Consider the following 922,746-nt stretch of genomic DNA (forward strand, 5'->3'; position numbering starts at 1 on the left):
AGTGAAGAAAGCCGGCTGGTCTTTTAAGCGGCAGCCGAATTGTCCGGTTCGCTCACATCCGGAAGGGTTATAATATAAACAACTGCCGCCAGCGACAGCAGACTGAGCAGCAGCACAGTGACTGGAGCTCCGAGCCGCTCGCTGATCAGCCCGATCAGTCCGCCGAAAAACATCAGAACGCCGATCAGCGTATTGGAAACCGCAACATACGCTGCCCGGTTCTGTCCGGTGGCCATATCGACCAGATAAACTTTCCGGCCGAGACGCACTCCGCCATGCATCACATTGAGCAGCAGGAAAATCACGGCGAGACCATAGGGATTGAGCACCCAGCCCCATTGCAGCACAACGGCCATAAAGATGAACAGGCCGAGCAATCCGGCCCCCGTCGCGGCAATCGCCATGACCTGCCGGCTGGAGCGGTCGCCCATATATCCCCAGAACGGAGCCGATAGCGCAGCAGCCAGACCGTTGGCAATAATCAGCGATCCCAGACCCAGCAGTTCACCATCGGCAACCTGCTGCGCAATCAATACATAAAACGGCGGAGCCAGTGCCACGGAAAGCAGCAGACCGCGGGCAATGACATAACGGCGGAACCCGGTATCGGTTTTAAGCAGCGTCATCTGCTGCAACGCCACAGCCAATGCATTCCCGCCGCCTTCGGTTGCCCCCGGCTGCTCGGCAATGCCTGAAAAAACGGCCGCAGCAATAATCCATAAAATACCACCGGTCAGCAGCAATCCGGAAAATACACGCGGGCCGGCATGCACCAGATCAACCGTTCCGATCCAGAGCCCGATCAGCAGCACCGCCACACCGGAAAGACCGGAACTCCAGCCCATCAAAGCGCCTCGCCGGCTTTTGGATACCGTTTTCCCCAGCACATCTTTCGCCGACACCGAGCAGAGTCCGCGGGAAATACTGAACAAAATCAGCATCAGAATGATTGCACCTCCGGCGGTACCCCCTTCAAAACCGATGGCGGCACCGGCCATACCAAACAGACTGAGTGCGGAAAACAACGCCCCGATGACCCATACCGTTTTACGAATGGCCAGTTTCCGAACTGCGGCGGCAACCACCAGCTGCGGCAGCAATACCCCACCCTCACGGATCGGAACCAGAAAACCGGTGAATACCGCCGGCACCCCGAGCATCCCGAACAGCCAGGGAATAATCAGTTTGGCACTGCCGATTTCGTCCGCCACCTTGCCAAGCAGATTGGCCGTGAGATAGGCAAAAAAATTGCGGGGCTGATCGTTGCAGGCCGCATCCGGAATATCTTTGCAGACGCGGGTATCTTCGTCGCCGGTGATGCGGTTATAGAGATTTTCAATCAGAACCTGTTTATTCATAGCAAGCAGATTATATACGGCAGCAGCCTGAAACAGGACAGCATTTTACGCCGCAACCGGCGAGCTTATACCCAGCCTGTGCAACTCAGAAAGTTGATCCATTGTCCGGCTCCCCGACAATGCTGAACCACCGAAAGATCCTCAGGCATTTTTCCGGTTCCGCTTGACCCATTTGCTCCGGTTGCTTAAAATGTATTCCGCTTTCCAAAAGCAAATGTGTTATGCGAGATGAAACCACATCATCAGAAACGTCACACCCGGTTCGACCGAATCAGGTTCAGCCCGTTTCTGAATCCCCGGTTGCGGATCTTCAACAGGAACCTTCCGCCGCTTTATTTGATGCCCTCTATCGGGCAGTTCAGGATGCGGTTCTTATCACCGGCACTTCCGGAAAGCTGGTTTATATGAATCCATCGGCCGAGGTTCTTACCGGTTATGACAGGAAGCAACATTCGGAACTTCATTTCCAAACGCTCTTTCCAGAACGATCTGCTGCAGAGCGTTCACAGACAATGCTCATCCGCTGTGATGGACATCCATGCCCTGTTCAGCTCAGACAGTCCTCTCTCAACCTGCAGGCCCAAACACTTACTCTGTTCTCTATCCGGCCGGTAACGGATATAACGGAAACCCCGCTTCACGAAGCCCATTCGGTACAGCTGCTGCTGAAACACCTGATGGATCACCTGCCGGACAACATTTATTTCAAGGATATCCAGTCTCGTTTTATCATGGTCAACCGGGCGTTCTGCAGCCATATCGGCATCGAAGCCGCGCAGGTTGTGGGCAAAACCGATGCCGATCTTTTCACCAAAACGCATGCCGACCAGGCTCGAAATGATGAAGAACAGATTATCAGCACCGGACTTCCTCTGGTTGATATAGAAGAAAAGGAAACCTGGGCGGATGGTCACTGTACCTGGGTATCCACCACAAAAATGCCCTTGAAAAGTCCCGACGGAACCGTGGTCGGAACCTTCGGTATTTCCCGCGATATCACCGCAAAGAAAACCATGGAGCAGGAACGCGCAGCCCGCAAAAAGGCTGAGAAAACCACGGAGGCTAAAACGATTTTCCTGGCCAACATGAGCCACGAAATGCGCACGCCTCTCAGCGCCATTGTCGGCGTTGGCGACCTGCTGGTGGATACGCTCCTTGATGCCGAACAGAAAGATTATGTGGGAACCATCGAATCCAGCTCCGAAGCCCTGCTGGATATTGTTAACAGCGTGCTGGATCTTTCAAAAATTGAAGCCGGAAAACTGAACCTCGAAGCTGTTCCGTTTAATGTACGGGAACTGATCCGTAAAACAATGGATGTCATCAAACAACCGGCATGTTCCCTGAAAAACACACTTTATTCAGAGATCAACGAGAGTATGCCCGATCTGGTACGCGGAGATCCGGTTCGCCTGCGACAGGTTTTGCTGAACCTCCTGAGCAATGCCAACAAATTTACCAGCGGCGGATCGATCACCCTGCGGGTGTCGGCCGAACAGCCTGACCTCCAGCATGTCCGGCTCTTTTTTGAAGTAACGGATACCGGTATCGGCATGGAACCGGAGCAGATTCCGCGGCTGTTCCAGCCCTATGAGCAGGCCGACCGATCCACTACACGAAATTACGGCGGTACAGGGCTCGGGCTGGCCATCTGCAATAAACTTGTAGAACAAATGGGCGGGCAGCTCAGCATTACGAGTCAGAAAGGCATCGGAACACAGATTCAATTCGCCATTCTGCTCGAATGCTGCGCAAACGATACAGTGATTGAAAAAAATGCAGCCGAAGACCAGAACCGTCAACATGTCCTGAGCCGTATTCTGCTGGTGGAAGACAACCGCGTAAACCGGGAGGTTATCCGTCGCATTCTAAAAAAACTCGGCTATGACGCCGATCTGGCTGCAAACGGAGAAGAAGCCGTTCAGGCTGCGCAAAACCAGGCTTATGATTTAATTCTGATGGATGTCCAGATGCCGGTAATGGACGGGCTGGAAGCTACACGGATCATTAAACGGGAACATGAGAAAAAAAATTCCTGTAAGCCCCTGATTGTCGGGTTGTCTGCACATGCTTTGAAGGAACACCATGAACAGGCCGCGGAAGCCGGAATGGATGACTACCTGACCAAACCGGTCCGAATCAGAGACCTGAAACAGCTTTTCAGTAGAATCTGATACTCCGGTCACTCCTCCGGAACAACATTGCACAACAGGAAAACATAATCCTGATAATCCCCGTTCTTTGCCTCCTCAAAACAGATCAGAAACACATTTTTCACCGGCTTTCCGGCACGACGCTGCACAGGAAATATCCGCACAGCATGCTTCACATGCTTCGGCTCCAGACGACTGTTCCACACATCCTCCGTATAGGCCACATGACTTGGGCTGGATGTGAAAATACCGAATACGGCGTTACCGGGATCAAAACAGGTTGTTCCGCTGGCCAATGAAGGAAACAGGGCATTGTGTTCAGCGCGCGTTCTTGTTTTCAGACCAAGTGTACCGATGGGATGGAGCTCCGGAGCTTCAAGGGCAGCCGTGGGCAGGAGGAAATTCGGAGAATACCGGGCAACGGGCTCCAGCTTAACATCTCCAGCCGATGCTTTTCGGAAACGCTGCTGCCGAATTTCATCGCCCTGCAGGGTCGGCCCGGTATCAGAATGCAATGAATTCCATCCGACATCCAGCTGCAGACCAAGCGTTTCAACAATCCGCTGAAGGGTTGGCTCCCGGTCACCTTCCACACCGATAGCACTGAGACCGGCCAAGGCCACCGACGTCTTAATTTCGCCGGCACTGTTAACCACCTGACATTCCGCCTTCAGCACACCCAAACGCCCCTTTGGCGGAACAAAGACCAAATCCGCAGTAATACAGCCGTTCGGTTTCAGGGAAACGGGACTTTTTTCCAACGTCTGGAAACAGTCCGCATTTCGACCCGTCAGTTTCAGAGTCAGCCCTTCCAACGCCTCGTCGCTCTGATTCCATAGCGTGAAACCGCGCGGTTCCGATCGTTTTCCTGCAACGCCGGAAAAAATCAGTTCCCCCTGATCGACCAGCAACGGTTGACTGAAAGACAGCATACACGAACAGATCGACATAAATAAAAACACACGCATAGAATCTCCTGATAGGGGCCGGTTGAAGTAAACCGCGGACTGTATACGTACGCGTTCCGCCGCGTCAAACGAATCAGCCATAATAAGTCTTTAATTTTTATAAGAATTTCAATCCGAATAAATATCGGCATCCTCACTCGCGCCTTCAGGCGGCTTTTTCTCAATCGATTCCGGCCCGTCTCTCCGGGCTGGTTACTCGGCCCCTGATTCAGTCCCCTGATGCGAAACGGCATCAAAGCCTTTTCAGAAACCGACCGATCAGCTTGTTTGCATCTCCGCTTCATAAATCAGAATCGCCATGTTAGCGTGATATGAATTTATCGTGGAGCAACACTATGGAATCCTTTGACATCATTATTATCGGATCGGGCGGCGGCACCAAGATTGCGCGCCCGGCGGCGGATCTCGGCTTTAAAGTGGCCATGATTGAAAAAGAGGCGATGGGCGGCACCTGCCTGAACCGCGGTTGTATTCCCTCCAAAATGGTGATTCATCCGGCGGATCAGATTCACCACATTAAACATTCCCCGAAAATCAATATCGATGCTGATCTCAATCCGCAGATTCGCTTCAAAGAGATGATCGAACGGGTAACCGGAACCGTTGATAATATATCTGAGGGTCTGGCCCCGCCCTATGAGGCACATCCCGACATTGAGCTCATTTTCGGGGAAGCCACGTTCAGCGGCAACCATTCGATTTCCGTCAACGGGCGCGAGCTTTCCGCTGAGCGCATTTTTATTGCCGTTGGTACCCGCCCGCAGATTCCGAACATCCCGGGATTGGAAGGCACGCCCTACATGACCAACCGCGAAGCCCTGCGCAATACGGAACTCCCGCCGCGTATGATTGTAATCGGTGCGGGCTACATCGGCTGCGAGCTCGGCCATGCCTACAGCTCCGCCGGAACGGACGTCCACTTTATCGTCCGCAGTGAGCTGATCCGCCGCGAAGACCGGGAAATTAAGGCGGAATTTAAAAAGGTATTTTCCGAAAACAACACCCTCCACGAAGGTTATGATGTTGAACAGGTGGAATACGACGGCTCGGTTTTTTCCGTGCAGATTCGTAATAAAGACGGAGCCTTCCAAACCCTGGAAGCTGAAGCGCTGTTGGTGGCCACCGGCATTGTCCCCAATACCGATTTCCTGGGATTGGAAAATACGGATATCCAATTAGACGACCACGGATTTATTCCCGTCGATGGTCAGCTCCAATCATCCGTGCCCGGCGTCTACGCCATGGGCGACTGCAACGGAAACTATTTTTTCCGGCATACGGTCAACTGGGAGGGCGAATTCCTCATGCGCGTCCTGTTTGAAGATCCGTCCGATGAAACCATCGACTACGGTGCCGTGCCTCACGCCGTTTTCACCTACCCGCAGGTTGCGGGCGTGGGTAAAACCGAAGATGAACTGATTGCAGACGGCGCAGACTATGTCCGCGGGTTCTGCCGCTATGAAAACACAGCCATGGGCATGGCGCGGCAGGCCGACCACGGGTTTGTTAAAATTCTCATCGGACGGAAGGACAAAACGATTCTTGGTGCCCACATTATCGGCGACGAAGCCTCGAACATGCTGCACATGATTGTTGCGCTGATGTATAAAAACGGAACGCTCGATGATCTGCTCAACATGATCTACATCCACCCGGCCCTGCCCGAAGCCGTCCGCGACGCCGCCCGCGACGCGCGGGATCAGTTAAAAATTGCCTGATCAAAAACGGTACGGAACCGCTCGAAATCCTCGATCTGCGGCAGGTGGCCGAGATCGGAGAGTTCATAAAGCGTCATTTCCGGAATACGTTTTTTCATACGTTCACCGAGCAGATCATAGCGTCCAAGTTCGTGGGTTACGCCCGGACGTTTCCATCCCCGCCCCGGCCCCGTGCGATCGCGCGTGCCCAGAATTAAAACCGTCGGCACCTGCAGATCGGCAAATTCAGTAACAACGGGCTGTGTGAAAATAAGGTCATACGTCAGCGCATTCACCCGTGCCATAATTTCGCGGTCGGGTCCCTGCGCCCAGCCGATCAGCGGATAGGTCAGCGCTTCATAGCGCGCATTCCAGTCGCCGTCATAATAATTTTTCTGCTGATACGAACGGACGCCTTCCGCCGTTTTTTTCAGCTCGTTTTCATAGAAAAAGTTCACATCTTTGTACTGAACAAACTCCAGATAGTTTTCCAGTCCGATGGGATTCACCAGAATCAGTTTTTCGGTCTGTTCCGGATACTGCAGGGCAAAGCGCGACGCCAGCATACCGCCCATGGAATGTCCGACCACCATCGACTGCTGAATATGCAGCGATTCCATCAGCGCCTTCGTATTCGCCGCCAGCGCCGCAAACGAATACTGATACTCCGTCGGCTTCGACGATTTACCGAAACCGATCTGATCGGGCATCAAAACATTGAAGCCCTTTTCCTGCAGAAATTTTGCGGTTTCTTCCCAATAGGCCCCGTTAAAGTTTTTGCCGTGCAGCAACGTCACCCACGGGCGTGTCTCACCGGCTTCCAGAACCATATAGGTCATGTTCAGCGATTTTCCCTGCGATTCAAACGCAAAGGCGTTCACCTCAAACGGATACTCGTATTCGGAAAGATACTGATCGTACGATAGATCGTTGATTTCCGTCGCCCGGCTGACCAGAACGGCGGACATGCAGCAAACCACCAGCAGCAGTGAACATTTTTTCATGTCGGTTTCTCCCTTCAATTAAATGACGTTGAAACGGAATGGAACGACTGATCCTGATCGGCGTTCAAATATAATACGGTTTTATAGGCTTCCGCTCTGCAGATTCACCAGCACGCGACGTTTCAGGCGCGCATCAAGCATGCCGGTAATTTTTTCATCGAGCTGCTCCAACGCAATCTCTTCGACCATCTCAGACAGGGCAGCGGGTTTCCAATCCTTGGAAAGCTTTTTCCAGACCCTGGAACGTTGTTCCATCGGGTATTCTGCGGAATCAATACCGATCAGCCGCACACCGCGCAGGATGAAAGGAAAAACATTCATCGGCAGATCCGCCGATCCGACCAGTCCGCAGCAGGTAACCGCTCCGCCGTATTTCGCGGCTTTGATCGCCGCAGCCAGCATTTCGCCGCCCACACAATCCACCGCCCCGGCCCAGACCGGTTTCATCATCGGCCGGTCACTTCCCTCCAGCACATCGGAACGAGCAATCACCTTCTGGGCCCCGAGTCCTTTCAGATAATCGGTTTCGGATGATTTTCCGGTCGCCGCCGTCACTTCAAATCCCGCCCTGGCCAGCATGGCGACCGCCAAGCTGCCGACGCCGCCCGTCGCCCCCGTCACCAGCACAGGGCCCTGTTCCGGCCGCACTCCGCTTTCCATCAGTTCCTGAACCGACATGGCCGCAGTGAGACCCGCCGTACCCAACATCATGCTCTCTTTCAGACTCAGACCGTCCGGCAGCGGCACAGCCCAGTCCGCAGGTACCCGGATCAGCTGCCCGAACCCGCCATCGGTCCCCATACCCAGATCATAACTGGTGACGATCACTTTATCGCCCGGCTGAAAACGGGCGGTGTCACTTGAAACCACTTCGCCGGCGGCATCAATTCCGGGCGTATGCGGAAAATGGCGGGTCACCCCGGGATTGCCGGTGGCCGAAAGCGCATCCTTATAATTCAACGAAGAATAATGCACCTTCACCAACAGATCCCCCGCCGGAAGTTCATCAGCACAGCGGGTCACCACCGACCGCTCAAACACCTTCTTTTCAACCTGCCGCACCTGAAACGCTTTGAAATCCATAACCTGCCATCCTTTCGAAAAAGATCGACTATACGGCACAGGCCATGTGTGTCGATCCCTACCCCGTTTCTAGTAATAATTCTGCCGGCCATAATCGCGGCCGCGATTATAGATCTTTTTGTTGAGCTGGTTTTTATAGTTCCGCAGCTGCTGGTCGGCGCTGCCCCGATACGGTTTCTGTTTGCTGATATATTTCGATGTGTACGGCTGCTGCGGGGTGTAGCCTGCATTGTAGTTGCCGCTGTTCCACCAGGGGCGGGGCTTCGGGGGAGGCTGGTACATGGCGGCCTGGCGGGCGGCCTCGGCGGCCTGGGCGCGTTGGGCGGCCAGCCGGGCTTCGTATTTCGCCCGGATGCGCCGCTGTTTTTCCTCTTCGGCGAGGCGCGATTGGAATTCGTAGAGGGTATCGCCGCGGCTGAAGGCGGCGATGGCGCGGGCGTGCTGGGCGTGTCCAACGGGGTATTTGCTCATGAACGACGCCAAAGCGGACCGTTCACCAGCACTGAATTCATCCGATCCGCGCCGATCCAGACTGCCGGACAGAGCCGTAAAATAGGCTTTTATTTGCTGCTGAATGCTTTTATCCAGCATTTGGAAATGCGCCCGGTATACCGTAGAGGGCAAGTGGGGCCGCCGCACATAAAGCGCCTCAAAATAATACGGCGTTTCTTCGGGACGGCGGGTCAGGACCGGATTCAGACTCCGGCTGATGAGCCGGGCGGCGTCAGCGGGCTTCAGCTGCGCGGCCGCCAGCGGCGGACTGATCCGCTGTGCGGCGGCTTTAAACAGCTCAATTCGCGCATCCTGATCTGCAGCCCGGTTCAGCTGATCCGGCAGCTGGCGGCTCAGTTCGTCGAGAATGGAGTTCACATTATCGCGGGCCAGCGTGCGCCACGCGAGGGTGCGCGGATCGCCGGCACCGTCGGTATAGCTCATCTTTTTAGGATCGAGCGAGCCGCCGTGAAAACGGAGTCCCGTGCCGGAAACCAACAGTTCACTGCCGGAGGTATGATTTCCATAAATGCGGCCCCGGCCGGAAAGAGAAATCGGGCCGGTGGCATATTTGCCCTGAATGAAATCGATACGGCCGCCGTTGGCCACCTGTAGAGATCCCGGAACTTGTTCGGTGAAAAATACCTGTGCGTTGTCGGCGACGATGGCGTTGCGGCCGAAGCTGTTCCGATGATCCCAGCTCGCGAACTCGACGTTGCGCAGGAAGAGACGGCTGCCCGGCGCTGCGCGGAGGGCTTTGCGGTTGCCCAAGCTGTCAGCAATTTTAAACCGTCCGTCCCGGACTGCCGTTTCAACGCTGAGGGTCAGGTTCTCCAGCCAGAGATCTCCGGCGGACGTGGTGATGACCGGATTGATTTTACTCGCGTTCGGAACGGTGAGGGTCGACGGGTTTTCCGCATCGGCCGAACCGCGGATTATAATCCCTTCCGGCACTTGTACGGCTTTTTCCAACAGGATTGTTCCCGGAGCCAGATCGATACGACCACCCGGCTGAACGGCGGCCAGGGCATCATGAAATTCCGTCGCATTGCTGACCGTATAGTCGGCCGGGCCTTCCAGATTCAGTGCGGTAACGTTCAGCCCCGCGCTAACGGACAGCTTCGGCTGCGCCGCGCCGCTGAGGCTGGAATTGCGGAAGGCAATTTTTCCAAGGTCTGGATCCAGTTCAACGGAAGCAAAGATTCGGCAGTCGTCAATTGCAAGCGCGGTCGCGGGCTGGAGTTTGAAAAGGTCGGCGTGATCGGTCGCAAAAACAGAACGGCTGACCCTTCCGCCCGTCGAGCCATCATCCACAAACCGGAAACGGCTCTGCGCGGAAACCAGTTGGTCGGCTTCAAACGATCCGTACAGATCGAACGAGGAATCGCGGCTCTGCACATCGACGAGATACAGCCCGGCGGCGGAACCGCCGGCTCCCACAACGTCGGACGCTTCGATCCAGACCGAACCTTTTCCACGGAAGGTTCGGCCCTCTACGAGGCCGCGAGAAATAGCTGCAACGCCGCCCTCTTCAAGAGTCCAGACCTTCGCGGTCGGGTGAGAGGAAGAAACGCTGACTCCGTCGAGCTCCCAGAGCCGGCTGTGGAAAGGCGTGGTGCCAGAGAGATAAGTCATGCGGTTGCGCGGCGGTTTGGAGATACGCAGCACCGGGAGCGGTGTCGTATCCTCCGGAAGCTCAACCGATCCGAGGGCCATCAGCTGCTGGCCCGGAGCGAGGGCCGACCAGACCGCATTCCAGTTTTTGAGGTTCCAGGGCGTATAAAAAGGATCTGAAATGCGGAGCGGAATCGCTGGATCGTTTCCGGCGGCCGCCAGGCCGGCGGCTTTGGCCCGGAAATAAAGCGGAAGATCACGGTGCCCGGAGAGCCCACCGAGTGCCGCCAGATGTTGCGGATCGCCCGGCTGCTGACCGGCAAGAAAATGATAAAGAAACTGCGCGGTTGCTTCGTCTTCGGTGTTGCGCATCGCCGCAAGGTAAGACTCGGCCTCGGTTTTCCCCTGTATGAAATTCAGGTGCTGCTGCAGGGCGGGCGTTGCACCGGCTGCCAGAGTTTCAAATGAAAGATCGTCAAAGCGAAAGACCTCGGGTTTGAGCTTCAGCCCCAGGGCAATCCAGAGGCGCAGGGTATCGTCGCCCTCTCCGGCGTTGAGCTGTTTAACCACAGGCTGCAATCCGGTAAGCGGACCGGTGAACGCTTTATAATCCATAAGCTGCAGCGTCAGCGCCATGGCATGCAGCAGGCGGCTCTGATCCGAATAAACTGTGCCGTTGAAGGCCGGGGTGGCATCGAGCGTGAGTCCGTTCAGATTCAACGCCAGCGCAGCAACCTGCCGGTGCAGCAGCGCCTGGATATCGGTTTCCGAGCGCAGCAGGCGGTGATCGCACAACGACAGCAACAAAGGCCAGTTTCCAACACGGGCCGAAAGGGCGAGCCCATCATCGTCCACGGAAAAACCGGAGGGACAGAGCCGCCACAGCTGCTCCAGCACACCGGCTGCAAAATCATCCTGTTCCGCCTCAAGAAAATGGCGGTACAACGCGGACAGGCCGGTCAGATGCGTGGGATCGCGCCTCAGAGCCTCCTGCAGATCCAACACCGCCGCCGCTTTTTCCTCGGTGCTTCCATTTTTCATACCGGCCAGTGATTCGTCGATCACAGCATCGTTTTCCGCGATCAGCGGTTCGATCCACGTGCGCTGTTTTTCAGGCTGTTCAGCCTCGGCTTCAAAACCGGACCAGGCGATTTCCTGCCAATCCTGCAAGGCTTCCGCCGCTGCACGACGTTTTTTCCAAAGGTTGGAAGTCATACGGTTCTGCAGAATCAGCGGATCAAAATCCTCCAGCGCCGGGGCATCGGAAGACGCAATGTTTTCCAAAGGGGCATCGGCAAAGGCCTGTTCCGCATCGAAATAAACCATCGCCAATCGGCGCGGGAGCGACAAAGCGTCATTTCCGGTCAGGGCCGGTTCCAAACGCCGGTCGATCTCCCTGAAAATTTCCGCCGCCGCGAGCTGTTTTTCAAAGGCGCGGATTTCCTGATAGAGCGGATATTCCTCCGGCTCGGCATCGAGATATTCCAGCCAGACTTTCAGCACCAGGGCATGATTTCGCGCCTGTGCCTGCAGGGGAAACAGCTGCGTATTTTTGAGCGTCATGAGCTCATCGATGGATTCAATCAGTTCCGGTTCCGTTACGGCCGCATCCGCTTTTTCAAGCAGTGGCTGCGCCGCGGCTTCCAGTTCCGCCCATTTGTTCGGGGCTTCCAGCAGAAAGGCTTTAATTTCCGGATCCGGCATCACGTCGGGCGGTTCGGGCAGATAGTTTTCGAGGGCTTTGCGCCGCTTTTGCTCGTTGTAGGATTCCTGCACGGGGGCCCATTCCAGCAGAGCGACCGCTCGCGCGGCATGCTCGGCATAACTCAGATCCTTCAAGGCCTGTTTCGTGTCCGGCGCATCATTCAGCGGCGTGAAAAACTGCCCGGAGCGGGATGGATCGGGGCGGTAATGCGCGAGCCATAAAAACCGAATCAGCGCATCGGCCGCGCTGGAAACCGCTTCCGGATCCTTGCTTTTCTGCGCCTGCCGAAACGCGCTTAACCGATCCGTCAGCAGCGCCCGGTATTCTGCATCGATGCGGGCGGCCGTCAGTGGAATTTCAATCGATCCGCTGCGCTCGTACACGGCAGCCATCGGCCCTGCGGCAACCGCACCGCCGAACGCCGTCCACTGGAGCTCGGCAAGAATCGGTACAAAGGGATCCTCCGGTGCGGCAGTCCGAAGATATTCGCGAACGTTGGCCCAGGCGGCGGAATAATCACCGGCCTCCAGCAGGGCCTGGATTTTAAGGGCTTCTATGCGCCGCACTTCGGCAGCATCGGGCCCCAACGCCAGCGCGTATTCCAGCGTTTGGAGGGCGGCGGCGGGGGCCCCGAAATCGAGATAGGCGCCGGCCATCGCCGTCAGCGGCGGAATCTCACCGGGGGCCGAACGCTGCCAGGCGCGGGCGTTGAGATAGGCCTGGTCCGGCTGTTCGTTTGAAAGCGCCTGCTCCACGGCGGCGGCATATTCCGCCGGCGTTCGTTTCAACAGCGGTGTTTTTTCGAATGCATTTTGGGCGGTAGCGAGGAACGTTGTCGATAACAGTATTATGACCGGCGCGACCGGATTGTATTTCATTTCGGTGTATTCCTTTGGTTTAAGACAGCGTGCGGCTTTTGAATATCGCGATATATTATTCCGTATTTCAATGCGCATTTAAAGCGCATCGCACATTCAAATTCAGCCGTTGCGACTGTTCAGAAGCGCTTTCCATATTTTGCCTGACGCCCGGCCTTCGAGGATGTTGACCTCCTCCTGTCCGGCTCCGCCGCGCCACTGCATCAGGCCCTCGGAAAAATAGGTCGGTTCGACCGTGTTTTGCGGTTTCACAAACGAAAAACGATACCGCTTACGGTCCGTTTCAAGCCCTCCTCCGGCTCCGAACGAATACCAGGGAATGTGAAAACGGCGAATGGCGTCCAGCGGAATGGAAAAATATTCAATGGGAAACTGATCTTCACCACGCTCGGCCACCGCACAGCCCGCTTCGGCCAGCAGATTCCCGAACCGTTTGGTGCTGAATGTCCCCTGTTCGAGCATCAGAAAGGTGAGCTTCCCGTTTTCAAGGTGAAGAAGACCGGGCAGGCTGTCGACCGGGCCGTCGAGCAGCCACGCTTTACTGGTGAAGGAGGTAGCATTCATGGAGTGGATTCCTTTTACAGGTATTCAGCTTCCACGTTTCAGCGAAAGCATGGAGCTGCCGTTTTTATAGAGCGTGAGGGTGCCGGTGGATTCCGAAAGCACCAGCGAAAGAGCATTCGTGCAGGCGGTGATCGCCTGCCCGGCGGTATGCCGCGCCCCGAGGCCGCCCTGCAGTTGTTCCCCCATCACTTCGGCCCGGATAAAACTGCCGGCCGACATAATGACGCCGTCGCCGCGAATGACAAAAGCCCCGTCGATATGTGCAAATTCCTTAATGGTTTCAGCAAGGCTCGGATCGAGAATATTTTTTTCGTGATCACTGTAGCCCTTGAAGGGATTGATGACCATCTGATGGCATTGATGCTGCACCTGTTCATAATCACCGACCACAAACAGGGTTCCGATCGGTTTCCCTTCCCGGCCCTCATGCGCGAGCTCCGAAGCCAGCGTGAAAATACGCAGCAGCACCTGAAAATCGATGATGCCGGAGACCAGTTCTTCGCGCAATGTGAGCGGGACACGAAGATCTTCACCGGCATTCAGCAGACGAATGGTATCCAGCCGGGCAGCTCCGGAACTTCCGTATAAACAGACAATGGTATCATCGAGCGTTAACCGGTTTCTTGAAATAAGCAGCAGCAGGGCAAAATCCAGAGCGTGACGAGGAAGGATACCGTGAAGCGGTATTTCAAACAAATGATCAAACGGAAGGTCGGGACTATTGATCTGATGCCTCGGATTGGTGACCAGCAAGGTCTGACAAGGAGCCGGATGGTTTGCAGCAAAATCCAGCCCGGACGGCTGATCAGCAATCACCAGCAGGCAGCCGGCCCCGGTTTTTTCCGCCATGCTGCAGGCGGATTCATAGACCGCTTCCGATGCAGCCTGCCCATCAGAATCCACCCCGTCCTCATCCGATGACGCACATTGAAGCAGCGCCCGGTATAATTCCTCCCCGTTTTCGGCCGACAGTAGCGACGGCGGAATGGTCCGGTGCTGTAAAGTCCGGGCCAGCATGGCGAGGACCGATAGAAAATCGTGCCGGTCGGCTTCATCGCCGATCAGCAGAACCACCAGCTGAACCGAGCATTCGCTGGACGCCCCCCAAGCCAGGCCCTGTCGGCAGAGACCCACCGTAATCTGAGGATGTCCAAAGTCCGGAAGACGCGCATGCGGCACCGCCAGCCAGCTGCTGATATTTGTGCCGACGTCATGTTCCCGAACGAGCACCGCCTCCAATACGGTTGAGGCATTAAGGTTCGGCCGCGTTTCACAGAGCAGGTCGACCAGCTCCCCGATGGCCGCTTCCGCCGTTTCACTTTTAAGCAGGCAAAACCGTATGGCATTCAGATAATGGGCTAGTGGCATAGCCGGATGGTAACCCTCTCAGCCGCAAATTCAAGTGTAATGCATTACACTCCCTGAGGAACCGGCCGGTTTATATTTTCCGGCTTTTCTTCTGAAAGACCAATCCCAGAAAAACCACAGCCATTCCGGGCAGCAGCCAAACACTCTGTCGCTCAATGAACCCCATCCAGAAAAACGGCATGGCCAGTATGATGGGAACCCACAGGGTATAGAGACTTGTGACACCGTTTTTATTCCGGGCTATTACACGGTAGAGCATATATGCGGGAAAAATCAGACCATACGCGCTCATAAAGAGGCGATATCCGATTTCGCCGGCCGTCAGGCCCTGATACATCGGCAGTCCCTGCACAACAACCCCGATCATTCCGGCCGGGATTAAAAGAACAGCCAGTCCTTTTTTTCGGGTTCCAATGCCTGGAAGATTCCGGATGCGGTCGAAATGTACAGTAACAGTGAAAACCCACTGGCAGAGAATATGAAGCAGTATTCCGATTGCGAGCAGCGGACTTAACGGAGATGTAATCCGCTCTCCATCTATTACCGTGTTGAAAATCCCGGCGTAACGGGTCGTCAGAAAAATCATAAACGGGAAAAAGAGCACAAATCCGATGCTGAACCCGAGCCGGCCTTTGGATGTGGTCTCCAGCTTCTGCCGGGCATGGTGAAACGTGACATCGAGATAAGGGCACAGCAGAAATCCGAAAATCATGACCGGCAGCATCCAGAAGGGTTCTGCGGATGGTTTTGCGGATTGCAGCAGGGCCGCACTGGTACTCTGAAGACTGGATGAAAAGAAAGTTCCCAGTACTACCGTCAGACTGAGCGCAAGCAATACCAGTGCGGATTTCTGTACACTCCCGCGACGCAGTGTCCAGCCGATGAGTAATACAAAAGCACCGAAAACCCCAAGACCGCCGGCGATCCAGGTTCCGGGAATTTCAAGAGCCTGAGAAAGTAATCGGAATAACCAGATGATCCAGTAGAAATGAAATGCCAGTGTCACGGCGGAAAACCACCAGACCGCCCCGGAATGCTTTTCAACAAAGCGAACGGAATCAGAACCCGTTTTAATCGTCCAGCCCATGGCAGCCGCGCCTATGATATTGGGCACAGCAAAAATCAGATAACCGGCCCACCCCATCTCACGCAACAGCAGAACCGGCAAAAACATGCCGATGCACCAGGTCCACGAACACGCAAGGTAAGCCCCCCAACGTGTGGAATCCCGTACCGAAGCTGAAGCCGCGGAAGTGCTCATTTACCTTTTTTTCTGCGCAGTCTTTTGGCCTTGTGATGCGCCTTGGGCGTTACATGAAAGGTTGCGGTACAGCGACCCACCCGCTTGGGTTTGGCCGGTTTTCCCCCCACCATTCTCGGCTGGCTTCCGCGCACCAGCGCCTGAACAATATCCATCCGAATGGCGATATTGAACTCTTTCCCCGTGGCCACCAGCTCATGAATATCATCGAGCGGAGTCATCTGATATTCCGCCGGACCCATGCAGGGGCGCAGAAAACGGTAATCCAGATGTTTACAAACGACGGTATAATCACCGCCGCAAACCTTGAAAATATAGTTTCCGCCGGCAATTTCGGAATTTCCCAGCAGCGATGCACCGGCCATGGCGTTATACCAGTTTTTATTAAACCGGCGGAAAGGAAGAATCGCCCGATGCTTTGTTCCGTCCGAGGCCATCGTCAAACCGGAATGGAAAGCATAGGGCAGCCAGATCATGGAACAAACGCGGTTCCAGAACACATTACGGGTTGAAAGTTTGGAAATATATGCATCCAGACGTTCATATAACGTCAGTTTCTGTTCATCCATTTCAGGAATGCCCGGCGCGTTCGTCGTTTCATTTTCTTTCTTATCAAGTTGTTCCATAGAGTACTTTATCGGGTAAAAAAACCGTGCTGTTTTGCCAGCAGTTCAGTCGTTCTTTGATCCGTTATATTATAATTTTTCGGCAAACCGTTATATTCGCAGACAAACGCTTCACAGTAAACAACGAGCGCACATCTAATTTTAATTTTTCTCAGCCGGGCCGCGCCATGCGGTTTCAGGCCTTTTCAATTACACTGCACCGGTGCACGCTACTCTCCGCTTCCGGCGGAAAGCTTTCGGCAATGCTGATTGAATGCTTCAAGCAACTGATCATGCGTGCGGTGTTCAAATTCATAGTTCCAGACTTCGATATACCGCATCCCGAGCTGTTCAGCCTGTGTGAAAACGGAAGCATAATCTCCATCGGGAAAACGGCGGGCCTGATCCGAACGGCCGATCACCTGGCCGTAGAGATCACCGGGAAATTTTTCGATTAATTCTAAAAGATCAGGCTGATACGTGCTTTTTCCGGAAATCCACCACATACCGATTCCGACCTGATTTTCAAGCATCGGATCATTGATGATTTCCGCCATAATTTTTTCCGGAACGGCACGGCTGCCGAGCAATTCATGCACTTCGAACGCAACCGCCTTATTATCAAATGCCCGCGCGGTTGACCGGATGGCAGTTAACGACGCCTCGGTCCAGATCGAAGCGAATTGTTCCTCATCCCCGGAGCTCAGTCCGGCAACGGAAAGTAATGTGCTGTGCGGCACCCCGTTGAAATGCCCTTCAATTCCGTTGCCGGTCATCTGCGGAACGTAGACCAGTTTGAGCCGTTCATCGGTCTTATAGTTTTCAGCCAACGCCTGCATCAACATCTTCAGGCGCTGCTGTACAACAGGATCCCAGTATTTCGGCATCGTTGTCATATATCCCCGAAACGGACACGCAAAGGTTTGCACCTTCATCTCCGACACCATCCATTCGGGGGTGTGCGACGCCATCGGTGGCCGGGAACGCTGCGGACGGTTGAGCGGTCTTTTCAGTTCAACAGCAGAATCGGACTCGACCGAGGTCCAGCCTGCATAAACCGCCAAACTCCAGTTTTTTCCTTTCGGAAGAAGACGAAGCTGCCGTTCAATTTCCGAAAAATCAAACCGGCCCGGTTCCGGTTCCAACCTGGCCCAGGTGGCACGAACGAGACCGCCCCGCAGCTCGGGGTGATCAACCGCCGCCCGTTCTGTCAGCATGCTGCAGTAGCATCCCCACGGTTTATCAATCTGCTCGGCGAACCCCTTCAAACTGAGCACCGCCATAATCAGGATTATCAAGCGCATATTCATTCCCCACTTTCCATAGTACGAAAACGCAGAATGACGCTTTTTTATTATAGCGGTTAAAAAAAAAATCTTAATTTACAAACATTGGAAATCAGTCGATATCTTCCAGATTGAACGGCGTCATCTGATAGACATAATAATTCAGCCAATTGGCAAACAGCAGATGAGCGTGCGACCGCCAGCTGACTTTCGGCAGTTTTGAAGGATCGTCATCGGGGAAATAATTGGCCGGAATAACCGGATTCATCCCCTTGGCCAGATCGCGCTCATACTCCTCTTTCAACGTCAGCGGATCATATTCAGAATGGCCCGTCACAAAAATCTGCCGCCCCTCCCGCGCAAGCACAATATAGATCCCCGCCTCCTTCGATTCTGAGATAATCGACAGCTCTTTAACCGGCTCAATATCATCGCCGCGCACTTCCGTATGCCGGGAATGCGGCGCGAGAAACCGATCATCAAAACCGCGGATAATCGCCTCTGTCGTGGTACGGACCGTATGTTCAAAAACGCCGGAAATTTTATTTTCCACCCCGTACTTAGGAATGCCGTAATGATGATAAAGACCGGCCTGCGCACCCCAGCATATATGCAACGTCGAAGTAACATGGTTGTTCGTCCAGTCGAGAATTTCGCAGATTTCATCCCAATACTGCACCTGCTCAAACTCCATCGTTTCGACCGGAGCACCGGTGATAATCATCCCGTCATACTTATTCATTTTAATATCATTGAACGTTTTATAAAACGTCGACAAATGTTCCGGGGCCGTATTTTTCGGCTCATAGGTCGCTGTACGAATCAGGTCGACTTCCACCTGCAGGGCCGAATTCGACAGAAGCCGCAGCAGGTGCACCTCCGTATTCTTCTTAATCGGCATCAGGTTGAGAATCACCACCTTCAGCGGCCGGATATCCTGGGCCACTGCCCGGGATTCGGTCATCACGAAAATATTCTCCTGGTTCAGAACATCCGCAGCCGGAAGCCCATCCTGAATTTTTATCGGCATATCGTTTCCTTCCAAAGCGCTCCCGGCATTCCGCGAATGCATGCAACCGCCGGACAGCAAATACGTGATTGATCAAGGTGCGAAATATAGCGGAATTAGGCAATTTACAAATTTTTTTTATAATTTACCCCATATCCTCTCCCTCAACCCCCAACAACGCCCCTCCGTTCGGGCCAGACCGAAAAGCCCCGGAATTGACGCCCTGTATTTTCCACTCTTCGCAGTGCGCAGCACCTGCGATTTGCTGAGCCGGCAAATCAATCATATTCTCTTATCGAGTAATCAAAAAAGGACTTCAATTATTTATTTATCATTTACCGGTTTTACGAAAGAGACGGGAAGGTCTCAAAAGCTCAACCGTTCCAGCCCTACAACCCTTAACTTAAGGCCATTCAGGACTGACACCTCTGGTTTTGTAGGCCCGGTCCCCGACCGGGCGCTTCCAAGGATTGGAACTCCACGCTGAAACAAGCCCTCGGCCACAGAGCGAGTTCACGGAACTCGGCTACAGGAAAAATGTGCGGCAAAAGCCGACCCGATAGCGGTAAATCAAATGAAAAAAAGCCCGCATAAATAGGACTTCCGGGCTTATCGTCAAGGTTGGGTACATCCCCCAGCGCAAAACACCATGCGAACATTGTCGTAATGGTTCGATGAGCCAAGGTTGAAAAATGCCACGGATCATCGACGATTTTTTCGATATCGTGCAGGCGGCACGTACGACCTTTTAATGACTTCTCGGAGCATAATCCTGACCGGTTTAGGCAAGCTCGGTCCGGTGATTCTGCACAATCGTATCCAACGCCCGGGCGCTCGCAAGAATCACGTTTCGGCACCCTTCAGCTTCGGTTCGGTGCACCTTCTTCAGCGGTGCGCAAAGGGTTGAACCCATCTCTTTTTCGAACAGGGCGAAATATTCCCTGATGATCGTTTTGTTCAGATCCGACTCGTGCCCGCGATTGCGGACAAACAATCGGCCAATGACCATGACGCCGCCGCTCAGCGCACCACACAGCAGCTCCTGTCCGCCAACACCACCCCCAAATCCAGCCGACATCACCAACGCCTCGTGCGGCAAATTCCAGCCAAACTTCTCATTCGCGGCATACAAAACCGTCTCCGCACAATTCAGATCCTGCCCCGCAAAGAATCCCGACGTAATCAGTTTTTCCATATCTATCCCCTTCCTTTTCCAATCATTGGAAAGTTCCATAACAAATGCTAACTATTAATTTCAGTATCCATTCGTCATTCGCTTTTCAAAAAGGTGAAAACGACAAAAGCCCCGCATTCGCAGGGCTTTCGCCTACTTTTAAATGACTAACCTTTAGGTGGATAAGGATCTTTTCGATATGTGCGCTCTTCACGAATCCGACCATCAGGACGATGAACAAACACTTGACCTTTTTGAGGTTTCGCAAAGCCACGTGCCTGATCTATAGCCTCGGACTGAGTGCCCGCGAGCGATGAACAACGACTTGCCCCTTCTCGCTTAACACCCCATTGATCACCGTTTTTTACTACATGATACTTATTACTCATTCTTCAACTCCTGGTTTTAAATGAAGCTAGGAGGAGGAAACCTCCTCCTAGCAACTATGCCTTATACGTAGAAGCAGAACGGTTTCCCGTCGCGTCTGTACACTCGGCGCTTAGTGATGTAGTGCACAAAATATTTGCAATACACCTTGCGTTTCGGTTTGGCCATTTGGCCCCCCTTTGTGGTTATGCCACGTAAGAGTTTGGTACTTGACGCAATAAGCAGGAGCTGAGATAACGGACTGACTATTAGGGAGCTGCTGCTTACTGCATCGGCTCTTGTCATTAGTACTGGTAATACTTCTGACGCCGACAGCTGTTAACCCTCGGGTTAACAGCTTTTTTTATTCCGACTCATGCATAGCTTCACCTCCTTCATTTTGATCATTTTCTGCTGGTTCTCCAAACCGAACGATCACGATCATTTTATCCTCATGAACTTCCGGCTCATAAGAAACTGTTTTATGAGAATAGGTAATTCCGTAATAATCCAAGAAGGCTTTTGCCGCTATATGGGCAGTTAAATTTCCAGGGTTATTTGCACTCGATGGACGTATCTGTACTTTTGCTACATCACTTAGAGTTTTATCATTAGAGAATCCCAATGCCATAGCATTGTGGTTACGGTCATAATACAACTTTGCAAACCACTCCCCCTCACGTATCCCCAATTTTTTAAGAAGACCCTGAGATAACCCTATATGTCCCTGTTTCCGTATACTAACTCTCGAGACATAACTTCCCTTAATGTTCCTGAAACGTTCAAATTCAAACCCATCAATGATCTTTTCCGTTGTCATATGCGCATCTGACAGAATTCTTTTCAGAACGTCAATATGAAATACTAAACAATTTGTGTTAACATTTAACTACACATACTACATATGGTGTATATATACTAATTAATACGTTTCTGAGATGTTATTAGGAATGTTTATAGATGTTAAATAAAACATAAAAAAAGCCCCGCAGATGCGGAGCTTTTTTCTATTTGGTGTATTTCGCGGTTCCTTACGACACGGCGATATTCACCAGGCGGCCGGGGACGACAATGACTTTCCGGACAGTTTTGCCTTCGGTCCATTTTTTGACCTGTTCTGTCGCAAAGGCGGCGGCTTCGATATCCTCTTTCGAGGCTTCGGAGGAGACCTTGATTTTGTCGCGCGTTTTACCGTTTACCTGAACCACCAGCTCGATTTCGTCGCGCTTGAGCGCTTCTTCGTTCACGGTCGGCCAGTCGGCATTCATAATACCGGCATCGTGACCCAGCTCGACCCACAGCTCTTCCGCAATGTGCGGCGCAAAGGGTGAAATCAGCAGAATGACGTTTTCAATCGCATCGCGGAATACGATTTTGGCCGATTCAGAAGAATCATCGGAAATCTTCAGATGGTCGACCGCATTCATCAGCTCCATAATCGCGGCAATCGCGGTATTGAAGGTAAATGCGCCGTCAAGGCCGCGAGTGATCTGCTGGATCACTTCATTGGTTTTACGGTAGAGATCGCGCTCGGCGTCGGCCATATCGGCAATCACCGGCTCCTTGCCTTCGACCGATTTCAGCAGGTCGAGGTTTTCCGAAACACGGCGCCAGATGCGCTTGAGGAAGCGGAATGCTCCCTCCACACCGGAATCCTGCCATTCCGCTTCTTTTTCCGGCGGGCCGATAAAGAGCGTGTACAGGCGGACCGTATCTGCGCCGTATTTCTTCAGCAGTTCTTCCGGGGAGACCACATTGCCCTTGGATTTGGACATTTTATACAGGTTTCCATCGGGGCCTTTTTTGCAGATCATGCCCTGCGTGAAGAGGTGTTTAAACGGCTCTTCAAAATCGATCAAGCCGAGGTCCTTGATGGCTTTGGTGAAGAAGCGGGCGTAGAGCAGGTGCAGAATGGCGTGCTCGATACCGCCGATATACTGGTCGACCGGCATCCACTTGTTGGCAATATCCGTATTCACCGCCTGGTCTGCATTCCGGGCGCTGAGGTAGCGCAGGTAATACCAGGAGGAATCAACAAAGGTGTCCATGGTGTCGGATTCGCGGCGCGCCGGTTTGCCGCATTTCGGACAGGTGCAGTTCATAAAGCTTTCGCTCGATTTGAGCGGTGATTCGCCCTCGGCCTTGAATTCAACATCGGTCGGCAGCAGGATCGGAAGGTTTTCCTCCTTTTCCGGCACCACGCCGCAGTCATCGCAGTAAACCATCGGAATCGGTGCACCCCAGTAGCGCTGACGGGAAATCAGCCAGTCGCGCAAGCGGAAATTAACGGTGCCGCGGCCGAAGCCCTTTTCCTCGGCATATTTCGTCATCGCACCGATCGCCTCACGGTTCGGCATACCGGTAAATTCGCCGGAATCGACGCAAGTGCCGTCTTCGGTATAGGCCGTTTCCATTTCTTCGAGAACGAGGGACTGATCCGGGTTCTGGATGGAGAGCTTGATCGGCAGGTCATATTTTTTTGCGAATGCGAAGTCGCGGGTATCGTGCGCCGGAACGGCCATAACCGCACCGGTGCCGTACATCAGCACATAGTTGCCGACCCACAGCTCAATCTTTTCGCCGTTGTACGGATTAATCAGATAACGCCCGGTAAAGAGGCCGGCTTTTTCCACTTCGTCCGCCTCGCGATCGAGATTGGTCAGTTTGGAGCATTCCTTGATAAATTCCAGGATTTCGGCTTCGTTTTCGGCACCTTTGATCAGATTTTTCAGTTCCGGGTGTTCCGGAGCAAGCGCCATATAGGTGCAGCCATAGATCGTATCAACGCGGGTGGTATAGCAGGTGATTTTATCGATGTTGTCTTTTGCCCCGTCTTCGCGCGGAACAATATCAAAATCAACCTCCGTACCTTCGGAGCGGCCGATCCAGTTTTTCTGCATGGTTTTCACGCGATCCGGCCAGCCGTCGAGCGTGTTCAGGTCGTCGAGCAGGCGCTGAGCATAGTCGGTGATTTTGAAAAACCACTGCTCCATCGATTTCTGGATGACTTCGGAGTCGCAGCGTTCGCAAGCGCCGTCAACCACCTGCTCGTTGGCAAGCACCGTGGCGCAGTCCGGACACCAGTTGACGTTGGAGTTCTGTTTGTAGGCCAGGCCTTTTTCATAAAACTTAACAAAGAGCCACTGCGTCCACTTATAATAGTCCGGCATGCAGGAAGTGACTTCCTTATCCCAGTCATACATGCAGCCCCAGGCGCGGAGCTGCTCTTTCATTGTGGCAATGTTGGCGGTGGTGTATTCCGCCGGCGGCGTACCGGTTTTAATGGCGGCGTTTTCAGCAGGCAGCCCGAAAGCATCCCAGCCCATCGGCGTGAGCACATCAAAACCCTGCATCTTTTTGTAGCGCGCAACGGCATCACCGATGATGTAGTTGCGGCCATGACCGACGTGGAGCTTGCCCGACGGATACGGGAACATCATCAGGCAGTAGTACGGATTTTCCGCCGTCGCCAGATCCGTCTTAAAGTCGCCGTTTTCATCCCAGAACTGCTGCCACTTGTTTTCAATATCGTTAAAAGGATAATCTTCCTGCATCGCCTTGCTCCGTTGAAAAATTCTAAAGGAGCGCGAATATTAGGGATTTACGCGGCATTTTCCACTTCCAAAGGCCGGAAAAATCAGCGGGATAAAACATCCATGACCGGCTGGAGCTGGCGGCGGGTTCGGGCGAGGCAGCGGAGGATATGGCCGCCGAAGGGAAGCGGGTTCAGGGCGCACAGCATCTCCGGATTCGGCCGGGAGCTGGCCTGCGGAAGTGCATCGGTGTGGTGCTGCTGAAAATCGAGAAACGGTTTCAAACGTTCGAGCAGGTGATCCGCTGAGGGCCCCAGCAGGTAGACATTCATCATGAGATCGAACGGTCCGAAAACCGCCGGGCTGCGAATATCGTCGGTCGCCGGGCAGCAGCTGAACCGTTCTTCAAGCACCGGATTTCCATCCACCGCAATGCAAACCACCGATTCAAACCGGTCGAAAGCAAACTGCTCCGCCGATTCGCTGCGTCCGGACTGCATCCAGTCGGCGAGCACAAAATCGGTGGTCGGTGAAATGTTCCAGTGCTGCTCCTGCCGAAACTGCGCACCGGCGTGCAGCACCACGGGTTCCGGAAGAATCCGCACCCGGGTCCGGTCGCCGCAGTCGGCATGCAGCGTCTGCACCGCCAGCTCATCGATTTCGTTTTTATAGACGTGGGTGTTGGCCTGCGATTTCAGCAGCAGCCCGGTAGCCTCGCCGCAGCGTACATTCAGCCCGATCCGGTCGCCCTGCAGCATACCGCCGCCGTAGGAAGACAGCTGAATTTCCACGGCATCCTCATGCGTCCCGGTTTCCAGCAGGCGCAGCGGCGCACGGCTGACCATACGCGTTACCCGCGTTTTGGACCGGATGCGATCGAGCTCAAGCCTGCTGGTTTTCATGCCGGATTTAATTCCCCGGAACCTGTTGATGGTAGGCCGCACGGATATGCCCGATCACCTCATCAATGCCGACCTTGTTGCGGCACTGCGTGAACAGAAAAGGCCCGTCGCCGCGCATCTTTTTTGAATCGCGCTCCATCACGCCCAGATCCGCACCGATCAGCTCAGCAATATCGGTTTTATTGATAATCAGCAGATCGGACTGGGTGATGCCCGGTCCGCCCTTGCGCGGAATTTTATCCCCGCCCGAAACATCGATCACATAGATCGTATAATCAGCCAGCTCGCGGCTGTAGTTGGCCGCCAGGTTATCGCCGCCGCTTTCCAGCAGCAGCCATTCAATCTTGCTGTCGAACCGATCCATCAGTTCTTCGAGCGCATTGAGGTTCAGCGAAATATCCTCGCGGATGGCGGCATGCGGACAACCGCCGGTTTCGACGCCGATAATCCGCTCCGCCGGCAGCGCACTGTTGCGGGTGAGGAATTCGGCATCTTCCTGCGTGAAAATATCGTTGGTCACCACCGCCAGGCTCATCTCATTGCGCAGGGCTTCGCACAGTGCTTTGGTGAGGGCTGTTTTACCGCTGCCGACCGGACCGCCGATCCCGATCGTGAACGCCCGCTTCGAAAAATCGCGGTTGAGCGGCACCTCGCGCTCGTCGTAATGCCCGGGATGCTCCATCACCTCATGCGTATGCCCGTGGTCGTGGTCGTGATGATGATCATGGTGGTGATGATGGTGGTGGTCGTGCGTATGGCTCATGCGGGGTTCTCCTAGTTTTGAAAAAGTTTTATGTAAAGTGAGGGATGAAGCATCTGGGTTATTTCCAGCATCGGGGTGAACCGCTGCGCTTCATTCTCCCCGCTATTTCCGGATGCGGTCAGCACCGCACCCATACCCTGCTCCAGTTCCGACTGAATGGACTGCGCGGCGGACGGGCCGATCAGCCCCAGCCGCACGGCGGCGCTGATCTGGTCGCGCAGCAGCGTGAACAGATAGAGTTCTTTCACCTGCGCTTCCGATGCCCCTGCTTCTTTCAGGCAGAGCGTCAGCAACGGCAGATAGTGCACCGCCGATCCGGCCTCGCGGAACAGGCGTTTGAAATCAAAGTTTCCAAGGGTTGGAAAAAGATCGGCCAGCACCCGGAACCAGCCGCGCGCCTGGGCGATGGATGCCTTGCGCATCGGAGCCGCCAGCATCATGCGGTCGTAGCGGATAAAAACGTCGGCGCCGGGCTCGCGGAAAAATTGTTCAATGAATGGAAGTTCAAACCGCCCCCACTGCTCGACACAGCTTTTCAGATAGCGGACCAGTTCCGGCCGGGTGCGCACCATGCCGCATTTCACCGCCGCCTCAAGGCCGCTGGAAAAAGCAAAACCGCCGACCGGCAGGGCGGAATCCGCCAGATGCATCATTTGAATGGAAGTGAGCGCCATCGAATCAGAACAGTTGATAGAGCTGCGCCAGCGGCAGTTTTTCGGCCGGTTCGCAGGTCAGGTGCTCGCCATCGACGGTGACTTTGTAGGTTTCCGGATCGATTTCAATGTTGGGCAGCAGGTCGTTGAGCTTCATATCTTTTTTGGTCAGTCCCCGGCAGTTTTTCACGGCGGAGGCCGATTTGTTCAGCGCATAGCCGGCCACATTTTCGAGCGAGGCCTGCGAAACAAACACCAGTGAATTATTGGCAGGGGCCGAGCCGAAACTTCCAAACATTGGACGCGAAAAGAACGGCTGCGGCGTGGGGATCGAGGCATTCGGATCGCCCATCTGCGCCTGCGCAATCACGCCGCCTTTGATGACGATTTCGGGTTTGCTGCCGAAAAAGTCGGGGCGCCATAAAACCAGATCGGCCAGTTTTCCCGGCTCGATGGATCCGATTTCGTGGCTCATGCCGTGGGCGACCGCCGGGTTGACGGTATATTTCGCCACATAGCGGCGGGCGCGGAAATTATCGTTGTCCGCCCCTTCATCCTCCGGAAGCGGACCGCGCTGCTCCTTCATTTTATGGGCGGTCTGCCACGTGCGGGTGATGACCTCGCCGATGCGGCCCATCGCCTGGGAATCGGAGGCGATAATGGACAGTGCGCCCAGGTCGTGGAGGATATCCTCGGCGGCGATGGTTTCGCCGCGGATGCGGCTTTCTGCAAAGGCAACATCTTCGGGGATGCGTTTATCGAGATGATGGCAGACCATCAGCATATCGAGATGTTCATCGATCGTGTTCACGGTGTAGGGCCGCGTCGGGTTGGTGGAGGACGGCAGCACATTGGGCTCGCCGCACAGCTTCATGATGTCGGGCGCATGGCCGCCGCCGGCGCCTTCGGTGTGGTAGGTGTGAATGGTGCGGCCTTTGAACGCCGCACAGGTATTTTCCACCATCCCTGATTCATTCAGCGTGTCGGTGTGAATGGCCACCTGCACATCATACTGCTCCGCCACATCGAGGCAGCAGTCGATGGCCGCCGGGGTCGAACCCCAGTCTTCGTGCAGTTTAAGCCCGGCGGCGCCGGCTTCGATCTGCTCCGTGAGTCCAACGGGACTTGAGCTGTTGCCTTTGCCGAGAAAGGCAAAATTCATCGGATAAGCATCGGTGGAGCGCAGCATCATTTCGATATGGGTTTTTCCGGGCGTGCAGGTGGTGGCATTGGTTCCGGTGGCCGGACCGGTGCCGCCGCCGAGCATCGTTGTCAGTCCGGAAGCCAGCGCTTCGTTGATCTGCTGCGGACAGATAAAATGGATATGGGCGTCAAAACCGCCCGCCGTGAGAATCAGTTTTTCCCCGGCGATGACTTCGGTGGTCGGCCCGCAGATCATATCGGGGTCGACGCCGTCCATCATGTCGGGATTGCCGGCCTTGCCGATGGCGTGAATGCGGCCGTTTTTAACGCCGACGTCGGCTTTATAAATGCCGGTGTAATCGAGAATCAAGGCATTGGTGATCAGCAGATCGAGCGCTTCTTCCTGGGACGCGCCGGACTGCTGGCCCATGCCGTCGCGCAGCACTTTTCCGCCGCCGAATTTACATTCATCGCCGTAGACGGTGAGGTCCTTTTCGACTTCGATCAGCAGGTTGGTATCGCCGAGGCGGACTTTATCGCCGGTGGTCGGGCCGAACATGGCCGCATAGTTCTTGCGATTGATGTTCATCAGGCTTCCTCCCCGTGATTAAAGCTGCGTTCGAGCGCAAGTTTCAGCGCCGCCTCTTTGGAATCGGTGGATTGTATCAGCGCATTGCCGCCGCGCACGGTGGCGGTTCCGCCGATATCGACGAGTTCGACGCGTTTGGATTCGCCGGGCTCAAAGCGGATAGCGGTCCCGGAAGCGATGTTGAGCCGTTTACCGAAGGCTTTGGCGCGGTCGAACAGCAGGGCCGGATTGGTTTCGAAAAAGGGATAGTGGGAACCGACCTGCACCGGGCGGTCTCCATGGTTCAGTACCGTCAGTTCAATGGTTGCTCGCCCGGCGTTGAGTTCCAGATCGCCCGTTTCGCAGATCACCTCGCCGGGGATTTCTTCGATGAGGTTATCCACCGGAATATTTCCGCTCAGGCGGGTTAAGCCGGAACCGTACAGCGCCAGCTTGGGTTCGCCCGTTTCGCGGCAGACCGGCTGGTGCACAGTGATCAGTTTGGTGCCGTCGGGAAAGGTGCCTTCCACCTGCACTTCAGGAAGCATCGACGCCACGCCGTCCATGACCTCCTCAAAACCGAGGAGTTTTTTTCCGCGCTCCATCAGCTCGGCCACGGAACAGCCCTCGCGAATGAATTCCAGCAGCTGCGCCGAGAGCAGCGCCACGGTTTCCACATAGTTGAGTTTCAGGCCGCGCGCATACCGTTTCTGTGCCAGAAAGCCGGCATTGTGCAGCATCAGTTTTTCAATTTCCCTGGGTGATAAATGCATGTTGTTCCTTGAGTTATGCCCGAAACAAAATTCGTGGAGACCCGGGGGTCTCCACGAAACAATTGGATTTAGAAGACATAGCCGATCGAAATATTACCAACCACGTTGTCCTGCGGAGAAGGCGTGTCAATGGCATCCCATGCATCATAGGACATTCCGAGCACACCATCGTCGTTATCCAGCTTCCAGTATGCGATTCCCGCATTCAGGCTGACAGCTTCGGTAATACCGTAGGATGCGGTCAGGCCGGCGCCGTAACTCATCAGGCCGGAGTAATCATCACCGTCCGCGCTGAAATAGGCTGCGCCGTAGTCGCCATCGGCCCAGGTCAGTTTAGTCCAGGCGCCCACGCTCAGGCCGAAGTCAAAGTCGTAGCCTTCGCTGATTCCGATATCCCCGTGAAAACCGGAGTTGCCTCCGTCCACATCGTAAAGAACAGTTGCTGTGGGATTCAGTAAAACATTCACGCCTGCTTTAACATAGATATCCGAGGTGTATGACCCGGCCAGTTTCGGGAAGGCATAATGCATGCCGCCCGCAGAAAGCGTTACGAGTTCAATGCCGGTATAGGTGTAATCGGCCATGACATCCCACTCGGTGATTTGCCCTTGAGCATCGCTCGGATTATCGGGTCCCTGGGTATCGTCCAGGTTGATGCCGGCCCAGTATGTAAACGTCGTATGATGCACCCCGCTCGTATCATTAATACCAACAGAAGCCGAAGGCATGAGCATGGGGCCGTCCACCCAGGTAATCCCGTTGCCGCCAACAAATGCACTTGCAAAGTTAACATCGGCCGAAACGGACACATCCGCTTCAAAGGCGCCGGCACTCATGCCTGCGAGTCCAGCAACTACAGATGCAACGATTATCTTGCTTTTCATATTACATTTCCCTATTTGTTTTTCTGTTTTCTCGTGGTCGTGTGGCTATCGCCATCATCAAGGCCCGGTTCGCGAGTGAAGAATTCTTGCAGGACCTCTTCATGAACGAACTGATGCCTTCGCGGTAGTCCCACGGCCGCACTTGATCTAACTCAACGATAGTCCCCGGCGTTAGACCGAGAGATAGCCTTTGATTTTTTCTTCATTAATTGAGCCTTTATCGTCCGAATGGATGAAACGTCCGGATTCAATCACATACATATGATCCGCAATATCAATGGTGAAGCTCAGCACCTGTTCCGTCACAATGATCGACAGATTTTTTGCCAGCTTGATCTGGTTCAGCAAACGGGCGATATCTTTGATAATGGACGGCTGGATGCCTTCTGTCGGTTCATCGAGAATCAGCACCTTCGGTTCGGAAACGAGCGCCCGCGCAATTGCGAGCTGCTGCTGCTGCCCGCCGGACAAATTGCCGCCTTTGCGTTTGCGCATATCATACAGCACATTAAACATGCTGTAGGCATCGCGCATCAGATCGGCCTTATTCGGTGAGCGCGGATTGAGCCCCGACAAGATATTTTCTTCAACTGTCAGCTTGGAGAATATCTGGCGCCCCTGCGGCACATAGGCGATCCCGGCCCCGACCCGCTTACAGCTGTCCCAGTCCTGCACTTCAGTTCCGTCGATCGTGACGCTGCCGGATTTCGGCTGAATGACACCGATGATGCTTTTCATCAGCGTGGATTTGCCCATCCCGTTTTTACCCATAATGGCGGTAACCTGCCGGGGCTGCGCCTCGAAGGAGATGTCGTGCACCACTTCGCTTTGTCCGTAGGCCACATGTAGATTTTTGATTGAGAGCATGATCTTATTCCTTTCTCATCTGAAGTTCTGCAACCGCAGGCTAGTGGCCCAGGTAGACTTCAATGACCTTTTCGTTGGATTCAATGTCGTCCATCGTGCCCTCTGCCAGCAGCTTGCCCTGATGCAGCACGGTGACGCGGTGAGCGATGTCGCGGGTGAACTTCATATCGTGTTCGATCACCAGCACGGAACGGTCCTTGCATATTCTTCCCAGCAGATCCGCGGTCTTGTTCCGTTCGTCCACGCTCATACCGGCAACGGGTTCATCGAGCATCAACAGGAGCGGATCGGACATGAGCAGCATGCCGATTTCGAGCCACTGTTTCTGGCCGTGACTGAGCAGGTCGCCCTGCACGTCGAGCCAGTCTTCCAGATAGATCATCTTGGCAACTTCTTCGATACGGTTTTCCAGCTTTTCATCGCTCTGGAAGGCGAGCGCCCCCCAGACCCCGCGGCCGCGGGGATAGGACACCTCCAGATTTTCATAAACCGAGAGGGCCGGATAGATCGAGGGGGTCTGGAACTTGCGGCCGACGCCTTTTTGAACAATGTGCTGTTCCGCCATGGTGGTCAGTTCATGTTTTCCGAACTGAATGGAACCCTCGGTCGGTTTTGTTTTACCGCAGATCAGGTCCAGCAGCGTGGTCTTGCCCGCCCCGTTAGGTCCAATGATCACATGGACTTCACCCAGTTCCAAATAAAGCGATACGTCGTCAACCGCTTTAAATCCGTCAAATGACACCGTCAGGTTTTCGATGGATAATACATATTCTTTTAAACTCATGACTGCTCCTTAGAAAGGGTCAAACGGGGGCTGATTTTTGCGAGCAACACGTCGATTCGGGTGTATTTTTTGATGAAGTTCCATAAGCGGGATCCGTACTGTTCGACCAGTCCGGCCAGCCCGTCGGAGCAGACGACCGTGGTCAGAATGAAGATACCGCCCATGATAAACATCCACAGCTCGGGAAACTTTTCTGACAGGAAGGTGCGGCCCAGACAGACGATCAGCGTGCCGTAGACCGCCCCGATCAGGGAGCGGCGTCCGCCCAGCGCGCAGAAGATGACCATGTAGATCGACGGCTCGATGGTAACGAGTTTCGGAGACATGAAGCCGACGTTCAGGGAGAACAGGGCACCGCCGATGGCGGAGATGACCGCCGCGAACGCAAAGGCGAACACCTTGAAGTTGGAAACATCGTATCCAGAGAAGCGCACGCGGTCTTCCATGTCGCGGATAGCGACCAGAATCTTGCCCATTTTACTGTGCAGCACCCGCTTGCTCAGCAGAATGCTCCCGAGCAGCAGCAACGCCGTGAGGAAGTACAGAATGTTGTGGGCCGAGTCGGACTGGATGTCCCACCCCAGGCAGGTGCGCAGGTCGGTAATTCCGTTGATGCCGCCGGTGAGCCCCTGACTGGTGACAAACAGAATTTCCATCAGCCAGCAGAGCGCCTGCGTGATAATGGCGAAATATACCCCGTTTACGCGCCGTTTAAAAATGGCGTTACCCAGCAAATAGGCGATCAGCCCCGGCACAACCAACAGGCAGATCATCGTCAGCGGAAAACTTTTGAACGGGTACCAGAGGCGCGGCAGTTCAGTGATCTGATTCCAGTCCATGAAATCCGGCAGGCCGACCGTGGTCAGCGCCTTGATCTGGTCGGACCCCTGTTCCATTGCGATATTCCGCGCGGCTTCGAGCTTGAGAAAAGCCGCCATGCAGTAGCCGCCGATGCCCCAGAAGGCCGCCTGCCCCAGGCTCAGGATACCGCCGTACCCCCAGCAGATGACCAGGCCGACGGCCGCAAAAGCCAGACTCAGATATTTGGCCGCCATGTTGAGGCGGAAGCTGTCGCAAAACAGCGGAATGCCGACCAGCAGCACCACCGCCAGAATCAGGAAGGACAACTGATGCGCCCGATCCGGAAAAAGTTTTTTTATAGATTGTTTAAACATGTTATTTCCTCTGTATAGATGACGGTGGAGCGCTATTTCCGGACCCGGTTGGCGATCAGCCCCTGCGGTTTGATCATCAGAATGCCTACCACAATGGCGAGGACCCACACCTTGGCCAGTACGCCGCTCAGGAAGAACTCCAGAATAGACTGCGACTGGGCAATACTGAATGCAGCCAGTACGGTTCCCAGAAGACTGCCGGCTCCGCCGAATACGACCACGATGAAGGTGTCCACGATATAGAGTGAACCTGCAGCCGGAGAAACCGAACCGATGGTCGTAAAGACGGCCCCGGCAATTCCGGCGATCCCGCAGCCCAGCGCAAAGGTTACCCGGTCCACTTTCTTCGTGTTAATCCCTACAGCATTGGCCATCTCGCGGTTTTGAACGGTTGCGCGAACATTCAGTCCCCAGCGGGAACGATGCATAAGGAAGGCAACCAGCAGGGTCATCACAATCGAGGTCCCCAGCAGAAACAGGCCGTTAAGAGGAATATCAATCGTGTCGGTCGGCGACCAGGATCCCATCAGCCATTCAGGAAGGATGGCGCTGTCTTCGCGGCCGCCGAAAATGAAGCGGAAGCCCTGCTGCATAATCATGCTGACCCCCCAGGTCGCCAGCAGCGTATCAAGCGCCCGGTGGTAGAGATGACGCACCAGCATAAATTCGACTAAATAGCCGAGCAGAAAAGCCACAACAAAGGCCATGATAATGGCAAAAATAAAGTAGTAGGGCAGCAGGGATGGACAGTACTTCGTCACTAAGTCGGAAATAACAACGGTGGTATACGCACCCGCCGTGAGAAACTCCCCGTGAGCCATGTTGATGACTTTCATCTGGCCGAAGATGATGGCCAGCCCAAGTGCCATCAGCAGAAAAACGGAAAACTGGCTAAGGCCCGCAAAGCCCTGCATTATGAAAATACTGCGCAGTTCCTCTCCCGTATATTCTGAGAAAATATTGATAAAACCTAGTATCCCGTACATGGGGGAGACTCCTTTTGATGCGGATGGTATGAAGCCATTCGTTGGATGAATGTATAGAGACGGCGCGCACCGCGCCCCGCTGAGCGGCGGGGTGCGCGCGAATGAATGATCCGATTATTTGTAACCTTCCGGGAACGGATTAGGTTCAATCAGCTCGTCAGATTCGGCGATCATTTCGAACTGACCGTTCTTGAGCATTTTGCCGATCCGGGCTTTTGACCAGAGATGGTGATTGTCCGCAATACGAACATAGCCTTCCGGTGCTCCGGTGAATTCAACGTCTTCTGATGCGGTGGCTACGTTATCAATGTCGAAGCTGCCGGCTTTTTCAACGGTAGCTTTCCACAGCCACGGGCCAAGATAAGCCGCCTGAGTCACATCGCCGATCACGGAGTCGTCGCCCCACATGTCCTTAAAGGCTTCCACAAACTTGACGTTGTTCTCGTTGCCGAGGCTCTGGAAGTATTTCATGCATGCATAAAAGCCTTCGCAGTTTTCACCGCCAATACCGAGGATTTCGTCCTCAGTGGTGGAAATCGTCAGCAGCAGCTTGTTCTTCTTCGCCAGCGATTCGCCAGTGATGCCCGCCGCATGCAGCTGCTTGTACCAGGAAACATTCGAGCCCCCGACGACGATCGAATAGATGCAGTCCGGTTTTTTCAGTTTCACTTTGTTGATGAGTGAACCGAAACTGGTGTGGCCCAGCGGGTAATAATCTTCTCCAACAACTTTGCACCCCTTCAGATGCTCCTCAATGTGACGACGCGCAATCTTATTGCTGGTACGCGGCCAGATGTAGTCGGAGCCGATCAGGTAAAATGTGCGGCAGCCCTGAGCATAGGCCCAATCCAAGCCCCACAGAATCTGCTGCGTTGCCTCCTGACCGGTGTAAATGACGTTTTTAGAGGCTTCTAGTCCTTCATAGAAGGTCGGATAGTAGAGCATACCGTTTTCTTTTTCGAAAATCGGCAGAACGGCTTTACGCGAAGCAGAAGTCCAGCATCCGAAAACCGAGGCAACCTTGTCTTGCACCAGCAGTTTTTTTGCTTTCTCCGCAAATGTCGGCCAGTCGCTGGCTCCGTCTTCCTGGATAATCTTAATCTTGCGTCCCAGTACGCCACCCATATCGTTAATCTGCTTGATGGCAAGGCGTTCTGCTTCGACAGATCCCGTCTCACTGATCGCCATCGTGCCGCTGATCGAGTGCAGCTGCCCGACGGTGACATAGTTATCACCCACGCTTATTCCGCTAGTGGCGACCGCTGCGGTAGGATACTTATCCAGCACCGGGTTTTTCCAGTCATCAGCGGCAGCTGCATTCAAGGCTGCTGACAGCAAACAGGCGGCGCCCAGTTTGCCCGCTAAAGCGCGATTTCGAACTTTACTTTCAATATTCATAACGCTATCTCTCGTGTTGCTTATTAGTTAGTTAGTTAACTCTCTCTTCACGAGAAGAGTGAGTTGGTTTAGTTGAGGCAGACCACCGGATTGCTGTTCCAGAGCAATCCGGTTTTTTTCTTTCATCAAGATTTCGGCATCGGTCCCATTTTGATGCCGTCGGGATAATACTTCCAGCCATCACGGATTTTGATCTTATCGTCCCAGGGCAGTTTGTATTCACCCTTCGCCAGATCTTCCACCCAGGTCAGATAGTTTTCTTTTTCGCCGCCCGGTTTGCCCACATAGGCCCGGCAGCCGAGGTTGAAAATATTGTTTTCCAGCGCCCAGTTCTCACGCGCTTTGTCGACCATCCGCGGGAAGAGCTCTGCGGTAACGATTTCCCAGGGGTTGCGGTGACCCTGTTGAATCACATTACCATCGTAGTTACAAACCGTACCCTCACCGAAGTAGTAGAATACGCCATCGTAACCCGCGAGGTTCACAGACATCGTATACATCAGGTTCTGCCATGCGTTGCTCTGATTGGTCAGAATCCACTGGTCATTCACCTGAGTCGAGTAGCCGGAAATGCGGATGTATACGTTGCATCCTTTGTACGCTGCTTCGCGGGCCAGTTCCGGGAACATACCGTCATGACAAATACAGACCGCAAGCTTGGCCCCCTTCGGACCGTCACAAACCGGCATACCGTAATTACCCGGCGCCCACGGCTCAATCGGAACCCACGGCTGCAGTTTGCGGTAATGCAGGGCGATTTCACCTTTGTTGTTAATAATGATTGCCGTGTTATACGGCGGCAGCGAAGGATCGTCGTTCACCTCCATGAGTGAAAAGACACCCCAAACATCATTGCGGATACAGGCCTCTTTGAACTGACCGATTTCCGGACTGTCGATCGTCAGCAACATTTCATCATACGTCCAGATGGCCGTATTCAAGCCCTGCGTCGAGTATTCCGGAAATACAATCAAATCAAGGCCCGGATATCCGGCCTTCGTGGTGTCAACGGTTCTGCAGATTTCGGTTACCTGACGTTGAATGTCTTCAGGACCTTTGATAACTGGAGCCGGAAATTGAACCATTGCGGTTAATAAGGCCTCGTCCCATGAACTTACACTACCCGTGCTACCCATTGTATTTGTCTCCTTGTTTAAGTTGCGTTGCCGGCGCCTAAATCTCACACCGTGAGCACCGCCGAATGATAAAGATCCCAACGCATAGGGTGTGCCAACGAGAAAAGACGGGCGGCAAACAGGAAATGTATACTTGTGTAATACTCTATATATTAATGGGTTAAAATTTATTAACAAATATAACCTAAATATATGTACATAATTTAAGTATATATATTTATGTATACGTGATTGTATACATTTAATCCATAGATACATTAATGTTACTTTCAAGTAATACCCGATCACCTTTTCAGGCTAGGAAAGTATGATTGAGATGAGGCGGAGAACCTTCCGAAGACAGCTGCTGCTGTCCCAGATCCATGACGCCAGACAGCAGCTGTTTTGCAGGCAGGCCGCTCCGCACGGCGGATCCCATCCCAAACCGGTCGACCGTTTGAATTTCCTCGCGTAATGGAACTTTATTCCAAGGTCTTTCTTTATACGGAAAATTCGGCTGCTGTGAATAAGAGGGCTCACGCCGCCGACCTAGATCCGAAAAGTTTAAAGAACGGCTCTTTCGGAGCTTCCTTCCAATAAAGGGCTCCGTTTTATAAAAAAGCTTTCATCAGTGCTTCTTTGAAGGAAGCCTGCACATTGTTCCGGCCTAACAGAATATTTTCACGCAACCGGTCTCGGGCTTCAGACCTCCGCCCCTGCTCAATTAGAGCAAGAATCAACAGATGCTCGTCACAAGTCGTTTTTAAACGGTCAAACGTGTTGATATTTTTTACCCGAAGAAACCGTAGCTGGCTGTTGGCATCGTGCATGGCCTTTGAAAACACCGGGTTTTCCAGTAGATCCACGAGACCTTCATGAAAACGCTCGTCTGCATCGCCCCAGAAAATAGGGTCAATAGCCCCGTCTGGCGGGAACTTCGCGTGCTGCTCCCATTCCAGTTTGAGGTCTGAAATTTTGATTGAGCTCGCAGGCGTGAAGGCAAACTCCTCGACGGCATACAATTCGAGAGCCGTTCGCATTTCGTAGATGTGATCAATATTTTCAACGGACAGTTTGCGCACACTGCAGCCGACATTCCGTTCTTTAAGAACCAGTCCGTTATCGATCAGCATGCTCAATGCTTCACGCACTGGAATTCGGCTGACGGCAAATTCGTCGCACAGGGTCTTTTCGGTGAAACGCTGACCCGGAATATAATCCCAGTTTAAAATGCGCTCTTTCAGCACACTGTAGATGGTCTTTGCAGTGTGTTTTTCGGGCTGTTTACTCATAACCGTATGATCCGTTATCCAATAAGTACTGTCTAAACGTAAAAGGCATTATTATAAGCTCAAAACTCCCGGAATTAAAAGCGCCTGCCCAGCGCAGAATGAATGTCGATTATTTCAGTGCTTTAGCCCTTAGCAGCAGCAGAAAATTTCATATTAACGCCTCAAATTATAACTACCTCCAGCCCTCTTCGGCTCCACAAAGGAAAAGTATAATAACGGTCCTTAATCCGGTATGACTGGCCTGAATTCCACAGCATGGTTTCATATACACTTTTATCACTCGTGCCATTGTCATCAAAGCTTACAACCTTTGAATTTAAATTACTCTTTGATTCTAAAAAATAAGTGCCCGCCATAAAATTCCCCTAATAAGCCGAAAAAAATGCATCACATATTAACACAATAATTTTTCGTGCCGGGCGTTTTATTCTCACAACCCAAACAACTGGAGACCGATAATGAAAACTCAGGTATTGAAACAAGCAGGACTCGTAATGGCACTCTTCGGCGCGGCCTATATGGCCGAAGCACAGGGCTCTGGAAGACAGCGCCCGAATTTTGATGAAATACTCGAAAAATACGATGCTGACGGTGATGGAAAACTCAGTGACAGTGAACGTGAAGCCATGCGCAGCGAAATGGGACAGCGCGGACGTCGCGGTGGACAGGATGGACAGCGCGGACAGGATGGACAGCGTGGACAGGGTGGACAGCGTCCGAATTTTGAAGCAATACTGGCCAAATATGATGCCGACGGCGACGGAAAGCTTAGCGACGCTGAACGCGAAACCATGCGCAGTGAAATGGGTCAGCGCGGCAGTCAGCGGCGCCGCGGACCGGACGGTACTTCGGACATGCTTAAAAAATATGACACCGACGGAAACGGCGAACTCTCCGCCACCGAACTCGCAAAGCTTATGGCCGATAAGGAGTCCGGTTCGCCTGCTGAATCTGAAGGACGCCGCCCGGGCCCTAATATGGGCGAAGGGCGCCAGGAACGTCAGGGCGGACGTCAGGAACGTGCAAGCGGCCAGCGCATGAGCCGTGAAGAAGCGATGAAAAAATATGATACCGACGGCGACGGTAAACTCAGCGACAGTGAACGTGAAGCCATGCGGGCTGATATACGCAAAAACCGCAACTAATCCATCCCGATAAATAACAAGGTTGCCTGCGGCACTCAGAACCCCATTCTGAGTGCCGTTTTTTTTTGCATGGCCCCACCGGTTGCCCGCAAGCGGTTCAGTTTATATTTGTCTTAAGCAACTCTCCCCATAGAGAAGTCATGAACTTTCCTGCATTTACGATGCGGGGTTCTGTACTGCGTCTTCCTGTGAGTGGCATCACAGCCACAGCAGATGCCGACGGTGCTTTTCCAAACATTGGAAACTGACGGCGCCGCTTCCCGCAGATAAAAAAGGCCGAACACTTCCGCGCCCGACCCTCATCGAAAAGATGACCGATTGATTACCGTGACCGCCCGCCCCCGCCGGAGGAACTTCTCGAAGACGAACCGGAGTTCTGTGAGGATGACCCCGAGTTTCTTGAAGAGGAACCGGAGTTCCGGGAGCCGCCGCTGTTCGAGGAATTCCGGTTGGACTGCTGACCGCCCGGCTGGAATCCACTGGAAATACGTTCCGCCAGCCGGGCCCGCTGATCCGGCGACATGGATTCCACCATGGAACGCATCTGCTGGAAGGCCTGAGCGCGTTGCGAATTCGAGGCCTGCCGGGAATTCTGTGCCGAACGGTTCGAGGTTTTGGCAGTTTTTGAACCACCCTGCTCGATAACCGCCAGCATTCCCTGACCGTAGCCGGCTTCGGCATTGTCTTTTACATGCTTGGCAGGGGTGTAATCGACCCGGTAGGTTTCCACCTCGCCGGTGATAATGTGTTCAACCGTTACCCCTTCGAATGTGATTTCTTTGATATCCCATTCGCTGAGAAAATCGACAATCGGTTTTCGTGAATCCCGCGAATCGGTAATCCGGCTGATGACGGAATCCACATCGCCCTTCCAGACCCGGAGGTTGGCTTCAGGACGGTATTTCAACGAAAAGACCGCACTGCTTTCCTCACCGACATATACTCCTTTTACCAGCAAATCCGGAAACGTATTTTGTCCGGTGGCTTTGCGCTCTTTTACAAACAGATGCTTTTCCACCACCTCCTCCATCGTGGGCAGGTCGTTGCCGGGATCAAAATTTTCCGGTACCCGGACATCGTAGGGGGTTTCGCCATCCATCGAAAAACCGGTTTCCATCGGTGCGCGTGCGGAAATGACGACAGCAACGGCACCGGCGATGCAGAGGACACCAAGCCCGGGAATTAAAAAGCGGGTATATTTCAAACTCATTTTTCACCTCCGGCCTGGCAGATAATCTGGATCGACATATTCAGCGACAGCCGCGGTTCGGCGGTGTCGGTGCTTTGGTCGCGCCGGCGGCGACGGGTGCGCCGTTCCGCCAACGAAAAATCCTGAACCAGAATGAGCGGACGATAGGTTTCCAGCCGATGGATAAACTTCAGGATTTCCGGATAGCGCCCTTCGCCCCGCAGTTCCAGATTCAGCTGATTCGCGGCATCGCCGACCGATGACCGGCCGGCCGTGGTTTCCAGTTCAAGATCGGGCCCGAGTTCATTCAGCAGCTTGATCATGGCGGTCTGGGTGAGAATACGGTTTTCAATCGGAGGAAAAAGCAGGTCGTCCGCCTCGCGCAGAGCACTTTTCAGTTTTTCATGCTCCTCTTCAATGGCCCAGCCATCGAGCTCGAGAACATACAGATCTTCGAGCAGCGCCGCTTCTTCCTGCAGCAGTTCCAGCTGTTCCTCACGAAAGGCCGCCGCCTTTTTACCGATGGGATAAAGCACCAGCCCGAACAGCAGCACCGTGCCGCCGGCCAATACATACAGCCGCTCTCTGCGCGACAATTTTGCCAAAGGGTTCTTCATAACGTTATCTCCTCAAACTCACGCTGAGCTCAAATTCGTGGTAATCGCCCTCTTTCCTTCCGATATCGGACGTATTCAGGGTATCAACAAACGGCAGCGCCATAACCAGCTCCGGCAGCTTGTCGGGCTCTTTGGAATTGCCCTTCAGGGTCAGCTGCTCTCCATCATAGGAAAATCCGTTCAGATACGTATCTTCCGGCAGGGCCTCGGAAAGAGCACTCAGCATTTCCATGGTGCTCGTGCGGGATTCACACACCCGCTCCAGCTGGATCAGCTGCTTGCGGAAAATCCAGTTCTGCGTACGCATCTCCTGGATATCGGCCGTGGCCCGGTTCATTTCCTGAATCTCCTGCGCCACCCTTTTGCGCTGCAGCCAGGGCGAACCGGATTTGAGTGCATAAGCCGCCGCCAATTCAACCCCCAGCAGAATACAGAGTGCTGAAATCACCAGCGTCCGGCGACTGATCGGAACCTTCCGCTTTTTATCTTCAATCAGATTGAGTGTCACCTCCGGCACCACCGAGGCCCCCAGCAGCACCTCGGCCAAGGGCTCCTGATCGTCCCTCAGCGCCGTTGCCTCGGCCTCCGGAATTTCCAAAGGCTGGACATGCAGGCCGAAAGCCGTCGCCAGTTCCATCTCCAGCTCTTCCGCCGATTCCGCACCTCCGGTCAGAATGCGGCTGATGCCTTCATCGCCCAGCCAGCTTTTATTTTTGGCCGCCATCTGCCGCGCCGCCGTAACCACCCGCTGCGGACCAAACCCCGGCATCGACCGCGACAACAGCTGCGAATCCTGCAAAATATCCTCGCCATAGAGGCAGAGTTCCATGTGTTCGGCATCAGCCAGCACCAGCATCGTCGGAATGTCTGAAAGAGTGGACGATACCGCCGAACTGAACGCCACCGCTTCATCGATCGGTACACCGGCCTGTTCAAACTGATCAATCAGATCGCGCACATCAGCCCGCCGTGCAGCCGTCAGATTCAACACCACCTGCTGCCCGTCGGGAGAATCCGCAGTGGACCAGCCCATCAGCCGTTCCTCCTCCGGCAACGGAATATGGCGTACCGCTTCGAAACGGATCATATTTTCAAGTTCATCGCGTGCGGCCGCAGGATAGTGCAGCGTACGCTGAATGACGGTATTCCGGGGGATACAAAGGGTCACGCGCGCCGGTGTTTTTTCCTCGGCCTTCATCCGTTCCGCAAGGGTTTCAAACAGCTGTTCATTCCGCGGGAACCGCTCGACAAACCGTACCTGAGTACCGAGCATACTGCGGTCGACAAAGGCGACATCCACCGTCTGATCCCCGAACAGAATACACATTGTTGTTTTTGCGCTCATAACATTTTGTCCTAACTGACTGGTCTAAATTTCTTCCTCTTCCGGCACCCCGTACGTGAGAATGCGTTCAATCATTTCGCCCGAAGCATTTTCCACCATATCCTCGAGTTCATAGCTTGCGCCATTGCCCTCGCCCAGCTTGAGTTCCACCAGAAGAAAGCGCCGCGAACGGAAGGTGATTTCTTCCGGAACCTCTCCGAAAATGGATTTTTCCTCTTCATCCTGTGCGTCCGGGGCAAAGCCCTGCGCAATCAGGTAAAGGGTATCCGGCATCGTATTCACCTGCTCATATTCCAGTTCTTCATCCTCATCCGTATCCACATCGTCCGGATAGGTGCCCTGCAGAATATATTGCGCCGATGCCTCGCCCTCGGGGCTGTTGTCACCGATCAGATAACGCTGCAGACCGCCGCCCCAAACCATATCATCTTCGATGTGGGCGGGATGGCCCCGGCCGTAAAAAAGATCCGGTGTTATTCCGTAGACGAGCATCAGCTCCTCCGGCGATTCGAGTCTGCCGTTTTTTACATGGCGGGGATTATCCAGTGCCTGGTAATCCTCTTCCTCCATACCGTTGGCGCGGGTGTTACTGTCGGCATCGATCCAATCGAGAATGGCATCGACCAGTTCACTGCGGTCGGTGCCCTCATCCATATCGCAGGCCACTTCAAAAAGACGATGCCAGCTTTCCTGGCCGAGCTCATTCGGATCGATGGCAGAGGGTTTATATACCAGCTGATAGGCCAGCATGCCGCGGCCCAGCGCATAGCCGGAACGGTATTCCTGCAGCTCCTCGATCACCGTTTCATAATCTTCGGTACCGGAAACCAGATAGGCATCGCCATACCCGTTGGCATACAGCCGGGTATTGTCCTGCCCGATTTCCAGCCGCGCCAGCGCCAGCGCACTGCGGCAGAGCTGGGTGTTGACCGCCTCTTCATAGCTGCTGCCCGCCGCCTTCAGTTCCGCATTCATATCCGCGCCGAAATTCGCCACCAGCAGTGCCAGAATCACCGCCACCGCCAGCACAATAATCAGCGCCGAGCCTTCTTTGGGATGGGTCGGAGATCGGAGCCTCATATTCCGTTTCTCCGAATGCTGTAATCAAAATAGAGGATTTCGGTTTCCATTTTCGGCAGCTTGATTTCCATCTCCACAAAATCAGGCAGTTCCAGCGCATAGTCGCCCTCAATATCTTCCGGTTCGAGTTCCACCGGCTCCGGTTCATCGGTCATGCCCTCTTCATCCAGCTGCCAATGACGGAAAAAAATCATCTCCGCTTTATCCAGCAGCCGGACCTCCTGCTTCGGCAGTTCAGCATCGGACGTGAACATCGCATTATCGCCCCAATCCTCGCCCACCGGATTATCAATGCCCTGCAGGAACGAGACATCCGTCAGCCAGAGACTTTGCAGGTCCGTCTCCTCGTCGGTCCGGACTTCCAGCACAATCCAGTGCATATAGCCATCGCGCTCCGTTCCGAGAAAAGGGCGCTCCAGGCAGAAACCCACCGCCGTCTCTTCGCCGCGGTAGCGGTAATCGCCATCCGCCGAATCGTACGAACCCTCCTCTTCCAGCATCGACTGTTCTTCCTGCGTCAACTGCAAAGCCCGGGCATCGCGCAGCGCCCCGCCGAGCACCATTTCGAGCGACCGCAGCCGCGTCAGATTATCCAGCGCCGCCGTACCCTGCTCCACCGAGTCGGTCGCATTGCGCAGCACGCCCGCAATCGAGCTGCACAGAATACCCATCACCGCCAGCGCCACGAGCAGCTCCATCAGGGTGAAACCCTGTTTCGAAACCTGAAATGGATCCACCTTTAAAAAGCATGTTTCCTTGTTCGCTATGGGATATTCCCTATTCATCTTCAAAAAGCTCAATTCCGTTCAGCTTCACGTGGTGTACCGGATCCCCGCCGACATCATCACTCCACGATACCGTGACTTCCAATTCGCAGGGCACCAAAGCATCCGTCAGGCTCTCGTCATCGCCATCCATTCCGGGCAGCTCATCAATATCCATCAGCTCCACCGTTGCCGTCCACGAAAAGCGCCCCTCCTCCCCGGAGGATTCCGACTCCGGTACGTAGGTGAACCGGCGCAGCGCATTCATTTCCCGCGAGGCCATCCGCACGGCCATCGCATGGTCTTCCGTAAAACTGATATCGCGCAGGTTATAGCCCAGCGCCGTCAGCATCCCGGTCACCCCGATCGCAAAGACGACGAGCGCCACCAGCACCTCAAGCAAGCTGAAGCCGCTGCGCCCGTTCATTGCGATTCTCCTTTGGAAACCGAAACCGTTTTCGGCCGGCCGGTGAGAATATCGGCGGCAATGTGGAGCTGTATTTCATCTTTCACCAATGTGATTCCGCCGCCGGTGCTGCCGCCGAAATGGGTGAAAGAAACCGCCGGCTGCTCCACGGCGGTTTCGGTGTCCGATGCCGGTGTTTCCAAGGTCTGGAAACCGGAATCCTCGTCGTCGGTCTCATCGGTCTGAATCTGGTCGGCCGTGAAGGCTTCGAGTGCATAGTCCTCATCAAACGTCACCGTTTTTTCAAAAACATTGGTGTCGATTTCCAAGGTCTGGAAAACGGAGTCCCCGGTTTCCAATGCCTGGAAGCGGCGCGCCTCAACCATATGAACTTCCCGCGTTTCGGAATCGATCCGAAGATCGATCCTCACCTTGCGGCTCATCGCCGCCATTCGGGCTTCTGTCATCAGCTGCATGATTTTGCGGCCCTCTTTACGGAGCCCATGTTTCGGCGACGTCATGCTGTCGATGGTCGGTATGCTGATCGTGGTAATCACGACGATAATCGCCATCACCACCAAAAGCTCAATCATCGTGAAGCCGGACTTACAATGTCGAAGGTCTATCCGTCCAAAGTCAAAGGTCGAACTCCGCGCCACAGACCTTTGACTTTTCAAAAATTGACTTCTGCCCTTGGACATTTCGACTTTCGACCTGCTTTTCGTTAATCCAGATTCGAGAGATCGGCGTCAAATTTACCTTCACCGCCCTCGCTGCCGTCGGCTCCGTAGGAGATAATTTCAAACGGTTCACTGTCCGGACCCGGCGCGGTATACACATAGTCGTTGCCCCAGGCATCCTGCAGATGGCGCTCTTTCTTGAGGTATTTCGGACCCCAGCTGCCGTCATCATCCTCCGGCGCCGTGATCAGCACCGACAGGCCTTCGTCTTCGGTCGGATAGCGGCCCATATCGAGTTTGAAACGTTCGAGCGCATTTTCCAGCGTCGTGAACGATGCGCGCACCGCCTTGACTTTGGCTTTATCTTCCTGACCCGAAAAGTTCTGCACCGCAATGGTACCGATCACCATAAGAATCACCAGTACCACCAACAGTTCCACCAATGTGAAACCCGATTTGCTCTGTTTCCTTTTCTTCTGATTCATCACTTCCTCCGTTCTACTGTTTAAATTCAACCCTTCATCTGCACCGATGATCACTGCTCTTTTCTATCCGGCCGAGGTGCTCATGGCCATGATCCCCTGCATCATGCCGACCACAATAAAACCGACGACGACGGCGAGGATCACGATAAACGCCGGTTCAAGCACACTGACAAAACGTTCGGTGCTGGCGGTGACTTTTTCTTCGTAACGCTCCGCCACTTTATCGAGCATATTTCCGAGCTCGCCGGAATCCTCGCCCATGGCAATCATGCGCGCCGCAAGTTCAGGAAAGAGCGGTTCATTCTGCAGCACGGGGCCCATCGGTTTTCCGCCCTGCACATTTTCATAGACCAAGCGCATCAGCTTACGCAGCGCGGCATTGCCCAGCGTTCCGCCGGTGATGGAAAGGGCCTGCAGAATCGGAACCTGACCTTCGAGCAGAGCGGCAAGCATACGGCAGAAACGGCTGGTTTCCGCCTCGGCCAGCAGACTTCCAAGGATTGGAAACTTCAACAGTTTGGTGCCCCAGGCCACTTTTCCCTCTTCATTCCGCGTCCAGAATTTAAACCCGGTGAAGGCCAGAATCAGCAACAGCGGTCCAAGCCACCAATACTGAATGCTGAACTCGCTGATGGCCATCAGTGCACGGGTGGATGCGGGCAGCAGCTGCCCTGTACCTTCAAAAAGCGAGGTCAGTTTCGGAATCACCACCATCATCATGACCGCCACCACCACAACCCCCATGATGAGCAGCAACGACGGGTAGATCATAGCCGTGACCACTTTGGACTTCAGCTTCTGGCGGCGTTCGAGCAGTGCGGCAATACGCCGCATGATCAGATCGAGCGATCCGGAAGCTTCGCCGCCGCGCACCATGTTGGAATAAAAGCGTTCAAACACCTTGGGATGCCGGGCCAGCGCATCAGCAAAAGAGGCACCGCCGGTGACATCTTTCCAGACTTCGGAAAGCACTTCTTTAAACCGTTCGTGACTGCAGAGATCGGCCTGGGTTTTCAACGCCTGTTCCAGCGGAATCTTTGCATCGAGCAGTGCGGAAGTTTCGGACGAAAATTCCATCAGCTGCTGATTCGTAATCCGGCCGCCAAGCGATTTTGAGGCAGAGGAAAACCCTTCGGCAGAAGCACTGTCGGCAATATTGAGCACCACCAGCCCTTTTTGCTGGAGCTGCTGAACCGCCCGCGCTTCAGTCGGCGCTTCAATGAGACCCGTTCTCGATTCCCCGCTCGATGTAATGGCTTTATATGAGAATTTTTTCATGCACCGTACTCAAACCTATACCCACTGGGTTACCCTCCGGACTTCTTCCACCGTGCTGACGCCATCCATCATGGCCTGCCAGCCGCATTCGCGCAGGAGTTTGGTCCCGGATCGGCGGGAGAGTTCACGGATCGGACCGGCTTCGGGCGATTTCTGGATCAGCTCGCGCATTTCGTCATTCACCGTCATCAGTTCATATAACCCGACGCGGCCGTAGAATCCGGTGCCGTCGCACTTCTCGCATCCTTTTCCGCGATAGAGTTTATATTCCGGCTCCACCGCTTCTGGAAAATCGGAGAGATGGCTCTGTTTAAGCGTATAGGGTTCCGCACAATGCGGGCAGATGCGGCGGCACAAACGCTGTGCCAATGAGCCGGTCAGGGCCGAGGCAATCAGATAACTTTCGACGCCCATATCGGCCAGACGCGCAATTGATCCGGCGGCATCGTTGGTATGCAGCGTGGAAAGCACCATGTGACCGGTGAGCGAAGCCTGAATGGCAATGTCGGCGGTTTCGGCATCGCGGATTTCACCGACCATAACAATATCGGGGTCCTGCCGCACAATGGACCGCAGGCCGTTCGCAAAGGTCATACCGATCTTGGGATTCATCTGGATCTGGTTAATGCCGCCGAGGCGGATTTCCACCGGATCCTCGATGGTAATGATTTTAACCTTTTCGCTGTTCAGATGGGTCAGGGCAGTGTGCAGTGTGGTGGTTTTACCGCTTCCGGTCGGCCCCGTGACGAGAATAAAGCCCTGGGGCTGTTCCACCATCTTCGTAAACAGGGTTTCTTCGCGTTCCGGCATGCCGAGACTGGCAAAGTTGAGTTCCACCTGCTGTTGGTTGAGCAGACGAATCACAATATTTTCGCCGTAGATTGTGGGTGTGGTGGCGACGCGCATATCGAGGTCGTGCCCCTGAATCTGCATTTTAATGCGGCCGTCCTGCGGAATGCGCCGCTCAGCAATATCAAGTTTGGCCAGCAGTTTCATGCGCGAGGTGACGGCGGCATGATGCTTTTTGTCAATCGATTCCGCTTCGTGCAGTACGCCGTCCACGCGATAGCGAACGCGCAGATTGTATTCGCCGACTTCCACATGAATATCCGAGGCACGCTTTTCCACGGCCTGGGTAATGATGAGATTCACCATGCGCACCACTGGCGCTTCCAGCGCGAGATCGCGCAGATGCTCCTCTTCATCGCCCCAGTCGCCGGCTTCAAAGACCTCGGCATCCTGCATCATGCTGCCGAGATTGTTTGCGGCAAAATCTTCGATGCGCAACAGCGCATCATCCATTTCCGGCGTCGGCACCAAAAAGACCGGAAGCTCTTCGCCCTGCCGCAGTCGTGCGGCTTCGATGGAGGACCAGTCGGTTGGATCATCGGTGATGGCAATCAACATTTCATCTTCGTGCGCAAAAAGCAGCCGATGCTCCATCATGAAGGGATAGGGAAGATCGTCGTCCAGACAGAGGTGTTCGGCGGGTTTTTCCATTCCGCAGATGGGCAGTCCGTATTGTTCAGAGAGCGCTTTGGTGAGATCCAGCGGCTGGATGTCGCCGTTTTCGACGAGGATTTTTCCAATCTTCGGAACTCCTCCGCCCTCGTGCTGTTTTCGTATCGCGGCCTGCACCGCATCGCGGCTGGCCGCTCCGTGAGCCACCAGAATATCGCCGATTTGACGATAGGCCATTATTCCGACTCCTTCATATCTTTCGTTTTCAGGCCGAAATCTTCCGGAGCATCATCATCGAGATTATAGAGACTTCGAATGTCCTTTTCATCCATCGCGCCGAGAATCTTATGGCGAAACTCCTGAGTCAGCAGATCGGTTTCTTCGCGGGTATCCACCACACGCGGCGTCATAATCATCAGAATTTCAGACCCCACCTTGGCCGTTTTGGTGCGTCCAAAAATCCAGCCGATATACGGAAGGCGGTTGAGAAACGGAATGCCCGTTCGTATTTTCTGATCGGTCCGCTCGATCAACCCGCCGAGAATCAGGGTCTGCCCGTCATCCACCTGTAGATTGGAACGGATTTCGCGGGTGTAGAATGTCGGGGCTTCATCATCTTGAGAATCTGCATCGATGGAGCGAACCGTCTGTTCCAGATCGAGTGTAACCATACGATAGTCATCGATTTTCGGCGTGACGGTCAGCGTGATTTTGGCATCGCGATAGTCGTAGGAATAGTTTTCTGTTCCGGAATCGGTCACACTGCTTTGTTCGATCGGAACTTCTTTACCGAAGGAAACTTCCGCTTCCATGCCATCGCGTGTGAGAACGGTCGGCGAGGAAAGAACCTGCAGCCGATCATCATCCTGCGCGGCGTGAATAAGGGCCATGGCCTTTTCATTGGCATTAAGCAGATAGGTCAGCCCGTCGGAAGCTTCCGAAAGAGCGGTCGCGCCGGAAGAAATTTCGTTCAACTCCAGACTGGCCGTCTGCGCGGCGGAATGAACGGGATCGCCGGAACCCAGAATCGACCATTCAATGCCGAGATCCAGACTTTCATCCAGTGTAACTTCCACCAGCACGGTTTCAATCAGGACCTGGCGCCGGGACCGGTCGAGATCCTCAATGGTTTTGGCAATCTCGCTGTGCATGTTTGACGGAGCGTTGACGATAAGGGTGTTGGTATCTTCATCGGAGAGGATGATAACTTCTTCATCGATAGTCGTGCCGGCTACGTCGCCGGCAGCCGGCTGGGTATTGCTTCCCGTCTTTTTGGCGGTGGTATTATTTTTCGAAGTGTTGGTTTTTGTATTGGTGCTTTTGGAATTGGTCGATGTTTTTGTATTCGCTTTCGTACTTGTTTTACCCAATTCCTGTTCCTTGGCCTGCGATTGGGCATAGAGGCTGGAATATAGATCATCCAGAGTGGCACCGATGGTTTCGGCTTCAACGACCTTGAGGCGGTAGATTTTGGTGACGCGCTCGTTGGTGCCGTCGGCGCGGTCAAGCATGGTGATCCAGCGTTCAATCTCGGGTACCATGGCGGCGGTGGTGTTATGCGCCACCACCATATTCAGCCGGGCAATTGCAAAAAACTGCACGGCGGAACCGTCGTATCCGGTGCGGCGGTAAAAGATGTTGGAAAGCTCGCTCGCCACATCGGTGGCATCAGCGGTTTTCAGCACATACTGCACAAGGACGGAGGACGGAACGTCCACGATAGCCAGCAGATCCTGCATCTGCTTGAGCCAGGCTTGCGTCCCCATCGCCACCAGAAGATTCGATCCGCTCATGCCGAATATCCGCTGCGGCTTTCCGCTGAAGTTGTTGAGAAAATCCTGCGCTGTGGAAGCATCGATGTTTTTCAGCTCAATGACGCCGATAATCGGTTTTCCCTCGGAATAGTCGGTTTCCTCTCCGACTTTTACGATTGGACGCAGCTCAGATGGAGAGAAAACCCAGACGCGGCCGCGTTCCATGCGCTGTACGCCGGCGGTATCGAGAATGGCATCGAACATTTCCAGTTTGTCGTCCCGTTCCCATTCCGTGACATTGCCGGCGCGAATGCTGACTTCCTGACTGACATTTACTGAAGGGGAAATGATGAATTCCATACCGAGATCACGGCAGAGCACTTCAATGCAGTCTTTGAGGGTGATATTTTCCCAGTTTACGGCTACCTGCGATCCGGTGGCGGCGCGCGTGACGCTACTGTTAAGTAAGGGATTCGGGCCGGTTTCGGTATTGGATGCATTGACGGTTGCATTACCGACCTGACCACCGGGCCTGCCCCCTGCTCCGGAGAATCCACCCGGTCGGCGGCGTTGCTGGTTTTCCTGCTGATCCTGAGCGTGAGCAACCGGTAACTGACCGGCTATTAACACACTTAACAATACAACCCCAAATCCCTTTTTACTCTGCATATGTGCACCCTTGTGTTGATTCAAGCCCGTCAGTTTTTATCCATTTCTTTATGAGACGTTATAAACGTGTTCAATAAAGACAGGCCCGCATCAAATAAAAACACGGACCTTTTCTATGCGATAAAAAAAGACGGGAAGGGTTCCCGTCTTATTGCAGTTTATTTCTGTATTTTTAAAATCAACTGATTGTAATCGGCTTTGTATTCTTCAACGCATGAGAATTGGGCCGGCTTAAAGGGTTTGATGAACGCCTCATGAAAATCATAGCCATTCATAAAATCTTCGATCGTATCCTCTTCAGTCTTTCCAAGCAGTCCCGCATCAATCAGGTTGAATACAATATGACCGAAATCGACGCATTCGTTGATCCCCCATTCGGACAGAACGCGTTTCGTGAGCGGTCCGAATTCCTGAAGCGCATATTCACGCATACCTTCGAGCAGTTCCCCTCCGGAAACATGACGCGGTTGCTCAAGTTTACGGACCGTGTGGTCCAGTCCTTCCCGCACAAAAATATAAGCCTGAACTGTATAGCGCCCATCCTTCGCGAGGATTGGCTCCAACAATTCATTTAAACCCGGATTATTCATAATTAAGCTGTTTCTGCAGTTTCTCTGCTAAATCATTCATTTCTTCAAAATCGTTATATACTTTCGGATTCCAGTTCCAGTGGTGTCCATCGTTGTTAAAACGCGGAATAACGTGAATATGGATATGTTCCACCTCCTGACCGGATGCTTTTCCGTTGTTCTGCATAATATTGACGCCGTCCGCACCGAGTCCGTTCATTTGTGCTGCGGCGATTTTTTTGGCCGTCAGGTGCATTTCAGCCAGTATTTCATCGGGGGTTTCCGTGACCGGATCATAATGTTTTTTGGGAATCACGAGAACATGCCCCTTGATAATCGGACCAATATCCATGAAAACGAGCACCTCCTCGCTCTCATAAACCACCGTGGCCGGAATCTCCTTATTCACGATTTTACAGAAAATACAGTCACTCATGAATTTGCTCCGTTTTTTCAATCTGTTCGGGTTGCGGGTCCAGCGGCGGAGAAGGCCGGCGGTTATTCAAATAAAGATACCGTGCACCGAAACCGAGAATAAACAACAAACAGATTATCAGAATATAAAGTTTTTCCTGATTACTGATCCAGAATGCCGCCTGAAATGGACTGTTTTTTTTATCGGACATGCGGAAAATGTAGCAGACCCACGGACGATTTCTATTTCAAAACACCACAGGTCTCCTCGGTTTTTCCAATCCTTGGAAAAACAAATTCGCCGCACAAAAAAAAAGACGCCGTCCGGTAAACCGGACAGCGCCGTACTATGAAAAAGAACTCATTAAGGTGCTGCAGGAGACTGCGGTGGCATTTTATCCTTTTCACGGTCAGGACCCCGTGATGAATCATCGCCATTGCGTCGACCACCATGCTCTCTCCATTTATTCCGCGCCTTGTCCATAAACTGCATAAATTTATCTTTTCCAAGAATCCGCTCCATTTGAATCCGATTACGCGCCAGAATTTTCATCTGTTCTGCCTGGGCATCTGTTACCTCATCAATGGCCGCAAAGATTTCATCCTGCGGTGCGCTTTCCTCTTCCATTTTTTTGAGGTTTTTCTTTTTTTCTTCAATATCCAGATAGGCCGCGCGCATCTGCTCTTTCATCTGGTTCTGCAACTCCGTAATTTGCAGTTTCTGCTCCTCGGTCACCCCGAGTTCCTTCAGCGTCTTCTCCATGATCTGGAGCCGGCGCTCATTCATTTTTTCTCGTTCTTCCGGTGTAAGCTCACGACGCTCACCCCGGCGACCATCGCGATCATGTCCACTCTTGCGCTGTTCATAGCGGATTTCCGACTCGCCGCGCGGCGGTTCATCGGCTTTGCTCAACGTCGGCAGTGCCAACAACACTGCACTTAACATCATCATCTGTTTCTTCATCGTAATAACCTCCGGAACGGGTACTCGAGTGTATAACGAAACTAACAGGCCGATATTGCCTACAAAAGTTCAAACTTTTTCGGGCAGGCCGCCAGAAAACGGAATCCGTCCTCCGTGACCACCACAGTATCTTCTATCCGAACCCCGCCGAGTCCCGGATAATAAAGTCCCGGTTCAATCGTAATCACATGCCCGGCTTCCAGAATTTCTCCGGATTTTCCAATTCTTGGCCGCTCATGAATATCCAGCCCCACCCCATGGCCGGTACCATGAATAAAACCAACGTGCCGGCCCTCTTTTTCCAAGGTCTGGAAACCACGCTGTTCAAAAATATCGCAGCAGTTTCGGTGAATTTCATCGCCGCAGATGCCCGGTTTCACCATTTTCAGTGCCGAAAGTTGCGCCGCTTTTACTGCATTATACAGTTTTTTCAGCTCCGGGTTCGCCGGGCCGCGGCAGACTGTGCGGGTTATATCGCCCCAATAGCCTGTTTTTTCGGAACGAGGGAAAATATCGATAATGATCGACTGACCCGCTGAAAGCGGGCCGTGGCCTCGCTCGTGCGGATCGGTTCCTTGATCACCGCCGGCAACAATGGTTTCCACCCCGGCGCAATCGTAATCAATCAACGTTTTATGAATCCGTTGCCGAACCGTTTCCGAGGTCAGTTTTTCTTTTCCCTTATAAAGGAACCCGTTTTTTGCAATCCGAGAGGAGCCAATGAGTTCGATACCCGCCTTCATCGCAGCAACTGCGGCACGCTGACTTTTCCGGAGTTTGGAAATTTCGGCGGCAGTTTTCACGTTACGTTCGGGACAGACCGGATTTTTTTCGACCGAAACCGAAATTCCTTTTTTTTCAAGATCCTGAAAAAGTCCTGTCGGAAAATCGGCTGGTACTTTGAGCTGACGGACTCCGGCTTTTTTCATCAGGGCCGGAATCTGTTCGGAAAAATCCCACGCATTTTTTCCGGAGAGCCCGAGATCCTGCGGAGTGTAAACCTGTGTTCCGGGGGTCGATTGGCTGCACGCCCGCCCTTTTTCCATCGGGGAAACACAGAGCAATCCGCCGCTGGCGGTTTTCAGGAAAAGAAAAGCGTCGGGTGCGGTAAACCCACTTAAATAGTGGATATTTGTGGTGCTCGGGGATGATCCTGAGCATAAAATCAGACCTGTTAATTTATTCATCCGGGCACAACCTCCTTGGATATGAAGCCTTATAAAAACCCCACTGATCAGTAGGACATTTTTGTTCTAACATTTTACCAACAATCTGAAAGCTATCTTGTGGTTGATCCAGTTGTACCATCCACATTTTGTGGTTCCATTTTTTTTAGAACTAAATATACCCAGAATACTTGAGCTTCTGAACCGCATGCACTACCTTCCAACATTGCATTACACAACTGCTCGTCAGGGGGAAGTATCTGCCTGTTAATAACTTGTCAATAAGTTCCGGCAGCCTGTTAAGGGGAAAGATTTTAAGAGAAAATGAACAAAGATAGCTCAAAAATTTGGGAAGAAGCCTGTAAACAGCTGAAAGGTATTCTCTCCGGCGATATTTACGATCGCTGGATTGCTGTTATTCAATGTCTGGATATTAATGGCCGCACGATGCGTCTGGCTGTTGCCAACGATTTTTATAAAGACTGGCTGGAAGAAAACTATTTTCCGATGATCCGCAAAGCCGTGATGGTGGTCAGCGGTGAGGAAATGGATATTACACTGGAAGTGGACTCCAGCGCATTTGATTCCAATAAAGAAGAACAACCGGAACCGGAACCTCAGCCCTCGCTGTCGATTCCGAATCCGTTCGAAAAGAAAAAGACCAACCACAATCTGAATCCGAACTACACCTTTGATTCCTACGTGGTCGGCTCCGCCAATCAGTTTGCCCACGCGGCGTCTATGGCCGCAGCCAATTCGCCTTCTCGAACCTATAACCCGCTGTTCATCTACGGCGGTGTGGGACTGGGAAAAACCCACCTGATGCAGGCGATCGGAAATCATATTATTTCCAAAAAACCGCGCGCAAAAGTGTGCTATATCACCTGTGAAACATTCACGAATGAATATATTGAAGCCCTACAGAACAACAATGTGTCCAATTTCCGGAAAAAATACCGGAAAATCGACATGCTGATGATCGACGATATCCAATTTCTCGACGGTAAACAGCGGTTGCAGGAAGAATTTTTCCATACCTTCAATACCCTTTTTGAAAGTCATAAACAGATTGTGCTCACTTCCGACCGCACACCGAGCGAAATGGCCGGGCTGGCACCGCGCCTCATTTCCCGCTTTGAGTGGGGTCTGGTGACGGAGCTCGGAAAACCGGATGTAGAAACCCGCACCGCCATTCTGCGTAAAAAAGCCGAACTGCTGAATCTGAATATTAACCACGAATTACTGGATTATCTTGCCCAGCGCGTTTCTTCGAATGTCCGGAGTCTGGAAGGAGCCCTTATCCGTGTGGCCACCTTCATGTCGCTGACCAATCAGCAGGTGGATATCCAGAAAGTGGAAGAACTCCTTCATGATCTTCTCGATAAAGAGTCCGCCGCCGCGATCAGCGTCGACCTTATTCAGCGCACGGTTGCCGAGCACTTTGATCTGCGTCCGCAGGATCTCACTGGAAAAAAACGCTCGAAAGACATTGCCTGGCCGCGCCAGATTGCCATGCACCTTTCGCGTACTATGACCTCGCAGTCATATCCGGTCATCGGCGAGCAGTTCTGCCGCAATCATGCGACGATTCTCTATGCTCATGATCAGGTATCCGAAAAATCAAAAGACAACCGCAACCTTCAGCAGACCCTCTCAATCCTGAAGGACAAAGTGAATAAAAACGCTGCCAAAGCACTTGTTTAAACGTTTTATAATCCTGACATATTCTTCGGGCCGCCTTCTGGGCGGCTTTTTTTTTAGTTAGTCCCGGCTTCCGGATTCGCTGTACTCCCCTCAAAATATTGCAGCACGCACAACAAAACAGAAAGAGGCCGCCATATTTTCCACTCCATGTGGCTGCACAACGGCAACAGGGTTACTTATCCTCTGAATAATTCATCAATAATGAGACAGAGCACCGCGCTTCCCTCTTCGCGATCTGCAGTGCTCCCCCTCCTTATAAATATGTATACCAATGAAATAAGGAATATCGGGGTATCCCGGTTATTCTTCCGCTACTGAATTGGACGGACTTTTCCGGCTTCAGGTTGGGCTTATACAGACGAAGCTTCAGATACGTAGACCCCCGGAAAAATGTCTGATCAATTGAACAAATCCGGATGCTTCGTCTGCCTTCTCTTCTCCCCCGTGTCCCCCTTCTAATATTCCTGCTTCCAATGGTTGGAAAGAGCGCCGGTTTCAGGCATTCTTTTTTCATTATTCGAAACCGATTCAGTGTTCATGAACACCGGCCAAAAACGTTAATGGCCTGTTAATGAAAATTGAATAACCTGTGGAGTTTCTGATGATGAGTTTAATAACTCAAGGTTGTGAACAGCTGGACCTGATTATGCCCAGCTTATCAACAGGGTTGTTATGTTTTTCAAACTTTTACAGGTGACTGGGTTACGGAAAATAAGTAGGTTTTTAGGCGGTTATTCACAGACCATACTAATAGTGATTTTTATAAAATAGATATATATATATTACAGGAGGCTTGTTAATGAAGTTCAGCATCGAGAAGGATCAGATTCTGGAAGCGCTGCAGAAGGTGCAATCTATCGTAGGTCAGCGCACCACGTTGCCGATTCTTTCCAATGTGCTGCTTGAGGCAAGCAACGGAAAACTCACACTGACCACCACGGACATGGAGGTGAGCGTGCGGACGAGCATTGAGGCCGACATTGATGAGGACGGAGCCACCACTCTTCCGGCCCGCCGTTTCTTCAGCATTTGCCGGGACCTTCCCAGTCATCAGGTGGATATCGGGGTGAGCAATGAGGATGTAGCTACAATTTTATCCGGCTCCTATAATTGTAAGCTGGAAGGGCTTTCGAAAGATGATTTTCCGCCGATGCCTACATTCGAAGAGAGTTTCTCCTATACGCTTCAGCAAGGTACCCTGAAGGATATCCTGCAGAAAACCTCTTACGCGGCCAGTACAGACGAATCCAGGGCGATTCTGAACGGTTCTCTGATGGCTTTCCGGGACAGTAAGCTGACGGTGGTCTGTACGGATGGCCGCCGTCTGGCACTCGTTGAGCAGGAAATTGATATGCCGGATGATGCGGAAACCGACATTGTGGTGCCGACCAAGGCGGTTAATGAATTGATCAAAACGCTGGGCGATGAAGGTGAAGCGAGTATTAAAATGTCGTCCACACAGGTGGCGATAGAATTTGGAAATATCTTCATTATTTCAAAGCTCGTTGATGGAACGTACCCGAATTACCGTCAGGTAATTCCATCGCAGTGTGAAGAGCGCATTGCAATCGACCGTGAAATGCTGCAAAGCGCAGTACGCCGTGTTTCGCTGATGCTTGATGATCAGGCGGCTTCGGTGAAAATCCAGATTACGGAAAACCGTATGGAATTGCTGACCTCTTCTCCGGAAATCGGTGAATCAAGGGAAGCTGTGCCGGTGAAATATTCTGGTAAGGATATCACGATTGCATTCAACCCGGCCTTTTTGATGGCTCCGCTGAAACATCTGGATTCAGACGAAATCTATCTGGAACTTTCTGACGAGCTCAGTCCTGGGGTGATTAAAACGAATGTACCGTTCCTTTACGTGATTATGCCGATCCGTGTGAGCTAGTTCCGGAAAACGATACTGAAATGGAAAAAGGACGGCGTTTTCGCTGTCCTTTTTGGTCTCAATAAAAAAAGAAATCCACGAATGAATTTCCTGTCCTGTCGTAAAATGGTTGCCGAACTAGGGGTCGAACCTAGACTAAGCGAGTCAGAGTCGCTTGTGCTGCCATTACACCATTCGGCAATGAATGAGGGCAGAAAGTAGCTATTTCTCTGAATCGGATCAAGCAGGTTTTAACGAAAAAATGCCGAATGCCACCCCAAAGAAAATTATCCGCCTGCTAGGCGTCGGATTTGATGCCGAGGACGGCCATATTCGAATCACCAAAGGCGATAACTATGATGTGCTGATGGGATCAGACGAAAGCCATGAATATATGCAGCAGCTGATCCGAAAAATCGAGGATGCGCTCGCAGCCCGAAATTTATCGCTCGATGATTTTACACCGGATCAGTTTTTAGACTTTGTTAAAAATATATGTGAGTTGTAAAGAATGAGGCGAGCGGTGTTATCGGTAAGTATTCTCTCGACTCAGTTCCATATTCCGTAAATTTTCGATCCGCATTCAGGGCATTTTCCATCAGAGATTCTGACTGCACTGATTTGAAAGCCTTTTCTTTTGATCAGGCAGGTTCCGCATTCGGGGCACCAGGTAGATTCCCCTGCCCCATCCTGCATATTTCCGACATAAACAAACTTTAATCCGGCTTGGATGGCGATATCGCGCGCCCGAAGAATTGTTTCTGACGGTGTTGGCGGTAGATGTTGAAGCTGATTCTGAGGAAAGAACCGGGAAAGGTGAAGCGGTGTATATGCTCCTAGGTTATGGACAATCCATTCGGACAGTAATTTTGTTTCTTCTTCGGAATCATTGAGCGTTGGAATCAGAAGATTGGTTATTTCAAGGAAAACCCCACACTCTTTCATGATTTTCATGGCCTTAAGAATCGGATGGAGTCGTGCGCCGCATATTTTTCGGTAGAAATCATCAGAGAATGATTTTAAATCAACGTTGGCTGCATCGATGAAAGCGGAAATTTTCCGCAGTGGTTCCGGATTTATGAAAGCCGCGGTAACGAGCAGATTTTTTATATTCCGGTCATGGGCCGCGATGCAGCAGTCGAGGGTGAATTCGTAGGAGACCAGGGGTTCAGTGTACGTGTAGGCAATCGCCGGGGTTTTATGTGCGATGGCTTGCTCAGCAATCTTGAGAGGTGAAATGTTTTCCGGGCTTATGTATACTGATTGGGAAATGGATGCATTCTGGCACTGTTTACAATGCAGATTACAGCCGGCAGTCCCGATGGAGAGTACGCTTGATCCAGGCAGCACATGGTAGAGCGGTTTTTTTTCAATGGGATCTATCTGTATGGCGCACGGATGCCCGTAAGTAATGCATTCAATGCGGCCTTTAATATTTTTTCTTACCCGGCAGTCTCCGGTTTCGCCTGGAGCGAGCTCACACCCCTTCGGGCAGATGGTGCATTTCGTATTCATTCGTTATAATGCGTAATGGCTAATGCACGGGGTACGAATATTCAATTAGCCGTTACTCATCCTTGTTACCGAACAGAGAATCCAATGCGCCGAATGCAGAGAAACCTTTGGATTCGAATGAATCGTCGGCGGTGGTATTAAAGCCCTTCATTTTTTGTTTTTCATGCTCGTGGTCATGACAATAGACACAGAGCAGTTCCCAGTTACTTCCATCCGGCGGGTTGTTCTGATGATTGTGATCTTTATGATGAACGGTCAGCTCTTTTAGTTTTGAACCTTCAAACTCCCGTCCGCAGCTCGCGCATACATGAGGGTAAAGTTTGAGGGCTTTGGCGCGATATCCTTTTTCGCGTTCTGCCATCTGCTGATGGATACGTTCGAGTTGGTCACTTCTTTTCATATTAAAACGGCCTTCAGTGCGGATTCGAGATCCGGATGTTTAAATGTGTACTCTGAATGTAATAGCACAGTCGGAATAACACGGGTACTGGAAAGAAGAAGTGCATCGGCCATTTCGCCAAACAACAGGCGCGCGGCAAAAGCGGGCATTGGCATAATGGTTGGACGTTTCAATACCTTTCCCAGTGCTTTAGTGAATTCCTTGTTGGTGTGCGGAGTCGGAGCCACCATATTTACTGCCCCTGATATCTCTTCGTGTTCAATGATGTGCAGAATTGCCCCAACCATGTCTTCGATGGAAATCCAGCTCATGTACTGATTTCCATTACCTAACACCCCTCCCCCACCCATTTTAAACGGTGGAAGCATTTTCCGAAGTGCGCCTCCCTGATTTGAGAGAACGATGCCTGTGCGGAGCTGGACAGTCCGAACGCCGGCATCGGATGCCGCATGAGTACAGTTTTCCCATTCTTCGCAGACATCAGGGAGAAATCCGGATCCCGGGCTGCTTTTCTCATCTAATTTTATATCACCTCGGTCGCCATAATATCCTATAGCGGATCCAGATATAAAAACTCTGGGCTTATGTTTAGACTGAGCGATCTGTTCGCTGAGTGCTTTTGTTCCGGCCACTCTGCTCTCACGGATAGTCTTTTTCTTTTTATCATTCCATCGGCCTTGAGCAATATTTTCACCGGCCAGATGGATCACAGCATTCACCCCTTCCATATTAAGCGGTTCGGACAGGTTACGTCCAAGACGTTGGATTTCATGTCCTGATTCAGTGAATTGGGTAACCAGTGCAGTACCGATCAGTCCGTGGGATCCTGATATTAATACTTTCATATGTGCTCCCTTTGTTAAGTCTAATGTTAATCCAAATAAAAAAACGTACAACTATTGTTTCGTTTCATCCGTTCGTTTAATCAGGAAAATAATTACAATTTTTACACTGCACCTGCGGTATTCAGATGCCTGGAGATCTTTGTTTTATGCAACACTCTGTAGACAAAAAGCTTATAGGGTGAGATTATCCCCGCCCGATTAATAAGGTATAGGTTTTAATTATGAATAAGTCTTTGTATAAAGTGATTGTGGTGGGTGGCGGACATGCCGGTTATGAGGCTGCACTGGCCTCAGCTCGAATGGGCGTTAAAACATTATTAATAACGTTGAATAAATCTCTTATAGGGAGATTACCATGTAATCCGGCTGTTGGTGGTATTGCAAAATCACATTTAGTATCTGAACTCGATGCATTGGGGGGTGAACTAGGGCGTAATACTGATTATACCGGTATTCAGTATCGCATGCTTAACACGCGAAAGGGACCTGCAGTACAGTCCAACCGGGTGCAGTGCGATAAAGATTTATTTCCTCTTCGAATTCAGTCTGTGCTCGATATGCAGGAAAATCTCGATATTCATGATGATATTGTGACCGCGATCCGTACCAAAGGGGCGGCTATATGTGGTGTCACCACACGTGGAGGTGGTGATATCGATGCAGATGCTGTAGTGATTTGTACAGGGACTTTTCTTCGAGGACGCGTTTTAATTGGTACGAAAAGTCTCAAAGAAGGACGTATGGGGGAAGAGTCTGCAGAGGAGTTGTCGGCTTCGTTTAGTCGTTTTGGTTTTGAATTGGGGCGGTTGAAAACCGGAACACCACCCCGTATTCATCGAGATTCGGTGGATTATTCGTCTATGGAGATTCAACCGGGAGAAGAACCCCCGCCCTTTTTCTCCCGAATGGCACGGAAAGAATGGAAAATGTTCCACGTAGAACATGAAAATCCTGACCCTTCTCTGATGAATAAAATGTTCCATGTGGAACATGGTGGATTGCATCCCTGGCGACCGGGTTCTGATCAAATACCTTGTTGGTTGACTCACACCAATGCGAATACACATCAAATCATCGCGGATAATCTACATAAAAGTGCAATGTATAGTGGTGCGGTGGAAGGAACAGGTGTGCGGTATTGCCCTTCTATTGAGGATAAAATTGTTAAATTTTCCGGGCGTGATTCTCATCACGTCTTTATTGAGCCGGAAGGACGAAATAATATTCGTCTTTACCCAAATGGAACCTCTAATAGTTTACCGGAGGATGTGCAAAAGCAGATGATCCACTCTATCGCAGGGCTTGAGAAGGCTGAGATTATCCGTCCGGCCTACGCTATCGAGTATGACTATGCAAATCCGACCCAATTATTTCATACCTTAGAGACTAAACGCGTAGAAAATCTCTTTTTTGCCGGACAGCTTAACGGAACCACCGGGTATGAGGAAGCAGCTGGTCAAGGATTTGTGGCCGGTGCCAATGCCGCCTTAAAGGCTCTGGGGCAGGAAGAGTTTACTCTTAGCCGAAATGAGAGCTATATCGGAGTTCTGATTGATGACTTGGTTACAAAAGGGACTGATGAACCGTATCGGATGTTTACTTCGCGTTCAGAGCATCGTCTGACATTGCGCCAGGATAACGTTTATTTTCGTCTACTTGAAAAATCTAAACAGCTTAATATTGTGAACTCTGATGAACTTTCTGAGATTTCCAATCATTGGAAGGATATACATGCTGAAATAAAACGACTGGATAAGGTTTTTCATGATGGTAAATCATTAGCTCAGCTACTCCGTCAGCCTGAAAACCTTTACTGTAATCTTCCTCAGGCGAATCAGGGCTTATCAGAAGAGGTGATTAAGCAGGTTGAAATTGAGGTTAAGTATGCGGGGTATATTAAACGGGAAAAAGAGCGCATTGAATCGGCGCGACGTCAGGAAGATCAATTGCTTCCTCCCGATTTTAATTATGATGAAATTCAAAGTTTACGCTTTGAGGCGCGCGAGAAGCTGAATAAAATAAAGCCTGAAAATCTGGGGCAGGCTGGACGTATCTCGGGGGTTAATCCTTCTGATATTTCAATTCTAGGGATGTGGTTGAAACGGAAGATGACTAATAACTAACCGTTATTCTGTGGAAATAATGAATATAGATGAATTATAAATGATTGAGAATTAATATATAAGTAAATTATAATATTATATATTAAACTATTAAGCACCGTATCATATTTATGCCTCTAGCCTCTTTTTCTTTTGTAAGTTCCTTGAACAAAAAAGTATGAATCAGCACTATTCCTCGTCCCAATAATTGGAAGGCGGGTGAGCATATGAGTTTACAGATGATAGCAATAATTCTGGGTCTGTTAGGTACAGTTGGAGGCTTGGCGGGAATTTTTCGGCCGGATCTGATTAAACGGTTTGCTGAAATATTTCCCCGCAGTACGGTTCCTGCGTGGTTGTTTACCGCACTTTGCTGTATTTTGGGTGCAAGGGAAGCGAGTGGTATGAATATGGGGGTTGTGGATGTGATAAAACCGTATATCCCTTTCATCGCAGTTGGGGTTTTTGTGGCGAGTGTTATCTATATGAAAGAACTTCTGGCCCCTAGAGCACTTGGGGGATTTCTATGCTTGATTGCTGTGCCTATTTGTAAAACAGCAGCGCAGTCAGGTTCACCGTTTTTTCAAGTTGTTACAGCAGTGATGTATCTGGCCGTTATTTTTGGGATCATCATTCTGATGTCGCCATGGTATTTTAGAAAAATCTATGCACCGGTTATTGAGAATGAGTTACTTTTTAAGGGTACAGCTATCGCTAAGACGATTGTAGGGGTACTTATTCTTATACTTGGAATTTTTGTCTATTAAGACAGGACAGGGTAGGGGAGTAGGTTCTTACTTTTTACTTTTAAAACAATTGCACGCTTATGTCTGCTTGCATAGACGCGATTCAGATCTGGAACAGGCTTTTATTTCGTTGTTTCTTTTAGCATTTTCTGGGTATCCCAGGCGCGTTTACATTTTCGGATCTGTTCATTATATGCTTCAACCTGTTCCTTGGTGACACCCTGTCCATGTCGCGCGGCTTTTTTCGCCATTGTGGTGATCGCATTGTAGGCACGTTCGTAATCCCCATTAATATAGTGGGCTTCGGAGAGGGTACTCCACACGTGGTGATCATCAGGGGAAATAGCTAAGGCTTCCTGTGCATAACGTACTGCTTTTTTTCCGTCGCGGTATTTAAGATCATCAGCGGTGGCATATAGCCATGCCAGATTATTCATCAGTTTGAAATCATCCGGATTTTCATCAATCAGTTTGAGCAATAAAGATTCAGCTTTCCCATATTGTTTTGCGTTAATGTATACATGGGCCACCACATAACGGGCTTGAAAATGATCCGGATCGATTTCGAGAATCCGTTCATAAGCGCTAACTGCAGAATCAAAATCTTCTTCAGCAAAATAGGCTTGAGCTACATGGAGCAGAAATTCAATACGCTCTTCATCCGTTTGTTTATTCAGCATTAAACCGGAGGAAACCTGATCAGCCGATGGGGTATCCTCTGCAATAACTGGAAATGAAGTTGCGGTTATAAACAGTGTAAGGAAAACAGTTTTTAATTTCATGAGACTACTTAACCTTGGTTATCTCAACCTGCACAACAGCAGGTTCGATTTTTACCATCTTGATTTCGGGAGGTAGATTGATTTCTAAAGGAAGTTCGTATGCAGCCGCTTCCGGTAAATCCTGACAACTGACATAGATAAATAGATCCTTGGTTTCAAGGCGTTCAACAGCCCGTTTATCGCCCTGAACTGTGATATTTACCGTTTTTGGAAAAATTTCAATTCTACGTTCCTCGCCGGGAGAAGAGACGATTCGTACCGGAATTTTATCAAAATCGGCTGTACTATTATGTTCAGCCAGAAAGACTTCGATGGAAACCCAATTGGGATCGACTGCCAGACGTCCGGCTTGGGGAACGGCAATAGGAACACTTTCTTTGAATGTGGCCTGCCGATCCGCCAGATCTATTTTTTCCGTGTGTATATTCTCCATGCTGTCGAGAATCTGTCGTGCTCCTGAAACTTTTACTGATGCAGGTGTTGCTACAATACGTTCAATTTCAATACCTTCCGGAAGATTTCCTGAAATAGCTGCTTTAACAGGAAGAAGACGTTCACCCTCCTGGTCCATTCTGACCACGATTTCAGAAGGGCTGAAACTGACCACTTTGGCCCCGGTTGGGTTGCGGAGGTGTGCGGGGGTCAGCTTAATCATCATTTCTTCACCCTGCACGGGATTCTGTACTGGAATGACCAAGTGCAGCTGATCGCTGTTCAGATAGCGGATATCCTCGCGGGAACCTCGAAAAACAATATTTACCCGTTGCATCGATTTTTCCCAGACTGCCCAGCCGGAAGGGGTTTTCACATCTACCGGAATACCTGAAACAGAAACTTCAAATCCAATGGTTTTACGAATGCTCTGCCAGCCCAGAAAAGCCAGAATCAGGCAGAGGATAATCAGAAACCGGTCTTTCCAGAACTGATTCCAGGCATTGGAAATTCTACTCATCGTTCTTCTCCTCGCTGAATGGCATAAGAACGGTATCGGAAAGATCAGCTTCTCCAGTTTGGATTTGTTCGCGAAAGCGGGATAACCCGGTTCGCTCTCGCCGCAGCATCGACTGCAGGACCCGCCGTAAGCGCTCCTCGCCAAGACCTCGCCGAAGTCGACCGTTATAGGCCAGAGAAACAGCGCCTGTTTCTTCGGAAACCACTACTACAATCGCATCCGTTTCTTCAGTGATACCAATGGCGGCCCGGTGTCGAGTGCCGAGGGTTTTACTCAGCTCTTCTTTCTGTGACAATGGAAACAGGCAGCCGGCTGCACAGATTCGGTCACCGGAAATAATCACTCCTCCGTCATGGAGCGGGGTATGCGGAAAGAAAATAGTGGAAAGCAGTTCAGCACTAACTGCGCTGTTCATTTTTGTGCCGGTGTCCTGAATTGCCCGTGTTCCAATTTCGCGCTCTATCGCAATCAGTGCACCGATTTTTCGTTTAGAAAGAAGTTTCACCGTTTGCATGATGGGTTCAATCAGATTGCGCTGTGAAACCATACCGTTGTTGCGCCAAGGCTGCCGGCCCAGCCGCGCAAGAACCCGCCGGATTTCCGGCTGAAAAATCACCACAATCGCCAGTGTAATATAAAGCATCAGCTTGGAGAGAATCCAATTGAGAACTTCAAGATGACTTAAGTTAGTGATGGCATTCAGTGCGCCGAAAAGAATGATAAGGCCGGTCAGAATGGCTGATCCGCGCGTTCCTTTGAAGAGTCTGAAGATGTAATAAAGCAGGGCCGCGAGAATTAATATCTCAACCCATCCAATCGCATCAGGCAGTTCAAAAGCATCGTTCAATTGCATCACAAGTCACCGGTGCAAAGTGTATCCACGATGCGGCAAACATCGCAAGTGTCTAATACGTCATGCACCCGTAAAATATGAGCTCCGCTCACTGCAGACCAACCGGCAATGCCCAGGCTTCCCGCCAGTCGGGAGCTCGGATCTTCTCGCTCCAGCAGTTTCCCGATCATACTTTTTCGTGAGGCTCCGATCAGAACCGGTGCAGTTTTTTCAAGGTCCGGAATTCCGCGAAGCAGTTGCAGATTATGTTCCAGTGTTTTTCCGAATCCGATGCCCGGATCCACCACAATGCGTTCACGCACCACGCCACGGCTGACAGCAAACGTGATGCGTTTTTCCAGATATTGGAAAACTTCAGTCACCGCATCTTCATAGCTTGGGTTTTGCTGCATGGTTTGCGGTGTACCTTTCATATGCATCAGAATAACACCCGCTTCGGAGGCTGCAGCCACATTCACCATTTGATCATCGGCCTCGAATCCGGAAACATCGTTAATGATGTCTGCTCCGGCTTCCAAAGCATGGAACGCAGTTTCGGATTTCATGGTATCAATTGAAATCAGTACCTCGGTGTGTTCCCTGATTTTTTCAATGATGGGAACGGTCCGCCGGATTTCCTCTTTCACCGAAACCGGCTCAGCGCCGGGCCGCGTAGATTCGCCGCCGATATCAATAATTGCAGCACCGTCTTCAACCATCTGCAACGCATGTTGTACCGCGATTTCCGGATCCGCAAAATGCCCGCCGTCGGAAAATGAATCCGGCGTCACATTCAGAATACCCATCACCCGTGTTTTTTCACCGAGGTGGACGGTGCGGTTGCCGCAGTGCCAGTCATATTTTTTCCGCGCCATCAAAGTGCAACCTCCAGGCCATCCCATGGAACGGTGATATCATTCCCGATCTGTTTCTGAAGCTGTTCATGATCGGAGTCGTGTGTAATGTGGGTGAGGTAGGATTTTTTTGCGCCGATTTTCTGTAACTGTTCAATGCACTCGCTGATGGAAAAATGAGTAGGGTGGGGCTTGGGGCGCAGACCATCGAGAATCATGACATCGAGTTGTTGCAGTTGCCGGAATGTGGTTTCCGGTATTCCGTTACAGTCGGGAATATAGGCCATTCGCCTGCTGTCACCTTCAATGAGAAAACCGTAAACCGGATCATTTCCATGCGAAACGGGCAGGGGAGTGATCCGTGCGTTGCCCACCGAAACCGGTTCTGTCATATCGGTAAACTTTACCCGGGGAACACTTTCAAATCCATAGCTGGGGCGATCCACATAATCAAATTTTTTACGCATCTGTTTGATGGTGCGGGGCTGACCGTAAACCGGAATATGTTGTTTCTGCATGGTGCTGAAACGTCGGACATCGTCGAAGCCATAAATATGGTCGGCATGCGGATGCGTCAGGAAAACGGCGTCCACCCGTCCAACGCCGAACGACAGAGCCTGATCGCGAAAGTCCGGGGGCGTGTCAAAAACGAGGTGCTTGTTTTCCGTCACAACATAAATACTGCTTCGCCGGCGATAATTGCGCGGATCAGTGGAGGTGCAGACCGCGCAGGAGCATCCAATCATTGGAACCCCGTGAGAGGTTCCGGTTCCGAGAAAAGTGTGTTTCATATCAGTTTACCACGCAGTGTCTTACCAGAGCCTTGGAACGGGGAAATATAATATCAAACCGTTCCGGAAGTTTCTGGCTGGTTTTGAGATTAAGATCGGGCGAAAACGGCACATTCCGGATCAGCAGGTATTTTCCGGAATATTCCTGCAACAGTCCGGTGAATTCGACCACCGTTTTATCTTTCAGCATTTCAACCACTACTTTTTTGCCCAGATATTTTTCAAGTATCGGTTCATAAGCGCTGGGTACGGTGTCGAGCAACGTGTTTCCGATTTCACCAGCCCGTTTGTCGGCCCCGGCGACGTTCCCGATTTTCGTTGTTTTTTTCATGCTTCCGATCAGGACGGTGAGCGATTGCGAGACCGCATCGCGCAGGGTGTTGAATACATTCCAGATCCATCGCCGGAATCGCCGCAGTGGAGAAGGGTGGGCAATGGCCAGCGTTTCACGCTCCCAGCGTTCATGTTCCGGGGTTCCTTTGTCCGGAACGGCCTGCAGGATTTTCCGGATGCCGTCGATTTCCGGTCCATAAAGAACATAGCTGGCTTTACAGATACCGTTTTCATCTTTTTGCGGCGATTTAAAGATAAGCTCCAGCGTGGCAGGATAGGCCATAAAATCGCCCCAGAGCCACTTGCCGGTCTGCATGAGAATCAGGACAGGGTCGCGGTTGAAATATTTAAGGCAACGGTCGCGCCGTCGCCGCGCAACAATTGCTGTGACGGTTGCCGCCAGAAAAATAAGCGCCATCGGCAGCCAGAAATCGAGCATGGTTTTCCCTTCGTGTAAAAACTACTCTGGCAATACACGGAACCGGGAAAAAAATAAAGCCCCGTTTGAAATCTCAAACGGGGCGGAGGCTCTGCTTATGCCGCTGGTTCGTGTTCATAGTAATGGGCATCGCGCCAGCACAATGGCAGCATTTCACCCGAAGGGAACACCAGTTCCGTCTTCAGGAAGTTTTCCGGACGCTGGATCATATCCCCTGCATGCGACCGGGCTCGAATACTCGGCGAATTCGGGTTGATAACATCGGGCAGGTCGATCACTTCGACCAGATCTCCGGTGGGTACATGTTTCAGAAACATTTCAACCTCCTGGTTTCATTTTCTTTCTGTCTTACACAACGTTCGACCGTTGCGGGGGGAAAGGGTTCATTCCGGAGGTTTTAAATTTGTGTCGGTAAATGATGAAAAAACGGGAAGGTGTTATGAACTCCGGGCGGTATCGTTTCCGGCCTTTTTCATCATAAACCATTTCATGGGCAGCCCCAGTGAAGCGGTAATCAGCCCGCGCCCGACGAAGAACATACAGATCACTCCGATGGTAAACGACGCTACAATCAGACGGCCGATACTGCGGAATCCGAAGCCGTTGATAAACCCGGCGGAAATGGATGAAACAATCATTCCGCAGGTCAGCAGCAGGTTCACGACGGTGTCATAAATGAAATGTCCGACGGTATACGATGAGCTTTGCGCTTCGGCCGGATCAACTCCGAAGAAACCGGATACGAGATTAAGCAGGCCGAAAATCATAGTAAGCAGCAACAGGGTAATCATCACATAGCCGCTGGCAAAAAGGAATGCGGCAAACTTGGTGCGTTTCTGGATGGTGCGGGAAAGAAACAGTTTTTTACCGTGGGCCATAAACGCACGCATCACGCCGTACGCCCAGCGCATCTGCTGTTTAAACAGATCACCCGGGGTGTATGGCACTTCGCAGCGGACGCGCAAATCACCGACATAGGCAATGCGTTTTCCGCTGGTGATGACGCGCAGCGAATAATCCACATCTTCCGTCAGCGCACCCATGGTCCATCCGCCCTGTTCAATCAGCAGGCTTTTTTTCACCAGTTCGCCCGATCCGCAGAAAACACACTGATTCGTGGCGGATTTCAGGAAGGGGAGGATGACGGAGTGAATGATGTTTACAATACCGGTTCCCATCAGTGTGCTGTGATTGTTGTGCACATTAATAATGCGCCACGCCGCCTGCGCTCCGGCCAGTTCGGGATTTTTGATGACCGGCACCACCAGGCGCTTCAGAAAATCGCGTTTCGGCAGGAAATCTGAATCAAGAATCAGCAGATAATCGCCTTTCGCTTTCGGTAGCATGACATTCAGATTCCCCGGTTTGAAGCCGATATTTTCGCCGCGGCGACTCAGCTCGCAATCCGGGTGGGCTGCAATAAATTCATCAATTTTTGCGGAGACTTCCGGGTCGTTGGAATCATCGCCGATCATGACCTGAAGCTTATCGGCGGGATAGTCAAAACCAAGGCATCGCTCCGCACAGTTCAGCGCAGCCAGTTCATTATAAGTCGGGATCTGGACCGTTACAGAAGGATAGAGCGATTCGTCGGCAATAATCTCCGGTTTGTTCCGAAGTCTGGAAAGTGCCAGGGCAAAAGCTGTAACAAGGAAATAGCCCAAAGAGAGTATAAAAGCTCCCATCAGTGCTGTTTCAAAAATGGTTTTAATGATGGAATGGAACCCCATGTTTTCCCCCGATTTTTTGTAACTCACTTTAATTGTGTGAATTGACGGCGTTGTTTATAGGGATTTTTAAGCCTTGGCAACCCTGCAAGTGAAATAAATTTCCGAATTGAAGAGTGTAAAAAAACAGGTTTCCAATCATTGGAAACCTGTTTTTTCGAGGTTGAAACGTTTGAGGAACCCGTCTATTTGGTGGTGATGTGGAGGAGTTCCTGAATGATCGGTGAGAATTTTACGACGACCGGGGTGAAGACCACCGAAACCATGGTCATCAGTTTGATGAGGATGTTGAGCGACGGGCCCGAGGTATCTTTGCAGGGATCTCCGACGGTATCGCCGACCACGGCTGCTTTGTGTGCTTCGGATCCTTTTCCGCCGTGTGCCCCTTTTTCCACAAACTTTTTGGCATTATCCCACGCGCCGCCAGCATTGTTGAGCATGGTGGCGAGCACAAAACCGCAAACCAGTCCGCCGGCGAGCAGCCCCATCACACCGGGAACGCCGAGAATCAGGCCGGTTACCACCGGAATAATAATGGCCAGCAGGGAAGGAACGAGCATCTCTTTCTGTGCCCCTTTGGTGGAAATGGCCACACAGGAGGCATAGTCCGGTTTTCCGGTACCTTCCATGATTCCCGGAATCTCTTTAAACTGCCGGCGTACCTCTTCCACCATGGCACCGGCGGCACGGCCGACTGCTTTCATGGTCATGGCGCAGAAGACAAAGGCCATCATTCCCCCCACAAAAAGGCCGCAGAGCAGCAGGGGGTTCATGATGTGCAGTTCATAGGCATTCACGAAATCCATGATGCCCGCATGTTCGGCCATCTCTTTGGTAAAGTTCACCGTACCCACCATGAATTCTCCGTCTTCCGCCAGTTTGGCAATCCAGAGTTTCACTTCTTCGATATAGGCGGCCAGCAGAGCCATGGCCGTGAGGGCGGCGGAGCCGATGGCAAATCCTTTTCCGGTGGCTGCCGTTGTGTTTCCAAGGGAATCGAGTGCGTCGGTACGTTCCCGTACTTCCGGATCGAGTCCGGCCATTTCGGCATTTCCGCCGGCGTTGTCAGCAATCGGGCCATAGGCATCTGTCGCCAGCGTGATGCCCAGCGTGGCGAGCATACCGACCGCGGCAAAACCGATTCCGTAAAGCCCCATCGACATATTGCTGAAACCGCCCGCAAAACCAAAGGCGCAGATAATGGCAATGACGATGGTGATCACCGGAATTCCGGCGGAATACATGCCGGTTGCGAGACCATCGATGATGGTGGTGGCGGGCCCCATGACGGCCTGATCGGCAATACCCTGTGTCGGCTTATATTCATCAGAAGTGTAGTATTCGGTCGCCTGTCCGATAATCACTCCCGCCGCCAGCCCGGCAATCACGGATCCGACGAGGCCCCAGCCTGGAATGATACCGAACATTTTCATGGCGATCAGTGCAATCACAATGGCGATTGAGCTGCCGAGCGTTCCGGTAAGCAGCGCATTCAGCAGGTTTTTCTGTGTGGCACCTTCCTTACACTTCACCATGAACATGCCCATAATCGAGAGGAGCGTTCCGATTCCGGCCACAATCATCGGGGCGGTAACCAGTTTAATGGCCTCGGTTTCTGTTCCGGAGCCGTTCATGATATTATGTGCTCCCACGGCCGCACCCAGTGCAGCGGTGGCGAGGATGGAGCCGCAGTAGGATTCATATAGATCAGCCCCCATGCCGGCTACATCGCCCACATTATCGCCTACGTTGTCGGCAATTGTGGCCGGATTGCGCGGATCGTCTTCAGGAATACCGGCTTCCACTTTGCCCACGAGGTCGGCCCCGACGTCCGCCGCTTTGGTGTAGATTCCGCCGCCGACACGCGCAAACAGAGCCTGTGTAGAAGCCCCCATGCCGAAAGTGATCATAGTGGTGGTGATATGCACCAGTTTTTCAGAAACCGTGCATCCTTCCTGAACCAGTTCCATGCCTATGATCGAAAGTCCGTTGGTCATATTGACATCGGTATATACCAGCTTATCAAGAATCAGATACCACAGGCAGATGTCCAGCAGTCCGAAGCCGACCACCACGAGACCCATGACCGCGCCGGAACGAAAGGCAACCTGCAGACCGTGGTTCAATCCTTCGGAGCATCCCTGTGCGGTACGTGACGAGGCTGCCGTTGCTGTTTTCATCCCGATGTAACCGCAAAGGCCGGAAAAAAATCCGCCCGTCAGAAAAGCAATCGGTACAAAAGGATTCTGAATACCGGCCAGTGCCAGAATCTGAAAGATAATCAGCAGGACCACAAAAACAATGATCACTACCTTATATTGACGGAACAAATAGGCCATTGCTCCTTCGCGCACATGACCCGCAATTTCGATCATCGTTTCACTGCCTTCATTGGCGGCCATCATTTTCCGATAGAAAAGAACGGCAAAAAGCAGTGCGAAAACAGATGCAACAGGTGCTATCCACCACAGTGCAGTAATAACAGTCATAAAACCCCCTAGTTTGCTTATGAAATAAATTTACGCAATTTAACACAAAATACGGACCGGAATGTAATGAATCAATTTTAAAAACGCTCTTCTGCAGTTTCCAAGGATAATATGGCTGGGATAAACTGGGTATATCCGACATCCGGGGTTAACTGTATTACAGGGAAAATTGAAGTTATTCCGATGTGTGAATTGGGTTGTTTGGCGTCATAAATTTGAACGGTTTGTGGCAATTCGGTGAATAAACTGTTCATCCGGACTTGTTCGACTGAGCCGGATTATAGGATGGTTTATGGATGGATTTTGCACGTGTTATGGATGTTCTGGTGATCTGCGTTCCGGTTTTTGCTGTGCTGGGGCTCGGAAAGCTGCTGGGAATCAAGGGTAAGATTAATGAAGGCCACTGTCAGTTTATCAACTGGCTGGTGTATACCTTTTCATTGCCTTCGCTTATTTTCAATGAAGTGGTTCGGCAGCGTTTTGATATGTTTCTGGATCCGGCCCTGTTGTTGATGCCTCTTGCGGGAATTGCGGTGATGGTGACCGTGACGATGGGGATAGCTAAAATTGCAGGGTACAAGGGCGGTTTTGCGGCGGCGTTTGTTTTCGGGACCTTCTGGCCGAATGCGACGTATGTGGGGTTGCCGCTCTGCCAGAATGCTTTTGGTCCCGAAGGTTTGGCCAAGGCCGCGATTTATAACGGTTTTGTGCTGCCGTTTGTAATTGTTGCCGGCTATCTGCTCATTGGTTTTTACGGAGCCGGGGACGGCAACATAAAGATTGGCGAACGGATAAAAAATGCATTTATCAATCCCATTCTGCTGTCCGCGGTAGTGGGGATTGTGATCGCACTGATTGCTGAGCAGTTCCGTAGTCCGGAAGGGGAGTTGAATCTTCCTATGCCGGTACTGGCATCGGCCGAACTGTCCGGATCATTTCTGAAACTGATCGGCTCTATGGGGCTCCCGCTGGCGCTGCTTTCCATTGGGGCCTCGCTGAAATGGGAGCAGACCCGGTCTCATCTGGGTGCTTTAAGCTGGTCGGTTGGCTGCAAACTGCTGGTGCATCCGCTGCTGACTCTGTTGCTGATTCTGCTTTTCTGTCCGGAGGCCGATGCGGTGACGAAAGGGGTAGCTGTTATTCTAACAGGAACCCCGAGCGCCGTCGCCATGTATGTGATCAGTTGCCAACTGGGTGTGGAACGCGGATTTGTTTCATCGATGTTGGTACTCAGCACCGCGCTGAGCGTCATCACCATTCCGATCTGGGTTTATGTGGTTACCGGGCTGTAGTTCTCTTCGGGATCTGTGGTGAGCGGAAGATCCAGACAGTAGAATTCAGGAGTTGACGAATTTCCCCAGGAAAACGCCAGATGACCGGAGTATACGGTCACATACTCGCCGTCGGCATTCAGCAGGTCGCATGCACAGGGGTCAGGCATAGCGCCGGTTTTTGCGCCGCGTTTAATGGCATCGCGAACAAACTGCCGCATTTCGGGCGGTATGATGAGTTCAACCATATCTTTGTTAATGGCTTCTTCGAAGCGGTGGCCATACAGCGTTACAGAGGCATCATTCCAATGAAAAATTTTTCCGAAACAGTTATAGCCCTGCACGGCCATCTGCGGATTTAAGGCCAGTATATCCATAAAGGATTCGCGGGTCGGGAATCTATTTTGTTCTTTGGAACTGCATAGTGTGTTGATGATGGTTTTTGCTTCATGAATTGAAAATTGTGTCATCATTGAATCCTTTTCGTGCGTAAAAAGAATTAATAGAGGATACGGGAGTAGTTTTCAAAAACTTTTACACCCTTAAATTGACTAGTATAATCTGCTAAATAAGGAAATAGGACTATGCCTTTGCGCGGCGGAAGTCGCGCGGAGACTCGCCAAGGATGCGGCGGAACTGCCGGGTAAAATAATTGCTGTCGTTGAAACCGACTTCCAGCGCGATTTCTGTGATCGTCAGGTCGGTATTGCGCAGCATTTCCATAGCTTTCTGAATCCGCAGGCGCACCAGATATTCGATCGGGGTCTGGCCGGTGGCTTTCCGGAAAACGCGCATTAGATTGCTCCGCGACATATGGGCAATGTTTAGCAGCTCATCAAGTTTCCAATCTCTGGAATAATCGTTTTCCAAGGCACCGATGACATTGCCGACGCGGAGCAGAGCATGCGCTTCGGTGGTGTCGGAGCTGGTATAGGCCCGCGAAAGATAAACCATCATTTCGAGCAGTTTTGCACGCAGGGCCACTTCTTTTCCGGGTTCATCCTTTTCGCACTCGCGTTCCATTTCGTCGGCCAGCCGCTCAACCCGGGCCAGGGGAACGCGTTTGAGATGCAGACGGCTGGCAAATCGATGCTGCCGGCGGTAGTTAGGTTCCAGCATAAACATGGCGCAATAGCCGGGCATGCGGCGAAGCTCGCCTTCCGGGAGTTCAATTTTATCCGGATCATACATAATATTGATCAGGTCGAGATTCTGTCGCTCATAGAAATAGTGCTTTTGTCGTCCCTGCAGGAGAAAGACATCACCGGCCGTCACCGGAAAGGGAGATCCTTCGAGCATGTGCATGGCATGGCCTTTTGTGACAATTACGAGTTCACAGAAATCGTGACTGTGTTCAATTTCGGTTAGATCGTGCGGGTGTGAAGGTCTGTTTTCTGTATCGGTCCGCACACGGCGAACTGCCAAAGGGAAGCCTGCAAGGCCGAAATAGTGTATACCATCTGCAATAGTCGATTTCATAGACATGGGAATATAGTGCTTAAAATTGGGATGATATTCAAGGCTGTCGTTTCCCGGTTTTGAAATATTAACTCTAGATTTTTAGCGAGGAGACAAGAATGGGTTACTTATTGGGTATAGATATCGGCAGTTCGTCCGTGAAGGCATCGCTGCTCGACAGTAAAACCGGAAAATGCGCCGGCGATGCGCACTACCCGAAAACGGAACAGATTATCGAATCGCCTGAGCCGGGATTCGCTGAACAGGATCCGCAGTGCTGGTATGACACGGCAAAACAGTCTATTGCCGACGCCATGGCTGAAGCCGGGGCTGAACCGGAAGACATTAAAGCGATCGGTATTGCCTATCAGATGCATGGCCTGGTTTGTGTGGACAAAAATCAGGACGTCCTGCGGCCGGCCATCATCTGGTGCGATTCCCGCGCGGTTCCTTACGGTGAAGCCGCTTTTAAAACGCTCGGTGCGGAGCCGTGTCTGAGTCATCTGATGAATTCACCGGGCAACTTTACCGCCGCAAAACTGGCGTGGGTGAAGGAGCATCAGCCGGACATCTACAAAAAGATTGATAAAATCATGCTTCCCGGGGACTGGATGGCCATGAAGCTGACCGGAAAAACCAGCACCACTGCTTCCGGTCTTTCCGAAGGGATGTTCTGGGATTTTCAGGAAGAAGCGCCGGCAAAGTTTCTGATGGACTATTGGGGGTTCAACGAAAATCTGCTGGCTGAAATCGTTCCAACCTTTGGAATTCAGGGCACGGTTTCTGCGGAAGCTGCGGCCGATCTCGGTCTGGCGGAAGGCACGCCGGTTGCGTACCGCGGCGGCGATCAGCCGAATAATGCGCTTTCGCTCAACGTGCTGAATCCCGGAGAAATTGCCGCCACCGCCGGAACGTCCGGTGTTGTGTACGGGGTGACTGAGCAGAAAAAGTATGATCCGCAGTCGCGCGTCAACACCTTTGCGCATGTGAACCACAGTGCCGAAAAGCCGCGTCTCGGGGTACTGCTCTGCATCAATGGAACGTCCAGTTTTATCGCCTGGCTCAAACGCACGCTCGATAATATCTCCTATAAAGAGATGGATGAAATTATTGAAGATATTCCGATCGGTTCCGAAGGGCTGATTGCATTGCCGTTCGGCAACGGGGCCGAGCGCGTGCTGGGTAACCGCGAAATCGGTGCGCAGTTTGCGAATATCGATTTTAAACGGCATACCCGGGCGCATATGTGCCGGGCGCTTCAGGAAGGGGTCGTCTTTTCCTTTATCTACGGCATGGAAGTGATGGAGCAGGCGGGGATCGAGCTGAAAACCATTCGTGCCGGTTTCGCCAACATGTTTATGAGCGATGTATTCTGTGAAACACTGGCCGGGGTCAGCGGGGCAACGATTGAGCTGTATAAAACCGACGGCGCGCTCGGTGCGGCTCGCGGTGCAGGCTACGGGGCCGGAATTTTCCTGTCGTTGGAAGAAGCATTCGCCAACCTGGAACTGAAGAAAAGAATCGAACCGGCGGAAGGTCCGTATAAAGAAGCCTATGCCGCCTGGAAAGCACATTTAGAAACTGTATTAAACTAACGGAGGTACGAGAAATGAGTATTGTGACGGGGAACAAAGAATATTTTCCAGGCATTGGAAAAATTGCCTATGAAGGCAAAGACAGCGATAATCCGCTGGCGTTTAAATGGTACGATGCAAATGCCGTAGTCGGTGGAAAAACGATGAAAGAAACACTGCGTTTTGCCATTGCGTATTGGCATTCATTTTGCGGCGGCGGTGCGGATCCGTTTGGTTCGGCCACACGTCCGATGCCGTGGAACGAGGGTTCCGATGTTGAAACCCGCGCGAAAAATAAAATGGATGCCGCCTTTGAATTCATTACCAAAATCGATGCTGAATATTTCTGCTTCCACGATTTTGATTTGGTTGAAGAAGGGGCGGATCTGGCGGAATCCACGAAACGTCTGGGCATGATCACCGATTATGCAAAAGAAAAAATGGATGCTTCCAGTGTTAAACTGCTGTGGGGTACGGCAAATCTTTTTTCCAACCCGCGCTATATGAACGGTGCAGGTACCAACCCTGATTTCAGTACGGTGGCCTATGCCGGTGCCCAGCTGAAGAATGCCATTGATGCCACGATTAAACTCGGCGGAGAAAACTATGTTTTCTGGGGCGGCCGTGAAGGGTATATGAGTCTGCTTAATACCAATATGAAGCAGGAACTTGATAACTTCGGGAACTTCCTGCGCATGGCGCGCGATTATGCCCGTGCTCAGGGATTCAAGGGTAATTTCTTCATCGAACCCAAACCGGCGGAACCGAGCAAACATCAGTATGATGTGGATGCAGCCACTGTGATCGGTTTCCTGAATGCTCAGGGATTGGCGGACGACTTTAAACTGAATATCGAAGTCAACCATGCCACACTGGCACAGCACACCTTCCAGCACGAACTGCAGGTTGCGGCCGACAACGGCATGCTCGGCAGCATTGATGCCAACCGCGGGGATTATCAGAACGGCTGGGATACGGATGAGTTCCCGGTGAATATCCGTGAAACCGTTGAGGCCATGCTCGTGATTCTTGAATCGGGCGGTCTGCAGGGCGGGGGTACAAACTTCGATGCCAAAATCCGTCGTAATTCCACCGATCTTGAAGATCTCTTCATTGCGCATATCAGCGGCATGGACACATTCGCCCGGGCGCTGGTGATTGCCGACAGAATCCTCAAAGAATCACCCTACCGCAAATTGCGCGCTGACCGGTATGCCAGTTTCGGCGAAGGTAAAGGGGCAGAGTTTGCGGCCGGTAAGCTGACTCTGGAAGAACTTGCGGGAATTGCCGCTGAAAGCGGTGAGCCGGTGCAGATCAGCGGAAAGCAGGAACGCTACGAAGCGCTGATCAACCAGTACATTTAATAGATGTAAGGTGAGGGGGATACCGATGGGGTATCCCCTTTTTGTATACGTGGGGTGATGTCGGTAAAACAGCATAAGGAGAGCGTGGAATATGAGCGAGAAACAAGAAGACACGACAAACATGGGCTTTGTCATTCTGATCAGTATTGTGGCCACAATAGGAGGATTTCTTTTCGGCTTTGACAGTGGAGTGATTAATGGAACCGTTGATGGTCTTTCCGAAACCTTTGGTTCCAATGCGGCCGGCACCGGTTTTGCGGTGGCTTCAATGTTGATCGGCTGTGCCATTGGTGCATTTTTTGCCGGAACGCTGGCCGATAAAGCCGGCCGGCGCGCCATCCTGATTGTTTCGGCGGTCTTTTTTTCAGTCAGTGCCTGGGGCTCCGGCATTGCGGACGGTAAGTCTGAGTTTATTGTTTACCGTCTGCTCGGCGGTTTGGCCGTTGGGGCGGCTTCGGTTCTGGCACCGGCTTATATTTCGGAAGTTGCGCCGGCAAAATACCGGGGAACTCTTTCGTCGATTCAGCAGATTGCCATTATCTCCGGCCTGTTTATCGCTGCATTGAGTAACTATATGATTGCGAAATCGGCCGGCGGCTCCACGTTGGAATTTGCCTGGGGATTCGATGCCTGGCGCTGGATGTTCTGGGTTGAGCTTGTTCCGGCGATTACATTTTTCTTTGCGCTACTGGCGATTCCGGAGAGCCCGCGTTTTCTCGTGGCATCGGGTAAAAAGGAAAAATCGATCGGTGTTCTTACCCGCCTGATGGGGGCCGAAAGTGCAGCGTCCAAATATGCAGAGATCAATAATTCTCTCGCAGGCGATCACCACAAGCCGAGCCTGAAAGATATTGTGGATAAAAAACACGGGGTGCGTCCGATTGTCTGGGTGGGGATCGGCCTGGCGACATTCCAGCAGTTTGTCGGTATCAATGTTGTGTTCTACTACAGCGCGGTGGTCTGGCAGGCCGCCGGATTTTCGGAAGGGCAGGCCCTGTTAACTACGGTGATAACCAATGCATTCAGTATTGCCGCCTGCGTCGGGGCAACGGCACTGGTTGATCGAGTCGGCCGCAAACCGCTGCTGCTGGTCGGTTCCATCGGCATGTCGATTTCGCTGGCGATTATTGCGGTGGTTTTTGTGACTGCCGGGGTTGTGGATGGAAAGCTTGCGTTGACGTCGACCACGGGGCCGGTTGCGCTGGTATCACTGATTGTCTACACCGTGTTCTTCAATATTTCGTGGGGGCCCATCATGTGGGTCATGCTCGGCGAAATGTTCCCGAACCAGATTCGCGGTTCCGGCCTGGCGATTGCCGGACTGGCCCAGTGGGGATCCAACTTTCTGGTTACCTGGACGTTTCCGATGCTGCTGGCGGGAATCGGACTGGGCGGTGCTTACGGCATCTATACTGCCGGTGCGGTGATATCAGTATTCTTCGTGATGAAGTTCGTGCAGGAAACCAAAGGAGTTGAACTCGAAGATATGAAAGGCTGAGCTTCAGAATATTGAAAACCTGAATCTATTGAAACGCACCGGAATTCCGGTGCGTTTTCAGTTTCGGGTTTCAAGGAATGCGTCCCAGAGGGCGCGATTGATATGAAGACTGAGCAGGGTATCCTGACGGAGGGAATAGAATTCCGTGAGAAACGTCTCCGGATTGCTTTCAAAATCCGGGCCGGCAATGACGAGTGCGGGTTGGATTCCCCCCGGGACTTCAGTGGCATCGGTCCAGTATCCCACGTTTGGAAAGCGGCGAAGATAGAACGGAAGCGGCCAGGTGGAATCCGGTGAGGCAATGACCTGTACGTATATATTTTCCCCGTCGGCGCTGACCTTCGCAATTTCCCCGATTCGGTTAACCAGGTTTTTAAAGTCCGGTGCGGTATGGGCATAGACATAGGGATTACGGTAATCCGCAGCATAGCGGAAGACCGTGCTTTCGGCCAGACGGTAGGTTTTATAAACCGGCCAGGCGAGCAGCAGCAGAATCGTGGTTTTCACAAAACGAACTGCACTTGGAATGGTGATTTTATCTGCACAGCAGTTGAGTATGGAAGCCACCGCAATACCGGCGAGCAGGATCCACCCGTGAAGGAAAGAGAGGATGCACCAAGGTGTTTTGTATGAAATAACGGAATAGGCCAGCGTCAGCAGGAGTGTGTAGAACATGATGAACCGTGCGAGGCCGAGATCGATCTCCTTCGGCAGTTTTTTCCGAAGGATGGAAATGCAGCCGAGCAGGCCGAGGCCGAAGAACAGTCCTTCGCTCCATCGTGGGCCGCCGTCGAATCGGTAATTCGTCAGCATGCGTAAATAAAAATTCCAGGGATGTACATGTTCGGTGTCTACTCCGGTTCCGCGCGCAAAGTAGCCTTTGAAGGCCAGAACCGCATCAACGGGGCCCTCCATGTTGGTGAAGAAAGAGGAAAACAGCAGAAAGGCAATGAAGACGGCCGCGATCAGTCCCAGTGCGATATTTTTAAGCGGGAAGTGGGTGATATGTGCCAGCAGGGCGCAAAGTACAGCGGCTCCGAAGATCGCGGCATAAGAGATAATCGCGGTTTCTTTGGTGGCAAACATTAAACCGAGTGAAAGTCCTGCGACAACAGCCCAGAAGCGGGAACCGATCCGGATCGAGCGCCATCCTGCGGCAATGGCCATGAATGTGAAGAAAACGAGCAGAATTTCCTGAATATAAAAGCGGCTGTAATACGCCATGCCTGGCGATACCGCTGTGAACAAGGCTGCGGCACAGACTGCGGTTGCACCGAGTCCGTTCCGAAGGAGTGGAATGGCGAGAATCAATAGAATTCCGAAAAATACCGGTACAGCGCGATAGGTGGTTTCTGTGGAATCCGCAAAGGTTTCAACACCGGTTATCCAGCTGACCGGGAGCGTGAGATAATAAAGTGATGGGCCGTGATGGTCGTCGGCATCGTATTCATAGGTTCCCTCTTCGAGGAGAATACCGAAACGGTAGGCCTGATTGGCCTCATCATGATGCAGCGGCCGATCGGACAGGTGGGGAATACGCAGCGTCAATCCTGCAAGAACGAGCAGCAGCATGGCGATGGGAAACACTTTATTCATGCGGGTGAGGATAACCCTTTTCCAATGATTGGAAATAAAAAACCCGGAGGCGGCCGCCCCCGGGTTCACATTCAGAAATACAGTACGGTTTATTTACCGAAGACTTCCACTTCGATGTAGTGGTTCATGTCAGATCCGGTGGAACCGTTGGAGTACAGGCGAACGTACTGCCCTTTGACGCCCTTGGCATCAACCAGTTTGCCTTTGTTGGTTTCGATGTATTCCTTGGCTTTGCCGACACCGAGGCCGGCAGAATTGTCGTGATCATTGTTGAAAACGGTGGTTACGCCTTCAACGAATTCAGCATCGTCGGAAACCTGAATGATGATATCACGGTAGGCACGGGCCTGTGCATGGTAGTGCCACAGGGCAACGGCATAAACGGTTTTGGCTTCGCCGAGATCGATCTGTACCCACTGTACGCCGGGGCCGAGTTCCACATAAGACCCGTCAGCGCCGTCTTTATCGGCGTCGGTGATGTATTCGAGTTCACCGATGACCGGAAAGTCGTCCGAGCTGGTAACCTCTTTGCCTTCGGCTACATTGACGGTGCCTTTCGGAACCATGATTTCCGGAGCAGGAGTGCCCGGTTTTTCCAGATTACGCGTACGAATCTGTTTCGGGGTTCCGGCAAACAGCGGTTTGGGCAGTTCGAGTTCAAGCTTTTGCATTTCTTCAGCAACCGCAGAGCCGGTAACGAGGGCTGCGAGGGCTGCAACAGTTACGATTTTCAATTGATTTTTCATTTCTATTTCCTCCGTAAATTCGAGCGGATAATCTATCCCGCACGTGGGTTGGTTGTCTTGTATATAAAACGAAGGGTGTTGTACATTTCAGACACCGATTTTTATTAACGTTTCATCAGGTTCGACGACATATGCCGTAATTTCCGGGTGTTTTTTGCAGAGTGCTTTGATCTTTTCATTTTCCATCATCATGAATGCCGTGGAAAGTGCATCCGCTTTTGCGGCTGATGGATGAATGGCCCAGGCCGCCAGATGACGCTGCGCCGGCTTTCCGGTTTTCGGATTGATGATGTGAGCACCTTTAACTTCGGTTCCGGAGCCGCTCAGGGCCCGGTTTTTAAGCGTGACTTCAGAGAGACCGACCTTTTCTCCCCAGGGCCCGCCGACGCCCAGTGTCCATTCCCGGCCGAGTGCAAGTGCTGTACTTCCGCCCCCGTTGAGCACCACCTCATTCATCTCCCAGTCTTCAAGAATGGTGGTCACATCGTCCAGCGCATAGCCTTTGCCCAGCCCGCCGAGATCGAGAGACGCTTTTCCGCCAGCCTTCCAGCCGACCCTGAAATTTTCCCGGTCAATTTCCAGCCATTGGAAACCGGAACCCAGTGTTGGATCAAAAAGTCCGCCGGTCGACCGATACGCCCACATGGCGGTTTCCAGACAATCGATTACTTCGGAACTTACGCGAATGGATTCGCCGGCCTTCAGCAGATTAATCTGTCCGATATCACTGCCGGGATTATATTTGCTCAGCAGGTTTTCAAGCTGATCAATGCGGCGGAATATCGCACCGGCAGTCTGGCGCGCATATTCCCGGTTTTCTGAATCAATGATCACCTCGAACGAGGTGCTCATTGATTCGTGGGAAAAATGGTGGACGGTTTCGTTCATCGGTTTTAAAGCTCTCGCACCCAGATATTCCGGTAGCGGATCGGGTTGTTGTGGTCCTGCAGCAGGAGCGGTCCTTTTTCCGGGTGGGGGATGTATTTCGGCAGTTTCTTATAGGTTGAAAGTCCGAGGAATTCAGTGTTGTGCTGAACTACCACACCATTGTGGATTACCGTGGCTGCTGCAGGGGATATCACCTTGTCACCGTCAAACCGCGGTGCCCGGAATATAATGTCGTAGGTCTGCCATTCACCGGCAGGGCGGCAGGCATTGGCCAGTGCAGGATGCTGACCGTAGAGTGCTGCGGTCATACCGTCGGCATAGGAGGTGTTTTCATAGCAGTCGAGTACCTGAATTTCGTATTTACCCATAATGAAAACGCCACTGTTTCCACGGCTTTGGCTTTTTTTACTCAGATCGTTCGGGCTGTTCGGTGCCATCCATTCAAGATGAATCTGGCAGTCGCCGAACTGCTTTTTACTGATCAGACTGCCGGTGCCGTTGATTTCCATATATCCGTCCTGAACCTTCCAAAGTGCTTCCCCTGTAGGGTTGTAGCGCTTCTTTTTATTGGTGCTCACGGTGCCGACCCATTCGGTCAGATCAGTGCCGTCAAACAGCACATAGGCATCTGATGGCGCCAAAGCGGCGGTTTTCCCCGGCGTGACCACCGGTGGAAGAGGGCGGTTGGCATCATGCACACGATAACCGTCCGGAAGGAAAGGGTTGTTTGCATGCGGATTTTTTTTTCCGGCAGCGAATACACTGACTGCGGCTGCAAGCACCGTGAAGGCAAGGATCGTTTTTTTCATTTTTTATCTCCGATAAAAAAACGCCCGGGAAATCGGATACCGATTTACCGGGCGGAATACTTCAGGGTTAATGGCTGCTTTTTTTTGCGCAGATGCAGCCCATGACGGCGGCAATAAGGCTCACCACAGCGGCGGAACGATGCACAACAATGGCGGTGTGCTGTCCGTGTGTTCCGAGGATCGGGAACATGGCCAGCAGTACGCTGAGGATCAGCACAATACCGCTGATCAACAGCACCCAGAACCAGAGTCCGCCGCTCTTCGCGCGGACCACAGCATATACCACCAGTGCGACGGCATAGAAGGCGCCGAATCCGGTATGGCTCAGCAGCGGGAAGCCGCCCAGCGGATACGAAACCGGCCAGCCGAACAGGAAGCCGGTCACTGCCAGTCCCAGCATACAGACCATCAGCACGATTTTCACCGGGCGTGTGTTGATCTCTTTTTCATCTGTGGTGTTGATCAGCTTATAAATCAGCGGCAGACCTGCAGCCAGTGCAATCAGAACCAGCAGCAGTGAAAGGTTGCTCATGATGCATTTGAACAAAGACCGCACTTTAAAGGAGCTGCCGAACAGTTTATTGAAACCGGCACTCACTTGCTGGAATTCATGCATCGGAACCGCTTTCGCGCTGTCGGTCAACAGGGGGCCGGTGGCCGTTACCGTACCGAACAGGAAGGAGGAATCTTCCGCATGACATTCTGTACAGGACTTTGCACCGAGCGACTGCGCCGTACCCCGCACATCGTGACCCAGCGGCCAGGACACCGGCTCAGCCGATTCATGATCGGAATCCACAAGCGTATCGCCGGAAAGATCAAATTTCCGACCATTGGAAATATAGGAAGAGCCGTTGCCCAGCTTCTTGAGCATCTTCACAACCTGCTCTTCATTGAAGGCTTTATCGGTACCGACAATATCGGTCACGGCTTTTTCCACAAACGGATTTACCAGTTTTTTACCGTCCTTGGTATACCAGCCGTCGACCAGCGCGGTATTGGTTCCCACCAGCCAGCCATCCTGCATTTCGAACTGTTTTCCTTTGGAGGCGAGGATGATTTCAAGAGGCTCGAAAGCCTTCATAATCCCCAGAACCCGTTCTTCGGCATCATAATCCAGCTGTTCGGCATTGACGTCGAATTCAGGAATGGTGGAGACGATGTTGCTGGGAGTTTTCCAGGCCCATGTAACCGTCAGGTCGGTCTGTTCCAGAAGGTCCAGCCCGCCGTCGGCATTCTGCGCATAAACCTTACCTTCGGCAATATACACAGGTTCACCAATCGGAAACGGTGTGGCATCATCAATACTGCCCCAGATTGCCAAGGTACCGGCAACCTGTTCCGCAGTGTCCAGAATGCCTTCAGCAGCTTCTGCGATAACATCTTCAGGCAGGGGATTACCTTCGGCATCGGCCCAGAACGCCGGCCACATCATACGGCGGGGTTCAATCTTGCCTTCGTCGTTCCGGACATACACCGGTTCCACAATAAACGGAGATTCGGTATACCACTGCGCCCGGCCGTAAATGCCGAGTTTGTTGGCGCGAGACGTACGGATCAGCTGAGGTTCTTCCGCCGGTTTCAGACCGGAGTGGCAGGCGGTGCAGGTCAGCTCTTCGAAGTGAACCGGAGGAAGCCCTTTATGATAGGCCACCGGAGCACCGGCCTGACCGGCAATCATGCCTTCTTCGGTATGGCAGGCCGCACAGCTCATCGTTTCCGTGGTTCCGCGCAGCATCTGGTGATCTTCACCGTTCCGGTGACAATCCACGCAGGACAAACCGGCTGCTGCATGCACATCGCCGGGAACATCCATACGGGATGCGGTGACCGGATGCGTGGAGTGGCACTGCACGCAGTTGCGGTCCTGCGGCCGTCCGATGTCGAACCACATCCGATGTTTGGAATCGAACAGGGTTTCGTCAAAATCCGCGGAAGGCGGAACGCGGTAGACTTTATCGTCCGGGCTGCCGCCCATATACATATTCCACCATTCCGGCATGCGCGAGGCCATGCCGCCCACTTCGGCCATGCCCGAAGCCGCTGTTGAAGCCCAGCGGAAGTTTTCGCGGGCAATCTGTTTCGACCATTCTGTCATGTCCTGACGGTGCGAATTGTTGTGGCACGCCAGACAGTTCATTTCCAGCCCGCCGGAAATCTCCCAGCGCGCATCCGGATCGGCCAGCTTATCCTCCGGATCGCTGATCGATCCGCCGGGCAGGTGGCTGCCGAACTGTTTCGTGAATTCCCAGGCCGAAAGATTCATGCGTTCGGCCGGAACCTGAACACCGATGGTTTCATCGACCACAATCCAGGGTTCCGTGGTGCGGCCCTCGCCAGCCCCTTTAAAATGCGAACCGCCATGAATTTCTTCATAGTCGTGGCACGCACCGCACGTCATCTTCGATGAAAACGGCAGGTTTTCCGGCAGGGAGGTGTTGATTTTCTGGCCATCTTCCGAAAAGAGCGGAATGCGATGTACGGGCGTAGTACGTGAGCCGTCGAAATGGGAAGCACTGACCGAAACGGCCATGCTTAATGCCAGTGCGGTTCCGAGCAATTGCCGATTGCCGATTGCTGATTGCCGATTGGATTGCGGGGTAAAAGCAGCGCTATTCAATCGGAAACCAGAAATCTTAGATCGGAAATCCGAAAAAAGATTTATTTTTTTCATACGTGAAAGTCCGATTTTTTGAATTCAATTTTCTGGCTGGTTGCGACGGCCTTGTTTACCGACAAAACGGCAACAGCGGTTTCGTAACCTTTTTCCGCAGGGCAGTTCAGTTCGGTTCCGTAGCGGATGGCATTGAAGAAGTTTTCCAGATGCGGCTGATGGGCCGGTTTGGAAAGATCGACCGGAAGCGGCCATCCGGTGGCTGCTTCCGTCACCCGGACGTCAACCGCTTTATTTTTTGTAGCGGTCTTTTTAATGGCGGTCGGTTTGGCTTTGATCAGTCCTTTTGCCGCGAGGGCCTCCCACTGGGCTTCCGGGGCATGCGCTTCGCGGAATACCGCGTTGCCCTGAGCCGGAACTTCGGCGATTTCAAGGTACCCGTTGGTGCCGCGGAAGGCCTCGGAGAATCCGCCGCGTCCGGTGGTGGTCTGCGTTTCATAGAAAGCGCGGGCTGTGCCGTTCGGGGTTTCAAATTCATAAATGGCCATGACATTGTCGTACCATTCGCGGTGGGAATAAAAATCATTACCGCCCGAAGCGATGACTGATTTTGCATTGGTTTCCCAAACCCATTCGAAAATATCAATCTGGTGAGAGCCGAGGTCGACAATCGGACCCCCGCCGTACTTCTTGTACCAGCGCCAGTTACGGAACTCCATCATGGAGTTATAACCAAATTGGTCCAGAACTTCTGCCGGAACCGGAAATTTGGCGGGATAGCCGATATCATCGGCTTTTGCACGGTTCCACTGTGCCGTTGCCGTGGTCACCTGGCCGAGCAGTTTTTCCTCGAGAATCAGTTTGTCGATGGCGTGCAGATAACGCGGGTTGGAGCGACGCTGATGGCCGATCTGAAGCAGCTGGCCGGTGGCTCTCTGTGTTTTTACCATCGTGGCGGCTTTTTCCAGCGAGTTCGACATCTCTTTTTCGCAATACACATGCAGACCGGCCTCCATGCACGCATTGGCATGTTCGGCATGCATCCAGTCCGGAGAGGCCACAACGACGGCATCGAGCTCATCCTTATGATTGGCCAGCATCTCCTTGTAATCTACATAGCTTTTCGGCATTTCACGCTGCTGACTGTACACATAACGGGTGCCGTAGCGCAGGTTGTATTTTTCCCAGATGTCGCACACCGCTTTGATGCGGATGCCCGGAATTCGCACGCAGGACTGCATCAGGATCTGGCCCTGAGCCCCGGCGCCGATAAAGGCGATATTCAGCTGATCTGGGTTCTTTCGGGCCGAAAGCTCCGCATTTTCCACCGCGCGCGCCTTCAGCGACGCCAATACGGTTCCGGCCGCAGCCGTGTGCATAAATTGAGTTCTATTCATCATCATCCCCCGACTAATTTGTGTATTAAATTAACAAATTGCTTTTCTACTCGGTCTAATTCTCTTCATCAACAAAAAAAACTCCGCTCTCCCGTAGAGAGAAAGACAAAAGAGTGTTTCTTGTATTTATGTAGGCCAATCTATACTTACTGCCAGCGTAAGTCTTGTAGAATCAACGCCGGGACTTGTACAAAACGGACAATCAACAGGATGAATAAAAACAAAAAAAGCGCCCCGATTCAGGAGCGCTTTTGCGATTTTTTTTAGAGAACAGCTAGTTTTTTGCGGTTTCGATTGATTGTTGAGCATACGCCTTCATCCGCTCATTATCCGTCAGCTCCACATAATGTTCGAGGTGGGGAATCGCCATTTTTTTAAATTTCCAGTGCCAGGTCTGTTCAATCATCGCCTGTCCGGCTTCGTCGACCACTTCGGGATTATCGATGTACGGTGCAATAAACTGAATTACGTCCTCACTTTTGTACCGTTTCACCGTCGAGAGAATCATACGGATTTCCTCGGGCCGGGAGGCAAGCTCCGCCGCATTTTTACACATCGGAAGCGTTTCCGCCTCAGTATTAGAGGTTCCGGCCAGGCGAATATAACCGCGAAGAGCGAGAAGCTGATATTTATCATCATCCACATTTTTCGCGAGTTCCAGCAGCTGGTCCGCCACATCGGGATTCGGCCAGTTACACAGTCCGCGGATCGCAGCATCGCGCGCCAGCGGATCTTTACTCGTCATTGCCTGCTCAAGCAGGCCGCGCGCGTTTTCCCCTCCGATGCTTCCTAATGAGCGGATAACGGCATAGAGCACTTCTCCGTCCGCTTTATCATAGGCGGCGATCAGCGTTGCCGCGCAGGCGTCGGGGTCCGGCATACGCTGGGCGGCCTGGGCAATCGATTTTTCCAACGCCTGGATTTTTTTCTTATTATCCGTTTTCAACAGCAGATCGGCATAAGTACTGAACGTATCGACTTGAATCAGATTGGCCATGCCGCTGATGGCCGCCGCGCAGGTTCGGCTCCAGTCTTTGGAAGCCCATTCCGCAAATTCGGGAAGCGCATCTTCGGCCTGGCGGTCGGAAAGACAGTTGATATATTGAACTTTCACCTTTTCGTCTTTGGCACTTTTCAGTGCATCAAGAATCGCGGCATCAAGCCCCTCGGCATTTGCGGCACACAAAGCATCGAAAGCGGTCTGATCGGATGTCGCCGCCGGAATCAGCTGAAAAGCCGCTGCTCCGCCGATCTGACCCAGCGCATAGACCGCCGCTTTTCGAACTTCATCGTTTTCCCGCTGCATTTTTTCTGCGGCAAAAGCTTCGCCGGAAGCCTCGCGGCGAACCGCCAGTTCATTAAGCACAAGAAGTTCAATTTCCGGATCTTCCGATTCAACCGCTGTCAGCGATTCAGTCGGAAGCTGAGGAAGCAGTGAAAACGCCGTTTTCCGAAGTTCGGAATCTTCACGTTCCAAAATCTGGAAAATGGCGTCGGCGGCGTTGGCCGGATCGGCCTTCACCATAGCACCGAGTGCTGCGGAACGGATGGCCGGATCTTTATCAGTCAGCATTTCGGCATATACCTTTTTATCGGTATTCGCCGAAAAGAGTCCGAAAAAGGAGGGTTTTACCCCCTCAACGGCGGACAGCTGCGCTTTTTTCCAAACCTTGGAAAACTGCGGGGCGACCTCGGCCTGAGCCAACGCTTTAACCGCTTTTTTACCGCCGATGTTTCCAAGGGCGGTGATGGCGGTAAACTGGAGGTCGGCATTTTCGGATTCCAGGAACGGAGCAATTTCAGCAATCGCTTCCGGGGTTCCGCGGGCACTGAGGGTGCTGATGATGCCGGCCTGAAGTTCCGGAGAGGCTTCGGGCAGGGCGTTCAGTAGGGCCTTATCGGCAGCATCGTCTTCCAAGCCCTGGAAGACCATGCGGACAAATGCGGAGAGATCCGCATTCAGCAGTTCGTTTTTCAGCACCGGAACGCAGGCTTCAGAGGCGCAATGGCGAAGCAGGCGGCAGGTGTACTGTTTGCCTTCAAGCGTGGTTTCCGGGGATTGAAAAATTGCAAGCAGCTCATTTTCCAGGGTTTGGAAATTTTCCGGTTCGGTTCCGAAAACGAGGGTTTCGATGGGGCGGCGTATTTTCTGGTCCTGATCCGTTGTCAGGGTTTTCAGCGCCTCAAGCTGAGCGCCGGCAACGGATGCGGCAAAAACGAAGCAGAGGGTGGATAATCGTAAATTCATGTGGCGTATCCTTATTTGATTTCGTCCGGAACATCGTAGTCGCCAAGGGCATACTGAATGCCGGCGAGGTAGTGCTGGAGAATTCGGTTGTCCCAGAAGATGTGGTGGTTGTGGCCCATCGAGCAGTAAAAGACGCGCCCTTTTCCTTCCTGACGCACCCAGGTGACCCCGAAATCGCCATCGGTTCGGGTCACTTTATCCGGTTTTCCGCCTTTTACCGCTTTTGTGTCCGGGTCCTCCATATCCAGGCTGACAATGACGCGCTGATTATCGCGGGAATAGGGTTCTTTAAACTGATAGATTTCATCTTTCACCTTAAAGGATTCACCGTGGAAGCATGCGTTGACGGGATGGTCCGGTTCATTGAGTTTCATCTGAACGGTGCAGCTGGCAGTCCATGGATGGCCGCAGAAGAGGCCGCCCATCATTTTTGCACCTTCCGACCAGCCGTAGAAATTATCCGTGGCGGCGTGAATGCCGATCATGCCTTTTCCGTCGCGCACAAATTTCAGCAGCGCCTGCTGCTGTTCGGGGGTCGGCTTGAGCCGGGTGGTGCTCAGGAACAGAACGGCATCGAACTTTTCCAGATCCGTGTCGTTGAACAGGTCCAGTTCCCGCGTTTCCTCAATAGTATAGGCCCCGGTCTGTTCGCCCATCAGTCGGATGGCCTCCACGCCAATGGCAATAGAGCCGTGTACAAATCCTTCGCAACGCGTAACAACCAGAATCTTCCGGGCTTTTTTCGGTTTGGCCGGCGCTTTTTCCGGAAGAGCTTTTTTTACATTGGCGATGTGTTCCGGTTTGGCGGGGCCTTGCAGATTTTTATTTTTCTGAGCCGCTGCTCCGCCGGTAAGTGCTGCAGCAAGAATGAAGGTGATCCATATTTTCATCATGAAATTCCTTTTTTAAAGAACCCAGGGTTCGCGGAATGCCCGGGTGAGCATGCCGTTGGCGACGGGATCGTTGGTGATGATTTCGTGTTCCGGATCCCATTTGAGGGTGCGGCCGGTGTAGATCGCGAGTTCGCCAAGCAGACCGGCACTGATGGAACGATGTCCGGTTTCGGCCGGACAGATGCACGGCCGGCGGCTTTTCACGCAGTCGATAAAGTTTCGGTGATGATCCCGGCTTTCATAGAGGCGAATGCCATTACTCGGAATGGGATCTTTCAGCATGCTTGGATCGCTGGCTTCGATTTTTTCACGGGTAACCAGTATTTCGCCCTCTTCGCCGACAAAGCGGACGCCGGGGCCGTATTTGCTGGTGACTTTGATCAGGGAGCCGTCGGCATATTTCAGATCGAAATCGAAGGAAGTAATCACATTAAACAGATCACTGTCGGCAAAGCCGCCTGTGCCGCTGATTTCCACCGGTCCGGTTTCATCAAGCCCGAGTGCCCAGTGGGAAATGTCGATATTATGTCCGGCCCAGTCGGTAATCTGCCCGCCCGAAAAATCGCGCAGCCAGCGCCAATTCCAATGCATGGAACCGCCCCGGCCGAGATCACGGTGCGGCTGCATGGGTGCCGGGCCGAGCCACATTTCATAGTCCAGTTCTTTCGGAACCGGAACTGTTTTTGCAGAACCGCCGCCGTAGCCGCCGGGCAGGCGGGCCTCGGCAAATTTGATTTTCCCGAGCCGTCCGTTGCGCACCAGTTCACACGCCATGCGGAACCGTCCATCGGACCGCTGTTGTGAACCGGTCTGCCAGATTACGCCGTTGCGTTCCACGGCTTCGACAATGGCACGCCCTTCCGGAATCGTGCGGGCGAGCGGTTTCTGGCCGTAGATATCTTTTCCGGCATTGGCTGCCGCCACGCAGATGATGCCGTGCCAATGATCGGGCAGCGCATGGAAGACCGCATCGATATCATCGCGGGCGAGCAGTTCGCGATAGTCGCTATATTCGGCGCAGTCGGAATTACCGTATTTTGCATCAATGGTCCGTTTTCCGTTTGCGCGGTGACGGGAATCAACATCGCACACGGCGAGCAGCCGGGTGTCGGGCTGATTGAGCAATCCTTTGAGGTTGCCCATGCCCATGGAGCCGGTGCCGATACCGGCAATGGTGATCGTGTTGCTGGGGGCTGATGCACCAAGCACCGAGGAGGGGACAATGGCCGGAAATCCGGCGGCCACCCCCGCAAGCGCCGAGGTTTTCAGCAGATTGCGTCTGGAAAGGTTCGGGTTCATAACGTTCTCATTATTTGATAAATCAAAACCCGCCGCGACGAACCGCGGCGGGCAGGTTTAAGGTTTAGCTGTCAAAGGCTTCGTCAAACACGCGGTCGGACTTTTCAAAATCCACCTTTTTCGTGAACGCGCAGGATTCGGTTCCTCCGGCCACGCGGTCCATTGCGGCGTCTTCCCATTCAATGGAAAGCGGGCCCTTATAATCCTGGGCATTCAGTGTGCGGATGATGTCTTCAAAGTTCACATCGCCGCGGCCCACACTGCGGAAGTCCCAGCCCCGGCCGGGCGTACCGAAGTTGAGGTGGGAGCCGAGAATACCGCTTTCGCCGTCGAGGGTCACTGCCGCGTCCTTCATGTGCACATGGTAGATGCGGTCGGGGAAGGCCTTCAGGAAGCGGACCGGGTCCACGCCCTGCCAGATCAGATGAGACGGATCGAAGTTAAAGCCGAAGGCTTCGCGGTGACCGATGGCTTCGAGTGCGCGCCGGGCAGTGATGATGTCGAAGGCAATTTCGGTGGGGTGCACTTCGAGGGCAAACCGAACGCCCTGTTTATCGAACACATCCAGAATCGGATTCCACATTTTGGCAAAATATTTAAAGCCGTCTTCGATCATTTTTTCCGAGGCCGGCGGGAACGAATAAAGCATGTGCCAGATCGAGGAACCGGTGAAACCGTTCACGACTTCCACACCCATGTTGGCCGCCGCTTTTGCGGTATTCTTCATGGTTTTTACCGCCCATTTGCGCTGTCCTTCCGGATCGCCGGCCAGTTCCGCCGGTGCAAACATATCGGAACGGCCGTCGTTATTGAGGTCGCAGACCAGCTGTCCGGCGAGGTGGTGACTGATGGCATAGCATTCGAGACCGTGGTCTTTCAGCAGTTCGCGTTTTTCCCGGCAGTATTTTTTGGAACGCGCGGCTTTATCGACTTCCATATGGTCGCCCCAGCAGGCGAGTTCCAGGCCGTCGAAGCCCATTTTCTTGGCCAGCGGGGCCAGTTCTGCAAGCGGTATGTCCGCCCACTGTCCGGTGAATAGGGTTACAGGTCTTCCCATGGGTTTTCTCCTTTAAAGTTTGGTCCACTCGGCGTTGTTGTTGGAACTTTCGACAACCGCCTTGATAAATTTCATACCGATCACGCCTTCCTTGACCCCCGGGAAATCCTTCTCCAGGTCGGTGGGTTTACGTTTGGCTTCTTTTGCCAGAATGGTATCCGCAAAATTGCAGTAGTTATTGGCAAAGGCTTCGAGGAAGGCTTCCGGATGCCCGAAGGGCAGGCGTGTTGCACGGCCGGCCGCTTCGGAGCGTTCGCCGACATAGTCGTTGCCGCGTTTCCAGATCTGGGTCGGTTCACCCAGTTTGTCGACATAGAGCCAGTTCGGATGTTCCTGATGCCATTCCAGCGATCCGTCTTCGCCGTGAATCCAGATGGCGAGGTTGTTTTCCTGGCCGATCGAAACCTGGGATGCGTGCAACAGACCTTTGGCCCCTTTGGAGAAGCGCAGCAGGCAGTTGCCGTCGTCATCGAGCCGGCGGCCTTTAACAAAGGTGGTCAGATCGGCAGCCACTTCGCGGATGGTCAGCCCGGTAATGTATTCCGCGAGATTTGCGGCATGTGTTCCGATGTCGCCGATGCAGCCGGCAATGCCCGATTTTTTCGGGTCGGTGCGCCAGGAGGCCTGCTGATTGCCTTCTTTTTCGGTGGCGCGCGCCAGCCAGCCCTGCGGATACTGTACGATGACTTTGCGGACTTTTCCGATATCGCCGTCTTTCACCATGTCTTTGGCCAGTTTGACCATCGGGTAGGCGGTGTAGTTATGCATCAGGCCGAAGACCTTTTTCGATTTCTGAACAATGGTTTTCAGTTCTTCCGCTTCTTCCACGGTCAGGGTCATCGGTTTTTCGCACATAACGTTGAAACCGGCTTCCAGAAACGCTTTGGCAATCGGGAAATGAGTGTGGTTCGGGGTGCAGACGGAAACAAAATCGATGCGCTCATCGGCCGGCAGGGCCAGCTCGCCGTCGATCATTGACTGTACATCGTTGTAGGTACGGTTTTTGTCGATACAGAGTTCTTGGCCCATTGCCCGCGATTTTTTCGGATCGATGTCAAAGGCACCGGCCACGATGTCGATTTTACCGTCGAGGCGCGCGGCTTTTCGGTGTACGTCGCCGATGAAAGCGCCGGGGCCTCCGCCGACCATTCCCATTTTGAGTTTTCTATCCATGATTGACCTCCTGTGTTAGTTAAAGATTATTTAAGGAATCCGAGCGCAACGGCAAGGATGATAAGAAGCAGGCAGGCCGGAAGCAGAAGCTTGAGGCTTTTCTGAATGGTTGAATTGCCGGCCATATTACCGATGGTTTTCGGAATGATTACGCCGCCGAGCAGGCCGACCGCGAAAATGATGCCGAAGATGCTGCCGTAAAGTTCCGGTGAAAACTTGGAAAAGGTGACCCCGACGGTGGTGGGGAAACAGGGTGCAAATGAGAATCCGGCTGCTGCGGCGAGAAGATTTGCCGTTTTTGCGCCTTTGCATCGGGTCATCGCCAGAATAATCAGTCCGGCCGCAAGAGCGGCTCCGGCGATGTAGTAACCGCCGAAAACGGTGACTTTCGGAAGGGCACTGAAAACAAGACGGCCAACCATCATGGCGATGGCGAACATGGAAAGCAGATTCTGAGCAGATGCATCAGCTTTGGTTTCATCCGTGTCCGGCGTTTCGTTCATAATCACTTCCTTGCCGAAAGCCGGAAGCCAGTTGCAGAACGAAGATTCGAGCGCGATATAGCAGAACAGAACAAATGCGGCCAGAAGGACGGCCGGCTTGGCCAGTAGGGCGACCGCATCGCCAATGGCGAAAGCGTTGGCGGATTCGGGATACGTTGCCGTTGCCGCGAACACTACGGGAATCAGAATAATGACGCCGAGGGCGGAAACCGCTTTTTCATAACTCGTTTTACGGAAAAGAAAACTGACGATCATCGGGGTCAGGAACAGACCAAGGCCGAAAAATACATTGCCCATATTGCTGGCTTCCGCCGGTTTTTCACCGCCGAAAAGTACCTGGGGAATCAGTGTGTTGCCGGCCGTATTGAGTGCCATGGCCCCGAAGCCGAGCAGCAGGCAGGCGATGAGCGTGGTGGTGTAGCTTTTGGCATAGGCCAGTAGGAAAATGACCACGGCCGTAACCACAAAACCGAACATGGCTACCGGTTTATACCCCACCTGATCGGTGACGACTCCCATAATCAGTGATGCGACCAGTGAGGTGAACATGAAGGCTGAAATCAATGAACCGAATTTTCCCTGATCAATTTTTAACCGGGGCATGAGTTTAACACTGACCGATCCTAACAAGGCAAAGCACATGCCCAATCCAAATACACCCAGTAATGCAACGATTTTTACCATCATGTTTTTTCTCTCCTTATCCCTTAGCTTCCCCTGAACAGGCACAGTGCCTTTTCGCAATGGTTACCCAGAATGCAGGTTACGCAAAGAAGCGTCTTGTAAATGCTGGGTACAGAATTGTATATTCTACGCATCCAGTTGGAGTATAATGATGGATAAAGAAAAATTTAAATCGGAGTTTCTTGCGCAGATGCACAGTCCAGAGCAGGTTAAACTTCTGTTTAATCATCTTCCGGACGTCTGGTATTTTCTGAAAGACTATCAAGGCCGTTTTGTTCTCGGAAATGACCAGTTTGTTCGCCAGTGCGGGGCCTCAACCGAAGACGAGATTATTGGAAAAACCGATTTTGATTTTTTTCCGCTTGGCCGTGCTGAAAGCTATGTAAATGATGATCGGTATGTGCTGAAAACCGGACAGAGTATTATTGATCGGGTTGAACTTGCTCCTGATCCGGGGAATTCGATCAATTGGTTTATCACCACCAAAGTACCGGTTTATTCTGCCTCCGGCGAAATTATCGGTCTCGCCGGAACCGCCCGCGACATCACCCGGGCGGGGCTCGCGCTTCAGCCCTACACCGAAATGCGCGTTGTGCTCGAATATGTACGCGATAATTATGCCCAGCCGATCGAAATCAAAGATCTGGCCGCCCTTGTGCATCTTTCAGTCAGTCAGTTTGAGCGCCGTTTTCGAAAGATTTTCCAAATTTCACCGCTCAAGCACATCATGCGCGTACGCATCCGTGCTGCCAGTCTGCGGTTGACCACCACCAATGATACCATCGCCGCCATTGCACTCGACTGCGGATTTTACGATCACTCCCATTTTACACGAAATTTCCGGAAAAATATGGGCACTTCACCCAAGGAATACCGCAAGCAGTATATGGCCTGATACATTAGAGTCCGAGAAACTGAATGGCCATTCCGGAGAGGCAGATGGCGGCACCGGCGAGGGCGTGAGTGTAGCGTTCGAATGTTCCGATCGGAACAAGCCGGATGCCCCAGCTGGCGGCGAGAACCACACCCATCATAGTGCTGATGGTTGCAACCGCAAAAATTGAGGCGACCAGCAGCATACCCCACCAGCTGTGTTCAGCCGCCGGGTACATGATCAATGGAATGAGCGGTTCGCAGGGGCCGAGCACAAAAATCGTAAAGAGAATCCATGGGGTAATCGGCCGCACTTTCTGTTCATGGGGGTGCGCGTGCTCCATGGAGTGGGTGTGTTTATGCGTGTGCAGGGTTCCGTTCTCATGCACATGAGCATGGGAGTGGGGCCTGTTTTTAATGGCCCGATGGATGCCCCAGACGCAGTAGGTGAAGCCGAAAATCATCAATAGCTGTGCCGCCAGATTTCCGCGCCACGCTTCGAACCATTCCAGTTTGCTGAGGGCAATGCCCAGCGCGGCGCCGATGAGACCCAGTAAAATGGAGCCCAGTACATGACCGAGCCCGCAGAGAAAAGTGATCCACATGGTTTTCGGCATTGACCATTTACGCGCTTTTCCCATCACGATGAACGGGAGATAGTGGTCCGGGCCGGCCAGTGTATGGCCGAGTCCGATTAGAGCGGCGGTACCTGCTAAAATTGGAATGGCTTCTGTCATATGGCCGCGTAGATTGCGCGAAGCTGTTTTGAAAGTCCACCGCATAATTCACTTTGCGACGTAGACAAAATCTATTTAATGTCCCGTTATGACAATAGGTACACCAGTTCGGGTTGGGCTGATCACGGATATCCATTATGATGGATCTGCGGTGGCACTGAACCGTCTTTACAACCACGTTAATCAGTTGAATGCCGGCGGTGCTGAAGCGTTGGTGCTGATGGGGGATCTGGTAAACGGGGCCTGCGAAACCAATGCGAAGCGCCTGCTGCGCGAGGTCTCTGCCTTGTGCGATTCATTCAACGGTAAAACCTATTTTATGCCCGGAAACCACGATCTGGATCATCTTTCAAAAGCCGAGTTTTATAATGCCCTGGGGCGGGTGGGTGATCCTGCACGGTTTCATTTTGAGACCGGTGGTTATACCTTTATTTGTGTGGACTGCAACTTCACACCCGAAGGCGGGGACTATAACCTTGGCAACTTCAAGTGGGAAGAAGCCTGTATGCCGCCCGAGGAGATTGAGTGGCTTCGTGCCCGCATATCGGCTTCGCTGAATCCGGTTATTCTGATCAGTCACCAGCGGATCGACAAAGAGACCCGCTTTGCCGTGCGCAACTATGATCAGGTGCGAAAAACCATTACGCTGTCTGAAAAGGTTAAGGCCGTATTCCAAGGACACAACCACGAAGATGATCTGCTGAACTTCGATGGAACCTCGTACTATACACTGAGTGCGCATGTGGACGACGCCGGCCCGGCCATGCTCGACCTTCGCCCTCAAAGTGTGCGCCTCATCCGGGATTTCCAACCTCTGGAAACAGTATAGATGACACACTGCGATCTACACGACCACGATTTCCTGCACAACAGTGAACACGGTGAGCGTCAGGTGTTGATGGTGCTCGGCCTGACGCTGGTGACGATGGTGCTGGAAATCGGGGCGGGTCTGATTTTCAACTCCATGGCCCTGACAGCCGACGGCTGGCATATGGGCACCCACGCTGCGGCCTTCGGGATCACCATTTTTGCTTATCGCTATGCCCGGAAACATGCGAAAAATCCGCGTTTCAGTTTCGGTACCGGAAAAGTCAGTGTGCTCGGAGGTTTTGCCAGTGCGGTGGCGCTGGGCGTGGTGGCGATTCTGATGGCGGTGGAATCCATTCACCGCATCATTGAACCGCAGGATATCCGGTTTAATGAAGCGATCGCGGTGGCGGTGATCGGCCTGGTAGTGAATCTGGCTTCCGCGTTCCTGCTGAAGGGGGAGCATCACCATCATCACGGCCACGATCATGCACACAGCGACGACGAAGACCATAACCTGAAGGCGGCCTATTTTCATGTGCTCGCCGATGCTGTCACCTCGATTGCCGCTATTGCGGCCCTGATTTTCGGGCGGATCTTCGGCTGGGCGGTTCTCGATCCCGTCATGGGGATCGTCGGTTCGCTGGTCATTACCAAATGGGCGGTCGGACTCATGAAGGAAACGAGCGGAATTCTGCTCGACGGCAGTGTGGATCCCGCCGTTTGCGAAAAAATTCAGCAGACGGTCGAGGATGAAAAAAGTCTGAAAGTCATTGATTTGCACGTTTGGGCTGTGGCGCCGGGACACCACGCCGTCATTCTCTCCGTTGACTCTTCCAATGGCTGGACGCCTCCGCAGGTTAAAGCGCTTCTGTCCGGAATCGGACATCTGGTTCATGTGAATGTGGAGGTACATCGCGTATGATGAAACTTGTTCGGTCGATTGTTGCTGTTTTGACTCTGGGAGGACTGGCCTTTGTAGGCGGAACATTCTATTTCGGCACGCAAACAGTCCATAGTCTGCTGGCCGAAAGCGAAGAACTGAAAACAGCCATCTCAACGCTTACGCACGAAGATCAGATCGGATTTGCCAAAGTGGTGAAGCAGGAAGAACGCGACGGTACACTTTATACCACCCTCAAATTTGTGGAAACCGCGCGCGACGACATGCTCAACCGTGTGCTTGAAAAAGAATTCGAAATCGAGGGCGACGTGGTGCACTTCGATGCGCTGATTGTCACCTTTTCGGATCAGGCAGTGCTGGACGGCAAAAAGCGCTCGCTTTATCTCTGGCGCCGGGTTTACGGCGAAACCATGAATCCATCCGAGGGCTTCGATATTGCCACGCCGGGGACGCATCCGGAACGCTATGCCGACCTGCTGCGGAACCTGAAGCAATCCGAGCAGGATATCTTTTGGGAAGCCATCTGGAATCTGTCGAACGATCCCAACGCCCTGCAGGCATACGGGGTGAAAGCCATCTACGGCAACGCCGTCTACAAACGCCTGCGCCCCGGCCTGATCTACGTCTTCAAAATCGGAACCGACGGCCAGATCTATCCCGAAACCGTGCTGGATATGTGAGGGGGCTGCGCTGTAGAACGGCGCGGAGCACCGTTCTACTTGATAAATTCATTCGCCGGTCAGCGGTAGGTGACGGGCACTTTATTGGAATCGAGGGTTAAATCGACTTCCTTCACCTGTTGGTCCTGTGCGGCGGAAATTTTGATGACCGTGGCCAGATTCTGGAGTTTGGATTCGGGATCCGTGCGCGGCATACGCACGCGGATATCGCCCGCCAGTCGCATATCAATAAAGTCAGAATACTGCAGATCGAGACTTTCGATATGGATGTATTCGCGCATATAGCTCGACTTGTCGCACAGTTCAATAATTTCTAGGGCGGTTTCAACATCCGAAGATTCAATCTGCCCCGACGACAGGTCTATATCCAATCCCTGAATCAGCGGTAGCGAAGCCTGATCGCTGCTATAAGGAAACATAAAGCCGTCGCAGTCTATCAGGAGTGGGATATTGGAGTTCCGGCCGACAATTCGGGCGACCGGAACGCACTCCTCTTCAACGGGTTGTTTAATGTATTGTGGGGGATTATGCACAGAGCAGGTGCAGGCGGTGCCGACCGGATTGATGGAATAGGTGCCGCCGGCGGGGCAGACCAGGGCGGAGAATCCGCCGAGGATATATTCAGAAATGTCGGCTTCGGTGACCGGGGTTCCTTCCGGTTTTCCGTTGATGATGGCCCATTGTTCTTTGGCGGATTCGATGATGCGGCGATTGTTCTCACACGTTTTTTCCTGTGCGTTGTGCTGCGCTTTCTGAAAGCTGGGAATCGCGATCGCTGCGAGCACGCCGATGTAGGAGGAGGCCGCGAGTTCCAGGGGTTTGGCGCCGCCATAGTTGACGTAGGATTCGGAATAAAATCCGGTCGGGGTTTTCAGCGTGTAGCCGCCGGCGTACATATTGGCCCAGGTGCCGGCCATCATGTTGAGCATGGACTCGAATTCCGGATCGTTTGTGCCGCCCATGGCGGTGCCGAGCACATCGAAATAGGTTTTCATGAAACGCGGGGAGACAAATTCGATGGCTGTGGTTTTTTCCGGCGCATTTTTCAGCAGCTGTTTATAGAGCGGGGTTGAGATCAGGCCGGATTCATTTTCCGCGCAATCGAGGGCTTCTTTCACGACGTCGAGCGTGGAGCCGATCAGGAGATAGTCGTCGGTCATCACGAGGGTGGGGGAAAGGGGCACGGGGGAGGGCATGGGGAGGTTGACGGTGTAGAGTTCGTTTTCGCCGTGCATGGATTTGACGGGTGCAAGGCCCGCCAGCGTGAGCTTCTGCAGGATCAGGTTTCCAGGCATTGGATCGCTGAGGCCCAGGCCGATGAGCAGGCTGGGTTCGGGGAAGGTGAGGTTGGCTCCGGTGCGCTGCGACAGGGTGACGGTTTTGACGTCTGAAAGCTGGAGCGAAAGCAGGAGGTCGTTGTTGATCGATTCGGTGATGGCGCTGATGTTGGTGCCGATCAGCATCTGGGCCATCATGATCTGCTGATTGAAGGTCTGGGCGGCTTCGGGTCCGCCGAATGCGCGGACGGCTTCGTTCACGATGTTCCAGGTTTCGTTCAGGCTGGTGCTGGAATTGGCGGTGTAGGCCGCATGGGCGGGCACAAATTCAATGCCTTTCATTTCCGCCGGTTCGGAACCGAGCAGGCGCCAGATCGGCTTTCCGGCATCCGCTTCAGCATGCTGGCCAACAGATACGACGCGACTGAGTTCATCCTCAGCCGGGGCCATGCTCATGGCATAGGCTTCGAGCGAAAAAAGACCGCTCCATTCAATCGCTTTTTTGATGATTTCAACGCCGTCTCCCACAACCCGCACCTCTTCCGGAGTGGAGCCGGTCATCGATTTCATCACCATTTGGCCTATGTTCTCGATATGATCCAGAACACGCTGCTCAAAGGTTTCGGTATTCAGAAAAAGGACCATGTCACCGTCGAGGTCGAGCTTTTCGATCGCCGGATGCATTGGTTTTTCTGCTTTTACCGAAAGCGTGAAAATTCCGGCCAGCAATATTAAAAGTAGAAAGATGGACGTGTTTTTTAGGCTCATGATGTTCCTTTTGTGATTAAATTCTTTCTTAAAAGAAGATTAAATAAACCGCAATCCGGCGATGAAATCGATCTCTATTTTTCCGATTATTGGAATCGTTTGAACAACCCGGCTCCGGTATAGCTTTCCGAATGTTGGAAATCATTTATCAGGATGAAGCATTGCTGGCGGTGAATAAGCCGACGGGGCTGCTTTCGGTTCCGGGGCGGGGGCCGGATAAGCAGGACTGCTGTTTGAGTCGGGTGACGGAGATGTTTCCGGATGCGCTGATGGTGCATCGGCTGGATATGGATACGTCCGGGCTGATTCTGTTTGCCCGGTCGCCGGAGGTGCAGCGGAGTCTTTCGCTGCAGTTTGAAAAACGGAAAATTTCCAAAACCTATACGGCGCTTGTGGAAGGCGTGATGGAGCTGGATGAGGGCATGGTGGATTTTCCGATGCGCAAGGATATGGAACAGCGTCTGCCGCCGAAACACATCGTGGATTGTGTGCGCGGAAAAAAGGCGGTAACCGAGTGGGAGGTGTTGGAACGCACCGATTCAACGACCCGCGTCGCTCTTTTTCCAATGACCGGAAGATCGCACCAGCTGCGGGTGCATATGAGCGCGATTGGTTTTCCAATCGTTGGAGATGTTATATACGGCACGGCCGGGGCGCGTCTGATGCTGCATGCCCGGACGCTGAACCTGGCCCATCCGGTTACCGGAGAGCCGGTTCATTTGGCATGTCCGGTTCCGTTTTAGGGAGTGGTCATACCTTCGGTCATGATGGCCTGGATTTTTGCCTGGAATGCGGCCTGATGTTTCATCGCCACCTGTTGGCCGACCATGGCGCCTTCCTGCATGAGCCGGGGCAGCTCTTCGAGGGTTTTCTTACCGATCGGAGTTTTGTAAAATGCAATCAGTTCTTTCAGTTCGGTTTCGCTGAATGCGCCCTGATAGATCGTGATCATCCGGGCGGTCAGTTCGGGGTCGTTGGCGACTGCTGAACCGAACTCTTTGGAGGCGGCAATAATCTGATCAATCTGTTCCTGTCCGATGCCCATCTGTCTGAACTGGTCAACCTGTGTTGCGAAAACCGAATTGAAGCTTTCCATGAACATTTCTTTAGGGGCCACCATGGAAATGAGTTCTTCAGCGGCCGCCTTGTGGCTTTCGGCATCGGCGAATCCGGTGGTAATACAGGTGGTCAGTGCGAGCAGCACGAGCAGTTTTTTCATGGTTAATCCTTCTTTAGGTTATGTCTGTGCGATGTGCACATAGACTTTCAAACAGTTTGGGAGCTGAGCGACTCCGGGACAAGGCGATTCCGCTTGAAAGTGCCGCTCGTTTCTGAACAATCCTGCGCATGAACGATTTACTTTATAAAGGTCATTTCAAGGGGCTGGACATTGCATTCACCTATGTGGTTTCCACCCGGGCAGTGAATGAAACGGTGATTCGGCACGACTGCGATCCGGCGGGGGCCCATGTGCTGGGCCGTGCGACGGCGGCCGGACTGCTGGCGGCGGCGCTGCTGCCGGAACAACGGCGGCTGAATATCTGCTGGAAATATGAAGGCGGATTGAAAACGGTGGTGGTTGATGCCGGAAACGACGGGACGGTGCGGTCGCTGATTTCGCCGAATCATCTGCAGGAATTTGAAAATGCGCACGAAGCGCTTTACGGGAATGAAGGGCAGCTTCAGGTGATTTCCACAGAAAACGGTGCGATTATCAATTCCGGAACAACGCCTATTGCGTTGCACGATGTGGTGAACGATCTTGCGTATCATTATTCGGTTTCCGATCAGGTGGAAACCGGGATGAGCGTCATGATCGGGTTTCAGGCCGATCCGGAAAATCCGGTGGCCCTGTGTCAGGGCTGGATGATTCAGGCGTTGCCGAATACTGATCTGGAGCGGTTTGACCGCATCCGCACCCGCATGGATGAGCATGGTTTCCGGGAGCTGCTGGGTCACGAAAGTGCGGCGGAGGGATATTTTGAGCAGATTGCCAACGTGCTGGTCGGAAATGAGCCGGAATATGAAGGGGTCCATATGGAAGTCTGTCCGGCTCCGGAATACCGATGTACCTGCAGCCGGGAAAAAATGGCCGCCGTTTTGCGCTCCATCCCGATTCCCGACCGCATGACCATCGTAAAGAAAAATGAACCGCTGGGGATCAGCTGCCAGTTTTGTAATAAACGCTATGAACTTTCCATTCCCGAATGCATCGCGGCCTGGAACGAGAAAGTTCCGGATTAAAGGAGGGCGGGAAGTGAACTCTTCCTTTACTCTTTTTTAATTCCCTAATCATATGCATATGCCGAAGTCCATTCAGGGCACTTTAATTAAACGATACAAACGTTTTCTGGCGGATGTGAAACTGGATGACGGTTCGGTGATTACCGCCCATTGTCCAAACACCGGAAGAATGACGACCTGTGCGGAACCGGGCTGGCGTGTGGTTCTTTCCGATTCGGAAAATCCGAAACGGAAATACCGCTATACCTGGGAGCTGGTGCATAACGGGACCTGCTGGATCTGCGTGAATACCGGCCGCGCCAACGCAATGGCATTTGAGGCGGTGTCAAAAGGCTGGATTTCTGAATTATCCGGTTATGCCGAAGTGCTCCGCGAGCAGAAATTCGGCAGAAGCCGTTTTGACCTGTTGCTGAAAACCGGTGATGATCTCTGTTACGTTGAAGTTAAAAACGTGACGTTGCTGGCCGATGACGGCTGCTATGCATTCCCCGATGCGGTCACCGAGCGCGGCCGCAAGCATCTCCATGAATTGATCGAAGTGGTGAAGACGGGACACCGGGCGGCAATGCTGTTTGTGATTCCAAGATCCGACGGCACCGGCTTTCGTGCGGCGCATGAAATTGATCCCGCCTATGCCGACGCACTGTATACCGCTGCTGAAAAAGGCGTGGAAATTTACGCCTGGCAGGCCGAAGTTTCGCCGGAATCGATCCGGCTGGTAAAGCCGGTGCTTAATAGCCTTTAAAAAGCTTAGGTACTATCGGCATAAATCTTTAAATATCCGATCCGGGGCATGTCAGGACATGTTCTGAAAAGGAGAAAAAGATGAGATCATGTAAAAAGAGCATTCTGGTCATCGGTACTGTGCTGGCTGTTTTTTCAACAGGATATCTGTTCCGGTTACGCGAGCCGGAGGCGCCGCCGCGGAATGCTCTGCCGCGTTCCGCTGCGGTTTCCCTGAAAGCCCCCGGTTTATGGATCGAACAGGTTTCGGCAGCAGAGCCGGCCGAAGCGGTGGAGCTTGCTAAATTACGCGGACGGCACATGAAGGAACTGATTCGGAGTGATCCGGAAAAAGCTCTGTTGCTGGCTTTGTCGTGGGCTGAATGGAAGGCCCTTGCTCCTGAACTCCAGGCCCATGTGGAGCAGCCTTTCAGTGCGCAGGCGAATGTCGAGGTGCTGGTGGCCTGCGGTGAACGGAGCCGTACGTTCATCGAAACGGATCTTCCAGGTCTTGGAAAGATGGAGACGTATGTGTATGGCCGTCGCAGTGAAGTGAATACCAAGAACGGCCTTCCGGTTCAGGGGATTCGAGTGGGGATGGTGGGTGTATTGGAGGAAACGGTTTTCCAGCTTTTGGAACGCGACGATGAGGTTGCGGTGCTCGATCTGTTTCCGGTGGTTGTGCCCAAGCAGACGTCCGATGCTGTCGCGGCTCTGGCCGGCGGCCATATTTTCTATTTCGAAAACCGTTCCGCACTGGAAGCGGCCAACCGGAAACTGGCCGAGCTGGAAGCGCTTCCCGGTCCGGATGCCGGTTCGCAACAGTTGTTTGATACGCTGGAGGCTTATCTGCTTGAAGCGGGTGGAATTGATTTCCAGGCATTGGAAACCGCTGTGCGTTCCGCTTCGGCCGAATGGACCGGAACACCGCGCGAGGTTTATGTGATTATGGCCGATTTTCCTGATATTTCCGGTCCGCCGGTGGATCCGGTTGAATTTTCGAACCGGCTGAATACTGCAGTGTCGGAACAGATTCAGGAAATGTCCTTTGGAAAAACGCATATTGTTGCCGAAGTGAATCCCGGGACCTACCGCCTTTCGCAAACGAGTGCCAATTACACCAATAACACGAGCGCTCTGCATGCTGAAGCGGAAGCACTTGCTGAAGCCGAAGTGGGTTCTCTGGACAGCTATGACACCATCTGCGTCGTATTTCCCTACGTTTCAGATATGGGATTTGCCGGGCTCGCCAGCGTCGGCGGACAGAATCTGTGGATGAACGGAACCATGGATAACGATGTGATGATTCATGAACTGGGGCACAACTACGGTTCGCGCCATGCTTCATTCTGGCAGGTGACCGGCAGCGACCCCGTCGATCCGAGCGGCGAAAAAATAGAGTACGGCGATTTTATGGATATTATGGGCGGAGGCGATTCGCCCGCCGGTCATTTCAATCCCTGGCACAAAAAACATATCGGCTGGCTTGAAAGCACCAACTGGACGGCGGCAACGACCTCCGGAACGTATCGTATTCATCGTTTTGATCATCCGGATACCGCCGCTGCCATCCGGGGACTTCAAATCTCAAAAACCGGAAATGATGATTACTGGCTCGGTCTGCGGCAGGAATATACGGCATACGATTCCTTCGGTCGCGGGGCATATCTGCTTTGGAAAAAATCGGGCGATAACCGGTCCTATCTGGTCGACACCACGCCGGACTCCGCCGATGGAAAATATGATGGGGGGCTTGCGCTGGGCCGGACCTATTCCGATGCGGGCGCCGGTGTGCACATTACGCCGGTTGCGCGCGGCGGACCGTCGCCGGAGGAATGGATGGATATTCAGGTGAACTTCGGTGGTTTCCCCGGAAATTCCGCACCGACGGCATCGATCAGCGGACCGACCGCCGGTTCCGTTCAGGAGAGTATGATTTTCAGTGTTTCCGCTTCCGATTCGGACGGTGATGAGTTGGCCTATTATTGGAACACGGGCGATGGTCTGGTGAAACCGAACAGCCCGACAATTGCCACTGCCTGGCTTTCCGGCAGTACCGTGACTGTCAGTTGCGTGGTCTCGGACATGAAGGGCGGTACTGTTGAAGTTTCTCAGGAGATCGTTCTCTCCAGCCCGCTGGATAACTGGACGCAGCGGACGTCGGGGACTGCCAAAAACCTGAATGATATTGCCGTGGGGGCGGGGCGACTCGTAGCGGTTGGGGGAAACAATGGAACTACTGCATATTCAGATGATGGTACAAACTGGACCGTCCATACCAGCGGCAGTCATTGGTTGGGAAATGTGTATTTATTCGGAGTGATATATGACGGATCTCAGTTTGTTGCGGTCGGTATGGATCATGACGGAAGTGGATGGGAGCAGGTGGTCTACACTTCTGCTGATGGTACGTATTGGACAAAAAGGTACGAATCAAATTCTGCTAGCGTAGACAACATTCGGTTGCATGATGTTGCCTATGAAAATGGAATTTATGTAGCGGCAGGTGATAACGGCATCATTGTGCGGTCAACGGATGGTTATAGCTGGAGTCCTGTTGTCTCGGGCACAACGACCTCTCTGGCCGGGATCAGCTATGGAGACGGTGTGTTTGTTGCTGTTGGTCCAAAATATTCCGGTGCTTCAGCCATTGCTTTGACTTCTTCGGATGGACTTTCATGGACGAATAATTCAGCCGGAATAGACCTTGATAGCTGGAAGCTTCTGAGTGATATAGAATATTTTAACGGACAGTTTGTGGCCGGAGGTTTTTTCTCTCGGATTCTTAACTCTATGGATCAGGGGCAGACATTTACTACAACGATGGCGGATGATCGCTATACCATTTATGGTTTGGCCTATGGTGGAGACATCTTTTTTGCCACCGGTATCAATGAAGATGCTGGAGGTGTCGATATCAACCTGATTTCGGCGGATGGAATAAACTGGTCTGAGCTTTCCACGGCTCAGAAGGATAATCAGAATGCGGCTGTTTATTTCAACGGAACGTTTATCACGGTTGGTGATAACGGATCGGTCTGGCAGTCTGACCCCGTAGGCGGTTCTGCAAAGGGATATGCGGGCTGGCAGCTGGAAAACGGGGAGGGCCTCGGTTTTAACCGCGATCCGATGGATGATGCGGATTTCGATGGGGAGCTGAATCTGGTGGAATATGCGCTGGGATCGGCGCCGGGCGATGCGGAGTCCCGGCCGTCGGTCCGTTCCGACGTAAATACCGGATATTTTCAGGTAAACTATCTGCGGACCGGTAAACGGGATGATATTGCGTACACGGTCGAGCATGCTTCCAATCTGATTTCCAATGATTGGAACGCGGCGGCGACTGTGGTGCTGGAGGATTCGGAGACCAATCTGACTGCGCGGTCTGTTTATGCGGTCAGTGCACAAACGAATGAATATCTGCGTCTGAAGGTGGAGCTGTCCGATTAAGCATAAAAAATGAGCAACGTATGGAAAGAGGGAGGAGAACCATACGCTGCTCAAATGAAACCCAAACCAAGGCTTCAATACTCATTAAATGCTTTTGGCCGGGGTTTGTGTATAAAAATTTATAAAATAAGCGCTCAGTTTATTATTTTGTTAAACCGCCTGAAATAAACATGTTGTGTAAATTATTAAAATAAACCCATGTAAATATACACGGGAATTCAATCGGAAGTGATAAGAGGGGCCTGGATGTGCTTCAATGGACTTTCTGAAAACAGACTGTAGAAGAGGTCGGGTTCGGGGTAATCTGGAGCGATGAAAAAAAGTGTCGGAAATCTTTCGGTGGTGGTGCTGGGTGCAAGTCCGAAACCGGAGCGGTATGCAAACCGTGCAGTTCATCTTCTGCTGGAAAAAGGATATTCGGTGCTGCCGGTGCATCCGTCGGCGGAGCATATTGCAGGGCTGAGTGTTTACGCAAAACTTCCAGACATTGGAACGGCTGTTCATACCGTCACGGTCTATCTTTCCGCGGCACGTTCATCGGCGTTGGCGGATGATTTGATGGCACTGGGTCCCCGCCGGGTGATCTTTAATCCGGGGGCGGAAAATCCGAAACTGCAGTTGGCACTGCTGGCGAACGGGATTGATGTGCTGGAGGCCTGTACGCTGGTATTGCTGAATACGGGGCAGTTTTAATGAAGGATTCCAGTCATTGGAAAAAAGAGCTCGGCCTGGAACCTCATCCGGAAGGAGGATGGTATCGGCGCGTTTTTGAATCGGACATCCGGCTGGAAAACGGCCGACCGGCGATGACTTCGATCTATTATCTGCTGGAGGCTCCGGATTTTTCCGCGCTGCATCGCCTGAAATCGGATGAGCAGTGGCATTTTTATTACGGGCGGCCGATTACTCTTCATGAGCTGGATGCCGGCGGTATTGTGGAGACGACGCTGGGCGCGGGATCTTTTCAGCATACGGTGAAGGCTGGAACGCTTTTCGGAGCAACGGTTGAACGCGATTATGCACTGGTGGGATGCACAGTGACGCCGGGCTTTGAATTTTCAGAATTCGAAATGCCTGTACGCGATGAACTTCTGAAAAAGTTTCCAAATCAATATGAATTTATCGTACGCCTATCTCGTTGATCATTAATGGCTTGTTTAAAAATTGACATTGGCTGTTATGGGCATAAAATTCTTTTCAACAGCGAAAGGAGCATTGCATGCCATTCAATCAGACTAAAGACGTATTCGAGCAGGCACGAAAATTCCATCATAAGCTGAGTGAGTTTTATGAAAACCTCAAAGATTCAGCTGAGCGGGAGCGAACCCGTGCGCTGCTGGATTATTTGAGCAGACACGAGCAGTATCTGGAAAGCTGTCTTGAAGAGTTCATGCAGGATGTTTCCAGAAATGTTGCAGACTCTTTTCTGCAATATGGACCCGATGCTTCGACGCTTAAGGCGATCAGCAGTTTTCAGATCAAATCCTCCATGGAGGTGGAGGATGTGGTGGCTGCCGCTATGCATTTCGATGCATGTCTGATCAAGTTTTACCGCGAAATGGCGGAAAAAACGCAGAACAGTAAAGTGCGGGAGGTTTTTGAGAATCTCCTGATTATGGAAGAGCACGAGCAGATGGAACTCAGCAAAACCACGATGGAGCTTGGTCTGCTGGATGAAAAACTGGTGCTTGAAGAGACGATATGATTTCCAGAAACCCGAATGTTCAGTATCTTTCCGGGCATGATCTATCAGTTTAAAGAGATAAAGCCGTCCCTTCCGGATGAATATTATATTGCGGAAAACGCCACGGTAATTGGCGATGTGGTGCTGAAAAACCAGTCAAGCGTGTGGTTTGGTGCGGTGCTTCGGGGGGATATTGAACCGATCATTCTCGGTGAGCGTTCCAATATTCAGGATAATTCGGTGGCTCACACCGGAAAAGGGGCCCCGACCATTATCGGCGACGATGTAACGGTTGGGCATGCGGTGACGCTCCATGGCTGCACCGTGGGCGATAACTGTTTGATCGGTATGGGCTCCATTCTGCTTGATCGATGTGAAATCGGTGATAACTGCATCATTGGCGCGGGATCGATTATTGCACAGGGTAAAACAATTCCGTCCGGCTCATTGGCGGTTGGTTCGCCGGCGCGGGTGATTCGGAAACTGACGGAGGACGATTTCATCAATATCCGGAGTTATGCCGAGCGGTATGTTGAAAACATGCGGCGCTACCGAGGCGGGATTATTAAACCCTGCTGAATCCGGCGGATGTGCAGGGCTATGCTCAGCGAGAAAGCGGTCAGGAAGATTGCAGTGTGTTCCGAAGGGCCTGGCTCAATGTCGGAGAGAAATAGGGTTTGTGCAGGAGGTCGCAGCGGCCGGTAGCGAGCAAGGGTTCAAGATCGGATTCCACAGAAAACCCGGTGGCCATTAGGATGGGCAGTTGCGGATTGATTGCGCGGAGCTTTCGAAAGCAGTCCGGACCGTTCATGACGGGCATCATCATATCGAGAATCACCAGGCTGATTTCGTGTTGCCGGAGTTTAAATTGTTCCAGTGCAGTTTCACCGTTTTCGGCGCAAAGGACCTTATAGCCGAGTTTGCTGAGAAGTTTACGGGTGGTTTTCAGCACATGGACGTCGTCGTCCACCAGCAGGATCGTTTCATGACCGCGGAATACAGTGGACGAGGCGGCCTGTTCTTTTTCGCCGTCCGAACGAATCGGAAGATAGAGGTGAAAGCAGGTTCCTGCATTTTCCGCGCTGCGGAAATCAATTGCACCGTGGTGCTGCTGAATGGTGCCCAAAACGCTTGCGAGCCCCAGCCCGGTGCCTTTACCCACATCTTTGGTTGTGAAAAAAGGTTCAAAAATCCGGCTTTGTAAATCATCGGACATGCCGCAGCCGGTATCGGAAATGGAGATTTTCAGAAATGTTCCCGGCGTGATGTCGAAGGTGCCACAGGGGAAAACGGCTTCCTCGAGCTGGACCAGTTCGGTTTTAATATCGATGATTCCGCCGTCCGGCATGGCGTGGTCGCAGTTGATGCCGATATTGAGCAGGGTATTCTGCAGCTGGGAGGCATCGCCGCAGACATTGCTCTGTTCGGCGTTGAGGTGGAGTTCAACGCGGCTTCGTTTATCGATAGAACTGCGCAGCAGGATAACGGCATCGCGGATCAGTGAATGAAGGTTGATGATCTGCGAACTGAGTTGCTGCTTTCTGGAAAAGGAGAGCAGGTTCTGGGTCAGCTTTGCGGCCCGCCGGGTGGTTTTGAGCACAATGGCGTGATATTCGAGGGCTTCGGGATCATCTTTGAGGCGCATGCCCAGCAGTTCGGTTGCACCGGAAATTCCGCCGAGCATGTTGTTGAAATCATGCGCCACACCGCCGGCCAGCTGGCCGATAGCTTTCATTTTTTCGGATTGATGCAGCGATTCCTCGAGTTGTATGCGCTGGGTAATGTCCTGCAAAATTCCCACCCGATGAGCCGGCTGTTTGCCGGAGAAGTGAATGTGCCGGCATTGCAGGTGCACATGGCGGATGGATTCGTCGGGCCGAACAATGCGGAAATCGCCGGAAACCAGGTCCTTTTTGTCGCGAGCTTTTTCAAATAGAAGTTTAACGCGCTGAGTGTCATCCGGATGAGCGAGGGTTTCAAACAGCCGGCTATCGGCCGTGGTTCGTGCCGGGTCCAGATCGAGAATGCGGTAGATTTCGTCGGAAAATGTGGTGATACCGGTTTTTAAATCGATTTGCCAGTGTCCGAGCAAGGCGATTGCTTCGGCTTCCTTGAGCAGCAGTTGCTCGGCTTCCAGCGAAAAAGTGCGGCGTTTCACTTCGCGCTTGAGCAGGATATTCCAGGCAATCACCCCTAACATCAGCAGGGCACCGGGAAGCGATACCTTCCAGAGGATGGAATAGTTGAAAGGGGCGGGGTTTCGTGGCACCCAGCGGGCATAGATCTGCTCTTTCTGGTGGGGGTGGATAAGGCCGAGCGCTTTGGTAATGATAGAGGACAGCACCGGCCAGTCTTCGCGTGAGGCCATCGAAAGCGAGGAAATATAGGGGGTAACTCCGCCGATTTTTATGGAGTGCAGATTGAGTTCGCTGATCTGCTGCCCGACCTGCAGTGCATCCCCGGCCAGCGCATCTATACGCCCGGCATCAAGCGCCATAACTGCTTCGGCGGGAGTTTTAAATTCGGTCAGCTTCAGCTGCGGAAATTCGCGCCGGATTTCTTCAATGTAATGCGGACTGTTGAGCAATCCTACCGTTTTTCCGTTCAGATCGGATAAGCTGCGGATATAGACGTCGCCTTCGCGAATGTAGATTTTAATATCCTGCGAAAAGTAGGGCGGGGTCAGGTTGAAGGGGGTTGTTTTTTCCGGATCAAAACAAATGCCGGGAATCAGGTCGACCTTGCGCTTCCGCAACAGTTCAAGGCTTTCATCGGGACCGGATGAAGCGATAAATTCAAGATTCATGCCGAGATTTTTCTCAAGCAGACGGAGGTAGTCGATGTTCAAACCGCTTCGTCCGCCTTCGGCATTTTTCCAGGAAAATGGCTTGTGGTTCGTTTCCACGGCAACACGGAGCGAAAGATGTTCTGCCAACCAGCTGCGCTCTCCCGGAGTCAGTTCCATAGCGAGCAGTTTATAGTGGGGATCACCGGGAGAAATATTCCATTTTTTAAGCAGCCCGGCCCGTTCTTCCGGGGTGAATGTGCGCAGTACTTTGTTGAGCAGGTCGTGAAACGGCTGATAATCGTTCCGGGTGAGTACGGTAATCGGCATGCCGTATGGCGATACCCGAATCAGCCGCATGTCATTTAACTGGTGATTGAGGATAACAAAAGAATGCAGGGCCGCGACTTCGAAGACGGCATCGGCCCGTCCGTCCATCACCATCCGGGCGCAATCCAGATCCGTTTCGCCGTAAATCAGTTCGCATTTCCCCAAAGCAAGCAGTGCGGGGTGGCCGGGGTCCCATCCTTCAACGACCGCCACGTTTTTTCCGGCGATGTTCCGTGGGGAAAATTCATCCGGATTGCGATGGCTCAGGGCAAAAAGTGCAAAAGGCAGAAAGGTGATGTCGTCGGATTTAAGATAGGCATTGGTATAGGCGGGATAGTCCGGCGGGTCAAATCCGGTGATAACCGGGCGGTCAGCCTTTTCTATGTGGGTAACAATATCGTCGTAAATGGCCGCTTCATAAACAATTGCTGATCCGGTCAATGCTGTGAATCGATTCAGCACGTCGCATAGGAGACCGGCAAATTCACCGCGATCATTTCTGTGGGAATAAGGCACGCCGTCCGGGTCGGCTATAACGGGAATTTCCGGATGATTTTGCAACCAGGCCTGTTCCGCGGCACTCAGGTGCAATTGCGGAGGTTCGGATGCGGCAGCCCGGTTGGCGGGGAGCAGAGAAAATACGCACAGAAATAAGCTCAGAGTCAGTTTGATGAGGGGGATACCCAGGGTGCGGTTGTTCATGGACGGGATCGTATGGGGCGGTGATGTGCGGTTGATTTTCTATGCAAAAATTCACGGTATTACGGCCGGGAAAATAATCAAGTTTAATGTGATCGTTCTTGTCGGGTATGGTTTTGGGCATCCCTGTTGCGCCAAGACGGCATGAACCGGGTAATTTATTAAATTTACGCCGAAAATTTGCCGAGATTTAAATTGTGGCCCAAATCGGCTTTTTCAATGAGTTTAGGCCCAAATTGCTTTTGAGGGCAAATATGGGCGATTTTGAAGGTTTTTGCTCTTTTGAGACTTGGGGGGTTCTGGTAGGGTTTTCCGATTAATTCCCATGAAAGGAACAGGACAACTATGTCTGATGCAGAAAACGATTTGAATGCTGAAGAAGCAACCAGAAATCGCGCCGCCAGCAACCCCGATGCTGCGGGTTACGGTGCTGACCATATTACCGTTCTTGAAGGTATCGAAGCGGTTCGGAAACGCCCGGCCATGTATATCGGCGACACCGGTACACGCGGTTATCATCATTGTGTTTATGAGGTAGTTGATAACTCAATCGACGAAGCGCTGGCGGGCTACTGTTCAAATGTAGAAATCCGCATCAACGAAGATGGCTCGCTGAGTGTCATCGATGACGGCCGCGGTATTCCCGTGGATATGCATCCGACCGAAGGGAAGCCTGCGGTAACCGTGGTGATGACGGTCCTGCACGCCGGCGGTAAATTTGATTCCGACACCTATAAAGTGTCCGGTGGTCTGCACGGGGTTGGTGTGTCGTGTGTGAATGCCCTTTCTGAATGGCTGGAAGTCGAGGTTAAGCGCGACGGACAGATTTATCATCAGCGCTTTGAGCGCGGGGTTGAAGTGACCGAGCTGGTGACCATCGGTAAAACCGATGAAACCGGCACCAAGGTCACATTCATGCCGGACCACAGTATTTTCACCCACGAAACCGGGTTCCAGTGGGATATTCTTTCGGCACGTCTGCGTGAACTGGCCTTCCTGAATCGCGGTGCAAAAATTACACTGAAGGAAGCGGCAACCGGTCGTGACGAGGTGTTTAAATATGACGGCGGTATTCTGGAATTTGTCCAGCACCTCAACCGAAATAAATCGCCGATGCATCCGGATGTTATCTATTTCGAGCGCGAAAAAGATGATGTCGTGGTTGAAATCGCCATGCAGTATTCTGATGCCTTTAATGAAACCATTTTCAGTTTCGCTAATAACATTAATACGATTGAAGGCGGCACGCACCTTTCCGGGTTCCGTTCGGCACTGACCCGCACGGTTAATGCCTATGCCAAGCAGAACAAACTGATTAAAGATGATAAACAGACGATGGGCGGCGATGATATCCGAGAGGGCATCACCGCTGTTATTTCCGTCAAAATTCCTGATCCTCAGTTTGAGGGACAGACCAAAACCAAGCTGGGCAACGGCGAGGTGGAGGGTATTGTTCAGCAGATTGTCAACGAGGAACTCGGGACCTGCTTTGAAGAAAATCCGAACATTGCGCGGACGATCATCGATAAAGCGGTGGTTGCGGCGCGCGCCCGGCTTGCGGCACGTAAAGCGCGTGATCTGGCGCGGCGCAAAGGAGCCCTCGAAAGTGGCGGACTGCCGGGTAAACTGGCGGACTGTTCCAGCCGTGACCCCTCCCGCACCGAAATTTATATTGTGGAGGGTGATTCCGCGGGCGGGTCGGCCAAGCAGGGCCGCGACCGGGAATTTCAGGCCATCCTTCCGGTAAAAGGTAAAGTGATCAATGTGCAGAAGGCGCGCCTTGATAAAGTGCTGGCCAACGATGAAATCCGCACCATGATTACAGCCATTGGAACGGGCATTGGTGAAGATGATTTTGATATTGAAAAAGCCCGCTACCATAAAATCATTATCATGACCGACGCGGACGTTGACGGTGCGCATATCCGTACCCTGCTGCTGACGTTTTTCTATCGCCAGATGCCGCAGCTGATTGAACACGGTTATGTCTACATTGCTCAGCCGCCGCTGTATAAGGTGACTCGGCGCAAGCGCGAAGAGTATGTGGAATCGGATGCGCATCTTACGCAGATCCTGCTCGACCTCGGCGCGGACGGTCTCAAACTTGAAAAGGCCGACGGCACTGAACTGCTCGACACCAAGGGGCTGCGTGAACTGCTCGATAACCTGGTTAAAATCGAAGATATTGCCGATAAGCTCCGTCGCCGTGGCATCCTGCCGAGCGATTATCTGGCTGCCCGCGATCCGGAAACCGGAAATTTCCCGCAATACTGCGCCTATATGAACGAGGCCGGCGAGGAGCTTGATATCCGTTTTGCGGCCGATGATCAGGGGTTGCGCGCCATTTTTGATGAAGTGCAGGCCGGCATTGAAACGGTGGACGGTGAGGTTCCGGAAGAAAAGAAAGTCCGGTATAAGGAGCTCTATTTCGCGACGGAGCTGAAAATGATTTTCCAGACCTTGAAAGAGGCCGGATATTCCATTGAGCAGCTTGTCGGAAAAGAAAAACCGCAGTTCAATATTGATGATAAAGGGACTAGGATTCCGGCGAATTCGCTGATGGACCTGCTCGGTATTGTGCGCGATCTCGGTCGTAAAGGAATGAGTATTCAGCGCTACAAAGGTTTGGGTGAAATGAATCCGGAGCAGCTGTGGGAAACTACACTGGATCCGGAAAACCGGCGCATGACCAAAGTCGTCCTTGAAGACGCGGTGAAAGCCGACGAAATGTTCACCATCCTGATGGGCGACGAGGTGGAGCCCCGCCGTGAATTCATTCAGGAAAACGCACTTAACGTCACCAACCTCGACATCTAACGAAAGCGCATTATGGACAACATTCTTAACGAACGCATTGACCTGATTAATATTGAAGATGAGATGCAGCGTGCCTACATCGACTACTCGATGTCGGTGATTGTCGGACGCGCACTGCCGGATGCCCGCGACGGCCTCAAGCCGGGCAACCGCCGTATTCTCTACGCGATGAAAGAGCGCGGATGGACGCACAGTAAAGCATTTGTGAAATGCGCTAAAGTGGTCGGTGAAGTGATCGGTAACTATCATCCGCACGGCGATACCGCAGTGTATGACACGCTCGTCCGTATGGCTCAGGAGTGGGCGATGCGCGGCATGCTTATTGATGGCCAGGGTAACTTCGGTTCAATCGACGGCGACCGCGCGGCGGCCTATCGATATACCGAGTGCCGGTTGCGTCCGCTGGCGGAAGAGATGCTGGCTGATATCGACAAAAATACCGTCGATATGCGCCCGAACTTTGACGAATCGCTGATGGAACCGTCGGTACTGCCGGCGCGTGTTCCGAACCTGCTGGTGAACGGTTCGACCGGTATTGCGGTCGGTATGGCCACCAATATTCCGCCGCACAATCTCGGCGAAGTGATCGATGGCACCATCCTGCTGATCGACAATCCGGAAGCCACGATTGATGAACTGCACGAATTGATCAAAGGTCCGGACTTCCCGACCGGCGGTACCGTGTACGGTCTCAATGCTGTGCGTGATTTCTACACCACCGGCCGCGGAAAAATCAAAGTCCGAGGTAAAGCCGAGATCGAAGAAGAAGATAACGGCAAGGCTCGGATCATCATTACGGAAATTCCGTATGCGTTGAATAAAACGCTGCTGATTCAGAAAATGGTTCACCTGGTTCGCGACAAGAAACTGGAAGGTATTTCCGATATTCGCGATGAATCCGGTAAGGAAGGCATCCGTCTTGTCATTGAGCTGAAGCGCAATGCGGTGCCGAATGTGTTGCTCAACAACATTTTTAAACACACGCAGATGGAACAGACCTTCGGCGGCATTATGCTGGCGATCGATAAAGGTAAACCGCGTGTGATGAATCTGAAGGAAGCATTGCAATGCTTTATTGATCACCGTTTTGAAGTGATTACCCGCCGCACACAGTTCGATCTTGAAAAAGCACAGGCCCGCGCTCATATCCTCGAAGGATATCTGCTCGCGATGGACAATATGGACGATGTGGTCCGCATTATCCGCGACTCCAAAAACCGCGAAGAAGCGCAGGAGCGTCTGATGTCTAAATTCGGATTCTCCGAAATTCAGGCCAAAGCGATTCTTGATATGCGGCTCTATCAGTTGACCGGTCTGGAACGTGAAAAAGTTGAAGCGGAATATGCCGAGCTCAAAAAACTGATCGAATACCTCGAAGACCTGCTGGCGAACCCGGACAAAATTTACGGGGTGATCAAAGAAGATCTGGAGCAGATCCGCGCTAAATACGGTGAACACCGCAAAACCGATCTTTCGATTGATGAAGGCGAAATCGACATTGAGGATCTCATTGCTGATGAGCCGTGCGTGATTACCCTTTCCAACACCGGCTATATCAAGCGCGTTCCGAGCGATACCTATCGCCAGCAGCGGCGTGGCGGTAAAGGCGTGGTGGGTATGAGCACGAAGGATGAGGATTTTGTGGAACACATTTTCTCGGCTTCGACGCACGACTATCTGCTCTGCTTCACCGAAGAAGGCCGCATGTACTGGTTGAAAGCCTACTATGTGCCGGAAGGCACCCGCCAGAGTCGCGGCCGTTCGCTGGCCAATGTGCTGCAGATGGGGCAGGACGAAAAACTCGCCGCCATTCTGTGCGTGCGCGAGCTCAATGACGATTCACATAACCTGATCATGGCCACTAAAAAGGGCACGGTGAAAAAGACCGTGCTCTCGGCCTATAAGAATGTCCGTGCCGCCGGCATCAACGCCATCAATATTGATGAAGGCGATGAACTGATCGGCGTCAAGCTCACCAGCGGCGATGACGAAATCATCCTGAGCATGCGCAACGGTAAAGCGATTCGCTTTAATGAAAAAGACGCCCGCCCGATGGGTCGCGTTGCCCGCGGGGTCCGCGGGGTTCGTCTGGAAGGCGATGACGAGGTTGTGACCGTTGAAATTGTGGATACGGAATCGACGATGATGGCGATCACCGAAAACGGCTACGGCAAACGGACCAGCTTCGATGAATACCGTACGCAGACGCGCGGCGGTAAAGGCATCATCAGCATTCAGACGACGGATCGTAACGGTAAAGTGGTTTCCGCTCATGCCGTGACCGATGAGCATAAACTGATGCTCATTTCCGAAGGAGGGCAGATGATCTGCATCGGTGCCAGCGATCTTCGTGTCATCGGCCGTAACACGCAGGGGGTTCGCCTCTTCAATTTGAAAGAGGGCGATAAACTGGTTTCTGCCGCGGTGCTCGAACCGGAAGATGAGAGTCCGGAAGAACCTGCAGCAGAAGAGGTGGAAAATGCGGAAGGCGAAGCTTCGGTAGAAAATGCGGACAATGCGGCTGCAGAACCGAATTCTGAAACTGACAAACCGACTGATGAGCAGGCCGGGGAATAAGTAAAGGACTGCGCTGCGGCGTTCTGCCGGCATAATGAAAACCACGCTCAAACAGATTGCATTGATTCTGTTGGTGAGTGGTTTTCTTGCACTTACAGCGAACCTGATTCACCCGCGCCGCATTCCCTGGGTGCAGTCGTGGTCGGATCAGGTTGAAGCAAAGGCGAAGAACGCAGGTATTCGGGTCATTCCGTTTTCTGTGGCTTTGGAAAAGTTCCAATCCCCGGAAGTGCTCTTTATTGACGCGCGACGGCTGGAGGCGTTTGAGGACGGTCATATTCCGGCCGCGGTTTCCCTTCCTTTCGAATCTCTGGAAGATCAGTTTCCAAGGATTGGAAATCTGCTGGATTCCGGGAACGAACTGATTGTCTACTGCGCCAACCGCGATTGCGACGATGCATTCCTGCTGGCTGCTGAACTGCAGGCGATGGGGGCAGAAAATCTGCTTCTTTTTATTGATGGGTTCGAGGCGTGGGCAGCATACGGCGGGGCGGTGGAGCCATGACACAGGAGCGGAAAATCTACCATCTGGCTTATTGGTGTTGTTGCGCTGTGCTGGCGGTTACGTTTTTATCCGGCTATCACAAAATTCTTTATCCGGAGCATTTTGCGCTTTCTGTCTACCGGTTTCATCTGCTTCCGGATGTGCTGGTGAATATCATTTCACTCTATTTCCAATGGCTGGAAATGGTGTGCGCAGTCTGCCTGCTTGCTGTGCCGCGGTTCCGTGTGGCGGCGCTTTGGGTCACGTTGTTCCTGCTGGCCGTCTTCACGACGGCCATCGGAATCAACGTGATGCAGGGAACGGCATTCAGTTGCGGCTGCTTCAGTAATGCGCCGGATGCCGAACCGATGAACGGAATGAGTGTGGTTCGCAACCTCATCCTGATGGCACTGGTCGGCATGGCGTTTTACGGAAGAAAAAAAGCGGCGGTTTAGCCGTATTCCTCGATGTAGTCTTCCATGGAGGCCGCGATGACTTTGAGGGCATGTTCGCGTCCGTAGATTTCCGGAATGTTGACATCGGACGGCTGGCCCGGAACCAGTTTATAGGTTTCAAAATAGTGGCGCAGGCGTTCCAGCAGGGCATGGGAAACATCGTTTATATCCTTCGCATCTTCCCAGAACTGGTCGTTATCGAGCACGGCGATGATTTTGTCGTCGGCTTCGCCGCTGTCAACCATCTGCATGCCGCCGATGACCCGTGCGCGGAGAATTACTTCGCCGCGATTAATGGGACGTTCGGTGATGACGCAGATGTCGAGCGGATCGCCGTCGCCTTTAACCGATGTAGGGGAGAGGTCCTGCACCCGGGAAGCACAATAGGTCTGAGGAATAAATCCATAGAGGGTGGGGGTCATGGAAGAGGTGAGCTGCGGTCGGTCCACCCGGAGATATCCGGTGGTTTTATCCACTTCATATTTCACCGCATCAAATTCGGTCATTTCAATGTAGGCATTAACCACACCTTCAATACCTTCATGGGCTTCAAGACCATGCCAGGGGTGCGGCCGCCAGCGGTAGAATGTTTTCGGGAATGCCATATTTCTCTCTTCTTTCTTGTTAGTCTGTTCGGATGATATCTGCGCCGAGCGCGGTTAGTCGATCTTCAATTGTTTCATATCCGCGGTCAATGACCTGTGCATTGTGAATAATACTTTCACCTTCGGCGCAGCAGGCTGCAATGAGCATGGCCATTCCGGCGCGGATGTCGGGACTGGTGAGGTTGCCGCCGCGCAGTTTTGTGGGGCCGATGACGACGACGCGGTGGGGATCGCATTGGATGATGTTGGCGCCCATACCCATGAGGTGATCGACAAAATACATGCGGCTTTCGAACATTTTTTCAAAGAAAAGGGCCGTTCCCGCGGTCTGTGTGGCGAGTACAATGCAGACGGACATCAGATCGGACGGGAAGGCGGGCCAGATGCCGTCTTCGATTTTCGGGGTGGCATGGCCTTCGTCGGGGAGAATGGTTCGGCTCGGCTGGGCTGGAACGATGAGGTCCCGGCCGTCGCGCGTCCATTCGACGCCGAGCTTGGAGAATGCACGCTGCATGACCTGCAGAGTCCGGGGTTCGCCGGCATTGGGAATGGTGAGCGAGCCGCCGGTGACGACGGAGGCGGCGATGTAGCTGCCGACTTCAATATAATCGGGCTGTACGGTGTATTCCGCGCCGTGCAGTTTTTCCACGCCGTTGATGATGATGTTATTGGTGCCTATGCCTGAAATTTTTGCACCCATGGCATTGAGCAGATGGGCGAGGTCCTGCACGTGCGGTTCGCAGGCGGCGTTGTAGATGGCGGACTCGCCGGCGGCGAGCGTTGCGGCCATCATGACATTTTCCGTGGCGGTTACGCTGGCTTCATCAAAAACCATGGGCCAGGCGGTCAGCGGACCGGCTTTAAAGCGGTAGGCGGAATCGGTGGTGATTTCCGCGCCCAGTGAACGGAGGCCGTAAAAATGAGTGTCGAGTCGCCGCCGGCCGATGACATCGCCGCCCGGCGGATGAATGACGGCACTGCCATGTCGGGCGACCAGGGGGCCGGCGAGCAGAATAGAGGTGCGGACTTTGGAGCAGAGTTCTTGGCTTAAATCGGTGGTTTTCAGGCTCTTTGCACAGAGGGTTACGGTGTGGTTATCGAGCGAAACCGAAACGCCGATGCTGTCGAGCAGCTGGAGCATGACGTTAACGTCGTTGATGCGCGGGACGTTATGAAGAATCAGGGGTTCATCGGTCAACAGGCAACTGGCCAACATGGGCAGGACTGCATTTTTGTTGCCGCGTGGATGGAAGGTTCCACCGATTGAGTTTCCGCCCTGAATGATGAATTTCGACACTGCTGTTTTCCCCTGTACGTAAAATCACGAATGTTCCAGACCTTGGAAGGAATAGAAAGCATTTTCCAATGGTTGGAAAACAGGAGTGCTGAATAGGTGTTCGAATATAGTGGTATTTTGGTTCCATTTAATTATGGTCTGCGCATAGGCGAAAATAACCTGTTGATGAAATGTGAATGATTAAATCGTTTAAAGAGGATGGAACGACGTTTGAGGAACGCAGGCGGACCGGTGCGGCCGTCGGCTTCGGGACCTCGTTTGCTGCCGGGATGGTGATTTTCGGGCTTGGCGGTCATTGGCTGGATACCCGGTACAACAAAGAACCGCTTTTTACCCTGATTGGGATCGCGTTGGGCCTTTTTTATGGCGCCTATGAAATCTGGAAACTGATTTTAATGATGAATCGGCAGAACGCTGAGATGGAAATGAGTGCAAATGATGAGAAGGAATGCCGTAAATGATTCATCCGATTGATCCCATGACGCTGGTCTGGACGCGCGCCTTTGCTGTTTCCATGGGGCTCTTTTTAGGGGTTACGGCGCTAATTACTGGAATAGATGATCAGAATACCCATAGAAAAGAATTATTTTATAGTTGGCTACTCGTTTTGGTTAATGCATATATCGGTATCTTTATAGCGAATAAGGCCATAAAGCAGCAATTCGGCGGTTTTTTTGTGTGGGGCTTCCTGCTCAACGGCATCCGGGCGGCTGTTTTTCTTTTCGTATTGCTGGCCATTGTGGAATGGCAGTGTGTGGAAGTGACGCGTTTTGTCCTGATGTCAAAATTCGGATATATGGCCTTTATTGCAGCGGAAATTTACGGTGTGCATGTTTTCACCTTGAGAAGTGCACAGCTTGAAGCCGGTGAATGATCGATGACAAATGATATACACCTAGTTGAAGACCTGCAGCACGCGGCGCACGAAACCGCGGACCGGGCGCATTATGTGAACCAGTGGGTGATGCATCATGTGACCGATTCCGGGGAATGGCATACGCCGCTGTGGAGTCTGCATCTGCCGCCGTGGATGAGTAATAACGCGGTTATGCTGATTGTGGCCAGCCTGCTGCTGATTATCAGCTTCGGTGCTTTTTACCGTTATCAGGACCGAAAAGCCCCGCGTGGCTGGACCAATGCACTCGAAGCACTGGTTCTTTTTGTGCGTAACGAAATCAGCATTGCCTATCTCGGGCCGAAAGACGGGCGTAAAATGGCCCCGCTCTTTCTTACTTTTTTCTTCTTTATTCTTACGTGTAATCTGATGGGGCTGTGTCCGTTGTTTTCCACAGCGACGGGGAATATCAATGTCACGTTCGGGCTGGCCTCGGTGACCTTCTTTTTCATGGTATTCGGGGCCATGTATGTGAACGGGCCGATCCGGTTTTTTAAAGCATTTGCTCCGGAGGGTGTGCCGTGGCCGATTCTGATTATTCTGATGCCGATCGAAATGATCGGACTGGTGATCAAGTGCGTGGCGTTGACCATCCGGCTTTTTGCCAACATGCTGGCGGGACATATTGTGGTTTTTTCGCTGGTGGGCCTGCTGGTGACCTTCGGTTACTGGGCACTGCCGGCGCTGGGAATGGCGCTGGCGATTAATCTGCTGGAAGTCTTTATTGCTTTTCTGCAGGCCTATGTTTTCACGGTGCTGTCGGCCATGTTTATCGGCGAGATGTACCATCCGGCGCATTGATAAATTGATTTTGAATAAAGTAACGTAAACAAAAACAGACTCAGGAGATAATTATGAACACAGCAGTACTCGGTGCAGGACTCGTTGTTTTTGCCGCGGCCTTCGGTATCGGCTGGATTGGATCGGCGGCGATGAAGGCCATGGCCCGTCAGCCGGAAGCGGCTCCGAAAATCCAGACGGCCATGCTGATTGCCTGCGCCTTGATTGAAGGTGTTGCCCTGTTCGGCGCGGTGATTTGCTTCCTGGCGAATTAATAACGTAAAAGCGGCATTACCAAGGAGTTCGTATGGCCGATTCGGCACAAAATACCGAACAACCTCAGGGGTTGGCAGGGATCATTGAAGCTCATGCCGTGCATGAGGGAGATCACCACGAGGGCGTAAACCCGATGGAAATCTCCGGCGGGATGGTCATCTGGACCTGGGTCCTGTTCGCGATCACACTGCTGGCGCTGTATAAGATCGCCTGGAAACCGATTCTCGGTGCGCTGGATAAGCGTGAAGAGGAAATCCAGGAATCGATCGATAATGCCGAAAAGCTGCGCGAGGAAATCGATGGGCTTGAGGCGTTCAAAGCGGAACAGATCGGGCTGGCGGAGAGCGAAGCCAAAGTGATCGTCGAATCCGGACGGAAAGCGGCGCATGAGCAGGCCCGGGTCATTGAGGAGAAGGCGCATGATGCCGCACAGATCCTGACCGAAAATGCGACTCGCGATATTGAATCTTCCCGTGCAACCGCAGAAGAGGCGCTTCGTATTGAAAGTGCCAAATGGGCACGTGAACTGGCCGGTAAACTGATTGATGCCAATCTGGATGATGAGAAAAACCGGGCGTTGACCGATAAACTGATACAGGAGCTTTAAACGCGATGCAGGTCACGTCCGTTTCCAGGCGATATGCAAGTGCTCTTTTCGATTTTGCAGAAGAGCAGCATGCAAAAAGTGAAGTCCGTGCTGACTGTGCGGCCATGGCCGCACTGTTTGATGAATCGCCGGATTTTTCAGACTTTGTGTTGAATCCAACGATTCCTCCGGCCGACGCGGAACAGATGCTCGTGAACCTGTTCGACGCGAAGGCGCATCCGGTTACACTGCAGTTTCTGCGGTTTCTGGTTTCGCGTAACCGGCTGGCTGAATTACGGGCGGTCTGCGAGATTTTTGAAGAGATGACCTGTGACGAGCAGGAGATCATCAAAGTGAATATTACAGCTGCTCATGAACTGACCGAACAGCAGCTTAATGCACTGCTGGTGAAGCTGCGCGAACAGTATCAAAAAGAAATCGAAGCCGAAGTGGACGTCGACCGGTCACTCATCGGCGGTTTTAAAATCAAGGTTGGGGATCATATCCGGGACTTCAGCCTGTTGAGTAAACTGGATCAATTTGAACAATCTGTGATCCGCGCCTAGTGCGATGAGTCATAAGTAGAGGGTAAAACCATGGCGATAGATATCAAGCCAGACGAAGTGTCAGCGATTCTGAAGCAGCAGCTTCGGGACTTCAGTGGACAGGCTATTGATTATGAAGTGGGCACAGTGCTCAGCGTGGGGGACGGAATTGCCCGCGTGCACGGTCTTTCCAGTGTGATGTCCGGCGAGCTGGTTGAATTTTCCAACGGCATGAAAGGTATGGCACTCAACCTCGAAGAGGATAACGTTGGGGTGGCCATTTTCGGGAGTGATTCCGGAATTAAAGAAGGCGACCACGTGAAACGTACCGAACAGATTGCTTCGGTTCCGGCGGGCGATGCTCTGACCGGCCGCGTGGTGGATGCGCTGGGGGTTCCGATCGACGGCGGCCCTGCGCTGCATGACATTGAATACCGCCAGATTGAGGTGAAAGCTCCGGGCATTATCGATCGTCAGGATGTGAATGAACCGATGCAGACCGGGATCAAAGTCATTGATGCATTGACGCCCGTCGGACGTGGTCAGCGTGAGTTGATTATCGGTGACCGGAAAACCGGTAAAACGGCTTTGGCGATCGATACGATAATCAATCAGCGCGGCGAAGATGTGCACTGTTTCTATGTTGCCATCGGCCAGAAGCGTTCCACCGTCGTTCAAGTGGCGGAAACATTGCGCAGCCACGGGGCGATGGAATACACGACCATTATTTCCGCCACGGCTTCTGATCCGGCGCCGATGCAGTTCCTGGCCCCGTTTTCCGGCACGGCGATGGCCGAGGTTTATCGCGACAGTGGCAAACACGCTCTGATTATTTATGACGACCTCACAAAACAGGCGCAGGCCTATCGTCAGCTTTCATTGCTGCTTCGCCGCCCGCCGGGACGTGAGGCCTATCCGGGCGATGTCTTTTATTTACATTCCCGTCTGCTGGAACGCTCCGCGAAAATGAGCGCGGAAAAGGGCGGCGGAAGTCTGACTTCGCTGCCGATCATTGAAACGCAGGACGGCGACGTTTCGGCGTATATTCCGACCAATGTGATTTCGATTACAGACGGGCAGATTTTCCTGGAGTCGGATCTGTTTAATTCCGGTCAGCGTCCGGCCATTAACCCGGGGCTGTCGGTTTCCCGCGTCGGCGGCGATGCGCAGATCAAGGCCATGAAACAGACGGCCGGCACGTTGCGCTTGGACCTGGCCCAGTATCGCGAGCTGGCGGCCTTTTCCCAGTTTGCTTCGGACCTCGATGAATCAACCCGCAAACTGCTGGAACGGGGGGAGCGCCTGATGGAAATCATTAAGCAGGGCGTACATGTCCCGCTTGAAGTGGCGAAACAGATTGTGATTATTTATGCCGGAACGAACGGATTCCTGGATGATATTCCGGTGGCCGAAGTGGGGGCGTTTGAGGCCGCATTGTATGAAGCGATGGATTCAAATTATGCCGATGTCCTGCGCCGGATCCGGGAAGAAAAGGCTATGAATGATGATTTGAAAGAAGATCTTCGGGCCGCGCTGGAAGCATTTAAAAAAACCTACACCGCATAGAAAGAGCCGGTAAAGACGCATGGCGAGCATTAAGGAATATAACCGCAAACTCAGCAGCCTGAAGAATACGGTTAAGATCACCAAAACCATGAAAATGGTTTCGGCGAGTAAACTGCGCCGTGCCCAGGAAGCGGAAAACCGGGCTAAGGATTACGCACATGAAGTGAATAATCTGATCTACCGTGTGGCGGGTTCAGTGGAAGAGGAGATGCATCCGCTGCTGATGCCGCATGCTGAAGCAAAGAAAGTTCTGTTGCTGGTTTTTTCTTCCGATAAGGGATTGTGCGGCGGGTTTAATAACACACTGATCAAACATGTTGAAAGGCAGTGCACCGCGCTTGAAGCCGAAGGCAAAGAGGTCAGCATGGCATTCTGCGGCCGTCGCGGTTTTCTGCACTTCGGGAAGCGGGCCCCGGTTTTTAAAAACTATGCCGGCGTAACAGCCGCCCCGAATTCGCGCGATGCTGCTGAAATAGCCGAGGAACTTGAAGCCGCATTTGTGAACGGCGATATCGATGAAGTGCACATGATTTACAACCATTTTGTCAGCCCGCTTTCGCAGGTTCCGCAGATGGACCGGCTGATGCCGCTTCCGATGTCTACATTGGAAGACCATGATCAGGTGGATGAAATCCGGGAAGATGATTTTATTTCGGAACCGCCGCTTTCAGAGCTGCTGGAACGGCTGATCCCGAGGCTGGTGGTTTTCAAGGTCTTTTATGCCCTGTTGGAAAACGCAGCCGGCGAACATGGTGCGCGAATGACCGCAATGGATAACGCGACAACCAATGCGAATAAGATGATTGATGAATATACGCTGTTGCGCAACCGTGCGCGCCAGGCGGCGATTACCACAGAATTGATTGAAATTATTTCCGGTGCGGAAGCACTGTAAGGAACAGGAGCGGTTTTTATGAGTTCAGCATCCCCAACGGGTAAAATTTCCCAGATTCTGGGCGCGGTGATTGATGTGAAGTTTCCGGAAGGACACCTCCCGGAAATTCTTTCAGCGCTCAAATTATCCAATCCGAGTATCAGCGATGAACCGGAGAATCTGACGCTCGAAGTGGCGCAGCATCTCGGGGATAATACGGTGCGCTGTATTGCGATGGATACCACGGAGGGGCTGGTGCGCGGTGCGCCGGTTCGTGATACCGGCGATATGATCTGCGTGCCGGTCGGAACCGAAACCCTCGGCCGTGTGATGAATCTGCTCGGAGAGCCGATTGATCGTGCCGGGCCGATTTCCAGCGACTCCACCTCGCCGATCCACCGTGAAGCTCCGGCCTTTGATCAGCAGGATACCGCAGACAAGATGCTCGTAACCGGCATTAAGGTGATCGACCTGCTGGCTCCGTATAAGAAAGGCGGAAAAGTCGGCCTGTTCGGCGGTGCCGGTGTGGGTAAAACCGTATTGATCCAGGAGCTCATCAACAATATTGCCAAGGGTCACGGCGGCTATTCCGTATTTGCCGGTGTCGGGGAGCGTACCCGTGAGGGCACCGCACTTTACCGAGAAATGGGGGAAGCCGGTGTGATGGATAAAACCGCGATGGTCTATGGCCAGATGAATGAGCCGCCCGGTGCCCGTGCCCGTGTTGCGCTGTCGGCGCTGACGATGGCGGAACATTTCCGCGATGAAATGAATCAGGATGTGCTGCTTTTTGTGGATAATATTTTCCGGTTCACCCAGGCCGGTTCCGAAGTTTCCGCTCTGCTGGGCCGTATTCCTTCTGCCGTGGGCTATCAGCCGACGCTCGGCACAGACATGGGCGCACTGCAGGAACGGATCACGTCAACCAAGAGCGGATCGATTACTTCGATTCAGGCCGTCTATGTTCCGGCCGATGATTATACCGACCCGGCGCCGGCCACCACCTTTGCCCACCTGGATGCCACCACCGAATTATCCCGTCCGATTTCAGAGCTTGGAATTTACCCGGCCGTGGATCCGCTGACGTCGACGTCGTCGATCCTTAACCCGAATATTGTCGGTGAAGAGCATTACAACGTCGCCCGCGGTGTGCAGGAAATTCTGCAGAAATATAAAAACCTGCAGGACATCATTGCGATTCTCGGTATGGATGAACTCTCTGAAGAGGACCGGCTGATTGTGAATCGCGCGCGCAAAGTGCAGAAATTTTTGTCTCAGCCGTTCGATGTAGCCAAACAGTTCAGCGGGATAGATGGCATTTTTGTTCAGCTTGAAGATACCATCCGTTCCTTCAAGGAAGTGCTGGAAGGTAAGCATGATGATGTGCCCGAAATGGCGTTCTATATGGCCGGCGGCATTGATGACGTGCTGGAAAAAGCGAAGAGTCTCTAATCATGGCCCTGTTTCCTGTACAGATTATCAGCCCTGAAGGCACCATTTGGTCCGGCACAGTGAAAGCGGTCCTTGCGGTCGGAATCGATGGTTCGTTCGGCGTTATGGCAAACCATCGGCCGATGATTGCCGCATTGGTTCCGGGAGCATTTAAAATGCAGGAAGAAAGCGGCGGGGCACTGCACTATGCCGTCGGTGAAGGGATTCTTGAGGTTCGCGATGACAAACGGGTTGTCCTGCTGGTCGACTATGCCGAACCGTGCGAATCCGCCGAAGAGGCCAAGGTGAAAGCCAAAGAACTGCAGCACATGCTGTAAAATAAAAAAAGCCCGTCGGAAAACGGGCCTTTTATTAACGCTTAATATCCGCCACCACCGCCGAGGCCGGGAACAGATCGTGATCCTTCCCATTGTTGCGGTGTATTCCACGGCATATTGGAATATTCCTGCTCGTCCTGATATTCATCATTGGTTGCGCAGCCGGTGAGCGTCAGAACACCTGTTGCTGTGATGAGGGCGAGAATGATTTTTGTGCTTTTCATAGGTAAAAAAAGACCGTTCTGCAGTACAGAACGGTGCACTTCATACAAAGCGGGATTAGAGTACTGCGTCTTTGGCAGCCTTCGCAATGCGGAATTTCAGCACGGTTTTAGCCGGAATCTGAATGGTTTCGCCGGTGGCCGGGTTGCGGCCCTGACGTGCTGCGCGGTCAACTTTAACCAGTTTACCGATGCCCGGGATGGTGAAGCCGTCAGCGGCACCTTCATAAGCGAGTTCGGCGAGGCCTTCGAGGGCGTCTTTGGCCTGGGCTTTAGAAATGTCTGCTTTTTCAGCAACGGCTGCGATGATTTGCGATTTGGTCATAGGTTTTCCCATTTGATGAACTCCTCATACTTTCCTGGTTAAATTTCCAACAACATAGAGACTGACTCCGTATCAGCCAAGTGACCGCAATTTCTAAGGGATTCAGACACGGTTCGCAATAGCAAAGTAGATAAAAAGCCAATATTTACAGGGGTGATGCGCCGTTCCTGTCCGGATAATCCCCGCCGGGAAATGCTGTCGTAATATCGGAGTTGGACGTCCGTTTCGGAAAATTAATTCCTTCGAGGCGGTTGAGGTTTGGATGCCGCTGCATGCGATATCTGCCGTTGCAGGGGATGTCCGGCATGGAAGAGGTTCGGGGTTTCGTTAGAGCAAGGTAAAAAACTGTTGACCTTGGATCGAATCTCGACAAAATGAATCGTTAACTTTGCCGACTGGGGGCTGGCGGGAATGAATCTGAAAAAAGTGCTATCACCGGAAACCGTATGGGTCGATCTTAAGGGCGATTCAAAAGCGGGTGTTATTGAAGAAATGGTGGACCGCCTGGTGGCTGCGGGAAAAGTGGATGAACGGGATGCGGTGCTGAATGCCGTCATTGAACGTGAAGCCAAAATGTCGACCGGTATGCAGAACGGTGTGGCCATTCCCCATGGTAAAACCGATTCAGTGAATGAGCTGGTTGCGGCGGTTGGAGTGCATAAACAAGGGGTCGATTTTGACTCCATGGACGGTATGCCCTCGCATATTTTCATCATGACGCTGTCTCCGGAGAAGCGCACGGGACCGCATATTCAGTTTCTGGCCGAAGTCAGCCGTGCCATCAGTCAGCCTGAAGAGCGGGAGAAACTGCTTCAGGCGAAAACGCACGGTGAGATGTACGAGCTGCTAACCGGAAAATAAATTATGCTCAAGCGTCTTTCAGCGGCATTGCTCATCAGCTTTTCATTAATCGGTGCGGTCAGTGCGGCGGACGAGACGCAGCAGCCCCGGCAAACTCAAATGGTGGAATTACAGGAGAATCCTGAATTGCACCGTTCGGTTTATCCTGCTTCGGCCGGGGAAGCTGAGCTGCACGAAATCGAAACGGAACTGGAAGAGCATTTTGCGGCGGAGGCCGAACACGGCATCACCCACATGATGATGCATCTGATCATCCAGCTGGCGGTGATCATCATTTTTGCCAAAATCGGCGGTTTTCTGGCGCAGAATTATCTCAACATGCCGTCCGTGCTGGGGGAACTTGCATCCGGTATGATTATCGGGCCGTATGCGATCGGCGGAATGCTTGATTTGCCGGTTTTAGGACTTCTTTTTGTTGAAAATCATGGTTTTGCGGCCTCGGCGGAGCTTTATGGCATCGCCACACTGGCCTCCGTCATTCTGCTGTTTCTGGCCGGACTTGAAACCGATATCGGGGCTTTCCTGCGCTATTCTGTGGTCGGTTCCATTGTGGGCCTTGGCGGGCTGATTGCAGCATTTGTTGTTGGAGATCTCGTGGCCGTTGTGTGGCCGAATAACGGAATTGACAGTTTTATGCAGCCGGCTGCGCTGTTTCTGGGGGTCATTTCGGTGGCCACTTCAGTGGGAATCACGGCGCGAATTCTGGCGGAAAAACAAAAGATGGCGTCCCCGGAAGGCGTGACGATTCTGGCCGGGGCGGTCTTTGATGATGTCTTCGGTATTATTACGCTTGCGATTGTTATGGGCATGGCGAAAGCGGGTTCGGACGGCGGGCATGTGGCGTGGGGAAGTATCGGACTGATTGCGCTGAAAGCCGCCGGTTTTTTTGTGGTGTTCACCGGTTTGGGGCTGGCCTTCAGTCGCAAAATCACGGCGCTGATTAAGCGCTTCAGATCCAAAGAGATGATTGTAGCCATCTGTTTCGGGTTGGCCCTGCTGCTGGCGGGGCTGGCGGAAATGGCGGGGCTGGCGATGATCATCGGTGCATACATCATGGGGCTGGCTCTCTCCCGTACGGACCTGGCGAATGAAATCGAGCACCATCTTCAAGGCGTATACAATATTCTCGTGCCGATCTTTTTCTGTGTAATGGGGATGATGGTCGATTTTTTCGCCATGAAGCCGGTGCTGTTTTTCGGTTCGGTTTATTCGCTTTTCGCGGTGTTTTCAAAAGTTTTCGGTTGCGGGATTCCGGCCTTGCTGACCCGCTTTAATTTACGGGGTTCGCTGCGCATCGGCCTGGGTATGCTGCCGCGCGGGGAAGTTGCACTTATTGTGGCGGGCATCGGCCTGGCCGGCGGGGTGATTGATCAGGGAATTTTCGGTGTGGCCATTATGATGACGGTGGTTACGACCATGCTTGCACCGCCGTTGCTGGTGAAATCGTTCGAGGGAGGTTCCGGACTTCGGAAAGAGATGGAGGAGGGGCACGAAGATGTTGAAGTCATCGAACTCGAATTTCCGTCCCACGATATTGCCGAATTTCTAGTGAACCGCTTTGTCCGTGCGCTGCAGCACGAAGAGTTTTTTGTTCATCATCTGCATACCGATGAACCGACCTACCGTGTGCTGAAAGACGATATCGCCTTCACGCTGGTGCAAGGAGTGAATCGAATCACCATCAACGTACCGCGTTCCAATCAGCATGTGGCCCGCATGATTCTGCTTGAAGAACTGCTTTCGCTGACCGATCTGCTCGAATCCACCAAGCAGATGAAATCGGTTGATGAAATGGGCACGGACCTCATGAAGGGCCTGTTTTCTTAAAACAGGAAATTAAAAAAGCTCCCGCGTTTTCGCCGGAGCTTTTTCGAAAGGTTTCCAAGGTTTTCTGTGGTCAGGAAACCGTTAAAAACTCTGAATGAGGGCCACATAGAGTTCGTTGGCGCTTTTCCATTCGTGGTTGCTGGAAGCGCGGGTAGCGACCCAGCGGTACGCGACGCGAACCTTTGTTTTGTCGGCCGGTTTAAAATAAACGCCGCCGGTCAGCCAGCTCTGGTTAATGTTATCTGCGTTAAAGCTGTAGAAGAATTCTTCTTCGAGGTAGGGCTTTACGCCGTAGATTCCCCACGGAAATTCGGCGCGGGTCTGGTTCCGGAAGCGGACATCGTCGTCACGGTCAAAATCATAATCGCGAAATTCGAACCGGCAGCGGTTGCGCAGTTTGATGTCGGCCACGCTGCCGAACCAGTGGCCCTGAATCATCGGACGGTTTTCACCTTCCCAGTCACCGGAAACACGGTATTCGAGATAACGGTAGGCCGCGCCGATATTGAAATTTTTGTGGAATCTGTAATGTGCCCCGATATCCGCAAACCACATGTTGAAGGTGTCGAAATCATCACCGAAGCGCAGGCGGGAATTGGAGAAGATCTGCCATTCCGGATTGATGTTATACAGCAGGATCAGCTCGCTGGTCGAAGCCCATGGCCGTTCTGCAACGGTGGTTGTTGATATGGATGCGAGTGACAACAGTGCGAATAGTGCAATTTTCTTAATCATGATCCTTTAATCCCCTGATTAGTTTTTCCGATCCCGCCCCACACGAGATCACCGAGCGCATGGCATCCTCCACCGAAACATCGACGGGATGCACATACTTTTCATTCAAATGGTAAATAAAACCCGATGTCGGGTTCGGTCCCGTGGGCACAAACACCGTTACGGTTCCGTCATCATACCGGTCGGTGATGAAGGCTGTCACCTTGGTATCGTTTTCATAAATCCGCACCAGTGCCACCGAAGAAAATGAAGATTCCCTCTTCTGCAAAAGCTGGTTGATGGTTTCCTTGACCATTTTATAGCCGGGAGCCCGGTTCAGTACGCTGTTTTCGAGGCCGTTGAAAATCCATTGACCCAGTCGCGTACGCACAAACAGGCCCACAAAAAAACAGCTGAGAATGATCACGGAAATCACGATGGCTTTGGCGATCGCTTCATCGTAGCGGCTGGGAAGATCGATATATCGGATCACCAGATCCGTCAGCGGGCGAATGCCCTCGCTCACGATGTTGAAAAGCCAGCGAAACGCAAAAATAAGGATAATCGTCGGAAGAATCACAATGACGCCGCCGATGACCGTGGTCCTTAAAAAGTTTTTCGTTCTGCCCAGCATGAATATCTCCATGTAAGCGGCGCAGTGTATCTAAACCATTCGGGGCGAAAAGATAAAATTGTATCGATTGTGCTGAAAGTAAGCGATCTCACTTCTGTTTTGCGCTCATCGGAGGAATGGTGTCTATTGTCGTATCATGAATATTTTACTGAATGAACGGAAACTCGAGGTGGATGAAAAAGCTACTCTGCTGGGGGTTAAAAATGCGATCAGGCCCGAGGCCGACGTGATAATCTATAACGGAGCGGCTGTTACAGCGGATGTGCCGCTGAACGAGGGAGATTCTGTAAACCTCATCCAGCGCGGCGAGGTTCCGCCGGCCGAGGAGCTCGAAGCGCTCATGGTTTCGCGTCACACGCCGGGCGTGCACGACAAAATTAAAAACGCCACGGTGGGCATTGCCGGGCTCGGCGGTCTCGGTTCCGCCATTGCGGTGGCCCTTGCGCGGATCGGAGTCGGGAAACTGATTCTTGTCGATTTCGATGTGGTCGAGCCGAGCAATCTGAATCGCCAGCAGTATTTCATCGACCAGCTTGGCAGGACAAAAACCGAGGCGCTCGAAGAAAACCTCAAACGGATCAATCCCTACGTCTCTTATGAAACGCACTGCGTGAAAGTGGTGCCCGCGAATATTCCGGAGTTGTTTGGTTCGGTCGATGTTATGGTCGAGGCCTTCGACCGTGCCGACCAGAAAGCCATGTTGATGCAGCATTTCAAAAGTGCGCCGCTTGTCGCCGCTTCCGGTATGGCCGGTTTCGGTCCGGGCGACACGATCGGGGTTCGGAAAATGGGGGATCGGATTTATATCGTTGGCGATCGGGAAACCGGGGCCGCACCGGGGTGCGGACTCATGGCTCCGCGGGTCGGAATCTGTGCACATATGCAGGCGAATACTGTTTTGAGAATTTTACTGGGAGAAGAATGAACCTGTTTGAAGATATTCCGGAAAACCTGCCTGAAGAACTTATGGAAGTTCTGGCGGAAAGTTCCAATGTGCGGATTGAACGGATTGTTTCCGACGGACACGCTTCGCCGTCGGACTTCTGGTATGATCAGGATCAGAATGAATGGGTGCTTTTGGTTTCGGGATCTGCCGTGCTGGAATTTGATGATCGGAAACTCGAAATGAATCCCGGTGATCACATACTCATACCCGCTCATGAAAAACACCGTGTAGCTTCAACTGCGCAAACCGGAAAAACGATCTGGCTGGCGGTGTTCTTCTGAACACGCGGTATTTATTGATTCTGTTTTTCGGATTCCGGAAAGGTTTCGCTGCCGTCGGCTCCAAAGGGAAAGGCACCGTTCGGCATCAGCTCGCGAAGCTCCGGAGTAACCCGTTCGGTAATATCTTCGTTCGTGGCATCCGGATGTTGATAGAGGTATTTATATAATGCGGTGCGGTCCGCCTCATTCAGGCCCAGGCTGTTGGCGAGTTCATTGGTTCGTTTGTAGGCGGCCTCTTCTTTCTTTCGGTTTTTCTGTTCTTCGATTTGGATAGCCAGCTCTTCCTGCTGCTCTATGGTCAGGTTTTCATTCAGCGAATCGATCACCTCTTCTACCTCATACCATTGGCGCGGGGCTTGAGTGTTTCCTGCATCCAGACCCATATGAACATTGTTTTCCGCCATTTTTTTTGTGTAGGTCTGAACATATTCTTCCTGCGCCGCCGAGAGGGGCTGTCCGGCTTTCTGCATGGTTTGCAGTGCAACGAAATTCACTAATCCTTCCCGGTCTGTTTTCAGAAGGTTTTTCAGGGCTTCAGAGGATGCCGTTACGGCATCCTGCAAGCGTTGCTTTTCTGTTGCGGCATGTTCGGCCAGAATTTCATCAAACCGTTCGACTGCTTCCGGATCGAGTGAAAGCCGGTGCCGGAGTTTTTTGGATGGATTTTCGATCTGTTTTGCCAACGCGGTCTGTACCATTTGATTGCCCATCATGGGCAGGGCCATTTCCAGGATACCGGTGGCCTGTTCTGCCTGCCGGTAATAGACCGGATCAATGTCGAGTGATGCAGGCTCAGGTTCGGGAATAAACGCATCTGCGGTTTCTGCTTTTACGGTTTTCTGGATTGCTGCCGGCTCTGCCCTTGCAGGCTCGACCGCTGCGGGAGGAGCAGAAACGGAAGGATGATCAGTATGGGCTGTTTCTGTATGCCGGGAGGATAGGTAAACTCCGGTTCCGGTGATAGCCGTTGTCGCGACAACGGCTGAGATAAGTACGGTCTTTGTTTTCATGATGGTAATGACTGCTCCTGTTAGGGTTGAGGTTCCTGAAAGCGTGACTCCTGCACCGGCAAGAACGGAAGTTGAAATGGTTTTGGCCAACTCTGCCGGTGCCGCGGCCATGGCATGCGTTGGAAGGGCTGCGGCCAGCGCCGCCGCCGTTGAGGAGATTCCGCGCAGGGCCATCTGGCGGTTCAGTCGCTCCAGCGCCCGGTTCAGCCGCATACGTGCGGCATCGGCCGTAATGCCGAGAACCGAGCCCACTTCGGCCAGACTTTTCTGCTGGAAGAATCGCAGCAGAATGGCCTCACGCTCGGCGGCATTCAGTTGATCAATAGCTTCGTGGATCTCCGGCATCAGCCGGCTCCAATCCGGTTCACGGTCCTGCTGCATATTCATATCGTCCACATATCGTTGTTCGCGTGTTTGGCGGCGTGCTTCCGAGCGCTGGATTTTTTTGGAGAAATGACGGGCCGTCGCATGAATCCATCCGCCCAGTTGAACAGAGTCCGACAGTTTTCCGGCTTTTTTAGACAGTTCCAGGAAGGTGAGCTGACAGGCATCTCCGGCCTGGTCTGCATTGCCCAGACAGGAAAGAGCGGCCGAATAGGCCAGATTGATGTAGCTTTCGACGATCTGCGCAAAGGCGGTCTGGTCGCCATGCTCTGCATACTGTTTCAATAATTCGATGTTTTCATTCATTTGATTGATAATCCCCGCTCAAAGGTTAAACCGAACGAAAATTATTGAATATTTTTTGAGCGGCCGAAGTATGTTCATGTTTTTTACGTGTGTTTTGTGTATTTCGTGGTTCAATCCGGAACATGATTCGAGCAACATATTCTATTGGAGCCTATAAACTCATTGTGGTGCAGGTGCTGTTGAGCTCCTACGAAACCTTCAATTATCTGCTCTGCAGAGACGGACTGGCCATTCTGATCGACTGCGGGGAAGCGGCGCCGGTTTTCCAGGTTCTGGAAAAAGAAAACCTGCAGCTGACGGATATTCTGATCACGCACAATCATGGTGACCACGTTGGCGGATGCCGTGCGGTGCAGGATCGATTGGGCGTGCTGTCGGTCAGCCCAGGTGTGGAAAGCCGGACGTTTGAAATACTGGGAACCCCGTGCCGGTCGTTTGCCACGCCGGGACATCTGGATATCTGCAAAAGTTACTGTTTTCCAGACCTTGGAATCATTTTTGTCGGCGACACCATCATCGGCGGAGCTGTTGGACGCATGATGGACGGTGCGGCGGAGCCGTTTTTCCAATCGTTGGAAAAAATAAAACAGCTGCCCGATGAAACCATCGTGTTCGGCGGGCATGATTATCTGGAGGAAAATGCAGCGTTTGCGCTGTCGGTTAATCCGGAAAATGATGCGATGCGAGAGCGATTGGAGCTGTACGAAGCTGAACCGCTGGCCGCGGTTTTCCAGACGTTGGAAAATGAAAAAAAATCAAACCCGTTTCTTCAGGCGGAATCCGCAGAAGAATTTGCGGAATTAAGGTTGAAGAAAGATCGGTTCGGCTAGGGCCAGTCCGCCGGGCTGCGCTCGACGATCGCGCCCTGCCTTATAATCCGCGTTCTTTTTTGATGACGTCGTAGGCTTCGTTGACCTTGGCGAGCTGTTCGTGGGCATAGGTCATGAATTCTTCCGGCAGGCCTTTTGAGGCCAGTTTGTCGGGATGAAATTCCATACATTTCTGACGATAGATTTTTTTGATTTCCGCGTCGGAGGCATCGGGCGAAACATCGAGCACTTTGTAGGCGTTTTCAATGATATTGGCCTGAGCGGGGCGAGTGCCGCCCGCACCGCCGCCGAATCCGCCGTTGAGCATGGCATCGATAGTGCCGGGACGCAGGCGGAATGCGCGTTCGACCTGCAGCAGGATTTCGCGTTCGTTGGGATGAATGGCGCCGTCGGCCGCGGCTACGGCGTGAAGGGCCCCGATAAAGGTCATGGCGATCTGCGGGTTGAACTGAATGACGCCGGCGAGCTGGTTGATGTAATCCGCCGCCGTGTGCGGATCATCTTTTGCGCGGCGGAAAATTTCGATGGCCTGTTTACGGGTTTCGCCGGTGTAGCGGAACCGGGCCATAATGGCTTCAACCGCATCGATCTCGTCCTGTGTAATTTTTCCGTCGGCCCGCGCCATTTTGGCCAGACAGCCGAAGAAGGCGACCTGGAAGGTCTGGGAGACCTGTTTCACTTTTCCGGCGCCTTTGTCGAACTGGTGGCCGATGCCAACGCCGACGACGGTGCCGAGCGGGCCGAGCAGTGAGCCGAGTACGCCGCCGATAATTTTACCTGTCCATGCCATAGAAAAATCCTGTTCGTTGCAGCCGGCTGGAAACCGGCGGTACGTAACTCCGCCATTCTGGCGGCCTCGTAAAAAGAAGATGCATCGTAGCGGTTTGGCTGGTTCTTTCAACGGCAATCCGTCAGCATGCTTCCATGAATACATACGGATTTTCATTCAGCCGGCGGGGCATGGGCCGATGGGCTCTGATGGGGCTAGCCGCTCCTTTACTGTTTTTGATGGGGTGCTCAAGCCCCGAGATGCAGATTGTCGGAGGCGGGTTTCGCAACCTTACCGATTTTCCGATTAAGGATGTTGAGCTGCGGGTGATTGAAACTCATCAGGTGGTTTCCTGCAGTTACATTGCGGCCCGGGGCTTCTTTTCCACGCTCATTCCGGTGCGGGCGTATGAGCAGAACGAGGTGGAAGTCAGCTGGAACTATAACGGCAGCATTCTGAAATCCGGTCCTTTTAAGGTGGAGGTTCCCGATCCGGTTCCGACAGAGCCGGTGGTGGCGGTAATCCGTTTTCATCCAACCGGTCGGGTTTCGGCAGTTTTTGTTCCGAAGTCGGCCATACCTCGCGAATATCTGGCCCGGTAGTCCCGGACAGTGGAGAAGAAATCATGAACGAACAACCGAATAATCCGCTGCACGGCATTACGCTGGAAAATCTGCTGAATCAGCTGGTTGATCACTATGGCTGGGAAGAGCTGGGGCAATTGATTGATATCCGTTGCTTTAACTGGGAGCCGAGTATTAAATCGAGCCTGAAGTTTCTGCGGAAAAATCAGTGGGCGCGGGATCAGGTGGAAGCCCTTTTTCTGGATACGGATTTCAAATCGTAGAAAAAGGGAGATGTACGCCGGCCGGCCGCTCAGCGGCCGAGTCTCGGGTTTTTATTCCAATCCCTGGATATATGAGGTCAGGAGTTGGCCTTTGTGGTCGACGGCATCGGGATAGCGGCTTTTGATTTCCTCGAAAAGTTTTGCGGCCTTTTCATTTTTCTCTTCCTTTTTATAGCGCATGCCGAGATAAAGCCGGGCATAAGCGCCAACGTTTACACCGTTTAAAAAGTAGCAGGTACCGTGTTCGGTGATGGCTTTTTCCAGCAGTTCAATCTGCTCCTTTCCGCGTTTGGCCTGGGCCATGCCGAGCACGGCGCAGCCGGTTCGGTTTGCCTGTGGATATTTTTCGATGAGCAGTTTAAAAGCTCTGGAAGCTTCTTCTGTGGTCCAGTCTTTGCTTCCGGTCTGATAAGCCTTTTCAATGAGGTTGAGATCAATGCGTTTCAGATATTCCGCATCGAGCAGCATGCGTTCGCGGGCGAGGGCTTTCTGCTGCGCCACAATATTTTTCACCCGTTCTTCTTCCAGCACCGGCGCGAGTTTTTCCTCGAGTTCGGCTACGCGGTTTTCCAGGGCGATTATCCGCTGGAGCAGGATGTTTTCATCGGCCACGACCGAGAGGGTGAGAAAAAAAAATAGAAAGAGGTTTTTTTTCACATCAGTTTCCAAAGGTTGGAAGAGAGATCACGTTGGCTTGAACCAGGAAGTAAAGGGCGAACAGGAGTACCACACCGATGGCCGCAAGTTTCAGGAGAACCTTGATCGCTTTGTTGAAGATAACCGTAACCGAAATGAATGCTGCGGCGGCCAGTATGATCCACACCATCGGACTCATCGTTTTCAGCGCTTCGATATTCATTACAGAAAAGCCTCCCCAGGACGGTCGCCTTCTTTTTGATCGGTCGATGCTTTTTCCGGAACGACATAAAATTCGACCTTGAATTCCACCGGTCCGGTGATGACGACGTGGTGAAAACGCTCGGGATAAATCACAATGGGATGCTCCGGGTCGGCGGTCAGCACATTTTCAAGGTCGTCTTCCCAGACATAGTCCAGCGATCCGCTTTTGACCACGAGATAGCCCCATTTTCCTTTCGGGGTCAGATGCTTTTTCAGGATCCCCGGGACAACGGTGTCCTGATTCATCCATTTGGTTTCTCCGGCTTTTTCCGCCGAATCCGGTAACGCGGCATGCTGATCGTTCATGGCATTTCCTCGACTAATTGAGGTGCAGTGTAAAGTCTGCCCGTCCGAATGTCTAATTTACGGTGACGAATCTTGCGAAGCAATTTCCGGGGGATATCATGTTCCTATGAAAATGACGGATGAACGGAAGCAAAAGGGATTACGCTGGGGAATCATTGGCTGCGGCGATGTGACCGAAGTGAAAAGCGGACCGGCCTATCAGCAGACAGATGATTTTGAGCTGGTGGCGGTTATGCGTCGAAATCTTGAAAAAGCGCAGAATTATGCAAAACGCCATGGCGTGCCGAAGGTTTTTGCAGATGCGGAGGCCCTGATTTCTGATTCGGCGGTGGATGCGGTCTATATTGCCACGCCTCCGGACAGCCACCGTGAATATGCACTGAAGGTGGCGGCGGCCGGCAAACCCTGTTGTATTGAAAAACCCATGGCACCGACGCATGCTGATTGTGTTGAAATCTGTGCGGCTTTTGAAACAGCAGGCGTGCCGCTTTTTACCGCTTTCTACCGTCGAACCCTGCCGCGTTTTGTACAGGTTAAGAAATGGCTGGAGGAGAACCGTATCGGTCCCCTGCGTCACGTAAGCTGGACCTGCTGTCTCCCTGCTTCGGAACTGGATCGGTCCGGCGAATACAACTGGCGGACGGATGCGACCATTGCTCCGGCGGGGCATTTTGATGATCTGGCCTGCCACGGGCTCGACCTGCTGGCCTATTATCTCGGCGATTTTGAGACCGTGCAGGGGGTGAGCCTGAATCAGCAGGATTTGTATTCGGCGAAAGATGCCGTGGCGGCGAGCTGGGTGCATTCCACAGGGATTACCGGGACCGGCACTTGGAATTTCGGAAGTGCTGCTGATATGGAGCAGGTTGAAATTTTCGGTGAGAAAGGAACCATAACCTTTTCCGTATTCAAAGAAGCTCCGGTGCGCCTCACATGCGGAAACGAGGTTGAGGAACTGTTTATTGCGCATCCGCAACATGTGCAGCAACCTCACGTTGAAGCTCTGCGCGATGACCTGCTGAACGGTATTCCGCACCCGTCGGCCGGAAGGGCCGGGATACATGCCGCATGGGTGATGGATAAAATCCTGGGAAAAATTCAGTCCACAGGAATCTTCAATTGAACAGGCTTCGATCCCATGCTGAGGCCGTTAATCAGCATTCCGACGGCGTGTTTTTTGGTCAATTGCACGATTTGACACGAGCCGATTTCCAATGTTTGGAATTTGAAGATTTTTGGGGGCGGTTTTACCGTTGGCTTTCATGTGGTGGATGGCGAATTCGGCGAGATTGTCGTCGGGGACGCCATGATCTCACATGGGTTTCATTTGTACAAAAAGGTCGGCGGTCTGTTCAAAGTTGTCGGGCATGAATGTATGCAAAACGGTCATGATATGCCGCGTAGGGCCTTTAAATTCCAATAGGTTAAGGCGTGTTTTACGCTGATTTCCGGAAACTTTTTTCCGAAAAGGACAGATATACTTTTTTCAGTGAATGGGCGCTGCGGGCGATTGGAGCATCTTCAGTTCCGACTTTTATTACTTCTTTTTTTGAAAGGGGTTAGGCTCATATGAAAGCAGGAAGAAACCACGGGAATCTTCTGAAGGGTAAAAAAACGATCAACTAATGTGGGATTTGGTGTGCTCTTTGCTTGAATTTTGTCTAAATAATTAGGCATTCCAGTAGATAAGGAGGTTGAATGAAAACATCTATCTTCGCAGGTTTGGCCCTGCTGTATTCTGTTGTTCCCGCGGCTTATTCTGAAGTGGATTTCTGGGAAGTGACGAAAGCGGAGCTTTATAATCAGGGGGCGGATCACACGGTTCCGGATTCCGCGGTCAACTGGGTACTGTATGCCGGTGTCGAGACGGTAGATCCCGGCGATGCAACTTCGATTGTGCTGGAGGGCGGGAATATTTCCGGATCGTATGCGTTTGAGCAGGATGGAGCATATTGGGAACTGCTGGTGGAATATCCTTCGGCGGCGGCGATGGATGCCGAACTGCCGGGCGAAGATGACTATCGCCTGATTCTCACCGGTGCGGGCGGGTCGGTTACCCAGGAATTTTCATTCGGTGAGAATAATTTCCCGGAAATTCCGTTTCTGATCGGGGAAGGTTTTTCTCAGGCGGCGGAGCTGGATCGGGCTGATCCGCTGGAATTGTACTGGAATGAGCCGGGATTCGGGACTGCGATGACGGTGCAGATCAATGAAGGTTCGCTGCTCGAAGGCGATGAGTTTTTTTATGAAGAGGTGGCTGAAAACCATATCGGAAGCTGGGATCTGGGACAGGGTCTTACGAATGAATTCTATACCGGCGCGGTTGAATTTGTCAGCGGAACCAACTATTTCGGCAGCGGTTTTTCGGCAGATGGCGAAATTACGTTTAATCGGCTGACCCAGTTTCCTGTGCAGTGGGTGAATCATGCGGTACAGGGGGATGATTTTAACGATAATACGGTCGATACCGGAACGTGGCAGCAGCTGTTTGCCGATCCGGGACAATTGCTGAGCGAAACAAACGGGCAGCTGGAATGGGACAGCGATTCCGGTTCCGATGGTACCGTTGTCTGGAAATGGAATGCAGGCAATCTGAGCACGACTCAGGACTGGGCGGTGGCCCTGGACGTCAACTGCTTGGTGGATTCCGCATCGATGACCAATCGTGAATTCTGGTTCGGTCTGGCGCTGCTGGCTGACGGCGGGGTTGATGGCTTGATGACCATGGAGTATCTGCTGGATGAGTGGGGTGCTGAGGTGAAAACCTATGTGACCACGAACGAGACGGATGTTATTGAGGCGGAAGAGAATCATGATTTTGAAAAACTTTCGTTCAAACTCTCGTATGATTCCAAAGCGGGTGTGCTGAGCAGTGCATACAGTTCCGGCGGGGATTATATTGTACAGACGAATGTATCAATTGATGCCTTTTCTTCAGTAGTCAGCGATGATTTCTCCCCTGCGATTTTCTTCGGCGGAGAAGATATTCCGGAAATTGCGGGACAGGTTTTTGTGGATAATTTCCGCATTTATGAAGGCCAGACACTGAGCAACCATGTGGAACGGGTGGAGATTGGATATACCAAGGCTTTCGGCACTCCGGGTGCGCTGGATGATGAGCAGATTTACGACATTGAGGTGCTGACCGGGTACGGCGTTACTTCGGTCCGTCTGGAAAGTTCGGCCGGTGATGTGGTGGAGGAATTCGAGCAGGAGTTTGCAGATGCCGGCGCGGTTGAGTGGGACTTTGAAGCGTCGGATCCGATGAGCGAACCCTATAATTCGGCCCGGGACGGTGAGTGGCTGGTTACGTTCGGATTGAATAACGGGACTTTTGTTTCAACCTATATTCCGTTTTTACAGCAGAATTTCGCGCCGATTCCGGACATCGGAACGGCACCTGAATTTACGGTTCCGGTAGATCTGCACGGATCGGTTACCGCGGCGTCGGCAATTGATGTGGAATGGAGTGAGCCGAATTCCAACGCGGTATTGATGGGTCTTGAAGTCGCGACCGAAGACGATGATGAGGAATTCCTTTATTATGATTCGCTGGATGATGCGGTCGGGCTTGCTCCGCCTTCGGCCGGGCCGTTCAGTACCCGTGCGCAGAATTCCGTTCCGCTTGAGGAAGGTGAAAACGAGCTGCTGATTTATAACGGCTGGGTGCGCACCGGTTTCAATGAGGACAACGTGGCTTTTGTGGTCGGAAAATATGCAGAATCGATGGCGGTTGTTATTCGGGCGGATGCTTCCGATGCCGATGCAGACCTGTTGCCGGATGCCTGGGAAATTCAGTATTTCGGTTCGACGAATGCTCTCAACGGCGGTCCCTATGAGGATCATGACGGAGATGCTTCGGGAAATCTGGATGAATATATTGCCGGGACCAATCCAACGAATGAGGCCTCGTTTTTCAAAATTACGCAGACCGAGGCGGATCCTTATTCCTTAACCATTCAGTGGCCTTCTGTAGAGGGCCGGGAATATGAGGTATACTGGAAACCGAGCCTGACCAACAGCAGCGTGGAATCGCTCGGCACCGTTCAGGGGCCGCAGTCGGAATTTACCGATTGGTCGAAAATCTATGATGAACCGCAGGGTTTTTATCTGATTCATGTCCGGCTGGCGGAATAATCGGATGAAGTTTCGGTTTTATTCCCGCCTGGGAGCCGCCCTTCTGTTTCTGGCAGGGGCAACGGTCTGTATGGATACTGCCCGGGCCGAGCTAACCGGGTTCAAGGGACGCTTCCGAAAGGAGGGGCTGGAAGCAGGTCTTGTCGACTCCGATGGGGAAAACTGCGGGAAAGCCGTCTTTAAATTCACCGATTTCCGTTACAGCTTTTTTGTGCTCATGGGCGAGCCGTGCGAGGTTTTTCAGTTTAATCATGAATTCCGATTCCTGAAATTCCAGTGCCCGATGAACGGGCATACGATCTATATTGAACCGGCAGACGGGACGGAGGCGGTCTATGAGCCGTCGTATGCGACAGGCCATCACGGTACGCTGAAACTGCCGTTGCAGGATTTCCTTCGGCTGAAGGTGACGGATTTTGTGTTTACGCTGAATTTTATCGATGCGGAACAGCCGCTTCTCATCACCCGGAATTTTCCGGGGTACATTAAAGCACAGCGGAAAGGTTCGTTTGACGTCCCGGGATCGCCCAACTGGGATTCGTGGGGGAATTTGCCTGTATTTTTGCGGATACCGGGAAAGGAATTTATCGAGGCCGATCATGCCAGGGCGGCTTTTGCGCGGCAGGTGATTAAGCATAAAAATTCAACGGTCGTTGAAGGAACGTTTAACTGGGATCGAAGCCTTGAGCTGAAGGATTTTGAGTTCAGCTACAGTGAGCTGGTTTCCATCTGCGCAAAGCACGGCCTGCTGGATGTGCTCTATGAAAAGGATGCGCCGGAGGTGAAATTCCAGGCTTTAATCCGAAGTTTTGCGCAAGGGGCGGAATCGCCCGAGCGGCAGCTGAAAACCTATGAGGCAGTCAGGCAGGTGCTGACCGCAGCCGGTGCGCCGGCGTCTACCCTTGAAATGGTCGGGCAACTGAACCGGGAGTGGTTCAACGCCTACATCAGTGGCCGTGCTCCGATGAGTTTTGACGGCGACAGCTATGCGCAGCCGGAAAAGATGAATAAGCTGCTGACGATGTACGAAGATAAAAATGAGAAATGGCTGCCCTACTCGGATTTGTCGTTTGATTTCAGCCTGCAGATGAAGGCCTCGTTCAGAATGACCGCCTACCTGTATTACCGGCAGGGGCTGACGTTGCAGACCAGTTCCTATTCGAAACTGCCGGATGAGGAAAAACGGCGGCGGAAGGAAAAGGCCGCAGAAGAACGGCGCCGATTGAAAGCCGATTACCCCCCGCCGGAGCCTTACATCAGCAAGGAATACACCGTAACGATTCCGTATCAGGCGATGGGGGATAAAGAATCCGCCGTCAAAAATGACGAGACGCTGAATAAAGAAATAGATGAAATTCGCAAACGCTGGCAGCAGCGCCCTAAACCCGAAGGCTGGAACTGGGAATGGATTGTGAATGTTGAGTGGATGTTTTCGGAATAAGGACGGGATGTTGAGGAGGAATGAAATGTTACAGAACAGTATGAAGAAGAGCCTCGTTTGCGCTGGTGGAATGACGCTGTTGCTGGTTGCCGGGTGCACCACAAAAACCGTGGATCCGTGGAGTGAATGGCGGGAGAGCAGCAGGGCGCAGGTTTCACTTCAGCCGGAAGAGGGATATCCGGTGGAAATCCGTGCGCTGGGGATTGAGGAAAACTGGAAAACCTCGGAACGCCCGAAACCGATATTGGTCTCGGAACTTGCGGTCCAGTGCATCGTTGAAGAGGATGTGCGTTTCAGGCGGTCGCGCACCCACACCACCAAAAAACACATTCCTCTGGTCGGAAAACCCAGCACCGGAAATATCATTTCCTTCTATCTGGATATCGCCGTGAATATCGTTACGTATCCGCTGAGATGGAAATCATATGAATATAATTCCACGGACTATGATAACGAAAATGAAGAGAAGATTGAGCGCGAGACCGACGTACGCTGGATCAGTGCTGGCGATCTTCCCGTGGAGGAGCGTCCGTATGTTAATCTGCCGGACCTGAAAAAGAATGCTGCGCAAAGCTATAATAGCATGCGCTGGAATCTTTCCTCTTATGAGGAGGATCTGCTGCAGCTTTCAGCCTTGAATGTGGAAATCCGTCGACTGCTTTCCGAGGATCAGTGGGCCGTGGTGGCAACGAATACTGTGGAATTAAAAGCATATCAGCAAGCCATGACCGCTTACCGGAAACATCAGGAGCAGCTTGCCGTTGCCGAAGCAGAGCGTAAGGCGGAGCGCAGCCGGAAGATTGCCGGGTGGATCAGTCATGCGCGTGAAGAGCAGGAGGCCATCAGCCGCTTTGAGGAAAACGGGGAGTATAAAAAGGCGCTGGATGCTGTGTCGGATCTGTTGCGTTTTCTGAACCGGGACACCGGGTACGATTTTGAGATGGCGACATTGATCTACGAGGAAACCGGAATCACGGAATCCGAGCTGAAAGCACGTCGGCTCGAGCTGGCCGGTCTGGCCGGTGACCTCGATCTTTTGATGAAACTCCAGAGCGAATAATCTGTATCCGGTTCGGATACGCGCGTTTTCCAAGGTCTGGAAAACGCGTTTTTTTTTATCTTTGTTTCGGCCGCGAGCGCGCGACGAGCTTGATGTAGATCGGGGCGCCTTCCAACCCGAAGGCTTCGCGGAACTGGTTTTGCAGATAAGCCAGCCAGTTGGAGCGGGCGTTGGCTGGATCGTTCACGAAGACCTTGAAATAGATCGGGTTGGTTCCCGACTGTGTGGCATAAAAAATCTTGAGGCGTTTACCTTTGGCGATCGGCGGGGGATATTTGGCTACAGCCTGTTCGATTACCCGGTTGAGCACGCCGGTGGTGATTTCCGTGCGGGTCATGGCGGCGACATAGTCGATGGCTTCGACGGAGCGTTTGATGTTGTAGCCGCTTTTAGCGGAAACAAACAGCACCGGAGCAAAGCCCATAAACGGCAGTGCTTCGCGCAATGCCGGAAGATATTGGGTCTGCGTGATGTCCTGGTCCGCTTCTTCGGCGAGGTCCCATTTGTTGCAGAGAATCAGACAGCCTTTTTGGGCATCGATGATTTTAGCCGCTACTTTTTTATCCCGGCTGGTTGGCCCGGTTTCGGCATCAAGCACCATAATCACTACATCGGCCCGCTCAATGGCTTTATCTGTCCGGAGGTTGGAAAACCAGTCAACTGCGCCTTTACCGCGCGTATCTTTCTGTACGCCGGCCGTGTCAATCAGTTCATAGTGCCGGGCGCTTTCGCCTTTTCCGATGGTGAAAGGAACTTCGATACTATCGCGTGTTGTGCCTGGAATATCCGAGACGATCACGCGTTCGTCTTTGAGCAGCCGGTTGATATAAGATGATTTTCCCGCATTCGGGCGGCCCACCACCGCGACCCGCAGGGGATTCTTTTCGGTGGGATTTTTTTCCTGCGGTAGTTTTGGAATAAGCTCTTCCAGAAGAGGGCCGATGCCGCGGTTCTGAATGGCGGAAACCGCAAAAGTCGGAAAGCCGAGTTGGTCGAAATCGCAGATATTTTCCTCGCGTTCCGGATTGTCGGTTTTATTGGCTGCGAGCAAAACAGGCAGTCCGCTTTCATGAAGGATGCGCCCGACCTCTTCGTCGAGCGGAGTCAGTCCGGCGGTGATGTCAGTGACAAAGATAATGAACGACGCATCGGCAATGGCGATTTTCGCCTGCTCTTCCGTTCCGGCCACAATCCGGTCCTCGGAAACCTGTTTGTCGAAATGGCCCAGTCCGCCGGTATCAATCAGCTCAAACCGCTCGCCGTTCCAGTTGGCCTCGCAGGCCACTCGGTCGCGCGTGACGCCGACCTCTTCGTGCACGATGGATACCCGTCGTCCGATCAACCGGTTGAACAGTGCTGATTTTCCAACATTCGGCCGGCCTACAATTGCCACAACTCTTTTGCTTTTCGTCTCTTCCATAGCGCGAAGGGTGATACGTGAATCCGCTTCAGCGGTCAACGGGAAAGGGAAAAAGAATGGATTAATAAAGACGATAAGAAACGGATGGTTAACCCCGTCAGTGACGGTTCTGTATCCGGATATTTCATTGATTCATGCGGATGGGGGTGACCCAGGGCGGGACGGGACAGTCGAGGGTGACGGCGATGGCGCGGAAAAGTTCGACTTCTGAAACCGTAATTTCGTGGTCGTGCATCATGCAGGCAAGGGCGGCGGCGAGAAGTTCCTTTTTTACCTGGCTGGAGGATTCATTGAATTTGTTCAGCGCGGCATCAAGCCGGTCCCAGGTGCATTCCTCGGAATTTTTGAACTGCAGTTCGGTTTTCGGTTTCTGTATGACGGCTGCTCCGGCGAGAAAAGCGTCGGAAGCATCGGTTTCCGAGGGGTGGCATTTTCGGGCGAGGGCGGAAAGGACTGTCGAGGCTTCGGCGGCGAGGCCGCGGATGGCGTAATAATTGACGATCGGCCTCTTGGGTGTTTTTCCAAATACGGGATCGAGGTGATGTTTCAGTACGTGCTGGAGGGAAAATTCGAAAAGATCCGTTTTCTGATCGGCTGCGGCCAGCGCATCGACCACCTGCATAAATGCATCGTACTGATGTTCAGAAAGAAATCGCAAGGCGGGAATGGTGAGGTCCACGATCGGCAGGCGCAGGGCGGGATCTATTGTTCCAAGGCTTGGAAGTGCATTTTCCAGCGACTGGAAAACTTCAGGTTCGGCCATGTGTTCAATAATGTTCATCTGTGTGTTGAGAATTTCTTTGCGCGGATCGAGGAGAAGAAAATAAACGAGCATGCGTGCTCCGTAGGGAGTTGAAGCAGCTTCCCGCACCTGATCCGGGATGGAGGCGATGAGCATTTTGGCGGTTTCCACATGCTTTTCCATGGGTCGGCCGACTGATTCGAGCAGCTGGTGACCGTTGATCGGTTCGGGCGTGCGGGCTGTTTTGCGGGAAGCAGGCGGGCCGCCCGCGGTGCGGGGTGTGTCGCTGGCGGACGGACTGCCCTGCTGCCCGGAAGCACCTGTCCGGTTGTATCGATTCTGTGAAAGATCCGAAGATCCGTATATTTCGGAGATAGGCTGTGCCTGATCAACCGGGCGCGGAGCGCCTTCACTTTGGGCGAGCACCGTCGCGATGGAGTCGAGCGTGACCGCTTCATATTTTCCATTGAAGCCGGGTTCCAGCCATTGGATCCGCTGCTTGAGCGGCGGGTGGGTCGAGAACAGACTGCGGACGCCGCTGCCGAAAAACATATGACTGGCCTGTCCGGCCTGTGGACAGTTGATGCGGGAGCCATGGGCGAGACCGCCGATCTTTTTCAGAGCCGATGCGAGGCCGCCGGGATTCCGTGTAAACTGAACGGCCGAGGCATCGGCCAGTCGCTCGCGGTGCCGGGAGATGGAGGCTTTGATCATATTCCCGAAAAAATAGCCGGTGAAACCGACCGCCAATAGAATCAGTGCGGCAGCCAGAATGGGGAAGGCCAGTTTCGCGCCGTTGCGCGAACGGCCGATATCGCCACTGAAATGCAGCAGCACCCGCCCGGTGAGGCCGATGATCAGCAGCCCGTGCAGAAAACCGATCAGCTGAATATTCAGGGCCATATCCTTATTGAGAATATGGCTGAATTCGTGAGCAATCACGCCCTGCAGTTCATCGCGGGTGAGGCCGGTCATGGTACCGTAGGTTACCGCAACGACGGCATCGTTGGTGCCAAAACCGGCGGCGAAGGCATTGATGCCTTTTTCGCGCGGCATCACATAAACCGGCGGAACGGGAACGCCGGAGGCAATCGCCATCTCCTCCACCACATTACGCAGGCGGCGTTCATAAAAGTCTTCGGTCGAAGGTAGAATCTCGCGCCCGCCGAGCAGGGTGGCGACCGATGAGCCGCCGCCGCGCCGAAGTTCCGCAATTTTCAGGGCGGCTCCGCCGAGTACCACCATCAGCGTGACACCGCATACGCCGATAAAGAGTTCCGGATACCACCCCTGAAAATCCGGTGGGACGGTGGCCTGTGCGACTTTGTAGAAGTGCCAGAAGACGACCGGCAGGAAATAGACGAGCAGAATGCTTCCGGCCACTGCAATGGAAAACTGTGCAATCAGCAGCAGCGTGCTGCGCCGGGCCTGATCCTGTCGGGCAAAGAAATCCATCGATTAATCAAAGCTGACTTTCGGTGCTTCTTTGACGGCTTCGTCTTCGACTTCAAAAAGTACAGCCGGTGCAAAGTTAAACATGCCGGCGATGATGTTGGAGGGGAAGACTTCGCGTTTTGTATTGTAGACCGTGACGGCGTCGTTATAGGCCTGCCGCGCGAAAGAAATTTTATTTTCGGTGGAGGTCAGCTCCTCAGTCAGCTGCATCATGTTCTGATTGGCCTTGAGATCCGGATAGGCTTCGGAGAGTGCGAACAGTTTGCCCAGCGCTCCGGTCAGCATGCCTTCCGCGCCGAGCAGTCCGGCCATCGCTCCGGCATCGCCCGGATTTGCGGCGGCGGCTTTGCCTGCAGAGGCGGCCTGGTTGCGCGCCTGAATGACGGCTTCGAGGGTTTCGCGCTCGTGCTCCATATAACCTTTGGCGGTTTCAACGAGATTGGGAATCAGGTCGTAGCGGCGTTTCAGCTGCACATCGATCTGGGCAAAAGCGTTTTTAAAGCGGTTACGCAGGACCACGAGACCGTTGTACATCCCGACGGTCCACAGTATCAGCACCACGATAAGTCCGAGCAGTACGAGTAAAGCAATCATGTCCTCTCCTTGGTTAACGTGACGGCATAGTAGGTAAAGCGCCGCACGATTTCACTTATAAAAGCGAAAGTGATTTGTAATTCATTTGCTTATATCAAATGCTGCATTGAACTTATGAAAATGGCTTGTTCCTCTTTTTTCACTGAATGATCCGCTGCTTACGGAATCCGACAGATCAGGAAATTATTCAGCGTCGGAAACGGGTCGTAGAGCCTTCTAAAATAAAAATCTCTCCGATAACCGGTTTGTTTCGGGTCGATTTTTAAGATCCCGTAGTAGGCTTCAGGCATGATATGCCTCCACAAAAAAAGGAGCCGCACGGGCTCCTTTCAACTTTTTCCGTACCGCGCCGGTTATTTCTTTTTCGGCGGAACGATTCCGTCCTGACAGGCTTTGAGGGTTTTAATTTTTACGACGGTTTTGGCAGCGATTTTGATCGTTTCACCGGTGGCCGGATTACGGCCTTTACGTGCTTTGCGGCGGGTTTTAGTGATTTTTCCAATGCCCGGAATGGTGAATCCATCTTTGGATTTTCCACCTTTATAGGCCTGAGTGACAAGCGATTCGAGTGCGGCTTTGGCCTGAACCTTGGTGATGCCGGCGTCGTCGGCCATTTTAGCGATGATGTCACTTTTAGTTGCTGCTGCCATTTAATTACTCCTTTTATGATGTGTGGCTTTCTAGCGGATGTCGTCTCCGCCCTTCGGAGGAGTAAGCATCCTTGCGCAAAGGTATAGAAGATTCGTTCGCCCTTCTGCAAGGGCATAAGTGCTTTGAAAGGAAGTTTTTCTGCTTTTCTGTTTCAGAATCTTCAATGCGGGCGGGGCAATCGGCATATACATCCTGCGAAAGGCTAATAAAATCAGGTGCCGACGGATGGAAGTGCTGTAAAAAAAAAGAGCATCCCGGAAAGGACGCTCTTTTTTATTTCCAATGATTGGAAGGTTAAATGGCTTCGTTTCCGCGCTCGCCGGTGCGAATGCGGACGCACTCTTCCAGGGGGGTAATGAAGATTTTGCCGTCGCCGACTCTTCCGCCTTCACCGTGACGTGCGGATTTAAGGATGGCATCAATGGCCGGTTCCACAAAATCCAGGTTTACGGCAATTTTAATTTCCACCTTGGGGATCAGATTCGGGGCGACGGGGTGCCCGCGGTAGATCTCGGTGCTTTCCTGACGGCCGTGGCCGTCAACGCGGGTGACGGTGATGCGCCCGATTTCGGCGGCGGTGAGCGCCTCGCGGACTTCGTCGAGTTTATCTTCCTGTATAATGGCTGTAATCAATTTCATGCGTGAAAATTCCTTTAATTGGGCCGAAGGTCAAAAAGTCGCAGGTCGACAGACTTTTTAACCGGGGACCGTTTTATGAGTTGAGGTTCACCATACCGTAGCCGCGTTCGGAGTGGAGGCTGTGATCCATGCCGGCGCATTCTTCGTCTTCGCTCATTTTAAAGCCGAATACTTTGTCAACGAATACGACGAGGATGAAGGTCATAATGCCGGCATAGGCGAGGGAGACGAGGCAGCCTTCGATCTGGACCCAGAGCTGATGGGCCATGGAACCATCAATCGTGCCGGGACGCAGAACAAAGGTGAGGCCGATGGCTCCCCAGAGGGCGGCGACGCCGTGGATGCCGAAGACGTCGAGCGTGTCGTCATAGCCGAGTTTGTTTTTCATCTCAATGGCAAGGTAGCAGAGGACCGAAGAGACGAGGCCAAGCACCAGCGCACCCCAGGGTTGCACGGCTCCGGCGGCGGGGGTGATGGCCACGAGACCCGCGAGTACGCCGGAAACAAAGCCGAGCGTGGAAACTTTCTTATGCAGAATGCCTTCGAGGATCATCCAGGAGAGAGCTCCTGCGGCAGCGGCCACCTGCGTGACGGTGAGCGCCTGGGCGGTGACGAGGCCGGAGGCGACGGAGGAGCCGGCATTGAAGCCGAACCAGCCGACCCACAGCAGGCCGGCACCCATCATCGTCATGACGAGGTTGTTGGGGTGCATGGCGGTTTTGGGATAGCCGCGGCGCGGGCCGAGGTAGAACGCGCAGACGAGGGCGGCCGCGCCGGCGGAAATATGAATAACCGTGCCGCCGGCAAAGTCGATGGCGCCTTTTTGAAAGAGGAAGCCGTCTTCGGCCCAGACCCAGTGGCAGAGCGGATTGTAAATCAGCAGGCTCCACAGCGCGATAAAGATGCAGTAGCCGCGGAATTTGACGCGCTCCGCAAAGGCCCCGGCAATCAGCGCCGGAGTGATGATGGCGAATTTGCCCTGGAACATGGCGAAGACATATTCCGGGATGCCGCAGTCCATGATGGTCTCATCGATCCCCTTGAGCAGAAAATAGTCGGAGTTCCAGCCGCACCAGCCACCGAGGATGCCGGAGCCGAAGCTCATGGCATAGCCGCAAATCATCCAGAGTACACCGACAATCGCCATGGCGGCGAAAGAGTGCATCATGGTGCCGAGTACATTTTTAGTACGCACAAGGCCGCCGTAGAACATGGCCAGGCCGGGAACCATCAGCAGCACCAGGCCGGTAGAGGTTAACATCCAGGCTGTGGTTCCGGTATCCACTTCGGGTGATCCATCGGCCGCGCATACGGTACCGGTCGAGCACAGCAAGGCCATGAAGACCGCCGCAAGGGCCGTCCGTTTAGATTTCTGCATTCTCTCTCTCCTGTTGATGATATGGTTGATTCCACCGGTTCTGCGGGGTTCTCAGGTCCGCCCGGATTGGAATCAATAAAAAGCGGAGCTTTCGTTGCACGATTTATGCCACGGCAGTGGGGGTACGGCGCAACATGCATAGAGCAAGTGGGTTACAACGGTTTGGATTGGATTTTAAAACAAAGGGATGCCCGATTAAATGACAGTTGTGTTCTGCGAGCTACATATATGTTGGCTTCCGGGGAAGGCGAACCGGCGGGGTTTTGGCCTTTCCTCAGGCTGGAAAAGAGCCCGCCGCGGGGCGGTCGATTTGAGGTGAAATGGATATTTGCAAAGAAAACGGTTGATTTTCCGCCCGTTCCCGCTATCTTCTTCGCTCTTTCAGTTGGTGATTGTAGCTCAGTCGGTTAGAGCGCCTGGTTGTGGCCCAGGAGGTCGCGGGTTCGAATCCCGTCTTTCACCCCAGTTTTTCCAGGCTCCTTTACAGACGTAAGGGAGCTTTTTCTTTAGGTTCATCATCTGTGAACGATCTGCGTAAAAATCAATTCAGTTGCCCGTTGTGCGAAAACCCGGACGGTGAACGGTACTATGAAGACGGTGCGCGGCTGTATGTGCGGTGTGGTCAGTGTGCGCTTATTTTTGTTCCGGAATCGTTCTGGCTGAGTGCGGCGGAGGAGAAAGCGGAATATGACCGGCATGAAAACGGGGTTGACGATCCGGGGTATCGTAAATTTCTTTCGCGGCTGGTGATTCCAATGCTTGGAAAACTGGCACCGGGGCAGCACGGGCTGGATTTCGGGTGCGGGCCGGGGCCGGCACTTTCGATGATGATGCAGGAGGCGGGACATCGAATGACGGTTTATGATCCGTTCTACGCGGATAGCCCCGAGGTCTTGGAAGCGACCTATGATTTTATCTGTACGACGGAAGTGGTAGAGCATCTGTGCGATCCGCGGAGGGAATTTACCACGCTGTTTTCCTGTCTGAAGCCCGGCGGCTGGCTGGGCATTATGACCAAGCTGACGCGGGATGACCGCAATGCTTTTGCGAACTGGCACTATATCCGCGATCGCACCCACATCTGTTTTTATCACCGGACGACATTTGAATATCTCGCAATGTCTTTCGGAGTCTCGGTCCGGTTTATGGGACCGGACGTGATTCTGATGCAGAAGCCGGTCTGAAAACGGTATGCCGTTTCAGAGGCAGATCAATTGGGATTGTTGAATTCATCCTGCCAGATCCAGACGCGCTTGGTGCTTTTCACTTTTTCATCGGAGTTGGAACCGAATTTGTTCCCTGCTGCGGCGTTGGCACCGCGGTTTTTCGGGGAGTCGTAATAGGATCGGGTTACACAGCCGGAAAGGCCAAGGGTAAAGGCGGACAGGAAGCACAGGATAATCAGTTTTTTCATTTCAGTTCCTTGTTTAAAATGTCGGGTTGCGGTGTGCATTTTGTGTTTTTGCCGGGATGATACAGGATAAATGCCCGCAGTTAACCTTTTCTGTCTGAGGTGCTTGATTTTCCAGACACTGGAAAAAAATGAAAGCCGATTTTCAAACGGTCTTCTTTTGGTTATCTTGTCGCGCTTATGGAACAGGATCCGAAAAACCAACTTGATTTTAACTTTGCCGCCGACGATTTGCTCGAATTTCCCCGGGATCTCGGTGAGGAGGGCTGGTTCCAGTTTAACAATGAAAAAAAAGCGGCGTTCCAACGGGTGGAAAAAAAGTTCGGCATTGTGCTGAATAAAAAAGTCCGGTTACGCTTACGCGGCTGGGACGAAGAGTTCACCGGTCGCCTTGTGCTCGATGCCCTCACGCTCCCGTCACCGTGCGCTGAAACTGTGGCGTTGCGTCTCGGGAATCAGACTTTCGAAAACACGGATATTGAATCGCTGCAGGTGATCGAGGATTAGAAACCGGGTATTCCCGCGGAAGAGCACCGAAAAGATCGGCACATCGCTATTTTCTTCCGAGGCTATTCAGCCCGTCTGAGGCGGGTAATAAACATGCCGTCGCCGGGGCACTCCCAAGGCCATATCTGTAACTGACCGTCGGTCTGTTCGCCGGTCAGCGGGTTGAGGAACGGCTCAGGTTTGAAATCGTCGTGTTGATCTAGAAAGTTCATAACGACTTCTTCGGTTTCCGGGCGGGTAAAGGTGCAGACGGCATAAATCAGCAGTCCGCCGGGCTTAACACACCACTTGACATTGTTCAGGATTTTGAGCTGGCGGGTTGCGCATTGGATCACATCGCGGCGTGAGCTGCGCCAGCGGGCATCCGGATTGCGGTTCCAGGTTCCCCAGCCGGAGCAGGGGGCATCCACCAGTACGCCGTCGAAGAGTTTCGTAAACGGTTCGTCGGTCGTGGCATTGAACGGTTGTGTGCGTATGCCTCTGATCCCATATTTACGGGCCCGTTTTTTCAGTTCTTTCAGGGCGGGAATGCGGACATCGGTGGAGAGAATTTTTCCGTCTCTCATCAGGTCGGCCAGATGGAGGGATTTACCGCCGGCTCCGGCGCAGCAATCCCACCAGTCGCTGCCCTCCTTCGGATCGGCAATCAGGCCGACGCATTGTGATGCCAGGTCCTGTACAACGAACTGGCCGGAATAATCGCCCAGCAGATGCTGGAGACTGATGCCGGGATCGACGGAAACGGCGGCTTCAACCTTATCGTGCATTCCGCTGGACACGCCTTTTTCGGCGAGTGCGGTGGTAATGGTTTCTGCATCGGACCGCGTCCGGATCCAGGCGGGAGGGCGCTGCTGGAAGGAGCGGATACAGGCTTCTGCTTTTTGGGGGTCAACCACGCTGCCGAACTCCGGGAGCACCAGATCGTTCAGTTCCAAAGGTTGGAAATCCTCCAGATCGGCCAGGAGAGCGTTAAGTCGTTCGCACTTTTGTTCCGGGGTCAGTCCGCCCATGCATTCCACCGGGAAGGGAAGGTTCAGCCGTTTTTCCAAATAGTGGAAACTCTGGGAAAGTGCTGTAGACTCGAGGGCATTGCCCAGCAGGCAGGCTTCGGAGGGATTGAGTCCGATTTTATGTACGGTCCAGCCATACCAGCGGAAATAAGAAAAGACGGCTTGCGCCAGAAACCGACGGTCGCGCGAGCCGAGTTCGCGTCGCGAGCGCAGGAAACTCTGCAACAGTAAATCGGCGGGCCGACCTTCGTCTATCACGAGTGTTGAAAAGCCGGGCAGAATCTCTTCAAGAAGTTCTGCGTGACGCCGGACTACCTTTTCCGGAAGGGGTTTTTGCTGGGAATCTTTATCCATAAAGTCGCATTTGGGGGTTGAGCCTGTAAAAATTGAACGGTATGAAGTGCACCAATTCTTTAGGAGGATGTAAATGTCAAAGGAACTTGGATATGTTTTGGTTACTCCGTACACATTACGTAAGTCACGTACTGGCGGGGTGTTGGGTCGCCTGATGAGCAGGACGGGCCTGGATCTGGTTGCGGCACGGATGATCGGTCCGAGCACCGAACTGGTTAAACGGTACGCGGATCTGATCCGCAGCGAGGATGAAGTCTGGCCCGAAATTCGCGAAGTACTTTCGGATTATATCGAACGCGAAATGGTTCCGATGGAAGACGGTCACGTGCATCGTGTACTGATGCTGTTGTTCGAAGGTGAAAATGCCGTACAGAAACTGCGCGATGCCATCGGCGGATTTGAAGATTCCATCGAAAGCGCGGATACGATCCGCGGTACGTTCGGCGACTATATTAAGGACCACGAAGGAAATGTGACGTATTTCGAGCCGGCGGTCCTCGCGGCTCCGACCGTTGAAATTGCGAAGAAGACCATTGGCCTCTGGGCGGAGTTTTCCGAAGAAGACGGCGGAATTCTGGATAACACCATTCGTATGGCCGACGAAAAAGATGCCGAGCAGGCACTGGTTATCATTAAACCGGATAACTTTACGTTCCCGAGCTCGCGTCCGGGTAACATCATGGACATTTTCTCCCGCACCGGATTGCGTCTGATCGGCACCCGGGTGCAGAAAATGAGTCTGGCACAGGCACAGGAGTTTTACGGTCCGGTTCAGAACGTTCTGCGTGAAAAACTGGGCGGCCGTGCTGTGAATAAAGCCTGCGAAGTACTCAAAAATGAGTTTGAATTTGAAATGCCGGACGAGGTGCGTGAAGCGCTCGAAGGCACACTGGGGCCGGCATACGGCGACAATCAGTTCTACAGTATCATGCAGTACATGACCGGTCTTTGGGCTCCGGATGTGGATGCAGATGCCATCGGCGATGAAGGGGTTGCGCGAAGTATGGTGCTGGTTTATGCCGGTGATAATGCCATTGAGAAAATCCGCGGAATTCTCGGTCCGACAGATCCCAGCAAGGCGGAGCCGGGTTCGGTCCGTAAGGAATACGGCACCGACATTATGGTCAACGCCGCGCACGCTTCCGATTCGCCGGAAAATGCACAGCGTGAAATCGGCATTTTGAAAGTGGCCGAAGACACCATTGCGCGCTGGTATAACCAATATTATGCGTAATGCATGAAAATGTAAGCCGGGCACAGCGGTGCCCGGCTTCATTGTATCCATCACTCACCATTACGGAGGAAAGAACATGTGGAAAGAAATTGAAGCCGCTCCGGCAGATGCAATTCTCGGACTGACCGAGGCGTTCAAAAAGGATAAAAATCCCGGCAAGGTCAATCTCGGCGTCGGCGTTTTTAAAGATGATGCGGGGACTACCCCGATCCTGAACTGCATCAAGACGGCAGAGAAAAAGCTGGTCGAGACGGAAACCACAAAGGGCTATCTTCCAATTCCCGGAAATCCGGCCTATGGTGCGGGCGTCCAGAAACTGCTGTTCGGTGCGGACAGCGAAGTGATCCGCTCTAATCGGGCGGCCACGCTGCATACCCCCGGCGGAACCGGTGCGCTGCGCACCGGGGCCGACCTGCTGAAAAAATTTAAACCGGCGGCGAAAGTCTGGGTCAGCACACCCACCTGGGCCAACCATAAAGGGATCTTCACTGCTGCCGGCTACGAAATTGCCGATTATCCGTACTACAATGCAGAAACCAAAGGCGTGAAATACGATGAGCTGATTGAAACTCTGGAAGGTGTTCCGGCCGGTGATGTCGTGTTGATGCATGTCTGCTGTCATAATCCGACCGGAGTTGATCTTGTGGGTGAGCAGTGGGATAAGGTGGTCGAGATTGCCAAAGCCAAAGGCTGGACGCCGTTCCTCGACTTTGCTTATCAGGGGTTTGGCGACAGCATTGAAGAAGACCGCGCGGCAGTTGAAAAGTTTGCCGCTGCCGGAATCGATTTTGTGGTGGCGAGTTCATTCTCGAAAAACTTCGGTTTGTATAATGAACGAACCGGCGCATTCACCATCGTGACGCCTTCTGCGGAAGAAACGGCTGTTGCGCTCAGCCATGCGAAGCTGACTGTACGGGTGAACTATTCCAATCCGCCGGCGCACGGAGGACTGGCGGCGCTGACCGTGCTGGCCGATGATGCGCTTTATGAACAGTGGATCGACGAAGTGGCCGGTATGCGCGACCGAATCAAGGCCATGCGTGCAAAGCTGGTCGACGGTCTCGTGGCACGCGGTGTTGAGCAGGATTTCTCTTACATCAAGGAACAGCGCGGCATGTTCTCTTTCAGTGGACTCTCGGATGACATTGTGGAGTGGCTGAAAGTGAACAAGTCGATCTATATCGTGAAAGGCGGCCGCATCAATGTGGCGGGCCTGACCTCGAAAAATATCGACTATGTCTGCGATGCGATTGCTGAAGCGCTGAAGGCGTAAGTCACTTTTTCATTCAGGACATGCAGAGCCCGGCCTCATCCGCCGGGCTTTTTTGGTTCAGTGCTGGAGCTGCTGCATTTCGTAGAAAAGGCCGCGGCGGTCGAGCAGTTCCTGATAGGTGCCGGTTTCGGCTATGCGGCCGTCTTGCATGACAACGATGCGGTCGGCCTGCCGAATGGTGGAGAGGCGGTGGGCGACAATGAAGGTGGTACGGTTCTGTACGGCGCGGTCGATGGCTTCCTGGACCAGTTTTTCGGAAACGACATCGAGGGCGGAGGTGGCTTCGTCCAGAATCAGGATTTTTGGATTCCGGATCAATGCCCGGGCGATGGCAATGCGCTGGCGCTGGCCGCCGGAGAGGCGGGCCCCGTCTTCGCCGATTCGGGATTCGAGGCCTTCGGGAAGTTCTTCGATGAATGCGGTGAGGTTTGCGGCCGCGAGCACTTCGTTTAGTTTCCGGTCGGAGACCTTGTTCAGTCCATAGGTGATGTTTTCGCGGATGGAGCCGGAGAAGAGTACGGTTTCCTGCGGAACCACGGAGATAAACCGGCGGACGGTGCGCATATCGAGTTCGGCCATATCGGTGCCATCGAAGAGAATACGTCCGGCGGAAGGACGCAGAAACCCGATGAGAAGCTGGATGAGTGTGGATTTCCCGGCTCCGGATGCGCCGACCAGCGCAATGCATTCGCCGGCGGAGACGGGCAGGGAGAATTCGGACACGCTGTGGTGGTCGCTGTTTTCGTAGGTGAAATGAACCTGATCAAATTCCACACGCCCGTCGAGTGCGGTCAGTGCTTTACGGCCGGTGTCCTGTTCAATGTCGGGACATTCGAGCACTTCACCGATGGAACGGATGGATTCCATTCCTTTGGCGATTTGGGGGATCATACCGAGCAGTTGACTGACGGCGGTAACCAGCATGGCAAACAGGCTTTGGAAAAGAATGATCTCACCAGCGGAAATCCGGCCTTTTGTGCAGAGCCAGCTGAGTACCGCGAGGGCTACAATGAGCGAGAGATGGAAGGCGGCCCAGGAAGAGGAGCCAAAAAAAGCATTGATGAAATCCAGCTTGAGGCCCTCGCGGCTGACCGCGCTGAAGGTGGAGCGGGAGCGGCTGATGGCGGTATCTTCCAGCCCGTGTGCACGGGCAATGGGGATCATGTTGAGCATTTCAACCGTTTCGGAGGACATCTGTTCAAGTTCCGAGCGGTAGGAGGTGTTCTGCCGGTTGATGCGCCGGCGGAAGAGCGCGGTGATGCCGACGGAAACCGGCACCATGAGCAGATAGAACAGCAACAGCTGCGGAGCACGGATGGCGGTCAGGATGACCGCGAAAAGAAACCCGACGATGATCGACATACCGATTTCGCCCAGCATCATGCAGAGCGTTTGAATCTGTTCCGCATCGCGCAGGACTTTGGCCTGCAGCCGGCCGGATTCGGTGCGGCTGTGAAATGGAATAGAGAGGTGCTGAAGCCGTTCCGCCACTGCGCCGCGAATTCTGTTTTCCATTTCGCGCACCGCTTTCCCCAGCAGATAGATGTAGGCCGTGTGGGAAAATATATTCTGAAAAACCGACAGAGCCATCAGGCCGAACCAGAGCGGCAGGCGGTCGACCTGTCCATCGCTTTCGGTAAATGTATTGATGATTTCGGTTATAAAAACCGGCAACAGGCAGACCGGAAGATATTTAAAGCCGAACAGCACCGCGATAGCGAGATAGTGGTACCAGCGGCGGTTCAGCAGATAAAACATCGTTTTCAGCGGTCGGCTGCTGTGATAAGCATATTCAAGCGGTCTGGGCGTCGGGTTCATGGGCGGGTGTTATACGTTCTCAATAGAAGGTTTTGGAGCAGTTTTTAGAGGAATCTGGTTCCGCCCTGCCGGAAATGAAGGGGAGTCTGCCGGTCCGTTTTTGATATTTAGATGAAGTCTAAATGGATCATCCGGCCCGGTTTCGGTAAACAGGTACGCCATTGCTTATTCAGGAAAAGATATGGCAGATATCATAAAAATTTCGGATGCAACGGCGCTGGCGATGCATTCACTGGTTCACCTGGCGCTTCAGCCCGACTGCATTTCCACCACGGCCAAAATTGCCGATGTGTTCGAGGCTTCGCGTCATCATTTGGCCAAAGTGCACCAGAAACTGACGAAGGCCGGTTATGTGAACTCGAGTCGCGGCCCTGCCGGCGGGGTTTCACTGGCCCGGGATCCGGCGGCGATTACGTTGCTGGAGATCTACGAACTGATGGAGGGGGAAATGCTTTGCAAGCCATGTCTCTTCGGAAAGTCGAGATGTCCGCGCAATGACTGCGTGCTGGGGGCGCTTCTGCCGGGGCTGGCGCGGCAGGTTCATGATTACTTTCAAAAAACAACGGTTGCGCAGCTGGCGCAGGAATCTAACTGGGGAACTGACTGAATGAATACCGAACTACGCAAAGGGATCAACTGGGTGGGCTACATCGATTGGACGGTCCGTGACTTCCACGGCTATAAAACCGAAAGCGGATCCACCTATAACGCCTATCTGATTGAAGATGAATATAATGCCGTGATCGATGGCGTGAAGGGGCCTTATGCTCAGTACCAGATTAACCGCATTGCGGCGCGGGTGGATCTGGAGAGCATCAAATATGTGGTCTGCAACCATGCCGAACCGGACCACTCCGGAGGCCTTCCGGATCTGATGAAGGCCTGCCCGAATGCCGTGATGGTCTGCAACGCCAAATGTAAAGATGCGCTGGAAAAACATTATGATACCTCGGCGTGGACCTGGCAGACGGTGGATGACGGCGATACGATTTCGCTGGGGAAACGCTCTCTGACGTTTATCAACACCCCGATGGTGCACTGGCCGGAATCCATGTTCACGTTTGTTCCTGAAGAAAAGCTGCTCTTTTCAATGGATGCTTTCGGCCAGCATTTTGCCACAGCCTTCCGGTTTGACGATGAAGAGCCGCTGGATGTGATCATGCATGAGGCGAAGGCCTACTATGCCAATATCGTGATGCTCTACGGACGGCCGATTGCCCAGACGCTGGATAAGGCGGCGGAGCTGGACATTGAAATGATTGCCCCGAGCCATGGTGTCATCTGGCGCAGCCATATCAAGGAAGTGCTCGAAGCCTACCGGCAGTGGGTGGTCTGCAAGCCGGAGCCGAAGGTGATTGTGCTCTATGCCACGATGTGGGGCGCCACCCGCCAGATGGCGGAAGCGATTCTTGAAGGGGTGCAGGAACATGAAGTGGAGGCCCGTTTTTATTCTGTAGATGCCACGCACTCCACCACTATTGCCACGGAGGTGCTCGATTGTGCGGCGGTGGCAATCGGATCTTCGACGCTGAATAATACACTGATGCCCAATATGGCCGGTCTGCTCTGCTATCTGGGCGGCCTGCGGCCAACCGGAAAAAAAGGCTTTGCCTTCGGTTCATACGGCTGGTCCAAACGCGGCGGCGCGACCGAGGTGGAAGATCGAATGAAGGATATGAAAATCGAACTCATGCGCGAGCCGATCCGCTCTCAGTATGTGCCCACCCCCGAACTCCTTGAAAAATGTCGTGAAGCGGGGCGCGAATTAGGCAAATATGCCGAGCAATATAAAGATTAAGGAGTTCACCATGAAATGGGTATGTACGGTATGCGGACACGTTCACGAAGGCGATGAGCCGCCGGAAACCTGTCCGCTCTGCCATGTTCCGAAAGACCTTTTCGAAAAGAAAGAGGACTAGGTGCCGTCGGCCGCAAGGTTGAATTTCTCACGAAAATCACCTTGCGGCCTGTCGAAAAGACAGGGATATTCAAACCGATTTTTTGAACCAAGGAGTATAGGCATGAAGAAATATATCTGTGATGTATGTGGGTGGATCTATGATCCGGAAGTCGGTGATCCGGACAGCGGAATTGCACCGGGCACGCAGTTTGAAGATATTCCGGACGACTGGGAATGCCCGGAATGCGGCGTCGGTAAAGACGACTTTTCCGTTATCGAAGACTGAGCGGTCTGATCCTGAACTCGATAACCGTCCTGAGATACGCAGGGCGGTTTTTTCTTGCACCCATCGCTGGAAATATAGTCAAACTCAGGCCGTATGAATGGATTGAAACACATTCTGGTTGTGATCGCGCTGCTGTTTTCGGCATTGCCGTGTATTCATGCGGAAGATCAGGCGTGTCAACCGCATGAAAAAGACGCATCGCAGCAACTGTTCCCGTTTCATGTCTGCGGCTGCCATCACTGTGATGAGCTGGCCTGTTCAGAAGAACTCGACGCTGAGACGAGCACGGTATCCGTTACGGTGGCGGTTGAGCCGCTGCCGCAGGCGGTCATTCTTTACGTTTTCACCGAAACGAAACCGGTCCTTCGGCGGGCCACCTCCCCGGTATACAGTGCACTTACGGCACTGAAAATCGTTCATCTCCTGATTTGAGATTTTCCAGAGCGTACGTACGCCGCAGGCGTATTCCCTTTGGAACGATTTTAAATCAGGAGAACATCATGAAACACCTTATTTTGCTGTTGAGCGGCGTGGCGGCCGTCGGGTTCGCTGAGCCCGGGCAGCCGTCCTTATCCCTGGATCAGGCGCTGGAAATGGCGCGGATTCATTCGCCGAAGCTGAAGGCCGCACGCCTACAGACGCAGGCCGCCGGCGAAGCGGTTAACGCTTCCGGCCGGTGGAAAAATCCCGAACTCGATTTCGAGGCCGAAGGCATCGGCGGCGACCTCGACGGCTTTGACGACACCGAATATACGCTGGCGCTGCGTCAGACCTTTGAGCGCGGGGGCAAACGGAAACACGGCCGCGCGGCGGCGGAACAGGCGGCGGTTGCGGCTTTTCAGGCCGAAGCGGCGAATGAGCTGGCGCTGCTGGCCGAGGTCCGGCAGGCCTTTATTGAAGCCGCGGCGTTGCAGGAAACGGCCAAGGTCCGGGCTGAACAGGAAAAGCTGGCGGCTGAATTCGTCGAGGTGGCGAAGGAGCGCTTTGACGCCGGCGGGGCCTCGGAGCTGGAGCTGCTGGAGGCGGAGCTGAGTCAGGACGAAACGGCGATGGAACGCATGGATAATGCGGGTGAGCTGAAGACCGCGCGGATCCGGCTGGCATCGCTGATCGGTATTCCCGTGGTCGAAACGGGGCGGTTGACGGCGGACTATTATACCCTTCCAGTCCCTGGAATCCGCGCCGTGACTGAAGCCCACCCGCTGCTTCGGCAGCGGGCCGCGGAAGTGGATGTTCTGCGCGCGGAGGCGGCGCTGGCGGGAGCGGCTGATGCCGCGGATATCACGCTGGGCGCGGGGGTTCGGTATCAGGCGCTGGACGACGAGAACACCTTTGTGTTCGGCGCCTCGATTCCGCTTAATTTTGTGCGGAGCGGCAAGGCGGCGCAGTCCGCGGCGCTGACCCGGGCCGAGGCGCTGGCGGCGGAGGGCGCAGAGCTGCGGCGCCGGCTTCAGCAGGAGCTTTCGGTTCTGCTCTCGGCCTACACCAATGCCCGGCAGGATGCTGAAATGACCCGCGACCGGCTGATCCCCAAGGCGGAACGCGCCTATGAACTGAGCAAGGCCGGCTATGACGTCGGCCGCTTTTCGTGGATCGAGCGGATCGCCACGCAGCAGCATCTGGCTGAAATCCGCATCCGCTATATCGAGGCCTTGAGGGAGGCGCATCTGGCGCTGGCCGAAATTTCCCGTTTCATGCAGGAGGACATTTAAAATGAAAAGATTAATTACAATGACCGCGGCCGGGTTGCTCGTGCTGGCCGGATGCTCAACGTTCGGCCCGGGACAGGCCGGTGTGGAAATCCAATCGAGCAAAGACGTCCTGATCACGAATGTTCATATCGATCAGATGGAAGGCGGTGTGATGGTTCATGGGTCGCTGCGGCCGAAGAATAATTCCGTGACGCGGGTCGGGCACGTGGACGTTGAATTTATCCGGGCCGACGGCGAGGTGCTGCAGATGGTGAAGGCGGATACGAATACGGATCAGTTTTCGCGCAAGAGCGCCCGGCGCCCGACCTTCAGCGCCACCGCGGAAATCGAGGGCTTCGCATCGGTCCGGCTGGAGCACCATCCCGATACCCTGCAGCAATGCGACCTCTAAACGTCCAGGACCTGGAAAACCGCTTCGGCGGTTGTCCGGTTGATCGAGACGAGCACGGTGACGTGCTCGTTCTGCTCGCTCTCGACGGTGGGGTCGCCGGCGCACGCGCAGCCCGGCGTTAAGGATTCATAAAAGAGCCCCGCCTTCACCCGGATAAAATCTGCGTCGGCCGATTGGCGGATGATCATCACCTCGACGGAGTCTGTAAGCGAAAAACTGCCAGCGGCCAGCCCCTGCTGCAGGGGCAGGGCATTTCCAAGGGTTGGAAGTTCGGCCTTGAAGACCGCTTCAAATTCCGGGGTGCCCCAGGCGTTGCGTGATTGTTCCAAACGGGTCATCGGCTGCGCCGGTAGTGGGTTTTAACAATGCCGTTTTTGAAGGCCTCGTTTTTCACGAGGTCGAAGCGTTTCGCCTCGTCGAGTTTTCCAAACAGTGGAAGGCCTGCGCCGAGCACGACCGGGATGCGGGAAAGGATCAGCTCATCCACGAGGTCCTCGCGCATAAAGCTCTGAACGGTCTGCCCGCCGTCGATGTAGAGATTTTTAAACCACCGGTCGTTGAGGTCGTTCACAATGGCGCGAAGATCGCCGCTCACCAGTTCCACTTTGCCTTCGAGATGTTCCGGAATCCCGGTGAGGGTGGAGGAGAGCACAAAAACCGGTTTGGGATAGGGCCAGGTTCCGAAGGTCAGCACCTTTTCAAACGTATGGCGGCCCATCACCAGCGCATCGATTTTCTTCATGAATCTGCCGAACCCGAAGTCGGACTTTCCAGGGTTTGGAAAATTCATAAGCCAGTCCAGCTCCCCGTCCGGCCCGGCAATATAGCCGTCCAGACTGGTCGCGATGTAAACGAAGTTGGCCATGCGTGCGCTCTTTTTTTGACGGGATGAACAGGAGCTTCAGCCTTTAATCTGAATCCCGTTCATCCCGTGGTCCGGTTTAAAACAGTTTCTTGAATTTATCCTTCAGATCCTTGGCTTCGTCGGAATCGAGGGCTTTGTCGAGCTGCTTTGCGGCTTCCTTTTTGACTTCTTCCTTGGCCTTGGCTTTGGCGGCATCGAGGGCGGCGTCTTTCAGGTTGTCGTCGAGTTCGACCTTCACCTTCGGCAGGGCGAGCGAGCCGTAGAGTCTGCCGGGCACGTCGATGTTTTTCAGATTGTTGACGATGTCGTTATTGGTTTTGAGCTCACGCACGGTGAGGGTGAACGGCACATCGAGGGTTTTAGAGGAGAAGGTGCCGCCGGCTGAAATATCGGCGAGGCCTTTTTCTAGCTTCAGGTCATCGCCGGTTTTGACCGCTTTGGCCAGATCGACGTTCTTGAAGCTCGCGGAGATTTCGTGCGGGGCCGCCGGATCTTCAAAATGCAGGACGGTTTTGAGGGCCGGTTCTTCGGAGTCCATGGGAATCATGGCGATCGAGGTGGGCACACCGTTGAGCTCCGGATGGCTGGAGAGTTCCGAACCCTCGATTTTATGCGCGGGATAGCTGTCGGAAAATTCGACCTGATCGATTTCGAGGCTGCGGATGGTCCACTCGGGGCGGTCGGTTACGAGGTCGGCGCGCGCTTTGAGATAGCCCACTCTTTTGGCATCGGCCAGTGCGCGGTCCTTGGACGGTTCCGGCTTTTCGCCTTTGGCCTCGGCTTCCGCATTTTCCTGGCGTTTCTCGAGGTAGTCCTGAATTTTGCGGCCATACTCTTTATATTTGGCCGCCTGAGCCAGATAGTCGTCGAGGGATTTTCCGTCTTCGGCATCCGGTTTTTCTTCTTCCGCGGCGTCCGCTTCGTCTTTCACCTTCTCAAACACCTTGCCGGGCGATGCACGCTCGACGTCGGTTTTCAGCACGGAGCCGGCGAGCCGGTCGACGGTGTAGGTGCGGCGGAGCAGGTCGCTCACGCTGAGGTCGGCTGAAAGCTGTTCAATCTGAACGAGGTTATGCGTGGGCTTGTCGGGATCGGTGACCTGGAGATTGACCACCTCCAGCTTGCCGCTGCCCATGGAAAAGTGTGCGTCCTCCACATTGACCTCGGCCCCGGTGCCGGAGGAAATGGCCGTTTCGAGGCCTTTTTTCAGGAGGCTGTCGACCAGCAGGAATTCCAGCAGCAGGCCGATCACCAGCACCACAGCCACGAGGATGATGCCGGACTTCCGGACCAGCGTGGATTCTTTGGCCAGAACATCGGCCGTGGAGATTTTCTGTTTACCGAAGGCGAGCCACATCAGGAATCGGGAAAACCTGTTGCCGACGGCTTTACCGACTTTTTCGTGCTCGCCGGCTTTCACCATCTGCTCGCGGACCTTGGTGACGGTGCCGGCCATAAATTTGCCGAAGAGCAGGCCGATAATGATGGAGAAAGGCAGGGACCCGATCATGGCGTAGACATCCAGATCCATCAGTGCCGTCACCGGCGCATTGGCCAGTTTGGCAAACAGGCCTTCGAGGCCGACCTTGTGGATAAGGAAAAAGCCGGTGTGGAAGGTGACCACGGAGATCAGCAGCGAGAGGATTTTACCGAGGGCCACCCCCAGCATCGCGAAACCGATGTTCGCATTCAGCAGCAGGGTAATCAGGATCATCAGCCCCAGCGTCAGGCCGGCGACCGGATTGAATCCGATCAGCACCCCGCAGAGTGTGCCCAGAAAGATCTCTCTGCTGCCCGCTCCGCCGCGCAGCATTTTTCCAATTTTACGTATAATCTTAAAAGGTAACATCGCTACATCCTCTCCTTGAAGTTTTGAACGGTCAGGATAATTCTTTACCTGCACTCCGGTCAATTGGTTTCGATGACGATGCCGTTGAACAGATGGTGGGGGGCGATGTGTTGTGCGGAGGGTGCAGGCAGCGGGCCGGGGACCCGGTCTGCGGTTATTCGGTTTCGATAACGATGCCTTTAAACATGTGGCGGGCGGTGGTGATGTTGGAAAGGTCGGGGTTGATTTTGCCGTCGGCGCCTGAGATATGCCCGTGTCCGGTGAGTTCGGCGAGTACCACGGATGCTTCCGGGTTCAGTTCGGCGGTATAGATCAGCGAGGGCTGGCCGTTGGGGTTTTTCAGGTAAACGGGATCATCCGTGATGTTTTCTTTATTGAAGTACTCGTTGTCATCAAAGGATTTGTTCACTTCAACCCGCAGTTTCAGGTTCTGCTTTTCGGGATATCTGGAATGCAGCGAAAAACTGGTGAGCGGGGTGGCGGCGGAGAGGCCGTCGACCACGGCGGAGCCGGCATCGGGCATAAACAGGCCATCGGCCGATTTTATCCCGCGGGCATGGCTCCAGGCCGGCAGAGCTCCGGGCCGCCGGTTTTTGCCGCCGCTGTAGTTTCCGGTGGCTGATTTCCCGGAAACGTAAAGCGTTTCGAGATAGCTTCCGTCGGCATCCTCCAGCCAGACGGCGATCTGCGGAATGGAGGTGATCACCCGGCCGTCGGGCGCTGTTCTTTTCGTCATATATTCCGGTCCGGCCCGGAAGTCGATGGTGATGGCCCGGCCGGCGGCTTCCGACTTGGTGGTGATGACATATTCGGTTTTCTTGCGGATTTCATCCTGCTGACGCAGTGTTTTTCCGAAGCCTACAATCTGTTTAAAGGGGAAGAGGGAATAGGCGATCCCGACCATATAAACGGCGACCACGCCCAGCAGCACCGGCAGCAGAAATCGGGTTTTCTTTTTGGTGGCGTAGTTTTTCAGGGGTTTGAAGTTGTTGAAAATATGAAAGAGCGCCAGCACCAGAAATGAAAAACTGAAGATCACGTGGAAGGCGGAGAGGCGCTGGTTATATTTCCATAGGTAGCTCAATACGCCGGTGACGGCCATTCCGATAAACATCAGTGCGATAAACAGCGATACCAGCGCTCTTGATTTCATATAACCTCTTCCTTTTACGGTGCCGAACAGCAGTTGCGTCTGGCTGCGATTTATAAACGCATTCAGACGCAGGGTTATTTTATTCGTTCGAAATTAAAGCCGGATATTGTTCCGCTCGCGGGATTAAGGCTTGTTGGCATAACTCAGGTAACGGTTCCGGTTGGGGGCGTTACCTCCCTCTCCGCCATGGCGCGCAGTGCCGGCATTTTTTTCCGGGCGAGCTGCTGTTCGGCTTCTCCGAGTGCCCGCACTACGCGCTCTGTCAGTGCTGATTAATGCGGTATACTCACGAACAGGTTAATGGCGGAGAGCAGCCCGACGACCCACATAACCGGTGAGATCTTTTTGAAGTCGCCGCAGCAGACGGCAATCAGAATATAGGAAAGAAATCCGACGGTCAGTCCGGTGGCGATGCTGAAAGTCAGCGGCATCAGGATCATGGTCAGGAAGGAAGGCACGGCCACCTTCAGGTCGGAAAAATCGATTTCCCTGATGTTACGGAACATATAAACGCCGACGATGATCAGGGCCGGAGCTGTTGCAAAGGCCGGGACAATTCCAATGACCGGAGCCAGGAAAAGGGCCAGCAGGAACAGGGCTCCGGTCACAACAGATGCGAGGCCCGTGCGTGCTCCGTCACCGATACCGGAAGCGGATTCGATGTAGGTTGTTGTGGTGGAGGTGCCGAGCAGAGAGCCGGCAATGGTTGCCACGGCGTCGGCTTCGAGCACTTTATCGATTTTCTGAATGGTGCCGTCGGGTTCGACATAGCCCGCTTCGTAGGAGCAGGCCACGATGGTGCCGATGGAGTCGAACAGGTCGACAAACATGAAGGAGAAAATGGCCCCGATGAGACCCCATTGCAGGGCGGCCAGGATGTCGAGTTTAAAGGCGATCGGCGCTATGCTTGGCGGGGTGGAAACCAGCTTTTCGGGAAGGCTGACTTCGCCGAACAGGGCACCGACCACGGTTGCAAAGACGATGCCGATCAGAATGCCGCCTTTGATTTTCCGGGCTTCGAGTACGGTAATGAGCAGCAACGCAACCAGGCCGATCAGCACCGGTTTGGTCAGCGGGCCGATGGAAACCAGCGTGGCCGGGTTATCGACAATCAGCCCGAGATTTTTCATGCCGATAAAAGTGATGAACAGGCCGATGCCGGCTGCGGTTGCGATCCGCAGCCCAACCGGAATAGCGGTGACCACTTTTTCCCGGATTCCGACCACGGTCAGAACGAGGAAGGCGATGCCGGAAATAAAGACCACGCCGAGCGCGGTCTGCCAATCCAGCCCCTGGCCCATCACCAGTGTGTAGGTAAAAAAGGCGTTGAGCCCCATTCCCGGGGCCATGGCAAACGGAACGTTTGCCCAGAGGCCGACGAGAAAGGTGCCGAGCGCCGCCGCCAGACAGGTGACGGTGATCAGGGCGGGTTTATCCATGCCGGCTGCACTCAGAATCATAGGATTCACGAAGATGATGTAGGCCATGGTCAGGAAGGTGGTTACCCCCCCGATGATTTCGGTTTTTGCATCCGTACCGTGTTCTTTGAGTTTAAAAAAGCCGGTCATGGTGTTCTCCCGTTAGGAATTAGAAGTGCGATTTCACGAGCAGGCTGATGGCGCTTTGGTCGGAATTGAATCCATATTTATTGGACCAGTAGTCGTATTCAACACCTACGTTCAGACGGTTCGGGTTCCAATCCCAAATGGTACCGACATCAAACTTGATCTGCGGGCAGAAGTGCAGGTTGCTGTTATAGGCGCCATCGTCATTAATAACCCAGTCCATGAAGCCGTCGCAGATGAACGAGGACTTGCCAACCGGAGTGGAATATTTCCAGACGGCAGTCAGCTGTACGGATTCGCCGTTGTCGCCTTTAAGGTCGAAGCGCTGGTAAAGGTTGAGCTGAAAATAGTCAAAGGCAGGGACGTCGAGGTCGACACCGGCACCCACAAGCATGTTATGCCCATATTTATCTCCGTTAACCCTGCGACCGTATTCATAGCAGGTAGCGACATACCAATCTTTAATAAATGAAACGGAGAGGTCTTCGCCGGTCATTTTGTTGAAACTGAAGCGCGGCGCAATTTCACCATAGTAGGACGCTTCATCTCCGAAAAAAGTTTCGTCGCCGTTGAAATAGATAAAGTCATTGAACCAGAAAAAGTCGCCGTATTTCCAGCCGTTGGCATGTTCGATGGTCAGCGTGGTCTGGTCATCCGGATCCGCTTCAAAGCCGGTACCTTCCAGTACCGTCAGACTGGTATCGGTCCATTGAATAAAATCCCCGCCGAAAGCGAGGGATGTTGTGCATGCCAATATGGCAAACAGTGTGCGTTTCATGTACTTGCCCCTTAGTTTGTAGCGGCCAAATATAAAATTTTATGCCGCATAGTTCAGTTAACGCGGCTAAACATATGCTCATCATAAGGCTCCGCCAAAGCACATAGTAAAAAATATTATCAGGGGATAATAGCATAGGAATTTGCGTGATTTTGTAACTTATTAAATTACTGTCATACTTTAATAAAAATGTGTGTGCACGGGTTTTGCGAACGGGTCAATCAGGGGGATGCTATGAAGCGGCGGGCTAAAGAATCTTGTTTTGGATTACAGGTTTATACCTTGAAAAGACGGGGTATCAGGGGAGAGGATCAAGATACGGTCGGGGAGTGGATGGAGAACGCGACGGAGATTGGTAACAGTCTGGGTTCCAATGGAGTCGCTATGTTTTACGCGGGGAATAAAAATCCGAATTTCCGGAACGGATAAAAAAGCCCTTAAGTTCCTCTTCCGGCACAGGAACGCTCCGAAAGGGCATTCTGGGCTCTTGATGCGCCAGCCTGTGCTCATGCGCGAAACCATCCGTTTAATCCGGCTCTTCCGACGCAGGAGAAGCTAGGCCTTTTCCACTACGGCCGCACCGAAGGTGAAACCGCCGCCAAAAGCGGTCAGGCCGACCTTGGCATCTTTTCCAAGGGTTGGAGCCAGTTCGCATAGGGCAATCGGAATCGTATTCGACGAGGTGTTGCCATATTTCCGGATGTGGTTGAACATTTTTTCCGGCGGGAATTTGATCGTTTTCCGGATGGCTTCGATGATGCGCTCGTTCGCCTGATGCGGCACGACTTTATCGAGAGCTTCCAGTGGAATGCCGCGTTCCTGGCAGGCGCTGTCGAGCACATCGATCATTTTGCGCACAGCCAGTTTAAAGACGGTGAGACCTTCCATTTCAATGACTTCGCCGCTGCCCATGTTCGGCACATAAAGCACTTTCTGATCCACGCCGGTGGCGGAGAGGAACGGGCGGTTGAGTTTCACCTCAATATTGCCGGGGCGTTTTTCGCAGCTTACCAGCGAAGCGGTGGCGGCATCGCCGAAAAGGGCCATGGTTTTCTGATCATCCATATTGACCATCGGCGAAAGGGTTTCGGCGGTAATGACGATCACCTTTTTATCCGGTGCATTGGTCAGGAAATCAAAAGCGGATTGCAGGCCATACATGTAGCCCGAGCAGGCGGCATTCACATCGTGCGCCTGCATCAGCACTTCTCCTTTTGCCGGGCTGAGTGCATGCAGCACCTGACAGGCGAGTGACGGCGTCATGGTTTTTGGGGTGCCGGTGGAGCAAATGATGGCACCGATATCGGAAAGGGTAAGATGTTCCGTTTCCAGCAGCTGGCGGGTGGCACTCACCGCGAGGCTGAGGACATCTTCGTCGCCGTCGATCCAGTAGCGTTCTTCAATGCCGGTCCGTTTACGGATAGCATCGGAATCCCATTCGTGACGGCCCTGCAGCAGTTCTTCGTTTGTGATGTGACGGGAACCGAACACTTTGGTGATATTTGAAATATAAATGGTTTTTTGTTCGCGGGCTGGATGAACCGGGGCCGCATTCACGGTGGCCGAACCTGTACGTCGCCGTTCCATCACCGGTGTGCCCGGATCTTCTTTGGTGACCGGCTTGAGCTGGGCCGCTTCATCCGAGGCGATACGCAGCATCGGTGTTCCGACGGTCAGGGTATCGCCTTCTTGAACGAGCACTTCTGAGATTTTACCGGAAACCGGTGCGGAGATATCCATAGAGGCTTTGTCGGCCTCGACCGAAGCAATCAGGTCGCCTTCTTTGATTTCTTCGCCTGTTGTAACCAGCAGGTCGGCCACGGTGATGGTTTCATCGGATGGACTGGAGCCGATGGCTTTTACGGTAATGATGCCGGCTTCATCTTCAATGGGTTTATTCCAGTGAATATCGATTTCGAGCATTTCACAGCATTTTTCGAGCGTGCGTTTGAAGGACGGCAACACCTCGATCTGGCAGGCGAAATCATAGGGAATATAGGTATCGGGGCGGGTGACGCGGGCCACCTGAACATCGGCACCGGCTTTTTCCGCAATTTCGGCGGCGACTTCGGCGCCCATACCCGAGGTTTTATTGTCTTCGTGAACAACGACCAGTTTTCCGGTTTTTCTGGCGGAAGCGAGAACGGTTTCTTCGTCCCACGGGAAGATCGTGCGCAGGTCAATCACTTCGGCATTGATACCGACTTCTTTTAATGCTTCGGCAGTGCGTTCGATCACCGGCATGGAGCCGCCCCAGCTCACGAGCGTGATATCCTGACCGACGCGGGTTACACGGGCTTTCCCGATGGGAACATAGTGTTCATCGATGTCGACCGACGTTGTGTTCGAGCGGTCGTTAATCAGACTCTTCGGGAAAAGGAAAACGGACGGTCGTCCGGATTCAGCAATGGCATTCAGCAGTCCGGCGGCATCGGCGGCGGTGGAGGGCATAAAGACATCCACACCGGGTATGTGAGCGCAGATCGATTCCATGGTCTGGGCATGATACGGGCCGAGGCCCGGACGGTATCCGCCGGAAATGGACATGATCAGAACGGGAGATTCCCATTGGCCGTTGGTGCGCCAGTACATGGCTCCGATTTCGGAAAGAATGTGGTTATAGGCCACCGGCATAAAGTCGGCAAACTGCATGAAAGCCACTGGTTTTCCGCCCGCAAGGGCCTGTCCGGTGGAAACGCCGAGAATCGTGTTTTCCGCCAGCGCCGCATTGTTTACCTGCTGCGGAAAGTTCTGGGAAAGGCCGCGGGTCAGTCCGAAGACATCGCCTTTCGGATCTTCAATGTCCTGCCCGAGCAGGGTGGTTTTCCGATCCTTGGAAAGTCGGTTTTTCAGCGCTTCGCGCATGGCTTCGAGCATGCTGAGAGTTCGGTTTTCTTCAGTTCCGCGATATTCATTCCGCGGTTCCGGAAGCGGTTTTTTGGCGGAAAATTCGGCCTTGGGCGCGGTTCCGCCGCGTGCGGTGTGGAAAGCGGCATCCACCTGGGCCTTCACATCGTCTTCAACGGCTTTGACGGTTGCGGCATCCGCCCCGTTGGCCAGCAGGTAGTCGCGGAGTCCGGCACAGGGATCGGCATTTTCCATGGCGGCCTGAAGTTCGGCCTCTGAGCGGTAAACGGATTGATCGTCGGCGTTCGTGTGGCTTTCAAGCCGTTCAACGTTCAGAACGACAATCTGCGGGCCGCGGGTTTGCCGTAGATTGGAAACGACGCTGCCGAATTTTTCATATGTGGTAATGGCGTCGGCGCCGTCGATCCGCTGAATCGGAAGGCCGAGGAACGAATCAGATTCTCCGTCGGGCAGGGAATAGAAGGTGTTGCCTTTGGTCGGAGTGGAGAGGGCAAAGCGGTTGTCTTCAATCAGAAAGAGCACCGGCAGATTGGCCCGGACGGCTTCTGCGACGGCTTCATAGAAGTCGCCCTGCTGGGTGGCCCCGTCACCGACGGAAACAAGTACAAAGGGGTTGTCCGCGTCGTTTTTGATGACGGATGCGGCTCCGACCGCCTGCAGGACATTGCTGCCGACGAGCGTCGGGGTGCTCATGATATTCAACGCGGGATCGCTGGGAAATGCGGGCATGCGGCGGCCGGCGGCATTGGATTCCGCTTTCGAGAAGAGACCGTAAAAGACGGTTTCATACGAAACCCCGCGGGCGTAAGCCAGTGCACGATCGCGATAGTGCAGGTGCAGCCAGTCGCTTTCGATCATGTGCGGTGCCAGTGCGGCGGAGGCCTCGTGACCGGAGGAGGGGATGTAAAAAAAGACTTCGCCCCGCTGGGCGGCAGCGGACTGAAGTTGGTCCGTATAGCGGGAGGCCACCATTGGGCGATAGAGTTTGAGCAGTTGTTCGACAGAGGGTGTGTTCTTTTTCATGGCTTTTCCAATTGAAGGAAAATATTACGAAAGGGTCCGGGTGTGGGCGAGGGCTAAATTGCATTATCTCTAAACTTTGACTATCGGCATTCTGCCGGATATGTTCCCTTTTTAAGAAATAATTTAAGCCTATGATGAAAAAGAGAAATGTAGATCTGGTTTGCGACATTGCGGAGTTGATATCGCTGGCTGAAGGGGGGCGTGACCGCCGGGAGCTGTTGCAGCAGGTGGTGACGTCTGTGGCGTCGCATATGCAGGCGGACGTCTGTTCGATCTATATTTATGACGAAGAGGACAAGGAGCTCACATTGCGGGCGACCCAGGGACTCGACGAGCGGGCCATCGGCGCGGTGAAGTTGAAGCTGGGTGAGGGGATTACGGGCCGGGCGGTTCGGGAACTTCGTCCGATTTGTGTCGGAACCGCTTCCCGGAGTGATTCCTACAAATTTTTCCCCGGTATACACGAAGAGGACTATGAGGCCTTTCTGGCGGTTCCGATTCTGCGCGGTTTGCGCCGTATCGGTGCGTTGGTGGTGCAGGCGGATGAGGCCAACTATTTCACACCGAATGATGTAAAGGCCCTCCGGGCGATTGCCGCTCAGTTGGCAACGATGATTGAAAACGTGCAGTTGTTGAGTGAAGCGCGCTTGGAAGCTGCTGCATCGGAAACGGCTGCGCCGAAAAAGGTGATTAGTGAATCGTTGATTAAAGGGCGGTCGGCGAGCACAGGAACGGCGCGCGGGAAAGCCTTTACACTGGATTCGGCAAATAGTGAATCGTGTGTTCTTCCTGATCCCGATGCAAAACCGCATTCACTGGAGGATTTTGAGCGGGCGGTTGAAAAAACGGCGGAACAGATCGATCGGCTTCAGCGTCAGACCAGTGAGGAATTGGCCGATGTGGCTGTGCTCATTTTCAGCGCCCATCTGCTCATTCTGGAAGATGATCAGTTTTCCGGACGGATTAAGGGTTTGATTGAAGAGGGCTGTGAGGCTGTTAAGGCCATTGCCACTGTGGTCGATGAATATGTGGAAGTTTTTTCAAAGAGCAAAATGCCGCTTATCCGCGAAAAAGTGCTCGATGTTAAGGATCTGGGCAATCGTCTTACGCGAAATCTTCTGAATGAAGAAGCTGATACGGCAGATTATCAGGGACAGATCATCATTGCACATGAGCTGCTGCCGTCGGATATCCTGAAACTTTCGGCCGAAAATGTTGAAGGATTCATTGTCAGCAGCGGGGTGACCTCGCACAACGCCATTATTTCGCGGTCGCTGGGTATTCCGATGGTGGCTATCAGCCGGGAGCAGGCGGATGCTATTCCGGATGGCGAAGAGATGCTGATGGATGCGGAGCAGGGCATTATTTATCTGCATCCGGGTCCGGAGGTTTATGATAAATACCGCGATCTTGATCAGGCCTGGCGGGTGCTGCACGACGCGGCGGATATGAAGGAGGAAACGCGGACCCGATGTGGTCAGCGGATCAGTATTTTTGCCAACATTAATTTGTTGAGCGACCTCAAGCCTGCCCGTGAATTCAAGGCTGAGGGGGTAGGGCTTTATCGATCCGAATTCCCGTTCATTGTCCGGAATGACTTTCCTACAGAAGAAGAGCAATATGTGATTTATAAAAAGCTCGTTGATCAGATGGAGGGTCGGATGGTTACGTTCCGGACTCTGGATATCGGCGGCGATAAAATGCTCTCCTACTATTCAAACGTCAATGAAGCCAATCCGTTTCTGGGTATGCGGGCGATCCGTTTCTCGCTAGAGAATAAAGACATATTTTCTCAGCAGCTTCGGGCTTTTCTGCGGGCCGGCGCCGATGCCGACACGCGCATTATGTTTCCGCTGGTCTCTTCTGTGGACGACTTTATTGCCGCACGTGATATTGCCTATGAGTGTATGAGCAGTCTCGATGCCGAGGGTATTGCTTTTAATCCGGACACGAAGTTTGGTGTCATGATGGAGCTGCCTTCTGCCGTCGAGGTGGTGGATGAACTCGCGCAGGAAGCGGATTTTCTTTCGATTGGTTCAAACGACCTGATTCAGTATATGCTGGCGGTTGACCGGACCAACGAGATGGTTTCCAGCCTGTATCTCGCTCACCATCCGGCCATTCTGCGCGCGATCAACCGCATTGTGAGGGCCGGATTGAAGTATGAAAAAGATGTTTCCATTTGCGGCGACCTGTCGGCGGATCCGCGTATGCTGCCTTTCCTGTTGGGTGTCGGACTGAAAAAGTTCAGCATCGACAGTGTGAATGCGCCGACGCTCCAGCGTCTGGTGAATGAGCTCAATATGGAAGAAGCTGAAAAAATTGCCCGCACGATGCTGGCTTTGGGGCGGATCAGCGAGGTTGAGGCCTTTTTGCTTGAGCGCAATCTTGCGCCCGAATGCGAGGCCTGATTCGGCCCGGTTTTGCGCAGATGGTGCACCCCCTTCCGCTTATGATAGGCCCGGCCGGGTGAGGCGGCGGTATATGCGGGCCATTTCGCTCTGTTTTCCAATCGTTGGACAACCGAAGAAAGAGCGACCGCTGCCGGACTTTTCCATTGTTAATTCAAAATTGTTCGAATCAATCAGGGAAAGTTTTTTGCATGCACATTGATCGACATATATGTATCAAAATAAATATATGCAACATATCTGTTTTAATTAGTGATGTGTATATATTCAAAGGGTAATTTGTTATCCATTTGTATTCAGTTGTTTATGTGAACGTAATTTCAGTGGCATACCTTATGCAAAAGAGGAGCTTCGGTCGTGATGGCCGTTGGTAATATTTGAAATCAATTAATGATGAGGATGCTGAAAATGTTAAAACTGAAAAAATACGCGATGTTTGCTCTCGCGCTCTGTGCTTTGGCGGCCGTGCCCGTCATGGCTGATGAGGTGGCGGAAGTGACGGCGGCGGACGCCTTTGCGGCTGCTGATAATGCCCTTTTCACAGCGAACAATGTCTGGATGATGGTGGCCACATTCCTTGTGTTCATTATGCATCTGGGCTTCGCCATGGTCGAAACCGGCCTGACCCGGGCGAAAAACTCGGTGAATATTCTGTTCAAAAACACTGCGATTCCCGCGATTGGTCTGCTGACTTACGCGTTGATCGGTTTTAACCTGATGTATCCGGGTTTTGCGGAAGATTCCGCCGGTATTTTCGGGTTTGCCGGATTTGGTATTTCTTCCCCCGAAGGGGCGGCCGGTCTGATTGACTATGCGGGGGGCGGATACGCGTACTGGACCGACTTCCTGTTCCAGGGCATGTTTGCCGCAACAGCAGCCACCATTGTTTCCGGTGCGGTTGCCGGTCGTGTTAAACTCGGCCCGTTCCTGATTTTTTCGACTATTTATGTCGGCCTTGTTTATCCGTGGGTCGGTTCCTGGAAATGGGGCGGCGGCTGGCTGGACGGCATTGGATTCTATGATTTCGCCGGCTCGACACTGGTTCACTCTGTGGGTGGATGGGGCGCACTGGCCGGTATTATTCTGCTCGGACCGCGTCTGGGTAAATATGTGAATGGAAAAGTGAAGGCCATTCAGGGGCACAATATGCCGCTGCTGACCATCGGTGTATTCCTGCTGTGGCTCGGCTGGTTCGGGTTTAACGGCGGTTCGGTACTGTCGGCTGATCCGGGCCTCGTGTCCTACGTGCTCGTCACGACCTCACTTGCCGCAGCCGCCGGTATTATCGGCTCCATGGCAGCTTCCTGGACGTTGCAGAAACATCCGGACCTCACGATGGTTCTTAACGGCTGTCTGGCCGGTCTTGTGGGAATCACGGCGGGTGCGGATGTGCTTTCTGTTCCGTGGGCTGTTGTAGTTGGTCTGGTGTGCGGAGCGGTTGCTGTTGTTTCTGTCATGGTGTTTGACCGCTTCAAGTTGGATGACCCGGTCGGTGCCACCACCGTCCATCTGGTTTGCGGTATTCTCGGTACGCTGTTTGTGGCTCTCAGCCCTGAACATACCATTGTTCCGCAGCTGATCGGTATCGTGTCCTACGCTGTGGTCTGCTTCCCGGCGGCCTTTATACTGTTCCTGATTCTCAAGGTTACTGTCGGTATCCGCGTGAGCAAGGAAGAGGAAATGAAAGGGCTCGACCTTGGCGAGCACGGAATGGAAGCTTATCATGGGTTCCAGTTCTTCACGAACGTCTAATCTGAAAGGATACAGTCATGAAATTACTTATTGCATATATTCAGCCTGAAGCACTCAACGATGTGAAGCAGTCGCTTTACGACGCGGAGGTCTACAAAATGTCCGTAACCAACGCGATGGGTTGCGGTCAGCAGAAGGGCTATCACGAAACCTACCGCGGCGCGGACATCGAAGTGAACCTGCTCAAGAAGGTCCGCATCGAAATCGCCGTGAATGATGAATTTGTTGAATCCACCACCGATGCGATCATCAAAGGTGCGCGTACCGGGAATATCGGCGACGGAAAGATTTTCGTCCTCGACCTTCCGGAGTGCATTCGAATCCGCACCGGAGAGAAAGGCCCGGAGGCCGTGGGTTAGACCTGATTCTCTCTCCTCCCAGTGCCCTGAGTGGGGCACAAAGTGCCCGACCGTCGAGAGACGGGCGGGTATTTTTTTGGGGCATCACAGCTGCGGCCCTTATTCAGGTACGACGCGATAGAATCCTGTGGATGCCGCCGTTTCTGAGTCCTCAACCTGAGCGTTACTGCCATCGCCCCAGATCGACTCGAGGTTGAACCACGAACCGTCTTTCAGATTGGCGGATTTCTGCAGCTGGTAAGATGTATTACTCGTGGTCTGAACGCTGAAGGAATAGGTGCCGGATCCGGAATCGTAGGCTGGCGGAATGCTGATCGGTGGATAAACCACCGGTTCGTCGGGCGGACTGAGGGTGAAGTTGACCTCTTCAACCGTTGAGCCGGCTGTGACCGTTACGGCCGCCGCCACGGACTGGGTGTCTGCATTCGGGAACCACTGCGGCGGGATGGACGAGAACGAACCGGGGTTCCAGCGCAGGGTGTAGACGCCGGGCGGAATGCTCGGTGCGGTATAGTTGTCGGTCCAGCTCCAGATGTTTTCGGTGAAGAGCAGCGTGCCGGACGAGGCATCGTAAAACTCCAGCTCACCGCTGGCACCATGTCCCATCATGTCGCCGCCGAACTGCGCCACATGCCCTTTGATCATGCCGGTGTCCGGATTGTTCACGACCTGCAGCAGGCAGCCGTCGGATAAGGTTACTCCTCCAACGGTTGCGCTGCTTGAAAACATATAGGTTCCGGGGATAGCATCAGCTCCGATAGTGAAGTCATACGTATGGCTGCTGTTATCGCCGTTCAAATAGCTGTTGTGGGTTGCCACGCCGAGGTCGCCGATGCTGTAGGAATAGCCCGACATCGGGCCGGACGCGAGAAAGTAGAGCTGGTTGGTTTCCGTCGGATCGTTGCTCATCGGCGAGAATGAACAGGAGTGGGAGACCACGGCGGGATCGGCGGGCAGGGCGACCTGTACCGCGAAGGGATATTCACTGCCGTCCGGCAGGGCGGCCCGCACGGTGGTGCTGCCGTTAGCATGGGGCAGAAAATAGAGGCTGCCCCAGGGCGACGTTTCCTGAAACACCTCGATCAGCATCGGATTATCCGAGCTCCAGACCGGCCGCGGCACTTCATAGCTGATGTCGCCTCCGAGCGTGTCCGTAATAGTGGTCTGCATCGATGCCGGTGCACCCGAGGTAAAGGTATAACCGTCGAGTGAGACATCGCTGAAGTCGACTGCCGTGAGGGTGTCGACCGCCCGGATGTCGATGCTGAATTCGGCGGTTCGGTCGGTACTGGCGCCGTCCTGTCCGAGCACCGTAAAGGTGTGGACGCCCGGAGTGAGCCCGGTTGTGTCGAACGTCAGCAGCGAACCGCCGTCGGCCATCACCGGGTTGGGCGAAAGGACGGATCGTGCGGCTTGATTGGTTACGCTCAGCTGAATACCGGCGGCGGTCGAAAAACCGTTGCGGAAGGGGGTATGAATCCCGACCTGTACGGACTGTCCGGCCGTGGCGATGGTGCTGGCGGGCGAAACGTCCACCGTATAGTAGGGGCTGGTGACGGACAGTGTGCGCTTTTCGCAGGTACGCGTCCCGGCGGAATCGATCATGACGTTGCCCCCGGTGCATGCGGTGCCGATCAGGACGGTCACCTGATCCGGGGTCCACGATTGCACGGTCACCCCGTTGGTGGATCCGCCGATCAGGACTTCTCCGGCGGCGGATCCGAAACCGTGGCCGGTAATCGTCAGCGTTCCGCCGTGGGCGAGAGCGGCCGGCGTGATGCTGCCGAGCTGAGGTATCGGGCCGGGGGTCAGGGAGGATGAACTCAGACTGATGTTGTCCGCGCTGCTCCACGTATCATCAAGCAGGTCGATGGCCAGCTCGACGAGCCGGGCGGAGTCGGCCGGAAACGTATAGGATGTGCTGATTGTGGCCATCCCGCCTTCGGCAATGGCCGAATTGTCCGGATTGAGCGCAAGGGCCCGCTGCCGGGCTCCGCTGCTGTCGATGTATTCCAGATAGACCGCAACGGAGTTGCCGGGATTCTGAAACCAGTCGCTCCCCAGGTCGATCGACAGATCCACCGTCTGGCTTGCGATGCCGTCGACATTGAGGGGCTGGCTGATGACGGTTCCTCGATAGCCGAATACGGATGCGGGACTCAGACTGACGGTTCCGTCGGGATGCTCATAAGGTATCCAGGAGCCGAGTGCATCTTCGACGTTCCAGTTTTCCATTACGTTGTTGAAGTCGCCGTTATTGAGGAGTTCTGCTGTATGAGCGATCGTGGTCATAGCGACTGCTGCGGCGATAACCGCAGTGTTGATGTATTGCTTCCGGAGTGTCGATTGAGCATCGTGAGCTTTCATGACTTCCACCCTTCCTTGTTAGTTGCATTGAGCTCGAACAAGTATGACCCCACATCTTATCTTTGCCTGCAGGCACTATTCTAGAAGGGTGGTGTATGGGGTCAATCAAATACCCTTAAAATAGTACGGGTATATGGAAGGTGCTGTTCAGGGCTGAAGGGATTCCGCCAGCTCCCACATGGCGCGGACGGCGGGGTATTTCAGGTTGCGTTTGCTCGAAACCAGGCCGACCACGTAAGGCTTCAGATTCGGAGCATTCCGGAGAATGGAAACTTCATCGCGAAAAGGACTGCGCTCCAGAGCCAGTTTCGGAACCACGCCGATGCCGGTGCCGAGGCGGACCATGGCAATCAGCGCCTCGTTGCCTGAAACCTCCAGTGCAATATTGGGGGTAAGGCCGTTCGACCGGAACCATTCATCCAGCCGGTTACGCGCCGTCCCTGCCTGCGGAATCACCAGCGGTTCCTGTCCCCGGAACTTTCCAACCTTTGGAAATGCCGGGGTTCCGGGCTGAATGAAAACGAGCGGGGTTTCGGCCAGCGGCCTGAATTCCAGGCGCTGGAGTTTACGGTCGGGCCGTGCGGCGACGGCGAGATCAATTTCTCCGCTGTGCACCTGTTCGATCGCCCGTTCGGCCGCACCGGTTCGCAGGCCGAGATGAACATCCGGAAATTTTGCGCGGTAGGCTTCCAGCAGTTCCGGCAGCAGGCTGTAGACCGCGGTGATTGAGGCGTAGATGGAAATTGTTCCGGAAACGGATTCTTCCCGCGTCAGACCCTCGCGGAAATGGGTCCAGTCGTGTACCGCTTTCCGCGCATAATTAAGTAATTGGTTGCCGGCCTCCGTCAGTGCCACGCGGCGGTTGTCGCGCAGAAAGAGCGGCTGCCCGACCTCCTCTTCCAGACGCTGGATCGTGCGCGTCAGCGCCGACGGGCTGAGGTTGCACGCCTGGCTTGCCCGCCCGAAATGCAGCAGTTCTGCTGTCCGTATAAATGTTTCCAGTGCCTGAATATCCATGTGCGTGGGGATTGGGCCGGGAAGCGTCATTTCCAACCTTTGGAAAAGTACACTTTTATTCTTTAGGGCTCATCTTCCTGTGTTTCATTTTTCGCAATATAGTATTCACAATAATTCAATTTACGCAACATATAGATTCCGATAGGTTGCGCTCGATTTTAAACAACCAAGGAGATCAGACCATGGGTCAGAATTATTTCAACTCACTCAGCATGAAGCAGAAGCTCGAAGAGATCGGCACCTGCCGTTTTATGGATGCATCCGAATTCGCCAACGGCATCGATGCCGCTAAAGGTAAGAAAATCGTCATCGTCGGCTGTGGTGCACAGGGACTCAACCAGGGTTTGAATATGCGCGACAGCGGGCTCGACGTGTCTTACACGCTTCGTGCGGCGGCGATCGAAGAAAAGCGTCAGTCTTTCCTCAATGCTTCGGAAAACGGTTTCAAAGTCGGCACCTACGAAGAAATGCTGCCGAGCGCCGACATCGTGATGAATCTGGCGCCCGATAAACAGCACACCAATGTCTGCGAAACGGTTATCCCGCTGATGAAGGAAGGGGCCACGTTCTGCTACGCTCACGGATTCAACATTGTTGAAGAAGGCATGCAGATCCGTAAAGACCTGACGGTCATCATGGTTGCCCCGAAATCGCCGGGTTCTGAAGTGCGCGAAGAATACAAGCGCGGTTTCGGCGTTCCGACCCTCATCGCCTGTCACGTAGCCAACGACCCGCAGGGCGACGGCATGGAAACCGCAAAAGCGCTGGCTGTTGCGCAGGGCGGTCACCACGCCGGTGTGCTCGAATCCAATTTTGTGGCCGAAGTGAAATCCGACCTCATGGGCGAACAGACCATTCTCTGCGGTCTCCTGCAGGCCGGCTCTATCCTCTGCTACAACAAGATGATCGAAAAAGGAATCGAAGCGGGTTATGCCTCCAAGCTGATTCAGTACGGCTGGGAAACCATTACCGAAGGGCTGAAACAGGGCGGCATAACCAACATGATGGACCGTCTGTCCAACCCGGCGAAAATCAAAGCCTTCGATCTGGCCGACGACCTGAAACTGATCATGCGTCCGCTTTTTGAAAAGCATATGGACGACATCATCACCGGCGAATTTTCCCGCACCATGATGGAAGACTGGGCCAACGATGACATCAACCTGCTGACCTGGCGTAAAGAAACCGGTGAAACCGCATTTGAAAAAACACCGGCCGGCGATGTTGAAATTTCCGAGCAGGAATACTACGACAACGGCATCCTGATGGTGGCCATGGTGAAAGCCGGTGTTGAACTGGCCTTCGAAGCGATGGTTGAAGTCGGTATCAAACCGGAATCGGCCTACTACGAATCGCTGCACGAAACCCCGCTCATCGCGAACACGATTGCGCGTAAGAAGCTGTTCGAAATGAACCGCGTGATTTCCGATACCGCTGAATACGGCTGCTACCTGTTCTCCCATGCGTGCGTTCCGCTGCTGCAGGACTTCATGAAGGGCATCGAAACCGACGTCATCGGTAAAGGGCTCGACCTGAAAGACAATGCGGTCGACAACAAGACCCTCGTTGCAATCAATGCAGAGATCCGCTACCACGAAGTGGAAATTGTCGGTGAAGAACTGCGCGCCGCTATGGGCAATATGAAGTCGCTCTAATGTGACGACCATAAGGAGGGTCATCGTCCTCGATGACCGTGGATGCTGAGCACAGTGTCCCTCCAAATGTAAGACGCCTCTTCCGAACCGGAGGGGCGTTTTTGTTATCTCTAGATGGCGGCTCGCTTGGTGACTGACATTCCCTGATTCAGGGATTCCTGTTCGGGTTGGTTTTACCTAAAGTGGGACCATGGTTAAACGCAGACGCGCCCGGGCTGATGGAATGGACTTCACTGAGCTGAAGTTCCGCCATAGTTGGCGCCCCTATCAAAAGCGCGTGCTGGATGCGATGAATCATCATTTGAGCGATCAACGGCTGCATGTTGTGGCCGCCCCCGGCGCGGGCAAAACCGTATTGGGGCTCGAGACGTTCCGCCGTCTCGGGAAGCGTACCTTCATTCTGGCACCCACGCGCATTATTCGGGACCAATGGTTATTGCGATTGAAGGACTTCTGCGAAACGGATGATCCTTTGAGCCTCGACTGGGTCAGCAACCGGTTGGACGCCCCGGGCGTATTGACCTCCATTACCTATCAGGCGCTGCACGCCAAATCGCGCACGGAGGAAGCCGGTTCGGAAGAGCCTGCCGAAGAACCTTCCGAGCGAGTGGATGCCGCCTTTGTGATCGAAACCTTTAAACAGCATCAGGTGAAGGTCATCATTCTGGACGAAGCTCATCATCTACGCGCCGAATGGTGGAAGGTGCTCGACCAGGTATGCCGCGAAATTCCCGATCTGGTGTTGGTGGCGCTCACTGCAACACCGCCCTACGACTCGCAGGGTAAGGAGTGGCGACGCTATGAAGAGCTTTGCGGCCCGATTGATGAGGAGATTTCCGTTCCGGAACTGATCAAGGCAAAAACGCTCTGCCCGCATCAGGATTATATCTGGGCCGTGGAGGTGAGCCCCACGGAACGGCAGCGGATTAAGGCTTACGATACCCAGGTTAGAAAATTACTGCAGCATTTGATCGAGGATGACGCCTTCTGCTCCGCCACGTTCGCTCATCCGTGGCTGGATGACACCCCTGATCTAAAGGAGATCTATGCCGATCCCAAAGCAGCGCTGGCCCTGCTGGTTTTCCTGAAGCACAAAACCGGTGAGGGCTCGGCGGCACTTTGCGATGTTCTGGATCTCTCCGTCAAAGAAATCCCCGGCCTGACACGCGGTTGGTGGCAGACGTTGCTTGAGCACCTGCTGTTTGATAAATCGGTAAAATGGAACGAGGAGGCCGTCGCCTATTTTTCCGAACTGAAAAAGCGGCTGCGGTCGCTGGAGCTATTGCGAAAAAACGAGCTCTCGATTCTCCGGTCGCGGCGGCTCTCCCGCTCTCTGGCCTTGAGCGGGCATAAGGTGGATGGATGCCGGTCGATTCATAAGCTCGAGCTGAAACAACGGGGGGATGCCCTGCGTCAGGTCATTTTAACCGACTACATTCGCGACGAAGCACTGAATGCCGCGGACGCTTTGGGCACCACCACCCTCGGTGCCTGGCCTGTATTCCGCGAGCTCTGTTCCGTATCTCCGGTGGCCGACTCCATCGCGCTGCTGACTGGACGGCTGAGTATCCTGCACGAAAGCCTGGCTGCTCCGCTCCGGCAGTCCGAAGCAGGCGAAAAGCTATCCTGCGAACCGTTCGTGCCCCTGCCGGGATACGTCAAAGTCGGTGGCCCGCTGAATCTGTTAACCAATGCATTCACCGCGCTGCTGATCAGCGGCGACATCAAGACGTTGGTCGGCACCGGCGCACTGCTCGGGGAAGGCTGGGATGCCCCTGTCGTGAACTCGCTCATCCTGGCCAGCTCGGTGGGCACCTACATGCTCACCAACCAGATGCGGGGCCGCGCCATCCGGCTCGACCATGCCCATCCCGATAAGGTGAGCAGTATCTGGCATCTGGTGGCGCTCGATCTGAAAAGCCAAAGCGGCTATTCCGATCTCAACGATCTAAGCCGGCGGTTTGATACCTTTGTGGGCCTTTCAGAATCGGACTTAACAATTGAGAGCGGCTTCAAACGCATGAACGCCACCGGGTTCGACACCCTTCAGTACGGCATGCAGAACGTGGCTTGTTTTGCCAATAACCGGCAGATGCTCCGGCGCTATCTCCGGATCAACGAGGTGGCCGGCCGGTGGAAGGCGGCACTCGCCGTGGATGCGCGCGCCCGGGTGATTCCTTCCGTCGAAACCGATCCGCTTCCGCAGCTCCGGCAATTCCATCTACGCCATACCCTCGGGCACCTGATCTATCGTTTGCTAACCGTCCTCTCCTCTTTCTTTTGCTGGAGCGCCGTATTGGCTCGTCACCGGTTATCGGTATTTTTCGCCTGCCTGGGCATTGCTTCGGTCTGGATGCTGTGCACTCGTCTCAAAGAAACCTTTATGGCTCTTCGCATTGGGCTGCGCTATCTGCCGGTCGATGGCGCGCTGCGTCAAATCGGGAAGGCCCTCTGCCGGTCCCTGTGCGAAGCAGGGCTGATCGAAACCGGCTTCCGGCGGTTGCACGTCCGCTCCGTCCAGGCAGCTGACCACACCTACTATCTCTGCTTAAGCGGCGGCACCTACTACGAGTCATCCCTCTTTGCCGACAGCCTGGCCGAATTGCTCGGACCCATTGACAACCCGCGCTACCTCGTCATGCGGGAAGGCACCTTCCTCGGCTTCCGGCGCGCGGATTACCATGCCGTACCCGCCCGCCTTGCGGTAAAAAAAGAGCTGGCGGAAATTTTTTATCGGAACTGGGCCCGTTATGTCGGCCCCTCCGACCTGATCTACACCCGCAGCAAAGAAGGCCGAACCGAATTGCTCCATGCAAAAACCCATACCTTCACCCACGCCTTCCGGGAGGAAACCCGCCGTCTCGACCGGTGGCAGGCCTGAAGAGCATCCTGGATCCATCAGGTCCCTCTTCAAAGTCATTGACATCAATCTTACAATTCCGCTCCATACGGACTATGAAAATTTATACCTACAAAAAGTGCAGCACCTGTCGTAAAGCCACGAAATGGCTGGCGGAACAAAACATCGATTTTGAAGAAATTCCGATCCGCGAAACGCCGCCGAGCGTGGAGGAACTCCGGCAGATGCTGGAACAGGTCGGCGATCTGAAAAAACTGTTCAATACCTCGGGCATGGATTACCGATCGCTCGGAATGAAGGATAAACTGCCGACGATGAGCACGGAAGAAGCGTTGGAACTGCTCGCCTCCAATGGAAACCTGATCAAGCGTCCGTTCCTGCTGGCCGGGGATCAAGGGACGACCGGTTTTAAAGAAGATGTTTGGGAGGCGCTGCTGAAATAGCTCAAACTTCCAGCCTCTGGAAATATCTGCCGCCTCTCCCGAAAAGGAGGGGCGTTTTTGTTTGGATGTTCCAAAGGCTGGAAATTTTTGTCAGCGTTTTTGTTTTTTGCACAGCGGCAAGGGGTTGCACGTTCAGTCATTCGGTCATTCGACAGGGTCCGACAATTATTTCCGAAACGGCTGTTTGGTTCGGTTTTTGTAAGTTCTTGTGAATCAGTTGATTTGCCATCTTTTTCGAGGTGGCACACCTTGTGATATAGGAGGGTCACCTTTTAAGAGGACGTGTAACTGAAATCCAAGGAGAAAGACCCATGGCAAAAAAAGAAGCAGAACGTCTGCTCATCGATGGCGGTGAAAGTCGCAAAATGCGGTTGAAATACGATACGCTGGAACCGAAATCCGCTTTTGTGGCGGAAGCGAACACAGACGGATATGATTTTACGGAAGCTGAGTTCGATGAAGTGCTGCGCGAATCCGGCGATGATTTTGAATCATTCGGGAATCCGCGCAAGCGTGCCATTTGGTGGTATTAGTTTATTTGGACAGGATTAACAGGATGCTGTGCATCTTGTTAATTCTGCTAAACAGATTGCTAAAGGCTTTGGAGAAATTCCAGCACTTTGGCCGGATGGGCTTCGGCTTTGGTTACCTTTTTCCAGTGTTTGACGATTTTTCCTTTTTCATCAACGATTACGGTGGAGCGGATGCAGCCGATCGATTTTTTTCCGTAGAGCACCTTTTCGCCCCAGGCCCCGTATTTTTCCATCATTTCTGATTCCGGATCAGAAAGCAGGGTGAAGGGCAGATCAAATTTTTCAATAAACTTGTCGTGTGAGGCGAGGCTGTCTTTACTGACGCCGAGAACGACCGTATTCAAATCGCCGATTTCCTGATTTAAATCCCGGAATCCGCACGATTCCTTGGTGCATCCGGGGGTGTTGTCGCGCGGGTAGAAATAGATGACCACGCGTTTTCCGAGATAATCTTCAAGTGAATGTTTGTTTCCGTCGCTGCCTTCCAGTGTGAAGGCCGGCGCTTTTTTACCTTCGAGTGAATTCATACTCTTTCCTTTCGATTAAAAACTGGCCGTGAGTATAGGAGCGGAACGGTGCTATTGAAACCGGTAAGTTGGTTTTTCGGTGGAGAAACCGGCCTTTTTTATTCTACCGTGATATTCATACTGTATCCCGTCGGTATGTTGAATGAGGTTCTTACACGAATTGGAAACTGGGCATTATCTGGGGATTCTGGGCAGAGGGGGAAAAGAACCGGCGTCGCTGTACCGAGGTTTTACCGAAGCCGTTTGAACAGGTGCTCGAGGCCGTTGGCTTTGATGACGTAGACGGTTTCGAGCTGTTTCCCGAGTTTGCCGGCGGGAAAGCCCTTCTGCTTAAACCAGACGACATAGGGTTCGGGGAGATCGATTAGAAGGCGGCCTTTATATTTTCCGAACGGCATGCGGGCTTCGGCGAGTTCGAGAAAGGCTTCGGGATCGGGGGTCAGTTCTTCCATGGCGGCCGACGATTACCGTTTGAGGGGTAATTGTAAAATGTTTTCCACTTCATGGCTTCAGATTCAGTTCATTGAGCATCAGCTGATGAATATGCTGAATTTTTGTGACGGATTCGGGAATCGGCCGGTTGGAGGCAAGCGCTGCTTTGGAATCCGCGTCGGCGGGATCAAAGCCGTGCATACCGGCGCAGGGCTTAATCCCCATGAAACCCGGGGCAATCTGTGTTCCGGAATTCATCAGAAAAATCAGCTCGCCGTATTGGCCGTCTTCAAAAAAAACGCCGTGCTGTTTCAGTTCGTCGTCCGATAAAATCCGGCCTTGCGGGTGGTTTTCCAGACCTTTGAAAATTGTTGTGCGCGCGTTTTCATGCTTAAACCAGAAACGGGCCATTGTGGAATCGTAAAAGGCGCAGTAGTCGGTATTCCACTGAAGTTCCAGGGATTGAATATCCGCCATGAGATCGTATGAACCGGTGACGTTGTGCATGCCGTGATCGGTGAAAATATACCAGGTGATTTCTTCATAGTTTTTTTCGGCTGCGGCGAACAGTTTCCGGAATTCGGCGTCATACCAGGCCATCAGTTTTCCAATGTCCGGATGGTTGTTCCCCTTGGCGTGCATCAGGCCGTCGAGCTTGCCGAAGGAGCAGTAGGCGAAATCAATGCTGCGGTTTTCGATGTGCTGCCGGAGGTGCTCCAGGCGCTGCTCGTCGGGAAGATCGCTGTCGTGGACATAGTAGGGAATGCCCTGCCGGCTCATTCGGTCAAAAACAGAAGTGCCGCGGGGCAGTCCGTCCGGTTCCCAGATGCGTTTCTGTTCGGCATAGTTGAAGAGGGGGAGCTGGTTGAAGGGGACGGCGAAGAGCTGAAAATAGCCGGTGAAACCGCACCTCTTTTTGACCCATCGGCTGAGGCGGCCCCGGACACGGCCGCGATTAAAAATAAAACCGGGCAGGAAGCCCATCGGCTTTGTCCATTTAAACGGGGAATGTTCGGGATCGTAGTAGTAGGACGACCAGAGCCCGTGTTCGGACGGCGTGAGGCCGGAGATGATTGAAGGGTCGCAGGCGGAGGAGTAGCCGAGTATGGTTTCAAGCGGTTTTGCGGCGGCTGTCAAATCGTGAAGAAATTCCGGGTGGCGCTGCCGGACTTCCCAGCCGAAGGCATCAATGAAAAGAAAGAGGCTGAGTTTTTTCTTTTTCACTATGAGAATCTCCGTTGGAGCTCATAGAAGCGTTCGTGCGACATCGTGGATTGATCCTGCAGCAGTTCGGTGAGGGCGTCGTAGAGCGCTTCGCGCGGGTGGCGCATTGAAAAGCGTTTATTCCATACGGCATTGAGGGCAATTGCTTTGGGAATGGAGCATTCGCGCATATCGTACTGTCTTCGGTACCAGGGGAGAAAGCGGCAGAAAACGTCGATGGTTTTTTTGACCTGTTCTTCGATGTCCAGTGTCTGGAGGGCGTGATAGTCGCCCCATTCCTTGAGGTCGATGGCGCACATGTAGCCGGCAATGATGAAATCGCGGTCGGGGGGATTCCCAATCTTGGAAATCCGGGTTTTCTTTGTTTCATAAGAGATGTCGTAGGATCCGGCGGCGAGCAGAGCGCAGTCGCCGAAGGCGAGGAGGACTTTGCTGATAAATTTGATAAACCGAACCCGTTCTTCTTCGGTGAACGGTTTGGCCGTGGCCAGTCTGCGCTTGATGTCGAGCAGCAGTTTTCCGCGATTCATCAACAGGCGGGAACCTTCGGAAAGCGGGATGGCCTGGTGGCGGTAATTCGGCATGGCATCGAGAATCGTGTCTTCGCCCCAGATTACCATGTGGCTGTACTTCATTTCATAATTGAGCAGGGAAAACTCGCAGCCGGGGAGGCGGTGGCGTGCATAGGGGCAGAGATCGACGCGCAGGCCGATGGCCTCTGTAAGTTCCTGTTCCAGACGTTGGAAGCGGGCTTTCACGACGTTGTTCACGGTGCTGACAATGACGATCATATCGTAATCGTTGAACGGTTCCTGCGATCCGTCGGCTTTGATGAAGGGGGTGCCTTCGCCGCGACCGTAGCCGCCGAGCAGAATGCCGGCATCGCAATGAGGCGCGACAGCACTGCGGATCTGCTCGAGATCGTCATCGATCCGGGCATCGAGTTCTTCTGAGCCTTTGATGGTGTATTTGGCCATGGAATTCACTCTGACGTAAATAAGCGGTTACTGTGAATGAAAAGGGTGCACAGTTCAAGGTTGAGGAAGCCTGGGTATTGCATCGCGGGACTTTCAGGAGTTGAGATCTATTTCGGGATAGACTTGGCATAAGATGTATTCCTATAGTCAAAGTATGAATATTATTGGCATCAATTATTTCTATCATGATTCCACGGCCTGCATTGTGGTTGACGGCAAACTGGTGACGGCTATTGAAGAGGAGCGGCTGACGCGACAGAAGCACACGGATGAATTTCCGGTGCAGGCGATTGAGCGGTGCATGAAAATTGCCGGACTCGAGGATAAGGATATTGATGCGGTGGCCGTTTCAATTAAACCCTCGATGCACTGGCAGAAAAAAGCGGCCTATGCATTGGGGATTGGAAAAGGGATCAAGCCGTTTCTCGGACACGAAGTCGGGACTTCGCGCTATCGCCAGGATCAGTTCTGGAGCTGGTATCTGAGTTGCTGGCCGCGTGGGTCAAAACAGCCGCCGATTCACTGGGTGTCGCACCATCTGGCGCATATTGCCGGCAGTTTTTATGTTTCGCCGTATGAAGAAGCGGCCCTGCTGTCGATCGACGGTTCCGGCGAGTGGGCGACGTCGTTTGTCGGCTATGGCAAAGGCACTCAGGTTGAACAGTATAACGAAAGTTATTTCCCGAATTCATTCGGTTCCTTCTATGAAGCGGCGACCGAATTCTGCGGCTTCCGCCCGAACTATGACGAGGGCAAGACGATGGGACTGGCCCCGTTTGGTGATCCCGAGGTTTTTAAAGACAAGGTGTCCGAGATTATTTCGATCGGTGAAGACGGATCGATTACGGTGGATACCTCGATGTTTAATTTTCAGTACTGGCGGCGGCCGTACTGCAATCGTAAATTCTATGAAACCTTCGGTGCGCCGCGTCGTCACGGCGAAGAATTTCAGAAACACCATGAAGATGTGGCTGCGGCCTTTCAGCATGTGCTTGAGGAATCGGCGCTGAAAATCTGCCGGGATTTGAAAAAGAAGACGGGTGCAAAGCATCTGGTGATTGCGGGCGGGGTTTCGCTGAACAGTGTGATGAATGGTCGGATTGTCCGGGAATCAGGATTTGAGGATCTTTATGTCATGCCTGCGGCCGGCGATAACGGCACGGCCATCGGCGCGGCGTTTTATGTCTGGAACGGGATTCACGGAAAAGAACGCAGCTTTGTGCATATGAATCCGTATGTCGGAACGAGCTACACGGACGAGGAATATCAGGCGATTATTAAAGAGTGCAAGCTGAATGCCGAATACCATGAGCATATTGAAGAAGTGACGGCCGGGCTGCTGGCGGAAGGACATATCGTCGGCTGGTATCAGGGGGCGATGGAGATCGGGCCGAGGGCGCTGGGCAACCGGAGTATTCTGGCGGATCCTTCAAAACCGGATATGAAAGATAAGATCAATGCCGATGTGAAGCACCGCGAAGCCTATCGTCCGTTTGCTCCGTCGGTGCCGGTGGAACATGCAAAGGATTATTTCGATATCGAGGTTGAAGCGCCGTTTATGCTGAAAGTGTGCGATGTTTTTCCGGATAAACGCGATTGTGTTCCGGCGATTACCCATGTGGACGGCAGTGCCCGGGTTCAGACGGTTCGTGAAGAGACGAATCCGCGTTATCATAAACTGATGATGGAGCTGGGGAAAATCACCGGTGTCCCGGTGGTGCTGAATACGAGTTTTAATGTGATGGGTGAACCGATCGTTGAATCGCCGATGGATGCGATCCGCTGCTTCTTCTCCACCGGCCTGGATAAGCTGGTGATCGGAAACTATCTGATCGGGAAATAAGTGTGGAACCGCCAGGATCAAATCCCAGTTATATGCAGAAACTCTATAAGCGGCTGGATAAACATCCACGGCTGAAGAAGTTCTATGAACAGGCCGTCGAGGCCCAGGTTTTTTATCAGAGCAAAATTTTCCGTCCGCCGCCAAAAGGAAAGTTTCCGCCGATTTGGATGTCGTATCGCGAGCCGTTCTGCGGCCTGCTGGCGTATGGCGGAGAGATGACGGCGGACAGCCTGCTGTATGCCTATTCCAAAGGCATTTATCCGCTATACGATAAGCACCCCATTGAGTGGTATTCGTGTGATCCGCGCATGGTGCTTTATCTTGAAAAGATGAAGCTGAAAAAGGGGCTGCGTCCGCTGATCAAATCGGGAAAATATACGGTTACGTTTGATACGGCGTTTGAACGGGTCGTGCATGAATGCGGCAAAGGCGGAGACCGCGACGAGTGGACCTGGATTATTCCTGAACGGGTGGCGGTGGCGCTTGAGCTGCATGAAAAGGGGCAGAATCATTCCGTCGAAGTATGGAACGAAGCCGGTGATCTTGTCGGCGGCCTGTTCGGGATGGATATGGGAAAGATGTTTCTTTCCGAGTCGGCTTTTCATCATGAACCGAATGCCAGCAAGGTGGCGGTGGCCGTTCTGAACTGTCATCTCCAGCTCTGGGGTTTTGTGATGAACGATATTCAATGGTTCTGGGAGCATTACCGCCGGCTCGGTTATGAAAATATTTCGCGCAAGGAATATCTGACTCAGTTGAAAACGGTAGTGACGGAGCCGAAGAAACTGGGAAAGTGGACGGTGGATGAACGCCTCGATGTCGGGAACTGGGTGCCGTCTGAGCCGGGCAGTCAGGTCCGGGCATAACGGTTTTCCCATTCAGATTCGTTTGAGTTTTCGGCGGATCATTCTCAGATAATGAAAGAAATAGTCAGCAGCCAGAGGGAGTGAGGGGAGGCTGTTGAGATTGACCAGACAGTAGTCGAAAGGCTCGCCGGTTTCTTCCCAGTTTTCGGTGGTGTGCAGGATTTCGCAGGATGTGCGGTGAGCCAGCAGGCGTGACAGTCCATGCCGTTTTCTGACATACGCGACAAAGTAGTTGTACCCGATACTTTTCAACAGGGTGTTGGTTTCGTGTAAGAGGAATTCGAGGGTTTTTATTGACCGGTGTTCTTTCAGAATGGCCAGGCTGGAGATGTAGAAGATTTCGTCCTGATGTTCCCGGATAAATTCATTTTCTTTCAGTGCCCGGGCGGAGTTTTCTTCGCAGATATGCCGGCCGGTGATGTAGCCGATTGGGGTGCGGTCATCGTAGAGAATCATGCCCGAACCGAATTCATCATCAAGGAATTCTTCAAAGTCACTTTGCTCCTCCTGCATGAGCATGGGAAAGCAGGCTTTTTCCAGTTCCACCAGAATGGGGATCTGGCTTTTGTTTGTGATGAGCTGCGCAAATAAATTGAGTGGATATTTATATGCGTTTCGCTGGTTTTTTTTCTGTTTTGCAGTGACAGAGTCGGGAGAGCAAACTGGACTATTACATTTGCCTTGAGCTGTATTTTTATGGTTAGCATCTTCGCGCATGGTTGCATGCTAGTTAAATCATTTGATAAATAACAAGGAAAAGAAGGAGTTGCTGGATGAATTTAAAGTTCTTCACACTCGCAACCGTATTGGCGGCCACAGCGGTTCAGGCCCAGACGGTTGTGATTGATTCGCTGGATCGTAATGGAACCTTAACGGCCACGGTACCGTCAAACTCTGTGTACACCATTGAGTGGAAGGGCGCGCTGGACGGACCGGGTGACTGGAAGGACAGCTGGTATCAGCACCGTGATATGCTGAGTTCAAACGGCATGATTGAAGCAGAAATTCCAATGTTTTTCCGTCTGACGTGCCAGACCAACAATGCGCTCATTCATGTTCCGGTCGGCAGGATCTACCACTATCACGTCACGAATCAGGATCCCGGAACTGATTTCTGGAGAAGGGATGTCCATGTTATGGGGGACACCTATATGCCTCATCAGACCAATAACTACCGTACAATCTGGACCGAGGATTGGTATTCTGCGCCGAATGTCATTCCGGTCGGAGCTCAGGCCAGGAGTTCTTCATATCTTCGTGTGGATGAAAACGGAGTATATGTACTCGATTCCGAGTACGATCGCGGTCCGATGCAGGAGGATCTTCTCTGGTCCAACGGAACTGTGGGAACCACATGGTCGTATGCGGCTTCAACGCCTCATACTACGATTCAGTCTGAGATTGTTGCCACGAACGTTACCGTCACGATCGGCACCACCAACTATACCGGCTGCATACAGATCGAAAGTATCGGCGAGGATCAGCCATGGCTATCGGATTATCCGGAGCGCAGATATATTGAGTGGATTCAGCCTAATGGCTATCTGGTCCGAAGTGAAAATTACTGGGTGGAAGAACAGTATACGAATCTGACTCCGATCGTCACCGAGCTGCAGAGCTGGACCGACGAGTAAACTGATTTTTGTAATAAGGGCGGCAGGGTTTATGCTTTGTTGCCTTTTTATATGACCAAAAAAACACATACCGCTTCGGTGGAACGATTCCAGCTGCTGGGTAAGCTTCGGATTATATTCGATCTTCTTGATGCGATTGACCGGCGCAAACTTTTCCTGATATTCACCCTTTCCCTGATGAACGGTGTGGTGAATGCTGCAGGCATTGCATCAATTCTGCCGTTCATCGGCCTGATCTCCGATCCGGCGATTCTGGAGACCAACAAATACGTTCTGTATTTTAAAGAGCTGACCGGCATCGCCAGTTATGCGGGTGTGGTGGTTTCGTTCGGATTTATCTCTTTGGGAATGCTGATTCTGAGCAATTCCATTTCGGCGGTTGAAACCTGGCAGGGGGTTTGGTTCAGCGCGGACAAAACCAAGGATCTGTCGGCGCGGCTGCTCGGTAATTATCTGAATATTGACGTGCTCGAGTTTGAAAAGAAACAGAGTGCTGAACGGGCCAAGGAGGTGCTGACCGATGTCAGTCGGGTCGTGATCGGCACCCTGTTTGCAACGCTCGATCTTATATCGGATATCATTGTCTCTCTCTGTATCGTTGTCCTGTTGCTCTGGATTGACTGGAAGGTCACACTGGTGGTGGCGGCGATTCTTGTTTTTGTGCACTTTTTAATCAATCTGGTCACTACCGGGCAGCTTGATCGTCTGGGTAAACGCTATGCTTCGCTGCAGGCTTCGCTCTACAGTCATGTGCTGGAAGCGCTTAAGCTGAATAAGGAAATCAAGATGAACAGTCTGGATTCCTATTTTGTGAACCGTTTTTCCGTGACTGCCGGTGAAATGGCGAAAAATACAGTACGCAGCTCGATGATCAGTCAACTGCCTCAGCAGGCACTGGAAGTGATGGCTTTTGCGGTTATCATGTCGGTGGCACTCTATTTTGCAGTATTTGCGGGCGACGGCGGGCAGCCGGTTACCATAATTGGAATGTATGCCGTTGCCGCATATCGGCTGATTCCAACGGTGAACAGTATTTTCCGAAAGGTGAAGGATATCTGGTACGATACGGCCATTCTGGAAAATGTGGCCGGTTCTCTGCAGCTGTCCGAACCCGAGGCCGAGTGCTGGGATGCCGCCCGCTGGCCGAAGGAAACCATCGCACTGGATAATATTCGTTTTTCCTATACTCCAAGCGGACCGCTTCTGCTCGACGGTATGAATCTGGAATTCGGCGTCGGGCAGTTTACCTGCATAAAAGGCCAGACCGGCTGTGGAAAATCCACGGTTATGCATCTTGTGGCCGGACTTTTCCGTCCTTCCGGCGGGCGGATCTGTGCGGACGGACTGGAGGTGAATGCCTACGGCAGCAGGGAATGGAAGAAGCGAATCGGTCTCGTCCCCGCCGATGTGAATATTATTCAGGCCAGTTTATATGAAAATATTGCGTTGGGTCTTGAGCCTGAGAAAATCAACCGTGAACTGGTTCAGGAAGTCTGCCAGCTGGTGGAACTGCATGATCTGTTTACCGGGCTGCCGGAGAAATATGAAACGGTTTATGGCGATGAAGGGCTCCGTTTCAGCAGTGGACAGGTGCTGAAGGTCGGTATTGCCAGGGCGCTTTACCGCCGGCCGGCCCTTTTGCTTCTGGACGAAAGTACCGATGCGTTTGATCTGGCCACTGAAAGCCGGATTCTGAACCGCCTTAAGGGGATCAATAACCTGACGATCATTTTTATATCGCACCGGCCATCAGTGATGGATCATGCCGATCGGGTGATTGACCTTGAAGATTTACTGGGGAGAGGGGTTTGAGTAAACGGATCTATGTGGAAAAGCGTAACCACGATGCATCGGTAGCCGGGCTGGAACAGGCTTGGGACCAGTTGCTTGAAGAGAGTGTTCGGCCGACTATTTTTGCCTCGTTTGACTATGTTCAGACCTCCATCCGGCATTTGAATCGGGGCGAACAGATTTTTTATCTCCTGATGCGGGCGGAAAAAAATGACGGACGGCTTCTGGCTGTTTTCCCGCTCTGTATCCGGCCGCGTAAAGAGCACGGCGTCAGCCTGCGTGTGGTTATGCACGCGCTGCCTCCTCAGACGACTGAAGTGGATAAACCCTGTCCGGTTATCCATAAGGATCATGAAGCGGACTGCTGGATGGCTTTTGCCGATTTTATGAAGAGTGAATTCAAGGCGTGGGATATAATCGACCTTGAAGAACTGGTTGCCGGATCGTTTTTCCCGGAACATGTGAAAGACCTTTTTTCTCTGTCCTCCGCTTTGCCCCGCGTGAAGAAGGGGCCTGATTCACCGATTGTCGATCTATCCGTTTCATGGGAGGACTTCTGGAGCCACCATCGGAAGCTGCGGAAAAAATGCGGTCGGCTGGAACGCAGGATTGAACATCTCCGGCACGAGATTACCAATGATTCCAAGGACATCATTCGCTGTTTGGAAAATTATATTGAAGTGGAGAAGATCAGCTGGAAAGAGGGGGAGATGGTGGCATATCACCGCGAGTTTTATGCCGATCTGCTGCCCAGACTGGCTGAAAAGGGACGCGTCTGGTTTTCCACGCTTTATGACGGCGAGGTGCTGGTTTCGGTGGAAATGGCCTACACGTATCTGAATCAGGTTTATTTCTGTCATGGTACCTATGCGCCTGATTATGCGGTGCACTCCCCGGGCATGGTGAACTCCTGCTGGTTTATTCGCCATTTTACCGGGCATGCATATGCCGAGGGGGATTATCTGGCCGGATTTGCCTCCTATGTGGATCCCTGGGCGTATCGTCAGGAACATACCCGAGAGGTCGTTGTTTATCGTACGGGCTGGAAATTGGGAGCGCTCTTCCTTTTTCATGCCGCGAGAAAGGCAAAGTTTTTTATTAAAAAAATGAGAAAGAAATAGGTATATTTTTTTTGTTTATTTGCTGGGCGGATTCAGGGTGGTACTTAAAATGCTTTGATTGCATCCAAACGGGAGCACTGAACGGATACGATGATAATCGATAGGGACAAAACGGGATATGCATCACGGGCGTATGCGGATTCGCTCTCGGAATTTGGCGAAGTCATCCACCTGAAACACAGTAATGGATATCTGCTGAAGAAACCGGTTCCGGGATGTGCCGGCTATTTTGATGCCATAGGGCTCTATCCACTTTTTTTCTGTTCTGACTGGTCGCTGCTCCAGAAGGACTTTGAGGAGCTTCCAGACACGATTATAAGTATAGGGCTGGTTGCCGATCCGTTTGGTGATTTCACCCCGGAGCTGCTTGAGCAGACGTTTGATGTGGTTAATCCCTACAAAAAGCATTTTACCGTGGATGTCACCCGGGAGATTGCTGAAATCGGAAGCCGGCACCATCGGCGTGAGGCCCGGAAAGCCTATCGTTCTTTGAGTGTGCAGGTGTGCGAGAATCCTGCTGAATTTGTTGATATCTGGGAGGGGCTGTATAAAACGCTGCGCCGTCGGTATTCCATTCAGGGTATTCGCGGTTTTTCCCATACGGCCTTTGAAAAACAGCTTTCGATGCCTGAAATTGTTGTTCATCAGGCATTTCACGAGGACAAGATCATCGGTGCGCAGCTGTTTTATCAGCAGGATGATGTGGTTCACTGCCATCTGGGTGCGGTCAGCCCGATCGGCTATGAACTCAACGCGTTTTACGCCCTCGACCAGTTTTCCTTCAGCTATTTTTCAGATAAGGCCAGAAGGCTGGATCTGGGCGGCGGAATCGGGTTGAACTCGGGTGGTCATGACGGCTTGAGCTATTATAAAAAAGGGTGGTCTTCGGATCTGCAGCAGGTTTATTTCTGCGGCCGGATCATTAATCCCGAAATGTATGAAATGATGGCCCAGAAAGCGAAGCAGGTGCACTCATCTTATTTCCCGACCTATCGCGCTGGTGAATACCTTTAACTCTCGTGAGCGTCTTTCTGCCCGCGATAGTCTGCCCGGTGAATGGTGAGTCGATAGATGAGATTATAGGGTATGGTTAACGGCCGGAACCGGAAGACTGTATAGGCGAGATCCCGTATTATTTCCTGCAGACACCGCAGCGCTTGTTTTCCTGCGTTTGGAAATTGGCAGGATACCAGAGCCTGCCGATAGCGTTTCTGATACAACCCGGTCAGGGAATAGTTGTGGGAATGCTCGACGACGGAATCTTCCTGAAGGCGGATGCGGATTCCTTGTTGAATTAATGCCGCCGCCCAGCGCGCATCTTCGGCATAGCCGGGTTCCGGAAACGGGTGCGATTCCCATAAACTTCGGGTAAATGCGCAGGCTACAGCTGAAAAGAAACCGGGGTTGAGGTTTTCTTTTCTGTAGGCCCGGTCGTAGTCGTAGCGGACAATAAATTTTGCGTCCGGCCGGGCCACCTGTTTGCTGAACGTGACCTCGGCCTCGTTTCCAAGGATCGGAGCAATCAGTTTTTCCAGCCAGTCCTTATGTTGCGGAACGGCGTCGGCATTGAGCAGAACAATGAGGTCATGGCCGGTTTTTTCAATGGCACGGTTCAGTACGCGGCCGGGCACATATTCTTCCGGTGGAATCTGCTGCAGGCTGCACTGCGATTTTTCCAATGCCTGGAAGCTGCCGTCGGTTGAGCCGGAGTCGACGGCAAAAAGATCAAATGTGCGGAGGGTCTGTTGCTGCAGCATTTCCAGCGCTTGTTCGACATACGGCATTTCGTTTTTGGCCCGCATGATGATGGCAACGGAAGGCGGCATGGCGTTTACTCAATCAGGCCTTGTTCTTCTTCAATCAAGTCCGGTGAGCGGAATTTCGGTTCGCGTCCCAGTTCGGCGAGTAGATTGTTGATCATGCGCTTGAGCTCAATGATGCGCCGCTCGCGGCCCATGGCCATTTTATTGAAGCGCGACATTTCCTCAATTTTATCGGTGAGTTCCTTGGTTCTGCGCTCAACTTCCTGTTCCAGTTTTTCCTGATATTCCTGTTTGCGGGTTAGTGCCCGGGAGCGGTCGAGCACCTGTTTAAGCGCGTGTTCGAGAATCGAAAGGTCGGCAATCGGCTTGAGAACATAGTCCCAGGCACCAAGGTGGAGCGCTTCCACGGTTTCGGTAATATCCCCGGTTCCTGATGCCACAATGATCGGGGTGGCGGGGGACTGCTGGGAAAGGTGCTGCAAAACCTTTAGCCCGTTCATTCGGGGCATACGCAGATCGAGTATGACCGCATCGGGCTGAAAGCTGTTGAACAGTTCAAGCCCGTTTATGCCGTCTTCGGCTTCAGCCACCCGGTAGTTGAGATCTTCCAGAAAATGGCGGAAACTTTCGCGGACCGGTCGCTCATCTTCGATAATGAGTACTTTGTTGGGGGGTTCCGGGCTCATGTGTTCAGTTTTTCGGCCGCCAGTTCCTTAATGCATTTGACGAGCAGCGAAAGTACGCGGACCGGTTTCAGAAAGACATGTTCGGGGCGCATGCCCAGTTCAGTGAGTTGGTCTGAAAGATTATAGGAAATAGAGCCGGTATAAATGATGTGGCGCTGCGCCGGATAGCGTTCGCGGGCCGCAATAATAAGGTCTTCGCCGCTCATGCCAGGCAGGCGCATATCAACAATGCAGACATCATAAACATTGCTTTTCATCAGTTCCAGTGCCTCCTCCGCGCTTTCTGCCGCAGCTGCGCGGAAGCCGTAATCCTCGAGAAAAGCCGTAAGGCTCGAGCAGATAGCTGGCTCATCATCAATAACCAGAACACGAATAGAAGAGTAGTCCGACATAGTTTATCCTTGGGTCAAAAAGGAATCTTATAATGTTCAGTTGTCTGAACCCAAGCCGAATGTGAACGGGATATAGGGATTTCGGTAGCGGAAAACAGAAAGACGCCTTTGCAGTGCGGAAAGGCGGTTAAAGCCTCAGGCCCCACCGTTCCACGCGGTGCTCATGCGGAATCCGTATGCTGAAGCGTGCACCCATGCCCGGTGAGGAAGAGAGGTTCATCGTGCCGTTGTGGTTTTCAGTGATGATGAAATAGGAGACGGAAAGGCCGAGTCCGGTTCCATGGCCAACATCCTTGGTGGTGAAAAACGGTTCAAATACGCGCTTGCGCGTTTCGGCATCGATGCCGGGGCCGTTGTCCTCCACTTCGATGAGCACCATCTTATCTTCAAGCTTCAGTCGAATGGTGATCTGCGGATCCTTCTGCCGATCATTCCCGGCCATGGCCTGCGCGCTGTTTCCCAGAAGGTTCAGGAGCACCTGCTGAATCTGACTGCCTTCACATGCGATTTCGGGAATATTTTCAAATTCCCGAACAATTTTGATGTGGCGGAAATCAAAACGTTTTTTGAGGTTGTAGTCGTTGGAGGCCAGTTCAATGCTTCGTTCAATAATGCCCGCCAGATCGTTCGGCAGAAAATGGGCATCATCTTTCCGGCTGAAACTGAGCATATTGTCCACGATTTTGGCGGCCCGCCGTCCGGCTTCGGACACCGTATCCATCATCTGCAGAATGTCTCGTTCTTTCATATAGGCATGGATCGCTTCAAACGAAGTACCGGCTTTTTCGGCGGCTTCCGTATTGCGTTCGGTTGCATCTGAAACACGGTTTTTCATGACCTGAAGGTTCTGCAGAATACCGGCCAGCGGGTTGTTGATTTCGTGGGCCATGCCTGCTGCGAGACCGCCGACGGACATCATTTTTTCTGACTGCACCATCATTTCCTCGATCCGTACGCGGTCGGTCACATCATCAATCCGGATTACAGCTCCTTCGGAACCGTCGGAAGTAATAGGATAAACCGTCACATCGATGATGCGCGGTTCGGCGTTGATGGTGCAGTGCACATGTTCATGCCGCTGAATATCCTGCTGATGCATGGCTTTGAAGATGGCATTCATGTCGTTTCCAAGATCTGGAAAAACCTGAAGGATCGGTTGGCCATGGGCCAGCTGCGCATCGGTTCCGGTCAGTTTTTCGGCCTGGTCATTCCATTGCATAACATGGCCTTCTGAATCGAGGCCGATGATGATCGATGGCATGGAGTTAATGATATTTTCAAGCAGATTGCGCAGGGCGACCAACTCTTTGGTGGCCTGGAGCCGCTCAAGTTCCGCTGCCGTACGGCCTGCAAAAACCTGAAGAATCGAGGCGGCAAAATCGGCCTGTTCAACCGGTTTGCGGTAAAGAGCCACCATGATCCCCAGCGCCTGCTTTTCTGAATCAACCAGCGGGATGCCGATGAAACTATGCACTCCCATGTCCTGCAGGAGTTTAATCTTGGGGAACAGATCGGGGGCTTCTGCAAAATGAACACGGTTTTCCCCCTGAAGCACCGCTTCGCATGGGGTGTTCTGCAGTTCATAATCAAAATTTTCTCCCGATTCTCCTCTCACGGAAACTGCAATGGTACGCATGGTTTCCCGGCTGTCGTCGATGAATTCACTGATGTAGGTCAAGTCGGCTCCGAGCGTCTTTGCCAGTTGATCCACCATTGAACTGAAGAAACTCCGGCCCACTGTGGAAACGCCTTCCACAATATTGCGGATGCTGTCTTCGATCATTACGCGGTCGGTCACATCATCAATCCGGATTACAGCGCCCTCTTCCCGGCCTTCGAGCAGGGGATAAACAGTAATGTCGTGATAGCGCATACGGCCGCCGTGCTGAACCGGAATACGCTCTTCTTTCTGGGTTTTTCGTTCGCGAATTGCCCGCTCAACTTTAGACATCTCCCGGCCCAGTTCCGGATAGACCTTGCGCAGTGGTGCTCCGAGGGTATCGATTGGCAGCAAACCGGTCCGTTCTTCGGCCTGCCGGTTCCATTGCATAACCCGGCCGATGGCATCAACGCCCACCAGAATGGACGGCATCGAATCGATGGTATTACTCAGCAGGGCCCGTAACTGCCGCAGCTGTTCTTCCGCCAATTTACGGTAGGTGATATCCCAGGAGGTCCCAAAGGTGCCGATCACATGGCCCTCTTCGTCATAGCGGGGAACTTTCGTGGTCAGATACCATCGATCACCCTCTGCTGTTGAGGCGAGCTCTTCTTTTTTGATCGGCTGCCGGGTGCGCATCACTTCCTGTTCGTCCTCGAAACGGATACGGGCCTGCTCCTCCGGCAGATAATCAAAATCGGTTCGGCCGATGAGATCTTCCGGGGCAAGATGAAGTTCTTTCGCTTTTGCGGCATTCACTTCAATGAAACGGCCTTCGGCGTCTTTGAAATAGATGAGATCCGGGGCATGCTGCATAAAGGAACGGAACAGGTTGCGCTCGAATTTAAGCTGTTTTTCGGTGGTCACGCGATCGGTGATGTTGCGACTGATTCCGCGGTAGCCGAGAATATTCCAGTTGTGGTCATAAAACGGCACCGCACTGGTCTCCAATACCACCGTACGCCCGCTTTTGTGGCGATTGGTGGTCAGCAATGAATGGACTGGCGAGCCTTGCGCCAGTGCGCTCTCAAACTGCGCGGTGGTTTCAAGGCCTTCCGTCGGCGGCATCAGGGCGGTGAAATGCTGTCCGATCAGTTCTTCGGCGGTATAGCCGAGCAGTTCTGCGGCCTGAGGACTGGCATACCGGTAGCGCCCTTCGACATCCACTTCCCAGATCCAGTCTGAAGTCGTTTCCACCAGGTTTCTGAATCGTTCCTCACTTTGGCGAAGCGCATTCTCGCTTTCGATCCGTTCGGTAATATCGCGAGAAACGCCGCGGAATCCGGCCAGGTGGCCGTTGGCATTGGCAAAAGCGCGGCCGCTGGATTCCAGTATTACGCGATGCCCCTTTTTGTGAATATAGGTATTTATCTCGCAATCGATAACCGAATTCGCGGTGCAGGTACGCAGGGCTTCCATGTTCCGGGCGGAGTCCATCTGAATCATCAGCGACAGCGAGTTGCGGCCCTGGAGTTCTTCGGGGGTATAGCCGAGGATGTCCTGAACTTTCGGACTCACATACAGGTAGGCCCCGTAGAGGTCCATTTCCCAGATCATGTCGTTGGACGATTCCACCAGCATCCGGAACCGTTCCTCGCTTTCGCCCAGTGCCCGGGAGGTCAGTTCCTGGCGTTGGCGCACCTGACCGAGTTCCGTCGAATGCCGGCTGACTTCTTTGCGCAGTGTTCGATTCCAGAAGATAATGGAGCCAATGGTCAACAGCGTGACCAGCAAAGCAATGCCGATAATTCTTAGGTAAAAATCGTGCGGAATATATAGGTTGTCATCAAGCGTGATCCAGCGCTTTTTGATGGTTTCCCGCTCTGTTCTATCGATCGTGGCGAGTGCTTTGTTTAGGATGGTATTGAGGTGTGGCCAGTCTTTACGTGAGGCGATGCAGAGTTCCCAGGGATAGTCGATATTTCCGGCCACTCTCAGGTTCGATATTCCGAGCTGCTCCATGGTATACGAGGCGACGCCGATATCGGTCACCATGGCATCGGTCCCGTTAAAAGAAACCATACGGAATCCGGTGGAGGCATCGGGCACCGGAATCAGGTTATATTCCGGATGTTTTTCCCGGATGTAATCGAGTGTGGCCGATCCATCGACCACGGCAACACTCATATTCTGCAGGGTATCGAGCGAAAAACGGCCTTTCCGGGCTTTGCGTGTGAGAATGATATTTCCGACCCGCTGGTAGGGTTCCGTGAAGCACAGAAATTCCTTCCGTTCACGCGTATTCTGTACCGAGCCGACCATATCAATTTCATGATTTTCGAGCTTCTTGAGAATCTCTTTCCAGCTGCCGCACTGGACCTCGATGAAATCCACACCGATTCTTCGCTCAATTTCACGGATATAGTCTGAGGTCAGCCCCTGGTGCTCGCCATTCGCATCAATATAATCGAGTGGCGGAGAGCCCGGCAGCGGGGCATAGCGGATATGGTTCCCGTTTTTTTTCAGCCACAGGAACTCCTTCCTCGTCAGCTCAACCTGAGCCGGTGCATGTGGAAGTTCCCCATATAGCAGAGCAGCTGCCGTAACCAGCGATGCTATAATGACTGTCCAGATCAGGACCTTTGTGAGCACTTTCATACGTTAAACCACAACCTTAGCAGACCGACCCGTAAATCGACATAACACGTTCCGCCGTCGTTCGCCAGTCAAAGGTCGCCGCATACGCCATTCCCTCTGCCCGCTCCTGCTCCGCCGGGCCTTTGGCAAGCGCACTTTCCAAGGCTTGGAAAATCGATTCCGAGCTCATCGGGTCGAACGTCGGAATGCGGTCTTTGGCAATTTCCTTCATCGAGGATGTATTTGAACAGATCACCGGAGCGCCGCAGGCAAGTGCTTCGATGATCGGTAAACCGAAGCCTTCAAAGAGCGACGGGAAAACCATAAGGTCGCAGGCGGAATAGAGCAGGGCCAGCGATTTAACCGATACATATCCCGGAAACAGGATATCATCTTTCACCGGGCTCTCAGCGGCCCGCTGTTTGATCTGTTCCGCACCGCTCCAGTCGGCCCCCGCCAGAATCAGCTGATGCGCACTGTCATTTTCCAGCTTGAAGCGCTCGAAAGCTTTGATCAGCCGGATATGATTTTTGCCCGGGTGTTCCAATCGTGAAACATAGATGATAAACGGTTTTTCAAGTCCATGGAGCAGTTCCAGACGTTCGCGGGCCTCCTGCTGTTCAACGGGCTGGAACATATCGCGATTGATGCCCGGATAGATGACCGATATCTGCTCTTCGGGATATCGGGTGTATCTAATGAGATCATTGCGGGAAGATTCGCTTACGGTGATCACATGGTCCGCATTACGGATCATGGCCGGAATCAGTTTGCGGTTAAACAGCATGCGTGCGGGATCATATTTTCCGTCGATGGCAAAAGCCGCCAGATCGTGCACGGTGGCAACCACTTTGGATTTTTTCAGCAGGGGAATGCGGCGAGCCGTCGGAATATGCACCACATCATATTTTCCAAGGGCTGGAAGTGCCGTATTGTGCCAAACGATGCTGAGCAGGGCCTGTTCTGTATATGAGGGAAAGAGCCGCTTGCTGAAATGGGGGTTGGAGATCGGGATCAGATCCGCATCGTTTTTTGTCATCAGCAGCTCATACCGGTTTTCGGTATCCGCCAGCTGGAGAAAGCGAATCAGTTCGCGAATGTATGTTGCAATACCCGACCTGCCTCCGGCTAAAACAAATGTGGAAAATCCGATCTTCATGACCTTGCAGTCTGAAACTTCCAAGGGTTGGAAACAAGGCAGAATGTGATGCTTCGGATTTCCGGGGGAATCCGTTTCCATTCTTCCTGCCGGAAAACAGAAAAAGCCGGCGAGATAACCGGCTTTTCACTCTGCAGATTCCGAAAAATCATATCTTATTCGAGGCCGAATTTGTAGATGGAGGTTTGGGTATAGACCTCTCCGGGGGCCAGTTCGGTGGTGGGGAATTCCGGCTGGTTCGGGCTGTCGGGCCAGTGCTGGGTTTCGAGACAGAAGCTTTCCTGAATGTTGTAGACCGCACCGCCTTTTCCGGTGACGTTCTCAACATAATTTGCGGCATAAAACTGTACGCCGGGTTCGGTGGTCCAGCATTCCATCCTGCGTCCGCTCTGTGGATCGGAAGCCACGGCGGCCAATGTCAGGGCTCCGGATTCGGCCTGATTGATGCAATAATTATGGTCGTAGCCTCGGCCCTGCACCTCGGCAATCCGTTTGCCGATGGGAGTCGGTTTTGTGAGGTCCATTTCTGTTCCTTCCACTGGAAGGAGGTTTCCGGTAGGGGTGGAATGTTCGTCCACTTCCGTATATCGGTCGGCATGAATGCAGATGAGTTGATCGTGCACGGAACCGCTGTTATGTCCGCCGAGGTTGAAATAGCTGTGGTTGGTGAGGTTCAGAACGGTTTTTCGGTCGGTGGTTGCCTCGTAGTCCAGTCGAAATTCGCCCTCTGCACTCAGGGTGTAGGTTACCGAAACCGTCAGCGTTCCCGGATATCCTTCATCGCCATCCGGGCTGACCAGCGTCATCTTTACAGCATCACCGATGATTTCGGCGTCCCAGACTTTTTTATCGAATCCAACGAGGCCGCCGTGCAGGGCATTCGGTGCGTTGTTTACCGCGAGCGTATAGTCTTTTCCGTCCAGTGTAAATTGACCCTGTGCAATGCGGTTTGCATAGCGGCCGCAGCAGGCCCCGAAGTATGGGTTTATATCACTCTGGTATTCACTCAGTGTATCGAATCCGCATACCACATCCGCCACATTTCCGTCGCGGTCCGGACATTCAATGGAGAGAACGGTGGCACCGTAGTTCATGATTCTGGCTTTAACAGAGCCGCATTCGAGTGTGAATGCGGTAACGTCAAGTCCATCGCGAGTGGTTCCGAAATGTGTTGCTGTGATCGCCATGGTTAAATTCCTTTAATATGCAAAAGGCCGTATAATCCTCGAAAAAGGGGTGGCTGAAAAGTCAAAACACGGGAGAACCTCACCGGAATTGTATCAGATGGGTTGAACCAGTTTCTGCAGATTTTTAACCGCGCTGTTATTGACGGGAAGCGGATCGGGGATTCCTCTGAGCCAGAGGAGCGCTTTGCGCTCCTTGATCTCCAGCCGGTCGAGAGCGGAAATATTGATGAGCTTCTGGCGGCTGATGCGGTAAAAGAGGTTTCCGGGTAACTGCTGTTCCCAGGCGGTCATGGTTTTTTTCATGACAAACCGTTTCTCCAGGGAGCAAATGATGTGGGTGTAGTTTTCATCGCTTAGAATGGCGCAGATTTCTGAGACGCGGATAAAATAGCGGTATTTGTTGCGGCAGATCACCACCAGATCATCTTCTTTCAGGACCGGCAGTTTTTCTCCATCGTCTGCCGCAGGAGTGTCCAGCCGGTCAAGGGCCTGACGCAGCCGGTCGATTGATATGGGTTTCTGGAGATAGTCCAGGGCGTTTACTTCGAAGGCGCTCAGGGCATATTTTTCGTGTCCGGTGACAAATAGAAGTTTCGGGAGCTGATTAAAACGGCTGATGATATCGAAGCAGGTACCGCCGGGGAGCTCCACATCGAGAATGAGCAGGTCGGCCTCCGGGTGGTCGCGGATCAGCTGCACGCCATCCTCCACATCTGCGGCTTCACCGACGATTTCGATGTTTCCGATTTCCTGCAGGAGCCCTTTGAGCTGAACCAGCGCAACCGCCTCATCCTCTATCAGTAAACATTTCACGGTATGAAGTGATAGCACGACTAACCAAGAACTGAAAAAGGTTAATTGACTTAAGTTGATCCCCTCCGGACTGTCGCTCATCCACCAAAAAAGGCGGTTCATCAATCCGGCGTGGTGGAAAACTCTTTTATTCCTTAAAAGATTCACAGGTTAAAGGAGAACAAAGTGCATCCGGAATGTTTAAAAAAGGGAATAATTGCCGGGTTTATCGGTTGTGTGGTGTTGCTGGCCGGCAGTGTTGCGGCATATATCCATTTCAGCGCTGGCGCAGATGCCGGTGAAGCCAACAGTGGTTGGAGAGCGGGCATGATTGTGGTGGGCGGGCTGTCGGGATTCCTGTGCGCCGGTCTGCTCGGTGCATATTTCTTTGCGTATCGCTGGCTGGGAATCAGCCGGATCCATTGGCGGCATGGCCGCGCGATGACCATGCTGGATGGCGGAAGCAGCGCCGGCAATAAACCGCAGGGCGAAACGTGGTTTTTTCTCAGCGTGAATGAATGTCTGTATCTTGTGGCCGTTCTGGCGGTGGTTTCCACCTTGGCAGGATTCATCCATACTATGCGCAAACCGTCCGCATTTGACTGTGTTGAACATGGAACTGTGGAAGAGCTCCGGCATGTATTGAGCCGGTATCCGGAACAGCTGAGTCAAAAAAACAGCCGGGGATCAACGTTGCTGATTCAGGCCGTTCGCAGCGGTCGCCCTGAAATGGTGGACTTTATCTTAGTTCGCAGACCCGATATAAATACAGCCGACCGTTCCGGAAGGTCCGCGCTGATGTATGCCGTCGGGGAACCGGATCTGGTGGAGCTCCTGCTGGAAGCCGGGGCTGCGCCGAATGGGGTGGATCATGAGGGCAACACCCCGCTTTTATTGGCCGTGCGAGAGCGCTGTGAACGCAGCTGCGCACTGTTGCTCGATCATGGTGCATCGCCGAATCGTGCAGGAGAGCATGCTCAGACCCCGCTGTTTCTGGCGGTGAGTTCGGGACTGGACGTGTTTGATCTCCTGTTGTGCCATGGGGCCGATCCTGAAGCTGAAGATGCTGCCGGCGATACTCCGTTGCATGCGGCAGCCCGCAACAATCATACTGCGGCCGTCCAGTTGCTGCTGCAGTCCGGAATAGATCCTGCAAAACTGTCTCTGCAGGGTTGGTCACCGTTGCATCTGGCTGTCCTCTGCGGCTCAACTGAAGTCGTCGAGCTTTTGCTACGCGAAGGGGTGGATGTGAATCTGGCCAATACGCGGAAACAGACCCCGCTTAACTGTGCGGTTTATAGCGGCAACGCCGTTTTGGTCAAGTTGTTGCTCGAGAGCGGGGCCGACATCAGTTCGGCGGATCAGCGGGGGAATACGGTGTTGCACGAAGCCTTGCTGCATGAAAACCGCGAACTGGCCGATCTGCTGATTCAGTACGGGGCGGACCTTGATGTGGAAAATGCGGCAGGGATAAGTCCGCGACTGCTGCTGAAAAAGCGGTGCGAGGCGATCTATGACAATTCGGTTGCCCAGTCGGGAAGGGCCGACTGGAAAATACAACCGAATTTGATGAATCCGAATTTAAACGGTTTTAGCGGTAATGAAAGGGATAGAACATGAGAGTTAAATCAATGGTCACATCACTCCGTCAGCTCGATGCGCTCCAGCAGGCAAAACTGGCTACGGTGCTCATGGCAGTTGTGCCTCCGCTGGCATTTTTTTACATCGGTGCGGTGCGGTCGGGCCGGGTTGGGCATGGCCTGCCGTTTTATGCGGAAATCATTGCCGTGGGATGCACTATCGTGATTGCGTTCTGCGGGTATCGTATTTTGAGCAAGTTTCCGCGGAATATTGTTAAAATCCGGTCGCATATCCGATCAGCGGTTACCGGCGTGCTTCCGGAGAAATTTATTCTTGAGCAGACCATGCACAGCGACGACCTGCTGTATATTGAAAACAACCTGAATGCGATGCTGTATGAGATGAATCACCGGCTTTCCATCATCAAAGACCGGTTGGCTGCTGAATCGAAACTGCGAGAGGAGTTGGAACGCAAGAGAGAATATGAACTGAAAGCCGAAACCTATCCGGCAGTGCTTCGCCGCATGTTCAGGATTTGGCAGAAAATGTCGCGTCTGACGCGTTCACTCAAAACCCATCTGTTCGATCTCAGTGAAGAGGCGTCTTCGCTGAACGAAATGCGTAAAATTAATGTGATGGTACAGGAGGTCAGAGAAATCAGTATTGTGCTTGAGAATTTCAAGGAGTTCAGTGAACTTGAAGAGAGTCCGGTGAAAGCCAAGGCGCAGCCGCAGGTCGACTCAATGTCACAGAATGATACGGCTAATCCGGTTGTGCAGTGCCAGGCAGGATGACGGATGTGGGCGTTATGATGAATCAGCAGTTGAATGGAAAATCCTGTAGCACGGAAAGCGGGGCCGTCGATGAACCGCTGTCCCGGATCGAGGGACTGGATTTTACCGAGGGGCTCTATCTGGCCGCCGGAAACCGTGAACTTTATGCTGCCATTCTGTCTGCATTCCTGACCAACAACAGCGATGTCGTCGAGCGCGTGCGTGAGGCCTGTGCGGTTGATGATATCGTTACGGCAACACGACTCGTTCATTCATTGAAAGGAGCGGCCGGAACGATCGGAGCCATCCGGCTTCAGGAGACATCCCGTGCCGCAGAACGGGCCTTGTCAGATGGTGAAGAGCGGGTTGCTGAAGCAGAAATTCAGGACATTGAACGGTTGATAGCTCCTTTGCTGTCTCAGCTTCGTGAAGCATTGGTCTGATCACAGACGGATCGGGCCGCATGACAGAAAGCCGTCGTTGAAGATCCGTAGAAAATTACAGGGTTAGAATTTTTTGTTGAAAAATTGATCTGTTTAATTCTTTTCTGTTAAATGAAATAAAATCTCAAAAGAGTACTGGTTGCCGCAGGGCAGGAGCATAATGGAATTACAGTTGAGATGCAGATGTTCGGTCGATTCGACCTCTCCCGGGAGGAGAGTGAGCGAATGTCAAATCCGTGAAAATCTGAAGTCCTCCCGAACATCCGTACACCTTTTCCGGGTGATTTTTTTTCTGGGGTTATGCATTGGTTATCCGCTTCAGGTTAAAGCGGATAGAATGTGTGGAAAAGCTGTTGGCCGGCTGGTCGATATCGAAGAAAGCAGGGTTTCTGACGGATGGATATCTGTTCCGGGGTATCTGCAAGCCCGCGCGGCGGGGCCGTTTAAATCTATCGCGGATGTTTCTTTCGGCGAATATGCTCGGTCGCACCGCGTAACGGTAGCAGTGCTGTGTGTGATTATCGTGTTGCTTTCTGTTTCCGGGTTGCTGGCGTTCTACCTGAATCGCCGGCTGCGGATCAGCAGGGCGCGTCTTGATCTTGCGCTGTCGGTTGGCGGAATCGGGGTGTGGGAGCTTGATTTAGAAAAAGACCGGCTGATCTGGGATGATCGTATGTATGAGATTTTCGGTGTGGCGCGGGGAGATTTTGGAGGCACCTATTCCTCGAGTTTGAACTACATACATCCGGACGATGTGGAAAAAACTTCCGGCGAACTCATCAAGCGGTGGAATTCAAGCGATCCATTTAAAACGTCTTTCCGAATCAACCGACCGGATGGTCAGGTTCGACACATTGCAGTATATGGCAAGGTGGTCCAAATGGCCAAAGGGAAGCCGCAGCGCATAATCGGCTGTAATCAGGATGTGACCGATCAAGTGCGCAATGAGCAGGCACTGAACAGCTTTTTTGAGCAGTCGACCAATTTGCATCTGATTGCCGGTTTCGACGGTATAATTCAGCGGATTAATACCGGTTGGGAAATGGTGCTTGGTCGAACGAGTGAAGAGCTGGAAGGCAGTGTGTTTCTCGATTTGGTTCACCCTGAAGACCGGGATGCAACCTTGCACGAAATGGAGCGGTTGGCGGCGGGTGAAAGCGTTGACCATTTTGAAAATCGTTATCGGCACCGTAACGGTGAATACCGGACGATAGAGTGGTCTTCGGTCGCTACGGCAGAAGACGGATTGGTTTTTGCCGCAGCGAAAGATGTTACCGACCGCAAAAGAGCGGAGCAGTTGGCACAAGCCGCCCTGGATGCGCTTACAGCAAACATCGCGATTTTGGATCATGAGGGGCGATTCCTTGCGGTGAACCGGATGTGGAAAGATTTTGCCGAGAAAAACGGGACTCCCCCGGAAAGTTATGCGGTCGGCAGCTCCTATTTCGCTTTCAAAGAAAGGGTGGGTGATGAGGAAGCCCGGGAGGTCGATCATTTTGTCCGGGGTTTACGGGCGGTGCTGTCCAACAGTAAAACGACATTTTCCATGGAATATTCCTGCCGGTTGGACGGTGGAGAGCGATGGTTTGCGGTTCACGTTTCGGCCTTTCCGGCGACGGATGATTCACGCATTGTGGTGGCGCACATGGATATAACCGAACAGCATGTTGCGCTGGAGGCCCTGCGCCGGCGCGAAAAGGAGTTTCGCCTGCTGGCTGATACCCTTCCGCTGGCCATCTATCTGATTAGCGGTGATGAGAGGATCTGCGAATACCTGAATCCGGCTTTCACCGGTATTACCGGCTATACGATGGAGGACGTACCGTGTGCCGATGAAGTCTATCGCCGTCTCTTTCCGAATGAAGATTACCGCAGTCGTCAGGTGGCCGAGTGGCAGCGCCGCATTGAGGCTGCAAAGGAGACGGACCGACCTGTGGAACCGCTGGAAACTGAAATTGTCTGTAAAGATGGAGGACGCAGAATTGTGGAGTGGGGGTATGTTCTTATCGGTCCGAAAACCTATGCCTATGCCCGGGATCTGACAGAGCAGAAGAAAGCCCGTTCGGTTCTGGAGGATTACACCCGGTCGCTGGAACGGTTTAACCGCGCCTCCACCGGTCGAGAACTGCGTATGGTCGAATTGAAGAAGGAGATTAATTCACTGCGAAAACAATTAGGTCAGGATGAACTATATACCATTTACAGTGGCAGATAACGGTTGAGCGGAGGTGCTGATGCGCAAACATGATAGAATTCGCCGGTTCCCCAAATATCGGTCGGACCGGTTTTCGACGGCTTGGTTTGTCAGTCTGCTTTACCTGCTGTTCGGGATTCTCTGGATTTCGAGTTCAGATATGATTGCCGTGGCGGTTGCTTCCTCCGAAGAGCAGTTGCACATTTTTTCACTGATCAAGGGCTGGCTGTTTATCGGACTCACTACGCTGCTGCTGTGGATTCTGCTGAAAATAGAAACAGGAAAAAACACCGCCCAGCAGAAAAAGCTGGAGGATACGGCGGCACGATTGAAAAGTGCTCAGGCCATTGCGCACCTCGGCAGTTGGGAGCTTTCCGGAGGTGAGGCCCGTCTGATCTGGTCCGACAGCGTATATGAACTGTTCGGCCTGATTCCCGGAAAATATGAGCCCACTGTGGAATCCTCCATGGCCGTGGTCCACCCGGATGATCAGGAAATGGTCATTGAGGCTTTCAGGGCGTCGCTGGAATCCGGCAGTCCCTATGAAGTGGTTCACCGGATCATTCGTCCGGATACCGGGGAAATCAGATATCTTCATGAGCGCTGCGAACATGTGCTTAGAGCCGATGGAACGGTATTGAAATCCATAGGTACGGTTCAGGATGTGACCGATCGGACGGTCCGGGAACAACTGCTTCAGGAACGGGAATTGAGATACCGATCGCTGGTGGAAGATTCCCCCGTTTTTCTCTGCAACTTTTCACCGGATGGAACCATTCTGTTTGTGAACAGGGCCTATTGCGAATATTTCCGTAAAGAGGCTGAAGAACTCGTCGGAGCGCCTTTTGTCAGATTGGTTTCGGAGGGGTACCGGGAAAAGGTGCTGGCTGGCATTCGATCACTGACCGCAGAACAGCCGCTGTTGACGCATGAGCATCCGGTACCCCTGCCCGGAGGAGGCCAGGCTTGGCACCGCTGGACCAATCGGGCGCTGTACGATGAGGAGGGTCGGCTGCAGTCCTATCAGTCGTTTGGCGTGGATATTACCGAAGAGCACTCCAATATTACTGAGCTCAATCAAAGCCGGAAATTGCTGAATGATGTCTTTTGCGCGGTACCGGACCTGATGTGGCTCAAGGATGAAAACGGGGTCTATCTTTTATGCAACCCGCGTTTTGAAGAACTCTATGGCTGCAGCAGTGAGCAGATTACGGGACAAACCGATAGTGATTTCGTGGGTGTGGAACAGGCCGAAGCGTTACGACGTTATGATCGGAAAGCCGAAGAGAAGGGAGTCGCTACAATCAATGAAGAGTTCATGACCTTTGCTTCCGACGGGCACGAAGAATTGCTGGAGGTCATCAGGACTCCTCTGTATGACGATGATGGCCGGCTTGTTGGCACGCTGGGTGTAGGCCGCGATATAACAGTCCGCTCAAAAATGAAAGAGGAACTGGCCAACAGTGAAGAACGGTTCAGGACGATTTATGAAAATGCGCCGGTCCTGATTGACAGTTTTAATGAAAATGCCGAGTTGGTGCTATGGAATAAGGCCTGCGAGGAAACGTTCGGGTGGAGCCAGGAAGAGGTGAATGCACACGACGATGCGCTGACCCTGTTTTATCCTGATCCGGAGGTCCGCAATGAAGTGTTGCGAACTTTAACCCGCGGTCCGGATGGCCGTTTCCGTGAATGGAGTCCCGTCACTCGCGATGGGAAAACGTTGTATATGCTCTGGGCCAATTTCACCCTTCCGGACGGACAGGTAATCAGTATCGGACATGATATCACGGACCTGAGAAAGGTGGAAAAAGAGCTGAAACAGTATCAGGAGCAGTTGGAGCAGCGGGTTCAGGAGCGAACCGAAGAGTTGCGCCGTGCGGTGAGCCTGATGGCCGGGCGGGAAAACCGTATGGCCGAACTGAAAAAGGAAATCAGAACGCTGCAGGACAGCGTGGCTGATGCGGAAGGGAAATCGGGAGGATCTCCATGCTGATTAAGCGGTCAACCGGTACTGTTGAATTTGAACGGGGTTTCCGGGAGAGCAACCGCGCCCGTGAGACGTATGCCTGTCTGCGTGAAGAATTGCTGACGATGTCCATTTCGGATTTACGAGCACTGTCTGCTGATCGACTCCAAGGGGAGGCGAACAAAAAGACCGGGGCCACTTTTCATGTACAAATCCGGTTCGCGGCCGCGGATTTGCTATTGGAACATCGCGTCGATAACCCGGATGGGGAAACAGCATGAAATTCCGACGGAGTATTTACAGGCCTCTACGCAGCGACACAGTGCCTGATCGGAGGTTTCGCCTGATCGGAATGATTGCTCTGATGATACAGCTGCTGGCCCTGAATCTGCCGGCTCAGAATCAGAACGCTGCAGCAAAACCGGAGCCGGATGCATACCGCGTTTTATTTTTGAGCAACAGAGTGGAGCTGCCGCCCTGGAATCTGACGATGTTCGCGGAGTGTCGTTCTGAGTTCGAACGGCTGTCTGGGCACCCTGTCAGTATGATGATCAGGGATATGGATCACCAAGTTTCGGGGATGGGGCCGCAGGGGGGATCTGAAAATCAGTGGTCTCTGAACAGTGGGGACGAGGAGATCAACTTCATGGTATATCGCAATCCGCTCAGCAGTCCCCCGCTGCATCTTGTGGGTGAGAAAAATATTCCACTGGTTGTGCCGACTTGCGATACCGCATGGCTTCCGGATGCCGAAGAAATTCCGCCGAATGTTTATCTTAGAACGGTCACTCTTTCGCCCGATCGAACCGCACGTCTGGTTGCGCGCCTTTGTCCGGATATTCGAAAACTGGTTGTGATTTCCGGAGACCATGAAACGGATCGTTTTTTTATGCAGCGTGCCCGGGCAGAGCTCGGGGAGCGCTATGATGGTCTTGAGGTCGAATACTGGGAGGGCCTCACTCCGAATGAGCTGAATAAACGTGCGGTGGCTCTTTCCCGTGATTACGCGATCCTCTTTCTCAAGATGACCCTCGATCCAAGCGGGGCCATCCATATATCGAGCGATGTCGTACGCGACTTAGTGGAGTGTTCGCCGGTTCCGGTTTTCGGTATTTCCGATACCTTTGTTGAGCAGGGAATTCTGGGCGGCTATGTGGTTTCATCCCGGATGGAGGGCCGCCGGGCCGGACAGATGCTGAGCCGGTTGGCAAACGGGGAGTCTCTGCAGCCGCTCAAACATGTGGAGAATTACGGGGAATATCAGTTTAATTGGCATCAGCTCAAACGCTGGGGTATTCCGGAGCGTCATCTGCCTGCAGGTGCCCGCATTCTGTACCGTCCGGACAGTCTCTTTGAGCGTCATGCCTGGCTGCTGTATATGGTCTGGAGCGGGCTCATCGCATTATCTCTGATTCTATGCGCCACTCTGCTGTTCCTGCACAGCCGCCGTAAGACGCTCCGGGAGCTTCAGAAAAATGAGGAGTGGCTTAGGCTCAGCACGGAAACGGCCGGGGTGGTGGTTTGGGAATATGATCCGGTCAGGGACCGGATGGATCATTTACAGGATCATGAAGTGCTCTATGGCCGGGGGGGACAGCATGTGTTGACAAAAGCTGATTTTATAAACGCGCTGCACCCGGATGACCGTGAGTTCGCCAACGGGATCATTGACCAATCCTCCGTTCCCGGCGGTCGCGGGAACTTCCGTTTTGACTGCCGAATGCTTTGGCCGGACCAAAGCGTGCACTGGCTGTTGATCACCGGTGAAACTACAGAGCGGAATGCTGCGGGACGCGCCATGCGAATGCGCGGTTGCATGATGGATATTACGGAACAGAAACTGACGGAACGGGCCCTGCGAAAAAGTGAAGAGCAGGCTCGGCAGCTGTCGGAGCTGGTCATGGCTTCCAACCAGCCTTTGGCGATTGGTTATCCCGGCGGGCGGCTGGGCCGCTGCAATCCCGCCTTTTGCATGTTAACGGGGTATACAGAGGAGGAATTGCAAGGGGTTGACTGGTCGACCTTGCTTACTCCGGAAGAATGGCAGGCACAGGAGCGAGAACAGCTGGATCAACTGGAGAAAACCGGTAAGCCGATCCGTTACGAAAAAGAGTATATTCATAAAAGCGGAACACGTATTCCGATCGAGCTTTTTGCGCATGTAACGTTTAATCCGGACGGAACCTTGAAATTTTACTATGCGTTTATAACCGATATTACGGAACGTAAAGAGCAGGAAGAAAAACTGCGGAAAGCCAATGAAATTCTTGAAATCCGGGTGGAGGAGCGGACCGCCGAACTGAAGGTCCGTACCGATGAAGCGGAGGAATTGAATCGGGGTATGCTGAATGTGCTCGAAGATCTTCAACAGAAGAACTGTGCATTAGAGCTGGCCGAAGAAGCGATGCTGTCCACTAACCGTGAACTGGAGGCGTTTTCATATTCGGTGTCGCACGATTTGCGTGCACCGCTTCGTCATATCGCCGGATTTGTGGAATTACTGGTTAACAAGGAAAAAGAGCATCTGGATTCCCGCTCGTTGCATTATCTGGCCACAATCGAACAGTCGGTCAGGCGGATGGGGATGCTGATCGATGATTTGCTGGCGCTGTCCCGGATGAGTCGGTCGGATATGCATTTGCAGGATGTCGATATGAATGAAGTGGTACAAGACGCCTTAAAAGAACTTAAACCTTTAACGAAAGAGCGATGTATAGTATGGAATCTCTTGTCGTTGCCATCGGTGACGGCTGATCCTCGGTTGCTGCTGCAGGTCTGGATTAATCTGATTGGGAATGCGGTTAAATTTACGGCCCGGAAAGAAGAGGCTGTCATTGAAATCGGGATTACGGATAAGGGGGAAGCTGAGGGGCAGCGTCAGACAGTGTTTTATATCCGGGACAACGGAGCCGGTTTTGAGCCGGAATATGCTCATAAACTGTTCGGCGTATTTCAGCGACTGCATCGGGAGGATGAATTTGAGGGAACAGGCATTGGACTGGCTACGGTGAGAAGGGTGATTCACCGGCATAGTGGCAAGGTCTGGGCGGAAGGGGCGCTTGACCAGGGGGCTGTATTTTATTTTACCCTGGGGAATGTAAACGGGGATCGTTGATGAACATGAAGAAAATACTGTTGGTGGAGGATGATATCCGGGATGTGGAACTTGCGATTTCGTCGCTGGAGGAGCACAACCTGGCCAACGAAGTTGCCATTGCGCGGGACGGGGTGGAGGCGCTGGACTATCTTTACCGGAGGGGAGCGTTTGCCGATCGGCCGGCGGGACACCCGGTGGTGGTTTTTCTCGATCTGAAAATGCCGAAAGTGGATGGCCATGAGGTCCTGCGCCGGATTAAAAATGATCCTGAGCTCTGCACCATACCGGTTGTTGTTCTGACCTCTTCGGGAGAAGAGCAGGATCTTGCGCAGAGCTATGAACAGCATGCAAACGCCTATGTAGTCAAACCGGTGCTCTTTGAGGCATTTACCAAAGCCGTGCAGGATCTGGGACTGTTCTGGGTGCTGACCAATGAGCCTCCGCCACAAGGTCGAAAATAACACGGCCATTGCTAAAGGAAAATCATGATGAAGCCAATTGATTTACGACTGCTCGTTGTTGAGGATGACCCGAAAGATGTCGAACTTGAAATTGCCGAGTTGGAGGCGAACGGTTTTCATTGCCAGTGGCAGCGGGTGGAAACCCGCGAGGCCTATCTGGCGGGCCTATGCAGTGAAGAGTATGACCTGATTCTCTCTGACTATACATTGCCTGCATTTGACGGTCTGACCGCACTCAGTCTGCTGCTTCAGCAGGAGAAGGAGATTCCGTTTATTCTGGTTTCGGGAACGGTCGGTGAAGAATTTGCCATTAACAGTCTGAAAGCCGGGGCGACTGATTATGTCCTCAAGGAGCGGCTTTCCCGTCTGGCTCCGGTGGTGTATCGTGCGTTGGAGGAGCAGCAGGAACGACAGGAACGAAAGCGTGTGGAGCAGCAGCTTCGGACGGTGAATGCCCGCTTCAGGGCTATTGTAGAGACTGCAAAAGATGCAATTATAACGACCGACTCTCAGGGGTTTGTGAAGGATTGGAATCCGGCGGCTGAGCGTGTATTCGGTTATACAGCGCAGGAAATGAAAGGCCGGCTGGTCACACATATGCTGCCTGAGCGAAATCGCAAAGAGCGTTTCGATAGTCTGCGGGAATTGGTTTCGGGGGGGGGACAGAAACGATTTGGAAATACGGTTGAATCGACCGGGCTCCGACAGAATGGCACGGAATTTCCCATGGATCTTTCTCTCGCATCATGGACTGATTCCGAGGAGATATATTATACGGCGATTATCAGAGACATCACGGAACGGAAACAGGTGGAAGAATCGCTGCGGCAGCATAATCTGGAACTGGAGCAGTTTAATAAAATGGCGACCGGTCGGGAGCTGCGGATGATTGAGCTCAAACAGGAGATTAATGGCCTGTGCCGCGAGCTAGGGCGGGAAGCACCCTATGCCTGAACGGGGGCGGGAAACTTTGACTATGAACAACGCTTTGCCCGAAACCGGATCTGCACTGGCGTGCCGCTGGATGGTTTCAGGGTTAATTACGGAACTTGCCGCATTCACCCGGTTTGATGAGTTGGCGCATCACATGTGTGAACAAATGCATGAGCTGACCGGTGCATCGGGCGTCGTCTTTTATCATCATTCAGACAAGGACTCTACGTGCCGACCGGTTTCGATTTATCCGCAGGAGAATGCTGCACTGTTTGATCAGGATCGGCTTTCTGGACTCTGTCTGGTGTGCCGTCCGGATCCGGTGCCGTTTCTGGTGGAACAGCTGAAAGGTGAGGATGCTCTGTATGAGCCGTTGATGAGCGGAGGGTTCAGGAGCCTGCTGCGGATACCGATTCGCTGTGCAGACCAACTGTCGGGGCAGTTTATTCTGTTGGACGTGGAAGATGAAAAGCTGGCCGCTGAAATTGAAAGCGCTCTGCATCTGCTGGAGCCGACTATCGGGCTTGCCTTGCAGCACTGTGCAGCACGCCGGGAGATCAAGCAGCAGAAGAGCATGCTTGATGAGCTGGTTGAGTTGCGTACAGCGGAGCTGCAGCGCGTGAATGACGAACTGGCTGATTCACGGCTTGCGGCACTGAATATGATGGAAGATGCCATTTTGTCCGGCGAAAAAATGGCGTTTCAGAATAATCTGTTCAATTCCTTCATGGACTCGTTGCCTTCACTGGTTTTATTCAAAGATACAGAGGGCCGGTTGCTCACGGTGAATAAGGCCTTTGCTGAGTGGAAAAAGGATGAACCTGAAAACCTGCACGGTAAAACCGCATATGATTTTCTTACGCAGGATGAAGCGGAACAGGTTGAAAAAGATGATCATTATGTCATGGAAACCGGTAAAACCCTCCAGAAGGAGCAGTTTATCGGAGGGCGCTGGTGGATGCTCATCAAGGTTCCGCGTTACGATGAAGCCGGTGCTGTGGCCGGTAGTTACGAAGTAATCTGGGATATTACCGACCGTAAAGAGGCGGAAAAACAGCTCGAATTAAGCCGCTTTGCCTTGGACCACTCCAGTCTGGCCATTTTTCTGGCCGATGAACACGGATGTTTTCACTACACAAACAAACGCGCTTCGGACCTGCTGGGTTATTCGTCGGAAGAGTTCAAGGCAATGTCTGTCATGGATGTGGAGTCGGAACAGTGCCGCTCTTCCGAGGGCTGGAAGGCCTCTTGGAACTATGTGAAGGAACATCAGCGCGCACAGTTTGAGGGGGTGCATCGCCGGAAAAACGGGGAAAGTTATCCTGTGGAAGTTGCTGCGAACTATCTGACCTGGGACGGTGGCGAGTATATGATCGGCTTTACCTCGGATATCACCGAGCGCAAAGCGGCCCGGGAACAGCTTGAGGTCAGCGAAGCCCGCTTCCGCAGTTATATCGAACATGCTCCGCATGCCATTTTCATCACCGATGAAGTCGGAAACTACCTGGATGTAAATGAGGCCGCAGCGACGATGACCGGTTATTCCAAGGACGAACTGCGGGGCATGCATGTATTGGATCTCTATGAAGATGCGCAGGTCCGGAACAGAGCGGAAGAAGTCTTTCATAAGATGCTCGACACCGGAGAGGTTCAGGTGGAGCTTCCGTTTCTGGCGAAGAGCGGGGAAAAGCGCTGGTGGTCGATTTCAACGGCCCCGTTGCCGAACCACCATATTATCGGTTTTGCACAGGATATTACACAGCGCATTGAAATGACTGCCGCACTGAAAAAATCGCGGGAACAGTACTCCACGTTGCTGTCTAATCTTCCCGGAATGGCTTATCTCTGCGATTGCGATAAAAACTGGACCATGCGTTTTATCAGCAGCGGCTGTCTGGAAATTACCGGGTACGCACCGCAGGCTATCATCGGAAGCCGGCTGGTGTCTTTTGCCGAGTTAATGCATCCCGATGACCGAACGCGGGTGTTTGAGGCGGTGCAGATGAGCCTCCGGAAAAAGACCCATTTTGAACAGGAATACCGGATCCGCACGCAAACCGGGCAGGTAAAATGGGTTTCAGAACGCGGTATCGGACGTGAGGATTCGGCGGGGAATACCGTCATAGAAGGATTTATTTCGGACATTACCGAACGTAAACAGGCCGAAGAGCAGTTGCGTGCGGTCAGCGAGGAACAAAACCTGATTCTCAGCAATAGCACACTTGGGATCGCACTGGTGCGCAACCGGGTGTTCGAGTGGGTCAATCCCCGGTTATCGGAAATTCTGGGCATTCCTCTTGAAGACATTCAGAATCATTCCACCCGCTTGTTTTATCAGTCGGATGAAGACTACAAAAAAACCGGTATGACAGCCTATGAGGTGCTGTCTAAAAATGAACTTTTTGACCGAACGGTGCGTTTTAATCAGGTACAGGGGCACAGTTTCTGGGGGCGGTTGACCGGTAAGGCTTTGGATGCCGGTAATCCGGATGCCGGATCGATATGGATGCTTGAAGATATTACCGAACGGCGTGAAAGCGAAAAGGAACTGCTGCGCCTCTCGACAGCCATTGAACAATCGCCTGATGCCATTGTGATCACGGATGTTGAGGGGATCATTCAATATGTTAATCCGGCCTTTGAGTCCAATACCGGGTATGTGCGCAGTGAGGTGGTGGGAACGAATCCGCGGATTCTGAAGAGCGGTGAGCACCGGGACCGAACCTATGAAACGCTGTGGAAAACGGTTTCAAGCGGCAGAAAATGGGATGGCCGGCTGATCAACCGCAAAAAAGACGGATCGCTCATCACTGCAGAGGTTTCCATCGCACCGGTGAAAGATGACACCGGCCGTATCATCAATTACGTGGCCATTCAACGGGATATCACAGCGGATCTGGCGCGTGAAGAGGAATTAAGGCAAAGCCAGAAAATGGAAGCCATCGGTTTGTTGGCCGGTGGGGTCGCCCACGATTTTAACAATATTCTTCAGGCGATTCAGGGGTTCTGCGAACTGCTGCTCTACGATCTCGATCCGGGATCGCAGCAGTATCAGAATGCGCTGGAAATTAAACAGTCTGCAGGAAAAGCCGTTGGTTTGACCAAGCAACTGCTGGCGTTCGGCCGCAAACAGCCGCTGGAGACCCGGCTGCTGGATGTACAGGCGGTTCTGCAGGAAAACGAGGGGCTGCTGCAGATTCTGCTGGGCGAACACTATGCGCTGCAGATGGACTGCAAGCCCGGAGTTTCCCGGATACGAATGGATGCTGGCCAACTGATTCAGGTGATTATGAATCTGGCAGTGAATGCCCGGGATGCCATGCCGGAGGGCGGCTGCTTTTCTGTTACGGCTGAAGAAGTCGTTCTGAAACAGCAGGAAACCGGCATGCCCGGCAGCCGTCCGGGAAGGTTTGCCCGCCTGTCGTTTTCCGATACCGGAAGTGGTATTGACCCCGGGATTCTTCCCCGCCTTTTTGAGCCGTTTTTCACAACGAAAGATGTGGGGAAAGGAACCGGTCTCGGCCTGTCTGTGGTTTACGGAATTATGCAGCAGAACAACGGCTGGGTGAATGTCACCAGTGAAAAAGGACATGGTACCACCTTTACCCTTTACTTCCCCTCGGCAGAATCCTGCGCAAGCGATGCGCCGAATGGTGCTGAATTGCGCGAAAGTGAATTCATACGTATTTTGGTTGTGGAGGACGACCTCCTGCTGCAACCGCTGTTCAGGGAAATTCTCGAAGCTGCAGAGTTTTCTGTGTACATGGCCGGCTCTGTCGAGGAAGCCCTGACCACTTTCCGGAGCCTCGAAAAAAGAATTGACCTTTTGCTGACCGATATGCAGCTGCCGGATGGATACGGTATCGATCTGGCAGACCGGCTTCGCAAAGATCTGCCTCATCTGCCGGTGCTGCTCTGCAGCGGATATCCGGAAGAGGAGCAGCGCTGGGAAAAACTTGAGCAAAGCAGCTACATTTTTTTACATAAACCTTTCACCGCAGTCGGTTTGATGAATTCCATCCAGAAGGCGTTGATTAAAATTGAACAGGAGAAAAGGGATGGCGAAAATTATCGTTATTGATGACGACAAAACCATTCAGACGGTTTTTGAACAGTTTCTAATACGTAAAGGGCATGATGTACTGGTGGCCGACGACGGCCGGAAAGGGATGCAGGTCATTGAAGAGGCGGAACCCGATCTCGTTATCACAGATATTATGATGCCCGAAATGGATGGACTGGAGATTCTGCTTAAAATCCGCCAAAGCAGGCAGGACCTTCCAATCATTGCCATCTCGGGCGGCATGCGCGACCTGCCGATCAATTTTCTGCGCCAAGCCAAGCTTTTCGGGGCACAGGAGGTTTTCGAAAAACCGGTTCCGCTCGATGTGCTTGGCGAAGCCGTTGACAAAGCACTGGCCGGCGCTTCGGCATAAGCGAAGAGCGGGTTTAATGCGAAAAGGCCGGGGGTATCCCGGCCTTTCCGTATGGTATGGAACCCGGCCTTCGGCTCAGGTTTCCGAACTGCTGAAAAGCACTTTACCGTTGTCGTCGTTTGTGATGGTGAATTCCTCGATGTGGAAATGGCCGTCCGAAACAAAGGTCAGGTGGCCGTGGAATTCCTGTTCCATATCAATCAGCGCCTGTTCATCCTCTTTACGCAAGCGTTCCAGTACCTGCGGGTTGACCGTCACGCGCATGGAATGTGTTCCGTTGCGGTCTTTGCGCATACACTCGCTCACACGGCGCTGGATTTCCACGCTCATGGAGAGGGGCGATTTCACCCTGCCGCGACCGCGGCAGTAATGACAGTCCACATAGCCCGACGTGAAGATCGACTCCTCCACACGCTGGCGGGTCATTTCCAACAGCCCGAGCTGTGAAATCTGCAACACATTGGTCCGGGCCCGGTCCTTTTTCAGGGCTTCTTTCAGCGCCCGGTAAACCGCATTCTGATCCTTCTTTGACTTCATATCAATGAAGTCGACAATGACCAGACCGCCGACGTTGCGCAGGCGCAGCTGACGGGCCACTTCGTCGGCCGATTCCAGATTAACCTGAAGGATGGATTCCTCCTGTGATTTACTGCCTTTATGGCGGCCGGTATTGACGTCGATAGCGACCAGAGCTTCGGTTTCATCGAAAATCAGGTAGGCACCGGATTTCATCCAGACCTTTCGGCGGTAGGCGGACTCGATCTGCTTCTCGACTTCAAAATAATCGAAAATCGGCTCTTCTCCGCCGTACATCTGCACCCAGTTGCGCGAGCGGCGCGAAAACTTGGCGATGATCTGGCGGGTCTTTTCAAACATTTCCCGGTTGTCGATATAGATGCGGTCGATGTCTTCGGTCAGATAATCGCGGACCACGCGTTCGGCCAGCTTCGGTTCGGAATAGAGCTCGCACGGGGCGGGAACATTCTTAATACCGTTTTCGATATCGTTCCAGATTTCGAACAGCGTACGGGCATCGCGGGCAAAGCTGACTTTGCGCGTTCCCGATCCGGCGGTACGTACAATCAGACCGATGTTATCCGGCACCGGAAGGCGGCTCAGAATTTTTTTCAGGCGGTTGCGTTCTTTGACATCATCGATTTTACGCGAGATCCCTTTCAGGTGCGTCCCCGGCATCATCACCAGATAGCGTCCGGGAATGCTCAGGTTGGCGGTCACGCGCGGTCCCTTGGTGCCGATGGCGTCTTTGGTCACCTGCACGATAATCTCTGAGCCGATCGGAAAAATCTTTTCCATTTCGCCGGGTTTGTATTTTTTACGCCGCCGGGTCGAGCTTTTGGCGCGGACGCCCTCTTCGCGTTCGAGCCGCGCAGCATCTTCCGGAATCATATCCCAATAGTGGATAAAGGCATTTTTCTTCAGGCCGATATCCACGAACGCCGCCTGCAGGCCGTCTTCCAGATTCTGGATCTTGCCCTTGAAAATGCTGCCGACGATACGGTTGTCTTCCTGACGTTCAATGTGGAAATTATCAAGTTTTCCATCTTCCAGCACCGCCACTCGGGTTTCGAGGGTTTCGATGTTGATGATGATCTCCTTTTTTTCCCGCTTACTGCCTCCAAAGGCTTTCAGTTTTTTAAGCATGGTGGTTCTCCTGTTCTAATTTCTTATTTTCCGGCGCTGGTACACACTTTGCACCAGGCCGAGTGCGATGAGGGTGCTCACCATGAAGGACCCGCCATAGCTCATCAGCGGCAGCGGAAGTCCAGTGATTGGAAGAACACCAATCGTCATCGCAATGTTTACAAACACATGGCAGAACAACATGACACCGATTCCCAGTGCCATGAGCCGCCCAAACTCATCGCGGGATCGCAATGATACCCGCATACAACGTCCTAACAGTACGGCATAGAGCGTCAGAATAAACGCACTGCCAATAAATCCGGTCTCTTCCGAGATGACACAAAAAATAAAATCCGACTGGGCGACTGCCGAGGGGAGGAACCCCAGAATATTCTGGGTTCCGTGCAGATAACCCTTGCCGTGCAGGCCGCCGGAACCGACGGCAATTTGCGATTGCAGCTTATTCCACCCCGCGTCGGCAACATCGTGTCCATCCCGCACAAATACACGAATGCGGTCTTTTTGATAGTCCTGCAGAATGGGCATACGCGGGAGAAATTCGGATTTGTCCGGCACGTAGCCGTTATCGAGCTGCTCCTGCGTCGGTTGCTCATATTTTATCCAGAGGCAGGCGGTAACGCCGGCCAGCACAACAACGGCCAGCCCGATCAGCAGCAGTTTTCGTTTCACCCCGGCATACAGCATGATGGCCAATGTGATCGGTGCAAGAGTCAGCGAGGTGCTCAAATCCGGCTCGACCGCAATCAGAACAAACGGAAGCCCCGCAATCGCCGCACAGACAAAAAATGTTTTCCACTCATCCGCATCACGGTCCGGGGCGGAAAGATAAGCCCCCAGTTTAATGGCCACCGCGATTTTTCCCAGTTCCGAAGGCTGGAGCGTAAAGCCGGGGAGGGGAATCCACCTCTGGGCCCCGTTGTTTGCCGGAAAGAGGAAAACCGCCAGCAGCAGAATGATTGCCCCGGCATAAATCCACCACGAGAGTGTGGCGATCACTTTATAATCAAACCAGACCAGTGCCGCATACACGCCCATGCCCAGCAGGGCGAACATCAGCTGTTTTTCCCAGGTATCGCCGTAGAGATCCGCCGATTTAAATCGGGCGCTGAATACAAAGGCCACGCTCATGGTGATCAGCAGAAAAATGGTACTCAGCATGGTCCAGTCGAGCCGCTTCACTTCGATGCCGTTCATCAGCTGTCCCCCTTGCTGATGGTTCCGTCATATTCGAAAATCTTTGCATACAGGTCGTGGAGGCGCGGGCCGATGGAGCGACCGCCCGAAACACCGTCTTCCACCAGCATGGCGACGGCATATTTTGGAAAATGGTAGGGGGCGTAGGAAATCATCCAGGTGTGCACACTGCTGACCACTTCGCCGTCGACCAGCTTTTTATACTGCGCCGATCCGGTCTTTCCTGCAATCAGGACTCCATCCAGCGCCGCCGCCTTGGCGGAGCCTTCTGGATGGTTGACCACATCGTGCATACCGCCGCGCACCACTTCGAGGGCTTCGATCGGAACGTCGAGCTGCCGGTAGGCCCAGGTGGGGTTTGTGTTGTATGGATCGTCCGGGCCGTTGCGCCATTTTTTAACCAGACGCGGGCGGTAAACCCGTCCGCCGTTGGCGATTGTGGAAGCCACCATCGCCATCTGCAGCGGACTTGCCAGAATGGCTCCCTGGCCGATCGACATGTTGCACGCATCGATCGTATTGAGCGCATGGTCCGGCAGGTTGCCGTATTTGACATCTTTCTGTTCCGGCGGATCATCCAGATTCGGGAAAAGGCCCGCATACTGCCCGATACCGAATTCATGTGCCATGTCCCGGATCGGTTCATAGCCCAGTTCCTGTACCATCTCAAACATATAGACATTGCACGAAACCATCAGGGCCTGACGGGCGTTGACTTCGCCGTGTTCACCGTAGCGCGAATGAATCCAGCACTTCATGCGGCGTTTGCCCACATAGTAGGGATTATGACAGTCGTGGTAGACATTGGCATAATCCGGATTGTTCCGCAGCGCACCGAGTACCGCAATCGGTTTGAAGGTTGAGCCTGGCGGATACTGTCCGAAAACGGCCCGATGAAATGTCCGCGAAAAAGGATCCTTATTCAAAGCCAGCCGGTATTTTGCCGAAGCCATGTAGGCATTGGGGTTGAAGGATGGCGCACTAACCATCGCCAGCACGTCGCCGTTGTTGGGGTCAAGCACCACACATGCGCCCTTCACCGGAAGGTTCGGATCCTCACCGTCCTGCTTGGTTAACAGGGCTTCCATGGCAAACTGCTGAATCTTCTGGTCAATCGTCAGCTGCAGGTCGCCGCCGGGTTTCGGAAAGCGGGTTTGAATATCGGAATGGTGATACCCGGAGGCATCAATCCGCACAAGATTATATCCCGGTTCCCCTTCAAGCAGATCATTATAGGTGCCTTCGAGCCCTTTTCGGCCTTCAATACCGCGCATATCATAGTGGATTTTTTCGCCGGTATCTTCCGCTTCGTTGATGGCATCGGCCGCCAGTGTGAATCCGATGAGATGCGCATTGGTTTCGCCGAAGGGATACGTACGCGCCGGCTGATAATAGATATCCGTTCCGGGCAGCATCGAGCAGGTGTCGGCCCATTTGGCGATCGTGGCATCATTCAGATTTTGCCAGGCCAGCAACGGGAGCGGCTTCTGCAGGATAATATGATCGACAATCTGTTGATAACGAACCTTGCGCGGAATGCCGATCCGATCCGAAATTTCATACACCAGCTCCAGCGTATTGGCCGCCGTTGAAGTCGGTGTTTTGCTCAGCTCTTTGGTGTTGAAAGTAATACGGTTGGTACGCAGGGGATCGTGTTTTTTAAGCCCGGGAATTTTCCGTTCATCGTTCCAGCGGCCGAAAATCCCCTGCCATACGCCCAGTTTTTCATCGTCCAACCCTTTCCAGACGACCAGCGGTTCATTCGGGGTCAGGGCAAAATGACGTTTCACATCGCGATAGCTGATGTCCGGAGCCACGCCGATTGACTGCCAGATGCGGTGCATCAGTTCGAGGGTATTCGCCACGGCCGACCGCGGCGCGCGCATCTCTTCAGTGTAGATCGCAATACAATAGTTCGGAACGCTGTCGGCCAGCACCTCGCCGTTGGTGTCAAAAATTTTTCCACGCACCGCCGGCAGTCGCACGCGCCGGACCGACTGATCATGAAAAACCTCATCGAAGCCGCTCTTACCCCGCACCTGCAGATTCCAGAGTCTGGAACCCAGAAAAAGCAATGAGGCCATCATGATGCCGAACACCGCCCAGATTACCACCGAGCTCGACTCCTGTTTCTGTTTCACCTTTATTGCCATCCGTAGCTCCTCCGTTTGGGCAGCAGGGCTTCAAGCCGGATGATGGCATGCGAAACCGGCGGCAGCGTAATCATGCCGAGCAGGAATGAGCCGAGCAGGCGGTGCAGCGTTTGCCCGAAAAGAAACGGACGCTGGCCGGAGGCCGTGAAAATGAGCAACGCCGCAAATGTACAGAAAACCCCGATCAGCGCACCGAGAAAAAGCTGAGTCACCACACCGTCCACAAAGATTTCATTGCGGATGCGGTTTGAAAGTATTCCAATGATTGGAAACGCCAGCAGCGCCGGTCCGAATGATCCCGGTTCCAATCCGTCCTGCATAATGGCTGCGGCAAAAACCGCCAGCCACATATCTCGGTTATCGCGCCGCAGGGCATAGTGCAGCACCAGTGCCGCCAGAATCGGCGGTTTCATTCCGCCGAACAGCGGCCACGACGGCATCACCATCTGAAGCAGGGCACCGAACAGGATAATGAACAGCATCAGAATCCGGCGTCTCATCGTTTACCTCCGGAGAGGTGGGGTATGGTCGATTGCTGATTGCCGGTTTTTGACGGGTTTCCAATGCAGACACCTGCGTGGCCCCATGCAATGGGCAATCGATAATCAGCAATCTTCAAGGTAACGCACCGAAGAAACATCATTTTCCGGCCTCCTTTGCTTCGGAAACCACAAAAACGTAGTCCAGCAGGCCGACAGTTGCGCGCGGGATGACTTCCGCATATTGGAAAAGCCCCGAATCATCTTTGTATATTTTTTCAATATAGCCGATATGTACGCCTTTCGGGAAGGCGCCGCCGGCGGTCGAAAGGCCGGATGTCACCACTTCATCACCAATCCGGATTTCAGCATCTTTATTAATAAATTCCATGCGCGCCTGCGGTTCGCCGCGCAGATTACTGCCCGTTCCGCGAACCAGGCCGAACACGTTTGCACGCGCGAGTTTGGCCGAAACCCGGCAGGCGGGGTCGGAAACCAGCAGTACGTCACTGGTCAGAGGAGTGACTTCGGTGGTGCGGCCGACAAGCCCGTCGGGGCTGATCACCGCCCGGTTTTCGCGGATACCGTTCCGAGCGCCTTTGCCCAGACGGACGGTATTCCACCATCCGGAAATATTGCGGCTCACTACGTCGCAGGGAATCATCTGATGCGGGCTCGCCTGATGGAAATCAAGGGCGCGCCGCAGACGCAGGTTATCCGCCTCGATGTCGCGCAGCCGGTTCAACTCGGCCTGCACGCGCACAAGTTCATGCGACAGTTCGCGGTTTTTTTCCACCGCGCCGCCTATACCCCGTATCGCTGCAGCTGTTTCTGTCAGGCGCTGCCAAATGCTGGAAGCCCCTTTTTCAGCCGGTGCCATGGCACCGCGTACCGCTCCTTTACCCTTGAGGGTTAACGAAGGAAGCGGAACAAACACCACAATCAGCACGAAACCGATTGCTGCGGCGTACATCAATTTTCTGTTCCTCAACACGTTCCGTCCCTATCGGGAGGACGAGCGCATCAGCTGATGCCGGGAATGGATTTTAAAGATCCGTATTAACTGTTCGGACCCGCCATTTTACGTAGGAAGTTAATTTCGTGCAGGACAATGCCGGTGCCTTCGGCCACGGCGCTCAGCGGATCATCCGCCACATGCACAGGCAGGGCGGTTTTCTCCGAAATAAGCACATCCAGCCCGCGGAGCAGTCCGCCGCCGCCAGCCAGTACCATGCCCCGGTCGACCAGATCGGCCGACAGTTCCGGAAGGCAGCGCTCGAGTGTAACACGCACCGCCTCCACAATGGCATTCACCGGTTCCTGCAAGGCCTGGCGTATTTCCTCGGAGCTGATTGTCAGCGTCCGCGGCAGCCCGGCCACCAAATCGCGACCCTTTACTTCCATGGTGCTCTCATCACCGGAAGTCAGGGCGGATCCCATCGTAATCTTAATTTCCTCGGCGGTTCTCTCTCCAATCAGCAAGTTATATTCCCTTTTTATATGCTGAATTATCGCCTCATCCATCTCATCGCCACCGACGCGCACACTCCGGCTGTAAACAATACCGGCAAGGGAAATCACGGCAACCTCCGTCGTGCCTCCCCCGATATCCACGATCATGTTACCGGCAGGTTCCTGTACAGGCAGGCCCACTCCAATCGCTGCGGCCATCGGCTCTTCAATTAAAAACACATCGCGCGCGCCCGCATGCATTGCGGAATCTTTAACAGCGCGCTTCTCCACCTCGGTGATGCCGCTCGGGACCGCAATCACGACCCTCGGCCTCACCATCCTCTTTCTGCTATGAACCTTCTGAATAAAATAGCGGAGCATCGCCTCGGTAACCTCAAAATCCGCGATTACTCCGCTCTTCAGCGGGCGGATAGCCACAATGTTGCCTGGGGTACGGCCGAGCATTCGTTTCGCTTCGTCGCCTACCGCCAATACCCGGTTCGTGCCGGCCTGCACCGCCACTACCGAAGGTTCGCGAATCACGATGCCGCGATCCCGCGCGTACACCAGTGTATTCGCAGTTCCCAGATCGATTCCTATATCGCTGGAAAACATTCCCATGGCCCGGTTCAACATATTGACTTTCCTTTAACTAAAATGGTCTGGTGTAAAATCGAGAAACAATGTGACAAAACGCCGCAAATGGTCAAGGCCTAAACGTTAGCATCGGATGTGCCAGCTGCATATTTTTTAAAAACTTTAACCCCGGAACACACCCGGAACCCCGCCGCCGTGTTTGCCGGATCGTGGAAACGAGGGGGCGCAACCATGAAAAGGCACAAAGATATACCGGGGCAAATGGTGTGAAAACCGCACAGGAACCGAATTCCCGGAATAACCGGCAGTGCACCGAAACAGGACGGCAAAATCATGCTCAAAAGGCCGGGAGCATAAGCCCGCCCGGCGGTCGGGCTCTACCAGAACGGTACGGAATGAAGCATAAATCATCCCCTTTACGGGGCAGGCCGGCGGCCTGCGATACAAGCCCGGGGGCCACCGGAAGCAGACGATACGGCAACCGTACCGCAGACGGCCCGTCTGCATGCCCGGAGATGAAGCTCATGCGTAGTGCCATTCGGGCGCTGCCTCGAAATCAGTAAACCGCCAGCGATAACCCCAGATTATTTCGGCTTTGTAAACCGGCAGGACGGAAACCCCGAGCAACCCCAGAAGGTTTGACCGACATTCGGGCCTTTCCGCGCTGTCCGCAGTTTCAATGTTTTTCCACATCGGGGACATACGGGATCCTGAAAGCCGATTCGGACATTCTGCACATGCAGCTTGTCGGTTTCACGCCCCTGGGCCAGACGTCCCTCCGTGATTTGTTTGCGGATGTTCAGAACCTCGTTCTTCGAGAAAATCGTTCGTTTAAAGTTCAGAATGTAATCAACATATTCTTTTCCAAAGAAAACCCCGTCGGGAATATCGGTTTTAAAATCAGCCGAGCCCGCAAAGCATACGATGTTGTGAAACCGGCTGAGCGGCAGGTCCAGAAATTCAGACAGCGCGCAGATATGGCCGTAGTTTTGCCGGAGCGGATTCAAAAACCGGTTTTTCTTCTGATAAACCACCTGGGTCCAGTATCGCTGCTCCTTTGAACCGAAAATCCATCCGCTGTAATTTTTGGTCTCAATCACGAAGATTCCGTACATCGAAAGTATAATGTGATCAATCTGCGTCGTGCGCCCGTCCTTCGTCGGGAGGGTCACATCGTGAAGTTGAAGATAATATTCAGGCGGAAGCCATCGGTCCGCCGCCCGCCTGACCCGGTTTCCCCCGGCCCGTCCGCGCATGCCCGGCAGGATCGCCCCGGAAACCGCCCCCAGAATGAGCACCAACATAACCAGAATGAGGATTAAAAAGCTCAAAATATAACCTTCTATAGCTCAGAGGTCAGCTTCTGTGATGAAGTGTCGGGAGAGAAAAGGAGACTGTTTTTAAAGATGCTGTCTGTGGCCTTCATTTCGATCGCGAATCATCAGCATATTAAAATATCGGACCGACTCTTTTTTCACCGCGCGTCCGACCCTTTAGTTATCCCGTTTGGTCGAACGTCACAAGTTCCAGCAATGGAACCTCCCATGTGTCGGGATAACTGTCCTTTACATATTTTTCATCTATCAGATCTTTCCGCCAATTGACAATGGAGTGAATGCGTACTTCTTTGATGGATTCCATCCGGGGAATCCATTTTTCACTGGCAGCTTTGGATAGAGCACCGATTCTTTGCTTATTTTGATTTATCACGAAAACACGATTAACGGCGGCATCGTCTTCTGAAATCACGTCCATCAGTTCTCAATCATCAATCGGTGTAAATCCGTGGGTAATGTTTTTTACATTTTTTTCCTCAGTTGCCCAGTCAAGTGATCCTGGTTGGTATTTGAAATGCAAAGAATCGCAATAAGTTTGCCACCCTCCGATAGGCTCAGGGGACAATTGAGCCGATTCGAGATGAATTAGATTGAGGTAGAAACGGGCAACTTTTCCTTCTACAAAACCCTGACTGGTTTTTAGTGCCGGAACAGCAAAAATGAATTTGCTTGTGTCAGAGTGCCCTATCCATTCAGCGCGGATTGTGAATCGGTCTTGCTCGTGACCTTTCAGGTTCAAGGCAAGTGCCGTCGATAAAACATCTCCGTTCTTAACTGTGGAGTTAATCAATAAATGACTTTTTTCAGAAATGGGTTGGGAGCCGCAAAGTCCGGGAGCCTTTTTAATGGCAAGAATTTTGAAATAACACCGACTTATCGAAACAGGAAGATCTCCCGTATTTTCAATTCTGAAGTCTAAGGTTGAAGAGAACTGATGACTTACTATGTCAACGATTCGGATTTTTCCCTGAACAGGACTGTTTGCTGGTAAATGGATATTTTGAGTTATGTTTCCGCCAGCCTGAATATTACTGTTTCCCTGTATCTGTTGATTGTTGCTAGTGGATTTTCCAGTAGGGATTAGTCCGAAAGCGAAGCTTACAAAACCGCCAATTACAGCCGTACCAACGGTCATAAAAAACCAGTTTTTGATACTGTTTTTCTGTTTAGCGCTCATGTTGCTATCTCCGGTATTTAGTTCTTTATTCAAAAATTATCCGCAAACCGTTTCAGATGCCGGGCGAGGTTTTGCGGGTTGGGACGGTGGTTTTTGTTTTGGGGTAATTTTATTTCCAGGCCTTGGAACTGCCGGATGGAGTAGGTGCTGGTGACGGGCTGGGTCATGCGGGTGGAGACGATGACGCGGTAATTTTCGGGGTTGATGGCGATGAGGCCGCGGTCGAAGGCGCGGTGCAGGGTGGGGCAGAGGGCGAGGCCGTTGGTGATGGTGTCGTCGTGCGACTGGCTGAACGGCACGATATGGCAGGCGTCGATCAGAGATGCGCTAATGCTGGTTTCGACTTTCAGGCCGGAAATGCAGCAGGTGTTGTCGTAGATCATCGGCACCTGTTTTTTGAATACGCCGCCGCGGACGAAGACCTCTTCTTCGTAGGCTTCTTTATCGAGTGTTTCCTGCAACGTTTTTATTTTGGCCTGATAGTCAGCGGCTGGTTCGGCGAGGATCTGGCTGTTGACTTCATCCAGATAATTTACCCCGGCTGACAGAGCGGCATCTGGAAAGTAGCGTTTGAGCATCGTCTGCCGCAAAACGTCCCGCTCCACCGGAGAAGCCATCAGAGCAAAAAGGTCGGGATCGAGTTCCGCATGGCGAATCGCGCGTTGCAGCACGCCGATAGACTGACTGTTGCGCGTTAGGTTCACCCATGTTTCGAATCCGGGATTTGGAATATGGTGCCAGAATTTTTCTCCGCGCAGATAAAAGAACGGCTGGGCAATGAGCGGTGAGTGGGCGGTGGTCACGAGTTCCCGCCAGATGGATTTAAAAGTGCCGACGAGCTCGGGCGTCAGTTCGATGCGGTTACCGGAGATCCAGCCTTCCTCCAGACCGCGCATGACCGCCAGCAGCAGAACCGGCTTGTGCGGGGCGGGGCCGTATTTTGTGACGCCCTGCCGCAGGTGTGTCAGTTTATGTTCAAATTTACGGAGGCTCTTGTTCATTTCTGCAATAACAAAAAAAGTTGCAGAAAGCATATGGATCCAATTGGGGTTTAACAAGTGCAGCATCGTGCAAACTGCTTCCCGGTAAACCGTTGAATCTTTGTGCAGTTGACCGCGGTTCGGATCGCGGAAATTTTTATTCCGGTCATTGGAAAGCTGGTGGGTGGCAGTTTCCGGAATGACTAACATTTTACGGGGGAGCGGGTTTTGTGAATTAAAGTGATTAAAGGACGATGAAAAAGTTCCGACTAAAATTGTGCGGAGCCGGCAATACTGAATAGATCGTTCTCATGATGTTGACTTTAATTTGCAGGATGAATCGGATTTAGCGCTGAAAATAGAATTAAAAGCGTTGAAAATCGGATGAATTGCGAATCAGGACAGATTGTTTTCGATCTCATTGAAGAGGGGTCCGGCCGTCGGCCGGGTCGATAAAAAATTCAGAGGAGAGAGATGATGAAGCAATACCTTGTTGTATCCGCCTGCGCGCTTGCGGCGGCATTCAGTGCGGGATCGGTTCGGGCGGCGTCGTACAGTTATGACGCAACGACCGATTTCACCAACCTCAGTTCCGGTGAGGTCCCCTATTATGTGCACGGGGCGGAAAACGCGCTGGCGATTAATGCGGCGAATGAAGCGTATCGGGATAAGTTTGCCAAGGCACAGCTGACGTTTAACGGTACGGCAGGAACGTATGATATTGCGATTACGGCGTTGCGTGAGCTGGATGGGGAGTGTTCGTATCGGCTGTCGGTGAACGGTGTGCTGATCGGTGAACGTCAGAACGGAACGACGGCCACGGATTATAATCCGCAGGATCATGTCTTTAAAAACGTAGTGGTTCCGGCGGGGGCGCTGATTGAGGTTGAATCGAACACGCACTCCAACGGACAGATTCCGGAAAACGACGGATTTGCCTGGGCGAGGGGACGCTGGACGACGTTGAAACTGGAAACGCCGCCGGCGGTCTCGGTGAGCGGGGAACTGAAACGCTGGCATAAGGTGACGCTTACGCTGGATGGACCGACGGCGTCCGAAGTGGCGTCGACGTTTACTGATTACCGGATGAATGTTGAGTTTACGCATCGCGATTCCGGTAAAAGCTATCTGGTTCCGGGCTATTTCGCGGCCGACGGAAATGCGGCCGACACCAGTGCGACATCAGGCAGTAAATGGCGTGCGCATCTGGCACCGGACCTGACCGGGGAATGGGATTATGAAATCAAGTTTCGTACCGGATCGAACGTTGCGGTGGATCTGGGCGAATGGGCCGGATCGGCATTGTTCCCGTATAATGCAACCACCGGCAGTTTTACGGTGGCTGAAACCGACAAGTCCGCCGATGACTTCCGTTTTAAAGGCCGGCTGGTTTATGACGGTTCCCGTTATCTGAAACATGCGGCTACAGGGGGCGCATTCATTAAAACCGGTGCGGACGCTCCTGAGAATTTTCTGAACTACAAAGATTTTGATAACACATATACGCATGCCGGAACAGACTATCGCCGGGACTGGGCGGATCATGTGGCCGACTGGCAGAGCGGTGATCCGACCTGGGGCGCGGATAAAGGCAAAGGCATGATCGGTGCGATCAACTATCTGGCTTCTGAAGGGCAGAATGTTTTTTCGTTTCTAACCTATAATGCCGGTGGCGACTCGAAAGATGTCTGGCCGTTTGTCAGCCACAACAACCCGCTGGTTTACGACTGCTCTAAACTCGATCAATGGGAAATGGTATTCAGTCATGGTCAGAACAAGGGCATGTATCTGCACTTTAAACTGCAGGAACGGGAGAATGATGATCTTGATGGACCCGGATCCGCCTATGCGCTGGATGACGGTAACACGGGGCCTGAACGTAAACTGTATCTCCGCGAATTGGTTGCCCGCTTCGGGCACCATCTGGCACTGAACTGGAATCTGGGCGAGGAAAACTCGCAGTCGACTTCGCAGCAGATGGATATGTTTCAGTATATTGCCGACATTGATCCCTATGAGAATCATCGTGTGCTGCATACGTATCCGAACGAATGGGAGGATGTCTATCGCCCGCTACTCGGAGAAAACTCTGAAATGCTCGGAGTTTCGCTGCAGTGCCGCTACGACCAGGTTCATTCCAGAACGATTCAGTGGATCAATGAATCGAATGCCGCCGGTAAACCGTGGGTGGTCGCCAACGATGAGCAGGGGCCGTCCGACAAAGCCAATCCGCCGGACTCCGTTTCCCAGACCAATCCCTCGCAGGAGCAGATGCGTGAAAATACAGTGTGGGGCAATCTGATGGCCGGCGGCGCCGGCGTTGAGCTTTATGCCGGATACCAGAATCCGCACAGCGACCTGACGCTGACCGACTTCCGTTCCCGTGACCGGATGTGGGATTACTGCCGCTTTGCGAAACAGTTTTTCTATGACCATCTTATGTTTTCTGAAATGTGGAGTATGAATGGAAAGATCGGTAACAGTGGAAACAACAACAGCAAATATGCCTTCGGTAAAACGAACAGTAAGTATGCAATCTATCTGCCGAGCGGCGGCTCCACCACCATTGATCTGACCGATGCAACGGGTACATTTGAAGTCTGGTGGTTCGATCCGCGCAACGGCGGAGATCTGCAGCGCGGTACCGTCACACAGGTCAACGGCGGCGGTTCGCCTTCTGTCGGCAATGCACCGAATAATACCGGCCAGGACTGGGCGGTACTGCTCTGCAGGGCCGGTGAAGAGAACATCGGCGAAGGCAGTGTGAGCATTGTCCCTTCTGTAAATGCCGGTCAGGACACGTTCATTCATCTGCCGAATGATTCGATTACGCTGAACGGTATTGCAACCGATCAGGACGGCACCATTGTTTCCTATCTCTGGACGCAGGAGTCCGGCCCGAATACGGCCGATCTGTACGGTGCGACAACAGCCGACCTTACGGCATCGAATCTGGTTGAAGGCATCTATGAATTCAGCCTGACGGCAACCGACAATGATGGCGGTGAAAGCAGCGATTCAATACAGGTTGTTGTGCTCGACCCGAACAACACGGTTGATCCGACGGCGAATGCCGGTAGCGATAAAACCATCCAGCTGCCGGTGAATTCTGTTGTGATTAATGGGCTGGCCGACGATGACAGTTTGTTCACGGTGGAATGGACCCAGACCTCCGGCCCGTCATCCGCCGTTCTGAGCGGCGCGACGACCGCGACACTGACGGCGTCCGGATTACTTGAAGGTATCTATACGTTCCAGATGACCGTGACCGATATTGAGGGGAACGCAGCGTCTGATTCCGTACAGGTGACCGTATTCCCGCTGGGGGAAGAAGGGGCCTGGATTGAGCAGGGCGGTGTTGTGGTGGTTGAAGCCGAGCATGGCGACCTGGTTTCCGACTGGGTGGCGCGTCCGACCACATATACCTCCGATCCGACCATGGCGGGCAGTCTCGGCAGCGGCTGGCTGGAGTGGACCGGGGCCCAGTATTCGGGGAACACCAAAACGGAAGCACAGGTCAACGCCGTCATTACCTATAAGATTAAAATCAATACGGCGGGGGACTACATTTTCCGCTGCCGTCAGAAGCAGTATAACGATGTGGCTTCGTTTGATGCCGGGAATGATTCCTTTATCGCGCTGGCCGGCGGAACCACGCCGGCCGGAAAGACGGACTTCACGAACTTCACCAAGTCATGGGTGCAGAGCAAACCTTCGTGGTCGTGGATTACCTCGTTTGAGCCGGTGCATGGCACACACGTTAAAAACGACAATGTGCAGCGGCACTATGAACCCGGTATTCACACCGTCAAGATTGCGGCCCGTTCTCCGGGGCACGCGATCGACCGGTTTGTTCTGGTAAAAACCACGGTCGGATTCAATGAATCGGCCATGAATGCGGCGACGGAATCACCGCGCGAAGGCGGAGGTCCGCTGGTGAAAGCCGGGCCGGATCAGACCATCTATGTTCCGGAAAGTACCGCAACGCTGGAAGGCTCTGCTACGCCGATGGAGGAAACCACGCTGACCGGTTTTGAATGGAATCAGATCTCCGGTCCGAACACGGCGGTGATGTCGAGCTACACCTCTGTGACGCAGGACCTGAGCGGACTGATTGAAGGCACCTATATCTTTGAACTGACGGCGTTCGACAGCGAAACCAATAGCGGAACGGACCGCGTGACCATTGATGTGGTCGATGCGCGTTTCCCGAATATCATCACCGCTTCGCTGCCGAACGGTGAAGTGAACAGTGCCTATGACCAGACGATTCAGACCCAGTATGGACAGGAGCCGTTTACCTGGGAAATCATCAGCGGAACCCTGCCGCCGGGGCTGACCTTCAGTAATGGACGGATTTTCGGTACGCCGCTGCTGGACGCCGCCTATAACTTTACGGTGCAGGTGACGGATACAGACGGTGACAGCCGTTCGCAGGCCTATACCCTGGTGATCGATGAGGAGTCGTTCGAGGAAACCAAGGAGTTCACGGTGCTGCACGATGCCTACATTCAGGGCACCACACCGTTCAATACCTCGGAACTGAAAATCGAAGCGGGTAACCGGGTGGCGTATTTCATGTTTGATGTCTCCGGCATTACGGATGATGTACTCAGTGCGAAGCTGGCTCTGCGCTGCGCCGGTGATGCCGGCAGCGGAACGATCCGGCTGTATTCAGGGTCCCACAATAACTGGACGGAGACGACGCTTACCGATGCCAACAAACCGGGAACGGGGGCAGAGGTTGGAAATCAGAACGGCAGTTATGCCACCGGAACCACCTATGAGTTTGAGGTTAAAGATCTGCTCGACGGCGTTGGTGACGGAACATATACGCTGATTGCCCAGATGGACAGCGGCGGTAACGATGCCTGGTTCAGTTCCAAGGAAGGGGCCGTGGCGCCGAAGCTGATCGTGACCTACAATCTGGCCGGCGGGGGCTCCGGCCCGCGTCCGGCGGACATCATCTTTGAAGATGATTTCAGCAATGCGGCCTACAGCAACACGCTGACCGGTGCGGATTGGCACCCGAAATGGGAGGAACTGACCGATCAGCAGGATCTGCTGACCGGAAACGGGCAGTATGCGGTGCTTGATACCTCCGTGGCCACCCGCAATTACCACGTCCCGATATCGCACGGTTTTGCGCTGACCGAAGACGGGGATAAAGCAATGGTCCGTTCCGACTTCCGTTACTACCACAATGCGGGCGGTGATATTACGAACGTCTTCAATAAAGCGGCGTTCGGCCTGTTGCTCGGTGTGTCTTCCAACTGGTGGGAAAACGGCGGCGATGCCTTCACCATGTGCAACCGCGGTTCGGCCATGGGCAATAACGGCAATGGAGAAAACAATGTCTGGGTCGAAGGCTGGGTGCCGCATTCCGAATTCGGGGTGGATACCTCCGTCGGCGGTTTCAGCGACTGGTTCACCATTGAGCTGACGGTTGAGCGCGGGGTGTCCAATTATGTGCGTTATGCGGATATCCTGATCGGCGGTGCCGTGAAGTACAGCACGGTAACGCAGGAGCTGAGCCATATCCCGAACGGGGAAACCATCTATGCCGGCTATACCACCGGTTGGCAGGGTTCCACGAACAGCGTGGCGTCGTTCAGTAAAATTGCTGAAGTGAACATGGATAATTTCCGCGTGGAATTTATTCCGGCCAATGCCGCGCCGTGGTTTATTTCGGATCCGGTTGACGGCGGTACGGTGGCGGCGGAATCGGCGTATGCCGCATCGCTGACCAACTACACGTTTGAGTCGGAAGGCGAAATGATGACCTTTGATCTGACCGGCCCGGCCTGGCTGAGCTGGACGACCAACGGAACACTGAGCGGAGTTCCGGACATTGGAGACAGGGGGACCAATGCATTCGACGTTACGGTTTGGGATGAATCGGGCAATACCAACAGCGCGATACTTCAAATCGTGGTAACGGATCCGAATCCGCCGCTGCCGTTAACCACGCTGTGGGAAGAGGATTTCGACAGTGCGTTCATCGGTGCGGCCTCGGGCGTGAATGAAGTCTTGCCGGGGGCGGAATTCTACACGGCAAACGGCATCACGGCTGAAGTGGTAGCGGCACCGGCGGAATTCACATCGGCTTCCGGGAATGCGGCACTGCTGAGCACGCAGGCCAATCTGTGGGGCGGCGTGGAGCAGTCCGCCAGTGCGATCAGTCTGGGTGGATATAATATTCAGCCCGGCGATACATACAGCCTGTCCTTCGATGTTTATATTCCGTCAAACCTGACGGCAGGGGTCGGCGGAGTCTTCCTGCGCTGGAGGGACGATACGTCCGGTAACGGATCATTCGACTGGTCGCAGGAAGTGACTGCGGCCGGTGTGCATCATTTCGAGTACACCGGGACCTTCCCGTTGAATTATGGCGCGGGCGACTTTATTCCGACCGAAGTCTGGCCGATCATCTACTTCAATCAGGATGGCGCGGTGGCCGACGGCCATGCCTTCATGGATAATATCCTGCTGACGATCGGGCCCGGAGAGGTTCCGGATTCCGGTTTCGGGGAATATGAAAACGAGGTCGGTCTGGTTGGCGGACGTGAAGGTGACGATGATGACGACGGCGAAAGCAACTTCTATGAGTTTGTTTTCGGCGGTGATGCCACCAATGCGGCCGTGACCACCGTGCCGCCGTATCTGCAGCTCGATGGCGACGGAACTGCGCGTTACATTGCGCAGGAGCGGATTGACCGTGATGCTGCGGGCCTGGTCTATACGGTCGAATGGTGCGACAACCTCGTTTCCAATGATTGGAACGCAATGACCGTCGATGGGGTGGTTACCAACGACCTTCCGGAATCCGCCGTTATGGAAGAGCTGGAACATCACTTCCAGATGGACGAAGGAGCCGTGGACGGCCGGTACATCCGGCTGCGTGCGGAAGAGTCCGTCGAATAAACTGCACCCTGTTCGATGAGCAGTGCATGGAAGGGAGAGTCGTTTATGCTCTCCCTTCCTCAGGTTTAAAAGCGGCAGTCCTTGACCTTCTTTTGTGGAATCATCTACCTTGAGTACGTTTTTTCCGGATCGGCACACGGGGTGCCGCCGGATGGGCAAGGATTGGATACCGGAGGATGAGATGGGCAATTACGCAACGTATATGAAACAGTTTCCGAACGATGAGGGTTTTTTCGGGGCGTATGGCGGCTCCTTTATTCCTCCGCAGCTCGAAGAGCCGTTTAAGGAAATTACGGAAGCCTATCTGCGGATCAGCCGCTCACACGATTTTATTTCCGAATTGCGCCGCATTCGTAAGCACTATCAGGGCCGTCCGACTCCGACGTATCACGCCAAGCGGATTTCCGACCTCGTAGGCACCGGGTGCCAGATTTATCTGAAGCGTGAAGACCTTAACCATACCGGGGCGCACAAGCTGAATCACTGCATGGGCGAGGCGCTGCTGGCCAAGTTTATGGGGAAGAAAAAGCTGATTGCCGAAACCGGCGCAGGCCAGCACGGCGTGGCGCTGGCAACGGCGGCGGCCTATTTCGGGCTGGAATGTGAAATCCATATGGGCGAGGTCGATATTGCCAAAGAGGCGCCGAACGTGACGCGCATGAAACTGCTGGGCTGCAAGGTGGTGCCGGTGACGCACGGCCTGAAAACCCTGAAAGAGGCGGTTGATTCTGCGTTCGAGGCCTATCTCGAAGATCCGGTCAATTCCATTTACTGCATCGGCTCGGTGGTCGGTCCTCATCCGTTCCCGGTGATGGTCCGCGATTTCCAGTTTGCGGTCGGTGCCGAGGCGCGCGACCAGATTGTTGAAATGACCGGTGATCTGCCGGATACCGTAATGGCGTGTGTCGGCGGCGGCTCCAATGCGATGGGTATGTTTGCACCGTTCATCGATGATCCGGTGGAGTTGATCGGGGTGGAACCCGGCGGCCGCAGTGGTGAGATCGGGGATCATGCCGCGACCATGAGCTATGGTTCCGAGGGCATTATCCACGGGTTCAAATGCTACCTGTTGCAGAATCAGGCCGGCGAACCGGCCCCGGTATATTCCATTGCCAGCGGCCTGGACTATCCGGGCGTAGGCCCGGAACACAGTTATCTGCACGATATTGAGCGCGTAAAATATACCACGGCCGATGATGCGGCATGTCTCGAATCATTCTACCTGCTCTGCCGCGCCGAAGGCATTATTCCGGCGCTGGAAAGTGCGCATGCCGTAGCCGGCGCTATCCGCGAAGCGAAGGAGCGTGATCGCGGTACGATTCTGGTGAACCTCAGCGGCCGCGGCGATAAAGACCTCGACTTTGTGACCGAAAACTACGGTTTCGGCGATGAATACCTCCAGGACTGGCCGTCGCTGCTCGGCTGAGCGATATAGATAATCATTATACTCATCTTGTGTGGGTAGTGCGGTGTGCTAAACTCCCGCGATTAAGCGGATGGATACGGTTCGGTTTGAACCATTCGTCCGCTTTGTTGTCGAACAGATTTCAATCTGGGGAGTTCTATGCGTACACATCTATCACCTGCAGCATTCATTCTGATTACCGGCATATGTGCGGGCCTGTTCGGTTGTTCGAACGAGTCCGGAACGGAAGGCGGAATCCGTCCGCCGGCTCCGGTTGAAACCGCACCGGTTGAAACCGGAAGCATTCGCGCCGTGCGTACCTTCGGCGGTGCGCTGGAACCGCGTGCCGCATTTATGGTTTCCCCGAAGATCGGCGGCCGGCTGGAAGAGGTGCTGGTGGATATCGGTGATTCGGTGGATCGGGGTGCGGTGGCGGCCCGGCTGGATGACGATGAATACCGACAGGATCTGGTGCAGGCGGAAGCCGAGCTTCTGGTGGCCCGGGCGAATCTGGCGGAGGCCGAGAGTGCGCTCGAAATTGCGCAGCGTGCCATGGAGCGTACCAGAACCCTGAGTACACGCGGTGTGGCTTCGGATGCGGAGCTGGACGCTGCGCGAAGTGAGTTGCTTGCCCGGGAGGCCGGTGTCGAGGTGCAGAAGGCTCAGATCACCCGGGCTGAAGCTGCCGTTGAGGCGGCGCGGATTCGTCTGGGTTATACTGAAGTGGTTGCACAATGGGCGGATGACGATCCGAGCCGGGTGGTGGCTGAACGGTTTATCGATGAAGGTCAGACCGTGGGGGCCAATACGCCGTTGCTGGAAATTGTGGATCTTGATCCGCTGCTCGGCGTTTTTTATGTGACGGAAAAGGATTATGCCAACCTGCAGGCCGGACAGCAGGTGCAGGTGTTTACAGATGCCTATCCCGATGAAACCTTTTCCGGCCGCATTGAACGTATTGCGCCGGTTTTTCATCAGAATTCGCGTCAGGCGCGTGTGGAAATCATTGTGCCGAACAGCGATCTTCGGCTCAAACCGGGCATGTTTATCCGCGCAGACGTTGAGGTGCGGCGGGTGGATAATGCCGTGATTGTTCCGGCGGAATCGATTGTTACACGTTCCGATTCACAGGGGGTTTTCATGGTTGCGCCCGATGGCACCCATGCCATGTGGAGAACCATTGAAACGGGCATACGGGAAGGCGAGCGGGTGCAGGTGATCGGCGGCACCGACCTGGACGGACGCGTTATTACGCTCGGGCAGCAGCTGATTGAAGATGGATCCGCCATCAACGTTGTTGATAATGAATGGGCTGAATCCGCCGGAGAAACACCATGAATCTGCCGCAATTCAGTGTGCGCCGTCCCGTCTTTACGACGATGGTTGCTCTGATCCTGATCGTGCTCGGCGCGGTTTCGCTAAGCCGCCTGCAGATCGACCTGCTGCCGAGCATTGAGCTGCCGACGGCTTCGGTGCGCACGGAATATGAAGGGGCCAGTCCGGAGGTGATGGAGCGGCTCATCACTCAGATTATGGAAGAGATCGTTGCCACCGTTCCCGGGGTGGAGGAAATCCGTTCAACCTCAGAAGAAGGGCGCAGTTCGGTGAATGTCACCTTTGTCTGGGGCACCGATCTGGATGCCGCCGCCATCGATTTACGTGCAACGATTGAGGATGAAATCAGTGAACTGCCCGATGACATAACCCGGCCGCGCATCAACAAATTCAGCGTTGATACTTTTCCGGTGGTGCTCATCGGGATCTCCAGTCCGCTGGATCCGGTGGAGTTGACACAGCTGATTGAAGACCGTATCCGGCACCGGTTTACTCAGATTTCGGGCGTGGCACAGGTGGATTTCTGGGGAGGCTTCCCGCGCGAAATCCGCGTGGAGATTGATCCGGATAAAATCAATGCGCTGGGCCTTTCGCTGAACCATGTGCTCGATACACTGCGCGATGCCAACCTTGATCTGCCCGCGGGACAGATTGAAGAGGGGCGTTATGAGGTGACGCTGCGCGCACCGGCGCAGTTCAGCAGTGTGCAGGAGATTCGCGATACTGTGTTGGAAATGCGCGGCGGCGCGGCGGTGACCATCGGCGATGTAGCGGAAGTGGTCGACACCTATGAAAAGCTGACACGCATTATCCGGGTGAATAACGAGCGCGGCGTTCGTATTGCCATTCGTAAACAGTCGGGGGCGAATACGGTAGAGGTTTCGCGGCAGATTCTGGAGGAGATCGATGCGCTGAATGACGAGTTCCCGCAGATCAGCATTGTGCCGGTAATCAATCAGGGGAATTTCATTGAGCGTTCCATTCAGAATGTGGCGCGGTCGGTCCTCTACGGCGGCGGGCTGGCGATTTTGATTCTGCTGTTTTTCCTGCGTAACATCCGCAGTACGCTGGTGATTTCGCTGTCGATTCCGATTTCAATCATTGCCACGTTTTCACTGATCTATTTCGCCGGTTTCACCATCAATCTCATGACGCTCGGCGGTTTGGCGCTGGGTGTCGGCATGATGGTGGACAGTTCGATTGTGGTGCTCGAAAACATTTTCCGCATTCGCGATGAAGACGGAGAGCCGCCGGCCGAAGCGTCATCGGTCGGTGCCTGGGAAGTGGCCCCGGCCATTACCGCCAGTACGATTACCACGTTGGTGATCTTTCTTCCGGTTATTTTTGTAAAAGGGGTTTCGGGCCTGCTGTTCCGCGAGCTGGCCTATGTGATTGCATTCTCCCTGGTCTGCTCGCTGCTGCTTTCGCTGAGTCTGGTGCCGATGCTCTCTTCGCGGCTGTTAAAAGCAAAAGGCCGCGATCGCGCCGGGCCTCGCTGGGTGGAACGGCTGAAGCGGGATTCCGAAAAACGATTCGATCAACTGAATTCGGGATATCTTGGAATTCTGGATGCGGCCTTGCGGCATAAGGCTTTAGTCGTGATCGGAGCGGTGGTGCTGCTCGGTCTCAGCCTGTTCACGGTTCCAATGATCGGAACTGAATTTCTGCCGCCGAGCGACGAGGGCGAGGTGCGCGTGACCGGCGAAATGGAAGTCGGAACGCGGCTGGACCTGCTGGATCGGCAGACACGGCTGATGGAATCGATTGTTTATGCCGCCGTACCGGAAGCGGTCTCCACGGTGGCCTCTGTCCGCGATAATGAAGGGGAGATTCGGATGTCGCTGGTGAAGGCGTCGGAGCGATCCCGCTCGAATGTGGAAATTGCAGCCGATTTGCGTGAACGGCTGGAGGGCCGGATTCCCGGGATGAAAATCCGGACCCGTGCCCCGCAGGGGCAGTTTCTGCTGGAGCGCATCATCGGCGGTGATGAGGGCGTGACGGTTGAGATACGCGGCTTTGAGCTGGATGTGCTCAAAGCGCTGTCCGATAAGGTTACGGCGGCTATTGAGGATATTGAGGGTATAACCGATGTGGATCAGAGTTTTGATGACGGTACGCCGCAGGAAGAGTTTGTTTTGGACCGGCGTAAGATTGCTGATCTCGGCTTCACGCCGCGCGATGTGACCGAGGTGATTGAAACGGCGATTGCGGGGTCGCGGGCGGGGAATTATCACAGTAAGGGCAATTCCTATCGTATTCTGGTGCAGTTGAAGGATGCGGAAAAACGATCGCTTGATGAAGTGCTGAATCTCACGCTGCGTACCGCCGACGGTGAGACGGTGGCGCTGCGTAATCTGGTCACCACGGTCAGCAGCCGGGCGCCGCTGGAGATTACCCGTAAGGATCAGCAGCGGCAGGTGACGGTCAGCGCAAATGTGACTGACCGGGATCTGGGCTCGGTTGCGACTGAAATAAAAGAAAAGCTGAATCAGATTCCCCGGCCTGACAGCTATGAGCTGCTGGTCGCCGGAAATTTTGAAGAGCAGCAGAAGGCCATGCGTGAACTGACGGTGGCGTTGCTGCTGTCGCTGCTGCTGGTGTACATGGTACTGGCGTGTCAGTATGAAAGTCTGCTCGATCCGCTGGTGGTGATGCTGTCGACCCCGATGGCGGCGATCGGCGTGCTGTTAGTTTTATGGCTTACCGATACCACGCTGAATCTGCAGTCGGCCATCGGCTGCATTATGCTCGGCGGCATTGTGGTGAATAATGCGATTCTGCTGGTGGATCAGGCCGGGCGGCTGCATGAAGAAGGCCGTTCGCTCAACGAAGCGGTGGCCGAAGCCGGGCGGCGGCGTTTCAGGCCGATTCTGATGACGACGCTGACGACCATTCTCGGCCTTTTGCCGTTGGCTCTGGGTATCGGCGAGGGCTCCGATGCCCAGGCCCCGCTGGCCCGGGCGGTGGTTGGCGGGCTTGCAGGATCGACGCTGATTACGCTGGTGCTGATTCCGGTGGTCTACACTCTGGTTCACGGATTTATGAAGAAGAAGGTAAAGGCATGATAAAAACCGCGTTTGGAACCCTCGGTGGGGTGTTCGTTTTTTCTTTAAACCTTTACGCAGATACAAACCGTCCGGCGCCTCCGTCACTTTCTCTGGAGCAGGCTGTATTGATGGGATTGCAGCATAACCGCGGTCTGCAGGTACAACAATTTAACCCGGTCATTGCCGGGGCGTTTGAACAGCTGGAGCGCGGCGTCTACGATCCTGAATTTTTTGCATCTTTTTCGGATACAGAAGAAAATGTGGTGGAAACGTCTACGGCAACGGTTTCGCAGTTTCAGAATGAAGGCTCGGATACGGAAGGGGCTGTCGGTATCCGCCAGCAGCTTCCGACGGGGACCGAAGTGGAAGCGTCGGTCAGCTCGGAGCGGTCCATTTCAACCCGTTCGCCGGAACAGCAGACGGCGCGTCTGGGCTTAACGGTAACGCAGCAGCTTTTGCGTGGCTTCGGGCCGTCCGTGAATCTGGCCTCTATTCGGCAGGCGGAGCTGGAGACCGAGGCCAGCCGGTATGAATTGCGGGGATACACGGAAGCGGTAATCGCTGATATTGAAATGGCCTATTGGCGCTATGTGGCGGCCCGGGAGGCGATTCGGGTGGTGAAGTCGTCACTGGAAATTGCGCAGAGCCAGCTGGAGGAGGTTGAGTCTCGTATCGAAGTCGGGGACCTTCCGGAAAATGAAGCGGCTGCGGCACGCGCTGAAGTGGCGCTGAGCAAGCAGAATCTTATTGATGCGCAAAGTGCCATGGAAAAACAGCGCTATACCCTGCTGCGTTTGGTGCAGCCGAACCTGTCGGTGACCGAAATGCAGGCGCTGGAGGCCGTCAGCTCGCCGGATGTTGATGTATCCAGGGAGCCCGATGCAGAAGAGTCAATTCTGTTGGCCCTGCAGTCCCGGTCGGAAATCAAGGAGGCCGAACTGCAGCTGCAGCGCGGCGAACTGGAAACGGTGGTTACGCGCAACGGCCGGCTTCCGAAGCTGGAACTGTTTATTAATCTGGGAAAAACCGGTTATGCGGATACGTTCGACGACAGTTTTAAAAACCTCGATGGACCGGGCTATGACGTAACCGTCGGGCTGGAGTTCAGTCAGGCTCTCGGAAATCGCCAGGCGCGGGCGCGGGATATTATTGCACGTACAGAGTTGGAGCAGGGGAAAGAGGCGCTGGCCAATCTGCGCGATCTGGTGCGGTTCGATGTACTGCTGGCCCTGAACGAGCTGAAGCGGGCCCGCCTCCAGGTCTCCGCGTCGACAGAAACCCGCGGCTATCGGGAGCAGACGCTGCAGGCGGAACGCGACCGCTTTGAAGTAGGCACTGCCACGGCGCTGGATGTGGCTTTAACGCAGCGCGATCTGTTGCAAAGCCGTCTTGCTGAAATTGAGGCGCGGGTGGCGTTTATGATTGCGCGAATCCGCCTTTTTCAGGCTGAAGGAACCCTGATTGAACGGCGGGGTCTTTCCATTGATTCTGTCGATAGGGAAATTATCGATTGGTAATAATTTTATCGGGGATGGAGACCGCTCTTTCATTGAAAAAGGTCAAAATCGCAAAATCCGGCTTTGAGAAGAAATTGCTGTATCTTTCTGTATTCATGCCGGATACGAATGGCTGGATGATATTTTTAAGGAAATTCGACCAAAAAACCTGCCGGGCGACGTATTGTATATGAAACTCGGGTTTGGGTTTCACTTGGGCTGCGTGGGGTTTCTCCTCCTCTTTTCCTCACGCAGTCTCTTTTTTTGCCTAAATGACAAAGACCTCTCTGCTGCTCAAAAAAAAACTGCTGAAAATCCTGCACGGTTTTTCTGGGCTAAACCTTGAATTTTTTAGTGTGGCTATAAATCACGGTTAACATATTTCTGTATTACGGGTTTTAAAAGGACCCTTTATTAACAGGTGCCGTGTTTTAATCCTTAAAACACGGCGTCTTTTGCAGTGCTTTGAAATGGTGGAAACCTGCTTAAAAGAGCTGGTAAATAATACTAATACAGACCGCTTATGTATTGCTAATCTTTGGTTCACGTTGTGCTGTAGTCATGCCTTGATTCTCCAATACGGAACATAAAAAAGGATGGCGACACATGAAAAATATTTTTGCACTTTGGATGGCACTCGCCGTACTCCACTTAATGCTGACGGTCTCCAGGGCGGACGGAACGATTACTGAGGTAAACGTGGTGAAATCCGGACTGGAACTGAAAACCTGGATGGTGATCGGAAATAAGTATCAGTTGCAGTGCTCGACGAATCTGGTGGAAGGAAGCTGGGAGGATCTGGGCGAACAGATCAACGCAGTTATGACGGTAAGTAATTTGTATGTACATACCGAGGCCGAACAGTGCTGGTTCCGGGTGGTGGAAGAACAGGGGGATGCGGCGGGTCCCACCAGTCCGCCGAAACCGCCGGGCAATCTGCCCTTCTGATGACCGGTGCGAAAATCCTGATGGCATATTTCGGTTGTTTAACCGGTCCGCTTGCGTAGAGTGGTTTTCCTTTTTACGGAGGATGTTATGGCCGAGCAACGAAAACCTGAGAATCCGCTGATCAGTATTGCGGTGAATGTCGTCATCCCCGTGGCGATTTTGAGTCTGTTAAGTAAAGAGAAATATCTCGGGCCCGTCTGGGCGCTGGTGGTGGGCCTGGCGTTTCCGGTTGTGTATGGCCTGCGAACCTTGATCCGTGACCGCAAAGCGGATTTCATGTCGATTATCGGTGTGGTCAGCGTGACACTGACCGGCGTGTTCGGGATCCTGAAACTTCCGCCCGAATACATTGCCATCAAAGAAGCGGTGATTCCGTTGATTATCGGCCTGGCTGTTGTGATTTCATTGTGGACCCCCTTTCCACTGATTAAAAAGATTCTCATGACCGAATCGCTGTTTGATGTGGAACGGCTCACTTCCGCGCTCAACGAAAAGGGCACAACGGATGAATTTGAAAAACGCCTGAAAGGGCTGACGATGGGGTTTGCATCCTCCTTTTTTCTTTCGGCGGTTCTGAACTACGGACTGGCCATCGTCATGCTAAAAAGTGAACCGGGCACGGAAGCCTATACGGCGGAGCTTGGAAAGATGACGGGGATGAGCCACATCGTGGTGTTGCTTCCCTGCATGGCGGTGATGTTTGTGGTCATGAATAAACTGTTTAATACGCTGACCGAGCTCACGGGATGCAAGCTCGATGACCTCCTCGCGGAACACCACCGCGAGAAAGCTGCCGAAAAAGCCGCACCGGAAACCGATTAAGCTTCCTGTAGGGTCACCATCAGTTTACTCAGCGCCACCTGTTCGCGCTGTTCCAGCTGCCGGAGATTTTCCAGCATTTCTTTTACATGGCCGGGCATGGCGCGCTGTGCCATGCCGTCGTAAAACCGGGTCAGATGCTCGTCGAAATAGCGTGTGGCTTTGATGACATATTCGACGTCAACCTGCTCGGGAATAAGATAGTTTTCAAACGTCTGATCGGTGGTGGCGATCATATATTTGAAAAACGTATCCATGGTATCCAAAGCCGCGCCATCTTCATAATCTGAAAGACGATGTTCCAGCTGCTGTTCATGTTCCACAAGATCGTCAATGAGCCTCAACGTAATCTCGTTTGCTGCGGAATTCCGGAGCGAACGATAAAAACGAATCAACCGGCGGTGGAAATCCCGCGCGTGATCCAGAATATCCCTGGTTTGATTAAATGACATTTCAGCCACCTCCTTAACTCGTATTCTACGCCCGATGGCTGATCTGTCAACGGGTGGATTGAAGAGGAACCGGCTGATGGAAACAGACTGCGAAAAAACGATTCCGGCCGATCCTGCAATAGATCGGAAAAAGACCGGAACTCTTCCGTCAACCTTGCTGGTCGAGGTGAATGACCTCAGCTTTCGATGGCCATACGAATACGGATCCGCAGATGGGTACAAGAGGTTAGCGGGCCGTCACATTTTCATACAGCCATTGCCGGAGCCGGGGGTAGCAAGCCGGCGGAAATTTATGAGCCGTATCTTCGAGCACGAGAAAGGTAATGTCGACGCCTGCCGCACTGGCCTCTTCGTTAATTTTCTCTAAGTTAGGCCGCCGTTTATCTTTTTCGCCAACGAAAACCAGCATGGGGCGGCCTTTAATGCGGTCCAGTCCGCCCATCGGCCAGCCGGCTCCGCCGGGCATGAAAGCGTGAAAGTAGTTTTGAAAGGCACCCGCTGAATTTCCCAGCTGATACATGATTGCAGCACCGCCCGAAGAATAACCACCGCACACCCGTTTGCGGGGATCCACATTCGGAACAAGGGTTTCGAGTTGCTCGAGCATCGTTTCGTAATACGACCATGGCGTTTGCCAACCGCCGTTTCGACCGTTTTCTTCCGAGCAATACGGCAAGGCAACGCAGATATATTCTTTGCCCTCGGTAATGTCCATTGCTCTTCCGGGATAGTCGCTTCCGGCTCCGCCCCCGAACCAGACGAACAGGGGATAGTGTTTGTCGGTTGTATAGTCTGTCGGGAAATAGATGCCGGCCCGGGCTGGTTTGTTGTGCCAGGTCAGCCCGAGTTCCGGGAAGTCGATATAGTATAATGTGCCGGGTTGAATGCGGGTTTCGGTATTTAAAATCTGGCCGGGCCTGGTTTTCTTTTCTGTCGTTTTGGCATGCACGCCGAGAACAAGCAGTACGATAAGAATCAGAAATCCGTTTTTCTTCCTCATTTTTTTCTCCGTTAACCCGTTTGATGATTCAAATTTTTTTCAAAACGAATGACTTCGAACGGAGCGATGGTCCGGCGGCTGCTTTCCCGGTATCCGTTCCTGATATAGAACTGCTGTGCGGCCTGCTGTTTCGTGGTTGTTTCAAGGTACAGCCGGCGCAGCCCCCATTCAATCGCGGTCAGTTCAAGATGGCGGAGGATCTTTTGTCCGAAGTTTTTACGTTGCTGATTCGGGGCAACTCGCATCCTGCGCACTTCTGCTGCGTCTGGACCGCATCGTTCCAATCCGCCCATGGCGATAATCTGATCCTTCAACAGGCCGACGACAAATGTACCGCCGCGGTCAAAATAGACGGCAGGTATATGATGGAGATCATCATCCCAGTCGCCGTTACCTGCATGCCCGCCTGTCGGCAGAAGGGCGGCATTATGCAGATTCCATACCGCGGCGCAGTCCTCATCCTGATACGTTCGAATACGAAACATAGGAGAGGTGTAGCACATCGGTTTCTTTTTCATAAACTAAATTTCAGTTTGGCGGCCGCTGCGAAATGCCGGCTTTTGCTGATTTATGTGCAGGTCAAATACCGGTCTTCGGATTGCAGAGGAATCGGCTTGCGGAAACCGGCCGAAGAACAAAGACTGTGTGTATGGGTTATCAAAGTACGAGAGAATGTATCCAGGCCTTGGAAAACGCGGGGCAGCTTCTTCGCATCAAAGAAGAGGTTGATCCTCATCTTGAAATGGCGGAAATTCAGCGTCGCATCTATGCCGAAAAGGGCCCGGCCATCCTGTTTGAAAAGGTGAAGGGCTGTAAATTTCCCTGCGTCTCCAACCTGTTTGGAACCCCGGAACGCGCGCGGTTTATTTTTAAGGATACCTATGACCAGGTTGCGGCAATGGTTGCGGCGAAAGTTGATCCGGCCGCTCTGCTGAAAAACCCGGGCAAAGCGCTGAAGGCCGGATTGTCCGGGCTGAATGCGCTGCCGAAAAAGGTGTCTCCGAGTGCCGCTCCGGTTTTTGAATGCCGGGCGAAAATCAGCGATCTGCCGCCGGTGGTCAGCTGGCCGGACGACGGCGGGCCGTTTGTCACCCTGCCGCAGGTCTATTCCGAGCACCCGGACCATCCCGGAAAACCGATGAAGAGCAATCTCGGCATGTACCGGATCCAGTTGAGCGGGAATGAATTTGAAACCGACAAAGAGATCGGCCTGCACTACCAGATCCACCGCGGCATCGGGGTGCATCAGAAACTGCACCTGGATCAGAATAAACCGTTTCGTGTGGCGATCTTCATCGGCGGTCCGCCGGCGATGACCTTTTCGGCCGTGATGCCGCTGCCCGAAGGTATGCCCGAAGTGGCATTTGCCGGACTGCTGGCCGGGCGCCGTTTCCGCTATGCGCATTACAAAGACTGGACGGTTTCGGCCGATGCTGATTTCTGCATTATCGGCACCATCAACGGAACGAAACCCGAAGGGCCGTTTGGCGATCATTTGGGCTATTACAGCCTGGTGCACGATTTCCCCTGTCTGGAAGTCGAAGAGGTGTTTCATCGGAAGGATGCCGTCTGGCCGTTTACGGTGGTCGGTCGTCCGCCACAGGAGGACACGACGTTCGGGGAAGTGATTCATGATATGACCGGCGTGGCCATTCCTTCCGAACTGCCGGGACTTAAGGCGGTTCATGCCGTCGATGCCGCCGGCGTACACCCGCTGTTGCTGGCCATCGGAGAAGAGCGGTATACGCCCTACATGAAAACCATTCGTCCTTCCGAACTGCTGACGATTTCAAACGCGGTGCTGGGCAAAGGCCAGCTGTCGCTCGCCAAATATCTGTTTATTGTGAATGAAGCGGATAATCCGAAACTCGATATTCATGATATTCCGGCTTATTTCACCCATTTGCTCGAACGGATTAAATGGGAGCGGGATCTGCATTTCCATACGGAAACCAGTATCGATACCCTCGATTATTCCGGCGATGCCCTCAACCATGGTTCCAAGGTGGTTTTTGCCGCCAGCGGCGATGCGTTCCGAACATTGGAAACGGAAAAACCGGATCTTGAAAACTGTGCGGTCGTTGCTCCCGGCATTCTGGCAGCCGCTTCAACGTTCGATCCGGAGACCTTCGCCAGGCATCTGGAAGGCCGTATTTCGGTTGATGATTTCCCGCTGGTGGTACTCTGCGATGAACCGGAATTTGCGGCGAAGGATTTCAGCAATTTCCTGTGGGTTACCTTTACGCGGTCGAATCCGGCCCGCGATATTCAGGGGGTCGGAGCAGAAATCCGGCACAAGCATTGGGGCTGTACCGGTCCGCTGATTATTGATGCGCGGCTGAAACCGCATCATGCCCCTCCGTTGATTGAAGATCCCGACGTTACCGCAAAGGTGGACGCAATCTTTGCTGACGGCGGCATTCTTTCCGCCATTCGATAGAAACTAATTGTCCGCATGCAGCCAAGCGATGGCCTCGGCCCGGGAATTGAACAGTTTAACGGATTGTCCATGAGCATTGCACATCGTGGCATACATTTCATAACCGCTGGTTCCGGGACGGGTCAGTAGTGCGCGTTTGAGGCGGGAAGTCAGAGGAGAAGCTTCCGCCATTTTGGGAAATTTCAGAATATCAATGGAGGAAACCTTAAGCGCTCCGTTGCGCGAATCGCTCAGCAGTTTTCGGCATCGGGTTTCTTCAAGAACGGGCAGCAGGGCGGCGATGTATTCCTTGATCACCGTCATGGTGATTTCGCCGATGAATGTGGACACCACAATTTCCTCGTCTGCATCGTACTCAATATTAAACGGCATTGTCTCTCTCCCGGTTGAACACCTGCAATTGTATGCCCGGTTCCGGGGATTGGAAGAACTGTTATAAAGAATAACGAGGCGTTTTTTCCTATGCATTTTCGCCTGCCACGAATCCGGTGGTCCAGCAGAGCTGCAGCGAGAAACCGCCGGAGGGGCGGCTGATGTTGAGCATGTCGCCGGTGATGAACACATTGGGGTGCAGGCGCGAGGCCATGGTCCGGGTGTCGACTTCTTCGAGCGGGATGCCGCCGTCGCAGACGACGGCCCAGTCGTAGCCCATGGTGGCGGTTACCGTCAGCGGCAGGTTTTTCATGAGCCGGGCTAACTGTTTCCGTTCCTCCTGCGTGACCACATTCACCTTTTTTTCGAGAAGTTCAACGGGCAGATTGGCATTCAGCGTTTTAGCCATTCCGGCGGGAACCAGCAGTCGGGTGACATTGCGGATGATCTTGTTTTTGTTGTCGTCAAAAACCGCCAGAACTGTTCGATCAATCTCGTTGATTTCCCGTTTCGGAAAGAGGTCGATGGCGCCGGCGACGGGCCCCTGTTTCAACAGTTTTTTCACTTCGTGGGCGCTGTTGAGAATCAGCGGACCCGAGATCCCGAAGTGGGTGAAGAGGATTTTTCCTTCGCGGAAAAGGGCCGTTCCGTCTTTGGCGGTAAAGGTGATGCGCATGGGATCGAGCGCAGTGCCGGAGAGCTCTTTCACCCATTGTTCTTTCACCCGCAGGGGCACAATATCGGGTGTGGCTTTAATGATGGTATGGCCGATTTTTTCCAACCATTGGAACGCTTCGCCGGTGGAGCCGGTTTCGGGATAGGCCGTTCCGCCGGTTGCGAGAATGATGCTTTCGGAACGGATGGCGCCGTCGCGGGTCTGAACGCCGCAGACCTTTCCGTTTTCGATCAGCAGACCTTTTACGGCGGAGCTGAAGCGGCATTCCACATCATATTCCGCCATGTATTTCCGCAGGGCGCGCGTGACGTCGGCGGCATTATCGGTTTTCGGAAAGGCGCGTTTCCGGTCTTCGGAAATATAGAGCGGGAGGCCGAGGTTTTCGAAAAATTCAAAGGTATCGTGTGCGCCAAAACGGGAGAACGGCGAAAAGAGAAATTTGGCGTATTCCGCGTAGTTGGCGAGAAATTCGCGGTGATCGAATTCTCCGTTGGTGATGTTGCAGCGTCCGCCGCCGCTGAGTTCGAGCTTTTTTCCGGGGGCCGGATTTTTTTCCAGCAGCAGGACGTTCCGGCCATATTCCGCCGCATGCCCTGCGGCGATCATTCCGGCGGGTCCGCCGCCCACTACGATGACGTCAAAATGTTCCATACCCGGGAACTTACCGATGCACCGGATTGAATTACAACTGAAAGTCGTTATGATGCCCTCTTAATTTCAGGGGGCTGATATGAAGTGGTGGATTCTATCTGTTGGGCTGGTTTTTACACCTGCTGTTTGGGCCGGATCGGTTTTTGTTGATTTTGAAAAACAGTTGATTTTTCCGCAGGAGCTTGCGGGGATGTCCTGCGCCGCGTTCGCGAAATATGAAAATGACAACCTTGGCTATTCGGTGATGTATACAAACGGATCATTCCGTTGCGGGGTTTCATTGCTCAATATGGGCCGTTCTGAAATTCCTGACGGGTACCGGGGCGAAGGCGTGGACATGATGTTCGAAGCCGTTGAAACCGATCTGCAGCGCCGTGAAGAGGAGGGCCGGATTTCCAACGTGCGGAATCGGGGGGGAACCGTAGTGCCGAAAAAGTCGCCTCTGCAGTTTGCGAATAACGTTTTCCAATATCTGGAAAACCGGGATTCCGGGGCCGGCCAGGAAGCGGTTCCCTGCATTCAGTCGGTTTATATTACGGGCAGCCACAACCATTTTGTCAAAATGACATTCAGTTTTGATGTGGCGGAAAATCAGCAGGCACGGATGATCGCGGACCGGCTGTTGAAAGAGCTGGTTCTTCTGCTGATTGCAGAACCTTCGGAAAAAGAGCTGCTGCTGGCAGCGTGCGATGCGGCGGTTTATGATCCGGCGGGGTACTCGGGGCAGACGGCGGCGCAGCGTGTCTATGCAAAAATTCAGAACATGGACGGATTAAGTTTTTACGATGCGTTTTTTGTCTGGCCGCAGGAGCGTTACCGAAAACCGAAAAATGCCGATTTTCTGACGACAGCCTATTTTGCGGGGATGCTGCGGGCGGTGCTGCCGGAGGATCTGGAGAGCGGCGGGGAAGTGGAGGCGTTCGAGGCCATGCTGGAGGCCTATGAAAATATGCGCGCACGTGATCAAATTACGGAGATACCACAGCTTGAAGAATGGATAAAGGCCGGGGACCGCCGGGCGCTGTATCAGAAACTGCTGGTGGAGTTCGGTTATGCGGTGGCGGAATAGGGCCCGGCCGGGTTGAATCTCCTTTTCTAAATCCTTTCTGGAAAACGTGCTTTCCTGTAATCTTCGCGCCTATTTTTCCAACCATTGGAAACAGGAGTTTTTGAATGACACGCTTTTTGAAGATTTTAGGCTTATCGTTGGCTTTGAGTGGATTTGCGCAGGCGCAGTACACCAATGTGATTGAGGGGGGACAAACCGTACCGGTTTCCAGCGACTGGAATAACGGCGGTACGAACCTGATCGTCGGCGGAACTTCGGGCGGAAATACACTGAATATCAATACGGGGTATGTGGTCTCGAACAGCAGCGAAGTGGTTATCGGCCGCGATGCTGGGGCGGCTGGAAATACCGTCAGTCTCGACGGTTCAGGGTTGCTGGTGAACGGCGATTTGACCGTCGGCCGCGACGGGAACGATAATCGGTTAATGATCGACGATGAATCTTATGTCGAAAATACCCATGCGTATGTCGGGGCGAATTCGGACGGCAATGCCGTTTCGGTTACTGATTACAGTGTATGGAATAATCAGGGCACACTCTATCTGGATTCCGGTTCCGGCAACAGCGTTTCCGTCAGCGGCGGTGGTCAGGTGCTGGCCGACAGCCTGCAGCTGAGCGCGGACAATACGTTTAATCTGAATCAGTCCGGTGTGCTTCTGCTGCGTTCTGATTTCAACGCTTCGACCGCTGGTTTCAGCTGGAATACAGGGGGGCATCTTTATCTGACCAACGGGACGCTTAGCGGACTTTCTGAGACCAATGGTATTACCTATCTTCACGATGCACGGGATCTGACGCTGAATGATTCGGATTTGGATGCATCGGGCACGGATCTGACGGTTGGAAATAATGGTTCAAACAGCGATCTTCAGATTTTGAACGGCGGTACGGTGGAAGCGGATAACGGGATAATCGGTTCGGGCAGCGATGCGGCGAACAATTCCATCATGGTTTCCGGCGAAGATTCCAGTCTGCGTTTCTCCGAGGGGGGACTGAAGATTGGTGTTGATGCCGGAACGGGCAACGCGCTTGGTGTTTTTGACGGAGCGTGGACGTTTGTCGGAGATGCCGCAGAGGGCGATGTTGCCGGCACGACCAACGGCGGTCTGATTGTTGCGCATTCCACCGGGGCGACGCTGGAGCTGGATAACAGTGCCAGGGTCAGTGTCGACGGCGGTCTGTTTGTCGGAACTGCCGGCGGGGGAACCGGTACGGTGACTGTTGAAAACGGCAGTTCGGTCAGCGTTGGAACCGTTGATATTGAGGACGGCAGCAGCATCGAACTTCAGGACGCCGGCAGCTTTTCAGTCGCGGGTGATTTTATCTACGGCAACGACATGACGAAATTTATCTGGGGGAATAATACGACGCTCGGTGTTGGTGGAACGCTGACGAGAACGAGCGGTCTGGATGGAACGCAGCGGACGCTGAATCTCAACGGCGGTGATTGGGCTCTGGCGGACAGCACGGTGGTTTCGGGGGTCAGCAATACGGTGCAGGTGCTGGATGGCGGTTCGCTGACGACGACGAGCGGATTGCTTTCCGGAACGAACAATGCGGTGGTGGTTTCCGGTAGTGATTCGCAGTGGGAAAATACCGGTTTTCTTTATGCGGAAGGAACGAACAACAGTGTTTCCGTGGCTTCCGGAGGGAAGGTTTCGGCAACCGGTGTCGATTTTGATGATGGCAATGTATTCAATATCAATTCCGGCGGTACGCTGGCGTTGACCACCAATCTGTTCGACTGGTCGGCTGCGGCAAACATCAATTGGAACAGCGGCGGTAATCTGGCGCTGATCAACGGTGAATTTACGGGGCTGGATAGCACAAACCTGGTGTTCAACGGTGCCACGAACAGCGCGGTTTCAGTGGGTAACGGGCGCAGTCTTACGCTTGAAAACGGGACCTGGGATGACCATTCCACCGACCACCTGGTGGTGGGATTGAATCGGAGCGGGGAAACGATCAGTATTTCCAATAAAACAACCATGGCTCACAACGATGCCTATATCGGGTGGGGCAGTGGTTCCGGCGGAAACAGTGTTGTAGTTTCCGATGCCGATACGCTTTGGGAAGTGCAGGGCGGCGATCTTTATATCGGAGCCTACTGGGCCAATGGAACCAATCTGACCGGAACCGGCGGAAATGATAATTATCTCTATGTTCGTGACGGCGCTCAGGTGTTTGTCGGAGATGCCACGACCAACGAGGCCGGTGTGTTGGTGGCCTCCAGCGGCGGAGCAAGCATGACGCTCGGGGATGGCCGGGTGGAGATTGACGATACGCTCTTTATCGGTCAGGGAGTGAATACCGGCGCTGTCACGATTATGGACGGCGGCGATATGCGGGTCGGCGATCTGGAGATTGCGGCCGGCAGTGAACTGGACCTGCAGGAGAACGGAATCTTCCGAATCAGCAACGATCTGAATATGGATGCTTTGGCCGGAAACGGATTCGACTGGTATTCCACCAATTCCACCATTCAGGTGGACGGAACACTGACGCGTTCGGACTATTTTCTGGATAAAGAACAGAATCTGATTCTCGGAACGAACGGTCTGTGGAATACCGGCGGGGCGGATCTGATTGTGGGTGTGGACGGCAACAGTAAACTGACGGTGCGCGATACCGGGGAACTGAATGCGGGAAATATTACCATCGGGGGAGCGGTCAGCAACAGCGGTTCCAGTGCGGTTATCGTGGATGGCGGCGGCGTTCTGAATGCGACAGATGTCACCATCGGAGCCGAGACTGACAGCAATTATCTGGAAATTTCTGATCAGGGTTCCGTGAACCTGCTTGGTTCGGTGTATCTCGGCGGGACCAATTCGACGGGGAACTATGTGTTGCTCGATGGTTCCAATACCACGATGAATATCGGTGGGGATCTGTTGGTTGGTGCTGCGGATACCAACAGCGCCGAAAATGTTTTCTATCTCCAGAACAAGGCGGAGCTGACGGTGGACGGCGACGTCTCCATCTTCGGCGGCAACCGGATGGCCCTGAACGGAGCGACCAATTCGGTTGGTGGAGATTTTACGGTTTACAGCAATGCAATGCTCACCGGTACGGGAGAGATTAAGCTTACGGATACCGATGCCGTGCTCGTGCTGGAAAACGGCAATATGGCGATTGATGAGGATGGTGCGCTGGGGTATACGGTTTCGTCCGGAGTGTCGTTTGCCGGTACCGGATCAAATCAGGTTAAAGTGGATGGCGGTATTTTCGGTCTGCTCGGGGGCTCAACTGCGGATCAGTATTCCGGGTTTGATGGGCTGACGCTTAACGGAACTGAGTTCTATGGTTATGGAACTAATAACTTCAGTTCGGTCAGTATGATTAACGGAACCATCCGGCCGAGTTCGAACCTGGGGGCAACCACGCTGTCGACCGGTAAATACACTCTGATCGATACGGCCGGTACCTTGGTGTTTAACGGTGCTTTCAGTGCATCGAACACCACCTATAAAGCAGGTGTGCTCGGTGAGTATGGCCACGACCTGCTTCATTTTGCTCAGAATGTTACGCTGGATGGGCTGATTGCGGACATTACAGTGGCGAGTGTCACGAACTCTGAAATGGTGATTCTTTCCTCTGATGTCGGACTCAGCGGGGATTTTGCGGAAACCAATCTGACGAACCACATGCTTTTGTTTGATGCGTCGCTGGTGAAGGCGGGGAATGAAATGAAAGTGATAATGACGAATACGACGGATACTTTCAGCTCGTCGCTCGACTATGCGGCAAGTGAATCGATTCGCGCCGGATTCAACGGCATGAAAAATGCGGTGTTCACCCGCACCAAACAGTTGCGCCGCAATCTGGTTTCGACTGCGCATTCCATGCCGCACGATGCTTTTCTGATGACCAATACGAACGCTCCCGCCGGACCGCAGGGCCCCGGCGCGGAGAATACGATTTTTGATATGCACGTGTGGGCGCAGTATTTTAATGGTCAGGGCGATTATAGTGCACATGGCAGCTCCGACAGTTATACCCTCAACAACAGCGGTACCACGCTGGGTGCTGATAAACTGGTGGGTGAAGATCTCACCGTCGGTCTGAATTACACCTATGTTCAGGGCGATGCGCAGACCGCGAACACAGATTATCTCGATACTGAAACCTACTGGTTTGGGGCCTATGGCGAATGGGTGGGTAAAAACGGACTTTATATCGATACGTTGCTGGCCTACGGCCGTTCCAACTATGATTCCATCCGGGTGGAAAACGACAACGGTCGGGATTACCGCGGTACGGCTTCCTATCGCGGTGATAACTTCGGCGGCTATGTGGATGTGGGGCAGTACATGTATTATAAAAACCTGGCGATTGCTCCGTATGCGGGGTTGCATGTGCTGTTTATGAATACAGGTGATCACACGGAAACCAGCACCGCCGATGCAAACGATCAGCTGAAAATCAGCAGTATGAGCCGGAACCTGGTTGAATCGGCACTCGGGTTGAAAGCCCGCCACCGTTTCGATACCAGCATCGGCCGGTTTCAGACGACCGGTTATGCCGAATGGACGCACGATTTTGTGCAGGATGAAATCGCAACGGAAATGCAGCAGGTCAACGATATCCTCGGGCTGAATACCGCAGCGGTCACCCAGGCGGCGATCAAGCCGGATGAAGACCTGTTCAATGTCGGGCTTGGTCTGAGCTGGCGCAGTACGGAATATATGGAAATCGGCATCGGCTATAACGGCCGCTTCAGCGATGACTATGAAGAGCATACCGGCTCGCTGATGCTCGATGTGATGTTCTAAACGTGCTGTGAGCTGACAGCTGTAAGTTTGCGATAGAAACTCAGGGGTTTGCTATGCTGTCATTCGGATGTTTATGTGTGCTGCTGGGACTGGGCTACTGGCTCCGTCGCAGAATCGTGTTGCTGCAGAAACTCTACCTTCCGGCCAGCGTCATTGCCGGGTTGCTCGGTCTGTTGTTTTTCCAAATCCTTGATGTTCCGGCGGAAGTTTCCAAAGGCTGGAACCTGCTGCCCGGTCAGTTGATCAATGTGGTGTTCGCCTGCCTTTTTCTGGGGACCGCACTGCCGCCGGTTTCCAGAGTCTGGAAAAGTTCCAGCCGTCAGCTCGCCTACGGCCAGATCGTGGCGTGGGGACAGTACGCAGTCGGCTGCTTTTTTGTACTGCTTATGCTCAAGCCTTTTTTTGATCTTCCCGATATTTTTGCCGGCATAATGCCGGTCGGGTTCGAGGGCGGCCACGGAACGGCCGGCGGTATGGGTCCGGCCTTCGATGAACTCGGTTTCCCGGAAATGAAGGATTATGCCCTCGCCGCGGCTACCGGCGGGATTATGGGCGCGATTATTGTCGGGATGGGGCTGGTGAACTGGGCCGTTCGCAAAGGTTATGTCGAACGTAAGGTGAAGCCGGGCGTCGATATTGAAGATTACTCCGGTCTGATTCCGCATGAGCACCGTCCGGCAGCCGGAAAAATCAGTGTTTCCTCTGATGTCATCGGCTCGCTTTCGCTGCATCTGGTTTTTGTCGGAGCGGCCATTCTGCTGGGTTGGCTGATGAAAGAGGGGATGATTTTCGCAACGCGCGGGCTTCCGGAAACAGGCCAAGATATTTTTGAGAGTTTTCCGCTTTTTCCGCTCTGTATGCTGGGCGGTGTGGTGGTTCAGTTTCTGGCCGATCGGCTGGATCCGCACGAGCATATGGACGAAGGCCTGATGTTGCGCATTCAGAACTGTGCGCTCGATTTTCTGGTGGTTGCCGCCATTGCGACGATCCGCATTGATGTGGTGGCACAGCAGTGGGTTCCGATTGTGATGCTGGTTCTGGCGGGTATTGGTTGGAATGTACTGATGCTTACGGTTTTTGCACGTCGGGCATTTAACGATGCCTGGTTTGAACGCGGGATTGCTGAAATGGGGCAGTCGATGGGCGTGACGGCCACCGGTCTGTTGCTGCTGCGGGTGGTGGATCCGGATTATGAAACCGAAGCGGCTGAAGCCTTTGCCGCGAAACAGCTGCTGCATGAACCGTTTATGGGCGGCGGGCTTTGGACCGGTGCGGCGATCCCGTTGCTGGCGCTGTGGGGCGGATGGCCGATTTTCGGGATTGCTGTCGGAGCCATTGCAATCTGGACGACAGTCCTGTTTATTCTCAACCGTCGTGCGGTGTGATCTTTTTTTAAGTGTTAAAGCAGAAGGATGGTAACTATGTATAAGATAAAGTTTTTTCTGGCAGTCCTCGCGGGACTGGCTCTCTGTTCTGCAAAAGCAGCGAAGAACGATGAATCGATGGGACTGACGCTGTCCGGCTGGGCCGGCTGGATGCGGGGGGCCGTGATGGTGGATGGACAGAAAGCAAAGATCCACCGGGATTCCATGAACTATTTTGACGATCTGGATTTCGGTTATTCCGGAGAACTTACGCTGCGCGACAGCTCGATCGTGCTATTGGGTTCTTATGAATATTATGACGGGATTGTATCTGATGTCTCTGTGGGCGGAACGCCGGGGTCGCTGGAATCCAATGAAAACACGTGGTGCCTCGCCATCGGATATCCTCTCGGTACCGGAAGTTCGACCTTTGATTTCCTGGTCGGGCTTCAGTCGCTGGATATGGATAATACCCTGAATCTCGGCGGCACTGAATACAGCGACAGCGAAACGCTTTACGATGCCGTGGTGATGCTGCGGATGAAGTATGAGCTGTTCAGTGATTTTTACCTTTATGTGCCGCTTATGATGGGAGGAACCTATCTGAGTGATTCGGAATTTATCTATGATGCCGGCATTCAGCTGATGTATCAGTTTAACCCGGCATTTGATCTGCGCGTTGGATATCGGATTACCGGCTATGATTTCAGCGATTCCTCCGCTGCCACCGATTTTTATCAGCAGGGCTATTCCGCCTCCATCGGAATGACCTTTTAGCCGGGGGAAGTTCTCCGGCCGGTTCAGAACATTTAGGCATCGGCTTGAGATACGTCCGGATCAGCTGATTTGGGCTGTATTGCCCTGTTGACAGTTTGTCCGTTTCGCGTATTTTTTCATGCTCTGGAAATGAAAAGACCCCGCGGTATCGCGGGAAAGGATTTTTACTATGGCTAAAAAAGAAAAGATTCAGGAAGAAGAACTTAAGGCAGAAGAAGCAATTGCAGAAGAAGCAGTTGAAGAGACGTCTGAAGCAGTGGAAGAGCTTCCGGATACTGAAGTGATCGAAGACGAAGAAACGGCGCAGGCGGTTGAGGAAGAAGAGGATGAATCCCTGCGCGACCAGTTGGTGCGTCTTCAGGCCGACTTTACCAATTTCCGGAACCGTACGCAGCGCGAGCGGATTGAGCTTTACCAACGCGCTAACGAAGACCTGCTGCTGGAAATCCTGCCGGTACTTGATCACTATGAAATGGGCCTGGAGACCGCGGAACAGCATGAGGCCGATAAAGCCGTCGTGGATGGCTTCAAAATGGTTTATGACCAGTTCCGGAATGTGCTGAAGAAATTCAATCTCGAGCCCATCGAAGCCGTTGGACAGGAATTTGATCCGCATAAACATGAAGCGCTGACCCACATGCCGTCGGATGAATATCCGGCCGAAGTCTGTTCGAATCAGGTGCGCCGCGGTTACATGTTCGGCGACAAACTTCTGCGCGCCGCACAGGTGGTCGTTTCCTCGGGGCCTGCCGAAGCGTCAGCTGAAAAAGGGGCTGAATAATCATGTCCGAAAAACGCGATTATTATGAAGTGCTGGGCGTTTCCAAAAATGCCACAGCTGATGAAATCAAAAAGGCCTACCGCAAGGTGGCCATGAAATACCATCCCGACCGCAATCCGGGAGATAAAGAGGCCGAGGAAAAATTCAAAGAAGCCTCCGAGGCGTATGAGGTACTTACCGATGCCGATAAAAAAGCCCGTTATGACCAGTTCGGTCATCAGGCCTTTGCGCCGGGCGGCGGTGGATTCGGCGGCGGATTCGGCGGTGGTTTCCACGATGCATCTGACATTTTTGAGCAGGTATTCGGTGGCGGTTTCAATATTAATGACCTCTTTGGCGGGGGCGGTGGGCGTCGTCGTTCCAATGGTCCGGCGCGCGGGTCCGACCTGCGCTATGACCTGGATGTCGATTTTGAAGAAGCGGCCCTGGGCTCACACCGCACGCTGACCCTTCCGGTATCGGAAACCTGCAAAAAATGTTCCGGCAGCGGAGCGGAACCGGGAACCTCAAAAACCACCTGTCCGACCTGCGGCGGCCGCGGTCAGGTTTCTTCGGGCGGCGGGTTCATTCAGTTCTCCCAGACCTGTCCGACCTGCGGCGGTGCCGGCGAAACCATCGCGCATCCCTGCTCGGCCTGTAACGGTGCCGGCAGCATCAAGGAGCGCAAAACCATCAAGCTGCGCATTCCGGCCGGGGTTGAATCCGGTTCGCGCCAGCGGCTGCCCGGCAAGGGCGAGGCCGGCGCGCGCGGCGGTCCGGCCGGCGACCTGTTCATCGTTTTCCATGTGCGCGATCATGAGCTGTTCAAGCGCAGCGATCTCGACATCTACTGCGAAGTGCCGGTGCCGTTCCATATCGCGATGCTCGGCGGCGAAATTCAGGTGCCGACGATTCATGGCGGAGCCAAACTCAAGATTCCGGCAGGAACTGAAAGCGGAAAAATCTTCCGTCTGCGCGGTCAGGGCGTTCAGGATGCTGCACATGGACACGGTAAAGGCGACCAGCATGTGCAGGTGAAAATCGAAGTGCCGAGCCGGCTTTCCGGTAAAGAGAAAAAAGCGATGCAGCAGCTGGTGGAACAGCTCCACGACAATCATTTCGAAGAAACCGCCCGCATGAAAAAACTGGCGGATAAATTTTATGAGCGTAAACGCAAACTTGAATCCGAGTAGCCTTTGCCACGGAAAACACAATAAACCACGGGAATTGAAATGCCTCTTTTTGTGACTTTTTGTGTTCTTTGCGGCTATTCTCCCGGCCATGCGCATTAATTCACTAGTTGAGACGGATGAGCTGGAGAAAGAGATTGCCGTTCTTTCTCCGGAGGAGTCGCATCATCTGGCCCGCGTTCTGCGGGTTCAGTCCGGGCAGGAAATAACCCTGTTCGACGGGCAGGGCGGCGTGGCGGAAGGCGCCATCGAAACCGTTTCCAAAACCGCGGTCGAGGTGCGGATTTCCAACCATTGGAAGGTGCCGAAGCCCGAAGTTGAAATCGATCTGATCCAGGCGGTGCCGAAACCGGACCGCTGGGAGCTGGTGCTGCAGAAAGCGGTCGAACTCGGGGCCACGACGATCCGCCCGGTGCTGACGAAGCATACCGAGTTCAAACCGAATCCCAAAAAACAGGCCCGCTGGGATAAAATTGTTTATAATGCGGCTCAGCAGTGCGAAGTCCGCTGGCTGCCCGATCTCCAACCTTTGGAAAAGTTCGACGCCGTGGTTCCAACCCTTGGAAACTTCGACCTCGTCCTCATCGGCTCGCTATACGAAGGTGCAAAGCCCTTTCGCGAAGTTCCTATGGTTGGAAAAACCAAAGTGGCCCTGCTGATCGGCCCCGAAGGCGACTTCTCGGAAAAGGAAGTAAAGGCCGCCATCGACGCCGGCGCCGTCCCCGTCTCCTTCGGCGACCGCATCCTCCGCACCGAAACCGCCGCAATTTTTGGTTTAAGCGTGCTGGCTTACGAACTTTTGTAGACTGCGCTGAATCTCGCGCAGGAAACACGCCAGGGAATAGACCCATATTTCTGATGGCTGGTGCCGAACGATGGATCTGCAGGTTTTAAACGCTAGGCAGATTCATGAAACCTGAACAACAGGCCGGTCGTCTTTATTATTAGCAACAAGCTGTTGGCTGCTGCGCTGGGGCTGTCAAACGCTGATCGACAGCGCCGCGGTTCTTGAGATCGACGATCCGCTGCTGCCGAAGTGGAAGAATGTGCTCGATCGCTTGGTGGACTATCCCGTGGATGAAACCGGGCTGATGATCGGCAAGGATGTGCCCTATGCCAAATCGCACCGCCACTATTCGCAGCTGCTGATGTTTTATCCGCTGAGTACGATGAATCTGGACGACCCCGCCGAGCGCGCGCTGGCGCTGAAATCGCTGAAGCACTGGCAGTGCTTTCCGGAAGCGCTCGCCGGCTACTCCTATACGGGCTCATCCTCCATGTATTCACTGTTGGGCGACGGCGAAATGGCGGAACAGCGCATGTAGGATTTCTTCGACGACAAACTGCTGCCGAATACCTTCTACAAGGAGGGCTCGCCGGAACAATGAAAGTGACCGGCGTGCAGGCCGGCGCGGTGAAAGAGCTCGGCGGCGGTGTGGTTGAAATTGCGCTGGAGAAGGGCGGAACCGCCGTGCTTTCCGATGCCTCCTATACCGGGGATTTCGTGATCCGCCCGGTGGAAAAGAAATTCAGCGCCGACTGACGCTGGGGCGTAAAATAATTCGTACGACGTTGCCTGCGCTCCGCGCAGGTCAACGTCCGATGCTCCGCGGTGGTAGGGCGGTCTGTCCCAGACCGCCGACCACGCGGTTGTATTGTGCCGCGATGATCTCTCTCGTTGGGACAGAATGATTAAATGACAGGATAATTTAGAAAAAATCCGGACACCCCATCAGGCGCGGCGCCTCACTTCGTGCAATTCGCGTACATTCGTGATCCAAAACTCTTTTGTGTTTTCTGGGTATTCTGTAGTTCAGGATTCTAGCGGCGTCTTTCGGGTCCGCCGTTTTTGTACCCTTTGTTTTCTTTGTGCTCTCTCGGGGCAAATAATCTCACTATTCAGCGCCGGATCTAATGGGACGGAAATATCCGACCGCATCCTGCGGGTTTCTAGGTGATGCAGTATGTCATCAATGCCGAACCATTGATTCGTTACTTAAATTATAAATGTAATATTTCGGAACCTTAGTCGTGTAAAATGCATAAATACATTATACTATATATATAAAAAGAAAGGTGTATAGGTGATGACCATGAAATGGATTGTAGCGATCTTGTATGCGGCGGGTTTAATCGGAGGCGTCGCGGCGGAAACGGTGTATCTAACCCGCAACGCCGAATTTGACGTCGATTGGGTGGAGCCCTCTCTTTGGAGCAACGGGGAGACACCGAGCGCGGAGAACGACTATGTGTCGGACTGTTTCACGATGAGGATGCATAATGACGCTCCTGTTTTTTCCGGGCGTTCCTTCCTTGTTAAGGGGAATGGCGGGATTAGCCTGAAAACCGAGAACATGGTTGCGACGGTCACCAATCTGGTGATGAATGGCGGGAGTGTTAACGTCGCAAGCGCGGGGCATATGACCCTTGCGGGGGATCTTACGGTAGCAGGCGGCGGATTCGTCACTTACACCAGTGGCGACGCATCCCGAAGTCTTACGGTTGCATCGTTTATAATGGGCTCGGGGCCCATTTATATCGGCCCGCCGAACTCATCGCTCCCCTTTGGGTCCATTGCGTTCTCCAATTCGGAAAGCACGTGGAGCGGCGATTTACTTATCCTTTCGGATGGTTCCGCCTCATTTGAATACGACCTGATTGGCGACTCGCTCATATTCGGGGTAGCCGACGCGCCCGTGGGTATGCTTGATTTGAATGGCCGCGCCGTCACATTCGATGATCTGACCATTGGTGGAGAAGTCTATGCCGCAGGCGTGTACACCTCCACTAATCTGCCCGCGCGTCTTCAGGGGGAGGGCACGCTGACCATCCTGAGCACGCCGGCTCAGGAAATCACGTTGACCAGTCTTGATGAAAACGGAACGCTTTCCTGGAACAGCACCGCGGCGGGCGAGTGGAGCTACACGGTTGAGTGGGCTTCAACTCCGGAAGGGCCGTGGACCAACACGTGGGACCACCTCTCCGCAATCATCTCGACGCAGACCGTCCATGCGGTGAATGTGCCGCGGTTCTATCGCGTGAAGGGCATTGCCGTGGATGCCGATTAGCCCGCCGACCGCCGTTCGGCTGTTGAGTACTGCCCGCCCGACGTTTCCTCCGCTGCGCGCAGGTAAACGTCCGCTGCACCGCGGTTGATTTGCCCATCCAGTGTAGAGGGCGCTTACCCGAAGGGAAGCGTCGGTCAACGTCCGGGCAGCATGGGGCCGTCCATCCAGCGGCCTTCAACGAGGATTTCTTTCGGGGAGGCCGGAATGCCGTAGCTGTTTTCATTCAGCTGCGAGACGAGGGACTGGACGGCGGTGCGGCCGATCTCTTCGGGATTCTGGTCGATGCCGGCGTTGATGGGGTTGTCGTAGCGGCTCATGGAGGCCATGCCGATCTCTTCAGGGATTTTCCGGCCGAGTTCTTTCATGGATTGGACGATGAGCGGCGCGCTGCAGATGACGGCATCGGGTTTTTCTGTTTCGAGCCAGCGGGCGAGCACGAAAGGTGTCAGCGAAAGGTGGGAAAGGTGTCAGGAAAGGTGAGGAAAGGAGGAAAGGTGTCAGAGGAAAGGTGTCAGTCCTATTATTACATCATTTCTCTTGAGTCGGCGGGCGGGGGTGGATAGAAACGGGTCATGGGAAGATGTCCGAGAATTGAATATGAGGGAGCGGTGTATCATGTGATGAGCCGGGGGAATCGGCAGGAGCCGGTTTTCCGAACTGATCGGGATCATGAGGTTTTTCTGGATACCCTGGGTGAAGCGTGCGACCGCTGCGGATGGCGGGTGCATGCTTTTGTGCTAATGGGGAATCACTACCACCTGCTGATTGAGACGCCAGAGGCGAATCTGGTGGATGGGATGCGCAGGCTGCAGGGGACATATACGAAGCGGTTTAATCTGCGGCATCAGTTGTGGGGACATCTTTTTCAGGGCCGCTATAAGGCGCTGGTGGTTGATCCGGCGGGCGATTATTTTTCGACGGTTGCGAGTTATATTCATTTGAACCCGGCGCGGGCGAAGTGCTTTGATCTGGAAAAGGGCTGCTTGGAGGATTATGCGTGGAGTAGCTACCCGCTTTATATGAATCCGTCGAGGCGACCTGAGTGGTTGCGCGTTGAGCGTACGTTGGGAAATTTAGGTTTGTCGGATGATCGGGCCGGCCTGAAGGAATACTCCCGCATTATGCAGAAGCGGGTTCTTGAGATAGCCTGTAGTGCGAATCCGGGCGAGGTGGATGAGCGGTGGGCGTTGATTCGTAAAGGCTGGGCTTTCGGCGGGGATAATTTCCGGTCGCAACTTCAGGAGGTTCTTGATGGTGTGATGGACGGCAATCGTCGGGAGTCCTACTCTGGAGAGCCTGTTAAAAAGCATGATGAGCGAGAAGCCGAACGTTTGCTGGCTGAAGGGCTCAGAAGGCTGAAGGTAGATGATGCTGATTTAGCCTTGCTGAAGAAGGGGGACAATCGCAAAAAAGTGGTGGCGTGGATCATTCGTAAAAAGACGAGTGTGAAGAATGAATGGATTGTTCAGCGTTTGCATATGGGGCGCGCTTCCAATCTGTCTCGATATGTAAAAGATGTGGATGAGGCGAAAGAGGGGGAATTGTGGGAACTCAACGAAATGATGAAATAATAGGACTGACACCCCCATCAGCATGTGCAGGTGAAAATCGAAGTGCCCGCCCGGCTCTCGGGCAAGGAAAAGAAGGCCATGCAGAAGCTCGTCGAGCAGCTGCACGATAATCACTTCGAAGAAACCGCCCGCATGAAAAAGCAGGCCGATAAATTCTACGAGCGCAAAAAGAAACTTGAATCCGATGGATAGGGATCAGGCAAAATAATTTTGTGGCGGAATGATTTCCGATGCCTGGAAAATTATTCTGCCACTGAATGATTCTGCCCTTAAGAAATGCGGATTAATTCACTAGTTGATGCAGCGGAGCTGGAGAAGGGGATCGCGGTCCTCTCTCCGGAGGAATCGCATCATCTGGCCAGAGTCCTGCGCGTTCAGCCCGGCCAGGAAATCACCCTGTTCGATGGGCAGGGCGGCGTGGCGGAAGGCGCCATCGAAACCGTTTCCAAAACGGCCGTCGAAGTCCGCGTTTCCAATCATTGGAAGGTGCCGAAGCCCGAAGTTGAAATCGATCTGATCCAGGCGGTGCCGAAACCGGACCGCTGGGAGCTGGTGCTGCAGAAGGCGGTCGAACTCGGGGCCACGACGATCCGTCCGGTGCTGACGAAGCATACCGAGTTCAAACCGAATCCGAAAAAACAGGCGCGGTGGAGTAAAATTGTGCTCAACGCGGCGCAGCAGTGCGAGGTGCGCTGGCTGCCGGATTTCCAGCCCCTGGAAAAGTACGATGCCGTGGTTCCAACCCTTGGAAACTATGACCTCGTGCTGGTCGGATCGCTCTATGAAGGAACCCGGCCGTTTCGCGCGGTCGATATTGAAGGTAAAAAGCGGGTGGCGCTGCTGATCGGCCCGGAGGGCGATTTCACGGAAGCTGAAGTTCAGGCCGCCGTCGATGCCGGCGCGGTGCCGGTCTCCTTCGGGGAGCGGATTCTGCGGACGGAAACCGCGGCAATTTTCGGTTTAAGTGTCCTGGCCTATGAGCTATTGTGACGCCCTGTTTAAAGCCGCGGATCAGCACCGATTAACGCCGAAAAGTTCCGTATAAATCAGTGTTGTTCTGTGGCTTCTTAATGATTTGCAGGGGAATTCTCATATGAAAACAAGTGTTGTTGCATTGGCAAACCAGAAGGGCGGGGTGGGTAAAACCACGACGGCCATTAATTTTTCCGCCTGTCTGGCTGAAAAGAGAAAAAAGGTGCTGCTGGTCGATCTCGATCCGCAGGCGAATGCCACCAGCGGTCTCGGTTTGGAGAAGATTTCCGGATCCAGTATTTTTCCGGCCCTTCTGGGGGAGACCGATGGCGCAAGCCTGATTCGGGAAAGCGGAATCAAGAATCTCGATATTATTCCGTCCGAGCTCGATCTTGCCGGCGCGGAAATTGCGATTGCCCGGGAGGAGGATTATCTGCACCGCCTGCAGAATGCGCTGGGTCCGGTGATTGAGAGCGATACCTATGATTACATCATTATGGACTGTCCGCCGTCGCTCGGTATTCTGTTCATGAACGCGCTGAATATCGCCCATGAAGTCATTATCCCGATTCAGTGCGAATATCTTGCGCTCGAAGGTCTTGGCGTGATGGTGGATATCGTGAATCAGATTTCCGAAGCCGGAAACCCGAATCTGCATATCAGCGGCATTCTGATGACCATGTACAATGTCAGCACCAATCTTTCGCAGCAGGTGGTGCAGGAAGTGGTGAAACATTTCGGCGATCGCGTTTTTGAAACGCTTATTCCGCGGAACGTCCGGCTTTCGGAAGCCCCCAGTTACGGAAAGCCGGTCATTGAATATGATCCGCACTGCGTCGGTTCGGCCGCCTATCGTAATCTCGCCAAAGAATTTATCAGGCGGCATAAAAAAGATGCGGGAAGCCAGGTGGAAGCTGTGCCGCAACTTTCTGATATCGTTAAATCCTCCGAAGAGCATTCGGAGAGCTCCGACGAAACGTTATAATTTCGTTCAGAGTGCCTTTCGGAATTCGCGCGGGGTTCTGCCGTACCGTTTTTTAAACGACGTGGCAAAGTACTGGCTGGTTGAGAAGCCGCAGTCCATGGCGATCTGGATAATGCTTTTATCCGTTTTCAGCAGTTGAGCCGCGGCTTCGAGCCGGAGCAGGTTCAGATACTGCTGCGGGGTTCGGTTGGTGATCTGCCTGCAATAGTGCACAAACCGTGTGACCCCGAGTCCGCAGCTTTCGGCCATTGCTTCCAGCGTCCATTCATCGGAGAAGCTGGCCTTGAGGGATTCTAAAAACAGTTCAACACTGCGTTGGGCGTCGGTGAGCGATTTGGTTCTGGAAACCTTCTGCTCGCGGAAAAGGTCGAGGAGATGAAGCAGCAGTTCGTTGGTAAAGACGGTCAGGCGCGACAGACTTTTACGGTCGCGGATCGTGGTGCCGATCTGACGAAAACAGTCGCGAATTTCATCGCCGGCATTCCAGACGGGCTGTTCGTTCTCCCGCAGACAGGTGGTCAGTTCTTCGAGGTCATCCGGCAAAATAACCAGCCAGTCCGGCCATTTCCATTCCTGATGAGGCTGGCGTACGCCGACGTCGATGATGATCCAGTTCAGTTTTCCAATTCCAATGTTTGGACGTCCAAGCCGATGCGGCTGCCAGGGGCGGGTGATGGAAAAATCGCCGGGGGTGAGGGTGAGTTCCCGGTTATCGACGGAGAACGGCATCGAGCCGGTTTCGAGAAAGCTGAGTTCGATGCCCTCATTCCGGTGCCAGGGGAGTCCCCAGTGTTGCTGCTGTTTGGCATCCCAGTAGCCCAATGAGCGTAATCCGGGAAGGATGGAGCCGGGAATCGGTTCGCCGGGATAGTTGCCGCGGCCCAGTGCCGCAAGTTCGAGTTCGCCGCTGTTGACGGCCTCGATCAGCGGATCGCAGGAATCGGCGTGATAGGTTTTTCCCTGTTCCCGGTAAATTGGAGCATGTTGCTGAGCCATACTCCTTTTTATACCGGCTTATTTGAGTTTGTCCATCACACGTGGATCGACCGGAAGATCTATAGGCTCGCCGATTTCCAGACTCTGGAAATCCGGATGAGCCGGATTCAGCAGGATGTTTGATTCAATGGGAACGATGGCACTCGGAACCCGAAGCGCCGGCGAGGTTTGGTTGCGCAGCCAGTTGTTCCCCGTCAGCAGTGTGGCGGGGTGAGGAAGCGGTGTATTCCATCCGGCTGGAAGGGCGGCGGGATCGATCGCTTCGATCTTTTTTTCAGGAACCCGGACCGGGATGGCTTTATAGAGTTTCAGCGTTTCCTTGAATTCGAGGTGCACGATGATTTCCAGAAGCGACAGGGAAAGCGAGGCGGCGGTATACACCATGGAAAAACCTTCCGAGTTCCAGCGGCCGCCGGCCAGTCGGGCACCTTCGCCGTTGAAGGCATCGGCCAGATAGGCCGAATGAACAAGTCGCCAGCAGGTCTGCATGAAATCCCCGTTTCTTAATAAAAGACGCCGTGACCGATACGCCGAAGCTGTTTTTCAACTTCCTGGGCACCGGGCTCGGTATCTGCATAATTGAGCGGTGTGAGCCCGCCGAAAATCTCTTTCGGAGCGGCAAACCAGCGACGCGTCAGTTCCGTGTCCTGGAAAAGATTCAGGCCGATTTGGAAGAGGCGCGCGAGGCGGTAGACCCGTTCTGATTCATCGACATCCAGCCGGCCGCTCTGTTTCCGGCGGGCAAGGGTGCGCATATTGATGTTCAGTGTGGCAGCCAGTTCGGCGGCGGTTACACCGAATTCGGCACGCAGTTTTTCAAAACTGGCCGCCGGCAGGCCTTTTTTAATTTTACGGATCACCTGTTCCCGGCTTTCCACCCGGCCGAAAAGGGCGGCGGGTTCTTCAACCATCAAGACGCGATTATCTTCTGCCGTGGGATATATTACAGGTTCTTTCATCAGGACCTCCTGTCATCTGGCATTATTTATAGGACAAATGACGTATAAGCACAAGCTGTTAAATGTTTAATATCCTTCACTGCAGGGATCGGAACGACGGAGCTCAACTTCTGCGTTAACTTCTTCCAATCATTGGAAAAGGAGCCTGAAATGAAGATAGGATGCTTTGCTCTCGTACAGCCGTTTCTGCCGGTGGCGGAACAGCTGAAGCTGATTAAGGCGATGGGCGTCGATTATGCCGACGTTACAGACAACCACGATGGAGGGAGCCTGGGGGCTGAATACGGCTTTGCCGAAACCGTGAGCCTGGATTCACATCCCGCAGCAATCAGGAAAATGGCCGCCGATGCCGGGATTGAGCTGACGGCATTCTGCGCCCACGCCAATCTGCTGGATCCTGTTTCGCCGGAGATCTATTCCACCCATCAAATCATTAAAGCGATCCGGCTTGCGGCCGAATGCGGCATTGATCACGTCATTACCACCGAAGGTGATCCGAAAACTGAATTTGGCAGAAACCTCTCGTCGGAAGAGCGCATTTTTGCCATTATCGAACGTCTGCATGTTCCGATCCAATGGGCGGAAGAGCTGGGCGTTAAACTGCTGATTGAGCCGCACGGCATCGTGACGGATCATGTGGACCAGATGGAAAAACTGCTCGAAAAACTGGGGCATGAAGACACGGTGGGCATCTGCCTCGATACCGGCAACAGCTGGCTTGGTGGCGGGGAGCCGATCGACTTTATTAAACGTTTCGGCACACGAATCAAACATGTGCATTGGAAAGATATGCCGGAAGAGTGGGTGGAAAAACGCGGAAAGGAATTCGGCTGTGGTATGGCGGTGATTCCGCTGGGCGATGGTGTCATTGATATTTCTGCAATCGTGAACGAACTGAAAGCCGTCGGATTCGACGGGGCGACCACGCTGGAGATTGCCGGCGAGGATAATATTAAAATATCGCTGGAACGTCTGCGCGGCTGGATTGGTTAGGAGAAAAAAGATGAAAACAACACGACAGAATTTTTTAAAAACCTCAGCCCTGCTGGGTGCGGCTGCGGGTTTCCCCACGATTATTCCGGCCTCGGTGCTTGGTGCGGAAGGAAAGGTTGCTCCGAGCAATAAAGTGAATATCGGAGCACTTTCCTGTGGTCGCCGCGCCTGTTCCGGCGGCGCGTATCAGGATTATGAAAAATCGCAGATTGTTGCCATTTGCGATCCGAAGAAAGATATGCGAGATGCCCGAGGGCAAAACTGGGGGATCGCGGAAAAAGATCGGTATGTGGACTTTCGGGATCTGTTGGCTCGTGACGATGTGGATGCTGTCAGCATTGCCACTCCGGATCATTGGCATGTGCCTCTTTCCATGGCTGCAGCCAAAGCAGGCAAAGATGTGTACTGCGAAAAACCGCTGGGTATCAGCATTGAACAGAACCTGGCCGCCCGCCGTATTGAAAATGAATATAACCGCGTTTTTCAGTATGGCACGCAGCAGCGCTCGATGCAGCACATGCGCATGGGTCTTGAAATTGTATTAAACGGTCACATCGGCGATGTGAAAGAGGTTTATGTCTGGGCGTGGGGCGGACGGGCCGGTGGTGATGCCACCGAAACTCCGGTCCCGGAAGGCTTTGACTATGAACTTTGGCTCGGGCCGGCACCGGTTGCTCCTTACAGTTTTGACCGCTGCATGAATCAGCATGGGGCCTATCATCATTATGATTATTCCATCGGATTCCTCGGCGGCTGGGGGGCGCATCCGCTTGATCAACTTCAATGGTGGGCCGATGAAGAAGGCCTCGGAATTCCGTACGAATATCAAACCACGGGAACAATCAATTATAACGATCTGTATAACACGGCGTTCAAATGGAATATGGAGGCCCTATACCAAAACGGTCTTAAACTTCATTTCATGGATACGGATACGGCGTGGAAATCAAAACATATTCCAGGGATCGACCAGTTGCGAAAGTATGGAAATATGACGCAATTTATCGGGACCAATGGCTGGGTCGGTGTTTCCCGCGAAGGACTTTTGGCGTCATCGGAAGAATTGCGCCGGAAAGCAAAAAATCCGGGGCCGCGGAGATTGCCGATCAGTAAAAATCATAAGGGCAACTTCGTGGATTGTGTGCTCTCCAGAGAACGGCCGATTGCAAATCTGGATTCGGCGATTCGTTCCGACATTATCTCCCATATGAGCGACATCGGCATTCGCACCGGCGAAATCCTGAAATGGGATCCGGCGAAAGAAATGGTCATCGGCAGCGACAGGGCAAAGAGCATGATGCACCGCGAAATGCGTGCTCCGTATGACAGGTTGATGATCTGATGAAAAAAGCAGTACTTTTATTATTTCTAAGTTCCATTGCTGTTCTGGGCGGGGTGGAAATTGAGGAGGGACCGCATTCGCTTTCTGCGAAACTGGGGGAAGAGGTTCTGTGGACGTATCACTATGATCCGGCGGAAGGAAAGCCCTATTTTCATCCGCTTTCGTCGACAGACGGTACGCCGTTCACCGCTCTGCGTCCGAAGGATCATCCGTGGCATCGAGGGCTCTGGTTTTCGTGGAAATTCATCAATGGCGTTAATTACTGGGAAGAGGTTTGGAACACCGGTGTGCCGCGGGAGGGGTACACCCGTTTGCTTTCCACAACCAAAAGGATATCTAAATCCAAGGCGGTTCAGATTGATCAGGTACTGGATTATGCTCCGGGCAAAGATGCCGCTCCTATCATGACGGAAACCCGAACAATCAGTGTTTCCGCTCCCGATGCGGAAGGGGTCTATATGGTTGATTGGTCGTGCACATTCACGGCGTTGGAAAAAGATGTTCTGCTCGATCGTACACCGCTGCCCGGCGAACCGGATGGGAAAGCGCATGGTGGCTATGCCGGACTCTCCGTGCGCATGAATAAAGAGGTTGGAGCAAGGGGGGAATTTGTAAACCGCGATGGTCTGAAGGGCATGGATACCCGCCGTGCTGCGGCTGCGTGGGAATGGTTTTCGGTTGCGGATGGCGATACGCTGCTCTTTATGGATCATCCGGATAATTTAAACCATCCGGCCAAATGGTTTGTTTCCACCAAAATGCCGTATTTCAGTCCGGCGGTGATTCACGATGGTCCGTATACGATAAAAGCCGGAGAAACGCTTGCTTTGAAATACCGTATCCTTATTGCGCCCGGGGCGCTCTCGGCTGAAGCGGCGGAACAGTTCTGGCAGGAATGGAAATAAACTGATTACGGCTGTGCTTATTTCGAATGCGTGTACACCGTTTGGAAGAACCGGGGCCTGAATTCAGGTTAAGCGGAGCGGATTCTTGTTTCGGTATACAGAACGGTATAGCTTAGATACATGAGTATCATTCGTTGTCGGCTCTCCTGTTTTATATTTCTTCTGTCCGCCGTTTTTTGGGTCGGCGGTCTGTGCCAGGCTGATGCTGCTGTTGATTCCCTCACAAAGTTGCGGTCTCTGTCTCCGGAAGAGGCGGCATTGGGGAAACCGGTATCGGTTGAGGGGCAGGTGCTTTGGGTTCATCCGTTATCTGCCGGTCTTTTTCTTCACGATGGAAAAAAAGGAGCTTACGCCCAGAATCCGAAAGGTAAACTGCCCTTTTCCGACTTTCGACCGGGGCAGTGGATCCGGGTTTCCGGGGTGACGGACGCAGGCGGTTTTTCTCCGTCGATCGGGGCGGAGGATATTGTGCTGATTGAGGAGCGGCCGATGATAGAGGCCCGCCATTTTTTTCCGTATCAGATTTACAGCACGAATATTGACTGTGACTGGGTGACACTCCGGGGACGTTTTATTTCGAGTAAAATAATTCCGGAATATTCCATCATCATGCTTGAACTGGATATGAATGGGGTGCGGCTGCTGGTTCAGCTTGTTGATCGTCCGGAAACCCGGGAAAGACTTTCTGAGGTCATGTATCGGCAGGTGCGGTTTAATGCGGTGGCGGGAAGCCGTTTTAATAAAGAACGGCAGTTTACGGGGCTGCTTTTTTTCATCGATTCGTTTGACCGTATAAAAGTGGATAATGAACCGGAGGATCTGGATAATGTCCGGGCTGTGCCTATTCATGAGCTGCTACGGGCAGGGGACAATTACAGAACGGCGACAAAGACCTATGGTTCGGTTACCTATGCGGTCGGAAATGAAGTTTATCTTCGGGGCGAAAAGGCCTGCATTATGGCATCGGTTCTGGATTCGGGGAATCTTGCGGTGGGAGACCGGGTGGAGCTTGCCGGACTGGTTGAGCCGGAACCGTTCGGGCCGGCTTTTCTGGCCCGTGATGTTCGGGTACTGGAAAGCAATTATGAATCTATCGAAGCTGTTCCGGTTGCGCTGGGATGGGAGATTGACCCTAAATTGAATTTTGATCTGATCGAACTCGATGCGCAGCTGGTTGATGTGGGTAAATCTTTTGCGACGGCTGGGCATCGGGGCTCCGGAGAACTTTCCCTGTTATGCCGTTCTGGCGCATATCTGATTGAAGCCCGTCTGCCCGAATCCGTAGAGGTTGATTCGGATTGGAAGGTTGGGGCAACGCTGCGGTTAAGGGGAATTTGCCATTTAAAAATGAATCCGGCCGACCGCTGGCGGATACGAAATGTTAAAGAGCTTCAGCTGCAGCTTCGCAGTGCGGAGGATGTGATGGTACTGAATCCGCCGCCCTGGTGGACGACGACGCGTGTTCTATGGATTGCCGGAGTGGGGGCCGGTTCATCGGTTCTTTTCTTTATTTGGGTTCTGGTGTTGCGCAAGACGGTCTCAAAGCAGACGCGCATTATTGGAAATCAGATTGAGCGGGAAACGCTATTGAATGAGCGACAGCGGATTGCCCGGGAACTGCATGATAATCTGGAACAGGGCCTGGCCGGAACGGTGCTGCAGCTAAAAGGGCTGAGAAAGCTGGTGGATAATCATCTGAAGTGTCATGTGAAATCGATGATTGAGGGGAACCGGGATCTTCGGAAAGAGGCTGAAGTTCATGCTGAAAAAAATAAAAGGGCCATTGATCTCATCCTGAAAATGCTGACGCGCTGCAGCGATGAAGCGCGGACCTCAATTTTGGATTTGCGGGGTGGTCTGCTGGAACGGATGGGGTTGGCGGATGCCTTGCGGGAATCGCTTCAGCCGCTGGTGGAGGAATGCGGGGCTTCGCTGAAACTGCACGTGACGGGCAAGGCCCGGCGCTTGCCGTATGCAACGGAACGAAGCCTGCTCCAATTAGTGAAAGAAGCCACTGCCAATGCGGTACGACATGGACGGCCCGATGCGGTTGATGTGGTGCTGGATTATCAACCGAAAGAGCTTATGATTTCTGTGACGGATAACGGCGTTGGATTTAATACGGCGCTGCCGCCGAAGGCGGGGCATTTCGGATTGCTCGGTATGCATGAACGAATGAATAAGCTGAAGGGTTCTCTGCAGGTTAAGAGCTGTATTGGCGAGGGAACAGAAATCGTTTTAACGTTGCCTGCGGAGGAAGCGGACAATGAGTGATGTAATTACTGTTTTGGTAGTGGACGACAACCTGCTGCTTCGTATGGGGCTGATGGAAATTATTGCGCAGGAAGAGGGCGTTGAGGCGGTTGGAATGGCCGCAAACGGGGCCGAGGCTTTTACGCAGGTTAAGGCGTTGAGGCCGGATGTGGTCACCATGGATTATCAGATGCCCGATGAAGATGGAGCTGCGTGTACGCGCCGCATTCTTGCTGCATATCCCGGAACGAAAGTTATTCTGCTGTCCGTCTTCGATTCGGAAGAGGATATCTGGCGGGCGGTGCAGGCCGGAGTCAGCGGCTATCTCACCAAAAAAGCGGGGGAAGTGGAAGGGATCGTGGAAGCCATCCATTCCGTCATGCAGGGCGGCACCTATTTCCCCGCACGGATTGCACAGAAACTGGCGCAGCGTAAAGAGCAGGAGGAATTAACCCCGCGTGAACTGGAAGTGCTGGAATTTCTGGCGGACGGTAACAGCAATAAAGACATGGCGGAGATTCTGGGAATTTCTCTGGGCACCGTCAAAGTGCATATCCAGAACCTGCGTGAAAAACTCGGGGCTGTGGATCGAACCGATGCAGTTGCCATCGGTTTTAAACGCGGGTTGCTGCGGTTGGAAGAATAGATGAGTCCCGCTTAACGGTTCACCTCCCGGGGGCCGGTTTCGATGAGAGTGGCGGAATCGAATTGTTTTACCGGACGGTTTTTTTCGTAGGAACGGTCTCCGGAAAAGAATGATTTTACGGCCATGCGATAGTGGTTTTTATTCGGCATGGACAGACGGTATTCATCGAGGTAGAGACCGATGCTGCTGAAGGGAATTGGATCGATGCCTTGCGGGCATGTTGCAAAGGCCAGATTTAGATTTTCATAGTCCACAAAATCGGATGGGACCAGCTGTATATCGTTTTCGAGTATGGTTTTTTTACGCACTGAATCGGGATAAGCGGCCAGCACGGTTTCATTTTTCACATTTCCGTAATACATATTGTTTTTAAAGGTGCAGTAGATTGGCCAGAGACGGCCGTACTCGCCGTCATCATTCATGACCTTTTGGAACAGGGGATATTTTTCAACCCAAGGAGACTTGTTCCATCCCTGCTTCCCGACCACTTTTTCTGCACGGCCGACATAGTCCTCTTTAATACCGGCATATTTGCTGGAAGGGTTTTGCTGAATATCCAGATATTGCATATACGCTTTTCTGCCCCAGTTCCCCCGGTTGAAAGCACCGGTGTGTCCTTCCAGAAAGACATTGCCGATCAGCGTATTTCCGGCTCCTCCATTCATATAGATGCCCATAGTACAGGATTTGTAAAAAATATTTCCGATGCAGGTGGCTCCGGACTGAAAATCATCCAGATGAATTCCTGCCCGGCCATGTTTTCCAGGGGTGCGCATAAGATGGTGGAAAAAATTATGCCGATAGACGGTTCCGTAACCGGTCAGGTCATTGCCGGAATAGATCGCGCCGCCATCCCCTTCTTCGTAACCGATATTAAAAAATTCATTCCGTTCAATGCGGTGATCATTTCCCCGAACCATCATGGCCTGACCAATGGAGTTATGTACCAGATTGTTTTTAAAGATCTGTCCCACCCCGCTTATGGAAATATTGATTTTTTCGTGAACAAATTTTTTCTGATAAAAATGACAGTTGATCACGTAGTTTCCTCCGGGGATCAACTGTCCGTTTTCAACCGAGCGCGAGTCCGTGTTTTCATACGTGCTGATATGTGCAGTCTGCAGTCCATTTAAACTGACATGAGCATCGAGATCATACAAATCACATCCGGACACTCCGTTGTGTCTGCCGCGAATGCTCAGGCCACGGGCTGTACTGCTGTGAATGGTGCAGCCGGCGATCAAATTGTGCTGTCCTCCATTGAGATGATAAACGGTTCCTGCACCTGCATGCCGAACATTGAGGCCAAGGATACGAACATGTTCTGTATGGTTCAGAGTGATAAAGCCGGAAGCTACTGGAAGGCCGATTTTTGAGTCGGCCGTGATGCGTTTTGGTGGATAAACAAAAAGGCGTCGGGTTTTCGGATCAAAAAACCATTCACCGGGTTGATCGAGTTCTGGAAGAAGACCGAAAATCCGGAAGGGCTGTCCTCCGCGGTCTTTATTAAGCCAGCCGAATCCATAGGCGAACGTGCGGGAAAGATGGAGCGTTTTACGGTGTGCATTAACCGCATAAACCGGAATGGAGCTGAGTTTCCATACCGCTTCGTAAAAACCGACCATCGCATTGCGGGTGTTATCCCGCTTTAATTCATATTCCCACTGCAGCCAGCTTCCGGCCATTGATTCCTCCCCGATTTCGATGGCGGCCTGTGCTCCGCGAGGTTCAGCCAGAGATCCCATCCAGCCCTGCTGACGCCCGGGTTCTATGTATGGTTTGTGGGCTGCGCGTACTCCGTAGTTCATGGCACTTCGCGGTACTCCCGGTGGAGAAATTTCTTCACTCACCGGTGTGGTGGCCAGCTTGGCATATCCTTTATTCGGGAAAACAGCCGGTAAAAATCCGAGGTCATCATAGTTCAGGCTCAACATCATTTTTTCGGAAAGCCGATGGATCAATGCCGGATCGCTGAGGGTAATGACGCGGATTTGGTCCGCGGCTTTCGGAGCCAGCCGTTTTCGTTCTTCAGGATCAGTAACCGGCCGGAAATCTTCAGGATGAGATATGTCGGCCCGCCCGTCAAACGTGACTTCGCCTCCTGCTTCCGCACGAATGGTAATCGGAGCCTGTGCGGTTCCTTTGAATTCTTCATTCAGAATAAAGGGTTCGGTGTAAGGATAGATCCCGCTTTGAAGCGTAATGGTAAGCCCTTTCTCTGGAAGTCCGGATTCTTTGAGAATCTGTGATGTTTTTGCAATGGCATCTCTAAGGGTTGTTGGATTGGCTGCTGTGCCGGCGGCCTCTTTTTTTCCTGTGGGAGAAACAAAAATTTCAAGGGCCTGAGTCCACGGACTGAACAGGAAAAATGCGGCCAGTGAAATCGGTGCAATACATCGGTTTGTGATTTTCATTTAACCCTCGGGTTTCATTTTCAGGTGGGTAGATACATGCTGCGGGATGAATCGAACAGTGTACACATCGGGATAAAACGATCCATTCAACCAATAGTATAGGTGTATCCAGGGTCCCTGTATGTTGTTCAGCTTCCGGAATGTCGGGGATCTATTTCTTTTGACCGATTGTCGTTGAGTAAAGTGTCCCGTTTGATCATCCACCTTATGGACGTTAGCAAAAGGTTACCGGATAAAGGGTTTCGGTTTCCGGTTATGCGATGTCTGATGGAATGGGGAAGAGGAATGCATACATACCGGAATCGATTCCGGTCGTTTATCCCGTCGCAGGCTTTTTATCGAACTGTCTTTTGACTAGGTACTCAATCGAGTCAATTGCATCTATGTTGCAGATGATTTAACGGGTGTATGGGTGTTTCTGTCCGGATGAATGAGCGGGGTTTATGTGATCATTGCAGGACAGATCCTAATCCAAAGGACAGTCGTTTCGTTGCGTGAAACGGCCGTTTTTTTAACGTCGGATAATTGATGTTTGAAGAGAATAAATGGAGCTGGATATGAAAAAATCATGGCTGGTGGCTGTTGCCGCCGTGCTTACAGGCGGTGTGTCCGCCAAAACCGGGCGCGCTGACGCGGCGCTATCGAAACCTAACATCATCATCTTTTTTGCTGATGATATCAGCGCACGCGAGTTTCCAAGCTATGGAAGTTCGGTCTGGACGGCGCCGGATTCTTCCGATACTTCGGATCTGAATTATCGTGCAAAGACCCCGGTGCTCGACAGGCTGGCTGAAGACGGGTGCATGATACGGACCTGCTGGGGGGCGACGTTGTGTAATCCGAGCCGCGCCATGATGATGAGCGGGCGCTATGCACACATCACGAAGTGGTGGAACAATGGCGACAAAGGGCGCGGTCCTGATGAAACGGGCAAGGTGGTGTATGACTGGCCGGTGTACGTGAGCTCACCGCTGCTGTTGGGGCATGTTGCGCAGAAAGCGGGCTATGGCACCTATTGGTCGGGTAAGACCCAGATGTCGGGCCGCGAAGATCTTCATGGTTTTGACGAGGGATGTTTCACGCCGGGTAAATATATGGCGACGGATAATCCCTATACAGATTTCCGGCATGGCCTGATTGAAAAGGACGGTAAAAAAATACTGATTAATGCCGATACGGGAAAGCCGTGTGAGAGTTACTATCAAAACGGGTGGTACTGGGCTCCGCATGTGAGTCTGATGAATCATCCTTCGGCTCCGGGAAGGCAGGTCTGGTGGCCCAACACGCCGGAGGCACAAAAGAAGTTTGGGCTGCATACTTTCGGACCGGATGTGGTGCTTGATTTCTGTTTTGATTTTATGGAACGCACGCATGCCGAGGGCAAACCGTTCCTGATTTATCATACTTCCCACCTTGGGCACGATGCGTTCAATTGGCTCGATCCTGAGCATAAGCAATGGCCGAAGAGCAAGTGGCCCAATACTCCGATTGTAAAATGGGATGGCAAAAAATATACTCGTATTCCGCCGCGAATCACCGGGGATAACGGGGTATATGATACCCATGGAACGATAACGGGAGCGGGGATTCACAACCACGTTACCTATATTGATTATCAGCTTTGGCTCTATCAGCAGAAGCTTGAACAGATGGGTATTGCGGATAACACCGTGATTATCGTTGCCGCCGACAACGGCACCAGCGGATATGGAAAAGGAAATACGGATCGTCAGAAGGGCTGTCATGTTCCGCTGTTTATTTATGCACCGGGAATGAAAAAGCATGGGGAGCAGGATGTGCTGGCCAACCTGACCGACATTATGCCGACGGTCGCCGATCTGGTGGGTTTCGATATTCCTGATGACTATGAAGTGAATGGAAAAAGTCTGGTTCCGTTTCTGTTCACGAACAAAAGCGAGCATCGGAAATGGATCTACAGCTACCGCGGTTCAGAGCAGCTCATCCGCGGTAAAAATGTCATGAAAGACGGCCGCGGCAGGTGGTGGGATGTTTCATCCGAACCGGATGATCTGATCAGTTTTACGGAAATTAAGAACTGGGGACGTGTCGGTGAGGTATACCGCGAAGAGCATGCAATGCTGCAGGATATGCTGCCGAAGTTTGATCTCTACTTTGATGAACATGGAGCACCGGGCGTTGATGACAAGCCCAGTCCGAAAAATCTGAAGAAATATTTCAGAAAAGAAAAATAGGCTAAACCATCTGCCTGATGCGGCGTTGTCGGGCTGGAATAGAAGCTGATTGCGCCCGCTGACTTCTATTTCTTTTGGCTGATTGTGGAATGTGCTGTCCGGCGTATTCTGTTTCCCGGCTGAAAAATTTTATACGGAGGTGGATATGAACTGGACGAGACGGGAAGGACTGTTTTCCGGGGCGGCACTTACTGCGGGATCACTGATTCCCGGACGGGTGCTGGGTGCAAATGAAAAGCTGAATTGCGGCATCATCGGTGCCGGTGGCATGGGCCGGATGTGTGTCGGTGCCTGCGGGAATCAGAATATTGTGGCGTTTGCGGACGTGGATTCGGTACGGGCTGCTCCCTCGTATGAAAAACATCCGACAGTCCCGGTGTATACCGATTTTCGAAAAATGCTAGATAAGCATTACAAAGAGCTGGATGTGGTGCTGGTATCTACTCCGGATCATACGCATTTCGCGGCAACATTGGCGGCGATGGAACGCGGGCTGCATGTCTTCACTCAAAAACCGTTGACCCACGATATCTGGCAGGCGCGGACGCTGCAGAAAGCCGCACATAAATATGCGGTGAAAAATATTATGGGTAACCAGGGCCGCTGCTTTGACGGGATCCGTCAGATCAAAGAGTGGATTGATGCCGGACTGCTGGGGGATGTGGTTGAAGTGGAGGCCTGGACGGTGCGTCCGTATCCCGGCTGGGGAACCCCGACCGGGCCTTTTCCGCGTCCGCAACAGCCGGTTCCGGAAACGCTGGATTGGGATAACTGGCAGGGGCCGGTTCCTCATCGGGATTATAACGAATGCTATCTGCCGAATAAATGGCGTGCGTGGTGGGATTACGGAAATTCAGCGATGGGCGATATCGGTTGTCATCTGCTGGATTCCGTTTACTGGGCCTGCGATTTGACGGGACCGGTTTCGGTCAAGGCTGAGGCGAAGGTTTTTCATGATCAGGTTACGGGTCCGAAAGGTATTGTGCAGTTCAACTATCCGGCCCGCGGAAAACATGTGCCTCTGACGGTTAAGTGGTATGAAGGCGGTCTGAAACCCGAAAGACCGGAAGATTTTGATTACGGCTTGGAGCTTCCGAATGAAGGTATTCTGATTAAAGGGACCAAGCGCACGATCTATCATCCCGGTATCCGTGCGGAAAATCCGGTGATTCTGATGAGCCGGAAAGACTGGTACAGCTTCCGGAAAACCGAACTGCCGGAACCTACGATTCCGCGCCTGAAATCCAAGAGTCCGGTGACCGAGCTGTTCAATGCGATTAAAGGCGGGCCGAAGGTTGGTTCCGACTTTGACTATGCTGTGCCACTGACGGAGCTGTGCTGTCTGGGCGGCATTGCCCGCCGTACCGGAAAACAATGTGACTGGGATCCTGAAAGCATGACGTTCAGGGATGCTTCGCTCAATCGTTACGTCAAACAACCGGTTCGAAGAGGCTGGGATGCTGGTGTGGATCTTTGGACGTGATCGCTGAAGAGGCATCTGACTTGTTTCGGTGTGCGGGAAAGCAGGCGGAACAGCTATTCTACTTTTATACAAAAGGATTTGGTTATGAATAACCGATCAAGAATTCAATTAATGAGTCTTTTTGCGGCAACCGTCGCAGTATGTGCCGAAAAACCTATGCTTCCGAGTGGCTGGCGTATGCATGATAATGAACGGCCGCAACCGGAAAAAGTGACTGCGGGAAAGACCGATTCCGATGCTCCATCGGATGCCATTATTCTGTTTGATGGAACGTCGATGAATGCCTGGGAGTCAAAGGATGGCGGTCCGGTAAAATGGACGCTTGAGAAGGGGTATATGGAAGTGGTTCCGAGGGCGGGGCATATTGTAACCAAACAGGCCTTTGGTGATATTCAGCTTCATCTGGAATGGATGACTCCCCCGAAAAACGGAGCGAAACCGCACGGGCTGGGAAACAGCGGCGTTTTCCTGATGGACCGGTATGAAATCCAGATTCACGATTCGTGGGAAAATCCGGTTTATCCCGATGGAATGGCTGGCGCGGTGTATGGTCAGTTTCCGGCTTTGGTGAACGCCTCGAAGGCTCCTGGCGAATGGCAGAGCTTTGATATCGTTTTTAAAGCCCCGGTCTTTAAAGAAGACAAATTGGTGTCGCCGGCCAAAGTGACGGTATTTCAAAACGGCGTGCTGATTCAGAATCACACAGAGCCTTACGGCCCGAACGCTTTTACGAAACCGCCATCCTATAAACCGCATGCCGAAAAAATGCCGCTTCGCCTGCAGGATCATGGACAGAAGGTCCGCTTTCGGAATATCTGGGTGAGAGAGCTGTAAACCCACGTCTGTGTCTTTTTATGCACCGGACTGCGGATATTAAAACGCCGTGCGAAAAACGTATTGCGTTAAAGATGAATGAGTAGTTGTTGCTTAATTTTATGGAGAGAAATATGAAATTGAAACCCATGGTAATCAGTTTGATTTTTATGTTCGGTACGGGGTCACTTTTTGCGCAGAAGCCTTACTCGCATGATCCCTTGACCACGGAAGAGTTGCGGGTGCGGGACGGTCTGCCGAATTTTTTTCAGAAACTCAAAGCCGGAGAGAAAGTAAAGGTCGGCTATATCGGCGGCAGTATTACGAACGGCGGAATGTGGAGAAACAAACTGCTGGACTGGCTGAAAAGTGAATACCCGAATGCTGAGATCAGTCAGGTCAATGCGGCAATGGGGGGAACCGGACCGGATTTCGGGGCGTGTCGTATCGGGGAGCATCTGCTGGTCCATCATCCGGATATTGTGTTTATCGAGTATCGGGTAAACAACGGCGGAGCGTATCAGGGCCGTGCCCTTGAAGGATTGATTCCCCAGATCTGGAGAATGGATCCGAATACCGATATTTGTATCGTATACACCATCGCCAGAGGAATGATTCCGGATATTCAGCAGGGCAAGCAAAGCAACGCCGGAAAATCCATGGAACCGGTTGCCAATCATTATGGAATTACCTCCATCGAGTTCGGCCTCGAAGTGGTAAAACAGATGAACGAAGGCCGGCTGATCTTTCAGGGTAAAAAGCCGAAGGATGGGAAAATCCTGTTCTCCAAAGACGGCACGCATCCGATTGAGGCGGGACATGACATCTATCGTGATGTACTCGTCCGGTCTCTGAAAAAGATCGAAAGCCACGGCACGCCCGGGCCCCATATTATTCCGCCGCCGTTAAAGGAGAAAACGTTTTCAAATGCGTGCATGCTGCCGATAACAGCTGCTGAATTCAGCGGAGCGTGGAAGCCGGTGGACCTGAGTGAGTACGTTGATATCCATGCGGATCTGACCGATAAGAACGATGGTGTGAGGCCTCAGTTTGGAGCCGCGGTTGAAACCGATCGGATCGGGGATTCGTTCACTTTGAACTGGAACGGGTTCATGCTGGGCTTCACGGGTGTGCTGGATGCAAAGGGGTCGGTGTTGCTGGAAGTGACCACCGATAACGGCAAGCCGCAAATCGTTGATCTGGCATCCCGATCAGGTAAACAGCAGTCTAAATATATCTTCACCAAAGAAATTGAATCCGGTTCGCATGTCACAACGGTAAAAGTCATCCAGTTGGGGGAAGGGAAGTTCTGCCGGCTCGGCCAGTTTCTGATTGTTGCTGATTAAATCACGACCGCCTGTTCATGGAGCATGTGATGAAAAAATCATTTCCGAAAATCGTACTCATGGCATCGGCTGAAAAACTGTGGAGCGAATGGAAATGATGCGGAGCGTTGCCGGTAAAATGATTCCTTTGCTGAGGATCTTCTTTTTTGGGGCTTTATCGGTTGCAGCACAGGTGCATAAACCCAATGTGCTACTGCTCTGTGTGGATGATTTGCGTATGGATGGGGATTCCATCGGCATGAGCTTTGCGATTACGCCGAATATGGATCGGCTGGCTGCGCAGGGCCGGACATTTAATCGTCATTTCGCTAATGCGCCCACTTGCGGGGCATCTCGCTATACCATGCTGACGGGGCGGTACGGCGCGACAGGAAATCATGCGCTATGGGCGCGGTCGAAGAAAATGGCTAAGGGCGATGAAGTGGTACCGCCGAGTATGCCGGAATGGTTTCGGATAAATGGATATACAGCGGTATCGATTGGCAAAGTATCGCATACCCCCGGCGGGCTGGGCGGTAAGGAATTTAATGATCCGAATATAATCGAAATGCCCCGAGCCTGGGATGAGGTGATAATGCCGGTTGGCCCATGGCTGACCCCCAAGGGCGCAATGCATGGATTGGCTCATGGGGCGACGCATAAATTGGTTAAAGGATCATTGCATGTCTTTGAAGCAGTGGAAGGACCGGATGATATCTATCACGATGGCCTCATTACCGATGATGCGCTGCAGAAGCTGGATGACTTGGCATCTGATTCAGAAAAACCGTTCTTTCTGGCCGTTGGTCTGATTAAGCCGCACCTGCCGTTTGGAGCGCCAAAAAAATATTTGGATTTATATGAAGGGGTTGAACTCCCGCCGATCGCGCATCCGGAAAAGCCGGAGGGGTTGTCGACGTGGTATGAGTCGGACGAATTCATGCGGTATGACCGGTGGGACAGAGATCCCCGAACCGATCCTGATTTTGCCGACGACGTCCGGCGTCATTATGCGGCCTGCGTAAGCTATGCCGATGCACAGATTGGTCGCCTGGTCGCAAAGCTGAAAGAAACCGGTGCCGATAAAAATACGGTGATCGTGGTGTGGGGCGATCACGGCTGGAATCTCGGTGAACATCATATCTGGGGTAAGCACAACCTCTTTGACGAAGGACTTCATTCTCCGCTGATCGTCGTAAGCCCTGAAGTGAAAGAGCCCGGAAAACCATCCAACGCGATTGTAGAAACACTGGATCTATTTCCGACGGTCTGCGAACTGGCGGGGCTCGAGATTCCCGGCTTTGTTGAAGGAGCCTCGTTGGTGCCGCAACTGATGGATCCGGACATAAAGGGACGCTCGGCGATTGCCTATTGGCGGGAGGTCCAGAGCATTCGTACGAAGCGGTACCGTCTGGTGCTTCACCCAGACGGCCAGAAGGAACTGTACGATCACCATTCTGCGGAAAAAGAGACCCGTAACGTTGTGTCGCAATACCCCGAAGTTGCTGTGGACCTTGAAAAAAAGCTGAAAACCCGACTGCCTGAGAGGCGTTGGTGGTAAAAGACGCAATATTGAAACTGTGGAATTGTGATGATTCTATTTCTTTTGGCTGATTACTGGGCACGATCTTCGGCGTATTCTATTCGAAAATGAGAAAATGGATTTTTCGAGGATGGAGAACAGAATGAAGATAACCCAGGTAAAGAACTTAATGGCTGTGTTGGTACTGTCTAGCCTCACCTTGAGTGTAATGGCCGCCCCGAAAAACTTTGTCATCATTCTGGCGGATGATCAGGGCTATGAAGATCTGAGCTGTTTCGGATCAAAACGGATTGAATCGCCGAATATAGATCAGCTGGCCCGTGAAGGGATGCGGATGACGCAGTTTTATACGGCGTCGTCGGTCTGCACGCCGTCACGGGCCGGTCTGCTGACCGGCCGGATGCCGAAGCGGGCCGGAGTGCCGCGGGTGCTCTCGCCATTTCGCGGTTCGGAAGGTATGCCGCCTTCGGAGATTACGCTGGCGGAACTGCTGAAAGAAAAAGGATACACTACCGGAATTATCGGGAAATGGCATTTGGGGCATATGCAGAAATACCTGCCGTTGAATCAGGGGTTTGATTCGTGGTTTGGGCTTCCATACAGCAATGACATGACGATTGCGGCCGAGCTTAAATTTTCGCCGAATTTGAAACTGAATAACGGCTATACGCAGGAAATGCTGCAAAACGATCTGAAGCTGTATCTGAAAAAATATCAGGAATATAAAGGCACCATGCCGCTGATGCGCGGTCATGAAGTGATTGAATATCCGGTTGATCAGACGCAACTGACCAAGCGGTATACCGAAGAAGCGGTGCAGTTTATTCATGAAAATAAAGAAAAGCCGTTTTTCCTTTATTTGGCGCATTCCATGCCGCATCGACCGATATATACATCGGAGCCGTTTAAAGGCAGCGGGGCGGATTTATACAGCGACTGCATTCAGGAGATTGACTGGAGTGTCGGTGAAGTCATTAAAGCGCTGAAGGAGACGGGACTGGATAAAGAGACCTTCGTGATTTATACGTCGGACAACGGGCCGGCCGGAATGGGCGGTCCCGAGGCCGGTTCGGCGGGACCGCTGCGGGGCAAAAAGTTCCAGACGTTTGAAGGCGGGCTGCGGGTGCCGACGGTGATCTGGGCTCCCGGAGAGGTTCCGGCCGGTATGGTGTGTGATGAAATGGTATCGACTTTGGACCTTTTCCCGACGCTTGCCGCATATGCCGGTGCCGCGCTTCCGAAAGACCGCATTTACGACGGATATGATGTCCGCAGATTGCTGTCGGGAGAAACCACGAAATCGCCACGTCATGAAATCTATTATTATGAAGCCAACCTGCCGGATATGGACGGTATTCGCGTGGGTGACTGGAAGTTTCTCTACAAAGGTGATCGGGACCTGTCGAAATTCAGAAAAAATATGAAGCCGCGCAATTTTAAACCGATGCTTTTTAATCTGAAGGATGATCCGGCGGAGAGGAACAATCTCTACAGCGCATATCCCGAAAAAGTGGAAGAACTGAAAAAACAGATGGATGCATTCGACGCCACGATCCAGCCGTCGTCGTAGGTGCATTCCCGATGCCGTTCCGGTAAAGGTGAAATGGTTCAGAGGCATGAATTGATGAATAAATATGCAGTGAAAGCAGCTGTCGTCATAGGGTGCGCTGTACTGAGCGGGAGTTTGCAGGCGGAAGCGGCGTCCCAACCGAATATCATTATGATTTTTGCGGATGATCTGGGGTGGAAGGATCTCGGATGCACGGGCAGTGCATATTATGAGACGCCGAATCTTGATGCACTGGCCGCCAACGGAATCCGATTTACGCAGGCGTATGCTCCGGCTCCGGTATGCGCACCTTCCCGTGGAGCGGTGTTGAGCGGGCGAACGCCGGCACGCAATAAATTCACGACAGTGTATAAATCGAAAAGTGCTCCGGATGATCGCCTCTTTGAGGTCAGCAAACAGCTTGGTGTCGGTAATCAGACATTGGAAGGTAAACACCGGCATACGCTCGGCAGCGAGGCGGTTCTTATTTCTGAACGGTTGCAGAAATCCGGCTACACCACAGGCTTTATTGGAAAGTGGCATATTGGAATTCTGGACGGGTATCGGCCGGAGCAGCGCGGGTATGATATGGCGGCGGGATATTACAGGAATATCGATGTCGAGTTTGCTGACCATTACATAAAAAACCTGACCGATCTGGTGAATTTGCCGCATGCGAAAAAAGGGGACTGGCGTGAGGATCTGTATGCTGAAACGGTATGCGATTTTATTGCAGCGAACAAAGACAGACCTTTTTTTCTCAGCTATCACAGTTATCTGACCCATGGCCCTTTTGTTGGTAAGAAAGAGCTGGTTGGTAAATATGAGAAGAAGGTGAAAACGGATCAGAACAATCCGAAGTATGCATCGATGGTCGAAGCTCTGGATGACAGTGTCGGAAAGATAGTGGAGCAACTGATCCGCTTTGATCTCCTGGAAAATACGCTGCTTATTTTTACCAGTGATAATGGCGGCTGCGGCGGCACATCGAACTATCCTTTGATGGGCGGAAAAGGCTTCTCTTATGAAGGGGGATACCGGGTGCCGCTGCTGGCGCACTGGCCTGAAAAGATTCCGCCCGGGCAGGTCAATTCTACCCGGGTGACCGGCGTAGATCTGTATCCCACTTTTTTGAATGTGGCGGGTGAACAGCCGGATCCGGATTATGCATTGGATGGAATGAGCCTGATGGGGGAAATGACCGGAGGGGCTAAACTTCCGGAACGGCCGCTTTATTTTCATTATCCGCATTATTCAAGAAATTCATCTCCTCATTCGATTGTAATTTCCAACGGGTGGAAGCTGATCCGGTATTATAACGATGCGGCGGGACGGTATTGTTTGTTTAATCTGGATGAAGATCCGCAGGAGCAGAAGGATCTGTCGGCCGTCTTTCCGGAACGGGTAAATGAATTGGATAAAATGATCGATACTTATTTGGAGAGTGCTGATGCCTCACTTCCTGTTATCGCTGACAGTGACGAGGGGCGTGATTTGCTTAAGCGCTACAAAGCCGGAACGGTTATCGGTGATGCGGACAATGTCAGAGATAAAAAAGCGGCCGTTGTAAATAAGGCGGTTGAGCTGAAAAAAGCAATGGCCATGCGCAGAGGGGCAGAGAAGAGAATGGAAGCATATGCCGCTCAGAAATAAATTGAATCGGTCTTCTGTTTTATGGGCTCGGCGTAATGTGAGTGACGGGTTGATCTTCAGATGCTGAATAAAGTGGTGCAGTGAATATAGAATCAGGAACAAGGAGAAGAATGATGAATCGAGGGTTAAGCATCCTTTTGCTCGGAACGGCGACTGCGTTTGCGGCCGAACGGCCGAATCTCCTGTTTCTCTTTGCGGATGACTGGGGTCGGCATGCCGGTGTTTATGCTGAGATTGACGGTCCGGGAACGATGAATGAGATTATCCGGACTCCGCATTTTGATCGGCTGGCCCGGGAGGGCGTGCTGTTTAATCATGCTTATGTCAGTGCGCCGTCCTGTACACCCTGTCGGAGTTCTTTGCTTTCCGGTCAGCATTTCTGGCGTACGAAGACCGGTGCAGTGTTGACGAGCGCCTGGGATGATTCTATTCCGTCGTATCCTCTGCTGCTGGAGCAGGCGGGGTATCATATCGGATTTTCCAATAAGGTCTGGGGGCCGGGTGCCCCGGCGGATGCGCCGTATGGCGGGGAGCGGAATAAATATAATCATGCCGGGCGGTCGATCTGTAACATTTCCTATCCGGTTGCGGCAGCAATGAAGAACGGGATTCCTGCTGAAGAGGTGAAACAGGAGGTGATGGATCAGGTCCGCCGTAACTTCCGGGATTTTCTGGATGCCCGCGAAGAGGGTAAACCGTTCTGTTTCTGGTTCGGGCCCACAACCACACACCGTTCCTGGGTTAAAGGTTCCGGAGCGGCCCAGTGGGGGCTTGATCCGGATGCACTGAAAGGAAAAATGCCTCCGTATCTGCCCGATGTGCCGGAAGTACGCGAAGACCTTGCCGATTATTTCGGGCAGGTGATGGCTTTCGATATGGCCATTGGTGTTTTTGTGGATGAACTGAAACGAATCGGGGAATACGAAAATACGATTATTGCCGTTTCGGGTGATCACGGTGCCCCCGGTTTTCCGCAGGGAAAGTGTAACCTCTATGATTTCGGTTCCCGCGTGCCGCTGGTTTTTTCCGGTCCGGGGATCAAAGGAGGACGTCTGGTGGAAGACTTTGTTTCGCTGCCGGATCTGGCCCCGACGTTTCTGGAGGCCGGTAACGTGGAGGTTCCGGAAGTGATGACGGCGAAATCGCTGTGGCCGGTGCTGAAGTCGGAAAAATCGGGGAGGGTCGACCCGACGCGCACGCAGGTTTATATCGGCCGGGAACGGCATGTTCCGTCCGCCCGTGCGGGAAACCTGCCTTATCCGCAGCGCGCCATCCGTACCCGGGATTATCTGTTTATCATTAATTTTGAGCCTGGCCGCTATCCCATGGGCGATCCGGTTCGGCTGGATGGTGCAGAGGAGCCCACGGCCGGGGAGTTGGCTAAAAAGACCAAAGCAACGCTGGCCGATTGGGATGCCGGTCCGACGAAAGCCTGGATGGTGACGCACCGGGACGATCCGGCCTGTAAACCGTATTTCGAACGCTCCTTCGGTAAGCGTCCGCGTCTGGAACTCTATGATCTGAAAAAGGATCCGCACCAGATGAATAATGTGGCTCAGCAGCCTGAATACCGTGAAGTGATGGATAAGCTGGAGAAAAAGCTGATGACCGAACTCCGGGCAACCGGTGATCCGCGCGTAATTGATGGCGGCCGTTATTTTGAAAAACAGGAAAAGTTTGCTGAGGCCTATAGAAACGTGATGAAGAATAAGTAGATCCAGGAAGCCGGTTATACCGCGTTCTGTTTTCAGCAACATTTCCAGGCATTGGAAATGGGATCATTTTTGTGAAGAAGAGGTGCGACATGGCGTGTCGGTAAAATTCACAGATCGCGCCGTTATGATGGCTAAACGGCGGGGGCGTGAAAAAAGGCGGGTTCAAAGAACTCCTGATCTGCGGAAAGTCCTGAGCGGCCTGCGAATCAGCTAAGCGTTGCTGATGCCGCGCATCTCTGTTAATCTGCGTAGGTCGTGAGCAGAACGGTGATCTGGAGGGATAAATGGATACGGCGCTCAGAAAGCAGCTCGGGGTATTGGATGTTTATGCGATTTGCAGCGGGGCGATGATCAGTTCGGGGTTGTTTGTGCTTCCCGGCATTGCCGCCTCGAAAGCCGGACCATCTGTCATCTTTGCTTATCTGCTTTCCGGCCTTTTTCTGATTCCTTCAATGCTGTCCATGGCCGAGATGTCGACGGGGTTACCGAAGGCGGGGGGATCTTATTTTTTCGTGAGCCGCAGTCTGGGCGGTTTGTTCGGGACGATTGACGGCGTTGGGGTGTGGCTTGCTTTGATTCTGAAAACAGCGATAGCGCTGTTGGGTCTGGGAGCGTATCTTGCGGCCTACATTCAGCTGCCGATAACGCTGATTGCGGTGCTTTCCGGGTTGATTTTCATGGGGTTCAACGTGGTCGGAGCCAAGGAAACCACCCGTCTGCAGGTGCTGATGGTACTCGGTCTGCTGGCGATTCTCGTCTTTCTTGTTATTCAGGGGGCACCCGCAATCCGTGTAGAATTCTACACGCCGATGGCGCCCGACGGCTGGGAGAAACTCCTGCCGACGGCCGCCCTGGTTTTTATCAGTTACATCGGTGTGACCAAAGTCGCGAGCATGGCGGAAGAGGTGAAGAATCCGAATCGGAATCTTCCGCTGGGCATGTTTCTTTCGCTGATTTCCATTCTTTTGCTCTACGGAGCTGTCGTTACCGTTGTGGTGGGTATTGTGCCCGCCGAATTGCTCCACAACAGTCTAACCCCGCTGAGCGATGCCGCCGATATTGCAGTCGGGTCATTTGGAAAAACTCTGGTGAGTATTGCGGCGGTGTTGGCTTTTGCCACAACGGCTAATGCGGGCATTATGTCGGCCAGCCGTTATCTGCTGGCCATGAGCCGGGACCGGGTCATTCCGGAGTGTATGTCCGGATTTTCCCGGTTTAAGACGCCGATCAACGCCATTTTGCTTACATCGGCCGTCATTCTGGCTGTTGTGGCGGTGACCGGGCTCGAACGTATTGCCAAACTGGCCAGCACGTTTCAGCTTCTGGTCTTTGCGTTTGTAAACATTGCAGTCATCGTGATGCGCGAAAGCGGAATCAAAAGCTATGATCCCGGTTTCCGGAGTCCGCTTTATCCCTGGGTACAGGTGACCGGGATTCTGATTTCTGTTGTTCTGATTCCGGAAATGGGATTGCTCGCCTCCATTTTTGCCCTGGGGCTTATGGCCATCGGGGTGGTCTGGCATAATTTTTACGTAAAACCGCGGGTCGAACCGCGCGTCGGGGCTGTGGCAAAAATGGCGGAACGGCTGGGTGAACGGCTGCTCGAACGCGATGCTGATGCCATGGGGCTGCGTACGGAACTTCGGCAGATCATGAAAGAGCGCGGACTGCGGAACGATGACCCTTATCTGGAGCTGGTGCAGCAGGCCGGGTTTATGGATCTTACGGAACCCATTGACTCTGAAGCGATTCTCCGTCGGGGGGCGGCCATGCTCTCTGACCGTAGCGGTATTTCGCGTGATCTCATTTTCGGGGCCATGCTGGAGCGCAACCGGCTCGGAGAAACGCCGGCGGATGCCGGGGTGGCCCTTCCGCATTTGTTATTAAACGATGTGGACAGTTTTCATATGGTGGCGGTCCGCAGTTTCCAAGGGTTGGAATTTCCCGGGGCGTCCCAGCCCATCCATGCTGTTTTCATGTTGCTGGGTTCCCGTAAGGATCCGACCCAGCATCTGCGTTTTCTGGCTGAAATTGCCCGTCGTGCGGAAAGTCCGGAGTTCATTCCGAGGTGGCTCGCAGCTGCAGATGTCTCCGCGCTGACCGGTCTGCTGCTCAGCGATGAATCGTAGTATTGAATGAAGATGAGCGCCTTCGGGAAGCCGTCCCGGTCGCCGTCCGCAATATAATGCTTCTGCTGAAAGCCTCTCATTCTCTGCGGGGAGGTGCAGTGTGACAAAAAACCGTATAACAAAAGCGATTTGTTCAATATTCTTTTAGTCGGAAAGCGCATACCTTATCGGTTGAATTTGTAAAAAAGGATGCTGGGATGATGAAGTTATATTTGATTTTGGGTGTGGTTGCGGTGGTCAGTCTGTCGGGCCGGGCGGAACAGCCGGTTTATTCGACGGCGGGTTTTTATGCGGTTGAAGGCACTCCGCGTTCGGTGCAGAACTTTAATCCGGGCTGGCGGTTTCATAAGGGCGATGTGAAAGGGGCCGAAGCCGTTGACTTTGATGATCAGGAATGGGAGGCGGCGAATCTGCCGCACGGCCTGGAGATTACCGGGGAAAATGCCAGCGGCGGCCGGAATTATCAGGGTAAAGCGTGGTACCGCAAAAAATTTGATGTGAGCAAACGTTCCAAACATGGGAAGGTTTATCTCTATTTTGAAGCGGTGATGGGAGAGGCGCAGGTCTGGGTGAACGGGCAGCATGTGGCGGAGCATTTCGGGGGCTACCTTCCGTTTGCCATTGATATTACCGAGTGGGCTAAACCGGCCGGCAACGTGGTGGCGGTGATGGCCGATAATTCGGACAGCACACTTTATCCGCCGGGGAAAAAACAAAGCGGTCTCGATTTTTCATATCATGGTGGAATTTATCGCGATACGTATCTGATCCAGACGAGTCCGGTGCATGTGACACTGCGTGAACTGAGCGATACGGTGGCCGGCGGCGGGGTTTTTCCGGCTACCCTGTCGGTGACCGGGAATGATGCAGAGATTGAGGTTCGGACCGAAGTGATTAATGAAAGCTCCCGGCCGCTTGATATTGAAGTGTGCAATTTCCTGGAGGATTCCGAGGGCCGTCGTGTGGCAGAACTCAGACAGTCGCTGAGGCTGAAGGGCGGCGAGACCCGGCAGCTTGCAAAGCAGGCTTCGCTGAACGATGTGAAACTTTGGCATCCGGATGATCCGAATCTGCATTTTGTCCGTACAGAAATCCGTGTGGGCGGTCAGGTCGTTGATGGCTTGAAAACCCGTTTCGGTGTTCGGAAATTTGAAATGAAGCCCGATGGATTTTATGTGAACGGAAAGCCGTTCGGTCGGAAAATTGTCGGAGCAAACCGGCATCAGGATTATAATTACGTGGGGAATGCGCTGCCCAATTCCGGACAGTGGCGCGATGCGCTGCTGCTGCGGCGCGGGGGCTGTTCGGTGATTCGCGCGGCGCATTATCCGATGGATCCGGCATTTTATGATGCGTGCGATTATTACGGTATTCTGACAACGACGGCCAACCCGGGCTGGCACTTCTTTAATTTTAAGCAGAAAATTTTTGAAGAGCGTCTGTTTGAGGATACGCGCCAGCTGGTGCGCCGAGACCGGAATGTGGCTTCGATGCTGCTGTGGGAAACGTGTATCAATGAATTTCCGCAGCAGCCGGACTATGCCATGAATACGATGCATAAAATTACTCATGCGGAGTATCCTTTCCCGAGCGTTTTCACTGTGGCGGACCACCATGAAGCGGAAAAGGGCGGATTTGATTTCCATTACAACTGTGACGGTAAAGACCATAATTCGTTTCATCGGGAATATGGGGACGGCGGCGAGGTGGATAACTGGTATTCACAGAATGCCCGGCAGCGCATTAAACGCGAGTGGGGCGAAAATGCCATGGTGCGTCAGTCGCGTATTCAGGAGGTTGCGCTGGCACACACATTCGGCTCCCTTCCGGCCAAGATCGGCGGAACCATGTGGGCGGGAATCGATCATCAGCGCGGGTATCATCCTGATCCGTTCCGCGGCGGGCATCTGGACGGCTTCCGTATTCCGCGCTACACCCACTATCTCTATATGAGTCAGTATGATCCGGATTATAACATTCCGCATCTTGGAGAACAGCCGATGATCAAAATTGCCCATGAGCACACGCAGGTGTCGGGGGCCGATGTGGTGATTTACAGCAATTGTGATGAAGTGCGGCTGACCATCTGCGGGGAAGATAAAGGTACACGGCAACCGGAACGTTCAGGAGCCTTGAAAGATCTGCCGCATCCGCCGTTTGTTTTTGAAAATGCGTATGACTGGCAGGTGGTTAAAAAACATCGCGACGGGGCATCAAAATTCAAGGATGTGGATATCGTGGCCGAAGGGCTGATTGATGGCCGGGTGGTGGTGACACAGGTGGTACCCTATGCCCAGCGCACAACGGGGATTGCTCTGAGCCTTGACGGTGTCGGGGTTGATCTGGTCGCCGATGGTTCCGATTTTATTCCGGTACGTGCAACGGTGGTGGATCAGTATGGTTCGCCAAAGGTGCTGGCATCGGAATATATTCACTTCGTCGTGGAAGGCGAAGGTGAAATCATAGGGGATTCCACGACATACGCAAATCCGAAGAAGACGGAGTTCGGGGTGGCAACGGCACTCATTCGGTCCACTGTGAAACCGGGTAAGATTACGGTAAAGGCTTATTCCAAAGGCCTGGAGCCGGCCGAGATGACTTTTGAATCAAGGCCTGCGGAACTTCCGATGGCCTTTGATCAGGTGTATACTGCGGCATCAAAAAAACCGAAATCCGGCAATGCACTGATTATTACGGCGGGCGCTTCGGATCTTCCGGCCGATGTAAAGGAGCTGCAGAAACGGGTGCAGAAACTCGAGCTTGAAGCCGTCGGCAAAGACCAGACCATTATGGAGCTGCAAAGCCAGATTGGCCGAAAGGGCGAGTAGCGGTTTTTAATGCCGTTTGATGTCGCTAAGATGGCGTTTATTGTCAAGTTCTTGGCGTGAAAGCGTCTATGTAGGGGTGCCTGGTTTCTCTATTTTTACACAAGTGTCTGTAACATTTATGGTTACGACTTGTGTAAAAAAGGAGAAAAAATGAAGAGTTGGATTATAGCAACGGTATTGTCGGTCGCAATCAGTACGCAGGCTGAGTTGATCATCGGTGATCTGGAGGCTGATTACACGATCGGAAGTATGGCGACCGGATGGTGGTATGGCTGGAATGCCACGGGAGTTTCTCTTACAGATGGTTCTGGCATGCTGAACGACGGAAGTTTTACGGCGCTTGTGTCTTCGGGAAAAAGCTTTGTGGCTGATGTCACTGCCGGAACGGCAAATTACACCAATGCATTAAATTCGGCTCAGGAAGCCAATACGCAGTTGAAGATGAATGGTACTGCTGACGGAACGGTTACGTGGTGCATTGGAGGTAACGATGCTGTCGTTGATTCCGGCACGGGATCTACAGACGGTTTAGACCATTATTTGATCATGCAGTATACCGTTCAGACCGGAGAGGGTAATCTGGCGTGGGCAACAGACTATGAAACCCGTCTGTCTGGATCGATGGGAGGAGACGACCGGGTTATTCAGGTTTTTAAAAACGGCACGCTGGTCACTTCCGGCATTCACGGTAATGCGATCGGGACTCAAAGTCTTGGGCTGTTGGCCGACGGAGATGTGATTACCTTTGCGGTCAATGGGGATGCTGATGAGAGTAGAAATTCAAACCGCTGGTATCCAACGGCCCAAATTGTAGCGATTCCGGAGCCGGCTACGTTGGGTTTGGTTGCTGCCTGCGGAGCCGGAATTCTGTTTATCCGCAGACGATTCATGCTTTAAGGGTTCGGTTGAACTGACCTTTTGGCATTTTCGGTATCAACGGTGTGCGGTTCGATCCTGTTTTCCGCGCACCGTTTTTTTTATGGACGATTTGTCGTGTGTGCCGGAAAAAGGATCTTATTCAGAGGTTAGCGAAATTGTTTGCGGTAAGCCGATGGGGAGATCCCGGTGGCATTACGAAAGGCATGAGAAAGATAGTTATAACTGGAATAGCCGCAGGCTTCGGCAATATCGGCCATGGGCAGGTCCGTTTCTGCAAGCAGTTCTTTTGCCCGGTTCATACGGAGACGGCGAATCTCATTATTCGGCGTGTGTTTGAAGACTTCTGAAAAGCGCCGTTCGAGTGAGCGTCGGCTCATGGGGACGACCTTGAGAATGTCGTTCATGGTAATCGGTTCGAAGGCATGTTTCTTGATGAACTGCATGGCTTTCACGAGACGGGGATCTTTCACCGCCAGCGTATCGGTGGAAAGCCGTTCAACAATACTTGGCGGCGGAATATAAAATGTTTCGGGTTTCATGGGTTCGCCGAGCATGAGCCGGTGAAGCTTTTCTGCGGCGCGATACCCGATTTGTTCGGTTGGTGAAATAATGCCGGAAAGCGGCGGAAAGCAGGAGTGACAGCCAATCTGGTCATCATTGCTGGCCAAAATGGCGATATCGTGCGGCACAGAAATTCCGAGGTCATTGCACAGGTTCACAATCCGGGAGGTTCCATTGATTCCCAGGCATAAAAGGCCGGCAGGTTTGGGCAGCTGCTGTAACCACGCGCAGAGTTTCGGCTGGGCGTCCGTCCAGTTTGGTGTGATTTCGAAAAAATGACAGGGCATGTTGTGGTTGCTTAAGGCCTGTTTGAATGAATTGATATAGTGAAGATTGGTTGGTTTTTGGATGGAGCCGACCAGTGCAATTGTTCTGAATCCTTTTTCAATGAAGAATTCTGCGGCCATTTCGGTTCCGGCTTTATCGTCGGTCAGAAAACTTGGAGCAGGAAGATTGGGGAGGGGATTGTCGTCGACGTTAACATAGGGAATGCCGTGTTCCGTCAGTTCTTTTGCGAGCGTTTCGGATGAGACCCGGGCAATAACACCGTCGCCTTCCCAGTTTTCAGGGAGATGATTAAACTGATTGGGGGCATCCCGTCTGATCCAGACCTTCCAGGGGCCGACTTCCTGGGCATATGCCAGAATTCCGTTCATGATATTCCGTCCCCAATCCAGCTTGGCATTCAGGAGGATGGCGACGTTTAGGATCCGGGATTCTGTTTTCATAGGCATAATTTCTCATATCGCGGATGGGCTTGGCGAGTTTTATCATATTCCTGACATGTTGCCTCTTGTATGACGGGTTGTGCTGCTTTGCATTACTTCATCCGGAAAAGGGGCTCGTTTTTCGGTTACATGGACGGTCTGGAGCCGGTATTCCGGACATTGGAAGAGCAGAAATCATTTAAGGAGGAGGAAAGATGCAAACAATAGGGTCTTTTTTCCGGATGATTTTTACGCGGGGTTTCCGTTTAAAAGCCGGGAACGGGATTTTCTGTTCCGGGATTGGCGGTTCTGCATATATTTTCGGCGTGCCGGCATCTTTCTCCTTTTGTGACAGGGAGGGAGCATAAAATGTTTAAGCGGGGATGTTCCGATGCCATGCGGCATCTTGATACGGGGCGGCGGAATGGAAAACGGTGCTCAAGGTGGTGTTGGCATTGGGGGATGTCGGAATACGGTTGCGAATTCTGTTTTAAAGATGGGTTCATCCGGAAAATACGCTTAAACAAAATGAAAAATATAATCTGGAGTTTGGCTAATGAGGCGGATCTTTATATCTATTCTGTTTTTTCTTACGGGCGCGGCGGGCTTTGCGGCACCTGTTAATGTCGTATTGCTCGGGGGGCAGTCAAATATGGCGGGTCGGGGTGAATTTTCCGAACTGGATAAAACGGTGAAGGAAAGGGTGAATGCTGTTGCGGACCGGGTGTATGTCAGTTCTCAGGGCCGGGAACCTCAAAAACTTTCCTGGTTTGATGCGGGAAAGCGTTGCCAGACGTTTGGTCCTGAATTGTTGATTGGGGTGACGCTTGCGGAGAACAGTCCCGAAGCGGAGTTTCTAATGGTCAAAACGGCTCTCGGCGGCACATCCCTGCATGGAGCGTGGAGCCCGGACTGGACGGCGGAGAAAGCAAAGGCATCCGAAAAAGGTGAAAAACGGCAGAATACAAAGCTTTTTCAGGAGCACATGCGGTCTATTCGTAAAAACCTCCAGGCTTTGGAAGAGGCAGGGAAGTCATATGAAATCATGGGTATGTGCTGGATGCAGGGGGAGAAGGATTCGCGACTGGAGCTTTCGGCTCTGCATTATGAGGAAAATCTGAAGCGTTTAATTGCGGCCTATCGCAACGAACTGGGACAGCCTGATATGCCGTTTGTCATTGGTCAGATCAATTGTCCGGTGCGTGGAAAAAATGATTTTCCGCTAGGACCGGAAACGGTGCGGAGGGCGATGGCCAGCGTGGCCGCAGAAGTTCCCGGAACCCGAATGGTGGCGACATCCACCGAACCGTCATGGGCGGATTTTCCAAAAAAGGGCGATCAGGTACATTATAATGCGGAAGGCCAGCGTCGGCTTGGAATTACGTTTGCTGAAGAGCTGATGGATTTAAATTCAGGCCGGAAGGTTCCATAAAAGCGGTTTCCGCTTAATTGCCCGAGTTGTTTCGGTCCGTGCTTCAGGGAGCATTTGAAAAGGTATCTTGCGGGAATCTGGATTCGTGCGGTCCGGATCTGGCTGTGACAAAATAATGTATAAACTCTGCTTGTTTCCTGCTATCGGGGGAGTTGAATTCCGTATAAATTGTCGGAATAACTTGGAAATTTGGGCTGAAGACCGTAACGGGCTCTGATTCCAGAGCGGGAAGCCGGTGTTCAGCTTCTGAGCCGGCGTATGCTTGAAACTGGAGCGTGCAGTTGCCGGCTAAGACCAGACCATGATGGAATTCCTAAGCCCTTGAGGTGTAAATAATGATGAATCGGATTGTACTTCTTTTTCTTTGCCTGCCGCTGCTGACCTGCGCGCAGCGCGTTTCACTGAATCTTGGAACCGGGTGGATGTTCGGTAAGGACGCTCAGGATAATGCCGCGATACCGTCGGACGATGATTTGGTCTGGGAGGAGGTAACCGTTCCGCACACCTGGAATACCGACCTGATCCAAAACCAGATCAACAGCGAACACTATCAGGGAGTCGGCTGGTATCGCCGAAGCTTGCCTGTTCAGCCGGACATGCGGGGGAAACGTCTGTTCCTGCGGTTTGAGGGAGCGTTGGCGTCAGCCGATGTTTTTCTTAACGATAAAAAGGTCGGCCGGCACGAGGGCGGTTATACGGCATTCTGCTTTGAGGTGACCGATCTGATCAACTGGAATGGTGAAAATACGCTGATGGTGAAGGTGAATAATGCTGATAATCCGAACATTGTTCCGGATGGAAGCAGGCTTTTTACCCGTTTTGGCGGCATCTACCGTCCGGTTGCTTTGCTGGTGACTGATCCGACCTGTATTACGCCGCTTGATTATGCATCGCCTGGTGTTTTTATCCGGCAGGACAGTGTTTCTGAAAAGTGTGCAGAGCTGACGGTTACAGCAAAACTCTCAAATGCACTCAAGACAGATGCTGCGATGGAAGTGTCTGTTCAGGTGATTGATGCCGTCGGAAAAGTGGTTGCCCGGGCGGTTGATCATGTGCGGGTAGGTGCGGGGGAAACTGTTCCCATGGTTCGGAATCTGACCATAGAATCACCAATTCTCTGGGGGGGACGTGAAAATCCTTATCTTTATACGGTCGATGTGGAGGTCCGTCGCGGTGGAATAGCTGTGGATAAAGTTACGCAGCCGCTCGGGTTGCGTTTTTTCCACGTCGATGCCTCGACCGGATTTTTTCTGAATGGAAAACCATACAGAATGTACGGCGTCAGCCGGCATCAGGACTGGGAACATGAAGGCTCGGCGCTGACTTTCAAGCATCATCAGCACGACGTGGCGGAGATGATGGAGATCGGCGCCACAACCGTTCGTCTGGCCCACTATCCGCAGGCTGCGGATATGTATAACCTGTGCGACACCAATGGCCTGATTGTCTGGGCCGAAATTCCTGTGGTGCAGGGCGTGAATGTTAAAAGGTATGCCGGTGCATTTGAAAATGCGAAGCAGCAGCTGGTGGAAATGATCCGCCAGAATTACAACAACCCGTCGATCTTTTTCTGGGGGCTTTATAATGAGTGCTGGATTGATGCCGACAAGGTGCAGATTCTGCACGATTTGGCAAAGGCGGAGGATCCGGGCCGTTTGACCACGGCGGGCAGCAACCAGAAACTGTCCGAAAAACATCACATCACTGACGTCGTGTGCTGGAACAAATATCCAAGATGGTATGGTGGGTTTGATTTGGAGAAATGGGCGGACGATTTGCATAAAACTCATCCGGATCTGAAGGTCGGGATCAGCGAATACGGTGCCGGCGGCTGTATTGATCAGCACCAGATTCCGCCGAAAAAGCCAAATCCGACCAAAGGACGCTTTTTCCCGGAAGAGTATATGAACCAGATTCATGAGGAAGTCTGGCCGATGCTCGAGGAACGTGAATTTTTCTGGGGAACCTATCTCTGGAATCTGTTCGATTTTTCCTGGCCGGGCGTCACCCGCGGTTCACGGATCAACCTGAATAACAAAGGGCTGATTACTTACGACCGTCAGACGCGTAAGGATCCCTTCTATTACTACAAAGCCAACTGGTCTGACGAACCGGTACTTTATATAACCAGCCGGCGGTTCATAGAGCGGAGCAATCCGCAGACGCCGGTGAAGGTATATTCCAACTGCGGGAAAATTGAACTGACGCTGAACGGAAAAACATATCCGGCCCCGAAAAGTTCATACGGAGTAACGGTCTGGCCGAATCTGACGCTGGTCGAAGGAGAAAATCGGGTTGAAGTTAAGGGGATCAAAGACGGGCAGATTGTAAAAGATGCCTGCGTATGGATTCTTAATACAAGTGCCTCTGCTGTTCCCGGGGAGAAAACGCAGACTGTCGAGGAGCGTTCCGTGGATGTGTCGGCCTTTACTGTGTCCAGTGAGCAGAAACACAAAGGCCATGTGGCAAAAAATGCATTCGATAACCATTCGGACACTTTCTGGTGCGCTGCTCAAGAACGTGTTCCGCAGTGGATTGTAATGGACCTGCTGCAGGAAACCGATATCGGCGGTATCTCGATTCTGTGGGGCCGGAAAGGTCGGTATGAATATACCGTGCAGGTTTCTCAAGATGGTCAGAACTGGAAGACGGTGGTAACGAATTCGAAAAAAGGGCAGAAGAAAAATCATCAGTTCACTGCGCTGGCCCGTTTTGTCCGAATCCACTGCACTCAGACTCCGCCCGGCAGCCCGGTGGCGATTCGTGAAATCAATGTGTTGACCCGGTGAGCCCCTCATCGAGTGCATGCTGAAAATCCGGATCCGGATATCGGGAAGACAGTATAGAAGACGAAACCAGATTATTTGTCTTTGTATACAAGGGGGAGACGGTATTTTGTGCCCGTCTTCCGCCTCTGTATTTCCATCGCCATTTTCCGTCTTTTAAACAAAGCGGATGAAACCCTGCGGGGTCTTATGTTCTCTGGCGGAAAGGGTGGAAAAAAAACAAGGGTCTGCTTTTCAGCAGACCCTTTAAAACGTTATTTCAAATCAATGGCGAGGATGACGGGACTCGAACCCGCAACCTCCAGCGTGACAGGCTGGCGCTCTAACCAATTGAGCTACACCCCCGTTGAAAGAGCGGATATAGTATCCATTTCGTTCATTCGCGCAAGTGGAAATATTCACTTTTTTTTCAAAGCATGCGTAACTCCTTGGAAACGGCGGTTTACGGCGGATTTTTTCACGGTTAAAGCGGTATGGATATGGTTCGTTTCCGCCTGAGTGGTGGCTATTCCAAAAAAATGTTTCCCTGTTTCACCGCTTTCATTTTTCAAAGGGGCTATCTACAGTAAGTCGTAATAAGAGGTTAGGCACAGGTTCTGCTGTTTACTGATATTTTATTGCAGGAGCCGAGGACAGGGAGGAGTCCGTAGATCGACATGGAATCATTGGTTAAATATTTAGTGGTTATTTTGGTGAGTCTGGTGTCTTCGTGGATACTGGTTCCGTGGGTGAAAAAGCTGGCCCCTGCGCTGAAGATGGTGGATGAGCCGGATGAGCGCCGGATTCATAAGGTGCCGATTCCGCGGTGCGGAGGCATTGCGGTTTTTATTGCCACCCATCTGGCGTTGCTCGTGGTCTATTTCGGGCCTTGGCGAAATCTTGCCGGATCCACTCAGCTCAAGGAATGGATTTTTATTCTCGCGGGGTCGACGCTGCTGTTGCTGGTTGGAATTTTTGATGACCGGTTTGACATGCGGGCCTGGTTTAAGCTGCTGGGGCAGCTGGGTGTCGCGTTGCTGATGTATTTGGGCGGATTTTCATTTGAAGCCTTTTTGGGGATGGAGCTGCCGTGGGTTATCAATCTGGGCGCGACGTTATTCTGGTTTGCACTGCTGATTAATGCATTCAATCTGATTGACGGAATGGATGGGGCCTGTGCGGGACTGGGGATGATTGCCAGCGCGGGGCTTGCCGGTATGCTGCTTTCGCTGCGTCAGCCTGCGGATGCGCTGGTGCTGGTTGCGCTCGCGGGAGCGTGCCTTGGATTCCTTCGGTATAATTTTAATCCGGCTTCGATTTTTCTGGGGGACTGCGGAAGTATGTTTATCGGCTTCATGCTGGCCGCAGTGTCGCTGAAAGCCAATGTGCAGCAGCAGATGGTGGTGGCACTTGTTGTGCCGTTGCTTGCCGTCGGTGTTCCGGCATTTGATGTCATTCTCGCGGTGTGGCGGCGTATCGGCCGGAAGTTGGTTTCCATGATCCGGAATGATGAAGTGGCGACTAAGGTTTTTGGTCCGGATCTGGATCATATTCACCATAAACTGATGCGCAGCGGCATGACGCAGAGGAAAGCGGCCATTGCCCTCTATGGTGCGGCTATTTTCATTTGTCTGATCGCTCTTGGTATGACGGCGATGAACGATAACCGGACAGCATTGCTGATGGTGGGCATGATTGTTGTTCTCCACGTGGTAGTTCGCCGAATTGCCCAGATTGAATTGTGGACTACGACGCAGGTAGTGCTGCAGGGGGTCAGACGTCCGCGTAATCTGGTGGGTATGCTGGTGGCAGTTGGATGGGATATTATCTGTCTGCTGTTTGCCACCTACTTTGTTTTCGGCCTGGTGCTGCAACGCTCTTTTTCCATGCTGCATCTGGCGGTCTGTGTGACGATTCCATTTGCTACGCTCTTTTTCTATAATATCTACCGGGTCGTCTGGACCCGGTCCCGAAACTCGCAGCTTCTGGTTCTTTTTCTGCAGTTACTGGCCGGCGAAGCGCTGGCCTATGTGGCTTTGCTGTGGGCTTCGGATTTGAGCAGTCAGGAGCTGGCGCTGGGGCTCACATTGCATATGATTATTTCTTCTACGGGCATTGTCGGCATGCGGTCTTCACTCCGTATTGCGCGTGATATGAATGCCTGGCTGCGGTGTTCGGTGGGATCTGACAAGGATGTGAAAACACTGATGCTCGGGGCAGGGGAGAATGCGATTCTTTTTCTGCGTCAGGCAACGTTTGAGGATCAGCAGAAGGCTCCTCGTAAAATTGTCGGTATGATTGACGATAATCCGGCGCTGTATCACAAGTCGGTTTTCGGGTATCCGGTGCTGGGAAGTTTTGAAGAACTCGAGTCGGTGATTCAAGAGCAGGGAGTCAACGAGCTTATTTTTACGCATTACTACGATGATGAGTTGCGCGCAAGAATTCTGGCGCTAAAAACGAAATATGATCTTCATATCCGTGATTTTATTTTTGTTCTTCGGGATTTGGCGGAGGATGGGAGCAGCCGGGGAATTCTCAAAGCGTACTCTGTCACTGAAACCGATCCGACCAAGACGGTGAGTATCAATCCGGAAAAAGCGGAAACTGCTCCGCAGGAGCAGCCCCGTCCGGTCAGCGAATAAGATTCCCTTATTCGCGAATCTGTCCGTCGCCTTCGATCACATATTTATAGGTCGTCAGCTCTTCAAGCCCCATCGGTCCGCGGGCATGGAGCTTGTCTGTGCTCACTCCGATTTCGGCGCCCATACCGAACTCCGCGCCGTCGGTGAAACGGGTTGAAGCATTTACATATACGGTGGCGGAATCCACTTCGTTCAGGAACTGGACGGTGGCCTTTTCGTCTTCGGCCACAATGGCGTCCGAATGGCCGGAGCCGTACGTATTAATGTGTTCAATCGCCGCTTTGACATCGTCCACCACTTTAATGGAAAGGATCAGGTCGACATATTCCGTGCGCCAGTCCTCCTCTTTGGCCGGAATGGCGGTGCCGATTAACGATGTGGTCCGGCTGTCGCCCCGCATCTCAACACCGTTCTGGTCAAAAATTCCACCCATTTTCGGAAGGAATTCATCCGCAATATCTTGGTGGACGAGCAATGTTTCCATGGCATTGCAAACCCCGGGTCGCTGGCATTTTGCATTTTCAGCAATCCGGAGGGCCATTTCGAGATCGGCCGAGGCATCCACATAGGTGTGGCAGACGCCGGTGTAGTGTTTGATAACCGGAACGTGTGCCATTTTCATGACCGCCCGGATCAGGCCTTCGCCGCCGCGGGGAATAATCAGGTCGAGATAATCGGTCATCTGGCACATCACTTCCACAGCCGCGCGGTCGATGGTGGGAATCAGCTGGATGCAGTGTTCCGGCATGCCTTTGGATTCGCCGCCCTTCTGCATGGCTTTGGCGATAGCCAGATTAGAATGAATGGCTTCTTTTCCGCCACGGAGGATGACGGCATTCGAGGTTTTGAAGCAGAGTGCTGCCGCATCGCAGGTTACATTGGGGCGCGATTCAAAGATGATGCCGATAACGCCGATCGGGACGCGGCGTTTATGAATTTCCAGTCCGTTCGGGCGGTTCCAGGTGCTGATTTCCTCGCCGACAGGATCCTGCAGTACGGCGACATCGCGCAAGCCCTTAATCATGCTGTCAATGCGGGCATCCGTCAGCTCCAGTCGGTCGAGCATGGCATTGGTCAGTCCGGCTTTGCGTCCGGCTTCAAGATCCTTCTGGTTTTCCTGCTGGATCAGTGCACGCTGAGCGTCCAGCTCTTCGGCCATGGCTTCCAGAATCGCATTTTTTTTGCGCGTTGAAAGGCGGGCGAGTTCACGGCTAGCCGCTTTTGCCTTTGCACCGATTTCGAGTACCTGTTCTTTAATGTCCATGTTTTTGTTCCTTCCTAAAGAATCACCATATTATCGTGATGAACAACTTCACCGGATTTTCCGGCAGTTTTTCGCCCCTTTAAATCATCGATTTCATGACTCGGGAGTTCGACCAGTCCGCGAGCAACCGATTCGCCGCTCGGGGATTGAATATCAACCATTGCGCCCGTTTTGAAATTTCCTTTGACCGCTTTGATGCCTACCGGCAGCAGGCTTTTTCCTTTTCGGAGCGCATCAACAGCGCCGTCGTCGATTACCACACAGCCCTCTGCCCGGTTGAAGAACGCAATCCAGCTTTTTCGCTTGGACATGTTTCCAGCCTTTGGAAAAAGAAGCGTGCCTTCGTCCTGTCCCTGGAAAATATGGGCCAAAACGCCGGGCTTTCGTCCATCGGCAATGACCACGGGAATTCCGTTGTGCGCGGCAATCTGTGCGGATTTCAGTTTCGAAGCCATACCGCCGGTCGACAGATTGTCGGCTTTATCGGCCACCAGCGCGAGCACATCATCGTCGACCTCTTCAATATAAGAGACCCGCTCATCGCCGTTGCGCAATCCATCGGTCGTGCTCAGCAGGACAAGCGCATCGGCATCAATCAGAATCGAAACCAGAGCGGCCAGCACGTCGTTATCACCGAATTTAATCTCTTTCGTGGAGATGGTGTCGTTTTCGTTGATAATCGGAATAACCCGGTTTTTGATCAGATTGATCAGCGTATTTCGTGCATTCAGGTGGCGGGTACGGTGTTTCAGGGCATCGTGGGTGAGCAACACCTGTCCAACGTTCACGCCGTTGGCCTTAAAAAGTTCGTGGTAGGCACTGATTAATGAAATCTGTCCCACGGCTGCCGCCATCTGCAGGTCCGGAATATCCTTCGGGCGGCGGGCAAAATTCAGGGCATCGAGTCCCGCTCCGACGGCACCGGAGGAGACAAAGGCGAGTTCGCCGCCGTCATTCCGGATGGCGGAGAGCTCGTCCACCAGTGCCTTGAGCTGCTGATGGTCGGGACGTCCGGTCTGTTCCACCAGAACCTTGCTGCCCGCTTTCACCACAATCCGTTTTGCGTTTTTAAGGGCTTCTCTATGTTTTCGCTGCACCATGCTGAATCATCTGGGTTAATTAAGCCGTTGGTGCTATCACATCACATTGCGCTTGTCGAGTCGTCCATCGTTTCGTGCTTGTGCCGTTAATTCTGAACATGCACGATGATCGATTCGGAATTACAGGAGATTTATGATGAAACGTGTCGTTATTTTATGGGCTGTTGCCGCTCTGCTCAACGGGTGTGCCAGCAGAAATGCCGAAAAATATGAACCGACCTGGAAATCGCTGGCAAAACATGAGGCCGAACCGGAATGGCTGAAAGATGCCAAACTCGGCATTTATTTCCATTGGGGGCCGTATTCGGTTCCCGCCTATGGAAACGAATGGTATCCGCGCTGGATGCATTTTGAAAACCGGAATGAATATAAGCACCATCTCGCAACCTACGGAAAACCGTCTGAATTCGGTTATCACGATTTTGTGCCGCTGTTTACCGGTGAACATTTCGATGCTGCTGAATGGGCGGAGCTCTTCCGGAAAGCCGGCGCAAAATTTGCCGGCCCCGTGGCAGAGCATCACGACGGATTTTCGATGTGGGATTCAGAGATCACGCCCTGGAATGCGGCCGACAAAGGGCCGAAGCAGGATATTCTCGGCAATCTGTTTGCCGAACTTGAAAAGCGCGATATGAAAACCATTGCCACCTTCCACCATGCGCGGAATCTTCAGCGTTATTCCGATAAACCTGCTGAAAAAGGGTTTCAGGACAGCCATTATCCCTGGATTGAGGGTCAGCCGCCCACATCCGATGATCCTGAATTACGGCTGTTATACGGCAATGTGCCGGAAGAGGAGTGGAACGAAACCATCTGGCTCGGAAAACTCAAAGAAGTGATCGACCATTATCAGCCCGACATCATCTGGTTCGACAGCTGGCTAGACCGTATTCCGGAAACATACCGTCAGCGGTTTGCCGCTTATTATCTGAATCAGGCCGAAAAATGGAATAAAGACGTGGCGATCATCCGTAAACAGAATGATCTGCCGCTGACCTTCAGCATTAACGACCATGAAAAATCGCGTGAACCCAAAGCCCTCAAAGAGCTCTGGATGACCGACGACACGATCAGTACCGGCAGCTGGTGCTATACGCAGGACCTGAAAATTAAACCGCTCAGTATGGTGATTCATGCGGTTGTTGATACCGTGGCCAAAAACGGCGTCGTGCTGCTCAATATTTCACCGAAAGCCGATGGCACCATTCCGCAGGATCAGCGCGATGTGCTGCTGGGGCTCGGGGCATGGCTGAATAAAAACGGAGAAGCCATTTATTCCACCCGCCCGTGGATCAACGCCGCCGAGGGGCCGACCGCCGAGCCGGAAGGCGGATTTGCCGCCCGTAAAAAATTCATGGCGCTGAAGTACACGGAAAAGGATATCCGCTATACGGCTTCCAAAGACGGGAAAACGGTCTATGCCATCATCATGGGAATTCCAAAGGCGGGAAGCGAAGTGCTGTTTAAAACGTTTGCCGCTGAAAAAATCGCCGTGAAAAGGGTGAGTACCCTCAACGGCTCCGCCGTGGATTGGAGCATGACGGATAACGGTCTTTCAGTTAAGGCTGTCGCGACGGACGATACTGCGGCTACGGTGTATAAGGTGGAGCTTTAAATGAGAATTACGAGCGGGCTATTACGCAATCGTCGGTTTCAGGTGCCGGATCAGGAGGTCCGGCCGACCATGGAGGCGGTGCGCGAAGCGGTTTTTTCATCGCTGGGTTCCGTGGAAGGGCTGCATGTGCTGGATCTGTTTGCCGGTTCCGGAGCACTTGGGATGGAGGCCTGGAGCCGCGGGGCGGAATCGGTCACGTTTGTGGAGCAGCATTCCAGAGTCTGGAAAAACCTGCAGCGCAACCTTGAAGAACTGAGCCATCCGGATCTTGGAAAAACGAAGGTGTTTAAATCGGATGCCGTGCGCTGGCTGAGCCGGGCCGGCGAAGCGTTTGATGTTATTCTGGCTGATCCGCCGTATGATCTGCCCGACGCCATGGAAAATACCCTGGCCGGAATCGTTGCGCATTCGGTGTTGAAACCCGATGGCGTACTGGTGTACGAAATGCGGGCGAAGGGCGACCCTGTTGTTTCCACGGACTGGAAGCTGCTGCGGGATAAACGCTATGGCAAAACGCGCGTCCTTATTTTGAAACTGAACTCTGAGGATGCACGATGAACGAAGCTGCTCTTTGCGCGGGAACCTACGACCCCATTACCTACGGGCATCTCGATGTGATCGAACGCGCCGCCCGGATTTTTCCGCGTGTGGTCATTGCCGTGGCGCCGAGCCACGGAAAGAATCCGATTTTTACCGTGGAAGAGCGCATTGAGTTCGTCAAACAGTGTACCGCCCATCTTCCAGGTGTTGAAGTCGAAGTGTTCAAATGCCTGCTGGTTGATTTTGCCCGCAAAAAAAATGTCCGTGTTATGGTGCGCGGTTTGCGGGCATTTTCCGATTTTGAATATGAATTTCAGATGGCACTGATGAACCGGAAACTCGATTCTGAAATCGAGACGATTTTTCTGATGCCGAAACAGGACTATTCCTACGTCAGCTCCAGCAATGTCCGCACCGTGGCATCGCTCGGCGGGGACATCACGCAGTTTGTTCCGTCACCGGTTCAGGAAGCGCTTAAAAAGCGTTTCCTGAAGAAGTAAGTTTACCAGGTATACACTAAAGAGGCGTAGAAGAACCGGCCCGGCTCATTGACGATTGCCGGAGTGGAAGCCGCCCCGCTGATGACATCCCATTCATAGGAATTCGCCTTTGTGTAGGCCCGGTCGAACACATTATCCACACCGGCGTTCAAGGTGTACGATTTGAATCTGAATCCTGCGCGAAGGTTCATGATGTCCCATGCGGAAAGTTCCTGTTCCCCGGCATCGGTATCAATGTTTTCAGCAGCGGCGGAATGGACCCATTCAATGGTTCCGAACAGCCCGGTTGCTTCCTTGTTCCATAGATTATCTTTATCATAATTGAGGGCCAGTTTTCCTTTCAGAGGAGCGACCTGACCGAGATCCTTGTCGGTATTGTTATCGGGGAAGCTGTCTTTGCGGCCTATCTGGCAGGCGAGTCCGCCATCCACAGAAAATCCGTAAATGAGATCAACGCGGGGTTTGGTTTCCGGACTCTGGAAAATCGGTCTCGGAATGTTCGCAGCAGTGGTGGCGGCAACCCTGCTGATGACTATGGGACGCGGCAGCGCCGATGGCGTGCAGCGGCATATGGCCATAGGGCAACAGAACCAGCAGAAAAATATAAAGTCCTGCAAGGGAGGTGCGTGTCAATTGCCTGTATATGCTTATAATCACTATTGGATAGTGGGATTATTCCCCGTACCAATCAATGACAACATCCGGTTTTTCGGCAGAGCCTGAAGTTCCGCACATGGGCGGAGGCCAGGAACAGACCGCCGATGGTATTGATCCAGGCGATCGGCGGTACTCCATCGGTTACGGCGCGCGAACAGCTGCTGCAGGAGGCGCAAGAACTGTGGGTTGCATATTCGATAGCCGTTACGGCAATCATGATGCCGAGTCCGGTGAGACTGAGGGCGGCCGTCCATTTGTCTTTGTGTTTCCGGCAGCCCATAAAAATGGAAATGCTGGTGGTCGGAAGCACCAGCAGGAGCATCCAGAGGTGGAAGTGTTCGTGTGCAAACAGGCTGGCGGCAACAATGGGCAGCACGGCGAGAACGACGGGCATCAGCAGGCAGTGAATACCGCAGAGAACCGCCATACCGATGGCGAGCTGGTCAAGAAAGGTGGATACTTTTGGAGTAGTAGTCATCGTATTCAATCTATGGGAGTTCAGTTTTGGTGTTCAATCGGGAGCAGACGTCGATACACGCCCGATATAATGGAAACAAGAACAAATAAGAAACAACTGGCCATGCAGATGGTCTGGTTGGTGGGCAGGTCAAAATTGAACGAAACCACCATGCCGGTAAACGTTGCCAGCATGGCCAGCGCCGGAGCAATCAGCAGTACATGTGCAATTCGTTTGCTTGCCACCAGCGCCGCGGCGGGGCTGACCACCAGATAGCAGAAAATAAGCAGGGCACCCGCAATCTGCGAAGCGGCGGAAATAACCATGCCGAGCATCAGGAAATAGAGCGATTCCCAGATCCAGGTTTTAATGCCCAGAACCTTCGCGCCTTCCCGGTCCATAAAGCTGTACAGAGTCGGTCTCAGAATACAGATAAACAGAAGAAGTGCGGGGGTCAGAATCCCGAACAGGATCTTCAGTTCCTTGGCGGAGGCCAGAATCAGGTCGCCGTACAGTACCGCATTGATTTCCATCAGACCGGGCCCGCTTTTGGAAACCAGCAGAATGGTCAATGCCGTCGCCGCAATGAAGATGATACCCATCAGCGTATCGCGCGGAATCCGCTGATTTTCAAACGGGATGGCAAACAGACTGACCGCTCCGAGAACCAGCGCAAACGAACCTGCAATCGGCGGAATCCCCAGCAGGAACGAGGCAGCAACACCGCAGGCGGCCACTTCGGAAAGGGTAATGCCGATAAAAACAGCACGTTTCAGAATCACGAATACCCCGAGCAGTGCGCAGACGGCGGAAATCAGCAGTCCGGCGGTCAGCGCCTCGGGAAACTGGCAGTAGAGGCAGGACATGGCATCATGCATCGGCCGCACCTCCGTTGAGTTTGACGATTTCAGCCCGTCCCCGTCCAACCCGGCAGATGGTGTCGGTGAGGGTTCCGGCCAGTTCCAGATCATGATGGACCATGAGTACGGTTTTACCGTCGTTCTGATTCAGCTTCATCAGATGTTCCAGCACATCGTGTTCCGACTGCTCGTCCAGTTCAGAGGTCGGTTCATCCATAATGATAATGTCCGGCTGCCGGACCAGCGCGCGGGCAATGAGCACCTTCTGTTTCATGCCGCCGGAAAGTTCGCGGAACGTTTTCTGCATATGTTCCGCCATACCGAGTTCTTCGAGGGCATGGACCACTGCTTGCTTTTGCCGGGAGGTCAGCGGCCGGAACAGCCGGCGTTCTGCAGAGAGCCCCATCTCCACAATCTGCCGCACAGAGATGGGGTACAACGGGTCAATGACCCGGTGCTGCGGAACATAACCTGCCGGGGTCTGCCGGAACGGCGTGTCAATTTTGCCGCGCCGGATCGGAACAAGGCCGAGCATGGCACGAAGCAAGGAGGTCTTGCCCGATCCGTTGGGGCCGGTGAACGGCAGGAAAATGCCGCGCGGAATCTGAAGATTCACGCTATGCAGCACTTCCTGTCGTCCATAGGCAATACAGACGTCCGAGCAGGTTATGATCGGGTCATTCACTCAGGCTGCTCCGTAAGACGCTTCACGATCAGATCGATCAGCGCAATATAGTCATCCGCCTCCGGATCACTGCCGGTGAAGATAGGCGCCGTCACAACATGTGCACCGGTCTTTCCGGCCACTTTTTCGGCCGCCTTGGTGCTGTACCACGGTTCCTGCAGGATGATTTCAATATCATCGGCTTCCACCGTCTGAATAACGCGGGTCAGGTGCGCCGGGCTCGGCGGAACGCCGGGTTTGGGTTCCAGCTCGATGGCAATGTCGATGCCGAACCGCTCGCAGAAATAGATCCAGCTCTTATGGTAGGTCACAATGGACTTCCCTTTCATCGGTTCAAGTTTCTGCTTCCATCCGGTCATCTTTTCTTCGATTTTATCTGAAAAGGCCGCCGCATTTTTACGGTAGGTATCGGCATTTTCCGGATCGAGCAACGCGAGGCGTCCCGCAATATCGGCGGCCACATGCTTTGCATTCTCCGGATCGGTCAGATAGTGCGGGTTTCCTGCAGCATGGACATCACCCATGGCCCGGGTCAGCATGCCGGCATCCGGGATTTCCAGCTTATGGATGTGTTTCGATGCATCGAGATGACCCAGTTGGCCCGGCCGGATATCCCGGTTGCGGGAGCCGTTGATCACCGGCATTTCCCAGCCGATTTCCAGTTCCATGCCGGTACGGATCCACAGGTCCGCATTGCGGGCCATTATGATGTATTTCGGGCGCGCCTGCAGATGGTGCGGATCCTGATTGCCTGTGGCAATCGATTGCACCTTGATCAGGTCACCGCCGATGGTTTCGGCAATCGATCCCAGGTCGGATGTGGTGGTCACCACGTTCAGCTTGCCGAAACTGATCGCCGAAGCGGTCAGGGCGAGAAAAAGTATGCCTGTTTTTTTTAACATGATGATCTCCTAGAAGCTGTGAGCGCCGTGGGCACCGAGTGAGAAGGTCAGCTGTACAAAAGCTTCCCAGACGTTTTCCGTACCTTCATCGCCGAGATCATAGTCGCCGTTGTTCACCTGGAAACGGATCTGCGAAAATTCCGAAGGCCGGAAATCAACCATGGCCGAAGCCCGCCAGCTGTCGCCGAATTCCTCTTTGGCTTCACCCGGTTCCTGTTCTTCATTGGTTAAACCGACCTGATCCCAGCGCAGACCGGCGCGCCAGCGCGGAAGAAAACCATAGGTGCCCTGAATATAGTAGCCGTCCTGGGCACCGGTAAGTGCGCTGCCGATTGGAGCTCCGGCATCCGTGGAATCTTTCAGGTCCAGATCCTTGTCGCGATAGAAATATTCCGCCTGCACCACCGCATCGCCCTGTCCATAGGCTTTTCCGGAATTGTACTTATAGACGATGTCGCCCCCGAAAAACATGTTGTCGCCATCGTAGGCATATTCATCCGGTAGAGCCCCTTCTTCATGAACTTCCTGATGACTGCCGCTGGCGCCAAAGAGGCCGAACTGCAGTTCGCTGTTGTCGAACTGGAACGGAGCCAGTTTCACCCAGCCGACGCCGAGGCGCGGGCCGTCGTTTTCCGGCAGGTCAACGTTTTCGCCTTCTGCCTGAACATACATATTTTCATTGTCGCCCTGGAAAATCTCCGCACCGAACAGGAGATAGACCGGAGTCGGAGCGAGCCAGCTCACCTGTACCCCTTTGTCGTTCAGGCCGTGAGAGCCCAGCGTCAGCTCATAGATCAGCGGCTGATCGGTGAAGTCCCACTGGTGGGCATGCTGGGCATTAATATAGCCGAAGTTACTGAAAAACTTACCCGCTTTGGCCTGAAGCCCCCACGGCAGCCCGGTGGTTTCTGCCCAGGCTTCTTCGATTTCCGCCCCTTCTTCGGAAACAGCGGCAATGGCCTGTGCCCGGAAGTAATTATCGACTTCGGCATAGAAGCTCAGCTCAAGATGCCGCAGGTTGAATCCGTTTTCATAACCGTGGTCGTGATCGTGTTCATCCTCGCCGTGAGCATGCCCTCCGAATCCGGCGACTTCCTCCTTCATATGGGAAAGGCCTTCTGCGGAGTCTTCATTATAGTAGAACATGTCGATGGTCGCCGAGACGGCCGGATTGAAGGCACGCAGCGCGCCCGTTGAGTCATTAAAAGTGATTCCGGTTGCTTCCGCCGTGTCCTGGGCGGAAGCATTGAAAATAAGTAAAGTTCCCGCCACAACCATGGCGGAAGAGTTGAGATAATTCATGGGTTCTCCGTGTATTAAATTTAGACTGTAAACCTGCCGGGGCAGGGGAATAGCAAAGACTAAACCGTCATACACGGAGGGGCGCGCGCCTGATGCGGCTGCCGGGGTTGCTGATTGGTGAACGTATATTCAATCGCGAAGGACTCTATTAAAACAAAAAGCGGCTTCGGGATCGTGAAAATCGAGGGGAGCTCAACCGGGACGACGACCAGATGGCAGAGTCCGCAGTCATGGTGTTCGTGGGAATCATCCGCCGGAGTTTCCGAATGCGAGCAGCCCGAGCTGCAGGCGGATTCCAGAACATCATGATGGGCATGCAACGGCATATGCAGCCATGGCAGTAAAACCATGAGCAGCAGATAAGTCGTACTTAAAATGAGACGAATGTGGTTCACGGCGCGAAACAAACATGATTGTTTCAGTCAGGTCAAGCCGTTGGAGTACAAAAACGGTCTGGTTTTACGGCTCGTTTTTTCCGTAAAATCCCGGTTGCTTTCCCGAAATGAAGTGTGTAGCTTTCCCGACTTATTCCACGTGAGGAGAGGTGTCTGAGTGGTTTAAAGAGCACGCTTGGAAAGCGTGTGTGCGCTTTACGGTGCACCGGGAGTTCGAATCTCCCCCTCTCCGCCATTTTCCAGACCATCGGCCCGTGCCGACGGTCTTTTTTTTTGTACCTATGATTGAGGCCTGCTGCTGGTTCCGGTACATCTTACCTAACACAACAAGGAGATTCACGATGTCCGTAATGAAGTCGCTGCAAGCAGAAATAAGCCGGCTGGCCCGGAAAGAGATTAAAAAAGAGCTCGAACCGGTGAAGCGGGTCTGTGCAGCTCAGCGCGGGTATATTGCCGATCTGAGGCGTGAGATTGCCGCGTTGGAAAAGGAAGTTTCCCGATTACGCAAAATGACGGGTGCGCCTGAGCCGGTCAAGGTTGAGGAGTCGGAAAAGGGGTTCTGGATTTCCGGAAAAGGCGTGGTTTCGCTCCGTAAGAAACTCGCTTTAACTCAGGCAGAGCTGGCGCAGCTCGCCGGGGTAAGTGCCCAGTCGGTGGTGAAGTGGGAAAAGTATGAGGGCAAAATTCCGCTGCGGAAAAAAGAAACTGCGGTTCGACTGCAGGGGATTCGCGGAATGAGCAAAACCAAAGCCCGGGCTGAGCTGGAAAGGGAATAGCCCGGTTCAGATTGCGGGCGAATTCGTCCGGCGGAGCGCGGTAAACGCATACCGTTAATATGCGCCGCGCATAATTTCTGTACTTTTTGGGTTGCAAGGTGCGCCTTAAAAATACATCTTCTGCGCCTTCGTTCCATGAACGGAGATGCGGCGCAGAAATCAGCATCGGTGCATACCGGACAAATGCTGCCTTTCGGGGCCGGCGAAAGCGGGTGGTTCGACTCCCCCCATCTCGACCAGCGTTCCAAGGATTGGAACTGCGATACCGAAACCCGGGAAGGGACGGTGCGGAACGAAATATGCGAGCGTAGCTCAGTGGTAGAGCCCCACCTTGCCAAGGTGACTGTCGTGAGTTCGAATCTCATCGCTCGCTCCATTTTAAAACCCGGTTCGAAGCTTCGGACCGGGTTTTTTTATGCCCTTAAATCATGATTATAATGATCAATAATAAAATGATTTAAGCAAGATAAAATAATACTTGCATGAACAGCGGGTGAGCGTAACCTATCGGATGCTGATAGGAGATCTGTTCAGCAAAACAGGTTTAAGTTCTTAATCAGCACGGGAGGATTTATGAGCAGTGCCCTCTATTCCAGAGACTGCAAATCCGCAAGCCGATCGGCTTCCGCTTTTCCGGGGCTGGATTTCTCAGTCCTCTATTACATACCGCCTTGGGGAGAATTTATTATGCAGCTTAACCGGCGCATGACGCGCTGAGTCTGCCGTGCCTGCGCCATTTCGGGAGAAGAGAAATGAAAGCACATGACGCACATCCGGCAATCCGTTTATTTGTATTAACTGCGGTTCTTCCACTCGTGTTTATTCCAGTCCTTCAGGCGGTTCCGGACGAACCGATCATCACCAACGGTATAGCTTATTTCGAAGGGAACCAGTCCTGTGGCATGGTCTGGACCGCATCGACAGCCGTTCCATCCATTGTTGTCAGCAACCTGACCGCCGATATCACTCCGTCTAACGGTACGACGGGCATTATACTAGACGACAACAAGGAGTCTGTTGCGTTGTCGATGATGTATCACAGCAACGACTATATTATCCGCACCGAGGGAAATTCAGCCATGGGCATCATGGCGGACAGCGGTGCTCCTCAGGGAACGGATCGGGGAACTGCGTCTGGAGGAAATGATGGAGTCTCAGGCGGCACGGGTGGTAGCGCTGACAAGGTGTCTGCATTCATCATAGGAGCGATTCAAACTGCCGGAACGAATTCTCTCGGAGTTCTGGGCATGAGTACAGGGGGTCGAGGTGGCAAAGGAGGTAATGGAGGTGAGGGGTTCTTGGATGATGGCGCGGGCGGCAACGGCGGCACCGGCGGGAATGGAGGTTCTGTCATCATTACCGGACAGATTGCCGTTGCAACATCAGGGAGCATTTCTCATGGAATCATGGGCCTGAGTCAGGGGGGGGATGGTGGAAGCGGCGGGCATGGATATGAAGACGCTGGAGGTAAAGGCGGAACCGGGGGTGTGGGCGGCATGGTTTCAATTATTGGGGGTGGCCTCATAGAGACCTCAGGTGATGGTGCAAGTGGAATCTACGCACGCAGTGCCGGCGGCCAAGGAGGGAAAGGTGAACAGGGTCATGGGAATGCCGATGGCGGGAATGGCGGATATGGCGGTCATGCGGGTTCCGTGGTAGTTACCAGCACATGGAATATTGCCACATCCGGTGCCGGTTCCAGCGGTATTATGGCTATAAGCTCAGGAGGGGCTGGAGGTCGCGGTGAATCCAATGGAAGTGATGTTGGGTATCACGCTGGTCGCGGCGGAACCGGAGGGAACGCCGGATCTGTTTGGGTAACCGGCAGTGGCACTATTGAAACAAGAGGAACCCACTCAAGCGGTATCAATGCGCTTAGCGCAGGGGGCTCGGGAGGAAGGGGAAGTGCTGGATTTCAATCCGGTGATGGAGGAAGAGGGGGTGCGGGAGGTGCCGGTGGCACGGTCACCGTAAACGGAAGTTGGACCATTGATACAGTTTCATCCGGTTCGCATGGAATATCAGCTGGCAGTTTGGGCGGCGATGGAAATGACGGAGGGAATGGTAAGTCCGATTCGGCAGATGATGGCAATGGGGGTTCTGGAGGTACTGGTGCCAATGCGGGGGATGCAGCGGTTTCAGGAAATACTGAAATAAGAACCCAGGGCGATGGTGCTTTCGGTGTTTTAGTGAAGAGCGTTGGTGGTCGTGGAGGAAATGCCGGAGAAGCATATGAAGACTCTGGCGGCCGAGGCGGAAACGGAGGACAGGGCGGTTCTTCTTTTTTCAGCGGTTCCGGCAGTATCGAAACTGCGGGTAATGGGGCCTATGGTATTTATGCATTGAGTTCCGGCGGACTGGGCGGACGTGGCGGTGAAGGCCATGGGAATGCCCATGGCGGAGATGGAGGCCATGGAGGTAGTGCAGGTAACGTAGTGATGACCAGTAACTGCCATATTGCGACAGCTGGATCTAACTCTACTTGCATACTTGCCGAGAGCATAGGAGGAGCCGGAGGGAGTGGGCATAGCAACGGAAAGGATGTGGGATATCATTCGGGTGATGGAGGGAGCGGGGGTAATGCCGGTTCAATTGATTTAACAGGGTTTGGATATCTGGAAACCGAGGGAACTAATGGTGCCGGTATCCTTGCGAAAAGCAAAGGGGGTGCGGGAGCGAAGGGTGCCGGTGGCTTTCAATCGGGTAATGGCGGAACAGGCGGTTCCGGAGGTGCTGGAGCAGAAGTTCGAATGAACGGGAATTGGAATGTCACAACATGGGCCGTTGCATCACATGGCATTTCCGCAAGCAGTCTGGGAGGCCAGGGGGGTGATGGAGGAGGGAGTGATAAAGATTGGCTGGATGATGGCAAGGGGGCAGATGGCGGCCTTGGAGGCAATAGCGGTAATGTAAGTGTTTCAGGAAAAATTTCCATCGCCACCTCGGGAGAGGGAGCCTATGGGTTGCTTGCATTGAGCGAGGCGGGAAACGGTGGTAATGGAGGGACGACATACGATAATAAAGACGTTGGAGGAAAAGGCCGCGTAGGTGGTGATAGTGGAATGGTCACGATTACGGGGAGCGGACGCGTTGCGACCTCGGGTCACAACTCTAAAGGCCTTATAGCTGTGAGCCGGGCGGGCCGTGGCGGCGACGGGGGGGATGGGAAAGACTGGGCGGACGGTGGCAACGGGGCCGCCGGCGGGGATGCGGATGCTGTTTTAGTTGATGGCAACTGGCTCATCTCAACCCGGGGCACAAATTCGGCAGGAATCAGCGCTAATAGCTTTGGGGGTTCCGGCGGCACGGCGGGAGCGGGGGGATGGGATCTGTTTGCTGATGATGGAGCCGGGGGCGGCTCGGGCGACGGAGCCAACGTCGCAGTTTTTTTCAAGGGTGAGATTGAGACTCAGGGGAAGGATTCACATGGAATCTTCGCGCAAAGCATTGGTGGTTTTGGAGGTAATGCACCTGAGGAACCGGATGAAATTATTCTGATTTCTTTGCCGGCTTTTTCAGGGTCTGGAGGAAGTGCCGGCGGTGGAGGAAATGTTAACATTGAAAACTATGGAAAGATTCTGACCTATGGTACCGGATCCCATGCCCTTTTTGCTCAAAGTATTGGGGGGGGGGGCGGTTCCGGAATCGCGGAGGAGTTCGAGTTTTTTTGGGGTGCAATTACGATTCATCAAGATGCTCCACAGGGAGGCAATGGCGGGAGGATTGCCATATCAAATGGCGGGGTGCTCCAGACGACCAACCATAATTCCCGGGGTATTTTCGCCCAGAGTGTCGGGGGAGGGGGAGGCAATGTTACTGATTCCTTCTCACTGTTTTCCAATCTGGGAGGTACAGGAGGTGCAGGGGGCGATGGTGGAACCGTATCTGTTACCAACTTTGGTCGTATTGCTACAGCTGGAAACAATTCCGAAGCTGTTTTTGCCCAGAGCATAGGCGGAGGCGGCGGTACTGGCGGAGGAAGTGCCGCAGTGGGGTGGTGGGGGAGTTTGGCGATTGGCGGTACAGGTGGAAAAGGCGGGGATGCCTCCACCGTAGATATCCAGAATATTCTGGATGGCGTTATTTCAACGACGGGCGAAGGTTCTTTTGGAATTTTTGCCCAAAGTGTCGGAGGCGGCGGCGGACAAGGCGGATATGCAACATCGGTTTCTGCCGGGAACGGAGGATCTCTGGCGGTAGCTATTGGAGGTCGAGGCGGAGAGGGTGGAGATGGCGGGGCTGTAAATGTAGATAATGCAGCTTCAGTTATGACGTATGGTAATAATGCCCATGCCATTATTGCGCAGAGCGGCGGGGGGGGCGGAGGATCAGGAGGTCAAAGCATTGCCGCAAGCGTGAGCGATAAGGTCGCGGGTTCATGGAGCATGGGAGGTGCCGGAGAAAAAGGAGGCGATGCGGGAACAGTAACCGTCAATTCTTCTGGATCGGTTATTACGGATGGGACTCATTCCTATGGGATTCTGGCCCAAAGCGTTGGTGGCGGAGGTGGAGACGGAGGAACCAGTATTGCCGGCAGTGGCGCGGTTAATGGGGCTGTGGCAGTTTCGATTGGCGGGCTTGGCGGGCCTGGCGGTTTTGGCGGAAACGTATACGTTACAAACAGCGGAGAGATCATCACCCGATCCAGCAAGAAGGGCGAAGTTTCCAACTTCAGCTCCAACCTTGGCCCGGACGAAGTTGAATCGCCGATGGGATCGGCCGGTATTTTTGCCCAGAGCATCGGTGGTGGTGGTGGAAACGGCGGAATGGCCTTTTCAGGAACAATTTCCGGAGGGGGTAAGTCCATAGGATTATCAACTGCTTTCGGGGGAAAGGGCGGAACCGGGAACTCTGCGGGGGATGTGATGCTTCTGAACGCCGGATGCATTGAAACGTCCGGGATCAATTCGCCGGCAATTATGGCTCAAAGTATTGGAGGAGGAGGCGGTAACGGTGGTTCCGCCTATTCCTTCGGTCTTACTGTACCCATTACCGACAAAGCATTTAACCTTGGCATATCCTCTGCCGTAGGAGGTCAAGGTGGTGAAGGAGGTATTGGAGGCAGGGTAAATGTGATGAATGACGGAGAAATGACAACGCGAGGAGATGATTCACAGGGAATTTTTGCCCAGAGTATTGGAGGTGGGGGAGGCAATGGGGGTTCGAGCCTCGCTTTATCCTTGGGGCTCAACTTTACCGCCGCAGGCAAACAGTTGTTGTTAACCCGTTCACTCGGAGGAGAAGGGGGTGAAGGAAACTATGGAGGATCCGTTTCCGTAGATAACAATGGGAATATCCTCACCTTGGGGGATATGTCGGACGGTATTCTTGCTCAGAGCATTGGCGGGGGGGGCGGTAACGGAGGAGATGCTCAGGCTATCTCGCTGAATCTGGGATGGCAGAGCATAAGTCCAGTCGGATCACCCACATCTATTTTGAAAGGCGACTGGATGGTTGGCGGGGATGGAGGCAGCGGCAGCCATGGAGGGGTTGTAGCCGTCACAAACCGTGAATCTGTTCAGACAGAAGGTATAAAGTCCCGAGCCATCTTTGCCCAGAGCATCGGCGGGGGTGGCGGGGATGGAGGAAATGGCATAAGAAGCCTGGGCCCCATACTGGATGCTGCTAAATTCATTCTGGACACGACGCCTTACTGGCAAAACTTGTCATTTGTAGTCGGGGGCAATGGCGGTAGCAGCGGGAATGCGGGTGCGGTCAATGTTTGGAATTCGGGTGATCTGGTCACCAGCAATTATGCTTCGCCCGCCATCCTGGCACAAAGTGTTGGAGGTGGGGGTGGTATCGCTCAGGATTTTTATAAGGTGGAATCAACCGGATCCGGTGGAAGTGCAGAGGCCGGTGCTTTAGGTAAAGTAGGCATCGGAGGAGCAGGCGGGTCTGCAGGAGACGGGGATCGCGTGGATGTTTTCAATAGCGGAGATATTCACACGGGAGATGACGAATCCCATGGTATTTTCGCCCAGAGTGTGGGCGGAGGTGGCGGAATCGCCGGAAATGTGAGCCGTGTTATTGATGACGATATGTGGCTGGTCGGAGGTCTCGATGTCGGGCTGGGACTGGACTGGGCTCGAGACGGCGGGTGCGGAGGAAACGGCGGTAACGTGACGATTACCAACTTGGGCCATATTGAAACTCATGGGATTCGTTCCTTTGGTATCTTTGCACAAAGCGTCGGTGGGGGCGGGGGGCTCGCCGGCGGAAAATCACTATTGGCTGACGGAATCTCATATATAACCGATTTTTTCAGTGGAAGCGTCGGTGGCTATGGTGACAGTGGATATGTCCGAGTCATGAACTCTGGTGATGTCATCACCTATGGAGAAGCATCCGATGCGATCTTTGTACAGAGTGTCGGTGGCACGAATGAAAACGGCAAGGCGAAGGGCCAAGGAGAAATCGTTCAGATTGAATTGATGGGCAGTGCGATGGCATTCGGAACCAATGCAAACGGTGTATTTGCCCAAAGCACGGGTGTTAATGGCGGAACGAATATCACAATAAGCATATCCGACGGTGTGGTTCAGGGCGGCTACGGAACCGGCACTGGAGTGCATATATCGGGAGGCTTGTCTAATACGCTGGCAAATTATGGCGTGATCTACACGATGAACGGGGCAACGGGTACTGCAGTAAAGGGTGAGGCATTTGATGAATCGATTTTCAATGCAGGTGAAATCATCGGTTCGGTGGATCTCGGCGGCGGGAAGAATAATTTTTATAACAGGGAATCGGGCACGTTCAATTCAGGTTCTGTTATAAACCTTGGTGCCGGCAACTTATTGGTCAATGCGGGCACCCTATCCCCTGCCGGCGTGACCACCTTGCTGACGGGCGACTATATGCAAACGACTTCCGGCGTACTGCGCTTCGATGTAAATGGAAGTGCAGGAAGCGACCAACTGGTGGTGGATGGAACCGCTACGCTGGATGGAACCATTTGGATCGTTAATGGGGGAGGGGTATTTACGAATGGCATGATGTTCGATGTGCTCATTTCATCGAATGATCTTGTGGATACATTCAGCCACACAAACCTGCCTCCGGCCAAACCGTTATTGTTTTTCGGATTGGAACAGGAGTCAGACCGCATCAGGGTTACCTCCACGGTAGATCGTTTTAAATCGGTGGCAAAGAACCCCCTCGAAAAAAGAATGGGCCGGCTCCTCGATGCGCTGATTCCAACCGCACCGGGTGACTTGCTGGATGTTATGGCCGCATTCCAGAAAGCGGATTCCGCGCAATACCAAAGGGCCTTCGAAAGTCTGAGTCCTGCGGCGCACGGATCGTCATCGCAAGCCGCGATCTCTTCTGCAAGACAGGCTTCGGGCGGAGTGCGCAGCCGCATGAGCCGTGTGAGCCGCGGACCCGGCGCGCAACCAACCGGCGTGAACGGGCCGGATATTGGTGATCTGCGAACGGCTGATGGACGGCCGACCGGGTTCTGGATGGGGGCCATCGGCGTGCTGGGCGATCAGTCGGAGAAAGATGGCTATTCCGGTTATGAGTTCACTACCGGCGGCTTTGAACTCGGATACGATCGGATCTTCGAGAGTAAAACCATTCTCGGTGTAAGCATCGGCTATGCAAATACCGGCGTTGACCTCGATAACGATGGAGGCGATTCAACGATCCGGTCGATCGGCGGAACGGTCTATGGTGCACGGCAGGCGGATGCGTGGTATTTCGAAGGGATACTCGGCTATGGAAATCAGCGGTTTGACAGCGACCGTAATGTGACGGTTGGCACCATGAACGAGGTTGCGAGAAGCGAGCATGACGGCGATCTGTTTTCGCTTGCGGGCAAGGTTCGTTATGATATCGACCGGGAAAAATGGACGTTTTCACCTTTGGTATCGCTGTACTGGTTCCATCTTGATGAGGACGGATTCTCCGAAACCGGTGCACCCGGAGCCAACCTGATGGTTAATTCGCGTAGTAGCGATGCGCTGCTGTCCGAATTGGGCGCACGGGCGATGCTCACGATTCTATCCGGGGAGCGCGAGTGGAAGCCGTTCCTGAAGCTGTCCTGGTTGCACGATTTCGATATCGGCGATCAATCGCTGACCGCAGCTTTTGAAGGCGCTCCGAATGCGCCGTTCTCGATTGAAGGCCCGGAGCCGGACAACGATGGACTGTTGATTGGCACAGGCTTCTATTTCATGGGAGCGGACCGGTTCAGCGCGGGTCTCGGTTATGAAGCTGAGCTGCGCAAGAGCTTCAATGCCCAATATCTCTGGGGTGAGCTGCGGTTTGCGTTCTGAAAAAAGTTCCAATGGCTGGAAGTTGCAGGCGGAAGCCTGTAGGTTTTTCAGCCTTTGGAATTTTTATATGATCGATTTTATACAGGTGAGTAAACAGTTCGGTACGCAGGATGTGCTGAAAAACGTGACGTTCCGGATTAATGCCGGGGAGCGGATCGGCATTGTCGGCCCGAACGGGGCGGGCAAATCGACCATCTTCAGCCTGATCAATCATGAGATCGAAGCGGATGCCGGCGATATTGTACTGCCGAAGCATTGCCGGATCGGCCATCTCAAGCAGCAGCTGAATCCGCATGAAGTTGAACTGAGTCTGATCGATTATACGGAAGACTCGATTCCGGAGCTGAAAACCATTCCCGAAAAAATCCAGACCTTGGAAGAACAGCTGCAGCATTTCCAGGGGTTGGAAAAAGAGCGCGCGTTAAAGCAGGTCGGCGAACTTCAGCATACCTATGAGCATCTGGGCGGTTATGAAATGCGGGCCCGGGCCGAGGCGGCGCTGAGCGGACTGGGTTTTCATGTGGATGAATTCGAAAAACCGTTTACGTCGTTTTCGGGCGGCTGGCAGATGCGGGCCGAGCTGGCACGTACTTTGATTGCCAATCCGGACCTGCTGATGCTCGACGAACCGTCGAACTTTCTCGATCTGCCGGCGGTGGAGTGGCTGCAGAAATTTCTGCGCGGGTATGAAGGTACGATGCTGCTGATTTCGCACGACCGCTATCTGCTGCGTTCGCTGGCGACGGTGACGCTGGAAATTGCGGGCGGTCAGGCCACGCGGTATCAGGGCGGTTATGATTATTATCTGACGGAGCGGGAAGATCGAATCCGACATCAGCTTGCGGCCAAGGAAAACCAGGATCGCGAGATTGAGCAGATGGAAAGTTTCATCAAACGGTTTCGCGCCAAGTCGTCCAAGGCGGCACAGGTGCAGAGCCGGATTAAACAGCTGGAGAAAATGGAACGGATTGAGGCGCCGGCGACGGTGGCCAATACCTCGAAAATCCGTCTGGCGGATCCGCCGCATTCAGGGCACGAAATTATCCGCCTGGAAAAGGGCGGGTTTTCCTATGACGGCCGGCGCTGGATTTTCCAATCGCTGGATCTGAATATCAACCGCGGCGAAAAAATTGCGCTGGTCGGTTATAACGGAATGGGCAAAACGACGCTGTTGCGGACGCTGGCCGATGCGCTGGATTTATCGGAGGGGAAGCGGGTGCTGGGCCATAAAGTGGTGGTCGGCTATCAATCGCAGGATTTTGCCGAAACCATGAATCCGGAAAAATCGGTGTATCACATTGTGAAAGATGAGCATCCGGTGGCGATGGAATCCGAGGTGCGGAATCTGCTCGGTGGATTCGGATTCAGCGGGGATACGATTGATAAAAAGGTTTCGGTGCTCAGCGGCGGCGAAAAAATCCGTCTGGCCTTTGCGCGGCTCTTTATTGATCCGCCGAATTTTCTGCTGCTCGATGAGCCGACAACGCATCTCGATGTGCAGGGGCGTGAAGCGCTGGAGCAGGCGCTGAAAAATTATAAGGGTGCGTTGTGTGTCGTTTCGCATGACGTGACCTTTGTGCGCAATATTGCTGAACAGATTATTGCGATTGATGATTCCGGCGTTTCCCGTTTTCCGGGTAATTATGATTATTATCAGGAGAAGGTGGAGCAGCGTGCGGCAAACGTTTCGCCGCCCGCAGCAGGCGGGACGGTGTCTTCACCGGCCGGGACCTCGTCGAAGCCGGCGGTTAAAGGCAAAGATGCCCGCAAGGCCCGCGCCGCACAGCGCGAGGCGGAAAAGGCGCTGAGTAAGATCGAGCGAAAGATCGAAAAACTCACGGCGGAGCAGACGGCGCTGACCGATGAAATGATGGCACGGCGCGATGCCGACTTTGCCTCTATAAACGCCCGTCTGGCGGAAATCCAAGGCGAAATCCAATCTCTGGAAGCCGAGTGGGAAGCCACCGCTGAAGCATTAGGCTGAGCGCTATTCTCTCTTCTTTAACGATCTGATACCACTTGCTGAAACATACGGGTATATATTTATCACCCGTTCCGCTGGAGGGCTCGGAGAACGCAGAATCCTTCCGCCGTGTTCCTCTGGGTCCGCCGTGGTGAACCTTCGGAGATTCTGGACTGCGAGGTTTATACCGAGAAATAATCAAACAGAGTATGAGCTTCATTTCCCCCTGATTTAGTCAAATGAGTAAAAATCGAATTTAATCGATTGACTAAATTAATCGCCCGACTAAATTAGGTCGCACGATTAAATTAATCAAAGGGCAGTTATGAGTGGTTATTCAGTAGCGGAATCAACGAAAGAGCGTTTGATTTGTGCGGCAGGACAACTTGCGGCGCAGCATGGGATAGACAATGTATCGACCCGGGCCATTGCTGAACTTTCGGGCGAGAATATCGGCAGTATCCATTACCATTTTGGGGGCAGGGACGGACTGATGGAGGAGATGGTCCGTTGGGCTATCGAAGCTTGTCGTCATCATATTGAACTTGAAGTGCTTGGGGATCTTCCGGCGCATCCGACACCGGAAGAACTCTCGAAAGCGGTGCGTCAGATCGTGGTACGGGAGATGGATGATCTGTTCCGTTCAAACCGCCCGCTTTGGCATTCGCAGGTCATCTATCAGCTGATGCAGCGCGATGATGAACTGTATCACATATTCCGGCGAAATGTGATGGAACCGAATCTGGATGGTCTCTTTCGCTTTTTCAGGGTGGTTGATCCGACGCTGACGGACGAACAGGCGTTTGCCCATGTGACGGTGCTGAAGATGCCGATTTTTGCCCATGCAAATTACCGCAAAGCAATGCTGGATCATCTGGGCACCGAGGATTTCAGGGAATCCTATTTCCAGACCCTGGAAGATTTGCTGGTGAAACAGACGCAGTTGCTGCTGGGGCTTCCGGAAGACTGATTTGTAAAGGAGTGTTTGGAAATGAAACTGAATAAAAAACTGATTACGGGAATCGGCGGTGTTGTCCTGCTGCTTATTTTGGTGGTGCTCATTGGTGTGGCTTCGGCAGAACGGAAAATGGCGGAAAAACATGCGGTTGAGGTGAAGTTGGCCGAAGAGAATGCACCGCGTCCGGTCCGCTGTGAAAAAGTTAAGGCGGAACCGCTGAGCCGCGGCCATTCCTACCCGGGGGTGGTGAAAGCCTCCGAAGAAACGGCGCTCTCGTTCCGTGTCGGCGGCCCGCTGACGGAAGTGAATGTGGTACTCGGCGAACCGGTGAAAAAGGGCGACTTGCTGCTGCAGATCGACCCGCGTGATTTCGAAGACCGCATTCAGTCGCTTGAGGCACAGCTGGCCGGCGCGGCGGCGCGGCTTGCAAATGCACGACAGGATTATCGGCGTGTGACGCAGCTTTTCGAAGAAAATGTGGTGGCGCAGGCGGATTATGACCGTGCCGAAAGTGCCAATGATTCCGCGGAAGCTGCGGTGAAAAATATCGAGGCGCAGCTGCAGATTGCGCGGCATGCGCTGGAGGATACTTCGCTGCGGGCACCGTACGACGGCACCGTGACGGCTCAGCGGGTTGAAAACCATGAGATGATCAGTCCCGGTGCTGTTGTGCTGCAGTATCACGCCATTGATAAGATCGAGATTGTGGTCAATATCCCGGAGAATGAGATGGGTGGGATTCCGCTGAACCGCACGGATTCTTATGTCGAGGTTTCCTTTCCGGCGTTGCGATCGCAGACTTTTTCGGCGCGGCTCAAGGAATGGAGTACGCTGGCCGATCCGCTCACTCGCACCTATGCAGTAACCTTTGAACTCAATGTTCCGGAGGGGGTCGTAATTCTGCCGGGGATGACGGCCAATGTCGCGTTCTCGAAGCCAGAAGAGCAGGCGCTGGTGCTGACCGTTCCGGTTTCGGCTTTGGTGGCCGGCCCCGACGGTGGTTCATCGGTCTGGGTGTACGATGAAGAGCAGGAAACTGCGGCACTGCGCTCGGTGCAGGTCGGTGTGCTCAGCGGCGACCGCCGCGTGGTGATTGCTGAAGGGATTGCTGAAGGCGAGCACGTGGTCGTGAGCGGAAGCCGTCTCATCCACGAAAACCAGGCGCTGAAAACCGCATCCGTTCACTAATTCAATTTTTCCGCGGAGCGCGCTGACGCGCCGCTTTGCAACCTTTCAGCCTGCGTGGTGAAAGACCGAGGACCCAGAACATGAATCCAGCAGCATTTGCTTTAAGAAAACGAACGGTCATGGTCGTGATGACCATCCTGCTCATCGGTGCGGGCCTGCTTTCCTATCAGAAGCTCGGCCGGCTTGAAAATCCGGATTTTACCATCAAGACCGCTTTGGTTGTTACCACCTATCCGGGGGCCAGCCCGGCGGAAGTGGAAGAGGAAGTCACCGACCCGGTCGAGGAGGCGATCCAGTCGATGAGCCAGCTCAAGGAGGTTTATTCAACCTCTATGGAAGGCATATCCATTGTTTATGTCGATGTGCAGGACACTTATAAGAGTGCAGAGCTGCCGCAGATTTGGGACGAGCTGCGCAAAAAAATCAGCGATATGCAGGGCGAGCTGCCGCCGGGAGCCGGGCCTTCGGTGGTTAACGATGATTTCGGCGATGTCTATGGTGTTTTCTTTGCGCTGACCGGCGAGGATTATTCCTATGCTGAGCTCAAGGCGTACGCGGAAGATCTGAAAACTGAACTGTTGCGCTGCGACGATGTGGCCAAGATTGCCTTCTGGGGGCTGCAGCAGGAAGTGATTTATGTCGAGTTCGAGCGTTCCCGGCTGTCTGAACTGGGACTGTCGCCGAGCATAATTGCCGGAACGCTGCAGTCGCAGAATGCGGTGCAACCGAGCGGCAAGGTTGAAATTGACGGCAATTATATCCGTATTACGCCCACCGGCGATCTGGCCAGTGAGCAGGTGATTGCCGATCTTTATATCGGCGGCGGAAACCAGCTGGTGCGCCTGGGCGATATCGCAAAGGTTTCGCGCGGCTATTATGAACCGGCATTTAATAAGATGACGTTTAACGGCAAGCCCGCCATTGCTCTGGGGGTTTCTACGGTGGCCGGCGGCAATGTCGTTACCATGGGGGAATCGATCAAGGAAAAACTGGCCGAGCTGGAACGTACCATGCCGCCGGGTATGGAGCTCGATTCCATCTATTACCAGAGCGAAATGGTTACGAAATCGGTGGGTGGTTTTGTGCTCAATCTGGTGGAAGCGGTGGTGATTGTGGTTGTGCTGCTGATGTTCTTTATGGGCTGGCAGAGCGGTCTGCTGATCGGCGCGGTACTGCTGCTCAATATCTGCGGAACACTGCTTGGTATGGAAATCATGGAAATCACCTTGCAGAAGATTTCGCTCGGTGCCCTGATTCTCGCGCTCGGTATGCTGGTGGATAACGCCATTGTGGTGGCCGACGGCATTCTCATTCGGGTGGAGCGCGGTGAAAGCCGCGAAGAAGCCGCCAAAGAGGTGGTACGCGATACGCAGTGGCCGTTGCTCGGCGCCACGTTTATTTCCATTCTGGCATTCAGTGCCGTTGGTTTTGCACCGGGTAATGTCGGCGAATTCTGCCGGTCGCTGTTTGATGTGATGCTGATTTCTCTGCTGTTCAGCTGGGTGCTGGCGGTCACGATTACGCCGCTGTTCTGTGTATGGTTCCTCAAGATTCCCGACACGCACGGTGAAGATCCGTACGACAAGCCGATGTTCCGGCGCTACCGGAAGCTGCTGCATCTGACGGTTCATCACCGTCCGATCACCCTCGGGGTTACTACGGTGCTGCTGATTGCGGCCGTTATGGGATTCAAGAAGGTTCCGCAGTCCTTTTTTCCGGGGTCTCCGACGCCCTATTTTTACGTGAACTACTGGATGCCGGCCGGCACGCACATTGACCGTACGGCGGAAGACCTGAAAAAAATCGACGAATATATCCGCTCGCTGGACGGGGTGAAGCAGACCAGCGCTTTCGCGGGCGAGGGTACGCTGCGCTTCATGCTTTCGTACAACTACGAGACGGCTGACCCGAGTTATGGCATGATTCTGGTTGAGACCGAGGACTATCATGACATTGCGGATATGATCGAAGAGATCGATGCCTATCTCTCCGCGAACTACCCGCAGGCCGAACCCTACTGCAGCAAAATTCCCAACGGACCGCCGCTGGCGTTCTATGTGGAAACACGCTTCTTCGGGCCGGATAAAACGGTACTCGAAGACCTCGGAAAACAGGCGCTCGCCATTATGCAGGCGGAAGAGACGGCCAAGGATGCCCGGCTTGACTGGCGGCAGCCGGTGCAGGTGCTGCGGCCGCAGTATTCCGAAGCGCAGGCGCGCCGTGTGGGAGTAACCCGTTCCGATCTGGCACAGTCGCTGGCACTCAATTTCAACGGTACTGCGGCGGGGCTTTACCGCGAGGGCAACGAACTGATTCCCATTATGTTCCGTCCGCCGGATGCAGAGCGGGTCGGTGTGGATAATTTTGACGATGTCCAGGTATGGAGTTCGGCCAATCAGACCTTCATTCCGGTGGGGCAGGTGGTGACCGGTGTGGAGACCGAATGGGAGTGGCCCTACATCATGCGCCGCGACCGCCGCAATTCGATCACGGCCCGCTGCAACCCGGTATACGGTTTGCCGGATACCCTGCGTCTGAAACTTGCGGAACAGATTGAGGGCATCGAACTGCCGCCGGGCTACCGGTTTGAATGGGCCGGCGAATTCAAGGAATCGGGCGAAGCCCGGGCTCCGCTGGGAAAAACCTTTCCGATCTGTCTGCTCGGCATGTTCGTGATTCTGATCTGGCTGTTCAACTCCGTGCGCCGGCCGATCATCATTTTTATGACGGTTCCGCTCTCGATTATTGGGGTTGCGTCGGCGTTGCTGCTCACCGGCATTCCGTTCGGTTTTATGTCCATCCTTGGCTTCCTTGGTTTGTCGGGCATGCTGATCAAAAATGCGGTGGTTCTAATCGATGAAATTGAACTGCAGCTGACCCGGGGTATCGAGCCGTATAAGGCCGTTCTCGATTCGTCGGTCAGTCGTATGCGGCCGGTGATTATGGCGGCCGGAACCACGATTCTCGGGATGGCGCCGCTGCTGTCCGACGCACTTTACTCGGGCATGGCGGTTACCATTATGGGCGGTCTCTTTGCCGCCACCTTCCTGACCCTGATCGTGGTCCCGGTGGCTTACACCATTGTCTACCGAATCAAAGCTGATCCAGAACACCTTTAGGAGTTGCTGTTATGAAAAAATGGATTTTATTTGCCTTGCTTTTTCCCATGCTCGGAACCGCTCAGACCAACGGATTGAGTCTGGCGGAAGTACGCCAGAATGTGCTGAAAGGCAATCCGTCGGTGCGCGAGGCCGTGCAGCGTATTGCCGCCGCTGAAGCGGTTCAGAAACAGGCCCGTTCGGCATATCTGCCAACGGTGACGCTGAGCGCCTCTTATGGTCATGTGGATGCCAGTCTGCATCCGGACAGTGATCCGGAGACGCGCTACGGTGACAGTTTTATGCAGGGCACCGGCGGACTGCAGGCCAACTGGCTGCTGTTTGACGGATTCGCTCGCGAAGCCCGTTCGCTGGCCGCGAAATACGGCGTGCAGCAGTCGCATGAATTTGCCGCCGAAACGCGCCGTCTGCTCATTCAGTCCGCCACGGTGGCCTATCGCCAGGCGCAGCTGGCCCGGGAGAATGTGGCGATCGCGGAGCGCGATCTTGCGTTTAATCGGAATCTTGAAGCGGACGCAAAAAAACGGTTTGACGCCGGTGCGCTGCCGGAATCGGACGTACATAATTTTTCGATTCGGGCCCTGCAGGCGGAAACGTCGGAGTTGCGTGCGGAGCTGAACTATAATACCGCCTGTGCCATGCTGGCCGAGCTGATGGCGCTTCCGGAAGCCCGGTTGCCGCAGGCCCTGCAACCGGTCCCGATCAACTTTGATGAAACGGGATCCATTCCGGAGCTCGAAAGTGAGTTCAGGTATGCGTTGACCCACCGGCCGGATTATCAGGCACTGACTTCCGGACAGTTTGCGCTGGTTCAGCAGACGCGCGCCGCAAAAGGTGAAATGATGCCCAAAGTCTTTCTGAGCGGGGAAATGAATTATGCCGATCGCAGCGGTTATGCCGATGCAGGGGATCATGGAAACTATGATTCATTTGCCGGTGTGACGGCTTCGTGGGATCTTTTTGCAGGCGGCCGAAAAACAGCCGTCGTAAAGCAGGCGCAGGCGGATTTACGTGCACTTGAAGAGCAGCAGGAGTCGTTGAGTCTGTCGATCCGGTCCTCGCTCCAGCAGCGGATTGACGAGGCGGAGGTGAGCAAGGCGATTTTCCGGCGTTCGGAAAAAATTCATGCCCTTTCGGTGCAGGTACGCGACAGTGTTGAAAAATCGTACAAAGCAGGAATGGAATCCATTACCCGTCTCAACGAAGCGCAGACCGATCTGGTCCGGGCACGGGGTTCGTATACCACAGCATATATTGCCTATCAGCTGGTGTTGAATCAGCTCGATATTGAAACCGGGCGTATTCTGTCGGAGCTTGAATAGGAGAAAAAAACATGAAACCGGAATCCAGATTCAGAGTCGATATTCTCGCCGGTACCACCCTGTGTGTGGTGTGTGTGGTTATTTCAGCTTTAACGATTCAATATGATGCGGGGGCGGCTGGGTCAAAATTCAGCGAAAACTCAGCCACCGAAAAAATGCAACTGGTTTATCTGTTCAGCACGACGTCGGCTTTTGGGCTGACGGCTTGGCGCAAGGAGGAATGGCGTGGAATGGCCACGCTTATGGCGGGAGGAACTCTTGTGATGACGATTCGTGAAATGGACGGCGTATTCGATCAGATCCGTCACGGTGCATGGTTTCCTGTTGCGGTTGCAACGGGTCTGATTACCTGTGGGCTGGCGGGGCGGTGGCGCATGCAGCTGCAGGATCATCTCGATGAGTTTCTGCATATGCCGGCGTTCGGGGCTTTTCTTTCGGCCTGTCTTTGTCTCTTTATATTTTCGAGGCTGTTCGGAATGAAGGAGGTATGGGAGTCCCTTTTCGAGGTTCAGGAGCTTGAGCCGATGCAACGGTGGGTGAAGAATGCGGTGGAAGAGGGCAGTGAGCTGTTCGGTTATACACTGCTCTTCCTCTCTTCGTATGGTTTCAGTCGTTATACGGCACAGTTTGCGGGGGCAAAATTTATTTATCGGCAGACAGCAGAAAAGCCGGGTTTGGCCGGAGAGAGGGTGCATGCATCATGAACCTTAGACAACGTTCTCTGCTGTATGGGATATCCACATTGACTGTCCTGCTGGCTTTGCTTTTTCTGGGCGGCCTCATCTGGTCGATGGTTCCAATGTTTGGAAAAACACTGCCGCACCATCTCGCGGAATACGCGGGCGTATCGTTTAAGTGGTCGGCCCTGCTGATTTCCTCGCTACTTGGTGTGGTCTATGTCGGCTGGATTGCCGCGAGCGCTGTGGTGCACGCCATCGTCACGGAAAAAGGACGGACTGGCGGGTGATGCGCCGGGGGGGTCAATTCGGGGCCATGCTGCTGTGCTGCGCGATGGCCGATGCGGGCGGACTGTATATCGGTGCAGGGGCCGGGCCGCAGGGTGGAACGCTCACCGAGCCGGATCAGTACAATGCGGTTGTTGATGTCGGGTACATCTTTTATTCCGGAGACTGGAATCGGGTGGAGTTTGATCTCGGCGCCGGCCTGACCTGGCTGGGCAGCAACGAGCACAAAGATGCGGTTTATGCTTTTTCCCTGGTTCCCGGTCTGCGGTTCTATTTCTGGAACGGTGAAACTTTCCGGTTTTATGTTATGGCCGCTGCAGGCCCCACCTACCTGACGGAGAGCTATCTCGGGAACATGGAGCTGGGCGGCTATTTTGCATTTAATGATTTTGTGGGGGTCGGCATCCGTTTTGGTGAGGAGGATGAATGGAGCGCAACGCTCGGATGGCGCCATATTTCCAATGCCGGGCTGTTCCGGCCCAACCGCGGCTTTGATATGCCGGCTTATCTGCTGATCGGTAAAACACTCTGAGATCCGGACGGTGGAACTGTGCTCATCAAAGGCTCATCCCTATTCGTTAAATTTACAGACTAATTCTTGTTTACCTACTTGTCGGTATGTATAAACGCCGGCCTTGATGATGAGGATATCGCATGGCGCGGAGGACAAAAGAAGACGCGGCGCAGACCCGGATCGATATTCTGGAAGCGGCGCTCAACGTTTTTTCGGAGAACGGGTATTCACGGACCACATTCGTAGATATTGCGGCGGAAATCGGGTTGTCCAAAGGGGCGGTCTACTGGCATTTCAAAACCAAGACGGATCTGCTGGCTTCCATGATTATCTATGCGGAGGAGCATTTATGCGAAGGCCGCCCGGAACTTCCGGATTCCGTTGATCAAATGCGTCAGCATGTAAAGGAATATGCCGAACGGTTTGTGCACGATGAACGGGCGTGGAAGTTTGAGTTTTTCTGTTCGTGTCAGATTGAATGGTCAACCGAGCTGATGGAAGAGGTGCATGAAAAACTGAAAACGCTGCGCGAAGATCCCCTGCAGCGACTCATTGAAAAACTGGGTCATCTTCAGCGTATCGGCGTCATGAAAAAAGAAAAAAATCCGGAGGCGCTCGCCATGTGTTTCGGCTCGGTGTGGGTGGGCGCGGTGCATCTGGCCATGTACGGGGATTTCGACCGGGAAAAATTTATTGAAGTGCTGATGGACGGGTTCGATCTGGTGATCGGCAGTCAGGCGGCCTGATTTTAAGATTAAGGAGAAGGTATGTTGAAACAGATCATAGCTATTGTCGTATTCCTTGTGACGCTTGCCGTGGGGATCGGAATCGGGATTTTTGCCGGCAAGATGATGTCGATGGATATGTCGGCCATGATGGGCGGCCCCGGCGAAATGCCGCCGCCGGCGGTCAAGGCGGTTGAACTTCAGGATGTTCCGGTTGACGTGCGGGAGGAATACATTGCCTCCGTCGAACCGGTCCAGCAGGTCATGGTGAAGACCGAGGTTGCGGGCTATATCGATGAAGTCCACTTTACGGAAGGCTCGATGGTGAAAGCCGGCGACCTGCTTTTTACCGTCGACCAGAAACGGTATCTGTCGATGGTGGATGCGCGCGAGGCCGATCTGGCCAGTGCGAAGGCCGAACTCAACCGCGCGGAACGTTATTTTGAGCGGATTGAAAAAGCCGGCAGCAGTGTGTCGCAATCCGATAAAGATCAGGCGGAAGCCTTGAAACTGCAGGCAATGGCCAACCTGAAACAAGCCGAAGCCAATCTGACCGTGTCCAAACTGGACCTGGAATATTCAGAAATCCGCGCACCGATCGACGGGCGCATCGGCGCGGCACTGGTGACCAAAGGCAACTATATTGATCCTATGACGGGCGAAACGCTGGCCACCATCGTGCAGCTGGATCCCATCCGCGTGGTCTTTTCCGTGACCGATCGCGCCTACCTGCGCTATCGCGAGAATGTGGTGAACGGTGCCGACAGTGAGCTGGCTGCGCATATTCGTCTGCCGACCGGAACGGAACTTCCAATGATTGGAAAAAAGGATTTCGATGATAACACGATGAATGAACGTACCGGTACGATGACGGTGCGTTATCTGTTCGATAATCCCGACGAGCTGCTGGTGGCCGGCGGGTACGTTACCATTTTGATCGGTCGGTCGGATCGGCCGATGGGTATACGTATTCCGCAGCAGGCGGTTCTGGTGGATCAGGAGGGTTCCTATGTGCTCACCGCGACGGAAGACGGCGTCATCGGCGTTGCGCGGGTGACCCTGGGTGAACCGGTTGAAGACGATTATGTGATTACTTCCGGACTGAAAGCCGGCGACCGCGTGGTGGTGGACGGGGTACAGAAAGTACAGCCGGGCATGACGGCGGCGGTAACGCTGATGGAGGCTGCGCAATGATTTCCCGGGTATTCATCGAACGCCCGCGGTTGGCGGGTGTGATTTCCATTGTTCTGATGCTGGCGGGGATTCTTTCGATTTCGTCGCTGCCCATTGCCCAGTATCCGCAGGTGACGCCGCCGCAGATTGTGGTCCGCGCCACTTATCCGGGGGCCAGTGCCGAAGTGCTGGCCGCCACGGTGGCCGCACCCATTGAGGATGCGGTAAACGGCGTGCAGGACATGATCTATATGTCCTCGTCTTCCGACAATGCGGGCATGTACACCCTCACCGTCACCTTTGAAGTCGGGACCGATCAGGATATGGCCCAGGTCAAAGTCCAGAACCGCGTGGCCCAGGCGGAGCCGCTGCTGCCGACGGAAGTCGTGCAGCAGGGGGTGACCGTCGAGACGGAATCGGCTGACTTTCTCGGTTTCATTGTGGTGCGCTCACCGGACGGCAGCCGCGATGATCTGTTTCTGAGTGACTATGCCTATAAATTTATTCAGCCGGGACTGGAGCGCATCCGGGGCGTGAGCCGGGCGCAGGTCTGGGGGCCGAAATACAGCATGCGTGTCTGGATGGATGCCGACCGGCTGACCGCGCTGGGCATCAGCCCGGACGAAGTGACGGCGGCGATCCGGGGGCAGAATATTCAGGCGTCCATCGGTTCCATCGGCACCTCGCCCGATGATGGAACCGCGAAAATCTCCTACACGCTGAATACGGAAGGACGGCTGAACGATCCGGCGGACTTTGAAAACATTGTGATCCGTACCGAAAAAAACGGCGCGGTCGTTTATCTGAAGGATGTAGCCACCGTAGAGAAAGGAGCGGACAGCTATCTGTTTGCCTCCAAATACAACGGGCGCAATGCCGTGGCGCTCGGCCTGACCCGTACGCCGGGCTCGAACGCACTGGATACCATGTATGATGTGCAGGCCGAGCTGGAACGCCTGCGCAGCACGGCACCGGACGGTCTTGAAATGATTCTGCCCTACGATGCCACCGAATTTGTCCGGACCAGTATTCGCGAAATTGTGATCACGCTGCTGCTGACCTTCTTCCTTGTGGTGGTGGTCTGCTATGTCTTCCTGCAGGATTGGCGTGCCACGCTGATTCCGGCCATCACCATTCCGGTTTCGCTGTGTGCCACCTTCCTGGTGCTGGCGGTGCTCGGATACAGCATTAATACGCTGACGCTGTTCGGGCTCGTTCTGGCCATCGGGCTGGTGGTGGATGATGCCATTGTGGTGGTGGAACGGGTGCTGGAGCTTATGGAGAGCGAAGGGCTGGATCATAAAACGGCCACCCTTAAGGCCATGGAGCAGGTAAGCGGGGCGGTGATTGCCACCACGCTGGTACTGCTGTCCATCTTCGTGCCGATCGGTTTTATGTCGGGCATTACCGGAAAAATTTATCAGCAGTTTGCGGTGGCGATTTCCGCCGCCGTGTTTTTCTCCACCGTCAATGCGCTGACGCTCAGTCCGGCGCTTTGCGCCGTGATGCTGAATGTAATCAAACCGAAAAAGCACGGGCCGTTGCGCTGGTTCAATACCGGCCTGAGCCGGGCGCGCAACATCTATGTGTCCGGCAGCCGCAGTCTGGCGCGACGGATGATTATCACCGGATTTATCCTGCTGAGTGTCTTCGGGGTTTCCTACGGACTGTACAGCATGAGTCCGGCCTCGTTCCTGTCCGACGAAGATGCCGGTATTATCTTCGGTATGGCGCAGCTGCCTGAGGGGGCGACGCGGGCCCGTACGGAAGCGCTGCTCGAAGAGGTGCTTTCCCCGATTCAGGAAGAAAAGGGGATCAGCTATATTATTCAGGTGACCGGTTTCAGTATGATGGGCGGCTCCGGCGAAAACGTGGCTTTCTTCATGTTCGGTCTCGATAACTGGTCCAAACGCATGGAGCCCGAGCTTCATGTACTGGCCCTGCAGGAAAAACTGCAGGCCCGCCTTGCGGTCGTGCCCGGTGCCCAGCTCAATCTGTTTGTACCGCCGGCCATTATGGGGCTGGGAAACAGCGGGGGACTGGATATCCGGCTGCAGGCCACGCAGGACGACGATCCGCAGAAACTGCAGGCGGTGCTCAACAGTTTCCTGATGGAAGTGAATATGGCCCCGGAAATCATGTTCGGTTTCAGTGCCTATTCCGCCAATACGCCGCATATTCATCTGAAGGTCGACCGCGTGAAAGCCGCGCTGATGGATGTGGAAGTCAGCGCCGTTTTCAGTGCGCTGCAGACCTATCTCGGCTCCATGTATGTCAACGACGTCAACTTCGACGGGCAGGTGAACCGCACCATCGTTCAGGCCGACTGGCCGTTTCGTAAAGACGTGGATTCGCTCGACCGCATTCATGTGAAAAGCCGGACCGGCGATATGGTGCCGCTCGGCAGCCTCGTCCAGCTCGATACGACACTCGCACCCCGCAACGTTGAGCGATATAACAAATTCACTTCCGCCACCATCAACGCATTTGCCATGCCCTTTGTCAGCAGCGGTGCCGCGATGGATGCCGTGGAAAAAATCAGTAAAAAGGTGCTTCCGGCCGGCTATGATTTTGAGTGGTCGAATCTCAGTTATCATGAGGCCCGCGCCTCCGGCAGCACCAATGTGCTGCTGCTGATGGCCGTTATTTTTGGCTACCTCTTCCTCGTGGCGCAGTACGAAAGCTGGACCACGCCGCTGCCCGTGATCCTCTCCACCGTGGTTGCGGTTGCCGGTGCGCTGCTGGGACTGTTTCTGATGAAAATGCCGCTGAGTATCTATGCCCAGCTCGGCCTCATTCTGCTGATCGGCCTCGCCAGTAAAAATGCCATTCTGATTGTCGAGTTTTCAAAAACCCGTCGCGAAGAGGGCCTCTCCATTCTGGAGGCGGCGGCCGACGGCGCAGGACAGCGCTACCGCGCTGTGCTGATGACCGCCTTCACCTTCATTCTCGGGGTGCTGCCCATGATGTTTGCCGACGGAGCCGGATCGGCCAGCCGCCGGGCCATCGGGGCGACGGTGTTCAGCGGCATGGTGGCGGCGACGGTCTTCGGCATTGTGCTGGTTCCCGCACTCTTTGTGCTCTTCATGACCCTGCGTGAAAAAACGCATGCATTTTTTCACCGCCGGCAAAAGAGGCGGAAGACCGAATAGTATTCATCACGGAGCTGCAGAGACTCGGAGGGGGGATTGCGGATGGAGGGCGAGGCTCTGTCCGAGCCGCTTGCAGGAAACGGGATTAAAAAAACGCCGCGCTTCCGGGGCTCCCGTTAAGCGGGGGATAAGATAACCCGACTTATACCACGTTTGATTTCTTATCGGTATAAACTTTATCGTGCAGAACCTCCGAAATTTCATTACGGAGGACGCAGAGGAAGGACGCTGTGTTCTCCGTGTCCTCTAGCGGAGCGGGTGGTAAAAATATACCTGTATGTTTTAGCAAATGGTATTAGGAGCATTAAATGAATTCAGAACGTTGTCCATGTGGAAGCGGCGAGTCGTACGATGCGTGCTGCGGGCGCTTTATTTCCGGCGCTGAAATAGCGCAGACCGCCGAGCAACTGATGCGCTCGCGCTATTCCGCCTACGTGAAAAAAGACGTCGACTATCTCGTCCGTACCACGCTGCCGAAATCGCGCACGCCGGATTTGGCGCAGAATATTACCGAATGGATGAATGCGGCGGAATGGATCCGCCTGCTGATCATCCGCGCCGAAGAAACCACCGTCGATTTTGTGGCGCAGTACCGGCTGAACGGATCCGAGCAGCAGCACCGCGAACACTCCGTCTTTAAACAGAAAAACGGCGAATGGTTCTACGTCGGCGAAGCCTGACCCCGCCGCCGTACCGCAGGCATCTTTCCGGCCAGGCACGCTGAGTTGAAGCGGGCCGGAAAAAGAGTCGGTCCGGATTGGCACGACGTTAAGAATATTCGAATGGGCTTTCCCTCCGGGAGTGCAGACGAGCCGTCTGCGGTACAGGTTTGTATCGCAGGCCGCCGGCCTGCCAGGCACGCTGAGTTGAAGCAGACCGGAAAAAGAGTGAGTCCACTTCTCCCACCGTCTCCGGTTTTTACAGAACCTGTTTTGATAAGGAGCCGACCCTGCCGTGAGCCCGAACCCAACTGGAATCCGTCTTTATGGCGGACAACCGATCTGTTCTTGAATGGGTGATGTGCAGGGAAAAACCGCATGAAATTCTGGGACGTCATGGATCGTAGTAATCCGTGACAGCCGCCGTCCCCGAGCTTCGGGGAGATCCGGCCGCCTGAGCCCGCACGGTTGTTTGAGGGAGCCTTGCTCCACTCGTTCATACGGAAATAAAAACGGCACAAGTTGAGACCAGGTTGGAATGTTCAATCGGTAGTGGTAGTTGGCAAAACACGAAGATTGGGACAGGGAACTTTTTGTCTTTACTCAGAGGGACTTAATGGTGGGTGGCAAATTTTATGATACTGTCGATTATTGCTCCGCTGATTCAAAATAGTTGATTGCATCTTTCAGTCCACTGATTGTCAGGAAACATAATTTTTTAACTTCATTGGTTTCGTTTCCGCTAAATTGGAGGAAACCTTCTTCATAACCCGTAAATATAACATATTGTTTGAATTTTTGACCATTTAGATAAGAAACGTCAGACCATCTATTGATGACAAACGTTGCTTGATCAATGGGAAAGGGAACTCTTGGTTGCATATCCCTTTTATCCCCTGCGTACCCAACGGAGCCATAGGGCCATTCTGATTTCACATGAACACCGACAACATTCATGCCACGACTCGCCTGAATTATTTCCCATGATACACCCTTGTAAGATGCAGTTGAAAAAACTTCATTTGTAAACGAGGAAACAGGGGTTCCTTCTTCGAAAACCTCATAGAAAAAATTATAGATATTGCGACCTTCCCACTTTGCAAAAGTAAAATCAGCCAACTCAGGTTTCGGCTCTGCTATTTTCGTTGCTTTCTCTGTTTTGGGTTCTGATGTCTTTTCCGTTGATGTAATCGAAGTCGTTTTACAACCTGCGAGTGATAAACCTATGAAGGTCGAAATTAATATTTTTTTCATCATTTGGTTTCCTTTCTCTTCTGCCAACGTTTGGGATGACTTTCGGTGCGCATAACGTATAGACCGAATCGACCGGCGTTGCCCCAGTAGGCTCAATGGTCTGATTGGAAAATTATTTATCTTTGTTTCGTCTATCTAACAGAAATGGCTGAAGCAATCTCTCTGTACGCATGACCTGTAGAATGTATGCAATATCATCTTCGACCCGATAAAAAATTCTACATGGGGGAATTACGATTTCACGGTATGGAGTGCGGGGTAGTTCCTTGGGGCGTTTCCCTGAGTTTGGGTAGATAGTTAGCCGCTCAACTCTGTCGAAAATCTTTTGGACATAATTTGATGCTGCCGTAGGATTATCTAGGGCGATGTATTCTGCAACTTCATCTAAATCTAAGAGGGCAGGTTCTGTCCAAATTAGATCAGCCATTTTTTCATCTTCTTTTTGGCTTCATCCTGTGTGTAGGTTCTGCCTTCAAGAATGGCTCGTTCCCCCCTGGCGATCCCTTCAAGGATTTTCATCCGATCCTGCATGAACTCATAGGAGTCAACATCAACAAGGTATGCTGATGGTTTTCCGTGTTCAGTAATCAAAACGGGTTCGCCGGAACTATGGAGATCGGACAGGATCTGTGTCGCTTGTCTTTTTAATGTGGTCACTAATTCTGTTTTCATAGTCGAAATGATACTTTAGTGATACTCTGTGCTCAATGATTATGTTTAGGTTTCCAAACGTAATCGGATTGGCTTTTCATGATATGAAGCCGGCGGCGCTGTATGGAAAAGTGTCTGCGATCTGAACCGAACAGTGGAGGCTGTCCGGAAAATCCTCAAGAGGTACGAGCTGAAAAAGGAAGAGGTTATTATCTGCTATGAGGCCGGGCCGACTGGATTTGTGCTGGCGCGCCGGCTGATTAAACTCGGCTTTGAATGCGTGGTTATTGCTCCTTCATTGATTCCCTCAAAGTCCGGAGACAAAAAGAAAACCGACCGGCGCGATGCGCGGAAGCTGGCGGATTTTCTGCGGTCCGGACACCTGACCCCGGTGCATATTCCCGATCTCGACGACGAGGTGATCCGCGATGTTTGCCGGGGCCGTACCGGTGCCGCGCAGGGTCTTGCGCGCACGAGAAAATTATGAACCACGGAATACACGAAATACACGGAAAGGAAAGACAGGCGGTTCATGGGTAGGGCTGGTTCGCCGAAGCTTTCGACCCTCCAGTCATTGGAACTTTCCAACCTCTGGAAAATGTAGGCCACGTCCCCGACGTGGCGGGCGGCAGAGCGGACGCACCACTCCGGAGGCCATTCAGTACCGCACCCTCGATCGCCTGCTTTGGGGCTGATAACGAAATAATAGGACTGACACCTGCCCACGGATCGCTTCAAGCGCAACCCGGGCCTTAAATTCGGCACTATGTTTTCGTCTCTGTTTTTTCATAACTCCTTTACCTTCTCATTTGAGGAGTCATGCGCCCAAACCTAACTTATCCCGTGGTCCTAAATCTTAAGTCCGTCTCTGGTGGAAAGTGGTGTGGATGTATACGCATAAACATTAAAAACTGCAGACGGTTTCAGCGTAGGCTCCAACCACTCGTTCGCCGATTTTTTATGCAACAGCGAGTTGGTGAACTTCTTTATGGATTTTGTCGGAAATGGTATCTTCTGCAACATCAAGATCGTAATCCATCTGGAGACCCAGCCAGAAAGATGCTGAATTCCCAAAATAGACCGAAAGACGCAAGGCTGTATCAGCTGTTACGCTTCTTTTCCCGTGGACAATTTCATTCACTCGGCGTGGAGAAACTCCCAGATCACGACCTAATTTATTTTGACTGATTCCCATAGGTTTAAGGAATTCTTCGTTCAGGATTTCTCCCGGATGTACTGGAGCAATTTTTTTCATTTTATAACCTCAATGATAGTCAACAATTTCAACATTGAACGCATTACCGTTTTTCCATTGGAAACAGATTCGCCACTGTTGATTAATTCTGATGCTGTGTTGTCCTTTTCTGTTTCCAGACAATGCCTCCAACTTATTTGCTGGAGGTATTCGCAAATCATCAAGATTTGAGCTTCGATTCAGCATTCTTAATTTTCTAAACGCGATTTGCTGAATATTCGTGGGCAACCTCTTTGAGTATTGCCTGAAATACACTTTTTCCGTTTCTTTGCATTTGAACGATTCAATCATTGGAAACTAAACTATAACGCATGGCGTTATAGTGCAAGGTTGTTTTCATGCCCAGGCTGTGGATGCCTGCCCTGCTTTGTACCGCAGGCTTCCAGCCTGGAGCCCGCCCAGCGCCATTTCTATATCCTCTTCAAAAAACTGTTGAATGGACCGGAGTGCGTTGGCCTTCTTTTCTTTCGATAAGGTGATCTTCATGTTTCTTCCGTTACGGCACGAGTTTCAGCCGCTGATCGGGCATTAATTTTATCCCTGGCTTTCCTGGACAAATGGGCAGACGAGAATCAGAGAAGGGAAACGCCATGACGAAAAAAGCGTTTTGACCCTTTGCATTCTCCAGTCATTGGAACTTTCCAAGCTCTGGAAAATGTAGGCCACGTCCCCGACGTGGCGGGCGGCAGAGCGGACGCACCACTCCGGAGGCCATTCAGTACCGCACCCTCGATCGCCAGCTTTGGGGCTGATAACGAAATAATAGGACTGACACCTGCCGACTGACACCTGCCCGACACCTGCCCGGACACCTGCCCCTGACACCTGCCCACTCGTGCCTGAATTATAAAACGGCCTGCGTTCAGACTGGGTTGGTTTAGTTCGATCTATAGCGAAAGTTGGGAAAACGCAAAGATTGGATTGGGGGATTTTTTGTCTTTACTTAAAAGGGCTTAATGGTGGTTCGATCATGTTTTTAATTCCATTCGTGAATGATAGTTTTCATTTCAGCTTTGGTATACGGGGGTGTTTTCTTGTGCAACATACGATGGCAATTTGCGCAAACAATGCATAAATCTTTAAGTCGAGTTTTGGTTGTTTTTTCAAGGTCTGACAGAGGTTTCGTGTGATGGCATTCTGCAAATCCATAACCAATGTCGCCATATTGGGCGTAAAAATCAAAACCACATATTTCACATTCCAGCTTGCCTGATTTCTCCAGAACCTGCTTTTTCTTTTTTTGTGTAATTATGGATTTACGCTCTCGAATTCGATGCTTGCGCATCAATTTTTTTCCCTCTGAGACGGTAAATTCTTCGGATACCTCGTTGAATTCTTCAGTGCTTTTTTTTTGGGTTTTAGCTCTGATTGCAGATGCTTCTTTCCGAAGTTGTTTTTTGGAGTCAAAAAACTCATCCCAAATTTCTTTGTCCAATTTAGATCCTGCTGGTAGACCTTCGCCAGCGTAGTCTGGGTCAAATGGCAGGAAGTTATTCATCTTCATGCTGACACTTCCGGGACTCCTAAACCCATCAACTCTTACTTCCGGTGCATGAATTGATAAGGTTTGGAGTTCTTTGCTTAAAGCAATGATATCGGGATGGTTTTTATTAATTTTGGATTTCTCAACTTTAAAATACAGATCGAGTGCCAGAATTACTTCATCTCGTTTCCATTTTGGATTGCGTGCCATATTTTCTTTCAGTCGAACGTTATGGGTGAGCCGCCGGTGCTCACAAACTTCACTTAATCAACAGGCGTCGGCCACCATAGGCTCCACCCACTGGTTCGCTCATTCTTCTTTTTCTTCATCTTTCAGATAAATAATTTGATTAAGTGACATTTCTAATAGTTTCACAACTTCATCGGTGTCAGGTGTTTCTACTGTCACGGAGTGTGTTTTGTTATCCTTATCTACTGTCTGCACAGAAACTTTTCTTTGACCTTGTTTCTTTTTCATCCAAGTAGTGATTGCTTGAACCACCAGTGTTGATAATGCTCCGGCACCGAGCATAATTAATTCAGCGCTGAAACCTTCAGCGTTGTTAGCTAGGAGAGCGCCTCTTTCATGTGAAATGCCAGCGTCATCTAATTCTGCTTCAATCTCGGGAAAGATTTCTGGCTGTGCATGTATTAATTTCATATTTTTATCTAGCGAACAGTGTGTTGAGTCGCATGTTGTTATGCACTGCATATACCGATTCTGTTTATTCCCTTATCAGCCCGTGCAGTGTGCTGTAAAACGAGTTGTGAATGTTGCGATAAACTTTATGAGTATGCGGTTTGGTTGTAAAGAAAATGAGGACTGGGTCGGGGCGGACGGGGCGGACGGGGCGGTGCGGGATTTGATCCACATTTCCAATGGTTGGAAGGTGGGGTGATCGCATCGCGTTTATGGATCCGGAAAAACGGTTGGTTTATAAACGGCGCGGCGCGTGGTCTGATTCGCTTGAAAAAAGAACCGCCCCGTCATCGAGCGCTGAGGGGGCGGGTAAATTGACGCTGTTGGCGTCATAAAGGATTCATACTACTCGCTAAAACATACGGGTATATTTTACCACCCGCTCCGCTGGAGGACACGGAGAGCACCGCGTCCTTCCTCTGTGTTCCTCTGAGTCCGCCGTGGTGAAACTTCGGAGATTCCGGACTACGAGGTTTATACCGAGAAGTAATCCAACCGGGTATCAGGCTTCTTCGAAGTCCTGTGTGGTGCAGTTGTTGCAGATGCAGTTGAGGATGGAGAGGGCGCGGGGATCGCAGATGGAATACCACATTTCTTTTCCGTGGCGGGTGGAGCAGAGCAGGCCGGCGCGGCGCATCTGGTTCAGGTGCTGCGAGACCACGGCCTGGGCAAATCCGGTTTCTGCAACAAGGGCATGAACGGGAACTTCCTGTTCGCGCTCCAGAATTTCAATAATCCGCAAGCGCTGCGGATGCGCCAGCATTTTCAACGTTTCCGCCGCCCGCTGGAGCGTCTCGACTTTCAGTTTTCCCTGCCGAATGCACGGGGTTGTTTTGCTCATTTTTCAGTTCCCGGTTTTACGTTGAAATTCGGGCGGTGCACCGTATGTACCGCCATCTGTTTAAGCGTATATCGATTTCTACAGAATCGTCCTGCCGGAATCGAGCGTTTCCGTCCGGCAGCTGCGGAACTACTGGATTTCGAGGGTCAGTTCGACGGGACAGCTCAGGGTATTGGAGAGCGGGCAGGTTTTTTCCGCCTGCTGCAGGGCTTTCCGGGCGGCATCGGCCTGGGCAGCATCCTCGAGCTCCAGAGTGACGGTTACAGAAATCCGGCTGAAAACGAGGCCGGAGGGCCCTTTCTCCATGGTGCCGGCGGCGTGGCTGCTGTAAGAGCGGAAGCCGATTTTTCCCCGGTTCAGGAAAAAGAGGGCGGAGGCCATGATGCAGGATTCAACGGCCGCGGTCATCAGATCCTCCGGCGTCCAGAATCCTTCCGGGCCGCCGAATTCCGGCGGCGTGGCTACGTCGATGGCAGGCTTGCCTTCACAATGGGCGGTTCCCTGTTTGTCGGTTTTCCATTCAACGGATGTTTGATAGGTCCACATGGGATTCTCCTGGGTTAGTGTGCCGATTCAATGGCCTGAATCAGCTGTTCTTTCTGCTGAACGCCGACCATCTGCTGGAGCACCTGCCCATCCTTGAAGAGAATCAGAGTGGGGATGCTGCGTACGCCGTATTCCGCCGCCGTGGTCGTGTTTTCGTCCACATTGAGTTTGGCCACCGTTGCACGGTCGCCGACGGCTTCGGCCACTTCTTCGAGAATCGGAAGCTGGAATTTGCACGGCCCGCACCACGGGGCCCAGAAATCGACCAGCGTTACGCCGGATGCAATGGTTTCTTTGAAGGTTTCATCAGTCACTATGGTTGCTTTCATGGTATTTCCTTTCTTTGCTTAGAGGGTGAGAAATCGGGTGAACTGTTTTTCATCGTCAGCGACGGGCCCGCCCATCACATCGGCGACCACGCCGCCGAACATGCGTCCCATCAGGCCGGTGTTCATGGTGGAGACATAGGTTCTGCCGTCGCTCTTCTGATAAACCGCCATACTGCAGGGCATCATGACGGAAACATACATGGCGTCGTCCGTATTGAGAATCCGGTCGGCATAATCGGCCTGGCAGATTTTAAGCAGTGTGAGTTTCGGGATGCTTTTTCCGTGCCGGGCAATGCTTTTCTGCATATCCATTTTGCGGGAAAGAATCCATCCGCTGTTGGTGACGGCCTGTTCGAGCTGTTCGATGGTTTCTGTGTAGCCCAGCGGGCTCTCTTTTTCGTGCAGCATCATTTTCGGCATCACCGAGGCCATAGTGATGCCGGTCAGTAAAATGCCGCCGATCATTCCGCCGGCGAGCGTAACCACTGTTTTTTTCATTTTTCTGTTTCCTTATAATCTGTCCGGTTCATCCGGCACGCCGTCCGGGCGGGGGAATGACCGGACGGCCCTGCAGGATGATTTATGCGAGAATATCCTCGATGGTGACATAGCTGCCGACGTTGCCGGTCATGTTCTCTATATCGGTATTCACCGGGAGCGTCTTTTTGCCTTTGCGCCAGTTGGCCGGGCAGACTTCGCCGGTGGCATAGGCATGCTGCCACGCTTCGATCTGACGGATCAGTTCGTTGACGTTGCGGCCGACGCTGTCGGCAACGGTTTCTTCGGCCACGACCACGCCTTCAGGATCGATGATGAAGCGGCCGCGCAGGGCCACGCCTTCCTGTTCAATCCAGACCCCGAATTTACGGGCCACGTTGCCGGTGTTGTCGGCTCCCATGGTCAGCGTCAGGTCCTTGAGCAGCGGTTCGGTTTCCGCAAAACGCTTGTGGCTGAATTTGGTGTCGCCGGAAATCGGCAGTACGTTCACACCGAGCTCATTCAGCTTGTCCTGGCTCGCATTCATCGCGGCGATTTCGGTGGGGCAGACAAAGGTGAAGTCGGCCGGGTAGAAACAGACGACGGACCATTTGCCCTTGAGGTCTTCGCTTGATACCGTCGTGTAGGTTCCTTTTGCGGCATCGTAGGCTTCGAGTTCAAATTCCGGCATCCGCCGCATGACTAATGTTGTGCTCATTTTCTGTTCTCCTGTCGTCGGTTGGTTTTCAGTTACAGCGGGTTCTTCGTCTTCAATGATCTTTCGTTTATCGCAGGGCATAATACGTTCCTTTCGTAGCGTGTTCTCCAGTGTCATCGCCGTTTTCCGGCCGAATTTTCCGGAACCTTCAGCAGGAATTTGCCGTTGGTTTAGATATATACATATATAGATATCAGAATATGTAAATATGAAAATACGAAAAAGTTTCCCGTCGCGATGACAGACGGGGCAGGAGAAAGGCTTGAAAACTTCCAACGGTTGGAACATTTGGTTATAACGTCGCGTCTATGGATCCGAAAAAACTGCCGATTTATGAACTGCGCGATGAATTGTCTGAAGCGCTGAAGAACGGGAACCGCATGATTATCGAGGCGCCGACGGGGTCGGGTAAATCGACCCAGGTGCCGCAGATGGTGCTGGACTGCGGGAACGCGGGGCCGGGCGAAGTGGTGGTGCTGCAGCCGCGGCGTCTGGCGGCTCGGCTGCTGGCAAAGCGCGTGGCGTCCGAGCGCGGGGAACCGCTGGGCGGCGAGGTGGGCTATCAGGTGCGGATGGAATCGGCCGTTTCCGCAAAAACGCAGATCCGCTATGTGACCGAAGGGATTCTGCTGCGCCAGTTTCTGAGTGATCCGGAGCTGCGGGGTGTTTCGACGATTGTTTTTGATGAATTTCATGAGCGGCATATTTACGGCGACATTACGCTGGCGCGTGCGTTGCATCTGCAGGGGACGCGGCCCGATCTTAAACTTATTGTGATGTCGGCGACGCTGGATGCGGGGCCGTTGCGGGAATATCTGGCGCCGTGCACCGAGCTGAAGAGCGAAGGCCGGATGTTTCCGGTGGAGATTTCGTATGCGCGGAAACGGATCGATTTCCGGCACCATCGGGTGTGGGATGCGGCGGCGGATGCGTTTGAGCAGGCGATTGAATCGGGGGCCGAGGGCGATGTGCTGGTCTTTATGCCGGGGGCTTTTGAAATTGCGCGGACGGTCGAGGCGATCCGGTCGAAAAAATGTGCGCGCGGTTTTGCGGTGATGCCGCTGCACGGCGAGCTGCCGCCGGCGCAGCAGGATGCGGCGGTGGGCGAATGTGCGCAGCGTAAGTGTATTGTTTCGACCAATGTGGCGGAGACGTCGATCACGATTGACGGGGTCCGGATTGTGATTGATTCGGGGCTGGCGCGTATGGCGAGGTTTGATCCGAACCGGGGGATTGATACGCTGCTGATTGAGCGGATCAGCCGGGCGTCGGCGGACCAGAGGAGCGGGCGGGCAGGTCGTACGGCGCCGGGAACGTGCCATCGGCTGTGGACCGAGCAGGAGCATGTGGCGCGGCCGATGCAGGAGCTGCCGGAAATCCTGCGGCATGATTTGAGCGAAGTGGTGCTGACGCTGAAAGCGGGCGGCATTGATGATATTTCAACTTTTCAGTGGCTGGAACATCCGGATCCGAAATCGCTGGCGCGTACGCTGACGCTTCTGTCGGATCTGGGGGCGCTGGATTCCGCCGGTAAATTGACCGGCATTGGAAAAAAGATGGTGTCGTTTCCGATGCATCCGCGCTATGCCCGGATGCTTTTGGCGGGCGGTGAATACGGATGTGTGCGGCAGGCGTGTCTGATTGCGGCGCTGACGCAGGGCCGGTCGATTCTGGAGCGGAACAAAGGCGGCCGGACGCGCGGCCAGCGGGATGAGCTGCTGGGCGAGGATGATGTTTCGGATTTCAAGCGGCTGATGCGCGCGTGGAGTTTTGCGGATCAGAACGGTTACCGGGTGGAGGCCTGCCGGAAACTGGGGATTCATGCGGGCGCGGCGCGGACGGTGAAGCCGCTGTATGAGCGGTTCATGAAGATGGCAAAGCGCGCGGGGCTGGAAATCAACAGCCGTGCACCGACGGATGAGGATTTGCAGAAGTGTATTCTGCTGGCGTTTTCGGATCAGGTGGCGAAACGGCGGGATAAGGGTACGCTGCATTGCGCGGTGGTGCACGGCCGTTCCGGGGATCTGGATCGGGAATCGGTGGTGCGCGATGCGGAGCTGCTGGTGGCGGCGGAGATTACGGAGATTGAGGGGCGTGATCTGAATGTGAAGCTGAATCTCTGCACGGCGATTGAAGAAGTGTGGCTGGAGGAGCTGTTTCCGGAGGATGTTGAGGAGATTACCGAGGCGGTGTATGACCCGCGGACGAAGCGCGTTTTTTCCAAACATTGGAAGTCGTTCCGCGGTCTGGAGCTGAAGTCGAATATGAGCCCGGAGGTGGATCCGGATCAGGCGGCGGAGATGATTGCCGAAGAGGTGATGGCCGGACGGCTGGATCTGTATAAATGGGATGATCAGGTGGAGAAATGGATTGCGCGGGTGAACTGCCTGGCGGCGGGCTGCCCGGATTACGGGATTCCGGAGATTGATGAAGAGGCGCGTCGGGCGATGATTCAGGAGATCTGTCTGGGGGCGGTGTGTAAAAAGGATCTGAAGGCGCGGCCGGTCTGGAAAACGGTGAAGTCGTGGCTGAATCCGGCGCAGCTGGAAATCATTGAAAAACAGGCGCCGGAGCGGATTAAACTGCCGAGCGGGTTTAATGCGAAGGTGCGGTATGAGGAGGGGCAGCCGCCGGTGCTGTCGGCCACGATTCAGAAGCTGTATGGTTTAAACGAAGTTCCGACCATTGGATTCGGTCAGATTCCGGTGATGGTGGAGGCGCTGGCGCCGAACCAGCGGCCGCAGCAGAAGACGCAGGATATGCAGTCGTTCTGGAACAATGCCTATCCGCTGATTAAAAAGGAGCTCAAAGGCCGATACCCGAAACACGAGTGGCGTTGATCCGGACTTTACGCCGGGGTTGTGCCTGATATTCTGTATCTTTTAATCAAACAGGAGAGCGTTATGCCGAAGAAGACGGTAAGTATTGAATCGAAACTGAATGAACAATTTGTGATCGAAAGCGATGTGCGCGGTCATAAGCTGGTGATTGACCAGCCGGCGAATGCGGGCGGGTCGGATACCGGGGTTACCCCGTTGGAAATGGTGTTTGTTTCGCTGGCGGGCTGTATCGGCACCATCGGCCGGATTGTGGCCATGCAGAAACGAATTGCGCTGCGCGGTCTGTCGATCAAGGTGGAGGGCGATCTGGATACGGATGGGCTGCTGGGCAAACCGATCGAAGGACGCATCGGTTTTGAAGGTATCACGGTTACGGTGGATGTGGATGCCGATATGACCGATGAAGAAAAGCAGGCCTTTATTCATGAACTGGACCGGCGCTGCCCGGTTTCTGAAAATCTGTTGAATGCCACTCCGGTTGAGGTGAAGCCGGCATAATTCAGATTTCCAGAGTTTGGAAAAAGCCGTCCGACAGGGCGGCTTTTTCGTGTTTTACAACCTTTCCGGAATTGTGACAAAATCGCTCGCTTTAATGTGGAGAGAAGAATGACGATTAAGGACTTTCTGAATCGCGCGGCCGAAGAGAGCGCGGATTGCATTGCCTTGAAGTTTAAAGAGGGCGGCCGGTGGCAGACGCGGTCGTTCCGGGAATTGCGGGAACGGGTCTGGCATGTGTCGGAAATGCTGGTGGAGCTCGGGATTCGCGCGGGCGATCGGGTGGCCATTTACCGGGAAAATTCACCGGAATGGTTTGAGCTCTATCACGGCATCGTCGGTATTGGTGCTGTGGCGGTTCCGGTGGATGCAAAACTGCGCGAGAGCGAGGTGCGGCATATTTTCCGCGACTGTGCGGTTTCGGTGGCCTTCTGTTCCTGTCGTATGGCGGAAAATATGCTGGAGATGAAGGAACGGATTCCGGATCTGCAGCATTTGGTGATGCTGGACTGTACGGGAAAAAATGAGCAGCTGTGCGAAAAGCTCGATTGTAAAATGTATGAAACCCTCTTTGAAGAGGTTGATGGAAAAGCGATGTCGGATGAGCGGGCTTTTGACCGTATGAGCCCAACGGCCGATTCGGCGGCTTCGCTCATTTACACCTCCGGAACCACGGGGCGGCAGAAGGGGGCCATTCTGACCCACCGCAATTTTATTTCCAACGTCGAAAGTATCGATCAGACCCTTCAGTTTTCGAAGGAAGATAATTTTATGCTGATCCTTCCGCTGCACCATTCCTTTGCGTTTACCACCACGGTGCTGGTGCCGATCTTCAAGCATTGTCAGGTTTCCATTGTCGAAAATCTGAAAACCATCAAAGCGAATATGGCTGACACTTCGCCTACGATCATGCTGGCGGTTCCGCTGCTGCTCGACAAAATGCTCGCGCGCGTGATGGATGGTATACGCGCCCGGAAGGTGGCGAGACTGATGTATAAAGCCGGGCTGGCCAAAGTGATCGGTAAAAAGGTGAAAGAGGGGCTGGGCGGAAAATTGCGATTGGTTGTTTCCGGTGGAGCGCCGATCAGTCCGGCCACGCTTGAAGGGTGGAATAAACTCGGCCTGCTGGTGGTGGAGGGATACGGCATCACGGAAACGTCGCCGGTGCTTTCGGTCAATCCGCTGGAGGCGCCAAAGGTCGGTACCGTTGGACGGCCGCTAAGCGGAGTTGAAATCCGAATCGATGAGCCCAACGCCGAGGGGATCGGCGAAATCTGCGCTAAAGGCGATAATGTGATGCAGGGATACTGGAACAATCCCGAGGAGACCGCCAAGGTGCTTCGGGATGGCTGGTATCATTCCGGCGATCTGGGGTGTTTCGATGACGAGGGCTATCTGGTGATCAGCGGCCGTAAGAAAAGCCTGATTGTGAACCGCGAAGGTAAAAATATTTATCCTGAAGAAGTTGAGCGGCAGGTGCTGAAGAGTGAGCTGGTGCTTGAATGTCTGGCCCTGGGTTACCGGGAAGCTGAGGAAACGGGGGAGCGCGTTGGGCTGATTGTGGTGCCGAATCAGGAAATTATCGACAGCATGCATACCCGCGCGGGGGCCAACCTGACGGATGAGGATATTGAAAAACTGGTGCGCGGGGATGTGCGCGAAAAGCTTCAGGCGCTGGCGGACTATAAACGCCCTCGAAAAATTGAAGTGCGTTTCGAAGAGTTCGAAAAAACCACCACGCAGAAAATTAAACGCTACCTGTACGACATCAGTGTGTGAGCCGAATAGGTTTGGAATTGAAAGAGAAATACAACCCAGGAGAGAGAACATGAAAAAATGGACGTGGGGCGGAGTTGCACTGACCTTGATTATCGGCAGTGCAGCCATGGGGGCCGGGTTCCAGCTGTATACCGAAGGGTCCGCCGAAACGCTCGGTCAGGCCGGAGCCGTCAGCGGGCGGACCAATATGACCTCGCAGGCGTGGTACAACCCGTCCGCTCTCGCCGGAGCCAAACGCCCGGCTCTTATGGTGGGCAGCGCCTTTGCGTCCATTCATACGGATTTTAAGAGTGCTGTTTCGCCAGTGGCCGATGATAGCATGTCGGATGAATGGCGGATGATTCCCCATCTTTACTATGTGCAGCCGCTCAGTGATAAACTGACCGGAACGCTTTCAATTAATGCGCCTTATGGGTTGATTACCGAATGGGATGACGGGTGGACGGCTGCAACGATTGCAACCTATTCCGATCTGGAGGCGATCTACATTACACCTTCTATTGCCTGGCAGGTGACGGAGATCCTTGCGGTTTCGGCGGGATTGAACGTGGTGGACGCAAAGGCGGATCTGCAGCGAACCGGCTCGCGGGTGGAGGGGGATGATATTCATTATGGCGGTACATTTTCCGCCCACCTTCAGCCATTGGATGATTGGGGTTTCGGATTGCGTTATCAGTCGCGGGTGAAACTGGATATTACTGGAAAGGCCAATGGGACCTTTCCGGCATCGGCGGAACTGGAACTCCCCTCAACCGTTAATTTCGGCGTGGCAAATACGACCATTAAGAATCTCACTTTGGGGCTGGATCTGGTCTGGACCGAGTGGAGTACGTACGATGAGTTGTCGATCGTAACTCCTGCGGAAGTGGTCACCGCTTCCAAGGATTGGGACGATGTCATCAGCATCCGTCTCGGAGCAGAGTATGCGCTGGGAGAGGACTGGAAAATTCGGGGCGGGTATGTCTGGGATGAATCACCGATTCCGGATTCAACCCGTGCCCCGGAGATGCCGGGGACGGATCGTCAGATGATTACCATGGGGTTCGGTTGGCAGTTCTGGAACAGCATGACGCTGGATGCGGCGTATGCCTATCTGTGGGCGGATAAAGGCGATATGGGAACAGACAATACGGCACTTAATCCGGGATTGGCCGGAAGCTTTGAAACGACCACCCATCTGCTGGCGGTTTCGCTGGGATATACATTTTAGAATATCCAGAGATTGGAAAAATTTAAAGGCGTTCCCGGAAACGGGGGCGCTTTTTGATTTTGGAACTTTGATGCTGCTCAATGTTGACGCCGCTGATTTATAGGACATAGTTTAAGGGTAATGAATAAATCCGTTCAGATTCTATTGGCGCTGGCTCTCTTTCCGCTTGTGGTAAATGCACGCAAGGAAACGTTGGAGGAGCGTAAACAGCGTATCGTCCGAAAATATCTCAGGGAAAATGCGGCCATTACCCAGAGCGATATGGTGGTGCCTTCCGAGATGGAAGAGGATGAACGCGTACTGGATTCTGAAAAACTCAAAGAAGTTAAGGATAATTCTCTTCAGCGTGAGGATGTCTCCGGAAAGCCTTTTATTCCGCCGCCTCCACAGCCCCGCCCGGTACCGCGTGAAAATGCAAACTGGTTGTTTGGTGATGCCGAGGAAGAGGTGACTGAATTCGACATGTATGGCAACCCGGTAGATTCCTCCGTGGATAACGATGACAGCCTTTGGTCGTGGGACCGCGCGGAAAAAGAAAAGCCGGAGCGCCGTCGGGAAACTTATTCCAGAAGCGACGGGCGGGGGGATGGATCCGTCCGGGATTCTAAGAGTAGTGGAGCAGGGGCCTGGGGGCAGCCGGACCGGAATTCCTCAATCTTTCAGACCGACTCTGCCCTCTTTGGCCGCAGCCGGAATATGGATCGGGGTGGAAGCGGTACCGATTTCGGTCTGCAGGGAAAAAGCAGGCGTACATACGGATCTGATCCCGAAGAGGGGCTGCTCTCGCCATTTCCTCAATACAGATCCTCCGGCGAGACGAAGTCTTCCGGCTTTGGAACTCCATCGCAACAGGCTCATCAGCCCTATAAAAGTACCTATGAGCAGGAGCGCGAACAGCGTCAGAAACAGTGGAATGGCCTGAACCAGAATCTGGAAAAGCAGGAGGATCAGTTCAAACGGACCGATTCCTATAAGCAGTGGAAAGACCGCAATAAAAGCTACGATCCGCTATCGGATGATGCCTATCTGAATCCGCAGAAACGTTAGTCAGTGATTTCCTTGTAGTTGATCAGCTTTCCGTCAACCATCACCACTTCATAGCGGGTTTCCGAAAGGATACGTGTGAGTTCTTCGGCCTTGCGTTCCATCGTCTCGTTCATCGCATCCGACCAACCCGAGCCGCGAGATTCTTCCTGATAGGTGTAATAAAGATATTCAGCTCCATTACGGATTTCCGTGGAATCGGGATCGCCCAGGACAGACACAACTTCATTGCGGCTCATGCCTTCCCGGACATCGCTGAGTTTCCAGGGTTTGAATGACGTTGCGCATCCGGCCAAAAGAACAACCGCACCTGCTGCCAAAATTGATTTCATTGTTTTCATGCCTGAAAGCATAGTTTCAGACCGTGAAAAAGTAAACCCTATGCCTCTTCAGATTTTGAGGGGGTGTCCTTGTTTTCCTTGGATTCTTCTTCGGTATTTATAACTTCACCAACAGGTTGTTCCACGGCCTCGGGAAGTTTTCCGGTTTTCATGATGGAATCCACTTCGGAAAAATCAAGAACTTCGCGTTCGATGAGGATTTCCGAAAGCGCAATCAACTGCTCTTTGTTATCCACCAGAATCTGCATACATTTGTCATAGGATTCTGTAACAATCCGCCGCACCTCTTCATCAATAAGACGGGCGGTCTGTTCGCTGAAATCGGATGAGCTTGAAATTCCTTGACCCAGGAAGACCGGCTGGTTGTTACTGCCGAGGTTCTGCGGGCCGAGTTTTTTACTCATGCCGTATTCGCAGACCATCGCCCGGGCAACCATCGTGGAGCGCTCAATATCGTTGTGTGCGCCCGTCGTTACATCTCCGAAAATCAGTTCTTCGGCCGCACGTCCGCCCATAAAGGCTACCAGGTCGGCTTCAAGCCGTTTCTGGCTCTGTGTGTACCGGTCTTTTTCCGGCAGCTGCATGGTGGCACCGAGTGCCCGGCCGCGCGGAATGATGGTGACTTTGTGGATCGGTTCGCACTCGGGCATATGATACATGGCCACGGCATGGCCGGCTTCGTGATACGCCGTCAGCTTTTTCTCTTCCGCGTCCAGCACGTGGCTGCGACGTTCGCGACCCCACATCACTTTATCGCGCGCTTCTTCCATATCCTGCTGTTCAACAAATTCGGCACCGCGCCGCGAGGCCAGCAGGGCGGCTTCGTTGACCAGATTGGCCAGATCAGCTCCCGAGAAGCCCGGTGTGCCGCGTGCGGTTTTTCGCAGGTCGACCTGATCCGAAAGGCGTACATTGCGGGAATGGATTTTAAGAATCTGTTCGCGGCCTTCGAGGGTCGGCGGATCAACCACGACCTGGCGGTCGAAACGGCCGGGACGCAGCAGCGCCGGGTCCAGCACATCCGGGCGGTTGGTGGCCGCAACAATAATGATGCCTTCCTGCGTATCAAAACCATCCATTTCAACCAGCAGGGCATTGAGCGTCTGCTCGCGTTCGTCGTGCCCGCCGCCGATACCGCTGAAGCGACTGCGCCCGACAGCATCGATTTCGTCGATGAAAATAATGCACGGGGCGTTCTTTTTGCCCTGTTCAAACATATCGCGCACCCGCGAAGCCCCGATACCCACAAACATTTCCACAAAGTCGGAACCGGAAATCGTGAAAAACGGAACGTCCGCCTCGCCGGCTACCGCTTTGGCCAACAGCGTTTTGCCGGTGCCCGGCGAGCCCGACAGCAGCACACCCTTAGGCATTTTTCCGCCCAGTTTCTGGAATTGTTTCGGATCCTTCAGGAATTCAACCACTTCCTGCAGTTCTTCCTTGGCTTCGTCAACGCCGGCCACCTCTTTAAAGGTGATCTTGTTTTTGTCCTGCGTCAGCAGTTTGGCCCGGCTTTTACCAAAGCTCATGGCTCCGCGTCCGGCATTTTTCATCTGGCGGATGAAGATAAAATAAATAATGCCGAAGATCAGGATGAACGGAACAATGTTGATCAGAATCGAGGTCATCGCGGTTTTCAGCGGTTTGCTCTCAATTTCAACACCGTGGTTCTTCAGCGTTTCCTGCAGCATGGTGTCATCGCGAAAAGGGATGTATACCTTGAATTTTGTGGTTCCGGTCTCGTTCAGATCCTTGGATTCGCCGGTGGCAAACTGGTTGCCGGAGCTGTCGTAGGAGAGAACCACTTTGGAGATACGGTCTCCTTCCACCTGCTTCATAAAGGCGGAATAAGACATCTCATTTGCGGCATCAGGAGATCGGGTGAAAAGCTGTAAAACGACCAGAAAAACGGCGACGGCCAGAAATGATATGGCCAGTCCGCGCATGGGCATGGGCGGCGGCCCCTTCTTATTGGGTTTGTCCGACTTCGGGTCTTTCTGCTGCTGATTATCTGACATATTTACTTCTTCCTTTAAAAAACAGGCCGAAAACTAGCATCCGCCGTATATGATTGCAACGCGTACAGGAACAAACTTGGAGTCATTCAGTCCACTTTTTGTTCAATCTTCAAAAGCACCGATGAAGCGTTTGGGTTTTCAACCGCCCAGCCGCGCGCTATCCGGTAGCCCGGCACCCAGATAATCTCATCCTGGCACACCACCACCGGTAGCTGTTTGCGCTGTGCCCGCGGAATTTTCAGATCGGTCAGAATATCCTGCAGCTTTCGCGACCCCTCCATACCCAGCGGAGCGATGCGGTCGCCCGGGCGGATCATTCGTACCTCAACGGGCCGTCCGCCGAGTTTTCGCGCGCTGACGGCGGCCTCGGCGCGGGCATCGCCGATTCGGCTGTTGTCTCTGGTCCATCCGTTTGCAGAGCGGGTTGAAATTTCCCACAGAATTTTCGGGGCGGGGGAACCCCGCTCTTCAAAGCGCGGTTTTCCATATTCTATGATCACCCGCTGGCGGTCATTGAGTTCGTAAATTGCTGTTCCCGAGGTGTTTTTAAGAAGTTGGAGAATGCGGTCTATCGTTTCGAATCCGGCTTCTTCGGCCCCCTGGTTGAACAGCCAGGCCCGGATGTAACGTCTTCTCAGGGCCAGCGGCAAATGGTTGATCGGCCATTGAGCATCATTGACCGCCTCTTCCATCCACTCATTTTCAGCACGCAGAATATCCATTGTTCGTAAAATTGTGTCCCGGATACCGGGGTTCAGCTCGCGTTCAAGCAGCGGGAGAATTCGGTGCCGCACGCGGTTGCGCAGAAAATGCTCGTCGGCATTGCTGGCATCCTCACGCCAGGAAAATTTATTTTCTTCCAGCCATTGGACAATGTCGGAGCGCGGAACATCGAGCATAGGGCGGAAAATCCGTAGCTGTTCCAGCGTCTGGAAAACCGGCATTCCGCACAGGCCCGCCGGCCCGGCACCGCGGGCGAGTTTCAGGATAAAGGTTTCTGCCTGATCGTCTGCATGGTGGGCAAGAACAATGACCGCATGGCCGAATTCCGCAAAAAAAGCGTGTCGCGCCTGCCGTGCCGCCATTTCGATGGATTGCCCTGTTTCAGCCGCCAGCGTCTCAACATCCACGGATTTTACAACCACAGGGAAGCCGGTATCCTTTGCGAGCTTCCGCACGAAGGCTTCATCGGCGTCTGATTCCGCACCGCGCAGCTGGTGGTTGAGGTGGGCAAGGGTGCATGGAACTTTCAGGATGCTGAAAATCCGGACCAGTGCCGTCGAATCGGCTCCGCCCGATACTCCGATCACGATATCGGCTTCGCAGGACCGTATCTGATGGGCCTCAATCTTTTTATTAATGAGCGAGGGGAGATTCATAACGGGGTACTTACAAACGCGGGCGGCGTTTGTACATTTTAAAAGGAGCGCGACCATACCTTTTTGCCGAAAAGAAAAAAGGTTCCCGCTTTTCTCCGGGAACCTTTATTGTTGTACCTAGTCGGTTGAACCGCAGCATTTTTTGTATTTTTTGCCGCTTCCGCAGGGGCAGGGGTCGTTCCGCCCCACCTGTTTTCCGGCCACCGCCTGCTTAACCGGCTTCGGTTGCGGCGGGGCATCCATGCCGGGCGGCAGGTCCATTCCCGGCGGGGGAGCGCCCATCGGCTGCGGCGGGCGCTGCTGTGGGCGAGGGCCCTGCTGTTGCGCAGCCCCAGCAGCCTGTGCCTGTGCCGTGGCGGCAGCCAGAGCTGATGCCTGCGGGTTATGCTGCACGCGCATGTTCGACATGCTTTTGAAAAATTCCTCAATCGCTTCAACCGATGTGGCTGACCGGAAAATAGCCGTTGAAATCTCTTCGTAGATTCGGTCCATCAGGTCCATGAACAGATGATAGGCTTCGCGCTTATATTCAATCAGCGGATCGCGCTGGCCGTAGGCCTGCAGACCAATCGATTCACGCAGACTGTCCATGTTGCGGAGATATTCCTGCCAGTGTTCGTCGATGGACTGAATGATCATGTGACGTTCAAGGCGAACCAGTGATTCCGTATCCTCATGACGGGCTTTCAGGTCGTAGGCTTTTTTGACCGCGCTCAGGACCGCGTCTGTAAGGGACTCTTCGGTGATTTCGTCCGGAAGATTGTCCGTCCGCATCCCCAGCGGGAAGGTGGTGTTCACCCAGGCGATAAAGGGAGCGCAGTCTTCCTTCTTTTTAGTGACTGCTGCATCCGCGGCATGGGTGAGAATGGCCTGTTCGACAGCATGGTAAATCAGTTCGCGCGGATTTTCCGATGTAAGCGCTTCGGAGCGGAAATCATAAATTTCCGTTCGCTGGGCATTCATTACATCGTCATATTCGAGCGTGCGCTTACGCATCATGAAATTCTGCTGTTCCACGCGGCGCTGGGCGGTTTCGATGGATTTATTGAGCCACGGGTGTTCCAGCACTTCGCCTTCTTCGATGCCGAGTTTTTCCATAATGCTGGAAATGCGGTCGGAGCCGAACAGGCGCATCAGGTTGTCTTCAAGTGAGACAAAGAACCGGGTAACGCCGGGGTCGCCCTGACGGGCTGAGCGTCCGCGCAGCTGCCGGTCGATCCGGCGGGATTCGTGGCGTTCAGATGCAATAACATAGAGACCGCACGGTTTTTCTTCGAGCAGTTTGGCCAGCGGTTTCCCGTCGACTTTGCTTTCCAGCGAAAACTCTTTGGAAAGCAGATCCTTTTTATCGAGATAAATAACCCCTTCGCCCAGCTTAATGTCGGTACCGCGACCGGCCATGTTCGTGGCAATCGTCACCGCGCCGGGCTGACCTGCATTGGCGACAATTTCGGCTTCGCGAGCATGGTTTTTCGCATTGAGCACATTGTGCACAATATTTTCGCGCCGCAGCATGCGGCTGAGCACTTCGGAGGTTTCAACGGCCACGGTGCCGACCAGTACCGGCTGCTTGCGGGCGTGTGCGGCTTTGATTTCCTCGATGACTGCGCGGAATTTTTCGCGCTGTGTTTTATAGACCTGGTCATTGAGGTCCACGCGCCGCACCGGGCGGTTGGTCGGAATAACCATCACATCAAGGCCGTAGATCTGATGGAATTCATCGGCCTCGGTTTCTGCGGTGCCGGTCATTCCGGAGAGCTTGTCGTACATGCGGAAATAGTTCTGAATGGTGATGGTGGCCAGGGTCTGTGTTTCGCGTTCGATGGTTACGCCTTCTTTGGCTTCCACGGCCTGGTGAAGACCATCCGACCACCGTCGTCCGACCATCAGGCGCCCGGTATGCTCATCCACAATATGCACCTGGCCGTCCTGTACCACGTAATCCACATCTTTTTCATAGACGCTGTACGCACGAATCAGCTGGTCAACGGCATGGACCCGTTCGTTGCGCAGGGCATAGTCTTCCTGAATCGAACGGCGTTTTTCCATGATCTCTTCCGGCGAAAGCGTGGTTTCGCCGTCGAGTTCGGCCATCATTGAAACCATATCGGGAAGGACATACATATCCGGATCATCCGGATTAAGCTCGGCACAGCCGATTTCCGTGAGATCGGCGTCGTGCCCTTTCTCATCGATGGTGAAGTAGAGTTCCTGCCGCAGTTCGCGGGCCTGTTTTTCGTTTTCCTTCTTGAGCATCTCCATCTGGATTTTTTCGAGGAGCTTGCGGTATTTTACCTCTTCGACGAGATGCATCAGCTGCTTGTTTTTCGGCATGCCCTGATGAACCTGATAGAGTTTCAGTCCGGCTTCATAGTCCTCGTTCTGCTCCAGCAGTTCTTTGGCTTCTTTCAGCAGTTTCGTGCAGAGATCGCGCTGGCGGCGAACCAGACGGCTGGCCGCCGGCTGGAGCTCCTCATATTGAGTTGAGGAATAGGGAGCGGGGCCGGAAATAATCAGCGGCGTCCGTGCTTCGTCGATCAGGATCGAGTCAATTTCGTCGACGATGGCAAAATTATGACCTTTCTGCTGCACCATGTCTTCGGAGCTGTAGGCCATGTTGTCGCGCAGGTAATCGAAGCCGAATTCCGAGTTTGTTCCGTAGGTAATATCGCAGAGATACTGTTCGCGGCGCTGCGGCGGGGGCATCATATTTTTCAGGCAGCCGACGGTCAGGCCCAGCCATTTATAAAGATGACCCATCCATTCCGAGTCGCGCTGGGAGTGATAATCCGAGGTGGTCACCACGTGCGCGCCTTTGCCGGAAAGTGCGTTAAGGTAAACCGGCAGGGTGGCGACGAGGGTTTTACCTTCCCCGGTTGCCATTTCGGCAATCATACCTTTATGAATGGCCAGACCACCGATCAGCTGGACATCAAAATGAACCATATTCCACTCGATGGGATGGCCGATCACCTCCACGGTGGTTCCGCAGAGACGGCGGGAGGCATTTTTAACGACAGCAAAAGCTTCGAGTTCAATGTCTTCAAGCGTCTCACCGTTTTTAAGGCGGTCCTTGAATTCCTGTGTTTTGGCCTGCAACTGCTCGTCGCTTAACGCTTTGAATTCCTCGTCGTAAGCATTGATTTTCTCAACCAGCGGACGCATTTTTTTCAGGTCGCGTTCGTTCTTCGAGCCGAGTATCTTCTTCAAAATCCAATTCATGTCTGTTCCTAATTTGCAAAAAGAGCTGGAAATCTACCGCATTTGTCAGGGCGCAACAAGCAGTGAGTCAAACGAAGACTCCGCTATCCGCCGGATGAATAAGAAATTCCGGGATTGGAAAAACTTGAAAGATGGCGGCGGTCAAAATAGCATTCCAACCCATGCCAGAATGTGAACCCAATCCCGTGCCGCTGGTGATTTTCGGCGTACCTTTTCATAATGTCACTTTCGAGGAAGCCATCGACTGGATCGTTGCTCGCGTACGCTCCGGCCGTCCGGCCAATATTGCCACGGCAAATCTCGACTTTGTCACCCGTGCCTGGGCAGACCCCGAATTGCAACGTATTCTTATCGATGCAGATCTGGTGCTCGCCGACGGGTTCCCGATGGTTAAGCTTTCACCGCTGTTCGGTCCAAAGCTCAAAGATCGCGTTACCGGGTCAGATCTCACCCCAATGCTGGCTGCTCGTGCTGCTGAAGAGGGAATGAGTATCTACGGCCTCGGTTCCGCTCCCGGGGTTGCTGAAAAAGCATTGAATATACTCAAAAAACGCCACCCCGGCCTCCAGGTTGCCGGCTGCTTTTCACCGCCGTTTACTTCATTGCTGAAGATGGATCACCGCGAAATTCTCCAGCGTCTGGAAAACGCCGCCCCCGATATTCTTTTTGTCGCCTTCGGGGCCCCGAAACAGGATAAATTTATCAGCATGCATGTGCGCAGCTGGAATATTCCCGTTTCCATTGGGGTTGGTGCGTCGCTCGACTTCATTTCCGGAAAACAGAAGAGGGCTCCGAAAATGATGCAGAAATGCTGCCTCGAATGGCTCTGGCGGGTCTGTTGCAGTCCGCGCCGCCTTTTCGCGCGCTATCTGGCCAATTTGCATTTTCTGTTGTCCGCCTCACGGCAGCTGCGAACGATCCATAAAATGCCGGATCATGAAGTTATATTCCAACCATTGGATGAGCATTCTGTTCTGTCCTTGGAACAAAGCCGGATTACCGTTGCCCGTTTTCATTCGCTGGACTCTGCGGAAAGCGCCGCCGAATTTATCAGACAGGCCGGAGAACAGAGCTTTGGCAATAATCTGCTGCTCGATCTTCATGCGGTACCCTGGCTCAGCAGTCTCGAACTTGGGGCTCTGCTGGAAATTAATAAAATCAGTCGAAGGCAGGGATTTCGTCTGATTCTTTATGCCGCCCGGCCGAAGGTCCGGACCCTGCTGGAAACCTGCCGGCTGACAGACTATTTCTCGATTGCCTACACGCTTAAAGACGCTGAGGAAATGGCGAGAAAGCTGGTGGAACATGCCGATGGCGAGGCGCTTTACTCGGACGGACGGCTTAAACTCAAACTGCCCATCGAGCTCAGTGCGGCCTCTCTTCCTAAGTTCGAGGTGGATACGCAAGTGCTGCAGCAGAAACTTGTGCAGAAGGGCTTGCTTAAATCAATTGAAGTCGACGCCGCCCAGCTTGATTTCATCGACAGTGCCGGGCTCGGCTATCTTATCGCCCTCAAAAAACGGGCCTCAGACACCCGCATCAGTATGTCCATCAGCAACCTCGATCCCAAACTGCGCCGTACTTTCGAAATTGCCCGCGTTGATAAAATTCTCCTGCGCGCCTGAATTGCTCCTGAAACGGGATGACCGACCGGCACGCATTAACCGCTGGCCAGTTTGTGGGCCCGCCGGGTGGTTTCGGGAAGTTTGTATTTCGTGACACATTGCATGACCAGTTTGGGGGCGGTGCTGATGCTGACGCGGTGGCCGGGCGAAATGTAGAGCGGTTTGATGTTGGAGCGGGTGCGCAGAACAACGCCGATCTGTTCCGTTTTATCCATCAGCGGCACATAACTTCCCTTTTTTGAGGGGACTTCATCATAGCTTCCGGTGAGTCGCGATTTGCCGACCCCCACAGCAGGAAGGTCGAGCAGCAGACCGAGGTGGGCGGCGATCCCGAAACGGCGGGGATGGGCGATGCCCTGGCCGTCGCACAGCAGCAGATCGGGTTCAGCACTCAGCTTCAGCATGGCCTCCAAAACGGCCGGAACTTCCCGGAAGGAGAGCAGACCGGGAATATAAGGAAAAGAAGTCGGACGGTGTGCGACCGCCGTTTCAATCACTTCCAGGCTTTGGAAGTCCAGCACAGCAACCGCCGCAACAGTAATTGTGTTGTTTTCCCTAAATCCGACATCGACTCCGGCGACCGTTTTAATGTCGCCGAAATCATCCGTTAGGCTGATGTGCGATTGCAGCGATTTCTGAATGGCAATCGCTTCCTGCGGGCTGACATCCCATGGGTGCATCTTATTTTACCACCCGCTTCGCTTGAGGGCACAGAGTGCACGGAGGTTTATCCTCAGTGTTCTCAGAGACCTCCGTGGTTATAATTTACTGAATGCTTCTAAGAAGGCGTTGATGTGTTCTTCGGTATGGGCGGCGGAGACGAAGGCGACTTCGAATCCGCTCGGCGGGGTGTAAAATCCGTGATTGAGCATATGGTGGAAATAGGCCGCGTGTGCTTTCTGATCGCACGCTTTGGAGTCATCCAGATTCCGGACAGCTTCTTTGCGGAAGAACGGCGTGAACATGCCACCTCGCTGTGCGCAGTGCAGGTCGAGCTCCTTTTCTTCAGCAATGGCGTTGATGCCGTCTGCCAGTTTTTTCCCGAGTATTTCAATTTTCAGGTAGGGGGATTCATCGCGCAGCAGCTCCAGCGTTTTCATACCGGCGGCCACCGCCACCGGATTGCCGCTGAGTGTGCCGGCCTGGTAGACGGGGCCGAGCGGTGCGAGGGCCGACATAATTTCCGTGCTTCCGCCGAGTGCTCCGATCGGCATGCCGCCGCCGATGATTTTTCCAAGGGTTGTAATATCGGCTTCGATGCCGATGGTATGGCCGAAGGTCGTCGGCGCCAGACGGAAGCCGTTAATCACTTCGTCAAAAATCAGCAGCGTACCGCAGGCGGCCGTGGCTTCGCGCAGTCCTTCGAGGAATCCGGGTTCCGGTTCAACCAGCCCCATGTTACCGGCAATGGGTTCGACGATCACGGCCGCGATATTTTCCCCATCTGCTTTCAGTACGTCCTGCACTTTTTCGAGATCGTTGTACGGAACCACATAGACTTCTTCAGTGGCGGCCGGTGAAACCCCGGCGGAAGAGGTGGTTCCGCCGGTCAGCAGGCCGGACCCGGCGGCGACGAGCAGATAGTCGGAGTGGCCGTGGTAGCATCCGTCAAACTTGATGATTTTGCGCCGCCCGGTATAACCGCGCGCCAGGCGGATGGCGCTCATTACGGCCTCCGTGCCCGAACTGACGAGGCGGACCATATCCATTTCCGGAATCAGGGTGGTAATCAGTTCCGCAAATTCCGCTTCGGCCGCGGTATTTGCGCCGAAGGTCAGGCCGTCGGCCGCCGTCTTCGCAACCACATCAACGATTTCATCGCGGGCATGGCCCAGAATCAGCGGGCCCCATGATCCGCAGAAATCAATCAGTTCCGTTCCGTCTTCCGTCTGTACGTTGACGCCTTTGCCCGATTTAAAATAAACCGGCGTTCCGCCGACCCCGTTAAATGCCCGGACCGGGCTGTTCACCCCGCCGGGAATCACTTTCTGCGCGCGTTCAAACCATTTTGCTGAAGTCATGTTTTTTCTCCTGTCGAAGGTCCTGAGGTCGCAGGTCGTAAGTCTCAGACTATTGACGTTGGACTTTCAGACTTTCGACGATGAATTAGTCCTTAAAAAATTCGTTGTACTGGTTGGCCCAGTAGGAAATGAGAATGTCCGCACCGGCGCGGGTGAGGGCAAGGGTGGATTCCTGCACCATGGCTTTGAGGTCGCCCCAGCCGCGCTGGGCGGTGGCGTGGAGCATGGAATATTCTCCGCTCACGTTGTAGGCCGCGATGGGCAGGTCGGTGGCTTCGCGCATTCTGGCGAGGATATCGAGGTAGAAAATGGACGGTTTGATCATGAGCATGTCAGCCCCTTCCATTTCATCGAGTTCCGATTCGCGCAGTGCGGTGCGCAGATCGCCATAAGACGCCTGATAGCCTTTGCGGTCGCCTTTGCCGGGCTGCGATTTTTCGGCATCGCGGAAGGGACCGTACATTGAGGAGGCAAATTTGGTGGAATAGCTCATAAGGATGGTATCGATCAGACCGGCCTCATCGAGTCCTTCGCGGATGGCCAGCACCTGACCGTCCATCATGGCACTCGGGGCGACAATATCGGCGCCGGCGGCGGCCTGGGAAACGCAGATCTTTGCGAGGTTTTCTATGGCGGTGTCGTTATCGACATCGCCGGAATCGGTCAGCGGTCCGCAGTGGCCGTGTTCGGTATAGGCGCAGACGCAGGCATCGGCCGCCACGATCAGGTCGGGAAATTCTTTTTTAACAGCTGAAATGGCACGCTGAACCGTGCCGTTTTCATTGTAGGCTTCCGAACCCTGGAAATCCTTTTCGGAATCTTCGGCCAGGCCGAACAGCAGAACGCTTCCGATTCCCGTTTCGACCAGGGGATCGAGTTCTTTTAAAAGCTGATCGATGCTGAGGCGGTATTGGCCGGGCATGGAATCGATCGCTTCGCGCTTGTCTTCACCATCGATGACAAACGTGGGCCACATAAATTTTTCCGGTCCGGGCAGGGGGGTGTTGAGCATGTTGCGGATGCCTTCGGTTTTGCGCAGGCGGCGGAGTCTTACTTCAGGGAACATGTTTTCTCTCCAGATTTCCAATGATTGGTTGAGGAATGTACGTTTTTTTTTCGGGGTCTGGAAGTAAAACCTACCGCATCAGCAGCAGGCTGAGGGCCATAACGAGCATGCCGGCGACGAGACCAAAAAGGGAGTCGTGGCCTTTTCCGTAGGCGCGGCTGGTGGGCAGAAGTTCGTCGAGGCTGATGTAGACCATGATGCCGGCGACGCCGCCGAAAAGGATGCCCATGATCTGGGGCGGAATGACCCCGGAGTCTCCGCCGACGAAAAAGAGGATGGCGAAGTAGGCAATGATGGCGCCGACGGGTTCGGCGAGGCCGGAGAGGAAGGAATAGATGAAGGCTTTTTTGCGGTCGCCGGTGGCGTAGAAGATCGGGACGGAAACGCTGATGCCTTCGGGAATGTTGTGCAGGGCGATGGCAATAGCGATCGGAATACCGAGGGTGGGATCCTCCAGTGCGGCCAAAAAGGTGGCGAGGCCTTCCGGAAAGTTGTGAATGGCAATGGCGAGCGCTGTGAAGAGGCCCATGCGCATCAGCTTGGCATTGTGTTTGGTCTGGGCTTCCTCTTCCGCAATGGTTTTCATTTTGAGCTCATCGGATGTGGGGATCGGAGCATCGGGATCGTGGAGGGGTTTAGTTTCGTATTCGGTATGGATTTCGTGCGGGTTTTCCGCATGCGGAATCAGGGCATCGATAATGCCGATCAGCGCCATGCCGCCGAAGAAGGAGGCGCAGTTGATCCAGTGTCCCATCGGGTCGCCGTAGGACTCCACGAGGGCGTCGATGCCTTTGATGAAAATTTCAACGAAGGAGACATAGAGCATGACACCGGCGGAAAATCCGGTGGCGATGGAGAGGAAGCGGTAATTGGTCCGTTGGGCCAGAAAGGCAATAGCGCTGCCGATGCCGGTGGCCATGCCGGCGAAGACCGTTAAACCGAGAGCAAACCAGACGTGATTCATTGTTCGTTCTGTTCCTTTAGTCGCGCGGAGAGCGGTGAGAAGCGGGCCATGAGTCTGCGCTGCTCATCGGTCATGTTGGTCTGCATGAACTGCCGGATATACGTGCGTGCTTCTTCGGCGTCGATGCCCATAAAATCGCGGACGATGCATCCGGTCATCACGCCGGTGCGGCCGACGCCGGCATTGCAGTGAACGGCCACATTGGCCCCGGCCCTGAGGTAGCCGACGATTTTGTCGACCACTTTGGAAAAGGCGTGCAGTTCGGGGCTGGTGTAATCGGCAATGGGAAAACGGATCGGCTCAATACCGTTGTCCTTGTAAATTTTGATGACATCCTTTTTGGCTTTTCTCGCCAGCTCCACGTCCGTCACGAGCATGACGGCAAACTGGATTTTCCGGTGTTTATAGATTTTCAGCAAGGCGTTGCCCGGGTCGTACGGGCCGAACGGCATAGGGCTGACATAGAGCCGGCCCTTCGCATCGAGCGGAATTTCTACGCAGGTTTCTTCTTTTCTGCCGAACAGGAACATCCAATTCTCCAATTAGAACTGGCGAAACCCTATAATCATCCCCTGAAAAAATGAATCGGTAATTGCAGATATTCGAGATCGGCATTTTCAATATTTGGAAATTGCATGCCTTGCGCAGCGCATACAGACTGCTGGATATGGATATTGAACTGCTGATTAAAAACTCCTCTTTTTTCAAGGGGTTGAACGGGGAGCACCGTATTGAACTCGCAAGCATCTGCTCGCTGAAGAGCCTCAGGAAGCGCGAATACCTCTTTCATGAAGGAGAGTTCGGCAAGAGCATGTTCCTGTTGATCGGCGGCAATGTGCAGTTGCACAAAAATACCGAAGACGGCCGCGAAGTGGTCATCCGCATTGTAAAACCCGGTGAAATTTTTGCGGAAGTGGTTTTGTTCGAGGCCGACTGCTTTCCGGTATCCGCCCGGGCGGTGACGCCCGTAGACGTGCTGGTTTTTCCCAGGGACGGCATTCACCGTCTGCTGGCGCAGGAGGGTTTCCGCAGCGATTTTATTGCGCAGCTCATGCTGAAGCAGCGCTACCTGACCGAGCGGATTCAGGAGCTGTCGACCAAAGACGTGGAGTACCGCTTTTTCACCTTTCTGCGCGATCAGTACGGCGAAAAGGAGCTCATCCATACGCCGCTCTCTAAAAAGGATATTGCCGCGGGCATCGGCACGACGCCCGAAAGCCTCTCCCGCCTGATCCAGCGCCTGACCGAAGATGAGATCATCGCGTGGAAGGGAAAGGAAATTAAGATTCTTTCCAATCCCTGGAAATGGCTGGGTTGAGGAAAGTAGAATGAGCGTCCCGCTCGTTTTTCGATTTGCCTGAACGCAGGCGGGACGCATGCTCTACTTTCGCGGATTTATTTTTCGGAACGGATCATGGTGAGCAGCATTTTGAAGGGCTGCTCGGCGGCCTGCACATCGTGGGGGATGTTGGCGGGCATGATGATCATTTCGCCTTCTTTTACGGTGTGAAGTGTTCCGTCAATGATGAAAGCGCCTTCGCCTTCCACCACCTGCACCACGGCATCAAACGGTGCCGTGTGTTCGCTGAGACCCTGGCCTTTGTCGAAGGAGAAGAGGGTGATGTTGCCGGTCTCTTTTTTCAGGAGAATTTTGCTGATCACCGCGCCGTCGGCGTAGGAGATTTCTTTTTTAAGATCAAGTGCTCTGCCTTTGTATTCATCGCTCATTTTGTCGCTTCGCTCCGGTTTAAGGGTTGAAAGGGGGCAGGGGATTCTTGAACCCTGCAACCCTTTAACCTGTGTTTTTACAGTTGTTTGGTACCGCGCAGTTCGCCGTCGAGGCCGATGGTGACTTCTTCCACCACCAGGTCGGCACGTCCGCTCTGGGCATGGGCCTGCTGGGTCATCATGCTCAGCCCGCCGCAACAGGGTACTTCCATACGCACCACGATAACTTTAGGAATATCGTTCTGCGCCATAATCTGCGACAGTTTTTCAACATAACCTTCCGTTTTGTCAAGCTTCGGACAGGCGACGACCAGTGAGCGGCCGCGGACATAGCGCCAGTGCACATCCGGAGATGCAACCGGCGAGCAGGTGCTCAGTACCACCAGTTCTTTGCCATCAAAAAACGGTGCTGTCGGCGGAACGAGGTGCAGCTGAATCGGCCACTGCTCCAGGTCGGATTTGATCACCTGGCCGCTGATTTCACCGGTTGCGGCTTTCGCCTTCGCTTTGGCTTCGTCCGCTTTTTTCATACGGACCTGCATTCCGGGACATCCACTCATTTTCGGGTTCTCCTGTTCAGACTGTTCTTTGGCTTCGTGTTCCGCGTTGGCTTCGTCAAATTTCTTCAGGGCTTCGTCGCCCATTTGGGCTACATGTTCGCGGGTGGCTTCAATGTCATAGGCTGCGGCCTCGCGCTCCACAATCTGCAGTGCCCCGGTAGGGCAGGTGCCGATGCAATCGCCGAAGCCGTCGCAGAAATCTTCTTTCACCATTTTGGCTTTACCGTCCACCAGCTGCAGCGCACCTTCCGCGCATCCGACAATGCATTCGCCGCATCCGTTGCAGAGGTCTTCATCGATTTCGATAATTTTACGTTTCATGGCTCATTCCTCGTTTAAAATTGTGTGCACAGCCTGCCGAAAAATCTCTCCACTGCCCTTGATGGACGTCAAGAAAAGGGAATTTCCGTTTTTACGGATCTATACAGATTTTTTTGAAAAACTTTGTCCGCCGGTTTTCATATTCACACGTTGGGTAAAAAGAGCTGCTTGACCGGAGGCCTGAAGTTTTTGAGCGCAATGCGCTGGAGCGTAAATTCGGCCAGTTGACGATGGCGGTGGATTGGCTCGAAAAAGTGCGATCAGCTGGGGGTTCCCGGCAGAGGGCGGAATTTATGAGTGCTCCATGCAGGCTGAGCCTTCGGCGTCAGTGTCGGTTGCCGGGTATTTATCCTCATCGGTTCAGAGGAATTGAAATCAACCGTCCAATCAGGTCGGGTGCGCAGACCTCACCTATATTTCAATAGCCAAAGGGTTCAGGTATCTGTTTGCGGTTATGGGTTGGCATTCCATAAAAATTCTTTCGAGGGAGCTGTCGAACACCCTGGATACGGACTTCTGTCTGCGGGCTTTGGATCTGGCGGTACTCCAGTGTGGGTGTGCCGGAAATCTTCAACACGGATCAGAGCAGTCAGTTTATCTCCGCAGAATGGACCGACCGCCTGAAGTCTCTGGACATGACGATCAGCGAGGATGGAACAAGGCGCTGGGTTGACCATTCAATGATTGAACGATTCTGAAGGAGCATTAAATATGAAGACCTCTATTTGAACTCATATGAAAACGGCTGGGATCTTGAGCAGGGAATTGATAGGTACATCAAACGTTACAACAACGCCGGTCACATCAGGCACTGGAAGAGGCCATGCCGGATGAAGTGTATAAAGAAATCGTCAAACCGGCGGCGTAATCTTTCCTCTCTTCTCCGGAGAAGGGAGGAAACAATGAGAACACCCGGCGTTATGCACTATAACTAAAACTGACCTCCGAGTGGTTTAAAGACTGAGTGCACTTCTCTAGTGTGTCGGTGTCGGGCGCAGATGATGTGATGAAAGGGGGAAGAGGATGCGTATTTTTTTTCTAAGGGTTGTACTTTTCGGGGGGATGATTTTTGCGGCTCAGGCGGATCATGTGTTCACGCTGGGGGATCGCTCGTTCGAGGGGGCGGTGCAGCGGCTGTCCAGTTCGCAGGGCGTGGTTGAAATTGAGTTTGCCGACGGGGATAGGCAGGTTTTTGAAATTCAGTCGTTTAGTGCGGAGGATCAGGAGTATTTGCAGCAGCTGGACGATATTCAGACACTGATGCTGCAGCAGGCACAGGCTGAAAAGGCGGGTGCACCGGTTGCCGCGATTGAGTCGCAGCTGAATGCAAAAATTCTGGAACTGTCCCGTAAGGAAGATCAGCAGGCGGACTCTGGAACAGGTATTGTTCCGAGTTTGGTGCTGTCCGTATTCATTCTGTTTAGTTTCGCGATGATTTATTTTGGACATCGTTTGAAGGGAATCCGCCGCAGAATGGAAAATGAATGGCCGCATGTGCCGGCGCAGATAACGGGGATTCACCGTTCAACGTCTACGCGGGGAGGGGAGTTTCGTCGGGAAGACACGCTTTCTGTTAAATTTGAGTATGGCGGCAGGTCCTATAAAATTATGAGTCAGTACGTGAATCTGGCCGATAAATATATTGCCGAAGATGGAACGACCGAGGTGCTGCTCTGTACGGAGGACCCGGAAAAATCGGTGCATTATGTGGCAAAACTACAGTATATGGCGCCGCGCGTTATTACGGGGGTGGGAGTCTTGTTCCTGTTTTGTCTGGTATTGGCCGGGCTGCTGGTTTTCTTTATGAAATAAGAGCGTGGCACGTATGGAAATGTTGGTGCCGTGCAAAACGGCGCGGATTTTGCTGTTATCCTGCCAATGAAAGAGAAACGGTCCATCTGGATGAGGATACTCCCTGACCTGCTGGGATTTGCGGGCGGTCTGGCTGCGGCTTATTTTCTGCAATGGGAAACCGGGGATCTGGTGTGGAGCCTGTGGTTCTGCAGTCTGATGGTCGGCTATTTGACGATTCTTGTGACGATCGGCAGCGGCATGTATATGGGGAGCCAGGTGATTCGGCATGAATCGTTCCCTCGGAAATATCGTGCTGCGGCGGTGGGCGGTGGCGCGGTGCTGGCCTTGTTTTTTATCGGATTCTTCTCTTTTCATTTTTGCGGTTTTCATGCCGGCCACTCCGCATTTCTCAGCTCATTTTTTCCCATCCCCGGCATTTCGAACCAGGGCTTTGCCGACTGTTTTATGAATCCGTTCAAACTGCTGGGCCGCGCATTTATGACTCTGCTGCCTCTGTATGGAATTTTCCTGATCCCCGCGATAATCGCTGAGCGGGAAAACCTGCTGAAACCCGTTCGGAGCGCCTACGAAACCGTGCAACGCATGCAGGTTTCCGGTGAAAACATGCTGCAGAAAAAAGGTGAAAAAACAGATGCGAAGCAGAAAGCCGGGGCGGATTTTATGTTCGGCCCTTACAGAAATGTGATTCGCATGCACCTGCTCATCTTTTTCTTTGCCGGAGCGCATTTTATGAAGCTGGACCATTTTGCGGTCTATGCCGTGGTCTACGCGGTCTATTTTTTCCCCTGGCGGGAATTCAGGCGGAAGAGGGGCTAAGCTTTATTGGCGATGAACGGTTTTTTGCGGTTGGGGTAGGTGGTGCGGCAGATTTCGCAGACGGTGCCGTCGCAGCCGCGGGCGGTGCAGTATTCGCGCCCGTAGGTGATGATCTGCAGGTGCAGTTTTTCCCAGTCTTCCGGCGGCCAGAGCTTTTTACAGTCCTCTTCGGTCTGGACCACATTTTTGCCTTTGGTCAGGCCCCAGCGCTGGGCAAGCCGGTGGATGTGGGTGTCGACCGGAAAGGCCGGAATTTTGAAGGCATGGATCATTACGACGCTCGCGGTTTTATGTCCAACCCCTGGAAGTTCCTCGAGTTGTTCAAAAGTGCGCGGCACCTCGCCGTCATAGTTGCTGACGAGCATTTCGGAAAGTTTCCTGATGTTCTTCGCCTTGCTGTTGGCCAGTCCGCAGGTTTTTATGGTTTCGAGGATCTCTGCCACGGAAAGCTTTGCCATATCGTGCGGATTATCGGCTAATGCAAAAAGGCCCGGCGTCACCATATTCACCCGCGCATCGGTGCATTGCGCCGAAAGCAGCACGGCAATCAGCAGGGTGTAAGCATCTTTATGATCCAGCGGGATCGGAATCGAGGGATAGAGCTCATCGAGTTTCCGGGCAACATATGCCGCGCGTTCTTTTCGTGTTTTCATTATTTCACACCCACCACATAGGCCACCCAGCCCTGGACGTTTTCGTAGGTTTTGCGGAGGCGGTAGATTTCGTCTGATTCGCCGTCGTCATCGAAGTCATGCAGATAAACTTCAGCTGTGGAGAAGCCGGCCTCTTTGAGAATCTCCTGCAATTCCATAAGGGTCCAGAGGCGCCACTTATACGTGAAGGCTTTTTCAATTCTTCCATAGCCTGGAACATTAAAATGAATGTGGCAGGTGGTGTCGTGGTTAATCGGGTTGTAATAGGCCTGATCCCAGATGTATTCAAAGTCCGGAATTTCCAGTCCGTCGGGGGTGGTCAGACCGGGGATCTCGCGGACGTCATCTTCTTTTTCCATGATGGCTTCAGTGCCGCCGTAAATATCCAGTACAAAGAGCCCTTCTTTGTTCAGACATTTGCAGACTTTTTTGAAATAGTCGCGCAGCACGTCCCGCTTTTTAAAGACGCAGAAGGAAAAATTCAGGGCAAATGCCATATCCACTTTCGGCGTGGTTTCTTCCAGCACATTGCCATGAATTAAATGCAGTCGTTTGCGTTGTTTTTCTGTCAGGTCGGAAACGTTGTATTTCACGCCCCAGTCGAGCGTCGGTTGATGGAAGTCGATGCCCCAGGCTTCATGCAGTTTGTTGCGTTGTGCCCAGCGGGCAGCCAGTTTGGCGGTTCCGCAAAAATCTTCACGTATGGTTAGCGGTTTGCGTTTCCAGTGTTTGCGATAGATCCGAACGCCGAAATCAAGATCGGTATCCACATTCTGAACGGAGGCTTCATAGAGCCAGTGAATATCTGGAAATGTTTTGTTCTTCTTTTTTTTCTTTGTCATGGAAATATTCCGTGATGCAGGGTTAACAGGGCTGGGTGTAAATGGATTTAAGGTCATCAAAGATATGCCGGTTCGAAGCGACCACCGTGGCTGACCCTGCAGGATGAGTATCGTTGAAAATTCGGGTAAGCCCTCCGGCCTGCTCAACGATCAGTGTTGCGGCGGCATAATCCCACAGAAAAATACTGCCCTCAAAAAAACCATCGGCGCTGCCGTCCGCGACGCGGCAGAGATCCAGTGCGGCAGCACCGGTCAAACGCAGTTTCTTTGTGCGCAACGTCAGCTTTTGAAAACGACCGAAATAGAGTTCCGGGTCCACTTCAATTTCTTTCGAAAGTCCGGTCAGGATCAGTGCTTTTTTCAGGGAAGAGGTTTGGCGCACCTGAATCGGTTCTCCATTCAGCCGGGCAGAATCGTCGCGATGTGCGGTATAGCAGGCATCGAACTCCGGAGCAAAAACACAGCCGGCAACGATTTTCCCTTTATGCCGAACAGCCACCGACGAACACCAGTATTCCAGGCCGTGTGAAAAATTCATGGTTCCGTCGATGGGGTCAATGATCCACTCGTAATCACTCAGCTGATTCGGAGTGGCATCTTCCTCGCCGAGAATGCCGTGTTCCGGAAAGACTTTCGAGATGACGGCTTCGGCTTGTTTCTGACTTTCAACGTCAAGCACCAGCTTGACATCGTGAGTAAAAACTTCGTTCGTTTCTGTGCGCCGGGCTTTATTGTTGAATGCATGGCTGCCCGCCGCTTTGGCTGCCGCGACGGCAACGTCGAGAAGGTCGGATAAGGATGGATTTTTCATCCGGGTATTAAGCTAAACCCCGAACGGCTTGGCAACTTCCAATCCTCGGAACTCTCAGCGCTGAGCGGTATTTTCGAACGAAGCATCGAAGGCCCGCGGCGGATCCAGTACCACTTTGGCGAGTATCGCCTTGCGAAGTTCTGCCGGATTTTTCAGCGAGAAATTAATGGAGCCGGCTGCGTTGTTTTTCATCATCGGCATCGATGGTATGGCCGCAGAGATGAAAGAGGATTTCATCGCTGGCATGGCTGTTTTCGACGATTTCAGCGAAGTAACCTGTACGGCGTTCAATTCAATCACCGGCTCAATATTGACCGGTTCGGGCATGGTGATGATTTCTTCGGAGGCGGTTGTCGGAATCTCGTCATGTTCTTGCTGATATTCCTCATAAGCGGCCTGTTCTGCCGTATAATCGGGCTTGTCATAGCCATCCGGCCATTCCGGCAGGTCCACCGGTTTTTCGTTCGGATCGAGCTTCCGGGCCAGTCCTTCAAAGAGGTCCTCCAGCGATGAAGAACGGCGCTGTTGCGGCTGCTCCTGCGCTTCCGCCGGCGTACGTTTTTCTTTTGCGCCGCGTTCCATCAGGAATTTCGCAAAGTTGATGAGCGCGATTACAATGAAAACCAGAAATGGAATTAAGTCATCCATAAATCCTCCTGCGTCGGAAGTCGAAAAATCGAAGCCCGGAATCCGAAACAGGTATTCTGATTCGGATTCCGAGGTCGGGTTCAGTGCTTAGGATTTGTTTTCGTTTTCGTCGTCACTTCCAGCAATGGATTCGCGCATGGAGGTGTCGGCCGAGATGTTCTGCATACGATAGAAATCCATGACGCCGAGATTGCCCTTGCGGAACGCTTCGGCCATGGCCAGCGGAACTTCGGCCTGGGCTTCAATCACTTTGGCCTGCATTTCCTGTACGCGGGCGCGCATTTCCTGCTCAGCGGCGATGGCCATCGCTTTGCGGCCTTCAGCCTCAGCCTGGCGCATAATCTTGTCGGCATCGGCGCGGTCGGTTTCCAGTTTTGCCCCGACGTTGGCAATCTGGCCGACGCCGGCAACAGATACGTCGGCGATATCGATCGAAACAATTTCGAAGGCGGTCTGGGCATCGAGTCCGGATTCGAGCACCTTGCGGCTGATGTGGTCGGGATTTTCGAGCACATCTTTATAGGAATTCATTGAGCCGATGGCCGAGACGATCCCCTGGCCGACCCGGGCAATGATGGTGGATTCCGTGGCACCGCCGACGAGGCGGTCGAGATTGGTACGTACAGTAACGCGTGCTTTCACGAGCAGGCGGATACCGTCTTTGGCGACGGCGTCGAGCATGGCGCCGGAGGTGGATTCAGAGTCGGGGCAGTTGATGACCTTCGGGTTGACGGAGGTCTGTACGGCATCGACAATGTTACGGCCGGCCAGGTCGATGGCGGCTGCCTGCTGAAATTGAAGATCGATGTTGGCTTTATCGGCGGCGATCATGGCGCGCACGACGTTCTGCATGGAGCCGCCGGCAAGGTAGTGGGCTTCGAGCATGCCGGTGCCGATATCCAGGCCGGCTTTGACCGCGGAAATGTAGGTGAGGACCACCTGGTTCGGCGGCACACGGCGCAGTTTCATGCCGATCAGATCGCGGATGCGGACCGGGGCTTCGGCGAAGAGTGCACGAACCCACAGGTTGATGACGGAAACAGCCAGTGCAAAAAAGACCAGCAGGAACAGAATCAGCGGTATGAGAATCACATAGATCATTTTTCATTCTCCTCGGGGTTGTAGTTTTCGTCTCTCAGCTTCTGAAGTTTATGTAAATCGGACGGCACCTGAAGAATCAGCCGCCGCTTTTCAATGAGAGCGATTATAAAGGATCCCATTCCCAGCAGCAAGACGATGATCTGTACAGGAATTCCAATGATGGGAAAAACGGCTGTGCCATAAATCACCGCCAGACCGGCCGAAACCGCGCCGATGACTTTGCCGAGGGAGTTCTGCGCTTTTTTGAGAATCAGGTTCCCGATGACCAGGGCGAGGAGAATGCGGCTAAGATATACCATTGCGGCCCACGAGCCGAGCAGGAGCATGCCGAGCGGAACTCCGATGAGTGATGAAAAACTCATGAGTCCGAAAAGGGGCAGCCCAAGTGAGGCCATCAGTCCTACCAGAATACATTTTCCCGGCGACCGTTTAATCAGCTGTGTCGACATGGCGGTGGTCATTGGAAACAGCGTGAGGAAGGGAATGCCGACAAGGATCGCCGCCACAAAACTGATCAGAATTTTTTTCAGCCGGCCGGCATCGAACAGCTCCGGTTCGGGCGGGGTGGACACAGAGCCGCCAATCACATCGCCGTCGAGAAACAGTTTTTTGGGTGCACTGTATTCAAAGTCGCCTTCAATCCGGGCTCCTTGGGCAAAGACGATATCCTGTGCCCGAACAGAGACATTGCCGAGAATGGTTCCGGCAAAGGTGACCGTCTGTGCCGATACGTCGACATTGCCCTCAATATGCCCTTCCTGCACGATGCTCATGGCCCCGTAAATGTGGGCATTTCCATGAATATAGGCATTGGTGCCGAGGACAATGGTATTTCCGGCAGCCAGCAGATTGCCCGCAATTCCACCATCGACTTTGATGGTCGGAGAATAGATACGCAGGTTTCGTTCACAGCTGCCGGTCTGTTCAATGGCGGTAAGTGTGGCCGCGAGGACGTTGCCCTGATAGATGCCGGCGAGCTGCAGGGGGGCGGCGGTTCCAATGAATAAATCATTTCCAAAAGTACCCGACACATCGGCCTGATCAGCATAAACCCACTGTTCGTTTTCGACTGAAGTGCCGAGACTGACGGCATACATATTGGTGGAGATCCATGGAATTGCGGCCTGTGCCTGCAGGGCCGCGCAAAGCACGAGAGAGGAGAAAAATGGTTTTAATGGCATATTACACTTTCACGACGGAGACATGGCCGCCGGAGGTTGAGGAAACTTGGATGTGCTGGCCGGCTTCAATCCATTCGCCGTCGGCCATGACATCGATTCGTTTTCCGTTAAAGACGGCAATGCCGGACGGGCGCAGGGTGGAAACGGCTTCGCCTTCGGTGCCGATTTCAATCTTTTCTTCCATCGGCGATTTATACTCGGCTTGGTTTTCCTGCAGCGAAAGACTTTTTCCGATTCGGCTTTTCGGGAAATAGCGGATCCAGACGATCAGGGTCATGATGCCGAAGAGCAGCAGCCCGAGTGCACTCACCATGTTCCAGGGTTCGGAAAAATTCCGCCAGCCGATAACGGCGGCTACAATCCATGCAACGGATCCGAAGATGCCGAGGATGCCGCCGGGAATGAAAATCTCCATACCGATCAGCACAAAGCCGACCAGCAGAAGGGTCAAATATAGAGTAATCGGTTCCATGAGCCGAATAATAGGGAAGATCAGCGAAAGTTAAAGATTTGAATGTGTTGATTTGGCGAGGGTGTTTCGTGACGGTATTTCGGAGGCCGGAAGGATCGGCGATGTGAAAACAGCAGGATCAGTAGCTGCCGGTTTCCTCCGGAAAGTGGAAGATGGTTTCGTTGGTTCGGGCATAGCCGACTTCGTGCGCCACTTTCTCAACAAAATCGGGGTCTGTTTTGAAACGCCGCTGTTTATTGATCAGCTCCTCTTCGGCATCCACGGTGATCTCGATGCGCTGTTGCAGGGAATCGTAGGTCTGCTGGTATTCCTGCATTTGACGGACTTTGGGGGTGAAGGCCAGCACAACACCGACGCCGGCCATAATGATGATGGCCACCAGTACAATGCGGTTGATCAGGTTCCAGTATTTTTCCGTCTGTTGCATAGGATGTAACGCGTAAGCTGTAATACGAAAGGGTATGGGTGAAATATAACGGGAAACGAAACGGCGACAAGAATGTTTTAAGGGCGGGGCGGATTGCCGTGCTTATTCCGGGCGGACGGAAGTGACCTCTTCTGCCCGGAAGAATAAAAAGGCGCCCCGAGGGACGCCTTTTGAGGGTAGAAGTTTAAGCGGTGAGCTTATTTCTTCTTACCGGCTTTTTTCTTGGAAGCTTTCTTTTTGCCGGCTTTCTTTTTGGAAGCTTTCTTCTTGGTGGCCTTTTTCTTGGAGGCTTTCTTTTTGGAAGCTTTCTTAACGATAACCGGTTTCAGTTCGTCGCCGTAACGGCTGTCGCTGCCGAGCATTTCTTCGATGCGGAGCAGCTGGTTGTATTTGGAGATGCGGTCGGAGCGGCTGAGCGAACCGGTTTTGATCTGGCCGGCGTTGGTGGCTACAGCGATGTCCGCGATGGTGGTGTCGGAAGTTTCTCCGGAACGGTGGGAAACGACGGCGGTGAATCCGGCTTTGTGGGCCATTTCGATGGCGTCCAGCGTTTCCGTCAGCGTACCGATCTGGTTCACTTTGATGAGGATGGAGTTACCGCAGGCTTCATCAATTCCGCGCTTCAGGAATTTGACGTTGGTCACGAACAGGTCGTCACCCACGAGCTGACATTTGTCGCCGATCATTTCGGTCAGCACTTTCCAGCCAGCCCAGTCCTGCTCGTCCATTCCGTCTTCGATAGAGTCGATCGGATAGTTGGAGATCAGTTCTTCGAGGTATGCAGCCTGTTCTTCGGAAGAGCGCTTGGCTCCGTCCTTGCCTTCGAATTTAGCGTAGTTGTAAACGCCGTTTTCGTAGAACTCGGAGGAGGCACAGTCGAGAGCGATGGTTACATCTTTGCCCGGTTTGTAGCCCGCGTCTTTGATCGCTTTCATGATGGAGTCGAGCGCTTCTTCAGTTCCGCCGGAGAAGTTCGGAGCAAATCCGCCTTCGTCACCGACTGCAGTGGAGAGGCCTTTTTTCTTAATGATGGCTTTCAGCGCATGGAACACTTCTGCTCCGCAACGCAGGCCTTCTTTGAAGGTCGCTGCGCCGATCGGACGGATCATGAATTCCTGGAAGGCGATCGGAGCGTCGGAGTGGGAACCGCCGTTGATGATGTTCATCATCGGAACCGGAAGCGCTTTGGAGTTGGTGCCGCCGATGTAGCGGAACAGCGGAATACCGAGTTCGTCTGCAGCGGCGTGTGCTACGGCCAGAGAAACGCCGAGCATTGCGTTGGCGCCGAGGTTGGATTTGGTTTCGGTGCCGTCGAGTTCAAGCATCAGATTATCAATGCCGACCTGATCGATTGCATCCATGCCGATGATGACCGGTGCAATTTTATCGTTCACATTGGCCACAGCTTTTTCACAGCCTTTTCCGAGGTAGCGGTCTTTAACACCGTCACGCAGTTCGAGGGCTTCGTTGACGCCGGTGGAAGCTCCGGAGGGAACAGCGGCACGGCCGGTAGCGCCGGAATCGAGAACGATATCGACTTCGAGAGTCGGGTTACCACGGGAGTCGAGGATCTCGCGAGCGAGTACATCGATAATTTCTGACATAACTTGTCTCCTTCTAGTTGGTTAAAACGGAATAATTTCCCCAAAACGAGCGGCGAATATAACGGTGCGCTAAAAAGGGGGCAATTCAATAAGGACTAGAATTCATCACGTATATTTGCTTACCACTTGATGATGTTCATGGTGCCATAGGAAAGTCCTCGCATCGCTTTGGCGGCTACCCAGCGTTCGGTATATGCGGGACCCCAGCTGTCGGAGATGGCAATTTCCCCGGTTGTTTCATTATAGCCGATAATCAGACAGATGTGTCCGCTGACGCTGGTGTCTTCGTTCTGCCCGGAATTATTGTACTTCTGTTCAACTTTCCAGCCGTTACGCTTTGCGGTATTGAGGGTGGCTTCGCGCTGGAATTGCGGGGTGCTGAGAAAGGTCCACATGACCGGCAGTCCCTTATCAATATACAAGGAGATTTTATCTACGGTAGGCGTTTCACCCACTTTACCGAGTTTTCTTCCATAGGAAGAGATGATGTTGCTGGTGGCTTTGATAATGTTTTCGGAATAGGTTCCTCCTCCGATTCCGGTGTTGGCAGCAAGGGCCAGCAAATACATATCGGCGGGGATGTCGACGAAGCGGAGATAGCGTTCCCACGTTGCCGGTGAGCAGTAGCCTTTGGGGCCTTGGTCAATCATTGGAATATTCGTGATGATTACATCGCCGTTTGCACGACGTTCCACGCAGGAGGACATGCGCTGTTTTAATTCGGCATCGGAGAGGCGTGCCGTTTTTCCGCCTTTTTCGGCTTGGTCAAGGGGCATAATGCGTATGGCGGTGTATTTGTCCTTTTGAATCGAAAGCAGAATGGCATGGCCGTTCCAGTCCCACCGCCAAACCTTTTCCCGCAAATCGCCGGTGCCTATAGAATCGCGTTCCGGGCTGCCCAGCAAACGTTCCAGCTGCATCTCCATATATTCTCCGCACTCTTCAATCTGTTCGATCAGTTTTTCAGTATTGGTATTCGGGGGAATATCGCCGAGGTTCAGAAAAAACATAGAGAGGCTGTTTGCAAAATCCGTATCGCCATAAAGGGCCAGCGCATAGACGGGCTGATCAATGATGCTGGCCTGTCCCTGTGGATAGGATCGGTAGTTTTCCATGAAACTGGTTTTCGATTCTTTTTTCAGTTCCAGCCGTTTTCCAACCGCCGCAGTCGGATCGTCCCAGAGGTTGGTATCCTGCCAGATCGGCAGGTCGAAAAGGCGGTTCATTTTCTCCCAGGAAACAGGGTGCAGGGAGTCGCTGTTTTTTTCGGCCAGCAGGTTTTCCAGATATCGGACATCGGCTTCGGAAAAAGTAGAGAAGGGGACGGAAAATGATTTGCCGCGGCCGGTAACAAGCTCCACGGTTCTGTCGGAATTTACTTTGCGCACATCGGCGACAACCTTCTTGCCCTGCGTGCTTGTCCAGGTCCGCCCATACGAGCCCGAAACAAACACTGCGGCAGCCATCAAAAAAAGGATTCGTTTCATGAGGTTAAAATAGTCGCTGATGTGTTTAAGGTAAAGAGCGTATAGTTTTTTGGATGAGCATCGACGGACGTTTGATTTACAACAGGCTGAGGTGTCCGGAAGCCGAGCGGAAGGCCGGGGTTGATTTACACCGGAATCACGATAACATGCGGGCGTATATGTTGAACAAATGGAACAGGAACGGGATAGGCTCGGTGATAGGGTTGGCCTTGGCGCTGCTGACCGGCTGTTCGACGATTCCTGAACGCGACCTGGAAAATGCATTCACGTATCAGCGTCTGAAGCGGTATGAGGTGCATGAAGTCGCACCCATTGAGTCTGAATTTATAGACCTTGCTTCCAAGGCCTGGAAAAACAAAGAGAACGGAAATCCGGCGCAGTACATCAGTATTCTTGAACTGGGCGACGATGCCTTGCTGGCGCGGGTCCACCTGATCCGTGCCGCGAAACGCTCGATTGACCTGCAGACGTTTATCTGGAAGGACGATGCCACCAGCCGATTTGTTTTTGATGAGCTGGTCCGCGCGGCCGAGCGCGGGGTGCTGGTCCGGATGCTGATCGATGCCATGGTTACTCCCGCGGATTCAAAGCAGCTGGCCCGAATGGCGCGGGCGCACCATAATCTTGAGATTGCACTCTATAAGCCCATGGCGGAAACGTCATATGTCGGCCGAATCGGCTTCTGGAAAAATCTGGCTTTCAAAAGCCGGCGCATGAACCGGCGCATGCACAACAAGCTGCTGCTGATCGATGGGCAGGTTGGTATTTCAGGCGGACGGAACTATCAGGACAGATATTTTGACCGCGATACGGATTTTCTTTTCCGCGATCGTGATGTGGTGGTGGCCGGTCCTGCGGTGAGGGATATGCAGGATTCCTTTGAGCTTTTCTGGCAGGATAAGGATGCCGTTTTTCTGACCCAGTTTCCTGATGTGCAGAAAGAATTTAAATCCCTCCCGGAGCAGTCAGGCCGGCTGTCCGATCCTGCTGATGCCGGGATGTTTGAAGAGATCAGCCGGCTGGCCGATGCCTATTCCATTTCCAGCCATCGGAACTCACTGAGTGTCTATGAAGCCGACCGGGTCAGTTTTGTCTACGACACTCCGCGCAAATTCCGGGGCAGAAAAGAGCGCCTGAGTTTTGATGAATATTTTGAGGCGGTTCTTTTGCAGAGTGAGGAGCGGTTGGTGTATCAGACGCCCTATCTCATCTACAGCCGTGATCAACGCCGTGCGTTTAAGGCCCTCCGTAAAACCAATCCGAAATTCCGTATCATCGCCTCCAGCAACAGTCTGGCGTCGGCCGATCACCTTCCGGTCTACGGAGTTTCGTTCAAGCACCGGAAAGAGCTCTATCAAAAAGCCGGGATCGATATTTACGAAGCCAAGCCTTTTCCCGCCGCGCAGCGTGAATATGTGTATGACTATGACCGGATTCTTGATCGGGCCATTCAGAAAGCCGGCATCACCGACCGCAGCGAAATTCCCCATATCGAGCGTGCAGGACCGATACTCTGTATTCACTCTAAATCGTTCGTGCTCGATGGTCGGATTACCCTGATCGGCTCGCATAATTTCGATCCGCGTTCGGCCAAGCTCAACACCGAATGCGGCGTATTTATTTTTGATGAAGAAGTTTCGGCTGTTCTCGAAAAAAGAATTCTCGAAGCATGTGAACCTTCCAATGCCTGGACCGTCAGTAAAGGCAAGCACACGCCGGTCATTTCACATTTCAGCGGTTTTGTCGGAACCATTTCAACGGCACTTCCGGTTTTTGATGTGTGGCCCTACCGCTATACAACCAATTATGAACTGAAAGACGGCTGCGCTGTCCTGGGACCGCGCGATCCGGATTTTAAGAACAATTATACCGATGTCGGCTATTTCCCCGAAGTGGAGAGTTCGGTTAAAGTCATTCAGACCCGACTTGCAAAAGGATTCCTCGGATGGGGTCGCCCATTCATGTAAACACGGAGAACACCATGCTGAGCAGACGATTCACACGAGACCTCATTCTGGTGCTCATCATATTATCCGTTGCCATTGCGGCCCCCGTGGCCTACTTCGCCACGCAGGCTCGCCGCGATATATCGGAGCAGTTTATTTTCGATGCCTCCAACCGCGCCGTCGAACGCTTCCGGGGTATGGCTCAGTCCATGGAGGCCACACTCGGTCTGATGCGTGACTGGGGGATTTCCGGTCAGTTGCATTTGGAAAAAGACGATGATCTTGCCCGGTTCCTTTTTCCGGTCTTCACCCGCGAGAAGCAGTTGACCGGAATCTCTGTCGGCACTCAGTCCGGTGAAAGTTTCTCCGTCTGGCGCGATGGAAACCGGTTCCGCTCCCGGCATGTCCATATGAGCGGCGGAGAAAATAATGCGGAAGAAAAATACTGGACATCCCAGGCCGAAATACTGGAAGAGAGCACCGCAACCTCAACGTATGATCCTCGTCTCAGGCCTTGGTTTACCCCGGCGCTGACCTCCCGGAAAATTCAGTGGACGCAGCCCTATAAATTCCATTCAACACAGCGCGTGGGTATTACGGCCTCTACCTCATTCCTCCGTAAAGACGATGGCGAGCCGGTGGTCCTTGCGTTTGATATGCAGCTCGATAAACTGTTCGAGGATTTTTCCGGTCTGTCGCCCAGTGATCATTCCCGAATCATTATTTTTCGACACGACAACCAGCTCTACCGGCCGGGCGGCGATTCGCTGGAACCGGGGTTCATGCCCATGGTTGATGTCGAAGATTCGCTTATTCGCAAAGTGCACGCCAATTGGACCGGCGAAGAAGATCTGGCCGGCCGTGTAGTTTCTGTGCTTCATGACGGCGCGGTATGGTGGTGCGGGTTTCAGCCCCTGGAAAAAGAAAGCCGTAACACCTGGATCTGCGTCATGATCCCCGAAAAGGACATCACCGGCCATGCCGGCCGCCGTATGTACCGCGTTATCGGAGTGGGCATCCTTTCCCTGATCATCGCTTCCGGGCTCGCCGTCTGGCTGGTTTATCGCGGCCATCGTTCTTTCGAAGGAGCAGCCCTGTTCGATCCCGAACATCCCGAATCCAGCCTGCGTCAGCTCATCGAGCAGGGGGAGAACCGTGCCGTCGAATTCAAATCGACCCTGCGCATGAATCTGCACTCCAAAAAACCGGGCAAGGAAATTGAGCTCGCCTGGATCAAAGGGGTTGCCGGTTTTCTCAATACCGACGGCGGAGTTCTGCTGCTCGGAGTCACCGACGACGGTGAAATTACCGGTCTCGAACGCGATGTGTTTGAAAACGAAGACAAATGCCGGCTCCATTTCAAAAATCTCATCAGTAAACATATCGGTGCAGACCGTTCCAAATATATCCGCTTTCTCCTTGTTCCAATCGATGGGAAAACCGTCGGGGTTGTCCGCTGCGCCCGGGCGGAAGAACCCGTATTTGTGAAGGACGGCAACAAAGAACACTTCTATATCCGCAACGGCCCGTCCTCCGACGAACTGCCCGTCAGCCAGGCCCTCAATTATATTAAACGCCGAAAACGATAACTATCTATTCTGAGCCCCACGATCGTGGGTGCTGGATGATATACTTTTAAGAAGATGAAACTATTTGATGCACATAATCACATTCAGGATAACCGGCTGTTTCCCGACCTTGAAAAAGTAATGAAACGGGCGGCTGAGGTCGGTGTTGTAAAGATGGGAATAAAGGGGTGTTGCGAGAGCGATTGGCCGCGGGTCATCGACCTCTCGAAAACCTATGACGGAATCTATCCTTCATTCGGTCTGCACCCGTGGTTCATCAGCGAACGTTCTGAACAGTGGCTGCGGACGCTGGAAAATCTGCTGATGGAATATCCTGAAGCCGCCGTCGGAGAAATCGGAATTGATCATGCCGTTGAAGAGCGCGACGACGTGGAGCAGGAAAAGGTATTTTTCCAGCAGTTGGAACTGGCGCGGACACTGGAACGCCCGGTTTCGATTCACTGCCGGCGGGCATGGGGGCGGCTGATCGAGTTGCTGGATGACTTCGGGAAGCTGCCGTGCGGGATGCTGATCCATTGTTTCGGCGGGTCGGCCGAAGTTGCGACAGAGCTGGTGAAACGCGGCGGTTATATTTCGTTTTCCGGTTCCATCACCCGTCCGAATGCCCGCAAGGCCGGCCCGGCCATACGCGCCGTGCCCGATGACCGTATTCTAATCGAAACCGATGCGCCGGATATTTTGCCGACCACGGCGACGGGGCATTTGAATGAACCGGCGAATGTGAAACTGGTTTTGGAAAAAGCCGCCGAGTTTCGCGGCCTTCCGGCGGAGACGCTGGCCGAATTAACCTTCCGAAATGCCGAGCGCTTCTTCGGGTTCTGACTGGTAGATGACTTCAATAGTTTGAAGTTCTCCGGTTTCGTCCTGAGCAATGGTTTCCACCTTAAGTACCCGAATGTCGGGGAGGTCGGTATTGATGAGCAGGGCGACGGGCCGGGCATCGAAATGAATTTCGGTTTTGAATTCGCCCTTTTCCTGATAATCGACGCGATAGGCTTTTTCGGTTTCCGGATCCAGTTTGCGCAGGCGTACGGGCGGCGCCTTTTTCGGTGCAGCCTTGCGCTTTGATTTTTTCCGCTTCCGGCGCGAGGGCAGGTCGTCCGGCGGTGTGAGCGGATAGGGCTCGCCGCCGAGGATGACGTTGATCTGCCGCTCAAGGTCGAATACATCGACCAGGAGATCTTCGCGCTCCATCAGCTTCTGGTTAATCTGGATCTGTTTATTCATGAGAGGGAACCACGGAATACACGGAAAATAATCCGTTCTGTGTATTCAGTGGTCTACTGATCTTTGTCGGAGGCCTCTTCTGCTTCAGCCTCGATCTCCGTCTCAACCGCCTCTTCTTCCGCAGTTTCTTCGGCCGGTTCTTCTTCGGTCACTTCCGGCTCCGGTTGCGGTTTGGGTGCGGGTTTCGGTTTCGGGCGGGACGCGGGTGCAGGTTTTGCAAATCCGGCGACGGGAACGGGCGGCTCGGGATAGACGAATGCGCCTTCTTCGCCGACCAGCTCTTCAACCTGCAGCTCAATCTCTTCGATCTGACGGTAGGCTTCCTCGCGCTTCACGAGCAACTCGTCAATCTTTACACGGGCTTCAAACGCCTCGCGGATCGTTTCGGCATCGGCCTGCAGAATAATATCGCGGGCGGTCAGTTGGATCAGTTTTTTTGCCATGGTTATTACCTCTGTTTCTAAATCACGAAAGACACTGAATACACGAATACCGGTAGATCGATTTTCGTGCGGTTTGTATATTCCGTGGTCATCTAATACATCCTGTTACTTAAAAAAGTTCACAATTTTCGAGACGAGACTTTCCTCGCCGTCAGCTTCATCAAATTCAGTTTCATCGTCTGTTTCGGGCAACTGCTCCAGTTTTTCCCGGGCGCGTTCCGCGACAGCCGGGTTCCAGTCCTTGGAAAGTTCGGTCAGAGCGAAGCGGGTCAGAATTGGATTTTCGCAAAGTGCCAGACGAACGCAGACCGCGTCGTCGCGCGTCAGTTTCCGGACATGGGAACTGGTCAGTTCCTCGGCCGCACAGGCAAAGGTCCGCAGGGAAGGGCGTTTGTGGGACAGCAGTTTTTCAAGCAGTTCCGGTTTGGTCCGGGTAAACGTCACGCCTTTCAAGGCCAGATGCGCGATCGCTTCCATATCCTCGCGTTCGTTTACAAAAATATTCACCATCTCTTCGTCAAGATCATCGCGGTAAATCATCTGCAATCGAACATCGTCCGACTCATGATGGCAAAGCTCAATTTTTCCAGACCTTGGAAGATTCGGGTTTGCGGCCAGAGCTTGACAGGCCGCCGGATCGTTGGATGCGGCAATCAGCAGGGCGACTTCTTCATCGATTTCCGGGTTTGCGGCCAGCGCGGCGCGGACCTCGGCCGAGGAATCGGCGGCGAGCAGGTGCTGGATTTCGACCGGCAGCGCCGGATATCCGGCGGTTTCCGCCCGTAGTTTTTTGTTGTCCGATTCCGCGCGGGCGAGCAGCTCGGCGGCATCGGGTTCATAGAGGTCCTTCACTGCACTTTTCACCAGCGGGTCGGGACTGAAGCGAAGGGCCTGTATGATTTCCGGCTTCAGTTTTGAACGACTGAGCAGCAGACGCTGCATTTCCGGATTATCCGATTCCGCCCAACCCAGCAGCATCTCCTCGTCCACCCGGCCGAAACCGAATAAGGCCGCTCGGATTACGGCGCTGTCATCGGCCGAAAGGGCATGTACGATTTCGGCGGGAAGTTTGGCGGAAAATGCGAGGGCGGCGCGTACAGCCGGCTCCGGATCACAGGCCAGGGCGGCGCGGTAATTATCATTAATCGTTCCGTTCCCGGCGAGCGATGCCCGCACCGTCAGGCTTGGATCGTTCAGCAGTTCCGAGGTGATCTTCGAGTTCTGCAGTTTATTGGCCGCCAGTGCGGCCCGAACCGCCGGACCGCCCTCTCGTGCCATGCGTACCAGCAGCAGATGGGAACAGCGCGGGTTGGTGGCAATGGCCGCCTGAATTTGCGGGTCGGCGCAGGCGTCGGCCAGATCTTCCAGCACCTGGCTCGGCACGGTGGGGTAGAGTGCCAGAAAGAGCAGTACGTCGCGTTCCGGATGTTCGCTGTAGAGATCAATCAGCACGCGGCTGGGCAGCAGGTTGTGACGGTATTGCTTCACAACCTCGCGCGGGCCATCGTTTCGGATGGCCTCCAGCAGTTCGTCTTTATGGATCTCAGCAGGCATGATTAATAACTGTCGATTAAAATTTCGCGCGGGGTGCTGCCGATCTGCGGGCCGACAATGCCGCGGCGTTCCATTTCTTCAATCAGGTTGGCGGCGCGGTTGTAGCCGATACGCAGACAACGCTGAATATAGGAGGTCGATGCCCGCTGGTCGCGCAGAATAATTTCAATAGCCTGGTCGAGCAGTTCATCGGATGCTTCCGCATCCTGCAGGGCATAGGCCTCGTCGCTGTCACATGGGGCCAGATCGGTGATGGAGGTTTTAAAGTGCTGTTCCCGCTGTTCTGCGCAGTGCGCAACGGCCCGCGCAATTTCGTCATCGTCGACCCACGGTCCCTGCACCCGTTTAAGGGTTCCGATGCCCGGCGGACTGAAGAGCATATCGCCTTTTCCGCGCAGCGCTTCGGCGCCGCGGCCATCCAGAATGGTGCGCGAATCAATCTGCGACGACACTTTGAATGCAACACGGGTCGGGAAGTTGGCTTTAATCATGCCGGTGATCACATTAACGCTCGGGCGCTGCGTGGCAATGATGGTGTGAATGCCGACCGCGCGCGAAAGCTGGGCAATACGGGCCAGCGCGGTTTCCACATCGGCCCCGGTGGTCAGCATAATATCCGCCAGCTCGTCAATGATGACGACGAGGTAGGGCATGCGTTTCATGCCGAGTTCATCCATTTTGGCATTGTAGCCCGCAATATTCCGCGCTCCAACCTGCGCCATGGTTTTATAGCGCTCCTCCATTTCCCGCACGACCCACTGCAGGGCGGGCACCACCAGTTTGGCTTCTGTGATGACCGGCCGAACGAGGTGCGGCAGTTTTTCGTAGGCACCGAACTCGACGCGTTTCGGGTCGATTAGAATCAGCTCCAGTTCATCCGGAGAAAATTTACTGAGCAGGCACATCAGAATGGTATTCATGCAGACCGATTTGCCGCTGCCGGTTGCGCCGGCAATCAGCATATGGGGTGCGGCATTGAGGTCGGCAATACAAAGGCTTCCGCCCAGCTCCATGCCCAGCATCAGCGGAATGGCGGCGGACGTTTCCTGCCAATCTCTGGAGCGCAGCAGCAGGCCGAGGTTGAGCGGCGCGGAATTGCCGTTCGGAATTTCGAGCCCGACGTAGGGCTTGCCCGGAATCGGAGCCTGAATGCGGATGCTTTCGGCCGCCAGTGCCAGTGCCAGATTATTGCTCAGCGAACTAATGGCTTCCACGCGGACGCCGAGGCCGGGCTTGAGACGCAGCTGGGTGACACGCGGGCCGACGACGGCATCCCAGACGGTGGCGTCGACCGCAAAATTGTCGAGGGTATCCTGAACCGCCTTTTTCTGGTGCTCCAGCTCTTCGGGATCAATAAAGATGAAGTCGGTATTTTCCGGCTGATTAAAGAGATCGGCGCCGGGGCGCATATAGTCGTCTTCCACAGCCGCCACCTGCTCATGAACTTCATGTTCGGGTTCCACGATTTCGATGGGGGCCGGTTCGGCGGCCACGGTTTTCGGCAGAGGCTCTTCTTTAATTTCGCTTAATTTCTGCTGCACCGTGTCGGCATGCTGTCTGATCCGTTCGATGGCCGCGTTCCGAGCATTGGAAAAACGTTCCTGCTGTGCGGAGCGGGCGGCAATACGGTCCGCATATTCGGTCCGCCAGGCGGCGAGCTGTTCCTCGCGCTGAATCCGCTGCTCTTCAGCGGCGGCTTCGGCGGGGTCGATAACATCCTCAAATTCGTCCTCTTCTTCGACTTCGACGACGCGCTCAAAGCCGGCGGCTGAGAGCAGGCCATCGCCGATACGGGTCATGAACGACCGCACTGCACGGGCGGAAAAAGGGTCTGATCCCTTGAATTCCAACGGCTTGCGGTTACGGTTTTCGAGTTTTTCTGGAGAGGCTTGCGGCATAAATTTTTCAGGATGTTCAAAAGCCGGTTACTGTACAGAAAAGCCGCGCTTTCAGGCGAGCCAATTCAGCTTTTTTCCCGGCGTGAAAGGGTTTTTTCCATGCGATACCGCAAAAATTCGATACCGCGCCGCACCGGCCGCTCTTCGGCGAGAACCCGGAATCCGTTTTTTTCAAATAGCGGACGTGATATCGCGCTGGCTTCGGTTCGGATCAGCGGGGCGTTCTGTTTCAATGCAGCGGATTCCAGTTTATGAAGAAGAGAGGAGGCATAGCCGCGCCGAGCAAAGCGGGGGTGGCAGTAAAGAAAGGCAATGTGATCAGTCGGATTCAGCTGGCCGAAGGCTACGGGGATACCATCTTCCACAGCACAAAGGGTCAGACCCTGCAGCAGGGTTCGGCGGAATTCCCGTGGGTCCTCGGGATAGGTCGCCCATGCCTGCACCTGCTCATCGGTATAGGCCTGCCGGCCGAGGTATAGTGCGGCTGTGCGGTAGATTTCGATCACTTTATCGCAATCGCAGTTCCGGTATAGTTGGATTTGCATGACAGGTTAATCCGTTTGTTCGCAGCTTAATGTTCAGGGTTCGAAGGATTCAGCCGTTTTGACGAGTCGGGTCAGATCGTCCGGATGACCCGAGACAATGCTCTGCAGATTTTCCGTGATGACGTCCGCCGGCCAGTTCCACCATTGGACCGCCAGCAGTTTTTCCACGGTATCCCGGCCGAACCGCATTCGGATCTCTTTTGCAGGATTTCCTCCGTAGACGGCATAAGGCGGGACATCGCCGGTGACGACTGATCGCGAGGAAATAATCGCTCCGTCACCAATCGTAACGCCGGGCATAATCAGACTGTCATAGCCGATCCAGACATCATTTCCGATAACGGTATCGCCTTTGTACGGCAGGTCGCCCGGTTCGGGTTGCGCCTCCTCCCATCCGTTTCCAAAAATATAAAACGGAAAAGTGGAGTGGCCGGAGAGTTTATGGTTTGCCCCGTTCATGATGAATTTTACGCCACGGGCAATGGCGCAGAACTTCCCGATGATCAATTTGTCGCCGATAAATGGAAAGTGGTAGAGGACATTGCGTTCAAAATCTTCGGAATTTTCCGGATCATCGCAGTAGGTGTAATCGCCAATGACAATATTTGGATTATCCACCGTATTTTTAATGAAGCAAATTTGGGGAAATCCCTCCATGGGATGTTTGCGGTCCGGGGATGGGTAGTTCATCGCTTGTCCTTGGCTTGTTTTATGAGAGACGATTCATGTGCATTTAAGCGCGAAGGGAGCCCCGGTTTCAATCGCGGGTAAGTTATTTTTTAAGAGAAAGAAAAAGCAGACTGTGCGCGTATTCCCGCGATCGCGGATCACGCCCGCAGGTTGATAGGGGACGATACGGTGGGTATAATGCATGGTACGGGGAACGGGCCTCCTGCCGACGAATCGAAGGGGAAGGCCGTTATAATTTTCCGAAGATTGGATACTGGTGTTGAGCGCCGATTTTGAATAGGGTTAGGTCCGATTAACCGTAAGGATTTTATTATGAACCAGTATGCACAACAGTTATCCGTTTCTCAGTCGGAGCCGTCGGAGCGCGCGGCGTTTATTCGGCGAACCTATGCTCATCTGGCCGGTGCCTTGCTGCTGTTTGCCGGGCTGCTGGCCTATCTGATTCCATCGCCGTTCGGTGAGCAGTTTACCGGCTGGGTGCTGGGCTCAAAGTTTGGATGGCTGGGGGTGCTGGGCGGCTTTACGGTGTTGGGCTGGCTTGCGCGGGGGCTGGCCACGAGTCCGGCCTCGCAGTCCATGCAGTATCTCGGGCTGACGCTGTATGCAATTATGGAGGCGGTAATCTTTGTGCCGATTATGTACATTGCAGCGTACTATTCCGATCCGTCCGTTATTCCCACCGCGGGGGTCATTACACTGGCCTTGTTCGGCGGACTGACGGCGGTGGTTTTCACCACCCGCAAGGATTTTTCATTTCTGCGCGGGGCATTAATGGTCGGCGGTTTTGCCGCTTTGGGGCTGATTATTGCCGGAACGCTTTTCGGATTTTCCATGGGAATCTGGTTCAGTGCGGGGATGATCGGGCTGGCAGGGGCGGCGATTCTCTATGATACCTCGAAAATCATGCTGCACTATCGCACCGATCAGCACGTCGGTGCCGCCCTCGAACTGTTTGCCTCGGTGGCCATGCTGTTTTATTACGTGCTGCGTCTGTTGATGGACCGGCGTTGACCGGGAGATCGATTTTTTAATTTCCGTCCTTTTCGGGCTGTATTCAACGTCTAATCAAAACAGGCGTGACAGAATGTTACGCCGTTATCTTCTGTACAGAAAAACGGGTGGAGCAGGATAATGAAGTTTCTACGTGGATTTTTTATGTTTCTCGGTGTGCTGGCACTGACCGCCGCCATTGGAATCGCAATCTCGTTCTGGGTCAAACCCAGTGAAGTTCCCGCGGCTGGCGGGGCGGGGGCCATCAGTCCGGAAATGCTTGAACAGGCCCGTCTGGTTTCCGAGCGGGTCGGCAAACGGATGGCCTGGATCATGGTGCTGATTTCCGCTGTGCTGCAGATTTTTGCCTGGATTGCCGCACTGGCTAAAACGAAAGCCATTAAGCAGGTCGGAAACAACCCGGCCCACACGCTGGAACTGCTCGAAGCCATCGATATTTATTACGACCTTCCGCTCTATTTCGGTCTGCTGGGCTCGGTGGGCAGTTTTATTGTGATGACCTATTTTCCGGATGCCGGCCTCATGTTCGCTTATGCTTCGACCGCGATGGGCATTATTGTTTCCGTCATCCTGCGTCTCGGCTACCACACGCCGCTCAAGCAGGAGCTGTTGAACGCATCGGCTGACGCGAAGTAGGAGAAACCCCATGCGGCGATCGATTTTAATCTGTATGCTGGATGTCATGGTGCTCTCCGTACTGGCACTGAATGCCCGGCATACGGCAGGCGGCGGAGCGGGAAATATTCCGGCTCCGACCGGCCGCGCAGCCGGGCTGATTGAAGAAGGGCTGCGAAATGAAGCCGGCTATCGGGAGGAAATTGCCCGCCTCGAAGCCCGGCTGAAAGAATCCGCAGAAATTTCCCGTAAAGCCCTGGAGCAGGCCGCCCTGGTCGAAGCACGGGCGGAACGCCAGCGGGCGGAAAATCTCCAGGCTTTGGAAAAACTGCGTGCGGCGGAGCTGGCTGCGATGCAGGCGCGATCGCAGGCCGATGTGGCCGCGCGCGAAGCGGAGCTGGTGAGTCGGCAGGCGGAAGAGGCGCGAGCCAGAACGCGGGAGTTTGAGGCCCGCGAACGGGAAGCTAAAGCGCAGGCCGAGGCCGCGCTCGCCCGCGTTGCTTTAGCCGAAAAACTGGCCGAAGAGGCTGAGCGCCGGGCAAAGGAAATTGAAAAGTCAGCCGACTCCCGCGAAACGGAAATTCTCGCGATCAAAGAGGAGGTCGCCCGCGCACGGGCGGAAAAAGAGGTGGCGGAGCAGCGTGCGAAAGAATTACGTACTGCCCTGGCCGACCGCGAGGCGGCACTTCATGCCGCCCGGGCCGCCGAAGCGGAAGCATCGGCGAAGGCGGCCGTTGCTCTTACCGAACGAGAGCGCCTGGCGCAGAAAACCGAGCAGGTTACTGAGGAACTGGTGGAGGCACGGGTTTCGGTGGCAACGCTGAAAACCGAGGACAAAGAGAAAGAGGCTGCGATTGCTAAACTTGAAGCGGAGAAAAAGAAAGCGGTAGAGGAGCAGAATGCATCCGTCTGGGTCCGTCGGGATGAGGCGATGCGTCGGGTGATGGTCAGTTATACGGAGCAGAACGGTTCCAGCGGGCGGCTGTACCGCGTGAATAAACAGTTGTTTATGCCGCTTGTTCAAGTGGGCGGTTTTACGCTGGTGCCGGCGGAGTTCAAAGCGCTGGGCCTGAAAAAATCCTTTTTCGGCGGCGGGCTTTCGGATCGGATAACCGATGTTCGCGGTGTAGCCGCACCGATGGTGGGGGAGGCGAAGTCCGGTTCATTGCGCACTCTGATTGTACCTGTTGAAGAACCGCAGGTCTGCCTGGCGCACGCGAGCGCTGCGGGTGTCGATGCACTGAAACCCGTTACCATGGCGGGGATCAAAAAACGGCGTATGCGTACCGCCATGCTGTTCAGTTACAATGATGTGAATGCCTATGGATTGGTGGAGATTGTTCCCATGCTTGGAAGGGATTATCTCCGGGTCCGGGCCATCAGTGGTTCACGCCCGCAGGTTGGAGATTATCTGTTGACAGACCGCGGCGAATTTATAGGCGTTATGGTTGAAAATGAAGTCTGCTATGTGCTGCCGCAGGAGCTGGCCTCCGAGCCGAAACCCGTCATCATTCCGCTTAGAGCTTACGGCAGGCAGGAGGGGTACCTGACCGAATTTGTGGATCGCCTGAACGAAGTGCGGAAGCTCGTGGATGAGCAGTCTAAAACGCGCGGGTTTTAAATCACTTTTTCGAGGCGGATGTCGAAAATGAGGGCCGCGTAGGGGCCGATTTTTTCGCCGGCCCCGCGCTTTCCCCAGGCCAGATCGGGCGGAACGACAAAACGGAATTTTCCACCCTCCTTCATCATCGGCAGGCCTTCTTTCAGTCCGTCGATGGCTTCTTCCATGGTAAAGGTATCGGTCTCGGTGCTGTGATAGGTGTCTTTAATGACGGTGCCGTCGACCAGCAGAATGCGCTGGTTGACTTCGACCGTGCTCCACTCATCGGGCGATTTGCCGGTGCCCGGTTCCTTGATGGTATACTGCAGGCCGCTGGCGGTTTCGATGACGTCCGGTTTGGAGCGGTTCTTTTTCAGAAAGGCTTCGGTTTCGGCGCGGTTCTGCCCGGCTCCGCCGCGCCCGCGCTTTTTTCCGGCATTCTTATTGTTGTTCTTTTGACGTCCCATAAAACCAGTAAACCACGAAATACACTAAATATACGGAAGGCAAGAGCTGCTTTCGTTTGGTTGGTGTATTTCGCGGCTAATCTTTTTAGGCCAGTGCGGCCTTAACGATTTCGCGGGCTTCGGCCTGGATCTGTTTGAGGTGATCCTCGCCTTTGAAGCTTTCGGCGTAAATTTTGTAGACGTCTTCGGTGCCGGACGGGCGGGCGGCAAACCAGCCGTTTTCGGTGCAGACCTTGAGGCCGCCGATAGCCGCGCCGTTGGCGGGGGCATGGGTCAGCTTCTGGGTGATGGCATCGCCGGCGAGGGTTTCGGCGGTGACCTGTTCCGGGGAGAGGGCGGCGAGTTTGGCTTTTTCTTCGCGGTTGGCCGGGGCGTCGACGCGGGCATAGACCGGGGCACCGAATTTGGCGGTCAGTTCGGCATAGTGTTCGCCGGGATCTTTGCCGGTAACGGCGAGGATTTCGCAGGCGAGCAGGCAGAGGATGATGCCGTCTTTGTCGGTGCTCCAAACCGTTCCGTCTTTGCGGAGGAAGGAGGCGCCGGCGGATTCTTCGCCGCCGAATCCGTAGGAGCCGTCGACGAGGCCGTTGACGAACCATTTAAAGCCGACGGGAACCTCTTTCAGTTCGCGGCCGAGGTCGGCGGCAACGCGGTCGATCATGGAAGAGGAAACCAGGGTTTTTCCGACGGCGGCGTCTTTATTCCAGCCTTCGCGGTTGGCGTAGAGATAGTTGATGGCGACGGCGAGGTAGTGGTTCGGGTTGAGCAGACCGGCGGATTTGGTGACGATGCCGTGGCGGTCGTAATCCGGGTCGTTGCCAAAGGCGATATCGAAATCGTCTTTGAGTTCAATCAGGCTGGCCATGGCGTAGGGCGAGGAGCAGTCCATGCGGACTTTTCCGTCGCCGTCGACGGTCATGAAGCTGAAGGTGTAGTCGACGGTGTTATTGCGGATGGTGAGGTCGAGGCCGTATTTTTCGGCGATCGGTTTCCAGTAGCGGATGCCCGCGCCGCCCATGGCGTCGGCACAGATTTTGAGGCCGGTCTTTTTGATGGCGGCCATGTCGATGACGTTTTCGAGATCGTCGACATAGGGGGTGATGAAGTCGTAGCCGACGGTGGTGTCGGCGGCGAGGGCTTCGGGATAGTAAAGCGATTCGACTTCGTCGTTCTGGTCGGCGAGCAGTTCGTTGGCGCGTTCGGCAATCCAGCCGGTGGCGTCGGTGTCGGCCGGTCCGCCGTGGGGCGGGTTGTATTTAAAGCCGCCGTTGTCGGGCGGGTTATGCGAAGGGGTGATGACGACGCCGTCGGCGAGGCCTTCGGTTTTGTCTTTGTTGTAGGCGAGGATGGCGTGGGAGATGACCGGGGTCGGCGTGTAACCGCCGTCTTTGTCGATCATGACGGTGACGCCGTTTGCGGCGAAGACTTCGAGAGCGGTTTTTTCGGCCGGGATGGAGAGGGCGTGGGTGTCTTTGCCCATGAAGAGCGGGCCGGTGATGCCCTGGGCGGCGCGGTATTCGCAGATCGCCTGGGCGATGGCCATGATGTGGTCTTCGGTAAAGCTGGTTTTCAGTGAGGTGCCGCGGTGGCCTGAGGTGCCGAAGGCCACTTTTTCATCGGGGTTGGAAACGTCGGGCTGGGTTTCGTAGTAGAGGCTGATCAGTTCGGCTACGTCGGTGAGGTTTTCCTTCTTAACGGGTTTTCCTGCGTCTGGGTGAATGGCCATTTTTTTCTCCTGAAATTGATCGGTTGAGCCGGGGTTCATACCAGAGGGGCCGAACGGGCTCAACGCAAAAGCGATTCCTGAGAAATTTAAACTCCGTTCAATCAGCCGGTGACGGGCTCAATCCCCATAATTTCGAGTACGCTGTTTTCGACGCGTTCGGGAGAATAGTCCGGCAGGTTGCCGGGAACGGCGTAGAATGGAATGCCGGCGCTTTTCAGATATTCAATGGCCGGGAGTGTTTTTTCGCGGAATTCGGCGAGCCGTTTTTTGAGGCTTTCCACATTATCGTCGCTGCGCTGAACAATGTTGCATTTTTTCAGGCATTCGTTTTTGCGTTCATCCGGCGGCGGGCGGAATTCCATGTGGAAGAGTTCGCCGCAGGATTTGCAGATGCGTCGTCCCATGGTCCGGTTGATGATGAGTTCGTCTTCGTTTTCCACGAGCAGGATGGCATCGAGCCGAACGCCTTCGCGTTTCAGGAGCTCGGTTAAAAAACGGGCCTGTTCTTCGGTGCGCGGAAATCCGTCCAGAACCGCGCCTTTAAAATTCATGGCCCGGAAGGCGGATTCGAAGAGGGCGTTGGTGATGCGGTCGGGAACGAACAGTCCCTGCTCGACATAATATTTAGCCTTCAGGCCCAGCACGATGGCATCGGCATCCGGGGTGCCGGTAATCGCCAGCTGTTCTTTGATGTTTTCATCGGGAATAAAATCATCGGCCGCCGTGTCATAAAAGCGGTTGAGATCACCTTCGTATCCGAAGGCATTAAAAAGGCCGAGGTAGTGCCGGAAGATATCGCCGGTCGAAAGCTGTTTGAGGCCGAAGCGGCGGATGAGTACGTCGGCCCGCGGCTGTTTGCCCGATCCGCTTTTTCCCATCACCATCATATTATCTACATTGCTGAACATTCTATTCTCTCCAAAAAAAACGGGCGTCAGGCTATGCAGACTTAATGGGTATTGCAATACGGATTTATGTTTTTTGTCCGTTACAATTTCTGCATGAAATAATAGTGGTGGCCAAATGGGCGCGTGTTAACATCTTTTTCAATCCTTGGAAGTACTGTGAATGTACGGGGGATTGTTGTTTTTCCAATGGTTGGATTTTTTTAAAAAAGGAGGTTCAGGATGAGTGATTCCGGTGATTTCAAACCGCCCGGAGCACGGGCGAATGTTGCGCTGTTGGCATCGTTGCCGGTGCTGATCGGTGGTGGGCTTGCGGCGCTGTTTATTTTTGTCTGGTTTTTCTGCCGGATCGAACCGGGGGCCGGCGAGATTGCGGTGCTGATTCGCAAGACGGGGGAAGATCTTCCGCCCGGTCAGGTGATTGCGCTGGATGAAAGACAGAAAGGGATTCAGCTGGAGGTGCTTCCGGAGGGGCGTTATTTCCGGAACCCGTATACCTGGGGCTGGAGCAGGCATCGGATTCTGGATGTGCCGGCCGGTAAACTGGGGGTCATCACCCGGCTCTACGGCCGGGAACTTCCGCCCGGGAAAATCATGGCCGGGGAAGGGGAGAAAGGCATTATGGAAGAGATTTACCGGCCCGGTAAATATCGCGTGAACCCCTATGCCTATAAAGTCCACACCTTCGATGCCATCAATATCAAACCCGGGTATGTCGGTGTGGTTACGGCACTGACCGGCCGTGATGTGCTGAACAATGATCTGCCGGCGGATAAGCGGAACAGCTTTATGGTGGAAAGCGGGCTTAAAGGCGTGGCCGGTGAACTGCTGCCGCCGGGGACCCATTACCTGAATCCCTATATGTATAATTCGGTTGAAGTGGATCTGCGCAGTCAGCGGTTCGATATGTCGGGTTCGGATGTCATCAGTTTTCTGACGCTGGACGGATTTACGGTGACGGTTGAGGGCTACATTGAATTCGGAATCCAGCGTGGGGAGGCGGCCCTGCTGACTCATCGGGTCGGCGATATGGATGACATCATTAAAAAGCTGATTCTTCCCCGGGCCCGCGGCTTCAGCCGGATCGAGGGCAGCAAGCATCCGGCGGTGAATTTTATTGTGGGGGAAACGCGCCAGAAATTTCAGAACGACCTCGAAGAGCACCTTCGTTCCAGGTCGAAAGGCTGGGGCGTGGATATTAAAGCCGTCGGCGTGCGTAAAGTGATTGTTCCGGATGAAATTGCCTCGATCAACCGTGATCGCGAACTGGCGGTGCAGGAGGCGGCCAAATATGAACAGCAGATTATTCAGGCCAAATCCAAAGCGGAGCTGACCAAGCAGGAGATGCTGGCGATTCAGAATCGGGAAAAGGTGGAGGCCGATACCAAGCGTATTCGCGCGGTGATTGATGCAGAACAGGACCAGAGCGTGCGGTTGATTGCCGCACAGAAGGAACTGGATGTGGCGAAGGTTGAATATGAGGCGGCACAGTTTCAGGCCGATGCCATTCTGCTGACGGCCGACGGGGAAAAGGATGCGATTACGGCGCGGAATGAGGCGGAGGCTTCGGTGCTCGGAAACCGGGTGAATGCTTTGGGTTCAGGTCGTGCGTTTGCGCAGTATACGTTGTATGAAAAGCTGGCTCCGAATATTCTTTCGGTGCTCAGTTCGGATTCGGAAAAGGGGCTGGGCGGCATCTTCAGCACCTACGCAGAGCAGGGAGGTGCGGAATGAAAATTTCAGGGAAAGGAATTACAGGACTGATCGGCAGCCTGATTTTTATTATCGGGGGAATTGCGATCATGTTTATCTGGGGCTTCTGCCGCTTTTATGTGGGGCCGAATGAAATGGCGATCATCACGGCAAAAGTGGGTGAATCGCTGGAGCCCGGTCAGATTCTGGCGAAACCGGGACAGAAAGGGATTCAGGAAGAACCGCTGGGTGAAGGCCGTCATTTCCGTTTTCCGCTTTTTTATGAGTGGGAGATTGAAGAAGTCATCATCATTGATCCCGGCAAGGTCGGAATTGTGACGTCCAAGGTGGGTGAAAAACTGTCCACGGGAGAATTTATTGCGGAACGCGGCCAGAAAGGGATCTGGCGGAATGTGCTGGGGCCCGGCAAATACCGGATGAACCCCTATGGGTACAATGTTGAGATTGTCGATGCCATCAGTATTCCGATCGGGTATGCCGGCGTCATCACCTCGCGTTCGGGCGGTCAGGCACCGTCGGGCCAATTTGCGGGGAACGGTCAGAAGGGTGTACGCAAGGATGTGCTGCAGCCGGGGCTCTATTATGTCAATCCGCAGGCCTATAAAGTGGATGTGCTTGAAGTCGGTATCAACCAGGTTTCCCTGCTTGGTCAGGACGGTAGTAAAGTGGTGACGAAGGCGCGCCAGCTGGGCCAGAATCAGGCGTTGAATGTGCTGCAAAGCAATATGCTCGAAAAGCAGGAGCAGAAACGGGCGGACTATTTCAGTAAACGTGCGCGTTCTTTCCTCCCCCCGAAAAGAGGGCAGGAGGTGAACTTTGCAGCTGGAAAAAAAGTGAAACAGATTGCACCTGCATCGTTGGATGAAGGGGAAATCAATCTGGCCGAACTGGTCAGTTTCCCCTCGCGCGACGGATTTGAAATCAGCCTGGATATGACGCTGGAGTTTGAGCTGGATCCCGGCGATATCGCCGGAATTTACCGGCGTTACGGTGATCTGCCGGCCGTAGTGGACAAAATCATTATGCCGCAGATCACGTCGATTTCACGCAACAAGGGATCGGAGTACCGGGCCAAGGACTTTATTGTGGGCGAAGGCCGCGAGAAATTTCAGGACGATCTGACGGAGTCGCTGGAGCTGGAACTGGGCGAAAAAGACATCCGCGTTTACAATGCACTGATCCGTCATGTTGAAGTTCCGGACGAGATTCGCGCACCGATTCAGCAGGCGAGTATTGCGGTGGAGCAGGACCTGACCAATAAGGAGCGGCAGAATACTGCGCGCAAAGAGGCGCAGCTGAATACCGAGCTTTCGCTGATTCAGCAGCGCGGCGAGCAGGTGATGCAGGAGACTGAAAAGCTGAAAGCCGAAATTGCCGCCGATCTGCAGAAGCAGGTGGCGACCATTCAGGCCGAAACCCTTAAAAAAGAAGCCGAGGTCCGCAAAGCCACCGCGGCAATCAATGCCGACAAAGTGCGTGTGCTCGGGCAGGCCGAGGCCACGGCACTGGAAAAAGTGGATGGCGAAAAAGCCAAAGGGCTGCAGCTGAAAACTGCCGCGTTTAATGATTCGCTGGCCTATTCACAATGGATCTTTGCCGACCGTCTGAATCCGGAAATGAAAATTAATATCATTCATGCCGGTGAAGGAACGCTTTGGACCGATCTTGAAAAAACCGGTTTTGCTGAACTCGGCGGAGCCGAGTTGCTGAAAACCGGAAAAAAACAATAGTTCGGGCAGACTGGGCCGGTGCGCCGGCTCAGTCTTCGAGGTCTTCCGCGTTTTTTGCGGTTTTGATTTCGGGCAGCTCAAAGCCGGTTTCTGCAGCCTGTGTGGCTTCCGGAACATTGCGTACTTCGGCAATGTAGCGTTTCAGCATTTTTTTCTGTTCACCGCTGAGGCGGGGAAAGCTGTAGACGCCGTCGTTGATCCAGGTTTTTGTGCCTTCAATAACGCCGAGACGGCTGATAAAGGTCTGCAGTAACTGGTCATGCGGGTAACGATAGGTGGTATCGTCTTCGGAAAAGGTTACCCAGACGTCGTAGCCGAGCCACTCTTTTTTAAAGATCAGGCGTGAGGCCTCCTGCTCGGATTCGACCACATCGTCTTCGTGCTGGGCTTCCCACTCCGCTTTGACTTCGGCGAAGACTGCTTTTGATTTGCCGCAGTGCGGGCAGGCGCGAACGCCTTTATTGAGAAATCCGGAAATAAGATAGGCTTTTGAGCAGTTCGGGCAGATGACGGCGGCGTTGTTGCCATGGCAGTCGGCCACTTCCACTCTAGGGGCCGCCGCATCAACGGTGGCGTCGGCATCTCCTTCAAATTCTTCAACGGCGGTTTGCAGTTGTCGGCCTTTGGTAATGATTTCTTCGGAGGACATCAGGTCGGGATGGAGGTCGGCAGGCTTATAGCCGTTGGGCATGCCGGTTTTCTTATTAACCACCCAGGAGGTGTACTGCCGGTTGGGGCCGAGTACTTCGTTCCAGTCGATTTTGTCAAAGGTTCCGAAGCCCAGATAGCTCTTTACAGCATCGTAGGTCGCGCGCTGCTTTGCGGCATTAAGATAGTCGAGTGCTTTTCTGATATCACCTTTCATAATAAATCTCCGTTGTCTGTTTAAGGAATACTATGTCCTGCTAGGATGACAATCCGAAAATTGCTCAAAAACAGGGCTCCATTCTCTTCCAATGGCTGGAAATGGGCGCTTGCGCTCGGCGTGATTGCCCTGCATGGTTCACCGTTTAATTAAACCGAAGGAGAGAAATCATGGCATCAGCAGTAGCACGTCATATTCTGGTGGCATCCGAAGCGGACTGTCTTACCTTGAAAAAGCAGATTGAAGAGGGCGGGAGCTTCGCGGAGCTTGCAAAACAGCATTCCAAATGCCCGTCGGGCGCAGAAGGCGGTAATCTGGGTACATTCGGACCGGGACAGATGGTCCGCGAGTTCGATGAAGTCGTATTCAGCGCGCCGGTCGGCGAAGTGCAGGGTCCGGTGAAAACCCAGTTCGGGTATCACCTTGTGGAAGTCACCGCCCGCACCGACTGATTTTCCAGTGATTGGAAATTCCCGGGATTGGAAACTGCAGTCCCGGAAATGCAAATTACCGCCTCGTCCTTATGGACAGGCGGTTTTTTTGATTTATGAACTGGCACCGTTAACATTCTGGCGTGGGAACTGCTTGAATTCAGCGATATTTTGACCCGGAAAAGGAGAGTTAGCGAATGAAACATATAGGATGGATTGCTGCGGGGGCTGTGGCGTTTCTGCCGATTGTGCATGCTGAAGAGTGTACTTTCAATGGATTCAACGACGGGCCGCTGCACGGTCAGCAGGGTTGGTGGGTTGACCGTAAGGACGCCGCAATGGGGAACTTTATGGTGATTGATCATCTCGGTATTACGCAGACCATGGGCGACAAGGCGCTTGTGATCAGCGGTTCGGATCATTTTATGAAGGTTTACCGCAATAAAAATGCCGTAACCTGGAAGCCGGGCGATACTGCTGTTTTTGAAATGGATTTCCAGATCGGCCTTAACGGCGGGCATATCGATAAAACAAAAAACGGAATCGCAATGCTGTTTGGCGGTCCAAAATTCAAAACGGAAAACCGCTGGGTTATCGGTATCGGGATTAATCCCGACGGGAAATGGATGATCCGCGGCAGTGCTCCGCATTGGGAAAATCTCCCGCCTCTGCCGGCCGAAACCTTTGTTTCGCGACCTCCCGAAGGATCCAGCGCGGTTTCTCCGTGGTACCATCTCAAATTCACAACGGTTAAAGATCAGACGCGCGGCGTTTTCCGCAGTACTCTTCAGATCACGGATTTTGACGGAAAAACGGTTGTGAAGCATAACTTCAAAACGGATCCGTTAGAAGGGGAGAAGAGTACGCTATGGGACACGGAAACGCTCAATGTGGCATTTTCAGCTAAAGACGATATCAATGGGCTGGTCTGCGTGGACAATGTCAATCTGACTTCCATTAAGGGCGATCGCAAGGTCACCGGGCTGAAAGATCTGCTCAATCCTTAGCGGGCGGAACCAGTCCGAATTTTGCATAGGCACGGTCCGTGGCAATTCGCCCCTGGGCCGTGCGCTGCAGATACCCCTCCTGAATCAGGTAGGGTTCGTATACTTCTTCGATGGTATCAGCCTCTTCGCCGACCGAAACCGACATGGAATTGATGCCCACCGGTCCGCCGCCGAATTTTTCGATGATGCAGGAAAGAATACGTTTATCCATTTCCTCCAGCCCGTCGCCGTCGATATCCAGCAGGTTCAGCGCCTGGTCGGCAAGGTCGGCGGTGATGATATTGTCGGCCTTCACCTGTGCATAATCACGTGCGCGCCGCAGCAGGTTGTTGGCAATACGCGGGGTGCCGCGCGACCGCGACGCAATTTCCATGGCCCCGCCGTCTTCAATTTCCACGCCCAGAATACTGGCCGAGCGTTTGACAATTTTACAAAGGGTGAGGGCGTCGTAATAGTCGAGGCGGTTGACGAGACCGAAACGCGAGCGCATCGGGGCGGAAAGCATGCCGGCGCGGGTGGTGGCGCCGATCAGAGTGAAGGGCTGGATGTTCAGCCGTACGGAACGCGCATTGGGGCCCTGATCAATGACGATATCGATCACAAAATCCTCCATGGCGGAATAGAGATATTCCTCCACGGCGCGCTGCATGCGGTGAATTTCATCAATGAACAGGACGTCGCCGCGTTCCAGGCTGGTGAGCAGTCCGGCGAGGTCGGACGGTTTATCGATTACCGGCCCTGAAGTGCATTTGATATTCACATCCATTGCTTCAGCAAGAATGTAAGACAGGGTTGTTTTTCCAAGGCCCGGAGGGCCGGAAAGCAGGACGTGGTCGAGTACATCTTCGCGCTGGCGGGCGGCCTGAACAAACAGTTCGAGGCGTTCGATGATTTTTTCCTGTCCTGTAAAATCCTCGAAGCGCGACGGTCTCAGCTTCTGCTCAAATTCCTGATCCGGTGTGATGATTTCGTTGTTCATGATTGGGCGTATGTAGCCACAGATGGATATGAATTGTCACGAATTATAACCACGAACACGTTGCGAATCCGCCTCGTTCCTGTAACGGATTCCGGCGCGGAGTTATTTGGTCAAAGCCAGCCGGATAAGATCTTCGACGCTCATATCGGGGGTTAGTTTTTTGGCGGCGTTTTTAACCAGTTTGGCGGCATCGTCGGGTTTTTGGCCGAGCGCGGTGAGGGCCAGCGCGGCGTCGCGCAGGCGGTTGTCGCCGCCGGCCGCTTCGGCCGGCGCAAAGGCATCGAGCTGTTCGCCGGAGTCAAATTTGTCCCGCAGTTCCATCACAATGCGCTCGGCGGTCTTTTTTCCAATCCCTGAAATGGAGGAGATCATTTTTATGTCGCCGTTAATCAGGGCGTTTTTCAGTTCCCGGACGGGCAGGCCGGAGAGGGCGGAGATTGCGAGCTTGGGGCCGACGCCGCTGATGGTCAGCAGTTTCAGAAACATATCGCGTTCATCTTCGGTGCAGAATCCGAAAAGTTTCTGGTCGGCATCGGTGATGTGGTGGTGGGTCAGGATACGGCAGGGCTCGCCTTCGAGCGGGAGGCCGTCATAGCTGCTGAGCGGGATTAAAACTTCATAGCCGACGCCGGATACATTCATCACCACGCGGCCGAGCTGCTTGGTGTCGAGTTTGCCTTCAAGAAACGTAATCATGCGTACAATGTTGCCGCATCAGGCGGGGTAAATACAGCCCTTTTCAGGCGATCCGTAAAAAAATCTCTCAAAAACGGTAAGGCATCGGGAGGATGAACGAAATGGAACTATAATGGTCTATATTAAATTCAACCGGAAAGGGAAATAAATCATGAAAATAAGAACGGGTATAGCAGCAGGATTAGGAGCATTGGTTCTGGCCGGATCCACCGCGCTGGCGGAGGTTCGTGTTGAGATCAACGACATAAAAATCGAAGATACGGTATATACGCCGTATTATCAGGCGGTCACGGAGCAGGATAATGAGCAGGGGGCCAGTCGGAAATGGATCCGGTTGGGCGTCTATTTTACAACAGAAGGTGGATGGATCGATGAACTTGATGTCACCCAGATGGCTTTGCTGGATTGTGGGTCGAAGAGCTGTCTGGCTCTGGCAGAGACGGTAAATTATATCAATATCGAACCGGGTGACCATGTGGTGTATGTTTATCTGCATCCCAGTTATGTGAAGCGCTATGACATAGACGGTTTTGATCTTGATTCCGCCGCGCTGCTGAAGGTCGACGGTGAACTGGTGGCCCGTAAAGAGACGAACCGCCGTTTTGAAAAAGGCTGGTCCGAAGGCGATATTGCGGCCGGGGCCAAAGGGTATCTGCTGAATCACGCGGAAACCCCGTTCTGGTTCATCAATTATGACTTTCAGGAAATCATAAAGCGGCAGAAGTAAGCGGTCGAATAACCTCCGGGCGGGCGGTGAGCCATTTAATGCACCCGTTCCGGTGATTTTCTTCAAAACAGGATAAGGTGCAGATACATGGGTATTTGTAATCTTGTTACGTTGCTTTTCGGCTGAAAAGCGATATCTTCACGCCTCATTTTGCATTTTGGAGAAAACCCTATGGCTCAGGAAATTAGAAATATCGCAATTATTGCGCACGTTGACCACGGCAAAACTACGCTGGTGGATGAGATTATTAAACAGGCGGAACTGTTTCGCGATAACGAGGACATGGAGGTATGTCTGCTCGACAGCAACGATCTGGAGCGCGAGCGCGGAATTACGATTCTCTCCAAAAACATCAGCGTCAACTATAAGGGCGTAAAGGTTAACGTCATCGACACCCCCGGCCATAGCGATTTCGGCGGGCAGGTTGAACGCGTGTTGAACCTCGCCGACGGTGTACTGCTGCTGGTTGATGCCGCGGAAGGGCCGATGCCGCAGACCCGTTTTGTGCTGGATAAGGCGCTGGAGCTGGATCTGAAGCCGGTGGTGATCATTAATAAAGTCGACAAGCCGGATGCGCGCCCCGACATTATTCATGATTTGGTTTTCGATCTTTTCGTTGAACTCGATGCCAACGACGACCAGCTCGATTTTCCGATGCTTTACGGCAGCGGCCGTGACGGCTGGGCTGATACAGAGCTCGACGGTCCGCGCGATTCCATGCTGCCTTTGATGGATGCGATTCTGGAGCATATTCCGGCTCCGGAAAAGGTCGATGGTCCGGTTCAGATGCAGGTGACGTCGATTGACTACAACGATTATGTCGGCCGTATCGGCGTCGGCCGTGTCTATCGCGGTACGCTCGATACCAAGCAGCCGCTGATGCATATCCGCCGCGACGGCAAGCAGGAGCAGACCCGCATCAAACAGCTCTTCACCTTCGAGGGCCTCGGCCGGAACGAGGTGGAGGAAGTGCAGTGCGGCGATCTCTGCGCCATCGTCGGTATTCCGGATATTGATATCGGCGACTGCATCACCGATTTTGAAACTCCGGAAACGCTGCCGCCGATCCACATCGACGAGCCGACGCTGTCGATGACCTTCAGCGTGAATGATTCCCCGTTCTACGGTCAGGACGGCCAGTTTGTCACCAGCCGCCACCTGCGTGAACGGCTGCTGAAAGAAACGGAGCGTGACGTGGCCCTGCGGGTGGAAGAAGCCGGCGGTGATTCGTTCCGCGTCAGCGGCCGCGGTGTACTGCATCTTTCGATTCTGATCGAAACCATGCGCCGGGAAGGTTTTGAAATGTCCGTGGCTCAGCCGCAGGTGATTTTTAAAGAGAAGCACGGTAAAAAAGAAGAGCCGATCGAAATTCTGCACATCGACGTGCCGGATGAATATGCCGGCAAGGTGATCGAGGTGGCCGGAACCCGTAAGGGTGAAATGGTGGATATGGAGCAGCATGGTTTGCGCAAGACCATTCGTTTTGAAATCCCGACCCGCGGTCTGATCGGTCTGCGTTCAAAAATGCTGACGGCCTCGGCCGGTGAAGCCATTGTGACGCATCGCTTCCTGCATTACGCCCCCTATAAAGGCGATATCCAGCAGCGTCTGAACGGCGTTCTGGTTTCCCAGGGCAAAGGGCCCGCCGTGGCTTTTGCCATCGACGGCCTGCAGCAGCGCGGTACCTTCTTTGTGAATCCGGGCGAAGATTGTTATGAAGGCATGGTCGTGGCGGAGCACTGCCTCGACAACGACCTCGTCGTCAACCTGCAGAAAGCCAAGCAGCTCACCAACGTCCGGGCCTCCGGCACCGACCGGGCCATGAAAATTGCCCCGGCGCAGGTGAAAAGTCTGGAAGAGGCGCTGGAATATATCGACGAAACCGAGCTGGTGGAAATTACGCCGAACCACATCCGCATGCGTAAAAAGCTTCTGCTTGAGCATGAGCGTAAAAAAGCATCGCGCCAGAAAAACGCGTAGATTTCATCGAGGCCTTGGATAACACGGATATACACGGATGCTGAATCCGGGGGTATCCGTGTTTTTTTGGGTTTCTATTCCACCTGTCTGAAGACGGCAAAGCAACGGGATAAAGGTTGATTTCTTACTGTCGGGGGCTAGAGTTCTTTCAGCGCAAGAAGGTATGGAGACCGATACAATGGAAAAGAGACTGTACGTTGGAAACCTGAGTTATGACTCCACCGAAGAAGAGGTCGAGAATCTCTTCAAACAGGCCGGTGCTGTTGAAGCCTGTCATCTGATGCTCGACAAATTCACCAGTCGTTCCCGCGGTTTTGCATTTGTTGAAATGGCCACGGTCGAAGAGGCGAACGCCGCCGTGGCCTTGTATAACAATAAAGATTTCCAGGGCCGCCCGTTGCGGGTGAATATTGCCCGCCCGCGCGAAGAGCGCCCTCCGCGCCGCGATCAGAATGTGCATCGTTCTGATCGGTAGGCGCGATCACCGAGCTCGACCAGAATTTCCAAGGCCGTAGCCTACGCGTCAAATCGCCAAAACCGCGAGAAGAACGTAACCCGTGGCCGGAAGTGCGGTGCGAGCGGTACTGACGAGCCTCCAACCATTGGAACCCAAAAAGCCCGAGCATCCGCCCGGGCTTTTTCGTTGTCTGTAGATATGCTGCTGCGCGAATCGCAAACGGGTTAAATGGTGACAATTAATATAATAATATTAATGAAAGATATAAGGTATAGTTTAATAAATGTTTTTAAATGTAAGATCACGTGATATCATACACGCAAGTTCCGGGAGGTTGATATGAAGGTTGCAGAGTTACTTTTTTCGTTACTGATTGGATGGAGTTGCGTATCGGATGCGGCAAGCCCGACGGTCTCAAATATTGTCACCACTCAGCGTGAAGGAACCAAGCTGGTGGACATCTACTACGATTCCTACGATCAACACGGCGATAATGTGGATATTTCAGTGGTGGTGAAGGTGGACGGAACGCCGATTCCGGCCGAAAACTTCCACGGCGATATCGGCATGAATCTGCGCCCCGGAACCGGAAAGCAGATTATCTGGGATGCGGGCAGTGACTGGGATAAGGAAATATCTCCGCTGGTCACGTTTGAAATTACCGCAGACGATGGCATGGGCGAAGCGCCTCCAGCCGGTATGGTATTTATTCCAGGCGGAACCAACGGGAACTGGATTCAGTCGTTCTATATGGATGAAACGGAAATTACCAAAGCGAAGTGGGATGAAGTTCGGGAATGGGCGCTTACCAATGATTACAGCTCAAGCTATCTGCCAGCAGCTTCAGCTAAGGCCTCCAATCATCCGGTACATTCCATACCGCGCACCTACGCCATATGTTGGTGTAATGCGCGGAGTGAAATGGAGGGAAGGAGCCCGATTTATTATTCAAACGGACACGTACAGGGAACCAGTCCCTCACGTCCGCCGTTGGATAGCGTAAACTCCAGTGCAGGTGGGTTCCGTCTCCCTACTTTTAATGAGTTTGTATACGCGGGGAGAGGAGGCCTTTCCGGAAAGCTCTACCCGTCCGGAGATACGATCTCGCTTGCCGATGCGAATTTCAAACCAAGCACGGGCGATGATTCGAATTATGGCTATACCGGCACGGTGTATGGCTATCATCCTCTTTACGAAGTAGGTTCCCTCCCCTATACCAGCCCGGTCAAATCATTCCCTGCCAATGGCTATGGACTCTACGATATGGCCGGGAATGTCAGGGAATGGTCGAATCAGGCCTATAACACCTATAGTTACTATACCATGGGGGGAAGCTGGAAGGACTCAACCCGTTACCAGCAATGCGAAAGAGAAACGTATTCAGATTATAGGTACGGGGAGAACTATATCGGGTTCCGTTGTATGTGCCGATAGATTGCGGATAGAGGAAATGATGCAGATTCAGTCCATCATGAGTGTGAAGCACATCAGTTTGGTTATGCTGTTGCTAGGGGCGGTGTCGGTTTTTGCTCATACCTTTACGGAAGCATCTCTCTATACCACGGTTGACACCCGCGATTCCGCATGGGTCCCATTCGTCTCTGAGGGGTATACAGAAGTATCTGCCTTAACGGAATTGGATACGCGCAACCCGGCTTTCAGGCCCTTTTCGTCCGGCGCCTATATCGGTACTTCCGGTCTCACACCGGTCGATTCGCGGGACTACACTTTGACGGTGGTTTCTGAATATGGAAATCCTGTTCCCGCAACGGGTGTTTATTCCAACTATTGCTGGCACTCCGCTGTCACCTGTTCAGTTGAAGCGGTGTTGATCGATGGGGGCATGGAGTACGTCGTCACAGGTTGGGGCGGAAACGGTATTGCTCCGGCAAGCGGCACCACAAATGTTACGGGGCAGCTTCTGCTCACAGATCCTGATGCGATCTTCAACTGGAACTGGTTGGTGGAGCAGTGGGATGCCGACCTCGATATGCTGCCCGACCGCTGGGAGCAGAGCATCGTTGATGCCGATCCGGATGATGACATCACTTCATTGGCCGATGTGCTTCCGGATGGAGATGCGGACGGCGACGGCATTCAGAATGTTTTTGAGTATGCCTTTGAAGAAAACCTCAGCACAAATGAGCCGCTGTTAACCATTCAGATAGTGGACGGGAGACCTGTCCTTCAGGTTCCGGAACAATCGACCCAGTCAACCCGTTATATCGAGATCGAGGTTGAGTGTTCCGGAGATTTACAGAGTTGGAATATTCCGGTTGTTCCGGTCGCAACCTCGAATCAACCACCTGCTGGAAAGGCATGGTATGAATCAATGAATGCACCAACTAACGCCTTCTTCATTATCCATGCCGCCGGGCAGTAAGCCGCGATCGTTATTAAATTTCCAACCCTTGGAAACGAAAAAGCCCGGACATTCGTCCGGGATTTTTTGCTTTTGGTAGGGATGGATCGATGATCCGTCCGCGCCCAGGGTGGAGGCGGCGCTTTCGACGAAAGCGCCCAACCAAAATCAACCGCAGGTGATGCCTTCCCAGAGAATCCACGGGCCGCCACATCCGGCTTCAACGCCTTCTTTATGATACTTCCCGCAGCCGCCCCATTTATTGATCGGCTCGCTGCCGTTTTCATTCAGCGGGTCCTCTTCCGAAATCACGCTTTTGGCGATGATGGAATCCAGCAGGCGCGGGACCGGATCGGACAATTCAATATGCCCGCCCTGCGGACCGAGGAACAGCTTTCCGGTCCGTTTCCCGTTTTTCACCTCTTCGAGGTATTCCGTACCGGCCGTCAGGCCCATCCCTTTAGGATCTTCCATGCCACCGTGGGCGTGTTCGGCAATAAAGCCATCGCCGCACAGTTCGGCCAGCTGATCGAGCGTTTTGTCGCCGGCCGTGAAGTAGGTGTTGGTCTGGCGCGGCATCAGCGGGCGTTTCCAGCTTTCGCGTTTGCCGTTCGACTGACGCGGCGATGGCCCGTTGATATCGCCGACGATGGAGGACATCAGGTCATTCATCGGCGATGAAAGTTCACCTTTATCCAGAATAACCTGGGGCCGGGCAATGAACCCTTCATCATCGAAAAAGTGGGTGCCGTTGACGCCGTAGGGGATGGTCCCCATGGCAAAGACGCCGGCGTTGTTGATGATCGAAGCCTGCTCATTGCCGACTTTGATTCCTTTCTTTTTCAGGCCGGGAGCACAGCTGCGGCCGAGGCGGCAGGTATCGCCCTCCTGCGTATGGCCGAAGGCTTCGTGGGCAATCACACCGGTTACATCCGGGCCGGTAATAATGCGGTAACGCCCGGGTTTGATCCGTTCGGCGTGTTCCACTTTATCGGCCGTTTCCACCAGTTTGGTAATCAGCGCATCGTTAATTGCCGCAGCGGCTTCGGCTCCGGTCATACCGCCGATAATGTCGCGCACATTTTTGCCCGACGGCGTAATCGCATAAATATAGTAGAGGCTGGAAAAGAGCGACTGCGACATCATGCGGGTACGGTCAACAAACAGGCGGCTTTTAACTTTGCGGCGGATCATGCAGCCGGCCGATGCCAGTTTATCGCCGCCCTTTTCCATGATGGCTTCTTTGATCGCTTTGGAGCGCGCGGCGGTTTCGGCGCGGTCCATCGATTCCGAAATCGACGGATCATAGGCATTGCCGAAATGTACGGGTTTTCCAGCCTCCGGAAGTTTTCCATTGATCAGGATCTGTTCGCGGATCGGAGCTGCAAACTGATCGATCGGTTCGTCGGCCCAGGTCGGCGGAGTGTAAACCGCCGGATTTTCCAGGGATTGGAAATAATCGAGGGCTTCGGCGCGCAGACGTTCCGCCGCAGAAAGAAGAGCGGTTTCATCGAAGTTGTTCGTGGCATATTCAAAATTCCGGTGTCCGGCAAGAATACGCAGCACGATGCCGCGGTCCATCGTCAGTCCGCTTGCTTCGGTCTGGCTGACGTGGCTCTGGAACTGATCGAGATCTTCCAGACAGGCGAAGGCATAGATTTTATCTTCAACGCCGGTTTCCAGCGTCTGGACCAGTTTTCCAAGCATTGGAAAAAATGCACGGAGTTCGTCGGAAAGGGGATAATATGTTTTCATGTTGATAAACCTCGGTTATTTGCCGGCAATGGAAACGCCTTTGGTGATGAGCATCGCGTCGGGACCTTTGTATCCGAGCGGCGGGGCATAGCTGCTTTTCGGGACGTTGACGGTGCCGATCGTGGACGACAGTCGGCAGTCGGTAAAGTTGTCCTTCAGGTTGCCGGAAACGACGCCGCCTTTAACGAGCGTGACGGTTCCGTCGGCCGCGATATGTTTGCCGAGTTTGATTTCCGAGCTCCACGTCAGCTTTTGCGCATCGATCAGCAGGGAGGAAAATTTAATGATCTGCGTGCACTCCACGCCCTGCAGCGTTGACGCATCGAGTGTTCCCGGCTTGACCACCAGATTGCCGCTTAAACCGTTCGGTTCGAGGTCGAGATACTGCCCGAAACGGTTGCCGATAATCCGGTTCTTAACCGTATTGTTTTCAATCAGCGTTCCGCCCCGGGCCGGCAGGCCGTCGATGGCATAGGCGGAAGAGAGCACCATGCAGGGAATCGTTGGATCGAGGCTGAGGTGCAGCGGATCGCCGTTGCCGCCGCCGAACGTGTCGCCGAGGTTAAGAAACGGCAGTTTAAGGTATTCATTCAGCACGTTGAGCTGACCGAGCAGCGCTTCGAGCATTTGGGAGAGGGCGTCTTTTTCGATCAGAATGATTGCGCCGTCCTGCGTTTCCGGTTCAGCACTGTCGCCCAATGTGGCGACCTGCAGGGCGCATTCCCGGATGAACGTTTCCACGTCGAGATCATTCACAGTAACGGAGGTGGTGTGCTCGTGCACTTCCTTGTCGTTTTCCTGCCCGGCCTTTTCCATGGCGGCTTCGAGGTAGAGCTCGCTCAGTTCGGTTTCGTAGGCGAGGCCTTCCGAGTTGGTCTGGGCGCTGATGGAATAGTTGACAAACAGCTCGGCGGAATTAAGGGCGCAGCCGTCAGTTTCGGCAAAAGCCGCCGTAAACTGCTCTTCAATTTTTGAAGCCACTTTTTCCGGATGGTCCCGGATATCCGGATCGCAGGTTTCCACCGCCTGCGGTTCTTCGGCCGGCGGTTTGGCGAGATCCCATGTTCTGTTCTGACTGCAGGCCGCCAGTTTGACGGCTTCGTCGATCTGTTTTGCAACCGGCAGATAACTGACGAGATCGATCATGGCCGTGCCGACCAGACCTTCTGTTTCCGATGGCGTGTAGACCGAAAGTTTATAGTCCTCGCCCTCAACCCGCCGGCTCTGGTGACTGTGCAGGGTGGCGGCGTCGGGCGAAGAATAGAGCCGCTGCAGGCTGCGCGACTCCGTGGCGTTCAGGCTCCAGCCGGTCAGTGTACCGGCCTCGACCGCGGCATTCAGCGCGGCGGTTACGTTGTTGATAAATGTCTGGTTCATAAATCCTCAGTGTTTCGTTGAATAGTGCAGAGGATAAATGAATGCCGGAAAAGTTCTGCAATTAAATACGCAAAAATGAGGGGCTTTCGATGTTTTTTCCGCTTTGCAGGGATGTGTAGGGAAGGTTCAGCTTTTCACGCGCAGGGCGGACGGGATGGCGAAGAGGCCGAGGACGGCGGTTATTTTGTATGTAATCGCCAGACCGTAGTGGTCGGCCGCAAAGCCGACGATCATGGCGATGGCGGAGCCGGCGGCAAAGTTCATGGTCATAAAAAGGCCGTTGGCGAGCGATGGGCGGTCGGAGTTGAGATCGTGGATCATGGCCATGAAGACCGGTGTGCTGGCAAAAAAGAGCAGGCCCATCAGGATCAGCAGAAGCCAGAGTACGATTCCGCCGGAAAGGGTGAATAGATACATCAGTGCCGGGGAGATCAGCATAATGCCGAGCAGCACCTTTTTGCGGCCGATCCGGTCGGACAGACTGCCGGCTCCGAGGGCGCCGAGGGCGCCGGCGAGCTCAAGAAGGGCCAGTGCGGCGGCTGCGGTTTTCAGGGGGTGGCCGTGGTCGACCATGTAGGAGGGCAGAAAGAGGGCGAGCGCAGATTTGGAAAAGCCGCGGAAAAACATGATCGGCAGAATTGTGCTGAACAGCGGGGTCATGCCCCGGAAAGATTTTAAAAGGGGTTCTTTGGCGGGGGTGCTGAAATGGAGGAGGTCTGCTTTGCGGATGGTGCGCAGGTTCAGAAACAGCAGCAGCGAAGCCGCGAGGCCGACCGGAATCAGGCGCCAGATGCCTTCGAGTCCCCACCAGGAAACCGCGGCGGTGACGAGCAGTGGTCCGACGGTGCGGGCCAGTTCGCCGCCGAACATGAAGAAGCTCATGCCGCGCCCTATTTTATCGCCGGAAACGCGCCGCATCAGCACGGGGGCGGTGACGTGGTAAACTGCGGCGGTGATTCCGCTGACCAGCATCAGCAGAGCCAGCATGATAATCGACGGTGCCAGGCCGATCAGGCTCATGGTGACGACCGCAACCACCGGACAGAGAATAATGCCGGAGCGTATCAGTACCCGGTCGGCGATGATACCGAAGAGCGGATTGAAGAGGGCGGGGATCCGTTGCACCACGGAGAGTGCTCCGGCGAGGGCATAAGTGAATCCCAGCTTTTCACTCAGCAGTGGAAGCAGCGGAGCAAAAAACGAAGTATACGCATCGTGCAGCAGATGAGTGGCGGCAATGGAGCTGACATGTCCGCTTTGAAAACGTTTTTCGGCCGGGCTCATTGGCCGAGAAAGATTTCGGGTTCGCGCCGTTCAGAAAAATGGTCGTTCAGTTTCTGCGCGGTCGCCCTGATGGGTTCAAGGGTCAGACTGCGGGCATCTGCCGGGCAGAAGCGCAGGCAGGCCATGCACCAGATACAGTTATCAGGGTCGGCTTCAGCCACAGAATTATTGATCGACATTCCCTGTGTCGGACAGATTTCAATACATTTGCCGCAGGCGGTGCAGCGTTCCGGATCGACCGATGTGGCGGACCCGGTCAGAGTTTTTCCGGCTTTATAGGGCCGGTGGCCGGGCACCGTTTTGAGTTCTGCGGTTCCGATCTGTCGGCCGAAGGCTTCCGCTTTCTCAAGATCGGCGGCATCGGGCCGCCCTTTGGAGAGAGGAAGCTGCGGAGTTGAAAATGAATGTTCGCCCAGGAACGTGCCGGCCGCCACCGGCCGGAATCCCTGTTTGCGGCAGCAGTCGTAGAGTTCAATCAGCGCATCGTCGTAGTGACGGTTCCCATAAACCACCACCGGTACAACGGCTGCGTCGTTTCCGGTGATTGGAAGAAAGCGTTGCACCGCCAGTTGCGGCAATCGGCCGGCGTAAACCGGCATGCCGACCAGAACGAGGTCGTCTTTTCCGAAAACGGGAAGCGGTTCCGGGGATCGGCAGGTGAGGTCGGTTTCGCTTTGTACCGTGCCGTTGGTGCCGCGCGTAATGGCTTCCAATGTTTTGCGGGTGGTTGCTGTAGGGGAGAAGTAAATCAAGTGTATTTTTCTGTGCATCTTTAATCCTTAAAACATTTGGTAACGGGTTGTGAGCATATGCTTAATATGTGTACGATCAAGCCCGTGTTTTTAAAAAACATGCAGTCCGTTTTTTTTCAGGGTAGGAAGCCGGGGGTGAACGTTGCCAGGTCCGACGTTTCCCTCCCGTTGGTCAGGTAAACGTCCGCTACACCGGGGTAGTCTTTTGAGGAAGAAAATTCCGTTGTTGTAGAGGACGCTTACCCGCAGGGAAGCGTCGGGAGTCAGAAAGACAACCGTCGGGAGATGAAGTTGGGCGGGTCTGCTCGACGTTTCCTTCCCGCTGGTCAGGTAAACGTCCGCTACACCGGAGCGGCTTTTGAGGAAGAAATTCCGTTGTTGTAGAGGACGCTTACCCGGAGGGACACGCAGTGAGTCTGAAAGAGAACCGTCGGGTGCTGAAGTTGAGCGGTTTTTTCTACGTTTCCTTCCCGTTGGTCAGGTAAACGTCCGCTACACCTTTGGCAGGAATGGTTGGTGCAGAGGACGCTTACCCGCGCAGGGACACGCAGTGAGTCTGAAAGACAACCGTCGGGAGTCAGAAAGACAACCGTCGGGTGCCGAAGCAGAGGGAGGCTGAACCGACGTTTCCTCCGCTGCGCGAAGGTAAACGTCCGCTACACTGATTCTGTTTGCGGCAGGAATTTTAGACCGTGACGACGGCTTTGCCGACGGTGCGGCCGGATTCAAGCTGTCGATGGGCGTCCTGCAGTTGGTCGAACGGGAAGGTTTTTGAAACGTGCGGTTTGAGCGTTCCGGCTTCCAGCATCTCTTTCAGCGTATTCATATCTGTACCGTTGGAGGTAACGAGAATGAATTCCACGTTAAGGTGCCGGGCTTCGGCTTCTTTGATAACGTCTTCCGGAAAATCCGGGACGGGAAGAGAAACCGCGCCGCCCCCGTCTTTAAGCACTTTGATCGATTTCGACAGTGTTTCGCCGCCCATGCCGTCGAGCACAAAGTCGATGTTGTTCAGGACCTCTTCAAACTGCACTTCGCGGTAGTCGATATGTTCATCGGCACCCATGGCCATGCAGAAATCTTTGTTCTTTGCGGATGATGTAGTGATAACCTGCGCACCTAGGTTTTTGGCTATCTGAATGGCGAAATGGCCGACGCCGCCGGAACCGGCATGAATCAGTACGCGGTCGTCTTTTTTAACGCGCGACTGCAGCACCTGCAGCGCGGTCAGGGCCGCCAGTGTCGTTGCGGCGGCGTCTTCGAATGAGCAGTTTTCCGGCATGTGGGCGAGATGGTCGGCCGGAGAGGCGACGTATTCTGCATAGGCTTTTCCATGCCCTGGAAAATTCACCATGCCGAAGACCTTGTCGCCGACCTTGAAACCGGTGACATCTGTGCCGGTTTCGGCGACGACGCCGGCAATATCCCAGCCGATGATGACCGGACGTTCTTCGGTCTGCATGATCATGTTGAGGACTTCTTCATGCGGTCGTACTTTCACGTCGACCGGGTTGATGCTGATGGCTTTGGTTTCCACCAGAACTTCATTGGCGTTGATTTCGGGTTTTTCAATGTCGGACAGGACGAGGTTTTCCACGCCGCCGGCTTCATGTAGTACGTATGCTTTCATTTGTCTGTCTCCTGTTTGTTTTAAGAATGAATCATCGCATTTCAAATAGTTCCTGATGGAATGCTGAATTAAATCCACATCCTTTAAGGTCTTTTTTTAAGGATGCTCCCATTTTTGATGGGCCGCAGAACCAAACGCTTTTAGATTTCCAGTTCGAGACCGTATTTCGAATATGTTCTCCTGAAATACGGGGAGATTTACAGGTTTCAAACAGGTGCAACTTGACGTTGGCTGCGGCTGAAAGCTGCTTCAACTTATTCTTTAAACTGGAATCTAATTTTTCTGTCGTGTAGAAAAAATCAATTTCCGGCGTATCCATCTGTTGGCCCAGGCGCTCCAATCGTGCGAGGAAAGGCGTTAGACCAACTCCACCGGCTATCCAAATTTGACTTTCCTGGTTGTGATTAAATGTGAAGTTGCCATACGCGCCTTCGAGTACGACCGAGTCGCCGACGCTCAATCGATCAGCCAACGCATTGGTATAATCGCCAAGCGCCTTAATGGTGAAACTGATCAGTTTGGTGTTTTTATCCCATGCCGAGCTTATTGTGAAAGGGTGGTGCGGCTCTTTCTTTTCAAACTTCAGAAAGGCAAATTGACCTTCATGATGACCTGCCCACTTATCGCTTTTAATTACTAATTCAAACATGTTCATGTCCGGATAGGTATTGATCGCCTGAATGGAACCCGCGGCCTTTCGCTTTTTGCCCGCTTGCCTAAATAGAACAATGCATGCTGACGCGGTGCCTGCGACCATTAAAAGGGCCATCGTTATGCCAATGGGCTGCGTCCAATATTTGATATACATCAATGCAAAAGCATGAAAAGTCAGCGCCAGATAAATGATGGCCATTCCAATGTGGGTTTTTGCAAAGAAGCGATACGGTATCTTCTTCAGCAAGGCGATAATGAGAAACAGAACTGTTAAATAAAAAGCATACTGACCTGTTTGAAGGGCCGGAAATTCAATCGCTTCAAAGAATCTTTCGAAGGCGGTGGGCTCAGCTTCAACCTGAGTGGCTCCCGAGATGCCATCCAGAATGATTATATTTTCTAAATATGACGACCATTTCGGCAGTTGACTCGCTAACCAGTGTATAACGGAAAAAGAAAAAGCAACAATGCCGAGCCATTTATGCAGGCGATAAATTTTGTCCAGTCCGCCCGCCCATTTCTCAAGCCACATCGGGCGAGTGGCCAGTACCATGGCAAACGTCATAGCGGTAAAAGCAATAATTCCAGTGTACTGATCAACGCTTTTGCTGAACAAATTGGAATCAAAAGGAATATACACCAGCGTATTGGTCAAAAACCAAATGATCGAAATGAGGATAAACGGAAGGATAAATATGAGTTTAATTTTTTTCATGGTGCTGGAATAGTTTAAGCGCAACGCACTGGGTACAGAGACTCTGCCGCCGAATTTGATTAATCATGTCATCGGGGATGCATTTTTTGACTGGATGAACAGGATCAACCGGATGGTGTGATTCAGTTCATCCTGTTATCCCGTCAAAATATAACGCGATTTGAGCGGTCTGTTTTTAATTAAAGCTCAAAAATTACATCTTCTTTTGCCATACGTCCTTTAGGCAATTTGCGGTTGTAATCTTTTTCTTCGTTGTGATAGCCGATGGCCAGGGCAAACGTGCATTCGTAATCATCGCCCAGCTCCTTGGCGAACTCCTTTTTGATCCGTGTTGCATCAACACCTTCCATTGGGGTGGAGTCAATTTTCAGACGTGCCAATGCGTGCAGCACATTGCCCAGAGCAATATACGTTTGCGCTTTCGTCCAGTCGCTGTTGTCTCCATTTTCATCGGCCGCCATCTCTGCAAATCCATAGGCTGCTTTAAGCTGTTTGTCATAGCCTTTCTGATTCATGCGTCGGGCGGCCAGGCTGGCGTCCAACCGTTTTTTGTAATCCTCTTTGCTGAAGTGCACTTTATGAGCAAAAAGGATAATTTCAGACGCGTTAGTGGCGTGGGGCTGATTGAATGCATATTTCCCGAATGTGCCCGCAAGACGTTGTTTGGCCTCATCACTTTTGATGACGATAAATTTCCAGGGCTGTGAGTTGATCGAGGAAGGCGATAAGCGCAACACTTCTTCGATTGCTGCCAGGTCTTCGGCCGAAACGCGTTTTGTTTTATCGTAGGCTTTGGAGGTATAGCGCCAGGTTAAATCTTCGATGATTTCATTGCCAACAGAGTCTTTCGGTTTTTCTTTTTTTCCTTTTGGCGTACAGGCGACTAACAACCCTGCGGCTCCTGACATCAGTAAATTTCTTTTTTTCATATGTTCCTTATATTTTTATTTACTCATTATTATGCGACTCAGCAAATTGACCGGTCCGTCTCTTGGACATTGGTTTTAATACGTTCAGCGGGTCGAAGCTCCGGTTCCGAGCCTCGAAAAATAACCGCCCGCTGTGCAGTTCCAAAGCAATGATCATAGATCAGCTCCGGCCGGAGTTCCTCCATCACTTTGCGATCGGCGGTCAGCAAAAAATTACCCAGGCTAAAAAGCCGCGTCAAAAATACCGACTTTTGATCTGAATATTCAGGTGCTTATTCATCTGTTACGATGTTGTATCTGGCATCGGTGCGGACATAGAGGACGGTTTCGTTATCCGTTTCAACGTCCAGTGCCGTCGGACCGAAGGCTTCGATGCCGCTGCCCGGAAGCAGGTCGTTGTTTTCGTACTTGATCCCGCCCTTAACCAGTACTGTGCGGAAGGTTGAGCCAGAGCTTTTGATGGTTCCCTCAAAACCGGCCGGCAGTTTGATGAAGGTGCCGTTGAGTCCTTCGGTATCTCCCCACAGGAAGGCGACCTGTGCGCCGGACTGATTGATCCAGGTCATGTCCGAGGGATTCAGCCAGACGATATTGGTTTCATCCACGTTGACCGGTCGCTCGTCGGTGTCGAAATGATCCTCTTCCGGCAGGACGAGATAAGGACCTTCCTCAATTTCAATGTAAGCCAGCGAGTCGCTTCCTTCGGCGGCTGTGATATGCACGTGGCCCTTCGGCTGTGTCCAGAATGAGCCGGCCGGCATCCACATCTCCGCGGCATTCGGATCGTCGTTGTGGATTACGCCCTCGATCACGACGCCGCGGTAGGAAATGTTGTGAATATGCGGGGGCGACTCAAAGTCACTGGGCGGCTTCAGCAGAAAACCGGTCGGTTCGTTGCCGTTGCGGTCGCCCCAAAGTGTTCCGGCTTTTGGCGCGAGGTCGCCGCGTTTCGGATTGAGATGGGTCCAATCAACCTGATCAGCGGTGATGACTCTGATCTTCTGCAGCCCGGCGACTTCCGGGCTTGCGGTGTTGCATCCTGCAACGAGGGCGGCGGTGAACAGGAGTGCTGATGCAGTCAGTATATTTTTCATCATCGGGTTTTCCCTTATGCGATCCGGGTCATGGTATTGACGGTAAACTCTTCAGTTCCAGTTTCCGTCGCTTTCATAAAGGCCTGGAAATGTTCTGAATTGCTATGCTTCTGCAGGAGTGCTTCAGAAGCCCAGTTTTCGTAAACCACAAAGAGCATGGCGGCTTCGTTGTCCTGGTGAACAACATAATCGATACAGCCTTCATCCTTGGCGTGTGTTTGTTCCGCCAGTTTTTGCAGTTCGTTTTTTACCAGTTCTACCTGATCCGCTTTTGCCTTAATCGTTGCAATGATGGTCAATGCCATTTTCCGTTCTCCATTTTGTTTGTTGCAGATACCGAATTGAATCTGTGTTGTTTCGTGTTTATCTGCGGGATTATTTTTTTAAATAAAGCGTAGGATTTCGTAGGCTTTCATACGCGGGGTGGGGTTGGGGGTTTCGTCCGGCCAGCCGTAGACAATCAGTGCGGAAACGGTTTCCCCTTCCGGCAGGTTCAGCAGTTTCGGCAGGGTCTCTTTATCGATCACCCCGAAAATACAGGTGCCGACGCCCAATGCATGCGCCGCCAGGCAGAAGGTCTGGCAGGCGATCCCGGCATCGAACGACTCCCAGGCCTCGGGATCGGAAAGTTCAATGTCCAGTTTGGCGGGATCGATCCGTCCGCTTTTACCCTCCACATGGCTCAGCACGCAGACGCCCGGTGCATTTGCCAGCGTTTTCATATTATAGGCAAATCCCTTAACACCTTTGCCCGCAATCTGCTGAATCATTTCGGGATTATCCACCAGCGTGTAGCGTGCAATCTGGGTGTTGGCCCACGACGGCGCCCAGCGTGCAATATCGATGATTTCATGCATCGTTTCCCGGTCGACCGGATTTTCTTTGAATTTACGCACGCTCCGGCGCGTTTTTATCAGTTCAATGGCATCCATATTTTATCCTTTGTTTTTGAATCAGTCGAGTACGGTGAAAATTTCGGTTTCCGGAAGGCGGGATTTCGGCAGGGCGGCGTTGAAGTCGGAATCCTTGCGGTAGCCAAGCGAGATGATGGCGACGGCGGTATATCCTTGTTCGCTGAGGCCGAATTCTTCATTCAGTGCGACGGCATCGATGCCTTCCATCGGTACGGCGTCAATCCCCAGCGCGGCGGCGCCGAGCAGGACTGTGCCCATATTGAGATAGACCTGTTTTTCCATCCAATGCCCGGCATCGTTCAGATCGTTGCGGTGAATGTCGGCAAAGGTGGTGCGCGCGCCGTGCATCATGTCCTTGAAAGAGGGCTCCGCAAAACGGCCGTCCTTTTCTTCCTGTTCGAGCAGGTGGTTGAGATAATCATCGTCCAGATCGTTTTTCACGCAGAAGACAATGGAATGGGAGGCATCGAGAATCTTCGCTTCGTTAAACCGGAAGGTGCCCTGCGTGCCTTTGGCGACGCGGCGTTTGCCGTTCGGGGTATCGGCGATGATGAAATGCCAGGGTTGCGAATTTACGCTTGATGGGCTTTTCCGAAGCAGCGCTTTAATCTGTTCAAACTGCTCGTCGGAGATTTTTCTGTCAGGGTCGAATTCCTTGGTGGAATAACGCCATTCTGCAACTTCATTCAGGTTCATGGTGTCTTCTTTCCGGTTAAGGTGGGTTTAAATAATAGACCGGTCGTCTATAAAATGTTCAAAAAAAGTTTCCCTACGTTCGGAGTTCTTCGAGGCGGTGTTTAATATGCTCCACGGTGAGGCGCACGGGTTCCGATGTCTGGAAAATAACCGCCCGCTGTGCGGCGCCCGCCCAGTGGTCCTGAATGAGCGAAGCTTCTGCGGCCGTATCAAAATCTTTGGGCAGCTGGCCGGCCGCGACGGCGTCGTCGAGCACCTCCTGATAAATAGAAATCCAGTCGTTAAATCCCTTCATCAGTTCCTCGCGCATACCCTCGCTGATTTCCGACACCTCGTTGCCCAGTTTGACGGCGAGGCAGGGGAATCTGCCGGGGTGTTTATCCATAAAGGCAATGCTGCCTTCCAGATATTGGAAAAGACGCTTCAGAGCATCCGGTTCTTTTGCCCGGTTAAGCATGAACGAGCGCTTATGTGCGCTGGCCTCAGCCATGTAGTGCTTCATCATTTCGATGCCGAACTGCTCTTTAGATTCGAAATAGTGATAAAACGATCCTTTCGGCACTTTTACGGCATCCAGCAGCTGTTTGAGGCCCACGGCGTGGAAACTGTGCTCCAGCATCAGTGCTTCCGCCGCTTCCAAAATCCGTTCTCTGGTTGGTTTCCCGTTCATGATGTGTCGCATATTAGACCGGTCGTCTAGAAGGACAAGTTTAAAATGCAGCTTATTCATGTCGACGGATGAATTTCTGAAAAAGGGTCTGTAGGAATCTGTTTTTAGAATGATGAACTTGACGCATTACCGTATGAAATATGCGGGGATGCTTATAGTCATAGGGTGCGGATTTTCGTTGTATAACAGGTTCATGGATTCTGTATCCTGCGGACCGGCCTGCGGGGCACGGGATTCATGATGAAGCGTGATACTGTGTGGTGAGCGTTTGAGGGGGAAGAGGCAAAGTCTGCCTCTTTTATCCATGGGGTTGCCGAATTCCCCCATGGCCAATATTCAGAAGTTTCGTATTATGGAACCCTTCGGCTCATGTCATTACATGATAGTAAAGACAGCTGGATCTTTAAGGGGTGGCGTTCTAGGATGCGAAAGTTGGCGCGTCAGTTTAAACGGCTTGCCCGGGTTTGTTGCTGAGTAGGAAACTCAAAGGAGAATGAGATGGGAATAGTTGACATCATTGTGTTTGTGGCCTTTGTGGCGGCAGTGCTTTTTATCGGCTTATATATGTCGAAGGGTGAAAAGACCCACAGCGAAGAGGGAGCGGCGGATTACTTTCTCGCCGGGCGAGGGCTGACCTGGTGGCTGATTGGCTTTTCGCTGATTGCGGCCAATATTTCGGCAGAACAGTTTGTGGGTATGAGCGGGCAGGGAGCCGGCCTTTACGGCCTTTCGGTTTCGAGCTGGGAATGGATTGCAGCGATCACGCTGGTCGTGGTGGCCTTTGTGCTGCTGCCGTATTTCCTGCGTTCCGGAATTACCACGATTCCAGAGTTTCTGGAGGTGCGCTACAATCACTGGGCGCGTCTGCTGATGACGGTTTCGATGATTCTGATTCTCGTTGGCGTCAGCCTGATCGGTGTGATCTATGCCGGTGCGCTTACGCTGAAGCAGCTGATGAACGAATTCGGCGTGAATCTTAATCTGGCGGGTTGCTGCTGGGCGCTGGGTGCGATGGCGGCGGTTTATGTGGCAGTCGGTGGGTTGAAAGCCTGTGCCTGGGCGGACTTGATTCAGGGTTCTGCACTGATTGTCGGTGGCGGTGTGATTGCTTATTTTGCCTTCGGTGCGCTGGACGGCGCCCCGGTTGCGGAGCTGGTGACGTCCACAGGTGCTTTGCCGGATATTGCACAGGAAGCGGGTGCGCTGGAAACCTTCAGTGCCTTGAATAAATCCGCTATGCATATGGGCAGCAATCCCACGATGCCATGGGGGATTCTGTTGCTGGGTATCTGGATTCCGAACTTTTACTACTGGGGCCTGAACCAGTACATCACACAGCGTATTCTCGGCTCTGCATCGCTGGGTGAAGGTCAGAAGGGGCTCGTGCTGGCGGCCGGTCTTAAACTGCTGATTCCGTTTGTAATCGTAATTCCGGGCATCATTGCCTTCAACCTGTTCAGTGATGATATGGAAGCGAACATGGGGGATCACATGGCTCCGTATGAGGCTGCTGCGGCAAATCCTGAAACGGCAACGGAAGTGTTCCGTCTGGATCCGCGCTGGGAAACTGCCAATCCGGAAAAGGCCGCTGAAGTCGCGGCGTTTAACAAAGTGGTAACGGCGCGTATTGGTGCGGAAAATGTGGAAACGGTGACGATCAACCAGTACAAATATGACTCGGCGCTGGGCCTGCTGATTACCCGTTTGATTCCGCGAAATGTCGGTTTGCTGGGATTCGTGATTGCGGCGCTGATGGGGGCCATTGTCTCCTCGCTGGCCGCCGTTCTGAACGCGGCTTCGACCTTGCTGACGATGGATGTTTATCAGCGGTATATTAAACCGGAAGCCTCCCAGTTCAAACTGGTAACCATGGGCCGTATCTTCATCGGTGTTTTTGTTCTGATCGGCTGCATTGTGTCGCCGATGCTGGCGAACAACAGTTCGGTGTTTGAGTACATCCAGCTTTTCCAGGGCTATGTTTCGGCCGGTATTCTCGGGGTGTTTATTTATGGTCTGGTTAACCGTTCCGGCGGTCAGTGGGCCGGTGTGATCGGGCTGATTGCCAATCCGATCTTCTACGGTTTCCTGAGCACCAAATTTCCGGATATGCACTTCCTCTACTGGATGTCGTATTCGCTGATCGGGGTGTTGGCGACGCTTTTCATCTATGGCTTTATTCACAAGCGTGCCGAAAAGATGGTTTTTACCACCAATACCACGATGGATCTGACTTCTTCCAAGCCGGCTTTGATCTGGGGGCTGGTGGTCTGTGTGGCCACCGTCGCGCTCTATGTAATCTTCTGGTAATGTTTCCGAATAATGGAAATGACAAGGCGTCCTTCGGGGCGTCTTTTTTTTGATTTCGGCCCGAAACCGAATCGTTTGACCGAATGCGGGGGGCAAATAGATTGAGTTTATTATTGAGACCGAATCTAAATAAGGCTCTAAATACAGACTTCAATTTTGCAGAGATTTAGGAAGGCCTAAAAAACCATCCAAATAGGGTTGACCAAAATAGGACAACATCTAAATTAACCGGAATTTTTAAGCAGGACTAACAAAATGGCAGATTGCCACGAACAGGTGAAAAAGCGGATTAACGTTCTTTATAACATGCTGGTTGAGCATGATGGGTACGGTGAAATGTCGATTGACTTCAGAATCCTGAAACGAGGACAGAAGGAAGTGATTATTCGTTGCGGAAAGCAATACCGGTATGTGGTGGAAACGTCCATGAACTGTTTGAAAGACTAATACCGCCGGGGTGCGCTCGGGGTTGAAATTAGAATCGGTTGAGAAGCGACAGGGTTCCAGTGGATGGAACATGCTTTTTAAAGGTAGTGGAATGAAAGATGTGAAGGGGTTGTTATACGTTGCTGTATGGATCGGTCTGACTGGATCGGTACATGCTCAGAGTAAGGTGAGGTTGACCGAAGTTCCACCAGCCAATGAATTGCGGGGGGAAGATTTGAGTACACTGGTCCACGCCGGACTGGAAAGTCTGCAGTGGGGAGTCCTGCTTGAAGCTGAGGCGGGTTATTCCAGGGCGGGTTCGGTGGAAGAGAGCGACATCAAGCTGGCGACCTTTGAATTTGTCATGGATGCGGCCGTCAATGATTGGCTGGGCGGTCATGTTGGTTTTCTCTGGGAGGAAGATGATACGGATCCCGTAGATCTGGATGAAGGCTATATTATTTTAGGCGGGGAAGCGGCCAATGGATTTTACGGGCAGGCCGGGAAGTTTTATCTGCCCTTTGGTAATTTCGAGACGGCGTTTATTTCTGATCCGCTGACGCTGGAGCTGGCGGAAATCAATAAGAGTTCTGCAATGGCGGGTTATGCCACAGAATGGTTTGATATCAGCGCCGGGGTATTCAAAGGCGACGAAGATGATGTGATTCAGTGCGGTTATGCGGCCGTGAATTTCAATGTCGGCGAAACGGCTGTTGTGGGGGCCTATGTGCTTTCCGACCTTCTTGAAGCGGACGGTTTTGCGGATCTCAATACAAATTTCGCCGACCGAGTGGCCGGTGCAGGCGGTTATGTGAATGTTTTTGTGGGGCCGCTGATGCTGAATGCCGAGGTGGTCTCCGCGCTGGATACCATCGATTTCGGTGGGGGCGAGAAGATGCAGCCGGTGGCCTATAATCTGGAGGCCTCCTGTGCATTTTCGGAAAAATGGGCGGCCGGCCTCAAATATGAGGGATCCGATGAGTTTTATACGGAGTTTGATGCCGGCCTGGGTGGTCTCTTTTACGAAACAGGCATCGGCGGGGTGGTCTCCTACGGCTTTCACGATAATGCTGTAATCGGTGTTGAATATATGCGGCAGCTGAATAAGGGCGCGGACGATGCGGATCTGGTTACGGTTCAGCTCGCGTTGGAAATTTAGAACAGAAAGAAAAGGTATATCATGAAACTCAGGGAACTTAAAGCGGGCGAAAGCGGCGTTGTTACAGGATTCAGTACATCCGATGCAGCCTATCGTCAGCAGCTCCTTCGCATGGGATTTACAAAAAATGCGTCGTTCAAAGTGGTTCGAAAAGCACCCCTGGGTGGTCCGATTGAGGTGGAGGTCCGTGGATCGCGTGTCGTGCTGCGCAGCGACGAAGCGGATGTCCTGGAGGTGGATAGAAAATGAGTAATCTTCAGATCGCCATCGTAGGGAATCCCAACTGCGGAAAAACCACGGTGTTCAATGCCCTGACCGGGGCAAAGCAGAAAGTCGGAAACTGGCCGGGGGTCACGGTTGAACGAGTGATCGGTGAGTATACTCACTGTGACGCCACAATCGATGTGACCGACCTGCCGGGGATTTACTCTTTTTCTGCGCTCTCTCCGGATGAAGAGGTGGCTCGTAAGCACATTCTGCTGGATAGACCGGAGGTGGTTGTCAACGTTATCGATGCCACGAATCTGGAGCGGAACTTATATCTGACCACGCAACTGCTCGAAATGGATGTGCCGGTGGTTGTGGCGCTCAATATGATGGATATGGCGAAACAGCGTGGAATCCGTGTTGAGATTGAGCACCTGCAGAAACATATCGGCTGTCCTGTAGTTCCGATAGTTGCTTCCCGTAAAAAGGGGATTGCTGAACTGAAGCATGCGATTTGCGAAATCAGCAAAACACAGCATAAGCCGGGTGTTCGGGTTTCGTATGAAAAGGACATTGAAAAAGTCCTGCGTACCATGGAAGTGAGCCTGGGCGATGTTGCTCTGACCAAAAAGGTATCCCCGCGTTGGCTGGCTATCAAGCTGTTGGAAAAGGATGATCTTGCCTGGGGGATTCTGGGAGCCGATAAGGCGCTTCTTCCGGATATTGAAGATGAATTGAAGAAGGTTGAAAAACTGGTAGGCGATGATTCCGATATGATTATTGCCGATGGCCGGTACGGTTTCATTCACGGCCTTGCCCGGGATGTGACCAAGGGCAGCGATAAAACCCGGAAAACTTTCACCGATATGGTGGACCGTGTGGCGCTGAATAAAGTGCTGGGTTTCCCGCTGTTCTTTTTCGTTATGTATTTGGTTTTCGCCATCACGATTAATGTCGGGGGGCCGTTTATTGATTTTTTTGACGGTCTAACCGGCACGATCTTTGTGGATGGATTTGGTGCGCTGCTCGAAACAATGGCCCTGCCGGGGTGGCTCATTGCCATTCTGGCTGACGGTCTCGGCGGCGGTATTCAGACCGTTTCAACCTTCATTCCGCCGATTTTTCTGATTTTCCTCTGTCTGTCATTTCTTGAAGATTCCGGCTACATGTCGCGCGCGGCGTTTGTGATGGACCATTCGCTCCGGAAAATCGGTCTTCCGGGCAAGGCATTTATTCCGATGCTGGTCGGTTTCGGGTGCAATGTGCCGGGGATTACGGCGACGCGGACACTGGAAAACCGAAGGGATCGGATTCTTGCGATTATGATGAATCCGTTTATGTCGTGCGGTGCGCGTCTTCCCGTATATACCCTGTTTGCTGCGGCATTTTTTCCTCAGAAGGGCGGGGTGCTGATTTTCGGTATTTATCTCATTGGGATTGCTCTGGCGGTACTCACCGGTCTGTTGTTCAAGAAAACGATCCTGCGTGGCGAAGTGTCCAGCTTTGTGATGGAGCTTCCGCCGTACCATATGCCGACCTTCAGTGGTGTCATGCTGCATACTTGGCACCGTCTGAAATCCTTCCTGATAAAGGCCGGTAAAATTATTCTGCTGCTCGTCGCCGTGCTCGGTTTCCTGAATTCCATGGGCACCGACGGCTCCTTCGGGAACAGCGATTCCAAGGATTCGCTGCTCAGCGCCATGAGCCGATCCGTTACGCCGGTTTTCCGCCCTATGGGTATTCAGGATGATAACTGGCCGGCCACCGTTGGACTCTTCACCGGGATCTTCGCTAAAGAAGCGGTGGTCGGAACTCTTGATGCGATCTATTCCCAGATCGATGTCAAGGAGTCCGCCGATGCAGAGATTGTTGCCGAAGAGCCGGAAGCGGTGTTCGATTTCTGGGACGGTGTCATCGCCGCATTTTCCGCGATTCCTGAAGGCTATCAGGGGTTCTGGGATGGGTTGAAGGATCCCTTGGGGCTGACGGGTGCGGTTGAAGAAGTTGATGAGGCGGATGCGGGTTCCTATTCGACGATGGTGAGTCATTTTGGCGAACATGGAAAACATGCGGCTTTTGCCTATCTGCTGTTTGTTCTCATCTATGCCCCCTGCGTTGCGGCTCTGGCGGCCATTTACCGTGAAATCGGGCTGCGCTGGATGTTGCTGGCCGTCACCTATCTCACGTTGCTGGCCTGGGTCATAGCGACCGTTTATTACCAGATTGCGACCTTTGCCTTGAATCCTTCCCAGTCCGCCATTTGGCTCGGAGTTTGTGCGGCTATTTGCGCCGCGTTTTTCATCGGGCTCCGGGTTGTTGGTAACGGCCGCGAAAAAAAAGAGGCGGCAACTGCCAGGGCTGCGAGAAAAAGGGTAACGGAGTCCGGCGTCTGATGGTGTGTCGAGGATCGCAGATTCTGCGATTCATAGGGTCATGCGGTAGATGGGGACTTCACAGAGGAAAAACAATGCTTAGCGGAATCATCAGACTCCTGAACGAGCGCTTAGGAGCGCTCTCTGTTCAGGAAATCAGTCTGGCGCTGGACATCGAGTCCAGCGCACTGCGACCGATGCTCGAGTTGCTCGAGTCCAAGGGCCGGGTTGAGAAGGTCGAAATTCCGTGCGGAAAATCCTGCGCCGGCGGCTGTACCGAATCCGATACCATGACGTTTTATAAAGTAAAGCGTACCGATTGAATCATGACCCTGCCTTGTCTCTCGCTACTGCATATCGCTCAGGTGCAGTTCGAGAGCGTGGACTGAAATCTGGATTTCATGAATTGATGCGCCGAGCGAGGCAATCAGCATCAGCAGGGCGGTGCCGAACACAATCTCCGCCGTTCCGACCCAGCTGACATAAATCAGAAACATGCAAAGCACGCAGAGCAGCAGACTGCCGACGCCGAGCACCTGCATGGCGCGGATCAGATAAAGCCGTTTCCGAAGATTGGAAATCTGTCCGCGCAGTAATTCATCCGGATTTTTCATGTAGTGGTCATGAAGGGTCCGTACCAGATTGGCATACGAAAGAAAGCGGTTGGTGTAGGCCAGCAGAATCAGCGAGATCGCCGAGAAAAGCAGGGCGGGGGTGGTCAGTGTCAAATGGTTCATAGCGTTTTCCTGTAGTTGCCGTCATAACTTCCAGGCATTGGAAGTCCCTTCATCGTTCTGCGGATAATTTCAGCCGCGTCCTCAGCATCAATCACTCCGTAGGAGAGATCAATCCGGAAATGCCGCGCACCGGCGCGCAATTCATCGAGATATTCAGCCAGCGAAAAGGGGGCTTCAAAAATCAGCACAAACTGATCGCCGTTTTTCTCGATTTTCATGGGCCGGTTTTTCCGGTCGGATAAATGGTCGCCGCTCTCCGGCCGTGTTGCGGAAATCATCAGCGGCGTATGCTGATAAACCGGAACAATGGCGCGGTCGCCCAGCAGGTTCAGTAAAGCCTTCAGGTTATCGCCCGTATCCTCCGGCGAAAGTACCAGCCCGGAAATCCCCAGTTCCTGCCACTGTTCAGCGGCTTCGGAATTCATCGTGTACAGCGGCCAGTCGGCGGTGAGATCGGGGTGGTCTGCAACCGCCTGAAGCGCGCCGATATTGGCGGCTTCGATGGGTAGGCCGTGTTTCGGGCGCTGCACGTCGTGATTCCGTTGAATAACCGGAATGGCGATTCTTGAAGGGCGGGGTTCGGTCCTTGCCGGCTCTGAGGAAATGCTGTTTTCCAGCACAACTTCCAGTTGACTCAATTCCTGTTCGGTAAGTTGCTCTAATAATGAAAGATCCCGGACTTTGACCGACCAGGATTCTTCATTTTCCGGTTCTGCCGGCGGCCGCACCAGTTTTTCCAATCGTTGGAAATGTTCGGCCTGTTTCTGCTGTTTCAGGTTTTTGCTCAGCCGATCCAGGAGTTGCCGGCGGCCTTCATTCAGCACGGAGGCCGGAGCAAAAAGACCGTGGTCTTTAACGTCCAGTGATTGGAGAACCCATTCAGTATCGCCCGTTTTTTCGAAGCTCCTGCGAATCCCCGCCTCGGTCTTTTCAGGTTTACGCGCTTCGCTCAGCGGTTCTTCAATCATCCGCTGTGCCGAAATTTTTCCGGCTTTTGCGGACAGCTGGATGCCGCCTGGGCTCAGCTCGACAGCTGCATCGAACGGTTTGCGCTGTTTGCAGGTTCCGGGGCGCGGCGCTTCGAATCCGTAGCGCTGGCGGACGGCCTGCGACGCCGAGCAATAGAGCGGCATGCCGGCTTCAATGAACGGATGATCCGGCGGCAGCTGCACTTCGATTTCCGCCTCGGCCGGAACCTCAAACTGCAAATGTTTTTTCCGATCATTGGAAAACCGCATTTCGCGGGCAAAAAAGTTAAACGGCGGCCGGCCGTCGCCCAGTTCGATTTTGAGTCCGTCGTGCTTCATCAGGGCGCGGGTGGAGGTAAAGCGGATCCACTGCTGCCCGCGTTCTTTAAAAACATCTTTGATTGTTCCGATCGCGGCCCCGCGGTGTCCGTTGGTGGTGGGGTCAATCGGATGGGTGTCGGCATTTTTAAGATAAAGGTCGGTGGAAGGCCGCCCGAAAATCGTCTGGATGTCGGCGAGCAGTTTCCGCTGTTCGGTCTCGCTGAGGCCCTGATCCATCCGTTTACGGTAAAAGTCGGTAACGGCACCGACATAATTCGGACCCTTCATGCGGCCTTCAATTTTAAGGGAGGCCACGCCGGTTTTCAGCAGTTCATCAAAATGCTCACCGACCGCAAAATCCTTCATCGAGAAGGGCAGGGTGGTTTTTCCCCCGCTGTCAAATTTCATACGGCAGCAGTAGGCGCATTTTCCGCGGTTGCCGCTGCGGCTGTTGCGATGCGAAGAAAAGAGGCAGAGTCCGCTGTAGGAATAACAGAGCGCGCCGTGGATAAAAACCTCGGTTTCGATGCCGCAGTTTCGGGTAATGTGTCCAATCTCCGGAAGGCTCAGTTCGCGCGCCAGCACGACGCGCGAAAAACCGAGTTCCTTCAGGAGCCGGGCTCCTGCCGGATTATGCACGGCCAGCTGGGTGCTGGCATGGAGTTCCAGAGATGGGAAAAACCGCCGCGCCATCCGCGCCACGCCCATATCCTGCACAATCACGCCGTCGGCCTTCAGATCGTGAATCAGTGCCAGTGCTTCCAGAGCCTCCGGCAGTTCGTGCTGCTGCACGAGGGTGTTGAAGGTGAGATAGACTTTGCGGCCGTGGGCATGGGCATAGCCGATCAGTTCGTCCAGCTGTTCCGCCGTCAGGTTGACGGCTTCGGCCCGCGCGGAGAAGCGGGGCAGGCCCGCAAAGACGGCGTCAGCACCATAATAAAAGGCCGCCCACGCTGCATCGGCGCTTCCTGCCGGTGCCAAAAGTTCTGCCTGAAAGTTACTCATGAACATAAGCTAACAATTAACCACCCGCTACGCTAGAGAACACCGAGATCGCAGAGAAAAAGAGGAACACTGCGTGCTCTGTGATCGCTGTGGTGAAAAATGAATCAGGCTTTGGCGTAGTGAGCGGGTTCGCGATAGGCGGCGTCCCAGTTTTTGAAGACGGGTTCGAGGCCTTTTGCGCGAAGCATATCGCAGAATTCGGGAATATTGCGTTCGTCGGAAATTTCGAATTGCTCGGTGGACTCCTCGGCGTCGTCGCTGTAGCCGCCGACGGTGGTTTTGCTGGCAATGCTCATTTTAGAGATGCCGAGGCCGGCCATGCCGTCGCGGACGCGCCGGGGTTCGCGGGTGGAGAGCAGCAGCGGAGTTTCCGGCAGGCAGATGCGCATGGCGAAAATGTACTGGGCCAGCATTTTTTCGTCGACCGGGAAATCGGGCTCGAAGCCGCCCATCTGGGGGCGGATGCGCGGAAAGGAGATGGAGACGCCGGCCTGCCAGTATTTTTTCAGGAGGTATTTGGCGTGGCGGTAGACGCAGAGCATATCGAAGCGCGGGTCGGCGAGGCCGAGAAGGGCGCCGATACCGATGGCCCGCATGCCGCCGCTGAGCGCGCGGTCGGGGGCATCGATGCGGGCGTGGAAATCGCGTTTATCGCCCCAGCGGTGCATTTTTTCGTAGATGACCGGATCGTAGGTTTCCTGATAGAGGGTCACGCCGGTGCAGCCGGCGTTGGCCAGCGTACGGTATTCTTCTTCGGCCATGGGAAAAACTTCCACCACCACCTGATGGATATATTCGGCGGCGATGGCGACGCATTGTTCGAGGTAGGGCACGTCGGCTTCCGGCATGCGTTCGCCGGTGAGCAGCACCAGTTCCTCGAAGTGCATGTTTTTGATGGCCTCCATTTCGTGGCGCAGCTGGGCTTCGTTGAGTACGGCCCGTTTGGCGCGGCGATCGGCGGCGAGGCCGCAGTAGAGGCAGCCGCCGTTGCAGAAGTTGGAAAGATAGAGCGGGGTGTAGAGCGAGATGGTCCGGCCGAAGTGGCGACGGGTGATCGCCTGCGCCCGCCGGGCCATCGGCTCGAGATAGTCGGCCGCCTGCGGTGACAGCAGGGCCGCCAGCGTTTTTTCGTTCGGGGCATCGGCGCTGATCGCGCGTTCGATGTCTGCGGGACTGAATTCAAGATTCAGCCAGGGTTCGGGATTCAGCCAGTCAGGTAATTTTTTATTCATGATTCAACCATGGAAGACGCTGAATACACGGAACAGATTGATTCTGAGTTCGTTGTGTATGCAGTGATTTTAATTTAGTCATTTGCAGAGAGGAAGCTGGTTAACGGGGAGCTGGCAACGGCGACTTCGGAGGTCGGCATGAGGCCGGCGTTGCGGGCCATACGACCGGCTTCGACACCGGTCTTGAAGGCGGCCCCCATGGCGGCGGGATCTTCTGCGGCGGCGATGGCGGAGTTGACGAGCACAGCATCGCAACCCATTTCGAGGGCGCAGGCGGCTTCGGACGGGGAGCGGAGGCCGGCGTCAACGACGACCGGGACGTTGGCATCGCGGATAATGATTTTGATCATTTCGGCGGTGGAGAGGCCTTTGCCGGTTCCGATGGCGGCGCCGAGCGGCATGACGGCGGCGCAGCCGATATCTTCAAGGCGTTTGGCGAGCACCGGATCGGCGGGGATATAAGGAAGAACCAGAAAATCCTGTTTAACGAGTTCAATGGCGGCTTCGTAGGTTTCGATCGGATCGGGCAGCAGGTGGTGGGGGTTGGGGTGGATTTCCAGTTTCACGAAAGGGCTTTTGCTCAGTTCCCGACCGAGTACGGCTGCGCGAACGGCTTCCTTTGCATTCATGGCGCCGGAGGTGTTGGGCATGAGCCGCACCTTTTCCAGCTGAGAGAGCGGGCCGTAGAGATCGTCTTCTGCCTGATCGCGGTTGAAGCGGCGCAATGCCACGGTTACCAGTTCTGTTCCCGAGGCCTTGACGGCATCGATCATGGCCTGTGTGCCGGAAAATTTTCCGGTGCCCAGGAAGAGGCGTGAACCCAGCTCCTGATCGCCTATTTTTAAAACATCATTCATTACATTTCCTTATTTAAAACTTACGAAATACATTCTGCATACGAACGGGAGTTCCGTTTGAAATCCTTCCTTCTGAATCGGCTGCTGTTTTATCCGCCGCCGACGAAGACGAGCATTTCAATTTCGTCGTTTTCTTTCAGCGCGGTAGCGTTCCAGTCTTCGGAAGGAATCACTGTGCCGTTGACCATCAGGGCGGTGTGTTCCTTTTTGGCACCGAGTTCTTCGAGCAGGGTCTCGATGGATCCGTCGCCCCGGTGTTCGTGTTTATCTCCGTTTACGGTAAGTTTCATAGTATGACTCCTTCCGAGGTCCGGGCCTCGGCTGTACCAACAAAAAAAGCGTTCCCGGAAACCCGGAAACGCCGAAAAATCGGACACGCTTCCTTTCGCCGGCATGATCCGGATCAGGTTCAACGGGTATAATCTCAGCACGTGGTTTAGAACTATTTAAATCCGAAGTACGAAATCCGAAATAAATCCGACGGTCTGAAAGGATGTGATTCAAACGTTTCGAATTTTGAGTTTCGAGTTTCGCGCTTCTCCGCAAATGCGGAACGGCACCCCGGGTGACTGGTTGCAAAGGGTGCCAATGCAGGGATTTAAAGTAAAGCGGGAAGGCGGGAAAAGGCGGATATTAAAAAACTGAACTTTTGTTGTTGCGGGGTTCGGCCAGTCTGCTAGATTACGCGCTCGTTTTTACCGAAGACCCCTTCGTCTAGTGGCCTAGGACTCCAGGTTTTCATCCTGGCAACACGGGTTCGAGTCCCGTAGGGGTCGCCATTTTTTAATGGCGGTTTCGGAAAAAACATTCTAGCGACCCCTTCGTCTAGTGGCCTAGGACTCCAGGTTTTCATCCTGGCAACACGGGTTCGAGTCCCGTAGGGGTCGCCACCTTTTTTTCTTCTCATTACTCCTTAGTAATGCTCTGTGCATTGCTTTGAAAGCCCTGTGTTCCGAGCACAGGGCTTTCATTTTTTTCAGGCCAGGGTGCGGTTTTCCATTGCTTTTCCAGGGGTTGGAAATATCTTAGAGACGCCGATTTTTTAAACCGCTTTTAGAGGACTGAGTGCACCATGCAAAATTTCGATACACTGTTGCTTTCGCTGCCGATTGCTGACGTCAGTTCAGCATTCTGGGACAGTACACTGCCGGGCAAAGCCATTACCATTTTGCTGTTTCTGGGGTCGGCCATGGCCTGGACGATCATGTACACCAAGGGGGTGCAGCTTCGGATGGCCGGCCGGACCACCGCATATTTTCTGGAAGCCTTCCGTTCCAGTAAAAAGAATCCGACCGCGCTGTATGCGCGGGAGGAGGAGTATCCTGCCACGCCGCTTAATGAAATTTATCTGGCCGGCTGCGAGGCGCTCGGCGATGAGCTTGCCGCACGGGGGATCGACCCGGATGATGCATTGATGAGTGAAACGTCATCGGAGCTGCATCGGCGCCTGACGCTGAATCAGCTGGAAACCATTCGATCGGTGGTGGACCGCCATGTGGCCGATGAGGCGCTGAAGCTCGAGGAGCAGATGGGGATGCTGGCCACGGCGGTTAGTGCTGCACCGTTTCTCGGGTTGCTCGGTACAGTCTGGGGGGTGATGGATGCGTTCAGCGGCATGGCGATTTCCGGTTCGGCGGCGCTGTCGGCTGTTGCTCCGGGGATTTCGGGTGCGCTGCTGACGACCATTGTCGGCCTGATTGTGGCCCTGCCTTCGATGGTGGGCTATAATTTGCTGTCCGCGCAAATCCGCCGTATTTCGGTGCAGATGGATAACTTCGCGCAGGAGTTTACGTCTGAAATCCAGAATATGTATGTAATTGAAGGGTGAGATATTAGGCATAAGGCAATGAGCATTGGAAAATGCTGAGCACTTAAACCCCAGAACTTAAAGCGACACCATGGCTCGAAGAACCAGTCTTGTTAATCTGAATCAGATCAGCGATATCAATATGACGCCGCTGATGGACCTGACGTTTATTCTTCTGATTACGTTCATTATTACGTTTCCGTTGATTGAGCAGGGCATTACGATCAACCTTCCGAAGGGGAAAGCGGCTGATATGATGGAGACGGAGACGCGCTCTATCAGTCTGAATCTGCAGAAACAGCTCTTTCTTGATGATGTGCCGGTTTCCGAGGATGAGCTGCGTGCGCAGATGACGCAGATCGGCATCAACGATCCGAATACCACGATTTATGTCCGTGCTGACCGTAAGCTGCCCTATGGCGACGTCGTGGCCATTATGAAGATTCTTCACGATGCAAGCATCACAAAAATGGCGCTCGTGACGGAGGCGGATCAATAAGCGATGAATCGGTTTCAGCGTAAAGTCGCACTGCGCGTTCTCGGCATCCATGTCGGCGTAATCCTTTTTTTTCTGCTGATCAGTTCTCTGAAAGGGTGTTTTCGGCCTAAGGATAAGCCGGAGATCGTAACCTATATTGATTTCGGTCAGCCCGCTCCGGCGGTTGCTGTTCAGGAAGTGGAGCAGATGCAGGAACCCGAGCCGGAGCCGGCCCCGGCTCCTGAGCCGGAACCCGAGCCTGCGCCGCTTCCGGAACCGGTGAAGAAAACCCTTCCTGCGCCCGCGCCGAAAAAAGAGACGCCCAAGCCGAAACCGAAGGAGCCGGAAAAGCCGAAGTGGAAGCCGACGCCGGTGGATCAGATTAAAAAAGGTAAAAAAATTAAACCCAAAGCGCCGCCGAAACCGGCGCTGAGTCAGAAGGATCTGGAGCGGCTCAATAAAGTGCAGTCGAAAGAGGCGTTGCCGTCATCTTCGGCAAAGCCGGTGAACGGCCCGGTGGGTAATCCGAATGAAATTGCCGCTTATGATGCGGTGATTTACTCAACATTTTACAACCGATGGGACCGTTCGGGGCTTTCGCCCACATCCCGTCCGGCACAGGTGGCGCTGTCGATTAACGCGGCCGGTCGAATTCTCACTTCACGGTTGAGTCAATCCAGCGGAGATTCTAAATTTGATGCAGCAGTGATGCTGGCGGTCCGGAGTGTTACCATGCTTCCACGGGTTCCGCCAAGAGGGTATGATCTGAATAATATTATCATTAATTTTTCTATTACAAACTGAGTAATGATGTGTGAGGTTTCCTAAATGAACAGACAGTGGTTTCTTACAGGATCAATAATTGCGGCCGGCAGTTCGGTGTTGGGGCAGCGGGTGATTGATATCACCGGTACCGGGCAGGGTAAAATTCCCATCAGCCTGGCGGCTTACCGTACGGGCAGCGATTCGGCTTCGCGGGGATTCCTAGCGGTGCTTAAAGCCGATTTGAATCGATCGGGCTATTTCCGGGTGACATCGAGCGGTGCCGCGGTGAGTGTGACGGGGCAGGCGCGAGCAGGAAGCCAGATGAAAGCCGATATACAGGTGTATAAGGTGGCCGGCCGCCGGCGGTTGCTGGGAAAATCCTATGATGCTTCTGCTAATGCTTATCGGTCTCTGGCGCACAAAGCCGCGGATGATATTCTTTATGCGGTGACCGGAAAAAAAGGCATGGCTTCTGCGAAGATTGCCATGGTAGGTACTCCTACCGGACGAAAGGAACTTTATATGGCGGATATCGATGGTAAAGGTATCCGGCAGATTACCAAAGACCGCAGTATCGTGGTGGCACCGCGCTGGTCTCCGGATGGACGGAATATCACCTATACCTCGTATAAACGCGGCTATCCGAATGTATTTATTACGGGTCGGTCCCGGCCGATTTCAAAGCATCCCGGGCTGAATGCAATGGGTACAATTTCTCCGGATGGAAGAACGCTGGCGGTAATTCTTTCCAAGGATGGGAATCCGGATCTGTACCTGAAAAATCTGCTGACGGGATTTACAAAACGGATTACTAAAACGCGCCGGGGAAATGAAGCCAGCCCGTGCTGGTCGCCGGATGGAAATCATTTGGTCTACGTTTCCGACAGCAGTGGACGCCCGCATATTTATATTGTCTCTAAAAACGGGGGGACACCGAAGCGTATTTCATCATCCGGCACGGAAAATATTTCGCCGGACTGGGGGAAGAACGGATTGATCACATGGTGCAGTCGCATCGGAGGTAAATACCGCATTGTGGTGGGCAATCCGGTGCGGCGTACCAGCCGGGTGCTGGAAACGGACTGGGCTGACTATGAAGATCCGCGCTGGGCGCCGGACGGACGGCATATTGTCTGTTCGCGCACCTCAAGCTACCGTTCCGGTATCTACCTCCTTGACACTCTGAAAGATTCTCCTGTAGCTTTGATCTCAGGGTCGGGCGACTGGTATTCCCCCGCAGTGTCTCCATAATTTTATAAGCGGAGTTGATGGTATAATGAAAAAAAAGTTTTTGAATCGGTTTGTGTTTCTGGCGGTAGCTTGCACGCTGGCATTCGCCGGTGGATGCCGTTCCAATAATAACGATGCCGAGCTTTATGGTTCCGACAATCTGTATGGCGATGAGCTGATGGGCGAATATGCGCTGAGCGATGTCGACGGCCTGCCGGCAGATGGTGATCGCTCAGTGGTTGATCCGGTCTATTTTGCCTACGACAGTTCTCAGGTGAACCCCGAGGAAGCCGGAAAAGTCGAAGAGGTGGCCAACCTGCTCAACAAAAATAAGTGGCAGGGAGTAATTGTTGAAGGGCACACCGATGAACGCGGAAGCCGCGAATACAACTTGGCTCTGGGTGAACGCCGTGCGCTGGCAGTTCGTGACTACCTGATCAGTCTCGGTGTTGATCCTTCAAAAATTCAGACGAAGAGTTACGGCGAAGAAATGCCCGATAATATGGGCCACGATGAAAGCGCATGGCGTGCAAACCGCCGCGCCGCATTTGCGATGTATTAATCCGTTTTCCCGAAGCGGCGCCTCGACGATTCGGGGCGCCTTTTTTATGTATGCAGTTCTTTGTCCCAGCGCTTGCGGCTCAGCTTGATCCTGTTACCAGCATTCTCGGTGTGGTTGCAGCTGTTTGCATTTCTTTTATTAGCATCACGCTGGTTGCCAGTTATTACCGTTTCCAGAGCATCGTTGCTCAGGCTGAAGAAACGGATCCGGAAGAGATGGGCGCATCTGCCGAAGAGGTGCTTCGAGTGCAGCTCGCACGTTATCTGGCCGGATGCGCCCGGCGGGGAACCTCCTTTACTCTCGCGCTGATTCGCGTGGAGGAAGCGGACATTGCAGTCTGTATGGACTCTCCGTTTGTTCAGTCGCTTAAAGACGCTGTAAGGCGTGATGATGTGGCCTGTCTGTATGATCATCAGACCGCGGTCCTGCTGCTGGAATCCGAGCCCGAAGACGCAATAGCTATCCTGAATCGGATTGTCGGTTATGTTGATGAGCACTGTGCAGGGGTTCAAGCGGATATGCTTCATGTGGGCCTGGCTTCATATCCGGGCCATGGGCTGAGCGGAAAAGAGTTGATCGCCGTTGCCGTGAATGCAGTGGCCGAGGCAACGTCCGAAAAACCGATCGTGCTGCCGGAAATTATCGATGAGGATTCTGAGGAGATAGAGGCGGAAGAGGATACGGGGTTCGATGAAGAGGCGGAGGAGGATGTGTCTTCCAAAGGCTGGAAAGAGCGTCGCAAAAATTCCATACTCGACGAACTGACAGGGGTGCTGAAGCCTTCAGCTGTATCGGCCTATATGCAGCGGAGCATGAGCGAGCTGCGCCGGAAAAAGAAAAACACGGCTCTTTTTTGTATCGGTCTCAACAATATGGACCATATTGCCCGCTTCCATGGCGAAGAGGCTGCGGATGATGTCATGGCCGGAGTCAGTAAGGTGTTGCAGGCGCATCTTCGTGCGGACGATCTGATTGGCCGGCACGAGCGTTATGCCTATCTGGTTCTTGCTGCGTGCACGCTGGAAGAGGCAGAGATTATCGGAGGTCGTATCACGAGACTGGTACAGCAGTCGGCGTATACCTCCGGACATAAAAAACTTAAAACGACAATCACCCTCGGGGTGGCCGCCTATCCTGAACACGGGCGGAATCTTCATCATCTTTATATGGCCGGACAGAAGGTGCTCGACCACAGCCGGGCGAACGATATCCGGGCATATGCGGTTTACGATCCGGAAATTCATGATAAGGTTCCAGCTAAACCCATGAAGAACATCAAGTCGGTTCAGGGTTAGGGAATTGAGAATGCAGATTCTGAAATGAAAGATGGAATATCTTTCCGGGTGCTTTTCTGAAAATGTCATAGACCCGCCATTCTGCATAAACCGTTCTTAAATTTTAATTTGAGGAGAGAGAGCATGAAATTAGGCGTTAATATCGACCACGTTGCCACCCTGCGCCAGGCGCGCGGAACCGTTTATCCCGACCCGCTGGATGCTGCCATCCATTGCGCCCGCGCCGGTGCCCACGGCATTACGGCCCATCTGCGGGAAGACCGCCGCCATATTCAGGATGATGATATTTACCGCCTGAAGGAGCTCCAGCCTCTGCCCCTGAATCTGGAGATGGCAAACGTGGAGTCTATTGTGGGGATTGCCCTCAGCGTCAAGCCTGCGGAAGTTTGCCTGGTTCCGGAAAAGCGCCAGGAGCTTACCACAGAAGGCGGCCTGGATGTACTCGGTCAGTTTGATCAGATGAAGGATACGGTGAGCTGCCTTTCCGAAGCCGGAATTGAAGTGAGTATGTTTATTGATCCTGATATTGAAACCATCGTGGCATGCAAGGATCTCGGTGCGCCGACGGTTGAGCTGCACACGGGAGCCTATTGTGATGCGGGGCCGAACGACCGTGCAGTATTGATTGAACGGCTGATCAAGGCGGCCGATCATGCACACGAGCTTGGACTGAAGGTCAACGCCGGTCACGGCATCACCATGGAAACTCTGGGCGGCATACTCTGCATTCCGCATCTCGATACGCTCAATATCGGCCACAGCATCATTTGCCGTTCGGTCTTTCTCGGGCTGGAAGGTGCTGTTCATGAAATGCTTGCGGGAATGCAGGAATACGCAGGCTGAACAGCGAAACAGGAGTCGTGAAAAAACGGCTTAATCGGTACGGATCTTGAAATGAAAATTGTCTCTTCAGAAGAAATGCGAGAGCTGGATCGGCGTACCATCCAGGCCGGGATTCCCGGTCAGGAGCTGATGTACACCGCCGGCGAAGGGCTGGCCGGTGCCATCAGAACGCTGGCCGGAAATCATCAGTTGGTCGATTCGCCGGTCCTTTTTATTGCGGGACCGGGCAATAACGGAGGCGATGCCTTTGTGGCGGCGCAGCTCCTTTTCGAAGAAGACTGGGCGGTGGAATGCTGGCTTGCCGTGCCCGAAAATAAGGTCAAAGGCGATGCTTTGATCTGGCTGAAAAAAATGAAAAAAGCCGGAGTTCCATTCCGCACCCTGGAAACTTCCGAAGATTGGAAATCCGCCGCTGAAAGCGGAACGGATGCCGAAATTCTGGTCGATGGACTATTGGGCACCGGGGCCGCTGGAGAGCCGCGGGGTGTAATTGCAGACGCGATTTCATTTATTGATTCTCAGGCAGATCGTGCGCTGGTGGTGGCCATCGATATTCCTTCGGCCATGTCGGTACGCGCTGATCTGACCGTCACCATGGGGCTTCCAAAGATCGAAAGTCTTGAGCCGGAACATATCGATTATGTTGGAAACATCGAAGTAATAGATCTCGGAATTCCTCCTGAATTTATTGAGGAGACTGCCGGGGATACCACCCGGGCGCTGATTCATTCATTCGATTTGTCTGAACTTTTCCCACGCCGGTCACGCGATGCGCATAAAGGCTCCTTCGGCCATGTGCTTTGTATCGGTGGAAGCAAGGGATTCAGCGGGGCTGTTACCATGGCTGCCCGAGCGGCGGTTCGTTCCGGAGCAGGACTGGTTTCTGCATTTGTTCCCGAAGCGATTCATGGGCTGGTGGCCCTCGGGGTGCCGGAAGCGATGGTGCATTCCAGTATGCCGGAAGGGGACTGGACCGCTGTGCTTGCAGGGTGCGGCATGGGACGTTCCGCCACCACAACAGAACAGGTTTTACAACTCTTGGAAATTTCGTCCGTTCCGGTGATTCTGGATGCGGATGCCATCACCGTTATGGCCGGTCAGACGGATGCTCTGGTTTCGGCGCGATGCCCGCTTGTTCTGACTCCGCATCCCGGAGAATTTGCCCGGCTGTTCGGTTTGAAGGTGGCGGATGTTCAGGAGGATCGCTTCGGTATGGTACGGATGGCGGCCGATAAATTGGGAGCAACAGTGGTGCTTAAGGGGGCGGGAACGCTGGTGGCGTCTCCGGACGCTCCGGTTGCGGTGAATATGACCGGTAATCCGGGAATGGCCTCCGGCGGTTCTGGCGATGTTCTGGCAGGATTGATTACGGGACTTGCGGCACAGGGGATCAGCCCGTTCGAAGCGGCATGTGCCGGGGTCTGGCTGCATGGAAAAGCCGGGGATCTGGCTGCATCAGAAAAATCGCAGGCCACGATGGCGGCCACGGATATGATTGAAAAACTGCCGGAAGCATTCCGGGAAATCTCCTGCCGGTAAACTAAAATAGATAAAGCAGGATCCTCCGTCAGCGTCAGTTCATCATATTGGTCGGCTGATGCGTGGCCTGAAGAACGGTCTGCCAGAACCAGCCCCTGGGCTCAATGGATTTACGGTCGCCGATCATATCAATCGGAAGATGCACCAGCCTGCCGTGGTGCATACCGACAATCATATTGGTGCAGCCGGCCATGGCGGCATGTACCGCGTTGTTGCCGAGCTGAAGGCAATACATCGAGTCATTGGCATTTGCGCGGCGGCTGCGGATGTTATAACTCGGGTCGAAATATTTGACATTCACTTCCTGATTCCTGCTGCTGAAGTGATTATTTATTTCATCCTTTAACAGCAGTCCGATGTCTTTCAGCCGTTTGTTGCCCGATTTATCCGTATCTGTGGTGTGGTCGGAAAAGAGATGCTGACCGGCACCTTCCGCCACGACAACGACGGCATGTTCTTTGCGTTTAAGCCGCTTTTCCAGAACTTCAAGAAATCCGTTGGGTCTGTGTAAATCGAACCCCACTTCAGGAACGAGACAGAAGTTTACGGCACTGTTGGCCAGTGCGGCCGAGGCGGCGATCCAGCCCGATTCTCGGCCCATCAGTTTCACGAGGCCGACTCCGTTTTTATAGGCGCGGGCTTCGTTGTGTGCATTTGTGATGATATCCCAGGTGGCTTCCACGGCCGTTTCGAATCCGAAGGAGCGCTGGATCAGGCTGATGTCGTTATCGATCGTTTTAGGAATTCCGACCACCGAAATCGGAAGGTTCCGTTCCCGCAGTCTGGCCACGATATCACGGGATCCGCGCTGAGTGCCGTCGCCGCCGATGGTGAAAAGAATGTCCACGCCGTAATGGACGAGCGTATTGATAATTTCATCATCGTCCTGCCGGCCGCGGGAGGATTTCAGAATGGTTCCGCCCTTTTCGTGGATTTCATCGGTATTATCGGTCGTGAGCTCAATCGGGTAGTGGTAATACTTGGCCACCAGCCCTTCGTAACCGTATTTGAATCCGAGCACGCGTTTAACGCCATAACTCTCTTCGCAGCAGAATGTCAGGGCCCGAATCACGTCGTTCAGTCCCGGGCAGAGGCCGCCGCAGGTTACGATGCCGACGGTGACTTCCGCCGGGTTGAAAAACAGTTTTTCGCGCGGACCGGCAAGTTCGAAATATTCAATATCCGAAATGCTTTCAAGTTTTCCGAGTTCTTTGGTTCGGTCGTTGCAGGCGATGGCTTCGCCGTTATAGAAACGCACGATGCTGTCTTTAAGCGGCGAATCGAATGTGGCTTCGCCGAGGGTTTCCACTCTGTGAATCTTCAGGTCGGCCATGGGGTGCTCCGCTAAAACTGTGAAAGAAAGCGTACGTCGTTTTCGTAAAGGTTCCGGATATCGCTGATGCCGTAAAGGATCATAGTGATGCGTTCAATCCCCATGCCGAAAGCAAAGCCGGTAACCTTTGAGGCATCGTAGCCCACATTTCCGAAAACGTTGGGATCCACCATGCCGGCACCGAGAATTTCAATCCATCCGCTGTTTTTACAGACACGGCATCCCTTGCCGTTGCAGACGTGGCAGGTGAAGTCGACTTCTACACTCGGTTCAGTGAACGGGAAAAAGTGCGGACGGAAACGAATGTTCACTTTTGGGCCCATCAGCTCGCGTGCAAAATAAGACAGCGTGCCTTTGAGGTCGGCCAGCGAAACATTTTCATCCACAAAAAGGCCTTCCACCTGATGGAAGTTTGCCGAGTGGGTGGCATCCGGCGTATCACGGCGATAGCAGCGGCCGGGAGAGATAATGCGGATCGGCGGCTTGTTCTCCATCATATACCGGACCTGAACGGGGGAGGTATGGCAGCGCATCAGGTCGCCGTTATTGAGATAAAACGTATCCTGTTCGTCGCGCGAGGAATGGTCCGCCGGCGTATTCAGTGCATCAAAATTGTTGAAGACGGTTTCAATATCCGGTCCGTCGGCCACAGTGAATCCCAGCGTCTGGAAAATCTGAGTGATGCGGTCGGTGATCTGGGTGATCGGATGCCGTGTCCCGAGACCTTGCCACTGACCTGGCTGTGTCAGATCAAAACCGGCTCCTGCGCTTGCTCCGCCGGTGGAAAATTCGGCCTGTTTGGTTTTAATCAGTTCCGTCAGCTCATTTTTGAGCTCGTTGACGGTTTTTCCGAACACCGGTTTTTCTTCCGCCGGAACATTTTTCAGCTCCTGCATTACTTTCGGAAGAAGGCCTTTGCGAGCCAGATATTCAATGCGAACCGCTTCCAGTGCGGCAGCATCTTCGGCGGCCTGCGCGGCTTCAAGTGCACGGGTTTTAATGTCGTTGAGTTCCTGTAAATTCATAGCTTTTCCCCCGTTCTTCCAGCCATTGGAAAAACGGGCTCTATCATCCAAGCTCAGGAAAAATAGGCAATGGCTTTTTTACAGTTTCTTTGCCGAATTTGGGCTATTCGCCCAGATAAATCAGCAGCTTGTCGTGGGCGAGGATGACGAGATCGCCGATGCCGTCGCCGTTGAGGTCGCCGGATTCCACATCGTGCGGTTCGGTGCCGCGGGATTTCCCGACGTCGGCGAAGTCGGAGGTCAGGAAGACTTCGAAAATCATTTCGGTTTTCAGCTCATCGCCGTTTTGGGAGATGAGTTCAACGGCGCGATTGGAGGGATCGACCAATGCGATCATCGGGCGGGCGGGCGAGCCGAGTTTTACAAGTTTGGCGTAGGCGATCAGCGCATTTTCGGAGGGGGAGACATATTCGGCTTTTACCTCCAGGTCGAGATGGGTTCCGTTGCCCATGACTTCATTGAGACCGGTACGGTCAAGCATGATGATGATATCTCGTTTCGGATGCCGCAGTTGGACGAGATCGAAAATGGTTTGGTCGGCATCGGGAATATGGATTTTACCCCACTGATCACCTGTTTCGGAAAAATGGACAAGATCACCGGAGTTGCGGTCGTAGAAGAATGTGCCGGCGGACCCGTCGAGCAACGTATAGGGCGTGGAGGCGATCATTTCTCCGCGAGGATTTTCCGGGTTGAACTGGCGGGTTACCTCGTAGCGGTCATCCACCCATTCAAAGCGTCGGGCGATGGCCCCCTGAGCGACGGTGATCACGGAGCCGTCGCCGGGTTTTTGCATCCGGATGTTCGACAGGGAAATGCGCTGGGTCAGTGCACGGAACGACTCGCTGGTGAGCGGTTCAATATTTTCGCCGTCATAGAGCTTCATGCGCGGGGTGTCGTAGGCCATGAAGAAAATGATTCCTGTTTTTCCGTCCGGCAGACCGAAGGCTAGCATGTCATCGGGGTCGTTTTTCATGTCATCAAGGTAAAACACTTCGTGTTCTTCGCCATCGGACTGTTTAACGAGCAGCAGTTCTTTATCGGTATTTTTGCAGGTAAACCAGATTTCACCATTGGACTCTGCCGCGGAGGCCGCCAACACATCGCCGGGCAGTTTCTGAATGGCCGGAAATTTCCTCAGATCGCCGGCTTTGTGCAATGCCGCGATTTTCTCTTTTTTGCTGATTACCAGAACATCACCATTGGCTGTCCGGGACATTCGTACGACATCAGAGAGGGTATCTATTTTTTCCGGGGTCGGATCGAGTCCGGTTTCTGTTCCGGAGTAAAGATGCAGGCGGCTGAGTTCCGGAGCGGCCACGAGCAGATCTTCCAGACCGTCTTGGTTGAAGTCAGCTGCAATCCAGGCCGGATTGGCTTTTTTGCTGGTTCCTTCGAGCCCGATGCGGCTTGGCGAGACCTCCTGTGCTTCCATCAGCTGCGGCTGCTCTTTTTCGATAAAATCATAGAGGCGGAACGCCAGGCGGTTGCGCAGGACCATGCCGACTTTGGCGTCAATATCCGGGGACTGGAGGATGTCCATGTACTGACGAGGGGGGAGGTCGACAGGTTGTTCGGTTCCAAAGATGCCGCCGCCTTTTCCGTAGCGTACTTTGAAGGGATTGCGGGGGGTGTTGAAATGAAAGGCAAGATCGGGAATTCCGTCTTTGTTCACGTCGGCAATATCACCGAAAAAGCTTTTATCGCCGGCAAATGTCAGCGTTTTTTTGTCCATAAAGGGTTTGGTTTCCGCATTCCAGAGCAGTTCCGCTTCGCTGCGGTGGCTGGCGAGGATATCGATCAGTCCGTCCTGATTCAGGTCGCCGAGCTGGATGGTGGTCACCGTGGCGGGATTTTTAATGAAAATATGATCCGGAGTTTGAAAGCTTCCGTCTTTGTTCTGGTAGCGTACGTGGAGCCCGATAGAGGTGCCGAATGTCACAATGTCTTTCAGACCGTCTTTATTCAGATCACCGATGCGCAGGGCCTTGATACCCTGATCGACAATCATGCCGCGGTCGTCGAAGCAGTCTTCGAGTTCGGGCAGGCCTTCATTGGTTTTTCCGCTATCCGGTTTGCGCGTCAGGATTTCCAGACGCGATACATGGTTGTTGGCAAAGAGGATGTCGTCGAGACCATCGTTGTTGATATCGGTGACGACGAGCCGGGAAGTGCCCATTTTGAATTTATAGATTTCCAAAGGCTGGAATCCGAAATCACGTGCTGTATCCCCGTTCTGGGCAGTTGCCGCCGAGCAGCATAGTCCAGCGACTAATGCCGAGGTGATGAATTTGAAGTTTCCGACAGTGGTTTTCAGATTTATGGAACGCATACGGCTCAGGCCTTTGTTGGAATGATCGGATTTCAGGGGTTCAGTATTTCAGAATAATTTTCTGATGCAGGCCGTTGTTGCCGGCCTGGATGTACTGGTAGGAAACATTGAAAAACTGGGCGATGTGTTCTGCGGTCGGCAGTTTGCTGAAATCCGGCGGGGGCAGGGCGGATCCGCTTCTGGCCCAATTTTGCATAATGAGGGCCGGAATTTCGCCGTGTTCAAGTTCTGCCACAATGATGTGCATATATTTTTTCCAGTCGATAGCGCTGAAGCCGAAGGCTTCTGAGGGCACATGTCTGCGCAGTCCCTGCACCAGTTGTGACTGTTCGAAAGCATTATTGGCGGCGCCTGTGCTGGTAATGGCGCGGAGGGTCTGTCGCAGTCCATCCGGATTTCCGTAGAGCAGGTAATCGTCGGTGACAGCAATGCCCATCTGTTCGTCAGACGGGGCCTGTTTCAAGGTGTAGATGGAATGGTTGAGAAAGTCTGAAATGTCCAGTGCTGCGGCGACATAGGGCTGCATGCTTGGGCTTGTCAGTGCAGATTCGAGGCCTTGTTTGAACGCCATGCCGTCCTTGAGTTCAAGTGCAATGACCGATGAAGCGCTATCGTTTTCAACGATGGAAAACGATAGATATTGAGTACCCAGATTTTCGAGCAGATCCTGCTCAAGATTGATGCCGGTCTGTTGCTGCAACATGGCCAGCATCATATCGAACTGCGGTTTGGTTCCGGGGTCGATCTGCTGCAGAATTGCAGGGATTTCCTGCCAGAGTCCCGGCAGATCAATGCGGCCGACTTCCAGCGAGGTGAGATCTTCGGGAATAAAAGTGACGGTGGGAAGCTCAGAAGGCTCGGTGTCGAGCAGGCTGAAGAGCCCGTTTTCAAGATCGCGGGCATTCAGGGTGCTGTTCACGACCATTTCATCATCATGCATTTCAATTCTGCAGGAGAGGTAGTTTACATTCAGCAGGCCGAGAGCGTTGAAAAGTGATTGGTCTTTTGCGGCGACCTCGGCCGAGCTTCCTTTAAGGGATTGGCGGATGAGATCGTTGACTGGAAGATTCATATTAAAGACCGGAAGGCCGGCCGGTTCTGTTACGGGATCGTTTTTCAGGCGGATAATGCACTGCTCGACCCACTCGCGGTTGTAACCGAGGATAAAGGTGTTGCCGATATGGGTCTGCCAGGACGATGTTTCGTTATCGGTTCCGGGGCTGTCGATATGTTGGATGATTTCCACCCCCTGAAAGCTGCGCCGGACCACATCGAACGGATTTTCAGTGACCGTGCGCAGATTCTCATCGAGTTCAAGGCTTTGTTCAAAATCGTCATCGCTCATTGCGGCAATGATAAAAATATTTTCCGTTTCGGAGTCGAACGCAAGCACCACTTCGCCCGTCAGCATTTCCATCTGTTCAACAAAAACGCGGGTTTCTTCATCGGTATCGCCGTCATAGAAAAAGTTATGCCAGGCCTCGAGTTCGGGATTTCCCATAAAATCCTGAAACTGCTGGTCCTGCCACAGTTGGCCGAGGGAGGATTTCTGAAGCGCTTCCCAGAAGGCGACCGTATTGGAAATGCGGAAATAGGTCTGCCCGTTCGGCGGGAGCAGTTGCGCACGCTGCAGGGCGAACGAAGCGAGCGGAAGAGCGAGAACAAGGGAAAGTGTAGAAATTTTACGGAAGAGTGACATTGGATTTTTCCTTCTGGTCTGAGGTGAATTTACCGGGCCGGCGCGGTGCGTCCGGGTAGACAAATCCGGATTCCGGATTGGTGGCGTCATAGGCAAATGCATCAATATGGTCGAGAATATATTTTGAATGACGTGCAGGTATGGCGAAATTGAGGCCCTCCATGGTGGGTACCCCCATGTTGATGACGCCGATCACCTGACCGCGGGCATTGAACAGCGGTCCGCCGGAGTTACCGGGATTGACGGCGGCATCGACCTGTAAGTAGAGAATTCCGCCGAAGTTGCGGTGGGTCTGGCTGAGTACCCCTTCCGTAACCGTCCGTTCCAGTCCGAGGGGGTTGCCGATGGCGAAAACAGCTTCGCCGATGCTCATTTTCTCTTCCGGGGCGAAAATCACGGGCGTGATCTCGGTATCGAAATTATTGATTTTCAAGACGGCCAGATCATGGAAGGGGGCGGTGGCGATGATGTCGACGTCTTTGTGCACCACCCTGCGCAGAATTTTATTTTCCTGTATGAACTGGGTTACGGAGATTTTCTTTTCGCCGGCAATGACGTGAAAGTTGGTGATGAGGTAGCCTTTTTTATTGGTGAAAAATCCTGAACCCAGTCCGGAGGCGGTTTTCACGAGGGCGACGGACGGGGCGTAGAGTTCAGCCGCTTCAGCCGTGGTGATGCGCGCGGGGACCTGAATGTTGTACAGCGCGTTTGTGTCGGACGGAACGGTGCCTTCCACTGCTTCGTCTTCATATGTGGCAAGGATTTCGTCCTTCGGAATCCGCAACACATCAAAACCGAGGTCGACCACCGTGGCTCCGTCGGTATTCTTCAGAACCGGAGCCTGAATCTTTGCGCCGCCCTTGAGGATGACGTCATCAGCGAAGACCGCAGTAACTGCGGCGAAGAGCAATAAAGCGTATACTGTTTTCATATAAAATCCAAACGTTGGAAAAGTTAACGGATTTTAGACCACCGATAATAGGTCTGTCACCCGTAAAGCCTTTTTACTTCGTCACAGATGACTCTGACGCCTTCAGTCACAATATGTTCATCCTGCGCAAAGGAAACCCGGATGCATTCCTGTTTGTGCGGCCAGTCTTCATTCTCCAGCCCCGGGAAAAAGCAACTGCCCGGCACAACGAGTGTATTGCGGGCTTTAAGGCGTTGATAAAGTGTATCCGCGGAACAGGGCAGATCCTTGAACCACAGCCAGAGAAAGAGGGCGCCTTCGGGTTTATGAATGCGCCCGGGGACGTCGCCGAGTTCCTGCTGAAAGAGTTCCAGGGTTTGGAAGGCTTTACGTTTGTAAAATGGTTTAATGATTTCCCGGCCGATTTGTATAATTTCGCCGGTGCGCACCATTTCCATGGCCATCTGCGAACCGATGCCACCCGGGGCCAGATTCATGACACCGTTGATGTCGGCGATGGCTGATGCAATCTCTTCGCGGGCAATCACAATGCCGGTCCGCAGGTTGGGCAGACCGAACTTGGAGAGGCTCATACAGACGACTGTATTCGAATTGAAGAGGGGTTTGGCTTCGGTGTAGATGATGTCGGGGAACGGCGTGCCGTAGGCATTGTCGATGATGAATGGAATGCCTTTCTCTTTGGCAAGGGCGTCGAGGTGCTGCATTTCAGTATCGGTCAGCACATTGCCGGTGGGATTCGTCGGACGCGATACGCAGAGGGCTCCGATGTCGTCGCCCACCTCCAGATCATCAAAATTCACATGGTATTTAAACAGTCTGTCATTCAGCAGTTCAATGTTTGGCCGGTGCGCGGAAAAGCAGTCATCGCTCAGCCCGGCATCCGCATAGCCGATATATTCCGGCGTCAGAGGAAACAGGATTTTCTTTTTTGATCCGTCAGCCATTTCGCCGGCAAACAGATTGAACAGACAGAAAAAAGCATTTTGCGATCCGTTGGTCAGGGCAATGTTTTTTGACGTGATATCCCAGCCGTATTGCTCGCGGAGCAGGTCGGCGAGTGCTTCAATAAATGCTTCGTTTCCGCGCGAACCGTCATAATTGCCGATCATGCGTTCGAATCCGTGCGGTTCCGCAAGAATTTCTTCCATGCGTTCACGGAAACGCTGTTGAACTTCGGGAATATGGGCCGGGTTGCCGCCGCCGAGCATCAGCATATCGCCGCCGGCCATCGCCGCACCCAGATCGTCCATGAGCTGGGTAATCCCGGCCTTCCGCGTAAATTTTTCACCAAATTTAGAAAATTCCATGTATGCAGGGTAACGATGAGCGCGAACGAATACACGAAAAAATTGAAAGGCAAAGGAGCCGGCTTTTCAACCTGGTCAGGCGACGCTGCGGCATGCCGTTTTGCGCAGGAAGGCCAGTTGGTCCTGAATTTTCCGCACGTCGTATTCGTAATTCTGATTCACGACGAGAACCTGAATGCCCTGTTCTTCGAGAACGATCTGCTGAAATTGAATGCGGCGGTTTCTTTTTTCGTTTTGTGTTTTGGAATCTTTCAGCAAAACAACGCAGGAGACCGCAGCGTCGTGCGGATGGTGCAGTACAAAGTCGGCATACAGCGGTGTCAGGGTTTTCAGTTCGGGAACGTAGGGGACAACGTTCGGTGCATCGAAATCGATGATGCGGTCCAGAGCAATGTGGAAGGTGATCATAAATTGACCGGCCACTGCTTCATGCAGTGTTTTAAGAAAGGACATCTCATTTCTGGACAGCCGCAATGTCGTATCTTCTTGGCCCTTCTGAAGCTCCAGAGCATTGGGTGCGGATTCTGCGATCGGATGCTGGGGGTGTCGCTTCAGCCAAAAAACGATGCCGCCGAGCAGGGCCGGTAACGGGAGCAGGAGGAGGAACCACAGCGGAGAGCATGATTTTTTCGTTTCCACGGGCATCGGTTCCGGAGCCGGGACTGTTTCGGGGGCGGGCGGCGGCTTTGGTTCCGAAGCAGGTACTTCTTTGGTGACAGTAGAGGGCTGAAAATCCGACTGTATGCAGATATCATTATGGTTATAAACTTCGCGAACGAGAAAGCCATTGGCCTGAAAAACATAAACGGTTTGTTTTTCATTGGCCATTTTGCCCACCGGTTTACCGTGCTTGCTGACTGATTCGGCATAGGTATCGCCGCTTTCCGCGTCGGCCCGCATTGCAGGAAGCGTAAGCAGTGCTGCTCCAAGTAAGTAGATCTTTATCATTTTCCGCACCTGCAGTCCCCTCTCTTTCACCGGGAGCAAAAGCAGCCGTCGAATCGGTTGAATATGCTCCTGATTGCTGACAACCTTCTAGCAAAGCATCGTTTTTTACCCGAGAAGGGATTGACGAACCGTGCAATTTGGTTGATGAACCGCTCATTTAAACGGGGGAATTGCTGCTGCTTCTAGGCGGGGTGACGGTTGTTTTCAGATTTGCGCGATCAGTACCGCCCGTTTCGGGGCGGGATAGCCTTCAATGGTCCGGGTGCAGTTGTCCGGATCCAGATAGTCGGGGAGCGACTCAAAGGTCATCCAGTCGGTGGACCGCTGTTCATCGATCGACGTTTCATTCACGTCGACCGTTTTAATATTTTTCAGCCCGCAGCGTTTCATCCAGAGTTCCAGGGTTTGGACGGAGGGAATAAACCAGACGTTGCGCATTTTGGCGTAGCGGCCGCGGGGAATCAGGGAATAGCCCTCCGGCCCGTCCGCCACCAGCGTTTCCAGCACCAGTTCGCCGCCGGGTTTCAGAAACGATTTTAAATGTTCAATATGTTCGATCGGTGATTTGCGGTGATACAGCACGCCCATGGAAAAGACGGTGTCAAAACTGCCGGGCGTTTTCGGAACGTCTTCAATGCCGAGCGGCAGGACCCAGACCCGCGGATTATGCAGAAAATTTTTCATGGCGAAAAACTGGCAGACAAACAGTGCGGAGGGATCAACGCCGATGACGAGTTCCGCCCCGGCGCCGGCCATGCGCCAGCAGTGATAGCCGTTGCCGCAGCCGACATCGAGAATCGTGCGGCCTTCCAATGGCTGGATGTGCGGTTTGACCCGTGCCCATTTCCAGTCGGACCTCCATTCCGTGTCGATGTGTATACCGTGAATACGGTACGGCCCTTTTCGCCAGGGATGAAAGGTTCTGAGCAAAGTTTCCAAACCCTGGAAAACTTCGCCCTCAGCCCGGACTTCCGACTGCAGTTCCACCCGGTTTTTTCCAACCCTGGGAAATTTGTCCAGCGCGTCTTCCCATTGCGGCAACAGACCGTGACGCTCCGGGCGAAGGCCGTGGGCAATGAGGTCCGGAAGCACACCATTCCAGTTTTCGAGGTCAGTGCCTTTCAATCGGTCGTAGAGTTCTGAATAATCAATTTTCATAGGAAAGAGAGGTTAAACCACGAATAGTACAACGTGCACGAAGGCCGGTCTCGGTGGCACCATAAGGTGCTTTTTTGAAGCCCTTAGTGTATTTGTGGTGAGGTTCATTTTACAGCGAGCATAGACATGAAATTAAAACATTGGAACCAGACGTCAACCGAACTGAAACCGGCGGAGAGCAACCGTTCGCGGTGAGTCGGAATGGTTTCGGGAATCAGGACGTTTTCGAGCGCGGAGCGTTTCTGGCTGATCTCGAGGTCGGAATACCCGTGCGCCCGTTTAAAATCGTGATGTATTCCGGCGAGCAGCTCATCGAGATGATCATCTTTGAAGATGACTTTTTCAGAAAGGATCAGCACCCCCCCGGGCCGCATACCGGCGCAGATTTTTTCCAACAGTTGGAATCGGTCCGACTGGGGGATAAACTGGAGGGTGAAGTTGAGCACCACAACGGAGGCATCGGCGATTTCCACCTCCCGGATGTCGGCCGAATCAATGTGCACACCTGCGCAGGTGTGCACACTGCGTTGCATAATTTTCCGGCAGCGTTCGACCATGGCCGAGGAGTTGTCGACGGCGTAAATGGTGCAGTTTTCCGCATTCATGCCGTTGGCCATGGCCAAGGTGGCACCGCCGAGGGAGCAGCCGAGGTCGTAGAGGTTGGAACCGGGCTGGGCATAGTGTTCGGTCAGCGTTTCGATCATGGTCAGAATCGCTCGGTAGCCGGGCACAGAGCGCTCGATCATATCGGTGAACACATCGGCCACCTGTGCATCGAAGCTGAAATCGGCAATCTTCGCCATGGATTGATTATAGATTCGGTCTTTACTCATAAGACACAGAACATACCATACCCCCGTTTTTCGGAAAATGTCCAATGGTTGGAAAGAAAACTGCTGGTATTATCTGCTATTTTATATGGAACCCGCGATGGAGGGAGCAGGTTGAGCAAGGATATGAAACAATTTTTTACTGCATGGGTCATGCTCGGTTTGGTCATTAGCGCAGAAGCGGTAATTGTTGCCGATGGCGACGGAACACAGAACACGAATGCGCCGTCCGGAGGGCAGGGGTGGGACTATGTTGGCCGAATTGATAAATCAGGTATATATTCAAGCGTGACTTACATTTCTAACAACTGGTTCATCACAGCCTACCACATCAAAACATTGGACAATCCAACCGGAGTACTGCTTGGCGGAACCGACTATTCGATTGACCCTAACAGCTGGACGCGGCTTACAAACAGCAACGATGAGAATGCAGATCTTGTTATGTTCCGAATCGTTGGCGGGTCTGTAGGCTTGCCGGGACTTATTGTGCGATCATCCGGAACACCCGTTAACGCAGAGCTGACCATGATCGGAAATGGGAGGAACCGGGCAGCGGACGAAACGACTTGGAATCACCAATGGGCAGAGGAAGGCATCCCGCCGCTATATAACGGATATAAATGGGCGTCGGGTTCCGCAAAGCGATGGGGAAGAAACAATAAAGATCTCTATTCGGGAATGGTCAATACCGGATACGGTACAACAGATGTGATGAGAACCAGTTTTGATGACAATAGCACAAATGAAGCGCAGGGTGCTGTTTATGATTCCGGCGGCGGGGTTTTTTATGAAAATGGAAGCAACTGGGAGCTTGCGGGAATCATGCTCACAATCGGCACCTATCAGAACCAGCCGTCCAGTACCGCGGTTCATGGAAATGTGACCTACATTGCCGACATAGAATACTACGCAGAGCAGATTACCACCGTCTCCGCTATTGATGATGTTGATGAGGATGGCATCCCCGATGATTGGGAATATGAACAAATGAACACGACGGTCGGGGTTTCTGCCTCGGAAGATCAGGATGGTGATGGTTTCGATGGCGCAGCCGAATGGATTGCGGATACGGATCCGACCGACGGGAATTCCTATTTGAAATTGGAGGCCTACACCAACGCCGCAAGCATGGTTTTCAGCAGTTCGTTAGACCGCGAATATCGGATTGAATACTGCTCGGATCTGATTGATCTGAACTGGCAGACGGAGGAGGGTTGGTTCCGTGCGACCGGCCCGATGACCGTCCGGTCGGTCTCGACGGCCGACAGCAACCGGGTTTACCGGGTCCGGGTAAAACTGCCCTGATTTTTTTAAGGCTGAATAAAACATGCGGCGGAGTCCGGTTTCTGTATCACACTATATTATAGGGTCTTCTGAAAATTGTATAGGGATCGGAATCCGGGTTTCCCGTTGTTGAAACGGGCATTTTAAATATTTCTTTGCAATATTCTTTGTGCATGTCGGTTCTATATATTTGCACGGAGAGAATATGAAAAAGATATGGATTTTAACGGCCATGTTGGCCGCTGCAGGGACGTATGGCCAGACGAATACCCTGCTCACGTGGGAACAGTGTCTGGAAAAAGCCAAGGCGCACAATCCGGATCTGGTGTCCGCGCGCGCGGCGATCCGGGAGCTGGAATACGGGGTGACGTCTGCGAGCTCGGGTTTCCTTCCATCGATCAGCGCGCGTGCGAGCGGCACCTATGGCCAGAATGAAAACTCGGATGACTGGTCGGACACGAAAAATTCGAGCGGGACGCTGAGTCTGGATCAGGACCTGTTCAGCGGCGGCGGAAACGTGGCCCGGCGCGGCCGCGCATTGGCCCAGCTGGAAATCGGCAAGGAGCAATACCGCAAGATCCTTTCCGATGTGGAATTCGCGCTGCGCAGCGCCTATCTCGACGTCATTTATGCGCAGGAACTCATTAAACTGACCGAACAGATTGAGGAACGCCGGGCGGCCAACGTACGGCTGATCCAGCTGCGCTTTGACGGCGGGCGCGAAAATGCCGGATCACTGGCGCGTACGAAAGCGCAGTATTCGCAGGCGGCTTATGAATCGAAAGAGGCTCAGCGCGAGCTGGTTTATGCGTTGCGCAATCTGGCGGCGGCGATCGGCCTGATGAAACCGGTCGACGGCGCGGCCGGCGATCTCAGCGCACTTTCGCCAGAAGAACTGGCGGATCTCGAAGGGCTGATGAAACAGACGCCTGATTACGCCATTGCCGTCACGCAGGTGGAAGCCGCGGGGCAGGGACTGAAGGTCACGCGAAGCAGCCGCTTTCCGCAGGTCAGTTTCAGTGCTTCGGCCGGACTGGGCGATGGTTCGGGTTTTGAGCGCTATGATGCAAACTGGCGAATCGGCCTTTCGGCCAGCGTTCCGCTTTTTACCGGCGGACAGCTGCGTAGCGATATTGCTGCGGCCAAGGAGCAGATTATTCAGACGGAAATGGATCTGATCGATACCGGAAACTCGCTCATGGTTACGTTGCAGCAGCGATGGAACGACTATGTGAACGCGGTTGAAAACGAGGCGGTTCAGAACGAGTTGTTTCGGGCCGAACAGTTGCGGGCCGAAATTTCCACCGCAAAATATAAACAGGGCCTGCTCTCCTACGAAGACTGGGACACCATTGAAAGTAATTTGATCACGCAGGGAAAGACTCATCTGCAGCGCCGCCGTGCTGCGGCACGGGCTGAGGCGGGCTGGAAAAATGCATTGGGTTTGAGTGTTTGGCAGACGATTGAGAAGGGTGAATAAAATGAACAAAACAATGAAGTGGATTATAATTTTAGGAGTCATCGGTGTTGGAGCTGGCATATGGTGGTCGCGTTCGAGAGGGAGCGGCGAGGAGGGGGCTGAGACCTATTATGATGTCGAAAAAGTGGAAATAAAAGACATTCGTATTACGGTGGAATCGACCGGTGAGGTGGAGCCGAGGAACCGGCTGGATGTAAAACCACCGATCGCCGGACGTCTGGAAGAGCTGATGGTGGATGAAGGCGAAAAAGTGACGAAGGGCCAGATTCTCGGATGGATCAGCTCAACGGAGCGGGCCACGCTGCTGGATGCTGCTTTGGCAACCAGTCAGGAAGAGTATGATTACTGGGAGGATCTGTATAAACCGTCACCGCTCATTTCACCGTTGGACGGAACGATTATTGCCCGCAACTTTGAGCCGGGGCAGTCGATTGCCTCTTCCGATTCTGTTGTGGTGATTGCCGACGATCTGATTATTGTGGCCAACCTTGATGAAACGGATATCGGACAGATCGAGGCCGATCAGAAGGTGGTGGTTGCGCTGGAAGCCTATCCGGATAATGAGTTCCCGTGCGTAGTTGAAAAAATTGCCTACGATGCCACCACGGTCAGCAGCGTAACGATGTATGAAGTTGATGTCCGTGCAAGCAGAAAGCTTCCACCGTTTGCCCGCAGCGGCATGACGGCCAATCTTGAGTTTATTGTGGAAGAAAAAGAGGGGGTGCTCACGCTTCCGGTATCCGCCATTCTGCAGAAAAGCGTGAAAGGCAGCGGAGGATTTGGCGAAGACCGCCCGGATTTTGCATCCATGACGGAGGATCAGCGCAAGGCTTTTATGGTTGAACGGATGAAAGAGCGCGGTTTATCTGATGCTGAAATTAAAGAGCGTATGGCGAATTTCGGTCAGGGCGGGCGTCGTCCCGGCGGTGCACCGGGAGGGCAGAATACAAATCAGGGAGCCGCCCGTCGTTCTGCCGGCGGATCCTCTGTTGAGAGCTATGTGCTTGTGGCCTCTAACAATCCGGATGAACCGGAAAAGAAAACCATCAAGGTCGGTGTGAGCGACGGTTCGTATACCGAAATTCTCGAGGGTCTTGAAGAAGGGGATGAGGTTTTGATTAAGCAGGTCAGTCTGGGATCGAAAAAGTCCGGTGGAGGAAGTCTTTTCTCCCCGACCATGGGGAGGGGGCCGCGCTAATGATCAAGGTTGAAAATCTCCGAAAGACCTATCAGATGGGGGAGGTGGAAGTCCGCGCCCTGGATGGCGTCTCCCTTTCGGTTGAGCGGGGTGAATATGTGGCGATTATCGGGGCATCAGGATCCGGAAAATCGACTTTGATGCATATTCTGGGTCTGCTCGATGTTCCGGATTCCGGAACATTTGAGATCGACGGTACGGACGTAACGAAATTTTCTGAAAATCAGCTGGCTGCTTTTCGTAACCGTGTGATGGGTTTTGTTTTTCAGCAGTTTAATCTGCTCAAACGGACCAGCGCATTGGAAAATGTCGGACTTCCGCTGATCTATGCCCGCAACGGTAAAAAAACGGACATCGCCGATAAAATGCTGGATCTCGTGGGGCTGGCTAATCGCAAGTCGCACCATACCAACGAGCTTTCGGGCGGTCAGCAGCAGCGCGTGGCGATTGCCCGTGCTCTGGTGAACAGTCCGTCGCTCATTTTTGCCGATGAACCGACCGGAAACCTCGACTCGAAAAGTGCGAAAGAAATTATGGAAGTCATGAGCGAGCTGCACGCCAGCGGGCTCACCATTATTCTGGTTACTCATGATGCTGATGTGGCCAATCACGCTCAGCGCATCATTGAAATCCGCGATGGAAAAATACTCTCCGACGCACCGAATCCGCATGCACCTGAAGTGCCGCAGGTTGAAACGCGGGAGGTGGAGGAAGAAGGTAAGGGCGGTTTCAGCCTGAGGACGATTCGTGAAGGGCTGGTGCTGGTTAAGCAGTCCATCCGTTCGCTGGCCGCCAACAAAGTCCGTACTGCGCTGTCGGCACTGGGGATCATGATCGGTGTGGCTGCTGTGATCGCCACCGTTGCGGTGGGTAATGGTGCAAAAGCAGCGGTGGAGGATCAGATGAGCCGGTTGGGTTCGAACCTGCTGATGCTTATGCCGCAGCGTCGTTCCCGCGGCGGAGTGGCGCAGGCGCAGGGAACGGTTTCGCGTTTGTCGCGCGACGATGCCCAGGCCATCCGTGAAGAGGTCGGTCATGTGGTGGGGGTCAGCTCGACGGTTGATGGAAATGTTCAGCTCAAAGTCGGAAATCTGAACTGGAGCTGCCGGGTGACCGGAGTTGATCCCGATTATGAATTCATGCGTTCGTATGAACCGCAGCTCGGGCGTTTTTTCACCGATGAGGAAATCAACTCGAAGGCGATGGTCTGTCTGCTGGGCGTGACCCCGGTTCGTGAACTTTTCGGGGGAGAGAATCCGGTCGGGAAAAAAGTGAAAATGAACCGCAGGACCTATACGGTGATCGGTGTACTTCCTGAAAAAGGAAGCAGCGGGTTTCAGGATTATGATGATGCCGCATTTGTTCCAGTCACCACCGCCATGCGCCGGATGTTCGGCCGTGATTATGTGGAGCGTATCGAAATCCAAATTGATGCGCCCGAAAATATGGATCGGGCTCAAATGGACATTCTGGCTCTGCTGGCTCAGCGCCACCGGACAGCGAGCGGTTCGTTCGAAATCCGGAACCTGGCCGAAATTCAGGATGCCGTTTCTTCTACCAGCCGTGTGATGTCATTGCTGCTCTCCAGTATTGCATCGATTGCTCTGGTGGTCGGTGGCATCGGGATTATGAATATTATGCTGGTATCGGTGACAGAGCGTACACGTGAAATCGGTCTGCGTAAGGCACTGGGTGCACGAGGTGGCGATATCATGTCGCAGTTCCTCATCGAAGCGCTGGTCATCAGCTTTTTCGGCGGGTGCCTGGGTATTGCGCTGGGAACGGCTGTGGGCTATGCCGCGGAGCGTTTTGCGAATATGACCGTGGTTTTCACACAGGATTCCATCTATATGGCTTTCGGCTTCTCTGCGATTATCGGTATTCTCTTCGGAATTTGGCCGGCCCGCAAAGCGGCCCGGCTCAACCCGATTGAAGCATTACGCTACGAATAGCAGTCAGCGGCCTTTATTTCACCAAACCGGCTTTATGGATGTCCAGCACGAGGTTGTTCATGAGCCGGTCGGTGCTTTTCTCCAGTTCCGCGCCGTGCGGTTTAAACGGGGCCAGCAGCCCGAGCAGCAGCTGCTGGCGACGGATGACGCCATCCTGAAGTTGAATCCGGTGTGATTCTCCGGTAGCGGAATCTTTGACACTGGCCAGCAGCCGGAAGGTATCGGTTTCCGTATTGGGATAAAGGAAAAGCGTCAGTGCGGCGAGTGTCGCATCCGATGAGCTCATCGTTTTGTCATTAATGACGGCCACCAGCAGTTGAAGGTCTGTATTCCGGTCTCGGGTGCTGATGCGCGAAAACATACCGCTCTCTTCAAGGCTTCGAATCAGCGTATCCGCAAGAAAGGCCTGGTTGTTGGCATCGGTCTGGGGCCAGGGTTCGCCGTTAACCCGGCCGGAAAAGGCGAGGTCCACATAAACCGATTTTTTAGCGCGAACCGTTGGGAACGATGAAATATCGCTCAGTTCCCCTTCATGGTATGACGATGCACAGCCGCACAGCAGACCGGCGCAGAGTATGGATGCCGCCGAAAGTAAAATATTGATTTTCATGATGTCTCCCTAAAGTCGGTCGTTGAGCCAGTTCAGTATGAGCTCAAAGACCTGTTTTTTCAGCGGCGCATTATGGGGTTCATGTAATACGCCTGAAAGCATTTTAAAGGTGCAATTCCCGCCGGCGTTTTCGGCGAACTGCCGGGTGATCACCGGATCGGTGATCCGGTCGTCGGATCCGTGAAAAAGCAAGGCGGGAACCGACAGCTCCGCAGCTTGTTTCCGGCACCGCTTTCCGGCTTCAATCATCCCCAGCGCCAGCGCGGGTGTGATTCGGTTGTGCGTCAATGGATCGTTCCGATAGGCCCGAATCACATTGAGGTCGCGCGAAAGTTTCCGGTCATCCAGCCCGCTGGAAACCGCCGGATGCAGGTGCAGGTTCCGGAGCAGTTTCACCATACCCAGTTTCCAGGCCGAAGGGGGATCACAGATCTGCAGTGCCGGGGCCGATGAAATGATGCCTGCCACCTCCAATTTTCGGTTCAGAGCGAAATCAAGCACGATCAGACCGCCCAGACTGTGGCCGTAAAGAAAAAGCGGAAGTCCGGGAAAAGCTATACCGGCTTTTTCCAGGGTTTGGAAAAGGTCGTCAAGTAAAGTTCCAAAGGTTGGAACATGTCCGCGTCGGCCTTCCGAATTTCCATGTCCGCGCAGGTCCGTACCGAGTACGGCAAAGCCGGAATTTTCCAGCATCCGGGCAACATGATCGTATCGTCCGAGGTGTTCACCCAGACCGTGGACAAGCAGAATAACTCCTCTGATTGGCCCTTCCGGAGTCCGGCATCCTCCTCTCAGCAGGAGGCCGTCTGTGGTCTGGACACTGAACGGTTCAATCATTCGTTTACGTTGACGCCGGCCAGTTCCCGGCATTGGAAATCAGGGTTTCCAGGCAGTGGAACGCGGCGGGGGAGTCATTCAGGCAGGGAATCATGCGGAAGGATTCGCCCCCGGCTTTTTTAAACGTTTCCTGCCCGCGGATTTGAATTTCCTCCAGTGTTTCAAGGCAGTCGCAGAAAAAGGCGGGACAAATGACCGCGAGTTCTTTGATGCCTTTTTTCGGGAGCTCTTCAAGGACTTTGTCGGTGTAGGGTTCCAGCCAGGGATCGCGGCCGAGCCGCGATTGAAAAGAGATGGAGTAGCGGTCTTTTTCAAGGCCCGCTTTTTCGACGACGAGCCGGGTGGTCTCGAAGCACTGGTGCCGGTAGCAGGTGGCGTGGGCCGGCGATGCGGTCCGGCAGCAGTCGGCTGATTGCATACAGTGCGATCCGGTGGGATCGGTTTTTTTGAGGTGTCGTACCGGCAGACCGTGATAGCTGAACAGAATGTGCTCTTTTACATCCTTCAATGATTCTGCAATAGGATCGATGAGTTCCGGAATATTGTAGAAGGGCGGAGCCACTCGCAGTTTTGCCCGGCCTTTCAGAACTTTTTTAACCAGTGCGGTACAGCCGCCGGTGGTGGCCATGGCATAATGCGGGAACATCGGCAGCAACCCGATTTCCTCTACACCCTGAGCAAGCAGTTTATCGATGGCCGACGCAACGGAGGGATTGCGGTAGGCCATGCAGACTTCGAGCGGTTCCTGTAGTTTTTTATTCAGCCCCCGGGCGAGGGTGCTGCAGTAGTGAACCAGCGGCGAGCCGTTTTCTGTCCAGATGGCTTTGTAGGCTTCGGCCGATTCGGCCGGACGTTTCGGAAGGATAAGCCAGTGTACCAGTGCATAGCGCAGCGGAAAGGGCAGGTCGATGACATAAGGATCCATCAGAAACTCTTTGAGATAAACCCGCAGAGCCTCCTCCGATGTGTCGTCCGGCGAACCGGTATTCATCAGCAGAAAACCACGTTTCATGAGATCATCTTTTTTGCGATATTGAGGCCGGAGAGCAGCGAATTGGAGACGGAGATGCCGTCGCGATAGTGACCGGCAAAGTGGATGCCTTTGTATTGTGATTCAATCTCATTCATTCGGTTCAGGAACCTTTCATAGCCAATCGTGTACTGCGGAATCGCCTTCGGCCAGACCGTGCTGTGCACAAAATCCGGCTCCGTATTAATTCCGAGCAGTTCGCGGAGATCGTCCATAACTTTCACGAGCATTTCATCTTTATCCATCAGGGCGCGTTCCGGAGAGCGCGCACCGCCGATAAATACGGTCAGCAGCGCCATTCCGCCGGGGGCGCGATCCGGGAAGATCGAAGAGGGAAAGAGGGCTCCGAGGGAAAATTTATGTTCCACTTCCGGAATCAGCATGCCGAAGCCGTCGAGTGCATGCATGATCGAATTGAGTTCAAATCCGAGGGATAGGCTGGTGACGGCGGGGTATTCGATTTCCTCAAACAGATCAAGGTCGAACGGGGTATTCAGCTCCGGCATTTGATGGGCGGGAATCGCTAGCAGTACATCACTGAATTCCTCGCGGTTTACCAGCCAGATATCCTCTTCCATCATCTGGATGGAAGAGACGGGCGTGTTGAGACGAACGCGGTATCCCAGTTTTTCCGCCAGTCGCAGGGGCAGCACCTCCATACCGTCATCAAAGCTGTACATCCGGGCATCATGCACATTTTTTTCTGCGCGTTTTTTCCGTTCTCTGGAACCTTTGATTGCACCTTTTATGAGTGATCCATACTTCTCTTCCAGTGCATAGAGTTTTGGAAATGCATGCTTTACCGAGAGCCGGGAAGGTTCCCCGGCATAGACGCCGCTGACAAAAGGATTGATGGCATAGTCGAGAAATTCTTTCCCGATTCTGCGCAGAACAAAATCGGCTAGACTTTCCTGTTCGCTGCTTCTGGATTGAATAAACGGTTCCTTCAGCAACCGCAGTTTGGCTTTGGAGGAAAAGGCTTTCGATTTTAAAAAGGCAGCGGGCGATGAAGGCAGGGCGAGCGGTTTCCCGTTTCGGACAATATATCGGTTTTTCGCGGCGAGGCTGGCGGGCAGTTTATTGCCTTCGAGCCCGAGGCGCGTAATCAGGTTTCCGACGTCCGGGTGTGTTTCCAGAATCGAATTGGGGCCGCATTCCACCAGGTAGCCATCTTTCCGGAGGCTTGAAATACAGCCGCCGACCCGGCCTGATGCTTCAAAGACGGCACAGTCGATACCTTTTTCCTGCAATTCATATGCTGCACTCAATCCCGTAATGCCCGCACCGATAATCGCTACTTTTTTCATACCGTTGATTTAACCGTGAAGAGCGGCTTATGGCCACATCAAATAACGGTTCCTTTTTATGCCTGAAGCGGGATCAGAAAGAAATAATGCTGGCTGGATAACTATTTTCTTGCCGGTAAAAGAATGTGTCCCTATTCTTTCTCTTGTAAAGGGAACCTGATACATCAGTCGTTAAATTACGGACGGGTGCCCGTGGCGCCTGAGAAGCAGGCCTGAGTTAAATTGAGGGATATGAGATGTATACATATAGATATCCGAAGTTTCTCGCCGTCGCACAAGCGTTGCTTGTTGCATCGGTATTTTTGACCGGTTGCCAAACGGCCAAAACCCCATCACAGGAACAAGACGCAATGGCTCCGGCCGAAGCGGAAAGTACGGCCGGGATGGATCAGCAGGAAGGTGCCGCCGTCGGTCGCGAATCAATGACCATCCAGATCGATGGAGCCGATGCCTCACATGAAGGCGATACTCTGACACTCACCTATCCGGTGTTGCAGGATAAAAACAACCGCCTGCCAGACTGGGCTATAAATCCGGCCATGGGCGGAGTCGTTGGCTCAGTTGGCGTTGCTTCTGTAAAGGGGCTGGGAACGCGTGAACAGCTGGACGAAGCCCGGCTTTCCGGAAGGCTGGAGCTGGCCAGCATGCTGGAAACCCGGTTGCAAACCGTCGGCCGTTCAGCACTTGAGGAAAACCTGATGGCCAATGCAGAGGGACGCGGGGAAAACTCACGTCGTAATACCCTGGGTGTAGATCGGGATATTCTCGACATTGTTCTGGCCGGAAGCCGGCAACGGGCATTGTGGTTTGATCCGGAGAGCGGTGAGTGCTTTGTCTGGATGGTTCTGGATGGCGGAGTGCTGGACAAAGCGTTGCACTATGTCGAGGATGAGGTATCGGTTTTTATTGCCAATACACCGATCGCTGTGGAATATGCGCCGGCCCGTGCGAAACTGGAGCCGCCAACGGTCGTCGTGGAAGCGGCGGAACCACCTCCACCACCGCCGAAAGAACCGGTTGAGCAGCTGGAGGAAAATCTCAAGCCGATTGCAACGGTTCCGATTAATTCCTCAGACTCATGAACGTTGGAGTCGCAGTAGAAAACTGAACCCAGGTAACTGTTATGATGCTAAAACAAAAATCGTATACTGCAGGGTATATGCTCGTGCTGGCGGGGGTGCTGTCGCTCCCGCTTCTGACCGGGTGTGCCAGCCCTCAGTCGGCGGATGGAGAGAACCCGGCGGAGGACCCCGTCCGGAAAGCTGATGGGGCGGAAACTGCTGCAGATGTGTCGGCAGAGGAAGGTGCGGTTGCGGCAGCCGAAGTTCACCAGCCGGATGATGGGGAAGCCAGCAGCCAGCAGGCACCGGGAAGTACAGCTGTGGCCTCAAATGCGGGGCCTGGCGATGGGCCGCCTCCACATGCCGAGACGCAGCAAAAGGTTGAAGAAATGGAGCAGAGTCTGGCACCTTTGAAGGCCATCCCGGTTTTGCCGTCTTCCTGATTCAGCGGAGGCAGAACGAGCACGCCGAAAACCCGGCTGTTTCATTCAGCCGGGTTTTTGTTTACAATAACCGATGGGTTTGAATGCCAGAGGCCTGCTTCCCTGGCCGGAGTCCTATTCTGCAGTCTAATTTTTTGGCGTCGGGAAGGTCCTGTTTTCTGGTAGAAGGTACAGCTCCTCTTGTCGAAGATTTTTCCTGAGTGACGCGGGGCGGGACTCGGCGAGCGAGTCGATTGCAATATATTCATGCAGACTGCACTGCCGCCCTCGAAGGTGAGCCGGCCCCGCCGCTATCAGGATATAGATGAGTCTCGTTTGGTTATTTTTGTATCTTCGGTTTGTTGGTTTCTGTTTTTCCGCATTGCGCGGTGTAACCGGAAAGAAGTCGGGACAGGAACTTTTTTTCAATGAAAACGGGGCGGGGAGTTCGTGCATATTCTTTTTAAAGAACTTTTTTATTCATAGATGTTTTAATTGTTTTGTTTTCGAAAAGTTATAGAGTTCCTTTCTGGAGGAGCCGGAAATGCTGAAGAGTCAGTCAGTTCTGCGGATAATACGATCTATTCTTTTTGGCCTGTGGCTCTGCCCCTTTCCGGTTCTGGCGGACTCTGTTCGGCAGCCGCGGGTGTTGCTGATTCATTCCTATCACGCGGGCTTTGAGTGGACGGACAGTATTACCGCCGGGGTAATGGGTGGTTTCAAAGATAACGGTGAACAGGTCCGTCTGTTCATCGAATACATGGATTCGAAACAGTTTAGGTCGGAAGAGCTCGCGGAACAATTTCGCACACTTATTGCTTTTAAATACAGCAGTTCTCCGCCCGATGTCATTCTCTGTGCCGATAATAATGCGTTGAACTTCATGCTGGAGCACCGCGCATCTCTTTTTTCGGAGGTACCGATCGTGTTCTGCGGCATCAATCATTTCATGCCCGAAATGCTTGGCGGCGCATCGAATATCACCGGAGTCATTGAAGAGCCATCCTATCGGGAGACCGCTGAGCTGGCGCTGAAGATTCATCCGACTGCGAATCGAATTTATGTGGTGGCCGGCAGCTCGCGGACCTCAATTCTGCATGTTGAGCATTTTTTGCAGAGTGTCCGGAATCTGGAAAAGCCGGTAGAGATTATTCCCCTGCAGAATCTGACGAAGCAGGAGTTTGCCGAAGCTCTTGATCAGGTGAAGAAGACGGATATTCTGCTTCTTTTCGGGCTCCATCGAACACGCGATGGCATATCGCTTTCCCCGCGCGAATCCTATGTTTTCATCCGCGAACATACGGAGGCACTAATCTATACGTACTGGTCGGTTTACCTCCGAGGTCACACCGAGTTCATCACCGGTGGAGTGATGATCGACGGTGAGGTACAGGGGCGCTGGGTGGCGCAGACCGCCCTGAAAATTATCAGGGGAACACCGGCTTTCCGGATCCCGATCGTGACCGTCAGTCCGAATGTGGCCATTATCAATTTCCAGGAATTGGAACGGCTGGGGCTGGCTGACCGGCCGCTTCCGGAAAAGGTGACGGTAATCAACCGTCCGTTTTCTTTCTTCGAAACGTACCGGCTGCTGGTGTGGAGTGTGCTGATTGTGGTTGCGGGTATGGGCGCGCAGATTCTGTTTCTGGCTATGAGTATCCGGAAGCGGCAGCGGGTGGAGATCGAGCTGCGCGAACGCGAGGAAAAGATGCGTGTTACGCTAAATTCCATTGCCGAGGCAGTTATCGCTACGGATGTCGACGGGCATGTACTGCAGCTCAACCCGGTGGCTGAAGACCTGATCGAATGGCCGGCCGCCGAAGCGGTCGGTCGGTCGATTGATGATCTTTTCAGTTTGGTGGATGTCAGGACACAGAAACCGATGGAGAATCCGGTGCAGGAGGTGTCGGACAAAGGCTGGTGCCATATACGGACGAATCAGGTGTTGCTCGTTACCCGAAACAGGGACGAATACCGGATCGCGGGATCCGGTGCGCCGATCCGGGACCCGCAGGGCAGGATTATGGGAGTGGTTCTGGTCTTTCGGGATGTAACCGAGGACATTCTCCTTCAGGAAAAGCTGCAGCAGGGACAGAAGATGGATGCCATCGGTCAGCTCGCCGGTGGTGTGGCGCACGATTTCAATAATATGCTTGGGGGAATCATTGCCTCGACCGAAATGGCACAGATCGAATTGAGGAATAAGAAGGATCCATCCGATCTGCTGGAGCTGATTCTTGGTGCGGCAGACCGTGCGTCTTCGCTGACCTCGAAGCTGCTGGCCTTCGCGCGCCGGCAGCCACTTTCCCCCGAGCCTGTTGAAATTCACCAGCCGTTGCGTGAAGCTCTGAACCTCTTTTCCCATACGGCGGATAAGCGGATCCGTATTCACGAGAAGATGCCGGATAAGAGCCTGTGTGTGAACGGCGACTTTTCTCTGCTCCAGGCGGCATTTCTCAATCTTTTTATTAATGCTTCGCACGCGATGCCGGAGGGCGGTGATCTCTATATCTCTTCACGTACCGTCAATCTGGACCGGGCCTATTGCGATGCGTCAGTCTTTGAGTTGGAACCCGGCGACTATATTGAAATTGAAATTCGCGATACCGGTGTCGGCATGCCCGAATCGGTTTTGGGGCGTATTTTTGAGCCATTCTTTACGACCAAAGGCGTTGGAAAAGGTACCGGACTGGGGTTGTCCGCCGTTCTCGGAACCCTGCAACAGCATGGTGGAATGATTGCGGTGTACAGCGAGCTGGAGATCGGAACCGCTTTCACGGTCGCGCTGCCGCTGACCGAGCAGGAGCCGGAAGAGGAGGAGGGGATGCCGACGGAGAAACTCTGCGGCAGCGGAACCATTCTGGTTGTGGACGATGAACCCATCATGCGCATTACCTGTCGGGCGATTCTTGAGGGCTACGGGTATGAAGTCCTGGTGGCCGGCGACGGGATCGAAGGGATGGAGCTTTTTAAGCAGGAGGCCGGTCGCATTGATCTCGTCATTCTCGATATGGTCATGCCGGAAATGAACGGGAGGGACTGCTTCCTGGAGATCCGCCATCTCAGCAAAAATGTGCCGGTCATTATATCCACCGGGTTTTCGCATCTTGAAGAACTTGCGGATCTCCGGGAAAAGGGTCTTTTCGATATCATTCGTAAACCGTTTCGGCGAACGGAACTTGGAACGATGGTTTTAAAGGCCCTCCAAGAGGGTTCTCGCGGTGGCTAAACCGTTTGGGAATAGCGGCCTTTGCGCTGTTCTTGTTGCAGATAGGCATCGAAGCGCATGGCAATGATCCGGATAAAGAGCCGGCCGAGCGGGGTAACGCGCAGTCCGCTTTCCTCGCGCTGCAGCAGACCGTCGGCTTCGAGGTCGTCGAGCGAAGCGAGATCGGCCTTGAAATAATCCGTAAAATCAACACCCAGCTCCGTGGACAGGGCGGCGTAGTCGATGTAGAGATTACACATGATATGCATGATGGCCGCATAGCGGATTTTATCGTCACTTGTCATGGTGTAACCGCGCACCAGCGGAAGTCTGCCGTCGTCGAGGGCCTGATAGTAGGCTCCGATCTCTTTTTCGTTCTGGAAATACTGTCCGGCTGCGTGTGAAATGGAGGACATACCGAAGCCATGCAGATCAACCCCCTTCAGCGTGCTGTAACCCTGGAAGTTGCGTTGCAGTGTGCCGTCGGCCAGAGCAACGGCCATGGCATCGTCCGGCTTTGCAAAATGATCCATGCCGATATAAACGTAACCTGCACCGGTCAGTTTTTCGATGGCCAGCTGCAGGAGCTGAAGTTTGGTTTCTGTATCTGGAAGTTTGTCTTCCAGCGTTTTCTGGAACGGTTTGATCCAGGGGATATGCGCATAACTGTAAACCGCCAGCCGATCCGGCGAAAGAGTCAGCACGTCATCAATGGTTTGTTCGAAGGAGTGCAGCGTCTGTGTGGGCAGGCCGTAGATGAGGTCAAAATTGACGGAGCTCATACCGCAATCGCGTACCCACTGATTCGCCTGGGCAACCACTTCCAGAGGCTGGATGCGGGCAATGGTTTTCTGCACATCCGGATGGGTATCCTGAACGCCGAGGGAGGCGCGATTGAACCCGGCATGCTGCAGCGCCTGAACTTTTTCAAGGGTCAGACCGCGCGGATCGATTTCAACACCGGCTTCGACGTTCGGGCTCACAGAAAAATTGCCGTGAATCAGTTTGCCGAGTTGTTCGAGTTCCTCTTCAAGCAGAAAAGTCGGAGTTCCTCCACCCAGCTGGATCTGTACGACACCGGATTCGGCATTGATGAACGGGCGCCGCAACTCGATTTCTTTCTGCAGATAGTCGAGATAGACCGCGCTGCGGTCCTGCTGTCCGGTTACAATATTGGTGCAGCCGCAGTAAAGGCATTGCCGTTTGCAGAACGGCAAATGGAAATAAAGAGACAGCGGGGAGTGCACACTTGCGCAGGTGTGATCCAGGCTGAAGTCTTCGGTGAAGTGCGTGGCCGGGGGATAGGAGGTATAGCGGGGCCCCGGCTGGTTATATTTGCGAAGCTGATTGAGACTGACATTGATACCGGTCATTTGAAATCCTGAACCGCTTCCGTTACAGCCTGAATGGCGGCAAGGTCGGCATCGGGCGGAACGCCGTGGCCTAGGTTGAAAATAAAGCCGTTACGTCCCCGCATACGTTCACAGATCCGGCGGGCCTCTTCAGCCGCGGAATTGGGGCGGGCAATCAGAAGCGCGGGGTCGAGATTGCCTTGGACGGCGACATCGGCGGGGAGACCGTCAGCCACTTCGCGCAGGTCGATACTCCAGTCGATGCTGAGTACATTGCCGCCGGTCTGGACCACCTGTTTCCAGTTATGGTGCACATTGCGGGCAAATACAATGGTTGGAACTGCGCCGCCGACGGCATCGATGATTCGCTGCATCCATAGTCCGGAATAGCGCCAGAACAGATTCGGGGCCAGTGTGCCGCCCTGACTGTCGAAAATCTGAATTACATCCGCTCCGGCATCGATCTGGGCCTTAATGTAAACAATCGTGGCTTCGGTGATTTTTTCGAGCAGAGAGAAAAAGAGTTTAGGCTCATCATGCAGGGCTGCGCGCGACCTTAGATTCTCCCGGGAGCTTCCACCTTCGACCATGAACGAGGCAAGCGTCCAGGGGGAGCCGGCAAACCCAATGATGGCGCGTTCGTCGCCGAGTTCTTTCCGGGCAACTTTGATGGCTTCCGGGGTGTAGCCAATGTGATCGAGCACATTTTTCGGGTTCAGCCGGTCTACATCGGCTTTGGAATTCAGTGCAAAATCGACTTCCACACCGCCCTTTTCGAGCAGTTCATATTTGGCGCCCATGGCTTCGGAAATCACGAGGATGTCGGAGAAGATGACGGCGGCGTCGTAGCCGAAACGACGAATCGGCTGGAGGGTCACCTCCGCCGCCGTTTCCGGGTTTTGCACCAACTCGGTAAATTTCCGGGTTTCTTTCAAGGCCATGTATTCTGGCAGAGAACGTCCGGCCTGGCGCATCATCCAGATGGGCGGCCGGTCAACGGGTTCGCATTTGCAGGCACGCAAAAAGCGCTCACGGCAGGTCATAGTGTTTTCTTCGCTCATGCGGGGGTTTATGGCACAAATCCGGTCTGGTATTCGATAAAAAAAGCCCCGACACCGTTTCCGGTCGTCGGGGCTGCCATCCTGTTTCCGGATAAATCGGAATCCGATTTCAGTTCCTCATTCTGAATGGACGCGGAAGAAGGCGGCTCCGTTGGAGGCAGGAATCTCCCAGGTGACGGCATCGGTGATATCTTTGGTGATAACGACGCGGTTCGGCATCGTGTATCCCGGCGTCACGGTTTCGCCAGCTTCATAAACGCCGTCATTCACCATCACCGTGTCGCCGTCTGAGGCGGCGTCGACCGCCGACTGAATGGTCGTGGAGGCTTTGGCCTACGTTTCATAGGGCGGCGTGTCTGAACCCGTTGGTGAAACATAGTAGGTCGTGGATAACGCGCTGGACGCTAGTATGGACAAGGCGATGCTATAGGCTGTTTTTTTCATAATGAAGTCTCCTCATGAATACTAATCGGTAGGCCGAAGTTATTTTTTAATGGGGGTCACTCGGTAGTAACACGCATTGGTGCCGGATGGGTCGATGGCGTGTTCGGAGGAACCGCCTTCTCCGGCCAGATAAAACCAGGTGGTCCAGTCGGTTAGATTGGTGGAGGTTTCAACCTGATAGGTGATGCCTTCTTCGCCAGCGAGCACGAGGCTCAGGTCGCCGGGGTTTTTGCCGGGGCCGATGGTTCCTGCAGGTTCTGCTTCGGGCGGGGTGTTCTCGCCATAAGGCAGGAAAGTGCCATTGCCCGCGATGACTTCGACGGTGTATTCCACTTTCTTGTTTGTGAAATCTGGTGGTGTTACGTAGCCATTCCCTCCTGTGGCGCACGGACCGGCCATGGTTCCGAGGTAGCCCCGTCCGGAGCCATCGCCCAGCCACTTCCCCGCGCTTGACGAGTTGCTCAGGAGTGTATCGATCGCAACCATGGCTCCGTTGGTGACGGTGAAGGAAAGCTCAAAGTCGGTCATGGAAGTTGTACCCGAATTTTCGTCACTCTGACTGAATGTCCGCTCATAACCCAGTTGGTTCTCGAAGGGGAGCTGGTCGTATTCGGGTAGCATAAAACAACCTTCGGCAATATTCATTAGGTCGCCAACGATGGGAAGAATGCTTCCGTGGGTGTCGGTGATCATGGAGTAGACTCCGCCATACGCGTCAGCACTACCGATGGATTGGATCCAGTCGTTCACGGTATAGCTGACGCGAATGGTTAGTTCGTCGTCGCAGGTGGCGCGGTAATAATCGCGCATCCCGACGGTAACCCGCATGCAAGAGTGTTCGACGGTATTGTTGATGGTGGATGCGCCGCAGTATGATCGCAAGACACGGTTGGTGGGATCGACGGAAAACTGGCCGCGGATTTCGGCCATGTTTTTAACTGAGCCGGTGCCTGCGCTACTTCCGCTACCCCAGCTGCCTTCGTCATACACGTTGCTTTCATAGGGGTTACTGGTTCCGGAAAAAGCGCAGCGAATGCTGATGGGCTGGTCTTTGTGGTGACCGGAGCCCTCCATCTCCGCCTGCCAGAAGCAGGTGTTGGCGTAGGTGAGTGCGGGGAGGGCCAGCGCGGTGATTATTAGGTTTTTTAAATGCATGGTTTTGGATTTCGTTGAGTTGGTGTTTTTTTAATTCGAGAGCGGTGGACGAGCGATGATTCGGTAGAAACGCGCGTCGCGTGTCGGGCCCCCTTTGATGGACTGGCTGGCGGTGGTTCCGGTTGGATAGGTTGCCGTATGTTGGATCCAATTGGTTCCAAGGTCGGAGCTGTATTCAATATTATATTGCCGGCTTGGTTTACTGGTCCAGGTGAGCTTTTGGCTGAAGGAGGTTAGCGCCAGGTCGGTGATCATGAGCTGATCATCGGCATCCTTCGGGTTGGTGTCGGCCAAATATTCATCGCGGTCCGAAACGCCATCGCCATCCTTGTCGCCATTGCGAGAGAGCACCGTCAAGGCGTTGCGTCCAAAGGTGACGTAGCGATATTCCCACGCATCGGGGATGCCGTCGAAATCGTTGTCATTTCCGGGAGCCAGCGAAGTGGTTCGAATGGAGTTGAGATCAATCCACCCCATGTTGGCACTCCAGATATGACCCGTGAGTTCGCCGGTCTTCAGATTGATGGCGGGCTTCCCATAGGTTTGCTCAAAGTTGATCCAACCAATATTTGCGCCATAGGCATAGCCGGTCAGGTGACCCTGCCCGTCGTGGTTGACGCCATAGTCGGAAGCATAGTTTTGAGCGTAGTTTTTTCCGTTCATCGGCGAACCATCGCCCAGATGAATCCAGCCGACGTTGGCGCTGTAGAGATAGCCAGAGCAGTAAAACTCGCCGACGATCATGCCGTTGGTTCCATCGGCCCGCGCATCCACCCAGCCAATATTGGCGCCATAAGCTTCGCTGTTGACGGGAGCGATGGTGCTTTCCGAGAAAGCGGTTGAAACGGAAAGAATGGATAAAAGCATAATAAGCCTTTTCATGCGTCGTTTCCTAGAAGCTGAGATTGTCTGAAGGCGCAACAGTACCGGATACCAGCGGGACATGGTTTCCGGCGGTATCGCTGTAGTTTGTCGAGCAGTTCCATACTCGGTTGTTGAGTAGGATATTATCTGCTTGTTGGAGATTGATACCGATCCCACATTCGTAAATTCGGTTTCCTTCCAGCATGTTATTGCCGGATTCATAGTCGGAATACTGCAATAGTATTCCTTCCTGACACTGCCGCACGGTGTTGTTCATCAGTGTGACATCATCAAATAAAACTTCAATTCCAGCACGGGTGTAACGCCCTTCGTAATTCTGACCTTCAACTAGGCAATCTTCGATTAAAGCGTCATCCCATATATCGATACCGCACAGCGTGTTATATCTTGCTGTACACTGCCTCAAGTTTCCATTGTAGACCAAAAAACCATTTTCCGCGTTGTATGCGCTGTTGCAGTTCAGCGCCTCAGCATTATTCTCCAAGCGCAGTCCGTCCTCTGTGTTGGATGACGTGCTGCAGTTTTTTGCAACAGAGTTTAGAAGATATATTCCGACGTTATTTCCTCTTGATTGGCTGTCTTTGACAAAAGAACCGCCTAAAGACATACCGTATAAGGCATTGTTTATTGTCCGGCAGGCCTCAATACGGCCTCCTGAATCAACGCAGATGCCATACGCCTGATTTGATGACACATTGCATTCGGAAAGCGTTCCGTATTTTTTCACATAGACTCCGCCGCCCTTGTTGTCCGAAATATTCAGCCTTTTGAGATTGGAATATTCTCCGGCAATGGCAACTGCCGCTGGTTCAGGGGAAAAAGTTGCATACGATGTGGTCCCTTCCCAGTTTGAAATATTTCCATTCGAGAGACTAAAGTTATTAAAACCGGGAAGCTGATGGACAGCATGGCCGCTACCGGTTCCTGGGCCGATCAGGCTATGTCCGGCCATGTCGATTGACACATTGTCGGCTTGGACAGTAATGCCATTTACACCTTGTTCGCTTACGGTTAATGATCCCGTAAGACGCACCGTAGATGGCCAGTCCAGCGTTTCCGGAATTTCGCTCAAAAGGAGGTTGAGTTGGTTGCCGGCGGCCATGTCGTAGTTATCTTCGGTGCCGGAGACCTGATTTTCAAAAACGCGGTTTTCGGTGCCGGTTATATAAAGACCTTTTTCCGTGTTTTCGCCGCCAATGATATTATGACCGATGGCGTTGCGCTCGCTGGCAACGTGAATGCCCCACATATTGTCTTGAACTGTGTTGCCCTTTACCAAGTTGTCGCTTCCTGTGATTTGGATGCCTGCACCGTCTTGGTGGGTGGTGGGGCGGTTGCCGTTGGAGGAGGCGGAGCAGTTTTCAATGGAACATTTTTCGGTAATCTCAAAGCCGCTACGCTCATTGCTGGAGGCGTTGCAATTGATGATCTGTGTTCCGGCCTCGCCCTTAATGCCAGAGTGCTGATTTGCAAATGAGGTGCAGTTGCGGACGATTGAATTGTATTGAGCGAGAATGCCTTCGGATCCGTTATAATAGACCGAACAGTTTTCGATGACGTTGGCTTGGCCGGAAGAGATGCCCCACGTGCCATTTTCAGAGGCTTTGCAGTTCAGGATCGAACCCGCGAATCCGCCATAGATACCCGCCGTTGTATTACGCACCGCTTGGCAATCTTTGATCTGAACCCCGTAGAGCCCTCGCTCATTTTCAATCGCGATAACGTTTTGAATTTGGCTCTCAAAACCGGCGCTCACCGCATAGCCGCCAAGCCAATTGCGGATGGTGCCACTAAAGACGCGGCAGCCCTTGTTGAACGTTCCCGTTTTGATGGCCGATCCGCTGCTTTCGCCGGGGCCGGTGAGGGTGAAGCCCATTAGATCGATCGTTACATCATCTGCCTGAACATAAATTCCGTGGGCTCCGGTCGCCGTCATTGTCAGGTTGCTGACGACATAGTAGGAGCCGGATTCGCTTATGGTGAACGGTAGGCTGGAAATGGGGGTGCGTACTTCGGCACTGGCGCTGCCTGATACCGCTGAATAGATTTCGTCGAGCGATTTCATGGTGGGGGCCGGAGCGCCCGGAGGGGTTAAACTGCCTTGGCCGAAAACCATTCCGGTTATCGACATGAGGATGAGTGTGCTGAGGATTCTTTTTTTCATGGTTGTGATCCTGTTTAATTTAACTGAAAGATGATCTAATCGGCGTGGACGCGGAAGAAGGCGGCTCCGTTGGTGGCGGGGATTTCCCATTCAACGGCATCCCCGACTTCGTTCCAAACATTGGAAGCGAGGTTGTCGGTTTGTTTAAGCTGCAGGCTGAGTTCGAGCATATTGCCGGACGTCTGAAGCATGAGGTTCCCCAGATTTAAATCCTGTATAGAGTCGGCGGTATAGAGACCATGCGCGGCGGGATCGTCGGTCACGTTGGCTTCGCCCTGGGCAATCGCCGCAGATTCATCGAACGTGGGGCAGAAGCCCATTGCAGCCTCATCGCCGTCTTCTCGGCCATCGCCATCGCTGTCGGTGTTGTTCACGCCGGAGCCGAAGGCCACCTCTTCGGCATCGGTCAGACCATCATCGTCGTAGTCGCCCGCGCCCGCGAATTCGTAGGCGCCCATGTCGGCAATGGCAGACCCATCCCCATTGCCATCCAGCCAGCGGGGGAGCCCGTCGATATCGGTCATAATGGCTCCCGATTGAGTGACGGCTGCATCAATGCAGGGGGAGTCCGGTTGAAGGCGCAGTGAAAGATACTCAAAGTCGGGTGCGTTGGTGGTGCCGGTTTGTCCGGCCTCTAAGACCGAGGTGCAGCAGGCAAGAACGGTGTCCATTTGGGACAGATCATCGCCGGAACCATTTCCATCCTCATTCGTGTCGGCCAGATTGTCGACGATGATGCTGTTGTAGATGTGCCCTTTGCTGCACCCGCCGCCGTCGTTCACGGCGCTGTTTCCTTTCAGCGTGCAATGGTGCAGCTCGCTATCATAGGTGCCGCCTCCCCAGATGGCGGTATTGTCGATGAAAACAGCATTGTGAATGGTCCCGTCGTACGCGCCTCCGCCTTTGGATGCCGTATTTCCGGAAAGGGTACAGCGGGAGAGCGTATCGAAATAGCTCCCGCCTCCTGAGCCTCCTCCGTCATTGCCGATGAGGGTGCACCCGGTAAGGGTGGCATAAGCACTTCCGCCTCCATGGGTGGTGGCGACGTTTTCGGTAAGCGTACAATCGGTCAGGGTGCCACCGTAAACGCCGGCGCCTCGATCAGCGCGGTTTCCATCGAGTACGCAGTCCGTCAGCGTGCTGTTACTGTTACCTCCTCCCGAACCCGTGGCGATGTTGTTCTTAATGGTGCATTTTTCCAAGGTGCTGCTGGAGGTTCCCCCGCCCGAACCCGCCGTATTTTGCGAGAGGGTGCAGTTGGTTAGATCCGATTGATAGGCTCCTCCGCCGTTGGTCGCAACATTCCCGGTGATCAGGCAGTCGTTCAGTGTGGCGGACCGGCAGCCGCCGCCGTGCCGCGCAGTATTGTTCGAAAGCGTGCAGGCCGACAGGGTGGAGTGATGGCTGCCGCCGCCGGAATCAGCCTGGTTACCCGAAAAGGTGCAGTTTGAAAGCACACCAAAATGGCTTCCGCCTCCCAGTGAAAGGGCTTCGTTGCCGGTCAGGGAACAGTCGGTGAGACTGCCCACCGAGCTGCCGCCGCCATTGTTCGCTGTGTTGCTGGTCAGGGTGCAGTTCTGCAACGTGCTGGAGCAACTCCCGCCGCCCTGATTGTCGGTTGCATTGCCGATGAATTCACAATTGACCAGTTGGCCGCCATAACTTCCGCCTCCGCTATACGTGGCCGTGCAGTTTTTGATGATGCAGTTGCTCACGATGCCGGACCCGCTGGCCCCGCCGTTACCGCTCAGCAGGTTGATGCCGCCACCGGACTGATCATATGCGGTATCTCCATCGGTCGTGTTGGCGTGGCCGTTTTGGAGAGTGAACCCGATCAGTTCACCTTTGGTCATATAGACGCAGCGAACCAGCACATCATTCCGGCCCAATAAGATGTTGTTTCCGGCAATAAAGGTGTTCGCCGCCCCGCCTAAAGATTGGACGGTTATATCTTTGGTGATCACCACCCGGTTGGGCATGCTGTATCCGGGCGTCACCGTGTAGCCCAGATTATACGTGCCGCTGTTCACCAGCACGGTATCGCCGTCTGAGGCGGCGTCAACGGCGGTCTGAATCTTGGTGGCAGCGGTGCCCCAGTCGGAGTAGGGCGCCGTGTCGGAGCCGGTGAGTGAAACATAGTAGGTCGCGGCCATCGTACTGGCGGCCGTAATAAGCAGTGACAATCCGAGTGCAGCTGATTTCATGGTGATTTCTCCTTTAGAACGTTAGTCGATCCAGACGTTAATTTTGTAGAAGGCGGCGGTGTTGGTGTTTTCGACGGTATAGCTCTCTTCTGGGTAGTGGACGGCGGGATAGATGGGCTGGAAGGAATTGGTCAGGCTGTCGGTCCAGAGCACCTGATAAGCGCGGTTGTAGACAGAATCCCAGTGCAGCACCGTGATGTCGTTGGTCAGTTCCTGCTGCGTGATGCGGAAGTAGGAGTCGGAATCGAACGGATCGGTTCCGGCCACATATTCTTCGTAGTTGCTATGCGGGTCGGTGTCGGCGTTTTCTGAAGCGATGGCATTGGTTACGCCGCCGAAGTTTTCAAGCTCCCAGGCATCGTCCATTTCATCGCCGTCGGAATCGCCGGTCAGCCACATTTCGCAGGCGCCCATATCCACGGTTCCGTATCGGATGCGATACAGGCCGTTATAATCGATGTCGGTGGAAACGTAGGAATTCTCGCCGGCGTTGATGCACGGCGAGAGGTTGCTCAGGTAGTAGTCGCCGCCGCGAATGAGAATATCCGGAGCCATAGCCACAAACAGCGGCGCATTGGTGATGTTGCCGTAATAGGTGCTGGGGGTGAGATCGGGGCTGCAGCTGTTTCGCGCTGAAGCAGAGGCGAGGTCGGCCTTGTTTTCAGCGTTAAAGGCCACATTACTCCAAACGATGGAGTTATAAACACTGGATCCATAAACGCCGCCGCCGTTCTCCGCTCCGTTTTCTGCAACGGTGCAGTTGTAGAGCGTGGTGCTGTAGGTACCACCGCCATATTGAATGGCTGCATTGTTGTGGATCGTGCAGTTGTGGGCCGTTCCTTTATGCGTTCCGCCGCCATGTGCTGAGGTGGCATAGTTGAAGAAAATATCGCATCGATCGCTGGTGCAGCTGGCCAACCCGCCGCCGGACGGCGCGGTGTTGTCTGTGAGGGTGGAGAAGGAGACTGTACTGTAATAGGCCCCGCCGCCCACTGTTGTGGCGGTATTGTTCGAAAGCATACATTCGTTCGCGATTCCGCCGTAAATGCCGCCGCCATATTGAGCGGAGTTGCTGCTGATCGTGGATTGGGTCAACGAGCTTTCGTAGGCTGCACCTCCGCTGGAGGAGGCCACATTGTTGGATAAGGTGCAGTGTTCGAGGGTGCCTTTATAGACCCCGGCTCCGTTGTAGGCCACGCAGCCTTCGATGGTGGAAGAGGTGATGAGCGGTGCGCTGTTGGCACAATAGATTCCGCCGCCTTCGTTGTTGCTGTAGCCGAGTGTAGAAGCTGCGCCGCTGCGGATGGTTAGATACTCAAGCACACATTCACTGTAGCCGAGGTTGAAGCAGCGATTGCTGCTGCCCGCGTCAACCGTTGCCGCGCTGTCGAACGCGCCGGAAACGCAGATCGACTTATCAATGTTGACGGTGGCGGTGATGTGGTTGATGCCGCGGACAAAGACGTTGCCGCCATAGACGTTCTGTGCATCGACGGCCGCCTGGATGGTGGCTTTCGGTGCGTCCCAACTGAGGCCGTGGTTAGCGTCGTCGCCGGTGACGGGATCGACGTGCAGAGAGCTGGTGAAGGCCGAGGCCACCATCACCTGCTGCGTGAAGGCGGTGCCCTGCTGGTTGTCGAGGTTGTAGCCGGTCAGCACCACGTCGTAGGTGCCCGGGTCGGCCCAGGTGTGGATGATCGTTCCGAGTGCGTTGGTGATGCGTGTGCCGTCGGCGAAGTCGATGATTGTCTGTTTGGTTTCGCCGTTGAAGCTTGCGATGTAGGGGGCGGCAACATCTTCCAGTACGTGGGTCGGGCCGATCAGTCCAATCTCAATGTCGGGCGAGAGGGCCATATCGGGTTCATCGCACCCCATGGGAGGTGCGTTGAGCCAGACCGCGCCGTCGATGTCGGTTCCGACCGCAGTTGCCGGATCGCCGAGGTCGCGGCAGGGCGATTCAACCGCGAGGTGCGAGGCGGACACCAGCGCCGGTTGATTGGTGATGCAACCGTCCTCACCGTGCGTGGCGTCGGGCGAGCAGGTGTAGTCGGGGTTGGCGCTGTACAAATCGTTGCCTTCGTCATCCGCGGTGTTGAACCACGCGATGCAGCTGTTGGCTTTTCCGGAGAACATGCCGCCGCCCTTGGTGCCGGAATGGTTGGCGGTGATGGTGCAGTGGTTGGCGGTGGTGTAGGCCATCGCGCCGCCATAGTCGGTGGCTTTATTGCCGGTAAAGCAGCAGCTGTTGGCCGTGCCGTTAAGCATGCCGCCTCCTTGCCTCAAGGTGCGGTTGCCATAGAAATAGCAGCGGTTAGCGGTGCCATAGCGCATGCCGCCGCCTCCGTTCAGCGCCATGTTTCCGTTGAAGCGGCAATCATGTGCGTTGCCGTCGGCCAAGCCGCCGCCATAGCTTGCGGTGTTGTTTTCGAAGACGCAGCGGTTGGCGGTGCCATAGCGCATGCCGCCGCCATAGTTGGAGTCGCAGCGGTTTTCGCGGAAGATACAGTCGGTCGCGATGCCGGCGTACATGCCGCCGCCCGCGTCGCGCGCATAGTTACCGATAAATTCGCAGCCGTTGGCGCGGCCCATGTAGAGCCCGCCGCCGGAGCCATTCCAGCTCCAGTTATTGGTGAAGAGACAGTCGGTCGCCGTGCCGTAGGCCAGAGCGCCGCCCTTGGTGGCGGAGTTGCCGTCAAATACGCAGTTGGAGATTTGTGGACTGAGTGAATAGTTGCAAAAGATGCCGCCGCCGGAATAATACTTGGTGCTGTTACGATCTCTGCCGTTGCGGAAGGTGATGTCGCGAACGGTGGTGTGGTTATCGGCGATATCGAGGCAGCCGACGCCGGTGTAGTCGTTGGTGGAGCCGCCGTCAATGATGGTGTGTTCTGCGCCGTTGGCACTGAGCAGCTGGATGTCTTTATCGATGCTGATGGTTTCTGTCAGCGTGTACGTGCCATTGCTGACCACAACACGCCCGCCGTGCAGCTCCTGAGCATCGACGGCAGCCTGAATCGTCTGCTTGGCGTTAAACCAGCTGCGGCCATTGTTGTTGTCGTCTCCATCGGTCCGCACATAAAGGGTACTGAAGTCGGCGTCGAATACGGTGATGGTGTTGGTGATTGAATAGCGGTCCTGGTGATTGTTGTTCCAGGCAGTGACGATCAGGTCGTACGTTCCCGGCGTGCTCCAGCTGTGTCCGAACGGAATAACGCCGGAGCCCGTGGCGATGAATCCGTCGCCAAAGTCGATTTGATCCCGCTCAAACGCCCCTTGGAAGTCGACGGTATAGAAGGCGTTGAATCCGGCCGGAATTTCGGTGGGGCCATTCAGCGTAATGGTAACGGCTCCTGTTGGCGGGTCGGCGGGTTCATCGCAGCCGATGGCGGGAGCACTGCGCCAATGTTCGCCATCAATATCGAGGGTATCGCGCAGAATATCGCCCGTGCCGGTGCAGGGGGAACTCAACTTAATGTGCGAAGCGGAGACCAGCTGCGGATTGTTGGTGATGTTGCCGTCCACGCCGTGCTCCAGGTCGGGAGAGCAGGAGGTGGTGATGGTTCCATATGCAATGTTGTCGAACGATTGCAGGGCCTCGTTATACCAGATAATGCAGTGGTCGAGGGTCGAGGAATAGGTGCCGCCGCCATTCACGGCCCGGTTGGCCGTTAAAGTGCAGTGCGTGGCTGATCCTCCATACAGGCCGCCGCCGTACTGATTCGCTTTGTTTCCGTTAAAGACGCAGTTATACGCATCGGTGCCATACGCGCCACCACCGTAGGAGGTGGTGCTGTTTCCAATGAATTGGCAGTCGTAGGCCGTGCCTTCATACATCGCGCCGCCATTCTTTAGATTGGTGTTGTTTTTGAAGACGCAGCGTGTTGCCACACCGCCGGACATGGCACCGCCGCCCGATCCGCCGCCGAGGCCTCGGTTGTTTTCAAAGAGACAGTCGACCGCAATTCCGCTTAGCATGGCACCGGGGCCGTTGCCGGCCGCATTGAACGAGAAGGTGCAGTTCGTTGCCGTGCCGCGCCACATGATGCTGCCGCTGTTTCCGGTGTTTCCTGTAATCAGACAGGCTTCGACCACGGGGTCGTGTGAGGAACTGTAAATTGTTCCTCCGCTGGTGCCTTCGGGTTCGTAATGGCCGCCATTGCGAATGGTGAAGCCTTTGATGCGGCAGTGCTGGTTGCCCAAGTGGAAAATGCGGTGGTAGGCATCGCCTTGGATGATGGTCTGCTCGGCTCCGTTGAGGCTTTCAATGCGGATGTTTTTATTCACGTTGATTTGTTCGGTAACTGAATAGGTACCGTTGGAAACCAGCACGAGGCCGCCAACATAGTCCTGCGCATCCACGCCGGCCTGAATGGTTTTCCTGGCGGTCGCCCAGCTGAGGCCGTCGTTGGAGTCATCGCCGTCGGCATCGGAGACATAGATGGTTTTGGTTTCGTCCTTGCGAACATAGATGGTGTTGGTGATGGAGGTGGAATACCCGCTCTTGCCGGTCAGGACCACGTGATAGTTTCCGTAGGCCCAGGTGTGGGATTGGGTAAGGCTGGTTGAGTTGGTGAGGGCGCTACCGTCTCCGAAATCCAGAATGGTTTGGGTGACCGGACCTTCCACGTAGGCATCAAAGAAAATTTCCTGCCCTGCGGTAATGAACTGAGGCAGATTGTTGTGTGCATGAATTAATCCTTCTGAGGTCACTTCATCACATCCGATGGATGGGGGGGTTGCCCAGGCCGCACCCTCAATATCCGTCAGCGCGGCATAGGCGGCGTCTCCTGCTCCGACGCAGGGAGAGGCTGCGGCAAGGTGGAAGAGTGAAACCAGCTGCGGATTGTTGGTGATGCTGCCGTTGGTCGTGCTGTCCGGCGTACAGCAGGAATAGATTTGGGTCCCGTAAACGTTCGGGCTGTTATCGCTGGCGGTGTTGTTCCAAAGGATGGAATTATAGGCCCTGCCATAAGTCATGCCGCCGCCAATGTTCGCTGTGTTTTCGGTGATGGTGCAGTGGGTTGCGGTGACCTGATAGAGGCCGCCACCATAATTGGAGGAGTGGTTCCCGGAAATGGCGCAGCCTACTGCGCTGCCCGAAATCATTCCGCCGCCGCTTCCGCTGGCCGTGTTGGCCAGGATAAGGCTGTTGGTGGCCGTGCTGTTATACAGGCCGCCGCCTTCTCTTGAGGAAACATTATTCTGAAAGGTGCAACCTGTTGCCGTGATTTGATAGCCGCCTCCTCCCTGAGTGGCCTCGTTGTTGAGAAAAGAACAGTCGGTTGCAATGGTGCTGTTGGCACCGCCGCCGTAATACGCGCCGGTATTATTTTGGAAGGTGCATTTCGAAGCACGGCCTTTCACCATGCCGGTGCCGTCGGTCTTTTCAATGATGCAGGAGTTCACCAAGGGCTGTGTGCCGGAGCAGCGAACGGCCGGATCCTTGCCGTTGCGGATTGTGAAGTTATACAGATCGGAGTCGGTATCACCCAGATCAAAGCAGGTATAGAGGCCCTGTCCGTCAAACACAACATCCTCGGGGCCATCCACCCAGAAGCCCTGGATGGAAATGTCGTTTGTCACGACAATCGAAGAGGTCAGTGTGTAGGTTCCTTCCGCGACAAAAATCTGATCCCCGTCCTCCACGTAGGGCAGCACTTGCTGAACCGTGTGTGCCGCCTCGGTCCAGTCGTTGGTATAGGGTGGAATTTGGACCAGACTGTTGACATTGACCCAGTAGGTTTGATTCGCCTGCGCCAGACCCGCAAGAGAAAGAAGCAGAGTTATGACCCAATGCTTAGTGTTTAATATATTCATGTATAATTTCCGCTCTCGGGTTGTTCTTAATCTTGCAATAAAAGAGGGAAAGATTTTTAAGACATCCAAATCCTAAGATACAGGTAAATCCGTACAATAATATACGTCTATATACTAATCCGCATATGCGTATATAGATTCCTGGTTAGGGTTTCCCGCCCAGGCGTCATGGTTTTGCATTGAAGGTTTTGCAAAAAAAAAGTTCCAGCGGTTGGAAAAACTCAACCATTGGAACTTTAGGAGGAGGAAGATAAATCTACTTGGTTTTCACGGCATCGAGTTCAATTTCAAACAGGAGGTCGTGACGGCAGACATCTGCGTGGGAAATCGCTACGGGCAATTCCGGCAGACCATTGGCCAAACAGTATTTTTCGAGCAGATGCGCATCGCCGGCGTCTTTGAAATAAGCGATAGCGCGGGCGGTGTTTTTCCAGTCCATGTCGCGCGATTTCAGGATTTCGTGGACGACGGCCATCGTTAACTCGATCTGCTTTTCGGTATTGCCGAGATGGACGGTTTCGCCGCCGGGTTCAATGCTGGCGGTTCCGGAGATGGTCAGCAGGCGGGAGCCGGGCTGATCGATTTCCACGGCGCGGGCGAAGGATGATTTGTAGTCGAGCGCCGGGCACTGCAGCGGGGAGGGAACGGGGAATACTTTCACATTGTCGTTTTTCGGTTTCACGGCGAGCAGCGCGGCCACCATTTCTTCGCCGGCGGCGGTGCCGGCGCCAATGCCGGTGGAGGCCGGTACCATTTTGTCGAACGTGCCTTTTTCCTTGAAGAAGTTCGTGCGGACCACATTAAATTCGTCGTACCACTCCAGCAGGTTGTTGAGATAGAGCCACGTGCGGGCAATATCGGTAAATTTCATGTCGGCCTGTTTGAGGAGGGTTTCCATTTTTTCAAAAACCGCCTGGGCCTGTTTTTCGCGGCCGAGGCTGAGATCATCAGCTCGAAGATCGCCGAGCAGGCAGTAGCGGGCGTCATCCGTCTCGTACCAGTTGCCGACTTTTCGGTCGCCGTCCATGACGGGGTGAAGGTCGGCCCCGGAGAGGGCGATAAACTGGGTGCCGGTAATGGTGGATCCGGAGCAGGCATCGCCGTGCAGCAGGGTGAGCGGCCAGTCCAGTTTTTCGATGGAGGAAACCGCCTGCGGGTAAAATTTACGCCCGCCGAAGACATATTGAAATGCAATGCGGGCATTGCGTGCCGCCATTTCGGCGGTGACCTGATCGACGACCTCATTAATCGTTTCTTCGGAGGCCTGAGCGGTGATGATGTGTGCCGTAACTCCGCCGTGCGGGAATTCGACAATCTGCAGGCTGTGGTCTGCTGTTACATCTGACTTATCCATTTCCAGAATTCCATTCATGTTGCATTCCTCATGTAGTTTGCATAGATCATGCCTGAATGAGGGTTTTTTACCTTGATGCAGGTCAAGAGTCTACAGATTGAGGTTCATACAGAAGACGCATGCCGCAAAGGCCGTTGGACAAACAAGTGCTGGCGGTACGCATTTCCAAGCTCCGAAAACAGAAACCCCGCCAAAAAGACGGGGTTCTGTGGATTCCAGGGTCTGGAAAATTTAAACGGCGATCGGGTCTGCACCGATTGTGCCGACGAGGTCTTCGATGTAGGCATCGGTTTCCACGTAGGCCAGTCGTTTTTCAACCGTTTCAAGGCGGGCTTTACAGTCGAGGCGCTCGACTTCGGCAGTATTATGTTTCTGGCTGATGAAGTTGTTGAGATACTCGATATGTTTCCGGCAGGCGTCGGCTTTGCGCTGCTGTTTGAGTTTGAGGCGTTCCTTGTACCAGTCACTTGCAAGGACCGCATCGCGCTCGAACATACTGCGGAATGTCGGGTCGGCGGCGTCCATTCCTTCGCAGGTTCCTTCGGCCATGATGTAGATCAGGGCTTTGAGCGGAGGAATAAAGCTTTCAACCGATCCGTCTTCGATGTAGCGCCGGGCAATCATCTGCTGGGTTTCCATAATGTTGTTGATGCCATCGACATACTCATCCATCCCTTGGAGTTCGGGTTTGAGCATATCGGGTTCAAACACTGTTTTCGGTGCTTCGAATACTTTGCCGATAAAGTCATTCACGAAGCGTTTGGTGATCCGGTAACCGAGACGGCTGGCCAGCACCGGTTTGCCTTCGTGTTCGAAGTCTTCGAGTTTTTCAAGCTGTCCGGCGGCGATCATATGTTTCGGATCGCGTTCGGCTACACTGAGCCGGCACCAGAGTTCCGGAATCAGGATGCTGATGTCGTGTTCGACTTTGTGTTTGGTTCCGATGTACCCGGCCGCAGTGCTGAACCCGTTGCTGCCGGTCAGGATGAACGAGAGCAGGGCGTTGTTCAGGTCGGCCGTGGCCGGAAGGGCGTTGAACGGGCCTTTGGTCAGTGCGCCCTCGGTGCCTGCGCCGGTGGTGGACGGTGACTTGCCGGTCAGGGAGCAGATGAAGTCCATGAACAGTTCCGGCAGTTCCTGGTAGTGGATCGGTCCATACACCGCCAATGGGCGAATGCCTGGTTCGGCCGGATTGTTGCGGCGACCCGGGAGGACGGCGTTTACCGGCGTGAACAGTGGGTTTCCGGCTTTGATTTTCCGGAACAGGCAGGTGGATGTGAGAGCCAGATATTTCGGCATGCCGTCCACGAGGTCGGGCCGGGTCTGCAGATAACGCGGATTCTTCGTCGGTTTTCCATCGACGATGCGCGGCTGGGCGCTGTCGACAAAAAGCTGATCCGGGTTTTTGGACTCTGCGGCTTTTTTGATCAGTTTCCGCATCGGCTTGGTGTACTGATGGTACATCACCGAATGGTCCATAATCTCCTGCGCAACACTTTTGTGCAGCGGGGCAAAGTTGGAGAGGAAGTTATTCGGAGCCGCCATATCCGCTTCCGCCGCTTTGTCGAAACCGCGGTTGATCGCTTCGTCCGGCCGCTGGAACAGGCGGGATTCGCAGTTGTCCACAATTTTGACGGATTTGCATTCGGCATAGTCCGGATTCAGGTCAGTCAGTTTGTCAGACGGCACCACGATGGATGCGGAGATATCATCTTCCCACTGAATTTTTTCCGCCGGAATAAAATCGGTACGCAGTTTAGACGTCCGCCAGATACCATCGGTGTCCATGCCGACGCGCAGGTAGTTGCCTTTGACTTTTTTGCCGTCGAACTTCAGTTCATGCCCTTTTTCACCATTAATGAAGTCCACGCTGAGATGCGAGCGCCAGTCATCGCCCCATTCCGGTTTGTAGAAGCGCTTGAGCAGGAACACGAGGCCTTTGATACGGTTGGGTACAGAAGCCAGCCATTCGTTGAATTCATCGGTATTTTCTTCCGACGGATTAAGCAGTTTGATGACCGAACCGAGCGAACGTTCGTTTCCAAGAATTGGACGGGTTTTATGTCCTTCTTCTCGCGGGACTTTGAAGCGCACGCTGTAATCCTTATCAAGGATTTCCTGAACCGCGTTCAAGTCGTTTTCGATGTCCGCCACAAAAATAGAGCCGGAAATCATGGCATCGGTCAGCGATTTTGAAATTTCCGATTTTCCGCCGCCGGAAACGGTGCACGGTTTGTGGCAGAGCGTGCCTTCTGCCATGGTGCCGACGAGGCGCCAGGTGCCGGCGGTGGGGCTCTGCTTCAGGGCGACGCGGTAACCGGATGGGTAGATGAAGACGCGGTCTTCCAGAAGTTTAAGGCTTTGTGTTTTTCCTGATTTGGACCAGGTGACGCTTTGGTCCGGAATGCTGAATTCAGCGGTTTCCGGAACAAAAAAGACATTCGGGTGTTCGTTATCGGTGGCATAGCCCTCCGGGTGAATCGTCACTTTATCGCCCAGCACATGCATGACATTGGCCATCGTGTGATCAAGTTGGGTAAGCGTGCCGTCCGGTGAGAAGCGTTCCGCCAGATTGTACTGGGGCAGAGCAAGTGCGCCGCCGGCATGTTCCTCTTCGCAGAGTCCGTAGAGATTGGCGGCAAAACCGATTTGGGTTTTTACTTCTTTTTTGCAATAGCCGAAGTAGTTGTCGCCAATAATGGTCACCATTACGCCGGATTCATCGCGTGCAGTAATTTTGAACGGGGTACCGCCGTTGTAGAGCTCATCCGGTGAGGCCCAGCACATACCGTCGCGCTTCTGGCGTTCGGTGGCGTCGTCAATATAAGGCAGGCCGAGATCTTTCTTCTTCAGTCCGCAGATATGCGGAGCAAGAATAACGCAGCCGGTGTAGCCCGTCCAGCTGTCCGGGTCCAGAGCGGCATCGTTTTCCGGCAGGTAGGGATCGCCGGCATTACCGAAAATGGATTCCACAAAGTCGAGATTACAGACAAAATTTCCCGGAACAAAGAAACGCACTTCCATGTTCTTTTCCGGCAGAAATCCGGGGACCTCCGGGCTGACCATCGGGCGAAGCAGCAGAGAGACCTGTGTGGCCGCTTTTTTCTCCTGCGCCGAAGTGAAGGGAAGCTGCATGTGCTCTTCCGGTGGGTTCAGTGCAACTTCGAGCAGTTTTGCGTAGGTTTGTTTCGGCACTTCGAGCTTATCGGCCGGTACAGGAAATCCGCCTTCACAGATGTGGAAAACACCTTTGGTCGTGCGGCGGTCGTGTTTCGGGTTGTGCAGTACGCCCTGCTGAATGCGATACGATTCCACTCCGTTTGCAATAAACTCATCTTTGTGTGGCGGGAGCGAAAGTTCTCTCGCCAGACCATGGCGGTCGAGGGTGAGCGTTTTATTCGGAAGGGTCGGAACCTCGTCGCAGGCATCGCTCAGGTATTCATTGAGAAAGTGTTGAATACGCTGGTCCACCGGACAGAGGTAGTCATGCAGAATGCGGTTCTTTTCCTTGATGTTGTTGATCAGGTCGAACGCAATATCGAGCTCTTTTCCGTCTGTTTTTTCATAGATCGGCTGATCCAGAGCGGAAAGTTTTAAATTCAGGTAGGAAACCAGAGATTTCCGATGGCTTTTTGAGGCCTGATCAACCCCGATGCCTAATGATTTTTTCAAGTCTTTCATTGTTAATCTCCTGTGTAAACGAAAGGCAATCGAGCTGTGAAAAATAGGGGACCTCGCCCAATATCCAAGTCTAATACCTAAGTTTTATTCTCTTATTTTACTTAAAGGATTATCCGTCTAGAAACTGTCCACCCCGTAATGCTGTATCTTTTCCGTTCTCAAGGCAATGGACACCATTGGTAAAAACATGGACCATTCCCGCAGAGAGACGATGAGGATCCGCGTATGTGGTCTCTTCTTTGATGCGTGCGGGATCAAATACCAGAATATCAGCGGCATAGCCTTCTTTCAGCAGACCGCGTTTTTTCAGATTAAACTGTTTGGCCGGAAGCGCGGTCATTTTATGGATCGCCTCCGGCAGCGGGACGGTTTTGCCATCCAGTGCCGCGCGCAGGAATTTGGTGTGGCTTCCGTAGGCTCGCGGATGAGGATGGTCATGACTCAGCGGCCCCCAGGGGGCGCGCATCGAGCCGTCCGACCCGATCGAAACATAGGGCTCGGCCAGAACCCGCCATAAATTCTCTTCGGACATGCTGAAAAAAATGCCGCCGGTTTTCAGGTCGTCTTCATCAATCAGATATAGAAGTGCATCGACGGGGCTCCGTTTCAGGTCCTCCGCAACTTCAAGCAGGTATTTTCCCTTATAGGGTTCAAATTTTGTCGAGCCGATCATGACGTTGTCCCAGTGGTCGTCCGGTTTATCCATAAGTTCGGCACGGATTTTTTCCCGGGAGTCGCTGTTACGCAGACGTTCGAGGATGGCATCGCGCCCGCCATAGGTGGCCCAAAGCGGGAGAACAATATCGAGGTCCGTGCAGCCGGCGGTATACGGATACCGATCAGAGCCGATCTCCATATGCTGCTGTGCCGCGCGGATTTTTGCGAAAGCGGTATCGATTTTGTTCCAGTTTTCGGAACCGGATGCCTTGAGGTGGGAAATCTGTAAGCGCGCGCCGGACCGTTCGGCAATATCGAACGATTCATCAATCGCTTCGAGCAGGTTGTTGGATTCTGAGCGCATATGCGTGGTGTAAAGTCCGCCTTTTTTCGCGACGATCTTGCAGAGTTCAATAATTTCCTCCCGCGGAACCGCGGAACCCGGTGGATAAGCCAGACCGGAGCTTAGGCCGATCGCGCCGTCGTCGAGCGCGGTTTCCAGCGTCCGGAACATCGCGTTGAGTTCTTCAGGCGTGGCGGCCCGCGGTTCGTAACCGCAGATTCCGGCATGCAGTGTGTTATGGCCGACCAGCAGGGCCGCGTTGATGGCGGGTTTGATTGTATCGTAGAGCTTCCGGTATTCCGCAACCGTTTTCCAGGGTATGAATGATTTCACACCTTCGAAGGTGTGAAAGGAGTTCAGGCTGCTGTAATCCTTGTCGAGCCAGTCCGAGGGCATTTTATACCCGCCGTTTAGCGGGGCGGCGGAGGCCCCGCAATTGCCGCAGATTTCGGTGGTGATGCCCTGATAGACCTTGGAGGCTGCGCTGGGTTCGAGCAATAGATAGGTGTCGGAATGGGAATGGGTGTCGATAAAACCCGGGCAGATGGCCAGATCCGTTGCATCTATCGTTTTTTCAGCCGTTGCGGCGGAAAGTTCGCCCATTTTTGTAATAGTATTTTTGTTAATGCCTATATCGCAATGTTTTGGATTGTTTAATGATCCATCGTAAACGGTGCCGTTGATAATCTTTACGTCAAAATTCATGCCCATGATTTTACTTCAAAACCGGTATATCCATAGGAAAAAGAAGGCTTTATTGCGTTTATCTGCGGCTTAATCAACAAAATTGTACATCACGATAATAATAAAACATTAATGACACATGCGTCTATAAAAAATCAAATGTGTATATCGCAATGAGAATATTATATCCCCTTTAATATAAAGGGTATGCGTAATTTGTTGGCGCTTAAAAATCACCGTTGGCATACCTGTTGCATTAAGGGCGGCATAGTCTTGGACATGGTGTTCAGGACAGGTGAGTAAACCTCAGAAGGGTGTAAGGATGAAAATGAAGTGGTTGAAAATTCCAACATTGATCGCGGCAGCGTTGGTGTTCGGGTTGGCGTCTCCGGCACTGGCGCAAGAAGCTGCCGATGCACAGCCAGTCTTTGACGCAGCGGCAACAGCCGGTGAGTGGGCTTATGCAATTGATAATATGTTTCTGATGTTCTGTGCGGTGCTGGTGTTGTTCATGCAGGCTGGTTTCGCTTTGGTGGAATCCGGTTTCAACAGCGCAAAGAACACCGTGAACATTCTGTTTAAAAACCTGATGGACCTCTCCATCGGTATGGTTCTGTATTTCATTATCGGCTACGGTCTGATGTATCCGGGCGACGGTAACGGCTTCCTGGCATTCGGGCAGTTCGGGATCGGCGGCAACGGTGCAGATGTTGCGGAAGCCGGTGCGTTGACGCTGCAGGTGGACTGGCTTTTTCAGGTGGCCTTCGCAGCAACAGCGGCCACGATTGTATCCGGCGCGGTGGCCGGACGTCTCAAGTTCAGCGCCTACCTGGTTTACTCCGCGGTACTGACAGCGATCATTTATCCGATTTCCGGTTACTGGAAATGGGGGGGCGGCTGGTTGGACCAGATGGGCTTCTACGATTTCGCCGGTTCGCTGGTGGTGCACGCCTGCGGTGGTTTTGCCGCTCTGGCCGGTGCGATTGTGCTCGGTCCGCGTATTGGACGTTTCACTAAAGAAGGAAAAGCCAAAGCCATGCCGGGACATTCGCTTCCGCTGGCCACGCTGGGTGTATTTATCCTGCTGATCGGCTGGTTCGGTTTTAACCCGGGGTCGCAGCTTGCGATTGTAGGCAAAGGCAACACTGAAGCGGTTATGCTCATTGCGGTTAACACACTGCTGGCTGCCGGTGCGGGTGCGGTTCTGGCCATGGTGGCCACCTGGATTATGCACAAGAAGCCTGATTTGACGATGGCGGCCAACGGTGTACTGGCCGGTCTGGTGGGTATTACTGCAAACTGCGATGGTGTGACTAACGTGGAAGCCATCATTATCGGCGCGATTGCCGGTGTTCTGGTGGTTGCCGGTGTGAAACTGCTTGATAAATTGAAAATCGACGATCCGGTGGGTGCGTTCCCGGTTCACGGTCTCTGCGGTGTATGGGGCGGTATTGCCACTGCTCTCTTCGGTGAATATTCCGACGGTTACGGTAACTGGATTGCCCAGATCACCGGTTCCATCGCCATTCCGCTCTGGGCCTTTGCGACCATGTTCATTCTCTTCACGATCCTGAAAGCGGTCGGCATGCTGCGCGTCAGCAAGGAAGAAGAGCTGCGCGGTCTGGACATCGGTGAACACGGCGAAGAAGCCTACAACGGCTTCCAGATCTTCACCACTAACTAATCGGCTGATACGAAAGGATACGAACAATGAAATTGATTATCGCATACGTACAGCCCGAACAGCTCAATGAAGTCAAACAGAGTCTGTACGAAAAAGAAGTCTACAAAATGTCAGTGACCAACGCCATGGGCTGCGGTCAGCAGAAGGGCTACCACGAAACTTACCGCGGCGCGGATATCGAGGTGAACCTGTTAAAGAAGGTCCGTATTGAGATTGCTGTGAACGACGATTTTGTTGACATGACGATCGATGCCGTCATTGCCGGTGCCCGCACCGGGAATATCGGCGACGGAAAAATCTTCGTGCTGGACCTTCCGGAATGCATCCGGATCCGTACCGGTGAAAAAGGTCCCGAGGCCGTTGGTTAGTCCTTAAAACTTTAGGCGGCCGGTTCCCGTGCAATTTCCTTTTGCATCCTCGAGGAACTTCTTTCGGGGCCGGCCGCCTTTCAAATCTCGAGTGAATAAGTAAACAAGCAGAAGGAGAAATACAACATGAAGAAAATTATTATTGCATCCCTCGCAGTCGGACTGGCTGCATCATCTGCCCTGGCGGTAGATGTTACCCTTGATCTGGCTTCGGCCTATGTTTTTCGTGGTGTGACGCTCAGCGATAAAGCGAGCTTCCAGCCGGGGATCGAAGTTTCCGGTTTCGGTCTGGCCGAAGAATACGGTTCTGTCGCATTCGGCGCATGGGCGGCCTATGACCTGGATGATTCTTATACAGGAGCCAGTAGTTCCACATTCCAGGAAACCGACTGGTATGTATCGTACGGTCTGCCGACGTTCGTTGAAGGCCTTGATCTGTCGCTTGGATACTGTGAATACGCTTACGGTGCCGGTTCTTCCGACGAAGAACTCAGCATCGGTGCCGGATATACGATTGCCGGTGTCGGGCTGGGGGCCACCTATTATCAGGGCGTCGGCGGTGCCATCAGCACGTCCGCATACTACGAACTGGCTGCCGGGTATGACCTGGATGTGACTGAAGAACTGGTTGTTTCTCTGGGTGCCCGGGTGGGTTATGCCGATCCGGACGGTGGAGAGGCCGGTTTCTCGGACTACGATTTGTCTGCCGCGGTCAGCTATCCGCTGACGGACGTGTGGAGCATCGGTGCGTCGGCTACTTACATCGGTCAGATCGACGACGATGTGCTGGGTGATGCCGTTGAAGCAACCGGTACGCTCGGATATGATGTCGATTTCGTCGGCATGCTGAGCCTGGCCGCTTCTTTCTAAGCCTCATCGCTTGGATTCAAGCTTGATAAAGCGTCCCTTCGGGGGCGCTTTTTTTGTGCACGCGCCTCGTCGGCCGTCACACTGCTTGTGGTGCTGCGCGTCTTACCGGTCCGCATGAGCGGTACGACTTCTGAACGGCTTAGTATGACGGGAAGTTCAGGCCGCGTCAGAGCATTCAAAAATGCATTCAGTAACTCCTTAAAAATACAAATATGTTTACATTAAATTGCGGAATGTTCGTCTCCCTATTTAGGTATAAATTTCTATGACATTCTATAAGTGCATTAAAACGAAGTAATAAGAATGGTTTATGCCTGTTTTTACATGCCCGGAAAGATGGGGGTGGCACGTTCGTTGCGTATAGCGCTGATAATACTAATAAATATATTAGTAATATTTTGAGGATGAGTAACCCAAACCCAGGAGATTAAACCGAGATGAAACGGACAACCCTTATAAAACCAGTCGCTGCGATCATGGCGCTGATGGCAGTAACAACGATGGCGGAACCGCTTAAAATTGCCTACAGCGATTGGCCGGGCTGGGTGGCCTGGGATATCGCCAAGGAAAAAGGATTTTTTGAAAAGCATGATGTGGAAGTGGAGCTGCTCTGGTTTGAGTATGTGGCTTCCATGGATGCCTTCGCGGCGGGTAAAGCCGATGCGGTCTGTGTGGCCAACGGCGACTCGGTGGTGCTCAATGCCACCGGCGCCCGCAACGTGATGATTCTGGTGAATGATTATTCGAACGGGAATGACAAGATTGTGGCCCGGTCGGGGATTACCGATGTGAAGGCGCTGAAAGGAAAGAAGATCGGTGTCGAAATCGGTTTTCTCAGCCACGCGCTGCTGATCAAGGCGCTGGAGGATAACGGCATGACGGAAAAGGATGTGGAGCTCATCAATATGCCGACGCATCAGGCGGCGCAGGTGCTGGCCTCCGGCGATGTGGATGCCATTGTGGCCTGGCAGCCGCATTCCGGTATGGCGCTGAAAGCTTCCGAAGGATCCTCGGCTGTTTACACCACTGCCGACGCCCCGGGCATCATCTACGACACGCTCGCTGTGGCACCGGGCAGTATTCTGAAACGTAAAGCCGACTGGCAGAAAGTCGTGGCGGCCTGGTATGACGTGATCGATTACATGGCCGACCCCGCCAACGAAGAAGAAATGCTCAAAATTCTTTCGGCCCGCGTCGGTCTCTCGCCGGCGGAATATAAACCCTTTCTCTCCGGCACCTACATGATGAGCAAAGACGAAGTGCTCAAGGCGCTGAAGCCCGTCTCCGGATTTGAATCGCTCTACGGCTCCTGCGACGTGGTGAATAATTTCTTTGTGGCCAACAAGGTCTATGAAGAACCGGTGGCGGTTAAGCGCACCATCGATCCGTCGTTCACTAAATCCGTGAAATAATCTCTCCTCAAACCTCCTGGCGGGCCGGCGCAAGCCGGCCTGCCGAACTTTTGCCGGCATTTTGCCGGCCGGTTACCAAACTTCGGGAAAGCCGAAGAACAGGGGTGTTATGTCAAAACAGGAAAAATGGTTCAGATTCGGAAAGAGCCTTTCGCCAAGGCGCGTCAGGGGGCTGACCGTTGCGTCGTTTGTTCTTCCGCTCGTGCTCTGGTCGCTGATCAGTTACGTCCCCGCGCTGTGGCATCCGGAAGTGCAGATTCAATCGGTCGGCGATACGATCTATTTTGATGCGGGCGACCGGGTCGACGTAGAGACGTTTGCGCTGGAAAATAACAATCTGCTGGAAAGCGACGGCGTTCCAATGGTTGGAAAACGCGTGAACCCGGTTTATTTCCCGGCACCGCACGAAGTGACCCGGGCGCTCTATTCAGCCTTTTTCACCGAGCCGCGTCGCGATGGCGAACCGTGGTTTCATGAAAGCGTGGCCCACAGTGTGCGGGTGGTCTTCTGGGGCTTTCTGCTCTCTTCGCTGTTCGGGGTTCCGCTCGGGATTCTTTGCGGCGTCTTCAGTTATTTTTCGAAACTGATCGAACCGTTTGTTGAATTTTTCCGTTATTTCCCGGCCCCGGTTTTCGGTGCGCTGGCGGTGGCGATTCTGGGCATCAACGATGCGCCGAAGGTAGCGATCATTTTTATCGGAACGTTTTTCCAGCAGGTGCTGGTGATTGCCAACACGACGCGTACGGTCGATTTCAGTCTGGTCGAAGCCGCGCAAACGCTGGGAGCCAAACCGGGACGACTGCTTTTCAAGGTCGTGATTCCGGCGGTCCTTCCGAAGCTGTATATGGATATGCGCATTCTGCTGGGCTGGGCCTGGACCTATCTGATTGTGGCGGAGGTTGTCGGCACCAGCACCGGCATCAGCTGGTTCATCAACCAGCAGGCCAAATACCGTATGTTCGACAATGTCTATGCCGCGATCCTGGTGCTCGGTTTTATCGGCCTGGGCACCGACATGCTGCTCGGTGCGCTCGGGAAACAGCTGTTTGCCTGGGAGGACGGGCGGCGTTCAGGATTCGGCAAAATGCTGCGAAAAATAAAACCTGCACCGGTGGAGGCCTGAGATGACCGATTTGCCCAGTACACTGAATTTGCCATCGTATAAAGAACAGTCTTCTGATGTGAAAAAGCGTCTGGACCATATCAAAAGCCAGCCGGTCGTTATCGAAGTCGATAAGCTGGTGAAGGATTTTCCAACGGAAGAGGGCATGCGCCGCATTCTCGATCAGGTATCGTTCAAAGTGCACAAGCGCGAGTTCCTTTCGATCATCGGCCCGTCGGGCTGCGGCAAGTCGACCGTGATCCGCATGATGGCCTGTCTGGAGGATATTACCGATGGACTGATTCTGGTGGACAGTTATCCCGTGACCGAGCCGGGGGCCGACCGCGGCATGGTGTTCCAGAAGTACACGCTCTTTCCCTGGCTGACCGTAAAGAAGAACGTCATGTTCGGCCTGGAGGTCGGCGGCGCCAGTAAATTTGATGCCGAGCGCGATGCCCTCCAGTGGCTGGATATTGTCGGGCTCGAACCCTATGCCGATCTTTATCCGGCACAGCTTTCCGGCGGGATGCAGCAGCGCGTGGCCATTGCCCGTGCGCTGGCGAACAAGCCGAAGGTGTTGCTGATGGACGAGCCGTTCGGGGCGCTTGATGCGCAGACGCGCGCCAAAATGCAGGCCTATCTCCTGCAGATCTGGAAGAAGATCGACATCACCATCATTTTTATTACGCATGATCTGGATGAGGCCGTCTACCTGTCCGACCGTGTACTCGTGCTCGAGGCCAACCCGGGCCGGGTGCAGGAAATGGTCGAGGTGCCGGTCAGTCGCCCGCGTTCGCCGAGCCAGTTTTTATCGCCGGAATTTCTGACCACCAAAATCCATCTTGAAGAACTGATTCATCCAAGTCCGGAAGAGGCGCAGGATGATTTTGAGGTGGTTAAAATGGTGGCCAAAGAAGCTGGATGATCAGAGGAAAGGGAATGAAGAAAGAAAAACAGAATTACAAACGGTTCAGTGTCACCATGCCGGCCGAGCTCTATGAAGAGCTCGAAGAGATGGCGGAAGATCGGGGGATGGATAACCGCTCCATGATGATCTCGGATCTGGTGAAACGCGAAGTACTCAAGCACCGGCAGATGGACCGCACCCGCGTGATGGCGGGAACGCTGACCATCACCTACGACGCGGCGATTGACGACTGCGCCAACAGGCTGATCGCGCTGCGCCGCAACTATCTGGATGAAGTGATCTCCACCTTCCAGGTGATGCTGGAGGATGGAAAGAATCTGGAAATCTGGCTGGTGCAGGGCCAGGTGGAAGTGCTTCACACCCTGCTTTCCCAGGCGCTCAAATGCAGCAAAAGCATGATGGGGCAGATTACGTTTGCCGATGCCATCCTGCCGCCGCTCAGAACCAATCGATAAACAAAGGATGCAGAAGATGAAACCTATACCCGAAGAAAAAATACTGTATGAAACCGTGGTTTCCGGAGGCTGGAACTTTTCGCGAATCGTGCGCCGCGGCCGCACACTGCGGATTACCGATCTGGAAGGCGGGGGCAATGCCTCGGCGCTGTTCTATAATGCGGATAACTATGCCGAGCGCTACAACATGGGCGACACCATGAAAATCCAGCACATCTCGTCGCTTTTCAAAAACGCCTGTATCTATTCCGACATGGGCCGCGTGCTGATGAGCATCACCGATTCAACGTCCGACTGGCACGATGTCATCTGCGGCGTGACCTATCGCGAGGATTTGCTGCAGCGCTTCGGCACCAAAACCTATCAGGACGCGCATAACGGGTTTTACCGCAGCGGCTTTGATTCGCTCACCGTTGAACTCGCTAAATACGGCATGACCAAACGCGACTTCACCAACGTGGTGAACTTCTTTGCAAAAACCGACATCGATGCGGACGGCAACATGACGTTTGTGGCCGATGCCTCGCCCGCCGGCTCCTACGTCGACCTGCGCGCCGAAATGGATACGCTGGTGATTCTCGATGCCGGCATGCATCCGCTGAATCCCTCGAGCGAATATGTGGCGAAGCCGGTCGGCATCACACTGTATGAATCCGAACCCGCCGCGGCCGATGATCCCTGCCGCATGCTCTGCCCCGAAAACCAGCGCGGATTTGAAAACTCGGAAACCTATTACCTTTAAGATGAAAGATTCTAACCACAAAGGCTCTAAGTACACGAAGATTCACTTCGTGGTCCCTTGGTGCTCTTCGCGTCTTTGTGGTTAAGAAAGTTCAGGAGCTTTGTTATGAGCGAATTGAAAGAAAGTACTTTAGTTGAAGAAAATGCGCGGCTGAGCGAAACGGTTCCGGCGGGTGAATACTGGATGAAAGAAGTGAAGAAGGGTGAGATCCTGCGCATCACCGATCTCGAAGGCAACCAGGCGGCCGACACGCTGTTCTTCAACGCGAACAATACCGAAGAGCGCTACCATGCGAACAATACGCTGCGGATGCAGAACAACGTCTATATCAAGCTGGGCACCGAAATCCGTTCGAATGAAAATAACGTGATGATGAAAGTGGTGGCCGACACCTGCGGGCGGCACGATACGCTGGGTAGTGCCTGTTCCTGCGAAAGCAACACTTCGCGCTATGCGCATGAAAAACGCTACATGCACAGCTGCCGCGATACCTTTCTGCAGGGTATTCTCGACTGGGGGCAGGGCATGGATAAGCGCGATCAGGTCTGCAATATCAACTTTTTCATGAATGTGCCGGTCGATCCGGAAGGCGGGTCCAAGTTTTCCGACGGCATTTCCGGCGCCGGGAAATATGTGGAAATGGAAGCGATGATGGATACTGTCGTCTTTGTCTCCAACTGCCCGCAGCTCAACAATCCCTGCAACGGCTATGACCCGACGCCGGTGCAGATGACCATCTGGGACAACGGAAACTAAAGGAAATTTAGCCACGAAAAGGCACAACATACACAAAGACTCTCCGGAATAGCTTTTCGTGCCTTTTTGTGTTTTTTGTGGCCAAAACAGTAGTAGAGCCGAGGATGTTTTATGTTTAAGAAAGTACTGGTAGCCAACCGCGGCGAAATTGCGTGTCGCATCATCCGCACCCTGAAGGAAATGGGCATTGCCGCCGTCGCGGTTTATTCCGATGCCGACGCCGATGCGGAGCACGTAGCGATGGCCGACGAGGCGTACAACATCGGTCCGGCGCTGGCGAAAGAGAGTTATCTCAACACGGATAAAATTCTTTCAGTGATGAAGGAAAACAACGTGGAGGCGGTGCATCCGGGCTACGGCTTCCTGAGTGAAAATGTCGAGTTCCGGAAAATGTGTCTGGAACAGGGGATTGAATTCATCGGTCCCGAGGAAAGCCACATTCTGGAGTTCGGCCTCAAACACATGGCGCGCGATCTGGCGGAATCCGCCGGCGTGCCGCTGGTGCCGGGAACGCCGCTGCTTAACAGTATGGAAGAGGCGCTCGAAGCGGCGGAGCATATCGGCTATCCGGTCATGCTCAAAAGTACCGCCGGCGGCGGGGGCATCGGCATGCGCATCTGCAACGAATCCGACGAGCTCGAAGCGCATTACGATACGATCAAACGCCTCGGTAAAAACTACTTTAAAGACGAAGGCGTCTTTCTTGAAAAATATATCCGCACGTCGCGGCACATCGAAGTGCAGGTGTTCGGTAACGGCAAAGGCGATGTGGTGGTGCTCGGCGAGCGCGACTGTTCCGTGCAGCGCCGGAACCAGAAGGTGATTGAAGAGACGCCGGCACCGAATATTACGGAGGAGACCCGCACGGCCCTGCATGCCGCCGCGAAAACTCTGACCGAAAAGGTGTCCTATCGTTCCGCCGGTACCGTTGAATTTATTTATGACACCGAGACCGGGCAGTTTTACTTCCTGGAAGTGAACACCCGCCTGCAGGTGGAGCACGGCATCACCGAAGAGGTGTTCGGCGTCGACCTGGTGCGCTGGATGGTGGAGCTGGCCGCCGGCGAAGATCCAACCCCTGGAAACTTTGAGCTGAAACCGTCCGGCTGTGCGATGGAGTTCCGCGTCTATGCCGAGGATCCCGGCAAGGACTATCAGCCATCGAGCGGCATCATTACCAAAGCCGAATTTCCGGAAGGCATTCGGGTGGATAAATGGGTGGAAACGGGCACCGAAGTTTCGGCCTACTATGATCCGCTGCTGGCCAAGGTGATTGTGACCGGCGAAACGCGCGACGAAACGATTGCCCGATCAATCGATGCACTGACGGCGACCAGCCTCTGCGGATTTGAAACCAACATCTTTCTCATGAAGCAGGTGCTGGAAAATAAAATTTTTCAGAGCGGCGAGGTATTCACCGGGCTGCTGAATACCTTCGACTATTCGGTCAGCACGATTGAGGTGGTTGTGCCGGGAACGCAGACCACGGTGCAGGATGTGCCGGGCCGTACCGGCTTCTGGGGCGTCGGGGTTCCGCCGTCGGGGCCGATGGATATGCTCAGTTTCCGCATCGCCAACCGCCTGGTCGGTAATGAGGAAAAGGCCGCGGCGCTGGAAATGACCATGTCGGGCGGAAGCTATAAATTTAATTGCGCGGCGACCGTAGCGGTGGCCGGCGGCGATTTGACCGTGATGCTGAATGAAGCCGTCGTTCCGCAGCATGAAGCCTTTGAAGTGAAGGCCGGCGATACGGTCAGTGTGAGTGCATTTTACAAAGGGCAGCGCGCGTATCTTGCGGTGCGCGGCGGGCTGGATGTGCCGGATTATATGGGCAGCAAATCGACCTTTATTCTCGGGCGCTTCGGCGGCCATGCGGGACGGGCGCTGACGGCCGGCGATGTGCTGCATATCGGCGATGCGGTTTCCAAGGATTGGACCATGAAAAAACTGCCGGAAACCGCGGTGCCGGAAATTTCCAACCATTGGAAAGTCGGCGTGATGTACGGCCCGCACGGCGCGCCCGATTTCTTTACGGAGCAGGATATTGAAACCTTCCTGGAGCATGAATGGGAAGTGCACTTTAACTCGTCGCGCACCGGCGTGCGCCTGATCGGCCCGAAGCCGGAATGGGCGCGGACGGACGGCGGCGAGGCTGGACTGCACCCCTCGAATATTCATGACAATGCCTATGCGGTCGGCGCGATTGACTTTACCGGTGATATGCCCGTGATTCTAGGCCCCGACGGCCCGAGTCTCGGCGGCTTTGTCTGCCCGGTGACGGTGGTGGGTGCGGAGCTCTGGAAAATCGGGCAGCTGAAGCCGGGCGATACGGTACAGTTTATTCCGGTGACGCTGGAAGAGGCCGGGCGGCTTGAAAAAGAGAATGCCGCGCTTATTCAGTCGGGCGAACCGATGACGGTGCCGAACTATGCGACCATCGAGGATACGCCGGCGATCATCGGCACGTGGAATGAAGACGATGAATTTGAAAAGGTGGTCTGCCGCCAGGCGGGGGATCAATATCTGCTGCTGGAGTTCGGTCCGCTGCAGCTCGACCTGCGGCTGCGGTTCAAGGTGCACGCCTGGAACCTGAAATTTGAAGAGCTGAACCTGCCGGGCATTATTGATATGACGCCGGGCATCCGCTCGTTCCAGCTGCATTTTGATCCGGCGGTCCTGTCGCGCACCCAACTGCTCGAACTGATCGATTCGCTGATCAAAGAGCTCGGCGAAAATCCGCCGGAGGAAGTGGAGTCGCGCATCGTTCATCTGCCGTTGAGCTGGGATGATCCGCAGACGCGCGTAGCGATTGAAAAATATATGTCGTCGGTGCGCAAAGATGCGCCGTGGTGCCCGAGCAATATTGAATTTATCCGGCGCATCAACGGGCTCGATTCGATTCAGGATGTGCAGAATATTCTGTTTGATGCGAGCTATCTGGTGATGGGCCTGGGCGATGTGTATCTGGGCGCGCCGGTCGCCACGCCGCTGGATCCGCGGCACCGGCTGGTGACCACAAAATATAATCCGGCGCGGACGTGGACGCCGGAAAATGCGGTGGGTATCGGCGGCGCCTATATGTGCGTCTACGGCATGGAAGGGCCGGGCGGCTATCAGTTTGTCGGCCGTACCGTTCAGATGTGGAACCGCTATCATCAGACCAAAGAATTTGAGCCGGGCAAACCGTGGCTGCTGCAGCCGTTCGATCAGATCCGATTTTACCTCGTCGGCGGCGATGAGCTGATGCAGATGCGCCGCGATTTCCTGAAGGGCCGCTTCTCACTGAAGATTGAAAAGACGACCTTCAACATTAATGCCTATAACACCTTCCTCGAGGAAAATGCAGAGGCCATCGACGCGTTTAAAACCACGCAGCAGGCGGCGTTTGCAAAAGAGTATCAGCACTGGGTGGATAACGATCTGCTGACGTTTGAAGAAGCCGTGCAGCAAGTGTCATCGGAAGAGACGGAAATCATGGACGGCGCCGAAGCGGTGACGGCCTCGGTGGCCGGCAGCGTCTGGCAGTGCAAGGTCGAGGTCGGTGATACGGTGGAAGCCGGGGATGAAGCGGTCGTTCTGGAAAGTATGAAGACGGAGATTCCGGTGATTGCCCCCGTGGCCGGCGAAGTGGTGCAGCTCTTCTGCAAACCCGGCGATACTGTTAAACAGGGACAGGCCGTCTGTTCCATTAAATCTAAATAAATGATGAAACCCAGGACCTGCAGGATGAAAAGTTTACAGATCAGTGCGCTGCATCAGGCGTATGCAAAGGGTGAAGAGACGGTGGAGTCCGTCATGGAAAAATGTCTGCAGCGGGCGGACGAACTTGCGCCGGAGGTGTGGATCCGGAAGCTGACGGCGGAAGAGGTTGCGGTTTATGTCCAGGCATTGGAAGGCGAGTCGCCGGAAACGAAACCGCTCTACGGCATTCCGTTTGTGATTAAAGACAATATCGACCTGGGCGGTATTCCGACGACGGCCGGCTGCCCGGACTATAAATTTGTACCGGAGCAGTCGGCGCATGTGGTTGAACAGCTGATTCAGGCCGGTGCCATTCCGCTGGGAAAAACCAACCTCGATCAGTTTGCAACGGGGCTGGTCGGCACGCGGTCGCCCTACGGTGCCTGCCCGAACAGCTTTGATCCGGACTATGTTTCCGGCGGATCGAGCAGCGGTTCGGCGGTGGCGGTGGCGGACGGCTGTGCGTCGTTTTCGCTGGGAACGGATACGGCCGGCTCCGGTCGCGTTCCGGCGGCATTCAATAATCTGATCGGGCTGAAACCCTCTAAAGGCTTGCTGAGCTGCTCGGGTGTGGTACCGGCGTGTAAGAGCCTTGACTGCGTTTCAATTTTTGCGCTCGATGCGGCCGATGCGCAGGCGGTGTTTGATGTGGCGAACCATTTTGATCCGTCGGACTGCTATGCCCGCGAGCTGGAGCAGGCGCCTGTGATTTCCAGCGGTTGGAAATTCGGGGTGCCGAAAAGAGAGCAGTTGAAGTTTTTCGGAAGCCGCGAATATGAATCCGCATTTTCTGAAAGCCTGGATATGCTGGAGAAGGCGGGCGGCACACGGGTTGAGGTGGATTTTCAGCCGTTCCTTGATGCGGCAAACCTGCTCTATTCCGGCGCCTGGGTGAATGAACGCCATGCGGCGGTGGGTGAATTTATTGAAGCAAATCCCGAGGCCGTGCTGGATACCACGCGGACGATTATTCTCTCCGGCCTCGCGATTCCGGCGCCGGATGTATTCAAGGGTTTTTATAAGCTGCAGGAGTTCAAACGCGTTGCCGATGAGGTGATGGGATCGGTCGATCTGATCGTTACGCCGACGGCGGGGACGCCCTATAAAATTGATGAAGTGAATGCGGATCCGGTTCAGCTGAACACGAATCTCGGTTATTACACGAACTATATGAACCTGCTCGACTATGCGGCGATCGCTGTGCCGACTGCACTGACCCCGTCGGTGCCGTTCGGCGTGACGCTGGTCTCATTTTCCGGGCACGATCTGAAGCTGCTTCAGCTGGCGGACCGTCTGCATCAGGTTTCCGGATTGAATGTTGGAAAAACAGAGCGGCGCCCGATGCCGCTGGAGCTTTCACCGAATAAAAAACGGACGATTGATGTGGCGGTTTGCGGCGCACACTTGAACGGCTACCCGCTGCATCATCAGCTGGAAGATCTCGGTGCGGTTTTTGTGGAGTCAACCGAAACGGCGAAGGCCTATCGGATGTTTGCTTTTGAAACCGACGGCATCGCCAAGCCCGGCCTGATCCGTGATGCGGAAAACGGCGGGCGGATCTATGTGGAGATCTACCGGCTGACCTATCAGAACTTCGGGAAATTTGTCGCGGCCATTCCGGCTCCGCTGGGCATTGGCAAAATAAAACTCCGGGGCGGAGCGGAGGTCTGCGGCTTTATCGCCGAGCCGGAAGTTTCAAGCCTTGGAAAAGATATCACCGAACTCGGCGACTGGCGAAAGTTTGCCGGTTAGTTACCCCTGTCCCAGATCGCCTCGTAGTGCCGGATGATTTCAAGCATGCGTGTCCGGTCAAAACTGGAATCGTGCCCTCCGTGTATGGTGACGATCGGCAGCGATTTCAGGAGCTCAAACATCTTCCGGTAATCTGGGATACTGGTGCCCGGGCCTTCAAAAATAAGCGGTCCGTCATAGATCGCATCACCCGCAAAGAGTACGCCCGTACTGGTTTCAAACAGGCCGATGCTGCCCGGCGAATGGCCCGGCAGATGTAGCACCCGGTAGAGATGGTTGCCCAGGTCGACGGTATTCCCGGGGTTCAACAGTCCTGTTGGGGCTGCGCCCTGCAGTCGATAGGTTGCCGGATCGTAGCCGGCATAGGGCGGGGCTTCGAGCAGGGTTTCGCCAATCGGGGGGTAGCCTGCATCCAGCAGTAATTGTAAAATATTGTCGGGCATCTCGTTCCGAAATAAAGTGAGTTGGTCTGTGGGCTTTGCCATCTCCTCAGCCTCGATGGGGTGAACCAGTCGGGCGTCAAACTCGTGCACTGCACCGATATGGTCAATATGGGTGTGTGACGCCACGCAGATGATTTCCTTGGAGGGATCGCGGCGCAACGTATCCAGAAAGGGTTTCAAAGGGATCACACCCATACCCGTATCAAAGATCATGTCTCTTTCGGAGCCTTCAACCAGAAACATGTTTGCCCGGACCAGGACGTGGGCATGCGGCTCGAAAATCAGCGTTGTATCCGCGCTGAGCTTTTTAGTTTTAAACCAGTCATTAGCAATATTCATAATCGTATGTGTTCTCTTTGTTATTTGGTTTTCCGGATTGATCAGTGGATTTTAGCAGGGAAGAATCTGCTACAGAAGGTGTGCCATCGAAGGCCGGCGGCAGGAGCATTTTTATAAGTAACGAATAAGCGGCCGGTTGGAAACTGACGTGTTGGAAGTAACTTCACAGTATTGCTCCTTAGTTGTGCAGTAATGTTTTCGAGGGGAACATGAGTGTGTTATGCGCGCGAGAGTCTTTTTTTCGGGGCCGCGTCAGCAGCCTTGGGCCAGCAGTTCCCGCAGGCGTTTCGTCCGATCCACTTTTTCCCCCTCCTGCTGACAGAGGAGTTCATGGATTTCCTTTTTGAGGTTCAGGAAGGTTTTTTCATGCTTAATGTCGAGGGGCCGGTCCTCTCCGTAGGGCACGGTGATGTCGGCAATAATGCGGCCCGGCCGCGCGGAGTACACCAGGATCCGGCCGGAAAGGTAGATGGCCTCCTCCACATCATGCGTTACAAAGATGGTGGTTGTTTTATCGTGCTGGCTGAGCAGGCGCAGCATCTCCTGCATCTCTTCGCGCGTCTGCGCATCGAGTGCGCCGAACGGTTCGTCCATCAGCAGGAGCTCGGGGCGGGTGACGAGGGCGCGGGCGATGGCGACGCGTTGTTTCATTCCGCCGGAAAGTTCGCGCGGATACGCATCGAAAAAATCAACCATACCGACGGCATCGAGCAGATATTCGGCGCGGCCTTTCAGTGACATGTTGGCCCGGCCCGGCAGTTCAAAGTTTTTATTTTTTTTCAGGGTGGTGCCGAACTGCGCATTTTCCAGGACGGTCATCCAGGGATATAAGGTGTAGTTCTGGAACACCATGCCCCGGTCCCGGCCCGGTTCGGTGACCTCGTTTCCGTCGAGCAGAATCGTGCCGTCCGTGGCTCCCTCCAGTCCGGCCATAATGTACAGGGAGGTCGATTTGCCGCAGCCGGAGGGGCCGACAATGCTGATGAATTCGCCCTTCTGGACCTCAAAATCCACCGGGCCGATGGCATGCACTTCGCCCCGGCGGGACTGATAGGTTTTGGTCAGATTTTCAATTTTAAAGCTCATCGTTTGCTCGTATCTGCCCAATGGAAAAGGCGGGCGTTCAGTTTTCTGAAAAAATAGTCCAGCAGGAGTCCGATGACCCCGAGCAGGATCAGATAAACGAAAATCTCGGGCGTTTGAATGAAGCGGTAAAACCGCATGATCCGGAAACCCATGCCCTCGGTGGAGGCCACCAGTTCCGCCACAATGACGTAGGTCCAGGCCCACCCGTTGCACAGGCGCAGCGCATCGAAAATACCGGGCATGGCGGCACGGGCGAGCACGGACCGGATGATCTCGCCGCGGGAGGCACCGAGGGTCTGGCTGCATTGGATGAGATCGATCGGAATACGGCGGACTTCGTCGGCGATCATGAGCACCAGCTGAAAGAAGGTGCCGAGAAAGATGAGCATAATTTTGGCCCACTCGCCGATGCCGCAGAAAATCATGACCAGCGGCACCAGCGCTGGAACGGGGACATAGCGCAGGAATTCCATCTGGGGCTGAAAGAAGGATTCCACGGAGCGGAAGGTGCCCATATAGATGCCCAGCGGGAGAGCAAAAAGCGTCGCCAGTAAAAAACCGCCGGTCACCCGGTAGAAACTGCTCTTTATATCCATCCAGAGTTCGGGCGACTGCATCTGGCCGATAAACGCCGTCCAGATCTGGCCCGGCTTCGGAACAAACAGGGGGTTGCACCAGGACTGGTGGCTGATCCAGGTGTAGAGCAGAATGGAAAAAAGAAATCCAAGCACGGCCAGGGTATAATAGTGGGCGGCCGGGATACTTTTGCGGATGGCAAACAGATCCAGCTTCATGGGTGGGTGCCTTCGATATGATTTTCGGTTAAGGCTGAAACAAAATCCTGCACCTCGGTCAGGACGCCCCAGACCGAACCTTCCTGCACCACCAGATTTTCGCAGGCGGTGCGGACGGCCGGATCGAATGCGGAGATGGCGTCTTTAAGATAGTAACAGACATACCCCCGGTCGGCGGCTTCCCGCAGGGTGGTATGCACACAGACGTCGGCCGTCACACCGGCAAGAGCCAGATGGGTGATGCCGTTTTCTTTCAGAATCTGATCGAGCGGGGTGGTTAAAAATGCGCCGTAGCTTGATTTGTCCAGTACGGTTTCGCCGGGCTGCGGCGCCAGTTCATCAATGATGTCGTTGCCGTATTCGCCGCGGATCATGATGCGGCCCATCGGGCCTTCTGATCCATATCGTGCGCCGGCCCGCTCGGAGCAGCGCAGTTTCGTGGCCGGGCAGTCGGATAGATCCGGCGCATAGTTTTCCCGGGTGTGAATGATCCGCATTCCATGCTGCCGGGCGGCCTCCAGGGCACGCTGCGCATACGGAATGATCGGGCGCACCCATTCAATGCCTGCGCATTGATCGGCATAGCCTCCCGGCGCGCAGAAATCGCGCTGGAAATCGATTAAAAGAAGGGCGGTGTTTGCTGAGTTCATAGTCATTGCGGCCGTGCGGATAAGAAAGCGTACGGCGGGCCGCACGCTTTCCGGTGAAGCGGTTGTTTATTTCGCGAGGAAGGAGGTATCCATCAAGCCCGCAACATCAACGGACTTCGGGATCATGTCTTTGCTCAGCAGAAAGCTGGAAACTTCGCTGGCGGCTTCCAGCGCCGTTCCGTGCATATTCTCTACCGATGCGGCGGCGGAATAGAGCTCGATTTCGGTGAGGATGGCTTCGATTTCCTCCGCAGGAATATCGATCATCGGGGCCGCGATTTCTGAGGCTTCCTTCGGGTTGCTCAGGACAAAATCCATACGTTTATAGATAATGTCCATGAAGGTCTGGATCTCCGCCTGTTTTTTCTTCATGGACTTTTTGCTGACGGCGATGCAGTCCAGAATGAGGCCCGGTTCATCGGCCGTGCTGTACAGTTTTGTTCCGCCCGTGCCGATGATCTGGCTGATCCAGGGTTCCCAGGTCACCGCGGCATCAACCTTGCCGGCAGACAGTGCGGTTCCCGCGAGATCCGGCGTCATATTAATCAGCTCCACATCCTTTTCGGTCAGGCCGTTTTTCTGCAATGCTTTTACCAGAAGCAGGTGCCCGCATTCATTCAGCGTGACGCCGATCTTTTTGCCTTTGAGGTCTGCGACGGAAGCAATGCCTTTTGCCGAAGCAATGGCATCAGCACCGGCCGAGGTGTCGACCAGTCCGATTATTTTAAACATGCCCGGAGCGGCTCCCGCCCGCAGCACGACGGCATCAGCCGTTGTAAAATGCACATCCAGCCGATTCGCCAGCAGCGGTACCAGTCCGTCGCCCGGGGCATCGAAAGATTTCGCCTCAACCGTCAGGCCGGCCTTTTCAAAGTCACCTTTTTCCAAAGCCACAAAGAAAGGGATGAAGCCCACCCAGTTGTTGTATCCCACACGCAGGGTTTCGGCTGAAACCGTCCGGGAGGCCAGGCAGGCGCACAGGGCGCTGAATAAGAGTATGGTTTTGAATTTCATTCTGATGTCCTTGGTTCGGAGTTTTATTGATTCAGGATGGCCTTAGTCGTCCATGTTGTTGATGGTTAGCTTATTATGCACAGAGTGTGCCACGGAATCGGGGTGTCCCAGACGCTTCCTAAGCACTTCAGAATGAAATGGATGCACGTTTACAAATTAAATATATCCAACCAGTAATACTCCGAATATGTCGAGTAATACTCTAAGGGATTCAAAATTGTCACAGCCTGTAGATGGAAATGCTGTGCGGAATGGTTCATGACTGGAAATAGAGATTAACCTGTAAAAATCGATTATGGGCCGGGAGCTTCAGGTTCTTTCATGAAAAATCCGCGCGATGAATCAAGCCCCGAGATCGGTGATGCTGAAAAGAGGTCCTGTAAAACGGCTGGTTTCTAGGCTTTGGAAGTATACCGAAGGGCAGAATCTGTGTTGCGGAGCTGCGGTGACAAGCCGAATAAGAAACAAAAACGTAGTGAGCAAGTGCATATACATACATATATGAATGTAAGAGATTGGGCCATATACATACAGGTATGAATGTATTTAGTATTTCGTAATGCCTTGCAGTGTATGTGAAAGCGATGTGCTGGAGTCAGTTGATGAGTTGTAAAACCATTCCGGTGGCACGAGGTGTGCGTATGGGTCGGCAAGGATGCACGGATACTATTTGAACGGGGCGCGCCCCGGAATCTTAAACCAACATGGAGATTGAAATGAATATGAAATATGGAGCCCTTGCCCTCGGAGCTCTTCTGGCCGGCTCGGCAGCCGCCAAGGAAGAACTGAACATCTACATCTGGTCGGAATACACTGAGCCGGAGCTGACGAAAGCATTTGAAGAAAAGTATGACTGCAAGGTCATTGAAACGAACTATGAAAACTGTGAAGAGATGGTGGCCAAGCTGCAGGCCGGCGGCCTTTCCCAGTATGACATGGTTTTTCCGTCGGACTACATCCTGCCGTCGATGATTCAGCTTGGCCTGCTCGAAGAGCTCGACCACTCCAAAATTCCGAACATTAAAAATCTGACCGATACGTTTACCTCGCCGGGCTTCGATCCGGGAAACACATATTCGGTGGCGTACCAGTGGGGTACCGTCGGCCTGATCTACAACACCGAAAAATTCGGTAAAATTGATTCCTGGAAAGCGATTCTGGAAGCGGATGATTCAACCCGCTTTTCGCTCTTTGATTCCGAGCGCGAAATGACCGGTATTGCGCTGACGTATCTGGGGTATTCCATGAATACGACCAATAAGAAAGAGTTGATGGAAGCTGCTCAGCTGCTGATCAAAGCGAAGAAGAAAAAAGGTTATTCCGGTTTCGATGCGAACGTCGGCGGTTTTTCCAAGGTACAGGCCGGCACGCTCGATATGTCGTTCTGCTACAGCGGCGACGCTTTCGCCAACTTTAAAGAAAACGATCACCTCTCTTATGCCATTCCGAAGGAGGGAACAGCGGCCTGGTGCGACAGCATGTGCATCACCAAAAAAGCGCCGAACAAGGAACTGGCCTACAAATACATTAATTTCATCCTGGACGCGAAAAACGGTGCGCAGCTTTCCAACTACATCGCGTTTGCCACGCCGAACAAAGCGTCGCTTCCGCTGATCGACAAGGAACTGATTGAAAACCCGTCCATCTATCCGGACGCAGCCACCGAAAAGAAACTGGAGTTCATTCTCGATGCCGGCGCGAATACCGCCATGTACGGCGAACTCTGGAAAATGATCAAAACCCGCTAACCAACCCATAACGATCCACAGATTACGCAGATTCCCACGGATTAGTACACCTGAAGAAAGCCAACTAATCCGTGAAATCTGTGGATCAGAAATTCCATCGAGCACGAGCTATGAGCAAAGTAAAAACAGCCGTAACCCAGATGACCTGTTCCGAGGATTTTTCCGCCAATGTGGATAAGGCGGAAAAATTGGTGCGGGAAGCCGCGGCGCAGGGCGCACAGATTATTCTTCTGCAGGAGCTCTTTGAAGGGACCTATTTCTGCAAGCTGGAGAAATATGAATATTTTTCCTACGCCCACGAAGCGACGCTTGATGATCCGCTGCTGAAGCGCTTTTCGGATCTGGCGAAAGAGCTGCAGGTGGTGCTGCCGGTCAGCTTTTTCGAGCGCGCCGGCAAAGCAACCTATAACTCGGTGGCGATGATGGATGCCGACGGAACGATGATGGGTGTCTACCGCAAGATGCACATTCCGCAGGGCCCGGGTTACGAAGAGAAATACTATTTTGCGCCGGGCGACCTCGGCTTTAAAGTCTGGGATACGGCCTACGCCAAAATCGGCGTCGGCATCTGCTGGGACCAGTGGTATCCGGAAACCGCGCGCAGCCTTTCGTTGCTGGGGGCCGACCTGCTGCTCTATCCGACCGCGATCGGCTCCGAACCGCGCGTTCCCGGTTATGATTCATCCGACCACTGGCGCCGCACGCAGATCGGCCACGCCGCGGCGAACCTCGTTCCGGTCTGTGCTTCCAACCGAATCGGAACCGAGCGCGACGAAGATGTTGAAATGACGTTTTACGGCCGCTCGTTCATTACCGACGAAACCGGCGCGCTGGTCGCCGATGCCGACCGCGAGACCGAAGGCGTCTGGACGGCGGAATTTGATTTTGAAGCCATGCGCGATTTCCGGTCGGGCTGGGGCTTTTACCGCGACCGCCGCCCGCAGTATTACGGCGCGCTTTTAACCCACGACGGCGTCAACCGCGTCGCAGGAATTTAAGGAGACGAAATCATGGACCTGAAGGTATTTGCAGTCTGTAAAAACTACGGCGAGGTGCAGGCTTTGAAATATGTCGATCTCAAGGTGGAGACCGGCGAGTTTTTCACCCTGCTCGGGCCGTCCGGCTGCGGAAAAACCACGCTGCTGCGCGTGATCGCCGGCCTGGAGATGGCCGACAGCGGGATGGTGATGCTCGGCGGCGAGTCGATCACCTGGAAGCCGGCCAACGAGCGCCCGGTGAATACCGTCTTCCAGAGCTATGCGCTTTTCCCGCACCTCACCGTGACCGAGAATATCTGCTTCGGCCTGATTTCCCGTAAGGTGCCGAAAGCCGAGGCCCTGGCCAAAGCCAGGGAAATGCTCGACCTCGTACAGTTGGAGGGGTTCGGCGACCGCAAGCCGGATCAGATGTCCGGAGGGCAGCGTCAGCGGGTGGCGCTGGCCCGCGCTCTGGCCAACGAGCCGGAGCTGCTGCTGCTCGACGAACCGATGTCTGCGCTTGATGCCAAACTCCGTGTACAGGTGCAGATTGAATTGCGCCAGATTCAGCAGCGCCTCGAAAAAACTTTTATCATGGTGACGCACGACCAGCATGAAGCCCTCACGGTTTCCGACCGTATGGCCGTCATGAATGTCGGGGAAGTCGCGCAGATGGGCGGCGTCCGCGAGGTCTACGACCGGCCTCAATCTAAGTTTGTGGCCGACTTCCTCCAGACCCAGAACTTTATCGAAGCCGAAAAGGTTTCCGACAGCATGATCAGAACGCCCTACGGCGACTGGTCGGTGGCCGACCGTGTTCCGTGGCACAAAGGAACCGTCACGGTACGGCCGGAAAATATGAGCGTCACCACAGATGCTGCAGCCTGTACGTTCAGGGGAAAAGTCGAAACTTCGCTCTATCGCGGCTGTTATCAGGAGCTGTTTCTGAACAACGGATTGCAGGTGGAAACTGAATCCGTTCAACCGTTCAGGAAAGGTGAAGAAGTGATGGTTAACGTTCCGGAACAATCGGTGGTGATACTCAATGATTGACGCAGAAAAAAAAGCACCGTCCAGGCCGGACAACAGCTATACCGTTTTTCACGGCGGATTGGTCAAAAAGAAAACTCTCTCACGGCGCGCCTTCAGTTTTATTTCGCCCGGATTCGTCTGGTCGCTGATTTTTCTCGTGATTCCGTGTCTTGCGCTGTTTGTAGTGAGTTTTACCACGCGTGGCGACTACGGTCAGATTGAGTGGACCTTTACCTGGGAAAATATGAAGCAGCTGGCCGGCTTTGGTTTCTTCGGGTGGTCGGCGGATAATCTTCTGATTGTCTGGCGCAGTATTGTTGTGGCGGTGGTGACGACGTTTCTGTGTGTCGTACTTTCGTATCCGCTCGCCTTTTTTCTGGCGAGCCGTCCGGACAAAACGCGCACCATCTGGCTGGCGCTGCTGCTGATTCCTTTCTGGACCAACCTGGTGATCCGCACCTATGCGTGGTTTCTGGCGCTGGCCCCGAACATGCCGCTGGCCCAGCTGCTGCAGAATATCGGCGCGATCGATCCCGGCCAGCCGCTCTATCCGAGCACCTTTGCGGTGTATCTCGGTATGATCTCGATGTTTCTGCCGTTTGTGGCGCTGCCGCTCTATACGGCCGTAGAAAAAATGGACTGGGCGCTGGTTGAAGCCGCGCACGATCTCTATGCCGGCCGGTGGCGCGTTTTCCGCCATGCCATTCTGCCGCAGACGATGCCCGGCCTTTCGGTGGGCATCACGCTCACGCTCGTTCCGGCGATGGGAATGTTTGTGGTGCCGGACATGCTCGGCGGGTCGCGCTATATGCTGATCGGCAATCTGATTCAGCAGCAGTTCGGAACGTCCCGGAACTGGCCGCTCGGTGCGGCACTCAGTCTGGTGCTGATGCTGCTGACTCTCTCGGCCCTGATGGCTTCGCGCCGTCGTGAACTCAAGAAGGAGGCCTGAAATGAACCGCTGCTCCACAGGACATGTCATCAACTCGGGACTGATTTTTATCTTCCTCTACATTCCGCTGCTCTGCGTCGCAATGTTCTCGTTCAACGCCAATAAGTTCGGCCTGACGTGGGACGGTTTCACGTTCGACTGGTACAGACAGATGTTCCACAACGAGGTCATCCTCAAAGCCGCGTGGAATACGCTGCTGCTCGCGGTGGTTTCGACGATCATCTCCACCGTCCTCGGCACGATGCTGGCGATCGGGATGTACCGTTTTCCGTGGAAAAAGAAAACCATGCGCAAGCTCGATACACTGCTGCATCTGCCGGTGGTTACACCGGATATCATCTTTGCCGTTGCGCTTGTGATTGCCTTCAGCGTGATCCGTCATTTCACAGGATTATTTGAGCTGGGCATGCCGTCGATGATTGTCGGTCACGTTACTTTTCAGATTTCGTTTGTGGCTTTGGTGGTGCGCGGGCGGCTGGAAGTGATCGGGCACGATGTGGAAGAGGCGGCTTATGATTTGTATGCCGATCACAAGCGCGTTTTGTTCAAGGTGCTTCTGCCGCTGCTCAAACCGGGCATCATTGCGGGGGCGATGCTGGCCTTCACGCTGTCGCTCGACGACTTTGTGATCAGCTTTTTCACGGCCGGCCCCAAGTCGACCACGCTGCCGCTGTTCATCTATTCGGCGCTCAAGCGCGGCATCACGCCGGAGATCCATGCGCTCTCCACCATCATCATGGTGCTGACCATTGTGCTGGTGCTCGTCATGCAGAAGTTTACAGCTAAAAACGGCGGGGAGATTCACTGAATGATCTGGAACCTTCAAAGACAGGACTGCGCCTACACCCCGATTCCGCCGGGTGATCCGGCCCGGCCCATTACCCGATTTTAAACAAAACCTTTAAGGAGAAATAACATGCCAAGAAATATTGAAAACGCTAAAGCTGAAGTACAATGGATCAACAACATCATCTCGGGAAAAACTGAGCTGACCCAGCAGGTCAAAGAGGAGATCTCAACGAAGACCGTTGAAAACTTCCGGGACCACATCAACAAGGGCTTTCTCGAATACCGTAAATCCGCCACCATCGCCGGCGACTTCGCCATGACCGAATGGTCGGGTCAGGGCTCCATCATCACCGATATGCTCGGCCGTGAATTCATCGACATGCTCGGCGGCTACGGCCTCTACAGCCTGGGTATCCGCCATCCGAAAGTGGTGGAAGCGGTCAACGCTCAGCTGCACCGCTCTCCGCAGTATTCGCAGGAACTGCTCGACCCGCTGCGCGCCCAGCTCGGCCGGGTACTCGGCGAACTGACGCCCGGTGATATTCAGTACGGCTTCTTTGCGAACTCCGGTACCGAAGGCGTTGAAGGCGCCCTGAAACTGGCCAAGCTTTATACCGGTAAATCCGGCTTCATTTCCACCATCGGCAGCTTCCACGGTAAAACCGCCGGCTCGCTTTCGGTGATGGGTAAATCCGTCTATCGCAAGCCGTTGCTTCCACTCCTTGGAAACGTGAAATATGCGCCGTACGGCGATGCCGATGCCATGGAAATTGAACTGATGAAAGCCGCGACGGTCGGCGACGATATTGCCGGCATCATTGTTGAGCCGGTACAGGGCGAAGCCGGTGCCATTGTGCCGCCGGATGACTACTGGCCGCGTCTGCGTGAAATGTGCGACCGCTACGGCGTGCTGCTCATCGCCGATGAAGTGCAGACCGGTTTCGGCCGCGTCGGCGAAATATTCGGGGTCGACTGCTGGGACGTTGCGCCCGACATTATGGCGTTCGGCAAAGCGCTCGGCGGCGGTGTGGTTCCGTGCAGCGGCTTCATGTCCACAGCCAAGATCTGGGAATGCATGGAGCCCAACCCGTTCATGCACACCACCACCACCGGCGGCAACCCGATCGCCTGCGCCTCGGCCCTGGCCGCCATCGGCGTGATGCTCGAAGAAGATACGCCGAAACAGTCTGCTGAAAAAGGCATCTACATGACCGGAAAGCTCAATGAGCTGAAGGACAGGTATCCGGGCATGATCAAAGAAGTCCGCGGCAAAGGCCTGCTGATCGGCATTGAGTTTGTTGACGGTGAGGTGGGCTATCACGTTGTGGCCGGCATGTTCAAGCGCGGCGTCCTCACCGGCGGTACGCTCAACAATGCCCAGACCATCCGCATTGAGCCGGCGCTGACCGTGCCGTATGAGCTGCTCGATAAAACCGTCGAGATCATGGAAGAAGCCATCAAGGACCAGATCTAAGATGAAATTAGGTTGGTTCATTCTATTCCTGTCTATGCTGGCAGATGTTGCCGCCTCGCTGATGGCAAAGCAACTGGATGGTCTTCGGCGTCCGTTCCGGATGGCTGCCGTGATCGGCCTTTATGCACTTACGATGGGGCTGTTCACATACTGCATGAAGGTGCTGCCTATTGGTCCGGCATTTGCCATTTGGTCGGGCGTCGGGATGGTGCTGATTTCAGTGCTGTCCATGGTCTTCTATCGCCAGATTCCGGACGGCCCGGCCATTGTAGGAATGAGCCTGATTGTGCTCGGAACGGTGGTGCTCAGCACCATGTCGAAAATGCAAGTACACTGATTTGGAGAAAATAATGTTTACAGAAGAGAAAGTAAAAACACCGAAGTCGGATGGATATTATATGCCGGCGGAATGGCATAAGCATGAAGCCTGCTGGATGGCCTGGCCGTATGACAAGATCGCCTGGCGCGGCCATCACCGTGAGGGCAAGCATTCTATTGCCACGCTGGCCAACTCCGTCAGCGAGTTTGAACCGGTTAAAATGCTCGTACCGCCGCAGGCGCGGGAGGAAGCGGAGCGCTTTCTCGGCAAGGGCGTTGAGATCGTTGAATGCGAAATTGACGACGCCTGGACGCGCGACACCTGTCCGTCGTTTGTGCTGCATAAAGACGGCGGCCTGGCTGGAGTGAACTGGAACTTTAACGGCTGGGGCGATCTCGATGTGGCGAATTGGGAGTCGGACAAAAAGCTGGCCCGGCGGGTATGCCGGCAGTTGGATGTGCCTTGCTACGATGCGCCTATTTTCAACGAAGGCGGTGCGATTCATGTGGACGGCGAAGGCACGGTGCTCTGCACCCGCTCGACCATCCTGAATGATAACCGCAACCCGGAACATACGGAAGAGGAGGTGGAACAGATTCTCTGCGATTACCTCGGCGTGGAAAAAGTGATCTGGCTCGACGAAGGGTATGAGCAGGATGAAACCGATGGACATATTGATGTGATTGCCTGTTTTGTAGCCCCCGGAAAAGTGATGCACCTCTCCACCGAAAATAAGAACGACCCCAACTACAGTCGCTTTGAGCAGAACATGGCCTACCTCGAAAGCCAGACCGATGCAAAAGACCGGAAGATTGAAGTCATCCGTATGCCGCAGCCGTCGCTATGGATTGAGGGGGACCGCCGTATCTCGTGCAGCTATGTAAATTACTACATTGCAAACGGCGCGGTCTTTGTTCCGGTGTTCAATGATCCGGTGGATGAACTTGCTGTTGAGATTTTCAAAGCGCTCTACCCGGACCGCAAAATAATCGATATGCCCGAAAATGCGGCCAATTTTTACGGCGGCGGCGGCATCCACTGCTGTACCCAGCAGCAACCCGCAATTTAAATCTATTTCAATGGAGAACCAATCCATGACAGAACTTGCAGATTATTCCGACCTATCCACCGTTTATTCCCACGCCACCGATCATATCATCACCGGCGGGAAGGGCTCTGAACTCTATACCACCGAAGGTAAAACCCTGCTCGATTTCACCAGTGGAATCGGAGTCAACAGCACCGGCCATTGTCATCCCCGTGTGATTGCGGCGATCAAGGAACAGGCGGATAAGCTGATCTTCGCGCAGATCAATATTGTCTACAACGAGCCTGTTGCCAAACTCTGTGCGCAACTCAAACGCGTGATGCCCGAAGCACTGGATACCTACTTCTTTTCCAACAGCGGGGCGGAAGCGGTCGAGGGTGCCGTTAAGCTGGCCAAGCATGCCTCCGGAAAACCCAATATCATTGTGCTGCACGGAAGCTTTCACGGCCGCACGCATCTGACGATGGCCATGACGACCAGCAAAACGGTTTATCGCCTGAAATATCCGAACCTTCCGGCGGGCATCTATGTCGCCCCGTACCCGTATGCCTATGCCTCCGGCCGTACGGAAGAGGAAGAAACCGCTTACGCGCTGGCCGAACTGGAACTGCTGCTCTCCACGCAAACCGCGCCGGAAGAAACGGCGGCGATAGTGGTGGAACCGGTGCTGGGCGAAGGGGGCTATCTGCCCGCAAGCAAAGGCTATCTCCAGGGGCTCCGCGATCTGTGCGATAAACACGGCATTATGATGATCTGTGACGAAGTTCAGACCGGGTTCGGGCGTACCGGAAAAATGTTCGCCCATACCTATGATGACGTGACGCCGGACATCATGACCATGGCGAAGGGGCTCGGTTCCGGGATGCCGATCTCCGGTATCGCCTACAAAGCCGAGCTGGGTAAAAAATGGATTACGGGAACGCACGGCGGAACCTATGCCTGCAACCCGATGGCCGCGGCGGCGGCGGCCGCGACCATTGAAACGCTGATCGATGAAAAGCTGGTCGAGAATGCGATGGAACGCGGGGCGCAGCTGATGGCCGGGCTGAAGGCGCTGCAGAAAAAATATCCCTGCATCGGGGATGTGCGCGGCCGCGGCCTGATGATCGGGATCGAGCTGATGGACGGGGAGCGGCCGGACACCGCCTTGCCGGGTAAAATTCTGAAGGAAGTGTATCAGCGCAATCTGCTGCTGCTCAGCTGCGGAATGCGCAGAAATGTGCTGCGCTGCATTCCGCCGCTGGTGGTAACCGAAGAGGAGATCGAGCGCGGACTTAAAATTATTGAAGAAGCGCTGGAGGCCGTCGCATGCATCTGATTCCCATGCCGGAAATTTTCTGCGGCTCCGATGCGCTGGAGGCCCTCGGTACTACACTTGCGCAGGTGTGTGCCAGGCGCGTCTTTATTGTCACGGGTCCGCATGTTTCCCGGACGGACGGCTTTGCCGCCATGAAGGCGGTTGCGGAAAAGGGCCGCGATGTCGCGGTGTTTAATGAAACGCAAGGCGATCCCTCGATGGAGCAGGTCACCGAAATGATTGCGCAGGCGAAAGCATTCGGCGCGGATGCCGTGATCGGGATGGGCGGCGGCAGTCCGATTGATGCTGCGAAAGTGGTGGCTGCTGCGCTTTCCAATGATCGGAAGGTTGAGGAAATGGTCGGGACGGACCGGGTGCCGAAACGCTGCGCGCCGCTGTTTATTATTCCCACAACGGCCGGTACGGGATCCGAGGCGACGAATATTTCGATTCTGACCGATACTGCAGAGCAGATGAAAAAGGCGGTGGTTTCAAATCATATTCTGCCACACATGGCTTTTCTGGTTCCGGAACTCACGGTATCGATGCCGAAGCGTATCACCGCCACAACCGGCATCGATGCCTTTTGCCACGCTACGGAAGCCTATCTTTCCAAACGCCGTAATCCGTACAGCGACGGCATGGCACTCCGGGCGCTGGGCCTGATTGCCCGGTGGCTGGAGAAAGCGTGCTGCGAACCGGAAAATCTGGCGGCGCGTGAGGGGATGCTGATGGCGAGTTTTTTTGCGGGGCTGGCTTTCACCAACGCAAGTGTCACAGCGATTCATGCTTTTGCGTATCCGCTGGGCGGACGGTACCACACGCCGCATGGCATGGCCAATGCGCTGATGCTCGCGCCGGTGCTGAAACATAATTTCGCGGGGAATGAGGAGCGTTTTGCGGATCTTGCCGAAGCCTTCTGCGGCGCGCGCGATCCCGGGGCATTTGTACCGGCGGTGCAGGTGCTTAAAAAAAATATCGGCCTGCCGATGTCGCTTGATGACGCCGGGATTCCGGAGAGCGATCTGGAGTCGATGGCCGAAGCGGTGATGGGTGTGACGCGGCTGCTGGAGGTGAATCCCAATGCGATTGTCTTGGATGATGCGAGGCGGATTTATCAGGAAGCATTCAAAGGAGAATAACGATGAGTGATGTGAAGAAGATGTTTATTGACGGGGAATGGGTGGAAGCCCTTTCCGGTGAAACGCGTGAGTCGATTAATCCGGCGAACGGTGAAGTTCTGTCAGCGGTGGCGGAAGGTGCGGCGGCGGATGTCGATAAAGCCGTCGAAGCGGCGAAGGAAGCGTTTTATAACGGACCGTGGGGTTCCGCTCCGGCGCAGGAGCGGGCGGCCCTGCTGTTTAAGCTGGCTGATCTGGTGGATGCGAATGCCGGGGAGCTGGCGGAACTGGAGATGCGCGATAATGGAAAACCGCTGCGCGAAACGGAGTATGATGTAGCGGATACGTCGGCCTGTTTCCGCTATTATGCCGGACTCTGTACGAAGCCGATGGGCCAGACCTACGACGTGGCCGATCCTATGCAGGCGATGACGGTGCGTGAGCCGATCGGCGTGGTCGGCCTGATTGTGCCGTGGAACTATCCGCTGCTGATGGCCACGTGGAAAATTGCGCCGGCTTTGGCAGCGGGCAACTGCATTATTTTCAAGCCGGCGGAATTGACCCCGCTTTCGGCGGTGCGTCTGTTTGAACTGATTGAAGAAGCCGGATTCCCGAAGGGCGTGGCCAACCTCGTGATGGGAGCCGGTCCGGCGGTCGGAGCACGTATGGCCGAACATCCGGACATTGACAAGATTGCTTTCACCGGCGGGACAGCGACGGGCCGGAAAATTATGACGGCCGCTACGGGCAACCTGAAAAAGATTTCCCTCGAGCTCGGCGGTAAATCGCCGTGCGTGGTGTTTGAAGATGCCGACATGGAGGCTGCGGTGGACTGGGCGCTGTTTGCCATCTTTGCCAACCAGGGTCAGGTCTGCTCCGCGGGATCGCGCCTGCTGCTGCAGGAGAGTATTCACGATGAGTTCGTGGAAAAACTCGTTGCGTGTGCCGAAAAAATAAAGGTGGCTCCGGGCGATGCCGAGGGTGTGGAAATGGCGGCCATGATTTCGGAAGCGCACATGGAAAAGGTGCTCCGCTATATAGAAATCGGGAAACAGGAGGGGGCAACGCTGCGGTGCGGCGGTATGCGTCTGACTGAGGGCGAGCTGAGCAAAGGCTTTTTTGTTGCACCGACCGTCTTTACCGACACGACACCGGATATGCGTATTGTGCAGGAGGAAATCTTCGGACCGGTGCTTGTGGTTCAAAAGTTTACCGACGATGAAGACGCGGTGCGCCTGGCCAACGATTCGATCTACGGCCTCGCCGGCGGGGTCTTTTCGGAAAACGGTGCGCGGGCGCTGAACTTTATCAAAAAGCTGCGCGCGGGCATTACCTGGATCAACTGCTACCACCCGACGTACAGCGAAGCGCCGTGGGGCGGTTATAAACAGAGCGGCATCGGCCGCGATCTCGGCACCTACGGATTCGATGAATATACCGAAGTGAAGCAGATTAACATTAATCTGGAACCGGGACCCGTCGGCTGGTTTGAGAATTAAACCCCATCCTGAATTGGAGAATTTGAAAATGAGTAAAGTCACTGTAGCCGTAACCCAAATGACCTGCGGCGAAGATTTCGAAGCAAATATTGATAAAGCTGAAAAAATGGTGCGCGAGGCGGCGGCGCAGGGTGCGCAGATCATCCTGCTACAGGAGCTTTTTGAAGGGCCCTATTTTTGTAAACTTCAGAAATATGAATATTTTGCTGATGCCCACGAAGCCACGCTCGCGGACCTGTTTCTGGCTCGCTTTGCCGCGTTGGCCAAAGAGCTGAAGGTGGTCCTGCCTATCAGCTTTTTTGAGCGCGCCGGCAAAGCGACCTATAACTCGGTTGCGATGATGGATGCGGACGGAACGATGATGGGGGTCTATCGGAAAATCCATATTCCGCAGGGCCCGGGCTATGAAGAAAAATATTATTTTGCGCCGGGCGATCTCGGCTTTAAGGTGTGGGACACGGCGTACGGGAACGTCGGGGTTGCCATCTGCTGGGATCAGTGGTTTCCGGAAACCGCCCGCAATATGGCGCTCATGGGAGCCGATATCCTGTTTTTCCCGACGGCGCTTGGTTCCGAACCGCGGATGCCTGACTACGACTCGTCTGATCATTGGAGAAGAACGCAGATCGGTCATGCGGCGGCCAACCTGGTGCCGGTTTGTGCTTCCAATCGCATTGGAACGGAGCGTGATGAGGATATTGAAATGACCTTCTTCGGCCGTTCGTTCATTGCCGATGAAACCGGCGCGCTGGTCGTCGATGCTGATCGTGAGACCGAAGGGGTCTGGACCGCTGAATTTGATTTTGAAGCGATGCGCGATTTTCGCTCGGGCTGGGGATTCTTCAGGGATCGCCGACCACAGCATTACGGTCCGCTGTTAACGCATGACGGCGTGAACCGCGTTGCCGGAATTTAGCTGAGATGGAATCAAAAGAAATGAAGATGAATCCTGTAACAACAAATCCTCACGTGGATCCCGCGCTGGTTGAGCGCGCCCGCGAGATCATCGGCCGGGAGCTTGAGTTTTTCAGCGAACGGACTCCGCGTTCAGCCGAGTGGCTTGCCGATGCAGAACAATCGATGCCCGGCGGCGTGCCGATGGCATGGATGCGGTCGCTTTATCGGCATGCGCCGGTGGTGGCCGTCCGGGGCCGCGGTGCCGAGTTTGAGGATCTGGATGGAAATACCTATCTGGATTTCAATGCCTGTGATCTGGCCATGCCGGCCGGGTTTGCGCCGGAGCCGATTGTTCGTGCCATACAGAACCAGGCTTTGCTGGGAAATCATTTTCTGCTTCCGGTACCTGACTCAGTCGAAGTGTGCCGCTTGCTTCGCGAGCGGTTTGGTCTGCCGCAATGGCAATTCACGCTCTCGGCAAGCGGGGCCAACGCCGATGCGCTTCGTATTGCCCGTGTGGCTACCGGCCGTTCGACGATTCTGATTTTCGATGGCAAGTATCATGGGCATCTGGATCAGACCTTGTGGTCTCGTAACGAGCAGGGCGGCATGGATGCGGACCTGAGTGGTCTGGACCCCGCCAGTGCACAGGGCACCGATATGATTCCGTACAATGACCCCCAAGCGCTTCGGGACCGGCTTGCGCGCGGAGATGTTGCTGCGGTTATTATGGAGTCGGCACTGACCAACTGCGGACTGGTTAAGCCGACGCCTGAATTTGTCGAGGCGCTCAATACAGAAGTGCGGGCCGCCGGCGCAGTGTTCATCGTGGATGAAACGCATGTTCAGTTTGCGGTCCACGGCGGAGGAACCTCCTTCTTTAATATCGAACCGGATATCCTTACCGGCGGCAAGGGGATCGCCGGCGGTGTGCCGATCGGGGTATACGGCATGACGGACCGGATTGCAGCCGTACTCTGGGACCACCGCGACCATGACCCGGGCCTGGAAGAGGTCAACGACGCTCATGGGCTGGCTGTTGGCGGCACCCTCTACGGCAATGCCTTGTCCCTGGCCGCCGCCCGTGCTGGGCTCTCGGAGATTTTTACGCCTGAAGCAGGACAGCGGGTGGATGAGCTGGGGAAAAAACTGCAGCATGGACTGCAGGAGCAGGTGGATCGGGTTGGGCTTCCATGGAAAATAGATCGGCTGGGCGGCCGTATTCAATGGCGGCTTACGCCGGAGGAACCGAGTAATGGCGCCGAGAGTTTTGCGTCTCTTGTACTGGCCATCGCCGATGCGCGGAAAGTGTTTATGATCAACCGGGGCGTTTGGGACTCCATTGCCACAGCCGGACCATCCGTCTCCTATGCCATGGATGAGAGCGGTGTCGAAAGATACATCGCGCTGGCCGGAGAGTTTTTAAGCGAGCTTACCCGCGGCGTTTCAGGAGAAGGGCGAGAATGATGATCATACAGGCAACGACAGATCATATTCTGCATGCGGCAAAGCTGTTTGATTTATATCGGCAGTTTTATGACCAACCGAAAAATCCGGCGCTGGCGGAATCGTATATCCGTCAACGTATCGTAAATGATGAATCGGCGATTTTTTTGGCTTTTGAAGGTGGGGAGGCGGTTGGTTTTGTTCAGCTCTATCCCTCGTTTTGTTCGGTGGATGCGATCAAGATTCAGATTCTATACGACCTCTACGTAAAAGAAGCGTTTCGCGGAAACGGCATTGCCCGCTCGCTTATGAATAAAGCCAGAGCATATTCAAAAGCGAGCGGAGCAAAGCGGATTGATCTGTTGACCGGTGTTGAAAATAAGGCGGGCCAGGCGCTCTACGAAAAACTTGACTACTACCGGTCGCTGGACGATTTTATCGGTTATACCCTAAACTTGTGAAAAGAATATGAGACGTACAAAAGAAGACGCAGATAAGACACGGGCGGCGATCCTCAAAGCCGCCCTCAAGGTGTTTTATAAAAAAGGGGTCAGCCGTTCGACGCTGACAGATATCGGTCAGGCCGCCGGTGTGACGCGCGGTGCGGTCTACCACCATTTCAAAGATAAGGTCGATCTGTTTCTTCAACTCAGTGCTGAGATCACCAATTCGCGGCACTTCAATCCGGAAATCTGGAGCGATGACTCTGTTCAGACGTTGGACGACCTGCGCGAAGTGATCCTGGAACGGCTGCGCCTTTTCTTTGATGATCGTGACATGCATAAGTTCATGATGACGATGTTTTCGCGCATGGAATATATCGATGATTTCAAGGAGTTCTGGATCAACGCAAAAAAGGATCAGCAGCACTCAATCCAGTCTTTGGAAAAGGCGTTGATCCGGCTGAAAGACAACGGCGAGGTGCGTGCTGAAATCAGCCCCGCACATGCTGCGCGGCATATCTATATCTTTATCGACGGGATTTATGACTGCTGGAGCATCGATGAAAAGGAATTTCTGATCCGCGAGGAGCTCGAAGAAGCCGTTGATGAATTCCTGATGCTGTTTAAGCCAGTCTAGCGCGGTAGTCGGCATAGCCGAATTCGCGCAGGACCTCGATCCGGTCACCGCGCTGCACCGCGATGTCGGGGTGCTGAATGCCATTGAAGAAGGTGGTTTTCACCATGGAATAGTGGGCCATGTCGTTGAAGATCAGCCGGTCGCCGATCTGAAGCGGTTCGTCGAAGGAGTAGTCGCCGATGATATCGCCAGCGAGGCAGCTGAGCCCGGCCAGCTTATAGGTGTAGGGTTTGGCCCCGGGAAGCGCGGCATTTTCAATTTCGGGGCGGTAGGGCATTTCCAGCACGTCGGGCATATGGCAGGTGCAGGAGATGTCGAGGATCGCAATCGCGCCGTCGTTGTCGATGACATCCAGCACGGTGGTCACCAGTACGCCGGCATTCAGGGCGACGGCCTCGCCGGGTTCAAGAATGACCTGCACATCATATTGGGCTTTGAAGTCGTTGATCAGTTTGACGAGCAGGTCGATGTCGTAGTCGTCGCGCGTAATGTGGTGTCCACCGCCGAAATTGACCCATTCCATTTTCGGAAGCAGATCGCCGAACTGCTCTTCAACCGCTTTCAGCGTGGTTTCCAGGTCGTCGGCATTCTGCTCGCACAGGGTGTGAAAATGGAGGCCGGAAATGCCGGTCAGGTCCTGTTCTTTAAAATCCTTGCGGCGGATACCGAGGCGGGATTGGGGGGCGCAGGGATCGTAGATGGCATGGGCCGGGTCCTGCGTGGAGCATTCGGGGTTGATGCGTAAGCCGAACTTTATGTCTGAGTTGCCGGCGGTTCGGAAGCGATTAAGCTGATGAAATGAATTAAAGTCGATTTCATCGCAGAGCGTCAGCAGTTCTGCGAAATCGGCTTCGGAATAGGCGGCGGCGTAGGCGTGAACCTCTTTGCCGAATTCTTCGCGGCCGAGCCGCGCTTCCCACGGCGAGCTGGCGCATACGCCGTCGAGATAGTTTCCAATCATTGGAAACATCGGCCAGAGGGCAAAGCCTTTCAGGGCGAGCAGGATTTTGCAGTCCGTCTGTTGCTTTACGGAAACAAGGATCTCGCAGTTTTTTCGAACGAGATCCTCGTCCACGAGGAAGGCTGGCGTTTTAATATCCATCAATCGAGCTCAGCCACGGCACCCTCGATGACCTTCCAGGGCAGGCCGTATTTGTTGAGGTCATCCATGAACGGATCGGGGTCCATCTGCTCAATGTTAAAGACGCCGTCGCCGGTCCATTTATTCTCCAGCAGCATTTTTGCGCCGATCATGCAGGGCACGCCGGTGGTGTAGGAGATGGCCTGCGACTGCACTTCGGCATAGCATTCCTGATGGTCGCAGGTGTTGTAGATGGTGACGGTTTTGGACTGTCCGTTTTTGATGCCGCTAACCTGGCAGCCGATCCACGTTTTACCTTTGGTACGCGGGCCGAGCGAAGCGGGATCGGGGAGGAGGGTTTTGAGGAACTGCAGCGGAATGATTTTCTGCCCGTTGAATTCCACTTCGTCGATGCGGGTCATACCGACATTGCCGAGCACTTCGAGGTGTTTGAGGTAGGCATCGCCGAAGCTCATCCAGAAGCGTGCGCGTTTCAACCCTTTTATATGTTTTCCGAGCGACTCGAGTTCCTCGTGATACATCAGGTAGATATTCAGATTTCCGATTTCCTCCGGTACCTCGAAGGCGTGTTTCACGGAAAGCGGGTCGGTTTCGATCCATTCGCCGTTTTGCCAGTAGCGGCCCTTGGCGGTGACTTCGCGGATATTGATTTCCGGGTTGAAGTTGGTGGCGAAGGGATAACCATGGTCACCGGCGTTGCAGTCGATGATGTCGATAGTGTGGATTTCATCAAGATAGTGTTTCTGGATGTAAGTGCAGAAAACCGAGGTGACGCCGGGGTCGAATCCGGAACCGAGCAGGGCCATGAGACCGGCTTCTTTAAAACGGTCGTGATAGGCCCACTGCCATTTGTATTCAAACTTGGCCGTGTCTTCGGGTTCATAGTTTGCGGTATCGAGATAGTGCACGCCGGTTTCGAGACAGGCGTCCATAATGTGCAGATCCTGATAGGGAAGTGCCACGTTGATGACCAGCTCGGGACCGAAGCTTTTAATCAGTTCCACCAGTTCCGGCACGTTGTCGGCATCGACCTGCGCCGTCTGGATCGGGCGGTCCAGCTGTGCGGCAATGGCCTCGCATTTTGACTGCGTACGGCTCGCCAGCATGATTTCAGAAAACACCTCCGGAAGCGCGGCGCATTTGTGCACCACTACGCCACTGACTCCGCCCGCTCCGATGATCAAAACCTTTGACATATTCAACTCCTGTAAAATGATGACGCTACATACCTGCCGGTGCCGCGTTTTGCAAACTAATGTTTATACAGGCTGAGGTGGGTCAGTTTCCGCTCGCGGAATTCTGCCGGTGCAAGCGTGCTGACCTGTTTGAAAACCCGGCTGAAATAAGCGCGGTTGGGGAATCCGGTGAGTTCGGCAATCTGGTCGATGGAGAGATCGGAATGTTCGAGCAGATGTCCTGCGCGGCTGATGCGGATCTGGTTGACGTAACGGGCCGGCGAGGTGTGCAGGTATTTGCTGAAAAGGCGGCACAGGGTTTCGATGCTGATGCCGGCGTTTGCGGCGAGCAGTTCGTTCGGCAATTTGTCCGCCATATGTTCATTGATGTAACGAATCACAGTCTGGAGTCTTCCGGGCAGCGGCGGAGCCCAGTTGATGTCGCGGTGGCTGATGCAGAGGTGGATGAGGGCCAGGCTGCGGTGAAAAATACGGTTTGTGCCGGAAGTGCCCTCGGCAATTTCTTCGGCAAGATTGTGAATCAGCTGTAACTGGAGGTCGGTCGGTTTGAGGATGACCGGAATCTGCTGTTGGGCGGTGAGGCGTTTTCCCAACGAAAAATGGAGCCACAGGTTGCGGGTGGGTTGCTCGCCGATGCAGTGAAACAGGACATGATCCGGAATAAGCAGTACCCGGTCGGGTTTCAGGTCATAGATCCGGTTTTCGAGCTGGATGTGATGACCGGGGTCGAAGTTGTAATAGAGCCGCCAGAATGGACTGAGTACATTGGGAAAGTTCCAGTTGGTATTGCCCGGAATATAGCCGGCTTCATGCAGCGTCGGCAGTTCCGAAGAGGCTGTGATGCCGCGCGGCTCGAATTCAATTCCCTTGCCGGAGTACGGGTTTTCGTAGGCGCCGAAATTTAATTTTTTGACAGAATCAGACATAAGTATGCACCGAGCGGATATAGCCGGATTTCAGGATCGGTGTAAACGTATTTCCTTATTGAGATCACGTTTAAACAGGAGGCGGTTATGCCTGAGCTCGTTGAAGAAAAAGTTTGCTGGTATCGCAGTCCCATTGATAAAGCGCTGCGGAAAAAACTGATGGAGCGGAGTGATGCCAAGGGGTTGATTCATGTTGTTTCGCTGATTCTGCTGTCACTGTCGACCGGATTCGGGGTCTGGTATTCGGCACATCATTTTCACTGGAGCCTTACACTGCTGGCCCTGTTTGTTCATGGCACCTGCTTCACGTTTCTGGGTGAGCATGCCGGAATTCATGAACTGTCGCACGGCACTGTGTTTAAAACGAAAGTGCTGAATGAATTTTTCCTGAAACTGATCGGTTTTTTTACCTGGAAGAATATTCATGTATACCGCGCCAGCCACACGCGGCACCACATGGCCACCGTGCACTGCAAGCAGGATCTTGAGGTTCCGCTTCCTTATAAAGTCACGCTGCGGCAATGGATTGGGTATTACACGTTTGACGTTGACCGTTTTCTCGGCACCAACTGGCAGATTATCCGCAATGCCTTCGGTGTATTGAGCGGAGATTGGGAAAACTATCTGTTTCCCGAAGGTTCCAAAGATCGGAAAAAAGTTTTCGCCTATGCCCGCATCGTCCTCATGGGGCACCTGCTGATTGTGGCTGGAATCATCTATTTGCAGGACTGGATTCTGCTGTTGCTTTTCACGTTCCCGACCTATGCCACCTGGCTGGCCTGGCTGGTGACGATTCCGCAGCATGCGGGGCTGCAGCCCGATACGCCGGATTTCCGTTTGTGCTGCCGTTCGGTCAAGGTTGATCCGTTCACGCTCTTTCTGCACTGGAATATGGACTACCACGTGGAGCACCATATGTTTGCCGGGGTGCCGTTCTATAATCTGCCGAAACTGCGTGAAGCGATTAAAGACGATCTTCCGCCGATGCGCCCGTTTTTCGAAACCTGGAAAGAGATCCGGCATACGCTGAAAAAGCAGAAAACGGATCCGGCCTATTGTTATATTCCGGAGATTCCAAAGGGCTAGGGCAGTGCCCGTTCGAGGCGCGCAATCAAATCCTCCGGCTCCTCAATGCCGATGGAAATGCGGATGAGCCAGCGCGATGCACCTGCTTTTTCGGCCCATTCGAGTTCATCGTAGTGGGCAATCAGCACAAAGGGACAGCAGAGGCTGAAGCTGGTTCCCAGGTTCGGACCTTTGGTGATTTCGAGGCGGTCATAGACCGCTTCGGTGTACTTTTCAGGTTCTTTCAGAACGAAAGAAAGCAGTCCGCCGTAACCGCCGTCGGGGCGGCGGAACTGATCGTAGGTTTCCCGGTCGGTCAGCGACGGATAAAAAACTGAATCCACCGCCGGATGCCGGTGCAGATATTCGCTGAGCGCCTGCGCGTTGCGATTCGTCTTTTCCACCCGTTCGCGAAAATCGCGGGAATCTTTTTCCAGCTGAATAACATCGGCACCGTAGAATGCTTCCGGTTCATAGATGGTACGCAGTTCCCGGCGAAGGGTCTGATAAAAATCCGAATCTTCGTTCAGGATCAAGGCGCCGCCCATGACATCGCTGGTGCCGGAGAAAAATTTGGTCAGGCTGATGGCGGAGATATCGGAGGCGGGCAGGGTATTCTGGTTGATGCAGGCACCGAGGGTTTCATCGATGATGACGGGAAAACGGAATTGATCCGCCAGTTCTCGCAATTTTCCGAGGTCGACGCAGGTCAGCAGCGGGTTGGAGGGAAACTCGCAGAAAAGTCCGCTAATGCTTGATTCGGAGAGGTCCTTTTCCAGCTGTTCGAGATCGGCGGCATCGCCCCTGTTGTAAAACAGGGCGCGGTGCGGGTTGAACTTTTCCTGGAGTTTCAGCGTATCGCCATAGGGAAAGGCAAACTGCGCGGTCGGGGCATCGAGCCGGTTTTTCCGCACGGCAATATAGGCCGCGTGAATGGCCGCCATGCCCGAAGGAAACAGATAAATATCTTCCGCTTTCGCACCGGAAAATTCAGCGATGCGCTTTTTAATGATTTCCGCTTCGGCGTCGGCGTCCGGTGCCGGAATGCCGTTGAGCAGGGCTTCGGCGCAGCGCGACGAAATGCCTTCGCCGGCGTGCTGCCAATAGGCTTTGGCCAGAGCGGCCAGTTTTTTCGGAAAAGCGATCAGGTGGACCGCCGATCCGTCCGTTTTACGAATACTGATTTCAGCACTCGGATCATTGACCCAGAGATAGGCTGCGCAACGTTCCGCGGCATCGCGCGTCGTGTAGAGCTGGGCACATTCGTCGCTCCGTTTGCTGAATTTATGAACGGCGGCCTCGACCAGGGGATGATAAAAAAAACGCGGATAGCCGAGATGCAGCTTTTCCATGGTCTTCGGATTTTTTTCTTCGTAACCGATCACATCCTGCCAGCGGGGCAGGCACATGGCAACGGCATGCGGGGTGTTGGGAATGGGTTTTCCCAAATCTTCGGCCCGGCAAAGCGGAGTTTTTCGTAAGGTTTCCTGCGGCATGGGTTTTAAAGGTTTTTAAGTGCAGTTTGGATATCTTCAATCAGGTCGTCGGCATCTTCGATGCCCACGGAAAAGCGGACGAGGCCATCGGTGATGCCGACCGCTTCGCGTTCGGCTTTCGGGATCGAGGCATGGGTCATCGATGCCGGATGGCAGATCAGGGATTCAATGCCGCCGAGGCTTTCCGCCAGTGAAAACAGATTGAGATTGGAGATCAGTTTCACGACCTGTTCGAACGGGAGGTTGAAGATGGCGGTGACGATGCCGCTGCCGCCGCGCATCTGTTTTCTGGCGAGTTCATACTGTGGATGTGACGGATGAAACGGATAGCGCACGGCGTCGGTTTCTTCCAGAGATTGGAGAAAATCGGTGATTTTCAGCGCATTTTCCTGGTGCTGCTTCATGCGTACGGCAAGGGTTTTCAGGCCGCGCGAAATGAGCCAGCAGTCGAACGGTGACGGATTCAGGCCGACGGCTTTCTGGGCGAAGATCATCTTTTCGTTCCAGTCTTCGGAATTGGTGCAGACCACGCCGCCGAGGCAGTCGGAGTGCCCGTTGATGTATTTCGTGGTGCTCGACAGGCTGATGTCCGCCCCGAGGGCCAGCGGATTCTGGAAAAAGGGCGAGGCAAAAGTATTGTCGACGAGCAGCTCTGTGCCGGCTTCGTGTGCGGCGTTGGCAACGGCTTCGATATCGATGATTTTCAACATGGGGTTGGTCGGCGATTCGATCCAGACCAGCGCCGGTTTCTGTTTTCCGATCTCCGGATAGTTGGCGGGGTCGGAGAGATCGACATAGGAAATGGTGATGCCGAATTTTTTAAAGACCTGGTCGTAGATGCGGTAGGTGCATCCGTAGATGTTTTCTTCCGCCACGATGTGGTCACCGGAGGAGAGGGTGGAGATGACGGCGTTGACGGCGGCCATACCGCTACCGAAAACGGTGGCATATTCCGCCTGTTCCAGATGGGCCAGTGTGGCGCCGAGACGGTCGAAGGCCGGGTTGCCCGAGCGCGTGTAGTCATAGCCGCGGGTCTTTCCCGGTTCGAGCTGGGCGAAAGTGGAGGTCAGATAGACGGGCGGAATGACGGCTCCGGTCTCGCGGTCCGGCTCCTGGCCGATATGTATGGCTGCGGTGTCAAATTTCATAATCCTATTAATCCGGTCATGTTTTCAGGGTTCGGAAGCTACTGGTCTTGCGTCTTTTCGTCAAACCCGCCTTTAAGAAAAGGAAGTGTGAGGTAGAGGTTGTCGGTAGGATGTGATTTGTGAGAAAAGGATCGAAAGGAAATTCATTATGAAATCATACCTGTATATCTGGATTGGTCTGTTGGCCGGAGCTGTCGGTGCTGTAATTCTTTCAGAATTGGTCGGCTCGGGGATTCATGGGAAAATGATGAATGAAGGGGGTTGGGTGGAAACTGCTTCGTGGATTTCCTATTTTGTTGCCGCCTTTTTCATTTTTCTGAAGATGTTGCGTTCGCCCAACCGCTGGAGCATGTTGGCCGGGACCATGCTGCTCGGGATGCGTGAGCTGGATTTTGATAAGCGCTTTACCACGATGGGCATTTTCAAGAGTCGCTTCTATTCCAGTTCCGACGTGCCGATTCTGGAAAAACTCATTGCGCTGGTGATTACGGCGGTGATTATTGCCGCTCTGTTTGTTCTGGTTAAAAATCATTTGAAACCTTTTATCCAGAAGGTGAAGGCCCGATCGGGGGCATCGTGCACTGTGCTGCTGGCGGGCGGCCTGTTGTTTTTTGCCAAATCCATCGACGGGCTATCCCGCAAACTTGAACCGTTCGGGATTGAACCGTCCGATGCCGTCAACCGCATCGCCGGTTCGGTTGAAGAGTGTTTTGAACTGACGGGCGCGCTGTTGGTTGTCGTGGCGGCCGTGGGCGCTTATCTTCACCGTTCAAAGTAGGTGTAGCCCCGCATACCGCTTTCAAAGGCATCCATAATGCGGCGGCGCTCTTTGGCGGTGATGGCCTCGGTGCGGACGGCGGTTTCGGCGAGCTTGCGAATGCGGCGGATCATATTTTTCGGATCATATTCCACGTAGGAGAGCACATCGGCCACGGAGTCGCCTTCGAGTTCGCGGGAATAGTTCAGGTGTCCTTCGCGGTCGACTTCCACGGTGATGACGTTGGTGTCGCCGAGCAGGTTGTGCAGATCGCCAAGGGTTTCCTGATAGGCGCCGACGAGGAAGACGCCCAGATAATATTCTTCGGCCGTTAAATTATGAAGCGGCAGGGAGTTGCGCGTCGTGTGCTGTCCGACGAAACGGTCGATTTTTCCATCGCAGTCGCAGGTGATATCGGCCAGCACAACCTCGCGGGTCGGTTTTTCTTCGAGCCGGTGAATCGGCATCACGGGAAAGAGCTGATCGATCGCCCAGACATCGGGCAGGGACTGGAAGAGGCTGAAATTGCCGTAGTAGATATCAGCCAGCATGGCCGGCAGCTGACGCAGCTCGTTCGGAATGTATTCCATCTCTTCGGTCAGCTTGGCCACCCGGGTGACGATATGCCAGAAAATGGTGCCGGCCATTGCGCGGTCGCGCAGGGTCATGGCGCCGCGTTTGAAGCGTTCGTGAATTTCGTCGCGGTAATAAAAGGCGTCGTGAAAACACTCCTGGGCATTACGCAGGTTGACGACTTTGACCACGGCCATCAGGTTGTGCAGCAGCTCGTGGGCGTTATCGGGGAGCTCGGTGGGCAGGTTGCTGATCTCGAAACGGCTCTCATCGAGAATGTTGAAGAGCAGAACTGAATAATAGGCCACGGTCGCCCGCCCGGATTCCGTGACGATGTCGGGGTGGGGCACGTCGGTTTCAGCCAGCGTGCTGACGAGGTTTTCCACAATCGCCACGCAGTATTCATCGAGATTATAATTCCGGCTGGTTTCCGAGTCGCCCTGCGAGCCGTCATAATCAACCGCCAGGCCGCCGCCGAGGTCCAGAATGCCCATGGGCGCCCCTTCTTTGACCAGGCCGATATACACCCGGCAGGCTTCCACCACGGCTTCGCGGATATCGCGGATGTTGGGAATCTGGGATCCGACGTGATAGTGGAGCAGCTGCAGGCAGTCGAGCATGCCGGCTTCCTTCAGGCGGTCGACAACATCGCATACCTGCGACGGGTTAAGGCCGAAAACGCTGCGCTCGCCGCCGGAGTGGTTCCAATGTCCGGAAGCCTGGGTGGAGAGTTTCAGGCGGACGCCGATTTTCGGCGGTATATCCAGGATCTTTGATCGATCGATAATCAATTCAAGTTCCGAGGGGGTTTCCACCACGAAAATGCATTGGAGCCCCATTTTGCAGGCGTAGAGGCCGAGGTCGACAAACTCCTCGTCTTTGTAGCCGTTGCAGATGAGGTAGGCCTCGGGATCGTGCATGTAGGAGAGGGCCGCGATCAGTTCCGGTTTGCTGCCGGCTTCGAGGCCGTGATGGTAGCGGGCACCGAATGCCGTGATTTCTTCAAGCACCTGCTGCTGCTGGTTGACCTTGATCGGGTAGACGCCGCGGTAGTTCCCCCGGTATTCAAATTCGCTGATGGCCCGGCCGAAGCCTTCGTGCAGGAGTTTGATGCGGGAGTCGAGGATGTCGGAAAAACGCAGCAGAACCGGCATATCCAATCCGCGATCGACGAGACCGTCCACGATATGGCGCAGCGAAACGCCGGTGCCGTTACCGTGCGGGTGCACAATGACCTCGCCGGCATCGGATACGCTGAAGTAATCCGCTCCCCAGTTGTTGATGCCGTACATATCCGCCGACTGCGCGGGTGACCATGCTGTAGAATTCGTTTTCAAGTGGGTCGATATAGGGAGGTTTCCAATGTTTGGAAAGTCATTTATGTAAAATTGTAGATGCTGCATTCTGCTGCGCCGTGAAGATCGGGCTTTTATCGCAGGAAGGTGTTGCGCAGTGTTAAGCGGCTCCTCAGCAAAACCAGGATCAGAAAATACGTTGTAGGCTCGGGTATTCCGGTCAGCCTGCCAGGTGCAGTCCGGGGGGGAGGGCTTCGCCGAAAGCGCGGTCCTGTTCTTCGGAATCGAGCAGACCGCCGGTTTCGACGAGCTTTTGCAGTCGGTTCGGCACCTGGTTGGTCTGCATCCACTGCAGGGCTTTTCGGCGTGCGTCATCGGAAAGGTCGCGATAACGGTCATCGGTTTTTCGCGCGAGATGCATCAGGGCAAAGGCGCACTCCTTGGTGGATCCGTTGAGCTGCATCAGCCGTTCCGCCCATTGTTCCGCCGTGTCGGCCGGGACGACGGTATTGAGCGGACCGTAGCTCGGGACCCGGGCGCCGATGCGGCCGAGTGCCCAGACAGCCGCACCGTTGGAGATGCGGGTCCCTTTTCGTTCGAGCCAGATCAGCAGCAGTTCACCCAGTTGTTCTTTTCTGGCGACCTGCAGGCGTTCGAGCGATCCGAGCAGTCGCCAGACTTCGGCGCTCTCGTGATCGCCGAACTGAAATCCGGTGGGCTTGCCGGTTTTCTTTACGCCCGGGTTACGGATCCGCGAATTCCATTGTTTGATCAACGGATTGGCCAGTTCGAGCTGCTGGTTCTCGGTCAGACCGCCGGCGATGCGCCGCCAGAGAATCCACCATTCGGCACGGCACATTTCATTCCGCAGATGTTCCACGCCCGCCTGCTTGATGCGCCAGACGTTGGCCACCCGCCAGTCATCGGCGGCAAAGCCGTAGCCCGGCCGCAGAGCATAGCCCGCCAGATTCAGCCAGCGTGCTTCGAGTTCCGGGGCGGCTTTGCGGCAGTCGCCCAGCAGCAGTGTCTCTTCGAGCCAGCGCCGCAGCAGAGCCGGCGGCCATTCACTGCGGTCGAGGCCGGTGTTTTCTTCCAGTTTTTTGAAGAGCCCTTTGGAGGCCTCCTTCTGGCCGGCATGCAGCATTGCGCGGATCACGCCGATGCTCGAGGCGGCCATGGATTCGTCCATCACACCGGCCCGGTTGGCGGTATCCTCTTCGACTGCCCGATCGGTCTGGGTGGCGGCGCGGGCATCGAACTGCAACTGCCACGAGCGGTTGCCGCCCTGTTCCTCCAGCCAGACTTCAATGGTGCCGATGGCTGTAAGTTTGGCGAGCAGCTGAACGTTGACCTGATCGGCGGTTTTCTTTTTTCCGGAGTTGATGACGGTTTTAATCGACGGCATCGGGCGCATCGTTTCTTCATCGATCGGCAGCAGATCTCCCGGGCGGTCCGTGGTGCGGGTGCCGGAGGTGAAGAGCGAAAATTCCACCGGCTGGCGGATATACAGCCGGAAGGTGCGGTCGGTCAGCGGGACGGTTTCGCCCTCTTCGAGTCCGGCCGGCAGCAGGCAGATGGCCGAAGGTTCGCCGCGGTCCTGTCCGACGCCAAGATAGTAGGTGCGCGCGAGGCCGCCGGTGATGCGTGTGCCCTGACCCCGGCGGATGCGTCCGTATTCGGCCGCTCCGCAGGCCACGGCCAGATTCAGGCGGTCGGCCTGCAGCACCTGCGGTTTCCAGTCGAGCGCTTTTTCCAGCACGTCCAGCAGGCGGCGGCGCAGTCCGGCCGATTCAAAAAAGCCGCCGTTAAACAGAATGTAGTCGGGGCGCACGTTGCCGTGTTCCGCGAGAAAGGCCGTCAGGTAGCGGGTGATGCCGGCGTCGGGTGCGTAGGGCAAGCCGAATTCCTGAAAGCCGGACTGGCGAACGTCGGGGCGGTCGCCCGCCGCAACTTCGGGCAGGAAGCCGTCGATCAGCAGCTGCGCCACTTCATCGCGTTCCAGCTCCACCTGCCGGCTGTCGCCGACCACGCTGCGTCCGCGGGCGGGCAGCTGAATGGTATAATTTTCCGGTGCGTCTGCTCCGAGCAGGGCTTCTTTGGCCTGTTGGCAGCGACGGACCAGAATACTCCAGACCGCCGGCGCCAGTTTGCTGCCGCCTAGTTTTTTCTCGACGTGATACGCCAGCGCCAGATCGAGATTGTCGCCGCCGAGCAGCAGGTGTTCGCCGACGGCGACGCGGCGATAGGTGAGCGGGGCATCTTTGCTTGCTTCCGTTTCAATAAGCGTCAGGTCGGTGGTGCCGCCGCCGATATCGCAGACGAGAATAGACTGTCCCGCCTCCATGCCGGAGGTTTTCCGGTGTTTGCGCATCCAGGCATAAAATGCGGCCTGCGGTTCTTCGAGCAGGCAAAGGCGCGGAAGTCCTGCTGCGCGGGCGGCATCGACGGTCAGTTCGCGCGCCACTTCGTCGAACGAGGCCGGTACGGTCAGCACCAGATCCTGTTCCGCCAGCGGGGCTTCCGGGTGGGCATGATCCCATGCACGGCGGATGTGTTCGAGGTAGCGCCGACTCGCTTCGCCGGGGGACAGTTTGTTTACGTCCGGTGCGCCGTGCCACGGCAGCAATTCGGCTTTGCGGTCAACGCCGCTGTGGCTCAGCCACGATTTGGCGGAAACGGCCAGACGGCCGGGGACGGCGGCACCATGCTCGCGCGCCAGTATGCCGACCACGGGCGCATGGCTGCTCCACGGCAGCGCTGTGGCTTCGGCTTCGAATTCGCCCTGGGCCGGTTCGTAGTGAAATGACGGCAGCGATTCGCGTGCTTCAACCGTTCCCGGCGCCACCAGTTGCGGTACCGCAAAGGGGGCGACGGCAAAGTTTTTCTGCTGCATGTCGATATAAGCGACGGCCGAATTGGTGGTTCCCAAATCGATCCCTACGACATACCGGGCTTCTATGTCGGGATTCATCGGATTAATCTTCACGGACGCTGAATTCGAGTTTCCAACGGTGGTCGGTGAGGGTGCTGACGCACCAGAGCTCGAAGATGCCGAGCTCGGTGACGCGCGATTCGAAGCGGACGGGAATATAGCCGTCTTCAATGCCTTCGGCCGCCGGAAGTTCCGCTTCGAGTGAGTCGGTTTCCTGCAGTTCTTCTTCGGTCCACGAGGCGAGCAGATCGCCGGGTTTGTCGTCCTTGCGTACAGCCGAACTGAGCACGCGGAAGTGGGCCGGCTCGCCGGTGACGAGGCCGAACTCTTCTCCGGGCACCTGAATTTCAGTGCCTTCCTCCATGCCGGCGGGTACGACGCAGAAGGCGTTGAGCGGGCGCGGTGCGCCGGGGATGGCAAGGCCGGCGGTTTCGATTCCGAGATAGTAGGCACGGGCGGTGCCGCCGCGGATGCGCAGGCCGCCGCTATGTTTGGCGGCGGCATAAAATGCACCGCCGGTTGCGACGGCGTGGTCGAGGTCTTCGTTGCCGTCGAGCAGCTGCGGCGCTTCGCCGAACCAGCGGCCCATCAGTTCCATCAGACGGTTTTTGAAGAGGTCCGATTTAAAGACGCCGCCGTTGAAGAGTACGTGCGTCGGGCGGACGGATACGCCGTCTTCAGCGTGCATGCCGAGGAAGGCTGCGAGGTGGCGGGTGATGGCGGTGTCGTGCTCGTAGGGAAGCCCCAGTTCACGGAAGCCGGAGAGGCGCGCACGCTGCGGGCGGTCTTCCAGTCCGCAGACCGGAAAGAAACCTTCGAGCAGTGCGCTGGAAATCTGCTGCTTGTCGAGGTCGACGGAAATATTGCCGCCGATCACTTTGCGGCCGCGGCCAAGGACGGTGACGGGATGCGTCTGGGCACCGTCGGCCGAGAGCAGGTCTTCTTTGGCCTGGCGGCAGGCATGCCACAGGGCGGTCGACTGCCAGGCGTCCACGTTAACGCCTTTTTCAGCAAAGGCCTGCTGGGCAATGTGGGCGGTGAGCAGGTCCATGTTGTCGCCGCCTACGAGAATGTGGTTGCCGACGGCAACGCGGCGCAGGACGAGTTCACCGTCTTCGTCCTCTACGCGAACGAGGGTGAAGTCGGTGGTACCGCCGCCGACATCGCAGACGAGCAGCGTGTCATCTTTGCTGAGCTGCTTGCGCCAGGCATCGCCGATTTGCGCGAGCCAGGCGTAGACGGCCGACTGGGGTTCTTCGAGCAGGATGTAATGATCGGGGAGTCCGGCGTCTTTAGCCGCCTGACTGGTCAGCTCGCGGGCGGAGGCATCGAACGATGCAGGTACGGTGAGCACGACCTGCTGTTCGGCGAAGGGGGCATCGGGAAAGCGGGAGTTCCAGGCATTGGAAAGATGCTGAAGGTAGCGCTTTGAGGCTTCGACCGGAGAGCACTTTTCAACGTCTTCGGGGGCGCCCCACGGCAGGATGGCATCGTGGCGGTCGACGCGGCTGTGGCAGAGCCACGATTTGGCGGCGGCGACGGTACGGCCGGGCTGTTCGGCGGCGCGGCGGCGGGCCTGTTCGCCGACGTTCCAGCTGCCGTCGGTGTCGATATGCATGAAAGAGGGCAGGGTGGTACGCGCTTCTTCGGTGGCTTCGTCGACGAGCTGCGTGATGGGCAGACACTGCACCGGGGCATTGTCGGTTTCGAGGCTGCGATAGGCGAGCGCCGAGTTGGTGGTGCCCAGGTCGATTCCAATGGCATATTTTGAATTCATATAATTCCTCCTCCGCAGATGCGGATTCGATGAATGAAAAGGGGGCAATAAAGACCCTGATAAGGGGGTTCAGGGAGCGTTTAGAGTTCGATTTCGGCGGGAGCGATGATTCTGGCGGCATCGTCGGAGCCCTGCCAGACGGGCAGGTCGAGTTTGGAGGCGGTCCAGCCCGGATGCATCAGTTCCCCGGAATAGGGGGCTTCGCCGGAAACGTTGCCGGTCAGTTTGATGGCCGCGGCATCGAATCCGGCGGGGACCGTGATCTTTGTGCCTTCGTCTTCGGTGCGCAGCGGCTGGAGCGCAAAGACGCGTTCCAGCACTTTGCGGCTGTCGGCCTGAATATCGCGCACGGCGGCCGCGACCTGCTGGTCGGAATAGCCGTCGAGCGGCTCCATCAGAAAGTCAACGAGCCGCGCTTCGCGCTGCAGAGCGGCCAGTAATGTAAGGGCTTCGCTGCGCGGCGGCTTGGCGGCGGGAGTTTCCTGTTTTTCGGCTGCCATTGCAGGCGCACCGGATTTCAGGGTTGAGAAAAAGGCTTTGAAGGCCAGTCCCAGTTTGTTCATTTTAAAGTCTCCGGAAAAAATTATAATTCAGGGGCGCTTCGTGCGCCGGGAAGCCGTCAACGTATGCAATCCTTTGGTAAAGTAAAGCGCAACCGTGCGCTTTGTGTACAAAGCGATAGGCAGGTGGAGGCAAATAGATGCGGTATGGAATTGCCTTTTGAAGGGTTTTCGGCGAAATTCCCGCGCAATTATGTGGAGATTTTCTCGATGAAGTATGTGTTTTTATGTGGCGACGGGATGGGTGACTATCCGGTTGAGGCGCTGGGTAATAAAACCCCGTTGCAGGCGGCAAACTGTCCGACGATTCGGAAATTTGCGGCTTTGGGCGAAACGCGTATGGTTCAAACGGTTCCGGACGGTCTGCCGCCTGGAAGCGATGTCGCCAACATGGCCTTGCTTGGATATGATGCGTCCCTGAATTATACGGGGCGTGCGCCGATCGAGGCTGCCGGTGCGGATCTTCCCATGAACCCGACGGATGTGGCATTTCGCTGCAACCTGGTCACAGTGACCGAAGACGGGATCATGGATGATTATTCCGCCGGACACATTACGACAGAGGAGGCGCATGCTCTCGTGCATTCGCTTCAGGAAGCACTCGGAACGGACGGACTGACCTTTCATCCGGGTGTGCAGTACCGCCATATTCTCGTTTGGAATCATGGCCCTGCGGAGTGCCATTGCGAGCCTCCGCATGAATTCACCGATAAGCCGGTTGCTGAAAATCTGCCGGCGGGAAATCGGGAGGATGAGATCCGCGATTTAATGGAAAAATCGAAAGCAGTGTTTGCGGATCATCCGGTAAATCAGAAGCGTATTGCGGAAGGCAAAAAGCCCGCAACGCAGATCTGGCTGTGGGGGCAGGGAAATGCCATGCAGCTGGAAACGTACAAGGCCCTTTACGGTCTCGGCGGCGGTGTAATCTCCGCCGTTGACCTGTTGAAGGGCATTGCAAAACTGGCCGGTTTGGAAGCACCCGATGTTGAAGGTGCGACCGGCTTCCTGGATACCAACTATCAGGGCAAAATCGACGCGGCGTTTGAGATTCTTGAGCGGGAGGACTTTGTCTACGTTCATATCGAGGCGCCCGACGAGTGCGGTCATATGGGTGACGCAGAAAAGAAAACCTTCGCCATCGAAGAGTTCGACGCAAAAGTATGTGCGCCGGTTTTCCAATGGTTGGAAAGCCGCGGCGAAGACTACACCCTGGTGCTGTGCACCGATCACCGCACACCGGTGGCCCTCAAAGGGCATACCTCCGAGCCCGTTCCCATGACGGTCGTGAAAGGACCGGTGGGGAACATTGAAAAGCAGGCCCCGTTTGACGAAGAGGTCAACGGAGGAAATGCACAGGGCATGGCCTGCCTTTGGATACAGGATATATTGAAAAATGCATCATCCGACTGATGATGGAAGAATGGATTTTGGACTACAGGATTTAAGCTGGATCAGGAAGAACAACAGGCAACCCATTTCAAAGCAAGACATACGGATCCAGTAATCCATTCTTCCAGCCCTTCGGATGCGAAAGGACTGGAAATTGAGCTTACTCAAAAAAATCGCTTCCGTGTTCGGTAAGAAAGACGAACCGACCGGGAATAAAGCAAAGAAACAGCAGGAAACATCGTCTAACGCTAAACAGAAGAAAAAACAGCCTGAACCCGGTACCGTTGAATGGCGTCCCGGTCAGAAGCCCGTAAAAGGAAAAGGCGAGGGCGGTGAGGGAGGTAAGGCCCCGCGCAAACGCAAGAACCAGGGCCCCAAGGGTGGACCGAAAGGCGGCAAACCGCAGGGGCAGAAAAAACCGCGTCCGCAGAAAAAAGAAATTCCTCCGTTCGAGATGTCGGACGAGGAAAGGGCGCGGATGAAGGAATTTCGTCCGGAAGAGGATGACCGCCGGATTGCGTACGAAAAACGGCTGAAACAACGCTGGGCTGAAAAGCACGGAGGAAGGCCGGAGCGTCCGCCGCGTAAAAAACGCGAGCCGCGCGGTGATGGAGAAAGAAAACCGCGTCGCGAAGAGGGTGAACGGAAGCCGCGTGAGCGTAAACCGCGCGAAGATCGCCAGGCGGCAACTGCTGCCACCGAGCGCAAACCAGTGAAAGAAGTGCCTTGGGATCCGGCAAGTTTTAATGTTGAACCGGCTGAAGGGAAAATCCGTTTCCAGGATCTGGATCTGCATCCGAAACTGATGCAGAGCATTCATGCACTGGGCTGGGAATATGCGACACCGATTCAGGGTGAGATTCTGCCGGGCACGCTGAAAGGCAAAGATATGGCCGGCCGGGCACAGACCGGTACCGGTAAAACAGCCGCGTTCCTGATTTCGATCATCAACCACTGCCTGAACAATCCGCTCGAAAAGCACAGTGCGGCGAGTCCGCGTGCATTGATTATTGCGCCGACCCGGGAGCTGGCGATGCAGATCGGTGAAGATTCTGCAGGCCTGAACCGGTTTACCGGCCTGCGCACCGTCGTACTCTACGGCGGGATGGATTACAATAAACAGCAGCGCGACCTCGAAGACGGCCTCGTTGATATTGTGGTGGCTACGCCGGGCCGACTGCTCGATTTCGAGAACAAAAATGTGGTTAGTATCCGCCATGCGGAAATTATGGTGATTGATGAAGCCGACCGAATGCTCGACATGGGCTTTATTCCGGACGTGCGCCGGATTATCTATAAGACTCCGCCAAAAGAGAAGCGCCAGACCGTGCTGTTCAGCGCAACCCTTTCTGACGACGTCATGCGCCTGGCTGCTGCCTGGATGGTGGACCCGGAGCGGATTGATATTGAGCCGGAGCAGGTGGCTGTTGATACCGTGGAGCAAAAGGTCTTTATTGTAACTGATGATCAGAAATTCACACTGCTCTACAATATTATCAAGAATGATAATCCTGACCGGATCATTATCTTCACCAATCGCCGTGATCAGGCTGAGCGTCTTTCCGAGGATCTCGACCGCTACGGACACAAATGCGAAATGCTCTCCGGTGCCGTAACCCAGAAAAAGCGGATGCGCATTCTGGAAGATTTCAAGGCCGGAAAAGTCAAAGTACTGGTGGCTACCGATGTTGCGGGCCGCGGGATCCACGTTGACGGTTTGAGCCATGTGGTGAACTTCAATATTCCGGAGAATCCGGACGACTATGTGCATCGTATCGGCCGTACCGGCCGCGCCGGTTCCACCGGTCAGTCGATCACGTTCGCCTGTGAAATGGAATCATTTGAGCTGCCGAAGATTGAGGAACTGCTGGGCATGGATCTGCCGTGCAAAATGCCTTCTGAGGCACTGCTGGCAGAGCTTCCGGCCGCACCGCCGCGCAAGCCGCGGGCGCGCCGCCCGCAGCAGGGTGGGCAGCGTGGAGGCCGTCGGCCGCAGGGGGGACATCACCGGCCCGGCCAGAAGCGTTCAGGCGGCGGGAGCGGACATCGGGTGCCGCGCGATTAACCGGTAGCCAGATTGTTTCTTGTTGTAGAAACTTAAGACCCTTCGCTCATGCGGAGGGTTTTTTGTTTTCGGTGGGATCTCCGTAGGGGGATTGTCAGGGGAATACGCGGCGGCGGCCGCCTGCCCGGCGCGTCTTGCGCGTTTCTTTAACTTTTTCCACCGTCTCTTCTACGGCTCCTTCGACGATTTCGCTGTTGCCTTTGGTAATTTTTCCGACGCCGTCTTTTGCCCCGCTGACCATATCCGAAGTCAGACTGCCGAGGCCTTTCAGGGTATCGCCGGCAAAACCGGTTGCTCCGCTGACGGCACTGAGCATCTCTTCGTAGAAGGTGTCATAGACCTGCGTTGCGGCTTCTGCCGGGGTTGCTCCGCCTTTTTCTTTACCGATATCTTTCAGTACCGGCAGGGGCAGGGGAATGGGCAGGGTCGGCAGAGCTGAAAGTTTGGCGTATACAATACAGCCGTCGATGGCAATGCGCTCAATAATAACTTTCTGGCCCTGTTCCTCTTCAGCTTCTGCTGTCGGGGATGTGTCTGCCATTTCAGGGCCGGGTTCTGTATCTTCGGTATATTCCTCCCGATGGAGCACGGCCTGTTCGATATTCTCCTGAAAGGCTTTGATGTTGTCTTTGAGAATCTGACGTTCGTAGCGAACGCGCGGGTTGGTCAGCTGAATATCGCGAATCATGAGAATGTCGCTCTGGATGCTGTCCGGATCGAGATCGAGACTGAAGTGCTCGATTTTGACCATATCCCGCCGCGAAAAATTCGGAGGGTTGGCGATGCGCAGACCGTTGATCTGCAGTTGGCCTTCGAGCGGTTGGAGCAGGAGATCACGAAATGCTACCATGGTGACGGGTGCATCGGGATCGATTTCAGCCTCTTCGTCTTCTGACGAGAGCGGATTGAGTTTCCCGATTTGCTCCATGGGGTTGAGTTTTCCGATCTGCTCCATGGGATTGAGGCTTTTCAGACTCATGCCGGCGGTTTCCGTGTGGTTGGTGGTTACCGGAAGTTTAAGGTTTACATTCAGGTTGGTGATCGCGAGCCGGTGAAGGACCACCGGCTGTTCAGCAATCGGAAGCGGTTGCGTCTTTTTTTCAGTGGCCGGTTGTGGCGGTTTTGTTTCCGGTGTTTTGTCTTCGGTTCCGGGCGGGGTAAAATGTTTAAAGGTGCTCTGGAGGCTGGCGACATTGCCGCTGGTTTCGGTCTGCTCCAGGTCTACCTGCGGAGAATCAATGAATACCTCATTAATGACGACCTGGTCTGAATAAAGGGATTCCGGGTCGAGGGTGACGGCAATCTGTGCCAGGTGGAAAAGGTTGCTGGCGGCAAAGTCCGGATGGTTCGGAACGGTAATGTTGTTTATTTCGATCCGGCCATCGATGAGCTTGGCCGAAATTTCATCAACACCGGCGATTATTCTTGGTGTATGGGTGGTGAGATTGGTGTCGGTGGTGTCCAGCAGGTGAGCCGCTATATTATCGACTACAAGGTGCTGCAGTTCGAGCGGCGGGGTTGCTGTTTTATCGGATTTGGCGGTCGTTGGTTTGTCCGTTTGCGGTTTTTCCGGAGCGGGAGGGAGGGAGGGAATTTGGTACGTCGGAATGCGTTCGATGTAGCCGTTGGCCAGGCGGAGCCATTCGCTGATGGTATTGTTTTTTGCGTTCAGCTCGAGGAAGGCATGCGGGCTGGTAACCCGTACATCATTGATTACCGGGGAGGCCGTTTTGTGTGAGCCGGGTTCGAGTTGGACGGCAATATTTTCCAGAGAAAACAGGTTGGGCGTTTTCAGGGTTTTCGGATTGGAAAGCCGGAGGTTCTTCATTTCGACTAGGCCTTCTTCCAATGCCACGGAAAACCGAGCGACAGACAGTTGTGTATTCAGATCGGGTTCGCTGATGTTGACCGCGTGAAGCTGCACGTTGTCCACGGCCAGCAGATCCAGCGTAATATCCGGCGGCGGAAGGGTGTTGTCGGGAGCAGCATCGGCTTCGGCGAGGGGATTGGTCGTTTCCGAAGCGGGAGCGTTTGTGGGAATTTTTTCTGCAAGACAGGCGGCGATTTTCAGGAATTCACCGGCGGTGTCGGTTTCGGGATTATATTCCACGTAGGCCTGTGGGCTGACGACTTGGATTGTTTTGAAGTGGATGTTGGTGGAATAAATGGATTCGGGGGCCATTTCAACGTGGATGCGGTCGAGTGTGAACAGGTTGGGGGTTTTCAGTCGTCCCGGATTCTGTATATAAATCTGATTCAGAACAAAGGTGCCGTTGGTCATGCTGACCGCCAGTGAGTCAAGGCCGGCTCGGATATCAAGTTGGGGATCGCGGGTGTTGGCTAGTTTCATTTGGACATCATTGATGGCCAGTGATTCGATGATGACGATTGGGGCCGGTTTGTTCTGTGGCTTTTTTTCTTTTTCCGGTTTTGGTGCCGAGGGATCGATGTTGGCAAACGCCTGCACATTGCGGATGAATTCCGTAATATTATCGCGCTGAAGATTCTGCTCATACACAAAGTGCGGACTGTTGATCTCTACCTGATGAACCAGAATTGTGCTGGAAAAAAGCGAGGCCATATCGACTGAAATATTCAGACTGGCCAGTGAGACGGCATTGGATTGTCCGAAAATATCCGGATTCTGAATGTTGAAATCCGAAAGGGAGATGGTGCCTTTCAGAGGGTTGATGCTCAATTTATCAATGTTCACTTCCGTGCCGAGAGCCTTGGAGCCGATGGTTTGGGCCGTCAGTTTGATGGTTGGACCCAGCCAGAAAAGAAAGGTGAGTATAATTATGAGCAACAGTGCCGCTGTTGCACAGGCTAGAATTTTCAGAGTTTTTTTTAATTTCAGTTTCATGTTTTGTCGCCTCAAAAGATGGTGAAACGCTACAGGGTTTTCCAAACCTTGGAAAGGTGATTTCCCGGCCGAGTGTCCGGTCGGACCCTGAAGTTGCTTTAAAATGAAGAGCTTTTCAGCGAGTGGAACTTTTTGTGTTTTACCGCTTGCACCGCATGGGGTGCCTCTGTATCTTGCTCCACCTCTTTTCGACCAAAACCGCTCGGGTGGTGAAATTGGTAGACACGCAAGGTTGAGGGCCTTGTGGGAGTTAAATCCCGTGTGGGTTCGAATCCCACCCCGAGCACCATTTTAAAGAGTTTTGTGTGAAAAGATAAAAGATTGCGGGGTAGAGCAGCCCGGTAGCTCGTCAGGCTCATAACCTGAAGGTCATTGGTTCAAATCCAATCCCCGCTACCAATTTGAAAAACTTAGGATTGCGGGGTAGAGCAGCCCGGTAGCTCGTCAGGCTCATAACCTGAAGGTCATTGGTTCAAATCCAATCCCCGCTACCAATTTATAAAAACTTAAGATTGCGGGGTAGAGCAGCCCGGTAGCTCGTCAGGCTCATAACCTGAAGGTCATTGGTTCAAATCCAATCCCCGCTACCAACTTATGTGAAGCAGGCCGGTCGGAAACGACCGGTCTGTTTTTTTTAACGGTTACTCTGCCGGAACAGGGCGGCGGCGGTCTTGACTCGATTTCCGCAGTTGGTTACCGTCCGCGCGTTTTCAGGAGATTTTAAATATGCCCGAAATTCAGATTATGCCGTCGATTCTTGCTGCCGACTTCGGCCATCTTGCCGCCGGATGCCGTCGCGCTGAAGAGGCGGGAGCGGATCAGGTTCATGTGGATGTGATGGATGGAGTTTTTGTTCCCAATATCAGCTTCGGCCCCGATGTGGTGAAAATGGCGGCGGCGAATGTTTCTATTCCCCGTAATGTGCACCTGATGGTGAAAAAGCCGCAGGATCATATCAATGCGTTTGTTGCTGCGGGTTCGGATACGATTCAGATTCACATCGAGTCGGTCTGTAATATTGAAAAGACGCTGACGGCCATCCGGGAGGTGGGCAAACGCCCGGCGATTACTCTGAACCCGGAAACTCCGGCTCATGCCATTTTCCAATGTCTGGATAATCGCTGGGTGGATGAAGTGCTGGTGATGTCGGTGCATCCGGGTTTCGGGGGGCAGAAATATCTCGGCTACGTTGAAGAGAAGGTGGTTGAAATCCGGCGCCGTGCGGACTGGGTGGATATTGCGATCGACGGGGGAATTGACGGCGAAACCGTTGTTCCGGCGGCAGCGGCGGGCTGTAATCTGTTTGTGGCCGGTTCCTATCTTTATAAACAGGATGATATGGCGGCGGCTGTTGCGGATATGCGGGAAAAAGCCGCTGCCAATTTCTGTAAAGCGGTTTAGCGTTTCCAGACCGTCAGGCCGGAGGGGACTTCCGGTGGTTGGAAAAAACGGCTGGCAATGAGGCCGATACTGAAGCTCACGAAAAACGACGCGGGGAAATAGTAGAGCTCGTGAACGGGCGTGAACTTCTGGATCCAGATACTGACGGCAATGGATGCGCCCAGGCCGATGAGCCAGCCTTTGAAATTTCCTTTTTGTGTCAGGGCTCCCATGAGAAACAGGGCGAGTACGGGGGCGCTGAACATGCCCATAAAACTGAAGAAGGCTTTTAGAATGCCACCGATGGTAGAGACGTAGAATGCCAGAGCGGTGGCCAGCAGGCCCAGCGCAAGTGTGAGCTGCCGGGCGAGGCGGACTTCATTTTTTACACCGTGGGTGAAATCGCTGATGAGTACGGTGGCAATGGAATTGATGCCGGAATCCATAGAGGACATGGCGGCCGCAAAGACCGCGGTGATCAGCAGGCCGGAGATTCCTTGCGGAAGATAGTGGATAATGTAGTAAGGCATCGTTTTGTCCGGCGTGATGCCGGCGGGAAGTTCCGTATTCTGGAAAAAGGCGAAGAGTCCGAGTCCGATAAACATCAGCAGACCGATAATGAAAAAATCGGTACAGGCGTTGAAGGCGACGGATTTGACGGTTTTCTTCAGGGAGCCGGTGGCCATCAGTCGCTGAACGGTAATCTGATCGGTGCCGTAGTCCTGCATGAGTTGAAAAAAGAAGGAGATCGCGACGGCGGGGCCGGTCATGGAGAACAGGTTGATTTTCCAGTCGCCGATATCGAGCCGACCGGTTTCTCCGGCGAGAGCGATGATTGCCCCCGCGCCCCCTTCCACCCCCTGGATCAGTGAAATGGAAACCCAGACGGCACCGCCGATGAGGATGATAAATTGGATGGCGTCGGTCCAGACCACGGCGGCGAGCCCGCCGAGGGCGGTATAGACGGTGGCCAGCAGGCCCATCATACAGATGCAGATCCAGAGTGGAATGCCGGTGACGGTGGACATCGCCATGGCCGGGGCATAGACCACGGTGCCGAGCCAGCCGAGACGGGCGAGCAAAAAGAGGCTGGCCACGGCGTATTTGGCCGGGGCCCCGAAGCGTTTCAGAATGTATTCATAGGATGTGGTGACGCGCAGGCGGTGGTAGAGCGGGTAGAAGATCAGCAGGATGAATGGCGCGACGATCGGGCTCATGAAACTGACGATGATGAGCGAGATGTTTTCGGCATAGGCGGTGCCGGGCAGGCCGATGTAGGTTACGGCACTGGTAAGCGAGGCATACATGCTCATGGCGACGGCGAGCCATGGGAGCTTGCGCCCGCCGAGGAAAAACATTTCGCTGTTTTCCTGTCTTCGGGAAAAGTGGATGCCGATGCCGATCATACCGGCAAGGTAGAGCAGCAGAACGAGATAATTCAGTGTGCCGAACATGATTTACATGTAGAGCGTGGCGTCGCCGTCGATCGGGGCGTCCATCGATTCCTGAAGGATTGCGATCAGTTCTTCGTCGGTAAGTTTGATGGGGTTGCCTTTCATGCTGCTGGATTTTTTGGCCTTTTCAACAAGGACGGGGATGTCGGCGTGTGTGATGCCGAATTCCTCGAGTCCGGGAATGAACATTTGGGCGCAGATATTTTTCAGGCCGTCGAGCGCGTCATCGATGGTGGCGTTGGGGTTTCGCAGAATCAGTTGTGCGGCTTCCCGGTATTTTTCAAGTGCGCCGGTTTCGTCGGCGCGCGACTGAAGGGCTTCGTGGTTGATGCGGGCGGATGCGTGAAGGAGGCTCGCACAGATCAGCCCGTGCGGCGCTTTGAACATTCCGCCGATGGGGCCGGCAAAGCCGTGAATGACACCGAGTCCGGCGTTGGCGAGGGCCAGTCCGCCGCAGAGACTGGCAAAAGCCATATTGGTGCGGGCTTCGAGGTCGGTGCCTTTGATGTAGACGCGGTACAGCGAATCCCCCATGCGGCGCAGTCCTTCGCGGCAGAGGGCGTCGGTTATGGGGTTGGCTTTTTTGGAAACAAAGGCTTCCAGTAGCTGGATAAAGGCATCGAGTCCGGTGCTGGCGGTGACTTCGGGCGGCATGGTGAGGGTCAGTTCGGGATCGACGAGTGCGATGGTGGGCAGCATTCCGGGATGGCGCATGCTGACTTTGACCTGATGTTCTTCCGATAGCAGGACCGCGTTGCGCGTGACTTCCGATCCGGTTCCGGCGGTGGTCGGAATGGCGATGCAGGGGGCAGGATCTTCGGTGAGCGGGAGGCCTTTGCCGATGACTTCGAGGTAGTTCATGATATCGTCGGTGTTGGTGAGCAGTGCGGCGATGGCTTTTCCGGCATCGATGACGCTGCCGCCGCCGAAGGCGACTACATAATCGCAGCCGAGCTCTCGAGCGCCGTCGGCGAGCTGGGCAATGCGGTTGACTGTGGGTTCTCCGCTGATGCTGAAGGCTGCGGGTTCTGTGCCGGCTTTTTTCAGGGTATTGAAGATCGGGGCGATTCGCTGGGCACTGCTTCCGGTGATCAGAGCGGCCTTGCTGCCGAGGCCGGGCGCCAGTTCCGGGAGGGTGTTGATTTTTCCGCACCCGAAGATGATGCGCTGGGCGGTGGCGAATTCAAAGTTCATGCAGGCTCTCCAAATGTTTGGGAGTGCAGTGTAGTTAGGCGGGCAGGCGTGTCCAGAATCAATTTGACAATAGAGGCGGAGGCGCTAAATTCCGCGTTTTTTGAATCTGTTTGTAAATGGAGAGTGCAATGCCAACATATGATTATGAATGCAAAGAGTGTGGTCATCATTTTGAGGCTTTTCAAACGATGTCGGCGGATCCGCTGACGAGCTGTCCGAAATGTGAAGGGGTTGTTCAGCGTTTGATTGGGATGGGATCCGGTGTGCTTTTCAAGGGCTCGGGGTTCTATGAGACCGATTATCGCAGCTCCGGGTATAACAAGGCAAAGGCCGCTGACAAACCTGCGGAATCTGCTCCGAAAAAGGGTAAAAAGTCCGCTTCCAATAAGAATGCGAAACAGGCACAGTAGTCCACCAATTGCGGCTTGTGGTTGGGCAGGCCGCGTAATTCTCTATTAACGAAGGATAACTGGACTATGAAGGATAAGAAGGAATTCTACAATCTGTTGGCTGAGCTCGACGGACAGCCGTTCCCGGAGTATCAGAAGCTGATCGGAGATTTCGATTTCACCCGCTATGTCATTAAGTGCATGAATATGGATCTGACCGAAGAGGCGGGCTTGCGTCCGGTTTTCAGTATCCGTGTTCCGCAGACCATTTCGGAGATTCCGGAATATCTCTTCGACAGTCCGGTGCGGCGCACTGCGATGGAGGATCTGTTGCTGCGCCGCATGGCTGATCGCATTGCTTCGATTGCGCACTATGACCAAAACGGTCTTGCCCGTCGGCATATTCATGTGGCTACGCCCAATCAGAAGATTCTGCCGCGCAATGCTTTGTTGCTGACGCGCGAATATATTGAAGTCCGTATTGAGATTACGTTGCCGGTGCGGACGATGGTGGTCGATGGTGAGCCGACTGTTTCTATCGACGGTGCCATGGCTCAGCAGATCTTTTATGAAGATCTGCCGGAAGTGGTAAGTAATTCGCTGCTCTACTGTAATATTGATATTGCCGAAGCGGACGCTCATGTAAACTGCATGGAGGATGCTGACCGTTTGCGTCAGTATCTCGGGGCTTCCGGCCAGGTGGCTTTTGTTTCCGAGGGTGCGCTGGTAAGCCGGGAAACTGATGCTGATACGCCTGACTTTTCCCGTCTTGACCCGGTTGAGATCGGTGATGAGCTGGCTGAAGAGGTTGAGGTTCCGCATAGCGGAGTGGTACGTGGTCTGGGTATTCCAAATGGCCTGACGCTGATTCTCGGCGAATCCAACAGTGGTCGCGTGGATTTGATGGATGCGATTGCTCAGGGAATTTACAATCACATTCCCGGCGATGGCCGTGAGCATGTGGTTACGGTAGCTGATGCGGTGAATATCCGTTCTGAAGTGGGCCGTTCTATTCAGCAGGTGGATATTTCTGCATTTGCCAATCGTCTTTCTGATGGAGGGTTGCCTTCTTCCTATAGCACAAAGGGGGCGGGCGCATTCACCTCTCAGGCCGCTTCAACGGTTGAGGCACTCGAGGCCGGTGCGCGTGTTCTGTTGTATGATGAGCACAGCTCTTCATCCACTTTTCTTTCTTCGGACACCCGTGTGGCTTCGCTGATGAATGAATCGTCGCGTAACACGCTGGCCGCCCGGGCGCGGCAGATGGTGGATGAACTGGGTATTTCCATGGTTGTGGCCGGCAGCAGTCTGGTTGCAGAATTCATTCCGATCGCCGATAAAATCCTGAAGGTGGAGAATTTTACGGTTACGGATATCACGGAAGAGGCCAAGACGCTCGATATCACGCCGGCGGCGCCGGTGAATGATACTGTAAACTTATCTTCGATGCTCAGTCGTTCTCGTTGGGTTATGCCGAGCTCCATCGATCCAAGCATCGGCCGCGAGGACCTTGTGATTGAGACGGATGATGTTGATTTTCTGCAGTTCGGCCGTTCTCTGATTGATCTTGATGCGGTTCGCCAGATTGCGGATGCGGATCAGGCGAGGGCTATCGGCTATGTTCTGTACTATGCGAAGTTGCGCTATATGGATGAAGGGTATCCGTTGCGCGAAATACTCGATCTGGTTGACCGGGATCTTTCTAATGAGGGGCTTAATGCTCTGGCGAGGGATGTACGCGGCGATCTCGCCCGTCCGCGGCGTTATGAAGTGGCTGCGATGCTGAACCGTCTGCCGGCCTTCCGGGTGTCGCACGTTACCGAATAAGTTTTTTTCAAGGATTCCAGAAGGTCGCAGAGGCCGCGAAGAGGGAATCTTTGCGAACTTTGCGACCTTTGTGTTTAAGCAATGAAACTTGTTGTTCAGCGGGTAAAGCGGGCTTCCGTTACGGTTGAAGGGGAGAAGATCTCCGAAATCGGCCGGGGGTTGCTTGTGCTTTGCGGGGTCGGGCATGATGATACAGAGTGTGATGCCCGTTTTCTGGCCAGAAAAACAGCCAACCTGCGCATTTTCGAGGATGAGGCCGGAAAGATGAACCGCTCTGTAAAGGATGTTGGCGGCGAAATTCTTTCGGTCAGTCAGTTCACGCTCTATGGCAACTGCGCCAAGGGGAATCGTCCGAGTTTTATCGATGCTGCCCGTCCGGAGCCGGGCGAGGCGCTGTTTAATGCATATGTTCAGGCATTGGAAAAAATCGGTTTTTTTCCGAAGACGGGAAAATTCGGTGCGGATATGAAGGTGGATCTGCTTAACGATGGTCCGGTGACGCTGATTCTGGAATCTTCCGGTCGTGCCCGGGATTAAGCGCTGATAGTTCTTCAGCATTTGCGTGCATTCGTGTTTATTCGCGGTAAGCAATTTTTAAGGTGAAATCATGGCAAAACAGAAAACAACCGTTGGAATTATTAATAATGAAACGCTGGCCTATACCGCCGGCCGCGATGTGGAGCTTGATCATGCGTTGATTACGGTTGACTGCATCGGAACGGCGGCGCATGTGACTATGCTTTCTAAAATGCCGGTACAGCCGAAGTTGATTACCGAGGATGAACGCAAGCGGGTTATTGAAGGACTCGTTGAGATTATCGGTCAGGCGCAGCGGAATAAATTCAAGATTCAACTGGCTGATCAGGATGTGCATCTGGCGGTCGAGCGTACGCTGACTAAAAAGCTGGGGGATCTCGGGAAAAAGATTCATACCTGTCGGAGCCGTAATGATCAGGTGGCGGTGGATTTGCGTTTATATGCCAAGGAACAGCTTCTGCAGACGTTGGATGAGGCTGCGGCGCTGGCCGCAGCTCTGGTTTCCTTCGGTCGGAAAAATAAAATGGTTCCGATGGTTGGAAGAACGCATATGCAGCCGGGAATGCCGTCGAGTGTAGGTCTTTGGGCCACGGCGCATGCGGAGAGTTTACTGGATGACTGTGTCGGACTGATTAATGCATATGAATTAAATGATCAGTGTCCGCTGGGCTCGGCCGCAAGTTATGGGGTTCCGCTGCCAATTGATCGTCAGCTGACCTCTGATCTTCTGGGCTTTGGGCGTCCCACGCATAATGTGCTTTATGCCAATAACGGCCGGGGAAAAATGGAGAATCTGGTTTTGTCGGCCATGAGTCAGGTGATGCTGACGCTGTCGCGCCTGTCGCAGGATCTGATGATTTTCACAATGCCGGAGTTTGATTATTTTCAGCTGCCGGCTGAGTTCTGTACCGGCAGCTCGATTATGCCGCAGAAGCAGAATCCGGATGTCTGTGAGCTGATGCGTGCAAAGGCTTCGCGGGTGAAAGCTGCGGAGCTGGGAGTTTATGATCTGATCAAAGGTTCGCCGACGGGTTATAATCGGGATCTGCAGGAGGCTAAAGAGCTTTTTATGGAGGGGATTGCTACAACGCGGGCCAGTTTGCGGATTATGACTCCGATGATTCAGGGTACGAAGGCAAATAAAAAGAAGCTGATCGCCGGATTTACGCCGGATGTTTTTGCCACGGACCGTGCGTTGGAATTGGTGGGCGAGGGTATGCCGTTCCGGGATGCGTATCACTATATTAAAGAAAATCTTCATGAGCTGGAAAATATCGATCCGACAGAGGCGATTCTGTTGAAAACACACATGGGGGCGCCGCTGGGGCTGGATTGGGAGTATTTTAAGGGTCGTATTGCTGCGGTAAAAGAGACCGTGCGCGAGGAGCGCAAGGCCTTTAATCGTGCCGTCTCTAAATTGCTGGGCGTGAAATATCCGCTGAAATAAAATGGTTTACCGCGAAAAAATTAAGATTGATACGGTTGGGCATCGCGATATGCACGAGATGACCAACCGGGTGCAGGCCATTGTGGGCCGGTCCGGGATCGCTGACGGCACGGTGCATGTATTTAACGTTGGCAGTACAGGGATCATCGGAACTATTGAGTATGAGCCGGGGTTGGAAAAGGATCTGCCCGATATGCTCGACCGGCTGATTCCTTCGGGGCTTGATTACGGGCATGAGTGTCAGTGGCATGACGGCAATGGCCATTCCCATTTGCAGGCCACGCTGATGGGGGCCGAGATTACGGTTCCCGTAGGCGATGGACGGCTGATGCTGGGCACCTGGCAGCAGATCTTTCATCTGGAAGCGGACATTAAACCACACAGCCGTGAGGTGGTTGTGACGGTTATCGGCGAGTGATGGATGTGTTCGTAAATATCCTGTTCTGGCTGGGCGTTTTCGCTTTGGTGGATGGCTCGCTGGGCATTCTTTTGAAGGAAAAATGGCAGAAGATGGCGGGTGAAATGGATATTCAGAAAATTGCTCTAATTGAAATCGGTTTGGCCTGGGTGTTTTTGATTCTTTATTTTGTGCTCCAGTATGGCTTTGGCGGATAGCGGAGCAGTGGTTTTCCTGTCTTTGGAAAAAAGGTGAAAAGAGGTCGTTTTCTTCGATATGCCCGCTTGACTTCCAACCCGTTGCTTTCTATGGTCTTCCGCTCTTTTGAACTTAAGAAAGGAAAAGGGGCGGGTTCGGCTGTGCCTTTTTTTTACTATTTTATTGCCCGATAGTGTAATGGAAGCACATGTGACTTTGACTCATAGGGTCCTGGTTCGAACCCAGGTCGGGCAACCATATAGAAATGTAAATTTATGAAAATTATTTCAGGAACAGGACATCGGGTATTGGCCGAGCAGATTGCCGCTGCGGCAGGGGCGGATCTTTGCGATGTGGATATCACACGTTTCCCCGATGGAGAGGTGTTTGTGAAGATCGTGGAGAATGTCCGCGGTGACGACCTCTTTATTGTTCAGTCAGTTTCCGTGAATCCGAATGAGTATCTGATGGAGCTGCTCATCATGATCGATGCGGCCAAGCGGGCGTCTGCAGACCGCATTACAGCGGTTCTTCCTTTCTATGGCTACGCCCGGCAGGACCGTAAGGATCAGCCGCGCGTTCCGATTACGGCTAAGCTTGTCGCTAATCTGCTGGTTGCGGCGGGAGCGGACCGTATTCTCTGTGTCGATCTGCATGCCCAGCAGATTCAAGGATTTTTTGATATTCCGGTGGATCATCTTTATGCGTCGCCCGTGATTGTTAAATACCTTCGGTCGCGGGATCTTGATGATCTGGTTGTGGTTTCGCCGGATGCCGGCGGCCTGAAAATGGCGGATGCCTATTCCAAGCTGCTGGATGCCGGCATTGCACTGGTGGGCAAGCAGCGCAAGAGCGCAACCGATGTGGAAGCCAATCATCTTGTCGGGGATGTTAAGGGGCGCAATACCCTGCTGGTTGACGATATGACTTCAACAGCCGGTACTCTGACTGCGGCGGCCAAGCTGCTGGAAAAAGCCGGCGCAAAATCAATTCGTGCGGCGGTCAGTCACTCCCTGCTGACAGAGCAGGGCATTGACCGCCTGAAAGGTTCACCCATTTGCGAGCTGGTTACCACTGATACGGTGCCGCAGCGGGAATGGACATCATTTAAAGTAACTGTATTATCTGTGGCCGACACGCTGGCGGAAGCCATCTGCCGGATTCACAACGACCAATCCGTCAGCTCGCTGTTCCGGGTTTGATTATTAGGAGAGAATCAATGGAAGATATTAAACTGATTGCTAAGAAAAGAGAGCTCGGGGGTTCTTCAAATTCACGCCGTTTGCGTGGTGAAGGCGGCCTGCCGGGCGTGGTATACGGAGCGGACAAGGAGCCGGTATCTGTTGTTGTTGATGCGCATGATTTGGAGCAGATTCTTCATCATCACGCCAGTGAGAGTGTGATGATTGAAATCGATCTCGAAGGCGAAGGTAATACCCGCGTTCTGGTGAAGGAAGTTCAGCATCATCCGGTGACCAGTGATCTGATTCACGTGGATATGCAGCGCGTTGTTGCGGGCCAGACCATGCAGATGGATATTCAGATTGAGCTCGTCGGAGAGGCTGCCGGGGTTAAAGCCGGCGGAACGCTGGATCATGTGATGCACAGCATTACAGTTGAGTGTCTGCCGAAGGATGTTGTTGAGGCGATTGAGATTGATGTTTCCGATCTGGAAATTGGTCAGAATCTGCATGTCGCTGATCTCGGTATTGACGATGCCTTCAAGGTGCTGGTTGATGACGATGCAATTGTCTGCGGTGTCTCCGGTCCGATGGCTGACGTTGATGAAGATGAAGAAGCCGCTGCCGGAGAGCCGGAAGTGCTTACTGAAAAGAATGCTGAGTAAGCAGTGTTCGTTCTTTCCGGGAGGTTGATTTGAGACTGGTCGTCGGGCTGGGAAATCCCGGAAAAGAGTATGAGCGCACCCGCCACAATGTAGGTTTTATGGTTGTGGAGGAACTGGCCAGGCGTCAGGGCGCTGTACTCAAAAAAAAGTTTTTGTTTCCCGCCCGTGTGGCGAAATGCCGGATCGGGGAGCACGAGGTGCGGTTGATTGAACCGAGCACCTTCATGAACTGCAGCGGTAAAGCGGTCTGGGGTGCGATGAAAAAATGGCGTGCTGAACCGGGAAATACTGTGGTGGTTTACGATGATGTCGATGTTGCTTTCGGCGGAATCAGAGTTCGGGCAAAGGGCTCGGGCGGAAGTCATAACGGCATGAAATCAGTGCTGGAATGGCTTCAGACCAAAGGGTTCCCCCGCGTGCGGGTGGGCATCGGGCCAAAGCCGCCTGAAATGGACATGATCAAGTTTGTGCTGGGCGGCTTCCCCGAACAGGAGCATTTGAAGTTGGAAAAGGTTGTCGAACGTGCCGCTGATGCGGTAGAAAGCATCTTTTCCGTAGGAACTGAACGAACCATGAACGAGTTCAACCAGTTACAGATAGGTTAAGCATAGGAGAAAACCATTGAATACGTATGAAGGACTGTTCATCTTTCCGGAGGCACTGGACGAAGAAGGACTCGACCAGGCAATCGGCCGTGTGAAAGAAGAACTCGAAAAGCTGGGCGGCTCGATTGATAGTGCTGTCCGCATGGGAAAAAAGACGTTTGCCCGCGCGCTGAAAAAGCAGAAGGCCGGCCTTTATGTGAACATTACGTTCAAGCTTGAAGGTGAAAAGGTTGACACATTCAAAAGCCGTCTGAAACTGACCACGAATGTGTTCCGTCATCAGTTTGTTGTTGCCGAAGGAGCAGAAGTCGCTCAGGAGGCGTAAGCACCATGGCCAGTTATAATAAGGTCCTGCTCATGGGAAACCTGACGCGTAATCCGGAAATCCGGTATACGCCGTCTGGTACTGCCGTGGCTGATCTGGGGCTGGCCGTTAATGAAAACTTCAAAAACAAAGCGGGTGAAACGGTTGAACAGACCTGTTTTGTGGATGTGGTTGTTTGGGGACGCCAGGCCGAAACATCGGCTGAGTATCTCCAGAAGGGCTCTCCCGTTTTTATTGAGGGAAGGCTTCAGCTGGACCAGTGGGAAAACCAGCAGGGCGAAAAACGGAGTAAGCTGCGCGTACGTGCAGACCGTGTGCAGTTCCTCGGGGCCCCTGGAAAAGGTACGGAGTTTTCTGCGGCACCTTCATCAGCTCCGCAGGATAACGTTACGCAGCCACCCCCGGTTGCGGACGATGAAGATGATGTGCCGTTTTAGAGAAAGGATATAAACAATGGCTCGTAGAGATAGAGATGATTACAAGCGCGATCCGGAGCTCCTGCGTGGAGTCACCGAGGTTGACTATAAAGACGCTGAGTTCCTGAAGAAATTCATGACCGACCGCGGTAAAATTCTTCCGGGACGTATTACCGGTGCGAATGCCCAGCAGCAGCGTAATATTAAAAAAGCAATCCGCCGTGCCCGTGTAATGGGTCTGGTTCGCTAAGCAAGGAGTTTACCATGGCTGTTGAAGTACTGTTGATGGACCAGGTTGAAGGCCTGGGTATTGAAGGCGATATTGTGAAGGTTGCTGACGGCTATGCCCGCAATTTTCTTTTTCCGCGGGGCTTTGCTTCCGAAGTAACGGAAGGCAAAAAGCGCCAAATCGAGAAAAAACGCCTTGAGCGTTTGGCTCAGCTGGAAAAAGAAAAAGCAGCTGCCGACGAACTCGTCAAAAAAATCGAAGGTGTAGAGTGCACCATCTCGGCAAAAGTTGGCGAAAGCGGCAAGATGTTCGGTTCGGTCGGCGTGCCGGCTATTCTTGAAAAGCTGGCTGAGGCCGGTGTTGAGATCGATAAATCTAAAGTTGCACTTGCGGCACCGCTGCACGAACTCGGTGTGTTTGATGTCGAAATCAAACTCCACCCGGAAGTTACGGCAACACTTAAGGTATGGATCGTCGAAGATAAATGATCCCAGGGGATCCATCCGGACTGAGAATCCCCCCGCACAGCGATGAGGCCGAGCGGGGGGTTTTGGGTTCTATATTGCTCGATCCCGCCGGCTCCATAGATAAGTGTCTGGCAAAGCGCCTTGGTCCCGATTGTTTTTATGATCGCCGCCATCAGGCGCTTTTTGAGCAGTTACAGGACATGAGTCAGGCAAACGTTCCGATGGATGCCTTAACCATCGGCGAATGGCTGAAGAAAAACAATGCCCTCGATAAAGTCGGAGGCTACGATTATCTCGTTCAGTTGCAGGACAGCACGCTCGTTCCTGCTCACGTGGAGTTTTACTGTGACATTGTCATGGAAAAAAAACTCTACCGCAGTCTGATCGAAAAATCCTCCGAGGCGATCGATAAAGCCTATCAGGGAGAGGAAAATGCGTCTGAGCTGATCAGTGCAGCTCAGGAGGATCTGTTTTCTCTTTCCATTCATGGTGCTGAAAAGATTCCGGACTGGAAAGAGTCGGTCCGTGGGGCTTTTGAGGAAATTGAAAATGCGGATCCGAACCAGTTGGTTACCGGCGTCACAACCGGGTTTATAGGACTGAACGAGCGGCTGGGTGGATTGCAGAAAACCGACATGATCGTGTTGGCGGCCCGGCCCGCAATGGGAAAAACCTCTCTGGCGCTGAATATTGCTGAAAATGCAGCGCTGGGTTTGCACGGCGATCCGGTTGGGGTGGCCGTATTCAGTCTGGAAATGAGCCGAGAGCAGCTGGTGAAACGTATGCTGTTCTGTAACGCCCGGCTTCCGATGCATCGTGCAAAAGGGCGTGGCCTGACACCCGATGAGCATGCCAAACTGACCTCCGCAGTGGACCGGCTGTCCAAAGCACAGATTTATATTGATGACACCCCGGGCCTTGAAGCCGTGGAAATGCGATCCCGTGCCCGGCGGTTGAAAGAGCGTCACGGCATCGGACTCGTCGTGATTGACTATCTTCAGCTGATGAATTTCTCGAAATTTGCGAGCGACGGTCGTCAGCGTGAAACCATGGCGATTTCCGGGGCTGTGAAGGCGATGGCGAAGGAACTGGATGTTCCGGTGATTGTGCTTTCCCAGCTGAGCCGTGCCGCGGAAAGTACCGGGGATAATATCCCTAAACTTTCACACTTGCGTGACTCGGGTGCAATTGAGCAGGATGCCGATATGGTCTGGTTGCTGTACCGCCCGAGTTATTATGCAAAAGGAGACGATCGAAACTCCGATAATCTCGCGGTGCTGGATGTGGCGAAATACCGCCATGGCGCCACCGGTGAAGTAAAGTTGTCCTTTATCCGGGAATATACCCGCTTTGAAGACCGTGCCGAATTTGATGATCAGTTCGAACCGGGTAATGAATAAGTTCCAACCTTTGGACGGTTAATGAAAAACATACTCACCATCCTTTTCAGCCTGTTAATCACTGTTACGGCCCATGCGGAAGTGATTAAGGATATCCGTATCGTGAATGAAGCCGGTAAGGCTTACGATAACAGCTCGGTGGCTGCATTCACTTCTTTCAGCGTCGGAGAACAGGTGCCGGACCGGGAGACCATTCTCTCTTCGATCGCGATCGATGTAAACCGAATGCGTGAATCCGGACGATATTCATACGTGAATGCCCGCATGGTTGTTGAGGGCGACGGGGTCGTACTGGTCTATACGGTGGTCTCAAAGCACCGCCTGCGTAGGATTGCGATCGTCGGGGGTAAAAAAAGCGGACGGAAAATTAAACAGAAATCCGAACTGGAGGTGGGTCAATTTGCCGATGATTCCACGTTCGAAATTGCTGCGGCAAAGATTCGCGAGGCCTACCGCGATTATTGGTATCCGGAGGCTAAAGTCACATGGACCTCGAAAGTCAATGATGAGCTGGGAACTGTTGATGTGGCTTTCAAGATTGATGAAGGCCCGAAAATGGGCATCAAACATATCGAGTTTGAAGGCAATGACATTATTGAGGATAAGCAGCTGCGGAAAGTAATTCAGCAGAAAGAAAAGCGCTGGTGGTCTTTTATTACCGGATCCGGTAAATATAAAGAGGAAGTTGTTGATGCCGATGTTTATGCCATCAAGACGCTTTACATGAACAACGGGTTTCTGGATGTCCGTGTATCCGACCCTGTAATGGATGATTCCAAACCTAAAAAGTCGCGACTCAGCTTCCGGATTGAGGAGGGGCAGCGCTATCGGATCGGCAAGGTTTTACTGGAAGGCATTGAAGCCTATCCCGAAAATGAAGTTCGCCGTGCCCTTCGCTTGCGGCCGGGAAGCATTGCCTCGGTGGAAAACTCGGAACGCGGAAGTGAAGCCATCAAAGCCTATTACGGTAACCGGGGTTATGTCCGCACCATGGTACGTCCGGTGTACGATGCGAATGCGGAAACCGGTATTGTAAATATTACCTACGAAGTTACTGAAGGGCGTGTCGGCTATATCAATGCCGTGAATATCAGTGGAAACGAGCGTACGCTCGATAAAGTGATCCGTCGTGAACTGGTCATGTATCCCGGTGAAAAATATAATCGCAGTCGCATCAAAACCTCCGAAAACCGGTTGAGAAACTTAAACTATTTTGAAGTGGTCACGATCAACCCTGAAGCCACGGGTGAAGGGGATAAATATGATGTGAACGTTCAGGTCAGTGAAAAACCGACGGGGCAGTTCACCGCCGGGGTCGGATTCTCCAGTGTGGATTCGCTGGTGGGATATGTTGAACTGTCTCAAGGCAACTTTAACTGGAAAACGTGGCCGCCCATCGGAGCCGGCCAGAAATTCAAGATCCGTCTGCAGCTGGGTACTTCGCGTAACGATGTTGAGATTTCGTTTATCGAGCCGTGGTTTCTCAACCGGCAGCTTTCATTCGGTATTGATCTGTTCCACCACGAATACAACTACTTTTCCGACTCCTACGACCAGCAGAATGACGGTTTCCGGCTTTCACTTGGTAAGCCGCTTTCCCGTTGGACACGTGGCAACCTGGCCTACACGCTGGAACAGTTCCGGGTATTTGATGTCGATAATTCTGCATCACAGGCCATTAAGGATGAAGAAGGCCGCCGTCTGAAGAGCAGTTTGGAATATACCTGGACCTTCGATTCGCGCGACCGGTTTTTCAACCCGACCAAAGGGAACAAAACCACGATTGCCCCTTATGTGGCGGGCGGTATGCTCGGCGGCGAAACGGATCTGTACGGGGTCCGTGTGCGGGCCACGCATTATTGGCCGATGATCTGGGATATGATTTTCAACCTGCGCGGACAGATTGAATCGGTTGAAGCCTTCGGAGACAGTAAAAAGAAAGCCGGAACTTATGGCGAAGGGGTGCCGATTTTCGACCGTATGTTCCTGGGCGGTTCCTATAATTTGCGCGGATTTGAATACCGCGATGTCGGTCCGACCGATCCCGTTACCGAAGATACCTATGGCGGAAATTCCATGGCCTTCTGGACGGCGGAACTCACCTATCCGATCTGGAATAAAATCCGTGGTGCGGTTTTCTATGACTGGGGTTTTGTGAATGAAGATTCGTGGGACTTTAATCCCAGTGGACACGGGGATAATTTCGGCTATCACGACGATTGGGGGATCGGCCTGCGTCTGGATCTTCCCGGTTTCCCGTTGCACCTCGACTATGCCTGGCCGATCACCTACGACGACCGGTACCTCAGCGATAAGGGTCGTTTCAACTTCCTGATCGGGCACACGTTTTAGACTTTTTAAAGGTGAGACTGGAAAGTTGAAGCGCCTCTTCGCGTAACGGGCATTTCAGATTTCAGTCTACGGCCACTTTCACCACCACTTTGTGGATGGGGCCGTTTCCAATGCCTGGAAGATGGGCATCGGAAAGCATAAAAACGGCAAAAGAGCCTTCGGGTACTTTCACGATGCTCTGGACAGGATCCGTAAAGAACTCCAGATCACGCTTTTCATCATAGCCTTGCGATCCGATCAGTTCGGAACGCGGGCTCCAGCCCATGGATTCATCTCCGCAGATAATATACTGGATATCGATGTACTTCCGGTGTGCTTCCAGTTGGCCGTCTTCAACTTTACGTCCGTCATTTTTTTCTATAATCGCGAAGACCAGATCATCGGAAATTTCATAGCGTCCCGGCTCCAGTTCAGCAATGCCCGGCTGATCCAGAAAACCAAATCCTTCCGATAATCCGGTTCTAAGCCCGGCATAACGTGCTGCATTTTCAAGTGTATCCAAAATCATAGTATTTCTCCCTGTAGGTCTCGAAGCTGACCGCTTCGTCTACATTAAAATTCAAACCCCATTTGTTCGGCTTCGCCGGTATCGGCCGGTTCATCTGAACCCAGCAGGTTGATCAGCTGTTCCTCACTCAGGATCGTGACCCCCAGCGATTCCGCTTTGGTCAGTTTTGATCCCGCTGCCTCACCGGCCACCAGATAGCTGGTTTTTTTTGAGACACTGCTGCTTACTTTGCCGCCGTGTGCTCTAATTTTATCGCCCGCTTCGTCGCGCGTCATATTTTCCAGAGAACCGGTCAGTACAAACGTCAATCCTTCGAGCTTCTTGCTTCCGCCGGCAGCGGCCTGCTCAAAATTGACTCCGGCGGCACGGAGTTGTTCAACGATGGTGCGGGTTTCCGGGGTCTGGAAAAATTCCACAACCGATTTCCCGACAATCGGGCCTATATCGCGAATGGTTTCCAAAGACTGGATATCCGCTGCCATCAGCGCATCGATGGTTTTAAATTCGCGGGCAAGAATCAAGGCCGCGCCTTTGCCGACGTGGCGGATGCCGAGGCCGAACAGGACCTTCTCGAACGGGCGTTTTTTACTTTCTTCAATTCCTTTGATGAGATTGTCTGCTGATTTCTCACCCATACGTTCAAGGCCGAGGATTTCCACTTTTTCAAGCGAGTAAAGTTCCGCCGGCGTTTTCACCAGTCCGCCATCCACCAGCTGTTCCACGAGTGATTCGCCCAGTCCGTTAATATCCATGGCACCGCGGGAAGCAAAGTGGGTCAGCCAGTTTTTCACCTGTGCCGGGCACTGGAGATTGACGCAACGGATGGCGACTTCACCGTCACGTTTTTCCACCTCGCTGCCGCAGACCGGGCAGTGGGTCGGCATCGAAAATTCCGTTTCTTCGCCGGTGCGTTTTTCAGTGACCACTTTCACGACGGCCGGAATAATTTCTCCGGCTTTTTCAATGATTACGCGGTCGCCGATGCGGATATCCTTGCGGCGGATTTCATCTTCGTTATGCAGGGTGGCGCGTTTGACGGTGGTGCCGGCCAGCAGCGCCGGTTCGAGTTCTGCAACCGGCGTCAGTACGCCGGTGCGTCCGACCTGGATGGAGATATCCCTGAGCAGGGTTTCGGCCTGTTCGGGTTCATATTTATAGGCCACTGCCCAGCGCGGGCTTTTAGCCGTGTAGCCCAGATCATCGTAAAGCCGGCGCTGATTCACTTTGATCACACCGCCGTCCATTTCAAACGGAAATTCGTGGCGCATGTTCTCCAGGTCATCAAGCAGATCGATGATTTCGGCAATAGAGTCTTTCAGCCAGTATTGCGGAGTAATGCGCAGTCCATAATTTTTAAGGGTCTGCAGCATATGTTCATGGGTTTCAAAATCAATGCCGTCAAGTTCGCCGGTGGCATAAAAAACGGCATCCAGCGGGCGGGCGGCCACCTCGCGCGGATCGAGCAGTTTCAGGGAACCGGCACAGGCATTGCGCGGGTTGGCAAAGGGTTCAAGGCCGGCTTCCTGCCGTTTTTCGTTCAGCGTCGCAAAGCCCCGGGTATCCATATAAATTTCACCGCGCACTTCCAGTACCGGCGGCGGCATCATATCGGCCAAGCGAAGGGGGACCGATTTAATGGTACGGATATTTGCCGTCACCTCATCGCCGGTGGTTCCGTCGCCGCGCGTAACCGCGCGAACCAGTTCTCCGTTTTCATAGCGCAGCGAAATCGCGACGCCGTCAATTTTCGGCTCGAGAATATACCCAAAATTTTCTTCGGGAATGAGTTTGCGGATACGCACGTCGAATTCGGCCAGCTCCTCTTTGGAATAGGTATTTGAGAGACTCATCATTGGTACGGCATGCCGCACGCTGTTGAAACGGGCAAGCGGCGCGCCGCCGACCCGCTGGGTCGGAGAAGAGATACTTCCAAACTCCGGAAACTCGGCTTCGAGTTTTTCCAATGATTGGAGAAGTCGGTCATATTCGCGATCAGTGATTTCGGGGGCGGCATCAATATAATAGAGCCGGTTGTGGCGCTCGATTTCGGCGCGCAGCTCATCAATACGTTGCCGGGCTTCAGCTTTGTCAGTCATGTCGGGAAATCTAGCGAACCGAATCGGGTGCGTCTACGCAATAGGCTGGGAAAGCGACAGACTGTCCGGAGGAGAGGGGAAGATTAGATTTCGATGGGAAACTCCATGAAAACAGCTGATTTTTCTATAGCATCTGCCGGCGCATCCTTGCATGATTTCCCATTGAAATTTTGACGGTAATCACTAAACGGGGAATACAATGAAACCTACTTTTTCGGAGAGCATGGAACTGGTCGGCCTTTCGACCAACTGGAACAATTTTTCTGATGAGCAGAAGGAGCTGATCAATACGCTGGTGGAAAACGGGCAGACGCATCTGTTTTCCGGTTGGGATGAACCGGGCACCAACGATGAGGCTAAAAAAGAATTTCTGGAATCGCTGGAAAAAATCAACGGGAATTATCCGGGCGGATTGGTGGGCTATATTTCCAATGCCCGGAAACTGCTGGCGGAATCCAAAGCCGGAGCCAACCCGTTTGAAGGGCTGACGCCTGAGCAGCCGGAAAAAGTGGATCTGACGTCGTTTACGGATGAGTTTAAGAAATATGAAAAAATCGGCGCGGATTATTTTGATAAAACGGGGGTCGTGCTGGTGGCCGGCGGGCTGGGCGAGCGTCTCGGCTACAACGGGATCAAAATCGATATCGCCGTTGAGGTGCTCGAAGAAACAACGTATCTGAAACATTATGCGGACAATCTGCTCGCGATGCAGGCGCGTTCGGAAAGCAAACGTCCGGTGCCGTTCATCATTATGGTGTCGCAGGACACGGGGCCGAAAACCATCCAGTCCCTGGAAGAAAATAATTATTTCGGTCTGCAGAAAGAGCAGGTTCATATTCTGCAGCAGGAGCTGGTTCCGGCCATTTCCGATAATGACGGCGCGCTGGCACTGAAGGAAAAATATGAACTGATTCTGAAGCCGCACGGACATGGTGATATTCACATGCTGTTGCATACCAGCGGTGTGGCGGCGAAACTGGCTGCGGAAGGTATCGAATATTTCATGTTTATTCAGGATACCAACGGCCCGAGTTTCAACACGCTGCCGGCGGCGATCGGGGCTTCGGTGGCAAACGGCTACGATTTCAACTCGCTGGCGATTGTCCGCCGCCCGGGCGAAGCGGTTGGCGGGTTGGCCAAGCTGGTCGGAAACGGGAAAGAATTTACGCTGAACGTCGAGTATAATCAGCTGGATCCGCTGTTGCGTGCCACCATCAATCCGGAAGGCGATGTGGCGGACGAAACCGGATTTTCCCCGTTCCCGGGCAACTGCAATACACTGGTCATTAAAACCGATTCCTACGTCCGGATTCTTGAAGCGACGCAGGGTATTATTGCTGAATTTGTGAATCCGAAATATACGGATGAAACAAAGACCGCGTTCAAAAAACCGACGCGTCTGGAAACCATGATGCAGGATCTGCCGAAGCTGTTCGGCGAATCCGAAAAAGTCGGGGTCACGATTTTTGACCGCATGTGGAGTTTTTCGCCGAATAAAAACAATGTCACCGATGCCGCTGCAAAATATGCTTCCGGCGGACCGGCCGATGCCAGCGCCACGGCGGAAAATGATTTTTATGCGGCCGGTCGCGCACGGCTTGAAGCCGCCGGCATGAAGGTGGTTGAAGGAGAAGAAATTAAAATTCTCGGTGTCCCGTTTACGGTCGGCCCGAAAGTGATCCTTCGTCCGTCATTCGCCATGACGCTTGAAGAAGGAGCGTCCAAAATTTCAGGCGGCTCGATATCGGATCAGGCCACGCTGATTATCGATGGGGCCGATGTTTCACTCGAAAACGTAGAGCTTTCCGGAAAAACCGGTCTGGTGGTGAAGGCCTGCAGCGGCGCGAAGGTGACCGTTAAAGGCAAATTTGAAAACGACGGATTTGAACTGGTTGAACTCGGAGCCGATGCCGACGTTCCGGAATATCTTAAAATCCGCGGCTACCGTTTTGAAAACCGCGGGGCCCAGACCTTCGAATTCACCGAGCCCGGTGAATATGTGGTTGAAGCCTGAAGGTTTCCACTCTTTGGAAATTGAATAACCGCCCGGAAATTTCGGGCGGTTTTTTATTTAGAGATATTCGTCTGATTGAAGACGGTCGAGGTAATCGCCGGGCTTGATGGGGTCGGGGAGAGCGTATCCGGGCGCTTCGAGAGACATTTTGCGGCCGAGCTTTTCACGTTTGAGCCAGAATTGCGGTTGTTGTTCGGCGAGGGCAATGCTTTTGATGTGTTTTGAAATCCGCCAGAAGTTGGATAGATAGTCGTTAAAGAACAACCCGGCGGCGGGAGTGATTTCCTTGTTTTCCAGTCGCTGGAAGTGTGCGCTGCGCACCTTGATGGCGGTTTCGCTGTATTGTTTCCGCAGGTCAATGATCTCTTTTGCGATATCCTGGAAATTATCGAGTTCGGGGTCGAGCGATTGGATGACTTTGGCGAGCAGCTGCTCGACGGCCTTATGGATTTCCAGCCAGTTTTCTACGGCATCGGGACTGAATCGGGCGGTGGATACTGCGCGTTGCCGTTTGGCGATATCGGCCAGATTGGCGATATGATCCCCGATCCGTTCGAGGTCGGACATGCATCGGTCGATGTGACCGATAAGAATCGACTGCCGTTTGGACAGGTAGTGTTTGGTCAAATCGGTGAGGTATTTGCGCATCGCGGTTTTTATGGCATTGACGCTCTGCTCATTGACCTTAATTCGTTTGGCGCGACGGGGATCATGCTGAATAAATTCTTCGGCGGCCAGATGCAGGCTGGCTGCACAGATTCTGCTGGTGCGCTGAAGTTCGCGCAGGCAGGCAAAAATGGCGCGTTCCGGCTGTATGAGCTGACCATGATCAAGAAAGCTGGATTCGGGTTGTTTGCGTTTTGTGGGGGTGAGGCCGATGGTCATTTTCACAATGACCGGAGCCAAGGGCAGCATGAGCATGGCCGAAAGGACCATTTTTATGGTGCCGGCATTGGCGGCCTGGCGAATCAGATCGTCGGAGGTCAGAGGAATGTAGTGATAGAAGAGGGGTGAGGTTGCAATCGCCAGAGTGGTGCTGATCAGATTGAAGAGCAAATGGGCAATGGCGGCGCGGCGGGCATCGACCGTGGTGCCGATGCTGCCGAGCAGTCCGGTCACGCAGGTGCCGACGTTGGCGCCGATGATGATGGGAAAAATGCCCTGAAAGTCGGTGATGGCGCCGGCGGAGATCATGGCGAAGCCCATGCCGATGACGGCGCCGCTGCTTTGAATGACGCCGGTGATTAAAGCTGCCGCCAGCGTGCCGATGATGAGCCCGGTCGGGGTGGAGCCGTTGAGGTGTGCCAGCCATGGTTCGAACAGTTCGCGGTGGGGTTTAATGGAATCGCCCATGAAAACCATCCCCAGAAAAAGGAGGCCGAATCCGAGGATGGCCTGTCCGCCGTATTTCAGTTTCTGTTTCCGCGCGACCAGATGAAGCACCAGCCCGATGAAGATGGCGGGCAGACAATAGTCGCTCAGTTTGAAGGAGATTAATTGGACGGCGAGGGTGGTGCCGATATTGGCCCCGAGAATCGGGGCGATGGATTGCGTCAGTGTCATCAGTCCGGCATTGATGAAGGCGATGAACAGGACAACCGATGCGCTGCTTTGAATCAGCCCGCCAATGACGGTGCCGAGGCCGAGCCCGGCCATGCGGTTGCGGGTGGCTTTTCCAAGCAGGGTCCGCATGCCGTCACCGACGGCTGCGGAAAGTCCTTCGCTCATGGTCCGCATGCCGAAAATAAAGAGGGCGAGTCCGCCCAGCAAACCGAAGATCAGTCCTGTAATACTCGAGGTGTCCATTCGAAGATCATAGACCGCCCGAGGGCATTGTCAACTAACGCAGGCTGATTCCGATTTTGAAAAAGCGGGCGTCGGATGAAGCGGTATTAAGCACGGTGCTCAAAGCACCGGGGCTCAGCTCATCGACTGTGGAGAATCCTGTATCGGCGAGGTCGTCGGAATAGATCACCGAAAATCTAAAGGATTCGGCATAGGCTGCCGGCCACTGCACATCCAACCGGACCTGATCCGCACTCAGGGAAGTGATGAAAATTTCCGGCGGGCTGAGATCAGCAATCGGTCCAGAAGGAACACTCAGAGCATCGCCGGGGTCGGTGCCGTCGAGATATTCCTGAAGATCGCTGTAGCCATCGGAATCGGAATCCTGATGCGCAACATTGCCGGTTCCTTGAAGCACGGTATTTTCAAGGGCATCCGGCAGCAGGTTTCCATCGGCATCGAGATCGGAAGAAACGGGGACCGCGGTGAGGCTGAGGCTGATGATCTGCATCGGATCCGTTCCCGGTACGCGGTTCCATGCCACATCGGTGAAGCCCTGTGCCTGTACCATGGCGCCTATCCCGAGCTCAAAAGAGAAGGGCATGATATAGGGACGGCCCTCGGCATCGTAGAGACTTTTTGCCTGATTACCGCCAGTCCATAAAACCGGGCAGGCATTGGTGAAGGAACCTTCGCGCACTTCGAGCATCAGGTTTTCAATCGGTCGTTCATTCACCAGATTCAATGCATTCATGGCATCGGTGTGAATGGCTGAAAGCTGGGGCGCGGTGTAGGCGGGGAGACTTGCGGCATAGTTGGAATGCAGGGTGCCCGTCAACAGGAAGTCCCGCAGCACGGTCATGGGAAGCGGATAGGCTCCGGGATTTGAATCGGTATACGTACTGCAGATATCATACAGATCTTCGGTCAGCGCTCGGAGGGCGGCGCTTCCGGCATTTGCAGTATACGTTTCAATTTCCTGAATGACCGTTTCCGGCAGAAAGGCCCGGTTGGTGTTGTTTCTTAAATACAGCAAATCCGACACCGCAACGCGGTCCATGGTCTGATCGGAAGGTCGTGCCGGGAAGAGGGTGGTTAATCGATTGGTAATCACAGCGGCGTCGTAGAGTTCATCTATCAGTTTCCGCTCAACCAGCATGGCCGTAAGGACATCATCCGTTGTCAAATCGGTGAGGATTTTCGGGGTGATGCTGTTGGTCAGCGCGGTGTATGCGGCATCGATCCATAGGCCGGCATCGGTGTAGATGTCGATTCCGGAATACGGGGAGGTTACCTCCAAGCCAGTGATGGCCGGAGGAATCTGAACGGCAGCCATTTCAATGCCTCTGTTCTTATTCCAATTGGGCGTGTCGATGGCGAAATGCCGTTCGGTCAACAGCGTGAAAAATCCGGACTCGATGGTTGAAGGCAGATTGGTGAAAAGAATGGATGGATCGGCACTTCCGACCTGATTGGAAGCCACGCCGTAGGCATATTGCCAGCCGGAACTGCTGTAGACGCGCAAGGCCGTTCCGGTTGTGCTGGAGGTGACGGTATTGGCTGTTCCGTCGTAGGGGAAGGGGGTGACCTGCAGATCAAATGCTGTTTGTTGCTCCAGACGGCCGGAGGTTCCGGGGATTGGAAGAGCGGGGGTGCTTGCCGGGTCGGTCGGATTAGAGCCGCCGAGAAGTTCTTCCAGATCCGAAAACCCATCGCCGTCGCCATCAAGACCGCTTTGCAGTGGATCCAGTCCGTTGGCCAGTTCCACATAGTCAGGAATTGAGTCGCCATCGGAATCAAGTTTTTCGGGGGGCACATCAAAGGTGTAAATGGCGGTCTGAATCGGTCCGCGTTCAATATCGCCATTGCGTTGCGCAAAAAACAGAAGTTCGGTGCTTTCAAATGCAGGAATGGGCTGTGTGTAGGGGGTCCAGCCATTGGAGCCGGCTTCGCGGTAAAAAATGTCATCTCCGGTTGTGTTGGAAAATGTGATTTCAATGCCGGTTTGGTAATGACCCGGCGCCGGCGAAATAAAGGCTTCTGCTTCCTGATCGCCCAATGCGGCTTCGGTGCTGTGTACGGAAAAAGAATCGCCGGCCTGATTGACGAGCACGTGGTTTGCCTCAAGGTCGGCATAGCCGAGTGTGGCGGCGTCCCGGTTGCCCAATCCGAGCGGCAAGCCCCGGTCGGTTTCAAATTCAACATCGACGTTTAACGGGCTCCCCGTTAAGCCGCCCAATCTGGACCAGTCGCCGGCCGACAAAGCCTGCAGACGTTGAGGATTCGAACTGACAAAGGGCTCGTTTCTGAAGGTAAATACATTGGCCTGGCCGCGTGTACGTTTTACGGATGGAAGCGACTGGGTTCCCAGACTCGTGAAGGTGCCGTTGTCGAAAATAAAATCTTCCGCAGTGGTGGAGTGCCCGGTGGCCGGATCCGCCGTAAGCGCCATAAACCGGTTGGGGCCGGAGGAGACTATGCCTGAATAGGTTAACCCGGTTGCGGGCAGGGGCAGATCCTGAAGGAAGGCGGGATTCTGAGTGCCGTCATAGCTGTAAACTTTAGCCGATCCGTCCGCGAAAATGACGATAAGCCAATCCGTTCCATCCGCGGGAATGGAATGAATCGAGGCGATGGGCGCACCAAAGTTGACGGCGGTCAGTGCGGAAAAGTTTTCACCTGCCGTCATCTGAAAGCGGTGGCAGTTGGTGGTGCCGGCATCCCAGACGAAGAGGTGAACATAGTCGCCGGGTGTGGGATAGATCGGGCAGTAGTCGGGCGAGGAGAGGGCACCGCCGAAAAATTTGGAATTCAGGTGATTAACGGAACCCGATGAAAAATCATACATGCGGAAGGCGTTTACGCTGCGATCCATGAAGGCCGCCGCTGCATCGGTGTTATTAAACACCACCCGATTGCCGCGTTTCCAAACATCGGAAATGGCATACGCCAAATCAGGGGCGAAGCTGCTGCCGTGCGATTTAATCTGTTCAAGGCGGTAGGGGGTCGGGGTGCTCATGGAATTGACCACCAAAAGATCAGCCTCCGGCGTATCGCCTCCGATTTCGAGGGAAACGAGGATTTCCGGGCCGTATTCATTCCCAAATACGGGAACCGGGAATGCGGGTTGGGTTGGTTTTAGCGCCTCAATCAGATTAACCCGGTTGAGGAGGGGCGTTGTGGCGGCGATGGCATCCAATCCGGTGTTAAGCATCGGGCCGGTGGCCAGCCCGGTGATGTTGGTTGCGCCGAGTCCGCGCGATTCCGACCAGGTGAAAACCTGATCGACCAACTGATAGCCCGCGCGGAACGTTCCGCTGGCTTTATCCACCACCAGAATGTCAGGAAACCCATCGCCATTCAGATCCGCCGTGGTGAAAAATTCGGTTGCGGTTTCCGAGACAAAACCTGCATGCGAGACGGTTGCGGCGCAACCGACGATGCCGATCAAAGCCGCGCGTTTAAATTCATTCCTGATTGCGCTCATCATAGCCCGTTCCTGTCGTTAAGGTTTTTGCGGAATGCTAACGGTTCCGACGTTGTAAATTTTGAGCATCTCTCCATCCGGTCCGAAGCGAACGAGCAGATAGCGATAGGAGGCGCCGTAGACCATCGGGTGGGTGTCGAGCAGGTATAGGTCCCAGTCGTCATTCGTGCTTGTTCGGGCGGCTGCCACAAAGGGATCATAGATCAACGATTCATTTGTGCCCTGTCCCCACGCCAGTGCTTCCATCAGTACGGAAACCTGCACGACATCGCCACTCACATTCGGATACTGGGGGGAATCCACCTGAATACGATAGAGCGCACAGGGGAACACCGTTTCTCCATCGGCATTGGTGTAGAGGTAAGCCGACGGATCGCCGGGATCATAGATGGAGATTCCGGATTTTGAAGGCGGCTTCAACATCAGACTGACGGGAATGCTTCCGATTTGAATTCCAATGCGGGGTTCGTTGATTCCCTGATAGACCGGATCCGGCAGGAGATCATATCCATCGGGCACAAGCAGTTGGGCATGTACATCAGGATGGAACGGAGCGTCCTCAACCGGCGGAAGGGGGCGGGCGGGCCAGGGCACTTCCGGGCCGGGCGTCAACGTGGGCGACCAGATAAAAGACTGTGCTTCGCTCCACGCTCCGCGTTCGCCGTTGGGACCGGTGGCTCGAACCATCAGAATATATTCTGTGCCCAGCTCAATTTCGGCGGTAATCAGGAATTCCGGTTGATCCGGCAGGCCGAAATTAGCGCCGACGCGCCCGGTCATATAGGTCACACAATCCAAATTGGTGACCGATCCGTTCAGCACGATATCGACGAAATTGGTAATGCCGTTGTTTTCAATATCCCGCAGATCGGGGCTGAAGGTTTCTGGGGGGGCACTTCCCGAAGCTTTGTGTATGGCCACCTCAAACCGCTCAACGCCTTGCGGGGCACAGAACCAGCCGGCTTCCAATCCCGGTGATGCATTTTCGGTTCCGCTGCTTTTAATCGGATTCAAAACCGGAACGGGAAGCGCCATGGCCCGAGCCATTTCAACACAGTCAATCAGGGTCATCGGGCCGGGGTTTCCGTTAAAGTCGAAGAACTGATAGTAGTAACAAATGGTTCCGCCATTCGCGATATAGGCCTGTTCATCGGATTCCGTAATGACGAGCGCATTGGTGGTTTCGCCCTGACCGATCAGGGTACGCGGCCCGCTGTTGACCCGTCTGTAAAAACGGTACTCACCGGCATCGCTCGGCACTTCAACTTCCAGCACCGGGAAATAGGGCAGGCCGGTATTGGTAATATGCGGGCCCTCGCTGGAGTCATCGGTATAGCCGTAGGAGGCTCCGCAGACAAAATTGGCAATGCCGGTTCCCTTCACACTGCCGACGGCAGTTACATAATCACTGGTTTTCATTCCGTTGCCGACCCGGCAGTATATCGTGTAGTACGAGAGGTGCCCTTCCGGCAGTTTCACCTGCACCTTAACTTCCGGGCTGTCTCCGAAATAGTGGCGTCCCGTGAAGATTGCAGGTGTGTACTGGGGTTGCCCGATACTCTCTCCGGGCATGTAGGCGAATTCAACCCATTCAGCGCCGGCGTTGGTCCGGATGCAGTTCAACTCCAGATCGTAATCCGGAACGTCAGGGCCGCTGCCAAATTGATCTGCCCAACAGTTCAGCGTTTCCACATAAATGCCGACGCTTGCTTCGCCCTGATCTTCCGGTCCTTCCCAATCGTGAATGCCGCCGTGAACCGGCGCGCTGTTCAACGAAAGGTTCGGCCCGCACGCCGCATCGTCAATGGCCCGCACCGTATACCAATAGGTGCGGTCCTGATCGGCCGCCGTCAACACATTCGTGTACATCAACCGGTCTACATTCTCCTGACGGGCAATGGGGCCGGCAATACGGCCGAACAACTCATTGGCCGCGTTGGCCTGCATGGCAGCAATGCTGTCGTAGCGATAGACATAATAGGCATGCGTTTCGGCGGCGTCGGGATCCTGATCCCAGGAAATCTCTACGGACTGAACAGTATTGCTGGCTTCATCGAAGGTGTAGAGCGCGCGGGTACGGATGTCCTTCGGCACGCGCGGTGCCACCCGGTCGCAGGCTTCCGCGGTAAACCCGGCCGAAACCTCGCCATCCCGGCCGAGCAAATCCAATGCGGTGACAAAATAAACATATTGTTCGCCGTCCACAAAAGGAATGCCTCCGCTGAGTCCGTCATTGTCATCAATGAAGAAATAGGTGTTCGGTTCAACCGCATCTTCATCCGGCAGAATCGGCAGATTATTCACCCGTTTCACCTGCGGGTTCACCTGTGCCAGTTCCTGCAGTAAGGCGGTGCCGGGGGGCGTTCCATCGTATCCGTTATTCACAGCAAAGTCATAATCCATGCGATACAGGTTATAGCCGAACTGCATGAGCGAAAGCCGCCGCAATGCATCGGGCACCTGCCAGCGCAGGCGTATATTCAGGTGTCCTTTGGGGGAGGTGTCATAAACCTGTGTCATCGCTCCGGGGGCCGGAAGGACAAGCGGGTTGCCGGCTTCCACGCTGATTCGGCCGATGACTTCGTCGGTGTTGTGATCGCGAATTTCAAAGCTGGTAATACCTGCCGTATCGAGCCGGCAGGCAAAACCCCGGCCGAGAGCCAGCGTGAGGGCCGGGTGGGCCTGCGACATAAAGACGATATTCTGAAACATCAGGGTATCCTCAACGGACCCGTCGATGACCGCCGCAACCTTTTCGCCAAGGGTCAGATTCCCGGCGGGTACGGCTTCCGCGAACAGCTGATCAATTACATCTTCCAATTGGTTTAAGTCCTGACCGAGATTTACAGCCTGACCGCTCAGCACCGTGATCGACTGCGGGTCTGTATGCAGTTGGGCGGTGCCCTTGAATTGGTAGGGGACGGCATCATCAAAATCGCCGGATTTGGCATAGATGTCGTACTGCACACCCAGCAGCATCGAAAGGTCGGTGGCCATCCAGCTGAGATAGGCCCAGTCGCGTCCGTTTTCATCGGTGGTCACCGTACCCGCCGTGAAAATCATATCGCCGAGTCCCTGATTGTTCTGGGCGTCTGATGATCGGGGCAGCAGGTTAACCGCCAGTGCCACGGACAAAACCGCCGCGTTCAGTCCTGATTTAAATAATGTAGTTCCAATCATAATGGTCCTCTAATAATCGGCATCCCAATCGCCGTTTTCATAGGTGATTTCAGCGCTCGCGCTGAATTTGACGCAGAAGGGGCAGGGCCCGACTTTACCTGAAATTTTGCCTTTGCCTTTCATTCGCATAAGGTCGCCGTTTTTCATGCCGACCAGGGTAACCTCGCCGCGAACGCCCACCACACAAAGTGCTTCGCCTTCCGCCCCGAGGAAGACTTTTCCTCCGATCGGACCTTCCAGAAAGGCGAACATTCCCGCGCCGACGCCGGCCTTGATACGGAAGAGGCAGCCGTAGTCGACAATGGGCATCCAGCCTTCGCCATAGACATACACGCCGGTAAAGGGCGGATCGCCGAGAATGCCCTGAACATCGGGATCCCACGCAAACGGATCCAGACTGCAGGTGCGCCCGAAGAACACGCCGCCTTCCACTTCGAAGCTGGTCATTTCGCAGCGCAGGGCCGCAGACAGATAGTTTTCCCGCGCGCCGAAGGCCGCCGCCGCATAGAGTTCGGTGATTTTGAAGGCTTCAAAGCTGACGCTGCCTTCCGTCATTTCGAAGGCACCGGCCAGACCGATCGGTTTGAAGGGGCCGGATGAAAAGGCAAACTTCGTATTGATTTTAGCACGCAGATCGGAACCCACCCAACTGAGCCCGACATCATCCGTTCCGAGAATCACTTCGGTGGCATTATCGCCCGGTAGACCGCAACTGGAAGAGCCGTCGGCATTCAGCTGGCGGATAATCATGTAGGCCGAGAATTCCATCTCTTCCGGCACTTTCCATTGGAAGGCGCCGTCCAGCCGAAGCTCGGTCAGCGAATCGTGCTTAACATGGGCGTAGCCGTCGATCTGTCCGGCCCCGACGAGATCTGAAAGGTCGCCAAGCATACCGTTGATTTCTTCATCGATAGCGGTCAGGTATTCGCCGATGACATTTTTTATGGCGGTATTGACCTGCTGGAAAACACCGTCGATGGCTGTTTCCACCGAAGCCTGAACATCGTAGAGCCGGCTGCGGATCACCTGCTGGATATTGCAGCATGCGAGGGAGGCATAGAACCGGTCTTCAATCGACTGGCGGATCAGGGTCTTGATTTCTTCTGCGGTATATTCCTCGAACAGATCGCCGGCGGCCTGAAGATCGTCAAACTGTTCGGTGAGGTCGCTGACCGCCGCATCCATGGCGGCCTGAAGCTGTGCCGGGTCGAGCGCGTTCTGCAGTTCGCGGACAAACGATTCACCGGCGGCCAATTGCGCTTTGGCCTCTTCAATCACGTCCCGGATTTCGGTTAAATATTCACGGGCGGTATCGAGCGCGGGTTTCAGTTCTTCAAGGGTTTCGTTCAGTTCCGGAACGAGTTCGCCTGCCAGTTCATTGGCCAGATCGGCGGCCATGGTTCCGATGATGCCGGCGGCTAAATCGCCGAGGAACTCGAATTGGGTGCCCTGAAGATTCAGCAGGCCGGAAATCGGCTGAGCCAGTTGCTGTCCGGTCAGCGGATCATATTCAACGGTGTTGACGAAGGCATCAATCACCCGCAGGGCCTGTTCCAGATGTTCGTCAATTTCATCGAGCATATTGACGGCATTTCCAGACGTGTCGACCAGGTCTTCAAGCTGCTGCTGAACCGATCCGACGGGCCCGGCAACATAGCCCTGAATCAGGGATGAATAATAATCCGTATCCGGCGCTGCGGCATAGGCATTGTTCAATGCGGTGTAGAGTTCATCCACAATAGGATCCACGGATTGCGCGAGAATAGGCTCAAACAGTTTTTCCGGTACATCGGCCAGCAGGTTGTCAAACTGGGTCAGGCCGGAAAAAATGGTTTGGAACAAATTGCTGTTTACGCTGTTCAGCACGGCGGAGGCCATCCCGGTTTGTTCATCGATGGCATTAAAGGCCATGTTGGCGATGTTAATCTGGGGAAGTCCGTCGTACTGAACCCCGAACGAAATCTCGGCATGGTCGGCGCTGAGGTAGTCGGCCTGATGCTCCAGTTTCAGGACCACAATATCATTTTCAACGGGCTCCGCGGATTGAAAGGATTTGGTGGAGGTGGACCAGTTGAGGGGGTAATCAAAATTCACGATTTCCAGCCAGGTTTTCCGGGCGTGAACCCGATACTGATCGGTATACGGATTGCGGAAATCATCGACAATTACGCCGGAAGGTTTGCCGGCATTCAGTTCGTCAAAGGTTCCGGGGTTGACGTGGAAGGTCTGCGCCGAACCGTCGGAAAAACCACCGGTCATATAGATCGGCGCTGTGGAACTATTGGTACTGGCACTGGTGTGGAACAAGACATTCAGATCGTCGAAGAAGGCCACATCCAGGGCACCCGCAAAGTTGATCCAGCCGATGTCGGCGGACCCGCCCCCGCGATTTTCGTAGTCATTGTAGTAGGCGGAAAGAATGGGCGTGAAATGATATTCCTCGCTGCCGGGGCCATCGAGTTGGATTCGGTCCGGCAGGCTTAAGCGGGAATCGACGTTCTGCACGCCCGCCGCTTTGTTGGCGAGATTTCCATTGGGCATAAACCCGAGAACGCCGGACAGCAGGCCGTCGATATTGGCGCAGGCGGTGGTGATGCCCAGGCAGAGGACGCGGGCGCTGTTGGCGCAGGTGCTTGCATCGGTCGGGGCATAAAAGAAGGTGCGCGGATCAATGACCGCATTCCAGTAGGCCATTAATTTGTCGGAGGCATTGGCGAGTTCGCCGCCGAGAATTTCGCCGAGGCAGTCAAAGCGGAGCCCGTCGTATTCCACATCAAAACTGGAAGGATAGGGCAGCATGACGAGGCCGTCGGTCCGGCTTTCCACGGGGTTGCCGGAAAGGTAGGAAAGGCCGTATTGATCGAATTGATGGAGATAGCCGTAAATTTCAAGGGTATCGGGGAAGCTGTACGGTTCGGCTTCGTGAATCCCAGTGACGCCGGAGGGACGGACGTAATATTTCGAGCGCTCGGTTTGCAGCCAGTAATCGGTTTGCTCGCCGCCCAGAACCGAGCGGGCCGCCCGGTAAAGGTTCTCTTCAACCCGCAGGTTCAGTCCGGCATAATCGGCCAGTCCGGCGCGATAATCTTCGTTGCCGGAATAGTGGCCGGGTCGTTCCATATCGCCGGTATCCGGGCGCATACCGGAGAGGAGGATTACAGCGGGGCCCACATTCAGATCGGAGGATAGCTGAGATTGGTCATTCCGGATGAAATGCCCGGGCATATAAAAACGCCCGTTATTAAAGTTTGATGCTTCCTGCGCATAAAGGCCGTTTTGTCCGCGGCCCCAGCGGATGTCGGTGGCGTTGAAATAGACCGGGAGGTCGAGCCCGCCGTCTTTACTGAATGTCATGAAATAATCGTTGGGAACGAGAGGAAGGGTTTCCGGATCGGCCGGGGCTGAACAGGCGGCTTCCGCACAGGTGGTGGCGTAGGTGATGGATAGCGCGCCGGGGTCGGCCAGTGCGCTGCCCGTCGTCGGCAGGTCATCCGTCAACTCAAGCTGGCTGCTGTAGTTCCAGCTGATTTCCGGACCATAGGGGAGGTGCGGTGAAAAATAGCCGGGGCTCAATGCGAGTTTTGTGCTCAAGCGAGCGTCTTCATTGGCGGTGGTGGTTACTGTGATATCGGATTGGACGGAATCGACAAAGCGATAGTATTCCGCGTTGGAGCGTTTGAGGGCGAGGTTCGGGTCGACCATATTCGAACTGTTGCTTTCCAGAAATTCATGCCCGGCGGTACGGGTGCAGACGATGGAGCCTTCGTGGGTGAATTCAAAGGTTCCGAGGGTTGGATGCCAGGTGGCGCTCGTGGCGGCAATCCACAGCGGTTTGGTTTCTTCCGAGAGTTGGAAGTTGGCATTGCGGGTGAGGGAGGTGTTCATGCTGAGCGCGGTATCGACCGGAACGTCATAGAATTCGATCGTGGAATCCATCATGTAGGTTTGGTGGGTGGAAATGCCGAGCCCGGAAGGCAGCCGAACCTCCACATCCACGGTGCCGCCGTTGGCGGTGAGCCGGACCGGGGACGAGAAGGTGTAATGGATATCCTGCTGCTCGAATTGGTCCGGCACATCGACGTTAATCGTCTGCCAATCGGCGGGGTTCATGGTGTAGTCCAGCGTGGCGGGATCTTTAATGGCCTGAAGATTCGTAAAGGTGAACGGATAGCCCGAAAGCAGGCCGGTTCCGCTGATGGTGTGGTGCGTGTCGGAAGTGCGGCTCCAATCGGTCACGGTAATTTCAGTTTCGATGTCGTCGAAATACAGTTTGCCCGAATACTGGTTGATCGTGATCGGCAGGGTGGCGGTATTGTTGTTTTCCCGGCCCTCATTGATTTGGTTGTCGGCGTCGGCTTCGATCAGAATCGTGTAGTTGTTTTTGGCGAATTTTTCCGTACCGGGAATGTAGAAGTTTGCGGTCCAGTCATCCTCCTCCGTTTCAAGCGCTGGAAAGCTGATATTCCGGTTTGCGCTGTTGGAAAATACCGGTGTGGCCCCGTCGAGTATGGTGAAGCGGTATGCTGTATTCGGATAGGATTCGGCGGCGACTCCACTGCGCAGTGTGGTCTGGAGTTCAATCGGAATGTTCCGGGTGCCGAGTACGGTTTTCCAGATGTTGTTGGTGTTGGAAACGAAGAGATAGTCGGCATCATCGAGGTCGATATCCGCATTGGAATAGATCCGGATATCATCAAATTCGCGGCCGTCGGTCGGCCAGCTGTAATTGTCCACCTGCTGGAATTTAATGACTGGATTTCCAGTAATTGGAATGCCGTTCTGTGCGGCCAGGGCGTTAATGTCGAGGTTGAAAGTTTGCCAGCCGGTGGTTCCGTTCGGCAGATCATAAATTTTTGTGAATGAGGTGCCGCTGTCATTACTTAGGAAAATGCCGTCGCCGGGCTGGTCTTCCTCCCCGGATGCGCGATGTTTGAAACTGAGAGTAACCGGATCTAAGCCTTCGATATCGACCACCAGGCCAAGACTGTTGGTCGCAGTTTGTCCCGCGGAAATGCTGTCGTCCATACGCATAACCATATTGGTGGCGAGATCCAATTTCTGGACATATGTGAGACTGCTTGGTGAAGCGCCGGAAATGGAGTTGGCCGCCGGATAGCCGCTTGCGGTATAGCCGCCGAGGCTTTGCCCGAATGCGGTCTGTTGCGGATGGGAGCCGGAGGTGCTGTAGCGCGCCGAGTTATTCCAGGCCGCCCCGATCATATAGTATTTGCCTTCTTTCAGGATGGTGTTCAGTGTGCCGTAGACATAGTTGGTGCCGACCGGTGCGGTGACGGTGTTGGAGGAAATCAGCGAATACGTACCGTTTTCCGTCGCGCTTTCATAGACCAGAAGCTGTACGGAGGTGGATTGCGGCCGGCCGAGGTAAAAACCCTGACGCGTGAGCTCCACGGTCTGGTCACACTCAAAAAAATTGCCCCGCATCCGGTTGCTGCCGGTGTAATGGTTCGGGTTGATAAAGAAGCCGGGAATGTTGTCGGTAACCACTGATTCGGTATCCCCGCGCAATTCAATGCGGCCTTCCGGAGAGGAGTCATAGATCCACAAAATATCATTCGGCAGCGTGGCCTCATCGAAATCCTCGCGAATCGGGGGAGCCATTGAAAAAGCACTCGGGGAGATCGTCAGTAGAGTAAGCAGGCTTAAAAGCCGGAATAATCGAGTTGAACCGGAAGAGTGAGTCTTCATCGCTTGTTCCCTTTTTAAAAAGTCCGGAGGGATCAATGTAAGGCGATGCCTAGAAACCCCTCTCTTTGTTTTTTCAGCAGTTCGAAGCTATGATTGAGACTCATTATTGTCAATGTTAACTATATTAAGATTAAATATTAATAAAAGATTCGCCCAGGATGAGTTCGTGGATTTTGATTTATTCAATCGCAGAAAATAGGGTATCGATGGTTTATGAAAAAGGGATTGATGATCACTGTAGCGGCATTTTCTGCCATCTATGCCACCGCCCAACTGGAGTGGGAAGCGGATTTTATCCGGCTGGGAGCGCACCCGCTGCAGGAAAAGATGCAGGTTGAATTCAGGTATAGAAACCCCGGGAATCAGTCGGTGGAAATGATCCGGGTGGATTCCTCCTGCGGATGTCTGGTTCCGCAGAAAGGGCCGCGCACGATAGCGCCGGGGGAGTCGGGGAGCATTACTGCTGAATTCATGCTGCGCGGTCGCAGCGGAAAACAGAAAAAACATATTCTGGTCACCACCGACAGGAATACGCAGGTTCCCTACCGGCTCGATATTGAAGTGAATATTCCCGACAGCTATCTGCCCTCGGTTAAGCGGGTCATCTGGGAGCGTGCGGAAGCCTATGAATCCCGCACGGTCAGGCTGACGAACCACTATCATGAACCGATCAATCTGATTGAGGTGCTTCCAAGCATTGGAACGCTCAGAACAGAGCTGAAAACGGTAAAACCGGGGTTTGAATATGATCTCATCATTACGCCGGATCCCGGCGTGAAAAATCTCCGGGGGTTCATCCGTCTGAAGCCGGAACCGCTGTCCGGTGAACATAAAACCCGCGACTTTAAAGTATATGTTTTTGTCCGGTGACGCAGTTCGGTCCGTTAAAAACATACCTGAAAAACGTGTATTGTGCGGGCGTGTTTATAAAATTAAAAAGATAATAAAATACCTTGCCGAACGATAACTTCCTTTTAGAGTTTGCCGTATAAAGGATACAAAAAAGGGAGGTATAGCATGGCTGCGCAGGCAACGATTCTGATTCCGGGAATTAAAGGAACGAAACTGCTCAATTCCAATGAGGTGAATCACGACACCATCTGGTCGGGGATTCAGAGTAATTTTGAATCGATCGACGATTTGGCTCTGACCAAAAGTTACCGCAACCGGTATTATGATGAAGCCCTCGAATCTATTATCCAGCCTAGCGAGGTGGAGTTGCTGGCCTACGGCGAGCTGGTGGGGGAATTGCGGAAAAATTCCAGCCGGCCGGTGTATATTTTCAACTACGACTGGCGCTATTCGAATGTCGAGAACGGCGAGCGGTTGCAGGACTTTATCGGCTATCTGATTGCCAAATCAAAAGCCCGCCGGCGGGTAGACCCGAAGCAACCGGTGTTTTCATCGTTCGATTTCATTACGCACAGTATGGGAAATCAGGTGTTTCGTTCCTACCTGAACCTTGCCGGGTTTCGTTATGTTAATAAAGCGGTGCTTGCGGTGCCCCCGTTCCTCGGCTCGCTCGAAATCATATCAGGACTGATTAAAGGCGAAGGTTTTTTTGCGGGAACGAAAGAAAGCATGCGTAAATTGGTACGTACCTGGCCCGGTGCTCTGGAACTGCTGCCGCGTTATGCCGGGGTTTCCCGTTTTGAAAACGGCGCGTTGCATAATTTTTACAACCTTAATCACTGGCAGGATAATCTGGTGGATATCAAGCCGGACGATTCCGCCGAAAAAACGGCGCGCAAAGAAAAGCTGAAAGCACTGATCCGCCGCGGTAAACGGATGGTGGAGCAGGAAATGGTGGATCTCGACCAGCTTTCAGCTGCGGAAAAAAAGCGGATTCTGATCGTGGTGCGGGACGGCTATAAAACGATGCAGTCGTTGCAGGTGCTCAAAAACGTTCCGCCGCCCGGACCAGTGAATTTATTCAACCTTTCGAAGGTGGCCGTAAGCAAAGACGGCGACGGCGCCGTGGCGCATGCGAGTTCCTGCTGCTATGCCCGTCCCGACGATTCCGGTGTTAAAACCGTGGCTCTGATCAAGGACTTCTGGGCCAACGACAACAGCCATGGTTTTGTGCTCAACGAAGGACGCCTGCAAAGGCTGATCCAGCGGTTCCTCTATTCCGCCGAACCGTTTGATCACCGTATTCCCGGAAACTCGGTACGTGAAGTGGCCGGCGTGAATGAACGCAGCTGGGGGCACAACCTCTCGCGTTGGGAACTGGTGTTTAAAGACTGATCAAAGAAGGGGAGGGCATTATGAAAATCATCCTGTGTTTGGCCGTGATACTGGGGGCTCTTTCGGGGTGTAAAACCACAGCGGTTTGTACCGCTCCGAAGGTCAGTCCGGGCTACTATCCCATTGATCCGCTGCCGGTGCAGCTGGCTTTGCCCGATGGCTATGAGCCGCAAAAAATGAATGAAGCGATTCTGGCAGTCCTGCCGGATGAAACCATGCGCCTCTCGGTGGGATCCTTTACCTATTCCGGAGGGATTACCTATGGGCCGGCTGGCGGGAGCTTCAGCAAAGGCAGTTATGTGGTGGTGCTCGATTATATCAAATATACCACGCTGCCGGTGGGCATCATGGAAATCGAAGCTTCGACGAATGCTTGGCTGGAAGCGGTGGAGTATGGGACCGATGCGCCGATGTCAACCGGGCTGTTTGCCGGCGTCGGCCTGCGGTTGACCGCAAACCTGAGTGTGCTGGAGTCGAATGTGGATCTAGGCAGTCTTTTTGCTATTGGAGCTGCCGCGGAAGCGAAAAAAGTCTCGGGATCAATGGTGATTCAAACACTGGGGATCAGCGGGGAGCCGGTTTCGACGATGTTGCCGATGCCCAGCGAGATCAGCCAGTCGAGCATCCAGAATGCCATGCTGGCGCTTGGGGCGATTAAGGCCAAATTGTATGAAGATGATATCACCATTTCCCCCCGGATTCTCGGTTTCAACAACACCTATTGTAAAACCCCGGAAGCGATCCATTATTTTACGGCATCGCTCCTGAATATGCCGCGGCCTTACCCGCCGATCAACTTGGTGCAGGAGTTTGCGGTACAGGCCTGCTATGGCGATGACGATGTCGCGTTGGCTGATGATGGTGAATCGGACTAAGTACGCCGGCCCGCGACCATAATGCGTGTATAAGGAGGCGGTATGAAGATGTTCGGAATCGGTTCGAGCCCGATCTCGTCGGGAAATTTGATTCTGATCTTTAGTGCAATCATCGGTACAGTGATTTCCAACAGTCGTACGACGCTGAAATCGCACCGTCCCGAAATTGCCGAAGAGGTCGTGGTGGAACCGTCCGGAAATCAGGTGGACGCACGGCTTTGGGAGGACCCTTTTGATGTGCTGGAGCGTTGGGGGAAGCGGTATCCTGAAACGAATGCCCGGGCCGAACTCAGAAGCCTGAAAGAGATTCTCGAGACCCGGGTGGATAAACTGATTGTTCCGGTGATGACCGATGATGGGCACTATCCGGAAATGAGGGAGAATCGGATTCAGCAGCGGTATGCCGTTTTGGCCGCACTGAGTACCTCGAACTACAAACCGAACAGTCCGCAGAAGATGAATATCGGCAGGCTGGTGATCGGGGGCGTTACCAACACGGTACCGTATGAATGGTTTTCCCGGGATAAATCCAAGCCGGAAGTCTATCCGGCGGGTGGGTTAAATGGGCTGGCCCCTGCGTATGAGCAACCGGACAATTTGTACGGCAATGAATTTGAACATGTGTGTATTCTCTGGTTGCGCAGTGATTTTCTGGGTACTGCGGCTAAAGCGATCGTTTCTCCGGGACAGGGACCGCTGTCCGATTACCGGAAATTATCCGAAGCTCTGGCTCCTGCGGCGGAGCGGGGTAAACGGGGAGTATGTGATATTCGGATCATTGGCCCCCGTTCATCCGAAGGAATCCGGCGGATACTGCAGGAAATCGAGGCGTTTCGGGCGAGCGGGGTATGGCTGGAGGAGTCGATTCAGATACTGAAGAAACAGCTCCGCGAGCTGGCGGCGGGGCAGCAGGATGAGACGGTTGCCGGTGTTGATTTTAAGCGACAGGGAAATAACGGGGGGACCGAACAGGAATACAGGGCTGCTGTGACCGGGCTGAGTAAGGAAATCTGGAAGTATATGCAACCCGGGTGTAATGCCCGTCTGTTCAGTAGCCTGCCGTTCGGGGGCAAGGAGATCGGTACGAAGGAATCGGCAGGTATTGTGATCAATATCAGCCTTTACGGTGAGGAACTGGTTCGCGCGGAGAAATTGAGGATTTACCGCGGTACGCTGACGGCGATTGCAGAGGAAGAACAGAAGTTGAGAGCTGCACTCTTTAAACTGGAAAATAAACTGTGCGAACTGGAACAGCAGCGTGAGGATGCCGCGAGTGGTGAACAAATCAACTCCAGCCCGGTCCACATCCTTTCGAATGAATTCAATCTGGTACAGACCCGGCAAAAACTGGAGCTCCTCGGACAGCTGCGGGAACAGCTTATCAGGAGGGCCGGCGGAAAAGAAAATCGGTTTTCCCGTGGAAATGATCCAGAGCCGCAGCAGTTCCACCATGACTATCTGCAGCAGGGAAGCGCAGCGGATGATTATCAGCGTTTTGAGGCGTTGCTGAATTTGTGTACTGATGAGATCGATCGCCTGCCCTTTTACCGCTCCAAAAGGAAAGCACGGATTGCTCTGGAAGAGGTTCGCAGTGGGTTTGTAAAAGCAGCGAAAGACTGGGCCGAAAGGGAAGCGGAAATAAAAATAGAAGCAGCATTCACGAAAATTCGTGAGATGCAGACCAATAGACGGGCGAGTGTCAATGCTTCGATGAAACACCGGATCAGCAGGCTTGAGACTGCCCACATAGCCGTCGGCCGGGTAGTGAAAAATGAACAGGCCGAAGCGGGCGCGATGAACGGAATCAAAAGCCTGTATGCCACCCCCGTCTGCAGCGTCTTTTCACCTTGGGCCACGGCGGATAATTATCTGTTGAATGCGGATCTCTCCAACGGCAGGAAATTCAACGAGCTGCTGAATAAAAAATATGACAGCGGAACAACCTCCGGCCGCGACGCGCTGGCGGAGTTGCGGAAGGAGATTCTTTATCTCCACGGTATTCATTTCAATCGTACGGTGCAGAAGGATAAACGCGTGGCGAAGGCCCTTGTAGATGAGCTGAGCCGGCGCGGGGCCATCTTGCCGCCGGGCAATCCGCGTGAAACGCCGGCCCGGATTGTTTTGATCGGCGAATGGGATTCCGTATTCAGCCGGGCGCTTTCAACTACTTTTGCGCTGGAATATCTTCAGCGGCAGGGACGTTCGGCACTCCAGTGGCCGGAGGAGATTGAGGTGTTTGAATATCTGAGGGGGATTGATGGGTTGATGCCCGGTGCGGAACATGTTGATGTTCCAAAGTCTGGAAACGATTCTGGTAATGGGCAGAGCCTTTACCATACGTTGGGGCTGCGCTATCCGGATGGGTCCAGTCAGTATGACTATCTGCGCCGCCTGGCCGGGCGTGTTCAGAAGATCAATACCGAGGGCCACCGGGTTACGGCGGTCGGAATTTTCGGCAGCGATGCTTATGACAAACTGCTGATTCTGCGGGCGCTGCGGGGAAAAATTCCTGATGCGGTATTTTTTACAACCGACCTCGATGCCCGGTTTTTTCATGCTGACGAGTTGAAATGGACCCGCGGTCTGGTAGTCGGGTCGAGTTACGGACTGGAACTCTCACCCACGCTGCAGCAGCGGACGGCACCGTTTAGAAATACCTATCAGACCGGATTGTATGCGACCATGTTCACGGTGTTGAACGGGGCTCCCTGGGCCTTCAATATCGATGATTATGATCCTCGTATTTTTGAAATCGGCCTGCAGGGTGCGGTTGATCTCTCAAACCGGGACACACAAATCGGGGAATTTTTTCTGCCGCTGCATCCCGAACCGGATAATATCTGGCGCAAACACGTTGGCCGTATTGTTCTTCTTCTGGGGCTGGGGCTTGTTGTTCCGGCGCTCTTCCTCGGAGTGTTCGGTTATTTCCGGTCCGCTGGCGGAAATCCGGGCACGATGAAGCCGGCTTTTTACTGGCTGCTGTTTGCCGGGGCGTGCGGCGGGGTCGTTGTATTATTTTTTCAGACTATGGCTGCAAGCGGAGAAGACCCATACGGCGGGGAGCCCTTCACCGTTTTCGGGGGGATATCGATTTGGCCTTCGCTCATGATCCGTATTCTGGTTTTCATCTGTTCGCTCTATTTTATCATCAGAACCTATTTTTCAATCCGAAGCGATTCTCATTCGGTCGCGGCGGAATTTGGGTTTAAAACCGGCTGCTTGAAAAAGACAGAATTCGGATTCCTTGAGAATCTCCTGTGGCCGTTCCGGCGGAATACAGCCGAAACTGATATTGCGCGGATTTGGAGCGCATACAGCTGGCGGCGCGGCATCGGCTGGATTTATGTTGTACTGCTGGCCGCGACCATCATTTACGGCGGTTTGGCCGGGGCGGTGGTGCGTTGCGATCAGCCGTTTACCCCTTACCGCGGTACACTGGCGCTGGTGGCGCATCAGGGTTCGCTCCGGCTGGCGTTGATCAGTATGATTTTGCTCTGCGGTGTCACGGTTTACACCTTGCTGCGCAGTACGCGTTTGATCTGCAACCTTTACCGCCGTAACAAAGAACGCTACGACCCATGTTGCTGGCATCACAGTGAAATGCGGGCTTTGGACTGCCGTGTGCATTTAAACAATATTTATCTCGTAGGCCGGGTTACGGAAACCACCGGCCGGATTATTGTTTATCCGTTTGTGGTTCTGTTTCTGATGATTCTTTCGCGGTATTCTCTGATTGATCTGTGGGATTGGCCGCTTCCGCTGGCGGGTGTGGTCGGCTTGACCGTGTTTGCTGCTCTTTTTTCGGCGGTCTACCTGAGATACAAAGCGAAGGAAATCCAGAAACGCGCGTTTGATCTGCTCCAGCTGGAAAAACTTAAAAAACCGGAGAATAGTGAAGAAGTCGATCGATGTATCGAACAGATCGCATCCTGTGAACGGGGTGCTTTTGCTCCTCTTTCGAGTAATCCGATACTTCTTGCTGTTTTGACGCCGTTCGGCGGCATCGGAGCTGTTTCTATCATTCAGAGCATGGTTGCGGGCCTGTAATAGCAGTAATGCTGATCGTGACGATTCATTTTCCCCTGGCGGAAAATGTGCCGTCCCGTCCTATTTCTGATTCCTGGCGCCAGCAGTAGAGCACGGGTACGACGAGCATGGTGACGATTTCGATGAGCATGCCGCCGAAAGAGGGGATGGCCATGGGGACCATGATGTCGGAACCGCGGCCGGTGGAGGTGAGGACCGGCAGCAGGGCGAGGATGGTGGTGGCGGTGGTCATCAGGCAGGCGCGCACGCGGCGGTTTCCGGCCTGAAGAACCAGTGCGCGGACTTCGTCTTTTGTGGTCGGGGTGTTTTCGCGGAAGGTCTGCGTGAGATAGGTGCCCATCACGACGCCGTCGTCGGTCGCAATGCCGAACAGCGCCAGGAATCCGACCCAGACGGCCACGCTCATATTGATGACGTGCACCTGAAACAGGTCGCGCATCTCAGTGCCGAACAGGCTGAAGTCGAGAAACCACAGCTGGCCGTAGAGCCAGATCAGAATGAAGCCCCCGGACCACGCAATAAAGACGCCGGTGAAAATGAGGAAGGTGGTATACGCCGATTTAAACTGAAAGTAGATCAGCATGAAGATGGCGAAGAGCGCGATCGGCAGCACCATCGAAAGGGTTCTGGATGCCCGCAGCTGGTTTTCGTAGGAGCCGGCAAAACGATAGCTTACGCCGCGCGGTAAACTGAATTCGCCGCTGTCGATTTTACGCTGCAGGTAGGCCTGGGCCTGCTCCACCACATCGACTTCCGCGTGCCCCGGCTTTTTGTCGAAAACGACGTAGCCGACGAGGAAGGTATCCTCGCTCTTGATGTTCTGCGGGCCGCGTACATAGTTGATTTCGGCCAGCTGAGTGATGGGGATCTGCTGTCCTTTCATTCCGGGAATCAGCACCTGTTCAAGCGCTTCGATATTATCGCGCAGCTCCCGCTGATAGCGGACCCGGACGGGAAAGCGCTCGCGGCCCTCGACGGTGCCGGTCACCTTTTTGCCGCCAATGGCGATTTCGATAATGTTCTGGAACTTGCGTATCGGAATGCCGTAGCGGGCGAGTGCCTCGCGGTCGGGGACGATTTCGAGGTAGGGCTTGCCGACGATGCGGTCGGCAATGACCGCCGCCGGTTCCACGGACGGCACCTCTTTGAGGTAGCGCTCAATCTCGAGGCCCACCCGCTCGATGGTTTCGAGGTCCGGGCCCTGCACCTTCACGCCCATGGGCGCGCGCATGCCGCTTTGCAGCATTACGATGCGCGCGGCGATCGGCTGCAGCCTGGGCGCGGAGGTGGTGCCGGGAATTTTTCCGGCCTTTACAATCTCATCCCAGATGTCGTCAGGCGACCGGATATGGTCGCGCCATTGGCGGTAGGGCCGGCCGCGTTCATCCTCAATCAGCTGGCCTTGGGTATCCCGGACAAATTCTCCGTCTTCATATCTGAAGTTGAGGCGCTTTCCGTTGGGGTCGATTCGGAACTCCGGCTTGTAGTTGATCACCGTCTCGATCATGGAGATCGGCGCGGGATCCAGCGAGGTTTCGGCGCGCCCCAGCTTGCCGACGGCGGAAGCGATTTCCGGGATCGACTCAAAGGCCATATCCTGCTTTTGCAGAATATCCAGCGCTTCGCCGATGGAGGCGTGCGTCATGGTGGTCGGCATCCAAAGGAAGGAGCCTTCGTCGAGGGTCGGCATGAACTCTTTTCCAAACCCTGGAAACGCGTGGGCGACCTTCTGAACCGGCGGCGTTTTCTCTATAAAGTCGGGCAGCCAGCCGAAGGTTTTACTGAATCCAAGCCAGCTGGTTGTTCCGAGAATCAGGAGTGCCAGCGGAAGCGCGAGGAAGGCGGATTTATGGTTCAGGCACCAGCGCAGGATCGGGGCGTAAAAGTGTTGGAACACCCGGAAGAAAAGGAGCAGGCCGCCGATCAGCAGGGTCACGAAAACCAGATTGCGCAGTGTGCCCGCTTGCGGTCCGAGCGGTTCCCATTCGATCGTCAGCCAGCAGCCCACCAGCAAAACGGTGAAGATGATCGGGAAGTATTTTTTCAGGATGCCTCGGATGGAACGCCGGCCGGTCTTCGGCGCCGCGCCCGGCGAACGCGCCCGGCCGAACAGGGTATGCGCCAGTACGGGCAGGACGGTGAGTGCCAGAATGATCGAGGCGACCAGAGCCACCGTTTTGGTGAAGGCGAGCGGTTTGAACAGTTTGCCTTCGGCCCCGATCATGGTGAAGACGGGCAGGAAGCTGATGACGGTCGTCAGCACGGCGGTCAGTACGGCGCCTCCGACTTCCGAGGCCGCCCGGTGCACCACGTCGATGCGCGGTTCTTCGGGGTCGGCCCGGTCGAGGTGCCGGATGATATTTTCACAGATGACAATGCCCATATCGACGATGGTGCCGATGGCAATGGCGATGCCGGAGAGGGCGACAATGTTGGCCTGTACGTTGAAGAGTTTCATGCCGATGAAACAGAGCAGCACGGTCAGCGGCAGCATGGTGCTGATGGCCAGCCCGGAGCGCAGATGCATGACCATGATCAGCACGACGATGATGGTGATGAGGATCTGCTGAACGATGGCTTCGTTCAGGGTGCCCAGCGTTTCATAAATCAGGCCGGTGCGGTCGTAGAACGGGATGACGGTCAGCTGGCTGACGGTGCCATCGGCCAGCGTCTTTTTCGGAAGGCTCTGCGCGGTGGCGGCAATCTTTTCTTTTACGTTCCGGATCACGCGGAGCGGGTTGTCGCCATAGCGCGCGACCACCACGCCGCCGACCGCCGGGGCGCCGCCTTTATCGAGCGCGCCGCGCCGCTGCGCCGGGCCGAGGGTGACGTCGGCGACATGTTTGATCAGCACGGGAACACCGTCGGCGTTGACTTTGATGACGCTGTTTTCGATGTCTTCCAATGATTGGATAAATCCGACGCCGCGGATGAAATATTCGACGCGGTTGACTTCCAGGTTTTTCGCGCCGACATCGAGGTTGGCGCCCTGTACGGCTTGGTAAACCTCATCCACACTCACGCCGAAGGCGCGCATGGCATCGGGATCGACATCGACCTGGTATTCGCGCACAAAGCCGCCGACGGAGGCCACTTCGGCGACGCCGTCGGCGGAAAGGAGCCAGTAGCGGGCATACCAATCCTGCGTGGTGCGCAGCTCTTCGGGATCCCATCCGCCGGTCGGGTTTCCGTCGGGGTCGAGGCCTTCGAGCGTGTACCAGTAGACCTGTCCGAGCGCGGTGGCATCCGGCCCCAGCGTCGGCTGCACGCCGTCGGGCAGGGTGCCGGCCGGCAGGCTGTTGAGTTTTTCCAGCACACGGGTGCGCGACCAGTAAAATTCCACATCCTCCTTGAAGATGATGTAGATCGAGGAAAAGCCGAACATGGAGTAGGAGCGGATGGTTTTAACGCCGGGAATACCGAGCAGCTGAACCATCAGCGGATAGCCGATCTGGTCTTCGACATCCTGCGGCGAGCGGCCCATCCATTCGGTGAAAACAATCTGCTGGTTTTCGCCGATGTCCGGAATCGCGTCAACGGCGACCGGGTAACGCTGCAGGTCGCCGATTTTCCAATCGAACGGCGCCGTCAGCAGACCGCCGAAAATGACGGCCGCGGTGAACAGCGCGACGATGAGCCTGTTCTCCAGACAGAAGCGGATCAGCCGGCCGACCGCTGAACGTTGTTCAACCGTCTGTGCGGGGTCAGTGTGCATGGGCATGCTCCGCTTTTTCCGGTTCAATGCCTTCGGCGCGCATCTGCTTCAGGTATTGGTCGGGATTTTCTTTGAAGGTGCTGTCGCAGCCGGGGCAGCAGAAATAGATCCGCATGCCGTCGTGGTCGATGTAGACGTCTTTGTTGATGGGATTACCCATGACGGGGCAGAGGGTTTGAGGCTGTGGCACCTTTTCAGGTTCAATGCCTTCGGCGCGCATTTTTGCGATATATTTTTCCGGGTCGGCTTTGAACTCGCCGTCGCACCCGGCACAGCAGAAATAGATGCGCATGCCGTTGTAATCGACATAGACGTCTTTGTTGATTTCGCCGCCCATGACCGGGCAGCGGGTTTGCGGTTTTAGCGTTCCGCTTTCGGTTTCCGACTCCTCGCTCTCCGAAGACATCATGCTCGGTTTGGCGCGGATCTGCAGCTCGGCATCGAGCTTGAAGGCGCCGCGGGTGACGACGTGCTCGCCTTCGTCGAGGCCGCTTTCGATGGCGTAAAAGTCGCCGAAGCGTCCGCCCAGCACGACCACGCGACCTTCGTAGGTCGGTTTTTCCTGATCAGGAATCTCGACGTAGACGACGGCGCGTTTGCCGGTTTTCAGCGCGGCGGAGACAGGAATCAGCAGTGGGGCGTTGGATTCGTTTTCGGAAACATAGCCCAGCGATTCCGCCGTCACGAGCGGCATACCGCAGACGTCGCAGGGGCCGGGCTCGTCCTTGATCACTTCCGGGTGCATCGGGCTGATCCATTTGCCGGCCAGTCCGGGATTCATGATTCTTCCATCCTGCGCGACTCTGGGGCGGGCGACGGCCCGAACGAACATGCCGGGCTTGAGCGTTCCGTCCGCATTTTCGACAATCACACGAACTTTGGCGGTGCGCGTGGCGGCGTTGATGATCGGATCGATGAAGGAGATGGTGCCTTTGAACGCGCGCCCCGGATAGGCTTCGGTTGTGAACTCCACCGAACCGCCGTAGCGCAGGCCGCTGAGGTCGGACTCATAGGCATCGAGCAGGATCCAGACTCTGGAAAGGTCGGCGATGGTATAGATCGGGGTGCCGGTTTTCACGTACATGCCCTCCGTCGCGTTCTTATGAATCACAATGCCGGCGGCCGGCGAATAGAGAGTCATATGATCGCTGGGGGTTCCGCGCACTTCTGTTTCGGCAATCTGCCCGGAGGTGAAGCCCCAAAGGCGCAGCTTTTCGCGCGCGGCAACCACCGTCTGTTCCGCGGTTTCGAGCAACAGGGAGCTTCGGCTGTTTTTGAGTTTTTCCAAGGTCTGGAGCGCCTGAATCAGTTCCTCCTGCGCGGTTAGCAGTTCGGGGCTGTAGAGCTCGGCGAGGTGCTCGCCTTTTTTGACGGGGATGCCGGTGTAGTCGACAAACAGCCGGTCGAGGCGGCCGGCGACCCACGCTGAGATGGTCGATACCCGGGTTTCATCATAATCGACCTTGCCGACCATGCGGATTTCGGCTTCCGCAAAGCGGCGCTGAACCTCCGCGGTTTCCAGTTCCATCAGTTTGGCGGCATAGGGGCTGACGCTGATTTCACGCTCGCCGCCGCCGTCATCATCGGCTTCCAGCGGAATCAGGTCCATAAAACAGATCGGACATTTTCCAAAGGCTGGAAGCTGGATCTGAGGATGCATGGAGCAGGTCCATATCTCCGGGGCGGTTTCGGCTGAATGGGCGTCTTCTTCGTGATGATCGTCGGAGGAGACCAAGCACCCGCGCAGGATGAAGCCCGCAAAGAGCGCGATGATCATGAACAGGATGGGCTTAGTACGTTTCATGGTTTGCTCCGTGAAGTAAATCCAGGCCGGTCAGCCGGCTGAGGTCGGCGCGGTGTTTGAGGTGGTCGGCCAGCGCGCGTTCATAGGCGAGCTGGAATTCGAGCAGGATGCGTTCGGCATCCATCAGGTTGATGAATTCCATCTGTCCGGCTTCATAGGCAGTGCGGTTGACCTCGAGCGATTGCTCGGCCTTGGGAATCAGGCTCTCCGCGTAGAGATTGATTTTACGGTCGGCGTCGCGCAGGTTGTAGAGCGTCCGCTTGATGTCGGCTTCCAGCGTTCGTTCGCGATTTTGCAGGGTAAGTTCCGCGGCGGTGCGCTGATAGTTTGCGGCTGCGACGCGGGCGCTGTTTTTTCCGGCCCAAAGCGGGATGTTGATGCCGATGGTTCCCATGATTGGATCTTTTCCATTATCCGAAACGGGGGTGCCGGCATCATCGGTCTGGATATACTGGACGCCGAGCGTGAAGTCGGGCAGGCGTTCGCGTCGGGCCAGGGCAACCTGATGAACGCCCCGCTCCACATTCCGCGCCAGGGCGGCCAGCGACGGGCTGGTATGATTCAGGTTTTCAAGCAGCGCTTCTTCGTCGGGGGCGATCCGGACGTAGGGGATTTCCGCCGGCCATGGCAGCGGCGCATCGGCCGGCCGATTGAGCGCGGCGTTAAGGCGGGCGACCTGCGGTTGGCGCAAATCGTTCAGGGATGAGAGGCGGTCTTCGAGGCGGCCGAGCTCAACCTGCGCCTGAAGGATCGGTGCCATGGGCGAGCCGGATTTGTAGCGGGTGCGGGCAACCTTTTCCAGATCGCGGATGAGCCGGATGCGGTCCTGTGTGATATCGATGCTGCGCTTCAGGTAATAGAGTTCGGCATAGGCCTGCGTGATCGCAAAATCGAGGTTGAGTTTTTCCTGCTTATAGTTTTCCCCGTAGGCGGCGGCCAGCGCGGTGGCGGCGGCCTTTTTGGCGGCGCGTTTTCCAAAGCCCGGAAAGGTCTGGGCCAGCCGGAACTGGTGATTCTGCGGCCCGACCCGGGTTTCGACCGATTCAAAATAATAGCCGTAGGTGAAGGCGGGGTCGGGCAGCGCCTTCTGAACGGCAATGTTTTCTTCATAGCCCTTCCAGCGATAAAAGGCGGCCTGGAGCTGCGGATTATTTTCCGCTCCGGCTTCCAGCGCCGCCTGCAGCGTGAGGTGGGTTCCGAACGGATCGGCATAACTGCTCAGCAGGGCGGCGGTGAAGAACGCTGGAATCAGTAATCGTTTTTTCATGGCGGGCCCTCCGGCCGGGGGTGTTCCCCCCCGTTCTGTACTCCTGGTGCTGCTTCAGTTTATGCATCCGGCTGCGGGGCTGGTGCGGGGGTAATGCCGTCGGCCTCGAGCTTATGGATGTAGGTGTCGGGATCGGCTTTTATCTTTCCGATGCAGCCGGGGCAGCAGACGTAAATGCGTTTGCCCTTCACGTCGACATATTGCGCCTTATTGATTTTGCCGCCCATCACGGGGCACAGCGTCTGGGTTTTGCCCGGGGCTTTTTCAAAGACAACGCCTTGGTCTGTCAGGCGCTTGATGTATTTGTCCGGATTGGCTTTGATCTGGTTGATGCAGCCTTTGCAGCAGGTGTAGATACGGAAGCCCTTTACATCAACATAAAGAGCGTGATTAATTTCGTATCGTTGCATTACAGGACAGTGGGTTTGTCCTTTTTTTTCTACCGGTTTTTCGTCCCCTGTTTTTTTTACGTCAACCGCCACAGCGGAGAAGGTGATGAGTAAGGTGCTGATGACGGTAAATATGCTGCTGTTCATGGCATGTTTCCTTTCTATTTTCCCATACGTTTAATAACGGTCATGATTTCCGCAAGTTTTTCGTCGATGTCGGACTCGTCTTTGGTTTCCAGCGCTGCGGCTACGCAGTGCTTGAGGTGTTTTTCGAGAATAATTTTACTGACCGACTGCAGGGCTGAACGTGCCGCTTGGATTTGGGTGATGATATCCACGCAATATTCATGGTCGTCGATCATTCGACTGACCGCGCGTACCTGTCCCTCAATACGGGCAAGCCGATATTTATTCTCTTCGTGGGTGGTTGGATGTCCCTTCATTTTCATACTCCTTAATTGATAGAATAGATACCCCCCATAGGTATAATGTTCAAATAAAACATGAACAAGGTGATCGTGGAATAGGTGAATATGGTTTGCGCGTTTAAGGCTGTGACGCTTTACCGAGGCGTCGAGGAGCGGTTTGCCAATAAAAGGTGCTTAGTTGAGTGATTAAGACGAACTAAATTATTTGGGCTATGAGTGCTTCCGATATGTAAACGTGTTCCGGCGCAAACTGCTTCGTAAGTGAGTGCAGTCTTCGGAAGTTGGAGGGGTACGCTCACTATTTGTCCCTTGAATCTGGCCGTTGTATTAAATGCAAAGCCAGTGTGAACATCGTGAAAATGAACCGCCTGAACCATCTCACGGCTTTTTTCTTCATCCTTCATTACGGGGGCAGATCGTGCAACCGGTTTAAAAACATGTCCGGGTGGGTCAGATGTTCCTCCATGAGGTATGCGGTATCCACCGTGTCAGACAGAGGATGATGCCGGAACAGCTGATGCGGAAAAAGAATACCGGCCTTTTTCATTCGACCTCCGGCAGCCATTGCCAATAGCGCAACGGCATGCAACGGGCCTGCTGTTTCGGGTTTCCCCGATCGTAACGCTTTTGAAAAAGGTCTTCCACAACTGCTGTACACCCTCTCCATCGTCGGCCACCGGATTGTTCTTCAGCAGACGTTCCGGCTCAAACGGGGCCCAATATAAACCATCCACCAGTTTCCGGCATCGCAGTAACCCTTTGAAGCGGTGAATTTCGCGTCCCGCATTGCGCGCCGCCTGATGCACCGCATGCTCCACCGTATCCGCGTGCAGCCGGTCCACCTGCCGGCCGAGCTTCAGGCCCATCCGCTAATACGCCAGCGGCTCGAGCCCCATTCCTCCAAGCGGCCCGTCCAGGCAATAGACCGGATTCCGCGCCGCGTCCGCCAAAATCGCCATTTTTTCTTCAATACCCATCCGCCCGAATCCTCGCCCCGCACACCATCAAAAGCACATCCGGTTGGCCAGCGAAATCAAGGAATCTTTGGGGCTGTCTCGGAAAGGCGAAACCATGATGGAGGCCCGGTTGTGTCAATGGCCGGGCATGACCCGGTGCCTCCGAGGGAAATCACCAGCCAGTGCCGGCTAAATGGTGGCTAAGAATATAATTAACCGCATGTTTGGTGCGCCCGTTATTGTCTTTACATAGAGGGCCCGGAGATTAAAAAAGAGCTGTGCGGAGAAGTTAATGACAACCTTGGAGGGCGATACCATGAAAGCCGAACCGGTAACCATCACTTCGCGAAACCCATTCGTTGGAATCAGCATGCTGATCCTCACCATTCTATCGGTCATTGGCCCGCCTTCACAGGCTGCCTTGACCTATTTCGGCTCAGTCACCGATCTCGATGGGAATCCCTGGCCCGGATCAGGACACGTGGCGGTCGGCTATGCTGCAGATGGATCTATGTATCTCGATGGATCAACCAGTATAGTCCTCTACGATACCTACATTGCGTATGGGGAAGGGGTTGACGGCAGTTTCGCCATGAGCGGCTCAGGTTGCTCTCTGGAGTTTACAGCTAACCTATTGGTGGGAAATGGTATCAATTCATCGGGACGCGTAACGTTTAGAAATGGTGCCCGGATGATACAGCCGACATATCAAAATCATCATATTATTCTGGGCCTCGGTGTCGGCTCATCCGGAGAAATGGTTTTGACCGGTTACGGGACGAAGATACGTCTTTCCGACAATCTCTATTGCGGGCATCTCACCGGAGCAAAAGGGTGGATGGAGGTTAAAGACGGTGCGGTCTGGGAGTCCGCCGGTATTCACATCGGCTATCAGGCGGACGCGGAAGGCGAGGTGGTCGTCAAAGGGTCGGGCAGCATTCTGAGGCAGTGGACTAACGGAAGGGCGGAAATTGGCCGATCCGGTCATGGATCGCTTATCGTCAAAGACGGTGCTTTGGCGGACCTGCGGGACCTGCGGGTTGCCGATGTTGAGAGCAGCTACGGGGAAGTGCTGGTGACTGGAGCGGGATCCCGGTTGGAGAATCATTATTCAGCAACTCAATTCGCAAGGGGGGCAAGCGGCGTGCCGGATCCGGAACCGGCAACGGCTATTATTCGTCTTGCGCGTGGCGGAGTTTTATATACCCACTCAGACCTGTATGTCGGCGGTACGGCCACCTCCTCGACAGGCACTTTGGTTTTCACCATCGGCAATAATGGAAGCGGTTCTATTGTACCGGGTCATGCCGAAGTGGACGGGGTGTTGAATCTTTATCTTTCGCATCTCCAGATGGAGGTCGACCCCGGGGTTGCCCTGACGCTGGGTCAACAGTTCACACTCATTGACTACCAAAGCTTTAACAGCAGTTATACGTTTGAGAATGTTTCAGAGGGCGGCGTGATTCTGACTCCGAATCACTATGCGTTCCGCATCAACTACGCCACGGACCTCGGATCCGGTGATCTGGCGATCACGGCCACCGTGGTTGCCCCCCCCGTCGCTGATGGCGACGGCGATGAGCTGCTCGACGCATGGGAAATTCTCTGCTTCGGTTCCACGAATAACCCGATTGGCGATCCTGACCTCGATCCGGACGGAGACGGCCGCAACAATATCTGCGAACACGTGGCGGGTACGGATCCCCTGGACCCCGAAGCGTACTGCTTTATCGGAATGAGCGATGTCCCTGCAAACACACCTTGGGAACTCTTCTACACCCCCTATGAAGCTGCGGTCACCTACGACATTGAGCGCGCCGCTGAACTTACGACGACCAATCCGGCTTCGCCGTGGAATCCCGTCATCCCCGTATCGAATACTGTGAGCGGGAGCGAGATTCTGTTTACCATTCCTGGCAGCAGCTCAGACAATGCTTTCTATCGGGTGCGCATCTCACGCTGAACGATTATTGAAAATGAGCCGCTGGACGTTTTTGCGTTCGAGTTGACACTTCACTCACGTCGATCGCCATTCAAGGTCTGAGTCCGAAGCCTGAATGTGAAATTGAGGAACTGAAGATCGAGTTGAATCAGCAGAAAGTCATGGTTCCGACACAGGCTGAAGGAGTTGCGCAATGAAAAAGGCACCAATCACTCTATCTGTGGCCGTCGCGACCTGCGCCCACGCTCAGTATGCCATCGACTAGCGGACGTTCGACGGCGGGGAGGGGGGCGTTGCGCGCAACGCGGCAGAAAGCCTGCATCTGCGGCTACGCCGGGGCCTTTGCATAGTCGCGTTGAATTCCGGTGCTGCGGGCATTTTCCTTTTCATTTATGGATTTGTATCAAAGGCGCGGAAGAGGTAAAAACACGGGTTCTGTTTTTTAGAGAATGATTTGGAGCAATTTAAATGAGAATTCTGACGGGCATTCAGCCTTCGGGCAAACTGCATATCGGCAATTATTTCGGGGCGATTAAACCGGCGACGGAACTGCAGGAGCAGGGTGACGCCTATATTTTTATCGCGAATTATCATGCGATGACGACGGTGCAGGACGGCCCGGCGCTGCGGGAAATGACGAAGGACGTGGCGCTGGATTATCTGGCGTGCGGAATCGATCCGGAAAAGACGGCGTTGTATCGGCAGAGCGATCTGCCGGAAGTGCATGAGCTGGCATGGCTGCTTTCGGTGGTCTGCCCGATGGGGCTGCTGGAGCGCTGCCACTCCTACAAGGACAAAATTGCGAAGGGCATCGCCGCGTCGCACGGATTATTCGCGTATCCCGTACTGATGGCGGCGGATATCCTGGCGGTGCAGTCGAATGTGGTTCCGGTGGGCAAGGATCAGAAACAGCACGTGGAGGTGACCCGGGATCTGGCGATTAAGTTCAATAACCAGTTTGGCGAGGTCTTCACGATTCCGGAGCCGGCGATTCGCGAAAATGTGGCGGTGGTGCCGGGGATTGACGGGCAGAAAATGTCGAAATCGTATGACAACACCATCGAAATTTTCGCCGAGGGCAAACCGCTGAAAAAGCGGGTCATGTCGATTGTCACCGACAGCAAAGAGCTGGAGGATCCGAAGGAGCCGGAAGGCGATAATGTGTTTGCGCTCTATAAACTGTTCGCTTCCGAAGAGGAACAGAATGATCTGGCGGAACGCTATCGCGCCGGCGGCCTGGGCTATGGTCATGCCAAGCTGGAACTGCTGGAAAAAATGAATGAACATTTCGGGCCGATCCGTGAAAAACGCCGGGAACTGGCGGCGAATATGGATTATGTGGAAGACGTGCTGAAGACCGGTGCGGAAAAGGCGCGCGTGCTTGCGTGTGCCACGCTGCAGAAAGCACGTCAGGCCGCCGGCCTGGAATAGGGAAGGGATTTTAGAATTTTAATTTTTAAATTTTGATTTGTGGAACTCAGGCGGCGTTGGCCTTTATTCAGGTAAGGCTGTCGCAGACCGACAAATCGGCAATCTAAAATCGACAATCTAAATTGAGTTCACAGATGGAATTAATCAAAGACGACTATAAGGTTCAGCTCGAGGTGTTCGAGGGACCGCTGGACCTGCTGCTGTACCTCATCAAAAAGGATGAGGTGGATATCTATGATATTCCGATCGGGCGCATTACGGATCAGTATATGGAATATCTGAAGCTGATGAAGGTGCTGGATCTGAATATTGCCGGCGACTTTATCGTGATGTCCGCGACGCTGATGCTGATCAAGAGCCGCATGCTGCTGCCGGTGGAGGAGCGGAAGGACGAGGCCGAAGAGGAAGAAGAGGATCCGCGCTGGGATCTTGTGCGCCAGCTGGTTGAATATAAAAAATTCAAGGATGCGGCGGATCACCTCGAGGATCTGGAACTGCACATGGAAAATGTCTTCGGCCGCGAGAGCGAGTATGTCGAGCTCGGGGACGCGCCGGATGTGGACCTGAAAGACGCGAGCATTTTCGATCTGATTTCGGCGCTGAATGAAGCGCTCGGACGGGTGCAGGAGGAGAATCTTCAGGAAATCTTTGCCGAGGAATATACCGTAAGCCAGAAGGTGAGCTTTATTGTTGAAAACCTGAAGGTAATTGATCGCCTATGTGTTTCGGATCTGTTCGGCGGGATGAAATCGCGGCAGGAAATTGTCTGCACATTTCTGGCGGTGCTGGAACTGATTAAGCTGAATAAGATTGCCTGTGTGCAGGACGACCACTTCAGTGATATTGTAGTGGAAGCGCGCGAGCCTGATCCGCCGCCGGTTTTGCCGCCGGAAGAGCCCGAGGAGCCGCACCCGGAATTTGATCTGGATGATGAAATGAAAGAAACAGGCGGTGAACCTGATGAAGATGGGTTCGGCGATGAAGATGAATTTGACGATGAAGAAGATGAAACGCTTTAGCGGAGAGTGACATGAGCGAAAGCACGGTAGATGTACTTCCTGAGTTGAAGCAGATTGTCGGCGCATTGCTGTTTGCGGCGAAGGAGCCGCTGACGGTGAAGCGGATGCGTAAAGCAATGATCGAAACCGGCAACGGATACGGCGGACCGTACGAGCAGTATGCCAAGGCGACAGACAAGCAGATCGAAGGCGCTGTTGAACAGTTAATGGAAGATCTGGAGAAAGCCAAGGTCGGGCTGGAAGTGGCGCTGGTTGCCGGGGCTTATCGCCTGCAGAATGATTCAGCGTGCGGCCCGTTTGTTCGGGCGCTGCTGGAAAAAAAACAGACGATGCGTCTTTCCAAGCCGGCGCTGGAAACGCTGGCGATTGTGGCCTACCGTCAGCCCTGCCTGCGGTCGGAAATCGAGGAGGTTCGCGGTGTTTCCGTGGATGCGGTGCTGCGCAAGCTGATTGATATGCAGCTGGTGCGCGTGGTGAAGCGTTCTGAGCTCCCGGGGCGTCCGTGGCTGTTCGGCACCACCCAGAAATTTCTCGAGCATTTCGGGATCAATGATATCAACGATCTGCCGGGTTCTCAGGAGCTGAAACGCTCCATGCCGGCTGAGGAAAAGAAAAAAGAGACGACAGAGGATCTTCCGGAGATCGAAAAACAGTTGAAAGAAAAATCGGATGCGGCGGATTCCGATGCTTCGATGGCGGCGCTGGATGAAGAGATTCAGGGTTCGGAAGATAACGGAGAGAAAAAAAGTGAATCTTGATGATTTAAGAAACCAGATCGACTCGCTCGATTCGGAAATCGTGAAGCTGCTCAATGAGCGCATTAACGTGGTGCTGAAGATCGGCGAGGAAAAGAAAAAAGAGGGTGCGGAGATTTATGTTCCGTCCCGCGAACGTGCGGTGTTCGATAAAATCAGATCTTTGAACGGAGGACCGCTTCCCGAGGAATCGGCCCACGCGATTTACCGTGAAATCATGTCGGCCGCGCTGGCGCTTGAAACCGATATGAAAATTGCCTATCTCGGACCGGAAGCCACGTTCACGCATCAGGCGGCGCGCAATAAATTCGGTGTCAGTGTGGATTATATTCCAACGAGCACCATTGCCGAAGTGTTTGATCGCGTGGCAAACCGTGCGGCGGATTACGGCGTGGTTCCGGTGGAAAACTCCACCGAGGGCGCTGTGACGCATACGTTCGATCAATTCGCAACGACTCCGCTCAAAATCTGTGCGGAGATTTATCTGCCGATTTCCCTGACGCTGCTTTCCCGGCACCGGAAAGATGAAATCTCCCTGATTTTCAGTAAGCAGGAAGCGTTCGGGCAATGCCGGGCCTGGCTGGCGGGGAATATGCCGAATGCCAAGCTTTCTCCGGTTGAGAGTACGACGAAAGCGGTGCAGCTGGCGCTGGAAACCCCCGGTGCGGCGGCGGTGGCCAGTGTGATGGCTTCGGATATGTATGACATCGAGGTGCTGGCGGAAAATATTCAGGACATGCAGGGTAATACCACCCGTTTCCTGATTATCGGCCAGGATTTCAGTGCGGCGACCGGCAACGACAAAACCTCCGTCATGTTCGGTGTGAAGCATAAGGTCGGCGCGTTGTACGATGCATTGTCGGTGTTTAAAGCCGACAACATCAACATGACCAAAATTGAGTCGCGCCCGAGTCGGAACAAAAACTGGGAATATTATTTCTTTGTGGATATTGACGGCCATGCCGACGATCCTGAAGTGAAACGTGCTCTCGAAGCTCTGCAGGAGCACTGCACGGTCATGACGGTGCTCGGTTCTTATCCTAAAGCGGAAATGTAAATGTGCCGATGTCTTTGAGTCCGTCAGATCTGAAATTGCTCAAGGATATGGTTTCGCTGCCGACGGCTCCTTTCTGTGAGCGGCATGTGCAGGCGTTTGTTCGCGATTGGGCGGCGGTGAACGGGATTGATTTTACGCAGGATGAGGTCGGCAATATTCTGCTGACGTACAAAGGCCGGGGCCGCGCACCGAAGTATCCGTGGGTGCTGCAGGCGCACATGGACCATCCGGGTTTTGAATTGATCAGTCGCCGGGGCCGCACGGTGCAGGCCTGGTTTCGCGGCAGTGTGCAGGAAGCTTATTTCCCTGCCGCGCGTATGCAGTTTTTTCCAGACATCGGAAAGCCGGTTGGCGGGACGGTGGAGACGGCGAAGCGGGATAAACAGGCGGGATTTCTGAAGTGTCGGATTAAACTCGATGACGTGGTTCCGCTGGCGCGGGGAACCTTGGGCATGTGGGAGCTTCCGGCGTGGAAAAAAAGAGGGAATCGATTGTCGCTGCGCGTGGTGGACGATCTGTGCGGCGTGGCTTCGATTCTGCTGACCCTGAAACGATTGAAGGATTCCGGAGCAAGCCGGAAGGTCTTCGGTTTGCTGACCCGCGCCGAAGAGGTGGGGTTTGTCGGTGCCATTTCGGCGGCCAAAAATGAGCTGATTGATATGCGGTTTCCAATCCTTGGAATCGAGGCGTCGAAAGCGCAGCCCAATGCCCGGATCGGGCAGGGGGCGATCGTCCGCGTGGGCGATGCTTCGACGGTTTTTGATCCGGAGCTGACGTCCAATGTCCGGAAAACGGCGCGGGCGTTACACCGTGCAGATCCGTCGCTGAGGTTTGCGGAATCGCTGATGCCGGGCGGCAGCTGCGAGTCGACGGGGCTGGCGTTGCTGGGGTATCGTACCTGTGCGGTCTGTCTGCCGCTGGGGAATTATCACAACATGGGTGAATCGAAGATAGAGGCGGAGAAGATCGACCTTCGTGATTTTGAATCGATGGTCGCTCTGCTGGAAGCGGTTTCTCAGACGAAGCCGGATGCTTCGAATACCGGCGAACTGAAGAAGCGGCTGCTGGAAAATCACCGAAAACGCGCACCTCTTCTTTAATGCCTGAAAATAGGGGATTGACAATTTCCAAACATTGGAACTAGGTTACGCACCGATATGAAAAACGAATTCAACAACCTGCTGCTAGGCCTGCTACTCACTGGGAATGATCCTGTGGAGGCGGTTTGCCTATAGTCTGTTGATTGAATCAACCACTTTTGAAAAACCTCTGCAGGGAAACCGGCAGAGGTTTTTTTGTGGATGTGTCGCAGGCTTCCTGCCTGCCATGGCCGGCCGGGCGCCGGCGATACGAGCATGAGTTTTGTACGGAATGAAATGGAATAGACGAGCGGGCTTGGATAAATTAAGCCCCTTTTAGGAGAGTGAAAATGAGTATACCCAAATACAGAATTCCGGAGATGATTGATATCCCGGACCGTCAGTGGCCTTCGAAGAGTGTCACAAAATCGCCGATCTGGTGTTCGGTTGATATGCGTGACGGGAACCAGGCGCTGCCGGACCCGATGGATCCGGATCAGAAACTCGAGTATTTTAAACTGCTCTGCGATATCGGGTTTAAGCATATTGAAATCGGTTTCCCGTCGGCCAGCGCGGATGAATTCAATTTTTTCCGTACGCTGATTGAAGGGGATCTCATTCCGGACGATGTATTCATTATGGGCCTCACGCAGTCGCGTCCGCATCTCATTGAGAAAACGATGGAAGCGTTTAAAGGATGTAAACGCGGGATTGTGCATGCGTATATTGCGCCGTCAGATCTGCATATGAAGCAGGTATTCGGCATGGAGCGTAAACAGCTGATTGAAACCGCTGTGGCCTCTACAAAACAGATTCGCGAGTTGGCGGACCAGATGCCGGAATCGGATATCCGCTATGAATTTTCGCCGGAGGAATTTACCGATACGGATATCGATTTTTCCGTTGAAGTCTGCGAGGCCGTATTTGAAACGTGGGGTAAGGCGACACCGGAAAAACCGTTGATCATGAATCTCCCGGCAACCGTTGAGCGCCGTCCGCCGAATCACTATGCGGATATGGTGGAGCTGTTCTGCCGTAAGTTTTCGCAGCGCGACCGTATTTTGGTTTCGTTGCATGCGCACAACGATCAAGGTATGGGTGTGGCATCGATTGAGCTCGGTTTAATGGCCGGTGCGGACCGGGTGGAAGGTACGCTTTTCGGGCACGGCGAGCGGACGGGTAATGTGGATTTGGTTACGTGTATCAATAACCTCTATTCGCGCGGCATTGAAACCGGCATCGACTTTTCTGATCTCGGGCATGTGGCCGAAACGGTGGAGCGGTTGACGGGCATGCCGATTTATTACCGCCAGCCTTACGCCGGAACCTATGCATTTACCGCATTTTCCGGATCGCATCAGGATGCGATTAATAAAGGGGTACATAAGCTGACGGAAGCTCCGGATATGTTCGGTATGGGCTGGAAAGTGCCGTATATGCATATTGATCCGGCGGACCTCGGGCGTAAATTCGAGCGGTTGATTCGCATTAATTCGCAGTCGGGTAAAGGCGGTATTGCATGGGTACTGGAACAGGATTTCGGCATTGGAATCCCGAAGGCGATGCAGCCGGAACTGAGTAAATATGTTCAGGGCTACAGCGAGCAGGTCGGCCGGGAAATCAGTGCCGACGAAGTCCACGAAGTTTTCCAAAACGAATTTGTGGCCCCGGAAGGGCCGTATGAACTCGTGGGCTACTGGCCGCGCCCCGACGATCAGGATCCGACGTTTATTCACGGTGAAGTGAAGCTGAAAATCAACGGCGAAGAAAAAACCATTCAGGCCGATGGAAACGGGCCGATTTCAGCTTTTGTTTCTGCGATCCGGCAGGTGGTGGATGTTGATTTTACCGTCGATGATTATCACGAGCAGGCCATCGATAAAGGGGCGGATGCCCAGGCGTTGGCTTATGTTCCGCTCAAATTAGCAGGGAACGGAGTGATTTTCGGGGTCGGTGAAGATTCGAATATCAATCAGGCTGCAGTGCGTGCGATTGTTGCCGGCCTGAACCGCATTACTAAAAAGTAGGGATTTGAATATGAAATTGAGTGGGCATACCAAACCGTTTGCCGTGCTGGGGCATCCGATCGGACACACGTTGTCGCCGGTGATGCACAATGCATCGATGCAGGAACTGAATTTTGACGGCATTTATCTGGCACTGGATGTGCATCCGGACCGCCTGATGGAGGTGCTCCCGTCGATGGCCCTGATGGGGTTTGCCGGGGTCAATCTGACGGTTCCGCATAAAGAGGTCGCTTTCCGGGGACTGGAAAATCTGGATGCCAGCGCCAAGTTGTTCGGCGCGGCCAATACCGTTGAGTTTACGGAAAACGGTATGGTCGGCCACAATACCGACGGCTATGGATTCCTGAAGGCCTTGGAAGAGGCCTTTGGTAAAACCGTTAAGGGAGACTCCATCTTTGTGCTGGGTTGCGGCGGGGCCGGGCGGGCCATTGCATTACAAGCGGCAGTAGAAGGTGCGGTATCCTTTGTGTTGGCAGATGTTGATGCTGAGAGAACGCAAAAGTTAAGTAATGAGCTCATAAATATAAATCCTGAACTCATTATCACTCAGGTGCAGGAGGGGCCAGCCCAGATAGACTATTGCAAGAGGTGCGACCTCGTGGTGCAGGCGTCGCCGGTGGGCATGAAGAAGGATGATCCTTCGCTGCTGCCGCCGGAAGCGTTCCGGTCGGGGCAGCGGGCCTTTGATCTGATTTACATGTATCCCGAAACGGCGTTCCTGTCCGCCGCACGCGAAGCTGGCGCGCAGATTGCTAATGGGTTGGGTATGCTGTTGCATCAGGGCGCCCGCGCCTTTGAAATCTGGACCGGTACTGCACCGTCGGTCCCGGCGATGCGTAAGGCGTTGGAGGATGCCGTTTACGGGGCGTGATCTGTGAAAACGGATAGGTGATCGTTGCGCGGATTACGGCGTACGAAAAGGACGGGGTTGGATGGATTTTTTTGATTGGTATTGGATCTTGGTGGTCTTTCTCTTCGGAGCCTGCTGGGGCAGTTTTCTGAATGTGTGCATTTATCGCATTCCGGCGGAGCTTTCGGTGGTTAAGCCCCGGTCCCGCTGTCCGAAGTGTATGACCGATCTGGCCTGGAAGGATAATATTCCGATTCTCGGATGGATCTTTCTGCGGGGAAAGTGCCGTTACTGCAAAGCGCCGGTTTCAGCGCGCTATCCCTCTATTGAGCTGCTGACCGCCCTGCTTTTTACCGCCGTCTGGCTCGTTTATCCGTATCAGCTGATTGTGCTGCCCTACGGCCTGCTCATCTTCGGGCTGATTTTCGGCAGCATGGTCGATTATGATGAAATGTGGATTCCCGACCGGGTGACGATCGGCGGAGAAATTATCGGGCCGATTCTGAGTTTTCTGATTCCGGCGATGCATGGTGTCGATTCGCATATGAGCGGCCTGATCCAGTCGCTGATCGGTCTGGCGGTCGGCTTCGGGTCGCTTTATTCGGTTTCCATTATCGGGAAACTGATCCTGAAGAAAGATGCCATGGGTTTCGGCGATGTGAAACTGATGGGTTGTATCGGGGCTTTTCTGGGCTGGGAGTCCGTGATTTTTATTGTTTTCATTTCTTCGCTGCTCGGAACGATTATCGGAGTAACGTTTATTGCGATCGGAAAAAAAGAACTGCAGAGCAAAATTCCGTTCGGGCCGTATATTTCTTTAGCCGCGATGATCTGGATGCTGGGGGGCTGGAAACTCTGGGCCCTGTATCTGGAGTGGATGAGCGGCACGGCATATTAACCGCCGGGTGTGCCCTGGACGCAAAAAAAGCTCCCGATGAAGGGAGCTTTATCAAACCGTTTCCAATGATTGGAAATTAGCGGCGTGTACGACGGCTGTTGGCCAGACGCTTTTTCTTTTCGCTCGGCTTTTCGTAGCAGCGTTTGGAACGCATCGTTTTCAGAACGCCTTCTTTATCCAGCGCTTTTTTCAGACGACGCAGTGCGCGGTCCACATTTTCGCCGCGGCGTACTTTTACTTCGCAGGTTTCTTGTGCCATTTTTTAATTCACCTCCCCCGATCGTTGGGGTCAAAAGAGCAGGGAAATTAGGGGAGTGAAGGGCGTAAGTCAATGGCAATATACAGCCGGTTTCGGCTCATGTACTTATGCTGCCATCGATCTTGTTTTTGAAGAATGGTCTGCGGTCCGTCGCCGTTGATGGCCTCATCGTGGGTTCCGGTCATGAGCATCCACGGGATATTCACCGTTTTTATACCACTTGCTAAAACATACGGGTATATTTTTGCCACCCGCTCCGCTGGAGGACCTCGGAGAACACAGAATCCTTCCTCCGTGTTCTTCGTGGTGAAACTTCGTACGAGGTTTATACCGAGAAGTAATCAAACAGGCTATTCATCAACGCACAGAGGGACGGGATATTGCACGTCAGTCCGTTTCGAGTGTTTCGAGCGAGGCCAGTGCGGGATTGCGGGGTTTTCCGCCTTTGTAGATTTGATTCAGGATCAGTGTACTGATGCCTTGCAGGGCGCCAAGATGCGGAAGGATCTCAAAATCGATATCCGGATGGTTGTTTTTTTCCTCTTCGATGATGCGCGGGATGTCATTCACCACATGGGTGCCGGCGGCGAGAAAATAGGGAAAAATCCGGATTTCGGAAGCGCCCTCATCGACGAGGTCGGCGACGGCGGAGTCGATCTGCGGACTGGAGATTTCAAGAAAGGCGCTGGTTACGAGGTCGAATGCCGGGCCGGCGTTTTCATGTATGCGCTGAGCAAGGCGGCGGACTTCATCATTGGACTCTTTACGGCGGCTTCCATGCGCAACAATCAACAGTGCTTTCATCACTCTCTCCAGGTTCTGAGGAGGCACCCCTGCCTAACTCAGGTTACCAATAATAGACACCATGGGGAGGAACATGGCAATCACAATTGTGCCGACAACCACTGCGAGAATGACAATCAGCAACGGTTCGATAATCGAGCTTAATCCGGCCACGATATTATCCACTTCGTCCTCATACATATCGGCGGTTTTCAGCAGCATATCCGGCAGCTCGCCGGTTTCCTCGCCCACTTCGACCATTCCGCCGAAAATCGGAGGGAAAATGGAATTGGCTTCCACGGGCGCGGCCATGGATTCGCCGTCTTTAATGTTATCATGAATATTCTGGACCGCATTCGAGATTATTTCATTGCTGAGTGTTTCTTTTACAATTGAGAGGGCCTGAAGAACGGGAACGCCGGATTCCATCAGGGTGCCGAGCGTTCGGGCAAAGCGGGCCAGAGCCGACATCCGGATAAGTTTTCCAAACAGGGGGAGGACGAGTTTCAGTGCATCGAGCACATAGCGGCCGCGTTTGAACCGTTTCAGGATTATGAAAAGAACCGCGGCACCTGCAAGGGCTGCGAGGCCGACCGGCCACTGGTTTTTAATGTTTTCGCTGATCCCCATTACATAAAGCGTGAGCGGCGGAAGGGCGCGCCCGTCGAGCATATCGGAAAAGATGATTTCAAATTTCGGAATAATGGAAACCATCAGGAAGATCATAATCGCCGAAGAGGCCAGCAGCACCACGATGGGGTAGGTCATGGCACTTTTGACGCGATTTTTCACCTTCTGGGCTTTTTCCATATAGGAGGCGAGACGGTCGAGAACGGTGTCGAGGACTCCGCCGGCTTCCCCGGCTTTGACCATATTGACATAGAGCCGGTTGAAGATGCGGGGATGTTCGGCCAGTGCATCCGCGAAGGTGCTGCCGCCTTCAATGGATTCGGCGATCCGGCCGATCGCTTTTTTCAGCGTGTTATGGCTTTCCTGCCGTTCCAGAATCTTCAGCCCTTTGAGCAGAGGCATGCCGGAGTGGATGAGGGTGGCGAGCTGGCGGGTCAGTATCATCAGCTGTTTCGGGGTGATCGGGGTCAGCAAAGCCGGAAGTCGGATTTCGGTGGAAAGTCCGCGTTTGTGCGACGGTGTCGATTCTGCCGTTTTTTCAGTTTTTGGAAGCTTCAGGTCGGTTCCCGCCACTTCGGTGGGAAACAGCCCCCGGCTTTTCAGCAGCGTCTCCGCCGCGGTCGAACTGGCCGCATTGACGACTCCGCTTTTTTCCCGGCCATTGATGTCGTGAGCTGTATATCTGAATTTAGGCATCGTATTTTTCCTGAGTTCGGAACAGGTATCACCGAATTACTTCGGCAGCTCCTCGGGAAATTCCTCTTCGGACAGGTACTGTGTTTTCAGTTTTTTGCGGTCCGCCTCTTTCACTTTGTACATTTCGATGCAGCGCCGGAATGTGGCTTTGAATTTGTGGCGTTCCGGAAAGGTGTCTTTGTTGAGATAGGCATGGGTTACGCCGACATATTTTACGAGCAGGTGTTTCCAGTGCACCACGTGGGCCGGCATGGAGGCGCTGATGACTTCAATATCTTTGTCGGTAATCTCGGTCCATGCCCGCAGCTCGTCGCGATTGAGCAGATGGGCAAGGCAGATGGTCCGTACGAGCGGTTCTGTTTCCTTGTTTAATGCAATTTCCCAGAGCAGATCGGTGGCCTTTTGCTCCTGGCAGGAATCGATCATGGCTTCGGCAAATTCAATGTCGCGGCCCGAGGCATAGATTTCCAGCATGTAGGGAATCAGCCGGGGGCGCATGACCTCTTTTCCGCGTTGAATATGCGCTTCTCTGCTCCAGTAGCTTTTGGAGTACTGATAGTCGTTGAAAATGGTTCGCATTTCCATTTTTTTATTGGTCATCAGCAGGACGAAAATAATCATGCAGATACCGGTAAAAATCCACTTCATCATGTGTATTGCACCACCTCTTCAACTGTTGTGCGTCCATCCAGAATCAGGCGGATTCCATCTTCGCGCAGGGTGCGCATTCCGAGAGCAATTGCTTTCCGGCGAAGGGCCAGTGTAGGTTGTTTTTCAACAATGGCTGAGCGCAGCGTCTCATTGATCGGCATATATTCAAAAAGGGCACAGCGTCCGCTGTAGCCGCTTCCTCCGCAGGTTTCGCATCCTGATCCGCGGTAAAACGGGCGATCGCCAATTTGCGCCCGGGTGAGTTCGAGCAACTGCAGCATTTCATCATCCGGCGTATAGGCGGTTTTGCAGTCCGGGCAGATTGTACGCACCAACCGCTGGCCCATGACGGCCTCGAGCGTCGAGGCAATCAGATAAGGCTCCACATCCATATCAATTAAACGGGTAATGGCGCCGGCGGCGTCATTCGTATGCAGTGTCGTGAAGACCAGATGTCCAGTCAGTGAGGCCTGCACGGCAATCTGTGCGGTATCCAGATCGCGGATTTCGCCGACCATAATCACATCCGGATCCTGACGGAGAAATGAGCGCAGGGCCGAGGCGAAGGTGAGGCCGATGTTGTCACGAACCGGCAGCTGGATGATTCCTTCCACGTCGTATTCAACGGGATCTTCCGCTGTTAGAATTTTGGTTTCGGTTTTGTTGATCCGCTGGAGAGCTGCATAAAGGGTTGTTGTTTTTCCGGAGCCGGTGGGACCGGTCACTATCACGATGCCGTTCGGTTTTTCTATATCCTTTGTGAAACTGCGGTAGATATCTTCCGGGAATCCGATGCGGTCGAGTTCGAGTTGAACATTGGAGCGGTCAAGCACTCGCAGCACTACACTTTCGCCGAACTGGGTGGGCAGGGTGGAGACGCGGAAATCGATGGTATGTCCTCCTGCGGCGAGTTCGATGCGCCCGTCCTGAGGAAGTCGGGATTCTGCAATGTCGAGTCCGGCGATGACTTTGATTCGCGAGATAATCGGCAGGGCCAGATGAATGGGCGGGGGAGGCATTTCAAAAAGGGCGCCATCCACCCGGCAGCGGATTTTAAACTCCTTTTCAAAGGGTTCGAAATGGATATCCGATGCGCCGTCGCTGACCGCCTGCTGCAGGATGCTGTTTACGAATTGGATGACCGGGGTGGAGCAGGCGGCATGTTCGAGATCGGTGAAATGGGTCTGTTCCAGCCCCGCCGAGGGGGCGGGTGTTGATTCATCTGTTTCTCCAAAGAGTTTATGAATCGTCTTTTTAATCTGTTCTTCCGGGGCGACCACAAAGCCGATCGGTTGCGACAGAATAAACGCCATGTCGTCCGCCACGGCCGAAGCGGGATAATCGCACACCGCAAAAATAACCGCGCCGTCCTCTTCCTTCACCGGCGTGGTAAAATACATGCGGACAAGGCTGGAGGGAATGCGGTTTCCAGGGTTTGGAAACGTTGGTGTGTTTTCGAGATCGATAATCTCGCTGTTGAGTGCATCGGCCACGGCCTGCAGATATTCCGGTTCGCGGAGATCGTGCTGATCAAGAATGATGTCGCGTATGCTGCGTCCTTGCGCGAGATGTTCCCCGTGAATGGACTCCGCCTGTTCCCGGGAAATACGTCCGCTGTCGACCAGATGGTTGAGCATGATCATCCGTTGCGGTCTCCCATGGTTACCCGGAGCACTTCGCTCAGTGTGGTTTCACCGTCGGCTGCTTTACGGAGGCCGTCCTCCCGGAGGGTGCGCATGCCGCCGGCGGCAGCCGCGTTTCGCAGTTCGGCAGTGGAGGCCTTTCGGTAGATCAGCTCGCGCAGGGCATCATTGATCGCCATCAGTTCAAAAATACCTTTGCGGCCGTGATAGCCGGTATGGCCGCAGGCGGGGCAGCCTTCGCCTTTCCAGAGGCTGGAGACCGGCTCAGCGAGCTGTTGTTCGGTTGCGGAAGGTGCATAGGAAACTTTACACGATCCGCAGATGGTGCGAACCAGTCGCTGGGCCATGATGCCGCGGACTGCGGATGAAATGAGAAAAGGTTTAATGCCGATGTCCGTCAGACGGGTGACCGCGCTTGGAGCATCGTTGGTGTGCAGGGTGCTGAGTACCAGATGTCCGGTGAGCGCTGCATTTACGGCAATCTCCGCCGTTTCCCGGTCGCGGATTTCTCCGATCATAATGATATTTGGGGCCTGCCGCAGCATGGAGCGCAGGGCGGCGCTGAAGGTGAGGCCGATATCCGAGCGGACACGCACCTGGTTGATGCCGTTCAACTGATACTCCACCGGATCCTCGACCGTGATGATTTTACGGTCCGGTTGGTTGAGGTGATTCAGGCAGGCATACAGCGAGGTGGTTTTCCCGGAGCCGGTCGGGCCGGTAACCAGCAGAATGCCGTCGGGGTACTGGATGAGACGCTGGAAGGTTTTATGGTCCTCTTCATGAAATCCAAGGTTTGGAAGTCCGAGCTGCAAGGTCTGCTTGTCGAGAATACGCATTACAATGCTTTCCCCGTGATTGGTCGGAATCGAGGAGACGCGCAGATCGAGCGGGCGGCCTTCGGCATTGATTTCAATTCGTCCGTCCTGCGGAAGCCGCTTTTCGGAAATTTTCATACCGGCCATGATTTTAATTCGGCTGATGACGGAGGGGTGCAGCCGCCGCGGCGGTCCTTCGACTTCCCGCAGGGCGCCGTCGATCCGGTAGCGAACCCGGAAGGTCGCGGAGAGCGGTTCAAGGTGGATATCGGATGCGCGTTGGTTGAAGCCTTCTGTTATCAGCAGGTTGACGAGTCTGATGACCGGTTCGTCATCACTTTGGACGGGGGGCTCTTCTTTTTTTTCCGGTATAGGCGTAGTGGGCTCGGAATAGAGCCGTTTAAGCGTCGCTTCGATTTGCTCCGGCAGGGCGGCCACGATTTCGACCGGTGTATCGAACAGGTAACGCAGGGTGTCAAGGGTTTCAATATCGGATGGATCTCCGAAAGCGAGTGTCAGGGCGGTCCCGGTTTTCCGGATTGGGACGGTGCGGTAGCGCAGGGCGATTTCCGGGTCGATCAGGTTTGCGGCGGATGAGGCAGGAACCGTTTCATCGAGTTCGATCTGTTCCATGCCGACATGGCGGGCCACATCTGAAAAAAGCATGTGCCTGGAGCAGTTTTCGTCCGCAAGCTGGTCTAGGAGATCTCCGGTTTCCGGTCCACATTGTTGCAGTGCGGTTTCAATCGTTTTCCGGCTGAACCGATTTCCAAGGATTTCCGCAATATAGTGATTATTCCGCATCAATGAGGCCGCATCGTTAGGTGAGGAAAGAGGGTCTCACAGGAGATGGAGTGTTGTCAATCTGAGCGGTATCCGTCGTGTATTTTGCATAAAAAAGCCTCCCGCTCTGCTCGGGCGGGAGGCTGTGTAGAACAGCTGTTTTATTATCCGGTTACATCATCAGACGGCGGATAAAGAACAGCCCTCCGCCAACGAGGGCAATCAATCCGGCGGTTGCCGGCTCAGGGATGGCCTGAAAATTGACATAATCAACATTTACGCCGCCATTGTTGGAAGTATCTGCCCAGGCGAAATGGAAAACATCTCCGCTTTCGCCAGAGAGGTTGATGCTAATGGTTGTCCAGTCATCATATGATGCTGTTTTTGCAAAGAAAACGGTATCACCCGCCGTGCTCAGCGGGGAGCCCGTTTCTTCGATGGAGATATGGAATTCTCCGGGATTGGTGCTGGCGGCAGCATAGCGCAGGACAATGTTGGTGAACGCGGTATCAGCGGCGAGGGTAAAGCCGGAATTGTCCCGGTTATTGAGCGCGGTAAAACCGGCTCCGGTATATCCCGTATGGTCGGTTCTGATTTCTGTATCACCGAACAGCGTTGCTGCACCGGATGCGGCATCAATAATTCCAGCCTGTGCAGCTCCTGTTACAGCAAGGACGGACAATATATAGATGATCTGTTTCATTTTATTCCTTTAGGTTTTCTTTTCAGGTGTAGTTTTTTTTGCCGATGTGCCGTTTAGCAGATTGGAGGCCAAGGTTGTGTGATATGCTGTGAAGCGGTAAAAGCTTATCATAAAACTAACAAATCGATTGATGAGCAGCAGGGCCGGGTTGATCAGTCGGCGGGGTTTTATGCAGTTCTGATAAAAAATCCGGATTTTGAAATAAAGCAACCGCGCTGGATATGCCTTCTGTTTTTTCTCATCTTCTGTGAAGCATCTGGATATACGCAGGCAGAGTCAGGAGCGTTGTTTAAATGGATGATTTTTCAGTCTGCTGGGTGTGCCGGGGAGCGGACGAATTTGCCCTGTTTCTTAAATAAGTGTAATGTGATCGGTTTTAATGGAGATGTCATGAGTGAAAAAACGGGGTTAATGAATAAAACACGGCTGGCTTTGATGCTGGGGCTTGTTCTGTTGGCGGGATTCATGACCATGAGTATTGCGGGGTATTATGTTTCCAAGGCTAATATCCGCGAAGCTGTACGAAATCATGAGCTGCCGCTGGCGAGTGATAATATCCATTCTGAAATCCAGCGCATTCTGCTGCCTCCGCTGAACATTTCAGAAACCATGGCCAACAGTGTTTTTCTACGCGACTGGGTGCTGGACGGGGAACAGGATGTCGAGCGAATCATTGACTACCTGAGCCGCATTCAGTCCAAGCAGGGGATGACTTCGGCCTTTTTAGTTTCAGAAAAAACGCGGAACTATTATTCCCATAAAGGTCTGCGTAATCAGATTGATCCGGAGGGCGAGGATGTCTGGTATGCCCGGTGTCGCGATGCCAGGACGGATTTTGAAATCAATGCCGACATTGATATGCATGTGAGTAACCGGCTGACGTTGTTTATCAATTATAAGGTCTATGATTATGACGGGAATTTTATCGGTGTTGCAGGGGTGGCTGAACGGATCGAATCGATTGAAGCGCTGATTCAGCATTTTAAATCGCGCTACCGTAAAACCATCTATTTTGCAAACCCGGACGGGCGGGTGGCCTACTCGGTCGGGGAAGATATTGATCCATTAAGCAAGCCCATGTTAAGCGAGTATTTGGCCTCAAAGCAGCTTGCTGGCCGGATACTTTCTCAGCCGTCTACGCAGCTGGAATACAGCCGGAATGGACGGAATCTACTGTTGAATGCCCGCTATCTGCCGGAACTGGGCTGGTACCTGCTGGTGGAGGAGGATGTCGATATGAGCACGGCGCATCTGAAGGGAATTCTGGCGGCGAATCTCTCGGTCTGTATTGTTCTGACTGCATTGGTGTTGGCTGTGGTATATCTGGCGGGACAGCAGTATCAGCGTAGGCTTCTCGGTCAGCATGAGCAGGTGTTGCTGATGGCTGATGAGCTGGAAGGCCGCAACGATGAGCTCGAACGGCTGCATCATGAAAAGGATGAGTTTATGAAAATCGTCGTTCACGATCTGAAAACGCCGTTGAGCGGCATGATCGGAATGGCCCGGCTCATTCACGATGAATCCGATCTCACGATAGTGTACGACCTGGCTAAACGCTGTGAGGAGGCGGGGGAGGATATGATTGCACTGATCCAGAATCTGTTGAATCTCAAGTCGCTGGAATCCCCCGTACTCCCGCCCGTCGAACCGCTGGACCTTAATGATGTGCTGGATGCGGTATGGGCCGATTGCGAGACGCATGCGCAGTCGAAAGCTATTCGCATGAATAAAGACACAGGCTTTGGTTCCATCATGATCCACGCCAGTGCACCCTGGGCTCAGTCCATTCTTGAGAATCTGGTTTCAAATGCGATTAAATTCAGCCCCGAAGGTTCGGTCGTAACCGTTCGGGTCGTCTCTTCGAAGTCTTTGGTGCGAATCTGGGTGGAAGATCAGGGGCCGGGGATTCTTCCGGAGGAACTGGGCCGGCTTTTTCAGCAGTTTTCCCGTCTCAGCAGCCGGCCAACCGGCGGGGAGCGGTCCAGCGGTCTCGGACTGTATGTCGTTAAGACCATGGCGGATAAGCTGGGGGGACGAGTGGGTGTTGAGAGCGAGCCGGGCTCCGGCAGCCGGTTTTGGGTTGAATTTCCTCTGGGGTGACCTGCTCGAAGGTTGACGTGTGGGCAAAAGAAAACCCCGGTGGGTTAAGCCGGGGCGGAGTAATAAAGGGCGAAGTGGGTTAATCTACCGCCCGGTAAAACTGTTGGGTTCATAATGTAATACGTGGGCTGTCCCGGGAGCGTTACTCAAAAGGTGTGTTTTTTTTATTTTTGTGAGGAGTTTTGCCGGGGCAGGTAAGACGGACAGTCTTCGGATACAGAAAAAGGCCGCCCTAGGGCGACCTTTTCTGCATCAAATAGGCTGTGCTTATTTGATTTTTCCTTCAGCGCGGCGTTTTTCAACCACTTCGTTCGCGATGTTGATCGGAACAGCTTCGTAGTGTTCAAAGGTCATGGAGAACGACGCACGTCCCTGGGTGAGGGAGCGGATGGTGTTCGAGTAACCGAACATTTCGCTCAGCGGAACGAATCCTTTGACGATCTTCATGCCGCCACGCTCATCCATAGACTCAATGCGTCCGCGACGCTGAGCGATGGTGGAGTTGCAGGGGCCCATGAATTCTTCCGGCGTGGTGATCTCGATGGCCATGATCGGCTCGAGCAGCTGCGGGTTGCCTTTCATGAACAGTTCTTTAAAGCCCTGGCGACCGGCGATCTGGAACGCGAAGTCGGAGGAGTCCACGTCATGGTAGGAACCATCAGTCAGCGTGACTTTCATATCCACAACCGGATAACCGGCAAACGGACCGGCTTCCAGAGCCTGAATAACACCTTTTTCAACGGACGGAATGAATTCGGAAGGAATGCGTCCGCCGACGACTTTGTTTTCGAACTCGAAACCATCGCCCGGTTTGCCCGGCTCGACCGACATAACAACGTGGCCGTATTGACCGCGGCCACCGGACTGCTTGGAGTGTTTGTAGGAACCTTCCGCCGGTGAGGTTGCTGTTTCACGGTAGGCCACTTCCGGACGGCCTACTTCAGCCACAACGCCGAATTCACGTTTCAGACGGTCAACGATGATTTCGAGGTGAAGCTCACCCATGCCGGCAATAATTGTTTCGCTGGTTTCATGGTCGAAGGCGACTGTGAATGTCGGGTCTTCGTCGGCCAGACGATGCAGGGCTTCGCCCAGTTTTTCGTTGTCGGCGTTGGATTCCGGTTTAATGGAGATCGAGATCACCGGTGCCGGGAAATCCATGGATTCGAGGAAGATCTCGTTGTCTTTTTCGCAGAGTGTATCCCCGGTCTTGGTTTCCGCAAGGCCTGCAACGGCTACGATGTCACCGGCCACGGCTACGTCGAGCGCTTCCTGACGGTTGGAGTGCATGCGGAGCAGACGGCCAATACGCTGTTTCTTCTGCTGGGAAGAGTTCCAGATGCTGGTTCCGGCCGTCATGGTACCGGAATAAATACGCAGATAGGTCAGTTTGCCCATGTGCTTATCGGACATAATTTTGAAGGCCAGAGCAGAGAACACTTCGTTGTCATCCACTTTGCGCTGATTGTCCGGATTCTTGGTGCAGATGATCGGCGGAATTTCGTTCGGGGCCGGCAGGATTTTGATGACGCCGTCAAGCACCTGCTGAACGCCTTTGTTTTTGAAGGCGGATCCGCAGTAGACCGGCACCACCTGCCGGGCACAGGTGGCCTTGCGGAGGATGCCCCAGATTTCGTCTTCGGAGAGGTCGCCTTCTTCGAAATATTTTTCGAGCAGCTCTTCGTCCATTTCAGCACATTTTTCAACGAGGTTGTTGCGCCATTCTTTTGCGTTTTCGAGCAGGTCGTCCGGAATATCGATTTCGTCCCACTCAGCACCCTTGGCATCGTCGTTGAAAATCAGGGCTTTCATCGTGATGAGGTCGATGACGCCTTTAAAGTCGTCGGAAGCACCGATCGGAATAACCACCGGAACAGCGTTGGCTCCCAGCATATTCTGGATGCCGTCAACCACAGCGTAGAAATCGGCGCCGATACGGTCCATTTTGTTTACGAAAGCGATTTTCGGCACTTCGTAGCGTTCGGACTGGTGCCAAACGGTTTCGGACTGTGGCTGAACGCCGCCGACTGCGCAGTAGAGGGCAATCGCGCCGTCAAGTACGCGCAGGGCGCGTTCCACTTCCATCGTGAAGTCCACGTGGCCGGGGGTGTCGATGATGGAAATCATGTGGTCCTTCCACATGCAGGTGGTCGCCGCCGAAGTGATGGTGATGCCGCGTTCCTGTTCCTGTTCCATCCAGTCCATGGTTGCGGCACCGTCGTGTACCTCACCGATTTTATGGGAACGGCCTGTGTAATACAGAATACGTTCGGATACGGTTGTTTTACCGGCGTCAATATGCGCCATAATGCCGATGTTACGGACTTTACTTAATGGAACTGTTCTAGCCATTGCTCTTCCTCGTTAATAATTACCTGAAAAAAACGCGCCGCATTCGGCACCTGATCAGAAAGTCAAAAATTGTTCTAACCTATAAAGGCGCGCAAATATGCCCATTGGCTTTCATACCTTCAAGGTATAATTCGTTAAAAGTTGGTAATTCGGGGCATACGCATTTTCGCGGAATATTTCTCGAGACCGCCGGTTGGTTCCGCTTTACTGCCGCGCATTATGTTTATTGATTCCCATGTCCATTTTGACCGTTTCGAAAAAGACGGCACGCTTGACGAGGTTTTGGCCGCGGCAAAAGAGGCCGGTGTTCTGGAAATGATCGCCATCGGCGGATCGGCCGAGGCGAATGAACGTTCGGCCCGCCTCGCCGGTGAATATGCCGGACAAATTTTCGGCTGCGCGGGCTATGACCGCGACGAAGCTGAAAAGGATCTCGATTTTGATGCGCTGCGTGAGCTGCTCGGGCATCCGCCGGTGAAGGCCGTCGGCGAAACCGGGCTGGATTATTATTATACTGCGGACACGGCCGAGGCGCAGAAAAAACTGTTTAACGAAAACCTGGCGCTGGCGGTCGAATTTGAAAAGCCGGTGGTGGTGCATTCGCGCGATGCCGACGAAGACACGATTGATCTGTTGCGCGATTTTTCCAATGCCTGGAAGGGCGATGAGCTGCGCCGCGGTGTGCTGCACTGTTTTACGCGCGATGAAAAATTTGCCCGTGCAGTGCTCGATTTGGGGTTTTATGTGAGTTTCAGCGGGATCATGACCTTTAATAATGCCGGTCCGCTGCGCGAGGTGGTGCAGCATGTGCCCGATGATCGACTGCTGATCGAAACGGATTCGCCGTATCTGGCGCCGGTGCCGATGCGCGGTAACCGGTGTGAGCCGGCTTTTGTGGTTCATACGGCTGAAAAACTTGCGGAACTCAAGGGGTATTCGTTAGGCTCCGTGGCAGAATTAACCGCAAAAAATGCGCGTACCCTGTTTGCGCTCTAATGACTTCTAAGGGGTGAAGATGAAAATTTTAATGATGATTCTGGCAGTTGCCGCAAGCACCGCATTTGCACAGTCGAATGTCTATCGGCGGGTCAAGGTGACGGGAGATCGGGTGAGTCTGCGGGCACAGCCCGGGCTTGAAGGCGAACTGCTCGATCGCGCAATGCGTGGCGAGGAGATGCCTTATATCGACCACACCAACGGCTGGTATGCCGTCCAGGCTCCGAGTAATTTGAATTTCTGGGTTTTCGGGAACTATGTGGATAACGGAAAAGTGCTTCCCAAAAAACTGAATGTGCGTTCGGGGCCGAGCCAGAACTATAATGTGGTGACGATTGTGCTGCGCGATGAGCTCGTTGATGTGCGCGGAGAATTTAACGGCTGGTTGAAAATTGCTCCGCCGAAAGGTACGCGGGTTTGGATCAGTTCCGATTATTCCGAAATTCTTCAGCCGGCGAGGCCGGAAACTGCAGCGGCCCCCGAAGAGGAGCCCCAGCCGGAACCGGTGGTTGAAGAGGAGCTGAAAGAGGAGGCGGGTGCGGATCAGTCGGCGTCTGAGGCTCCCGCTTTTTTGATGTCGTTGGATAAATCGCGTAAACAGGGTGTAAATGACGAATATCCGGGCATAATCCGCCGCGCCAATCCGGGGCTTTATAAGCTGGTGCTTAAGACCGATACGTTTGAAGAGACCATTTGTCTGATTCGGGGGGAGATTAATCAGATGGAGAAGTTCCTGAACTATCCGGTGCTGCTCAAAGGGCGCATTTACTGGGTGAAAGGCGTGGACGTTCCGGTTATGATTCCAACCCATATCATTCCGAATCCCATTCTTTCCGAATAAAGGTAGATGACCGGCTGGCTGGATATGCTGTATCCCCGCAACTGTATCGGCTGCGGGGTTTCTGCTCCTGAAACCTTTCGGTTTATCTGCTGGGACTGTTGGTCCGACGCCTCCATGGTTGAGCCGCCCTTCTGTGCGCTCTGCGGGGATCCTGTTGCAGGCTCTGTGGAGCACGATTTTATCTGCTATGCCTGCTCCGCGGAAAAACCCGCTTTCGATGCTGCACGTTCGGCCGTGCGTTATGAAGGGGTGGCCGGCGAGGCGCTGCGTCAGCTCAAATATGAACATGCACTTCATCTTGTTCCGGATTTGGCGCAGATTCTGTTTAACTGCCTGCAGGCTGAATTTCCGGGACTGGAAGTGGACCGCATTGTTCCGGTTCCGCTGTTTCATGTTCGCCGCCGCGAGCGGGGCTATAATCAGTCGGGCGAGCTGGCCCGGGCTCTCGGATCGCTGCTTCGCGTGAAATCATCGGCGGGAATACTGCGTCGAATTCGGCCTACGGCTACGCAAACAAATTTGACAGCTCCCCAGCGGCTTAGTAACGTCAGAAACGCTTTTGAGACTAGGAGAGAGCAACAGCTGGCGGGAAAACGCATTCTGCTGGTTGACGATGTAATGACCACGGGGGCGACTGTAAATGCATGCGCAAAAGCCCTGAAAAAGGGTGGGGCGGCGTCAGTACATGTTCTGACGGTGGCGCGCGGATAACGAGAGGATCTGATAATGGCTTTGTTTGGCGGAAGTAAAAAAAATTATTCGACCATCACAGTGAAAAAACGTGATGTGCCGGACGGGCTATGGATGAAATGTCCTTCGTGCGGAGAAATCGTTTACAAGGAAGAGGTCACCGCAAATTTGGAAGTCTGCATTAAATGCGGGCACCATTTTACGCTGCCGCGTCAGGCGCGTATTGAACTGTTGTCAGACGAAGGTACGTTTACAGAATGGGCCGGCGGCATTAAATCGGTCGATACCCTCGGGTTTACCGGGAAGCTGTCCTATATCGATAAACTGGAAGCCAATCAGAAAAAGTCGGGTTGGGACGATGCCGTCACGGTAGGCGGCTGCACCCTTGACGGCCGGGAAATCGGGCTGGGTGTGATGGATTTTTCTTTTCTCGGCGCATCGATGGGCAGTGTGGTCGGCGAACGGATCACCTATCTCATTGAGCGCTGCACGAAAGAAGAACGTCCGGTGCTGCTGGTCTGCGCCTCCGGCGGTGCCCGCATGTATGAAGGTCTGCTGAGCCTGATGCAGATGGCGAAAACTTCCGCCGCACTCGCACGCCATGCAAAAGCCAAATTGCCGTTTATTCCGATTCTCACACACCCGACCATGGCTGGGGTGATGGCTTCATTTGCCACACTGGGGGATCTGATTGTGGCGGAGCCGGAAGCATTGATCGGGTTTGCCGGTCCGCGCGTCATCAAAGAAACCATTCAGCAGGATTTGCCGGAAGGGTTTCAGCGTTCTGAATTTCTGCAGGATCACGGCCTGATCGATAAAGTTATTCCCCGTTCGGAAATGCGCGAGCAGATGAGTCTGATTCTTGACTATCTTTGCGACGATTAAAATTGTACGGGCAGCGAATATAAGCAAAACAGTGAATCAGCGGATGACCGATCCGTTGTTTTTCCTGTCATTGCGGGCTGAGTATTTTTGACGTGAGCGAACCCTATAAAAAGCTCTTCTTAAGGACTGCCGCCGGCATTAAGCCCGGTCTTGAAGTGATTTCCGCCCTGCTTGAAGCATTGGATAATCCGCATCAGAAACTGGCGGTCATTCATGTGGCCGGTACCAACGGAAAAGGTTCCGTCTGTGCCATGATTGAATCCGTGTTGCGTGCATCGGGGTTTAAAACCGGGCTTTACACCTCTCCGCATCTGATCCGTTTTTCAGAGCGTTTTCGCATTAACGGGGAGGAAATTTCTGAAGAAAAACTCAACGACTATATTCGGGCGTTGGAAAAAACAGCGGATAAGGTGGAGGCGTCTACCGGTCTGCGCGGGGCCACATTTTTTGAGATTTCCACGGCTTTGGCTTTTCAGTATTTCGCTGCCGAAAAGGTCGATATCGCCATCATTGAAACCGGCATGGGCGGACGCTGGGACGCCACGAATGTGGTTATTCCGTTGCTTTCTGTGATTACGCATATCGATATTGACCACACCAATTTTCTGGGGAATACCCTGGAAAAAATCGCCGCCGAAAAAGCGGGCATCATCAAGCCGGGGCGTCCGGTGGTTTCTGCGCCGCAGAGCGATGCGGCGATGGGCGAGCTGGAAAAGACCGGTGTTCCGATCATTGCAAGTGCTGAGGCTGTTTCGGTTAACCGAATCGGCGCTCCGCAGAAACTGAAGATTGAGACACATTCGCAGAATCTGCCGCCGATTAATCTTCCGTTACTGGGGGGGTGTCAGCGTGAAAATGTGGGGGTGGCAGTGGCGGCTCTGGAAGTTTTTTCGGATATCGTTGGTGTCGAACTGGCATTTAAGAAGGGGTTGGAAACCGTCGAATGGGGGGCGCGTTTCCAGACGTTGGAAACGGAACCGCTGATCATTCTCGACGGTGCGCATAATCCGTCGGCCGGCCGCGCATTGGCAGATACGCTCAAGGAACTTTATCCGACAAGGCAGATCGGCTTTATCGTTGGTTTTTTGGACGACAAAGAATCTGTGGAATTTCTGCGCGAACTCAAACCGCTGGTTTCCAAGGCCTGGACGGTGGGTATTGATGCCCCGCGGGGGACTTCCGCTGAGCAGGCGGCGCTGCAGTGCAAAGTGGCCGGGATCGATGCTGAAGCCCGCCCTGTGGCCGAGGCCTGGTCTTCCGCGAAAAGGTGGGCGTCTGAAGCGAACCGTCTCGTTATTGTGACCGGTTCGCTCTATCTGAAAAGCATGCTTGAGATGAAGGTATAAAAAAAGGCGGAAGGATACGCCTTCCGCCTCTTTCTGTGTATATTCGCAGATTAGATCTGGAAAATACGGCGCAATCCAAAGGCCGCGATCAGGGTCAGGGCGGACAGTGTGATTGAGGAGGGTTCCGGAATGCTGACCTGGACCGGGGAGAAGCCGGTGTCGGCAAGAACTTCACTGGGGTCCCTGAATTCAAACATAAACAATGCGTTTCCAGTGCTGGCTTGTTTGCCTATTTCAAACTGATGGGAAGCGGTGCCGGTGGTCATAAACTGAGCTGCTGTTTCCGGATTATCAAATTCCGAGTTTTCACCGTTGTCCTTGATTGTGAGCATACCTGTGGTTTCATTCAGGCCTGTATGTATTATGCCGAATGAAAGTGAAATTCCTTACATTCACCCCGCGAAGTGGATAGGTGCAGAGGGCGGTATAACGGCGATACGAAGATGGCGCTTTGGGAGAGGGCACAAAAAAACCGCCTGGCAATGGGCGGTTCTTCAGGCTCAGATTGAGTCGTTCGGCTTAGTGACCTTCGTCAACAATATTGCCGGATTCAACCTGTTCGATGATTTTTGCATAGTCATCGTTCAGCGGGCAGCCGCATTTGTGGCCTTCTTCGACGGTGGCGTGAAGACGTGCCTGTTCGATGTGCCACGTAGCGACTTTCAGATGCTGATCAACATTCATGGTATTTCTCCTTAATTTCTTGGTTAGATCTCAATTAGTACTAATGCGGTCTAGAATAGCGTCCGGAATCCTGCAGGCAACTCCGAAATGTGAGAAATCGCAACACCTAATGCGCCGATGGTGCTTATAGAACAGGCTTATAAAGAATGACTGATTACGTTTTAGTTTGACTTGCCCCCGTTTCAACCCCTACACACTCCGAGCTATGTTATACGACGTTCCAGTAAATCTAGGCGATCGCTCCTACACCATCCATATCGGAGCGGGAATTTTGGACTCGATCGGCGCATGCTGTGCCGATGCGGGGCTCAAAGGTAAATGTTTAATCATCACCGATGAAAATGTCGGCGGGCACTATGCCGAAACGGTTTTCCAATCGTTGGAAAAATCGGGTTTTGCTCCGTCGGTGGTGACGCTTCCACCCGGTGAGCAGACCAAGTGCGGCGACCAGGTTTTTGCGTTATACAGCGAATGCATCAAGGCGGGGCTCGACCGGAAATCGTTTATTGTTGCGCTTGGCGGCGGGGTGATGGGCGATCTTGCGGGGTTCGTGGCGGCTTCGTTTCTGCGCGGCATTCCATTTGTGCAGGTGCCGACATCGCTGCTCGCGATGGTTGACAGCTCGGTCGGCGGAAAAACCGGCATCAATATTCCGGAGGGTAAAAACCTCGTTGGCGCATTCTATCAGCCTGAACTGGTGATGGCCGATCTGGATACCCTTAAAACGCTGCCGCCGCGTGAATATGCCGCCGGATTGGCGGAAATCGTGAAATACGGAATCATTTACGATGCGCCGTTTTTCCAGACGCTGGAAGAGCATGTGGAAAAACTTCCAGATGTTGGAAACGCGGAACTGCTGGCGAAAATGGTCGGTCGTTCATGCGAGGTGAAGGCCGAGGTGGTTGCGCAGGATGAGCGCGAGGGCGGGCTTCGGGCTATTTTGAACTTCGGACACACGGTGGGTCATGCCATTGAAAAGGTGGCGGGTTACGGCGAATATGTGCATGGTGAAGCGGTGGCGATCGGGTCGGTTTATGCGGCACGCGCTTCGGTGGAATTGTCCGGGCTTCCGCAGGCTGATGCGGACCGCATTGAAAAGCTTTTTATTGATCTGAATCTGCCGGTTCGCGCACCGGGGCTGGAGTGGGCCAAATTGCGTGCGGCGCTGGCGGTCGATAAAAAGACGATTGGCGGCATGCCTAAATTTGTGCTGGCTTCCGAAATCGGAACTGTGACCTTTGGCAATGAAGTGCCGGAAGAGCTGATGGAACGAATCTGGAATGAAATGGGCTAATGCAGGAGCGCCTCGCCTATATTACCTTGAATATGATCGAAGGGCTGGGGCCGGTAAGTGTCCGGCGCCTTATCGATTGTCTGGGGTCGCCGCGGGCGATTCTGGAAGCCGACCGTGAGGAGCTGATGAAGGCGCGGGGGGTGGGCGAAAAGCTGGCTTTGAAAATTATTACCCAACGCGATTCGATTGATGCCGAGGCCGAAATTGATCGGGCGGCGGCGTTGGGGGCGCAGATTATCACTCCGATGGATAAGGGGTATCCGGAAGCGCTGAAAGCGATTCATGATCCGCCGCTGGCTCTTTATATGAAGGGTGATTTGGTTCCGGAGGATGGAAAAGCTCTGGCGATTGTCGGTTCGCGCTCAACGTCGCAGTATGGACTGAAAGCGGCAGATCGCTTTGCTTTTCAGTTGGGGCAGACCGGATTTACGGTGGTCAGCGGTTTGGCACGGGGTACGGATACCGCCGCGCACCGTGGTGCATTGAAAAGCAGCGGGCGGACGGTTGCGGTGCTGGGCGGCGCAATTGACCGGCTTTATCCGCCGGAAAATGCGGAGCTGGCCGAGCAGATTGCAAAACAGGGTGCAGTGATTTCGGAATATCCGCTGGGGCGCCAGGCCGACCGCATGACGTTTCCGTACCGGAACCGGATTATCAGCGGACTGAGCATGGGCGTGCTGTTGATTGAGTCGGATGTCAAAGGCGGTTCGATGCATACGGCCGATGCGGCGACGGAGCAGGGGCGTACGGTTTTTGCGTTGCCGGGGCGGATTGATACGCCGGGTGCAAAAGGTCCGCATCTTTTAATTAAGAACGGAGCCAAGCTGGTCCAGTCGCTGGATGATATTTTAGAGGAATATGAACTGCTGCTTCCGGCGGAGGAGCTGGAGATGCCGGCGTCGGCCACTGCGGCGAGGCCGGATGTTCCGCTGACAGAGCAGGAAAGCAAAGTGGTGGAAGCCCTTTGGCAGGAACCGCTGGATGTCGATGCGCTTGCGCGCAGAATAGGTATGGCGAGTCATGAGCTGAGCGGTTTGCTGCTCGGTCTGGAAATGAAGCGGGTCATTAAGACGCTCCCCGGAAAAGTCGTGGAGCTGTCAGATGATTTGAGAACAGGATTTAGGTAAGCACTGATCTGCGCTGATTGGCATGAATTCCAAATCAGCGAAAATCAGTGATAATCAGCGGTTTGAATAACAGTAGGAATAACAATGAGTAAAAATTTGGTAATTGTGGAGTCGCCGGCAAAGGCGAAAAAGATCAACCAGTTTCTGGGCAAGGATTACAGTGTGATGGCCTCGGTGGGTCATGTGCGTGATCTGCCGGCAAAAAAACTCGGTGTTGATGTGGAAAAAGAATTTGAGCCGGAATATGTCAGTACAGCGCGCGGTAAAAAGGTGTTGAAGGAGCTGAAGGATGAGGCGAAGAAATGTGAAAAAGTCTATCTCGCGCCTGACCCGGACCGCGAAGGGGAGGCCATTGCGTGGCATCTCTATGAGGCGCTGAAGAAAACGGTCGGCGAGGAAAACTTCTACCGGGTCACCTATAACGAGATCACCAAGCCTGCGATTCTGGCTGCGTTTGAACAGCCGGAGCAGATCGATATGGATCGTGTGAATGCACAGCAGGCCCGCCGTATTCTGGACCGGCTTGTCGGTTTCCAGGGCAGTCCGGTAGTGCGCAAGCAGATCCGCGGAGCCCAGAGTGTCGGCCGCGTACAGACCGTGGCATTGCGATTGGTTGTTGAACGCGAGAACGAGATCGAAAATTTTAAGCCGGAAACGTATTTCACGGTCGGTGCCCAGGTGCGCAAACAGGAGCAGCCGCTGGATCCTTTTTCAGTGAAACTTGCACGGATTAATAATGAACCGATCGGCGTGAAAGACCGTAAATTGCTGCCGGGAGCCGTGAAGACGCAGGAGCAGCTGGAGGCTATTCAGAAAGAGCTCGATTCCAGCGCCATGAAAGTCAGTGATGTCATCACGAAAGAAGTGACCCGCCGGGCGCGTCCGCCGTTCATCACGTCCACGCTTCAACAGTCGGCTTCCGGTTCGCTGGGGTTTGCTCCGGCGCGTACGATGGGGATTGCGCAGAAGCTGTATGAAAGCGGATTGATCACTTATATGCGTACTGATTCGTTCAACATTGCAAAATCGGCGCAGGAGGAAGGCCGCGAGTTTATCAAGAGCAATTACGGCGCAGAGTACCTTCCGGAAAAACCGAATTTCTATAAGAGTAAAGGGGCCGCGCAGGAAGCCCATGAAGCCATCCGTCCGACGGATGTGACGGTTGAGCCGGGGCGGGAAGGGATTAAACTGGAAGCTGCTGAGCAGAAGCTCTATCGCCTGATCTGGGAGCGTTTCGTGGCCTCGCAGATGGTACCGGCAAAAATCAACCGACGTACGATTGAAGTCGAGGCCGGTTCGGAAAATACCTATCTGTTCCGCGCGACGGCATCCGAGATTGCGTTTCCCGGTTATATGAAGGCCTCCGGTATTGAAGCGGCTGCGGATAAGCCGAAAGAGGGAGAGGATAACGCCGAAACGGAAAAAATTCCGCCGCTCACCAAAGGAGAGGGGCTGGATGTGCTGGACTGGCTGACGGAACAGAAGGAAACGAAGCCGGTTGCCCGCTACACCGAGGCCTCGCTGATTCGGGCATTGGAAGAAAATGGTGTGGGCCGTCCGTCGACCTATGCGGCGATTATGTCGAAGCTCGACGAGCGCGAATATGTAATTAAGGAAAAGCGCTCGCTGATTCCGACGGATCTGGGCAAGGAACTGGTTACCCTGGTGCTGCGTACCGAGGCCAAACTGAAGCACGAGAATAAAATCGATTTGTTCGAAGCCCGCTTTACAGCCGATATGGAAACGAAGCTTGATGAAGTGGAGGAAGGTAAAATCGAGTGGACGGAGATGATGAAGGAGTTTTATCCGTCGCTCCTCGAATGGATCGAGCATGCGAAAGAAACGGCGGAGCCGGCTTTTGTTGAAAAATGTTTCCAGGCATTGGAAAATGTTACCGAGTGGGCGCCGGCGGTGAAGTCCGGTCGGCGTACATACGACGACAATAAGACCTTTCTTGATCTGAAAGAGAAGGTGGCCGAGGGCGAGCTGCTTTCCAAACGCCAAGGGGAAATGCTGCACAAAATGTGCTGTCGTTATATGAAGCAGGTTCCGGAGACGCTGGTGAAAGAACTTGAACTGGTGGAACCGGAAGCTGTGCGGGGCGATACGCCGCGTAAACTCGAACTGCTGGCCAAGGTGAAATTTGATGAGCCGCAGAAGGTGGGTAAGCGTACCTATGATGATAAAAAATTTGTGACCTCGCTGGGAGATCAGATCACCATGGGCAAGCGTCTGTCGGAAAGGCAGGTGGCCTATCTCGATACACTGCTGACTAAATATTCGGACCAGATTGAAAATTTCGAAGCGGTTAAGGCCGAGTTCAAACTGGGAGAAAAGGTGGAGGTTGAAGCTGATCCTTCCACCGCGCCGGTGCTGGCCATGATGGAACAGGTTACAGAATGGGCGGAACCGACCAAGCGCGGGAAACGCGAATTCAATGATAAAACATTCTATGAATCGCTATCCTCTCAGTTTAAGGGCAAGGGGTCATTATCAGACCGGCAGCTGGCGGCCCTGAAGAAAATGGCGGCGCGTTATGCGGACCAGATTCCGAATTATGCGGAAATGCAGGATCAATATGGCCTGCCTGCCCCCCGCAAGCCCAAGCCGAAAAAAGAAGAGGCCGCTACTGAGGAATAGCTGAAGCACACGAAATACACGACTGCGCTAAATGAGCTCTTTCGTGTGTTTCGTGTAGTTCGCGGTTAATTATGATCGACCCGTGTGTTAAACATTTTATCCAGTATCTGGAGGCGGAAAAAAATGCCTCGGAGCACACGATCAGCAATTATCTCATCGATATCCGGCAGTTCTGTGAAATTGTCTGGGGCGAGGAGGCGACGGCACCTTTCAAGTGGAAGAGTGCGGATCGGTTTTCCGCGCGTAAATTTCTGGTCTTTTTTCAGAAGCTGGAAATGGCACCAACCACGACAGGCCGAAAGCTTTCCGCCCTGCGATCATTTTATAAGTTCCTGTTGCGGGAGGAGTATGTGGATCAGAATCCTTTCAGTGGTCTCAACTTGCCCAAGAAGGGAAACTATCTGCCGCAGATTCTATCCGTGGATGAAGTGGGCCGTCTGCTGGATGCGCCGGTTCAATTTGATGAGCAGCAGACTGGTTCTTCAAACCCGAAAGTGAAGATCTGGCGCGAATATATGGTGGCGCGCGATTCCGCGATTCTGGAAATGCTCTATTCCACCGGAATGCGTATCAACGAACTCGTTCAGTTACCGGAAGAAAGTGTGGATTTACTTTCGGGTGTCGCGCGTGTGCGGGGAAAAGGGAAGAAGGAGCGGCTCTGTCCGCTGGGCGCGCCGGCAACGCGCACGCTGATGAAAAATCTCGAATTGCGGGAGAATGTGTGGTTGCTCGAAGGAAAAAAGAATGTGCGCAGCCCGGTTTTTCTGAATAAAAACGGCGGACCGATTACGGCGCGGTCGATTGAACGCATGATGAAGAAATATGTGCTGTTTTGCGGGCTCAACGCCGAGCTGACCCCGCACAGTCTTCGGCACAGTTTTGCGACCCACCTGCTGGATGCCGGCGCGGACCTGCGCAGTGTGCAGGAGTTGCTCGGTCATGCCTCGCTCTCTACGACCCAGATCTACACGCACGTTTCCGTCGAGCGCCTCAAAGAGGTTTACCAGCTGGCTCATCCTCGCGCCTGAAGGACGGAATGTCCGGTTTTTATAGGGGTTTTGGCGCGTTTTAAATTTATCCTTTTTTCCCGCTTGCCATTTAAACGCGGATTCGTACACTACGCTCTTCTTTGGTCGATACGGGGTGTGGCTCAGTCTGGTAGAGCGCTACGTTCGGGACGTAGAAGTCGCTGGTTCGAATCCAGTCACCCCGACCATATTTACAGGTTTTGAACCTGTCCGCCGGAGTTCCCGAGCCGGTGGAAAAAGGCGAGATAGCTCAGTCGGTAGAGCAGCGGATTGAAAATCCGCGTGTCCCCAGTTCGATTCTGGGTCTCGCCACCACTTTGAACCCCTTGTCCTTTCTGTGATGAGGGGTTTATTTTTTACAAAAATTCTTGCGGCTTCAGGAGTTGCAATCAGTCTCAGAATACGATCCTCAGTAATATTCAAGATTTTTATATCCCGCGGTTCTTGAAGGAGTTCTAATGATTATCCTGATAAAGAAGGAGGGCTGTCCTTCAAAAAACGGGCCGTTTCGCGCGACGGTTGGTTTCCGGATATCACATGGTGCTTATGGACCTGCTCCATGTTTTATTTGTCATGTAGAGTACTGCGTATTAACCTGAAAAAAGTATGGATAGCGACTACAAAGACCTTGGGGAGGAGTTTGCAACGCGATGGCGGGCGTTAGGTGACTTCTTCGATCCGGCTAACTGCACTTTTGATCCGGGAGAGCAGCGGGACTTGAACCCTATTCTGGAAGGGTTAAAACGTGAATCGAAACATTATACAGAACCGGTTTTTGTATGTGAAGGGGGGGAAAAACAGATTTTTAAGGTGCGGGATCTGCGGACCGACCGACTCGTGGCGATGGCCAAGCCGCTGAAAAGAGCGAGCGATTCAGATAAGGAGCAGTTTCTGCGGGAAGCGCGGCTGACTGCTTGTCTGCAGCACCCGAATATCATGTCTATTTATGATCAGGGAATTGATGAAGAGGGAGTTCCTTATTTCACCATGGAGTTTGTCCCCGGGGACAATCTTAAGGAGATTGTGGAGAAGCTTGTTGGCCGTGATCCCGAATATGTGAAGCGCTATCCACGTGAGCGTCTGCTCGAAATCTTTATCAAAATCTGTGATGCGGTTTCCTACGCCCACTCGCGGGGCGTAGTGCATCTGGATGTCAAGCCGGCGAATATTAAGGTGGGGCCTTTTGGCGAGGCGGTTCTCTGTGATTGGGGGCTTTCGAAAATTTTATCGAACGGATTTGATGAGGAGGGGATTGACGGAGGGCGTGCCGACGACCTTCCGAACAGCGATCTGCTTAACGATCTCACTCCCAGCGGAACCGTGAAGGGTACACCCGGATTTATTGCGCCGGAGCAGGTTGACGGTTCTGCTGTCATTTCGGAGCAGACTGATGTCTATGCCCTCGGGGCGGTGCTCTATTTTATTCTGGCCTATAGCCCGCCGATCAGTGGTGGCTCATTTCATGACATTCTCCGAAAAACCGTCAAAGGTGAACTGACTCCTTTGTCGAAATCGGCTTCGGGACGGTTTATTCCCAAAGGGCTGGATGCTGTGGCCATGAAAGCACTTGAGTTGAAACTGGCCGATCGCTACGGCTCGGTACGTGAACTGCGGGAGGAGCTCGATCGGTTTCTTTTAGGCTTTGCCACCGAGGCCCAGCACGCGGGCTGGCTGGATCGAACCGTCTTGCTGTTTAAGCGCAGGCCGGTGGTATTCAGGGTCATCGGCATCTCCTGTGTTCTTCTTGTGCTGGTGTTGATTTTTTCGTTTGCGCGGGTGGTTCATGTCAAGCAACTCGCCGTTGCTGCCCGAGAGCAGGCCGAGGAAAATCTGCGCTTATACAAAGACGAATCCTCACGTTCAAAAATGCTTGCTGACAGTATCAGTGCCGTTGCGGTGGATCTGCATAATCGTGATAACTATCTTGAAGCGTCAGGAAAGGCACGTCTTCTGGCGGTGCAGCTTGATCAGGAGACCGATCCCGATAAACGAGCCTTCCTTGCTCATGATCTGGCCATGCTCAATTTTGTTCGCCAGAATTTTAGAAAGGCCACTAATTTTTTTGAACTTTCCGAGGTTCTTCCGGAGCACGATATTTTCTATGAGCTATCGCTCAAGTATGCGCCTTTCAAGTCGCGCGACAGGGATTGGCTGGATCCGGTCGAGCTGCGCGATATCATTCTGGCCATTCCGGCAAGAAACGACAATGTGGCCTACTCGATGGCGTTTTACTATCTGCGTACAAAGTCGAAGAATCTCATCAAGGAGAAAGAGGTTCTTCCATTGATTGAAACTCTGCTGGACCGCCTTAACCATCAGGGATGGTATGCGGAACAAACGGATACGCTTTCGTTGGAGCCTACGGATAAGGGGTGGGCATTATCGCTGGCGCGGAGTCCTTATGTTGTATTCAATCTTCCGCTTCCAGTGGCCAAAACTGAAACCAATGTTCTCAATCCGCTTGGTCTCTATTCGCTGGATATGAGTTATAGCGCATTGTCAGATCCAAGTCATTTGAACGGAACGGGAATCAAGGTGCTGGATATTCGCGGCATCACCACGTGGACGCGTCCGCAGATTCGTCTGCTGTTCGGATTACAACTTGAAACGCTGATTCATTCACTGGATGAGTCAGATGAGTTTCTTGCTGAAATTCTTCCGGATGTTGAGCTGATCCGCGTGAATGCGGCTTTGTAACTGTTACTGCAGATCCTCGCGCAACTGTTGGATTTCTGCAAAGAAACGGGACTTTACCCGGGCTTTCAGGGTATTGATTGAGTTGCGGGCAATGCCGGTTCGCCGTGCGATTTCATCGGGAGGGACTCCCTCTATGCTCAGCCGGAAAACCTCCATCGCCTTTTTGCTGAAGTGCGGTTCTATTTTTTTCAAGGCCAGATTGGTAAGGTGAATCTGCCACTCTCTTTCGGCAATCTTCTCGATTTCGGGCAGGCGGATTGAATTAAGGTAATTCATCGAGGCATCAGCCACCGCCCGGGTTTCCCGATCCTGTCTGCGCGACCGTGAACGAATGAACTGTTTGACTTCATTTTTGGCGACCATTGCCAGATAACTGCGGAAGCGACGAATCTGATCCGTATCCATTTGAGGCAGCTTTTTCCACAGTTTAACCATCACCTTCTGGTGAATTTCCTCGGTGTCGTGTTCGGAAATATTCATGTTTCGGATCACGGCGTAGATATAGTGCGTGTAGATATTGGCAAACTCTTTCCACGCGGACTCGTTATACTGATCCTTCACCCGTTCAATCAGTGTTTTTCGGGTTGAGTAGGTTTGGGTGCTGTTATCTGAATGATCCATCTTCATGTCATCAACTTAATCAAAAGTGTTTTGAACGCAAATGAAATCGAGACGCCTGCATCATTTTGATTTATGAAAAATTCAGCCATCGGTACAGATGAAGAAAGTTGTTCACCGCAGGAAGGACGGCGGCATCTTTAAATCGAACTGGCTCTGTAACGCTGCAGCAGCGCGTCAGAAAGAGGATGGATGATAATCAGGAAATAGAAACTTGGAACCCTCATATATTGAAGTCCTTGCGAAATAAATTTTCGCGAAAGAGGGCGGATTGAAACCATCACCGTTAAGTAGGCAGGACGAATGAATTGGATAAGAAAAATGGCGCTGTTGATCGTGATGACTGTTGCGGTTTTTCAAGGGTTGGTCAGTGTTGCCGATGAAATCTTTAAATCCGGGACCGGGACGCTGTCTATCGAGCTGCCGTTGGATCAGTCGCATCCACTGCAGAAAGCGGTTTACGGGGTGAACAATCTGCTGATTTCGCGCCCGCTTGGGTATCAGCATCCCGGGTTTATAAAAGCGTATGAATACGCCGGCTGTCCGGTGATTCGTTATCCGGGTGGAACATCGGCCAATTATATTAACCACATGACCGGCTATTTCGATATTCATAAAGCAGCGGGGTTTCATGTCCCGGAATATGAGCGGGCGAATCGTGGAATTCTGAAACAAAAGGACGGTTTTCAGGTGGAGGAATTCCTTGGGTTTGTGGCGGAGACGGGAGCCCGTTTCAATCTGGTGCTGAACATTTGCACGATGACCTACGCGGAAAATGAAGCCTATATGCAACGTCTTCAGAGGGCTGGAGCAAAACTTGAATTTGTTGAGTTGGGAAATGAGCTCTATTACGGCGGTCCCAATCGGGGGTATGGGTATTTTTATCCGGAGGCCTCAGATTATGCCGTAGGTATGGAAAAGTATGCTCATATGATTCGGTCCTATTTCCCCGAAGCAAAAATCGGTGTTATTATTCCGGCTGAGATTTTCCAGCATCTGGATTTTACGACAGAGAAGCAGAATCGGTTTGGTCAGTGGGTTACTGCACTTCAGAAATACGACTACTACGATGCGGTGATCATGCATATGTACAGCAAGATCGGGGTGTCACTGAAGGATGGCAAACAGCCAGCCGGTTATGAAGAAGCCTATCGTAATGCACTGAGCTACATGGATAGCCGGTTTGGTCATGCGGTTAAAAAAGTGAAAGGCTATTTTCCGGGGAAAAAAATATGGGTCACCGAATATGCGTTGGCTTCTGTTTTCGGAAAAGATGCAAAAACCGCACCGTTTAAGGATATCAGCCAGACGCATGCGGGCAATCTTGGGGCATGTGCCTTTACACTTAAGCTGTTTTCTGAAGCGTCGATTGAACTGGCCAGCCGTCATTCTTTTTCAGGAATGGTTGATCTGATGGATAGGAAGAATCTGATGTCCGGAGGAGGTCGTGTCGTGCCGAATTCCGTTCTTGATTTTTTTAAACTCTATTCAGAAGTTGTTCAGGGGGGAGACCGGTTCCTGACCCCTCTTATTCAAGGGGGACACACCTATACCGGGAATGAAGACGGTGAGTATCCGGATATTGCCGCAGGATATTTTTTTACTGAAAATTACGGAAGGCTGGTGCTGATCAATAAAGGTGTAATGGAGTATACGGTCGGGCCGATAACTTCAGATAACACTCCGGCAACGATTGTTGCATGCCGTCAAATTTCACCGAAACGGAACCTTTCCATTGAGGAAGCCCTGGCATCGAAAGATGCCGTTAAGCAGCATGAGTTGGCTCAATCTGAACTGAGAAATATTATTCTGCCTCCACTGTCGGTAACACTTATTACATTAGAGCAGGAGCCGTTAGCTCCTGATTCTATCGGTCTTTTAAAATAAATAGGAATTATGAATTATGAAGCCCGGATATACACTTGTTGCATTATGTTTGATATGCACTTCATCATTGGCATCACGCCCGAATATTTTATTTATAGCCATAGATGATCTGCGGCCGGAGTTGAATTGCTATGGCGCAACGCAGATTATTTCGCCGAACATTGATCAGCTGGCCGAGCGCGGGCTGGTGTTTAACCGGGCCTATTGCAACGTGCCGGTTTGCGGAGCATCTCGCGCCAGCTTGCTCACGGGACTTCATCCTTTACCTGATCGTTTCACTACCTATGGGTCACGCGTCGATGAGGATGCTGCCGGAATTGTTACGCTTCCCCAGCATTTTAAAGAGAACGGGTACTATACCGCCGGTGTAGGAAAGTTGTTTCATCATCCCGATGATGGACTTAAAAGCTGGACGGTTCTTCCTGTTCGGCCGGACTATCCAAATGATCTGGCGGTGCAGGAGGAGTGGCGCGATTACCGCAGTGCGGAATATGTCGGACTTCATGAACTGGAACGTCCCGGCGGAGCAGTGGGGCCGGCCTGGGAAGCTGCTGATGTGGAGGATGATGCTTATTATGACGGGAAGACCACAACGTTAGCGCTTTCACGACTTGAGATAATGGCAAATCAGGATAAACCCTTCTTTTTGGGGGTAGGGTTTATTCGTCCGCATCTCCCATTCAATGTTCCGAAAAAATATTGGGATCTTTATCCCGAAGAAAGTATTACGCTGGCTGATAATCCGACCATGCCGGAAGGGGCTCCGAAAGAAGCGGACTTTAATTCGGGAGAGTTGCGGTCGTATAGCAATATTCCTCGTGGAAAAAATGAGTTGGTGCTGGACCCGGAAACCGCAAAGAATCTGCGCCGCGGCTATTATGCCTGTGTAAGTTATGTGGATACGCAGATCGGAAAGATCATGAAAAAACTGAATGCACTGGGGCTTGCTGATAATACAATCATCATCGTATGGGGGGATCATGGCTGGAGTTTAGGAGAGCATTCGCATTGGGGTAAGCATACCTGTTTCAATAATGCGGTTCAGACGCCGTTGATCATGCATGTTCCGGGAGGGGTGTCGGGAAAGAAAAGTGAATCATTAATTGAGTTTGTAGATCTCTATCCAACGCTTTGTGATTTGGCTGGACTTCAAAAACCGGATCATCTGCAAGGGCGCAGCCTGGTTCCGGTGCTGAACGATCCTGAAGCTCAGGTGAATGACTATGTTTTTGCTCGCTGGCATAATGGGGAGACCATTGTCTCATCCCGTTTCAACTATACAGAGTATTATAATAAGAATGGAAAGATGATATCGAATATGCTGTACGATCGGTTTAAAGATCCCGAAGAAAACGTAAATATTGTGAATAACCCTGAATACAAATCCATTGTGAATAAACTGTCGGCTGCACTTGAAAAACATATTTCTGAAAGACGGTAAATATATGCGATGCACGTTTTTGTTAATGGGAATGTGGGTGTTGCTTCTTGGAGGAACGTTCACTTATGGGAGGTCTGAATCCAAATTGGATATAACGTTGCGACTGGATGAACGGACCGATTTGCAGAAGAGTGTTTTCGGAGCGAACTGTCTCCTGATCGGTCGCCCGGTTTGGTATGACCATCCGGAATTTATAAAACGCTATGAAGAAGCAGGAACACCTTTTTTCCGTTTCCCCGGTGGTACACCGGCAAACTATTACAATCCCTTCAAAGGGATTAACGATGAAATCCCTGAGTCCGGTCGCGATTATGCGCGCAGGAATCAGGAGATTCTGGAGCGGACCAATGGTAAGGGGCAGACGCCTGCCGGCTTTTTTCGTTTTGCAAAAAAGACCGAGGCCCGTTACAGCGTCGTGGTGAACATGAGTACCCTGAGTGTCGAGGAGAATAAAAAGTGGTTAACCGAAGCAAAACGCAGGGGAGCGGATATCGCCGCCTTCGAACTGGGCAATGAGCTCTATTTCGGCAGTTACCGATGGGCGTTCCAAACACCGGAGGATTATCTGGAGTGCGCAAAGAAAACGACGGGAATGCTGAGGCGTATTTATCCCAAGGCCAAAATCGGTGTTCTGGTGCCCAGTCATATCTATACCGATGAATCGTTTCTAAGCGATGATGTTCCGGCGGGATTAAGACGACAGGAGGAGTGGATGGAGATGTTGCGGGGAGAGGATTTTTTCGACTCCGTGGTTATCCACCTTTATAATACGGTCGGGATGGATGGAAAAACGAAGCGAAAGAATTTTCTGCCTTACCCGGAAGCGTATAAGCATGCGCTGGCGCATCTGAATCACAGTCTGGATATTACCTGTGATCTGCTTGAAAACGAATTTCCCGGCAAGTCGATCTGGATCACGGAATATGGTCTCGGCGGTTTTTCCGGGGATCTTAGAAGTTATAAGCTGCGGGGTTCGCATTTGGGCGGTTTGTTCAGCGGGCTGATGCTGATGAAGTTTTTTGAACGTCCGTCTGTGGAAGTTTCCAGTTGGCATTCGTTCAGCCATTTTTTCGACTATATCGGCGGAGAACAGGGATTGGGCGAAGAGCCGCATTTGCTTTACCACCATTTTAAGTTTTTCGCGGAGCCCGTGAATAAGAGCGATTATTATGCCCCGGTGAATATTGCAGGATGCCGGAAGCGGGAAGGCACCCCGCGGCATCCCGGTCAATATCCTGAAGTGGAGGGGGGCGGTTTTTTCAGTCGTTCCGGCGGGTATCTGGTGTTGATTAATAAACTGGATACGCCGTATCGCCTGGATCAATTCGAGGCTTTGTATAAAGGCCGGCAACGAAAAGTAACCTTTGTGAGGGGACTGCAGCTTCGTCCGAGGGAAGATCAGGAGCTTTCCACGGCGCTCAGGGATCAGGTTAAACTTTCGGAAGTTGAGTTTGAGGGTGCTGATTTGAATGCCGTTGAAATTGCACCGTATTCCATTACGCGTCTCGAATTTGAATGGCGCTAGCAGGGCGTCTTATATAGCCCTTCACGCGTGGCAATCACGTGGCAGGTCCGGGGAGATTCTGACCCAAACCGATTTCATTCGACCGAAACGGCAAATGTCGTTCATGAATGCCGTTTAACGGCATCTACTATTAAACGAAGGTTTAAAAATGAGGTGGAAATGAATGTTAGCCGTTTGTTGTGTGCTGCAGGTGCATTGCTGGTTTCAGCCGTCTGGGCGGAAGCGTATACCAATGTAATTATCGTTATGGCCGATGATTTTGGTTATGAATGCGTTGAGGACTATGGCGGAGAATCTTATTCTACTCCTGAAATGTCTGAAATGGCCCTTGAAGGAGTGCGGTTTGAACATGCGCATTCGCAACCCATTTGTACACCTTCCCGCGTTCAGATTATGTCTGGAAAATACAACGTTCGGAATTATACCAAGTTTGCCACGCTGGATCAGAGTCAGGATACGTTCGGGAATCCATTTAAGAATGCAGGTTATGAAACCTGTATTGTCGGTAAATGGCAGTTGGGAGGAAATCAACAGACCCTTGAAAACTTTGGTTTTGATCATCACTGTGTCTGGCGTATGGGTTCGGCCAATCAGGAACGGTATTGGGGACCTATTTTTGAAGTGGATGGGGAAAGTAAGTCGTATCCAGGGCAATATGGCCCTGATATCCAGCAGAACTATGTCACAAATTTTATTCAGGGATGTATTGATGAAGATAAACCGTTTTTCCTCTACTACCCCATTTTGTTGACGCACTCTCCCTATCAGCCAACCCCTGACTCCGCCATTGTGAGTACACCCGGATGGGATTCTACGTATTGGACGGAGGCTCAGTCGGAGACCAATTATTTTGGTGATATGGTTGAATATATGGACAAGCAGCTGGGGGAGCTGCGTGATTTCCTGGAGCAAAAAGGCATCGATGATGAAACGCTGCTGATTTTTACGGGGGACAACGGAACCGGAATGTCGATTTATTCGATGCAGAATGGGGTATTGGTTCGAGGAGGCAAGGGGCAGACGAAAGAGTCGGGAACGCGCGTTCCATTATTTGCCGCCATGCCGGGGACCGTGCAGTCCAATCTGGTTGTTTCTCCGATTGTTGATTTTTCCGATATCTATGCAACGATTATGGATATTACAGATCTTCCGTACATTCCCGGGGAAGAGGATGATAAAGATGGAGTCAGTTTTCTTCCTCAACTGAAAGGGGATGCCGGCACACCACGGGATCACAGCTATTGCTGGTACATGAAGCGTACGGATATGACGGATATCCGTCAGTTTGTTCAGGATGAAACCTATAAACTGTATATAACCGGTAAGTTTTACAATAAAACAAACGACGTGCTGGAAACCACTTCGCTTGCGGATGGGGTGCTTACTCCCGGTGAGCTGGCGCTGAAATCCTATTTCAACAGTCTGCTGATGCAGTACGATGCATTGCGGCCGGACGGGATTCCCTATAACAACAGCATTCCATATCCAATCCCTGGAAAGATCGAGGCCGAGTACTACGATTATGGCTTGGAAGGGATCACCTATCATGATTCCACCGAAGATTCCAATGCAGGAGGAGATAAGCGGACTGATGATGTTGATATTCATACGGTTGGCGGAGCGACTGTTATTGATGAAATTTCAGCAGGAGAGTGGCTGGAATATACCGTGAACGTCGAAACGAATGGTACGTATGCGATCGTTGTTCGCTACGCTGCCGAATCTGCGGGAGGTCGTCTTCATTTCGAGGTGAATGGTGTGCCGGTTTCCGGAACGCTAGAACTGCCGGCTACCGGCTCTTTTTCGACATATTCAACCGTTGAGATCAACGATGTGCAGCTTTCAGGCGGAACCCGCAAGCTGACCATGGTGTTTGATCAACCCGGAATGAGTATAGACCGTTTTACAGCGAGTTATGTCGGCCCTCCGGGTTCCTTGCCGCAACCTCCGGTCAGTGCCACTTTAATCGATTATCAGCATGAAGATTCAGACCGTAATACCACCTTGCCGAATTTGGAAAATGGCGGTACTGATCAAACGGGCTGGAATGCCGATTCTGTCTACATCAACCCGACCGGGTCCGGAGATCTAAAGATCGAAGAGCCTGCGAGTGGCGGTAATATTCAGTTCAATCTTTCTGCTCCGCTGACCAATGGGATGGTTGAAGTGGAATTTCGAATTTCCAGTTATGACCTTACGGGAATCTCCAATATCCGTGATGGCATGGGCTTTGAACTGTGGAGCGCAACGCAAAGCGCGAACCAGTCCGTTAAAATGAAAACGGAATGGTTCACCTCCGGAGCGCGCTTGAGAATGGCCGGGCCGAATGCAGATGGAAGCGGCTTTCAATATCCTTCGGTTTCTCTGGGATCAGATGCTTCCACCAATGGAATTATCTACCGTTTCGAAGCTGATCTCGATGCCGGAACATATCAGGTCTTTTCCAAACGGGATTCTGATACGGAATTCAGTGCAATGGGTGTTCCCGGCGTATGCAGCAACATCACGCAGGTGCGCCTGCAAACCACGGCGAATCCGGCCTGGCCTTCCGGCACCTTTGTGAATATTGATTACTTTACGTTGAAACAAATACTGCCGGAGACCGGAGGACTTGTTTTTGCAGACTGGGCGGCGCAATTTCCAACTCTTGGAGCTCTGACGAACTCTACCGATAATCCCGACGGTGACGCATTCAACAATCTCTATGAATTCGCATTTGGAGGCATTCCGACAAATCGTGAAAATCTGGGACATTTACCGGTTTTCCAGGCATTGGAAGACAGTACCGGCCACTGGTTTGAGTTTGTTTACGCCCGCCGCATCAATCCGGAACAGTCGGGTCTCGTGTATACACTTGAAAAAAATACAAATCTGGTAGACGGCATCTGGAACAGTGCCAGTAACGAGCTGGTTGCCGTTGGAATCCTTGATGAAAATTTTGAGGTGGTCACGAATCGTTTTCCAACTGCCGAACTTGGGGCCCAATTTATTCAGCTTCAGGTTGATGAGCTGTAAACTTAGTTGAAAGGAATAGAAATGAATCGTAGGAGTTTTGTAGCAGGAGTTGGTGTTTCAGCGGTCGTGGTACCCCGGGTGTGGGCTGGGGCAGCGGAGAAACCGAATATTATTTTTGTGATGTCGGATGATCATACCTCTCAGGCGGTAGGGGTGTATGGTGGCCGGCTGGCGAAACTGAATCCTACGCCGACCATTGATGCACTTGCAAACGATGGGATCGTGATGGAAAACGCATTCTGTACCAATGCCATCTGTACGCCCAGCCGGGCCTGCATCATGACCGGGCAATACAGTGCGGTGAATGGCTGCCCGACCCTTAACGATGCACTTCCGCCCGAGCGGCAATACCTTTCCATGGAAATGAATAAGGCCGGCTATCAAACGGCCATTGTTGGGAAATGGCATCTGCATAAACGACCTTCAACTTTCGATTACTATAAAGTACTGCCCGGGCAGGGAACCTATTTTGATCCGGTTTTCTATGAAAAGGGCGCCAGGGGAACGATTCAGCAAGGCCGGAAAAAGTATGGGCCTGACGCGGTGCAGATGAAGGGACATTCTTCGGACTGCATTGCCGATTCCGCATTGGAGTGGTTTAAGACGAAGCGCGATCCGAACCAACCCTTTTTCCTGAAGTTGCACTTCAAAGCACCGCATGATTATTTTGAATATGCGCCGCGCTATGAATCCTACCTGGCCGATGTGGATATTCCGGAACCGGCCAATATGTGGGACCAGAAAAGAAACGGATCGATCGCCACGGGCGGTGCCAACGATGAATTGCGTCACATCATCGGAACTTCCGTGGGTCGCAGGAATCATCGGCGCAACTATGCTGAGGATCCGCACACCCCCTGGGCGGATAAGATTGATCATAATTTGAGCGACGAGGAGATCACGAAACAGGCCTATCAACTATACATGAAGGCCTATTTGCGTTGTGTGAAAGGGGTAGATGATAACCTTAAGCGAGTAATAGATTATCTGAAAGCGGAAGGGCTCTACGACAATACGGTCATCATGTATACCGGAGATCAGGGCTTCTATCTCGGCGAACATGATCTGATTGATAAACGCTGGGCTTACGAAGAAGCAATGCGCATGCCGTTTGTTATGCGTTATCCGCAATCGATCAAGGCGGGGCAACGTTCGGATGTCATTATTGAAAATGTCGATTACGCACCTACCATGCTGGACTTTGCCGGAGTACCGACTCCCGGCTATATGCAAGGCCGGAGTTTTAAAACTATTCTGGAATCGGGTGTTGAACCGAAGACGTGGAAAAAGGCGGCCTACTATCATTACTGGATGCATATGGCGCATCACGACAACCCCGCGCACATTGCCATCCGTACCAAACGGTATAAGCTGATCTTTTTCTACGGAACGGACTGGCGAAAAAATGCCGATACGCCGGATACACCGCCAGCGTGGGAGCTTTACGATCTCAAAAAGGATCCGCATGAAGATAACAACGTCTACGATCATCCGGAGTACGCTGAAATTGTCACTCAGCTGAAAAAGGACCTGAAAGCGTTGCGTAAAGAGTATCGGGAAGATGATCCCAAATTTGCGTTCAATAAAGCCATCAACGACTACTGGGAGTATGGTGATGAGGCGCGTGCCAAAGCCGTTGAAATTTCGCATTCGGTGGTGCAGAAAGTGAAAGACGGAACCTGGCCGCATAATACGCCAGCGCAGATGAAAGCCTATTAAAACGATTTAAAAACAAGTTTTCATTCAAGATGCCGTGCGGGCGGCATCCTAATGGTATTCGGTCTCTGATACCGATCACCTACACTTTGTTCAGGAGAAAATAACGCATGAAAAAAAGTAGAATCCTATTAACAATTGCCGTGATGGCAACCGGACTGGCGAACGCAGCAGAGCAGGTTTATTTGCCTACGGAAGAATCGCTTTCAACGCATAATGCTGAGCCGGAATGGCTGAAGGATGCCAAGCTGGGCATCTATTTCCACTGGGGCGTCTATTCCGTTCCGGCCTTTCATGACGAATGGTATCCGCGCCGGATGCATCAGCCCGGCGAGGATTGTTTCGAGCATCATAAGAAAACCTATGGCGATCAGTCAGAATTCGGCTATCACGAGTTCGTAAAGGATTTCAAAGCCGAGCATTTTAATCCGGAGGAATGGGCCGACCTGTTCCAGAAAGCCGGTGCACGGTTTGCCGGTCCGGTGGCTGAGCACCATGATGGTTTTTCCATGTGGGACAGTGATGTAACGCCTTGGAATGCGATGGATATGGGGCCGAAGCGTGACATTCTCGGCGAACTCTTCCAGTCTTTGGAAAAGCGCGACATGAAGACCATTGCCACGTTCCATCACTCGCGCAATCTACAACGCTATGACGAGTCGGAATGGAATAAAAAGAAGGGGCAGAAGTTTAAAGATAGCCATTTTCCTTATAAGAAGGAATGGTTCACCGGTTCGGACGACCCGAAGCTTCAGTATATGTATGGGAATATGCCGGAAGCCCAGTGGAATGAAGAAGTCTGGTTAGGAAAACTCAAGGAAGTGATTGATACCTATCACCCGGATATCATCTGGTTTGATACTTGGATGGACAGCGTCCCGCTGGACTACCGCTATGCGTTTTCCGCCTACTATTTAAACGCGGCCGAAAAGTGGGGTAAGGACGTTTGCATAGTTCGTAAACAACAGGATCTTCCGCTTAGTTTTTCGATTAATGATCAGGAAAAGTCCCGGGAGCCGAAGGCATTGCCGCAGCTCTGGATGACCGACGACACGATCAGCACCGGAAGCTGGTGCTATACGACCGACCTCGAAATCAAACCGCTCTATAAAGTGGTGCATGCGCTGATTGACACCATCAGTAAAAACGGGGTGATGCTGTTGAATGTATCACCGATGGCGAATGGGATTATTCCTGATGAGCAGCGTGAGTCCCTGTTATCTCTGGGTGCCTGGCTGAAAAAGAACGGTAAAGCCGTCTATGAAACACGTCCGTGGATCGAAGCCGCAGAAGGGCCCACGGCAGAACCGGGCGGCGGATACAGCGACCATAAAGTATTCCTGGCACTGGAATATTCCGTAAAGGATATCCGCTACACCGCTTCAAAGGATGGGAAAACGGTCTACGCTTTTACCATGGGGATTCCGGCCAAAGGGGAAACCATTCTGTTGGAAACCTTCGCGAAGAAAAAAATTGCTGTGGCGGATGTCACGTTGCTTGACGGCAAAAAAGTGAAATGGGCAATGACCGATAAAGGGTTGGAGATCAAACTGAAGAAAGCTGTAGATAATGAGTTTGCTGCGATCTTTAAAATTACACTGAAATAAATGGTTGTTTCGCTTGAACTCCGCATGCATCCGTTACCGGACTGCGTGCGGATTTTTTTGGAGAGATAGGTCGGATGATAAAGAATATTATAAGCGGAATAGTCGTGGGATCCTGCCTGGCTCAGGCGGACGTTTTCGAGCCGACGGTGATATCGTTGTCTCAGCATGAAGCGGCGCCGGAATGGCTGCAGGACGGCAAGCTGGGTATCTATTTCCACTGGGGAGTCTATTCGGTGGCGGCTTATGGCAATGAATGGTATCCGCGAAGCATCCATTTTGAAGGAAGCGGCCCGAATAAATTTCATCGGGAGAAATACGGCGAACTCAATGAGTTCGGTTATCACGATCTGATTCCACTGTTTAAGGCAGAACACTTTGATGCGGATGAATGGGCGGCCCTGTTTAAGGCTTCAGGGGCTTGTTTCGCGGGGCCGGTGGCTGAGCATCACGATGGGTTTGCGATGTGGGACAGTGCAGTCACTCCGTGGAACGCCATGGATATGGGGCCGAAGCGCGATCTGGTCGGTGAGATCCTGACGGCGGTGCGTAAGCAGGATCTGAAAACGATTACGACGTTCCATCATGCCCGGAATCTACAGCGGTTGAATCGTTCGTGGAAAAAAGAACATGCGAAGGGGATTCATAAAGGGTTCAAAGGAACTTTTTATCCCTACCATCCGGAGTTGCCGACAGGCAGCGCGGATCCGAAACTTCGCATGCTGTATGGAAACATGCCTGAGGGGCAATGGCTGGAGGAGCTGTGGCTGCCTAAACTGAAAGAGGTCATCGATGCGTATCATCCTGATCTCATCTGGTTCGATAGCACGCTGGGGAAAATCCCAATGAATTATCGCCTTGAATTTGCGGCTTATTATCTGAATGCGGCAGAACAATGGGAGGGTGCTCAGGTGGGTATTATTCGGAAGCTTGCAGCTTTCCCTGATTCTTTTTCGATTCGCGACCATGAAAAATCGCGTGAGCCGGATATTCTTCCGGACGTGTGGATGACTGATGATACCTTGAGTACGGGCAGTTGGTCCTATACGGAAGATCTTCAAATTAAACCTCTTTACAAAGTAGTACATGCCTTGATCGATACTGTAAGTAAAAACGGCGTCGTGTTATTGAATATTTCGCCCAAGGCCGATGGGACAATTCCGCAGAATCAGAAAGATGCATTGCTGGGGCTGGGGGCGTGGCTGAAACAAAATGGTGAGGCCATTTACGGTACCCGGCCGTGGATCAATGCGGCAGAAGGGCCGGCTGCAGCTCCGGAAGGGGGGCTTAAAAATGCTAAAAAGTTCCTGGCGTTGGAATATTCCGCGAAGGATATTCGCTACACCGCTTCCAAGGATGGGAAAACAGTTTATGCCTTCGCACTCGGTATTCCTGGGAAAGACGAATCGATTGTGCTGAAAACTTTTTTGGAAAAAGGAATCGAAGTGGATCGTGTGGAGTTGCTCAACGGAGATGCGGTTCAATGGGAAATGTCAGACACCGGTCTGGAAGTTCATCTCATAACACCTGCAACGGAAGATATGGCGGTCATTTTAAGAATTTCACTGAACTGATTTTTTTAGAAATAAATAAAGTCCGCATAAACTCGATTTAGAGGTTATGCGGTTTTTTTGCGGTTAGACAAAAAAACATTTTTCAGAAATCCGTTGGGATTGGGAAGGCTGCGGCATCTGTAATGTGTTGGGGGGCAGTATGGGAGATACGGGCTGCTCCGGGAAATGTCATTAAAACCAAACAGGAGGAGTAAAGGATGACGAATCGATTGTTAATCGGATTGGCTATGGCCGGCGTGATTGCGATAAGTGCGCAGGCGCAACTGTACTCAGAGGATTTTGAACAGCCAATTACACGGGTGGATGTTGGAAATGGTAATGCAAAATTGAATACTGATTTCCAGATTGGAGAATGGGCCTATACCGATTTGAACGCAGGAAATAATGGTAATATTACTACTGTTGACGGTTCAACAGCGATCATTCAGGACAGCGGTGTCGGCCAGCGTGGTATGGTTATTGCCATCGATGCGTCCACATGGAGCACAGGAAACAAGAGCCTCAGCTTCAAATCGACTTCTGTATCCGGAGCAAACTCGGTTTATTATGGGATTTTTTCCGTGAACGCAAACGCTGATCCAATTGTTGATTTGGGTAAGGGAGGCGGAGCTTTTGCTAATTGCGGAAAGCCGAGTCCGGCAGTTGCCGAGCTGAAAGAGATTGGGGCGTATGCGGCAACGGGAACCACATTAACAAACTTTACCTGGACGGCTGGTGCGGCTGATACGCTGATGCTTGTTTTTAATAGCGGAGATAATTCAGAAGTTGGTCTGGATGACATTGTGATTGATGATGCTGCGGCAACCGGTCCGGCAACGGTGGGACTTTCTCCTGACTCGGAACTGGTTATTTCGGTTACACATCCGGCAACCGTAGCGAACAATGATTTGGTTGTTACTTATATCGAAGGCGGAGCGTTGGCTGACGGACAAATTGAGTCCGTTAATATTTATTCGAACGGCTTTAGCCTGGTCGGCACTTATTCTTTTCCTATTGCGTTATCCGATTCCGATACCGCGCAGTTTGATATTCAGTTTGATGCTGCGGCAGTTGGGGTTGTCAACGGGGCAAGCGCTAACCGGATTGGACTGGCGGAGGTCATTTGGTCCGAAAATGGAGGAGGCACTTACACCAATACAATCGCACTTGATGGGGATTACAATAATCCGCCCTTTGATTTGGATATAGGCGATCAGGTTGGCGGTGCCGACCAGCCGATCATCATGACGATGATTGTTCCTGATTCGGCGGTAACGAATACCGTTGCGGTCAACTATACGGAAGGGCCGGCGCATACCAATGCGCAGATTTCTTCGATCGTGTTCTCAAATGCAACGCATATCGGGTTCTCTGCTGATCCTGCATCGTTCGAGTTGAGTGATCCGGCTCCATCGACGACGACGTTCAACCTTGTATTTGACAACAGTGTGGCCGGTTTGACGCACAAGCAGTCGGCCTCTGCTGATATGGTGGTGACTTACAATGAGCTGGGCGGTCCCGACCAGACCTCGGTGATCCCGGTGTCGGTTTCCTATTACAACCCGCCTGTCGGCGTTATTCAGCTGAATATGGGCGAGAGCGTGAATGTGGTGAATGACAGCGTTTACGGGAATAGAAAGTTGAACGAATTTGACGCTTATACTAATCAGTTCAATATTGCATCGGGCGGCAGTCAGGATACGTCCAATGGTCGCATTCAGGTCAATTCCGGGGCTACCAATATTCGAGCTCTGTGGAATCTGGTGGAATCCGGAACTGCCGGGATGGATAACTTCGGAGAAGTGGATACCGTTCCGTTGACCAACGGTCTTTATCAATATCAATTCGATTACGAAGTGGTGAATAACAGCGGTGCGGAAGCGTACTGGTCGATTGATGCGTATGCTTTGATTGATCAAGGATCAACCGGAACAGTTGATTATGTCCAATTGGATGATTCTGAGGGAACGCTGGAAAAACGGGTTCCCGTTGCTCAAGGGCTTGCCTCATTCAGCCAGCATTCCGGAGGCATACTTACAGGGTCAGGCAACGTGAGTCGCTCCAGTGGAGCGGTTACTGTTAATGTGACCAATGGGTATGATTCAATCTTTATTATCCAGGGTGCGGGCGGTACAGATGTCCGTATTTATGATCTCTCATTGGTTCGTATCGGTGACTTTGAAGTGGGGCCTCCTCCGTTCAACAGTCCCAATGCGGTTGTTGCCGCAACGTTCGATGATGCAAATTCCACGAATGCGATCATCAGTGGTTTGGACTTGACGGATCTCAACAATGTGACCGATACAAATGGGGTTTCCATTGCAAATACATTCCGGGGTAATAATCTTGCCCGGGCAGGAAAAAGCCTGCAGAGCACAGTAAGTCCTACAGCGGGAAAAGTGAACATGTTACTGGTGCGTGCCGGCACATCCGGTTACGACGATGTGGGCTTTCAGGATACAATTGCGCTGAGTGAAGGGGTTTATGACCTGACCTTTGATGTCGATACCACTCCGGGCAATTTTTCCACGAATACCTCTTCCGTTGGTGTTGATTTATACGCTCTCTCAGGAATTGTGGTCGGTGATGCGAATAACACCGTTCGTATTGGTCATCAGAATAAAGATGGAAATGGTATTCAGACTTTTGGTGCCGCTTCAAAAACGCTACTGGCTTCTGTGTCCTATACGAATGATTTCACGGGAACGGTAACGTTGAGCAATATGAACGTTTTAGCCGGGCAGGATGTGCTGATCGTACTGCGTCATCAGGAAGGGCCGGATCCGATCTTCGACAACATTGAACTGGTTCGCACCGGGGATCTGGCATCGACCGGATATGATGCCTGGGTGATTCTGAATGGATTATATGGACCCGATGCCGATCTGCAAGCGGATCTTGAAAACGGTGGTGCGGGTGACGGCCTCAATAATCTGATGGAATATGCTCTAGGCGGCGATCCGAATGTCGCTGATTCGGGTATTGTTCTCCAGCAAAGCGTGAGTGGTGGAGTTTTTCAGCATGTCTACAATGAACGTACGGATGATGAATCGCTGACATTCACGGTTGAGCTGGATCAGATACGCAATCTTTCTTATGCAGACTGGCAGGAAGAAGGGCTCACTGAAACCCGCGGGGTGGATGACGGTACTTTCCAAACGGTAACCAATACAACGGATACGCTTGAATCTGTTAACTTCATCCGGTTGAAAGTTGATAAAAATTAATCACTGATTTTTCAGTGAATCGAAAAAGCCTCTGCTGCATGTCCGGCAGAGGCTTTTCTCTTGTCCGCATTATAGATTTTTTTGAACTGAAATCCGTTGAATAAACGGATTTCAGCGGCATCAGGTATGCGTAAAGCGGATATGAGACGTGCCCTCAGAAGATTCGCTAAATAATGCATACAGGAGGAAAAGAAATGAAAAAAATATTTATAATCAGCATGTTTGCCGGGTTGGTCTTACAGGGATACGCCGTATCTCTGATTGATTACCAACATAACGATCCAAGCAATACCCCGTTGAAGAACCTTCAGAATGACGGAATCGATACTTCCGGCTGGAACCTGAATCGAGACCATATTGTGGCCAATGGGGCTGGCGACTTGAGTTGCACGATTACCAATGCCTCTCAGACCAAGTTTATCTTTGCATCTGCACTAACCAATGGCTATGTCGAATTTGAATATCGGATTTCCAGCTATGATCTGACGGGTATTCCGAATAAGGATGGCATAGGTATAGATCTTTTCACTTCCTCAGGGGTATCTGCTGAGGCCATCAAGCTCAAACTTGAAACATTCAACGATACTGTACGCTTGCGTGCTCCGTTTCCGAAGGCGGATGGATCGGGTGTGGCATATCCAAATCGAACTCTTGGAGCCAAGGCATCCACGATAGGGGTTACGTATAAAGTCACCATCGATCTGGATGCGTCAACCAACCAGGTTGCCGTTTTTTCAAAGCTGGATACGGATACCGATTTTATCAAAATGGGTGGCGCCGCACTCTTCGGAGCCTGCACCAATCTGACTGAACTTCGTTTGCAACCCACGTATACCGGTGAATGGCCCTCCAATAACTTCGTGAATATTGATTACATCACATTAACCTCCACCGTGGAGCCGCCTGCATATGCCGGCGAATCCTGGCAGTTTAATGAAGCAGCGGATACACCGCTTTCCGGTTTAGTCAATGATCTGGGTGAAGCGAGTTTTGCCGATATCTCCACCGTTTTAACCGATGGGAATGGGGCCCTTCGTTTTGAACAGGATCCGGTGCTGGGTACCAGCGGATACGGTAAAGAAGCAACAGTTCCCAGTCAGACAGAAGGGGTTGTTGAAATGAACTTTAAACTACTTGCACTGGATTTTAGCGGGGGCGATGACGCAGGGGCAAATGTGTCGTTCAGCCTGAGGGATTCGTCCGTGAATAAGGATGTGATGAATGTGCGTGTTTTCAAGCAGACCGGCAAAGCGCAGATCCAAAGCCGTTTCCAGAATGACGAAGGAGGAAGTAATATTCCTCTTTATAGATTTGGAACCAATGTGGTTGATGAGGCCATCGATGTACGCGTCCTGGCCAATCTGGATACCGATACGTTTGATGTCTTTTATACCCTCGATGGAGAGTCGGAAGTCAATGTGACGAACAATATGCCGATGAACTATCCGGACATGACGTTCGACCGGATTCGTATCTGGTCAACGGTGAATACGAATGATTTCGGTCCGTCTGATTTTGTGACAATCGATTATCTCCGTGTTGTTCCTGTTAGCAGTATGATTCCTGAGACGTATGAAACTTGGCTGGAGTTGTTCCCGACGCTGGGAGCGGCAACCAATAAAACCGATAATCCGGATGGTGATGCCCTGAACAATCTCTATGAATATGCCCTGAACGGTAATCCGACGGATGCCGCGGATATTGGATATATTCCGACTTCCCAGCTAGTGGAAGACGGAGGATCCTGGCTTCAATATGTGTATGCAAAGCGGGCAGATGCCGATACCCGCGGGCTGAACTATTATCTCGAAACAGACACTGATCTGATGATTGCGCCCGGATGGACCAATGCATTTTATGATGTAATCGGAACCAATACTGAATTCGCTGTGGGATTCAATGCAATTACCAATCGGATTTCAACGGATACTAAGAGTCAGCAATTTATTCAGCTGCAGATTGAACAGCTGTAGTTGCAGCAGCCTGAGCGATGGGGCAGGGTTGCACCTGCCCCTCATGTTTATACCTAAGAGGAGAGGTGCGGATGAAGTTTTCAATGCTTAAAGCATGTGTTGCAGCAGGAGGGCTGGTTATTGCGGGACCAGCAGAAGCCGCTGATGTGGTATTATATGTGGACCAGAATCATACGGCTGCTTCGGACAGCAATATCGGAACCCATCCTGATTTCCCTCTTAAAACTTTTTCGGAAGGGGCTGCGAAGGCCTGGGATGAGTTAGACAGCGGAAATCCGGTGCTGCTGAAGGTGGGACCGGGAAAATACTATTCTGACCCCTATGAACAGTTTTGCGGCAGTAATACCGTCGAATACGTTATTGAAGGGGATCCCAATCGGGAAACAATCATCAGCGGCTCCTTTACCAACGGTTTTGAATCATCCACCTGGACGCCGGTTCCCGGGAAACCCAATGTCTATATGCATGACTGGACCAACACCTATTCGCTGCGCTACGGGCCGGATAAGTTTGAAGACAGCGCGGCGATACGCAAGGAACTACTTTTCTTTAATGAGCAGCGGCTCAACCAGAAGGCGATCGACCTCTACAGTTATAACAGCACGACAGAAGAGTTTGAGTTTGCCGGGAATGCTCCGGCCGGACTGGATGTGCTGGATGAAGACTGGACCTATTGCGTGTCGGACAACGCATCCGCTGATGTGGCCTATAGGGATAAAATATTCATGCGCCTACCGGCAGGAGAGGTCCCGGTGGCGGAGTCCCTGATTGAGATCGGGCTGGATTGCGAATTCATGTTTAAGTTGGGGCAAAAACATAATGTAACCATGCGGTATATGAATTTTGAGAAGGCGAGCATTCGTTATGATTCCTTCATGGTTCAATTCAACGAGTGCGATAATTTTCTAGTTGAGGACTGCACGTTTAATCGTTGCAATGCGCATGGGTTTATCTGTGTGTATCGCGATCCGCACCCTGATTGGACGGGAGTGATCAAACGTTGTGATTTCAATGGAAACGGCTACAAAGGGGTTAAGTATGCGCTGGAACGAGGAGGGAATTCGTTTGCCGTTGACTGCGATTTTAATGATAACTGCTGGCGTGCCGAGATGGCCGATAAAGGAGGGTGGGGGGCGGCTGGCATCAAAGTGGCCAACCATACCTTTAATGCACTGCTGACCCGCTGCAACACGCTCAATAATCAGCACAATGGATTGTGGGAAGATGTCGAGTGCAGCAATGTGGTATTCGATGCCTGTTTTTCGTATGGAAACTACGAGTCCGGTATATTCATGGAATATTCCTGGGTTGGGGGCGATGGCCGGGACTGCCGGACTGAAAACTCGGTGTCGGCTTATAATCAGCGGGGGATTCAGGTGTGCACCTCCAGAAAACCGGTGGTGGATGGCAACCTCTGTCTGAATAATATCGAAAGTAATATACGTTTCCGGAAAAACAGCAGAGACCCTCATACGGCGGAGGGTTTTATTTCTCTTACCATGACGAATAACGAATTTGTGATGCAGCACAGTGGTGTGCCGCAGGTGGATCTGGAAGATTCTGGGGAAATGATGGAGGTACTGCTGTGTTCCGGAAACGACTATTACAGTTCGGATACGGCAAAGGCATTCCTGATCGATAATTCCGCATATAAAACGTTCAGCGGTTGGAAAACGGAACTGATCAATGGTGGGGCACCTGTACCGCAGGATAGCGATTCCGGCATGAGTACGGTTCCGGACATTGGAACCGATCCCTATCATTTTGACCGCGGCTCGGTATACAGTGATAAAGCGCGTGGGCTGGGAACCCGGGTGCCCTGGAAAGAACTGGGCGGCTTTGATCGAGGAGTTTTTTCAAAGGATCTCACGTTGGGCGATACCATGCGCGGATCAGGCTATTTCGATTCGAATGCTAATGAATATGTTGTGGTCTCGGCTGGAACCGATATCGGCGGAACACAGGATGAGGGTGCCTTTCTTTTTAACAGAACAGGGGGCGGTTCGACGTCAATTGTTGTGCGGGTAGATCATGTTGAAAATACACATGCCGACGCGAATGCGGGTGTTATGATTCGAGAAAGCAACCGCTCAGGGGCACGGATGGTCTTGGTCGGCGTGACCGCCGAAAACGGTGCCCGGTTGCGATACCGGACGGTTGATGGCGGAACCGCTTCGGAGGTTACGATGCCGGGCATCTCGGCCCCGTACTGGGTAAAGCTGGAAATGGATGCCGCCGGACAGATTTTTGATGGCTCGGTTTCTTCTGATGGAATGACCTGGCAACCGGTCGGATCGACCATCGATATGGGCAGCCCGTTTGCTGATGATAAATATATGGGACTGGCCGCCTCCTCTCATAGCTCCAATGTTTACGGGGTTGCAACCTTTTCGCAGTTGAACGAGCAAGTAAACCCGCCGGAACCCGTCTCGATGCTGGTTGATTATCAGCATAACGATGCAGTCGATACGCCGTTGACCAGCCTTGCCAATTGGGGAACGGATACGACGGGTTGGAACAATGATGTTGACTATATCGCGGCCTCCGGTTCCGGTGATTTAACCGTGGCTGCACCAACCAATGGATCAAGTGTGAAATTTAATCTGGCTGCACCGTTGACATCCGGAACCGTCGAGGCTGAATTTCGGGTCTCCAGCTATGACCTGATCGGATTGAGTGCCAATCTTGATGCGGTTGGGATTGAACTATGGGGCGCAACGCAGAATGCGCAACAGGCGATCAAGATGAAGATCGAATGGTTTGCCAACGGAGGGTATGCACGCTTACGCATGGCGGGACCGAATGCAGATGGGTCCGGCCTTCAATATCCCAAATTCACGCTGCCGGCTGATGCTTCCACGAATGGTATCACATATCGGTTTTCAGCCGATCTGGATACCGGCGCTTATGAAGTACATTACAAACTGGATTCTGCATCCGATTTCACCCTGCTCGGCACACCCGGGGTTTGCACCAACCTGACGCAGTTGCGGTTACAGACCACCGTGAGTACGCCTTGGACCTCGAACACCTTTGTGAATATTGACTACCTCACGCTCAGTCATGCCATCGATTTGGTGACCCCGGAATCTCTCTATATGGATTGGTTGGCGGAATTTCCAACCCTTGGAAGTTTTACCAATGTCACCGACAACCCGGATGCCGATGCGCTGGATAATTTGGGTGAATATGCCATGGGAGGCATTCCAACCAATGGAACTGATATTGGATATGAGCCGGTTTTCCAACCGTTGGAAGCGGGCGGAACCAACTGGTTTGAATTTGTTTATGCGCAACGAACCGATGCCGATATACGGGGACTGGAGTATAGTTTGGAAACCAATACGAATCTGCTGAATGCCGCAGGTTGGACTAATGCGCATTATGAGATCACGGGAACGAATGCATCGTACGCAGCCGGTTTCGAAAGTATTACCAACCGGATATCGACTGCAACCGAAACCAACCAGTTTATCCGGCTGCATATTAAAACGCGGTAAGTTTCCGGCTGGAAATATATTTGCGGGATCTATTCAGGCGGAAGGCTGCGTGGCATCCTATTGGAAACAGTAAAAATAGGTATTGCATATGAAAACAGTTCTGCTCGCAATAAGTTGCAGCATTATGGCGTATTGCACCATGGCAGCTGCACGCCCGAATGTTGTACTTCTGATTACCGATGATCAGGGCTATGGCGATCTGTCGTGCCATGGAAATCCAGTTCTGAAAACACCGAATCTGGATAAACTGCATGAGCAGAGTGTCCGGTTGACTGATTTTCATCTGGATCCCATGTGTGCCCCGTCACGTACAGCCTTGTTGACCGGGCGCTATTCCGCGCGTGCCGGCGTGTGGAGCACATTAAATGGTTGTTATATTCCCCCCAGGACTGAGGTAACGTTGGGGCATTTGTTTTCCGCTAATGGATATGACACCTCCATGTTTGGAAAGTGGCATCTGGGCGATGCTTATCCGTATTCGGCAAGATACCGCGGGTTTAATTATGTTGTGCGGCATGGAGCCGGGGTGGTTGGCGAAGTGCCCGACCATTGGGGGAATACCTATTTTAATGACACCTATCTGAAAAACGGGGAGTGGGAACAGTTTGATGGATATTGTACCGATGTCTGGTTCGAGGAAGCCATAAAGCATATTAAATCGGTTAAAGGAAAGCCGTTCTTTTGCTATCTGGCCCCCAACGCTCCGCATAATCCCTTTAATGTGGACGAACGGTATTCGAAACCTTATCTGAATGCCGGGGTGCCGGAACAGCGTGCCCGGTTCTACGGAATGATCGCCAACATAGATGAAAATGTAGGACGGCTGTTGAGTTTTCTCGAGGAGGAAGGGTTGGCCGAGAATACAATCATTCTTTTCATGGGCGACAACGGCACGTCCGGTGGAGCGGACATCGTCTGGAAAACCAGCATGGTTAAAGATGGCTACAATGCCGGCATGCGGGGCAAAAAGATGAAGCCCTACGAAGGGGGACACCGCAACAGCTGCTTTATCCGCTGGCCGGCCGGCGGAATATCAGGAGGCCGTGATGTGGGGGGGCTTTCGGCTCATTTTGATCTTTTTCCAACCCTGGCGGAGCTTTGCGATCTGAACATTCCCTCGGCCGCCAAATTGGATGGAATCAGTTTAGCTCCGCAGTTGCGGGGGGACGAATCCGTTTGTCCGGAGCGAACATTGGTGACGCATAACATGCAACTGGTGGAACCCGTTAAATATAAGGATTTCTGTGTGATGGACTCCCGCTGGCGACTGGTCAGTCCGGGACTGTCTGAAAAAACGGAACTGTTCGATATTCAGGCCGATCCGGGGCAGCTGAAGGATTTGTCGGCAGACTATCCGGAAGTGGCGAAACGGTTACGGAAAAAATATGATGCCTGGTGGAATGAGATGCTTCCGGTCTTTGGAACGGTCAGTCGTCATGTGGTGGGTTCGCCTCATGAAAATCCTATGGAGCTGAACTGTCATAGCTGGAAAACACCCAGTAAGGAAATGTCATACGATCAGCTGCATGTCCGGCAGGGAATTGCCATTAACGATGCGTATTGGCCGATCGAGATTGAACGGGCCGGGCGCTATCGCATTGAACTTCGCCGATGGCCGCGCGATGCCGATGTTCCAATTGTTGGAACTGTGCCTGCGCTGCATAAACCCTTCTGTGATCCGCTGCCTGCCGGCAAGGTGTACCCGATTGTGAAGGCCCGGCTGGCCGTGCAGGATTTTGATCTGACCATCCCGGTTTCTACAGCGGATAAGGCGGCGGTTTTTGAGCTGGAATTCAAGGCGGGTCAATCCCGCCTTCAAGCTTGGTTTGCATTTGATGCGGATCAAACCATTAATGCATATTATGTGACGGTCAGATGGCTGGGGCCATAGATTGTTTTTAAAGTAGCTTACGGTCAGGAAATATAATGCAAAACCGGGCTTTCGGTTCAGTGCAATGCTATAGTTTTGATACGCATGAAGAACGACTATGAAAATCTTGAAAAGGAATATGCGGGGCTGTCAGACGAACTTGCCCGCTTGTGTAATGATGAGACGCTACAGCTTGATCCGGAAGAGGAGCGCAGGCTTACCCCGATTATTGAAGATCTGAAGGGAGATACTGCGCACTATTCAGAACCGGTGTTTGTGTGTGAAGGCGGCGAAAAGAAAATTTTCAAGGTGCGTGATCTTCGCACCGACCGCATCGTGGCCATGGCCAAACCTCTGGTGGATGCGGATAATCTAAGCAGAGAACAATTTCTACGAGAGGCGCGTTTGACCGCCTGCCTTCAGCATCCGAATATCATGACGATTCATGATCTGGGATTGGATAAACAGGGCATTCCTTTTTTTACCATGGAGTTTGTTCCCGGCGATACGCTTAAGGATATTGTTAAGAAACTTGCAAAAGGCGTTCCGGAGTATGTTGAGCGCTATTCCCGGGAACGGTTACTTGAAATTTTCGTCAAGATTTGTGATGCGTTGTCCTATGCTCATTCTCGGGGGGTTGTGCATCTGGACATTAAGCCGGCCAATATCAAAGTGGGGCCTTTCGGCGAAGTGGTGGTGTGCGATTGGGGCCTTTCGCGTATTTTATCCGGGGGGTTTGATGAATATCAGAATTTTGCAATATTGGATGATGACCGTCCGAACAGCGATTTGCTGAATGATCTTTCACCGAGCAGCATGGTGAAGGGGACTCCCGGATTTATTGCCCCGGAGCAGATTGATCATGCTCAGCCGACTTCAGAACAAACGGATCTTTATACATTGGGGGCCGTACTCTATTTCATTCTGACGTATCGGCCTCCGGTTATTGGGGATTCAATGCAGGACATTCTTAAAAAAACAGTTAATGGTGAAGTCGTTCCTGTGGCCCGGGCCGCTGGTGGACGTTTTATTCCCCGCGGATTGGAATCTGTGGTATTGAAGGCCCTTGCACTGCATCCAAAGGATCGATATGCATCGGTTAAGGATTTGCGGGACGAACTGGACCGTTTCCTGCATGGGTTCGCCACAGAGGCGCAGCAGGCCGGAGTTCTTGAACGGACTGGGTTACTGATCAGACGGCGGCCCGTTGTTTTTCTGGTGATCGGTTTATTTCTTATTTTGCTGGCTCTTGTTTTGTCGTTTTCCTTTGTGAGAATTGTTCATGAAAAGAAGCTGGCGGTTGCTGCGCAGCATCAGTCGGAGGAAAATCTTCGGCTTTATATGAAAGAAACGGAGCATACCAAAGAAGTGGCGGCGAATATCAGGAATGCCACCCTGTCGCTTTTCAATCCCAGAAATCTTCTGGAGGCGGACACAAAAGCACAACTGCTTGATCTGCATCTCCGAGAGGAGACGAATCCGGAACGAAAACAGTTTCTTGCCCGCAGTATTGCGGTGCTTCATTTTGTGAGACAGCACTTTGTTGCAGCCTTGGACTATTTTAGACAGACGGATATTTTGCCTGAAGAAGATCTGTTTTATGCATTGTCGCTTAAGTACGCGCGAGTGAAAGGGACTGATAACGGGTGGCTGACCCCGGACGATCTCCGCCAGATCATATTAACACTGCCTGCTCAGCACAAAGATGTTATGTTTGCGATGGCGTTTTATTATTTTAAGGATCAGAAGGATGTGGTGATTCCCGAAGAGGTGCTTCCATTAATTGAAACACTGCTGGATCGTCTAAATGCACAGGGACAGTATTATGCAGAAAGGACTACGCTGGTCCTGACCGATACGGAAAACGGGCGCATGCTTTCTTTGTCAGGAGATCCCTATTCGATCTTCACTCTTCCGCTTCCGGCAGACCGGAACAATACGAATGTACTGCATCCGCTCAAATTATATTCACTCGATCTGACCAAGGGATTCCTGTTCGATCCCTCTGAGCTTTATGGGAGCGGCATCAAGGAGCTGAATATCAGCGGCATCAACTGGTTGAAGCGTTCACAAATCCACATTATCGCTATGCTGAAACTGGAACGTTTGATCCATTCATTGGAAGAGTCTGATGAATATCTTGCGGAAATCCTGCCGGGGGTCGAATTGGTTCGAGTGAAGAACCCTTTGTGAGCCCTACTGTAAATCCTTGCGCAGGAGTTTTATTTCTTCGACTAAACTGGATTTAACGCGGGCTTTTAGGGTGGTAACGGAGCTGGGTGCAATTCCGGTACGCTCGGAAATTTCTTTGATATCAATGCCTTCGAGATTAAGTTTAAAAACTTCCATAGCTTTTTTGCTGAATTGCGGCTTAACCCGTTCAATGGCCAGCCGGATGAGATGGATTTCCCATTCACGTTCTGCAATCTGATCAATTTCCGGCAACCGTATAGTATCAAGATAATTGATAGAATGATCCTGAACCGCTTTGTCTTCTCTATTACGTCGCCGTGTTCGCGAACGGATAAACATCCGGACTTCATTTTTGGTTACAACAGCCAGATAACTGCGGAACCGGCGAATTTCATCGGTATTAAGATCCGGTAGCTTTTCCCAAAGTTTCAGGATGACCTTCTGGTGAATTTCCTCTGCGTCCTCCCGTACTAAATTCATATTCCGGATTACCGCGTAGATGTAGCGGGTGTAGATTGCTGCAAACTCTTCCCAGGCGGCTTCATTGTACTGATCCTGAACCCGTTCAATCAGTGTTTTCCGGGTAGAATACGTGGGTATGGTATCAGTCTGTATGGGTTCTCTCATTCATTTCAACTTATCTGAAAACAAACTGAACTCAACCGGAAAATGAGATTCAGAATGAAGAAAGGTGCTAAGGGGTTCTGGGGGCCGTGACTCAACAGTGTAATGTCTCAGCTGCGGTTTGGTATACGACGGTGCTGACGGCGGGGGATTTTGCGATCAACTATGACAGTATGAACAGCAATTCGTCTGTAGGTGCTGATCTCGTTCAGGCCACAGCTGGGGAAAGTCTGCTGACAGTAGATGAGGGAATTTATAGGAATGCAGCCGCGGCGCCTTCGGGGTTGACGAGTTCATATACCTTTAGTTCGGATGCAGTTGCTGGGCGGCTAACGGCAGTGTATCGGACAGTCTGACTGTTAATGATGTGAACTCCGGTGCCGCAATGCGTATGGTCGCGAGTGGGACGGACCCGGCAGAGACTTCGTGGTGCTCGGGGACGAGGACGCAAACCTTCTCTTGCACCGGAGAAGATTGAGACGGATATCATAAAATTCATGCAGCCTCCCGAAGGACGAACCCGGTGTGGTTTCCGGAGCATGAGCAAGGCGTTCGGTCTATCTTTTGGTGTTGGTTTCATTCAAATCAATACTCATGACTATTCCTTCCAAGGAACAATTCTGTGTTTATAGCTCTTGGCAATATCGAAGGCACTGTAATCGAATGAACAGAATAGCGGTATACGTATGATGAATGCTTACGTTTATTAAAGGCCGATGGACCGAAAAACCCCGAAAGAATTGGAACTGTATCTGATTGTCAACACCGACTGCACTGACAGGCACGAAGAGGTTAAGAGGTATTTATCAAAGCATTTCTGCTTTCATGTTCACTTTTCGCCAACCTCAAGTTCGAGGATGTATATTGTGAAGCTATTCTTTTGGGATATCTCCAATGAATGAATTCCTGAAGGAGCTTCAACAGCGGCAAAAAATAGAGACAAGTATAAAAATACATCTCGTCGCGAAGCGTTGGCCCCAGGCCCTGTCATCGGGGTGCCCACGGCAATGACACCCTGAGAAAAAATAATCGGGCCAGAACTAAAATTCAATAAACCTATTTATGAATCAGAACAGTAGATCGATCCCGATTTATGTTCACGAGAACCGTACATGCCTTGCATGGCGTTTTTTTATTTAATTCATTAAGCATGGGATTCCTGCGGCATTCTCTTTCTGAATGGTGCGTTGGTTGTTGGACAACTGGATGGCACGTAAGGGCAAAAAGGATGTGAGGAGGAAAAGATGAAAAAAGGAATCATAATTACAGCCGCAACGATGGGGCTTTTCATGCAGGCATTGGCTGCAACGGTGATTGATTATCAACATGATGATGCCGCAGGCACCAAGCTGAAGAATCTTTTAAATGACGGTTATGATCAAACGGGGTGGAACTATAGTCAACCTTTTATCACTGCAGACGGTGATGGGAATTTGCAGGTGGGAGCCGTAACCAATGCATCAGTCACCAAATTCTTCCTGGCTTCACCATTAACCAATGGATATGCCGAACTGGAATATCGAATTGATGGGTACGATATGACGGGACTGGCTCATCAATCGAGTTTTGGCATTGAATTCTGGCCTGCCGGAGCAACCTGGCAATTGGCGACTAAAATGCGGCTAGAGGTGAATGATTCCAACCCGAACGGCATTAAATTAAGTGCACCTCGTCCTACAGCTTATCCGGATACAGTGGGCTACCCTTCTGCTAATTTAGATTCATTCGCCTCTACGACCGGTATTACTTATAAAGTTGAACTGGATTTGGATGCCGGCACTTTTGAGGTTAAATATAAGTTAGACACGGATGCAGATTTTTCAGTGTTTGGGCCCGTTGGCGTCTGTACAAATCTCGCTGAAGTGCGTCTGGTACTTACGCATAAATCCGACTGGGGAACCACCAATTTTGTGGATGTTGACTATATCAAATTAACCACATCCGGAGATGCTCCTGCCTATCCCGGTGATGTTTGGCAGTTTAATGATGTGGCAGGAAAACGTTGGCCCGAGCTGGCTAAGGAGTCCGGCGCGGCTGCATTCAACTGGTTTTGGGAAAGCCCAAAGTCTGATGGTCTTGGTGCGTTGAACTATATCCAGGATCCGGCTCTGACCAATGGCGGCGGTCGCCAGGCTAATGCAACAGGCATGCCGGCGGTTTCGACGGGTAAGGTGGAGCTGAAATATAAAATGCTTCAGGCCGATTTAAGCGGCGGCGATGCGTCCGGGGCGATGGTGAGCTTTGGTTTCAGGGACAATACGGTAAATAAGGACCTGTTTGCTATTCGTCTTTATGAAAACAACGGAAACCTTCAATTACAGTCGCGAGTTTCGGGCGAGGTGAATTCAGATAATGTGGTGCATTATAACTTCGGTACCAATGTTGTTGATCAATCCATGGATATTCGAATTCTTGCCGATATGGATACCGATACCTTTGATGTCTTTTACACGCTCGAAGGCGGGTCGGAAGTCAATGCCACGAATAATATGCCTATGGGCACAGCCGGTTTAACGTTTAATGACTTCAAATCGTATGCAACCGTCAATACCAATGATTACGGTCCCTCCGACTTTATTTCTTTTGACTATCTGAGTTTCATTCCGGTGCAGGAAGTCGTTGTGGAGCCAACGTATGAAGGGTGGTTGTCACAATTTCCCGCACTGGGATCAGAGACCAATGAATGGGACAACCCGGATGGCGATGCTCTCAATAATTTTTATGAGTATGCATTGGGAGGAAATCCGAGCGATCCCGCAGATGTCGGCTATGTACCTACCTATCGAAATGTAGAAGACCATGGAAACTGGATCGAATATGTCTACGCCAAACGCAATGACGCAGATGTGCGTGGATTGAATTATTATCTGGCATCGGATACCGATCTGGTAGTGGCACCGGGTTGGGTTGCTGCTGATTATGAGGTCCTGGGAACGAATGTCGGATATGCCGTTGGATTTGATGCCGTCACGAATCGCGTCTCAACCGATTTGGAAGACACGCAGTTTATTAAGCTGATTGTTGAAGAGCTGTAAGAACGGATAACACGATTTCGGTGGAGGGTATTTGCGAATGCTCTCCGCCGATCGGTTCAGGTTAAGTAATGATGTGTCGCGAAAATCGGCAGTAAAAAATAAAGAGAATAAAAACACTATGGATGCTAAAACCAACCCATCAAAATATTGCACAGAAATTGTCTGTTCCTTGTTGCTAATTCTTGGTTGCCGGGAAGTATCTGCGAGTGCATTTCCGGGGCGAATGCCGGCTGAAAAACCGCCAAATCGCCCACTCAGTGCGGCGATGGAGCGGGCCTATGATTTTTGGGGCATTGAAAAATTAGCGTCTCCGCATGGAGCTGCTCAGAATGATCAGATGGAGCTGCATAGTAATTTTATGTTCTCTCCTTTATCTGGTCTCAGTTATGAAAATAATACCTCTCGTCGTGATCCATCGAAGGTGATCAAAGTCGATGGAACCTATTACGTCTGGTATACGCACCGTCAAACGGAAGCTCCGCCAAGTGGCCCCGAACTGGCCTCCGATACCGTTCCTTCGGCCGACTGGGATCTGGCGGAAATCTGGTATGCAACCAGTACGGATGGATTCACGTGGGAAGAACAGGGTGTTGCGGTGCCCCGTCCGCCGAAGCCGGAGTATGGTTGGCGTTCGGTCACGACGACCGATATCCTCGTGTATAAAGGAAAATATTATCTCTACTATCAGGGCTTTAATGCCATTCCGTTCACCGGTGGCGGCGATGTGGCGGCGGTGACGGTTTCTGAAGCCGATTCGCCGCGAGGACCCTGGCGTCCACTGGGTAAGGTTGTCGTGGATTTCGGTGCCGAAGATGAGTGGGATGCCAAGGCGATTCATGATCCATATCCCATGGTCTACAAGGGGAAAATTTATCTCTATTATAAAGGTCAACCGGTGTATTCACACGGGTCGGATGATGGATTGGAAATGGTGCGTGCCCAAGGGGTTGCTATTGCGGATCACCCACTGGGGCCTTTTACGAAGCACCCGCTTAATCCGGTTATTAATTCCGGACATGAAACGAGCCTCTTCCCTTGGAAGGGCGGCGTGGCAGCCATTGTCAGTCTGGACGGACCGGAAAAGAATACGATCCAGTATGCTCCCGACGGGGTGAACTTTGAAATTATGTCCACGATTGAAATGCCGCCTTTGGCTCCGGGCCCTTTTGTGGCGGATGCATTTGCGGATAATGGCGATGGGCGAGGAATAACGTGGGGACTTTGTCATATTCCTCAGGCTATGGGTGATAGTCAGGGTCTGAAGTGGGCGGAAGATGCGCATTTTACCCTGGCACGGTTTGACTGTGATTTAAGTTTGGATGTTCATCGTCCGGCATTCAAGCGTACCTATCCTGGACGCTATGATGCGGAGGCCTATTTTTCTTCGCGGGCGAAACTGAGCGGGAACCAGTTGAATCAGGTAAAGAAAGAGCAGCGGAAGATCGATAGAGAGACAATTATGGTTGCCGAATAATGCTTACCGGCCTGTGAAGATGAAGATCACCTCATCCCTGTTTCCGGGCGTCCGGGCGAAATGTCGACGGGTTTTGTCTTAGATTTTAACAAGTAAGGAGTAGGTATGTTTTTGAAGAAAAATTCCGTGACTTTACTGATGGGGTCAGCAATGGCCATGAGTGCGTTCTCCCAGGATTATGATCGACTGAAGATCAGTTATGTCGGGCTCGATAAAGGAAGTGCACAACCGGTGAAGTCTTTTCCTGTTAAAGTTTTTGATGGGGAACTGCGCTATCAGAATAAAATTGAAGTGATGCCGGATTTTACATTTCAGACGATTGAAGGCATTGGTGGAGCATTTAACGAAATCGGCGGCGAGGCGCTGATGAGCCTGGCTCCGGAGCAGCAGGCTGATGTGATGAACCGGTTGTTCGCTGATGAGTCTGCCGGTTTTACCTATTGCCGCACAGCGATAGGCGCGAGTGATTTTTCGAACGGTGCGTACAGTTACAGCGAAACACCGGAAGATTTTGAAATGGCCCATTTTTCGGTGGAACGGGATCAGCAGTATGTCCTGCCCTATATCAAAGCGGCGCTGCAGGTGAACCCGGATCTGAAACTGTTTGCCTCTCCGTGGAGCCCGCCGGCCTGGATGAAGCAAAGCGGTGAAATGGCAGGAATTAATGAGCTCGGAACATTGCGTGAAGAGAAGCGTGTGTTTGAGGCCTATGGAAAATATTTTGCGAACTATGTGCAGGCTTATAAGCAGAACGGAGTGAATATCCGCCTGGTGTGTGTGCAGAATGAGCCGGATGCCAGTACAAAATACACAAGCAATATCATGCCGGCGGATCAGATGCTGGATTTAGCAATTAATTATATCCGTCCGGAATTTAAGAAAAACGGAATCGATACCAAAATTTTTGCAGGCACATTTCGATCGCACGGAAATATGGAAATGCATCGTTTCGTCGCTTTGGATCAGGCGAAAAAGGTAGATGGAATCGGCGTGCAGTACACTGATCCCCGTCTGGTGCAGGAGGTGCAGCGGAAATATCCGGGCTTCACGTTTATGCACACGGAGAGTGCGTGTTTTCAAGGGGCTAATTCGCCGAAGGAAGCGGTCGGTCGTCTGGGAGAAGTCAGCGGGATGTTGGACGCGGGGTGCGTCAACTTCTGTTATTGGAACATGATTCTGAATGAAACCGGACTGAGCCATTGGGACTGGAAGCAGAACTCGCTGATCAATATTGATCGGGAAAAGAAAACCGTTCGCTATAACCCCGATTACAATGTGATGTACCTGATCAGTAAAATGGTGAAACCCGGCGATGTGCGGGTGGCTTCTTCTTTTTTGGCGGGACCGATTATTTCCGTGAAAGACAAAGCCGGAACGCTGAAAGTGATCATTCAGAATGAAACCCGGCGGGAGCAGGGGATTCGGATGCGGGTGGATGACGATATCTTCCATTTCATGATTCCGGCCCGGGCAGTTTCCGCCATTGAAATCGGGAAATAAAATGATGGCCTGGATGAAAACAGTACGATGCTGGGGGCCGGCTCTATTGGCAACGGCCGTTTCGGTGTCGGCGGATAAAGAAAAACCGCTTAAGGATGAAGGGTTGGCTTCTTTGGTTTCGATGATTCGGCCGGATATGAAGTTCGGATGTCATATGGGCTTTAAGCTGCAAAATGATTGGGATTCCGCTGATAAGGAACGCGCCGTGATCATCAAGGAATTCAATGTCGTATCAACTGGAATCTATCAGAAGTCCACGGAACGGACTGCCGGAACGTGGATGTTATCGGATGTAGACCGTTCGGTAGAATTCGCCGCTGCGCATAATCAGGCCATCTATTTTCATCCGATGTTCGGACAGAATTTATATAACCCGCCCTGGTTATTGGAGGCGAACTATACGGATCGACAGATTCGCGCCTATATGGATCAGCGGATTGAAAAGCTCGCTAAACGGTATGCCGACACGGTGACCTACCTCGATGTATACAATGAGCTGATCAAAAATGAGTGGCCGGATCCTGGGAATCCATGGAAAGAAGAGGGGACCGGAGCGATCTATCCCACCGCATTAGAACACTTGTTTCAACAGTTAGGTTCCAGAACAATGGGCGGGTTTACCTGGCCGGTTGCATTGGAAGAGGCCTTTGTGAAGTGCCGCAAGGCGTTCGGTCCTGATGTGAAGCTGATTTACAATGAAGCGTATAATGTGAACGCGGATCATACGCAATCGCTGGGGTGCATTGCACTGTTCAATGCCTTTAAGGCGCGCGGAATACCGATCGATGGAATTGGTATTCAGCTTCATATGAACATCGGTCATCGTGGCAAAGAGGATCATCTCCGTGTCGGTGCCGGAGGCGAACAGGGGCCATTGGATTTTGAATCCTTTTCTTTAAATATGGAACGCCTCGCCGCTACCGGAGCGGAGATATACATCACGGAATGTGATGTGAATCTCAAGGGAAGAAGTTCTAAGGAAGAACTCTTACGATGGCAGGGCGAAGTCTATGTAGAAGCGTTGGAACGCTGTCTGGATCAACCGGCCTGCAAGCTCTTTAAAATCTGGGGCACAAGCGATCGCTATTCCTGGAAAGGCATGGATACGGAAGCCATGCTCTGGGATTTCGACTGTGAACCTAAGCCCGCTTATTTTGCCCTCAAGAAAAAACTGATAGAGCGTGTTCAAAAAAAGGCGTGTTTAGCTCCACGACTTTAATGACTGGGAAAAGGAGGTAATACGTTGATGATTACTGGTGTGGTATGGGCATTGTTGGCGGGAGTGATGTTGGGTTTATACGCACTTCCTGAAAAATATACGAAAACATTTCAGTATGAGAATACCTGGGGACTCTTCTTTGTTCTAACCATGTTTGTGGTTCCCGTGATTGCTTCGACTATGCTTTTAGGGGGATTTGAAGTTTTCAGTATGGTCGAGACCGACATCCTCATGAAGATGGCCGTGGCAAGTGTGCTCTGGGGAACCGGCGTAATGATGTGGGGCAGAGCCATCAACCATATTGGTCTTTCGCTCGGCTTTTCTTTGTTCATCGGCACTGTAATTCTTATTGGCTCCATCATTCCATTTTTTGTGAATGGCATTCCGGCTGACAATGTATTTGTAACGATTCTTGTCGGGCTTTTGGTCGTTTTGACTGGTGTGGTGATGAATGGCAAAGCCGGTTTGGTCCGTGAAAAAGATGAAAAAGACTCACGAGAAGAAAAGAAGGGTTCGATGTTGGCCGGAATCATCATTGCGGTGGTCGGCGGTTTGCTGGCGACTGGATTCAGCTTTGCCAACGCGGTCGGTTCCGGGCCGCTGGGCGAAGCGGTTGCGGAACTCGATTTGGCCCCCTGGAAAACCGCCATCGCGGTTATGTTGCCGATTTTTATCAGCGGCGGCATTGTAATGGGCCTGTACTTTATTCTGCAACTTTCACAGAAAAAATTATGGGGAGGTTTTAAGACCGTCCACTTTGTTCCAAACTTCGGACTCATCTTTATCATGGCGGTATTCCACTACGCAGCATCCGCACTGTTTGCATTTGCGGCCTCAAAACTCGGTGCCTCCGGAAATACGGTTGGCTATGCCATCTTTAATGCCTCCTGCGTGATTACCGCAATCGTCAGCGGCATTATGGTGGGCGAGTGGAAAAATGCCTCCGCCAGAGCGAAAGGATTTCTCTATACTGGACTCGCCTGTATGGTTACGGGCATTATCGTTATCGCAGTTGCCAATGGCCTCACAGCCTGAACGTTTCTGTCCAGTGAAAAAAATCCCAGTGTTTGATAACCCGTAAACAGGAGTTAACCATGAATATTTCAAAAGTACTTTTTGGCTCGGTCGATGGCGTGGATGTTGATCTCTATACACTGGAAAATGATAACGGTATGATTGCAAAAATAACGAATTACGGGGGCATTGTCACTTCGCTCGTTGTTCCGGACAGCCATGGCGGATGCGCAGATATTGTATGCGGGTTCGATACGCTCGACGGCTATTTTTCCGAGGCCTACAAAGCTAATTCACCATACTTCGGTTGTATTGTCGGCCGTTACGCCGCCCGTATAAAGGACGCAAAGTTTATGGTCGATGGGGTTGAATATCAGGTGGCGGCAAATGACGGAACCAACCATATTCACGGAGGAATAAAAGGGTTCGATAAATGCGTTTGGCATGCGGAAATTATCAATAACGGATTAAAGCTGACTCTAACCAGTCCTGATGGCGATGAAGGCTATCCGGGAACAGTTAATGTGACGGTTGTTTATTCATTGACTAACGATAATGAGTTGGCAATCGCCTATGAGGCCACCACTGATAAGGCAACGCCGCTATCGCTGACGAATCACACCTATTTTAACCTTAGCGGGTTTCAGGACACCGTTCTCAGCACAGAGGCCATGATTGTTTCCGATAAACTGCTCTCCGTGGATGAAACCAACGTACAGCTGGGTGAAGAGTTTCCGGTGGCCGGAACCGTTTGGGATTATAACTCGCCGAAACCTTTAGGAGAGGTGTTTGAAGAAAAGGCCATGGGCTTTGAAACCTATTATGTGTTCAGCAAGCCGGTAGGTTCTTTCGGTAGGGTTGCGGAATTTTCGGATGCATCCAGTGGGCGCAAGCTCACGGTTTCCAGTTCGGAGCCGAGTATGCTGATGTATACCGGGTTCTATACCTCCGACAGATTGAAGCGAGAAAGCGGCGCTCAATTCGGCCAGTTCAAAGGTTTTTGCTGTGAGACGTCCCGGTATCCGAATGGTCCCAATATTGAAGGTGCGCCGGACTGTATTTTACGTCCCGTGGATCCGTTTATCTCTAAAACGGTTTTTAAATTTTCCTGGTAAATTCGGATGATTCGCCGCCCTTCATTTGAAGGGCGTTTTTTTGTCCTCAGCTTTATGAAAGAAATGCATTAAGGGATTCGTTGCAGCGACATCCTTTTTTGTGCGGCCGTGTGTCGGGAAAGCGTAAAGCATTAGAATTTCTGTTGGGAATGACCATTTTCAGCATGAGATTGAGAGAGGAGATGAGATGAGGCGAGTTTCGGATGTGATTTTTTTGATCGGGTGTTGTGTGGCAGGGGTTGCCGCGGCGGTGCCGTATGATGATATGGGTTTAGCTGATCTGGCCGATCAAATACGTCCTGGTTTTTTGATGGGAACACATTCAAAACACACGCAATTCTCGGGGAAGCCCAGTACCGTCCTGTTGAATAATTATAATATGATCTCCGTTGGAATCTATCAGCGAGCTTCGCAGAAAGATGGCGTGGATGATTGGGAATTCTGGAGTATTGACCAAGGGATCAATTACGCGGAAGAGAACAATTTAAAGGTCTATGCGCATCCGATGTTTGGATCGGACGGCTATCTGCCCGATTGGTTGGCAACGAATACGTTCAGCGATGTTGAGCTGCTCGAAATAATAGAGGATCGCATTGAAACTCTGTTGACCCGGTATCATGGAAAAATCGACATCCTGGATGTGTATAATGAGGGACTGGGGCGAGAGAGCCATGGCTGGCGGAGTGGCCAGAATAAATTTTTGCAGTTGGGTTATAACTCGAATGAAATCGGTGAGTGGCCGGTATTTCTGGAAAAGATGCTGATCTGGTGCCGGCAATATGGAGGTGATGACCTCAAGCTCATTTATAACGATAATCACAACACGCTCGATTGGATGACGCAGTCGGAAGATTGTATTCAGCTCTTTAAGGCCTTAAAGCACGAGGGCATTCCGATCGATGGAATCGGACTGCAGTGCCATACTCATATTGACCGCGATGGAAAGCACTATCTGAGTGGACGTTGGGGAGGTAATAGTATTGAGTTTGATGAGATCTCATTTGCTGAGGGTTTGCGGAAGATGGGCGAAGCCGGGATTGAAACCTATATCTCTGAAGCGGATGTTCATTTGTATGGAACGATAGATGAGACCACATTGGCGCGACAGGCGGAGGCGTATCGTCAGCTGTTGAGAGCATGCATCAATGAACCGACCTGCAAATCATTTAAAACCTGGGGGTATTCAGATGCAAGCTGCTGGAAACCTGCAAAGGATCTAGAGGGGGACAATTATGAGCCTGAGCCGCTCCCGTTCGATTTCGATTATAATCCCAAGCCGGCTTATTATGCGATGCATGCTTTGCTGGCGGATACACTTGAACATACTGATTTCGATATCCTGGTTAATTATAAATTCGATGATGCTGCGGGAACAAAACTGACGGATCTTGCCAATTACGGCGATGATCAGACGGGTTGGAATGGTGATCAACCGCTTATTGAGGCAGATGGTGGCGGTAACCTGCAGGTGGGGGCGGTAACGAATACTTCAATTACCACGTTTGCATTGGAGTCTCCTTTAACGCGGGGTTATGCCGAACTGGAATATCGAATTGACGGATATGATTTGAGCGGTTTAGCCGACAAAACGAGTGTCGGGGTTGAGTTCTGGCCAGCCGGGGCTGGCTGGGAATTGGCAACGAAGATGCGATTGGAAGTTAAGGATTCCACTCCGAACGGTATACGCCTGGTATCGCCGCGTCCAACGGCGTTTGACCCGGTAGTTAGTTACCCTGCGGTTGATTTGGATGCGATGGCCTCGACCACCGGTATCACCTATAAAATTGAACTGGATTTGGATGCCGGCACCTTTGAGGTAAAGTATAAATTGGATTCAGATGCGGAATTTTCAGCTTTTGGAGCAACAGGGGTCTGCACGAATTTGGCTCAGATCCGATTGGTCGTTGCACATAAGTCCGATTGGACCGTCGATCATTTTGTGGACATAGACTACATCAAGTTAGTCCGCCGGAAAGAGCCGGAGCCTGCGTACGCCGGTGATGTTTGGCAGTTTAATGATGTGGAAGGAAATCGTCTTCCCGAATTGGTCAAAGCATCAGGAGATGCGACCTTTAATTATTATTGGGAAACCATCGAATCAGATGGATTAGGTGCCTTGAAATTTTATCAGGAACCTGGACTGGCTAACGGTCGTGGAGCTGAGGCTACAGGAATGCCGGATATTTCAACGGGAAAAATCGAGCTGCGATATAAAATGCTTGAGGCTGATTTGAGTGGCGGGGATGCCTCGGGAGCGATGGTCAGTTTCAGCCTGAAAGACAGTACGGCGAATAAAAATCTGTTTGCGATTCGGCTTTTTGAGCAGTCCGGACACCTTCAGCTGCAGTCTCGGGTGACAGGCGATGTGAATTCAGAAAATGTCGTGCATTATGATTTCGGCACCAATGTGGTTGATCGGTCGATGGATATTCGGATTCTGGCGGATATGGATAGTGATACCTTTGATGTGTTTTATACGCTCGAGGACGGGATGGAAGTCAATGCCACCAACAATATGCCGATGGGTACGGCCGGGTTAACCTATAACGACCTTCGACTTTACACCACGGTTAATACCAATGATTTCGGCCCGTCGGATTACATCACATTTGATTATCTCGGAGTGATACCGGTGGAAGAAAATCTGACGTATGCAGGTTGGTTGGCGCAATATCCTTCGTTGGGATCCCTGACCAATGTAACTGATAACCCTGACGGCGATGCGTTGAATAATCTGGGGGAATATGCCTTTGGGGGGCATCCGGATGACTCCGCTGATGTGGGGCACCTTCCGACTTTTCAATGGGTGGAAAATGAGGGCGGATTCGACTATGTCTATGCCCGGCGAACGGATGCCGCTGCTCGCGGATTGAATTATTATATTGAAACCAATAGGGATCTGACCGATGCCTTCGGCTGGACCAATGCCGGTTATAATGTTGTCGGAACCAATGCCGCTTTTGCTGATGGCTTTGAGACGGTCAGCAATCGTATATCAGCCGCCGTGGATACCAATCAGTTTATTCGGATTACGGTCGAGCGTTTTTAGGTTGTTTGTGGCTGAGCGTGTGTGTGTTGCCTCCGGCCGCCGGGGCTCAAATGCGATCTGCATTTCCTGGATATCTGCAGGGGGGATTAGCGCAAAGAAACGGTCTGGAATCGTTCATTAATTTCATCGAAATATTCCGTTCCGTTTATCGTTCATTCGGCATCTATTGATTATAATACTAGAATCGGAATAATTTTTTGGGTGGGAAATCCGGTTGGAACAGGACTTATTTATAATGAATAGAAACAGATTTAATATCATTTCGGCAACCGGGCTGATGGCCTCCGTTCTGGGTGTAGAAGCGCGCCCGGGATATAGCAGGAAAAAACTGGAAACGGCGGGCCTGGCCGAGTTGGCCGGAATGGTACGCCCGGGATTTCTGATGGGAGCCCACAGTGATGCGGCCTACATGGGGTCGAGTGAAAGGGATAAAAAGTATCAGCACATTCTTGCGGCGGAATATAACATGATGTCGGTGGGGATTTATCATGGTCGAACCCAGCGGGATTATCGCGAAGACTGGCGCTTTGATACGATGAATCCACTTATAAAATTTGCGCAGGAGAATAATCTCAAGGTCTATTTGCACCCCATGTATGGATCCAATGGATATATTCCGAAATGGCTGCTTGATGGGGATTATTCCAATGAAGAATGGCTGGAAATCATTGAAGAGCGCATCAAAACGATTCTAACAAAATTCAAAGGAAAAATTGATATTCTCGATGTGTATAATGAGGGATTCGGCCGCGATACCCCCGGGTGGCGAGAGAGGGATAATCTATTTCTCCGGCTGGGTTATCGCGAAAATAAATATGGGAAGTGGCCGGTCTTTCTGGAGAAGATGCTGGTCTGGAGCCGGAAGTATGGCGGTAAAAAACTTAAGCTGATCTATAACGATAATCACAATACGCTGTCGGGCATGCTACAATCCGGAGAGTGCATCAATTTGTATAAAGCGCTGAAACACGAAGGCATTCCAATCGATGGAATAGGAATTCAGTGCCATACTAAAATAACCGAAGACAATACGCATGAGCTCAGTGCGATGCCGGGGAACCGGGGAGTCCTTTTCGATCCGGATTTATTCGCTTTGAATTTGAAGGAAATGGGCGAGGCGGGCATCAATGTATTAATCAGCGAATGCGATGTTCATTTATATGGGGAAATCGATGATGCAAAGCTGGCCCTGCAGGCCGACGCCTATCGGAATATCCTAAAGGCCTGTATAGAAGCTCCTGCCTGTAAATCTTTTAAAACCTGGGGGTTCACGGATCTTAAGTGCTGGAAGCCCATGAATAAAGGAAACCGGACCTTGAAATATGAACCCTGTCCCTTGATTTTTGATCACGATTTTCACCCCAAGCCCGCCTATTTTGCGATGAAGGAACTACTGATCGAGCTGATCGAAAAGAAACGCCTATAACCCCCTCTCTCAATATGCACTAAATATACGTTCAGAAATGACCGGCGACCGGCATCCCCTAAATGCGTCATATGATATAAATGGGGAAGTTTTATGAAAGTCAGGGTTTGCAAACTTGTGCTGTATATCGGCATCGCCTTATCGGCTGGATATACAGCGCGTGTTGCTGAAGATTGGCGCGCGGTCGAAGAGATTTCTTCCAAGGTCTGGAAAAATACGGACGGGTTGCAAAATCAGCTCACTGCACTCCATACGGATTTAAATATTCATTCGGACAACCTGCTGCCATTCAGCGAAGGCGGAAGACGATCCTTTCTGCTGTGTGATGCAGGGCGGAATCAGGCATTATTTTATCTTGAAGGAAACCGGTTTCTGACTCTCCGTGTTTCCGAAATATCTGTATCCCGTTATTGTCTGAAGGAGAAAACGACGAATGATTATGCGTAGACGTTCCTTTTTAGTTGCTGTCGGTATCTCTGCCGCAGCTTTCGCTGTAGGAGAAAAGCCGATTGATCGACCGAATATTCTCTGGCTGACGTGCGAAGATAATAATGTGCATTGGGTGGGGTGCTATGGAAACCCATATGCCAATACGCCGAATATTGATCAACTCGCGGCTGAAGGTTTTCAGTATATGCATTGTTATGCCAATGCACCGGTATGTGCGCCATCGCGCTCCACTTGGATTACCGGCATTCATGCGGTATCAACCGGTACCCATGAGATGCGAAGCCGCAATAAAATCCCGTTTAATCTGATTCAATATTATCCCGATCATCTAAAGGCCAACGGATATTATGTGGGGAATGACATTAAGACCGATTACAACATCGGCGGGCGCGATGATAAGGAATGCTGGGATAATCCCGGCCGCGTGAAATGGGCTCAACTGAAGGCGAGCCAACCCTTTTTCCAGGTCATCAATAATACCAAGTCGCACGAGAGTAAGGCCCATGGAGATGTGGAAAATACGGAACATGATCCGGCCGATATTCAGTTGCGGGCTTACCACCCCGACCTTCCGGATGTACGCAAATCCTATGCAAAATATCATGATGCGATGAAAAATATGGATGAGGACATCGGAGCGGCATTGGCAAAACTGGAGGAATACGGCCTGGCCGAAAATACGATTGTGATTCACAACTCCGATCATGGCGGCGTGTTGCCGCGCAGCAAGCGATATGTCTTTAACAGCGGGCTGCACTGTCCGCTCATTGTGCGGATCCCCGAGCGGTATAAACATCTATGGCCGGCGGAACGACCGGGCATGAAAGTCGATCGATTGGTCAGTCTGATTGATATGCCGAAAACGTGGCTGAGCCTAACCGGTACACCCATTCCGGATGTTATGCAGGGAACCATCTTCCTCGGACCACAGACCGAACCGGAGGCGCCATATCACTATGCCTTCCGGGGTAGGATGGATGAACGGACTGAAAGTGCGCGTGCCATTTGTGATAAGCAATTTCTCTACATTCGCAATTACATGCCCTATGTGCCATGGATGCAGAATCTGGAGTTTTTATGGCGAATGAAGGCGACGAAGGCGTGGGAAGAGCATGTGAAGTCCGGGAAGGCCACGGAAGTACAGAGCCGATACTTTAAGCCGAAGATGTTCAGCGAAGAGCTGTATGACAATGTAAACGATCCGGACAGTGTGAACAATCTGATCGATAAGGTGGAATATGCAGAAATCGCCAAACGTATGAGAAAGGAATTACGGAAGTGGCAGATTGAAATTTATGATTCAGGGCTGCTGCCGGAATTCGATATGATTAAACGGGCATCGGATCACAACATGACCATCTATGAAATGGTGCGTGATCCTGATATCTATAATCTGCCGGCTCTGCTGGAAGCTGCAGATGTGGCTCTTATGCAGGATCCCTCCAATGCATCAAAATTAATTAAAATGTTGAAGCACTCTGATTCGGGTATGCGGTATTGGGGCATCGTTGGACTCTTTCTGATTAATCAGATGCCGGCTGAGGTGGAACCGTTATTGGCCGATGATTCCCATGAAGTTCGAGCCATGGCGGCGTGGTTGAATATTCGATGTGGCGACCGCGATAAGGGATTGCTTACGCTGGATATCATGCTTCGTGAGAACTCTTACGCCACCCTCAAAATTTTAAACATCATTGACTGGATAGGAGATGATGCGATGTCTTTGATGCCTGCTGTAAGGCAGGTGGATCATAACCGTTATGAAAACGATATGCGTGATAATCTGTTATTCAAGTACGGCCTGATTGAGTCGAAGCAGGTTCGGGAAAAGAAAGTACATAAAGAAGCAAAGAAACAAGGAATGTCGAATGAAAAAAATTAAACGCCGCTCATTCATGGGGGCCGGGCTGGCGCTGGCAGGTGTAACGGGAATCTCACATGCAGCGCCTGCAAAACGTCCGAATATTCTCTTTATTTTTTCCGATGACCAGTGTTGGGATACGCTGGGTTGCCTGGGCGGTGAGGTCATCACCCCGAATCTGGACCGACTGGTTAAGCAGGGTACACTCTTTACCAATGCCTACAATATGGGAGCCTGGCAGGGAGCGGTCTGTATGGCCAGTCGTACGATGCTGATGACCGGTCGGTCGGTATGGGGCGCTCATGCTTATTATGAATCCAACGTGCGCAAAAAGTCTGATTTCTGGAGTAACCAGTTTCAGCAACAGGGATACAAAACCTATTTTGCCGGGAAATGGCATATTGCGGGAATGATGCCTCCTGAAATCTATGATGTGGCCGGTACGGTGCGTCCGGGAATGCCTGATTATTATGATCCCGCTACCGGAAAAAAGTTTCCGTGGAATGTGCGCGGCCCGGGATATTTCCGGCCTGAAGCTCCGGGGAAGGATAACTGGGATCCCAGCGATCCGAAATTCGGCGGTCATTGGGAAGGCGGTAAGCACTGGAGCGAAGTTTTGGGGGATGAGGGGATTTCGTTTCTGGAGGATGCGGCCCAAAATGATAAACCCTTTTTCATGCAGTTGGCCTTTAATGCGCCGCATGATCCCCGGCAGTCGCCTAAAAAATATGTTGATATGTATCCGCTTGATTCAATCAGGCTCCCCGAAAATTTTATGCCTGAAAATCCGTATGCCGAAGCGATGCAGGCCGGCAAGGGAGTTCGGGACGAAGATCTTGCTCCATTCCCGCGCACCGAGTTTTCCATCAAGACACACCGCCAGGAATATTATGCGATCATCACCCACATGGATGACCAGATCGGGCGCATTCTCCAAACTCTGGAAGAAACCGGCCAGCGCGATAATACGCTTATCGTATTTACATCTGATCACGGATTGGGGTGTGGACGGCATGCCATGGTCGGGAAGCAGAATATGTTTGAACACAGCATGAAGCCGCCTCTGATTTTCTGCGGAGCAGGGATTCCGAAGGGGCGGATTATCGAAACCCCGGTTTATATGCAGGACCTGATGCCGACCACGATGGACATGGCTCATATACCCATTCCTTCGTCGGTAGAATTTCGAAGCCTTCGGCCGATTATCGAGGGGCGGAAACGGAAACAGTATCCATCGATCTATGGGGCCTATAAAATGTCGCAGCGTATGGTACGTAAAGGAGATATGAAACTGATCTGGTATCCGAATGCCGATAAATATCTGTTGTTTGATTTGAGTCGTGATGCGCTGGAAATGAACGATTTATCTGATCATCCTGAGTATGCCGGTGTCATGAAAAAATTGAAGGGCGAGCTGAAAAAGCAACAGCGGTTCTTTAAGGATCCTATGCTGACGGGAACGGCCGGGAATATGTCTGAAGAAGGAGTGGTGCATTAAGATGAAGTATGTATTGAAAACCGTCGCCGCTTTACTGTTGGCGGTCACGGTGTGTCAGGCGGCCGACCAACCCAATGTAGTTATCGTGATGACGGATGATCAGGGGTATCCAAATCTCAGCTGCATGGGGCATCCCTTGTTGGAAACGCCGAATATTGACACCCTTTATGAGCGTGGGGTGCGTTTAACCGATTATCATGTTGATCCCACCTGTGCACCTTCGCGGAGTGCATTGATGACGGGCCGCTATTCAGATCGGGTGGGCGTTTGGCATACGGTGATGGGAAGGAATCTGCTTCGCGAGCGTGAAGTGACCATGGCGGATATTTTTTCAGCTTCAGGATATGCCACCGGAATTTTCGGGAAATGGCATTTAGGTGATGTTTATCCGTACCGTCCTGAAGACCGGGGCTTTCAGCAAACTGTTGTGCATGGCGGGGGCGGAGTTGGGCAGACGCCCGATTTCTGGGGCAATGATTATTTTGATGACTCGTATCGGGTCAATGGAGAAATGACTCCCTTCACGGGTTTCTGCACGGAAGTGTTTTTCACTGAAGCCATGAAGTTCATGAAGGCTTCTGTTGAACAGGGAAAACCTTTTTTAACCTACATCACGCCGAATGCACCGCATGGTCCTTTTTATGCTCCCAACGGGAATAAAGAACGGGTGAAAAACCGGGCAAAAAAACGGGGCATCAAACTTGAAGGACCGATGACCGGTTATTATGGGATGATTGAAAATATCGACGATCAGTTTGGGCGCTTGCAGGATTTTCTTGAAAAGGAGGGGCTTGCTGAAAATACGATTTTGGTATTCACCAGTGACAACGGTCCCGTGGTTCAGCAGGCAATGAACTTGTTTAATGCCGGATTGCGTGGAGGAAAAAATACCAATACCGATGGCGGGCATCGCGTGCCCTGGTTTATGCAGTGGCCGGCAGGTGGACTGGATAAGGCACAGGATATTAATCACGTAACGGCTCACATTGACATATTGCCGACCCTGATCGATCTCTGCGGCCTGAAAGCTCCTGATATCGATTTCGATGGCCGGAGTTTGGTGCCGCTGTTGAAAAATGCGGATGCAGCATGGCCGGACCGTCAGTTGGTGGTGGAAAGTCAGCGAGTCGTGGACCCGATTAAATATCGGAGTTTTTCAGTGATGACGGATCGCTGGCGTTTAGTCGGGAATGAACATGTCAGCACGTTTAAGCTCTATGATATGAAACATGATTTGGGTCAGCGTAAAGATGTTTCAGGGGCATATCCAGAGGTCTTTGAACGACTTCGTGAAAGCTATGATGCGCTATGGAATGATCTCTCGCAGGAACATGACTTAGTGAGCCGCATGATTGTGGGGTCGGCTCACCAGAATCCGGTTTGTTTAACGGCGCACGATTGGCTGGGAAATACGCTTTGGAATCAACCGCATATTCTTAAGCCGGCGAAAGCGAGTAAGTACGGACCACCGAAGGGACATTGGGCGGTTGATGTGGCGCAAGACGGCTGGTATCAGATTTCGTTGCGTCGCTGGCCGGCGGAGGCCGATCAAGGTATCAATGCAGCTTATGTTGGATCGGGCTATCGTCTGGATACCGCCCGCATTGAGGTTCAGGGACAGAAGCTGGAACAAAACATTCCGATTGATGCGAAGGAAGTCACTTTCCGCGTAAAGTTGAAGAAAGGGGAAGCAAAGCTGGACACGCTCTTCACCGGGGGCGGTAAACAGATCAGTGCCTTTTATGCCTATATTCTGAGGGAGGAAGGACGCGTTTCCAGGGATTGGAAAACGCGCGAAGGGCTGGGGCTTCCGCTGGCAAACTGGCCGAAGAAACACGGGGCGGATCCGTCAGTTCGTTAATTAAGGAGTTCCAATGATTGGAAAGCAGATAGGGCTCGGCCTGGTATGTGCCGTCGGATGTTTTGCTGTGCAGCGACCGAATATTGTTTTTTTGATGGCAGACGATCAGGCCAGCTATTCGATGGGGTGTTACGGGAATGATGATGTGATTACTCCGCACCTCGACCGGCTGGCGGAAGAGGGCATGGTATTCGATCGGCATTATGCTACCACCGCCATTTGTATGGCCAGTCGGGCGACCGTGATGACCGGATTGTTCGAGTTTAAGACCGGGTGTAACTTTTTCCATGGGGATATGCTGCAGTCGACCTGGGATCAATCGTATCCTGTTCTGTTGCGGGAGGCGGGCTATCGAACGGGATTTGCCGGAAAGTTCGGCTTCGATATTAAAGACGGAGCCGACGGGGAACGCCTGCCGCTGCCTGAACACGATTTTGATCAATGGGGAGGCGGTCCGGGCCAGACCTCTTATAGAACAAAGGCGAATAAATCCATGGCAGCTTATGCGGAAGAATTTCCGCATTCAACACTCGCCTATGGAGCCTTTGGGCGCGATTTTATCCGTGAATCAGTCGAGGCCGGAAAACCGTTCTGCCTGTCGGTCAGTTTTAAAGCTCCGCATAAACCGGCGACACCCGATCCGCGGTTTAATGCCGTGTATAAAGGCAAGATCTTCAAGAAACCTGAAAACTTTGGGCGTGAGGCGGGGGAACATTTTGCGAAGCAGAGTAAATTGGACCGGCAGTATGACCGGTTTTACAGTTGGAATTATGCTGATCAGTATGATGAAGTTATGGCCGTTTATCATCAGCAGGTGTATGCAATTGATGTTGCTGTCGGTATGATTCGGGATGCGCTGACTGCGCAGGGTGTTGAAGGAAATACTGTGATTATTTACACCTCGGACAATGGTTTTTTCTGTGGCTCGCACGGCTACGGTTCCAAGGTTCTGCCATATGAGGAATCAACACATATACCTTTGATTATTTATGATCCCAGACATCCGAACTCCGGAAAAGAAATACGTTGTTCCTCCCTTTCCGGCAATGTGGATATTGCGCCGACGATTCTGGATTTGGCAGGACTTCCAATTCCAGAAAATATGGATGGAAAGAACCTCATGGCTTTGTATGAACATCCTGGCGAGACGCTTCATGAAGCGTTGCCCCTCATCAACGTCTGGGGGCATCCGGCCAGTCACGTGCTGGGTGTGGTGACTAAAGATTTAAAATATATTAACTGGCTCTATGCCGACGACGGCATGCAACCGGTTGAAGAGTTGTATCATTTGGGAAAAGATCCGGGAGAACTGGTTAACCGGGCCGGGAATCCGGAAGACCGGGGGCGGCTGGAGGCCATGCGTAAACAGTATGATGCTCTGGTTCAACAGTGGAAGTCGGAGGCTGTTCCTTACAATAGTTATCAGGAATACAGTACGGTCTTTGATCGACATGTCCCATGGAGCACTCGTTCGGAATCCTATCCTGTTCAGTTCGAGAAGGGCGAGGGCGGGCGACTTCCAAAGGCTGGAGAATAGGCGTAGTATTTATCAATAAACATAGTTTGAATCGCTGTTTGGCTGATACTATGTGCATTTGTACGGGAGATGAAACATGCCTGAACTGAATCGTAATGAGGCGTTGAAAGCCCTGGCCGGCGTGGTTGTGGCAGGATCTGCAATTGCGAAGGCCGAGGGGAAACAGGTGACGACAGCCGGATCGTTGCCTCTTGTTGAGTTGGGGAATACCGGAATTCGAACCTCGCGACTGGCGCAGGGCACCGGGACCGGCGGGGTGCGACGTCAGTCGAAGCACACCAAGGATGGGTTTGAGAATTTTGTGAACCTGATGATTCATGCCTATGATCGGGGCATCCGTTTTTACGATCTGGCCGATCAGTACGGTTCTCATTTTTATTTCAGGGAAGCTCTGCGCACCATTCCGCGTGAACAGGTGACACTGTTGAGTAAAATACAGGTTAATTTTGACAGCGATAATCCAGCGAAGTTAACGCCCGCTGAGCAACGTCGTTTTGCAGCGAATGCGATTGATCGTTTTCGTTTGGAGCTGCAGGTGGATGTTATTGATGTTCTGCTGTTGCATAATGTTCAATCCGCCAACTGGGATGCGGAACTCGCTGGTTATATGGACGTGATGAGTGAATATAAGCAGCGCGGTGTGATCCGGGCTACCGGAATGTCCTGCCATACGTTAGTGGCTTTAAAACGCGCGGCTGAACTGGATTGGGTGGACGTTGCTCTGACACGGATAAATCCCTATGGAAAGGCAATGGATGGTCCCGTTAACGAAGTCATGCCGGTTCAGCAGAAGCTGAAAGACCGCGGGGCTTCTGTGATCGGGATGAAAATTTTCGGAGCGGGGCGTTTGGTCGATAAACGAGATGAATGCATGGAGTTTGCTCAGAATCTGGATTATCTGGATGCCATGACCATTGGGTCACTTACTCCGGAACAGATTGATGATAATATTCGGTTGATGGAAAAATATCCCGTCGCGATGTAAACCGGGTTTCCAATGGTGGGAATTCTGTTTAGTATGCTGTGCCGATGAAAGATGATTTCCATGAAGACCCCGAGGATTGCAGGGAAGAGCCGCTGCGTTTTCTGGGCAGGTTGTACGATGAAGAAAATCAGATTCTGGATGCAGATGAAGCTGAGGCGCTCAACCCAATTCTTCAGACTCTTCGTCAAAAAGGACCCCATTATTCCGACGAGGAGTTTCTCTGCGAAGGCGGCGAAAAGCGAATCTTTAAAGTCCGTGATCTGCTGACCGATCGGATTATTGCCATGGCCAAGCCGTTGAGAACCTCAACCGACCTGAGTCGGGAGCGGTTTTTACGGGAGGCCCGCCTGACGGCCAATCTGCAGCATCCGAATATTATCAGCGTCTATGAACAGGGGCTTGATGATGAAGGGAATCCCTACTTCACGATGGAATATGTTCCGGGTGATGATCTAGGGGAGATTGTTAAAAAGCTGAAGCCTGCGGATGATGCCCGGGCCGGTTCGCAGACCCGCTTGTTGGAAATATTTATTAAGATTTGCGACAGTTTGGCTTATGCCCACTCGCGCGGGGTGGTGCATTTGGACGTGAAACCGGCCAATATTAAAGTGGGCTCCTTTGGCGAAGCCCTTTTATGCGATTGGGGGTTGGCCCGGGTTATTACGGGCGGGTTCGATGAAATTGAAGATGTCCCCGGCGACTTGCTTGATGACCGCCCCAACAGTGATCTGCAGAATGATCTGGACGCCAGCGGACTGGTGAAAGGTACTCCGGGGTTTATGGCACCCGAGCAGGTGAGGCGGGAAGGTGTACTGGATGAGCGGACCGACGTGTATGCACTGGGAGCCGTGCTTTATTTTATCCTCACACAACGGCCGCCGGTAGATGGAAAATCATCCCATGAGATACTGGATAAAACGCTGTGCGGTCAGATCGATCCTCCATCCCGAGTAACCGGCCGTTTTATTCCGCGCGGGTTGGAGGCGGTTGTGATGAAGGCGCTGGCGTTGGAGCCTGAAAACCGCTATCCGTCCGTGATTGAGCTCCGGGATGAACTCGAGCGTTTCAGTATGGGGTTTGCAACGGATGCCCAGCAGGCGGGGCTGTTGGATCGTCTGGTGTTGTTGATTAAGCGTCGCCCCGTGGTATTTCGTGTGGTGGCGGCCTCGCTGTGTATATTTACGGTGGTTACCAGTCTGGCTTTTGTTCGGATTATTCAGGAAAAACAGAATGCCGTTGCGGCCCGCCATGTTGCAGAAAACCTTCGCCGGAGGGCTGAAGAGAATTTGCGGCTCTATAAAGAGGAAGTCGCGCGTTCACGTATGTTGAGTGACAGCATCGGTACAGCGCTGGAATCGCTTCAGAAACGGGATAATTATCTGGATGCTGTCAGTAAAATTCATTTGCTGACGGTCCAGCTGGAATCGGAGAAGGATCCGGACATGCAGCAGCTGTTTCTGAAACAATTGGCGATGCTACATTTTGTGCGCCAGAATTTTTCATTGTCAGTCACCTATTTTGAACAGGTAAAAGAGCCTGCTGAATATCAGGTTTTTTACGATTTGAGCCGGCGCTATCTGCAGAAGAAACCGGATGATCGTGTCTGGCTTCCGCCAGCTCATGTACGGGAGCTGATTCTCGCGATTCCCATGGAATTTAATAATGTGGCCTATTCGCTGGCATTTTATTATTTCGGAACGCCTCCGGCCGATGATCCCGAGGCTATGTTGCCATTGGTTGAAACGCTGCTGGCCCGGCTGAATGGTCTCGGAAGGCCTAAGCAGAGGATGACAACACTGTATCTCGAGCAGCATCCCGGAGGGACCGGCCTGTCCTTGGCAGGAAAGCCTTATACGGAGTTTCACCTGCCGCTTCCTGCCCCCAGGAAAACGGTGAACGTCCTGAGTCCGCTGAACCTGTACGCTTTGGATTTCAGCGGCGGAAAAATAAGCAGTCCGGATCCGTTGGTCGGATTGGACGTTCAGGAGGTCAATTTGACCGGGATTGATGGATGGAGTATATCGCAATTGCACCGCTTAAAGCCGAGAAAACTTAAACGGATCTACCATTCATTCGATGTGGACGATGAGCTGCTTCAAAAGATTTCACCCCAAACTGAATTCATTCGCCGCAGTCCGTGATGCGCCGGCCTACTGCAAATCCTGTTTCAACTGTTCGACTTCTGCGTAGAAGCTGGTTTTTACGCGGGAGGTCAGCTTTTTCACCGAGCCGACGGTCAGGCCAACCCGTTGGGCGATTTCTTCATAGGAGATTCCCTGAATGCGGAGTTTGAAAGCTTCTATGGCTTTCCGGCTGAATTGGGTTTGTACTTTTTTCAGCGCAAGATTGGTTAAATGAACGCGCCATTCCTCCTCGGCAATTTGATCAATTTCCGGCAGGCGGATCGATTGCAGATAGGAGATCGAGTCATCGTGATAGGCTTTGTTTTCTCTTTCAACCCGCCGGGTGCGTGAACGAATAAACTGGCGAACCTCATTTTTGGTTACCGTGGCCAGGTAACTTCGGAAACGAAGAATTTCCTCGGTGTTCAGGTCGGGGATCTTTGCCCAGAGTTTCACCATGACTTTTTGATGGATTTCGTCTGCATCGTCTTCCGAAATTCGCATCTGACGGATAATCGAATAGATATAGCGGGTATAGAACTCGATAAACTCCTGCCACGCCTGTTCATCGTATTGATCTTTAATTCGCGCAATCAGCGTTTTCCGAGTGGAATAGGTCTTTCGCATCTGACTTTTTGGTAGCTCCGGCATAATTGAAAGATAGTGTAATACGTCATTCGGGTAAAGGTTGCGGCAATGTTTCTGTGTTGAGCATTCCCCTGAAAATAGAGGAAACAAATTCATTCCGGGTTGGGCTTCGCGCGGCATCTATTAGGTATTTAAGGGAGAGCGTGATGAGGTTGATATATCATGGACTCGGGGCTTTGTTCGCCTTTTTGGTCTGTTCGGAAACGTATTCTGCTGAATATATAGGTCTGAAGGTTCTGAATGGCCGCACTACATTGATTGACCCTTCGGGAAAACCGTTTTTTGCGCATGGTGTGAATCATATCGGAAAAAACGGGCAGGGAGCCGGGCGTGATGCGGTTTCGGAAGCGTGCAAGGCGCTCGGGTTTAATGCGTATGGCTATGGATGTCCGGAAGCGTTGCGCGATGACATGCCGTATCTGGAAAGCTGGAATGAGCTGATTCCAATGTCGATGCATCGTCCGGCGAGCGTTTTCAGTTATCGGGATGTCTTTGATCCGGCCGTGATAGAGGATATCCGCAGTCAGATTAAAAAAACCTGCGATGCAAACCGTGAAAATACCAACTTGATCGGTTATCTCTGGACCGACCTGGCAGCCTGGACGCCGAAAAATAACCATAAAACGGATTTTGTTGCGTTTATGCGCGAATTACCGGCCGATGCGCCCGGCCGAAAGGCTTATGAGAATTTTGCTGAAAAGAATCAAGGGAATGAGGCCGCATTTATTCGGCAGATTGCCCGGCAATATTTTTCAGTGGTTGGAAAGGCAACCCGGGAGTTTGATCCGAATCATCTCGTTCTTGGCGATCGCTTAACTTTTCAGACGGCCATTCCGGAAGTGCTGGAGGAAATGCTGCCGTATGTGGACGTGGTCTCGGTTCAACCGAATTATGTCGCGGGGTTTCCTTCGGCTGATTTTGACCGGCTCCATAAGCAGGCCGGAGGTAAGCCGATTCTGATCTGTGACTTTGCGATTCGTTTTAAAGACGGGGATAAAAAGATTCGGGGCAGAAAGCTGGAGGAAAATGAGGCCGTGGCTGGCGAACATTATGCCGCTTATATTCGGGCGGCCAAGCAAACCTCTTATATCATCGGCGCATTCTGGTGCAACCTGATCGATTCATCTCCGGGTGCAGGCAAGGCGGGTATCAAACAGGGATTGTTTAATCCCGGGCTGGAGCCGCGCCCGGCACTCAGCACATGTATAAAAAATCTAAACTGTAATCATGATTAGGAGCAAAAAATGAAAAGAGTTTTATTCGTTTTAACTATGGCCTTGCTGGCCGGTGGCATTGCGGAAACGCAGGCGGAGACGCCCCCGCTGGAAGCGACGGGTTTTGTGCGGGTGGAGAACATTGACGGGGTCTGGTGGTTTATCTCTCCTGAAGGAGAAAAATTTATCAGCATGGGGATCAACCATGTGGAGCCGCACCTGTGGTTGGCTCCGTATAATAAAGAGGCGACGCTGAAACGGTATGGTGCCGATATGGTGGATGAAAACGGTTATTTTAATACTGATGGGGCGGCCGCGAAAAAATGGATTGACCAACAACTTGTGATGACCCGGGATCTCAATTTTAATACCTGGGGACGGCATACTCATCCTGAGATCAAGCCTTCATTATACGAGGATCAGATCTATTATTTGGCTTCGTTGCAGACGGGGCCGCTGGCCGGATGGCGGGAACGGAATGGAGAAGGTCCGCGCCCGGACGTTTTCTCGGTTGATTTTTACAATTTTCTCGATGATCGAATTCAGAATATCTGTGCAGCGCATCGGCAGAATAAAACCTGTTTAGGTTATCTTTATACTGATGTGCCGAGTTGGGAACAGCGCAATGCGAAGTATCCGGCCATGAAATATCCCTGGCTGAATGCCATCCTGACACTGGGTGAAGCGTCACCTGGAAAATGGGCGTGGGTGAAGCATTTGCAGTCGCGCTATGATTCTCCCGTGGAGGCAGCCCAGGTCTGGGGGATGCCGATCAGTCCGACCTATGGGATTTCGTGGTATCGGATGGTACGTCAGGTTACCTGGTTTGAACCGGTGGATGCAAAAAGGGCCGATGCGGACATGAAGAGTTTTATGCCGCAGATTGCAGATCAGTGGTATCGGCTTCATTATGAGCTGATCCGTAAATATGACCCGAATCATTTGATCTTCGGCGATAAAAACTGGATCACGTGGCATTATCCCTATGTGCTGGATGCGCTGGCCAAATATGTGGATGTGGTGTCGATTCAGGCTTATGGCCGCTGGGCGGATGATAAAAAAGTAACCGATCATATCTTTGAGGTTACGGGTAAGCCTATTTTTAATGGAGATGGCTCTCATGGGGTGGCGAATGAACACCAGCAGGAATACGGTGTGAAAGGATTCCGTACCGGTGCTGAGAATATCAAAGAGGTCGCCGCGCTATATAAGGAGACCGTAGAGCAGATGATGGCCACACCTTATGTGGTCGGCTGGCACCATTGCGGATGCCTGCAGCAGTGGGATCCGGCTGAACGGGGCGATTCACCGAAAAATGAAAACGGGTTTATGGACCCCTTCGAAAATTACATTACGGAATGGACCGATGTTATCCGGGACACGAATGCTAAAGTGGTCCAGCTGCATGAAAAGGCCGAGTGATGCGAAAGACCTTGTTTGCCTCCATCATTCTAAATGTGGTGTTGCTGGTATGGATGGTCCGGTACGACCGTGGCGTGCCGGCCTCATCCCATACGAACGGGGCAGAGCAGAAGGCGGACGATGAGCATGCATCGGTTTCGGAAGTGAGACCGCATTCGCTTGTTTCTACCGAAGTCGATATTCGTGAAGCTGGTGGTTCCGAGCAGGAAACCCAGCCTTTTCCGCCAGCGGAGACGGTGGAACAAAGCAGCCATTCGGTTTTAAGTAATATTACGGAACGCCTTACCCGGCCTGGTGTGAATCGGGAAGTTTGGAATCAACAACGAATTGTACTGACTCATAAGTATGAAGGCCTGATTCGTGATCTTGGGTTGAGTGATGACGATGCTGATTATTTTCTTGATCTGTTGACCGCCCGTCAAATGCTGTTTACTGATTTGGCGATGAAGCAAATGACCGGTGTTCTTACGTCGGAAGAGCAGCAGCTGCTCTGGACTAAAACGATGGAAGCTGCTCTTCCTCTGAATGAAGAGATCAACCAACTGCTGGGTACCGAGGAAAATCAAAATAGAATGGCGTGGCACGATCAGACGGAGATGGAGCGCAATGCCGCAAAACGTGTCAGTGAAAAGTGCGACCGTATGGGTATGCCTCTGAATGAAGCTGCAGAGCGGGAACTTGTGACCATCATTATGGATGAGCAGGGGAAAACCAGCATGGCGTCCGGTTTTAATGGCGATTTTGCGCAACTTTCCGATGACGATATTTCCAGACATGTTTCTGAAATGGAGGCCTTGGAACCTTCTGTTCTTGAGCGCGCATCACTCATGTTGACCCCGGAGCAATTGGAACTTTTTCAGAAGCAGTATGCAGAATATGTACAGAATCAGGCCGACTGGTTCCGGATGATGAAGCAGATGAATTGATGGTTTGGCGGTCTCTCGGTTCAGGTTGCCGAAAAACCGGTCAAGACGATACCTGGAAATGGTGAAATTTTTAAAAAAACATTCTCGATTCGGGGGAATGCGGTATCGAGTTAAATGAGCATACACGTTTACTAAAATAGGGAAAATTAATGAAAAAAAACTGGATTCACACGATAGGCGTATCGATTCTTCTTTTCGTTTCAGGGCCTTCCGTATTCGGCGTTGAGTTGGATCAATATGGAGGTTGGACGGGCATCAAAGGTGAAAAAACCGGATACTTTCACGTTGAAAAAATAAACGGCCGTGATTGGTTTATAACGCCGGACGGAAATGTGTTTTTTGCCGTAGCGCTCAGTCATCTTTACTCCGGCGAAAGTGATGTGGCCTGTCAGAATGTCTATGGGGGAGATAAAGATGCGTGGATCAAAGGATCTTTTGAAAAAGCGCGGGCTATGGGTTTTAACTGTGCGCTGGGCAGTGTAACCAGTCCGGAGCGCAATCTGAACGGTTTTGTTGATATCCCGAAAATTGAGAAGTTTTTTCAGGAGCAGAACTTTCCCTATGCGGTGGGTGTGATTCTGCTGAAGCATCCGTGGGAGTTTGTTGAAGGTGAAAATCTGCCTGATATTTTTGAGCCGTCGTATGCGGAAATGATCGAAGAACGGGCGGCAGCGGTGTGTCCGAAGGTCAAGGATGATCCGTTAGTGATGGGGTACTATTATGGTTTCGGAGCATTTAATCATTCCGATTACTGGATTAATCAGTATCTGTCGCTTCCTGTGGGCAGTGCCGGCAGGAATGCCATTGTTGATCTGTTGTCTGAACGCTATGACGATAACGCTGAAAAATTCAATGAAGTATACGGTACATCGGTGGAAAAGATATCCGATTTTAAAACCGATGCGGTATTGGTCTACGATAAAGCCTATGAAAAACGCAATTATGAGAAGGTCCGGAAAACACTGGATCCTGTTAAGGTGGATGACTTTGATGCCATTCTTGATCATATGGCGATCACGCTCTACAAAATCGGCTATAATGCAATTCGGAAGTGGGATACGAATCACCTGATCTTCGGCAATTTTGTGAAGGAATTTGCAATTTCCGCGAATACATGGAAAGCAGCGGCACCTTATGTCGACATGATTGCTCCGCAGCATGTGAATAAAGAAATTGATGCGCATGAAATGGCTGCCGCAGCGGGACTCCCGATTCTGATGTCGGATGATTATTTCGGATGGCATTATCCGGGCGGGAAAGGCAGCAAGCATGCTGGTCTGTCGTCTCACGATGCTCGTGGTGAGGTATACAAGGCCAATCTGATGCGTCAGTGCAAAGACCCTTTGGTGTTGGGCGTGTCGTATTGTGCCTGCATGTATGACCAGGGCGGTAATACACTGAAGAAAAATAATCAGAATGGATTGCATGATATTAACGGTAACCCTCGTGAAAAATTGATCCGTGACATCACGAAAATTAATCATGAGATTTATATCCATTCCTCCTATCCGGCATCTCCTGAAGAGCTGGCAGCTCTGGACAAAAAACTCTACGACACCTGGGCTGAATATCTGGTGGGGAGCACCCTCTGGGATCACAAATAACACACGGTCTGGTTGCGGCCTCCGATGTTTTTCCGGAGGTTCGCAACGAGTGGTGCAGCGGGCGATTGAAAGGGAAAGCCATGAAAATGAGAATCGAGATGAATGATGGAATGAATAGTCGGTTGATACCGCGCATGCAAAAAATCGTTATGCCGGTCTTTGGTGTGGTGATGTGCAGTGTCCTCGCATCGACTGCTGGTGCTGCTGTACGTCGCCCCAATGTTATTGTGGTTATGGCCGATGATATCAGCGCGAAAGAATTTCCTGTTTATGGCGCAGACTCTCATTATGACGACGTGGTTGCAAATACGCCGGTCATTGATCGACTGGCGAACGAAGGATGTTATTTAAGTACAGTGTGGGCATCTACCGTATGCATGCCCACCCGTGCCATGCTGATGAGCGGGCGCTATGCCCACCTCACCAAATGGTGGGATAATGGTCAGATTGGAAAAGTTGCACGTGGTGGAGGTTGGCAACTTAATGACAGCTCTCCGCTGACCATTGGAAAGGTCGCTGAAAAGGCGGGCTATCGGTCGATGTGGGTTGGTAAAACGCATGTCACCAGTGGAATGAATTTTACGGACTTCGGTTTTGATGAATGTCTGTTTTCTCCGGGAGAACCGGGGGTCCGCGGTAACAGTCCGTATGATCATTTTCTGAATGTGAAAAATAAAAATTTCTGGAATTATCATTCCTTTCTGTGGTGGCCCGAGATTCAGTTAGCCTTTCATCCGGATTATCCCGACGATCCGAATCATTGGGTCGAGACTGAGATCAATGATTATGGTCCCGATATTGAAATGAAATATATCATGGATTTCATGGAGCGGGCCGCGAAACAGGATCAACCTTTCTTTGTTTATCACACCTCTCATCTCGGACATCAGGCCATTGATATGGCCAGTCCGAAATTTAATATGACGTGGCCCGGAACACCGAAAATAACCTGGAATCCGGAATCGGAAACGTATACGCGGCACGAGCCGAAAATCATTCCGCAAGGTCCGGTGAATACACGCGGGACGAAATATATCAAAGAAAACATCACACCGGATAAGATGAGAAATCAGGTGGAGTATCTCGACTATCAGCTATGGCAATATCTCACAAAACTTGAAGAACTCGATGAGCTGGAAAATACCATTCTTATCTTCACGGCGGATAACGGGAGCAAAGGGTGGAAAGCTTCTGTGGTCCGGCAGCGCGGAGTCCATGTTCCCTTCGTAGTTTATGCGCCGGGACAGCCTGAGTTTGTTCAGGGCGAGCAGCAGGTCATTGCTGACCTGACGGATGTACTGCCGACCTTGGCCGAGATTATGGGCACACCGCTTCCGCCTCAGGCGGAGTACGAGCTGAGTGGAAAAAGCCTCTGGCCCTATCTGACGAAACAGGAACAAAAACATCGCGACTGGATTTATGCCTTCAAAGGCCCTAAGCAGCTGATCCGAAGTGAACATCTGCTGCGGGATGGAAACGGGGACTGGTGGGATGTCAGCTCAACACCCTCTGATTTAGATTCATATCCTGAGATTACGGATTTTGAAAAACTCTCCCCGCAACAGCGGAAAGAAAAGAAAATGATGGAACAGGCGATGGCGGGTTTTGCCCGGGAGGATATCGGGGGCGCTCATTCTTTCCATGCCGATCCGTCCCGCAAACTAACCGAGCAGGAAAAAGAAAAAATGCGCAAAAAAGCAGAGAAGCTCAAGGCGTATATGGAAAGCCAGGGGCACGGTTCTTAACAGTGAAATTCGTTCATCTAACACAGACTGTGTTGATTGGGGCGGGGCTGGCCGCGTGCGAAAGCATCGGGGCCGGTCCCGATTCTTTTGCACCGATCAAGCAGTCGGATGTGGTATTGCAGTATCCGGCGAAACAGGCCGTGTATGAGCAATACGATGCGACGGTTGTAGCCTGGGGATTTCGCCCGTGGAAGTTGAGCGGGGCGGCGCTGGAGCGTGCCTGGGATGAGCAATGTAAAACGGTGCAATTGGCAGGTCTGCGCTATCAGGCACGGGTTGAGGTCGATGCCGGTTGGAGGGACTGGATTGATTTTGATCCGGATATCGAGGCTTCAACGTGTCGCACCTTAAACGGCACATTGCTGACCTATCATTTTTGGACCTCCACTTATAAGGGCAAACCAGCCTATTTCGGGTGTACGAATGCGAAGGGCTATCAACGTTTTCTAATCCATCAGGCCCGTGAAGCGCTGGCCATTAATCCCGATATGCTGATGATCGATGCAATTATGGTGACACCGATGTCGCTTCCGCATGGGGGCTGTTTTTGTGACGCGTGTATGGATGGTTTTCGGGACTACCTGCAAGCGGACCGGTTCAAAAAGTTGCTGAAGAAGTACGGAATCTCGAAGCCTAGCTCGTTTGATTATGGTGCATTTCTGCGCAAGTGCGGCGTAACGGATGAGCAATTTGCGAAGGCTACTTATGGGCAGGGAGCACCAATTCCATTGATGCAGGAGTATCGTCTTTATCAGCATGAGGCTGCGCGCACCTTTATAGCCGAGTTTAAACAAAATGCGGAGCGGATCGCCGGACGTGCCATTCCGTTATGCACCAATTCGCTGTTGGATAAGCCGTCAGACTGGTCGGCCTATCCGGTGATGGATCATTTTACGGTGGAGACTCCGCTGGATGCGAGCGAACGAAAAATTCCACAGCGTACCATTTTCCGTTATCAGCTGGGGGAGGCGCTGGGCGTGACCATGGCAGCCACCGGCCTGCCGCATTTAGATTTGAAATTTGTGCGCGATGAGAAACTCAAAGGACTTGTTCGCTGCTGGATTGCGCAGGCATATGCCTATGGCCAAACCTTCATGGTTCCCCATAGTGCCTGGTGCGGTGAGAATGAGGTGGAGCGGTATGAAAGCGAACCCGGTGACTGTGACGATCTTTATCGTTTTGTCCGTGCGCATGCCGACCTGTTTGACGGGTATGAACCGCTGGCCAGGGTGGGACTTTTGTTGGATGTGGATCGGATGGCTGCAGGGGACTGGCGCATTACTAAGGAGGCCGGCCGATTGCGCCGGTTGAACATTCCCTATCGGCTGCTTGTTAACGGAGGAGCGTGGATTCCGGCATCGCTTGAGTCCGATGACGTAGAGGGGCTTGAGTCCGTGGTGGTACTCCCGCCTGTGAATACCGCCGATAAAGCGCTGCTGAAAGGTCGAAATCTCAAGATCTATTCCGGGCAGCAGGACCCTATGCCGACCTCGGCCCGCATCCGGGTGCAGGGGGCTGAAAAGGTTGCCGTAGTGCCGCGGCACAATCCATTGGATCCAAAGGCACCTATTGTATGCCACTTGCTGAATGAAAACTATCAGGCCGATCGTGACTCGATGAAGGAGCAACGCAAGTTTACGGTGACGCTTCCGGCATCACTGGTGCCCACCGATATTAAGCGGGCAACGCTTTTAAAGCCGGGCGAAGACCCGGTTGAATGTAAGGTGGTTAAAGGGCGAGAGGGCATCCGCGTTACAGTTCCGAGTCTGGATGTCTGGGCAATGCTTCGATTGGATAAAGGGCGGACCAGTTATCGCTGAGCGGGAACGGTTCCACTTTGTTTGTCGGGCTGGCATGGTTGAGGCACGTGAAAATAAATTGAATCAGATCCGGGAAAACCGTCGGTTAAAACGGAAGGAAATCAGGTTCAAATAGGGCTGTTGTTCCGTCAGCGCTCAAGTTCCATGGCAGATACTCCGGAGGCCAGTGTTGTGCCGATTCCCCAGACGGAGGTAAGCATAACGACGGGCATATTGGCCAACTGCTGCACGATCTCGCGGTGAATCTGTTGAATATTATCTTCCAGGCAACGGCAATGGCGGATCTTGCTGGCGAGGGAAGAGTGTAGTAGGCCAGCCAACTCTTCCGGATGCTCTAGAGCCTGACGAGCATATGCTTTGAGACGCGGAACTGCTCTTTCCGTGTCGCTACACAGAAAAAACTTTTTTTCATTACATATGCCCCGTCCATTGACATCTATACCTTGGTTAAATGATAGACGCCGCGAAGCATCTTCTATCATTTAACCTAGAAAGAGCGAGCATTAGCAAAATAACGAGGAATATAAATGAAACCTTTTTTTCTGATAACCCTTTTGGGGCTGGCTTCCCTGTCGGCCTCGGCAGCCCCAGAATTCAGTAATCCCATTACCACCGATTTTTTCACAGCCGATCCCGCGCCCTTTATCGGCGGCGATGGTAAGCTATGGCTCTATACGAGTCATGACCAACCGGATGCAGACATCTTTAATATGGTCGACTATTGTGCCTTTTCGACCGAAAACATGCACGACTGGGAATTTCATGGCTATGTGCTTCACACGAATGATGTGCCTTGGGTCGATGGCTATTTTTGGGCGCCTGCTGGACTTTATCGGGATGGAACGTATTATCTCTACTTCCCCATCGGCGGACTTGGAAAAACAGGGGTCGTTACCAGTAAATCACCCACCGGCCCGTGGACGGATCCCATCGGCGGCCCTATGGATACCGCCACCATGGACCCCTATGTATTTACAGATGATGACGGCCAAGCGTACATGGTTGGATCCATCCCCAAACAGCAATTGGAACCACAACCAGGCTGCCTTCGTACCCCTTTCGTCGTAAAGATGCGTGATGACCTGCTTGGGTATGAAGGAGAAAAACGACTCCTCGAACCGCATGAATATGAAAAGCACGTGGAAGCGGCTTGGTTGCATAAACACAACGGAAAATATTATTATACGCACAAAGGAAAAGGAGGCCTGCTTTATAGCATGAGTGATAGTCCCATGGGCCCCTACAAAAATATGGGCTACTTTATGCCCGGAAAATATTTAAATCATCAGGGGATTATTAAATATAAAAACGAGTGGTATATCTTTTTCCAAACCTATCCCGTTTCTAACTACCTGAAACGCCGGAATGTCTCGCTCACTCGACTGGAATACAATAGCGATGGCTCCATCAAAACCGTCGAAGAACCCGTCTATGATCCGGTTAAAGTTCAAAACGGAAAAGATAAATACGGACACATCCCGCAGAACAAAAAGAAACGATGGAAAAATAAGAAGCAAGAACCAAAGAAATAAGCTGGGTTTTTCCGCTGTGATACCCCTTGAATGGGAGCTTGAAATCACCCCATTCGGAGCGACCTCGGTTTACTCTCGGTTAATACCCATTAGTTGACATGAAAAAAGCGCCTAAGCAGGCGCTTTTTTCATGTCCGCCGTGCCGCTACTTTGGACTGTCTGGGGCGATCACAATTTTAAATGTCCCCGTTTATCAAGAGTTAGCCCGCAGGATTGGGTTAAAGCAGATGAAGGATAATGTAACTCAATTCACGTATGGGAATGGTGAGATCGGAACAGCAGCCGGTAGGAAATGGTTCCAGAGGGGTCGGCAATCCGCAAACCACGGTCCGAAAAAAAAGCTATAATTCGGTCAGGTTTTATGCCGAGCGAGCGAAGGTTGCGAGAGGGCCTGGTTGGGTCATCACGCTACCCGCCGTTCAAGTAGGGGCTTTTACAGCGGTTCGTTGCCGACCCTATTTTATTTTACCTATAAAGCTTATGCTATACAGTGATGCGATGCGTTCAAAAATGATTACTCAAAAAGATATCGCCGAGAAACTGGGTTTAAGCAAGCAGGCCGTCTCATTGGCACTGCGCGGTAGCCTGAAAGTCTCCGAAGCCACGCGTCAACGGGTGAAGGAAACCGCGGCGGCGATGGGGTATCAACCGGATCCAGCTCTATCGGCGCTCGTCAACCTGCGAACAGGTCTGGGCCGCGTGGCCACACGATGGAACCAGTTCGCTCTCCTGCATAACTGGCCAACGGAGAGGGGGGTGCGGCAATCCGACTTCTACTCGCAGTGGCTGCAAAGCCTGCACAAAGCCGCCGCCGCCCGAGGCATCACGATCGAGGAGTATTGGACCGGTGCAAATGGCGAGAACCATAACGCCGTGTTCCGGAAGCTTCGACATCGCAATATCACCGGTATTTTTATTGCCCCGCCCCCGCAGATCCCGGATGTGCAAGCCCTTGAGATTTCGAATCAAAACTTCCAGTTCGTCACGTTTGGACCGGAGCACTTTTATCCCAACCTGCATACGATCCAGTTCGACTTCTATGAAAACCTACGGCTGGCCTGGTCGGTACTCAGCGAACGCGGTTTCCAACGCATTGGACTGGTCTTTGCAAACTATCAAAGCGAACGAACCGGCTACGCCTGGCGCGCCGCTTATCACATCGAAAAGATGCTCTCCGGGTGTCCGGTTGGAACGCGCATGCCGCTGGAGCTGGAAAGCGAAACCTCTCGAGCCAGTTGCGATGCCTATCAGAAATGGGTTCAGGAAAATGAAATCGATGCTGTCATTTCCAGTGTGTATGACGTCGAAAAATGGAACCAAGAGCTGGCGACTCCCGCAGAAGTCGCCATCTTTAATGTAAACCATCCGGCGCAGCAAGGCATCGATATCAACCTGCCTCAAATGGCGGAGACGGCCATCGAGTTGCTTTTGATCGAGATGCAACGTTCACAGTTAGCCCACACCAAACACCCTTATCGAATTCACATCCCCGGAAAATGGGTTGATAGACAGTCATAGACGGTCAAGTTTGACTACGGAAAAATTATCGTCGTTTCGTCACAACCTGTGGTTAATGCCATACGCATAAAGCGGATACCTGATTAGCTTCAGGCTCCGCCGTAAACGCGTAGGCCGAACAGGGCTGCGGGAACACGGTCTGAGGGGTGTTTCAGCTCAATGGAGAGTCCCCGGGTACAAACCGGTGTATCAAAACGGATGCGATTGATGGTTTGGTGATTATCGGTGCAGCGGTGCAGTTCTTTTCCATTTGCGTCGCGGATCACATAGTCCCGAATACAAAACGGCGCTACATGTTCCGGATGGCCCCACTGAACCGTCTCCATTGCGTTATCGAAATCGGCATCAAAGTGCAGCACAATTTCACGCAACGTCTGCGGTGCATTCCAGTTCAACTCCAGGCGCGGATTTTCATCTTCATACGTCGCCACCCAGGCATTCGAGGCCGTAGTTGGCCGGAACCAGCCATTACGGAGTTGCTCGATTCCGAACGCCTTAAGCGGTGTGGAGAGCTTAAAGGCCAGATTGTGCCCTGCCGGGCGCCGCTCCGGCACCCAAAACTCAAACCGGTCAATGCCGATCCCTTCCGGAGGAACCTGCTCCCCGGTATTGGAAACCGCATGGTTGAATTTTTTCTGCACGGTCAACAGCCCGGTCACCCGCTGCTCCGAACAGGCCACCTTGATGGCTTCATTTCCATCCAGCGTCAGGAATCCGTAGCGGTTTTGATCGACCCCTTCCGTGATCGGGAATGCTATAGTTTGCTCGCCCTCCACCAACGAAAAGACCTGCTCGCAAAGCGTCCTTTCCGGCGTGAAATTTTCCGGCTTATCGCTGACCCGCAGAGCCACGCGGATCTCAGAGGGCTGTTTGGCGCGAACCCGAAACTCCACGGTCGGCCGATCTCTCGGCGTCAATGGAATGAGCTGTGCCACCGGATAGGTCAGATTCAGCCAAGGGCCGTCAGCGGCCAGCTCGGTCAGTACGCATGTCGACGAGGTACTCACCGTTGCGGACTGCACCAAGTCCCCGTCGTCCGCGAGCGGGATGCCGGGGATAGACTGCCCGGCGCGATTGAGTGCGGTCTGAAGGGCGCTCATGCGGTTGGGCTCGGTTAGGTCGCGCGGCTGCAGTGCATCGCGCTGACAGTGCGCGGCTGCCATTCCAACGGCCGTGCCACCGTGTGCACTGGTCAGCATGACGCGCGTGGACCCGAAGGCGACGTGCGAGGCACTGATAATGCGGCCGGCCAAAAACAGGTTGCTTATGTTGCGGCTGTAATAGCAGCGGTACGGAATTCCGAAAGCCCCTTTGCTGTGCCACTGATTGCAGGGCGATTTTTCGCTGTAAACCGCATCCGATGGATGGAGATCCAACGACCACCCGCCAACCGCGACGGCGTCAGCGTGCACGCGCTGTTCGATGACATCCTGCTGGCACAGCATGATGTCGCCTTCGAAGCGACGGCTTTCCCGCTTACCGGGAATCGTACCGACCCATTCCAGGGTCATATTTTCCGCGTCGGGAAATTCGCCGGAATTTTTGATATGATCCCAGACCCCGTAAACCACTTTCCACAGCTCCCATTTGATGGCTTCGGTGTCGTGTACCGTGTCCAACCGGCCGCCGTATTCAATCCACCAATACTTGCAGCCATGCTCCCGCTCGTTGACCGCGCGAAAACGCGGAATTTCGGTGATGTCCTTCAAGGCATAATCGGGGGCTACAAACTTGACCGGCTTCCCGGTATCCTTGCTGTAGAAATAAATCGTGTGCCCTAACAGTTCGCCATAGCCCTCGTCCGGCGCAAATCTCTCGCCGAATTCGTCGGCCCGCTCCGCGCCCATCCGAAAAGCGGCTCCGGCCTGAAACCCGACGATTCCGTCGCCGGACGCATCACAGAACAGAGGTGCTTCCACGGTGTAGCGGGTTGCATTTTGCGAGCAAAATGCCGTCACCCCGGCGATCGTGTCGGGGGCGGATTTCCGGACTTCGTAGACCGCTGTATTCAACAGAAGACGAATGTTCGATTCGCGGGCGACAACATCGAGCAGCACCGTATCAAAGATCAGTGGATTGCCCTCTTTGTTGCGGTAGAGATTTTCCACCAGGATTTCATCGACCAGCCCGCCTTCGCGCGCCCAGCGGTTATTGTTGCCCATATGCGACGTGGCTCCCAGTGCCCACAGGCGCACTTCGCTCGATGCGTTGCCGCCCAGCACCGGTCGGTCCTGAATAAGGGTTACACGGAGGCCCTGCCGCGCAGCGGTAACCGCCGCACAAACACCGGCCAAGCCGCCGCCGATTACCGCAAAATCTACAGAAATGGTCTCGTGCCGCAGTTCGCGGAGATCTGAAACAGGTTTACTAACAAGCATTAAATATCCTCTTCTTGTTTCTTCATTCGTTTTGATAAAGCAAAAAGCAACGCGGCCAGTACCAGTAAGCCCAGTCCGAATCCGGCCAGCATGCCGCGGTTGGTATCATTCAGCGGAATCATGCCAAACAGCGTACACGCGCAAGCTGCCAGGCTGATGCTGACGATCAACGCGGGGAACGCGCTCGATTGCGGCGGTTCGCGGTTTGCTTCGCGATCGGTCAGGTCGCGGATGGTGCTCCAGCCGGGGGCTTTTTTGCGTGAAAACAGCACCATTACCCCAATGATAAGGAGCGGAAGAATGACGCCCGTAACGGTGCTGTCCGCCAGCCAGGTGCCGGTCAGCACCGTGCTGAACTTTGCCAGCAGTCCCAGCGGGAAACAGACGCCAACGGTGGCCCAGATGGTACTGACCCCCAGGCGTGGAATAAACAGCGCCAACAAGGTCGGTGCCAGCAACGGGGTCACCATCACCTGCGTAACTGCAATAATCATCTTGGCCGCACCGCCCATATAGGGCGTGGCAATCGCAATGCCGGCAACAATCAGTCCGAGGATGCAGGTGAAGACCCGCCCCATATGAACCATCCGTTTTTCAGAGGGATTTCCCGCCAGCGGTTTATAGATGTTTTCCGTCAGCACGCCGGAGAAGACATTCAGTTGGGAACTGATCATACTGGCGGTGGCTGAAAAGAGCGCGGCCAACATCAGCCCCAGCATGCCAATCGGCAAGACGGCCTTGCAGGAGAGAATATAGGCGGTTTCCGCCAGCTTGGTGACGGTTTCTGCATCGGCTCCAACCGGAATAGGCTGCTGAATGCGCCAGAGCAACGGCGGCAACAGCCAGAGAAACGGACTGAACAGATAGAGCCCGCCGAACAAGAAAGTGCTTTTGCGCGCATCTTTCGGTGTTGGTACGCAGAGGTAGCGCTGCACAAAGGCCCACTCCGCTCCGATCATGAAATAGTGAATCGCCACCCAGCCGGCGAGGAACAGAAACGTGTATTTGTCATTGGTGGCCGACAGGAACCCGTCCGGTGCTTTATCCAGAATGTTGGAAAAACCGCCGCTGCGGGCGAGGGACAGCGGAATCACAAACAGCACGGCCAGATTCAGGATGACGAACTGCAGGGTATCGGTCATCAGCACGGCCCACAGGCCGCCGATCATCGTGTAACCCACCACAATCAGCGCAAAGATCAGGATGGCGATATTTAAATCCGCCCCGGAAAGACTGCCTTCGCCTCCCGCGATCACTGCCAGTGTCAACCGCGCTATCGCATAGAGTGCACCCCCCGTTCCGATAATCCGGAAGGTCATCATAAACCAAGTATAAAAATGGAGGGCCCCGCGGCCAAACCGCTTATCGATATACTCGGCCGGGGTTCGAATCCCCATCTTCTTCCATTTACCGGCCACCGTAAATCCGGCCGCAATGGCCGCAATGCCGTAGCAGAGGTTGATCACAATCGCGACGACCCCGTGTTCATAGGCGATGCCGCCCCATACCACAAAGGTATTGGCGGAAAACATCGTCATAAAAGCACTCAGCCCGCTGATCCACCACGGCGACTGCCCGCCCGCGGCAAACATGTCGGATGAGTTTTTAATAAAGCGCCCCAGGAAAACGCCGATAAACACCGTGCCTGCCAAATACAGCGCCAGGACTGTCCAATCTGAAAAATGCATTTTCTATTCCTTATGAATCATTGTTTTCAATGTCCCTTGATCCGCCCGATAGAGGGTGTGGCAGCATCCGTATCCGATGAAAAAGAGATCCGGCTGATGCATCGCAGCCGGACCCAGTATTCACCCAACCCTCGGGATGGGTAACTTCTCCCGCAGGAAATCTGAATCTCCAACAACCGGAATGTAATCTTTCGTCCTTTCGCCCCCAAATCTGAAAATAGATTTACCTATAAAACTGAAGTTGGCTACTCAGGCACATCTTTTGCGGCTGAGTGTCTATTCGGAAACAATGTGTCCGGGCGGTGAGCCCCCGGTCACAGGTGGGTGAATACCATGCAGAGCCCTACAGACGGACGGCGTGTTTAAAATATCCATAGCCGTAGGACACTTCGGTAACGTCGTTTAAGTCGACTCCAGACACAGACAGCCAAGCCGCGTTTTCACCCTCTTCAATCAGCTCAAGGTTTTCCACCACGCCGTTGCGAACGACCTGCACCGTTGCTTTCTCTGCCGTGTCATAATCAAAGTTCAACGGAGCTTTCAGACGAATCGTACGGGATTGTTTATCAACCTTCAACTCGGTGTCATCATAGGCCATGTAGGCCAGGCTCAGGTTAAATGCGACATTGAACTGAACCCATCCCTCCGTCCAGCCGACATTGCCTGCGTCGGGATTATAAGGATAGTGCTCGTTCTTCGGCGCGCCATCAAAAACAAAGGGTGTGTTGGCGAGTTGTCCGATCCCCCCGCGATGATAGCTGTACCAACCAAGTTCGCATCCCTCGATCTCGCGCGGCGCATCGTACGAGAAATGACGCCCCGTGGGGTTACGCCCAAATGCATTATCCATCTGAGATTTTGAAATTTCGCGCAGACGTTCATTTTGCTCACTGTCCGGGGTTGCGGATAGGGCCGCCAGAACACAGGAGGGGAAGCCCAACAGATTTCCCGGCTCGTTCCACATGGTTTTTTTGGGACCCGTCAGGCACCACTGCGTATCGGACACCTTACGAAAATCCCACATATTGGCCGAACGGGCAATGGCGACTGTTTTCCATGCTTCAATTTTATCCGCCAGTCCCTCGGGAGCGCGATTAGCGTACTTAGATAGCATTAGCCCTAAACCAGTCATGGTAATATGCTCAGACATCCGCTGCCCTTTGGTGGTTAAAGGATCATTCCAATCCAGATGCTGAATCATCCACTCAACCTGATTATAGGCCGCCTCAAAATAGCGTTGAGCATCCGTACAGTTCTCACGTTTTGCCACTTCATACATCAGAAGATTCGGCAATACGCTATGCCCCGGCGGAAGCTCGCCCTTATTTGTTCCAATCAAGGTTTTCGTTTCAAATAAATTGTGATCTTTGACCAAATCATACGGGTATTCGAAGCCAACGCTTTCTTTGCCCCAGACATTAAATACATAATCGCGAATCACCCTGTAATTCTGTTCAGGCAGCCATTGTTTGAGTGCAGGCCACGCATAGACGAAGTAAGCCAGCTGTTCCTTGAGAAAGGCGTGATCCGCTTTTTGAGTCACGATGACATCGGCGCCAAAATGGATCAATTTGACGATATCGGGTGCATTTTCATTGAAGGGTTCAAGTACCCCGTTAAAACCATCCAGTTGCTCATATTCAATGGTGTTGGGCATCCGCTCATAAGCGCTCGGGTTCGATAGATATTGGGGAACCAGGGTATTGAGTTCCCAACCAAAGTGATGATCATCGCGCCAACCAAATGAACCGCGACACTTCTTTTTATAATTTCCGAAATAGTGTCGGCTCTGATCCATAAAAGTCACGGCGTTCTGATAGGTAACCTTCTCCAGCCACCAGTGCCCGATTCTGAACGGAAACGATGTGTGTGGTCCGATTTTTACGATAAATTCGTCCTGACTATCTGGGTTGAACGCGGAAAAATCTCCAATATGATTCAACACGGTGCCTGAAAATACGGATTCATGGGTTCGTTTATTAACCAGGTTAAAAGGCGTTCCATCTTCAACGGTCGGTGCGGTAAAACGCTTGGGCTTATTCAGGTTAAATCCGCTTTGGTTGAGGTAAACTAAAGGAGCCTCAACCGCCGGTTTTTGAGATTTTTCCGCTACAGCTACAGGCTTTTCAAGCGGCGGTAATGCCTGACCGGTCTCCGGCCAGAGAACAATCTCTTTTATTCGGGCCAAATCCATTTTGGTCTTCGTGACCACCAGGCGTAGTGTGTCGGTTTTTACATCCAGCGTGGAGTCGAAAGGAAGGCTCAAGGCGGTCGAGCGGTTTCCTGTAATTACCGATGAGGGGACCACGATCCACTCACCGACGCCGTTTTTAAATTCAAAATGGAAATCGGTGATCGCATCTTTATTTCCGTATCCACTATACAGGTGAACACCACTTATTTGCTGTACCTGTGCCAGCTTTAATTCCAGCCAAATGGCGCCATCATGGTCTTTGGAGCCAATCCAACGCGATTCATTTGATATTTTTCCATCACAGGCGAAGGATGCCGCATATTTCCTGTAGGTTTGCGAAGCTCGTGCCTGCTCAACGGTTAACCTGTTTTCTTGCGCCAATACATTCGTCGCTAAGAGTGCAGATAGCAGCACTATGATCTCTTTGTTCATGGTCACACCTTATTTCATTTATTCATACATAAAGACTTCATTCAGCAGGATTATTTATCACGTTGTTTTTCTAATTTTTATTGGGTCAAATAGGTTGCCCGGCTCTTAACGAGAGGGCTGAGCGCGGCCCATTCTGCATTCTTGATAACTGAAGGATCAACCTGCACTCCGGCTGCATCGCGCAGTAGAACGACACTGTTGAGGATGAGATTGACCTCGATCGGATCGGTGGTTTTGTTCAGCACGTCGTAAATGACCGGCATGGGGTCAGCCACTTCGACGAGGCCGAGAAATTCAGCGGCACGCACACGTACAAGTCCATAAGGATCGGACGCGGCGAGTTGTTTGGCCGTCTCGTAGAACGGTGTAGCTTGAGTTCCAAAGACGGCGCAGGAGATCAGACCCCAGTATCGTTCCTGTGGCTGGCTGGAATAGAGCGCTTTTGCAAGCTGATTCCGGGCCTCCGGGAAGGGATGGAGCTGGAGATCGGCAATATCGATCAGTTTCGCGATTTGCACCTTATTTTTCCGGCCGAATGCATCGCCGTCGCCCTTGCTTTCAATAAGCATGACCGATTCGTCCCAAACTCCTTTTTTATCCGCGGAGCTGTAATTATAGTCCTCTTTAGAGTTGTTCGTGGTGTAATAGCCCGCCTGACGGAGGTAGTACGGAAACAACTTCAGCCCCTTCGGCATTTTCGCTGAGATCTGACTCCGGTGGTGCTGAGCCCCGGTACGCGGACCATGGCATCCGGAAATAATCGTACTGCGTGCCACTGAACAAACAGGACCGCAGGAATAGGCATGGTTAAACACAATTCCATGTTTGGCCAACCGCTCGATATTCGGCATGGGTGCACCGTGTTCAGTGTTGTAGAGTCGGTACCAGCATGCAGAGTTGTCCTCGGAAGTGAGCCAGACCACATTCGGCCGTTGCTGTTTTGTCTTTGTCGGAATGGACTGGTGATTTTTTTCTTTTACCGTAAGAGACGTCTTCAGATGTGCCTTAAATGTATCTGTATCTTCGGTGATCGAGTCGTCAAGGCAGGGGGGCATTGGCGATTTAGAGGTTTCGGCTGAAACTTTTAGCGCCGGGGCGCACAAGGCCGTAGCTGCCAATATGCACGCAACAATCGATCCTTTAATTTTCATTATCATTTCATTTAACCCGTGCTCTTGCTTCAGCACCTATTATGTCTTTTTTCTCGAACGTGAAATAACGAAAGCTGATACAACAGCTGGTTTCATAATTTACCCGAAGGGTTAAAAGGGCTCTCGGCACCGTGACCTTCTTTCTCTTCGCCAAACTCACATCCTCCGCTCGTGATGCACGAAAAAGAAACGCTATAAAAGATCACTGCCACAACAGAACGAATAGAACGCTGTTTCATACAACCATCTTCCAGGTATCCGTTAAACTTTTCTGCAGGGAGACTCTAAAAACAGGAATGTAACCGCTGGCAACCCCGATCCCAAATCTCAAAACTGATTTACCTATAAACCCATGCCTGTTTGCCGGATGATAGCGGCTCTTACGTTCCATCCACCGTTTCCAAACATTGAAATAAGTGTACCGCAAAAGCTCCGGGGGCTGGGTAACGGTACCGGACTTAAGATTCTATCTGGACTGAGGTCGCATTCCGTTTATCAATATCTGGTCAGTCGCTATGGTTTGAACAGGGCCGGCGTGCATTGGGAGCCGGAGGAATATCCGACCGCCGATCAGTGGAGCGAGCTGAACGATCAGCAGGACGCACATCCGGCTAAAATCATGCTGAGGGAAGGTGAACTGCTTAAGCAGACCCGTGCGCCGCATTTCATCGAGGTCCCGATCGGCCGATGGAATTATATCGGTCGCCCGGTTTGCGCCGCTTGGGGGAAGCTCGGTGTTGCGATAGGTGTACCAAACACAATAGATGCCATCGACCTTGATTATTTTTGATGAATCCCGCCGGTTTCCGGGTACTGAATAAAAAACACATTTCATTGTTTTCAGCGGGCGCTTCATTTTTTCACGAAAGGTGTTCCATGATCGTGAATATGCGGCATCTGATAATTGGAAACGGATCACTTTGGAGTTAGGTGTACTGCCGGCGATCTTAAAATGGATAACGATGAGGATATGCTGAATGAAAGCATTATGTAGGAGTTTGAAGACAATTGTGCTGGCGATGACTGTTGCCGGTGGAGCTTTGGGGCATGTGCCTCATGATATTATTTATTCCCTGGACCCAAGTCCTGATTTTGCAGAAACCGGCATGATTCTGGCCTCCTCCACCCAGTTCGGAGAGTGTCATATGGTTTCTCATAATCATGGGGCTACCTTCTCGGAATCGCACCGCGGTATTCAGGAACGTTCGCTGGCTTTGGGGCATACTTATTCTCCGAATTTTTCCAAAGACGGAATCGTTTTTATGGCGATGAAGAAAGGGTACTATAAATCGACTGATCGCGCCGAAAACTGGGTGAAGCAGCCGGCTTTTGGCCATGAGCCGGTATTGAATATCTGCCTTGCTTCTGATTTTACGAAGACTGGAAAACACTATGTGCTGACATCCAAAGGGGTGTTCCTCGTCAGTAAGGATGGAGTGGCTGAGTCGCTGTTGCCGAAGGATGAGGTCACATTCGGTAAAATCATCATTTCGGGCGGAAAACTTTATGTGCATTGCGTCTATTACAAGAAACAGAAGATGATCAAAGGGATGGAGCACATTGACTATCTTTCGGGTACTGTCGATGTGCTGAACCTGAAGACCGGAAAATGGTCGGCGTTGAGTACAGGCGTTGACGGTGCGGTTATTGCAGACTTCGATATTTCCGGCCAGAATCAGGTGGTTTCACTGAAAGATGGTTCAATATGGTTGAAAGGAGCGGGCGGCGGGCCATGGAAAAAGGTGTTTTCCCGCGATAATGGCGATTTTGCATCTGTGGTGAAATTTTCTCCCGAGTATGCAGATGACGGGGTTCTGATTGCGGGGACCGCGTGGGGCTTCACCTTTATGTCGGAAGATGGCGGCCGGAATTGGGAGCTGCGTTCCAATGGCCAGAGCCGTTGGGTGCATCATTTTGATATCCTTACAAAGAGCATTGTATTCTCTCCGGATTATAAGAATGACCAAACGATCATGATGGGCAAGACCACCGGATTCTATAAGACCACGGACAATGGCCGCTACTGGCGTCATATTAATATCTGGAACCAGAAGTGGGGCTACTATGCTCTGCCGGCACCGGGAGGATCGCAGGATGTTTTTACGGCCTGTTATAACGGCGGAATTTCACGCTCGTCGGACAACGGTTCAACTTGGGAATCAGCAAACATCGGTATCACGGCCGGGTTTGCAAACGGCATGGTGTTGTCGCCGAACTATGAGAATGACCACTCTATCTTTGTGGTGGATATTGCAACCGGACCGTATCGCTCAACTGACGGCGGTCGAAGCTGGGGACGCATTCCTGAGCTGGATCCGAAGAAACTGCATAACCAGCCGACGCTCTTCAGAGAATTAGGAATTTCGAATGACTTTAAAGAAGACGGTACGATTCTGGTTTTTCTGGTACCGCGCCATATACTGGGTAAAAGAGGTGCCAATATGGTCTTTAAGTTTAACGACAAGACCAAAGAGGTGAAGCGGGTCAATGTTGTGAAAAGCGGTCGTGCCTATGTCAACAGCTTTGCCTTTGATCCTGCTGGGTCAAAACTGGGTCGTATGTTCTGTGCTTCGAGTTCCGGAGTGTCGATGTCGACAGACAAAGGGGATACCTGGAAAATGATTTTTACGGACGTTGGCATTCAGCAGATTTTCATTTCTCCCAATGTGGATCAGGATGGAACCCTCTATCTGATGGATAAAGATGGTAAAATTCACCGTTCCACCGATAACGGAAAGTCATTCCAGATGCCTGATATGAACCTTGGCGGGCAATATGTGAATAACCTGACGTTCTCGCCAACCTACAATAAAGACCATGCGATCTATGTAACCACGTTCGGTGAAGGCGTGTTGAAGTCGACGGATAATGGGAAGACCTGGGTTCCGTTCGGACTGAAAGGAAAGTTTCTTTATACCGGCCTGACTTTCTCTGCCGATTATGAGCAGGATCAGACCATTTTTGCGCCGGCTGTTGATGGAATATTCCGCAGCACCGATAACGGAAAAACGTGGAAAAATGTGCTGGATCATTCGCAGTTGCTGCCGAAGGAAGTCTTTTTCACGGTGCTTGATCCGAAGGGTAAGGAAATACCCCAGATGCTGCAGGCCGTGAAGTTAATGAAAGAATACGGCATGTATGATGAAGAGGTGGTTAAAGAGCTCTATGGCGGGAAAAAAGTGTTCAAAAAGATGTTCAGCCCGCACGCGTATCTTGCAACGTACTACACGCTGAATGGCGGCCCCGGTTATATGTTTGAAATCGACTTCTATGGCTATGCCGCAGAACTGAAATGTATGAAGGGACCGAATATGGGCCTGGCAGACATCGTGGTGGATGGCGAAAAAGTCGCGACGGTTGACTTGTATGCTGAAACGGAAACCTTCGATGTGACAGTTTATAATGATCAGTCGATGGAGTTGAAAGAGCACTTCATCCAGATTGTTGAGACCGGAAAGAAAAATTCAAAGTCCTCGGGAACCGCAGTGAACTTTAATGCCCTGAATATTAAGAACTAAGTCAATGGGTCAGAATCAGAAGGTCAATGTTCTAACGTTCGTTTTGGAGCTTTGACCTTCTGCATATTGGTTCGATCGGGAGAAGGAGTTTGGAGATGAGCAGGACCGGATTTAAAATCAGCTCTTTGAGTGGCACGTGTCTGAAGGGCGAACGGCGCATGCTTCTTTTGGGGACTTTGGGCTGTATGCTCAGCATTTCGGCGGTGCGGGCAACTCCCCGTTTGGAAAATGCATTTGAAGGTGCGTTTGAAAAAAAGGTTTCCGTTAAAGTTTCCGGAGATTGGAAACGTAAAGTCTACTATGGGGATTGGTCGGTGCAGGCCGACGGTTCGATGAAGGCCGTCAATCTTCCGGAAGAAGGGCATGGGCCGTTGATGACCTTTTCGGCACCGATCGATGATGCGGTGATTGAATGCGAATTTATGCTTCCGCCGGGGGATGAGCCCGATCGTCATTTGCGGGTCTTTCTGGCCTGCCCTGAGTATCCGGGGCACACGGCTGGTGCTGTAGCCAACATTTCTACGAAAAGTTTTCCTTCGGGCCTGAAGCTGTATCATCAGCGCAAGGGGAAGAATAGAAAGGTGGAGGAAGAGATCGAATTTGGAACGAATCCTATGAAGATTCCAGGAGGAACCTGGCATGTTCTGAAGCTGATACTCCATGGAGACCGGATTCGTTTTATGGTTAACGGGGAAGAGGTCGATGGCCGGAATGAGGTGCTGGATATTCAAAAAGACCGGGTGTCTCTGAATTTTGGAAAGGCCGGAGGTCACGTTCGGAATTTTAAGGTTAGGTCGCTAAGTGATAAATAACCATAGGGGTGTGAATATGGAAAAATGGTTGTTAGTAATGCTCTCTTTTTTGGTTATTGGTTCAACGTTGGCTGCGGGACATGCTGACAGAACATTTGAAGGAACCGTTGAATCATTACAACAGTATGAATGCCCGGATTGGTTCCGCGACGCAAAGTTCGGTATTTATCTGCACTGGGGGGCGTATTCGGTTGCCGAGCAGGGGGAGTGGTATGCCCGGAAACTGTATGACGAAAATACCAGGGAATATCAGCACCATCTGAAAACCTATGGTCATCCGTCGGAATTCGGCTACGCCGACTTTATCCCGATGTGGAAAGCCGAGAACTTTGATCCCGATGCCTTGCTGGCGCTTTTTAAACAATCCGGCGCAAAATATTTTACGCCCTGTGCGGTGCATCACGATAATTTTGATTTATGGGATTCAAAATACCAGCCGTGGAATTCGGTGAATATGGGCCCGAAAAAAGACCTCATTCAGCTGTGGAAAGACGCTACGCTGAAGGCCGGACTGCGCTTCGGGGTAACCACCCATTTGTCGCGCTCGTACAGCTGGCTGAATACGGCCAATCAGGCTGATACCAAAGGTCCAAAAGCCGGGGTTCCTTATGACGGTGCGCAGGGTAAAGCGAAAGGACTTTATCCTCCGAATAATGGACAAAGTACCCATCCGCGTGCGCCTTACGAAACGACAGAAGCCTGGCGGGAAAACTGGGCCGCCCGAATCAAACAGCTGGTCGATGATTATGCCCCGGATCATCTGTATTTTGATTGTGCCATTCCGTTTCGGGGAGAAGATGCCGGAAAGACCGGGATGGAGGTTATTGCCCATTTTTACAACGAGCGCAAAGAAGGCGTCATGTGCATTAAAGAGCGTCCATGGCAGGGCTTGTATGATGATGGCATGGCCACGCTGGATTATGAGCGGGGCAAGGCATCCGGTATTCTTTCCGAACCCTGGCAGACGGATGATTCGATAGGTTCGTGGGGATATAACCCGGATACGCCCTATATGGAACCGGGGCTCGTTGTAGATAAAATCATCGATATTGTATCAAAAAACGGAAACATGCTGCTGAATATACCGATCAAGGCCGACGGTACATTGGATCAGGAATCGACTGATTTGCTGATTAAGGTGGGCCAGTGGTTTGATGTGAATGGAGAAGGCATTTACGGCACACGTCCCTGGTATCGCTATGGAGAGGGGCACGGCGAAATCGGCAAACACGATAAGCGTTCTTCGCTGACATTTAAGGACATACGTTACACCCGCAAGGGCGATGTGCTCTATGCCTTCGTGATGGGGCCGCCGCGAAAACACAACCGGGAAATTGTCCTGGAGTTTATTACCGCGATGAACCCGAAGGTTGGAAAAGTAAAATCGGTCGAATTGCTGGGATACGATAAAGAGATGGAATGGGAGGCAACGGGAGACGGGCTGAAAGTTCAGATGCCGAATTCTTTGCCGAGTGATTTTGCGCATGGCCTGAAAATCGAGTTTGAAGGCGGAATGAGATAGCCGGACTCTGAGAACCGGTTTTTACGGGAGCATGTTGTTCATTACCGCCGTGATAACGGCATCCGTATAACAGATCGTGATTATTGTGGGTGTTGTTTGATGAACAGGAGTGGGAATGAACTTTCGAATATTGCAGTGGAGTGTTTTATTCTGTGTTTGGCTACAGGCCGTTGTTTGCAGTGCCGGTAAACCGAATTTTGTCTTTTTTCTGAGTGATGATCAGTTGAAAGCGGACTATGGCTGTTATGGGCTGCCGCTTGATTTAACACCCGTCACGGACCAGTTGGCAAAACAGGGCCTGGTTTTTGAAAAGATGTTTACCGCTGAGCCGATCTGCGCCCCGAGCCGGGCGATGTTGTTTACCGGTCAGTATCCTGTTCGTAACGGACTTTTTGTGCAGCATACGGCATCGCGCGACGGAACGCAAACGGTGTATGATGCGCTCACTCCGCTGGGGTATGATGTTACCCTGATCGGCAAGGTTCATGTGAAGCCGGACTCCGTATTTCGCTGGAGTTCTCCGACGACAAAACAAAACCAAAAAGCACTTCCGATGGAAGATGTGGACGCCTATTTCGCGAAGAACAAAGAGCACCCGTTTTGTCTGTTTCTCGCCTCGCATTATCCGCACGGCCCGTATCCTGCAAAACCGAAATTTCCGCAGGATCAGGTGGTGGTCCATCCCTACATGACGGGGGGATCGAAAAAAGGGTTGGCGGGATATTATGACCATATTGCCAAAAAGGAAAAAGAACTGGCGCAGGTTCTCCAACTGTTGGAAAAATATGATCTGGATGAAAATACCGTCTTTATTTATTCATCCGATCATGGGAACGGCATGGGCGCCAAATATACCGTGTACGATCGCGGTCTGAACGTACCGTTCATTGTGCGCTGGCCGGGAAAAGTGAAGCCGGGACGCACCAAAGCGCTTGCCAGCTATGCGGATGTGCTGCCGACCTTTGTGGAGCTGGCCGGAGGTAAACCGTTTGATGGGGTGGATGGAAAAAGCTTTGCGCCTGTACTTATGAATCCGGAAGCGAAACACCAGATGTATGTCTATGGCGTAATGACACAACAGGGCGTCTGGGGCACGCATGTCTTTCCTCGTCGTTCTGCTCATAACGGACGTTTTCATTATATCTATAATTTTAATACACTCGAAAAAATCGCCAGAGATGAAGCGGCCGGGAAGGAGATTGATCCTTTCCACCGCATCGGTGCAACAATGCATCCGGAGGTCCCCGAAGAAGAATTGTACGATACCGATTCGGATCCGTGGGAACTTAACAATCTGGCAAAAGATCCAACCTTTGGAAAAATCAAGGCGGAGCTGAAGCGCGAGTTGTTCCAGTGGATGGAAAGTCAGCATGATTTTCTGACGGAAGGCGGCCCAATTCCTTATCTCAAGAGCAAGCATCCGGTCGATCAGTCCAGCGAAAAATATACCTGTCCGCCCGAGCTGGAGGGGACGGTTAAGGAGTACCTCGACCCGCATGTGCTTACGGCCGGGGATTAAGGGAACGAGCTATATTTTCAAGTGGGATTTCGTAAAGAAAAACTTTCGGAAACCTTAAACGAGATGCCCCGGAAATGTGCGGTGTTTTATGAGGCGGTGGGGCGAAGGAATGCATTTTTCAGGAAATAGTTGAATGAAAGTACGGTATATTTTGTTTTTGTGTATGGTGTGCGTTTTTCGTATCAGGGCGGCTGAAAAACCGAACATTATTTTGCTGATGGCGGATGATATCAGTGCACGTGAATTCTCTTTTTACGGCTCGGATTCCTGCACGGGCGGTGAATGGGCACAAACCCCGGTTCTGGATCGATTGGCTCATGAGGGCTGTTTTCTCAATACGGTGTGGGCCTCTACAGTCTGCATGCCGACCCGTGCGATGTTGATGAGTGGCCGTTATGCGCACCTGACAAAATGGTGGTACAACGGTGAAATGGGCCGGAATGAAAAAAACGGTAATTATGCCGTACCCGAAAGTTCGCCGCTGACGTTGGGGCAACTCGCCAAACAGGCGGGTTATCGTTCCATTTGGGTGGGGAAAACACACGTTACCACCGGGGATAATCATGCCCAGTTTGGTTTTGATGAATCCGTCTTTTCACCGGGAGAGCGCAAGGTGCGGGGTACGAGCCCTGAGCATTTCCAGAATGTAAAAGATCCTTCTTTTTGGAATCATGATTCTTTCTATTGGTGGCCCGAGATGCAATTGGTGAATCATCCCGATGAAGAGCCGTGGGTGAAAACGGGCATAAGCGATTTCGGGCCCGACCTTGAGATGGAATATATTTTTGACTTCATCGAGCGCTCGAAGGAAGAGGAGCAGCCGTTCTTTGTCTATCATGCTTCGCACCTGGGGCATAACGCGATTGATATGGCCGATCCTGAGTTTGAGCTCACCTGGCCGGGTACGCCCGTGATTACATGGGATGCCGATACGCAGTCCTATTCCCGGGCTGTACCGAAAATTACGCCAAACGGTCCCGTGAATACGGTGACGACAACCTATCGAAAAGAAAACATCACGCCGAATAAACTGAAGCATCACGTGGAGTATCTGGATTATCAGGTGTGGCAATATATCACGAAGCTCGAAGCGATGGGCGAATTGGAGAATACGGTTTTTTTCTTTTTTTCGGATAATGGAACCTATGGGTGGAAGGCGTCGGTTTTACGCCAGCGGGGTGTGCACGTTCCGATGGTGATTTATGCACCGGGACAGCCTAAGAGGGTGACCGGAGCGCAGGATATCATTTCGGATCTAACCGATATTTTACCCACCGTGGCGGAGATCATGGGTTTGCCATTACCGACACAGGAAGAGTATGAGCTGAATGGAAAAAGCCTTTGGCCCTATTTAACACAACAACAGACAACGCATCGTGATTGGATTTATGCGTACCGGGGAAATAAGCAGATGGTACGCGGTCAGGAATTGATGCGGGATGGAAAAGGAAATTGGTGGGATACCCGCACGATTCCTCCGGACCTGGATGCATTTCCGGTGATTACGGATTTTGAAACGCTTTCGACGAAACAGCAACGGGAGAAGGAGTTGATTGAGCAGGCACTGCGTCGGTTTGCCCGCGAAGATATCGGCGGACCGAACTCTTTTCATGCGACACCGAGTATTAAACTTTCAGAAAAACAGATCGAAAAAATGCGTAAAAACGAAGCGTCTCTCGAGGCCTCCCTCAAGGCTTCGGGGGAGTCTTAGAGATGATGAACGTCCACAGATCGATTAGCTACGGAAGATAATATGAATAGAACGATGAAAATGTTGAGCCAGGTGGGGTTCATAGTACTGATGGGCGTATCCTTGGTCTCGGAGGCTGCAGCACGTAAGCCCAACGTAATTTTGGTGATGGCGGATGATATGGGATTGGAATGCCTGTCTGTGTATGGCGGTGCACCATATAAAACGCCGCATTTAGACCGGATGGCGAAACAGGGGGTACTGTTTACCGATGCCTATTCCAATGCTATGTGTACGCCGACGCGGGTCAAGCTGATGAGCGGGCGCTATAACTTCCGTAACTATGAAATGTTCGCCTATATGAACCCGGATATTTATACGATCGGCAATCTGATGAAGGATGCGGGTTATGCGACGGCAATAATTGGAAAGCATCAGCTGAACGGCTATGGCAAATATGCTGTTCCGATGGAGGAGAGGTGGCCGCGTTTTAAGAAAAACGGATTTGATGAATTCTGTATGTGGAATGCCAAGCTGGATTTTAATACGACGCCGGATCAATATCACAAACCGGTCATTGAACAAAATGGTCAGGTTCTGCGTTACGACGGGGAATTAAAAGGGCGGTTCGGTCCCGATGTCTTAATGGAATATGCCTGCGACTTTATCCATCGTAAAAAGGCGGAACCGTTCTTTGTTTATTATCCCATGATGCTGCCGCATGCACCGTTTATTCCTACGCCGGATTCCGAGGATCCGAATTGTACGGATAGAGATAAAAACCAGCAGGACATGGTGGCCTATGTGGATAAGCTCATGGGGCGTCTGCTTGCTCACCTCGAGGCAGAGGGGGTGCTGGATAATACGTTGGTGCTGTTTTGCGGCGACAATGGGACCTATCACCGAATCAACCGCTCCCTGAACGGACGCAAGTTGACCACCGGTAAAATGTATTTAACCGATGACGGCACCCGCGCCATTTTACTGGCCTATTGGAAGGGCGGTATGAAAGGGGGCCAGGTATGCGGCGATTTGATCGATTTTTCCGACTTTATGCCGACGCTGGCCGATGTCGCTGGCGTAGCTCCTCCGGCAGATACGGATGGGGTGAGTTTTCTGCCGCAGATTAAAGGAGAGAAGGGAACGCCGCGTGAATGGATTCTGGTGGAACATGATCCGGGAATGGCTCCTCAATATGACTATTTGGGGCGCTGGGTGCGGAATCATACGCATAAGTTGTATCAGGATGGGCGTGTCTATAATTCCAAAGTGGATCCCGATGAGACGAACGATCTGGCGCAATCGACCGATCCTGAAGATCGGGCGGCCATTGAACTGCTGACTGCGGCGATGAATACCCTGCCGGCGTGGAATCCAAAAACGCCGAAAGAAGATGCCAAATCACGTCGGTTGGCCCGTCAAAAGGCGGAGCGCGAAAAAAAGAAACAGGCTCAACAATCAAAGCAGAATGAGGATGTGAAATGAATATGGGGCTGAAGGTGAAGATGGGAGCCTGTTTGCTGGGCATGGCATTGGGAACGGTTGGGGTGACGCAAGCAACCACGGCAACGGGGTTTGTGCATGTGGAGCAGATTGACGGCGTTTGGTGGTTTATTTCGCCAACGGGTGAAAAATTTATCAGCATGGGGGTGAATCACATTGAACCGCATCTTTGGTTGGCACCTTATAATAAACAGGCCACGCTTGATCGGTATGGTAACGATATGGTTGATGAAAACGGCCGTTTTGATACATCCAGTGAGGGGGCGGAAAAATGGATTAACCGGCAGGTGGAAATTTGCGACGACCTTCATTTCAACACGTTTGGCAAGCATACGCATGAATCGATTGATGACGCACTCTACCGCGATCAGGTCTATTATATGGCCTCTTTCAAAACGGCGCCGACGGCCTATTGGCGCGAGCAGGCCGGCGAAGGGCCGCTACCCGATGTTTTTGCTCCGGGTTTTAGAGATTTTGTAGAAATCCGTGCTGAGGAGGTTTGTGCCGCGCATAAAGATAGTCCGAATATGCTGGGTTACATGTACACAGACATTCCGAATTGGATCATGCCCAAATATCAGCGTCGAGCCGTGAAGGAAGAGGTCATGGTTTATCCCTGGGTGAATGCAATGCTGCGCCAAGGGGTGACCACGCCCGGCAAACAGCGGTGGATCAAACTTTTGCAGGACCGCTATTCAACCCCCGAAGAAGCAGCGACCGTGTGGGGGCTTCCGGTTTCGGCTGACTATGGAATCACCTGGGAACAGATGGCTCGCTTATTTACGTGGTTTAAACCGGCGGATCTCAAGAAAGCGGATGCCGATATGGTTGCATTCATGGAACAGATTGCGAATCAGTGGTATCGTATTCACTATGAGGCCATCAAAAAACGCGATGCTCATCATCTGATTTTCGGGGATAAAAGTATGGTGGAGTCGTACCGGAAATTTCTCGTTCCCGCGTTGCGGCAATATGTCGATGTGGTGGTGATTCAGGCGTACAACCCATTTTCCAAAGATGCACCAACGACCGATTGGATCTATGAAGAAATCGGAAAGCCTATTTTTAATGGCGATGGATCATTTGCCAATATCCGGCCGAATCAGACCAAGTATAAAGTAAAGGGTTGGTGGACCGGTGCGAAGAGTATTGAGGAGGTGGCTCGGATGTATAAAACCTCGCTCGAGGACATGATGGCCAAACCTTACATGATTGGCTGGCATCATTGTGGATGTATGGAGCAGTGGGATACCGCTGCGCGCGGCGATGTGGACAGCAATGAAACCGGTTTTATGGATCCCTTTGAAAACTACCATACGGTCTTTACCGATGTGATTAGGGACACGAATGCCAGGGTGAATAAACTGCACGAAGCGGCGAAGTAACGATTAACGAGGAATGTTTAAATGAAAAATTTATTGAGAAATTGTGCGTTTGCTTTGGTTGCTGGAGTGATGTCGGCCGGGGCTGCGGAATTGGATTCCTATGGCGGCCTGAAATCCATTAAAGGAAAAAAAACAGGCTTTTTTCATGTGGAAAAAATTGATGGGCGTGACTGGTTTGTGACGCCGGAAGGAAATGCTTTTTATGCGGTTGCTCTGAGCCACCTTTTTTCGGGCGATTCCGATGTGGCCTGCTCGAATGTATATGGGGGCGATTACGACGCATGGCTACGGGACTCATTTGATAAGGTTAAAGCACTTGGCTATAACTGCGCCCTGGGTAGTGCCACTAGTCCCGAGCGAAATTTGAATGGCTTTGTGGATATGGATAAAGCGGAAGCTATTTTCCGGGAGCATAATTTCCCGTTTTCCGTGGGCGTGATTTTGATTAAGCACCCATGGGAATTTGTAGAAGGCGAAACGCTGCCGGACATCTTTGAGCCGGCCTATAAAAAAATGATCGAAGCGCGCGCCGAAGCGGTGTGTCCGAAATATAAAGACGATCCTTTGGTGATGGGCTATTTCTATGGGTTTGGTGCCTTTAATTCGGCGGCCACCTGGGTGAATCATCATCTCTCGCTGCCGGCCGGTGCGGCGGGGCGGGAAGCAATCGTCGATTTACTTGCGCAGCGTTATGGCGGCGACATTGCCCGATTTAATGCCATCTATGAAACAAACCTTTCCTCTTTTGACCAACTGAAACAGAGCAAAGTCCTCGAGTATGCAGAAGACTATGAGCTACGGAATTATCCGGAGGTGCGAGCCGTGCTCGATCAGGATCTCTTGAATGACTTTGAGGCCATCATTTCACTGATGTGTACCACGCTGTATAAAACGGGGCATGATGCCATTCGTAAGTGGGATTCCAATCACCTGATTCTGGGTTCTTTTGTGAAGGAGTGGGCGCTGTCGATTGATTCATGGAAAGCGGTGGCTCCGTATGTCGATGTGGCTGCTCCGCAACATCTCAATAAAGATATTTCGGTGAATGCCATTGGTAAGGCGGTGGATTTACCGGTGATTGTTTCCGACGATGAATTTGGCTTTGGGTATCCTAAAGGCCACGGGTATGCCTGTGTGAAAACGCACGATGCACGCGGCGAAATTTATCAGGCGCATCTGATGCGCTGTTATAAAGATCCAACTATTATTGGTTCGAGCTATTGCGCCTGCATGTATGATCAAGGCGGAAAGGCGATGAAGTATGGCAAGCAGGAGGGGTTCTATGATCTGAATGGGAAGCCGCGCCCGTATCTCATTGAAACCGTGACAGAGATAAATAACGCGGTCTATCTGCATACCCCTCATCCCGCGAGTTCCGCTACATTGGATCATTTGTCGGCCAGTTATTTTTCCAAATGGGATAATTATAAAGTGCTCTCGAGTTGGGAAAAGCAGCAGCACGCTAAACTGGAAAGCTTGAAGAAAAAGAAAGCTAAAAAGACCGCAACGGTTCAATAAGACCCGGTGAACCTGAAAAAAGATGAAGGATGGGCGATGAGGAGTCCTTCTTGCTGATTTTAATTCACAAATCTGAAGTCGCCTAGGGAGTGTCCCGGGCGGCTTTTAATTTTATGAGCAGGATACTGCGCGTCCCTTTTTTTCATATTTATTTTCGATAGATGTAAACCTTTTCTTCTTCGTGAGCGTTACACCCTTAAACCGATCAGAATCGGTTGCGATTGCTGGGGCGGTGATGGGTATGTTGTTGATTGTGGTCGCTCCGCCGTTATTGACGCGCTCGGAAGCGGTGGTGCAGCAGGATACAGATTTCCCGATTGAAACGGCAGAGCCGGAAAGTCTCTTTGAAATAATAGATGCGTTGGGGGAAATGGAAGGCGAGGAGTTTTCGTTGGATGAATTAGAGGCTGTTTTACGAGCCTTGGATGAGGAAGAGGAGCTCGCCTTGCTGTAGGCAAAATGCACCTTTGTTTAGAAAGAAACGGCTGTATTCGCTGTAGCATGATATTGATCTCTTTGTGCTAATACCCCGATCACCTGAAAAGCGATGGCCTATCAATTTATAGTGAAATGCGTTCTTTTTCTGCTGAGGGCGGCATCGATTCTTATGAAACGTGACCTTCACTCACTTTTGTTAAACGAGGAGTTTCTGTGATGCAACCAAAGAGGGTACGCATGAAGAACAAGAGACGCAGCATTCTTAAAAGCTCAATGTGTGGTGGTGGCATGCTGTTGGTGCCAAATCTTGTAACCGGAAAAAGCACCTCCCTCTCCCCAAAACCGATGACCCGCAGTTTTGGTCGCATTGAACACAATGTCACCACCATGGGGCTCGGAGGGCAGGCGTCGCTGATGTGGACCCCGGCAGATGTAAACCCCGAAGCGATCATCCATAAAGCACTGGATCGGGGCATTAACTATTTTGATACGTCCAATATCTATGGTCAAAGTCAGACCTTGATCGGTAAGGTTTTCCGAGAGCATGGACTGGTCGCGGGCCTGCCCGGCTATAGCGAAAGCAAGCGGCGCTCCATTTTTCTGACCAGTAAAACGGGCCTGCGTCTGGCGAAAGGGTATATTAATGGAAATGTTATCGGATCGACGGACGGCCCGAAGGGGTCCCATGCCTTGGATGATGTGCGCAGAACGTTAACGCAGGTGTTTGGTGACGGGAAAGGGTATTACCCTCCGGGCAGTTATGTGGATATGGTGCTCATTCATTATACCGGTTATCCTCAAATTGATAAATACCTCTACCTAGGTATGGACCGCCCCGACCCAGCCGATGAAATGATCGGGGCTTTTGCAGGTTTGCGCGATCTGCGAGATGGAACCAACCTGACGGGATTGAATCCCAAACATGAAAAGCTGATTCGGTATATCGGTATCTCGGGCCACTCTGATCCGATGCAAATGATGAAGATTATTCAACAGGACCAATACGGCCTGTTGGATGGCATTCTTGTTCCCGCTAACGCCAACGATAAACTGCATAAAAACATGCAAAACAATGTAATTCCTGTAGCGAAAGCCAAGGGGCTTGGTGTTGTCGGGATGAAAGTGTTTTCAGATGGGGCGATGTATTCAAAGGACGCGAAATTCACGGAAGTTCCTGATGAAGTTGTTCGATCCGTAGGCAGTAAATATATGCCCAGCGAATCGTTGGTTAAATATTCGCTGACGGTTCCCGGAGTGGATGTAGTGATCATGGGAATTGGTCAGATTGACAACACGGATTCCAGGAATTGCCAGCTCGAGCAAAACCTGCAGGCCGCGCAAATAGGGCGCAATGGATTGAGTCAACTCGATCGAGAAGAAATCGAACAAATGGCCGGTCGAATCAAAGATGGAAAGACGAATTATTTTCAGTTGCCTCAGGAGAGCATGAGCGCTCCCAACCACTTAAAAATGGAACAGAAATCAAATCAAATCACCTTTACCTGGGACACGGCCTTTGCCGATAAACACATCATCACACATTACGATATTGTGAAAAACGACGTGAAAATTGCTCAGGTCAAACATACGCCGCAAATCAATGAGACTCCGTTCCACTTCAAGGATACAAGAGGGCAAAACAATGAGGTCTATAAAATCGTAACCGTAGATGCTGCCGGCCATACCGCCGAATCAAAAGAGTTTATCGCCAAATGGTAAGGACTTGATTGCTATTGATTTCTCAATCCGCTCATTTCAGCGACCTTGGAAAACAGGCCGTTGAGACCTGTTTCTGTTTTTTATTAATGAATAGAAAAATGATCTACATTTAACTGAGCCTGTCCTTGCTCGGTTGAAAGACAGAACAAACCTACACGTGCCCCGATCCATGCTCCGGCTCTGGCTTTAAATTTCTCTCCCAAGGGATGATATGTTTCGCCATCCAATGAATAAGAAAATTGGCAGAATACATCCCCCCTGTTTTCGTCTCCCTTGAATTTTAAGGGGAATGGATGCTCGCCATTCGCGACGAGTTTGAGGAACACTTCGTTTTGCTGTATCTCAATAGCTGCATCGAGTTCATTGCCATGTCTAACCGATAAGATTAGCTTGCCTGACTTGCTCTCCATGCCAATGTCAAAGCAGGTTCTACCCATAACAGCCATTCCGCCTCGTGTAACTCCATTTTCATTGCTATGCAGTTTCACTTTGGTCGTGGCTTCAAATTTAAAATCAGGAAACATCTGTGTAATTACATTGGGTGCATCCTGTAATGTCAGCTCAGGACTTAGGTGTGAATTGATTGTCAGGGATCCATTCTTTTGGGAACAATATCCTTTTCCTGAGTTAGCCGGCCACTGCCATTGCAGGCCAATATCTTTTCCTTCAAAATCATCACTTTTCTGAATTTTGAATGGTTTTCCATTATAACCTGTATTTGGCACTTTATAGGTGAGAACTGGGTTGCCGATACCATCGTTATTTTCATCAACACCAATTACAGGCCAATTATCCACCCATTTTGATGGCTGTAAATGTACGATTCGACCGAGTACGTTTACCGACTGAAAATGAATAAACCACCATTCTCCATTTGGGGTATCAAACAAACCGCCCTGATGGGGGCCGTTCACATTCGTATTTCCTCTTTCGCATATGACTCTGATTTCGTACGGCCCTTCCGGATTTTCTGACCTCAACGCGGTTTGCCAACCTGAAGCAACTCCCCCTGCAGGCGCTAATATATAGAAGAAGCCATTTCGCTTCATGAACTTACAACCCTCAATCGTTTTATGTATTTTGTCGGCCGGATATTTTTCCGGATCATCGGCATCAAAGACTATTTTATCTTCTGAAATAACCTTTGTTCCTTCCCAGTTCATTTCGACCAACGCTACTTTGGAGCTGATTCCGGCGCGCGACCTGGCATATGCATGCGCTACCCATGCCCGGCCTGTTTCTTCATCCCAGATCGGAGTTGTATCGATCCAGCCTTTTGCTTTTTTTACCAAGTGGGGCTTGCTCCATGGGCCTTCAGGATTTTTTGCCTTAACCATGTACATTCCTGCATCAGGATCCCCCCAGAAAATCCAGAAATATCCTTCATGATAACGAATGCATGGCGCAAATACTCCTTGTCCAGGCCTTGGAAGGTCATAGCTCAAGTCTTTTGCTTTTCGTTTTTTGGTGGTGTACAACGCATCGGGTAATTCCTGAACGCCATGTCCAATGATCTTCCAGTTGATCAAGTCCTTGGAATGTAAGATGGGTAAACCCGGCACCATATTGAAACTGGAGGCCGTCATGTAATAATCCTCCCCTACACGAATTACATCCGGGTCAGAATAATCAGCAGGAATAATCGGATTCGTATAGGTCATTTCAGCAAGTACGCTCTCGGAACCGAGAAGTATTAAACCGGATATAATTAGGGTGTAAAAACTGCACATCTGATTATTCATAATAAACCTTCTGTTATTTTCGCGCATTAAAACATAACTGAAGACATAACGTACCTATACGATCGTATGGATCAACAAGGATGCCGGCCGGTTCTGTTGAGATCAGCAGTCCCGGCGCATGGCGCGCTTTTTATTGGTTTTTTCTTTCGAGAAAACGCGATAACTCTATTTCTGTTTATTTTCGATTACGGAAAAAATAAGTTTGAGATTCTCGGCTTTTAATTCCGGCGGGGACATCATCAAGAGCTTACGCTTCACGCGTTTATGTTAAACGCTGAACGTGTCGGAAGGGCGCTGCGTTGAACACGTATTCCGAGCATAATTATGCATACCATCGTATAGGTTGGCTCGCTTCTGAAGCGTGTTATATTTTCCGGACATTGGAAAAATAGATTCAGATGCAAAAGTAAATGAAACAACTCGTGTTAAGTTCAGCCCTCTCAGGGCTGCCGATTTTGTCGTCAGCAATGAGCTTCGCCCATGGCGATTTCGAGTGTGTATCCTCATCTGGTAATGAAGCATGCCGAGGGGAGTGTGGAACCGGTGCTCTGTTTTATGGATATCCATTCCCTTGCCGCTCCTTTTATGCGTGATGGTAGCAAGAAGGACTCGGATAGGGAGCCGGCTTTTATGAATTCATTTGTTCAGGTCCAACCGGGGGCCATTTCAGTGGGGAGCTTTGATAAAAAAGAACGTAATATGGAGAACGCAGAAAATGACAAGATGTAGACAACGCTATCTTTTTTTAGCGATTAGCATTGCCATGGCTTGGGGCGTCCGAGCGGAGGAGAAGGATCGTCCAAATATTCTTTGGTTGACCTGTGAGGACAATAATGTGGATTGGGTGGGGTGTTACGGGAATCCGCATGCGGAGACTCCAAATATTGATGCTCTAGCGGCTGAAGGATTTCAATATATGCATTGCTATGCAAATGCTCCGGTTTGCGCGCCTTCCCGTTCTACGTGGATTACAGGCATTCATGCCGTCTCCAGCGGGACGCACGCGATGAGAAGCCGTAATAAAATTCCATTTGATCTCGTTCAATATTATCCAGATAATCTGAAGGAAAACGGATATTATGTAGGGAACGATAGTAAGACGGATTATAATATCGGCGGCCGCAATGATAAAGCGTGTTGGGATAACCCCGGGCGGGTTAACTGGGATCAGTTGAAGGCGAATCAACCTTTTTTTCAGGTCATCAATAATTTGAATTCGCACGAGAGCCGGGCGCAGGGCGATGTGGAGCATACAGATCATGATCCGGCAGATGTTTCTTTGCGAAAATATCATCCAGATCTTCCTGATATCCGAAAAACGTACGCAAAATATCATGATGCCATGAAAAAAATGGATTCCGGCATCGGGGCAGCTTTGGCCCAGTTAGAGAAGAGCGGGCTGGCGGAAAATACGATTGTTGTTTACAACTCCGACCATGGCGGGGTGATGCCGCGGAGTAAACGGTATATCTTCAACAGCGGACTGCATTGTCCGCTGATTATTCGGATTCCTGAACGATACAGGCATCTGTGGCCGGAGGAAGAGCCCGGGATGAAGGTCGATCGTTTGGTTGGTTTGATCGATATGCCGAAAACCTGGCTTAGCCTGACGGGGACAAAAGTTCCTGAAGTCATGCAGGGGCACATATTCTTGGGAGCGCAGGCTGAAGAAGAGCCGGCGTATCATTTTGCTTATCGAGGCCGAATGGATGAGCGGTGTGAGAGTGCACGTGCTGTTTGTGATAAGCAGTACCTTTATATTCGAAACTACATGCCGCAGATACCCTGGATGCAGAATTTGGAGTTTCTGTGGCGAATGAAGGCGATGAAGGCATGGGATGAATACGTAAAATCGGGTCGGGCCACGGAAGTACAAAGCCGATTCTTCAGGCCGAAGGGGTTTCGCGAAGAGTTATATGATAACGTGAATGATCCGGATAATGTGAATAACTTGATCGAAAACGAGGCATACTCCGCCGTGGCCAGCCGCATGAGAGCGGAATTGCGAAAGTGGCAGCTTCAAGTTCATGATGCGGGCTTGCTGCCTGAGTTTGATATGATCAAACGCGCGGCGGACAATCATACTACGATTTATGAGATGGTGCGTGATCCGGAACTCTACGATCTTCCCGCTTTACTAGATGCGGCGGATGTGGCGCTGATGCAAGAACCCTCAAATAGACCAATCTTAACGGACATGCTGTCGAATCCGGATTCTGGGATTCGGTATTGGGGGGTGGTCGGGCTTTTCCTGCTCAATGAGAATCCGGCAGCAGTGGACGCTCTTTTAACGGATGAATCACATGAAGTCCGCGCCATGGCGGCCTGGTTAACTATTCGATGTGGTGATCGAGATAAAGGATTGGATACGTTGAAGCAAATGTTGGAGCAGCGTTCGTATGCCACGCTGAAAATTCTAAATATTCTGGATTGGATTGGGGATGATGCCAAGAGCTTGCTGCCTACGGTGAAACAGGTAGACCATAACCGCTATGAAAACGATATGCGCGATAATCTTTTGTACAAATATGGACTGATCGAGTCCAAACTTGTTCGCTTGCAAAAAGCACGTGATAAAATGAAGAAAAAAGGATCGGGTCAGGCAGAAAAATAAGCCGTGTTCGTGTTTTCTTGAGGCGGTTTGGTGATTTACGCGGACAGGAAACAAACAGAAGGAGAGTGCCCATGACGGGACGAAAAAGGATCTTGATGCGAGGGATTCTCCAATCTGTATTTTTCTGAAAGTATGCACTTAAAGTGCATGCGCATCCCTTGTTTAGGGCGAACTCGTCACTGACGTACCGCCTTTTTGCGAGAGCATTGTTACAGCCTGCAACACCGCATTCATTAAAGAAAGCGGCACGCGCATCCTCAACAAACAGACCGTCATCGGACTCAAAAACCTCGACTCCGATGGAGACGGTCTGAATAACCTCGTAGACTATGTGTTGGGCAGGGCCCCGTTTATCGCCGCACTCCTGAGGGAATCGAACCGAAATGGTCAATCAGGGTGGAGTATTGGAATATATTTATCGCCGTTGAACCGATGTTGCCAGCCGTGGGCTCTCATACCGGATCGAGCAGACCGATAACCTGCTTTCCAATAAAAGCAGCCGCCGAGCGGCGAGGAGAACAGGGCGTTTCCTGAGAGCTTGAGAGCAGGGTTTAATCTTCTGAGCTCTCTGCACCTTGACTCAGAGGAGGGCGCCATACGTTCGTATAGGTTGCTGGTATCAAGAAGTGTGGTAAGCAGATAGATAACGGTTTTTTTAGGGTCAGTCGGCACCCGGATGGAGATTGAAACGCTATGAAAATGATGATTGCGGCAATGGTATTATCAGGCTTGAGCATCACGTATGCCGGAAACCTGACTATAGATAATACGAGACCATTTGGTGAGCAAGACTATCTGGTGAATGTGCTGGATGTGGAAGGAGCGAGGATAATAGGTGCACCGGTTCGTCGTAACGATGACGAGAAGCCCGAAAAGGAGGCGAGTGTCAGCCGGACGGTAGGACAAACCTTTATGCTGAACTACGATTATACCTTAGACTCCATCGTGGTCAGGAGTGCCGGAGAGCATGACTTGAGCGGGATCTCATATCCGAAACTCTGGGTGAAAATCATTGATGTGGACAGATCCACTCAGCTCTATGAGGACACGTTTGATTTCTCGGGACAGAAAATTGAGGCGGGATGCTATCTGACACTGACCTTTCAGGAGCGGCTTAACCTGGTTCGGAGAAAAAAATATTTGATGGCGTTTTGGTTCGATAATGACAACGACGAGACCTTTCTTTTGGCACGCACCCAGACAGATAAATCAGGAACTTTTTCCGGGGGGTTATATTATGAAAGCGGTCAGCAACCTGCTATGAAACCGTCGCAGTTCGGACTGGAGTATCCCGTGAGATTTGAAGGGAATTTCAGTCGTGATCTGTGTTTTGGATTAGTGGGCAATGCCGAATATGAAACCTTAGGACTCATTTTTTAGCCGCTGACCATCGAGGTGGAATCACAGAAATATGATGCGTGTTCATCGCTGAGTTGCTGGAAAAAATATTTTTCAGTTCCCTGATTGATGACGGGCAGTAACAAAAAATATCGAAATGACCACAGTCCGTGCGGCGTTAAGCTCGGGTTCTACTGCCTACTGGATTCGCGCGACCGGTGAGTGCTCCGCCATCGCGGCCGTATTATCAATATATGAGTGATAACCCCCCGGGCGAATCAGCAGAAGTGTTGCGCCTTGATCCATATCATCACTCTGTTTCAGGAGAATCCTATGTGCAGAAATCATCTCATCGCCGCGATACTTTGTGCGAGCGGCCTGCTTGCGGGAATACCGTCGGCATCGGGGGCAGTTTCCAAGGATTGGAAATGCTCGGTCCCGGTTCCTGTTTTTGACCGGGAGCCAGGCTATGTAGAGTTGTATTGGAAGGCCTGGGAGCTGGCGCACGAACAGATCAAAGAACAGAACGGGCTTCCTCAGCCCCGGTATATCGATGAGGCATTCTGGGATGATACGATCTGGATCTGGGACACCTGCTTCATGGTTATGTTCTGCAAGTATGCTCCGGATGAGTTTCCCGGAGTTGAGAGTTTGAATAATTTTTATTTTCCTCTTCATGACCCGTCGGTTGAGAAGGGGACTTTTCCGCTGAATATCCAGCATCCGGATAATCCGCCACTTTTTGCCTGGGTTGAATATGAAAACTTTATGGTCACGGGAGACCGTGCTCATGCTGTTAACCTGCTGATCGGGACGAAGTATCTTCAGAAACACTATAAGTGGTTTGATAAGGCACCTACCGGATGGCGATTTTATTCCAAGGCGCAGCGACGAAAAAAAAGCGTACCTGTTCGGTTGAAGAAAACTGAAAACGGATTCCAGTGGAGCGGGGTTCAAAGCGGCATGGATAACACGCCACGCAAGGGCGGGCTCTGGATTGATGCCATTTCCCAGCAGGCACTCTCTGCGCTGTATATAAGTCGTATGGCGGAGCAGATTGGGCAAACTGAGATCGCCGAATCCTGGAATGAAACGTATCAGGAAATCAAAGACCAGGTTAACGAACTGTATTGGAATGAAGAAGATGGCATATACTATGATGTTGATCCCTCGACCGGCAGGCATCTTAAGGTTAAAACGCCCGCTTCATATTGGGCGATGCTTGCGGAATTATGCAGTCCGGAACAGGCCGGTAAAATGGTTGAACACATTCGAAATCCGGAAGCATTCGGCGGGGAGCGGCCCTGGGTGACGGTGGCGCGCAGTGATCCCGGTTTCACAACACCGGATGGAAACTATTGGCGTGGCGGTATCTGGCTTCCGACGGCCTACATGGGGACGAAGGCGCTGGAGAAATACGGTTATTTTGACGAGGCGGATGAGGCTGCAGAGCGGCTTTTATCGCATATGCTTCGCACCTATGAAGGCTATAAACCGAGCTCCATTTGGGAGTGCTACAGCCCGACGCGCGATACGCCCGCTGATCATAATGGAAAACTGGTTCGCCCCGACTTTTGCGGTTGGTCGGCACTGGGACCGATTTCTCTCTTCATCGAGAATGTGCTTGGATTCCATGTTATCGATGCGCCGGGAAAAAAGATTGAGTGGCGTCTGCATCAGGATGGCCGGCATGGAATCAGAAATCTGAAATTCGGCCATATTGTGACGGATATCCTGTTTGATGGTGAACGGACGGTGACGGTTAAGAGCAGCGCTCCCTACACCCTCGTAATTAATGAGCGTAAACACAGGATCGAGTCCGGGCTGACTACGATTGATACAGAGCGCGAATGAGCGAATGGATGGGCGTGTTCATCGTCTGGCCGAATCTCCGGATCCGGACCTGTGCTTTCACACATACTTTCGTCTAGCTATCCGAAAAGGATACATCCGTTACTTTACTAAGGACTCGGGGGATAAGGCTGCCCCTTTAGAAAGGAGTGTCATGAAGAAAAACTGTATTTCAACTCTGTTATCGGTTTGCGCGTTGGCTGCTGCGACAGCGCTTGCCGCGGATAAACCAAACATTCTCTTTATTGCGATCGACGACTTGCGTCCCCAGCTGGGGTGTTACGGTGAGCCGGAGCCGATCACGCCGAATATCGACCGGCTGGCGGCTGAAGGAACACGGTTCGATCGTGCCTATGTGTGTTATCCCCTTTGTCTGCCTTCGCGCGCGGCACTTAATATCGGAAAGCGGGTGACAAATAATAAATTGCCGGATGGAACCTCGGGTAAATTTCACGACATGATCGCGGTGCAGCAGACTTTGCCGAAAACGCTTCGCAATGCGGGGTACTACACAGCAGTGCATGGTAAATTTTATCATGGCGGTGTGCCGAAAGCCGATGTGGAGGCCTGGGATGTTCCTGGGGAATTCTGGATCGATGATATCCATGACTGGTCACCGGAAATTGAATCGAAGATGGTGGAGTGGGGCGGTCGTCAGGATCAGATGGACAAGATGAATCAGGACCGGAAAGGTAACGGTGCATTGGTTTGGGCATCCATTGACGGGCCGGACAATCTGCTTAACGACGGCAAGGTGGCTGATAAAACGATCGAACTGTTGCGCAACCGGCCGAAAAATAGACCGTTCTTCATTGTGGCCGGTTTCTCCCGTCCGCATATGCCGTGGGTGGCTCCGAAAAAATATTTTGATATGTACCCTGAAGATGCCGGTAAACTGGCCTATGTGCCTGAGGGGCGCCGTGTTCTCGACAAACAGGACCTGAAGTCCGGCGTCGGTGCCAATGGAGAATGGAACGAGGGGGTTACGGATGAGCAGGCGCAGAAGCTGATCCGAGGTTACATGGCCAGCACGACCTACGTCGATGCGCAGGTGGGAAAACTGCTCGCTGAATTAAAGGTGCTGGGACTGGAGAAGGACACGATTGTGGTTCTGTGGGGCGATCATGGCTACCATTTGACCGACCACGGGCTTTGGCGAAAGAATACACCTTATCACGTATCCCTTCGGTGCCCGCTTATTTTTCGTGTGCCGGGAACGAAGTCCGGACAGGTGGTGGAACGGGTGGTTGAAAATATTGATATCTACCCGACCTTGCTGGAGTTGGCAGAAACTTCTGTGCCGTCCTGTGTACAACTTGATGGGAAAAGCCTGGTCCCTTTGTTGAAAAATCCAGTGGCGAATATTGGAGGAGAGGCATTTACCAGTGCGGGGAATCATTACGGGCTGGTGACTGATCAGTACCGCTTTACGATTCTCAAGAATAACAAGGGATATAAGTTATTTGACCTGAAAAAGGATCCCGGTGAGTGGAATAATCTCGCGGAAGATCCCAAATACAAAGAATTGATTGAAAAATATGCGGCAAAGGTTCGTACGGCATGGGGTTTAAATTAACGACGTAGGATAAAACATCATATGAATATAAAAATGATTTCTCTAGGGATTTTTGTTGTTGCTGCTGCTGGAGCGAAGGCCGCGGAGCATTATAAACCGACCTATGATTCGCTCAATGCACACCAAACACCGGAATGGTTCAGGGATGCCAAGCTGGGTATTTATACGCACTGGACACCGACCACCGTGGGAAATGAAAATGTGGGTTGCGGCTGGTATCCGTTTCATATGTATTGCCGCGATGAAAAACTCAACGGTCATCTGGAAGTTAAGGGTAAGGGACCGCATCCAGCCTACACAGGGCATGTGGAGAAGTATGGTGATCCGGCGGAGTTTGGATGGAAGGATGTTATAAAAACCTTTAAACCCACGCAGTTTGATGCCGCGGAGTGGGCGGATCTGTTTTTGGAGGCCGGTGCCCGTTTTGCGGGACCGGTAGCCATTCATCACGACGGCTATCCGATGTGGGCGTCCGACGTCACGCGCTGGAATGCCGGCGATATGGCGGGTCAGGATTTTTCCGCCGAGCTGGAGCGTGAAATCCGCAAGCGCGGGATGAAGTTTGTCGCTTCATTTCACCACAGCCACACTTGGCGGTATTTTATTCCGTCCTATGAATTTGATGGCGCTGATCCGGCTAATGTGGATCTCTATTTCGAGCCGCATGAAATGGGTGATCCGCTTTCGCCTCGTTTCCGGAAATGGTGGAGAGGATTACTGAATGAGTATATTGAGAAATATGATCCGGACATGGTCTGGCTCGATATGGGGACTCGCGATATTCCTGACGATCTGATGTATCCCTTCCTCGCTGACTATTATAATCATGGACTGAAAGAGGGTAAGGAGGTCGCCACGACCGTGAAAAACTATTCTCCTTATCTGCCGGGTGCGATCATTGACTATGAAAAGGGTCGGGTTAAGGATATGCAGAAAAACCCTTGGTTGACCGATGATACGGCACAACCGGGTTGGTTCTTTTCGAATCGTGATATGGATAAAACGGCTGATGAACTGGTGGATGAGCTGGTGGATATTGTCAGTAAGAATGGCTGTTTGTTGCTTAATGTCGGCCCGAATTCCGATGGGGTTATTCCTGAAGCCCAGAAGGATCTGTTACGTGGATTGGGCGCCTGGATGAAAGTGAACGGGGAAGCAATCTATGATACGCGACCTTGGAACGTGGCGGGAGAAGGTCCGACGAAACTCCGGAAAGAAGGCAGTTTTTCCGGCAAGTTGAAATATACCGAGAAGGACATTCGCTACACGAAAAGTAAAGATGGCTCAACCGTCTACGCGATGGTGCTGGCCCGACCGGACCGCGAAGTGGTTCTGACGGGGGTCAATGGTAAAAAGGTCTGTACGGTCGAACTGATTGGCTATGCAGGCGATCTTAAATGGAGTCAGTCTGACTCCGAACTCCGCATCATGTTCCCTTCCGGTGCCGCTGATTCCGCCGCTTATGCTTTCCGGATTACGTTATAGGAAGAGGGGACTGATAATGGGGAGAAGTACGGGCGGTTCACGCTGTAGAAAAATCTATGAGGATTAAAGGATGATAAGACATACGATAAAATTTTTTCTGAACATTGCAGGCTTGCTTTGCGTCGTCACTCAAGCTGCTGAGCCGCCTAATATTCTGATTATTCTCACTGATGATTACGGGTATGGGATTACCACTTCGTATGGTGGGGATAGCAAATGGGCCTCTACCCCGAACATTGATCGGATAGGAGCTGAAGGGGCTTGTTTTACTGAAGCCTATGTGACCTGTTCCGTATGCGGCCCGTCACGGGCCGGTATTATGACCGGCCGTTATCCGCAGCGCTTTGGCTATTACACCAACAAGGATGCTCAGGCTGGAGGGGTCCCGGCCGACCAATCCATGATGGCGGGCTATTTTAAGGAGGCAGGATATGCCACCGCTATGATCGGCAAGTGGCATCTGGGATCAACAACGCCTGGGCAGCATCCATTGGAAAAAGGATTCGACGAATATTTTGGTTTCGATAATGCCCAGACGGACTACTTTAAATCGCCTATCCTTTTTGATGGGCGCAAGAAAGTGAAGCAACATGATTATTTGACTCGCGCGTTTACCGAACGTGCGGTGGATTTCATGGAGCGCAGCGGCGACAAACCTTTCTTTCTTTATCTGGCCTACAATGCGGTTCATGGCCCATCACAGGCTCCTCAGGAAACGGTCGATCGATACCCTAACCTTCCAGAGAGAGATGCTGTTCGGGTGGCCATGGTTGAAGAGCTTGATAATGGAGTGGGTCAGGTTCTTGATGCGTTAAAACAAATCGGTAAAGAAGATAATACGCTGGTCTTTTTCCTGAGTGATAACGGCGGACTGCCTGTTTGGTGGGAAGGCAGCAACGGAGACTTGCGCGGATTTAAGCGAGCTCAGTTTGATGGCGGAGTTAAAGTGCCCATGATGGTTCGCTGGCCTCAACGTATTCCGGCCGGCCAGGTCCGCGAACAATTGGCCATTGCGCTCGATATTCTGCCTACAGCTCTCGATGCATCGGGTATTGCTGCACCGGAGGATGAACTCCTCGATGGAATGAATCTGCTGCCGGCGCTGGAATCTGCTCAAGACCTGAATCCGGAACGGAAACTGTTCTGGGCAGGGTCGCATTTTGATGACATAACGATGCAAACACCGGGCTATGACATGGCCGGTCCGCCTCCCTCCTGGGCGGTACGTCAAGGTCCGTGGAAGTTGGTTCAGATTATGGAGATGGGACCGCCGATGTTATTCAATATCGAGCAGGATCCGGGGGAAACGGAAAATGTGATCGCGCAGCATCCGGAGACCTCCAGTAAAATGACGGAAGCTTTTTGCAACTGGTTTAAACTCGGGGTTCCGCCGATCGGCTGGAAGTCCGAATACTACGAACAACTTAAAAGCGTGGAATAACGGATCCCGATCACGACTTTGACATGCACTTTAATACGACTCATGTGAGAGGATGGCATGACTATGAACAGAAGAAGGTTTATTGATGCCGCAATAGCCTGTTCGGTTTTAACGACTGTGGCGAAGGGCGGACGAGTGGATTCTGATTTTTCCGGGATGCGGAAATCATTCAATACCGATTGGCGCTTTCACAAAGGCGAAGCGCCCGGTGCCGAAGCATCCGGGTTCGACGATTCATCCTGGCGTCCGCTCGATCTTCCGCATGACTGGGCGATCGAGGGCCCTTTTGATATCAAATACAACGCCCGGTGCGGTGGCCTGCCATTTCACGGAACGGGATGGTATCGAAAATCATTTGATGTATCTGCCGAGCTTAAAGGCAAGGTAATCTCGATTGTTTTTGATGGGGCCATGTATAACGCGCATGTCTGGATTAACGGCCATTTTCTGGGGAACCGTCCGTTTGGTTATATTGAATTTCAATACGATATCAGTTCGTATCTGAACTATGGCGGATCAAATGAGATCGCTGTACAACTGAAACCGGAAGATCTCTCTTCGCGGTGGTATCCGGGCGCCGGTCTTTATCGTAATGTCTGGTTGGATGTTCGCGATTCAACGCATGTGGCGCAGTGGGGTACTTTTGTAACCACGCCGGAGGTTTCCGATGCATGGGCAACGGTGAATGTGGAAACTGCGTTGGTCGGTAGCGGATCCTGTGAATATGAAGTCGTGGATCCGGACGGCCAGATCGTGGCCCGTGGCACGTCATCTGAACTGCGTATTAAAAACCCGAAACGATGGGATATCGATTCTCCCAATCTTTATCTGCTTCGGACTACGGTTTATGTCCGGGGTGAAGTGGTGGATCAAACGGTGACCCGGTTTGGAATTAGGACCTTGAAGTTTAGCAAAGAAGGCTTTTGGCTGAACGGCAGGAAAGTACGTATTCAGGGTGTCTGCCTGCATCATGATAATGGTCCGTTAGGTGCAGTGGTTAACCGCCGGGCGATTGAGCGCAAGTTACAGATTATGAAGGCGATGGGCGCAAATTCGATTCGCACAAGTCATAATCCGCCTTCAAATGAATTGCTTGATCTTTGTGATGAACTGGGTCTGTTGGTGATGGACGAGGCCTTTGATGTCTGGGAACGACAGAAGGTGAAGAACGGCTATAATAAATTTTTCAAGCAATGGGCTGAGCGGGATCTTAAGGATATGGTGCGGCGCGATCGCAACCATCCGAGTGTTTTTATGTGGAGTATCGGTAATGAAATCGGAGAGCAAAGGGATTCCGTTGAGGGTCCGGCCATTGCGCGCAGGTTAGACGGTTATGTGAAGGAACTGGATACAACCCGTCCAACCACCTGCGGCTTTAACAAGTGGCCGACTCCCTATAAAAACGGTATGGCCGCTCAGATCGATATCGCCGGGATGAACTATAAGCCGTTGGACTATGGGGAAGCGGTGAATGCGTACCTGCCTAACAATCCGGTGGTGGGTTCTGAGACTTCATCGTGTACCAGCAGTCGCGGGGTTTATCATCTTCCGATTAAAAAATATAAAACGCATTCTTCGAAGCAGGTCAGCAGTTACGATCTGATCGGTCCTCCATGGGCTTATCCGCCGGATGTTGAATTCGATGCGTTGGAACGTAATCCGGAAATTCTCGGCGAATACATCTGGACCGGTTTCGACTATCTGGGTGAGCCGACGCCCTACGGAGGAAAGGACAACAGCACGAATGGTTATTGGAACGGTGACTGGCCGGCACGCAGTTCGTATTTCGGTGCGGTTGATCTTTGCGGTTTCCCGAAGGATCGATTCTACCTCTACCAAAGCCAGTGGACCAAAAAGCCGATGGTGCATGTACTGCCGCACTGGAACTGGGAGGGCTCGGGCCACGAAAATATTCCGGTCTACGCGTATACCAACTGTGAAGAGGTGGAGCTTTTTGTTAATGGGAAGTCATTCGGGCGCAAGATCAAGGGCAAGGATTTGACGAAGCTTTTGGTTAAGTTTAACCGATATAAATCAAACCATTTTATGTCGAAGTACCGCTTGTCATGGGAGGTGCCGTACGCACCGGGCAGCTTGAAAGTGGTCGGATATATCGGAGGTAAGCCGGTAGCGGAAAAGGAAATAAAGACGGCGGGCAAGCCGGCTCAAATTGCGCTGTCTCCTGACCGTTCGGACCTTTCTGCCGATGGAGTTGACCTGTCGTATGTCACCGTTCGAATCGAGGATGCCGACGGAAATCTGTGTCCATTGGCCGACAATCTGGTTCGGTTTCAGGTTGAAGGAGCAGGAAAGATAGTCGGTGTGGGTAATGGCAATGCCGCTACGACCGAACCGTTTGTTGCAGATTACCGTACCGCTTTCAATGGCCTTTGCATGCTGATTGTGAAGGCGGGAATGTTCGGCGGGCCGATTCGCATATCGGCAGTATCGGAAGGTCTGAAATCATCGCGGTGCAGTCTGCTGGTCAGGTAAACGACACACGGCGGAAGAGATGATTTGAAAAAAAACTCAGATTCGGTGTGTCAACATGGAGGTATCTGACCATTTAGGGTATAGATTGCAGTAACCTGGATTGGACGTATGGAAGACGCTGAGCTTATTGTGAGGTCACAAAATGATGATCTCGATGCATTTTCGGAGCTGGTAATTCGTTACCAATCCAATGTGCGTGCGTGTTTGAGTGTGCGGCTTTCCTCCGCCCACGAAGCAGATGACTTGGCTCAGGATGCCTTTATTATTGCTTTCCGAAAGCTGGATCAATTCAATCCGGAAAAGCCGTTTGGACCTTGGATTCGTACGATTGCGCTCAATCTGTTGAAAAATTATTTTCGTAAGCATCGGGCCCATCCTGTCGGTGGTGCTGTTGAGCTTGAAGAGCTGATCAATCTGCAAGTTAAGCATCAATGTTCCGCCAAGACCGAATCTGAGATGATGACCGCCCTTAAACGGTGCATGACTAAACTCGATGGTCCAATGGCCGGCCTTCTCCAATTACGCTATTACGAAGGACTTTCTATTAAAGAAATTACCGAAACGATGAACGTTCGGCACTCCACGATGACCATGCGGCTACATCGTTTGCGGGATCAGCTCCGCCGCTGTATTGAACAAAAAAGCGAAGGGGTGTCATGAACAAACAAAATGAACAGCTCATTGCTGCTTATATGGCCGGAGAACCGGTTGCAGAAGACCTTTTAGAAGCCTGTCGGAAGGACCCTCAATTACTGAGCCGGGTGACTGACCTTACCATCATTGACCGCTTACTGGCTCATTGCAGTGAAGATGATTGCTCGCTGTTTAGTGCTGAAGTTATTCAGCGCCTTAAAATAAAAGACGGGGAACTGTTTGCGGAAAAAGTACGTCATCAAATTGCTTTCAGGAAAGTGAACTATATAAAACCACTTGCCTGGTTTGCGGCGGCAGCCTGCCTGGCAATAAGTCTTCTGTTCATTTTTAAACCGAATCCGCAAGCTTTCGGACATATCACAATGACGACTGATGCTGTATGGGGGACGGATCAATTGAGTCCGGGCGAAAAACTTCCAGGCGATTTGCTTGAACTCACGCATGGCTATTCAGAGGTGACCATGGATAACGGTGTGAAGCTAATTCTGGAAGCGCCGATAGAGTTTGAGGTTCGTTCTTCCGATCTTGTCGTTGTGCATCAGGGGCGTTTGGTGGCGCGAGTTCCTGAACAGGCCATTGGTTTTACTGTCCTGACTCCGAATGCTGAAGTTATCGATCTCGGAACCGAATTCGGTATCTCCGTTACGCCATCAGGAGGTTCTGAAGTTCATGTGCTGGAAGGGGAGGTGAAAGCCCGTTCTTTACAGCGGGGGCCTTTTGCTAATCTGGTAAAAAATGAAGCTATGGTTTTTAATGCGCATGAGCAGGCTAAACTGATTACCAGTAATCCGCAGCTTTTTCGCAGGGCTTTGCCGGGGCGTTCCGCGAACCATCCGGAATATTTGCACTGGTCTTTCAACAACACCACTCACATTGCGCATTGCGGTGGAACCGGTATTGCCGGTCAGCACTATCCTGGCACGCTCAAATCAATGACTGATAACGGATCCGGTCCCTCGGTCGTTGAGGGTGTCTTTGATCGTGCGTTGTATTTCAACGGAAAAGATAGTTATGTCACCACCGATTTTCCGGGAATTGGCGATAATCATCCCCGTACGGTGGCTTTTTGGTCAAAAATCCCGGCAGATTTTTCCATCAATGAGGGGTATGGCATGCTGGGCTGGGGGCTCATGGAACCGGGGTCGGCTTGGCAGATTTCACCCAACCCGGATGAGAAAGAAGGTCCTCTGGGCTGCCTCCGTATTGGGACCATGAGTGCCCCGGTTATAGGAACTACGGATCTTCGTGATAATCAGTGGCATCACATTGCTATCGTCATGTATGGCGGAGATCAGGCTGATGTTTCCACCCACATTCTTCTTTATGTAGATGGTCAGCTCGAAATGACCGCCCGCAAATCGGTGGCGCCGATATCCACCCGTCTGGATGCTCCGAAATCGCATGCTCTAACGTTTGGGCGCAATATCGGATATAAAAAATCTCCTAATCGGAAATTGTTCAGAGGCGCCCTTGATGAAATCTATCTCTTTGATACCGCGCTGGATCAGGAAAAAATCCAGTGCCTCATGAAAACGAATCGTCTCAATTAATCCGTTTTGAAAAATAATTGTATTTTTTTGTGTCCGATTCAAATTTCGAAACCATATCAGGTATCATGAAAAAATTAACCACAAGAGTTCTCGTCGGTGCCTCCACTATACTGTTGGCAGTTCAAATAACTAAAGCAGCAGAACCTATTAATATTTCAGGCGTCTATCCGCACCTCGCCATGTGGAATGATGAAGGTGAATGCGGCACAGGTGCCGTCGTTCCATGGCTGGGCAATCTTTATGCCATCACCTATGCTCCGCACCTTCCAGGCGGTTCTTCTGACAAGCTCTATATTATTTCCCCCGATTTAAAGCAGACGATTTTTGAGGGAAGTGTGGGGGGAACTCCGGCCAATCGCATGATTCATAAAGAATCAAAGCAACTGCTGATCGGCCCGTATCTGGTGGATACGCAAGCGAACGTTCGGGTGATTCCGCCCTCGAAAATGTATGGCCGACTCACTGGAACCGCTCGCCACCTTAAAGATCCGATAAACCACGTCTACTACGCCACAATGGAGGAAGGGCTTTACTCCGTAAATATTCATACACTTGAGGTGGAAACACTTATTCGGGACGGAAATGGAAAAGCTCCTAAAGCCGGAATCCGGAGCAAGCTTCCCGGGTATCACGGAAAAGGACTCTATACCGGCCAAGGCCGCCTGATCTATTCAAACAATGGTCAGCACAGTCCGGAAGCCCGGAAGGATCCAACTACAGAATCTGGAGCATTGGCCCAATGGTTTGGGGAAGGCGACTGGGAATTGGTCCGTCGCAACCAGTTTACTGAAATTACAGGCGCCGGAGGTCTTGAGGGGAATGCTTTTTCCCAGGATCCCGTTTGGTCAATGGGGTGGGATGCACGCTCTGTTCTGCTCGCTCTGCTTGAAGATGAAGAATGGACATTTTACCGTTTGCCTAAGGGAAGCCATAGCTATGATGGCGCTCATGGCTGGAATACCGAGTGGCCGCGTATTCGTGATATTGGGGAGTCAGATTATCTGGCCACTATGCACGGAACCTTTTGGTCTTTTCCTCCTACGTTTACAAAAGCCAATTCTGCCGGGATTGCCCCTCGTTCCAACTACCTGAAAGTAATCGGTGACTTTTGTCTGTGGAATAACCGGCTGGTGCTGGGATGCGATGACTCTGCGCGATCTGAATTCCTCAACAAGCGTTCGTTCAAGCCTCGCGAAAGTGCCGCACAGGAATCCAACTCCAACCTATGGTTTATTAATCCAAAACAGCTGGACCACTTTGGAGTCGCAATCGGCCGTGGTTCGGTTTGGTTGAATGATTCCATTGAAAAAGGGGCCGTCAGTGATCCCTATCTCTTCTCCGGTTACGACTATCGCCTGCTTCAGCTTAAGCATGATGCCGCGACACCGATTACTTTTGTGCTGGAAGTTGACCGTGAAGGCACCAATGAATGGACGCCGCTTCGTTCTATAACGGTGCCCGCAAAAGGTGCGGTATCGCATCTCTTTTCCGCTGATGAAGCAGGCAGTTGGATTCGTTTGAAATCGGAAGGGGCGGCAAGCGGGGTTACGGCTCATTTCCATTATCGTAACCGGGATACGCGTTCGGCTTTAAACAGTCCGCTGTTTGCTGGAATAGTCACACAGTATCAGGAGGCCTCTCTAAAGGGCGTCATGCGCAGTATGGACCATAAAACGCTGGGGCTGGCTCTTTCTGAAAATGAGTACTATGAGCTCAATTCCAGAATGGAATGGGTTAAGATTAACGATGCTAAAAAAGCGACGGAACTGATGCGCTCAGTGAAACAGCCCAAGCATTCGTATCGAGTCGATGATGCATCGGTGATTGTGGAAGAAGATGGACAGCGGTGGCGTTTCCCTAAAAACGACGCTTACTCTAATGACGGCTCGCGCGTCTGTCGTGAGGTCGCAACCGAACGGGACCTTTTAAATCTGCATGGCACGTTCTATGAGCTCCCGGCACGAAATGCGCAGGGCATGGCTAAGGTTCGTCCGATCGCGACGCATAACCTGGTTATTCACGACTTTTGCTCACATGCCGGATTACTTTTGTTTACGGGGCTGGATATCGCTACGGAAAGTGACCATATCTTTCGCAGTTCCGATGGTAAAGCGGCCGTTTGGGCAGGCGTTGTAGATGATCTCTGGAAACTCGGAAAAGTACGCGGTCATGGCGGGCCATGGAAAAACAGCCGCGTAAAAGAGGGCATCCCTTCCGATCCGTATATCATGACCGCCTATGACAAAAAGAGCGTGACGCTTGAGAGTGCAACTCCGACTGAGATTTCGCTTGAAGTGGATGTGGATGGCACCGGAATTTGGGTTCCTTATCGCTCATTTAAAACGGAAGCCGGCAAAGCGGTAACGCATACCTTCCCGGAAGGCTTCAGTGCATACTGGGTTCGAGCGGTCTGTCATTCAGATACCACTGCAACGGTTCAGTTTGTTTATGAGTAAAAAAACAGTATTGAAGGCTCCGTGAAATGCGCGAGGTGCAGCGGGTAAGTTTCAGGTTCTGCTGAATGGGATGCCGCTTAAGCAGATCGTCGTAATAGAGGGTGCTGACCGGCGGTCTGGTTGAGGGGGCAGAAAGTCTCTCAATTATGCCCATGACTTCGCCGGATTGAAGGCCGCTGTACCTCTTGTGGTTTTTATTAGGCGTATTTGCCTAAGCTGATGAAGAACCGAAAGAGGGGGGGCCGATGTGTCGGAAACTCAGCTGATTAATGACAGAGCGCATCGGTGCCCGGTAAAAAAAATGAAGGCCTGGACGGGTTCGGAAGAACTCGTACATCGTTTGATAAAACGGTTTGGGTTCCAATTCCTTTAGCAATAGACAGGTCTGTCGCAATGCATACTTTTGTATGCATTGTCGGAAATGAAAATCGTGGTAAACCTCATATAACAGTTGAGTTAAAAGAGTTCCACATGGGCCTGTGGGAGTCGCGAGACTGAAATAGGGAGATGAGCATGAAAAAAAAGAGACTAATGCTGTCCATATGTGCAGGTATAGCATCCTGTGCAATAGCGCAAACTACACTCTTAGACGTGCAGTTTAGCACCGGCGAAGGATATGCCGATGGAGAATTGGCAGGTCAGAACAACTGGGTAGAGCTTAATGTTTCTTCAAATGCGATAGGTGATACCGCGTTTGATGTGGATGCGACAGCAGCCGTTTTGAGCTCAACAGATGCGACTTATACCAACGCAAGTTATGTTTATTTGGATACGGAATCCGCAGGAAACGAGGCCGGAGACGAGTGGACTGGGGTGATGGACTTCAAGTTGAATATGACGGATGCCGGGCAAGGCTATGGCGAAGATTATTCAGTAAATACGACCATTTTCTTGGCCGGATTGACCGCGAGTGATACGAATCTTCCTTCTCGCTCTGGAAGTGATTGCGTGATGGTGAACTTGCGAGTTCGAGCTGCTACAGGTCGCTTGGAAGCTTATCTGGCATCTGAAGATGACGGGGAGCTATGCTTCATGCAGGTTGCTCATGGAACCAACCTGGGCTGGAATGTAGAGAGTGCGGATATTCAGGATTTCGAAACCGATGATTTGCGGTTTTATTGGACCGTGCGAAAGTCGCTCGGGTCGGATACCTATGTTGCTTGGGGTGGTCTAACCAATTTGAACAGTGGATATACCGTTACAGGAAGAACGCTGGGGGCGTTGGCTGATCCAGATGCAAAAGCGGTGTCCACGGATCGTACGAAAATTTATGCGGCGACTGATCCGATATTTTCCATGGGATATATGGGACAGCACAGCATCAATTCAGAAGGTGATGAAATCCATGTTGATATTGAGATCGATTCACTTTCAGTGGTGAAAAACAGTGGTGTCGCACCGGTTATTATTGCTCCTGAAGGAGTGATGGCCAGTTCATATGACCAAGAAGTTACGGTTACATGGAATCCTGTTGTTGAGGCTTCTGACTATTCGGTGAAGCGATCTGAAACGATGGGGGGGCCGTATACAACGGTTGCGACGACCAATGGAACCTCTTTTTTAGATCTTAACCTGATGAATGACACAACCTATTATTATGTCGTTGCTGCTAATTATGAGGGGTATGGGTCTAGTAATTCTTTGGAAGTGGCTGCCACTCCCAAAGAAATCCATGTGGGAACAATTGTTGATACAGAATTTACGGCTGCTGATGGCTATGTGGACGGTAACCTTGCCGGACAGCAACGGTGGGTGTGGATTGAGTCGACTTCGAATCAGGCTTTTAATGTGATTGATACGGCCGGAAACGGGGCGGCGGATACCGTTTCCACGAGAGATTCGTTTGATACGCAGGTCGGAAATAGTGTCTATCTCGATAAACTGATGGATAATGTTGAGGACAATGAGTGGAGTGGCTCTCTTGATTTTAAATTAACAGCGGACCCGGTTGAAGGGGGAACGGTTGCTACCTTTGGCAATCAAACGGTATTTTTGTTGGGACTAACCTCAGATCCCTCGAAAGGGCTGGACGCTAATGATGGCAGTATGGGCTTAATTAACATATACACTCGCGCAACAGGGAATCTGGAGATTCTCTTTGCTTCATCGGGAAACAGCCTTCGGATGTTGTCGACGGTAGGGCAGACCAGCTTAGGTTGGGATCCAAAAACCGGTGAAGATATGGTGACGGATGAGTTGAACTTGGAGTGGTCGATTCGTAAGACGCGGGATCAGGATGTCTATATTGCATCGGCAACCGTATCCAATAAGGTGACAGGATTAACCTATAGCGAGTCCAGTCCGGTGGTTTACTCACGTTCAGAATTATATAATTCGTCAACGGCATACTTTGGAATGGCGCATCATGAAGATGCGGATGATATTCACGATGCACCTACCCCGCGAACCAATTCATTGGTCCATGTGACGATTGATGCGTTGCGCGTTGAAAAAATAGAGAGTGTTTTGCCGGTTGCAGCGGCTGTTACGGACCTTGAGGCGGTTGGCAGCGATCGAACGGTTACCTTGTCCTGGACGGAGCCGTTGGAATCGATCGGCTTTAATATCTATTTTTCTGAGCAATCCGGGGGGCCTTACTCCTTGCTGGCAAATCAGGTAGATGCCACATATACCGATTTGCCTCGGTATAATGGGCAGACAAATTATTACTATGTGGAGTCTGTTTTTGATGCGGATGTGGGAGCGGCTGATTCTGCTGAAGTCTTCGGAGTGCCTGCCGCGATCTCAACAGTATTTCATTGGGATTATTTCCCAGGCTTTACGTACTACTTCGACCTGTCAAATAAATCAACGGTTGATGGCATTACCACCGTAGTGGCCCATGATACACCGTTCGCATTTAATTATGGCGGCGGTGAAGGAGAGGGGGTTTATGGCGTTCTTCAGGGTTCGACAGAAAACCTGCGCGGAGGAACCGGAAGTAACGGCTATGCACCGCGATTGAACAGCGGAGGCAATGGTGCCGCCGGACAGGAAGTCATTGATTGGGACATCCGCAATGGAGCCACCGGCGTGGGCATGATCTACTTCAAAGAAGAGGATTGGGCTACACCAGGAGCTGTTGATGCAACTGAGTTTCAGGTTGGCTACGAATTAAATGCATTTGTTTTTGCGGGGAGTGGCGGCAGAAAACTGCGTGCGATGATTCGGAACGGGGATACATGGTATGCGAGTGAGACTGCCGCAACTGCAAATGGACAGATGATCACGATTCCGGATGTGATGGCTGAATCTTGGGCGGTTATTCCAGATGTAGCGGAACTGGGAGCGACGGCGTATATGAATGAGGTTTCAGGTTTCAGTACGGCAAACAATTCGACCTTTACCAATATTAATGCGGTCGGTTTCTTTAAAGGGAACGTTGAGGATGGTGGTTTCCGTTGGCGTATTCTGGGACTCAAGCTTACTGTTGCGAATTCGCCCAGCTCCTACGACTTCTGGACTGCGCAATATGGCCTCAGTGGTGATGACGCTCTGGAAACGGCCGATCCTGATGGGGATGGGGTAACTAATATCGCAGAGTTCGGATTAGGCGGTGATCCGCTGGATCCACTGAGTGCGGGAACGCGTGAGATGGTGAGCGATACGGTCAACGGAGTAGATGGATTTATTTATTCCTATGTGAAAACGCGCGACCCTGTAGCTGATCTGACGTATACGTTTAAGACTACGGAAAATTTGATGATGCCGTTTACAGATACGGGGTATACCGTGCTTGATGAAGTGGTGTTGGATTATTACTGGATTGGGGTGACTAACTTTGTTCCAGCTGATGTTGATGCCCGTTTCATGCGTTTAGATATTGAATAATAAGGCTTAAAAATCTCTCACCCTCCAGCTGGGGTGAGAGATTGATTTTTCTGTCTTCGGGCAGTTTTTTTGTATCTGATAAAAGTGTATTTTTTTCGACGACTGCATTGACCGGTTCAGGAAAAGTATTTTCGCGGTTTGATCGTCTGAGAGCGGGCCCCCGCCGGCTGCTCGGATTGATTATAAGTCGGAAAAACTTCGAGGATTTCACGAGGGCAGGGTGCCGTATTTCCGGATAAAGATTGAGCGGATCTCAGTGCCAGATAGTGTGTTTGTGACTGTTCTGAAGTTGTTCTTCTGAAGTTCCCGGGGACTACCCGGTTTCGAGAATGAATTTTATTCCCTTCCAAACGGCGATCGGTTCTGGACAGTTCTTAGCTTGTCGATGAATTAGATTCGGATATGAGATGAGTTACGGTTAACAGTGTTGGAAACGTACGGGTACTTTTCTGAAAAGTCGCTTGCGCCTGCGTCTCCAAACCGCGCTTATAATTTTCTGCGCGGGTGTCAACCCGGTCTGGTTGCGCTCGTAGTTGCTTTGATCCGTACTACGGGACGTCTGCTTTGGCATCGAGCAGGCTATTGAGCATCTCTTCTGCCGAGCTGCGCACTTCGGTATCGTTGATTTCGTTGACCTTTTACGTGATGTTGTCCGTCTCTTTCCGGCTTTTTTCTGTGTGTTTGGTTACACTGACTGGTTGTATCAGCCGGAGGACCTCCTATTCAAATGTGCGAATTTATTGGTACGTTATCGTTGCTGTCTGCCGCACCGCTCTTAACGGCCTTTGCATGCTGATTGTGAAGGCGGATAAAACCGGTGGATCTGTAAGCATGACGGCAACTGGGGAAGGTTTGAAGCCTTGGAAATGTAAGCTCACGGTTGGCTGAGAGAATTCCAGCTGTTTTATAACCGTTCTGCGACGTGCCATGAAGGTGGTTGGGGGGGGGACCGCCGAAGTATATGCTCCGGCGGTCTGATTATTACTCGATGTAACTTACAGTTCTTCCAGTAACCAATGGCTTTTGTTGTCCAGCGCATCATCGTCACTCACCCGTATTTGAATATTGCCCTCAGGATGCGTTACGAAGTTTTCGTATCGATCAACCTGAATATACTGGTTTTCAGCACGATTCTCCAATCGTACAACACCGCTGCTGATATTGACTTTTCTCCATTCCGCTTCCGGTCCTACCACATAGGTGACTTTGACTACGGAACGAGGCGCACCATCGGGCATATATAGATACTGCTTCTTGGCTTTGCTTCTTAAATAGAAATATTCTCCACGGGTTGGGATCATTTCCCATTGCAGCCATTTTCCACTCCAACCGCCGGGGTATTGAACGACATCTGATCCTTCTGAAGCGCTCAGTGGCCGAATGCGGTTTTCTGTTCTTTTACTTTTAATGAAAACTGTGCCGATCGGGTCAGACGGATCAACCGGATCTGAAGGCTCTGTTCCAAAACCATTATCTAACATTGCCTTGAGGCCTGCCGGTCCGCCTTGCTGGTCTCCAGTGAATAGATAATACGCCATGCCGCAATCAGAAATATCAGCTTTGTCGGATGCGACGATACGTGAGTAGACGAACTGGATGCCTTCATTTATGGCAGCGCTGTGTGCGCTGTAGTCTCGCAAAAAATGCCAGGCTTCCCAGTAGGGGGAACCGTCATCCGCCAGATGTGTAGCAAATCCAACAGTTTTACTGTCAGCAGCGTTCTGATCTTCGATTTTATCGAAGATGACACCGTAACCGGAAAATGCATCAATCATCTCATCCCATGTCCATCCGGTGTGTTCTTCCCAGTCTTTCGGCTTATCTGAATGTTCATTATTCCACTTTGAATGGGAAATCACGCGGACATACTGCAGTCGACTCGCATCAGTTTGCCTGGCTTTATTTAAGCCTTTACCGATCACATGCATCGGTCCTGCTCCGATAATCGTCAACGGATCATCAGCTGAAGAAGCAAGAATGGCATCCCGCATTTTGTTGTAAGCTCCGGTCGGGTTTTGTGCGGCAGAAACGATTTTCGCGGCATCAAAACCAAACTTGGATGCTGTTTCGTCTGCACTCAGTGCCATGGCTGCTTCACCACTTCCACTGGACCCCCATATGTGATCGCTGTGCGTATATACGGCCAGTTTGTTTTGTGCATTCTGTGATGCCAGAATCATTAAGGTGGCCGCTGTGGCTCCCCAGTCATCTTTGTCATGTTGATTCCCATCCGAACTGATGGCAATGCGCCCGGTTGAAAAGGGTACGGTTTGCGCGAAAACAGTTATCGCAGACATTGCACCGCTAATAAGTATACTTTTCCAAGGGATTGATTTCATATGTTCCTCTTTCTCATTATGATATCCAGTTACAGTTTATGCCTTTTTTCAGACAGGCATACATGACTCGCAATCGTCTAATCTGTTCCTTGTGTTACCTCCTTTTTCCGTCGTTTTTCTATGACCGGTTTATCGTGTTAATACTGCCATTCCAAATATTCGGCATTAACCTGCTGTACTGATAACAGGTTGCGAAATTCCCCGCGCAGATCGGTATTGATATCGGTGTAGGCCTGCTGAGCGGCCGCCAGGTCAATCGGATCTCCGAACGCCGACGCGCGCTGCATCAGCGCAAGCGCTTCCTGTGCTGCCAGATCTGCAACTCTTAACCGGTCGGTCGGTTCAACGGTGTTATGTGCCGCTGCAATTAAATCCGAAACCGGTCGGGCGCGATCCATTACTGCGTTAAAGGTATCCACGCGCATCTCGGTCCGTGCAATACGCTTGAGAAGATCCGGGTCGGTCTGCTGCGCTTTCCATGTTGCGTAGGCTTCACGGTCTTCCTGATCGACATACCAGGTTTCCGCCACCTCAGCTATGGTTTGATTCCGGATGGCGGGATCTATAATGCGTTCCGCCCATGGCATAACGTCGCTTGAATAAGAATTATTTCCATCCCATCGGGTGACGCATTCCGCAAGCGGAACATCCAGCAGCGGATCAGCGGGCTGTGAAGCAATATGCTGTGCGGCAGCGACCGTATCAACAATGGCCCATTGGTGATAGATCCCCTGTAAAGCCCGATCTGTATGCGTTGTTCTTTGAAGTGCACCAAGCAGCTCCAGTGCCTCCAGCGCTCCCCCGGCGGAACCTCGGGCCAAATGCTTTCCGATTGTATAGTCCATTTCATCTATCAACCGGGGATATCTATTTTCATTCAGAAAAGCGGCGAGTGCTGCAGGGGAGTCCTTTTGCTCCCTCAGCGGAGAAAGCAGTTCCCGGGCGGCACAGTGAAAAATATTGTCGGAACGAGCCGAGAGACCATCCAGCATCATAATCGCTTCCAAAGCACTATGGTGTTCAAAAAGGTGGCTGGCCAATTGTTCACCAATCGCAACGGAGTGCGTATTCATGAGCGGGTGATCTAAATCTGTCAGCAGGTCGATCGCCGCCCGTTCATCTTCCTTTAATAAGGCACTAAGCTCGTTCAAAAATCCCTCTAAGCTTGAGGCCGTTTCAAGTCCTTCACCCCATATAGGATACTTGAATGCATCCAGGGGCGTCGCGTCGCGCGTTTTCGTTACTACTTGAACAGGAAGTTCCAGGCCGGAAGAGGATGTCAGCGGTGAGCGTGCAGGGGCGGACTCTGAGGCGGGCCGCAGGAAAAGCAAGCCGCCGACAATCAACAGCGCCAAGGCCCCGAATAGATAGCGTATTTGTGATTTCATTTTTAAAGGGAATTCCCCGGCCGGAGCCGGGGAGTCTGATTTAGTTTTCGCGAACGGAACCGTTCAGTCCCACGTTATTCACGTAGTCATTGTCTCCGGAACCCTGCCAGAAGATCACCTTAAAATTACTCACCAGTACATCGGTAAAGTCATTTCCATCCCAGGTGCAGTTCCGCACATTATTACCGAAAATCCCGTTCGACAGCGTTTTGCCGCCCGTGCTGTATATGTTGTTAATAAAATTAACATTACGGGCTCCGATGTCGCCTTCTTCATCTCCATCGCTCAGGTGATGCAGGCCGCCGATTCCGGTGGAATTTTCAATGAAGTTTCCCGTAAAGGTCGAGTTGTCATACCACTGTTCAGTATGAATCGTATGTCGATAGGTCTGCGCATTTTCCCCAGGTCCGTAGAAGTTATTACCTGTGAGTACAAAGCCCTTGCCTTCAGAGGTTCCATACTGCCACTTACCGCCTTTGAGGAAATCATTATCCTTGATTAAGCTCTGATTGTGCGATGTGCCGACCTGGTCCTCATCATTCCCGCTGTCACTGATGAGATCACGCAGACGCAGACTCCCTTTGAAGACGTTGCCTTCAAACGTCATTTTATCTACGGATTCCGTCTGATGATCCCGCGTATCATCATTCCGGTTATACATCAGGATTTGAACAAACCCATTGTTGTTGAAGGTACATCCAGTCACCTCTAAACCATGGGTCGGCCATCCGATCGAAGAAACAATTCCATAGCTGATCGCATTACGAATACAGACATCGGTCACCGTTAGATTTCTACTGCTCGGCTTAATACGAATGCCCATTTGGCAGTCGGTCGCATCGATGCAAAGGTCTCGAACCGTTACGTTGCTGGATCGGATACGAAAGACCTCGGGGCCTCCGGTATTATAGATAAAGGTCTTGAATTTGCCGGCACCCTTAATGGTGATATCTGCACTCACATTCATTTGTTTGGTCACTGTATAGGTGCCCGGGGCCAAATTTATGGTTTCACCAGAAGTAGCGCCGTGAACAATCGAACGAAGATCATCTCCCGGTGTTACATCGATTCCATATCCAGTATTTGCGAGCAGCGCGATAGTTCCCATCACAATACCCATGCTCAAATAGCGATCTCTTTTTTTATTCATTTATCAGTTCCTCTGCATCATTGTGTTTATTTTCATACCGTTTCCATTTGTTGTCAGACGGGCGTACATGACTCTCTGTAGATTCTGTCTTCGTGCAATTAGGTCATCCTCATTTTTCCTCCTCTTCATACCATCTGCCATTAGGGGAAACAGACGGATTTCCAGCTCTCCGGAGCGGTTGCTACAGGGCGAAGTCCTATCGTTTTTATGGGTAATACTTTCGTATGCCTATGACGTATGTGTGGCCGTCAGCCCCGTATGCTGATTCCGGTAAAAATGGAATGCTACCCAGCCACCTCAACACCGGACAGGAACTTTCCTGATGAGCAGGAGTTAATTTCCCGAAAACTTACGGGCGTGTTACCTCGACTCGGAAGAAAATACTGTCCTTATTCTCTCCCCAGACCCTGCGTCTGATTTCATTCAATTTAGGGTTCGTTGCTGTGTTTGTGGCGATCAGGTTCCAGCTCTCATTCCATGGGCCTGAGATCATATTGGTTGTCCATTGAACTTTATATTCAAGATCGGTGGATGGGCTGTTCAGCTCCATGTTATAAATGCTCACATTCCCGTTCGGATTTATGACTAAACGCGGCTTATTCGGCCCGATGGCTGGATCTGTGGGATCACCACCCATTGCATACTCATCGAGGTTGGAGGCGCCGTCGCCGTCATAGTCGCTTAAGGGATCGGTGGATGCAGGGAGCCCGTAATCGGACAGCCAGTTTTCATATCCAACAGACTCGATATAGGCGGCGATTCCGAATTCCATATCGCGGGATTTCGTCGTGAGGGTTTCCAGCGGCCAGCTGATTAACGAGGTTCCCGAGGTGTCGTAGGCCTGCCCGCCGTCATAAACGGTCGAAGAATTTCCGGTACGCCGAAAGTTGAAGGTATTATCCACCGCTCCGTCATCCGTATTATAAGCCAGATGGAAAGAATACTTTCCGCCGGCAATCAGCGAAACCGGACTGTGGAGGTTGAAGCTGACATAGTCGCCGGAAGTCACATTTAAGCCGGTGAGTTCGAAGTTTTCCCGATGAATAATGCTGGTATCTGACATGTCGAGAATCGCCAGCATAATCGTCGGGAGCGATGCGATGGTGCTCAGATCTGAACCTCCTACCGTTTTCAGTACGATATGTCCCAGTTCCAAGTCGCTGTTTGCCGTGAAGGACTGCCCAATCGTGCGGCCGGTATCGGATGCGTTGCGGTTGATCGGCGTTGACAAGGTCATGGAAGGATTATCGAGTGTGCTGACGTCATAATCGACAAAGGGATTGTCCGCATGAAGACTGATGGTACCTGTCGGCCAGGATGCCGGATCCACAACCGTTACGGAAACGTCATCTGAGGAGGAATCGCCATCATCATCCACGGCGGTCAGTTGGAAGCGGTATACACCTTCGGTCAAGTCGCTGGCGGTAAGGGTGGTTGTATTGGTGCCGCTTAGCGTCGCGGTGGTCGGGCCCTCCAGCTGCATCCACACGGTGCTGATTACCGTCCCTAAGTCCGTTGCAGATCCCTCGAAGGTGGCGCTGTTTTCCGGCAGGGTAATGGTTTGATCGTCGCCTGCGTTCACGTTAGGGCTTGAAGTAACGAGGCCACCACGCTGGGAGGTCGGGTTGGTCAGCAGCTGGGCCTCAGTAACATCTACGTCGGCGTGGCGGAACATGATCCGGTCGGCTTTAAACCATTTAGAACGCCCGCTCATCCATAAGCTGTAGGTTTCACCGGCTTTGAAGTGATAGATCGGGATAACTTTGTCACTGCCGCTTTCCGGATCGAGACAGGGGCCGGCCCGCCATACGAATTGATTATGTTTCCCGCCGAATAACTTGGTGTCCTCTTCTAATACGCTGAGAGTGGCCGGATCGTTCCATCGGGTGCCAGCATCCGGATGCGCGGTATAATCGCCATCCACCCGCACATAGCAGTCGTTTGCCACATCTGTACGGTCGCCCACCGTAACGCGGGCCACATGCATATGAAGATAGTACAAGCCTGGTTTCGTAATATGAAAACGATATTCCAGCGGCGAGTTTACCGGTCCTCCGGGAGCCGAGTTGCCCATGAAGTCCAGATAGCCGGTACCCAGGTGCGGGGTAATGGTCGATAATTCCTCCCAAAGCCCTAAATCGCTGCGGGTATCTTCTGCTTCGAAAATTACGAGTCCGTCTTTTTCAATCCAGATATCATTCTCAAGGACCATTCCCTCCATTCTTTCCAACAGGACGATCCAGTCTGATGCAGGTTCGCTTGGGGCCGTGCCCAGATTGACCACACCGCCGCCGCCTACGTTGGTAATACTGCCAAACTGCAAGTCGCCGCCGTTGCGTGGATCGTACCATTTAACGGTAAAGTTACCGATGGCTGCGGAAAGATCCAGGGTGTCGGTTCCTCCGTTTTTAAGCTGAACCACGTATAGTTTTCCGGTTTCCCGCAGGCAATGATTTTCGGGGTCAGTCAGCAATGCATCTTCGTTGCTCATACGTTCGAGCGGAATGTTGTTGTTTTTGAAGAATTCCAATTCATATCGGCAATAGTCAAAAAATCCGTCACGGGTACGGAAGTCCTGACAGTTCAGGTCGGAATGATCGGTCTGATAACCATAGTAGAATTCAACACCGGCTCCACCGGCCATCGTGACGGCCCAGAGCACATCTTTCCGTGCATTGGTCCAGCTGTCTCCAGGATCGTTTGCATCGCGTAATGCATACCGGGGGTCACCTGGTTCATCTACCGCCACAATCCAGGGTTTTCCCGCTGCTGCGGATTCGGTGACCCACTTCAAGGCTGCGGGGAAAACATCGTCGAAGATGGCAGAGCCGGTCTGGATTGCGGTGCCGGTGAGTTCGGAAAGGGTTCCGAGCATAGGACGATAGCGTACTTCATGTTTCCCCGGGTAGGTATGAAGAACAATATTGTGTCCATACGGATCAATCTTTTTGAAGTATTGAGTCATTTCAATCACCTGTGCGGTGGTCTGATCCTGGCTCTCTTCTCCCATATTCCAGCTGAGGCCGAGATGATGACTGAAGCGTGCGATCAGTTCACGGATATAGAGTTTACGCTCCCGGCCGATAGCTCCGTTATCCATCAGCGTTTCATTTTCTGTTTCCTGCGTTTTGAAATTAAGGTGCATGCCTTTTTTGTCGCCGTAGGCAAAGATCTGTTCCCACTGCGCCATTTTGGAAACATCAAAACGGTCTTTATAGATTTCGCCGGAATCCCAGCGAGTATCATCGGCGACGGCCTCATAGGCTGCTGTTCCATTGACCAACAGGTGCGGAAATACGTTGTCATCATCGCCGTCGAGACTGAAGGTCAGGAAGGAGAATGCATTAAGACCTTTATCGCTGAGGTATTTGATCGCGCCCAGCAGTTCGGTGCCGTTTCCAGAGCCCCAGGTGTATTCCGATGCGTCGACAGCATCGTAGTCGGTAGCATGCGGGCCCCAGCTTTTACGCAGGTTCGGTTTATCATTCATGTCGTTAGGGGTATCATCCACATCGTCGTAGGCCAGCAGGTTCTCCGGTGCATCGGTTCCGGCCTTTAGAAAATATTCGCCGGTTTCGGCGTGTTGCAGGAGATGTTTGCCGACATAGGTCAGGCGGCCTTTGCCTCGGAAGTCGCGTCCGGATTTGTCGGTGTCTGCGATTCTGAAGGTGCCTGTGTCGCCATCAAAGTAGGCCGCACTGGTTCCGGCATCCTCTGCATCGCTGACGGCTACATCGGTGCCGGTTCGGAACGATGCGGAATAGGTCCATTCACCGGTCAGATTAGGAGCAAAGTGGGCCCTCCATACATTTCCGGAGGTGGCACTGCTGTTAGCGGCATCGCCATCGGCAGCATAATATCCGGGAACCCGGAAACTCGTTCCGCTGTCGGTATGCGTGAAAGTTACATTTAAGCGGTAGTCAGCAAACGGATTTACGACAGCTGTTTCACTGGTATCGGGACCGATCCAGCTGAAGGAAACCTTGTGCCATTTTTTCTGTTCGCCGGAAATCGTAGCGTTTCCGCCGGAGGCCGTGGGAATCAGTTCCAATCGTGCCCAGCGCCCGCGGGCGTAGGCAAACCCTGATCCTTCGGGAATCCTGCCATTGGATACCGCCATGGCTTCAACGGATAATTCGGTGCCGGCGGTTACGGTGGTGAACGGAAAGCTGTGAACCTGCCGTACATAGTCGGTTAAAGTCGGATCATTTGTAACGGTTCCAATTAAATCATTTCCGACCCAGACGCGGTAAATGCTTTCTCCATCGGTTTCCTGCAGAGTGGTGAGCTGAATCTCGTATTCGTTCTCCAAACCGGAGAAGGTGGTTGTTGCGCGGGCAAATTTGTCACGATTATTCTCTGCAGCAGCATCGATGGCCAGTGCCCCGCGGCCGGTGTCGATATAGAAGTCAGCCGTTCCTGCGGTGAGAACGGGAAAGTCGGTGGTTGCCTTAAAAACATCGGCCTGTGCGATTCCTGTATATAACAGGCATCCGGTTAAGAATGCAGATAAGCGTATTAGTTTCATTACTATTCTCCCTTTAGGTGAATCGGTCTGTGAGCTGACCGACCTTTATTTCTTCATATCGCCCTGTACGGAATCCGAGCATCTATCTCCATGATTGTTTGCAAACCGTGCGGTAATACAGATCGGCGGACTTGGCTGAAACAGTTAACACTTTTAAACTACCAGAGGCCTGCTACCCGTCTATGCATACTAAAGTATGTGTGGCGAGAAGATGTGGAAGAGAGGCGGTTTGTCGATGAGCTTCACGCTCATCGTGTCTCGTCCAGCCGAATGGCGGGATGCGTGCCATCGGTAATCATTCTCTTCCTGTAAAAAAGTAACCCGGAAGTTTGTTGCGGGAGCTTCATTGCGGCGCTCTTCAGCTCGATATCGAACATTTTTATCAGGTAGAAATTACACGGAGGTGTAGCGGCGGGGACCCATGTGCTCTGGACATACTTTTGTATGGATTGGCTCGTTTTAGGGGTGTGATACTTTGGTTAATACGGGGTGGGTTGATGGCCGTTCATGGCACAGGACGCTACTTTCAGAGGGGGTATAGATCATGAAAAAAAGAAAGAGTCGCCGTTCCGGAAAGGGTATAATTAAGGGAGCTCCGAGCGGGTTTTTGATCAGTTTGCTGGTGCACGCGGGAGCCTTTATATTAGCGGGGCTTTTGGTTGTTTTTACCGCTACGCAGAAGCTGGATAAAAAATTTATTGCGCCCAAGCCGGTAATGCGCCCCAAAATGAAGCTCAGGAAACCAAAGGTGAAGCTCAAGAAATCCGCCAAGCCCAAGGCGCCGACACGCATCGTTACCAAGGTTGAGAGTGCCAGTATGCCCGACATTCAACTGCCGGAAATGAACGGCATGGGCTTTGGGGGCGCATCCACGGGCATCGGCGGTTTTGATGTGCTGCCTGCATTGGAGGATATATCCATACTGGGCTCGAAGATAAGTACAGGAAACGATTTGGTCGGCGTCTATTATGATACTAAACGCAATCGGTCAGGTCAGAATATCAGAGCTAGTGTGGAAGAGTATCGGTACATCGCGCATCGTTTCATGAGGAGTGGATGGAGGCCGAGTATACTAAGTCGATATTACAAGAGTCCGCAAAAGCTCTACGCCAAAGCTATCGTTATTCCTGAAACCATGGCCACGGTTGCTCCGTCATCATTTGCCGATGAGGATGGTGTCGGAGCTTTCTGGCTGATTCATTATAAAGGCGATCTTGTTCACAGGGACGGCATAAAATTTAGATTTTATGGAGCGGCCAACGAATTTATGATTGTGAGAGTAAATGAAAAAATTGTTCTCGGCTGTTGCTGGAACGATGCTCGCAGGAGCGAGGTCATTGGAAACCTCTGGGAATCGAGTTCGCTGGATACCGATACGTGGCATTGGGGACGGGGAAGTGTACAGATCGGCGATTGGATAACCCTTGAGCCAGGAGTTCCTCTGAGCATGGAGATTTTGTTGGGAGACAACGGCTGGAGTACCGGCTTTGTTTTGGGTGTTGAGGTCGAAGGCGAAGAGTACGAAAGGAGTAGGCAGGGTGCGCCCATTCTTCCTGCATTTAAAACGGACGAGCTGTCCCTCGACTATCTTGATGCGGTGTATCGGGAACAGCCTGAAGGTGAAGTCTGTTTAACCAACGGGCCGGTATTCCGCGATTACTAGCTTTCAGAGGAGAGTGAATATGAAAATTCCCAGTGTTGTTGTGAGTATTATCCTGATTCTAATGATGGTCTTATCCAGTTCTGCTGTCTTCGCTGATGCGAGGGTTTGGACATTGCTGGATGATCGTTCGCTTGAAGCTTCGTTTATCACGACCATAGGAGCTGATTTTGTCCTGAAATCCGCGACTGGCAAACAGATCAAAATTCCTGCTTCTGAGTTTAGTGAGGAAGATCGAACTTTTGTCGAACTATTAAGGCCGCCTGAGCTAAAAGTTGATTTCATCAATCAGCTGAAAACGGTCACATTTACTGAGGGTTGGTATGGCGAGTTTGGGCGGGAACCTGAAAAGCACGGGAATTTCGGTCTTCGAATCGTACAGACCAGCAGTGGATCATACCGTCATGAACTTAGCGCCGAATATTTCGTTATAGCCCGGCAGCTATACCGATCGGATCCAAAGTGTTTTCTGATCGATCGTGGCGAGGTTACTTTCACGCTAACCAAAAAAAATAAGAGGACGTTCGAATTCATGAGCGATAATCAGGTGCGATTGCAAAACTGGGAGTATCCAGGTAATGATTTTCTCATTCAGTTTGGCGAAATCTATTATGCATCAGTCGTTGTTATCAGGGATAAACGAGGGGAGACCGTTAAGGTCGAAGCAAGTAAATCCTGGATGGCGGAAAATCTGGAGAATCTAAGTCAGCTTAAAATTGGTAATTATTTCGACAAGAAATGCGTTCGTTGTTTTCCCGCAAGACCAAAGCCATTGGTCTGGTAGCTCCGGACTTGAATCCATTTCCGGTTTATCCCGCAGCGACAGAGTGAAAATGATGACCTCCATACTTATGTATGGGTTGGCTTGTTTGGGGGGTGTGCTACTTTTTCATCTATAGAATAAGGATAATGGTTATGATGAAGAGTACGTGCACGCTACAAATAATGCTGTTGCTTGGGCTGGCATCGTTGGCCGGGGCGCAGCAAATGGATTTTACGCCGTTCTGGACAGAGCGGCAGGTTTCGACGGATCGTATTGAATGGGAGCAGATCGGGCCTGGAAACTCTGGCCATGTGAATGGGCTTTGGTTTAATCGGTACAAAGCGGATACCGTCTTTGTTTCGCCGGATATGTTTGATTCATATCGTTCTCCGGATTTAGGGCTGTCGTGGAAAACTATCAAGGATTTTGATGGAACCGGGGGGGATAAAACCCGTTATTCCGGCGTTGAGTTTTCTGCGCTGGATCCGGACTGCGGCATTCTGATCGGGCGCAGGGATTTGAGTGTGACCTACGACGGCGGTGAAACCTGGTCCGATTTTTCTTCCGCTCCATGGTACAGCTACGGAGCTTCCTATAATACGATTGTCTCGTGCGCGGCAATTGATCCGCAGACGACGAATGTCTGGTTTGTCGGTGCGGGGGGGCATCAGCGTCGGCAGCGGACCTTTGGAACGATGTCGGAAGTCTCTGAGGCCGATCCGCATGGGCTGAGAGATCCGTATTTAAGCGGGCGCATTTATAAGACCACGGACAGTGGTCAGAGCTGGACCTATACGACCAACGGGATCAATCCGCTGGCGGAATTCTGCCGAATTGTGGTGCATCCTGCAGATTCGAATGTGGTTTTTGCGGCTTCGAACTACGGGTTTTATACATCCGTTGATGGAGGGGAGCATTGGACAGAATCGTCGACGGGGTTGGATAATGAGGTGATGATTGATTTTGATTATCATTGGAATCCGTCCAACGCTCCGGGGGACCGGCTTACTTTTTATATCATTAATCAGGTGCGGTATCACTTGGTATCGACCAATGGCGGCCAGACCGTGACCTCTTCCGGCGGGCTTTACCGGAGTTCGGATCTGGGGCAGAGCTGGCAAATTTGCAATGGAGCGCCGACGGGGCTTCATCAGGATTTGACCGCGCTGTCGGGTGCGACCAATGTGCGCAGCTTTTTTTATAAGGTCATGGCGAAATGGTTTGGAGCATTTGAGAATGCGAGTGCTGCAGAGGCTGCTTTAAAAGATAATCTGCCTACGGCTGTCCTGCCGTATATTAATGCGGTATGTATTGATCCAACGGATCGGACGCGGGTGTATGTCAGCCACTTAATCATGAATGATGTGAAATCATTTCCTCCGGGGTTGGTCTGGCGGACAGAGGACAGCGGGGCGACCTGGCAAAGTGTGATGCGGATTGCTCCGGCCTATACGGGGGTGGACGAGGATTATTGGATCGCGCGGGGAAATCCCACGGCTCCGAATATGGAGGTCAGCCATTCGGGGACGGGTGGATTTAATCAGAGTTATGCCAAGTATGCGCAGGGTGGCATTCGCGGCATTGATGTGAACGCGCGGGGCGAGATCATGGCGCTGTGCGATCATGTGACGGTTTTGAGCACAAATCGAGGAACCAGCTGGACACAGGTGGATGAAGATGAAACACCGGATGGAAACTGGGTCGGCCGCGGGGGGAGTAACATCGCCGGTCAGGATATTCTGCAGGATTATCGGCTCGGTCCTAATCGGGTTTATTTCGGGACAGGAGAGCATCGACTGTGGCAGCTACGGGATGATGGTTCAACGATTGGTCCGGGAAAGCAGTCGTTAAAACATTTTGAAAACGCAACGCCTACGGTTTCTGAAATCGGAATTCATCCCTGGGATCCGCAGACGATTTACGCATTGGCATCCCGTCAGTCGGGGGCCGGGGAGTTCAGGAAATCGGCGGATGGCGGGTATACCTGGACGACCCTTGGTGCCCCTTTGGATTATGCGTATGCCGGAAATCCAAGTATGGCGCCGCGTACGATTATTGTGGATCCGATTGATCCGAATTGGATCTATTTCGGGGTCCGGGCGAATTCCTATGATCCGACCGCGGTGGGGGTGTATCGCTCATCGGATGGCGGGGTGAATTGGGAGCAGGCAAATCAGGGGTTTGATGATGAGGATGGGACTCCGGCGGTAACGGTTCTGCTGTTTGATCCAACGGATCCTGAGCGGAAAACGTTATGGGCAGGCGTTGAGTACGGCGGTTCAGGCAAGTGTGTGTATCGTTCGGTTGATCGCGGAGAACATTGGGAAGCGGTTGCGACGATTCCGGAAGATATCGTGAGCATAAATGATGTCTATTTTGATTCATTCGGGCGGTTGTTTATCAGTGCAGGGAAGAACTGGGGGTACACGGAGGAAGGCGGCGTCTGGATGAGCGAAGATCTCGGGATGACGTGGCAACGCATTTTTGCCATGCCGTATACGCTTCGTATCGATGTTTCGCCGCACGATCCAAATCGAATGTTGGTAGTGGTTGGGGATGAGGCGCGTATTGGGCATTTGAACCCCGGGGTTTACTATTCCGAAGATAATGGCGTTTCCTGGGTGAAAGGGAATCGGGGCAATGGAAATCCCTCCAGGGTGTACAAGGCCGTTTTTGATCTGTTCGATCCGCAGTGTTTCTGGATGACCTGTAGTGCTAATGGCTTTGGGAGAGGGAGCGTTGATATGGGCTGGTCGGATCAGCCGGTGGCTCAAATTGGCGGAAATCGCGTGTATTGGGACCAGGATGAAATTCCAGGTGAAAATATTCATTTGAATGCTCATGGTTGTTTTGTGCCTGAGGGAAGAACGGCGACGTATGCCTGGTATGATGAGCAGGGTCAGCTACTTTCTACGGACGTGGAGCTGTCGATGCCATGGGCGGGGGGAGCCAGTGAGATTACGCTTGCGGTAACGGATAGTATGGGGCAGGTGGCTGAAACTACGACCTCCATTCGAATTGGCGATCCTGCTCCTGTATCAGGGGGTGGCCCGATGGTCTTTTCTACAGATCAACCGGTGGGGGCCTATCGATTGTCTACTTTAGGGCTGGAAGAATTTGATCCCGCGAGTGCGAACCGTACATTTACCTCGATTCCCCTGTTGCGACGAGGCTCGGGAAAGAGTCGTTCCGGAGGACAGCTCTTTACTGCCCCGGTCGATTTTGAGCTGGGCAGTGTCGTGTGCCGGATGGGAGGTTCTTCGGAGGTCAACACGGATTCATTGAGAGCGAGTGGACTGAATTTAAGTGTGGTGGCGTATTCGAATGGTTCGCCGGATCACGTGGCTTATTCGGAAGATTTTCTATTTAGCTCAGCCAATACAAATGTGATTCAGGGGCATGAGTTTATTACGTTTAATCTAAGCAGCCCGCTTTCATTGGAGCAGGGCGCTCAATATGCGTTGGTTTTCTGGTATTCGGATGATCAAATTGATTTCATCAACAACTTCGGGCTGATGTGGTCGGATCGGGGCGCTGGACTTTATGCGGGGGGGCACAGTTTTGATTACCAGTGGAATGATTCTGCCACGCTGAACCCGGCAGTGGACTATCCTGTAACCTTCCCGCTGGATGGGGGAGCGAGTACGCGCGATCTGGCGTTCGGCTTAGTGGAGTATCAGCCGCCGTACAGTGGCTATACCGGATGGATCTATAGCTATAACTATTATGAGTCTACGGCCTTCGATTTGGCGGATCCGGATGGAGATGGGGTGCCGAATATGGTGGAGTATGCCTTGGGAGGGAATCCTTCGGATGCAGCGATTCAGGGAGAACCGCCGCATTTTGATGTGGAGGGAAGCGAGGCGATGCTGACGCATGTGTTGCGGGAATCGGCTTCCGATGAGCTGGTTTACCAGTTGGAGCAGTCCTCAAACCTGCTGTCAAATGATTGGGAGCAGGCGGAGAGTCTTTGGTCGCAGTCGGAAGATTTCGGGCCGGACTTTATTATGGTCACCAATGCTTTTTCAACGGATGGGGAGAGTAAATATATCCGCTTGAAAATTAAGCGGAAATAGCACGGTACGAAATGGTAACTCACGTCAGGGGCCTGCTTCGTATGCCTCGGGCGGACGTTTGCATCAGACCAATTTAAAATCCACATACTTTTGTATGGGTTGTGGCCGTATTTCCGACTGCTATTTTAATTTCTGAGTATTGAAACAGGTCGGGGCGCAACGTGTAACGAAGAGTCTGACTGTGCTAAATATAAAAAGGAAATTATGAACCGTTTTTTATTCAAGCTGGCCATTTGTGGATGCGGTATTGCCATTGCGGGATCCGCTGAGGCCAAAATGGTAACTTCTCCCGATGGAAAGGTTTCTCTGGAGATTGCGAATGGGCCGTTTGATCCAACGCCGGAATCACTGAGTAAGATGGAGATTCCTGAATGGTTCAAAGATGCCAAGTTCGGGATCTATGCGCATTGGAATCCGCAGAGCGTGGTGGAGAAGAACAACGGTTGGTATGCCCGGAATATGTATATAGAAGGGGACCCTGCTTATAAGACGCACCTTGAAAAATACGGTCACCCGTCAGAGTTCGGTTATAAAGATATTATTCCGCTGTTTACGGCCGAAAAATTTAACGGTGAGGAGTGGATTAAGCTCTGGAAATCGGCGGGGGCAAAATACGCCATCGGATTGGCGACACATCATGATAATTTTGATATGTGGGATTCCAAATATAATCGTTGGAACTCGGTTAATATGGGGCCGAAAAAAGATATTATGGCGGCCCTGCGTGATGCTGCTGAAAAAGAAGGTATGGTCTTTGGGGTAACCACTCATCTGGAACGGACCTGGAGCTGGTTGCAGACCAATAAACGGGCAGACACTGAAGGGCCGAAAAAAGGGGTGCCCTACGATGGTAATAATCCGGATTATCAGGATTTTTATCTGCCGCCGGATCCGAATGGTGATGACAACCGGCAGCATCCGAAAAATGCTCCCGTTGAATGGCGTATCAACTGGGCGAACCGGATGATTGATTTGATAGATCATTATGCTCCGGAACATATGTATGTTGATGGAGCGATACCGTTTCGGGGTGACGACCAAGGCTTTACCGGGCTGGCTGTTATTGCGCATCACTATAATCGAAGCATTCAGCGGAACGGTAAGTTAACGGGCGTATTCTGCGCAAAGAAACAGGCTCCTTCTCACGGATATTGGTGGGATGGAGTGGTGACGCAGGATTTTGAACGGGGGCGTGCCAATGAAATCCAAAAAGACTACTGGCAGACCGATACCTCGATCGGGAAGTGGTTCTGGAGCGGTGATAAACACCGCCCGGCCTCCGTGGTTATTCATGAGTTTATTGATATCGTTTCTAAAAACGGAAATGTCCTGCTGAATGTTCCGCCGCGTGGTGATGGATCTTTTGATGCAAATGCAGTTGCACTGCTGACCGAAATGGGGGCCTGGCTGCAACGTGAGGGCGACGGAATCTACGGGACCCGTCACTGGCTGATCCATGGCGAAGGTCCAAATACTTTTGTTGGGGGCGGTTCGTTTCAGAAGGATATCACCTATACCTCGAAAGATGTTCGCTATACCCGCAGCAAGGATGGAAAAAATATTTATGCGCATATTCTGGGCTGGGATGAGGACGAAGATGAAATCTGTCTGCAGTCATTCGCGCCGGGTTATGCCGGGGGAGATATGAAGGTGAAGTCCGTTTCGCTTCTTTCAACCGGGGAAAATCTGACCTTTAGGAAAACTGCCCGGGGGTTGGAAATTACAAAACCTGTAGAGCAACCGGGACCCTATGCCTATGGGTTGAAAATAGAGACGGCAGATTATTCAAAAAAATATGCTGAAACACCATATGATGCTTTCAGTAAACGCGTGGTTCAGCATGACGCGGATATTCCGCTTAAGGTATTTACTGCGCAGATTAAAGGTGAAGGTGCGCGTTTGCCGTGGATTCGTCGTCATGGTGGTGTATTGGATTCATGGAGTGATGAGCGGGCCTTTCTGGAGTGGGATGTTGTGGTGACGCAGTCCGGCGCATACGTTCCGGAACTGATTTATGAAGATTGTGAGGACTCAGCCCATGCCGTGCTGCAGTTTTCCCGAAAGAGTGTCGAGGGCGTCAGCGATGCCGTACTGGCCGGTGATGACAAGGGGTTGGATGAGGACGAGGGGTGGGACATTGTTACGGAAGTTCCCGTGGTCTTTAGTCCCGCGGAACCGGGGCAGTTGGTAACGGTGCTGATGGATCAGGCTGCGCTGCAGGTGACGGCCGGTACCTATCGTATTCGCCTGATTCCCGATCAGGAAAATGTATGGAAAGCGGTGGGTTTTAAGGAATTGCACCTGAAGAATAACACGGATGTTTAGTCGGAGGATAATAATGCGCGGGATGATTTATATTTTTGGATGCTTATTGACGATGGGCGTGTTTGCAAAGCAACCGAATGTGGTGTTGATCATGGCGGATGATCTGAGCCACTACAGTGTGGCGGTTTACGGGTCGAAGACCTATTCGACACCGAATCTGGACAGGCTGGCGAATACCGGCATGCGTTTTAACGAAGCCTATGCCCTGCCGCTTTGCACCCCGTCGCGTGTGGCAATTATGACGGGTATGAATAACGGTCGGAATTATATCGGCGGGCATTCGCTCGAGCTCTCGCAGGTCACGTTTGGAGAACTGTTCAGAGATGCGGGGTATGCCACTTGCTTTGCCGGGAAATGGAAACTTTCGGTCGATGGATCTACGCCTGGTGATTTCGGCTTCGATGAATATGCAATCACAGAATACCAAGTGAGCCACCCACGATTCAAAAATGCCGTTATGAATATTAACGGTGAGATCGTGAAGCACACGAAGGGGGAATATGGCCCCGATGTGGCCAATGCATTTGCGCTCGATTTTTTGGAGCGGAATAAGGACAAACCGTTCTTTCTCTATTATCCGATGATTCTGATTCATGATCCTCACACGCCCACACCCGATTCGCCGAAATACGAGGCGAATGAATATGATAATGCCAATGTGCCGGACATGGTACATTACATGGATATGCTTGCGGGTAACGTAATTGACCGGTTGGAAGAGCTGGGGCTTCGGGAAAATACACTGGTTATCTTTACCGGCGACAATGGCAACAAGAAAGTTAACACCGTTGTGCTTAATGACGGGACCCAATACGGGGGCGGGAAAGGCTGGCTGAAAGATGAGGGCGTACACGTGCCCATGATTGCCAATCTTCCGGGGGTTGTTCCGGTTGGAACCAATGACGATCTCATCGATTTTACCGATGTGCTTCCGACGATATGCGACTATGCCGGTATCTCGATTCCTCCGACGGTGCCGGTTGACGGCATAAGTTTTCTTCCGCAGATCCTTGGCCGGAAAAATCCGGTGCTTCGTACGGCCATATACGATTGGTATCGGAATACCCCGAAACAGGAATTGCAGGAGAGTGCCTTTAACAAGGAATACCGACTGTACAGCAACGGGAATTTTTTCAGTGTTAAAGATGATTTCAAAGAAAAATCCGCCTTGGCCATTTCCGAGATGACAGAGCGGCAAATGGATATACATCGTATGCTGCAGGCGGCGTTGGATGATCATGCTTTGGTTCCGGTCGCTAAACTGATTCCGGAAGAACAGTCAGTGAAGATGCATGTGGGGGAACAGTTGCAGCTTGGGATCAAGGTGCTGCCTGAAAACGCGACACAAACCACATTGCGTTGGAAATCATCGAATGATGCTGTCGTGACTGTAAACAAGTGGGGCCGATTGACTGCTGGTAAAAAAGGAAACGCCGGCATCACCGTTACATCGTTTGATGGGAACAGGAATGTATGCATTCCGGTTTCGGTCCAGTAGATATTTCCAGAGATTGGAAACCTGTTTTTATCATTCATTACTCAATAGGTATTTCTGTTATGACGTATAATTTATTAAGAAAATGTTCAGTTGGTTTGGCCGCGTTGGCGTTGTCCTGCAGCGGTGCGGTAGAGATTGAAGTGGATCCAACCTGTAACCGGCTGATTGAGGGGGGGCACCTTCAGCTGGATCGAACAAAATATTTCGGAATCTGCCGCGGTGCGGCGGGTTTTATGGAAAAGGTCCCGGTTGAAGGAGGAGCGGAGTATCTGCTGGATGACTTGAATATTGCATTCGGCCGAACATCGGAAGTCTGCAAGCAGTTTTCCCAGGCCCACAAATGGTCAAAAACGCCCGGGGTTCAGGAAGATGAAGACCGGCCGGGGTATGCTGATCCGGCAACGGTGAAATCGACCGCAATCGATCTGAAACTGGATGAACCCGATGCCATGCAGCACCGGGCGGACCGGATCCGTACGATTGACGATGGGTTCCACGCTGCCCTGCCGGATTTTATGGAGAAGTATCGAATTGATAAGGTGAAAGAGACGCTTCCGGCGAATCTGGATGCAGCGACTGAGTACGCGGTTGAATGCCTGAAAGCGATACCGGCATGGAAGCGGCCGGCATTTATGCAACCGATGAATGAGCCGAAGTATCAGATGATTTCCGATCCTCATTTTCAACAGTGGCACGTAATGCTCAAGGAGAAGGTTCATGCGGAGGTTCCGGGCGTTATGGTCGGAGGGCCATGCCAGTCGGTAGCCTATTATTATAAGAATAATTATGCTCCGTTTACCGGAATGATGAAGCCCTTTATGGATGGAACGCAGGGCAATCTCGACTTTTATGGATTTCATCCCTACGACTATTTTTCCGGTGATGTTGAGGACTTGTCTAGCGGGTTGCCGATGGAATCTGTTTTAGACCTGCTGGATAATTATTCGCGGATAACATTTAGGAAGCCGGTTAAACTTGCGCTGTCGGAAGGCGGTGCAACCGGAAAGAATTTTTATACGCTGTTTGATCCGGCGCGGACGACGGAAGCGTCGCAGGCGGTGCTGGATGCCGTGGGATCCGTAGAGGATGGGTATGACTATCTGGCGATGTTGAACAATCGATCGCTGAACCGTTTCACCATGACCTGGCTGGATCGCCCGCAAACCATTCTGACCCATGTTCCGTTTGTATTGGTTTCCTCGGAGTGGAATGAAAAATATCCGTGGGTACTCTATCGTCGTGAAGGTCAGGTGAAGAGTGGAAAGCATCAGCCGACGGCCAATTTTGATTTCTATAAACTGTGGAAAGATGTGAAGGGGCGGCGTGTTCATGTGCGAAGCGGATCGCCGGATGTACAGGCCCAGGCATTTGTGGACGGTTCTACGTTGTATCTCTGTTTGAATAATTTATCGGATGATCGGCAGGAGCTTAATCTTCAGTTCAGTGCCAGGCCGGAACGCATTTCAACGGTTCGTTATTCCCGCAATGGGTATTTCGGAAAACTGTCTGAAAAGAAATTTAAAAAGCTTCCTTCCGGATTAGTGCTGGAGGGAGATGAGTTTATGATCATCACCATGACGTATAACCAACCGATCGTTCCGGAAAAAACAGTGGATGAACAGCTGGTATATGGAGACCGGGTTGTGGAACCGATTCGCGCAAACACGCCGCTTAATTATCAGCTGAATGTGGAACAGGCAGACTCGGTAACGTATGCCACGTTGCGGATCGGTTTTTCACGTCAGCTCAAGGCGGAGAAAACACCGATTGTTCTGTTTAACGGGAAGCGGCTGACGGTTCCGATGGAAAGAGCATGGGAAAAACGGAAGCAGGTTAAGGATTATGTTTCATTGAAAATGATTCAGATCCCGCCCTCGTTGATTCGAGCGGAAAATAGGGTTGAGATTCGTTTCCCGGATGAAGGTGGTTCGGTCGGGTCGGTGGCTTTGCGCATTGGTACGGAAGACGTCGATGCACGCCCGGTATATGATGTCCGCGATTTCGGGGCTAAAGGCGATGGCGTATCTTTGGATACAAAAGCGATCCAGAAGGCGATTGATGCTGCAGACCCGGAGGGAGCGGTTGTTCGCGTAAGTAAAGGATCCTATGTCGTCGGAACGATTAAGCTGAAGAGCAATCTGGAGTTTCATCTGGCGGAAGGGGCAGAGCTTCTGGGAAGCACCAATATTTTGGATTACGCTAAGGATGTTCAGGTTGCCATTGAGGCTCCTTCTTTCAGTAAATGTGTAATTTATGCAGAAGATTGTGAGAATGTCAGTCTGACCGGAACGGGCGAGGTGAACGGACGTGCCAGCTGGTCCTATTTCAGCGGAAAGAATGGTCGGCCGATGCTGATGCGGTTTGTCAATTGCCGGAACCTGACGTTGAATGATGTAATGCTGCGTAACGCAGGGTCGTGGTGCACCCATATGGTGAACTGTGATGACGTGGTGGTTGATCGTGTGAGGATGCATACACGTCTGCTGAAGAATAATGATGGTTTTGATCTCGATGGTTGCAGGAATGTCCTGATTCAAAACTGCGATTTGGTGACGGGGGATGATACGATCTGCCCGAAGAGTACGAGCAAACGGTTGACTGAGAATGTGACGGTCCGCAATTGCCGAATCAGCAGTCATACAGCGGCATTCAAATGCGGGACCTCTTCGCACGGTGGCTTCAAAAATATTTCTTTCACGGATTGCGAGATTTATGACTGCCGCATGGGCGTGATTAAATTGTTAATGGTGGATGGCGGAACGATGGAAAATATTACCGTTTCAGATCTCACGATGACCAATGTGGAAGGCCCATTGTTTATTCGGCTGGGTAATCGCGGCCGCAGTTATCATAAGGCGACGGAACAGATTTATTCTGCAAATGCAACGTCCGAAGGGGCGGCGGTCGGCCGGATTCGAAACATTTGTATCCGCAATATCACTGCAACAGTTACCGGCGACGACAAAACCCGGCAGGGCATTATGATTACGGGCATTCCCGGCCATAAAATTGAAAATGTGGTATTGGAAAATATACAGATTGAGTTCACCGGCAATGGAACAGAGGAAGATGCGGCTAATGTTGTTTTAGAGGACGAAGCGCGCTATCCGGAGCAGCACTTTTTCGGGGTGCTTCCATCCTGGGGGATGTATGCCCGTCACGTGGATGGCCTCACGTTGAAGAATGTTGATCTTTCGGTGCGGAATGCCGATCAGCGCAGGAAATTTGTCTGTGTTGATGTAAGTAATTGTACGGGTGACCTGAATCCATAAATCTGGAAGGGCTGTTATGAAGAAGTTCGTTGTGTGCGGGATTGCCGCTTTTATGTTGCTGGGCGTTGCTGCGGCAAAGAAACCCAATATTATTTTTCTGATTACGGATGATCAGAATCGTGAAACCCTGTCGTGTTACGGAGGCAATGCACTGACCCCGAACATTGATAAGCTGGCGGGTGAAGGCATCCGGTTTACACGGTTCACCACCTCGTCTCCGGTCTGTACGCCGACGCGCTACACCTGCCTTTCCGGTCGGTATGCCAGCCGGGCCAGAGGGCTGCAGAAAAATTGGAATGAAGGCGAGTCGATGTCCATTGAGTGGAACACCACGTTGGAACCGGACCTCGTTAATGTTCCGAAGGTGATGAAGGCCAACGGGTATAGAACCGGGATGGTCGGAAAGTGGCATGTCGGCGGTCTGAATGAGGCGGAAGTTAATAAACTGAAACCTGAATCCATCACAAAAAAATCCCGGTTGACTGATCCGGGCGTGCAGGAATTTCTGGAACTGCGCCAGCGGATGCTCTGCGAAACCATGCGGAAATCTCATGGTTTCGATTATGTGTCACGGTTTTATCCGGGTAATGCGCAGCACCGTCATCTTCCGGAAGCGCTGGATGTTCATAATCTGGAATGGGTGATGGAAGGGGCTTTTGAATTTCTCGATGAGACGCCGGAAGACCAGCCGTTCTTTCTCTATCTGGCCACAACAATTTCACATGCCCCGTATCCGGTTTTAGGGCAGGACGATAATCCATATATTTGTGAAGGCGGATTGCTGAAGACCCTTCCGAAGGCTGGAATGCCTTCGCGAAAAAGCGTATTTGAGCGGGTGAAGGAAGCGGGAACCGATCCGGATCTCGTATGGGCCACCTGGCTGGATGATGCGGTCGGTTCACTGCGGAATAAACTGGAGGAGATGGGCGAGCTGGAAAATACGCTGATTATCTATTTCAGCGATCAGGAAGTGGCGGCCAAGGGATCGCTCTATTACAATGGCGTCGGCTCTCCGACGTTTATTACACAGGTTGGAAAAACGCCTCATGCCGTTTCGGATGCCAATCTGCAGAATGTGGATTTTGCGCCGACGATCTTTGATTACTGCGGCATCACGCCGCCGGATGACATGCTTTTGGATGGTCGCAGTTTTATGCCGTTACTGAAGGGCGAAGAGCTGAAGAATTGGAAAAAAGTGCAGTATTGTGAAATCGGTTATTTCCGCAGTGTTATTACGGATCAGTTTCGATACATCAGTTTGCGTGTGCCCGAAAATCTGCCGGAAAAAGCGGAGCGGATGGGGGGCATCACCTGGGAGACAAAGGTGACCGAGGTGAATGGAAATCCGCTTAAGAATGTTCCGATGTATGAGCAGTGGCATCGTCGGCATAAAGAAGCCTGGACGGAAAACTGGTGGGATCAGGACCAGTTGTTCGATTCCCGCAATGATCCTCAGGAATCCAGAAATCTGGCGGATAGTCCGGAATATGCGGCACAGCTTGAAAAGATGAAATCTCTGCTGAGTGAAGAGCTGGAGCGTTTTCCGTTTTCTTACGGTGAATTTAAATGATGGTTGATGATAACGGGCCATGTATAAGACCATTTTATTAGCTGCGGCTTTGCAGGCCAGCCTATTTGCTTTTTCGTCTGAAGTGCAACCTGAGCTTTCCGGGGTTCTGATCGAGGCGGAGAGTTTTGCGGAGAAAGGCGGCTGGGTGGTGGATCAGCAGTTTATCGATACGATGGGCTCGCCATATCTACTCGCGCACGGTATGGGAAACCCGACCCTTATGATATTCCGTTCCGTTGCCTCTATTTCCGGAATATTGAAAACCTGATGATGGCGGGGCGCTGCTTCAGTTGCTCGCATATTGGTTTGGGCGGACCGAGAGTGATGAATACAATGGGCCGGATCGGCATTGCAACCGGTTATGCCGCGGCACTTTGCATTGATCATCAAATAACTCCGCGCGAGGTCGGGGAAAAGCATATTGATGTACTACAAGCCAAACTTGGTTTCTAAAGGAATTGTTTAAGGGAGAGGGAATGAGATCGCTTGTTATTATTCTATTGTATTTCGTTGGGTTCTGCTCTTACGGAGAGCCGTTTCGTCCGAATGAACGCGTTGCTTTCATTGGCGACAGCATAACGCATGGAGGAAATTACCACGTTTATGTGCAGGCTTTTTATGCGACTCGCTTTCCCGAACGAAACGTCTCCTGTTTTAATGTCGGAATCAGCGGCGACACGGCGCAGGGCGGATTTCAGCGTGCTTCAAATTCCGGGCATGGAATTTGGGAAAGTGATGTGCGGATGTATGTTCCGACGGCTGCCACAATTATGCTGGGGATGAATGATGTCGGTGGGGGGCATTTTTTGAGCATGAAAACCCCGGAGGAACTGAAGGCGCAAAATGAAAAAAAGCTTGGGGCGTACCGAAAAAACTATGCCGCGCTTTTGGATAATCTCGAAAGACAGGGTATTGATCGAATTACGCTGATCAAGTCATCACCTTATGATCAAACCATGGTGAATCCCAAGGCCAAGCAAAACCTGTATCAGTTTGGTATCGGGAAAAACGATGCCATTGTAGCACTGGGATTGAATGTGATTGAGGTTGAGTCGGTTAAGCGCGGTTATCCGGTCTGCGATTTCAATACGCCGATGCTTGCGATCAATGCGAAGCAGCAAAAAACTGATCCGGCGTTTTCAATTATCGGTAATGATCGGATTCATCCGGGGGACAATGGTCAATTTGTGATGGCCTATGAATTTCTTAAATTCCAGGGACTGCAGGGGCCGATCGCTTCCGTGGAGCTGGATCTTGAAAATAAAGAGCAGCTGCTGGCTCGTAACTGTGTTGTTTCAATAGAGAAGGCGACTGATGAAGAGGTCGTTTTTGAATACCGGGCCCAAGCGCTTCCGTTTCCGACCAAAGTCTATCAAAATGTAACCGAACTTGTCCCATTTGAATCAGAGTTCAATCAGGAAACTTTACAGGTTTCTGGTCTGAAACCGGGGACTTACGGTTTGCGCATTGACGACATCGAAGTGGGATCGTTTCGACACGATCAGCTGGAGAACGGTGTCAATATGGCCTTGTTGTCAACTGCGCCCCAGGTGGTGCAGGCTAATGCGGTATTTGACCTTTGCATGGAGAGGGGCGAACTTTCCCGGAAGATTCGTGCGGTGGTATGGGCTACCCGATACCTTGCAAACATCGAGGGATACGATGCGTCTTCGCTGGAGGGAAACTGTTCGGTGATTAAGCAGGTTTTGGCCGGTGATCTTCCTGAGGGATTGAGTAAGGCTCCTGCGGGTAACACAGTAAAACATCTCCGGAACTATCTGGAAAATGCGGCGCACTATACACAGAGAATTGAGCAGCTGGATGTCATGACCGGACCCATTTATGAAGCCGCGCAACCGAGGCCGCACTCTATTGTGATCGAATGGATCTGTGATTAATTTATAACCTTTGGGGGGCGGAAAAGTGCCGTTTTCAGGGCGCATAGTTGAAGAACGAGACCGGCCTGCTGGACCAGGGTTGTCTTTTCACATGCACAGTTGCATCAACCGTTTCCGCCCTGAAAATCAATGTATTGCACAACTGTCTCGTCATGCTGCTCTGTTTAGAGGAACTCCATTCTAGGGTGGATCTTTGACATCAACGATTCCGCGGTGCACGGCAAGAAGAGCGGCCTGAGTCCGGTCGGCCACACCGAGTTTTTTAATAATTTTTGAAACGTGCATCTTCACGGTTTGCTCTGCGAGGTTCAAGGCATCGGCCATCTCTTTGTTGCTATGTCCGGAAACCAGCAGGCGAAGAACATCGAATTCCCGTTCGGTGAGCTCGTCCTGTTCGCTTCTGGCGGCCAGCTTTTTCGCTATAGAGGCGGGAAAGTAAGAACCTCCGTTTGCCACTTCCCGGATCGACTCTAGAAAGGTTTCGATATCGCCGCTTTTAGGAATATAACCTTTGGCCCCGGCCTGAACGGCGTTCCAGATGATTTCATCTCCTTCATAGACAGAAAGAATAATTATCCGTGCATTCGGAAATTCAGCGAGGATGGATTTGGCGCATTCAACGCCGTTGCATTCGGGCATGCGGTAGTCAAGGGTGACGACATCCGGCTGCTGTTCCCGATATTTTTCCACGGCTTGGAATGCATTGATCGCTTCTCCGGCCAACTCCATGTCGTCGGTGCCGCTAATGGCATCTTTGAGACCGAGCCGCAGTAACGCGTTATCGTCAACAATCAGAACGGAAATGTTACGCTTCATACTTCTTTCCTTTTTAATTTTTCAAGGGCTGGAATATTCAGCTCGACAGATGTTCCCTTACCGGGAGCACTTTGGATTTCAATGAAACCGCCGACATGGTTTGCCCGTTCGTGGAGTCCTTGAATTCCGAAGCGGGTGCTTGAGGTCAGAATGTTTGTATCGAACCCACAGCCGTCATCTGTGATTTTGACATTCAGATAATTCTGCTCAAAGAGCATGGAAACGCTGATATGCTGTGGTGCACCGTGCCGTGCTGCATTGGTTATGGCCTCGCTGGTGATACGTAAAATATGTCGTTCTGCGGACAGGGTGAGTCTGCAGGGGGTTCCGGTACATGAAAAGGAGAGCTTTGCTCCGCATTCCTCGATGAGAGGGGCGATGGTTTTCCGAATGGCAGAGGGCAGGTCTGTTTTTTCGAGAATGCCGCCGCGAAGATCGTTGATGGTGGAGCGCGATTCTTCGCGGCAGTATTTGAGCATGCTTTCTGCCAGCTCCAGGGAATGGCGTCCTTTTTCAATATTGGATTTGAGTTGCAGTTTGGAGTTGCCCAGCAGCATGCTTAATCCGGTAAGTGCCTGTTCCAGGGTGTCGTGCAGTTCCCGGGCAATGCGTTGACGTTCATTCAGAATGGATTCACGTTTGATCTGTGAGGTAATAGTTTGGGTTTGGGTGATCACCCGTTTGCGAAGAAGGGTGACCCAGATCTGATAGCCCAGAAGAAAAAAAAGTGCGGTTCCAAGTCCCCAGAACAGTCGTTTCGGAGTCCACCACGGTGCGGGTTTTAATACCGTTATATCTGCCATACTCCGGGGAGTGAGAGAAATCAGTGCGGGCTCGCGAAAAAAAAGTCGGTCGTGATTCCTGCTGAATTTGCAGATGCCGGTGATTCGGATGGTGGTTCCCGGAGAGAGCGCGTTTTTTATGACCTCGCCTTCAGGAAGCTGTACGTTGAAAAACCAGTCGTCTTTACGGCACAGAAGGGTTTCGTGCATGGAATCCGGTTTGTTTTCCGGTGGATTACGCGGGGAAAGAGAGTTGGCCAGTCCGACCGTTACGGCATCCAGCTGCACCAGTTCGTTGTGAAGTCCGACAGGATAATAATAGGGTTTGGTTTCGATACGTTTGGGTTCAGGAATCGCACCGTGACCGGTCCGTCGGACTTCATAGGCGCCAAACTCCGGGGCGATCAGGTTTGGCCGGATGTAGCCGGTAAGTTCAACTTCATCCCCGGGATATAATTCAATATCGGACATGGCTTTTGCTTTGAGAGTGGTGTGTTCGTTCCGGAGATAAATGGTGTCCTGAGTGGCATGGATCACGGTGCCGAAGGTATGCAGAGGAATCTGACGGTTGGCGCCGTAGCGATAGATTTCCTGAAGCGGAATGAGTTGCTTTGAATGGTGTTTTTTTCCGGCTTTTTCTGGGTAAATGCTGGTGGCGGCGTGGGTGAATATGTAGCGGCCGAGCATTTGCCGGTGCGTATTGTAGAGGGTACCGGCCACGCCGTTGATGATCACATAATGAAACATGTGTTTCTTAACTCGCTCAAACATACCGGGATCATTAGGGAACAGTACGAGAATGGTTGAGTCATAAACATCCAGTTCGGCTACGACATAATCAAGTTCCTCTTGAATATAGAGACCGGTCATCCATCCGCCGACTTTGAACCATTGGCAGTCGACAGAGGGGTCGTGAAGGTGTTTCCAGTTGAAAACCAGTGGGTCAGGGAGGGCTTCTGTGGATAAAACTTCAATGGACTCGGCAGTAACTGTGGGGAGAAAGTTGCCTTTCCCTGTTTTTCCGATAATCCGGATTTTGTTCGCAAAGCGCAGCCCTTCGATTTCTCCGGCATTTTTCGGGAGGGTAACGTATATTCCGTTTTCTCCGTCGAAGATAAACATTCCGGGCTTGCGGGGATGCAGGGAGGATACCAGACCGCAGATTTCGACCGGCAGTTCTTGAGCAGCTTTTTCGGGGGGTAGGTTCCGGATATCTCTAATAACGGTCATCGGTTCTGCAAAGACTTGCAGCACCAGAGCGGGGAGCATCATGCTTAATCTGAATAGCAGTCGAATACGCATTACGTTTTCCATAGTTCGGAAGTTAACCGCATGAAAGTATCACAGGATGCGGGGGTTTACCATGAGGTGTATGCATACTTTTGTATGTCTATGCGACTGAGAGCGGGCAGAGTATTTTTTCAAAATGAAAAGGGAAATACGAGTAGTCATTGCCGGGGGAAACCGATTTCTGCGGGTGGGGTTAAGGGAGGCTGTTGAGCATGCGGTTGGTCTTAAGGTTGCCGGAGAGGTCTCCGGCGGTTCGGAAGAGCTCGATGATGTCGGAAGATTGAATCCGGATATTGTGTTGATGGAATACGGTATGTTCGAAAAAAACGGTATCGGTAATCAGAGTGCTCCGGTTCTCATATATTCTTTGGAGGCAAACGAGCTGGAGTCTGAGAAGGCCGTTGAGGGCGGAGCCTTTGGTTATATTCCCAGCCTTGAGAATGTTCAGCAGGTTGTTGAGTCGGTATTGGGAGCTGCACCCGCTGCGGAATTTATATCGGTGAAACAGGACTGAAATGCTTTGTCCGGAACAACGCAGACTAAAAAAATAAAGTTTATTGTTTGTGTCGGGTCTTCAGCGGCATCGGCTTTAGAGCATACTTTTGTATGTATAGACGAATGCTGAAGCGGTGGTAGCTTCAGAAATGTTAACTGTCCCTTAAGTGTGTCAGCGAAGTGTCGACCTTGGGCAGTGAAAGAGAATGAAATGAAAAAATCAGGAATGATATTGGCAGGATTATTGGTTGCATCTGCAGCACTGGCAGAGACAACCGTTTTTACCGAAGACTTTGACGGTTGGGCCAATGGCCGTCAGATTGACTGGGATGACAACTGGCATGCCTATAATAACACCGGCAAAGGCAAGGCCACAAACGATGTGCTGGGGGTGCTGGCGCAGTATGGCGGTGCGGTACAGATCAGCAATTCCGTTGTGGTAGGCGTTGGAGAGAGCGTAAACGTTAAGCTCCAGTATCAACCGATGGTCGGGGATATTGAGTCCAGTACACTCGAGCTGTTCGGGTTTCTGCCCGAGCTGGAATATAAAGAGGGAACGGAACAGATAGACAACGGGGCAGGATCTGTTTCGGATGACATCTATTGGCTGGGGCCAATGTTTTCCCAGGCCGGGTATGATCCGGATGATTCCGGTGGCGGGTCCATTATTATGCGCAACAGTATTTTCATGCCGAACAATACGGCGAACCGGATCTATTCTCCCGCAGAGAATTTCGGGATCACCGGCACAAATGATTTGATCGGGGATATCATGGATATTGAATTTACCCTGACCAAAACGACTGTGGAAGATGTCTGGTTTATGGACATGTCTTATTCCAATACTGTTAGCGGTGCGGCCGAATTCGGCTCCTATAGGATTACAGACTCCAATACCTATGATGCTGCGGAACTTTGGTTCGGATTTAATGCTTCAGGTGCGCTGGCTGCGGACCGAAAAGCGGATCATTTTATTGATAATATTGTGGTTACTCACATTCCGGCTCCGCCGACGCGGGTGATTATTGATGAGGATTTCAATCGGTTGAGCGGTTCCCTGAGTGCGGTGCCCGGCTGGATCGAAATGAAGAAAGACAGTGCGCTCATGGTTCAGGATGGCGTCGCTCAAAGTTATATCGGTCAGGGCATTGGCGGGCCGTATCGCGGCGTCAGTTATACGGCCAAGACGTTGAATGTTGCTACCGGCGAGACGGTTCGTATTGAGTTTGACTGGGCCGGCACCATCGAAGGGGATCTGAATCAGGTGTGGTGTGATGTGGTGATGACGACGAATGCCTACGATGACAATTCCAAAGTATGGTATTTCGACAGCTCCGACGCAATGGGCGTACAGCTAAAGCAGACGACATTTAATGACACGGTCGCGTTGAATACGGCCGCATCCGGCGGGCTTGCAGTGGATATGGCCGACCTGGCGCTTGATCCGGTAAATCCCGGAAGCAGCGATGCCTGCCGCATTACATTCGAATATTTGAAGACCGAGACGAACGGGGTCTGGAATCTGGGCATCACGGTTTCAAACAGGATAACGGGTATAGAGTATGCGAAGCGTGATCTGATTGTTGTGAATTCTAATACCTATGATGCTGACGAACTCTATTTCGGAATATCTAAGAATGCGGATGTTGCTTATGATGGCGGCAGTCCGTGGGGCTTTGAAATGGACAACCTGGTGGTTGAAATTGTACCCGTTCCCGGACCGGCCGGATTCGACGGCTGGTATGCACATTATGAACTGACTGAAGGCGCGGACGGCGACGATGATGACGACGGTCTCTCCAATCTTTATGAATACGGGCTTGGCGGCGATCCGACGGATGATCGGGACCAGGGAAACTTGCCGAGCATGGTCTATGGTGGCGATGATACTGTTACGTATTATAATGTCATGCTCTCCGATCCGGACGCCGGCATTGAATACATTGTCGAACAGACCACTGATCTGGAGAGCAACCCATGGACTGCGAGCGGCTGGAGCACGATCACCAACTATCCCTCCGCTGATCCAGACTTTGATCAGGCGGAACACCGCATTTCCGGCGGAGATAAAGATCAGCTGTTCTTTCGCCTGCGCATTGTTCAGCCCTGATGCTGTAATAATGGCGGGGGATTCTGTGTCGGGAAATCATTTTCCCGGCTGATTAAGAAGCCAAAGAAATAAAGGAGAGTAGTATGGACATAATGAAAAATATCGGGGTTGTTGCTCTGGTACTGTTGGCGGCGATGTCTGCCGGTGCGGGGGTGATTTATTCTACAGACTTTGATGCGACTGATTTCTCCAACGGGTCGTTGAATGGTCAGGATGGCTGGTGGTCTAATAACAATGGTGCTCAGGTGGATGCCGGAAATTCTTTAGTGACCCTTCCGAATACTTATGCGCGGGGAACGCAGGGCACCGGATTTTCGTTGGGGGTCAACGACAGTGTAACGCTGACGGTGACGTATGATATTGCTAATGTTTTGGTGGCTCAAGGTCAGGATTTCCTTGCTCTGGGTCTGGCAACAGGAGCAGAGAATACGATTGGGGTAGTTAAGACCCGTGGTGAGGCCAAGGGGACTACTGCTGCAGGGTATTCACAGCAGTGGAGAGCTCCCAGCGATGTTACTTCTGCGGCCACTTCTGTGGTGCTGGGTCAGACTGCGTTAGGGCTTGATATGCCCGCCGACGATGACATGGTTCCGATTACGGTAGTCTGGACAGCCACGAAGACGGGGACGGCGGATACCTTCGATATTAATCTCGAAGCGTTTGACGGGACTACCAGTCTTGGGTCACAAACCGCAACCATCGTAGACAATGCTGCGTATACTGCGGGTACCCTTTATGCTGGTTACCAGCAGTCGGTTAACGGTGATCCGGGATCCGTTCAGCTGCTCAGCTGGGAAACTGCCGTGATTCCTGAACCGGCAACCTTAGGCCTTGTTGCAATGGCCGGCGTTGGAATCATCAGTCTCCGTCGCATCATCATGTAGTTTAATATACGAATTTCATCTCATCAACTCCTCGGCATTGCGTTGTGAAACGAAGTGCTTAGGGACCTCCGTCTTAGGACGGGGGTTTTTTTATGTACAAAGGGAATCATGAGGCACAATTCGAAGGAAGATGGATAAGGTCATAAGTCGATATTCTGTAAATTTTAAAAAGTCAAAATGACATACTTTCGTATACATATTCGATGCCTGCAGTTCATGCTATTCTGCTTTCCGGTTTAAATCAGGAAGGTTCTAAATGAGTGGATTGAATATGAGAAAACGGTTGAGAACAGTTTTGTTGGCGGCTCTTACAGTCGGGGGATTTGTATGGGGAGCGGAGAAGCCCAATGTGGTTATAATTTTGGCGGATGATCTGGGTTATGGCGATGTGGGCTTTACCGGCTCAACAGAAATTCCGACACCGAATCTGGACCGAATGGCACGCGAAGGTGTGATCTGTACACAGGGCTATGTGACTCATCCGTACTGCGCGCCGACACGTGCGGGGTTAATGTCGGGGCGTTATCAGCAACGATTCGGTTTTGAAGTAAATCCAGCCTATGACCCGCATAATGCATATGATGGCATTCCAAAAAGCGAAAAAACTATTGCGACAAGAATGAAAGAGGCCGGCTATAAAACCGGCATGGTCGGCAAGTGGCATTTGGGGGCGCATGCCAATTTTCATCCGAACAATCGCGGATTTGATTTTTTCTGTGGTTTTACCGGAGGCGGGCATGATTATTTCCGCGTCGATATGCGCCAGATAGCCGATGAGGGCTACCTCCAGCCAATTGATCGTAATGGGGCTCCTTTAGAAGTGGATGGCTATCTGACCCGTCAGCTGACCGATGAAGCTATCGGTTTTATAGAACGGAACCATAAATCACCGTTTTTTCTTTATGTGGCTTATAATGCGCCGCATGCTCCTTTGCAGGCTCCGAAAGAGAGTATCGAAAAATTCAGCCATTTGGATAATCCGCTACGAGCCACCTATGCTGCGATGGTATATGAGATGGACCGTGGAATCGGACGACTGATGGACAGCTTGAATAATGCTGGGCTTGGTGAAAATACGCTGGTGTTTTTTCTGAGTGATAATGGCGGGCCGAAAAGTTGGGATAAAAACAAACCCTTTGCGTCCAATGGACCGTTCCGCGGTCATAAGGGTGATTTGTATGATGGCGGTGTGCATGTGCCGTTTATGGCTTACTGGCCCGGCCGAATAGCTGCGGGACGGGTTTTTGATCAGCCTGTCGTTTCTTTGGATATTCCCCGGACTGCTGCTGTACTTGCTGGGGCAGACGAATCGGGGTTAGAAGGTCAAAATATTTTGCCGCAGTTAAGTGGAAAAACAGAGCGGGCACCGCACGATGCAATCTACTTCCGCCGGCGTAATGGCGTGGCTTGGAGTATTGTATCGGCCAATAAAACCAAGCTCATAAAAAATGATTGGGATGGGACTGTGGAACTGTTTGATCTTACCTCAGATGAATCTGAGGAGAATAACCTTGTCGGACAGCAGCCTGAAAAACAGGCGGAGCTTCTGAAAAAGTGGAAAAAATGGAATGAAAAAAATATCGATTTCCAGTTTTCAGATTTCCACCCCTATCACAAACAACTGGATGAGTTTTATAAAACGATGCCATCAAAATAGAGGGTGCAGCTACTGAAAACGAGTCCGAAGCAAGCTATCATGAACCCAAATGCGACGATGAAAGATGTGGCGAAGGCAAGCGGGGTTTCGTATCAGTCGGTAAGCAGGATCTTAAGCGGAGGGGCGAATCTGCACTCTCCGACCACCGTCCGGCGTGTTGAAATGGCTGCAAAAAAACTCGGCTATATTCCCAATCTGTTTGCCATAGGACTTCAGGGTCGAAAGACGCGCTCGGTTGGTATAGTGATTGATCCGTCTAAGCAGAGTTTCACAGGAGAAATATTCCGTGGAATTTATGATATTTTGATGGAACGCAACTATCTGCCGATTCTGTTATTCCATAGTTTGGATGATCCGGTAGATGCTGTGGTTCGGCGATTGGCGGCGCGGCGGGTTGAAGGATTTATCATTCATCCAAACCTGAAGCAGGTTCAAGACGTTGCTGATTCCGTGCGGAAGTATCGTTTGCCGGTTATTTGTGTTGATGAATATCTTTCTAATGATTGGAACACGGATTTTGTGGGAACGGACGATGCTTTGGGAAGTCGGAAGGGTATTGAGCACCTCCTCAGGTTGGGGCATCGCCGTTTCGCCGCTTTGTTCATCGATAAACCAAATTTGAAGGTGCGTTTCGAGGCGGTTGAGGAGACTTTGACTCACTGTGAAGAGAAGTGTTTTCTTCAGAGGATTGACCGGTGGGACTTTGATGATAATTCCCGGAATCAGAAGAGGATCCGAAAAATACTTCAACAGCAAGCGGCCCCGACAGCTATTGTGGCCTGCGGCGACTTTATGCTTCCCCCAATCTATAATGCGATCCATGAACTGGGTTTAAGAATACCTGAGGATATATCCGTTCTCGGCTTCGGCGATACAAACTTTTCTCGTTGTCTTGTTCCTCCTGTAACTACTCTCAAGCAGGATGCCTACGGAGTGGGAAGCAAAGCGGCTGAAATTTTGATTGACCGTCTGAATAATCCGGAAGAATCACCCGTTGTGAAGTCCATTCGTTTCTCTCCCTCCTTACTTGTGCGTGGTTCGACTGCGCAACCGAAGTCCCGGAACAGAACAAAAACGAACGGAGATCTGGAATTACAACATCTGAATTCCTGAAGAAAAAGGGCCGCTTAATCGCCCTTGTTCCGCGTCATAATGTAAGTGATCAATTTCCGTTATCACTGGTCAGAACTGCTCGGAGAAAAGGACAACGGTGAGATTCTGGAATTCCTGTGTTCCTGAAATCGTATTATATGTTTTAAAATCGTTCATTTTTTTTCAGTGATTGGCATCTATACAACAGTGTGATGATAAGCATCACGACAAGGAGGTTCCGGCGGCGGATTTATCAGGAGTCCGTTGCCGGTCGACGTTGTGTTTCTGTTGCCAAGTGGAAGGATTTTGATATGCAAAAAAACAAAAAACAATTTGGAGTGAAATCGTTGCTGGTAGGACTTTTGACGGTTGTGGGGCCGGCCGGGGCAATGGAATACCATGTGGCATTAAATGGAAATGATTCGGGGCCGGGAACGGAAAGCAAACCTATGCGAACCATTCAGGCCGCCGCAAATCTTGCGATGCCCGGCGATATTATTACGGTTCATGAAGGCACCTACCGCGAGCGTATTGATCCGCCGCGCGGCGGAACATCGGATGAGCAGCGGATTGTGTATCAGGCTGCCCAGGGTGAAAACGTGACGATTACGGGGGCAGAAGAGGCCAAGGGATGGGTCCGTCAGTCGGGCGATGTCTGGCTTTTGTATCTGCCGAATGATTATTTTGGTGCGTATAACCCGTTTTTCATTCCTCTGGAAGGGGACTGGTTTTTTCCGCTGAAACAGGATCATAAAGTCGGTGCGGTATACTTTAATGATAACGAACTGAACGAAGCCGCCGCCCTTGAAGATCTATATGGAACTTGCCATGGGAAAAAATGGTATTCCAAGTCCGATAATCAGGGTACCTGGATCTGGGCTAACTTTACCGGTATGCCTTCCGGCGGCAATATTGATCCCAATACCTCCAATGTCGAGATCAGCAAACGTCGCGCAGTTTTTTATCCATCCAAACCCAATATCAACTATATAACCGTACGCGGGTTTAAACTGACGAAGGCCGCCAATCCCTGGTCGCCGCCGACCACCGAGCAGATTGGTCTGATCGGTACCGGCTGGAGCAAGGGTTGGATTATCGAAGATAACGAAATTACACGGGCTCGCTGCACAGGGTTGACGCTGGGTAAAAACTTTGACCGGTTTGATGGGCTGATGGATTATGGTTACAATGCGCATTACCAACTGGTGGAACGTACGATTGCCCGTGGCGATTGGAATAAGGATAATGTGGGCGGTCATCTGGTGCGGAATAATAGGATTGCCTATTGCGGCCAGTCCGGCATCGTTGGAAGTCATGGTGCAGCATTTTCGACGATCACTGGAAATGTCATTCACGATATCTTCATGAACAAAAGTTTCGAGGGGTTTGAGCAGGCCGGCATTAAGTTTCATGCGCCGGTTGATACGCTCATCAGCAATAACCTGATCTATAATTCCGGTTGCAAAGGCATCTGGCTGGATTGGATGTCGCAGGGCGCACGCGTGACAGGGAATATCCTCTATAATCATAAACAAATGGATCTGTTTGTTGAAGTGAATCACGGTCCACTGTTGGTGGATAATAACATTATGCTGTCAGATGAATCCTTAAGGGATGCTTCTCAGGGCAGTGCATTTGTGCATAACCTTTTTGGCGGAAAAGTGATTCAACGCCCAGAGCACGAGCGTTTGACTCAGTTTTTCAAGCCGCACTCCACGGAGCTGGTCGGCCGGTCCAAAATATTTGATGGTGATGATCGTTTCTATAACAATATTGTGATGGAAGATTCCGGGTTACGCAGTTACAACAATTGTAAAAATAAGATTCAGATGGGGGGAAACCTTTTTCTCTACAAGGCGGTTCCTGCGAATAAGCTGGAGAAAAATGCTCAGATTGATCATGAGGCCGATACGCGTTATCGGATTCGGAATAACGGGGGTAAGGTCTTTCTTGAATTAGATCTTAATGCTGATTGGGCGAAAGGTCAGAAGCGTGATTTGGTTACCACGAAAATGCTTGGTAAAACGGAAATAACTCATCAGGCTTTTGAGCACGCTGATGGCACGCCGGTATCGATTGATACTGACTTTTTCGGTGCACAGCGCAATGTTGAAAACCCATTCCCGGGCCCTGTTGAGCTATCCGGTTCAGTAGAACGGATTCAGATCTGGCCTGCCCAGAAATAAGCGATCCGACAGAGAGAGGCGCAGGGACCGGAATCTTCCGGTTTTCCTGCGCTTTTTTGTGCTCGGAAGATTTCGGGGTGCTTTTTGTTAAGTCTTGCTTCTTTTGTGGCATCTCTATGGTGGCGTGCTTGATAGGGTCTTCTAAAATGAGGAGGGCGTGTCGTATTCAGGGTGCGGTGTGTTTTGTTATGCAGGTCTGATAAAAGCAAGTGCTGTTTAAGTTTGTGCGATATTTAACGCTAAACAAAAAAGAGGATAACATGAACCGAACCATTCAATGGATTGTTGGGGCGGTGCTTTTAAGCGCTGCATGTAGTTGGGGGCAGGCTGTTCCGTATGATAAAGGGCGCATTATATTCACGATCGATGGAAATAATCATGATCCGGATGATTATGGAGCAACGCCGGCGGCCTTAGCCATGATTGCCGCGAAAGGATTGCAGGATAAGACGACTCTTTTAATTCATAGTGATCATTATTGGGCATCAGATAAACAGGCGACACGCGCTGAGATTCAGGCAAGTGTGGCCGGGAGTGTGGAACTGTTTGGTTTTACCGGCACGAGAGTGATTGATGCTGTGGGGAATGTGAATCAGGCTGAGAATGCCATGCGCGATGAAATTCTCGCATCCACGGCTGACGATCCGCTGTATATCATATTAGCGGGTATGACGGAAATCATGGGGGCTGCCCTGAATAAGGCTCAGGCTATTGATGCGTCCTCACTGGCTCATGTACGCGTGATTTCTCATTCGGGGCAAAATGAAAAGCATTCGGTAAAGGATGAGATCGGTATTTGGAATTGGCCGACGTTGAAAAGTCATTTTGCAGCGGATGGTGTGGTGTTTGATCACATCGATGAGCAGAATAAAAAAACGAGTAAAACAGAGGGGTTTGGAACGCATGCAGCGAGTTCATCCGGCGACAGCTATTGGCCGTCTTGGTACTTTCTGCGCGACTACAATGCGCATTCTGAGTCAATCAATCGTGCCATTCAGTTTATCTATGAGCAGATGGAAATTTCGGGCAAATCAGACATATCTGATGCCGGAATGACGTATTATTTGTTTACTGCTGATGCGCAGGGTGGTCCCTCTGATTTAAAGCTGATATTGGATAATGGATTTACCAGCTCTCCTCCGACTGAAGGGAGTATTTATTACATTGAAAATGTCTATAGCGGAAATCGAATTCGTCCAGTCAATACGGTGGAAGGTGCGCAGATCATTCAGGTTCCGGAGACGTGGGGAGGGAGATGGACACAGTGGGAACAAGTGCCGGCTTCAGGAGAATGGTTTTACCTGAAGAATAAGAAGAGCGGGGCCTACTTGTTGATGCCGGATTCTACTACGGGAACGGTGGTTGAGGGCTCCTATGTGACGGGACCAGAGGCGGAGTGGAATATCATGGATGCTGCTTATGGGGTGATTTTGGTGAACCGATTATATGGGCAGCCGATTCGATGTAATAAGGATCTGGAGGTCAGCAGCTCTCCTGATGGAAATATTCAGGTGCGCGTGGCTCCGGATACGGCTGCCGGAACGAAAGTGCAATGGGTCATGCTTGCTAAATGATTCGTATTTATAAAGCGGACTCTATGCAATGTAGATTACTACTCCACTATCTGTAACAGGGAGATTCATCAAAACTTATCTTTGGTGGCATCTTTTTATTTAACAAAGGTATAGAGAGTGCCGTCTGCAAGTGAGTTTTCAGATAAACCGAACTTTGTTTTCGGGGAATCGGTATTATTTATCTGGATACTCTTTCGTAAGATTCGTGGTGTTAAAGTGGAATCAATTTTCTGCCGTGCACCATATAACATGGTAATTAAGAGGAATCATGAAAAAGAAAACATTAGTCACAAACATACTGCTAGGGGTTTTTTCTGCCGTTACTTCCTTTGGACAAAGCGTGCCCTATAGTGCGGGGCGTATAGCTCTTAGTTCAGATGGTAACATGCACGATAATGATGATTGGGGGGCAACTTCAGCCTCATTAGGCATTTTAGCGTCACAAGGGCTGCAGGATAAAGTGGTGCTTTATACATATAGTGATCATGTCTGGGGTAGTGAAGATGATGATCGGGCAGAAATGATTGAAAGCGCGGTTACATGTGGAAACAAATTCGGCTTTGATACTTCGAATTTTATGGCAGCAGTAGATGATCCAGGTGCGGCATATAATGCGATGAGGGATGTCATTTTAGCCTCTTCGGCAAGTGATCCGTTGACGATTGTTGTTGCGGGACCGATGGAGGTTTGCGGGCGCGGTTTGAATAAGGCAAAAAATGTGGATTCATCGACGCTGCAATACGTGCGGGTGATCTCTCATTCCGGATGGAATGAAAACCATGCGGATAGCCCCGCATCAAACGAGGATGCACATAGTGGGTGGACCTGGGCGGAAATGAAAGATGCCTTCAGCGACTTTGGAGTGAATTTTGATGAAATCCGGGACCAGAATCAGAATTCCAGTATAACGGAAGGTTTTGCTTCCCACAAAGCGGGCCCGGGTGGGTCTGAGTATTGGGATGTGTGGCATTTTATCCGAGACTACAATAAACATTCCGCATCTATAAATAGTGCGATTCAGTTTATTTACGCTCGAATGGAAGCTTCTGGGAAATGTGATATTTCAGATTGCGGCATGGTCTATTATATGGTGACGGGTGATGAGCAGGGGAATCCGGAAAAACTGGAGGCCATGTTCGATGATGGATTTGCTGCGGCCGAAATTACGGGAACCTTCTATATTGAAAACAAGTTTTCCGGCAATCGCATTCGTCCGTTTGATGGTGTGGAAGGTGCTCCGGTGGTGCAGTGCCCAAATACGTGGGGCGGGAAGTGGACGCGCTGGGAAAGATTGCCGACGAGTAATGGATATTTTTACCTGAGAAATAAAGCGAATGGACAATATCTGTATATGCCTGACGCTGCGAATGGCAGTGCTGTTAAAGCGACCTTTGTGGCTGGGGAGGAAGCGGAGTGGAAAACTATTGCGAAGTCGGGAGAATATGTCCTGATCGAAAACCGCAGTTACGGAAAACATTTTCGCATTAGTCATGCTGAAAATATGTCAGCGAATCCCGAAGGGAATATTAACGTAAAAGTGGGCGATCCAACGTGGAATGGAGATAAAGCTCAGTTTGTGTTGGAATCACGATAACTCGGTAGGGGTTGGGGTATACATTGGAGCGCCTTCCTGGCGCTCCTATATCTGTAAGTAGTTCTGTGTGTAGAAGACCTCTTCGCTAAACATGAAAAGATATATTTTAATTAAGCATGGGGGATCAGGCTGCATCCTCTTAATTGTTCGCCACACGATGTTTTTACTGCATTGACAGTTGCTGGACACGCGGCCCTTTTGAAGCAAATTTGAGAAAATAATAACTATGAATGCAACTAAACTTTTGATCGCCAGTTTACTCCCCGGACTTTATGCCTATGGCATTGTGCTCGATGCCCCTTTTCCTGAAGGTGTCTTCCGCGTTACGAGTGTCACTAAACAGATTATCCTCAAGGATCAGGCGGGCACTCTCCGTCTTGAAAAAGAGGCGATAAAAGGGACGTCCGTTCAATGGGAACTCATCGCGACTGAACAACAGTATTATCTGAAGAATCTGAAAACGGGGCACTACCTGACCCGTTGCGATACCAATCTCATACTATCACCCTATCAAGAGGTCGACGCAAAATGGAATCTCACCAAAACGGAACGTACATTTACGCTGGATGATGGAGATGCTTCAACTCCTCAGTTTATTACGCTAAACCAATCGGGAAAACTGGTCCTAAGCGAAAATGCAACCAAAGGATCGCAGTGGAAGTTTGATAAGGTGTCTGATCCTGTCAATCATCCGGGCAATCCAATTATTCGTCATATTCGAACGGCTGATCCTTCGGCGCATGTTTGGAAGGATGGAAAAATGTGGCTCTATACCTCTCACGACCAGGATGATGCCGTGAATTATACCACGATGGATGGTTATCATGCATTTTCGTCAAGTGATCTGATTAGCTGGACTGATCATGGTGAAATTCTTCACTCCCGAGATGTCAGTTGGGGGCGCGATAAAGGTGGCCTTATGTTTGCTCCGTCTGCTGGCTACAAGGACGGAACGTATTACCTCTACTTTCCGCATATGGCCAAGGGAGGAAAAGGATGGAAAGTGGGAGTTGCCACCTCCTCGAAACCGGAAGGCCCCTTTGTGGATCAAGGATTTATTAAAGGAACCGATGGAATTGATCCGTGCTGCTTTATGGATGATGACGGGCAGGCGTATCTCTATTGGGGCGCAGCAAAAACCGGAATTAAAATGGCTAAGCTGAAGCCCAATATGCGCGAACTTGCAGAGGAGCCGCGTATGGTGGATTACGGTGCTGACGACTGTCATGAAGGCACCTTTGTTCATAAATATAAAGGCACCTATTATTTCTCTTATAAGAATAAAGGATATGCAGAGCAGGGCAGTTACGCCATGTCAAAATCTCCTTATGGTCCTTTCTCGAACAATGCCAAATTTGTAAAAAAGGCTCAGGGCGCTCAAATTCATCATTCAATCGTCGAATTTAAAGGGCAATGGTATTTTTTCAACCATTGCGGAAACTATGATGGCGGGCATCTGTATAAGCGAAACAGCTGTATGAATAAACTGTTTTATAACCCGGATGGCACCATCCAGACGGTCGAATTAATCCATCATGAACCCACTGCTCCTATCAAGAAAGCGCCCTCTAAGAAAAAGAAATAGTTAAAGAGCCACTGCTGAGGAGAAGGGGTGGAATATGAAGGCTAATGAATTAGGAAGCCAGGGATAACATCCATAGCTATATGTGTTTTCAGTGCAGAAATAGTCGAGCTTAAATACTCCTGTGCGACTTCTTAAGGTCGACGGCGGGGAGGTCTCCTGCGTCAACCGTGCCCGCCCTGCAAAAGATGCCCAGTCTGCTTGTGATGGGGAGGTTTATTTGACAGATGAATTACCCATTACCTGAACTTCTTCCCCTTTGAGAATAGGAACCACTACTTGTCGGAGAAAGGAAAAGAAAGCTCAAAACAAAACCGGTGAGATATCCTGTTCATACCTTATTTCATATTTTAACGCGTCAGGTGCTTGATTTTATTTCTCTGGACTTTTTGAACCAGCAGTTCTTGCATCGCGTTATAGACCGGTTTGACTTTTAGCGTATTGTCAAAGGGGCTGGGAGTCCCGTAGTTCTGTTTTTCCGGCGGCGGGGTGCCGGTAGCCGGGATCGGTGAATTCCCATGTTTTAAATGCTTTTCCTGCCGATTCGCTAATACATGCATTAAGAATGTCACGATAGGTCGCAGATTCCACTTAAGCCAGTGGTCCTAACATCGGGGGCATCCGCGATGCTGGCCGTCAATAGTGATTTTCGTATGGCATTGGATCCCGATTCCATCGGTCGGAATTCCCTCATGCTTCAGTGTTTTGAAAAGTTGAATGGATTCTTTCGGGTGGCTCATTCCGGCCAGGGTATTGTGATTGTCGTTGTAAATCAGCTTTAGATTTTCGTTTCCATACTGTTTGCTCCAGCCAGTTTTTACCGGAGAGGCCGGCCATTTCCGTGGTACCCTAGTCGGATGAATAAAGATAGCCATTTGAGGCGGCTCGCGTCACTTGATTATTTTTCGCTATTGCTTTTGAGGCCTTTGCGACGTTTTTTCTTTTCGATTTTTGGAATATGTCCAAACTTATCAATTCCATTTTTGATTTTGACCGGATCGTACGGTGGTTCGATTACCGGTTTAATGGTTCCATCTTCATTATATTCCAGTTTGGTAACGGAGACATTCCGGCGGTGCTGAAAGTCGGAAACGGGGCGGGACTGAAAGAAGAGATACGACGTTCCTTTATATTCAATGACGGCCTGGTGATTCCCTCTGATGCCGCCCATGAATACGCCCATATTCGTATAGGGGCCCATCGGAGAGTCTGCCATGCTGTAGATGAGGCCGCCTCGCCCTTTGTGGGTCAGGTAGTATTTCCCGTTATATTTGTGAAGCCAGCAGGCTTCGGTGTGGTTTTCATATTCGTGCGGTTCCAGAATACGTTTTTCACCTTCATAGCCCAGCAGGTCGGGTTTCATCTTTACGATAAACGGAGTCCGATGACAGTTCGGTTGCGGTTTGAGCTGTTCTTTCGGAATGGAACCGACCATATAAGCTTGCCCATCGTCATCAATAAAGATGCCCGGATCCATGGTGCCCGTATCCATGGGGCCGCCGATCGGATCGGTCCAGGGGCCGGTGGGGGATTTGCTCGTAACGACACCGGTTTTTCCTCCGCCTCCGATCGGGAAGTAGAGGTAGTACGTTCCGTCGTGATAGATTCCGGCCGGGGCCCAGAAAAATCCATCGACCCACGGAATATCTTCTGTGGCCAGCGTGTAGCCATGGAAGGTCCAGTCTTTCATGTTTTCGGTCGAGAAGGCGCAGTAGTCATCCATATTAAATCGGTTGGCGTCTTCTTTGTCATGGCTGGTGTAGAGCCAGAGTTTTCCATCGGCTCCAATAAAAGGGGCCGGATCAGCGGTATAACAGTCGGTGGTAATCGGATTGCTGAATTCTGCCGCAGAGGCAGTAAGGGCCAGAAGCCCTGTGTATAAGAGTATTTTTTCATTTTACATCCATTGTTCATTATTTTGCGTTTAACTTCAGTCAGGTTCTTCAGAACCAGATACTCTTCAGAATAAATGCCGCTTTTTGGGGAATAGAGGAGCTGGTTAAAAAAACGGCATGCTGTAAGCCTTCACTTCACCGGTTTAAGGGTGTTCATCCAGCTCTTCAGAAATTTCCAATCTGATGAACTGCTGCTGATTTGTTGAGATTGGGACATGATTGGTGACTGTTTCAAAGCCTGTTGGTGCGGATCCGGTTCGTTCTTCAGAGGCATTGACTGGGGTCCAGTTTCCGTGAATCAGGTTGGTGGATAATGAGAGGGCGTAGTTTAAGCTGCGTTCTTCATGATCAGTCCGTCGGCGGTACACCACCTGCATCTGCTGTTCGCCGTATAAATCGATTATCCGTGAAACGGGGAGAAGGGCGTGAGCATCATTGCTGGTTGGATTTCCGCCCAGGGCGTATTCTGTAAAGTTATCCATGCCATCCGGCTCCAGATCTGCCAAGGGATTTGAGTTCGATTCCGACAACCCGGATACCGCCAACCAGTTTTGGTAGTTATCCGCATGGCTTCCGTTGATATGAATATCGTCATAGTACATATGATCAGCCGGCCCTGCTCCGCCGTTTCTGAATCGAAAACATGCATCGACAGGCATTGCATATCGGTTGCTTACGACCGTAACAGATTCTTGATAGTTGGTTCCGTTGATATGACCGTGTGGCTGGCCGATAGTGTAAATCGTCAGCCAATCAGTTCCGTCGAAATATTCTATAAAGGCCTCATCCGGGGGATCCATTGAATCCATAATGAAGCTGAAGTCGAGTGTGAGACTGCTGTAGGCAGAGGCATCGAAACTGGAATTAAGCATGAGAATGGAGCCGGCCTCATCATCTTTGATGTGGACAGCATTCGACCCGGAGCTGGCCCATGCCGGATCGCTCGAAATCGCGGTTTGTATGCCGGTATTGCTCCAATTGCCCCAGCCATTTTCAAAGCCATCGTAGGACGGGAGGTCAAGCGCGGCTATTCCTTCGGTGGTGAATTGCCAGACGGAGCCGGTAACGACGGATGAATCGGCTTTGATGGTGTCGACGCGCCAATGATAGGTGGTTCCGGAGGTAAGTGGAGACCCAAGATCGGCCAGATTAACAATGTTGGTCGGATTGGTTTGAGTGGTAATGGCTGCCAGTTGCGCGGGGTCCGTGCCCAGATAGATTTCAGCCTGTATACCTTCCCGTCCGATCAGATAGATCAGGTCGCGGTTGAGCGGTTGTTCCAGTGCACCATCGGCAGGAATCGGTGCGGAGGCTTCGGGAGCCTGATAGCCGGGAATCCAGTAGATTAAGGAACCGGCCTCGTAGGCCCCGATGTCAGGTGCGGTGCCCAGATAGCTTTCCGGGATGCCGGGAACTGCAATACCGGCATCGATCAGGTCGGAACCGGCGGCGGGCCGGAAATCAAAACTGTCGGGGTCTATAAGCTGAGGATTGACGGTTTGGATTGGGTCGAAGGTGTATCCGTTCCAGTTGTGGTCGTATCCATCGAGCTCGGGCAGGACGTTGTTTTTACGATGCAGGCTCATTTTTGATACGGCATTGTTGCGGAAGATGGAGTTGCTCTGTGCAGAGCCGCCCTCATAAAAGATGATGACATCGTTGCGGATATCCGACCCCATGGCCGTGTTGAAGGCGAAGGTATGTCCGTTTCCTTTGATCATGAATCCTCCGTTACAGTTTCGGCCGACATTGTGATGCATGACTCCATTCGTTCCCAGCACCGATGGATCGGTTGGAATGGGGTTGATTGCATCGAAACGCTGTCCGTATTTAATGGTGTCGAGCAACCAGTTGTAGCGGAGTACGGCACCATCCTGCATGGCAACCGGTAGCTGTATCAGGGAGCCGTCGCTTTGCAGAAAGCCCGTGTGGGAGATGCGGTTCAGTTCGGCAATGGGCGCGCGTCCGAAACTGAAGGTGGCCGAAGCGCCGGACTGACGGAGTGTATTGCGACGGGCAACGCTGTTGCTGCCTTGCATCGTGACACTGAACATCATGCCGCGGAGTTCCGTGGCGCTGAAGTCGATGTTCTCGAACATACAGTTTTCAAGGACGTTACTATTGCCTTCACTGTAGAACGCATCGCTATCCGTATTGCGGATCGTGACGTTGTAGACGGTACAGGACGATGGGTCTTCATCGTCGTCGTGTTCAATCATACAGATGTCGGGATGGCCAACTTGCTTAAGCATCCGTTTCGAGCAGCTGGGGAAATTCAGGTCGCAGTTTTTAACGGAGGAGTGGGTCGTACGGTAATAGCGGAAGGCGGCGCCGAAAAAATTAAACCCGTCGAGGCGGACATATTGAGAGTCGCTGATATTAAAGGCATAACTTAAAACCTTGCCGCGAATATCTCCATCCGGCATGCCGCCCCCGGGACTCCAGAGGTAGAGCATGCCGGTATCGATGTCGTAAAACCACTCGCGTTCAGCATCGAGCAGCTCGAGTTTGCATTCGGCATAGAAATAATGATTCTGGGGTTGGAAGGTAAAGTTAACGGGATTGTAGGTGAAGGTGTTTTCTCCCGAAGTATGGCTGGTGATTTCGCGGGTGGCGGTCAACCAGTTACCGACATTCAGGATGCCCATGGCGCCTGTGAGGTCAATGCCGGAAGCGGCCAGATCGTGACCGTTGTCATCTATCGTTGCATCGGCAACCATCGTCCCGTTTGTGTCGAGACTGTCATCCCCCCGGGCCCATTGTTCGCGATCCCAAATGGATCCATCGTGCAGAAAGGCATTCGGCCACCGGGCGGGAATCATCATTTCACCGTCATCAAACAGCTGATGAATATCCTGGTTGAGTTGAATTTTATAGATGTGGGTGGTGCCGGGAAATTCCTGAGAGGCAAGGCTCCATGAACCAGTTGCCAGCTCACTGATCGGACGGGTTCCATCCAGAAAAACATATTCGTCGGGATAAGCCTGAATGACAACAGGAGAAGCGGAGGACCCCGTCAGGCCGCTTGCTATCACGGATTCGTTATAACGTCCACCGCGGACGAGCAAGGTATTTCCAGCAGACAATTGGTTGATGCCATGCTGCAAGGTTTTAAAGGGCTGCGATTCTGTGCCGGGGTTGTTATCGTTTCCATCCGGACTCACGTAATAGGTACTTTGTGACGGGATACTGAAATTTTTAAGCGTAATGTTATCCGCTCGAAGCGTAATATCCGGTTCGTTCAAATTGATAACAAACCCGAAAGAGAGGGAAGGGGAGCCGGGAATATTGTTTACCGAATCCAAAGGCGTATCATCCCAAATAAGGGTTCCGTTTCTAAAAACATCAACACAGCCAGCAGCAACGCGGCCGGTGTCGTAGTTCAGGCTTGCGGAGACATCATTATTGATAATTAGGCGATAGGAATCTGTGATTCCAATTCCTGAAGAGTTGGCATCGAGGTCCAGCTCATACGTCCGTTCCGTGTTAGAGGCATAATGATTCCGACCCAATACGAAATCGGCATTTCCCCCAGAGTCGGAGATAATGGTGACATCCAGTTCCACTTCAAACTGCGTTTCAGAGAATCCGGTTAGTTTATTATTGCCCAGGCCGCTTCGCCCTCCGCTGATATGTACGATTTGTGCGGAATGGTTCCCGTTCTGTTCTAGGATATTGAGTTGGGTACCTGCACCCTCAATGACATTCTGCCACTGATTTAAGCTCCCCGATTCAAAGTCATCTGAAAACAGGGGAAGGGCCGATGTATGTGCGGATGCAAAACTAGTGGCACAAACAAGTGCTAGCTTTATGAAATTCATGTGAAGTTCCTTCCTCTTTCATTGATCAGATGTCGCAGGTTCTGAAAGATGGAACGGGAAAAATGAGTCTCACAGTTATTTTTTTTTGTTTCTGTGTTTTTTCGCGATGGGTTTGACCAGAGCCTGAATTTCGGGGGGGCGCAAGGAAGCATAGTGTTCAAGCTTGATGTGAAAACGCTGTTTAATTTCGCGTTCTTTTTCGCTCATGGAGGACGGGGCAAGGGGGGACTTTTCAAGAGGATCCAGAACTTTATTGAACAGAAGTCCCGTATCATAGAGCTTGTAGGTGTTGTTGTGGACAAACTGCCGAATGTCGGAAGAGTCTGTGCGCTCCATATACCAGCAATAGCTGTGGTCTCGCGGGGTTCCCTTTATGCCGAGAATCTGAGGAAGAAAGCTGATGCCATCCAGGTTGGTTGTGACATCCTCTTTCGGTTTAACGTTCGATGCATCACAAATGGTGGTGTAGATATCGCTGAAATCCACGAGGTCATTAATCATAGAACCTGCATTGGCTTTCCCCTGCCATTTTGCGATCAGCGGAACGTGAGTGCCTGCATCAGTGGTGTATCCTTTGCCGCCCGCGATATCCTTGCCGTTGCAGCGGGTTGTGATGGTTCGGGTGGTTCCGTTGTCTCCGGTAAAGAGGATCAGGGTATTTTCCGACAGCCCAAGTTGTTCCACGGTTGCGATTAACTGACCAACCAGTTTATCCATATAGTTGATCATGTCGGAAAAGTATTTTTCGTCGTTGAGCCATGGATCGCCATTTGGATTCCAGTCGGCGGAATCGGGGGTAGGCTGGAAGGGTTTGTGTACCAAGGTCATCGGGTAGTAAAGAAGAAAAGGGTTTTCCTTGTTGCGCCGGATGAAATCGAGAGCATAGGCCTGCTGGATGTCAGGGCCGTATTGGCCCGGATACGTTTCATGTTTTCCATTGGTGACCAGGCCGGGGCTCACATAGCGTTCCTCTTTATTGTTTATTTTCCATAGGCAATATTCATCGAACCCGAATTTGGCCGGCGATTTATAATCGGAACTTAACTGCCATTTTCCGACTACGCAGGTTTTATAACCCGCATCACGGAAGGTATTGCCGAATGTGGATTCGGTATCCAGCAGTCTGGCGAAGGCGAAATAGTTTTTAACGTTGTATTTTCCGGTCATAATCTGAACCCGGGACGGGGTGCAGATGGGTTGGGCATTGGCGTTTGAAAACTGAACACCGGCTTCAGCCATTTTATTCAGTTGGGGTGTTTGATAGACTTCGCAACCATACGATTCCAGACACTCGTAGCCCAGATCGTCTGCCATAACCACAATAACATTCAATGGCTGTTCGGCTCCGTAGGCCAATATCGCAGAGGTTCCAGTGCAAATCAGTAAACGTAATTGCTTTAACATAGTTGTATGTTCTCCGGATGCAGGTGAAAAACGATTGGTTTCAATTCAAGCATTAACAACATGATGCCGCCGCATGATCTTTCTTAAACAGGAACATTTTTAAACTGTTGTTTGCTCAAGGAAATGACTCTTATTCTTTATTCAGCGTAATACCGCCGGCATCAAAATTTTGAACTATTTAAGGTTAAAGACGGTGTGTTTCCATTCATTATTTAACACCATGCGGCATCAGATTGTATAAGAACGAAACAGGAAAAGTCCGGATCCATTATGCAATAGCCCTCAGGAGATTATATTATGAAATTGAAATACAGGGTGCTGTTCACCCTGCTGGTTCCCGTATTTTCTAATGCCGTGGAAAAACCGAATATTGTAGTGCTACTGGCCGACGATGCCAGCTGGTCATCCTTTGGCTGTATGCCGGATCATTTGACGGCACATACGCCGAATATTGATAAGCTGGCGAGTGAGGGAATGCGGTTTGATCGCTTCTTTTGTGCGGCCGCCATGTGTGCTCCGACGAGGCATGAGCTTTATACGTCGCTTCATCCTGCGACAAGTGGGATGTATGACAATGGCTGCCGACCGGCGGGGAAGTATCCCAATATGGTCGATTGGCTGGAAGAGCTCGGTTACAACGTGGGCTTGACCGGAAAGCTGCATTTTAACAGTCCGACTAAATTTGAAAAGATTGAAGGGTTTCCGGAACGTGCGAATGATCGGGAATACACGTGGAGTTATGATGGACTGGAAGCCTTTATGCGTCGGTCCATGCACGAGAAAAAACCGTTCTGCGCAATGGTGTGTTCCATACATTCGCATTCGCCCTGGACGTGTGGTGACACATCGCAGTTTCCGTTGGATGAAATCAAGGTTCCGTCGCGCCTGCCAGATACACCGGCAACACGAACGGTATTAGCTGCGCAGGCGGCTGAGGTTACAGAGCTCGACCGACAGGTTGGTGAGACGTTAGCGCTGATTGATCAACTCGGTTTAAAGGACGAGACGATTTTCGTATTTCTAAGTGAGCAGGGAACGGAGATGCCGACGGGAAAATATTCCCTCTATAATTATGGAACCCGGGCGGTTGCATTGTTCCGGTGGCCAGGAAAGATTAAGGCCGGCACATCAACTGAAGCGGTTGCGATGTATGCGGATGTGGTACCCAGCCTATTGGAGCTCGTTGGCGGTTCCGTTCCTGAGCAGATTGATGGATTCAGTTTCAAGGATGTTTTGCTGTCGGAAGGAGAGGGTCAGCGTCGGTATGCAACACCTACCTATTTCGGCCATTATCAGCGTTCCATAATTGATGGACGTTTTAAGCTGATTCATCGGGAGCGGCCGATTTCGAATTACAGTCTGCCATTGATCACGGGGCCGGAGGATGATCGCCTGCATGCGAGGGCCTGGAAGGAATGGAATGTTTTGGCTGAAACTGATTCTGATATCCGAAAACAGTTGGAGCTTATAAAGCAGCCACCCGAGTGGGAATTGTATGAAATCGGTACAGACCCGTTTGAGGTAAATAATCTGGCACCAAATCCTGAATATGCGGCCGTTTTAAAACGCATGCAGGCCGCTCTTCAGGATGAAATGACGCGGTTGGGTGATTCCTATGATGCCTTTGTTCCGAAAAACCAGCGTCCGCATTTGAAGCACCGCAAGAGAAGAATTAAATAAGGACATTGTATCTTCTTCGACCTCAGGAACGCCGGAATTAAGGTTCCGACTATAAAAAAGGCCGACCCAGCTGGACGTTTAATTCCTGCTGGGCCGACCCTGAGGTATGATGATGAAAGTGTGGTTTTTTATGACCTGTTATTTAAAGAATGCCGCTGGGTATCATTGCTTAACGTTTTTTTAATTAATCAGTCGTTATTTGTTCCGCAGCGGTAAATCCATTGTCGAGCATAGCTTTCAGATCGGCCGGTCCGCCTTTTTCATTGCCGGTGAAAAGATAATAGGCCATCCCGCAGTCTGAAATGTCCGCCGCAGTGGAGGCTTCCATGCGGGAATAGACAAACTGGATAGCTGCATTAATTTCGGGGCTTTGGTTGCTGTAGTCACGCAGAAAATACCAGGTTGGCCAGTAGCTTTTCCCGTTTGCAGCCTGCCGGGTGGAAAAGCCCTTCGTGGTGCTGGTTCCGGAATTCTGGTCTGCAATTTTAGTAAAAGTTACGCCGTCTGACGTAAAATGGCGGACCATTTCGTCCCAGGTCCATCCGGTATGCTGCGTTTTTTCCCATTTGTACGGGTTATCAGCGTGCCTGTTGTTCCACTTTGAATGCGAAATCACCAAGACGTATTGAAGGGGTTCCGGATCAATCTCTCTGGCAAGTTGCAGCCCTGTTCCGATGACATGCATCGGTCCGGCCCCGATGATCGTCAGCGGGTCCGATGCGCTGGAGGCCAGAATGGCATCGCGCATACGATGATAGGCTGCTGTGGGATCGGAAACGGCGGAAATGATATTCGATGCTTCAAAGCCGAACAGCTTTCCACATTCCTCGGCACTGAGTTGCATGGCTTTATCTCCGACGCTGCTGGAGCCCCATATATGGTCGCTGTGGGTATACACAGCCAACTTGTTCTGAGCATTCTGTGAAGCGATAATCATCAGGGTTGCTGCGGTGGCTCCCCAGTCATCTTTGTCATGCTCATTCCCGTCCGAACTGCAGGCAATGCGTCCGGACGAAAACGGAATAGTTTGTCCGAATGCGGTAACGGTCGACACGATGCCGGCTAGAAACAGGCTTGCTGTAGGTTTATTCATGGTTGTTTCCTGTATCGGGTTCTGTTCGAGGATCTTTTTTCTCCGAGGAGAAAAGTAAAAACCCGCGGATGCTTAAAGCATCCGCGGGACCCTTTTTTACGAGGGATGATGATGAAATCTAAATTATAAACCGGCGGCGAACAAAAAAGATACCAGCGCCGGCGGCGGCGATAAGTCCCAGTGAGGCCGGTTCCGGAATGGTGATGGAAAGGTTGTCGAATTCAGCTTTAACTGAGCTTCCGCTCAAGGCACTTACCTGAAACCCCAAGGCAATGACGCCTGTCCCTGAATAATCGAATTGAACGGATTGGGAGGCTCCATTCTCCAGAAGATCTCCTGTTGAGGCAATCAGGCTGGCCGTGGCTGTACCCTCATAATTTTTGAATTCTAAATCGGCTGCGGATCCCTGGGTTGTATTAAAATGAATCCCGGAATCTGTGCTGTTATATCCGTTCCCTTCAAATACGAGGATTTTGACCCGATTACTTAAACTGTTGAAGGTTGTCAGGTTAACATCATAGTTCAGGGTATAGGTTCCTGCCCCGTGGGTGAAGACACTGGCGGCGAGCACAATGCCTGCTCCACGAGTGTTATTGGCGGTACTGACAGTCGCATTTTGATTGTTGAATTTCAGGTTGTTTGATGTGCGAGCGATCCATACTCCCGGTTCAAAGCCGGTTGTTGCGGAACTGCCACCAAGATAGTGTTCGGTAATTGCGGTAGTGGTCACAATATTGGCCGGTTCCGAATCGAAGTTTTCACTCCATACCGTTAGGTCTGCCATCACGCTAACGGTTAGACCAGCGCCTGCAATAGCCATTATGAGTTTCGTGTTGATCATTTTTCCTCCATTTTTCTCTGTTTTTTCGAACAGAAAGTGGATGCCGCTTAAAGCACATGGGTGAACAGATTTTTTCTTTTTATTTGGGAGGGGACCTGAGGTCCTGCATAAAGAATGAATGCCGTTTTTTTAATTTATCGTTGTATTCTGAATGCTCGATGAGCCCCTGTTGCCAAAAGGGAGGCATTTTTTCTATACGCAATTCATAGATCTCCATTTGTTGGATGCCGGTGGGAATTCCCTGAAAAATTTACTGCCGCATTGCCCGCCCCGACGGTGCAACAAATGTGAGTAGGCGAAGTCCTGCAATTTGAAAAACTGTTTCACTCATCACTCTATCCTCTGGATCTTGCGTACGTTTCAGGGACGATAATGTATCAATAGCATTGAAGTCGGAGAGGCGAATGAATAATTGAGATTCTATGGGCGAGCGGCCTCCGGCCCCGCGTGCAAAATGGCTGCCATTTTGTTTACCACATCGTTGTATTCGGGATGGGCTGCCAGATTGGCAGTGGCGATATCGGATGTTGAATGGTCGTATAATTCGCGTGCGAGAACTTCTCCTTTTTTATTTCGCCATTCCGTGTAGCGCCATTTTCCCGAACGGATGGTATAGCCCATGCCTCCGCCGCGCGGGTATTGACTGAATGCCGCTTTTTTCCAGGGTTTGGACGGATCGGTGAAAAGGGGAACCGAACTGATGCCTTCGCAATGTTCCGGCACACCGATGCCACAGGCGTCGGCCAGAGTAGGGAAGAGGTCCACATATTCGACAAGTGCTTTGGTTCGCTGTCCTTTTGCAATTCCGGGTCCGCTGTAAATGAGCGGAATGTGGGTATCGAGCTCAAAGTTCGTGTGCTTGTTCCAGCATCCATAGTCGCCGAGTTTCCATCCGTGATCGCCTAGAAGAACAATCAGGGTGTCCTCGCGGAGTCCTTGTTTATCCAATTCATCGAGAACCCGACCGAGTTGGGCATCAATGTAGGAAACGCAGGCATGGTAGGCGTGGATGAGGGTGCGGGTTTGTTCATCCGAACAGAAGCCGTCTTGCGGCATGCCGTAGTAGGAACGTAGTTCGCCCCATGTGGTAAAGGCCTGGTCCGGCGCATTTTCCGGGTGTTTTCTGGAGGGGATCTGAATATCGGACGGGTTGTACATATCCCAATATTTTTTCGGAGCAACAAAGGGCAGATGCGGCTTCTTGAATCCGACACCAAGAAAGAACGGTTGATCGCCTCGGTTACGGAGCTCTTCAATGGCTCGGTCGGCTACAAGCCCATCCGAATAGGTGTTATCAGAAACATCGGCTGATTCGTAGGGAGGGCCCTGGGTGTAGAGCCTTAACGGTTTGCCTTTCAGGCCTTTTGCGGCAGCTTCTTTTCTTCGTTTTTCAATCAATGCAACATTTTCGGGGCTGGCATATTTTTCTAAATCGCAGTGGTCCAGTACATCCCAGTAGTCCTTGTCGTCCTTGGCATGATGATAGATTTTACCCAGCGAGATGGTTTTGTATCCATTTTCGTGGAAGTGCTGGGGCAGGGTAAGCTGGTCCGGCAACGTTTTGTCGAGCGACTGTTGCAGGGTGTAGACTTTGGTTGTATCGGGACGGAGCCCCGTGAGGATACTGATTCTGGACGGTCCGCAAATCGCCTGCTGACAATAGGCTCGTTCAAATAAAATACCGCTCTCTGCCAATTTATCAATATTGGGGGTCTTCATTTGGTCGGCACCGTAACAACCCAATTCGATACGCAGATCATCGACTGCTACAAAGAGGACGTTTTTCGGTTTCGCTGCCGCAACAACGGTACACGAAATAGATAATAAGATGGCGGTCATTAAGTTTTTCAAATTTTTCCGGCGAGGATCATTTTTCATTAACAGTTTTCCGTTTTGGATTCTATTGATTGATACTTCGGGATATTTCTGACCACTTACGGCCACACCCAACATAAACCAGATGCCGCCGGATTCTTGGTGTTAACAGAAAGAAGGGTTTAATTCTCATGGCATTCGATACGTGGCTGGATAGAGAAAGGCCTTGGAGGACGCAGTGCCGATCCAGTCACCCCGACCATATTTACAGGTTTTGAACCTGTCCGCCGGAGTTCCCGAGCCGATGGAAAAAGGCGAGATAGCTCAGTCGGTAGAGCAGCGGATTGAAAATCCGCGTGTCCCCAGTTCGATTCTGGGTCTCGCCACCACTCTGAAACCCTTGTCACGTTGTGATGAGGGTTTTTTTGTATCAGATGGTTTATTGAAGAGGTTGCCAAGGTGCGGCTTCATGGGTATAACTTTCCGCTCTTCACTGCCCGGATGGTGAAATTGGTAGACACAAGGGACTTAAACTCCCTCGGCTATTGCAGCTGTGCCGGTTCGAGTCCGGCTCCGGGCACCACTTTAAATCCCGTTGTTTTGATGAACAGCGGGATTTTTTGTTTCCGGATCGGTGGGCGTATCGCCTTGTTTCGGGCTTTTTTTTTAGATTTCGGAAACGAAGTGGTTTCGGTTTTGCGGACCGGATTTGCCGTTGAAAGGCGGGGTGGGCTAAACGCCTATTAAAATATAACAATTCTTAAAGAAGAGTTTTCTGTATTGTGCGGGGTTAATCCGCGCTATTATTCTTGGCAGACAGCGGTCATAACTCCGGAGGATTCGCAATGAAGGTATATTCCATTTTTCGTTTAGCCGAGGCGTTATCGGTTTTCGTTTTAGTATTCGGGGTGGCTTTAAGCGGCTGGTCCAACCCTTATGCCGAGTCGGTGGTGGACAGTTACATTCTGGACGGGAACGCCGGAAATTCAAAAACGAATCCGGCGGTTGCACTCGGTGCTCCGGATGATGTGAATGTGTCGATGGGCGGTCCGGGGGCATGGATGATTCTGGATATGGGGAGCGCGGATCCGGTTGTGGATGGTCCGGGGGCCGATTTGGAGATCCGCGAAATCGGCGCGGCGTTTGGGGGAAAGGATGAAAGTTACGATGTGTATATCTCGAATTCCACGAACCTTGAAAGTTTTGTGCATCTCGGAACCGGGCGGGCGATCAGTCTGTTTGATATTTCGAGTTCGGGGCTGACCGATGCCCGTTATGTGCGGATCGTGGATCTCGCCACGGAAACACTGGATACACAAACGCCGGGTTCAGATATTGATGCCTTGACGTCGATGCACAGCACCGGACTGCCGACGGGGACCGGTGTGCTGAATGCGGAGCTGACATGCCAGGGCATTCTGCTTTCGTGGGAGCCGGTGGAGGGGGCGGATGCATATTATATCCGTCGGAGTTTTAACGGTATCAGTTATCCGAGTACGCCGGACACGGAAGTGGATGCGTCGGCGACGGGATATCATGATCTCGCACTGCCGGATGTGACCAATCTCTGGTATGCGCTGACGGCACTGAGTAATGGGGTCGAAAGTGCAGCGGCGGTTGCTGAAATTCCGTATTTCCATTTTTCCGGGCCTTCGGGTCCTTATCATCTGGGGGATAATACGGCGATGGATTGGGATGTGCCGGATCCCACCAATGTCATTACGTTTTCATTCAGTCTGAGTGATGTTCCAAAGGGGCCGATAGTGAAACTGAACTTTGATCTGTTGGATGTGGATTACAGTTATAACTATATATTTGTGAACGGGGTCAATGTCGGGGGACTGCCGACGCAGTCGGGAGAATTCTGGGGCTCGGAATCCATGCTGATTGAATCCGGAATTCTGAAATCCGGAACAAATGCTGTGGAGATTCAGGCGCGAACCAGCGGCGGCGCTCTGTCGGGAAGTCTTGATGATTTTATGATCCGCAATGTGCAGTTCCATGTTTTCGGAACAACCAATGCGGTGGCGCTGCCGTGGGTGGTCGGCTATTCCCCGACGTTGACGCCGGCCAGCTGGGAGTCGATTTCGGAGCCGATCCGCTGGTCGCCGAATGCCACCAATGAAACGGGCTTTTTCCGGTTGCAGTTGCCGGATTAATAAAAAAGCGCCCGGTTCGGGGCGCTTTGCAGACGGTGATGAAAATTTCCGGTTTAGATAATAATATCGTTTTTTCCGCCGCGCAGTTCGTCGGGTGTAACAATTTTATTGGCCTGTTCCTGCTGCATTTTGATCATATCATCCTGCAGTTTCTGGATGGCTGCATTAATTGCTTCCGGGAATTTCTCCACAGCTTCTTCCAGACTGGCGGCTTCGATTTCGCCGGAAATCGGAAGGGCACCACCGGGGGTCATGATGTTGGTGGTGGCCGACCAGGAAGCCTGACGGTTTTCATCTTCGGTACCGTCGATTTTGATTGGGGTCAGTTTGCGGATGCTTCCGACGGCGAGGTCGGTGAAGTTTTCTTCTTTCCAGAGGTTGGAACCGTCGATCTGCATATTTTCGAGTGATTGTTCTTCAGCCATGGCTACCTTTCATCACGGGGATATAAACTCCCGCTGTTGTTATTAAAATCAAAGCGCGGACTTTGTCCGGTTTTCGCTTTCAGGGCAAGGTGAAACAGCTGAAAGAGAATGAGGGGCGCGCTGTGCGGGATCCGCATCGGTTTTTGCAGGATTCGCATTGCGAAAGAGGGTGCGGGCAGCGTCTGTTCTGCAATACCCTTTGAATCAGAGAGGCGGGCAATGAATATGATGAGTAAGATACTTTGTTTGGTGGTAGCGGTTTCTCCGGTTTTGTGTCCGGCGATCCACAGTATTGAAACCGGTCAGACGATCATGAAAGTACGGTCGGCGACGGCGGTAAACGGATCCTTTATTGTGGGCAGCAGTTATGAAGGAGATCTGCTGGCCTATACCTACGATGGTTCCAGACTTTGGAAAACAGCGCTTTCCGGCGGGATTATGAATAACGACCTGTGGTGTTCTGATTTGGATGGTGACGGCATTGATGAGGTGCTGGCGGCCAGTTCCGACGGATCGGTTTACTGTGTGAATTATAAGGGAGCTTTGCTGTGGCGGTTTCAGCCGAATGAGGTGCCGATGATTTCGGTTTGTACGGTTCGTGATTCCTCGGGTGCTGTTTATGTGGCCTGCGGGGGAAATGATAAAAATTTTTATTGGCTCTCCGCAGAAGGGGAGCTGCTGAAAACGGTGCCGTCGGCTGGATATGATTCGGTGATTACGCCGAATAAAAAGTGGATTGATGACGGCACGCTCGAAAAGAATGTGCATGTTGTGAATTTCCTGCGCCCGGTTCGGCAGGCGGATGGTTCTGAAGTTCTGCTGTTGAATGCAGTGCTGACCAATGCGGATCAGAATTCGATGCTTTTCCGGTTTCGGCCTCTGGAAGTGCGGCCTTTCAAGGCGCGTAAGCTGGGGTATGGATACGGCCCCGTTGGTGATTTGCGGGTGAATGGCCGGGTGCTTTTGGGAGGGACGTCGGGGATGAATAAGACCCTTGATTTCTTTCGTTATGATCTGGACGCTGAGAAAGCTGAAAAACTGAATCTTCCGTCTACGAAAAAAAAGCCGGGTTTTGGCTATCGTGTGGTTCAGGTTGTTCCGCTTTCGAAGGAACACGGATTTGAATATCTTGTCAAGATTGGATCGGAGATGCTGCTGGTGCCGGATTCAATGGATGTGAACAGCGCGGAACAGATTCGTTGCAAATATTCATTCAATGATATGTGGAAGGATTCGGTATCCGGAAAACTGCTGTTGGCCAGTGCTCAGAGCGGAGGAAGCTGTATTCATGTTGTCGATCTGACTTCCAGGGATTGGAAGTCGGCGTATGAGCAGCTTGATCCGCCGGGAACGATTCAGGCGGTTCTCGACAATACTGCTGTGCTGAAAAAACAGCTGTCCGCGTTTAAAAAACCAAGTTGGGAGCGCGATGTCGTTACAGCCTATCTGATGTCGCCTCCGAAGCCCTCGGCGAAGACTAAAGCATTCCAGGAAAAGTATAGTAATCCGAAGTTTCTCGGCTATGTGTTTATGAAGGGGGCGGAGGACTGGGATCGTTCCGGATTGGGATGTGCGGCCTTTGAGCAGGCGCGCGACGGCCGCAAATCCTATACCCTTTCACAGGATGAAATTATCAAAAAAGCCGGGCAGGGGATGAATGAAAACGGCCTTTGCATGTGGGGCGGACACGGGGTTGATCCGTTTTATTACAATCCGGAAACCCTCTGGAAAATCATGAAGGGGACCCGCGGGAAAAAGTCCGTATTCATCTGGCCGGAACTGACGATTCTGCATAAGAAGGAATTCCCGTTTGCAGTGGAGCACCTTTTTGCTCCCTTTGCCGAGAATGCCCGGAAATATAACTCCTCTTTATATATTCGCAGTAAGCATAACTTCTGGCTGGGAAATATTTATCTGCCGGAATGGTCGCGTTTTCTTTCCGGGGAGTTTGCCGATGTGGCTGTTCCGTCTATGGAGGAGACGCAGGATCAGGCGCAGGACCTCAGTCTGGCCGGGCGTCTGGGTTTGTGGAGCAGCGGCGTATTTGATGACTGGGGAACGCGCTGTGCGCGGGATAATCCGAGTTTCACGAGGAACCGGCAGTTTTCGCATCAGGAGCTGCCGAACCATTTTCTGCGCAATGCGGTGTATCATATTGCCTATGGTGCAACGTACATTAATAACTTTACGGTGAGTTCGGCGTATTCCGATTATATGCATGTTTTGTGGGAGCTGATCGGAAGCGGAGCACTTTATATTCCGAAAAGGGAAGAGATCGTCAGTTTTAATCCGGTGCATTTAAGCATGACGTCGCCGGATGAGCGCTATATGCGGGAGGCCCATACAACGACGACGAGTATCCGTTATGATGAACGGTTTCATCCGGAAAATCCGTATGTTTTCGGTCGGCTGGACGGTGCGTGGTCGGGGGCGCGGGTCACGGACTGGGATTTTTCAAATTATGCCGCCGGCGTGAAGGATCGTCGTCAGAATTTCCTGGCCCCGTATCCAAACGGAATGGTGCTGATTACGCCGCCGCAGAAAGGCGTTTTTTCGGATCCGGATGCCCCGCGCGGTAAACTGGCAGACCATCTCCATCCCATGTATGAAAACCTGCTGGAGGAATATGTCACCAATGGGCGGAACTATTTTTCCAGCGATGGGAAAGAGACCTTTTCTGCAGATCATTATGCTGAAACGGTAAAGACGCAGATTGAGGCCGGAGCGGAAAAAATGCCGCTGACGGTATCCGGCGATGTGGCCTGGGTGGTTGCGCAGACTGCGCCGAATCATCTGCGCCTGACGCTGATTGATGGCGGTTATCTGAATCCTTCCGAAAAGACCGCCCATCTGAAATTCCATACGGTGAGCCCGCTGAAGATTACCGACCTGCTCAGCGGTGAAACCTTTACTCCGGAAAAGGTGACGGAAATTGATGTGCCCTGCGGCCTTTTCCGTTTTATCGATATCGAACTCGGTGAATCGTTATAAAGAAAAACCCGCGCCGGAAAACCGGTGCGGGTTGAAAATGGTGCGCCCAACAGGAGTCGAACCTGTATCTATGGCTTCGGAGGCCACTATTCTATCCATTGAACTATGGGCGCACGAAAAGCAGGGTTTATAGGGGGAATCCGATAAAGCCGCAATACTAATTTATCCACAGATTGCACCGAAGACGGAATTGTTTAAATGAATCCGTAAATTTCGGTGAAATCTGCGGAGTTGAATTAGCTGTGTTTGGCTTCGAATTCTTTCATGAAGGCGACGAGCGCATCAACGCCTTCGGTCGGGAAGGCATTATAGATGGAAGCGCGGATGCCGCCAACGGAGCGGTGGCCTTTGAGCGTCTTCAGGTTTTTCTCGGCGGCTTCTTTGATGAACTGCGCTTCGAGTTCTTCGGTCGGCAGGCGCCAGGTGACGTTCATGGTGGACCGGAACTCCTTCACAGCAGTGCCTTTGTAGAAGTCGGAGCTGTCAAACAGATCGTACAGTTTGGCGGCTTTGGCTTCATTGATCTTCTGCATACCTTCAAGTCCGCCGTTGGCTTTCAGCCAGCGGGTAACGAGGCAGAGGATATAGACCGGGAAGGTCGGCACGGTGTTATAAAGCGAATTGTTTTCGATGTGCGTTTTGTAGCGCATGATGGTCGGAACGGTTTCCGGACATTTTTCAGCGAGTTCGTCTTTGATAATCACGAGAGTGATACCGGCCGGTGCCAGATTTTTCTGCGAGCCGGCATAGATCAGGCCGAATTTGGAAACGTCAAGCGGTCGGCTGAGGATGTCGGAGGACATATCGGCGATCAGGCAATCGTGTTCGGGGAACTCTTTCCACTGGGCGCCGGAGATGGTTTCGTTGGAGGTGATGTGCAGATAGGCCGCGCCGTCGGTCAGCTTCAGTTCATCGGCGGTCGGAACACGGGTGGGAATCTCTTTTCCGCAGTCCGCCGCGATGTTGACCTTGCCGAGCATCTTGGCTTCTTTGATCGCCTTGGCGGCCCAGGCACCGGAGTTGGTGTAGTCGGCGGTTTCACCTTCGCCGAGCAGATTCATCGGGATCAGCGGGAACTGGGTGGAGGCGCCGCCGGTCATGAAGAGTACGCTGTAGCCTTCGGGAATGTTGAGCAGTTCCTTGATGTTGGCGATGCATTCATCGTGGATGGCGGAGTATTCTTTGCCGCGGTGGCTCATTTCCATGATGGACATGCCGGTGCCCTGGTAATCAACCAGTTCGGCGGCGGCTTCTTTGAGTACTTCTTCCGGCAGAATGGCCGGTCCGGCAGAAAAGTTATATGCTCTCATTTTGTTAAGATTCCTCGGGGTTGAAATTTGCGAAAGCAGGAAACTAGCAATTCACGAATCTGAGCTCCAACTCAAAAACCGGTATAAATCCATCGAAATAACCGTCATTCGAGGTGCGTTCAGGTGAGGTATTGTTCGGCGAGCTCATCATAGCGCTGAATGGCACGCATGACATATTGCCGTTTTTCCGCAAAAGGGCGGGGGAAAAAGGAGCGTTTGAAGCCGGCGAGAACGAGGTCGCGGAACTGGCTGTCGGTCAGATCGATCTGGGTGGTGCAGAGCAGCAGTTCGTTGGTGACGGAGGTATGGGAAACCAGGCGGTTGTCGGTATTGATGGTGACGGACAGGCCGTTGTCGACCATCTGCTGAAGCGGGTGGTTTTCCATGGATTTGATCTCGGGAATGGTCTGAAGATTGGAGGTGGGGCACACTTCGATCATGATGCGCTGATTGGCGATGTATTCGGCGAGCTGCTCGATATACGTTTTTTTATCCTTAATGGATTTCAGTTTTATGGCTTCCTCGCTGAACAGGAAGGTGCCGTGGCCGATGCGGTTGGCGTGGCATTCGGTGATGGCCTGGAAAATGGATTCCGGGCCGTAGGCCTCGCCGGCGTGAACGGTTTTACGCAGGAAATGTTTGTGGGCATAATCGAAGGCTTCGAGATGGTGGGCGGCCGGATAGCCGGCTTCTTCGCCGGCGAGGTCGAACCCGACAATCGGGAGGCCTTTGTCCCGCAGCCTTACGGCTTCTTTAACCAGACCGAGAGAGGCGCGGGCGAAGATGTAGCGCGGTCCGGAATTTCCGGCGCGGGCAAAGAGCCGGGCATAGTAGGGTGACATGTGGCGGTTGAAGCGGCGCATGGCGCAGAGAATAATGCCGTATTCAAAGGGCAGGTCGTTTTCGGCCATGGAGGCATTAAGGTGTTTTTTCGCCTTTTCCAATCCCTGGAAAACAGCGAGAACGACGGGCTCAATTTCGTGGGAGCGGGAAATGTGCAGCTGCGGGGCGAAGCGGATTTCGATGTAACGCACCCCTTCTTCGAAGGCATCTTCGGCCAGTTCGAACGCGGCGCGTTCGAGATGTTCCGGAGTTTGAAGCACGGCGACCGTGAAGGCAAAGCCGGTGAGGTATTCGCCGAGATTTTCATAGCGTGGTTTGAAAACGAGTTTATTCAGGCCGGCTTCGGTGCTGGAGGGCAGTTTAACTTTATCGGCTTTGGCCATTTCGATGAGTGTGGGCAGCCGCAGTGAGCCGTCGAGGTGCAGATGAAGGTCGGTCTTCGGAATTTTGCGGATGAATTGTTCGGAGATCTTTGTCATGTTGTGCTCAGCTTTTGAAGGAGATTAACCCCGAAATACATGAAGTACACGAAAAAAGGGTGCCCGGGTTGGCTGGAGTGGGCGGGGGAGAAAATTATGTTGATTTTTGAATCACAGAGTCTGGATGTTCATCGCAATCTGGCGATGGAGGAGTATCTGATGGACCGGGTGCAGAATTGTGGTCCGATTCTTTATCTGTGGCGCAGTGCATGCGCTGTGGTGATGGGTAAAAATCAGAATCCATGGCAGGAGTGTCGGCTGGATCTGATGGCAAAAGAGAGTGTGCCGCTGGCGCGCCGGATTTCGGGGGGCGGCACGGTGTATCATGATGCCGGAAATCTTAACTATTGTATAATCACGGGCCGTGAGGAGTATGTTGAAAACGCGGCCTATCAATTGGTTTTCCAGACCTTGGAAAAATTCGGCATCCGGGCGGAGAAAACGGGTAAAAGCAATCTGAGTGTGGATGGCGTTAAATTTTCGGGGAATGCTTTTGCGTTCCGCAAAGGCCGGGTGATGCATCACGGCACCTTGCTTCTGAAAACGGATCTGGAGCGGCTGAACCGCTATCTGGGGTCGATGTTGAAGGGCATTGAGACGCATGCGATTGCCTCGGAACCGGCGAAGGTCATGAATCTCGGGATTGAGCGGCAGCTGCTGGCTGAGGCATTGAAAAAGGAATTTCGGAAAAATTATGCCGACGGCCGGGAGTTCCAATGGCTGGAAGCCGATTTTGATGCCGCGGTCCTCCAGGAGATCGAGGCACGGCAGTTTTCCGATGACTGGAAATTCGGGGCCACGCCGGCTTTCACGCTTGAACGGAACGGGCTGCTATATCGCATCCGGAAGGGCGAGGTTCAAAACGGTGAATTTGCAGGGAAAATGTTTGCAAGTGTGGCGAATTCGTTTGTTTGCTGAATTGACTATGGGAATTTTTAAATCTAGATTTTAAGCATAAACCTACCATTGGAGGATGTAATGAAGTTGTTGGCGAAAGTTTTCTGTTCTGTGGCGTTGGTCTCTCTGTTTGCCGGCTGTGCAAGCAATGACAGTGTGTATATCCCGAAAGTGCCGACGGGGGTCAAGCAGGCATTGATGGACTACGAAAAACTTCCGGATAATAAAGTGTTCATTCTTGCGGTCGATCCGGGGGGCGATTTTGCTTATGCGTTTGAAGGCGGGCAGGCAACACTGAAAGATGCAGCAAAGGTGGCGGTTGAAAAAGTGGAGGCTGCCTGCGAGGCGAATAATGTTCTTTCGCGGCCGTATGTATATGCCCTGAACGACAAAGTGGTCTGGGCGGACACGATTGCCGCGGCAGGCAAGGCTCCGGCTGAAAAAACAGAAAAAGCTGCTTCCGGGCAGGATGCCTCGGATGACAATGCAGAAGCTGAAAACATGTAATAATGTTTGAAGCGAAAGCAACTATTAAAAATGAGGCCGGCATCCACTGCCGGCCTTCTGCTATCCTGATTAAGGAAGGATCGGCCTATCCCGGAGAGATTCTGGTGACTGCGCCGACCGGGAGTTGCGATCTCACTTCGGCGCTTGAGTGTATTATGCTTGGCCTGGAGCAGGGGACGGAAATTACGATTCAGGTTACGGGCCCTGATGAAGAGGCGTATGCCCATAAGCTGGTTGAGCTTTTTGAAACCCATTTTGATTTCCCCCCGCAATGAATCTTTTCGTATGAAAAGCGTACATTGAAAAGGGAAGAAATAAGCGAGGAGGCGGGCGGCCGATCGCCCTGCTCTCCGGATCGTTTCGGGGTTCTCTGCCGATTTTTCCAGCCGAGTGAGCAGATAAATCCTCTTCTGCCGGGGTTGACCCCGAATCTGTTACTGGTATAGTTCCCGCGAATTTTTGCCAAATCATTGGCTTCTAAAGAATAATCATATCTAAAAACCAGGAAGGAAATATCATGTCAGCTAAGGTTCTTGATGCTGTAAAACCGGGTGTTCTCTTTGGAGACGACGTCGCTAAAGTTTTCGAAATTGCAAAGGCCAATAAATTCGCTCTTCCGGCCGTAAACGTTGTGGGTTCAGATTCCATCAACGGAGTTTTGGAAGCGGCCGCAGCCGTCAACTCTCCGGTCATTATTCAGTTTTCCAACGGCGGTGCAGCATTCACGGCCGGTAAAGGACTGAAACTCGAAGGTCAGGATGCACAGATTCTCGGTGCGATTGCCGGGGCAAATCATGTACACGCCATGGCAGAAGCTTATGGGGTTCCGGTTATTCTTCACACCGACCACGCCGCTAAGAAACTGCTACCGTGGATCGACGGTCTGCTCGACGCCGGTGAGAAGAAATTTGCTGAAGAAGGGCGTCCGCTCTTCTCCTCCCACATGCTCGACCTCTCCGAAGAAACCCTCGAAGAAAACATCGAGATCTCCGCGAAGTATCTCGAGCGCATGTCTAAAATCGGCATGACCCTCGAAATCGAACTCGGTTGCACCGGCGGTGAAGAAGACGGCGTCGATAACTCCGATATGGATGAGTCCAAGCTCTACACTCAGCCGGAAGACGTTGCCTACGCATATGAAAAACTGAACGCCATCAGCCCGAACTTCACGGTTGCGGCTTCTTTCGGTAACGTGCACGGCGTTTACAAACCGGGTAATGTAAAACTGACCCCGACCATCCTGCGTGATTCCCAGGCTTATGTTGCTGAAAAATTCGGCACGGATTCCGCTCAGCCGCTGAACTTTGTGTTCCACGGCGGATCCGGATCCTCCCCGGCGGAAATCGAAGAGTCTATCGGTTACGGTGTAATCAAAATGAACATCGACACCGACACACAGTGGGCCACCTGGGAAGGTGTATTGAATTTCTATAAGGAAAATGAAGGCTACCTGCAGGGTCAGCTCGGCAATCCGGAAGGCGCCGACAAGCCGAACAAGAAATTCTACGATCCGCGCGTCTGGCTGCGTAAAGGCCAGGAAGGCATGATCAACCGCGTGAAACAGGCCTTTGCCGACCTCAACGCCGTTGGCGTAAACTAAGTTTCCAACCATTGGAAACGGCGAAGCCACCCGAATCGGGTGGCTTTTTTTATGTGGTAAATGAACGGTTGGGTGGTTACTCTGTCATACAGTACGTATGCAGTATAAAACTGTGATCTGTAATCTAAACATCCCCCGGAGGGCAGTATGAAGAAGTGGTTGATATTGGTGGCGGCGGTCGCCTTGAGTGCAGGAGCGTTTGCAGCGGAAGGCTGGTTGACGGATTTCGAAAAGGCTAAAGCACAGGCTAAGCAAGAGAATAAACATATCCTGATTGATTTCAGCGGTTCTGACTGGTGCGGCTGGTGCATCAAGCTGGATAAGGAAGTCTTTCAGAAAGAGGAATTCAAAGCCTATGCTGAAGACAATCTGGTGCTGATGCTGGCGGATTTCCCGAGCGACAAATCAAAAGTCAGTGCGGAAACCATGAAGCAGAATGAAAAGCTGGCGAAAGAGTTCGGCGTACGCGGTTTCCCGACGGTATTCGTTCTGGCCCCCGACGGCAGCACGGTTGGAAAAACCGGTTACCAGGCTGGCGGTCCGGAAGAATATGTGAAACATCTGAAGAGCATCATCGCCGAGAAAAAATAATTTGCACCAATCCAGTGCTGAGTATACGAGCCGTTCCGGATATCCGGAACGGCTCTTCTGTTATCCGAATCCCATATTTGCCGATATTTCGGAGGCTGCCGCTTTGATTTTTTGCGACATGCCTCTGATTTTTGCTTTGGTGAAGGTGCTGACCGAGGCGGTGATGCCTGCGGCGGCGATGGTTTTTCCGAAGGCATTGATGACCGGTGCCGCGATGCAGCGGACGCCGGGGACATATTCTTCTTCATCCATGGCGTATCCGAGCTTGCGGGTTTGTTCAATATCGGCGAGCACCATGGCTTCGGTTGAATTGGTCTGTGCGGTATAGGCGGTAAGGTTCAGCGTCCGGATGAATCGGGATGGTTCCGGAATCTGAAAGGCGAGAAAAATTTTACCGGTGGATGAACTGTGGAGGTCAACCAGCGTTCCGGGGCGTGCGGCGATACGGACGGGGTGCGGGCTGTCAGCGACTTCCACCAGCATGGATTTATCGCCATTCAATACTGCGAGGTGGCAGGATTCGCCGGTCTCTTCGGCCAGTTTGCGCAGTACCGGCCGGGCGAATCCGCGGATGTCCAGATTGTCGAGCGCTTTGACGCCGACCTGTACCAGTGTCGGACCCAGTGTGAGCGTTCCGTTATCGGTTTCTGCCAGAAAACCGTCCTCTAAAAGAGTCTGGGTAATTCGCAGGGCGGTGGTGCGCGGAATCTCCAAAGACTGGGAAATTTCTTTCAACGCAATACCGCCGGGGTGATCGGCAATTTGTTTCATAACCTCGCAGGCTTTCCCGAGGTTGGGGATATGATATTTATTCATGAACTCATTTGTTCATATATGAAAATAATGATCAATTCTAAATCCCTTTTTACCCGGTGCGGCCTACTTGTGAATGTGCGGCGTTAAAAATAGAGCGGGTTATCGACGCCGCAGCGCAGAGCGATTTCTTTTACGGAAAGGTTGGAACGGGGCAGGAGCACCAGAGCCAGCTGCATACACATCAGGGTTCCTGCATATACCGGGGCATAGCCGACGGAGCGGCTGAACCGATTATCTTTGAAATTAACAAAACGTTAGCGCGAACAACGCATCAATCGGAAGCGTGCGCATAGGACATGCCCGCGAACATAACCTGCGCAAAAAAACGAAGCTAACGGTAAACGAACAGGAAGTCGAATTTCCGGATGATTGGATCGAATATGATCAGGCCAACAGACAGAACGGTTTCTTCGGTTTCATCACAGTTCCGCTGTCCACCGGAATTATGCGGGAGAACAACGAAGTCAAGCGGTCGGGTTTCCCGCTAAAGCGATCCAATGGATTCAATTTGAAATCATCCATATCAAAAGCGCAGCAGATATATTGGCTTTTCTGAGAGGGCAGTTTTTGAGGTTCAATCGGAGGAATAAACCGTATTTCAGAAACGTGGTGTTCATATTTGAACGGTTTGATATTTTCTGAATCTCTGAAATCGCTCTGGACTGGAAGGAGAGTAATTATGACGGACTGGAGGTATTGATGACCAAACGAGTTGCATTCCTATTGGCCGGAACGGCCTTTGTATCGACGGTTTTTTCCGGTTTAACGGAAATGGTGGAGCCGATTGACTGGAGCCGGTTTCCGGCGGTAAACCATTCGGATTCTGAATTTGAACGGGGTTCAAAGCTGCTTTCAAATGCTGCCCGCCATTCGCTGCAGTGGGCAGAGGCGTTTTATGAGACGGGAGAATCGGGAGACCGCTACCTCATAAAAAACAAAAACGTGGAGTGGACTATTCGTCCGGCAACCAGTGCGGCGCTGGGCCTGGCGATTGCTCTGAAAACCGGTGTGGCTCCCGAATCTATAGGGTTTTCCAAAGAGGAGATCACCGCACGAACGCTGAAGTTGATCAAAGGAGCCGCCTCCATTCATAAGGCGAACGGCGGAAAGTGGGGCGATCACTGGCAGTCATCGCTTTGGGCTGCGCAAGTGGGGCGTGCGGCCTGGATGCTGTGGGATGAGCTGGACGATGAAACGCGAGAAATGGTCGCGGAATTAGTCGTTTATGAAGCGAACCGTAACTATAAGGTTCGCTACTGGAATGGAAAAGGCGGCGATTCGAAAGCCGAAGAAAATTCGTGGGATTCGATGATTCTTCAGGTGGCTGTTGCGATGATGCCGAACCATCCGGATGCGGGGGAGTGGAAAAGAAAATGCAGTGCACTGCTGGTTGGTTCCTACTGTCGTCCGTCCGATATGGAGCGGACGGATTTTACGGTCGATGGAAAAACGCCGGCAGAATGGCTGGATGGATATAATATCCGTGAAGACGGCATTGTGATCAACCATCACCTGATTCACAACGACTACATGGCCTCTATTGCCCATCTTCAAATGCAGGGGTTTATGGTTTTCCCGCTGGTCGGACTGCCGGTTCCGGAATCAGTCGATTTTAATTTTGACGTTGTCTACCGCACACTGGCGACAAAAGAATTTGTGTCGCCGCCGTTCAAAGAGCCCGGCGGATCGATGTTTATTCCGGGAAGTCCGGAGCAGTATTATCCGAAGGGTACGGACTGGTCGAAATACCGCTATGCCTGTTTTTACGGTATGGATACGCTGTACGATGTGCTCGGTTACGAAGCGGGCCTTGGGGAAAAGGCTTCGGAGTGGCGGAGACTGCGGGCGGAGCGCATGCTGAAAATGCAGGCACGCCATGAAGACGGGCGTCTGTATGCGCCGGGGGAATATGACACCTACAAAGGGGTTGAACAGATGGTGTTCTGGATGATGGCGGATGCGCATCTGCTCCAGTGGCTTGCCGATTGCGGTGTATCCTTTGAACAGAAAAACTGGCTGGAGGAATAGGATGAATCGCATGGTGTTGGGATGGGTGGTTACCATAGCTGCAGCGGTTGCGATGGCCGATGATGCACAGATCCGCCGACAGTTTTCGGAGTATTATGTGCAGACCTCGGCGAGTGAATCCGCCGTGAAAAAATATATGCAGAGTATGCGCACAGACGGAACCTGGGCGGATATTGATTATGAGAGCAAACGGCGCGGCAGCTGGCCGACGCGCGGTCATCTGACCCGGTTGGAGGGCATGGCGGTCGTATATGCCGATCCCGAGGCAAAACTTTTCCAATCATTGGAACTGCGCGATGCGATTGTTACCGGGCTGAATCATTGGCTGGAGATGGATTACCGCAATCCTAACTGGTGGCAGGGCCGAATCGGGGTACCGAAGTCCATGGCGGCGACCCTGATTCTGTTAGGGGACGGCTTACCGGATGATGTGCTGAAAAGGGCCCGGCCGATTCTGCTGCGGAGTAAAATGGGGATGACCGGTCAGAACAAAGTCTGGTGTGCCGGAAACAATGTGATGATCGGTTTACTGTATGACGAACCGGAACGAATTGAAAAGGCGGTGGCGGAAATCTGGTCGGAACTGCGCGTTTCGACGGAGGAGGGTATTCAGCCCGATTGGAGTTTTCATCAGCACGGTCCGCAGCAGCAGTTCGGCAACTACGGGGCCTCGTTTGCCGGCGATATGATCAAGTGGGCCTCCATTCTGCGGGGGACGGATTATGCGTTGAGCGGGGATAAACTGGAGATTCTGCGGAATTATATGCTCAATGGCGTTTCATGGATTATCTGGAACGGGCGGATGGACCTCAGCGGCTGCGGGCGGCAGATTGATCGGGGAGCGCAGGCGGCAAAAGGGCGGGGCACCCTTCGGCAGCTGAAGGCCATGCCTTCAATCGATCCGGAATGTTCCGGTGAATATAAAGCGGTTCTGAACCGGGCCGGATTTAATCCGTTCTGGCGCTCCGAAATGGCGGTGCAGCGCCGGCCGGACTGGTATGCCTCGGTCAGGATGAGTTCAACGCGGGTGATCGGAGCGGAAACCTGCAACTCGGAAAACATGCAGGGGTTGCATCTGGGCGACGGTATGCTGCTGGTTTATCGCGATGGATCGGAATATGAGGATATTGTCCCGCTTTGGGATTGGAAGCGTCTTCCCGGCACAACCTGCGATCAGGGACAGACCAATCTGGTTCCTAAAAGCTGGAATAAAGGATATGGCGGTTCTGATTTTTCGGGGGTTCTTGGAACCGGTGAAACCGGTATGGCGGCAATGATGTATAAACGAAAAAATCTTGTTGCCCGGAAGTCATATTTTTTCTTCAGAGATCAGATTGTTTGTTTAGGCGCGGGGATTTCAGGAGAGACGGACGGAGATGTTTATACCTCGATTGAGCAGTCGTGGATGAAAGGGGACGTCCAAAAGGATGAGGGATTCATTCACCATAATGGCATCGCCTATCAGGTTCTGGATGGAGACCCTGTGCTTCGATCCGGAAACGTTGTCGGCAATTGGACCGGCAGTTTTCCAGATCGTGCTGACCGGCCGGAATCGGGTGACGTATTCAGCGCCTGGATCAATCATGGCAAATCGCCAAAAGACGCCACGTATGCCTATCGCATTTTTTCTCCTGCTGGAAACGAGCGTTCCGGGCAGATGTCTGAGGTGTTGAGTAATACGAAGGCCCTTCAGGCGGTGACCTGTGAGCAAACGGTTTATGCCGTATTTTATGTAGCAGGAAGGCTGGAGATCGGGGCGGGCCGGGCGGTTGAGGCCTCCGGCCCATGCCTCCTCTTGATGGGGGATAAGGGCTTGAAGGTTGCGGACCCAACGCATTCCCTTCAAACATTGAAAATCAGGGTGAATGAAAAATCGTATCAAATAAATTTGCCGCAGGGCGCGGATCGCGGGAAGCAAGTTGCCATTCGCCTCTAAATAGAATGTGGAATGATGTTCCGTTTTAAAACTTCAGACGTTCTGATGGCTGCCATGTGCTTTGCCGCTGCAGGGTGTGTCGGTGAGCCTGCGCAGGATGTTTCCGTTTTTCAGCTCCCTCGTGCCCGGGAAAAAATGCGGCAGGAGGCGGATCGGTTAAAAGAACAGCTGGCCGGGCTGCCGAAACTTCAGGAGCCGCTGCAGCTGGATGCGTATGGGTATCATGGCGGTTATCTGCCGGCACTGGACACGCTGCCTGACGAGCCGCGCTGGACGGTGGATCTGCAGTTTTCCACGTATGCTAAATTTGAACAGATCATTCTGGTTCCGGCCATTGACCGCAGTGCGTCTCCGCTGGGAAGTTATGGTTTTCCAAAACGGTTCCGGGTGCTGCAGGTTTTTCCTGACGGCAGAAGGACGTTGATTAAGGAATGGATGGCTGAGGATTGCCCAGATCCAGGGCGTGTACCTCTGATTCTGGAAGTGGAGGCTCCGGGAACATCCAGGCTGGTGCTGGAGGTTTACCGGGGCAGTCCCGAGGGGGAAAAAGAGCTTTTTGCACTCGATGAAATTTTTGGCATCGTTAAGAACTGGGCCTGGAGTGCACGCTCTGTTGAGGTCAGTTCAGAGCTGGGATCGCCGCCGTACTGGGGAAAAGAGTATCTGATTGATCGAAAGACCAGCCTGGGGCTGCCGGTCGGCCTTCCTGTCGAAGATTGTGCGGCAGGCGGCGGATTTTCTGTTGTTTTTGATGCGCAGCCCGAGGAACGCAGCACGATTGAAATCGATTTGGGTAAAAGCGTTTGGGTGGGGGACATCACTCTGTTTCCCGCGATTCCAGAAGAGGGGGTGCTGATTCCGGGCTTTGGCTTTCCCGGAAAAATTCAGGTCATCCGGCAGATCGCATCCCCTAGTGGGGAACGAAAGCGGCGTTATCCGGTTTCGGCAGGATGGGACGGCGGCAATCCGGGGAACAACATGATCCGCATACCCGTTAACAGCCATGGGCGCTGGTTTCGGTTGATGTTCAGTCAGCTGCCTGTGTATGACGGAAGACCGGTTTTGGCACTGGGCGAGATCCAGGTGCATCAATCGGACATTCACTATCCGGTTGAAGCCATACGACTGAACGAGTTTCCGGAAGGCAGTGAGCTGAAAACGCACCTGCTGACGGATGGAAAAGCGAACGGTCGGCCGGTGATGGGGATGCTTGAGTGGTTGATACAGATTGCCCGGCGCGATCAGCTGGCGAAGACCCTGAACGGGTTGGCCGGGTCAGAAGAGCTGCTGGCCGAACGCTGGCAAAACTTCTGGTGGTGGAGTGCGATTGCGGGTGGTTTTATATTGGTTGTGAGTGCGCTGTGGGTGGCTGTTGCCGCGTTGATCCAGCGTAAACGCAGTTTGATGGAGATGAACCGCAGGGCGGAAATCGAGCAGATGAAGATCCGCTTTTTTACCCATATCTCCCATGAACTGCGTACGCCTTTAACCGTCATTCTCGGGCCGTTGGAAAAAATGCGGGAAATGATTACGGAGCCGGCCATGAGCGAGTATGCCTCGCTGATGCACCGCAATGTGAAAAAGCTCCAGCAACTGGTCGATCAACTGCTTGATTTTCGCAAGCTGCAGGAGAAGCGGGACTCACTGGATTGGAAGGGTGTGGACCTAGCCCTGTTTGTGCATAACGTATTTGACTGCTACCGATCGCTAGCCCTCGATAAGAAGATTAGGTATCACCTGATTGGTGCCGAGCATCCGTTGAGCTTTGTCATAGATCCCGGGAAATTTCAGAAAATTTTAGACAACCTGATCTCCAACGCGCTGAAATATACCCCGGAAGGTGGTGACGTGACGGTGAAGCTTGCTGTTGAATTCGGAGCCGTTTCGACGATTCGTCTGGAGGTCGAGGATTCCGGTGTGGGTATCGCGGCAGAGGATTTTCCGCACGTGTTCGAGCAGTTTTATCGCGCCGAAGGTCTTCAGCCGATTCAGGCAGGCGGGTCGGGAATCGGGCTGGCGCTGGTTAAGGAACTGGTCGATTTCTGGGGCGGTGACATTTCGGTGGAGAGTCCCTTGGCCCATGGGCGCGGCACACGATTTAGCGTGGCGCTTCCGGCCCCGGACCCAGAGGCGTGGCGCGAGGAGGCTGAAGACGAAGTTGCTGAGCTTCAGCCGGTTGATCTGCCGGCCCCTTTGCCTGTGGCTCAAGCCGCCCGGCCACAATCGACAGAAACCGTGCTGATTGCGGATGATAACGAGGATGTCCGGTCGTTTGTGCGCATGGAGCTTGCGGATCATTACCAGGTGATTGAAGCCGGTGATGGCGAAGACGGTCTGCAAAAAGCGCGCGAAACGATTCCGGATCTGGTCATCAGCGATGTGATGATGCCTAAAATGAATGGGGTGGAGATGTGCCGCCGACTGAAGGGCGATGAGCTGACAAGTCATATACCGATTGTCATGCTGACGGCGCGGGGCTCGGAAGAGCATCAGCTCGAAGGGCTGGGAACCGGTGCGGATGATTATGTGACCAAACCGTTTTCGATGCCGCTGCTCAAGGCGCGCATTCAGAATCTGTTGGAATCGCGCCGGGTGATGCGGGAGCGTTTTGCTCGGGAGCTGACGGTTGAGCCGAGTGCGATTACGGTAACGTCTGTGGATGAGAAGCTGTTGCAGAGCGCGATCGGGGTCGTGGAAGAGCACATGGATGATGCGGGCTTCACGGTGGAGCGTTTTGCGGCAGAAATGCATATGGCCCGCAATACTCTGCTGTTAAAGCTTCGGGCGCTGGTGGACCAGTCCCCTCAGGAGTTTATCCGTACACTTCGGCTTAAACGTGCCCGCCAGCTGCTGGAACAGAATGCCGGAACCATTGCGGAAATCGCTTTTCAGGTCGGTTTCGAGGAGCCGACCCATTTCAGCCGTAGCTTTAAAAAACAGTTCGGACAGACCCCTTCCGGGTATCTGAAAAATCGTAAATTTTACGATTAGTTGATGTTGATATCTTTGTAACCCTCTTCTGTTCAGTAGGATGAGCGTGGTGGTCATTTCTTTGATCGCAGTGGTTATCTTCTTTTTACTCTTTCCGGTTATCTTTGTTTGGATCATAGGCGGAAGCCTTAGGGTCGAACGTAAAAGATAAGGAGTGTAAGGATGCAAATAAGAAATGTGAGTAAGGGTTCCTGGGTTGGCCTTGTTTTAGCCGCAGCGGTTAACGGGGTCTTGGGGGATGTTGTATTGCTGGGTGGTTTTGACGGTAATGAGTCAACGGTTAATTCATCAAGCGATACAGTTGATGCATCCTATTTTAAGCAGGATGCATCAGCGGCAGGGGTTGTCAGCATGACAGGAATTGCGAATACATCCAAGTATCTCACCGATTCAGGTACATCCAGTACAATGTGGGGTTTTTATTCGTTAGTGCCTGAGCCGGTATCTGAAAATCGTGTCGCAAATGACAAGGATGTCGGTGTTACTTTGACGATTTCTGTAGATGCAGCGTATAGCGGGGCCTCAGATGTAATGCTGAGTGATTTTGTAATGGCTTTGTATAAAGGGGCCGCGGGTTTAGCGACTCTGACATACACCGGGGGGGATTTGGTTGGTGTGACATCTGATACCGTCGTGGCAACGATTGATCTTTCAGGCCAGGGTTTAAACACGTGGCGTGATTACGATATTTCTCTTGCCGCTTTGACGGATGTTGGCCTGAGTTCCGGCCAAGCGGCTACATTTAAGCTGGCTACCTCTTCATTTGACGGAGGTGTTTATACGCGATTGGATAATGTCGGGATTGTTGGAACTGTTCCGGAGCCGGCGACACTCGGTCTGATTGTGATGTTTGGCGGAGGCATACTATTTGTCCGCCGCACATTTCTGATGTGACGATTTATACAAGTCAGTTTTCCGGGGCGTTTAAAGCCCCGTTATTTCATGTTCAGATGGTGGTTCTGTCTGGTTGAGGATCTTGAGGGGTATAGAGATGAACAAAATTTGGTTATGGTCTGGTTTTATCGCTGTATTGACGACCCTGGTACAGGGCGAAGTTGTTTATGTGGATTTCGGCCCCAGCGGGGATACGTATTCGGATGCCGCAGAAGCGTATAACAATTTCAGTTGGCCCGATTCTGACGGCTTGGTCAATATTTCGGGGGCGTCATCAGGAATAACACTGCATTATCAGAATTATGGAGGCAGTTACAGCTATGCTTCCGGGGGAGACCGCGATGCCGTTTCCGGGATCAGTACCAATGTAACCAAGGACCGAATGTATGCGGGTACAGGGAATTTCGTGAATGTCGGTGAATTCGGGTATACATTAACTTTTTCCGGGCTGGATCCTGCTGGTACATGCTATGTCGGTGTATTGCCCAGTCCAACAGGTATTTCCTCCACCTGGAAAGTTACGACAGGAACAGGGGACACTACGGAGTATATTCAGGATGACGTCACCAGAGACAATCTCTTTGAATGGGAACATATCACTCCGGATACCAATGGCACGATTGTTCTCACGGGACGGGCGGTATCCAATGCAAAATGGAAATCGGTCGGCTTGTCCGGAATCATTCTTGAAGTATTTCCTGCTCGGGTAACTGTTGGTTTCTCCATAGAGAACGGGACGAATGGAGTGGTGAATGCTTCCGGGCTGCAGCGTAGCTTCGCCTATACTTTGGAAAGCTGTACCAACCTCGCCGAAGGCAACTGGAGTGATTCCGGCCGCTGGGTCAGCTCGGTGGAGACGAACGCGTGGACGGTAGATCCGAACGATTCGGTGCAGTTTTTTCGTCTGTCTGAGCGCACGGAAGAAGAGGAGCGGGAGATTATCCGTTCACAGATCGTTGATTTTTTTACGGGAAGCATGTCGGAGCCGGATTCAGCGGTTCAGGGGCTGATTGATACGATGCAGGCGGATGCGACGTGGGCCGATATTGATTATGCGAGTACCCGCCGCGCCTCATGGCCTCCCGGCCGGCATCTGGACCGGCTGCTGGAAATGTCCGTTGCTTATGCCGATCCGAATTCCGTGTTTTATCAGGACGCGGACCTGTTAGCGAAAATTTTGGCGGGCCACCAGCATTGGCTGGATAATCTATACTACAGCCTCAACTGGTATAACAACCGTATCAGTGTGCCGCTGGCGATGCTTCGCAGTTTTATGATGCTGGGAGATGATTTGCCGGCTTCTATGTATTCCGAAGCGCGCTGGTCGGTGTTGAAAGATTCTGCGATGGACATGACCGGGACCAACCAGATGAATCTGGCGCGAAAAACCTTTCTCCGTTCCTTTCTGGATAATGATCCGGAAATGATGGCCACAGCGATTGAGGAGTTCTGGAACGTACTGGCCGTCACAACAGAAGAGGGTATACAGCCGGATGGGTCATACCATCAGCACGGTCCGCAGCAGCAGTTCGGAACCTATGGACTGATATTTTCCGGCGCGATGGTGGAGTGGAACGAAATGCTGCGAGGTACGTCCTATGTGGCGCCGGAGGGGAAGAATGAGATCTTACGAAACTTTTTGTTGAATGGAGAAGCCTGGATTGTCTGGAACGGAGTTATGGATATCAGTGCACTGGGTCGTGAGATCAAGTCGGGGTCCCAGGTGTACACGTGGTCGAAACTGTCTGATCAGCTGGAGCGCATGAAGGCGCTGGATCCAAATTATATCCGTGCGTATGAAACGGCCCTGATGCCGACCAACGGCATTGTGGGGCACTCGGTTTTCTGGCGTTCCGATTTTGCGGTGCATCGTCGTCCGGATTGGTATTCCTCCGTGAAAATGTGCTCAACGCGGGTGGTTGGCACCGAAACGGCTAACGATGAAAATGTCTCCGGGATCCATTTGCCGGACGGTGCGCTCTATGTCTATCAATCGGGTGAAGAATATCAGGATATAGGCGGATTGTGGGATTGGCGTCGCTTGCCCGGAACGACCTGCGATCAGGGAATGGATAATCTCGAACCGGTCGGATATGACAAAAATTATGGATCCACCGATTTTGTCGGCGGACTGACCGATGGCACGAACGGGGTTTCGGTGATGATCTATAAGCGAAGAGAGCTATCGGCCCGCAAGGCCTGGTTTTTTGGCGAGGATTCGGTGACCTGTCTGGGAAGCGGAATCGACGGGGCGACCGACGGTTCCGTTTTAACCTCGGTGCAGCAATCGAACCTGAACGGTCCTGTACGTTGCTCTTCAGGGAGCCTCGGAGCAGGAACAAACCTGTTGGCGGCCGGCGAGTGGGTGCATCATGACGGCATCGGCTATCATCTGCTGCAGCCTTTCACGGTGCATCACGGTGAGGTGATCGGTGACTGGAAGCAGGTGAACTCGACGTTTGATGTCGGGGCGGTGACGGGAGATGTATTCAGTGTCTGGATGAACCATGGCCGATCGCCGGTTAATGAGGAATATGCTTATACAATTTATCCTCGGGCAGTTGCCGAGGAGATGGATGATCGCATTGCGAACCATGGAACGGTTGTGCTGACCAACTCAACGGCGCTGCAGGCCATAGAAAGCGGTGCAGGCGTTTTTGCCGTATTTTATGAAGCAGGTCAGCTGACCACAGTGGACGGTTTCGTGATTGAGACAGATACTCCGTGTCTGGTGAACTGGAACGCCGGGGTTGTGAGGGTTGCGGAGCCGACTCAAACCCACTCTGCCCTGACGCTGACCGTGAAGGGTCGGCCGTATGACCTCATCCTGCCGGACGGGGGCTTGGCCGGAAGTCCGATTGAATTTGAACAGGTGTCCACTCCCTATATTCGCACGGGGAGTGTTTCCGGCATAGATATGGATCGGGCCACGTTGCAGGCCGATTTGGCATTTTCCGGAGATGGGGACTGTTCGGCCCGTATCTATTGGGGGACCGTGGATGGCGGCACTGGAGCATGGGAATATGCCGCCGAGCTGGGTTCGGTTTCGACAGGACTACTGTCCTCGGTAATTACCGGTTTGGAGCCGGGGACGGAATATTGGTTCCGGGCCTGGGCCTCGAATGAAAGCGGCGACTCCTGGGCGAATAGTTCCTCTTCATTTATTACACCGGATCAGCCGGAACTTGCCTCGGTCGGAGTCACGAATGTCTATGCCGGCTCAGCTGTTTTAAGTGGATCGCTGTCTGGGGGAGTCGCGGACATCACGCTGGTTTGGGACACGGTGGATCAGGGGTCGACTCTGTCCGCATGGGGAGCCCGTGCGGTGCTTTCGGATCAGCCGATCGGTGAATTCAGCGGATTGGCTGGCGGGTTGGTCCGGGGGAATACCTATTTTGCCCGTTGTTTTGCGTCCAACACGGCGGGGCAGGTATGGAGCGATGTCATTTCTTTTGAGGTGGCCGCGGATGCTCCCTCGCAGGTATATGTCGATTTTGGTTCCGCCGGGGACACGTATTCCGATGTCTCAGAACAGTATAATAACGTCAGTGGTTCGGGATCTCTGGCCGTCGTGGATACGGTTGGCAATGATGCCGGAATTACACTGCAGTATGCGCTTTACGGGGGCACCTATAACTATGCCTCCGGAGGGGATCGCGCCGCGGTCGAGGGGATCAGTTCCGATGTGACGACCGATCGTCTCTATGCCGGAACCGGGAACTTTGAAAACGTAGGCGATTTCGGGTGTACCCTGACGATTTCGGGACTCAACCCGGCCAACGTCTGCAGCCTCACTGTGCTGCCGAGTCCCACCGGGGTGAGTTCCACCTGGACCCTTGCGACCGGAACCGGTGCGCCCGATGAATATATCCAGGACTCGTCAACGAGTACCAACGTATTTGAATGGGTGGATATCCTTCCCGACAGCAGTGGAAAAGTTGTGATTACCGGGCGGGCCTTCAGTAACAGTAAGTGGAAGTCAGTCGGGATCTCCGGCCTGATTATTCAGGCGGTTCCTGCTTCAGAATGACCTTTAGCAACTCCCCGGAACACACAGAAAAATGATAAAAATAAGAATAGGAACGATGAAGTTAAAACAATCCATAACTCCGATTGTTGTGTTGGGTTTCGTGCTGAATGCAACTGCGGCCGGAGCCTCCTCTACGCGCGCATCCGTCGAAATAAAAGCCCTTACACAGCGGGTGGCCGACTGGCAGCTTTCAACCTATGCCGATATGGGGAAATACCGGGCGCTGCCATCAGGCAAACGTTATCGCTGGCATAATCGCGAACCGCATGATGATAACGACTGGACCTGTGCCGCATTGCATATGGGGCTGTTCCATTTCGGAGAAACCGTCGGCGCCCCGAAATACCAGGACTGGCTGAAGGCGCTTTGTGCAAAGAATGAGTGGAAACTACGGGTGCATCCCAAAGGCATTGAACATGCGGACGATCATGCTATGGGGCAGGTTTATCTCGACTTTTACAGGCAGTCACATGACCCGGTTATGATTGCGGACCTGCAGTCCAGGTTCGATGCCATCCTGCAGGGCCCGAACCGCTCTAAAAAGGCGTGGTATTGGTGCGATGCTCTCTTTATGGGGCCGGCAACGTGGGCGCGTCTGGCGAAGCTGACGGGCAACACGGCTTATCTCGACTATATGGATCAGCAGTATCACCTGAGTTATGACATGTTGTGGAACCAACAGGACCAGCTGTTTTATCGGGACAATAAACGTAAGGCAAACCGGGAAGCGAACGGCGCGAATGAATATTGGTCGCGCGGCAACGGTTGGGTGTTCGGTGGGTTGGCCTATATGATTCCCGACCTCCCCGAAACCTGGGACGGCCGAGCGTTTTACATCGACCTGTTCAAACAGATGGCCGCGGCGCTGAAACGTACGCAGCGCACGGACGGCACGTGGTCGATGAGTATGATGGCCGATGAGTCCGCATTCCCCGTGAAGGAGATCAGCGGGACGTCATTTTTTGTATTCGGTCTCGCCTGGGGCGTAAACGAAGGGATTCTGGATCGCACAGTGTATGAACCGGTGATCCTGAAGGGGTGGAATGCCATGGCCGGATGCGTGAATGAGGACGGCATGCCGGGTTATGTTCAGGGAATCGGTGCGGCTCCCGGCGACAGCTATCCCGATTATACCGAGGTGTATGGTGTCGGCGGTTTCCTGGCTGCCGGGGCAGAAGTCTACCGCATGGCCGGCGGAGAATAATACGGTACTTTCAGTCAGGGCGACTTCCGGGAATTAAAAGCTTTTATTAAGCGATTGTTGTATGTGTTCAAATCGTTATGGTTGCGACCATGAAACATGTATTCCTGATTATATTCATATCGGTTCTCAGTAAGGTATCAGTAGCAGAATATAACGATAAATACGTCGTCGGTTGCAAGCTGCCGGCCGATGCGGTGATTACCTGTCCGGATTCCAATCCGCTGCGTGATGCATTGCTTCCGGTTCCGGAAACGGCTGTTTTTGAAATGGAGGGTTGGGCGTTGTGGGATCCCTCGCTGATTAAGGTCGGCGATACCTATCATCTGTTCTGTTCCCGCTGGTCCAAAGAGGAGGATCATAAGGCGCCACGCGATGCGTGGAAGAAAAGCCATATCATTCGGGCGACGTCGAAGAATTTGTTTGGGCCCTATGAATTTCAGGAAGTGGTTGCTGAGGCGAAGGACCATCCCTGGGCAAAGCAGGGATTGCATAACCCGAAAATTACGAAAGTCGGAGACCGTTTTTTGCTGTATCATCTGGGTATTCCCCGGTGGCAGACTGGATTCATGTTTTCTGATTCGGTGGAGGGTCCCTGGACGCCGGTTTCGCAACCGATCGTGAATGCAAATAATCCGGCGCTCCTGATTCGTGACGACGGCAGTGCTTATATGCTTTCGAAGTTTAAGAGGGTGAATAAGAAGACCGGACAACGTCAGAATTTCATGCGCGCACACGAGGCGGCGGATGTTAATGGGCCATACACGACGCTGGGTGATGGCGGTAACCGCCTGCCGTATGATCTTGAACTGGAAGATCCTACCATCTGGTGGGCGAATGATCAGTACAATGTGATTTGTACGGACTGGATGGGTAAGGTGACGGGTATTCAGAAATCGGTGGTCTATTATACCTCGAAGGACGGCATTCACTATGAACTTTATTCAACCCTTCCGGTCTGGTCTCAGAATGATCCGATTCCCATGGAAGGTGGCGATTCACGCACGGTTTATAAAGTGGAGCGCCCGCAGGTCTATGTGAATGACAACGGGGAACTTGAGGCCTTGCTGGTTTCTGTGGCAAAGGAGCCGGGAAAACATGATTATATTGTGATCCGTCCGGTGGATCATTTTGTGCCAGCCAATTAAACTCAAAAGGAACGTCGAATGAAAATTGAGCATTTTGCTTATCAGGTTAAAGATGCGGCGGCGGTATCGGATTGGTACTGCGAGCATTTGGGGTTTCAGGTAAAACGCGGGGCGGAAAAACCGTTCCCGGTGTATTTCCTGGCCGATTCCGCCGGCGATGTGATGATTGAAATCTACAGCAATCCGTCGGTCCGGACTCCGGATTATGCCTCAATGGATCCGTTGATTCTGCATCTGGCCTTTGTCTGTGATGAAATCCCCGAAACCATCCAACGACTGGAAGCCGCCGGAGCAACACGGATTTCGGGTCCCGATCAAACTCCGTCGGGAGACGTACTGGCCATGCTGCGCGATCCCTGGGGGCTGGCGATTCAGTTGTGCCATCGGGCTGCGTCCATGATTCAGGTATAGAGCGAATCAAAAAATAGCGATGTTTGAAACTCTGCAGGCGTTACTGGAGAATCTGCTGGCCCCCATGGTGTCGGTACAGATTTTTTCGGCTATACTGATTTATTTCACGATTGTCCGGAAACGTATTGCGGCGGATTACAAATTGTATGTCTGTTTTTTACTGACCTTTATCTTTTTTCTGATCGGCCGGATTCTTCAGGGGGTTTTCGGGTATTCTTCGTTTTATCTCATTCTGTTTGTCCGGATGGGCCTGTTGTTCGGGGTCGGAATTCCTTCGCTGCTGGTTGCTGCGGCGGTTCAGTCGGGGATAAATCGGTCGAAGGCGTTATATGTCTGGCCTTATACTGTCGGCATCGTAATTTCTCTGGCTTATATCGTTTTTGCCGATGCGGGGATGCAGGGGATGCTGGTTTCAAAAGAAACGCTGACGTGGCTTCCGTTTCCGGTAACGGTTCGCGTGGCGCATAAAATCCAAATAGCCGGTGCGGTGATTATGCTGGTGCTTCCATGTGGCGGTTTGATGATCAGAGAGCTGAAAGAGCGTCGGAACCGGAATCTGTTGGCTTTTTTGGTCGGCGCATTTTTGTTCGGGGTCTTTTTTGTGGTGGGGACGGTGCTTCCGAAAAGTTACTGGATTTATTATGTCGGTTCGATTTTCAGCGGGCTGTGTTGGGGCTGGGCCGTTTTTCAGGATATTCGCGATATGAAGGGCCGAATGACGCTTCTGAAGGAAGAGCTGCAGTTTCAGATTCAGTCCGGGCGGGGAGAGCGGAATTCGGAAATCGAGCGTCTGCTGGATGATCTTGAACAATATTCGCGAGGGAATCTGGGGGTCTATAAAATGCGCATTCGCGAAATCCTCAGTATGCTGATCGACACCACAATTGAAGCAGGCGGGGATACCGAGATTTTGCTTCAGCGGAATACCGAGCGCAACAGCGCCATCGAAACGAGTATGGATCCGGATGTCATCCGTGAAATGGCCCGCGCAGAGGCGGTAGAGCTTTCGAAAATGATTGCAGAGATTCCTGAACAAAAAAGCAATAAGCTCATTGAGCAGGCTGTCGCCTATCTGGAAACGCACTTCCGTGAAGATCTGAGTGTGGATGAACTGGCCGAGTCGCTGGGCATCAGCCGTTCGCATCTGATGCGTGAGTTTAAAAAGGGCACCGGAAAAACGGTAAATCAGTATATGACTGCATTACGGATTGAGCAGGCCAAAAAAGTGCTGGAAACCACTTCAGTAACCGATACCGCTTTTGAAGTAGGCTACAATAATTCCAACTATTTCAGCACCGTTTTCAAGAAGCAGACCGGGCTCAGTCCGCTTGAATTCCAGAAAACGCTCAAAAAAAGATCTGCCGGATCTGAGCTTTAAAAGCCGAAAACATTGAGTTTTTTGAGCAGAGCACTTTTTTAGAGGTCCGTTCGGCACAAAATTGAAGGCGTAAAATCGGTACTCGGGTTATTCCTTCTGCTTTCCGCCCGCAATCTGGTTGCGGGGAATCGTGAACGGGGTAGAAAAGGAATGGATCGATGCAGAAAAGTGCATGTTTAATGGCGGGCCTGTTGGTCACAGGCCATGCTGTTTTCGCAGAGGTGAAAGAGGCCGACTCTTTCAGAAAACCGGTCATTAAAACCTGTATGGAAAAGGTGGCTGACTGGCAATACACCCATGAATTTGACGGAAGAAATCTGGCGAAAAAAGGCGATCAGCGTTTCCTCTATTGGATTTATGGGCCGTATGTGAATGGTCTGGTGGCGGCGGGGCAGGTGACGGGCGATGAAGCGTTCACGCAGCGCGCTGAAACGATGGGGGAACGCGCCCGTTGGGGAGCCCTTCAAGGGGGCTGGGTGGCCAATCATCATGCCACGCTTCAGTCCTGGATTGAGCTCTATGAACAGGATCCGGACCCGGTGAAAATTGCCGAAACGGTGAAGTCGCTGGACTTTTATATCGAAAAAAATGCCGGTGCAGACGACGACATGCGGTTCATCAAAAAGAATGGATATAAATGGTCGTGGTGTGATGCGCTTTATATGTCGCCGCCGGCTTTTGCGCGGTTGGCGAAGGTGACCGGTGACGAAAAATATCTTGAATTTCTGCACCAATGGTGGTGGACCGCATCGGACTTTTATTTCAGCCCGGAGCATCAGCTCTATTTCCGCGACCAGACCTTTTTCACCAAAAAAGCACCAAACGGACAACCGGTATTCTGGTGCCGCGGCAATGGCTGGGTGGTCGGCGGACTCGTCCGCGTTCTCCAGTATCTGGAACCGAACGATCCCATGCGGCCGAAGTATGAAGCGCAGCTGAAGGCCATGCTGGGTACGTTGAAAGAAATCCAGTGCAACGACGGTTTGTGGCACGGAAGTTTACTGGATCCGATGTCGCCGGATCAGCCTGATACCAGCGGCAGCGGTTTTATTCTGTATGGCTTTGCCTATGCGGTGAATGAAGGGTTGATTTCAAAGGCCGAGTATATGCCAGTGATTGAAAAAGCCTGGCCGGCACTGTTTTCTCACGTCAGTCCGGAAGGTGAATTTCTCGGGGTTCAGCCGGTGGGGGACAGCCCGAGAGGTTTTGATCCCGACTATTCAATTCCGTATGGCACCGGCGCATTCCTGCTGGCAGCCAGTGAAGTGTATAAAATGGAGCGATAAACCATGAAACAAACCCAAACGATATGCTGTTTCCTGATGATGACTGCATTGGCTGTAACCAGTGCTCAGGCAAAAAAAAAGGCGGATCCTGTTGCAGAGTATGACCGTACAGCAGACCGGCATGGCTTTACCGTTTTCTTGGAAAACGGAGGATGGTGCTGGTTTCAGGATCCGCGTGCTGTTTTACAGGGCGATTATCTGGTGATCGGCGGGGTGTCGGGGAACGGTTCCGGTGCGGCTTTAATCGGATCGTACGATCTCAAACAGAACAAACCGCTGGGCCGGTTTGTTGCTAAAAATCAGTTCAATCGCGATGATCATAATGCGCCGGCGTTTTATGCCCGCCCGGACGGATCATTGCTGGCGGTGTATGCCCGGCATGGTTGGGAAAAGTTTCATTATTTCCGGATTTCAACATCGCCCGATTTCACGCAGTGGGGGCCGGAGCAACGGATTCAGCATGCAGCTTTCCTGACGGATAAAAAAGATAAAGTTACCTACATGAACCTTTACAATATGAGTGCCGAAGGGAAGCTGTATAACTTTTACCGGGGGGTGCAGTACAATCCGACCTTCTGCACTTCAACTGATCAGGGCCGGACCTGGGGTGAAGATACGCACTTTATTCAGAGCGAAGTTCAGGGGCGTAACCGTCCGTATGCCCGCTATGCCGGCAACGGAAAGGATACGATATACGTCAGTTTTACCGATGGGCATCCCCACGTTTTCGGAAACAATCTTTATTATGCCGAATTTCGTGGCGGGTCATTTTATCGCGCAGATGGCACGTTGATTAAATCATTGAAAACCGCCGGCCCGTTACGTCCGAGTGAGGCTGAGCTGATTTATCACGGGAGTAATGTGAAGGTTCATCAGTCTACGAATGCGGCCTGGACCAGTTCGATGGTTTTCGATGAAAAAGGTTATCCGCATATCGGATATACGGTGCATCTTTCGGCAAGGGATCTGCGTTATCGGATTGCTTCGTGGGACGGCATAAAATGGCATGACCGCGAAGTGGCCTTTGGCGGGAAATGTCTCTACAGGAGCCAGACCAGCTATACCGGGTTGATTACACTCGATCCGAAAGATACTTCGTATGTAGTGATCTCAACCGATGTGGATCCGAACAACGGAATGGATAACGGCGGTAAGCACGAGATTTATCGTGCCCGGGTGGGACAGGCGGATAACACGCAATCCATCCGATGGGAACCGGTCACGGAAAATTCACCGGTCCGGAATATCCGTCCGGTTATTCTGAACGACGGAATCCGTCGGGTGGTGCTGTGGAACCGGGGCGACTATCAGAGCTATACCGACTATGACCTCGATACGGTTGGGTATGAAGAAGTGATAGGAGAATGACTCATGAAGCATTGTATACTGGTTGCCGCAGTCGCGTTATCCGGCATTGTTTCCGCCGCGAAACCGCCAAATGTAGTCGTTATATTAACCGATGATCAGGGCTGGGCGGATATCGGATACAACAACCCTGAACATGTCTATACCCCGAATCTGGATCGACTGGCCGAAACCGGTGCGCGATTTGAAAATCATTATGTCATGCCGCAGTGCACGCCGACGCGCGTGGCCTGTTTTACCGGACGCTATCCGGGGCGGTTCGGTCGCGCGCCGCTGAAAGCGACGAACGATCAGTGTTTCCCGGTCGGGACACCCACGCTGGCTACGATGATGAAGTCAGCCGGGTATAAAACCTATTTGATGGGAAAGTGGCATATGGGTGCAAAACCGGGCGATGGTCCGAATCAGCACGGATTTGACTACAGCTATGGTTCCATTCCCGGCGCAATCGGAATGTATGATCACCACTATCGAAAAGGAGCGTTTTATCAAGCATGGCATCGGAACGAAACCTTCATTGAAGGGGCTGAAAACGGAACGCATGCCACCGATCTGATTGCCGCCGATGCGGTTCGCATTATCCATCAGAAGCATGAACAGCCTTTTTTCATGATGCTCACCTTCCACGCGCCGCACACCCCATTGGATGAACGCGGGCCGTTTGTGGATCGTCCGACGCAGCTCGATCCGGAGAATCCAAAGCGATGGCTTAATGAAGATGAAATTAAATGGTTCAATGATCCGGCCGGAAAAATTCAATCGGAACCCGATCCGGAAAAACGATTGCTGCTGGCGGCGGTTTATCATGTGGATGATGCCATCGGCCGGGTGGTGAATGCGCTTAATGAAAGCGGTCTGCGCGAAAACACGCTGATTCTGTTCTCGTCCGACAACGGGCCGCAGGGCAGTTGGGGCGGCCATGCGTATCCGGATGATCTGAAGCTGACCCGTTATAATCAGCCGGTTCCGATGCGCGGGAAAAAATGCGATGTCTACGAAGGCGGTATTCATGTGCCGGGGCTGGCCAACTGGCCGGGAAAAATCAAGGCGAAGACCGTGGTTGATCAGGTGCACATCATTGACTGGTTTCCAACCCTTGGAAAAGTGGTCGGAGCTGATGTTCCGCGGAATCTGGACGGTACAGACCTTTCATCGATTTGGTTCGGCAACGGTTCGCTGGAGAAACGGGAGCTGTACTGGATCTGGAATCCGGCTACCAATAAATGGGCGTTGCGTTATGGGGATTTTAAAATCGTACGCTACAGTAAAGAGGAGCCGACACAGCCAACGGATTGGCAGTTGTTTAATCTGAAGAACGACCCGAAGGAAAAGACCGATATTGCCGCGTCATATCCCGAAGTCGTAGAGCGGCTGCACGGATTGTTTTTGAAGCAACGGGCAAAAGATATCAAATAAAGAGAAGGTACTGCCGCTGGTTTAATCAGGCCGCCCAGCGTTTTCCGTGGGCGGCGAAGTCGACGACGAGTTCGTAGATTTTGTCGCAGCGTTCTTTGAAATCGCGGCGGTCGTAGCTCTCCGGCAAATTTTCGTCGAGTACGGTTTCAATGGCTTCCTTGACGCGCCGCTGGGTCTGGCCGTCTTTCCACCAATCCTGCACCAGCACTTTCGGGTGGGCCTGCAGCAGGCGGATGATCAGGCGTTTGGCTGCAAGCTTCACCTCCTGCTCCTCGGCCTGGGTCAGTTTTTCTTTTCTTAATAGATCGTAGAGTTCCAGCTCGTCTTCGCTCAGTCCTTCGCGGATATAGCGCTCATCCTCCTCCTTCAGGCTTTCGGAAAATTTCATCAGCTCCTCGAAATAGTTTTCCGTGGAGCTGCCTCCCGCATTGTAGCGGTCGATAATCTCCTGAAGCTTCTGTACAAACTCGGTACGGGTCTGATTCTGTTCCATCATTTTCCGGAGCTTGTCTTCGATGAAGGCCTTTACTTCCGCGATTTCAATATTCTTATATTCCGCCTCTTTGAACTCCTCGCGCAGCTTTTCAAAATTGATGCTGCTCAGATCGAGCGCCTTGCCTTTCCGGACAATCTGATAGTGCGCCTGATGCTCCTTTGCGGAAAATTTTTCGGCATCATCCACCACCAGACTTTCATCCAGCAGCTCGCCGACCTTCCGGATCACTTCATCAATGTTCGCTTCGTCGAGGTGCGAATCCACCACGCCGCGCAGATACTGCGCAATGCCGATGAGCGGATCCAGGTTACGGTTGAATACCTCCGGCTTGCAGGCCTCGTAAAGAGAAGAGAGCGTGTTTTCGTAGACGTTGAATGTTTTCCGGTGGTCATCGTTGCCCAGCAGGATGTCGGCATACTGCTCGAACAAGGCAATATTTTTAAAGGTATCGCCGCTCTCCAGTACCGCCCGCAGATGAACGCCCTTTTCGGAGCACCACGTCTCGGTTTCCTGAACGGCTTCATCGAGCAACCGGAACAGCTCCTTCTTTTCCCGTACGGGCGGCTTCGTGTCGGCTTCGCCCTCCGCATAATCCTTCAGCGCCTTTTTCATGTTGCGGAACACGTTGTAGTAATCGACCAGTTCGCCGTTGTTCTTTTCAATCAGCTCGCCGTTGTGTCCCCGGATGCGGTATGCCGCAACGCGGTTGGCGCGGGCGATCGTCTGCATCAGCGTATGGTCTTTCATCGGTTTGTCGAGATAGAGCGTTGATACCGTCGGTGCGTCAAATCCGGTCAGCCACATACTGCAGACAAAGACCAGCTGCAGCGGGTGCTCCGGATCCTTGAAATTGAATTCAATGTCATGTCCATTGGCATCCAGCTGTTCCAGCCGCCTGATGTGCGGCGCAAGATCGAGACCGGCCTTTTCGAACTTTTCCTTGTCGGCCGAAGGATCGCTGATGACCACCGCCATCTCCACCTGTTTCATAAACGCGACAATCTTTTTGAACCGCGCCTTTTCAATATCGTTGTGCGTGGTTTGGATCAGGCCGCGCAGGCGTTTGATTTCTTCTTTCCAGTGGTGCTGCACCTTGTTGTACATTTTTACGGCGGTAAACTTATCCACCGTCACCACCATGCCCTTGCCCAGATAGCCGCGCCGCGGGAAGTGGTAGACGATATCCTTCGCAATCGTGTCGAGCCGGTCGTCGCGCACAATCACCTGCATTTCCTGGGCAAATCGTTTTTCGAGCTTTTCCTGCTGGGCTTCATCGAGGTTTTCATCTTCGAGCAGTTCATAAAATTCCTCGCTCAAATCCTCATTCCGGATCAGCATTTCCGGCACGCGCTTTTCGTAAAAGAGCGGAACCGTTGCGCCGTCATCCGCCGCCTGCTGGAAGTTGTATTCCGAAACATAGTCGCCGAACCACGCATTCGTTTTGCGCTGCCGACCCAGCAGCGGCGTACCCGTGAAGGCGATAAAATGCGCGCCCTTCAGCCCCGCGCGCATATTTTCCGCCAGGCTCCTGTATTGTGTGCGGTGCGCCTCGTCCACCATCACGACCACTTCGCGCTGTTCCTTGTCGGGATCGAACAGCGGAGGATATTTCTTCCCTTTGTCATAGCGGAACTTCTGGATCAGCGTGAAAACCACCTTTTTATTCTGGCCGAGAAACTTCCGCATCTCCACCGCGTTCGACGGCTGTGCCGCATCATTTTCCGCCACCGTGCCCGTATGCAGGAAATTGCGGTAAATCTGCCCGTCCAGATCCGTGCGGTCGGTTACCACCACAAAGCTGAAATTACCCGTCACTTTGCGGAAAATCTTGCGCACGTAGAAAATCATCGAAAAGCTTTTGCCCGATCCCTGCGTATGCCAGAACACACCCAGTTTGCCCTCCAGCTCGTCCCGGTTCAGGAAACGTCCAAACGCCTGGTTCACGCCGATAAACTGATGGTTCTGTGCAATGATCTTCGTCTCGCCCTTGTGGAACAGAATAAAGTTTTCCACATAGTCCAGCAAATGGGCAGGGGCGCACAGCCCCGCCGCCGCACGTTCAATGCTCGTGCCTTTCTCGCGGATCGTTGCGCGGTCGACCGCTTCCTTTTCATCCGCCACCCGCAGCCAGCTGAAAAAATGCTCCCAGCCCGCCGTAAAACTGCCCACCTTCGTTTCAACCGCGTTGGAAAGCAGGCAAAACGCATTGCAGTGGAACAGCTGCGGAATATCGTGTTTATAGTTCTTCAGATTGTCGTCGAATGCCGAGCGCAGTTTGATGTTGGAATTCTTCAACTCAATAAACACCAGCGGCAGACCGTTCACATACAGGATCACATCCGGACGGCGATACGCCGCATACGGTGCCTGCACCGTCGTTTTGATCCAGAGCTGGGAAACCGCCAGATAATGGTTTTTCGCTGGATCATCAAAATCAATCAGCCGAACCCGTTCATGCTGCTTCACGCCATCGGCATCGTCGAATTCCACCGCAACGCCGTCACGGATCAGGCCGTCCAATTCGCGGTTGGCCGCGATCGGACTCATCGCGGCGCGCCGATCCATGATTTTCGGGATAACCTGTGTTTCGATGACCTCCGCCGGAATAGCCGGATTCAGGGCAATGCACGCTTCGCGCAGGCGGTCGGCCAGCACCACATCGCGTTTATCCGTGCGCCCCGAATCATCCTTTAAATCGTCAGGCGAGGCGGTGAAACAATTCAGGGTATCAAAGCCATGCACATGCTGCAGACGCTGCAGCAGCGCCTGCTCGATCTCGTCTTCGCTAATGATATTAGGTGGCATGTTGAAATCCATTAAACAGGAAAGGGCCGGGCGGCGCAAAAAGAAATTCCAACCCTTGGAAAGGCATCTTTTTCATGCTACCCCTTTTTTATGAAAAAGGGCGCATACGATTCGGAAAAGCATCACAGAAGATCGATTCGGCTGAAGGGGCATAATTATGCGGGCGGCGGCCTTTATTTCATCACGATCTGTGCGCATCGGGAGGCCATCGCGGCCATGCAGGGCAAACCCTTTATGCACATGAAAGGGCTCATTGAGGAGCGCATGGCCATTACCGCCGAGAAAAATCCGCAGATGCAATGGGGTGAATGGGTGATTATGCCCGATCATTTTCATGCGCTCATTCGCATCCGCAAAGGGGGCTCCCTCGATTTGGGGAATATCATTGGCGGCTTCAAGGCCGCCGTTTCCCGGGAATGGCGCAGGGGCAAGGCAGGCCTTGAGGGCAAGGCAGGCCTTGAGGGCAAGGCAGGCCTTAGGGGCAAGGCAGGCCTTGCCCGTACGGGCGGGATCTATCCCGCCCCCAATTCCGCCCTTTCCCGAAAAATGCGCATCTGGCACCGCAATTATTATGAAATGATTGTGCGCTCGGAAAAGGCGGAGGCGAAAATTGCGGAATATATCCGGATGAATCCCTGGCGCTGCGTGCAGGATTTCGGCAATGGCCTGCGGGGCATGGGCAACCCGGTGCTGTGGAATGCCGAGAAGCTCGGCGTGCTTTGCAGCCGCAATGCGCCGCGGCCGGATCGCATTCCGAAGGCGGCGGCCTATTTCAGCGGCTTCCATTCGCCGATGGAAAAGGAAATCCTTGAAAAGCTGCTGGAGCACAAGCACCCGATCATCTGGTGTCCGGCGTGGGGGTTGGGGAGCAGGCTCGGTGCGCCCCTGCTGGAAGCCCTGGAAGAAAATCGGATGCTGATTCTGGAAATGCGCGATACGGCGGGCAATCTGGCCGCGGCGGAAGCACGCAACCGCTTTGTGCTGAAACATGCGGACCAGCGCTGGATTCCGCATGTGACACCCGGCGGGATGCTGGATCGGCTGTTGCACGAAGGGTAGGGCGCTCTCGCCGAGAACGCCGCACGGGTGTTGGAGCTTTGCGGCGGGCGGACGGGTGAACCACTTCGTTATTTCCTTCGGAAATTATCTGCGCTGCGCTTCGGCGAGCCGTCCCTACCTATTCCATGCCCGGCGGGAAGGCGATTTCCAGCTCCTCCACCGACAGCGCCCCCGAAATCAATCGAGGTAATAATGCGTTCTTTGTGCGCGTGAGGGTGGCGTTTTGAAGCAGAAGATTTTCAATTTCATCAAAAATCGGCATCGAGAGCTTTTTGAATTGATGAATGATATCCTGGGGTGGCGTGAGGATTTCGATGCGCTTGAATGTACCTTTGCTGATTTCCGGGAAGGTGGCACCACCGCAAAGGGAAATAAAATAATCCCGGCTTTGCTTGAGCCAGAAAAACAAATAGGGCAATGGATATTGTTCATTTGGAATGCAGGTGATGAAACCTTGGTTTGTGCAGGCTTCTGTTCTGTTGATTCCCAATTCCCCAATCGTTGCCCTGCTGGTCATCATGATGGAATTTGCGGGGAATATTTTGGCTGAAGAATTTCCTAGGCCTTCTTCATTGGGCTTGTCTTTTGATTCGGAAAGAAAGATGCCGCTTGAGCCTGTGATGTCGGATGGAGTGTACCAATTGATTTTTCCATCCTTCCAATAAGCATCTTTATTTTTGGAGGGTGTTCCGCCACCCAGAAACTTGAAGGCTTTTTCAATTTTCACCAGCTCCCACTCCTGAGGGATGCCTTTTTTGAAGGGGGTGGTTTGGTGGTTGGGGAAGCGGAAGCGGACAAACCATTCGCGGTAGAGCTCTTCCGCCATCTTTTCCAACAACCCAATCCGCCGACGATTATTCTCTATCAATTCGTCATACGCCGAGAGGATCGCTGCGATTTTTTTCTGATTGGGTAAGGGAGGGAACGGAATGATGAGCTTCTCTGCATCGGGAACGCGAACGTGTTCAACGGTTGATCCAGAGCCCAAAGTTTTGAGCTGAGCCTGCAAAGTTGGGCCTTGGAGAGTGTAGTAAAGGAAATGCTGGTCCAGGATGCTTGGATCAGCTCGATAAAGCATTGTTCTTTGCCCAAGGAAAACTCTTTCGCTTGTCCGAATGAGACCCACGTCTCCAAGTGGAGCTTCTCTTGTCAGAACAATGTCTTTTTTTTGCGGTGTTAACCTACGGTTCCATTTGATGAATGTGGCCTCATTAACACAACGCGCATCATCTAAATTGATTCGTCCATTTTTTACATTGGTTGTGCGAATCATTTTGTATGGAGTTTCAAAATCTACAACGGGCGCAGTTTTATTGATGCAGTCAACAATGTGCGTGCACACCTTGTTTGCTTCTTTCAATTTCCAAGTTCGAGGGAATTGGCTCATCAGGAACCTACGATGCTTTCTATGTTCTTGTTGATGATGGTAGTCAGTTTGACGGATTCAGAATTCAGCGCCGAAAGCTCTTCATTCATTTCCAACAACTCCGCGATAAACTCTTCTTCGGTTTTGCCGTCTTCTTCGATGACGACGCCGACATAGCGGCCGGGGTTGAGGGAATAGTCCTGCTCGGCGACTTCTTCGGGCGTGGCGAGTTTGCAGAGGCCGGTGACGTCTTCGTATTCCGCCTTGGGAAAGCGTTCCTGCAGCCAGTGGATGTGTTTGAAGAAGAGCTCGGCGTTCTTCACTTCGGTATGCAGGGCTTCAAGGGCTTCTTTGAGTTTCTTCAGCGCCCTGTCCGGGCGCTTTCGTTGGGGTGGCATGGATGCCATCCCTACGGCGCGGACGGTTTGGTCGAGCTGTTTGAGCCCGGCGTGGAGCGATTCAAAGAAGGGGTCGAAGGCTTTTCGCAGTTTGTGCTGGGCGGTGTTGATGGCGTCGGCGTTTTTCTTTGCGCGGAATTTTCCTTTGGTTTCGGCGGCATAGTCCGCGTGTTGTTTTTGCAGTTGGCCGAGTGCCTTCCACTGCTTTACCAGCTCGCCGACAGCGCGTTTTCCGGGGTCGTCGTCGAGCACATCAAGGAGCTGTTCGGCAATGGGTTTGACCTGCTTTTCGTTTTCGGCGAGGGCTTCCAATCCCTGGACAAAATAGCGGTCGATCTGGCGGACAAAGGCGCGGCGGTTGCCGCGGTGCAGTTTGGAGATGAGCGCAATGTTCTGCACCTGTTCGGCGGAAAATTCGCGGTGGGCGCGGTCGATGGGCGTGAAAATGTTGCGCGCGTCGATGAACAGGATGTTGTCGTCGGTTTTGCCTTTGTCGAAAAACCAGAGCGTCGCCGGAAGGGTGACGGTGTAGAACATATTGGAGGGCAGGGTGAGCATGCCGTAAATCAGGTTGTTTTCAATCAGCGTGCGGCGAATGTCGGCCTCGGAGTGGCGGGCGTCGGAGGCGGAGTTGGCCATGACGAGCGCGGCGCGGCCGTTTTCTTTGAGCGAGGTGGCAAAGAGATTGATCCAGAGATAGTTGGCGTTGGGTACGGTTTCCTTGCCCTGTTCGCTCTTTTTGGCTTTGGTCTTTTTGCGCGGAATGCCGTAGGTGTTGAAACGCGGATCGTTTTCGACGGTGGCGATCGGCACGTCGTCGACGTTGAAGGGCGGGTTGGCCATCACAAAATCAAATTCGCCGAAGCCATTATATGGATCTTCGGAATAGGAGTTGGCCTGCCGCACTTCGCCGCGCAATCCGTTCACCGCCAGGTTCATTTTGGCGAGTTTGACGGTGTCGAGCGTTTTTTCCTGGCCGTAGACCGAGATGGAGTCGCCGTCGTCGGTTTCGCCGAGGGCGGCGAGTTCCCTGCGGTGGTCGTCGATAAAGTGCTGCGACTGGACAAACATGCCGCCGGATCCGCAGGCGGGATCGTAGACCTTGCCTTTGTAGGGCTCGATCATTTCCACCATCAGCCGCACGACGGAGGTGGGGGTGAAGAATTCGCCGCCGCCCTGGCCTTCCGCCAGCGCAAAGTTGCTGAGGAAATATTCATAGATTTTGCCGAGCATATCGCCGGAGGCATCGCGCGGAATGTTGGAAAAGGTTTTCAGCAGCCGGGCGGGCAGGGTTTGGTCGGTGCGGGTGAGCGGGATGTATTCATCTTTCGGCAGCACACCGTCGAGCTCGGGTTTGTATTTTTCGATGTCGAGCATGGCCTCTTTGATGCGTTTGGCGGTGTCTTCGGACTCGGGCAGGTTGAGTAGATAGTCGTAGCGCGCGTGGTCGGGCAGGTAGAAGCCGCATTGGGCCAGGGCGATTTCCGAAACGGGCTTTTCGCGCCGCGTGCCTTTGAGTCTGGCATATTCCTCGTGGATTGCCTTTTCGGCCAGCGCATATTTGTTGTCGGCAAATTTGAGGAAGATCAGCCCGAGCACGGGCGTGGCATATTCGGAGGATTTCAGGTCGGAGTTGGCGCGCAGATTGTCGGCCGCCGCCCAGAGGTCGTTTTCAAGTTGTTTCAGTTGTTCCGAGGTCATGGGTCATCCTGAGTGTGTTGAATTGCATTAAAGCCGGGCATGGTAGGAGGGAGACCTCCGGAAGGAAAGAACTGTTTTGCGTGTGGCTGCGGGTTGAATGGGTTGGTGTTCATATTTGAACATTTTTTACAAAAGTTGAAACGGCCCGTTGAGCGTTCGGAAATTGAGCGTAGATTACGGGACTATGAAAAAAATTCTGATTATTTCATTGGCGGCACTGTCGGGAGCTTTGTTACCGGCTTGTGCTGAATCGCAGGAACCGGAGACCTTCTGTCGGTATGTCCCGGAGCGTTCAGATGATTTCGCGTGGGAGAACGATAAGATTGCGTTCCGCATGTATGGTCCGACGTTCCGCAAGGGCAGGGAGGACAGCGGGATCGACTGCTGGCTGAAGCGGGTGGATTATCCGGTGATTGATAAATGGTACGGTCAGATGAAGGAGAAGACCTACCATCGGGACTGGGGCGAGGGGTATGATCCGTATCATGTGGGTTCTTCGCGCGGCTGCGGCGGTCTGGGGCTGTGGATCGACGGCCGTTTAATCACATCCAATGTGTACCGGGAATGGCGGGTTATTAAGTGCGAACCTGCGGAGTCGGTTTTTGTGCTTTCCTATGCGTGGGAGCATGACGGCGATGTTTATACCGAAGAGAAACAGATTTCGATTAAGCTGGGCGATCGCCTGTTTAAATCGACCTCGACCTTCCGGAAAAACGGGGAAATTGCGGCTGGTCTTCCGATTGCCGTCGGTCTGACCACGCATGATGGAAAAGCGGCGGTATCGGAAAATACGGAAGAGGGCTGGATGGCCTGCTGGGAAACGATTGATGGCGATGGTCTGGGGACCGGTGTGGTGATGGATCCGTCACGGATTGATGAATTTAAACCGGTGAATTCGGACCGGAAAGATGAAAGCCATGCGCTGCTGATTACGAAAACCGACCGGAACGGACAGGTGGAATACTGGGCCGGTTATGGCTGGGAACGCGCCGGCGAAATTAAAACTTCCAATGACTGGAATGCGTATCTGAAAGGATTTAACCGGGGAAAATGATGACGAAGAATATACTGTATGGGCTTGCCGCTTTTCTGACCGTATCCGCCGTTGCGGAGCCGTATTCCAAACTGGATGAATATGCTTTCCGGCAGGAGACGATCCATTCGACCATCCGTTCGGCGGCGGAATATCAGCTGCATCTTTATGGGAAAAATATCCCGACCAGAAACTGGCTGGTCGGCACCTTCTTTTCTTCATTTGTTGCGGCTTACGAGCAGACCGGCGATGAATGGTATCTGGAACAGACGATGAAATGGGGCGAAGCCTCGGAGTGGGATATCAATAATTATTTTCATGCGGATGATGTCTGTCCGGGACAGACCTATCTGGATATTTATTTTCTGAAGGGCGGCGATGAAAAATTTGCAAAGCTGAAAGAGAAACTTGATCCATTGCTGGAGCGCGAAGTGCTGAAACCGGGTGAGCTGCATCAATGGGCAAAGAAGGATGTGCCGTTTATCGGGCGCAACCTGTGGAGCTGGTGCGATGCGCTTTATATGGCGCCGCCGGTGTATGCCCGTATGGGGAAGGCCACCGGGGATAAACGCTACTTTGATCAGCTGCACAAACTCTACTGGGATTCCGTGGATTTTCTTTATGATCCTGATGAACACCTTTTTTACCGCAACAGCAAGGCGCAGACCGAAAAACTGAAGACACCGAATGGAAAGCAGGTGTTCTGGGGACGCGGCAACGGCTGGGTCATCGGCGGACTGGCGCGGTTGATTCCGTATCTGAATGAAAACGATCCGATGCGGCAGCAGTATATTGAGCTCTTCAGAGAGCTGAGTTTCAGTCTGGCGAAATATCAGGGCGAGGACGGCTTGTGGCGGGCCTGCGTGAACGATCCGGAATGGCTGCCGACCAAAGAAACAACCGGTTCATCGTTTTTTGTTTTTGCGTTGGCCAAGGGCGTGAATGAAGGCTGGTTGCCGCGTGCATATTTTGAGCCGGTGGTGATGCGCGGCTGGCGAGGGCTGATGGACTGCGTTTCGCCGGAAGGCCGTCTGGGTTATTGCCAGCTGGTGGCGGGGTCGCCGCACGAAACGCGGGCGGAGGATACGAAGGATTACGGCGTCGGTGCTTTCATTCTGGCCGGTGTGGAAATGCTGAAGTTCCAACCGTTGGAAAAAATGGAAGAGCAGATTGCAAATCCGTTTAAACCGCGGTCGGTGGCCGATGACGGCGCGTGGACGTGGTATAACGATGAGCGCGTGATTCTGCATAATGATGTGTTCTATGCCAGCTATGTGAGAAGCGACGGAAAAACCGCGATGACCGCTTTCGGGCTGGAAAAAATGCCGAGTGCACATGCCCGGAAGGAAATGGTGCTCAGCACGTGGGAGCAGAAGGACGATCATAACAATGGGGCCTTTCTGCCGCTGAAGGATGGACGTCTACTGGTGACGTATGCGACGCACGGAACGCATAAAAACTTTTATCAGCGCAAGCTGACGCTGTGGCAATGGAAAGAGGCTGTGGTGGGCGAAGAACGGAGTTTCAGAATGAGCCATGGCAAACGTGGCGTGACGTATCAGAACCTGCACCGGGTGGAAGATGAAAACGGCCGGATCTACAACTTTTTCCGGGGCAATAATTTCAACCCGCATTTCACCACGTCCGATGACGAAGCGGAAACGTGGGCTGAACCGATTCAGCTGATCAATATCGGTGTCGGTAATGACCGGCCCTATATCAAATATGTTTCCAATGGCCGGAACCGCATTGACCTGCTTTATACCGATGGACATCCGCGCAACTGCAAACAGAATAATGTGTACCACATGTACTATGAAGCCGGAGCCTTTCATCAATCGGACGGAACCGTGATCCGGACGGTGGAGGAACTGAAAAGAAATCCGATGAAGCCGGACGATGGGACGCTGGTTTTCGACGGCAGTACGGCGAATGGGCGCGGCTGGGTCTGGGATATGGAATACGATCAGGACGGGCAGCCGTTCGGTGCGTTTATTTCATCGCCCAGCGGACAGATGGGTACTGATATGCGCTACTGGACGGCGCGGTATGTGGATGGAAAGTGGGCATGTGAGGAGATTGCATTTGCGGGAAGCAATCTCTATCCGAAGGAGCAGCATTATGCCGGCGGCATTGCGCTGAACCCTGCGGATGATCAGGAAGTGGTCATTTCTTCCGATGTTTTTCCTGATACAGGAAAACCGCTGCCGAAGCGGATCTATCAGCTGTTTAAAGGAACAAAAACTGCCGGGGGCTGGACGTGGAAACAGCTGACGCACGATCCGGTGAATAATCAGCTGCGTCCGGTGATTGTGCGGGGCAGAGAAAATGCGCTGTTCTGGTTTGCCGGAGCGTACCGGCGTTATCAGGACTACGACTGCGAAATCCTGATGAGTATGGAATTTTAAAATAAGGAAAAAGACAATGAACGTTAGATACACCGTAGGGAAAAATGAATATAAACGGATGACCACGGATGAACTGCGCGAAGCGTTTCTGGTGGAGCTGTTTGAAGAGGGGGCTCTGAACCTGCTTTACAGTGAAGTGGAGCGTTCCATTATCGGTGCGGCTGTTCCAACGGGTGGACGTCTGAAGCTGGAAGCGGGAGCTGAACTGGCGGCGGATTATTTCTGCCAGCGCCGCGAGGTCGGCGTGCTGAATATCGGCGGCAACGGAACGGTGACCGTGGACGGAACCGAATACCGGATGGAAAATCTCGACGGACTGTATATCGGCCGTGGGTCCAAAGAGATCACATTTGATTCTGTCAACGGCGCGGAACCGGCGCGCTTTTATCTGGTGAGTTACCCGGCGCATGCGACGTATCCGACGACTCAGGCGAAAAAGGCGGATGCCAATGCGCTGGAGCTGGGGTCGCTGGAGGATTCCAACAAGCGCACGATTTATCAGTACATTCACGAAAACGGGATCAAGAGCTGTCAGTTGGTGATGGGCTTTACTGCGCTTGAACCGGGCAGTGTCTGGAATACGATGCCGTGCCATACGCATGAACGCCGGACCGAAGTCTATATGTATTTCAATCTGGATGAAACGTCGCGTGTTTTCCATATGATGGGGCCGGGCGATGAAACGCGGCATATCGTGGTTTCCAATGAACAGGCGGTGATTTCCCCGATGTGGTCGATCCACTCGGGCTGCGGCACAAAGGCCTATACCTTCTGCTGGGCCATGGGCGGTGAGAACCAGCGTTTTGATGATATGGATCATATTGCGATCGGGAATTTGAAGTAATGATTTTGGATCAATTTAATCTGGCGGGGAAAACTGCACTCGTTACGGGTTGCAAGCGGGGAATCGGAAAAGGAATGGCCATCGCATTGGCGGAAGCCGGCGCGGATATCATTGGCGTGAGTGCCACATTGGAAGCCGAAGGCAGCGCGGTTGGAAAGGAAGTAGCCGCACGTGGTCGATCGTTCAAGGGCTATGCCTGCGACTTCAGCGATCGCACGGCGCTGTATGCCTTCATCAAACAGGTTAAGGCCGACTTCCCGCAGATCGATATTCTGGTAAATAATGCCGGAACGATTTTGCGCGCTCCGGCGGCAGAGCATTCCGATGAATTGTGGGACAAAGTCATCGAAGTGAACCTGAATGCGCAGTTTGTGCTTTCCCGCGAACTCGGAAAAGAGATGGCGGCTCGCGGAACCGGTAAGATTATTTTCACGGCTTCGTTGCTGACGTTCCAGGGCGGTATTACCGTTCCCGGCTATGCGGCCAGCAAGGGGGGCATTGGCCAGTTGACGATGGCGCTTTCGAATGAGTGGGCGGGCAAAGGTGTTCAGGTGAATGCCATTGCTCCGGGTTATATTGCCACGGATAACACGCAGGCCTTGCAGGATGATCCCGAACGCAGCAAGGCCATTCTTGATCGCATTCCGGCAGGCCGTTGGGGCAATCCGGAAGATTTTGCCGGTCCGATTGTATTTCTGGCTTCGAGTGCGTCGGATTATATGTCCGGACATACCATGGTGGTTGACGGCGGATGGATGGGGCGATAGGCGGAACTGCTGATGATGAAAAAAAATGACATCGTATTGTTCATCTTTGCGGTTGGTTGCATGGTGTACTTTAATGCAAAAGCCGCACCGGATGCTGTGCTGCCGGTGCTGGATAATCCGATGTCGGTGGAGTATCTGCAGGACCATCTTTCGGAGGACCATCCGCGGCTGGTCTATACGCCTGCGATTGTTGCCGGGTTGAAGGCAAAACTTGAAACCGATGAAGTTCTTCAGCATGTGTATCAGGCTGTAAAGCGGAATGCGGGTCAGGTGCTGGAAACTCCATTGCTGACGCGGAAGATGGAGGGGCGGCGTCTGCTGGGTACTTCCCGGGAAATGCTTTACCGCGTGAACATGCTGGGTGCGGTCTGGCTGATGGAGAAACCGCCGGAAATGCTTGCCCGGCTGAATGATGAACTGATTGCTGTCTGCAGTTTTTCCAACTGGAATCCAAAGCATTACCTCGATGTCGCTGAGATGTCGCTGGCTGTGGCGCTTGCATTGGATTGGTGCGGCGGGGATCTTCCGGAATCAACCGTTGCACTGGCGAAAAAGGCGTTAATGGAAAAGGGGCTGGATGCGGATGGAAAGGGCAGAGCCCGTATTGTGAGCTCTTCCAATAACTGGAACCAGGTCTGTAACGGGGGGATGATTGCTGCGGCTATTTTGCTGGCAGATGATGAGCCGGAGTTTGCTGCAGACACGATTCGGCGGGCATTGGAAAAAATGCCGAATGCATTGGTTGAATATGCGCCGGACGGACTTTATCCGGAGGGGTCGACGTATTGGGCATACGGGACCGGTTATTCGGTCATCACCATTGCAATGCTGGAAAGTGCATTCGGTTCTGATTTCGGAATTTCCGCTGTTCCCGGTTTTCTGGAAAGTGCAGTTTTCCGAGCGTTGTGCAATGCGCCTTCCGGAATGTATTACAATTTTGCCGATTGCGGTGAGCGCCGGAGTCCGAATGGCGACCTCATTCTGGCCTGGTTTGCCGCAAAGACCGCAAATCCGGATTTTTTCGAAAGGGATCGTTTTCTGCGTCCGGCGGATCAGATGGGTAAACTGGATCGCCATGCGGGAGCGGCTCTTGCCTGGCTTTCGCAGGGTCAGAAAACAACGGTAGGCTCTCTGCCGACCGCCTGGAAAGGGGACGGCCAAAACCCGATTGCTGTTTTTTCCGGGGGTGCATCCGATTCCCGCAGCTACTATTTCGGCGGGAAAGGCGGTCGGGCCTCAATCAGCCATGGCAATATGGATGCCGGATCGTTTGTTTTTGAATTGGATGGGGTTCGCTGGGTACTCGATTCTGGGAACCAGCGGTATTACGATTTGGAAAAGACCGGTTTTAATCTCTGGGGAAAAGAGCAGGACAGTGAGCGCTGGACGCTGCTGACAAAAAATAATTTCGGGCACAGCACTCTGACGGTCAACGATGAGCTGTTCAAGGTGGATGGTTATGCTCCGCTGATCGATTTCAAGGACGGCGAAACTCCGTCTGCCGCTTTCGATTTAACTGCGGTGTATGGAAAAAACGTTAAACGTGCAACGCGTCGTTTTATTCAAGACGGTCCGGCATCGCTCGTTATTGAAGACCGGATTGCTGCATCGGAAAAGACCCGGCGGCTTACCTGGCAGTTGATAACGGCGGCCGAGGTGGAACGAATGAACGGAGGGGCTGTACTTCGTCAGACGGGGAAGATGTTGCATTTGGAAATGCTGTCCCATCCGGCGGCGGAACTGAACGTGGTTTCGCTCGATCCTCCTCCGCTCAAACTGGATCGTCGAATTAAAGGGTTAAAACGAGTGGAAATCGATGTTCCTGTGACGGCAGGAACGAATGAGATCATCGAGTTTAGAGTCAGATTATCAGGAGAATAGAATGATGAGAAGTATACATCTTAAAGTCATACTGGGTATGGCGATTATAAGCGGTTTGGGAATGAGCGCTCATGCCGGGCAGCCTACAGCGGAATCGGTCAAGGCGCTGACGAAAAAGGTGGCGGATTGGCAGATTGAAACGTTTGAAGATTCGGGCAGATACCGGGCTCTTTCTTCCCGCAAAAAAATGCCGGAAGGGAAATTTCCTCCAAAATGGCATGATCTGACGTGGCATATGGGAGCCTTGTATGCCGGGATGAATGAGTGGCGCAAGGTCTCCGGGGATCCTGATGTCGAGGCATTTCTCATGATGATCGGTGAGCGCAACGGATGGAAATTACATCACCGACCCTATCATGCCGACGATCATACGGTCGGTCAGTTTTATCTCTCGCTGTACGAGAAGAAAAAAGATCCGGCGATGCTTCGGCCGACGCAGGAGCGGTTTGACTGGATTCTGGCGCATCCGAAAACCGGTTCGCTTGAATGGAGTGGATATGGAAAGGGTAGAAATAAGACCGACTGCCACCACCGCTGGGGCTGGTGCGATGCGCTGTTTATGGCGCCGCCGGTCTGGGCACGGCTGGCCAAGGTGACCGGTGAGCGGAAATACCTCGATTTTATGGATCAGGAATATCATGCCACCTATGATCTGCTCTGGGATAAAGAGGATCATCTGTTCTGGCGCGATTCCTCTTTCTTTAAGAAACGGGAAGCGAATGGACGGAAGATTTATTGGGCGCGCGGCAATGGCTGGGTGTTCGGCGGGCTGGCGCTGATGATTTCGGATCTACCGGCGGATTGGGAAGGACGTCCGTTTTATATTGAGCTCTTTAAACAGATGGCGGAAAGCCTGAAGAACTGCCAGCGCGAAGATGGTACGTGGAGTATGGGCCTGCTGGGTGGCGTTGACGCCTATCCGGTGAAGGAAACCAGCGGTACCTCATTCTTTACGTTCGGTCTGGCCTGGGGGATTCATAACGGCCTGCTGGATCGGGCCACTTATGAGCCGGTACTTTTCCGGGCCTGGCAGGCGTTGACGGAATGTGTGACTGAAGAGGGTATGCTGGGCTTTGTACAGCCGGTCGGGGCGGCTCCCGGAGATTCATTTGCGGATAAAACAGAAGTTTACGGGATCGGTGCTTTTCTGGCGGCCGGATCCGAAGTGTATAAGCTGTTGGGCGGAAACGTTCCGGCCATTGAAAAAAAGACTACCGCATTCACAACATTCTCAAAAGAGACCGGCTGGTGCTGGTATGAGGATCCGCGCGCAATTATTCATAACGGCAAACTGATCATCGGCGGCATCAATGGAAAAAACGGCGATGCCAAGGTGGGCGTGTATGATCTGAAGGCGGATAAACCGCTGGGTGATGCGGTACTTTATCCGGCATTTCAGCGCGATGATCATAATTCGCCGGTTTTCTATGTCCGTCCGGACGGCAGTCTGCTGACAGTCTACGCCAAGCACGGCCGGGAAAAGATTCACCATTATCATATTTCCGATCCTGCAGATTATCTGAAGTGGGGACCGCGGAAGGCGTTTCATCATGTTTATGAAGATAAACGCGGCGTCACGTATATGAATCTGTACACCATGAAAGATGAAGATAAGCTCTATTGCTTTTTCCGTGACGGACAGCACTTCAACCCGGCGTTTATTACATCGACCGACGATGGCGAAACATGGGGCGAGTACACGCATTTCATTACGCACGATATCGGAAGCCGCCAGCGCCCTTATGCGCGGTATCAGCAGATCGATGAAAATACCGTCGGCATTTCGTTCACGGATGCGCATCCGCGCCAGTATGGAAACAGCCTGTATTATGCCGAGTTCAGAAACGGTGCATTCTACCGTGTAGACGGCACAAAAATTAAGGAGCTTTCGGAGGGTCCGCTGGTGACCGTGCAGGCGGAGAAAATCTATAAGGGCAGTGAAATCAAGGAGTGGAAAGGGAATACGCACAGTGTTTCCAATTCGGCCTGGACCGTAGCCATCGCCAGTGATGCCGCCGGGCATCCGCATATCGGTTATTCCGTTTATCATACGCACACGGATCATCACTACCGCATTGCGTCCTGGGACGGGGAAAAATGGAACGATCGTCAGATCGCGTTCGGCGGCACCTGCCTGTATGAACGTGAAAGCAGCTATACCGGCCTGTTCGCCTTTGATCCGGAAAATCCGCAACAGGTGTATATTTCCACCGATGTGAATCCGTCAACCGGAAAGCCGACGGGCGGTGTTCATGAAATTTATACGGCGGAAATCGGTCCGGACGATGATGTTTCTTCCATTGACTGGAAACAACTGACGTTTGATTCGGAATATAAAAACATCCGTCCGATGGTGGTCGCCGGCGAGGGCTATAAGGTGCTGATGTGGCTGGGTGGTGCGCCGTGGCGTCATTTTCAGGATTATGAAACCGATGCCCTCGGTCTGATTCTGGAGCGGCCGTAAATTCGGAACAGGTATGCCGGTTGAGCAGACAGCATTCGGAAAACTGAGTGACGGCCGTACTGTGCCCGCCTTCATTATAACGAACGCGGGCGGGTACCGGGTTAAACTTTCCGCCTATGGCGCGGCGGTGGTTTCGGTTGAGGTGCCCGATGCTGAAGGCGCTGTGGCGGATGTGGTGCTCGGTTTTGATGACGTGTCCGGCTATGAAAACGACCCGCACTACATCGGCAGGACCATCGGCCGGGTGGCCAACCGGATCGGCGGAAGCTGTTTTGAGCTGGACGGGAAGCGGTATCCGCTGCCGGCGAATGAAGGGAAGACTCATCTTCACGGCGGTCCCGGCGGTTTCCACCGGAAAATATGGAATGCGGAAGTGGTGGATGAGCAATCTGTGCGGATGTTCCTGGAGAGTCCGGATGGCGATCAGGGGTATCCGGGAACGTTGTCGGTGGAATTGCTCTTCACATGGACGAACGGAAATGAGCTGAAGCTGGAGTACCGGGCGACGGCGGATCGACCGACGGTATGCGATCTGACCCACCACACCTATTTCAATCTGGCGGGTTCCGGCAGTACGCTGGATCACCGGTTAAGCATCAATGCCAGTAAGCGGCTGCTCATTGATGAGCGGTTTGTTCCGACGGGAGAAACGGAGCCGGTGAGTGGTTCGGTGTATGATTTCCGCATAGCCCGGCCGATCCGGGAATACACCGAAGGCCAGCAGGGCGGACACGGGGAATATTACGTGCTGGATGCACCGGGTACACTCGCGCCGGCCGCCGAAGTGACGGATCCCGGAAGCCGGCGTTCTGTGCAGTGTTTTACGGATCAGCGCAGTCTGGTTTTTTATGAGGGCTTTTTTGTGGGCGGAGACGGAAAAGGCGGTCAGCTTTATCGGCGGCACAGTGGGTTCTGTCTGGAAACTCAAAATCATGTCAATGCCGTGAATATCGGAACATTTCCGTCTGCACGGTTGGAACCCGGCGGAGAATATCGCCAGATCTGTGTCTACCGCTTTGGAGTTGATGCCAGAGAAATCTGTTGTTGAGTTGATGAGGAAAAGATTGATCTCAAACGTTTGAAATGATAGCCATATCGTTTTTTAAGGGGGTAGTGATGAACAAAGGACTTTCCTATTTTATCGGTGGAATTCTGGTAGGCAGCCTGTTGGCTACGGTTGGTTTTTCTATCTTTTTACGCGGGCAGCAGAACGCCGGCGGGGGTACTTCCCGGTTGGTGCTGAAGCTGGGGCACGGGCTGGATACCGGGCATCCGGTCCATAAAGCCATGGTGTATATGAAAGACCGGCTGGAGGAGTTGTCGTCCGGCTCGGTCTCTATTGACATCTATCCGAGTTCCGTCCTCGGTTCCGAGGTGCAGTGCATTGAGCAGTTGCAGAACGGATCGCTGGCGATGACCAAAACCTCGGCCGCCGCGATGGAAAATTTTATTCCGGCGATGTCGGTCTTTGCGCTGCCGTATGTTTTCCGGGATTCGGATCACTACTGGAAGGTGCTCAACGGAGAGATCGGTAAAGCCATGCTGAAAAAGGGGGAATCAAAATTCCTGCGCGGTCTCTGCTACTACGATGCCGGCAGCCGTAATTTTTACACCAAGGATACGCCGATTCGCACCCCTGACGATCTCAAGGGGTTGAAGATTCGGGTCATGCCGTCGAAGACGGCGATGGATATGGTTAAAGCACTCGGCGGGGCGCCGACGCCGATTGCCTGGGGCGAGCTTTATTCCGCTCTGGCTCAGGGTACGGTTGACGGCGCGGAGAATAATCCGCCGAGCTTTACTTCGAATAAACACTATGAAGTCTGCAAACACTTTTCGCTGGATGGCCATACGCGGATTCCGGACATGCTGATGATCAGTTCCAAAGTCTGGAATAAGCTCGATCCGCAGGTGCAGACCTGGGTGCAGCAGGCGGCCGATGAATCGGTTGTCTTCCAGCGGAAACTCTGGGAGGAGAAAACGATTGAATCGCTCAAACAGGCTAAAGCCGAAGGGGTCACGGTGTATGAAGTGGATACCGCCGCATTTGCCGCCCGGGTTGCACCGCTGTTGGCCGGGATCGAAAATCCTGAAGTTCGCGATTTGCTGAAAAATATTGCCGAGGTGAAGTGATGCCGACCGCTCTGCTTAAGGTGAAAGATGGAATGACCAAGGTCCTTAACGGGGCCCTGATTATTGCCGTACTGCTGCTGGTGCTCGATGTGGTGTGGGGGGTGTTTACCCGCCATATTCTTAATGAACAGGCTAAGTGGACGGAGGAACTTGCGCGATTTCTGCTGGTTTGGGTATCCATGCTCGGCGGAGCGGTGGCATTCGGTACAAAGGGTCATCTTGGTGTCGATTATTTTGTCGGAAAATTTGATCCGGAAGTCCGGAAACTGATGGCGGTGGTGTCCAACCTGGTGGTGCTCTTTTTTGCCGTTTCCATTTTTATCATCGGCGGCTGGCAGGTCGTTCGCGATGCACTGGTCGTTGAGCAGACCACCCCGGCGTTGGGGTGGAAAATGGGTCATGTATATCTCGCCGTTCCTATTGCCGGAGTGTTCATGGTCATTTATACGCTGGAAAATCTCATCGAGGTGATTCTCGCAAAGCCGGAGGCTGAATAATGGGAATGGTTGCTCTGATTCTGGTCGCTGTTTTTGTACTGATGCTGGTTATGAATGTGCCGATTGCGGTGTCGATTGCGCTGGCCACGTTTTTCGCGATTCTGGCCGAAGGCTCGGATCCTACCATTATGGTGGCCGCCAAAATGGCCAACGGGGTGAACAGTTTTGCGTTGCTGGCCATTCCGTTTTTTATTCTCTCCGGTCACCTCATGGGGCGTGGCGGCATGGCCCGGCGGCTGATTGATTTTGCGGGAACGATCGTCGGGTTTCTTCCCGGGGGACTGGCCTATGTAAATACACTCACCTGCATGCTGTTCGGTTCCATTTCGGGGTCGGCCGCCGCCGCGGTGTCCTCCGTGGGCGGATTTATGATTCCCGAGATGAATCGTAAAGGGTACGGCCGGGAGTTTAATGTATCGGTCACCACGACGGCTGCCACGACGGGGCTGTTGATTCCGCCGAGCAATATCATGATTGTCTACTCGGTGGCCGCAGGTTCGGTATCCATAGCCGCCATGTTCATGGCGGGCGTGTTGCCCGGTATCGTAACCGGACTGTTCATTATGCTGGTCTGCGGCTACTTCGCCTTCCGACATAAGTACCGCCGCGAAGAACGGTCGAGTTTGGCTGAAATCGTGAAAAGTTTCGGGGCCGCCGTGCTCACGCTTTTGCTTATTTTTATCGTTATCGGCGGCATTCTGCTTGGCTGGTTCACCGCCACGGAAGCAGCGGCGATTGCCGTGGTGTACTCTTTTTTCCTGTCGGTTGTGGTTTATCGCGAAATTCCGCTCAAAGATCTCCCGCAGATTCTGCTCGATACCGGAATTACTACAGCGGTGGTGATGCTGCTGATCGGGGCGAGCTCCGGCATGAGCTGGATCATGACCATGGCCAATATTCCGCAGACGGTCAGTGCCGCACTGCTTGGACTTTCGGAAAATCCGATGGTGATTCTGCTGACCATCAATCTGCTGCTGATCTTTGTCGGTACATTTATGGATATGACACCGGCTGTCCTGATTTTCACGCCGATCTTTCTTCCGGTGGTTTCTGAACTCGGAATGCATCCGGTGCATTTCGGGATTATGCTGATTGCGAACCTCTGTATCGGGCTCTGCACACCGCCGGTGGGCACCTGTCTGTTTATCGGCTGCGGCGTGGGCAAATCCACCATTGCCAAAGTGACACCGACGCTGCTGCCGTTTTTCGGGGCCATGATTGCGGCGCTGCTGGTCATCACCTATGTGCCGGCCACCTCGCTCTGGCTGCCGGTTGCCACAAAACAGCTCAAAGCCGAAGATGTCGAGCAGTGCGAGTTTATGAAACTCAATGGAGGCAAAACGTCCAGCGCCGTTAAGCAGGAAGAGATTGATCGAATGGCGGCAAAGAAGCAGGTCGCGCCGGCTACGTTACCGCAATAACGGTCACTTGGTTATCCTGTTGCTTCCACTTCACCTCGAGATCAAAAACAGAGGTGCCGTACACGCGCTCCGGGTCATCCCCCTGATACGCGGGGCGCGGATTGAACGCGAGCATGTCGGTGATCAGCTGTTTAAGGCGGGGACGCTCGGGGGTTTCCAGTGTCTGGAACTGTTTGAGAACCTCCGGCAGAAAAATCACCGAATTTTCAGGAGTTGGAACTGTGTTCGCAAACCCGCCCCGGGCTTCCGGCAAAGAATCGGAGTAGGGGATGTAGGGTTTGATATCGAGCACGGGTGTGCCGTCGAGAAAATCGCCGCCGCCGAGTTGGAGAACCGTCCCGTTCACCGCCAGTAGTTCAACGACCGAGAGTCCGATTGGGTTGGGTCGGAAATTGGAGCGTGAGGCAAAAACACCGACGCGTCGGTTCCCGCCGAGCCGGGGCGGGCGCACGGTGGGTTTCCAATCCCTGGAAGCGGTGGCGTGGAACATGAAGCAGATCCAGAGGTGGGAAAAATCGTCCAGCCCCCGGAAGGCTTCAGGCTGATTAAACGGGGAAAGCAACTCCAGTGTTGCTGTCGCACTTTTCACCAGCCCCGGTTGGCGCGGTATGCCGAATTTATCCGTGTAGCACGAGCGGATGATTCCAATTGGTTTAAACTCAACATTCATAAAATCAGTAAAGCCACAGAATACACAGAATACACGGAAAATCTAAAACGTTGTTCTTTCCGTGTATTCTGTGTATTCCGTGGTTGATGCATAACGTTGAACAGTTGGGTGAGTGGATTAAAGAGGCCGGGTCGATTGCGGTGCTTACGGGTGCGGGGATTTCGACGGCTTCGGGGATTCCGGATTTCCGGTCGGCGAGCGGGATTTATTCCGATGAACAGAATGTCAACGTTTTCGATCTCGAGGCCTTTAACCGCGATCCTTCGGTTTTTTATCATTTCGCCCGCACCTTTTATCCGAAGGTCAGCGCCGCTGAGCCGAATAGTGCACATCGGGTGATTGCCTCCTGGGACCATGCCACGGTGATTACGCAGAATGTGGATGATTATCATCAGCGGGCCGGGTCTGATCCGGTGTATACGGTCCATGGAAATTATATCCACAGCACCTGCCAGTCCTGCGGGGCGGATGTGGAAACGGAGAAACTTTTTCCAATCATTGGAAACGGAGATATTCCGCACTGTGCCTGCGGCGGCGTTTTTAAGCCCGATATTACCTTCTTCGGGGAAATGCTGCCGGAGTACGATTGGCAGCAGTCGGTCAGGGCGATGAGCGATGCGGATCTGGTGCTGGTGCTCGGGACGTCGCTGCAGGTGTATCCGGCGGCTGGACTGCCCGGTTACCGGCCGTGGAATGCGCGGCTGGTGATTATCAACCGCGACCCGACGCCGATGGATTCAGAAGCCCAGCTGGTAATTCATGGCGATCTTTGTGAGGTCATGTCGCAACTGGTGTGATGAATACCAAAGAGCACAGAGGTGCAATATTAAGAAGAGCTCCGTGCTCTCGGTATCTTCTGTGGTGGATATAAATTACGACTTGGGCTTTTTACTGAGTTTGCGGCCGAAAGTGACACAGACGGCCCCTTCGATGAAAATGAGGATTCCGAACAGGCCGTAAGGCGGTTTGGCGGCAATCAGCGCGGCAATGGCAATGACGATGAGCCCGGCCCCGTTGATCATGAATCGGTTGATATAGGGTTTCGGATTTTCCGCCTCCCAGCCTTTTTTCAGCAGAGTTTTCTGGGAAACGTAGTGAATGGCCAGGGCCACACAGAGCACAATCAGGAGCAGGGTTGTTTTGGACATGGGGAATTACGCCTCCGGTTTCGGTTCAACAGTTTCGGCATGGCCCAGATTTTTTTCCGGGGCGATCACGTCGCGAACGCGGCGTTTCAGCTCTTTGAGTTCCGGCAGACCGCGTTCGGTTTTGCGGTCCCAGACCTGCCGGTCGTTGGCATAGATGCGCCAGATTCCGGCTGTTTCGCTGGGTTTTAGAATGGCTTCATCAATATCGCCTTCAAAGGTTTGCAGCAGTTCCTGAGCAATCCAGGCGGAACGCATCATAAAACGGCATTTTGTACAGTATTCAATGGTGACGCTGCGTTTTTCCATAAACTTTACTCCTGTGAAAACAGATTTTTAACACAGCCGGCGAAGCGAGCACAGAGGGGAACGCGGAATAATAACAGTGGACCGGAGGACGCTGTACAGCCGGAGAAGGGAATCTATTGACTGAGATAGGCATCAATGGCTCCGCCGATACCGTGCAACAGCATCTGCATACCGATCACGGCGAGAATCAGCCCCATGAGGCGGGTGACAATTTTGAGGCCGCGCTGCCCTAGCATTTCAACGGTATTTTCACTGTATTTGAAAAACAGAAAGGTGATCAGGCAAAGGAGGGCAAACATGGAAAGGGTGACGGCAATTTCGCGGTTGCCGGCCTGTGCCGAAAAATTCATGGTGGTGGCAATGGTGCCGGGACCGGCGAGAATCGGCATGGCGAGCGGGGAGATGGCCAGGTCGACATCACTTTCGTCGGAACTGTTCTGAATTTTTGAGGTTTTTCCCTGAAGCATGTGGTAGCCCACCTGAAAAACCAGCAGGCCGCCGGTAATCCGCAACGCGGGGAGTCCGATGCCGAACAGATGGAAAATCGCTTTGCCGAGCAACGCAAAGGCCGCAATGATGAAAAAAGCGATGAAAAGCGCTCGGCGTGCGGTGGCCATGCGCTCTTTTTCGTCCATTTCCGCCGTCAGGCCGATAAACGCACCCGTGTTGGCGATGGGGTTCATGATGGCAAAGTAGCCCAGAAAAACCGTAATCATATGTTCAATCAGCTGATGCATAGTTCAGATTCTGTACCCTGAACGGGGGATATTTGCCATAAAGAATACAAAAATAAACGGAATTCTGGTTCATCCTTCAGGGGCCTTTTCCCATTCTGTGAATATGCGTTCCTTGCTCCGGGAAAGCAGGTTATGAATGCCGTGCTTATTGGTGTGCTATTGAGACAGGAAAAACTTTGAATAACGTTTTCAATAAGCTACTCTTCCCTTGCAACGCGAGCGTGACGCCCAATGCCGGATCTCGCTCGAGATTGAATAACCTAACAGGAAAGGAAATGATGGTAATGAACACATCAAGACTGACTAATCCCACCTCTTCTGACGTTGAATCCGGAATTCCGGTAAAAGTTCAGTTTCGCCACATGGCAGAGTCGAAACGGGTAATCTGGCTGGTCAATCAAATGATGCATAAGTTCACCAAGTTTCCCATACCCGGTGCCTCGGCCCACATAACCGTTGATGAAACAAATCACAAAGAAAAGACGGGCATTTTCCAGGTGAAAATGAAGCTGACGGTGCCCGGCGAAAAGCTGTACACCGCGCAGAGCTCGGAAAAAACAGGTATGCACGACGGGGTTTATACCGCAATTGCTGATGTGTTCGACAGTGTTGAGCGCCAGCTGATCCGTCAGCATCAAAAACGTGCACGCCGCTATAAAACAAAAGCGGCCTGATTCATCACTCCTTGTAAATCCGAGAAGCCCTTTCCACTGAGCCGGAGAGGGCTTTTTTGTGTGCATCCGGCAGGGCATATCGATTTGGGTTGAAAGTCCCTTGCTGGCCCGGCGAACAGGAAGACGTCTTTCGCGGAGCGCACAGATCAGCAGGATCATTCGGAATCGCCGTAATATGTGATCCGTACATCCGGAGAGGGAGGAGATGATTTTGGTGAGACACTGTGACACAAGGTGTGACACGCCGGGTGGACGAAGTGGGACATGTGGCGCAGGTGGCACGGTCGCACCATGGTTTTAAATTTCAGGGGGTTAAGTGTTAACCCCTTCAATACTAAGTCCTAATGACTAATTCTATTTGTCTTCTCTTCGCTGGCACGGTTTGTGTTGTAGGAGCGACGTCACAACGAATGACCGAATTTATCTGAAGGAGACAAAAAATGAGCACAGCAGGATCTAAAGTATTGGGTATCGATTTAGGTACCACCAACTCGTGTATGGCCGTCATGGAAGGCGGCGAACCGACCGTAATTCCGAATGCGGAAGGCGGACGCACTACTCCGTCAATTGTGGCCTTTGCCAAAGACGGCGAACGCCTTGTGGGTACTGCGGCAAAACGCCAGGCGGTAACCAACCCGAAACATACGATCTTTTCGATCAAGCGTTTTATGGGCCGTAAGTTCAGCGAAGTGGAACACGAAATCCACCTTGTACCTTATAACGTGGTTAAGGCGAAGAACGGCGACGCCCACGTTCAGATTGATGACAAAATTTACAGCCCGCCGGAAATCTCGGCGATGATTCTGCAGAAGCTGAAAGCGGATGCGGAAGCATACCTCGGCGAAGCCGTCACGCAGGCGGTTATTACAGTTCCGGCCTACTTCAATGACTCGCAGCGTCAGGCAACCAAAGACGCCGGTAAAATTGCCGGCCTCGAAGTGCTGCGTATTATTAACGAGCCGACCGCGGCGTCGCTGGCGTACGGCCTCGATAAGAAGTCGGAAGAAAAAATTGCGATCTATGACCTCGGCGGCGGTACATTTGACGTATCGATTCTTGATATCGGCGACGGGGTATTTGAAGTGACGGCCACCAGCGGTGACGGCCACCTTGGCGGTGACGATTTCGACCAGAAGATCATTGATTGGCTTGTGGCTGATTTTAAAGCGGAGCATGGCATCGACCTTTCTGCAGACCCGATGGTGCTGCAGCGCCTGAAAGAAGCGGGTGAAAAAGCGAAGTGCGAACTTTCCAGCTCGCAGTCCACCGAAATCAACCTGCCGTTCATCACGGCGGATGCATCGGGCCCGAAACACCTTAATGTTACACTGAGCCGCGCCAAACTCGAAGAGCTCTGCGACGACCTGATCACCAAAGCAATTGCGCCGGTGCGCAGCTGCCTGAAGGATTCCGGTCTGAGTGCTTCGGAAGTGAATGAAGTGATTCTGGTCGGCGGTTCCACCCGTATGCCGAAGGTTCAGAATTCCGTGAAGGAAATTTTCGGCCAGGATCCGCATAAGGGAGTTAACCCGGACGAAGTGGTTTCCATTGGTGCATCCATTCAGGGCGGTGTTCTGAAAGGTGAAGTGAAAGATGTTCTGCTGCTGGATGTTACTCCGCTGACGCTGGGTATCGAAACCATGGGCGGTATTTCCACTCCGTTGATTGAGCGCAACACCACGATCCCGGCGAAGAAGAGCGAAATTTTCTCCACGGCTGCGGACAACCAGCCGGCGGTGGAAATTCACGTGCTGCAGGGTGAACGAAAAATGGCCAATGCCAACAAAACCATCGGCCGCTTTAACCTCGACGGCATTCCGCCGGCACCGCGCGGAACCCCGCAGATTGAAGTGACGTTTGATATCGATGCCAACGGGATTCTGAAGGTCAGTGCGAAGGATCTGGGCACCGGTAAAGAACAGCACATCACCATCACCGCTTCGTCCGGCCTGACCGATGAAGAGATCGATGCCATGATGAAGGATGCTGAAGCTCACGCTGCGGAAGATGAGAAGATGAAGGAGAAAATCGATCTGAAAAATCAGGCGGACTCCACTGTCTTCCAGACCGAAAAATTCCTGAAGGAAAACGAAGACAAGGTTTCCCCGGAACAGAAGGCTGAAGTTGAAGCGGCGATTGAGCCGGTGAAGAAGGCGATCGAAGCGGAAGATTATGAGGGAATGAAAACCGCCCTCGATGCATTGAATGAAAAGATGCAGGCCGCTGCGACGGAAATGTATTCTCAGGCTCAGGGCGCTCCTGGTGCAGGCCCGGATATGGGCGGTGCCGCCGGGGCGGATGCCGGGGCTTCGGCCGGGGGTGAAAAGTCTGCATCTGACGTTGAGGAAGCTGACTTCGAAATGGTCGACGACGACGAGAATAAGAAATAACGCATTTTAGATTGAAGATGGCCGATGGCCGATGGGCGGAACGCCGTCGCCGACGGGCTTGTTAAAAAGTCAGCGGGGACCCGCACATCGGAAATCGGGGATCGAAAATCAGTAACTATAAAAAACCTAACAAGGAGAGATACATCCATGAACATTAAGCCATTGGGCGAACGCGTACTGGTTGAACCGGTGAAGGAAGAGGAAGCGGTTAAAGGCGGAATCATTATTCCTGATTCTGCAAAAGAAAAACCGCAGGAAGGCAAAGTGATTGCTGTGGGAACCGGGAAAATCGATGAAAACGGTAAGGCTGTTCCGTTCAACGTTAAAAAAGGTGATATCGTTCTGATGCCTAAGTATGGCGGAACCGAAGTTAAGGTTGACGGTAAAGAATATCAGATCATGCGTGAAGACGACATTCTCGCGATCATCGGCTAAATAAATTTCGAAATCCGGAGCCCGGACTCAGTATATTTGCAGGTTAAGGTGTAAATTTATGAGCTTCGAAGGTGAATCCCGGATTTCTTAATCGACGAAGGAGATTAAGTAAAATGGCTAAACAGATTGTATTTGACGTGGAAGCACGTGACGCGCTGCTGCGTGGTGTTGAAAAACTCAGCAAAGCAGTAAAAGTGACCCTCGGCCCGAAAGGCCGCAACGTGATTCTGGATAAGAAATTCGGATCCCCGACCGTTACCAAAGACGGTGTGTCCGTTGCGAAGGAAATCGAACTCGAAGACGCCTATGAAAACATGGGTGCACAGATGGTGAAGGAAGTGGCTTCCAAAACCTCTGATATTGCCGGTGACGGTACCACCACGGCGACGGTTCTGGCTGAAGCGGTTTATCGCGAAGGTCTGAAAAACGTAACGGCCGGCGCCAACCCGATGAGCCTGAAGCGCGGCATTGATAAAGCGGTTGAAGCGATGGTTGCTCAGCTGGGCAAACTCAGCAAAAAAGTAAAAACCAGCGAAGAAGTTGCTCAGGTCGGTACGATCTCCGCAAACGGCGATGCCACGATCGGTAACATTATTGCCGAAGCGATGGAAAAAGTCGGTAAAGACGGAACCATTACCGTTGAAGAAGCCAAATCCATCGAAACCACCCTCGACGTAGTTGAAGGGATGCAGTTCGATAAGGGCTACCTTTCCCCGTACTTCGTAACGGATTCCAACACGATGGAAGCGGTACTGGAAGATCCCTACATCCTGCTTTTCGAAAAGAAAATCTCCAACCTGCAGGACATGCTCCCGCTGTTGCAGAATGTGGCTAAAACCAGCAAGCCGTTCATGATTATTGCGGAAGACATTGAGGGCGAAGCCCTGGCGACTCTCGTGGTGAACAAACTGCGCGGTACGCTCAATGTCTGTGCGGTAAAAGCTCCGGGCTTCGGTGATCGTCGTAAAGCGATCATGGAAGACCTTGCTGTGCTGACCGGCGGTAAATTCATTACCGAAGATCTCGGTATCAAACTCGACAGCGTTTCCATCGATGACCTCGGTACTGCGAAACGCGTTACCATCGGTAAAGATGACACGACGATTGTTGAAGGAGCCGGAAAAGTATCCAGCATCAAAGCGCGTATCGACCTGATCCGTCGTCAGATCGAGGAAACGTCTTCTGACTACGATCGCGAAAAACTGCAGGAACGTCTGGCTAAGCTTGCGGGCGGTGTTGCGGTGATTAACGTTGGTGCTGCGACCGAAGCGGAAATGAAAGAGAAGAAAGCCCGTGTTGAAGATGCGCTGCACGCGACCCGTGCTGCGGTTGCCGAAGGTATTGTTCCTGGCGGCGGCGTGGCACTCATCCGCGTTCAGAAAGCCATCGACAAAATTGAAGTTGAAGGTGACGAAGAAATCGGTGCGAACATCGTTCGTAAGGCCATTGAGGCTCCGTTGCGCCAGCTGGTGGCTAATGCCGGCGAAGAAGGTGCTCTGGTGGTTCAGGAAGTTAAGAAATCCAAGCAGACCATGGGATACAACGTGGCAACCGGCGAATATGTGGATATGATTGCAGCCGGTATCATTGATCCGGCGATGGTAACCCGTTCTGCTCTGCAGTATGCGGCTTCCATCTCCGGTCTGCTGCTGACCACAGAGTGCATGATCACGGATCTTCCGGAAAAGGATGCTCCGGCTATGCCTCCGATGGATCCGGGCATGGGCGGTATGGGCGGTATGATGTAGTCCATCCGTCATGGAGTTGCGGGGTAGTGGAGCGGGAGTTTTTCTGTTTCATTGCTCCCGTTCTCCGGCCTTCCGCCCCTTTGGGGGCGGGAAATCCACGTTTTCCGAGACGTGGATTTTGTCGTAAATGGCGTTGACGGAACGGGCTCCGGTGCTATACTACGCGCCAATTTTTTTGTAAGAAAACCAAGGATTCTGTTTTTCAGAATAATGCAAGTTGCTTGCGCGGAGATATTAATATGAACTTTGAATACCTGAGTGTAGCGGAAGAAAAAATCACCAACACCCCGATGCTGGTGAACCTGATTTCCTACCGTACCCGTCAGCTCAACAGTGGCGCGCGTCCAATGGTGAAGAAGGATCATCCGGAAATGGATAATCACGATCTCGTTCTTAAAGAGATTGCCGAGGGGCTGTTGACGGCCGAAATGATTTTCTCTCAGGAAGAAGAGGAAGTGCCCGGTCTGGATTTCGACGCTTCGATTCTTCTGTAAAAAAGGACGTGCGAAATCCGATTTTCGAAGTTCAGAATTATTTCGAATTTTCAAAAGCTCAAAGCTCTCGGGTTTTGAGCTTTTTCCTTTCCGGACCTTGGAAGATTGATTGCTCCTCGGATCAATTCTGTTTAGTATATTGGGCTTCGATTGTAGGAATAATTGGCCATGGCGGGTAAAAACAAAAAGAAAAAAAATGATCCCGGAGCGGGGGTGCTGGCCACCAACCGCAAGGCGCTGCGCGATTTCCATATATTGGAAAAAATCGAGGCGGGGATTGTGCTGAGCGGTACTGAGGTTAAATCCTGCAAGCAGGGGCAGATCAGTGTTCAGGAAGGTTATGTGCATGTGGATGACCGGATGGAAGTCTGGCTCGTCGGTTGTACGATTCAGCCCTATGAGCACGGCAATATCTACAACCACCCGTCGACCCGCGAGCGCAAGCTGCTGCTGCATAAAAAGGAAATTGAGCGTCTCCATGGTAAAACCCGAGAAAAAGGGCTGACCATTGTTCCGCTGAAGGTCTACCTCTCGCGGGGAAAAGTCAAAATCCGGATCGGCCTGGCCAAAGGTAAAAACGTGGTGGATAAGCGTGATACGATCAAAAAGCGCGAATCCGACCGCGACTCCCAGCGCGCCATGCGCAACTTTAACGGCCGCTAGCTTTTTACGGCCGAAGGCCTCCGGAAGCGGCGAGGCTCTTTATTTTCCGTCGGATGCTGAAGCGGTTTGCTGCACCTGAAGCACGGCTTCGTAGACTGATTCCGAGTTCATATCATTGTGCTCAGCAATTTCTTTGAAGGTCCAATCGGGCGATGCCTCGATCCCGATTTTTTCCAGGCCGACGATAATCCGGTTGATGTCCATGTCGTACTTTCCGGAGAGCCGGCGCATAGAGCGTCCGCTGTAGAACATCGGCGGTTTTTCGGGGAGAGCCGGTTTGTCTTCATTTACCTGTATTTCGGGATCATTTTCGACCACGCTCTGCTGAATCTGTTCTTCTGTCGGGCCGGCATGTTCCGAAGACTGGAAAAATGAAAACGGCGGCCAGTGCAGCAGGGCACCGAGAATCACCCAGCCGGTGAGCAGCAGGGCGGTATAGGAATTAACGGTCAGCCACTCGCGCTTTTTCCCGGTAATCCGGTTGTTGGCATTGTCCTTTCTGATTTCCAGCGTGGTTTGGATGATATAGCAGAGGCCGAACAGTATGCTGAGGCTCACATGCAGAATCAGCAGGGTCTCCCACAGGCTGAACAGGGTGGCGATTGCTGCGCTGAGGATCAGCGAAAAAAATGAAAACAGAGCGGTAAGGGTGACGACGTTTTTAAATTTCATAGTTATCTTCCGTATTGCGGTTAGCTTTACGGAATAAAACCAGCAGGCGCGAGGCCAATGTGCGGGTTAACTGTTTATTCCGGGAGTCTCGGATTAACACCGTTGCACGGCTCGGTGTTAATCCGCTGCGGCCCGTGGGTCAGATAAACAGGTTCCCGTTTCCGCCGATGTGGTCGATATACATGGCCACGCCGCCTTCTTCGATGCCGTCGATCAGTTCCTCGCTTTTAATGCCCATGAGGTCCATCGACATGGTGCAGGCCACAATTTTTACGCCGTTTCCGATGGCTTCGTCGATCAGCTCGGGAAGGGAGAGCACATTTTTCTGTTTCATGATGCCTTTAATCATGGCTGCGCCCATGCCGCCCATCTGCATCTGCGAAAGTTTCAGTTTTTCAGGGCCCTTCGGCATCATCCAGCCGAACATTTTTTCGACCAGGGTTTTCTTCGCCGAAACCGGGCCGTTCCTGCGCAGGACATTCAGTCCCCAGAAGGTGAAAAACAGGGTGACCTGATAGCCCATCGCCGCTGCGCCGTTGGCAATGATGAATGCCGCCAGCGCTTTATCCAGATCATTACTGAAGACGACATTGGTGAATTTTTTATCCGCCGGTTCCGCCGTCGCAGGGCAGCTGGCGCCGGACGATTTGATCACCACGGCTTTATAGCTTCCGTTCTCGGGTTCCAGAGACTGGAAGATATTTCCGGTCGAGTTGCACCAGGCCGGAACGTCGGCGGCAAATCCGGGGTCGGTGGAAAGGATGCTGACCGCCTGCCCGTCGCCGATCCGTTCGATGGCTTTGGACAGCTGCATGATCGGGCCGGGACATTGCAGGCCGGTCGCATCAATATGTTCCGCAATTTCAGCGGTTATGCTTTTTTTTTTACCGCATCGACCGAGCTCATGCCGGCATCATCGGCAGTGGTTTCATTTTCCGGAATGATGTCGGGCTGATGGGCGGTTACCATACCGTAGGTCTTGTATCCTCCGGTCAGGTTACGGCATTTGAATCCGTTCTGCCCCATAATCCGGCAGGCCAGATAACCGCGGAGACCGACCTGGCAGAAAATCAGATATTCTTTGTCTTTATCCAGGTTTTCGAGGTTTTCGCGCAGCTTCGGCAGTGGAATATTGGATGCGCCGGGAATGGTTCCGCCGGCGACTTCCTCGGGATTGCGCACATCAATGAGTTTCTGATTTTCGGCGGGATGGAGGGCTTCCTCCACATGGAACAGACGGGCATCGCCGCGCAGGACGTTGGCCGCCGTGAAGCCGGCATAGTTGACCGGGTCTTTGGCTGAGCCGAAAGGAGGAGCATAGGTGAGCTCCATTTCTTCGAGATCATACACGGTCAGACCGGCGCGGATGGCCACGGCGATGACATCGATTCGTTTGTCGATGCCGTCGGCGCCGACGGCCTGGGCACCGAGCACTTTTCCGGTGTCCGGATCAAACAGGAGCTTCAGCGAAACCGGGTGCGAACCCGGATAGTAGGACGCATGGCTGGCGGGGTGGACATAGACCTTTTCGTAGCTGATGTTCAGACGCTTTGCCGTTTTTTCGCTGAGGCCGGTCATGCCGATGGCTATATTGAACACTTTGCAGATGGCGGTTCCCTGCGTGTTTTTATAGGTGCTGTCGCGGCCGAAAATATTGTCGGCGGCAATACGGCCCTGGCGGTTGGCCGGTCCGGCCAGCGGAATAAGTGCGGGCTGGTTGGTGGCGAAATCTGTAATTTCAACGGCATCGCCGACGGCATAAATCGCCGGATCGGAGGTCTGCATATGGGCGTCGGTTTTTATACCGCCGGTGGTGCCGATTTCCAGCCCGGCGTTCACGGCGAGTTTGGTTTCGGGTTTGACGCCGATCGCCAGTACGGCGACGTCGACATGCAGGCGGTCCCCGTCACTCAGAATGAGATCCACGCCGGAGGCGGATTCCTCGAATGCGGTAACCGACGTTTCAAGTTTCAGATTTACGCCGAACAGTTTCAGTTCCTGGTGCAGCACGGTGGCCATTTCGGGATCGGCCGGGCCCATCACCTGCGGGGCGAGCTCGATCAGCGTGGTTTCATAATCGCGATCGCGAAGGGCTTCGGCCATTTCGAGGCCGATGTAGCCGCCGCCGATGACCGCCGTGGATTTTTTATTTTCCAGAGCCTGGATAATATAATCCATGTCTTCCAGATTGCGCAGCGTTAGAACATGGGGATTGTCGATGCCCGGAATCGGCGGGCGCACCGGTGCGGCGCCGGGGCTCAGGACCAGGTTATCGTAGGTTTCGGTGTATTGCTCTCCGTTGGCGAGGTTTTTAACCGTTACGGTTTTGGCATTGCGATCAATGGAGATGACTTCCGATTGGGTGCGCACATCCAGGTTGAATTTGGAAACCATGGCTTCCGGTGTGGTCACCAGCAGTTTATCACGGTCGGTGATCTGGCCGCCAATGTGGTAGGGCAGGCCGCAGTTGGCGAATGAAATGTCGGGGCCGCGTTCGAACAGAATAATTTCAGCGGTTTCATCCAGGCGGCGCGCACGCGCTGCAGCACTGGCGCCACCGGCGACGCCTCCGACAATCAATAATTTTTTGCTCATAAGCTGACCCTTCCACTCATATTTGATTAACAGTTAATAATTTTATAATATACAGTTTGTTTATCTGCCGGTTAATGATTCGGATTTCATTTTAATCCCGGAAATTAAGGTATTTACGCAGGTGGGTGTGCATGCAGGTGAAAACGCGGAGAAAATCGCGGTTGCACAGGCTGCAGTATTTCTGAATGCCGTCTTTTCGGATGGTGATCAGTTTTTGCTGACAGAGAATTTTGAGCTGCTGCGACATCATGGACTGGCTGCAGCCCAGCTCTTCATAGAGCTCGGTTACGGTTCGTTCTCCTTCCGCAAGCACCTCAATCACGCCGAGACGGATGGGGTGAGCCATCGCCTTCAGCACCTCGGCTGCCATATTTCTCTCTTCAGCGGTCATATCTTCTCCGGAAAACTGGATCTGAATATTATGATTTATTTATGTATGGTCGAGCAGAATGTTGAATATTTTGCCGGGTGGCGTCTCATATCCCTTTTTTCAGGAGGGCTTTGGTTGAAAGGAGGCCGCATGCGGCGTCAATATCGAGGCCGCGGGAGGCGCGGATGGTAGTGAGAATTCCTTTGTTGTTCAGACCGTCTTTGAAGCGCTGCAGCGTTTCTTCATCGGTTCCGTGCAGCGGGGTTCCGGGGACGGGGTGAAAACGAATGAGGTTTACGCGGCACTTCAGTCCGCGCAGCATGTTCGCCAGTGCTTTAACATGATCCGGCGTGTCGTTGAGTCCGCCGAAAACGATGTATTCGAAGGAAACGCGGCGCTGTCCGCTGAAGTCATATTCTTTCAGTTGTTCAACCACCTGTTCGATCGGGTAGGCAATCTGCACCGGCATCAGTTTCTGCCGCTCTTCGTGGAAAGGGGTGTGCAGGCTGATGGCCAGGTGGGCTTCGCACTCTTCCATAAAGCGGATCATGGCCGGAATGATGCCGATGGATGAGACGGTGATGCGGCGCGGGCTCATGGCAAAGCCCCAGTCGGAGGTGAGGACTTCGACGCTGTTCAGTACTTCGTCGAGGTTGTCGAAAGGCTCGCCCATTCCCATGTAGACGATATTGGTGATGTCTTCGCGTTCGGGCAGGTTGCGGATCTGGTTGACGATTTCGCCGGCGGTGAGCTGGCTCTGAAATCCCTGTTTGGCGGTCATACAGAAGAGACAGCCCATTTTGCAGCCGACCTGTGACGAGACACAGACGGTTTTACGATCCTTGAACGGAATCATGGCGGTTTCGATGAATTTTCCGTGTGCGGTGGGGAAAAGATATTTTCGGGTGCCGTCGGAGCTTTCTTTGACGTCGACGTATTCGGTCAGGCCGAAGGTATGGTTCTGATTCAGGAGATCGCGCGCCTTTTTCGAGAGGTTGGTCATCTCATCGATCGATTTGATATCCTTTTTATAGAGCCAGTCGGCGATCTGCCTGGCGGTGAATTTAGGCAGTCCGTAGCCGGCGGTCAGCTCCTGCAGCTGGCTTAGCGTTTTTCCAAAGAGTGGAATTTTTTCGTTCATGGCTAGAAATAGATCTCCGTCACGATGTTTTCAAAGGGGATGCCTTTTTCGATTAAAAGGTCGCGGGTTTCAACGGCCATCTGAGCCTGCCCGCAGATATAATATTTCCAATCGCCGGAAAGGTCGTGGCGCTTATCCAGAAAGGAGGTTACGCGACCGGGATGAATACCGGACATCATTTCCGCCGAGCAGCAGCAGTGGTAGTTTTCGCCCAGGCCTTCGGTCAGCTCTTTGCGGAAGTAGAACTGATGGAGTTTGCGTACGCCGTGCACGAGTTTTTTGTTTTTTCCCATGCCCGAGCGCAGCATGGCGCGGAAGGGGGCGATGCCGGTTCCGGTGGCAATCCACCACGCAGGTTCTTCGGTGCCGAAAAAAGTGCCGTAGGGAGCGGAAGCAAATACCGTATCGCCAACCGTCAGTTTTGCGAGGCGCGGAGTAAGAAATCCATCTTCTTTAATATTAAAGAGAACGCAAAGCTCGTCGTCGTCATTTCCGCTGCAGATGCTGTAGATGCGCGGCGGATGGATTTCGTCGATCCCGAGCTTAATGGCCTGTCCGGGAATAAAATCATTTTCACGGATAAAGCCGATGACAAACACGCCGGGCGAAATCTGTTCGTGGAGGGTCAGTTGGACCCTCCGCAATTCTGTACGTTGCGCACTCATAGATTCGGGGGAAGCTATTCAATTTTCGGCCGAGGTCGAGACTAATTTTGTTCTACGTGGACCTCGCCGGAAGTTGATGATAGAAAATGCGCTTCTGAAGGAGTGTATGATGGAACTGGTCAGTCAGAGCGATTTAGACAATTTACTGAAATTTCTGCCGTGCAGAAGTCCGCAGGCCTGGATTGATGAGGCGCTGCGGCAGGAGGAAATCCTGCTGCTGAATCACTGTTATCTGGAACAGTGTGCGGCACGCACCGCGCTGGGACTGATGTTCCGGTGTCCGGATAAACCGGATGTGCTGATCAAAATGTCGAAACTGGCCCGTGAAGAATTACGGCATTTTGAAAAGGTGCATGAGCTGCTGACGAAGCGGGGGTACACCTATAAAATCCTGAAGCCATCGCGCTATGCCGGGCTGATGCACGAGCCGGCGCGGAGAAAGGAGCCGGGAAATCTGACCGATACGCTGATTATCGGGGCCTACATCGAGGCGCGTTCGTGCGAGCGGTTTTATTCGCTGGCTCCGCATATGGACGAAGAAATCAGTGCGTTTTTCCGGTCGCTGCTGAAATCGGAGGCGCGGCATTTCCGGGATTATCTGACGCTTGCTCAGCACTATTCCGATGAGCCGATTGAAGCACGCGTAGCCTTTTTCGGTGAAGTTGAACAAAAGGCCATTGAATCCGAGGACGATCTTTTCCGGTTTCACAGTGGCGTGCCTGCAGAGCCGAATTAGTCCGTCATCAGGCACGCTGTTCCGGCAGGATTTTCAGGTTATCTGTTGCCTTTGGTGAACAGCTGGCCGAGTTTACAGTTGGCGAAGTGGTTGCATTTGCTTTGGCAGTATTGCCTCCGCCACTTCGGGGCGCATCCGTAGTAACCGTTGAGCAGAAAATCCTCTTCAGCTTCTTCCCACTCGACCTTGCGCCCCAGACGTTCGCCCATGTACCACATGTTCTCGTCGACCGCCATACGGTATTGGTCGACCTGCCAGTCTTTCAGCTGGCTGAAGGAGCGGCAGCTTTTTTCATTCGCCTGCGGTGCTCTCCGTGATTGGGGATGTTCTATTTTTTTGATCATAACCCGATGATCTCCAACAACTGTCTGCAACCTAGAGCTATATGGCGTCCGGAGCAACCCCTATTTTAGATCTTTAAGCGGGGTTAAACGGTTTGAAAAAACGCATTTTACCAAGACTGGCCACAGCCATGAAATAAAGGTATATTACCGATTTTCCGATAAAGATGTAAGGGGTCCGGGTGGAAGCAGAGCATTCAGCTGGTAAAAAAAAGAAGCGGTGGCACTGAATGGGAGGTTTTGTTGATGGATAAGGTTACGCAGAATATTGATCTGGTTTCGGGTGATGTAGAAACCAAACGCGCGGACATCCGGGCATACTTCGTGAACACCTGGGCGCTCTACGAATCTGTGTTTGATACGCTGGCTTCCGATGAGGCGTTCTATGAGCGGCCGCAGCCGCTGCGCCATCCGCTTATTTTCTATTTCGGCCACACGGCCACGTTTTTCATCAATAAACTGATGCTCGCCAAATTGATCGATCGGCGTATCAACCCTGAGTTTGAATCGCTCTTTGCCATCGGAGTCGATGAAATGAGCTGGGACGATCTCGATGAAACCCACTATGACTGGCCGCCGGTGCAAGCGGTGCGCGACTACCGCGATCAGGTGAAGGATATCGTATGCCGTCTGATTGATACGATCGATTTTACGCTGCCCATTGACTGGGACAGTCCGCTCTGGCCGGTCATGATGGGGATTGAGCATGAGCGGATTCATCTGGAAACCAGTTCCGTGCTGATCCGCCAGCTGGATCTTGAAAAGGTTCGTCCGCATGCATTTTTCCCGGCCTGTACCGCGGTCGGTCCGGCGATTGAAAACAAACTGGTTGCTGTGGATGGAGGAGACGTTGTGCTGGGCAAAGAGCGGGATCACCGGCTTTATGGGTGGGATAATGAATACGGCCATGCGGAGATGGATGTTCCGCCGTTCCGGGCTTCGCGTTATCTGGTTTCCAACGGGGAATACCTCGGATTTATAAATGCCGGCGGATATGAGGAGGATCGTTACTGGGATGAAGAAGGGCTGGCCTGGCGGAACTATCACCATGCCACGATGCCCGAATTCTGGCGCGGGGAACCCGGAAACTATCGGCTGCGTCTGATGACTGAAGAAATTCCGTTGCCGCTGAACTGGCCGGTGGAAGTCTGTTATCTGGAAGCCAAAGCGTTCTGTAACTGGAAAAGTGAACAGACCGGATGCCATGTCCGGATGCCTGATGAGGCGGAATACCGCCGTCTGCTGCAGGTGGCCGGTCTGGAAGCGGAGCATCACGAATCGCCGATTTCCGCAAACTGGAATCTCGAACATTATGCCTCGTCTGTGCCGGTCGATACCTTTGCGCACGGTGATTTCTACGATGTAGTCGGTAATGTCTGGCAATGGAATGAGACGCCCATTTATCCCTTTGACGGATTTGAAGTTCATCCGCTTTATGATGATTTCACGGTTCCGACTTTTGATAACCGCCACAACCTGATTAAAGGCGGTTCGTGGATTTCCACCGGGAACGAAATCGCACTGCACAGCCGCTATGCCTTCCGTCGCCATTTCTATCAGCATGCCGGATTCCGGTATGTGGTTTCGGATAAACCTGTAAAGACGGATTTTGATGTTTACGAAACCGATGAGCTGGTCTCCCAGTATTGTGAATTCCATTATGGCGATGCATGCTTCGGCATTCCGAATTTTCCGAAAGCCATTGCGCAGATCGCGCTTGAGGCCGTCGAAGCAAAGGGGAAGGCGCTGGATATCGGCTGTTCGGTCGGCCGCACCGCTTTTGAAATTGCCGATGTTTTTGAGGAGGTGGATGCACTCGATTTTTCCGCCCGTTTTGTGCAGGTCGGTGCACGCATGCAGGCAAAAGGTCGTATTCGCTATGAGCGGCAGGAGGAGGGGGAGCTGGTCACGTTCCAGGAGCGGACATTGGAAGGACTCGGATTGACCGGCGATTATTCGAATATCCATTTTCTGCAGCAGGATGCCACCAACATGAAGCCGATCTTCAGCGGCTATGATCTGGTAATTGCGGCCAACCTGATTGACCGGCTGAATAATCCGGCGCGCTTTCTGAAGGAGATCCCGAACCGGATGAACCTGGGAGGGATTCTGCTGATTGCCTCGCCCTATACCTGGCTCGAGGACTTCACGCCGAAATGCAACTGGCTGGGCGGGTTTAAAAAAGATGGAGAGCCGGTGACCACATTGGATGGATTGCATGCACTGCTTGACGACTCTTTTGAAATGATCCGAGAACCGCAGAAGGTTCCGTTTGTGATTCGTGAAACCAGGCATAAGCATCAGCATACGCTTTCGGAAGTGACGCTATGGAAAAAAAAATAGTTTACGATTTTGATATGCCCGTCTCCCGCCTCGGTACGCATGCCGAAAAATATGAAGCCCGCGAACGCTTCTTCGGTAAAGCCGATGTGGAGCCGTTCTGGGTGGCGGATATGGATCTTCCAACCCCTGAATTTCTGGTTGAAAAACTGCGCGCACGCACCGGTCATCCCATGTTCGGCTATACCGAGCAATATGATGAGGTTTTTGATGCGGTGCAGTGGTGGATGAAAAATGAGCATCAGGCCGAGATCGAGTCCGCATGGATTTCACTGTCGCCTTCTGTGGTCACTACCATCTCGATGGCCATTCAGTGCTGCACGGAAGAGGGCGAAGCTGTTGCGGTGCTTTCCCCGGTGTACGGCCCGTTTTTCACCTGCACTAAAATCAACAAACGTAAAATAGCCGATGTGCCGTTGTGTGTGGAAAACGCTAAATTTGAAATCGATTTCCAGGCCTTGGAAAAGACGCTGTCCCGTCCGGAAGTGAAATTGATGCTCATGTGCAATCCACAGAATCCCGGCGGACGCGCGTGGAGTTTCCAATGTCTGGAAAAAGTGGTGGCGCTTTGCGTGAAATATCGGGTGATTCTGCTGAGCGATGAAATTCACAGTGATATTGTTTATGCCCCGGCGAAACACCGGTCGGTTTTAAATCTGCCGGCTGCCGATGAAATTGCCGTGGTTGCACATTCCATCGGAAAAACCTTCAACACCAGCGGACTGCAGTCCTCTTTCGTTGTGATAAAAAATCCGAAACTGCGTTCAGCGTTCCGTCGGGCGCAGGATCGGGCGCACTGCGGCGATATCAACCTGTTCGGCAAAGCGGCACTGGCATCGGCGCTTTCGCCTGCCGGCGCCGAATATAAGCGCCAGCTGCTGGTTTATCTGCATGAAAATACCCGGCAGGTTTGCGCACGGCTGAATCAGGTTGAAAACCTGACCGTTATGGAGCCCGAAGCCACCTTTCTGGTCTGGAGCGATTTTCGCGCTTTCGGCGACTGGCAGACGGTATTCAGAAAACTGATCAACGAGGCCAACGTGGCGCTTTCCGGGGGTAATTTTTTCGGTCCGGCCGGCGAGGGCTGGTTCCGGATTAACTGCGCGCATCCGCGTTCTGTGCTGCTTCCCGCAGTGGAGCGGATTGTGGATATTTTTTCAGGCGCTTGATCCCCAGGGTGTTGCAAAGAAATCGATTGCGAAAATAAGATATAGTTGATAACGTTCTCAGTCATTTGCGGCCTGCTTTGCGGGGCCGAGGAAGGGAGGGAACGGGATGAAACGGTCTGTTAATCTGCGAGCCGGCGCAGCCGGGTTTTTTTGTTCGGCAGTGTGCATCGCGTGGGCGGTGCAGGCAGCTCCGCCAGCCGAAATGGATTCGGATGGAAACGGTCTGCCGGATATCTGGGAAGCGTTGTATGGCGGCGGATTTGATCTGCAGCCCGATGCCGATGATGACGGCGACGGGGTATCGAACCTGGATGAAAGCCGTGCGGGAACCTATGCGCTGGATGCGGCCAGCGTTTTGAAACTGTCGGTCTCCAATCAGCCGCCTGCGGGGATCCGCATTGAATGGCCGCAGCTTCCGCATCGGAGCAGTGAACTTGAATCGGCCGAATCGCTGAACAGCACGGTCTGGTCTTTTGAAGGGAGCGGAAGTGTCAACAGCAACGACGTGCTCTATGCTGAATTTCCGCCGGGCCCTTCCAACCGGTTTTTCCGGGTGAAGAATACAGATCTTGATCTGGATACCGACGGGGTGCCGGACTGGATGGAGGAGAAGCTCGGTTTCAGTCCGACCAACAGTGCGTCGGTGCTGGCCTCCGGAGATCTGGCGGCGTTTAATCAGATCTACACCGATGTGCCGGTTACAAATAGCCCGACCGAAGCGCAGGCGGCCCGGTTTCTGATGCAGGCCACGTTCGGGCCGACCTATGCAGATATCACGAATCTGCAGGCGGTGGGGATCGAGCCGTGGATTGATGAGCAGATGGCGTTGCCGCCGTATTATACCCGACCTTACATCGATGAAATTGATGCGGATCTCTTTGCCGGTTTTCCCAATCCGGATATTCAGGGATACGCCTATTCCATCAGTCCTTATACCTTTGTTTTCGGGAATAATTTCATGACCACCTGGGCCCGCGGCGCGATACAGGCGGATGATCAGCTGCGCCAGCGGGTGGCCTTTGCGCTGAGTCAGATTCTGGTTGTTTCGCGGGCGGATGCCAATTTTGCGAATAAGCCGGGTCCGATTGCGGATTACTATGATCTGTTTATTGAGCATGCATTTGGAAATTACCGGGACATACTGCACGACGTGACGTTCCACGCCTGTATGGGGATTTATCTCAGTCACCTCGGCAATCAGAAAGCCGATGTTTCCACCAACCGCTATCCTGATGAAAATTTCGCGCGGGAAATCATGCAGCTGTTTTCGATCGGTCTGTGGGAGCTGAATCCTGACGGAACACGGGTGCTGGATGAGTTCGGCGAACCCGTTCCAACCTATGGAAATGAGGAGATCACAGAGCTGGCCCGGGTGTTCACCGGTCTGAAATGGGCGGGCTATGCCTGGGACAGTGAGGGCATATGGGATTCAAAGCTCTATCCGCCGATGGCCATGTTTCCGGATTATCATGATTTCGGAGAAAAGACGCTGCTCAACGGTTACGTGATCCCGGCCCGGGTCCCGAGTACGGCCAATGGACTGCAGGATATCGAAGACGCACTGGATCATATTTTCAACCATCCGAATGTAGGGCCGTTTATCGGCCGGCAGCTCATTCAGTTTCTGGTGACCTCTAATCCTTCGCGGGAATATGTGGCCCGGATTTCGGCGGTGTTTGATGATAACGGTTCGGGGGTTCGCGGTGATCTCGGTGCCGTGGTGCGCGCCATTCTGCTGGATCCCGAGGCCCGCACGCCGGTGGAATTCCTGGCCCGCGTGCAATTCGGGCAACTACGGGAGCCGGTCATCCGTGCGATGCATCTGGCGCGGGTGCAGCATCTCGGGCGTTTTGAACATTTGAAATGGTGGGACTGGGGTCAGTTTGCCCAGGATTCCCTGCAGGAACCCATGTATGCGCCGTCGGTGTTTAATTTTTACCGGCCGGATTACCGGCTGCCCGGACCGCTGGCGGAGGGCGGATTTGATTCGCCGGCTTTCGGTATTACGGACAGCTATTCCGCGATCTCCTTTCCGAACCGGCTGTGGAACCAGATGAACAACGGGTTTAAAAACGGCAGTAATTATCACTATCCGCCGGACTGGTCAGCCTTCCTTCCGCTGGTTATGGATGTACCGGCATTGGTTGATCGTGCGGCACTGCTGTTCTGCGGCGGTGATATGTCGGCCGATACCCGGGAGCTGATTATCGGGCTGGTTTCCCGGCTGGATGAAAACAGCGAGCAGATTGAACGCATCCGCTTGGCAGTCTATTTCGCCCTGATGAGTCCGGAAGGCGCAACCCTGAAATAAGAGGTGGAATCATGAGCAGAACCTTTACAAGACGACGTGTGCTGGGTGAAGTCAGCTGTGCCGGGATCGGAACCGCGACGCTGATGTCCTCGCTGATCAACCTGAAACTGGCCGGCAATGCGGCGGCGGATGCTCTGCTGCCGGGTAATGACCGTAAAACGGTGGTGAATGTACTGCTGGCCGGTGGATGCGATACCTTTAATCTGCTGTTGCGGCGCGACAGCGGCTATGCGGAATATGCCGCGTCACGGAGTTCGCTGGCTTTACCGAATGATGCTTCTTTGCATCCCTTGACGCAAATCAGCGGCAATGACGGCAATCTGTATGCACTGCATCCGAGTTGTGCAGGACTGGCCGACCTGTTTAACGGAGCGGGTGACTTCCCGGGAACGCCGCGGCTGGCTTTTATTACAAATGTCGGCACGCTGGTGGAACCGACGACGCTGTCGGATTATCTGTCGGCCAGCGTGGTACTGCCGAAATCCCTGTTTTCGCATATCGACCAGATTGAACAGTGGCAGACCTCGGTGCCGCAGGGGATGGCCGAACTGCGCGGGTGGGGCGGGCGAATGGCCGATGTGCTGCACAGTGCCGCCAACACGGGGGCGACGGCCATGAGTATTTCGCTGGCCGGAAATAATATCTATCAGATCGGCGATTCCACAAAACAGATGGCGATCACCCGCAATGGGGCTCTGCTGTTCGAAAGCGAATGGGACTGGACGCAGGAACACCATCTGAAAAATGAAGGGCTGATGAGTCTGGTCGAGCTGCAGAACCGGCATCTGATGCGCGACAGCTTTTCCCGGCATACAAAAGAGAGTATTGAAGCGCAGCAGGCTTTTAAGGTGCATTGGGATGTCGTTGAGCCGGGATTTGACGGCCTGCTGACCGATGCTTCTTTTCCGGATACCTATTTCGGTAAAAATCTACGCGCCGCCGCCATTACCATAAAAATCCGCGCCGATCTCGGGTTGCGCCGGAATTCCATCTTTATCAATTTCGGCGGATGGGATCATCACGGGGAGCTGCTCAATACGCAGGCGGGGATGCTGACGGATCTTTCGGAAGGGCTTTATCAGTTTCAGCTGGCTCTGGAGGAGCTCGGTCTGGCGCAGGATGTGGTGACGTTTACCTCTTCCGATTTCGGGCGAACACTGCGTTCCAACGGGCGCGGCAGTGACCACGCCTGGGGCGGAAATGCCATGGTGATGGGTGAGCCGGTCGCGGGTGGAAAAGTTTACGGCACGTTTCCGAGTCTCGCCATCGACGGTGCCGACGATGTGGGGAAAGGCGGGCGCATACTGCCGAGTACCTCGGTGGATGTTTTCTTTGCGGAAATCGCCCGCTGGTTTGGGGTCAGCGCTACAGATCTGCCGTATGTGCTGCCGAATATAGAAAATTTCATTGATCCGGTTTCCGCATCGCAGCCGGTCGGTTTCATTAAATCCGGCCGGATTGTTTGAGGCTTCCCAGGCCGACTCCTCCGAGAATCAGTGCCGATGAAATGAGCAGGCGGGCGGTTAGCGGTTCATCCAGAAAAACAACCCCGCCGGCCGCGGCGAGGACCGGAATCAGCAGCTGCACCATCGAGGCGGTGACGGTGGAAAGATGCCGCAGTGCCCGGTACCAGATGACATAAGCCAGTCCGGAAGTGAGTGATCCCGACAAAACAGCGATGATTGCTCCGCGCGGCGAAATTTCCAACGATTGGAAAAACAGCGCGGCGGTTATTCCAATGATTGGAACCGCGCAGGTGAAGTTCCGGGCGGTCATCAGAACGGGGGACCGGGCTCCGCGGCCGCGAATGGAATAGAGTCCCCAGGCGATGCCGGCGGCGGACATCAACGTGGCGCCTTTTAGATCGGGGGCCGTGAGGCCCGGTGAAACGAGAACGATTAAACCGGCGAAGGAGATTCCGGCCCCGATCCATTTGCTTCTGGAAATCGGATCCTTTTGAATGACCGCCCAGGCAAACATGGAAAACTGGACGGCTCCGACTAGAATCAGGGTGCCTATGCCGGAGGCGATCGTGACGTAGCCGAGTGAAAAGGCGAGGGCATAGATGAAAAGGGCGGAGCCGGAAAGGACCGCGTTTTTCCAGCCTTTGGAAGGAGCGGGTTCGCGGGTTGCGGAAGCGATCGGAAGCAGAATCAGCATCCCGCTGAGCAGGCGAAGCAGAGTGAAGGAGACGGGATCAATTGTGTCGGCGGCCAGCGCCAGCCGGCAAAGGATGGAGTTGGCCGCAAATGCGAGCAGGGCGAGCATGGTTAAAAGCAGCGTCATGGGGTATGGTCCGGACCGTAGCATCCAGGGCGGCTGGATAAAATAATGCAATGGGATGTAATCTTCCGGGGATAACAGCGAACAGGCTTTATGAAAAAAACAATACACTGGTTTCGGCAGGATTTGAGAGTGGCAGACAACCCGGCGTGGGTGTCCGCCTGTGAAAGCGGAGCAGTTTTTCCGGTGTATATTCACGATACGGAGAACGGCAGGGATGAGCAGTTGGGGGCGGCGTCGGAATGGTGGCTTCATCATTCGTTGGAATCATTAAATAAATCGTTGGGCGGAGCGTTGAATATATATGCCGGGGATTCGGCTGAAATTATTCATCAGCTGGTGCGGAAATATGACATTTCCGGAGTCACCTGGAATGGGTGTTATGAACCGTGGCGGGTTGAGCTTGACCGTGCTGTGACGGATCTTCTGGAAAAGGAAGGGATCGAAGTTGCGGTATTTAACGGATCGCTGCTTTGGGCTCCGGAAGAGGTTTCGAAGCAGGATGGCACGCCTTATAAGGTGTTCACCCCGTTTTTTAAACGGGGATGTCTCGGAGCGATGCCGCCGCGCAGACCGTTGCCGGAGCCGAAGGGGCGGTACGGCCGGGACCCGGAATCAGTTGAACTGAAGGAGTTGGATTTATTGCCGAAGCAGGGATGGGATGCAGCATTTTACGATCATTGGAAACCGGGCGAAACCGGTGCGTTCCAGCGGTTGGAATCGTTTTTGGCGTTGGGGTTGAAGGGATATAAAGAGGGACGCGATTTTCCGGCCCGCAAGAATGTATCGCGTCTTTCCCCCCACCTTCATTTCGGTGAAATTTCACCGAATCAGATCTGGTACGCGGTGCGGAACCGTACGGCGGACGACGATGTCGGGCATTTTTGTTCTGAGCTGGGCTGGCGGGAGTTTTCAAACCATTTGCTTTTCCATTTTCCATACATTACGAAGCGGAACCTGAATCCGAAATTTGATGTTTTTCCGTGGGATCCGGATGAAAAAAAGCTGCAGGCCTGGCAACAGGGGAAAACCGGAATTCCGATCGTGGATGCGGGCATGCGGGAACTGTGGCAGACCGGTTATATGCACAATCGGGTCCGAATGGTGGCGGCGTCGTTTCTGGTGAAGAATCTGCTGATTCACTGGAAGGAGGGTGAGCGTTGGTTTCGGGATACACTGGTGGATGCCGATCTGGCGAACAATACCGCCAGCTGGCAGTGGGTGGCGGGGAGCGGGGCGGATGCCGCACCTTATTTCCGTATTTTCAACGCGGTGACGCAGGGGCGTAAATTCGATTCGGATGGAGCCTATATCCGTAGCTATATTCCGGAAATTTCCCGGCTCCCGGATAAATATCTGTTCAGTCCCTGGGAGGCACCGGAGAATATTCTGCGGGAGGCCGGCGTTGTGATGGGCTCCGATTATCCGCTCCCGATTGCGGATCTGAAAAAATCGCGGGCCGATGCGCTGGCGGCCTATGCCACGATTAAAGAAGGCGGTACATCCAGCGCGTGACCGAAAACCGATTGATCTGCCTGATGGATTTTTCAACGCCGTATTGGATGATGGTGGCTGTGGAGTCGTAGGGCGGTTCCTGCAGTTCATCCGTATCCTGTTTGTGCAGCGCCGGCAGTGCGCGTTCGCTGCCGATCTGGCCCAGAGCCCAGATGGCGCTGTTCCGCTTTTCAAAGGAGGCGTTTTCGTCTTCGACGAGCGCAATGAGTGCCCCGACGTGATCGCCGCCGTATATCGCCTGGGCTTCGTTGGCATAGCGCTGTACGCCGGTGAAAATCATGCGGGCTCCGATGGTGTAGAGGACGATCACCGTAATGAACATGATCCATATAGCGGTTTCGAGTTTCGGCGTCTTTTTCATGAACCGAATCTATCACGCTTTCCAGACATTGGAAGAGCGGAAGCGGCAGGTTTGACGCGGTCAGTTATAAAACGGCTGCATCACAATCATGGAACGGGTGACGGGAACGGAAAAAATAATACGTCCGCCCTGCGACTGCCGTTGGACATTCAGGATGATATTGCTTCCGGGTTCGCCGCGCAGGTTCTGTACAATCTGCTGAATCGGCATATCCTGAAAATTGAGGACTGTTCCGTCGGGCTTCACCATGCCCGAAATATAGTCACCGGCCGCCACCATACCGCTGGATTCAACGGCACTCAGAATCGTGGTTTCGCGGATTTTCGGCAGACCGGATGAATCCACTTCGATGCGTGCACCAATACCCGTGAGTGCATATTTATTTACTGCTTCGAGGGCGATGCGCTGCTCTTCGGCCGATTTCAGCGTGGCAATCCAGTCGAGTGTCTGCAGGGTATCCACTCGGACATGCTGGGCCAGGGCATTCAACAGGGCCTGGCGTTTTCGGGGATCGGTCGTTTGAGCAAGTTGATCCAACAACCGGTTAAAACGTTCCTCCTGCATTTCCCAGTACCGGGCGAGATTCGAGGAGGACGTCGGTGTCGCCTTCTTTCCGTTTTTTGCCGACAGCTGCATCTGTGGTTTCGGCGGTGCAGAGCGAACGACCGGAACAGCCTGCGGGGCCTGTTTGATTTCTACGGTTTTCTCCGGAACGATCAGTCGCTCCGCAACAGGCGGGGGAACGGGCGTGGAATGAACAACTTCCGTTTTTTCCGGTATTTCCACCGAAGGACTTCCGGTACGCCACAGCCATACTCCGCCCGTGCCGAGGGCGGCAGTCAGAATCAGGGCTGTGGTCCGTATGTTCATAAACTCCATTTGTGAAAATCAACACCTCTATCTACCACAACCTTCCTGAGATGGAAAGGTTCCGGTTCGGCAGAAAATGATGGTTTATCCTGTTGTTTCAGGATGCGTTTAAAATGTGTAAAATATTTCTCTTCCTGAAGAGAAAGATTTTTGTCTCGTTTAAGAGGTGATAAATATATCTTTAATATAAGCGTTATCTTTGGTTGTGTTTTCAGTATTCGCTAAGGTTGAATCGGTGGATAAACTGCTTGGTTGCGATGAGGTTTGTTGTGAAGATTACAAGGAGTCGAAGTGATGAGTGTTATAGGCGCAACCGCTAAGGTGACCCAAGCTGTTTTGATCTCTCTTTTATTAGTAGGATGTCGCAGCTATATTTCTTCGCCGGAGAACGTCAAAAGTGACTATTTGTCTAAGCACCCTCCGCCCAAAGTCCCGGCTAAGTTCGTTTTTAGACGCAGCAATGAGATCAGAGACGATTTAGTTTTGGAAAAAGATGACGGCGTTTTTTCCAAACCGTGTAAAATAATTTTGTAGATGGAATGACACTGACTACATTAATTATATTAACAGTAATGTTGGCGGCTCTCGGTGCGGTGCTAGCCTTGAGGGGCGGCATCGGTAAATCCCGTTCGACTACAGCACTCTTTGTGCTCTCGAATGTTTCTATTGCTGGAAGTCTTTTGGTTGCTTCTATCTGGGCAACGGCCCTGTTGATTCCTGAGCCAGTAATGCGTGATTATCAGGATAGGGAGACTGAAGGGCAATTTTACGGCTATTACAATCCATCATGGGGTAGTAACCGTTCTTCGAGCGTGGGACAATATGTGTTCAGAGAAGTCTCTCCGAGCAATAATGCGCTTCCGACTTTGGAGAGCGTTGCTTTTTATCTGTTTATAACAAGCGTTATCCTGTGTGCTGGCGGGCAGTATTTGTGTGTAAGAACAATATTGCGTAAAGAATCCGGTCAAAAAACGGGAGGGTGATGTGCTGTATAATTTTCTCATATTTTTCCCTCCGGCCCTAATGTTCATTATTGCAGGATTTCTGTTGGTTCATGTTTTATGTTCATCCTGCCGAAGCTCTATTGTCATGTTGCAGAGGAGTCTGCTGATCATTCTGTTATTTACTCTGCCGGAAGGGGTTTTTAGAAACTTCGTTCCAAACTATCCGTTATTTAGCCCTGCGCAGCATTATTACCCGATTCCAGGCCATGGAATTAATCTAGTGGAGCATGTTGCCTACCGATCAGGGCTGAGCGCACATGTAGTGTTGATTCTTTTGTTTACACTGGTTTTCTCTGGAATTCTGTTCGCCTGCCTTTCATCAGTGGTTGCAATTAGAGCAGTAAAATATTCCGGCACAGAACAGAAATGCCGTACTCGATGGATTACAATCAGTAAGTTCGTCATCGTGGCGCTACCATGCATTTTCTATTTCAGTAACAACTGTTTAAAGCCTCAGGACTACCAGCAGGTGATAACTCTGAGAACCGGTGCCTCTGAGTCCCTTACGGTAGATAATATAAATCAAGCTGTGGATGAATTGGACCGTATAGTTAGCAGCAAGGCTAAACAGGAAATCCGGGCATGTCCTAATGGATTTTTGTTAACTTATCATAAATGGCTGGCGTTATGGATTTATGAAAACTGGCTGGATGATGATTCCGTGTTACGCCAAAAGTTTCGGGAAGATGGAACGTGGAGAACTGAAGATATGGCATGTGCCGTGTTGAAGGCTTTTCATTCCGAACTGAATAATGAGGCAGAGGGGGAAAGGTGTGGCACAAGTCATTGACTGTTATTTTGGAGAGGTGTGAATAATGAGAAAGTTTATTTTATGGGGATGGCAATAATAATTCTGAGGATCCATGGGATGTTGGAAACGGGGGCGACCTTCATGCCATGACAAGTTCGTGTTCCGGTGCGGGATGGTCTGAAATGCCAGGGGCCTTACCGTTGGTGTATTTACCGCAACAGGCAGATGCCGATGATTGGGATCAACAGGCTCAGGAGATGAGGTGTTGTTGTGAAGATGAGGGTGATTAGTTTAATTTTGTTCTTTTCCGGGGTAACGCAAGTTTTTTCAACGATCCCTGAGGGGGCTGATTGTGGTTCTGTAGTGTCGGGTTTGAAGGTTCATGTTGAAATCTTCAAGGTAACAGAGGAGAAGATCGTTGGATCAGTTGTTTTTGTTAATACCGGCGAGTCTATAATATGGTTTCCAGGGATTCCCTCGGGAACAATACTGCCAGATCAAATAAGTGTTCGGGATGTGTATCCGGTATTGTACATGCATAATAGACAAAAGGAATATGCTTGTGCAGAGATCCCCTTATTGTTCAGTGCAGAGCTTTTTCCTAAAACGTCGATGTCTTATAGTTTTGAAATTGACCGTTCAGGAAGTTTAATTGAAGTGCAAACGGGTATATACGCAAGGATCAAAGCTCCAAAGGTTGATTTCCGGAAATTCGCGCCGCGAAGGTCGACTGGCAAAGTGCTTACACGGATCCAAAGCGAGTCGGTCTTACACATGAAGGTCCCGGAATATGAGAAGATCAACGTGCGAGTTCCTCCAGTAGTTCAATCTCCGGTACATGGTATTCCTCATCAGAGAAAGCAGTCTTGGGAGGAATGGAAGAAGGAACAGAAGAAAACGGGGATAATTCCATAATAAAGATCCATCAGACAGTTACACGCTGGGCTGTTGAATGACGGGAACTTGAGTGAACATGAATAAAGAATGCGAACACATACCATCAAGATATTCGCCTGTTATGATAGTTGCATGCTGGTATGTCAGAAGGTCTGCCCATGATTGATATTCAGGGCAGATTAAAAGCGCGAAGCCTTCTTGAGAAAATATTAGGCGAAGGCATCAGCAATTATGATTTGCAGGATTCCTGGCCTGAAAGTGGGGATCCTGCGATCTCTGCTTTGTTGGATGCGTTTGATGCCTATTATGATGATTTCCCTGAAACCCAATTAACCCGATCAAACTTTAGTTCGGATGTCGTTCAGTTTATGGAACGCTCTATTCTTTTTTTGTCTTTGGTATACGAGTATGAGTGGCCTTTTTTCAACTTTACGTTTTTCCCAACTTTTTTGTCAAAGCTGTGTCGATCAGGGGAAAAGTGGAGGCTGGAATATGAAAAATTCAAGCAGTGCGGAGATTTTGATGTATGGCCGTTTTTTCGCGAATCCGACTATGAAGAAGCGTTAAAAGAAAGTCGTTTGTAGAAGGAGTCTATTGGCATGAAAAGTATCTTGTATAAATTGGTTTTGTTTCTGTTATTCACATGCCCCAGCCATGCCTGCTATCAAGCTGAACAAGGGTGCTGGTTGAACCGGGATCCTATTGAGGAGCAAGGGGAGGACGATATTTATTCTTTCGGAGATAATTCGATTGTTTCATCGGTTGATATTTTGGGAATGATACAATGGTATGAAAATTATGGCGGCCCATCTGCGGCATTCACGTCCACGAATCGGGTTACTCCTAATGAAGGAAGTCCGCGTCGCCCTCGCATTCTGGGACGGCCTTTTTAGGGAATAAGGGAAACCTAAGGTATGAACGCACAATTACGCATTTACTTACCAGCACTTTTTTCCGTCACAATAATTATGTTGCTCCTCAGCGTTTGTGCTTCCTGTTCAGTAGGTGACGTTGAACTTGCGATCTCACAAGGAATGGTTCTCAATCTTAATGAAAATAGGAGTTTGACGATAGAAAGCATAGATCCGTTAACACGTTCATATATATTGGATGGCTATACCAACGTAGTTAAATTAACCCCGGACACAGTTAGGTATTATGGAAGAATGGGACTGTCTGGCTCTTCTGCCTGGAAGGGTTCTCGGGGCATTGATCGGGCGGTGTTTTCAGAAGGGCAACAGCATTTTTATTCGGCTGATGAGGCGATTTCCTGGCTGACTCTTGGATGGAATGGAACAAACGGCATCGGGCTGGTTTATACCAGTGATGGATTGGCAGTGGGATATAAGGAAACCGGATCTAGAAGGCAAATCAACATCGATGTATGGCAGGTATATATAAACGGGAGAAAACCGGAAGATTTGCCGGGAGCCTCTGACGAAAAGCTTCAGGTGTATTATAAAGAAGGCAGCAATTTAAGAGAGCCGACGGTCGGAGAATATCGACCAAGCAAACCGGCTATGCTCAACGGTGTAAAGTATTCTGGACGTGCCTTGGATATGTTAAAGGAGTTTAAGCGAATTTCCAGAGAGGATGTGGAAAGGGCTCTACTGTATGGGGAGAAATCTCCCTTCGAGGGAGGCTATATTTATGATCTTCGAAACGGAGCCAGCGGTCATAGTATTCGCGTTGTTGTAGATCCTGCTGATAGAGTTCTACGGGTGTATGACCGAGGTTGAATGAATATATGAAAGTCAAACTTACAGTATATTGCGGGATTGTGCTGAGTTCTTTGGTTTTATTTAACGTCAAGGCATGCGGAGCTTCTGAGAGCGAACAACATGAGCTTTCTATTCAGGTCTCTTTACGGGATGCACCTGCGGAAGCGTTGCGCTGGCGGAATGTTAGAAAAGTACTCAACACATTTGCTGAACTTGGACATTGCCGGGTTGAGATCAATGACTTTGTTTGGGATTCCAGTTGGATTGATAATGCTAAGGTTTATAGACATGACGACCCTTTAGCTTTGGGCGAAGATTCGAACAAGATTATGAGGGAATGGGCAGAACGGAATCAAGGTTGCCTTGTTGAACTGTGGATTGGCGAGAATGTCGAGTTTGATCGAATAAAATGTGTTACAGAATGCCTTCGTGATCATGACAGTAATTATATCCTGTATTTCTTAAAAAATAATCCGAATGGCTTAATTCTGAACTTATATGGCTCCGTTCAGCGGAAGGGAAATAAGGAGCCGCAATGAAATGCTGTATTTTTATCTTTTTTTCATCATTTCAACGAATAACTCTCTTGCCTTTTATCGGGCGGAGCAGGGGCGATGGATCAGCCGTGACCCAGTTGGAGAATTGGGAGGTATTAATCTGCAGGGAATGTCGGCGAACGATGTCGCGAATAAGATTGATACTTTGGGGCAAAGCTATGGAAATCCTGTGTCTGGTCCTGCTGGGCCTGTAGGACCCTCCGATCCACCACCCACTCCGCCGTCGGGTAGTCACGGCAATTGGTGGGGGAAAGGTTGGTGCAATGGGGAAAAATAGGCCGGAATCAGGACCGGATCCTTATCCGAATCCAGACGGTCCAGATTACAATGAACCGGTAGACTCTCGGGATGCTTGTGCTGTAGCGCATGATCGTTGCATTAAGAATTATCCTCAACAGGCATTGAGGGATTGTACGGTGGATTGCGATAGGTAAATGTCAGATTGTTTGAGCAAGGCTGGATATGATTTCTATATATGGCTATTCGGGGAAATAATACCATGGCTTCATGAGAACGGTATTGTTGAGCCGTAGCACAATCAAAAGAGGTGTAAGTTGAATTGTTTTGTTTGTGGAAAGTTTTGGGTATTAGCGCTAATTCTTGCTGTAGGATTGTGTGAAGGGTGCTCTCGCGGCGATGGAGTTCAATCTGGGGAGCGAGAAACGATATTGCGTCCTGAAATGAAGGTTTCGTTGCATGGAAACAGCTTGCTGGATGATATCGAAATCTTCTGTCCCAGTACGGGGAGACGAAGGGTTGTGATGGGTAAAGATGCGCACGTCTTTTCCGTTAAAGGGCGAACGTCAAGGTGGTTTGGAAGCTTTGGGGTTTATGCTCGTAAATCTTCAAACATATTCCGCCCAAAAGCGTTTTTTTATGAGGAGGGGCTGCAACACTTTAGCAGTCTCAAAGACGCACGGACCTGGGTTGCACAACGGAGAAGTTTTTCACGGATATATTCTAATGGAGAGGGATTAATTATCAGCCTTTCTGAGGGTGATAAGCTTGAAATACGATTGTGGCAAATCTTTATTAACGGAGTTGCCCCGAAGGGTTTTCCTGAGCCCATGAGTGATATTAAGCTATCAGATGCCGTCGAGTATAAACAATTGAATGATTTTAAGCCGTCTGAGCCAAAATATGTTGAAGGAATTTTATTTTCCGGGCGAGTGCAGGATTTGATGAATGAGGGCAATATTGCCTTTGAGCAGGTGCTTGATGCTATTGAGCATGGTACGGTGAATACACTGTCTGATGGCCGTGTAATATATGAGTACGGACCGAAGATGCCTAAATATGATTTCATTAATCCGTTCCATAGCATTCGTGTATATATGAGTGCCGACGGGCAAGTTGAATATTTGAGATCAGAGCAACGGTGAGCGGTACCAGACATCAGATCCTGTTTCGATTGGAACGGATTCCGAAAAACTCAAAGAACTTCCTGTCGCAATTTCTGCCCTTCGTGAGATGTTTGGAGGCGGCGGTTAGTATAATAAATCCTGGCGCATAATGTATGAAGGTCGTTGTTACAATTTCAACGATAGCATTGGGAAAAGGGGCCGTTCAGGACTGACCTTTGGGTTGTGCCGGGTAATGATACGGACTTCATTAATTGTATTAACAGCAGTGCTGGAAACGCTTGGGGCACTATGTGCCTCATCGGGGAATTTCATTCAGAACATAGCCTCGAGTTTTTCGAAACGGGAGAGGATCGGGCAGAATCCCTTGAGCCTACGGACAAGCCTTTTCCCTCGTTTATCCGCTGATGGGATGAAGGAGGTTGGTGCATTCTCTCACTTTATGCATTGTTTCGATAGCTCCGGAGCATTGAGCGTTATTCCGCGATACTGAAAAGGCGTTTCCAATGGTTGGAAACGCCTTTTGAAATGTGCTGTGGAACCGGTCAGTCCTGCTTATAGTGCATGGATTTGAAGGCTTCGCCGAACATTTTTGCTTTGTGCACGAGGGTTTCCATCAGGGATTCGGCGGCGGTGACGTTGTTCATGTCTTTGAACTCGCCGGCATCGAGGATATCGGGAGACCGAAGATAAAGGGCCGGTGTTGAAATACACCAGCCCTTTATTGTGAATTCTTATTTCCCTTTCAGGATATCGGCGAAGAAGTTGTTGCCTTTGTCGTCGACGAGGATGATGGCCGGGAAGTCTTCGACTTCGATTTTTCGGACGGCTTCCATGCCGAGCTCTTCCATATCGACGATTTCGACTTTTTTGATGTTCTTTTCGGCGAGGAGGGCGGCGGGGCCGCCGACGGAGCCGAGGTAGAAGCCGCCGTGCTCCTGGCAGCTGTCGGTGACTTCCTGTGCGCGGTTGCCTTTGGCGAGCATGACCATGGAGCCGCCCTTCGACTGGAATTCTGTGACATAGGGGTCCATGCGCTGCGCGGTGGTGGGGCCGAAGGAGCCGGAGGGTTTTCCTTCGGGGGTTTTGGCCGGGCCGGCGTAGTAGACCGGGTGGTTTTTAAAGTATTCGGGCATCGGTTCGCCGGCATCGAGCTTTTCCTTGATTTTGGCGTGGGCGATGTCGCGTGCCACAATCAGGGTGCCGTTGAGGCGCAGGCGGGTGAGGACCGGATAGGTTGAAAGTTCTTTGAGAATTTCTTCCATCGGGCGGTTGAGGTCGATGACCGGTGCGGTGTCGGCTTGTTTGCCGATATTTTCCGGGGCATACATGGCGGGATCGTATTCGAGCTGTTCAAGAAAGACGCCGTCTTTGGTGATTTTGGCTTTGATGTTGCGGTCGGCCGAGCAGGAGACGCCGAGGCCGACGGGGCAGCTGGCGGCGTGGCGGGGCAGGCGGATGACGCGGACGTCGTGGCAGAAATATTTTCCGCCGAACTGGGCACCGATTTTGGAGTCCTGTGCCATTTTGAGTACTTTTTCCTCCCATTCGAGGTCGCGGTAGGCGCGGCCGGTTTCATCGCCGGAGGTGGGCAGGTCGTCGAGGGCGCCGATGGAGGCCATTTTGACGTATTTCATGGTGGCTTCGGCGGAGGTGCCGCCGATGACCACGGCAAAGTGGTAGGGCGGGCACGCGGCGGTGCCGACGGTGAAGAGCTCGGCTTTCAGGAATTCGGTCAGCGTCTCTTCGTTCAGCAGTGATTTGGTTTTCTGGTAGAGGTAGGATTTGTTGGCCGATCCGCCGCCTTTGGCGATGAAGGTGAGATTGTATTCGGCACCTTTCCCGGCATAGAGGTCGATCTGTGCAGGCAGGTTGTTGCCGGTGTTCTTTTCGGTAAACATGGAGAGGGGGGCGATCTGCGAATAGCGCAGGTTGCGTTCCTGGTAGGCTTTGAAGACGCCTTTGGAGAGGGCTTCTTTTTCGTCAAAATCGGTCCAGACATAGCCGCCTTTGGTGCCGGTAACGATGGAGGTGCCGGTATCCTGGCAGGTCGGCAGTTCGCCGTGCGCGGCAATAATTGAGTTTTCGAGGAAGGAGCGGGCAACGAAGATGTCGTTTTCGCTGGCTTCCGGATCATCGAGAATGGCGGCGACCTGCTTCATGTGGCCGGGGCGGAGGTAGAAGGATACATCGCAGAAGGCTTCGTAGGAAAGCTGCTCGAGGGCTTCCGGCTCTACGATAAGAACTTCTTTTCCGTTGAAGGTTTCGGTACGGACGCCGTCTTTGGTAATCAGGCGGTAGGGCGTGTTGTCGCCGCTGTGCTGGAACGTCGGAGTATACGTATAATTGCTCATGTGTGGCTCCCTGGTTAATATAAAATCAATTCTTTTGTTTGATTGCGACTCAAACAGGAGCGGATGTATGTATCATATCCGGTGTTTTAAGGCATAGTGAAAATTAGGGATTTGAAGGAGAGAGATCATGAAGCGGGTTCTTGCAGTGGCTGCAGTTATGGCGGTGATATCGGTTTTCGGGAAGGCGGAGCGCCCGAATATGGTGTGGCTTGTAAGCGAAGATAATTCGGCCGATTGGCTCCGGCTCTATAATCCCAACGGCGCACCGATGCCGAATGTGGAAAAGCTGGCGAGACACGGACTGGTGTTTAATCAGGCCTTTTCCTGCGCTCCGGTTTGTTCGGTGGCTCGCAGTACCATTATTTCCGGCTGTTATGCTCCGCGCCTGGGGGTGCAGTATCACCGCAACGAAAAGCCGGTGCCGATGCCGGAAAATCTGAAGATGTTCCCGTGGTATCTGCGGCAGGCCGGTTATTACACCTCAAACAACGCGAAAGAGGATTATAACTTTCTTCCATCCGAGAAGAAGGGCGTCTGGGATGAGTCGTCCGGCAAGGCGAGCTACCGTAAGCGTGCTGCCGGGCAGCCTTTTTTTCATGTGCAGAACTATTACATCACTCATGAAGGACAGCTTCATTTCAAAGATCTGACGCAGAAAACCGAAACGGATCCGGCGCAGGTAAAGCTGTATCCGTATCATCCCGACACGGAAACATTCCGTTACACGTATGCCCGCTATCTCGACAACCATAGGAAACTGGATGAGCAGATGGGGGGATTTATTCAGATGCTGGAGGACGACGGGCTGCTGGATGATACCTTTATTTTCTATTATGGCGACCACGGCGGTGTGCTGCCGCGGGGCAAGGGCTATGTTTACAATAATGGACTGCATGTGCCGATGGTCGTTTATGTGCCGAAAAACTGGACGCATCTGGTTCCGGCCGCGCGCGGCAGCCGTATCGGCGGATTTGTGCAGTTTGTTGATCTTTCCGCGACGGTGCTGAATCTGGCCGGGGTAAAGATTCCGGAGGAGATTGACGGGCGTCCGTTTCTTGGGGAAGGGGTGACGCTTGCTGAGCTGAATGCGCGGGATACGGCGTTCGGTTATGCCGATCGCTTTGACGAAAAATATGATCTGGTCCGCACGGTGCGCAAAGGCGATTTTAAATATATGCGCAATTATCAACCCTTCAATTTTGATGGTCTGTATAATTTCTATCGCTATAAAATGCTGGCCTATAAAGAGTGGCGGGAATTGTATCTGGCCGGAGAACTGAATCCGCTCCAGAGCCGGTTCTTTGAGCCGCGGCCGGCGGAATGTCTGTATGATTTGAGCAAAGATCCGGATGAATTGTACAATCTTGCCGGCGATCCGAAATATCACAGTAAACTGGCTGAACTGCGCAGCCTGCTGCAGGGGCAGGTGAAATCCATGCCGGATCTCAGCTTTATTCCCGAATCGCAGTTTCTGAAAGAAGGTTCCGGCAACCCCGTGCAGTACGGGCAGGAGCATCTGCAGGAAATTGCCGAGCTGGTTGATATTGCGGATCTGAGTCTGCGGCCGTTTCCTGAAATCCGGGAGTCGCTGCGTGCGGCGCTGGAATCCTCCAATCCCTGGAAGCGGTACTGGGGGCTGGTGGTTTGCAGTTCCTTTGGGACTCAGGCGCTGGAATGTACTGAAAAAGCCGTGGCGTTGGCGGCATCTGATCCAGAGGGTCTTGTACGGGTCCGTGCTGCGGAATTTCTGGGGCTGACGGGGGGCGGCGATCCGGTGCCGGTGATCATGCAGGCGCTGCGGGAAACCGAAGATCCGGTTGAGGTCAATCTGATGCTGAATACGGTGGTTTTGTTACAGGATGCCAAAGGGGTGGAATTCAAACTGGCTGAATTTGCTGATGCCTCGTGGGCACAGGATGAAAAATTGCAAAGTGGTCGACGTATGGAATATCTGCTCGGTTCCGGGAAATCATTTTAAAAGAGCGCAGTTTTCTGGAGTTCACAGCATCTTCTTTAAAGGTTGCAGAATAGAAATACTTATTTTATATTCACATACCTAAACCACACGTTAAGGAGAGGTGTAATTATGAAGTCTATTCAGGGAGTTGTTCTTGCTACACTGATTGCGGCGCCGATGGCTGGTTTCGCGCAGGATGAAGCGGTAGTCGAAGGCGAATCCGCCGTACAATGGGAACGGAACGTGTCGCTGGGGGCCACCTATCGCGAAGGGAATACGAAGAAATCGCTGTTTACCATGAACCTTAAAGGGGATCGCTTCAGCGAAGATTTCGACCTCATCAATTCGCTCTATGCGGAATACGGCAAGACCGGAACACCGGGCACGCCCAAAGCACAGACCGAAGGTCAGGTCCGCGGCCAGTCCGAATACCGGCATAAATTCGGCGACTCCAAATTCTTCGCCGGCGCGTATTTGGTCGGTCTGCACGATGCCATTAAAAACATCCGCTTCCGGGGCAAGCTGGGTCCGTCCATCGGTTATTACTTCATCGATACCGATGAAATGAAGCTGGATGCAACCTTCGGCCTCAATTACGTCTACGAGCGTACAAGAACCAGCGAAGATACCTCCGGAGAATACCGTGCGGCACTGAACTACCTGTGGAAGATGACGGAACGGTCTTCTTACTACCTGAACCTGGAATACAACGCCAATATGGAAGAGGTGGATACCGACAACAACGGTCTGCTGGTTACCGGCCTGCGCAGTCAGGTCTACGAAACGCTCTCCATGTTTATTGAAGTGCGCGATGAGTATGACAACCTTCCGGATGCCGGTGTTGCGGAACACAACGACACCACGGTCCTTGCCGGTCTGTCCTACGACTTCTAAACCTTCCGGGGTTCGGATAACAGAGCCGCTTTCGGGCGGCTTTTTTTATTTCCTATGTTCAAAAAATCAAACCTTCAAACAGCGTTGCGTTCACCCGGAGAACCGGTGTTCGGGATTTCATCCGGCCTGATTCGGCAGGTGCTGGACGGTTCACGCAGCAGTGCGCGGAAGCGGATGATTCTGCCGTTGCATAAAGGGGACGCGGCTTTGCTGCAAAGGATGCTTAATGCCGTGCAGCCCGGCACCTACATCCGTCCGCACCGTCACACTGCCGACCGCGCCGAAAGCATTATCGTGCTGCAGGGGGCGATTCAGTTTCTGAGGTTTGATGACTGCGGCGAAATTGTCCAATCCCTGGAAGTTCGCGCCGGTTCTTCGGTGTTCGGCGTCGATATTGAGGGCGGCATCTGGCACAGCTTTCTGGCCGTGGAACCCGACACTGTGCTGTTCGAAGTGAAACCCGGTCCCTACGATCCCGAAACCGACAAGGAATTCGCCCGCTGGGCGCCGAGCGAGTTTTCAGCTGAGGCGGAAGCTTATTTGCAGAACTTGACGACTTCGTCATAGGACATTTCGCCGCCGAAGATGTCGAGAGCGGAGCCGATGGTGACGTCGATGCGGCCCTGTCCCGCTATGTTCAGTTTTTCGAGATCCTGGAAGTTCCGTACGCCGCCGGCATAGGTGCAGGGAATGGGGCAGTGATCGGACAGCAGTTTGACCAGCTCTTCATCCATGCCCTGCTGTTTGCCTTCGACATCCACTCCGTGGATCAGGAATTCTGCGCATTGTCTGCCCAGGGTTTTCAGGGAGTGTTCATTGACGATGAAGTCGGTGAAGGTCTGCCAGCGGTCGGTGACCACATAGTAATTCCCATCTTTTTTTCGGCAGCTCAGATCAATCACCAGTTTGTCGGAGCCGACGGCATCGATCAGCTGGTCGAGCCGTCCTGGATCAAGCTGCCCATTCTGAAACAGGTAGGAGGTGACAATGACGTGTGAAGCTCCGTCGTTGATCCAGAGTTCGGCATTGTCAACGGCAATACCGCCGCCGATCTGCAGGCCGCCGGGCCACGCGGCCAGCGCTTCTTTGGCCGCATCGACATTGCCTTTGCCCAGCTTGATTACGTGGCCGCCGGCGAGTCCGTCCTTTTTGTAAAGTTCGGCATACCACGCCGGCGGTTTTTCGGAGACAAAATTGGTTTCCGGTTCCGCGTTATCGGTCAGCGAGCCGCCGACGATCTGTTTCACTTTACCGTTATGCAGGTCTATGCAGGGTCTGAATTTCATGGGTTCACCTTGTCAGGTCTGGGATTGAAAGACCACGAAATACACTAAATACACGAACCCCATGCAAAGGTTTTCTTTTTGAGGATAGGGTGTATTTCGTAGTTCAGATGCTAATTCAGCGCTTGTATCTCCCGTGGTTCTGCCTATCATCGCCGATCCGTTTTTAAATTGAAGAAGAGAAGTGCTATGAGCGAAAAACCGAGCAAATATTACGTAACCACGCCGATTTATTATGTGAACGACAAGCCGCATATCGGCCATTCCTATACGACCATTCTGGCCGACGTGCTGGCGAGCTATCATCGCCTGCTGGATGTTCCGACCTGGTTTCTGACCGGCACGGATGAGCACGGACAGAAGGTGCAGCAGGCGGCCGATGCCAATGGAATCACTCCGCAGGAGCAGTGCGACCAAACCGTCGTCCGCTTTCAGGAGCTTTGGAAGCGCCTCGAAATTCAGAACGACGATTTTATCCGGACAACGGAAGAGCGCCATAAAAAGGTCGTGCAGGAAACGCTGCAGGAACTCTTTGATCGGGACGAAATTTACAAGGCGGAATACGAGGGCTGGTATTGTGTCGGTTGCGAGCGCTTTTTTACGGAAAAGGATCTCGTGGACGGAAACTGCCCGGAATGCGGCCGTCCGGTGGATAAGATTATTGAATCCAACTATTTCTTCCGTATGAGCAAATATCAGGATTGGCTCATCGACTACATTGAATCCAACCCCGGTTTCATTCAGCCCTCTTTCCGCGCCAATGAAACCCTTGGGTTCCTCAAAAACAAGGAACTGCAGGATCTTTGTATTTCGCGGCCGAAATCGCGTCTGGCCTGGGGAATTGAGCTTCCGTTTGATGCGGAGTTTGTGACCTATGTCTGGTTCGACGCGCTGATCAACTATATCTCGGCGGTCGGTTATAAATCCGATGAAGAGCAGTTTGAAAAGTGGTGGCCGTGTTCCTGTCAGCTTATCGGAAAAGACATTCTCACCACACACACGGTTTACTGGCCGACGATGCTTAAAGCCATGGGCGTCGAAATGCCGCAGTCCATCTTTGCCCACGGCTGGTGGCTTACGGGTCGCACCAAAATGAGCAAATCGCTGGGCAATGTCGTGAATCCGATGGATATGATCGATAAATACGGCGTCGATGCGTTCCGGTATTTTCTGATTGCTGAAATGACGCTCGGGCAGGATGCATCGTTCACGGAAGAGGCGTTTGTAAAACGCTATAATTCCGATCTGGCCAACGACCTCGGCAACGTGACCAATCGTGTGCTGAATATGACCTCGCGTTATTGCGAAGGTAAAATTCCGGCAATTTCCAAGGACGGTCTCGATACGGTATTGGAGGATGCACTCTGGGCAGAAACGACTGCGGTTGCGGAACAGATGGGCGGAATGATCGGCGATATGAAACTGGACGCCTCCGTGGCCGCAGTAATGGGCGTGGTTCGTAAAATCAATGTTTACCTGCAGGAACGCGCGCCGTGGAGTCTGGCCAAGGAAGCGGGGAATGAAGCGCAGATTGGCTATTGTCTCTATACTGCGGCGGAATGCCTTCGGGTCTGTGCGGCGCTGCTCTATCCGGTGATGCCGGAGAAGATGGCGGCCCTGCGAACTGCACTGGGGATGAGCGATGCAAAACCGCAGCTGGACAAACTGATCATATTTGGCGTCTTGGAACCCGGAACTGAAATTTCGCAGCCCGGGGCTCTTTTCCCGCGGATTGAACTGCCGAAGAAGGATGAGAAACCGGCCGAGAAACCGAAAAAACAGAAGCAGCAGCCGAAGAAAAAAGATGAACCGGCCAAAGACGGCCTGATTACGTTTGATCAGGTGATGGCGGTAAATCTGAAAACGGCGGTGGTGCTCGAAGCCGAGAAGATTGACGGGGCGGATAAACTCCTGAAGCTGCAGGTGGATCTCGGTTCGGAAAAACGCCAGCTCGTGGCAGGGATCGCCCTGCATTATAAACCGGAAGAGCTGATAGGGAAAACCATCGTGGTGGTGGCCAACCTGAAGCCGGCGAAACTGCGCGGGGTGAAGTCGGAAGGCATGTTGCTGGCAGCATCGGTCGGTGAGACGCTGAGGCTGGTGACGGTCGACGGTGAAATTGGTCCCGGTGCTTCGGTGAAATAAGCTTTTCCAATCTCTGGAAAAACCTTTGCTGGCGGGCTGAATTTCGCTTTCTGATGGGCAATAATTTTAAGCCGAAAATGGGTTGCAACACCCAAGGGCAACTGCAATCTTAGGCGGTGTTTTCGCAAAATATCGCGATGGGCGTGGTATGGATGTTTGACGTGCGGATGAACTGGAGGTTTATTTCCAATGAAGAAATTGATGATAGTTGGTATGGCGGCGGTATTTGCTGCTGGTGTTGCAAACGCTCAAAACGATGTCGTAATGGTGGGGCAGGTGCCTTCCAATGATCGTAGTGAAGCGCAAGTAACCGCAGAGATGGCTCTGTTGTCCGCTTATGTTTGGCGCGGTACTGTTCAGGATCAGGACATGGTCTTTCAGCCTCAGTTGTCCGTCAGCCAGTATGGCGTCAGTTTCAATGTCTGGGCGAACTATGATTTCAGCGGAAATTACAACGGAGTTGAAAATGATATTTCAGAAGTTGACCTCTCTCTGGCGTATACTCTTCCGCTTAATCTGAATGATGTCTCGTTCGACATCGGGGTGATCAACTATCAGTTCCCGGCGAATAGCAAGGGAGGGTATGCGCAGGGTAAATCAACGACTGAACTCTTTGCGTCGGCCCACTTGCTGACGTTACAGGATTACGTCATTCCTTCCGTGACGTTCTTCGGTGACGTTAAAGAAGTTGATGGCACGTACATCCTGTTTGATGTGGTGGCTCCTTATCAGATCAGTGATTACCTTGCCGTTGAAGGCGGGGTGTCCACCGGTTGGGGCAACGGTCGTTATAACACCGCATATTTCGGTGTCGGCGGGGGCAATAAAGGATTTATTGACTACAATATTTACGGCACCGTCTCCTACGAGATTCTTGATGGCGTGACGGCCAGCTTCAACCTGACCTACACCGGCCTCTATGGCGGAACCATTAAAGAGGGCGCGAAAGCGATGTACGAAGCCGGCGAAAAATTCTGGGGCGGCTTCAATATTGCCTACGATTTTTAATCGGTAAGGCAAGCCCGTTGCAAACGTCCCGATTTCCGGGGCGTTTTTTTTGGTTTGGTCGTTTTGAAGCAAAGCGATACCATCCACAGGATTTTCAACCTAAACCAAGAGGTGCAAGCCATGAATGAACTGCTGAACCTGCTGAAACAGAATGCGCTCGAGTCGCCCGAAAATCTGGCCAAAATGCTGGGAGTTTCGGTGGATGAGGTCAAAAAACAAATTGCCGATTTTGAAAAGGAAGGGGTAATTCGGGCGTATCAGGCGGTGGTGAACGAAGAGAAACTCGATGCTTCGCTGGTTACGACGGTGATTGAGGTCAAAGTGACACCAGAGAGTGAAGGCGGGTTTGACCGTATTGCCGACCGGATCAGTAAATTTCCGGAAGTGGATTCCTGCTTCCTGATGTCCGGCGGTTTTGACCTGCTGCTTTTTATTAAGGGCCGGTCCATGCAGGATTCTTTCCGGTTTGTCAGCGACAAACTTTCCACCATGCCGGGTGTAACCTCAACCGCAACCCATTTCATGATGAAGGCGTATAAACAGAACGGTATTGTAATGAATACAGGAGATGATGATGAGCGACTCAAAGTCTCTCCATAGTAAAATATCGAAAGTCGTTCATGAAATTCCAAGGTCCGGAATTCGCGACTTTTTCGATATTGTGAGTTCCCGCGAAGATGTGATTTCGCTGGGTATCGGCGAGCCGGATTTTGTTACACCCTGGCACATTCGGGAGGCTGCCACACTGGCGCTGGAACGCGGGCAGACCAGTTATACCTCCAATATGGGGTTGCTTTCTCTGCGGCGCGGAATTTCCCAGTATGTAGAGAAAAAGACCGGAATTCGTTATGTGCCGGAAGAGGAAGTGCTGGTTACTGTCGGGGTTTCTGAAGGGCTGGACCTGGCGGTTCGGGCATTGGTGGAGCCGGGCGACGAAGTGCTTTATCATGAACCGAGCTATGTTTCCTATAATCCGCTGATCCAGTTCGCCTACGGCAAGCCGGTCGCCATTCAGACCCGAAAAGAAAACGGCTTCCGCCTGACCCGTCAGGATCTGGAGCAAAATGTTTCTGAAAAAACCAAGGTTCTGCTGCTCAATTATCCGAACAACCCGACCGGAGTAGCCCTTTCAAAAGCGGATGTGGAAGATATCGCCGCCTTTGCCATTGAACACGATTTGATTGTGCTGACCGACGAGATTTACGATGAGCTCACCTACGATAAAGAGCATTACAGCGTTATCTCGGTTCCGGGGATGCGCGAACGTACGATTTATCTGCACGGATTTTCCAAGGCCTGGGCCATGACCGGTTTCCGTATGGGCTTCACCTGTGCGCCGCCGGAACTGACCGAGGCGATGATGAAGATTCATCAGTACACCATGCTCTGTGCTCCGATTCTCAGTCAGGAGGCTTCGGTGGAGGCGTTAAGGAGTTCGGATGCCGACATTGCCTACATGAAGGCGGAATACAAAAAGCGCCGGAACTATATCCACTCCTCTTTTGAGGAGATGGGGATTCCGTGTATCTATCCCGACGGCGCATTTTATGCCTTTGCCGATATTTCCAAATTCGGCATGACGTCACAGGAGTTTGCTCTTCATCTACTCGATGAACAGAATGTGGCCTGCGTGCCCGGTACTGCTTTCGGAGCGTGTGGCGAAGGCTTTATCCGTTGCTCTTATGCAACGTCGCTCGAAGAAATTAAAGAGGCCATGGTCCGCATCGCCCGCTTCATCGAAAAACTCTAAGTCATTCTGCTGGATTATGCCGCAATGCGTTCATGACCTGATTGTTTTCCCAACGGAGTTGGCGCTGCGGCGTTTTCAACAGCAGGAAGCGTTGAAAAATGATTTTGTAGATGCTTCCGGGCATACGACATTTTCCAGACTTCGGAAAATCTGTTTGCCCTATGCCGCGATAAAAGGCACGCCGCTGGATGCTGTGCAGCAGCTGCTTCTTCGGCGGCAGGTGGTTGACGTGGCTGCCGGGCATTTTTCCGGCCAGGGGGCGCTGGGAGAACTTTCGGCCAATGCCCTGAGCGAGGTGCTGGAAAAGCTCATCACAGAGCTGGCCTCGCTTCCGGCCGATGTGCCGGAAATCATTAACTGGCTGCTGGAGCAGCGCAAAGGATCCAAGCGTTACCAGCTGGGAATGCTGGCAAGTGTCTGGCGGGCGACGTTGCAGCAGGAGGGCTTTGCTGATGCGATCAGCGTGAATCTGGCCGTTCTGAAACTGCTGCGGGGCAATCGCAGTAAATGGCCGCCGATTCTGCGGGACTGCCGGAAGCTGACCTTCAGCTCGGTGCGCTGGTTTAATCCCTTTGAGGAACAGTGCGTTTCGGTTCTGAATCAGAAATTGAAAATTTCGGTGGAATCGGCATTGCCACATGCTCATGCCGAAGCGGCTGCCGACCGGCTCGGACAGAAAATCCACGCGGAGATTATGGCCGAACCCTGGGCGATGTGGACGGAGGATCTCGGCGATGCACTGGCGGTTAACAGCCCGGAAATTCTGAGCCTGACCGATACCGCCCGTATCAGCTTTTCGCGTTCGGCAGGCCGGTATGGCGAAGCGGAAGACCTCGCGCGGCGGATTTCCTGGAATCTTCAGGTTCTCGAAATTCCGGCAAACCGCATTGCACTGGTGGTTCCGAATATTGGACAGGTGCAGGATATTATTCCCAATGTATTCCGGCGCTTTAACATTCCTTATTTTTTCCGGCGAGGTCGGCCTGTGCTCTCTTCAGCGGTGGTGAAATCCTTCATGGCCTGGCTGGCTTTTCCGCTGCGGCCGGAACGCGATGCCATGCTGGATCTGGTGCGGAATCCGGCTCTTAAATTCGGGGATCGCGAAGGTGAAGTGGAGCGGCTGCTTCAACAGCCGCCTAGACTGAAGGCGGTGCCGGGCCGGTTGTCCGGTTTCCAGGCCCAGGAACGGTTAGCGGAAAAGGTGATTGAGCCGGAGGATCATTTCAACCGCGAAGCATTGGCGCGACTGAAAGAGGTTCTTGAACATATCGGCAGTCAGGAGCTTCCGCTCGCCGAGCTGGTGGATGTGCTGGAGAACCTGCTTGAAAACGAAACCGTCAAACCGCGTGACAGCCATGAGCGGGGGGTCTGGATTATTAATCCTCACGATGCAGCCGGGCTTGATTTTGATGTGGTGCTTTTTGCGGGATTGAATGAAGGGGAATTTCCGGCGGTTCCGCAGCAGGATGCGCTGTTGAATGATCAGGAGCGTTTCCGGCTTCGAACCCATTTGGAAGAACAGGGGCACAGTCTGCCTAAAATGGCTTTGCCGAAAGCCGATGTTTTGTTTGAGCAGCAGTCGGTGCTCTTTTTGACGACGTTGGGTATGGCGCGTGAGCAGCTGGTATTTTCTTATCAGGCGGTTGATCAGGAAGGAAATGAAAAGAGCGAAGGGGAGTATTTCCGCAAGCTCTGGAATTTGGCGGGGTGGCCGGCGCAGGCTGAAATTCAACTGAGCCCTTACGATCTGTGGCGCGCTGAAAGGCTGGATGAGGATAACTTTGTTTCCAATCATTGGAAATCGCAGCAGTCGGCGGCTCCGGAAGATCGTCTGCCGATGCCCGGAGAATCGTTTTTGCCGATAATTCCTCTGCCGCTGTGCCGGGCGGAGGATGAGGCCTTGCAGTCGGCTGTTCACCTCGGACAGCAGGATGTCGGCAAGACGATAAACGTACCGCCAGCTTCCTGTCGGCTGGAGCACCTTGTAAAGGTACTGCAGATTGAATCAGAACGGGAAGCCTATCTGGAAACTCCGATCGCTGAACGCGAACCTTCAACATATTGCGGGCATATTGATGTGCTGAAAAACCGGGTGAATCAGTGGCTGGAGGAAAAGCAGGAATTGAGTCCGACTGCGTTGGAGGCTCTGGCGCACAATCGCTATGTTTTTCTTCTGGAACGTGTATTCGGCATTTATGATCCGCGTGTGGCGGACGATACGCCTGATCCGATGGAGCGGGGGGGACTGATTCATTCCATTTTATGTGAAATTTATTCGGCGATTGCCGAAGGAAAATCGGGCATCGAAACGCCGGCTCTTTTTGCGGTTAAAAGTTCCAGGGGGTGGAAACTCCGAAAAGAGGGCGGTGTGGATGCCCTTCCGCTGGCGGTGTTTGATCCAAATCTTGGAGCGGATTACGAAGCCTTTGCCCGCAGAATTGCAAACCGCATGATGGATCAGGAGGAGCTGGGGCATCCGGGCGTCTGGGCTGCGGAGCGGCGGAAGATGCTCGCAATGGTGTTGAATTTTGTGCGGTACGATGTGGAAACCTGCGCTGCGGAAAACCGGTATCCGGTTCTGTTTGAGCAGCAATTCGGAAAATCGACGGCTGTGGACTTGGGCTGCACGAAGGTGAACGGGGTTATTGACCGGATCGATCTTGTTTTTGAGGAAACCGGTGAGCTGCGAAAGGTGCGGGTGCTCGATTATAAGGGGTCATCTAAAGCGCGTCCGAAAAAGGACGTGTATGTGGAGGAAATTATCCGCAATCTCGACTGTCAGCTTCCGGTGTATGCTTTTGCCGCACAGCAGCATTTTTTCGGGGAAATCAATACGGCGGAAACCAATGCCCGAACGGAAGCCGGCTATCTGATCTATGAACGCGATTTTACAAAGCTTGGAAAACAACTGCAGAAAAGCCTGATTCCGATGGATGAGGCGGACATGCTTTCCGGATTTTTCCAGACTCTGGAACGCAATATCGCAAAGCTGAAAGCCGGCGATTTTGCTGTCGACCCCCTGATTGCCGCGTATACTGACCATACGTCCGTTTGCCGCACCGAGGCGGTAGACTGGAGTGATATAGAGAACGTCTGATTTAAGAAGGGTGATTTCCAATTTAGGGAACTCTGACGGTGAGGACGGTTCCGGAAATCAGCAATCGGAAATCAGAATAACCAGGAGCAGGGGATGCAGATTAAACTCAACTTTTTCGGCGCGGCAAAAAATGTAACGGGATCCTGCTACTATCTTGAAGCCAATGGGAAGCGGTTCCTGATTGATTGCGGATTGTATCAGGAACGTGATCTCAAACCGCGCAACTGGGCCGATTTTCCGGTGCCGGCGAATACGATTGATGCCGTGCTGCTGACGCATGCGCATCTCGACCACTGCGGCCGCATTCCGAAACTGGTGAAAGAGGGATTTGACGGAACGGTTTATGCGACTTCAGCCACGGCCGAAATTGCCAATATTATCATGCAGGATTCGGCGCATATTCAGGAAGAGGACATCAAGCATAAGAAGCGCCGGCATGAAAAACAGGGTAAAAAGAGTCCGTTTCCGTATGAGCCGCTCTACACGATGGAGGATGCGCAGAAAGCCGGCTCTCTGTTCAGCAAGGTGAAATATGCGCAGCCTCTGACCATTGGCGAAGGCATTACCGCCGAGTTCCGCGAAGCGGGGCACGTCTTCGGATCTTCATCGATCCGTATTTCGATTACCCAGGGCAGTGAAACCCGGACCATTCTGTTTTCCGGTGATGTCGGCCGCTGGGATTTGCCGATTATGCGTGATCCGCATCAGTATGAATCGGCGGACTATGTGCTGGTTGAATCCACCTACGGGGATCGGGTGCATGGAGAAGTGAAGGATATTCCCGGTGAACTGGAGCGCATAATTAATGAAACTGTCGAGGCTGGCGGAAATATCATTATCCCGAGTTTTGCGCTCGAGCGGACGCAGGAACTGCTCTACCACCTCAACAGCCTTGTGAATGAAAAACGCATTCCGCTGATGCCGGTTTTTGTCGACAGCCCGATGGCGATTAAAATTACGGATGTGTTCAAGAAACATCCGGACCTGTTCGATGAAGAAACCCTGGAGCAGCTGCGGGCAGGCGATAAACCCTGCGATTTTCCGAGGCTGAAAATGACGCGATCTGTGGATGATTCGAAGGCCATTGCACACGTAAAAGAATCCGCCATTATTATCGCCGGCTCCGGCATGTGCACCGGCGGGCGGGTGAAACACCATTTGAAAAGCAATCTTGGGCGACCGGAAAGTACGATTCTGTTTGTCGGCTATCAGTCGCACGGTACCTTGGGTCGTATCATTCTGGACGGGGCGGAAACGGTTCGCTTGTTCGGGGAGCAGTATGAGGTCAACGCACGGGTGGCCAAAATTTCGGGTTTTTCCGCCCATGCCGACCAGAATGAGCTCCTCCAGTGGCTCTCCTCCATCAGGCAACCTCCGAAAAAAATCTTTATCACCCACGGGGAAGAAAAACAGGCTTCGGCATTCGCCGAATTCCTCGCCGTGAAAAACGGATGGAACTGCATGGTGCCGGAGTATGAGCAGGAAGTGATACTGGACTAAGCGCTGCTGTGAACCGCGCTTCCGCGATGAGATAAAAAAAGGGCGCTCCTTGCGGAGCGCCCCTGACTTTCCCTGGGTTATTCCCGTTGACCCCTGTTATGCACCGAGACACTCTTTCATGTCATCTTCCACGGTGGTTACCGGTGCAATATTGAAGTTGTCAATGAGCACCTGCAGTACGGTCGGGGTGATGAAGGCCGGCAGGGTGGGGCCGACCTTGATGTCTTTGATGCCGAGGTGCAGCAGGGTCAGCAACACGCAGATGGCTTTCTGCTCGTACCACGACAGAATCATGGAGAGCGGAAGGTCATTCACGCCGCATTCAAAGGCTTCCGCGAGGGCGATGGCCACCTGGATGGCGGAGTAGCTGTCGTTGCACTGGCCCATATCGAGCAGGCGCGGAATACCGCCGATGTCACCGAAGTCGAGTTTGTTGAAGCGGAACTTGCCGCAGGCCAGTGTCAGGATTGCGCAGTCATCCGGCACGGCTTCGGCAAAGTCGGTGTAGTAGTTGCGGCCCGGCTTGGCGCCGTCGCATCCGCCGATCAGGAAGAAGTGCTTGAGGGCACCGCTTTTGACCGCATCAATCACCTGCGGGGCTACACCGAGTACGGCATTGTGGCCAAAGCCGGTGAGAATGGTTTTTTCTTCTTCCGTTTCTGCAAAACCTTCTGCGGCCAGAGCGGCTTCAATGACCGGCGTGAAGTCTTTCTCTTCACCGATGTGTTCCACACCGGGCCATTGGACGAGGCCGGTGGTGAAGATGCGGGCTTTATAGTTTTCCTTCGGCTTCTGGATGCAGTTGGTCGTCATCAGAATGGCACCGGGAAACGCTTCGAATTCAGAGCGCTGATCCTGCCAGGCCCCGCCGTAGTTACCGACGAGATGCGGATATTTTTTCAGTTCCGGATAGCCGTGGCACGGGAGCATTTCGCCGTGCGTGTAGATGTTGATGCCTTTTCCTTCGGTCTGCTTGAGCAGAATTTCGAGGTCTTTCAAATCATGGCCGGAGACGAGAATCGCTTTACCTTTCACCGGGGTGATCCGGACCGGGGTCGGTACCGGATGGCCGTAGGTTCCGGTGTTGGCGGCGTCGAGCAGACCCATTACGGTCAGGTTGACCTCGCCGACTTTGAGGGTAAGCGCAACGAGTTCGTCGACCGTTGGTGCCGGATTCAGCAGGAAGGCCATGGCTTCGTGGAAAAAGGCGTAAACGGAATCGTCTTCCTTTCCGAGCACAAAGGCATGATCGGCATAGGCGGCGGTGCCCTTCAGACCATAAAGGATCAGTTCCTGCAGGCCGGTGATATCTTCTCCGAGAGAGGTCATGCGGGATTCAATGCCGACTTTTTCACCCTGCGAAATCAGGCCGTCGAGAGTGTCCGGAAGTTCCCATTCGCCCCCGAGTTCTTTAAGCAAGGCTACGCCGCGGGAAATGATGCCTGCGATGTCTTTGGGATCAAAGTTTACATTGGTTACGGTGGTGAAGAGGCCCTCTGTCACAAACAGGTCTGCCTCGCGGGTGGCTTCTCCGGCCAGGCGTTTGGCGTGGGCTTTTTCAGAAATCTTTTTGCAGATCTGCATCAGCAGGTCCTGCAGAGCCGCGGTGTCCGGATCTTTTCCGCAAACGCCGAATGCGGTGCAGCCTGTGGCCTGGCTGGTTTGTTCACATTGGTAACAGAACATGCTCATCTATATCTCCTTGGTTAGTGGCTCGTTCATTCATTAAATGATGCGGCCATTATTTCCTAACCCCGGAAACTTTCCTTGATGTACGTCAAGAAGCGGAAAATTCTGCAAAACCGTTGACGGAGCGGGGGGGATACGTATACTTCGCTTTCTTGTTTTTAAGGCGAGATAGCTCAGTCGGTAGAGCAGCGGATTGAAAATCCGCGTGTCCCCAGTTCGATTCTGGGTCTCGCCACCACCTTCAACCTTCGGCTCAAATCTGATCCGGAGGTTTTTTTGTGGCAGAATCGTCAGACCGTTCCGTCGATGACTTCGATTACGCTGCCTTCGAACGCAACGGTTTGGCCGGCGCGTATTTTACAGCGTTTTCGGGTTTCAAGTTCGCCGTCAACCGTGACCATACCCTGTGCAACGACTTCCTTGCCTTCGCCGCCGGACATGACCATGTTGGCCGCTTTGAGGAGTTTACACAGTTCGATGTAGTCGTCTTTAAGCGTGAATACCACGGTTATTCTCCAAGGGCTTTGGCGCGCAGTTTTCTGACCAGTTCAAGGCGGTGGTACGGCAGGCGTCTGCGATGGTAAAGTACATCAACTTTTTCAACAATATGATCCCAGTCTTCCGGTGTAGGCGGGGTGTCGTAGTCCCAGAACTCTTCGTCGGAACGTTTGGTCTGCCATTTCATCAGGGTTTTCCCGGGGAAGGTGATGCGGACTTTGCGCTTTACCCGATTCTCGAGTTTTTCCGTCCATTCAATATCGGCTTTCACAGATTTCTTTCTTTATTTCGGATAGAACCAGCGACTTGCGGTTCCGGCAATCAGGCAGACGCCGGCGATCACCGTTCCAATGAGCGGGAAAATCATTCGCTGTTGCCGGATCGTTACATCGATTTCGGCTTGTGTTCCGAGGAAGAAATACAGACTCCACGAAATTGCGAGGGAAATTATGGCCACCCACCAGAGGAGGGCTTTGGGTTGGAATGGGTTTCTAGGTTTCATAGGCAGAGCCGCATTAACTACTTTGAATGCTGTGATATCAAGGAGAAACCATCTGAATATAGTCCTGTTTCAACCAGCCGCGTTTGCCGTCATATTCCACTTCAATCCAGCCTTTTCCATGCGTATTTCGCTGCTTGACCAACGCGGCCATGGGAAGCTTGAAATGGGCGGTTGAGCCTTCCACGGGGCTGAAGAGTGCCGTGGCTTCTTTATCGGTGACCACCCATTCCGGGTTTTTCTGAATATTTTTCCAATACCGCCAGCCCAGAAAAGATAGAGCGAGAACAAACAGGGGAAGAAGCAGGAATTTCAGTGTTTGTCTCCGTGACCGCTTGATGAAAAGTATGGTCAGCAGGCCGGCGCAGAGCAGCAGATAGCCCCCCGTTCCGGTCATGATCCACTCCTGCAGGGAAAGAGAGGCAAAAAGCCGTTCGATGAACGACGGGACCGTTTCAGCGGCACCGGCGGCATTCAGCGCAAAGCGTAGATTGGCCTGAATGTCGGGATCGCGAGGCAGATCATAATAAGCTTTCCGATAGTGCCGCACGGCGGCGGGAAGCTCGCTGTTTTTAAAGCAGGCGTTACCGAGGTTATAATGCACTTCCGGATTGCTGATACCGTCGGCGATCATTTTTTCATAAAGCATGGCTGCTTCGCCGTAGCGCCCGTCATCGTAAGCCGCCTGCGCCCGGTTGAACAGTTCGTCCTGAGCAGAAGCTGCCGTAGAAATCAATAGAACGGCAACGAGGGTGTTCAAAAATCGATTCATAGCTTCACCCTTTCGCATTGTTTGAGCAGAGCTGTAAGGTCGCGCAGCAGCTGTTTCATCTCCTCTTTGGAGGATTCTTCCGGCTGAACGCCGTAACGTCGCTGTTCGATGGCGCTGAAAACAGATTCAACCGACTGCCGTTGCTGATCAAATGCTGTGGAAACCCGCTGTGCCGAGATTTCCCCGGGCGGCAGATTCAGCCGATGGCCGAAATAATCGGTCAGGGCATTCCACAAGGCTTCATAAAATACGGGACCGTTGCTTTTTCGCAGTGCCTGTTCAGCACGCTGTATCTGTTTTCGGGCTGCGCCGGGGGCTTGTTGGCGGCGTGCCCGCGCCACATTACCGTTCAGCCGGCTGCGGCGCGCACGGATCAGCCCCCCCAGCAGGAGGATAGCCAGGGGCAGGGCACTGAGGATCCGGAACGCTGTGGTGTTGAACCAGAGCTGGTCGGATGTCCGTTTCCAGTGTTTCGGCCTCGACTTGAGATAAATGATATCGCGTCCGAGCACCTGGGTTTCCTGCTGCGCCAGATGGGGGGTGGTGGCGATGACCTGAGCCGTCTGCTGCGGTGCCGGTTCAACGGTGACCGGGAACGGACCTTTGGTGATGGTACGGAAATCCGTTGTGGTGGTGTTGAAATAGGAAAACTCTATTTCCGGGACTTCAGTCACCGCATCCGACTTGGGAATCAGCACCTGTTCAAAACGGACTTCATTCGCGGATTCAGCGGGAACACTGCGTACTTCATAGAGTTTATAGTCGAGGCTTTCCGGAATTTTAGGAGGCGTAATCTGGGTCAGGTTTCCCCTGCCGCGAATCCGCATTTTCACGGTAATGGGCTCGCCGGCTTTTACCTCTTTGGGGCCGACTTCCACATTAAAATCAAACAGGCCGACGCCGCCGGTAAAACTGTCCGGTCTTCCAATCATTGGAACCGGTTTTACTTCCACATCCAGTTTGTTGCAGTCGAGAATGAAGCGTCGTGTTTCCTGACGGCCAAAGAGGTCCCCGAAAAAAGGATCGCCCTGATATGAGCGTCGGTTCTGCCGCGGAATAACGACATTCAACTGGACTTGCGGCTGGAACGTGAAGGTACCGGCGGTGAGCGTTTTTACCCGTGCCTTAACGGTGTATACATTAAAAATCTGTCCGTTTTTCTGTTCGCGTCCGCGGTTGATAACTTCCCATTCAATTTCCCCGTCCAGGCCCTGATCGGGGGTTCCGCCAACGATATTGAACCCGCCGACGGTCTGCACACCGTCTTTGATATAAACCTTCAGGGTCAGGCCGAAAGGTTCATTCACATGTGGAGCTTCGCGGTCAGCCGTAATCTCTGAAAACATGATCTCGGCGACTTCCTGAGCTTTTTTGTCATCTTCCGGTTTAACGACTTCCAGGTTTGCGGAAAGTTTTTTTTCACCGCCCTTGAACTGGACGGTAACAGGGCCGATCGTGAAATTACCGGTTTTTGACGGAGTGACCAGATAGGAATGGGTCACGCTTGTAGTGGTCTTGAAATTGATCATTTCCATGCGCCGCGAAGGACCCTGATACTGAATGTTGAGGCCCTCCACTTCCGGAATATCGATGGCTGTTCCATCGGTGTTTGTATATTCCACTTTAAGAATGGCCCGATCGAGCAGGCTGATCCGCTTCGGTTCAATGGTCATTCTGACGTCGGCGGCAAAACCCGAAAATGCCATCAGAAAGATTCCGATGATTGGAACGAGGAATTTCAGATGTTGAATATCACGTTTCAAGTTTTCAGCTCCTACCAATCCTTATCCACTTTCACCGGAGCACCCATCACCGGCTGCAGCATCAGCCGTTTGGTTTCTTCATCCTGTTTCATGGCATCCATCAGCCGTTCGGCTTCATCCGGGCTCATTTCCTCCGCACGGGGAGGCTCCTGCTGCGCCGGCTGATTCTGCTCCTGAGGTTGTTCGGGTTCCGGGGGGGACTGCTGATCCTGATTTTGATCCTGCTGATCCTGGTTTTGCTGATCCTGATTCTGCTGGTCGTTGTTCTGTTCCTGCTGATCCTGGTTTTGCTGGTCCTGGTCCTGGTTTTGGTCCTGTTGATCCTGATTCTGCTGATCTTGATTTTGTTGCTGCTGGTCGAGCAGCTCTTTGAGTCGCAATAATTTTCCATTGTCCGGAAATTGAGCGAGACCGGTGTGCACCAGATTGCTTGCGCCGGCAGCATCGCCATGGATATACATACTGGCCGCCGGGTGGAAGTAGGTGTTGTCGATATCCGTTTCCGGTATTTCCGCCTCCTGAGCGAATGCCGAAACCGCGAGGGTAAATATGGCTATGGTTATCCGTTTCTTCATTTTGCCATGTTAGTTGTCGGGAACAGGTCCTGAATGATTTTCAGCACTTCCTGATTTTTCTGAATGGTTTCATCATACTTTTTCTTTAGATCAGGTTTGATATCAAAAGCATATTTTCGTTCATCGGTCTCGGTTGTCAACCGCTGCGCGGCCAGCATGTACTGGTAATCCGAGATATATTTCAGCGCAAGATCCAGATCAATTTCCGCAGCTTCCACCGCCAGTGCGAGCATTTCGAGCCGATCGTTCACCTTCGGCAGATACTGCTGCGCTTCCGGATGATTCGGGTCCACATTTTCCAGAATATGTTCAAACTGCTTTTTCGCCAGCTGATAGTTTTGCTGAGCATCTTTCGCTTTGAACTGCGGTAAAAGTTCCTCTGCCTGATCAAAATACCAGCGACCGAGATTATATTCGAGGTTGGTGCGCAGTGTCTGCGCCCGCTCAAAATTCTGCTTGGCCTCCAGATTCTCCGGCTGGAGCAGAACGGCTTTTTCGAACATATCCATGGCCTGAAACGCCAACTCGATCGCGAGACTGATTTCTTCGGTTTTTGTGAGGGCCGTCGTGCGGGCCAGCAGGGCATCACCTCGGTTGAAATAGGCCTTGAACTGCAGTTCGAGATCGGATGACCGGAGGGCTTCGTTGAATGAATCCGCTGCGGTTTCGAAATCGCCCGCCCGATACTGTGCATTGCCAAGGTTGTAGTTTCCAATGTCCGGAAACTCCAATACCGTTTTTTTCAGGTGGGCAACTGCGTTGGTATAGTCGCCCGCTTTATACGCCTTAAGGCCCTTGCGCATCGAAGAGCGGGGGGTATCTTCGGCCTGTGCAGCGATCAGCATCCACGGAATAACACTGATTAACACTGTTTTCAAAATGCTGTGTTTGGCCGAGTTCATTCGTGGCGTCTCCATTTAATCGGTCTGATCAGAGATTCCAGGATTAAAATCAAGAGTGCAGCTCCCGCAAACCACTGGAAGCGTTCAGTCCATATTTTCGACATTCGGGTTTCCCGGTCTTCGCGCTGCAGCTGGGCGATACCCTGCTGGTAAACACGTTCGAGTCCGAAATCGCCCGGTGCAGAGCGGACATAGAATCCTCCGGTTTCAAAGGCGAGGCGTTCCAGCAGCTTTTCATCGAGCGAACTTTTTACCACATTGCCTTTGGAATCTTTCACAAATCCTTCCGAAGTCTGGATTAAATCGCCTTCCTTTGTGCCGACGCCGATGGCAAAAACGTGAATGCCTTCTTCCTTGAGCCGCGGCAGCAAGGCCAGGGGATCCCCGGTTGTACTCTCTCCATCGGAGATCAGAATAATCACTTTGTCGGATTGGGTTTCCTCTGATTTTTTAAAACTCTCGACAGACGTTTCCAGGGCCTGGAAAAGGTCGGTTCCGCCAATCGGAACAATGCCGGCATAAATGTCGTCAAGCATCATGAGGAATGCGGCGTAGTCGATGGTGGCCGGGCACTGCAGAAAGGCATCGCCGGAAAAGGCCACGATGCCGATGCGGTCCCCGCTCAGTTCCTTCACCAAATCGCGAACGCCCCACTTCGCCTGCTGGAGGCGGTTGGGTTTGATGTCCTGCGCCAACATACTTTTCGAGGTGTCGAGGGCAACAATAATGCTTAGACCATGTTGTTTGACCTCTTCCCATTTAAAGCCCCACTGCGGGCGGGCGAGGGCGGCAATCAGAAAGGCAAAAGCGAGTACGCGAAGAAAGTTTTTCGTCCGTTGCCGGCCCGGGGAAAGCAGCGGTATCATCGTCGGCCACAGTCCGTCATCGGCCATCTTCTTCAACAGGTGGATGCGACGACGCAGCATCAGGCCGGTAATCAGCAGGAGAGGAAGCAGGGCAATCAGCCCAAGCAGGATATCCGGATTATGCCATTTCATCAGGGCAACCTCCCGATTTTACTGAGCCCCAGCAGTTGCTCCAGCGCCAGAAAGGCGATTCCGGCAACCAGCCAGCCGAATGACTTTTCTTCGAAACGGGTGAAGCGTTCCACCTCAATTTCGGTTTTTTCCAATTGGTCGATTTCCTCATAAACCGCTTCAAGCGTTTCGAGATCTTTGGCGCGATAGAATTTAGCCCCGGTGGTTTTTGAAATTTTCTTCAACGTATCTTCATCCACTTCCTGACGCTGCATAAAGAACCCGGTCCGTGCTCCGCCGGCTCCGATGGTGTAGATTTTGATGCCGAGCGCTTCGGCCGCACTGGCGGCATTTTCGGGGGACAGCGTTCCTGCATTATTGGCTCCGTCGGTCAGCAGAATAATGACCTTGCTCTTGGCCTCGCTGTCGCGCAGGCGGTTCACGGCCGAGGCAATGCCGTCGCCGATAGCGGTACGGTTGCCGTCGAGCATTTTGGTGTTCAGCCCCTCCATGCGCTCTACCAGCCAGCCGTGGTCGAGGGTGAGCGGGGCAACGGCGTAGGGCAGGGTGGCAAAGGCCACCATCCCGATCCGGTCGTTCGGGCGGTTCTCCAAAAAGCGGGTAATCACTTCCTGCGACGCTTCCAGACGGCTCATGCGCTGCCCGAATTTCTGGAAATCGCTTGTATCCATCGATCCGGAAAGGTCGAGCAGCAGAATAATGTCGACGGCTTCCGTTCGCACCCGGCTGTCTTCCAGCCCGCGCTGGGGACGGGCCAAAGCAACGATTATGCAGATGAGGCCGAGAGTGTAAAACAGCGGAATGACAGGTTGCAGACGAACGCGCCAGCTTTTGGGCAGTCCCTTCAGTACTGCGCCGCTGCTGAACTGCATCGATCGTTTCCGTACCATGTACAGCCGCAGCCACAGCAGCAGAGGAATCAGCAACAGGAGCAACAGGAAATATGGATAGGCGAGGCGCATCAGCTTTGAGCCTCCATTTTGGTTTCTTCGACAAACTGCTGCGTGGTGGCGAAGGCGGATTCCATTGTAGAGCGGTCGGGGTGCCCTTTGGCAAATTTAACCATGTCGGCCTGGGTCATAAAATCGCGAAGAATACTTTGCTGGTCCATATTCAGTTCCGGTGACCGGCTCAAATTTTCCACGATTTCCTCGGTGGTTTCGTCGGTGGCATTCAGCCGGAAGCGTCCGTCGAGATAGGTCCGCAGAATCAGGGAGAGTTCGGTATAGAACGGGTTGCACTCGCCCTTTTCGAGAAGGCCTTTGTTTTTCAGGGTTTCCAATGCCTGGAAGGCGATAATATGCGGCGGAACCGGCGGTGCTGAAGGAATCAGCGTTTCGCGGTTTTTCCAGAGTTTGGACGTCAGGAGGCCGATCAGGAAAGCCAGCAGTACAGAACCGGGGATGATCCAGACCCAGGCCGGAATTCGACCGGGCAGTTTGTGAACCGGCTGTAGGTCGGCGATCTCGGAGGAGGCATCATCCGGAAGCGATGAGCTTACGGTCAGATTAATATCAGGAAAATTGGTCGAAAACAGGTCTTCACCCACCGCACAGGAAATCGTGCCGGTGGAAACCACATGTTCGCCGAGACGGAATGAAGTGATGGAATAACGGGTTTCGGATTGGGTCAGGCCATCCTCACGTGGAATGTCATTCCAGTCTCTGGAAAGCAACACGACGTCTTTCTCCCTTCCAATCTCAGGAAGCACTAAAGTGCCGTTGGTTGGGTAATACGCCGTTACGGTCAGCTGGACTGGATCACCGATCAGAATGTCTTCACGATCAACTGAATATTCCACCGTCAGCCGATCCTGCGGCACAGCCTTCTGCTCAACCTCCTTACATCCGGCGAGGGCAAGCAATACGAGCCACGGAATAACACGGGTTAATGTGGATTTAAAAAACGCTGATCTATATGTATCGGTCTTCATCCGTGGCGTTTATCTCCGTTGGGCCCGCTGGCGGAAGAATTTGATAAATTCCTTTTCGTAGGGTTCTCCAGCGAAAAGGCGGATGGTGTCGATGCCGGCTTTGCGGTGCAGTTCGTCAATGGCCTCGGAGCGGGCCGTCTGGTCGGTCAGCAGTTTTTGCCGAACCTTACGGCTTGAGGTGTCAACCAATACGGTTTCGCCGGTTTCCGCGTCGTGCCAGTTGATCAATCCGATGTCCGGCCAGGCGATTTCCCGTTTATCGCCAATGACGACGCTGATGAGATCGTTGCGGCGCGCGGAAATTTTCAACAGCTGTTCATAGTGGTCGTTGAACATAAAGTCCGAGATAAGGAAGGTCACATTTTTACGGGTACTGATATGGTTGAGATAATCCAGTGCGGGGGCGGCGTTGGTACCTTTTCCCTGCGGTTTATGGGAAAGCATTTCGCGAACAAGCCGGAGGACGTGCCGGGTGCCTTTTTTCGGGGGGATATATTTTTCCACCTCTTCTGAAAAAAGAATCAGACCGATGCGGTCATTATTGCGGATGGCTGAAAAGGCCAGTACTGCGGCCACTTCGGCCGCGAGATCACGTTTCATCTGATTGCCGCTGCCGAAAAGATGGGAGGCCGACACATCGACCACCAGCATGACGGTCATCTCGCGCTCTTCCACAAATTTCTTAATGTGCGGGGCACCGGTGCGGGCCGTGACATTCCAGTCGATGGTACGGATGTCATCGCCGGGCACATATTCGCGCACTTCATCAAACTCCATGCCGCGTCCTTTAAACGTGGAATGGTACTGCCCGGCAAATACATCGTTTACCGCGTGTTTGGTCGTGATCTGGATCCGCCGAACTTTCTTCAGCAGTTCTTTATGGTCAATTGCGTCGTTCATGGTGGTATGGGCGACATGCATGTCGCCCTTACGGGACAGGGATTTCGCTGAGGATCTCTTTAATGAGATCTTCACTGGAAAGTTCTTCGGCTTCGGCTTCGTAGGAGACGATAACGCGGTGGCGAAGGACATCCGGGGCAATGGATTTAACGTCTTGCGGGGTGACGTAACCGCGGCCCTGCATGAAGGCGTGTGCGCGGGCGCCCATGGTCAGATTGATCGTGGCGCGCGGAGAAGCCCCGTACTGCAGATAGTCTTTAATATCGAGGTTGTACTTTTCCGGTTCGCGGGTGGCGAAGACGATGCTGAGGATATAATCTTTGATTTTATCGTCGATGTAGATTTCATCCACAATTTCGCGCGCCTTCAGTATCTCATCGGGATGCAGTACCGGGTTGATGGCGATTTCGGTATTGGAATGGGCCATGCGGTCGAGAATCCGGCGTTCTTCTTCGATGGTGGGATAGCCGACCTTCAGTTTAAGCATAAAACGGTCAACCTGCGCTTCGGGCAGGGGATAAGTACCTTCCTGCTCAATCGGGTTTTCCGTGGCCATCACGAGGAAAGGTTTGGGCAGCTGAAAGGTTTCATCGCCGATTGTTACCTGTTTTTCCTGCATGGCTTCGAGCAGGGCACTCTGCACTTTGGCCGGAGCGCGGTTGATTTCGTCGGCCAGAATAACATTGGCGAAAACGGGGCCCTTCTTGATGATGAATTCGCCGTCTTTCTGGTTGTAGATCAGCGTTCCAATGAGGTCGGCGGGAAGGAGGTCGGGGGTAAACTGGATGCGCTGGAAGGCCGTGTCGAGGGCCTGGGCGAGGGTGTTGATGGTCAGCGTCTTGGCCAATCCGGGAACCCCTTCGAGTAAAACGTGGCCATTGGCCAGCATGCTGATGATGAGCCGGTCAATCAGATATTCCTGACCGACAATCACTTTGCCGATTTCTGATTTTAACGTGGGTACAAATGCGCTTGCTTCGCGGACTTTCTGATTAATGACTTCAATTCCAGCCATGTTCTAAGCTCCCTTGTTGTGTTGTAATGCGCTTTTCGACCGCAGAATGAAAGCTGCGTTCAAAATTCATGCATTAATCTGTCGAAGTGCTTCAAACAGTACAACCGCCGCACAATTCGACAAATTGAGGGAGCGCACATTATCGAGTCTGATGGGAATGTTCAAGACTTGGTCAGAGGGTTGTGCATCGATGATTTCATCGGGCAACCCATAGGTCTCATTGCCGAAAATGAGGAAATCACCGGGTTCAAACGCCGCATCATGAAAGATTTTTTTTCCGGCTGTGCTGAAGAAAAATTTCCGACCTTTGGAATTTTTTTCCAGGAATGTTCCAAAGTCCGGATAAACGTGGAGGTCGACCGAATCCCAGTAATCCAGTCCCGCCCGGCGGACGGCACGGTCGTCGATATTGAAACCGAGCGGTTCAATCAGGTGGAGCCTGGATCCGGTAGCCGCGCAGAGGCGGGATACATTGCCGGTATTGGGAGGAATCGATGGATAGACCAGCACGATATTCATTGGAATTTCCGGAAACTGGAAATCCATCTCCTGCCGCTTCCGGTCCGAAAAGCGCATCTGTTCATTTTTTCCCATAAGCCGGACAACATAATGCGCCGGCCCATGGGTGGAAATAAAAAATTCACTCTACCGCGGGGTAAACGGTTTCGCATTCGTTCTTCATGCTGACTCTGGTCCAGCCGAGGCCCGGGTTTTCTTCGCGCCCGCTTTTTAACTGATAAACATGCTACTCGCGGTCATAGGCCCATTCTCGGTCAGTATCGTTCTGCACTTTTCAAAATGGACCGTGCTGTAGATGGAAGGGCAGGGGAAATGCGAAGTTCGGTAAACGGCCCCCGCCAGATCTTGAAGAGGTCGACGTGGTTTTCAAGGAATACCGCTTTCCTGTGATCCAGATGATCGGCCTCTATTTCGGCGTCATTGACATTGAAAAATGTCGAGTGGGGCGAGGTATTGGTTGTCCGTGCAGAAGAGGGTTGAGGGTGATCCCGGGGGAAAAGGGGATACGCCGGCATCCGGATAGATGTTGAAGTGGGTTCCAGCCGGCCTGCTTGTGTTCTGGGGAGGCCGCCGGAGCGAACCGAAACCGTTCGTCAATGAAGGCCGGCAGAGCATAATACGGCAACGGTTTTCTTTACAGTGTCTTCCGGTTGGTCGAGGGCTGTATGTTGCCCTTTGTGGAGGAGAATTTTGAAAGAGGACTAAACGGGTGTAATACAAAGAGGTTAGGATTTCATGGTACTGAATTTAAGCGAAACTCTAAAATCCTGCGGTATAAGAAACAAAAAGGGCGATGCCGCTGATTTCGGAGGAGCCGCCGACTTCTGAAAAATCGGCATGGGCCCAGTTGGCGCGGGCTCCGAGGCCGAGCATTCCTTTTTCATGTACTCGGAATTCGAATCCGGTGCGGGCGTACCAGCCCAGACCGAATACCGATTCGGAATCGTCATCCGTTGTGGTTCCGTCATCTGTCTCGGTACGATAGTTCGCATAGAGCATCAACGGTCCGCTGCCGGCATAGATGCGGACTTTTCTTCCCTGATCCAGGAAAAGGCTGGCGTACCCGCCGCCGGCCAGATCGAAGGTCCACATGGACGTGGAGAGGCTGACATACAGTCCGCTGCCGCCGGCGACAAGATAGTTGATTTTATCGAAGCGGAAACCGAGCAGGAAGGAGCATTCCAGGCCGTACTGGAAACGATCGCCTCGGGGCAGGGTGGTCCATGCGCCGCCGACCTGGGGCAGCAGTGAAACATCAACTCGTTCTGTTTCCCCGGAATCGGCATCGGGCGGAGCGAATTTCAGATCCTCATACTGCACCGCCCCGAGCAGGCCCGAAACCGTAAAGTTTTCCTCCCAGACATCATATTTATGATATTGAGCGGATGCCGTGGCGGAAATGAGCGTGAGCAGGGCAAGGGCCGGTTTCAGTGTATGCATGATTTATCCATCCTCTCGGGGGTCGGTCGGCAGTGCGGCCGGGGCCTTCTTCTTTTTTTCGGAGGCCTTCTGGACAATGTAATACAACATCGGCACAAAAATTAAACTGGCAACAGTGGCGACAAGCATGCCGCCGAACACGGTGGCCCCGAGTACGCGCCGGCTCATGGCACCGGCTCCGGTGGCAATGACGAGCGGAATAACCCCCAGAATGAAGGAGAACGCGGTCATCAATACCGCGCGGAAGCGCAGGTTGGCCGCACTCAGCGCCGCATCAAAAATGGATTTGCCTTCTTCATGTTCCACTTTGGCAAACTCCACAATCAGAATGGCGGTTTTGGTGCAGAGACCGATCAGCAGTACGATCCCGACCTGGGCATAGACGTTGTTATCGAATGCCGCAACTTTCAGGGCAATGACCGCTCCAAGCAGAGCAGTCGGTACAGACAGGCAGACGGAAACCGGAATACTCCAGCTTTCATACTGCGCGGCCAGTACGAGATAGACCATGACGATGGCCAGGATGTATATAATGGTGGTTCCGCCCTGAGCTTCTTTTTCCTGATACGAGAGTTCGGTCCATTCCACACCCATTGTATTCGGCAGTTTCCGGTCGGACATATTTTCCACGATCGCCATGGCCTGGCCTGTGCTGTAGCCATCGCCGGGCTGGCCCATAATTTTGGCCGAGGGATACATGTTGTAGCGGGTGATGGA

At 52.8% G+C, this 922,746-nt stretch carries 728 protein-coding genes, 18 tRNA genes and 3 pseudogenes (2 of these 749 only partly in view); 414 read left to right on the plus strand and 335 right to left on the minus strand.

What is annotated here, in order from left to right; genetic code table 11:
- A protein-coding gene (locus tag P9H32_RS07775; RefSeq protein WP_322608325.1) for an ureidoglycolate lyase crosses the window boundary here: on the plus strand, positions 1–27 show its 3' end. It extends 453 nt beyond the left edge of the window; only the last 27 of its 480 coding nucleotides appear in the window; the start codon falls outside the window, past its left edge; it ends in the stop codon at positions 25–27.
- Here the strand turns inward: P9H32_RS07775 and P9H32_RS07780 are convergent.
- Positions 24–1,358, minus strand: coding sequence for an MFS transporter (locus tag P9H32_RS07780; protein WP_322608326.1), 1,335 nt, complete (start codon positions 1,356–1,358; stop codon positions 24–26). The two genes, P9H32_RS07775 and P9H32_RS07780, sit on opposite strands and share 4 nt — an antisense overlap.
- 221 nt (positions 1,359–1,579) lie before the next feature.
- Here P9H32_RS07780 and P9H32_RS07785 point away from each other — a divergent pair, with 221 nt between their 5' ends.
- A complete protein-coding gene (locus P9H32_RS07785) occupies positions 1,580–3,532 on the plus strand; it encodes an ATP-binding protein (protein WP_322608327.1) in 1,953 nt (650 codons plus the stop codon).
- 8 nt (positions 3,533–3,540) lie between these two features.
- Here the strand turns inward: P9H32_RS07785 and P9H32_RS07790 are convergent, their stop codons facing one another.
- A complete protein-coding gene (locus P9H32_RS07790) occupies positions 3,541–4,479 on the minus strand; it encodes a hypothetical protein (protein ID WP_322608328.1) in 939 nt (312 codons plus the stop codon).
- A 335-nt stretch (positions 4,480–4,814) separates the two neighbouring features.
- On the opposite strand from P9H32_RS07790, the gene P9H32_RS07795 reads away from it, so the two are divergent.
- Complete coding sequence (locus tag P9H32_RS07795; protein WP_322608329.1) at positions 4,815–6,197, plus strand: dihydrolipoyl dehydrogenase; 1,383 nt, start codon at positions 4,815–4,817, stop codon at positions 6,195–6,197.
- Here the strand turns inward: P9H32_RS07795 and P9H32_RS07800 are convergent.
- From P9H32_RS07800 to P9H32_RS07925, 26 genes are all read right to left on the minus strand, one after another.
- Positions 6,179–7,180 (minus strand): alpha/beta fold hydrolase, encoded by a 1,002-nt coding sequence (locus P9H32_RS07800; RefSeq protein WP_322608330.1) that lies wholly within the window; start codon positions 7,178–7,180, stop codon positions 6,179–6,181. The two genes, P9H32_RS07795 and P9H32_RS07800, sit on opposite strands and share 19 nt — an antisense overlap.
- 81 nt (positions 7,181–7,261) lie before the next feature.
- Entirely contained in the window at positions 7,262–8,263 is a 1,002-nt protein-coding gene (locus P9H32_RS07805; protein ID WP_322608331.1) for a YhdH/YhfP family quinone oxidoreductase, read from the minus strand.
- Positions 8,264–8,332: 69 nt separating this feature from the next.
- Positions 8,333–12,952, minus strand: coding sequence for a tetratricopeptide repeat protein (locus P9H32_RS07810; protein ID WP_322608332.1), 4,620 nt, complete (start codon positions 12,950–12,952; stop codon positions 8,333–8,335).
- 102 nt (positions 12,953–13,054) lie between these two features.
- Positions 13,055–13,516, minus strand: a complete 462-nt coding sequence (locus P9H32_RS07815; RefSeq protein ID WP_322608333.1) for a hypothetical protein — start codon at positions 13,514–13,516, stop codon at positions 13,055–13,057.
- A 24-nt stretch (positions 13,517–13,540) separates the two neighbouring features.
- Entirely contained in the window at positions 13,541–14,884 is a 1,344-nt protein-coding gene (locus P9H32_RS07820; RefSeq protein ID WP_322608334.1) for a diadenylate cyclase, read from the minus strand.
- 70 nt (positions 14,885–14,954) lie between these two features.
- Positions 14,955–16,145, minus strand: a complete 1,191-nt coding sequence (locus tag P9H32_RS07825) for a hypothetical protein (RefSeq protein WP_322608335.1) — start codon at positions 16,143–16,145, stop codon at positions 14,955–14,957.
- Entirely contained in the window at positions 16,142–16,771 is a 630-nt protein-coding gene (locus P9H32_RS07830; protein WP_322608336.1) for a hypothetical protein, read from the minus strand. Before P9H32_RS07830 ends, P9H32_RS07825 begins: the two co-directional genes overlap by 4 nt.
- Positions 16,772–16,980: 209 nt before the next feature.
- Positions 16,981–18,054 carry a hypothetical protein gene (locus P9H32_RS07835; RefSeq protein WP_322608337.1) on the minus strand — a complete coding sequence of 358 codons (1,074 nt, stop codon included), beginning with the start codon at positions 18,052–18,054 and terminating at the stop codon, positions 16,981–16,983.
- A gap of 94 nt (positions 18,055–18,148) precedes the next feature.
- On the minus strand, positions 18,149–19,066 hold the full coding sequence (metA, locus tag P9H32_RS07840) for a homoserine O-acetyltransferase MetA (RefSeq protein WP_322608338.1): 918 nt from the start codon (positions 19,064–19,066) through the stop codon (positions 18,149–18,151).
- Between the two features lie 760 nt (positions 19,067–19,826).
- Positions 19,827–20,240 (minus strand): C-GCAxxG-C-C family (seleno)protein, encoded by a 414-nt coding sequence (locus P9H32_RS07845; RefSeq protein WP_322608339.1) that lies wholly within the window; start codon positions 20,238–20,240, stop codon positions 19,827–19,829.
- Positions 20,241–20,386: 146 nt separating this feature from the next.
- A complete protein-coding gene (locus tag P9H32_RS07850) occupies positions 20,387–20,608 on the minus strand; it encodes a DUF2188 domain-containing protein (protein ID WP_322608340.1) in 222 nt (73 codons plus the stop codon).
- Between the two features lie 341 nt (positions 20,609–20,949).
- Positions 20,950–21,405, minus strand: coding sequence for a hypothetical protein (locus P9H32_RS07855; RefSeq protein ID WP_322608341.1), 456 nt, complete (start codon positions 21,403–21,405; stop codon positions 20,950–20,952).
- A 211-nt stretch (positions 21,406–21,616) separates the two neighbouring features.
- Positions 21,617–24,139, minus strand: a complete 2,523-nt coding sequence (gene leuS, locus P9H32_RS07860; RefSeq protein WP_322608342.1) for a leucine--tRNA ligase — start codon at positions 24,137–24,139, stop codon at positions 21,617–21,619.
- A gap of 83 nt (positions 24,140–24,222) precedes the next feature.
- Positions 24,223–25,020, minus strand: a complete 798-nt coding sequence (locus P9H32_RS07865; protein WP_322608343.1) for an urease accessory protein UreD — start codon at positions 25,018–25,020, stop codon at positions 24,223–24,225.
- A 7-nt stretch (positions 25,021–25,027) separates the two neighbouring features.
- The gene (ureG, locus tag P9H32_RS07870) at positions 25,028–25,783 is read right to left on the minus strand and encodes an urease accessory protein UreG (protein ID WP_322608344.1); all 756 of its coding nucleotides are present in this window, start codon (positions 25,781–25,783) and stop codon (positions 25,028–25,030) included.
- Positions 25,784–25,794: 11 nt separating this feature from the next.
- Positions 25,795–26,457 (minus strand): urease accessory protein UreF, encoded by a 663-nt coding sequence (locus P9H32_RS07875; RefSeq protein WP_322608345.1) that lies wholly within the window; start codon positions 26,455–26,457, stop codon positions 25,795–25,797.
- Between the two features lie 4 nt (positions 26,458–26,461).
- Positions 26,462–28,168: an urease subunit alpha gene (gene ureC, locus P9H32_RS07880; RefSeq protein WP_322608346.1), complete on the minus strand. Its 1,707-nt coding sequence runs from the start codon at positions 28,166–28,168 to the stop codon at positions 26,462–26,464.
- A complete protein-coding gene (gene ureA, locus P9H32_RS07885; protein WP_322608347.1) occupies positions 28,168–28,920 on the minus strand; it encodes an urease subunit gamma in 753 nt (250 codons plus the stop codon). Before ureA ends, ureC begins: the two co-directional genes overlap by 1 nt.
- A 68-nt stretch (positions 28,921–28,988) precedes the next feature.
- Positions 28,989–29,804 carry a hypothetical protein gene (locus P9H32_RS07890; protein WP_322608348.1) on the minus strand — a complete coding sequence of 272 codons (816 nt, stop codon included), beginning with the start codon at positions 29,802–29,804 and terminating at the stop codon, positions 28,989–28,991.
- 171 nt (positions 29,805–29,975) lie between these two features.
- On the minus strand, positions 29,976–30,671 hold the full coding sequence (urtE, locus tag P9H32_RS07895; RefSeq protein ID WP_322608349.1) for an urea ABC transporter ATP-binding subunit UrtE: 696 nt from the start codon (positions 30,669–30,671) through the stop codon (positions 29,976–29,978).
- A 40-nt stretch (positions 30,672–30,711) separates the two neighbouring features.
- Positions 30,712–31,455 carry an urea ABC transporter ATP-binding protein UrtD gene (gene urtD, locus P9H32_RS07900; protein ID WP_322608350.1) on the minus strand — a complete coding sequence of 248 codons (744 nt, stop codon included), beginning with the start codon at positions 31,453–31,455 and terminating at the stop codon, positions 30,712–30,714.
- Positions 31,452–32,630 carry an urea ABC transporter permease subunit UrtC gene (gene urtC, locus P9H32_RS07905; RefSeq protein WP_322608351.1) on the minus strand — a complete coding sequence of 393 codons (1,179 nt, stop codon included), beginning with the start codon at positions 32,628–32,630 and terminating at the stop codon, positions 31,452–31,454. The genes urtD and urtC overlap by 4 nt, the downstream gene beginning before the upstream one ends.
- A 32-nt stretch (positions 32,631–32,662) precedes the next feature.
- Positions 32,663–33,544 carry an urea ABC transporter permease subunit UrtB gene (gene urtB, locus P9H32_RS07910; protein ID WP_431311699.1) on the minus strand — a complete coding sequence of 294 codons (882 nt, stop codon included), beginning with the start codon at positions 33,542–33,544 and terminating at the stop codon, positions 32,663–32,665.
- 186 nt (positions 33,545–33,730) lie between these two features.
- Positions 33,731–35,014 carry an urea ABC transporter substrate-binding protein gene (urtA, locus tag P9H32_RS07915; RefSeq protein ID WP_322608353.1) on the minus strand — a complete coding sequence of 428 codons (1,284 nt, stop codon included), beginning with the start codon at positions 35,012–35,014 and terminating at the stop codon, positions 33,731–33,733.
- Positions 35,015–35,139: 125 nt separating this feature from the next.
- A complete protein-coding gene (locus P9H32_RS07920) occupies positions 35,140–36,150 on the minus strand; it encodes a formamidase (RefSeq protein ID WP_322608354.1) in 1,011 nt (336 codons plus the stop codon).
- Between the two features lie 590 nt (positions 36,151–36,740).
- Entirely contained in the window at positions 36,741–37,421 is a 681-nt protein-coding gene (locus tag P9H32_RS07925) for a GntR family transcriptional regulator (RefSeq protein ID WP_322608355.1), read from the minus strand.
- 458 nt (positions 37,422–37,879) lie between these two features.
- Here P9H32_RS07925 and P9H32_RS07930 point away from each other — a divergent pair, with 458 nt between their 5' ends.
- Positions 37,880–38,566, plus strand: a complete 687-nt coding sequence (locus tag P9H32_RS07930) for an EF-hand domain-containing protein (protein WP_322608356.1) — start codon at positions 37,880–37,882, stop codon at positions 38,564–38,566.
- Positions 38,567–38,888: 322 nt separating this feature from the next.
- On the opposite strand, the gene P9H32_RS07935 is transcribed toward P9H32_RS07930, so the two are convergent.
- From P9H32_RS07935 to P9H32_RS08005, 15 genes are all read right to left on the minus strand, one after another.
- Positions 38,889–39,776, minus strand: a complete 888-nt coding sequence (locus tag P9H32_RS07935; protein WP_322608357.1) for a hypothetical protein — start codon at positions 39,774–39,776, stop codon at positions 38,889–38,891.
- Entirely contained in the window at positions 39,773–40,372 is a 600-nt protein-coding gene (locus P9H32_RS07940) for a GspMb/PilO family protein (RefSeq protein ID WP_322608358.1), read from the minus strand. Before P9H32_RS07940 ends, P9H32_RS07935 begins: the two co-directional genes overlap by 4 nt.
- A gap of 4 nt (positions 40,373–40,376) precedes the next feature.
- Positions 40,377–41,717 carry a PilN domain-containing protein gene (locus P9H32_RS07945; RefSeq protein ID WP_322608359.1) on the minus strand — a complete coding sequence of 447 codons (1,341 nt, stop codon included), beginning with the start codon at positions 41,715–41,717 and terminating at the stop codon, positions 40,377–40,379.
- A gap of 24 nt (positions 41,718–41,741) precedes the next feature.
- The gene (locus P9H32_RS07950; protein WP_322608360.1) at positions 41,742–42,797 is read right to left on the minus strand and encodes a type II secretion system minor pseudopilin; all 1,056 of its coding nucleotides are present in this window, start codon (positions 42,795–42,797) and stop codon (positions 41,742–41,744) included.
- Positions 42,794–43,534, minus strand: coding sequence for a PulJ/GspJ family protein (locus P9H32_RS07955; protein ID WP_322608361.1), 741 nt, complete (start codon positions 43,532–43,534; stop codon positions 42,794–42,796). The genes P9H32_RS07950 and P9H32_RS07955 overlap by 4 nt, the downstream gene beginning before the upstream one ends.
- Before the next feature lie 40 nt (positions 43,535–43,574).
- On the minus strand, positions 43,575–43,988 hold the full coding sequence (locus P9H32_RS07960; RefSeq protein ID WP_322608362.1) for a prepilin-type N-terminal cleavage/methylation domain-containing protein: 414 nt from the start codon (positions 43,986–43,988) through the stop codon (positions 43,575–43,577).
- Positions 43,985–44,668 carry a prepilin-type N-terminal cleavage/methylation domain-containing protein gene (locus P9H32_RS07965; protein ID WP_322608363.1) on the minus strand — a complete coding sequence of 228 codons (684 nt, stop codon included), beginning with the start codon at positions 44,666–44,668 and terminating at the stop codon, positions 43,985–43,987. The genes P9H32_RS07960 and P9H32_RS07965 overlap by 4 nt, the downstream gene beginning before the upstream one ends.
- A gap of 23 nt (positions 44,669–44,691) precedes the next feature.
- The gene (gene gspG, locus P9H32_RS07970; protein ID WP_322608364.1) at positions 44,692–45,132 is read right to left on the minus strand and encodes a type II secretion system major pseudopilin GspG; all 441 of its coding nucleotides are present in this window, start codon (positions 45,130–45,132) and stop codon (positions 44,692–44,694) included.
- A gap of 63 nt (positions 45,133–45,195) precedes the next feature.
- Positions 45,196–46,410: a type II secretion system F family protein gene (locus P9H32_RS07975; RefSeq protein ID WP_322608365.1), complete on the minus strand. Its 1,215-nt coding sequence runs from the start codon at positions 46,408–46,410 to the stop codon at positions 45,196–45,198.
- Positions 46,411–46,425: 15 nt separating this feature from the next.
- Positions 46,426–48,108, minus strand: coding sequence for a GspE/PulE family protein (locus P9H32_RS07980; protein ID WP_322608366.1), 1,683 nt, complete (start codon positions 48,106–48,108; stop codon positions 46,426–46,428).
- Positions 48,108–50,294, minus strand: coding sequence for a secretin N-terminal domain-containing protein (locus tag P9H32_RS07985; RefSeq protein WP_322608367.1), 2,187 nt, complete (start codon positions 50,292–50,294; stop codon positions 48,108–48,110). Before P9H32_RS07985 ends, P9H32_RS07980 begins: the two co-directional genes overlap by 1 nt.
- Positions 50,295–50,452: 158 nt before the next feature.
- Entirely contained in the window at positions 50,453–50,884 is a 432-nt protein-coding gene (locus P9H32_RS07990; RefSeq protein ID WP_322608368.1) for a Minf_1886 family protein, read from the minus strand.
- On the minus strand, positions 50,877–51,320 hold the full coding sequence (locus P9H32_RS07995) for an HIT family protein (RefSeq protein WP_322608369.1): 444 nt from the start codon (positions 51,318–51,320) through the stop codon (positions 50,877–50,879). Before P9H32_RS07995 ends, P9H32_RS07990 begins: the two co-directional genes overlap by 8 nt.
- A 321-nt stretch (positions 51,321–51,641) precedes the next feature.
- Complete coding sequence (locus P9H32_RS08000; protein WP_322608370.1) at positions 51,642–52,241, minus strand: Spy/CpxP family protein refolding chaperone; 600 nt, start codon at positions 52,239–52,241, stop codon at positions 51,642–51,644.
- 59 nt (positions 52,242–52,300) lie between these two features.
- Entirely contained in the window at positions 52,301–53,428 is a 1,128-nt protein-coding gene (locus tag P9H32_RS08005; RefSeq protein WP_322608371.1) for a Xaa-Pro peptidase family protein, read from the minus strand.
- 303 nt (positions 53,429–53,731) lie between these two features.
- Here P9H32_RS08005 and dnaA point away from each other — a divergent pair, with 303 nt between their 5' ends.
- Together dnaA and dnaN are read left to right on the plus strand one after the other, a co-directional pair.
- On the plus strand, positions 53,732–55,111 hold the full coding sequence (gene dnaA, locus P9H32_RS08010) for a chromosomal replication initiator protein DnaA (RefSeq protein ID WP_322608372.1): 1,380 nt from the start codon (positions 53,732–53,734) through the stop codon (positions 55,109–55,111).
- A 799-nt stretch (positions 55,112–55,910) separates the two neighbouring features.
- Positions 55,911–57,005, plus strand: a complete 1,095-nt coding sequence (dnaN, locus tag P9H32_RS08015) for a DNA polymerase III subunit beta (RefSeq protein ID WP_322608373.1) — start codon at positions 55,911–55,913, stop codon at positions 57,003–57,005.
- 106 nt (positions 57,006–57,111) lie between these two features.
- On the opposite strand, the gene P9H32_RS08020 is transcribed toward dnaN, so the two are convergent.
- Positions 57,112–57,185 (minus strand) — tRNA-Gln (locus tag P9H32_RS08020).
- A gap of 4 nt (positions 57,186–57,189) precedes the next feature.
- Between P9H32_RS08020 and P9H32_RS08025 the strand changes: the two genes are divergently transcribed.
- Positions 57,190–57,492 (plus strand): hypothetical protein, encoded by a 303-nt coding sequence (locus P9H32_RS08025; RefSeq protein WP_322608374.1) that lies wholly within the window; start codon positions 57,190–57,192, stop codon positions 57,490–57,492.
- Positions 57,493–57,533: 41 nt separating this feature from the next.
- On the opposite strand, the gene amrS is transcribed toward P9H32_RS08025, so the two are convergent.
- The 3 genes from amrS to P9H32_RS08040 are packed head-to-tail and all read right to left on the minus strand — an operon-like array spanning position 57,534 to position 59,744.
- Positions 57,534–58,499 (minus strand): AmmeMemoRadiSam system radical SAM enzyme, encoded by a 966-nt coding sequence (amrS, locus tag P9H32_RS08030; protein WP_322608375.1) that lies wholly within the window; start codon positions 58,497–58,499, stop codon positions 57,534–57,536.
- A gap of 52 nt (positions 58,500–58,551) precedes the next feature.
- Positions 58,552–58,899: a YajD family HNH nuclease gene (locus tag P9H32_RS08035; protein ID WP_322608376.1), complete on the minus strand. Its 348-nt coding sequence runs from the start codon at positions 58,897–58,899 to the stop codon at positions 58,552–58,554.
- A complete protein-coding gene (locus P9H32_RS08040) occupies positions 58,896–59,744 on the minus strand; it encodes a TIGR01777 family oxidoreductase (RefSeq protein ID WP_322608377.1) in 849 nt (282 codons plus the stop codon). Before P9H32_RS08040 ends, P9H32_RS08035 begins: the two co-directional genes overlap by 4 nt.
- A 221-nt stretch (positions 59,745–59,965) precedes the next feature.
- Here P9H32_RS08040 and P9H32_RS08045 point away from each other — a divergent pair, with 221 nt between their 5' ends.
- Positions 59,966–61,867, plus strand: a complete 1,902-nt coding sequence (locus tag P9H32_RS08045) for a tRNA uridine-5-carboxymethylaminomethyl modification enzyme MnmG/GidA (protein WP_322608378.1) — start codon at positions 59,966–59,968, stop codon at positions 61,865–61,867.
- Positions 61,868–62,073: 206 nt separating this feature from the next.
- A complete protein-coding gene (locus P9H32_RS08050) occupies positions 62,074–62,613 on the plus strand; it encodes a hypothetical protein (protein WP_322608379.1) in 540 nt (179 codons plus the stop codon).
- A 101-nt stretch (positions 62,614–62,714) separates the two neighbouring features.
- Here P9H32_RS08050 and P9H32_RS08055 read toward each other — a convergent pair whose 3' ends face one another.
- The 9 genes from P9H32_RS08055 to P9H32_RS08095 form a co-directional block, all read right to left on the minus strand.
- Entirely contained in the window at positions 62,715–63,374 is a 660-nt protein-coding gene (locus P9H32_RS08055; RefSeq protein WP_322608380.1) for a tetratricopeptide repeat protein, read from the minus strand.
- 4 nt (positions 63,375–63,378) lie between these two features.
- Positions 63,379–64,326 carry a CdaR family protein gene (locus P9H32_RS08060; protein ID WP_322608381.1) on the minus strand — a complete coding sequence of 316 codons (948 nt, stop codon included), beginning with the start codon at positions 64,324–64,326 and terminating at the stop codon, positions 63,379–63,381.
- Positions 64,319–65,179: a diadenylate cyclase CdaA gene (gene cdaA / locus P9H32_RS08065; RefSeq protein ID WP_322608382.1), complete on the minus strand. Its 861-nt coding sequence runs from the start codon at positions 65,177–65,179 to the stop codon at positions 64,319–64,321. The genes P9H32_RS08060 and cdaA overlap by 8 nt, the downstream gene beginning before the upstream one ends.
- Complete coding sequence (folP, locus tag P9H32_RS08070) at positions 65,179–66,033, minus strand: dihydropteroate synthase (RefSeq protein WP_322608383.1); 855 nt, start codon at positions 66,031–66,033, stop codon at positions 65,179–65,181. Before folP ends, cdaA begins: the two co-directional genes overlap by 1 nt.
- Complete coding sequence (locus tag P9H32_RS08075; RefSeq protein WP_322608384.1) at positions 66,033–66,803, minus strand: MBL fold metallo-hydrolase; 771 nt, start codon at positions 66,801–66,803, stop codon at positions 66,033–66,035. The genes folP and P9H32_RS08075 overlap by 1 nt, the downstream gene beginning before the upstream one ends.
- 1 nt (position 66,804) lies before the next feature.
- Positions 66,805–67,575, minus strand: coding sequence for a hypothetical protein (locus P9H32_RS08080; protein ID WP_322608385.1), 771 nt, complete (start codon positions 67,573–67,575; stop codon positions 66,805–66,807).
- Positions 67,576–67,670: 95 nt separating this feature from the next.
- Positions 67,671–67,892, minus strand: a complete 222-nt coding sequence (locus P9H32_RS08085; RefSeq protein ID WP_322608386.1) for a hypothetical protein — start codon at positions 67,890–67,892, stop codon at positions 67,671–67,673.
- Between the two features lie 120 nt (positions 67,893–68,012).
- Positions 68,013–69,305 (minus strand): glycosyltransferase family 2 protein, encoded by a 1,293-nt coding sequence (locus P9H32_RS08090; RefSeq protein ID WP_322608387.1) that lies wholly within the window; start codon positions 69,303–69,305, stop codon positions 68,013–68,015.
- Positions 69,306–69,487: 182 nt separating this feature from the next.
- Complete coding sequence (locus tag P9H32_RS08095; RefSeq protein ID WP_322608388.1) at positions 69,488–71,791, minus strand: sodium-translocating pyrophosphatase; 2,304 nt, start codon at positions 71,789–71,791, stop codon at positions 69,488–69,490.
- Between the two features lie 296 nt (positions 71,792–72,087).
- On the opposite strand from P9H32_RS08095, the gene P9H32_RS08100 reads away from it, so the two are divergent.
- Positions 72,088–73,083: an AEC family transporter gene (locus tag P9H32_RS08100; protein WP_322608389.1), complete on the plus strand. Its 996-nt coding sequence runs from the start codon at positions 72,088–72,090 to the stop codon at positions 73,081–73,083.
- Here the strand turns inward: P9H32_RS08100 and P9H32_RS08105 are convergent.
- On the minus strand, positions 73,062–73,535 hold the full coding sequence (locus P9H32_RS08105; RefSeq protein ID WP_322608390.1) for a PAS domain-containing protein: 474 nt from the start codon (positions 73,533–73,535) through the stop codon (positions 73,062–73,064). The genes P9H32_RS08100 and P9H32_RS08105 overlap by 22 nt on opposite strands.
- Positions 73,536–73,644: 109 nt before the next feature.
- Positions 73,645–74,547 carry a helix-turn-helix domain-containing protein gene (locus P9H32_RS08110; protein WP_322608391.1) on the minus strand — a complete coding sequence of 301 codons (903 nt, stop codon included), beginning with the start codon at positions 74,545–74,547 and terminating at the stop codon, positions 73,645–73,647.
- Between the two features lie 92 nt (positions 74,548–74,639).
- Between P9H32_RS08110 and P9H32_RS08115 the strand changes: the two genes are divergently transcribed.
- The 3 genes from P9H32_RS08115 to P9H32_RS08125 all read left to right on the plus strand — a co-directional run bounded on the left by P9H32_RS08115 (position 74,640) and on the right by P9H32_RS08125 (position 78,956).
- Positions 74,640–76,115 (plus strand): xylulokinase, encoded by a 1,476-nt coding sequence (locus P9H32_RS08115; RefSeq protein WP_322608392.1) that lies wholly within the window; start codon positions 74,640–74,642, stop codon positions 76,113–76,115.
- Between the two features lie 14 nt (positions 76,116–76,129).
- Positions 76,130–77,458: a xylose isomerase gene (gene xylA / locus P9H32_RS08120; protein WP_322608393.1), complete on the plus strand. Its 1,329-nt coding sequence runs from the start codon at positions 76,130–76,132 to the stop codon at positions 77,456–77,458.
- 91 nt (positions 77,459–77,549) lie between these two features.
- Positions 77,550–78,956 (plus strand): sugar porter family MFS transporter, encoded by a 1,407-nt coding sequence (locus tag P9H32_RS08125; RefSeq protein ID WP_322608394.1) that lies wholly within the window; start codon positions 77,550–77,552, stop codon positions 78,954–78,956.
- A gap of 57 nt (positions 78,957–79,013) precedes the next feature.
- On the opposite strand, the gene P9H32_RS08130 is transcribed toward P9H32_RS08125, so the two are convergent.
- From P9H32_RS08130 to P9H32_RS08185, 12 genes are all read right to left on the minus strand, one after another.
- Positions 79,014–80,552, minus strand: coding sequence for a flippase activity-associated protein Agl23 (locus P9H32_RS08130; RefSeq protein WP_322608395.1), 1,539 nt, complete (start codon positions 80,550–80,552; stop codon positions 79,014–79,016).
- 89 nt (positions 80,553–80,641) lie between these two features.
- Positions 80,642–81,298, minus strand: coding sequence for a discoidin domain-containing protein (locus P9H32_RS08135; protein WP_322608396.1), 657 nt, complete (start codon positions 81,296–81,298; stop codon positions 80,642–80,644).
- An 87-nt stretch (positions 81,299–81,385) separates the two neighbouring features.
- Positions 81,386–82,186 carry an FAD:protein FMN transferase gene (locus P9H32_RS08140; RefSeq protein WP_322608397.1) on the minus strand — a complete coding sequence of 267 codons (801 nt, stop codon included), beginning with the start codon at positions 82,184–82,186 and terminating at the stop codon, positions 81,386–81,388.
- 5 nt (positions 82,187–82,191) lie between these two features.
- Positions 82,192–82,995, minus strand: a complete 804-nt coding sequence (locus tag P9H32_RS08145; RefSeq protein WP_322608398.1) for a 3-keto-disaccharide hydrolase — start codon at positions 82,993–82,995, stop codon at positions 82,192–82,194.
- A 67-nt stretch (positions 82,996–83,062) separates the two neighbouring features.
- Complete coding sequence (locus P9H32_RS08150; protein ID WP_322608399.1) at positions 83,063–85,615, minus strand: cytochrome c3 family protein; 2,553 nt, start codon at positions 85,613–85,615, stop codon at positions 83,063–83,065.
- A 50-nt stretch (positions 85,616–85,665) separates the two neighbouring features.
- Positions 85,666–87,006, minus strand: coding sequence for a Gfo/Idh/MocA family protein (locus P9H32_RS08155; protein ID WP_322608400.1), 1,341 nt, complete (start codon positions 87,004–87,006; stop codon positions 85,666–85,668).
- A 274-nt stretch (positions 87,007–87,280) separates the two neighbouring features.
- The gene (locus P9H32_RS08160; protein ID WP_322608401.1) at positions 87,281–89,254 is read right to left on the minus strand and encodes a HEAT repeat domain-containing protein; all 1,974 of its coding nucleotides are present in this window, start codon (positions 89,252–89,254) and stop codon (positions 87,281–87,283) included.
- 11 nt (positions 89,255–89,265) lie between these two features.
- The gene (locus tag P9H32_RS08165) at positions 89,266–90,147 is read right to left on the minus strand and encodes a ThuA domain-containing protein (RefSeq protein WP_322608402.1); all 882 of its coding nucleotides are present in this window, start codon (positions 90,145–90,147) and stop codon (positions 89,266–89,268) included.
- 12 nt (positions 90,148–90,159) lie between these two features.
- On the minus strand, positions 90,160–91,446 hold the full coding sequence (locus P9H32_RS08170; RefSeq protein ID WP_322608403.1) for a Gfo/Idh/MocA family oxidoreductase: 1,287 nt from the start codon (positions 91,444–91,446) through the stop codon (positions 90,160–90,162).
- A gap of 64 nt (positions 91,447–91,510) precedes the next feature.
- Positions 91,511–92,503 (minus strand): sugar phosphate isomerase/epimerase family protein, encoded by a 993-nt coding sequence (locus P9H32_RS08175; protein WP_322608404.1) that lies wholly within the window; start codon positions 92,501–92,503, stop codon positions 91,511–91,513.
- 12 nt (positions 92,504–92,515) lie between these two features.
- Positions 92,516–93,676: a Gfo/Idh/MocA family protein gene (locus tag P9H32_RS08180; protein WP_322608405.1), complete on the minus strand. Its 1,161-nt coding sequence runs from the start codon at positions 93,674–93,676 to the stop codon at positions 92,516–92,518.
- 26 nt (positions 93,677–93,702) lie between these two features.
- On the minus strand, positions 93,703–94,866 hold the full coding sequence (locus P9H32_RS08185) for an MFS transporter (RefSeq protein ID WP_322608406.1): 1,164 nt from the start codon (positions 94,864–94,866) through the stop codon (positions 93,703–93,705).
- A 145-nt stretch (positions 94,867–95,011) separates the two neighbouring features.
- On the opposite strand from P9H32_RS08185, the gene P9H32_RS08190 reads away from it, so the two are divergent.
- Positions 95,012–95,758 (plus strand): AraC family transcriptional regulator, encoded by a 747-nt coding sequence (locus tag P9H32_RS08190; protein WP_322608407.1) that lies wholly within the window; start codon positions 95,012–95,014, stop codon positions 95,756–95,758.
- Between the two features lie 4 nt (positions 95,759–95,762).
- Here P9H32_RS08190 and P9H32_RS08195 read toward each other — a convergent pair whose 3' ends face one another.
- Complete coding sequence (locus tag P9H32_RS08195; RefSeq protein WP_322608408.1) at positions 95,763–96,518, minus strand: sulfite exporter TauE/SafE family protein; 756 nt, start codon at positions 96,516–96,518, stop codon at positions 95,763–95,765.
- A 43-nt stretch (positions 96,519–96,561) separates the two neighbouring features.
- Between P9H32_RS08195 and P9H32_RS08200 the strand changes: the two genes are divergently transcribed.
- From P9H32_RS08200 to P9H32_RS08210, 3 genes are read left to right on the plus strand one after another with little or no spacing between them, the layout of a single operon-like run.
- Positions 96,562–97,302 (plus strand): metallophosphoesterase family protein, encoded by a 741-nt coding sequence (locus tag P9H32_RS08200; protein WP_322608409.1) that lies wholly within the window; start codon positions 96,562–96,564, stop codon positions 97,300–97,302.
- On the plus strand, positions 97,303–98,205 hold the full coding sequence (dmeF, locus tag P9H32_RS08205) for a CDF family Co(II)/Ni(II) efflux transporter DmeF (protein WP_322608410.1): 903 nt from the start codon (positions 97,303–97,305) through the stop codon (positions 98,203–98,205). It begins immediately after the preceding gene.
- Complete coding sequence (locus tag P9H32_RS08210; protein ID WP_322608411.1) at positions 98,202–98,864, plus strand: hypothetical protein; 663 nt, start codon at positions 98,202–98,204, stop codon at positions 98,862–98,864. The genes dmeF and P9H32_RS08210 overlap by 4 nt, the downstream gene beginning before the upstream one ends.
- Positions 98,865–98,923: 59 nt before the next feature.
- Here P9H32_RS08210 and P9H32_RS08215 read toward each other — a convergent pair whose 3' ends face one another.
- Positions 98,924–100,909, minus strand: coding sequence for a cell division protein FtsQ/DivIB (locus P9H32_RS08215; RefSeq protein ID WP_322608412.1), 1,986 nt, complete (start codon positions 100,907–100,909; stop codon positions 98,924–98,926).
- A gap of 131 nt (positions 100,910–101,040) precedes the next feature.
- On the opposite strand from P9H32_RS08215, the gene P9H32_RS08220 reads away from it, so the two are divergent.
- Positions 101,041–101,652, plus strand: coding sequence for an RluA family pseudouridine synthase (locus P9H32_RS08220; protein WP_322608413.1), 612 nt, complete (start codon positions 101,041–101,043; stop codon positions 101,650–101,652).
- On the opposite strand, the gene P9H32_RS08225 is transcribed toward P9H32_RS08220, so the two are convergent.
- Positions 101,649–102,128, minus strand: a complete 480-nt coding sequence (locus P9H32_RS08225) for a DUF2059 domain-containing protein (protein ID WP_322608414.1) — start codon at positions 102,126–102,128, stop codon at positions 101,649–101,651. The genes P9H32_RS08220 and P9H32_RS08225 overlap by 4 nt on opposite strands.
- 128 nt (positions 102,129–102,256) lie before the next feature.
- Between P9H32_RS08225 and P9H32_RS08230 the strand changes: the two genes are divergently transcribed.
- The 7 genes from P9H32_RS08230 to P9H32_RS08260 all read left to right on the plus strand — a co-directional run bounded on the left by P9H32_RS08230 (position 102,257) and on the right by P9H32_RS08260 (position 109,589).
- Positions 102,257–103,153, plus strand: coding sequence for an Hsp33 family molecular chaperone HslO (locus tag P9H32_RS08230; protein WP_322608415.1), 897 nt, complete (start codon positions 102,257–102,259; stop codon positions 103,151–103,153).
- A gap of 52 nt (positions 103,154–103,205) precedes the next feature.
- Positions 103,206–103,898, plus strand: a complete 693-nt coding sequence (sfsA, locus tag P9H32_RS08235; protein ID WP_348534467.1) for a DNA/RNA nuclease SfsA — start codon at positions 103,206–103,208, stop codon at positions 103,896–103,898.
- A gap of 80 nt (positions 103,899–103,978) precedes the next feature.
- Entirely contained in the window at positions 103,979–107,326 is a 3,348-nt protein-coding gene (locus tag P9H32_RS08240) for a PKD domain-containing protein (RefSeq protein WP_322608417.1), read from the plus strand.
- A 312-nt stretch (positions 107,327–107,638) separates the two neighbouring features.
- Positions 107,639–108,019, plus strand: coding sequence for a CoA-binding protein (locus P9H32_RS08245; RefSeq protein ID WP_322608418.1), 381 nt, complete (start codon positions 107,639–107,641; stop codon positions 108,017–108,019).
- Positions 108,019–108,468 (plus strand): cupin domain-containing protein, encoded by a 450-nt coding sequence (locus tag P9H32_RS08250; RefSeq protein ID WP_322608419.1) that lies wholly within the window; start codon positions 108,019–108,021, stop codon positions 108,466–108,468. Before P9H32_RS08245 ends, P9H32_RS08250 begins: the two co-directional genes overlap by 1 nt.
- 77 nt (positions 108,469–108,545) lie before the next feature.
- Positions 108,546–109,031 (plus strand): ferritin family protein, encoded by a 486-nt coding sequence (locus P9H32_RS08255; RefSeq protein WP_322608420.1) that lies wholly within the window; start codon positions 108,546–108,548, stop codon positions 109,029–109,031.
- Between the two features lie 15 nt (positions 109,032–109,046).
- Positions 109,047–109,589, plus strand: coding sequence for a gamma carbonic anhydrase family protein (locus tag P9H32_RS08260; protein ID WP_322608421.1), 543 nt, complete (start codon positions 109,047–109,049; stop codon positions 109,587–109,589).
- A 40-nt stretch (positions 109,590–109,629) separates the two neighbouring features.
- On the opposite strand, the gene P9H32_RS08265 is transcribed toward P9H32_RS08260, so the two are convergent.
- Positions 109,630–112,827, minus strand: coding sequence for a response regulator (locus tag P9H32_RS08265; RefSeq protein ID WP_322608422.1), 3,198 nt, complete (start codon positions 112,825–112,827; stop codon positions 109,630–109,632).
- Positions 112,828–113,169: 342 nt separating this feature from the next.
- On the opposite strand from P9H32_RS08265, the gene gyrB reads away from it, so the two are divergent.
- From gyrB to P9H32_RS08285, 4 genes are read left to right on the plus strand one after another with little or no spacing between them, the layout of a single operon-like run.
- Positions 113,170–115,641, plus strand: a complete 2,472-nt coding sequence (gyrB, locus tag P9H32_RS08270) for a DNA topoisomerase (ATP-hydrolyzing) subunit B (protein ID WP_322608423.1) — start codon at positions 113,170–113,172, stop codon at positions 115,639–115,641.
- A 12-nt stretch (positions 115,642–115,653) separates the two neighbouring features.
- Positions 115,654–118,218, plus strand: coding sequence for a DNA gyrase subunit A (gene gyrA, locus P9H32_RS08275; protein ID WP_322608424.1), 2,565 nt, complete (start codon positions 115,654–115,656; stop codon positions 118,216–118,218).
- Positions 118,219–118,252: 34 nt separating this feature from the next.
- Positions 118,253–118,723: a rhodanese-like domain-containing protein gene (locus tag P9H32_RS08280; RefSeq protein ID WP_322608425.1), complete on the plus strand. Its 471-nt coding sequence runs from the start codon at positions 118,253–118,255 to the stop codon at positions 118,721–118,723.
- Entirely contained in the window at positions 118,720–119,157 is a 438-nt protein-coding gene (locus tag P9H32_RS08285) for a MauE/DoxX family redox-associated membrane protein (RefSeq protein WP_322608426.1), read from the plus strand. Before P9H32_RS08280 ends, P9H32_RS08285 begins: the two co-directional genes overlap by 4 nt.
- On the opposite strand, the gene P9H32_RS08290 is transcribed toward P9H32_RS08285, so the two are convergent.
- Both P9H32_RS08290 and murA read right to left on the minus strand, forming a co-directional pair.
- A complete protein-coding gene (locus tag P9H32_RS08290; protein ID WP_322608427.1) occupies positions 119,154–119,762 on the minus strand; it encodes an inorganic pyrophosphatase in 609 nt (202 codons plus the stop codon). The genes P9H32_RS08285 and P9H32_RS08290 overlap by 4 nt on opposite strands.
- A gap of 19 nt (positions 119,763–119,781) precedes the next feature.
- The gene (murA, locus tag P9H32_RS08295) at positions 119,782–121,059 is read right to left on the minus strand and encodes a UDP-N-acetylglucosamine 1-carboxyvinyltransferase (protein WP_322608428.1); all 1,278 of its coding nucleotides are present in this window, start codon (positions 121,057–121,059) and stop codon (positions 119,782–119,784) included.
- A gap of 176 nt (positions 121,060–121,235) precedes the next feature.
- Here murA and P9H32_RS08300 point away from each other — a divergent pair, with 176 nt between their 5' ends.
- Genes P9H32_RS08300 through atpC form a run of 10 tightly spaced genes read left to right on the plus strand, consistent with a single transcriptional unit; the run spans position 121,236 to position 128,350 of the window.
- The gene (locus P9H32_RS08300; RefSeq protein ID WP_322608429.1) at positions 121,236–121,520 is read left to right on the plus strand and encodes an AtpZ/AtpI family protein; all 285 of its coding nucleotides are present in this window, start codon (positions 121,236–121,238) and stop codon (positions 121,518–121,520) included.
- Complete coding sequence (locus P9H32_RS08305; RefSeq protein WP_322608430.1) at positions 121,517–121,933, plus strand: hypothetical protein; 417 nt, start codon at positions 121,517–121,519, stop codon at positions 121,931–121,933. Before P9H32_RS08300 ends, P9H32_RS08305 begins: the two co-directional genes overlap by 4 nt.
- Positions 121,934–121,936: 3 nt before the next feature.
- Positions 121,937–122,755: a F0F1 ATP synthase subunit A gene (gene atpB, locus P9H32_RS08310; protein WP_322608431.1), complete on the plus strand. Its 819-nt coding sequence runs from the start codon at positions 121,937–121,939 to the stop codon at positions 122,753–122,755.
- Positions 122,756–122,808: 53 nt separating this feature from the next.
- Complete coding sequence (gene atpE, locus P9H32_RS08315; protein WP_322608432.1) at positions 122,809–123,009, plus strand: ATP synthase F0 subunit C; 201 nt, start codon at positions 122,809–122,811, stop codon at positions 123,007–123,009.
- A gap of 32 nt (positions 123,010–123,041) precedes the next feature.
- Positions 123,042–123,617, plus strand: coding sequence for a F0F1 ATP synthase subunit B (gene atpF, locus P9H32_RS08320; protein ID WP_322608433.1), 576 nt, complete (start codon positions 123,042–123,044; stop codon positions 123,615–123,617).
- Positions 123,618–123,622: 5 nt separating this feature from the next.
- A complete protein-coding gene (gene atpH / locus P9H32_RS08325; RefSeq protein ID WP_322608434.1) occupies positions 123,623–124,162 on the plus strand; it encodes an ATP synthase F1 subunit delta in 540 nt (179 codons plus the stop codon).
- Between the two features lie 36 nt (positions 124,163–124,198).
- Positions 124,199–125,707, plus strand: coding sequence for a F0F1 ATP synthase subunit alpha (gene atpA, locus P9H32_RS08330; RefSeq protein ID WP_348534478.1), 1,509 nt, complete (start codon positions 124,199–124,201; stop codon positions 125,705–125,707).
- 19 nt (positions 125,708–125,726) lie between these two features.
- Entirely contained in the window at positions 125,727–126,602 is an 876-nt protein-coding gene (gene atpG / locus P9H32_RS08335) for an ATP synthase F1 subunit gamma (RefSeq protein ID WP_322608436.1), read from the plus strand.
- 18 nt (positions 126,603–126,620) lie between these two features.
- On the plus strand, positions 126,621–128,033 hold the full coding sequence (gene atpD, locus P9H32_RS08340; RefSeq protein ID WP_322608437.1) for a F0F1 ATP synthase subunit beta: 1,413 nt from the start codon (positions 126,621–126,623) through the stop codon (positions 128,031–128,033).
- Between the two features lie 2 nt (positions 128,034–128,035).
- Positions 128,036–128,350, plus strand: coding sequence for an ATP synthase F1 subunit epsilon (atpC, locus tag P9H32_RS08345; protein ID WP_322608438.1), 315 nt, complete (start codon positions 128,036–128,038; stop codon positions 128,348–128,350).
- A gap of 41 nt (positions 128,351–128,391) precedes the next feature.
- Here atpC and P9H32_RS08350 read toward each other — a convergent pair whose 3' ends face one another.
- Both P9H32_RS08350 and P9H32_RS08355 read right to left on the minus strand, forming a co-directional pair.
- The gene (locus P9H32_RS08350; RefSeq protein ID WP_322608439.1) at positions 128,392–128,574 is read right to left on the minus strand and encodes a hypothetical protein; all 183 of its coding nucleotides are present in this window, start codon (positions 128,572–128,574) and stop codon (positions 128,392–128,394) included.
- A gap of 55 nt (positions 128,575–128,629) precedes the next feature.
- Complete coding sequence (locus P9H32_RS08355; RefSeq protein WP_322608440.1) at positions 128,630–128,908, minus strand: HU family DNA-binding protein; 279 nt, start codon at positions 128,906–128,908, stop codon at positions 128,630–128,632.
- A gap of 399 nt (positions 128,909–129,307) precedes the next feature.
- On the opposite strand from P9H32_RS08355, the gene P9H32_RS08360 reads away from it, so the two are divergent.
- Positions 129,308–129,757, plus strand: coding sequence for a PTS sugar transporter subunit IIA (locus tag P9H32_RS08360; protein WP_322608441.1), 450 nt, complete (start codon positions 129,308–129,310; stop codon positions 129,755–129,757).
- Positions 129,758–129,760: 3 nt separating this feature from the next.
- A complete protein-coding gene (locus tag P9H32_RS08365; RefSeq protein ID WP_322608442.1) occupies positions 129,761–131,584 on the plus strand; it encodes a cation:proton antiporter in 1,824 nt (607 codons plus the stop codon).
- A gap of 81 nt (positions 131,585–131,665) precedes the next feature.
- Here P9H32_RS08365 and P9H32_RS08370 read toward each other — a convergent pair whose 3' ends face one another.
- The gene (locus tag P9H32_RS08370; protein WP_322608443.1) at positions 131,666–132,319 is read right to left on the minus strand and encodes a DUF2490 domain-containing protein; all 654 of its coding nucleotides are present in this window, start codon (positions 132,317–132,319) and stop codon (positions 131,666–131,668) included.
- Positions 132,312–132,932: a DUF502 domain-containing protein gene (locus P9H32_RS08375; RefSeq protein ID WP_322608444.1), complete on the minus strand. Its 621-nt coding sequence runs from the start codon at positions 132,930–132,932 to the stop codon at positions 132,312–132,314. Before P9H32_RS08375 ends, P9H32_RS08370 begins: the two co-directional genes overlap by 8 nt.
- Positions 132,933–133,068: 136 nt before the next feature.
- Here P9H32_RS08375 and thiF point away from each other — a divergent pair, with 136 nt between their 5' ends.
- Complete coding sequence (gene thiF, locus P9H32_RS08380; RefSeq protein WP_322608445.1) at positions 133,069–133,857, plus strand: sulfur carrier protein ThiS adenylyltransferase ThiF; 789 nt, start codon at positions 133,069–133,071, stop codon at positions 133,855–133,857.
- Positions 133,854–134,159 carry a cupin domain-containing protein gene (locus P9H32_RS08385; RefSeq protein ID WP_322608446.1) on the plus strand — a complete coding sequence of 102 codons (306 nt, stop codon included), beginning with the start codon at positions 133,854–133,856 and terminating at the stop codon, positions 134,157–134,159. The genes thiF and P9H32_RS08385 overlap by 4 nt, the downstream gene beginning before the upstream one ends.
- A gap of 11 nt (positions 134,160–134,170) precedes the next feature.
- Here P9H32_RS08385 and P9H32_RS08390 read toward each other — a convergent pair whose 3' ends face one another.
- Positions 134,171–135,859: an RNA polymerase sigma factor gene (locus tag P9H32_RS08390; protein ID WP_322608447.1), complete on the minus strand. Its 1,689-nt coding sequence runs from the start codon at positions 135,857–135,859 to the stop codon at positions 134,171–134,173.
- Between the two features lie 122 nt (positions 135,860–135,981).
- Between P9H32_RS08390 and P9H32_RS08395 the strand changes: the two genes are divergently transcribed.
- Positions 135,982–136,689 carry an MBL fold metallo-hydrolase gene (locus P9H32_RS08395; RefSeq protein WP_322608448.1) on the plus strand — a complete coding sequence of 236 codons (708 nt, stop codon included), beginning with the start codon at positions 135,982–135,984 and terminating at the stop codon, positions 136,687–136,689.
- Between the two features lie 40 nt (positions 136,690–136,729).
- On the opposite strand, the gene djlA is transcribed toward P9H32_RS08395, so the two are convergent.
- Complete coding sequence (djlA, locus tag P9H32_RS08400) at positions 136,730–137,479, minus strand: co-chaperone DjlA (protein WP_322608449.1); 750 nt, start codon at positions 137,477–137,479, stop codon at positions 136,730–136,732.
- A 134-nt stretch (positions 137,480–137,613) separates the two neighbouring features.
- Here djlA and P9H32_RS08405 point away from each other — a divergent pair, with 134 nt between their 5' ends.
- Together P9H32_RS08405 and P9H32_RS08410 are read left to right on the plus strand one after the other, a co-directional pair.
- Positions 137,614–138,060 carry a hypothetical protein gene (locus P9H32_RS08405; protein ID WP_322608450.1) on the plus strand — a complete coding sequence of 149 codons (447 nt, stop codon included), beginning with the start codon at positions 137,614–137,616 and terminating at the stop codon, positions 138,058–138,060.
- 23 nt (positions 138,061–138,083) lie between these two features.
- Entirely contained in the window at positions 138,084–138,305 is a 222-nt protein-coding gene (locus P9H32_RS08410; protein WP_322608451.1) for a VF530 family protein, read from the plus strand.
- A 51-nt stretch (positions 138,306–138,356) separates the two neighbouring features.
- Here the strand turns inward: P9H32_RS08410 and P9H32_RS08415 are convergent, their stop codons facing one another.
- Genes P9H32_RS08415 through P9H32_RS08425 form a run of 3 tightly spaced genes read right to left on the minus strand, consistent with a single transcriptional unit; the run spans position 138,357 to position 139,511 of the window.
- On the minus strand, positions 138,357–138,962 hold the full coding sequence (locus P9H32_RS08415; protein WP_322608452.1) for a tetratricopeptide repeat protein: 606 nt from the start codon (positions 138,960–138,962) through the stop codon (positions 138,357–138,359).
- A 1-nt stretch (position 138,963) separates the two neighbouring features.
- The gene (locus tag P9H32_RS08420; protein ID WP_322608453.1) at positions 138,964–139,164 is read right to left on the minus strand and encodes a hypothetical protein; all 201 of its coding nucleotides are present in this window, start codon (positions 139,162–139,164) and stop codon (positions 138,964–138,966) included.
- Positions 139,164–139,511, minus strand: a complete 348-nt coding sequence (locus P9H32_RS08425; protein ID WP_322608454.1) for a TehB-like domain-containing protein — start codon at positions 139,509–139,511, stop codon at positions 139,164–139,166. Before P9H32_RS08425 ends, P9H32_RS08420 begins: the two co-directional genes overlap by 1 nt.
- 106 nt (positions 139,512–139,617) lie before the next feature.
- Here P9H32_RS08425 and P9H32_RS08430 point away from each other — a divergent pair, with 106 nt between their 5' ends.
- The 5 genes from P9H32_RS08430 (at position 139,618) to P9H32_RS08450 (ending at position 146,149) form a co-directional block, all read left to right on the plus strand.
- Entirely contained in the window at positions 139,618–140,634 is a 1,017-nt protein-coding gene (locus tag P9H32_RS08430; protein WP_322608455.1) for a Gfo/Idh/MocA family protein, read from the plus strand.
- 102 nt (positions 140,635–140,736) lie between these two features.
- Positions 140,737–140,934, plus strand: coding sequence for a hypothetical protein (locus P9H32_RS08435; RefSeq protein WP_322608456.1), 198 nt, complete (start codon positions 140,737–140,739; stop codon positions 140,932–140,934).
- 275 nt (positions 140,935–141,209) lie between these two features.
- Complete coding sequence (locus P9H32_RS08440; protein WP_322608457.1) at positions 141,210–143,648, plus strand: hypothetical protein; 2,439 nt, start codon at positions 141,210–141,212, stop codon at positions 143,646–143,648.
- A gap of 4 nt (positions 143,649–143,652) precedes the next feature.
- Positions 143,653–145,089: a hypothetical protein gene (locus tag P9H32_RS08445; RefSeq protein ID WP_322608458.1), complete on the plus strand. Its 1,437-nt coding sequence runs from the start codon at positions 143,653–143,655 to the stop codon at positions 145,087–145,089.
- Between the two features lie 25 nt (positions 145,090–145,114).
- Positions 145,115–146,149: a hypothetical protein gene (locus P9H32_RS08450; RefSeq protein ID WP_322608459.1), complete on the plus strand. Its 1,035-nt coding sequence runs from the start codon at positions 145,115–145,117 to the stop codon at positions 146,147–146,149.
- Positions 146,150–146,204: 55 nt separating this feature from the next.
- On the opposite strand, the gene der is transcribed toward P9H32_RS08450, so the two are convergent.
- The 6 genes from der to P9H32_RS08480 form a co-directional block, all read right to left on the minus strand.
- Positions 146,205–147,542, minus strand: coding sequence for a ribosome biogenesis GTPase Der (gene der / locus P9H32_RS08455; protein WP_322608460.1), 1,338 nt, complete (start codon positions 147,540–147,542; stop codon positions 146,205–146,207).
- 151 nt (positions 147,543–147,693) lie between these two features.
- Positions 147,694–149,766: a M48 family metalloprotease gene (locus tag P9H32_RS08460; RefSeq protein ID WP_322608461.1), complete on the minus strand. Its 2,073-nt coding sequence runs from the start codon at positions 149,764–149,766 to the stop codon at positions 147,694–147,696.
- A gap of 3 nt (positions 149,767–149,769) precedes the next feature.
- A complete protein-coding gene (locus tag P9H32_RS08465; RefSeq protein WP_322608462.1) occupies positions 149,770–150,360 on the minus strand; it encodes a LemA family protein in 591 nt (196 codons plus the stop codon).
- Between the two features lie 353 nt (positions 150,361–150,713).
- Positions 150,714–151,010: an HU family DNA-binding protein gene (locus P9H32_RS08470; protein ID WP_322608463.1), complete on the minus strand. Its 297-nt coding sequence runs from the start codon at positions 151,008–151,010 to the stop codon at positions 150,714–150,716.
- Between the two features lie 295 nt (positions 151,011–151,305).
- Positions 151,306–151,650, minus strand: a complete 345-nt coding sequence (locus P9H32_RS08475; protein ID WP_322608464.1) for a P-II family nitrogen regulator — start codon at positions 151,648–151,650, stop codon at positions 151,306–151,308.
- A gap of 73 nt (positions 151,651–151,723) precedes the next feature.
- Entirely contained in the window at positions 151,724–153,028 is a 1,305-nt protein-coding gene (locus P9H32_RS08480; RefSeq protein WP_322608465.1) for an ammonium transporter, read from the minus strand.
- 388 nt (positions 153,029–153,416) lie between these two features.
- On the opposite strand from P9H32_RS08480, the gene P9H32_RS08485 reads away from it, so the two are divergent.
- Both P9H32_RS08485 and P9H32_RS08490 read left to right on the plus strand, forming a co-directional pair.
- A tRNA-His gene (locus P9H32_RS08485) sits at positions 153,417–153,493 on the plus strand.
- A gap of 56 nt (positions 153,494–153,549) precedes the next feature.
- The gene (locus P9H32_RS08490) at positions 153,550–154,212 is read left to right on the plus strand and encodes a class I SAM-dependent methyltransferase (RefSeq protein WP_322608466.1); all 663 of its coding nucleotides are present in this window, start codon (positions 153,550–153,552) and stop codon (positions 154,210–154,212) included.
- A 26-nt stretch (positions 154,213–154,238) separates the two neighbouring features.
- Here P9H32_RS08490 and P9H32_RS08495 read toward each other — a convergent pair whose 3' ends face one another.
- On the minus strand, positions 154,239–154,442 hold the full coding sequence (locus P9H32_RS08495) for a hypothetical protein (RefSeq protein WP_322608467.1): 204 nt from the start codon (positions 154,440–154,442) through the stop codon (positions 154,239–154,241).
- A gap of 177 nt (positions 154,443–154,619) precedes the next feature.
- Here P9H32_RS08495 and P9H32_RS08500 point away from each other — a divergent pair, with 177 nt between their 5' ends.
- Entirely contained in the window at positions 154,620–154,946 is a 327-nt protein-coding gene (locus P9H32_RS08500) for a hypothetical protein (protein ID WP_322608468.1), read from the plus strand.
- Positions 154,947–155,008: 62 nt separating this feature from the next.
- On the opposite strand, the gene P9H32_RS08505 is transcribed toward P9H32_RS08500, so the two are convergent.
- Positions 155,009–156,310 carry an RsmB/NOP family class I SAM-dependent RNA methyltransferase gene (locus P9H32_RS08505; protein WP_322608469.1) on the minus strand — a complete coding sequence of 434 codons (1,302 nt, stop codon included), beginning with the start codon at positions 156,308–156,310 and terminating at the stop codon, positions 155,009–155,011.
- A gap of 73 nt (positions 156,311–156,383) precedes the next feature.
- On the opposite strand from P9H32_RS08505, the gene P9H32_RS08510 reads away from it, so the two are divergent.
- Complete coding sequence (locus P9H32_RS08510; protein ID WP_322608470.1) at positions 156,384–157,544, plus strand: nucleoside-diphosphate kinase; 1,161 nt, start codon at positions 156,384–156,386, stop codon at positions 157,542–157,544.
- 76 nt (positions 157,545–157,620) lie between these two features.
- A complete protein-coding gene (locus P9H32_RS08515; protein ID WP_322608471.1) occupies positions 157,621–158,817 on the plus strand; it encodes an amino acid aminotransferase in 1,197 nt (398 codons plus the stop codon).
- Positions 158,818–158,874: 57 nt separating this feature from the next.
- Here P9H32_RS08515 and P9H32_RS08520 read toward each other — a convergent pair whose 3' ends face one another.
- Positions 158,875–160,635: an ABC transporter ATP-binding protein gene (locus tag P9H32_RS08520; RefSeq protein WP_322608472.1), complete on the minus strand. Its 1,761-nt coding sequence runs from the start codon at positions 160,633–160,635 to the stop codon at positions 158,875–158,877.
- Positions 160,636–160,816: 181 nt separating this feature from the next.
- On the opposite strand from P9H32_RS08520, the gene P9H32_RS08525 reads away from it, so the two are divergent.
- The 7 genes from P9H32_RS08525 (at position 160,817) to P9H32_RS08550 (ending at position 164,924) form a co-directional block, all read left to right on the plus strand.
- A complete protein-coding gene (locus tag P9H32_RS08525) occupies positions 160,817–161,242 on the plus strand; it encodes an RrF2 family transcriptional regulator (protein ID WP_322608473.1) in 426 nt (141 codons plus the stop codon).
- Positions 161,243–162,433: an FprA family A-type flavoprotein gene (locus P9H32_RS08530; RefSeq protein ID WP_322608474.1), complete on the plus strand. Its 1,191-nt coding sequence runs from the start codon at positions 161,243–161,245 to the stop codon at positions 162,431–162,433.
- A gap of 10 nt (positions 162,434–162,443) precedes the next feature.
- Complete coding sequence (locus P9H32_RS18085) at positions 162,444–162,554, plus strand: rubredoxin-like domain-containing protein (RefSeq protein WP_328517252.1); 111 nt, start codon at positions 162,444–162,446, stop codon at positions 162,552–162,554.
- Positions 162,555–162,656: 102 nt separating this feature from the next.
- Positions 162,657–162,821 carry a rubredoxin gene (gene rd, locus P9H32_RS08535; RefSeq protein ID WP_322608475.1) on the plus strand — a complete coding sequence of 55 codons (165 nt, stop codon included), beginning with the start codon at positions 162,657–162,659 and terminating at the stop codon, positions 162,819–162,821.
- 93 nt (positions 162,822–162,914) lie between these two features.
- Positions 162,915–163,253, plus strand: a complete 339-nt coding sequence (locus P9H32_RS08540) for a hypothetical protein (protein ID WP_322608476.1) — start codon at positions 162,915–162,917, stop codon at positions 163,251–163,253.
- Positions 163,254–163,321: 68 nt separating this feature from the next.
- Positions 163,322–164,533 carry a TolC family protein gene (locus tag P9H32_RS08545; protein WP_322608477.1) on the plus strand — a complete coding sequence of 404 codons (1,212 nt, stop codon included), beginning with the start codon at positions 163,322–163,324 and terminating at the stop codon, positions 164,531–164,533.
- Position 164,534: 1 nt separating this feature from the next.
- On the plus strand, positions 164,535–164,924 hold the full coding sequence (locus tag P9H32_RS08550) for a hypothetical protein (protein WP_322608478.1): 390 nt from the start codon (positions 164,535–164,537) through the stop codon (positions 164,922–164,924).
- Here P9H32_RS08550 and P9H32_RS08555 read toward each other — a convergent pair.
- The 7 genes from P9H32_RS08555 to P9H32_RS08585 form a co-directional block, all read right to left on the minus strand.
- Entirely contained in the window at positions 164,921–165,262 is a 342-nt protein-coding gene (locus tag P9H32_RS08555; protein WP_322608479.1) for a hypothetical protein, read from the minus strand. The genes P9H32_RS08550 and P9H32_RS08555 overlap by 4 nt on opposite strands.
- Complete coding sequence (locus P9H32_RS08560) at positions 165,259–165,789, minus strand: dihydrofolate reductase family protein (RefSeq protein ID WP_322608480.1); 531 nt, start codon at positions 165,787–165,789, stop codon at positions 165,259–165,261. The genes P9H32_RS08555 and P9H32_RS08560 overlap by 4 nt, the downstream gene beginning before the upstream one ends.
- 76 nt (positions 165,790–165,865) lie before the next feature.
- Positions 165,866–167,638 (minus strand): hypothetical protein, encoded by a 1,773-nt coding sequence (locus P9H32_RS08565; protein ID WP_322608481.1) that lies wholly within the window; start codon positions 167,636–167,638, stop codon positions 165,866–165,868.
- A gap of 154 nt (positions 167,639–167,792) precedes the next feature.
- Positions 167,793–168,791: a hypothetical protein gene (locus P9H32_RS08570; RefSeq protein WP_322608482.1), complete on the minus strand. Its 999-nt coding sequence runs from the start codon at positions 168,789–168,791 to the stop codon at positions 167,793–167,795.
- Positions 168,792–169,063: 272 nt separating this feature from the next.
- Positions 169,064–170,359: an NCS2 family permease gene (locus P9H32_RS08575; protein WP_322608483.1), complete on the minus strand. Its 1,296-nt coding sequence runs from the start codon at positions 170,357–170,359 to the stop codon at positions 169,064–169,066.
- A gap of 19 nt (positions 170,360–170,378) precedes the next feature.
- Positions 170,379–171,134, minus strand: a complete 756-nt coding sequence (locus P9H32_RS08580) for an outer membrane protein OmpK (protein WP_322608484.1) — start codon at positions 171,132–171,134, stop codon at positions 170,379–170,381.
- A 555-nt stretch (positions 171,135–171,689) separates the two neighbouring features.
- Positions 171,690–175,025, minus strand: a complete 3,336-nt coding sequence (locus P9H32_RS08585; protein WP_322608485.1) for a beta-ketoacyl-ACP synthase 3 — start codon at positions 175,023–175,025, stop codon at positions 171,690–171,692.
- A gap of 131 nt (positions 175,026–175,156) precedes the next feature.
- Between P9H32_RS08585 and ptsP the strand changes: the two genes are divergently transcribed.
- The 3 genes from ptsP (at position 175,157) to P9H32_RS08600 (ending at position 179,547) form a co-directional block, all read left to right on the plus strand.
- Positions 175,157–177,436, plus strand: coding sequence for a phosphoenolpyruvate--protein phosphotransferase (ptsP, locus tag P9H32_RS08590; RefSeq protein WP_322608486.1), 2,280 nt, complete (start codon positions 175,157–175,159; stop codon positions 177,434–177,436).
- A 408-nt stretch (positions 177,437–177,844) separates the two neighbouring features.
- Complete coding sequence (locus P9H32_RS08595; RefSeq protein WP_322608487.1) at positions 177,845–179,188, plus strand: ammonium transporter; 1,344 nt, start codon at positions 177,845–177,847, stop codon at positions 179,186–179,188.
- Between the two features lie 17 nt (positions 179,189–179,205).
- Complete coding sequence (locus tag P9H32_RS08600; RefSeq protein ID WP_322608488.1) at positions 179,206–179,547, plus strand: P-II family nitrogen regulator; 342 nt, start codon at positions 179,206–179,208, stop codon at positions 179,545–179,547.
- A 99-nt stretch (positions 179,548–179,646) separates the two neighbouring features.
- Here P9H32_RS08600 and P9H32_RS08605 read toward each other — a convergent pair whose 3' ends face one another.
- Both P9H32_RS08605 and ilvY read right to left on the minus strand, forming a co-directional pair.
- On the minus strand, positions 179,647–181,914 hold the full coding sequence (locus P9H32_RS08605; RefSeq protein WP_322608489.1) for an IPT/TIG domain-containing protein: 2,268 nt from the start codon (positions 181,912–181,914) through the stop codon (positions 179,647–179,649).
- 147 nt (positions 181,915–182,061) lie between these two features.
- Positions 182,062–182,961 (minus strand): HTH-type transcriptional activator IlvY, encoded by a 900-nt coding sequence (ilvY, locus tag P9H32_RS08610; protein ID WP_322608490.1) that lies wholly within the window; start codon positions 182,959–182,961, stop codon positions 182,062–182,064.
- A gap of 152 nt (positions 182,962–183,113) precedes the next feature.
- Between ilvY and ilvC the strand changes: the two genes are divergently transcribed.
- From ilvC to P9H32_RS08630, 4 genes are all read left to right on the plus strand, one after another.
- Positions 183,114–184,586 (plus strand): ketol-acid reductoisomerase, encoded by a 1,473-nt coding sequence (gene ilvC, locus P9H32_RS08615; protein ID WP_322608491.1) that lies wholly within the window; start codon positions 183,114–183,116, stop codon positions 184,584–184,586.
- Positions 184,587–184,776: 190 nt separating this feature from the next.
- Entirely contained in the window at positions 184,777–187,467 is a 2,691-nt protein-coding gene (locus tag P9H32_RS08620; protein WP_322608492.1) for a DEAD/DEAH box helicase family protein, read from the plus strand.
- Positions 187,468–187,541: 74 nt separating this feature from the next.
- Positions 187,542–187,889 carry an arsenate reductase family protein gene (locus P9H32_RS08625; protein ID WP_322608493.1) on the plus strand — a complete coding sequence of 116 codons (348 nt, stop codon included), beginning with the start codon at positions 187,542–187,544 and terminating at the stop codon, positions 187,887–187,889.
- Between the two features lie 311 nt (positions 187,890–188,200).
- Positions 188,201–188,422: a Nif11-like leader peptide family natural product precursor gene (locus P9H32_RS08630; protein ID WP_322608494.1), complete on the plus strand. Its 222-nt coding sequence runs from the start codon at positions 188,201–188,203 to the stop codon at positions 188,420–188,422.
- 59 nt (positions 188,423–188,481) lie between these two features.
- Here the strand turns inward: P9H32_RS08630 and P9H32_RS08635 are convergent, their stop codons facing one another.
- The 4 genes from P9H32_RS08635 to P9H32_RS08650 form a co-directional block, all read right to left on the minus strand.
- Positions 188,482–188,949: a peroxiredoxin gene (locus P9H32_RS08635; protein ID WP_322608495.1), complete on the minus strand. Its 468-nt coding sequence runs from the start codon at positions 188,947–188,949 to the stop codon at positions 188,482–188,484.
- 230 nt (positions 188,950–189,179) lie between these two features.
- Entirely contained in the window at positions 189,180–189,401 is a 222-nt protein-coding gene (locus P9H32_RS08640; RefSeq protein WP_322608496.1) for a DUF3820 family protein, read from the minus strand.
- A gap of 49 nt (positions 189,402–189,450) precedes the next feature.
- The gene (locus P9H32_RS08645) at positions 189,451–190,605 is read right to left on the minus strand and encodes an alkaline phosphatase family protein (RefSeq protein WP_322608497.1); all 1,155 of its coding nucleotides are present in this window, start codon (positions 190,603–190,605) and stop codon (positions 189,451–189,453) included.
- Complete coding sequence (locus P9H32_RS08650; protein WP_322608498.1) at positions 190,605–191,582, minus strand: hypothetical protein; 978 nt, start codon at positions 191,580–191,582, stop codon at positions 190,605–190,607. The genes P9H32_RS08645 and P9H32_RS08650 overlap by 1 nt, the downstream gene beginning before the upstream one ends.
- A 133-nt stretch (positions 191,583–191,715) precedes the next feature.
- Here P9H32_RS08650 and P9H32_RS08655 point away from each other — a divergent pair, with 133 nt between their 5' ends.
- The gene (locus tag P9H32_RS08655; RefSeq protein WP_322608499.1) at positions 191,716–193,425 is read left to right on the plus strand and encodes a carbamoyltransferase family protein; all 1,710 of its coding nucleotides are present in this window, start codon (positions 191,716–191,718) and stop codon (positions 193,423–193,425) included.
- A 32-nt stretch (positions 193,426–193,457) separates the two neighbouring features.
- Positions 193,458–194,291 (plus strand): leucyl/phenylalanyl-tRNA--protein transferase, encoded by an 834-nt coding sequence (locus P9H32_RS08660; RefSeq protein ID WP_322608500.1) that lies wholly within the window; start codon positions 193,458–193,460, stop codon positions 194,289–194,291.
- Positions 194,292–194,303: 12 nt separating this feature from the next.
- On the opposite strand, the gene P9H32_RS08665 is transcribed toward P9H32_RS08660, so the two are convergent.
- On the minus strand, positions 194,304–194,810 hold the full coding sequence (locus P9H32_RS08665) for a hypothetical protein (protein WP_322608501.1): 507 nt from the start codon (positions 194,808–194,810) through the stop codon (positions 194,304–194,306).
- Positions 194,811–195,064: 254 nt separating this feature from the next.
- Between P9H32_RS08665 and P9H32_RS08670 the strand changes: the two genes are divergently transcribed.
- From P9H32_RS08670 to P9H32_RS08685, 4 genes are all read left to right on the plus strand, one after another.
- Positions 195,065–195,925 carry a hypothetical protein gene (locus tag P9H32_RS08670; RefSeq protein ID WP_322608502.1) on the plus strand — a complete coding sequence of 287 codons (861 nt, stop codon included), beginning with the start codon at positions 195,065–195,067 and terminating at the stop codon, positions 195,923–195,925.
- Positions 195,926–195,976: 51 nt separating this feature from the next.
- The gene (locus P9H32_RS08675; RefSeq protein ID WP_322608503.1) at positions 195,977–197,737 is read left to right on the plus strand and encodes an ABC transporter ATP-binding protein; all 1,761 of its coding nucleotides are present in this window, start codon (positions 195,977–195,979) and stop codon (positions 197,735–197,737) included.
- Entirely contained in the window at positions 197,734–198,837 is a 1,104-nt protein-coding gene (locus P9H32_RS08680; protein ID WP_322608504.1) for a GNAT family N-acetyltransferase, read from the plus strand. Before P9H32_RS08675 ends, P9H32_RS08680 begins: the two co-directional genes overlap by 4 nt.
- Before the next feature lie 90 nt (positions 198,838–198,927).
- Positions 198,928–199,851 (plus strand): GNAT family N-acetyltransferase, encoded by a 924-nt coding sequence (locus P9H32_RS08685; RefSeq protein ID WP_322608505.1) that lies wholly within the window; start codon positions 198,928–198,930, stop codon positions 199,849–199,851.
- Here P9H32_RS08685 and P9H32_RS08690 read toward each other — a convergent pair.
- From P9H32_RS08690 to P9H32_RS08720, 7 genes are all read right to left on the minus strand, one after another.
- The gene (locus P9H32_RS08690; protein ID WP_322608506.1) at positions 199,848–200,663 is read right to left on the minus strand and encodes a glycosyltransferase family 2 protein; all 816 of its coding nucleotides are present in this window, start codon (positions 200,661–200,663) and stop codon (positions 199,848–199,850) included. The two genes, P9H32_RS08685 and P9H32_RS08690, sit on opposite strands and share 4 nt — an antisense overlap.
- Positions 200,664–200,668: 5 nt before the next feature.
- Positions 200,669–201,286: a response regulator gene (locus tag P9H32_RS08695; protein WP_322608507.1), complete on the minus strand. Its 618-nt coding sequence runs from the start codon at positions 201,284–201,286 to the stop codon at positions 200,669–200,671.
- Positions 201,283–201,678 (minus strand): response regulator, encoded by a 396-nt coding sequence (locus P9H32_RS08700; RefSeq protein ID WP_322608508.1) that lies wholly within the window; start codon positions 201,676–201,678, stop codon positions 201,283–201,285. Before P9H32_RS08700 ends, P9H32_RS08695 begins: the two co-directional genes overlap by 4 nt.
- 127 nt (positions 201,679–201,805) lie before the next feature.
- A complete protein-coding gene (locus P9H32_RS08705) occupies positions 201,806–205,936 on the minus strand; it encodes a PAS domain S-box protein (protein WP_322608509.1) in 4,131 nt (1,376 codons plus the stop codon).
- Positions 205,937–205,952: 16 nt separating this feature from the next.
- Complete coding sequence (locus tag P9H32_RS08710) at positions 205,953–207,155, minus strand: glycosyltransferase family 4 protein (protein WP_322608510.1); 1,203 nt, start codon at positions 207,153–207,155, stop codon at positions 205,953–205,955.
- A 74-nt stretch (positions 207,156–207,229) separates the two neighbouring features.
- Entirely contained in the window at positions 207,230–208,261 is a 1,032-nt protein-coding gene (locus P9H32_RS08715) for an aldose epimerase family protein (RefSeq protein ID WP_322608511.1), read from the minus strand.
- 93 nt (positions 208,262–208,354) lie between these two features.
- On the minus strand, positions 208,355–209,074 hold the full coding sequence (locus P9H32_RS08720) for a LytR/AlgR family response regulator transcription factor (protein ID WP_322608512.1): 720 nt from the start codon (positions 209,072–209,074) through the stop codon (positions 208,355–208,357).
- 165 nt (positions 209,075–209,239) lie between these two features.
- Between P9H32_RS08720 and P9H32_RS08725 the strand changes: the two genes are divergently transcribed.
- From P9H32_RS08725 to P9H32_RS08775, 11 genes are all read left to right on the plus strand, one after another.
- Positions 209,240–210,673 (plus strand): ankyrin repeat domain-containing protein, encoded by a 1,434-nt coding sequence (locus P9H32_RS08725; RefSeq protein ID WP_322608513.1) that lies wholly within the window; start codon positions 209,240–209,242, stop codon positions 210,671–210,673.
- Positions 210,670–211,428, plus strand: a complete 759-nt coding sequence (locus P9H32_RS08730; RefSeq protein ID WP_322608514.1) for a hypothetical protein — start codon at positions 210,670–210,672, stop codon at positions 211,426–211,428. Before P9H32_RS08725 ends, P9H32_RS08730 begins: the two co-directional genes overlap by 4 nt.
- 14 nt (positions 211,429–211,442) lie before the next feature.
- Positions 211,443–211,850, plus strand: coding sequence for an Hpt domain-containing protein (locus P9H32_RS08735; protein ID WP_322608515.1), 408 nt, complete (start codon positions 211,443–211,445; stop codon positions 211,848–211,850).
- A 337-nt stretch (positions 211,851–212,187) separates the two neighbouring features.
- Positions 212,188–214,065, plus strand: coding sequence for a PAS domain-containing protein (locus P9H32_RS08740; protein WP_322608516.1), 1,878 nt, complete (start codon positions 212,188–212,190; stop codon positions 214,063–214,065).
- A gap of 19 nt (positions 214,066–214,084) precedes the next feature.
- Positions 214,085–216,040 (plus strand): PAS domain-containing protein, encoded by a 1,956-nt coding sequence (locus P9H32_RS08745; protein ID WP_322608517.1) that lies wholly within the window; start codon positions 214,085–214,087, stop codon positions 216,038–216,040.
- Positions 216,034–216,294: a hypothetical protein gene (locus P9H32_RS08750; protein ID WP_322608518.1), complete on the plus strand. Its 261-nt coding sequence runs from the start codon at positions 216,034–216,036 to the stop codon at positions 216,292–216,294. Before P9H32_RS08745 ends, P9H32_RS08750 begins: the two co-directional genes overlap by 7 nt.
- Positions 216,295–216,377: 83 nt before the next feature.
- Complete coding sequence (locus tag P9H32_RS08755; RefSeq protein WP_322608519.1) at positions 216,378–219,128, plus strand: PAS domain S-box protein; 2,751 nt, start codon at positions 216,378–216,380, stop codon at positions 219,126–219,128.
- Positions 219,128–219,571 (plus strand): response regulator, encoded by a 444-nt coding sequence (locus P9H32_RS08760; protein ID WP_322608520.1) that lies wholly within the window; start codon positions 219,128–219,130, stop codon positions 219,569–219,571. The genes P9H32_RS08755 and P9H32_RS08760 overlap by 1 nt, the downstream gene beginning before the upstream one ends.
- 24 nt (positions 219,572–219,595) lie before the next feature.
- The gene (locus P9H32_RS08765) at positions 219,596–220,525 is read left to right on the plus strand and encodes a PAS domain-containing response regulator (protein ID WP_322608521.1); all 930 of its coding nucleotides are present in this window, start codon (positions 219,596–219,598) and stop codon (positions 220,523–220,525) included.
- Between the two features lie 22 nt (positions 220,526–220,547).
- Positions 220,548–224,585 carry a PAS domain S-box protein gene (locus tag P9H32_RS08770; RefSeq protein ID WP_322608522.1) on the plus strand — a complete coding sequence of 1,346 codons (4,038 nt, stop codon included), beginning with the start codon at positions 220,548–220,550 and terminating at the stop codon, positions 224,583–224,585.
- Positions 224,563–224,940, plus strand: coding sequence for a response regulator (locus P9H32_RS08775; RefSeq protein ID WP_322608523.1), 378 nt, complete (start codon positions 224,563–224,565; stop codon positions 224,938–224,940). Before P9H32_RS08770 ends, P9H32_RS08775 begins: the two co-directional genes overlap by 23 nt.
- 75 nt (positions 224,941–225,015) lie before the next feature.
- On the opposite strand, the gene P9H32_RS08780 is transcribed toward P9H32_RS08775, so the two are convergent.
- From P9H32_RS08780 to P9H32_RS08825, 10 genes are all read right to left on the minus strand, one after another.
- Positions 225,016–226,602 carry an Rne/Rng family ribonuclease gene (locus tag P9H32_RS08780; RefSeq protein ID WP_322608524.1) on the minus strand — a complete coding sequence of 529 codons (1,587 nt, stop codon included), beginning with the start codon at positions 226,600–226,602 and terminating at the stop codon, positions 225,016–225,018.
- 15 nt (positions 226,603–226,617) lie between these two features.
- Complete coding sequence (gene rodA, locus P9H32_RS08785; RefSeq protein ID WP_322608525.1) at positions 226,618–227,799, minus strand: rod shape-determining protein RodA; 1,182 nt, start codon at positions 227,797–227,799, stop codon at positions 226,618–226,620.
- Positions 227,799–229,952 (minus strand): peptidoglycan D,D-transpeptidase FtsI family protein, encoded by a 2,154-nt coding sequence (locus tag P9H32_RS08790; protein WP_322608526.1) that lies wholly within the window; start codon positions 229,950–229,952, stop codon positions 227,799–227,801. The genes rodA and P9H32_RS08790 overlap by 1 nt, the downstream gene beginning before the upstream one ends.
- On the minus strand, positions 229,943–230,452 hold the full coding sequence (gene mreD, locus P9H32_RS08795; RefSeq protein ID WP_322608527.1) for a rod shape-determining protein MreD: 510 nt from the start codon (positions 230,450–230,452) through the stop codon (positions 229,943–229,945). Before mreD ends, P9H32_RS08790 begins: the two co-directional genes overlap by 10 nt.
- Before the next feature lie 139 nt (positions 230,453–230,591).
- Positions 230,592–231,404: a rod shape-determining protein MreC gene (mreC, locus tag P9H32_RS08800; protein WP_322608528.1), complete on the minus strand. Its 813-nt coding sequence runs from the start codon at positions 231,402–231,404 to the stop codon at positions 230,592–230,594.
- An 86-nt stretch (positions 231,405–231,490) separates the two neighbouring features.
- A complete protein-coding gene (locus P9H32_RS08805) occupies positions 231,491–232,519 on the minus strand; it encodes a rod shape-determining protein (protein ID WP_322608529.1) in 1,029 nt (342 codons plus the stop codon).
- A gap of 545 nt (positions 232,520–233,064) precedes the next feature.
- Complete coding sequence (locus tag P9H32_RS08810; RefSeq protein ID WP_322608530.1) at positions 233,065–233,811, minus strand: nuclease-related domain-containing protein; 747 nt, start codon at positions 233,809–233,811, stop codon at positions 233,065–233,067.
- Between the two features lie 166 nt (positions 233,812–233,977).
- On the minus strand, positions 233,978–234,121 hold the full coding sequence (locus tag P9H32_RS08815) for a hypothetical protein (RefSeq protein ID WP_322608531.1): 144 nt from the start codon (positions 234,119–234,121) through the stop codon (positions 233,978–233,980).
- A 120-nt stretch (positions 234,122–234,241) separates the two neighbouring features.
- Entirely contained in the window at positions 234,242–235,027 is a 786-nt protein-coding gene (locus P9H32_RS08820; protein ID WP_322608532.1) for a hypothetical protein, read from the minus strand.
- Positions 235,024–235,995 (minus strand): HNH endonuclease, encoded by a 972-nt coding sequence (locus tag P9H32_RS08825; protein WP_322608533.1) that lies wholly within the window; start codon positions 235,993–235,995, stop codon positions 235,024–235,026. Before P9H32_RS08825 ends, P9H32_RS08820 begins: the two co-directional genes overlap by 4 nt.
- 453 nt (positions 235,996–236,448) lie before the next feature.
- Here P9H32_RS08825 and P9H32_RS08830 point away from each other — a divergent pair, with 453 nt between their 5' ends.
- The 7 genes from P9H32_RS08830 (at position 236,449) to P9H32_RS08860 (ending at position 251,951) form a co-directional block, all read left to right on the plus strand.
- Positions 236,449–242,898: a PKD domain-containing protein gene (locus P9H32_RS08830; RefSeq protein ID WP_322608534.1), complete on the plus strand. Its 6,450-nt coding sequence runs from the start codon at positions 236,449–236,451 to the stop codon at positions 242,896–242,898.
- A 181-nt stretch (positions 242,899–243,079) separates the two neighbouring features.
- Positions 243,080–244,324: a tryptophan synthase subunit beta gene (gene trpB / locus P9H32_RS08835; RefSeq protein WP_322608535.1), complete on the plus strand. Its 1,245-nt coding sequence runs from the start codon at positions 243,080–243,082 to the stop codon at positions 244,322–244,324.
- A gap of 138 nt (positions 244,325–244,462) precedes the next feature.
- Positions 244,463–245,641 carry an efflux RND transporter periplasmic adaptor subunit gene (locus P9H32_RS08840; protein ID WP_322608536.1) on the plus strand — a complete coding sequence of 393 codons (1,179 nt, stop codon included), beginning with the start codon at positions 244,463–244,465 and terminating at the stop codon, positions 245,639–245,641.
- On the plus strand, positions 245,638–248,703 hold the full coding sequence (locus P9H32_RS08845) for an efflux RND transporter permease subunit (protein ID WP_322608537.1): 3,066 nt from the start codon (positions 245,638–245,640) through the stop codon (positions 248,701–248,703). The genes P9H32_RS08840 and P9H32_RS08845 overlap by 4 nt, the downstream gene beginning before the upstream one ends.
- Positions 248,704–248,813: 110 nt before the next feature.
- The gene (locus tag P9H32_RS08850) at positions 248,814–250,202 is read left to right on the plus strand and encodes a TolC family protein (protein ID WP_328517253.1); all 1,389 of its coding nucleotides are present in this window, start codon (positions 248,814–248,816) and stop codon (positions 250,200–250,202) included.
- Between the two features lie 585 nt (positions 250,203–250,787).
- Positions 250,788–251,129, plus strand: a complete 342-nt coding sequence (locus P9H32_RS08855) for a hypothetical protein (protein WP_322608539.1) — start codon at positions 250,788–250,790, stop codon at positions 251,127–251,129.
- Positions 251,130–251,216: 87 nt separating this feature from the next.
- Positions 251,217–251,951 carry a VC0807 family protein gene (locus P9H32_RS08860; protein ID WP_322608540.1) on the plus strand — a complete coding sequence of 245 codons (735 nt, stop codon included), beginning with the start codon at positions 251,217–251,219 and terminating at the stop codon, positions 251,949–251,951.
- On the opposite strand, the gene P9H32_RS08865 is transcribed toward P9H32_RS08860, so the two are convergent.
- The 3 genes from P9H32_RS08865 to P9H32_RS08875 form a co-directional block, all read right to left on the minus strand.
- Positions 251,948–252,400, minus strand: a complete 453-nt coding sequence (locus P9H32_RS08865; RefSeq protein ID WP_322608541.1) for a hypothetical protein — start codon at positions 252,398–252,400, stop codon at positions 251,948–251,950. The genes P9H32_RS08860 and P9H32_RS08865 overlap by 4 nt on opposite strands.
- Positions 252,401–252,626: 226 nt before the next feature.
- Positions 252,627–253,400 (minus strand): hypothetical protein, encoded by a 774-nt coding sequence (locus tag P9H32_RS08870; protein WP_322608542.1) that lies wholly within the window; start codon positions 253,398–253,400, stop codon positions 252,627–252,629.
- Between the two features lie 11 nt (positions 253,401–253,411).
- Positions 253,412–253,918, minus strand: a complete 507-nt coding sequence (locus P9H32_RS08875) for a GNAT family N-acetyltransferase (protein WP_322608543.1) — start codon at positions 253,916–253,918, stop codon at positions 253,412–253,414.
- Between the two features lie 131 nt (positions 253,919–254,049).
- On the opposite strand from P9H32_RS08875, the gene P9H32_RS08880 reads away from it, so the two are divergent.
- Positions 254,050–255,840 carry a UbiD family decarboxylase gene (locus tag P9H32_RS08880; protein ID WP_322608544.1) on the plus strand — a complete coding sequence of 597 codons (1,791 nt, stop codon included), beginning with the start codon at positions 254,050–254,052 and terminating at the stop codon, positions 255,838–255,840.
- Positions 255,841–255,843: 3 nt separating this feature from the next.
- Here the strand turns inward: P9H32_RS08880 and P9H32_RS08885 are convergent, their stop codons facing one another.
- Together P9H32_RS08885 and P9H32_RS08890 are read right to left on the minus strand one after the other, a co-directional pair.
- Positions 255,844–256,212: a hypothetical protein gene (locus tag P9H32_RS08885; protein WP_322608545.1), complete on the minus strand. Its 369-nt coding sequence runs from the start codon at positions 256,210–256,212 to the stop codon at positions 255,844–255,846.
- An 88-nt stretch (positions 256,213–256,300) separates the two neighbouring features.
- The gene (locus P9H32_RS08890; protein WP_322609309.1) at positions 256,301–257,593 is read right to left on the minus strand and encodes a BaiN/RdsA family NAD(P)/FAD-dependent oxidoreductase; all 1,293 of its coding nucleotides are present in this window, start codon (positions 257,591–257,593) and stop codon (positions 256,301–256,303) included.
- A gap of 25 nt (positions 257,594–257,618) precedes the next feature.
- On the opposite strand from P9H32_RS08890, the gene P9H32_RS08895 reads away from it, so the two are divergent.
- The 10 genes from P9H32_RS08895 (at position 257,619) to P9H32_RS08940 (ending at position 270,539) form a co-directional block, all read left to right on the plus strand.
- Positions 257,619–258,608, plus strand: a complete 990-nt coding sequence (locus tag P9H32_RS08895) for a hypothetical protein (RefSeq protein WP_322608546.1) — start codon at positions 257,619–257,621, stop codon at positions 258,606–258,608.
- Between the two features lie 104 nt (positions 258,609–258,712).
- Positions 258,713–263,380 (plus strand): autotransporter domain-containing protein, encoded by a 4,668-nt coding sequence (locus P9H32_RS08900; protein ID WP_322608547.1) that lies wholly within the window; start codon positions 258,713–258,715, stop codon positions 263,378–263,380.
- A gap of 53 nt (positions 263,381–263,433) precedes the next feature.
- Positions 263,434–264,765, plus strand: coding sequence for a sodium/glutamate symporter (locus tag P9H32_RS08905; protein ID WP_322608548.1), 1,332 nt, complete (start codon positions 263,434–263,436; stop codon positions 264,763–264,765).
- Between the two features lie 36 nt (positions 264,766–264,801).
- Entirely contained in the window at positions 264,802–265,521 is a 720-nt protein-coding gene (locus P9H32_RS08910; protein WP_322608549.1) for a porin family protein, read from the plus strand.
- 169 nt (positions 265,522–265,690) lie between these two features.
- Entirely contained in the window at positions 265,691–266,302 is a 612-nt protein-coding gene (locus tag P9H32_RS08915) for a nucleotide exchange factor GrpE (protein WP_322608550.1), read from the plus strand.
- Between the two features lie 2 nt (positions 266,303–266,304).
- Positions 266,305–267,474 (plus strand): molecular chaperone DnaJ, encoded by a 1,170-nt coding sequence (dnaJ, locus tag P9H32_RS08920; protein ID WP_322608551.1) that lies wholly within the window; start codon positions 266,305–266,307, stop codon positions 267,472–267,474.
- 88 nt (positions 267,475–267,562) lie between these two features.
- Positions 267,563–268,276 (plus strand): RsmE family RNA methyltransferase, encoded by a 714-nt coding sequence (locus tag P9H32_RS08925; RefSeq protein WP_322608552.1) that lies wholly within the window; start codon positions 267,563–267,565, stop codon positions 268,274–268,276.
- A 160-nt stretch (positions 268,277–268,436) separates the two neighbouring features.
- Positions 268,437–268,796: a glycosyl hydrolase family 95 catalytic domain-containing protein gene (locus P9H32_RS08930; RefSeq protein WP_431311700.1), complete on the plus strand. Its 360-nt coding sequence runs from the start codon at positions 268,437–268,439 to the stop codon at positions 268,794–268,796.
- Positions 268,797–268,855: 59 nt separating this feature from the next.
- Positions 268,856–269,014, plus strand: coding sequence for a hypothetical protein (locus tag P9H32_RS08935; RefSeq protein ID WP_322608554.1), 159 nt, complete (start codon positions 268,856–268,858; stop codon positions 269,012–269,014).
- 550 nt (positions 269,015–269,564) lie between these two features.
- Positions 269,565–270,539, plus strand: coding sequence for a hypothetical protein (locus P9H32_RS08940; protein ID WP_322608555.1), 975 nt, complete (start codon positions 269,565–269,567; stop codon positions 270,537–270,539).
- Between the two features lie 134 nt (positions 270,540–270,673).
- Here the strand turns inward: P9H32_RS08940 and P9H32_RS08945 are convergent, their stop codons facing one another.
- Positions 270,674–270,976, minus strand: a complete 303-nt coding sequence (locus P9H32_RS08945) for a substrate-binding domain-containing protein (protein ID WP_322608556.1) — start codon at positions 270,974–270,976, stop codon at positions 270,674–270,676.
- 135 nt (positions 270,977–271,111) lie between these two features.
- Between P9H32_RS08945 and P9H32_RS08950 the strand changes: the two genes are divergently transcribed.
- The 4 genes from P9H32_RS08950 to P9H32_RS08965 all read left to right on the plus strand — a co-directional run bounded on the left by P9H32_RS08950 (position 271,112) and on the right by P9H32_RS08965 (position 274,067).
- On the plus strand, positions 271,112–272,110 hold the full coding sequence (locus P9H32_RS08950) for a transposase (protein WP_322608557.1): 999 nt from the start codon (positions 271,112–271,114) through the stop codon (positions 272,108–272,110).
- Between the two features lie 30 nt (positions 272,111–272,140).
- Positions 272,141–272,302 (plus strand): hypothetical protein, encoded by a 162-nt coding sequence (locus P9H32_RS08955; RefSeq protein WP_322608558.1) that lies wholly within the window; start codon positions 272,141–272,143, stop codon positions 272,300–272,302.
- A gap of 84 nt (positions 272,303–272,386) precedes the next feature.
- Positions 272,387–273,100: an RsmE family RNA methyltransferase gene (locus P9H32_RS08960; RefSeq protein WP_322608559.1), complete on the plus strand. Its 714-nt coding sequence runs from the start codon at positions 272,387–272,389 to the stop codon at positions 273,098–273,100.
- Between the two features lie 103 nt (positions 273,101–273,203).
- On the plus strand, positions 273,204–274,067 hold the full coding sequence (locus P9H32_RS08965; protein ID WP_322608560.1) for a ParA family protein: 864 nt from the start codon (positions 273,204–273,206) through the stop codon (positions 274,065–274,067).
- Between the two features lie 6 nt (positions 274,068–274,073).
- On the opposite strand, the gene P9H32_RS08970 is transcribed toward P9H32_RS08965, so the two are convergent.
- The 3 genes from P9H32_RS08970 to P9H32_RS08980 are packed head-to-tail and all read right to left on the minus strand — an operon-like array spanning position 274,074 to position 276,022.
- The gene (locus P9H32_RS08970) at positions 274,074–275,063 is read right to left on the minus strand and encodes an AraC family transcriptional regulator (RefSeq protein WP_322608561.1); all 990 of its coding nucleotides are present in this window, start codon (positions 275,061–275,063) and stop codon (positions 274,074–274,076) included.
- Positions 275,064–275,081: 18 nt separating this feature from the next.
- Positions 275,082–275,552 carry an RES family NAD+ phosphorylase gene (locus tag P9H32_RS08975; RefSeq protein WP_322608562.1) on the minus strand — a complete coding sequence of 157 codons (471 nt, stop codon included), beginning with the start codon at positions 275,550–275,552 and terminating at the stop codon, positions 275,082–275,084.
- A gap of 14 nt (positions 275,553–275,566) precedes the next feature.
- Positions 275,567–276,022: an Xre family toxin-antitoxin system antitoxin gene (locus P9H32_RS08980; RefSeq protein ID WP_322608563.1), complete on the minus strand. Its 456-nt coding sequence runs from the start codon at positions 276,020–276,022 to the stop codon at positions 275,567–275,569.
- Between the two features lie 150 nt (positions 276,023–276,172).
- Here P9H32_RS08980 and P9H32_RS08985 point away from each other — a divergent pair, with 150 nt between their 5' ends.
- The 5 genes from P9H32_RS08985 to P9H32_RS09005 all read left to right on the plus strand — a co-directional run bounded on the left by P9H32_RS08985 (position 276,173) and on the right by P9H32_RS09005 (position 282,161).
- A complete protein-coding gene (locus P9H32_RS08985; protein WP_322608564.1) occupies positions 276,173–277,015 on the plus strand; it encodes a sugar phosphate isomerase/epimerase family protein in 843 nt (280 codons plus the stop codon).
- 10 nt (positions 277,016–277,025) lie between these two features.
- Entirely contained in the window at positions 277,026–278,357 is a 1,332-nt protein-coding gene (locus P9H32_RS08990; protein WP_322608565.1) for a Gfo/Idh/MocA family protein, read from the plus strand.
- On the plus strand, positions 278,357–279,262 hold the full coding sequence (locus P9H32_RS08995) for a DUF6807 domain-containing protein (protein WP_322608566.1): 906 nt from the start codon (positions 278,357–278,359) through the stop codon (positions 279,260–279,262). The genes P9H32_RS08990 and P9H32_RS08995 overlap by 1 nt, the downstream gene beginning before the upstream one ends.
- Before the next feature lie 120 nt (positions 279,263–279,382).
- Positions 279,383–281,536 carry a sensor histidine kinase gene (locus tag P9H32_RS09000; protein WP_322608567.1) on the plus strand — a complete coding sequence of 718 codons (2,154 nt, stop codon included), beginning with the start codon at positions 279,383–279,385 and terminating at the stop codon, positions 281,534–281,536.
- Positions 281,529–282,161, plus strand: a complete 633-nt coding sequence (locus P9H32_RS09005) for a response regulator transcription factor (RefSeq protein WP_322608568.1) — start codon at positions 281,529–281,531, stop codon at positions 282,159–282,161. The genes P9H32_RS09000 and P9H32_RS09005 overlap by 8 nt, the downstream gene beginning before the upstream one ends.
- A gap of 11 nt (positions 282,162–282,172) precedes the next feature.
- On the opposite strand, the gene P9H32_RS09010 is transcribed toward P9H32_RS09005, so the two are convergent.
- Positions 282,173–284,575, minus strand: a complete 2,403-nt coding sequence (locus tag P9H32_RS09010; RefSeq protein WP_322608569.1) for a right-handed parallel beta-helix repeat-containing protein — start codon at positions 284,573–284,575, stop codon at positions 282,173–282,175.
- Positions 284,576–285,132: 557 nt separating this feature from the next.
- Between P9H32_RS09010 and P9H32_RS09015 the strand changes: the two genes are divergently transcribed.
- The 11 genes from P9H32_RS09015 to P9H32_RS09065 all read left to right on the plus strand — a co-directional run bounded on the left by P9H32_RS09015 (position 285,133) and on the right by P9H32_RS09065 (position 302,723).
- Positions 285,133–286,788: a sulfatase-like hydrolase/transferase gene (locus P9H32_RS09015; protein ID WP_322608570.1), complete on the plus strand. Its 1,656-nt coding sequence runs from the start codon at positions 285,133–285,135 to the stop codon at positions 286,786–286,788.
- A 145-nt stretch (positions 286,789–286,933) separates the two neighbouring features.
- Positions 286,934–288,271, plus strand: a complete 1,338-nt coding sequence (locus P9H32_RS09020; RefSeq protein ID WP_322608571.1) for a Gfo/Idh/MocA family protein — start codon at positions 286,934–286,936, stop codon at positions 288,269–288,271.
- An 84-nt stretch (positions 288,272–288,355) separates the two neighbouring features.
- The gene (locus P9H32_RS09025) at positions 288,356–289,105 is read left to right on the plus strand and encodes a 3-keto-disaccharide hydrolase (RefSeq protein ID WP_322608572.1); all 750 of its coding nucleotides are present in this window, start codon (positions 288,356–288,358) and stop codon (positions 289,103–289,105) included.
- A 113-nt stretch (positions 289,106–289,218) separates the two neighbouring features.
- Positions 289,219–290,430: an SGNH/GDSL hydrolase family protein gene (locus P9H32_RS09030; RefSeq protein ID WP_322608573.1), complete on the plus strand. Its 1,212-nt coding sequence runs from the start codon at positions 289,219–289,221 to the stop codon at positions 290,428–290,430.
- A gap of 94 nt (positions 290,431–290,524) precedes the next feature.
- Positions 290,525–291,970: a sulfatase gene (locus P9H32_RS09035; protein ID WP_322608574.1), complete on the plus strand. Its 1,446-nt coding sequence runs from the start codon at positions 290,525–290,527 to the stop codon at positions 291,968–291,970.
- A 124-nt stretch (positions 291,971–292,094) separates the two neighbouring features.
- Positions 292,095–293,522: a sulfatase family protein gene (locus P9H32_RS09040; RefSeq protein WP_322608575.1), complete on the plus strand. Its 1,428-nt coding sequence runs from the start codon at positions 292,095–292,097 to the stop codon at positions 293,520–293,522.
- Between the two features lie 54 nt (positions 293,523–293,576).
- The gene (locus P9H32_RS09045) at positions 293,577–295,154 is read left to right on the plus strand and encodes a sulfatase (protein WP_322608576.1); all 1,578 of its coding nucleotides are present in this window, start codon (positions 293,577–293,579) and stop codon (positions 295,152–295,154) included.
- A 110-nt stretch (positions 295,155–295,264) separates the two neighbouring features.
- On the plus strand, positions 295,265–296,869 hold the full coding sequence (locus P9H32_RS09050; RefSeq protein WP_322608577.1) for a sulfatase family protein: 1,605 nt from the start codon (positions 295,265–295,267) through the stop codon (positions 296,867–296,869).
- 284 nt (positions 296,870–297,153) lie between these two features.
- Entirely contained in the window at positions 297,154–298,998 is a 1,845-nt protein-coding gene (locus P9H32_RS09055; RefSeq protein ID WP_322608578.1) for an amino acid permease, read from the plus strand.
- 197 nt (positions 298,999–299,195) lie between these two features.
- Positions 299,196–301,826 (plus strand): glycoside hydrolase family 2 protein, encoded by a 2,631-nt coding sequence (locus P9H32_RS09060; protein WP_322608579.1) that lies wholly within the window; start codon positions 299,196–299,198, stop codon positions 301,824–301,826.
- 150 nt (positions 301,827–301,976) lie between these two features.
- Positions 301,977–302,723 (plus strand): PEP-CTERM sorting domain-containing protein, encoded by a 747-nt coding sequence (locus P9H32_RS09065; RefSeq protein WP_322608580.1) that lies wholly within the window; start codon positions 301,977–301,979, stop codon positions 302,721–302,723.
- 128 nt (positions 302,724–302,851) lie between these two features.
- Here P9H32_RS09065 and P9H32_RS09070 read toward each other — a convergent pair whose 3' ends face one another.
- The gene (locus tag P9H32_RS09070; protein ID WP_322608581.1) at positions 302,852–304,000 is read right to left on the minus strand and encodes an AraC family transcriptional regulator; all 1,149 of its coding nucleotides are present in this window, start codon (positions 303,998–304,000) and stop codon (positions 302,852–302,854) included.
- A 529-nt stretch (positions 304,001–304,529) separates the two neighbouring features.
- On the opposite strand from P9H32_RS09070, the gene P9H32_RS09075 reads away from it, so the two are divergent.
- Together P9H32_RS09075 and P9H32_RS09080 are read left to right on the plus strand one after the other, a co-directional pair.
- Positions 304,530–305,405, plus strand: a complete 876-nt coding sequence (locus tag P9H32_RS09075) for a sialate O-acetylesterase (protein ID WP_322608582.1) — start codon at positions 304,530–304,532, stop codon at positions 305,403–305,405.
- A 335-nt stretch (positions 305,406–305,740) separates the two neighbouring features.
- Positions 305,741–308,194: a glycoside hydrolase family 2 TIM barrel-domain containing protein gene (locus P9H32_RS09080; protein WP_322608583.1), complete on the plus strand. Its 2,454-nt coding sequence runs from the start codon at positions 305,741–305,743 to the stop codon at positions 308,192–308,194.
- 265 nt (positions 308,195–308,459) lie between these two features.
- Here the strand turns inward: P9H32_RS09080 and P9H32_RS09085 are convergent.
- Positions 308,460–308,536: transfer RNA gene (locus tag P9H32_RS09085), tRNA-Asp, on the minus strand.
- A gap of 311 nt (positions 308,537–308,847) precedes the next feature.
- Here P9H32_RS09085 and P9H32_RS09090 point away from each other — a divergent pair.
- Positions 308,848–310,815 (plus strand): hypothetical protein, encoded by a 1,968-nt coding sequence (locus P9H32_RS09090; protein WP_322608584.1) that lies wholly within the window; start codon positions 308,848–308,850, stop codon positions 310,813–310,815.
- Between the two features lie 7 nt (positions 310,816–310,822).
- Here P9H32_RS09090 and P9H32_RS09095 read toward each other — a convergent pair whose 3' ends face one another.
- Together P9H32_RS09095 and proB are read right to left on the minus strand one after the other, a co-directional pair.
- Entirely contained in the window at positions 310,823–312,079 is a 1,257-nt protein-coding gene (locus P9H32_RS09095) for a glutamate-5-semialdehyde dehydrogenase (RefSeq protein ID WP_322608585.1), read from the minus strand.
- 14 nt (positions 312,080–312,093) lie between these two features.
- The gene (proB, locus tag P9H32_RS09100; RefSeq protein ID WP_322608586.1) at positions 312,094–313,179 is read right to left on the minus strand and encodes a glutamate 5-kinase; all 1,086 of its coding nucleotides are present in this window, start codon (positions 313,177–313,179) and stop codon (positions 312,094–312,096) included.
- A 133-nt stretch (positions 313,180–313,312) separates the two neighbouring features.
- Here proB and P9H32_RS09105 point away from each other — a divergent pair, with 133 nt between their 5' ends.
- From P9H32_RS09105 to coaD, 3 genes are read left to right on the plus strand one after another with little or no spacing between them, the layout of a single operon-like run.
- Positions 313,313–314,794 carry an alpha-L-fucosidase gene (locus tag P9H32_RS09105; protein ID WP_322608587.1) on the plus strand — a complete coding sequence of 494 codons (1,482 nt, stop codon included), beginning with the start codon at positions 313,313–313,315 and terminating at the stop codon, positions 314,792–314,794.
- Positions 314,795–315,352: a 16S rRNA (guanine(966)-N(2))-methyltransferase RsmD gene (gene rsmD / locus P9H32_RS09110; RefSeq protein ID WP_322608588.1), complete on the plus strand. Its 558-nt coding sequence runs from the start codon at positions 314,795–314,797 to the stop codon at positions 315,350–315,352. It abuts the gene before it with no gap.
- A complete protein-coding gene (gene coaD, locus P9H32_RS09115; RefSeq protein ID WP_322608589.1) occupies positions 315,349–315,834 on the plus strand; it encodes a pantetheine-phosphate adenylyltransferase in 486 nt (161 codons plus the stop codon). Before rsmD ends, coaD begins: the two co-directional genes overlap by 4 nt.
- 2 nt (positions 315,835–315,836) lie before the next feature.
- Here coaD and P9H32_RS09120 read toward each other — a convergent pair whose 3' ends face one another.
- From P9H32_RS09120 to P9H32_RS09150, 7 genes are all read right to left on the minus strand, one after another.
- The gene (locus tag P9H32_RS09120; RefSeq protein WP_322608590.1) at positions 315,837–316,412 is read right to left on the minus strand and encodes a TonB-dependent receptor domain-containing protein; all 576 of its coding nucleotides are present in this window, start codon (positions 316,410–316,412) and stop codon (positions 315,837–315,839) included.
- A gap of 110 nt (positions 316,413–316,522) precedes the next feature.
- The gene (locus P9H32_RS09125) at positions 316,523–316,969 is read right to left on the minus strand and encodes a MerC domain-containing protein (RefSeq protein ID WP_322608591.1); all 447 of its coding nucleotides are present in this window, start codon (positions 316,967–316,969) and stop codon (positions 316,523–316,525) included.
- A 20-nt stretch (positions 316,970–316,989) separates the two neighbouring features.
- Positions 316,990–317,826, minus strand: a complete 837-nt coding sequence (locus P9H32_RS09130) for a metal ABC transporter permease (RefSeq protein WP_322608592.1) — start codon at positions 317,824–317,826, stop codon at positions 316,990–316,992.
- Complete coding sequence (locus P9H32_RS09135) at positions 317,819–318,493, minus strand: metal ABC transporter ATP-binding protein (protein ID WP_322608593.1); 675 nt, start codon at positions 318,491–318,493, stop codon at positions 317,819–317,821. The genes P9H32_RS09130 and P9H32_RS09135 overlap by 8 nt, the downstream gene beginning before the upstream one ends.
- Entirely contained in the window at positions 318,490–319,395 is a 906-nt protein-coding gene (locus tag P9H32_RS09140; protein ID WP_322608594.1) for a metal ABC transporter substrate-binding protein, read from the minus strand. Before P9H32_RS09140 ends, P9H32_RS09135 begins: the two co-directional genes overlap by 4 nt.
- 9 nt (positions 319,396–319,404) lie before the next feature.
- Entirely contained in the window at positions 319,405–320,697 is a 1,293-nt protein-coding gene (locus P9H32_RS09145; protein WP_322608595.1) for a hypothetical protein, read from the minus strand.
- 59 nt (positions 320,698–320,756) lie between these two features.
- The gene (locus P9H32_RS09150) at positions 320,757–321,092 is read right to left on the minus strand and encodes a DUF2946 family protein (protein WP_322608596.1); all 336 of its coding nucleotides are present in this window, start codon (positions 321,090–321,092) and stop codon (positions 320,757–320,759) included.
- A 143-nt stretch (positions 321,093–321,235) separates the two neighbouring features.
- On the opposite strand from P9H32_RS09150, the gene P9H32_RS09155 reads away from it, so the two are divergent.
- The 16 genes from P9H32_RS09155 to P9H32_RS09230 all read left to right on the plus strand — a co-directional run bounded on the left by P9H32_RS09155 (position 321,236) and on the right by P9H32_RS09230 (position 345,909).
- A tRNA-Ser gene (locus P9H32_RS09155) sits at positions 321,236–321,327 on the plus strand.
- A gap of 106 nt (positions 321,328–321,433) precedes the next feature.
- Entirely contained in the window at positions 321,434–321,868 is a 435-nt protein-coding gene (locus P9H32_RS09160; RefSeq protein WP_322608597.1) for a helix-turn-helix domain-containing protein, read from the plus strand.
- 301 nt (positions 321,869–322,169) lie between these two features.
- Positions 322,170–322,244, plus strand: a tRNA-Gly gene (locus P9H32_RS09165).
- A 376-nt stretch (positions 322,245–322,620) separates the two neighbouring features.
- On the plus strand, positions 322,621–330,150 hold the full coding sequence (locus P9H32_RS09170) for a hypothetical protein (protein WP_322608598.1): 7,530 nt from the start codon (positions 322,621–322,623) through the stop codon (positions 330,148–330,150).
- Between the two features lie 67 nt (positions 330,151–330,217).
- Positions 330,218–332,134: a ribosomal protection-like ABC-F family protein gene (gene abc-f / locus P9H32_RS09175; protein ID WP_322608599.1), complete on the plus strand. Its 1,917-nt coding sequence runs from the start codon at positions 330,218–330,220 to the stop codon at positions 332,132–332,134.
- A 304-nt stretch (positions 332,135–332,438) separates the two neighbouring features.
- Positions 332,439–333,083, plus strand: a complete 645-nt coding sequence (locus P9H32_RS09180) for a TetR/AcrR family transcriptional regulator (RefSeq protein ID WP_322608600.1) — start codon at positions 332,439–332,441, stop codon at positions 333,081–333,083.
- 21 nt (positions 333,084–333,104) lie between these two features.
- Positions 333,105–334,259 (plus strand): efflux RND transporter periplasmic adaptor subunit, encoded by a 1,155-nt coding sequence (locus P9H32_RS09185; protein WP_322608601.1) that lies wholly within the window; start codon positions 333,105–333,107, stop codon positions 334,257–334,259.
- A gap of 80 nt (positions 334,260–334,339) precedes the next feature.
- Positions 334,340–337,378: an efflux RND transporter permease subunit gene (locus P9H32_RS09190; RefSeq protein ID WP_322608602.1), complete on the plus strand. Its 3,039-nt coding sequence runs from the start codon at positions 334,340–334,342 to the stop codon at positions 337,376–337,378.
- Positions 337,379–337,389: 11 nt separating this feature from the next.
- Positions 337,390–338,700, plus strand: coding sequence for a TolC family protein (locus tag P9H32_RS09195; protein ID WP_322608603.1), 1,311 nt, complete (start codon positions 337,390–337,392; stop codon positions 338,698–338,700).
- Between the two features lie 11 nt (positions 338,701–338,711).
- Complete coding sequence (locus P9H32_RS09200; RefSeq protein ID WP_322608604.1) at positions 338,712–339,404, plus strand: hypothetical protein; 693 nt, start codon at positions 338,712–338,714, stop codon at positions 339,402–339,404.
- Complete coding sequence (locus P9H32_RS09205; RefSeq protein WP_322608605.1) at positions 339,401–339,667, plus strand: hypothetical protein; 267 nt, start codon at positions 339,401–339,403, stop codon at positions 339,665–339,667. The genes P9H32_RS09200 and P9H32_RS09205 overlap by 4 nt, the downstream gene beginning before the upstream one ends.
- Positions 339,667–340,197: an acyloxyacyl hydrolase gene (locus tag P9H32_RS09210; RefSeq protein ID WP_322609310.1), complete on the plus strand. Its 531-nt coding sequence runs from the start codon at positions 339,667–339,669 to the stop codon at positions 340,195–340,197. Before P9H32_RS09205 ends, P9H32_RS09210 begins: the two co-directional genes overlap by 1 nt.
- 122 nt (positions 340,198–340,319) lie before the next feature.
- Positions 340,320–340,925, plus strand: a complete 606-nt coding sequence (locus tag P9H32_RS09215) for a TetR/AcrR family transcriptional regulator (protein ID WP_322608606.1) — start codon at positions 340,320–340,322, stop codon at positions 340,923–340,925.
- Positions 340,926–340,946: 21 nt separating this feature from the next.
- Positions 340,947–342,098: an efflux RND transporter periplasmic adaptor subunit gene (locus tag P9H32_RS09220; protein WP_322608607.1), complete on the plus strand. Its 1,152-nt coding sequence runs from the start codon at positions 340,947–340,949 to the stop codon at positions 342,096–342,098.
- The gene (locus P9H32_RS09225) at positions 342,095–345,229 is read left to right on the plus strand and encodes an efflux RND transporter permease subunit (RefSeq protein ID WP_322608608.1); all 3,135 of its coding nucleotides are present in this window, start codon (positions 342,095–342,097) and stop codon (positions 345,227–345,229) included. The genes P9H32_RS09220 and P9H32_RS09225 overlap by 4 nt, the downstream gene beginning before the upstream one ends.
- A 308-nt stretch (positions 345,230–345,537) precedes the next feature.
- Positions 345,538–345,909 (plus strand): YchJ family protein, encoded by a 372-nt coding sequence (locus tag P9H32_RS09230; RefSeq protein WP_322608609.1) that lies wholly within the window; start codon positions 345,538–345,540, stop codon positions 345,907–345,909.
- 627 nt (positions 345,910–346,536) lie between these two features.
- On the opposite strand, the gene P9H32_RS09235 is transcribed toward P9H32_RS09230, so the two are convergent.
- The 3 genes from P9H32_RS09235 to P9H32_RS09245 all read right to left on the minus strand — a co-directional run bounded on the left by P9H32_RS09235 (position 346,537) and on the right by P9H32_RS09245 (position 347,814).
- A complete protein-coding gene (locus P9H32_RS09235) occupies positions 346,537–347,145 on the minus strand; it encodes a hypothetical protein (protein WP_322608610.1) in 609 nt (202 codons plus the stop codon).
- 109 nt (positions 347,146–347,254) lie between these two features.
- The gene (locus P9H32_RS09240) at positions 347,255–347,569 is read right to left on the minus strand and encodes a type II toxin-antitoxin system RelE/ParE family toxin (RefSeq protein WP_322608611.1); all 315 of its coding nucleotides are present in this window, start codon (positions 347,567–347,569) and stop codon (positions 347,255–347,257) included.
- On the minus strand, positions 347,557–347,814 hold the full coding sequence (locus P9H32_RS09245) for a type II toxin-antitoxin system Phd/YefM family antitoxin (RefSeq protein ID WP_322608612.1): 258 nt from the start codon (positions 347,812–347,814) through the stop codon (positions 347,557–347,559). Before P9H32_RS09245 ends, P9H32_RS09240 begins: the two co-directional genes overlap by 13 nt.
- 121 nt (positions 347,815–347,935) lie before the next feature.
- Here P9H32_RS09245 and P9H32_RS09250 point away from each other — a divergent pair, with 121 nt between their 5' ends.
- Entirely contained in the window at positions 347,936–348,280 is a 345-nt protein-coding gene (locus P9H32_RS09250; RefSeq protein ID WP_322609311.1) for an IS110 family transposase, read from the plus strand.
- A gap of 471 nt (positions 348,281–348,751) precedes the next feature.
- Here the strand turns inward: P9H32_RS09250 and P9H32_RS09255 are convergent, their stop codons facing one another.
- The 10 genes from P9H32_RS09255 to P9H32_RS09295 all read right to left on the minus strand — a co-directional run bounded on the left by P9H32_RS09255 (position 348,752) and on the right by P9H32_RS09295 (position 354,222).
- Positions 348,752–349,048, minus strand: coding sequence for a HigA family addiction module antitoxin (locus tag P9H32_RS09255; RefSeq protein ID WP_130596773.1), 297 nt, complete (start codon positions 349,046–349,048; stop codon positions 348,752–348,754).
- Positions 349,049–349,057: 9 nt separating this feature from the next.
- A complete protein-coding gene (locus P9H32_RS18105; RefSeq protein ID WP_348534469.1) occupies positions 349,058–349,339 on the minus strand; it encodes a type II toxin-antitoxin system RelE/ParE family toxin in 282 nt (93 codons plus the stop codon).
- 45 nt (positions 349,340–349,384) lie between these two features.
- A complete protein-coding gene (locus P9H32_RS09260) occupies positions 349,385–349,534 on the minus strand; it encodes a DUF2164 family protein (protein ID WP_322608613.1) in 150 nt (49 codons plus the stop codon).
- 490 nt (positions 349,535–350,024) lie between these two features.
- Positions 350,025–350,741: an HNH endonuclease gene (locus P9H32_RS09265; RefSeq protein WP_322608614.1), complete on the minus strand. Its 717-nt coding sequence runs from the start codon at positions 350,739–350,741 to the stop codon at positions 350,025–350,027.
- Positions 350,742–350,840: 99 nt separating this feature from the next.
- Positions 350,841–351,191: a hypothetical protein gene (locus P9H32_RS09270; protein WP_322608615.1), complete on the minus strand. Its 351-nt coding sequence runs from the start codon at positions 351,189–351,191 to the stop codon at positions 350,841–350,843.
- Positions 351,192–351,732: 541 nt separating this feature from the next.
- Positions 351,733–352,071, minus strand: coding sequence for an ArsR/SmtB family transcription factor (locus P9H32_RS09275; RefSeq protein ID WP_322608616.1), 339 nt, complete (start codon positions 352,069–352,071; stop codon positions 351,733–351,735).
- Positions 352,072–352,200: 129 nt separating this feature from the next.
- The gene (locus P9H32_RS09280; protein ID WP_322608617.1) at positions 352,201–352,617 is read right to left on the minus strand and encodes an OsmC family protein; all 417 of its coding nucleotides are present in this window, start codon (positions 352,615–352,617) and stop codon (positions 352,201–352,203) included.
- 14 nt (positions 352,618–352,631) lie between these two features.
- Positions 352,632–352,946 carry a thioredoxin gene (gene trxA, locus P9H32_RS09285; RefSeq protein WP_322608618.1) on the minus strand — a complete coding sequence of 105 codons (315 nt, stop codon included), beginning with the start codon at positions 352,944–352,946 and terminating at the stop codon, positions 352,632–352,634.
- Between the two features lie 18 nt (positions 352,947–352,964).
- On the minus strand, positions 352,965–353,444 hold the full coding sequence (locus P9H32_RS09290) for a DUF302 domain-containing protein (RefSeq protein ID WP_322608619.1): 480 nt from the start codon (positions 353,442–353,444) through the stop codon (positions 352,965–352,967).
- Between the two features lie 82 nt (positions 353,445–353,526).
- The gene (locus P9H32_RS09295) at positions 353,527–354,222 is read right to left on the minus strand and encodes a peroxiredoxin (RefSeq protein WP_348534481.1); all 696 of its coding nucleotides are present in this window, start codon (positions 354,220–354,222) and stop codon (positions 353,527–353,529) included.
- A gap of 227 nt (positions 354,223–354,449) precedes the next feature.
- Here P9H32_RS09295 and hrpB point away from each other — a divergent pair, with 227 nt between their 5' ends.
- The 5 genes from hrpB to P9H32_RS09320 all read left to right on the plus strand — a co-directional run bounded on the left by hrpB (position 354,450) and on the right by P9H32_RS09320 (position 361,512).
- Positions 354,450–356,981, plus strand: coding sequence for an ATP-dependent helicase HrpB (hrpB, locus tag P9H32_RS09300; protein ID WP_322608621.1), 2,532 nt, complete (start codon positions 354,450–354,452; stop codon positions 356,979–356,981).
- 63 nt (positions 356,982–357,044) lie between these two features.
- Positions 357,045–357,479 carry an OsmC family protein gene (locus tag P9H32_RS09305; protein ID WP_322608622.1) on the plus strand — a complete coding sequence of 145 codons (435 nt, stop codon included), beginning with the start codon at positions 357,045–357,047 and terminating at the stop codon, positions 357,477–357,479.
- Positions 357,480–357,587: 108 nt separating this feature from the next.
- A complete protein-coding gene (locus P9H32_RS09310; protein ID WP_322608623.1) occupies positions 357,588–359,255 on the plus strand; it encodes an AMP-dependent synthetase/ligase in 1,668 nt (555 codons plus the stop codon).
- 49 nt (positions 359,256–359,304) lie between these two features.
- Entirely contained in the window at positions 359,305–360,465 is a 1,161-nt protein-coding gene (locus P9H32_RS09315; protein ID WP_322608624.1) for an OmpP1/FadL family transporter, read from the plus strand.
- Between the two features lie 120 nt (positions 360,466–360,585).
- Complete coding sequence (locus P9H32_RS09320) at positions 360,586–361,512, plus strand: hypothetical protein (protein ID WP_322608625.1); 927 nt, start codon at positions 360,586–360,588, stop codon at positions 361,510–361,512.
- Here the strand turns inward: P9H32_RS09320 and bamE are convergent.
- The 4 genes from bamE to secA all read right to left on the minus strand — a co-directional run bounded on the left by bamE (position 361,509) and on the right by secA (position 368,469).
- The gene (bamE, locus tag P9H32_RS09325) at positions 361,509–361,841 is read right to left on the minus strand and encodes an outer membrane protein assembly factor BamE domain-containing protein (protein WP_322608626.1); all 333 of its coding nucleotides are present in this window, start codon (positions 361,839–361,841) and stop codon (positions 361,509–361,511) included. The genes P9H32_RS09320 and bamE overlap by 4 nt on opposite strands.
- A 47-nt stretch (positions 361,842–361,888) precedes the next feature.
- On the minus strand, positions 361,889–363,868 hold the full coding sequence (gene ftsH, locus P9H32_RS09330) for an ATP-dependent zinc metalloprotease FtsH (protein WP_322608627.1): 1,980 nt from the start codon (positions 363,866–363,868) through the stop codon (positions 361,889–361,891).
- An 86-nt stretch (positions 363,869–363,954) separates the two neighbouring features.
- Positions 363,955–365,247: a tRNA lysidine(34) synthetase TilS gene (gene tilS / locus P9H32_RS09335; protein ID WP_322608628.1), complete on the minus strand. Its 1,293-nt coding sequence runs from the start codon at positions 365,245–365,247 to the stop codon at positions 363,955–363,957.
- Positions 365,248–365,364: 117 nt separating this feature from the next.
- Positions 365,365–368,469 carry a preprotein translocase subunit SecA gene (gene secA / locus P9H32_RS09340; protein WP_322608629.1) on the minus strand — a complete coding sequence of 1,035 codons (3,105 nt, stop codon included), beginning with the start codon at positions 368,467–368,469 and terminating at the stop codon, positions 365,365–365,367.
- Positions 368,470–368,630: 161 nt separating this feature from the next.
- Here secA and P9H32_RS09345 point away from each other — a divergent pair, with 161 nt between their 5' ends.
- Positions 368,631–370,094: a WecB/TagA/CpsF family glycosyltransferase gene (locus P9H32_RS09345; protein ID WP_322608630.1), complete on the plus strand. Its 1,464-nt coding sequence runs from the start codon at positions 368,631–368,633 to the stop codon at positions 370,092–370,094.
- A gap of 35 nt (positions 370,095–370,129) precedes the next feature.
- On the opposite strand, the gene nfi is transcribed toward P9H32_RS09345, so the two are convergent.
- The 5 genes from nfi to P9H32_RS09370 all read right to left on the minus strand — a co-directional run bounded on the left by nfi (position 370,130) and on the right by P9H32_RS09370 (position 374,675).
- Positions 370,130–370,774, minus strand: coding sequence for a deoxyribonuclease V (gene nfi / locus P9H32_RS09350; protein WP_322608631.1), 645 nt, complete (start codon positions 370,772–370,774; stop codon positions 370,130–370,132).
- A 78-nt stretch (positions 370,775–370,852) separates the two neighbouring features.
- Positions 370,853–372,115, minus strand: a complete 1,263-nt coding sequence (gene hemL, locus P9H32_RS09355; protein WP_322608632.1) for a glutamate-1-semialdehyde 2,1-aminomutase — start codon at positions 372,113–372,115, stop codon at positions 370,853–370,855.
- Between the two features lie 85 nt (positions 372,116–372,200).
- Positions 372,201–373,181 (minus strand): porphobilinogen synthase, encoded by a 981-nt coding sequence (hemB, locus tag P9H32_RS09360; RefSeq protein ID WP_322608633.1) that lies wholly within the window; start codon positions 373,179–373,181, stop codon positions 372,201–372,203.
- A 70-nt stretch (positions 373,182–373,251) separates the two neighbouring features.
- Positions 373,252–374,145: a zinc transporter ZupT gene (gene zupT, locus P9H32_RS09365; protein ID WP_322608634.1), complete on the minus strand. Its 894-nt coding sequence runs from the start codon at positions 374,143–374,145 to the stop codon at positions 373,252–373,254.
- Positions 374,142–374,675: a protein-tyrosine phosphatase family protein gene (locus P9H32_RS09370; protein ID WP_322608635.1), complete on the minus strand. Its 534-nt coding sequence runs from the start codon at positions 374,673–374,675 to the stop codon at positions 374,142–374,144. Before P9H32_RS09370 ends, zupT begins: the two co-directional genes overlap by 4 nt.
- Positions 374,676–374,737: 62 nt before the next feature.
- Between P9H32_RS09370 and P9H32_RS09375 the strand changes: the two genes are divergently transcribed.
- Positions 374,738–375,463: a Crp/Fnr family transcriptional regulator gene (locus P9H32_RS09375; protein WP_322608636.1), complete on the plus strand. Its 726-nt coding sequence runs from the start codon at positions 374,738–374,740 to the stop codon at positions 375,461–375,463.
- A gap of 77 nt (positions 375,464–375,540) precedes the next feature.
- Here the strand turns inward: P9H32_RS09375 and P9H32_RS09380 are convergent, their stop codons facing one another.
- Together P9H32_RS09380 and P9H32_RS09385 are read right to left on the minus strand one after the other, a co-directional pair.
- Positions 375,541–375,873 (minus strand): cupin domain-containing protein, encoded by a 333-nt coding sequence (locus P9H32_RS09380; protein ID WP_322608637.1) that lies wholly within the window; start codon positions 375,871–375,873, stop codon positions 375,541–375,543.
- 77 nt (positions 375,874–375,950) lie between these two features.
- The gene (locus tag P9H32_RS09385; RefSeq protein ID WP_322608638.1) at positions 375,951–376,754 is read right to left on the minus strand and encodes an ATP-binding protein; all 804 of its coding nucleotides are present in this window, start codon (positions 376,752–376,754) and stop codon (positions 375,951–375,953) included.
- Positions 376,755–377,777: 1,023 nt separating this feature from the next.
- Between P9H32_RS09385 and P9H32_RS09390 the strand changes: the two genes are divergently transcribed.
- Positions 377,778–378,566 carry a DUF3592 domain-containing protein gene (locus tag P9H32_RS09390; protein ID WP_322608639.1) on the plus strand — a complete coding sequence of 263 codons (789 nt, stop codon included), beginning with the start codon at positions 377,778–377,780 and terminating at the stop codon, positions 378,564–378,566.
- A gap of 90 nt (positions 378,567–378,656) precedes the next feature.
- Positions 378,657–379,385 carry a DUF6498-containing protein gene (locus P9H32_RS09395; RefSeq protein ID WP_322608640.1) on the plus strand — a complete coding sequence of 243 codons (729 nt, stop codon included), beginning with the start codon at positions 378,657–378,659 and terminating at the stop codon, positions 379,383–379,385.
- Here P9H32_RS09395 and nth read toward each other — a convergent pair.
- The 10 genes and pseudogenes from nth to P9H32_RS09445 form a co-directional block, all read right to left on the minus strand.
- Complete coding sequence (gene nth, locus P9H32_RS09400) at positions 379,382–380,038, minus strand: endonuclease III (protein ID WP_322608641.1); 657 nt, start codon at positions 380,036–380,038, stop codon at positions 379,382–379,384. The genes P9H32_RS09395 and nth overlap by 4 nt on opposite strands.
- Positions 380,038–380,880: a class I SAM-dependent methyltransferase gene (locus P9H32_RS09405; RefSeq protein ID WP_322608642.1), complete on the minus strand. Its 843-nt coding sequence runs from the start codon at positions 380,878–380,880 to the stop codon at positions 380,038–380,040. The genes nth and P9H32_RS09405 overlap by 1 nt, the downstream gene beginning before the upstream one ends.
- Before the next feature lie 22 nt (positions 380,881–380,902).
- A complete protein-coding gene (locus tag P9H32_RS09410; protein ID WP_322608643.1) occupies positions 380,903–381,691 on the minus strand; it encodes an inositol monophosphatase family protein in 789 nt (262 codons plus the stop codon).
- Positions 381,692–381,745: 54 nt separating this feature from the next.
- Positions 381,746–382,339: a hypothetical protein gene (locus tag P9H32_RS09415; RefSeq protein WP_322608644.1), complete on the minus strand. Its 594-nt coding sequence runs from the start codon at positions 382,337–382,339 to the stop codon at positions 381,746–381,748.
- Between the two features lie 87 nt (positions 382,340–382,426).
- Positions 382,427–383,440 carry a flotillin-like protein FloA gene (gene floA, locus P9H32_RS09420; protein WP_322608645.1) on the minus strand — a complete coding sequence of 338 codons (1,014 nt, stop codon included), beginning with the start codon at positions 383,438–383,440 and terminating at the stop codon, positions 382,427–382,429.
- The gene (locus P9H32_RS09425) at positions 383,437–384,621 is read right to left on the minus strand and encodes a polymer-forming cytoskeletal protein (RefSeq protein ID WP_322608646.1); all 1,185 of its coding nucleotides are present in this window, start codon (positions 384,619–384,621) and stop codon (positions 383,437–383,439) included. The genes floA and P9H32_RS09425 overlap by 4 nt, the downstream gene beginning before the upstream one ends.
- A 1-nt stretch (position 384,622) precedes the next feature.
- A complete protein-coding gene (locus P9H32_RS09430) occupies positions 384,623–385,093 on the minus strand; it encodes an NfeD family protein (RefSeq protein WP_322608647.1) in 471 nt (156 codons plus the stop codon).
- A gap of 118 nt (positions 385,094–385,211) precedes the next feature.
- The gene (locus P9H32_RS09435) at positions 385,212–385,520 is read right to left on the minus strand and encodes an FtsB family cell division protein (RefSeq protein ID WP_322608648.1); all 309 of its coding nucleotides are present in this window, start codon (positions 385,518–385,520) and stop codon (positions 385,212–385,214) included.
- A 335-nt stretch (positions 385,521–385,855) separates the two neighbouring features.
- Positions 385,856–387,124 (minus strand): annotated as a pseudogene (gene eno / locus P9H32_RS09440) (phosphopyruvate hydratase); the annotation flags it as partial.
- A 119-nt stretch (positions 387,125–387,243) separates the two neighbouring features.
- Entirely contained in the window at positions 387,244–388,590 is a 1,347-nt protein-coding gene (locus P9H32_RS09445; protein WP_322608649.1) for a C39 family peptidase, read from the minus strand.
- A 215-nt stretch (positions 388,591–388,805) separates the two neighbouring features.
- On the opposite strand from P9H32_RS09445, the gene P9H32_RS09450 reads away from it, so the two are divergent.
- The 3 genes from P9H32_RS09450 to P9H32_RS09460 are packed head-to-tail and all read left to right on the plus strand — an operon-like array spanning position 388,806 to position 392,968.
- Positions 388,806–390,578, plus strand: a complete 1,773-nt coding sequence (locus P9H32_RS09450) for a phospholipase D family protein (protein WP_322608650.1) — start codon at positions 388,806–388,808, stop codon at positions 390,576–390,578.
- Between the two features lie 14 nt (positions 390,579–390,592).
- Entirely contained in the window at positions 390,593–392,146 is a 1,554-nt protein-coding gene (locus P9H32_RS09455) for an RNA-binding domain-containing protein (RefSeq protein WP_322608651.1), read from the plus strand.
- 54 nt (positions 392,147–392,200) lie between these two features.
- Positions 392,201–392,968, plus strand: a complete 768-nt coding sequence (locus P9H32_RS09460) for a TatD family hydrolase (protein ID WP_322608652.1) — start codon at positions 392,201–392,203, stop codon at positions 392,966–392,968.
- Here the strand turns inward: P9H32_RS09460 and P9H32_RS09465 are convergent.
- The 6 genes from P9H32_RS09465 to P9H32_RS09490 all read right to left on the minus strand — a co-directional run bounded on the left by P9H32_RS09465 (position 392,930) and on the right by P9H32_RS09490 (position 398,503).
- The gene (locus tag P9H32_RS09465) at positions 392,930–393,373 is read right to left on the minus strand and encodes a hypothetical protein (protein ID WP_322608653.1); all 444 of its coding nucleotides are present in this window, start codon (positions 393,371–393,373) and stop codon (positions 392,930–392,932) included. The genes P9H32_RS09460 and P9H32_RS09465 overlap by 39 nt on opposite strands.
- A gap of 53 nt (positions 393,374–393,426) precedes the next feature.
- Positions 393,427–393,816 (minus strand): hypothetical protein, encoded by a 390-nt coding sequence (locus P9H32_RS09470; RefSeq protein WP_322608654.1) that lies wholly within the window; start codon positions 393,814–393,816, stop codon positions 393,427–393,429.
- A 105-nt stretch (positions 393,817–393,921) separates the two neighbouring features.
- A complete protein-coding gene (locus tag P9H32_RS09475; RefSeq protein WP_322608655.1) occupies positions 393,922–395,370 on the minus strand; it encodes a variant leucine-rich repeat-containing protein in 1,449 nt (482 codons plus the stop codon).
- A 2-nt stretch (positions 395,371–395,372) separates the two neighbouring features.
- Complete coding sequence (locus tag P9H32_RS09480) at positions 395,373–397,268, minus strand: DNA translocase FtsK (protein ID WP_322608656.1); 1,896 nt, start codon at positions 397,266–397,268, stop codon at positions 395,373–395,375.
- Positions 397,269–397,333: 65 nt separating this feature from the next.
- Positions 397,334–397,813: a GNAT family N-acetyltransferase gene (locus P9H32_RS09485; protein WP_322608657.1), complete on the minus strand. Its 480-nt coding sequence runs from the start codon at positions 397,811–397,813 to the stop codon at positions 397,334–397,336.
- A gap of 33 nt (positions 397,814–397,846) precedes the next feature.
- Positions 397,847–398,503: a Vat family streptogramin A O-acetyltransferase gene (locus tag P9H32_RS09490; protein ID WP_322608658.1), complete on the minus strand. Its 657-nt coding sequence runs from the start codon at positions 398,501–398,503 to the stop codon at positions 397,847–397,849.
- A 312-nt stretch (positions 398,504–398,815) separates the two neighbouring features.
- Here P9H32_RS09490 and P9H32_RS09495 point away from each other — a divergent pair, with 312 nt between their 5' ends.
- The 3 genes from P9H32_RS09495 to P9H32_RS09505 all read left to right on the plus strand — a co-directional run bounded on the left by P9H32_RS09495 (position 398,816) and on the right by P9H32_RS09505 (position 401,750).
- A complete protein-coding gene (locus P9H32_RS09495) occupies positions 398,816–399,514 on the plus strand; it encodes a Bax inhibitor-1/YccA family protein (RefSeq protein WP_322608659.1) in 699 nt (232 codons plus the stop codon).
- 120 nt (positions 399,515–399,634) lie between these two features.
- Positions 399,635–400,150, plus strand: coding sequence for a hypothetical protein (locus tag P9H32_RS09500; RefSeq protein WP_322608660.1), 516 nt, complete (start codon positions 399,635–399,637; stop codon positions 400,148–400,150).
- Positions 400,151–400,160: 10 nt separating this feature from the next.
- Positions 400,161–401,750 (plus strand): coiled-coil domain-containing protein, encoded by a 1,590-nt coding sequence (locus P9H32_RS09505; RefSeq protein ID WP_322608661.1) that lies wholly within the window; start codon positions 400,161–400,163, stop codon positions 401,748–401,750.
- Here P9H32_RS09505 and P9H32_RS09510 read toward each other — a convergent pair.
- The 3 genes from P9H32_RS09510 to P9H32_RS09520 form a co-directional block, all read right to left on the minus strand.
- Positions 401,747–402,196, minus strand: coding sequence for an FKBP-type peptidyl-prolyl cis-trans isomerase (locus P9H32_RS09510; protein ID WP_322608662.1), 450 nt, complete (start codon positions 402,194–402,196; stop codon positions 401,747–401,749). The two genes, P9H32_RS09505 and P9H32_RS09510, sit on opposite strands and share 4 nt — an antisense overlap.
- An 85-nt stretch (positions 402,197–402,281) precedes the next feature.
- The gene (gene pgm, locus P9H32_RS09515) at positions 402,282–403,922 is read right to left on the minus strand and encodes a phosphoglucomutase (alpha-D-glucose-1,6-bisphosphate-dependent) (protein ID WP_322608663.1); all 1,641 of its coding nucleotides are present in this window, start codon (positions 403,920–403,922) and stop codon (positions 402,282–402,284) included.
- Between the two features lie 101 nt (positions 403,923–404,023).
- A complete protein-coding gene (locus P9H32_RS09520) occupies positions 404,024–404,830 on the minus strand; it encodes an adenylate kinase family protein (protein WP_322608664.1) in 807 nt (268 codons plus the stop codon).
- 219 nt (positions 404,831–405,049) lie between these two features.
- Here P9H32_RS09520 and P9H32_RS09525 point away from each other — a divergent pair, with 219 nt between their 5' ends.
- The gene (locus P9H32_RS09525; protein ID WP_322608665.1) at positions 405,050–406,561 is read left to right on the plus strand and encodes an SPFH domain-containing protein; all 1,512 of its coding nucleotides are present in this window, start codon (positions 405,050–405,052) and stop codon (positions 406,559–406,561) included.
- Positions 406,558–408,270 carry an SPFH domain-containing protein gene (locus tag P9H32_RS09530; protein WP_322608666.1) on the plus strand — a complete coding sequence of 571 codons (1,713 nt, stop codon included), beginning with the start codon at positions 406,558–406,560 and terminating at the stop codon, positions 408,268–408,270. Before P9H32_RS09525 ends, P9H32_RS09530 begins: the two co-directional genes overlap by 4 nt.
- 28 nt (positions 408,271–408,298) lie before the next feature.
- Here P9H32_RS09530 and P9H32_RS09535 read toward each other — a convergent pair whose 3' ends face one another.
- Positions 408,299–409,135, minus strand: coding sequence for an Rcat domain-containing protein (locus P9H32_RS09535; protein ID WP_322608667.1), 837 nt, complete (start codon positions 409,133–409,135; stop codon positions 408,299–408,301).
- Positions 409,136–409,305: 170 nt separating this feature from the next.
- Here P9H32_RS09535 and P9H32_RS09540 point away from each other — a divergent pair, with 170 nt between their 5' ends.
- The gene (locus P9H32_RS09540; RefSeq protein WP_322608668.1) at positions 409,306–409,587 is read left to right on the plus strand and encodes a peptidylprolyl isomerase; all 282 of its coding nucleotides are present in this window, start codon (positions 409,306–409,308) and stop codon (positions 409,585–409,587) included.
- 176 nt (positions 409,588–409,763) lie between these two features.
- Positions 409,764–410,573 carry a hypothetical protein gene (locus P9H32_RS09545; protein ID WP_322608669.1) on the plus strand — a complete coding sequence of 270 codons (810 nt, stop codon included), beginning with the start codon at positions 409,764–409,766 and terminating at the stop codon, positions 410,571–410,573.
- On the opposite strand, the gene ruvB is transcribed toward P9H32_RS09545, so the two are convergent.
- The gene (gene ruvB, locus P9H32_RS09550; protein WP_322608670.1) at positions 410,563–411,552 is read right to left on the minus strand and encodes a Holliday junction branch migration DNA helicase RuvB; all 990 of its coding nucleotides are present in this window, start codon (positions 411,550–411,552) and stop codon (positions 410,563–410,565) included. The genes P9H32_RS09545 and ruvB overlap by 11 nt on opposite strands.
- A gap of 102 nt (positions 411,553–411,654) precedes the next feature.
- Entirely contained in the window at positions 411,655–412,248 is a 594-nt protein-coding gene (gene ruvA, locus P9H32_RS09555) for a Holliday junction branch migration protein RuvA (protein ID WP_322608671.1), read from the minus strand.
- A 151-nt stretch (positions 412,249–412,399) separates the two neighbouring features.
- Between ruvA and P9H32_RS09560 the strand changes: the two genes are divergently transcribed.
- The 5 genes from P9H32_RS09560 to P9H32_RS09580 all read left to right on the plus strand — a co-directional run bounded on the left by P9H32_RS09560 (position 412,400) and on the right by P9H32_RS09580 (position 417,795).
- Positions 412,400–412,975: a hypothetical protein gene (locus P9H32_RS09560; RefSeq protein ID WP_322608672.1), complete on the plus strand. Its 576-nt coding sequence runs from the start codon at positions 412,400–412,402 to the stop codon at positions 412,973–412,975.
- Positions 412,976–413,146: 171 nt separating this feature from the next.
- Positions 413,147–414,955 (plus strand): translational GTPase TypA, encoded by a 1,809-nt coding sequence (typA, locus tag P9H32_RS09565; RefSeq protein ID WP_322608673.1) that lies wholly within the window; start codon positions 413,147–413,149, stop codon positions 414,953–414,955.
- 178 nt (positions 414,956–415,133) lie between these two features.
- The gene (locus tag P9H32_RS09570; RefSeq protein WP_322608674.1) at positions 415,134–415,430 is read left to right on the plus strand and encodes an RNA recognition motif domain-containing protein; all 297 of its coding nucleotides are present in this window, start codon (positions 415,134–415,136) and stop codon (positions 415,428–415,430) included.
- A 321-nt stretch (positions 415,431–415,751) separates the two neighbouring features.
- Positions 415,752–416,846, plus strand: coding sequence for a formylglycine-generating enzyme family protein (locus P9H32_RS09575; protein WP_322608675.1), 1,095 nt, complete (start codon positions 415,752–415,754; stop codon positions 416,844–416,846).
- 16 nt (positions 416,847–416,862) lie between these two features.
- Complete coding sequence (locus P9H32_RS09580; RefSeq protein ID WP_322608676.1) at positions 416,863–417,795, plus strand: hypothetical protein; 933 nt, start codon at positions 416,863–416,865, stop codon at positions 417,793–417,795.
- 147 nt (positions 417,796–417,942) lie between these two features.
- Here the strand turns inward: P9H32_RS09580 and P9H32_RS09585 are convergent, their stop codons facing one another.
- From P9H32_RS09585 to P9H32_RS09640, 12 genes are all read right to left on the minus strand, one after another.
- A complete protein-coding gene (locus tag P9H32_RS09585; RefSeq protein WP_322608677.1) occupies positions 417,943–419,529 on the minus strand; it encodes a metallopeptidase TldD-related protein in 1,587 nt (528 codons plus the stop codon).
- 15 nt (positions 419,530–419,544) lie between these two features.
- The gene (locus tag P9H32_RS09590) at positions 419,545–420,906 is read right to left on the minus strand and encodes a metallopeptidase TldD-related protein (protein WP_322608678.1); all 1,362 of its coding nucleotides are present in this window, start codon (positions 420,904–420,906) and stop codon (positions 419,545–419,547) included.
- Positions 420,907–421,032: 126 nt separating this feature from the next.
- Entirely contained in the window at positions 421,033–422,190 is a 1,158-nt protein-coding gene (locus tag P9H32_RS09595) for an MFS transporter (protein WP_322608679.1), read from the minus strand.
- Positions 422,187–422,960: a 4Fe-4S binding protein gene (locus tag P9H32_RS09600; protein ID WP_322608680.1), complete on the minus strand. Its 774-nt coding sequence runs from the start codon at positions 422,958–422,960 to the stop codon at positions 422,187–422,189. Before P9H32_RS09600 ends, P9H32_RS09595 begins: the two co-directional genes overlap by 4 nt.
- A 667-nt stretch (positions 422,961–423,627) precedes the next feature.
- On the minus strand, positions 423,628–424,572 hold the full coding sequence (locus P9H32_RS09605; RefSeq protein ID WP_322608681.1) for an NADP-dependent oxidoreductase: 945 nt from the start codon (positions 424,570–424,572) through the stop codon (positions 423,628–423,630).
- Positions 424,573–424,603: 31 nt separating this feature from the next.
- The gene (locus tag P9H32_RS09610) at positions 424,604–425,941 is read right to left on the minus strand and encodes a ferredoxin reductase family protein (RefSeq protein ID WP_322608682.1); all 1,338 of its coding nucleotides are present in this window, start codon (positions 425,939–425,941) and stop codon (positions 424,604–424,606) included.
- 179 nt (positions 425,942–426,120) lie between these two features.
- The gene (locus P9H32_RS09615) at positions 426,121–426,870 is read right to left on the minus strand and encodes a nitroreductase family protein (RefSeq protein WP_322608683.1); all 750 of its coding nucleotides are present in this window, start codon (positions 426,868–426,870) and stop codon (positions 426,121–426,123) included.
- Between the two features lie 272 nt (positions 426,871–427,142).
- Positions 427,143–427,967 (minus strand): DUF4437 domain-containing protein, encoded by an 825-nt coding sequence (locus P9H32_RS09620; RefSeq protein ID WP_322608684.1) that lies wholly within the window; start codon positions 427,965–427,967, stop codon positions 427,143–427,145.
- 11 nt (positions 427,968–427,978) lie between these two features.
- Entirely contained in the window at positions 427,979–428,269 is a 291-nt protein-coding gene (locus P9H32_RS09625; RefSeq protein WP_322608685.1) for a putative quinol monooxygenase, read from the minus strand.
- A 78-nt stretch (positions 428,270–428,347) separates the two neighbouring features.
- Positions 428,348–428,896 (minus strand): nitroreductase family protein, encoded by a 549-nt coding sequence (locus P9H32_RS09630; protein ID WP_322608686.1) that lies wholly within the window; start codon positions 428,894–428,896, stop codon positions 428,348–428,350.
- A 21-nt stretch (positions 428,897–428,917) separates the two neighbouring features.
- Positions 428,918–429,574, minus strand: coding sequence for an oxygen-insensitive NAD(P)H nitroreductase (nfsB, locus tag P9H32_RS09635; RefSeq protein ID WP_322608687.1), 657 nt, complete (start codon positions 429,572–429,574; stop codon positions 428,918–428,920).
- Between the two features lie 73 nt (positions 429,575–429,647).
- Positions 429,648–430,244: a TetR/AcrR family transcriptional regulator gene (locus P9H32_RS09640; RefSeq protein WP_322608688.1), complete on the minus strand. Its 597-nt coding sequence runs from the start codon at positions 430,242–430,244 to the stop codon at positions 429,648–429,650.
- 498 nt (positions 430,245–430,742) lie between these two features.
- On the opposite strand from P9H32_RS09640, the gene P9H32_RS09645 reads away from it, so the two are divergent.
- The 6 genes from P9H32_RS09645 (at position 430,743) to P9H32_RS09670 (ending at position 437,038) form a co-directional block, all read left to right on the plus strand.
- Positions 430,743–432,551: a sodium:solute symporter family transporter gene (locus P9H32_RS09645; RefSeq protein ID WP_322608689.1), complete on the plus strand. Its 1,809-nt coding sequence runs from the start codon at positions 430,743–430,745 to the stop codon at positions 432,549–432,551.
- A 255-nt stretch (positions 432,552–432,806) separates the two neighbouring features.
- A complete protein-coding gene (locus tag P9H32_RS09650; protein ID WP_322608690.1) occupies positions 432,807–432,998 on the plus strand; it encodes a hypothetical protein in 192 nt (63 codons plus the stop codon).
- A gap of 91 nt (positions 432,999–433,089) precedes the next feature.
- On the plus strand, positions 433,090–434,136 hold the full coding sequence (locus P9H32_RS09655; RefSeq protein ID WP_322608691.1) for an LbtU family siderophore porin: 1,047 nt from the start codon (positions 433,090–433,092) through the stop codon (positions 434,134–434,136).
- A 21-nt stretch (positions 434,137–434,157) separates the two neighbouring features.
- Positions 434,158–434,385, plus strand: a complete 228-nt coding sequence (locus P9H32_RS09660) for a FeoA family protein (RefSeq protein WP_322608692.1) — start codon at positions 434,158–434,160, stop codon at positions 434,383–434,385.
- Complete coding sequence (gene feoB, locus P9H32_RS09665; RefSeq protein WP_322608693.1) at positions 434,382–436,736, plus strand: Fe(2+) transporter permease subunit FeoB; 2,355 nt, start codon at positions 434,382–434,384, stop codon at positions 436,734–436,736. The genes P9H32_RS09660 and feoB overlap by 4 nt, the downstream gene beginning before the upstream one ends.
- A 74-nt stretch (positions 436,737–436,810) precedes the next feature.
- A complete protein-coding gene (locus P9H32_RS09670; RefSeq protein ID WP_322608694.1) occupies positions 436,811–437,038 on the plus strand; it encodes a FeoC-like transcriptional regulator in 228 nt (75 codons plus the stop codon).
- A 24-nt stretch (positions 437,039–437,062) separates the two neighbouring features.
- Here the strand turns inward: P9H32_RS09670 and P9H32_RS09675 are convergent, their stop codons facing one another.
- From P9H32_RS09675 to thiS, 5 genes are all read right to left on the minus strand, one after another.
- A complete protein-coding gene (locus tag P9H32_RS09675) occupies positions 437,063–437,452 on the minus strand; it encodes a DUF2721 domain-containing protein (protein WP_322608695.1) in 390 nt (129 codons plus the stop codon).
- Complete coding sequence (locus P9H32_RS09680) at positions 437,449–439,746, minus strand: U32 family peptidase (protein ID WP_322608696.1); 2,298 nt, start codon at positions 439,744–439,746, stop codon at positions 437,449–437,451. Before P9H32_RS09680 ends, P9H32_RS09675 begins: the two co-directional genes overlap by 4 nt.
- A gap of 104 nt (positions 439,747–439,850) precedes the next feature.
- A complete protein-coding gene (gene thiH / locus P9H32_RS09685) occupies positions 439,851–440,978 on the minus strand; it encodes a 2-iminoacetate synthase ThiH (protein WP_322608697.1) in 1,128 nt (375 codons plus the stop codon).
- Between the two features lie 74 nt (positions 440,979–441,052).
- Positions 441,053–441,835 carry a thiazole synthase gene (locus P9H32_RS09690; protein WP_322608698.1) on the minus strand — a complete coding sequence of 261 codons (783 nt, stop codon included), beginning with the start codon at positions 441,833–441,835 and terminating at the stop codon, positions 441,053–441,055.
- A gap of 89 nt (positions 441,836–441,924) precedes the next feature.
- Positions 441,925–442,125 (minus strand): sulfur carrier protein ThiS, encoded by a 201-nt coding sequence (gene thiS / locus P9H32_RS09695; RefSeq protein WP_322608699.1) that lies wholly within the window; start codon positions 442,123–442,125, stop codon positions 441,925–441,927.
- 413 nt (positions 442,126–442,538) lie between these two features.
- Between thiS and P9H32_RS09700 the strand changes: the two genes are divergently transcribed.
- The 10 genes from P9H32_RS09700 (at position 442,539) to P9H32_RS09745 (ending at position 450,354) form a co-directional block, all read left to right on the plus strand.
- Positions 442,539–442,614: transfer RNA gene (locus P9H32_RS09700), tRNA-Glu, on the plus strand.
- 35 nt (positions 442,615–442,649) lie between these two features.
- Positions 442,650–442,725: transfer RNA gene (locus P9H32_RS09705), tRNA-Glu, on the plus strand.
- A gap of 182 nt (positions 442,726–442,907) precedes the next feature.
- Positions 442,908–443,663: a MotA/TolQ/ExbB proton channel family protein gene (locus P9H32_RS09710; protein ID WP_322608700.1), complete on the plus strand. Its 756-nt coding sequence runs from the start codon at positions 442,908–442,910 to the stop codon at positions 443,661–443,663.
- 70 nt (positions 443,664–443,733) lie between these two features.
- On the plus strand, positions 443,734–444,141 hold the full coding sequence (locus P9H32_RS09715) for an ExbD/TolR family protein (protein WP_322608701.1): 408 nt from the start codon (positions 443,734–443,736) through the stop codon (positions 444,139–444,141).
- 3 nt (positions 444,142–444,144) lie between these two features.
- Positions 444,145–444,924, plus strand: coding sequence for a TonB family protein (locus tag P9H32_RS09720; RefSeq protein ID WP_322608702.1), 780 nt, complete (start codon positions 444,145–444,147; stop codon positions 444,922–444,924).
- Positions 444,925–444,948: 24 nt separating this feature from the next.
- Positions 444,949–446,136, plus strand: coding sequence for a hypothetical protein (locus P9H32_RS09725; RefSeq protein ID WP_322608703.1), 1,188 nt, complete (start codon positions 444,949–444,951; stop codon positions 446,134–446,136).
- 25 nt (positions 446,137–446,161) lie between these two features.
- Positions 446,162–446,677, plus strand: coding sequence for an OmpA family protein (locus P9H32_RS09730; protein ID WP_322608704.1), 516 nt, complete (start codon positions 446,162–446,164; stop codon positions 446,675–446,677).
- Positions 446,678–446,727: 50 nt separating this feature from the next.
- Complete coding sequence (locus P9H32_RS09735; protein ID WP_322608705.1) at positions 446,728–447,972, plus strand: sensor domain-containing diguanylate cyclase; 1,245 nt, start codon at positions 446,728–446,730, stop codon at positions 447,970–447,972.
- 123 nt (positions 447,973–448,095) lie between these two features.
- Positions 448,096–448,815: a pyridoxine 5'-phosphate synthase gene (locus P9H32_RS09740; RefSeq protein ID WP_322608706.1), complete on the plus strand. Its 720-nt coding sequence runs from the start codon at positions 448,096–448,098 to the stop codon at positions 448,813–448,815.
- Positions 448,816–448,866: 51 nt separating this feature from the next.
- Positions 448,867–450,354, plus strand: a complete 1,488-nt coding sequence (locus P9H32_RS09745; protein ID WP_322608707.1) for an NAD(P)H-hydrate dehydratase — start codon at positions 448,867–448,869, stop codon at positions 450,352–450,354.
- Positions 450,355–450,388: 34 nt separating this feature from the next.
- Here the strand turns inward: P9H32_RS09745 and P9H32_RS09750 are convergent, their stop codons facing one another.
- From P9H32_RS09750 to cmoA, 9 genes are all read right to left on the minus strand, one after another.
- Complete coding sequence (locus P9H32_RS09750; protein WP_322608708.1) at positions 450,389–451,687, minus strand: ATP-dependent 6-phosphofructokinase; 1,299 nt, start codon at positions 451,685–451,687, stop codon at positions 450,389–450,391.
- Between the two features lie 11 nt (positions 451,688–451,698).
- The gene (gene pheS / locus P9H32_RS09755; protein ID WP_322608709.1) at positions 451,699–452,712 is read right to left on the minus strand and encodes a phenylalanine--tRNA ligase subunit alpha; all 1,014 of its coding nucleotides are present in this window, start codon (positions 452,710–452,712) and stop codon (positions 451,699–451,701) included.
- A gap of 103 nt (positions 452,713–452,815) precedes the next feature.
- Entirely contained in the window at positions 452,816–455,044 is a 2,229-nt protein-coding gene (locus tag P9H32_RS09760; RefSeq protein ID WP_322608710.1) for an FG-GAP repeat domain-containing protein, read from the minus strand.
- Positions 455,045–455,084: 40 nt separating this feature from the next.
- On the minus strand, positions 455,085–456,743 hold the full coding sequence (locus P9H32_RS09765; RefSeq protein WP_322608711.1) for a hypothetical protein: 1,659 nt from the start codon (positions 456,741–456,743) through the stop codon (positions 455,085–455,087).
- Complete coding sequence (locus P9H32_RS09770; RefSeq protein WP_322608712.1) at positions 456,727–457,674, minus strand: S1C family serine protease; 948 nt, start codon at positions 457,672–457,674, stop codon at positions 456,727–456,729. The genes P9H32_RS09765 and P9H32_RS09770 overlap by 17 nt, the downstream gene beginning before the upstream one ends.
- A 56-nt stretch (positions 457,675–457,730) precedes the next feature.
- Positions 457,731–458,981, minus strand: a complete 1,251-nt coding sequence (locus tag P9H32_RS09775) for a valine--pyruvate transaminase (protein WP_322608713.1) — start codon at positions 458,979–458,981, stop codon at positions 457,731–457,733.
- Between the two features lie 75 nt (positions 458,982–459,056).
- A complete protein-coding gene (locus P9H32_RS09780; RefSeq protein ID WP_322608714.1) occupies positions 459,057–459,929 on the minus strand; it encodes a DUF2726 domain-containing protein in 873 nt (290 codons plus the stop codon).
- 204 nt (positions 459,930–460,133) lie between these two features.
- Entirely contained in the window at positions 460,134–461,087 is a 954-nt protein-coding gene (gene cmoB, locus P9H32_RS09785) for a tRNA 5-methoxyuridine(34)/uridine 5-oxyacetic acid(34) synthase CmoB (protein ID WP_322608715.1), read from the minus strand.
- 104 nt (positions 461,088–461,191) lie between these two features.
- Entirely contained in the window at positions 461,192–461,920 is a 729-nt protein-coding gene (gene cmoA, locus P9H32_RS09790; protein ID WP_322608716.1) for a carboxy-S-adenosyl-L-methionine synthase CmoA, read from the minus strand.
- A 123-nt stretch (positions 461,921–462,043) separates the two neighbouring features.
- Here cmoA and P9H32_RS09795 point away from each other — a divergent pair, with 123 nt between their 5' ends.
- The 4 genes from P9H32_RS09795 to P9H32_RS09810 all read left to right on the plus strand — a co-directional run bounded on the left by P9H32_RS09795 (position 462,044) and on the right by P9H32_RS09810 (position 467,834).
- Entirely contained in the window at positions 462,044–463,225 is a 1,182-nt protein-coding gene (locus P9H32_RS09795) for a hypothetical protein (protein WP_322608717.1), read from the plus strand.
- Between the two features lie 184 nt (positions 463,226–463,409).
- Positions 463,410–464,684 carry a TolC family protein gene (locus P9H32_RS09800; protein ID WP_322608718.1) on the plus strand — a complete coding sequence of 425 codons (1,275 nt, stop codon included), beginning with the start codon at positions 463,410–463,412 and terminating at the stop codon, positions 464,682–464,684.
- A 13-nt stretch (positions 464,685–464,697) separates the two neighbouring features.
- Positions 464,698–465,882, plus strand: coding sequence for an efflux RND transporter periplasmic adaptor subunit (locus tag P9H32_RS09805; protein ID WP_322608719.1), 1,185 nt, complete (start codon positions 464,698–464,700; stop codon positions 465,880–465,882).
- On the plus strand, positions 465,882–467,834 hold the full coding sequence (locus P9H32_RS09810) for an ABC transporter permease (RefSeq protein WP_322608720.1): 1,953 nt from the start codon (positions 465,882–465,884) through the stop codon (positions 467,832–467,834). Before P9H32_RS09805 ends, P9H32_RS09810 begins: the two co-directional genes overlap by 1 nt.
- A 13-nt stretch (positions 467,835–467,847) precedes the next feature.
- On the opposite strand, the gene P9H32_RS09815 is transcribed toward P9H32_RS09810, so the two are convergent.
- The 4 genes from P9H32_RS09815 to hemG are packed head-to-tail and all read right to left on the minus strand — an operon-like array spanning position 467,848 to position 471,618.
- Positions 467,848–468,444, minus strand: a complete 597-nt coding sequence (locus tag P9H32_RS09815; RefSeq protein ID WP_322608721.1) for a hypothetical protein — start codon at positions 468,442–468,444, stop codon at positions 467,848–467,850.
- A 9-nt stretch (positions 468,445–468,453) separates the two neighbouring features.
- A complete protein-coding gene (locus P9H32_RS09820) occupies positions 468,454–469,281 on the minus strand; it encodes an alpha/beta hydrolase (protein ID WP_322608722.1) in 828 nt (275 codons plus the stop codon).
- 4 nt (positions 469,282–469,285) lie between these two features.
- Positions 469,286–470,293, minus strand: coding sequence for a ferrochelatase (locus P9H32_RS09825; protein WP_322608723.1), 1,008 nt, complete (start codon positions 470,291–470,293; stop codon positions 469,286–469,288).
- Positions 470,290–471,618: a protoporphyrinogen oxidase gene (gene hemG, locus P9H32_RS09830; RefSeq protein WP_322608724.1), complete on the minus strand. Its 1,329-nt coding sequence runs from the start codon at positions 471,616–471,618 to the stop codon at positions 470,290–470,292. Before hemG ends, P9H32_RS09825 begins: the two co-directional genes overlap by 4 nt.
- A 236-nt stretch (positions 471,619–471,854) precedes the next feature.
- Here hemG and P9H32_RS09835 point away from each other — a divergent pair, with 236 nt between their 5' ends.
- From P9H32_RS09835 to P9H32_RS09845, 3 genes are all read left to right on the plus strand, one after another.
- On the plus strand, positions 471,855–472,700 hold the full coding sequence (locus P9H32_RS09835) for a hypothetical protein (protein WP_322608725.1): 846 nt from the start codon (positions 471,855–471,857) through the stop codon (positions 472,698–472,700).
- Positions 472,701–472,741: 41 nt separating this feature from the next.
- Complete coding sequence (locus P9H32_RS09840) at positions 472,742–473,122, plus strand: hypothetical protein (protein WP_322608726.1); 381 nt, start codon at positions 472,742–472,744, stop codon at positions 473,120–473,122.
- Positions 473,123–473,645: 523 nt separating this feature from the next.
- A complete protein-coding gene (locus tag P9H32_RS09845; protein WP_322608727.1) occupies positions 473,646–476,330 on the plus strand; it encodes a hybrid sensor histidine kinase/response regulator in 2,685 nt (894 codons plus the stop codon).
- On the opposite strand, the gene hemN is transcribed toward P9H32_RS09845, so the two are convergent.
- From hemN to P9H32_RS09900, 11 genes are all read right to left on the minus strand, one after another.
- Complete coding sequence (hemN, locus tag P9H32_RS09850; protein ID WP_322608728.1) at positions 476,327–477,682, minus strand: oxygen-independent coproporphyrinogen III oxidase; 1,356 nt, start codon at positions 477,680–477,682, stop codon at positions 476,327–476,329. The genes P9H32_RS09845 and hemN overlap by 4 nt on opposite strands.
- The gene (hemE, locus tag P9H32_RS09855) at positions 477,679–478,722 is read right to left on the minus strand and encodes a uroporphyrinogen decarboxylase (protein ID WP_322608729.1); all 1,044 of its coding nucleotides are present in this window, start codon (positions 478,720–478,722) and stop codon (positions 477,679–477,681) included. The genes hemN and hemE overlap by 4 nt, the downstream gene beginning before the upstream one ends.
- Positions 478,723–478,839: 117 nt before the next feature.
- Complete coding sequence (locus P9H32_RS09860) at positions 478,840–478,998, minus strand: hypothetical protein (protein ID WP_322608730.1); 159 nt, start codon at positions 478,996–478,998, stop codon at positions 478,840–478,842.
- Positions 478,999–479,205: 207 nt separating this feature from the next.
- On the minus strand, positions 479,206–480,240 hold the full coding sequence (locus P9H32_RS09865) for a hypothetical protein (RefSeq protein ID WP_322608731.1): 1,035 nt from the start codon (positions 480,238–480,240) through the stop codon (positions 479,206–479,208).
- 111 nt (positions 480,241–480,351) lie between these two features.
- Positions 480,352–481,203, minus strand: a complete 852-nt coding sequence (locus P9H32_RS09870) for a hypothetical protein (RefSeq protein ID WP_322608732.1) — start codon at positions 481,201–481,203, stop codon at positions 480,352–480,354.
- Positions 481,204–481,213: 10 nt separating this feature from the next.
- Positions 481,214–483,370: a right-handed parallel beta-helix repeat-containing protein gene (locus tag P9H32_RS09875; RefSeq protein ID WP_322608733.1), complete on the minus strand. Its 2,157-nt coding sequence runs from the start codon at positions 483,368–483,370 to the stop codon at positions 481,214–481,216.
- A gap of 35 nt (positions 483,371–483,405) precedes the next feature.
- Complete coding sequence (locus P9H32_RS09880; RefSeq protein ID WP_322608734.1) at positions 483,406–485,574, minus strand: choice-of-anchor Q domain-containing protein; 2,169 nt, start codon at positions 485,572–485,574, stop codon at positions 483,406–483,408.
- A 21-nt stretch (positions 485,575–485,595) separates the two neighbouring features.
- The gene (locus tag P9H32_RS09885; RefSeq protein ID WP_322608735.1) at positions 485,596–491,391 is read right to left on the minus strand and encodes a PKD domain-containing protein; all 5,796 of its coding nucleotides are present in this window, start codon (positions 491,389–491,391) and stop codon (positions 485,596–485,598) included.
- Positions 491,392–491,647: 256 nt separating this feature from the next.
- Positions 491,648–492,763, minus strand: coding sequence for a chorismate transformation FkbO/Hyg5 family protein (locus P9H32_RS09890; protein WP_322608736.1), 1,116 nt, complete (start codon positions 492,761–492,763; stop codon positions 491,648–491,650).
- Between the two features lie 213 nt (positions 492,764–492,976).
- Positions 492,977–496,426 (minus strand): PPi-type phosphoenolpyruvate carboxykinase family protein, encoded by a 3,450-nt coding sequence (locus P9H32_RS09895; protein ID WP_322608737.1) that lies wholly within the window; start codon positions 496,424–496,426, stop codon positions 492,977–492,979.
- A gap of 109 nt (positions 496,427–496,535) precedes the next feature.
- A complete protein-coding gene (locus P9H32_RS09900; protein ID WP_322608738.1) occupies positions 496,536–498,131 on the minus strand; it encodes an N-acyl-D-amino-acid deacylase family protein in 1,596 nt (531 codons plus the stop codon).
- 307 nt (positions 498,132–498,438) lie between these two features.
- Between P9H32_RS09900 and P9H32_RS09905 the strand changes: the two genes are divergently transcribed.
- The 11 genes from P9H32_RS09905 to atzF all read left to right on the plus strand — a co-directional run bounded on the left by P9H32_RS09905 (position 498,439) and on the right by atzF (position 511,920).
- On the plus strand, positions 498,439–499,794 hold the full coding sequence (locus P9H32_RS09905; RefSeq protein WP_322608739.1) for an ammonium transporter: 1,356 nt from the start codon (positions 498,439–498,441) through the stop codon (positions 499,792–499,794).
- 26 nt (positions 499,795–499,820) lie between these two features.
- Complete coding sequence (locus tag P9H32_RS09910) at positions 499,821–500,162, plus strand: P-II family nitrogen regulator (protein WP_322608740.1); 342 nt, start codon at positions 499,821–499,823, stop codon at positions 500,160–500,162.
- 126 nt (positions 500,163–500,288) lie between these two features.
- A complete protein-coding gene (locus P9H32_RS09915) occupies positions 500,289–501,032 on the plus strand; it encodes a TorF family putative porin (protein ID WP_322608741.1) in 744 nt (247 codons plus the stop codon).
- 437 nt (positions 501,033–501,469) lie between these two features.
- A complete protein-coding gene (locus P9H32_RS09920) occupies positions 501,470–502,444 on the plus strand; it encodes an ABC transporter substrate-binding protein (RefSeq protein ID WP_322608742.1) in 975 nt (324 codons plus the stop codon).
- A 109-nt stretch (positions 502,445–502,553) separates the two neighbouring features.
- Positions 502,554–503,567, plus strand: coding sequence for an ABC transporter permease (locus P9H32_RS09925; protein WP_322608743.1), 1,014 nt, complete (start codon positions 502,554–502,556; stop codon positions 503,565–503,567).
- Between the two features lies 1 nt (position 503,568).
- On the plus strand, positions 503,569–504,471 hold the full coding sequence (locus P9H32_RS09930; RefSeq protein ID WP_322608744.1) for an ABC transporter ATP-binding protein: 903 nt from the start codon (positions 503,569–503,571) through the stop codon (positions 504,469–504,471).
- A 14-nt stretch (positions 504,472–504,485) separates the two neighbouring features.
- The gene (locus P9H32_RS09935) at positions 504,486–504,929 is read left to right on the plus strand and encodes a CopG family ribbon-helix-helix protein (RefSeq protein WP_322608745.1); all 444 of its coding nucleotides are present in this window, start codon (positions 504,486–504,488) and stop codon (positions 504,927–504,929) included.
- Between the two features lie 16 nt (positions 504,930–504,945).
- Positions 504,946–505,671 carry an urea amidolyase associated protein UAAP1 gene (locus P9H32_RS09940; protein ID WP_322608746.1) on the plus strand — a complete coding sequence of 242 codons (726 nt, stop codon included), beginning with the start codon at positions 504,946–504,948 and terminating at the stop codon, positions 505,669–505,671.
- A 105-nt stretch (positions 505,672–505,776) separates the two neighbouring features.
- Positions 505,777–506,427, plus strand: a complete 651-nt coding sequence (locus P9H32_RS09945) for an urea amidolyase associated protein UAAP2 (protein WP_322608747.1) — start codon at positions 505,777–505,779, stop codon at positions 506,425–506,427.
- Positions 506,428–506,538: 111 nt separating this feature from the next.
- Positions 506,539–510,129: an urea carboxylase gene (gene uca, locus P9H32_RS09950; protein ID WP_322608748.1), complete on the plus strand. Its 3,591-nt coding sequence runs from the start codon at positions 506,539–506,541 to the stop codon at positions 510,127–510,129.
- Between the two features lie 24 nt (positions 510,130–510,153).
- Entirely contained in the window at positions 510,154–511,920 is a 1,767-nt protein-coding gene (gene atzF / locus P9H32_RS09955; protein ID WP_322608749.1) for an allophanate hydrolase, read from the plus strand.
- On the opposite strand, the gene P9H32_RS09960 is transcribed toward atzF, so the two are convergent.
- The 5 genes from P9H32_RS09960 to P9H32_RS09980 form a co-directional block, all read right to left on the minus strand.
- A complete protein-coding gene (locus P9H32_RS09960; protein ID WP_322608750.1) occupies positions 511,917–512,702 on the minus strand; it encodes an MBL fold metallo-hydrolase in 786 nt (261 codons plus the stop codon). The two genes, atzF and P9H32_RS09960, sit on opposite strands and share 4 nt — an antisense overlap.
- Before the next feature lie 252 nt (positions 512,703–512,954).
- Positions 512,955–513,788, minus strand: a complete 834-nt coding sequence (locus P9H32_RS09965; protein WP_322608751.1) for an ABC transporter ATP-binding protein — start codon at positions 513,786–513,788, stop codon at positions 512,955–512,957.
- The gene (locus P9H32_RS09970; protein ID WP_322608752.1) at positions 513,785–514,582 is read right to left on the minus strand and encodes an ABC transporter permease; all 798 of its coding nucleotides are present in this window, start codon (positions 514,580–514,582) and stop codon (positions 513,785–513,787) included. The genes P9H32_RS09965 and P9H32_RS09970 overlap by 4 nt, the downstream gene beginning before the upstream one ends.
- Positions 514,579–515,232, minus strand: a complete 654-nt coding sequence (locus tag P9H32_RS09975; protein WP_322608753.1) for a cysteine hydrolase family protein — start codon at positions 515,230–515,232, stop codon at positions 514,579–514,581. The genes P9H32_RS09970 and P9H32_RS09975 overlap by 4 nt, the downstream gene beginning before the upstream one ends.
- Before the next feature lie 66 nt (positions 515,233–515,298).
- On the minus strand, positions 515,299–516,246 hold the full coding sequence (locus tag P9H32_RS09980) for an aliphatic sulfonate ABC transporter substrate-binding protein (protein WP_322608754.1): 948 nt from the start codon (positions 516,244–516,246) through the stop codon (positions 515,299–515,301).
- A gap of 716 nt (positions 516,247–516,962) precedes the next feature.
- Here P9H32_RS09980 and P9H32_RS09985 point away from each other — a divergent pair.
- From P9H32_RS09985 to P9H32_RS10055, 15 genes are all read left to right on the plus strand, one after another.
- A complete protein-coding gene (locus P9H32_RS09985) occupies positions 516,963–517,994 on the plus strand; it encodes a polyamine ABC transporter substrate-binding protein (RefSeq protein ID WP_322608755.1) in 1,032 nt (343 codons plus the stop codon).
- 110 nt (positions 517,995–518,104) lie between these two features.
- Positions 518,105–518,992 carry an N-carbamoylputrescine amidase gene (gene aguB / locus P9H32_RS09990; protein ID WP_322608756.1) on the plus strand — a complete coding sequence of 296 codons (888 nt, stop codon included), beginning with the start codon at positions 518,105–518,107 and terminating at the stop codon, positions 518,990–518,992.
- A 12-nt stretch (positions 518,993–519,004) separates the two neighbouring features.
- Positions 519,005–520,024: an ABC transporter ATP-binding protein gene (locus P9H32_RS09995; protein WP_322608757.1), complete on the plus strand. Its 1,020-nt coding sequence runs from the start codon at positions 519,005–519,007 to the stop codon at positions 520,022–520,024.
- Positions 520,017–520,955: an ABC transporter permease gene (locus tag P9H32_RS10000; protein WP_322608758.1), complete on the plus strand. Its 939-nt coding sequence runs from the start codon at positions 520,017–520,019 to the stop codon at positions 520,953–520,955. The genes P9H32_RS09995 and P9H32_RS10000 overlap by 8 nt, the downstream gene beginning before the upstream one ends.
- A gap of 1 nt (position 520,956) precedes the next feature.
- Positions 520,957–521,763, plus strand: coding sequence for an ABC transporter permease (locus P9H32_RS10005; protein WP_322608759.1), 807 nt, complete (start codon positions 520,957–520,959; stop codon positions 521,761–521,763).
- 108 nt (positions 521,764–521,871) lie between these two features.
- Entirely contained in the window at positions 521,872–523,218 is a 1,347-nt protein-coding gene (locus tag P9H32_RS10010; protein ID WP_322608760.1) for a putrescine aminotransferase, read from the plus strand.
- A 1-nt stretch (position 523,219) separates the two neighbouring features.
- Positions 523,220–523,555, plus strand: a complete 336-nt coding sequence (locus tag P9H32_RS10015) for a DMT family transporter (protein ID WP_322608761.1) — start codon at positions 523,220–523,222, stop codon at positions 523,553–523,555.
- A 13-nt stretch (positions 523,556–523,568) separates the two neighbouring features.
- Positions 523,569–524,606, plus strand: coding sequence for an agmatine deiminase family protein (locus tag P9H32_RS10020; protein WP_322608762.1), 1,038 nt, complete (start codon positions 523,569–523,571; stop codon positions 524,604–524,606).
- Between the two features lie 25 nt (positions 524,607–524,631).
- Positions 524,632–525,903 (plus strand): aspartate aminotransferase family protein, encoded by a 1,272-nt coding sequence (locus P9H32_RS10025; protein WP_322608763.1) that lies wholly within the window; start codon positions 524,632–524,634, stop codon positions 525,901–525,903.
- Complete coding sequence (locus P9H32_RS10030) at positions 525,894–527,024, plus strand: iron-containing alcohol dehydrogenase family protein (protein ID WP_322608764.1); 1,131 nt, start codon at positions 525,894–525,896, stop codon at positions 527,022–527,024. Before P9H32_RS10025 ends, P9H32_RS10030 begins: the two co-directional genes overlap by 10 nt.
- A 2-nt stretch (positions 527,025–527,026) precedes the next feature.
- The gene (locus P9H32_RS10035) at positions 527,027–528,502 is read left to right on the plus strand and encodes an aldehyde dehydrogenase family protein (protein ID WP_322608765.1); all 1,476 of its coding nucleotides are present in this window, start codon (positions 527,027–527,029) and stop codon (positions 528,500–528,502) included.
- A gap of 28 nt (positions 528,503–528,530) precedes the next feature.
- Complete coding sequence (gene aguB / locus P9H32_RS10040) at positions 528,531–529,418, plus strand: N-carbamoylputrescine amidase (RefSeq protein WP_322608766.1); 888 nt, start codon at positions 528,531–528,533, stop codon at positions 529,416–529,418.
- 26 nt (positions 529,419–529,444) lie between these two features.
- Positions 529,445–530,866, plus strand: a complete 1,422-nt coding sequence (locus P9H32_RS10045; protein ID WP_322608767.1) for an aminotransferase class III-fold pyridoxal phosphate-dependent enzyme — start codon at positions 529,445–529,447, stop codon at positions 530,864–530,866.
- Positions 530,863–531,306, plus strand: a complete 444-nt coding sequence (locus tag P9H32_RS10050) for a GNAT family N-acetyltransferase (protein WP_322608768.1) — start codon at positions 530,863–530,865, stop codon at positions 531,304–531,306. Before P9H32_RS10045 ends, P9H32_RS10050 begins: the two co-directional genes overlap by 4 nt.
- A 7-nt stretch (positions 531,307–531,313) precedes the next feature.
- A complete protein-coding gene (locus P9H32_RS10055; RefSeq protein WP_322608769.1) occupies positions 531,314–531,925 on the plus strand; it encodes a TetR family transcriptional regulator in 612 nt (203 codons plus the stop codon).
- On the opposite strand, the gene nspC is transcribed toward P9H32_RS10055, so the two are convergent.
- Genes nspC through P9H32_RS10070 form a run of 3 tightly spaced genes read right to left on the minus strand, consistent with a single transcriptional unit; the run spans position 531,912 to position 535,149 of the window.
- Positions 531,912–533,027, minus strand: a complete 1,116-nt coding sequence (nspC, locus tag P9H32_RS10060; RefSeq protein WP_322608770.1) for a carboxynorspermidine decarboxylase — start codon at positions 533,025–533,027, stop codon at positions 531,912–531,914. The genes P9H32_RS10055 and nspC overlap by 14 nt on opposite strands.
- The gene (locus P9H32_RS10065) at positions 533,027–534,223 is read right to left on the minus strand and encodes a saccharopine dehydrogenase family protein (RefSeq protein WP_322608771.1); all 1,197 of its coding nucleotides are present in this window, start codon (positions 534,221–534,223) and stop codon (positions 533,027–533,029) included. Before P9H32_RS10065 ends, nspC begins: the two co-directional genes overlap by 1 nt.
- Positions 534,224–534,279: 56 nt before the next feature.
- Positions 534,280–535,149: an AraC family transcriptional regulator gene (locus P9H32_RS10070; RefSeq protein WP_322608772.1), complete on the minus strand. Its 870-nt coding sequence runs from the start codon at positions 535,147–535,149 to the stop codon at positions 534,280–534,282.
- Positions 535,150–535,236: 87 nt separating this feature from the next.
- On the opposite strand from P9H32_RS10070, the gene P9H32_RS10075 reads away from it, so the two are divergent.
- On the plus strand, positions 535,237–536,235 hold the full coding sequence (locus P9H32_RS10075) for a fatty acid desaturase (RefSeq protein WP_322608773.1): 999 nt from the start codon (positions 535,237–535,239) through the stop codon (positions 536,233–536,235).
- Here the strand turns inward: P9H32_RS10075 and P9H32_RS10080 are convergent.
- Positions 536,232–537,662 (minus strand): PLP-dependent transferase, encoded by a 1,431-nt coding sequence (locus P9H32_RS10080; RefSeq protein WP_322608774.1) that lies wholly within the window; start codon positions 537,660–537,662, stop codon positions 536,232–536,234. The two genes, P9H32_RS10075 and P9H32_RS10080, sit on opposite strands and share 4 nt — an antisense overlap.
- 53 nt (positions 537,663–537,715) lie before the next feature.
- The gene (locus tag P9H32_RS10085; protein ID WP_322608775.1) at positions 537,716–538,858 is read right to left on the minus strand and encodes a trans-sulfuration enzyme family protein; all 1,143 of its coding nucleotides are present in this window, start codon (positions 538,856–538,858) and stop codon (positions 537,716–537,718) included.
- A 148-nt stretch (positions 538,859–539,006) separates the two neighbouring features.
- On the opposite strand from P9H32_RS10085, the gene P9H32_RS10090 reads away from it, so the two are divergent.
- A complete protein-coding gene (locus tag P9H32_RS10090) occupies positions 539,007–539,636 on the plus strand; it encodes a hypothetical protein (RefSeq protein ID WP_322608776.1) in 630 nt (209 codons plus the stop codon).
- Here the strand turns inward: P9H32_RS10090 and speA are convergent.
- The 4 genes from speA to P9H32_RS10110 form a co-directional block, all read right to left on the minus strand.
- Complete coding sequence (gene speA, locus P9H32_RS10095; RefSeq protein WP_322608777.1) at positions 539,621–541,480, minus strand: biosynthetic arginine decarboxylase; 1,860 nt, start codon at positions 541,478–541,480, stop codon at positions 539,621–539,623. The genes P9H32_RS10090 and speA overlap by 16 nt on opposite strands.
- A 223-nt stretch (positions 541,481–541,703) precedes the next feature.
- Positions 541,704–544,454, minus strand: coding sequence for an Hsp70 family protein (locus P9H32_RS10100; protein WP_322608778.1), 2,751 nt, complete (start codon positions 544,452–544,454; stop codon positions 541,704–541,706).
- A 4-nt stretch (positions 544,455–544,458) separates the two neighbouring features.
- Entirely contained in the window at positions 544,459–546,192 is a 1,734-nt protein-coding gene (locus P9H32_RS10105; RefSeq protein WP_348534482.1) for an Hsp70 family protein, read from the minus strand.
- An 80-nt stretch (positions 546,193–546,272) separates the two neighbouring features.
- A complete protein-coding gene (locus P9H32_RS10110; protein ID WP_322608780.1) occupies positions 546,273–546,755 on the minus strand; it encodes a DUF2760 domain-containing protein in 483 nt (160 codons plus the stop codon).
- Positions 546,756–546,962: 207 nt separating this feature from the next.
- On the opposite strand from P9H32_RS10110, the gene P9H32_RS10115 reads away from it, so the two are divergent.
- Both P9H32_RS10115 and P9H32_RS10120 read left to right on the plus strand, forming a co-directional pair.
- Entirely contained in the window at positions 546,963–548,162 is a 1,200-nt protein-coding gene (locus P9H32_RS10115; RefSeq protein WP_322608781.1) for a cofactor-independent phosphoglycerate mutase, read from the plus strand.
- 133 nt (positions 548,163–548,295) lie between these two features.
- Positions 548,296–550,206 carry a DEAD/DEAH box helicase gene (locus tag P9H32_RS10120; protein ID WP_322608782.1) on the plus strand — a complete coding sequence of 637 codons (1,911 nt, stop codon included), beginning with the start codon at positions 548,296–548,298 and terminating at the stop codon, positions 550,204–550,206.
- Between the two features lie 94 nt (positions 550,207–550,300).
- On the opposite strand, the gene P9H32_RS10125 is transcribed toward P9H32_RS10120, so the two are convergent.
- Positions 550,301–553,069 carry a DUF748 domain-containing protein gene (locus tag P9H32_RS10125; protein WP_322608783.1) on the minus strand — a complete coding sequence of 923 codons (2,769 nt, stop codon included), beginning with the start codon at positions 553,067–553,069 and terminating at the stop codon, positions 550,301–550,303.
- A gap of 200 nt (positions 553,070–553,269) precedes the next feature.
- Here P9H32_RS10125 and P9H32_RS10130 point away from each other — a divergent pair.
- From P9H32_RS10130 to rpe, 5 genes are all read left to right on the plus strand, one after another.
- Positions 553,270–553,358, plus strand: a tRNA-Leu gene (locus P9H32_RS10130).
- A 33-nt stretch (positions 553,359–553,391) separates the two neighbouring features.
- Positions 553,392–553,468 (plus strand) — tRNA-Met (locus tag P9H32_RS10135).
- Between the two features lie 18 nt (positions 553,469–553,486).
- Positions 553,487–553,563 (plus strand) — tRNA-Met (locus P9H32_RS10140).
- A 19-nt stretch (positions 553,564–553,582) separates the two neighbouring features.
- Positions 553,583–553,659: transfer RNA gene (locus P9H32_RS10145), tRNA-Met, on the plus strand.
- Between the two features lie 136 nt (positions 553,660–553,795).
- Entirely contained in the window at positions 553,796–554,470 is a 675-nt protein-coding gene (rpe, locus tag P9H32_RS10150; RefSeq protein WP_322608784.1) for a ribulose-phosphate 3-epimerase, read from the plus strand.
- Here the strand turns inward: rpe and P9H32_RS10155 are convergent.
- Positions 554,467–555,903, minus strand: a complete 1,437-nt coding sequence (locus P9H32_RS10155) for a sodium:solute symporter family transporter (protein WP_322608785.1) — start codon at positions 555,901–555,903, stop codon at positions 554,467–554,469. The genes rpe and P9H32_RS10155 overlap by 4 nt on opposite strands.
- Before the next feature lie 3 nt (positions 555,904–555,906).
- On the minus strand, positions 555,907–557,097 hold the full coding sequence (locus P9H32_RS10160; RefSeq protein ID WP_322608786.1) for an iron-containing alcohol dehydrogenase: 1,191 nt from the start codon (positions 557,095–557,097) through the stop codon (positions 555,907–555,909).
- Between the two features lie 128 nt (positions 557,098–557,225).
- Here P9H32_RS10160 and P9H32_RS10165 point away from each other — a divergent pair, with 128 nt between their 5' ends.
- From P9H32_RS10165 to bamA, 16 genes are all read left to right on the plus strand, one after another.
- Positions 557,226–557,507 (plus strand): FmdB family zinc ribbon protein, encoded by a 282-nt coding sequence (locus tag P9H32_RS10165; protein ID WP_322608787.1) that lies wholly within the window; start codon positions 557,226–557,228, stop codon positions 557,505–557,507.
- A gap of 66 nt (positions 557,508–557,573) precedes the next feature.
- Positions 557,574–559,313 carry a P-loop domain-containing protein gene (locus P9H32_RS10170; RefSeq protein WP_322608788.1) on the plus strand — a complete coding sequence of 580 codons (1,740 nt, stop codon included), beginning with the start codon at positions 557,574–557,576 and terminating at the stop codon, positions 559,311–559,313.
- A gap of 81 nt (positions 559,314–559,394) precedes the next feature.
- Entirely contained in the window at positions 559,395–559,850 is a 456-nt protein-coding gene (gene dtd, locus P9H32_RS10175) for a D-aminoacyl-tRNA deacylase (RefSeq protein ID WP_322608789.1), read from the plus strand.
- Positions 559,851–559,920: 70 nt separating this feature from the next.
- The gene (gene argH, locus P9H32_RS10180) at positions 559,921–561,297 is read left to right on the plus strand and encodes an argininosuccinate lyase (RefSeq protein WP_322608790.1); all 1,377 of its coding nucleotides are present in this window, start codon (positions 559,921–559,923) and stop codon (positions 561,295–561,297) included.
- Position 561,298: 1 nt separating this feature from the next.
- The gene (locus P9H32_RS10185; protein ID WP_322608791.1) at positions 561,299–561,715 is read left to right on the plus strand and encodes a secondary thiamine-phosphate synthase enzyme YjbQ; all 417 of its coding nucleotides are present in this window, start codon (positions 561,299–561,301) and stop codon (positions 561,713–561,715) included.
- Positions 561,715–561,912: a hypothetical protein gene (locus tag P9H32_RS10190; protein WP_322608792.1), complete on the plus strand. Its 198-nt coding sequence runs from the start codon at positions 561,715–561,717 to the stop codon at positions 561,910–561,912. The genes P9H32_RS10185 and P9H32_RS10190 overlap by 1 nt, the downstream gene beginning before the upstream one ends.
- Before the next feature lie 164 nt (positions 561,913–562,076).
- A tRNA-Gln gene (locus tag P9H32_RS10195) sits at positions 562,077–562,150 on the plus strand.
- 17 nt (positions 562,151–562,167) lie between these two features.
- Entirely contained in the window at positions 562,168–563,094 is a 927-nt protein-coding gene (locus P9H32_RS10200; protein ID WP_322608793.1) for a ribose-phosphate diphosphokinase, read from the plus strand.
- 17 nt (positions 563,095–563,111) lie between these two features.
- The gene (locus tag P9H32_RS10205) at positions 563,112–563,738 is read left to right on the plus strand and encodes a 50S ribosomal protein L25 (protein WP_322608794.1); all 627 of its coding nucleotides are present in this window, start codon (positions 563,112–563,114) and stop codon (positions 563,736–563,738) included.
- A gap of 29 nt (positions 563,739–563,767) precedes the next feature.
- The gene (gene pth / locus P9H32_RS10210) at positions 563,768–564,343 is read left to right on the plus strand and encodes an aminoacyl-tRNA hydrolase (protein WP_322608795.1); all 576 of its coding nucleotides are present in this window, start codon (positions 563,768–563,770) and stop codon (positions 564,341–564,343) included.
- A gap of 16 nt (positions 564,344–564,359) precedes the next feature.
- The gene (gene rpsF / locus P9H32_RS10215) at positions 564,360–564,668 is read left to right on the plus strand and encodes a 30S ribosomal protein S6 (RefSeq protein WP_322608796.1); all 309 of its coding nucleotides are present in this window, start codon (positions 564,360–564,362) and stop codon (positions 564,666–564,668) included.
- A gap of 5 nt (positions 564,669–564,673) precedes the next feature.
- Complete coding sequence (locus P9H32_RS10220) at positions 564,674–565,105, plus strand: single-stranded DNA-binding protein (RefSeq protein ID WP_322608797.1); 432 nt, start codon at positions 564,674–564,676, stop codon at positions 565,103–565,105.
- 16 nt (positions 565,106–565,121) lie between these two features.
- The gene (gene rpsR / locus P9H32_RS10225) at positions 565,122–565,334 is read left to right on the plus strand and encodes a 30S ribosomal protein S18 (protein WP_130596958.1); all 213 of its coding nucleotides are present in this window, start codon (positions 565,122–565,124) and stop codon (positions 565,332–565,334) included.
- Between the two features lie 14 nt (positions 565,335–565,348).
- A complete protein-coding gene (gene rplI, locus P9H32_RS10230) occupies positions 565,349–565,801 on the plus strand; it encodes a 50S ribosomal protein L9 (protein WP_322608798.1) in 453 nt (150 codons plus the stop codon).
- Positions 565,798–567,180: a replicative DNA helicase gene (dnaB, locus tag P9H32_RS10235; protein ID WP_322608799.1), complete on the plus strand. Its 1,383-nt coding sequence runs from the start codon at positions 565,798–565,800 to the stop codon at positions 567,178–567,180. Before rplI ends, dnaB begins: the two co-directional genes overlap by 4 nt.
- Positions 567,181–567,201: 21 nt before the next feature.
- Positions 567,202–569,532, plus strand: a complete 2,331-nt coding sequence (bamA, locus tag P9H32_RS10240) for an outer membrane protein assembly factor BamA (protein ID WP_322608800.1) — start codon at positions 567,202–567,204, stop codon at positions 569,530–569,532.
- Positions 569,533–569,593: 61 nt separating this feature from the next.
- Here the strand turns inward: bamA and P9H32_RS10245 are convergent, their stop codons facing one another.
- A complete protein-coding gene (locus tag P9H32_RS10245) occupies positions 569,594–570,040 on the minus strand; it encodes a NanQ anomerase/TabA/YiaL family protein (RefSeq protein ID WP_322608801.1) in 447 nt (148 codons plus the stop codon).
- 44 nt (positions 570,041–570,084) lie between these two features.
- Positions 570,085–572,136, minus strand: coding sequence for an NAD-dependent DNA ligase LigA (gene ligA / locus P9H32_RS10250; protein ID WP_322608802.1), 2,052 nt, complete (start codon positions 572,134–572,136; stop codon positions 570,085–570,087).
- A gap of 199 nt (positions 572,137–572,335) precedes the next feature.
- On the opposite strand from ligA, the gene P9H32_RS10255 reads away from it, so the two are divergent.
- Positions 572,336–574,150, plus strand: coding sequence for a UTP--glucose-1-phosphate uridylyltransferase (locus P9H32_RS10255; protein ID WP_322608803.1), 1,815 nt, complete (start codon positions 572,336–572,338; stop codon positions 574,148–574,150).
- A 57-nt stretch (positions 574,151–574,207) separates the two neighbouring features.
- Here the strand turns inward: P9H32_RS10255 and P9H32_RS10260 are convergent, their stop codons facing one another.
- From P9H32_RS10260 to P9H32_RS10275, 4 genes are read right to left on the minus strand one after another with little or no spacing between them, the layout of a single operon-like run.
- Positions 574,208–575,956, minus strand: a complete 1,749-nt coding sequence (locus tag P9H32_RS10260; RefSeq protein ID WP_322608804.1) for a Na/Pi cotransporter family protein — start codon at positions 575,954–575,956, stop codon at positions 574,208–574,210.
- Positions 575,957–575,990: 34 nt separating this feature from the next.
- Positions 575,991–579,425 carry a hypothetical protein gene (locus tag P9H32_RS10265; RefSeq protein ID WP_322608805.1) on the minus strand — a complete coding sequence of 1,145 codons (3,435 nt, stop codon included), beginning with the start codon at positions 579,423–579,425 and terminating at the stop codon, positions 575,991–575,993.
- A gap of 15 nt (positions 579,426–579,440) precedes the next feature.
- Complete coding sequence (locus P9H32_RS10270; RefSeq protein WP_322608806.1) at positions 579,441–582,602, minus strand: fibronectin type III domain-containing protein; 3,162 nt, start codon at positions 582,600–582,602, stop codon at positions 579,441–579,443.
- A gap of 9 nt (positions 582,603–582,611) precedes the next feature.
- Positions 582,612–588,221 carry an AAA family ATPase gene (locus P9H32_RS10275; protein WP_322608807.1) on the minus strand — a complete coding sequence of 1,870 codons (5,610 nt, stop codon included), beginning with the start codon at positions 588,219–588,221 and terminating at the stop codon, positions 582,612–582,614.
- 300 nt (positions 588,222–588,521) lie between these two features.
- Between P9H32_RS10275 and P9H32_RS10280 the strand changes: the two genes are divergently transcribed.
- From P9H32_RS10280 to P9H32_RS10295, 4 genes are all read left to right on the plus strand, one after another.
- A complete protein-coding gene (locus P9H32_RS10280) occupies positions 588,522–589,178 on the plus strand; it encodes a DUF1573 domain-containing protein (protein ID WP_322608808.1) in 657 nt (218 codons plus the stop codon).
- A 147-nt stretch (positions 589,179–589,325) separates the two neighbouring features.
- Positions 589,326–590,555 carry an esterase/lipase family protein gene (locus P9H32_RS10285; RefSeq protein WP_322608809.1) on the plus strand — a complete coding sequence of 410 codons (1,230 nt, stop codon included), beginning with the start codon at positions 589,326–589,328 and terminating at the stop codon, positions 590,553–590,555.
- 20 nt (positions 590,556–590,575) lie between these two features.
- Positions 590,576–591,430: a hypothetical protein gene (locus tag P9H32_RS10290; RefSeq protein WP_322608810.1), complete on the plus strand. Its 855-nt coding sequence runs from the start codon at positions 590,576–590,578 to the stop codon at positions 591,428–591,430.
- Between the two features lie 42 nt (positions 591,431–591,472).
- Positions 591,473–595,477: a hypothetical protein gene (locus P9H32_RS10295; protein WP_322608811.1), complete on the plus strand. Its 4,005-nt coding sequence runs from the start codon at positions 591,473–591,475 to the stop codon at positions 595,475–595,477.
- A 25-nt stretch (positions 595,478–595,502) separates the two neighbouring features.
- On the opposite strand, the gene P9H32_RS10300 is transcribed toward P9H32_RS10295, so the two are convergent.
- From P9H32_RS10300 to P9H32_RS10325, 6 genes are all read right to left on the minus strand, one after another.
- A complete protein-coding gene (locus P9H32_RS10300; protein WP_322608812.1) occupies positions 595,503–599,192 on the minus strand; it encodes an efflux RND transporter permease subunit in 3,690 nt (1,229 codons plus the stop codon).
- On the minus strand, positions 599,182–600,996 hold the full coding sequence (locus tag P9H32_RS10305; RefSeq protein WP_322608813.1) for an efflux RND transporter periplasmic adaptor subunit: 1,815 nt from the start codon (positions 600,994–600,996) through the stop codon (positions 599,182–599,184). The genes P9H32_RS10300 and P9H32_RS10305 overlap by 11 nt, the downstream gene beginning before the upstream one ends.
- The gene (locus P9H32_RS10310) at positions 600,983–602,263 is read right to left on the minus strand and encodes a TolC family protein (protein ID WP_322608814.1); all 1,281 of its coding nucleotides are present in this window, start codon (positions 602,261–602,263) and stop codon (positions 600,983–600,985) included. The genes P9H32_RS10305 and P9H32_RS10310 overlap by 14 nt, the downstream gene beginning before the upstream one ends.
- Positions 602,264–602,322: 59 nt before the next feature.
- Entirely contained in the window at positions 602,323–602,799 is a 477-nt protein-coding gene (locus P9H32_RS10315) for a hypothetical protein (protein ID WP_322608815.1), read from the minus strand.
- 14 nt (positions 602,800–602,813) lie between these two features.
- On the minus strand, positions 602,814–603,101 hold the full coding sequence (locus P9H32_RS10320; protein ID WP_322608816.1) for a metal-sensitive transcriptional regulator: 288 nt from the start codon (positions 603,099–603,101) through the stop codon (positions 602,814–602,816).
- Between the two features lie 467 nt (positions 603,102–603,568).
- Positions 603,569–603,946, minus strand: a complete 378-nt coding sequence (locus P9H32_RS10325; protein ID WP_322608817.1) for a DUF4130 domain-containing protein — start codon at positions 603,944–603,946, stop codon at positions 603,569–603,571.
- A 382-nt stretch (positions 603,947–604,328) separates the two neighbouring features.
- Here P9H32_RS10325 and P9H32_RS10330 point away from each other — a divergent pair, with 382 nt between their 5' ends.
- The 9 genes from P9H32_RS10330 (at position 604,329) to P9H32_RS10370 (ending at position 615,094) form a co-directional block, all read left to right on the plus strand.
- Positions 604,329–605,999 carry a hypothetical protein gene (locus P9H32_RS10330; RefSeq protein WP_322608818.1) on the plus strand — a complete coding sequence of 557 codons (1,671 nt, stop codon included), beginning with the start codon at positions 604,329–604,331 and terminating at the stop codon, positions 605,997–605,999.
- A gap of 447 nt (positions 606,000–606,446) precedes the next feature.
- Positions 606,447–607,409 carry a tryptophan--tRNA ligase gene (gene trpS / locus P9H32_RS10335; RefSeq protein WP_322608819.1) on the plus strand — a complete coding sequence of 321 codons (963 nt, stop codon included), beginning with the start codon at positions 606,447–606,449 and terminating at the stop codon, positions 607,407–607,409.
- A gap of 134 nt (positions 607,410–607,543) precedes the next feature.
- Positions 607,544–608,428, plus strand: coding sequence for a segregation and condensation protein A (locus P9H32_RS10340; protein WP_322608820.1), 885 nt, complete (start codon positions 607,544–607,546; stop codon positions 608,426–608,428).
- A gap of 11 nt (positions 608,429–608,439) precedes the next feature.
- The gene (scpB, locus tag P9H32_RS10345) at positions 608,440–609,186 is read left to right on the plus strand and encodes an SMC-Scp complex subunit ScpB (protein WP_322608821.1); all 747 of its coding nucleotides are present in this window, start codon (positions 608,440–608,442) and stop codon (positions 609,184–609,186) included.
- On the plus strand, positions 609,176–610,240 hold the full coding sequence (pheA, locus tag P9H32_RS10350; RefSeq protein ID WP_322608822.1) for a prephenate dehydratase: 1,065 nt from the start codon (positions 609,176–609,178) through the stop codon (positions 610,238–610,240). Before scpB ends, pheA begins: the two co-directional genes overlap by 11 nt.
- Before the next feature lie 8 nt (positions 610,241–610,248).
- Entirely contained in the window at positions 610,249–611,340 is a 1,092-nt protein-coding gene (locus P9H32_RS10355; RefSeq protein WP_322609312.1) for a M20/M25/M40 family metallo-hydrolase, read from the plus strand.
- A 329-nt stretch (positions 611,341–611,669) separates the two neighbouring features.
- Positions 611,670–613,346: a 2-isopropylmalate synthase gene (locus P9H32_RS10360; RefSeq protein ID WP_322608823.1), complete on the plus strand. Its 1,677-nt coding sequence runs from the start codon at positions 611,670–611,672 to the stop codon at positions 613,344–613,346.
- 10 nt (positions 613,347–613,356) lie between these two features.
- Complete coding sequence (gene aroE / locus P9H32_RS10365) at positions 613,357–614,217, plus strand: shikimate dehydrogenase (RefSeq protein ID WP_322608824.1); 861 nt, start codon at positions 613,357–613,359, stop codon at positions 614,215–614,217.
- Positions 614,218–614,278: 61 nt separating this feature from the next.
- Positions 614,279–615,094: a prepilin peptidase gene (locus P9H32_RS10370; protein WP_322608825.1), complete on the plus strand. Its 816-nt coding sequence runs from the start codon at positions 614,279–614,281 to the stop codon at positions 615,092–615,094.
- Positions 615,095–615,170: 76 nt separating this feature from the next.
- On the opposite strand, the gene rpsU is transcribed toward P9H32_RS10370, so the two are convergent.
- From rpsU to P9H32_RS10405, 7 genes are all read right to left on the minus strand, one after another.
- On the minus strand, positions 615,171–615,353 hold the full coding sequence (rpsU, locus tag P9H32_RS10375) for a 30S ribosomal protein S21 (RefSeq protein ID WP_130596985.1): 183 nt from the start codon (positions 615,351–615,353) through the stop codon (positions 615,171–615,173).
- A 387-nt stretch (positions 615,354–615,740) separates the two neighbouring features.
- Positions 615,741–616,157: a sirohydrochlorin chelatase gene (locus P9H32_RS10380; protein WP_322608826.1), complete on the minus strand. Its 417-nt coding sequence runs from the start codon at positions 616,155–616,157 to the stop codon at positions 615,741–615,743.
- 33 nt (positions 616,158–616,190) lie between these two features.
- Positions 616,191–617,462, minus strand: a complete 1,272-nt coding sequence (locus P9H32_RS10385; RefSeq protein ID WP_322608827.1) for a type II secretion system F family protein — start codon at positions 617,460–617,462, stop codon at positions 616,191–616,193.
- A gap of 36 nt (positions 617,463–617,498) precedes the next feature.
- Positions 617,499–618,113: a hypothetical protein gene (locus P9H32_RS10390; RefSeq protein WP_322608828.1), complete on the minus strand. Its 615-nt coding sequence runs from the start codon at positions 618,111–618,113 to the stop codon at positions 617,499–617,501.
- Positions 618,110–619,756: a GspE/PulE family protein gene (locus tag P9H32_RS10395; protein ID WP_322608829.1), complete on the minus strand. Its 1,647-nt coding sequence runs from the start codon at positions 619,754–619,756 to the stop codon at positions 618,110–618,112. The genes P9H32_RS10390 and P9H32_RS10395 overlap by 4 nt, the downstream gene beginning before the upstream one ends.
- Positions 619,753–621,378: a GspE/PulE family protein gene (locus tag P9H32_RS10400; RefSeq protein ID WP_322608830.1), complete on the minus strand. Its 1,626-nt coding sequence runs from the start codon at positions 621,376–621,378 to the stop codon at positions 619,753–619,755. The genes P9H32_RS10395 and P9H32_RS10400 overlap by 4 nt, the downstream gene beginning before the upstream one ends.
- Before the next feature lie 151 nt (positions 621,379–621,529).
- Positions 621,530–622,060 carry a PEP-CTERM sorting domain-containing protein gene (locus P9H32_RS10405; protein ID WP_322608831.1) on the minus strand — a complete coding sequence of 177 codons (531 nt, stop codon included), beginning with the start codon at positions 622,058–622,060 and terminating at the stop codon, positions 621,530–621,532.
- A 390-nt stretch (positions 622,061–622,450) separates the two neighbouring features.
- On the opposite strand from P9H32_RS10405, the gene P9H32_RS10410 reads away from it, so the two are divergent.
- Positions 622,451–624,160 carry a sensor histidine kinase gene (locus tag P9H32_RS10410; protein WP_322608832.1) on the plus strand — a complete coding sequence of 570 codons (1,710 nt, stop codon included), beginning with the start codon at positions 622,451–622,453 and terminating at the stop codon, positions 624,158–624,160.
- Positions 624,161–624,427: 267 nt separating this feature from the next.
- On the opposite strand, the gene fusA is transcribed toward P9H32_RS10410, so the two are convergent.
- Complete coding sequence (gene fusA, locus P9H32_RS10415; RefSeq protein WP_322608833.1) at positions 624,428–626,512, minus strand: elongation factor G; 2,085 nt, start codon at positions 626,510–626,512, stop codon at positions 624,428–624,430.
- 219 nt (positions 626,513–626,731) lie between these two features.
- Here fusA and P9H32_RS10420 point away from each other — a divergent pair, with 219 nt between their 5' ends.
- The 5 genes from P9H32_RS10420 to P9H32_RS10440 all read left to right on the plus strand — a co-directional run bounded on the left by P9H32_RS10420 (position 626,732) and on the right by P9H32_RS10440 (position 631,270).
- Positions 626,732–627,508 carry a TatD family hydrolase gene (locus P9H32_RS10420; protein WP_322608834.1) on the plus strand — a complete coding sequence of 259 codons (777 nt, stop codon included), beginning with the start codon at positions 626,732–626,734 and terminating at the stop codon, positions 627,506–627,508.
- 19 nt (positions 627,509–627,527) lie between these two features.
- Positions 627,528–628,349 carry an SH3 domain-containing protein gene (locus P9H32_RS10425; protein WP_322608835.1) on the plus strand — a complete coding sequence of 274 codons (822 nt, stop codon included), beginning with the start codon at positions 627,528–627,530 and terminating at the stop codon, positions 628,347–628,349.
- Positions 628,350–628,355: 6 nt separating this feature from the next.
- Positions 628,356–629,060, plus strand: coding sequence for a ComFC family protein (locus P9H32_RS10430; RefSeq protein WP_322608836.1), 705 nt, complete (start codon positions 628,356–628,358; stop codon positions 629,058–629,060).
- Positions 629,061–629,075: 15 nt separating this feature from the next.
- Positions 629,076–629,924: an acetyl-CoA carboxylase, carboxyltransferase subunit beta gene (accD, locus tag P9H32_RS10435; protein WP_322608837.1), complete on the plus strand. Its 849-nt coding sequence runs from the start codon at positions 629,076–629,078 to the stop codon at positions 629,922–629,924.
- 92 nt (positions 629,925–630,016) lie between these two features.
- Positions 630,017–631,270: a bifunctional folylpolyglutamate synthase/dihydrofolate synthase gene (locus P9H32_RS10440; RefSeq protein ID WP_322608838.1), complete on the plus strand. Its 1,254-nt coding sequence runs from the start codon at positions 630,017–630,019 to the stop codon at positions 631,268–631,270.
- Between the two features lie 50 nt (positions 631,271–631,320).
- On the opposite strand, the gene P9H32_RS10445 is transcribed toward P9H32_RS10440, so the two are convergent.
- Positions 631,321–631,536: a PEP-CTERM sorting domain-containing protein gene (locus P9H32_RS10445; protein WP_322608839.1), complete on the minus strand. Its 216-nt coding sequence runs from the start codon at positions 631,534–631,536 to the stop codon at positions 631,321–631,323.
- 253 nt (positions 631,537–631,789) lie between these two features.
- A complete protein-coding gene (locus tag P9H32_RS10450) occupies positions 631,790–631,954 on the minus strand; it encodes a hypothetical protein (protein ID WP_177433644.1) in 165 nt (54 codons plus the stop codon).
- Between the two features lie 205 nt (positions 631,955–632,159).
- On the opposite strand from P9H32_RS10450, the gene aroB reads away from it, so the two are divergent.
- The 7 genes from aroB (at position 632,160) to P9H32_RS10485 (ending at position 640,740) form a co-directional block, all read left to right on the plus strand.
- Complete coding sequence (gene aroB / locus P9H32_RS10455) at positions 632,160–633,248, plus strand: 3-dehydroquinate synthase (protein WP_322608840.1); 1,089 nt, start codon at positions 632,160–632,162, stop codon at positions 633,246–633,248.
- The gene (dprA, locus tag P9H32_RS10460) at positions 633,248–634,375 is read left to right on the plus strand and encodes a DNA-processing protein DprA (protein WP_322608841.1); all 1,128 of its coding nucleotides are present in this window, start codon (positions 633,248–633,250) and stop codon (positions 634,373–634,375) included. The genes aroB and dprA overlap by 1 nt, the downstream gene beginning before the upstream one ends.
- 84 nt (positions 634,376–634,459) lie before the next feature.
- Positions 634,460–637,015 (plus strand): type I DNA topoisomerase, encoded by a 2,556-nt coding sequence (topA, locus tag P9H32_RS10465; protein WP_322608842.1) that lies wholly within the window; start codon positions 634,460–634,462, stop codon positions 637,013–637,015.
- Positions 637,016–637,086: 71 nt separating this feature from the next.
- The gene (locus P9H32_RS10470; RefSeq protein WP_322608843.1) at positions 637,087–638,043 is read left to right on the plus strand and encodes a tyrosine recombinase; all 957 of its coding nucleotides are present in this window, start codon (positions 637,087–637,089) and stop codon (positions 638,041–638,043) included.
- 111 nt (positions 638,044–638,154) lie between these two features.
- Positions 638,155–638,231, plus strand: a tRNA-Pro gene (locus tag P9H32_RS10475).
- 51 nt (positions 638,232–638,282) lie between these two features.
- Positions 638,283–638,358: transfer RNA gene (locus P9H32_RS10480), tRNA-Phe, on the plus strand.
- Between the two features lie 291 nt (positions 638,359–638,649).
- Positions 638,650–640,740, plus strand: coding sequence for a serine/threonine protein kinase (locus tag P9H32_RS10485; protein WP_322608844.1), 2,091 nt, complete (start codon positions 638,650–638,652; stop codon positions 640,738–640,740).
- Positions 640,741–640,743: 3 nt separating this feature from the next.
- Here the strand turns inward: P9H32_RS10485 and P9H32_RS10490 are convergent, their stop codons facing one another.
- The gene (locus tag P9H32_RS10490; protein ID WP_322608845.1) at positions 640,744–641,361 is read right to left on the minus strand and encodes an RNA polymerase sigma factor; all 618 of its coding nucleotides are present in this window, start codon (positions 641,359–641,361) and stop codon (positions 640,744–640,746) included.
- 300 nt (positions 641,362–641,661) lie between these two features.
- On the opposite strand from P9H32_RS10490, the gene P9H32_RS10495 reads away from it, so the two are divergent.
- From P9H32_RS10495 to P9H32_RS10550, 12 genes are all read left to right on the plus strand, one after another.
- Positions 641,662–643,245: a hypothetical protein gene (locus tag P9H32_RS10495; RefSeq protein ID WP_322608846.1), complete on the plus strand. Its 1,584-nt coding sequence runs from the start codon at positions 641,662–641,664 to the stop codon at positions 643,243–643,245.
- A 16-nt stretch (positions 643,246–643,261) separates the two neighbouring features.
- On the plus strand, positions 643,262–644,686 hold the full coding sequence (locus P9H32_RS10500; protein WP_322608847.1) for a sulfatase: 1,425 nt from the start codon (positions 643,262–643,264) through the stop codon (positions 644,684–644,686).
- Positions 644,687–644,783: 97 nt separating this feature from the next.
- The gene (locus tag P9H32_RS10505; RefSeq protein WP_322608848.1) at positions 644,784–646,211 is read left to right on the plus strand and encodes a hypothetical protein; all 1,428 of its coding nucleotides are present in this window, start codon (positions 644,784–644,786) and stop codon (positions 646,209–646,211) included.
- A gap of 159 nt (positions 646,212–646,370) precedes the next feature.
- Positions 646,371–649,226, plus strand: coding sequence for a sulfatase-like hydrolase/transferase (locus tag P9H32_RS10510; protein WP_322608849.1), 2,856 nt, complete (start codon positions 646,371–646,373; stop codon positions 649,224–649,226).
- 21 nt (positions 649,227–649,247) lie between these two features.
- Entirely contained in the window at positions 649,248–650,945 is a 1,698-nt protein-coding gene (locus tag P9H32_RS10515) for a sulfatase family protein (protein ID WP_322608850.1), read from the plus strand.
- A 107-nt stretch (positions 650,946–651,052) separates the two neighbouring features.
- The gene (locus P9H32_RS10520) at positions 651,053–652,549 is read left to right on the plus strand and encodes an alpha-L-fucosidase (RefSeq protein ID WP_322608851.1); all 1,497 of its coding nucleotides are present in this window, start codon (positions 651,053–651,055) and stop codon (positions 652,547–652,549) included.
- A 74-nt stretch (positions 652,550–652,623) separates the two neighbouring features.
- The gene (locus tag P9H32_RS10525) at positions 652,624–654,120 is read left to right on the plus strand and encodes an alpha-L-fucosidase (protein ID WP_322608852.1); all 1,497 of its coding nucleotides are present in this window, start codon (positions 652,624–652,626) and stop codon (positions 654,118–654,120) included.
- Positions 654,121–654,317: 197 nt separating this feature from the next.
- Positions 654,318–657,326, plus strand: coding sequence for a hypothetical protein (locus P9H32_RS10530; RefSeq protein WP_322608853.1), 3,009 nt, complete (start codon positions 654,318–654,320; stop codon positions 657,324–657,326).
- A 194-nt stretch (positions 657,327–657,520) separates the two neighbouring features.
- On the plus strand, positions 657,521–659,299 hold the full coding sequence (locus P9H32_RS10535) for a hypothetical protein (protein WP_322608854.1): 1,779 nt from the start codon (positions 657,521–657,523) through the stop codon (positions 659,297–659,299).
- A gap of 71 nt (positions 659,300–659,370) precedes the next feature.
- The gene (locus tag P9H32_RS10540) at positions 659,371–662,799 is read left to right on the plus strand and encodes a right-handed parallel beta-helix repeat-containing protein (protein ID WP_322608855.1); all 3,429 of its coding nucleotides are present in this window, start codon (positions 659,371–659,373) and stop codon (positions 662,797–662,799) included.
- An 88-nt stretch (positions 662,800–662,887) separates the two neighbouring features.
- Complete coding sequence (locus P9H32_RS10545) at positions 662,888–664,690, plus strand: arylsulfatase (protein WP_322608856.1); 1,803 nt, start codon at positions 662,888–662,890, stop codon at positions 664,688–664,690.
- An 84-nt stretch (positions 664,691–664,774) separates the two neighbouring features.
- Positions 664,775–666,862, plus strand: coding sequence for a serine/threonine protein kinase (locus P9H32_RS10550; RefSeq protein ID WP_322608857.1), 2,088 nt, complete (start codon positions 664,775–664,777; stop codon positions 666,860–666,862).
- A gap of 3 nt (positions 666,863–666,865) precedes the next feature.
- On the opposite strand, the gene P9H32_RS10555 is transcribed toward P9H32_RS10550, so the two are convergent.
- Positions 666,866–667,489, minus strand: a complete 624-nt coding sequence (locus tag P9H32_RS10555; protein ID WP_322608858.1) for an RNA polymerase sigma factor — start codon at positions 667,487–667,489, stop codon at positions 666,866–666,868.
- A 1,241-nt stretch (positions 667,490–668,730) separates the two neighbouring features.
- Here P9H32_RS10555 and P9H32_RS10560 point away from each other — a divergent pair.
- The 15 genes from P9H32_RS10560 to P9H32_RS10630 all read left to right on the plus strand — a co-directional run bounded on the left by P9H32_RS10560 (position 668,731) and on the right by P9H32_RS10630 (position 691,651).
- Positions 668,731–670,521 (plus strand): hypothetical protein, encoded by a 1,791-nt coding sequence (locus tag P9H32_RS10560; RefSeq protein WP_322608859.1) that lies wholly within the window; start codon positions 668,731–668,733, stop codon positions 670,519–670,521.
- A gap of 223 nt (positions 670,522–670,744) precedes the next feature.
- A complete protein-coding gene (locus tag P9H32_RS10565; RefSeq protein WP_322608860.1) occupies positions 670,745–671,995 on the plus strand; it encodes a glycoside hydrolase family 117 protein in 1,251 nt (416 codons plus the stop codon).
- A 105-nt stretch (positions 671,996–672,100) separates the two neighbouring features.
- On the plus strand, positions 672,101–673,495 hold the full coding sequence (locus tag P9H32_RS10570) for a glycoside hydrolase family 30 protein (RefSeq protein WP_322608861.1): 1,395 nt from the start codon (positions 672,101–672,103) through the stop codon (positions 673,493–673,495).
- Between the two features lie 13 nt (positions 673,496–673,508).
- Positions 673,509–674,714: an endo-1,4-beta-xylanase gene (locus P9H32_RS10575; protein WP_322608862.1), complete on the plus strand. Its 1,206-nt coding sequence runs from the start codon at positions 673,509–673,511 to the stop codon at positions 674,712–674,714.
- A gap of 27 nt (positions 674,715–674,741) precedes the next feature.
- Positions 674,742–675,749 (plus strand): L-rhamnose/proton symporter RhaT, encoded by a 1,008-nt coding sequence (locus tag P9H32_RS10580; RefSeq protein WP_322608863.1) that lies wholly within the window; start codon positions 674,742–674,744, stop codon positions 675,747–675,749.
- A 59-nt stretch (positions 675,750–675,808) separates the two neighbouring features.
- On the plus strand, positions 675,809–676,843 hold the full coding sequence (locus tag P9H32_RS10585; RefSeq protein WP_322608864.1) for an aldose epimerase family protein: 1,035 nt from the start codon (positions 675,809–675,811) through the stop codon (positions 676,841–676,843).
- A 187-nt stretch (positions 676,844–677,030) separates the two neighbouring features.
- Entirely contained in the window at positions 677,031–679,892 is a 2,862-nt protein-coding gene (locus P9H32_RS10590; RefSeq protein ID WP_322608865.1) for an endo-1,4-beta-xylanase, read from the plus strand.
- A 235-nt stretch (positions 679,893–680,127) separates the two neighbouring features.
- Entirely contained in the window at positions 680,128–681,318 is a 1,191-nt protein-coding gene (locus P9H32_RS10595) for an endo-1,4-beta-xylanase (protein WP_322608866.1), read from the plus strand.
- Positions 681,319–681,411: 93 nt separating this feature from the next.
- Entirely contained in the window at positions 681,412–681,765 is a 354-nt protein-coding gene (locus P9H32_RS10600) for a hypothetical protein (RefSeq protein ID WP_322608867.1), read from the plus strand.
- Complete coding sequence (locus P9H32_RS10605) at positions 681,752–683,650, plus strand: sulfatase (RefSeq protein ID WP_322608868.1); 1,899 nt, start codon at positions 681,752–681,754, stop codon at positions 683,648–683,650. Before P9H32_RS10600 ends, P9H32_RS10605 begins: the two co-directional genes overlap by 14 nt.
- Complete coding sequence (locus P9H32_RS10610; protein WP_322608869.1) at positions 683,637–685,127, plus strand: sulfatase family protein; 1,491 nt, start codon at positions 683,637–683,639, stop codon at positions 685,125–685,127. Before P9H32_RS10605 ends, P9H32_RS10610 begins: the two co-directional genes overlap by 14 nt.
- A gap of 1 nt (position 685,128) precedes the next feature.
- On the plus strand, positions 685,129–686,988 hold the full coding sequence (locus P9H32_RS10615; protein ID WP_322608870.1) for an arylsulfatase: 1,860 nt from the start codon (positions 685,129–685,131) through the stop codon (positions 686,986–686,988).
- 13 nt (positions 686,989–687,001) lie between these two features.
- On the plus strand, positions 687,002–688,525 hold the full coding sequence (locus tag P9H32_RS10620) for a sulfatase family protein (RefSeq protein ID WP_322608871.1): 1,524 nt from the start codon (positions 687,002–687,004) through the stop codon (positions 688,523–688,525).
- 76 nt (positions 688,526–688,601) lie between these two features.
- A complete protein-coding gene (locus P9H32_RS10625; RefSeq protein ID WP_322608872.1) occupies positions 688,602–689,510 on the plus strand; it encodes an aldo/keto reductase in 909 nt (302 codons plus the stop codon).
- Positions 689,511–689,554: 44 nt separating this feature from the next.
- Complete coding sequence (locus P9H32_RS10630) at positions 689,555–691,651, plus strand: serine/threonine protein kinase (protein WP_322608873.1); 2,097 nt, start codon at positions 689,555–689,557, stop codon at positions 691,649–691,651.
- 9 nt (positions 691,652–691,660) lie between these two features.
- Here the strand turns inward: P9H32_RS10630 and P9H32_RS10635 are convergent, their stop codons facing one another.
- Positions 691,661–692,260: an RNA polymerase sigma factor gene (locus P9H32_RS10635; RefSeq protein ID WP_322608874.1), complete on the minus strand. Its 600-nt coding sequence runs from the start codon at positions 692,258–692,260 to the stop codon at positions 691,661–691,663.
- 167 nt (positions 692,261–692,427) lie between these two features.
- Between P9H32_RS10635 and P9H32_RS10640 the strand changes: the two genes are divergently transcribed.
- From P9H32_RS10640 to P9H32_RS10665, 6 genes are all read left to right on the plus strand, one after another.
- A complete protein-coding gene (locus tag P9H32_RS10640; RefSeq protein WP_322608875.1) occupies positions 692,428–693,516 on the plus strand; it encodes a hypothetical protein in 1,089 nt (362 codons plus the stop codon).
- A 9-nt stretch (positions 693,517–693,525) separates the two neighbouring features.
- On the plus strand, positions 693,526–694,917 hold the full coding sequence (locus tag P9H32_RS10645) for a glycoside hydrolase 5 family protein (RefSeq protein WP_322608876.1): 1,392 nt from the start codon (positions 693,526–693,528) through the stop codon (positions 694,915–694,917).
- Positions 694,917–695,843 carry a hypothetical protein gene (locus P9H32_RS10650; RefSeq protein WP_322608877.1) on the plus strand — a complete coding sequence of 309 codons (927 nt, stop codon included), beginning with the start codon at positions 694,917–694,919 and terminating at the stop codon, positions 695,841–695,843. Before P9H32_RS10645 ends, P9H32_RS10650 begins: the two co-directional genes overlap by 1 nt.
- A gap of 149 nt (positions 695,844–695,992) precedes the next feature.
- Entirely contained in the window at positions 695,993–697,447 is a 1,455-nt protein-coding gene (locus tag P9H32_RS10655) for a hypothetical protein (protein WP_322608878.1), read from the plus strand.
- 80 nt (positions 697,448–697,527) lie between these two features.
- Positions 697,528–699,192, plus strand: a complete 1,665-nt coding sequence (locus tag P9H32_RS10660; RefSeq protein WP_322608879.1) for a sulfatase-like hydrolase/transferase — start codon at positions 697,528–697,530, stop codon at positions 699,190–699,192.
- A 2-nt stretch (positions 699,193–699,194) separates the two neighbouring features.
- Positions 699,195–701,012 (plus strand): hypothetical protein, encoded by a 1,818-nt coding sequence (locus P9H32_RS10665; protein ID WP_322608880.1) that lies wholly within the window; start codon positions 699,195–699,197, stop codon positions 701,010–701,012.
- Between the two features lie 128 nt (positions 701,013–701,140).
- Here P9H32_RS10665 and P9H32_RS10670 read toward each other — a convergent pair whose 3' ends face one another.
- On the minus strand, positions 701,141–701,494 hold the full coding sequence (locus P9H32_RS10670) for a hypothetical protein (protein ID WP_322608881.1): 354 nt from the start codon (positions 701,492–701,494) through the stop codon (positions 701,141–701,143).
- Positions 701,495–701,539: 45 nt separating this feature from the next.
- Between P9H32_RS10670 and P9H32_RS10675 the strand changes: the two genes are divergently transcribed.
- On the plus strand, positions 701,540–702,544 hold the full coding sequence (locus tag P9H32_RS10675) for a family 43 glycosylhydrolase (protein WP_322608882.1): 1,005 nt from the start codon (positions 701,540–701,542) through the stop codon (positions 702,542–702,544).
- A gap of 510 nt (positions 702,545–703,054) precedes the next feature.
- Positions 703,055–704,062, plus strand: coding sequence for a LacI family DNA-binding transcriptional regulator (locus tag P9H32_RS10680; RefSeq protein WP_322608883.1), 1,008 nt, complete (start codon positions 703,055–703,057; stop codon positions 704,060–704,062).
- Positions 704,063–704,151: 89 nt separating this feature from the next.
- On the opposite strand, the gene P9H32_RS10685 is transcribed toward P9H32_RS10680, so the two are convergent.
- The 4 genes from P9H32_RS10685 to P9H32_RS10700 all read right to left on the minus strand — a co-directional run bounded on the left by P9H32_RS10685 (position 704,152) and on the right by P9H32_RS10700 (position 711,905).
- Positions 704,152–706,440: an FAD-dependent oxidoreductase gene (locus P9H32_RS10685; RefSeq protein ID WP_322608884.1), complete on the minus strand. Its 2,289-nt coding sequence runs from the start codon at positions 706,438–706,440 to the stop codon at positions 704,152–704,154.
- Positions 706,440–708,128: a sodium:solute symporter family transporter gene (locus tag P9H32_RS10690; protein ID WP_322608885.1), complete on the minus strand. Its 1,689-nt coding sequence runs from the start codon at positions 708,126–708,128 to the stop codon at positions 706,440–706,442. Before P9H32_RS10690 ends, P9H32_RS10685 begins: the two co-directional genes overlap by 1 nt.
- A gap of 343 nt (positions 708,129–708,471) precedes the next feature.
- Positions 708,472–710,754, minus strand: a complete 2,283-nt coding sequence (locus P9H32_RS10695) for a discoidin domain-containing protein (RefSeq protein ID WP_322608886.1) — start codon at positions 710,752–710,754, stop codon at positions 708,472–708,474.
- Between the two features lie 77 nt (positions 710,755–710,831).
- Positions 710,832–711,905, minus strand: a complete 1,074-nt coding sequence (locus P9H32_RS10700) for a sulfatase-like hydrolase/transferase (RefSeq protein ID WP_322608887.1) — start codon at positions 711,903–711,905, stop codon at positions 710,832–710,834.
- A gap of 520 nt (positions 711,906–712,425) precedes the next feature.
- Here P9H32_RS10700 and P9H32_RS10705 point away from each other — a divergent pair.
- The 11 genes from P9H32_RS10705 (at position 712,426) to P9H32_RS10755 (ending at position 727,529) form a co-directional block, all read left to right on the plus strand.
- Positions 712,426–712,695, plus strand: coding sequence for a hypothetical protein (locus P9H32_RS10705; RefSeq protein WP_322608888.1), 270 nt, complete (start codon positions 712,426–712,428; stop codon positions 712,693–712,695).
- Positions 712,696–712,882: 187 nt separating this feature from the next.
- Entirely contained in the window at positions 712,883–715,423 is a 2,541-nt protein-coding gene (locus P9H32_RS10710) for a VPS10 domain-containing protein (protein ID WP_322608889.1), read from the plus strand.
- A 95-nt stretch (positions 715,424–715,518) separates the two neighbouring features.
- On the plus strand, positions 715,519–716,235 hold the full coding sequence (locus P9H32_RS10715) for a 3-keto-alpha-glucoside-1,2-lyase-like domain-containing protein (RefSeq protein WP_322608890.1): 717 nt from the start codon (positions 715,519–715,521) through the stop codon (positions 716,233–716,235).
- Between the two features lie 16 nt (positions 716,236–716,251).
- Positions 716,252–717,757 (plus strand): alpha-L-fucosidase, encoded by a 1,506-nt coding sequence (locus P9H32_RS10720; RefSeq protein WP_322608891.1) that lies wholly within the window; start codon positions 716,252–716,254, stop codon positions 717,755–717,757.
- 115 nt (positions 717,758–717,872) lie between these two features.
- A complete protein-coding gene (locus tag P9H32_RS10725) occupies positions 717,873–719,276 on the plus strand; it encodes a sulfatase family protein (RefSeq protein WP_322608892.1) in 1,404 nt (467 codons plus the stop codon).
- A 133-nt stretch (positions 719,277–719,409) separates the two neighbouring features.
- Entirely contained in the window at positions 719,410–720,987 is a 1,578-nt protein-coding gene (locus tag P9H32_RS10730; protein ID WP_322608893.1) for a sulfatase-like hydrolase/transferase, read from the plus strand.
- A 42-nt stretch (positions 720,988–721,029) separates the two neighbouring features.
- On the plus strand, positions 721,030–722,451 hold the full coding sequence (locus P9H32_RS10735; RefSeq protein ID WP_322608894.1) for a sulfatase family protein: 1,422 nt from the start codon (positions 721,030–721,032) through the stop codon (positions 722,449–722,451).
- Positions 722,448–723,854 carry a hypothetical protein gene (locus tag P9H32_RS10740; protein WP_322608895.1) on the plus strand — a complete coding sequence of 469 codons (1,407 nt, stop codon included), beginning with the start codon at positions 722,448–722,450 and terminating at the stop codon, positions 723,852–723,854. The genes P9H32_RS10735 and P9H32_RS10740 overlap by 4 nt, the downstream gene beginning before the upstream one ends.
- Before the next feature lie 21 nt (positions 723,855–723,875).
- Positions 723,876–725,372, plus strand: a complete 1,497-nt coding sequence (locus P9H32_RS10745; RefSeq protein WP_322608896.1) for a hypothetical protein — start codon at positions 723,876–723,878, stop codon at positions 725,370–725,372.
- Positions 725,373–725,607: 235 nt separating this feature from the next.
- Positions 725,608–725,826, plus strand: a complete 219-nt coding sequence (locus P9H32_RS10750) for a hypothetical protein (protein ID WP_322608897.1) — start codon at positions 725,608–725,610, stop codon at positions 725,824–725,826.
- A gap of 221 nt (positions 725,827–726,047) precedes the next feature.
- Positions 726,048–727,529, plus strand: coding sequence for an aldo/keto reductase (locus P9H32_RS10755; protein ID WP_322608898.1), 1,482 nt, complete (start codon positions 726,048–726,050; stop codon positions 727,527–727,529).
- A gap of 83 nt (positions 727,530–727,612) precedes the next feature.
- Here the strand turns inward: P9H32_RS10755 and P9H32_RS10760 are convergent, their stop codons facing one another.
- Complete coding sequence (locus tag P9H32_RS10760) at positions 727,613–729,271, minus strand: glycoside hydrolase family 43 protein (protein WP_322608899.1); 1,659 nt, start codon at positions 729,269–729,271, stop codon at positions 727,613–727,615.
- Between the two features lie 480 nt (positions 729,272–729,751).
- Between P9H32_RS10760 and P9H32_RS10765 the strand changes: the two genes are divergently transcribed.
- The 12 genes from P9H32_RS10765 to P9H32_RS10820 all read left to right on the plus strand — a co-directional run bounded on the left by P9H32_RS10765 (position 729,752) and on the right by P9H32_RS10820 (position 750,560).
- Positions 729,752–730,000 (plus strand): hypothetical protein, encoded by a 249-nt coding sequence (locus tag P9H32_RS10765; protein WP_322608900.1) that lies wholly within the window; start codon positions 729,752–729,754, stop codon positions 729,998–730,000.
- The gene (locus P9H32_RS10770; RefSeq protein WP_322608901.1) at positions 729,987–731,885 is read left to right on the plus strand and encodes a sulfatase-like hydrolase/transferase; all 1,899 of its coding nucleotides are present in this window, start codon (positions 729,987–729,989) and stop codon (positions 731,883–731,885) included. The genes P9H32_RS10765 and P9H32_RS10770 overlap by 14 nt, the downstream gene beginning before the upstream one ends.
- 693 nt (positions 731,886–732,578) lie before the next feature.
- Positions 732,579–733,265: a hypothetical protein gene (locus tag P9H32_RS10775; RefSeq protein ID WP_322608902.1), complete on the plus strand. Its 687-nt coding sequence runs from the start codon at positions 732,579–732,581 to the stop codon at positions 733,263–733,265.
- Between the two features lie 291 nt (positions 733,266–733,556).
- Positions 733,557–735,077 carry an MGH1-like glycoside hydrolase domain-containing protein gene (locus P9H32_RS10780; protein WP_322608903.1) on the plus strand — a complete coding sequence of 507 codons (1,521 nt, stop codon included), beginning with the start codon at positions 733,557–733,559 and terminating at the stop codon, positions 735,075–735,077.
- Positions 735,078–735,228: 151 nt separating this feature from the next.
- A complete protein-coding gene (locus P9H32_RS10785) occupies positions 735,229–736,650 on the plus strand; it encodes a sulfatase (RefSeq protein WP_322608904.1) in 1,422 nt (473 codons plus the stop codon).
- 21 nt (positions 736,651–736,671) lie between these two features.
- A complete protein-coding gene (locus tag P9H32_RS10790; protein ID WP_322608905.1) occupies positions 736,672–738,135 on the plus strand; it encodes an alpha-L-fucosidase in 1,464 nt (487 codons plus the stop codon).
- A 70-nt stretch (positions 738,136–738,205) separates the two neighbouring features.
- Positions 738,206–739,576 (plus strand): sulfatase-like hydrolase/transferase, encoded by a 1,371-nt coding sequence (locus P9H32_RS10795; RefSeq protein ID WP_322608906.1) that lies wholly within the window; start codon positions 738,206–738,208, stop codon positions 739,574–739,576.
- Positions 739,577–739,639: 63 nt separating this feature from the next.
- On the plus strand, positions 739,640–742,069 hold the full coding sequence (locus P9H32_RS10800) for a glycoside hydrolase family 2 TIM barrel-domain containing protein (protein ID WP_322608907.1): 2,430 nt from the start codon (positions 739,640–739,642) through the stop codon (positions 742,067–742,069).
- 108 nt (positions 742,070–742,177) lie between these two features.
- Positions 742,178–742,729, plus strand: coding sequence for an RNA polymerase sigma factor (locus P9H32_RS10805; protein WP_322608908.1), 552 nt, complete (start codon positions 742,178–742,180; stop codon positions 742,727–742,729).
- On the plus strand, positions 742,726–744,273 hold the full coding sequence (locus P9H32_RS10810; RefSeq protein ID WP_322608909.1) for a LamG-like jellyroll fold domain-containing protein: 1,548 nt from the start codon (positions 742,726–742,728) through the stop codon (positions 744,271–744,273). Before P9H32_RS10805 ends, P9H32_RS10810 begins: the two co-directional genes overlap by 4 nt.
- A gap of 65 nt (positions 744,274–744,338) precedes the next feature.
- Entirely contained in the window at positions 744,339–746,729 is a 2,391-nt protein-coding gene (locus P9H32_RS10815; protein WP_322608910.1) for a hypothetical protein, read from the plus strand.
- Between the two features lie 513 nt (positions 746,730–747,242).
- Complete coding sequence (locus tag P9H32_RS10820; RefSeq protein WP_322608911.1) at positions 747,243–750,560, plus strand: hypothetical protein; 3,318 nt, start codon at positions 747,243–747,245, stop codon at positions 750,558–750,560.
- 995 nt (positions 750,561–751,555) lie between these two features.
- On the opposite strand, the gene P9H32_RS10825 is transcribed toward P9H32_RS10820, so the two are convergent.
- From P9H32_RS10825 to P9H32_RS10840, 4 genes are all read right to left on the minus strand, one after another.
- Entirely contained in the window at positions 751,556–752,899 is a 1,344-nt protein-coding gene (locus P9H32_RS10825) for an RICIN domain-containing protein (protein ID WP_322608912.1), read from the minus strand.
- 137 nt (positions 752,900–753,036) lie between these two features.
- Entirely contained in the window at positions 753,037–754,287 is a 1,251-nt protein-coding gene (locus P9H32_RS10830; protein WP_322608913.1) for a hypothetical protein, read from the minus strand.
- A gap of 40 nt (positions 754,288–754,327) precedes the next feature.
- Positions 754,328–755,437, minus strand: a complete 1,110-nt coding sequence (locus tag P9H32_RS10835) for a right-handed parallel beta-helix repeat-containing protein (RefSeq protein ID WP_322608914.1) — start codon at positions 755,435–755,437, stop codon at positions 754,328–754,330.
- Between the two features lie 349 nt (positions 755,438–755,786).
- On the minus strand, positions 755,787–759,965 hold the full coding sequence (locus P9H32_RS10840) for a PKD domain-containing protein (protein ID WP_322608915.1): 4,179 nt from the start codon (positions 759,963–759,965) through the stop codon (positions 755,787–755,789).
- Positions 759,966–760,509: 544 nt separating this feature from the next.
- Here P9H32_RS10840 and P9H32_RS10845 point away from each other — a divergent pair.
- The 10 genes and pseudogenes from P9H32_RS10845 to P9H32_RS10885 all read left to right on the plus strand — a co-directional run bounded on the left by P9H32_RS10845 (position 760,510) and on the right by P9H32_RS10885 (position 777,027).
- Complete coding sequence (locus P9H32_RS10845; RefSeq protein WP_322608916.1) at positions 760,510–761,628, plus strand: hypothetical protein; 1,119 nt, start codon at positions 760,510–760,512, stop codon at positions 761,626–761,628.
- Positions 761,629–761,647: 19 nt separating this feature from the next.
- Positions 761,648–762,409 carry a hypothetical protein gene (locus P9H32_RS10850; protein ID WP_322608917.1) on the plus strand — a complete coding sequence of 254 codons (762 nt, stop codon included), beginning with the start codon at positions 761,648–761,650 and terminating at the stop codon, positions 762,407–762,409.
- A gap of 131 nt (positions 762,410–762,540) precedes the next feature.
- Complete coding sequence (locus P9H32_RS10855) at positions 762,541–766,464, plus strand: WD40/YVTN/BNR-like repeat-containing protein (protein WP_322608918.1); 3,924 nt, start codon at positions 762,541–762,543, stop codon at positions 766,462–766,464.
- Between the two features lie 204 nt (positions 766,465–766,668).
- A complete protein-coding gene (locus P9H32_RS10860; RefSeq protein ID WP_322608919.1) occupies positions 766,669–768,789 on the plus strand; it encodes an alpha-L-fucosidase in 2,121 nt (706 codons plus the stop codon).
- A 13-nt stretch (positions 768,790–768,802) separates the two neighbouring features.
- Positions 768,803–770,287 (plus strand): sulfatase-like hydrolase/transferase, encoded by a 1,485-nt coding sequence (locus tag P9H32_RS10865; protein WP_322608920.1) that lies wholly within the window; start codon positions 768,803–768,805, stop codon positions 770,285–770,287.
- A gap of 59 nt (positions 770,288–770,346) precedes the next feature.
- Positions 770,347–773,559: a glycosyl hydrolase family 28 protein gene (locus P9H32_RS10870; RefSeq protein WP_322608921.1), complete on the plus strand. Its 3,213-nt coding sequence runs from the start codon at positions 770,347–770,349 to the stop codon at positions 773,557–773,559.
- Between the two features lie 16 nt (positions 773,560–773,575).
- Positions 773,576–775,129, plus strand: a complete 1,554-nt coding sequence (locus P9H32_RS10875; RefSeq protein ID WP_322608922.1) for a sulfatase family protein — start codon at positions 773,576–773,578, stop codon at positions 775,127–775,129.
- A 19-nt stretch (positions 775,130–775,148) separates the two neighbouring features.
- Positions 775,149–775,343 (plus strand): annotated as a pseudogene (locus P9H32_RS10880) (hypothetical protein); the annotation flags it as partial.
- 11 nt (positions 775,344–775,354) lie between these two features.
- On the plus strand, positions 775,355–775,582 hold the full coding sequence (locus P9H32_RS18115) for an FAD-dependent oxidoreductase (protein WP_348534483.1): 228 nt from the start codon (positions 775,355–775,357) through the stop codon (positions 775,580–775,582).
- A 23-nt stretch (positions 775,583–775,605) separates the two neighbouring features.
- Positions 775,606–777,027, plus strand: a complete 1,422-nt coding sequence (locus P9H32_RS10885) for an SGNH/GDSL hydrolase family protein (RefSeq protein ID WP_322608924.1) — start codon at positions 775,606–775,608, stop codon at positions 777,025–777,027.
- Positions 777,028–777,207: 180 nt separating this feature from the next.
- Here the strand turns inward: P9H32_RS10885 and P9H32_RS10890 are convergent, their stop codons facing one another.
- Together P9H32_RS10890 and P9H32_RS10895 are read right to left on the minus strand one after the other, a co-directional pair.
- Positions 777,208–777,843, minus strand: coding sequence for a response regulator transcription factor (locus P9H32_RS10890; protein ID WP_322608925.1), 636 nt, complete (start codon positions 777,841–777,843; stop codon positions 777,208–777,210).
- Positions 777,840–779,927, minus strand: coding sequence for a sensor histidine kinase (locus tag P9H32_RS10895; protein ID WP_322608926.1), 2,088 nt, complete (start codon positions 779,925–779,927; stop codon positions 777,840–777,842). The genes P9H32_RS10890 and P9H32_RS10895 overlap by 4 nt, the downstream gene beginning before the upstream one ends.
- A 124-nt stretch (positions 779,928–780,051) precedes the next feature.
- Here P9H32_RS10895 and P9H32_RS10900 point away from each other — a divergent pair, with 124 nt between their 5' ends.
- The 9 genes from P9H32_RS10900 to P9H32_RS10940 all read left to right on the plus strand — a co-directional run bounded on the left by P9H32_RS10900 (position 780,052) and on the right by P9H32_RS10940 (position 793,092).
- A complete protein-coding gene (locus tag P9H32_RS10900) occupies positions 780,052–780,429 on the plus strand; it encodes a hypothetical protein (RefSeq protein WP_322608927.1) in 378 nt (125 codons plus the stop codon).
- A 192-nt stretch (positions 780,430–780,621) separates the two neighbouring features.
- The gene (locus P9H32_RS10905; RefSeq protein WP_322608928.1) at positions 780,622–782,520 is read left to right on the plus strand and encodes a hypothetical protein; all 1,899 of its coding nucleotides are present in this window, start codon (positions 780,622–780,624) and stop codon (positions 782,518–782,520) included.
- Between the two features lie 83 nt (positions 782,521–782,603).
- Positions 782,604–783,404 carry a PEP-CTERM sorting domain-containing protein gene (locus P9H32_RS10910; protein ID WP_322608929.1) on the plus strand — a complete coding sequence of 267 codons (801 nt, stop codon included), beginning with the start codon at positions 782,604–782,606 and terminating at the stop codon, positions 783,402–783,404.
- A gap of 271 nt (positions 783,405–783,675) precedes the next feature.
- Positions 783,676–785,061, plus strand: a complete 1,386-nt coding sequence (locus P9H32_RS10915) for a sulfatase-like hydrolase/transferase (protein ID WP_322609313.1) — start codon at positions 783,676–783,678, stop codon at positions 785,059–785,061.
- A 39-nt stretch (positions 785,062–785,100) separates the two neighbouring features.
- Complete coding sequence (locus P9H32_RS10920; protein WP_322608930.1) at positions 785,101–786,174, plus strand: LacI family DNA-binding transcriptional regulator; 1,074 nt, start codon at positions 785,101–785,103, stop codon at positions 786,172–786,174.
- A 290-nt stretch (positions 786,175–786,464) separates the two neighbouring features.
- The gene (locus tag P9H32_RS10925; RefSeq protein WP_322608931.1) at positions 786,465–788,339 is read left to right on the plus strand and encodes a right-handed parallel beta-helix repeat-containing protein; all 1,875 of its coding nucleotides are present in this window, start codon (positions 786,465–786,467) and stop codon (positions 788,337–788,339) included.
- Between the two features lie 260 nt (positions 788,340–788,599).
- Positions 788,600–789,913: an RICIN domain-containing protein gene (locus tag P9H32_RS10930; protein ID WP_322608932.1), complete on the plus strand. Its 1,314-nt coding sequence runs from the start codon at positions 788,600–788,602 to the stop codon at positions 789,911–789,913.
- Between the two features lie 268 nt (positions 789,914–790,181).
- Positions 790,182–791,507 (plus strand): RICIN domain-containing protein, encoded by a 1,326-nt coding sequence (locus P9H32_RS10935; protein WP_322608933.1) that lies wholly within the window; start codon positions 790,182–790,184, stop codon positions 791,505–791,507.
- A gap of 226 nt (positions 791,508–791,733) precedes the next feature.
- Entirely contained in the window at positions 791,734–793,092 is a 1,359-nt protein-coding gene (locus tag P9H32_RS10940) for a family 43 glycosylhydrolase (RefSeq protein WP_322608934.1), read from the plus strand.
- Positions 793,093–793,694: 602 nt separating this feature from the next.
- On the opposite strand, the gene P9H32_RS10945 is transcribed toward P9H32_RS10940, so the two are convergent.
- The 4 genes from P9H32_RS10945 to P9H32_RS10960 all read right to left on the minus strand — a co-directional run bounded on the left by P9H32_RS10945 (position 793,695) and on the right by P9H32_RS10960 (position 800,209).
- Positions 793,695–793,964, minus strand: coding sequence for an endo-1,4-beta-xylanase (locus P9H32_RS10945; protein WP_322608935.1), 270 nt, complete (start codon positions 793,962–793,964; stop codon positions 793,695–793,697).
- Between the two features lie 23 nt (positions 793,965–793,987).
- Positions 793,988–794,812, minus strand: a complete 825-nt coding sequence (locus P9H32_RS10950; RefSeq protein WP_322608936.1) for a family 43 glycosylhydrolase — start codon at positions 794,810–794,812, stop codon at positions 793,988–793,990.
- Between the two features lie 315 nt (positions 794,813–795,127).
- A complete protein-coding gene (locus tag P9H32_RS10955; protein WP_322608937.1) occupies positions 795,128–798,805 on the minus strand; it encodes a right-handed parallel beta-helix repeat-containing protein in 3,678 nt (1,225 codons plus the stop codon).
- A 75-nt stretch (positions 798,806–798,880) separates the two neighbouring features.
- Positions 798,881–800,209 (minus strand): sulfatase family protein, encoded by a 1,329-nt coding sequence (locus tag P9H32_RS10960; protein WP_322608938.1) that lies wholly within the window; start codon positions 800,207–800,209, stop codon positions 798,881–798,883.
- A gap of 297 nt (positions 800,210–800,506) precedes the next feature.
- Here P9H32_RS10960 and P9H32_RS10965 point away from each other — a divergent pair, with 297 nt between their 5' ends.
- A complete protein-coding gene (locus P9H32_RS10965; protein WP_322608939.1) occupies positions 800,507–801,889 on the plus strand; it encodes a sulfatase family protein in 1,383 nt (460 codons plus the stop codon).
- Positions 801,890–802,073: 184 nt separating this feature from the next.
- On the opposite strand, the gene P9H32_RS10970 is transcribed toward P9H32_RS10965, so the two are convergent.
- From P9H32_RS10970 to P9H32_RS10980, 3 genes are all read right to left on the minus strand, one after another.
- A complete protein-coding gene (locus tag P9H32_RS10970) occupies positions 802,074–802,982 on the minus strand; it encodes a hypothetical protein (RefSeq protein ID WP_322608940.1) in 909 nt (302 codons plus the stop codon).
- A gap of 118 nt (positions 802,983–803,100) precedes the next feature.
- Positions 803,101–803,823 (minus strand): PEP-CTERM sorting domain-containing protein, encoded by a 723-nt coding sequence (locus P9H32_RS10975; RefSeq protein WP_322608941.1) that lies wholly within the window; start codon positions 803,821–803,823, stop codon positions 803,101–803,103.
- Between the two features lie 420 nt (positions 803,824–804,243).
- Complete coding sequence (locus tag P9H32_RS10980) at positions 804,244–805,701, minus strand: sulfatase (protein WP_322608942.1); 1,458 nt, start codon at positions 805,699–805,701, stop codon at positions 804,244–804,246.
- A gap of 250 nt (positions 805,702–805,951) precedes the next feature.
- On the opposite strand from P9H32_RS10980, the gene P9H32_RS10985 reads away from it, so the two are divergent.
- The 3 genes from P9H32_RS10985 to P9H32_RS10995 all read left to right on the plus strand — a co-directional run bounded on the left by P9H32_RS10985 (position 805,952) and on the right by P9H32_RS10995 (position 807,797).
- Positions 805,952–806,027 (plus strand) — tRNA-Phe (locus P9H32_RS10985).
- Positions 806,028–806,133: 106 nt separating this feature from the next.
- Positions 806,134–806,221 (plus strand) — tRNA-Leu (locus tag P9H32_RS10990).
- A gap of 262 nt (positions 806,222–806,483) precedes the next feature.
- Positions 806,484–807,797 (plus strand): hypothetical protein, encoded by a 1,314-nt coding sequence (locus tag P9H32_RS10995; protein ID WP_322608943.1) that lies wholly within the window; start codon positions 806,484–806,486, stop codon positions 807,795–807,797.
- A gap of 53 nt (positions 807,798–807,850) precedes the next feature.
- On the opposite strand, the gene P9H32_RS11000 is transcribed toward P9H32_RS10995, so the two are convergent.
- On the minus strand, positions 807,851–808,222 hold the full coding sequence (locus tag P9H32_RS11000; protein ID WP_322608944.1) for a hypothetical protein: 372 nt from the start codon (positions 808,220–808,222) through the stop codon (positions 807,851–807,853).
- 225 nt (positions 808,223–808,447) lie between these two features.
- On the opposite strand from P9H32_RS11000, the gene P9H32_RS11005 reads away from it, so the two are divergent.
- A complete protein-coding gene (locus tag P9H32_RS11005) occupies positions 808,448–811,213 on the plus strand; it encodes a PQQ-binding-like beta-propeller repeat protein (protein ID WP_322608945.1) in 2,766 nt (921 codons plus the stop codon).
- A gap of 38 nt (positions 811,214–811,251) precedes the next feature.
- Here the strand turns inward: P9H32_RS11005 and P9H32_RS11010 are convergent.
- The 3 genes from P9H32_RS11010 to P9H32_RS11020 form a co-directional block, all read right to left on the minus strand.
- Positions 811,252–811,326, minus strand: a tRNA-Arg gene (locus P9H32_RS11010).
- 123 nt (positions 811,327–811,449) lie between these two features.
- Positions 811,450–812,523 carry a 3-phosphoserine/phosphohydroxythreonine transaminase gene (gene serC / locus P9H32_RS11015; RefSeq protein ID WP_322608946.1) on the minus strand — a complete coding sequence of 358 codons (1,074 nt, stop codon included), beginning with the start codon at positions 812,521–812,523 and terminating at the stop codon, positions 811,450–811,452.
- Positions 812,524–812,642: 119 nt separating this feature from the next.
- Positions 812,643–813,845: an adenosine deaminase family protein gene (locus P9H32_RS11020; RefSeq protein ID WP_322608947.1), complete on the minus strand. Its 1,203-nt coding sequence runs from the start codon at positions 813,843–813,845 to the stop codon at positions 812,643–812,645.
- Positions 813,846–813,941: 96 nt separating this feature from the next.
- Here P9H32_RS11020 and P9H32_RS11025 point away from each other — a divergent pair, with 96 nt between their 5' ends.
- From P9H32_RS11025 to P9H32_RS11045, 5 genes are all read left to right on the plus strand, one after another.
- Positions 813,942–814,763: a lipoate--protein ligase family protein gene (locus P9H32_RS11025; protein ID WP_322608948.1), complete on the plus strand. Its 822-nt coding sequence runs from the start codon at positions 813,942–813,944 to the stop codon at positions 814,761–814,763.
- Positions 814,764–814,823: 60 nt separating this feature from the next.
- The gene (locus tag P9H32_RS11030; protein ID WP_322608949.1) at positions 814,824–815,249 is read left to right on the plus strand and encodes a hypothetical protein; all 426 of its coding nucleotides are present in this window, start codon (positions 814,824–814,826) and stop codon (positions 815,247–815,249) included.
- Between the two features lie 2 nt (positions 815,250–815,251).
- On the plus strand, positions 815,252–815,524 hold the full coding sequence (locus P9H32_RS11035) for an HPr family phosphocarrier protein (protein WP_322608950.1): 273 nt from the start codon (positions 815,252–815,254) through the stop codon (positions 815,522–815,524).
- A 242-nt stretch (positions 815,525–815,766) separates the two neighbouring features.
- The gene (gene fbaA / locus P9H32_RS11040; protein WP_322608951.1) at positions 815,767–816,849 is read left to right on the plus strand and encodes a class II fructose-bisphosphate aldolase; all 1,083 of its coding nucleotides are present in this window, start codon (positions 815,767–815,769) and stop codon (positions 816,847–816,849) included.
- 147 nt (positions 816,850–816,996) lie between these two features.
- Positions 816,997–817,440: a thioredoxin family protein gene (locus P9H32_RS11045; protein WP_322608952.1), complete on the plus strand. Its 444-nt coding sequence runs from the start codon at positions 816,997–816,999 to the stop codon at positions 817,438–817,440.
- Positions 817,441–817,500: 60 nt separating this feature from the next.
- Here the strand turns inward: P9H32_RS11045 and P9H32_RS11050 are convergent, their stop codons facing one another.
- Positions 817,501–818,256 (minus strand): IclR family transcriptional regulator, encoded by a 756-nt coding sequence (locus P9H32_RS11050; RefSeq protein ID WP_322608953.1) that lies wholly within the window; start codon positions 818,254–818,256, stop codon positions 817,501–817,503.
- Between the two features lie 83 nt (positions 818,257–818,339).
- Positions 818,340–818,438 (minus strand): helix-turn-helix transcriptional regulator, encoded by a 99-nt coding sequence (locus P9H32_RS18200; RefSeq protein ID WP_488803470.1) that lies wholly within the window; start codon positions 818,436–818,438, stop codon positions 818,340–818,342.
- A gap of 80 nt (positions 818,439–818,518) precedes the next feature.
- Here P9H32_RS18200 and P9H32_RS18165 point away from each other — a divergent pair.
- The 13 genes and pseudogenes from P9H32_RS18165 to P9H32_RS11110 all read left to right on the plus strand — a co-directional run.
- Positions 818,519–818,812, plus strand: a pseudogene (locus P9H32_RS18165) (hypothetical protein); the annotation flags it as partial.
- Positions 818,813–818,955: 143 nt separating this feature from the next.
- Positions 818,956–820,284 carry a hypothetical protein gene (locus tag P9H32_RS11055; RefSeq protein WP_322608954.1) on the plus strand — a complete coding sequence of 443 codons (1,329 nt, stop codon included), beginning with the start codon at positions 818,956–818,958 and terminating at the stop codon, positions 820,282–820,284.
- 1 nt (position 820,285) lies between these two features.
- A complete protein-coding gene (locus tag P9H32_RS11060) occupies positions 820,286–822,220 on the plus strand; it encodes a polysaccharide lyase family 8 super-sandwich domain-containing protein (protein WP_322608955.1) in 1,935 nt (644 codons plus the stop codon).
- A 45-nt stretch (positions 822,221–822,265) separates the two neighbouring features.
- Positions 822,266–825,211: a hybrid sensor histidine kinase/response regulator transcription factor gene (locus P9H32_RS11065; RefSeq protein WP_322608956.1), complete on the plus strand. Its 2,946-nt coding sequence runs from the start codon at positions 822,266–822,268 to the stop codon at positions 825,209–825,211.
- A gap of 162 nt (positions 825,212–825,373) precedes the next feature.
- The gene (locus tag P9H32_RS11070) at positions 825,374–826,105 is read left to right on the plus strand and encodes a PEP-CTERM sorting domain-containing protein (protein ID WP_322608957.1); all 732 of its coding nucleotides are present in this window, start codon (positions 825,374–825,376) and stop codon (positions 826,103–826,105) included.
- Between the two features lie 97 nt (positions 826,106–826,202).
- Complete coding sequence (locus tag P9H32_RS11075; RefSeq protein WP_322608958.1) at positions 826,203–830,135, plus strand: polysaccharide lyase family 8 super-sandwich domain-containing protein; 3,933 nt, start codon at positions 826,203–826,205, stop codon at positions 830,133–830,135.
- A gap of 55 nt (positions 830,136–830,190) precedes the next feature.
- Positions 830,191–831,339 (plus strand): glycoside hydrolase family 88/105 protein, encoded by a 1,149-nt coding sequence (locus P9H32_RS11080; protein ID WP_322608959.1) that lies wholly within the window; start codon positions 830,191–830,193, stop codon positions 831,337–831,339.
- Positions 831,340–831,428: 89 nt separating this feature from the next.
- On the plus strand, positions 831,429–832,484 hold the full coding sequence (locus P9H32_RS11085; protein ID WP_322608960.1) for a glycoside hydrolase family protein: 1,056 nt from the start codon (positions 831,429–831,431) through the stop codon (positions 832,482–832,484).
- Between the two features lie 18 nt (positions 832,485–832,502).
- Positions 832,503–832,895: a VOC family protein gene (locus P9H32_RS11090; protein WP_322608961.1), complete on the plus strand. Its 393-nt coding sequence runs from the start codon at positions 832,503–832,505 to the stop codon at positions 832,893–832,895.
- 19 nt (positions 832,896–832,914) lie between these two features.
- Positions 832,915–834,273 (plus strand): AraC family transcriptional regulator, encoded by a 1,359-nt coding sequence (locus tag P9H32_RS11095; protein ID WP_322608962.1) that lies wholly within the window; start codon positions 832,915–832,917, stop codon positions 834,271–834,273.
- A 158-nt stretch (positions 834,274–834,431) separates the two neighbouring features.
- On the plus strand, positions 834,432–835,559 hold the full coding sequence (locus tag P9H32_RS11100) for a glycoside hydrolase family 88/105 protein (protein WP_322608963.1): 1,128 nt from the start codon (positions 834,432–834,434) through the stop codon (positions 835,557–835,559).
- A gap of 3 nt (positions 835,560–835,562) precedes the next feature.
- Positions 835,563–836,927, plus strand: coding sequence for a BNR-4 repeat-containing protein (locus P9H32_RS11105; RefSeq protein ID WP_322608964.1), 1,365 nt, complete (start codon positions 835,563–835,565; stop codon positions 836,925–836,927).
- Positions 836,928–836,930: 3 nt separating this feature from the next.
- Entirely contained in the window at positions 836,931–838,340 is a 1,410-nt protein-coding gene (locus P9H32_RS11110; protein ID WP_322608965.1) for a sulfatase family protein, read from the plus strand.
- Positions 838,341–838,365: 25 nt separating this feature from the next.
- Here P9H32_RS11110 and P9H32_RS11115 read toward each other — a convergent pair whose 3' ends face one another.
- Positions 838,366–841,641, minus strand: a complete 3,276-nt coding sequence (locus P9H32_RS11115; protein WP_322608966.1) for a type I restriction endonuclease subunit R — start codon at positions 841,639–841,641, stop codon at positions 838,366–838,368.
- Between the two features lie 90 nt (positions 841,642–841,731).
- Here P9H32_RS11115 and P9H32_RS11120 point away from each other — a divergent pair, with 90 nt between their 5' ends.
- Positions 841,732–842,700 (plus strand): transposase, encoded by a 969-nt coding sequence (locus P9H32_RS11120; protein WP_322608967.1) that lies wholly within the window; start codon positions 841,732–841,734, stop codon positions 842,698–842,700.
- Positions 842,701–842,818: 118 nt separating this feature from the next.
- Here the strand turns inward: P9H32_RS11120 and P9H32_RS11125 are convergent, their stop codons facing one another.
- Together P9H32_RS11125 and P9H32_RS11130 are read right to left on the minus strand one after the other, a co-directional pair.
- On the minus strand, positions 842,819–844,060 hold the full coding sequence (locus P9H32_RS11125) for a restriction endonuclease subunit S (protein WP_322608968.1): 1,242 nt from the start codon (positions 844,058–844,060) through the stop codon (positions 842,819–842,821).
- Between the two features lie 26 nt (positions 844,061–844,086).
- Entirely contained in the window at positions 844,087–846,165 is a 2,079-nt protein-coding gene (locus P9H32_RS11130; protein ID WP_322608969.1) for a type I restriction-modification system subunit M, read from the minus strand.
- Between the two features lie 184 nt (positions 846,166–846,349).
- Here P9H32_RS11130 and P9H32_RS11135 point away from each other — a divergent pair, with 184 nt between their 5' ends.
- From P9H32_RS11135 to P9H32_RS11180, 10 genes are all read left to right on the plus strand, one after another.
- Positions 846,350–847,219, plus strand: a complete 870-nt coding sequence (locus P9H32_RS11135; protein ID WP_322608970.1) for a DUF4861 family protein — start codon at positions 846,350–846,352, stop codon at positions 847,217–847,219.
- The gene (locus P9H32_RS11140) at positions 847,219–849,606 is read left to right on the plus strand and encodes a glycoside hydrolase family 88 protein (RefSeq protein ID WP_322608971.1); all 2,388 of its coding nucleotides are present in this window, start codon (positions 847,219–847,221) and stop codon (positions 849,604–849,606) included. The genes P9H32_RS11135 and P9H32_RS11140 overlap by 1 nt, the downstream gene beginning before the upstream one ends.
- 16 nt (positions 849,607–849,622) lie before the next feature.
- Positions 849,623–850,450, plus strand: coding sequence for a 5-dehydro-4-deoxy-D-glucuronate isomerase (gene kduI / locus P9H32_RS11145; RefSeq protein ID WP_322608972.1), 828 nt, complete (start codon positions 849,623–849,625; stop codon positions 850,448–850,450).
- A gap of 2 nt (positions 850,451–850,452) precedes the next feature.
- On the plus strand, positions 850,453–851,217 hold the full coding sequence (locus tag P9H32_RS11150) for an SDR family oxidoreductase (protein WP_322609314.1): 765 nt from the start codon (positions 850,453–850,455) through the stop codon (positions 851,215–851,217).
- Between the two features lie 12 nt (positions 851,218–851,229).
- Positions 851,230–853,098: a heparinase II/III domain-containing protein gene (locus P9H32_RS11155; RefSeq protein WP_322608973.1), complete on the plus strand. Its 1,869-nt coding sequence runs from the start codon at positions 851,230–851,232 to the stop codon at positions 853,096–853,098.
- Position 853,099: 1 nt separating this feature from the next.
- On the plus strand, positions 853,100–855,562 hold the full coding sequence (locus tag P9H32_RS11160) for a glycoside hydrolase family 88 protein (RefSeq protein ID WP_322608974.1): 2,463 nt from the start codon (positions 853,100–853,102) through the stop codon (positions 855,560–855,562).
- A 13-nt stretch (positions 855,563–855,575) separates the two neighbouring features.
- Positions 855,576–856,610, plus strand: coding sequence for an aldose epimerase family protein (locus P9H32_RS11165; protein WP_322608975.1), 1,035 nt, complete (start codon positions 855,576–855,578; stop codon positions 856,608–856,610).
- Positions 856,611–856,678: 68 nt separating this feature from the next.
- Positions 856,679–857,695: a TRAP transporter substrate-binding protein gene (locus tag P9H32_RS11170; RefSeq protein ID WP_322608976.1), complete on the plus strand. Its 1,017-nt coding sequence runs from the start codon at positions 856,679–856,681 to the stop codon at positions 857,693–857,695.
- A complete protein-coding gene (locus tag P9H32_RS11175) occupies positions 857,695–858,192 on the plus strand; it encodes a TRAP transporter small permease (protein WP_322608977.1) in 498 nt (165 codons plus the stop codon). The genes P9H32_RS11170 and P9H32_RS11175 overlap by 1 nt, the downstream gene beginning before the upstream one ends.
- A complete protein-coding gene (locus P9H32_RS11180) occupies positions 858,192–859,613 on the plus strand; it encodes a TRAP transporter large permease (RefSeq protein ID WP_322608978.1) in 1,422 nt (473 codons plus the stop codon). Before P9H32_RS11175 ends, P9H32_RS11180 begins: the two co-directional genes overlap by 1 nt.
- Here P9H32_RS11180 and tsaA read toward each other — a convergent pair.
- Positions 859,597–860,283: a tRNA (N6-threonylcarbamoyladenosine(37)-N6)-methyltransferase TrmO gene (gene tsaA / locus P9H32_RS11185; protein ID WP_322608979.1), complete on the minus strand. Its 687-nt coding sequence runs from the start codon at positions 860,281–860,283 to the stop codon at positions 859,597–859,599. The genes P9H32_RS11180 and tsaA overlap by 17 nt on opposite strands.
- An 86-nt stretch (positions 860,284–860,369) precedes the next feature.
- Between tsaA and P9H32_RS11190 the strand changes: the two genes are divergently transcribed.
- Positions 860,370–861,080, plus strand: a complete 711-nt coding sequence (locus tag P9H32_RS11190) for an SIR2 family NAD-dependent protein deacylase (RefSeq protein ID WP_322608980.1) — start codon at positions 860,370–860,372, stop codon at positions 861,078–861,080.
- 75 nt (positions 861,081–861,155) lie between these two features.
- Here P9H32_RS11190 and P9H32_RS11195 read toward each other — a convergent pair whose 3' ends face one another.
- From P9H32_RS11195 to P9H32_RS11205, 3 genes are all read right to left on the minus strand, one after another.
- Positions 861,156–861,431: a hypothetical protein gene (locus P9H32_RS11195; protein WP_322608981.1), complete on the minus strand. Its 276-nt coding sequence runs from the start codon at positions 861,429–861,431 to the stop codon at positions 861,156–861,158.
- A 6-nt stretch (positions 861,432–861,437) separates the two neighbouring features.
- Entirely contained in the window at positions 861,438–861,737 is a 300-nt protein-coding gene (locus P9H32_RS11200) for an Rdx family protein (RefSeq protein ID WP_322608982.1), read from the minus strand.
- Between the two features lie 113 nt (positions 861,738–861,850).
- A complete protein-coding gene (locus P9H32_RS11205) occupies positions 861,851–862,474 on the minus strand; it encodes a MarC family protein (RefSeq protein ID WP_322608983.1) in 624 nt (207 codons plus the stop codon).
- Positions 862,475–862,650: 176 nt separating this feature from the next.
- Here P9H32_RS11205 and P9H32_RS11210 point away from each other — a divergent pair, with 176 nt between their 5' ends.
- The 6 genes from P9H32_RS11210 (at position 862,651) to smpB (ending at position 868,878) form a co-directional block, all read left to right on the plus strand.
- Positions 862,651–863,148, plus strand: a complete 498-nt coding sequence (locus P9H32_RS11210; RefSeq protein ID WP_322608984.1) for an HPF/RaiA family ribosome-associated protein — start codon at positions 862,651–862,653, stop codon at positions 863,146–863,148.
- Between the two features lie 440 nt (positions 863,149–863,588).
- Positions 863,589–865,538 (plus strand): molecular chaperone DnaK, encoded by a 1,950-nt coding sequence (dnaK, locus tag P9H32_RS11215; RefSeq protein ID WP_322608985.1) that lies wholly within the window; start codon positions 863,589–863,591, stop codon positions 865,536–865,538.
- Between the two features lie 147 nt (positions 865,539–865,685).
- On the plus strand, positions 865,686–865,973 hold the full coding sequence (groES, locus tag P9H32_RS11220) for a co-chaperone GroES (protein WP_322608986.1): 288 nt from the start codon (positions 865,686–865,688) through the stop codon (positions 865,971–865,973).
- 113 nt (positions 865,974–866,086) lie between these two features.
- Positions 866,087–867,721, plus strand: coding sequence for a chaperonin GroEL (gene groL, locus P9H32_RS11225; RefSeq protein ID WP_322608987.1), 1,635 nt, complete (start codon positions 866,087–866,089; stop codon positions 867,719–867,721).
- A 239-nt stretch (positions 867,722–867,960) separates the two neighbouring features.
- Positions 867,961–868,215, plus strand: coding sequence for a DNA-directed RNA polymerase subunit omega (locus P9H32_RS11230; protein ID WP_322608988.1), 255 nt, complete (start codon positions 867,961–867,963; stop codon positions 868,213–868,215).
- Between the two features lie 168 nt (positions 868,216–868,383).
- The gene (gene smpB / locus P9H32_RS11235) at positions 868,384–868,878 is read left to right on the plus strand and encodes an SsrA-binding protein SmpB (protein ID WP_322608989.1); all 495 of its coding nucleotides are present in this window, start codon (positions 868,384–868,386) and stop codon (positions 868,876–868,878) included.
- A gap of 39 nt (positions 868,879–868,917) precedes the next feature.
- Here the strand turns inward: smpB and P9H32_RS11240 are convergent, their stop codons facing one another.
- The 6 genes from P9H32_RS11240 to P9H32_RS11265 form a co-directional block, all read right to left on the minus strand.
- The gene (locus P9H32_RS11240; RefSeq protein WP_322608990.1) at positions 868,918–869,550 is read right to left on the minus strand and encodes a hypothetical protein; all 633 of its coding nucleotides are present in this window, start codon (positions 869,548–869,550) and stop codon (positions 868,918–868,920) included.
- A 139-nt stretch (positions 869,551–869,689) separates the two neighbouring features.
- On the minus strand, positions 869,690–870,364 hold the full coding sequence (locus P9H32_RS11245; RefSeq protein ID WP_348534473.1) for a DsrE/DsrF/DrsH-like family protein: 675 nt from the start codon (positions 870,362–870,364) through the stop codon (positions 869,690–869,692).
- 56 nt (positions 870,365–870,420) lie between these two features.
- Entirely contained in the window at positions 870,421–872,145 is a 1,725-nt protein-coding gene (locus tag P9H32_RS11250) for an FAD-dependent oxidoreductase (RefSeq protein WP_322608991.1), read from the minus strand.
- Between the two features lie 91 nt (positions 872,146–872,236).
- Positions 872,237–872,536 carry an ArsR/SmtB family transcription factor gene (locus P9H32_RS11255; protein WP_322608992.1) on the minus strand — a complete coding sequence of 100 codons (300 nt, stop codon included), beginning with the start codon at positions 872,534–872,536 and terminating at the stop codon, positions 872,237–872,239.
- Positions 872,537–872,621: 85 nt separating this feature from the next.
- Positions 872,622–873,656 (minus strand): dual-specificity RNA methyltransferase RlmN, encoded by a 1,035-nt coding sequence (rlmN, locus tag P9H32_RS11260; RefSeq protein WP_322608993.1) that lies wholly within the window; start codon positions 873,654–873,656, stop codon positions 872,622–872,624.
- Positions 873,657–873,658: 2 nt separating this feature from the next.
- Positions 873,659–874,321 carry a ferredoxin--NADP reductase gene (locus tag P9H32_RS11265; RefSeq protein WP_322608994.1) on the minus strand — a complete coding sequence of 221 codons (663 nt, stop codon included), beginning with the start codon at positions 874,319–874,321 and terminating at the stop codon, positions 873,659–873,661.
- 106 nt (positions 874,322–874,427) lie between these two features.
- Between P9H32_RS11265 and P9H32_RS11270 the strand changes: the two genes are divergently transcribed.
- Complete coding sequence (locus P9H32_RS11270) at positions 874,428–875,057, plus strand: MiaE family protein (RefSeq protein WP_322608995.1); 630 nt, start codon at positions 874,428–874,430, stop codon at positions 875,055–875,057.
- A 38-nt stretch (positions 875,058–875,095) separates the two neighbouring features.
- Here P9H32_RS11270 and P9H32_RS11275 read toward each other — a convergent pair whose 3' ends face one another.
- A complete protein-coding gene (locus tag P9H32_RS11275; RefSeq protein ID WP_322608996.1) occupies positions 875,096–875,401 on the minus strand; it encodes a hypothetical protein in 306 nt (101 codons plus the stop codon).
- 243 nt (positions 875,402–875,644) lie between these two features.
- Between P9H32_RS11275 and ovoA the strand changes: the two genes are divergently transcribed.
- The 4 genes from ovoA (at position 875,645) to P9H32_RS11295 (ending at position 882,684) form a co-directional block, all read left to right on the plus strand.
- On the plus strand, positions 875,645–877,741 hold the full coding sequence (ovoA, locus tag P9H32_RS11280) for a 5-histidylcysteine sulfoxide synthase (RefSeq protein ID WP_322608997.1): 2,097 nt from the start codon (positions 875,645–875,647) through the stop codon (positions 877,739–877,741).
- Positions 877,726–878,907, plus strand: coding sequence for a MalY/PatB family protein (locus P9H32_RS11285; RefSeq protein WP_322608998.1), 1,182 nt, complete (start codon positions 877,726–877,728; stop codon positions 878,905–878,907). Before ovoA ends, P9H32_RS11285 begins: the two co-directional genes overlap by 16 nt.
- A gap of 106 nt (positions 878,908–879,013) precedes the next feature.
- Positions 879,014–881,218: a DUF1800 domain-containing protein gene (locus P9H32_RS11290; RefSeq protein ID WP_322608999.1), complete on the plus strand. Its 2,205-nt coding sequence runs from the start codon at positions 879,014–879,016 to the stop codon at positions 881,216–881,218.
- Between the two features lie 11 nt (positions 881,219–881,229).
- Positions 881,230–882,684, plus strand: coding sequence for a DUF1501 domain-containing protein (locus P9H32_RS11295; RefSeq protein WP_322609000.1), 1,455 nt, complete (start codon positions 881,230–881,232; stop codon positions 882,682–882,684).
- Here the strand turns inward: P9H32_RS11295 and P9H32_RS11300 are convergent.
- Positions 882,662–883,504: a DMT family transporter gene (locus P9H32_RS11300; RefSeq protein WP_322609001.1), complete on the minus strand. Its 843-nt coding sequence runs from the start codon at positions 883,502–883,504 to the stop codon at positions 882,662–882,664. The two genes, P9H32_RS11295 and P9H32_RS11300, sit on opposite strands and share 23 nt — an antisense overlap.
- A gap of 90 nt (positions 883,505–883,594) precedes the next feature.
- Between P9H32_RS11300 and P9H32_RS11305 the strand changes: the two genes are divergently transcribed.
- A complete protein-coding gene (locus tag P9H32_RS11305) occupies positions 883,595–885,016 on the plus strand; it encodes a cryptochrome/photolyase family protein (RefSeq protein ID WP_322609002.1) in 1,422 nt (473 codons plus the stop codon).
- Here P9H32_RS11305 and P9H32_RS11310 read toward each other — a convergent pair.
- On the minus strand, positions 884,988–885,377 hold the full coding sequence (locus P9H32_RS11310) for a HEAT repeat domain-containing protein (protein ID WP_322609003.1): 390 nt from the start codon (positions 885,375–885,377) through the stop codon (positions 884,988–884,990). The genes P9H32_RS11305 and P9H32_RS11310 overlap by 29 nt on opposite strands.
- A 60-nt stretch (positions 885,378–885,437) precedes the next feature.
- A complete protein-coding gene (locus P9H32_RS11315; RefSeq protein ID WP_322609004.1) occupies positions 885,438–886,247 on the minus strand; it encodes a hypothetical protein in 810 nt (269 codons plus the stop codon).
- Positions 886,248–886,786: 539 nt separating this feature from the next.
- On the opposite strand from P9H32_RS11315, the gene P9H32_RS11320 reads away from it, so the two are divergent.
- The 7 genes from P9H32_RS11320 (at position 886,787) to P9H32_RS11350 (ending at position 892,559) form a co-directional block, all read left to right on the plus strand.
- Positions 886,787–887,230, plus strand: a complete 444-nt coding sequence (locus tag P9H32_RS11320; protein WP_322609005.1) for a hypothetical protein — start codon at positions 886,787–886,789, stop codon at positions 887,228–887,230.
- A gap of 1 nt (position 887,231) precedes the next feature.
- Positions 887,232–888,041, plus strand: coding sequence for a DUF6794 domain-containing protein (locus P9H32_RS11325; protein ID WP_322609006.1), 810 nt, complete (start codon positions 887,232–887,234; stop codon positions 888,039–888,041).
- 231 nt (positions 888,042–888,272) lie between these two features.
- A complete protein-coding gene (locus P9H32_RS11330; protein ID WP_322609007.1) occupies positions 888,273–888,917 on the plus strand; it encodes a hypothetical protein in 645 nt (214 codons plus the stop codon).
- Positions 888,918–889,057: 140 nt separating this feature from the next.
- Positions 889,058–889,483, plus strand: coding sequence for a hypothetical protein (locus P9H32_RS11335; RefSeq protein ID WP_322609008.1), 426 nt, complete (start codon positions 889,058–889,060; stop codon positions 889,481–889,483).
- Between the two features lie 330 nt (positions 889,484–889,813).
- Positions 889,814–890,638 carry a DUF4258 domain-containing protein gene (locus tag P9H32_RS11340; protein WP_322609009.1) on the plus strand — a complete coding sequence of 275 codons (825 nt, stop codon included), beginning with the start codon at positions 889,814–889,816 and terminating at the stop codon, positions 890,636–890,638.
- An 8-nt stretch (positions 890,639–890,646) separates the two neighbouring features.
- Positions 890,647–891,159, plus strand: coding sequence for a hypothetical protein (locus P9H32_RS11345; protein ID WP_322609010.1), 513 nt, complete (start codon positions 890,647–890,649; stop codon positions 891,157–891,159).
- A 776-nt stretch (positions 891,160–891,935) separates the two neighbouring features.
- Entirely contained in the window at positions 891,936–892,559 is a 624-nt protein-coding gene (locus P9H32_RS11350; protein WP_322609011.1) for a hypothetical protein, read from the plus strand.
- A gap of 713 nt (positions 892,560–893,272) precedes the next feature.
- Here P9H32_RS11350 and P9H32_RS11355 read toward each other — a convergent pair.
- A complete protein-coding gene (locus tag P9H32_RS11355; protein WP_322609012.1) occupies positions 893,273–894,892 on the minus strand; it encodes a fumarate hydratase in 1,620 nt (539 codons plus the stop codon).
- 127 nt (positions 894,893–895,019) lie between these two features.
- On the opposite strand from P9H32_RS11355, the gene P9H32_RS11360 reads away from it, so the two are divergent.
- From P9H32_RS11360 to P9H32_RS11370, 3 genes are all read left to right on the plus strand, one after another.
- The gene (locus tag P9H32_RS11360) at positions 895,020–896,870 is read left to right on the plus strand and encodes a sulfatase-like hydrolase/transferase (RefSeq protein ID WP_322609013.1); all 1,851 of its coding nucleotides are present in this window, start codon (positions 895,020–895,022) and stop codon (positions 896,868–896,870) included.
- Between the two features lie 108 nt (positions 896,871–896,978).
- A complete protein-coding gene (locus P9H32_RS11365; RefSeq protein WP_322609014.1) occupies positions 896,979–897,743 on the plus strand; it encodes a DUF481 domain-containing protein in 765 nt (254 codons plus the stop codon).
- Positions 897,744–897,848: 105 nt separating this feature from the next.
- Positions 897,849–898,310, plus strand: a complete 462-nt coding sequence (locus P9H32_RS11370) for a WbuC family cupin fold metalloprotein (RefSeq protein ID WP_322609015.1) — start codon at positions 897,849–897,851, stop codon at positions 898,308–898,310.
- On the opposite strand, the gene hisA is transcribed toward P9H32_RS11370, so the two are convergent.
- Positions 898,280–899,029 (minus strand): phosphoribosylformimino-5-aminoimidazole carboxamide ribotide isomerase, encoded by a 750-nt coding sequence (gene hisA, locus P9H32_RS11375; protein ID WP_322609016.1) that lies wholly within the window; start codon positions 899,027–899,029, stop codon positions 898,280–898,282. The genes P9H32_RS11370 and hisA overlap by 31 nt on opposite strands.
- Before the next feature lie 168 nt (positions 899,030–899,197).
- On the opposite strand from hisA, the gene metG reads away from it, so the two are divergent.
- From metG to P9H32_RS11405, 6 genes are all read left to right on the plus strand, one after another.
- Entirely contained in the window at positions 899,198–901,171 is a 1,974-nt protein-coding gene (metG, locus tag P9H32_RS11380) for a methionine--tRNA ligase (protein ID WP_322609017.1), read from the plus strand.
- Between the two features lie 189 nt (positions 901,172–901,360).
- Positions 901,361–902,179 (plus strand): TorF family putative porin, encoded by an 819-nt coding sequence (locus P9H32_RS11385; RefSeq protein ID WP_322609018.1) that lies wholly within the window; start codon positions 901,361–901,363, stop codon positions 902,177–902,179.
- A gap of 120 nt (positions 902,180–902,299) precedes the next feature.
- The gene (locus P9H32_RS11390; RefSeq protein WP_322609019.1) at positions 902,300–902,779 is read left to right on the plus strand and encodes an Lrp/AsnC family transcriptional regulator; all 480 of its coding nucleotides are present in this window, start codon (positions 902,300–902,302) and stop codon (positions 902,777–902,779) included.
- Positions 902,754–903,929: an aminotransferase class I/II-fold pyridoxal phosphate-dependent enzyme gene (locus P9H32_RS11395; protein ID WP_322609020.1), complete on the plus strand. Its 1,176-nt coding sequence runs from the start codon at positions 902,754–902,756 to the stop codon at positions 903,927–903,929. Before P9H32_RS11390 ends, P9H32_RS11395 begins: the two co-directional genes overlap by 26 nt.
- Positions 903,930–903,945: 16 nt before the next feature.
- Positions 903,946–907,026, plus strand: a complete 3,081-nt coding sequence (locus P9H32_RS11400) for a PD-(D/E)XK nuclease family protein (protein WP_322609021.1) — start codon at positions 903,946–903,948, stop codon at positions 907,024–907,026.
- Positions 907,027–907,119: 93 nt separating this feature from the next.
- Positions 907,120–908,526: an MBL fold metallo-hydrolase gene (locus P9H32_RS11405; RefSeq protein ID WP_322609022.1), complete on the plus strand. Its 1,407-nt coding sequence runs from the start codon at positions 907,120–907,122 to the stop codon at positions 908,524–908,526.
- Positions 908,527–908,622: 96 nt separating this feature from the next.
- Here the strand turns inward: P9H32_RS11405 and hcp are convergent, their stop codons facing one another.
- A complete protein-coding gene (gene hcp / locus P9H32_RS11410; RefSeq protein ID WP_348534484.1) occupies positions 908,623–910,212 on the minus strand; it encodes a hydroxylamine reductase in 1,590 nt (529 codons plus the stop codon).
- Positions 910,213–910,377: 165 nt separating this feature from the next.
- Between hcp and P9H32_RS11415 the strand changes: the two genes are divergently transcribed.
- Positions 910,378–910,453 (plus strand) — tRNA-Phe (locus tag P9H32_RS11415).
- Between the two features lie 52 nt (positions 910,454–910,505).
- Here the strand turns inward: P9H32_RS11415 and P9H32_RS11420 are convergent.
- The 15 genes from P9H32_RS11420 to P9H32_RS11490 form a co-directional block, all read right to left on the minus strand.
- Positions 910,506–910,721 carry an RNA-binding S4 domain-containing protein gene (locus P9H32_RS11420; RefSeq protein WP_322609024.1) on the minus strand — a complete coding sequence of 72 codons (216 nt, stop codon included), beginning with the start codon at positions 910,719–910,721 and terminating at the stop codon, positions 910,506–910,508.
- A 2-nt stretch (positions 910,722–910,723) separates the two neighbouring features.
- Entirely contained in the window at positions 910,724–910,984 is a 261-nt protein-coding gene (locus tag P9H32_RS11425) for a hypothetical protein (protein ID WP_322609025.1), read from the minus strand.
- Positions 910,985–910,996: 12 nt separating this feature from the next.
- Positions 910,997–911,215, minus strand: a complete 219-nt coding sequence (locus P9H32_RS11430) for a hypothetical protein (RefSeq protein WP_322609026.1) — start codon at positions 911,213–911,215, stop codon at positions 910,997–910,999.
- Between the two features lie 37 nt (positions 911,216–911,252).
- A complete protein-coding gene (locus P9H32_RS11435) occupies positions 911,253–911,984 on the minus strand; it encodes an SH3 domain-containing protein (protein WP_322609027.1) in 732 nt (243 codons plus the stop codon).
- Positions 911,981–913,747 (minus strand): BatD family protein, encoded by a 1,767-nt coding sequence (locus tag P9H32_RS11440; protein WP_322609028.1) that lies wholly within the window; start codon positions 913,745–913,747, stop codon positions 911,981–911,983. Before P9H32_RS11440 ends, P9H32_RS11435 begins: the two co-directional genes overlap by 4 nt.
- An 11-nt stretch (positions 913,748–913,758) precedes the next feature.
- Positions 913,759–914,322, minus strand: a complete 564-nt coding sequence (locus tag P9H32_RS11445; protein ID WP_322609029.1) for a hypothetical protein — start codon at positions 914,320–914,322, stop codon at positions 913,759–913,761.
- The gene (locus P9H32_RS11450) at positions 914,319–915,224 is read right to left on the minus strand and encodes a tetratricopeptide repeat protein (protein WP_322609030.1); all 906 of its coding nucleotides are present in this window, start codon (positions 915,222–915,224) and stop codon (positions 914,319–914,321) included. Before P9H32_RS11450 ends, P9H32_RS11445 begins: the two co-directional genes overlap by 4 nt.
- On the minus strand, positions 915,221–916,222 hold the full coding sequence (locus tag P9H32_RS11455; RefSeq protein ID WP_322609031.1) for a VWA domain-containing protein: 1,002 nt from the start codon (positions 916,220–916,222) through the stop codon (positions 915,221–915,223). The genes P9H32_RS11450 and P9H32_RS11455 overlap by 4 nt, the downstream gene beginning before the upstream one ends.
- On the minus strand, positions 916,222–917,184 hold the full coding sequence (locus P9H32_RS11460) for a VWA domain-containing protein (protein WP_322609032.1): 963 nt from the start codon (positions 917,182–917,184) through the stop codon (positions 916,222–916,224). The genes P9H32_RS11455 and P9H32_RS11460 overlap by 1 nt, the downstream gene beginning before the upstream one ends.
- Positions 917,184–918,155, minus strand: a complete 972-nt coding sequence (locus tag P9H32_RS11465) for a hypothetical protein (RefSeq protein ID WP_322609033.1) — start codon at positions 918,153–918,155, stop codon at positions 917,184–917,186. The genes P9H32_RS11460 and P9H32_RS11465 overlap by 1 nt, the downstream gene beginning before the upstream one ends.
- Positions 918,156–918,164: 9 nt before the next feature.
- Positions 918,165–919,055, minus strand: coding sequence for a DUF58 domain-containing protein (locus tag P9H32_RS11470; RefSeq protein ID WP_322609034.1), 891 nt, complete (start codon positions 919,053–919,055; stop codon positions 918,165–918,167).
- 28 nt (positions 919,056–919,083) lie between these two features.
- The gene (locus P9H32_RS11475; protein ID WP_322609035.1) at positions 919,084–920,070 is read right to left on the minus strand and encodes an AAA family ATPase; all 987 of its coding nucleotides are present in this window, start codon (positions 920,068–920,070) and stop codon (positions 919,084–919,086) included.
- 66 nt (positions 920,071–920,136) lie between these two features.
- Positions 920,137–920,664 carry a tRNA (cytidine(34)-2'-O)-methyltransferase gene (locus P9H32_RS11480; RefSeq protein WP_322609036.1) on the minus strand — a complete coding sequence of 176 codons (528 nt, stop codon included), beginning with the start codon at positions 920,662–920,664 and terminating at the stop codon, positions 920,137–920,139.
- A gap of 684 nt (positions 920,665–921,348) precedes the next feature.
- A complete protein-coding gene (locus P9H32_RS11485; RefSeq protein WP_322609037.1) occupies positions 921,349–922,029 on the minus strand; it encodes a hypothetical protein in 681 nt (226 codons plus the stop codon).
- 3 nt (positions 922,030–922,032) lie between these two features.
- Positions 922,033–922,746, minus strand: the end of a protein-coding gene (locus tag P9H32_RS11490; RefSeq protein WP_322609038.1) for an efflux RND transporter permease subunit. It continues 2,427 nt past the right edge of the window; the window shows 714 of its 3,141 coding nt (coding positions 2,428–3,141); its start codon lies beyond the right edge, outside the window; its stop codon occupies positions 922,033–922,035.

The organism is Pontiella agarivorans (assembly GCF_034531395.1).
GTDB lineage: Bacteria > Verrucomicrobiota > Kiritimatiellia > Kiritimatiellales > Pontiellaceae > Pontiella > Pontiella agarivorans.

Excerpts from the sequence above, each read along its gene's own strand:
- dmeF (WP_322608410.1), top strand. The coding sequence starts at position 97,303 with ATGACACACTGCGATCTACACGACCACGATTTCCTGCACAACAGTGAA.
- P9H32_RS11320 (WP_322609005.1), top strand. The coding sequence starts at position 886,787 with ATGACACTGACTACATTAATTATATTAACAGTAATGTTGGCGGCTCTC.
- P9H32_RS09395 (WP_322608640.1), top strand. The coding sequence starts at position 378,657 with ATGAGGATACTCCCTGACCTGCTGGGATTTGCGGGCGGTCTGGCTGCG.
- P9H32_RS09275 (WP_322608616.1), bottom strand. The coding sequence starts at position 352,071 with ATGAGCAAAACAACCCCGTGCATTCGGCAGGGAAAACTGAAAGTCGAG.
- urtD (WP_322608350.1), bottom strand. The coding sequence starts at position 31,455 with ATGAGTTTAAAAGAATATGTATTATCCATCGAAAACCTGACGGTGTCA.
- P9H32_RS08180 (WP_322608405.1), bottom strand. The coding sequence starts at position 93,676 with ATGGATAGAAAACTCAAAATGGGAATGGTCGGCGGAGGCCCCGGCGCT.
- P9H32_RS10535 (WP_322608854.1), top strand. The coding sequence starts at position 657,521 with ATGAAAAAAATATTTATAATCAGCATGTTTGCCGGGTTGGTCTTACAG.
- ruvB (WP_322608670.1), bottom strand. The coding sequence starts at position 411,552 with ATGAACAACGAAATCATCACACCGGATCAGGAATTTGAGCAGAAGCTG.
- P9H32_RS10710 (WP_322608889.1), top strand. The coding sequence starts at position 712,883 with ATGAAAGCATTATGTAGGAGTTTGAAGACAATTGTGCTGGCGATGACT.
- P9H32_RS08300 (WP_322608429.1), top strand. The coding sequence starts at position 121,236 with ATGATTAAATCGTTTAAAGAGGATGGAACGACGTTTGAGGAACGCAGG.
- P9H32_RS09585 (WP_322608677.1), bottom strand. The coding sequence starts at position 419,529 with ATGAAAACATATTATCCCCTTTCCGACGAACTCCGTGCATTTTTTCCA.
- P9H32_RS09315 (WP_322608624.1), top strand. The coding sequence starts at position 359,305 with ATGAAAAAATGGACGTGGGGCGGAGTTGCACTGACCTTGATTATCGGC.
- P9H32_RS08260 (WP_322608421.1), top strand. The coding sequence starts at position 109,047 with ATGTTCAGTATCTTTCCGGGCATGATCTATCAGTTTAAAGAGATAAAG.
- P9H32_RS10660 (WP_322608879.1), top strand. The coding sequence starts at position 697,528 with ATGAAAATGAGAATCGAGATGAATGATGGAATGAATAGTCGGTTGATA.
- dprA (WP_322608841.1), top strand. The coding sequence starts at position 633,248 with ATGCAGGAGCGCCTCGCCTATATTACCTTGAATATGATCGAAGGGCTG.
- P9H32_RS09775 (WP_322608713.1), bottom strand. The coding sequence starts at position 458,981 with ATGGAATTTTCTAAATTTGGTGAAAAATTTACGCGGAAGGCCGGGATT.
- P9H32_RS07810 (WP_322608332.1), bottom strand. The coding sequence starts at position 12,952 with ATGAAATACAATCCGGTCGCGCCGGTCATAATACTGTTATCGACAACG.
- P9H32_RS10560 (WP_322608859.1), top strand. The coding sequence starts at position 668,731 with ATGAAAAAAGGAATCATAATTACAGCCGCAACGATGGGGCTTTTCATG.
- P9H32_RS08965 (WP_322608560.1), top strand. The coding sequence starts at position 273,204 with ATGAAAACAAGTGTTGTTGCATTGGCAAACCAGAAGGGCGGGGTGGGT.
- P9H32_RS10050 (WP_322608768.1), top strand. The coding sequence starts at position 530,863 with ATGATGATCATACAGGCAACGACAGATCATATTCTGCATGCGGCAAAG.
- P9H32_RS10580 (WP_322608863.1), top strand. The coding sequence starts at position 674,742 with ATGATTACTGGTGTGGTATGGGCATTGTTGGCGGGAGTGATGTTGGGT.
- P9H32_RS09520 (WP_322608664.1), bottom strand. The coding sequence starts at position 404,830 with ATGTTCAGCAATGTAGATAATATGATGGTGATGGGAAAAAGCGGATCG.
- P9H32_RS07865 (WP_322608343.1), bottom strand. The coding sequence starts at position 25,020 with ATGAAAACCAGCAGGCTTGAGCTCGATCGCATCCGGTCCAAAACGCGG.
- P9H32_RS09885 (WP_322608735.1), bottom strand. The coding sequence starts at position 491,391 with ATGAATATATTAAACACTAAGCATTGGGTCATAACTCTGCTTCTTTCT.
- P9H32_RS09765 (WP_322608711.1), bottom strand. The coding sequence starts at position 456,743 with ATGTCACTCTTCCGTAAAATTTCTACACTTTCCCTTGTTCTCGCTCTT.
- P9H32_RS09570 (WP_322608674.1), top strand. The coding sequence starts at position 415,134 with ATGGAAAAGAGACTGTACGTTGGAAACCTGAGTTATGACTCCACCGAA.
- P9H32_RS11385 (WP_322609018.1), top strand. The coding sequence starts at position 901,361 with ATGAAGAAATTGATGATAGTTGGTATGGCGGCGGTATTTGCTGCTGGT.
- P9H32_RS11305 (WP_322609002.1), top strand. The coding sequence starts at position 883,595 with ATGAAAAAAACAATACACTGGTTTCGGCAGGATTTGAGAGTGGCAGAC.
- P9H32_RS10955 (WP_322608937.1), bottom strand. The coding sequence starts at position 798,805 with ATGAATTTCATAAAGCTAGCACTTGTTTGTGCCACTAGTTTTGCATCC.
- P9H32_RS11000 (WP_322608944.1), bottom strand. The coding sequence starts at position 808,222 with ATGGCTGAAGAACAATCACTCGAAAATATGCAGATCGACGGTTCCAAC.
- P9H32_RS11170 (WP_322608976.1), top strand. The coding sequence starts at position 856,679 with ATGAACAAAGGACTTTCCTATTTTATCGGTGGAATTCTGGTAGGCAGC.
- P9H32_RS11005 (WP_322608945.1), top strand. The coding sequence starts at position 808,448 with ATGATGAGTAAGATACTTTGTTTGGTGGTAGCGGTTTCTCCGGTTTTG.
- P9H32_RS11435 (WP_322609027.1), bottom strand. The coding sequence starts at position 911,984 with ATGAATCGATTTTTGAACACCCTCGTTGCCGTTCTATTGATTTCTACG.
- P9H32_RS08480 (WP_322608465.1), bottom strand. The coding sequence starts at position 153,028 with ATGCAGAAATCTAAACGGACGGCCCTTGCGGCGGTCTTCATGGCCTTG.
- P9H32_RS09045 (WP_322608576.1), top strand. The coding sequence starts at position 293,577 with ATGAATAAATATGCAGTGAAAGCAGCTGTCGTCATAGGGTGCGCTGTA.
- P9H32_RS10585 (WP_322608864.1), top strand. The coding sequence starts at position 675,809 with ATGAATATTTCAAAAGTACTTTTTGGCTCGGTCGATGGCGTGGATGTT.
- P9H32_RS10570 (WP_322608861.1), top strand. The coding sequence starts at position 672,101 with ATGTTTTTGAAGAAAAATTCCGTGACTTTACTGATGGGGTCAGCAATG.
- P9H32_RS09910 (WP_322608740.1), top strand. The coding sequence starts at position 499,821 with ATGAAATTGATTATCGCATACGTACAGCCCGAACAGCTCAATGAAGTC.
- P9H32_RS08995 (WP_322608566.1), top strand. The coding sequence starts at position 278,357 with ATGAAAAAAGCAGTACTTTTATTATTTCTAAGTTCCATTGCTGTTCTG.
- P9H32_RS10760 (WP_322608899.1), bottom strand. The coding sequence starts at position 729,271 with ATGAATAATCAGATGTGCAGTTTTTACACCCTAATTATATCCGGTTTA.
- P9H32_RS10995 (WP_322608943.1), top strand. The coding sequence starts at position 806,484 with ATGAAGGTATATTCCATTTTTCGTTTAGCCGAGGCGTTATCGGTTTTC.
- hemE (WP_322608729.1), bottom strand. The coding sequence starts at position 478,722 with ATGAGCGAAGAAAACACTATGACCTGCCGTGAGCGCTTTTTGCGTGCC.
- P9H32_RS09670 (WP_322608694.1), top strand. The coding sequence starts at position 436,811 with ATGCTTAGCGGAATCATCAGACTCCTGAACGAGCGCTTAGGAGCGCTC.
- P9H32_RS10200 (WP_322608793.1), top strand. The coding sequence starts at position 562,168 with ATGAAAATTATTTCAGGAACAGGACATCGGGTATTGGCCGAGCAGATT.
- P9H32_RS08035 (WP_322608376.1), bottom strand. The coding sequence starts at position 58,899 with ATGAAAAGAAGTGACCAACTCGAACGTATCCATCAGCAGATGGCAGAA.
- P9H32_RS10755 (WP_322608898.1), top strand. The coding sequence starts at position 726,048 with ATGAAGAACAAGAGACGCAGCATTCTTAAAAGCTCAATGTGTGGTGGT.
- ilvY (WP_322608490.1), bottom strand. The coding sequence starts at position 182,961 with ATGACGCTTCCCGGCCCAATCCCCACGCACATGGATATTCAGGCACTG.
- P9H32_RS08985 (WP_322608564.1), top strand. The coding sequence starts at position 276,173 with ATGAAGATAGGATGCTTTGCTCTCGTACAGCCGTTTCTGCCGGTGGCG.
- P9H32_RS10380 (WP_322608826.1), bottom strand. The coding sequence starts at position 616,157 with ATGAAAGCACTGTTGATTGTTGCGCATGGAAGCCGCCGTAAAGAGTCC.
- P9H32_RS09310 (WP_322608623.1), top strand. The coding sequence starts at position 357,588 with ATGACGATTAAGGACTTTCTGAATCGCGCGGCCGAAGAGAGCGCGGAT.
- P9H32_RS10695 (WP_322608886.1), bottom strand. The coding sequence starts at position 710,754 with ATGAACAAAGAGATCATAGTGCTGCTATCTGCACTCTTAGCGACGAAT.
- P9H32_RS08685 (WP_322608505.1), top strand. The coding sequence starts at position 198,928 with ATGATAATCGATAGGGACAAAACGGGATATGCATCACGGGCGTATGCG.
- P9H32_RS11470 (WP_322609034.1), bottom strand. The coding sequence starts at position 919,055 with ATGAACGACGCAATTGACCATAAAGAACTGCTGAAGAAAGTTCGGCGG.
- dnaK (WP_322608985.1), top strand. The coding sequence starts at position 863,589 with ATGAGCACAGCAGGATCTAAAGTATTGGGTATCGATTTAGGTACCACC.
- P9H32_RS08105 (WP_322608390.1), bottom strand. The coding sequence starts at position 73,535 with ATGATGACACAATTTTCAATTCATGAAGCAAAAACCATCATCAACACA.
- P9H32_RS10575 (WP_322608862.1), top strand. The coding sequence starts at position 673,509 with ATGAAAACAGTACGATGCTGGGGGCCGGCTCTATTGGCAACGGCCGTT.
- P9H32_RS10405 (WP_322608831.1), bottom strand. The coding sequence starts at position 622,060 with ATGAAACAGATCATCTATATATTGTCCGTCCTTGCTGTAACAGGAGCT.
- P9H32_RS08805 (WP_322608529.1), bottom strand. The coding sequence starts at position 232,519 with ATGTTGAACCGGGCCATGGGAATGTTTTCCAGCGATATAGGAATCGAT.
- P9H32_RS09010 (WP_322608569.1), bottom strand. The coding sequence starts at position 284,575 with ATGAAAATCACAAACCGATGTATTGCACCGATTTCACTGGCCGCATTT.
- P9H32_RS10975 (WP_322608941.1), bottom strand. The coding sequence starts at position 803,823 with ATGATCAACACGAAACTCATAATGGCTATTGCAGGCGCTGGTCTAACC.
- P9H32_RS09225 (WP_322608608.1), top strand. The coding sequence starts at position 342,095 with ATGATTTCCCGGGTATTCATCGAACGCCCGCGGTTGGCGGGTGTGATT.
- P9H32_RS09510 (WP_322608662.1), bottom strand. The coding sequence starts at position 402,196 with ATGGGACGTCAAAAGAACAACAATAAGAATGCCGGAAAAAAGCGCGGG.
- P9H32_RS07960 (WP_322608362.1), bottom strand. The coding sequence starts at position 43,988 with ATGAACGGGCGCAGCGGCTTCAGCTTGCTTGAGGTGCTGGTGGCGCTC.
- P9H32_RS07990 (WP_322608368.1), bottom strand. The coding sequence starts at position 50,884 with ATGAATAATCCGGGTTTAAATGAATTGTTGGAGCCAATCCTCGCGAAG.
- P9H32_RS08650 (WP_322608498.1), bottom strand. The coding sequence starts at position 191,582 with ATGGCCAAATACACCATCAAAGGCTCAGAAGAACTCGATGCCCGGATC.
- P9H32_RS11455 (WP_322609031.1), bottom strand. The coding sequence starts at position 916,222 with ATGAAATGGCATAATCCGGATATCCTGCTTGGGCTGATTGCCCTGCTT.
- P9H32_RS10565 (WP_322608860.1), top strand. The coding sequence starts at position 670,745 with ATGCCGGCTGAAAAACCGCCAAATCGCCCACTCAGTGCGGCGATGGAG.
- cmoB (WP_322608715.1), bottom strand. The coding sequence starts at position 461,087 with ATGAAAATTGATTATTCAGAACTCTACGACCGATTGAAAGGCACTGAC.
- P9H32_RS10450 (WP_177433644.1), bottom strand. The coding sequence starts at position 631,954 with ATGAATGTTGATCAGCATCTGAAAGTCGCTACGTGGCACATCGAACAG.
- P9H32_RS09930 (WP_322608744.1), top strand. The coding sequence starts at position 503,569 with ATGACCGATTTGCCCAGTACACTGAATTTGCCATCGTATAAAGAACAG.
- uca (WP_322608748.1), top strand. The coding sequence starts at position 506,539 with ATGTTTAAGAAAGTACTGGTAGCCAACCGCGGCGAAATTGCGTGTCGC.
- P9H32_RS08495 (WP_322608467.1), bottom strand. The coding sequence starts at position 154,442 with ATGAAAAAACTGATTATCCTGTGCTTCCTGTCCGCCTTTACCCTTGGC.
- P9H32_RS08385 (WP_322608446.1), top strand. The coding sequence starts at position 133,854 with ATGAACCTGTTTGAAGATATTCCGGAAAACCTGCCTGAAGAACTTATG.
- P9H32_RS10085 (WP_322608775.1), bottom strand. The coding sequence starts at position 538,858 with ATGAAATTTGACACCGCAGCCATACATATCGGCCAGGAGCCGGACCGC.
- cdaA (WP_322608382.1), bottom strand. The coding sequence starts at position 65,179 with ATGCAATTGAACGATGCTTTTGAACTGCCTGATGCGATTGGATGGGTT.
- P9H32_RS11430 (WP_322609026.1), bottom strand. The coding sequence starts at position 911,215 with ATGAAACCTAGAAACCCATTCCAACCCAAAGCCCTCCTCTGGTGGGTG.
- ligA (WP_322608802.1), bottom strand. The coding sequence starts at position 572,136 with ATGACTGACAAAGCTGAAGCCCGGCAACGTATTGATGAGCTGCGCGCC.
- gspG (WP_322608364.1), bottom strand. The coding sequence starts at position 45,132 with ATGAATCAGAAGAAAAGGAAACAGAGCAAATCGGGTTTCACATTGGTG.
- P9H32_RS07965 (WP_322608363.1), bottom strand. The coding sequence starts at position 44,668 with ATGTCCAAGGGCAGAAGTCAATTTTTGAAAAGTCAAAGGTCTGTGGCG.
- P9H32_RS09625 (WP_322608685.1), bottom strand. The coding sequence starts at position 428,269 with ATGGCATTGACCATCATTGCAACGATTAAGGCAAAAGCGGATCAGGTA.
- P9H32_RS09735 (WP_322608705.1), top strand. The coding sequence starts at position 446,728 with ATGCAGTTCTTTGTCCCAGCGCTTGCGGCTCAGCTTGATCCTGTTACC.
- P9H32_RS08980 (WP_322608563.1), bottom strand. The coding sequence starts at position 276,022 with ATGAAAGAACCTGTAATATATCCCACGGCAGAAGATAATCGCGTCTTG.
- P9H32_RS10495 (WP_322608846.1), top strand. The coding sequence starts at position 641,662 with ATGAATTGGATAAGAAAAATGGCGCTGTTGATCGTGATGACTGTTGCG.
- P9H32_RS08160 (WP_322608401.1), bottom strand. The coding sequence starts at position 89,254 with ATGAATTTACGATTATCCACCCTCTGCTTCGTTTTTGCCGCATCCGTT.
- P9H32_RS08875 (WP_322608543.1), bottom strand. The coding sequence starts at position 253,918 with ATGAAAAAGAAACCGATGTGCTACACCTCTCCTATGTTTCGTATTCGA.
- P9H32_RS10595 (WP_322608866.1), top strand. The coding sequence starts at position 680,128 with ATGAATAGAAACAGATTTAATATCATTTCGGCAACCGGGCTGATGGCC.
- P9H32_RS09725 (WP_322608703.1), top strand. The coding sequence starts at position 444,949 with ATGAACAGACAGTGGTTTCTTACAGGATCAATAATTGCGGCCGGCAGT.
- P9H32_RS11035 (WP_322608950.1), top strand. The coding sequence starts at position 815,252 with ATGTTTGAAGCGAAAGCAACTATTAAAAATGAGGCCGGCATCCACTGC.
- atpC (WP_322608438.1), top strand. The coding sequence starts at position 128,036 with ATGGCCCTGTTTCCTGTACAGATTATCAGCCCTGAAGGCACCATTTGG.
- P9H32_RS09180 (WP_322608600.1), top strand. The coding sequence starts at position 332,439 with ATGAGTGGTTATTCAGTAGCGGAATCAACGAAAGAGCGTTTGATTTGT.
- P9H32_RS09020 (WP_322608571.1), top strand. The coding sequence starts at position 286,934 with ATGAACTGGACGAGACGGGAAGGACTGTTTTCCGGGGCGGCACTTACT.
- trxA (WP_322608618.1), bottom strand. The coding sequence starts at position 352,946 with ATGAAAGCAACCATAGTGACTGATGAAACCTTCAAAGAAACCATTGCA.
- P9H32_RS09730 (WP_322608704.1), top strand. The coding sequence starts at position 446,162 with ATGAAAAAAAAGTTTTTGAATCGGTTTGTGTTTCTGGCGGTAGCTTGC.
- P9H32_RS08355 (WP_322608440.1), bottom strand. The coding sequence starts at position 128,908 with ATGGGAAAACCTATGACCAAATCGCAAATCATCGCAGCCGTTGCTGAA.
- P9H32_RS10090 (WP_322608776.1), top strand. The coding sequence starts at position 539,007 with ATGAAATCATACCTGTATATCTGGATTGGTCTGTTGGCCGGAGCTGTC.
- P9H32_RS08895 (WP_322608546.1), top strand. The coding sequence starts at position 257,619 with ATGAAGTGGTGGATTCTATCTGTTGGGCTGGTTTTTACACCTGCTGTT.
- tsaA (WP_322608979.1), bottom strand. The coding sequence starts at position 860,283 with ATGAATGTTGAGTTTAAACCAATTGGAATCATCCGCTCGTGCTACACG.
- thiS (WP_322608699.1), bottom strand. The coding sequence starts at position 442,125 with ATGAAACTTACCGTAAACGGAGATAAACACGAACACCGGGGCGACGGA.
- P9H32_RS08450 (WP_322608459.1), top strand. The coding sequence starts at position 145,115 with ATGTTACAGAACAGTATGAAGAAGAGCCTCGTTTGCGCTGGTGGAATG.
- P9H32_RS08815 (WP_322608531.1), bottom strand. The coding sequence starts at position 234,121 with ATGGAATCCATCAAAGAAGTACGCATTCACTCCATTGTCAATTGGCGG.
- P9H32_RS10510 (WP_322608849.1), top strand. The coding sequence starts at position 646,371 with ATGAATGTTAGCCGTTTGTTGTGTGCTGCAGGTGCATTGCTGGTTTCA.
- proB (WP_322608586.1), bottom strand. The coding sequence starts at position 313,179 with ATGGTGCAGCGAAAACATAGAGAAGCCCTTAAAAACGCAAAACGGATT.
- P9H32_RS09410 (WP_322608643.1), bottom strand. The coding sequence starts at position 381,691 with ATGAAAAATCCATCCTTATCCGACCTTCTCGACGTTGCCGTCGCGGCA.
- P9H32_RS10370 (WP_322608825.1), top strand. The coding sequence starts at position 614,279 with ATGGATTTTTTTGATTGGTATTGGATCTTGGTGGTCTTTCTCTTCGGA.
- P9H32_RS09050 (WP_322608577.1), top strand. The coding sequence starts at position 295,265 with ATGATGAATCGAGGGTTAAGCATCCTTTTGCTCGGAACGGCGACTGCG.
- P9H32_RS08695 (WP_322608507.1), bottom strand. The coding sequence starts at position 201,286 with ATGAGCCCGGAACCCCCCAACAAAGTACTCATTATCGAAGATGAGCGA.
- P9H32_RS09925 (WP_322608743.1), top strand. The coding sequence starts at position 502,554 with ATGTCAAAACAGGAAAAATGGTTCAGATTCGGAAAGAGCCTTTCGCCA.
- P9H32_RS09035 (WP_322608574.1), top strand. The coding sequence starts at position 290,525 with ATGATGCGGAGCGTTGCCGGTAAAATGATTCCTTTGCTGAGGATCTTC.
- gyrB (WP_322608423.1), top strand. The coding sequence starts at position 113,170 with ATGTCTGATGCAGAAAACGATTTGAATGCTGAAGAAGCAACCAGAAAT.
- P9H32_RS08845 (WP_322608537.1), top strand. The coding sequence starts at position 245,638 with ATGAATCTGCCGCAATTCAGTGTGCGCCGTCCCGTCTTTACGACGATG.
- P9H32_RS08740 (WP_322608516.1), top strand. The coding sequence starts at position 212,188 with ATGTGTGGAAAAGCTGTTGGCCGGCTGGTCGATATCGAAGAAAGCAGG.
- P9H32_RS08145 (WP_322608398.1), bottom strand. The coding sequence starts at position 82,995 with ATGAAAAAAACGATCCTTGCCTTCACGGTGCTTGCAGCCGCAGTCAGT.
- P9H32_RS11115 (WP_322608966.1), bottom strand. The coding sequence starts at position 841,641 with ATGCCACCTAATATCATTAGCGAAGACGAGATCGAGCAGGCGCTGCTG.
- thiF (WP_322608445.1), top strand. The coding sequence starts at position 133,069 with ATGAATATTTTACTGAATGAACGGAAACTCGAGGTGGATGAAAAAGCT.
- P9H32_RS09560 (WP_322608672.1), top strand. The coding sequence starts at position 412,400 with ATGAAAATAAGAACGGGTATAGCAGCAGGATTAGGAGCATTGGTTCTG.
- P9H32_RS08935 (WP_322608554.1), top strand. The coding sequence starts at position 268,856 with ATGAAAGTGACCGGCGTGCAGGCCGGCGCGGTGAAAGAGCTCGGCGGC.
- P9H32_RS10065 (WP_322608771.1), bottom strand. The coding sequence starts at position 534,223 with ATGTCAAAGGTTTTGATCATCGGAGCGGGCGGAGTCAGTGGCGTAGTG.
- P9H32_RS10260 (WP_322608804.1), bottom strand. The coding sequence starts at position 575,956 with ATGGACACCTCGAGTATTACAGGACTGATCTTCGGTTTGCTGGGCGGA.
- P9H32_RS10000 (WP_322608758.1), top strand. The coding sequence starts at position 520,017 with ATGATTGACGCAGAAAAAAAAGCACCGTCCAGGCCGGACAACAGCTAT.
- P9H32_RS09055 (WP_322608578.1), top strand. The coding sequence starts at position 297,154 with ATGGATACGGCGCTCAGAAAGCAGCTCGGGGTATTGGATGTTTATGCG.
- smpB (WP_322608989.1), top strand. The coding sequence starts at position 868,384 with ATGGCGGGTAAAAACAAAAAGAAAAAAAATGATCCCGGAGCGGGGGTG.
- P9H32_RS09720 (WP_322608702.1), top strand. The coding sequence starts at position 444,145 with ATGAATCGGTTTCAGCGTAAAGTCGCACTGCGCGTTCTCGGCATCCAT.
- P9H32_RS08085 (WP_322608386.1), bottom strand. The coding sequence starts at position 67,892 with ATGTTTCTGAAACATGTACCCACCGGAGATCTGGTCGAAGTGATCGAC.
- P9H32_RS09870 (WP_322608732.1), bottom strand. The coding sequence starts at position 481,203 with ATGAAAAGGCTTATTATGCTTTTATCCATTCTTTCCGTTTCAACCGCT.
- P9H32_RS09650 (WP_322608690.1), top strand. The coding sequence starts at position 432,807 with ATGGCAGATTGCCACGAACAGGTGAAAAAGCGGATTAACGTTCTTTAT.
- P9H32_RS10625 (WP_322608872.1), top strand. The coding sequence starts at position 688,602 with ATGCCTGAACTGAATCGTAATGAGGCGTTGAAAGCCCTGGCCGGCGTG.
- P9H32_RS09545 (WP_322608669.1), top strand. The coding sequence starts at position 409,764 with ATGAAACATATAGGATGGATTGCTGCGGGGGCTGTGGCGTTTCTGCCG.
- P9H32_RS10980 (WP_322608942.1), bottom strand. The coding sequence starts at position 805,701 with ATGAAAAATGATCCTCGCCGGAAAAATTTGAAAAACTTAATGACCGCC.
- P9H32_RS11255 (WP_322608992.1), bottom strand. The coding sequence starts at position 872,536 with ATGACCGCTGAAGAGAGAAATATGGCAGCCGAGGTGCTGAAGGCGATG.
- P9H32_RS08000 (WP_322608370.1), bottom strand. The coding sequence starts at position 52,241 with ATGAAGAAACAGATGATGATGTTAAGTGCAGTGTTGTTGGCACTGCCG.
- P9H32_RS08040 (WP_322608377.1), bottom strand. The coding sequence starts at position 59,744 with ATGAAAGTATTAATATCAGGATCCCACGGACTGATCGGTACTGCACTG.
- P9H32_RS11195 (WP_322608981.1), bottom strand. The coding sequence starts at position 861,431 with ATGTCCAAAACAACCCTGCTCCTGATTGTGCTCTGTGTGGCCCTGGCC.
- P9H32_RS10970 (WP_322608940.1), bottom strand. The coding sequence starts at position 802,982 with ATGAATAAACCTACAGCAAGCCTGTTTCTAGCCGGCATCGTGTCGACC.
- P9H32_RS08660 (WP_322608500.1), top strand. The coding sequence starts at position 193,458 with ATGCAGAAACTCTATAAGCGGCTGGATAAACATCCACGGCTGAAGAAG.
- P9H32_RS11160 (WP_322608974.1), top strand. The coding sequence starts at position 853,100 with ATGATGAGAAGTATACATCTTAAAGTCATACTGGGTATGGCGATTATA.
- P9H32_RS09845 (WP_322608727.1), top strand. The coding sequence starts at position 473,646 with ATGCTGAAGAGTCAGTCAGTTCTGCGGATAATACGATCTATTCTTTTT.
- nth (WP_322608641.1), bottom strand. The coding sequence starts at position 380,038 with ATGAAAACACGAAAAGAACGCGCGGCATATGTTGCCCGGAAACTCGAT.
- P9H32_RS09200 (WP_322608604.1), top strand. The coding sequence starts at position 338,712 with ATGAAACCGGAATCCAGATTCAGAGTCGATATTCTCGCCGGTACCACC.
- P9H32_RS09895 (WP_322608737.1), bottom strand. The coding sequence starts at position 496,426 with ATGAAAGACTTGAAAAAATCATTAGGCATCGGGGTTGATCAGGCCTCA.
- pheS (WP_322608709.1), bottom strand. The coding sequence starts at position 452,712 with ATGAATTTACAGGAACTCAACGACATTAAAACCCGTGCACTTGAAGCC.
- P9H32_RS10835 (WP_322608914.1), bottom strand. The coding sequence starts at position 755,437 with ATGAATAAAAAAAGAGATCGCTATTTGAGCATGGGTATTGTGATGGGA.
- P9H32_RS08050 (WP_322608379.1), top strand. The coding sequence starts at position 62,074 with ATGAGTTTACAGATGATAGCAATAATTCTGGGTCTGTTAGGTACAGTT.
- metA (WP_322608338.1), bottom strand. The coding sequence starts at position 19,066 with ATGCCGATAAAAATTCAGGATGGGCTTCCGGCTGCGGATGTTCTGAAC.
- P9H32_RS10265 (WP_322608805.1), bottom strand. The coding sequence starts at position 579,425 with ATGATGAGCGCAATCAGGAATGAATTTAAACGCGCGGCTTTGATCGGC.
- P9H32_RS08370 (WP_322608443.1), bottom strand. The coding sequence starts at position 132,319 with ATGATTAAGAAAATTGCACTATTCGCACTGTTGTCACTCGCATCCATA.
- P9H32_RS10655 (WP_322608878.1), top strand. The coding sequence starts at position 695,993 with ATGAAAAAAAACTGGATTCACACGATAGGCGTATCGATTCTTCTTTTC.
- P9H32_RS08605 (WP_322608489.1), bottom strand. The coding sequence starts at position 181,914 with ATGAAAGCTCACGATGCTCAATCGACACTCCGGAAGCAATACATCAAC.
- P9H32_RS09245 (WP_322608612.1), bottom strand. The coding sequence starts at position 347,814 with ATGAAAACAGAATTAGTGACCACATTAAAAAGACAAGCGACACAGATC.
- P9H32_RS10525 (WP_322608852.1), top strand. The coding sequence starts at position 652,624 with ATGATAAAGAATATTATAAGCGGAATAGTCGTGGGATCCTGCCTGGCT.
- P9H32_RS10070 (WP_322608772.1), bottom strand. The coding sequence starts at position 535,149 with ATGTCTGATTCTGTCAAAAAATTAAATTTCGGCGCCTACGAAAACCCG.
- floA (WP_322608645.1), bottom strand. The coding sequence starts at position 383,440 with ATGATCTATGTGATTCTCATACCGCTGATTCTGTTCCTGCTGGTCTTT.
- P9H32_RS10165 (WP_322608787.1), top strand. The coding sequence starts at position 557,226 with ATGCCAACATATGATTATGAATGCAAAGAGTGTGGTCATCATTTTGAG.
- P9H32_RS07845 (WP_322608339.1), bottom strand. The coding sequence starts at position 20,240 with ATGGAAAAACTGATTACGTCGGGATTCTTTGCGGGGCAGGATCTGAAT.
- P9H32_RS10100 (WP_322608778.1), bottom strand. The coding sequence starts at position 544,454 with ATGAATCCCGACATAGAAGCCCGGTATGTCGTAGGGATCGATTTGGGA.
- P9H32_RS11465 (WP_322609033.1), bottom strand. The coding sequence starts at position 918,155 with ATGAAGACCGATACATATAGATCAGCGTTTTTTAAATCCACATTAACC.
- P9H32_RS11240 (WP_322608990.1), bottom strand. The coding sequence starts at position 869,550 with ATGAAATTTAAAAACGTCGTCACCCTTACCGCTCTGTTTTCATTTTTT.
- P9H32_RS09465 (WP_322608653.1), bottom strand. The coding sequence starts at position 393,373 with ATGAATAAACAGATCCAGATTAACCAGAAGCTGATGGAGCGCGAAGAT.
- P9H32_RS10010 (WP_322608760.1), top strand. The coding sequence starts at position 521,872 with ATGCCAAGAAATATTGAAAACGCTAAAGCTGAAGTACAATGGATCAAC.
- P9H32_RS10885 (WP_322608924.1), top strand. The coding sequence starts at position 775,606 with ATGAGATCGCTTGTTATTATTCTATTGTATTTCGTTGGGTTCTGCTCT.
- P9H32_RS11400 (WP_322609021.1), top strand. The coding sequence starts at position 903,946 with ATGCCGCAATGCGTTCATGACCTGATTGTTTTCCCAACGGAGTTGGCG.
- P9H32_RS08405 (WP_322608450.1), top strand. The coding sequence starts at position 137,614 with ATGAATACATACGGATTTTCATTCAGCCGGCGGGGCATGGGCCGATGG.
- P9H32_RS10300 (WP_322608812.1), bottom strand. The coding sequence starts at position 599,192 with ATGCACACTGACCCCGCACAGACGGTTGAACAACGTTCAGCGGTCGGC.
- coaD (WP_322608589.1), top strand. The coding sequence starts at position 315,349 with ATGAACGAAGCTGCTCTTTGCGCGGGAACCTACGACCCCATTACCTAC.
- P9H32_RS07980 (WP_322608366.1), bottom strand. The coding sequence starts at position 48,108 with ATGGCCTATCGTCAAATCGGCGATATTCTGGTGGCTCACGGAGCGGCC.
- folP (WP_322608383.1), bottom strand. The coding sequence starts at position 66,033 with ATGGCGCGGAAAAAATATGACTGGCACTGCGGCAACCGCACCGTCCAC.
- P9H32_RS08155 (WP_322608400.1), bottom strand. The coding sequence starts at position 87,006 with ATGAATAGAACTCAATTTATGCACACGGCTGCGGCCGGAACCGTATTG.
- P9H32_RS08255 (WP_322608420.1), top strand. The coding sequence starts at position 108,546 with ATGCCATTCAATCAGACTAAAGACGTATTCGAGCAGGCACGAAAATTC.
- P9H32_RS10420 (WP_322608834.1), top strand. The coding sequence starts at position 626,732 with ATGTTTATTGATTCCCATGTCCATTTTGACCGTTTCGAAAAAGACGGC.
- P9H32_RS10045 (WP_322608767.1), top strand. The coding sequence starts at position 529,445 with ATGAATCCTGTAACAACAAATCCTCACGTGGATCCCGCGCTGGTTGAG.
- P9H32_RS10865 (WP_322608920.1), top strand. The coding sequence starts at position 768,803 with ATGCGCGGGATGATTTATATTTTTGGATGCTTATTGACGATGGGCGTG.
- P9H32_RS11135 (WP_322608970.1), top strand. The coding sequence starts at position 846,350 with ATGAAAAAAATTCTGATTATTTCATTGGCGGCACTGTCGGGAGCTTTG.
- P9H32_RS08830 (WP_322608534.1), top strand. The coding sequence starts at position 236,449 with ATGATGAAGCAATACCTTGTTGTATCCGCCTGCGCGCTTGCGGCGGCA.
- dnaA (WP_322608372.1), top strand. The coding sequence starts at position 53,732 with ATGAACAAAGATAGCTCAAAAATTTGGGAAGAAGCCTGTAAACAGCTG.
- P9H32_RS11065 (WP_322608956.1), top strand. The coding sequence starts at position 822,266 with ATGGCTGCCATGTGCTTTGCCGCTGCAGGGTGTGTCGGTGAGCCTGCG.
- P9H32_RS11100 (WP_322608963.1), top strand. The coding sequence starts at position 834,432 with ATGCAGAAAAGTGCATGTTTAATGGCGGGCCTGTTGGTCACAGGCCAT.
- P9H32_RS09525 (WP_322608665.1), top strand. The coding sequence starts at position 405,050 with ATGAGTGATTCCGGTGATTTCAAACCGCCCGGAGCACGGGCGAATGTT.
- P9H32_RS09980 (WP_322608754.1), bottom strand. The coding sequence starts at position 516,246 with ATGAAATTCAAAACCATACTCTTATTCAGCGCCCTGTGCGCCTGCCTG.
- P9H32_RS09480 (WP_322608656.1), bottom strand. The coding sequence starts at position 397,268 with ATGCCGCAAGCCTCTCCAGAAAAACTCGAAAACCGTAACCGCAAGCCG.
- P9H32_RS10840 (WP_322608915.1), bottom strand. The coding sequence starts at position 759,965 with ATGAAACTAATACGCTTATCTGCATTCTTAACCGGATGCCTGTTATAT.
- P9H32_RS11045 (WP_322608952.1), top strand. The coding sequence starts at position 816,997 with ATGAAGAAGTGGTTGATATTGGTGGCGGCGGTCGCCTTGAGTGCAGGA.
- P9H32_RS08440 (WP_322608457.1), top strand. The coding sequence starts at position 141,210 with ATGAAAACATCTATCTTCGCAGGTTTGGCCCTGCTGTATTCTGTTGTT.
- P9H32_RS10670 (WP_322608881.1), bottom strand. The coding sequence starts at position 701,494 with ATGATAGAAGATGCTTCGCGGCGTCTATCATTTAACCAAGGTATAGAT.
- P9H32_RS10745 (WP_322608896.1), top strand. The coding sequence starts at position 723,876 with ATGAAAAATTTATTGAGAAATTGTGCGTTTGCTTTGGTTGCTGGAGTG.
- P9H32_RS08865 (WP_322608541.1), bottom strand. The coding sequence starts at position 252,400 with ATGTCATTTAATCAAACCAGGGATATTCTGGATCACGCGCGGGATTTC.
- P9H32_RS10270 (WP_322608806.1), bottom strand. The coding sequence starts at position 582,602 with ATGATTGGAACTACATTATTTAAATCAGGACTGAACGCGGCGGTTTTG.
- P9H32_RS10720 (WP_322608891.1), top strand. The coding sequence starts at position 716,252 with ATGGAAAAATGGTTGTTAGTAATGCTCTCTTTTTTGGTTATTGGTTCA.
- P9H32_RS07950 (WP_322608360.1), bottom strand. The coding sequence starts at position 42,797 with ATGAGGCTCCGATCTCCGACCCATCCCAAAGAAGGCTCGGCGCTGATT.
- aroB (WP_322608840.1), top strand. The coding sequence starts at position 632,160 with ATGTTATACGACGTTCCAGTAAATCTAGGCGATCGCTCCTACACCATC.
- P9H32_RS09130 (WP_322608592.1), bottom strand. The coding sequence starts at position 317,826 with ATGCATGATGCCATGTCCTGCCTCTACTGCCAGTTTCCCGAGGCGCTG.
- dnaN (WP_322608373.1), top strand. The coding sequence starts at position 55,911 with ATGAAGTTCAGCATCGAGAAGGATCAGATTCTGGAAGCGCTGCAGAAG.
- P9H32_RS09715 (WP_322608701.1), top strand. The coding sequence starts at position 443,734 with ATGGCTCGAAGAACCAGTCTTGTTAATCTGAATCAGATCAGCGATATC.
- P9H32_RS09090 (WP_322608584.1), top strand. The coding sequence starts at position 308,848 with ATGGAATCATTGGTTAAATATTTAGTGGTTATTTTGGTGAGTCTGGTG.
- P9H32_RS08285 (WP_322608426.1), top strand. The coding sequence starts at position 118,720 with ATGACACAGGAGCGGAAAATCTACCATCTGGCTTATTGGTGTTGTTGC.
- P9H32_RS08190 (WP_322608407.1), top strand. The coding sequence starts at position 95,012 with ATGATGGATAAAGAAAAATTTAAATCGGAGTTTCTTGCGCAGATGCAC.
- P9H32_RS10785 (WP_322608904.1), top strand. The coding sequence starts at position 735,229 with ATGAAGAAAAACTGTATTTCAACTCTGTTATCGGTTTGCGCGTTGGCT.
- P9H32_RS09900 (WP_322608738.1), bottom strand. The coding sequence starts at position 498,131 with ATGAATTTTGACGTAAAGATTATCAACGGCACCGTTTACGATGGATCA.
- P9H32_RS08130 (WP_322608395.1), bottom strand. The coding sequence starts at position 80,552 with ATGAATAAAGTGTTTCCCATCGCCATGCTGCTGCTCGTTCTTGCAGGA.
- P9H32_RS10770 (WP_322608901.1), top strand. The coding sequence starts at position 729,987 with ATGACAAGATGTAGACAACGCTATCTTTTTTTAGCGATTAGCATTGCC.
- bamE (WP_322608626.1), bottom strand. The coding sequence starts at position 361,841 with ATGAAATCAATTTTGGCAGCAGGTGCGGTTGTTCTTTTGGCCGGATGC.
- P9H32_RS08575 (WP_322608483.1), bottom strand. The coding sequence starts at position 170,359 with ATGACCGGCTTTTTTAAACTCAAAGAACACGGTACGGATGCAAAAACC.
- xylA (WP_322608393.1), top strand. The coding sequence starts at position 76,130 with ATGAGTATTGTGACGGGGAACAAAGAATATTTTCCAGGCATTGGAAAA.
- P9H32_RS08395 (WP_322608448.1), top strand. The coding sequence starts at position 135,982 with ATGATTCGAGCAACATATTCTATTGGAGCCTATAAACTCATTGTGGTG.
- typA (WP_322608673.1), top strand. The coding sequence starts at position 413,147 with ATGGCTCAGGAAATTAGAAATATCGCAATTATTGCGCACGTTGACCAC.
- aroE (WP_322608824.1), top strand. The coding sequence starts at position 613,357 with ATGAAATTGAGTGGGCATACCAAACCGTTTGCCGTGCTGGGGCATCCG.
- P9H32_RS08550 (WP_322608478.1), top strand. The coding sequence starts at position 164,535 with ATGAAAAGATTAATTACAATGACCGCGGCCGGGTTGCTCGTGCTGGCC.
- P9H32_RS09690 (WP_322608698.1), bottom strand. The coding sequence starts at position 441,835 with ATGAATGATGTTTTAAAAATAGGCGATCAGGAGCTGGGTTCACGCCTC.
- ureC (WP_322608346.1), bottom strand. The coding sequence starts at position 28,168 with ATGAACATCAATCGCAAGAACTATGCGGCCATGTTCGGCCCGACCACC.
- P9H32_RS10075 (WP_322608773.1), top strand. The coding sequence starts at position 535,237 with ATGCCTGAGCTCGTTGAAGAAAAAGTTTGCTGGTATCGCAGTCCCATT.
- P9H32_RS10325 (WP_322608817.1), bottom strand. The coding sequence starts at position 603,946 with ATGGGCCTGAAGCTCGGCCGGCAGGTGGACCGGCTGCACGCGGATACG.
- P9H32_RS09655 (WP_322608691.1), top strand. The coding sequence starts at position 433,090 with ATGAAAGATGTGAAGGGGTTGTTATACGTTGCTGTATGGATCGGTCTG.
- P9H32_RS08870 (WP_322608542.1), bottom strand. The coding sequence starts at position 253,400 with ATGAGGAAGAAAAACGGATTTCTGATTCTTATCGTACTGCTTGTTCTC.
- P9H32_RS10125 (WP_322608783.1), bottom strand. The coding sequence starts at position 553,069 with ATGAAACTGAAATTAAAAAAAACTCTGAAAATTCTAGCCTGTGCAACA.
- P9H32_RS08700 (WP_322608508.1), bottom strand. The coding sequence starts at position 201,678 with ATGTCGGACTACTCTTCTATTCGTGTTCTGGTTATTGATGATGAGCCA.
- P9H32_RS10320 (WP_322608816.1), bottom strand. The coding sequence starts at position 603,101 with ATGAAAATGAAGGGACATCCAACCACCCACGAAGAGAATAAATATCGG.
- P9H32_RS08950 (WP_322608557.1), top strand. The coding sequence starts at position 271,112 with ATGGGAAGATGTCCGAGAATTGAATATGAGGGAGCGGTGTATCATGTG.
- P9H32_RS08745 (WP_322608517.1), top strand. The coding sequence starts at position 214,085 with ATGCGCAAACATGATAGAATTCGCCGGTTCCCCAAATATCGGTCGGAC.
- P9H32_RS08760 (WP_322608520.1), top strand. The coding sequence starts at position 219,128 with ATGAACATGAAGAAAATACTGTTGGTGGAGGATGATATCCGGGATGTG.
- P9H32_RS09810 (WP_322608720.1), top strand. The coding sequence starts at position 465,882 with ATGATCAAGGTTGAAAATCTCCGAAAGACCTATCAGATGGGGGAGGTG.
- P9H32_RS08430 (WP_322608455.1), top strand. The coding sequence starts at position 139,618 with ATGAAAATGACGGATGAACGGAAGCAAAAGGGATTACGCTGGGGAATC.
- P9H32_RS08465 (WP_322608462.1), bottom strand. The coding sequence starts at position 150,360 with ATGATTGCTTTACTCGTACTGCTCGGACTTATCGTGGTGCTGATACTG.
- P9H32_RS09270 (WP_322608615.1), bottom strand. The coding sequence starts at position 351,191 with ATGAAATTAATACATGCACAGCCAGAAATCTTTCCCGAGATTGAAGCA.
- P9H32_RS10675 (WP_322608882.1), top strand. The coding sequence starts at position 701,540 with ATGAAACCTTTTTTTCTGATAACCCTTTTGGGGCTGGCTTCCCTGTCG.
- P9H32_RS11315 (WP_322609004.1), bottom strand. The coding sequence starts at position 886,247 with ATGAACATACGGACCACAGCCCTGATTCTGACTGCCGCCCTCGGCACG.
- P9H32_RS10490 (WP_322608845.1), bottom strand. The coding sequence starts at position 641,361 with ATGGATCATTCAGATAACAGCACCCAAACCTACTCAACCCGAAAAACA.
- P9H32_RS09905 (WP_322608739.1), top strand. The coding sequence starts at position 498,439 with ATGAAGTGGTTGAAAATTCCAACATTGATCGCGGCAGCGTTGGTGTTC.
- P9H32_RS08210 (WP_322608411.1), top strand. The coding sequence starts at position 98,202 with ATGATGAAACTTGTTCGGTCGATTGTTGCTGTTTTGACTCTGGGAGGA.
- P9H32_RS09320 (WP_322608625.1), top strand. The coding sequence starts at position 360,586 with ATGAATAAATCCGTTCAGATTCTATTGGCGCTGGCTCTCTTTCCGCTT.
- P9H32_RS10340 (WP_322608820.1), top strand. The coding sequence starts at position 607,544 with ATGGAATTAATCAAAGACGACTATAAGGTTCAGCTCGAGGTGTTCGAG.
- P9H32_RS09025 (WP_322608572.1), top strand. The coding sequence starts at position 288,356 with ATGAATAACCGATCAAGAATTCAATTAATGAGTCTTTTTGCGGCAACC.
- P9H32_RS10400 (WP_322608830.1), bottom strand. The coding sequence starts at position 621,378 with ATGCGGAATAATCACTATATTGCGGAAATCCTTGGAAATCGGTTCAGC.
- P9H32_RS08600 (WP_322608488.1), top strand. The coding sequence starts at position 179,206 with ATGAAATTACTTATTGCATATATTCAGCCTGAAGCACTCAACGATGTG.
- P9H32_RS08960 (WP_322608559.1), top strand. The coding sequence starts at position 272,387 with ATGCGGATTAATTCACTAGTTGATGCAGCGGAGCTGGAGAAGGGGATC.
- P9H32_RS08625 (WP_322608493.1), top strand. The coding sequence starts at position 187,542 with ATGAAAATTTATACCTACAAAAAGTGCAGCACCTGTCGTAAAGCCACG.
- P9H32_RS09470 (WP_322608654.1), bottom strand. The coding sequence starts at position 393,816 with ATGGCAAAAAAACTGATCCAACTGACCGCCCGCGATATTATTCTGCAG.
- P9H32_RS10485 (WP_322608844.1), top strand. The coding sequence starts at position 638,650 with ATGGATAGCGACTACAAAGACCTTGGGGAGGAGTTTGCAACGCGATGG.
- P9H32_RS10035 (WP_322608765.1), top strand. The coding sequence starts at position 527,027 with ATGAGTGATGTGAAGAAGATGTTTATTGACGGGGAATGGGTGGAAGCC.
- P9H32_RS18200 (WP_488803470.1), bottom strand. The coding sequence starts at position 818,438 with ATGTGTATGCAGCTGGCTCTGGTGCTCCTGCCCCGTTCCAACCTTTCC.
- P9H32_RS08215 (WP_322608412.1), bottom strand. The coding sequence starts at position 100,909 with ATGAGCCTAAAAAACACGTCCATCTTTCTACTTTTAATATTGCTGGCC.
- P9H32_RS09875 (WP_322608733.1), bottom strand. The coding sequence starts at position 483,370 with ATGAAAAAAAGAATCCTCAGCACACTCATCCTCATGTCGATAACCGGA.
- P9H32_RS09210 (WP_322609310.1), top strand. The coding sequence starts at position 339,667 with ATGCGCCGGGGGGGTCAATTCGGGGCCATGCTGCTGTGCTGCGCGATG.
- P9H32_RS09005 (WP_322608568.1), top strand. The coding sequence starts at position 281,529 with ATGAGTGATGTAATTACTGTTTTGGTAGTGGACGACAACCTGCTGCTT.
- P9H32_RS07920 (WP_322608354.1), bottom strand. The coding sequence starts at position 36,150 with ATGGGTAGCACGGGTAGTGTAAGTTCATGGGACGAGGCCTTATTAACC.
- P9H32_RS09030 (WP_322608573.1), top strand. The coding sequence starts at position 289,219 with ATGAAATTGAAACCCATGGTAATCAGTTTGATTTTTATGTTCGGTACG.
- P9H32_RS10025 (WP_322608763.1), top strand. The coding sequence starts at position 524,632 with ATGACAGAACTTGCAGATTATTCCGACCTATCCACCGTTTATTCCCAC.
- P9H32_RS10315 (WP_322608815.1), bottom strand. The coding sequence starts at position 602,799 with ATGAACAGCAGCATATTTACCGTCATCAGCACCTTACTCATCACCTTC.
- P9H32_RS08620 (WP_322608492.1), top strand. The coding sequence starts at position 184,777 with ATGGTTAAACGCAGACGCGCCCGGGCTGATGGAATGGACTTCACTGAG.
- atpF (WP_322608433.1), top strand. The coding sequence starts at position 123,042 with ATGGCCGATTCGGCACAAAATACCGAACAACCTCAGGGGTTGGCAGGG.
- P9H32_RS08375 (WP_322608444.1), bottom strand. The coding sequence starts at position 132,932 with ATGCTGGGCAGAACGAAAAACTTTTTAAGGACCACGGTCATCGGCGGC.
- P9H32_RS09220 (WP_322608607.1), top strand. The coding sequence starts at position 340,947 with ATGTTGAAACAGATCATAGCTATTGTCGTATTCCTTGTGACGCTTGCC.
- P9H32_RS11165 (WP_322608975.1), top strand. The coding sequence starts at position 855,576 with ATGCCGGTTGAGCAGACAGCATTCGGAAAACTGAGTGACGGCCGTACT.
- P9H32_RS10735 (WP_322608894.1), top strand. The coding sequence starts at position 721,030 with ATGAATAGAACGATGAAAATGTTGAGCCAGGTGGGGTTCATAGTACTG.
- P9H32_RS18105 (WP_348534469.1), bottom strand. The coding sequence starts at position 349,339 with ATGATTGAATCGTTCAAATGCAAAGAAACGGAAAAAGTGTATTTCAGG.
- trpB (WP_322608535.1), top strand. The coding sequence starts at position 243,080 with ATGGGCAATTACGCAACGTATATGAAACAGTTTCCGAACGATGAGGGT.
- P9H32_RS07850 (WP_322608340.1), bottom strand. The coding sequence starts at position 20,608 with ATGAGTAATAAGTATCATGTAGTAAAAAACGGTGATCAATGGGGTGTT.
- P9H32_RS07815 (WP_322608333.1), bottom strand. The coding sequence starts at position 13,516 with ATGAATGCTACCTCCTTCACCAGTAAAGCGTGGCTGCTCGACGGCCCG.
- hisA (WP_322609016.1), bottom strand. The coding sequence starts at position 899,029 with ATGAAATTCAGACCCTGCATAGACCTGCATAACGGTAAAGTGAAACAG.
- P9H32_RS09935 (WP_322608745.1), top strand. The coding sequence starts at position 504,486 with ATGAAGAAAGAAAAACAGAATTACAAACGGTTCAGTGTCACCATGCCG.
- P9H32_RS10410 (WP_322608832.1), top strand. The coding sequence starts at position 622,451 with ATGAGTGAAAAAACGGGGTTAATGAATAAAACACGGCTGGCTTTGATG.
- P9H32_RS08230 (WP_322608415.1), top strand. The coding sequence starts at position 102,257 with ATGAACGATTTACTTTATAAAGGTCATTTCAAGGGGCTGGACATTGCA.
- P9H32_RS11355 (WP_322609012.1), bottom strand. The coding sequence starts at position 894,892 with ATGAGCAATTATACGTATACTCCGACGTTCCAGCACAGCGGCGACAAC.
- P9H32_RS09760 (WP_322608710.1), bottom strand. The coding sequence starts at position 455,044 with ATGCGTTCCATAAATCTGAAAACCACTGTCGGAAACTTCAAATTCATC.
- P9H32_RS10290 (WP_322608810.1), top strand. The coding sequence starts at position 590,576 with ATGAAAATCATCCTGTGTTTGGCCGTGATACTGGGGGCTCTTTCGGGG.
- atpH (WP_322608434.1), top strand. The coding sequence starts at position 123,623 with ATGCAGGTCACGTCCGTTTCCAGGCGATATGCAAGTGCTCTTTTCGAT.
- P9H32_RS08825 (WP_322608533.1), bottom strand. The coding sequence starts at position 235,995 with ATGAACAAGAGCCTCCGTAAATTTGAACATAAACTGACACACCTGCGG.
- P9H32_RS08445 (WP_322608458.1), top strand. The coding sequence starts at position 143,653 with ATGAAGTTTCGGTTTTATTCCCGCCTGGGAGCCGCCCTTCTGTTTCTG.
- P9H32_RS08055 (WP_322608380.1), bottom strand. The coding sequence starts at position 63,374 with ATGAAATTAAAAACTGTTTTCCTTACACTGTTTATAACCGCAACTTCA.
- P9H32_RS08900 (WP_322608547.1), top strand. The coding sequence starts at position 258,713 with ATGACACGCTTTTTGAAGATTTTAGGCTTATCGTTGGCTTTGAGTGGA.
- P9H32_RS10160 (WP_322608786.1), bottom strand. The coding sequence starts at position 557,097 with ATGAACTTTGAATTCGCCACCGCCCAGCGCATCATCTTCGGGTGCGGA.
- P9H32_RS11450 (WP_322609030.1), bottom strand. The coding sequence starts at position 915,224 with ATGAACTCGGCCAAACACAGCATTTTGAAAACAGTGTTAATCAGTGTT.
- P9H32_RS10870 (WP_322608921.1), top strand. The coding sequence starts at position 770,347 with ATGACGTATAATTTATTAAGAAAATGTTCAGTTGGTTTGGCCGCGTTG.
- P9H32_RS08545 (WP_322608477.1), top strand. The coding sequence starts at position 163,322 with ATGAAACACCTTATTTTGCTGTTGAGCGGCGTGGCGGCCGTCGGGTTC.
- P9H32_RS09615 (WP_322608683.1), bottom strand. The coding sequence starts at position 426,870 with ATGAAAAAAAGAAATTTACTGATGTCAGGAGCCGCAGGGTTGTTAGTC.
- P9H32_RS09620 (WP_322608684.1), bottom strand. The coding sequence starts at position 427,967 with ATGATGAAAAATATACTGACTGCATCAGCACTCCTGTTCACCGCCGCC.
- P9H32_RS10790 (WP_322608905.1), top strand. The coding sequence starts at position 736,672 with ATGAATATAAAAATGATTTCTCTAGGGATTTTTGTTGTTGCTGCTGCT.
- P9H32_RS08540 (WP_322608476.1), top strand. The coding sequence starts at position 162,915 with ATGAATGGATTGAAACACATTCTGGTTGTGATCGCGCTGCTGTTTTCG.
- P9H32_RS10875 (WP_322608922.1), top strand. The coding sequence starts at position 773,576 with ATGAAGAAGTTCGTTGTGTGCGGGATTGCCGCTTTTATGTTGCTGGGC.
- P9H32_RS09070 (WP_322608581.1), bottom strand. The coding sequence starts at position 304,000 with ATGCCTATGAAAACAGAATCCCGGATCCTAAACGTCGCCATCCTCCTG.
- dnaJ (WP_322608551.1), top strand. The coding sequence starts at position 266,305 with ATGTCCGAAAAACGCGATTATTATGAAGTGCTGGGCGTTTCCAAAAAT.
- amrS (WP_322608375.1), bottom strand. The coding sequence starts at position 58,499 with ATGAATACGAAATGCACCATCTGCCCGAAGGGGTGTGAGCTCGCTCCA.
- P9H32_RS08670 (WP_322608502.1), top strand. The coding sequence starts at position 195,065 with ATGAATTTAAAGTTCTTCACACTCGCAACCGTATTGGCGGCCACAGCG.
- dtd (WP_322608789.1), top strand. The coding sequence starts at position 559,395 with ATGAAACTTGTTGTTCAGCGGGTAAAGCGGGCTTCCGTTACGGTTGAA.
- ftsH (WP_322608627.1), bottom strand. The coding sequence starts at position 363,868 with ATGTCAGATAATCAGCAGCAGAAAGACCCGAAGTCGGACAAACCCAAT.
- P9H32_RS10285 (WP_322608809.1), top strand. The coding sequence starts at position 589,326 with ATGGCTGCGCAGGCAACGATTCTGATTCCGGGAATTAAAGGAACGAAA.
- P9H32_RS11480 (WP_322609036.1), bottom strand. The coding sequence starts at position 920,664 with ATGGGAAAAAATGAACAGATGCGCTTTTCGGACCGGAAGCGGCAGGAG.
- P9H32_RS08350 (WP_322608439.1), bottom strand. The coding sequence starts at position 128,574 with ATGAAAAGCACAAAAATCATTCTCGCCCTCATCACAGCAACAGGTGTT.
- P9H32_RS09965 (WP_322608751.1), bottom strand. The coding sequence starts at position 513,788 with ATGAGCTTTAAAATTGAAAATCTGACCAAAACCTATCAGTCCCGCCGG.
- P9H32_RS08290 (WP_322608427.1), bottom strand. The coding sequence starts at position 119,762 with ATGGCATTCCCGAAAACATTCTACCGCTGGCGGCCGCACCCCTGGCAT.
- P9H32_RS10205 (WP_322608794.1), top strand. The coding sequence starts at position 563,112 with ATGGAAGATATTAAACTGATTGCTAAGAAAAGAGAGCTCGGGGGTTCT.
- P9H32_RS09820 (WP_322608722.1), bottom strand. The coding sequence starts at position 469,281 with ATGATTGAACCGTTCAGTGTCCAGACCACAGACGGCCTCCTGCTGAGA.
- P9H32_RS07830 (WP_322608336.1), bottom strand. The coding sequence starts at position 16,771 with ATGGAACAACTTGATAAGAAAGAAAATGAAACGACGAACGCGCCGGGC.
- hrpB (WP_322608621.1), top strand. The coding sequence starts at position 354,450 with ATGGATCCGAAAAAACTGCCGATTTATGAACTGCGCGATGAATTGTCT.
- P9H32_RS08095 (WP_322608388.1), bottom strand. The coding sequence starts at position 71,791 with ATGACTGTTATTACTGCACTGTGGTGGATAGCACCTGTTGCATCTGTT.
- P9H32_RS11245 (WP_348534473.1), bottom strand. The coding sequence starts at position 870,364 with ATGCAGCTGTCCAAAGCCATCGAACGGATCGGCGACGGGCAGGCGGTC.
- atpB (WP_322608431.1), top strand. The coding sequence starts at position 121,937 with ATGACAAATGATATACACCTAGTTGAAGACCTGCAGCACGCGGCGCAC.
- P9H32_RS09125 (WP_322608591.1), bottom strand. The coding sequence starts at position 316,969 with ATGACTACTACTCCAAAAGTATCCACCTTTCTTGACCAGCTCGCCATC.
- P9H32_RS09280 (WP_322608617.1), bottom strand. The coding sequence starts at position 352,617 with ATGTGGACCTATCAAACATCCGTTGAATGGAAAACCGACAAACAGGGA.
- P9H32_RS07800 (WP_322608330.1), bottom strand. The coding sequence starts at position 7,180 with ATGAAAAAATGTTCACTGCTGCTGGTGGTTTGCTGCATGTCCGCCGTT.
- P9H32_RS10640 (WP_322608875.1), top strand. The coding sequence starts at position 692,428 with ATGAGGTTGATATATCATGGACTCGGGGCTTTGTTCGCCTTTTTGGTC.
- P9H32_RS09640 (WP_322608688.1), bottom strand. The coding sequence starts at position 430,244 with ATGAACGGGAAACCAACCAGAGAACGGATTTTGGAAGCGGCGGAAGCA.
- P9H32_RS11285 (WP_322608998.1), top strand. The coding sequence starts at position 877,726 with ATGGAAAAAAAAATAGTTTACGATTTTGATATGCCCGTCTCCCGCCTC.
- topA (WP_322608842.1), top strand. The coding sequence starts at position 634,460 with ATGAGTAAAAATTTGGTAATTGTGGAGTCGCCGGCAAAGGCGAAAAAG.
- P9H32_RS10650 (WP_322608877.1), top strand. The coding sequence starts at position 694,917 with ATGCGAAAGACCTTGTTTGCCTCCATCATTCTAAATGTGGTGTTGCTG.
- P9H32_RS09380 (WP_322608637.1), bottom strand. The coding sequence starts at position 375,873 with ATGAGCGATGAATACAAAGGCAGAGCACTTGATCTTAAAAAAGAAATC.
- P9H32_RS09255 (WP_130596773.1), bottom strand. The coding sequence starts at position 349,048 with ATGAAAAAAATTGCTCCAGTACATCCGGGAGAAATCCTGAACGAAGAA.
- P9H32_RS08630 (WP_322608494.1), top strand. The coding sequence starts at position 188,201 with ATGGCAAAAAAAGAAGCAGAACGTCTGCTCATCGATGGCGGTGAAAGT.
- P9H32_RS09880 (WP_322608734.1), bottom strand. The coding sequence starts at position 485,574 with ATGAAATCAGCTGCACTCGGATTGTCACTGCTTATTACGGCCGCCAGT.
- P9H32_RS08420 (WP_322608453.1), bottom strand. The coding sequence starts at position 139,164 with ATGAATATCGAAGCGCTGAAAACGATGAGTCCGATGGTGTGGATCATA.
- P9H32_RS11300 (WP_322609001.1), bottom strand. The coding sequence starts at position 883,504 with ATGACGCTGCTTTTAACCATGCTCGCCCTGCTCGCATTTGCGGCCAAC.
- P9H32_RS09575 (WP_322608675.1), top strand. The coding sequence starts at position 415,752 with ATGAAGGTTGCAGAGTTACTTTTTTCGTTACTGATTGGATGGAGTTGC.
- P9H32_RS09455 (WP_322608651.1), top strand. The coding sequence starts at position 390,593 with ATGCTGAGCAGACGATTCACACGAGACCTCATTCTGGTGCTCATCATA.
- rpsU (WP_130596985.1), bottom strand. The coding sequence starts at position 615,353 with ATGGCACAAGAAACCTGCGAAGTAAAAGTACGCCGCGGCGAAAATGTG.
- P9H32_RS10355 (WP_322609312.1), top strand. The coding sequence starts at position 610,249 with ATGTCTTTGAGTCCGTCAGATCTGAAATTGCTCAAGGATATGGTTTCG.
- P9H32_RS09675 (WP_322608695.1), bottom strand. The coding sequence starts at position 437,452 with ATGAACCATTTGACACTGACCACCCCCGCCCTGCTTTTCTCGGCGATC.
- P9H32_RS08135 (WP_322608396.1), bottom strand. The coding sequence starts at position 81,298 with ATGAAAAATCAATTGAAAATCGTAACTGTTGCAGCCCTCGCAGCCCTC.
- P9H32_RS09780 (WP_322608714.1), bottom strand. The coding sequence starts at position 459,929 with ATGATAAAGATCTACTTACTTGGAGCAGCACTGCTTACGCTTCCTGCA.
- P9H32_RS10925 (WP_322608931.1), top strand. The coding sequence starts at position 786,465 with ATGCAAAAAAACAAAAAACAATTTGGAGTGAAATCGTTGCTGGTAGGA.
- P9H32_RS10795 (WP_322608906.1), top strand. The coding sequence starts at position 738,206 with ATGATAAGACATACGATAAAATTTTTTCTGAACATTGCAGGCTTGCTT.
- P9H32_RS08975 (WP_322608562.1), bottom strand. The coding sequence starts at position 275,552 with ATGCAGACCTGCTGGCGACTTGTTCATTCGGCCTATCTGGCCGATGCC.
- P9H32_RS10860 (WP_322608919.1), top strand. The coding sequence starts at position 766,669 with ATGAACCGTTTTTTATTCAAGCTGGCCATTTGTGGATGCGGTATTGCC.
- P9H32_RS09425 (WP_322608646.1), bottom strand. The coding sequence starts at position 384,621 with ATGCCATTAAAACCATTTTTCTCCTCTCTCGTGCTTTGCGCGGCCCTG.
- accD (WP_322608837.1), top strand. The coding sequence starts at position 629,076 with ATGGCTTTGTTTGGCGGAAGTAAAAAAAATTATTCGACCATCACAGTG.
- P9H32_RS11050 (WP_322608953.1), bottom strand. The coding sequence starts at position 818,256 with ATGAATAAATATCATATCCCCAACCTCGGGAAAGCCTGCGAGGTTATG.
- mreD (WP_322608527.1), bottom strand. The coding sequence starts at position 230,452 with ATGAGACGCCGGATTCTGATGCTGTTCATTATCCTGTTCGGTGCCCTG.
- P9H32_RS09140 (WP_322608594.1), bottom strand. The coding sequence starts at position 319,395 with ATGTTAAAAAAAACAGGCATACTTTTTCTCGCCCTGACCGCTTCGGCG.
- P9H32_RS09805 (WP_322608719.1), top strand. The coding sequence starts at position 464,698 with ATGAAGTGGATTATAATTTTAGGAGTCATCGGTGTTGGAGCTGGCATA.
- P9H32_RS10020 (WP_322608762.1), top strand. The coding sequence starts at position 523,569 with ATGTTTACAGAAGAGAAAGTAAAAACACCGAAGTCGGATGGATATTAT.
- atpD (WP_322608437.1), top strand. The coding sequence starts at position 126,621 with ATGAGTTCAGCATCCCCAACGGGTAAAATTTCCCAGATTCTGGGCGCG.
- P9H32_RS07805 (WP_322608331.1), bottom strand. The coding sequence starts at position 8,263 with ATGGATTTCAAAGCGTTTCAGGTGCGGCAGGTTGAAAAGAAGGTGTTT.
- P9H32_RS09415 (WP_322608644.1), bottom strand. The coding sequence starts at position 382,339 with ATGGATGACTTAATTCCATTTCTGGTTTTCATTGTAATCGCGCTCATC.
- P9H32_RS09390 (WP_322608639.1), top strand. The coding sequence starts at position 377,778 with ATGCGTATTTTTTTTCTAAGGGTTGTACTTTTCGGGGGGATGATTTTT.
- P9H32_RS08090 (WP_322608387.1), bottom strand. The coding sequence starts at position 69,305 with ATGGGGTTCCATTCCATCATTAAAACCATTTTTGAAACAGCACTGATG.
- P9H32_RS08005 (WP_322608371.1), bottom strand. The coding sequence starts at position 53,428 with ATGAATAAATTAACAGGTCTGATTTTATGCTCAGGATCATCCCCGAGC.
- P9H32_RS10815 (WP_322608910.1), top strand. The coding sequence starts at position 744,339 with ATGAAAAAATTAACCACAAGAGTTCTCGTCGGTGCCTCCACTATACTG.
- P9H32_RS09600 (WP_322608680.1), bottom strand. The coding sequence starts at position 422,960 with ATGCACAGAAAAATACACTTGATTTACTTCTCCCCTACAGCAACCACC.
- P9H32_RS10545 (WP_322608856.1), top strand. The coding sequence starts at position 662,888 with ATGAAAACAGTTCTGCTCGCAATAAGTTGCAGCATTATGGCGTATTGC.
- P9H32_RS09000 (WP_322608567.1), top strand. The coding sequence starts at position 279,383 with ATGAGTATCATTCGTTGTCGGCTCTCCTGTTTTATATTTCTTCTGTCC.
- P9H32_RS08195 (WP_322608408.1), bottom strand. The coding sequence starts at position 96,518 with ATGCGGTGGACTTTCAAAACAGCTTCGCGCAATCTACGCGGCCATATG.
- P9H32_RS10685 (WP_322608884.1), bottom strand. The coding sequence starts at position 706,440 with ATGCTTGTTAGTAAACCTGTTTCAGATCTCCGCGAACTGCGGCACGAG.
- P9H32_RS10155 (WP_322608785.1), bottom strand. The coding sequence starts at position 555,903 with ATGTTCGGCACACTGAATTATCTCGTTCTGCTGCTCTACCTTGCCGGT.
- P9H32_RS10830 (WP_322608913.1), bottom strand. The coding sequence starts at position 754,287 with ATGAAATCACAAATACGCTATCTATTCGGGGCCTTGGCGCTGTTGATT.
- P9H32_RS10810 (WP_322608909.1), top strand. The coding sequence starts at position 742,726 with ATGAACAAACAAAATGAACAGCTCATTGCTGCTTATATGGCCGGAGAA.
- P9H32_RS08025 (WP_322608374.1), top strand. The coding sequence starts at position 57,190 with ATGAGGGCAGAAAGTAGCTATTTCTCTGAATCGGATCAAGCAGGTTTT.
- P9H32_RS11110 (WP_322608965.1), top strand. The coding sequence starts at position 836,931 with ATGAAGCATTGTATACTGGTTGCCGCAGTCGCGTTATCCGGCATTGTT.
- P9H32_RS07945 (WP_322608359.1), bottom strand. The coding sequence starts at position 41,717 with ATGAGCGCAAAAACAACAATGTGTATTCTGTTCGGGGATCAGACGGTG.
- speA (WP_322608777.1), bottom strand. The coding sequence starts at position 541,480 with ATGTACGGCATCAACAACTGGGGAGCGGATTACTTCAGCGTATCCGAT.
- P9H32_RS10820 (WP_322608911.1), top strand. The coding sequence starts at position 747,243 with ATGAAAAAAAAGAGACTAATGCTGTCCATATGTGCAGGTATAGCATCC.
- rplI (WP_322608798.1), top strand. The coding sequence starts at position 565,349 with ATGGCTGTTGAAGTACTGTTGATGGACCAGGTTGAAGGCCTGGGTATT.
- P9H32_RS08110 (WP_322608391.1), bottom strand. The coding sequence starts at position 74,547 with ATGTCTATGAAATCGACTATTGCAGATGGTATACACTATTTCGGCCTT.
- P9H32_RS09215 (WP_322608606.1), top strand. The coding sequence starts at position 340,320 with ATGGCGCGGAGGACAAAAGAAGACGCGGCGCAGACCCGGATCGATATT.
- P9H32_RS08780 (WP_322608524.1), bottom strand. The coding sequence starts at position 226,602 with ATGCTTAAAAAACTGAAAGCCTTTGGAGGCAGTAAGCGGGAAAAAAAG.
- nfi (WP_322608631.1), bottom strand. The coding sequence starts at position 370,774 with ATGCACCCATGGGATGTCAGCCCGCAGGAAGCGATTGCCATTCAGAAA.
- P9H32_RS08080 (WP_322608385.1), bottom strand. The coding sequence starts at position 67,575 with ATGCTCGATTTCTGGCTGCCGATGGCGCTTATTTTTCTGGCGGCAACC.
- P9H32_RS08425 (WP_322608454.1), bottom strand. The coding sequence starts at position 139,511 with ATGAACGATCAGCATGCCGCGTTACCGGATTCGGCGGAAAAAGCCGGA.
- P9H32_RS11340 (WP_322609009.1), top strand. The coding sequence starts at position 889,814 with ATGAACGCACAATTACGCATTTACTTACCAGCACTTTTTTCCGTCACA.
- P9H32_RS10905 (WP_322608928.1), top strand. The coding sequence starts at position 780,622 with ATGAAAAAATCAGGAATGATATTGGCAGGATTATTGGTTGCATCTGCA.
- P9H32_RS09595 (WP_322608679.1), bottom strand. The coding sequence starts at position 422,190 with ATGAGCCCGGCCGAAAAACGTTTTCAAAGCGGACATGTCAGCTCCATT.
- tilS (WP_322608628.1), bottom strand. The coding sequence starts at position 365,247 with ATGAATCTCCCCTCGCTCATTAATAAAAAGATTGAGGCCCATCAGATA.
- P9H32_RS08410 (WP_322608451.1), top strand. The coding sequence starts at position 138,084 with ATGAACGAACAACCGAATAATCCGCTGCACGGCATTACGCTGGAAAAT.
- P9H32_RS18085 (WP_328517252.1), top strand. The coding sequence starts at position 162,444 with ATGAAATGGGTATGTACGGTATGCGGACACGTTCACGAAGGCGATGAG.
- P9H32_RS10520 (WP_322608851.1), top strand. The coding sequence starts at position 651,053 with ATGAAAAAAAGTAGAATCCTATTAACAATTGCCGTGATGGCAACCGGA.
- P9H32_RS09445 (WP_322608649.1), bottom strand. The coding sequence starts at position 388,590 with ATGGCTGCCGCAGTGTTTGTTTCGGGCTCGTATGGGCGGACCTGGACA.
- P9H32_RS10690 (WP_322608885.1), bottom strand. The coding sequence starts at position 708,128 with ATGCATTTTTCAGATTGGACAGTCCTGGCGCTGTATTTGGCAGGCACG.
- P9H32_RS08665 (WP_322608501.1), bottom strand. The coding sequence starts at position 194,810 with ATGCTCATGCAGGAGGAGCAAAGTGACTTTGAAGAATTCCTTGATGAT.
- hemL (WP_322608632.1), bottom strand. The coding sequence starts at position 372,115 with ATGACTTCAGCAAAATGGTTTGAACGCGCGCAGAAAGTGATTCCCGGC.
- P9H32_RS09680 (WP_322608696.1), bottom strand. The coding sequence starts at position 439,746 with ATGAGTAACTTTCAGGCAGAACTTTTGGCACCGGCAGGAAGCGCCGAT.
- rsmD (WP_322608588.1), top strand. The coding sequence starts at position 314,795 with ATGAGAATTACGAGCGGGCTATTACGCAATCGTCGGTTTCAGGTGCCG.
- P9H32_RS09460 (WP_322608652.1), top strand. The coding sequence starts at position 392,201 with ATGAAACTATTTGATGCACATAATCACATTCAGGATAACCGGCTGTTT.
- groL (WP_322608987.1), top strand. The coding sequence starts at position 866,087 with ATGGCTAAACAGATTGTATTTGACGTGGAAGCACGTGACGCGCTGCTG.
- P9H32_RS07820 (WP_322608334.1), bottom strand. The coding sequence starts at position 14,884 with ATGCCACTAGCCCATTATCTGAATGCCATACGGTTTTGCCTGCTTAAA.
- P9H32_RS09995 (WP_322608757.1), top strand. The coding sequence starts at position 519,005 with ATGGACCTGAAGGTATTTGCAGTCTGTAAAAACTACGGCGAGGTGCAG.
- P9H32_RS10740 (WP_322608895.1), top strand. The coding sequence starts at position 722,448 with ATGAATATGGGGCTGAAGGTGAAGATGGGAGCCTGTTTGCTGGGCATG.
- P9H32_RS11335 (WP_322609008.1), top strand. The coding sequence starts at position 889,058 with ATGATTGATATTCAGGGCAGATTAAAAGCGCGAAGCCTTCTTGAGAAA.
- P9H32_RS09435 (WP_322608648.1), bottom strand. The coding sequence starts at position 385,520 with ATGCAACAGACGGAAAAATACTGGAACCTGATCAACCGCATTGTACTG.
- P9H32_RS10940 (WP_322608934.1), top strand. The coding sequence starts at position 791,734 with ATGAATGCAACTAAACTTTTGATCGCCAGTTTACTCCCCGGACTTTAT.
- secA (WP_322608629.1), bottom strand. The coding sequence starts at position 368,469 with ATGAATTGGATTTTGAAGAAGATACTCGGCTCGAAGAACGAACGCGAC.
- ilvC (WP_322608491.1), top strand. The coding sequence starts at position 183,114 with ATGGGTCAGAATTATTTCAACTCACTCAGCATGAAGCAGAAGCTCGAA.
- P9H32_RS09835 (WP_322608725.1), top strand. The coding sequence starts at position 471,855 with ATGTATACATATAGATATCCGAAGTTTCTCGCCGTCGCACAAGCGTTG.
- groES (WP_322608986.1), top strand. The coding sequence starts at position 865,686 with ATGAACATTAAGCCATTGGGCGAACGCGTACTGGTTGAACCGGTGAAG.
- P9H32_RS11190 (WP_322608980.1), top strand. The coding sequence starts at position 860,370 with ATGCATAACGTTGAACAGTTGGGTGAGTGGATTAAAGAGGCCGGGTCG.
- P9H32_RS11460 (WP_322609032.1), bottom strand. The coding sequence starts at position 917,184 with ATGCGCCTCGCCTATCCATATTTCCTGTTGCTCCTGTTGCTGATTCCT.
- P9H32_RS10680 (WP_322608883.1), top strand. The coding sequence starts at position 703,055 with ATGATTACTCAAAAAGATATCGCCGAGAAACTGGGTTTAAGCAAGCAG.
- ptsP (WP_322608486.1), top strand. The coding sequence starts at position 175,157 with ATGATGAAAAAGAGAAATGTAGATCTGGTTTGCGACATTGCGGAGTTG.
- P9H32_RS10170 (WP_322608788.1), top strand. The coding sequence starts at position 557,574 with ATGAAGGATAAGAAGGAATTCTACAATCTGTTGGCTGAGCTCGACGGA.
- P9H32_RS10825 (WP_322608912.1), bottom strand. The coding sequence starts at position 752,899 with ATGAAATCAATCCCTTGGAAAAGTATACTTATTAGCGGTGCAATGTCT.
- P9H32_RS10470 (WP_322608843.1), top strand. The coding sequence starts at position 637,087 with ATGATCGACCCGTGTGTTAAACATTTTATCCAGTATCTGGAGGCGGAA.
- P9H32_RS08565 (WP_322608481.1), bottom strand. The coding sequence starts at position 167,638 with ATGTTACCTTTTAAGATTATACGTAAAATTGGAAAAATGCTGCGCGGC.
- P9H32_RS10780 (WP_322608903.1), top strand. The coding sequence starts at position 733,557 with ATGTGCAGAAATCATCTCATCGCCGCGATACTTTGTGCGAGCGGCCTG.
- P9H32_RS10900 (WP_322608927.1), top strand. The coding sequence starts at position 780,052 with ATGAAAAGGGAAATACGAGTAGTCATTGCCGGGGGAAACCGATTTCTG.
- P9H32_RS09190 (WP_322608602.1), top strand. The coding sequence starts at position 334,340 with ATGAATCCAGCAGCATTTGCTTTAAGAAAACGAACGGTCATGGTCGTG.
- P9H32_RS09590 (WP_322608678.1), bottom strand. The coding sequence starts at position 420,906 with ATGAACCAGACATTTATCAACAACGTAACCGCCGCGCTGAATGCCGCG.
- P9H32_RS10540 (WP_322608855.1), top strand. The coding sequence starts at position 659,371 with ATGAAGTTTTCAATGCTTAAAGCATGTGTTGCAGCAGGAGGGCTGGTT.
- P9H32_RS08390 (WP_322608447.1), bottom strand. The coding sequence starts at position 135,859 with ATGAATGAAAACATCGAATTATTGAAACAGTATGCAGAGCATGGCGAC.
- P9H32_RS10750 (WP_322608897.1), top strand. The coding sequence starts at position 725,608 with ATGGGTATGTTGTTGATTGTGGTCGCTCCGCCGTTATTGACGCGCTCG.
- P9H32_RS08520 (WP_322608472.1), bottom strand. The coding sequence starts at position 160,635 with ATGAACCCGACGCCCAGACCGCTTGAATATGCTTATCACAGCAGCCGA.
- P9H32_RS08170 (WP_322608403.1), bottom strand. The coding sequence starts at position 91,446 with ATGAACCCGAACCTTTCCAGACGCAATCTGCTGAAAACCTCGGCGCTT.
- P9H32_RS08060 (WP_322608381.1), bottom strand. The coding sequence starts at position 64,326 with ATGAGTAGAATTTCCAATGCCTGGAATCAGTTCTGGAAAGACCGGTTT.
- ovoA (WP_322608997.1), top strand. The coding sequence starts at position 875,645 with ATGGATAAGGTTACGCAGAATATTGATCTGGTTTCGGGTGATGTAGAA.
- atpE (WP_322608432.1), top strand. The coding sequence starts at position 122,809 with ATGAACACAGCAGTACTCGGTGCAGGACTCGTTGTTTTTGCCGCGGCC.
- P9H32_RS08855 (WP_322608539.1), top strand. The coding sequence starts at position 250,788 with ATGAAAAATATTTTTGCACTTTGGATGGCACTCGCCGTACTCCACTTA.
- P9H32_RS10555 (WP_322608858.1), bottom strand. The coding sequence starts at position 667,489 with ATGAGAGAACCCATACAGACTGATACCATACCCACGTATTCTACCCGG.
- P9H32_RS09195 (WP_322608603.1), top strand. The coding sequence starts at position 337,390 with ATGAAAAAATGGATTTTATTTGCCTTGCTTTTTCCCATGCTCGGAACC.
- P9H32_RS09230 (WP_322608609.1), top strand. The coding sequence starts at position 345,538 with ATGAATTCAGAACGTTGTCCATGTGGAAGCGGCGAGTCGTACGATGCG.
- ureG (WP_322608344.1), bottom strand. The coding sequence starts at position 25,783 with ATGAGCCATACGCACGACCACCACCATCATCACCACCATGATCATCAT.
- urtC (WP_322608351.1), bottom strand. The coding sequence starts at position 32,630 with ATGTTTAAACAATCTATAAAAAAACTTTTTCCGGATCGGGCGCATCAG.
- P9H32_RS09265 (WP_322608614.1), bottom strand. The coding sequence starts at position 350,741 with ATGGCACGCAATCCAAAATGGAAACGAGATGAAGTAATTCTGGCACTC.
- P9H32_RS07940 (WP_322608358.1), bottom strand. The coding sequence starts at position 40,372 with ATGAAGAACCCTTTGGCAAAATTGTCGCGCAGAGAGCGGCTGTATGTA.
- P9H32_RS11140 (WP_322608971.1), top strand. The coding sequence starts at position 847,219 with ATGACGAAGAATATACTGTATGGGCTTGCCGCTTTTCTGACCGTATCC.
- P9H32_RS08185 (WP_322608406.1), bottom strand. The coding sequence starts at position 94,866 with ATGATGGTAAAAATCGTTGCATTACTGGGTGTATTTGGATTGGGCATG.
- P9H32_RS07790 (WP_322608328.1), bottom strand. The coding sequence starts at position 4,479 with ATGCGTGTGTTTTTATTTATGTCGATCTGTTCGTGTATGCTGTCTTTC.
- P9H32_RS10890 (WP_322608925.1), bottom strand. The coding sequence starts at position 777,843 with ATGAAGCGTAACATTTCCGTTCTGATTGTTGACGATAACGCGTTACTG.
- P9H32_RS09890 (WP_322608736.1), bottom strand. The coding sequence starts at position 492,763 with ATGAATGGAATTCTGGAAATGGATAAGTCAGATGTAACAGCAGACCAC.
- P9H32_RS11270 (WP_322608995.1), top strand. The coding sequence starts at position 874,428 with ATGATGGAACTGGTCAGTCAGAGCGATTTAGACAATTTACTGAAATTT.
- P9H32_RS09840 (WP_322608726.1), top strand. The coding sequence starts at position 472,742 with ATGATGCTAAAACAAAAATCGTATACTGCAGGGTATATGCTCGTGCTG.
- P9H32_RS10030 (WP_322608764.1), top strand. The coding sequence starts at position 525,894 with ATGCATCTGATTCCCATGCCGGAAATTTTCTGCGGCTCCGATGCGCTG.
- urtB (WP_431311699.1), bottom strand. The coding sequence starts at position 33,544 with ATGCAGGGCTTTGCGGGCCTTAGCCAGTTTTCCGTTTTTCTGCTGATG.
- P9H32_RS08470 (WP_322608463.1), bottom strand. The coding sequence starts at position 151,010 with ATGGCAGCAGCAACTAAAAGTGACATCATCGCTAAAATGGCCGACGAC.
- P9H32_RS10635 (WP_322608874.1), bottom strand. The coding sequence starts at position 692,260 with ATGCGAAAGACCTATTCCACTCGGAAAACGCTGATTGCGCGAATTAAA.
- P9H32_RS10425 (WP_322608835.1), top strand. The coding sequence starts at position 627,528 with ATGAAAATTTTAATGATGATTCTGGCAGTTGCCGCAAGCACCGCATTT.
- P9H32_RS11345 (WP_322609010.1), top strand. The coding sequence starts at position 890,647 with ATGAAAGTCAAACTTACAGTATATTGCGGGATTGTGCTGAGTTCTTTG.
- P9H32_RS09240 (WP_322608611.1), bottom strand. The coding sequence starts at position 347,569 with ATGGCTGATCTAATTTGGACAGAACCTGCCCTCTTAGATTTAGATGAA.
- P9H32_RS08880 (WP_322608544.1), top strand. The coding sequence starts at position 254,050 with ATGGGTTATCAAAGTACGAGAGAATGTATCCAGGCCTTGGAAAACGCG.
- atzF (WP_322608749.1), top strand. The coding sequence starts at position 510,154 with ATGAAAAGTTTACAGATCAGTGCGCTGCATCAGGCGTATGCAAAGGGT.
- P9H32_RS08075 (WP_322608384.1), bottom strand. The coding sequence starts at position 66,803 with ATGAAACACACTTTTCTCGGAACCGGAACCTCTCACGGGGTTCCAATG.
- aguB (WP_322608766.1), top strand. The coding sequence starts at position 528,531 with ATGAGTAAAGTCACTGTAGCCGTAACCCAAATGACCTGCGGCGAAGAT.
- P9H32_RS09800 (WP_322608718.1), top strand. The coding sequence starts at position 463,410 with ATGAAAAAGATATGGATTTTAACGGCCATGTTGGCCGCTGCAGGGACG.
- hemG (WP_322608724.1), bottom strand. The coding sequence starts at position 471,618 with ATGAAAAAAGTAGCGATTATCGGTGCGGGCATTACGGGATTGAGTGCA.
- P9H32_RS09075 (WP_322608582.1), top strand. The coding sequence starts at position 304,530 with ATGAGGCGGATCTTTATATCTATTCTGTTTTTTCTTACGGGCGCGGCG.
- P9H32_RS09745 (WP_322608707.1), top strand. The coding sequence starts at position 448,867 with ATGAAAATTGTCTCTTCAGAAGAAATGCGAGAGCTGGATCGGCGTACC.
- P9H32_RS09185 (WP_322608601.1), top strand. The coding sequence starts at position 333,105 with ATGAAACTGAATAAAAAACTGATTACGGGAATCGGCGGTGTTGTCCTG.
- P9H32_RS10445 (WP_322608839.1), bottom strand. The coding sequence starts at position 631,536 with ATGACCACCGGCACCGCTTCCCATCAGTTTGAAATAGGCAAACAAGCC.
- P9H32_RS09920 (WP_322608742.1), top strand. The coding sequence starts at position 501,470 with ATGAAACGGACAACCCTTATAAAACCAGTCGCTGCGATCATGGCGCTG.
- P9H32_RS08885 (WP_322608545.1), bottom strand. The coding sequence starts at position 256,212 with ATGCCGTTTAATATTGAGTACGATGCAGACGAGGAAATTGTGGTGTCC.
- P9H32_RS10530 (WP_322608853.1), top strand. The coding sequence starts at position 654,318 with ATGACGAATCGATTGTTAATCGGATTGGCTATGGCCGGCGTGATTGCG.
- gyrA (WP_322608424.1), top strand. The coding sequence starts at position 115,654 with ATGGACAACATTCTTAACGAACGCATTGACCTGATTAATATTGAAGAT.
- P9H32_RS09940 (WP_322608746.1), top strand. The coding sequence starts at position 504,946 with ATGAAACCTATACCCGAAGAAAAAATACTGTATGAAACCGTGGTTTCC.
- P9H32_RS09660 (WP_322608692.1), top strand. The coding sequence starts at position 434,158 with ATGAAACTCAGGGAACTTAAAGCGGGCGAAAGCGGCGTTGTTACAGGA.
- P9H32_RS10715 (WP_322608890.1), top strand. The coding sequence starts at position 715,519 with ATGAGCAGGACCGGATTTAAAATCAGCTCTTTGAGTGGCACGTGTCTG.
- P9H32_RS10610 (WP_322608869.1), top strand. The coding sequence starts at position 683,637 with ATGAAAAAAATTAAACGCCGCTCATTCATGGGGGCCGGGCTGGCGCTG.
- P9H32_RS09795 (WP_322608717.1), top strand. The coding sequence starts at position 462,044 with ATGAAACAATTTTTTACTGCATGGGTCATGCTCGGTTTGGTCATTAGC.
- P9H32_RS09060 (WP_322608579.1), top strand. The coding sequence starts at position 299,196 with ATGATGAAGTTATATTTGATTTTGGGTGTGGTTGCGGTGGTCAGTCTG.
- hemB (WP_322608633.1), bottom strand. The coding sequence starts at position 373,181 with ATGTTCCCTGAAGTAAGACTCCGCCGCCTGCGCAAAACCGAAGGCATC.
- P9H32_RS10620 (WP_322608871.1), top strand. The coding sequence starts at position 687,002 with ATGATTGGAAAGCAGATAGGGCTCGGCCTGGTATGTGCCGTCGGATGT.
- P9H32_RS07890 (WP_322608348.1), bottom strand. The coding sequence starts at position 29,804 with ATGAAAAGCAAGATAATCGTTGCATCTGTAGTTGCTGGACTCGCAGGC.
- P9H32_RS11310 (WP_322609003.1), bottom strand. The coding sequence starts at position 885,377 with ATGAAAAAGACGCCGAAACTCGAAACCGCTATATGGATCATGTTCATT.
- P9H32_RS08770 (WP_322608522.1), top strand. The coding sequence starts at position 220,548 with ATGAACAACGCTTTGCCCGAAACCGGATCTGCACTGGCGTGCCGCTGG.
- P9H32_RS11485 (WP_322609037.1), bottom strand. The coding sequence starts at position 922,029 with ATGCATACACTGAAACCGGCCCTTGCCCTGCTCACGCTCATTTCCGCC.
- P9H32_RS08240 (WP_322608417.1), top strand. The coding sequence starts at position 103,979 with ATGAGATCATGTAAAAAGAGCATTCTGGTCATCGGTACTGTGCTGGCT.
- P9H32_RS07795 (WP_322608329.1), top strand. The coding sequence starts at position 4,815 with ATGGAATCCTTTGACATCATTATTATCGGATCGGGCGGCGGCACCAAG.
- P9H32_RS09535 (WP_322608667.1), bottom strand. The coding sequence starts at position 409,135 with ATGAAAGGTGATATCAGAAAAGCACTCGACTATCTTAATGCCGCAAAG.
- P9H32_RS10605 (WP_322608868.1), top strand. The coding sequence starts at position 681,752 with ATGATTATGCGTAGACGTTCCTTTTTAGTTGCTGTCGGTATCTCTGCC.
- P9H32_RS08775 (WP_322608523.1), top strand. The coding sequence starts at position 224,563 with ATGGCGAAAATTATCGTTATTGATGACGACAAAACCATTCAGACGGTT.
- P9H32_RS08505 (WP_322608469.1), bottom strand. The coding sequence starts at position 156,310 with ATGGATAAAGATTCCCAGCAAAAACCCCTTCCGGAAAAGGTAGTCCGG.
- P9H32_RS09295 (WP_348534481.1), bottom strand. The coding sequence starts at position 354,222 with ATGCCCTGCGATAAACGAAAGATCATTGAAGACGAAGAACCCGCTGTA.
- P9H32_RS09405 (WP_322608642.1), bottom strand. The coding sequence starts at position 380,880 with ATGACAAAGAAAAAAAAGAAGAACAAAACATTTCCAGATATTCACTGG.
- P9H32_RS08595 (WP_322608487.1), top strand. The coding sequence starts at position 177,845 with ATGTTAAAACTGAAAAAATACGCGATGTTTGCTCTCGCGCTCTGTGCT.
- P9H32_RS09710 (WP_322608700.1), top strand. The coding sequence starts at position 442,908 with ATGCAAAATTTCGATACACTGTTGCTTTCGCTGCCGATTGCTGACGTC.
- P9H32_RS11120 (WP_322608967.1), top strand. The coding sequence starts at position 841,732 with ATGAAAAAGGGCGCATACGATTCGGAAAAGCATCACAGAAGATCGATT.
- P9H32_RS10950 (WP_322608936.1), bottom strand. The coding sequence starts at position 794,812 with ATGGATGACTACTGCGCCTTCTCGACCGAAAACATGAAAGACTGGACC.
- ureA (WP_322608347.1), bottom strand. The coding sequence starts at position 28,920 with ATGCATTTATCACCCAGGGAAATTGAAAAACTGATGCTGCACAATGCC.
- P9H32_RS09485 (WP_322608657.1), bottom strand. The coding sequence starts at position 397,813 with ATGCAAATCCAACTATACCGGAACTGCGATTGCGATAAAGTGATCGAA.
- P9H32_RS11475 (WP_322609035.1), bottom strand. The coding sequence starts at position 920,070 with ATGGCTGGAATTGAAGTCATTAATCAGAAAGTCCGCGAAGCAAGCGCA.
- P9H32_RS11395 (WP_322609020.1), top strand. The coding sequence starts at position 902,754 with ATGAGCGACTCAAAGTCTCTCCATAGTAAAATATCGAAAGTCGTTCAT.
- P9H32_RS07875 (WP_322608345.1), bottom strand. The coding sequence starts at position 26,457 with ATGGCGCTCACTTCCATTCAAATGATGCATCTGGCGGATTCCGCCCTG.
- P9H32_RS10725 (WP_322608892.1), top strand. The coding sequence starts at position 717,873 with ATGAACTTTCGAATATTGCAGTGGAGTGTTTTATTCTGTGTTTGGCTA.
- aguB (WP_322608756.1), top strand. The coding sequence starts at position 518,105 with ATGAGCAAAGTAAAAACAGCCGTAACCCAGATGACCTGTTCCGAGGAT.
- nspC (WP_322608770.1), bottom strand. The coding sequence starts at position 533,027 with ATGGATATTAAAACGCCAGCCTTCCTCGTGGACGAGGATCTCGTTCGA.
- urtA (WP_322608353.1), bottom strand. The coding sequence starts at position 35,014 with ATGAATATTGAAAGTAAAGTTCGAAATCGCGCTTTAGCGGGCAAACTG.
- P9H32_RS08580 (WP_322608484.1), bottom strand. The coding sequence starts at position 171,134 with ATGAAACGCACACTGTTTGCCATATTGGCATGCACAACATCCCTCGCT.
- P9H32_RS10005 (WP_322608759.1), top strand. The coding sequence starts at position 520,957 with ATGAACCGCTGCTCCACAGGACATGTCATCAACTCGGGACTGATTTTT.
- P9H32_RS07975 (WP_322608365.1), bottom strand. The coding sequence starts at position 46,410 with ATGAAAAAATTCTCATATAAAGCCATTACATCGAGCGGGGAATCGAGA.
- leuS (WP_322608342.1), bottom strand. The coding sequence starts at position 24,139 with ATGCAGGAAGATTATCCTTTTAACGATATTGAAAACAAGTGGCAGCAG.
- P9H32_RS08970 (WP_322608561.1), bottom strand. The coding sequence starts at position 275,063 with ATGGCTCAGCAACATGCTCCAATTTACCGGGAACAGGGAAAAACCTAT.
- P9H32_RS08560 (WP_322608480.1), bottom strand. The coding sequence starts at position 165,789 with ATGGCCAACTTCGTTTACATCGCGACCAGTCTGGACGGCTATATTGCC.
- pgm (WP_322608663.1), bottom strand. The coding sequence starts at position 403,922 with ATGGCCATTCACCCAGACGCAGGAAAACCCGTTAAGAAGGAAAACCTC.
- hemN (WP_322608728.1), bottom strand. The coding sequence starts at position 477,682 with ATGACCGGTATCAATGTCAGTCTCAATCAGCTTCGCAAATATAACCAG.
- P9H32_RS10855 (WP_322608918.1), top strand. The coding sequence starts at position 762,541 with ATGATGAAGAGTACGTGCACGCTACAAATAATGCTGTTGCTTGGGCTG.
- P9H32_RS08840 (WP_322608536.1), top strand. The coding sequence starts at position 244,463 with ATGCGTACACATCTATCACCTGCAGCATTCATTCTGATTACCGGCATA.
- kduI (WP_322608972.1), top strand. The coding sequence starts at position 849,623 with ATGAACGTTAGATACACCGTAGGGAAAAATGAATATAAACGGATGACC.
- P9H32_RS10310 (WP_322608814.1), bottom strand. The coding sequence starts at position 602,263 with ATGAAAAAACGATTACTGATTCCAGCGTTCTTCACCGCCGCCCTGCTG.
- P9H32_RS08555 (WP_322608479.1), bottom strand. The coding sequence starts at position 165,262 with ATGACCCGTTTGGAACAATCACGCAACGCCTGGGGCACCCCGGAATTT.
- P9H32_RS11200 (WP_322608982.1), bottom strand. The coding sequence starts at position 861,737 with ATGGAAAAACGCAGCGTCACCATTGAATACTGTACAAAATGCCGTTTT.
- P9H32_RS09260 (WP_322608613.1), bottom strand. The coding sequence starts at position 349,534 with ATGAAGATCACCTTATCGAAAGAAAAGAAGGCCAACGCACTCCGGTCC.
- P9H32_RS10500 (WP_322608847.1), top strand. The coding sequence starts at position 643,262 with ATGAAGCCCGGATATACACTTGTTGCATTATGTTTGATATGCACTTCA.
- P9H32_RS10305 (WP_322608813.1), bottom strand. The coding sequence starts at position 600,996 with ATGAAACGTACTAAGCCCATCCTGTTCATGATCATCGCGCTCTTTGCG.
- P9H32_RS08990 (WP_322608565.1), top strand. The coding sequence starts at position 277,026 with ATGAAAACAACACGACAGAATTTTTTAAAAACCTCAGCCCTGCTGGGT.
- P9H32_RS11275 (WP_322608996.1), bottom strand. The coding sequence starts at position 875,401 with ATGATCAAAAAAATAGAACATCCCCAATCACGGAGAGCACCGCAGGCG.
- P9H32_RS09095 (WP_322608585.1), bottom strand. The coding sequence starts at position 312,079 with ATGGACATTAAAGAACAGGTACTCGAAATCGGTGCAAAGGCAAAAGCG.
- cmoA (WP_322608716.1), bottom strand. The coding sequence starts at position 461,920 with ATGAGTAAAGACCGAATCTATAATCAATCCATGGCGAAGATTGCCGAT.
- P9H32_RS09040 (WP_322608575.1), top strand. The coding sequence starts at position 292,095 with ATGAAGATAACCCAGGTAAAGAACTTAATGGCTGTGTTGGTACTGTCT.
- P9H32_RS08175 (WP_322608404.1), bottom strand. The coding sequence starts at position 92,503 with ATGGGAAGACCTGTAACCCTATTCACCGGACAGTGGGCGGACATACCG.
- P9H32_RS11025 (WP_322608948.1), top strand. The coding sequence starts at position 813,942 with ATGTTGATTTTTGAATCACAGAGTCTGGATGTTCATCGCAATCTGGCG.
- P9H32_RS08570 (WP_322608482.1), bottom strand. The coding sequence starts at position 168,791 with ATGAAATCAAGAGCGCTGGTATCGCTGTTTATCGCACTGATGTTTATC.
- P9H32_RS08690 (WP_322608506.1), bottom strand. The coding sequence starts at position 200,663 with ATGCCGCCTTCCGTTGCCATCATCATGCGGGCCAAAAACGAAATGCCG.
- P9H32_RS10105 (WP_348534482.1), bottom strand. The coding sequence starts at position 546,192 with ATGAATTCAAAATATGCCATTGGAATCGACCTGGGCACCACCAACTCG.
- P9H32_RS08460 (WP_322608461.1), bottom strand. The coding sequence starts at position 149,766 with ATGGATTTCTTTGCCCGACAGGATCAGGCCCGGCGCAGCACGCTGCTG.
- P9H32_RS08915 (WP_322608550.1), top strand. The coding sequence starts at position 265,691 with ATGGCTAAAAAAGAAAAGATTCAGGAAGAAGAACTTAAGGCAGAAGAA.
- P9H32_RS08530 (WP_322608474.1), top strand. The coding sequence starts at position 161,243 with ATGAATACCGAACTACGCAAAGGGATCAACTGGGTGGGCTACATCGAT.
- P9H32_RS11075 (WP_322608958.1), top strand. The coding sequence starts at position 826,203 with ATGAACAAAATTTGGTTATGGTCTGGTTTTATCGCTGTATTGACGACC.
- P9H32_RS08860 (WP_322608540.1), top strand. The coding sequence starts at position 251,217 with ATGGCCGAGCAACGAAAACCTGAGAATCCGCTGATCAGTATTGCGGTG.
- P9H32_RS08200 (WP_322608409.1), top strand. The coding sequence starts at position 96,562 with ATGACAATAGGTACACCAGTTCGGGTTGGGCTGATCACGGATATCCAT.
- hcp (WP_348534484.1), bottom strand. The coding sequence starts at position 910,212 with ATGTTCTGTTACCAATGTGAACAAACCAGCCAGGCCACAGGCTGCACC.
- P9H32_RS09915 (WP_322608741.1), top strand. The coding sequence starts at position 500,289 with ATGAAGAAAATTATTATTGCATCCCTCGCAGTCGGACTGGCTGCATCA.
- P9H32_RS09605 (WP_322608681.1), bottom strand. The coding sequence starts at position 424,572 with ATGAAAGCATACGTACTACATGAAGCCGGCGGCGTGGAAAACCTCGTC.
- P9H32_RS08100 (WP_322608389.1), top strand. The coding sequence starts at position 72,088 with ATGGATTTTGCACGTGTTATGGATGTTCTGGTGATCTGCGTTCCGGTT.
- P9H32_RS09235 (WP_322608610.1), bottom strand. The coding sequence starts at position 347,145 with ATGATGAAAAAAATATTAATTTCGACCTTCATAGGTTTATCACTCGCA.
- P9H32_RS11090 (WP_322608961.1), top strand. The coding sequence starts at position 832,503 with ATGAAAATTGAGCATTTTGCTTATCAGGTTAAAGATGCGGCGGCGGTA.
- P9H32_RS08245 (WP_322608418.1), top strand. The coding sequence starts at position 107,639 with ATGAAAAAAAGTGTCGGAAATCTTTCGGTGGTGGTGCTGGGTGCAAGT.
- P9H32_RS11070 (WP_322608957.1), top strand. The coding sequence starts at position 825,374 with ATGCAAATAAGAAATGTGAGTAAGGGTTCCTGGGTTGGCCTTGTTTTA.
- P9H32_RS10895 (WP_322608926.1), bottom strand. The coding sequence starts at position 779,927 with ATGCGTATTCGACTGCTATTCAGATTAAGCATGATGCTCCCCGCTCTG.
- P9H32_RS09160 (WP_322608597.1), top strand. The coding sequence starts at position 321,434 with ATGTCCGTAATGAAGTCGCTGCAAGCAGAAATAAGCCGGCTGGCCCGG.
- P9H32_RS09815 (WP_322608721.1), bottom strand. The coding sequence starts at position 468,444 with ATGAAAATCAATATTTTACTTTCGGCGGCATCCATACTCTGCGCCGGT.
- rpsR (WP_130596958.1), top strand. The coding sequence starts at position 565,122 with ATGGCTCGTAGAGATAGAGATGATTACAAGCGCGATCCGGAGCTCCTG.
- P9H32_RS10015 (WP_322608761.1), top strand. The coding sequence starts at position 523,220 with ATGAAATTAGGTTGGTTCATTCTATTCCTGTCTATGCTGGCAGATGTT.
- P9H32_RS10275 (WP_322608807.1), bottom strand. The coding sequence starts at position 588,221 with ATGGCTCCCCCGATTCGCGAGGATTTCGATGAGGCCACGCTGCCGAAT.
- P9H32_RS10930 (WP_322608932.1), top strand. The coding sequence starts at position 788,600 with ATGAACCGAACCATTCAATGGATTGTTGGGGCGGTGCTTTTAAGCGCT.
- P9H32_RS08500 (WP_322608468.1), top strand. The coding sequence starts at position 154,620 with ATGGAACAGGATCCGAAAAACCAACTTGATTTTAACTTTGCCGCCGAC.
- P9H32_RS09770 (WP_322608712.1), bottom strand. The coding sequence starts at position 457,674 with ATGAAAACAGTATACGCTTTATTGCTCTTCGCCGCAGTTACTGCGGTC.
- P9H32_RS08225 (WP_322608414.1), bottom strand. The coding sequence starts at position 102,128 with ATGAAAAAACTGCTCGTGCTGCTCGCACTGACCACCTGTATTACCACC.
- P9H32_RS09645 (WP_322608689.1), top strand. The coding sequence starts at position 430,743 with ATGGGAATAGTTGACATCATTGTGTTTGTGGCCTTTGTGGCGGCAGTG.
- P9H32_RS10910 (WP_322608929.1), top strand. The coding sequence starts at position 782,604 with ATGGACATAATGAAAAATATCGGGGTTGTTGCTCTGGTACTGTTGGCG.
- P9H32_RS11030 (WP_322608949.1), top strand. The coding sequence starts at position 814,824 with ATGAAGTTGTTGGCGAAAGTTTTCTGTTCTGTGGCGTTGGTCTCTCTG.
- P9H32_RS08125 (WP_322608394.1), top strand. The coding sequence starts at position 77,550 with ATGAGCGAGAAACAAGAAGACACGACAAACATGGGCTTTGTCATTCTG.
- P9H32_RS10110 (WP_322608780.1), bottom strand. The coding sequence starts at position 546,755 with ATGAACAAACTGGGACTGGCCTTCAAAGCCTTTTTCTCAACCCTGAAA.
- P9H32_RS09385 (WP_322608638.1), bottom strand. The coding sequence starts at position 376,754 with ATGAAACGTAAAATTATCGAAATCGATGAAGACCTCTGCAACGGATGC.
- abc-f (WP_322608599.1), top strand. The coding sequence starts at position 330,218 with ATGATCGATTTTATACAGGTGAGTAAACAGTTCGGTACGCAGGATGTG.
- P9H32_RS08165 (WP_322608402.1), bottom strand. The coding sequence starts at position 90,147 with ATGATGAAAATATGGATCACCTTCATTCTTGCTGCAGCACTTACCGGC.
- P9H32_RS10390 (WP_322608828.1), bottom strand. The coding sequence starts at position 618,113 with ATGATGAAGTGGATTTTTACCGGTATCTGCATGATTATTTTCGTCCTG.
- P9H32_RS08735 (WP_322608515.1), top strand. The coding sequence starts at position 211,443 with ATGATGAATCAGCAGTTGAATGGAAAATCCTGTAGCACGGAAAGCGGG.
- P9H32_RS08910 (WP_322608549.1), top strand. The coding sequence starts at position 264,802 with ATGTATAAGATAAAGTTTTTTCTGGCAGTCCTCGCGGGACTGGCTCTC.
- P9H32_RS08790 (WP_322608526.1), bottom strand. The coding sequence starts at position 229,952 with ATGGCAATAAAGGTGAAACAGAAACAGGAGTCGAGCTCGGTGGTAATC.
- P9H32_RS11295 (WP_322609000.1), top strand. The coding sequence starts at position 881,230 with ATGAGCAGAACCTTTACAAGACGACGTGTGCTGGGTGAAGTCAGCTGT.
- P9H32_RS10765 (WP_322608900.1), top strand. The coding sequence starts at position 729,752 with ATGGCGATTTCGAGTGTGTATCCTCATCTGGTAATGAAGCATGCCGAG.
- nfsB (WP_322608687.1), bottom strand. The coding sequence starts at position 429,574 with ATGAACCTGAATGAAGTTGCAGAATGGCGTTATTCCACCAAGGAATTC.
- P9H32_RS10330 (WP_322608818.1), top strand. The coding sequence starts at position 604,329 with ATGACAACCTTGGAGGGCGATACCATGAAAGCCGAACCGGTAACCATC.
- P9H32_RS08510 (WP_322608470.1), top strand. The coding sequence starts at position 156,384 with ATGTCAAAGGAACTTGGATATGTTTTGGTTACTCCGTACACATTACGT.
- P9H32_RS09865 (WP_322608731.1), bottom strand. The coding sequence starts at position 480,240 with ATGGAGGGCTCCGGTCACCACAAAGACCAGCCCATCAGCATTCGCTGC.
- P9H32_RS07785 (WP_322608327.1), top strand. The coding sequence starts at position 1,580 with ATGCGAGATGAAACCACATCATCAGAAACGTCACACCCGGTTCGACCG.
- P9H32_RS08475 (WP_322608464.1), bottom strand. The coding sequence starts at position 151,650 with ATGAAATTGATTACAGCCATTATACAGGAAGATAAACTCGACGAAGTC.
- P9H32_RS09305 (WP_322608622.1), top strand. The coding sequence starts at position 357,045 with ATGCCGAAGAAGACGGTAAGTATTGAATCGAAACTGAATGAACAATTT.
- urtE (WP_322608349.1), bottom strand. The coding sequence starts at position 30,671 with ATGCTCTCAATCAAAAATCTACATGTGGCCTACGGACAAAGCGAAGTG.
- P9H32_RS08045 (WP_322608378.1), top strand. The coding sequence starts at position 59,966 with ATGAATAAGTCTTTGTATAAAGTGATTGTGGTGGGTGGCGGACATGCC.
- P9H32_RS10395 (WP_322608829.1), bottom strand. The coding sequence starts at position 619,756 with ATGATCATGCTCAACCATCTGGTCGACAGCGGACGTATTTCCCGGGAA.
- P9H32_RS09740 (WP_322608706.1), top strand. The coding sequence starts at position 448,096 with ATGAAATTAGGCGTTAATATCGACCACGTTGCCACCCTGCGCCAGGCG.
- P9H32_RS10845 (WP_322608916.1), top strand. The coding sequence starts at position 760,510 with ATGAAAAAAAGAAAGAGTCGCCGTTCCGGAAAGGGTATAATTAAGGGA.
- P9H32_RS11390 (WP_322609019.1), top strand. The coding sequence starts at position 902,300 with ATGAATGAACTGCTGAACCTGCTGAAACAGAATGCGCTCGAGTCGCCC.
- P9H32_RS11055 (WP_322608954.1), top strand. The coding sequence starts at position 818,956 with ATGACCAAACGAGTTGCATTCCTATTGGCCGGAACGGCCTTTGTATCG.
- P9H32_RS09945 (WP_322608747.1), top strand. The coding sequence starts at position 505,777 with ATGAGCGAATTGAAAGAAAGTACTTTAGTTGAAGAAAATGCGCGGCTG.
- P9H32_RS09750 (WP_322608708.1), bottom strand. The coding sequence starts at position 451,687 with ATGGCCGACCTGAAGATTCACAGAGTGGAAACCCTCGGCGAAGCCACA.
- P9H32_RS08635 (WP_322608495.1), bottom strand. The coding sequence starts at position 188,949 with ATGAATTCACTCGAAGGTAAAAAAGCGCCGGCCTTCACACTGGAAGGC.
- P9H32_RS10360 (WP_322608823.1), top strand. The coding sequence starts at position 611,670 with ATGAGTATACCCAAATACAGAATTCCGGAGATGATTGATATCCCGGAC.
- mreC (WP_322608528.1), bottom strand. The coding sequence starts at position 231,404 with ATGTACGCCGCAGCAATCGGTTTCGTGCTGATTGTGGTGTTTGTTCCG.
- P9H32_RS10615 (WP_322608870.1), top strand. The coding sequence starts at position 685,129 with ATGAAGTATGTATTGAAAACCGTCGCCGCTTTACTGTTGGCGGTCACG.
- P9H32_RS09970 (WP_322608752.1), bottom strand. The coding sequence starts at position 514,582 with ATGAAGCTGGATCTGTTTGCCATCCGCAAAAGTATCCCGGCCGCCCAC.
- P9H32_RS09170 (WP_322608598.1), top strand. The coding sequence starts at position 322,621 with ATGAAAGCACATGACGCACATCCGGCAATCCGTTTATTTGTATTAACT.
- P9H32_RS10960 (WP_322608938.1), bottom strand. The coding sequence starts at position 800,209 with ATGTTAAAGCAATTACGTTTACTGATTTGCACTGGAACCTCTGCGATA.
- P9H32_RS08585 (WP_322608485.1), bottom strand. The coding sequence starts at position 175,025 with ATGAAAAAGAACACACCCTCTGTCGAACAACTGCTCAAACTCTATCGC.
- zupT (WP_322608634.1), bottom strand. The coding sequence starts at position 374,145 with ATGAATCACGTCTGGTTTGCTCTCGGTTTAACGGTCTTCGCCGGCATG.
- P9H32_RS10630 (WP_322608873.1), top strand. The coding sequence starts at position 689,555 with ATGAAAGATGATTTCCATGAAGACCCCGAGGATTGCAGGGAAGAGCCG.
- P9H32_RS09505 (WP_322608661.1), top strand. The coding sequence starts at position 400,161 with ATGCGGCGATCGATTTTAATCTGTATGCTGGATGTCATGGTGCTCTCC.
- P9H32_RS11360 (WP_322609013.1), top strand. The coding sequence starts at position 895,020 with ATGAAGCGGGTTCTTGCAGTGGCTGCAGTTATGGCGGTGATATCGGTT.
- P9H32_RS11155 (WP_322608973.1), top strand. The coding sequence starts at position 851,230 with ATGATGAAAAAAAATGACATCGTATTGTTCATCTTTGCGGTTGGTTGC.
- feoB (WP_322608693.1), top strand. The coding sequence starts at position 434,382 with ATGAGTAATCTTCAGATCGCCATCGTAGGGAATCCCAACTGCGGAAAA.
- P9H32_RS09145 (WP_322608595.1), bottom strand. The coding sequence starts at position 320,697 with ATGAATTATCTCAACTCTTCCGCCATGGTTGTGGCGGGAACTTTACTT.
- P9H32_RS08525 (WP_322608473.1), top strand. The coding sequence starts at position 160,817 with ATGGCAGATATCATAAAAATTTCGGATGCAACGGCGCTGGCGATGCAT.
- P9H32_RS07930 (WP_322608356.1), top strand. The coding sequence starts at position 37,880 with ATGAAAACTCAGGTATTGAAACAAGCAGGACTCGTAATGGCACTCTTC.
- P9H32_RS07925 (WP_322608355.1), bottom strand. The coding sequence starts at position 37,421 with ATGAGTAAACAGCCCGAAAAACACACTGCAAAGACCATCTACAGTGTG.
- atpG (WP_322608436.1), top strand. The coding sequence starts at position 125,727 with ATGGCGAGCATTAAGGAATATAACCGCAAACTCAGCAGCCTGAAGAAT.
- P9H32_RS09630 (WP_322608686.1), bottom strand. The coding sequence starts at position 428,896 with ATGGATGCCATTGAACTGATAAAAACGCGCCGGAGCGTGCGTAAATTC.
- P9H32_RS08140 (WP_322608397.1), bottom strand. The coding sequence starts at position 82,186 with ATGAACGAAACCGTCCACCATTTTTCCCACGAATCAATGAGCACCTCG.
- P9H32_RS11265 (WP_322608994.1), bottom strand. The coding sequence starts at position 874,321 with ATGAGTGCGCAACGTACAGAATTGCGGAGGGTCCAACTGACCCTCCAC.
- ruvA (WP_322608671.1), bottom strand. The coding sequence starts at position 412,248 with ATGATTACGTTTCTTGAAGGCAAACTCGACACCAAGCAGCTCGGCCGC.
- P9H32_RS10645 (WP_322608876.1), top strand. The coding sequence starts at position 693,526 with ATGAAAAGAGTTTTATTCGTTTTAACTATGGCCTTGCTGGCCGGTGGC.
- P9H32_RS09105 (WP_322608587.1), top strand. The coding sequence starts at position 313,313 with ATGATGAAACGTGTCGTTATTTTATGGGCTGTTGCCGCTCTGCTCAAC.
- P9H32_RS08755 (WP_322608519.1), top strand. The coding sequence starts at position 216,378 with ATGATACAGCTGCTGGCCCTGAATCTGCCGGCTCAGAATCAGAACGCT.
- P9H32_RS10190 (WP_322608792.1), top strand. The coding sequence starts at position 561,715 with ATGGATGTGTTCGTAAATATCCTGTTCTGGCTGGGCGTTTTCGCTTTG.
- P9H32_RS11230 (WP_322608988.1), top strand. The coding sequence starts at position 867,961 with ATGAACTTTGAATACCTGAGTGTAGCGGAAGAAAAAATCACCAACACC.
- P9H32_RS09530 (WP_322608666.1), top strand. The coding sequence starts at position 406,558 with ATGAAAATTTCAGGGAAAGGAATTACAGGACTGATCGGCAGCCTGATT.
- P9H32_RS08515 (WP_322608471.1), top strand. The coding sequence starts at position 157,621 with ATGTGGAAAGAAATTGAAGCCGCTCCGGCAGATGCAATTCTCGGACTG.
- P9H32_RS08640 (WP_322608496.1), bottom strand. The coding sequence starts at position 189,401 with ATGGAAGAACTGACCCCCGATCCCGAAGCCTTTCTCGAACTCGCCGAA.
- P9H32_RS11095 (WP_322608962.1), top strand. The coding sequence starts at position 832,915 with ATGTTTGAAACTCTGCAGGCGTTACTGGAGAATCTGCTGGCCCCCATG.
- P9H32_RS08365 (WP_322608442.1), top strand. The coding sequence starts at position 129,761 with ATGCTCAAGCGTCTTTCAGCGGCATTGCTCATCAGCTTTTCATTAATC.
- P9H32_RS07780 (WP_322608326.1), bottom strand. The coding sequence starts at position 1,358 with ATGAATAAACAGGTTCTGATTGAAAATCTCTATAACCGCATCACCGGC.
- P9H32_RS08905 (WP_322608548.1), top strand. The coding sequence starts at position 263,434 with ATGCTGTCATTCGGATGTTTATGTGTGCTGCTGGGACTGGGCTACTGG.
- P9H32_RS08750 (WP_322608518.1), top strand. The coding sequence starts at position 216,034 with ATGCTGATTAAGCGGTCAACCGGTACTGTTGAATTTGAACGGGGTTTC.
- P9H32_RS10805 (WP_322608908.1), top strand. The coding sequence starts at position 742,178 with ATGGAAGACGCTGAGCTTATTGTGAGGTCACAAAATGATGATCTCGAT.
- scpB (WP_322608821.1), top strand. The coding sequence starts at position 608,440 with ATGAGCGAAAGCACGGTAGATGTACTTCCTGAGTTGAAGCAGATTGTC.
- P9H32_RS09015 (WP_322608570.1), top strand. The coding sequence starts at position 285,133 with ATGAAAAAATCATGGCTGGTGGCTGTTGCCGCCGTGCTTACAGGCGGT.
- P9H32_RS08850 (WP_328517253.1), top strand. The coding sequence starts at position 248,814 with ATGGGATTGCAGCATAACCGCGGTCTGCAGGTACAACAATTTAACCCG.
- P9H32_RS10730 (WP_322608893.1), top strand. The coding sequence starts at position 719,410 with ATGAAAGTACGGTATATTTTGTTTTTGTGTATGGTGTGCGTTTTTCGT.
- P9H32_RS11085 (WP_322608960.1), top strand. The coding sequence starts at position 831,429 with ATGAAACATGTATTCCTGATTATATTCATATCGGTTCTCAGTAAGGTA.
- P9H32_RS08710 (WP_322608510.1), bottom strand. The coding sequence starts at position 207,155 with ATGGAAACGGATTCCCCCGGAAATCCGAAGCATCACATTCTGCCTTGT.
- P9H32_RS10700 (WP_322608887.1), bottom strand. The coding sequence starts at position 711,905 with ATGAAAATTAAAGGATCGATTGTTGCGTGCATATTGGCAGCTACGGCC.
- P9H32_RS09345 (WP_322608630.1), top strand. The coding sequence starts at position 368,631 with ATGCCAGAATGTGAACCCAATCCCGTGCCGCTGGTGATTTTCGGCGTA.
- P9H32_RS11130 (WP_322608969.1), bottom strand. The coding sequence starts at position 846,165 with ATGACCTCGGAACAACTGAAACAACTTGAAAACGACCTCTGGGCGGCG.
- P9H32_RS10295 (WP_322608811.1), top strand. The coding sequence starts at position 591,473 with ATGAAGATGTTCGGAATCGGTTCGAGCCCGATCTCGTCGGGAAATTTG.
- P9H32_RS10800 (WP_322608907.1), top strand. The coding sequence starts at position 739,640 with ATGAACAGAAGAAGGTTTATTGATGCCGCAATAGCCTGTTCGGTTTTA.
- P9H32_RS09960 (WP_322608750.1), bottom strand. The coding sequence starts at position 512,702 with ATGAATATTGCTAATGACTGGTTTAAAACTAAAAAGCTCAGCGCGGAT.
- P9H32_RS09475 (WP_322608655.1), bottom strand. The coding sequence starts at position 395,370 with ATGCCTGCTGAGATCCATAAAGACGAACTGCTGGAGGCCATCCGAAAC.
- P9H32_RS11175 (WP_322608977.1), top strand. The coding sequence starts at position 857,695 with ATGCCGACCGCTCTGCTTAAGGTGAAAGATGGAATGACCAAGGTCCTT.
- P9H32_RS07935 (WP_322608357.1), bottom strand. The coding sequence starts at position 39,776 with ATGAGTTTGAAATATACCCGCTTTTTAATTCCCGGGCTTGGTGTCCTC.
- P9H32_RS10515 (WP_322608850.1), top strand. The coding sequence starts at position 649,248 with ATGAATCGTAGGAGTTTTGTAGCAGGAGTTGGTGTTTCAGCGGTCGTG.
- P9H32_RS10590 (WP_322608865.1), top strand. The coding sequence starts at position 677,031 with ATGAGGCGAGTTTCGGATGTGATTTTTTTGATCGGGTGTTGTGTGGCA.
- P9H32_RS10430 (WP_322608836.1), top strand. The coding sequence starts at position 628,356 with ATGACCGGCTGGCTGGATATGCTGTATCCCCGCAACTGTATCGGCTGC.
- P9H32_RS09500 (WP_322608660.1), top strand. The coding sequence starts at position 399,635 with ATGAAGTTTCTACGTGGATTTTTTATGTTTCTCGGTGTGCTGGCACTG.
- P9H32_RS11365 (WP_322609014.1), top strand. The coding sequence starts at position 896,979 with ATGAAGTCTATTCAGGGAGTTGTTCTTGCTACACTGATTGCGGCGCCG.
- P9H32_RS08940 (WP_322608555.1), top strand. The coding sequence starts at position 269,565 with ATGAAATGGATTGTAGCGATCTTGTATGCGGCGGGTTTAATCGGAGGC.
- trpS (WP_322608819.1), top strand. The coding sequence starts at position 606,447 with ATGAGAATTCTGACGGGCATTCAGCCTTCGGGCAAACTGCATATCGGC.
- P9H32_RS10775 (WP_322608902.1), top strand. The coding sequence starts at position 732,579 with ATGAAAATGATGATTGCGGCAATGGTATTATCAGGCTTGAGCATCACG.
- P9H32_RS10915 (WP_322609313.1), top strand. The coding sequence starts at position 783,676 with ATGAGAAAACGGTTGAGAACAGTTTTGTTGGCGGCTCTTACAGTCGGG.
- djlA (WP_322608449.1), bottom strand. The coding sequence starts at position 137,479 with ATGGCATGGACAGGTAAAATTATCGGCGGCGTACTCGGCTCACTGCTC.
- P9H32_RS07985 (WP_322608367.1), bottom strand. The coding sequence starts at position 50,294 with ATGCAGAGTAAAAAGGGATTTGGGGTTGTATTGTTAAGTGTGTTAATA.
- P9H32_RS10185 (WP_322608791.1), top strand. The coding sequence starts at position 561,299 with ATGGTTTACCGCGAAAAAATTAAGATTGATACGGTTGGGCATCGCGAT.
- P9H32_RS09080 (WP_322608583.1), top strand. The coding sequence starts at position 305,741 with ATGATGAATCGGATTGTACTTCTTTTTCTTTGCCTGCCGCTGCTGACC.
- rd (WP_322608475.1), top strand. The coding sequence starts at position 162,657 with ATGAAGAAATATATCTGTGATGTATGTGGGTGGATCTATGATCCGGAA.
- P9H32_RS11250 (WP_322608991.1), bottom strand. The coding sequence starts at position 872,145 with ATGAGCAAAAAATTATTGATTGTCGGAGGCGTCGCCGGTGGCGCCAGT.
- P9H32_RS10385 (WP_322608827.1), bottom strand. The coding sequence starts at position 617,462 with ATGCCTAAATTCAGATATACAGCTCACGACATCAATGGCCGGGAAAAA.
- P9H32_RS11060 (WP_322608955.1), top strand. The coding sequence starts at position 820,286 with ATGAATCGCATGGTGTTGGGATGGGTGGTTACCATAGCTGCAGCGGTT.
- P9H32_RS08265 (WP_322608422.1), bottom strand. The coding sequence starts at position 112,827 with ATGAACAACCGCACCCTGGGTATCCCCCTCATCAAACTGACTCTGAGC.
- fusA (WP_322608833.1), bottom strand. The coding sequence starts at position 626,512 with ATGGCTAGAACAGTTCCATTAAGTAAAGTCCGTAACATCGGCATTATG.
- P9H32_RS09065 (WP_322608580.1), top strand. The coding sequence starts at position 301,977 with ATGAAGAGTTGGATTATAGCAACGGTATTGTCGGTCGCAATCAGTACG.
- P9H32_RS11080 (WP_322608959.1), top strand. The coding sequence starts at position 830,191 with ATGAAGTTAAAACAATCCATAACTCCGATTGTTGTGTTGGGTTTCGTG.
- argH (WP_322608790.1), top strand. The coding sequence starts at position 559,921 with ATGGCAAAACAGAAAACAACCGTTGGAATTATTAATAATGAAACGCTG.
- rlmN (WP_322608993.1), bottom strand. The coding sequence starts at position 873,656 with ATGAACGAAAAAATTCCACTCTTTGGAAAAACGCTAAGCCAGCTGCAG.
- bamA (WP_322608800.1), top strand. The coding sequence starts at position 567,202 with ATGAAAAACATACTCACCATCCTTTTCAGCCTGTTAATCACTGTTACG.
- P9H32_RS10550 (WP_322608857.1), top strand. The coding sequence starts at position 664,775 with ATGAAGAACGACTATGAAAATCTTGAAAAGGAATATGCGGGGCTGTCA.
- dnaB (WP_322608799.1), top strand. The coding sequence starts at position 565,798 with ATGATCCCAGGGGATCCATCCGGACTGAGAATCCCCCCGCACAGCGAT.
- P9H32_RS07855 (WP_322608341.1), bottom strand. The coding sequence starts at position 21,405 with ATGACAACGGAAAAGATCATTGATGGGTTTGAATTTGAACGTTTCAGG.
- P9H32_RS10115 (WP_322608781.1), top strand. The coding sequence starts at position 546,963 with ATGAAGTATGTGTTTTTATGTGGCGACGGGATGGGTGACTATCCGGTT.
- P9H32_RS09290 (WP_322608619.1), bottom strand. The coding sequence starts at position 353,444 with ATGAAAAAAACAGTGGTTACGCTCGCCGGCGGAATGATCGGCGGCATT.
- P9H32_RS10965 (WP_322608939.1), top strand. The coding sequence starts at position 800,507 with ATGAAATTGAAATACAGGGTGCTGTTCACCCTGCTGGTTCCCGTATTT.
- P9H32_RS08305 (WP_322608430.1), top strand. The coding sequence starts at position 121,517 with ATGATTCATCCGATTGATCCCATGACGCTGGTCTGGACGCGCGCCTTT.
- thiH (WP_322608697.1), bottom strand. The coding sequence starts at position 440,978 with ATGAATAAAAAATTACCTGACTGGCTGAATCCCGAACCCTGGCTGAAT.
- fbaA (WP_322608951.1), top strand. The coding sequence starts at position 815,767 with ATGTCAGCTAAGGTTCTTGATGCTGTAAAACCGGGTGTTCTCTTTGGA.
- P9H32_RS09120 (WP_322608590.1), bottom strand. The coding sequence starts at position 316,412 with ATGGCCATATGCCGCTGCACGCCATCGGCGCTGCCGCGTCCCATAGTC.
- P9H32_RS10850 (WP_322608917.1), top strand. The coding sequence starts at position 761,648 with ATGAAAATTCCCAGTGTTGTTGTGAGTATTATCCTGATTCTAATGATG.
- P9H32_RS09495 (WP_322608659.1), top strand. The coding sequence starts at position 398,816 with ATGAACCAGTATGCACAACAGTTATCCGTTTCTCAGTCGGAGCCGTCG.
- P9H32_RS08705 (WP_322608509.1), bottom strand. The coding sequence starts at position 205,936 with ATGAAAGTGCTCACAAAGGTCCTGATCTGGACAGTCATTATAGCATCG.
- P9H32_RS09610 (WP_322608682.1), bottom strand. The coding sequence starts at position 425,941 with ATGAAAAAAATTAAACTCATATTTATCCTTCCGTTTATCCTCATTTCG.
- P9H32_RS07835 (WP_322608337.1), bottom strand. The coding sequence starts at position 18,054 with ATGCGCTTGATAATCCTGATTATGGCGGTGCTCAGTTTGAAGGGGTTC.
- P9H32_RS09205 (WP_322608605.1), top strand. The coding sequence starts at position 339,401 with ATGAACCTTAGACAACGTTCTCTGCTGTATGGGATATCCACATTGACT.
- P9H32_RS11205 (WP_322608983.1), bottom strand. The coding sequence starts at position 862,474 with ATGCATCAGCTGATTGAACATATGATTACGGTTTTTCTGGGCTACTTT.
- P9H32_RS11105 (WP_322608964.1), top strand. The coding sequence starts at position 835,563 with ATGAAACAAACCCAAACGATATGCTGTTTCCTGATGATGACTGCATTG.
- P9H32_RS11180 (WP_322608978.1), top strand. The coding sequence starts at position 858,192 with ATGGGAATGGTTGCTCTGATTCTGGTCGCTGTTTTTGTACTGATGCTG.
- P9H32_RS08360 (WP_322608441.1), top strand. The coding sequence starts at position 129,308 with ATGAATCTGAAAAAAGTGCTATCACCGGAAACCGTATGGGTCGATCTT.
- P9H32_RS10055 (WP_322608769.1), top strand. The coding sequence starts at position 531,314 with ATGAGACGTACAAAAGAAGACGCAGATAAGACACGGGCGGCGATCCTC.
- P9H32_RS10945 (WP_322608935.1), bottom strand. The coding sequence starts at position 793,964 with ATGGCTATCTTTATTCATCCGACTAGGGTACCACGGAAATGGCCGGCC.
- P9H32_RS10220 (WP_322608797.1), top strand. The coding sequence starts at position 564,674 with ATGGCCAGTTATAATAAGGTCCTGCTCATGGGAAACCTGACGCGTAAT.
- P9H32_RS08115 (WP_322608392.1), top strand. The coding sequence starts at position 74,640 with ATGGGTTACTTATTGGGTATAGATATCGGCAGTTCGTCCGTGAAGGCA.
- P9H32_RS11290 (WP_322608999.1), top strand. The coding sequence starts at position 879,014 with ATGAAACGGTCTGTTAATCTGCGAGCCGGCGCAGCCGGGTTTTTTTGT.
- P9H32_RS07825 (WP_322608335.1), bottom strand. The coding sequence starts at position 16,145 with ATGAGCACTTCCGCGGCTTCAGCTTCGGTACGGGATTCCACACGTTGG.
- P9H32_RS08655 (WP_322608499.1), top strand. The coding sequence starts at position 191,716 with ATGTATTCCTATAGTCAAAGTATGAATATTATTGGCATCAATTATTTC.
- P9H32_RS09975 (WP_322608753.1), bottom strand. The coding sequence starts at position 515,232 with ATGAACTCAGCAAACACCGCCCTTCTTTTAATCGATTTCCAGCGCGAT.
- sfsA (WP_348534467.1), top strand. The coding sequence starts at position 103,206 with ATGCATATGCCGAAGTCCATTCAGGGCACTTTAATTAAACGATACAAA.
- P9H32_RS08250 (WP_322608419.1), top strand. The coding sequence starts at position 108,019 with ATGAAGGATTCCAGTCATTGGAAAAAAGAGCTCGGCCTGGAACCTCAT.
- P9H32_RS09430 (WP_322608647.1), bottom strand. The coding sequence starts at position 385,093 with ATGGAACCGATTACTCTATATTTGACCCTTCTGCTGGTCGGCTTTGTG.
- rpe (WP_322608784.1), top strand. The coding sequence starts at position 553,796 with ATGCCCGAAATTCAGATTATGCCGTCGATTCTTGCTGCCGACTTCGGC.
- P9H32_RS08730 (WP_322608514.1), top strand. The coding sequence starts at position 210,670 with ATGAGAGTTAAATCAATGGTCACATCACTCCGTCAGCTCGATGCGCTC.
- P9H32_RS08220 (WP_322608413.1), top strand. The coding sequence starts at position 101,041 with ATGTTGGAAATCATTTATCAGGATGAAGCATTGCTGGCGGTGAATAAG.
- P9H32_RS08765 (WP_322608521.1), top strand. The coding sequence starts at position 219,596 with ATGATGAAGCCAATTGATTTACGACTGCTCGTTGTTGAGGATGACCCG.
- P9H32_RS11405 (WP_322609022.1), top strand. The coding sequence starts at position 907,120 with ATGCAGATTAAACTCAACTTTTTCGGCGCGGCAAAAAATGTAACGGGA.
- P9H32_RS08675 (WP_322608503.1), top strand. The coding sequence starts at position 195,977 with ATGACCAAAAAAACACATACCGCTTCGGTGGAACGATTCCAGCTGCTG.
- P9H32_RS09825 (WP_322608723.1), bottom strand. The coding sequence starts at position 470,293 with ATGAAACGTGGTTTTCTGCTGATGAATACCGGTTCGCCGGACGACACA.
- P9H32_RS10255 (WP_322608803.1), top strand. The coding sequence starts at position 572,336 with ATGAAACCTACTTTTTCGGAGAGCATGGAACTGGTCGGCCTTTCGACC.
- P9H32_RS10245 (WP_322608801.1), bottom strand. The coding sequence starts at position 570,040 with ATGATTTTGGATACACTTGAAAATGCAGCACGTTATGCCGGGCTTAGA.
- rodA (WP_322608525.1), bottom strand. The coding sequence starts at position 227,799 with ATGAACGGCATCGAAGTGAAGCGGCTCGACTGGACCATGCTGAGTACC.
- P9H32_RS10280 (WP_322608808.1), top strand. The coding sequence starts at position 588,522 with ATGAAAAAGGGATTGATGATCACTGTAGCGGCATTTTCTGCCATCTAT.
- P9H32_RS09370 (WP_322608635.1), bottom strand. The coding sequence starts at position 374,675 with ATGTTCCTGTTCGGCAGAAAAGAAGAAACCTGCGTAGAAATTCCGCTC.
- P9H32_RS10935 (WP_322608933.1), top strand. The coding sequence starts at position 790,182 with ATGAAAAAGAAAACATTAGTCACAAACATACTGCTAGGGGTTTTTTCT.
- P9H32_RS10600 (WP_322608867.1), top strand. The coding sequence starts at position 681,412 with ATGAAAGTCAGGGTTTGCAAACTTGTGCTGTATATCGGCATCGCCTTA.
- P9H32_RS08280 (WP_322608425.1), top strand. The coding sequence starts at position 118,253 with ATGAAAACCACGCTCAAACAGATTGCATTGATTCTGTTGGTGAGTGGT.
- P9H32_RS11020 (WP_322608947.1), bottom strand. The coding sequence starts at position 813,845 with ATGACAAAGATCTCCGAACAATTCATCCGCAAAATTCCGAAGACCGAC.
- P9H32_RS09580 (WP_322608676.1), top strand. The coding sequence starts at position 416,863 with ATGATGCAGATTCAGTCCATCATGAGTGTGAAGCACATCAGTTTGGTT.
- P9H32_RS09540 (WP_322608668.1), top strand. The coding sequence starts at position 409,306 with ATGGCATCAGCAGTAGCACGTCATATTCTGGTGGCATCCGAAGCGGAC.
- P9H32_RS11445 (WP_322609029.1), bottom strand. The coding sequence starts at position 914,322 with ATGAAGAAACGGATAACCATAGCCATATTTACCCTCGCGGTTTCGGCA.
- P9H32_RS08925 (WP_322608552.1), top strand. The coding sequence starts at position 267,563 with ATGCGCATTAATTCACTAGTTGAGACGGATGAGCTGGAGAAAGAGATT.
- P9H32_RS10920 (WP_322608930.1), top strand. The coding sequence starts at position 785,101 with ATGAACCCAAATGCGACGATGAAAGATGTGGCGAAGGCAAGCGGGGTT.
- P9H32_RS08715 (WP_322608511.1), bottom strand. The coding sequence starts at position 208,261 with ATGGCGATCACAGCAACACATTTCGGAACCACTCGCGATGGACTTGAC.
- P9H32_RS09985 (WP_322608755.1), top strand. The coding sequence starts at position 516,963 with ATGAATATGAAATATGGAGCCCTTGCCCTCGGAGCTCTTCTGGCCGGC.
- serC (WP_322608946.1), bottom strand. The coding sequence starts at position 812,523 with ATGAGAGCATATAACTTTTCTGCCGGACCGGCCATTCTGCCGGAAGAA.
- P9H32_RS09490 (WP_322608658.1), bottom strand. The coding sequence starts at position 398,503 with ATGAACTACCCATCCCCGGACCGCAAACATCCCATGGAGGGATTTCCC.